The following is a 915965-nucleotide window of genomic DNA, read 5'->3' as shown; positions in this document are numbered from 1 at the left end:
ATGACGTCGTCGACCTCCATCGGCCCTTCGCGCAGTTTGTCCGCGAGACTGGTCGAGGGCAGGTACTCCATGATGATCCACGGGCGGTCCTGCTCGTCGATCACGCCGAAGACGGTGATGGCGTGCGGATGCACCAGCCGCGCGGCGATCCGTGCCTCGCGCAGTGCGCGGTTCTTCGCCTCGTCGGCCTTCTGCTCACCGGCTCCGTGCGGCAGAAGGAGTTCCTTGATCGCGACCGTGCGCTCCAGGTTCTCGTCGCGCGCCCGCCACACGGTGCCCATGGAGCCACCGCCGACGGGCTCGATGAGATCGAACCGGTCGGCGAGGCGGCGGATCTCCTCCATTGTCGACGTCCCCCTGGAGCTGTGTCGTTCGCGCGAACCTTGCCAGCATGCCAGGAACGCGCCGGGAGGCAGGACCCGGCAGGGGGGTTTCCGGGGCGGTGTCGGTCACGTCTGCCGCTGGACCGTTCAGCGGAACCCCGCCCCATCGGCTGCCCGGAAGTTCGTATCCCGCCCCGCCGCGGGCGCACTTTACTTCTCCGGTGTGACCTGTTTCCGGGAAAGGGCGGCGATGCGGGAAACCATCGGCGGACGCGGCGTGCTCGAAGGCGCGTTCGCGTTGCTCGAAGCACTCGACGAACACGGCGGGCAGGCCGGGCTGACCCAGCTCGTGCGGGCCACCGGTCTGCCGAAGACCACCGTGCACCGGCTCCTGGACCAGCTGGCCGACCTGGGCGCGGTCGAACGGGCGGGCCGCGGTTACCGGATCGGGTCGCGCGTGTTCCGCCTCGGGCGGTTCTGGCAGCCCGAACTCCGGGACCTGGCCAAGGAACGGCTGCCGTCGCTGTCGGCGCGGATGCGCGCGAGCCTGGTGCTCGTGGTCCCGAGGGAGGGTCGCGCGCTGGTCGCCGCGGGCGCCGTCCTGCCCGCCGACGACGTCCCCGCCTGGCCGGGCCGCGCGCTTCCGCCGGGAACCGCCGCCGGACGGCTCCTGGCCGCCCATCACCCGGCGCTCGCCGAACCGGACACGGACGCGCTGGAGATCCGCGAGGCCGGCTACGCGACCGAATCGGAGACGATCACGGCGGGGCTCTGCTGCGCGGCCGTGGGCATCAGGACCCCGGACGGCCGGGTCGGCGCGGCACTCGCCGCCGTCCTGCCCGCCCGCCGCGACCCGGTTTCGGCGGTGGCCGGGCTGACGAGCACCGCGCGCTCCTTCGGCACCGCGCTCGCCGAATGCGCACGGCGGAACCGGGCCGGATGATCGGCGAACCGCGAACAAAAACCGATCAACGCGAAACCGGAGGCCGAGCCGAAATCAGGCGGAATATTTCCGACGGAATCACGAATATCGCCTCACCGTGCGTCCGCGACCGGCGCCGTACAGTGCCGAATCCGGGATCTACAGGCCGTTTGCGTGACCGATCGCCTACCGGACCGGCGTCGCCGCGTCGATCAAATCACCGTTTCCCCGTTTTCCACGGCGGTTCCGAACCTCGGCCGCGCACGTACTGTTCAGGAATTCTTTCGGACAAGGAGGGAATTCCTTGAGAAGACATTCCTGGAAAAGGCGGGGTGTGGCCGTCGCCGCGTTTCTCGTCATGGTGTCGGCCGCGTCGGCCACCACGGCCGTCCCGGCGTCGGCCACGGGAGCCGCCGGCCGCCCCGTGGTGGCCGGGATCGACCTGGAGCGGGCGACGATCCCCGACCTGCAGCGGGCGATGCGCTCCGGGCGGCTGTCCTCGGTCCAGCTGACCGCCTTCTACCTGCAGCGGATCCGCAAGCTGAACCCGACGCTGCACGCGGTGCTCACCACGAACCCGGATGCGCTGCGGCTCGCCGCGGAGAGTGACCTGCGGCGTCACCGGCACCGGACGAAGGGTCCCATGGACGGGATTCCGGTGCTGCTCAAGGACAACATCGACACCGCGGACCGGCAGCCGACCACGGCGGGCTCGACGGCGCTGCTGGAATCCCGCCCCTACCGCGACGCCGGGGTGGTCGAAAACCTGCGTGAGGCCGGCGCGGTCATCCTCGGCAAGGCCAACCTTTCGGAGTGGTCGAGTTACCGCTCCACCAGCTCGTCGAACGGCTGGAGCCCGCTCGCCGGGCAGACCGCCAACCCCTACGTCCTCGACCGCAACCCGTGCGGTTCGTCGTCCGGTTCGGGGGTGGCCGTCGCCGCGCATCTGGCGACCGTCGCCGTGGGGACCGAAACGGACGGTTCGATCAGCTGCCCGTCCGGCGCCAACGGCATCGTCGGGGTCAAGCCGAGCCTCGGGCTCGTCAGCCGCAGCGGGATCGTGCCGGTGTCGAAACAGCAGGACACGGCCGGCCCGATGGCGCGCAACGTGGTCGACGCCGCGATCCTGCTCGCGGCGCTGAACGGGGCGGACCGGCGTGACCCGATCACCGTCGACGCCGCCCGCCAGTCACTCGACGACTACACGAGATTCCTGCGCCCCAACGCTTTGCGCGGAAAGCGGATCGGCGTCTGGCGCGAGGTCTACACCCCGGACGAGACGACGAAGGCGGCGTTCGACCAGGCGCTGACCAGGCTCCGGAAGCTCGGCGCGACCACGGTCGAGATCACCATCCCCTATCTGGACGTCATCGCGGCCAACGAGTTCCCCGCGATCCGGACCGAGTTCAAGCACGACATCAACGCCTACCTCGCATCCACCGGCGGCAAGCACCCCGCCGACCTGGCCGGGCTGATCCAGTACAACCTGGACAACGCGGCGATCGAAATGCCGTACTGGACGCACAACCTGTGGGACCGGTCGCAGGCGACCACCGGCGATCTCAACGATCCGGCGTACCGCGCGATGCGGGAAGCCGCGACGAGCGCCGCCCGGCGGGGCCTCGACGAGACGCTGCGCGGGGAGAAGCTGGACGCGATCGTGGCGCCGACGAACAACGCCGCGTGGAAGACGCAGCTCGGTGTCGGCGACGGCGCGCTGCTGATCGACTCGTCCGGGCCGGCGGCCGTGTCGGGCTACGCCAACATGACCGTGCCGATGGCGTACGCGGGGCCGTTGCCGCTGGGGTTGTCGATCATGGGCGGGCGGTTCAGTGAACCGTCGCTGCTGGCGATCGCTTACGCCTTCGAGCAGGACACGAAGGTCCGGCGGCTGCCGACCTTCATTCCGTCCATCGGCTGAATCGAGGGTGGGGCGCGGCAAAGGTGGCGGCCGTGCCCTGCTGCACGGGGTTGGTTCGAAGCTTCGTGGCACTCGCGATCGATCGCGGAGAGCCCACCCCTCGCCCTTATGACTACTAGACGTGACCCGTGGGCAGACAAGTGCTACTGCGAGTGAGGGGTGTGTGGGAATAGAGACGTTCAACATCCCTATTTCCACACACCTCACGTACATGGGGGCACTGTGTGGGTTTCTGGTCATCCAACGCACCAAAATCCACACACGGACGCATCCACCGGTCCTTACCCGACCAGCAGCCCGAGGCTGCGCTCCACTTCCGCGACCGCGGCTTCCCGCTCGACGTGGCCGTCGATCACGAGCGTCGCCAGCCCGTGGAGCAGGCACCAGAGCGTGACGGCGAAACCGCCAGGATCGTTCCGCTCCCCCACCCGGTCGGCCAGCAGCGCACAGGTCGCCCGGTGGGCCTCGGCCAGTTCCGGATACGCGGCCCGGTCCCCGATGCCGGCGCCCGCCATCAGGCGGTACAGCGCGGGATGTTCCAGTGCGAAGCCGAGGTAGGACCGGCCGAGCGCGGTCACCGTCCCGGCGCCGCAGTCACGCAGCCGGTCTTGTACTTCGGCGTGTCCCTCCAGCGCGACCGCCACCAGCAGCGCGTCCTTGTCGCGGAAATGCCGGTACGGCGCCGCGGTGGACGCACCCACCTTCGCGACCGCTGCGCGCAGACTCACTCCCTCCGGACCTCGTTCGACGAGGAGCTCCCGTGCGGCGAGGACGAGCGCACGACGAAGATCCCCGTGGTGATAGGCACGTTTGATGATCATGGCGGACCCCCCAGCCCTTGATGCCACGCGAACGCCCCACCTTAACGGGTGCGGAACCGGCCGTGAGCGCTTCGGGGCGTTCCGTGTCCGTCAGTCCCGCCGAGCGGTACCACAGAGCCGCAGCACGCTCTCGGCGAGCGCGTCGACGCCGTCGACGAGGGTCAGCTGCTTCGCGTCCACCGCCTGTCCGGCGGCGTGGCCGAGCGCCACGATCGCGCTGACGAGCCAAGGGTTCGCGAGCCGCCGGTCGAACTCGCCCGCGTCCTTGCCCCGGGTGAGCAGCCGGTCCAGATGATCGGACACCGCCGAATGACGTTCCCGGTCGGCTTCGGGGTCGTTCTCTTCGGCGGCACCGGCGGGCAGCCGCGGGTAGCGCCGGAACATCCGCCAGCCGACGTCGAGCAGGCGCAGCATGGCGTCGGCCGCGGGCCCCTCGTCGAGCCGCGCCGCGGCCATCTCGTTCGCGGCCTCCTCGGACACCGCGTCGATCACCGCGCTCAGAAGCGCCTCGCGGGTCTTGAAGTGCGCGTAGACGGTCTGCCTGCTCACCCCGGCCGCTCTCGCGATGTCCTCGACGCTCGCGTGGGCTTGCGTACCGAGAAGTTCCCTGGCCGCGGCGAGGATCGAAGCGACACTGCGGTCGGCATCGGTCCGCCGTCGCCGCTGCCGCCCGTCGGCTACCTCAGACATGTTGTCAACCTTAACCCAGGTCACTATGTTTGACAGCATGTCAAAGATAGGGTTCGTAACCGGCGTCGCCCTCCTGTCGACGGGACTGCTCGCGGGGGCGTTCGGCTACGGCATGGTCAACGTCGCCGCCACGTTCGACGTCGTCCCGCTCGACGTGCGGCTGACCTTCCACTCCGCGCTGATGCAGCGGAACGGCGTCGTCATGCAGACCGCGATGGGCCTCGCGGCGATCAGTTCCCTCGCGCTCGCCTTCCTGAGCCGAGGCCGGGCACGACAGCTGGCCGGCGTGGCCGCGGCGCTGGTCGTGATCTCGTTTCTGGTCACCCGCTTCGGGAACGTGCCCATCAACGGCCGGATCAAGGTCTGGGCGGCCACTTCCGCACCGGCCGACCACGCGGCGATCCTCGATCAGTGGGAGACCTTCAACGTCGTCCGGACCGTCGCCGCGCTCGCCGCTTTCGTGCTCGTCATCGCCGTTTCACGGCTCAAGAATCAGCCCGGCTGATCCGCGAGATCGTTCGCCGCCACGTACCCGAAGGTCATCGCCGGGCCGATCGTCGACCCCGCCCCCGCGTAACTGTTGCCCATCACCGCCGCGCTGGCGTTCCCGGCGGCGTACAGGCCCGGGATCACCGAGCCGTCCGCCCGCAGGACCCGCGCCCGCGCGTCGGTGCGCATCCCGCCCTTGGTACCGAGGTCGCCCGGGACGATCTTGAAGGCGTAGAAGGGCGGCTCCCAGAGCGGCGCGAGGCACGAGTTCGGGAGGACGTACGGGTCGGTGTAGTAGTGGTCGTAAGCGCTGGCGCCCCGGCGGAAATCACTGTCCACACCGGACAGTGCCTGCCCGTTGAACCGCGTGACCGTGGCACGCAACGCCTGCGGCGGGACGCCGATCGCGCTGCCCAGCGACTCCACGGTCCACGCCTTCTTGACCGCTCCCGACGAATACCACTCGCCGGGAAACGGCGACAGCGGCGCGACGTCGCGGAAGAGATACCGGTTGCGGTAGTGCTGATCGACGACCAGCCACGCGGGAATGGTGGGCGACGTCGGGTTCCGGTCGTACATCGTGTGCACGACGTCGCTGTAGGGCGCCGCTTCGTTGACGAACCGCTTGCCCGCCGCGTCCACCATCAGCCCGCCGGGCAGGGTCCGCTCGGCGAGGCAGAAGTACGGCTCGCCGGGGAGCGGGATCGCCGGCCCCCACCAGGCGTCGTCCATCAGGTCCAGCGCCGCTCCGGCCCGCTTTCCCGCCAGGATCCCGTCCCCGGTGTTCGACCGCGCGCCGACAGTCCATTGTGTACCGATGGGCTGGCGCTGGTATTCCGCCCGCATGGCGGCGTTGTGTTCGAACCCGCCGGAACCGACGATGACGCCGCGCCGGGCTTTCACCACGCCCGCCGAGACGGCCACGCCGGTGACCTTCCCGTTCTCGATGACCAGATCGGTCAGCGGCGTGTTCAGCCAGACCGGGACACCGGCGCGCTGCAATCCGGCCCGCAGTCCCGCGGCCAGCGACTGGCCCATGGTGAGCGGTTTCTGTCCGGCGAGGGCGGCGGCCGTGCCGCGCGCCAGGCAGGCGGCCGCCACTGCGGCGCCTTTCGGGTTGACCGCGGCCAGCGCGAGCCATTTGTAGTCGGCGCTGAAGACGACCATCCCCGCGGGCGTGGCGAGGTAGGGCGGGTTCAGATTGGCCAGTTCGGCACCGAGGATGTTCCCGTCGAGCTGGTCGGGTTCGATCGAGCGGCCGCCGGGCATCCCGCCGGGCAGTTCCGGGTAGTAGTCGCTGTAGCCCTCCATCCAGCGGAACCGCAGCGGGCTGTTGGCCATCACGAACGACAGCATCGCCGGTCCGTTGGCGAGGAAGGCCCGCTGCCGCGAGGCGGGGATCGACGGGCCGACCACGGCGGCCAAGTACCGTGCGGCCTCTTCCGGTGTGTCGCGGACGCCGGCCTCGGCCAGCACCGAGTTGCACGGAATCCAGATCCCCGCCCCGGACCGGGCGGCCGAACCACCGAACTTCGCCGCCTTCTCCAGCACCACGCAGCTGAGCCCGCGTTTCGCCGCCGTCAGCGCGGCGGTCATCCCGGCCGCGCCCGCCCCGACCACGACGACGTCGTACTCGCCGAGCACCACTGAGGCTGCCGCGGCGGCCGAAGCCGTCCCGCCCAGCGGCAGTCCCGAAGCGAGCGCGAGCCCGGTGCCGAGCAGGACCTGGCGCCGGGACAGACCGGAATCGGGACCCATGAATCCTCCTCGCGTGGGGATCGAGCGAGGTCATGTTCTCCAGCCGAAGGCGAAAGTGAAACAAGTTCTACCCGCTTGGAGCAGGCGGGACCCGCCGCGCTCGGCCGGTCACCTCAGCCGGCACGGGCATTCAGCCCAGCGCGCGGACCAGGTCCAGCGCGCGTCCGAGGGTGGCGAGCCGGTCGGCGACCGTCTCGCCCGCCGGGTACAGCCGGACCGTGTCGACCCCGGCGTCCCGCCAGACGCGCAGCCGTTCGGCGACCATCGGTTCGGTGCCGATCAGCGTCGTGCCGAGCACCATCTCGTCGGTCACCAGTGAGGCGGCGCCCTCCCGGTCGCCCGCCTGCCAGCGTTCCCGCACCGCCGCGGCCGCGTCGGCCCAGCCTTGCCTGCTGTAGGCGTTGTTGTAGAAGTTCGTCTTCGCCGAACCCATCCCGCCGAGGCTGAACGCGAGTTCGGCCTTGCGGCCCGCGACCATCCCGCGCAGCTCGTCCTCGTCCGCGGCGAAGGCGACCTCGGCACCTTGGCAGACTTCGAGGTCCGCCCGCGATCGGCCCGCTTTCGCCAGGCCGGCGTCGAGATGCGAGAAGTAGGCCTGCGCTCCCTCCGGGACGAAACTGGTGCCCAGCCAGCCGTCCGCGATCTCGCCGGTCAGCTCCAGCAGCTTCGGCGAGAGCGTGGCCAGATGGATGGGGATGTCCGGATTCGGCGCGGTCGACAGCCGCATCGGCCTGCTCTCGCCCGGCAGCGGGATCTCGAATTCCTTACCGGAGAACGAGATCTTCTCCCCCGCGAACGCCTGACGGATGATCGCGACCGTTTCCCGCATCCGCGTCAGCGGCCGGGCGAACGGAACCCCGTGGAGCCCCTCGATCACCTGTGGCCCCGACGCGCCGAGCCCGAGGACGAACCGGCCGCCGGAGAGCTCCGAGAGGGTCAGCGCGGTCTGCGCGATCGCCACCGGGGTCCGGGTGCCGAGCTGGATGATGCCCGAGCCGAGCCGGATCCGCTCGGTCCGCGCCGCGAGATAGCCGAGCACGGACGGCGCGTCCGAACCCCACGCCTCGGCGACCCAGCATTCGCCGAGACCGAGCTTTTCGGCCTCCAGCACGAAACCCAGCGTCTCCCGCCAGCCGCGGGACGCCTCGACCGTGGTCGCCGTCCGCATCAGGTGCCGTCCGCCTCGGCGCGCTCCTTGATCGCCGCGAGGGTCCCGGTCATCGCGTTCTCGAACTCGCGCAGCCGGACGAAGACGATCTTCTCCTCCTTATCCGGCATCCGGTCGATGGCCAGCGAGAGACCCGACCGTCCCGGCCCCATCCGCATCCACTGCCGGAGCTTCGTCCCGCCGTTCTCGGGCTCCAGCGTGAACCGCCACAGCGCGGTCGGCGTTTCGGGATCCTGCACCGCCCAGGCGAAGACACGCGGCGCCTCGCATTCGACGACGTACGACGTCGTCTCCCATTCGCCCAGCGCGTCGTGCTTGCTGTGGCCGACGAACCGCCTGCCGACCGCGGGCGCGTCCTCCGCGCCGTCGCACCACTCGACCGCTTGGACTTCCTCGCTCATTTCCGGCATCAGGCGCACATCGGACACGATCGACCAGACGCGCTCCGGGACCGCGTCGACCCAAGCCTCGACCTCGACTGTCGGCCCGTCGGCGTACTTGGCGCCCGTCCACTCCATCGTGGTCACCCTCCCATGCCTGTGACCTCGATAGTTGCGTAGATGGACTCAGGTTGTCAAACCCTCCTGCGCGGCGAATCGCCGTACGACGTCGGGCCGGCTCGCGAGCTTCGGCGGATAGCCCGCGCCGATCCGCGCCCGGGTGTTCTCCGCGGTGAGCGGCCGGGCGCAGTGTGCGCAGACGACCTCCGCGTGGGTGTCGTGCCCGCAGGTCTCGTGGTGGAGGGTGATCGGCGGCCCGTCGTCCCCGGAGAGCCAGCGGTCGCCCCAGCGCGACATGGCGGCGAGCACCCCGTAGAAATCCGAGCCCTTCTCGGTCAGCACGTAGTCGTAACGGACGGGGTCGGCCTGGTAGGCGCGCTTTTCCAGCAACCCCTCCGCGACCAGGCGGCGCAGCCGGTCGGCGAGGGTGTTCCGCGCGATGCCGAGCTGCTGCTGGAACTCGTCGAACCGGCGGATCCCGTAGAACGCCTCCCGCAGGACCAGCGGCGTCCACCAGTCGCCGAGCAGGTCCATGGTGCGCGCGATCGAACACGGCCACTGCGCGAACGAAGTCCGTTTCATACCCGCGAGCCTACGCCCGGCGTAATTGATCCGGTCATTCCTCCACCCATTCTCCGGCGCTCAGGCACTGGCGCGGAATGTTGCGATCCGGTCAAGGATATCTCGCGCGTTAATATCGCCCATCCGCTTCCGCACGCTTTCCGACAGTGGCCGTAAACGATCTCTTGTCCGCGCGGAACGGATTCCGTCCGCGAGGTCCATCGCGGCGAGACCGACCTCCGCCGCCCGGTCGAGATCACCCTCCAGCGCGTGGTCGACAGCGAGCCAGATCATCGTCAGCGACCGGCTGCGCATCATGTCCGGCCCGTAGCCGTCGATGGCTTCGGTGAGCGCCGGAATGGCTTCCCGGCTGTGGCGGACGTCGACGAGCCTGGCGAGTTCGGTGCGCACCGTGCCGATCATCGCGGCCAGGTCGGTGGCCGTGAAGAAGGCGGACCACGACGGGACGGTGTCGCCGACCGAGTCCGCGAATTGTTCCGGGGCAAGGGAAATCTTGTCGAGCGCCTGGCGGACGTCACCGAGCAGCGCGTAGGCCCATGCCTCGTTCGCCGACAGGATCGCCTGCGACAGCGGCCGTCCGGCGCGGCGTGCCGCGACCTGTCCATGGCCGAATTGTTCGAGCGCCTCCGAAGGCGACCGGTGATGCAGGTACATCCGGCCGAGCCGGTAGCGGATGTTGGCGAGGAGGTCGTCGTCGCCCGCCTCCGCCGCGAGGTCGAGCGCGCGGCGGAAGTGCCGCTCCGCCCGTACGGGACGGCCCGAGTCGAATTCCGTCCAGCCCTTCAGGTTGTGCAGATCCGCGACCACCCCGGCCAGCCGCCGGGCCACCGGGTCGGACATCATCCCGCGCCGCAGCGCGGCACCGTAGGGCTCCAGCACGCGTAGCAGCTCCCGGCAGGATCCGCCGCCCTCCCGGTAGTCGCGCGCCCGGAGCGCGGCGATGACGCCCTCCAGCCGATCGATGTCGGCCTGCCCGACGCGCATCGGGAGCCGGTCGATCACGGCGACGCCCCTGGACGCGGGGTACGGCAGGCGCGGCCCCGGAGCCAACAGCCCGCGTCACGCCGAGTGAGGCCGACCCGGGGAATGACGACGGTGATTCGTACACCCATTACCGCTCCTCCCTATCCGCAACGACCAAGCTCGCCGAGGTCCAGGACGGAGCCACGCCGGTCTCCTGGAAACATTTGAACGACGCGTGCTGATGTTAAACCGCCAACAATACGGATTCACTCCGCCAAATGGCTGCCCATATTTCCTTCATCGGAATATGCACGTGCGAAGTCACTTTCTTTTGCACGGCTGATCGCCTTTTCCGCTTGCTCACCGCACGTGCCCGTCGAAGACGGTGCGTGAGCACGTGAGACCCAGCTCTCAGCCGAACGTGTGAACCTTGTCAACTCGGGTCACGAAAAGGCTTCACATTGCGTTATCCATAGCTGAAGATCAACAGCAACCGAACGTAAGGGGCTGAAGCATTGGACAGGGAAAGCGACCTCATCCGGGGGACGATCGTCTTCGGCCTGCGCACTTTCGGTGCGGACCCGCTCCCCGTGCGGGCCGACCTCGAATACGACCCCGAAGACCCCTACGCCGTCGTGGTGGCCTACCACTCGGGCGGCGGGACGGTGCGCTGGATGTTCGGCCGTGATCTCCTCGCGGACGGCCTCCTCACCCCATCGGGTGAGGGCGACGTGATCATCAGCCCGGCCGACGACACCTCGATCGTGATCTTCGCGCTCAGCGCGCCCGACGGCTGCGCGGTCCTCGAAGCCCCGGCGCAGGAGCTGGCCGAGTTCCTCGACCGCACCTACGACGTCGTGCCCGCCGGATCCGAGCCGGAATGGTTCGACTTCGACCAGGAGATCGGCAAGCTCGTCACCGAGTCCTGACCGACCCATGGCGGCACCGTCCGCGCGATGCCGCCATCCGCGCCGGGTCAGCCGAGTTCGCGGAGCCCCGGGACGACCTGCTCGGAGAAGGAGCGCAGGAACCGCTCCTGGTCGTGGCCGGGACCGTGGAAGACGAGGTGGTTGAAGCCCGCCTCGACGTACGGCTTGATCTGCTCGACGGCGTCCGCCGGGTCGGAAGTGACGATCCAGCGGCGGGCGACCTGTTCGATCGGCAGCGCGTCCGCGGCCTTCTCCATCTCCGCCGGGTCCTCGATACCGGCCTTCTGCTCCGGCGTCAGCGACAACGGCGCCCAGAACCTGGTGTTCTCCAGCGCCTGCGCCGGATCCGGGTCGTAGGACAGCTTGATCTCGATCATCTTGTCGATGTCGCCGGTGCTCCGGCCCACCTGCTCCGCGCCTTCCGCGACCGCGGGAAGCAGCTTCTCGGTGTAGAGCTCCATCCCCTTGCCGCTGGTGCAGATGAAGCCGTCACCCTGCTTGCCGACGTACTTCGCCATCACTGGGCCACCGGCCGCGATGTAGATCGGCACGCCGCCCTCGGGGCGGTCGTAGACGGTGGCGTCGGTGGTCTGGAAGTACTCGCCCTCGAACGTGACGCGCTCCTCGGACCACAGCTTGCGCATCAGCTCGATCGCCTCGCGCAGCCGCGCGAACCGCTCCTTGAACGCCGGCCACTCGATGCGGGCGACCGCGACCTCGTTGAGGGCCTCACCGCTGCCGACGCCGAGCAGCACCCGGCCCGGGTACAGGCTGCCGAGGGTGCCGAACGCCTGTGCCACCACGGCCGGGTTGTAGCGGAAGGTCGCCGTCAGCACGCTGGTGCCGAGTACGACCCGCTCGGTGCGCTCGCCGACCGCCGCCATCCACGCGAAGGAGAACGGCGCGTGCCCGCCCTGGTGCCGCCAGGGCTGGAAATGGTCGCTGACCATCACGCTGTCCAGCCCGACCTGCTCGGCGAGCACGGAGTACTCGACGAGGTCGCGCGGGCCGAATTGCTCGGCCGACGCCTTGTAACCGATCTTCAGTGCCATCCGGGGTCACCACCTGGGCTCTTGGGGGTTGTTCCGCTGTTCACCTTGGCACAGAGTCGATCAGCTCCGCCCATGCCCCGACGAGGTGAACAGTGTCGGGAACACCACTGTGTCACCGGGAATGCGCGTGGAAAGACCCCGTACCCGCCCTCGCCTTCCGGGACCGGCACGTGGTGATGAACTGTGCCGCTTGCGCCGTCACCTGTGCGTGGTGCTGGGCGGAGTCGTGATCGGGGAGTCGAACCCCACGCTGCCCGCCACGTACCAGGCGAGCCGGAGTACCGCCGGCCCTCGGCTTGTGCCCGCTTCCCGGAGGGCTACCTGCTTCCCACGTTCAGTCCAGGAGGTCGGTCTCCCAGTTGGTGCGCTGGATCCCGACGTCGACCGTCCGGATCTCCCCCGCGACCCGGTCCGCGCGCGACCGCAGCTCCGCGACCGGGAGCGCGGAGAGGTACCGCAGCTCCGACCGGAGCTGACGGCCGTAGCCGCCCTGGTTGCGGCCCGCCGCGGCGTCGGCGGCCGCGGTGAGGACGCCGTGCCGGAGCCGGAGGACGTCGCGGCGCGCGATCGCGTCGGTGATCGTGCCCTCCCCGAGCGGGGTCGCGGCGTTGGTCCGGTTGATCCGCCGGATCAGCGACTCCAGTTCGTCCAGCGCGGTTTCGGCTTCGACGAGCAGGGCGGACGCGTCTTCCGACGGTTCCTCGCCCTCCTGGTGCCGCGCGTTGTCGACGATCCGGGAGCGCAGCGCCTCCACCTTCTTGGTCGCGTCGGCGCGCAGCGCGAGCGCTTCGGCCAGTTTGATCCGGGACATGCCGGGAAGTATCGCCAGGATCGACGGCCGCCGCACCCGGTTTTCAGCCCGCCACGGAATGCCTGCGGTAAGAGGAATCCGGCTCGGTGAACTCGATCCCGTTCTCGTCCAAGGCGTTGAAGACGGTGAACCGGCCGCGCGGGAAAACGAAGCCGACCGCGACCATGCCGTTCGCCATGTCTCGCGTCGCGCAGTCGAGCAGCTCGACGTCCTGAAGCACCTGACCCTCCAAAGCGGACAGTTCCGGGAAGACATCCTGCCGCCATCGCAACGGGCTCGGCTCGGCCGGATCACCCCAATCCCATGAGGACTTCCCGTACGGGTCGATCGTGTTCCAGGTCAGCGAAAGCTCGTCGAACTTCCAGTGCGTGATCTCCAGCCGCTCGGCGCCGAAGTCGACCACGACGGGCGCGTCCGAGAGCCACTCGTCGTATTCGACGAACCAGGTGAGGTGGGCGTGCCGCAGCCGCTCGCCCACCAGCGCGCGCAAACGATCCCCGTGCGCCCTCCGGATCGCCTGGAGTCCGGAGAGCCACACGGGTTCGTAACCTTCGATGTCGAAGAACGCCACCGAAGGAGTATGGCGGGTCAGTCGTAGGACAGTGCTTCCACCAGCTCGCCGCTGTCCGGGTTGGGCAGCGCCTTGGCCACGTCGGCCTGCGCCACGATGCCGACCAGCTTGTGCCCGTCGATCACCGGCAGCCGCCGGACCTTGTGGTTCGCCATGGTGCGCATGATCTCCTCGGCGTCGTCGTCCGCGCCGATCGTCACCGCCTCGCCCTGGGCCAGTTCGGAGGCGTGCAGCGCCCTCGGGTCCTTGCCCTCGGCGAGCACCTTCACCACGATGTCGCGGTCGGTCAGCATGCCTTGGAGCTTGCCGTCCTCACCGCAGATCGGCAGCGCGCCCACGGACTCGGCGGCCATCTTCTTCGCCGCGTCGAGCACGGTTTCGGAAGCGGACACGCAGGTCGCGTTCGCGGTCATGATCTCTCGTGCCGTGGTCATCCCATCGCTCCTTTCGTCAGGATCCGCATACCGGATACCCGGCATCCGCGTGCCGACACCTCAAGCCGCCGACGGCTCCAGCAGGATCTTGACCGCGCCGTCCTGTTTCTTCTGGAAGATCTCGTAGGCGTGCGGCGCCTCCGCCAGCGGGAGCTTGTGCGTCGCGAAACCCTCGACGCCGAGCGGGTCGGCGGAGTCGGTGATCAGCGGCATGATGTCGTCGATCCAGCGCCGGACGTTGGCCTGCCCCATCCGCAGGGTGATCTGCTTGTCGAACAGTTCCATCATCGGCAGCGGGTCGACCATGCCGCCGTAGACGCCGCTCAGCGAGATCGTCCCGCCGCGCCGCACGCAGTCGATGGCCGCGTACAGCACGCTGAGCCGGTCGACCGCGGCCTTCTCGGTGATCTTCGCGCCGATCGGATCGGGCAGGAGGGCGACGAGATTCTGCGCCAGCCGCCCGACCGGGGCGCCGTGCGCCTCCATCCCGACGGCGTCGATCACCGAATCCGCGCCGCGGCCGCCGGTGGCCTCGCGGATGACGTCGCCGATGTACTTGTGCTCCCGCGTGTCGTAGGTGACGACGCCTGCCGCGGCGGCCTTCGCGAGCCGTTCCGGCACCAGGTCGATACCGATCACCTGGCCGGCGCCCCGGTGCTTCGCGATCCGGCAGCAGAACTGGCCGATCGGGCCCAGCCCGAACACCACGACCGTGCCGCCCTCGGGGATGTTCGCGTAGTCGACCGCCTGCCAGGCGGTGGGCACGACGTCGGAGAGGTACACGAACCGCTCGTCCGGCGGGCCGTCCGGCACCTTGATCGGGCCGTAGTGGGCCTGCGGGACACGCAGGTATTCGGCCTGGCCGCCCGGGACCTGGCCGTAGAGCTTGGTGTAGCCGAGCAACGCGGCGCCCTTGCCGCGATCGGTGACCTGCGTGGTCTCGCACTGCGACTGAAGGCCGCGATCGCACATGAAGCAGTGGCCGCAGGAGATGTTGAAGGGGATGACGACCCGGTCACCGGGTTTCAGGTTCGTCACCCCGGAGCCGACCTCTTCGACGACGCCCATGGGCTCGTGCCCGAGGATGTCGCCCTCGTCGATGAAGGCGCCGAGGACCTCGTAAAGGTGCAGATCGGAACCGCAGATCCCGGTCGAGGTGATACGCACGATCGCGTCGGTCGGTTCGGCCAGTTTCGGGTCCGGGACGGTGTCCACCCGGACATCGCGTTTCCCGTGCCAGGTGACGGCCTTCATGGTGCTCCCTTCGGCGAGTGGCTCTGCTCCCCCGCCGGATGCCCGCCCGCGCATCCGGCAAACCTCGCCGTTCCGTGCCACCGTGGAACCATGCGAACCCGGATGCTCGCCGTCACCGTCGACTGCCGTGAGGCCGAAGCGCTGGCCGCGTTCTGGAAGGAAGCACTCGGCTACCCCGAGACCGAACGGTGGACCGACGGTCACGGGGTGACCTATGTCGAACTGAAGAGCCCCGACGTGCCGAGCCTGCTCTTCCAGCCGGTCCCCGAGGAGAAGTCGGTCAAGAACCGGCTGCACCTCGACATCGCGCCCACCGAACTCGAGCAGCGCGAGGAGGTCGCCCGGCTCGTGTCACTCGGCGCGAAGATCCTCGAAGACGCCGAGTCGGACCCCTGGGTGGTCATGGCCGACCCGGAAGAGAACGAATTCTGCGTACTGCCGCGGCGCTGACCCACCTGGGCTCGTGAGTGGTAAGGACGGTTAGAACCGTCCTTACCACTCACGAGGTCGTCTCTCAGGCGGCTTCGTCGTCGGTCCGGACCGGCCGTTCGGAATGCAGCCCCAGCATCTCCAGCAGCATCCGGCAATCGGTCGCGTCGCGGGCGTTCGCGACCACCGCTTCGGTCGCCTTGCGGAGCACCGCCGCCCGCACCGTGGTCGCCCCACCGTCGACCAGTTCCTCCACCGGACGCATTTCGTCGAACGGGTTCCCCATGACCCACCTCCGTCGTCCCTTTCGTTGATACCGGATTCCGGCGGCCGACGCCCCCGCGTTCTTGCGGTTCCGGCGGCGCCCCAGCCGGTTTCTCCCTAGACTGGCGCCATTCGGACGAGCGGACGGAGCGGGGAACTGACCACCGAGTTGCGCGGGGAGTTCGTGACCCTGACCCCGGTCACCGAGGCCCATGTCCCGGACCTGCGGCGGATCCGCGGCGCGGCCGAGGTCGCGGCGCGCTGGGGTTCGGTCGAAGACTCCCCCACCTGGCCGTTCGACGACCCCACCACGACCTGCTTCACGGTCCTGGAAGGCGGCGTCGTCCGCGGCTTCGTCCAGTACGGCGAAGAGGAGGACCCGATGTACCGGCACGCGTCGGTCGACCTCTTCCTCGACCCGGCGGCCCACGGCCGCGGGCTGGGCACGGACACCGTCCGCACGATGGCGCGGCATCTCCTGCACGATCGCGGGCACCATCGGCTGGTGATCGATCCCGCCGTGGACAACGACGCCGCCATCCGCTGCTACAAGGCCGTCGGCTTCCGCGAGGTCGGGGTGATGCGCCGCTACGAACGCGACACCGACGGCGAAGGCTGGCACGACGGACTGCTGATGGACCTGCTCGCCGAAGACCTCACGTAGCGGGTCAGGGCGACTCCGAGCAGCACCACGGCCATCCCGGCGAGCACCCGCGGGCCGAGTTCCTCGCCGAGCACGATCGCGCCCAGCGCGACCGAGACCACCGGCAGCAGGTAGCCGACGGTCGCCGCGGAGGTCGCGCCCTCGTCGGCGATGAGCCGGTAGTTGAGGTAGAAGGTGACGCCGGTGCCGAAGATCCCGAGGACGACGACGGCGACCACCGCGGTCACGTTCAGCGGCCCGGACGATGCGGCGTCGAACGGCAGCGCCAGCGCGCTCAGCCCGGTGGCGGTCAGCAGCTGGGCGGCGGAGATCGCGATCGGGCCGCCCTCGCCGACGAGTTTCCGTCCCATGTAAGCGAAAGCGATCGCGTAACTGATGCCGGCGCCGAGCAGGGCCAGCGTCCCCCAGCCCAGCAGGCCGCTCTTCTGCCAGGGCGCGAAGATCAGCAGGATGCCGGCGAAACCGAGGACCAGGCCGCCGACGCGGATCGCGGTGATCCGGCGTTCGGTGCCGATCCCGATGCCGATCAGCAGCGACCACAGCGGGGTCGTCGCGTTCATCACCCCGGCGACACCGGAGTCGACGGTCAGTTCGCCGATGCCGAACAACGCGAACGGCAAGGCGTTGCAGAAGAAGGCGGCGACGAGGAGCCTGCCCCAGATCCGGCGGCCGCGCGGGAGGCGTTGCCCGGCCCAGCGGCTCAGCACGAGAAGGACGGCCGCGCCGAGCGCGCAGCGGATGACGGTCACCTGAACGGGCGGCAACCCGGTCAGGGCGAGCTTGATCCACAGGAATCCCGATCCCCACAACAGGGCGAGAACGCCCATCCGGATCAGGGTTCCCGGCGCGCCGATGCTCACTTGGTTCCTTTCGCCGGGCCGCTCGATACCTCTTCAAGCTGCCTCGGGCGACACGTCAGGACAAGTGAAAAGATCTACACCGACGTTAAGCGGTCCTACACCTTTCGAAAGGGCCCGGCCGTGGCCGCCGGGAAAGGCGGCCACGACCGGGTTCCGAGGAGATCAGTACTCGCCCGGTCGTTCGCGAGGCGGGACAGGGCCTGCTCACATTTCGCGGTCGCGCATGATCCACCTCCCTTTCGGCCGGCGCACCGGTGGGGAACGGGCGCGTTCTCGCACAGTTTGGGGGCTGCCTTCGCACCCGCGCATACCCGGTGGCCAGGTTGTGACCCACGTAATGGGAAGGTTGTGGCACCATCTGCCGCGCAGCGGGGAGAAAGGTGCTTCTGGTGACCGAGAATTCCGGCTCGGCCAGATCCGGGGAGACCGGTAGAGCCCGCCCGGTTTCGACGGCGGCGCTCACCTTCGGGCGCGCATTGCGGCAACGGCGGCAGGAACGCGGGCTGGCCTTGCGGGACCTTCAGAAACTCGCCTATGTCGACAAAAGTCTCATCAGCCGGGTCGAACGGGGGCTCACCCCGCCGAGCGCGGAATTCGCCGAAGCGTGTGATCGCGCGCTGGACGCGGGCGGGGCCTTGATCGTGCTCGCCGAAGCCGCCCGCGCGGAACCTTATGTGCATCTTCCCCCGCCGCCCGATCATTTCGTCGGCCGCGCGGAACACTTGGCGCTGCTGGACGAAAAAGTGTTCACCGAAACGGCCAAAGTGGTCTTCGTTGCCGGGCCGCCCGGGGTCGGGAAGACCGCGCTCGTGCTGAATTGGGCGAACCGGCGGCAAGAGGAGTTCGACTGCGTCCTCTGGTCGGATCTCCGCGGTTATGCGGCGGGCTCCCCCGCGCAACCCGCCGACATCCTCGACGACCTTCTGCGCTGCGTCGGTGTCCGCCCCGACCGGGTCCCCGCCGAGGAACACATGCGGCTGGCGCTCCTGCGGGGACTGTTGCGCGGCCAGCGCACACTCGTCGTGCTGGACAACGCCCTCGATTCGCACCAGGTGCGGCCGGTGCTGCCCGGCACCCCGGACACGACCGTCCTGATCACCAGCAGGCGGCGGCTGTCCGGGCTGGTCGTCGGCACCGGGGCGGTCCAGGTTTCCTTGGAGCCACTGGAAGATCTCGAAGCGGCCCGGCTCATGGCCGACCTCATCGGCGACGAACGCGCGGCAGGCGACCCCGAAGGCGTCGGCAGGCTGGTCCGGCTGTGCGCGGCGCTCCCGCTCGCGGTGAGCATCGCCGCGGAACGGGTCGCCACGCATCCCCATCAGAGCGTCGGCGAGCTCGCCCGTGAACTCGTCGCCGAGGGACGAAGGCTGGAACTGCTCGCGGTCGACGACGACGCCGTCGGGGTCCGGGCCGCGTTCAGCTGGTCGTACCGCGCGCTCGAGGCCGACACCGCCCGGATGTTCCGGCTGCTCGGCCTCCATCCCGGGCCGCGGTTCACCCCGGGCGCGGCGGCCGCGTTGGCCGGTCTGCCGGAACACGACGCGCGACGGCTGCTGGACAAGCTCGTGCACGCGCATCTCGTCCAGCAGGTCGGCGCGCGGTACTACCGCTTCCACGACCTGCTCCGCGTCTACGCCGCCGAAGAGGCCGCCGCCGCGCGATGGCGGGACGAGCGGCAGGCGGCGGTCTCCCGGCTGACCCACTGGTACCTCCACGCCGCCAACGCGGCGAGCTGGACGCTGACCCCGGCCCGCGACCACCACGTCGACCTGGGGCCCGCGCCCGAAGGCGTCGAGCCGCTCCGGTTCGCCACGTTCGACGAGGCCTACATCTGGTGCGCGTCGGAGATGCCGAGCATCACCGGCGTCGCCCGGCTGGCGCTGGACCACGGGCTGTACGAGATCGGCTGGCGGCTGCCGGTGGAACTGTTCGACTACCACCTGCTCGGCAGGCCGTGGCAGACGTGGATCTCCAGCCACGAGGTGGCGATCGAGTCCGCGAAGGCGGGTGGCGACCTCGCCGGGCTGGCGTGGTCGGCGATCAACCTCGCCGAGGCGCACCGGCGGCGCGGCGACCTCGACCGCGCGCGCGACCTGTTCGGCCAGGCCGTCGAACTCTCGGAAGAGATCGGCGAGAACCCGAGCCTCGGCTGGGCGCTGGTGGGGCTCGGCAACATCGCGCACGAACGGGAGGACTACGCCGAAGCCGTGCGGCTCGCCGGGAAGAGCGTGGAGGTGAACGCCCGGATCGGCTACCGGCTCGGCGAAGCGACCGCGCGGGTCCACCTCGGCCGCGCGTACCGCGACCTCGGCGAGCGGGACCTCGCCCTCGAACACGGCCTGCGCGCCTTCGACGCCTACGCGAAGGACGCCGACCAGCACGGCATGGGCTTCGCCCTGGTGCCGCTGGCCAGGACCTGCCGCCGGTTCGGCGATCTCGAGCAGGCGCTCGGGTACTGCGAGCAGGCGCTGACCGCCTACCGGAACTGCGGCGACGTCTGGGGGCAGGCCGACGCGCTCGACGAACGCGGCTGCGCGCTGGCCGCGCGGGGACGGACCGACGAGGCCATGGCCGTCTGGCGCGACGCGCTCCAGCTCGTCATGGATCTCGACGACCGGAAGGCGAGCGTGCTGCGGGGCCGCCTCGAAGGAGCGGTGTGACCTCAGGGCGCATGCCCGCCTCGGACGACACGCGTGATCACATGGACGACACGCGTGATCAGGCGGACGGCTCACCGATAGCCGGATCCTGTCGCGTTGTCGTCTCTCTGGACACGCGTGTCGTCCGCCTGATCACACGTGTCGTCCGTTCGATCACGCGAGCCGGCGGACCGGGCACGGTCTAGAGCCGCACCGGCAGATTGTGCAGGCCGCGGGTGATCGCGCTCGGCCACCACACGAGCCGGTCCTCGGGCACGGTCAGCGTCATCGACGGCGCGCGGCCGAACAACGTCTCCAGCGCCGCGGACGCCTGCATCCGCGCGAGCGCGGCGCCGATGCAGATATGCGGGCCGACGCCGAAGGCCACATGCCGCACCGGCCGCTCGCCCGGCCGGAAGGCGAGCGGGTCGGGATGCACCTCCGGATCGCGATTGGCCGCCAGCAACGACAACAGGATCGGATCGCCCGCCTCCATCCGCTGCCCGGCGAGTTCCATCGGTTCGGTGACGAAGCGCCAGCTGGTGTTCTGCAGCGGGGTGTCGCGGCGCAGGACCTCCTCGATGACGAGCGTCAGGTGTGCGCCGTCGTCGCGGGCGCGGGCCGCCTCCTCCGGATGCGTGATGAGGGTCAGCGCGGTGGACGCGATGAGGCTGATCGTCGTCTCGTGCCCGGCGATCAGGGAGAGGAACGCCGTCGCGGCGACCTCGTCGCCGGTCAGCCTCCCGTCGGCCTCTTGGGCGAGGAGGTCGCTGATCAGGTCCGCCCCCGGTTCGGCGCGTTTGCGGGCGACGACGTCGGCGAGCAGCACGTCCAGCTCGTCGGTCGCCCGCAGCATCGACGCCATGTCCGTGACGTCGCCGGCGGCGACTACCAGCGCGGGCGGGCGGACCTCGTCCAGCAGGCTGTCCGGGATGCCGATCAGCTCGCAGATCGACCGGATTCCCAGCGGGTACGCGAAATCCTCGACGAGGTCGCCCTCGCCCCGCTCCAGGATCGGGTCGAGCAGTTCGTTCGCGAGCCGGTGCGTGCGGTCGCGCATGTGCTGCAGCCGCCGCGGCCCGAAGGCACCGGCGCAGGCCTTGCGCAACCGTGCGTGGTCCTCGCCCTCGAAGTTGTTCATATGCCCGATGAGCGTGGGCCGGTGGTCGGCGGGCAGCCCGAGATTGGCCTTGCGCCAGTGGTCCGCCGCGACGGACGGGCATTTGGACAAACGCGGGTCGGCCATCGCGGAAACCACGTCCGCGTGCCTGGTCAGCAGCCAGGTCCAGGTGTCACCGGGAAGCGGGAGCCGGAACGCGGGGGCGTTCGCCCGGAGCCATTCGTAGGCGGGCGAGGGATCCCTGTCGAACTCCGGGCCGAACAGCGCGGGTACCTCGGCGGCGTCAGGCATACCAGCCACGATGCCAGCTTGTGGCGGAAGGTCGTCCGGCGAACGCAGGCATTGGCCTGTCTCACGAGATCGTCAACGCGGTCCCCCTGTCACCCCCTCGTGGTGACCAGCAAGATCGAAGCGGGTGCGGTGCGTAACGGTGGGAGGTGACCCTCGTCAGCGAGTTCGGCAAGCACGACCCTGACGCGGTCTCGGAGCGGCCGCGCGGTTCGCTCCGGGGTTTCGCCGACACCGTCGGCCTCGCCGCCGCCCGCGTCTGGCGGTTGCGAGGTCGTGCCTGGAACACCCTGCGCCATCCGGCGGGGTGGGAACTGTGGCGGCTGCCGCCCGCGGCGGTCTTCTGGATGCTCGGCACCGAGATCGCCGTCGCCGCCTGGGCGCTGTACAGCGGTTTCCGGGCTTCCGTCACGACCACCGATCTCGTCCGCTTCGGCGTGATCGCGTGCTGCGCGATCTGGTACGTCGTCCAGACGCAGCATCCGGAGGAGCAGCGCCGGGCCGACGACCGGCGCGGCGAGCACATCGACCAGACCGCCGTCTGGCTGGGTGGCGCGGCCGTCCTGCTACCGCCCGCGTTGTCGCTCGCGCTGCTGCTGATGGTGCGCGTGCAGCGCTACTCCATCGCGCACAAGGCGATGACGACGTTCCTCTTCACCACCGCCGCGCACGCCGCCTCCATCCTCGGCGTGCACACGCTCACCCACCTGACGGAACTGCACACCTGGCTCGAATCGGGCACCCTCCCCCAGCGACCGGGCGACATCGCGCTCGCCGCCGTCGCGCTGGTGGGCGCCGCGCTCTGGTACTTCGCGTCGCAGACGCTCCTGATCAGCATCGCGCGCGGCCTGGCGTGGGGCGGCTGGCGGCGGCAGAAGCTGATCGGCAGCTGGGCCGACAACGCGGACTTCGTCTACGCGCTGCAACTCGCGGCGTGCACCACGATCCTCGGCGCGGTCAACATCGCGCTGGTGCCGCTCGTGATGATCGGGGTCGCGCTGCGGTCGACCCGGCTCTCGCAGGCGCTGGCGGACACGATCGCGCGCAGCCAGCGTGACCGGAAGACCGGCCTGCTGACCGAGGACTCCTTCCACGCGCCCGCGGCCCTGCGGCTGCTCGAAGACCAGACCGGGCGGCGGCCGACGGCGTTCCTGATGCTGGACCTCGACCACTTCAAGCAGTGGAACGACAAGTACGGGCATTCCGGCGGTGACATCGTGCTCGGCTGCGTCAGCGCCGTGCTGCGGCAGAACACCCGCTCCACCGACATCGTCGGCCGGTGGGGCGGCGAGGAGTTCTCGGTGCTGCTGCCGGACACCACGCGCGAGGAGGCGACGCGGATCGCCGAGCGGATCCGGGCGGCCGTCGAGAAGACCGCCATCACCGGCCTGACCGAACTCGCCAGCGGGCACGCTACCAACGAACCCCGCGCGGTGGGACCGATCCACGGCTGCACCGTGTCGATCGGCGTCGGGCTCTCACCCGAACATTCGACGGATTACGGCGAGCTGTTCCGCGTGGCGGACGCGGCCATGTACCAAGCGAAACGGAGCGGACGGAACCGCGTGGTCGTGGCACCCTCCGCGGTCCCGCCCTCGCCCCGGACGCCGATGTCGCCGTTGAGCCGGGCAGGAGACTCGCGCCGGGATTGACGTAAGACGCGTGCTTCCAGCCGTAACTCGCGTGATTGGAGGCGCGACTCGCGAGTTACGCCTCCAATCACGCGAGTTACGGCTTCGATCACGCGAGTTACGGCCCAAGCCGCGTCAGCGTCGGGTCACGAGGCGGGTCTCGAGCAGATCGCCGACCACCCTGGTCTCCACGCCGGTCCGCCGTTCGAACGCGGATCCGCGCAACGGCCACAACGCGACCAGCACGATCCCCACCGCCGCGCACGCGGCCAGCACCAGCGCGGCGACGAACTGGGCGGCACCGGCGGTCGCCGTGCTCAGCACCGCGAAGCCGATCAGGACGATCGCGGTGGGCAGCACCGCGGCCAGCGCGACCAGGGAAGCGGGGGTGCGGCGCAGATCCCGGCGCCGGGTGGTCAGCCAGGCGGCGAGCAGGCAGGCGAACGACGCCGCCAGCAGGCAGGCGCCCGCCGTGTCGCTGAGCCGATGCCAGCCCAGCGCGATGGTCGACGACGAGACCCAGGCGACCGCGACGCCGCCGATTCCGATGATCGCCGGGCGGAATCGTTGGGGCAGAACGAAAGCGAGTGCCATCAGAATGGCCATGGCGGCGCTGACGTGCCCGCTGGGAAAACTGTTGTGCCCCGGCCCTCGGCCGCCGTCGGGCAGCTCGGGGCGGACGAGGACGTAGAGCTTGAGCAACTGCGCGGCGACGAGCGGGAGCACGAGAACGCTCAGCGCGGGGACCAGGAGGCCCGGTTTGCGCCGGAGCAGCGCCAGGACGACGAGCCCGATCCCGGCGGCGCCGATCACGAGCACCATGTCCTGGTCGCGCAGCGGCCCCGCCCAGTCCATTGTGGACCACTGGCCGGACTGCGCGCTGCGGACGACGCCGTTCTCCGCGTGCTGCCCCGCCGACGTGTGCACGAACAGCACGTAGGTCACGAGGAACGCGACGGCCAGTCCCAGTCCGGTGACGAGCTGGAACACGGCCCTGGACAGGGTCCGCCTGGTCTCGGCGTGCCGTCCCGGCAGCGGACGGCGGGCGGGGGTCGGTTTCGCTTCGTGGAGGAGTAGGGCCATGCGTCTCACTGTCCCCACGGCGTTTAGCCAAGAGGTCCGGACAATGTCATGGTTCTGCTACAAGATCGAGCCGAGTCGCACACGCGCGGCGGCATCCGAATAATGGCGGCGTGGCCAGTGTCCTGTTGATCGAAGACGACGCGTCCGTGCGGGAGGGACTGGAACTCGCGCTGCGCCGTCAGGCGCACACCGTCCACACCGCCGAGAGCGGTGAGCTCGGGCTGGAGAAACTGCGGGTGTTCCAGCCCGACATCGTCGTGCTCGATCTGATGCTCCCCGGCATCGACGGCTTCGAGACCTGCCGCCGTATCCGCTCGGCGGGCGAGGTGCCGATCATCATGCTCACCGCCCGCAGCGACGACTTCGACATCGTCGCCGGGCTGGAGGCGGGCGCCGACGACTACGTGACCAAGCCGATCGAACCCCGTGTGCTCGACGCCCGGATCCGGGCGGTGCTGCGGCGCGCGGTGAGCGAGAAACCCGCGAGCGACGACGCCGCCGGTGAGCGGCACGGCGGACTGGTCATCGACCGGGCGGGGCTGGTGGTCACGAAGAACGGCGAGCCGGTCTCGCTCACCCCGACCGAGCTGAAACTGCTGCTGGAGCTGTCGCGCACGCCCGGCCAGGTCTACAGCCGCCAGCAGATCCTCTCCGCCGTCTGGGATCACGACTACCTCGGCGACTCCCGGCTGGTCGACGCCTGTGTCCAGCGGCTGCGCGCGAAGATCGAAGACGTTCCCGCGAAACCCGAACACGTCCAGACCGTCCGCGGCTTCGGGTACCGGTTCGGCCGTTCATGAGGCTGCTCTCCGGGCTGCGGCCCCGGCTCATCCTGGCCTTCGCGGCGATGGCGATCATCGGCGCGGCGGCCGCGGCGGGGGCCAGTTACGTCTCGGCGAGGAACGCGATCCTCAAGGCCGTCCAGGACGCGGCGATGGACCAGCTGAAGGACCGGGTCGGCGCCTACGACCGCCCGCTGTCCACACCTCCGACCCAGGACCAGCTCAACGACTTCGCGGGCAGCCTGCGGTTGAACGCCGTCGCGGTCAGCGGGAACCTGCGATCGGTCAACGGCCCGGACCTGACCAGGTTCTCGACCGAACTGCGGCGGACGGTCGCGGGCGACATCCGGATCCAGTTCCAGCGGCTGGACCGCGACACCGGCCCCGAACTCCAGGTCGGCCTGCCGGTGCTGACGCGGCAGCCCGACGGGTCGACGAGGGCCAGCGGGATCGAGGTGTACTCGCTCACCTCGCTCGTCCAGCAGCAACAGGCCATCGACGAACTCGCGAAATCCGCCTGGCAGATGGCCGCGCTCGTCCTTCCGCTGGCCGCGGCGCTCGCCCTGCTCGCGGCGAGGCAGGTGCTGAGACCGGTCCGGGCGCTGAACACCGCCGCCGCCCAGCTCGGCGAAGGCAGGCTCGACGTGCGGCTGCCCGCCAAGGGGTCCGACGAGCTGGCCGAACTGGTGACGACCTTCAACAACACCGCCGCCGAGCTGGAGCGCACGGTCGGCGAGCTGCGAGCGATGGAGGCCGACGCCCGCCGGTTCGTCGCCGACGTCTCGCACGAACTCCGGACGCCGCTCGCGGCGATGAACGCGGTCACCGACGTCCTGGACGAGGACGCGGAGGCACTGCCGCCGGACACCGCCGTCGCGGCACGGCTGGTCTCGGGCGAGACCCGGAGGCTGACCCGGCTGGTCCAGGACCTGGTCGAGATCTCCCGGTTCGACGCGGGCCGCGCCGAACTCGTGCTCGACGAATGGGATCTCGCGACGGCGATCCGGGACAGCCTCGACGCCCGCGGCTGGCGCGAGGGTGAGGACCTGGTCACCGACCTGCCGGAAGGCGTCCTCGCCCGCGTCGACCGGCGGCGGCTCGACCTGATCGTGGCGAATCTCGTGGGCAACGCGTTCCGGCACGGCGCGGCACCGGTCGAAGTCCGCCTGCGCGCCGGCGGCGACGGCGCCACCCTGGAGGTCGAGGATCACGGACCCGGTATCGATCCCGAGGTCCTGCCGCACGTGTTCGACCGGTTCACCAAGGCCGACACCGCCCGTGCCCGCTCCGAGGGCAGCGGGCTGGGCCTGGCGATCGCGCTGGAGAACGCGCGACTGCACGGCGGCGACATCACCGCCGCCGACACCGGGCACGGCGCCCGGTTCGTCCTGCGCCTGCCCCATCGGACCGAAGGAGGGACGCGATGAGAAGGACCCGGGCGCTGCCCGCCCTCGCGGCCGCGACGCTGCTGGCGGCCTGCGGTGTCCAGCCGACCGGCGTCGTCCCGGCCGGGCCCGGCCCGTCGATCCGCGCGACGACCGGGACCTACGTTCGCGCCGGCCTGACGCTGTACTTCGTCTCCGACGGCCGCGTCATCCCGGTGACCCGGCCCAGCGAGGGCTTCATCTCCCCCGAAGGCGCCCTCACGCTGCTGTTGAAGGGGCCGACGGAACGGGAAGCCGCGCAGGGGCTCACCACGTTCGTCCCGCCGGAGATCGGCCGGGTCGAGGTGTATTCGGGCAACCCGACGTCCATCGTGCTGCCGTTCCCCGTCCGCAAACTGTCCAACCAGGCCATCAACCAGCTGGTCTGCACGACGATCGCGGCCTCGGCGGACACCGGGCGGGCTCCGGTCACCCCGGGCGTGAACGTGTCCTCACCGGACGACAAGATGTACTTCCAATCCTGCAAAGCGGATTGAATTCATCACTCACAGTGCTCACATAAAAGCACTTCTTGTGTCTGTACGGGCGTGAGCCTCTTTTGGTTCAACGATCAAGGTAACTGTGGGCGAACACACTCGGGCGTGACATTGCCGTGTCCTTTTCGTAATGTTGCCCGGAGCTCGCGGCCCCCGACGCGAGTTCCCGTCCCCGAAGTGGTGAGTGATCAGAGAAATGGCCGGCAGACATCGCAAGCACAAGGCTCCGCAGTGGAAGCTCCCCGCGGGTATCGCGGCAGCGGTCGCCACGGCGCTCCCGGCGTCGATGTGGCTGACGTCCGCAGGTACCCCTGACGTCGAAGCGGCCAGCGCCGCGCTCGCGCTGAAGTCTCCCCCGGTCTCCAGCACGACGCCCCCGCCGTCGACCAGCAGCACCCCGCCCTCCAGCACGACAAGCCCCACCCCCTCCCCGTCCCCCGCGACCTCCTCGGCTCCCCCGAAGCCGACCAAAGCGCCCGCGCCGGTCAAGAAGACCGTGCCCGCCGCGACGGCGTGCTCCACCGACCTCGCCGGCACCAAACCGCACGTCGCCCAGGTCGGCAACCACGTCAAGGCGAAGTTCGGCGTCAAGACCGTCGGCGGTGTCGCCGGCCGGGCGAACGCCAGCGACCACCCCTCCGGCCTCGCGCTGGACTTCATGGTGGACACTGCCACCGGCAACGCCATCGCCGAGTACCTCATGGCGAATCAGAAGGACTTCGGCGTCACCTACGTCATCTGGCGGCAGCGCTACAACGACGGCAGCGGCTGGGACACCATGGAGGACCGCGGCGGCGCGACCGCCAACCACATGGACCACGTCCATGTGTCCTTCGCCAAGAGCGCGAAGGTGAACGTCAGCTGCTAACGATTCCGGGCGGGCCGCTCGCCGGGCTGGATCACCGGTCGGCCGACGACCTCTTCCACGCCTTTGACGGCGAGGCGGTCCGCCCGCTCGTTCTCCGGATGCCCGGCGTGGCCCTTGACCCAGTGCCATTCGACGTCGTGCCGTGAGGCGGCCTCGTCGAGGCGGCGCCACAGATCGGCGTTCTTGACCGGTGTCTTGGCCGAGGTCATCCAGCCGTTGTTCTTCCAGTTCCGCACCCAGCTGGTGATGCCGTTCCGGACGTAGGTGCTGTCGGTGTAGATGTCGACCGACACCCGGCGTTTCAGGCTTTCCAGCGCCTCGATGGGCGCGGTCAGTTCCATCCGGTTGTTCGTGGTGGGCCCGGGATCCCCGCCGTAGATCTCCTTCTCGACGGTGCCGTACCGCAGCACCGCGCCCCAGCCGCCGGGACCGGGATTCCCGCTGCACGCGCCATCGGTGTAGATCTCGACTTCCGCCACCGGGACACCCTAGCGACGGGTTCAGTCCGGCAGCAGCGGTACCCACGGCCGCTCGGCCTGCCCCAGATGCACCGCGCGCGTGATGGACTTCGACCCGAACCGGTCCCGGACCGTGTCGAGCGTCGAATCGAGCGCGTCCCTCGGCTTCGCCTCGAACGGCAAGGCCAGCTGGATCGCGTCGTCCTTCGACAGGTTCGTGAGCGCGAGCCCGATCAGCGTGAGGCCGCGTTCGTCGATCAGCGGTCTCGCCGCGGCGAGCAGGTCACGCGCCGCCGCGACGATCGCGCCGGTCTGTTCGGTCGCCTCCATGAGGGTGTGCGACCGGGTCGCCTTGGTGAAGTCGGCGAACCGCATCCGCAGCACGACGGTGCGGCACACCCGGTGCGCCGCCCGCAGGCGACGGGCGAGGCGGTCGGCCAGGGTCAGCAGCATCGCGTCGAGCTCGGCGGGTGACCGCGGCCTGCTGCCGAGCGCGTGCTGCGCCCCGATGGACCGGCGGCGACGGCCCGTCTGCACGCGGCGAGGGTCGTCGTTGTGGGACAGGGCGTGGAGATGGGCGCCGACGCCGCGGCCGAGCATCCGGACGAGTTCCTTCTCCCCGAACCCCTCCATCTGCCCGACCGTCGTGACGCCGCGCTCGCGGAGCTTCCGCGCCGTCACCTTGCCGACGCCCCACAGCCGCTCGACCGGCAGCGGGTGCAGGAACTCCAGCTCCTTGTCGTGCGGCACGACGAGGAGACCGTCGGGTTTCGCGACGCCGCTGGCCACCTTCGCGAGGAACTTCGTCCTGGCCACGCCCACCGTGATCGGCAGGCCGACCTGCTCCAGCACGTCCTTGCGCAGCTTCGCCGCGATCCGGCTCGGTGTGCCCGCGATCTTCAGCAGCCCGCCGACGTCGAGGAAGGCCTCGTCGATCGAAATGCCTTCCACGAGCGGCGTCGTGTTGCCGAAGACCTCGAAGACCGCCTTGCTCGCCGCCGAATACGCGTGCATCCGGGGCGGGACCACGATCGCGTCCGGGCACAGCCGCCGCGCCTGGCCGCCGCCCATCGCCGTGCGGACGCCGAACGCCTTGGCCTCGTAACTGGCCGCCAGCACCACACCGCCGCCGACGATGACCGGCCGCCCGCGCAGCTTCGGGTCGTCACGCTGCTCGACCGACGCGTAGAACGAGTCCAGGTCGGCGTGCAGGATGGGACCCTCGATCGTCATAGAACATATGTTCGCATCAAACGGCCCAACGGCCAAACTTCAACGCTCAGTCGAACGGCGGCCCGGAGTGAGAAACCCGGTGCTTGAAGACCTCACCGTCCCGGATCTCGGCCGAGTACGTCGGCCTCGGCGAGATCGCGCGCCAGGCGTCCAGCACCTCCTCCGACTCCCAGTACTCGAAGATGTTCGCCCGGCCCGGTTCCAGCGTGTCCGCCGAGATCAGCACGTCGACACCTTGCCCGCCACGATCACGGTCATCTCGACATCGTCCGCTCGGTCACCCCACCGACGAACGCGGACGGCGGGAACCGACACGGGCGCGGACGAAATCCGTCACCGATCGTCCGCCGGCGAGACACCAGATCGCGATCACCGGGTCGCAGATCGCGCAGCCGAACGACGAATCGTGCAGGAACGGGATGATCGGTGCGCCCTTGAGGTGGTGGACGACGTCCCAGCCGGTGTGCAGCAGCCAGGCGATACCGATGAACGTCCAGGATTCGAGACCGCGGTAAGCCACGTAGGTCACGACCGCGGCGAACGCGAACTCCCAGATCCCCAGGCCGCCTCCGCTCAGATAGGCGGCGCCCGCCCCCGCGACCATGATCGCGTTGAAGCGACGCCGGTGCGGTTCGTGGATCAGCGACATCAAGACGACGTAGACGAGGCCGACGAGAATCGGCGCGATGATCATCATGGCTCGACGCTAGAACTGGCCGCGGTCCGCTCCCAGTGGCGTGAACGACGCCTTCCAACGGGATCTCGCCATCGGGCGGGTACGGTGCGGTCATGCACACCGTCGCGGTCCTCGCGCTGGACAAGGTGATCCCGTTCGACCTCTCGACGCCGATCGAGGTCTTCACCCGCACCCGGATCGCCGACGGAAGCGCCGGCTACCGGCTGCTCGTCTGCGCCGAACACCCGGACGTCGACGCCGGGCACTTCACCCTGCGCGCGCCTTGGGGACTGGAGGCGCTGCGCGAGGCCGACACGATCATCGTCCCCGGCACCTCGGACCCGGCCGGGCCGTTGCCGGAATCCGTCCACGACGCGCTCACTTCGGCCGCCGTGAGGGGCACGCGGATCGCCTCGATCTGTTCCGGCACCTTCGTTCTCGCCGCCGCGGGCCTGCTCGACGGCCTTCGCGCCACCACACACTGGGTCGCCGCCGAGACGTTGGCGGCGATGTATCCGGAGATCGATGTCGACCCGGACGTGCTCTATGTCGACAACGGGCAGATCCTGACGTCCGCGGGCGCCGCCGCCGGCCTGGATCTGTGCCTGCATCTGATCCGGCGGGACCACGGCTCCGCGATCGCGGCCGACGCCGCCCGCCTTTCGGTCATGGCGCTGGAACGCGAAGGCGGTCAGGCGCAGTTCATCGCGCTGCGGCATCCGCCCGCTCCTCGCGGCGCGGCGCTGGAACCGACTCTCCTGTGGATGCAGGAGAATCTCGCGCGCGAGCTCACCTTGGCCGACATCGCCGCGCGCGCCGGGATGAGCACGCGCACGCTGATCCGGCACTTCCGCGAGCAGACCGGGACGACGCCGCTGCAATGGCTGCACCGCGCGAGGGTCCGGCAGGCACAGCATCTGCTGGAGACCACTCAGCACGCCGTCGAACGGATCGGCGCCGAGGTCGGTTTCGGTTCGCCTACCGCGTTCCGCGACCGGTTCAAACGCACGACCGGCGTCAGCCCCGGCACCTATCGGCGAGCTTTCCGTTAAGCGGCGACGGCCAGGACGATGTCCGACGCCCGCGCCCGGGCCTGTTCGGCGAATCGCTTCCGGGCGGCGACGACTCTGAGCCACCGTTCCGAGCGCTCGGCGTCGAGATCGAAGGTGGCACGGGCGAGCACTTCGGCGGCGCGTGCGGCGGAGTCGATCTCCGCGGCGGCGCCAAGGTAGTCGCCCGCGTCGATCAGCTTGTAGGCGTGACGCATCTCGGTCTGCGCGGTCGAGTAGATGGCGTAGGCGGCGAGGTTGTTCGCCAGCGGGCCCAGTGAATGCGACATCGGATTCTCCGTTCCTTCTCTTACTCACACGTCGAACGGACCGGCGCCGGTTCGACACGGCGAACGGATTTTTCTCGAGGGTTGCGCCGAGTGGCCGAGTCACGACAGCCTGAAGCGCATGCCAGCCCGAGCGGCGTCGTTCCGCAGTGTCTTCGCGGTCGCCGGATTCCGCCGGATCTGGCTCGCGCATCTGCTCTCGGTCGCCGGCGACCAGCTGGCCAGGGTCGCGCTCACGGTCCTGGTGTTCGACCGGACGTCGTCGGCGGGCTGGGCCTCGGCGGCGTACGCGCTGACCTTCGTGCCCGACCTCCTCGGCGGCGCGCTGGGCGGCATCGCCGACCGCTTCTCGCGGCGCACCGTGATGGTGGTGACCGACGTCGGCCGCGCCGTCCTGATCGCGCTGATGGCGGTACCCGGCCTCCCGCTGCCCGTCGCGGCCGCGCTGTTGTTCCTCGTGCAGCTCATGGCCGGGCCGTTCCACGCGGCCCGGCAGGCGATGCTGCCGGATCTGCTCGACCCGGACCGGCTGGTCGTCGGCCAGGCCGTCATCTCGTCGACGTACCAGGCCGGGCTCGTGGTGGGCTTCGGCGCGGGCGCCGCCGTCGTCACCGGCCTCGGTGTGCCGGGCGCGCTGCTGATCGACGCGGGAACGTTCGCGCTGTCGGCGCTCATGCTCCACTTCGGCCTCGAACGATTCCCGCCATCGGCACCCGCTCACCACGAACGTCCGTCCCTGATCGCGGGCTGCCGACTGGTGGCGCGCGACCGCAAGCTGCGCTGGCTGCTGCTCATCGCCTGCTGCTGCGGTTTCTACGTCGTACCCGAAGGCCTCGCCGTCCCGGTCGCCGCCGAACTGGGCGGCGCGGGCGCGTTGCCGTGGTTGCTGGCCGCGAATCCGGTCGGTTCGGTGCTCGGCGGGCTTCTGCTGAGCCGCGTCCCGCGCGAACGGCAGATCCGGGTGCTGGGCGCGCTCGCGGTGGCGAGCAGCCTGGTGCTGATCCCGACCGGCTGGGCTCCGGGCCTGGTCACGATCGTCGTGCTGTGGACGATCTCGGGAGTGTTCTCCGCGCACGACATGATCACGCAGACGCAGTACAGCCTCGCCGCGCCGCCCGCCCAACGCGGTCAGGTGATCGGGGTGGCGATCGCCGCGTTGCGGGCGGCTCAGGCGGTGGGGATCGCGGCCGCCGGGCTGCTGGCCCAGTTCGTCGCGCCGACCACCGTGGTCACCGTCGCGGCGGGCGCGGGAGTCGTGGTCGCCGCTGTCGCCGGGGCAGGCTGGTCACGGGCGGTGTCGTCCCGCCGCGGCCCCGGGGTAGGGCCGCTCGGCGGGACGACACCCGTTGGCGAGCACGGTTCCTGACACATCACGTCCAGTTGTTGTCACGACGGGTCGTCCAGTTGTTGTCACGCACTACGTTCACCTCCCTTCGCGAAGCCGCGCGCTCGTGGGCGAGATCACTCACGTCCAGTTGTTGTCACGCCGAGTGGTCCAGTTGTTGTCCCGCATGTCGTTCACCTCCCTCGAAATAGCCATCTACCCGGCAAAACACTCACCAGTTGTTGTCCTGCATCGGTGCACCTCCCTCGTTTCGGTTGGGCTGTCCGGGGGAATTCGGGGCCGCCCGTCTTATCGTCGGAGACAACGCGGTCGTCGGCGTCCCGGTTCGATTACGGTGTAGATCACCGACGGAAGAGGGTGTGTGGACGGACGACTCGGTGGCGCGCGGCGGCGGCTCAGGGCCTGGCACCTGTGGAGCCTGCCGCGACCTGTGCGTTCCTACGTCCTGGTCGTGAATCTCATCGCAGTCCTCTCGACCGCCGCCACGGCCCGGCTGGTCCCGGTGACCGGTACCGATCTGGTGCGGTTCGGCGTGTTGGCGCTGTGCGCGGCCATCGCGATCGAGGGCACCCGGCAGATCGAACGCCAACGGGAGTACGACAGGGCCCCGTCGGTCGCCTACGTCGACACCAAGGCGGTGTGGAGCGTCGCCGCCGTCATCGCGCTGCCGCCGGTGCTCGCCGCCGCGATGGTCGTGGTGACCTACACCATCGCATGGCTGCGGATCTGGCCACACCAACGGCCGGTTCTCCCCCATCGGTGGATCTTCTCCGCCGCGACGGTGCTCTGCGGCACGCAGGCCGCCGTCCTCGTGCTCAGCCTCGGCATGCGCCACTACCCCGGCCCGCCCGACTCCGGGCTGCTCGCCGGGCTGGGCGACCTCGCCGTCATCATCGTCGCCGCGGCCCTGCGGTGGGCGATCAACACCGCCCTTGTGATGATCGCGATCGCGCTCTCGTCGCCGCCGAAGTCGGTCAGCGAACTGTTCTCCGGATTCGGCGACCAGATCCTCGAGGCGGGCGCGCTCGGCCTCGGTCTGGTGACGGCCGTCGTCCTCGTGCAGGCCAACCCGCTGGTGCTGGTCGGGGTCGTCATCGCGCTGGTCGCGCTGCACCGCGGGCTGCTGCTGACGCAGTACCGGCGCGACGCGCACACCGACGCCACCACCGGTCTCGTCACGAAACGGCGCTGGCGTCAGCTGGCCGAAGAACAGCTCGGCCGGACGCGCGCCGGCCGCAAACTCGGCGTGCTGTTCCTCGATCTCGACAATTTCAAGACGATCAACGACACCTACGGCCATCCCAACGGCGACCTCGTCCTGCGCGCGGTCGGCGACGCGCTGCGCGCCGAGATCCGCGAGCAGGACGTCTGCGGGCGGTGGGGCGGCGAGGAGTTCGCCATCGTCATCCCGGACATCCACGGCGAGGAGACACTGCTCCAGGTGGCCGAACGGATACGGCACCAGGTGGCGATGGTGTCGGTCGCGCTGCCCGATCGCGACACCGTGCTGACCGATCTGACGGTGTCGATCGGCGGGGCGCTGTATCCGGCGGCCAACATCACCAGCGTCGACGACCTGCTCGTCGCCACCGACATGGCGCTCTACCGCGCGAAACAAGGTGGCCGCAACAGGGTCGAACTGGCGCCGCCCGCGCAGTAGGCTTCGCGTCGTCTGGGGAGGCGCGATGGAGCGATTCGCTCGGGGTCCGGTCGGTCTGGTGGTCGCGATCCAGATCCTGGTGCTGACCCTGTTGTCCGGCCGGTACGGCTTCCATCGCGACGAGCTGTACTTCCTCGCCGCGGGGAAACGGCTCGACTGGGGTTATGTCGATCAGCCTTCGCTGACACCCTTGCTCGCGCGGATATCCACCGACGTCTTCGGTGCCACGCCCGCGGGTCTGCGCGTGGTCGCGACGTTGTGCGCCGCCGCGACGGTGATCCTGCTGGCGCTGGTCGCGCGCGAGTTCGGTGGTGGGCGCGGCGCGCAGGTCCTCACCGCCGCGATGACCGCGCTGGCGGCGTTCGTCGTGGTCGACGGGCACATGCTCTCGACCGCGACCGTCGACATGCTGGTCTGGAGCGCGCTGGGCCTGGTGACCCTGCGCCTGTTCCGCACCGGCGACGGACGATGGTGGCTCGCGGTCGGCGCCGTCGTCGGCATCGGACTGGAGGGCAAGTGGCTCGTCCTGCTGATGGTCGCCTCGATCGGCCTGGCGGTACTCGCCGCCGGCCCGCGGACGGTGTTCCGCACCGGCTGGCTCCCCGCCGGGATCCTGCTCGCGCTTCTCCTGGCGGCACCGGGGCTGATCTGGCAGGCGGCGCACGATTTCCCTTTGCTGACCGTGGCTTCCGGGATCAGCGAGGACGACGGCGCAGAGAACCGGATCCTGTTCGTGCCGATGCAGTTGCTCTATCTCTCCCCCGTGGCGGTGCCGGTCTGGATCGCCGGCGGACTCAGGCTGTGGCGTGATCCTGCCCTGCGCTGGGCCCGCTCACTGGCGCTGGCCTATCCGGTGCTGTGCGTGATTTTGCTGGCACTGGGCGGAAAACCGTACTATTCGGCGCCGTTCCTGTTGCTGCTCGCGGCCGCCGGCGCCGACCCCTGCCTGCGCTGGCTCGACCGGACCTGGCGCCGCGCCCTGGCTGTCTTCCTGGCTCTCGTGGGCGCGGCCGTGTCGCTCGTCGTCGGACTGCCATTGCTGCCGGAGCCCGCGCTGGCGCCGGTCCTGGCGGTGAACAAGGAGCAAGGCGAGCAGGTGGGGTGGCCGGAGCTGGCTTCTTCAGTCACCCGGGTTTGGGAGCGGATCCCGGCGGAGCAGCGCTCGACCGCGGTGATCTTCACGCGGAATTACGGGCAGGCGGGGGCTTTGGAGCACTACGGGCTTCCCTCGGTGTACTCGGGGCATATGTCCTATGCGGACTGGGGCCCTCCTCCGGCTGACGCTGTCGGCCCGGTGGTCGTCGTGGGGCCGTATCTTCCGGCGTGGTTCACCGGATGTCGCGAGGCGGCCGTGCACGACAACGGGCTCGGAGTGGAGAACGAGGAGCAAGGAGTGCGGATTTCCTTGTGTGCGGGGACTTCGCGGCCTTGGCCTGCGTTGTGGGGCGAATTGCGGCACTACTACTGATCGGATACCTGTTGCTATGTAAGGGAATTGGTCGTTTTGTCGGTGGTCGGTTGTAGCTTCGGTGTGTGGATACACGCAACGCCATTGTGGCGGTACTCAAGGAAATCACGTCGGCTGATGTTTTGAAGGAGGTCAATGGCGCGTTGGATATGTTGGAGGACGGCGATGCTGTTGCTGCTGCGGTGGCTGCGTCTGAGGGGATCGCGCGGTTGGAGGCGGTGCGGTTCCGGGCGTTGGCGCAGTTGAGTCGTCACCGTGGCGGTGCTGGCGGTGTGGTGCAGGAGGTTGCGCTGGGGTTGTCTGTTGTGGACGGTCACGCGGCTGGGCTGGTGTCGACGGCGGAGGCGTTGACCACGCGGCTTCCGTGCACGCTGGGGTTGCTGGATCGGGGCAAGGTGGGTGGCTATGGGGCGATGAAGGTCGCTGCCGCGACTGCGTGGCTGTCCGATGACGATGCGCGTGCGGTGGACGCGGTCTTGGAGGATCGGTTGCCGGGGCGGAATTCCGAGCAGGTTCGGAAGGCGGCGAATCACGCGGCGATGATGGCCGACCGCGAGGGCGCCGCCCGGCGTGCGGAGCGGCATCGTGCCGGGCGCCGGTTGTCGATCCGCCACGGCGAGGCTGGGGTGGCGTCGATCGAGGTCGAGGACGGGCCGGTGGAGAAGGTCGCCGCTGCCTACACCCGGATCGATCGTGAAGCACGGGCTCTCAAGACCGGTGGGGAGACTCGCACTCTGGATCAGCTGCGTGCGGATGTGGCCCTTGATCTGTTGCTGGGTGGGCAGGGTGGGAGTGAACGGTCCGAGGTGTTCCTGTACATGGATTTGAACACCTATCTCGGGCTGAACGATGATCCCGCCGAGCTCGCCGGGCACGGGCATATTCCGGCTGCCCTGGCCCGGCACATCGCCACCGGGCCCGATACCGTCCTGCGGCGGATCGTCACCGACCCCCTCTCCGGGCAGGTGCTGGATCTGGGTCGTGACCGGTATCGGCCCACCGCGGGGTTGGGGGAGTTCGTGCGGGTGCGGGACCGGGAATGCCGAAGACCCGGCTGCCACCGCGTCGCTCAGGCTTGCGATCTTGACCATGCGGTGCCGTGGCAGCACGGCGGCCACACCAGCCATACCGAGCTGATCGATCTGTGCCGCCGGGACCACCGGTTGAAGGATGAACCTGGCTGGGTCTACCGACTCGACGCCGACGGCACCCTCACCATCACCACACCCACCGGACAGAGGTACGACAGCACACCGCCGCCACTGCACGAACCTCGTGCCGAGGAACCACCGTTCTGAACCCTCGCCGGAAAACGGCCACGGTTGCCCGGGGCTGATTTCGTTGCCGGAATCCGGCCACGAAGCCAGGGACGGTGTGCCGGGCGCTAGCGCCTCGCGACTGCGATCCGGCTAACGTTCGCCACCACGAGTTGTGCAATCGACGCCGGTCTCGGGCCGTCGCCGAAAAACGGCCACGGTGCCGAGGTTTGGTTTCGTTGCCGGAATTCGGCGACAGAGCCAAGGACGGTGCACCCTGTGATGGCCTCTCGCGGCTTGTGGGCGCGCCCGTTGTACAGCTAGCGTCCGCCGCCCCTTGCCGCGTGACCAGGCCTGGGACCATTGCCGGAATCCGGCCACGGAACCAGAGGCGGCGCACCACGTGATGGCGTCTCATTTGCTACGCCCGCAATATGGCTATCGTCCGCGCCCCTCAGGCCGTCGCCAGAAAACGACCACGTTGCCCGGGTTGGGATCGTTGCCGGAATCCGGCGACAGAGCCAGAGTCGATACACCACGCGGTGACGTCTCGCCGCCTGTGGCTGTACCCGCGGTACATGCTGCCGAAAACCAACCACGCCGCCCAGCCCTGGGATCATTGCCAGAATCCGGCCACGGAACCAAAGATCGCGCACACCACGTAATGGCGCCCCATGGCTACGCCCGCAATATGGCTATCGTCCGCGTCCTGAGACCGTCGCCGGAAAACGACCACGTCGCCCAGTCTTGGGACCATCGCCGGAATCCGGCGACAGGGCCAGAGTCGGTGCACCATACGGTGACGTCTCGCAGCCTGTGGCTGTGCCCGCGATACAGCAGCTTCCGTCGCCGAAAAACGGCCACGGTCTGAAAACCATTGCCAGAATCCGGCCAAAGACCGAAGCACCACTCGATGACGTCTCACCCCACACAGCCAGCCTCAGCCCGTCGCCGAAAGGCGACCACGCCCCCGAGCACCGCACCCCAGAAGCTCACCAACGCCGCCACACCCCGACCAAGCGCCCCCAAGAGCCAACCCCGGCACCCCGCTCACCGAAACCGACCCCAAAGCCCAGCCACGACCCACCGGAACATCCCCGATGAAACCGGCGTGAACACCGGATGACACCTCGCCGACCCGGCTACCAAGCCCGACCCCCAGTTGTCCACTTCATCACGTCATCAGCCCCCTCTACTAGGTGTTCCAGGACACTTTTTGGCGGGTTCCTACAACACCCGGCCCTCGGCATGCGCCACCGACGACATTCTCGTACCGGCCGGTAAGAGGCAGGCTGTTGGCAGGAACAGAAGACTGCCCCGCGCGTGATCCGGCGGGGCGGTGTCGCGCACTTGGGAGGCTCAGTCGGTGTTCAGTCGTGTCGCCATCGTCAACCGCGGAGAAGCCGCGATGCGGCTCATCCACGCCGTCCGCGAGCTCTCGGCGGAGACCGGACGGCGGATCGAGACCGTCGCGCTCTTCACGGACGCGGACCGGTCGGCGACGTTCGTGCGGGAAGCCGACATCAGCTACAACCTCGGCCCCGCGTCGGCGCGTCCGTATCTGGATTTCGCCGTGCTGGAGCGGGCGTTGACCGAGACCGGGACCGACGCGGCCTGGGTCGGCTGGGGGTTCGTGGCCGAGGATCCGGCCTTCGCCGAGCTGTGTGAGCGGCTGGGCGTCACCTTCATCGGCCCGAGCGCGGACGCCATGCGCAAGCTCGGCGACAAGATCGGCGCGAAGCTGATCGCCGAGGAGGTCGGCGTCCCGGTCGCCCCGTGGAGCCGCGGCGCCGTCGCGGACCTCGACGCCGCCATCAAGGCCGCCGACGAGATCGGCTACCCGCTGATGCTCAAGGCGACCGCGGGCGGCGGTGGCCGCGGTATCCGCGTCATCACCTCCGCCGACGAACTCGAGGACGCCTACGAGCGCACCAGCCTGGAGGCCGAGCGCGCCTTCGGCAGCGGCGTCGTCTTCCTGGAGCGCCTGGTCACCGGCGCCCGGCACGTCGAGGTCCAGGTCATCGCCGACGGCCAGGGCACCGCGTGGGCGCTCGGCGTCCGCGACTGTTCGGTGCAGCGCCGCAACCAGAAGATCATCGAGGAGTCCGCCTCCCCGGTGCTGGCACCCGAGCAGGCCGACGAGCTGAAGCGGTCCGCCGAGCGGCTCGCGCTCGCGGTCGGCTACCGCGGCGCCGGCACGGTCGAGTTCCTCTACCACCCCGGCGACAAGCTGTTCGCGTTCCTCGAGGTCAACACCCGCCTTCAGGTCGAGCACCCGATCACCGAGCTGACCACCGGCATGGACCTGGTCAAGGCCCAGCTGCACGTCGCTTCCGGCGGCAAGCTCGAAGGCGTCCAGCCCGCCGAATTCGGGCACGCCGTCGAGGCGCGCCTCAACGCCGAGGACCCGGACCGCGATTTCGCGCCGTCGCCCGGCCGCATCGCGCGCCTGGACCTGCCCGCCGGCCCCGGTATCCGGGTCGACACGGGAGTCAGCGAGGGCGACACGATCCCCGCCGACTTCGACTCGATGATCGCGAAGATCATCGCCTACGGCCGCGACCGCGACGAGGCGCTCGGCCGTCTGCGCCGCGCGATGGCCCAGACCACGGTCATCATCGAGGGCGGCGCGACCAACAAGAGCTTCGTCCTCGACCTGCTCGACCAGCCCGAGGTGATCGACGGCAGCGCCGACACCGGCTGGATCGACCGCGTCCGCGGCGAAGGCAAGCTCGTCACGCACCGCCACTCGGCGATCGCGCTCGCCGCCGCCGCGATCGAGGCGTACGAGGACGAGGAAGCCGTCGAACGCCAACGGCTTCTCTCCACCGCGCACGGCGGCCGCCCGCAGGTCCAGCACGAGAGCGGCCGTCCGCTGGACCTCAAACTGCGCGGCGCCGCGTACCGCGTGAGCGTCGCCAGGATCGGCCACCGCCGGTTCCGCGTCGGTGTCTCGGCGGGCGGCGGCGAAATCCACCCCGCCGACGTCGAGGTCGACCGGTTCGACGAGCACACCGGCCAGATCACCGTCAACGGCACCCGGTTCCGCCTGGTCACCGGCACGCACGGGCCGATCCACCTGGTCGAGGTCGACGGCGTCACCCACCGGATCAGCCGGGACGAGGGCGGCGTCGTCCGCTCGCCGGCGCCCGCGCTCGTCGTCGCGACCCCGCTGGAGGTAGGCGCGGAGGTCGAAGCAGGCGCGCCCGTGCTGGTGCTGGAAAGCATGAAGATGGAGACGGTGCTCCGTGCACCGTTCCGCGCGAAGCTGCGCGAGTGCGTCGTCTCGGTCGGCAGCCAGGTCGAGACCGGCGCTCCCCTGCTGCGGCTCGAGCCGCTGGCGGAGGAAGGCGCCGAGGTCGCCGAAGACACCGGCAGTGTCGAGATCGAACTGCCCGCGGAACCGGACGACACCTCGGCCGCGCAGCGGGTCACCCGCGGCCAGCAGGATCTGCGCAGTCTTCTGCTCGGCTTCGACGTGGACCCGCACGACGAGCGCCGCACGCTCAGCACGTACCTCGCCGCCCGCGCCGAGCTGGAGGGCAACGGCGACCGCCCGCTGGAGGGCGAGGTCGAGCTGCTGACCGTGTTCGCGGACCTCTCCGAGCTGATGCGCAACAAGCCGGCGCGCGAAGACACCAAGACCGACACCCGGGTGCACAGCTCCCGCGAGTTCTTCCACACCTATCTGCAGAGCCTCGACGTCGAGCGTGCCGGGCTGTCGGAGTCGTTCCAGAACAAGCTCAAGAAGGTGCTGTCGCACTACGGCATCGAAGACCTGGAGCGCACGCCGGAACTGGAAGAGGCGGTCTTCCGCATCTTCCTCGCCCAGCAGCGGACCTCGTCCGACGTCGCGGTCGTCACCGCGCTGCTGCGGCAGTGGCTCACCGAGCCGCAGCCGTTCGAGTCGATGCGCGAGCCGGCGGGCAAGGCGCTGGAGGCGCTCATCGCCGCCACGCAGCTCCGGTTCCCGGTGGTCGGCGACCTGGCGCGCAGCGTCGTGTTCCGCTGGTTCGCCCAGCCGCTGCTCCGCCGCACCCGCGCCGAGGTGTACAGCGAGGTCCGCAAGCATCTGCGGCACCTCGACCTGCACCCGGATTCGCCGGACCGCGCCGAGCGGATCGCGAGCATGCTGGCCAGCGCGCAGCCGCTGGTCCGCCTGCTCGGGCAGCGGATCGGCCGCCCCGGCACCGATCACACCCCGCTGCTGGAAGTGCTGAGCCGCCGCTACTACGGCAACCGCGCGCTCACCGGTGTCCAGCAGGTCACCGTCGGCGGCTGCACCTTCGTCACCGGTGACTACACCGACGACGACGAGCGGTTCCACATGGCCACCACCGCCGTCGACCGCGCCGGGCTCCCCGGGGCGATCAAGGCGGTCGCCGATCTCGCCGCGAAGCTGCCCGCCGACACCGACGTCGAGGCGGACCTCTACCTGACCTGGGACGACGAGTCCGCCGACGACGACACGATGGCGGCCGGGCTGCGCGAGGTCCTCACGGCCGAGTCGCTGCCGAGCCGTATCCGGCGGATCACCACCACCGTCGCCGGGCACGGCGGCGCGGTGATGCACCACCACTTCACCTTCCGCCCGTCCTCGACCGGGTTCAGCGAAGAGCGGCTGATCCGCGGCCTCCACCCGCTGATCGCCCAGCGGATGCAGTTGCAGCGCCTGGCGAACTTCGACCTCACCCGGCTGCCGTCGGGCGACGAGGACGTCTACCTGTTCAAGTGCGTCTCGCCGATGAACCCGTCGGACCAGCGGCTGGTCGCGCTCGCCCAGGTCCGCGACCTGACCCCGTTGCGGGACAACGACGGCAAGCTGCTGGCCCTGCCCGCGGTCGAAGGGACGCTGGCGGGCTGCCTCGACGCGATCCGCGAGGTGCAGGCGAAGCTTCCGCCGCGGAAACGCTTCGACACCAACCGGATCATGCTGTACGTGTGGCCGACCAGCGAGCTCACCGGCGAGGAGCTGGACACCGTCGCCCAGCGTGTGCAGCCGTCCACGGCGGGCGCGGGCCTCGAAGAGGTCCAGTTCCTCGGCAGGCAGCGTGACCGCGCGACCGGTGAGGTCAAAGAGGTCGCCGTGCGGATCGGTTACGACGTCAGCGGCGGCGTGCAGATGTCGCTGTCCGAGCCCACCACCGAGCCGATCCTGCCGCTCGACGACTACCGCCAGAACGTCCTGCGCGCCCGTCGCCGCGACACGGTGTACCCGTACGAGCTGACCGAGATGCTCGGCTCGTTCACCGAGTACGACATGGACGACACGAACACCCTCGTCCCGGTCGACCGGAAGAAGGGCCGCAACAAGGCGGCGATCGTCGCCGGCGTGGTCACCACGCCGACCGAACGGCACCCGGAGGGTGTCAAGCGCGTCGTGCTGCTCGGCGACCCGACGAAGGCGCTCGGCGCGCTCTCGGAGCCGGAATGCTCCCGGGTGATCGCGGCGCTGGACCTCGCCGAGCGGCTGCGGGTCCCGCTGGAGTGGTACGCGCTCTCGGCGGGTGCCCGGATCTCGATGGAGTCCGGTACCGAGAACATGGACTGGGTCGCGGCCGCCCTGAAGCGGATCGTGCACTTCACCCAGAACGGCGGCGAGATCAACATCGTCGTCGCCGGGATCAACGTCGGCGCCCAGCCGTACTGGAACGCCGAAGCGACGATGCTCATGCACACCAAGGGAATCCTGGTGATGACGCCGGATTCCGCGATGGTGCTGACCGGCAAGCAGTCGCTCGACTTCTCCGGTGGCGTCTCGGCGGAGGACAACTTCGGCATCGGCGGCTACGACCGCGTGATGGGCCCGAACGGCCAGGCGCAGTACTGGGCGCCGAACCTCGCCGCCGCGCGTGACGTGCTGATGTCGCACTACGACCACACCTACGTGGCGCCGGGCGAGCCCGGCCCCCGCAAGGCGGTCACGAACGACCCGATCGACCGGGACATCTCGTCGTTCCCGCACGCGGCCGTCGACAGCGACTTCACCACGGTTGGCCAGATCTTTTCGCGAGAGGCCAACCCGGACCGCAAGAAGCCGTTCGACATCCGCACCGTGATGCGCGCGCTGTCGGACCAGGACCACCCGGTGCTGGAGCGCTGGCCGGGTATGGCGGACGCGGAGACCGCGGCCGTGCAGGACGTGCACCTCGGCGGGCGGCCGGTCTGCCTGCTCGGGATCGAGTCGCGTTCGGTGCCGCGCCGCGGCTTCCCGCCCACCGACGGCCCGGACACCTACACCGCGGGCACGCTGTTCCCGCGGTCGTCGAAGAAGGCGGCACGGGCGATCAACGCGGCCAGCGGCAACCGGCCGCTGGTGGTGCTCGCGAACCTGTCCGGCTTCGACGGTTCGCCGGAGTCGATGCGGAAGCTCCAGCTGGAGTACGGCGCGGAGATCGGCAGGGCGATCGTCAACTTCGAGGGCCCGATCGTGTTCACCGTGATCTCGCGGTACCACGGCGGCGCGTTCGTGGTCTTCTCGAAGGCGCTGAACCCGAACATGACGGTGCTGGCGCTGGAAGGCTCGTTCGCCTCGGTGCTCGGCGGCGCGCCCGCCGCGGCGGTCGTGTTCGCGGGTGAGGTCAACGCGCGGACGGCGGCGGATCCGCGGGTGCGGTCGCTCAACGAGAAGCTCAGCGGGGCGACCGGTGCCGAACGCGCCGCGCTGGCGGCGGAACTGGCGGAACTCCAGTCGTCGGTGCGGTCGGAGAAGCTGGGCGCGGTCGCGGCCGAGTTCGACGGCGTGCACAGCATCGAGCGGGCGGTGAAGGTCGGTTCGGTGGACGCGATCATCAGCGCCGCCGAGATGCGGCCGCGCATCATCGAGGCGATCGAGCAGGGCTTGGCGAAGCAGTAGCGGCCGCCCCTCCGGAATGTCAGGAAAGGGCCGTTCAGGACGAAAAGTGTCCTGAACGGCCCTTTCCTGACATCCGGGGCAGGCTAGCGCGGTGGATCGGGCGGCAGGTCCCCGAAGTCCTCCGGCGCGATCTTGTCCAGCGCCTCCCGGAACTCCTCGACCGCCCGTTCCTGCGCGACCGGATCCGACGGCACCGCGGGCAGTTCCGCGTCCGGCCCGGAACCGACGATCTCTACCCGCACGGAAGCGACCTCCAGTACCGCGTCGGCCACCTCGATGCCGACGCCGGCGCGCAAGCCGATGGCGACCGCGTCGCTCGGCCGCGCCGAGACGCGGATACCGGAATCGAGCACCAGGTCGGCGAAGAAGATGCCGTCCCGCAGCGCGGTGACCTGCACCCCGGTGACCCGGTGCCCGAACGACTCGACCACCTGGCCGATCAGTTCGATCGTGCCCGGGCGCGGCAGCCGGATCTGCTCCTGCGCGAGCGCCACCGCGCTCGCTTCGGGGCCGCCGATCGTGATCGCCAGCCAGCGGCGTTCGCCCTCCCGCTCCCGCAGCAACATCACCGGTGCCGCTTCCGGGGCCAGGACTGCCATCCCTTCGACATCCATGGGGATCATGCGCGGTACCTCATTCCCTCGGGTCAGGCGGTGTCGTCGTCCTTCAATGCCTTGTCCGCCACCACTTCCGACGGGGTGGCCTGGTCACGGCGCTGGAACGGGGTCGTATGCCCCTCGGCGCGCAGCCTGGGGATCATGTGGGGGTAGTGGAGTTCGAACGCCGGGCGTTCGGACCGGATCCTCGGGAGATCGAGGAAGTTGTGCCGGGGTGGCGGACAGGTCGTCGCCCATTCCAGGGAATTCCCATGTCCCCACGGGTCGTCCACTTCGACGACCTCCCCGAACCGGTAGCTGCGGACGACGTTCCACAGGAACGGCAGCACCGAAGCGCCGAGCAGGAAGGAGCCGATCGTGGAGATCGTGTGCAGCAAGGTGAAACCGTCGGTGCTCAGGTAGTCGGCGTAGCGGCGCGGCATTCCTTCGTTGCCGAGCCAGTGCTGCACGAGGAACGTCGTGTGGAAGCCGATGAACGTGGTCCAGAAATGGAGCTTCGCGAGCCGCTCGTCGAGCATCCGCCCGGTCATCTTGGGGAACCAGAAGTAGATCCCGGCGAAGGTGGCGAACACGATGGTGCCGAACAGCACGTAGTGGAAGTGCGCCACCACGAAATAGCTGTCGTGGATGTGGAAGTCCAGCGGCGGCGCGGCCAGGATGATCCCGGTCAGCCCGCCGAGCAGGAATGTCACCATGAACCCGATCGACCACAGCATCGGCGACTCGAAGGTGAGCTGTCCCTTCCACATGGTGCCGATCCAGTTGAAGAACTTGATCCCGGTCGGCACCGCGATGAGGAAGGTCATGATGGAGAAGAACGGCAACAGCACCGCGCCGGTGGCGAACATGTGGTGCGCCCACACGGCGAAGGACAGCGCGGTGATCGCGATCGTCGCGAACACCATGAGCTTGTAGCCGAAGAGCGGTTTCCGGCTGAACACCGGGACGATCTCGGTGATGATGCCGAAATACGGCAACGCGACGATGTACACCTCGGGATGGCCGAAGAACCAGAACAGGTGCTGGAACAGGATCGCCCCGCCGTTGGCCGGATCGAACACGTGCGCGCCGAGGCGCCGGTCGGCCATCAGCCCGAACAGGGCCGCGGTGAGGATCGGGAAGACCGCCAGGATCAGGATCGTGGTGAACAGGATGTTCCAGGTGAACAGCGGCAACCGCCACATGGTCATCCCTGGCGCGCGCAGGCAGAGGATCGTGGTGACCATGTTGACCGCGCCGAGGATCGTCCCGAGCCCGGAGACGATCAGGCCCATGATCACCAGGTCGGCGCCGACGCCCGGGGTGTGCGCGGCGTTGGACAGCGGCGTGTACATCGTCCACCCGAAGTCGGGCGCCCCGCTCGGCGTGAGGAACGCGCTGAGCGTCATCAGCCCGCCGAAGAGATACAGCCAGTAGGAGAACGCGTTCAGCCGCGGGAAGGCCACGTCCGGTGACCCGATCTGCAGCGGCAGGATGTAGTTGGCGAAGGCGAAGAGGTTCGGTGTCGCGTACAGCAGCAGCATGATGAGGCCGTGCATGGTGAACAGCTGGTTGTACTGCTCCTGCGAGAGGAACTGCATCCCCGGCCTGCCCAGTTCACCGCGCATCAGCAGCGCCATGAACCCGCCGATGAGGAAGAACGCGAACGAGGTGCTCAGGTAGAGCACACCGATCGTCTTATGGTCGGTGGTGCGGACGACGTTGAGGAACACGCTGCCCTTGGGCGCCCGGCGCCGCCCGCCGAAACGGACGGCCTCCGGGCGGGGCGAGGTCTTCACCGCGGTCATGGCGACTCCCAGCACGAGGACGCACCTTCTGAAGGCTGGTACCCCTCCAGGAGAGTCCCTACACGCGGGCTTTTCAAGAGGCTAGCCGAGTAGCGTCTCCAGGTGATCCGCCGCGGCGGCGGCCCCGCCCGCCGAACGGAACGAGGCACCCACCTCTTCCGCGGCCGACCGGTACCCCGGATCGTCCAGCACCCTGGTCACTGCGGCCGCGATCCGGTCCGGTTTCGCGCGGCCGGACCGCAGCCGGACGCCGGCGCCCGCGTCGACGACCTGCCCGGCGACGATCGGCTGGTCGTCCCGGATCGGCGCGACCACGAGCGGCACCCCGTGCCACAGGCTTTCACAGACGGTGTCGTGCCCGCCGTGGCAGACGACGGCGTCCACGTGTGCCAGAAGAGCCATCTGGGGCACGTGGGGCACCACGAGCACCTTGTCCCCCACCGGCCCCACGGCGCCGCCGGGGTCGGCGACGACGGTCCGGATCCCGCCGATCCGGGAGAGCCCGCGTGCCGCCGCGCGGAGGAAGTCACCCGCGGTGCCGGCGTCGGTGGTCCCCAGGGTGACGAACACGGTCGGCACCGCCGGGTCGAGCCGGTCCCATGGGAAGTCGCAGGTGGGCGCTCGGCCACCGATGGCCGGGCCGACCAGCCGGACCTGGTGCGGCAGCGTGGCCGGGCCGAGCAGTTCGCGGGTGGTGAAGGCGAGCACGCCGTGCGGGGACATCCTCGGGTCGGCGGGGCCGCCGTCGATCCGCGTGCGCAGCGCGTCGAGCAACCCGTCGAGCCGGGCCGCCGCCTTCGGCATCCCGGCCAGGGGATCGACGAGTTCCGCGGACGTCGTCGCGGAGGTGACCCACGGCAGGCCGAGCCCGTCGGCGACGAGGCCGCCCGCGACGGCCTGCCGGTCGGCGACCACGACCTGCGGGCGGAACCGGCCGATCGCGGCGCGGACGCCGGGCGCCATCGCCTCGGCCAGCGGGATCAGGACCTCCTCCCATCGGAGCCGGTACGCCGCCAGTGCCTTCAGGTTCGCGTCGCGTTCGGGCGGGCGGCGCGGGACGGCGCACGGGAACACGTGGGCGCCGTCGCCGGCGAGCCGCCGGATGATCTCCGGCCGTCCCGCCCAGGCGACCTGGTGGCCGCGCGCGGTGAGGGCGGCCGTGACCCCGGCCGCGGGGTTCACGTGCCCGGTCAGCGGCGGCGTGACGAAGAGGAATCTGCCCACTCAGGCCGCCGTTTCGCACGGGTGTTCAGTGGTCATCGTTCTCCGTCCAAGCCACGACGTAATCCTTCGCCGGGGTGGTGATCGTGGTGTGCCACACCGGATACCGGGTACCGTTCACCGCGACGGTGAGCCGCCCGTCGTCCACGCCGACGACGGTGAAACCGTGCGGGCCGGTGCGGAGCCGTTTCGCGACGGCCTCCTTCGCGGCCCGGAATCTGGTGAACCACAAGGCTTCCGGTTCGCCGAGCAGGGCACGTTCCGCCACACCGAGGGCGGCGGCGACCGTGCTCTCGGGCCGGTCTTCGACGGCTTCGACGTCGATCCCGCACGGCCCTCGGCGGGCGATGGCGACGCCGAGCGCGTCCTGGTGGGCGATCGAGACGGTGAGCTCGGGCAGCGTCCTTCCGTAGGCGCCCGAAACTTCCGGCGCTCCCGAGGAGTCGTTGCCGACACGGAGCTCGGCGGGGAAGATGTCGCCCGCACCGTCCGTCCACAAGAGACGGCGGACGGCGTCCTTCGCCGCGATGCGGCCGAGCAGCCAGCCCCGTCTCCGGGGCGGCGGCTGGTCGGCGTAGGCCTGTCTTTCCTCACCGGCCAGCACGTTCCGCATGATCAGCTCGCGCGTCGCCAGATCCGGCCACTGCTCGCGGACCAGCGCCCAGCCGCCGGGCCGTTCTTCCGACAGCGTGGCGCGTTCGGGCCGCCGGTCCATCGCCCGGATCACCGGATTGCTGTCGAAGCGGCGATCGCGCCAGCCCTCGATCTCGGCCCAGACCCGGCCGCCGCCGCGGATCAGCTGGACGTCGGCTTCGAGTTCCGCGTCGGTCACCGACACGACGTGGACGACGCAGTCGACCCGGTCGCCGGGTAACGGATGCTCGCCGTAGAACCGGATCCGCCGCATCCCCACCGGGAACACCGTGGTGCGGGCGGGCAGCCGCGACATGATCCAGTACCCGAGCAGCTGCCCGGCGTTGTCCAGCAGCGCCCCCGGCGCCTCCGGGGTCCGCAGCACGCCGCGCACGTGCCGGTCCCCCACCGCGACCAGTTCCTCGACGCCCTGGAACCTCGGCCCGTGGAACATCCAGCGATCGGTGTACAGCTGCTCGGCGCGCAGGTCCGGGGTCCGTTCCCGCTCGGCCGGGAAGGTCCAGGCCCCGGGTGGATCGGCCGGGAACCCGGCGTCCAGGTCGATGACGGCCCTGGAGTAGTCGCCCAGGGACACACCGACCCGGGAAGCGCCTTGCGGCACCACGGTCACCGGGACGTCCAGCGCGGGGATCGCGGCGATCCACTGGTTCAGCCGGACCTCCTCCAGCGCGACCGCGCGCCTGCCCGGCGCGGCCTGTCCGGCGAAGTCCACCAGGTGCCCGATCACCGTCGTGGCGGGCACGACCGGCCACGAGTCGGCGGGATCCGCGCCGGGCGGCTGCTTGAAGAAGCAGTGGTCGAGCAGATACGGCATCGTCTCGACGGAGACGCGGAGTTCGGTGCGCAACGGCCGCGCCCGAGGCGCCGGCCTGGCGGCGAACAGTCCGGCCGCCAGGCCGGCGGTGTCGGCCGGCAACCCGGAGAATCCGGCTGCCAGCGGGTTCCGTTGCCCGATCGGGTCCACAGTGGACGAATTGGCCCCCGGCGGCCGGAAGCCGCGCCGGACACGCTCGTCGAGCGACACCAGCGCGCCGCCGAGATCCAACCGGATCGTCCTGCCGCGCTTCACGCCGCCTTGGCCCGGCAGGAGTTCGAACGCCGGATCGGCACCGTCGGCCCACAGCCCCGTCACCACCCGCAGCAGTTGCGGGAGCCCGGGCCGGTGCGCGGAATGCGCGGCGACGACGAGATGTTCGCGGTCGTGCAGGGTGTTCCCGATCAGCGATCCGAGCTGTCCGGCGCCCGTCTGCACGAACGCGCGGAAGCCCGCCGCGTACATGTTCTCGACGAGGGCACGGAACCGTACCGGCTCCAGCAGATGCCGCACGAACAGTTCCCGCACTTCGGCGTCCGAGGACGGGTAGTGCCGCCCTGTCGTGGCCGACCAGACGGGAGGTTTCGCCGGGTGCGACGTACAGCGCTCGGCCGCCTCGCGGATCGGGCCGAGATACGGCTCGATCATCGGGGTGTGGAAACCGGGCCGGCACGGCAGCACCTGCGAGATCACGCCGTCGGCGCGGAATTCGCACACGAATTCCCCGACGGCCTCCGCCGGCCCGCAGATCAGCGACTGGTTCGGCGCGTCGTCGTGCGAAAGGACCACTTCGGACTGTCCTTCGAGGACTTCGAGAACCGCCGACGACGAAGCGCCGATCACCGCGAAGGCCAGCCCTGGCACCTTGAGCGCGCCGGGATCGAAGCCCGCCAGGAACGAGTCGGCCTCCGCGCCGGAGTGGATCCCGGCGACGGCCATGGCGGTCCACTCCCCCAGGCTGTGCCCGGCGAGCGCGTCCGGGGTCACGCGCAGGCCGCGTAGCGCCTCGTCGAGAAGCCTGCCCAGCTGGAACACGCCCTTACCGTGCCTGCCGGCGTCGATGCCGAAATGCCGGGCGACGTCCTCGGCGTGCGGCTCGAACTCGTTCTCCAGCCCGGGGAAGACGAACGCGAGCTTACCGCCGCCCGCGCCGAGCAGCGGTTCCGGAACGAACCAGAGATCGTTGCGCCCGCGCCAGGGTCTGCCCTTCGCGACCACCTTCCTGGCCAGGTTCAGCCGTTTGGGCGTCGGGTCGACGAGACCGAGCCGGACCCGGCCGCGGCCGGTGTCGCTCTCGGCCAGGACGTCGTCGTGATCGAGCAGGCAGCCCATCTCGGCGACGGTCGGCGCCGAGAGCCGCAGGACCCGTTCGGGCTCGGAGACCTCGGACACCGGTCACCACCCCGACGCGGTGTAGGTGACGGCCGTGAGGCCCTTGTCGCCCCACGCCAGTTCGCGCAGCAGGCTCAACGTGCCTTCCCCGGGGTCGATCCCGCGCCGGCCGGTGGCCGCCCACGGTCCCCAGTGGACGGTGAGCCCGCGCCGTCCGTACACAGTGGACCAACGGTGCCCCAGCGCCTCCAGCGCGTCGTTCGCGGCCGCATAGTCGGCCTGACCCCGGGTCCCCAATGCCGCGGCGACACTGCCGAACAGGACGGCGAACTTCGGCGGCTCCGGCAGCTCACCCACCGCCGCGAGCAAGGTGCTCGCCCCTTCGACCTTGGCGGCGAAGACGCGGTCGAACGACGCCGGGTCCTTCTCCGCGATCAGCTCGTCCTCGACGACGCCCGCCGCGTAGACGATGCCGTCGAGCCGTCCGTGTTCGGCGTGGATCTCCTTGACCGCGCGGTGCACGACTTCCGCGTCGAGGACGTCCACCGAGTGGTAGCGCACCGGGCTGCCGAGATCGCCGATCCGCCGCAGCGTCCCGCGGACCTCGCGTTCGGCCTCGATGAGCCGGAGTGTCCGCTCGATCTCGGCCGGTTCGGTCAGCCCGCTACCGATCAGGGCCGCCCGCAGGTCTTCCGTCGTCGTGGCGGTGGCGATCACCGGTTCCTCACCGTCGATGGGCACGGCGGTGCGGCCGAACAGTTCGAGGTGACAGCGCGACGCCGAGGCGAGTGTGGTGGCCAGCCGGGCGGTGATGCCGTTGGCGCCGCCGACGAGGAGGACGACCGAATCGGCGTCCAGGCCCAGCGCCTCGGCTTCCGCCGTCCCGTCACCCGCCGCGCCCGTGCTGCCGAGGCCTTCCTCCGTCAGCCGCAGGCCGCGCCGCGCGCCGTCGCGGCGGACGACGACCGGCTCCCAGTCCCCGGCCGACAACTCCGCGAGCAGGGTCTCCACCTGTTCGTCCACAGTGGATTCCGGATGCTGCTCCACCACCCGGGCGACCGTGTCCGGGTACTCCTTCGCCACCGTCCGGAAGAAGCCGCGGGCACCGTCGGCGGGCCCGTTCGCGATGAGCCAGCGCGGCCCGCCCGCCAGAACCGCCTGATAGAGCGCGAAGTCGTCGGGGAACGACGGGGACAGGTGGAACACGCCGTCCGCGCCATGCCGCGGCACGGCCTGGACCAGCTCGGTTTCGGCGCCGTACCCGGCGAGCCGGGCGGTGAGCATCTCGGCGACCTGACCTTCGCCGACGACGGCGAAACGGAGCCCGGCCAGTTCCTCGTCGACGGGGACGGCGTCGGCGAGGTCGAATTCCCGCATCAGGTAGCGCTTCGGCGGCGCCACGACGGCGCCGGACTCCTCGGCCCGTTCGATCGAGTCGGCTTCCAGGGCGAGATCCGGCTCGGGAGGGGCGACGGGCGCGGGTGGCCGGACGCCGGGACCGGCGCCGAGGTAGCCGAGCAGGACGTCCCGTTGCGCGGCGATCATCTCGCGGCCGGTGCGGAGGAACTCCGAGATGAGCGCCTCACCGCCGTCGGTGCCGGGCCGGGAAGTCACGATCGCCTCCGTGGGGATTCGCTGGGGTGGGTGCGGGGTGCGGACGAGGTGACCGTCGCCGGTCCAGCCCGCCTTCTTCGGCGGTCGCGAGGACAGCGCGTCCACGCACGGGCCGGTACGGCCGCCGCCTTCGAGCCTGACCGTCCGGTATGGACGGTCGCCGAGCACGGCAACGACGAGCCGGGTGAGGACCAGTCCGCCGTACCGGTCAGCGTCGAGGCATCGGCGCCGGGAAACGACTTACCCACGGGAAGCCTCCGGCACACGGAAGAGTGACTTGGTCACCGGGCGTACTTAAACGCAGGCGAGGCCTTACGTCAATACTCGACAGTAGGGTTTCCGGTCACAGGAACCGGATGGCGGAACGCCGACCTGCGAAACGCGAAGAACGTCGCGGAAATTTAGCGTTCCGGATACACCGGAGGCCTCCGTGCGACCCGGTTTTCCCACAGTGGCAACGAAGAACGGCCGATACGCCATCCGGAGCTGTTACCCGGAGTCCACCATTCCGCTTTCATCGGACCACCGGGAATGGTGGTCCGTACCTATTTCCGGAAATCGACGGCGATTCGTCCTATCGTCGGTAGCACGCCGATGACGGATTCGGTATCACGCGAAGAGAACGTGAAAGGACTCAGCGGGCTTTCGCATTCCGGACCGCGATGCTCAGCAGTTCCGCGGCCGGACCGGCGAGCCGCCGCCCGGCGGGCCACACCGCGCGCAGTTCCCGGCCGAAATCGACGCCGTCCACCGGGACCGGGACGAGCCTGCCTTCGGCGACGTCCCGGACGATGGCGAGTTCACTGATCACCGCCGGACCGGCGCCCGCGATCACGGCGTTGCCGACCGCGGAGGCGGACCCCAGTTCCAGCAACGGTTTCGCCGGGCCGACACCGGCCTTGCGCAACGCGGCGTCCACGGTCTCCCTGGTCCCGGAACCCGGTTCGCGGACCACGAGCGGCGTGATCGCCAGTTCGGCCGCGGTCACGGGCCGGCGCTTGCGCGTCCACGGATGACCCGCGGGCACGACGAGGACCAGGTGGTCGGTGGCCACCCGCCGGGACGAAAGGCCGGGCAGCGAACCGGGCGACTCGACGAACCCGAGGTCGACCTTGCCCTCCCGCGCCAGCTCGGCGGCCTGGTCGGAGTTGGTGACCTCCAGCCCGAGATAGAGCCCGGGGTCGCCGCGTTTGAGCTCGCCGATCCAGCCCGGCACCAGATACTCGGCCAAGGTCATGCTCGCGGCGACCCGCAGATGCGCCTCGTGCTGGGTGCGCAGGGCTTCGGCGCCGTCGAGCAGACCGTCGAGTTCGGACAGGACGCGGTGCGCCCAGCCGGCGATGACCCGGCCGTCGGGGGTGAGCGCGGAACCGCGCCGCGTACGGTCGACCAGCACCAGCCCCAGCCTTCGCTCGACTGTGGACAGTCGTTTGCTCGCCGACGGCTGCGCGATCCCGAGGCTGGCCGCGGCCTGCCCGATACTGCCGAGCTCGTCCACGAGCACCAGCAGGCGCAGGGAGTCCAGATCGGGTGCGGTCATAGCCCAAGTGTATGACCTACCCCTCGTAGTCCCGGCTACCGCGGTCGCTCCATCAGGGCGAGGCTCGAACCATGAGCACCACGCACGCGAGACCGACGAAGCCCTACCTGACCGCCTTCGCGATCACCGGCGCCGGAGTGGCCGCCGCGTACCTGGTCGGCACCGCTTTCCCGGTCATCAGCGCGCTCACCATCGCCGTCGTGCTCGGTATCGTCGCCGGCTCGCTGCCTTCGCTGTCCGACGCGACCCGGAAGGCCATCGCCGGAATCACCAAGAAGCTGCTTCGCGCCGGTGTCGTGCTGCTCGGTCTGCAACTCTCGCTCCCGGCCGTCCTGGCGCTGGGCCCCGGGACGCTGATCGCCGTCGTGCTCACCGTCGGGATCACGTTCCTCGGCACGATCGGTCTCGGCAGGCTCCTCGGCGTCCCCCGCGGCCTCGGGATCCTGGTCGCGACCGGGTTCTCGATCTGCGGCGCGTCGGCCATCGCCGCCATGGAAGGTGTCGTGAAACGCGAGGACTCGGACGTCGCGACCGCGGTCGCCCTGGTCACCTTCTACGGCGGGCTCGCCATCGCCGCGGTCCCGCTGATCGGCGGCTGGCTGCGGCTCGACGCGGCCCGGATCGGCGAATGGGCGGGCCTCAGCGTGCACGAGGTCGCGCAGGTCGTCGCCGCGGCCACCCCCGCCGGAAGCGCCGCCATCGCGGTCGCCATCGTGATCAAGCTCAGCCGCGTGGTCCTGCTGGCCCCGATGGTCGCCGCGGTCGGCGTGCACGAACGGCACCGGCCCGCCGACGGCAAGCGGCCGCCGCTGGTCCCGCTGTTCGTGCTCGGTTTCCTGGCCATGGCCGCCCTGCGCAGCACCGGGATCGTGCCGGGTTTCGCGCTCGACGTCGCGAAGATCGCCTGCACCCTGCTGCTGGCCGGGGCACTGTTCGGGCTGGGCTGCGCGGTCCGGATCGGCAAACTCGTCCGCACCGGCGGCCGTGCCCTGCTGCTCGGCCTGCTCTCGACCCTGCTGGTCGGGACCACCGCGCTGGTCACACTGACCGTGCTCGGCTGAGGACGACGGCCGCGAGCAGCGCGACCACGCCTCCGGTGACCATCACGGCCGGGACGGAGACCGCGTCGACGACCAGCCCGCCGAGCAGCGCGCCCGCGGAAAGCGTCGCTTGGAACGACGACGTGAACAGCACCGACGCCGCTTCGGGCGCCTGCGGAGCCGCTCTGGCGAACCACGTTCCCGAGCAGACGGGGACGGCGCCGTAGGCGAAACCCCACACCACCAGCAGCGCGAGCGCGCCCGCTTTCGTGTCGCCGAAAAACGGCAACGCGCACGTCACGGCGCCGATCAGACCCGCCGCGGCGAGGAACGTCAGCCGGAGGTCACGGGCGATCGCCGCGCCCGCGACGAAGTTGCCGGCGATCCCGGCGGTGCCGTAGACGAATAGGAAGACGGTGATCAGTTCCGGGCTCACCTGCGTCACCTGGCGCAGGAGCGGCGTGACGTAGGTGTAGGTACCGAAATGGGCGAGCACGACCAGCACCGTGACGAGCAGGCCGAGCCGGGTCGCCCGCTGGCGGGTCATCCCGCGCAGGACACCGAGCCGGGTCGCGTCCGCCGACGGCAGCGGAGGTAACGCGAGCGCCAGCACGGCGAGGACACCGACCGTGAAGACGGCCATCACGGCGAAAGCCGCCCGCCAGCCGAAAAGCTCGCCGAGGAACGTTCCCGCCGGCACCCCGAGAACCGAGCCGAGCGGGACCGCGGAGAAGATCACCGCGGTAGCCCTGCCCGCCTGCCGGGGGCCGACGAGCCGCTCGGCGAGGCCGGAGCCGATCGCCCAGAAGGCGCCGATCACCAGCCCGACCAGCACTCGCGAGACCAGCATCGCCCAGTAGGCCGGCGCGGTCGCCGCGAGGACGTCGGCCGAGGCCAGCACCACCATCAGCGCGCACAGCAGGACCCGGCGATCCAGCCGTCCGGCGGCGACGGTGACGGCCGGGGCCGCGAGCGCGGCGAGGAAGCCCGGCAGGGTCATGGTCAGGCCCGCCGTCCCCGGCGTGATCCGGAAGTCCGCGCCGATCGGGGTCAGGAGGCCGATCGGCAGGATCTCCGTGGTGACGAGGGAGAAGATCCCGAGCGTCACCGCGAGGACGGCGAGCCATCCCTTCAGCGGGGTCCGCGCGGAGGTGTCGAGGGTCGAAGCGGTCATGTGCTTCAGCCCATCACCACGCGGGCACCGCGGTCTGGCGGATTCGCGACGTCGATCTAGCTACGCGACCTCTGGGTCACGACGATGCAGGCGACGACGATCAGCGCGGTCACCGGCGCGGCGGCCGGAAGATGCTCGCCGAGCAGCAGGACCGCCCAGACCAGGGTGAGCAGCGGCTGGGCGAGCTGCAGCTGGCTCGCCCGCGCGACCCCGATCTCGGCCATCCCCCGGTACCAGGCGAAAAAACCGCCGAACTGCGAAATGAGCGCGACGTACAGCAGGCCGACGATCCCCTCGCCGGTGATGTGCAGCGGTTCGGTCGCGAGCCCGAAGACGGCGAACGCGCCGGTCACCGGCAGCGCCATCACCAGCGCCCACGCGATCACGTGCCAGCCGGCCATCTCCCTGGCCAGCCTGCCGCCCTCGGCGTACCCGAACGCGCACAGCACGAGCGCGCCGAACAGGAACAGGTCCGCTGTGGACAGTCCACCGCCGCTCTGCGCGACGGTGAACACGACGACGGCGCTCGCGCCGACCGCCGCGGCCAGCCAGAACCGGCGGGACGGCCGGTTCCCGGTCAGCTTCGAGGAGATGACGGCGGTGGCCAGCGGCAGCAGCCCGATCACCACCGCGGAATGCGCGGTCGACGACGTCGTCAGCGCGAGCGTGGTGAGGATCGGGAACGCGAGGACACAGCCGAGGGAGACCACGGCCAGGCCCCGCCACTGGTCGCGCCTCGGCAACGGGACCCGGAAGACACGCAGACAGGTGCCGGCGACCAGCGCGGCCAGGACGCTGCGCAGCCCGGTGGCGGTCCACGGGTCGAAACCCTTGAGCGCCCACACGGTGGCGGGGAACGTGAACGAGAAGGCGAGGACACCCAGCGCCGCCAGCGCGGTCCCGGAGCGGACCGCTACTGCCCGGTCCGCGATAGCGCTATCATCCAGTCTCATGTCCGATGGTAGCAGCGTCACCAGCCTGGTCATACAGCTGCGATCCACTTTGGAGCGCTATCCGATCGACGGAAAGCTCCCGTCGAGCCGGGAGCTGGTCCGGGAGCTGAAGGTGAGCCCGGTGACGGTGTCGCGCGCCATCGCCGCGCTGGCCGCCGAAGGCCTGGTGATCACCCGGCCCGGTGCCGGTGTCTTCCGCGCCCCGCCGCCCCGCGAGGTGGCGGTGACCGGCGACGTGTCGTGGCAGGAGGTGGCGCTGAGCTCGCAGTCCGGCACCCGCGCGATCGACGCGAGCGGCGTGCTCACCGCGCTGAGCGATCCACCTTCGGGCGTCATCGACCTCAACGGCGGCTACACGCATCCGAGCCTCCAGCCGGAACGCGAACTCGCCGCGGCGTCGGCCCGCGCCGGACGCCGCCCCGGCGCGTGGACACGGCCGCCGATCTGCGGCCTGCCCGAACTGCGGGCCTGGTTCGCCCGCGACATCGGCAGCCCGGTGAACGTCGAGAACGTGCTGGTCACCTCGGGCGGGCAGAGCGCGCTGACCACGGCGTTGCGCGCGCTCGGCGCTCCCGGCGCGCCGGTGCTGGTGGAATCCCCGACCTATCCGGGGATGCTCGCCATCGCGCGGGCGTCGGGGCTGCGGCCGGTCCCGGTGCCGATCGACCGCGACGGCGTCCGGCCCGAGCTGCTCGCCGACGCCTTCCGCGACACGGGCGCCCGGCTGTTCGTCTGCCAGCCCGCGTTCCAGAACCCGACCGGCGCGGTGCTGTGCGCCGAACGCCGCGCCGAGGTCCTGCGGATCGCGCGTGACGCGGGCGCTTTCGTCATCGAGGACGATTTCGCCCGGCTGATGGCGCATCCCGGCAGCCCGGCTCCCCCGCCGCCGCTCGTGGCCGACGACCCCGACGGCGTCGTGGTGCACATCCGCTCGCTCACGAAACCGGCGTCACCGAGCCTGCGGATCAGCGCGCTGGCCGCGCGCGGACCGGCGCTGGAACGACTGCGCGGGCTCCACGCCGTCGAGAGCTTCTTCGTGCCGCGCCCGCTGCAGGAGACCGCGCTCGAACTGGTGAGTTCTCCCGCTTGGGGCCGCCACCTGCGAACCCTCGCTTCCTCGTTGCGGGAACGCCGCGACGTCGCCGTCTCGGCGCTGCGGGAGTTCCTGCCGACCTGGACGGCCGTGCCGGTCCCGACCGGGGGTTACCACCTGTGGCAGCCGCTCCCCGGTTTCGTCGACGAAGTAGCGCTGACCAGCGCCGCTTTCCGTGCCGGAGTAGCGGTCACCCCCGGCAGGATGTACTTCGCGGCCGAGGCTCCGGGACCTTATCTGCGCCTGAGCTACGTGAGCGCCGCGACCGGCGCGCAGCTACGCGAGGGCGTCCAGCGCCTTTCCCAGGCGTACCAGGAGATCCCCGGCTGACGTCTCGTACGATCGCGCACGGAGGCGACGAAAAGGCATGACACAGCCGGCGGCGGCGCCGCACGATCCACCCGGCAGGCTCTGGGAGCTGCTCGACGACGGCCAGCGCAAGGCGCTGCGTGCCGGGGCCGAACTGCGCCGGTACCCGGCGGGCACGGTGATCATCCGCGAAGGTGACCGGTCGGACTGGGTGCTGATCCTGATGACCGGGCGGGTCAAGATCACCTCGGTGTCCACCGGCGGCTACGACGCCGTGCTGGCCGTCCGCGATCCGGGCGACATCATCGGCGAGATGGCGTCGATGGACGGCAGCCTGCGCTCGGCCACGGCGATCGCCGTCGAGCCGGTCACCGGCCTGTGGCTGTCCTCGCGCGCGTTCAACGCCGTGCTCCGCGAGCATCCCGGCATCTCCGTGGTCCTGCTCCGGATCATCACCTCCCGGCTGCGCTACGCGAACTCGCGCCGCACCGAATTCGGCGACAGCACCGCCGCCGAACGCATCGCGGCGATCCTGGTCGACCTGGCCGAGCGGTACGGCGTGCCCGTCGCCGACGGCACCCTGATCGCCCTGCGGATCAGCCAGCGCGACCTGGCCGGGCTCGCGTCCGCGTCGCGGGAGGCCGTCGCGCGGACCCTGCGGACCCTGCGTGCCGACGGGCTGCTCAGCACCGGCCGCCAGCGGCTGGTCGTGCGGAGCGTGAACGACCTCAGGCAGCTGGCACCCGACGACCGCTGAGCCGCCATGGCAGGCCGAAGTGCCGTGCCACGCGCGCTCCGGTGGCCAGGAACAATTTCCGCACGCGTGGCTCGTTCTCCGGATCGAAGTCCGGTGTGGACTCGATCAGCCTCGCGAGTTCGCGGACGAGCTCGGCCGCGGCCTTCCCCGGCACCAGCAGCACCCGCACCGGCGCGAGGCTGCGCACCGCGGGTGGTGGCGCGATGAGGTCGACCCGGGTACGGACCAGGCCGGTCAGCCTCAGCAGGCGGAGAACGACGCCCGTCACCGCCCACGCCACCAGTTCCGCCACGAGGACGGGCGACAGGATCAGCGCCACCCCGGCGGCCTGCCCGACGGCGATCCCCAGCATCAGCCAGTCCCCGACGTCCAGGCGCTCTTCCCGCGTGGACCGGCCGCGGTGCCGGGTGAACGACACTTCGCGGTAGCGCTCGCTTTCGGTGACGATCGCGAGCGGGCGGATCCGGCGCAACCAGGGCGCGAACCGGCGCACGATCAGCCACTCCCCGCCTTCGGCATCGGTCACTCGCATCGCGTTCCCCCTCGTCGGTGTGCGGTACTCCGACGACGCGCCGGCCGATGCCGTTCCCCCGGGCCGGCAACCGCCGGTGGGTCCCGCCACCGGCCGGACCCACCGGCGCCACGACGCGAACCGGTGATCGGCCGCCCCTCACCCGCTCCGGATCGATCACCGTCATCGGCCCTCCCTTCCGATCTCGCGCCGTGTCCGGCGGGAACGAGCCTGGCAGGGATCATCGCGTCGTTCTGTGTCACCTGACACAAAGCGCGAAACCGGGTTGTACGCGGCTTGTACGACGGCTGTACGAGCCGGAAGGACTCTGATGCCCCGTCACCTGAACCGAAATCCAGGACGGAGTCATCCCGTGAAGATCTCCCGCGTCGCACAGGGCCTGTTCGCGGCCCTCGTCGCCACCGCGGCGGTCGGCGCAGCCCCGGCCACCTCCCTCGCCGCGCCGGCCACCGGCGACCAGTTCTCGGCCGCCGCGGTCGGGAACACGTTGGTGTACAAAGAGAAAACAGAAGGTTACGACTGTTTCAGAATCCCTGCCATCGTCAAGGCGAACAACGGCGAACTGCTCGCGTTCGCCGAAGGCCGCAACGGCGGAGCCAGCTTCTGCAACGACCGCGGCGACATCGATCTCGTCGTGAAACGCTCCGCCGACAACGGCAAGACCTGGAGCGCCCCGAAGGTCGTCATCGAGGGTTTCGGTGACACCAAAGGAAACCCGACACCGATCGTGATCCCGTCCACCGGGCGGATCGTGCTGCTTTCGGTGATGGAATGCGTCAAGAACCCCGACTGCAACCGGATTCCGCGGGTCTCGATCAGCGACGACCACGGCAAGACCTGGACCGCGCCGAAGGTGCTCACCACGCAGCTCGGGTTCAGCTCCGCGCCCGGCTGGCTCGCGACCGGGCCCTCGCACGGCATCGTGCTGACCCGCGGCGCGCACGCGGGCCGCATCGTCGCCGGGATGAGTTACACCATGGACGGCAAGAACAGCGGCGCGCTCATCTACAGCGACGACCAGGGTGTTACCTGGAAGCGCGGCGCCACCGACACCCCGGCCGCGTCGGCCGAGCTGAACCCGCAGGAGATCAGCGTCACCGAGCTGCTCGACGGCCGGGTCTACGCCGCGGCGCGCAACCAGGCCAACAACGACAACAAGTGTCTCAGCGGTGGCGCCAAGAACCGCGCCTACGCCATCAGCTCCGACGGCGGGGCGAGCTTCTCCACCAAGTTCTCCTTCGAGGAGGACCTGATCACCCCCGTGGTGCAGGCCTCGACCGCGCGGATGACCGCGACCGACAAGGCGGGCAAGTACAACCGGATCCTGTTCGCCGCGCCGTCGGTCTGCGACCGCCGCAAGGAACTCGTCGTGCGGTCGTCGTTCGACGAGGGCGCGAACTGGCAGGGCAACTCCGCCGGAACGCTGGTGTGGAGCGGTGACGCCGCCTACTCCGACATGGTCCAGCTGTCCTCGGGTTCGGTCGGCGTGCTGTACGAAGCGGGACCGGCGGGGAACGCCAACGAGACCATCCGCTTCTCGACCGTCACCGAGCCGGCCCTCGGCGCCCCGGTGTGCGGCGGCGGATACGGCGTGATCGACTCGGCCCCGCTGGGGACGGCGGGCACGGTTTACCTGTCCTACAACGCTTCCAACGGGCAGAACTGTGTCAGCACGATGAAGAGCGCGTCCGCGGGCACCGCGACCGCGACGTCGGCCTACCTCGAGGTGGCGGGCTCGTCCCGGATCACCGATTCCGGATCGTTCTCGTGGTTCGCCGGCCCGGTGAAGGCGGCCGCGGCGGGCAAATGCGTGAAGTGGGGCGGTTCCGCGGGCGGGACGTCGTACAACAGCCCCTCGGAACACTGCGGCTGAGCGTCGAGTGTCTGCTGGAGCCGGTGTCGCGAAAGCCACTTTCGGGACGTCTGATGTCCCGAAAGTGGCTTTCGCGACCTGATCACCAGGACCGTGCCGGCCCAGCCACGGCCGACGTTGCGAAAGCCACTTTCGCAACGTCGAAGGTTGCGAAAGTGGCTTTCGCGACACCGGCTCCAGCCCGGCAGAACCCCGGCACCACCGAATGGGGTCACCCGCGGCGCGTCACCCACCAGAGCCGCGCGCCCAGCACCGCGGCGACCGCGGCCGAGGCGGTGAGCCACCAGAACGTCGCCCGGAACGCCGAGTCCGCGCCGGCGGGCAACAGGTTCGCCAGTACGACGGCGAACAGGGCCGTCCCGGCCGCGCCGCCGACACGGCTGACGATGTTGATCTGCGCGGCCGCGTCGGGCAGCTGCTCCTTGGTGACGGCCGCGTACCCGGCCGTCGTCGCGGGCATCAGCAGGAACGCGACGGCGATTCCCCTGGCCAGCAACAGGATCTGCACGATGACGCCGTCCGGCGGGAACCCGCCGATGGCGAAGGGAACGGTGGTGGCGAGCGTCGTGACACTCCCCCAGGCGGCGACCAGGCCCGCGCCGTAGCGGTCGGTGAGCTTGCCGGAGATCGGCAACGCGATCGCCGTGCCGACCCCGAGCCCCATCAGCAGCAACCCAGTCTCGACGACTCCGCTCCCGCCCAGCACCTGGAAGTACAGCGGCAGCAAGAAAAGCGCGCCGAACAACGCGGGCGCGGCGAAGAAGGACAACACGACCGCAGCGGTGTAGACGCGGCTCCGGAGCAGCGTCAGGTCCATGACCGGGTTCTCCCGGCCCCACGACCGCCGGACGAACAGCGCCAGCAGCACGACCCCCGCGACGAGCGGCACCAGCACCCCGGCACCGAACTCTTCACCGCCTTCACCCCAGGTGGTGAGCCCGTACAACAAGGCCGGGATTCCCGCGCTCACCAGGACGAAGCCGAACCAGTCCGGCCGGGTCACGGCGCCCTTCTCACCACGGGGCACCAATCGCAGCCCGAGTACCAGCGCGATCACGCCGACCGGGATGTTGATCAGGAACAACCACTCCCACGACAGACCGCGGAGCAGGACGCCGCCGAGGACCGGGCCGAACGTCGGGCCGACGCTCATCACGATGCCCAGCGTCCCCATGACGCGGCCGAGCCGGGCGGGCCCGACCGCCTGGCCGAGCACCGTCTGCCCGGCGGGCAGGAGCAGCCCGGCGGCGAGTCCCTGCAGCACCCGCAGCCCGATCAGCCAGCCCACGTTCCCGGCGAGCGCGCACAGCACCGACGCCACGGTGAACACCGCCAGCGAAGCCAGCCAGACCCGGCCGGCGCCGAACCGGCGGCTGAGCCAGCCGCACAACGGCAGCGCGACCGCCAGCGCGACCAGGTACGCGGTGAAAACCCATTGCACGGAAGCGATTCCGGCGCCGAGTTCTCGGGTGAGCGTCTCGGCGCCGACTGCGAGGACCGTGGTGTCCAGCATGGTCATGAACGCGCCGAGCACGATCACCCAGGCCATCCGCCAGGCCTCGGCCGGCACCTTGTCCGGCGGCGGGACCGCGTTCGCCCGCCGTTCCAGCGAAACAGCCATCGGAGTGTTCTCCTCACGTGCCCCAGGGATCTTGACCTGGCTCACGCTAAGACCTCGACTTAACTCAAGGTCAAGCGAAGATCACTTCGGCGGACGCTGCCGGGGGGAAAGCTTGGTGAGCGCCAAGTCCTCCAGCCTGCTCGAGATCTCCGCGATCCCGGCGTCGAACCGCTCCAGGTCCACACCCTTGGTGGTGAGGTCTTCGCGGACGTGCTTCTCGACCTTCGCCCAGTCGTTGCGGTACCGGGTGGCGAGTTCCTTCCACGGCACGCCTGCCAGCCCGGCGGTGAGGCCACTGTCGTAGGCGAGCACGCCGCGCTCCATCAGGTACGCGATACCCGGGTACCCGAGATAGCCCTGCCAGTAGGACCCGTTGTCGTTGGCCGTGATCGACCCCGCCGCCGGATCATGGCGGACGTCGTAGATCTTGGCCTTGTCCGACGACGCGACCCGCGCGGTGTCGCCGTCGACCTCGACTCGCCCGTCGGCGACCGCGCCGAGTGCCTCGTAGATCTTGATGACCGGGGACGGCTTCCAGCCCGCGGCCACTCAGCCCTCCAGCCGTTCGAGCAGGACGACCTCCACCGTGTCCCCCTCCTCCTTGCCGATCGCCTTGCGCACGTCGGCCTTCACCGGGAGCTTGTGGGTGCCGTCGCCCAGCGCCATGAACGAACTCCGGAACGGGTGCCCGTCGACGGTGCCGCGGACCTTCACCAGCCCCTTGGTGCCGAAGAACTCGGCGGAGCCGGGCATGACCACATACGTCCAGCCGCCCTTCTCCGGGCTCTTGACCAGCGTCGCAGTGAACCGTTTGTCCATGGGGGCACCTTACGGCAGGGCACCGACAAAACGGTCTTTCAGAGTGCGACGCGGCTGCGCACGCGGCGGCCGACGTCACGCGCCCAGGCCCGGATCGACGGCCAGTCCCGGAAATCGCCCGCCCACGGGCCCGCGGCCATGATCTTCCAGAACAGGCCGCTCGCCGTGGCCGGGGTGAGCCTGCCGCCGAAGGTGGCCGTGCGCTCGGCGTCGATCCTCGCGGCCAGCAGGGCGACCCCCGCGGGCAGGCTCACCCGTTTGCCCGCGGCGAGCGGCCCGCACGGCCCGCTGTGGAACAACCAGACCGGCCGGCTCCGGAGCGCTTCCTCGTGCTCGGTGAGCAGGCGCACCGCCTCCGGGCGCCAGCGCCGGTGGTACAGCGCGCTTCCGACGATCACCGCGCTGTACGGCTCGACGTCTTCGACCTCGGCCGCGTCCAGCAGATCGGCCGCCAGCCCGCTTTCCCGCAGCTCGGCGGCGATCACCTCGGCGATCTCCCTTGTCCCACCGGTTCTGCCGGCATGGGCGACGAGCACTGCGGTCATGCCGCCATTGTCCGCGCGGCCGCCTGCCGCGCCACCGGCCGGCCCATCGACACGCCGCATTCGGCTCACCTCTTCACCCGTCGGAGCGTTACCCGGGAGGCAGGAACGCCGGTCTCGCCGCCGGATCGGGTTCGTCGTAGTAACGATGGAACACGGCGGTCTGCCCGCCGGACAGCGGCGGGACTATCCAGCTCCATTCGGCCTGGCAACGGCGTCCCGCGCGCTCCTCCTTGGCGATATGCGTGAGGAACCGCCGCGATTCGGTGTGGTGGTCGGCGACGGTCACGCCCGCCGCGTCGAAGGAGTGCTGGACGGCCAGCGTCAGTTCGACGAGCGCGCGGTCGCGCCACAGGGTGCGTTCCGACTTCGTCGACAGGCCCATCAGGTCCGCGATCACCGGCAGCAGGTCGTAGCGGTCGGTGTCGGCCAGGTTGCGCGCGCCGATCTCGGTGCCGAGGTACCAGCCGTTGAACGGTGCCGCCGGATAGGTGATCCCGCCGACGACCAGCCGCATGTCGCTGATCGCCGGTACCGCGTGCCAGCGCAGCCCGAGCCCGGCGAACCAGCGGTGGTCGGGATGCGACAACGGGACCTCCAGCACGGCGTCCGGTGGCAGCCGGAAAAGGCGCCGCTCTCCCGGTTCCGATTCGATGAGCAGCGGGAGGACGTCGAAGGATCCCTTGCGCTCGGGCGGGCGCCAGCCGTGCGCCTGGACGGTCTCGGTGAAGCCGGCGTAGCGCGGATCGCCCAGCACCGAGCCGTCGCTCAGCCGGTAGCCGGCGTACCGGACGAGCTGGTCGTTGTGGATCTTCGGGCCGGGCCCCGCCGGGCCGTCCGGCGCGAACACGGTGATGGTCGGGCGGATCCGGCCGCCCCGGGTCGCCTCCCGCAAATGGGTGACGCACTCCTCGGCGATGGCGGCGGCTCCGACCACGTCCCGGCGGTCCCGCACCCTCAGCCCCTGCCAGTACAGCCTGCCGATGCACCGGGCGGAGTTCCGCCAGGCCACCCGCGCGCCGAACTCGATCTCGGCCGTCGTGTGCCGGTACGTGCCGGTGTCACCGATCTCGGCGCGGACCCGGTCGAGCCGCTCACGCAGCCGCGCCGGCCCAGCGTCCGTTTCGGCGTGGAAGAGCCGGAGGAAGTCCTCCGCCTCGGCGACGTCCACGCTCCGTTCCCGCGGCGCCACCTCCGGAGGCAAGCGAGGGATATCCGTCACCCGCATGGAGGCCGTCGCCACCTCGGCTTCCCACTCTCCGAATTCGACGCCGGCACCGGCGGCGGGAACGATCACCATTCCTCCTGCACTCGGAAATGCCCGGAGAGATCATGCCTGATCGGCGAGATGGCCGGGTCCGGACCAGACGAAAGACGATACCCCACGGAAAGACCGCCACGATCCTCCAAATGGCAGAAGCTTCGCCTGCGGTGACATTTCTCCAGCTAGAACACTTGCGGACGACAATATTTGGAATTGCGTAAGACTTCGCAGGATATTCACCGAAATGGATCGCGCGAAATGATCACATCCGACCAAGATCACTTTATGATCGTCGTTAATCACTCTTTCCAGCGTATTCGACGGCGAGCCCTTCTGTTCTTTCCCCGTGCCGGTGTATTGGCCCGCTCCGGCCGTCGCTAGAGTGCGGAGAGCTCCGACGGAAAGGAAAATCGTGGTCGACAGGCGGATTCCGGTCATCCTGGTCGCGGGCTTCCTCGGCTCCGGCAAGACCACCCTGCTCAACCACCTGCTGGCCAACCGGCAGGGCGCGCGGATCGGGGTCGTGGTCAACGACTTCGGCAGCATCGCGGTCGACGCGATGGCCGTCTCCGGCCAGGTCGACACCATGATGTCGTTCGGCAACGGCTGCCTGTGCTGCGCCGTCGACGCGAGCGGGCTCGACGCCATGCTCGCGAAGCTCTCCGAGGCCGAGGCCGGCATCGACGTCATCGTGATCGAAGCCAGCGGCCTCGCCGAACCGCGAGACCTCATCCGCCTGATGATCGCCAGCGAAAACCCCGCCATCGCCTACGGCGGCCTGGTCGAACTCGTCGACGCCGCCGAGTTCGAGACGACCAGGAAGCGGCACCCCGAGCTGGACGAGCATCTCGGGTTCGCCGACCTGGTGGTGCTCAACAAGATCGACCGGGCCGACGAGGACACCCTGAGCAAACTGCGCGGCACGATCGACGAGATCGCGCCCGGCACGCCGGTGATCGCGACCTCCCACGGCCGGATCGACCCCACCCTGTTCTTCGACGCCCGGCCGCGCGAACGAGTGGGCCAGCTGTCGTTCGACGACCTCCGCGAGGAGGAGCACGACCACGAGCACCACTTCCACACCGCGTACGACAGCGTCGCCTTCACCACCGAACGGCCGCTGGACCCGCGGCGGCTGATGGACTTCCTCGAACAGCGCCCCGGCGGGCTCTACCGGATCAAGGGTTTCCTCGACTTCGGCCCGAACGGCCCGCGGTCCCGGTTCGGCCTGCACACCGTCGGCTCCTTCATCCAGCTGGACCGGTCGGCGTGGCCCGCCGGCCTGCCGCGCCGGAGCGAACTGGTGCTGATCGGTTCGGGGATCGACACCGAGGCCGTCACCGCGCGCCTCGAAGAATGCGTCGCGGACGATCCCGACGTCGTCGACGACCGGGCCATGCTGCGCGTGCTGCGGTTCATTCAGGACTGACACACCTACGTCCGTGCCCGATCTCGCGTGTCCAGAGGCGTAACTCACGTGATCGAAGGCGTAACTCAGCACCGGGGCGAGTTACGCCGCCAAACACGCGAGTTACGCCCCCAAGCACGCGAGTTACGTCCCCAAGCACGCGAGTTACGCCCGTAATCACGCGTGTCCGGACCGGACGCGCCTTGACACGCCGAAAGGCGGAAATACCGGGAATCGCGGCGTGTCTCGCCGACACTGGCGTGCGGAAGGAATCTCGAGCTGGACCACCTGTATCGGGAGGACAGTTCCATGACGAACACCGCCGGACGCTGGTACCTGGTCGGCGCGCTGCCGGAGGACTCCCCCGCCGCGCATCTGATGACCCGCTCCGAAGACCTCCGCTACCGGCGTTCCGCCTGCGGGGACAAGGAAGCCCGGCTGTGGACGCCGGTGGATCTCACCACCACCGACGTCGCCCCGTGCCCCCGCTGCGCCGCGACCCTCCCCGGCCACCGGTCCACCCGCAAGGCCGAACCCGCCGCGAACACGCAACTCGCTTTCGACCTGCCGCTCTGACTCCCCGCATTCAGAGGACTAAACGCCGTCTTTCTTCGCCCGGCTCGGCGCGACCCGGGGCGGCTCGTTCGGCATCTTCGGGTAGACGGGCGGCCATGGCGCGTCCATCAGGCCGTTCGCCATGTCCTTTCTGGACATTTCGAGCAACGGCTCGATCGACTGGGGTTCCGTTCCCGCCCAAGGATCTCCGCGTTCGGCCAGCAGAGCGGGCACAGTGGACAGGGTGAGCTTGTCCGGCTCGACGGTCTCCAGTTCGTCCCAGGAGATCGGCGTCGACACTTGCCCGCCGACCCGAGGCCGTACACACCACGCGCCGAACACCGTCTTGTGCGGCGCGTTCTGGTTGAAGTCGACGAACACGCGGGAGCCGCGTTCTTCCTTCCACCACTGCGCCGTCATCTCCTCCGGGTGGCGGCGTTCGAGCTCGCGGGCGAGCGCGACGGCGGCCGCGCGGACCTCGTAACCGTCCCACTTCGGTTCGAGCGGCACGTAGAGATGCAGACCGCGCGAGCCCGAGGTCTTCAGCTGCGCGGTGATGCCCAGCTCTTCGAGCAACGCCTTCGACAGGACGGCGCCGTGCCGCAGCTCGGGGAACCCGATCCCCGGCGACGGGTCGAGGTCGATGCGGAGCTGGTCGCTGATGTCCAGCGCGTCGGCCCGGTTCGGCCAGACGTGGAACCCGAGGCAGCCCTGGTTCACCGCCCAGATGATGTGCGCGAGGTCCTTCGCCACGAGCGCGTCCGAGGTGGTGCCGTTCGGGGTGGACACCACCGTCGTGGTCAGCCAGGCGGGCGCGTTCTTCGGGACCCGTTTCTGGAACCACGACTTCCCGCCCGCGCCGTCGGGATAGCGTTCCAGCAGCAGGGGCCTGCCGCCGAGTTGCGCCAGCAGCGGCACCGAGACGGCGCGGTAGTACTCGACGAGGTCCAATTTGGTCTCGCCGTTCTCCGGGAAGTAGACCTTGCCCGGATTGGACACCGTGAACTCGACGCCGTCGAGGTCCAGCGTGACCGGCTCTGCCTTCATGTCTCCCCCAGCTCGGTGAACAAGGTGGCCAGCTCGGCGGGCGGGACCTCTTCGAGCTGCGCGTACGTGCACGAGGCAGGCTCGCGGTCGGGGCGGAAGCGCACGAGCCTCCCGCCGTGACGGAACCTCGTGCCCTCGACGTGTTCATAGCGGACTTCGGCGACCCATTCGATGCGGAGCGGCTCCCAGCTCAGGTCCTTCTGCGGCGCCCACCGGCTCCCCGCGCCCGGCATGCGGCCACCCGCCTCTTCGTGGGTCTCGGCCCACTCGCGCCACGGATGGTTCTCCAACGCGTTTTCCCGCAGCGGCGCGAGCTCGTCCACCAGCTCACGACGCCGCGCGGCGGTGAAACTGCTGGCCACGCCCACACTGTGCAGGACGCCTTCGTCGTTGTAGAGCCCGAGCAGCAGTGACCCGACGCCGACGCCGTCCTTGTGCCACCGGAACCCGGCGACGACGCAGTCCGCCGTCCGCTGGTGCTTGACCTTCCACATCACCCGCTTGTCCTGTTCGTACGGCGCGTCGGCCGGTTTGGCCATCACACCGTCGAAACCCGCTCCCTCGAACCGGGTGAACCAGTCCTGGGCGACGTCGGGATCCTCGGACAGCGGAGTGAGGTGGACCCGGGCGAGCTTCGTGTCGACGACGCCTTCGAGCAGCTTCCGCCGCTCCGCGAACGGTTCGGGCGTCAGATCCCGGTCGTCCAGCGCGAGCAGGTCGAACACCACGAAACTGGCGGGCGTCTCCGCGGCAAGCTTGTTCACCCGGGACGCCGCCGGGTGCAGGCGCAGCTGGAGCGTCTCGAAGTCGAGCCCGCCCTCGGTGACCAGCACGATCTCGCCGTCGACGACACAGCGCTCGGGCAGCGCGTCCTTCAGCAGCTCGACCAGCTCGGGGAAGTACCTCGTGAGCGGCCTGTCGTTACGCGAGCCCAGCACGACCTCGTCGCCGTCGCGGAAGACCACGCAACGGAAGCCGTCCCACTTCGGCTCGTACAGCAGCCCCGGCGTACGCGGCAGTTCGTGCACGGCCTTGGCCAGCATCGGCTTGACGGGTGGCATCACGGGCAGTTCCACGAGGCCGATCCTAGGCCGCGTCACCGACAAAAGCGCGGGATCACAGTTCGGCCAGGAGGAGCCCGCTCCGCGGTTTCGGCGTGAAATACGTGGCCTTCCTCGGCATCCGCGATCCGGCCGCGTGCACGGCGAGCACCTCCGCGTACGGAACCGGAGCAAGCAGGAATACCGCGTCCGCGTCTTCGGGCACCTGCGCGCCCGGCAGCAGGGGGTGCACGTTCGGCCCTTCCGGATCGACGCCGAGCGCCCCGCGAAGCAACTCCTGCTCCACCACGGCGTGGTCACCGCCCGCCCTGCCGAGGGTCACCCGGAACGCCGACCCGCCCGCCAGCACGGTCACCTCGCCCGGTTCGGCGGGCGACCCCGGCGGACCGGGATGGACGTCGAATCCCGCCTCCGTCCATCGCCGGACCAGGGTGGCCGGGTCGAGACCGGTGCCGGCGAGCACCCGGTGGATGGGGCCGATCCGCAGCCCCGGCCCGCCGGTGACCAGCGCGAGCAACGCGCCGCGCCCCGAAGCCGCGGCGGCCGCGACCCGGTGGTTGCCGTCCGCGACCAGGAGATCCAGGCCGTCCAGGGCCGTCAGCAGTTCGTCCTGGGCCTGCCCGGGACCGGCGAGCCACAGTTCGTGCTTGCGCCCCGGGCCGTCCACTGTGGCCAGGCTGGGCACCTGCCCCCGGCAGATTCGTTCGATCAGCGCGGTCAGCTCCCGGCCACCCGTCGCGGGGACGAGCATCGCCGCGCTCGTCGCGACACCGAGCCCGGCCAGCATCGCCGCCCGCTCCGCGACGACGTCCGGATAGACGTCCTCGGTGTGCCGCACCCTGGTCACCCCGTCGTCGCGGACCGCCGCCGGATCGACCAGGCACAGCACGCCCAGCGCGACCCCGTCCGGCCCGTCGATGCGATAGGGCGCGACGACGTCGGAGACCGGCCGGTAGTGCCGCTTCCGGATCCGCTCGAACGTGGCCCTGGCCTGCGGCAATGCCGCCTCGATCGACAGGCCGCCCGCCAGCGCGGCCGGCGTCCTCGCCGGATGCTGGACCGCCAGCAGGCTGTCGCCGTGCGCGCCGGCGAGCGCGGCCTCGACCCGGCCCGGGTCGGCGAACTCGTCGACGTCCGGCCCCGGGACGCTGTCGCGGACGGCCCAGCCACGGCCGATCGGGCGGATCCAGGTGCTCATCCGATCCATTTTGCGGGATAGCTCACGGAAAAAATCGGTCCCATGACCGGGTGTCTCCATGGAATGCTTACCCATGCGAAGTAGTTGACGTCGTTCATGAGCCCGAGGAGACCGCCACAGATGACGACCCCGGCCCCGGTCACCGCGAAGGAAGGGGTCGGCTTCCGGTCCGAACGCGGCCCCGTCCTGATCGCCGTGATGCTGTGTTCCGGCCTGATCGCGCTGGACTCGACCATCATCGCCACGGCGGTGCCCTCGGTGGTCGCCGATCTGGGCGGGTTCTCGCAGTTCCCGTGGCTGTTCTCGATCTATCTGCTGACCCAGGCGGTCACCGTCCCGCTGTACGGCAAGTTCGCCGACGTCCTCGGCAGGCGCCCGGTGATGTTCTTCGGGATCGCGGCGTTCCTGCTGGGCTCGGTGCTCTGCGGCGCGGCCTGGAGCATGCCGGTGCTGATCGCCGCCCGCGCGGTGCAGGGCATCGGCGCCGGCGCCATCCAGCCGATCGCGCTGACCATGGTCGGCGACATGTACACCGTCGAGGAACGCGCCAGGGTGCAGGGCTACCTCGCCAGTGTCTGGGCGATCTCGTCGGTGGTCGGGCCGACGATGGGCGGCGTGTTCGCCGAGTACCTCGACTGGCGCTGGATCTTCTTCATCAACCTGCCGCTCGGCGCGCTGGCGGCGTGGATGCTGTTCCGGAACTTCCGCGAACGCGTCGAGCGCCGCTCGCACCGCATCGACTACCTCGGCGCCACGCTGCTCACCCTCGGCTGCTCGCTGCTGATCCTCGGCCTGCTGGAGGGCGGGGTCGCCTGGGGCTGGGCGTCCGCGCCGAGCCTGGCGATCTTCGGCGGCGCGGTGGTGCTGCTGACGGTGTTCGTGTTCGTGGAGCGCAAGGCCGACGAGCCGGTGCTGCCGCTATGGATCTTCACGAAACGGACCCTGATCGGCGGGAACCTGATCGCCGTCGTCGTCGGCATGCTGCTGATGGGCCTCACCTCGTATCTGCCGACCTTCTCCCAAGGTGTGCTCGGCACCGGCGCGCTCGTCGCGGGATTCGCGCTGGCGGCGCTGACCGTCGGCTGGCCGATCTCGGCGTCGCTGGCGGGCCGCGTCTACATGCGGATCGGGTTCCGGGACACCGCGCTGATCGGCAGCGGGATCGTCATCGCGGGGGCGGCGCTCACGGTGTTCCTGACGGCGGGATCGTCGATCTGGCTGGCGGCCTCGGCCGCGTTCGTCCTCGGGCTGGGGCTGGGCCTGGCGTCGAGCCCGACCCTGATCGCCGTGCAGTCCACGATCGGGTGGGAACGCCGCGGCGTCGTCACCGCGACGAATATGTTCAGCCGGTCGCTGGGCAGCGCCGTGGGCGTGGCGATCTTCGGCGCGATCGCGAACGCCACGCTGGCGAGCCGCTTCGCCAACCCGCCCGAAGGGGTCACCGGCCTGCCGTCCGGGGTCGACGCGACCAGTGTCGTCCTGGAGGGCCACGGCCCGGACACCCCGACGACGACGTTCGTGCGCGGCGCCCTCGCGGACGCCACGCACCACGTCTTCCTGGCGATGCTGGTGGTCGCCGTGCTCAGCGTCGGCGCGCTGCTGCTGATGCCGCGGCGGACCGAAGAGCTGAAGTTCGACTAGCGCGTCGGTCCAGTGGGTCGTGAGTGGCGATTCGGGTTCTAACCCGAATCGCCACTCACGACCACGGTGACCCACTAGTTCTGCAGCGGCACGGCGTGCTCGACGAAGTTCTCGACGAACCGCTCGATCGGCTCCGGCCCGGCCGGGTACAGCACGAATTTGCTCAGCCCGGCGTCGACGTGCTCCGCGATCAGGTCGCGGGCGGCGCGCCAGCCGCCCGCGATCAGCCGGGACGGGTCCGCGTCGGACCGGGCCGCGATCGAAGCCGCGAGCGCGTCCGGGATCCCGTCCTCCGCGACGATGAGGCTGATGCCGAAGTGGTCGGCCTCGATTTCCCGGCCCGCCTCGGCCGCGGCCTCCTGGATCGCCTCCCGGCCGGCCCGCGCCTCCTCCGGCGTGAGGAAACTGGCCAGCCAGCCGTCCGCGAGCCTCCCGACCCGCCGCAGCGCGCCCGGCGCCTTCCCGCCGAGCCAGAGGTCGAGCCGCTTGACCGGTGGCATGCCGAGGCCCGTGCCCTCGACGCGGAAGAACTCGCCCTCGAAGGTCACCTCTTCCTGTTCCAGCAACGCCCTGATCAGCCGCAACGACTCGTCGAACACCGCGGCCCGGCGGCCCTGCGGTACCGGGAACAACGGCAGTTCCGCGTCCCGCGCGGGTTTCAGGCCGAAGACCGGCAGGACCCGCTTCGGCGCCAGCGCGGCGAGGGAGGCGAGTTGTTTCGCGACCAGGACCGGATCACGGCCGGGCAGCACCATCACCCCGGTGCCGACCTTCAGTTTCGTGGTGCGGGCGAGCGCGTGCGTCAGCCCGACGACCGGGTCGATCCTCGGCGAGTACACCGCCTCGGGCAGCCAGAGCGAATCGACGCCCGCCCGCTCCAGCAGATCGACCGCGGCGCCGAACTCCCCGGGTGCCGTCCCGGTCCCCAGCCCGGCCCCGATCCTGATCTTCAGGTCCTCCGCCACACTCGCTCCCTTCCCGTGCCCCCAGCGTGAACAACCCCGCACAAGCATGGACTCATTCCGCGAACCCCCCGTACATTCCAGTGTCGTGCGGGGGCGTTCCCGCACGGATTGGGGGATTTTCGATGGCAGGACAGGCTCCGATCAGCTGGACGCGCTGCTTCCACCGGGCGCCGTCGGCCGGGATGCGGCTCCTCGCCTTCCCGCACGCGGGCGGATCGGCGAGCGCGTACCGCGCGTTTTCGGCGGCTCTCTCGCCCACGATCGAGGTGCACACCACCCAGTACCCGGGACGCCAGGACCGGATGGGCGAACCGGTCATCGACGACGTCCACGTCCTGGCCGAGCATCTGGTGGACGTCGCCGCCGCGCTCCCGCAACCGTTCGCCCTCTTCGGGCACAGCATGGGCGCGATCGTCGGCTTCGAGGTCGCCCGGCGGCTCGAAGCACGCGGGATCGTCCCGGCGGCGCTGTTCGTCTCGGCCCGCCGTGGTCCCGATATCCAGAAGGAGAAGTCGCACCACCTCGCCGACGACGACACCTTCCTCGACGAGGTCAGCCGTCTCGGCGGCACGGACCCCACGATCTTCGCCGACCCGGACATCCGCGCGCTCGCGTTGCCCGCGCTGCGCGGCGACTACAAGGCCGTCGAGACCTATCGGTACCGGCCCGGCCCCGACGTGAGCTGCCCCATCGTGGCGCTCGCCGGGAACGCGGACCCGGTCCTGCACCTGCCGGACGTCGAAAACTGGCGTGAGCACACCACCGGCTCGTTCGAGATGGAGGTGTTCGAGGGCGGGCACTTCTTCCTCGAAGCCAACCTCGACGCCGTCGTCGCGCGCATCCTCGGCAAGCTGACCGTCAGTCCCTGAGGCCTTCCCTGCTCGCCCACGCGACGACCTCGGTCCGGTTCGCCAGGCCCAGTTTCGCCAGGATGCTCCGGACGTGGCTTTCCACCGTGCGTTCGGAAAGCACGAGCCTCTCGGCGATCCGGCGGTTGCTCAGCGCGTCGGCGAGCAGGGCGACGATCTCGCGTTCCCGCCCGGTGAGCGGGTCGGCGGCACGGCGTCCGGCGCGGATCCGATCGAGCAGCGCCGCGGCCCGCGCGAGCGGTCCCGGCATGGCCAGGCGCCGGAACTCGTCGAGCGCGTCACGCGCGATCCCTTGCGCGCGAACGAGATCTCCCCGGGCGACCAGCGTTTCGGCGAGCAGCAACCTGGCCAGGGCGACACCGGGGCGGGCACCGATGCCTTCGTTGACGGCGATCGTCCGCTCGTACAGCCGCACGGCCTCGTCGTGGCGGCCCAGAACGGCGTTGAGGCGGGCGGGCTGCTCCAGGGTCGAGCCGGTACAGAAGACGCCGGCGCCTCCGGACACGATCGGCCGCACTTCTTCAAGGCGCCGCAACAGGTATTCCGCCATGTCGGTGTCGTGGAAGGCTTCGACCAGCGGCACGAGATTGGGCAGCGCACCGGTGGTGTGCAAGGCGAACTCCGGGCTCCGCACCAGCGGGACCAGCTGCTCGTACCGGACCCGGGCCTCGTCGAGGTCGCCCGTGAGCAGGCTCAGCAGCGGCCGCGAGACCAGGGTGACCGGCAGGTGCGGGGCCCGCTCCAGCAGGCTCGCGTAGTCCTTCGGGAGATCGCCGGGATCACCCGTGAGCAGCACGAGCTGGGCGCGGAAGGCGTAGGACATCCCTTTCGCGGAGAAGTCGTCCGCGAGTTCGGTGTCCGCCAGTTCCTCCGCCGCGAGGTCGAGTTCGCGCGCTTCGGCCAGATCCCCGCGCAAGGCCAGCACCGAACTGCGCAGCCGCAGGTCGTGCCAGCGGACCAGCGGCAGCCTCGTCAGCCGGGCCAGGGCCGTCACCGCGACGAGTTCGTCGTCGACGAGCGCCATCCGCCCGTCCTCCAAGGCCGCGTCGATCCGCCATTTGTGTCCCCACAAGGAAACCAGCGGTTGCCCGGTGCGTGCCCCCAGCTCGGCGGCCAGCGCTCCGAGCCGGAGCCTTTCGGGTAACGGCAGCTTTTCCGGTGCGACCTTCATCCGGGCGCGGACGGCGTCGACCAGCGCTTCGGGATCACCTGATTCCTCAGCGAGCGCGAAAGCCTCGTCGGCGAGCTTCCCCGCTTCGGCGAACCGGCCGTAGTCGGCCTCCACCGACGCGCTGTGCGCCAGCAGACGCGCCCGTGTCGTCCGGTCGACGTCGTCCGCGGCGAGCGCGCGGGCGGCCAGGTCGCGGATGCCGGGCAGGAGGTCCGGCGCCGCGACATCGCGGACCACCAGCGCCGCGCGGGCGAGCAGCCCGGCGTCGGCGGCCTGCCGGGCATGGTCGAGACTTCGCGCGAACCGGCCGGTCCGGTATTCGGCGAGGGCCAGGTCGAGCAGCAGCCCGGCACGGTCCACTTCGGACAGTCCGGTCTTCGCGCGGGCGCCCAGCGCGATCGCGAGGAAACGCGCCGCTTCGTCGAAGGCCAGTGCCCGGTTCGCTTCCGCGGCCGCGATCGCCGCCCACTCGGCAGTCTTCTCCGGCGCGGACGCCGAGCGCAGCCAGTGCCCCGCGACCGTCCCGGCGAGCGCGGGGTCGCGCCGGGCGTGGTCTTCGAGCGCGGCGGCGGCACGGCCGTGCAACGCCTCCCGCTCGGTTTGCCCCAGATCCGCGTAGATCCCGTCGCGGACGACGGCGTGCGCGAATCGCCCCTCACCGAGCACGCCGGCCTTCGTGGCTTGATCGAGCCCGTGTGCCACCTCTGCGAGCGGCAGGCCGGACACCTCCGCCAGGAGAGCCGCTTCGACGTCCTCGCCGAGTACCGCCGCGATGGCGAGCAGCCGCCGCACCTCCGGCCCGAGCGCCGCCACCGTGGCGCGCACGAGATGGCCGAGTTCGGCTCCGCCCGCCGAACGCGCGATCGCGCCGAGATAGAGCGGATTCCCGCCGGAGCGGCGATACGCCTCGCGTATTTCCTCCTCCGCCAGTCCGGTGAGGAGCCTCCGTGCCTCGGGCTCGGCCAACGGCGGCAGCGAGATGCCCCGCGCGCCCGGACGGCGCAGGAGATCCGGCAGGGCGGCGTCCAGCGCGGGCGTGTGCCCGGTGTCCCGATGCGTCGCGATCACGGCCAGCTTCGACCGCCGCAGCTCCCCCGCCAAATGCCGCAGCAGACGCAAGGACGCTTCGTCGGCCCAGTGCAGGTCCTCCAGGACGACGACGAGGCCCGCCGGTTCGGCGGCGGCCACCAGCGCGTCCGACGCCGCGGCGACCAGCCGGAACCGGGCGGCCTGGACGTCGGCCACGCCCTCGGCCTCGGCGAAGGCGGCCTTCACGGCCGAATCGACCGACGGCAGCGCCTCGACGACGCGACGCCACGGCCACAGCGGCGGCGCTCCCGGATCGTCGGCGCACCGGCCCCACACGACCTCGGTCGCGGTGGACACCGCCTCCTCGACCAGCCTGGTCTTGCCGATCCCGGGCGGCCCCGAGACGAGCACGAGCCCGCCGGAACCCGCGGCGGCGTCGGCGAGCCTGCCACGCAGACTCGCCAGTTCGGCCGCCCGGCCCACGAACGGTTCCCGGTTCACGAAAGGAGTATCGCTCCGAGTGCCCGATTCCGTACCGCACTGCGTACTGGCACTGATGTCCGGCGGCGGCCGAGGGCGCAGAGTCGGCGTGTCCGACGGAAAGGAAAGCCCATGTACGCCACCGTCCACCAGTTCCGGCGTTCGCACGCCGGCGAGTCCGCGGGCTGGGGTCACGCCCTCGCCGCCGAACTCCACCCCGGCACGGGATCGCCCGGGACCTGCACCCTCGCCCAGGTCGGCGGCCTGACCGGGCTCGTCGTCGCGTTGTGGCGCGACCGCGGGTCCGCGCTCGCCGCGGCAGACCGGCGCACACCCGGCACCTTCGACGCCCGGGTCTTCGAGGTCTCCGACGTCGAAGGCGGCACGGCCGAGCCCGAAATCGCGCAGGCGACCTGGTTCGACCGGCCGCTCACCCCGGCACAGGCCGACGCCGCGCGATTCGGCGGGCGCGAGCGGATTCGGCCCGCGGTCCGGGGACTCGACGGGGTCGGCGGCTTCTACGTCCTGACCGCCGAAGACCGGTCCAGTCTCATCCTCGGCTTCACCGAGTCGATCGAGGCGATGGAGGCCGTCCAGAAGACGATCATGAGCACGGAACTGTTGCCCGGCGAGGATCCCGCGCTGCTGCCGGGTCCGGACCGGATCGACGTCCACCGCGTGCTCCACACGTCGCTGCCCTCGCTCGGCCTGGTGGGTGAGCCGCGATGACCGCCGGGACATCCGCACGCGTCGGCACCTGGACCGTGCTCGCCGAACGGACCTCGGCCACGTTCACCGTCCGGAACTTCGGCTTCCGCGTGGTTCACGGCTCGATCCCGGTCAGCCTGGGTTCGGTGCGGGTCTCCGCGGACGGCGTCTCCGCCGTCGAGGCCGCGCTGGACCTCGACGGCATCGACACCGGCAACGCCAAACGCGACGCCGACCTGCGCAAACCCGGTCTGCTGGCGATCGACACGCAGCCCGTCCTGACCTTCACGGCCGACCGCGTCGAGGGTGGCCCGGACGAGTGGTCGGTCCACGGCGCTCTCGGAGCACGTGGCGAGTCGTGTCCGCTGACAGTCACCGGTACCGGGCCGGTGGACAACGGCGACGGCACCTGGCGAGTGGTCGCCGGCGCCGTCTTCGACCGGAGGGCGATCGGTCTCCGCGCGCCGAGGTTCCTGATCGGCAGGGAGATCACGATCGCGCTCGACGTCGTCCTCACGCCGCCCAGGTGATCAGGCCCAGGCGGAAAGCTCCTTCGCAAGCGCGGACGGCCCGCCGGCGGTGCGCAACGTCGGCGCGCCGGGCCAGCAGTCCTGGTGGTCCCCGGTGCGGAGGGTTTCGGCGAACCTGGCGACCAGCCGCGGCTGCGACGCCACGGTCCGGCCGCCGAGGTAGGCGACGACGACGTGGTGATCGTCGTCCGAATGCGTCGCCACGGCGGCCGACCAGCCGTGCTCTTCGTGCCACATCAGGTCGACGTCGCGCTCGGGGAAGCCGGGAAGACGCCAGTTGAGCCTCATCCTGGCGGTGACCGGACCGGTGAGGTCGACCGTGGACGCCTCCATCCGTATCCCCAGTGCCGCGGCCACGTCCTCCAGGTAGGCGTTCAGCCTGGTCTTGAGCTCCAGACCTGCTTCCGTGGGCGCGGGGGTCGAGGTGGTCACGGTCCCTCATCTTCCTGTCACTTTGAGTTGGCGTGACGGGAATTACCCACCCCGGAGCGGCTTCACACCCTCATTTCGTCACACCACGGTTTCGGTTCGCTCAAGCCGTGGCTTCGATGACGCGGGTCAGTGCTTTGTGCAGCGCCTCCAGCTCGGAGACCTCCATGCCGAGCTTCTCCACGACGCGGTACGGGATCTTTTCCGCCTCCGCGCGCAACGCGCGACCGGATTCCGTCAACTCGACCGTCAGCAGCCGCTCGTCCTCGGAACTGCGCCTGCGCGTGACGTAACCGATCGTCTCCAGGCGTTTGAGCAGTGGTGACAGCGTCGCCGGCTCGGCGCGCAGGGCGACGCTCAGGTCCTTGACCGCCTGTGGGCCGCGCTCCCACAGCGCCAGCATGACGAGGTACTGCGGATGGGTGAGCCCGTGGGGTTCCAGCAGCGGACGGTAGATGGCGATGACGCTGCGCGACGCGACCGACAGCGCGAAACACACCTGACGTTCCAGCGCGAGCGGGTCCTCGCCCAGATCGATCGACTTCATCTCCGGCCCCTTCGAGTTCATGCCGCCGATCCTAGCCGCGACGCTAATGTTTAGTGTGCTAATCGTTAGTGTACTGTGGCGGCATCGACGGAAGGAGTCGCCCGATGCCCCGCAAACGCCCGGACGTGTTCCGCTGGCTGTGGTACTCACTCGGCGGCAGGCTGCCCGAGCGCTACCACGCCTGGATCCTCCACGACGCGACCACGGGAAGCTGGCGCTGGCGGCACGTCGCCCGCAGCACGGTGATGATCGCGCCGCTCTGCGCCGTGTGGCTGCTCCTTGCCCGGCCCGCTCACCCTGCGGCTGGCGATCGTGCTGATGGCCGCGCTCGTCGCGTACTTCTACTCGATGGCGTACATGGAGGAGAGCATCGAGCACCGGCTCGCCAAGAACGGCTTCCCGCCGGGTATCGGGCGCCGGACGCGCGCGGAGGCCGTGGCGGTCGCGGAAGCCGAGGTGACCGAGCGGTACCTCGCGCGGTACCGGAACCAGGCCGGCTCCTGATCCGCTGGGGCGCCCTCCCCTCCTCCGCCCGGTGTTGCCGCCCGAGTGAAGCCGGTGTCGCGAAAGCCACTTTCGGGACATCAGGCGTCCCGAAAGTGGCTTTCGCGACACCGAAGCGCGGCCACCGGGGGATCAGGCCGCCCGTCGCGTGCGCGCTTCGGCAGCACGGTAGGCGGCTACGAGTTCGGCGGCCACCCGCTTCGGCTCCGTTCGTAACCGGCTCGGCAAGGTCTGGAGAACGACGATCCCCGCAGCCGCGTACCTGGCGTTTCTCGCCACCGTCGCGGCGTACTGCTGCTTGCCGAAGTGGAAGTCGTACGAATCGATCTCCCAGGCCATCCCGGCCGACGCGAAGTACCCGTCGGCGATCGCGATGTATTCGCCGTTCTCATCCCGCAACTCGTGATTCCACAAGGGTTCCGGCAAGCCGCTCATCCGCCACACCTTCATCGCGTCGACCTCCGCGGCCGAGCGGGCTCCGTCGGCGATCCGATGCAACGCCTCGCGCGGGATCGCGGTGCCGCGACTGCTTCCGGCATCGAGTTCGGCGAACAGCTCCGGCAGTCTCGCGCCCCGCTGCACCGCCTCTGCCAGCAGAGCGGAAACCTCGTGGCGCGAGCCAAGGCGGCGACAGCAGTCGAGTACCGAACGGTCCAGCGGTGCCAGCGGCACTCCGCCGGACACGACCGCCTGCGGCAGCCGGGTCGTTCGTTCGACGATCACGTACCCGGAACTGCCGACCTTGTGCTCGAGGGGCACCAGAAGATGGACTCGGAAGTCACCGTCCGGCAGCATCTTCAACCCTTGCCGACGGCACGAGGTCGCTCCCGTCACCACCGCGTCCGGCCCGGCGTACAGAAGTGCGGCGTCGACGAGCTGCCGTCGCGTCGGCTCGCCGGAATTGAGCATCAAGACTCCCGGTAACAGACGGCGCCACCGCTGTCCCGGACGGCACCGTCGATAGCAGGTCCTCGACGGAACGCCGAGTTCAGTCAACCGGGCAACGGTGATCACGCCGCCACGACTGTGTTGGTAGAGCCCCTCGGGATCACGGGCCCAATCTCCAGGTTGCACCTCGTGATCGTCGACCTCGCCGACCCGCGGCCACCAGTGCCTCCGGCGCTACCTGTGGACAACTCGCCCCACCGGCCCCACTGTGGATAACTCCGGAGATGTCGCGAAAGCCACTTTCGGGACATCAGGTGTCCCGAAAGTGGCTTTCGCGACACCCCGCCGCCAGCCGACGCCCGGCGGCACCCGCCCGCGACCAGGACGGACGAGCCCACACGGCTAGAGTGCCCGGTGATGAGACGCAAGCTCCGCCCGCCGCTCCCGCCCCGTCACGGGCTCGATCCCGCGAGGCTCAAGATGCCCGCCGAGGGGCCGTGGACGACGTTGCGCGAGCACCTCGTCGAGCGGCTTCCCCGCGTCGCGCTCGAGCGGATCGAGGAGATGCTCCGGGAGGAGCGCATCGTCGGGCTCGACGGGCCGCTGGGCGTCGATTCCCCGTTCGTGCCGGACTCGTTCATCTGGTTCCATCGCGACCTGCCCGACGAGGTCGAGGTGCCGTTCGAGGTCTCCGTCGTGCACCGCGACGAGCATTTCCTGATCGCCGACAAACCGCATTTCCTCGCGACGATCCCGCGCGGGCGGCACATCCTGCAGACCGCGCTGGTCCGCCTGCGCCGCGAGCTCGACCTTCCCCGGCTCAGCCCCGCCCACCGGCTCGACCGGGTCACCGCGGGGCTCATCCTGTTCGTGATCACCCCCGAGGTCCGCGGGAAATACCAGACGATGTTCCGGGATCGCCTGGTGCACAAGGAATACGAGGCGATCGCCCGGTACGACCCGAACGTCGTGCTGCCTCGCGAGATCAGCAGCCGCATCGTCAAGGAACGCGGGGTCATCGCCGCGCAGGAGGTCGATGGGCCACCCAACGCCGAAACGCGGGTCGAGCTCATCGAGCACCGCGACGGCCTCGGCCGCTACCGGTTGATCCCCGCGACCGGCCGCACCCACCAGCTCAGGTTGCACATGAGCGGACTCGGGTTGCCGATCCTCGGCGACGACTTCTACCCGGAGCTGACCGAAACCCCGCTCGACGACTTCACCGAACCCTTGCAACTGCTGGCGAAGGCCCTCGAATTCACCGATCCGGTCACCGGGGAACGACGCCGGTTCGAGAGCAGGCAGACGCTCCAGGCGTGGACGGACCTCGACGCGTGGCGCCGCGGGCCCCAGTCGTGAAGGCCTCCTGAGCGAAGAAGGCCTTCACGGACTCGGGCTCACTTCCGCCAGAACTTGATCCCGCTCCACGTCACCTTGACCGGCCCGGCGCCGCTGGCCGTCCGGTAAGCGCCGAACTTGTCGTAGTAGCTCCCGCCACTGCTGCTCACGGTCTGCTTCAGCGAACCGTTGATGTACACCTTGTGCGTGCTCCCGACCTGGTGCACGGTGTTGACCCGCACGGACGTTCCGACGGTCGCCCCGCTCCCCAGGGTGTCCCCGCCGTGGACGGCGTAGAGCCGCCCGCCGCGTTCGACCGCGAGCATGAAGTACGGCCCGGCGGTCGGCGCGTCGCGGAAGGTCTGCTTCAGGCTGATCCGGCTACCCGCCATGCTGGTGATCCGGAACGATCCCTCGAACTGCCGGGTCCCGCCGGTGTAGGTCACGTAGCGCCGTTCCGCCCGCTGATCACCGCTTCCGGTGGAGCAGGTCAGCTCGAAGTTCAGCCCGTCGACGTTGCCACAGCCGCGTTCCTGGACGTTGAACGACGGATTCTCCGCCGTCCACGGCCCGGTGCCGACCTGGGCGGTCGCCGGCATCGCCGACGCGATCAGGCCGAGCACGGCCGCCGTGACCACCCCGGCGGTCCGAAGTCGTCTCCGCATCCTGCCTCCTGCACACTCAGGGCGGCGGTGATGGTCCAGACCAGGACCAGGCTGCGACTGTACGAGCGCGAACCGTCATCGGACAAGACGTTGACGCCCCGGCGTCCCGCTGATTGGGTAACGACGGTGATCCTCTCCTTGACGGTCCTCGAAGGACTGGCGGCCGGGACGATCGACCTGGCCTTCCGGCGCTGGTCGAAACAGAACGTCCACCCGGGTGACGTGATGCGCCTGGAGGCCGGGGTGATCGAGGTCGTCTCGGTCGAGATCGTCGACCCAGCCGCCATCACCGACGCCGACGCCCGCCGGTCCGGCGCGGAGTCGGCGAACGCGGTGCGGGGCACGCTGCGCGGCCCCGCGGACGCCCCGGTGTACCGCGTCCAGCTGCGCCATCTCGGGCCCGACCCCCGGCGCGCGCTCAGCGCGGACGCCGAACTGTCCGAAAAGGACGTGGAGACGATCCGCCGCCGTCTGTCCAAGATGGACAGACGGCATCCGTGGACACACGAGACCCTGCGCCTCATCCGAGACAATCCCGGACGCCGCGCACAGGAACTCGCCGACCTCCTCGGCCGCGAGAAGGATCCGTTGAAGGTCGATATCCGCAAGCTCAAGAACCTCGGCCTGACACTCAGCCTCGAAGTCGGCTACCGGATCTCCCCTCGGGGCGCGGCCTACCTGCGCCTCACCAAGGATCCCGGTAGAACGCGCTGAGTTCCGGCACGAGCCGCTCCGGCGGGACACTGTGGAACTCGCCGTCCAGCCCGACCTGGAGCGCCCCCGGGACCACCTTCGCGGTGACGAGCGCCGCGGCCTTCAGCCAGTCCGTGCTGCCGGTGCTGTTCACCACGAGGACGGGCGTCGCGATCGACGCCAGCTCGCCGGGCACCTTGGAGTCCCGCATCACGAAGGCGTCGTAAACGAGCGTCGGCGCGAACGACCGCAGTTCGGCCCACACCGGCGTCTCCTTGGCCTCCGCCACGGCCTCCTCCGGGGCGCCGACCGCGGACATCATGAACAGGGCGGCGGCGTCGTCCCAGCGATCCGCCGCGACCAGCTCGCGCATCCGCTCGGCGTATCCCTCGGGAACGTCTTCCGTTTCGCCGCGATAGGGCGGCTCGAAGACCGACAGCCGGGCCATCGGCACTCCCGCCGCGGCGGCGAGGAGGGCGAGCGCGCCACCGGAGGAGATGCCGTGCACGATCGCCGGCTCGCCGAGCGCGGCGACGACCGCGGCCAGATCCTCGATCTCGCGCTCGACCGCGTACGGCGCGGTGTCCCCGCTGTCGCCGCGGCCCCGCCGGTCGTAGGTCACCACGGAGTACTCGGCCGTCAGCTCCGCGACCAACGGTTCGTCACCGTGCCGGTCGTTGCCCGCGCCCGCGACGACGACCACGACCGGCCCCGCGCCACGCCGTTCGAACACGATCGGCGTGCCGTCCGCGGACCTCGCTGTGTCGATCATGCGAACCATCGTGCCACTCGAACACCCGTTCGACAAACGAGCGGAACAGGGGTAGGTTCGGTTGCCATGACCCCCGCGCTTCAAGCCTCGCTGTTCGACGAGTGCGCCGCGCTCGGGCTGGGCTCGCTCGACGGGCTCCGGCGCACCGAGCTGACCCGTGGCGCCTGGATCGACGTGCTGCCGGGCTGGCTCGCCGGCGCCGACGAGCTGTTCACCCGGCTCGCCGAAGACGTGCCATGGCACGCCGAAAGGCGGCAGATGTACGACCGCGTCGTCGCCGTTCCCCGGCTGCTGAGCTATTACCGCGAAGGCATGCCGCTCCCCCACCCGATCCTCACCGAGGCGAGGGAGACGCTCTCCGCGCACTACGCGGACGAGCTCGGCGAGCCGTTCGTGACGTCCGGCCTGTGCTTCTACCGGGACGGGCGCGACAGCGTCGCCTGGCACGGCGACGACACCGGCCGGTCCCGCACCGAGGACACCATGGTGGCGATCGTCTCGGTCGGCGCCGCCCGCCAGCTGGCCCTGCGGCCGCGTGGCGGGGGCGAGACCGTCCGGCACGCCCTCGGCCACGGCGACCTGATCGTCATGGGCGGCAGCTGCCAGCGGACCTGGGAACACGCCGTCCCCAAGACCGCCAGACCGGTCGGGCCGAGGATCAGCATCCAGTTCCGCCCGAGAGGAGTCGCCTGAGGTTCAGTCCAGCAGGACCGGCAACGCGTCGACGCCGTAGACGATCGAGACCTTCCGGAAGCCGACCGCGTCCGGTTCGATCGCCAGCCGCATCTCGGGGAACCGGCGTACCAGCGCGGGATACGCGGTGCGCAGTTCCATCCTGGCCAGTTCGGCACCGATGCACCGGTGGATTCCCCAGCCGAAGGCGAGGTGCGAGGTCGGCTCGCGGGTCGCGTCGAACTTCTCCATGTCCTCGCCGAGGTCGCCGTCCCGGTTCGCGACGCTGAGCGAGACGAGCACGATGTCGCCCTTCGCGATCCGGACGCCCGCGACCTCCATGTCCTCCTTGGCGAACCGAGGGAACGCCATCTGCACGACGGTCAGGTAGCGCAGCAGTTCCTCGACGAACTTGTGGACCGCCTCGTCGTCGCCGCGGACGGTCTCGAACAGCGAGCGGTCCTTGAGCAGCACGAGCGCGCCGAGCGCGATCATGCTCGCCGTGGTCTCCAGCCCGCCGGTGAGCACGCCGTCGGCGAGGCCGGCGAGTTCACGGTCGTCGATTTCGTCGCCGTGCTCCTTGATGAGCATGCCGAGCAGGCCGTCGCCCGGGTTCTCGCGCTGCTTCTTGACGATCTCGTCCAGATAGGACAGTGACTCGGTCATCGCCCCGAGCGACGCGCCCGCGCCGCCGAAGAGGTCGAACCGGGCGGTGCTCAGCCGCTGGAAATCGTCGCGGTCCTCGTACGGGACGCCCAGCAGTTCGCAGATCGTCAGCGACGGGATCGGCAGCGCGAAGGCCTCCCAAAGGTCGACGGGACCGTCGGCCTTCGCCATCGCGTCGAGCTGGTCGGCGACGATCTCGTCGATCCGCGGCGCCAGGCGCGACAGCCGCCGCATGGTGAACTCGGGCGTGAGCAGCCGCCGCAGCCGGGTGTGCACCGGCGGATCGGCGAACCCGAGCCCGCCGGGGTTCTGGTCCTCGGTGACGCCGGCGTTCCCGACCAGGTTCGTGAAGTCGTTGCTGAACTCGCTCACCTTGCCGAGCACGGCCTTGGCCTCGTCGTAGCCGGTGACCAGCCAGCCGTTCATCCCGAACGGCAGGTCGAGCTTGCTGATCGGCTCCGTCGCGCGGATCCGGCCCAGCTCGGCCACCGGGTCGAGACCGTCGCGCTTGAGCGGCAGCAGCGCGTTGTCCGGGATGATCGACATCTTGGACAGGTCGAAACCGTTCTTCTGCTGACGCGCGAGGTAGCGCCGGCCGATCCAAGCCAGCACGCGCGAGCGAATGCTCCCCATACCCCGCACCCTACTCCAGCCGCCGATCACCTGACCTGGCACAACAGGCCGCCCTCGCCCCGCGGGGCAGGAATTTCGACGGCTGTTCACCCGCCGTCCCACTCGATTAGTCACGTCCAGAAAGTCGGTTTTCGCACGCCAGGGGTTCCCGGCGACCGGGAGACGTCGGTCACCGTCGGTCACGACGGACCGGGGGTAACGCCTGACATCGGGCGCGCGTCGTGAGATTGTCGGACCTTACTGGGAGGATTCGGACATGTCAGCCGCGCTCATCGGACGTGACCATCCCGCGGGGGTTCTCCGCGCGGAGATCGCCCGTGCCGCCGAAAGCCACGGCGGGCTGGTGCTGGTCACCGGCGAGGCCGGGATCGGCAAGACCACGCTCGTCACCGGCGCCGCCGACGAGGCGAAACGCCTGGGCGCCCTGGTGCTCAACGGGTCCTGCTGGGACTCGGCGAGCGCACCGGGCTATTGGCCGTGGACACAGGTGGTCCGCGGGTTGCGGCGCGCGGTCGGGCAGGGCCGCTGGGCCGCGATGGCCGACAGCGAACTGGACGTCCTGCTCGGCGAGGCGCGCGGCGACGGCGCGGCCGACGGGTTCCGGCTGTACGACGCGGTGACGAGCGTGCTGGTCGCCGCCTCCCAGGACCGGCCGATCGTGGTGGTGCTCGACGACCTGCACTGGGCCGACGCCGCGTCGCTGCGGTTGCTCGAATTCGCCGCGCAGCACACCTGGTTCGAGCGGCTGCTGCTGATCGGCACCTACCGGGATGTCGAGGTCGAGGCGACCGATCACCCGCTTCGCTCGCTCATGATGCCGCTGCTCACGAAGGCCACTTCGGTCACTCTCACCGGCCTCGAACCGGACGAGGTCGGCGCGCTCATGACCAGGACGGCGGGCGCGGCACCCGACGACGCGCTGGTCGCCGAGGTCCACCGCCGCACCGGCGGCAACCCGTTCTTCGTCGAGCAGACCGCGCGGCTCTGGCACAGCGGGGGTTCCGCCGAGACCATCGCCCCCGGCGTGGCCGACGCTCTGCAGCGACGGCTTTCCCTGCTCCCCCAGCCGGTCCTCGATCTGCTGACCACCGCGTCGGTACTCGGCAGGGAGTTCCACCGCCGCCTGCTCGCGGGCGTGGCGTCGGCACCCGTTCCCCAGGTCGACCGGCTGCTCGACCAGGCCGTCGCGGCGCGACTCGTGGTGGTGCAAGGACAAGGACGCTTCGCCTTCGCCCACGACCTCGTCCGAGAAACGCTGTACGCGAGTCTCTCCGAGTCGGACCGCCGGAAGCAGCACGCCGCCGTCGTCTCGGCCGTCCGCGAGACGCCGGCGTCCCGGGACAGCCTCTTCCCCGCGGACCTGGCCCGTCACGCGCTGCTCGCCGGACGGGAACTCGATCCGGACGAGGCCATCGACCTGTTGCTGGCCGCCGCGATCGACGCCACCGGCCGGATGGCGATCGAGGAGACGACCACGCACTACCGGCGGGCGCTGGAGATCGCCGAGGACCGGCGGCGACAGGCGGTCATCGCCCTCGAACTGGGCGCGCATCTGACCCGCCATCACGAATCGGACGAGGGCAGACAGGTCCTCGACGAGGTTTCCGCGCTCATCCATGATCTCGACGACGACGATCTCCTCGCCCGCCTGGCGCTGACCCTCGTCCGCGCCGATCACAAGAGCGTCCGGGTCGACGAGACGGTCAAGGTGCTCACCGAAGCGCACGCGCGGCTTTGCGGCCGCGAGCCCGGGCAGGAGCTCACCGTCGAGGAGATGACACAGGAGCTCTCCGCCCGCGTCATGATGACCGCCCGCGCCGACCAGGACGATTCCGCGCTGTTGTTCGGTTTGTGGGCACGGCACGACGCGATCTGGGGGCCGGGCAGCGCCGCGGAGCGGGAACGGCTCACCGACGAGCTGGTCGCCGTCGGCCGTCGCACGGCGAATCCGGAATTGGAGCACTACGCGGCGTCCTTCAAGTGGGTAGCGCAGCTCGAACAGGGCGAGCCCCGGTATTTCGAGCAGTACCAAGAGTTTCTCGCGCTGGCGGCCACCGGCAGGGCGCCGAGTTCGCAACTGGCGTCCCGGATCGATCAGAGCATCATCGCCACCCTCCAGGGCCGGTTCGCCGAAGCCGAGGCGTATATCCATCAGGTGGTCTCGTGTCACGCCGGCGACGAGCATCCCCACTTCGCCGACCTGCACCAGCTGCAGCGGTGGATCCGGTGGTGCCTGGAGGGGCGGTTCGACGATCTCGCCGGGCTGCACCGCGAGATCTCGCGCAGCGGATACGTCTACGGCCGGATGCTGGAGGCGATCACCGCGGCCCAGCGTGAGGACGTCGGGGAAGCCGTCCGGCTCACCGAGCTCGCGGCCGACGTGAAGCCGTACCCTCGCGACCTGGAAGCGTTGTGGTTGCGCTGTCAGGCGCAGACGGCGGCGGTCTCCCGCGATCCCGAGCGCTGCGAAGCGGCCCGCGCGCCGCTCGCGCCCTACAGCGGGGAGTGGCTGGTCTCCCTGTACGGCTGCGAGATCTCCGGCCCGGTCGACCTTTGGCTCGGCAGGCTCGACCTGGCGCAGGAACGCTGGAACGACGCGGTGGACCGGCTGCGCGGCGCCGCGCTCTCCGCGGATCGCCTCCGGGCGACGGTCTGGGCGACCGAAGCCAAGTCCTGGCTGGTGAAGGCGCTGCTCGGCCGGAATCTCGAAGGCGACGCGGCGGCCGCGGCGGCCCTCCTGGCCGAAGTGACCGAAGAAGCCACCGCGCTGGGCATGCGGCCGGTCGTGGCCAGGATGACGAAGGCGCGGGAGGAGACGCGGGCCCAGGCGGCGCCGAGGGCGGAGTTCCGTCGCGACGATGCCGTGTGGACCTTGCACTTCGACGGTGTCACCGCCCACCTTCCGGACTCGAAAGGCTTGCGGGACCTGCATTTCCTGCTCGGCAGGCCGGGTTCGGAAGTGCCGGCCGTGCGGCTGCTCGACCCCGAAGGTGGCGAGGTGGTCGTCGCCGCGAAGAGCCTCGGCGGAGACGCCGTCCTCGACGACGAGGCGAAGGCCCGGTACCGCGCGCGGCTCGACGAACTGGACGAACTGATCGACACCGCGACCGGGATGGGCCAGGACGCGCGCGCCGCCACGCTGGACCGTGAACGGGACGCGCTGCTCGCCGAGCTGCGGTCCGCGGCCGGGCTCGGGGGCCGGACCCGGCGGCTCGGTGACGAGGCGGAACGCGCCCGCAAGACGGTGACCGCCCGGATCCGGGACACCCTGCGCAAACTGGACGAGCAGCATCCGGCGCTGGCCGCGCACCTGCGCGCGGCGGTCACCACCGGTTCCTCGTGCCGGTACGCGCCCGAAGACAAGGTCCCCTGGCGGCTGTGAGCCGCGAGATCTCCGGTACGAACCGGCCGGCACGCGTGATCAGAGGGACGGCGCGCGTGACTGAACGGACGACACTCGTGACTGGATGGACGACACACGTGATCAGACGGACGACACGCGCGTGGCCCGGGTTCCGCCGTGAGGCGTCCGTCCAAACACGCGTGTCGTCCGCCTGATCACGCGAAGCCGCAAGCGGGGCGTGAGTGTTCCGGATCGCCGGAACACTCACGACCCCAGGTCACTTGCGGTTGTAGAGGCGCATCGTCAAGGTGCCGAAGATCGCGAGGATGACCGCGCCGGCGATCAGCACCCAGCTGATCTCGCCGCCGTCCCAGTTGCCGTCCATCATCGAGCGGACCGCCGCGACCACGTGGGTCACCGGGTTCACGTCGACGAAGGCCTGCAGCCAGCCCGGCATCGTCTCCGGATTGACGTAGATGTTGCTGAGGAAGGTCAGCGGGAACAGCACCATCATGCTGACCCCCATCACCGACTTCTCGCTGCGCAGCAGCAGGCCGAACATCGTCCAGATCCACGAGAACGCGAACGAGAACGCCAGCAGCAGGAGGATCGCGGCGGCCACGCCACCGAATCCGCCGGCGGGGCGGAAGCCCATGATCAGCCCGACGCCGAGGATCACCAGCGACGCGATGAGGTACCGCAGCATGTCGCCGAGCAGGTAGCCGACCATCGCCGACGGCCGCCAGATCGGCAGCGTGCGGAACCGGTCGAACACCCCCTTCTCGATGTCGGTGTTCACCGAGATCCCGGTGTACATGGTGATCATCAGGATGCTGCTCGCCATGATGCCCGGCAGCAGGAACTGCAGGTACTGCGTCGGCGAACCGGACAGGGCGCCGCCGAACAGGTAGGTGAACATCAGCGTCATCATGATCGGGAACGCCGTGACGTCGAACAGCTGCTCGGGCACGTGCTTGATCTTCAGCATCGCGCGCCACCCGAAGGTGACCGAAGTCGACAGCGCGCTGGGGCGCTGAGGGCGGTTCTTCGCGATCAGGACGGCGGCGAGATCCTCCGCCTTCGGTGCCGCGAGAACGGGTTCGTTGTCTTTGACTGCCGTGGTGCTCAAGCTGATCTCTCCTCAGTACCGCGCGGGCGAGTTGGGTTGGTGCGCCTTTCGGCCGCCGGACGTACCGGTGGCGGACTTGATTCCGCGGGTCAAGCCGCACTCTCCTCGGGCGTGGCGGTGCGGTCGGTCAGGGCCAGGAAGACCTCGTCGAGGCTCGGCTGGCCGAGGGAGAAGGTGTCGACGACGATGCCGGCGCGCGCGAGTTCGGACAGTGCGCGCGCGGCGTGCTCGGCGGCACCCTGTTCGGTGCTTTCGCCCGTGAGCCGCGCGGTGAGCGCGACGGGGTCCGGCTCCAGCAGCACCTGGGCGTCCAGGCTGCGGACGAGCAGCGCTTCGGCCTCGGCACGCTGGTCGGCCTCGCGCAGCCGGACGTGGACCGCGCCTGCCCCGACCGACGCCTTCAGCTGCCCCTTGGTGCCTTCGGCGATCACCTTGCCGTGGTCGATGACCGCGATCCGGGACGCCAGCTGGTCGGCCTCGTCGAGGTACTGCGTGGTCAGCAGGACCGTGGTGCCGTGCTTGACGATGGCGCGCACGATGTCCCAGACCTGGTTGCGGCTGCGGGGATCGAGCCCGGTCGTCGGCTCGTCGAGGAAGAGCACGTCCGGGGTGTTGAGGATGCTCGCGGCGATGTCGATCCGCCGCCGCATCCCGCCGGAGTAGTTCTTCACCTGCCTGCCCGCGGCTTCGGTCAGGCCGAACGCCGCCAGCAGTTCCTCCGCCCGGGCGCGGGCGGCCGGTTTACGGTGCCCGGTCAGCCTGCCGATCAGCACCAGGTTCTCGGTGCCGGTCAGGTCTTCGTCGACCGAGGCGTACTGCCCGGTCAGGCTCACCATGGACCGGACCGCGTCGGCGTCGCGGACGACGTCCTTGCCGAAGATCCGTGCTTCCCCGCCGTTGGGGCGGAGCAGGGTGGCGAGCATCTTCACCGCGGTGGTCTTGCCGGCGCCGTTCGGCCCCAGGACGCCGTACACGGTGCCGGCGGGGACCTGCAGGTCGATCCCGTCGACCGCGCGGTTGTCCCCGAACACCTTGACCAGCCCCGAGGCTTCGATGGCCAGTTCACTCATTTTCCGTTTCCTTTCAGAGGTATTCAGCAGACGTAGGGGCGAGCGGCGCGCGCTTCGCGCAGGGCGAGGCCCCACCAGGCGAGCTCGTCGAGCAGGGTGGTCACGGCCTGTCCCTGCCCGTCGCTGTCGAACGGGGTGCCGTCGCGGGCGAAGGTGCCGTCGAGGAGGTTGAAGGCCACGGTGTCGCGCATGGTCACCGTGTGCAATTCGGTGAAGATCGTGCGCAGCTGCTCCACGGCGTAGAGCCCCTGCGAGCGGTAGCCGTAGGAGACGAAACCGACCGGCTTCGCGCGCCACTCGTCGTAGGCGCAGTCGATCGCCTGCTTGAGCGACGCCGGGAAACTGCGGTTGTACTCGGGCGTGACGACGATGAACGCCTCGGCCTCGTCGACCAGCCCCGCGAACCGTTTCATGTCGGACGTCGGATGCTCCGGCAGTCCCGCGGGCAGGTCGAAGTCGACCAGGTCGAGCACTTCGGTGACGAGATCGTCCCGATGCTCCGCCCGGCTGGTGAACCACTTGCCGACGGCCTCCCCCACCCGCCCCTCGCGGGTGCTCCCGATGATCACCGCGACCCGCAGCGGACTGGCGTCCATGACCGACCTCCTCTCGCTTCACCCCTTGGGCGCGAGAAAGCCGCCGGACATTCGCTAGATCGGATCTAGCGGGCGCCCGGCGGCTTCGGTCGGTGATCTCGCTAGGCGTCCAGCGCGATCGCGATCGCGCCCAGCAGCGACGCGTCCTGGTCGAATTTCGCCGACACCAATTCCGGCGGGAACGGGACGGCCTGGGCGAGCCGCTCGCGCAGCGCGGGCAGCAGGATGTCGGCCGAGCGCACCAGGCCCCCGCCGACGGCGATGCGCTGCGGGTCGAGCGCGATGGCGAGGTTCGCGACGTGCATCGACAGTTCGTCGAGCGCCGCGCCGACCAGTTCCTTGGCCTGCGCGTTCTCCCTGGCCAGGCCGAACAGTTCGCCCGCGGTCACCGGGCGGCCGAGCAGCGCACTCGCCCGGCCGCCCAGCCCACGCCCACCGACGGCTTCCTCCAGCGGCGCCGCTCCGCCGGCGAACCCGTCGGTGTCCTGCGGCGAGAGAAGGTTGTATCCGATCTCTCCCGCAGCGCCGTTGGCGCCGGCCAGCAGCCGGCCACCGACCAGGACCGCCGCGGCGATCCCGGTCCCCAGCGAGAGGAACACGGCCGGATCCGTGTCCGCCAGCGCCCCCCACCGCCATTCCGCGAGCGCCGCCGCCTTGGCGTCGGTGCCCACCGCGATCGGCAGCCCCTCGAACTCGGCGGCGACGAGGTCACGCAGCCGCAGTTCCTCCCAGCCCGGCACGTTGGGCGCGAGCAGGATGCGGTCCTCCAGCACGATGCCCGGGCTGACCACGCCGATCGCGACGAGCCGGTCCGCGACGCCTTCGTCGGCGAGCAGTTTCCGCGACGCGGCGAGCGCGCGGCTCACCACCTGCCCGGCGCCCGCTTGGGCGTCGGTGTCCAGCCGCCGGGTCACCAGCAGGCTCCCGGCCCGGTCGGCCAGCCCGATCGCGACCTTCGTGCCGCCGAAGTCGATCCCCAGGATCAGTTCTTCCCCCGTCACTTCCCGTTCCCCTCTGCCGCCCCCGCGAACGCTTCCTGAATCCCCTTGGGCCCGAACGGCCACACGCGCTCCGCCTTGGCGTAGGCGAAGAACGCCGCCACGCCGAGCGCGATCCAGCCCACCGAAAGCCCGATCGAGAGCCAGGTGGCGGAAAAGTAGATGTAGACCCACCCGAGCAGCGCGATGACCGTCGGGATCGGATAGAGCCATTGGCGGTACGGCCGGTGCAGTTCCGGACGTCGCCGCCGCAGCACCACGATCGCCGCGACCTGCGCGAGCGACTGGACGATCACCAGCACCGTCACCGCCGCGTTGATCACCGCGGTCAGCGTGAACAGGGAGCCGATCGCGGCGATGACGCCCATCGTCAGCACCCCCGCGGTCGGCAGGTTCAGCTTCGGGTGCAGCTTGGCGAACACCGGCAGGAACACCTTGTCCCGCGCCGCTTCGAACGGGACCCGCGAACCGCCGAGCAGACCGGCGAACACCGAACCGATCGCGGCGATCACGATGAACACGGTGATGGCCTTGGCCGCGCCGGTGCCCCACGCCTGTTCCAGCACGGTGGAGGCGACCGAAGTGGCGTTCTTCAGTTCCTCCAGCGGGATCGAGCCGAGCACCCCGAGCTGCAGCAGGAAATACAGGCTCATGATGCCGAGGATCGAGAGGATGATCGACCGCGGCAGCGTCCGGCCCGGGTCGCGCACCTCGCCGCCGAGGTAGGCGCTGGTGTTGTAGCCGAGGTAGTCGTAGATGGCGATGATCAGCCCGGCGCCGAGCCCCGCCCAGAACGCGCCGCCGTCGAACGAGAACGCGCCGGGCGTGAAGGCGAACGCTTGCGCGCCGTCGAAATGGGTGAAGGCCGCGACGATCACCGAGAGGGCGGCGAACAGCATGATCCCGAACAGGACGGTGGTCAGCTTCCCGATCTCGCCGATCTTGCGGAACAACGCCAGCACGATCAGCGTGATGACGCCGAGGCCGATGACCTTGCCGAGCGCCGTCGTCCCGCCGTCGTCGGCGACGCCGGGGACCAGGTATCCGAGGTACTGGACGAGCCCGATGATGCCGGTGGACATGATCAGCGGGATGAACAGCACCGCGCTCCAGGCGAACAGGAACGGCATGAGCCTGCCGGTACGCGCGCCGAACGCCTCGCGCAGATAGACGTAGGTGCCGCCGGCGCCGGGGAGGGCGGCGCCGAGTTCGGCCCAGATCAGGCCGTCGGCCAGCGCGATCACCGCGCCGATGAGCCAGCCGAACATGGCCTGCGGGCCGCCGAGGGTCACCACCATCGCGGGGATGGTGACGAACGGGCCGATCCCGCACATCTGGGTCATGTTGATGGCGGTCGCCTGGAGCGGCCCGATCTTCCGCTCGAGCCCCGGCCGCGGGGATGAACTCAAAACGCGCCTCCTGTTAGTTAGTAAAGTTTCTTAACATAATTTCGGGCGTGTCGGAAGGCCGGTCCGCGAAGTTGTCGTGCTCCGGTCCACCCGGAATTGCCCGAAAGGGCGGATTCCCCGGGAATACGCCCGAACGGACCAAGCCGGGACGTATCAGGGAGCCCTCGTTCCGCGTCCTTATCGAGAAGGACGTCTTCCCCAGGGACGGTGAGGTCCATGAAACGGCTGTTCGGCACGGCACTGGCGATCGCCGCACTCGGGTTCGCGGCGGCCTGCGAAGGAACGTCCACACCCCGCGACACGGCGCCGGGCGATTTGACGACGGAGATAGCCCCGACGGCGTCTTCCGAGGTGACTCCGACGGCACCAGGCCGCACGGAGGATTCTCGTCCGCCCGGCGTCGTCCCCGGGAGCCCGATCAAGTACAACAGCGACCTGCTCGGCACCGACCCCGAGACCGCCAAACGCGCGATCGAGCAGAACCTCGAACGCCTCTGCGAGAGTTCCCGGCGGTGCGGGGTCTCGGTCGTGATCGCGGACAAGGCGGCGGGGAACTGCATTCGCAGCATCGGCCCGAATCCGGTCCGGCCCGGCAGGACGATCACGATCCGGGCCAGGGCCTGCGAAACCGAAAGTTCGGCGCCGCCGTCGAAGTCGGAAAGCGCGCAGCCGAGCGAAACCACCGGCGGATGACCGTCCGGCGGCCACTACGGCGGGGGCTCCGCGCCCCCGCACCTCCGGAGCCCGAACCCGCGGCGGGCCCGGCGCACGCGCTCAAGCTGGTCGGCGCGGTCCTGGCCAACACGACCCTGCTCACCGCGCTGCTCTACTACTTCGGGCTCGTCTACACGCAGACGTACTTCGCCTACTTCCGCGTGCACTACACCCTGCTCGGCCAGACGCCGGACGAGATCTTCGGGCGCGGAGTCGACGGGGTGCTCCTGCCCCTGACCGCCGTCGCGGGCGCCGCGCTGCTCTTCCTCGTCCTGACCAGGTTCCTGAAGATCCGCCTCGGCGAGGCTTCCTGGTCACGGCTGCTGCGGATCTGCGCCCCCGCCGCCGGCGTCCTCGGCCTCGCACTGCTGGCCGTGACGACCGTGATCGCGCTCGACCCGGAACCCCTTCGCGACCGTCCCGGCCTTCCGGGGGTCGGCTTCGCGCTCGGGGTCCTGATGGCGCTCTTCTCCTGGCGTCACTGGACCTCGCGCCGCACCGGGAGCACCCGGTCGAACGTCGCGGAACTGGTGACCGGGTACGCCCTGGTGAGCATCGGCCTCTTCTGGGCGGTCGGGGACTACTCGGGAGCCGTCGGCACGAGCCGCGCCTTCGAGGCGTCCGGGTTGATCCCGGCCAGGCCTGCCGCGACGGTGTACAGCGCGGAAAGCCTCAACCTCACCGCGCACGGTGTCACGCAGGTGAAATGCGCCGACCCGGGATCGGCGTACAAGTACCGGTACACCGGGCTGAAACTGCTGCTCCAGTCCAGTGGCCAGTACGTCTTCCTGCCCTCGAACTGGCGGGCGTCGACCGGTGTCGCGTTCGTGATCCCCAAGACCGACAAGCTGCGCCTGGAGTTCGGGCCGTCCCGGTCGGTGCCGCCACCGGCCTGCTGACGCACGTCAGCGCAGGTGGCGCTCCAGCCACTCGGTGACCGCTTCGTCGGCCAGCTTCGCGATCGGCAGCTGCGGCGCGGGATCGATGCCCGGGTCTTCGGCGAGCGGGTGGGCGAGGCCGGGGAGCCTGCGCAACCGGACGTCCTCGGCCACGGAATACCGGGCACGCACCGCGTCGACGAGTTCGTCGGCGTCCGCGCGGAAGGTGGGGAAATCCTCTTCGCCGCTGACGACCAGCAGCGGAACCTGGGTGTCCCTGGCCGCGATTTCACCCGATCGTGCGACGAAGTCGAGCTGATCCGCCGCTTGGTTCGCTTCGTCGGTCCACGAATAGGGCTGTTCCAGCATGGTTTCCACCACGCCGACCAGCGACCGCGCCCGGACGGCGGGGTTCACCAGCGCCGCGGCCCGCACCGGGATCTCCCTGGTGGCCAGGATCGTGAGCGCCACGGCACCACCGAGGGAACCGCCGACGACGGCCATTCGTGCGGTGTCGAAACCGAAGCGTTCCCGCAGCTCGGCCAGCGCGGCGGGGAATTCCAGCGCCGCCTGCCGGACGAACGGGTCGGCGTAGGCGAGCACCGCGTCCCGGACGGCCCGCTCGACCACCGCGTCCATGCTGCCGTCGACCATTCTCGCGCCGCACAACGGCATTCCGAGGTAGACCCGCCACGCGGGCACCCCGGCCAGCGGCAGCGCGGCCGCGAACGCCGCGTCGGTGCGGGGCGCGTCGATCATATGCCAGGCGACGACCACCGGCGCGGGGCCGCTGACCTCGGCCGATGGCGGCAAAACGGTGAACGGCACCCCCGCCGCCGTACCCGTGACCGGTTCTCCCACCACTGTTCCCCCTAGCGTGCTGTCGATCTCCACGATATCCAGGACGCGGCGGAGGCGGACCTCGTTCCGCCACAAGCGAAACAGTATGCCCGCGGCGTCACCCCGACGCGCCGCGGAGGTGGTTGCGGACGACCGGCGGCGGCCGAATAGTGTTGCGGCCCGGCCCTTTGGAGGTGAACCGCCCGTGCCCGATGTCGACTACTACGAGGTGCTCGGCGTGGGCAAGGCCGCCTCGGTCAACGAGATCAAGACCGCGTACCGGCGGCTGGCGAAGTCGCATCACCCCGACGCCGGCGGATCCGCGCTCACCTTCCAACTGGTCCGCGAGGCCTACGACACGCTCAGCGACCCGATGCGGCGTGCCGGCTACGACGCGGGCGGCCGTTCGGTGCGCGCCCCGATCCGGCCGCGGCCGCGGCGTCGCTTCGGCGAAGAACCGGGCTACGAGCCCGAACCGGTCGTGATCGATCCGGACGACCTCGAATGGTGGGAGTTCGCCGCACAGGATGAGCGCGTGCGGCACGAGCGGCGGCGCGGCCCCGGGCACACCCCGGTGGTGGCCGCGGTCGGCGGGATGGTGCTGGTGCTGCTGCCGGTGCTGACCGGCGTCGGATTCTCGGCCCCCACGCTGATCGTCTGGCTGATCCTGACCGCCGGGACCGCCCTGCTCGTGCAACGGCTCGCGCGCGGTTATCTGGCGGCGTCCCGCGCCAAGAACCGGTTCGCCGCCGAGTTCGGCGGGAAACGCGTGTTCGGCACCCCCGGCGTCGAGACCGACGAACTCGCCGAACGGCTCACCGCCGACCTGCTCGAGCGCTACCTGACCCGGCTGCCCGGCGCCCGGATCTTCCATGGCCTCTCCTGGCCGGACTCGGTGTTCGCCGACGTCGACCACGCGGTGCTGTGCGGAAAGCGGCTCGTGCTCATCGAATCGAAGCTGTGGCTGCCGGGGCACTACGAGACCGATGACGACGACCGGCTGCTGCGCAACGGCCGCGCCTTCCGCGGCGGTGGGAGCAGGTTGACCGAAAGCCTCGCCGAGTACCGGCGGATCCTGCCGGGGGTCGCGTTGCGCGGGGCGATGATCGTGTACCCGAGCCGGACCGGGGAGATCACCACGGATCTCGAGGATCCCTCCCCCGCGCCGCCGATGACGCCGGAACAGTTCCTGCACGAGATCGGCGGGTGGCTGGCGGCGGAGCCGTCCACTGTGGACTCGGCGACGATGCGGGTGGTGCGGGACCGGGTCGTCGGCACCGTTTAGGGAAGCGGCGGAGTCTCTGGCCTGCGGGTGTCGCGAAAGCCACTTTCGCAACGTTGAAGGTTGCGAAAGTGGCTTTCGCAACCTTGTGCCGACCTGCGCAGGGCCCCACTCCCCGCGTCGCGAAAGCCACTTTCGAGACATCTGGCGTCCCGAAAGCGGCTTTCGCGACACCTGGGGGGCCGTCCACTGTAGACGCTGCGCGTGCTGCGGGACCGGCCCGCGTTTCAGGGCGAAGCGCGTGAAGGCCCCCTTCCCTCGGCTGAGCCGAGGGAAGGGGGCCTTCACGCGCAAAGAACTACCGGACCGAGCGCTCCTTCTTGGCCCGCGCGGAACGGGTGCAGACCTCACCGACGTCGACCGTCTGGCCGCGGTCGATGTAGACGTCCGCCAGCCCGACGAGCTTGCCCTTCGGCGACGTACAGGTCAGCTGGTACGCCTCCTTGGGGCCGTAGGTCGGCGGGATCGGCGACTGGAACGACACGCCGCCGGCCCAGTCGTCCACAGTGGACGGATTCGCCTGCGAGTAGTTGACCAGCACGGCCGTGTAGTCCCCGGCGGGCGGGTCGTACAGGATCGCGTGCTCTTCCGTGGTCGAACCGTTCGCCGACGACGACACCATGTTGCCTGCGGAGTCGAAGACGTACAGGTCCCAGTCCGTGTCCTGGCTGGCCCACTTGACGTCGACGCTGAACTTCCCGTTGTCGACCTTGGGGAGCCCGTCGACGTGGAACGTGAAGCTCTCCGAAGTCGGGTCCGTCGGGTAGTTCTGGTTGATCGCCGGGACCCCGGGCGGGTTGACGGCCTGGATCGCGGGCTGCGCCGGACCCTGCGGCTCGCGGCCGTAGCGGCCCGCGACGTAGGGCCGGGTCGACGGGTTGATCGACCACGCGAACCGGCCGCCGGTGGAGGACAGCGACGAGTTCAGGTCGTCGGTGACGTAGATCGGCGGCTTCGTCGAGCCGTCCGGCTGCACCACCGGCGAGGTCGGCGTCTGGAAGGTCTTGTGCAGCTTCAGCTGGTAGCCCTTCGGCGCCGTACCGATCAGCGTCGAATGCGCCGCCGGGTCGGCGGTGTTGGCCAGCATGTCGATGAACGCGGCACGGTTTCCACCCTTGCCCGCGCCGGCCGCGGGGGCGACACCGGTGTATTCGGCGACGACACCTTCGGCGAACGGCGGGTGGAACTCGTTCGGGCCGACCTCGAACGTGAAGCCCCAGCCACCGGTGGCCCAGTACGACCAGTCCTCGGTCGAGCCGGTCGTGTCGTACAGCGCCCACGACGGCTGGCTGGTGTATCCGTTGCGCGAGGCCATCTTGTCGCCGAGCGCCTTGTACGCGGGCTCGTCGAGCGGCGGGCGGACGGCGGCGACACCCGGGACACGCAGCACCAGGTTGGAGTAGGTGTGCAGCGTGATCAGGTTGGTCACCTGACGGTTGGACACGATCGAGCGGATGTTCTGCGTCTCGGGCTCGGAGAACGGGCCGGAACCACGGAACGTGTCACTGCGCCACAGGGTCGACGCGCCGGCGCCGCCCCAGAAACCAGCGTAGTTGCGGTTCGGGTCGGTTCCGCGTTCACGGCCGGCGGGGTTGGCCTTGCAGACGCCGGTCGCGAACTCCTTGGGCGAGTCGTTGACGTTGCAGTTCTTGCGCTTCATCTCATAGTCGAACCGCGAGAAGTCGCCCTTGGGCTCGGCCTCACGGGAGATTTCGAAGCCGTCGGGGTTGACGATCGGCACGATGATGTTGCGCGTCCGGCCGACCAGGCCACGGATCTCGGCGTTGCCGCCGGTGTAGCCCTTGACCAGCTCGTGGGCCCACTCCATGGCGTGCTCGCCCGCCGGCCACTCCCGGGCGTGGTGCACACCCATGGTGAAGTTGACGGGTTTGCCGTCCGCGATGTTCTTGACGTCGCTCGCGACCTCCAGGCCGATGACGTCACGGCCTTCCCAGGTCGGCTGCGGCAGCGTGAACGCCGTGACGAGCTTGGGGTTCTTGCGGGCCAGTTCCTTGACCTCGAACTGGTAGTCGTAGAGGTGCCGGTAGCTCGTCCGCCCGGACGGCAGCGTGGAGCCCGGCGTCTTCGCGGCGTACTCACGGTCGGTCTTGGCGTTCTGGATCGACTTCGCCGAAAGGTCGGCCTCGACCACCTTCGACTTGAAGCCGTTGTCCGCCAGAGTCTTGCGGTCGGCGTCGTTGGCGAGGACGACCTCGACACCGGTGGCGTCGGCCTTCTCGGTGACGTCGAGGCCGAGCCGGAGCAGCTTGTCCTTGTCCTGCTTGCCCGGGGTCTCGACGCGGACCAGTTCGGCGCGCTGCGGCGCGTGCGCGGCACTGGTCGGCGTCCCCTGCGGCGTGAGGGCGAGGAAGTCGACCCCCAGCAGCGCGTCCCGCGTCTTCCCGTCGTACCGGCAGGTCTGCACGACCAGCTGCTGGTCCTTCTTCACGAAGCCTTCGGCGAGTTCGTGGCTGCGCAACGCGGCGGACGCGGCGACCACGGCGCCGGTGGCCTTGTCGAAGACCGCGAGGTCCCAGTCGCCCTCACCGCCGCCGCGAGGCGCGATCCGCGCCTGCAGCAGACCGTCCACTGTGGACGTGAACTCACGCCGGTCGGTTCCTGCCGTGCCCGGCTTCTGGAGCGCGGCGAAACAGGAACGAGGCACGGCCCGATCGGCCCGGACCACGTTGTCCGCGGCCACCGCCGTCGTGGCCGACGGAAGTGCCACGAAGGTGCCGGCGAGCACCAGGGTCGCCGCCGTCCATCCCGCTCTTCGCCGGTTTGGTGAATACCCCACAGACTGACCTCCTTGGACAGTCCGGTGACCGGGTGAGGTCACCGGTAGCGAGACCCTAGACCCGGGACACCACCGGAGGGACCCGCCACAAGTCGGCTACACCCCTTTCGGCCCAACGTTCTCACCGACCGTGGCGGAACGATCACCGGGATTCCTGTCGATTCCGACAGGAAAGCCTAAGAAAACCTTCAGGTTGGGTGGTTACCGTTCAACCATGACGACGCCCCAGGTCACCGCCCGGTCACCGCTGGCCCTGCTGGCCGCCGTGGCCTCGGTCGCCGGCGGAGCGCTGCTGATCCTGCTCCTGCAGGTCCTCCCCGCCACCAGCGACATCAGCCCGGTCCGCCGCACCATCAGCGAATACGCGCTCAGCGAGCACAAGTGGATCTTCGACGTCGCGGTCCTGCTGGTCGCGCTGGGCTCGGCGATCGGCTTCGGCGCGCTGATCCGCCGCAAGCACCTTCCCGTCCTGTCCGCGGCCTCGGTCTTCTGCGCGCTCTGGACGGTGAGCCTGGTGGTGATCGTGGCGTTCCCCAAGAACAACTGGGCGATCGGGCCGAGCGTCGGCGGGACGGTGCACCGGATCGCGAGCGTCGTGGCGTTCGTCTGCCTGCCGCTGGCCGTGTGGTTCGCGGCGAAGGCCGTCTTCCCCTCCTCCCGCGCGCGGCGCGCGGTGACGAGGGTGCTCGCGGTCGCGGCTTTGGCGTGGTTCGGCGTGATCCTCGGGGCGATCGTGATCTCGATGAACGGCGGCGAGCCCTGGTGGCGGGCGATCCCGCTCGGGCTGGTCGAACGCGCGATGGCGCTGACCGGGCTGCTCGCGCTCGCGTCGCTGCTCATCCCCGCGCGCGTGGTCACCGCTCCGGTGACCGAGCAGGCCGAAGCGCTGGAGACCGCGTCCTGAAAGTTCCTTCGGGCGTCCTGTCCATTTGACGGTCTCCCGCTCGTAGTGGTGTCGTGCGGCGAGCAGGCCGCGCGGAAACCAGAACGGGAGTACCACCGTGAAGTACATGCTGCTGATCCAGGCCGCGACCGGCGACGTCGAGCCCCAGTGCACCTTCGAGGACTGGATGGCCTACGACAAGCAGGTCAAGGACGCCGGGATCTGGTCCGCCGGGGAGTCGCTGGCCGACCTCGTCACCGCGACGACGGTGACGGTCGATCGCGACGGGAAGCGGACGGTGACCGACGGGCCCTACGCCGAGGCGCGTGAGGTGCTGGGCGGTTTCTACGTCATCGACGTGCCGGACCTCGACGCCGCGCTCGACTGGGCGGCCCGCTGCCCCGGCGCCTTGGACGGCTCGGTGGTGGTCCGCCCGGTCGCCGACTTCACCGCCTGATCGTGGACGAGCCGAGCGCCGGCGTGGCGTCGGTCGAGGCGGTGTTCCGCGAGGAACGGGGCAGGCTCCTCGCCGCGCTCGTGCGCCGCTTCGGCGACTTGGACCTGGCCGAAGAGGTCACGTCCGAGGCGGTCGAAGCGGCGCTGGAGCGCTGGCCGGTGGACGGTGTCCCGCCGAGGCCGGGTGCGTGGCTGATGACCACCGCGCGGCGCAAGGCCGTCGACCGGTTGCGCCGCGACCAGGCCTACGCCGCCAAACTCGCGGTCCTGCAGGTGGAACTGGATCGAGCCGATCCCGCTCCCGCGGCGGACGCCGGGGACGGCCTGCCGGATGAACGGCTGCGGCTGTTCTTCACCTGTGCCCATCCCGCCCTGCCCTTCGAGGACCGGGGCGCGCTGACGCTGCGGTTTCTCGCCGGGCTGACCACGCCGGAGGTGGCACGGGCCTTTCTCGTCCCGGTGCCGACGATGGCGAAACGGATCGTGCGGGCGAAGAAGAAGATCAGCGAGGCCCGGATCCCGTTTCGCGTTCCCGGCCCGGACGAACTACCGGAGCGGCTGCCGGGTGTGCTGCAGGCGGTGTACTCGATCTTCACCGAGGGGTACACGGCCAGTTCGGGAGCGAGTCTGCAGCGGGCCGGCCTCGCCGAGGAGGCCATCCGGCTCGGCCGCGTCCTGCGCGGGCTGATGCCCGCCGATCAGGAGGTGGCGGGGCTGCTCGCGCTGATGCTGCTCGTCCACGCGCGGCGGGACGCCCGGACCGGGCCGGACGGCGAACCGGTCCTCCTGGCGGACCAGGACCGGAGCCGGTGGGACCGGGAACTGATCGAAGAGGGCGGTGCCCTGGTGGTCGCCTCGCTGACCGGCGGCCCGCCAGGCCCGTACGGGGTGCAGGCCGCGATCGCGGCCCTGCACGACGAAGCGGCCGATGTCGAAACCACCGACTGGCCGCAGATCGTGGCGCTTTACGACGTCCTGATGACGTTGGATCCCTCCCCCGTCGTCGCGCTCAACCGCGCCGTGGCCGTCGCCCTGCGCGACGGCCCGGCCGCGGGGCTCGCGTTGCTCGACCAACTGACCGGCGAACCGACGCTCCGCGGCTATCCTCCCTTCGCGATCGCCCGGGCCGATCTGCTGCAACGGCTGGGCCACGACGACGCGGCGGCCACGGCCTACCGTGAAGCGATCGCGCTCGCCCCGACCGAACCCGAACGCGCACACCTGCGGCGAAGGCTCGCCGCGCTCGAATCCCTTGCGGAGACACGATGACCGCCGAACAGCTCGCCCGCGCCTGGGACGAAGCCGCCGCCGGCTACGACGCCTACTACGTTCCCCGGTTCGCGCCGTGGGTCTCCGCCGCGGTACGGGCTCTCCCCTCGGTTCTGCCCGAGGGCCCCGTTCTCGTCCCCTGCTGCGGGACCTTCCCGGAACTCGACGAACTCGGCGGGCATCTGCCCGGCCGCGAGATCGTCGGCATCGATCTGTCCGCCGGCATGGTCGAGAGGGCGAGGCGACGGGCCGCGGGCAATCCCCTCGCACGCGTCGTCGAGGGTGACGCCTCGCAACTCCAACCGGCCTCGGCCGCCGCGGTCGTCTCGGTCTTCGGCCTCCAGCAACTCCCCGAACCCGACGCCGCGCTCCGGTCGTGGGCGGGCGCGCTTCGCCCGGGCGGCGTGCTTTCGGTCGTCTACTGGCCGCACAGCACCGAACCGGGCGGGCCGTTCACGGTGCTGTCCGACGTGCTGCGGGAACGCGTCCCCGCGGGCGATCGGTCCTGGGAAGAACGGCTCGTGCCCGCGTTGGAAGACGTCGTACTCGAACGCGACGAACCGTTGTCGTTCCCGATGGTCCACCCCGACGCCGACACGTTCTTCACCGCGCACACCCGGTCAGGACCGATGCGGCCGCTGGCGGACGCGCGCGGTGAAGAGTTCATCGCCGTGCTGCGCGCGGAATTCCTGCGAAGGTCCCCGGAAGGGGAATGGCGGCACCGTCCGGCTGCCCGGCATATCGTCGCGCGGGCGGCAGACCGGGCTTGACCTCGTCCTCGGCAGTGTCTTCAACGTCCTTGCGCAGGCGTGCGGTGCAGACCGAAAGGTGCACCACGTTGGCGCGTTTGTGGTGGCGGTACACGTGGACGTCGGAGGCGAAGCACGCCGCCGCGAGCAGCGCCCGTCGCTGCTCGATGCGCTCGTAGCCGACTCCGGCGGGACAGAACAGGGTGACCTCGACCTCGTCACCGCGCGGTTTGGTCCACAGGATCACCGGCAGCTTGCCGTCGAGCGTGCACACCCTGGCCCGGGCGAACCCGGTCCGCAGCCGGTGCTGCACGACGATCGAGCGGAGCCGGTCGCGGAGGAATCGCCGCGCCGAGCGCCAGTAGAACAGCCAGTTCGCGACACCGAACAGCACGACCGCGCCCCAGATCGGGCCGACCGCCTGGAAAAGGGAGTACAACGCGTACGGGAGCACGATCAGCGCACCGATCTCGTACCGCCAGTGATACAGGGCGGTGATCGGGTTGGGCCTCCTGACCACCGTGATCTCCCTGGCCAGCTCGGCGATCGCCTGGGGTTCCTGCCAACGGCTCATGACCTTCCTCCTGTCCGTCCGGCGGTTTGCTCGGCGGCCACGGCCGCCGCGGGAATGGAGCGGACGACACCGGCACCGGCGCAGTCCGGGCAAACGGCGTCCTCGTAGGGCCACCACCCCGTGCCCCCGCAGGGCGCGCACGCGTGGACGGTGTCCCAGCGGGGGTCGCGGTAGACGCGGCGCCTGCTGTCCGGCACCCGCGACACCTGCCAGCCGCGAGCGGCCGCGCGCGTGTCCTCGCCGGTCGCGAAGAGCCATTCGTGGAAGCGTTCGAGAAGCCGATCGAACCAGGACCGGGGCGCTGCCGTGTGGTTCTCGTGGTGGGACATGAGGTTCACCCCCGATGCAGCCAAGCGCGAACTCGGGTCGGCCCACACGGCGCCTACTCCGGCATTCGTGTGGCCCACAGGCGACGCGAACGGGGTCAGATGCGCAGCGTCACATTCAGATGGCTGACAGCATCCACTCTCCGGTCGTGCCCAGGTCGGACCAGTCCTCGTGACCGGGCGGGTCACGCACACCAGGACCAGGTAGAACAGGGTCCATCGCGGCTCTCGACACGTTGTGACACGACGTTGACCCACGCGCCAGCACGGTCCGATTCGCTTGCTGTACTCTCGCCGTTGTGTGCACGTTCAGTCACCGCCCTACATTGCCTACCAAAGGTAGGTAAGCCCGTGTCTAGTGCCTACATGAAGCCTACATCGGCCGGGCAGCGGCCGGTAAGCCCCGATGCGGAAACCGTTACCGCGTCGGGTGTCGGACGTGAGCTGCGGCGGCTGCGCAAGGCCGCGGGCGAAACGCAGGCGGAGACCGCCCGGATCATCGGCGTGACCAGGGCGAACCTGACCCAGTGGGAGACCGGGAAATACCTGCCGTCGGCGCACAACGCGCGTCAGCTCGACGATCACTTCCGCGCCGCGAACGCGCTGTTCACGCTGGTGGAGACCGCCCGTTCCCCCCACGAGCACACGCTGCCCGCCGTCGGCGACGCCGCCATCGTCGACACCTCGCGGTCGCTGCTGCAGGTCTTCCACACCGTCGGCGCCAAACTCGCCGAGCGCCTGATCCGGGACGAGCACGGGAAACCGCTGGGCTGGCGGCACAACCTGCAGAAGAGCACCGGCCCGAAGGCGCTCAGCACCGCGTACGGGATCAACACCATGCTCGTGGTAGGCGATCCCTACATCGACCTACATACGCTCGCCGAAGATCTGTACCGGCTGCAGTCGGCACAGGGCTGGCGTGGCCGCGCGGGCGGCAAACGGCCGGAGACGACAGCGTCCGTCGTGGACGCGCTCTTCCGCACCAGCACCATGTCCGCCGACGAAGGGCTGGACCAGCTCGAAGGGTCGCTCGACCCGTACAGCAGGACCCGCCCCTACCTGTTGTCCGCCGTGCTGCACACGGCGGTCCGGCTCCGGCCGGACGCCCCGCTGACCGACCGGCTGATCGACGCCCTCCTGGCGGCCCGGCTCGACTTCGACGGCTCACAGCTGTGGCCGGAGAAGAACGAGGCCGGGCTCGTCGCCCCGGAGGCATCGGTGGTGCACACCGCGCGTTCGGTCGTCGCCCTGCGGGAAGTCCTGCGCAGCCGTGAAGATCGCAACGACGTCCGAGAGGCGGCCGACGAAGCCACACAATGGCTCATCGACCGGTCGCATTCGGACGATGGCGTGGCCGAGGATCTCGAAAGGCCTCGTCCCGACGGGGAAGGAACGACCCGGATCATCATCCGGCACTTCACCGCAGCCTGGGTCGTCCAAGCGCTCGCCACCGCCCCCTTCCTGCCACTCCCCCGGCTCAACCGGGCGCTCGGAACCCTTTGGGAGCGCTACGACGCCGATCAGGGATTGTGGGCCTGGGGAAGCGGCGACCTACCCATCTGGCAGACCTTGGACGCAGTCACCGCGCTCCGCGCGGCCGCATTCGCCGCCGCCGGGCCCCCGCTCAGCCCTCCAGGAACTCCAGGTACGACTGCATGATCGACACCCCGCCCCCGACCCTCACGGCCGCTCCCGCGGGCGCGCACGCGTTTCTCCGTGACCTCACCGGGAGCCGCCCCCGCCACGGTGACGCGGACCTTCCCTGGCTGCGCACGGTGGCGCACCGGGTACAGGACTCCCCCGGCGCTTTCCTTTCGTGGCTCGAAGAAACCCTCGGCGACGACGAAGCCGTCCACGCCGCGGCGAAGCGTTCCTACTGGCATCCCAACGGTTTCGCCAAAATGGTGCTCCACGCCTCCGCCGATTTCCGCATCCGGCTCCATGTCTGGCCGGACTCGGCGGAGCCGTCGCGCGGCGAGTCCAATCCGCACAGCCATCGCTGGGAATTCGCCTCGGCCATCGTCGCCGGCGAAGGCCTGCACATGGTCGAGTTCCGCGAAACGACCGAAGGCGGGAAGCCCTACGACCGGTACCGCTACGGCGCCGATCCGGCGAACCCGGCCGCGTTGCTCGCGGACGGCGCCGCCCGGCTCGCGGTGGAGAAGACCCCGCACGTCCGGCTCGGCGACGTCTATTCGTGCGACACCGCCGTCGTGCACACCGTCCGGCCCATCGCCGCGGGTTTGACCGCGACGGTGGTGGTCCAGGGACCGCACCGCACCGGCACGACGGTCGTGTACTGCGAGCCCGGCGAGTCCGACGACCAGCCCAACGGCGAACTGACCGAGACCGATTTCCGCGCGCTGGTCGGCGCCGTCGCGAAAGCGGTGGCGTCATGCCGCTGACCTGGCCCGCCCTGCGCCGCGGGATCCTGACCGACCGGGCCATCAAACGCGCGCACCGCGCCGGGGAACTCACGATCACCCCGTTCGAGCCCGGTCTCGTCCGCCCGGCCGCGATCAGCCTGCGGCTCGGTCACGAGGCGTTCGCGCTCGAATCGACCGGGACCGTCGACATCGCCGACCGGAGCACGTATCCGGAACTCCGGCCGAAGGAACTCGACGCCGAAGGCAGGCTGCGCGTCGAACCCGGCGAAGTCGTTCTCGCGCCGACGCTGGAGAAGATCGGGCTCTCGGAGAAACTCGCCGGGCTCGTCGACGGCACGAGCGACTACGCGCGGCTCGGCATCAGCGTCGTCCTGTGCGGTCAGGTCAGCCCCGGCTTCGGCAGTGAGACCGGCGCCGTGCTGACCCTGGAGATCGTGAACCACCTGCGGCATCCCGTGCTCCTGCATCCCGGGACGCGGATCTGCAATCTCATGCTGTTCGCCTCCACGGGCAGCGACCAGCCTTACGGCACGATGCCGAACAACTACTCCAGCGACCACAACGTCGCCCCGTCCCGATTGGCGGATCATGTCGGGCGTAACTGAACTTTCGCCGGTGGGCGACGACATCCGGCTCGGCGAACTGGGCGAGCACGCGATCCTGGAACACATCCTGCGGCCGCGTTACGGCGGTGTCCGCGGGTTCGGGGACGACTGCGCGGTCCTCGACGCCACGGAAGGGCTTCGTGGCGAACTGGTCGCCACCACCGACAGCTGCCCCACGCCGCTGGTCACCATCCTGGGTGAAACGGATCCCTATCACGCCGGGTGGCTGCTGGCGACGATCAACCTGTCCGATCTCGCCGCGGCCGGTGCCACCCCGCTCGGCCTGGTCGTCAACTACACCCTGCCGAAGACGACCACGGCGGGCGAGTTCCGGCGGCTTCTCGACGGCGTGGACGACTGCACGAAGGTGCACGGCACCAAGGTCGTCGGCGGCGATCTCCGGGACGGCCCGGTCCGGCAGCTCACCGCGACCGCGATCGGCCGGTGCGTCCCCGGCGGGCGGCTCGGCCGCGCGGGTGCCGAAGCCGGCGATCGGCTGCTGCTGGTCGGTTCGCCCGGCTATCTCTGGGCATACGCGTTGCTCGTCGAAAAGCAGGCACGGCTTCCCGGATCTGTCGTCGCGGACATCCGCGAGCGCGCCTGCCGTCCGATGGCCCAGGTGGCGGCGGGCCGGATGCTCGCCACGGCCGGGCTGGCGCGCGCGGCGATGGACGTCTCCGACGGTCTCTTCCCGACCGTGCGGACCCTGTGCGGTGCCAACGGTCTCGGCGCGCGGATCACCACGGACATCCGGCTGGACGACGCGCCCGCCGACGTCTGCGCGCAGTCGGGGCTCGGCCCGTTCGAGCTCGCGCAGGCCTGGGGTGACTGGACACTCGTGGTCGCCGTGCGGCCGCAGGATGTCGAACTCGCCAAGAAGACCCTCGCCGGCGAAGGTGTCGCGGCCCAGGAAATCGGCTCCCTCGTGGCCCGCGAGGAAGGCATTTCGCTGGACGACGGCGAACTCTGGGAAGGGATCGCGCAGGAGCGCTTCTCGCCCAGTTCCTGGCACGGCGGCGAGGTGCCGAAGCTGATCACCGAGGTCCTCGGCAGGCGGGCGGGCTGACCTGCGGCCGGTCGTGAGTGGTGAGTGCCGTTCTGACGGCAGCTGGGTGCTGGGCTTGGCCGGGCGTTGCGAAAGCCACTTTCACAACTTTCAACGTTGCGAAAGTGGCTTTCGCAACGCCGAGGAGCGACGCCCGGCCGGCTCGGAACCGCGTCCTGGAAGAGGGCCTTCACGCGCAACTGGTGTCTGCAGGCGAGCACAGGCCTCGACATCAGGGTGATTGCGGTCACATTCGCCCGCTTTCGCGCGGGTGCGCTCCCCGAAAGCGGCATTGCCCCTACAAAGCAACCGCTTAGTACGGCAGACTCGGGCTCACTTCCACTCGACGACGAGGAGAACACCCGTGACCGAACACCCCTCCCGTGTAGCGATCGTCACCGGCGCCGGCCGCGGCATCGGGGCGGCCGTGGCCAAGCGCCTCGCTTCCGACGGGTTCGCCGTCGGCCTGCTGGACCTCGACGAGGCGGGCGTCAAGCAGGGGGCCGAAGCGATCGTCGCCGAGGGCGGCAAGGCCGTCGGTGTCGCGCTGGACGTCAACGACGCCGCACAGGTCGAAGCCGCGGTGACCCGGGTGGCCGAGGAGCTCGGCGCGCCGACCGTGCTGATCAACAACGCCGGTATCACCCGCGACAACCTGCTGTTCAAGATGACCGAAGAGGACTGGGACTCGGTGCTGGGCGTGCACCTGAAGGGCTCGTTCCTGATGACCCGCGAGGTGCAGAAGTACCAGACGCAGGAGAAGTGGGGACGCATCGTCAACCTGTCCAGCACCTCGGCGCTGGGCAACCGCGGCCAGGCCAACTACTCGGCCGCGAAGGCGGGCATGCAGGGCTTCACCAAGACCCTCGCGATCGAGCTGGGCAAGTTCAACGTCACCGCGAACGCCATCGCCCCCGGCTTCATCGCCACCGACATGACCGCGGCGACCGCCGAGCGGATCGGCATGTCGTTCGAGGACTTCAAGGCCGCGGCCGCGTCGCAGATCCCGGTGCAGCGCGTCGGCACTCCCGAGGACATCGCCAACCTGGCGTCGTTCCTGGTGAGCGACGGCGCCGGATTCATCTCCGGCCAGGTCATCTACGTCGCCGGCGGACCGAAGGACTGAGCCATGCGCGAATTCGCCTCCCTGCAGGAGTTCGAGAACGCCGTCGGCGAGCACTTCGGCTACAGCGACTGGCTGACGCTCACCCAGGACCGGGTGAACCTGTTCGCCGACGCCACCGACGACCACCAGTGGATCCACGTCGACGTCGAGAAGGCCGCCGAGGGCCCGTTCGGCGGCCCGATCGCCCACGGTTTCCTGACGCTGTCGCTCATTTCGGGCTTCGTCGGGAAGCTCTACCGGGTCAACGGGCTCACGATGGGCATCAACTACGGGCTGAACAAGGTCCGGTTCCCCCAGCCGGTCAAGGTCGGCGCGAAGATCCGGGCGGGTGCCGAGCTGGTCGAGGTCACCGACGTCGCCGGTGGCAAGCAAGCCGTCGTCAAATGGACGATCGAGATCGACGGCGAACCCAAACCGGCGTGCGTCGCGGAGATGGTCGTCCGGCTGATCGCCTGACAAGGTGACGTCCGGCACCTCGCCGGACCACCACTACCCGACATACCGACTGGTCGGTACTGTAACCGGAAAGCGAGCGCTGGAGGCACCATGAACCAGTCCGACCTGCCGGGCCTCGACCTGGCCAGGCTCAAGGCCCATCTGGACGAGTACCGGCCCGGTCTCGTCCAGGGCGAACTGAGCGGCCAGGTCGTGGAGGGGGGCCGGTCCAACCTCACCTACATAGTGGGCGACGGCCGGTCCCGCTGGGTGGTCCGCCGCCCGCCGCTGGGCCACGTCCTGCCGACCGCGCACGACATGGGCCGCGAGTACCGGGTGATCACCGGGCTGCACGGCACGGCGGTCCCGGTGCCGGAAACCGTGCTGCTGTGCGAGGACACCGACGTCATCGGCTCGCGGTTCTACGTGATGGAGTTCGTGGAGGGCACGCCTTTCCGCTCCGACACCGAGCTCGCCGCACTCGGCCCCGCCCGGACAAAGGCGATCGCGGAGGAACTGGTCGACACCCTGGTCGCCCTGCACGCCGTCGATCCGGAATCGGTGGGGCTTGGTGATTTCGGCCGCCCGGAGGGTTTCCTCGAACGCCAGTTGCGACGCTGGAAGAAGCAGCTCGACGGCAACCGCAGCCGCGACCTCCCCGGCGTCGACGAGCTCCACGACCGGCTCGCCTCGTCGGTCCCCGAATCGGGCAAGCCGTCGATCGTCCACGGCGATTACCGCCTGGACAACGTGCTGGTGAACGCGGACGACCGGATCACCGCGGTGCTGGACTGGGAGATGTCCACCCTCGGCGACCCGCTGACCGACCTCGCGCTGCTGGTGGCCTACGCCGAACGCGACAAGGTCTCGCTGCAGTTCGTGTCCAATGCCAGCTCGGCGCCGGGTTATCCGCGCAACGACGAGGTCATCGCGCGGTACGCCGAGCGTTCCGGGCGCGACGTCTCCCGGCTCAACTGGTACGTGAGCTTCGCGTTCTTCAAACTCGCGGTGATCCTGGAAGGCATCCACCTCCGCTACAGCAAGGGACAGACCGTCGGCGCCGGATTCGACGGCATCGGCTCCGGCGTCGTCCCGTTGATCGCGCACGGCAATGAGACTCTCAAGGAAGAGGGATAGCGATGGACTTCGCCTTCGACGCGAAAACCGAGGAACTGCGGGGAAAACTCCTCGAGTTCATGGATTCGCACATCTACCCGGCCGAGGCCGTCTTCGAGGCTCAGCTGGCCGAGCGCGACAGCGAATGGTCGCAGCCGCCGATCGTCGAAGAACTCAAGGCCGAGGCCCGCAAACGCGGGCTGTGGAACTTCTTCCTCCCCGGTGACCACGGCGCGGGGCTGACGAACCTGCAGTACGCGCCGCTCGCCGAGATCACCGGCCGCAGCCTCCGGCTCGCGCCGACCGCGCTGAACTGCGCGGCGCCGGACACCGGGAACATGGAAGTCCTGACCATGTTCGGCACCGAGCAGCAGAAGAAGCAGTGGCTCCAGCCGTTGCTGGACGGCGAGATCCGGTCCGCCTTCGCGATGACCGAACCCGACGTCGCCTCCTCCGACGCGCGCAACATCGCCACCAGCATCCGCCGCGACGGCGACGAGTACGTCGTCAACGGCCGGAAGTGGTACATCTCCGGCGCGATGAACCCGAACTGCAAGATCTTCATCGTGATGGGCAAGACCGATCCGGACGGCCCGCCGCACAAGCAGCAGAGCATGATCCTGGTCCCCCGCGACACCCCGGGTATGACCGTGAAACGCGGTATGCACGTGTTCGGCTACACCGACGGCGATCACGGCGGCCACGCCGAAGTGGTCTTCGAGGACGTCCGCGTGCCCGCGGAGAACCTCATCGCCGGCGAGGGTGACGGGTTCGCCATCGCACAGGCCCGCCTCGGACCGGGGCGGATCCACCACTGCATGCGCGCCATCGGCATGGCCGAGCGCGCGCTGGAACTGATGTGCCGCCGGGCGCTTTCGCGCGAGACGTTCGGCAAGCCGATCGCCGAACAGGGTGTGGTGCAGGACTGGATCGCCGAGGCGCGGGTCAAGATCGAGCAGCAGCGCCTGCTGGTGCTCAAGACCGCGTGGCTGATGGACACGGTCGGCAACCAGGGCGCGCACACCGAGATCCAGGCGATCAAGATCTCCACGCCGATCACCGTCGAGTGGATCCTCGACAAGGCCGTGCAGCTGTTCGGCGCCGGTGGCGTCAGCCAGGACTTCCCGGTCGCCGAGATGTGGGCGCAGGTGCGGACGCTGCGGCTCGCCGACGGGCCGGACGAGGTGCACAAGCGCTCGCTGGCGCACCGCGAGCTGAAGAAGTACCGCGGAGAGGTGACACGGTGACATTCGAAAACATGACCACTGTGGACGATCTCAAGCGGCGCGTGGCCGAGCTGCTGGCCGCGTATCCGCCGGAAAGCACGCCACGTCAGGACTTCCTCGACACGCGGTTCGACGCCGGGCTGGCATGGATCCACTTCCCCGAAGGCCTCGGCGGCCTGAACGCGCCGCGATCCCTTCAGTCCGTTGTGGACAAAGAGCTCGCCGCGGCGGGCGCGCCGGACAACGACAAACGGCGGATCGGGATCGGCCTCGGCATGGCCGCGCCGACCATCCTCGCCTTCGGCACCCCGGAACAGCACCGGCGCTTCCTTCGTCCACTGTGGACCGAGCGCGAGGTGTGGTGCCAGCTGTTCAGTGAGCCGGGCGCCGGATCCGACCTGGCCGCGCTGGGCACCCGGGCCGTCCGCGACGGCGACGACTGGGTGGTCACCGGCCAGAAGGTCTGGACGTCGGGCGCGCACAAGTCGCAGTGGGCGATCCTGGTCACCCGCACCGACCCCGACGTGCCGAAACACCGTGGCATGACGTACTTCCTGTGCGACATGACCGCCCCCGGCGTCGAGGTCCGGCCGCTGCGCCAGATCACCGGCGAGGCCGAGTTCAACGAGGTCTTCCTCAGCGAGGTCCGCATCCCCGACGCGCACCGCCTCGGCGCGGTCGGCGAGGGCTGGAAGGTCGCGCAGACCACGCTGATGAACGAACGCGTCGCCATCGGCGGCACCGAGTTCCCGCGCGACGGCGGCATGGTCGGCGTCGTCGCGCAGACCTGGCGGGAGCGCCCGGAGCTGCGCACGTCCGAACTGCACGACAGGCTGCTGAAGCTGTGGGTGGAGGGCGAAAGCCTGCGGCTGGTGAGTTCGCGGCTGCGCCAGCAGCTCGCCGCGGGCGCGCCGGGACCGGAGGGGTCCGCGGTCAAGGTCGCGTTCTCCGAGCTGAACCAGGCCGCTTCCGGGCTGGAGATCGAGCTGCTCGGCGACGAGGGCCTGCGGTACGACGACTGGACGATGCGGCGTCCCGACGGCGTGAACTTCCTCGGCCGCGAGGCCGGTTACCGCTACCTGCGCGCGAAGGGCAACTCCATCGAGGGCGGCACCTCGGAGGTCCTGCGCAACATCATCGCCGAGCGCGTGCTGGGGCTGCCGTCCGAGCCGCGGATCGACAAGGACGTCGCCTGGAAGGACCTGCCCCGATGACCGACCTGCTGTATTCCGAGGTCGAAGAGGACCTTCGCGCCAGCGTCCGCGATCTGTTCTCCGATCGGGCGGAACCGGCGGCCCTGATCGCCAGGACCGAGACGGCGGAACCGTACGACCTGAAGCTGTGGCGCACGCTCGCCGCCGACCTCGGCACGGCGGGCCTCGCCGTCCCGGAGGCGCTGGGCGGGCACGGCGCTTCGGCACGGGAAGTCGCCGTCGTGATGGAGGAACTCGGGCGCAGCGTCGCCCCTGTCCCCTATCTCGGCAGCGCCGTCCTGGCGACGTCGGCCCTGCTGGTGGCCGACACGTCGCAGGCGGAAGTGGCCGAGCCACTCGGGAAACTGGCCGCGGGCACGCTCATCGGCGCGCTGGCGATCCCGCTGTCGACAGCGCCCGGCGCCGGGTTCCCCTCGACGGTCACGGCGGCTGCCGACGGCACGCTCAGCGGCCAGGTCCGCAGCGTCGTCGATGCTTCGGTGGCCGAACTGATCGTCGTCCCGGCGGTGGGGCCCGACGGCCCCGGCCTGTACACGATCGACGCATCGGCGTCGGGGGTGACGGTCGCCGAGGCGATTTCCCTCGACCTCACCCGGCGCATCGCCGACGTCACCTTGGAGAACGTGGCCGCGAAACGCGTCGCCGGCGGCTCGGAGGCGGCGTCCGCGCTCGACACGGCACTCGTGACCGCGGCGGGGCTGCTCGCCTCGGAACAGCTCGGGATCGCCGAATGGGCGCTGACCGAAACGGTGCGCTATCTCAAGGAGCGCTACCAGTTCGGCCGTCAGGTCGGTTCGTTCCAGTCGCTGAAGCACCGGCTGGCGAACCTGTACACGGATCTGGTCAACGCCAGGGCGACCGCGCGCTACGCCGCCGACTGCCTGGCTTCCGGCGACGACATCGCGATCGCCGTCGCGGTCGCACAGGCCCGTAACTCCCCCATCGCCGTCCACGCCGCCGAAGAGGCGATCCAGTTGCACGGCGGGATCGGCATGACCTGGGAGCACCCCGCGCACTTGTACCTGAAGCGCGCGAAGAGCGACGAGATCGCGTTCGGCACTCCTGGGCGGCATCGCGCCGCCCTCGCGCCGCTGATCGATCTGCCCGCCTGACCCGCCCGGCGGGGCCCGTCCCGGAAACTGTCGGACCCCGCCGGTACAACTGTTCGAACATCCGATCGAACAGGGAGTCAGCATGAAACTGCTCGTGGCCACCGCGAAGACCCAGGGCGCGCGGGAGAACGATTTCGATCACTGCGTGGAAGGCGAGCTGCTCTGGGTCGCCCCGCCCTGCGGCGACGGCGAGAGTTCGCCCGATTCCCGCTGCGGCTGCGGCCGGGCGTTCGGTGGGCTGAGCTCGCACCGCGGAACGACGACGGCGCTCGTCGCGGACCTGCCCGGCTTCACCTTTTCCGACTACGCCGACGCGTTGCGGTCGAGTCTGGCCGCTCAGGGCTGGCCGCCCGAAGCCGCCGAAGACGTGGCGACGGATCTGCTCGCCCTCGCGTCCGAGTGGGAGGTGGGGACGGTGCTCGAACGCCGCGAAGACTGGTTCGCCGAGCGGCTCGTGTCCGCGCCGCCGGGCTGAGCGCTACTCGGGTCGCAGCGCGGCCAGCAGCAGATCGGCGAAATGGTCGCCGATCTGGCGGGCCGAGAGCGCGCCGCCACGCCGGTACCACGAACCGAGGTGGTGCACCGACCCGAAGAAGAAGTCGACGATCACGTCGGCCGGTTTGTCCGCGCGGAACTCGCCGGACTCCTGGCCTTCCTCGATTAGCGTGCGGAAGCGCTCGTGGTACTTGCGGCGTTCCGCGCGCACGGCCTTCTGCTTCTCCACGCTGAGCTGGTGCATGGACTGCATGAAGATCGTGTTGTCGTCGAGGTTGTCGATCGTGCTGACGACGACGTCGGAGGCGGCGGAACGCAACCGTTCCCGCAGCGGTGCCTCGCTCGAAACCACTTTTTCCAGTTGCTCGGTCTGCGCGCGCAGCACCCGGGCGTAGATCTCGTAAAGGAGGTCGTCCTTGGAGCCGAAGTAGTGGTACATCGCGCCCTTGGTGACCCCGGCGGCCTCGACGATCTCCTGCACGGAGGTGCGGTCGAAACCCTTCTTCGCGAAGAGCTTCGTGGCGTGCGACAGCAGACGGCGCGGGACGGCGGCCTGGTCCTCGCCGACGGCCTCGGCCTTCCTGGTGGTCGCTCGTGTCATGGCCGGCCCCTTCTCGTGCGGACACTCAGCATACCGGCCGGTTTGTCGACGGCCGGGTAACCGCCGGTTCCCGGGAGTGATCACCGGCCACTGGGCGCACGGGAGGGCCTCGATCGCCCGATTCATACGGTTGGGTGACGGCCGGCCCGGCCCCGTCCTGGTGAACTGGGCGCATGAGTACCAGGCACCCGGGCGCCGGGACCGGACCATGGGCGGACGTCCGCGTCGGGGAGGTCGGGATCCTGCGGGACGAAGCCGCGCTTGGTACGACCCCGCTGACGGTGCTCGCCGGGGAGCCGGGCTGCGGCCGCGGCACGGTGCTGGACAAGCTCGCCGAGGAGCTCACCCCGTCGGCCAAGGTGCTGGTGGTGCGGCTGGCCGAGCTCGACCGGACGCTCCCGTACGGGGTGATCTTCCGGCTGCTCGTCCTGCTCGGCGGCGACCGGGCCGAGGAGGAGCCCGCACGGCGTTCCGTGCTGGCCATGCTCGCCAGGGCGGGTGAGACCACGCCGACCCCGGAGACCGTCGCGAAGATCGCGACCGCCGTGTTCGCGCTCCTCCGTGTCCAGACGCCGCTGGTGGTCCTGGTCGACGACGCGCAGTGGCTCGACGAGCACACCGCCCGGCTGGTGAGCGCGCTGCTGCACCGTTGCACGGCGGAGACACCGATCAGCGTGGTCGCGACGGTGCGGATCGGCGCTGGCGACGACCTGTCCGAGAGTCCGGCATTGAAGGGCGCCTTCGCCCGGCTCGTGGCGAGCGGGCGCGCGAAATTGCGGTTCCTCCGGCCCCTTTCGCGTGCGCAATCGCGGTCACTGCTGACGGGACTGGTCTCGGCCTTGCCGAACGACGGCCTGGTGAGCGAGCTGCACACCGCCGCCCGGGGCAATCCCGCCGCTCTGACCGCGCTCGTGCGCGGCTACCGGGCGGCCGGGGCCCTGCGGATCGTCGACCGCACGGCGTATCGCGTCGAGCGGGTCGACCAGCCGGTGGCCACCGAGGAGCATCCACTCCTGCTGGCGGTGACCGAGGCCGGTGGCGGCGTCAGGGAAGTGGCCGAGACGATGGCGGTGCTCTGCCCGCTCGGCACCGCCGCCCCCGGCCTGGCCGCGACCGCGCTCGGCTGGCGCGAGGACGATCTCCGGGCGGCGCTCGGCAGGCTCGTCGCCGAACGTGTCCTGGTGCGGGAGCACGACGGCGGGCACCGGTTCCGGGTCCCCGCCGTACGAGACGCCCTGCTGACGAAGATCGGGCCGTACGCCTCGCGCAGCCTGGCCGCGCAAGCGGTCCAGGCGGTGTGGTCCGGTTCCGCGTCCGCGTCGGATCCGGACGTGGTGCTCGACTGGATCACCCAGGCCGGGTCGCTCGTCGACACGAGCCGCGCGTCGCGCGAACTCCTCGAGAACGGCAAGCGTGTCCTGTTCACCGACGGCGCGAAGGCGGAACGCTGGCTCCACGCGACGCTGTCCTGGGTGACCGAACCGCCGGCGCGGACGGTCGTGCTGATGCTGTTGAGCGCGGCGAAGGCGTTGCACTACCGGGCGGCCGAGGCCGGGGACTGCGCGCGGCAGGTGCTCTGCAAACATCTCGGCCACCTCGAACCCGCGGAGGCACAGGAACTTTCGGTCGTGTTCATCTCCGGGCTCGCCGCCCGTGGCGACCTCGGTGAGCTCGCCGAGATCGCCGCTGGCGCGTCGCCGGTGCTCCCGGACGACCCGGCGCTGATGGTCATCAACCGGGCCTATGCCCTCGTGCTGAGCCATCGGTGGATCGAGGCGCGCGACCTGCTGGAGCGAGCGCGCGCGGTGTGGACCGGCAGCAACGACATCACCGCGGACTTCGGCATGATCTTCCTCGCGGCCTGTGGGGTCGTGCTAGGCGACACGTCCCAGCTGCATGCGCTCATCGCGCATCCGGAACTGTGGCGGGCGGCGCATCTTCCGCAGTACCGCATCGAACAGCGCCGGTTCGAGGTGGAGATGCTGCTGCAACTGGGAGAACTCCGGCAGGCGCGGCGGCTGATCACCGAGGCCGGGATGAGCATGGACCAGTTGCCGGGGCCCAATCTGTTCGCGCTGAACTACCTCGGCGGGGACTGGCCGGAGGCGATGGAACTGGCCCGGCGGACGATACTGGGCGGCACCGATCCGGCCCGGCCGCTGCACTGCCTGCTGACGCAATGCGCGATCCGGATCCTCGGCGCGCAGGGCAGGCTCTCCAGGGCCAGGGCGCTGGCCGCCGACAGCCGCCCGGCCGGGATCCGGCACACGATCGATCTCGCCGAATCCAGCGTGCTCAGCAAACTCGGTGACACCGAAGGCGCGGACGCGTTGCTGTACTCCGCGGCGCGCAGCGCCGACGCGGGCGGCTATCTCCTGGGCACCGAAGACCTCTGGGCCGATCTGGCGCGCTCCGCGCTGGCGCGAAACAAACAACGCGAAGGTGAACATTGGGTGCGGCGCTCCGCGCGCACGGCGACCCAGCTCGACACCGCCCGCGCGCACCAGAATCACTACCTCGCTCGCGCGGCGGTGCATCGCGAACCCGCCTCGGCCCGGCGCGCCGCGGCCATCGCGCGCGAACGCCTGGACGTTCCCTACGAGTCGGCGATGACGCTCCTTCGGGCGGGCCTCGCCGGGCACCGGCCGGAGCAGTCGTGGACCGAGGCGTACGAACTGTTCGGCGAGGTCGACGCCTGGTACTGGCGTGGTCGGGTGCGGAAACTGTTGCGCGACAACGGCTTCGCCGGGCCCGGCCGGACGGAGACGACCGCCGAGAACGAGCGTCTGCTGGCGATCCTCGTCGCCGAGGGCCTCACCAACCGTCAGCTGGCGGTCGTCCTCGAAACGAGCGAGAAGAGCGTGGAGGGCAGGCTCAGCAGGCTTTTCTCGCGGACCGGGTACACGTCCAGGGTGGAACTCGCGGCGGCGATCCTGACCGGCGAATACCTGACCTGACGCATTCAGAGGACTGAATGCGGGGTGGGGCGCACGCGTCTAGCAGGTGCGAACGTCCACAGTCAACACATCGGGCGGTAACTGGCATCGTTCTCGGGTGCCACTGGCACCGAGCCAGTATCCGCGCCGCGGCGTTGTCCGGGGGCGGGGTGCGGGGCCACGGTGGAGATCGTCTTCGCAAGTCCCGAACAAGGTGGTGACCCCGTGCGTTTCGACCTCCTCGGCCCCTTCAACGTCGTGCACGACGGACGTCCGGTCGTGTTGCGCGGGGCGACCCAGCGGGCCGTGCTCGCCTATCTGCTGTTGCGGCACAACGAGGTCATCGCCACCAGCACGCTGCTGCAGGCGATCTGGGCGGACGAGATCCCGGCCACCGCGCGCAAGATGGTGCAGAACGCCGTTTCGGGGCTGCGCTCGACGCTGGCCCAGCGGACCGGCGCCACCGAGCAGGCGATGCTGCTCACGCACGCGCCCGGTTACCTGCTGCGCGTCGACAGCGAGCAGGTCGACGCCGCCCGGTTCCGGCGGCTCGCCACCGAAGGGCGGACGGCGCAGGCGGCGGGTGACGTCGAGCAGGCCGTGTCGGCTTATCGCGACGCGCTCTCGCTGTGGCGTGGCCCGGTGCTCGCCGACCTCACCGAGACCGGTGTGGTGTGGCCCGAGCTGGTCGCGCTGGAGGACCAGCGGATCGCCGTCCACGAGGATCTTTTCGGGCTGGAGCTGGACCGCGGGCACCACCACGAGGTGCTCGCCGATCTGCGCGGGCTGGCGGAGGCCAACCCGAACCGCGAGCGGCTCAACGCCCAGCTGATGACCGCGCTCTACCGCTGCGGCCGTCACGTGGACGCGCTCGAGGTCTACCGCGCCACGCGGGCCAGCCTCGCCGAGGGGCTGGGCCTGGAGCCGGGCAAGGAGCTGCGCGAGCTCGAACGCGCGATCCTCCAGCACGACGAAACCCTGCTCACCCGGCGGCCGGATCCGGCGCCGCGTCCCGAACCCGAGCCCGCTCCGGTGGTCGAGCCGCTGCCCTTCACACCCGCGCCGGTGATCGCCTTGCCTCGTACGGAACCCGTCGAGAGCGAACGGAAGCCGGTCGTCGCGGTCGGGGTCGCCCTCGCCACGCCGGACGACGACCCGGAAGAAGCCGTCGAGGCGCAGGCGCGGTTGCGGACCGTCGTCGAGGAGGAAGCCATCGCCGCGGGCGCCTATCTGCCCGGCGAGTCGGGGCCGGTCGTGCTGGCCCTGTTCGGTCTTCCCCGGACCGGTGACGACGACGCCGTCCACGCGACCCGGACGGCGTTGCGGATCCTCGACCGGCTGGCCACGGCCGGGATCGCGACCCAGATCGGGGTCGACAGCGGCGACGTCCTCGTCGAGTTCACCGCCGACGGCCCCGGGCAGGTGGCGGGTCCCGTGCTGGACCGCTGTGTCCGCTCGGCCCTGCGCGCGCCCGAAGGCCGGATCCGCGTGTCGGACGCGGTCCGCGAAGCCTCCGAGCCCGCCGTGGTGCACGAAGCATCCGAAGACTCGCCTGGCTGGTGGCACGCCGTCTCGGCCCGTCAGCATCCGATCGCCGAACCCGCCGATCCCGGCGGCTTCGTCGGCCGGGACCATGACCGCGACCTGCTGACCCACCTTCTCGGTTTCGTCGAGCGCGGCCGGCGCCCGCATCGGGTGACGGTGTTCGGCGAGCCCGGGATCGGCAAGACACGACTCCTCGCCGAGTTCGCCGAGACCCTGTCCGAGCAGCCGCGGATCCGGGTACTGGACGCCGGGGCCGACGTCACCGAGGCGTTCGCCGTCGTTCCCGGGCTCCTCCCCCAGACCGCGTCCCGGCTCCGTACCGAGGGCGGTGACGCGGCGCTTCGGGCCGCTGCCACCGAACTGACCGCCTACGGGCCGCTGGTCGTGCTGGCCGATGACCTGCACCGCGCCGACTCCGAGACCCGCGACTCCGTCGACAGGCTCGGTGAAGCCTGCGCCGGGCTGCCGGTGCTGATCGTCGCGTCCGCGCGGCCCGGGCTGTTGGAAGCCGAACACGGCGAGCGATGCGGCACGACGGTGACGCTGGCCCCGCTCGCCGACGACGCCGTCGGCAAGTTGCTCGACAAGCTGCTGCCCGGCACCGCCCGGCTCATCCGCGGCAGGCAGGAACTGATCACCAGGATCGGCGGTAACCCCAGGTTCGCGCACGCGTACGCCGAGGAGGTACACGGCCGAACCACCCCGTTTCCGGGGCTCGGCCAGGCGATGACGCCGCCGCTGGTCCGCCGGGCGCTCGCCGCGCAGCTCGACAACCTGCCCGCCGCCGAGAAGTCGCTGCTGAAGGCGGCCAGCCTCACCGGGGACGCCTTCACCGCCGAGGACGTCGCCGCGGTCTGCGGCCGCGACACCGCCGAGATCGAGGGGACGCTGTCCCGGCTTGCGAGCCTCGCGGTGCTGCGCCGTGACGACGACGGCTACACGTTCCGCCGCGCGACCTTGCGGGAGCTGGTCTACCAGCGGATCCCGCGCGCGACCCGCACCGCGCTGCTCCGGCGCCCGGCCCCGCGCCGCGTCGAAGCCCTCGCCTGACCGGAATGCCACCGGGCCAGAAGACGTAACTCACGTGCTTGAACACGTAACTCGCGTGCTTGAACACGTACCTCGCGTGCTTGGAGGCGTAACTCGCGTGATCACGTGAGTTACGCCTCCAAGCACGCGAGTTACGGCTCTGATCACGTGAGTTACGCCTCTGGACACGCGAGTTACGGGTCGCCGCAAGACGAAAAGCCCCCGGCCGCCGAAGCGGACGGGGGCTTTGTCGTGACGGGATCAGCCGGTGGGGCGCTGCATGACGTCCGAGGTGTACTTGACCGAAGAGGGCTCGTGCCGCGAGGTGAACGGGCACTTCCAGTCCTCTTCGGTCATCCGCCCGGAGAAGTGCCGGGACGGCATCTGGTACTCGTAGGTGGTGAAGCTCGGGTTGACCGAGCCGTTGTTGGTCGTCTCGCGTTTACGGATCGCGTCCTGCATCGAGAAGAACTTGTCGCCCAGCAACATGAACTGCATCAGCGAGTTGAACGCGATCGCCGGCCGGGAGAACCGGCGGCTCGCCCGGGACGAACCCGGGTGCATACCGACGACGAAGAACGAGTGACCGGCGACGTGGAACCCGAAGTTCGGTTCGTTGGGATCCGAGGTGGCGCCTTCGTCGAGGCCGTAGGTGCGGCTGTCGATGTCGTGGATGAGCTGGAGATGGCGCCACAACAGGCGTTCGTACTCCTCTTCGCCGAGAACCCCGCCGGGCTCCTCGAAGGTGGACACGAACGTGCGGAAACTCTTGTCCGACAACGTGGGCCGGATGTCGCGGGCGTAGCCGAGCATGTCGCGGTAGTGGGCACGCGCCGACTCCGGATCGCCCAGCGCCGGGTAGTGACCGTGGACGATCGAGCCCTTCTTCAACGCCGCGCGAGCGCCGAGACAGCTGAACTCCGTGGTCTGGATGAACGCTTCGAGCTCCGCTTTCGGGTCGCTCATTTCACTCCGCCTTTCCGGTGCTCCCCGGCCGTTCGCCGCCTGCCGGGAAGCCAGTCGAAGGCGCGCACGGTGACCGGGCGCGCCGGGACGGCCAGCGCGGCCGCGTTGCCGGCGCCGGCGTCCAGTTCCGTGATCGTCCATTCAGGACGGCCGTCGAGTACGACGTCGCCGCCGGTGAGGGTGAAGGAGGGCCCCGGCAGTCCGGCCAGCCCGGTGCCGTCGACCTTGAGGTAGGCCTCCTTGCAGGTCCAGTACCGGAAGAAGGTCAGCGGCTCGCGGACCGCGGCGGCCTCTTCCGGACGCAGTGCCCGCGCGGCGAGGCCGTCGTGGTCGACCTCTCGGACCTCCTCGACGTCCACGCCGACCCGGACGCCGTCCGCGACGGCGACCAGCGCCAGCGTGCCGGACCGGGACAGGCTGAACTCGATCCCGGTCGTGCCGTCCAGGGCAGGCCGGTCACCGTCGCGGGTGAACCGCAGCTCGGACGGTGGAGTGCCCGTGTAGGACGCGAGGATGTCGCGCAACGCGACGTGCGCGGCCAGGAAACGGGCCCGTTCCTCGTCCACCGTGATGGCGGCGGCCCGGCGCAGCTCGTCTTCGGAGAGGGCGCCGAGCAGACTGTATGCCTCGGACGAGCCCGGGGCGAGCACCCGCGCGAGGGCGACCCGCCAGACGTGCACGTCCCGGCCTGGGCGGAGCCGTTCCCCCAGCGCGCCCGAGGGCTGCTTCCACGCCGAGAACCACTGCGTGGTCATCGGCCCAGTTTCCGGTGGATCACGTCCAGCAGCGCCGTCCTGTGCTGCTCGAGATAGAAGTGCCCGCCCGGGTAGGTCACCATCGTCGAGTCGGTGGCGAGTTCGAGCCACGCCGCCAGCTCGTCCAGATCGGCCCGCGGGTCGCGGTCGCCGCCGAACACGGTCAGCGGCACCGGCAACGGCTCCCCTGGGACATGCCGGTAGGTCTCGTTGACGGCCAGATCGGCCCGCATCAGCGGCAGGAACATCGCCAGCAGCTCGCGCTCGCGGCGCAGGACGTCCGGCAGGCCGCCGAGGGCGTGCAGTTCGGCGGCGAGCCGCTCGTCGGGCAGCGCCCGCAGCTGGAGCCGGGTGTCGGGCAGCTGCGGGGCCGCCCGCCCGGATACGAACAGGTGCTTCGGCAGCGTGGCCCCACGCTCGGCGAGCCTGCGGGTGAGGAGGTACGCGGTCAGGGCGCCGACGCTGTGCCCGAAGAACGCGAAGTCACCGGTGAGCGCGTCGCCGAGGCCCTCGATCGCCGCCTCGACCAGGCTTTCGACGTCTTCGTGCGGTGTCTCGCGACCGCGTTCGGCGCGGCCGGGCAGCTGGACCGGCAGGACGACCAGCTCGTCCCCCGCCGCGAGGACCCAGTCCCGGTAGACCGCCGCGCTCGCTCCGGCGTGCGGGAAGCAGAACAGCCTGGTCACCCCGGCCGGCGGGAGCCCGCCGGGCAGCCAGGGACGTGCCGTGCTCGGAGCGGTCATCGCAGCTCCATCGTCAGATAGGGCGGCGGCGGCTGGATCGTGCTCAGGTCGGATTCCAGGACGAGCCGGTCGCCGTCCCGCGAGATCTCGGTGAAGCCCGCGAACGCGTAGGTCACGTACATGACCCGGTTGCGGCCGGTCTCGACGAAGTCCGCGCGCAGTTTCGCGCCGTCCTCCTTCGCCAGCCCCATGATGTGGTTGAGCAGGACCGTGCCGACCCCGCGCGACATCACGCGGCACGACATCAGCATCATCCGCAGATGCCAGGCGGGCGCGCCGCGTTCGGCCAGCGCCAGGCCGATCTTGCCGTAACCGCCGTACTTGTCGGAAAGGGACGCGACGAGCAGCACGTGGTCCGGCGAGGTGCGCAGCTCGTCCAGCTCGTCGTAGGAGTAGGTCCGGCCGGTCGAGTTGAGCTGGTTCGTGCGGACGGTCAGTTCCTCGGCCCGCTGCAGATCCTCCCGCTGGGCACGGGCGATCGTGAACTTCATGTCCAAAGTGGACAGGAACTCCTCGCTGGTGCCCTCGTGGTCCTGTTCGACCTGCTCCCGCACGGCGGCCGCGCGGTAGAGCTCGCGGCGCACCCGCGACTCGTCGGTGACGAACTTCGGCCGGAACTCCTCCGACGCCAGTGCCTCCCCCAGCTTCGCCACGTCGACGGTCTTGACCGAAGGCAGCGCGTGCGCGACCTCGGCCAGCTCGAACGGCTGGTCGTCGACGAACGCGATCGCGTCGAGACCGATGTTGAGCGCCTTCGCGATCCGTTCCACGGAACCGGATTTGGGGTTCCAGCTGATCTGCGGGTACAGGAAGTACTCGTCGAGCCCGGCCGCCTTCAGCCGCGCCATCGCCGCTTCGTGGTCGTTGCGGCTGGCCACCGAATGCAGGATGCCCAGCTCGTCCAGCCGCTTGATCTCCGCCACGACCTCCGGGCGTACGGTGACCTCGCCGTCCTCCAGCAGGGTGCCGTCCCACAGTGTGTTGTCCAAATCCCACACGACGCATTTGATGCGGCCGCGTTTCGGTTTCTCCAGTACCCCGGTCATCCCGGCACCTCCCGGTACGCCTCGTCCGCGATGGTCAGCTCCTGGATCTGGGTGCTGCCCTCGATGATTTCCATGACTTTCGCGTCGCGGTACAGCCGTGCCACCGGATAGTCCGGGCCGCAGCCGTTCGCGCCGTGGATCTGGACCGCGTCCGAAGCCGCCTTGGCCGCGGCCGTGGACGCGAAGTACTTGGCCACCCAGGTCGCCATGATGGTCGCCGGATCGCCCGCGTCCTTGAGCCGTCCGGCCTTCTCGCACAGCAGGCGCGCGGCGTCGCGCGCGGTGACCATCTCGCTGACCTTGGCGCGGATCTGCGGCAGATCCCGCAGCAGCCCGCCGCCCGCCGAACGCTCCGACGTGTAAGCGGCCGACGCCGAGAGCGCCGCCCGCACGATCCCGACCGAACCGCACGCCACGCTGTAGCGCCCGAGGTCGAGCGCGCCGGTCATCACCGTGCCCGCCGCCCAGCCCGGCGGGCCGACCAGCGCGGACGGGTCGAGCCGGACGTCGTCGAACTCGATGGTCGCCAGCATGCTCGCCGTGGTGCCGAGCATGTGCCGGACCGGCGTCACCCGGACCCCCGGATGCTCCGCGGGCACCAGGAACGCACTCATCCCGGTGGCCGTGCCGGCGAACACCAGCAGCAGCCCGGCGACCTGGCCGCCGGTGATCCAGGTCTTGCGTCCCCGCAGGGTCCAGACGCCGTTCTCGGCGACGGCCACGGTGCCCGCGGCCGTCGAGTCGCTGCCGCTGAAGTCCGGTTCGGTCAGGCAGAACGAGCCCAGCGTCGCGCCGTCGGACAGCGCGGGCAGCCAGCGCTCGCGCTGTTCGTCGTCACCCCAGCGGTGGACCGTCGCGGTCACCATCGTGTGCACGGTGAGCAGGCTCCGCAGCGAAGAACAGCCGCGGCCCGCCTCCTCGTGCAGCCGCCCGAGGGTGACCATGTCCAGCCCGGCGCCGCCGGCTTCGACGGGGAGGAACGGGGCCCACAGTCCCAGCTCCCCCACCCGCCGCAGCACCTCCGGGGGGATGCGCTCGGCCCGGTCCCACGCGTCCGCGTGCGGGCCGACCTCCTCGTCGACGAAACGCCCGACCACCTCGACCGCCGGCGTTTCGGGCCGTGTCCTCGCCCTCACGTCGTTCTCCGTTCAGTGCGCGGCCGCGGCGGTGCGCCGCTCGACCAGCTCGGTCATCCGCGTGACGGTGCGGAAGTTGTCCAGCTTCAGTTCGTCGTTGGGGATCCGCGTGGCGAACGCCTTCTCGATGAACATGACCAGCTCCATCGCGAACAGGGAGTTCACGAAGCCCAGCGCGAAGATGTCCTGCTCGTCGGTGAACGACAGGCTGGGGAACTTCGCGCCGATGAAGCCGCGGATCTCACCGCGGACGTCCTGCGACATGGTGGATGCCTTTCTCCTTGAAGGAAATGGTCTTCCTGAGGGCCGAGTGGTGGTCGCGCCGAAGAAGGGGTTGCGAAAGCCACTTTCGCAACCTTCGACGTTGCCGAAGTGGCTTTCACAACTCCGTCGTCCGGCTATCCCCGTTCGATCGGGCGACCATGTCGCGAAAGCCACTTTCGCGACGTCTGATGTCCCGAAAGTGGCTTTCGCGACACGTCCCCGCCTTCAGCCGCTGTAGTTGTAGAAACCCTTGCCGCTCTTGCGTCCGTGCAGCCCGGCCGCGGTCATCTGCTTGAGCAGCGGGCAGGGCCGGTACTTGCTGTCGTTGAACTCGTCGTAGAGCACCTCGACGCTGTAGAGGATCGTGTCGACGCCGATCAGGTCGGCGGTCTCCAGCGGGCCCATCGGGTGCCCGAAGCAGCCGCGGAACACCTCGTCGACCGTCTCCGCGTCCGCGACCCCTTCGTGCACGAGGAAAGCCGCCTCGTTGACGGTGAGCATCAGCACGCGGTTCGAGACGAACCCGGAGGCGTCGTTGACCGGGATCGGCTTCTTCCCCATCGAGAGCAGCAGCTCGCGCACGGTGTCCTTTGTGGACTCGCTGGTGTGGTAGCCGGGGATGAACTCGCACGACGGCTTCATCGGCACCGGATTCATGAAGTGCACGCCCATCACCTTGTCCTGGCGCCGGGTGAGCGCGGCGACCTTGGTGATCGGGATGGCGGAGGTGTTGACGACGAACACGGTGTCGGCCTTGCAGGCCTCGTCGAGTTTCGGGTACAGGCGGGACTTGAGGTCCCAGTTCTCGGTGATGTTCTCGATCACCACCTCGGCCTCGGCGAGCAGCGCGAGCTCGGTGCCGAAGGTGATGCGGCCCAGCACCTCGGCCGCGTCGATCTCGGGGCCGCCGAGCATGCGGCTCATCCGGCATTCGAGTTCGATCCGGTCGCGGGCGTCGGCCAGTTTGCCCGGGTCGACGTCGATGAGCACGGCCTCGTGCCCGCTGGTGGCGAGATTCTGCGCGACCCCGGTGCCCATCACACCGGCGCCGACGACTCCGACGAGGGTCATCGTTCCTCCTTGGCTGCGTTGCTCGTGGTCAGGTCCAGCACGCCGTCGAGCCGGCCGTGGGCGGCCCGCACGGCGTCGGCGCCGCCGGGGTGCTCTTCGGCGAACACGACGGTCGCGCCCAGTTCGGCACCCAGCCGGGTGGCCAGGTGGCGGGCGGTGACGTCCAGTTCGCCTTCGATCAGGTAGACCGGGGTGTCGACGGACCGGGCGCCGAGCGCGACGTCGGCGGCGGCCCGGGTCGGCTCGATCCAGTAGCGGTCGCGCTGGAACGGATAACCCGGCAACGTGGTCTTCCGCGGGTCGCGGCCGTCGTGATAGGCCCGCCAGTCGATGTCCGCCCCGGAAAGCCAGGCGCGGCCGAGCGCTTCGGTGAGCACGGCCGTGTCCTGGCGGGGGTCGGCCTCGCCGGGCAGGGTCGGAACCAGCAGCGGCCACGAGGTCTGCGGGAAATCGGGGTGACCGCGGAACATCGAGCCGAGCGACTGCCCGGCTCCCAGTTCCAGCAACACGGTATCCGGGGAAACACTGGCAAGATGCTCGATCATCGCGGCGAACCGTACGGGGCGGCACATGTGCTCGGCCCAGTAGCCGGGATCCTTCAGCTGCTTGAGCGTGATCGGCGCGCCGGTGACGTTCGACAGGTAGGGCACTTCCGGCTCGCGCGGCGTGAGGTTCTTCCGCGCCCACGCGGTCAGTTCGGCCGCGACCGGGCGCAGGGCCCGCGAGTGGAAGGCATGCGTGGTGCGCAGCGGCCTGGCTGGGATGCCGTGTCCGGCGAGTTCGGCGGCCAGCTTTTCGACGCCGTCGCCCGCGCCGGACACGACGATCATCCGCGGCCCGTTCACCGCGGCGACGTCGACGCCGAACGCGGTCACGTCGCCCACCAGCGCGGTGAGTTCGGCGGCTCCCAGCGGGACCGCGGCCATCGCGCCTTCCGGCAGCTTCTCGATCAGCTTCGCCCGGGTGGCGACCAGCGCCGTGGCCTCTTCCAGCGTCAGGGCGCCCGCGAGGGTGGCGGCGGCGAACTCGCCGACGCTGTACCCGGCGAGCACGGACGGCTGGACTCCCCACGCGCGCAGCAGACGCCCGAGCGCGTAGCCGAGGGTGAACACGGCGGGCTGGGTGACCGACGGAGCCGCGTCCTCGGTGTCGGTCGCACGGCCCAGCAGGCGGGCCAGATCACCGCCGCCGGAACCGCGAGAGCCGTGCAGGTTCGCCGTCGGGTCGGTGCCGAGATGCTCACGGAACAATGCGGCGCATTCGTCGACGGCGGCCTTGAACTCCGGCTCGCTGTCGTAGAGCCCGCCTGCCATGCCTCGGTACTGTTCGCCGACCCCGGCGAGCAGGAAGCCGGCTTTCCGCGGTTTCGAGTCCGCTTCGGCCGTCACGGTCGCGAACGCGTCGGCGATGTCGTTCTCGGAGGAAACGACCGTCATCCGCCGGTGTTCGAACGCCTTACGCCCGTTGTGCAACGTGTACGCGACGTCCGCCAGGTCCGTCCACTCAGGACTGACAGCGGCCAGCCTGCCGGTCATCGCGTCCGCCGCCTCGGAGGTCCGCGCGGACCACACGAGCAGCTGATGCGGACGGGCGGACGGACGCTCCGGGCAGTCCTCCGGCGCTTCCTCCAGGACGACGTGGGCGTCGGTACCGCCGAAGCCGTAGGCGCTGACACCCGCCAGCCGGGGCCGTTCGCCGCGTGGCCAGTCACCCAGCTCCGTCTGCACGACGAGCTTGTCGCCGCTGTGGGCGAGCTGCGGATTGGGCTTCTCGAAGTTGACGGCGGGCGGCAGCTTCTCGTGGTGCAGCGCCAGCGCGGCCTTGATCAGCCGGGCGACACCGCCCGCCTGGTTGATGTGCCCGAGGTTCGCGTCGATCGAACCGAGCGTGACCCGCTCGACACCGTCGACGTCGAAGATCTTCTGCAGCGCGGAGATCTCGGCGACGTCACCGAACGGGGTGCCCAAAGTGGACACTTCGATGTGGTCGATCTCGTCCGGCTCGACATCGGCGGCGGCCATCGCCTCGGCGACGACGGCGGCCTGGCCGGGCACGCCCGGCAGGTTGAACCCCTGCCGCGCGCGGTTGCCCTCGTGGTGGATGGCCCAGCCCCGGATCACCGCGTAGACGCGGTCGCCGTCGGCCAGCGCGTCCTCCAGCCGCCGCAGCACGACGACGCCGAGACCGTTGCCGGGAACCTTGCCGTTGGCGCCCGCGTCGAGAATCCGGTTGATCCCGTCGGGCGCGAACCGGCTGCCCTCGCGGTAGAGGTAACCCGGTTCCTGAGGCACGACAACGGAAACCGAACCGGAAACGACCAGGTCGGACTCTCCGGTGAGCAGGCTGGAGCAGCCCTGCGCGACGGCGGCGAGCGCGGTCGAACTGCAGCTCTGCACACTGACCGACGGGCCGGTCAGGTCGAGCGCGTACGACAGCCGGGACGCGAGCAGATCCTTCTCGTTCTGCAGGATCAGCTGGTCCGGTCCGACGGTCAGCGCGGTGACGTCGTTCGACAGCAGGTTCGACAGCAAGTACGTGCTCGGGGCGCCGCCGGCGAACACCCCGGCGAGCCCTTCGATCCGGTCCGGGTCGACGCCAGCGTCCTCCAGCGCGTGCCACGCGCATTCGAGGAACAGCCGGTGCTGCGGGTCGAGGAGTTCGGCGTCGGCGCGGCTGTAGCCGAAGAACTCGGCGTCGAAGCGGTCGATACCGGGCAGCAATCCGGCGGCGGGGACGAAGGCGGGATCGTCGGCGACTTCGGCGGGCACTCCCGCGGCCAGCAGTTCGGCGCGGGTCATCCGGGTGATGCCGTCGCGGCCGGCGCACAGATCGGCCCAGAACTTGCCGATGTCGGGCGCGCCGGGGAAGTTCCCGGCCATGCCGACGATCGCGATGTCGTCGCCGGTGTCCCGTTCTCGCGTGGTCATGGGGTGGTTCACCTTCCGGTCCGGCTCGGGCGCTTGCGGAGCTTCGCGGTGCGGGCGCGGCGGCGCTCGCCGCGGGCGGAGACGTCTTCGGCGGGCTCGGCGGCCACTTGGGGTGCGCCGGGTTCGCCGAGGAGCGTGACGAACTCGGCGATGGTCGGTTTCTCGAACAGGCTCGCCGGGGCCAGTTCGACGCCGAACTCCTTGGCGACACGGCCGATCAGCACCAGGCCGATCAGCGAGGTACCGCCGAGGTCGAAGAACGGGTCGTGCACGCCGACCTGCTCCAGGCCGAGGCAGTCGCACCAGGCGGCGGCGACGCGTTCTTCGGCCGGGGTGCGCGGAGCGACGTACGCGGTGCGCAGATCGGGCCGCGGGTACCGCTCGCCGGTGGGGATCGCGGCGTCGGCGCCGACCAGCGCGTCGACCGAACCCATCCGGGCGAGCGCCGCCAGCACGTCGGCGAGCGGCAGCGGCAGCACGGTCACCAGCGGCTCGCCGGAGACGATGATCCGCGAGAGCAGTTCGGTGCCTTCTTCGGCGCCGATCCCGAATTCCTCGCGGAACTTGCGGGAGCCCTCCTGTGCTTCGGCGGAACCCGAGAGCCCGGACGCCGTCCAGGCATCGAGCTGCCAGGGCCCCCACGCGACCGACACGACCTGCTTCGCCGGACCGCGCCCGCCCGCCGAGGCCGAGGCGACCCCGTCGAGGAAGGCGTTGGCGGCGGAGTAGTCGATCTCGCCGACGCCGACGGTGAGCGTCACCGTCGAGGAGTACAGGACCAGCAGGTCGACCGGTTCGACGCGCAACGCCTCGGTCAGCGCGAGGGTGCCGTCGACCTTCGGTGCCAGCACCGCGGCCGCCTGTTCACGCGTCTTGTTCTGCAGCAGGCCACCACCGGCGATCCCGGCCGCGTGGACCACACCGTCGAGATAGCCGAAGTAACCGCGGACCTCCGCCAGCAGCGCCGCGGCCTCGCCGGGAGCGCTGACGTCGGCGCGCAGGGTCAGGACGTCGGCGCCGAGGGCGCGCAGATCCCGGATCGCCAGCAGCACTTCGCTCGTACGGTCGTCGACTCCGTGGTCTCGGATCCAGTCGTCCCAGGTCTCCTCCGGCGGCAGCTCGGACCGGCCGGCCAGCGCGAGGTTCACGCCCAGTGGCGCGAGCCGCCGGGCCAGCGCGAGGCCGAGGACGCCGAGCCCGCCGGTGATCAGGTAGGTCCCGCCGGGCTTCCAGGCCTGCGAGTAGTCGACCTCGGGAAGCTCTACGACGTCGAAACCGCGCAGCCAGCGGCGTCCACCGCGCCAGGCGGCGACCGCGACGCCGTCGACTGTGTCCACTGTGGACGCCGCCAGGAGGTCGAGCTCGTGGAGTGTCTGGGCGACCTTGTCCCCGGCGCGGTCGAAGTCCACGTACTGCGCGTGGACCAGCGGGTACTCGGCGGCGATCGCGTCGGCAGTGGCGGCGATGGTCGGGGCGAAGGCGTCGGTGGCGTCGCCGCCGAGGACGTCGAAACCGTTACGTCCCAACGCGAGCAGATCGACACGGCGGCCGGTGCATTCGGCACCGATGGCCTTGCCCAGCTCCAAGAGGCTGTAGAAGCCGGATTCGAGGCCACTGGCGGTCAGCCCGAAAGCGTGCACGATCCGCAGCGGGCCGTCCCCGGCGAGCACCTGGCGATCCATCCCGGAGGCGACCGTGACGCGGTGCCCGGCGGCTTCCGCGGCGGCCGCGAAGTCGTCGGCGAAGGCGCCCGGCTCGGCGAACAGGACGAGGTCGCCCGGCGTCGCGGGGACACGGCGAGTGGTGTCCCGGTGCCACGTCGGGGTGTGCGCGGCCAGCCCCGCACGGACCGGCGTCTCCGGTTCGGACATCTGGTTCAGCGACCAACCCGAACCGCGCGAAGCGACCTCGGGCCAGTAGCGCGTGCGCTGGAAGCGGTAGGCAGGCAGCGAGACGAACCGGCGGTCCGGTCCGGCGCCGTCCGCCCAGCCGATCTCGACGCCGTGCTCCCACAGCGCGCCGAGCGCGGTCAGCCAGGCACGCCGTCCGGCACCGGCCACCGGCTCCGGCAGCAGCGAGACCACAGGCGTCTGCGGCAGGTAGCGTCCGGCCGCCTCGGCACCGTCGTCACCGAGACCCGCCTCGACGAGGACTCCGGCGTACTTCGCCAAGGCCAGCAGGCCGTCTTCGAAGCGGTCGTCGGAGATCCGCCAGTGCGCCGGGTCCGCGGCCTCGGCGGCGGTGAGCACCGCGCCGGTCCGGGGCGAGATCACCGGCACCGTGGGCGTCTCCGCCCGCGGCACCGGTCCGCCGAGCGCGAGTTCGAGGCCTTCGGCGAGGCCGAACAATCCACCCGCGACGGCGGCCGCGCATTCGCCCGTCCCGCGTCCGAGTACCACGGCCGGTTCGAGTCCCCATGCGGTCAGCAGCCGGCAGAACGCGTACTCGACGGCGAAGACCACGGCTCGTTCGTCGGCCTCGGCCGTGCCGTAGAGCGCACCGAGGAGATCGGCCCGGCCGTCCAGCAGGGCCGCGCATTCGTCGATCGCGGCACGGAAAGCGAGCTCCGTGCGGTAGAGCTCATCGGTCGCGCCCTGCCACGCGCGGCGCGTGCCAGGTAGCAGGAGACCGAAGCGCCGCTTGTCGGTGACGGCCGAGCCGCCGGTGACCGCGCGCAGGGCTGTGACCGCGTCGGCGTGGTCGCGCACCAGCACCGCCTTGCGCACCGAGAGCGCGCTGCGTCCGGCTTGGGTGGTGAAGGCGACGTCGGCGAGTTCGAGGTCACCGGTCAGGTGGTCGGCCAGGGCCTCGGCGTTCGCGCGCAGCCCGGCTTCGCTCTGCCCGGACACCGTGAGCAGTTGCCATTCCGGGCCCGGGGCGGGCATCGAAGCGGGCGCCGCCTGGTCGAGGACGAAGTGGACGTTGGAGCCGGACCAGCCGAACGAGCTGACCCCCGCGCGCAGCACCCCGTCGGCGTTGGCCGGGAAGGGACGCGCTTCGGGGACCGGGCGGACCGGGCCGTCGACGGTGACGACCGAGTTCGGCGTGGTCAGGTGCAGGTTGCCCGGCAGGGTGCCGTGTTCCAGCGACAGCACGGTCTTGATCAGCCCGGCCATCCCCGACGCGGCGAGTGTGTGGCCGACGTTCGTCTTGACGGCGCCGACGTAGAGCGGCTCGGGCGCGTTCCGTTCGCCGAAGATCTCGCCGAGCGCGGTGAACTCGATCGCGTCGCCCAGTTGCGTGCCGGAGCCGTGCGCCTCGACGTAGCCCACCTCGTCGGGCATGACCCCGGCGTCGGCGAGCGCCGCGCGGATGACCGCGTTCTGCGCCGCGCGGTTGGGTGCGGTGAGCCCGTTGCTGCGGCCGTCCTGGTTGGTCGCGGTGCCGCGGATGACCGCGCGCGTCCGCCCGCCCCGGCCGACCTCGCCCGCCCGGCGGAGCACCACGACGCCGCCGCCCTCGCCGATGACGTAGCCGTCGGCGCTCTCGTCGAAGGTCTTGGTGCGGCCGTCGGCGGCCAGCATGCTCATCTTGCAGGACTGGATGAACACGTCCGGGTTGATCATCGCCGAGGCCGCGCCGACGATCGCGATGTCGCATTCGCCGCGGCGGAGGCTCTGCACGGCGAGGTGCGCCGCGCTCAGCGCCGACGAGCACGCGGTGTCGACGGTCAGGCAGGGCCCACGCAAATCGAGCAGATGCGCGATCCGGCCGGCGGCGGCGGAAAGCGAGCTGCCGAGGCCGAAGTAGGGGTCGTCGGCCGCGTCCATGCCGTCGGCTTCGAGCTGCCGCATGCTGTACTGCATGGTGTCGATCAGCCCGGCGAACACGCCCGTGCGGCTGCCGCGCAGTTCGTCGGCGGTGAGCCCGGCGTCCTCGATGCCTTCCCACACCAGCTCCATGAGCAGGCGGAAGGTCGGGTCGAGCCGCCGCGCTTCCTGCGGTGACAGGCCGAAGAACGCCGCGTCCCAGCCCGCGATGTCGTCGACGAACGCGCCCTGCTGCGTGTACGCCTTGCCCGGCGCGGTGCGGTCGGGGTCGTAGTAGTCGGCCGCGGTCCAGCGGTCCGGCGGTACCTCGCGGATCAGATCCTTGCCCTGGACCAGGTTCTCCCAGAACTTCTCCGGGGTGTCGCTGCCGCCGGCGAAGCGGCAGGACAGACCGACGACGGCGACGTCCTGTCCGGCGGCGGCCGGTCCGGTGACGACGGTCCGCGTCTCCTGGGCCACGGGGGTGAGCGCGGCCAGCAGATGCGCGGCGAGCGCGGCCGGGGTCGCGTGGTCGAAGACCATCGTCGGCGGCAGCGCCAGCCCGGTCTCGGTGTTGATGCGGCCGCGCAATTCGATGGCGGTGAGCGAATCGATGCCCAGTTTCGTGAACTGCTGTCCCGCCGGGACACCGTCGGTGTGCCCGAGGACGGCGGCGGTGTGGGTCAGGACCAGTTCGGTGAGCACGCGTTCGCGTTCGGCCTCGGGCAGGCCGGCGAGCCGGTCTCGCCACGCGTCGGCGGCTTCGGCGCCTTCCTCGGCGCGGGCGGCTTCGGCCTCGGCGATGGCGACGACCTCGGGCAGGCCGGCCAGCAGCGGGCTCGGCCGCAGCGCGGCGAACGGCGGCGCGAACTTCTCCCAGGTCAGTTCGGCGACGGTCAGCGCGGTCTCGTCCCGGTCGAGGGCCTGGCCGAGCGCGACCAGGCCGGTCTCCGGGGCCATGGCCGGAACGCCGAGACCGCTGAGCAGTTCGTCGAGGTCCGCGCCGACGCCCATGCCGACCTCGCCCCAGCGACCCCACGCGATCGACGTCGCGGGCAGCCCGTTCGCCCGGCGGCGTTGCGCGACCGCTTCGAGATGGGCGTTCGCGGCGCCGTACGCACTTTGGACCGCGTTGCCGATGGAGGCGGCGATCGAGGAGAACAGGACGAAGGCGTCGAGGTCGAGACCCTCGGTCAGCTCTTCGAGATTGCGGGTCCCGGCGACCTTCGGGCGGAGGACGTCGGCATAGCGGGCGCGGTCCATCGACTCGATGAGGCCGAGTTCGAGCACGCCGGCGAGGTGGAAGACCGCTCGGAGGTCGTCGCGGATCGGGTCGATGACGGCGGCGAGGGCGTCGCGGTCGGCGACGTCGCACGCGGCGATGGTGACACGCTCCCCGGCCAGTCCGGCCGCGCCGGGAGCGTCTTCTCCTTGACGGGAAACGAGAACGACGTGTTCGGCGCCGTGCTCGACCAGCCACCGGGTGACGATCCCGCCGAGTCCGCCGGTCCCGCCGGTGACGAGCACGGTGCCGCTCGGCCGCCAGGACCGTTTGGGCTCAGCGAGATCGGCGTGGGCGAGCCGCCTGCCGAACGCGCCGGTGGCCCGGACGGCGACCTGGTCTTCACCGCGAGGACCGGTGAGGACGCCGCGCAGCAAGGCGACGCCCCGCTCCCCCGGCTCGGTCGGGACGTCGACGAGGCCACCCCACGCCTGCGGGTTCTCCAGCGCGGCCGCCCGGCCGAAACCCCACAGCTGGGCCTGGGCGGGCGAATCCGGCGCGTCGTGGGCACCGGTCGAGACCGCGCCGCGGGTGAGCGTCCACAGTGGACCTTGCGGCTCGCGGGCGCTCAGCTCCCGCACCAGGGTCATCGTGGCTTCGGCGCCGAACGAGAGCCCGTCGGTCTCGGTCTCGTCGAGGGCCAGCAGGGACAGGATGCCGTCGAAGTTCTCGTCGGGCAGTTCCACCCGATCGGGCTGCTCGACGACGAGCCGCCGCACCTCGGCACCGGACAGGACTTCGGCGGCGGTCTCGACCCACGGGTGTTCCTGGGCCGAGGTGACGAGCAGCCAGCGTCCGGTGGCCGTGGTCGTCGCGGGGATGAAGGGCTGCCAGCGAACGTGGTAGGCCAGCGAAGCCGCTTCGGCCGACAGCGATCGGGCACGGCGGTAGCGCGAGAGCGCGGGCAGGACCGTGCCGAGCGGCGCTTCGACGTCGGACAGCTTCAGCTCGGCGGCGAACTCGCCGACGTCACCCGCTTCGACGACCGACCAGAACCGGCTGTCTTCGGTGGAGACCGCGCCCACGCCAGGGTCTTCCAGCCAGAAACGCTTGCGCTGGAAGGGATAGGTCGGCAGGGTGACGATCCGCGCGCCGCTGCCGCCGAGGTAGGCGGCCCAGTCGACGCGGGCGCCGTGGGCGTGGAGCTGCCCCAGCGCGGTGACGAGCGTGGCGGTCTGGTCGCGGTCCTTGCGCTGAGCCGCGGCGAAAACGGTTCCTTCCGGCAGGACCGAACGTCCCATCGGCGTGAGCGCGGCGTCCGGGCCGAGTTCGAGGAAGGTCGTGACCCCTTGGCCGTGCAGGGTTTCCACCGCGTCGGCGAACCGGACGGTGCCGCGGACGTGCTCGGCCCAGTACGCCGGATCCGTGAGCCGGTCGGCGATCTCCCCGGTCAGGGTCGAGACGACGGGAATCGTGGGCTGGTGGAAGGTCAGGGTCCGCGCGACGTCCGTGAAGCCGGCGAGCATCGGCTCCATCAGCGCCGAGTGGAAGGCGTGGGACACCGAAAGCCGGGTCGTGCGGCGGCCTGGGAAGCGTTCCGCGACAGCGATCGTCGCCGCCTCGGTGCCGGACAGGACGATGGCACGGGGGCCGTTGACCGCCGCGAGGGCGACCTCGGCCGAGAGGTACGGGCGGACCTCGTCTTCGGCCGCCTCCAGCGCGATCATCGCGCCGCCCTCGGGCAGTGCCTGCATGAGACGGCCGCGAGCGGCGACCAGACGGGCGGCGTCCTCCAGCGAGAGCACCCCGGCGACGTGGGCGGCCGCGATCTCGCCGACCGAGTGCCCGGCGACGAAGTCGGGGGTGACCCCCCAAGAGGCGACGAGCCGGAAGAGCGCGACCTCGAACGCGAACAGTGCGGGCTGGGCGGACTCGGTGCGGTCCAGACGCGCGGCGTCGGTACCGAAAACGACGTCCCGGACGCCGGGCAGGTGTGCGCAGGCTTCGTCGAAGGCCTCGGCGAACACCGGGAAGCATTCGTGGAGGCGGCGGCCCATGGCGAGCCGCTGTGCGCCTTGTCCGGTGAACAACACGGCCAGCCGTCCGGCGGTGTCGCTGCCGGTGACCGTGCCCGCTTCGCCGCCCGCGAGGGCGCGGAGACCGGCGGCCAGTTCGGTGCGGTCGGCCCCGGTGACGACCGCGCGGTGCTCCATGGCGGCGCGGGTGGTGGCCAGCGAGAGCGCGACGTCGACCGGTTCGGCACCGAATTCGTCCACAGTGGACAGGAGGGCCGCGGCCTGCGCGCGGACGGCGGCGGGTGAGGCGCCGGACAGCACGTACGGGACCACCGGCGGCGCCACCATCTCGCGCTCCCCGAGGGGTTCTTCGGCGTGCTGCTCCAGGATGACGTGCGCGTTGGTTCCGCTGATCCCAAACGACGACACCCCGGCGCGGCGCGGCCGGTCCGTCGCGGTCCACGGGCGGGCCTCGGCGAGCAGTTCCACCGAGCCGGCGGACCAGTCCACGTGCGGTGAGGGCGCGTCGACGTGCAGGGTCGCGGGCAGCGTGGCGTTGCGCATCGCCTCGACCAGCTTGACGATCCCGGCGAGACCGGCGGCGGCCTGGGTGTGGCCGATGTTGGACTTCACCGAGCCCAGCCACAGCGGGGTTTCGCGGTCGCGACCATAGGTGGCCAGCAGCGCCTGTGCCTCGATCGGGTCACCCAGCGCGGTCCCGGTGCCGTGCGCCTCGACGACGTCCACAGTGGACGCTTCGATCCCGGCGTTCGCCAGCGCGGCGCGGATCACGCGTTGCTGCGACGGGCCGTTCGGCGCGGTCAGGCCGCTGGAGGCGCCGTCGGAGTTGACCGCGCTGCCGCGGACGAGCGCGAGGACCGGATGGCCGTTGCGGCGCGCGTCGGAAAGCCGCTCCAGCACCAGCATCCCGGCGCCCTCGGCCCAGTTGGTGCCGTCAGCGGCGGCCGCGAACGGCTTGCAGCGGCCGTCCGGCGCGAGCCCCCGCTGCCGCGAGAACTCGACGAACGCGCCCGGCGTCGCCATCACCGTGACCCCACCGGCCAGCGCCAGCGTGCACTCCCCCGACCGCAGCGCGCGGGCCGCGAGGTGGACCGCGACCAGCGAAGACGAGCACGCCGTGTCGATCGACACCGACGGCCCTTCGAGGCCGAGCGCGTAGGAGACGCGGCCCGACACGACGCTGCCGGAGGTGCCGATGCCGAGGTAGCCCTCGTGTTCTTCCGGTAGCGCGGTCAGCCGCGACGCGTAGTCGGTGAACCCGACCCCGGCGAACACCCCGGTGGCGCTGCCCTTGAGCGACAGCGGATCGATCCCGGCCCGCTCGACGGCCTCCCACGCCGTCTCCAGCAGCAAGCGCTGCTGCGGGTCGGTCGCCTCGGCCTCGCGCGGCGAGATGCCGAACAGCTCGTTGTCGAACTCCGCGGCGTCGTGCAGGAACCCGCCCTCGCGGACGTAGCTGGTGCCGGGCACGGACGGGTCGAGGTCGTGGATCGCGTCGGTGTCCCAGCCGCGGTCGGCCGGGAACGGCGAGATCGCGTCGCCACCGCCGTCGACCAGCTCCCACAGTTGTTCCGGGGTGCGGACACCGCCGGGGAACCGGCAGCTCATCGCGACGATGGCGATGGGCTCGGTCTCCTTCTCCCGCGCGTCCGCCAGCTCGCGGCGGCTCTCCCGCAGGTCGGCCGCCATCCGCTTGAGGTAGTCGACGTACTGCTCTTCCGAAGGCATGTCACGGCTCCTGAATGGATGAGGGTCAGCGCGGGCCGAATTCGTCGTCGATCAGCGCGAGGAGGTCGTCCGGCGAAGCGGCGTCGAGATCGGCGTGCGCGGGTTTCTTCGCCGCCCAGGCCGACAGCAGCCGCTTCAGCCGTCCGTCGATCTCCGGGTCGCCGGGGTCGGCCCCGTCGAGCAGGGCTTCGAGCCGGGTGATCTGCTCGGTCACCGCGTCGGCCGCGCCGGTCTCGGGGGCGAGTTCGGTCTGGAGGTACTTCGCCAGCGCGTCGGGCGCCGGGTAGTCGAAGACGACCGTCGCAGGCAGGGTGAGGCCGGTCGCGGCGGCCAGCGCGGTCCGGAACTCGACGGCGGTGAGCGAGTCGAATCCGAGGTCGAGGAAGCCACGGCCGGGGGCGATCGCGGCGGCCCCGGCGTGCCCGAGGACGGCCGCGGCCTGCCCCCGCACCAGGTCGAGCAACGCGCGTTCCTGCTCCGCCTCGGCCAGGCCGGCGAGTTTGACGCGCAGCGCTCCGGCGTCGGCGGCCGCGGCGGTGCGGCGGACCGCGGGAACCAGGTCGCGCAGGACCGGCGGGAGTTGCCCGGCCGCGGCGGCGTCGGCGAGACCGGCCTTGTCGAGCTTCACCGGGACCGACGCGGCCAAGTCCGCGGCCAGTGCCGCGTCGAACAGGGCCAGCCCTTCGTCGATACTCAGCGCGGGGAAACCGTTGCGGCTCAGGCGTTGCCCGGCCTGAGTGCCGAGCGCGCCGCCCATGCCGTCCGCCCAGCGGCCCCAGGCCAGCGAGCGGGCGGGCAGCCCGAGCGCCCGGCGGTGCACGGCGAGACCGTCGAGGAAGGCGTTGGCGGCGGCGTAGTTGCCCTGGCCCGCGTTGCCGAAGACCCCGGCGGCCGAGGAGAACAGGACGAACGCCGCGAGTTCGTGCCCCTTGGTCAGCTCGTGGAGGTGCCAAGCGGCGGCGGCCTTGGGACCGAACACGATGGCGAGCCGATCCGGGGTGAGCGCGCCGACGAGACCGTCGTCGAGGACACCCGCCGCGTGCACGATGCCGGTCAGCCGCGGGATCCCGGCCAGGAGGCGTTCGACGGCGGCGCGGTCGGCGACGTCGCACGCTTCGACGCGGACGTTCGCGCCGAGTGCCTCCAGTTCGCCGGCCAGCTCGGCCGCGCCCGGGGCATCCGGACCGCGGCGGCTGGTGAGCACCAGTTCCGTGACGCCGTGCGCCCGCACCAGGTACCGCGCGAGGTGGGCGCCGAGCCCGCCGGTGCCGCCGGTGACGAGCACCGCTCCCCCGGCCAACGCCGGGGTCTCCGTGGTGCGAGCCCGCACCAGTGTGAGCTTCGGCGCGTAAAACCTGCCTTCTCGCACCAACAGTTGGTCTTCGCCGGTGGCCAGCGCCTTACCGAGGAGCGTGGTGTCACCGTCGCCGTCGACGAGGACGAATCGGCCCGGGTGCTCCGACTGCGCCGCGCGCACCAGCCCCCAGACCGCGGCGGCTGCCGGATCCGCACCGTCCTCTTCGGACAGTGCCACGGCGCCGGCGGTCAGGACGACCAGCCGGGTGCCGGTGTACGCCGGGTTCTGGAGCGCGGCGAGCACGGTCGCCGTGGCCGATCGTGCCGCGTCGGCCACGTCACCGGCCGGTTCGGCGAGTTCCAGTACCACCGCGTCGGGCAGCTCGGCGCCGACGTCTTCGAGACGAGCCCAGGACACTTCGCCGTCACCCGCCCGGACCGGCGACCAGACGATCCGGTGCAGCGACTCGCTCGGTGCGGTCACCACGGCCGGGCGCTCCCCGAAGGTCACCTCGGCCGACAGCACCGGAGCGCCCGCGAGATCGAAGATCGCCAGCTCCCCCGCCGGGTTCAGATGCGCCCGGACGGTGGTGGCGCCGGTGGCGTGCAGGGTCACGTTCCGCCAGGCGACCGGCCAGCCGTGTCCGGCCAGGACCGGGTCGAGCAGGCTCGGATGCAGGCCGTACAGCTGCGCGGAGTCGTCCGGCAGGGTCAGCTCGGTCAGCGGCCCGTCCGGGACCGGCGGCGCCTGGGCCGGGGTGGTGACCAGGAATCCGGTTCCGTGCCGCTGCCAGCCCTGTCCCGCGCGGGTGTGGATCGAGACCGGGCGGCGGCCGTCGCTCTCGGCACCGACGGCGACCTGGACCTCGCGGTCCCCGGTCAGCGGTGCCTCGACCGCGAATTCGGCCAGGGTGCCCGCGCCTGCCTCGTCGCCGGCGCGGATCGCCAGCTCCACCAGCAGGGTGTCCGAAGGGTCGGCAGGGAGGACGCCGGTGCACAGGACCGAACCGTCGTCCGCCGACGTCACGGCGTTGGCCAGTACCGGATGGCGCAGGCCGCCGGCGACCCGCGCCACGGCGGGTTCGCGCAGCCAGTACCGCTCGTGCTGGAAGGCGTAGGTCGGCAGGTCGACGACACGCGGTTTCGCGGGGGCGAAGAACGCGGCCCAGTCGACGTCGATCCCGCGGACGTGCAGCCGGGCCAGCGCGGTGACCGCCGTCGCCGTCTCGTCCTTGTCGTCGCGCAGGGCGGGGATCGCCTCGCCGGATCCCGCGGCCAGCGCCGAAAGCACCGCCGCCGGGCCGATTTCGAGGTACGTGGTCACGTTTTCGGCCGAGAGCGCGGCCAGCGTGTCGGCGAACCGGACCGGTTCCCGCACGTGCCGCACCCAGTACGCGGGGTCGGTCAGCTCGGTGGCGACGGCGCCGGTGACGGCCGAGACGACCGGGATCGACGGGTCGGCGTAGGTCAGGCTCCGCGCGACTTCCGCGAAGTCGTCGAGCATCGGGTCCATGAGCGGCGAGTGGAACGCGTGGGAGACGTCGAGCCGCTTCACCTTTCGGCCACGGGCTTCCAGCGCCGACGCGGCCGCGCGCACCGGTTCCTCCGCGCCCGAGAGCACGACGGCGTCCGGGCCGTTGACCGCCGCGACGGCCACGCCGAATTCGGCGACCTCGGCCTCGGTGGCCTGCACGGCGACCATCGCGCCGCCTTCGGGCAGCGCCTCCATCAGCCTGCCTCGCGCTTCGATCAGCTTCGCCGCGTCTTCCAGCGAGAACACGCCCGCCACGTGCGCGGCGGCGAGCTCGCCGATCGAATGCCCGGCGAGGAAGGCCGGGCGCACGCCCCACGACTCGAAGAGCCGGTGGAGCGCGACCTCCAGGGCGAAGATCGCGGGCTGGGCGGTCCCGGTCCGGCTCAGGTCACCGTCGAGCGGGAGCAGCGCGGCGATCTCGTCGTAGGCCTTGGCGAAGGCGGGGAAGGCTTCGTAGAGCCCCTGACCCATGCCTTCGCGTTGAGAACCCTGTCCGGTGAACAGGAAGGCGAGGCGGCCGGACGCGGGTTCGCCCGAAGCCAGCGTCCGCAGGCCCGCGCCGGGCTCGCCGACGACGACCGCGCGGTACTGGTGGTGGGTGCGAGTGGTGGCGAGCGAGTAACCGGCGTCGACAGTAAAGTCCACTGTGGACAATCGGGAAGTCTGCGCGGCCAGCGCCTCCGGCGTGCGTCCGGAGACCACCAGCGGTACCACGGGCAGCGTTCCCGAAGGTTCTGGCTCGGGTTCGGCCGGGGCCTGTTCGAGGACGACGTGGGCGTTGGTGCCGCTGATACCGAACGACGACACCCCGGCGCGGCGCGGGCCGCCGGTCTCGGGCCACGGCGTCCGCTCGGTGAGCAGAGAGATGTCACCCGCCGTCCAGTCGACGTGGGGCGTCGGCTCGTCCACGTGCAGGCTCGCCGGGACGATCCCGTGGTTCATAGCTTCGACCATCTTGATGATCCCAGCGACCCCGGCGGCGGCCTGCGTGTGGCCGATGTTCGACTTGACCGAACCGAGCAGCAGCGGCCGCTCACGGCCCTGGCCGTAGGTCGCGAGCAGGGCCTGTGCCTCGATCGGGTCGCCGAGCGGCGTGCCGGTGCCGTGCGCCTCGACGACGTCCACAGTGGACGCTTCGACCCCGGCGTTCGCCAGCGCCGAGCGGATCACACGCTGCTGCGAAGGTCCGTTCGGGGCGGTGAGCCCGTTGGACGCGCCGTCCTGGTTGACCGCGGAGCCCTTGACGACCGCGAGGACGCGGTGCCCGTTGCGGCGGGCGTCGGAAAGTCGTTCCAGCACCAGGATCCCGACGCCTTCGGCCCAGTTGGTGCCGTCGGCGGCCCCGGCGAACGGTTTGCAGCGGCCGTCGGGGGCCAGCCCGCGCTGCCGCGAGAACTCGACGAACATGTCGGGCGAGGCCATCACGTTGACGCCGCCCGCCAGCGCCAGCGTGCACTCCCCCGACCGCAGCGACTGCGCGGCCAGGTGCACGGCGACCAGCGAAGACGAGCAAGCGGTGTCGACGGAGACGGCCGGGCCTTCCAGTCCCAGCGAGTAGGCGACGCGGCCGGAGACGACGCTGCTGAAGGACGCGGTGCCGAGGAAACCCTCCACCTGCTCGGGAATCGCGCTCAGCCGCGAGATGTAGTCGTTGGACAGGGCGCCCGCGAAGACCCCGGTGCTGGTGCCGCGCAGGGACGCCGGATCGATCCCCGCCCGCTCCAGCGCCTCCCACGCGGTCTCGAGCACCTGGCGCTGCTGCGGGTCGATGGCCAGCGCCTCGCGCGGCGAGATCCCGAAGAACTCGGCATCGAAGTCGCCCGCGTTGTAGAGGAAGGCGCCTTCGGACGCGTAGGTGGTGCCGCGGTGATCGGGGTCCGGATGGAACAGCGAGTCCAGGGGCCAGTCGCGGTCGGCCGGGAAGTCCCCGACGCCGTCGCGGCCCTCGGCGACCAGCTGCCACAGCTCCGCCGGTGAGGTGACCTCGCCCGGATACCGGCAGCCCATGCCGACGATGACGACCGGATCGTCGTGGATACCGGCCCCGGTCGCGGCGGGGGTGACCGCGACCGGAGCCGGCGTCTCGTCCCCGACGAGTTCGCCGCGCAGGAAGACCTTCAGCGCGTCGGGCGTCGGGTGGTCGAAGACGAGCGTCGCGGGCAGCCGGAGACCGGTGGCGGCGCCGAGACGGTTGCGCAGTTCGACCGCGGTGAGCGAGTCGAAGCCGATTTCGTTGAACGCGCGGGTCGCGGCGATCCCGGCCGCGTCGGCGTGCCCGAGGACCAGCGCGACCTCGCGGCGCACCAGGTCCAGCAGGAGTTCGTCCCGGTCCGGCGCGGGCAGCCCAGCGAGTTCGCGCCGCAGTTCGCCCGCCTGTTCGGCGGTGGCGGTCTTCGCCTTGGCCCGGCCGGAGCCGCCGACGAGCGCGCGGATCAGCGGGGAGATCGGGGCGTCGCTGCCGCGCACGGTCGCGCGGTCGAACTTGAGGCCGAGCAGGACGGCGTGGTCGAGGCCGACCGCGCGGTCGAACATCGCCAGGCCCTCTTCGGGATCGATCGGCGGGAAACCACTGCGGCGCATACGTTCCTCGCCCGCGTCACCGAGTTCCCCCTTCATCCCGCCGGACCACAGACCCCACGCGACGGACTGCGCGGCCAGTCCTTCGGCGCGACGCCGGGTGGCGAGGCCGTCGAGGAAGGCGTTGGCGGCGGCGTAATTGCCCTGGCCCGGGTTGCCGAGCACGCCGGCGGCGGAGGAGAACTGGACGAACCAGCGCAGCGGCAGCTCCGCGGTCAGCTCGTGCAGATGCCAGGCGGCGTCGGCCTTCGGGGCGAGGACACGGTCGAGCCGTTCGGGGGTCAGCGCGTCGATCGGGGCGTCGTCGAGGACACCGGCCGCGTGGATCACGGCCGTCAGCGGGTGCGCGGCCGGGACCGAGGCGAGAAGCGCGGCGACGGCTTCGCGGTCCGCGCTGTCGCACGCGGCGATGGTGACGGTCGCGCCCAGGGCGGTCAGCTCTTCGGACAGCTCGGTCGCGCCGGGAGCGTCCGGGCCGCGGCGGCTGGTCAGGAGCAGATGCCGGACGCCGTACCCGGCGATGAGGTGCTTGGCGAGCATCGCGCCGAGGCCACCGGTGCCGCCGGTGATCAGGACGGTGCCGCCGGGCTCCGGCCCGCGCGGGATGGTGAGCACGACCTTGCCGATGTGCTTGGCCTGGCTGAGCAGCCGGAACGCCTCCGGCGCCCGGCGGACGTCCCAGACGTGACGCGGCAACGGCTTCAGCACACCGCTCGCGAACAGCTCGAGCACTTCGGCCCACATACGGGAGAACTGCCCGGGACCGGCTTCGATGAGGTCATAGGGCCGGTAGAGCACACCGGGGTGCCGCGCGGCGACCTCGCCGGGGTCGCGCAGTCCGGCCTTGCCCATCTCCAGGAACCGGCCGCCGCGCGGCAGCAGCCGCAGGGAGGCGTCGACGAAGTCACCGGTGAGCGCGTCGAGGACGACGTCGACGCCGCGTCCTTCGCTGGTGGTGAGGAAGTGCTGTTCGAAGTCGAGGGTGCGGGAGTTGGCGACGTGGCCGTCGTCCAGCCCGGCTTCGCGCAGCACGTGCTGTTTGGCGGGGCTGGCGGTGCTGTAGACCTCGGCGCCGAGATGCCGGGCGATCTGGATCGCCGCCATGCCGACGCCGCCGGCGCCCGCGTGGATCAGGACGGACTCCCCCGCCTGCAACCCGGCGAGTTCCTTGAGGCCGAAGTAGGCGGTGAGGAACACCAGCGGCACGGACGCGGCTTCCTCGTCGGTCCAGTTCTCGGGGATGCGGGCGCACATCGAGCGCTGCGCGGTGGTGATGGAGCCGATGCCGCCGATCGCGACGCCCATCACGCGGTCGCCGGGGACGAGATCGTCCACTTCGGACCCGGTTTCCAGGACCACACCGGCGATCTCGTTGCCCAGCGGTCCGGGTTCGCCCTCGAACATGCCGAGGACGTTGAGCGCGTCGCGGAAGTTAAGGCCCGCGGCGGCGACGGCGACCCGGATGTGCCCGGGCGCCAACGGTTCCAGGGCTTGAGGGCAGGGTTCGAGCCGCAGTTCCTCCAGCGTTCCGCGGGCGGCCATGCCGAGGCGCCACGCGGGTTCGGCGGGCGGGCTGAGCTCGTCGGCACCGGGCACGGGCCCGAGCCGGAGCGCGGCGAACCCGCCGTCGCGCAAGGTCAGCTGGGATTCGCCGGTCGCCAGCGCGGCGGCGAGTTCCGTTTCGGTCAGGTCGCCGGTCTCGGTGTCGACGAGGACGACCCGGCCGGGGAGTTCGCTCTGCGCCGAGCGGCCGAGGCCCCAGACCGCGGCGGCGGCCGGGTCGACGCGGCCCGGGCCGATGGCGGCGCAGGTGACGAGGACGAGTTTCGCGGCGGCGAACCGGTCTTCGGTGGAGAACTGCTGCAGGACGGCGAGGACCTCACGGGTGGCGATGCGGGCGCCCGCCGGGTCGGTGAACACCGGGAGCACGACCACCGGCGGCACGGCTCCACCGCCGACCCGCCCGTGATAGGCCCACTCGACCGGTGACGGCTCGGCCGGGGTGGGCACCGGCGTCCAGTCGAGGCGGAACAGCGAGTCGAGACCGGGGGCCGTGGCGGTGACGGGGGCGAGTTCGCGCAGGGTCAGGGAGCCGATGGTGACGACCGGTGCGCCCGTGCCGTCGGCGGCGCGCAGGGTGACGGCGCCGGACGGTCCCGGCGTGAGCTTCAGCCGCAGCGCGGACGCGCCGGTGGCGTGCAGCGTGACGTCCTGCCAATGGAACGGCAGCTTGGCGCCGCTCGCTTCCCCGGCCAGCAGGCCGATGGCGTGCAGACCGGCGTCCAGGAGCGCGGGATGGAGGCCGAAGCGCTCGACGTCGGCCTTCGCGGTGTCTTCCGGCAGCGCGGTCTCGGCGAAGATCTCCTCGCCCAGCCGCCAGGCGGCCTTGAGTCCTCGGAAGACCGGGCCGTATTCCAGTCCGGCGGCGGCGAACACCGGGTAGACGTCGGCGACGTCGATCGAGACGGCGTCGCGGGGCGGCCACTCGGCGAGGTCGAAAGCGGCGGGCGGAGCCTGTGGCGCCAGGGTTCCCGAACCGTGCAGCGTCCAGGAACCCTCACCCGAGCGGGAGTACACGGCGACGGCACGACGGCCGCTCTCGTCCGGCCCGGCCAGGACCACCTGGACGTCCAGCGGACCCGCCAGCACCATCGGCTCGCGCAGGGTGAGCTCTTCCAGGTGCGCGCAGCCGGCTTCGTCACCGGCCCGCAGCGCGAGCTCGACCAGGGCCGTACCGGGCACGATGACGGTGCCCGCGACCGCGTGATCGGAAAGCCAGGGATGGGTGGACGGCGAGATCCGGCCGGTCAGCACGACCCCGGCGCCGTCGGCGAGCGGGACGGCCGCGCCCAGCAGCGGGTGGGCGGCGTCGGCCAGGCCGAGCCCGCCCGGGTCACCCGCGCCGCGACCGCCGCGCAGCCAGTAGTTCTCGCGCTGGAACGGGTACGTCGGCAGATCGACCGCGCGGGCCCCGGTGCCCTCGTAGAACGCGGTCCAGTCGATGCGGGCGCCGCGGACGTGCAGTTCGGCGAGCGCGGTCATCGCCGTCCGGGCTTCGGGGCGGTCCTTGCGCAGCACCGGGACGACGACGGTGCCTTCGGGCGGCAACGTCCGCGCGGCCATCCCGGCCAGCACCGCGTCCGGGCCGATCTCGACGAACCGGGAAACCCCTTCGCCGCGTAGGAATCCGATACCGTCGGCGAACCGCACCGGCTGCCGGACGTGCCGAGGCCAGTAGCCGGGCACGGTGACCTCGTCGGGACCGGCGAGGCGGCCGGTCACGTTGGAGACCACGGGGATCGACGGCGTCCCGTGCGGGATCTCCTCGGCGATGGCACCGAATTCGGCGAGCATGCCGTCCATCCGCGCGGAATGAGACGCGTGGGAGATGTTGAGCCGCTTGATCTTCCGGCCACGTTCGGCGAATTTCGCCGCGAGGGCCTCGGCGGCGGCTTCCTCGCCGGAGACGACGACCGAGTCGGGGGCGTTGAGCGCGCCGATCTCCAGGCCGTCGGTCAGTTCGGCGGCGACCTCCTCCTCGGTGGCCTGGATGCCGATCATCGCGCCGCCCGGCGGCTGGGCCTCCATCAGACGCCCGCGCGCGGTGATCATCCGCGCGGCACCGGCCAGATCCCAGACCCCGGCGACATGGGCGGCGGCCAGTTCACCGGCGGAGTGGCCGACGACGTAGTCCGGGTGGACGCCCCACGACTCCAGCAGCCGGAAGAGCGCGACCTGCACGGCGAACATCGCGGGCTGCGCGAAGGTCATCCGGTCGAGCAGCTTCTGGTCGTCGCCGAAGACGACGCCGGCCAGCGGACGGTCGAGGTGCGGGTCGAGCGCGGCGCACGTCTCGTCGAAGGCGGCGCGGTAGGCGGGGAAGGTGTCGTACAGCTCGCGGCCCATGCCGCAGCGCTGGGAACCCATACCGGAGAACAGGAACGCGGTGCGCCCGAGCAGCGGTTCGCCGGTGACGACCCCTGGAGCGGGCTCTCCCCCGGCGAGCGCGGTCAGCCCGGCGGTGAGGTCTTCCCGGGTGCTGCCGACGATCGCGGCGCGCGACTCCAGCGCGGTCCGGGTGGTGGCCAGCGACCAGCCGAGATCGAGCGGGTCGACAGTGTCCACTATGGACAGAAGTTGCGCGGCGGCGGCCTTCAGCGCGGCCGGGCCACGAGCCGAAAGAGACCACGTCTGGACGGCGGGCGGAGTCCGTTCCGGTTCGCCCTCGTCCGCGGGGGCCTGCTCCAGGATGACGTGCGCGTTGGTGCCGCTCATGCCGAAGGACGACACCCCCGCGCGGCGCGGGCGGTCGCCGGTCTCCCACGGCCGGGGTTCGGTGAGCAGCTCGACGGCTCCGGCCGTCCAGTCGACGTGCGGCGAGGGCTCGTCGACATGCAGGGTGCGGGGCAGCACGCCGTGCCGCATGGCCTCGACCATCTTGATGATCCCGGCGACCCCGGCGGCGGCCTGGGTGTGCCCGATGTTCGACTTGACCGAACCGAGCCACAGCGGGTTCTCCCGCTCGCGGCCGTAGGTGGCCAGCAGCGCCTGCGCCTCGATCGGATCGCCGAGGGTCGTGCCGGTGCCGTGCGCCTCCACGGCGTCGACGTCGGCGGCGGTCAGTTTCGCGTTCTTCAGCGCGGCACGGATCACGCGTTGCTGGGCCGGGCCGTTGGGCGCGGTCAGGCCGTTGGACGCGCCGTCCTGGTTGACCGCCGTTCCCCTGAGCACGGCCAGGATCCGGCGCCCGTTGCGGCGCGCGTCGGACAGCCGCTCCAGCAGGAGCATGCCCGCGCCCTCACCCCAGCCGGTGCCGTCCGCGCCGGCGGCGAACGCCTTGCAGCGCCCGTCCGGCGCCATCCCGCGCTGGCGTGAGAACTCGACGAACGTCTCCGGCGTGGCCATCACCGTGACGCCGCCCGCCAGCGCGAGCGAGCACTCCCCCGACCGCAGCGCGTGCGCCGCGAGGTGGACCGCCACCAGCGAAGACGAGCACGCCGTGTCGATCGTGACCGCCGGGCCTTCCAGCCCGAGGGTGTAGGAGAGCCGCCCCGACAGCACGCTGTTGGACGAGCCGGTGCCGAGAAACCCTTCGACCTCTTCGGATCCGCCGTCGAACCCGGAGACGTACTCGGTGCGCATGGCACCGGCGAATACCCCGGTGGCGCTGCCCTTCAGCGCCGCGGTGTCCAGCCCGGCCCGTTCGAAGGTCTCCCACGTGACCTCCAGCAGCAACCGCTGCTGCGGGTCCATCGCGAGCGCTTCCCGCGGCGAGATCCCGAAGAAGCCCGCGTCGAATTCCCCGGCGTCATGCAGGAATCCGCCTTGGTCGCTGTAGCTGGTGCCCCGGTGTTCCGGGTCCGGGTGGTAGAGCCCGTCGGTGTCCCAGCCCCGGTTCGCCGGGAACCCCGTCATCCCGTCCCCGCCGCCGTCGACGAGGTCCCACAGTCCTTCCGGCGAGGTGACCCCGCCCGGGAACCGGCAGGCCATACCGATCACGGCCAGCGGTTCCGAGCCGCTCTCCTCTGCCTCTCGCAGCCGGCGCCGCGTCTCGCGCAGTTCGGCGGTCAGTCGCTTGAGGTAGTCGAGCGTCCGCTCGTCGGTCGTCATGACGGTGGTCCTCCTCGCGGCGGCGGGCCGGGGTCAGAGTTCGTTGTCCAGCAGGGCGAACATGTCGTCGATGGTGTCCACTTCCAGATCCGCGTCGCCGCCGGACGACGGGCGCGTCCGGTCCTGCCACAGGGACACCAGGTTCCGCAGCTTCGCCTCGACCTCGGCACCGTCCGCGCTCGCCAAGTCCACTGTGGACAGTTCGGCGGCGAGCTTGTCGATCCCGGAGGCCAAGCCGGTGTCCGCGGCCGGGATCACTTCGGACTGCAGGAACTTGGCGAGGTCGTCCGGGGTCGGGTAGTCGAAGATCAGCGTCGCGGGAAGACGCAGTCCGGTGGCCGCGTCGAGCCCGTTGCGCAGCTCGACCGCGGTCAGCGAGTCGAAGCCCAGTTCGGTGAACGCCCGGCCCGGCTCGATCGAGTCCGCGCCGTCGTGCCCGAGCGCGGCCGCGGCCTGGCCGCGCACCACCCCGAGCAGCACCAGTTCGGCGTCCGCCTGCGACAGCCCGGCGAGCCGTCGTTTGAGCCCGTCGGCCTGCGCCGCGGCGTCCACCGGTGCGGCACGCCGCACCGAACCGCGGACGAGACCGCGCAGCAGCGGCGGCACCGGCCCGGTCATCGCGCGGAGACCGGCGACGTCCAGCTTCACCGGCACCGAGACCGGTTCGGCCAGGCCGGTGGCCAGGTCGAACAGCTCCAGTCCCTCGGCGGGGTCGAAACTGCCGACCCCGTCGCGGCCCATGCGGTCCGCGTCGGCGGAGTCGCCCATACCGTCGGCCCAGAGACCGAAGGCGAGCGACGTCGCCGGCAGGCCGAGGCCACGGCGGTGATGCGCGAGCCCGTCGAGGAAGGTGTTCGCCGCGGCGTAGTTCGCCTGCCCCGGCGCGCCGAGCACTCCGGCGGCCGAGGAGAACAGGACGAACATCGTCAGGTCGTGGCCGCGGGTCAGCTCGTGCAGGTTCCACGCCGCGTCCACCTTGGGCCGCAGCACCTTCTCCAGCCGCTCGGGGGTGAGCGCGGTGAGCAGGCCGTCGTCGAGGACGCCCGCCGCGTGCACCACCCCGGTCAGTTCCGGGGTGCGGTCCAGCACCGCGGCGAGCGCGGTGCGGTCGGCGGCGTCGCACGCCTCGATCCGCACGGTCGCGCCCAGCCCGGTCAGTTCCGCGGCCAGTTCGGCCGCGCCGGGCGCGTCCGGGCCACGGCGGCTGGTGAGCACCAGGTCCTCGACGTCGTGCCGGGTGACCAGATGCCTGGCCAGCACCGCGCCGAGCCCACCGGTGCCGCCGGTGACGAGCACGGTGCCGCCGACCGGGCGGCGCGGCACGGTCAGCACGACCTTGCCGACGTGCTTGGCCTGCGACAGGAAGCGCAGCGCCTCCGGAGCCCGGCGCAGATCCCAGGTGCGGATCGGCAACGGGGTGAGCGCGCCCTGGTCGAACAAGGCGATCAACTCCTCCCATATCCGCGCGATCCGGTGGTTGCCCGCGTCGATCACGTCGAACGCCTGGTAAGTCACACCGGGATGGTGCCCCGCGCCGCCGCCGTCCGGACGGACGTCGGTCTTCCCCATTTCCACGAACCGTCCACCACGCGGTAACAGGCGCATCGACGCGTCGATGAAGTCGCCCGTCAGCGCGTTGAGGACGACGTCCACGCCCTTGCCGCCGGTGGTCTCGAGGAACCGTTCCTCGAAGTCGAGCGTCCGCGACGACGCGATGTGGTCGTCGGCCAGCCCGGCGGCGCGCAGGACGTCCCACTTGCCCTCGCTCGCGGTGCCGAACACCTCGGCGCCGAGATGCCGCGCGAGCTGCGTGGCGGCCATCCCGACACCACCGGCGGCGGCGTGGATGAGCACCGACTCGCCCTTCTTCAGCCCGCCGAGGTCGGTCAGCGCGTAGTAAGCGGTGAGGAACACCAGCGGTACGGACGCGGCCTCTTCGAACGTCCAGCCCTCGGGCATCTTGGCCAGCAGATCCCGGTCGGCGAAGGTGAGCGGACCGAACCCGCCGTGCACCAGGCCCATCACCCGGTCACCCGGCACGAGGTCGGTCACCTCGGACCCGACGTCGGTGACGACACCGGCGGCCTCGTAGCCGATCCGGCCGGCGTCACCCGGGTACATGCCGAGCACGTTGAGCACGTCGCGGAAGTTCGTCCCGGCCGCGCGGGTGGCGATCCGGACCTCGCGCGGCAGCAACGGTTCGAGCACATCGGGGTACGGCTCGAAGGAGAGCCGGTCGAGGGTGCCCTTGACGACGCTGTCGAGGCGCCAGGCCGGTTCGTGCCACGGCGGCGCGAGATCCGGCGACGACGCGGCGGTCAGCAGCCGCGCGGCGTGGACGACGCCGTCCCGCACGGCCAGCTGGGTTTCGTCGCCCAGCACGGCCAGGGCGGTGTCGACGTCGGCCTCGGTCGCGTCGAGCAGCACCAGCCTGCCGGGGTTCTCGGACTGGGCGCTGCGGACCAGGCCCCACACCGCGGCCGAAGCCGGGTCGACAGTGTCCCAAGTGGACACGGCGACCGCGTTCTCGGTGCGCACCACGAGGATGGCGTCCTTCTCCTTGGTCAGCCATTCCTGGAGCTTCGCCAGCGTGCTCCGCAGAAGCGCATGGGTGGCCGCCGGAGTCTCGCCTGCTCCCGGTACCGCCGAAAGCAGCTCCGTCGACGCGGCCGGGGAACCCTTCGTGACCTGGGACCAGGCGAGCCGGAACAGCGAGTCCGAAGTGGACGGAGACGCCGGGCCGAGGTCGGTGACCTCGCGCAGCAGCAACGATCCCACCGTGAGCACCGGCGCTCCGGCGCCGTCGGTGAGCTCCAGCCGCACCGAGTCGGTCCCGGAGGCGGCGACCCGGACCCGGGCGGCGGTGGCGCCGGCCGCGTGCAGCACGACGTCACGCCAGAGGAACGGCAACCGGGTGGTCTCGGCGTTGCCCGGCAGCAGGACGATGGCGTGCAGCGCGGCGTCGAGCAGGGCCGGGTGCAGGCCGAACTTCCCGGCGTCGGCATGCGCCACCGCGGGCAGTTCGAGGTCGGCGCAGACCTCGCCGTCCACGAGCCAGGCGGCGGTGAGGCCTTGGAACACCGGCCCGTACTCCAGGCCCGCGTCGGCGAGCCCCGGGTAGAGCCCAGTGACGTCGAGAGCCTCGGCTCCGGCGGGCGGCCACGCGGTGTCCTTGGCCGCCGGATACGCGTCGCCGGGGGCGAGCAGACCGGTCGCGTGTTCGGTCCAGGCAGCCTCGTCGAGCCGGGAGTGGATCGACACCGGACGCCGTCCGTCGTCGTCCGCGGCCCCGACCACGACCTGCACGGCGAGACCGCCGGTCTCGGGCAGCACCATCGGCGCCGCGATGGTCAGTTCGGCCACGCGGGCGCAGCCGAGTTCGTCGCCAGCCCGGACGGCGAGTTCGATCAGCGCCGCGCCGGGGACCAGGACGGTGCCGAGCACCGCGTGATCGGCCAGCCACGGCTGTGCCGCGCGGGAAAGCCTGCCGTAGCCGACCAGGCCGTCCTCACCCGCCGTCGGCACGGTCGCGCCGAGCAGCGGGTGCCCGGCCGCGGCCAGGCCCAGCCCCGCGGCGTCCCCTGCGACGGCGGGCGGGTCGAGCCAGAACCGCTCGCGCTGGAACGCGTACGTGGGCAGCGGGACGGCACGGGCGCCGGTGCCGTCGAAGAACTTCGTCCAGTCGGCCTCGGCCCCGGCCGCAATTAGTCGGCTGAATGCGAGGGCGGCGGTTTGCCGTTCGTCGCGGTCCTTGCGCAGCACCGGGACGAACATCGCGTCGGGGGCACTGTCGAGACCCATCGCGGAGAGCACGCCGTCCGGGCCCAATTCGGCGAACCGGGTGACGCCCGCTTCGGCGAGCGCGCGGACACCGTCGGCGAAGCGCACGGTCTCCCGCACGTGGCGCACCCAGTAGCCCGGGTCGGTCAGATCCGCCGCTTCGGCCACTGTGGACACGATCGGGATCCGCGGCTCGTGGTAGCTCAAGCTTTCCGCCACTTCGGCGAACTCCGCCAGCATCGGCTCCATCAGCGAGGAATGGAACGCGTGCGAGACGACCAACGCCTTGGTCCGGCGGCCTTCCTTCGCGAACCTGTCGGCGACCTCGCGGACCGGACCGTCCACACCGGACAGAACGATCGCCTGCGGACCGTTCACCGCGGCCAGACAGACCTCTTCGGACAGGTACTCGCGCACCTCGTCCTCGGACGCCTGGACCGCGACCATAGCGCCGCCCTCGGGTAGCGCCTCCATCAACCGGCCGCGTGCTTCGACGAGCTTCGCCGCGTCCTCCAGGGAGAACACCCCGGCCACGTGGGCGGCGGCGATCTCCCCGATCGAATGCCCGGCCAGGAAATCGGGGCGGATCCCCCACGACTCCACGAGCCGGAAGAGCGCGACTTCCAGCGCGAAAATCGCGGGCTGCGCGGTGCCGGTGCGATCGATGTCGCCATCGAGCGGGAGCAGCGCGGCTACCTCGTCATACGCCGCCGCGAACACCGGGAACGCCTCGTAGAGCCCTCGGCCCATGCCGAGCCGCTGGGAACCTTGCCCGGTGAACAGCAGCGCCAGTTTTCCTTCCGTGGCACGGCCGGTGACGACCTCCGGGGTGCTCCGGCCGCCGGCGAGCGCGGCCAGCCCGGTGCGCAACGCGTCGGCGTCACCGGTGAGCACCGCCCGCCGCTCGAACGCGGTCCGGGTGGTCGCCAGCGCGTAGCCGATGTCGACCGGGTCGGCGAATCCGACGGTGCCGAGCAGCCGTCCGGCCTGGGCTCGCAGCGCGTCCTCGGTGCGGGCGCTGAGCACCCACGGCAGCAGCGACGGCGGCGCCGGAGTCCGCGCGGGCACCGAAGGTTCGGGGACCTGCTCCAGGATCACGTGCGCGTTGGTGCCGCTGATCCCGAACGCCGATACCGCCGCCCGCCGGGGACGGCCCGCCTCCGGCCACGGCCGTGCCTCGGTGAGCAGCCGGACCTCGCCCGCTTCCCAGTCGACGTGCGGGGACGGCTCGTCGACGTGCAGGGTCGCGGGCAGGACACCGTGCCGCATCGCCTCGACCATCTTGATGATCCCGGCGAGCCCGGCGGCGGCCTGCGTGTGGCCGATGTTGGACTTCACCGAGCCCAGCCACAGCGGCTCGTCGCGGTCCTGGCCGTAGGTGGCCAGCAGCGCCTGTGCCTCGATCGGATCGCCAAGCGCGGTCCCGGTGCCGTGCGCCTCGACGGCGTCCACAGTGGACGACTCGACGCCCGCGGCGGCCAGTGCGCGACGGATCACCCGCTGCTGCGAGGGTCCGTTGGGCGCGGTCATGCCGTTGGACGCGCCGTCCTGATTGACCGCGCTGCCCTTCACGACCGCCAGCACGTGGCGTCCGTTGCGGCGTGCGTCGGAAAGCCGCTCCAGGAGCAGGAATCCGGCGCCCTCGGCCCAGGCGGTGCCGTCGGCCGCGGCCGCGAACGGCTTGCAGCGGCCGTCGGCGGCCAGGCCGCGCTGACGCGAGAATTCGATGAACGGGTTCGGGCTGGCCATCACGGTCGCACCGCCGACCAGCGCCAGCCCGCATTCACCCGAGCGCAGCGCCTGCGCCGCCCAGTGCAGGGCGACCAGCGAGGACGAGCACGCCGTGTCGACCGAGACCGCCGGGCCTTCGAGCCCGAAGGTGTAGGCGACCCGGCCGGTCAGCACGCTGCTGGCGCTGCCGGTCCCGAGCAGGCCTTCCATCCCGTCCGGGGTGGCGGCCAGCCGCGACGCGTAGTCGTCGTACATGACGCCCGCGAACACACCGGTGGCGCTTCCGCGCAGCGAGACCGGGTCGATCCCGGCGCGCTCGAACGCCTCCTGCGCGGTCTCCAGCAGCAAGCGCTGCTGCGGGTCGACGGTGACCGCCTCCCTCGGCGAGATGCCGAAGAACTCGGCGTCGAAGTCGGCGGCGTCGTGCAGGAAGCCGCCTTCGCGGGCGTAGCTGGTGCCGGGATGGTCGGGGTCCGGGTGGTACAGCCGGTCGAGATCCCACCCGCGGTCGGAGGGGAACGGCGTGATCGCGTCGGTCCCCTCGGCGACCAGGCGCCACAGGTCCTCCGGCGAGCTCACCCCGCCCGGGAACCGGCAGCTCATCGCGACGATGGCGATGGGCTCGTCCGGCTCGGCCACCCTGACCGGCGCGGCGTCCACACCTGCCTCGTCACCGGCCAGTTCGCCGCGGATGTGGGCCGCCAGCGCCGCCGGGTTCGGGTGGTCAAACACCAGCGTGGCGGGTAGCCGCAGACCGGTCGCCTCGCCGAGCCGGTTGCGCAGTTCGACGGCGGTGAGCGAATCGAAGCCGAGTTCGGTGAACGCGCGACCGGCTTCGATCGACGTCGCGGTGCCGTGTCCGAGCACGTCGGCGACGTGGCCGCGGACGAGGCCGGCCAGATGCGAGAGCTGGTCGTCGGGCGAAAGCCGGGCGAGCGTCGCGGTCAGCCCGGCGGCGGCCGCGGCGTTGGCCGCACCCCGCCGCTTCGGCACCCGGACCAGACCGCGCAGCGCGGGGGCGGGCTCGCTCGTGCGGGCCAGCGTGCGCAACGTCGCCAGGTCGAGCTTGACCGGAACCGGGACCGGCGTCGGAGCGGCCAGCGCGGCGTCGAACAACGCCAGGCCTTCTTCGTCGGTCAGCGCGCCGAAGCCGGCGCGGGCCAGACGGTCCACATCGGACTGTCCGCCCATACCGTTGGCCCACAGCCCGTACGCCAGCGAACGAGCGGGCAATCCCTCCGCGTGACGGCGGCGCGCGAGGTCGTCGAGCAGGGCGTTGGCCGCGGCGTAGCTGGCCTGCCCCGGACCGCCGAGGATCCCGGACACCGAGGACACCAGCACGAACTGGGTCAACGGCCTGCCGAGGGTGAGTTCGTGGAGCGCGAGCGCCGCCTCGGCCTTGGGCCGCAGCACGGTGTCGAAGCGCTCCGGGGTCAGCTCGGTGACGACGCCGTCGTCGAGCACCCCGGCCGCGTGCACGATGCCGGTGAGGTCTTCGATCCCGTCGAGCAGCGCGGCGAGCGCGTCGCGGTCGGTGACGTCGCAGGCGACGACCTCGGCGCCGAGCTCTTCCGCCAGTGCCGCGGCGCCGGGCGCGTCGAGGCCGCGGCGGCTGGTGAGCACCAGCCGGGTGACCCGCGGCGCCAGGTGCCGGGCGATGGCCGCCCCGACCCCGCCGGTGCCGCCGGTGACGAGAACCGTGCCCTCGCCCCAGATCGCGGGTTCTCCCGCCGTGGCCCGGGCGAGCCGCGGGACTTCCGCGACGCCGTCGCGGATCCGGACCTGTGGTTCACCGGTGGCCAGCGCCTTCGCCACGTCATCCCCTTCGAGGACGACGAACCGGTCCGGGTGCTCCGACGCGGCGGTGCGGACGAGACCACGGACAGCGGCTCCCGCCGGGTCGTCGCCCGTGCACACGACCAGGCGCGGCCCGCCGTCGGCGAGGAATTCCTGGACGGCGGCGAGGGTCGCGGCCAGCGCTTCCCTCGGCTCGGCATCCGGGGCGGTGAAGACCTGGACGTCTTCGCCGATGTCGCCGTCGGCGGGCACCTCGACCCAGGTCAGCTCGTACAGCGAGTCGGTGCCGCGCTGCCTCGGTGCCTCCGCGGTCCGGACCGCGACCGTGCCGATCGTGGCGACCGGCGCACCGGTGGCGTCGGTGGCCAGCAAGGAGAATCCGGATCCGGCGCGCGTGACCCGGACGCGCAGCGCGGTGGCGCCGGTGGCGTGCAGGGTGACGTCGCCGAACAGGAACGGCAGCCGGGTGCCCTCCCCCGGCGTGAGCCCCAGAGTGTGCAGTGCGGCGTCGAGCAGTGCCGGATGCAGGCCGAAGCCGTCGACTTCGGTGCCCTCGGGCAGCTCGACCTCGGCGAACACCGTGTCCCCGTCGCGCCAGGCGGCGGTCAGCCCGCGGAACGGCGGGCCGTAGTCGAGCCCCGCGGCCGCCATGTCCGCGTACAGCCCGTCGAGGGAGATCGGCTCGGCGGCGGGCGGCCACTCGGTGAGGCCGGACGGCACGGGGGCAGCCTCGGGCGCGAGGGTGCCGGTGGCGTGCTCGGTCCATTCCCCTTGCGGGGCACGCGAATGCACCGAAACCGGGCGGCGTCCGCCCGTGCCCGCCGCGCCGACGAGCACCTGGACGTCCAGCGCGCCGTGCGGCGGCAGCACCAGCGGCGCGGCCAGGGTCAGTTCCTCCACGCCTCCACAGCCGGCTTCGTCACCGGCGCGGACCGCGAGTTCGAGCAGGCCGGTGCCGGGGACGAGCACTTCGCCGAACGCGGCGTGCCCGGCCAGCCACGGGTGGGTGGCGACCGAAAGCCGTCCGGTGAGGACCCAGCCGTCGCCGTCGGCGAACGGCACGGCGGAGCCCAGCAGCGGGTGTCCGGCGGCCTGGAGCCCGGCCGTGGTGACGTCGCCCCCGCCGGACCCGGCGGCGAGCCAGAAGCGGCGGCGGTCGAACACCGACGTCGGCAGGTCGACGACGCGGGCGCCGGTCGGGCGGAACACCGCGGCCCAGTCGACGGGAACACCGCGGGTGTACGCGGCGGCCAGCGTGGTGAGCGCGGTCTCCGCTTCGCCGCGGTCGGCGCGCAGGAACGACGCCGCGAAGGTGTCCGGGCCGTCGTCCGCGAGCGCGGTCAGCACGGCGGCCGGGCCGAGTTCCAGGAACTTGGTCACCCCGGCCTCACGCAGCCACGCGAGCCCGGCCGAGAACCGGACGGTGGCGCGGACGTGCTCGACCCAGTACTCCGGTTCGGCGACCCGTGCCACCGGCTCGCCGTCCACTGTGGACACGAACGGGATCTTCGGCGCCGAGAAGCCGAGTTCCCGCACCACGGCGGCGAACTCGTCGAGCATCGGCTCCATCAGGGCCGAGTGGAACGCGTGCGAGACGTCCAGCCGCTTCGTGCGGCGGCCGAGTTTCTCGAACTTCTTGGCCAGCTTGAGCGTCGGCGACGCGGCTCCCGAGAGGACGACCGCGTCGGGGCCGTTGACGGCGGCCAGCGACACCTTCGGCGTCAGGTGCTCACGCACCTCGTCCTCACTCGCCTGGACCGCGACCATCGCGCCGCCTTCGGGCAGCGCCTCCATCAGCCGACCGCGCGCCTCGACGAGCTTGGCCGCGTCTTCCAGCGAAAGCACGCCCGCCACATGCGCGGCCGCGATCTCGCCGATCGAATGCCCGGCCACGAAGTCGGGCACGACACCCCACGACTCGGCGAGCCGGTACAGCGCGACCTCCAGCGCGAAGATCGCGGGCTGCGCGGCACCGGTGCGGCTCAGGTCGCCGCCTGCCGGGAGCAGCGCGGTGACCTCGTCGTACGCCGCGGCGAACGCCGGGAAGGCGGCGTAAAGCCCTTCGCCCATACCGGGACGCTGCGATCCCTGACCGGTGAACAGGAACGCCGTCCGGCCGGGCAGTACCCGTCCGGCGACGACCGACGTTGTGGTCGCGCCTTCGGCAAGTGCTTCGAGTCCGGTGCGGAGATCCACGTCCGTGGCGCCGAGTACGACGGCACGCCGCTCGTGCGCGGTCCGGGTCGTGGCGAGCGCCAAACCGACATCGACCGGCTCACCGTCGCGGCCGAGCAGGCGCCCGGCCTGCTCGCGCACCGTGTTCTCGGCGCGGCCAGAGAGCACCCACGGCACGAGCGCGGGAGCCACGACTTCTCGCGGGGCAGGCGTTTCGGCCGGAGGCTGTTCGAGGATGACATGCGCGTTGGTGCCGCTGATCCCGAAGGAGGACACGGCGGACCGCCGCGGCCGCCCGGTCTCCGGCCACTCCCGGCCTTCGGCGAGCAACTCGACGTCACCGGCTTCCCAGTCGACGTGCGGGGTCGCCTCGCCCAGGTGCAGCGTCGGCGGCAGGACACCGTGGCGCATCGCCTGGACCATCTTGATGATCCCGGCGACGCCCGCCGCGGCCTGCGTGTGGCCGAAGTTCGACTTCACCGAGCCGAGGTACAGCGGTTCGCCGTCACGCTCGCGGCCGTACGTGGCCAGGAGCGCCTGTGCCTCGATCGGGTCGCCCAGCGTCGTACCGGTGCCGTGCGCCTCGACGGCGTCCACAGTGGACGAAGGGACCCCGGCGGCGGCCAGCGCCTGCCGGATCACGCGCTGCTGCGAAGGACCGTTCGGCGCGGTGAGACCGTTGGACGCGCCATCGGAGTTGACCGCCGAGCCCTTGACGACCGCGAGGACGCGGTGCCCGTTGCGGCGCGCGTCGGAAAGCCGTTCCAGCACGAGCATCCCGGCGCCTTCGGCCCAGCCGGTGCCGTCGGCGTCGGCCGAGAAGGACTTGCAGCGGCCGTCGGCGGCGAGGCCGCGCTGACGCGAGAACCCGATGAAGGTCTCGGGCGTCGCCATCACGGTGACACCACCGGCCAGCGCCAGCGAGCACTCCCCCGACTTCAGTGCCTGCGTCGCCCAGTGCAGGGCGACCAGCGACGAGGAGCACGCGGTGTCGACCGAAACCGCCGGGCCTTCCAGTCCGAGGGTGTAGGCGACCCGGCCGGACAGCACCGAACCCGAGGTGCCGGTGCCGAGGAAACCCTCGACGTCGTCGGGAACGTCGTTGCCGAGCCGGGTGCCGTAGTCGTGGTACATGACGCCCGCGAACACCCCGGTCGGGCTGCCCTTGAGTGACGTCGGATCGGTACCGGAGCGTTCGAGCGCCTCCCAGGCGACTTCGAGCAGGAGACGTTGCTGCGGGTCCATCGCGAGCGCTTCCCGGGGCGAGATCCCGAAGAATTCCGGATCGAAGTCGCCCGCGTCGTGCAGGAAACCGCCCTCGCGGGTGTAGGTCTTGCCAGGCTGGTCGGGGTCGGGGTCGTAGATGCCGTCGACGTCCCAGCCGCGGTCCTCGGGGAACCGGGTCACGCCGTCGCGGCCGCCGGCCACGAGGTCCCACAGTTCTTCCGGAGACGTCACGCCGCCCGGATAGCGGCAGGCCATGCCGACGATGACGATCGGGTCGCCGTCGGCGCGCGCGGCGGTGAAGACCGGGGTCGCGTCGGCGGGTTCGTCGAGCAGTTCGGCGAGCAGGAACTCGGCCAGTGCCACCGGGGTCGGGTGATCGAAGGTGAGGGTCGCCGGGAGCCGCAGTCCGGTGACCGTACCGAGCCGGTTGCGGAACTCGACCGCCGTGAGCGAGTCGAAACCCAGGTCACCGAAGGCGCGGTCGGCTTCGACGGCGTCGGGGCTGGTGTGGCTGAGGACGTGCGCGGCTTCGGTGCGGACCAGTTCGGTCAGCAGCCGCGTGCGCTCCCCGGCGGGTACGCCCGCCAGACGTTGCCGCAGGCCCGCGGCTTCCGCTTCCTCCGCCGCACGGCGACGTCGGGGCCGGACCAGGCTCCGCAGCACATGCGGTACCTCGGCCTCTGCCCGCAGCGCGGCCAGATCGAGCTTGGCCGCGACGGGCCGCGGGTCGTCACCGAGAGCCAGCAGGTCGAACAGCTCCAGCCCGGCCTCGACGGGCAGTGCCGCGCCACCGCGGCCCTCGCCCATGCCGGTTTCCCAGAGGCCGTAGGCGATCGACGTGCCGGGAAGGCCCTGCGCGCGCCGGAGGCCGGCGAGACCGTCGAGGTAGCCGTTGGCGGCCGCGTAGTTCGCCTGACCGGGAGCGCCGAGGGCGCCGGCGATCGAGGAGAACGTGACGAACAGCTTCAGGTCAGTGGTCAATTCGTGCAGATGCCGCGCGGCCTCGGCCTTCGGTCCGGCCACGGCGGCGAGCCGCTCGGGCGTCATCGCGGAGAGGACACCGTCGTCGAGGACGCCCGCCGCGTGCACCACCCCGCTGAGCTGCGGCTCGGCGAGTGCGAGCACGGACTCCAGCTGGGAGCGGTCGGCGACGTCGCAGGCGGCGATCGTCACTTCCGCGCCGAGAGCGGCGAGCTCCTCCCGCAGTTCCTCGGCACCGGGAGCGTCGGCACCCCGGCGTCCGGCCAGCAGTAGATGGCGGACGCCGTGCCGCTCGACGAGCCGACGGGCGACGTGCGCGCCGAGTCCACCGGTACCGCCGGTGACCAGCACGGTGCCGTCGAGGGTCCAGTCGGGGTCGGCGGTCGCGCGGGACCGCGTCAGCCGCGGAACGCGCGGACCGTCTTCGGTGAACGCGACCTCGGGCTCACCGGCGGCGGCCGCGATCCGGGCGTCACCGGTGCCGTGGACCAGGACGAACCGGTCCGGGTACTCGGCCTGTGCGCTGCGCACCAGTCCGGCGACGGCGGCGTGCGCCGGGCTGTCACCGGTGAGGTGCACGACGAGCCGGTCTTCGGCGGTCTGCAACACCTCCAGAGTCGCTTCGGGCGACGTGGCTTCGTAGACGGCGACGTCTTCGGCTTCCGAAGGCAGCGCGACGGGAATCCAGTCGATGCCGAACAGCGCGTCGGAGGCGGCGCTGGGCAGCGGCCCGTCACCGACCGGGCGCAGGCTCAGCGACGCGACCGACAGCACCGGAGCACCCGTGCCGTCGGTGACCCGCAAGGAGACCGCGTCCTGACCGGCCGGGGTGAGCCTCGCCCGCAGGGTGCTCGCGCCGGTGGCGTGCAACGCCAGCCCGGTCCAGGAGAACGGTAGCCGCGCCGGGCCGCCGGTCAGGCCGACGGCGTGCAGCACGGCGTCGAGCAGGGCCGGGTGCAGCCCGAATCCGCGCACGTCGGTGCCCTCGGGCAGCGCGACCTCGGCGAAGACCTCGTCACCCTGGCGCCAAGCGGCGCGCAGCCCGCGGAACGGGTCGCCGTAGCCGAGCCCGGCGTCGGCGAGCGTGGAGTAGAAGCCATCCAGGTCAACAGGTTCCGCGCCGGACGGCGGCCATTCGGTGAGCGCGGAGGGTTCCTCGGTGGCCGTGGTCACCGAGCCGGTGGCGTGCAGCGTCCAGTCGCCGTCCTCGGGACGGGAGTGCACCGCCAGGGCACCACTGTCCGAAAGGGACACTCGCAGCTGCACCGGGGCCGAGGTGAGCACAAGCGGTGCTTGCAGCGTCAGTTCTTCGACGGTTCCGCAACCGACCTCGTCACCGGCCCGCACGGCCAGTTCGGCGAACGCGGTGCCGGGCAGCAGGACGGCGTCACGAACACGGTGCCCGGCCAGCCACGGCTGTTCGTCGAGCGACAGCCTGCCGGTGAGCACGAGCCCGCCGCGTTCGGGCAGCGCGACGGCGGCGCCGAGCAGCGGATGGTCGAGCGCGCCGAGGCCGAGCGCGGTGGCGTCACCGGAACCAGGCGGGGCCAGCAGCCAGAAACGACGGCGCTGGAACGGATACGTGGGCAGGTTCACCGGCCGCGCGCCGGTGCCGTCGAAGAAGCGGTCCCAGTCGACGGGGGCGCCCGCGGCGTGCACGGCGCCCAGCGCGGACATCGCGGTCCGGGCCTCGTCCTGGGCCTTGCGCAGGGCGGGCACCCCGCCGTCGACGAGCGCGCTGAGCACGGCGTCCGGCCCGAGTTCGAGGAACGTCGTGGCACCCTCGGCGGTCAGCGCCGCGAGACCATCGGCGAACCGCACGGTTTCGCGGACGTGGCGCACCCAATACGCCGGGTCGGTCAGATCCGGCCCTTCGGTCACTGTGGACACGATCGGGATCCGCGGCTGGTGGTACTCCAGAGACTCCGCCACTGCGGCGAACTCCGCCAGCATCGGCTCCATCAGCGCCGAATGGAACGCGTGCGACACCACGAGCTGCTTGGTGCGACGCCCTTCCTTGGCGAACCGGGCGGCGACCGCGCGGACCGGACCGTCCACACCGGACAGAACGATCGCCTGCGGACCGTTCACCGCGGCCAGACAGACCTCGTCGGACAGGTACTCGCGCACCTCGTCCTCGGACGCCTGCACCGCGACCATCGCGCCACCCTCGGGCAACGCCTCCATCAGCCGGCCACGCGCCTCGACCAGCTTCGCCGCGTCCTCCAGCGACAACACCCCGGCCACGTGCGCCGCCGCGATCTCGCCGATCGAGTGTCCGGCCAACAGGTCCGGGGTGACGCCCCAGGACTCGAAGAGCCGGAACAACGCCACTTCGAGCGCGAAGATCGCGGGCTGCGCCGTACCCGTGCGGTCGATGTCGCCATCGAGCGGAAGCAACGCGGCGACCTCGTCATACGCCGCCGCGAATGCGGGGAAGGTCTCGTAAAGCCCTTGGCCCATACCGATGCGCTGGGCACCCTGGCCGGTGAACAGGACCGCGAGCCTGCCGGTGACCGCACGCCCCGAGACGACGTTGGCGGCCCGGCCGGTGTCGGCGAACGCGGCCAGCCCGGCGCGCAGCACCGACGGGTCGGCCCCGACGACGACCGCACGGCGTTCGTGCGCGGTCCGGGCGGTGGCGAGCGTGAAAGCGACGTCGAGCGGGTCGGCCGTCAGGTCCGCGAGCCGCGCGGCCTGCGCCCGCAGGGCTTCCTCGGAACGCCCGGAAAGGACCCAGGGCAGCATCGCGGGCCGTTTGGCCGGTTTCTCGGTCTCCGACGCGGGGACGTGTTCGAGCACGACGTGCGCGTTGGTCCCGCTGAACCCGAACGAGGACACCCCCGCCCGGCGCGGACGGCCGGTCTCCGGCCAGCCCGCGGACTCGGTGGCCACGCGGATCGCGCCGGTTTCCCAATCGACCTGGGCGGAGGGCGCGTCGACGTGCAGCGTCGCGGGGACGACGCCGTGCCGCATCGCCTCGACCATCTTGATCACCCCGGCCACGCCCGCCGCGGCCTGCGTGTGCCCGAAGTTCGACTTCACCGAGCCGAGCAGCAGCGGCTCTTCGCGGTCCTGGCCGTAGGTGGCGAGCAGGGCCTGCGCCTCGATCGGGTCGCCCAGCCTGGTTCCGGTGCCGTGCGCTTCGACGACGTCGACGTCCGAAGTGGACAGACCGGCGTTGGCGAGTGCCTGCCGGATCACGCGTTGCTGCGAAGGCCCGTTCGGCGCGGTGAGACCACTGGACGCGCCGTCTTGGTTGACCGCGGAACCCTTGAGCAGCGCGAGGACCGGGTGCCCGTTGCGGCGCGCGTCGGACAGCTTCTCCAGCAGGACGAACCCGGCGCCCTCACCCCAGCTGACGCCGTCGGCCCCGTTGGCGAACGCCTTGCAGCGGCCGTCGGCCGCCATCGCGTTCTGCTTGCTGAAGTCGACGAACGGGTCGGGGTTGGCCATCACCGTGACGCCGCCCGCCAGCGCGAGCGAGCACTCCCCCGACCGCAGAGCCTGGCTCGCCAGATGCATCGCGACCAGCGACGACGAGCACGCCGTGTCCACCGAGACGGCGGGCCCCTCGAACCCGAAGGTGTAGGAGACGCGGCCGGACATCATCGCGCCGGACGTGCCGGTGCCGAGGAATCCTTCGACCTCCTCCGGGATCTTCGTCAGCCGGGAGGCGTATTCGTGGTAGATCGCGCCAGTGAAGACGCCGGTGTCGCTGCCGCGCAGGCTGCCCGGCGGGATCCCCGCGCGTTCGAACGCCTCCCACGCGATCTCCAGCAGCAGCCGCTGCTGCGGGTCCATGGCGAGCGCTTCGCGGGGCGAGATGCCGAAGAACTCCGGGTCGAAGTCGCCCGCGTCGGGCAGGAATCCGCCCGTCCGGGTGTGCGAGACGCCCTGTTTGCCCGGCGTCGGGTCGAACAGCGCCGCCAGGTCCCAGCCACGGTCGGTGGGGAACTCCGTGAGCCCTTCGCGGCCCTCGGAGACGAGGCGCCACAGGTCTTCCGGCGTGTTCACACCACCGGGGAACCGGCAGCTGGTCGCGACGATCGCGATCGGCTCGCTGTCGTCGGTGACGCGGGCACGGGTACGCGGCCCGGCGGTCAGGTCGCCGAGCAGCTCGGAACGCACGTAGCCGGCGAGCGCGACCGGGGTCGGATGGTCGAAGATCACCGTCGACGGCAGCCGTAGCCCGGTCACGGAGCCGAGCCGGTTGCGCAGTTCGACCGCGGTCAGCGAGTCGAAACCGAGGTCCATGAACCCGCGGCCGGGCTCGACGGTGGCCGCGTTGACATGCCCGAGCACGAGGGCGACCTGGGTGCGGACGAGATCGAGCAGCTCGCGGTCCTGGTCGGCCTCGGTCAGCCCGGCGAGCCGCCGCGCCAGCGAGGAGTCCTGCCCACCGCCCGATTTCGCGGTCCGGCGGCCGGGTTTGACCAGCGCGCCGAGCAGCGGCGGGAGCGGTCCGGACGCGGCGAGCACCGGCAGATCAAGCTGGACCGGGATGGCCAGCGGCGCCCCGGCGGCGATGGCGGCGTCGAACAGCGCGAGACCGTCCTCGACGGCGAGTGCGGGAGTGCCCCCGGCGCGAAGGCGCGCGAGGTGGGCCTCGCCGAGGGTCTCCGCCATGCCCGCGGCCCACGGTCCCCAGGCCAGCGACTGCCCGGCGAGACCGAGCGAACGGCGGTGGGCGGCGAGACCGTCGAGGTAGCCGTTGGCCGCCGCGTAGTTGCCTTGTCCCGGCGCGCCGAGCACACCGGCCGCCGAAGAGAAGGTGACGAACAGTTCCGGATCGCCGGAGAGTTCGTGCAGATGCCGGGCCGCGTCGGCCTTCGGCCCGAGCACGAAGTCCAGCCGCTCCTGGGTGAGCGCGTCGATAGTGCCGTCGTCCAGGACACCGGCGGCGTGGACGACACCGGTCAGGTCGACGCCGTCGAGCAGCGCCGCCACGGCGTCGCGATCGGAGACGTCGCAGGCGACGACCTTCACTTCGGCACCGGTTTCGCGGAGATCGGCCACCAACTCCCGCGCACCCGGCGCGTCCAGGCCGCGGCGGCTGGTGAGCAGGAGCTTCCGGACGCCGTGCGCGGACACGAGATGGCGGGCGATCAGGGCGCCGAGACCACCCGTGCCGCCGGTGATCAGCACCGTCCGGTCCGGGTCGAGCGCCCGCGGCATGGTGAGCGCGACCTTGCCGATGTGCTTGGCCTGGCTGAGGAACCGGAACGCTTCCCGTGCCTCCCGGACGTCCCACGTCCGGGTCGGCAGCGGGACGAGCGCGCCAGAGTCGAACAGCGCGGTCAGCGCGTCCCACATCTGCGCGGTCCGCTCCGGTCCCGCGTCGATCAGGTCGAAGGCGCGGTAGTGGACGCCTTCGGGCTCGCGGATGTCGGTCTTGCCCATCTCCAGGAACCGGCCGCCCGGCGCCATCGTGCGGATCGAGGCGTCGACGAAGTCCCCCGCGAGCGCGTTCAGGACGACGTCGATACCGCTGAACCGCTGCTCGAAGTCGAGTGTGCGGCTGGAGGCGATATGCGCGTCGTCGAGACCGGCGTCGCGCAGCACGTACTGCTTGCTCTCGCTGGCCGTGCCGTAGACCTCGGCGCCCAGATGGCGCGCGAGCTGGGTGGCGGCCATTCCGACCCCGCCGGCGGCGGCGTGGATGAGGATCGACTCGCCGGCCTTGAGCCCGGCCAGGTCGACCAGCGCGTAGTAGGCGGTGAGGAACACCAGCGGTGTCGAAGCGGCCTGCTCGTAGGTCCAGTCCGCGGGTTTGCGGGTGATCATCGGCCGTTCGGCGACCGCGACCGGGCCGGCGCCGCCGGAGACGAGACCCATCACCTCGTCGCCGGGGCGCAGGTCGGTGACGCCGTCGCCGACCTCGAGGACGGTCCCGGCGAACTCGCTGCCGAGCAGCCCGGCCTCGCCGGGGTACATGCCGAGCGCGTTGAGCACGTCGCGGAAGTTGAGCCCGGCGGCGCGGACGGAGACCCGGACCCCCTGCTGGCCCAGCGGCTCGTCGGGCAGCGGCTCCAGGGTGAGGTGGTCGAAGGTGCCCTTGCCGGACAGGCCGAGCCGCCAGTTCCCGGGCGGCGGGAGCAGCCGTCCCGTGGATTCGGGCGTGACGAGACGCGGCACGCGGAGTTCGCCGTCGCGGACGGCGACCTGCGGCTCACCGGAGGCCAGTACGGCGTCGGTCAGCTCGTCGGCGTCGGCGAGCAGGAACCGGTCCGGATGCTCGGACTGCGCGCTGCGCACCAGCCCCCACACCGCGGCGGCCACCGGGTCCACATCGGACGGTCCAGTGTGGACAAGCAGTATCGACGCGGCGAAGCGGTCTTCGGCGAGGAAGGTCCGGAGGACGTCCAGCGTGGCGCCGGTGACGGCGTGCACGTCGTCACCCTCGGCGCGGCACACGACGATCTCGGGGGCCTCCCCGGTGACGTCGGCGAAGTGCGCCCAGCTCGGCGCTTCGGTTTCCGGCGCGGCGATCGGCCGCCAGGCCAGCTCGTACAAGCCGTCACGGGTGGCGGTGGGCCGCAGCTGACCGGCCGAAACCGGGCGCACGACCAGGGAACCGACGGTGGCGACCGGCGCACCGGTCCCGTCGGCCACGCGCAGGCTGACCGCGTCGGCACCGGATGGGGTGAGCCGGACACGCAGCTCGGCCGCGCCGGAGGCGTGCAGGACGACGTCACTCCAGGCGAACGGCAGGCGAGCGGGGCCGTCGCCCTCGGCGAGGGCGTGCAGCGCCGCGTCCAGCAGCGCCGGGTGCAGGCCGAACCGGCCGGCCTGGTCGCGGGCGGCCTCGGGCAGTGACACCTCGGCGTAGGTGTGGTCGCCGTCGCGCCACAGGGAACGCAGACCTTGGAAGATCTCGCCGTACTCGAGACCGGCCGCGGCCAGTTCGGCGTAGCGGCCGTCGAGGGACACGACTTCGGCGCCGTGCGGCGGCCACTCGGTCAGCTCCCAGTCCGGGGTGGGAGCGGCCGGGGCGAGCGCACCCGTCGCGTGCAGTGTCCACTCCCCCGTGCCGTGCGGGCGCGAGTGCACGGTGAGCGACCGGTGGCCGGAGTCCTCCGGCGCGCCGGCCCACAGCTGCACCTGGACCGCGCCGCTTTCCGGGAGCACCAACGGGGTTTGCAGCGTCAGTTCTTCCAGTACCGCCAAGCCGGTTTCGTCGGCGGCGCGTACGGCGAGTTCGACCAGCGCGGTGCCCGGCACGACGACCTGGCCGTGCACCAGGTGGTCGGCCAGCCACGGATGCGTCCGGAGCGAAAGGCTGCCGGTGAACAGGAATCCGCCCGCGTCGGCGACCGAAACGGCCGCGCCGAGCAGCGGGTGGCCGAGCGAGCCGAGGCCGAGACCGGCCGCGTCACCGGCGGCTTGGGTCGCGGGAAGCCAGTAGAACTCGCGCTGGAAGGGGTAGGTGGGGAGGTCGACGGGGCGCGCGCCGTCGAAGGCGGCGGCCCAGCGGACCTTCCCGCCGTGGACGTGCACGGCGGCCAGCGCGGCGACGAAACTCTCGGGTTCGGGCCGGTCGCGGCGCAGCGCGGGCACGAACAGGCCCTCGGCGCTTTCCTGCCCCGCGGCCGAAAGGATGCCGTCCGGACCGAGTTCGAGGAAGCGGGTGACACCCGCGTCGGCCAGCGCGCCGATCCCGTCCGCGAACCGCACGGCTTCGCGCACGTGCCGCACCCAGTAGGCCGGGTCGAGGATTTCGGTGGTGTCGGCGATACGGCCGGTGACGCCCGCGATCAGCGCGATCTTCGGGGTTTTGTAGGTGACCCGGCGGGCGACGGCGGCGAAGTCGTCGAGCATGCCGTCCATCAGCGCCGAGTGGAACGCGTGGGACACCGCGAGGTGCTTGGTCCGGCGCCCCTGCCCGGCGAACACCTCGGCGACGGTCCGCACGGAGTCCTCGGTGCCGGAGACGACGATCGCGCGCGGACCGTTGACGGCCGCGACATCCGCTCCCCCGACCAGTGCGGCGCGGACCTCGTCCTCGGTCGCCTCGATCGCGCACATCGCGCCGCCGCGTGGCAAGGCGCTCATCAGGCGGCCACGCGCGGCGATCAGGGCGGCCGCGTCTTCCAGCGACCAGACGCCCGCGACGTGCGCGGCGGCGAAGTCGCCGACGGAATGCCCGATCAGGAAGTCCGGGACCACTCCCCAGGATTCGATCAGGCGGTAGAGCGCGACCTCCAGCGCGAACAGCGCGGGCTGGGCGTTCGCCGTGTCGTTCAAGGCGTCGGCGTCGTCACCGAAGACGATCTCGCGCACACCCGGCAGCAGTTCGCAGACCTGGTCGAACGCGGCGGCGAACACCGGGTACGCCTCGTACAGCTCGCGGCCCATGCCGAGCCGCTGGGAACCCTGTCCGGTGAAACAGACCGCGAGACCGCCGTCGGTCGCTGCACCCAGCGCTGGCTCTCCTTCGGCGATCGCCGTCAGACCGGCACGCAGAGTCTCCTCGTCCCGGCCGGTGACGACGGCCCGGTACTCGAAGACGGACCGCGTCGCGGCCAGCGACCAGCCGATGTCGGCCGGGTCGCCCTCGACGGCCAGCAGCGCGCGGGCCTGGGCGCGCAGCGCCGCCGGAGTCCGGCCGGACAGCACCCACGGCACCACCGGCGGAGCGACTACGTCCACTGTGGACTCTTCGGCCTCGGGCGCCTGCTCCAGCAGTACGTGGGAGTTGGTGCCGCTGATGCCGAACGAGGAGACACCCGCCCGGCGGATCTCCCCCGACGGCCAGGGTCGGGCGGAGGCCAGCAGCTCGATCGTTCCCGGCGACCAGTCGACCTGCGGGCTCGGGGCGTCGATGTGGAGGCTCGCGGGCAGGATTCCGTTGCGCAGGGCCAGGACCATCTTGATGATCCCGGCGACCCCCGCCGCGGCCTGAGTGTGCCCGATGTTCGTCTTCACCGAACCGAGCAGCAGCGGACCACGTTCCCCACGGTCGCGGCCGTAGGTGGCTTGGAGGGCCTGGACCTCGATCGGATCGCCCAGCGTCGTGCCGGTGCCGTGCGCCTCGACCACGTCCACATCCTTTGTGGACAGTCGAGCGTCGGCCAGCGCCTGGCGGATGACACGCTGCTGCGACGGCCCGTTCGGCGCGGTGAGACCGTTGGACGCGCCGTCGGAGTTGACCGCCGAGCCGCGCACCACGGCCAGCACCGGATGCCCGTTGCGCCGGGCGTCGGAAAGCCGCTCCAGCACGATCATGCCGGCGCCCTCGCCCCACGCGGTGCCGTCGGCCCCGGCGGCGAACGCCTTGACCAGGCCGTCGCGCGCCAGGCCGCGCTGACGCGAGAACTCGATGAACGCGTCCGGGCTCGCCATCACGGTGGCGCCACCGGACAACGCGAGGTCGCACTCCCCCGCGCGCAACGCCCGGACCGCGAGGTGCAGCGTGACCAGCGACGCCGAGCACGCCGTGTCGACGGTGACCGACGGGCCTTCGAGCCCCAGCACGTAGGAGATCCGTCCGGAAAGGACACTGCCGGAGATGCCGGTGCCGAGGTAACCCTCGACGCCTTCGACGCCCTTGGGCAGGTCACGGCCGTAGTCCTGGCCGTTGGTGCCGACGAAGACCCCCGCGCGGCCACCGGACAGCGAGGTGGGGTCGATCCCGGCGCGTTCCAGTGCCTCCCACGACGTCTCCAGCAGGAGCCGCTGCTGCGGATCCATCGAGACGGCCTCGCGCGGCGAGATACCGAAGAACTCCGGGTCGAATTCCCCGGCGCCCTCCACGAATCCGCCTCGGTCGACGTAGCTGGTGCCCAGGTGGTCCGGGTCCGGGTCGATCAGCGCGCCGACGTCCCAGCCACGGTCTTCGGGGAACCCGGTGATCCCGTGCTCCCCGGCGGTCAGCAGTTCCCAGAACCGCTCCGGCGTGCGGACGCCGCCGGGGAACCGGCAGCCCATGCCGACGATCGCGATCGGTTCGGCGGCGCGGTCCTCCAGCGCGGCCAGCCTGCCGCGCGTGCGCTGCAGTTCGCCGGTGACTCGCGTCAGGTAGTCGCGAAGCTTGTCGTTCTCACCCACGGTGTCCCCACTCATCGGTCGAGGTCGCGTGCACCCGGCTCAAGCGCCGAGTTGCTGGTCAATGAAGGCGAAGAGTTCGTCGTCCGAAGACGGCGTGAAGCCGGGCCCGTCGAGGCTCTCGGCGAGTTTCCGCAGCCGGGCGCCCGCTTTCGCGTGCTCGTCCCCGCCCGGGTCGAGACGGCTCAACGCGGCTTCCAGTCCGTCGAGCAGGCCCTCCACGTCGTCGTCCGTCCCGGCGAGTTCCTGCCAGAGGTAGGCGGCCAGCGCCTGCGGGGTCGGATGGTCGAAGACGAGCGTCGCGGGCACGGCGAGGCCGGTCGCGGCGTCGATCCGGTTGCGCAGTTCGACCGCGGTGAGCGAGTCGAAACCGAGTTCGGTGAACGCGCGGTCCGGGCCGATCGCCGAGGTGTCCGGATGGCCGAGCACCTTGGCCACGGTCTCGCGGGCGACCTTCAGCAGCAGCCGCCGCTGTTCGGGTTCGATCAGGCCGCTCAGCCGGGACCGCAGATCCGCCACCGGTGCTTCGGCTGCCGCGGTTTCCGGTCGTGGCAGTTCGGCGAGCATCGGCGCGGCCCGGAAGTCCTCGAAGAACGACGGCCAGTCGAAGTCGGCGACGGTGACGCAGGTGTCGCCGGAGGCGATCGCCCGGACGAACTCCTCCGCCGCGGACTCGGGGGTCATCGGGCGCAGGCCCTTGCGGCGGACGGCGTCGTCGACCGCCTCGGCCATGCCACCCTCGGCCCACGGGCCCCAGGCGATCGACACCGCCTTGACACCTTCTGCCCGCCATCGGGTCGCGAGCGCGTCGAGTTCCGCGTTCGCGGCGGCGTAGGCGGCCTGCCCGCCGTTGCCGAGCACCCCGGCGACGGACGAGAACAGCACGAGCGCGTCGAGGTCATCCGTGAGTTCCCGCAGGTGCCGCGCGGCGGTCACCTTCGGCCGGGCGACGGCCTCGAAGCGTTCGGGCGTCGCGTCGTCGAGCATCGCGTCGTCGAGGACGCCGGCGGTGTGCACGACCACGCGGAGATCGGTCAGACCACTGACCACTGTGGACAATGCGTCCCGGTCGGCGGCGTCGCAGGCGTGGATACCGACGCGGGCACCGAGGCCTTCCAGCCGTTCACGCAGTTCCGCCGCACCAGGCGCGTCCTCGCCACGGCGGGAGAGAAGCACGACGTGCTCCGTCCCGGCGCGGATCAGCCGTTCGGCCACGAGCGCGCCCAAGGCTCCGGTGCCGCCGGTGATCAGCGCGGTTCCGGAGGTGGTCCACGGCGCACCGGACGCGGAGGCGGCGGGGACGAACCGGCGGGCGAAGATCCCGTCGGCGCGGATCGCGACCTCGTCTTCGGGACCGCCGAGCACGTCGCGGAGGCGAGCGGCTTGGTCCGGCTGCTCGGGCAAGGTCACGCAGCCACCCCAGCGGCGGGGCTGCTCGATCGCCGCGACCCGCGCGACCGCGGCGACGCCGGGATCACTGGTGGCACACCACACCTTCGCCGGGGTGTCCCGCAGGAGAGCGGCGAGTGCGGCTCCGTCCGCCGGGAACGCCAGGATCGGGCCGGTCTCCGGGACTTCCGTCACCAGGGGCGCGTCGAGCGCCTTCGCGGCGGCTTCCGCCCACGCGCCGGGTTCGGCCGCATAGACGGTCCAGGACTCCTGCGACGCCACCGGCTCCATCGGGCGCCAGACGACTTCGTACCGCCGGGCCGGGGGTGCGGTCTGCGCGGCGGCGAGCCAGAAGCGGTCCCGCCGGAAGGGATACGTCGGCAAGTCGACACGGGTGGCGCCGGTGCCGTCGAAGATCCGGGCCCAGTCGAGCCGCACCCCGGCGGTGAAGAGCCTTCCCCGTGCCAGGTCCGCGGCGGCGGCCTCATCACGATCTTTCCGTTGCGTGGCGATGAAGACACCGTCGCTGACGCAGTCGGCGCCGAGCGCGGTCAGGGAGGCGTCCGGCCCGATCTCGACGAAGCGCCGGACACCGCGCGCGTGCAGGCCCGCGACGCCGTCGGCGAACCGGACGGGTTCGCGCACCTGCCGCACCCAGTACTCCGGGTCGCGGACGTCACCGGCGATGATCGGGATCCGCGGCTCGGCGTATGTCACGCTCTCGGCGACCTCGCGGAAGTCGTCGAGCATCCCGTCCATCATCGCGGAGTGGAAGGCGTGGCTGACCGAAAGCCGCTTGGAGCGCCGGCCGGGGAAGGTCTCGATCACCGCGGCGACCGCTGCCTCTTCACCGGAGAGAACCAGGGACGAAGGGCCGTTGATCGCGGCGATGCTCACGCCGTCGGGCAGGTCGAGTTCCGCTTCGGTGGCCTGCAACGCGACCATCGCGCCGCCCTGGGGCTGCGCCTGCATCAGCCTGCCGCGGGCGGCGACCAGGCGGGCGGCGTCGTCGAGCGACCACACGCCGGAGAGGTACGCCGCGGCGAGCTCGCCGATCGAGTGCCCGAGCAGGAAGTCCGGCTCCACGCCCCAGGACCGCACGAGCTCGGCCATCGCGACCTCGAAGGCGAACAACGCGGGCTGCGCGACGTCGGTCCGGTCGATCCTGCTCTGGTCTTCGGAAGCGAGGACTTCGGCGAGCTTGAAGCCGGTGTGCGCGTCGAGCCGGTCCGCCACGCGCTCGAAGGTCTCGGCGAAAACGGGGAAGGCGGCGGCGAGCCCGGCGCCCATCGCGAGCCGCTGCGAGCCCTGCCCGGTGCAGAGGAAGGCCAGCTTGCCGCTTCCCGTCCGGCCGGTGACGACGCCCGGGGCGGCCTCACCGCGGGCCAGGGCGCCGAGGCCGGCGCGGAGTTCGTCCTCGTCGGCACCGGTGACGACCGCGCGATACGGCAGCGGCGCCCGTCCGGTGGCCAGTGACCAGGCGATGTCGGTGGGGTGACCGCCGGTCTGCAGCAACCGGTCCGCCAGCTCGGGCAGCGCGGCCTCGGTGCGTGCGGACAGCACCCACGGGACCCGGGCTCGCGTGGCCGCGTTGCCTGCCCGCGGCTGGTCGGGGGCCTGGCGGAGGATGACGTGCGAGTTGGTGCCGCTGATCCCGAACGACGACACCGCCGCCGCGCGCGGGCGGCCGGTCTCGGGCCAGGGCCGGTGCTCGGTGAGCAGCTCGACCGCACCGGAATCCCAGGCCACGTGCGGGGACGGCTCGTCGGCGTGCAGCGTGCGCGGCAGCTCGCCGCGGCGCAGCGCCTCGACCATCTTGATGATCCCGGCGACCCCGGCGGCGGCCTGCGTATGCCCGATGTTGGACTTGACGGAGCCGAGCCACAGCGGGGTTTTCCGGTCGCGGCCGTACGTGGCGAGCAGGGTGTCCGCCTCGATGGGGTCGCCGAGCTTCGTGCCCGTGCCGTGCGCCTCGACGACGTCGATATCCGAAGTGGACAGTCCGGCGCTCGCCAGCGCGGCGCGGATCACGCGTTGCTGTGACGGCCCATTGGGCGCGGTGAGCCCGTTAGACGCGCCGTCGGAGTTGACCGCCGAGCCCTGCACGACGGCCAACACCCGGTGTCCATTGTGGACGGCATCGGACAGCTTCTCCAGCAGCAGCACACCGGCGCCCTCACCCCAGCCGGTTCCGTCGGCGCCCGCGCCGAACGACTTGCAGCGTCCGTCCGGGGCCAACCCGCGCTGACGGGAGAACTCGACGAACGTGTCCGGGACCGCCATCACCGTCGCGCCGCCCGCCAGCGCGAGCGAACACTCCCCCGCCCGCAACGCCTGCGCGGCCAGATGCACGGCCACGAGCGACGACGAGCAAGCGGTGTCGACCGACACGGCCGGGCCCTCGAAGCCGAACGTGTAGGCGACACGGCCGGAAAGCACGCTGCCGGCGGTGCCGGTGCCGAGGAAGCCCTCGACTCCTTCGGGCAGCTCGGAAACGCCTGCTCCGTAGTCGTGGTACATGATCCCGGCGAACACGCCCGTCGCGCTGCCCTTCAACGCCGACGCGTCGAGCCCGGCGCGCTCGATCGCCTCCCAGCTGATCTGGAGCAGGAGCCGCTGCTGCGGATCCATCGCGAGCGCTTCGCGCGGTGAGATACCGAAGAACTCGGGATCGAATTCGGCGGCCTCGTGGAGGAATCCGCCTTCACGCGCGTACGACGTGCCGGGGTGGTCGGGGTCGGGGTGGAACAGCTCGGCGAGGTTCCAGCCGCGGTCGGCGGGGAACCCCGAGACCGCGTCGCGGCCGTCGGCCACCAGATCCCACAACGCCGCGGGCGAGTCGACCCCGCCCGGGTAGCGGCATCCCATGCCGATGATCGCGACCGGTTCCCTCGCCGCGTCGGCGAGTTCGCGGTTGCGCGCGGCCAGCCTGCTGTTCTCCTTGACCGACTCCCGCAGCGCGGTCACCAGTTCTTCGGGTGTCGCCATCAGATTCTCCGGACCGGACGAGACGGACGCAGCTCGGGCATGGCCTCATCCTGGGCGCGGGCGCCGCTCGTCCCCGGCGCTGTTCGCCACCCCGGCCCCATTGCCCGGTAACCGGGGGCCCACTTGGTACGTGAAGGCCCCCTTCACTGCGCTAGGCGCAATGAAGGGGGCCTTCATGTACTTGGGAGGCTTCGCGCGGCTCGGGCGGGTTCGCGTGTTGCGAAAGCCACTTTCGCAACGTTGAAGGTTGCGAAAGTGGCTTTCGCAACCTGTGCGCTGGGGTCCCTTCCGTGAAAGCGCCCTTCACGGCGTCCGACGCGGGGAAAGCGTCCTTCAGCCCTGCTCGGCGGTCGACATCGCCCGGCTGATCAGATCCCCCACGTCCAGTTCGTCGATCGACTCGTCGGGCACCGAGGACTCGGCGGCCGGGAGTTCCTCGGCCAGTTTCACCAGAGCCTCCAGCACCCCCAGCTCCCGGAACCGCTCCACCGGCGCGCCCGCCAGCGCCCGCCGCAGCCGCGCCTCGTCTGGCACTTCGACTTCCGGGAACAGCAGGCTCCGGAGGTGCGCCGCGAGCGCCGAGGGGGTCGGGTGGTCGAACACCACCGTCGCCCCCAGTTGCCGTCCCGCCGCGGCCGCGAGCCGGTTGCGCAGATCGACCGACGTCAGCGAGTCGAAGCCCAGGTCGGTGAACGCGTGGTCGGGATCGACCTCGTCCGCCGTGGCGAAGCCGAGCACCTGCGCGGTCTGCGTCCGGACCAGGTCCTCCACCGCGTCCGGCGTGAGAGCGACGGACTCGGGGGAAACCGCCCGCCGCACCGGAAGCCGGACGAGCCCGGTGAGCAGCGCGGGCAGCACGCCCGCCCGGGCCTGGTCCCGCAGCCCGGCCAGGTCGAGTTTGACCGGTACGGCCACCGGTCCGGGCGCGACATCGAACAGCGCCGCACCTTCTTCCGGCGTGAGCGCCCCGAAACCGTCGCGCCGCATCCGGTCGATCAGCGCCTGGTCGAGGACCCCACCCATCCCTTCGGCGGCCCACATCCCGTACGCGAGCGACCGCGCGGGCAGGCCATCGGCGTGCCGCCGCTCGGCCAGCGCGTCGAGGTAGGCGTTGGCCGCGGCGTAGTTGCCCTGTCCCGGCCCGCCGAGCACGCCGGACACCGACGAGACCAGCACGAACTCGGTCAGCGGCCGGTCGAGGGTCAGTTCGTGCAGGTGACGGGCCCCGTCTGCCTTCGGGCCGAGGACGCGGTCCAGACGTTCCGGGGTCAGCGCGGTGACGACGCCGTCGTCGAGCACCCCCGCCGCGTGCACGACGCCGGACAGGCCGGGGATGCCGTCCAGCAGGGCGGCGACCGCGTCCCGATCGGCGACGTCGCACGCTTCGACGCGCACCTCGGCGCCCAGCTCGCCCAGCCGGGCGGCCAGTTCTTGGGCGCCGGGAACGGCGAGGCCGCGCCGGCTGGTGAGCACCAGCCGTTCGACGCCGTGTTCGGTGACGAGCCGTTCGGCCAGTTTCGCCCCGACCCCACCGGTGCCGCCGGTGATCAGCACCGTGCCCGCGGGCTCCCAGTCCGGCTTCGGGCCGGGCTCCGCCCGGACCAGCCGCGGTACCTCGGCGCGGCCGTCCCGCACCCGGACACGGGGTTCGCCGGTGGCCAGCGCGGTGTCCACATCGGACACTTCGCCGTCGAGGATGACGAACCGCCCGGGGTTCTCCGCCTGCGCGGACCGCACCAGACCCGCCGCGGCCGCGTCGTCGAGACTGTCGCCGGTGACCACGACCAGCCGCGAGCCGGAGAACCGCGGCTCGGTCAGGAACCGTTGCAGGACTTCGAGGACACCGTGGATCCCCGCCGGCGGCACCGGCAGGACGACGACCGGCGGAACCGGCTCGGTCACTTCGTCCCATCGCACCCACGGCACCGGCGCCGCGGACGACGGCTCGGCCGCGACGTGCTCGACGCGGAACAGCGACCGGTCTTCCCCCGCCCGCATCTGCTCACCGGTGACCGCGCGGACGACCAGCGAGCCGACCGACAGCACCGGCGCCCCGGCGAGGTCGGTCAGGTCGACCGCGACTTCCCCGGGCGCGAGGAACCGCAGCCGCGCTCGGACCGTCGTGGCGCCGGTCGCGTGCAGGCTGACGTCGCTCCAGCTGAACGGCAGCGCCCCGGATTCCTCACCCTCGCCGAGGAACATGCCGTGCAGGGCGGCGTCGAACAACGCCGGGTGGATCCCGAACCGGGCCGCGTCCTCGCGGGCGTCCTCGGGCAGCGAGATCTCGGCGTAGCGGTCCTCACCGTGCCGCCAGGCCGCGCGCAGGCCCTGGAAGAGCGGACCGTAGACGAATCCGCGGTCGGCGAGGTCGTCGTAGAAGGAGCCGAGGTCGATGGGTTCGAGCCCGTCCGGCCAGACGAATCCCTTCGCGGGCGGCTCGGCCTCGGCCAGCAGGCCGAGCGCGTTGAGTGCCCAGTCCTCGCCGGGTATCCGCGAGTGGATGGTCACCGCCGCCGCGGCACTGACCGCGACCTGGAGTTCGATCGGCCCGCTCTCGGGGATCACGACCGGGGCGTGCAGGGTCAGTTCGGCCAGCCGCGGCCGCCCGGCCTCGTCACCGGCCCGGACGGCGAGTTCGGCGAGCGCCGCGCCCGGCAGCAAGACGGTGTCGTGCACCGTGTGCCCGGCGAGCCAGGGGTGGGTCGCGAGCGAGATCCGTCCGGTGAGGACGGTGCCGTCGCTCTCGGCGAGGGAGAGTCCGGCGGCGAGCAGCGGATGCCCCGGCGAGTCCAGCCCGGCCGAGGTGAGATCTCCGACCGGCGCCGGTTCGAGCCAGAAGTGCTTGCGCTGGAACGGATAGGTCGGCAGGTCGACCGCGCGGGCACCGGGCAGCACGGCGTCCCAGCCGACCCGGACTCCTTGGACGTGCAAGGTGGCGAGCGCGGTCATCACCGTCACGGCTTCGTCTCGTCCCTTGCGCAGCAGGGGAATGCCTTCGGTGAGCGGCGAAAGCACCGCATCGGGGCCGACTTCGAGGAACTTCGTGACACCGTCGGCGCGGAGCTGCTCGACCGCCGCACCGAACCGGACGGTCTCCCGGACGTGCGCGACCCAGTACGCCGGGTCGGTCACGTCCGACACCATCGGAATCCGCGGCGCCGAGAACGTCAGCTCCCGCACCACCTCGGCGAAGTCGTCCAGCATCGGCTCCATCAGCACCGAATGGAACGCGTGCGACACGTCCAGCCGCTTCGTCTTCCGATCGCCGAACCGGGCCACGACGGCGAGCGTCGGCTCTTCAGCGCCCGAAAGCACCACCGACGACGGACCGTTGACCGCCCCCAGCGACACGCCCTCCGGCAACTCGCCGATCTCGTCCTCGGACGCCTGCACCGCGACCATCACCCCGCCCGACGGCAAGGCCTGCATCAAGCGGCCACGAGCCACGACCAGTTTCGCCGCGTCCTCCAACGACAGCACACCCGCGACATGGGCCGCAGCGATCTCGCCGATCGAGTGTCCCGCCAAGTAATCCGGCAGCACACCCCACGACTCCACAAGCCGGAACAACGCCACTTCCAGGGCGAAAATCGCCGGTTGCGCGAACTCCGTCCGCGACAGATCCCCGGTCTCGGGCAACAGCGCACAGACCTCGTCATACGCCGCCGCGAACACCGGGAACGCCTCGTACAGCGAGGCACCCATCCCCGGTCGCTGCGAACCCTGCCCGGTGAACAGGAACGCCAGCTTGCCCCGCGACGCGCGACCGGTGATCCCGCCACCGGCCGCGATGGCTTCGAGCCCGGCACGCAGACTCTCCGCGTCCGCGCCGACGACCGCGGCCCTGCGCTCGTGCGCGGTCCGCGTCGTGGCCAGGGAGTACGCCACGTCACGTGGATCCGCTTTGTCCACAAGGGACAGTAGAGCGCGGGCCTGGTCGGCGACGGCCTGATCGGTCTTGGCCGACAGCACCCACGGTACGACGCCGTGCGAGGCGGGCTCGACCGGCGTTTCGGCCGGGACCTGCTCCAGGACGACGTGCGCGTTCGTCCCGCTGATCCCGAACGACGACACCCCGGCCCGGCGCGGTCGCCTCACCTCCGGCCACGGCCTCGATTCATGGAGCAGTTCCACGGCGCCGGCGTCCCATTCGATCTCCTCCGAAGGTTCCGCCGCGTGCAACGTCCTGGGCAGCACACCCCGGCGCATCGCCTCGACCATCTTGATGATCCCGGCGACCCCGGCGGCGGCCTGCGTATGCCCGAGGTTCGACTTGACCGAACCGAACCACAACGGTTCGTCCCGCTCGGCGCCGTAGGTCGCGATGAGCGCCTGTGCCTCGATCGGGTCGCCCAGCCGCGTGCCCGTCCCGTGCGCCTCGACCGCATCGATGTCCGAAGTGGACAGACCGGCGTCGGCGAGCGCCGCACGGATCACACGCTGCTGCGAAGGTCCATTCGGAGCGGTGAGACCGTTGGACGCGCCGTCCTGGTTGACCGCGGAACCGCGCATCACGGCCAGCACCGGATGCCCGTTGCGCCGGGCGTCCGAAAGCCGCTCCAGCACGAGCACCCCGGCGCCTTCCGACCAGCCGGTGCCGTCGGCGCCGGCCGAGAACGACTTGCAGCGCCCGTCCGGCGAAAGCCCTCGCTGGCGCGAGAAGTCGAGGAACGTCTCTGGCGTCGCCATCACGGTGACCCCGCCGGCGAGCGCCATGTCGCACTCCCCCGAACGCAGCGACCGCGCGGCCAGATGCAGCGCGACCAGCGACGACGAGCACGCCGTGTCGACCGAAACCGCCGGGCCTTCCAGCCCGAGCGTGTACGCGATCCGCCCGGACAGGACGCTCGCCGAGGTCCCGGTGCCCAGGAATCCGGCGACGCTGTCGGGCACGCTGGCCAGTTTCGCGGCGTAGTCGTAGTACATGATCCCGGCGAACACCCCGGTGGCGCTGCCCTTCAGCGACGCCGGGTCGAGCCGGGCGCGTTCGAGCGCTTCCCAGCTGATCTCCAGCAGCAGGCGTTGCTGCGGGTCCATCGCCAGGGCTTCCCGCGGCGAGATGCCGAAGAACTCGGGATCGAACTCGCCCGCGTCGTGGAGGAAGCCGCCGTGGCGGGTGTAGGTCTTGCCGGGCAGGCCGGGTTCGGGGTCGTAGATACCGTCGACGTCCCAGCCGCGTCCGCCGGGGAACGGCGAGATCGCGTCGGTGCCCGCGGCCACGAGGTCCCACAGCTCCTCGGGTGACCGGACGCCTCCGGGATACCGGCAGCTCATCGCGACGATCGCGATCGGCTCGTCGGCGGCGCCGCGCCGGGTCACCGCCGGACGCGCCGGTTCCGGGGCGCCGAGCAGTTCGGCGCCGAGGAACGTGGCCACCGCCGCCGGGCTCGGGTGGTCGAAGACGAGCGTCGCGGGTAGCCGCAACCCGGTTTCCGCGGTGAGTTCGTTGCGCAGTTCGACGGCGGTCAGGGAGTCGAAGCCCAGTTCGGTGAACGGCCGCGACGGCTCCACGGTGTCCGCGCCCGCCCGGCCGAGAACCGCCGCGACGCGTGTCCGGACCAGGTCGATCAGCAGGGCTTCCCGGTCGCTTTCGGACAGCCCGGCGAGCCGTCCCGCCAGCCCGGTGTCGGTGCGGCGGGCGGCTTCGCGACGAGTCCGGACGCGGACCAGCCCGCGCAGCAGCGGCGGGACACCGGCGGCGCGCACGGCGGCGAGGTCGAGCCGCACCGGGACGAGGACGGCACCGCCGTCGGCCACGGCGGCGTCGAACAGCGCGAGCCCTTCTTCCGGTTCGAGGGCGCCGAAGCCGCCCCTGCCGATGCGGTCCCGGTCGGTGCCGCTCAGCGAGGCACCCATCCCGTCTCGCCACAGACCCCACGCGAGTGACTGCGCGGGCTTTCCGGCGGCGCGGCGCCGCCGGGCGAGGGCGTCCAGCTCGGCGTTCGCCGCCGAGTACGCGCCCTGCCCCGGTGAGCCGAACACACCGGCGATCGAGGAGAACAGCACGAAGAAGTCGAGGTCGCCGGTAAGCTCGTCCAGCAGTTGCGCGGCGGTGGCTTTGGCCCGGTACACGGCGTCGACCCGCTCCGGGGTGAGCGATGTGACGACACCGTCGTTGAGGACACCCGCGGCGTGGACCACACCGGTGACCGGCGGCTCGGCCCGGTTCAGCAGATCACGGAGCTGCTCACGATCGGAGACGTCGCAGGCCTCGATCCGGGCCCCGAGCTCGTCGGCGAGTTCCTCGGCACCCGGCGCGTCCGCGCCACGGCGGCTGACCAGCAGCAGATGCCGGACACCGTGCGCGGCGACCAGATGCCGGGCGAGGCGGGCGCCGAGCCCACCGGTGCCGCCGGTGATCAGGACCGTGCCGGAAGTGTCCAGTGTGGACTCACCGGAGCCCGCCCTGGCCAGGCGCGGCGCGAACAGGCTTCCGGCGTCGGCGTGTACTTCGGGTTCGCCGGTGGCCAGTGCGGCCTCGATGTCGGCGTGAGTACCGCGGACCAGGACGATCCGGCCCGGATGCTCGGCCTGCGCGGCACGGACCAGCCCTTCGGCCGCGCCTTCCCGAGAGGTCAGCACCACCAGCGGGCCGGGCTCGTCGGTGGCCAGGAAGTCCTGCAATCCGCGCAGAGTGACGTCGAGCGAATCGGCTTCCAGGACCGCCGCCGCCGTGGTGTCCGAAGAACCGGCGGGAAGCGGCACCTCTTCGACACGATAGAGGCCGTCCCGCACGGAAGTCGTGGCCGTGACGGCGCGGACGCTGAGCCCGCCCACGGAAGCGACGGGCGCGCCCGTGCCGTCGGCGAGGTCGAACGCGAAGCCGTCGGCGACCGGCCGGGCGTGTACGCGCAGTTCGGTCGCGCCCCGCGCGTGGAGCACGACGTCTCGCCAGGCGAACGGCACCGACCCCTGGTCCCCGCCGGGAACGGCGGTGGCCTGGAGCGCGGCGTCGAGCAGTGCCGGGTGCAGACCGAACTTCGCCGCCTGCTCGGGCTCAGGAAGGGCGACCTCGGCGAAGATCTCCGTGCCGCGGCGCCAGACCTTGCGCAGGCCGCGGAACATCGGCCCGTACGCGAGCCCGGCGGCGGCCAGCCGATCGTAAGCGTCTTCGAGTCCGAGCGCTTCGGCGTTCTCCGGCGGCCACACCATGTCCATAGTGGACACTGATGGAGTGCCGAGGAAGCCTGTCGCGTGGGTGACCCACGGCCGCTCCGGAAGCCGTGAATGGATCGACACCGGACGGCGGCCGTGCTCGTCGGCGGCGCCCGCGACGACCTGGACCTCCGGCGCGGTGCCGGGCTCGAGGACCAGCGGCTCCCGCAGGATCAGCTCTTCCACGCCCGCGCAGCCCACCTCGTCGCCCGCGCGGACGGCGAGTTCGGCGAACGCGGTACCGGGGACGAGCACCCGGCCGGCGACGACATGGTCGGCCAGCCACGGATGCCGGTCGAGCGAGAGGCGTCCCGTGAGCAGGACACCGTCGTCGGCGGCGACGGACACGGCGGCGCCGAGCAGCGGGTGGTCGGCGGCGGCGAGCCCGGCCGCGGTGACGTCGGCGTCGCTTTCCTGGCCGAGCCAGAAGTGCTCGTGCTGGAAGGCGTACGTCGGCAGGTCGATGAACCGTCCGCCGCCGAGGTAGGCGGCCCAGTCGACGCGGACGCCACGCGCATGCAGCGTGCCGAGCGCGGAGACCACGTGTCCGGCTTCGTCGTGGCCGCGGCGCAGCGCGGGCACTCCGCCGTCGACGAACGCGCTGAGCACGGCGTCCGGCCCGAGCTCGAAGAACTTCGTGACCCCGGCGGCGGTCAGGCGCTCGGCCGCGCCGGCGAACCGCACGGTCTCGCGGACATGCGCGACCCAGTACGCCGGGTCCGTCAGATCCGCGTTCTCCGCCACGGTGGACACGATCGGGATCCGCGGCGCCGAGAACTCCAGGCCTCGCACCACCTCGGCGAAGTCGTCCAGCATCGGTTCCATCAGCACCGAGTGGAACGCGTGCGACACGTCCAGCCGTTTGGTCTTCCGGTCGCTGAACCGTTCTACGAAGGTGAGAGTCGCTTCCTCGGCGCCCGACAGCACCACCGACGACGGACCGTTCACCGCGGCCAGCGAGACTCCCTCGGGCAACTCGCCGAGTTCCTCCTCGGACGCCTGCACCGCCACCATCACGCCACCGGCGGGCAGGGCTTGCATCAACCGGCCCCGCGCCACGACGAGTTTCGCCGCGTCGGTCAAGGACAGCACTCCGGCGACGTGAGCGGCCGCGATCTCACCGATCGAATGCCCCGCCAGATAATCCGGCCGCACATCCCACGACTCCACAAGGCGGAACAACGCCACTTCCAACGCGAAGATCGCCGGCTGCGCGAACTCCGTTCGGCCCAAATCCCCGAACTCGGGCAGCAGCGCACAAACTTCGTCGTAGGCCGCCGCGAACGCCGGGAACGCCTCGTACAGCCCAGAACCCATCCCGAGGCGTTGCGAACCCTGCCCGGTGAACAGAAACGCGAGCCCGCCCTCGGTCACCCGGGTGGCGGTGACATCGGCCAGCCCGGCGGACAGGGTTTCCCAGTCCGTGCCCGTGACGACGGCCCGGTACGGCAGCGCCGCCCTCGTCGTCAGGGTGTGCGCGACGTCAATGGGCTCGGCGGTACCGGCCACCGAGAGCAGGCGGGACGCCTGCGCGGCCAGCGCCGGTTCCGTGGCCGCGGACAGCAGCAGCGGCACCACGGCGGGCGCGGGGCACGCGGCGGCGGGTTCCTCCGGCGGGGCCTGCTCCAGCACGACGTGCGCGTTCGTCCCGCTGATCCCGAACGACGACACCGCCGCCGCACGGGGGCGCCCGGTCTCGGGCCACGGCGTGCGTTCGGTCAGCAGCGAGACCGGCCCGGCCGTCCAGTCGACCTCGCGGCTGGGCGTACCGACGTTCAGGGTCGGCGGCAGGACCCCGTGACGCATCGCCTCGACCATCTTGATGATCCCGGCGACCCCGGCCGCGGCCTGCGCGTGCCCGAAGTTCGACTTGACCGAGCCGAGGAACAGCGGCCGGTCACGGTCGCGGCCGTACGTGGCCATCAGCGCTTCGGCCTCGATCGGGTCGCCCAGCCTGGTGCCCGTGCCGTGCGCCTCGACGGCGTCGACGTCCGAAGTGGACAGTCGTGCGTCGGCGAGCGCGGCGCGGATCACGCGCTGCTGCGACGGACCGTTGGGCGCGGTGAGGCCGTTCGACGCGCCGTCGGAATTCACCGCGGAACCCCTTACCACGGCGAGGATCCGGTGCCCGTTGCGCTGGGCGTCGGACAGCTTCTCCAGCACGAGCATCCCGACGCCTTCGGCCCAGGCGGTGCCGTCGGCGTCGTCGGAGAACGATTTGCAGCGCCCGTCCGGCGCCAGGCCACGCTGCCGCGCGAAGTCGACGAAGATCCCCGGCGAGGCCATCAGGTTGACGCCACCGGCCAGGGCGAGCGTGCACTCCCCCGCGCGCAGGCCGCGCACCGCCGCGTGCACCGCGACCAGCGACGACGAACACGCCGTGTCGATCGAGACCGCCGGGCCCTCCAAGCCGAGCTGATAGGCGATCCGTCCGGAGTGGACACTGCAGGTGGTGCCGGTCAGCAGGTAGCCGTCCACCGTGTCGCCCGGGTTGTGCAGCCGCGGACCGTACTCCTGCGCGGAAACGCCGACGTAGACGCCGGTGGGGCTGCCGCGCAGCGCGGCCGGGTCGAGGCCGGCGCGTTCGACGGCCTCCCAGCCGACCTCCAGCAGCAGCCGCTGCTGCGGTTCCATGGCCAGCGCCTCACGCGGCGAGATCCCGAAGAACTCGGCGTCGAATCCGGCGGCGCCGGGCAGGAAACCGCCGGTCCGCACATAGGTGGTCCCGCGCTTCTCCGGGTCGTCGTCGAACAGGCCGGAGGTGTCCCAGCCGCGGTCGGCCGGGAACTCGCCGATGCCCTCGCGGCCGCTCTCGACCAGGTCCCACAGCGCGGCCGACGTGTCGGCCCCGCCGGGGAACCGGCAGGCCATGCCGACGATCGCGATCGGCTCGTGCCGTCCGTCCTCGGCGTCACGCAGCCGTTCCCGGGTCCGGTGCAGGTCCCCGGTCACCCGCTTCAGCAGGTCGAGAAGCTTCTCTTGGTCCGCCATCACACCCTCGCTCGGTGGTCGGTGTCTGTCGGTGAACCCGCGTCCGCGATCGACGTCGGCAGGACGCTGCCTGGTCATCCATCTCAGGACGCCCTGTCACCGCGATAGCGGGGCCTTCGGCCAGCGCGGGTTCACGCGTTCAGTCGCTCTTCCGGATACATCTGCAGCTCCGCCGACACGGTCAGAAGATCTCGTCGGTGAGGAAGCCGAAGACCTTGTCGACAGCGGCGTCGAACAGCAGGTCGTCGAATTCGTCGTCCTTGTCGCCCGCCGCGTAGGCCAGCAGCAGCTTCTTCAGCGGCTTGGCGACCTTCTTGCGGTCTTCGGGATCCAGTTCGCCGAGGCGTTCGCTCAGCCGCTCGATGTCGGCCAGCACCTTGGCGACGGCCTTCTTGTCCGCCATCACGAAATCCCCAGTTCGGTGGCCAGGAAGTCGACGACCTCGTCCGCGGTCGCGTCCTCCAGCCGTCCGCCGACGTCGCTCCCCGGCGTGGTGATGCCGTCGAGCAGGGCTCGCAGCCGTCCGGCGACCGCGGTCCGGCCGTCGTCGTCGACGGCGGCCAGGCGTTCTTCGAGCCGGTCGAGTTCGGTGAGCACCGCGTCGGCCGCGCTGAGCGACGGCGGGGCCAGTTCGGCAAGCAGGTGCCCGGCGAGCGCGGCGACGGTCGGATGGTCGAACACCGCCGTGGCCGACAGCCGCAAGCCGGTGACGGTGTTGATCCGGTTGCGCAGTTCCACCGACGTCAGCGAGTCGAAGCCGAGGTCCTTGAACGCGCGTGCCGGATCGATCATGCCGCCCGCCTCGTGCCCGAGGACGGCGGCGGCGTTGTGCCGCACGAGGTCGATCAGCAGAGCCGTGCGTTCGTCGTCGGGCAGTGCCGTGAGCCGCTCGCCGAGACCGGCGCCGCCCGTGGCCGCGGGTGCCGCCGCGCGCCGGGTGGTGACCTTCGCGAGACCGCGCAGCACAGGCGCCACCTCGGTGGTCCTGGCGTGGGCGCGCAGCGCGGCACGGTCGAGTTCGATCGGCAGGACGGTGGTGAACCCGCCGTCGAGGGCGGCGTCGAACAGGGCCAGCCCGGACTCCGCGGTCAGCGGCGGCAGGCCTTCGCGGGCCATGCGGTCGACGTCGTTCTCGGCGAGCCCGCTGCCCATCCCCTCCCTCCAGAGTCCCCAGGCGAGCGAGACGGCGGGCAAGCCCCGGGTCCCGCGGTAGGCCGCCAAGGCGTCCAGGAACGTGTTCGCGGCGGCGTAGGAGGCCTGCCCCGCCGAGCCGACGATCCCGGACACCGACGAGTAGAGCGCGAAGAGCGCGAGGTCGTGGCCGAGGGTGAGTTCGTGCAGGTGCCACGCCGCGTCCACCTTGGGGCGCAACACTTTCGCGAGCCTCTCCTGGGTCAGGCCGGTCAGCACGCCGTCGTCGAGGACACCCGCGGTGTGCACGACGCCGGTCAGCTCGACCCCGTCCAGCAGGGCGGAGAGCGCGTCCCGATCGGCGACGTCACAGGCCACGACGCGGACTTCGGCGCCCAGACCGGTGAGCTCGGCGGCGAGTTCTCCCGCGCCCGGCGCATCCGGGCCGCGGCGGCTGGTGAGCAGCAGCTTGCGGACCCCGTGCGCGGCCACGAGATGCCGCGCGACGAGTGCCCCGAGACCGCCGGTGCCGCCGGTGACCAGCACCGTCCGGTCGGGATCGAGCGCTCGCGGGACGGTGAGCGCCACCTTGCCGATATGCCTGGCCTGGCTGACGAACCGGAACGCGTCGGGCGCGTGCCGGACGTCCCAGGTCCGCACCGGCAGCGGGGTGAACGCGCCCTGGCCGAACAGGGTGATCAGCTCGGCCCAGATCTCGGCGGTGCGGGTCCGGCCCGCTTCGATCAGGTCGAAGGCGCGGTAGGCGACGTCCTCCGGTGCGCGGACGTCGGTCTTGCCCATTTCGAGGAACCGGCCGCCGGCCGCGGTCACGGCGAGGGAGGCGTCGACGAACTCGCCCGCGAGGGAGTTGAGGACGACGTCGACCCCGCGTCCGCCGGTCGCGGTCCGGAAGGCTTCGGCGAAGTCGAGGTTGCGTGAGGAGGCGATGTGGTCCGAGGGCAGCCCGGCCGCGCGAAGGACGTGCTGCTTGCCCTCGCTGGCGGTGCCGAACACCTCGGCGCCCAGATGGCGGGCGAGCTGGGTCGCGGCCATCCCGACCCCGCCCGCGGCCGAATGGATCAGGATCGACTCGCCCGCCTTGAGCCCGGCCAGGTCGACCAGCGCGTAGTAGGCGGTCAGGAAGACGAGCGGCACGGTCGCGGCCTGCTCGTCGGTCCAGGCGTCCGGGACCCGGGTCAGGAACGGGCGTTCGCCGACGGCGACCGGGCCGATCGCGCCGTGCACCATGCCCATCACGCGGTCGCCCGGCGCCAGGTCGGTCACCGCGGCGCCGGTCGCGAGTACGGTCCCGGCGATCTCGCAGCCCAGCGGCCCGGCCTCGCCCGGGTACATGCCCAGGACGTTCAGCACGTCACGGAAGTTCAGCCCCGCCGCACGGACGGCGATGCGCACGTCGTCCGGCCCGAGGTCCGGCTCGCCGGCGGTCTCCAGGACGAGGTCGTCGACCGTGCCCTCACCGGACTTGCCCAGCCGCCAAGGCCCGGCGGGCGGCAGCAGGACTCCCGCGCTTGCCTCGGCTATCCGCGGCACGAGCGGGACGCCGTCGCGCACGGCGACCTGCGGTTCCCCGGTCGCCACGGCCATCGGCACGTCTTCGGCCTCGCCGTCGACGAGGACGAACCGGCCATGGTGCTCGGCCTGGGCACTGCGCACCAGGCCCCAGATCGACGCGGCCGCCGGATCGGTGGCGTCCGGCCCCGCGGCGTGTCTCGTGTGGACGACCAAAGTGGACTCTTCTCGTGTCACCCAGTCCTGGAGCACTGCCAGGACCTGGGCGCCGAGCTCGTGCGCCGAGCCGACCGGATCACCCTCGGGCAGCACCGACAGCACCGCGGGCTTACCGGGGACGATCTCCGGATACGCCGTGCACGCCACCGGTTCGGCGACCGCGATCGGCGTCCAGTCCACAGTGAACAGTCCACCTGGGAGTTCCCGGCCGCGCGCGACCGGGCGGCGGACGACCAGCGAGCCGACGCTCAGCACCTCGGAGCCCGAGGGGTCGACGGCGACCAGCGACACGGTGTCCGCCGCGTGGAACGTGATCCGCAGCCGCAGCGCGGTCGCGCCGCTCGCCCGCAGGCGGACGTCCGACCAGGAGAACGGCAGCCCGCCGGCGGATTCCGCCGACTCGCGGAAGAACATCGCGTGCAGCCCGGCGTCCAGGAGCGCCGGGTGGATACCGAAGCCGCCGTCCTCGTCCGTGGGAAGCGCGACCTCGGCGTGGACGTCGTCGCCGTCGACCCACACCGACCGCAGACCGCGGAACACGCCTTCGTAACCGAAGCCGGGTAGCTCGTCGTAGAAGCCTTCCAGGGACCGGGCTTCTCCCGGCGGTGGCCACTCCACGGTCGCGGGGACGGCATCGGTCTCGGGAACGAGGGTGCCGTTCGCGTGCCGCGTCCAGTCCTCGCCGTGTTCCGGTCGCGAATGGACGGTGACCGCGCGGCGGCCGTCGTCGTCCGCGGCGGCCACCACCACCTGCACCTCGGCCGCGGCCGAGAGCACGAGCGGGGCGCCCATGGTCAGTTCCTCCACGCGCCCGCAACCCGTTTCGGCACCGGCGTGCAAGGCGAGTTCGAGGAAACCGGTGCCGGGGAAGAGGATGTCGTCGCCGACCCGGTGGCCGTCCAGCCAGGGCTGGTCGGTGGTCGAGAGTCGCGCGGTGAACACGGTGTCGCCGCCGGGCACCGCGACCACCGCCCCGAGGAGCGGATGCTCGGCGCGACGCAGGCCGAGGCCGCGCGCGTCCCCGCCCGGGCCGGGGGTGAGCCAGTACTTCGACCGCTGGAACGGGTAGGTCGGGAGGTCGATCCGGCGCCCGCCCGGAGCGAGCGCCGCGAAGTCGACGTCCACGCCGCGGACGTGGGCGGTGCCCAGCGCGGTCAGGAGTTCGGGGACTTCGGGCCGGTCGCGGCGGAGCAACGGGCGCGCGACACCGTCGTCGACCAGCGCCGAGAGGACGCCGTCCGGGCCCAATTCGAGGTAGGTGCCGCAGCCGTTGTCCCGCAGGACACCCAGCGCGTCGGCGAAACGGACGGTCGCTTCGACGTGGCGGATCCAGTACCCGGCCGAGTCGTGCCCGCCGATCTCGCCGGTGACCGTCGAGACGATCGGCAGGTTCGCGGGGTGGTAGTCGGCGAGCCGCGCGATCCGGGCGAAGTCGTCGAGCATGTCCCGCATCAACGGCGAGTGGAACGCGTGGCTGACGTTGAGCCACTTGACCTTGCCGCCGAAGCCGCCGATCGCCTTCTCCAGCGCGTCGCGGGCACCGGACAGCACGACCGCGTCCGCACCGTTGACCGCCGCGACCCCGGCGCGTTCCCCGTGCCCGGCCAGCAACCCGCGAGCGGTTTCCTCGGAGGCACGCAGGGACACCATCGCGCCGCCTTCTGGCAGCTCGCGCATGAGCCTTCCGCGGGCGGTCACCAGCATCGCCGCGTCGGACAGCGACAGCACACCGGCGACGTGCGCGGCCGCGAACTCGCCGACCGAATGCCCGCACAGGTAGGCGGGGGCGACACCCCAGGACTCCAGCAGCCGGAACAGGGCGACCTCGACGGCGAACAACGCGGGCTGCGCGTAGTCGGTGCGGTCGAGCAACGCAGGGTCGGCCTCGCCGAACACCACGTCCCGCAGCGGGGGGTCGAGCTGCAGGTCGGTGTGCGCGCAGACCTCGTCGAAGGTCTCGGCATAAACGTCGTAGGCGTCGTAAAGCTCACGGCCCATCGCGATCCGCTGGGCACCCTGCCCGGTGAACAGGTACGCGAGTTCGGCTGGCTCCTGGAGCGGACCGCCGCGCAGCACCCGTTCGTCGTACGCGGTCAGTGCTTCCGCCAGGCCCGCGGCGTCCGGCGCCAGAACGAAGGCACGCTCGGCCAGCGTCGCGCGGGTCTTGGCGAGCGAGAAGGCGAGGTCCGCCGGATCCGCGTCGACAGCGGCGAGCTGGGCCGCGCGGGCGCGCAACGCGTCCGGATCGGCGGCCGAGAACGCGATGGCGACCGGCGAATGCGGTGCGGGCGCCGGCTCGCCGGGCACCGCGGGTGCCGGTTCCTCCAGGATCAAGTGGGCATTTGTGCCGGAGATGCCGAACGACGACACCGCGGCCCGGCGCGGTTCCTCGCCACGGGGCCAGGCGACCGGCTCGGCCAGCAGCGAGACCGCGCCGGCGGACCAGTCGACCGCCGGGGTCGGATCGGCGCCGTGCAGGGTGCGCGGCAAGCGGCCGTGGCGCAGCGCCATGATCATCTTGATCACCCCGGCCGCGCCCGCGGCCGCCTGCGTGTGCCCGATGTTGGCCTTCACCGAACCCAGCCACAACGGCGTTTCGCGGTCCCGGCCGTAGGTCGCGAGCAGCGCCTGCGCCTCGATCGGGTCGCCGAGGCTGGTCCCCGTGCCGTGCGCCTCGACCGCGTCCACAGTGGACGCTCCGATCCCGGCGTCGGCCAGCGCGGCGCGGATCACCCGTTGCTGGGACGGGCCGTTCGGCGCGGTGAGCCCGTTCGAGGCGCCGTCGGAGTTGACCGCGCTCCCCCGGATCACCGCGAGCACCGGATGTCCGTGGCGCTCGGCGTCGGAAAGCCTTTCCAGGACGAACATCCCGGCACCCTCGGCCCACGCGGTCCCGTCCGCCGCGGCCGAGAACGGTTTGCAGCGCCCGTCCGGCGCGAGGCCGCGCTGGTTCGAGAAGGCCACGAACGGGCCGGGGGTGCCGAGCACGGCGACCCCACCGGCGAGCGCGAGGCCGCATTCGCCGTTCCGCAGCGCGCGGACCGCGAGATGCAGCGCGACCAGCGAGCCGGAGCAGGCGGTGTCGACGGTCAACGCCGGCCCCTGCAGGCCGAGGGTGTACGCGATCCTTCCGGAGACGACGCTCGGCGCGCTGCCGGTGAGCAGGAGCCCGTCGAGCCCCTCGGGCGCGTCGGCCAGGCGGGTGCCGTATTCCTGCGGCTCGGCACCGACGAACACCCCGGTCCGGCTGCCCGTCAGGGTTCCGGCGTCGATCCCGGCCCGTTCCAGCGCCTCCCACACCGTCTCCAGGACCAGCCGTTGCTGCGGGTCCATCGCCAGCGCCTCGCGCGGCGAGATCCCGAAGAACCCGGCGTCGAATTCGGCCGCGCCGGGCAGGAAACCGCCGTGGCGCACGTAGGTCTTGCCCGGGGTGCCCGGGCGCGGGTCGTAGAGGCCGTCGACGTCCCAGCCGCGGTCACGGGGGAATTCCGTGACCACGTCCCGCCCTTCGTCCACAATGGACCACAGGCCCTCGGGTGAATCCGCGCCGCCGGGGAACCGGCAGCCGATGCCGACGATCACGATCGGTTCGCCGGTGGCCGCGCCTGCTTCCGCTTCGTCCTCGGACCCGGCTCCGAAGAGACACTCGTCGAGGAATTCCGCCAGCGATTCGGGTCCGGGATGGTCGTAGGCCAGCGTCACCGGCAGTTCGAGCCCGGTCTCGGCGGTCAGCCACGCGTGCAGCTTCACCGCCAGCAGGGAATCGAACCCGAGATCGGCGAAGGTGCGGCCGGGCGGGAGCGGCCCGTCCAGCACCGCCGACGTCGCCCGGCGCACCAGGCCCAGCAGTATGCGGCGCCGCTCGGCGCGCGGCCTGCTTTCCAGCCGTCGCAGGGAATCCAGCTCGGTCATGCGCGCACTCGCCACCTCGGGTCGCCCGGCACAGGGAAGTCGCGGTCCAGCTAGCCACAGCGGCCGTCGCGGACGGGGCGGAACTGTTCCACCGCCGGGTAACCGGCCGCTCCCCTGCCCGGTTTCCGTGCCGTGGGCAAGCGGTGGAAAAGGTATCCGGCGCGCCGGGACGGAATCGTTAACGTGGCTTTCGGCGAACCGGATTTCAGCGCCGAGACCCGTAGCCGCACGAGAACGCCGGCGTCCGCCGTGCCGGCCCGCGGTCGTCCGCGCGACGCCAGAACTAGTGCCGGAGGTAACGCCGATGACCCTGTCTCCCGTCGAAGAACGCATCCTGCCCGGCCCCCGCGCCGAGGCGGCGCCGCCGGCGAGCATGCTGTGCCCGGATTTCCCGTTCGCCTACGACGACTGGCTCCGCCATCCCGCCGGGCTCGGCCGCGTGCCACGCCAGGCGCACGGCACCGAGGTCGCGGTGATCGGCGGCGGCCTGTCCGGGATGGTGGCCGCCTACGAGCTGATGAAGCTCGGCCTCAAACCGGTGATCTACGAGGCCGAACAGCTCGGCGGCCGGATGCGTTCGGTGAGCCTGCCCGGTTATCCGGACGCCGTCGCCGAACTGGGCGCGATGCGCTTCCCGCCGTCCGCCGGGGCGCTGTTCCACTACATCGACAAGGTGGGCCTGGAGACGACGCCGTTCCCCAACCCGCTCTCCCCCGCGTCACCGAGCACGGTGATCAACCTGCACGGCGAGAACCACTGGGCGCGCACGTCCGCCGACCTGCCGCCGGTGTACCGCGAGGTCAACGACGCCTGGACCAAGACGCTCCAGGAGCAGGCGGACATGTCGCTGATGGAGGACGCCATCCGGCGCCGGGACATCTCGACCATCAAGGATTTGTGGAACCACCTGGTCACCAAGTTCGACAACGTGTCGTTCTACGGCTTCCTGACCTCGTCGCCGCTGTTCTCGTCCTTCGAGCACCGCGAGATCTTCGGCCAGGTCGGCTTCGGCTGCGGCGGCTGGGACACCGACTTCCCCAACTCCGCGCTCGAAATCCTGCGCGTGATCTGCACCGACACCAGCGACGAGCACCACCGGATCCTCGGCGGCTGCCAGCAACTGCCGCTCGGGCTGTGGGCGGACGAACCCGCCGACCTCGAATACTGGCCGTCCGGCACGTCGCTGAAAAGCCTGCACGGCGGCGAACCGCGCCCGGCGGTGGTGCGGATCGACCGCACCGGCCGCGGGTTCACCATCGAGGACGCGGACCGCGACGTGCGCACGTACCCGGCGGCGATCTTCGCCGCGCAGAACTGGAACCTGCTCTCGGGGATGAAGAGCGACGACGCCCTGCTGCCGCAGCCGGTCTGGACCGCGCTGGAGCGCACCCACTACATGGGCGCGTCGAAACTGTTCGTCATCACCGACCGCCCGTTCTGGCTCGACCAGGACCCGGCGACCGGCCGCGACGTGATGAGCACGACGCTCACCGACCGCATCCCGCGCGGGGTCTACCTGATCGACAACGGCCCCGACGAACCCGGCACGATGCTGCTCTCCTACACCTGGAACGACGACTCGCTCAAGGTCGCGTCGCTGAGCCCGGACGAGCGGCTCGACGTGATGCTCTCCGCGCTGGCCAAGATCTATCCGGGCGTCGACATCCGTTCGCACATGATCGGCCCGCCGATCGCGATCACCTGGGAGACGCAGCCGCATTTCAAGGGCGCCTTCAAATCCTGTCTTCCCGGCAGCTACCGCTACCAGCGGCGCCTGTTCACCCAGTTCATGCAGCGGGACGCCGCCGAGCACCACCGCGGCTTCTTCCTCGCCGGCGACGACGTCGCGTGGATCGCCGGTTTCTCCGAGAGCGCGGTCACCACCGCGCTGAACGCCGTGTGGGGCGTCGTCGAGCACCTGGGCGGCGGCACCCACCCGGACAACCCCGGTCCCGGCGACGTGTTCGACGAAATCGCCCCGGTGAGCCTGGATTGACAGAGGAAAGGACTTCCCCATGTTCGCGAAGATCTATTCCCCCGACGCGGTCACCGGCGGCGCGGCCTTCGAACAGCAGGCCCTCCGCGTCGCCGAGGTGCTGCGGGACCGCGGCGTCGGCTCCGGTGACCGTGTCCTGCTCAAGGCCGACAACACGCTGGCCTATCTGACGATCCTCGTCGCGCTGATGCACGTCGGCGCGTCGGTGGTGCTCGTCGACCACATGGAGCACGCCGACCGCACCGCCGAGACGATCGCCGGTTCCGGTGTCGTGCTGGCCGTCATCGACGACGACGCGCCGATGCCGCCGGACGCTCCGTCGGCCTACACCTACGAGATCATGGTCGCGGCCGCCGATCGGGCCCCGACGGACGTCCAGTTGCGTTTCGACGTCTGGGAAAAGCTGCCCGACAGTCTCGTGATGTGGTCGTCCGGTTCGACCGGCGTCCCCAAGGGCGTCGCGAAGAACGGCGCGCGGTTCCTGAAGAACCTCGAACGCAACGCCGATCTGGTCGGCCACGTAGCGGACGACGTCCTCCTGCCGCTGCTGCCGTTCAACCATCAGTACGGCCTTTCGATGGTGATGATCGCGTGGCTGCGGGACTGCTCGCTGGTGATCGCGCCCTACCGCCGCCCCGACCGCGCGCTGCGCCTGGCCGGACGCGCCGGGGCGACGGTCGTCGACGCGACGCCGTCCACGTATCGCAGCCTGTTCAACATCATCGGCAAACGCCCGGCGCTCAAAGAGGAATTCTCCCGGGTGCGCATGCTGTGCAGCGGCGCCGCGCCGCTCGAACCCGGCGTCGTGGACCAGGCCGAGGAGCTGTTCGGCATGCCGCTGCTCGACAGCTACGGCAGCACCGAGATGGGCAACGTCGCCTTCGCCAACATCGGGAACCCGCGCGGCTGCGGGCAGATCGTCGAAGGGCTGGCCCTGGAGGTCCGCGCCGACGACGGCACCGTGCTGCCGCCCGGCGAGATCGGCGAACTGTTCGTCCTCGACCCCGACCTCATGGAGGGCTACCTCGACGCCGGCGGGCAGGTGATCCCCGTCGAGCGCGGCTGGTACGCGACCGGCGACCTCGGCCGTCTCGACGCGGACGGGAACCTGTTCGTCGTCGGGCGCAAACGGGCGGTGCACCGCAACGGGCACACCCTGCATCCCGAGGTGATCGAGCACCGGCTGGCAGGCGAAGGCTGCTCCGCGAAGATCGTCGCGCTGCCCGACCAGCGGCGCGGGTCGAGCCTGGTCTTCGTCGTCGAGGACGACGCTCGGCGGGATTCGCGCTATTGGCGCGACCGGATCTGCGGGGTGCTGCCGCCGGCCGAGCAGCCAAACCGTGTCCTCGTCACCGATCAGTTCCCGTTGAACCGCAACGGGAAACCGGACCGGAAGCGGCTGGAGCAGTTCGCCGCCGCCGAACAACTCTGATCCCCACCACGAAACCGGGTGTGCGCAGTGGAAAGTTCCACCGATGCCGTCCTGTTCCCCGGCATGGGCCCGGCCCGTGCCCGCGAACTGGGCCGCTTCCTCGTCATCGATCCCCTGGCCCGGCGCCTGCTCGGCGTGGCGGAGCAGGCGCTCGGCCGCTCTCTGCTGGATCCGCTCGCCAGAACGGACGAGGAGTACAACGAGCACACCCAGATCGCGTTCGTGCTCGCGTCGCTGGCGCTGGCCGAACGCGCCGAGCGGGAGCACGGGCTGGTGCCGGTCGCGGTCGGCGGCGCCAGCTTCGGCGAACGCGCCGCCGTGGTCCGCGCGGGCGCACTTCCCGTGGCGGATCTCGTCCGCCTCGTCGACGCCGTCGCCCGGCGGGAACGGGAGTACTTCGAGACGGCGCACCAGGATCTCGTCAGCCAGTTCATCGTGCGCACGCCGGAAGCGGCGCTCGGCGGGATCCTCGACGGGATCGGCCACGAACTCTCCGGCCGGTTCGACGACGAGGTCCACCTGGTGACCCTGCGCGAGTCCGATTTGGACGAATTCGTCCGGCGCGTCCGGGCCGCCGGCGGTTACGCGCTCACCACCATGCGCCCCGCGGCGCACGCGCGGGTGCTCGGCGGACTGCGCGACCGGCTGGCGGAAGAGGTCTTCGGCGGCTTCCGTTTCGCGGATCCGGAGCTGCCGATCGTGTCCGATCAGGACGGTGAGCCGGTCCGGACCGGCGGCGAGGCGGCGTCGCTCCTGCTGGAGTCGACGGTCAACGCGGTCCGGCTGCCGGGGCTGGTCCACCGGTTCGCCACGCTCGGCGTCGGCCGGGTCCTCGTCGCCGGCCCGGACCACCTGCTGCACCGGCTGCCCGGGCTGACGTCGGCGTTCACCCTGCTGCGCGCCGACCTCCGGGACACCCTGAAGCCGAGACGGCGAGCCCGCCTGCGAGAGGCGGTGGCCGCATGAGCACCAAGGTCCGCGACATCGCGACGATCATGGTGTCCTGCCTGGCGCAGCTGATGGTCGCGATCGACATGACCGTGCTGCATCTGGCGGTCCCCGCGCTGACCACGCAGCTCGGCGCGTCGGCAGAGGAACTGCTGTGGATCGCCGACGTCTACGGGTTCGCCATGGGCGGCCTGCTGGTGACCATGGGCAATTTCGGCGACCGGTTCGGCAGGCGCCGGGTGCTGCTCATCGGCGTCACCGCGTTCGCGCTGGGCTCGCTGGTGGCGGCCTACGCCCCGAGCGCCGAACTGCTCATCGCGGCCCGCGCGCTGCTGGGGATCGCGGGCGCCGCCGTGTTGCCTTCGACGACCTCCTTGCTGCGCGCCGTTTTCACCACGCAGCGGGCGCGGACCGCCGCGGTCGGGGTCACCGCCGGGGTTTCGGCCGCGGGCTTCGCCATCGGCCCGATCGTCGGCGGGGTCCTGCTGGAACACTTCTGGTGGGGTTCGGTCTTCCTCGTCAACATCCCGGTGGCGCTGCTGATCCTCGGCGCCGCCCGGGTCGTACCGGAATCCCGGTCCAGCGGCAGGCTGCGGCTCGACCTGCCCAGTGTCCTGCTGTCCATCGTCGGGCTGGTCGCCGTGGTGTACGCGCTGAAGGGCGCGTTCTACGTCGGGCTCTGGTACCCGGAAGTGCTCGGCGCCTTCGCTCTGGGAGGCGCGTCGCTGCTGTGGTTCGCCCGGCGTCAGCGACGGCTGGATCAGCCGCTGATCGACCTCGATCTGTTCCGGCGGCGCGGTTTCTCGGCGTCGGTCGGCTCGAATCTGGTGTCGGTGTTCACGATGTCGGCGTTCGCGCTCATCTCCAGCCAGTACTTCCAGCTCGTGCTGGGCTGGAGCCCGCTGCGCTCCGGGCTGGCGTTCGTGCCCGGCGCCGTCGCCGCGCTCGTCGCGGGCGGTGTCGTGGCGGCCAAGGCGGTGCGCCGGTTCGGCCGGGCGCCGACGGTCTCGGGCGGGCTGGCGCTGGCGTCGATCGGCTTCGGGCTGTTCGGCGCGATCAGCACGGACTCGTCGTACCTGCTGGTGCTGGCCGCGCAGGTGGCGTTCGGCGCGGGCGCCGGGCTCACGCTGACCGTCACCGGTGACACGATCCTCGGCACCGTCCCCCGGGACCGGGCCGGCGCCGCGTCGGCGATCTCCGCCACCGCCTACGAACTCGGCGGCTCGCTCGGGATCGCGGTGGTCGGCAGCGTGCTGTCGGCGGTCTACCACGCCGAACTGACCCTGCCCGCCGGTGTGCCACCCGATCTGGCCGCGCAGGTGCGGGAATCGTTCAGCGCCACCGCGGCGGTCGCGACCGGCCTGCCCGAACCGGTGGCGACGGCGGTCCGGACGGCGGCCGAGGAATCGTTCGTCGGCGGCATCCGGACGAGCATGCTGGGCAGCGCGGCGGTGATGACGATCCTCGCGGTGGTGGCGCTGCGGAGCCTGCGGGGCGTGCCGAAGGTGATCGAGACCGATGTGCCGCCCCCACAACCCGCCCCGACCGCGCTGCCCTGACTTGGCGGGCGTCGCGCAGGTCCGGCGTCGAAGTACGTGAAGGCCCCCATACTTGCGCCTAGGTACATGAAGGGGTCCTTCACGGACTTGGCCGGGCGTGACCGTATGGCTTGCCGCCCCGTACGACGAACGACCTGACCGTGGTCCGCCGGGGCAACTATGCTGGCCGAAGGTGCCCCGGCCGCCTGACCTCCCGACCGCACGGTCCTCCTTGCGCCATGCTCGGAACGACCGTCGCCCGGCCGCGCCGTGGTCCCGCGCCGGCCGAGGAGGGAAATGGGAGCGACGGCCGTCACGGGCGCCGGACCGGAGGACGCGCAGGCCGCGTTGGACCGGGTGCTCACCGGGCCCGGCGCGATCTGGGTGGTACACGGGCCGCCGGGCAGCGGCCGCAGCACCGTCCTCTCCGGCCTCGCCCAGCGCGGCCGCCGCTCCGGCTCCGCCGTGCTGGCCGTGCCCGCCGGTCCCGAACCAGAGACCGTCCTCCTCCGGCTGACGACCCAGCTGGTCGAGCTGATCACCGCCCTCGCCCGCCCCGAACTGGTCAGCATGCTCAGCGCGGTCGCCTGGTTGCGGACCCGGCTCGAGTCGGGTTCCGGCGCCGGGCCGCAGACGACGGCCCACGATCTGGTCACCGTCCTCGCCACGCTCGCCCCGCGCGGCCGCGTCGTGCTGCAGTTCGACGACTTCGACCTGCTGCCGCCGGATCTCGCCACCGTGCTCACCCTGGTCGCCGAGGGCGCCCGCGCCACCGGGACGATCACCGTCGCCTCCGTGACCGGCCGGAGCAGGCGGGACGGCCCGGTCGGCAAGGTGTTCGCCGTCGCCGACGGCACGATCGGTCTCCGGCCGCTGACCGCCGAGGAGACGACGGCGCTGCTGCCCGGCTGGACGACCCGCGCCGGGCGGATCGCGAGCGATCCCGCGCTCGTCACGACGGTCCGCGCCGCGCTCGGGCCGCTGTTCGGCAACCCCGGCACGGTCGGCGCGACGGTCGCGGGGCTGCGCGCCACCGGCAGGCTGTCGGTCATCGACGAGCACGTCTGCCTCGTCGGCGCGGGAACGCCGATCTTGCTGCCCGGCGGACATCCCGAGACGCTCCGGCTGCGGCGGCTCGGGCCGCGCGCCCGGCGGCTGGCCGCCATCGTCGCGGTGCTGAGCGAGCAAAGCGCCCCCACCCTCGAAAGGTTGCCCTGGCTGGCTTCCGCGGCCGCGCTGCCACCGTCCACCGCGGGAGAGGCCCTCGACGATCTGGTCCGGGCCGGGATCCTCCGCACCGGGTCCGGCGGCGCGATCGAGTTCGTCGTCCCCGCGCTGGCCGAAAGGCTCCGGCTGGAGCACGGGACGCGCTGGCGCACGGTGCTGCACCGGCGGATCGTCCGGGAGCGGCGCTCCGAGGAGATCGCCCCGCATCTCGCCGAGCTTCCGCCGTCGCCGCCGGATCCCGAGGCCGCGGGCGTGCTGCTCGAAGCGGCGGCGAAAGCCGACCTGCCGACCGCCCGCCGCTACCGGAGGGCGGCGCTGCGGCTGCTCGCTCCGGCCGACACCCGCTTCCCCCAAACACTCCGCGCGCTGCTCGCGGACAGCCTCGCGGCCGGTGAATACGGTGCGCTGGCCGACGACCTCGCCACCGTCGTCGCACCGCGGCTCACCGGCGCCGAGCCGTCCGCCACCACGTTGCTGTGCTGGCTGGGCGCCCTCGCCCATGAACAGCGGCTCGCCGAACTCGGCGTCGTCCGGCCGCTGGCCGCCGAAGTCGCCCGCGCCCTCGACGCGGCCCACGACTGCCGCCGCCTGCTGGACGCGGTCAACCGGGCCGACCGGCCGGTGGCCGCCGAGGCGGTCCGGGCGCTCGCGCGGGCAGGCGGCGCCGAGGACGACAGCCTGTTCGCCCTCGGCGCCGGGATCCTGCTCGGCTCCTTGCCCGGCGACGGTGGCAGGCCCGCCGAAGAATGGCTGGTGTCGACGGAAATGCCGCCGCACGAGGACGTCGCCGAGGCCGCCGAGGTCCTCGACACGGTCAGCGTGCTGAAGGTCCTGTTGCGCGGCCGCTACCAGCCGCCTTCGAGCGGGTTCTCGAGCGACTGGCACGCCGTCCGGCAGGCCTACCGCGAGGGCGAGTGGGACACTGCGTTGTCGCTGGCGCGGCGGCTCGAAGGAGACCGCCTGTGGTGGGACCCACCCCGTCGCCACCGGTTCGCGAGTGTGTTCGCCGCGGAGATCTGCGCCCAGCGCGACCAGCCGGACCGAGCGGCGGATTGGTTGCGCCGCTTGCCTTTCCGGACGTCCGCCGACGCCTGTGCCGCCTGGGTCCGCTGCCGCCTGCGCCAAACGGGAGGACAGCACGACGAGGCGGTGGAGCGCGGCTGGCGGGATTACCTCGACTGCCGCGAACGCGGCGTGCGCGCGGGGATGGAACGGCTCCTCGCGCGGCTCCTGTACGGCGCGCGGCGCCAGGGTGACACCGAAGCCGTGGCCCGTCTGCTGGCCGAATTGGAGAACCTCGCGACCCGATGCCCGACCGCGTCGGTCCAGGAGGCGGCCCTGGTGTGCGGCGGGCTCGTGCGCGGGGACATGGAATCGGTGCGCGCGGGGGTGAAACTGGCGCGGCAGTCCGGCGACGTGTTCCGCATCGCCGAGGCTTGCACGGCCTTCGGTGAGGTGAGCCCGGTCCCGGCGCCGTCCCTGCTGGAAGCGCACCGGACGCTGGAGCGGCTCGGCGCGGTCGCCGAGCTGGCGTCCGTTTCGACGCTGCTCGAACGGAATCGCATCGCCTTCTCGCCGGAGCAGGCGGACCGGACCGACCGGGCGGCGCTGGATCCCTTGGAGCGCCACATCGTCGGCCTGATCGCGAGCGGCCACACGAACCGGCAGATCGCGGCGGCGTTGCAGGTCAGCGAGAAACGTGTCGAGGCCCGGTTGACGTCGCTGTTCGAGCGCACCGGCAGCCATTCCCGGGTGGAGCTGGCCGCCGCGTGGCTGCAGGGCCGCCTCGGCACGGCGGCGCCCGCCGGATCCTGACCGGATTCACCCCGCCCGGTGGCCGCGCATCGCCGCGGCCAGCTGGGCGCGGCCGGTGATGCCCAGCTTGCGGTACGAGCTGGTGAGGTGCTTCTCCACCGCGCGCACCGTGACCTCCAGCAGTTCCGCGATGTCGCGGTTGCGGCGCCCGGACACCGCCAGCTCCACCACGCGCTGCTCGGTCGCGGTCAGCAGGCCGTCCGCCTGATCCGGCGGCTCCCCGGAGCCGGTCAGCCAGCTCGCGCCGCATCCCGCCGCGAGGCTCCGGCCCTCCAGCAGCCGTTCGCGGGCGTCGGGCCCGGTGCCCCGTTCGCCGAGCAGCACCAGGGTGCGGGCGAGTTCGAGCCGATCTCCCGATCCTGCCAGGACTTCCGCGGCCTCACGCAGCACCGGGACGGCGTCCTCGTCGCGATCGAGCAGGGTCGCGCGGATCCGCAGCGCGCGTCCGATCGACGACGGCGCGCCCCACGACAAGGCCCGCTCGACCTCGCCCTGCGCGACGGCTTCGGCCCGCTTCGGATCGTCCGTCGCCGCCAGCAGCAGCGCGATCTGGCCGCGCAGCGGCAACAGCACCCGGTTCCCGAACCGCTCCAGCTGATGCACGCAGTCGAGGAAGTATTCGGCGGCCGCGGTGTGGTTGGCCTCGGTCAGCGCCAAGGTGCCGTAGGCCAGCGACCGCAGCCAAGGATCGTGGTCGGCCTCCAGGTTGTCGACGAGCAGCCGGGCGAGCGCCGGATCTCGTTGCTCCATCGCGATTTCGGCCAGCACGCGCATCGCCGTCATGGTGATCCCGACCCGGCTGGGGCCCGCCGAGGCGAGCACCGCCTGCGCGCGGTCGCGGGCGACGCCGAGCAGTCCCGTGGCCGAGGCCACCAGCGCCTGGCCCGCCCAGGCGACCAGCGTCGGGAGGTCGGGGTCGGCGGCGGGGCCGCACGCCGCCGCGAGCCAGGAGTCCACTCCGTCGAGCGAATCCGCCGCGGCCAGCACCAGCACGGTGAGCGGGAACGTGGTGTACATCTGGTCCGGTGAACCGGGTTCCCGCGCCAGCACCTGCCTGGCGAGGTCCACAATGGACTCACGGGGCGCGGCGCCCGCGACGGTCATCAGATACAACAGGACCGCGACCAGTTCCCGCTGGGCCGAAGACCCCTGGGCGGGCTCTGGGCCGAGCTCGGCCAGCCGGTCCGCCGCCGCGTCGCCCGCGCCGGGCACTCCTCGTTCGAGGTAGCGAAGCCGGGCTTCCATGCGCAACGCCGCTTCGGCCGCGGCCGGGCCGGGGACCTCCCGCAGCTCCACGAGCACCTGCCGGAGACGGCGGACGTCCGCGGCGAACCGGAGCCCGGCCACCACCGGGAGCAGGCCGAGCGCGAAGGCGCGATCGACCGGATCCCGCATCAGGCCGAGTGCCTGATGCAGATGCCGGTGGGCGGCGGGGAGGTCGTAGCCGCGTTCGACGGCGGCGAGATCGACGAGCAGTTCCGCGCGATCGGCGCCCGGATGCGCCAGCGCGTGCCGCAGGTACTGGGCGGCCGTGCGGGGCGACGAGTTCGCCAGCGCGGCACTGGCCGCGGTCCGCAGCACGTCCGCGGCCCACGGTTCGGGTTCGGCGACCGTGGCGAGCAGCTGACGGCCGATCTGCTCGACCGGCCTTCCGTTGCGGTACAGGACGTTCGCGGCACGCAGGTGCAGGCTGTCCTGTTCCTCGGCGCTCAGCTGGTCGGCGACGAGGTCGCCCGCCATCCCGCCGGCGAACCGCAGCAGCCCGTCGGCGGGGGTCTCGACGATGCCCAGCCGTCGCAACGCCCGCAGCGCCGCGTCGAAGTCCGGGGAATCGAGTCCCGCGAGTTCGGCGAGGACGCCGGCCTCGGTCTCCTCGCCGAGCGCGGCCATCGCCTTGGCCACCGCGCGGACGTCGTCCGGCTGGGCGCGCAGGCAGCGGGTCAGCCGGGCCGCCGCGGGCGAGGGGCGCAACGCGGCGAGTTCGGCCGCGGCCGAGGCGACCGGGCGCAACCCGTGCCCGAGCATCGTGTTGACCAGCGCGTCCAGCAACATCGGCGAACCACCGGTGCGGGCGAGACAGGCGTCCGCGAACTCGGGGGCGGGTTCGGCTCCGCAGCGGGCGGTCAGGTAGGCCCGGACGCCGGCGGCCGAGAGCGGGGTGGCGTGGATCGTGCGCGCCGCGGTGCGGGCGATGTCCTTGACCACGATGTCGTCGGCGGAGTCGTCGCCCTCCAGCAGGGTCGCGACGACGAGGACCCGCAGCCTGCTCATCCGCTTGGCCAGATAGGCGAGCCAGCGCGCCGACGCCGCGTCCGCCCATTGGAGATCGTCCACGAGCAGGGCCACCGGGCCGGTGTCGCGCACCATTTCGGTGAACAACTCCAGCAGCTCGTGCAGCACGAGATGGGCGCGGCGCGGGTCGGGCGGGTCGGCGGGGAACTCGCTGTCGGCCCGGACCGCGGTGAGCAGTTCCCCGCGACGGCCCGCCTCCAGCAACGGTTCCAGCAGCAGCCAGACCACACCGTGGGCGACTCCTCGCTCCAGCGGCGTCGCCGCCGCCCGGACCACGCGCACTCCCCGCGCGGCGGCTTCCTCCCCCGCCGCGTGCAGCAGGGCGGATCGTCCCGCCCCCAGCCCACCGCGGACGACGACGAACTCGCCCGCCCCGGCACGGGCTTCGGCGACCGCCCCGGCGATCGCGGCCAGCTGATCCGCTCGCTCGATCATCACGGCGGCTCAGAGCTCCTTGTCCAGCGCGTCGAACAGCTCCCGCAACTCGGCCCGCCCAGTCACCTCGAGCTGCCGGTAGATCGCGGTGAGCCGCAGCTCGACGGCGCGTTTGCTCACGCCCAGTTCCTCCGCCAGTTCGGCGTTGGAGGCGTTCGCGAGCACGCGGCGGACGAGGTCGGTCGCCGCGGGCGAGAGCGCCCGCCAGCGCCGGGAGGCCGTGCGGTAGGACCGCCGCGGCCGGTCGGACAGCCGTTTCCCGAGGTCCGCGATCCGCGACGTCGCCCACGCGAGCTGATACGCGCCGGCCAGCCGTTCGGCTTCCCGCAACAGCCGCGGCACGCCGCTGGTCTGGCCGCGGTTGAGCTGGGCGGCCGCGAGCAGCAGTACTGCCTCGACGTAGAGCACCCTGGCGGGCGACTGCTGGAGCGCGTTGACCGCCTGGGTCAGCCGGAACACCGCGTCCTCGGACCGGACCGCGACGCCCGCGCCCAGATGGGTCCGCCCGATCGCGGTACGCGTGCCCCAGTTCTGCGCCAGCCGCCATTCCTCGCTGATCATCGCGGCCGCGGTGTGCTCGTCGCCGAGTGCCTGCGCCGCGATGGCGACATGCGAACGCCACGGCACCAGGCCGGGGTTCAGCCAGCCCGCCGCGTTCATCCGCCTGCCGCATTCCTGGAACAGGCCCAGCGCCCGGCGGTGGCGTTTCAGGTCCAGTTCCAGCAGCCCGCGCATGAAGAGCAGATAGGGCGCGGAATACAGCGGCCCGCCGTCGCCCGCGGCGTCGACGGCGCGCTGGGCGGCGTCGAGGTTCCCGCGGGTGAGGGCCGCCGCGATCTCGATGGTGCGCAGCGACGTGGCGACCGTCGACGGCCAGCCGTCCGGTGGACCGGAAGCGGCGGCTTCGGCGAGCGCGTCCTCGGCGGCCTGAACACGACCACGCTGCAGATGCACCCAGGCCTTGCCGGTGAGCCCGAGCGCCACCGGCACGCCCGCCCCGGCGGCGCTCGCGTCCGCGATCATCTCCTCGTAGACCGAAAGCGCTTCCAGGACGTCGTCGGTCTGGGTGAAGGTGATGGCCAGCGCCAGCCGCGGCGAGTAAAGGGTGATGGGTTCACGGGACGGATCCGCCGCGCGCCGGGCCAGCCGTCGGGCGGCTTTGCCGTCGCGGCAGGCGATCGTGGTCAGCCACGACGCGGCGGCCGCCTGCGCGGGGGTCAGTGCCGCCGGGTCGAGATCCGGCAGCGCGGGGATACCGAGATGGACGGCGCCCGCTCCGCTCCCGTCGGCCAGCCAGTACAACGCGGTCAGATCCGCGCGGTCCCGGTCGTCGACCGCGGCCTCGTTCAGCAGAGCCAGCTCACGCAGGGCGTCTTCCGTGGCGCCTCGCTGCATCATCAAGTCCACAGCGGACAGTCGCGTTCGGACGGTGTCGTCCCCGGAGACCCTGGTCGCCCTCGCCAGCCGCAGCCCGCCGGTGAACGGGCACGACGACGCCTCGACGGTCTCGAGTTCCAGGCGCAGCCGTGCCGACATCCCCGGCGGCGCCGGTTCGGCTAGCGCCCTCCGGTAGTAGCGCGCCGCTTCGGCGTGATCCCCGGCTTCGCGACGGCGCAACGCCGCGGCGTGCAGCGTCTCCAGAGCCCAGGCCTCGCCGACCGGTTGCGAGCCGAGCAGCAGCCCGGCGACGTCCTCCTCCGGGGCGGCCCGGCGATGCCCGAGTTCGGCGGCCCGGCGGCGCGTGCCCGCCCGCTCGTCCGCTCCGGTCTCGGCCAGCACCCAGGTGGCCACCTGCGGGTTCATCGGCTCGGCGGGATCGGTCCCGATCAGGCCGGCGTCCGCCAGCACCCGCAGCGCCCGGCCCAGCGGCATCCCGAGCGGCCCGGCGAGGGGCCGCAGGTACGCCTCGTCGAGGGTGCCGATCGCGGCGATCGTCCGCACCAGCGCGGCGAGATCGGACGGCAGCCGGGCGAGCAGGTCGAGCACGGTGTCGCGGCGCACGTCCGCGGTGACGGCGGTGATCTCCGGACCGGCGGACGACCTGGCGAGCACTTCCGCGAGCAGGGCGGGATTCCCCCGCGTCGCCGCGTAGACCTCGGCCACCGGCGGCCGCGGCGCGGGGACGGCGTGCACCAGCCGCCGGACCGCCGCCTCGCTCAACGGCCGCAACCGCACCACATGCCGGTTCTCCCAGGGAAGACCGCCGAGGGACAAGGGATCCGCCTCGTCGGCGTCCTGCGGGCCGGAATGCGCGGCGATGAGCAGCACGGGGTCGTTGCCCCGGCGCCGCTGCAAGGCGGCCAGCCAGGCCTCGGACTGCTCGTCGGCCAGGATCAGGTCGTCGACGACCAGCAGGACCGGGCAGCGCCGGGCCGACTCCAGCAGCCGCTGGCAGAGCAGTTCGTGCAGGACCTGCACGTCGGTGCCGTCCGAGAGCGCGGCGTGCAGCCACGGGACGTCCGCGAGCTCCGGGATCGGTGCCAGCAACTGGGAAAGGAGCCCGTACGGCAGCTGCGCCTCGGTGGCCGAGCCCCGCGCGGTGAACACCTGCAGTCCCCGCTCGGCGGCGAGGGACGCGACCTGGTCCAGCAGTGCCGTGCGCCCGCTGCCCGCCGGGCCGAGTACCGCCGCGGAGCCTCCGTGGCCGTGTTCGAGATCCCCGATCAGGCGGGTGAGCAGACGCAGTTCGGTCTCGCGTTCGACGAGTTCGTCCGCACCGTCGGCTTCGAGCCGCCGGACGGCGCTCACCGGACACCTTCGAGGACGGCCTGCCGCTCGTCGGTCTCGCCCAGCACCACGGCAAGTTCGGGACGCCCGCTGATCCGCAGCTTCCGGTACACGCTCGTCAGATGCGTCTCGATGGTCCGGACGGTGACGAAGAGCCGTTCCGCGATGACCCGGTTGCTGACCCCGCGTCCGGCGAGCCGGGCGATATGCCGTTCGGCGGGGCTCAGCGAGGCGAACGGGGACAGCTCGCTCGGGATGCCCGCGTCGGCGGCGGTGCGCTGGGCGCGGCGGAGCAGGAACCGGTCCCCCGTTCGCAGGCTCAGCTCGGCGCAGCGACGCAACCGGGTGCGCGCGGCGACGCTGTCGCCCGCTTCGACGAGGGCGCGGCCGAGGTGATACTCCGCCAGCGCCTCCTCCAGCCGGGCGGGTGAGCCCGCCAGGATTCCCGCCGCCTCTTCGATCAGCGCGATCCGGCCGGGGCCGCGGGTGGCGACCGCGGTCGCGAGCCGGGCCATCCCGACCGCTCTCGGGGTGCCCCAGCGCAGTGCCGGCCCGGTTCCTTCGGCCGCGAGGTCCGCGGCCTCCTCGAAACGTCCTTCGTCGGCCAGCATGCAGGCGCCCTCGAACCACCACGGCGCCAGCAGCGGGTTGGCGATGCCGACATCGGCGAGGCTCTCACCGCAGCGGTTGAAGAGCTTCAGCGCCGTCTCGCGGTCCCCCGCCGCCCAATGCACCCGCGCGTCGACGAGCTGGAACCACGGGCGCATCACCGTGTGCTCCCACAATTGCGGGGAATCCGCTTCCCGCAACAACTTCATCGCCTTCGCGGTCTCGCCCTGCTGCGCCGCGACGGTCGCATACGCGATCCGCGGGACGACACCGCCGGTCCGGCCTTCGGCTCGGCGGCTGAGCGCGTAGGCCTGTCCGGCGTCGGCCGCCGCGGTGGCGAGATCACCGCACCAGTGCCCGAGCAGACCGCGGAACGCGAGGTATTCGCTGCGCTGGGCCGGTACGAGCTCGATGGCCCTGGTCAGTTCGTCCCTGGCGACGTCGATCTCGTCCGCGAGCAGCAGCGCCAGTACGGCGGAGCTGACGGCCGAATCGTCGGTGGTCGGGGTGTACCCGCGGATCGCGCGCATCGCCCATTCGGCGGCTTCGCGCGGCCGGGTGCCGTCGAGCGCGGCGACGACGGCACAGACGGCCAGATGCCTGGCGTCGACGACCGTGTCCGCCGACCGCGGCTGGATCCGGGTGTCGAGCTTCGCCAGGCTGTCCCGGTCTTCGATGCCCACCAGGCACAACAGCCCTTCGAGCTGACCGCGCAGTTGCTGGTCCATCTCGCCGCCGAGCACGGTCAGGACCCGGTCCAGCACGGTGACGGCGGTCCCGCAACGGCGGGCGACGAGCGCCGCGCGGCCCAGTTTCACCGCGGCCCTGGCCTGGTCCACGGGATCCTGTTGCAGTTCGAGCGCGCGGCGCAGGAGGTCGAATCCGCTGTCCGGTTCCAGCAGCGCGACCGTCTCCGCGAGCTGGACGGCCAGTCCGGCGTCCGACGGCCTGGCGGCCGCGGCGGGCCTGAGATAGCGCAGCGCGTCCCAGGGCGCGCCCCGGTCGCAGGCGCAGGTCGCGGCGTCGCGCAGCAGATCGACCATCCACGTGTCGAGTTCGGCTAGTTCGAGCAGGTGTTCCGCCACCTCCTCCGGCGATCCCGCCGCGTCGCTCAGCAGGATCGCCGCGGTCCGCCGCCACCGGCCGAGTTCGGCGGGTTCGAGCGCGTCGAGCAGCCCTTCCCGCACCGGGTCATGCCGGAAGGAAAGTCCTTCGGCGGCAAGGATGTGCCTGCTCCGGAGGAGCTCGACGGCGGTTCCGGCGGTGCGGGCGGGCACCTTGGCCAGCCGGGCGACCAGCGACAGGTCCTGCCCGCCGAGTACCGCGATGGCGGTGGCGACCGCCCTGGCGTAGTCGGGAACACCGGCGAACAGGGAGCGGATCAGCGCCGCCCCCGCCGCGGATCCGGCCACCGGGGCGATCCCGGACGCGACCTTGCCCAGTTCGTCGAGCATCTCCCGCAGCAGCAACGGATTCCCGCCGGACTGCTCGACACAGTGCCGCACGAACGGCTCGCCCGGCTCCGAGCCGACGGCCTCGCGCGCGAGCGAGGCGACCGCCTCGGCGGGCAGCGGGCCGAGGTCGAGCACCTCGGTGCCGTACCAGGATTCGAGGTCCGCCAGGTGTTCCGCCGCACCGTCCGGTCCGTCGGCGGCCGACCGGACCAGGATCATCCGCACCGGCAGCCGGGTGGAGTGCCGGGCGAGCAGGCTCAGCCAGCGCACGGCCGGTTCGTCGCACCAGTGAACGTCGTCGACGGCGAACACGATCCCGGGCCGTCCTGCCGCCCATCCGGCGAAAGCCTCGTACCAGGCGGCGAAGTCGTCCGGATCCGGCACGCGCGCGCCCGCGCGGCGCAGATCCGCGAGCAGTTGCCGAGCGGCGGCGGCCCCGTCACCCGGATCACCGGTGCCCCGGCAGACGACGGTGTCCGTGAGAGCCGCCAGCGCGGTGTCCAGCAGGCTGGACTTGCCGATGCCCGCTTGCCCGCGCACGACGATGACGGAGCCCTCGCCGGGCGCGCCGGGGCTCAGCCGGGCGGCGAGCCAACGGAGCTCGTCGTCACGTCCGGCCAGCGCGCGTCCGGGTCTGTTGGCGTCCTTCATCTCCCGCCTCCCTGTCGTCCCATCGGGGCCATTGCCGTCACACAGAGCGAACAATCGCTTACGTGCTTCCATCTCATCGTGTGATCGTCTTACCGAATAGAGCGTGCAACCTCGATAAGGGTTATCCCTCACTACGAGGACTGCGGGCGCTCATATGAGCAAGGTGCTTCCCCACGACGGGATTCCGAGCGCGAAGCGACACGGGCCGCAGCGCGGACCCGGGTCGATCAAGACCGACAGAAGTCACGACAGAAGGAAACTAGGCGTGAACCAGCGGCGGCGCCGGAGTGGCCACTCGGCGACCAGGCGGTCAGCTCGAACGGCTTCCGACCGCTCAAACGAGCGAAATCGCCGCGAAGGTCATTACGAATTCTGCCGAAATACATGCAAGCGAAGTGGCCGTTCACTGGGACCGCACCGTGATCGCACGAGCACGTCACGCGATGGCCACCCGCGCGTCAGTTGCCGGTGATCAGCTCGCGCGCCGGGACTCCGGCACCCGCGGCGGCCAGGCCGTCGAGTCGAGCAGGCCGGTCGCGAAGGCCCGCGAAACCAGTTCGACCCGGTTGCGCGCCTTGAATTTCCGCTGCAGGCGGGCGACGTGGTAGTCGATGCCCTGACGGCTCAGGTAGTACTTGTCGGCCATCTCCAGACTCGACAGGCCGCTGGCGATCCCCTGGAGGATCTTCGCCTCGATGTCGGTGACCGAGCCCAGCTGCTCGGCGCGGGCGGCGGGGGGCGCCGTCTCCGGGAGCATGGTCAGCAGGATCGCCGTTCCCGGCGCCCGCATCCGGCCCGCCACGATGGTCAGCCGGTCGGCGCCACTGGAACCGAGCCCGGTGACACTGCCGCGGAACCGCTGTTCCCAGCCTTCGGCGACCCGGTTCAGCCGGTCGCGTAAATGGTCCGGACCACTGGTGACGAGCTCGGGGAACGATTCGCCGAGCACGTCGGCGGGGCGGCGGCCCAGCAGGCGGAAGAACGCGGCGTTGCCGCTGCCGAGCCGCAACCCGGCGCTGAGCGCCGCGAGCGGCATGTCGGCGACTTCCACGAATTCGCTGATGGTTCCGGGTCGTACGGTGCGACCCGCGTCGAAAGCGCGCGTGCCGATCGGGGAAATCGTTCGGATGCCGGCCATGGAAAGCCCCCTTCTGCCTGAGCTGAATGTGTCCACCAAAGCCGTCCCTGCCCAAGACTCGGCAAACACTACGAAGGGGCGATCGACGGGGTCAACGAATTCCGGAGCAGTTCGTGGCCACCGAACCCACCGTGCGGACGGGCCGCACCGAAGGTTCGGTATCGGGGCCCCAGCAGGAGAATCCTCAGCTCAGCGGCCGGTTCGGTGGCCGAACCCCGCGCTATACGGGAGGCGCAGCGAATTCCACGTGAAGAAACTCTCGCGTTTTCGCTCCGCCACGATAGCACCGAATCCGCCGATCCTTAACATTGATTTAAGGTGGCATCGATCCGATTCCCGAAGCGGGTGACCCGGTGATCGGCACACGGTCGACTTCGCCTGTCGATCGACCGAATGGTCTTTAGCAATGGAAACGATCGATCGACCGGAACCGTGTTTGTCCATTGTAGACACAGAGCAGCCCCGGGCGGCCAGGCACCCGGGGCTGCTCCGTCGGCGGATCAGACGGTTTCGCGCGTGGTCACCGCGTCCTTCTCGGCGGCCAGCGCGGTGCACGTGCGCACCCACAGCTCCCAGCCGCGCAGCGCCTGGTTGCAGTTCCAGCCGGTCCAGCGGCCCGCCTGCGCGCCCTCGTTGCCGGCGCGGTTGCAGGCGGTTTTGCTGCTCCAGCCTTCACTCACCTTGCGGTACGGCGTGCAGGAAGCCGCCGCGACGTCACCCGACGCCCCGGCCGCGCACGGTTCCGCGGTGCTCGCCATCGCCGATCCCGCGGTCAGCACCGACCCGGCGAGGGTGGCGGCGAGCACGGCACCACGGAGCACGAAGCGTTTGTTCATCGAGTTTTCCTTACCGCGAGCAAGACCCCTGCCCACAGTGGCCGATCCGCCGACGAAGATCAACCACCCCGCGCCGAGTTACGCCTCCGATCACGCGAGTTACGCCCCTGATCACGCGAGTCACGTCTCCGATCACACGAGACACGGCCCCGATCACGGCGGTCCTACCCCACCGGTCACGCGAAGCCCCGCGTGCCGCCATCCGAACCTGCGCGAACCCCCGGCCACCGTGTCGCGAAAGCCACTTTCGGGACATCACACGTCGCGAAAGTGGCTTTCGCGACACGTCACGACCAGGCACCAAGGCGAGCCGGCGCCGGTCATTCCCCGACGACCTGCTCCACCTTGCGCTGCAGCTTGTTCATCCCGCCGAGCCATCGGTCGGTCTGCGTGGCCCGCGCGGCGTAGTAGTCCGCGACCTCGGGATGCGGCAGCACCAGGAACCGCTCCTCGGCGATGGCCTCGAACAGCGCGTCCGCGACCTGCTCCGGCTGGATCGCCGACGCGCCCATCAGCAGCTCGCCCGCCGGGCCGGTGTTCTCCAGCATCGCCGTCCGAACGCCCTGCGGGCAGATGGCCTGCACGGTGAGCCCGCGGTGCCGATAGGTCGCCGAAAGCCATTCGGCGAAGGCGAGCGCGCCGTGTTTGGTCACCGAGTAGGACGCCGAACCGAGGCTGGTCAGCAAGCCTGCCGCCGACACCGTCGAGATGAAATGCCCGCGGCCGCGCTCCAGCCACGGCGGCAGGAGCAGCCGCGCCGCGCGCACGTGCGCCATGACGTTGACGTCCCAGATCCGCGCCCAGTCCTCCTCCGGCGCGTCCACGCCGCCCATCGGCGCGATCCCCGCGTTGGCGCAGAAGACGTCGATCTCGCCGAGAGTTTCGCGCGCCGCCTCGATCAGGGACGCGACACCCGGCTCGCTCGCGGCGTCCCCGGCGACGGCGGTCCCGCCGATCTCCTCGGCTACCTCGGCCGCAGCGTCCCCGTTCAGGTCGCCGACGACAACCCGGGCGCCCTCCGCGGCGAACCGGCGGGCGAGGACGGCCCCGATCCCGCCGCCCCCACCGGTGACGACGACCCCGGAACCGGTGAACGACGCGGTCACAGGCCACCCGCCAGCGTGACGCCGCCGTCGAGGACCACCGTCTGCCCGGTGATCCAGCCCGCTTCTTCCGAGAGCAGGAACGCCACGGCGCCCGCGATGTCCGCCGGAACGCCGAGGCGCTTCATCGGGTACGACTCGGAGACCTCTTCTTCGCGGCCTTCGTACAGCGCGGTCGCGAACTTGGTCTTGACCACGGCCGGCGCGACGGCGTTCACGCGGATCTTCGGCCCCAGTTCGAAGCCGAGTTCCTTGGTGAGCCGGATCAGCGCGGCCTTGCTGACGCCGTACATGCCGATCCCGGGCGACGCGCCGAGCCCGGCGATGGAGGCGACGTTCACCACCGCGCCGCCGTGCTCCCCCATCCACGCGTCCCTCGCCCGGCGCGTCCACGAAAGCGGCGCGAGCACGTTGACGGCGAAGATCTTCGCGGCGGCCCCGGGGTCGATGTCCAGGGTCGGCCCGAACACCGGGTTGATCCCGGTGTTGTTGACCAGCATGTCGAGGCGGCCGAAGGTCTCGATGGTCTTGGCGACGGCCTCGTCCTGGTGCGCCTCGTCGTCGGCCTTGCCGGGGACGGCGATGGCGACGGCCTCGCCGCCCAGTTCGGCCACCGCCTCGGCCAGCGGCTCCGGCTTGCGCGCGGTGATGCACACCTTCGCGCCGCGCTCGACCAGGTCCTTGGCGATCCCGAGGCCGATACCCCGGCTGGCGCCGGTGACGATCGCGACGCGATCCTTGAACGAGTTCACTCTTCGATCTCCTCTGTGTTCACTGGCGACGCAATCACTAAGCGAGCGCTCACTTACAATGGAAAGCTCCGGAGACGGTGTCAAGCCCGCCATCCGGAACGAGCGTCTGGGAGGATCTGCGGATGACCATGTCGCTGTCGGCCGAACTGTGGCCCGACGTCCAGCCGGAGACGGCACGGCGGCTGATGCTGGCCGGGGTCGAATCCTTCGCGCGGCGTGGCTATCACGCGACCACCACCCGGGACATCGCCTCGGCGGCGGGCATGAGCCCTGCGGCGCTGTACGTGCACTTCCCGTCCAAGGCCGCGCTGCTCTTCGCGATCTCGAAGTACGGCCACGAGCAGACGCTCTCGCTGGTCGAGAGCGTCGTGGCGCGGGAGACCGATCCGGTCGAGCGGATCCGGCTGCTGGTCGAGGATTTCGTGGCGTGGCACGCGCGGAGGCACACCGTGGCCCGGGTGGTGCAGTACGAACTGCACGCGCTGCCCGACGAGGAGTTCGAGATCGTCGCGAAACTGCGCCGCCGCATCGAGCAGGTCGTGCGCGAGGTCATCACCGAAGGCGTCGGAACGGGCGTGTTCACCGTCGGCGACCCGCACACCGCCGCCCGCGCCGTGCTCTCCCTCGGCGTCGACGTCTCGCGCTGGTACAGCGAGCGGACGCGCCAGACCCCCAAGAAGCTCGGCCAGGAGTACAGCGAGCTGGTGCTGCGCATGCTCGGCACGAAACTCTCCTGACCAGTACAGATCGGCCTGCGTCGGCGATACCGCCACCAGAGTGACATACCAACCGGTCGGTATCTAGAATTACCCGTTGAGACGTTGACCACATACTAAGCGGTTGTTAACTTGCCCGGACTGCATCGCCGCAGCAGCGCCGAACGAAGGGCATCCAGATGGCCGACACCGCACCGAACGCCCCGGAAACCGCCGCCGAACCGACGATCACCGTGTCCCAGCGCAGGAGGGCCGCGACCGCGGCGGCACTCGCCTCCTCGGTCGAGTGGTACGACTACTTCGTCTTCGGGATCGCCGCCGCCCTGGTCTTCGGGAAGACCTTCTTCCCCACCAGCAACGCGGCGGCCGGCGTCCTCGCCTCGTTCGCGACCTTCGCGGTCGGCTTCCTCGCCCGGCCGCTCGGCGGGATCATCGCGGGCAGCCTTGGTGACAAACGCGGCCGGAAACCCGTGCTGGTGCTGGCGATCGCGCTGATGGGCGCGGCGACCACGCTGATCGGCCTGCTGCCGACCTACGACTCGATCGGCATCGCCGCGCCGATCCTCCTGGTGCTGCTCCGGCTCGTGCAGGGGGTCGCCGTCGGCGCCCAGTGGGGTGGCGCGATGCTGCTCGCCACCGAATACGCGCCGCCCGGCAAACGCGGTCTCTACGGCAGCCTCGTCCAGCTCGGCGTCCCGATCGGGGTCGTGCTGGCGAACACGGTGTTCCTGATCGCCGCCCAGCTCGCACCGCCGTCGGACTTCCTCGTGTGGGCGTGGCGGATCCCGTTCCTGGTGGGCGTCCTCGTGCTCGGGCTGGCCTGGTACATGCACGTCAAGATCGACGAGACGCCCGAATACCGCCGCGCCGATGCGAAACTCGCCGCCGAGGAACGCGGCCGCGCCAAGTCGCCGCTGCGTGACGTCCTGCGCCACCACAAGGGCACGGTGCTGCTGGCGGGCGGCTCGTTCATGGTCAACACCGCCACCTTCTACATCCTGCTGAACGGCGTCCTGGACTACGCCACCCGCCATCTCGGGATGTCGCGGACCACGGTGCTCGTCGCGACCCTGCTGATCAGCACGCTGCAGCTCGCGATCATCCCGCTGTCGGCGAAACTGTCCGACCGGATCGGCAGGCTCAAGATCTACACCTTCGGCGCGGCCGGCGTCGCGCTCTGGGCGATCCCGATGTTCCTGCTCATCGACACGGCCTCGCTGCCGCTGTTCGTGGTCGCCTCGTTCGTCGGGTCGCTGTTCCTCGGCATCATGTACGGCCCGCAGGCGGCGTTGTTCGCCGAGCTCTTCACCGCCGAGATGCGCTACACCGGCGCCTCGCTCGGCTACCAGATCAGCGCGGTGGTCGGCGGCGGGCTCGCGCCGTTCATCATGGTGCTGCTGCTGGAATCCACCGGGACGTCGATGTCGGTCTCGCTCTACATCATCGTGCTGGCCCTGATCTCGCTCGGCTCGATCGGCCTGCTGGCCAAACGCGCACGGTCCACTTCGGACTCAGACGACCGCGCGCGCGAAGCGGTCGGCGACCAGCCGTAGCCGCTCCTTGACCTCGTCCGGCGCCTCCTCCACGACGAAGTCGACGTCCCAGTGGGCGAGGTAGTACGGCATCACGGACAGGTCGTTGGAACCGACCCGGACCCGGCAGGTGTGCTCGTCGATGGCCTCGATCGTCCCGGCGGTCGGGGACACGTATTCGGCGAGCGCGTCCGCCGAGGCGCTGACCCGCAGCACCATCTGGTGCGGATACGGCGAAGACGTGATCCCGCGGGAGACGTACGCCGCGAGGTCCTCGGCGGGCGGTTCCCTCGGCGTGAACCGGAAACTCGTGTCCGGGACGCCGTCGATCCGGTCGACGCGGAAGGTCCGCCAGTCGTCACGGTCGAGGTCGAACGCGACCAGGTACCAGCGGCGTCCGGTGTGCACCAGGCGCAACGGCTCGATGTAGCGCTCACTGACATCGCCGTTGTGGCTGCGGTAACCGAACCGGAGTCGCTGATGATCACGGCACGCGGACGCGATGACCGTCAGCGCCGCCGCGTCGATGACCGGGACGACGCCGCCCAGCGGGATCATCGCGGTGTTCAGCGCGGTGATCCGGTGCCGCAGCCGCGCGGGCAGCACCTGCTCCAATTTGGTGAGCGCACGCACCGAGGTCTCCTCGATCCCCGAGACCGTCCCGTTCGCGGCCGTGCGGAGCCCGACGGCGACCGCGACGGCCTCGTCGTCGTCCAGCAGCAGCGGCGGCAACGCGGCCCCCGCGCCGAGCCGGTAGCCGCCCGCGACGCCGGGGGTGGCGTGCACCGGGTAGCCCAGTTCGCGCAGCCGCTCGATGTCGCGCCGGACCGTGCGGACGTCCACCTGCAGCCGGTCGGCGAGGTCGGCGCCCGGCCAGTCGCGCCGCGCCTGCAGCAGGGAGAGGAGCCTCAGCAGCCGTGCCGACGTGCCCGTGGTCATCGGTTCGCTCGCTTCATGGGAGGAGTCTCGCAGATATTCAGGACAGGTCCGGTCCGCATTGGCGCGCGCCGGCTGGACGGTCACGGGGCCGGATGCGGCGCGCCTGTCGCGAAAGCCACTTTCAGGACGTCAGACGTCGCGAAAGTGGCTTTCGCGACGCGTCGCCTTCGCCTTATCGCTCACCACTCATGAGCCCTAAGCTGAACCGCGTGATCGATCCCGCGCAGCTGCTGTCCGTCGCCCGTGAAGAGGCCGAACTCGGCAAGGCCGAGGGCGGGGTGCCGATCGGCGCCGCCCTCTTCGACACCACCGGCGTCCTGCTCGGCCGCGGCCACAACCGCCGCGTCCAGGACGGCGACCCGTCGATGCACGCCGAGACCTCCGCCTTCCGGAACGCGGGCAGGCGGCCGCACTACCGGGACACGATCATGGTCACCACGCTGTCCCCCTGCTGGTACTGCAGCGGGCTGGTGCGCCAGTTCGGCATCGGCCGGGTCGTCATCGGCGAGGCCAGCACGTTCGAAGGCGGGCACGGCTGGCTCGAGGAGCACGGCGTCGAGATCACCCTGCTCGACGACCCGGCGTGCACCGCGCTGATGACCGAGTTCATCCGGGATCACCCGGACCTGTGGTTCGAGGACATCGGCGTCCCGGCCGAAGGCTAGGTTTCGGTCTCGAAGGCGACGGTCCGGTTGCGCCCGGCCCCCTTCGCCGCGCGCAACGCCTGATCCGCCGCGCCGACGAGCCGGTCGAGCGTCTCACCGCAGTCCGGATGCGACGACACTCCGATCGAGACGGTCGCCCCCGCGAACGTCCCACCCAGTGAGACGAACGTCGACGAGATCCGTAGCCGGATGCGCTCGGCGATCGCGTGCGCGTCGAACCGGCTCGTGCCGGGCAGCAGGACCACGAACTCCTCACCGCCGAACCGGCCGACCAGGTCCGCGGCACGGACCTCGGCGCGCAAGGTGTCCGCCACGGCCCGCAGGACGTCGTCCCCGACGTGCCTGCCGTGCCGGTCGTTGAGCCGGGCGAAATGGTCGAGGTCGAGCATCAGCAGCGAAAGCTCGGCGCCACGGCCGCGCAGCAGCTCGAACTGGGTGCGGGCACCGTCCAACCAGGACGACGCGGTGAGCAGTCCCGTGCCGGAGTCCGTGCCCGCGTGCCCGCGCAGGGCACGCATCGTCCCGGCCCGGTGAAGTACCACGAGCGCGCCCGCGAGTACCACGGTGACGAACGGCCAGTCCGCCGCCGACCACGCGAGCAACAGTCCGAACGCGACCATCGCCGCGTCGAAGGCGAATCCCGACGGTTCCGCCCCGAATTCGGCCGCCGGGGCGGCCAAGGCCGCGTCGACGGACAGGAAGACCAGCCCGGTCGCGAAAACCAGGGCGAAACTTTCGAAATCCCTTGGCGCGCCGAGGAACGGCGGCGCACCCAGCAGTACCGGGATGATCGAGGCGCCGAGCGCCGAAAGCATCGTCGCGGACGCCGCGAACACCTGCCGGTGCGGGATACCGCGCCGGATCCGGAACCAGCGGTATGCCGCCGAGACGACGACGAGCACCGCGGCCAGTGCGGGCGGCAGGAGGAGCGCACCCGCGAAAATCCACGCCGCGTCCAGTCCGGCGCCGAGCCGGGTGTCGGCGCGGGACCGCTCGACGGGGCGCGAAAGCTCCGAACTGAGGATCATTCCGGTCAGCAGCGCGGAAAACGGAAGAAACGACGACGGCGCGGGCGGTCGCAGGACGAAAAGGTAGGTGGTGGCGGCGATGGCGGCGAAGTCGACGAGGAGCAGATACCCGATCAGGCCTCGCCTGGGTAGTTCCCACAGGCTCCAGGACCCCAGTATCCGCCGCGGCGCGGCGAGCCGGTCTCTCCGGTCGCGGCTTCCGGTCGCCATCAGGGAGTCCCCCACCATTTCGGCAAACTAGCCGGTAATCGTGGTGGTGTCGATCCGCTTTCCGGGTCATGACCCCCCTACTAAGGTCGGTCGTTTCCGGTGGGTGTTCCGGTGAATTCTTGACAGTCCTCATTGGTCTAGTCCACCGTGGGATAGCGCACACTCCAGGTTGATACGCCGCGTCAAGACGGAGGTGCTCCACACCTGCGCGCCTCGCCGCGCGCGTACCAGTTGGAGGACCGATGAAATCCTTACGACGCTGGGCGACACTGGCCACCACCGTCGGCGCCGCTCTCGCCACGGCCGCCGGCCTCGCCCCCGTCGCCTCGGCGGCCCCGGACCCGGTGCTCGCCTCGCCCTATCTGTACCAGTGGTCGGGACAGACGGATCCGATCGCCGCGATGAACGCCACCGGCGTGAAGGCCTTCACGCTCGCGTTCATCCTCTCCGACGGCGGCTGCAACCCGAAATGGGACGGCAACCGTTCCCTCACCGGCTCCGACGCCACGATGATCAACAACATCCGCGCCAAGGGCGGCGACGTCATCCCGTCGTTCGGCGGCTGGTCGGGCACGAAGCTCGGCCCGAAATGCTCCACTCCCGCGGCGCTCGCCGGCGCATACCAGAAGGTCATCGACGCCTACAAACTCAAGGCGATCGACCTCGATGTGGAGAACACCGACGAGTTCGAGAACTACACCGTCCAGGACCGGATCCTGAACGCCGTCAAGATCACGAAACAGAAGAACCCCGGCCTACGCGTGGTCATCACCATCCCGACCGAGGTCGGTGGCCCCAACGCGCACGGCAAGCGGCTGATCAACCGGTCGAAGGAGCTCGGCGCGGGGGTCGACGCGTGGTCGGTCATGCCGTTCGACTTCTCCAGCGGCGGTGACATGGCGGGCAAGACCCGCAGTGCCGTGGACGGGCTGAAGAACGTCGTGAAGTCCGCTTTCGGCCTGAGCGACGACGCGGCCTACCGGCGCAGCGGGCTTTCGTCGATGAACGGGAAGACCGACGTGGCGGGCGAAACCGTCAGCGTCGCCGACTTCCGCGCGATCCGCGACTACGCGGCGAGCAAACATCTCGCGCGGCTGTCGTTCTGGGCGGTGAACCGCGATTGCAACAACTGCGCGGGAATCGCCCAAGGCAAGTACGACTACACCAAGATCGTGGCGGGTTACACCGGCTGACTTCCGTTCCCCACCGGTGTCAGTCCGTGAAGGCCTCCTTCCCTACCTTGAGCGTAGGGAAGGAGGCCTTCACAGCTTCGGCACCTCGGGCCCGGTGACCATGTCGCGAAAGCCACTTTCGAGACATCAGACGTCGCGAAAGTGGCTTTCGCGACATGCCTCGACGACGCCCAGGCCCCCGTCACGACCGGCCGGCCGCACACACCCGCGCCAACGTTGCGAAAGCCACTTTCGCAACGTCGAAGGTTGCGAAAGTGGCTTTCGCAACCTCCCGGCCCGGGCCACCCCTCAGCCCCCGCAGTCCGGCGCCGTGTTCAGCGGCCGCCCGCGCGACCACACCAGATCGACCGGATGCACCGAACCGTCCGGATCGATCGACAGGATCGGCAACGCCTTGTCGAGCTGGTTCCCCGTCGCCTGGTCGAACGCGATGAAGCCGGTCGCACCGGGCACCGGGGAGTTGCAGTCGATGCTGCGCAACACGTTCGACACCGAGACCGGATCCGCCGAAACGTTCTGCACGGCCGCTTCGACGGCCGCCGCGACCGCGTCGTGTTCGATCATCGCGGCGCCGTCCCACAGTTCCGCCTTGGGAAAACCGTGGGTACCGGTGAATTCCGCGACGAAGTTGTCGTAGTTCTTCTTGTACGTGGGATACGCCGGATCGGCGGTGAACATGTCCCACTGGTCGGGATACGCGAGCGCCGTGTAGCGGAGCCGGACGCTGATGTCCTTGTTCAGTTCCAAGGGTTTCCCGGCGAGCGTGCTCGCGTCGTCCCCGGTCATCACGGTCACCGTGTCGAGCCCCTCGCAGGCACCGTCGCCCGCCAGCGCCGCCACGAGGGCGCCGAGGTCGAGCCCGCGGCCGGCGAAGTAGATCAGATCGGGTTTCGCGCCGCAGATGTCGTTGTGCCATCTGCTGAACAGCCCGCGCAGGTACGCCTCGCGCGAAGTGTCGGCGAGCGGTTTGACGTCGTAGGTCTTCGTGAAGACGACCGGCACCTTCGACGAGTTCTGGAAGGCCTCGGCCAGGGTGGTCGCGTAGGTGTCCTCCTTGCTGACCCCCTGGATCATCATCACGCGCCGGAAACCGTGCGCGGCGATGTATCCGGCCGCGGCGCGGGCCTCGTCGGTGTTGGTCGGGCCGACGCGGAAGAAGTTGTCGATCCGCACGCCCTGCGGGTCGGTGTTCATGTTGTCCGCGGTGACGGTCGCGCCGATCGTGGCGATCCCGTGCCGGGACAGTTCGGCCACGAGTGCCCGGCTGTTCTCCGAGCTGGTGCCGACGTCGGTGACCGCCACGATGCGCTGGGCGGCGGCCGCGGCGACGATCTCCTCGGCGACGACGCGCCAGTGGTCGGCGTTGCTCCCGTAGTTGGCCAGCAGGAGCTTGATCCCCGGCGGCCCGTTCTTCGGCCACGCGGCGGTGATCGCGCCCTGGACCTCCCGCCGCACGAACGGGAACGGCTGGCTGTCGACCTTCGGATCGGGCGCGAGGTTCTCCAGCACCACGATGGTCTTGAAGTTGTCCCCCGCCAGCTCGTTGCGGCTCTTGATGAGCTTCTCCAGCGGGTCGAGCGGGTCGTCTTCCCGCATCGGGCCGGAGTCGAGGTTCAGCCCGACGCAGACGTGCGACGAGCCGACCGACTCCTCGTCCGCGTCCACCGCCCGCAGTCCGGCGCCGCAGACCTCCCACGGTCTGGTCAGCGCCGGCACGGCGGCCAGCAGCACGACCACGGCCACGATCAGCAGCACCCGATGACGGCGTGCCCAGCCTCGGGGCCGTACCGGCGGACCCGAGGCCGCGCCGTCACGGGCCGCGGACATGCGTGTTCTCAGCGAATCGAGCCAGGACATCACAGGGTTCCGTTCCGGATCAGGGGAATTCGCCGCGACGGGCGGCTTCCTTGGCCGACACGAGCGCGCCGACGTCGGGCTGATGCGAGGTGGTGGCCAGCGCGGCGAAGGCGTTCGCGATCACCTGGTGCTGGTCCTGCCCGCGGACGGCGAAGGGGTTGGCGGTCAGCCAGCCCGCCGCGATGAGCCGGGCGACGTTGTTCCGGATCTCGGACCGGTCGTTCGGGCGGCGCGCGTTGTCCAGGTTGACGAGTTCTTCGTACAGCTCCGCGTGATCCCGTTCGGGCGGCAGATCGTCCGGCGCGTTCAGGACCAGCTCGAGTTTGGCGATCCACTCCGCGTGCGGGATCCGGTTGAACTCGCGTTCGAAGAAGGTGACCACCTCGCCGATGTCGCCCAGCGCGAGGTTGCAGTAGGCCAGGCGCACCGGATCCTGCGCGGTGTCGGGATCGTCGCGCAGGGCCTTGAACTGGTCGGTGTAGGTCGGCCCGTCGCCGTCACCCCGCCGGGCTAGCGCGGACACCAGGTTCGCGGCGATCCACGGATGCAGCGCCGCTTGGTCGGTCGTCGAACCGGGCGAGTTCTTCGCCGTCACCCACAACGAGGTGCGCAGTTCGGTCAGGATCCGCCCGACGTGCGGCTGGTCGATCCGGCTCTGCGCGGCGTCCGGGATCAGCCAGGGCGCGGTCGCGAACGGGGCCGCGGTCACGAAGTCGTCGACGTGGACGTCGTCGAGGTGTTCGGTCAAGGCGAGCTCGGTCAGCCTGCGGTAGCAGGGATCCTGTTCGCCACGGGGATCGGTGGTGAGCAGGTCACGGCCGCCTTCGCGCGCGTCGGTGGCCCGCAACCGCCCCGCGAGCTGCTCGACCGCCGACGGCAGTCCACCGGTCGCGCGGTGCGCGAGCGTGACCTTCGGCGTCCGCGCGCCGGAATCGAGGATCCGCGCGATCCGCCCGATCGACTGCGGTGAGATCCGGACCGGGTAGTAGGGCGAGTCGAGCGCGCCGTTGCCCGGATTCGCCCAGTCGTCGTACGAAGCCTCCTCGCAGTCCACGATCGGCCGGACGGCGGGCGGAGCGCCGGACGCGGGTTTCCACGGTGCCAGCCAGGCGGTCCCCCAGTCGTCGTGCCACCGCCCGCTGGTGGCGATGACCAGCAGCGCGTCGTGGGCCTCGCGGTCGTTCGGATGCTGGACGGCGTACCGTTCCCGCGCGGCGATCAGGTCGGCGAGGAACTCGGTCCCGCCGGCGTGGTCGACGTCGTCGAGCACCACCACCCAGTTGTGCCAATGCCTGCGCTGCGGCGAGATGTCACAGGTGCACGGGCTCTTCTCCTCCGGCTTCGCCATCCGCGGATGGTTCTCCCGGACGTCGCCGAGGAACGCCGCCATCAGCCATTCGGTGACCGCCTTGGCGTCGCGGGCGCTGCCGTGCGCGAGGCGGTTGAGTTCGAGCAGCGCGTCGAACGGGGATCTCCCCTCGGCGTGGGGGAAGTCCGCCAACGACCGCAGCGCCTTACCGAGCCTCGGCCGGATGTTCCGGACCAGATGCGGGAACGTCTGGCGGAACAAGTCCGCGTACGGGGGCTCGACGAGACCGGTCGCCTTCGCCGTCTCGGTCAGCGTGTCGAGCGTGCTGTCCATCGCCGACGTCCAGATGACCCGGTCGAGACTGCCGAGCAGCGACTTCAGTTGCGCGAGGTCTTCGTCGCGATTTCGACCGGAAAGCTCGGCTTGGACTGCGATCAACGCGATCGTGAATCGAACGAACTGCGGTTTCGGCCGATTTCGCCATTTCCCCGACAACGTATAGGCCAGTTTCGTGAGCACGTCTATCGTGCCCGCCCGGCCGCCTTGCCCGAAATCGAATCCGGCGTGCACGACACCCCAGCCGAGGTCACGGCGGATCGCTTCCAGCGCCGTGGTCTTGCCCGAACCGACGGGCCCGAGCAGCAGCGTCACCGGCTGCGGGCGGGACGGATTCCCCGTCTCGCGGTTGAGCAGCATTCTCCGGGCGAGCTGCACCGCGGGAGAATGTCCGTCCACATTCATTTTTCCTGTTCAGCCCCTAGCCTGCCCCGGATGGAATGGAAAGTGCGGACCATCGTAGGTACGCGGCCGAGGGCGGGACACCGGAAAAAGGACACCAGACACGAACGGACGAGATCAGGAGTGAATCGTGATTCTTGTTCGACGATGTGCGACGCCGCCGATCACCCGATCGGCGCTATCGGCCCCACTGCGGCCACCGGCCACCACCGGGATATCCGCCGTGATTCCAGTCGTAGTACCACTCGTGGTGACCGGCGCGCGGATCCGGCCGTTCCTCCGGCGGCGCGGGCGGCGTGGGTGTCGGGGACGGTGTCTCCGAGCCGTGCATCGACGCGGTCATCGGCGGCGGAGGGGCGACGCTGCCGCCCGAAGGTCCCGACGGGACGGGCGAAGCCGCCGCGTCGTCCGGGACCTCGACGGCCTGCGGAGCGATGGTCAGCGACGGCGGCGGGAGCGGGATCCCCGGGACGACCGCGGCCTGTTCGCCGGGAGTGAGCAGCACGGCCAGCAGTCCGCCGACGAAGACACCGCCCGCCGACAGCGCAGAGATCCGCCGGATCCTCCCGCTCCCGGAAGCCGCGTCCGGGGCCCGGTGCTTCGGCCCGCGCGGACCCCGGCGGCGGGGTGCCGCGCCGGCTTTCCGCATCAACTCGCTCAGGGCGTCCCCGCCGCCGTCATGGCGAGCCGTGCGTGCCATCGGCACCTCCCTACCCGGTCCGCCGCTCGACGGCGACGGCCTCATCCCGGGGAGGATCCTAGGAAGGCGGGAGGTGGTTGTAAACGGTCGTCGTCCACTGCGGACAGACGATGCGGTGAAGGGTCAGGCGGCCGCGGTGACCGCGATGGCGGCTTCGCCCGCCTCGGTCAGCTCGGCGGGCACCCGGCCGGTGACCGCGGCGGGACCGGTGGACTCGCCGGGGCGGATGTACCCGCCGCGGGCCAGCGCGTGCGCGGTCATCTGATCGCAGCAGGCGAACCCGTCGATGAAGAGATCCGGCTCGCAGCTGCACGACATCTGGGCACGGCGCGCCGCGACCGCTCGCAGCATCGCCATCGCGCGATGGGACAGTTCGACCTCTGAACCGGACACCGGACTGGACCTCTCTCGATCAGCCACCTGAATCAGCAGCACTCACACCGTGTTATCGATCGCTGCTCCATCAGTGTTAACAAGATCTCAGACGTTGTCGGTGACTTCTTGGTTCCGTGAGATCTTCGCCGACGCCAGGGGCGGCTCCAGTACCCGTGCCCACTGGGCGACGATCTGCTTGCGCCGCTTCGTGTCGTCGGTCAGCAGGTTCGCCAGCCCCAGGCCGCGGGCAAGATCGAGAGTGGCCTGGACCAGCTCGCGAACGCCCTTGTGGGACTCGTCGACGCCGAGCAGCTCGACGGTCACCCGGTGCGCTTCCCGCCCGACCCGCGCCTCCAGCGGTACCAGGGTCGCGCGCAGCGACTCGTCGGTCGACGCCGCGACCCACAGGTGGAGCGCGGCACGGAACAGCGGCCCGCTGTAGAGGTTGAGCACCATGTCGACGGCCCGCTCGATCCGAGACCGCCCCGACGGCAGCTCCGCCGCGCGGGCACGCAGTTCCACGATCTGGATCGCACCGACATGCTCGACCGCGGCCGCGACCAGATCCTCCCTGGTCGGGAAGTGGTGCTGGGCGGCACCGCGCGAGACCCCGGCGCGTTCGGCGATCAGCGCGACGGTGGTCCCGTTCCAGCCCAGCTCCCCGATCGTCTCGACGGCGGCCTCGACCAGCCGCCGCCGGGTCGTGCGGCTGCGCTCCTGCTGTGGTTCGCGAATCACGGGGTGCGGCTCTCGACCCAGAAATCGAGCTGCAGGTCTTCCTCCCGCTCGCCGATGCGGTACTTCGAGAAGTCCGTGACCCCTTCGGCGGCGAGCACCTCGTCGTCGATGTAGAAATGCCCGGACGCTTCGCGGCTCGGTTTGGTGAGGATCGCGTGCGCCGCGTCCGCCATGATCTCCGGCGTCCGCGACTTGGCCGCCAGTTCCGCGCCGACGACGTTGCGGATCGCCGCGGTGTCGATCGTCGTCCGCGGCCACAGCGAGTTCGCCGCGATCCCGTACCGCCGCAGTTCCGCGGCGAGCCCGACGGTCACCAGGCTCATCGAGTACTTCGCGATGCTGTAGGCGAGATGCCCGGCCTGGAACCACTTCTCGTCGAGGCTGATCGGCGGCGACAGTGTGAGGATATGCGGGTTCTCCGCGAGCTTCAGGTACGGGATGGCGAGTTTCGACAGCAGGAACGACCCACGCGCGTTGACGTCCTGCATCAGGTCGTAACGCTTCATGCTGACCGCTTCGGTCGGGGTCAGGTCGATCGCGCTGGCGTTGTTGAGCACGATGTCGATCCCGCCGAACTGCTCCGCGGTCCGCGCGATCGCGGCCTCGACCGACGTGTCGTCCCGGACGTCGCCGACGATCGGCAACGCCTGCCCGCCGGCGTCCTCGATCGCCTTGGCGGCGGTGTAGAGCGTGCCGGGCAGCTTCGGATGCGGCTCGGCGGTCTTCGCGAGCAGGGCGATGTTCGCTCCGTCGCGGGCGGCGCGGACCGCGATCGCCTCGCCGATCCCGCGGCTGCCGCCGGAGACGATGATCGTCTTGCCGTGGAGAGTGCTCATGGGGCTGGCCTCTCAGTAGGAGCGGGGCAGGCCGAGGCTGTGCTGGCCGACGAAGTTGAGCACCATCTCGCGGCTCACCGGCGCGATCCGGCCCAGCCGGACGGCCGTGACCAGCGTGCCCAGTCCGTATTCGCTGGCGAGGCCGTTGCCGCCGTGGGTCTGCACGGCCTGGTCGACCGCGCGGATGGCGACCTCGGCGGCGGCGTACTTCGCCATGTTCGCCGACTCGCCCGCGCCGAAGTCGTCGCCGGAGTCGTAGAGCGACGCGGCCTTCTGCGTCATGAGCTTGGCCAGTTCCAGTTCGATCTTGATCTCGGCCAGCGGATGCGCGAGGCCCTGGTGGGTGCCGATCGGCGCGCCCCACACCTTGCGCTCGTTGGCGTAGCCGACGGCCTTGCCCAGCGCGTAGCGCGCGATACCGAGCGAGAACGACGCGCCCATGATGCGTTCGGGGTTGAGCCCGGCGAACAGCTGCGCGATCGCCGCGTCCTCCTCGCCGACCAGCGCGTCGGCGGGCAGGTGGACGTCGTCGAGGAACAGGCCGAACTGCTTCTCCGGCGAGACGATGTCCATGTCGATCTGCTTGTACTCGAAGCCGGGCGCGTCGGTCGGGACGGTGAACAGCGCGGGCTTGAGCTTGCCGGTCTTCGCGTCCTCGGTGCGGCCGACGACCAGGACGGCGTCCGCCTCGTCGACACCGGAGATGTAGACCTTCCGTCCGCTGAGGACCCAGCCGTCGGCGTCGCGTTTCGCGGTGGTGGTGATCTTGTGCGAGTTCGACCCGGCGTCCGGTTCGGTGATCGCGAAGACCATCCGGCCGCTGCCGTCGGCGATCCCGGGCAGCCAGCGCTTCTTCTGCTCCTCGGTGCCGAACCGCGAGATGACCGTGCCGCAGATCGCCGGCGAGACGACCATGAGCAGCAGCGGGCAGCCCGCCGCGGCCAGTTCTTCGAGCACCGCGGCGAGATCCGCGATCCCCGCTCCCCCGCCGCCGTATTCCTCGGGCAGGTTCACGCCGAGGTAGCCGAGCCGTCCGGCCTCGGCCCACAGCTCGTCGGTCTTGAGCCCGGCACGGGCCTGTTTCGCGTAGTACTCGTGCCCGTACTTCTTGCCGAGTTCGGCGACCGCGGCCCGCAGCGCGACGCGCTCCTCGGGCTCGGTGAAGTTCATCGCGTTCATTCGTTCTCTCCTACCACCGCGAGGATCGTGCCCACTTCGACCTGTTGTCCGACCACCACCGGGAGTTCCGTCACGACGCCGTCGGCCGGTGCCGCGATCCGGTGTTCCATCTTCATCGCTTCGAGCCACAGCAACGGATCGCCGGTCTTGACGGTGTCGCCCGCCTCGACCGCGAGCCGGACCACCGTGCCCGGCATCGGCGCCACGAGCGATCCGGCGGCGAGCGCAGCGTCGGGATCGGTGTACCTCGGCACCACGCCCAGTTCGACGGCGCCTTCCGGCGAATCGACGTACACCGTGTCGCCGTATCGGGCGACGGTGAACTTGCGCCGCACCCCGGCGACTTCCAGGACGACGGCGCCGCTTTCGGCGGAAACCAGTTCGACACCCTCGAAACCGTCGGCGCGCAGACCGTCCCGGCCGAGGTCGTAGCCGACCTCGATCTCGTCGTCGCCATGACGAAAACGTTTGCGCTGCCCTTGCGAGCGCACGTTGCGCCAGCCGCTCGGCAGCCGGCTCTGCACCCGCGCTTCCGAACGGTTCGCGGCCGCGCCCGCCAAAGCGGCGGCCAGCGCGGAAATCCGTAAAGTGTCCACAGTGGCCAGCGGGCGGGCCAGGGTTTCGAGTCCATGCCGGTCGAAGAACGCCGTATCGGTCTCTCCGGCGAGGAAAGCCTCATGGCGCAACACGTTCACCAGCAGGTCGCGGTTGGTCACCACGCCGTGGATCTCCGCACCGGCCAACGCCCCGGCCAGTGCCCGTGCCGCGCTCCGGCGATCCGGGGCGAACGCGATGACCTTGGCGAGCATCGGGTCGTAGTGCACGCCGACGGTCTGTCCGCTGACGAACCCGGAGTCCAGCCGGACACCCGGACCGACCTCGAATTCCCGTTGTGCCGCGGGAAGCTCGAACCGGTGCAAGGTGCCGCTCTGCGGCTGCCAGCCCGCGGCCGGGTCCTCGGCGTAGAGCCGGACCTCGATCGCGTGACCGCGCGTCTCCGGCTCGTCGATCGGGAGGTGCTCGCCCTCCGCGATCCGCAACTGCAGCGAAACGAGGTCGAGCCCGGTCGTGGCCTCGGTGACCGGATGTTCCACCTGGAGCCGGGTGTTCATCTCCAGGAAGTAGAACCGCCCGTCCGGACCGGCGAGGAACTCGACCGTTCCGGCGCCGACGTAGTCGATCGCCTGCGCGGCCTTGCGCGCGGCGTCGAACAACGCTTCCCGCATGGCTTCGTCGACGAACGGCGACGGCGCTTCTTCTACGACCTTCTGGTGGCGGCGCTGGATCGAACATTCGCGCTCCCCCACCGCCCACACCGTGCCGTGGGTGTCGGCGAGCACCTGGACCTCGATGTGGCGGCCGGTCTCCAGGTACCGCTCGCAGAACACGGTCGGGTCGCCGAACGCCGACGCGGCCTCAGCGCTCGCGCCTTCGACGGCTTCCGCGAGTTCGCCGAGCGTGCGCACGACGCGCATCCCGCGTCCGCCACCCCCGGCGGACGCCTTGACCAGCAAGGGAAGGTCGGCCTCGGTGACCTCGGCCGGGTCCAATTCGGACAGGATGGGGACACCGGCTTCGGCCATCATCCGCTTGGACTCGACCTTGGAGCCCATGCTCTCGATGGCTTCCGGCGGCGGGCCGACCCAGGTCAGCCCGGCGTCGATCACGGCATGGGCGAACGCGGCGTTCTCGGACAGGAAACCGTAGCCGGGGTGGATCGCGTCGGCGCCGGTCTCGACGGCGGCCTTGATCAGCAGTTCGGCACGCAGGTACGTGTCGGCGGGCGCGTTGCCCGGCAGGCGGACGGCGACGTCCGCCTCGGCGGTGTGCGGCGCGTCGGCGTCCGCGTCGGAGAACACCGCGACCGTGCCGATCCCGGCGTCGCGGCAGGTGCGGAACACGCGGCGGGCGATCTCACCGCGGTTGGCGACCAGAAGTTTCTCGATCATGCCGCTCACATCCTGAAGACGCCGAAGCCCTCGGCGCCCTTCACTGGTCCATTGTGGATCACGGACAGGCTGAGCCCGAGCACCGTACGGGTGTCGCGGGGATCGATGATCCCGTCGTCGTAGAGCATCCCGGAGAGGAACATCGGCATCGACTCGGCCTCGATCTGGCCCTCCACCATGGCGCGCATGGCGGCGTCGTGCTCCTCGTTGTACTCCTGCCTGCGCGACGCGGCGGCGGCACGGGCCACGATGGACAGCACGCCCGCCAGCTGCTGCGGCCCCATCACCGCGGATTTCGCGCTCGGCCAGGCGAACAGGAACCGAGGATCGTAGGCACGGCCGCACATTCCGTAGTGCCCGGCGCCGTACGAGGCGCCCATGAGCACCGACAGATGCGGCACCTTCGAGTTCGATACGGCGTTGATCATCATCGCGCCGTGTTTGATGATGCCGCTCTGCTCGTATTCCTTGCCGACCATGTAGCCGGTGGTGTTGTGCAGGAAGACCAGCGGCGTGTCGATCTGGTTGGCCAGTTGGATGAACTGCGCGGCCTTCTGGGATTCCTCGCCGAACAGTACGCCCTGGGCGTTGGCGAGGATGCCGACCGGGTAGCCGTGGATACTCGCCCAGCCGGTGGCGAGGCTGCTGCCGTACAAGGGTTTGAACTCGTCGAAGTCCGAACCGTCGGCGACCCTGGCGATCACCTCGCGCGGATCGAACGGCACCTTGAGATCGGTGGGCACGATGCCGAGCAGGTCTTCGGCGGAGTACAACGGTTCCGCGTAATCCGGCTTGGGCGTCGGGCCCTGTTTGGTCCAGTTGAGCCGTTTGACGATGCTGCGGCCGAGGCGGATCGCGTCCTCTTCGTCGGCCGCGAGGTAGTCGGCGAGTCCCGAGGTACGGGCGTGCATCTCGGCGCCGCCGAGCGATTCGTCGTCGGACTCCTCGCCGGTCGCCATCTTGACCAGCGGCGGTCCTCCGAGGAACACCTTCGCCCGCTCCTTGACCATCACGACGTAGTCCGACATGCCGGGCAGGTACGCGCCGCCCGCGGTCGAGTTGCCGAACACCAGCGCGATCGTGGGCACCTTCGCCGCCGAAGACCGCGTGAGGTCGCGGAAGATCCGGCCGCCGGGGATGAAGATCTCCTTCTGCGTCGGCAGATCCGCCCCGCCGGACTCGACGAGGTTGATCACCGGCAGGCGGTTCTGCGCGGCGATGTCCGCGGCGCGGTAGCTCTTCTTGGCCGTCCATGGGTTGCTCGCCCCGCCTTTGACCGTCGGGTCGCTCGCCGAGATCATGCACTCGACGCCTTCGACGACGCCGATGCCGGTGATCACGCTGGCGCCGACCTGGTAGTCCGAACCCCAGGCCGCCAGCGGCGACAGCTCCAGGAACGGCGAATCCTCGTCGAGGAGGAGCTCGATGCGCTCGCGGGCCAGCAGCTTGCCGCGTTTGCGGTGCCGGGCGACGTACTTCTCGCCGCCGCCCGCGATCGCCTTGGCGTGCTCGCCGTCGATCTCGGCGAGTTTGCCGAGCATGGACTCGCGGTTGGCGGCGAACTCTTCGCTCCGCGTGTCCACAGTAGACCTGATCGTGCTCATGCGGTGTATCCCAATCGCTTCGCGGCCAAGCCGGTGAGGATCTCGTTGGTCCCGCCGCCGATGCCGAGGATGCGCACGTCACGGTAGTGACGCTCCACTTCGGACTCCCGCATGTAGCCGAGTCCGCCGTGCAGCTGCACGGCCTCGTTGACCACCCATTCGGCGGTCTCGACGGCGGTGTTCTTCGCGAAACAGGCTTCGGCGATGACCTCTTCGCCCGCGACGTGCCGCTGGGCGACCTGCCGGGTGTAGGTACGGGCCACGTCGATCTTGCGGGCCATCTCGGTGAGTTTGTGCTGCACCAGCTGGCGGGAGATCAGCGGACGGCCGAAGGTCTCGCGCAGGCGGCACCAGTCCAGCGTCAGGTCGAGCGCCCGCTGAGCGTGCGCGTAGCCCTGCACCGCCAGCGAGACCCGCTCGGTGACGAACTGCGTGGCGACCTGAGCGAACCCGCTGTTCTCGGCGCCGATCAGGTTTTCGGCGGGCACGCGGACGTCCACATAGGACAGCTCGGCGGTGTCCGAGCACAGCCAGCCCATCTTCTCCAGCTTGCGGGAGACGGTGAATCCCGGCGTGCCGCGTTCGACGACGATGAGCGAGATCCCGTGGGCGCCCGCCTCACCGGTGCGGACCACGGTGGTCACGAAGTCGGCGCGGCAACCCGAGGTGATGAAGGTCTTGGCCCCGTTGATGACGTACTCGTCGCCCTCGCGCACCGCCGTGGTGCGGATCCCGGCGACGTCGGAGCCGCCGTCGGGTTCGGTGACCGCGAGCGAGCCGATCTTGTGGCCTTCCAGCGTCGGCCGGACCCAGCGTTCGACCTGTACCGGATCGCCGGCCGCCGCGATATGCGGGACGGCGATGCCACAGGTGAACAGCGAGGCGAACAGCCCGCCGGACCCGCCCGCGTAGTGCAGTTCCTCGGCGATGACCACCGCGTCGAGGTAGTCGCCTCCCCCGCCGCCGACCTCTTCGGGGAAGCCGACACCGAGCAGCCCGAGCTCCCCGGCCTTGCGGTGCAGGTCTCGGGGTAGTTCGCCCTCGCGTTCCCAGTCTTCGAGGTGGGGAAGGATCTCGGTTTCGGCGAACCGCCGCACGGTCTTGCGCAGTTCGGCGCGTTCCGGCGTGGAGAAGGGGTCGGTCACAGGAGTGCCTCCGGGATGTCGATCTCGCGGGAGCGCAGCCATTCCCCGAGTGCCTTCGCCTGCGGGTCGAACCGCGCCTGCGACGCGACACCCTCGCCGAGGATGCCTTCGACGACGAAGTTGATCGCCCGCAGGTTCGGCAGGAGATGCCGCCGGACCTCGAGGTCCGCGGTCTCCGGGAGCAGCAGTTTGAACTCGGTGACGGTGAGCCGGTGCGCGAGCCAGCGCCACGCCTCGTCGGAGCGCGCCCAGACGCCGACGTTCGCGTTGCCGCCCTTGTCGCCGCTGCGGGCGCCGGCCACCCTGCCGAGCGGCGCGCGGCGGACCTTCGCCTGGGTGAACGGCGCGGGCAGCCGATCTTCGTCCGCATCGGACAGTGGCAGCGTTTCGGCGGCGGGCGCGATGTCACGGCGCGTTCCGTCCGGCAGGACGGCCACGTGCGGCACCTCGTGCGCGCCGACGAAGGCGGGCCGGTACACGCCGTAGGGCGAGGCGGCCGCGGGCGGCGCGGTGACGTGGAAGCCCGGGTAGCTCGCCAGCGCGAGTTCGATCGCCGCACCGCTGAACGCGCGCCCCGCGACCTCCGGATCGGCGTCCTTCACCGCGACGTGCAGCAGCGCGCTCGCCTGCTGCTCGGTCTCGGCGTCGGGATGATCGGTGCGGGCCAAGGTCCACTGGACGTCCGCCGGCGGCTTGGCCTTGAGCGCGCCTTCGAGTTGTTCCTTGACCAGTGCGGCTTTCGCCTCGATGTCCAGTCCGGTGAGGACGAACGTCGTCTCGTTGCGGAAACCGCCGAGCCCGTTCAGGCAGACCTTCAGGGTCGGAGGCGGCGGTTCTCCGGTGACTCCGCTGATCCGGACGCGGTCCGGGCCGTCCTCGGTGAGCGTCAGCGTGTCGAACCGCGCCGTGACGTCCGGCCCGGCGTACCGGGCGCCGGTGATCTCGTAGAGCAGTTGCGCCGTAACGGTTCCGGTGTTCACAACACCGCCGGTGCCGGGGTGTTTGGTGATCACGCTGGAGCCGTCGGCGGAGATCTCGGCGATCGGGAACCCCGGGACGCCGATCTCGTGCTCGGTGAAGAAGGCGTAGTTTCCGCCGGTGGCCTGTGTGCCGCATTCGATCACGTGCCCGGCCGCGACCGCGCCCGCCAGCGCGTCGTAGTCGTCGCGGGCCCAGCCGAAGTGCGCGGCGGCCGGGCCGACGATCACCGAGGCGTCGGTGACACGCCCGGTCACCACGATGTCGGCGCCCGCGTCCAGGCATTCCGCGATCCCCCACGCGCCGAGGTAGGCGTTCGCGGTCAGGGTCTTGCCGAAGCCGAGCTCTTCCGCGCGCTGGATGAGGTCGTCGCCCTCGACGTGCGCGATCGCTATGTCGACGCCGAGTCTCGCGGCGAGTTCGCGGAGCGCGTCCGCGAGCCCGGCGGGGTTGAGCCCACCGGCGTTGGCGACGACCTTGACGCCCTTTTCCTTGGCCAGCGCGAGATTCTGTTCCATCTGGCGCAGGAAGGTCTTGGCGTAGCCGCGGTTCGGGTCCTTCATCCGGTCCCGGCCGAGGATGAGCATGGTCAGCTCGGCCAGGTAGTCGCCGGTCAGCACGTCGAGCGGGCCGCCGGTGAGCATCTCGTGGACCGCGGAGAACCGGTCGCCGTAGAACCCGGACGCGTTGCCGATCCTGATCGGGGCCGGGGTCACGCGAACTGCCCCGGCTTCCGTCCGGCACCGGGAGGCCCGGCGAAGGCCTGCGCGATCCCGAGCCATTCCTCGACGTCCTTGCCCGTGGCGACCAGGTCGGTGTCCGCGGGGTGACGGCGCTGGGTGATCACGAGACAGAAGTCGACCGCGCTCCCGGTGAGCCGCTGCGCGGCGTCCTCGGGTCCGAACGCCCAGGTGGTGCCGTCGGGCGCGGTCAGCTCGACGCGGAACTCTTCGGTGGGCGGCGCGAGAGAGTTGAGCTTGTAGGCGAAGTCGCGGGTGCGGGTGCCGAACCGGGCGATATGCCAGATCCTGGCCGTGTTCTCCCGCTCGATGCCGAGCGCGTCGTAGATGTCCTGACCGTGTGCCCAGGTCTCCATGAGACGCGCCGTCACCATCGACGCGGCGCTCATCGGCGGGCCGTACCAGGGGATCTTCTCCCCGTCGGGCACCGCGGCGAGGGCTTCGGCGAGTTCGGCGCGGCCGGCGCGCCACTCCGCCAGCAGCTCACGCGGCGGCGTCTTCGCGCCCTCTGTCGCGCCGTCGTCGACGTAGGACTCGCCCGTCGCGAGGAGCCCTTCGATCTCGGCCTGCCACTCGGCCTCGGATCCGCGCGCCGCGATCAGCGCCTTCTTGTCCGTCCAGGCCAGATGAGCGATCTGATGGGCGATCGTCCAGCCTTCGGCCGGGGTCTTCCTCGCCCAGTCCGACGCGGGCAGCTCCGCCACCACGTCGTCGATGGCCTGCGATTCCGCCGCGAGATCCCCAAGGATCACGCCAAGGTCAGCCATGCCCGCCTCCTCGCGTCCCCCTCAGGCTGGCACCCGGCGACGGAAAAATCAAGCACGCCTGATTGTTTTAACGGCAGAAGCTGTCCCGCGGTCAGCCGGAAATGATGCCCAGCGCGACGGAACGTCCGCCCTCCAGCGAGCGGATGCCCTCTTCCGCCGCCAGCTTCACCTGCTCCGGCGTGGCCCGCTCGGGGCCGAGGAGCGCGGTGATCGACGCGGCGAACACTCGCGCGGGATCGTCGACCGGCAGCCTGCCCCGGAGAGAAGGGGCCGACGTCAGGAAACCCGCGAGGAGGGCCTGCAACGCGAAGGCCTGATCGGCCACGTCCCAGTCGTCCCTGGCGAGGTCGTGCCGCCGCCAGATGGGCAGGATGTGGTGCAGGAACGCGCCCGCCCCCAGCGTTTCGAGCAGGGTCGCCGACCGGGGGTCGTCGGCGAGGACGCCGAGCAGGACGTCGTCGCCGGTCTGCAGCGCGTTGACGTACGGATGCCGCGCCGCGACCTCCAGCATGTTCGGGCCGAGCCGCGACGGCCGGGCCAGCTCGGGGTCCGCGGTGACCGCCGCGACGACCTCGTCGGCGAGCGCGATGAAATCGCGGCTGATCAGGCCGAGCAGCAGGTCTTCCTTGGTCTTCCAGTACAGGTAGACGGTGCCCTTGCCGACGTGGGCCTTGGTGGCGACCTCCGCGATGGTGACGCCCTTGCTGCCCCGGCTCAGGAGCAGTTCGCCCGCCGCCGCCAGGATGCGCGCCGCCTTGGGCGAGCCGTGTTCAGGCAGATCCGCCAACAGTGGTCCTCTCCGGTATCGCGCCGACGATATCCGCATTCTTGTACAGCGCGATCTCGTCGAGCCGCATGATCCGGTCGGTCAGGCGTTTGCCGAGCTTGAAGCGGCTCAGCACCGGCACCGCGCGCCGGAGCAGCAGCTGCGCCCGGTTGTCCACGACGAAGATCTTCCGGTCGGCGAACGCGCCGTCCTGATAGTGGTCGACGTACGGCCGCAGTGCTCGTTCCCATGCGGAGAGGGCGGCGCCGAGGTCACCGGGGTGCCGTTCCAGCATGCCGCCGAGCAGGTCGGCTCCGGTGAGCCCGGACGAGACACCCATGCCGGCGTAGAGCGTGACGCACCAGGCGGCGTCACCCATCAGGACGACGCGTCCCTGGTGCCACCGGTCCAGGCGCACCTGCTCGACGGAGTCGAACAGAACGTCTTCGGCGGACTCCAGCGCGCCGACGACGTCACCGAGCACCTTTCCCAGCGGCCGCGGGCCGAACGCCGCGCGCACGCGTTCCGCGGGTGGCCGGGTGAACTCGGCGTCGACGTCGTCGGTGCGATAGGTCAGCATGATCGTCGGGTCGTGGTCGGAGAACGCGAAGACCCACATCGAGCGGTCCGGTTCGAGCAGCGTGGCGCCCTGGCCGGGGGCGAGACCGGCGGGCGTGCCGGTGTATTGGAAGGCCGCGACCATGTAGCCCATCCGCCGCAAGTACTTCTCGTGCGGCCCGAACACCAGCGACCGCACCGTGGATCGCAGCCCGTCCGCGCCGACGACGAGGTCGAAACGTTCGGTCGTCGCGGTGTTCGAAGCGGTGTCGAGCAAGGTGACGTCGACACCGTCGGCGTCCTGCTCGATGGCGGCGGGGACGGTCGAGTACCGGATCTCCACATCGTCGGGGAGAACGGCGAAGGCGGCCTTCTCGACGTCACTCCGCAGCATCATCCAGGGCTTGCCGGGCAGGTCGGCGTACGACATCCCCGGACGGCTCGAACCGTCACGGGCGAGGTCGAGGCCCTGCGCCAGTGAGGCCCGGTCGTGGATGGCGCCGACCATGCCGAGCCTTCGCGCGGCCGCCTGCCCGGCGCCGAACAGCGCGACGAAGTACCCGCCGGACCGCCTTTCCGGCGCCTTCTCGATCAGCACTGGCCGCCAGCCGGCCTTGCGCAACCGCGCCGCCGTCGCGATCCCGCTGACACCCATTCCGACGACGAGTACCCGTCCCGCTTCACTCTCGGTCATGCTTCCGAACATACTGACCAAAATGTTCAGTTGGTCAGTATGTTGCCCGCGTCACAGCCGTGACGTCCGCTCAATCACGCGTGTCGTCCATCCAGTCACGCGTGTCGTCCGCCTGATCACACCCGCCGTCCGCCCAATCACGTGAAGCGTCCGGTTCTTTCCACGGGGCAAGGCGAACGGGGCCCGGCGGGCGGGCACTCCGCTCGTGGTCTCGTCGGCGCTCATGTCGCGAAAGCCACTTTCGGGACATCACACGTCTCGAAAGTGGCTTTCGCGGCACGCGTCCAAACCACCTCGGCAGACCACTGACGTTGCGAAAGTGGCTTTCGCAACACACCACCTTCGCCCCACCCCACGGAACCGAACCGGACGGCACGCGTGATCAGACAGCCGGCACGCGTGACCCGGAAGCACTCAAGACACGCCTCACTCCCCCGCCCGCTCGAATTCCCGGATCAGCACCGGGTACTGCTCCCCACCGTGCCCGGCGGCGATCGCGCGGTCGGCCATCGCCTTGATCAGCTTCGGCAGTTCGGCGTTCACGCCCAGCGCCTCGCTCTCCTCGACCATGTGCGCCATCGCCCGCGCGTCGGTCTCCAGCGCCGACACCTCCGCCGGGAAGGAACCCTTGTCGATCTGTTCCGCGTAGCCGGGCAGCCAGTCCGCCACCCCCGCGGCGATCTGCTGCGCGAAGGGTGCGTACGTCGCGGCATCGACACCGGCCGTCTTGAGCATCGCGGTGCCCTGGAGCCACGCGTTCAGGACACTCCACATCATCGTCAGACCGGCGACGTCGTACAGGGAAGCGAGCCCGGGGTCCTCGCCGAGGTAGCTGATCGTGCCGAGCGCGCCGATCTCGAAGTCCGGCCGCGGCCCGCTCAGCAGGATCACCGCCTCGGCGGTCCCGATCGCCGACGGAATGGCCATGATCGCGCCGTCCACGTACCGGGCGCCCTGTTTTTCGGCCCAGGCGGCGGTTTCCCGTGCCTGAGCGGAGTCACCCGAGGTGAGGTTGACCAGCGTCGTGCCCGCCAGGCCGGCGTCGCCGAGCAGTTCGCGCACGGCGGAATAGTCGGTGAGGCACAGGACCGTCACGCCGCCCGGGCCGAGCGCGTCGCCGATCGTCGGCGCGAGCCGCGCGCCTTCGGCCACCAGGGAGTCCGCTTTGGCGGCGGTGCGGTTCCACACGGTCGTGGGATGCCCGGCCTTCAGGAACGCGCGGGCGAGCGCGGTGCCCATGAGACCGAGGCCGACGACGGAAATCGGGGTGTTCTCGTTGTCTGTCATGGCACGATCGTCAACGTTGATACCGGTATGAAGGTCAAGTGGGGAAAGCGATGAAGATCGGTGAACTGAGTCACCGGACGGGCGTCAACGCCCACCAGCTGCGCTACTACGAAGCCCAAGGCCTCCTGGAGGCGAGCCGCGGTCCGAACGGCTATCGCGAGTACGAGGAGACGGCTTTGCTGCGGGTGAAGCAGATCCGCCATCTGCTCGCCGCCGGCCTGTCGTCCGAGGACATCGCATACCTGCTCCCCTGCGCGATCGGCGAGGAACCCGAGCTGATCGGCTGCCCCGAGCTGCTGGCCGCGATGCGCGAGCGGCTCGGCCGCCTGGACGAGCAGCTTGCCAAGCTGAACCGGTCGCGCGACGCGCTGGCCGACTACATCGCCGTGGCCGAACGGGTCGGCGGCGAGACCTACCCGCCCTTCGACGGCGCCGCCGCGTGAACGAGGCGATCCGGCTGCGGGAGCAGGGCACCGACGAGGCACGCCGGCGGTTGATCGAATTGGCCGGGGAGAATCCACGGGACGCCGTGATCGCCTACCAAACCGCGTGGGCGCACGATTCGGCCGGGCTGGAAGCCGAAGCGGCCCCGTTCTACGAACAGGCGCTCGCCGGCGAGGGTCTGTCCACAGAGGACAGACACGGGGTGTTCGTCGGGCTCGGCAGCACCTATCGCGTCCTCGGCCGGTACGACGAGTCGCTCGCGACGTTGCGGCGCGGCCTCGGCGAGTTCCCGGACGACGCGGCGCTCAGGACGTTCCTCGCGATGGCGCTCTACAACGTCGGCGAGGCGCGCGAGGCGGCGGGAACCCTGCTGAAGGTCCTGGCGGCGACCAGCGCGGACGACGGGGTCCGGCGATACCGGCGGGCGGTCGAGTACTACGCGGACCATCTGGACGACGTCGAATGAGTCTTATTGACACCTTGTCAACGTAGCCTTACTTTCACGTCATGAGCGCGTACGCCGAAATCACCTACGAGGTCGCCGACCGCATCGCGACGGTCACGCTCAACCGGCCCGAGGCCCGCAACGGCTACACCATCCGCATGGCCGACGAACTCGGCGACGCGATGGACCGGGCCGACCGCGACGAGGACGTCCGCGTGGTGATCCTGACCGGCAACGGCAAGGATTTCTCGGTGGGCGCCGACCTCTCGCAGGGCGGTTTCGACTTCGACCCCGAGTCCGGGCCGGACGCGGCGTGGCAGGAGCCGGCCGGACGCTGCTCGAAACGGATCTTCACGATGAACAAGCCGGTGATCGCGGCCCTGCGGGGCGCGGCCGTCGGCGGCGGCATCACGATCACGCTGTCCTGCGACTACCGGCTCGCGTCCACGGACTCCCGGTTCGGCTTCGTGTTCGTCCGCCGCGGGATCTACCCCGAAGGCGCGTCCGCGTGGTTCCTGCCGCGGCTCGTCGGGATGGGCACGGCACTCGACTGGATGATCAGCGGACGCGTCTTCGGCGCCGAAGAAGCGAAAGCCGCCGGGCTGGTCCACAGTGTCCACGAGCCCGAAGAAGTGCTCGGCAAGGCCCGCGAACTCGCCACCGAGATCGCCACGACCACGTCGCCGGTGTCGGTCGCCGTGACCCGGCAGCTGCTGTACCGGATGGCGAGCGCGGAGTCGCCGTTCCCCGTGCACGAACTGGACTCCCGGCTGATCGGCGGTCTGGGCTCCAGCCCGGACGCGGTCGAAGGGGTCATGTCCTTCCTGCAGAAACGACCACCGGAGTTCTCCATGCGCGTCGACACCGACCAGCCCGCGTACCTGCCGTGGCGGAACTCGTGACCGCCTATCCCCCGGAGCCCTGGAACCTGGCGGGCCAGGCGTACCTGTCGGTCTGGCGTGTCCCGGTGAGCGAACTGCCGGAACTGCCCGGCGGCGTCGAGCCGATCACGCTGGGCGGCCGAGCCCAGGTGTTCACCGCGTGGATCGACTACCAGGAGCCCGGACAGCTTCGGTATCACGAGCTGCTGGCGACCGTCGCGGTCCGCGGCGAACGCCTCTCCAGCTCCATCACCGACATCTGGGTCGACAGCGAGGTCTCGCTCGCCGGAGGGCGGGCGCTGTGGGGCATCCCCAAGGATCTCGCCGCGCTCGATTTCACGCACGGGCGGACCTTCGCGGCCTCGGCGGCCACCCACGAAGACTGGATCGCGACGGCGGCCTTCACGCCCCGCCCGAGTCTCCCGGTGCGGATGCCGGCGGCCTTCGACGTCGTCCAGATGCTGGACGGCCGTCTCAAACGGAGCCCCGTCCGGGCGACGGCGCGTCCGCGCCCGGCGGCCGCGGACTGGCGGATCAACGAGTCCGGCCCGTTCGGCTTCCTCGCCGGTCAGCGGCCCGCGCTGAGCGCCTGCCTGCACGATTTCAAGATCGTCTTCGGCGGCTGACCAGCCGCTCAGCGTGATCGTCTAACCCGCCAGGGTGAGCCGACGACACGCCACCCATTGGGGCACGTGCAGCCTCCGACCCCTACATGTAGTCTCTGGGAACCGGTACCGCCCAGCGACGGGGAGACCGCTCGGGAGCGGTTGCCGGACAGCTTTGTGAACGTGCAGCGCACGGCCTTGTGAGGCCTTGTGGTGCTTCAACGCGCCCTTTTTGGAGTGACGCATGTCAGTCGATACCGGTCAGCGGCCGCCCTCGTCCCCGGACACCACGCCCGCGACCGTGCGAGTCATCCGGCGGGACGGCAGCGTGTCCCCCTTCGACGCGAACAAGATCTCGGTCGCCGTGACCAAGGCCTTCCTCGCCGTCGAGGGCGGTGACGCGGCCGCCTCGTCGCGGATCCACCACCTGGTCAAGGAATTGACCGAGCAGATCGAGACCACCTTGCTCCGCCACGCCGGTCCCGAGACCGCGCTGCACATCGAGCAGATCCAGGACATCGTCGAGCTCGCGCTGATGCGCGGCGAGCACCACAAGGTCGCCCGCGCGTACGTCCTGTACCGCGACGAGCGTGCGAAGGCCCGTGAGGCCGAGAAGCCCGCTTCGTCCGACGTCGCCATCAGCGTCAAGGCCGCCGACGGCTCGCTCCGCCCGCTCGACTGGGCCCGCGTCTCGCACGTCGTCGGCGAGGCCGTCGCCGGTCTCGAAGACGTTTCGGCCGAGCCGGTGCTGGCCGAGACCAAGCGCAACGTCTACGACGGCATCAGCGCCGACGAACTCGCCCTCGCCCAGATCATGGCCGCGCGCGTGCTCGTCGAGCAGGAGCCGAACTACTCCTACGTCAGTGCCCGGCTGCTCGCGGACAAGCTCCGCGGCGAGGCGCTCAGCTACCTCGCGGGCGTGCCGCAGCAGGCCAGCCAGGACGAGATGACCGCGCGGTACCCGCAGTACTTCCGCGACTACCTCAAGCGCGCCATCGAGCTGGAGCTGGTCAACCCCGAGCTGCAGACCTTCGACCTGGACAAGATCACCGCGGCCATCCGCGCCGAGCGTGACCTCGACTTCGGCTTCCTCGGCCTGCAGACCCTGTACGACCGGTACTTCCAGCACCACGACGGCGTCCGTTTCGAGCTGCCGCAGGCGTTCTTCATGCGCGTCGCGATGGGCCTGGCGATCCGCGAGGACGACAGGGAATCTCGTGCGATCGAATTTTATGAGCTGCTCTCGACGTTCCACTTCATGGCGTCCACCCCGACGCTGTTCAACTCGGGCACCACGCGCCCGCAGCTGTCGTCCTGCTTCCTGACCACCGTCGACGACGACCTGGACTCGATCTTCCAGGCGTACAAGAACAACGCGCTGCTGGCGAAGTACTCGGGCGGTCTCGGCAACGACTGGACCCCGGTCCGCGGCCTCGGCGCGCACATCAAGGGCACCAACGGCCAGTCGCAGGGTGTCGTGCCGTTCCTCAAGATCGCCAACGACACCGCGGTCGCGGTGAACCAGGGCGGCAAGCGCAAGGGCGCGGCCTGCGCGTACCTCGAGACCTGGCACGTGGACATCGAGGAATTCCTCGACCTGCGCAAGAACACCGGTGACGACCGTCGTCGCACGCACGACATGAACACCGCGAACTGGGTGCCGGACGAGTTCCTGCGCCGCGTCGAGGCCGACGCGCAGTGGACGCTGTTCTCGCCGAACGAGACCCCGGACCTGCACGACCTCTACGGCAACGCGTTCGCCGAGCGCTACCGCGAGTACGAGGCCGCCGCCGAACGTGGCGAGCTGAAGGTGTTCCGCAAGGTCCGCGCGGTCGACCTGTGGCGCCGCATGCTGACCATGCTGTTCGAGACCGGCCACCCGTGGATCACCTTCAAGGACCCGTGCAACCTGCGTTCGCCGCAGCAGCACGTGGGTGTCGTGCACTCGTCCAACCTGTGCACCGAGATCACGCTGAACACCACCACCGACGAGGTCGCGGTCTGCAACCTCGGCTCGGTGAACCTGCTCAAGCACGTCACCCCCGAGGGCCTCGACACGAAGCGCCTCGAGAAGACCGTGCGCACGGCCGTCCGCATGCTCGACAACGTGATCGACATCAACTTCTACACGATCCCGGAGGCGCGCCGCTCCAACCTGCGCCACCGCCCGATCGGGCTGGGCCTGATGGGCTTCCAGGACGCGCTGTTCGAGATCGGTGTCCCGCTGTCCTCGGACGAGGCCGTCCAGTTCGCGGACACCAGCATGGAGCACATCAGCTACTACGCGATCTCGGCCTCGACCGACCTCGCCGAGGAGCGCGGCCAGTACCAGACGTTCGAGGGTTCCTTGTGGAGCAAGGGAATCCTGCCGATCGACTCGATGCAGCTCCTGATCGACGCGCGACAGGGCGACGCGCTCGACGTCGACACCTCGTCCACTTTGGACTGGGCGCCGCTGCGCGAGCGGGTCAAGACCGTCGGTATGCGCAACTCCAACGTGATGGCGATCGCGCCGACCGCGACGATCTCCAACATCTGCGGGGTCGGGCAGTCGATCGAGCCGCTGTTCCAGAACCTGTTCGTCAAGTCGAACATGTCCGGTGACTTCACCGTGGTGAACCCGCACCTGGTCCGCTCGCTCAAGGAGCGCGGGCTGTGGGACGAGGTCATGGTGTCGGACCTGAAGTACTTCGACGGCAGCCTCGGCCAGATCGACCGCGTGCCGGACGACCTGAAGGCGCTGTACGCGACCGCGTTCGAGATCGAGTCCAAGTGGCTGGTGGACGCCGGTTCGCGGCGCCAGAAGTGGATCGACCAGGCGCAGTCGCTGAACCTGTACATCGCGGCGCCCAGCGGCCGCAAGCTCGACGAGCTGTACCGCTACGCCTGGCACAAGGGCCTCAAGACCACGTACTACCTGCGGGCGCGGTCCGCGACGCACGTGGAGAAGAGCACCCTGCGCGGCACCGACGGCAAGCTGAACGCGGTCTCGGCCACCCCGGCCCCGGCCGCACCTTCGGCACCCAAGCCCGCCGCCCCGGCCCCGGCTCCCGCCGCTTCGCCCGCCCCGTCGGCTTCCGCCGCGGTCCCGCCGTCGCCCGCCGCCGCGGTCTCGCCGTCGCCCGCCGCCGCGGTCCCGGCCGTCCCGGTGACCGCCCCGGCCGCCAAGCCGGAGCCGAAGGAGATGCCGCAGGTCTCGGACGTCGACTTCGTCGCCACCGACGGCGCCGCCTGCCGGATCGACGACCCCGACTGCGAAGCCTGCCAGTGACCGCCCGTCGTGAGTGGCGATTCGTGTTCTAACCCGAATCGCCACTCACGACCCACCCGACCCACACGTGAAGTGAGCCTTTATGACCACCTTTGACGCCTCCGCCGACGCCACCGGCCTCGGTGAGATCGAAGTCGGCGCCGCCCGCATCAACGTCGACGACAAGCGGATGATCAACGCCCGCGCCGACGTCAACCAGCTGCTGCCGATGAAGTACACCTGGGCGTGGGAGAAGTACCTCGCCGGCTGCAACAACCACTGGATGCCGACCGAGGTCGCCATGCAGGCCGACATCGCGCTGTGGAAGTCGCCCGACGGCCTCACCGAGGACGAGCGCACCATGCTCAAGCGCAATCTCGGCTTCTTCGCCACCGCGGAATCGCTGGTGGCCAACAACATCGTGCTCGCGGTGTACCGGCAGATCACCAACCCCGAATGCCGCCAGTACCTGCTGCGCCAGGCGTTCGAGGAGGCCGTGCACACGCACACCTTCCAGTACATCTGCGAGAGCCTCGGCCTGGTCGAGGGCGAGCTGTTCAACATGTACCGCGAGGTCCCGTCCATCTCGGACAAGGACGCGTGGGCGCTGAAGTACACGCAGAACCTGGAGAACCCGGACTTCGAGACGGGGACGCCGGAAGCCGACCAGGCCTTCCTGCGCGACCTCGTCGCGTTCTACGTGATCTTCGAGGGCATGTGGTTCTACACCGGCTTCGCGCAGATCCTCTCGCTCGGCCGCCGGAACAAGATGGTCGGCATCGCCGAGCAGTACCAGTACATCCTGCGTGACGAGTCGATCCACCTGAACTTCGGCATCGACTGCATCAACCAGATCAAGATCGAGAACCCGCACCTGTGGACCGAGGAGTTCCAGGCCGAGGTCCGCACCATGCTGACCGAGGCGTGCGAGCTCGAGGTCGCCTACGCCCGCGACACCATGCCGCGCGGCATGCTCGGGCTCTCGGCCGAGCTGATCGAGCAGTACATGCACTTCATCACCGACCGGCGGGCGCAGCAGATCGGTCTCGCGCCGATCTTCGGCGAGACGGAGAACCCGTTCCCGTGGATGTCGGAGGCGATGGACCTCAAGAAGGAGAAGAACTTCTTCGAGACCCGCGTCATCGAGTACCAGTCGGGCGGCGCCCTCGACTGGGACTGACCCCCGCACGCAACTCGCGTGCTCGAACACGTAACTCGCGTGATCAGACACGTAACTCACGTGATTGAACACGTAACTCGCGTGATTGAGCGGCGAACTCACGTGATCAGACGGACGACACGCCGGGCGCCCTCCGCCCGGCGTGTTCCGTTTCCAAACACGCGAGTTACGCCCTCAATCACCCGAGTTACGCCCCCGATCACGCGAGTTACGCCCCCGATCACGCGAGTTCGCCGTTCAATCACGTGTGGCGTCCGTCTGGTCACGCGTGGCGTCCGGTTCGTCACATGTCCAGCGGGCCACTGGCGCGCCTCGGTACGCTCCAGGGTGCTACTGGTTCGCCCGGCCTCCCCGGCCGGTCGAGGTAACAGGGAACCCGGTGCGAATCCGGGACTGCCCCGCAGCGGTATGTGGGAACGAAAGCCGTCACCGTGCGAGACACGGTAAAGCACTGGGCATGGCGTCCCGGGAAGCGACGGCCGGTAGGCGCGAGCGAGTCGCCCACGAGTCCGAAGACCTGCCCGTGGTACGCGCGCCGACGGCGTGCGTGAGTCCGGGCCTCGTGGGATGGGCGCGACCGAACGGCGGTCACTCCTGCGCGCGCTCCGGGCTCTCACGACAAGCTCGCGAGGAGAGAGCTGTGACCGAAATCGGCACGACAGTGCTGGGCTACCCCCGGATCGGACCGGACCGGGAACTCAAGCGTTCACTCGAACGCTACTGGGCGGGCAAGATCGACGAGGCCGAACTGCTGGCCACCGGCCGCGCGCTGCGCACCCGGGCCTGGCGGGATCTCAAGGCCGCGGGACTGGATTCCGTCCCCTGCAACACCTTCTCCCACTACGACCAGGTGCTCGACACCGCCGAGCTGTTCGGAGCGCTACCGAAGCGCTTCACCACGCTCGGCCTCTCGCCGCTCGACACCTACTTCGCCGCCGCGCGCGGCGTGCAGGACGCGCCCGCGATGGAGATGACGAAGTGGTTCGACACGAACTACCACTACATCGTCCCCGAGCTCGGCCCGGACACGGCGTTCTCGCTCGCCGGCACCAAGCCGCTCGACGAGTACCGCGAGGCCCGCGCGGTCGGCGTCGAGACCCGGCCGGTGTTGGTGGGCCCGGTGACGTTCCTGCTGCTCGCGAAGCCGTCGGAGACCGCTCCGGAGGGCTTCCGCCCGCTGGACCTGCTCGACGACCTCCTCGACGGCTACGTCGAGCTACTGCGCCGTCTGCACGACGAAGGCGTCGAGTGGGTCCAGTTCGACGAGCCCGCCTTCGCGGCCGACCGCACCGAGCGGGAGCTCAACGCGCTCATCCGCGCCTATCACCGGCTCGCGAAGGAAACCGCGCGGCCCAAGATCCTGGTCGCCGGGTACTTCGGCGGTCTCGGTCGCGGCTTGGGCGTGCTCGCCCGTTCCCCGATCGACGCGATCGCCGTCGACCTCGTCACCGATGAGTCCTTTGTGGACGCTGTCGCCGCCGAACCCGCCTTGCGGGACAAGGAGGTTCTCGCCGGTGTCGTGGACGGGCGCAACGTGTGGCGCACGGATCCGGCCCGCGCTCTCAGCCGGGCGGCGACCCTGCTGGGCACCGCGCGGTCGGTCAGCGTGTCGACGTCGTGCTCACTGCTGCACGTGCCCTACGACGTCGAGCGGGAGGACGGGCTCCACCCGCGTCTCAAGGGCTGGCTCGCCTTCGCCAAGCAGAAGGTCGACGAGGTCGTCCTGCTCGGGCGCGCACTGAAGGAAGAGGGGGTCGACCTCTCCACCGCCCGTGCCGCGGCCGCGGATCGCGCGGCGGCGGCCGATCTGGCCGACTCCGGGGTGCGCGCCCGGCTGGAGGCGCTGCGGCCGGAGGACACCGTCCGCTCCCCCTACGCCCGGCGCGCGGCGGCGCAGCAGGCCGCGCTGGATCTGCCGCCGTTGCCGAGCACCACGATCGGCTCGTTCCCGCAGACCACCGAGGTCCGTAAAGCGCGGGCGGCGCACAAGGCGGGTTCGCTGGACGACGCGGGCTACGAGGCCGCGATGAAGGCCGAGATCCGGCGCGTCATCCGGCTGCAGGAAGACCTCGGCCTGGACGTGCTGGTGCACGGCGAGCCCGAGCGCAACGACATGGTGCAGTACTTCGCCGAGCGGCTGGCGGGCTTCGCGGCCACCGACTTCGGCTGGGTGCAGTCCTACGGTTCGCGCTGCGTGCGGCCGCCGATCCTGTACGGCGACGTCTCGCGTCCCGAGCCGATGACCGTCGAGTGGGCGCGCTACGCGCAGAGCCTGACCGGCAAACCCGTCAAGGGCATGCTGACCGGTCCGGTGACGATCCTGGCGTGGTCGTTCGTCCGCGACGACCAGCCGCTGGGCGAGACCGCCCGTCAGGTGGCGCTGGCCATCCGCGACGAGGTGCACGACCTCCAGGCGGCGGGTATCCGCGTCATCCAGGTGGATGAGCCTGCCCTGCGGGAACTGCTCCCCCTGCGCGCCGCGGCGCATGAGGCGTACTTCGCGTGGGCCGTTTCGTCGTTCCGCCTCGCGACGTCCGGGATCGACGACGCGACGCAGATCCACACGCATATGTGCTACTCGGAGTTCGGCGACGTGGTCAAGGCGATCGACGCGCTCGACGCCGACGTCACCAGCATCGAGGCCGCGCGGTCGAAGATGGAGGTCGTCACCGACCTCGGCGCGGCGGGCTTCGGCCGCGGCGTCGGGCCGGGCGTCTACGACATCCACTCGCCGCGAGTCCCCGGCGTCGACGAGGTCAGCGGGCTGCTGCGGACCGCGGTCGGCGCCGTGCCCGCCGAGCGGATCTGGGTCAACCCGGACTGCGGCCTGAAGACCCGCGGCTACGCCGAGGTCGAGCCGGCCCTGCGGAACCTCGTCGCGGCCGCCCGCACGGTCCGCGCCGAACTGGCCTGACCGGTCCGTGAAGGCCTCCTTCCCTACCCTCAAGGTAGTGAAGGAGGCCTTCACGGAACTTCCATCGAGGTATTGTCAGGACGTCAACAAGGGTGCGATGGTGGAGTGGTAACCGATCTCAGCGGGGAGATGGTCACCCATGGCGAACGCCGTCGAAAAGGTCACCGGGGCGCTGCGCGAGCGGGTCCCGCCGCTCACCTCGATCCCCCTGCCACGTTCGGTCGACCAGCGCTGGCTCGGCGCGACGTGGCCGGTCCGCGAACTCGCGCCCGCTCCTCCCGGCCTCAAACCCGTCCTCGGCGACGAGGGCCCGCCGGTCATCGGCCACGCGCTGGACTTCATGCGTTTCGGCATCGAGTTCGGCCTGAAACGCTACGAGACCTACGGCCCCGTCTCGTGGATGGGCGCGTTCGGCCGCCGCATCGTCGCGCTCACGGGCCCGGAGGCGACGCAGATCGCGTTGGTGAACAAGGACAAGGCCTTCTCCCAGGAGGGCTGGAAGTTCTTCATCGAGCAGTTCTTCGACCGCGGCCTGATGCTGCTCGACTTCGGCGAGCACCACCTGCACCGCCGGATCATGCAGGCGGCGTTCACCCGGCAGCGGCTCACCGGCTACGTCGACCAGATGGGATCGGCCCTGCGCGAGGGCGTCGCCGCGTGGGCGGACCGGCCGAACCCGCGGATCTACTGGTCCCTCAAGCAACTCACGCTCGACGTCGCGACGCGTGTGTTCATGGGCATGCGGTCCGGCGACGACGCGGCCTCGATCAACCGCGCGTTCGTGAACTCCGTGCGCGCCGGCACGGCCATCGTGCGCTTTCCCGTTCCCGGCGGCCGCTGGGCGGCGGGCCTGCACGGCCGCAAGGTCCTCGAACGCTACTTCTCGGCGAACCTGCCCGCGAAACGGGCGGGCGACGGCGACGACCTCTTCACCGCGCTGTGCCACGCCACCACCGAAGACGGTGACCGCTTCACCGACTCCGACGTCGTCAACCACATGATCTTCCTGATGATGGCCGCGCACGACACGTCGACGATCACCAGCGCCGCCGCCGTCTACCACCTCGCCAAGAACCCCGAGTGGCAGGAACGCGCGCGTCAGGAGTCCCTCTCGCTCGGCGACGACGTGCCGGACATCGAGGCGCTGGAGACCCTGACGACACTGGACCTGGTGATCAAGGAATCCCTCCGGCTGGTGGCTCCGGTTCCTTCCCTCACCAGGAAGACCGTGAAGGACACCGAGGTCCTCGGGCATTTCATTCCCGAAGGGACACTCGTCGGGGTTTCCCCCACCGTCAACCATTTCTCGCCCGAGCACTGGACCGACCCGATGCGTTTCGACCCGGACCGCTTCGGCGAGGCACGCCGTGAGGACAAGTCGCACCGCTACGCGTGGATGCCGTTCGGCGGCGGCGCGCACAAGTGCATCGGCCTGCATTTCGGGACGTTCGAGGTGAAGGCGCTGCTGCACGAGATGCTGCGGGCGTATCGCTGGTCGGTGCCGGAGGACTACACCGCACGCTGGGATTACGTGTCCCTGCCGGTTCCGGCGGACGGCCTGCCGATCCGCCTGCGGTCTCGATGAGGCCACACCACTATCGAGTACTCTTGGTAACTTCCGGTCACCACTCGTGTAGCAGCGATCACCCTTTCAGCCGGTAGACACCCCGGATCGCGCATGATGCCGTGGCACTACACCCGGCCGGCTCATACCTAGTGTGGGCCCATGGGCTCGGACACCCGGTCTGAGCTGGCCATCGACCGCGCATTAAGAGGTGAAGTGTGCCCGAACCTGGTTCCGCGCCAGGGTTGGTGGACGTCGCTCGGAGATGGGCCGAGACGCTCGCTGACACTAAAGGAGTATCGCTTCCCAAGGAGCAACTCGAACAACTGCTGCTCGGTGTCGCCAAGGACGCCGTCCTGGCCGAGCCCGACCATCAGCCCGCCGTGCTGCGCTTCTCCAAGCTCTATTCCGCTTCTCCCATCGGGATCGCCCTCGCCGACGCCAACGGCGTGATCGTGGAGGCGAACGCCGCGCTCGGCCGTCTCCTCGGCTGCCGTCCGACGGCGCTGCGCGGCCGGGAGATTCCCGATCTCGGCTCCGCCGACCACGACGTCGCCCGCCTGCGGAACGCGCTCGCACAGCTCATGACGCACGGTCAGCCGACGCAGCAGGAACGCCTGCTGGTGAAGCACAGCGAGGAGGGCTCGCTCTGGGTCGACGTGACCCTGACCGACCTCCCGGGTGACCGGCCCGGTTCGGCCTATCCGGTGCTGATGGTCGCCGACGCCAACGAGATCCACCTGCTGCAGGAACGGCTGCTGCACCAGAACGTGCACGACCCGCTGACCGGTCTGCCCAACGCCACCGCCTTCGGCAACGCCCTCGAAACCGCGCTGGCCGGGTCCGGCGGCGATCAGGTCGCGCTCGTCTACCTCGACGTCGACGGCTTCAAGGTGATCAACGACGGTCTCGGGGCCGGCGTCGGCGACCAGGTACTGCGCGGAGTCGCGAAGAAGCTCAAGTCGGTCTTCTCCGGCCGGTACGAGGGCTCGGTCGCCCGGCTGTCCGGCGACGGGTTCGCCGTCCTGCTGCGCGGCGACTTCACCTCGCCGCAGGTGATCGCCTTGGTCGAGCAGGCCTTGGAAGAACTGGTCGAGCCGATCTACCTCGGCGGGCACGGGATCGGCGTCAGCGCGAGTGCGGGCATCGTCGTGCGCCCGGTCGCCGAAGGCGGTCCCGAAGACCTGCTTCGCGCCGCGGAAATCGCCCTGCACCGCGCCAAGGAGGCGGGCAAGGCGCAGTGGATGCTGTTCGATCCGGAACTCGACGCGCGTGACCGGAGCCGCTACCAGCTCGGCGCGGTCATCGCCGGCGCGCTGGAGAACGGCGAGTTCTCGCTGATCTACCAGCCGACGGTGAAGCTCGCGAATCCCGACCAGCTGGCCGCGGTCAACGCCGGATTGCGCTGGAGCCACCCGGAGAAGGGCGAACTGGACTCGGACGAGTTCTATCCGCTCGCGCAGATCACCGGGATGACCATCCCGCTCGGCCGGTGGCTGCTGGCCGAATCGCTCGCCGCCACCGCGCGATGGCGGAACAGGTTCGGCGAAGCCGCGCCCGACGTCTGCGTGCGCCTGCCGAACCGGCTGGCCATCGAGCCCGATCTGGTGCTGCTGGTCAAGGAACAGCTCGACCGGCACAACCTGCCTGCCCAGGCGCTGCGGCTGTGCACGGACCGCGAATCCATCCTCGACGAAGGCGGCGAGGTGCTCGACTCCTTCGCCGTACTGGCCGATCTGGGCGCCCAGCTGGTGCTGACCATCTCCGGTTCGGACGATCTGGAGCTGATCCCGCGGCACGGCCTGCCGGTTCGCCACGTGATCCTGTCCGGCGCGGTCGTCGACGCGCTGGCCGACGGCGAGGACGAGGCCGACGTGCGCCACCTGTGCCAGCTGGTCGCCAGGGCCAAGGAGCTGAAGCTGCGTATCGGCGCGGAAGGCGTCCACAGTCACGAACAGGCCGAACGGCTGCGGCGGTACGGCGTGCTCGCGGCGCGTGGTTCGTTCGTGGCGGATTCAGCGACCGGGGACGAGGTCGACGAGCTCATCGAACGGCACGCCCACTGAGCTGTGTTCTCCGGTGAACCCGCGACCGCGATCGACGTCGGCAGGGCGGGCTCGCGCCCGGTCACTTCCCCGGGCAGACCTCACCTCCGCCCACTGACGTGACAGGATCGGTCCATGGACCAAGGTGACATCGCCCCGGACTTCACCCTGCCCGACGACAAGGGCGAACAGCGCACGCTGTCGGACTTCCTCTCGTCCGGCCCGGTAGTGCTGTTCTTCTACCCCGCCGCGATGACGAGCGGCTGCACCGCGGAGAGCTGCCACTTCCGCGACCTGGCCGCGGAATTCGCCGAGGTGGGCGCGCACCGCGTCGGCATCAGCCCGGACGCCGTCGCCAAACAGCAGGAGTTCTCGGCCAAACACGGTTTCGACTATCCCCTGCTGTCCGATGTGGACGGTGTGGTGGCGAAACAGTTCGGTGTCTGGCGCAAGTTCAGCCCGCTGCACGCCAAACGGCACACCTTCGTCATCGACACCGACCGCAAGGTGCTCGAAGTGATCAAGAGCGAGCTGAAGTTCACCGTGCACGCCGACAAGGCCCTCGCGGCCCTGCGGGAGCGCAAGGCTAAACGCGCTTAAGCCGCCAGATCCGGTTGACGCCCGCGCAGGCGGGAGCGAGCGGCGGTTCGGCGGCCTCGTCGCCGGTCATCGTGAACCCCAGCCGCGCGGGCACGGCACCGCTCGCGAGGTTCTTCTCGTCGTGCCGGATCTCGACCTCCGGCGCGCCGAGCCGGAAGGCCTCGGCGGTCAGGAGCCGCGCGGCCCTGGTCGCGTAGCCGCGGCCGGTGTGGTGCCTGCCGAGCCAGTAGCCGATCTCGATCCGGTCCGGATGCGTGATCATGCCGGCGCCGCCGACGAGGTCTCCCCCGGCGAGGATCGCGAAGTCGTAGGTCTTGCCCTCGGCCCAGTTCTTCGCGGTGTTCTCCAGGAAGTCGGCGGCTTCGCGACGGCCGTACCCGTAGGCGGCCCAGATCATCCACGCGCCGAGGTGCGCGGCCGAATCCCCCGCGACGGCGGCGAGGGTTTCGAGCTGCTCCGGCTGCCAGCGGCGCAGGGTGACGGCTTCGTCGGCGAGGGTCTCGGCGGGCGTTTCCATCCGCCCATGGTGACTCGCCTTCGTGCCGGGCGCCTCCGGTTTTCGGAGGCCTCCATCGGATCAGGTCAGGATCGCGCTGTCCGGGATCTCCGTGTCGTTCTTCAACGCGTCGAACAGCAGCTTCGACTTCGTCTTGTCCCAGTTCTCCGCCGAACCGCTGGTCACCGGCACCGTCGTGGTGACGACGCCGCCCGAGGAGATCCCGCGCATCGCCAGCGCCAGCCCCACCAGGTTGTGCACGTGGTCGCCCGAATCCATCGTCAGCGCGTCCGGCGCCGTCGACAGCAGCGGGAACAGCGAGAACGGGTTGAGCAGGGTGCCGGGGCTGCCGATCTCGCTGACCATCGCGCCGATGAACTTCCGCTGGTTGGCCACGCGGTCGAGGTCGGAACGCGGGGTGGCCTCGCTGTGCCGCATGCGGACGAACCCGAGCGCCTGCGGACCCTGGAGGTCCTGGCAGCCCGCGGGGATCTTGATCTTGGTGAGGGTGTCCTCCATCGGCTTGTCCACGCACATGTGGACCCCGCCGATCGCGTCGACGATCTTCGCGAAGCCGCCGAAGCCGATCTCGGCGTAGTGGTCGATGCGCAGGCCGGTGGCGCCTTCGACGGTCTGCGCGAGCAGCGTCGGGCCGCCGATCGAGAACGCCGAGTTGATCTTGTTCTTCCCGTGCCCTGGGATGGTCACCTGCGAGTCGCGTGGGAGGCTCAGCAGCGTCGGTTTGACGCTGTTGGACGGGATGTGCGCGATCATGATGGTGTCGGTCCGCTTGCCGCCACCGGCGGCCTTGCTGTCCCCGGTGACGAGCTTCTCCTGCTCCTCGGGGGTCAGCCCGTCCCGGCTGTCGGAGCCCACGATCAGCCAGTTGGTGCCTTCGGCCGCGACGGGGCGGCCGGAGTAGTCGGCCAGCGCGTCGACGCGGTTGATGGAGAACTCCAGGTACACCCACACGCCGGCGAGGAACACCACGAACACGGTCAGCAGGGTGAGCAGCACCTTGCCGAAGCCCCAGCGCTTACGCCGCCGCGGCGGGCGCGCGTCGTCCATCGGGCGCCCCGGAGGGGGCTGCGGCGGGCCTGGACGGCGCGGGGGCGGGCCGGCGGGCCGCTCCTGGCCGCCGTGCCCCATGGGCCTGGTCCGCTCGTCGTACGGGCTGCTCCCCCGGCCCGGCAGCGGCATCATCTGCGCGGGCTGATGCCGCCGGGGGCGGCCGGACGGCGGCCGCTGCGGCGGCGGCATCCGTCGCCCTCGGTCGTCGCCTCCATACGTCATGCCGAATCACCCGTCCCGATCTCGCGTGTAGGGCCCAGTCAACCGCAGACCCTAGGTGAAGGACGTCCGGCACCCCGCATCGGTTGGGTGGAGCTCACCGTCCGTTTTCGGCGAATCCGAACTGGTGGACCTTGAGGTACCCCGAACGGAACCCCGCTTCGGAGTACGCCAGATAGAACTCCCACATCCGCTTGAAGACGTCGTCGAAGCCCAGTTCGGTGATTTCGTCCCACCGCTGGGTGAACTTCTCGCGCCACACCCGCAACGTCCGGGCGTAGTCCTGGCCGAACTCGCGCACGCCCTGCAGTTTCAGCCGGGTGTGCGCCAGCACACCCTGTTCGATCGACGTGGTCGACGGGATGAGCCCGCCGGGGAAGATGTACTTGTGCACCCAGGTGTAGGACCGGGCCGCGGCGAGCATGCGTTCGTGGTCCATGGTGATGGCCTGGAGCCCGAACCTGCCACCCGGCTTCAGCCGCTTCCCGATGGTCTCGAAGAACGCGGGCCAGTAGGATTCGCCGACGGCCTCGATCATCTCGACGCTGACCACGGCGTCGTACTCGCCGGTCGAGTCGCGGTAGTCGCACAGCCGGACGTCGACGCGGTCGGCGAAGCCCGCCGCCGCGATGCGCTCGGTCGCCAGCTTCGCCTGCTCCTCGGAAATGGTCAGTGACGTGACCGTGGCCCCGCGCGCGGCCGCCCGGATCGAGAGTTCGCCCCAACCGGTGCCGATCTCGAGCACGGTGCTGCCTTCGCGGACCCCGGCGTAGTCGAGGACGCTGTCGATCTTGCGGTGCTGGGCGGCGGTGAGGTCGTCGTCCGGGCCGAACAACGCGGACGAGTACATCATCGACGGGTCCAGGAACGCGCCGAACAGGTCGTTGGACAGGTCGTAGTGGCGATGGATGTTCGCCCGCGCGCCCTCGACGGTGTTCTCCTCGCCCGCGGGGTGGCCGCGGTCGACGAACCGGCGGAACCGTTGCAGCAGCGGCGGGATGAGCGTCGCCATCCGTTCCGCGAACGGGGTCAGCACCTCGGCGAGCGCGTCGCTCGTCCAGTCGCCGACCATGTAGGCCTCGCCGAAGCCGATCTTCGCGTCCACGCCGAGGCGGTGGAAGAAGGCGGCGGGGCGGTTGAGCCGCATCTCGGGCGCGTCCGGCCCGCCCGCGCCGAGCTGCGAGCCGTCGGGCATGTGCACACGGACGTTCAGCGGGCGCACCGCGTGCCGGAACAACTGCTCGGCGATCCGCGCCCGGAAAGGGGAATGCGGCGGGGTGGCCAGCCCCGGCCACCGGTTTTCGTCAGGGGTGGGCGGGCCGGACGAACCGGCCGTCCGATCGACGCTCGACGTGGACATGAGAACTCCCTCCCACCCGGTCTAGACCGGGATCCGCAGCCGTTCCGAGCTCGGCCGCCCCCAGGCGCCGCTCAGCGTTTCGTCGGTTCCCCCGGCTTCGATCAGCTCCAGGGTGAAAGCCCGTACGAGCCGGTTCCAGACGCGAGACCTTCGTAGCATCGCGTGCCCTTCGCCGCCTATTTCAAATCGCGCGGACCGCGATGTCACCTTTTCGGCGCGTTCCGCGAAAGCGTGTGACGCCACGGGATCGGTCATCCGGTCCTTGGTCCCGTGCGCGATGAGGACGGCGCGGCCGCCGACGGCGTCGATGGGTTCACCCGGTGGTGTCCACGGTGCCAGCGCGCAGACGCCGATGACGGCCGGATCGTCGGCGACGCGCAGCCCGACCCGTCCGCCCATCGAATGGCCGACGAGGATCACCGGAACCCCCGGATGGTCTTCGCGGATGCGTTCCAGCGCCCAGCGCGCGTCGGCGAGCGCGTCGGTGCCGTGGTCGTTCCAGCCGTAGATCCGGTTGCGCAGGAGGCGCACCTCGACCCCGTGCGCCCGGCCCGCCCGGTGGACGTCCTTCGCCAGCGGCACCATCCGCTGGTACGCCAGCCGCCACGGCGCCACGCGGGCATGACTGTGCTCCGCGCCGCCGTGCAGGACCAGCACCACGCCGTTCACCCGGCCGCGTGCCCGCCAAGTCCGCACCGCGGGATCAGCCTCGCTCACCCTGGACCCTCCAGTCTCCGAAACCCCGGCCGCAGTGATCGGGTCAACCTCGATCATGACCCGATGTATTCCACTTCGGCCATTGGTCTACGCGATACATTCGTCGCTGATCTCCAGACGGAAGGGCGGATGTGGTGAGCACCACCGAACGTTGTGCAGGCGTCGCCGAACGGCTCGCGGAGGCCGAACGGAGTAACGCGGAGCAGATCCGGAAGTCGGCGGAGCTGATCCTGGGGGTCATCCGGGCGGACGCCCTGGTGTTCACCGCCGGGGCCGGGCATTCACTGGCCGCGGTCGCCGAGACCTTCTACCGGGCGGGCGGGCTCGCCTGCGTGTACCCGGTCTACCACCCCGAACTGCTGCCCCTGCACGGCGCGCAGCACAGCACCAAGACCGAACGCCGCTCCGGGCTGGCCGAAGAGGTGCTGGCCGAGCGCGCGCCGGGCCCGGACGACCTGCTGGTGGTGTTCTCGACGTCGGGGGTCAACCCGTATCCGGTCGAACTGGCCGCCGGCGCCCGCAAGCGCGGGGCGTCGGTCATCGCCGTGAGTTCGGCCGCGTCGGTGGCCGCGGCGCCCAAACGCGCGGCCACGACGCTCATCGAAGAGGCGAGCATCGTGCTCGACTCCCACGTCCGTCCCGGGGACGCGAGCTACCCGGCGGACGCGCCGCGGACCGCGCCGCTGTCCACGGTGATCAACGCGTTCCTGTGGAACCTCGTGCTCGCCGAGGTCGTCGATCTCGGTGCGGCGCAGGGCGTCGACATCCCGCTGTGGCGCAGTTCCAACGTGGACGGTGGCGACGAGGCCAACGCCGCGCTGCTCGCCAAGTACGGCGCCCGGGTTCCGGCTCTCCGCTAGGCGTGTTTCACAAGCCTGTTCGATGGGCTTCGTGATCCAGGTGCCGTCAGGGACCGCCTGGGCGCGAAGACCGCGAACTTGGCTTATGAAGCTCCACCGCGTGGACGAGTTTCCTTGACTCGTCCACGCGGGACTTCTACGGTCACATACCGACCGGTCGGTGTCCGCAGGAGGTCCGTGCCATGACCGAGATCCACGGCGAGTGCGCGGCGGGCTTCGAACCCGTCCGCGCCGCCTTCGAGGAGAACTTCGCCCGACGCGACGAAATCGGCGCCGCGTTCTCGGTGACCCGGCACGGCGAGACCGTGGTCGACCTCTGGGCGGGCTGGGCCGATCCGGACCGCACGACCCCCTGGCGGGCCGACACGCTCACCAACGTCTGGTCGACCACCAAGGGCATGACCGCGCTCTGCGCGCACCACCTCGCCGACGCCGGGCTGCTCGACCTCGACGCGCCGGTCGCGAAGTACTGGCCGGAGTTCGCGGCGGCGGGCAAGCGGGAGATCCCGGTGCGCTGGCTGCTTTCGCACCGCTCGGGGGTGACCGGGATCGGTCTCGAGCGGCCGGTGACAGTGAAGGAACTGTACGACTGGGACCACATCACCGGACTGCTCGCCGCGCAGGCGCCGCTCTTCGAGCCGGGCACCGCCAGCGGCTACCACGCGTTGTCGTTCGGGTTCCTCGTCGGCGAGGTGATCCGCCGGGTGAGCGGGCAGGACGTCCGCGCGTACTTCGCCCGGCACATCGCCGGCCCCTTGAACGCGGATTTCCGGATCGGCCTGGACTCCGAAGCCGATCTGGCGCGCTGCTCCACCCTCGTCGAACCCGTGCTCAGCGACGAGATGACGACCGCGTTGACGCAGGCGTTCGCCAACGCCGGCCCGGCCGCCCTCGCGGCGCTGGCGAACCCGCGCGTGCAAGGCCGCGACGCCAACGAACCCGAGTGGCGGCGCGCGATCCTGCCCGCCTTGAACGGGCACGGCACCGCCAGGGCCATCGCGACCATCTACGGAGCACTCGCTTCGGGCCGCCTGCTTTCGGCCGGAGCGCTCGCGACCGCCCGCGAAGGACAGGGCCGCGAGGCCGACCTCGTCGGCGGGCTGGGCAACGAATGGGCACTGGGCTTCTACCTCGGCAGCGAGGAACGCGGTTTCGGACCGAACCCGCGCGCCTTCGGGCACGACGGGTTCGGCGGCTCGTCCGGTGGCGCGGATCCCGAAAGCGGGATCGCCTTCGGCTACACGATGAACCGGATGGGTCCGCTGATGCGGGACGATCCGCGGAAGATGGCGCTGGTGAACGCGACCTTCGCCGCCCTGCGGTCGTAAGTGGGCTCGGCACCGGCGCCCGTGCGCGCCTGAAGTACATGAAGGCCCCCTTCCTTGCGCCTGGGGGCCTTCATGTACTGGGAGGCAAGGTGTGAAGGTCGAGTTTCCTCGGCTGAGCCAAGGGAAGGGGTCCTTCACGCGCGACCGCTGTACCTGCTGTGGTGGCTGAAGGTGGTGAAAGGTCCTTTCACCACCCGACCCGAGGGTCACGCGGCCGCAGGCTCCTCCGAGAACTGCGTCAGGTACAGCGCCGCGTAGCGCCCTTCGCGCGCGAGAAGCTCTTCGTGCGTCCCCCGCTCGACGATCTCCCCGTGCTCGATGACCAGGATCTGGTCGGCCGCCCGGACCGTCGACAACCGGTGCGCGATGACCAGCGCGGTCCGCCCGTCGAGCGCGTCGGTCAGCGCCTCGCCCACGGCCGCCTCGGACTGCGAGTCCAGATGCGCGGTCGCCTCGTCGAGGACGACGACCCTTGGCTGCGCCAGCAGCAGCCGGGCGATGGTCAGCCGCTGCCGCTCCCCGCCGGAGAGCCGGTAACCCCGCTCCCCCACCACGGTCTCCAGCCCGTCCGGTAGTTCCCGGAGCAAGTCGGCCAGCCGTGCCTTCTCCAGCGCCGCCCAGATCTCGGCGTCGGTGACGCCGGGCCGCGCGTACTCGAGGTTCGCGCGGATCGTGTCGTGGAAGAGGTGCCCGTCCTGGGTCACCACACCGACGGTTTCCCGCAGCGACGCGAAACTCAGGTCGCGAACGTCCACATCGGACAGTTTGACCGACCCGGCGTCGACGTCGTAGAGGCGCGGCAGCAGCGAGGCGATCGTCGACTTGCCCGCACCGGACGAACCGACCAGCGCCACCATCTGCCCGGGTTCGGCGCGGAAGCTGATGCCGTGCAGCACCTCCTCGCCACCCCGGTGATCCAAAGTGGACACATCCTCCAGCGACGCCAGCGAGTACCGGTCCGCCGCCGGGTAGCCGAACCGGACGCCGGAGAACTCCACCGAGACCGGGCCTTCGGGAACGCGGCGCGGCTCCGGCTTCTCTTCGATCATCGGCTTGAGGTCGAGCACCTCGAAGACCCGCTCGAACGACACCAGCGCGGTCATCACGTCCACCCGGACGTTCGCCAGCGCGGTGAGCGGCGAGTACAGCCTCGTCAGCAGCAACGCGAGCGCCACGACGGTGCCGGGTGCGAGTGCCCCGGTCAGCGCGAGGTAGCCGCCCAAGCCGTAAACAAGCGCCTGCGCGAGCGCGGAAACCGTGGTCAGGCTGGTGAGGAACCAGCGCGTCAGCATCGCCGTGCGCACGCCGATGTCGCGCACGCGTCCGGCCCGCGCCCCGAACTCGCCGGTCTCGCGCTCCGGGTCGCCGAACAGCTTCACCAGCGTCGCGCCCGGCGCGGAGAACCGTTCCGTCATCTGCGTGGTCATCGACGCGTTGAGCCCGCCGGCCTCCCGCTGCAGCTCGGCCATCCGCCGCCCGAGGCGCCGCGTCGGCAGGATGAACACCGGCAGCAGCACCAGCGCCAGCAGGGTGACCTGCCACGACAGCGTCACCATGACCACGAGCGACAGTACGAGCTGGATCACGTTGGTGACCAAACCGGACAGTGTCGCGGTGAACGTCCGCTGCGCGCCGATGACGTCGTTGTTGAGCCTGCTCACCAGCGCGCCGGTGCGGGTGCGCGTGAAGAAGGCGACCGGCATCCGCTGCACGTGGCGGTACACCGCGAGCCGCAGGTCGAGGATGATCCCCTCGCCGATCCTCGAGGACTGCGCCCGTTCGGCCAGCCCGAGCCCGGCGTCGATCAGCGCCAGCACGGCGATCACGACGGCGAGCCACACCACGAGCGAGACGTCGTGCCCGCCGACGATCGCGTCGACCACCTTCCCTGCCAGCACCGGGGTGCTGACCGCCAGCACCGCCGAGACGACGGTGAGCGCCAGGAATATCAGCAGCCTCCGCCAGTGCGGCCTGGCGAACCGCGCGACCCGGCGCAGCGTGCCCTTGTGCAGCCCCTTCGGAACGTCGGCCGACTTCATCGCCGAGTTCATCAGCGACCAGGTGTTGTCCATGAGAACCCTCTCTTTGCCCCCAGAACCTCGATAATAGTCGAGGGTTTTCCCGGATATACGCATGACCAACACCGGAACACACCGGATGCTTCCCGGTTTCCGCGTCCTCTTTCCGGCGGATGCCGCCGCGTCGGTAGCCTGAGCCGGTGACCACCGACCCAGACCGGCGACGACTGACCATCGACCTGGTCTTCTACACGGGATGCCTGATCTTCGCCGTCGTGAACACGGCCGTCGCGGAGTTCTACGGCTATCGCGTGTGGGCGAACTTCGCTGTAGCGGGTTACGGCCTCGCCGTGGTCCACACCGGCTGGCTGGCGATCGCCGCCCGGCGCGGCAAGCCGCTGTCCGGCGCGCTCGGTTCGCGGTGGATCGGTATCGGCACCATCGGCCTGTTCGCCATGATCCTTCCGTTGGGAATGCTCGTCATTCGCCGTCTGACCGGAGTGGACTGGCTTGTCACGCCGAAGTCCTGGGCCGCGCAGCCCGAGGTCTGGGTGATCGAGCGGTCGGCGAAACTCCTTCTGGAGAACGGAACCCCGTACGTCGACGTCACCGCGCTCGGTCGCGCGGTGGAAGTAAACGATTACACGCCATACGGTCCGGTGATGACCGTCTTCGGCCTGCCGCGCGCCCTCTTCGGCGGCGGACCGGTCGCGGACGCCCTCACCGACGCGCGCTGGATGTTCGCGCTGGCGGCCGTCGCGTGCGTGCTGCTGACGCTGCGGCTGCTGAAATGGCCGAAAATCCCGGTCAGCGCCGCGCAACTCGCGCTCGCCTGCCCGCTGACGGCGCTGACCTGGGCGGTCGCCGGCCCGGATCTGGCCATCGTCGGGCTGCTGGTGCTGTCCTTCGCACTGGCCGCGACCGGACGCGCGATCCTGTCGGGTCTGGTGCTGGCCTTGGTGGTCAGCGCGAAACTCATCGTCGCGCCCGCGATCGTGGTGCTGGGTGTCCTGTTGATCACGCGCCGTGGCCCTCGCGCACTCGGCGGATTCGCCGCGGCACTCGTGGTGACGACCCTCGTCCTGCACGTGCCCGTCTACCTGGTCGACCCCAAGGCGTTCGCCGAACACGTCTTCCGGTTCCCGATGGGAATCGGCGTGATCAAGTCACCGGCGGCGAGCCCGTTGCCCGGCCACCTCATCGCCTCGCTCGGCCCGGTGGGCACGGCGGTTTCCTTCGTCCTGCTCGGGATCGCCGCCGTCGCGATCCTGGTCTGGTTGCTGCGCCGTCCGCCCTCGACCGGCTCGGACGCGCTGCTGCGCATGGCTGTCGGGCTCGTCGCGCTGATCATGCTCACTCCGGCGACGAGGTACGGCTACCTGGTGTATCCGCTGGTCCTGCTCGGTGCCAGGCTGGTGTTCCTGGCCGCGGAAACCCGTGAAACAGCGGTCCCTGGAAAGGGAACTGCGCCCCCCGCGCAGCAGTCCGCTACTTCCTCGTGACTACTTCTTCTTGACCCTGGTGGCACCGCCACGGCCGCGCAGCTGGACGCCGGACTCCGAGAGGACCCGGTGCACGAACCCGTACGAGCGACCCGTGGACTCCGCGAGAGCGCGGATGCTCGAGCCCTTCTCGTATTTCTTCTTCAGGTCAGCGGCCAGCTTGTCACGCGTGTTGCCGGTGATCCGCGCGCCTTTCTTGAGATCAGCCACGTCGATCGCCTTCCCGCCGAGAGTGTTCTGGGCCACATAACGGCCCCTGTCGCCGCAATGATCGAACACTGAGCGCCGGAATGCCAGACGACGAGCGCAAAACTGCTGAAACCGCGATCACATTGGGCCATTTCAGTGGCCGGATGGCATCGATCAAGCACCCGAACGGACGCAGGCCTCACGCAAGCTGGACAAGTTCCAGATAATCCGCCGACCAATGGTCCTCGGTGCCGTCCGGCAGGAGGATCACGCGTTCCGGCTCCAGCGCCTCGACGGCGCCCGGGTCGTGCGTGACCAGGACGACGGCTCCGGCGAAGCTTCGCAAGGCGTCCAGGACCTGGGCGCGGCTGGCCGGGTCCAGGTTGTTCGTCGGCTCGTCGAGCAGCAAAACGTTGGCAGCGCTGGACACCAGCCCGGCGAGCGCGAGCCGCGTCTTCTCGCCGCCGGAGAGCGTGCCGGCGGGCTGATCGAGCTGCTCGCCGGTGAACAGGAACGAGCCGAGAAGGTTCCGCAACTCCTGCGCGCCGGTGTCCGGCGCGAGGTGACGGATATTTTCCCACACGGACGCGTCGTGGTCGAGAGTTTCATGTTCCTGTGCGTAATAGCCCAGACGCAATCCGTGACCTGGAATGGTCTCGCCGGTATCCGGAGTTTCCATTCCGCCGAGCAGCCGGAGCAATGTGGTCTTTCCGGCACCGTTCAATCCGAGCACGACGACCTTCGACCCGCGGTCGATGGCGAGGTCGACTCCGGTGAAGATCTCGAGCGAGCCGTAGGACTTCGACAGCCCCTCCGCGGTGAGCGGTGTCCGGCCGCACGGGGCGGGTTCGGGGAACTTGATCCGGGCGACCTTGTCGGCCTGCCGGGTCTCGTCGAGCGCGGAGAGCATCTGCTCGGCACGGCGGGCCATGTTCTTGGCGGCCACGGCCTTCGTCGCCTTGGCGCCCAGTTTGGCGGCCTGCTGCTGCAGCGCGGACGCCTTCTTCTCGGCGTTCGCGCGCTCGCGGCGGCGCCGCTTCTCGTCGGTGGCGCGCGCGTCGAGGTAGCGCTGCCAGCCCATGTTGTAGAGGTCGAGCTCGCCTCGGGTCGCGTCGAGGAACCACACCTTGTTGACGACGTCCGCGAGCAGTTCGACGTCGTGGCTGATGACCACGAGACCGCCGTCGTGCTGCTTCAGGAAACCGCGAAGCCAGTTGATGGAGTCGGCGTCGAGGTGGTTGGTGGGCTCGTCGAGCAGCAGGATCGTCTCGGATTTCCCGCCGGCGCCCGCCTCGGCGGCGGCGAACAGGATCCGGGCCAGCTCGACACGGCGGCGCTGACCACCCGAAAGCGTCTGCAGCGTCTGCTCGAGCACCCTGTCGGCAAGGCCGAGGTTGGAGCAGATCCGTGCGGCCTCGCTCTCGGCGGCGTACCCACCGAGCGAGGCGAAGCGCTCTTCGAGACGGCTGTAGCGGTTGACCGCCTTGTCGCGTTCCTTCTCGTCCGCCAGCTCCGACATCGCGGTCTGCGCCTTTTCCATGTTGCGCAGCAAGGTGTCGAGACCGCGCGCGGAGAGCACGCGGTCCTTCGCGGTGACGGACAGATCGCCCTCGCGCGGGTCCTGCGGGAGGTAGCCGAGCTCGCCGCTGCGGCGGACCTCGCCCGCGTACGGCTCACCCTCCCCCGCCAGCACCTTGAGCGAGGTGGTCTTGCCGGCGCCGTTGCGGCCGACCAGGCCGATGCGGTCGCCCTGCTGGATGCGGACGTTGGTGTCGTCGAGCAGAATGCGCGAGCCGGCGCGCAGCTGCAGGCCAGAGGCCGTGATCACGGGAACTCCCGGTAAAAGGTGGATGAGCGGACAGCTTCGACTCGTCTGCCGTCGGGCAGACGAGGAGCTCACTCCAAGAGGATGTCCACGCGATCAGTGTACGGGCCGGTGTCGAACGGTTTTATCCGACCGTGCGCGACGTCACGGCCCGGAGAGGGTGATTTCGACCGCGACAGCCCGCTCCGCCGCGTCTTCGAGCACCGTGCGGCGCGGTTCGGCGATGTCGAGGACGCGGGCCTCGGCACGCCGGAACAACGACGCCAGACGCTTGTCCTCGCGCAGGGATTCCAGGGCGCGGCGGTCACCACCGAGCACGACCGCGTCCACTTCGGACAGTTGCGGGACGAGCACCTCGAAGGCGTCGTCCGCGGCGGACCGAAGCGCCGAGCGCGCCTGCCCTTCCCGCCTCCGCGCGAACCGTTGCTGAGACCAGCCGCCCGCCGCGGAACGGCCCTGGACGAGATGGCGGTCCGTCCTGGACTGGACGACCACTCCCCCGCGCGCGATCCCGACGCTGTGCCCGCCGCGGCGCACCAGCAGGAGCGCGATCCTCCGCGAGATCAGCGCGTGGTCGATGAGCGGGCCGACGGCGAGACCCGGCACGGTTCCTTCGGCGTTCAGCGGTCCGAAAGGGACGGTCGCGACGGCCACCACGCCGTTGCCCGCGACGACGGCGACGGTGCCGGGGCTCAGCTCGGTCTCGCGAACGCCATCGTTGCGGACGGCGAAACGGGCGTACCAGCCTTCGAGGCGATCCGGCGCGATTTCGACCGCCCGTCCCCCGCCTGCCACCTGCCGCTCCCTCGCCATGGGTCCAACGTACGGGGCGCGGCGCGGATCAGCAGGGGTCGGACGTTGCCGTTTCGCGGCGACGCTCCGGCTGCGGCCGTGTTGCGAAAGCCACTTTCGCAACGTTGAGGGTTGCGAAAGTGGCTTTCGCAACGCGCGCCACGGCAGGGGCGAGTACGCGCGACGCTCCCGATCGGCGGTGTCGCGAAAGTGGCTTTCGGGACACCAGACGTCGCGAAAGTGGCTTTCGCGACACCACCCGACCCGCCTGGCACGCCAGAAGCCCCTGCCCGTGCGGCTGTCGCCGTATCGCGGCAACGGCGGACGCGTGCAGGCGTTGCGAAAGCCACTTTCGCAACGTTGAAGGTTGCGAAAGTGGCTTTCGCAACGCCCGCCGCGGCAGGGACGAGTAAACGCGACGCTCCCAATCGGCGGTGTCGCGAAAGCCACTTTCGGGACACCAGACGTCGCGAAAGTGGCTTTCGCGACACCACCCGACCCACCTGGCAAGCCAGAAGCCCCTGCCCGTGCGGCTGTCGCCGTTTCGCGGCAACGGCGGACGCGTGCAGGCGTTGCGAAAGCCACTTTCGCAACGTTGAAGGTTGCGAAAGTGGCTTTCGCGACACCAGCCACCACGCGAAAAGGTCCCCTTCCGCCGGCTCAGTCGAGGGAAGGGGACCTTCACGAACAAGAGGACTACACCGGCTTCACCGGCCCACGCCCGACCGACTTCCCGACACCCGCGGGCCGCTCCGCCACGCCGGGCTGAACGAAACCGTTGATGTGCAAGGAGATCGCGCGGATCGACCCGGTGTCGCCACCGGCGACGTCCACCGCGGTGAACTTCCACGTGCCGTCGGCCGCCGCACCGGCCAGGCCGCCGAGCGCCTGCGCCGGCTTGTAGGTGCCGGTGAACGGCGCGTTCGCCGCGCTCACCGAGCTGAACGCGGCGGCCGCGCTGTCGGCGAAGACGACCTGGCACAGGTTGTTGCCCGAGCCGCCGCTGCGCTGGAACACGGTCGCCTTCGCGCCCGAGGGCGAGGTCAGCGTGCCGACCAGGTCACCGACGTACGAGTGGTTGATGCCCACCGTCGTCGAGGTCTGGTCCGCGTTGCAGGTCGCGCCGTCCACCGAGAACGTCAGCTTCGACGCGCGCCCGACCCCGCTCACCGTGATCGGCACGGTCACGCCGGTCGGGTCGCTGTCCGGGATCGCCACGGCGTCACCGGTGTAGGCGAAGTCCCGCGAAACCGGCGACGGGGTGCCGACCGGCAGCGAGAACGTGGACGTCGTCGGCGAGTACGAACCCGCGAAGGTCACGCGCGCGTTCAGCACCACCGGCACCCCGAGTTCCTGCGTGGCGGGAACGGTGATGGTGAAGTCGTTCACGCCGGTCTGTCCGGGGCTGATCGTGCCGTACGACTTCGACCGCGGCGCCACCGTGACCCCGGGGGTCGGGCTGGAGAGCACGACGCTGGTGGACGTCGCGGTGCCGTCGCCGCGGTTGGTGACCGGAAGGGTGACCTTGGCGGTGTCGCCCGGGTCGAGCGCGGAGCCGCCGTCGGCCGGGGTGACCGTCGGCTGGCCAGCGGACGCGAGCGGCTGCGGGCTGGCGCCGGTGTAGGCGAGCACCTTGTCGGCGAGGATGACGCCGGCGCCGCTGGAGTTGTCGCGGCCGGGGGCGAGGATGTCGACGGCGGTGTTGACCAGCGCCTCGCGCACGTCGGCCGGGGGCAGCCCCGGGTTGCCCGAGAGCACCAGGCCCGCGATCGCGGCGGCGTGCGGCGCGGCGGCCGACGTGCCGTAGAACGTGGTGAAGCCGGTGACGCTGGTGGAGACGCCGTCAGCCGCGGTGATGTCCGGCTTCGCGCGGACCTCACCACCGGTCGCGGACACGTTGCCCGGGGTGATCGGCGTGCCGTCGGCCTGGTAGAACATCCGCCGCGGACCGTCCGAAGTGAACCGTTCGACCTTCGTGGCCGCGCCGAACGCGCCGGGGAACGGACCGGCCGGGTTGGCCGGGTCGCCCGGTTCGAGGGCACGGGGGAACGCCTTGGCCGCCGGTGCCGCCGCGACGCTGAACGCGTCCCGCGCGGCCGAGTGCCCGACGGTCACGCCGGGGCTGGTGTAGGCCTTGAGGCCGTCGGCCGAGTCGGAGAACCGGCCGCGCAGCGCGGACAGCGAAAGGTAGCGGCCTTCACCGGAGAACTTGACGATGGCCAGGCGCAGCCCGGCGACGCCGGTGGTGTCCACCCGCTCGTAGGCGTCTTGAGTGCCGCTCTGGACGTCCTGGCTGAAGTCGACGACGTTGCCCGCCGCGTTCAGCAGGTACAGGTCGTAGTCGTTGTTCGAGGCGCCCAGCGGGTCGGACCAGAACAACGTGACCGGCACCCGGCCCGACGCGTTCGAGAGCGGCTGGAAGATCTGGTTGCCGTCGGCACCGGCGAAGTTGTGCGCGGTACCGGCGTATTTGCCGACGCTCTTGCCGGAGTCGACGAAGTCGCCTTCCCAGTGGCCGGAAGTGCCGTCGGTGACGTTGCCCTCGTTACCGGCCGAGGAGAAGTACAGCGCGCCGTCGGCGGTCACGTCGTTCACGGCCTGGGCGATGATCCAGTCCTGGAACGGCGATTCCTTGAAGTACAGGACGTCGTCGACGATGACGTCGCAGCCCGCGTCGAACCGCAGTTTGCGGATGTTGTCGGCGAAACTGGCGTCGGAGTTGAACGCGCTGGCGAAACCGAGCGACGCGTTCGGCGCGAGATCGTGGATGATCTCGAGCATCGCGGTGCCCTCGTCGCCGTCGCCTTCCTGGCCGGGGATCACGTCGACGCCCGCCGGGAGTTCGCCACGTGCCTGCGAGGTCGCGAGCGAGTCGATACCGTCGGACAGCGCGCAGATCTTCGTGCCGACGCCGGTGACGCCGAACTGCTGGCGAGCGGTGTCGGCGTTGTGCGCGCGGTCGCCCTCGCTGTTGACCGGTCCGGCGGCGATACCCGGCTGTCCCTTGGCGTCGACGGCCTTCTTCAGCTCGTCCGCGATCCGGGTGGCCTTTTCTTCCTTGCTCTCGCGCTTGCCCGCGACGGCGGGTTCGGCGAGCTGGCGGGCGGTGAACGCCTCGTTGGCGGTCTCGACCTTCTTGACGTCGGCGCGGGCCGCGATCGCCGGGACCGCGTTCAGCGGAACCTCGGCGCGTACGCTGCCGTACCGTTCGGACACCGCGCGAATCCCCGCACCGGATTCCCGCAGTCCCTTGAGGAGTTCTTCCGAGACCTGGCCCCGGATGTCCACGAGTACGGTGCCGGCCGCGGAGACATTCGCCCCAGACCCCAGTGCGGGAACCGCGGAAGCCGACATCCGCTGCGCGCGGAGTTTCTGCTCGACCAGCAGTCGGCTGTCCACTTTGGACTCGCCGGCGTTCTGGCTCTTCTTGATCGACTGCAACGCCTCGATCTGCCGGACGGTGTTCGCCGAGAACGCGTCCGGGGATCCGCTTTCCGCCGCCGCGCCGGGCGGGCTCACCAGGCCGAGCGCGGTGACGAGGGCAGCGGTGCCCGCGGTCAGGATCGTTCTTCTTCTCCTGCTAGAACGGGTTGGACGCACGTGCGCCTCCGATTCCTAGGCGCGTGCCCCGACTCACGCTGACCGACGCCGGCGATCACCGGCTCGATCAAGCTAAGTACCGGGCGCGCACCGGCGGCAGGCGCCGTTCGGGTGACGTCTGATGGGTATTTTCCGGATTCGGCCGCAGGCCGTGGGCCGTTCAGGGTAATCGCGCGGCTACAGGACGAAGGAGTCCGACCAAGGCTGCGACGCACGGCCCGACAAGCCGTCCATAAGGGTCACCGCCTGCTTGTCCGTCAGGGACGCCACGAAGTCGACGACCGCCCGCCCGCGCGCCAGACCGCGGACGGCGTCGGCACCGGTGACCGGTTCCCCGGTCGCTCCGATGAGCAGTTCCGGCGACGTCCGCGCCAGCGCGGAGAATTCGGACTGGGCCAATTCCACCAGGTCGTGCAACCGTCGCGGAAGCCGGTAGAACTCGTCGCGATCGAGCAGCCACGCGTCGAGCGCGTCGACCAGTGTGGTCACCAGGCTCGCCTGTCCGCGTTGGTGCAGCGCGAGTTCCGGGCGCAGCAGCACGAACCGCCGGTGCACGAATTTCAGCACCTGCACCTCGTGCCACTGGGCGGGACGCAGCGTGAGATGCCCCGTCCGGGTCGACGGCGAAGCCACCACCTGGACACCGTCGACGAGCCGCGCGGTCCATTTCGCGGAGAAGGCGGCGGTGGCCTGTTCGGCCTCGATGGACCCGTCGAACCCGGTGGCGAGCAGGCCGTCGACGAGTTCGGCTCGGACACGGGCGACGGCGCTGGTGAAGGCGTCGTCGTCGACGATCCAGCCGTCCTTGGCGTGCATCCGGCGGCGCAGCCGTTCCAGCGAACGGCCGGGCAGCCGCCGCTCCGCGGTCAAGGTCGCGTCGTCCAGTGCGGCCAGGTCCAGCGCGTGATCGACCCAGCCGGAGAACTCGGCGGCGACCGGCGCGTGCTGCAGGACCCCGATCCGGTGGAAGTCCTGGAGATCGTGGATGGCGTAGGCGATGTCGTCGGCGGTGTCCATCACGGACGCTTCGACGGTCTGCTGCCAGGGTTCGATCCGGCCGTCGAACGGGGCCCGCGCCTGGGTGAAGTCGTCGAGTTCGGTGCTGTAGGCGGAGAACTTGCTCGCACCGGTGCCCGGGGCGTCGGCGGGCTCGGCCGCGCCGCGCGGCTGGACGGGCATCGACGTCGGATGCGGGTCGGGCACGTGCAGCCGCGCCCACGGGTACTTCAGCACCGCGGCGCGCACCGCCGTGGTGAGGTCGAGCCCGGAGGCGGACGGGCCGCGCACGTCGGTGGTGGTGATGATCCGGAACGACTGCGCGTTGCCTTCGAAACCGTCGGCGAGGCCGAAGCGGTGGCGGGCGATCCGGTCCAGGGTCTGCTCACCGAGGTGCCCGAACGGCGGATGCCCCAGATCGTGCGCGAGCGACGCGGCCTCGGCGACGTCCGGATCGCAGCCGCCCAGTTTCGCGGCGAGCTCGGCGGAATCGCTGCTCGCGTTGATCCGCTCGGCGATGGCGCGCGCGACCTGCGCGACCTTGAGGCTGTGCGTGAGCCGGTTGTGCAGCAGGCCGGACCCCCCGGCGCTGACCACCTGCGTCACCCCGCCGAGCCGGGCGAAGAACGGCGACGCGGCGATCCGGTCCCGGTCGATCCGGAACGGGCTCGTGGCGAGGTCGGTGAACCCGGCGCTTTCGCTCTCCGGATCGCGCCGCCACGTCCTCGGGTCCGTCTGTTCCATGCGTGACACCGTATCCGTCGCGGCGGCGTGATGAGATACGCAGGTGACGGACGTGGTGATCGCGGGCGGCGGCCCGGCGGGGCGTGCGCTCGCGCGCGCCTGTGCCCGGCGTGGCCTGGAGACGGTCCTCGTCGACCCGGCGCCGGGCCGCCGCTGGCGGGCGACCTACGGGTTGTTCGCCGACGAACTGCCCGCGCTGCCCGGGAGCGCCGTCGCGTGCGCGCCTTCGACCACGCTCGCCTTCGGGACCAGGCGGCATGTCCTGGAGCGGCGCTACCTGGTGCTGGACAACGACGGCCTGCGCCGGTGGCTCGACGGTGGCTACGACGTCGTCGCCGGGACGGTGTCCGGCGTGGACCACGGCGGGCAGGGTTCGTCGGTGCGTCTCGAGGACGGACGAACCCTCGCGACCGGCCTGTACGTCGACGCGTCCGGTGTCCGGCCGCGAGGCGTCCGGTACGAACAGACGGCGTTCGGCGCCGTCCTCCCGGCCGAGGACGCGCTGCGCCTGGTCGACGGCCCCGATACCGCCGTGTTCATGGACTGGCGGGAGACCGAGTCCGGATTCCTGTATGTCCTGCCGCTCGGTGACGGCACCGTCCTGGTCGAGGAGACCTCGCTGGCCCGCAGGCCGGGCCTGCCGCTCGACGTCCTGGCGGCGCGGCTGCGAGCCCGCCTGAGGGCGGCCGGGCTGACGTCGCGCGGGCGCGAGGAGCGCGTGCGGATCGTGCTCGACGTGCCGGTGCCCCGCCGCGGCCGGACCGTGCCGTTCGGGGCCGCCGGCGCGCTGGTGCATCCGGCGACCGGGTACAGCGTCGCGACGTCGATCCGGCTCGCGGATCCGGTGGCCGACGCCGTGGCCCTGGCTTGGGATCGAGGCCCCGCCGCGGCGTCGTCGGCCGCGCACCGCGCGCTGTGGCCGTCTTCGGCACGCGCCGTGCACGGATTGCGACGGCATGGCCTGCGCGCGTTGTGCGGGATGCCGCCCGAACTGGTTCCGGTGTTCTTCGATCGGTTCTTCACGTTGCCCATCGCGCTCCAGCGAGCATTCACCAGCGGCCGCGAAGATGTTTCGGGTACCGCCGAAGCGATGTCGGCGCTTTTCCGGTTGTCACCATGGCCAGTAAGAAAACACCTGATCGGGTGGCGTGCATTACGCCGTTCTAGGTAACCCAGGTGCCTTCACGATGAACATCAGTTGACACGTATTTCGTTTCGTGCCGCCACCCGCGAACATTCGCTTGTGACGTTGCAGATCGCTGTCCGCTTCGCTTACCAGCCGTTGTACAGCCTGCACACCGGTGGCGTCGTCGCGTTCGAAGCATTGGCACGGCCAGGCCGCGGCACCGCCCACGAACTGCTCGCCGACGCCCGGCGCAGCGGCAGGCTGGCCGAGGTCGACGTCGGCCTCGCCGCCGAGGCCGTCCGGCAGCTGCGCGAACCGCAGGCCACCCTCCCCCTGCACCTGAACCTGTCCGCGCGGACCGTGGCGGCGCCGCCGTCGCAGTTCGACCCGCTGACCGACGCGCTCAGCCTGGCGGGCCGCCGGACCAGGGACGTCGTGCTGGAGATCGGGCCGCCGTTCACGCAGATCCCCGCCGACCTGCTGCTCACCGGCATGCGACGGCTGACCGAAGTCGGGTTCCGGCTCGCGCTCGACGGCCTCGGCCGCGGCGACCTCCCGCTCACGCTGCTCGCTTCGGCGCCCGTCGACCTGGTGAAACTGGACCGCAGCGTGCTGCGCGGCCTGCCGCACGACCCGGCCGCCGTCGCGGTGGTCGAGGCGGTACTGCACTTCGCGTCCCGCACGGACAATCGCCTGGTCGCCACCGGCCTCGAAACCACGGAGCAGCTGGAGTCCGCGCGGCGGCTCGGCGTGCGGATCGCGCAGGGCAACCTGCTCGCCCCGCCGGACGGCGACCACGCGCCGCTGCCCGCGCCGGACGCGCCGGGGCCGTTCATCCCCGGCACCGCCCGTGCCCGCCGTGTCGGCGACTTCCTCCGGCCCGCGACCACGCTGCCGGAGGACGCGACCTGCGACGACGTACGCGAGGTGCTGGCCGCCGCCGACGGGCCGAGCGGCATCGTCGGCATCGACGACCGGCACCGTCCACAGTGGTCGATCGACCGGACGCGGTTCCTGGTCGCGGTCACCGGCTTGTACGGACACGCCCTGCACGCCAAGCGGCCGGCGTCGCGGCTCGCCGACCGGCCGCACACGATCCACGCCGACGCGAGCGCGCTCGAATTCCTCGAACTGGTCACCGACGCGGACTGGGGCCGGACCGGCGACGACGTCGTGGTGGTCGACGACCGCGGCCGATGTGTCGGCGTGGTGCTGGTGAACGAGGTCGTCCGCGGGGTCGCGGAGGCGAAGGTCGAGGAGGCGGTCTCGCTGAGCCCGCTGACCCGCCTGCCCGGCAGCGACGCCGTCGCCAGGGATGTCGACCGCCGGATCAACGCGCGGGAGCCGTTCGTCGCGGCCTGGCTCGACGTCGACTCGTTCAAGACGGTGAACGACACCGCCGGGTTCGCCGCGGGCGACGACCTGATCCGCGCGCTCGGCCGGACCCTCACCGATCTGGAGGCCCGGCTGCGCCGGATGCGCGTCAGCCACGTCGGCGGGGACGACTTCCTGATCGCCTGCGACGTCGACGAGATCGGCACGGTCGCCGCCGCGCTGCTGGACACGGCGTGGTCGGCCGACGGGCTGCCGGTGACGGTTTCGCTGGCGACCCTGGTGTGCGGGCACGGCGCGATCCGGTCCTACAAGGACGCTTCGCGGCTCTTGGCTCCACTGAAGAAACGCGCCAAGGAGGTCCCGGGGTCGAGCTGGGTACTCGGGCGGCCGGGCTCGGACCGCGTCGAGGTCCTGCGCGGGATCACGACGCGCGGTCTCCCCTCGCAACGCGCGGCCGCGGGCTTCTGACCTCCCGCATTTCGTCCTCTGAATGCGGTAGTCGCGCGTGCAAGGACCGCAGTCAGAGGTCGTAGGCGGCGCGGTATGCCGAGAAGCGTTCGTCGACCTCGCCGGCGGTGAGCCCGAAGTCCGCGAGGTCATACCGGTGCACGGGTTTCCGTTCCCCGGACCGGCTTTCGGCGTGCACCACGGTCATCGCGTCCCGGGCGGCGTCGCTCAGCGGCAGCCCGAAATGCCGGTAGACCCCTTCGACCGTACCGATCGGGTCGGCGACGAAATCTTCGTACCGGACATCGCAGAACTGCGCCGGATCGTGACGTTTCCTTGCCTCCAAAGACTTTTCCGCACCGCGCGCCCAGAGGTCCAGCTGGTTGCGGCCGATCACGTCGCCGCGGAAGACGTCGGACCAGCCCGCCGAAGCCTGCTCGTTCAGGCTGCACACCGACGCGACGATCGTGCTCGGCGCGCGATGGGTCTGGACGATCAGCGCGTCCGGATAGACCTCCAGCAGCGCGTCGAGCGCGAAGAGATGGCTCGGATTCTTGAGCACCCAGCGGCGCCCGGCGTCCGGCAGGCCGATGAGCTGCAGGTTGCGCCGGTGCCGGTGATAGGCGTCGGTCCAGCTCTGGCCGTCCAGCCAGCGCGAGTAGGAGGGCACGTGCGCGAGGCATTCGTAGGACACCGATTTCAGCGACTGCCGCAGGAGCTGCCAGCATTCCTCGACCTGGTCGGCGGACATGTGGTGCAGGCCCATGAACTCGGGATGTTCGACGTGGTGTTTCTCGTAACCCGCCTGGATCCCTTGGAAGACCGGGTTCTGCGCCCAGGTCTCGCGTGGCGGACGCGGTTGCGGCACTTCGGTCAGCCAGACTTCCAGCCCCTGGTGCGCCGGGTCCTCGGTGAGCAGCCGGTGGAGTGCCGTGGTCCCCGTGCGCGGCAGGCCGGTGACGAAGATCGGCCGTTCGATGGGAACCTCGGCGTATTCCGGATTCTGCTTCCACGAGGCCTCGCTCAACGACCTCGCCACCAGGGCGCCGCGCAGGAACGCGCGATGGATCTTGTTGCCGTACGGGGTCAGCCCCGCCTCGCCGGCGTACGAATCCAGCAGCACGCGGAGACCTTCGAGATGATCCTCGCCGCCGAAGTCGTCCAACCCGGTGAGTTTCGCCGCCGACGCGTGCAGATCCTCCACGGTGCCGACGTTTTCCCGCCCTGGCAGCATGTTCTCCCTCTCAGTGGTGGTATTCGCCGGCGTTGACGTCGAGGCACTGACCGGTGACACACCGGGCGAGCGACGAGGCCAGGAACACGACGGTGTCGGCGATCTCGTCCGGTTCCGGCAGGCGGCGCAGGTCGATCGTCTCCGCCGTCTCGGCGTACACCTGCTCCGGCGGCACCCCGCGTTCCTTGGCCAGGTAAGCGAAGTACCACTTCAGCGAATCCGCCCAGATGTAACCCGGCGCCACGGAATTGACCCGGATCCCGCGCGGCCCGAGTTCCGACGCGAGGCTCTGTGCGAGCGCGAGCAGGCTCGCCTTCGCCATCTTGTACGCGCCGAACGTCCGCCGGGAATGCCGCAGTACGGCCGAATTGATCATCACCACCGAACCGCCGCTCTCGGCGAGCGCGGGCGTGAACAGGCGCGTGAGCCGCAGTGCGGCGAGCACGTTGGTCTCGAAGCCGGCCCGCACGTCGGCGAGGTCGACGTCGGCGAGATCCATGATCGGCGGGATGGCGAAAGCGTTGTTCACCAAGGCGTCCACCCGGCCGAACGCCTTCACCGCGGCCTCGGCGAGGTTCGCCGCCGAAACGTCGTCGGTGATGTCGGTGGGCACGGTGACCGCGCGGCGGCCGAGCGCGTCGACCTCCTTGGCGACTTCGGCGAGCCGGGATTCGGTACGGGCGGCGAGGACGACGTCCGCGCCCGCGGCGGCACAGCGGACGGCGATCGACCGGCCGAGCCCCGGCCCGACGCCGGAGACCACGATCACCTTGTCCCGCAAGAGATCCGTCATCCCAGCATCCTCGCCGCGACCGCCTGCTGACGGGCCGAGATCCGGTCCGCCCACCCTTGTGGGGTCACGCGCGCGTCGTCGTAGAAGGGCAACCGGTCGGCGAGTTCGCCGAACTTCACCACCTCGACCTCGGGCCCGTCGGCCTTCTCCAACGCGCGGGACAGGCGCTGCCACCGGATCTGGACGTAGCCGCGGTCGTGTCCGGCGCGTTCGAGCCAGTTCGCCAGGCCCGGGTCGCGTTCGCTGATCACGAAGCGGATCTTGCCGTCCGGGTCGACCCGCGCCTGGTCGGCGGTGAGGCTCGTCTGATGGTTGATGTAGTCCAGCGAGAGATACCAGACGCTGCCGAGCTGGATGCCCTGGTACGGCGCGTCCGAACGCGGCACCGTCACGATCATGACCTCTTCGTCGCCGAGTTCGTAGTGCCCGGCCGACGAGTACTGCGTGGTCAGGCCGCCCGGCGTTGGCCGCGGCTCGGTCATCGTGTTCACCGGCAGGTTCAGGTAGAACCACTTCGGGAAGGCGAGGAAGGTGCGGAGCCTGCTCAGCAGGATCTTGCCGGTCACGCCGTAGCGTTTGGCCAGCCCGTCACGGGTGAGCGGCGCGGGCGCGCCACCCGCGGTGTCGGCGCACTGGATCTGGATCGTGCCGCGGCGTTCGGTGGCCCAGTCGCTGTAGACCTCGCGCACCACGAGCATCGACGAACCCGGGCCGAGCACGAAATAGTTGGGGCCGGGGTCGGGTTTCGCCGGACCGAAGCGGAGTTCGAACGAGCCGTCCTCGGCGATCTCGATCTCGCGGTCGTCGAAGGCGGCGAGGCTGTCCGGCACTTCGACGGGCGAGTAGTCGCCGTTGAGGACCTGGAAACTGACGTCGGCCGTGCTCCCCCGCGTCCCGGTGACGACGTATTCGCGGTCCTCGCGGATGTTCGCGTTGAAGTACAGCGTGTCCGGGTTGTCGAGGCCCATCTTCGTGTACGGCCCGGTGGACTGGGTGAAGAACGGATAGTCCCGTTCGTAGGCCCACGCCATCTGCAGGGACGCGCGGATGCTGCCGGCGAGGTAGTCGTATCCCTCGACCAGGTCCTGTTCGGTCCGGATGTGCGGCGCCTCCGCGATGATCTTCTCGGCTTCGACGATCGCGTCCGCGAACGGTTGAGTGAGCACCGGCGACTCCCCATACTGGTACAAATACGTACCGGCTTGGTACGTTCTTCGTGCCATCAGACTAGAACGCGTTCTAAGGATGGGTCAATGACCCGGCGCTCACCGCCCACCGAGCGAGTCGTGCGGCTGCTCGACTTCTTCGCCGCGCACCCAGGCCGTCGCTTCGGCCTCTCGGAACTCGCCCGCGAGCTGGACCTGGCCAAGCCGACCTGTCTCGGCATCGTCACCGAACTGGCGGCGGGCGGCTACCTGGTCCGGGACCCTCAGCCGGTCACGTACCGGCTCGGCCCGGCGATGGTCGCCGCCGGCCGCGTCGCGAGCGAAGGTTTCGGCGCGAGCGAGGTCGCGCGCCGTCATCTGGAGGAGCTGAGCAGGCGATACGGCGCCACGTGCACGGCGTCGGCCGTGGTAGGCGACCGGATCCTGATGCTGCAGAGCGCCGGCCCCGGCCGGATCAAACTGGGCGAGACCTACCCGTTCGCGCCGCCGGTGGGCCTGATGTACGTGCTGTGGGATTCCGACGCGGCGTTCGACGCGTGGCTCGCCAAACCGCCGGCGGTTCCGGTGAGGCTGGACGAAGCACACCTTCGCCGCGTCGTCGCCGAATGCCGGGAGCACGGTTACCTGGTCGAGAGCCTGACTTCCGCGGGCCGTCGGCTCTACGCGCTCATGGCGGGCGTCGGCGCGGAGGAACTCCCGCCGGAGGTGCGGGGCCTGGTGGGAGAGCTCGTGTCGAGCCTCGGCGAGCGCGTCTACCTCGGGGCCGATCTGGAACCGCGTCGCAAGCACGCGGTGAGCCTGCTCGCCGCGCCGACGTTCGACGCTTCGGGACGGCAAGAGCTCGTGCTCACGCTTTCGGTCGGCGAACCGATCACCGGCGCGGAGATCGCGCGGCGGGGCGCGGCGCTGGTCGCCACCGCCGACGCCGTCACCGCCGAATCCGGCGGCCGCGACCCCCGCGTTTAGTCCTCTGAATGCGGTCCTTGCGCGTGCAACTACCGCATCCAGAGGACCAAATGCGCAGACCGCGTGCTCAGGCACGAGACACGCGTGATCAGAGGCGTAACACGCGTGCTTGGAGGCGTAACACACCCGAGCCGGGATCGGGACTGTCTTCCGGCTTCAATCACGCGAGTTACGGCTTCAATCACGCGAGTTACGGCTTCAAGCACGCATGTTCCGGGTTTGCACGTCAGGAAGCCCACCGGTTCGCGGTGAGCTTCAGGCTCGGCACGTCGTCCATCGACATCATCGTTTCGTACAGCCGGTCGTACTGGGTCGAGGCGGTCAGCCACACGCCGTCCACCCGCCGGTAGGTGTCCTCGTAGTACGCCGCGCCCTCGATCACCACCCGGTGCTCGGGCACGATCACCTTGTCCCGCATCAGCCAGGTGCCCGTCGCGGTGTCGCCGTCGACGTCGATCTCCGGCTGCCCGGCGAAGTGCACCGTCGTGACGCCGGGGCCGACCGCGTTCCGAAAGAACTCGACGATCGCTTCACGGCTGTCGAAGGTCAGCGGTTTGCCGTACGACGGCGTGCCATAGCGCGCGTGCGCGTCGGCGGTCAGGGTCTCGGCCATCTCGTCCCACAGCTTGAGGTCGAGGCAGCGGAGGTAGCGGGCTTTGAGGCGACGGATCTCTTCGAGCGCGACCAGGTCCATGCCGACAGCGTCCCCCAGCCCTTGACCTAGCACAAGAACTTGTTCTACTTTTCTGATCTCGAACCACGGAGGTCACGATGGCGTCCCCGGCATACGAGCTCACCCACCTCGAAGCACTGGAAGCCGAAGCCGTGCACATCTTCCGCGAGGTCGCGGCGACCTTCGAACGGCCGGTCCTGCTGTTCTCCGGCGGCAAGGACTCGATGGTGATGCTCCACGTGGCGGCCAAGGCGTTCTGGCCGTCGCCGCCGCCGTTCCCGGTGATGCACGTCGACACCGGGCACAACTTCGACGAGGTCATCGAGTTCCGTGATCGCACCGTCGACACGTACGGGCTCCGGCTCGTCGTCTCCAGCGTCCAGGACGACATCGACGCGGGCCGGGTCGTCGAAGACCCGAAGGCCGGCCGCAACCGTCTCCAGACCGCCGCCCTGCTCCGCGGGATCCGCGAGCATTCCTTCGACGCCGTGTTCGGCGGAGCGCGGCGCGACGAGGAGAAGGCCCGCGCGAAGGAGCGCGTGTTCAGCTTCCGCGACGAGTTCGGCCAATGGGACCCGCGCAATCAGCGGCCGGAGCTCTGGGACCTCTACAACGGCAGGCACCGCAAGGGCGAGCACATCCGCGTCTTCCCGCTGTCGAACTGGACCGAACTCGACATCTGGCAGTACATCGAAGCCGACGACATCGACCTGCCGTCGATCTACTACTCGCACCGGCGCGCGGTCGTTCAGCGGGACGGCATGCTGCTCGCGCACACCCGGTTCCTCACCCTGAACGAAGGCGAAAGCCCTTACGAGGCAACGGTCCGCTTCCGCACCGTCGGCGACGCGACCTGCACCGGCTGTGTCGAGTCGACGGCGACGTCGCCGGGTGAGGTGGTCGCCGAGGTGGCGGTCAGCAGGCTCACCGAACGCGGCGCCACCCGCGCCGACGACCGGATCTCCGAGGCGGGTATGGAAGACCGGAAGAAGGAAGGCTACTTCTGATGAGCGCTTCGCTGGTCCGCCTCGCGACCGCGGGCAGTGTCGACGACGGGAAGTCGACCCTGATCGGCCGTCTGCTGTTCGACTCGAAGACGGTGTTCACCGACCAGCTCGAAGCTATCGAACGTGCCGGCCGCGACCGCGGCGAGGCGTACCCGAACCTCGCGCTGCTGACCGACGGTCTCCGCGCGGAACGCGAACAAGGCATCACCATCGACGTCGCCCACCGCTACTTCGCCACGCCCCGGCGGAAGTTCATCATCGCCGACACACCGGGACACGTGCAGTACACCCGGAACATGGTCACCGGGGCGTCCACCGCGGATCTGGCGCTGATCCTGATCGACGCCCGCAAAGGCGTGCTCGAACAGTCGCGCCGGCACGCGTTCCTGGCCAGCCTGCTGGGGATCCCGCATCTGGTGCTGTGCGTTAACAAGATGGACCTGGTCGGCTGGTCGCGGGAGCGCTTCGAGGAGATCCGCGAGGAGTTCCGCCGCTTCGCCATGAAACTCCAGGTGCACGACCTCACCTTCGTGCCCATGTCGGCGCTGCACGGTGACAACGTCGTGCACCGCGGTGCCAGTATGCCTTGGTACGAAGGGACTTCCCTGCTGCACCACCTCGAACAGGTGCACGTCGCCTCGGATCGCAACCTCATCGACGCGCGATTCCCCGTGCAGTACGTGATCCGCGAGCACAGCCGCGACTTCCGCGGCTATGCGGGCACCGTCGCGGGTGGGGTGTTCAAACCCGGCGACGAGGTCGCCGTACTGCCGTCCGGCTTCACCACGACGGTGCGCGCGATCTGGGGCCCGGGTGGCACCACGGTCAGCGAAGCCTTCGCCTCGCGGGCCGTCACGATCGAGCTCGAAGACGACCTCGACCTCGGCCGCGGTGACCTGATCTGCCGCCCGGGCAACCGGCCCCACACCAGCCGGGACGTCGACGCGATGGTGTGCTGGTTCTCCGAACAAGGAGCTTTGAAAGCGGGGAACACCTTCCTCGTGCGGCACACCACCAGGGAGACCAAAGCCGAGATCCGCGCGCTGGACTACCGGCTCGACGTCACCACCCTGCACCGTGACGAGACCGCGAAGTCGTTGTCCCTCAACGAAATCGGCCGGATCCGGCTGCGCGCCCGGCAACCGCTGCTGTTCGATTCCTACCGCCGCAACCGCTCCACCGGCGGCTTCCTCCTCATCGACGAGCACTCCGGGGCGACGGTCGCGGCGGGGATGATCACCGGTCCGAGCGTGACCGCGTCGAACGTCGTCTGGCACACCGCAGCGGTCAGCAGGGCGGAACGGGCGACCCGCGGGCTCACCGTCTGGCTCACCGGGCTTTCCGCGTCGGGCAAGTCGAGCGTGGCCGTGGAACTGGAGCGGCGGCTGGTCGCGTCCGGCAGGCCCGCGTACCTGCTGGACGGCGACAACCTCCGGCACGGGCTGAACGGGAACCTCGGCTTCAGCCCCGCCGACCGGGCCGAGAACGTCCGACGCGTCGCCGAGGTCGCGAAGCTGTTCGCCGACGCCGGGGTGGTGTCGGTGGTCTCCCTGATCAGCCCGTACCGGGCCGACCGCGAACTCGCCCGCGCCGCGCACGAGGCGGCCGGGCTGCCGTTCCTCGAAATCTTCGTCGACACCCCGCTCGAAGTCTGCGAAGACCGCGACCCCAAGGGGATGTACGCGAAGGCGAGGGCGGGCGAGATCAGCGGGTTCACCGGGGTCGACGCTCCCTACGAGCAGCCGGAGAGCCCGGATCTGGTGCTGCGCCCGGAAAACGGGGATCCGGCCGCGATGGCCGCGCTGATCCTCGCCGCCCTGGAGTAGCTGAACTCATGGTGGCCTGTTGAGGGATAAGGCGTGTTGCGAAAGCCACTTTCGCAACCTTCAACGTTGTGAAAGTGGCTTTCGCAACGTCGGCGGGTGGCTCCAGAGGTCGATCGTGATGCGACGTCGCCTCGGTGCCGGCACAGCACGTCGCGAAAGCCACTTTCGCGACGTCTGATGTCCCGAAAGTGGCTTTCGCGACATGAGCACCGACCCCGCCCCCTTCAGCCGCCGTTGGTCGCCCGATACGGAGCGGTCGCGTAGGTGCGGGCGGTGGCCGCCGTCAGCTTCTCGACCGAACGGAACATCGTCTTCCCGAGCTTCGCCCGCGCCTTCAACGCCGGATGCGTCGCGGCGTAGTCGTCCTTGTTCACCGCCGGATCGCCCGCGAACTCGCCGGAGGCGAACAGCGAATAGGTCAGGACCGGCTTGCCGTCCGCGCTGAACATCACCCCGGCCTCGTTGCGGCCGTCGTTGAACCAGCCCGCCTTCGTGGCGACCCGCAGCCGCTCGGCCGAGGTCAGGCCGAGCCGCACGCCGTCGGTGAACGCGCTCAGCGAACGCAGGATGTTCAGCAGGTACTCGGTGGACTTCGCCGAAAGCAGCGTCCCGCCGACCAGTTTCCGCAGCAGCGTATGCGTTTCGGCCGGCGTCGTCCTGCCGAGGAAGAAGCGGTTCGGGTTCGCCACGGGAACGACCTGGGTGTGCACGAATCCCTTGCCGCGCAGGATCTCATTGAGCTCGGCGGCGGGGCAGACCAGCCCGCACAGGCGGACGGCCGTGTTGTCGGACAGCGTCAGCAGCGCGGCCATCGCGTGCCCGAGCGTCACCGAACTCGGGTACGCGCCGTCGAGGGCGAAGATGCCGTCGGTGTCCTTGATGACGATGTCGGCCGTGACGTCGACGCGCTGGTCCAGGGTGAGCAGCCCGCGGTCGATCTTGTCGAGCACCGCGGTGGCGACGGCGATCTTGTTGACGCTGTACGCCTCGACGACCTCGTCCGCCCGCTCGGACACGGCGGGCACCAGGTTTCCGGCGGAATCCGCGACGCTGACGTAGGACGACCAGGTGCCGCCCGCCTTCGCGGTTTCCCTGGCGTACACCGCGGAAATCCGGCGCGCGGCAGCCGAAGCGTCGGCGGCGGGAGTGTCTGATTCGGACTCTTCGGCGGCCTGAGCGATTTGCGCCGACCCGAGCACCGCGCCCGCGGCGGCGACCGTGCCCAGCCCCAGCAGGCGACGGCGATTGACGTTGGTGTCCACTCCGGAACCCTATCGCGTTCAGCCCGCCGGCGTGACGAATCCGGTGTCGTAGGCCTTGATCACGGCTTGCGTCCGGTCCCGCGCGCCGAGCTTCGCGAGCACGTTCCCGACGTGCGTCTTGACCGTCTGCACACCGAGGTACAGCTCGCCCGCGATCTCCACATTGGACAGCCCGCCCGCCATCAGCCGCAGCACCTCGCTTTCGCGTTCGGTGAGCCCGGCGCCGGCGAGACCGTCCTGCGGGCCCCGGTTCGCCTGCTGCGCGGCCAGCCGCCGGATCGCGGCCGGGAACAGCAGCGACTCCCCCGCCGCCACCGTCCGGATCGCCGCGACGATCTCCTCGGGCCGGGCGCGCTTCAGCAGGAAGCCGCTCGCTCCGGCGAGCAGGGCGTCGTACACGTAGTCGTCGTTCTCGAAGGTGGTCACCACGATCACCTTCGGCGGACTGTCCATAGTGGACATCAGATGCGTGGTCGCGCGGATCCCGTCGACCGAGGGCATCCGGACGTCCATCAGCACGACGTCGGGCCGGAACCGCGAGACCAGCCCCGGCACCTCGGCGCCGTCGGACGCTTCGCCAACGACCTCCAGGTCGGGTTCGGAGGCGACGATCGCCCGCAGCCCCGCCCGGATGAGCTGTTCGTCGTCGACCAGCAGCACCCTGATGCTCATCGCCGTTTCCCCCATGGCACCGCCACCTCGACCTTCCAGAATCCGTCCGCCCGGCCCGCGGTGATCGTGCCCCCGAGCACTTCCACCCGTTCCGTCATTCCCCGCAGCCCCCGGCCGCCCCCGTCGCGCGACGGCTCCGCGGCGCCGAGCGGGTTCGACACCCGCAAGCGCAACAGCTCCGTTCCGGCGTCGACGAGGACCGTCACCGGAACCTTACCGGCGTGCCGCAGCGCGTTCGTCAGGCATTCCTGCAGGATCCGGTACGCCTCGCGGGAGACGACCGGCGGCACCGAGGCCGGTTCGCCCCGCACCTCCGCCGCCACCTCGGCACCCGCCAGCCGGGTCGCTTCGACCAGCGCCGGAAGCTCCGCCAGCCCCGACTGCGGCGTCCGTGACGACGCCTCGTCACGCAGCAGCCCGAGCACGTGGTCGAGGTCGTCCAGCGCGGCGCGGGCGGAGTCCTCGATGGCGGTGAGCGCCTGCTCGGTGAAATCGGGATCCGACCGCAGTGTCCGGCGCGCGGCCCCGGCCTGGATGGTCACGACACTCAGCGCGTGCCCGACCGAGTCGTGCAGTTCGCGCGCGAGCCGGTTGCGTTCGGCGAGTTGTTCGGTGCGCCTCTCCAGCTGGGCGATCCGCTCCGCGGCCGAGATCCCCAGCAGGCTCTTGGCGCAGCGGGTCAGCACCGCGCCCGCTCCCCACACGACGTAGGCGAGCACGACGACGCCGAGCAGGAACGCCAGGGGGATCCACGCGCTCGCCCAGCCCTTCGGCACCTCGATCGGGTCCTCGGTGGACAGTGCGATCCGGCCGGTGAACGGGGCCGCGATCGTGAATCCGAACGCGACCGGGACGACCAGGCTCACCAGGCTGACGACGCAGCCGGTGCTCACGTGCAGCAGGAACATCGCGGTCGACCGCAGCCGGACGGGCCAGCTCGACGCGGGCCCGAACGTCACGCCGGGGACGGGATCGTCCAGGAGTTCCCGCACGGCCGCCCCCTCCAGCACCCGGACCGCGGGGATGAACGACGACGCGACCATCACCAGGACGACGGTGATCATCGCGATGACGAGGCCGCGTTCCACCGTCACGACGAGGGGAAGCAGCGACGGCACCACGATGGCGGCGAAGAGGATGTACGGCACGCTCAGCGCGCCGCCGAGGATGAAGTACACCCACCGGCGGTAGGTCGCCCGGTCGACGAGCGGGCCGAATAGTCGCATGCGCTCTTTCTAGCGCGTGCCGGCTTCGTGCGTATCCCTCACGAGTATCTCCGCGATCTCCCTCGCGAGCGTGACGCGGTGCGCGTCCCCGTCGATGCCGGTGTGCGCGACGGCGCCTTCGAGCAGGAGGAAGAGCTGTTCCGCGAGCCGTTCCGGATCGGCCGCACCGGGGGCGTCCTCGCGGAGGAGCTCGGCGAATTTGGCCCGGACCGCCGCCTTGTGCCGCCGGATCACGTCGAGGCCGGGATGCCCCGCGGTCAGTTCGGCGGCCGCGTTGAGGAACGCGCAACCCCGGTCACTCCCGAGCCGCGGGTGCTCGATGTAGGCGTCGAAGACCACCAGCGCCCGAGGACGATCGGCTTCGGCCAGCCGCTCTTCGAGGTACGCCCACCAGACGTCGTGACGACGCCGCAAGTACGCGACGGTGAGCTCGGTCTTCGACCCGAAGCACGCGTACAGGGTCTTCTTCGTGACGCCGGCGGCTTCGGCCACCGCCGCGACACCCACCGCGTTGAGGCCCTCTCGGTAGAAGAGCTCACTCGCGGCACTCAGGACACGCTCGCCGGCTGGGGTCAGCATGGCTCCGAGTATACCGATCGGTTGACCTGAGCACGAAATGCGGGAACACTCGTGAACTATACCGATCGGTATACACCTGAAGGAGAGCTGATGGTTTCTTCGTACAAACGCGAGCTGACCCTCACCGCGGCCGGCTTGTCGCTGATCGCGGTCTCCTACGGACTCGCGAGGTACGCGTACGGCCTCTTCGCGCCGACCCTCCGGACGGAGTTCGACCTCGGCGGCAGTGCTCTCGGCGCCATCGCGGCGGGAAGTTACGTCGCGTACTGCCTCGCCGTCGTCGCCTCGACCGTCATCACCACCCGCTGGGGCGCGCGGGCGGGCGCGCTCGCCGCCGGGACGGCGGCCACCGCGGGAACCGCCTTGATCGCGTCCGCGCCGAACGCCGGCGTGCTCGCCCTCGGTGTCGTCCTCGCCGGCGCCAGCACCGGCCTGGCCTCCCCTTCCCTCGCCGACGCGGTCTCCCGCGTCGTCCGGGCCACCCGCCGTGACCGTGCCCAGTCCGTGGTGAACGCCGGGACCGGGCTCGGCGTGCTGATCTCCGGCCCGGTCTCCCTGCTCGCCATCGGTGACTGGCGGATGGCCTGGTGGGCCTTCGCCGCGGCCTCGGCGCTGGTGACCTTGTGGATCGCCCGGGTCGTTCCGCCGGTGAAGGAGGACCGCGCACGCGGGCTGCCGGTGCCCCTGTTCCCGCCCGCCACCGGGCGGCTGCTGCCCGCCGCAGCGACGCTCGGCCTGGCCAGCGCCGCGATCTGGACGTTCGGCCGGGACATCGCCGTGAGCGCCGGCGGGCTCGACGAGACCGCGTCGACGGTGGTGTGGATCGTGCTCGGCGCGGTCGGCCTGGCTGGCGCGTTCACCGCCGAACTGACCTCGCGGGCGGGACTGCGGCGTGCCTGGTCCGCGGGGATGCTCCTGTTCGCGGCCGCCACCGTGCTCTTCGCCCTCGCCACCCGTTCGCTACCCGCGCTCGTCATCGCGGCCGCGGCCTTCGGAGCCGTCTACATCGGACTGACCGGCGTCCTGATCCTCTGGGGCACCAGGGCCTACCCGACGGCGCCCGCGTTCGGGGTCGGCGTGGCCTTCCTGGCGCTGGCACTCGGCCAGGCCGCCGGGGCGCCGCTCATCGGTCTCCTCGGTGATCTCCTCGACCTTCGCGCCGGTTTCCTCGCGGCGGCGGCGATCGCCGTTCTCGGCGTCCTGTTCGCGCCCCGGGAGGCGACCACCACCTACAACTTCGGGGTCCGCTCCCTCGCAAGGGTGAGCACCGTCCCGCCGGAGCGGGAATCCAGCGCGGACCGCGCGTGATGTGCTCTTCGGCATGAACCTGCTGCTCGGCCTGCTCACCCTGCCCGTCTACGCGCTGATGCTGTGGCCGCTCGTGGTCGCGGCCCGCCGCGTGCTGGGTGTGCGGATCGGCGTGATCCGCGCGTTCTGCGCCGCCGGTTTCGGCTGGCTCGTCGCGGGCGGCATCCTCAGCGCGTTCCCACAGGCGATGTACGCGGGAGGCGCGTTCGCCGGACTGGTCATCCCGGTGGCGGGCGGCGCTTTCCTGGCGACGCTGATCTTCCTGTTCGTGGCGGAACTCGCGCTGCCGTCCGGTTCGGGGCTCGGCCTGATCGGCAGGATCCGCTCGGTGCGGCGCCGCGTGGCCCGGACGCGGCGCTACTCGCAGATCACCCGGATCGCGATCAAGCACGGTCTCGGCCGGTACCTCACCGGCCGTCGCGAACCCGGCCTCGCCCAGGTCCGGCACGCCAAACTGGCGCGATCGCTGCGCCGCGCCCTGGAGGAGGGCGGCGTGACGTTCGTGAAACTCGGCCAGCTGCTCTCGACGCGGTCCGATCTGCTCCCGCCGGTGTTCGTCGACGAGCTCAGCAAACTCCAGGACCAGGTCGCCTTCGCCGACGCCGACGAGGTCGCGACGGTGCTGCGGGAGGAGCTGGGTGGAAACCCCGACGAGATCTTCGCCGAATTCGACCCGGAACCGATCGCGGCCGCGTCGATCGCGCAGGTCTACCGGGCGAAGCTGCGTGACGGGCAGGAAGTGGTCGTCAAGGTGCAGCGCCCCGGCGTGCAGGCACTGGTCGACCGGGACCTCGACATCGTCCGCCGCGTGGCGGCCGCGCTGGACCAACGCGCGGAATGGGCGCGGTCGCTCGGCGTCGTCGACCTCGCCGAAGGATTCGCCGACGCACTCGTCGAGGAGCTCGATTTCCGCACCGAAGCCAGGAACATAGAAGCGGTCGCGGCGGCCTACTCCGGTACCGAGGTCGCCCTGCCGACCGTCCACAAAGAACTGTCCACCGAACGGGTACTGGTGATGCGACGCCTCGAAGGCAAACCGCTCGCCGCCGCGCGGGAGCAGGTCCCGGCCGAGGAACGGGCCGGCCTCGCTCGCTCCATGCTGCGATGCGTGCTCGGCCAGGTGATGGGCAGCGGCGTCTTCCACGCCGACCCGCATCCCGGCAACGTCCTGCTGCTCACCGACGGCAGGCTCGGCCTGCTCGACTTCGGCTCCGTCGGACGGCTCGACTCCGGCCTGCGCGGCGGGCTGCAGAACCTCATCCTCGCCCTCGACCGCGGCGACCCGGCCGCGTTGCGCGACGGCCTGCTGGAGATCGTCGACCAGCCGGACGAGATCGACGAGCGTCGCCTGGAGCGGGCACTGGGTTCCCTGGTGGCCAAGCATTTCAACCACGGGCAGGCACCCGATCTCGACATGTTCACCGACCTGTTCCGGGTGATCGCCGACTTCCGGCTCAGCGTGCCCCCGCCGATCGCGGCGGTGTTCCGTGCACTGGCCACTTTGGAGGGAACGCTGGCCGCGCTGGCGCCGGGATTCAACATCGTCGTCGAATCCCGCGCCTACGCCGCCGAGCAGGTGGGTGCCGGGTTGCGGCCGGAGTCGCTACGGTCCACGGCCACCAACGAATTGATGGCGCTCCTGCCCGTGCTGCGACGGCTGCCGCGCCGCGTCGACCGGATCGGCAACGCGCTGGAGCAAGGCAGGCTTTCGGTCAACGTCCGGCTGTTCTCCGACGAACGCGACCGCGACGTGGTCACCGGCCTGGTGCACGAGATCCTGCTGGCGTTCGTCGGGGTGGCCACCGGGCTGATGGCCGTGCTGCTGCTGGGCAGCGCGACCGGCCCGGAGGTGCTGGACGGGGTCACGCTGCACCAGATGTTCGGCTACAACCTGCTGGTGGTCAGTGCGCTGGTGGGATTGCGGCTGCTCTTCGTCGTTTTCCGGCGGAGCGGGCAACGGTCACGATCGTCCCGATGACACCGAGGACCACGAGCCCGGCGCCGGCGAACATGAGGTTCCGCGAGCCACGGAACCCGGTGTCGGACACGGGATCCCCGGGAAGGCCGGCCTCGACGAAGGCGGTGGTCTGCGGGAAGGGCTCGGCGGTCAGGGTGCCCCCGATGCCGACGACGACCCCGTTCACCTTCGACAGCGGCACGGCGCCGTCGCCCGGCATGCCGACGTAGAGCCGCGAGTCGCGGGAGTTGTTCCGTTGATCCCCCGCGACGAACACCGCGCCCGGCGGAACCTGGACAGTGAAGGGCATGTACTCCTTGCGCCCGTACCCGTTCTCGTCGTCGGTGTACGGCTCCTTGACCGGCTTCCCGTTGACGGTGATCAGGTTGTCGTTCGTGCAGCAAACGACCTGATCACCACCGATACCGATCACCCGCTTGACGATCTGACCGTCGCCGGGGCTCGCGTCCGGGAACGCGGAGAGCTCCACGAGCACGACCGCGCCGCGAGGGATCTCGGCGAGCGGGGTCCAGCGGTAGAGCACGACCGTCCCAGGCTGGACCGTGGGCAACATCCCGCCGCTGGGAACACTCACCATGCGATAGTTCATCAGGGTCACGAACCCGTATCCCCCGGTGCCCACGCCGACGACCGCCAGCAGGATCATCACGAACAGCAGCGGCGAGAATCTTCGCTTCGGCCCGGGTCTGTCGGCGGGCGGAGCGGGGAAATCCGTTTCAGTCACAGCGCAGACTAGCGCCGTTCGCTCAACCTCGGGGCGCGTACATGATGACTCCGACCCCGGCGAGACAGATCAAGGCGCCGATCACGTCGTAGCGGTCCGGCCGGTAGCCGTCGGCGACCATCCCCCACGCCAGCGAACCCGCGACGAACACTCCGCCGTACGCGGCGAGGATACGGCCGAAGTTCGCGTCGGGCTGCAGGGTCGCGACGAAGCCGTAGAGGCCCAGCGCGACGACTCCCGCGCCGATCCAGAGATAGCCGCGGTGCTCCCGGACGCCCTGCCAGACCAGCCAGGCGCCGCCGATCTCCAGCAGCGCGGCGAGCGCGAACAGCGCGATGGACCGGATGATCATGTCCGCAGCCTATTGCGGCGCGGTCCGACCCTCACGTCGTGAAGGGCCCCTTTGAGACGTTCAACGTCTCAAAGGGGCCCTTCACGACACGAGGTTTCGCGTGCTCGACCGGACGACTCGCGTGATCCGGCGGACGACACGCGTGTCTGGATGGACGACACACGCCCCGCCACGAGACGTCCACGCAATCACGCGTGTCGTCCATCCAGACACGAACCGCCCCACAGCGCGTGAAGGCCCCCTTCCCTCGGCTGAGCCGAGGGAAGGGGGCCTTCACGCGCTAAAGCGGGAATCAGACGGTGAAGCCGAGCGCCCGCAGCTGTTCGCGGCCGTCGTCGGTGATCTTCTCCGGGCCCCACGGCGGCATCCAGACCCAGTTGATCCGGAAGTCCTTGACCAGTCCCGTTCCCCCGCCGACGAGCGCGGCACCGGTCTGGTCCTCGATGACGTCGGTCAGCGGGCAGGCCGCCGAGGTCAGGGTCATGTCGATGGTGGCGGTGTTGTCCGCCTCGACGCGGATGTCGTAGACCAGCCCGAGGTCGACGACGTTGATGCCGAGTTCCGGGTCGACGACGTCGCGCATCGCCTCTTCGACGTCCTCGACCTTCGCCACGTCGGCGGCGTCCGGGGCGGCGGCGGTCTCGGCGTCGAGGTCGGCGGCCGTGCGCCCCTCGCGGGTTTCGGTCTGCTGTTCGGTCATGCCGTCTCAACTCCGTTGGTCGTGCGGGCGACGGCGTCCTTGAACGCCATCCACCCGAGCAGGGCGCATTTCACGCGGGCCGGGTACTTGGCCACGCCGGCGAAGGCGATGCCGTCCTCCAGCACGTCCTCGTCGGGTTCGATCTGCCCTTTGCCCTGCATCAGCTCGACGAAGGCGTCCATGGTGGTGAACGCCTCCTCCACGGTGTGCCCGACGACGAGATCCGTCAAGACCGACGTGGAAGCCTGGCTGATCGAACAGCCCTGTCCCTCGTAGGAGACGTCGGCGACCTTCCCGTCGTCGACCTTCACCCGCAGCGTCACCTCGTCGCCACAGGTCGGGTTGACCTGGAACGACTCGGCGTCGTACGGCTCGCGCAGGCCGCGGCCGTGCGGGTTCTTGTAGTGGTCCAGGATGATCTCCTGGTACATGCTTTCGAGGTTCATCACGCCACCCCGAAGAACTTCTGCGCCTCACGCACCCCGTTCACCAGCGCGTCCACTTCGGACAGGGTGTTGTAGACGTAGAACGATGCTCGCACGGTCGCGGGCACCGAGCAGGCCCGGTGCAGCGGCCACGCGCAGTGGTGCCCGACGCGGACGGCGACACCGAGGCTGTCCAGCACCTGACCGGAGTCGTGCGGGTGGACGCCGTCGATGACGAACGACACCAGCCCGCCGCGGTCGGTCATGTCGGTGGGGCCGATGATCCGCACGCCCGGGATCTCGCCGAGCCCGGCGAGCGCCGCCTCGGTGAGGAGGTGCTCGTGCGCGGCGACGCGGTCCATGCCGATCGCCGACAGGTAGTCGGCGGCCGCGCCGAGACCGACGGCCTGCGACGTCATCGGGGTGCCCGCCTCGAACCGCTGCGGCGGCGCGGCGAAGGTGGTCTGCTCCATGCGGACCAGCTCGATCATCGAGCCGCCGGTCAGGAACGGCGGCATCGCTTCGAGCAGCTCACGCCGTCCATAAAGGACACCGATGCCGTACGGGCCGACCATCTTGTGGCCGGCGAAAGCGGCGAAGTCGACGTCCAGCGCGTGCAGGTCCACCGGGAAGTGGGGCACCGACTGGCAGGCGTCCAGCACGACCAGCGCGCCGACCTTGCGGGCCTTCTTCACCAGGAACTCGACCGGGTTGATCGTGCCGAGCACGTTGGACTGGTGCGTGAACGCGAGCACCTTGGTCCGCTCGGTGATCAGCTCGTCCACATTGGACAGGTCGAGGCGGCCGTCCGCGGTGACGGAGAACCACTTCAGCGTCGCGCCGGTGCGCTGGCAGAGCTGCTGCCAGGGCACCAGGTTCGCGTGGTGCTCCATCTCGGTGATGACGATCTCGTCGCCGGGACCGATCTTGAACCGCTCGGCCCCGGGACCGGCCGTGGCGGCGTTGCTCATCGCGTAGGCGACGAGGTTGATGCCCTCGGTGGCGTTCTTGGTGAACACCAGCTCGTGCGGGGAGGCGCCGACGAACTCCGCGATCCGCACGCGGGCGGATTCGTAGGCGTCGGTCGCCTCCTCGGCGAGCTGGTGCGCGCCGCGGTGCACCGCGGCGTTCGAGGTCTCCAGGAACCGGCGCTCGGCTTCGAGCACCTGCACCGGCTTCTGGGACGTCGCACCGGAATCCAGATACACCAAGGGTTTCCCGTCCCGCACCGTGCGGGTCAGGATCGGGAAGTCGGCCCTGATGGCCGCTACGTCCAGCGGTACAGAGTTAGCCGTGGTGGTGGTCATCGGGCCAACTCCTCTCGGTGTAGTCGTGAAGTTCAGTGATCAGGCTGTACGAGCTCAGACCGCGGCGGTCTCGGCGGAGCCGGTGTACTTGACGTACCCGTTCTCCTCGAGCTCGTCCGCGAGTTCACGGCCGCCGGACTCGACGATCTTGCCGCCGGCGAAGACGTGCACGAAGTCGGGTGTGATGTGCCGCAGGATCCGCGTGTAGTGCGTGATCAGCATGACGCCGGCGTCGTTGTTGGCCTTGAACTCGTTGACGCCCTCGGACACGACGCGCAGCGCGTCGACGTCGAGGCCGGAGTCGGTCTCGTCGAGGATGGCGATCTTCGGCTTGAGCAGCGCCAGCTGCAGGATCTCGTGGCGCTTCTTCTCGCCGCCGGAGAAGCCCTCGTTCACCGAACGCTCGGCGAACTCGGACGAGATCTCCAGCTTGCCCATCTCGTCCTTGACCTCCTTGACCCAGTGGCGCAGCTTGGGGGCCTCGCCACGGACCGCGGTGGCCGCGGTGCGGAGGAAGTTGGACATGGACACGCCCGGCACCTCGACCGGGTACTGCATGGCGAGGAACAGGCCCGCGCGGGCGCGCTCGTCGACGCTCATCTCCAGCACGTCCTCACCGTCGAGCAGGACCTGCCCGGAGGTGACTTCGTACTTGGGGTGACCGGCGATGGCGTAGGACAGCGTGGACTTGCCCGAACCGTTGGGGCCCATGATCGCGTGGGTCTCGCCCGACTTGATGGTCAGGTTGACGCCCTTGAGGATCTCCTTGGGGCCCTCCTCGGTCGTGACCGAGGCGTGCAGATCCTTGATTTCCAGCGTAGGCATTTCTTTCCTAAAAGTCTGATGTGGACGGACGAGGGCTCAGGCGCCCACGGCTTCGAGTTCGGCTTCGATCGCGGCCTCGAGACGCTCGCGCACCTCGGGAACGCCGATCTTGACCAGGATCTCGTGGAAGAACCCGCGTACGACCAGTCGGCGCGCGGCGTCTTCGCCGATTCCGCGCGACTGGAGGTAGAACAACTGCTCGTCGTCGAACCTTCCCGTCGCGCTCGCGTGTCCGGCGCCTTCGATCTCGCCGGTCTCGATCTCCAGGTTCGGGATCGAGTCCGCCCGCGCACCCGGCGTCAGCACCAGGTTGCGGTTGAGCTCGTAGGTGTCGGTGGCCTCGGCGGCGGCGCGGATCAGCACGTCGCCGACCCACACGGTGTGCGCGTCGTCGCCCTGCAGCGCGCCCTTGTACATCACCCGCGACTTGCAGTTCGGCACCGCGTGGTCGACGAAGAGACGGTGCTCCTGGTGCTGGCCCGAGTCCGCGAAGTACAGGCCGAGCATCTCGACGTCGCCGCCCTTGTCGGCGAAGGTCGCCGTCGGCGAGACGCGGACGAGGTCACCGCCCAGGGTGATGACGATGTGCTTGAGCGTGGCGTCGCGGCCGAGCTTGAGGTGCTGCTCGGAGACGTGCACCGCGTCGTCGGCCCAGTCCTGGACGCTGACCACGGTCACGTTCGCCGAATCGCCGATGACGAACTCGACGTTGTCGGCGTAGGTGCCGGAGCCGGCGTGGTCGAGGACGATGACGGCCTCGGAGAACTGCTCGGCGCGCACCTGCACGTGCCCGTAGGCGACCTTGCCCTCGCCGGGCCCGGTGATCTTCACCGTGGACGGCTTCGAGGTCTTCGTCTCCTTGGGCACCGTGATGACGGTGGCCTCGGTGAACGAGGAGTACGCCTGCGCGGCGATCCGGTCGCTCGGGACACCGGCGGCGCCGAGGCGCTCGTCGTCCCGGCCGACCTGCTCGATCTTCAGTTCGGGCGCGGCGTCGGCGTCCACAGTGGCCGAACCCGAAGCGGCGGCGGACCCGTCGTGCAGGCCGCGCAGCCGCTTCATCGGAGTGAAACGCCAGTTCTCCTCACGGCCGCCCGGGACCTCGAAGGCCTGGACGTCGTAGGAGGTGAAGCGCTCCGCGCGAGAGGTCGCCGGGATGACGACCCCTTCGCGCATCGCTTCGGAAACGTTGTTCTCGGTAACCGACATGACTAGCCGACGGACCCTTCCATCTGAAGCTCGATCAGGCGGTTCAGCTCGAGCGCGTACTCCATCGGCAGCTCACGCGCGATGGGCTCGACGAACCCGCGCACGATCATCGCCATGGCCTCGGCCTCGTCGAGACCGCGCGACATGAGGTAGAACATCTGGTCTTCGCTGACCTTCGAGACGGTCGCCTCGTGGCCCATGGAGACCTCGTCGTTGCGGATGTCGACGTACGGGTACGTGTCCGACCGCGAGATCGTGTCGACCAGCAGCGCGTCACAGACGACGCTGGAGCGCGAGTGGTGCGCCCGCTTCGCGACCTTGACCAGGCCGCGGTACGAGGTGCGGCCACCGCCGCGCGCCACCGACTTCGACACGATGGTCGAGGAGGTGTGCGGCGCCAGGTGCTCCATCTTCGCGCCGGCGTCCTGGTGCTGGCCCTCGCCCGCGAACGCGACCGAGAGGACCTCGCCCTTGGCGTGCTCGCCCATGAGGAACACGGACGGGTACTTCATCGTGACCTTGGAGCCGATGTTGCCGTCGATCCACTCCATGGTCGCGCCCTCTTCGCACTTGGCGCGCTTGGTGACCAGGTTGTAGACGTTGTTCGACCAGTTCTGGATGGTCGTGTAACGGCAGCGGGCGCCCTTCTTCACGATGATCTCCACGACCGCCGAGTGCAGCGAGTCGGACTGGTAGATCGGCGCGGTGCAACCCTCGACGTAGTGCACGTAGGCGTCTTCGTCGACGATGATCAGGGTCCGCTCGAACTGACCCATGTTCTCGGTGTTGATGCGGAAGTAGGCCTGCAGCGGGATGTCCACCTTGACGCCCTTGGGCACGTAGATGAACGAACCGCCGGACCACACCGCGGTGTTCAGCGCGGAGAACTTGTTGTCCCCGGCCGGGATCACGGAGCCGAAGTACTCCTTGAAGATCTCCGGGTGCTCCTTGAGCGCGGTGTCGGTGTCCAGGAACAGGACGCCCTGCGCCTCCAGGTCCTCGCGGATCTGGTGGTAGACGACCTCGGACTCGTACTGCGCGGCGACACCGGCGACGAGGCGCTGCTTCTCCGCCTCGGGGATGCCCAGCTTGTCGTACGTGTTCTTGATGTCCTCGGGCAGGTCTTCCCAGGAAGTGGCCTGCTTCTCCGTGGACCGCACGAAGTACTTGATGTTGTCGAAGTCGATCCCGGAGAGGTCCGCACCCCAGTTGGGCATCGGCTTCAAGTCGAAGAGCTTGAGCGCCTTCAGTCGCGCTTCGCGCATCCACTCCGGCTCGGACTTCTTCGAGGAGATGTCGGTGACGACGTCCTCGTTCAGTCCGCGACGGGCCGTTGAGCCCGCCTCGTCGGAGTCCGCCCAGCCGAACGCGTACTTGCCAAGGGACTCGATGGTCTCTTCCTGGCTCATGGGCGCGGTGGTGGGAGTGCGCTGCTCGGCAGCGGCAGTCATGCGGGTTTCCCTCCATTCGGGATCCGTGCTGTGCGCCCAGGAGAGGGCGCCGTGCTTCCCGGCCCGGGTGTGGCCGGGTGACCCGCCGAGACGACGGGTACGTGTGTGGTGCACGCGTTGTCACCGCGTGCGATGGTCGCCAGCCGCTGCACGTGGGTACCCAGAAGTTCCGCGAAAGCCTCTGTCTCGGCTTCGCACAACTGAGGGAACTCGGCGGCGACGTGGGCGACCGGGCAATGGTGCTGGCAGAGCTGTTCGCCGACACCGACCTGACGGGTCGACGCAGCGTAACCCTCCCTGGTCAGCGCCGCAGCGAGGGCCTCGGCGCGCGAAGCCGGGTCCGTGTGCTTGGTGATCGCGTCCTGATGCGGGCCGACCAGCGAAGCGACACGAGCCTCCGCGAACGCCTTCACGGCGTCCTCACCGGCGTGCTCGGCGAGGAAACGGATGGCCGAGGACGCGAGGTCGTCGTAGGCGTGCCCGAACCGGGCGCGGCCGGCCTCGGTGAGGAGGAAGTTCTTGGCGGGACGGCCTCGTCCGCGGGGGCCGCGGCGGGGCGCGTCCCGGGTTTCGGCCTCGCCGTCGGCGAGCAGGGCGTCGAGATGACGGCGGACGGCGGCGGCGCTGATCCCCAGCTGCTCGGCCACCACCACGGCGGTCATCGGGCCCTGTTCCAGCAGCAAGCGGGCCACTTCGTGCCTGGTCCGCCCCTCGGGGCCGATCTGGACGGGGACAGGCTGGACCTCGGCGCGGGGCGTGTCGCCACCGGCCTCGTCCTGCGTCCCCGTCTTTTTCACAACACAAGTGTGACGTATTTCCGGGGAGACGGCAAAGAGGGGTGCCTCACGGAGTGGCGTGGGTCACGTCGGCCGCTGATCTTCCAGGGGTAACCACGCACCCGCCCGGTCTGTTCCCGGGATCGCTACCCTTCCCGAGTGGCAGTGGGCGATCACCCGGCACAGCGGGACACGGACGGGGCGGAGCCGGAAGACCAGGCTGTGCGGTCGGCGGGGTCGGTGGCGACGCTCGTCCCCGGGCGCCCGCGCGATCCGGAACCCCTGGACGACAAGGAACTGCGCGGGCTGAACGTGGTCCGCCGGTTCGGCGCGGTCGGTTCGCTGTTCCTCGCCCTCGGCTCACTCGGCGCGGGAGCCGCCCCGGTGATCAACCCGGTGCAGGAGATCCCGGTCCTGCGGCTGTTCACCCGCATCCCGATGGTCTCGCTCGCGATGGGCCTGGCCGGCATGGCGATCATCGTGCTCAGCTGGCTGCTGCTCGGCCGGTTCGCCCAGCCCGCGCGCCGCCGCCTCGCCACCCAGGGCCAGCTCGCCCGCACCATCGCGCTCTGGTGCGCGCCGCTGCTGTTCATCCCGCCGCTGTTCTCCCGCGACGTCTACAGCTATCTCGCGCAGAGCGAGATCGTCGCCCGCGGGATGGACCCGTACTCCCTCGGCCCGGCCGAAGCGCTCGGCGTCTCCGACCCGCTGACCTCGGGTGTCTCCAACATGTGGCGCGAGACCCCGGCGCCGTACGGCCCGCTGCTGCTGCGTCTCGGCGGCTGGCTCGCCCCGCTGAGCAGCGGCAACATCGTCACCGGTGTGCTGCTGCAGCGCGGGCTGGCGCTGATCGGCGTCATCCTGATCATCTGGGCGCTGCCCCGGCTGGCCCGGCGGTTCGGCGTACAGCCCGCCACCGCGCTGTGGCTCGGCGCGGCGAACCCGCTGCTGATCTTCCACTTCGTCGCGGGCGCCCACAACGACGCGCTCGCGATCGGGCTCATGGTGGCCGGGCTGGAGATCGGTCTCCAGCGGATGCCGGTGCGGTTCAAGGACGACGCCGTCCCCCCGCTGGCCAAGGGCGAACTGCTCTACATCGGGCTCGGGGTGGCGATCATCACCCTCGGTGTCGCGGTGAAGATCAACGCGGTCCTGGCACTGCCGTTCTTCACGGTGATGGTGGCCAGACGCTGGCACGGCCGGATCAAGGACCTGGTCACCGCCGCGGTGCCGATGGCGCTGCTGTTCGGCGTGGTGCTGGTGGCGGTCTGTTACGGCACCGGCCTCGGTTTCGGCTGGGTCGGCGCGCTCGGGACACCGGGACTGGTCCGCTCGTGGATCTCGCCGACGTCCGAACTCGCCGCGCTCGGCGGTGTCCTCGGCATCGCGCTCGGCCTCGGCAACCACACCAACGCGATGGTGCCGATCCTCGGCACGCTGGGCTACCTGGTCGCGGGCGCGGTGACGGTGAAGTTCCTCTGGGACAGCTTCAAATGGCGCTACCGGCCGATCATCGGCCTCGGTGTCTCGCTGGGCGCGGTGATGGTGCTGCACGTCGCGCTGCAGCCCTGGTACCTGCTGTGGGCGATCATCCCGCTCGCCGCGGCGGCGGGGACCTCGCGGTTCCGGATCGCCGCGACCATCGTCACCGCCGTCCTGCCGTTCCTCCTGCCGACGACGGGAAGCACCTTCGAGGGCCGCGGTTTCGTCCTGCCGTTCGCGTGGGCCGCCGCCGGGGTCGTCACGCTTCTGGGGCTGTTCATCGTCCACCGCCTCTCACCACTGCTGCTGTCCAGACCGTCCCCGGAGCATTCGGTCCCGGCGTGAGGCCGTATCGTGACCTGTCGTGAACGCCCCCGCCGTCGAGATCACCGGGCTGGTGAAACGCTACGGATCCACCACCGCCGTCGATGGACTCGACCTGCGGATGGAACGTGGCACACTGCTCGCTCTGCTCGGCCCGAACGGGGCCGGCAAGACCACCACCGTCGAGATCTGCGAAGGCTTCCTTCGGCCTGACGCCGGCGAAGTCCGGGTGCTTGGCATGGACCCGGCACGCGACGGCGCGGCCCTGCGCCCCCGGATCGGCGTGATGCCCCAAGGCGGCGGCGCGTATCCCGGCGTCCGCGCCGACGAGATGCTCGGACTGGTCGCCGCGTGCGCGGCGAACCCGCTCGACCCCGCCTGGCTGCTGGACGTCCTCGGCCTTTCCGGAGCGCGGAAGACACCGTTCAAACGGCTTTCCGGTGGGCAGCAGCAGCGGCTCTCGCTCGCCTGCGCACTCGTCGGACGGCCCGAACTGCTCTTCCTCGACGAGCCGACGGCGGGGATGGACCCGCAGGCCCGCCGCCTGGTCTGGGACCTGCTCGCGGCGCTGCGCGCCGACGGCGTCAGCGTGCTGCTCACCACGCATCTGATGGAGGAGGCCGAAACGCTGGCCGACACCGTGGTGATCGTCGACCACGGCAAGGTCGTCGTCGAAGGTTCCCCGCAGTCGCTGACCGTCGAGGCCGGTGAGACCGCGCAGCTGCGGTTCAAGGCCCGCACACGGCTCGACACCGCGCTGCTGACCGCGGCGCTGCCCGAGGGGCACCTCGTCCACGAGTCGGCGCCGGGGACGTATCTCGTCGAGGGCGCGATCGACCCGCAGGTGGTGTCGACGGTGACCGCGTGGTGCGCGCAGCAGGGCGTCATGCCCGAGGAACTGCAGGTCGGCAGGCGCACGCTGGAAGAGGTCTTCCTGGAGCTGACCGGACGGGAACTGCGCGCATGACCACCACGCCCACGCCGCGGTTCGCCGCGGGCACGTTCACCCCGGCTCCCGGCCGCGGTTCGCTCGGGAAGATGCTGCGCACGCACGCGAAGGTCGAAGCGAGCCTGACGCTGCGCCACGGCGAGCAGATCCTGCTGACCCTGCTGATCCCGCTCGCGCTGCTGATCGGCCTGTCGCTGCTGGACATCCTGCCGTCGTCGCAACTCGGCGATGCGTCCAAAGTGGACTGGATCACGCCGAGGCTCCTGGCGCTGGCGGTGATGTCTTCGGCGTTCACCGGACAGGCCATCGCGCTGGGCTTCGACCGCCGCTACGGCGTCCTCAAACGGCTTTCCGCCACCGCGCTCCCCCGCTGGCTGCTCGTCGCGGGCCGGGTGGCCGCGGCGCTGGTCGTGGTCGCGCTGCAGGCGGTGATCCTCGGTGGCGTCGCCGCGCTGCTGGGCTGGTCGCCGTCACTCGGCGGGCTTCTCGGTGCGATCCCGTTCCTGATCGTCGGCACGCTCGCGTTCGGCGCGCTGGGCCTGTTGCTCGGCGGGGCGCTGCGCGCGGAGGCCGTGCTGGCGCTGGCGAACATCGTCTGGTTCGTGCTGCTGCTCGCCGGCGGCATCCTGCTGGCGCCGTCGACCATGCCGTCCGGTGTCGCGTGGATCGTCGAACTGCTGCCCTCGGGCGCGCTCGCCGAAGGCCTGCGGTCGGTACTGCTGGACGGTTCGTTCGGCTGGGGCCCGTTCGCGGTGCTCGCCGGCTGGGGTGTCGTCGCGGGCGCGCTGGCGAGCAAGACCACGAAGCTCACCTGAGGCGGCCGACACAGCGGGTCCGGCCGGTGGAACGCTCTCAGGAAGGGCGTTCTAGCATCGGACGGTGCCGTTCCAGAGCCTTGTAGCGCGTCTGCCGTATCCCTCGTTCGCGGTCCAGCGAGCGGTCGCGATAGCGGCGGTGATCGCGCAGGCCGGAATCGGCGTCACCGGCTCGGTCGTCCGGGTCACGGGTTCGGGCCTCGGCTGCCCGACCTGGCCGCAGTGCGTCGAAGGCAGCATCGTGCCCGTCGCGCACCCCGAGCTGGACATGCTCACCCAGTGGATCGAGTTCAGCAACCGGTTGCTGACCGGGGTGGTCATCCTGGTCGCCGCGCTGTGCGTGATCACCGCGTGGCGCGTGCAGATCGAGCACCCGAGCCGCCGCCGTCTGGTGAAGCTGGCCTGGACGATGCCCGCGGGCGTGATGCTGCAGGCCGTCGTCGGCGGGATCACCGTGCTCGCGAAACTCGAATGGTGGACCGTCGCGCTCCACTTCCTGGCCTCCACTCCCCTGGTCTGGCTCGCGGTCCTGCTGCTGCGCGCGTTCAAGGAGGGTGATGAGCCCGCTCGCTGGCTGATCCCGGACGCGGGCCGCAAGACGCTGATCGTGCTCGCCGCGTCCATGTGGGCCGTCCTCGCGGCGGGGACCACCGTGACCGGGGCGGGCCCGCACGGCGGCGACCCCGGCACCCACCGGCTCCAGGCCCCGATCGAAACGCTCACCCAGATCCACGGCGGGCTACTGGTGGTCTACCTGATCGTGCTGGCCGTCTTCGGGCTCCAGCTGATGCGGGGCGAGACGCCGAAGCAGCTGTGGAAGCGGTACACCATCGTGTGGGTCGTCGCGGTCCTCCAGGGCGTCGTGGGCTCGGTGCAGTACGCCCTCGGTGTGCCGGAGGCGCTGGTCTCGTTCCACGTCCTCGGCTCCGCGCTGGTGATCATCTCGACGGCGGCACTGTGGTGCGGTTCACGCGATCGAGGTTCCGCGCCGGTTTCGCCCGCCGCTGACCGGGAACTCGCCACTTCGAACTGACCCCCTGGCAAACCGGACGTAACCCCCGGGCGGCGTGCTCGCCAGACACTGCCCTTACGCTGCGCTCGGTGCCCCGCACGGGGTCGCCACCGAGTCGAGGCACGAGGTGTCGTATGACCGCCAGCACCGAGCCGGACGCACCGGCCAGTCCGTCCAAACCCCTGATCTCCCACCGGCGAGGCTCCGGGGAGATGCTGATCCTCAAGACCTTCCTGCTGGTCCCGTTCGTCGCGCTGATCGCCGCCGTGCCGATCGTGTGGGGCTGGGGCATGACCTGGGTCGATCTGGCGCTGGCGGCCGTGTTCTACACCCTCGGGACGCTCGGGGTGACGGTCGGATACCACCGCTACTTCACCCACGGCGCCTTCAAGGCCCGGCGCCCGCTGCGCGTGGCGCTCGCCATCGCCGGCAGTTTCGCGGTGCAGGGTTCGGTCATCTTCTGGGTGGCCAGCCACCGTCGCCACCACGCCTTCGCCGACCGCGAAGGCGACCCGCACTCCCCCTGGCTGTTCGGGACTTCGCCCTCGGCGCTCCTGCGCGGGTTCTGGCACGCGCACATGGGCTGGATGTTCAGCCGTGAGGTGACCAACTACGACCGTTTCGCGCCGGACCTGGTCGCGGACAAGGACCTTCGCGTGGTGAACCGCTACTTCTGGCTGTGGATCACGCTGAGCCTCGCGCTGCCCGCGGTGCTCGGCGGGCTGCTCAGCTGGTCGTGGTGGGGTGTGGTGACCGGGTTCTTCTGGGCCGGGCTGGTCCGCATCGCGTTCCTGCACCACGTCACCTGGTCGGTGAACTCGATCTGTCACCTGGTCGGCGAGCGACCGTTCGCCAGCCGGGACAAGGCGGCGAACTTCTGGCCGCTGGCGATCCTGTCCATGGGCGAGTCGTGGCACAACTCCCACCACGCCGACCCGACCTGCGCGCGGCACGGTGTCCTGCGCGGCCAGGTCGACGTGTCGGCGCGGGTGATCTGGCTGTTCGAGAAGTTCGGGTGGGCGCGGGACGTGCGGTGGCCGAAGCCGGAGCGCTTGGCCGCGAAACTCGCCAAACCCGCCTGACACCGCTCGCATTTAGTCCTCTGGATGCGGTACTTGCACGCAAGGAACGCATCCAGAGGACGAAATGCGGGGTTTCAGGCGAGTTGCTGGCGGACGGCGGAGGCGAAACGCCAGGCCGCGGCGGCGTCGGTCTGGCGGAACCCGAGCGAAGGCTCGACGAGCTCCAGTTCCAGCAGCAGCGGCCTGCCGTCCGGCCCGGCGACGAGGTCGACGCGGGCGTAGAGCAGTTCCGCGCGCAGGATGCCGAGCAGCGCCGCGGTCGCGTCCAAAGCGTCTTCGGCCAGCGCGCGGAATCCCGCGGCGGGCTGCACGGGCGCGAGCTTCTCCGTGACGTACAGCCCGGATTCGTCGAGTTCCCGGCCCAGCATCGCGGCCTTCGAGAACGCGTGCGAGTACACGCCGCCGAAGTACACCAGCGCGATCTCGCCTTCACTGTCCACACTGGACTGATACGGCTGGAGCAGCACGGTGTTCCCGTCCGCTTGCAACCCGGCCAGATGCGCGGCCGCCGCGTCGCCCGCGGTGAACCGGCCCGCTCCCCGCGAGCCGGCACCGATGGCGGGCTTCAGCACGAACTCGCCCTTGGGCCAGCGCGGCGCCTTCTCGTCCGGCGCGATCAGGGTCGTCGGCACGACCGCGACCCCGGCGTCGCCGAGTTCGGCCAGATAGGACTTGTCGGTGTTCCAGCGCACGATGTCGGCCGAATTGGCCAGCGTCGGCACGGACTCGGTCCAGGACAGGAACTCGTCGCGGCGCTCGGCGTAGTCCCAGGTGGCGCGCAGCACGACGATGTCCGCGGCGCCGAAGTCGACCGTCGTGTCGTCCCAGGCGGCCCAGCGGGTCTTGAAGCCCAGGTCGGCCAGCGCCTCGGGAACGGCGTGCTCGTCGCCGTCGCCTTCCGGCAGCGCGGAGCAGGCGACGAAGATCGCGGAGCCGCTCACTTCCCCGCCATCCGGCGGCGGTGCTCGGCGCCGATCTTGGTGGCCTTCACGGTCTCGCTGTCCCACTCGGCGGGCTCGAGGTCTTCCACGGCCTCGACCAGCGCCTCGCCCGCCTCCACGGAGGTGACGACGACGTCGCCCAGCGCGCCGTCGGCGCCCACGAGCACGACGCGCGCGCCGATCCGGCCGATGTTCTCCACCACCGCGCGCGACGGCTTCCCGTGCCGCTTCACGAAGTCGCGGGCGGCCGCGACCTGGCGCGACGTGGGGGCGGCGGTCTCGGTCTTCTCTTCGGTCTCAGCCACGCGCCGAGCTTAACCGCGAAAGGCCCGGGACGCGGAATAACCGTGGCGTCGGCCATAGTTGTGCCGGTCGGAACGACCTTGAACGAGGAGGATGTATGCCCGCGGCAGTGCAGATCCGGCGAACCGGTGGCCCCGAAGTCCTTGAGCTGTCGGAAGTCGAGGTCGGCGATCCCGGTTCCGGCGAACTGCTCGTGGACGTCGCCGCGGCGGGCGTCAACTACATCGACACCTATCACCGCGAGGGCATCTACCCGGTCGACACCCCGTTCGTCCTGGGCATGGAGGGCGCCGGCACGGTGGCCGCGGTCGGCGCGGACGTGACCGGGTTCGCCGTCGGCGACCGGGTCGCCTGGCAGGGTTCGCTGGGCAGCTACGCCCAGCGCCGCCTGGTGCCCGCCACGATCGCGGTGAAGATCCCGGACGGCGTCTCCGAGGAGACCGCCGCCGCCACGATGCTCCAGGGGATCACCGCGCACGCGCTGATCGCCTCGACCTACGAGGTCAAGGCCGGTGACGACGTGCTGATCCACGCCGCGGCGGGCGGTATGGGCCTGCTGCTGGTCCAGCTGGCCAAGGCCCGCGGCGCCCGAGTGATCGGCACCGTCTCCACCGACGAGAAGGCCGAACTCGCCAAGCAGGCGGGCGCGGACGACGTCATCCGCTACGACCAGGTCGACTTCGCCAAGGCCACCCGCGACCTCACCGGCGGCAAGGGCGTCGAGGTCGTCTACGACGGGGTCGGAAAGTCCACTGTGGACGGCAGCCTGGCGAGCCTGAAGATCCGCGGCCTGCTCGCCCTCTACGGCGCGGCCAGCGGCCCGGTCCCGCCGATCGACCCGCAGCTGCTCAACCGCAGCGGCTCGGTGTACCTCACCCGCCCGACCTCCGCGCACTACGTGCTCACCCGGGAGGAGCTGGAGTGGCGCGTGAACGAGCTGTTCGCCGCCGTTCAGGACGGCTCGCTGAACATCCGGATCGGGGGCCGCTATGCGCTGGCCGACGCGCGTCAGGCGCACGAAGACCTCCAGGGGCGCCGCACCACCGGCAAGCTCCTGCTGATCCCGTGACGTCGCTCTGGCCGGAGGAGGTCCGGCTCACCGGCGAGGGGCTCGTCCTGCGGGAGTGGGCCGAGGACGACATCGCGTTCATGCCGGGACTGTTCGACAACCCCGCCGTCGCCCGGTTCACGCCGCTGCCTTCCCCGTTCGACGAGGTTGCGGCGAAGGCGCACTACGCGAAGTCCGTCGCCCGCCGCGCGGAAGGCAACGGGCTGCGGCTGGCCATCACGGCCGACGGCGGCGAGCCGCTCGGCGAGGTGGTGCTGTTCCTGAAAGAGGATTCGGCCGAACTCGGGTACGCCGTCGGTCCCGCCCACCGCGGGCAGGACCTGGCGGCGCGGTCGCTGCGGGTGCTCACCGCGCACGCGCTGGACCTCGGGCTCGGACCGCTGCAGCTGAAGATCGACGCCGACAACGTGGCCAGCCAGGCCGTCGCCCGGCGCGTCGGCTACGCCCTGACCGACGCGCCGCCCGAGACGAAGATCGAGAAGGGACTGGAGATCACGCTGCTCACCTGGGAGTACGCCGGCTGACGTCCGAGTACATGATGGCCCCCTTCCTGTACCTAGGCGCAAGGAAGGGGGCCATCATGTACTTCAGCGGACCGGGCGGACCCAGAGCCCTCGCAGCCGGAATTCGTCCTGTTCCGCGTGCTCGACGGTCAGCTCGACCTCAGCGCCGACGCGCAACTGACGGAACTCGCCGGGGCCGAAGCCCTCCAGCATCGAATAGTGGACCCAGATCGGGTCGGCGAAATCGGCCGACTCGACCACTCCCCAGCCGTCGTCCGCCAGCCAGGAACGAACCCGTCCACGGTGGACGCGGCCGTCGGAGGTCCCCATCAGCCCTTGTCGGTCGGGACGCTCACCGCGTCGGTCACGAACACCAGGGTCTCGTTCGGCGCGATACCGTTGCCGCCCTGGCCGTAGCCGAGGTCCGGCGGGATGATCAGCAGCCGCCGCGCGCCCTGTTTGATCCCTTCCAGCCCCTTGTCCCAGCCCTGGATGACCATGCCGGCGCCGAGGCTCAGCTCGAACGGCTCACCGCGGTCGAACGAGCTGTCCAGCTTCTGTTTGTTGGACCAGGTGACCAGCGAATAGTTCATCTTCAGGTTCGCGCCCGCCTTGGCGCCCTCGCCGGTGCCGGGTTCGAGGTCCTTGGTGATGAGCTTCTTCGGCGGGTCGCAGTCGTCCGGGATGGTGATGGTCGGCGCTTCGCCGAACTTCCCGGTGGTCTTCACGTCCTCGGCCGTGCATTCCTTGCCCTTCGAGGCGGCCGGTGCCGACGACGACGCCGACGCGGGGGCCGCGCCGGAGGTCTGGGCCGAACCTGCGGTGTTCTGTTTCTCGCCACAGGCCGCCAGGGCGAGGACGCCCGCGCCGATGACCACGATCTTGCCGAATGTGCGCATGCGGCCGACCTTAGCCAAGACCCTCCAGCGCGGGAACAAGGTCACCGGTCTGCACTACGCCCATCCGCCGGGTCGCCCTGGTCAGGGCCACGTAAAGATCGTTGAGCCCGCGCGGCGACCCGGCGACGACCTCGTCGGGGGCCACCAGCAGCACCGAGTCGAATTCCAGGCCCTTCGCCCGCTCGACCGGCATCACCGACACCCGGTCCCCCGCCTCGCCGAGCGTCTCCGAGAGCGAAGCGACCAATGGCGGCGGGCACAGCACGGCGACCGTCCCACCGTCCACAGCGGACAGTTCGGCGTCGACTATGCCGGGCAGTTCCGCGGCGAGATCCGCCGGGTCCACGGACCGCAGCCAGGGCTCGAAACCCGTCTCCCGCACCGAAACCGGCGCCTCCAGTTCCGGGTTGACCTCGGCGAGCACCCGGGACGCGACGGTCATGATCTCCGCCGGGGTCCGGTAGTTCACGGTCAGTTCCTCGAGCCGCCAGCGGTCGGCGACGTACGGCGAAAGCGCCTCGCCCCACGTCCGCGCCCCACCGGCCGCGCCTGTCTGGGCGACGTCGCCGACGAGCGTCATCGACCGGTTCGGCGACCGGCGCATCAGCAGCCGCCAGTCCATCGCGGTCAGTTCCTGCGCCTCGTCGACGATCACGTGCCCGAAGGTCCACGTCCGGTCCTGGGCGGCCCGCTGCGCCGCGGTCATCTCGCTGCGGCGCTGCTGACGTTCGGCGAACAGCTCCGCGTCGAGGACGTCGCCCACCCGCAGCAGTTCCTCGTCGACGATCTCCTCGTCCTGTTCGAGGATGTCGAGCACGCCTTCCGCGTAGGCACGGTCCTCACGCTCGCGGCGAGCGGCCTCGGCGCGGGCTTCGGTGTCGTCCTCGCCGAGCAGCTCGGCGAGTTCGTCGAGCAGCGGGACGTCCGACGGGCTCCACTTCGCGTCGGTCGGGCTGTAGAGATGCTCACGGTCGGTGTCCGACAAGGCTTTCCCCGCCGCGCTGCGTAGCCGTTCGCGGTCGGCGAACAACTCGTCCAGCACGATCTCGGGGGTGAGTTTCGGCCACAGCCCGTTGATCGCGGCCGCCACGTTCTTGTCCGCGGAGACCTCGGCCCGGATGTCCTGGACGTCCCGCGCGTCGAGCAGGTCCTCCCCCAGCTTCTTGGCGGCTTGCCGGGTCAGCGCGTCGAGGAGATCCGAGACGAAGATCCGCCGGGCGAGGTTGTGCGGACGGCGCGACCGGCGGGCCCGCGTCCGCGCCTCGGTGCAGGTCTTGCGGTCGAGCATGAGGATCTCGCGCTCGAACTCGATCTCCAGCACGGGTTCCGGCACGCGCTGCCGGTCGCGGACGGCGTTGGCGAGCACGTCGGCCATCACCGGACGACCCTTGATCTCGGCGGCCTCGCGGGTGACCGGGCCGTCGGCGTCCAGCCCCGGGTACAGCTGCCCGATCGTGGCCAGCAGCACCCCGGTCTCGCCCAGAGACGGCAGGACCTGCCCGATGTAGCGCAGGAACGTGCTGTTCGGCCCGACCACCAGCACGCCGCGCGTGGTCAGCTGCTGGCGATGCGTGTAGAGCAGGTACGCCGCGCGGTGCAGCGCGACGGCGGTCTTACCGGTTCCGGGGCCGCCCTGGACCACCAGGACACCGTTCGGCGACGCGCGGATGATGCGGTCCTGTTCGGCCTGGATGGTGGCGACGATGTCGCTCATCTCGCCGGTGCGACGGCGTTCGAGCGCGGCCAGCAGCGCCGCCTCGCCCGCGAGCCCGAGGTCTTGGCCCTGGTCGGCGGCGGAGAGGTCGAGGATCTCGTCGTCGACGCCGACGACCTTCCGGCTCAGCGACCGGATGTGGCGGCGCCGCCGCACACCTTCGGGTGAAGCGGCGGTGGCGAGGTAGAAGGGCCGCGCGACCGGCGCGCGCCAGTCGACGAGCAGCGGGCGGTAGTCGTCGTCCTCGTCGAACAGCCCGAGCCGCCCGATGTAGGTGGTCTCCTCGGCGTGGTCCGGAAGGAAGTCGAGGCGGCCGAAGCACAGGCCCTGCTCGACGGAGCTCAGCTGGGCCAGCCTGTCGGTGTACAGCGTCGTGGCGACGTCGCGTTCGGTGCGCGCCTGCGGGGTGCCGCCGGTCTGGCGCAGCGTCTCGTCGAGCCTGCGCTGCGCGTCGGCGCGTTCGGCGTCGAGCTTGCGGTAGAGGGTGGTGACGTGCTGCTGCTCGAGCGCGACGTCCTGCTCGAGCGCGTCGAGTTCCCGGTCCGGGGACACGGACAAAAGCAGCCTGCTTTCGAGAGGTGGGACAGGGGCCGAATGAATTACAACGGCGCCCGCCATCATCTCATTCCCGCGCCCTCACCCGGACCAGGAGGAAGGCGGCGAGGGAAAGGACGGTGGCCACACTCGCCCACACGACGTTCTCGTGGAGCAACGCGGCGAAGGTGGCCGCGACACCAGCGATGGACTGTGCGACGAACCCGCACAGCGCGACGGCGTACGCGCCGTGCGCGGGCACTTCGCTCACCGCGACGGCCATGCTGCTCGGGAAAAGCGCGGCCTGGCCGAAGGTGATCCCGCAGTAGAGCGCGACGAACGTCACGAGCGCGGCCGTGAGCGGGATCGCGGGCACGAGCCACAAGACGACCGTCAGCAGGCCTGCGGCGGTCATGACCAGCGCGCCCGCTCGCATCAGCCACGGCGAGCCTTTGCGCCCGGCCAGCCGGTTCACCAGCAGCGCGCCGGCGAAGTAGGCCAGACCGAAGAGGAGGCCGAGGCCGCCGTACTGGTCGACGCTCAGCCCGAAGTGCTGCTGGAAGACGAACGGCGAGACCTCCTGGAGGAGCACGATCGTCGCGAAGCCGAGACCCGCCGCGATCGTCGGCCGCAGGAACGCCGGAACGGCGAGGATCCGGAGATATATCCGGACCATGCCCGTCTTCTCACCGCTGCTCCTGCGGAGCGGAATCGTCAGCGTGCCCAGGACGCACAGCGCACCCGCCGCCGTCAGCACCGCGAAACCGCCCTGCCACCCGCCGATCAGTCCACCGGCGAACTGCCCGCCGCCGAGTGCGGTGACGAACGCGATGGACAGCACCGAAAGCCGTTTGGCGAGCGCGTCGCCGTCACCGAGATCCCGCACGGCGATACGGGCGATGATTGCCGCACCGCCGGCACCGATCCCTTGCAGGGTACGGAGAACGAGGAGCCACGTGGGCGACGTGTTGACGATGAGCACCGCGCTCGACACGGCGAACAGGCCCAGCGCCGCCAGCAACGCGGCCCGGCGCCCGAGCCGGTCGGCCGCCCGGCCCCACAGCACCACCGGCGCCGCCGCGCCGATGACGAACAGCGACACCGACAGTGCCGCGACGCTGCGCGACACCCCGAAGTCGCGTTCGACCATCGGGAGGGAAGGGAGATAGATCGTCGTCGCCATCTGCGCGGTGAAGACGATCAGGCAGGCGACCGCCATGGTCGCGCGCCCGGCCCGGACGGTGGCCGGGCGTTCGGTCGTACTCGTCACTCCGCCGGACGGTACTGACGGGTAGCCGGGGCGGGTAGCGCGCTCAGCAGGTGGGAACGGCCTGGGCCCGAACGTCCCGAAGGGCACCTTCAGGACGTTCATCGTCTCAATGGGGACCTTCTGGTCCAGGTGGTCGTGAGTGGCGATTCGGGTTCTAACCCGAATCGCCACTCACGACCACCTGGACCGAGCCCTCGTCCGCCAACAGCGCGTGAAGGCCCCCTTCCCTCGGCTCAGCCGAGGGAAGGGGGCCTTCACGCGCTACAAGATCAGAAGGGCAGCCCGATGGCAGGCAGCCCGATCGCCGAGTCCACCGCCAGCGCGACGAACACGATCATCAGGTACGTGTTCGACCGGTGGAACAGCGACATCGGCTTGGTCTCCTCGCCACGCCGCACCGCCGCGTTCAGGCTGTGCGCGTAGAAGAGGAACCAGCCGCCCGCCAGGATCGCGAACGTCGTGTAGATCCAGCTCGTCACCGGGACCAGCAGCAGCGTCCACGCGACCATCACCCACGAGTAGATGACGATCTGCCGCGCCACGTGCTGCGGGGTGGCGACCACCGGCAGCATCGGCACACCGGCGCGCTCGTAGTCCTCGCGGTACTTCATGCCCAGCGCCCAGGTGTGCGGCGGGGTCCAGAAGAAGATGACGCCGAACATCACGAACGCGGGCCACTCGACGGTGCCGGTGACGGCGGCCCAGCCGATGACGACCGGCATGCAGCCCGCCGCGCCGCCCCAGACCACGTTCTGTGACGTACGCCGCTTCAACACCAGCGTGTAGACGAAGATGTAGAAGAGGATCGTCACGATCGCGAGGATCGCCGAGAGCAGGTTCACCGTGAAATAGAGCACGACGAACGACAGGACGCCGAGCACGAGACCGAAGATCAGCGCACCGCGCCGGGGCACCGATTCCTTCACCAGCGGACGGCGCTTCGTGCGGTTCATCACCTTGTCGATGTCCGCGTCGATCACGCAGTTCAAGGCGTTGGCGCTGCCGGCGGCCATGGTGCCGCCCACGAGCGTCGCGAGCACCAGCCACGGCGACGGGATTTCCCGGCCTGCCAGGAACATCGCGGGAATCGTGGTGACCAGGAGGAGCTCGATCACCCTGGGCTTCGCGAGGGCGGCGTACGCGCCGACGACCTGGCGGATAGTTCGCCGGCCACCGTGCGGTCGTTCACCGGTCGGATGTACGGCGCTGGTGCTGTCACTGCGTCCGTGCGCAGCGTTCACCAACGACATTTCACTCCCTGCGTCAGTTTTCGGGGCGGGGTCCACCAGGCTTCCGGGTGATGTGGCGGCCCCGGATCCCGTGTTCTGAACCCTTCCCCGATGGTAGACGTGCTGTTTCCAGAGGGTGATCGCGGGTCCTCGACCGGCCGAACCATTAGGCTGGCCGCGGTAGCTCGCGGCGTACCTCTGCGAACGGCCCGGACCAGGAATATCGTCCCTTCCGGATCGATTGAGATTAGTAGCGGTACACGTGGGTTACCCACGAGGGAAGAGAAGCCACAACCTGATGACGGGGAGTTCGAGTTCAGTGTCCGAAACCGCCTCTACCAGCGAGAAGAACCCACTCCTCCGGCGCAACGTGCCCGCCGACTGGACCGAGAACGACACGCGGGCCGTCGACACCGTTCGGGTGCTCGCCGCGGACGCGGTCGAGAACTGCGGCAGCGGTCACCCCGGCACCGCGATGAGCCTGGCGCCGCTCGCGTACACGCTCTTCCAGCGGACGCTGCGTCATGACCCGGCCGACCCGGAGTGGCCCGCTCGTGACCGCTTCATCCTCTCCGCCGGTCACTCGAGCCTCACCCTCTACATCCAGCTGTACCTCGCCGGGTTCGGTCTGGAGCTGGAAGACCTGAAGCAGCTGCGCAAGTGGGACTCGAAGACCCCGGGCCACCCGGAGTACCGCCACACCAAGGGCGTCGAGACCACCACCGGCCCGCTGGGCCAGGGCCTGGCCAACGCGGTCGGCATGGCGATGGCGGCCCGCCGCGAGCGCGGCCTGCTGGACCCGGACGCCCCGCAGGGCGAGAGCATCTTCGACCACTACGTCTACGTGATCGCCTCCGACGGTGACATCGAAGAGGGCGTCACCGCCGAGGCCTCCTCGATCGCCGGCCGCCAGGAGCTGGGCAACCTGATCGTCTTCTGGGACGACAACGAGATCTCGATCGAGGACGACACCAAGATCGCGCTGTCCGAGGACGTCGTGAAGCGCTACGAGGCCTACGGGTGGCACACCCAGGTCGTCGAGGGTGGCGAAGACGTCGTCGCGATCGAAGAGGCCATCAAGGCCGCGAAGGCCGAGACCGAGCGCCCGTCGTTCATCGCGCTGAAGACCGTCATCGGGTACCCGGCGCCGAAGAAGATGGGCACCGGCAAGGCCCACGGCGCCGCCCTCGGCGCCGAAGAGGTCGCCGCGGTCAAGGAGATCCTCGGCTTCGACCCGGAGCGGAGCTTCCAGGTCGACGACGAGGTCATCGCGCACACCCGCCAGGCCGTCGACCGCGGCAAGGCCGCCCGCGCCGAATGGCAGGAGAAGTTCGAGGCGTGGGGCGCCGCCAACCCGGAGCGCAAGAAGATCGCGGACCGGATGGCCACCCGCTCGCTGCCCGAGGGCTTCGCGGACAACCTGCCGACGTGGGAGCCGGACGCCAAGGGCATCGCGACCCGCAAGGCCTCCGGTGAGGTGCTCAACGCGCTCGCCGAGCCGCTTCCCGAGCTGTGGGGCGGTTCCGCGGACCTCGCGGAGAGCAACAACACCACCATGAAGGGGGCCGACTCGTTCGGCCCGGAGAAGGCTTCCACCGACATGTGGAAGACCAGCCCGTACGGCCGGACGCTGCACTTCGGCATCCGCGAGCACGCGATGGGCTCGATCCTCAACGGCATCGCACTGCACGGCGGCACCCGTCCCTACGGCGCGACGTTCCTGATCTTCTCCGACTACATGCGCCCGCCCGTGCGGCTGGCCGCGCTGATGAAGGCGCCGGTCACCTACGTGTGGACGCACGACTCGATCGGCCTGGGCGAGGACGGCCCCACCCACCAGCCGATCGAGCAGCTCTCCTCGCTGCGCGCGATCCCCGGCCTCAACGTCGTCCGCCCGGCGGACGCCAACGAGACCGCGTACGCGTGGAAGGCCGTCCTGGAGGACGTCCACCACCCGTCGGGCCTCGCGCTGACCCGGCAGAACGTGCCGGTCCTGGAGGGCACCAGCGCCGAAGGCGTCAAGCGGGGCGGTTACGTCCTCGCCGAGGCGTCCAACGGCAGCCCCGAGGTCGTGCTGATCGCGACCGGTTCCGAGGTCCAGCTGGCCGTCGAGGCCCGCAAGACCCTCGAAGCCGACGGCATCCCGGCGAGCGTCGTCTCGATGCCGTGTGTCGAGTGGTTCGACGCGCAGGACCAGTCCTACAAGGACTCGGTCATCCCGCCGTCGGTCAAGGCACGCGTCTCCGTGGAAGCCGGTATCGCCCAGTCGTGGCACCGCTTCACCGGTGACGCCGGGGTGAACGTTTCGATCGAGCACTTCGGTGCGTCGGCCGACGCCGCCACACTGTTCCGTGAGTTCGGTTTCACCGCGGAGGCAGTCGTCGAGGCCGCCCGTCGCTCGATCGCCAACACCAAGAACTGAGAGGACTCCAATGAGCAACGACAAGCTCGCGCAGCTGTCCGAGGCCGGGGTGTCGATCTGGCTGGACGACCTGTCCCGTGAGCGCCTGAACACCGGCAACCTCGCGGACCTGATCCGCGACAAGCACGTCGTGGGCGTCACGACCAACCCGACGATCTTCGCCAACGCGATGTCGAAGGGCGAGGCGTACGACGAGCAGACCAAGGAGCTCGCCGCCCGCGGCGCCGACGTCGAGGCCACCATCCGCGAGCTGACCACCACCGACGTGCGCAACGCCGCGGACCTGTTCCGCGACGTCTACACCGCCACGAACGGGGTCGACGGCCGGGTGTCCATCGAGGTGGACCCGCGCCTGGCCAAGGACTCCGACAAGACGGTGGCCGAGGCGCAGGACCTGTGGAAGACCGTGGACCGGCCGAACGTGCTGATCAAGATCCCGGCCACCGAAGAGGGTCTCCCGGCGATCACCAAGACCCTGGCCGAGGGCATCAGCGTCAACGTCACGCTGATCTTCTCGGTCGAGCGGTACCGGGCGGTCATCGAGGCCTACTTCGCCGGGCTGGAGCAGGCGAAGGCCAACGGCCACGACCTCAAGGGCATCCACTCGGTCGCGTCGTTCTTCGTGTCCCGTGTGGACACCGAGATCGACAAGCGGCTCGACGCGATCGGCACCGACGCGGCCACCGCGCTGCGCGGTGAGGCCGCCATCGCCAACGCGCGGCTCGCGTACGCCGCGTTCGAGGAGCTGTTCGCTTCGGACCGCTGGAAGGCGCTCGCCGAGGCCGGCGCGAACCCGCAGCGTCCGCTGTGGGCCTCCACCGGTGTGAAGGACCCGCAGTACTCCGACACCCGCTACGTGGACCAGCTCGTCGTCAAGGACACGGTCAACACGATGCCGGAGAAGACCCTCGAAGCCGCGGGCGACCACGCCGAGATCACCGGTGACACGGTGACCGGCAAGGGCCCCGACGCGCAGGTCGTCTTCGACAAGCTGCGTGTAGTCGGCATCGACATCGACGACGTCTTCCTCACGCTGGAGAACGAGGGCGTCGAGAAGTTCGAGAAGTCGTGGACCGAGCTTCTCGAGACCGTCACCGGGCAGCTGGAAAAGGCAAAGGACTGATCACCGACCATGGCAGGGGAAACGACCGGCGTCGAAATCGTCGACGCCGCCCTGGCCGGCAAAGCCGCTCCGTTCGCGGAGCGGCTCGTCGCCGACCAGGTCGCATCGAAACTGGCGTCCCAGGACGCCACACTGTGGGGTCCCGAAGCCGAGTCCGAAGCGTCGATCCGTCTCTCGTGGACGACGCTGCACAAGTCCTCGCGGCCGTTGATCGGCGAGATCGAGGCACTGCGGACCGACCTGCGTTCCGAGGGCGTCGACCGCGTCGTCCTCGCGGGCATGGGTGGTTCGTCGCTGGCCCCCGAGGTCATCACCGCGACCGACGGCGTCCCGCTGACGGTCCTCGACACCACCGACCCGGGCCAGGTCGCCGACGCGCTCGCCGGTGACCTGGAGCGCACGGTCATCGTCGTGTCGTCGAAATCCGGCGGCACCGTCGAGACCGACAGTCACCGCCGGATCTTCGCGAAGGCCTTCGCCGACGCGGGCATCGACGCGGCCCGGCGGATCGTGGTCGTCACCGACCCCGGCTCGCCGTTCGCGGAACTGTCCGAAAAGGAGGGTTACCGCAAGGTCTTCCTCGCCGACCCGAACGTCGGCGGCCGTTACTCGGCGCTGACCGCGTTCGGGCTCGTCCCGGCCGGGCTCGCCGGCGCGGACGTCGCCCGCCTGCTCGACCAGGCCGCTTCGGTGGCCGACGAGCTGGCCACCGACTCCGTGGACAACCCGGCGATCAAGCTCGCGGCGGCGTGGGTCGCGGCGCACGAAAAGGGCGCCGAGAAGGTCGTCATCGGCGACACCGGCTCCGGGATCAAGGGCTTCGCCGACTGGGCGGAGCAGCTGATCGCCGAATCCACCGGCAAACAGGGCACCGGTCTCCTGCCGGTCGCCGTCGAAGGCCCGGATTCCCCCGGTTTCGCCGACGCCAAGGGCGACGCCACCCCGGTGGCCGTCGGCGCGGCGGAAGGCGCGGCGAAGATCTCCGTGACCGGTTCGCTCGGCGCGCAGTTCCTGCTGTGGGAGTTCGCCACCGCGCTCGCCGGACGGCTGCTCGGGATCAACCCGTTCGACCAGCCCGACGTCGAGGCCGCCAAGAAGGCCGCGCGGTCGCTGCTCGACAACCCGGACAAGCTCAAGGGCGGCGAGAAGCCGTCCACTGTGGACGGCGCGGTTGAGGTGTTCGGCTCGGAAGGCGTCGCCACGGAAGGGAAGCTCGCGGACATCCTGCGGGCTTTCTTCGACTCCGCCCCGGAAGACGGTTACATCGCGGTGCAGGCGTACCTCGACCGGCTCGACGACGCGTCGACGGCGGTCCTGCGCGGCGAGATCGCCAAGCGCACCGGCCGCCAGACCACCTTCGGGTGGGGGCCGCGGTTCCTGCACTCGACCGGGCAGTACCACAAGGGCGGGCACCAGAACGGTGTCTTCCTGCAGATCACCGGCGCCGTCGAGGACGATCTCGACGTTCCGGACCGGCCGTACACGCTCGGCGTCCTGCAGCACGCGCAGGCGCTGGGTGACGGCCAGGTGCTCGCCGAGCACGGCCGTCCGGTGCTGCGCCTGCACCTCACCGACCGGGCCGCCGGCCTGGCCGAACTGGTCCGCGCGGTACAGGAGGCCGGCGAGTGACACGAGCCTGGAACAACCCGCTGCGCGACCAGCGCGACAAGCGGCTGCCGCGGATCGCCGGGCCGTCCAGCCTGGTGATCTTCGGCGTCACCGGTGACCTGGCCCGCAAGAAGCTGATGCCGGCGATCTACGACCTCGCCCACCGCGGCCTGCTGCCCGCCGGGTTCTCGCTCGTCGGGTTCGCCCGGCGGGACTGGGAGCACCAGGACTTCGGCGAGCTCGTGCACGACTCGGTCAAGGAGCACGCGCGGACGCCGTTCAAGGAGTCGGTGTGGAACCGGCTCGCCGAAGGCATCCGCTTCGTCCAGGGCACCTTCGACGACGACGAGGCCTTCGACAGGCTCGCGCAGACGGTCAAGGACCTCGACGCCGAGCGCGGCACCGGCGGCAACACCGCGTTCTACCTGTCGATCCCGCCGAGCGCGTTCCCGGTGGTGACCAAGCAGCTCGCCCGCTCCGGCCTCGCCGAGGCGAGCGAGGACACCTGGCGCCGCGTCGTCATCGAGAAGCCGTTCGGCCGCGACCTCAAGAGCGCCAAGGAGCTCAACGAGATCGTGAACGACGTCTTCCCCGAGGAGTCGGTGTTCCGCATCGACCACTACCTCGGCAAGGAGACGGTGCAGAACCTGCTGGCGCTGCGCTTCGCGAACCAGCTGTTCGAGCCGATCTGGAACGCCAACTACGTCGACCACGTGCAGATCACCATGGCCGAGGACATCGGTCTCGGCGGCCGCGCGGGGTACTACGACGGCATCGGCGCCGCTCGCGACGTCATCCAGAACCACCTGCTGCAGCTCCTCGCACTGACCGCGATGGAGGAGCCGGTCTCGTTCGCCCCGCGCGCGCTCCGCGCGGAGAAGGTCAAGGTGCTTTCGGCGACCAAGCCGCTGGCGCCGTTCGACGAGACCACCGCGCGCGGGCAGTACGCGGGCGGCTGGCAGGGCGGCATGAAGGTGCCGGGCCTGCTGCAGGAAGGCGGTTTCGCGAAGGACTCGACCACCGAGACCTACGCCGCGGTGACGCTGGAGGTGCAGAACCGCCGCTGGGCCGGGGTTCCGTTCTACCTGCGCACCGGCAAGCGGCTGGGCCGCCGGGTCACCGAGATCGCCGTGGTGTTCAAGCGGGCGCCGCATCTGCCGTTCGACTCGACCTCGACCGAGGAACTGGGCCAGAACGCGCTGGTGATCCGGGTGCAGCCCGACGAGGGCATCACGCTGCGGTTCGGGTCGAAGGTGCCGGGGACCACGATGGAGGTCCGCGACGTCACCATGGACTTCGGCTACGGGCACGCGTTCACCGAGTCGTCCCCGGAGGCCTACGAGCGGCTCATCCTGGACGTGCTGCTCGGCGAACCGTCGCTGTTCCCGGTGAACGAAGAGGTCGAACTGTCCTGGGAGATCCTGGACCCGATCCTCGACCACTGGGCCAAGAAGGGCGCGCCCGAGGCGTACCCGCCCGGTTCGTGGGGACCGCCGTCCGCGGACGAAATGCTGGAGCGTACCGGCCGGAACTGGAGGCGTCCGTGATCATCGACCTGCCGTCGACCACGACGTCGCAGCTGAACAAGAAACTCGTCGAGATCCGCGAACAGGGCGGGCAGGTGGCGCTCGGCCGGGTGCTGACGCTGGTCATAGTGGCCGACGACGACGACAAACTCGAAGAGGCGATCGAGGCAGCCAACGAGGCCAGCCGGGAACACCCCTCGCGGGTGATCGTGGTGGCCAAGGGCGCGCGGACCGCGGCGCCGCGGATCGACGGCCAGATCCGGGTCGGCGGCGACGCCGGCGCGAGCGAGGTCATCGTCCTGCGGCTCTACGGCCCGCTGGCCTCGCAGGGGCAGAGCGCGGTCGTGCCGCTGCTGCTGCCGGACGCGCCGATCGTCACCTGGTGGCCGGGCACCGGTCCGAAGGCACCGGCCAAGGACCCGCTCGGTGAGCTGGCCCAGCGCCGGATCACCGACTCGGCGGCGGAAAAGGCGCCCATAAGGGCACTCACCACGCGGGCGAAGTCCTATGTGGAGGGTGACACCGACCTGGCGTGGACCCGGCTGACCCGGTGGCGCGCGCAGCTGGTGTCCGCTTTGGACCTTCCGCCGTACGAGAAGGTCACCGGCGCGACGGTGACCGGCGAGGCCGACTCGCCGTCGACCGAACTGCTCGCCGGCTGGCTGGCCGAGTACCTCAAGGTGCCGGTGAAGCGGGTCAAGAGCAGCGGTGCCGCGGGCATCATCTCGGTGACGCTGGACCGGCGGTCCGGCCCGGTGGAACTGCACCGGCCGGACGGACGGGTCGGCATGCTGACCCAGCCGGGCCAGCCGACGCGCCGGATCGCCCTGCAGCGGCGGGACAACAAGGACTGCCTGATCGAGGAGCTGCGGCGGCTCGACCCGGACGAGGTCTACGAGGCTTCACTGAACGGCCTCGGCAAGATCTCGTCGGGCACCGCGAAGCCCGCTCCGGCGAAGAAGGCGGCTCCGGCGGCGAAGAAGGCTCCGGCCGCCAAGACCGCGAAGAGCGCCTCATGAGCAAGACCGAGGTCGTCGTCTACGAGAACCCGGACCTCCTGGCCGCCGCCGCGGCGGCCAGGCTGGTCACCCGGATCGTCGACGTCCAGGCCGCCAAGGGCTCCGCTTCGGTGGTGCTCACCGGCGGCGGCACGGGAATCGCGATCCTGCGCGAACTGCGCGACTCCAGTGCCCGCGACGCCATCGACTGGTCGCGGCTGGACCTCTACTGGGGCGACGAGCGCTTCGTCCCGGCGGACTCGGACGACCGCAACGAGAAGCAGGCCCGCGAGGCGCTGCTCGACCACGTCCCGCTCGACCCGAAGCGGGTGCACGCCATGGCACCCTCGGACGGCGAGTTCGGGGACGACGTCGACGCGGCGGCCGCGGCCTACGCGGAGGTCCTGGCGGCCAACGACGCGGCGTTCGACATCATGCTGCTGGGCCTCGGCGGGGAGGGGCACACCGCCTCGATCTTCCCCGACAGCCCGGCGGTGCACGAGAAGGAACGCTCGGTCGTCGCGGTGCGGGACTGTCCCAAGCCGCCGCCGACCCGGATCTCGCTGACCCTGCCCGCGATCCGTCGCGCACAGGACATCTGGCTGGTCACCGGCGGCGACGCCAAGGCCGACGCCGTCGCGCAGGCGCTGGCCGGTGCGGGCGAGGTCGAGATCCCGGTCGCCGGGGCACGCGGCTCGCGTCGCACGCTCTGGCTGCTGGACCGAGGCTCCGCCTCGAAACTCACGAAGGTCTATCAGCCCCCTACGACGGGCTGACGCTTTCTCGCGTGAAGGCCCCCTTCCCTCGGCTGAGCCGAGGGAAGGGGGCCTTCACGCGCTTCAAGAGCTTCAGGAGCTGAAGGCTGCGGCGCGGCGCCTCGGTCCAGGTGGTCGTGAGTGGCGATTCGGGTTAGAACCCGAATCGCCACTCACGACCACCTGGACCGAGGCGTCTGGTGACACCCTCATGGCGGAAGTCCGTGAAGGCCTCCTTCCCTACCCTGAAGGTAGTGAAGGAGGCCTTCACGGACTTCGCGCGGCAGGGTCACCGCGCGGCCTCGAAACGTGACGTAGATCAACTTCCGGCGGCTTTCGCATCAGAGAGGACTTGTTCGCGCGTCGAAACGATCAACGGACCACCGAGCCCGGGTGGTCCGGTGTGGATTCGACCGACCGAACGTTCATGCACTTGTCCGCAGAGCGGACAGTGACCGGACAGTCGCTAGCCCGACTGGGGGAAACTTACCGCCCTTGTACATCCACCCGTTAGCATCCGCACATTTGTTCGTTCCTGCGCGTCCCGATCGGGCGAAGAACACGTCTCACCATTCAAGTCCACAAGACGAGTGAGGTCGCCAGCGATGAGCACAGAGGGTCTCTCGATGCCAGGTATCTCGGTGGGCGGCTCCGGAGCGGACGCCGCCGACCGGATGCGCCGTGCCGCCGGGGTCATTTCGTTCGCCAAGATCAAACGCCCGGCGCTGGTCGCGCTGGGCATCGACACACTCGCGATCTTCCTTGCCGCGCTCGACGTGTGGCTGGTGATCCCCGAGAAGGCTCAGCCGTACTCGATCTACCTGTCCGGCGCCGCGTGCCTCGGCCTCGCCTTCCGGCGCAAGCTGCCGTTCCTCGCGGTGATCGTGACCGTCCCGGGGTTCCTGGCCGGCTGGTCGCAATTGGCCGCGATGATCGCGCTCGGGTTCCTCGCCACCCGCAAACAGATGCACTGGCAGACCTGGACCGGGTTCGCGCTCGTCTTCACCTGCCGGTTCGTCCAGTGGCCGCTGGCCGACTTCGTCGAGCTCAGCTGGCGCGAGCACGTCTTGGACGGCATTTACGGCGTCATCGTCGCCGGGATGCCGGTGGCCATCGGCCTGCTCATCGGAGCGCGGACGGAGATCTCACAGAAGCTGTCCGAACTCGCCGCCAGCCGCGACCGCGAACGCCGCTTCCACGCCGACGCCGTCCGCGCGGAGGAGCGCGCCCGCCTCGCGCGGGAGATGCACGACGTCGTCTCGCACCAGATCACGCTGATCGCGATGCAGGCGGGCGCACTGCAGGCCCAGACCACCGACGCCCGGTCGCTCGAAACCGCGCAGGTCATCCGCAAGCTGAGCACCAAGACGCTCGAGGAACTGCGTTCACTCGTGAGCGTGCTCCGCTCGGGCTCCGAAGACGACGGGCCCCGGCCGGGGATCAACGAACTCGACCGGCTGATCCGCGGTTCGGACGTCCCGGTGCATCTGACCGTCGAGCGGATCCCCGACCTGCTGCCCAGCCAGGTTTCGGCGGCGGCCTACCGGACCGTGCAGGAATGCCTGACCAACGTGCACAAGCACGCGCCCGGCGCCACCGCGACCATCCGGATCCAGGGCGAGCACGGTTCGCTCAAGGTCGAAATACGCAACGAGCGCGCCCGGACCCCCGGTGCGGCCCTGCCCTCGGGAGGGCATGGGCTGACCGGGCTGGCCGAACGCGCTCGACTGCTGGGTGGGAGCTTCGAGACCGCCGACACCGAGGACGGCGGGTTCCGGGTGCGTGCCCGGTACCCGCTCGACCGGTGAGCGAAGGCTAGATCTCCCGGCGCTGGCGCAACCGCTCCAGCGCCTCGGCGAGGATGGCCTCGCCGTCGGCGTCGGAACGCCGTTCCTTCACGTACGCGAGGTGAGTCTTGTAAGGCTCGGTCCGCGGCGCGGCAGGAGGGTTCTTCTCGTCCTGCCCACCGGGGAGCCCGCAGCGCGGGCAGTCCCACTCGTCGGGGATCTCCGCGTCCATCGAGAACGAGGGCTGTGCCTCATGCCCGTTGGCGCACCAGTAGGAAATGCGGCGCCTCGGCGCCGACTCACCCCGTTCCGATTCGCCCGAAGGACCGGCACCCACACGGGTGCCCCGAATCGCGTTACCGCCAACCATGAATCCTCACACCTATAGGGATCGGCGGCGCGCCCCCCATAGGCACGCCGAAACACCTGGATCGATCAGACCTTGAGCAGGAGCCCGAGGCCGATGATGCTGATCAGCCACACCGCGCCCAGCAGCAGCGTGATCCGGTCGAGGTTCTTCTCGGCCACGCTCGAGCCGGAGAGGCTCGACTGCATACCGCCACCGAACAGCGAAGACAGACCGCCACCACGGCCGCGGTGCAGCAACACGGCGACCACCAGCAGCACGCTGGAGGCGATCAACAGGATTTGCAGGAACAGCTTCATGTCATCCTCTGCGCTCTTGGAGAATGCAGGAAAACGGTGTGCACAGGCGGCTCTTGGCCACCAGGACACACCGTACTCCTGGACTCGTCCACTGCTGTGTGACGGACCGGATACCCAGGTTACCCGGTAGGTGCCCCGATCAGGGCAGGGGCCCGCCCGCGGCGAGTGCGCAGAGTTTGGTGAACTCGTCACCATCCAGGCTGGCACCACCGACGAGCGCACCATCGATGTTCTCGCAGGCGACGAGGTCACTGATGTTGTTGGCCTTGGCCGAGCCGCCGTAGAGCACCCGGACCGAGGACGCGACCTCGGCACCGTACTTCTCGGCGAGGGTGGCGCGGATGGCTCCGCACACCTCCTCGGCGTCCTGCGGGGTCGCGACCTTGCCGGTCCCGATCGCCCAGACCGGCTCGTAGGCGACGACGACGTCCTTGACCTGCTCGGCTTTGAGCCCCTTGAGGCCCTCGACCAGCTGGGTCGTGGTGTGGGCGATGTGCTCGCCGGCCTCGCGGACCTCGAGCTTCTCCCCCACGCACAGGATCGGCGTGATGCCGTGCTTGAGCGCGGCCTTGACCTTCTTGTTCACCAGTTCGTCGGATTCGCCGTGGTACTCACGCCGCTCCGAGTGCCCGACGGTGACGAAGCTGCAGCCCAGCTTCGCCAGCATCGGGCCCGACACGTCACCGGTGTAGGCACCGGAGTCGTGCGGCGACAGGTCCTGGGCGCCGTAGGTGAGCGACAGCTTGTCGCCGTCGGTCAGCGTCTGGACGCTGCGGATGTCGGTGAACGGCGGCAGGACCGCGACGTCGACCTTCGCGTAGTACTTCTCCGGCAGGGCGAAGGCGATCTTCTGAACCAGCGCGATGGCTTCGAGGTGGTTCTGGTTCATCTTCCAGTTGCCGGCGATGAGCGGTTTGCGCGCCACTAGTCGTTCTCTCCCAGCACAGCGACTCCGGGCAGTTCCTTGCCCTCCAGGTACTCCAGCGACGCGCCGCCGCCGGTCGAGATGTGCGAGAAGCCGTCCTCCGGCAGGCCGAGCTGCCGCACGGCCGCGGCGGAGTCTCCCCCGCCGACCACGGTGAACGCGTCGCTCTCGACCAGCGCTTCGGCCACGGCACGGGTGCCGCCGGCGAAGGACTCGAACTCGAACACGCCCATCGGGCCGTTCCAGAACACGGTCGCCGCGTCGGCCAGCTTGCCCGCGAACAGCTCCCGCGACTTCGGGCCGATGTCGAGACCCATCCGCCCGGCCGGGATGGCCGTCGCGTCGACGACGTCGAACTCCGCGTCGGCCGCGAAGCCCGTCGCGGCGAGGACGTCCACCGGCAGGATCAGCTCGACGCCGCGCTTCTCCGCCTCGGCGAGGAAGCCGCGGACCTGCTCCAGCTGGTCCTCCTGCAGCAGCGAGTTCCCGACCTCGTGGCCCTGGGCCTTGAGGAAGGTGTACGCCATGCCGCCGCCGATGAGCAGCCTGTCGACCTTGGTCAGCAGGTTCGCGATGACACCCAGCTTGTCCGAGACCTTGGCGCCGCCGAGGACGACGACGTACGGACGCGCGAGGTCCTCGGTCAGCTTCTTGAGGACGTCGACCTCGGCCAGCACCAGACCGCCCGCGTACGCCGGAAGCGCACGCGCGATCTCGTAGACCGAGGCCTGCTTGCGGTGCACGACACCGAAACCGTCGGAGACGAACGCGCCGCCCGGGACGAGCGCGGCCAGCTCGGCGGCCAGCTCCTGCCGCTCGGACTCGACCTTGCTGGTCTCGCGCGCGTCGAAACGCACGTTCTCCAGCAGGGCCACCTGGCCGTCGGTCAGGCCGGCGACGGTGACCTTGGCGGACTCGCCGACCAGGTCACCGGCCAGCGGGACGTCGACGCCGAGCAGCTCGGTGAGCTTCGCGGCGACGGGCGCGAGCGAGAACTTCGGGTCCGGCTCGCCCTTGGGACGGCCGAGGTGCGCCGTGACGACCACCTTCGCGCCCGCCTCGGCGAGACGCTTGAGGGTCGGCAGGGCCGCGCGGACGCGGCCGTCGTCGGTGATGGTCTCCCCGTCGAGCGGGACGTTCAGGTCGGATCGCACGAGTACGAACCGGCCCGAAACGTCCTCGCCCAGCAGGTCTTCGAGGTTCTTCAGCGCCATGGGTCAGGAAAGCTTGGTGCCGACGAGCTTGACGAGGTCGGCGAGGCGGTTGGAGTAGCCCCACTCGTTGTCGTACCAGCCGACGACCTTGACCTGGTTGCCGATGACCTTGGTCAGCGGCGCGTCGTAGATGCAGGACGCCGGGTCGGTGACGATGTCGGCCGAGACGATCGGGTCGTCGCTGTAGCGCAGGATGCCGGCCAGGGGGCCCTCGGCGGCGGCCTTGTACGCGGCGTTGATCTCCTCGAGGGTCGCGCTCTTGGTCAGCGTGACGGTGAGGTCGGTGGCCGAACCGGTCGGGACCGGGACGCGGACCGCGTAGCCGTCGAGCTTGCCGTTGAGCTCCGGCAGGACCAGGCCGATGGCCTTGGCGGCACCGGTCGAGGTCGGGACCATGCTCAGCGCGGCGGCGCGGGCGCGGCGCAGGTCCTTGTGCGGCGCGTCCTGCAGGTTCTGGTCCTGCGTGTACGCGTGGATCGTGGTCATCAGGCCCTGCTCGATGCCGAAGGCGTCGTTGAGGACCTTTGCCAGCGGGCCGAGGCAGTTGGTGGTGCAGGACGCGTTCGAGATGATCGTCTGCGAACCGTCGTACTTGTCGTCGTTGACGCCGAGGACCACGGTCAGGTCCTCACCCTTGGCGGGCGCGGAGATGATGACCTTCTTGGCGCCACCGGCGATGTGCGCCTTGGCGGCGTCGCCGTTGGTGAAGAAACCGGTCGACTCGACGACGACGTCCACGCCGAGGTCGCCCCAGGGCAGGTTGGCCGGGTCGCGCTCGGCGAGGGCCTTGATCGTCTTGCCGTCGACGACGATGCCCTCGTCGCTGACGCTGACCTCGCCCGGGAAGCGGCCGAGGATGGAGTCGTACTTGAGCAGGTGGGCCATGGTGGCGACGTCGCCGAGGTCGTTGAACGCGACCACCTCGATGTCGTGACCGGCGGCCTGCACGGCCCGGAAGAAGTTGCGGCCGATGCGGCCGAAGCCGTTGACACCTACGCGAACCGTCACTGCTGCCACTCCCTTGAGACTCGTCCGGGATCGCCCCGGTAAGACGTCCTTTACTCGGGCGCAACCCTAGCGTGCGTGCTCGGGCGACCCTCTTTGCCCTGACGAGACTTCCACCACTCGGTGGGTCAGGTCAAGAATCGATTAAGACCATCGCTACCAGGCCGTCTTGGGGAAACTCTCAGCTTCCTTGTGCTAGCCGTCGCTCCAACGGTGTCCGCATTCGTGGCGTGACTCGCACCTCTCCGAACCACTCGGCCAGGTGGTTCGCCTCCGCCTCGACGGCCCGCTCGACGTCCGTGCCGACGTCCTCCAGGAGGTGATGGACGATCTCGCCGTCCGGGCGCTGCGCCCAGCCGCCGACGATGCGGCCGTCGGCCCAGACCGTGGGCCCGATGTTGCCGGTACCGTCGAACAGCGGCGCCTTGTGCGGGCCGAGATACCAGTCGCGCTCGATCCAGCCCATCGACGTCGGATCGAGCGACGGGAGCAGCGCGACCCAGGGTTCGGGCTCCGCGACCGGCTCCAGATCGTCGGCCAGCACCACGCCGGGAACACCGTCGAGGTCGACCTCGACCGGTTGAATCTCGGCGAGCGCCTTCTTCGTCTGCCCCGCCGTCCAGCCCGTCCACCAACGGAGGTCCGCGATCGGCGCGGGGCCGTAGGCGTAGAGCCACCTTCGGGCGAGCTCGACGCGGGCGGCGTCGGCGTCCCATTCGGCGAGGCCCTGTGGCAACCAGCCCTCCATCGGCGCCCAGTAGTACTGACTGCTGATCCAGCTTCCGCGCGGACGGCCGCGCACGATACGGCCGTCGACCGCGAGCTGGAAGAGGACCCGGCTGGTGACGTTGGCGATCGCCTCGTACGGCTTTCCCTTCGCCATCAACAGCTGTTGCTTGAGCCGCGGCTCGTCCTCGGACAGCTGTTGCGCCGTCGCCGATCCCCTGGCTTTCAGCGCCCGCTCGGTCGCGTCTTCGACCTCGGCGAGCCAGCGGCCGGGTTCTGTGACGTTCTCCGGGTGCCCCTGTGTGCCGAGGTGCTGTTCGAGCAGGCGGCGCTGCTTCTTGGCGATGTCGGCGGAACAAGCGGCCTGCACGAGCGCGGCGTTCTCGTGCCCGAGGACGAAGACCGTGCGGCGCATGCCGAGCATCCGGATCAGCGTCCGCTCTTCGTAGAGCGCGTTCTCCAGCTCGGCGACGCCACTGCCCTTCACGCGCGCCCACGCCGACAGGTGCACCGACGCCGGGTCCGTGGCGTGCAACGCGACGACCGCGTCCGCGGCGGCGTGCACCGACTCGGCGGGCGCGGCGAGCCGATGACGCGTCGCGAGGCGGGCGCGGCGCTGCGCGGTATCGATCTTGGGGGTCACGGATCGGTTCTATCACCGGGGTCCGACAAAACCCCGGCTCGTCAGTTCCGATGCTCCCGGCAGTGGGCCACCGGTGCCCCGGGCCGCGGCTCGAAGCGAGCGACTTGAGGCGCCGGCAGGCGAGGCGGCCGAGGCGGCACGGCCGGGATCACCTGGGTGATCTCGTCGTCCGGGTGCGGCGCGCGTCTTCCGCCGCCGGACCGGGTTTCGTCCGGCACCCGGAGGTAGATCCGCAGCTTCTGGGTCGGCCGTTCGATCAGCCGCCAGGACACCACCCCGCAGAGGTACGCGGTGGGCACCGCGAGCACGATCAGCAGGTACGAGTCGCGCACCCCGGCGAGGGTGTACAGCTGTTGCACCGGCATTCCCCACACGTACATCCCGTAACTGGGATAGACCCACTGGTCGTAGCCCTCCAGCCGGCGCGGCCAGTGGTACGCCCAGGTGATCGCGCCGTAGCCCGCGGCGATGGGCAGGATGAAACGCGTCGCGGGTTCGATGGGCGGGGTGAAGTTCGCGACGAGATAGAGCGCCACCAGCGCGTACGCGACGGCCGGGCGCAACGGGATCAGGTCCCGGTAGCTGTGCAGCAGCATGCCGAGGACGAAAGCCACCAGGAACGCCACCATCGACCCCAGCGGCACGCTGAACAACGAGCCCGCGTTGCCGTGGAAGCCGACCGAAGCCCCCATGAACCCGTCCGCCACCATGAACGCCAGCAGCAGCGGGAACAGCACGATCCGTCCGCGCGCGAGGCCGCCCACCAAGCCGATGACGAGCACGATCAGATATCCGGTGGTCTCCATCGGGAGCGTCCAGATCGAGCCGTTCGCGGAGAACGGGTACGGGTTCTCGGTGAACACGCCCGGGAGCAGATGCTGCAACGGGTACAGCATCGCGTTGTTCACGACGTAGCCCCAGGTGTCGTGATTGCCCCAGTACTCACGCGGGCTGAGCACCGTCACCAGCGGCCCGATCACGAACGCCGTCACCATGACCACGAACAGCAGCGGCGGCCAGATCCGCAGCACCCGCTTGAGCAGGTACCGCCACCACGAGGAGTCACGCCGCCAGCTGTCCGCGATCTGGTAGCCGCTCATGGCGAAGAAGCCCATGAGCGCGAAGTACCCCAGCGAGATGTTCCAGCTCGACGGCAGGCTGGTGATCCGGCTCGGCTCGATGATCGGGAAGCAGTGCTCGAAGACGACCAGGATCGCCCCGAACATCCGCAGCCACGCGAACCCGGTGTCCGGTTTCGCGTAGGTCTTCGCGCCCGGGCTACTCATGGACCACCGGCGCGGGCCGGACGCGGACCAGGCTCATCGGAGCGTCGCGTTCGATGGCTTCGGAAGAGGTGATCACGTCCACGGCACACCCCGCTCGCCGGTCCATTCGATCAACCGGTGCGCCTCTCCCCGAACCCGCCATGCGCGGGAGGTTACCGGTGGCTTGCCGGGGCCGTACGGGATACCGATACTTCTGGTGGGAAAAGTACCGACGTTATCCTTGCCGAACACCCAGAGCACAGAAGGAGCAACCCACGGTGACCGAGTCTGATCGTTCACGCCGGGAACGCAACCTGGGACTCGTGGTGATCCTGGTGCTGGTGCTCGTCCTGGAGACCGCGGTGATCGGTTACCTCGTCACCTCGAACTGAGCCACGGCCCTCCGGGCTGTCAGGCGTTCACCGGACTCCCGCGACTCTTCGAACCCGTTACTTTCGATTTCGTCAACGGAACGGGACCCGAGTTCTTGTGCGCGATCGCGCCGGGTACCGCTGTCCACCGGTTGAAAGAGTGGGGAGATCCATGTCCGAATTCGGGAGAATCCTGGCGACGTCCGCCGCGACCGCCGCAATGGCGGGAACGGCGATGTTCGGCCTGTTCGCCGCGCCCGCACAGGCCGCGGAAACGGACGCGTCGAGCGAGATCGGAATCGCTTCCTCCGACGACGGCGCCTGCAAGACGAAGAAGACGGTCGGAAACGCGAGGAACAAGGGAGACATCTTCCACTCCTACGCCAAGACCACCGTTTTCAAGCACAACCACGTCGGCATCTACTACACGACGAAGACGATCGTGGAGGCGCCCGGCTCGGGTAAGAAGAGCAAGGCCGTCACGGCGGCCACGCTGAAGAAGTGCGGCCCCATCTACAAAATGTCCGTCGATGTCGAGCAGTCCACTCGCAACAAGGCGGCCGACCACGCTTACAACAAGTTCCGTGATCTGCCCTACGACTCGAACTTCGCCGACAACAAGGACAACAGCAACGGGAAGCTGAACTGCTCCGAGCTGGTGTGGAAGGCCTACAAGCACGGCGCCAAGGTCGACTTGGACAGCAACGGCGGGCCGGGCGTCTACCCCGACAACATCAAGGATGACAAGAGCACCGAGGTCTACGCGACCATCAAGTAACCACATCCAGTGGACGGTGCGGCCCGCCGGGTGCGGGCCGCACCGCCCACCGCCTGAGAGGATCCGGCCCGGTGCGCCTCCTCAGAATCATCGCGCTCGCCGCCTGCGCGCTCCTGCTCACGACGGCCTGTGCTTCGCCCGACAGCGGAGCGGAGATGAACATCGCCGATCCCGCCGCGGTGAAACTCGGTGAGACCGTCGTCGCGTTCTCTCTCAGCCCGGACACCTCCGCCGACAATCCGGCGGAAAAGCGGCAGCCCGGCTATCTGGTCCTGGTGCGGGCGGACGGCGGAACGCAGCTGATCGAGACCAGCGGAATGACCGAGTCGCATATCGCATGGTCGGAGACCGGACTGTTCTTCAGCGACGACAACCGCGACTATATTCTCGGCAAGGACGGCCTGGCCGGCTTCGAGAACAAGAAGGCAGGGCATCAGCAGTCGGCTTTCGCATTGCCCGGCGGCACAGGTTTCGTCGCGGTCTACAACGAAGGCTTCTCTGAAGCCGGATACACCAATCAGGTTGCCGTCACCACTTCGACCGGTTCACGGCTTTACCGGGTCGAGGGAAACTACTTCATGAACGCGCTGTGCGGCGGTGACCTCAATGGGATCGCCACCGATGCGGGAGCTCATTTCGCGGAGTCGGCCGCGATTCCCGGTATGCGCTCGAAGGTCGATCCCAGTGCGCAGCCGGAACTGCTTTCCCAGCTGTACCCGGCGACCGATGGAAAGGAAAAGGTCCTCGCCTGGCGAGGGGTCTTCGACGCGGGAGACCACAACCGGCACGTGCCCTGTCACGACGGTGTCATCACGTTCCTTTCCGATTACACCGACGCCGACGGCAAGCCCCGGACGACCGTCGTTTCGTGGAACACGGGCGACGGCAAGTACGCCGAACAGCCCCTCGTGGACGCCGAGGGCCGCCCCGTCACCGAGAAACTGGTCGACCCCGAGACGTTCTCCCAGAAGACGTACGACGCCAGGGCCCTGCGGGGAGGTCACCTCGAATGGCTCGCCGCCGACGGCCGGATCATGACGACCGAGATCGCGTCCGGGGTCACCGTGCCGCGGTTCGGCACCGGGTTCACCTCGGACAGCGATTCGTCCAGCCAGGCGGCCTTCACGGACCGGTCGATCACCCTGATCCAGGAGAGGTTCGACGGCAGGACGCCGGTCAAGATCAAGCGGTTCGACCGCGTCACCGGGAACCTGATCACCGAAATCACCGTGCCCGGACTGGCGGAACGGTTCGGCATCCGGTTCAACCTGCGCGGTATGGCCGTCCCGCCGGGCTCGTGAGTGGTGAGGACGGTGAGAACCGTCCTCACCACTCACGAGGTCCTAGACCCGCTCCAGCTCGAAGACCGGGATGACCCGGCTGGTCTTGCTCTGGTAGTCGGCGAACTGCGGCATGACGGCGGACTGCCTGGCGTAGACCTCGTCGCGCTCGGCGCCGGCGAGCAACCGCGCGCGGACCGGGAAGGTCTCGGTGCCAAGCTCGACCTTCGTGTCCGGGTGCGCCACCAGGTTGTGGAACCAGGCCGGGTTGTCGTCGGCGCCACCCTTGCTCGCGAAGATGTAGATCCGGTCGCCTTCGAGGAGCGGGACGAGCGGCGCGATGCGCTGGGTGCCGGACTTCGCGCCGGTGTGGTGGACGAGGACCAGCGGATAGCCCTCGAACATGCCACCCGCCTTGCCGCCGGTCTCGCGGAACTCGGCGATCACGGTGCGGTTGATCTGGTCGAAGTCGAACGTGTCAGTCATGACCTCGATCGTATGACGCACCCGGTGACCGTATCGATGCCTGAAGATGCCATGAACATATCCGTTTGTCGCACTATCCTCGGCGGCATGGACCTGTTGGCCGAAGCACTCGCCGTGGGCGGCGTCCGTGGTACCGCCGGAGCGCGGATCGAGGCGTCCGGGCCGTGGGGCATCCTCTGGCACGGCATCTCCCGCGCCGCCTTCTATGCCGTCACTTGCGGCACTGCCTGGCTGGAACTCACCGGGCATCCGCCGCGGCAGCTCATGCCCGGCGACGTCGTCCTGTTGCCGAACGGCCCGGAGCACACTCTGCGCAGCGCTCCGGACGTCGCGATCATTCCCAACCTGTGCACGGCGGCCGAGAAGGCGCGGGACTGCGGTGGCGTGCTGCGCCTCGGCTCCGGGGACGTGGAGACGCATGTCCTCGGCGCGTCCTACGACTACGACCCGGCGGTGTCCACCCAGGTGCTCGCCACCCTGCCCGAGCTGGTGCACATCCGCGCGAACCACGTCGGGGGCGGGCTGGACGACACCGTCCGGCTGTTGTCGCGGGAACTGGCCTCCCCGCAGATCGCCACCGAGTTCGTCCTCAACCGGCTTGTCGACATCCTCCTGGTCCAGCTGCTGCGCGCGTGGCGGACCGAGAAACCGGCGGAGGCGCGGGGAACCTGGCTGGGTGTCCTCGGCGATCCGCTGATCAGCGTGGCGCTGGCGAAGATCCACGAGGACCCGGCGAAACCGTGGACCACCGACCTGCTCGCGACGGAACTGGCGACCTCGCGCAGCACGCTGACCCGCCGCTTCCGCGAAACCACCGGCCGGACACCCGGCGAGTACCTGACCCAGTGGCGGATGGACCTGGCCGCCGTCCGGCTGCGCGACACCGGCGACACGGTGGACACCATCGCCCGCTCGGTCGGCTACACGTCGGTGTACGCGTTCAGCCGGGCTTTCCGCCGCGCTCGTTGTCAGGCTCCTGGGCAGTACCGGGCCTCGACGCGGGAAGGCATCACGCCGGCCGGGTGACCGGAACGACGTCGAGAAGTTCCTTCAGGCCTTCGAAATCCTGCGGGCTGGTGGTGTACAACGGCATCCGGTGCGCGATGGCCACACTGGCGATCATCAGGTCGGCCACCCGGCGCCGGGGCGTCCTGCCCATCGCGAGCACGGACGCCGACACCCGGCCGAAGATGCGGGCCGCCTCGGTACCGAACGGCAGTGGATCGAATTCCGATTCCACTCGTTGCAGCAGATCCGTGCGCCGGGCTCGTTCGGCTGGGTCGGTGGCGTAATGCGGACCCGCCGAAAGCTCGGCGAGCGTGATCGTGCTGATCGACATCAGATCCGGCAGCTGGGCGTGATCGATCGACCGCCGCAGAATGAGGATGTTGGTGTCGAGCAGGCCGTGGACCTCAGCGGCCATAGGGATCGTCCGCCTCCCCTTCGAAGGCCTCGTCGAGGTCCGCGCGGAACCTGTCCGGGTCGATGAGCGGAGCGTTCGCCGAGCCGGTGGCGAACTGGTCACGGGAAACGGCGTGCCGTCGACACAGCGGGACCAGCTGGGCGATGGGCGAACCACTGCGGGTCACGGTGAAGGACTCACCGTGCTCGACCGCATGTGCCCCGGAGTGCCACCATGTGCCACCTAGGCGGTCTCCTCCTCGGTCTCCGGCTCATCCGCCGGTCGTGTGAACAGTCGAGTCGCCGAGAGCCGCGCGACGCCGTCCGGCTCACCGAGTTCGTCGGTCGCGTTCCGGATCGTCGCGTCGACGGACAGGTACTTGCGCCCCGCCCGGAGGTCCGCGTCGTTGCGCAGCCGCACGATCAGCGGGAACTCGCTCAGCGCGCCGGCGTCGAACAGGCCGGTGGTGTAGATCAGCTGGACGCCCAGCGCCTCCGCGACGGCGCGCTGCAGTTCCAGCAGGTAGCCCGCCGACGCGCGGCCGATCGGGTTGTCGAGGAACAGCACGCCGGAATGCCGGTTGCGGGCCTTGCCGCGGTTGTTCGCCCGCAGCGCCGCCAGGGTGCAGTACAGGATGATCGCCGCGGTCAGCTGCTGCCCGCCGGAGAACACGTCCCGGATTTCGGAGACCCGCTGGCGTTCGGTCCGCAGCACGGAGTCCGGCTTCAGCATGTCGACCCGGAAACCCTTGGGAGCGGCGGCCTGCACGCCGCGGAGCACGAGGGACAGCCCGTCCCGCTTGACATCCCGGCCGTCGGAGGTCTTCCCCACCGCGGCCTCGTCGACGACCTCGCCCAGTTTCTCGGCGAGCACGTTCTCCTCGAGTTCGGTGAAGCGGATCCGCAGGAACTCCTGGCCCGACCAGTCGCCGAGACCGTCCGGCAGCCGCGAAACCCGTTGTGCCGCACGGAGAGTACGCAGCGCGCCGTCGACCATGCCCTGCAGGCGGGTGATGATGCCGCCGCGGTGCCGGTCGATCTGCGCGAGATCGTCGGTGAGCGTGCGCAGCCGGGGCCGCAGCGCCTCCGCCCATTCCGCGGCGTGGGCGGGCAGCTGATCGCGGCGGACCGAGATCACCTGCTGCCGCACCGGCGTGCTGAGCTTCTCGAACCGCTTGTCCGTGGCGTACTGGGCCAGCTGGTCGGCCGCGGCACGCACCCGGCGGTCGCCCGCGTCGGCGGCGTCCTGCGCCTCGGTGAGCGAGGTGTTGAGCCGGGAGTGCTTGGCACGCGCGGATTCGACATCGCCCTCGAACGCCGCCACTTCGTCCTCTTTGGACAAAAGGTGCGCCATGGATTCGGCCAGCAATCCGAATCCCGACGCGGAGGCCTTCGCGGACTCCAACGTCGCTTCGGCCGCGGCACGGCGCTCCTGGAGTTCTTCCCATTTCCGCGCGGCGGCGGACACTTCGAGACTCGCCTCGTCGATCAGCTCCAGGCCGTGCTCGATGTCCTTCGGCCGTGCGTCGGAGGCGATCGCGGACGGCTGTTCCGGCAGCTGGCCCAGTTCCGCCCTGCGGGTCGCGACGAGCCCGACGATCTCGGTGCGCTCTTCCTCCAGCACCGCGACCGCGCGGTTCGCCCGCGCCTGCGCCGCCGCCCGCGCCGAAGCGTCGGAGCCGTCGGGTGTCTCCAGCAGCGCCGAGGCCCGCTCGCGGACGGCGTCGTCCAGTGCCTCCACGGCCGCCCGCGCGGACGCCTCGACACTCTCGGCCTGATCGAGTTCGGCACGAAGGTCGCTGCCGACCTCCACCTTCGCGTAGGCCTCGGAAGCCGACGCGAAAGTACGCCGCAACGCGTCCACCGGTTCGGCCGGCACGGGGTCGTTTTCGGTGACCTCGCTCGATCCCGGCACCTCGGCCAGTTCCGCTTTCGCGGTCGTCGCCGTGCGCCGGTGCCCGTCGGCGGTGCGCTGCTCCTCGCTCGCCTGCTCACGCAGCCGGGACGCCTTCACCGCGGCTTCGGCCGCCGTCGTCTCCGCCCGTTCGGCGGTCTCGGTCGCGCGTTCGACGTCGTCCGTCCACTCGGGAATCTTCGCCGCCCGCGCGGCGAGCGTTTCGAGCCCGCGGGCCCGCTCCCCCGCCTCGGCCGAAGCCGCGCGCAATTCGGGGACCCGTTCCCGTAGCCCGGCCGCCTTCTCGCCGAGGCGCTGGAACTCCTTTTCCGCCTGCTCCAACGCGGTCTGCGCGGTTTCGTGCGCGGTGCGCGCGTTCTGGAGCTGCTCGGCCAGTGTCGCGATGCTGCCGGGCGGATAGTCCTCGCGCCAGGTCTTGAGCTTCCAGGACAGGGCGCTGTCGTCGGCCAGCGACGTCGCCAGCGCTTCCAGCCGTCGCTGACGTTCCGCGTGCCGCAGCGCGATGGCTTCACGCTCGGCGTCGGCGGCTTCCTCGTCGTACATCGCCGGGTTGGGCGGCACGAGGAACTCGATCCCGGCCTCGTCCGGCAGGCGGTCGGTGGTGGTGGCCTCGGTCGTCGCGACCGGGATGATCGTGGTGGGGAGCAGACGCCGCTCCGCCAGGACCTTCTCGGCGAGCCGCACCTGCTCCGGCTCGTTGAGCAGGATTCCCGAGACGAGCTGGGGCGCACGGGCCAGCACGGCCGCCCGCCGCTTCTTGTCCAAAGTGGACAGATAACGCCAGCCGGACCACGCGTTCATCCCGGCGGCTTCCAGTGCGTCCAAAGCGGCCTGGACCTCTTCGGTGGCGGGCAGGAGGCCGCCCGAACCGAGCGCGTTCAGCGCGCGCTCGTCGACCGATTCCTCCATCCGCAGCGCGGTCTGTTCCTTTTCCGCCGCCGAACCCGCCTCGCGAAGCCGCTCCAGCAACACCGGAAGGTCGGTCTCCAGCGTGACGTCGTCCGCGCCGAGGAGTTCGCTCAGCCGCGGTTCGACGGCGAGTGCGTCGGTACGCCGGTTGGCCCGGTCGAGTTCCTCGGCAGCGCGTTCCAGCCGGTCCTTTGTGGACCCCGCGAGCCGGTGCGCGTCGTTCACGGTGGCCTGCGCGGACCGCAGATCCTCGGCGACGCGTTCGAGTTCCTGTTCGCGCCGGACGAGTTCCGCGGCGGTCGCCTCGGCCTCGGCCCTGGCCGCGCGCGCCGCTTCGGCGACGTCGGCACCGGCCTTGAGCGCGCCGGACCGGACGGATTCCGCGATCTCCTCACGGATTTCGGCGATCCGCGCGCCCAGCCCTCGGGCCTCCGCCCGCCGCGAGGCCGCGAGGTTCGCCGACTCGTCGCGTTCCGCCTGGGCCTTCTCCGCCTCGGCACGCAGGGCGCCGACATGGGCTTCGGCCTTCGCCGCCTGCTCGGTGGCGTTCTTGGCCAGCGCCAGCAGGCCCCGTGCGAGCGCGCCCGCGGCGGCGTTGCGCGCCTGCAGCGCGGGCTGCGCCTTCTGCTCGCGATTCCCGACCAGTTCCCGGAAATCGCGGGCCTTGCGCGAAGCGTTGAGGTGGTTGAGCACGGTGGCGCATTCACGCCAGGCCTCGGCGGCGGTCTTGGCCTCGGCCAGTTCGCCGTCGATCCGCTTCTTGCTCTCCTGCGCCTCGTCGAGCCGCAGTTTCCCGACCAGGCGGCGGAGTTCGGTGACCCCGGCGGCGAGACGGCGGTGGTCGCCCTCGGCCAGTTTCTCCGCGGACTTCACCTCGTCGACGTGCTGTTCGAGCCCGCTCAGCCGCTCGTTCTCCAGCTTGTCGCGCGCGGCGACCTGACCGGCCAGCGTCCGCATTTCGGCGCGGGCCGCGTCGGCGAGCTTCCGTGACGCGGCGGCGACGCCTTCTTCTTCCGCCAGGGGGGTGAGCAGATCGAGGGCACCGGCGACGAAATCGCGCTCCGACAGCAGATCCCCGCGCTGCGCGAGGTTGTGCGCGTAGGTCGCGACGACCTCGGCGAGATCCTTCGGTTCCTCCTCCGAAAGCACCGCGCGCAACAGGAACTCGACGAACGCCTCGTCGGTGCTGAACGCGAAGGCGTCCGCCGCCTCGCCCTCACCGGCGTTCATCGCACGCTGGTACCGGAAAAGCTCGGTGTCCAGGCCGAGGCCGTCGAGCCGGGACGTCCATTCGTGGTGACGCCGGGTCCAGAACAGCTCCAGTTCCGGCTCACCGCCGTGCACCTTGTCGAGCTGGTCGTGGAAGCCGGACATCGTCAGCAGCCTGCCGTCCGACGTCAGCGGGAGCGAGTCCAGATCGAGCGAGGGCGTCGGCCGGAAGCAGTACCAGGAATCGACGAGGTTCTCCGAGTCGGCCGACACGACGTGCCCGCGCCATTCCGACACCTTGCCGGTGATCACCCGGTGGCCGGTCTCGACCTGCAGCCACTCCAGCACGACGTGCGAGACGTCCTTGGCGGCGACGAACTTCTCCAGCACCTTGGTGTTCGTCGTGCCGACGACCTGGCGGCGGCCGGGCAGCATGACCGAGAAGATCAGCTTGATCAGGACGGATTTGCCGCCGCCGTTCTCCAGGAACAGCACGCTCGCCGGCGACGGGCGCCGAGGCGGCCCCTCCCCCGCGAGGTGGATCCCGGCGCTGAACAGCGCGTCCTGTTTGGGGGCGGTGATGGCCGCGCCGACGCCGCTGAAGTCCAGCACGACGTCCTGGTACCGCGCGCCCGCCGGGCCCACCGAGTGCAGGCGAACCCGCGAAAGCTCGTACATCGACTCCCCTTGGTTAAAGCGTGTCCGACGCGGCCGCGCGCAACGTCCCGCCGCCGTTGGCGACCGAGACCACGTTCAGTTCCAGCAGGTCGTCGAAGGCCGCGTCGGCGGCGAGTTCGCGCACCTGCACCTGATAGCGCGGTGTCGTCCGGTAGGTCCCGCCCTGTTCTCCGCTGACCTGGACGAGAAAGCCTTGATCGGCGAGGAAACGCAGGGCACGCGCGACCATGCCGCGCGTGGTGTCCGACGCCAGCCTGCCGTCCTTGGTCGCCGCCGCCGCCGGACGCCGGGCATAGGCGCGCCAAGCCTGTTCGAGTTCGGGCGCGTCGGCCAGCGGGTCGTTGTTCGCCTCAGCTTCCGCCGCGCGCTCGTCGAGGATCCGGCAGGCCTCGCGCACCATCGCGTCCACCTGCTCGACGCTGACGCGGCCGATGTAGGTGTCGTTCGCGAGATCGTCCGGGCGCGGGTAGCCGAGCGCGGCGGTGGCGAGGTGGACGAGACCGTGCAGGACCTTCTCGGTCTCCCGGCGTTCGCGGATCTTGCTCTGCCGCGCGTAGCTGTCCATCTTGATCTCGAAGACGGACTCGTCGGTCGCCGCCAGCACGGCCCCGGCCTGGAGGTTGACCTCCAGCACCATCAGCCCGAGCCCCGCCGCGACCGCGTGCGTGAGCTGTTTGAACGCCCTGTCCTCGCCGTAGCGCCGGACGAGGTCGCCGTACACGACGTCGCGCGACGGGAGCTGCTTCGGGCGCATGCCGAAGGAAACCAGCCTGGCCGCGGATTCGACGTCCCCGGTTGTCGTCACGCGACCTCCTCCTCTTCTTCTTCGTGGCGATCGACCGTGGCCGACGAAAGCAGCAGATCCGCTCCGCCGAACTCGGGATCTTCGAGCAGCGTGCCGTCGTCGACGGCCAGCAGCACCTGGCGCTCCCCCTGCCGGAGCGCCGCGCCGACCTCGGGACTGTAGGCGTGCACCGCCCGCAGGGCGACCAGGGCCGGGAGCGCGGGATCGATCCGGCGGGCCTCTTCGAGCAGCCCGGACAGCCGCCGCGGCACCTCCGGCAGGTCGAGCAGGTCGTCGGCGAGGCGCCACTGCTCGTCACCGAACCGGTCGGTGACCTCGGCTGGCATGAGTTCGGGTTCGGGGATCTCGCCGACGAGCTGGTCACGTTCAGGGGCGGGCCGCAGCAGCAGCGACACCAGCGACGACAGCGACGGCACGGTCGGCGGGGAGATCCCGGCACCGGCGTGGAAGAACGATTCGGCGGGCGCGACGGCTTCGGCGATCGGCAGGCCCAGCGTCGGCATCAGGAGCTGGCCGAACAGGTCGATCGTCGCGCGCTGCGGCGGCCCGGAGAACTGCTGGCGGTCCTGTTCGGCGCGGAACACCGCGCCCGCGTCGGCCAGCCGTGACTGGAGCCGCGTGTGGCGGCGGATGCAGTCGCTGACGATGTCGACGAGTTCGGCCGCGCGGCGTTTGCGGTCGAGGTCCTCGGTCTCGTCCCGCGACGCGGTGATGTTCTTGAGGATCGCGTTCTCGGCGCGGAACCGGGACTCGATATGGGACAGCGCCTGGTCCAGCAGGTCCGGGACCTCACGCTCCCAGTCGACGGCGCGCACGTCACGGCGGGTGGCGTCGAGTTTGGCGCGCAGGGTCTCGCCGTACTGGACCGTCCGGTAGCGGGCCTGTTCCGCCGCGAGCTTCGCGTCGGCGAGGCGGCCGCGGTTGATCAGGTTCTCCAGTTTGACCTCGGCCGCGATCTGGGCGGACTCGACGTCGGTGTCCAGCGCGCCGACGAGCACGTTGATCGCCTCGTCGGTGGCGCGCAGGTAGACCTCGCCGTCGGGCGCGGCCAGCTCGACGAGCAGTTTGAAGTCGAACTGGCGGCGCTGGTAGCCCCCGCCGGGGCCGATGGAGCCGTAGACGCGGCGGAACCCGCGGTCGGTGGTGCCGACGTTGATCAGGTTGTCGAGGACCCACCGGGCGACCTTGGCGTGCTCGTCGGGCGTCCGGCCGGGCGCCTGGAGCGCCACGAACGGCAGCAGCCGCGCGATCACCTGGTCGTGATCGGCGCCGGTGTCGAAGTCCATCGAGACGGTGACCTGGTCGATCGTGTGCAGGGCGATCTCGGCCATCTGGTAGATCGTGGCGTCCGCCCAGTCCAGCTTCGCCTTGCGCGCGTCGAGGTCGTGCAAGGGCGCTGTGCAGGCCAGCGCCTTGAGGCGGCGGGTCAGCCCCTCGTCGGCCAGCCCCATCCCGGTCAGCTCGTCGTCTCGCACAGCAGGCCAGGCTAGTCGCCGACCCTCCCACCCCGCACGGGTGACCGGGGTGCCCGGCGTTCCGGGCGGCGGTAGCGTCTGGTTCATGCGTGAAATGAGCAGGGAAGAATGGTGGAAGTTCGCGAGCGAGGGCACGCGGACGGGCATGCTCGGCCTGGTCCGCGCCAACGGGGCGGCGATCGTGACGCCGGTGTGGTTCCTGCTGAACGAAGGGCCGGACGGTGACGAGCTGATCTTCACCACCGGCACGGACACCCTCAAGGGGAAGGCGCTGCGACGCGATCCGCGGCTTTCGCTGGCCGTCGACGACCAGAAGCCGCCGTACTCGTACGTGCAGTTCACCGCCGAAGCCGTGTTGCACAACGACCTCGACGAAATGCTCGAATGGGCGACCAGGCTCGGCGGGCGGTACATGGGCGAGGACAAGGCCGAGGCCTACGGCAAACGGAACGCCGTCCCGGAGGAGTCGTTGGTGCGGGCGCGGATCACGAAGGTGATCGCGCGGGCGGACATCGCCGGCTGACGCTTCCGTTCTCGCGTGAAGGCCCCCTTCCCTCGGCTCAGCCGAGGGAAGGGGGCCTTCACGCGCGTCGGGTGGGGCTGCTGCTCCCGGCTGGGTGTGGTCGCCGGCTTGAGGGTGTCGCGAAAGCCACTTTCGGGACATCAGGCGTCCTGAAAGTGGCTTTCGCGACACCTGCGCTCGGTGCGCGGCGAGCGACCGGACTCGACGTTGCGAAAGTGGCTTTCGCAACCTCGAAGGTTGCGAAAGTGGCTTTCGCGACCCCGCCGGCCCCCGAAGCCGCGTCCCACTGGCCGCGGCAGCTAACCCCTCGCGTTTAGTCCTCTGGATGCGGTCCTTGCACACGCAAGTACCGCATCCAGAGGACTAAACGCGAGGGGGTGTGACTCTCCGTGTTGATGTTGGTCAAGTATTGACACGAAGCACCCGCTGGTGTGTGATCTGAACCATAGATAGGAAAGTTTCCTAACTAAAACTCCACGTCCCCCGCCGGGCTCGCCCGGTCCGCCGTTGCACCTCCCGAACCCCGACTTCACGCATGGAGGCTCCAGTGGCACCCCGACCACCGTGGCGCGCGCTGCTCACGTGTGCCGCCGCGACGACGATGACCTTCGCCGTCCTGCCGGCCCTGCCCGCCGGCGCGGCACCGACCGATCACGAATCCGAAGCCGCGACGATCTCCCAAGGCGCCGTCGAAAAGAACCACGCGGGCTATTCCGGCACCGGGTTCGTGAACTTCGACAACGTCGCCGGCAGCTATGTCGAGTACACGGTGAACGCCGCACAGGCCGGAACCCAGACGCTGACCTTCCGCTACGCCAACGGAACCGCGATCGACCGGCCCGTCTCCTTGAGCGTCAACGGTACCGCCGCCGGGACACTGTCCTTCCCCGGCACCGGGGCGTGGACCACCTGGAAGACCGTCACGAAGGACGTCGCGCTGGCCGCGGGGGCCAACAAGATCCGCACCACCGCGACGACCGCGAACGGCGGGCCCAACGCGGACAAGCTCACCGCGAGCGGGGTGCTCGACGCCGAAGCGCCGACCCCGCCGAAGAACCTGGCCGCCAAGGACATCAAGGCCCGCAGCGCCACCTTCACCTGGGAGGCCGCGACCGACAACGTCGGCGTGGTCCGCTACGACGTCATGCGGGGCGGCAACGTCCTCAAGAGCGTCGACGGGAACACGCTCACCACGACCGTCGACGACCTGCAGCCGAATACGGCCTACGACATCTCGGTCGGCGCCTTCGACGCGGCCGGAAACCCTTCGCAGCAAAGCAATGTCGTCCAGTTCACGACGCCGCCCAGCGGGGACACCACCCCGCCGACGGTACCGGGGAACCTCCGCTCGACGTCGGTCACGGCGAACAGCGTGTCCCTGGCGTGGAACGCTTCCACGGACAACAGCGGCACGATCGCCGGCTACGACGTGTACCAGGGCACCACGAAGGTCGCGACGACGCCGTCGCTCGAAGCCACCGTGACCGGTCTGACGGCGAACACGTCGTACACCTTCACGGTCAAGGCGCGCGACCTCGACGGCAACGCCTCGGCCGCGAGCAACGCACTGACCGCGAAGACCAGCGGCGCGGCGGGCGGCGGGATTCCCGAGTACGACAGGGACATCACGAAGGCGGACCTCGCCTGGTCGGTCGACTTCCTGCCGGACGGCACGGCGCTGGCGACCGAACGGGACCGGTTCGAGATCCTGCGGATCACGCCGTCGGGTGAGAAGACCACGGTCGGCAAGGTGCCCGGCGCGGTCGGCACCAACGGCGAGGGCGGCCTGCTCGGCATCGCGATCTCGCCGAACTACGCCACCGATCACGCGATCTACCTGTATCACACGGCGTCCGGCGACAACCGGATCGTGAAAATGACCTACGAGAACGGAAAGCTGTCGTCGTCCTCGACGCCGGTGCTCACCGGGATCGCCAAGAACCGTTACCACAACGGCGGAAGGCTACGCTTCGGCCCGGACGGCAAGCTCTACGCCACCGTCGGCGACGGGCAGAACAAGGACACGGCGCAGAACAAGGGCTCGCTCAACGGAAAGATCCTGCGAGTCAACCCCGACGGATCGGCTCCGGGCGACAACCCGTTCTTCTCCACCGGCGGCAACGCCCGCTACGTGTGGAGCTTCGGGCACCGCAACCCGCAGGGCCTGGCGTGGGACTCCCGCGGCCAGCTGTGGGCTTCGGAGTTCGGGGACGGCAAACTGGACGAGCTCAACCTGATCCAGAAGGGCGGCAACTTCGGCTGGCCCCAGTGCGAGGGCACCAGCGGCTCCTGCGGTGGCACGGTCGCGCCGAAGAAGACCTGGGCGACCAGTTCCGGCGGGCCGAGCGGGATCGAGATCGTCAACGACTGGATCTACGTCGCGGCCGTCACCAGCGAGCAGCTCTTCGCCACCCAGATCAACGCGGCGGGCAACGGCGTCGGCTCCGTGCAGTCACTGTTCTCCGGCCGCTGGGGCAGGCTCCGCTCGGTCACCAAGACCCCGGACGGCGGTCTGTGGGTCACCTCGACCAACGCGGACAAGAACGGCGGCACCCCGAGCGGGATCGACAACGTCGTGGTCCGGCTGAAGTTCCCCGGTGCCTCGCAGCCGGGAGCGTTCAAGCTGACCAGTTCCGCGTTCGCCGACAACGCGTCGATCCCGGACAAGTTCACCTGTGCCGGTGACGGCACCGCCGGCCAGGACACCTCCCCGCCGCTGGCGTGGGGTGCCGGGACCACCGGCGCCAAGGGTTACGCGATCGTCTTCGCCGACGTGGCCAACAACGGCAACAAACTGCACTGGGCGATCTGGGACATCCCAGCGTCCGCGGGGTCCACAGTTTCACTGCCCGAGGGCCTGGGAGCGGGCTACACCGTCCCGAACCAGAACGGCGCCAAGCAGAAGGCCATGGGCAGCGGGGCGAACTCGCAGAAGTACTTCGGCCCCTGCCCAGGCGGCTCCAGCCATCCCTACACCTTCACGCTCTACGCGCTGAAGTCGGCGACGGTGCCGGGCTTGTCCTCGTCCTCGACGATGGCGCAGATCGAAACGGCGATCAAGAACGCCTCGACGGCCAACGTCAAGCTGCGCGGCAAATCCAGCGCCGCGTCCTGAGCACGGCCGGGGTGTCCGGAGCGGCGCCGGGCACCCCGACCGTATCCAGTGTGAGCTGGAGGAAAGCCACCCCGCCCGGGATCTCCCGGCGGGGTGGTTTTTCGTTCACCAGCCGAACAGGTTCCGCATGATCCGCGCGCAGCGCTCGGTCATCGCCGCGGCGTCCTGGTCCGGCTGGTCGATCCACCAGCTGATCAGCGAATCGACCACGCCGGTCCACACCTGGGCGATCGCCTCGATGTCGCGATCGTCGTCCAGGCCCCGCGAGTGCATCAGCTGGGCGGCGCCGACCAGTGCGAACCCGTCGAGCCGGTAGCGGTAGTCGATGGCGACGCCGGCGATCTCACCCGTCGAGGGCACCGTCGGGTCGCGGAGCAGCTTCCAGGCGTACCGGTCGTTGTCGAACGTCTCGAAAATGGCCGAGAGCACCGCGAGCGGCATCCGTTCCGGCGGTTCGGCCTCCGCCGCCATCGTCTCGGCGACGCCTTCGGTCAGCCTGTCCCCCGCGCGGTGCAGGCAGGCCAGGTACAGCCCGTCCTTCGAGCCGAAGTACTGGTACAGCAAGGGTTTCGTGACGCCGACCCGGCGGGCGATCTCCACCATCGACGCCCCGGCGTACCCGTTCCTGCCGAACTCCTCCGTCCCGGCGCGCACGATCTGGGTCTCCCGCTCTTCGCGGGGCACCCCCTTCGTGCCGACGGCCCTTGCTTCTGTCACGGCGGTTATCTTACCCTGAGGTAAGTGACCCTTGGGTAAGTTACCTGATGGTCAGATAACGGGGGCGGACGAGGGAGAGGTGCGGTGGCGGATTTTCTTGCCCATCTGAGTGACCCGGTGCTGCTGGCGACACCGGTGTTCCTGCTGTTCGTCGCGATCGAGATCCTCGCGCTGCACGTGCTGGGCCACGACGACAACGTCATCGGCTACAGCGTCAAGGACACCCGCACGAGCATGTCCATGGGCGCGGTGGCGGTGGTGATCAACGGCGTCTTCCGCATCGTCATGCTCTTCGTGTTCGCCGCGCTCTACGAACTCGCGCCGGTGAAGTTCAGCCCGCACGACTGGTGGACCTGGGTCCTGATGCTGCTGGGCCAGGAGATCGTCTTCTACGCCTATCACCGGGCGAGCCACCGCGTCCGGCTCATGTGGGCGGGCCACCAGGTGCACCATTCGAGCGAGCACTACAACTTCTCGACGGCGTTGCGGCAGAAGTGGACCCCGTACTTCCAGCTGCCGTTCTGGTCGATCCTCGCGCTGGCGGGCATCCCGCCGTGGATGATCCTCACCGGCCTGTCGATCGACCTCGTGTACCAGTTCTTCGTGCACACCGAGAAGATCCGGAAGCTGCCGCGCTGGTTCGAGTACGTGTTCAACACGCCTTCACACCATCGTGTGCACCACGGCAGCGATCAGGAGTACCTCGACGCGAACTACGGCGGCATCCTCATCATCTGGGACCGAATGTTCGGCAGTTTCGTGCCGGAGGGCAAGCGCCCGACCTACGGGCTGACCAAGAACGTCGGCTCCTACAACCTGCTCAAGGTCGGTTTCCACGAATACGGCTCGATCCTGCGCGACGTCCGCGCGGCCGGGTCGTGGCGGGACAGACTCGGCTACGTGTTCGGCCCGCCGGGCTGGCAGCCCAAGGAGGCGCTAAGCGCTCCTGCGCAAAGCGGGTGAGTTCTCCGGGCGGATCTCCGGTGGCAGGCTCTCCAGCGGCGGCCGCTGCGTGAGCGCCACGTCGGTGAGCACGAGTTCCCGCTCGACGGATTCCCCCGCCCCACGCCGGAATTGGGCGAGCGACGTCGCCGGGGGCGCCGCGGAGATCACCCGGCCGCCGCGTTCCAGCCGGTCCATCAGGGTCAGCATGATCTGCGCGGACATCCGGCCGAGCGCCTGCGTGCTCTGGTGACGGTGCGTCCGGTGACCGAGGTCGACCTGCGCGAGCGCGTCGAGCCCGTGCAGTTCGAGCAGGTCGATCAGATGGCCGACCTCGACGCCGTAATGCGTGACGAACGGGATGCCTTCGAGCACTTCGCGTCGTCCCGCGTACTCGCCGGCGAGCGGCTGGACGAAACCGGCCAGCTCCGGCCAGTACATGTTGAGCAGCGGACGGGCGACGAGTTCGGTGACGCGGCCGCCGCCGTCGGGTTCGACGCCCGCCGTCCCGGCGAGCGGACGGTGGTAGAAGCCTTTGACGTAGGCGATCCCGGGGTCGGTCAGCAGCGGCCCGAGCAGTCCGGTCACGTAGTCCGCGGTGAAGTCGCGGAGATCGCCGTCGACGAAGACGACGAGATCGCCGGTGGTCTCGGCGACGCCCTTCCAGAGCGCTTCTCCCTTGCCCGTGAGGCTTTCCAGCTCCGGGAACACCGCGTCCTGCGCGACGACGTCCGCTCCGGCCGCCCTGGCGACGACGGCTGTCGCGTCCGTGGAATGGCTGTCCACCACCAGGATCTCGTCCACCAAGGGGAACCGTTCGACGAGTTCGCGCCGGATGGTGCCGACGATCGCACCGACCGTCTCCTCCTCGTCGCGGGCCGGGATCACCACCGAAACCCGCGTCCCGCGTTTGGCGGCGACCAGCTCCGCCGCCCACCAGTCACCCGCCCGGCTGCTGCGCCGCGCGAGCCACGTGCCGACCTCCACCGATACCCGCATGGCTCCACCCTTCCGTCGAAGATCACCTCTCCGGCGATCTTCGAGTGCGGCTGTTTCCATCGGTCGTCACCGCGGAAACCGCCGCGTTACGCCTGCCCGCCGCGGGTTAACGCCTGAGAGAGGACCTCGCCGGTGCGACGCTTCGCGAGGTAGAACGCCGCCTCGTGCGGTTTCGCCCCGTTGTCGACCGTGTAACCGCTGTCCAGGACACCGTCGGCGCCGGGGAACAGCCCGCTGAGATCCGGCCGCGCGGCGACGAGATCGTCCCGGTCGGCCAGGTTCACCCAGCGCGCGACGCCGGGCGGGACGGACGGGGGCTGCGGACGGGTCCGTTCGTAGACCACCGTGCGCAGGCCCAGCGGCGAGCCGAGGGTGAGCAGCAGCGGCAGCGGACGGCCGTGCAGGTGGGCGGCCTCGTAGGCGACGACCGAACCGAGCGAATGCCCGACGATCACCTCGGTCTCCGGCCCGACGAGCTCGGCGACGCGCTCCTGCACGCGCTCCCGGATCGTCTCGTCGGTGAGGTACAGCGTCACCTGTTTGAGTGCCTTGACCACCACGCGTTCGGCGAACGCCACCCCGAGCCTCGCGAACGGCTTCAGCCGCACCAGCGCGTTCAGCACCGGACGGGCCGCCGCGCGCACCCCTTGGGTCTCCCCCGCCGGACCAGCGAGCAGGTCCAGTTCGGCCTTCGCCCGGTTCCGGTCCGCCTCGCGGGACGCCGACGAAGCCGCGTTCCGGAGCCATTCCGCCGCCAGGGTCTCGGCGAGCGCCCACTCGTCCGCGGTGAGTTCGTCCGTGCCGCCCTGCTGGCCGTCCTTGCGGAACAGGTCACCGTAGAAGGCCATCCGCGCGTCGCCGGGCCGGGCGTCGCGCCACACGGCGTCGGCCAGCGCGGAGTCACCGGCGAGGCGGACGCCGCCCGCCAGACTGGGCAGCCATTCGGCCTCGAGGGTGTCCGCGGACTTCTGTTCCTGGGCGATGCCGTGCACCAGAACGATCCGAGCCATGGCGCACAGTATCGCGGGCCGCCCTTGCCGGTGACCGTCCGATGAGACAAAGTGATCTCCGTGGGAGAGCGGAGGTCGTTGGTGGTCGCGTCGCAATGCGACTCACTGAACCTTCTCTCGTTCCTCCCCGACGCGGGGCATCAGGTGTCGACGGCCCTGCTCGACCCCGAGATCGGCGGCTGCGTGCCCGCCCTCGGAGACGGCCGCGGCCTGCTCGTCGACCCGACCATGGTCGAGCTCGACGACGCGCTCGTGGAGGCCTTCGAGCGCGCGTCGGACGACGAGGCGACGCTCTTCCTTTCGCTCGTCGGCCACGGCGAGTACGCCGACGACGACTTCTACTTCCTCACCAAGGACACCGGCCTGCCGGTGGACAGCCGCCGGTCGTTCCTGTTCGCCCAGCGCATCAAGGAACTCCTAGGCCGGTACTCGTTGCTCGACGGTCTGGTGATCCTGCTCGACACCTGTCACGCCGGCATCGGAGCGAGGCAGGCGGGTCAACGCTGGCTGAGGATCGTCGGCGAAGCGGGTAAGCGCTTCGACCTGCTCACCGCCTCGGACGACCGCGTCGCGGCCAACGGGTGCTTCAGCCGGTCGCTGGTCTCGGTGCTGCGGTCGGGGCACACGGAGTTCGGCGAACGCGTCCGGTGCGCGGATCTCAAACGGGTGATCACCGGCCTGTGCCCGATGCAGACCGCCATCCACCTCGGTTTCGACGGCACCCGTGAGGTGGCCGAGGCCGATCAAGGGCTGTGGCTCGCGCTGAACTCCTCCCCCGCTTGGCGGCGTTCGCCGCTGGCGGGTAACCCCGCCGCGCCCACGATCGAACGGCTGACCGCGAACTATCAGCCGGATCCGAAACTCGGCGAGACCGTCGGGCGCCTGCTCACCGGCGCCCGGCTGGTCGCAATCAGCGGTGAAGCCGGCGCGGGGAAGTCGACCATGCTGGCCGCGCTCGCCCGGCCGTCGGTGGCGGGATCCTATGTGCCGCCCGACTTCCTGCACGCCGTCCTGTTCGCGGGCCGCGGTGACACGGCCGAGCGGCTCGCGCGGGAACTGGCCCGCCAGCTGCGGCGCACCGTGCCCGGTTTCGCCGAAGCCGAGCAGGCGCACCGCGCCGGTCTCGACGACGCCGCCCGCAGCGGCGCGAGCGCCTTCGACCTGGCGCTGCTCGGTCCGCTTCGGACGCTCGCTCCACAGTGGACCGGAGCGCCGGTGCGGATCGCGATCGACGGGCTCGACGACCTCGACCCGGACGTCCGGGAACGGCTGTGCGGACTGGTCCGGAGCCTGTCGACGGAAGCGGGCTTGGAACCGGTGACGACGGTCGTGGCGACGCGGGAGCCGGCGCGCCTTCCGGCCGCGGCCGAAGTTCGCCTGGAGATGGCCGGCGGCTTCGAGCCGCCCGGCGGCTGGGGGCAGCCGTCCGTCGAACCGGTTCCCGTGGCGCGGGAACCGGCGGACAGCGGCGGTTGGGGCGGCTACGACACCGGTTCACCCACTTCGCCGAGGATCACCCCGGCCACGCTGATCCTCGACGTCCCCGGTCAGCCGCCCGCGTACCACGAGCTGTCCTTCGGGCTCACGACGCTCGGCCGCAGCAGGAACGCCGCGATCCGGCTCGGGGACTCGCGGGTGTCCCGGCTGCACTGCAAGATCCGCTGGGACGGCACGAACGCGTGGCTGACCGACCTGGATTCCGCCAACGGCACCTTCGTCAACGGGCAGCGAGTACCGGAAGCCGAGCTGGTGCACGGCGACGTGCTCCGGCTCGGCGATTCGAAGGTCACCTTCATCAGCGTCGCGCAGGCGGACGACGAGGAGGCCGACGCCGAGCAGGGCACCGGCGCGGTGGCGTCGCCGCGGCCGGGACACGCGGTCCTGCTGGACCTGCTGACGCTGGCCGCCACCCGCGGGCCCATCCCGATCTCGATCCTCACCGCGGCGAGCGCGGCGGCGGGTGGCCCGGATCGGCGGGTCCACGTCCGCGACTTCCTGGCCGGGCTCGGTGACTCGGTCAGCCGGACGCGCGCGGGCCTCGCCGACGAAACCGTCCTGCTGACCTCCGACGCGCCCGCACTTTCCCCGGATACGGCGACCCGGCTCCATGCTCGGCTGGCGGCGGCGACCTCGGAGGTGGCACTGGTGACCGGAGACGACGAGCCGACGCTGGAACAGGGCTATGCGGCGGCGAACGAGGCCGAGCACTTCTGGCTCGCCGGACTCCACGAAGACGCCCTCGCCGCGTTGGAGCGCCGGGCATCGCACATCCCCGTCGAGAACCGGGAACGCTGGGCGGCCTGGGCGCGGCGCGCGGAACGGGAACTCGGCGAGACCGACCGGATGACGTTGCGCTGCAAGGCACGGCACGCGACGTGGACCGGCAAGGCGGGCGACGCGGCCGCGGCACTCGCCCGGTTCCAAGAGCTGTTGCCGATCGCCACGGCCACCCTGTCGAGTGGCGACGAAGAAGTCTTGAGCATTCGCCACAACATCGGCTACCTCCTCATGGAGCTCGGCCGCTTCGAAGAGTCACGGGCGGCGTTCGAAGCCCTTGTCCGGGACGCCACCCACGCTCTCGGAGCCGATCATCGCGAGACGCTGCACGCCCGGCACTTACTCGCGGTGGCGACGGGCAAGACCGGGAACGGGGCGGAGTCCCTCCGCCTCTCCCGGGAACTGCTGCCGCGGGCGAAACAGGCGCTGGGCGACGACGAGATCGTCGGCCACGTCCGGCACAACATCGCGTTCTGGAGCGCCGAAATCGAGCACCCCCCCCCGTCGTTTTGGAGTACCGAAGGCTCCTCACCGAAGCGACGGGACGGCTGAATGAACGCCATCCCGACGTCCTCGACCTCCGGTTCGGCCTCGCGCTCGCCCTGGCCAAGGCGGGCCAGGTCACCGAGGCTCTTTCGACCTGGACCCTGCTGCTCGGCGATTCCGTCGAGGTCCGCGGCGAACGGCACGACGAAACCCGGAAGATCCGCGAGCAGCTCGACCACTGGGGTACGCGGGAGTGAGCGGTGAGCGCACTGCGGATCGCGCTCCTGACCTACCGCGGGAACCCGCGCAGCGGCGGTCAGGGCGTGTACGTCCGGCATCTGAGCCGCGAACTCGCCGCGCTGGGGCATCGCGTCGAGGTGCTGTCCGGGCCTCCGTACCCGGAGGTCGATGACGGCGTGCGGTTGACGAAGATCCCCGGGCTCGACCTGTTCGCGGAGCCGAATCCCTTCCGGACACCGCGGCCGAAGGAACTGCGTGATCTGCCGTCCTGGGTGGAATTCCTCGGCATGCGGCGCGGCGGCTTCCCCGAACCCCTCGCGTTCTCCCTGCGTGCCGCGCGCCATCTCGCGAAGCGCCGGGCCGAATTCGACCTCGTCCACGACAACCAGGGGCTCGGCTACGGCATGCTCCATTGTGGACTGCCGACGGTCGCCACCGTCCACCATCCGATCGCCGTGGACCGGGCGTTGAAGCTCGCCACCGTCACCGGACGCGACGCGGCACGGGTCGCGCGGTGGTACGGGTTCGTGGAAATGCAGCACCGCGTCGCGCGGCGGCTGCCGACGCTGACGGTGTCCCAGGCATCCCGCGCGGCCATCGGCCGGGAAATGGGTGTGCCGGAGGACCGGATCCACGTCGTCCCGCTCGCCGCCGACAGCAGGGTCTTCCGGCCGCGCCCGGAGATTTCGCGGGTCCCGGGGCGCGTCGTGGCCACCGCCAGCGCCGACGAGCCGTTGAAGGGGCTCGAACATCTCCTGTCGGCGTGGGAACGGATCGAGGGCGAACTGGTGATCGTCGGCAAACCGAAACCCGACGGCCCGGCGGCGCGGGCACTCGCCCGGCTCGGTCCCGGCGCCTGCGTCCGCTTCGTCAGCGGGCTGACCGACGACGAACTCGCGCGGTTGCTCTGCTCCGCCGAAATCGCTTGTATCCCTTCGCTGTTCGAGGGGTTCTCGCTTCCGGCCGCCGAGGCGATGGCCTGCGGGACACCGGTCGTCGCGACGACGGGCGGGGCGCTTCCCGAGGTCGTCGGCGACGCGGGGATCCTGGTGCCGCCGGGCGATGTCCCGGCGCTCGCGGAAGCACTCACCAAGGTCCTCGGCGACGAACACCTGCGCGCCGACCTCGCGGCCCGCGGCCTGGAGGCGGCCGGGGCATTGAGCTGGCGGCGCACCGCCGAGGAGACCGCGGCGTACTACCGGCGCGTCCTCGGCCGGGAGCGTGCGGGATGCTGACCGTCGACTTCGACCGGTTCCCCGTCGGCCCCGGCGACCGCGTGCTCGATCTCGGCTGCGGGGACGGCCGCCACGCCTACGAGGCGTACAAACGCGGCGCGGACGTGGTCGCCGCCGACCTCGACGACACCGCGCTCAAACACGTGCGGGACATGTTCGCCAACCTGGCGGAGGCGGGCGAGGCTCCCGCCACCGCTTCGGCGCTGGCCGTCCGCGCGGACGCCCTCCGGCTTCCGTTCCCGAGCGGTTCGTTCACCCGGGTGATCGTGGCCGAGACGCTGGAGCACATCCACGCCGACCGGAGGGTGCTCGCGGAGGCGAGCCGTGTCCTGGCGCCCGGCGGCAGGCTGGTGGCGACCGTGCCGCGCTGGTGGCCGGAGCGGATCTGCTGGCTGCTCTCGGACGCGTATCACGAGGTCGAAGGCGGGCACATCCGGATCTACCGCCGCCGCGAACTGCTCGGCAAGCTCAGAGACGCGGGGCTGTCGACGACCGGCGGCCATCACGCGCACGCCCTGCACTCGCCGTACTGGTGGCTGAAGTGCGCTGTCGGTCCCGACGAAGAGCACCGGCTCTGCGCGCTGTACCACCGGTTCCTGGTCTGGGACATCATGCGGAGCCCCCGGCCGGTGCGGTTCGCCGAGTGGGCGCTGAATCCCGTGCTCGGCAAGAGCCTCGTCGTCTACGCGCGCAAACCGTGAAGGCCACCGCCGCCGGTATCGCGGACGTGCAGCGGCCCGACGGCGGGATCCCCTGGGAGACCGGCGGGCACCTCGATCCCTGGAACCATCTCGAAGCCGCCATGGGACTGGACGTCGCCGGGTTCAGCGCCGAGGCCGAAGCGGCGTACGACTGGCTCGTCCGGAACCAGCGTCCCGACGGATCCTGGGCTGCCCGGTACAGCGGCGGCGGAATCGACTTGTCCACTATGGACACGAACTTCACCGCCTACGTCGCGGTCGGGACACGGCACCATTTCCTGTTGACCGGAGACCGCGTCTGGCTGGAGCGAATGTGGCCCGTCGTGGACAGGGCCATCGACGCCGTCCTTCGGCGGCAGCAGCCGTCGGGTGCCATCTCCTGGCGCGACGACCCCGGAATCCGGTTGGTCACGGGATGCAGCAGCATCCACCACGCGCTGACGCAGGCGCTCGCGCTCGCGTCCACGCTGGGGCTGGACCGTCCACAATGGCGGGACGCGGCGCACCGGCTGCGGGCGGCCCTGATCGGCGAGCCGCGGCTGTTCGCGCCGAAACCGCACGCGATGGACTGGTACTACCCGGTTCTGGGCTCCGTGGTGACCGGTGCCGACGCCTCGGCGCAGCTGGCGGCGGGCTGGGACCGGTTCGTCGTACCCGGCCTTGGGGTGCGCTGCGTGCACCACGAACCGTGGGTCACCGGCGGGGAGACCGCCGAACTGGCGCTGACCCTCGCCGCCCGCGGCGACCGGGCCCGCGCGGCCGAACTCCTCGCGTGCCTCACCCGCCTCCGGCTCGACGACGGCTCGTACTGGACCGGCTATCAGTACGCGGACGAGGAATTCTGGCCGGACGAGCGCACCACGTGGACCTCGGGCGCCGTCCTCCTGGCGACCGCCGCCCTCGATGGCGACCCGGCCACCTGCGAAGTCTTCGGCGAACACCGCATTTAGTCCTCTGGATGCGGTCCTTGCTTGTGCAAGTACCGCATCCAGAGGACTAAATGCGTGCTACTCAGGCCTCGTCTTCCTCCAGCATGTCCGGGGTGACCGCGGATTCGGTGTCCGGAATGCCTTGTTCCTTCGCCTTCTTGTCGGCCATCGCCAGCAGGCGGCGGATCCGGCCGGCGACGGCGTCCTTCGTCATCTGCGGATCGGACAGCTGGCCCAGCTCTTCGAGCGAGGCCTGCCGGTTCGACAGGCGCAGTTTGCCCGCGGCGAGCAGGTGCTCCGGCGCGGAGTCGCCGAGGATGTCCAGCGCGCGCTCCACCCGCGCCGCCGCCGCGACGGCCGCGCGGGCCGAACGCCGCAGGTTCGCGTCGTCGAAGTTCGCGAGCCGGTTCGCGGTCGCGCGCACCTCGCGACGCATGCGCCGCTCTTCCCAGGCGAGCACGCTCGTGTGCGCGCCGAGCCGGGTGAGCAGCGCGCCGATGGCGTCGCCGTCACGCACGACGACCCGGTCCGCGCCGCGGACCTCACGTGACTTGGCCTGGATGCCCATCCGCCGGGCGGCGCCGACGAGCGCCAGCGCGGCCTCGGGGCCGGGGCAGGTGACTTCGAGCGACGACGAGCGCCCGGGTTCGGTGAGCGAACCGTGCGCCAGGAACGCGCCGCGCCAGGCGGCTTCCGCGTCGGCGACCCCGCCGGACACGACGGCGGCGGGCAGGCCGCGCACCGGACGGCCGCGCTGGTCGATCAGACCGGTCTGCCGGGCGAGTCCCTCGCCGTCCTTGACCACCCGCACGACGTACCGCGTGCCCTTGCGCAATCCGCTGGAGGAGATGACGTGGACGTCGGACTGGTGCCCGTACAGTTCGTGGATCTCCTTGCGCAGCCGCCTCGCCACCGAACCGGTGTCGAGTTCGGCCTCCACCACGACACGGCCGGCCACGATGTGCAGCCCGCCCGCGAATCGCAGCATCGACGCGACCTCCGCGCGGCGCGGGCCGATCTTGGTGATCTCCAGCCGGCTCAGCTCGTCCTTCACGGCGGCGGTCATCGCCATCGCTGCCCCTCCATACCTTCAGCTCCTCCCCCGGTGAGACTCCAGAGCGTCTCGCATACAGCCCGCGAGCGCATCAGGATCATGCCGCCCCGTCACGACCGGGTCAGCCACCGCCCCCAGCAACGCCCGCGCGCCCAGTCTCCCGGCCGCGTCCCGCAACCGGGCTGGTGAGGGCACCGAGTCCCGGTCCGCGATGACCGCGTCCACCCGCAATTCCGGGGCGTGTTCGAAGAGTACGTCCAAATGCTTCTCCGGCGAGAACCCCGCGGTCTCCCCCGGTTGGGGGATCAGGTTGAGGATCACGACCTTCGTGGCGTCCGTTCGGAGCAACGCGTCGTGCAGATCCGGTACCAGCAGATGGGGCAGCACACTGGTGAACCACGACCCCGGGCCGAGGAACACCACGTCCGCGCCGAGCACCGCCTCGATCGCCTCGGCGCAGCCGCGCGGCGGCCGATCGGCCTGGCCGGCCGGGTGGAGGCTGATCCGGTGCACCTGCCCCGGCGTCGTCGCCACCGCCACCTGACCGCGGATCCGCCGGAGCGCCCCGGGATTCTCGGCGTCCAGCCCCGAAACCTCGCCCTGGATCTCCAGCGGTTCGGGTGACATCGGCAGGACCCGGCCGGAGATGCCCATGAGCCTGCTCGCCTCGTCGAGCGCGGCGACCGGATCCCCGAGCACCTCGAACAACCCGGCCAGCAACAGGTTCCCGACCGCGTGCCCGGCGAGCGCGCCGTCACCGCCGAAGCGGTGCTGGAACACCTCCGCCCACAGGGTCCCGCCGTCTTCGGCGGCGAACGCGGCGAAGGCCTGCCGCAGGTCGCCCGGCGGCAGCAGCCCGAGTTCCCGGCGCAGCCTGCCGGACGAGCCCCCGTCGTCCGCGACGGTGACCACGGCGGTGACCTGCGAGGTCACCCGGCGCAACGCGGTGAGGGTGGCGTGCAGGCCGTGCCCGCCCCCCAGTGCGACCGCGCGCGGTTCACTCGCGGCCAAGGTCGCGGTGCACCACCTTCACGGCCATACCGTCCTCATTGGACAGACGCTGGGCGAGCTCCTCGGAAATGGCGACACTGCGGTGCTTCCCGCCCGTGCAGCCGACGGCCAGCGTCAGGTACCGCTTGCCCTCGCGCTTGTAGCCCGCGCCGATCAGGCGCAGCAGCTGGTGGTAGCGGTCGAGGAACTCGTCCGCGCCCTCCTGGCTGAGCACGTAGTTGCGGACCTCGCCTTCGAGACCGGTGTGGTCGCGCAGCTCCGGGATCCAGAACGGGTTCGGCAGGAAGCGGACGTCCATCACCAGGTCGGCGTCCATCGGGAGGCCGTACTTGTAGCCGAACGAGAGCACGGTGACGCGGGTCTGCGTGCTCGACTCGGAACCGAAGGCGTCCTCGATCTTGGCGCGCAGGTCGTGCACCGAAAGCGACGACGTGTCGAGCACGAGGTCGGCCTCTTCCCGCAGCGGCTCCAGGAGCGTGCGCTCGGCGGTGATGCCGTCGGCGAGCCTGCCGTCGCCCTGCATCGGGTGCCCGCGGCGGACGGCCTCGAACCGGCGCACCAGCACCGCGTCCGTGGCCTCCAGGAACAGGACACGCGGCTTGTACCCGCGGGCGTCGAGGTCCTTGATGACCGAAGCCAGGTCGTCGGTGAACGCGCGCGAGCGCACGTCCATCACCACGGCGACCTTCGTGATCGCGCCCCGCGCCTGCGCGCCGAGCTCGACCATGGTGGCGATCAGCTCGGGGGGCAGGTTGTCCACCACGAACCAGCCCAGATCCTCCAGGCATTTCGCGGCGGTGCTGCGGCCGGCGCCGGACAGACCGGAAACGACCGCGACCTCCATCCCCGAACCGCGGCCTTCTTCTTGCGCACTCACGATGGTCCCTTCACCGGTCACGTACTGGACTCCCCCGCCGCCGCGGCTGTCTCCCCTGCGAGTGCCGCGACGACCGCTTCGGCGGTGCGCCTGCCGAAGCCGGGCACCGCCTCGATCTCCTCTATCCGCGCTTCGCGGAGTTTCTTCACCGAGCCGAAATGCTTGATCAGCGCGGTACGGCGAGCCTGCCCCAGTCCGGGCACACCGTCCAATGCGGACACCTGCATCCGCTTGGACCGCTTCTCCCGGTGGTACCGGATGGCGAAGCGGTGCGCCTCGTCGCGCAGCCGCTGCAGCAGATACAGCGCGTCGGAGGTGCGCGGCAGGATCACCGGATCGGGATCGCCCGGCAGCCACACCTCCTCCAGCCGCTTCGCCAGGCCGACCACGGCGACGTCGGTGACGCCCAACTCGGAAAGGACGTCCGCCGCGGCCGTGGCCTGCGGGCCCGCGCCGTCGACGACCAGCAGGTTCGGCGCGTACGCGAACTTGCGCGGTTTGCCGGTCTCCGGGTCGATGCCCGGGCGCTCCGGATCGACCTCGGCACCTTCGGCGTTCTCTTTGAGATAGCGGTAAAAACGGCGCCGGACGACCTCGGCGATCGAAGCGACGTCGCCCTCTTCCGCGGCCTCGCGCAAGGCGAAACGCCGGTACTCGGACTTGCGCGGGATCCCGTCCTCGAACACCACGAGCGAGGCCACCACGTCACTGCCCTGGATATGGCTGATGTCGACGCATTCGATGCGCAGCGGCGCGGTTTCCAGCGCCAGGTAATCCTGCAGTTCCGCCAGCGCGGCCGAACGCGCCGTGAGATCGCCGGCGCGGCGCAGCTTGTGCTGGGTGAACGCCTCGCCGGCGTTGCGCGTCACCGTCTCCGCCAGCGCGCGCTTGTCCCCGCGCTGCGGCACCCGCAGGCTCACCCTCGACCCACGCAGCCCGGAAAGCCATTCACCGAGCGCCTCGGCGTCGGCGGGCAGCTCGGGGACGAGGACCTCGCGCGGCACCGGCGACCCGAGCTCGGGGTCGTCCGCGCGTTCGGCCTCCTCACCGTAGAACTGCGTGAGGAAATGGTCGACGAGATCCTTGACGTCCATCTCCTCGGCCTTGTCGATCACCCAGCCGCGCTGGCCCCGGACCCGGCCGCCGCGCACGTGGAAGACCTGGACGGCGGCTTCGAGTTCGTCGTGGGCGAAGGCGACGACGTCCGCGTCGGTGCCGTCACCGAGGACGACCGCCTGCTTCTCCATCGCGCGCCGCAACGCGCCGAGGTCGTCGCGCAGCCGGGCCGCGCGCTCGAACTCCAGCTCTTCGGACGCGGCCGCCATTTCCTGTTCCAGGCGGCGGATCAGCGCGTCGGTGCGGCCGGCGAGGAAGTCACAGAAGTCCTCGACGATGGCGCGGTGTTCGTCGGCCGAAACCTTGCCGACGCACGGAGCGGAGCACTTGCCGATGTAACCGAGCAGGCAGGGCCTGCCGATCTGGCCGTGCCGTTTGAAGACGCCCGCCGAGCAGGTGCGCGCCGGGAAGACGCGGAGCAGCAGGTCGAGCGTTTCGCGGATGGCCCAGGCGTGCGCGTACGGACCGAAGTACCGCACGCCCTTCTTGCGCGCGCCGCGATAGACGTGCAGGCGCGGGAACTCCTCGTTCATCGTGACGGCGAGGACCGGATAGCTCTTGTCGTCGCGGTACCGGACGTTGAACCGCGGGTCGAACTCCTTGATCCAGTTGTACTCCAGCTGGAGCGCCTCGACCTCGGTGCTCACCACGGTCCACTCGACGCTCGCCGCCGTCGTCACCATCTGGCGTGTGCGCGGGTGCAAGCCGGTGAGGTCCGCGAAGTAGGAGTTCAGCCTGCTTCGGAGGCTTTTCGCCTTGCCGACGTAGATGACCCTCTTCGTGGCGTCACGGAATTTGTACACGCCAGGGGCGTCCGGGATGCTCCCCGGCGAGGGACGGTAGGTGGTCGGGTCAGCCACGCCGCCAAGCCTATGGGGCACCACCGACAGTCTTGCGAGCCCCCATGCTCTAGCCCTCATTCGAGTGGCGCCTACCACGATGCGGTCCGTATTTCATTACGTATACCGACCTAAGTCGGGTCTTCGGCCGGATCCGACGTTCGTTGGTTCCTAGCGGGTGAACCGGGTGATTACTTTCCGTCCCAGTTCCACTTCACTCGGTTCTTCGTCAGATGACGCTCGAAAGGACTCCTGCACCGTGAGCCGTCTTCGTACGCTGGGCGCCGCCACCCTCGCCGCCGCAGCCCTCACCATGACCGCCGGCGCGACCGCCTCCGCGGGCACCCCCACCGGTGTCCAGCCCAACATCGTGGGCGGCGGCACCGCCCCCACCGTGAGCTGGGGCGCCCAGGTCTACGTCAACACCCCGGGCCGTCAGTGGGACGGGTTCAACTGCTCCGGCAGCGTCATCGCCCAGCGCTGGGTCCTGACCGCCAAGCACTGCCTCGACTCCGACGGCAGCGGCATGCGGGTCCGCGTCGGCAGCAACCAGCTCCAGGGCGGGCGTGAGATCGCCGTCGACCGCAAGGTGTCCTCGCCGAACGGTGCCGACATCTCCCTGCTGCACCTGGCCTCCGACGCCGGTGTCACGCCGATCAGCCTGACCAGCTCGAACCCGCCGGTCGGCAGCACCAACCAGCTCTACGGCTGGGGCCGCGAGACCCCGACCGGCCCGCCCGCCTCGGCGCTGAAGGTGGCCGACGTCCGCGTCACCGGCAGCTCGCGCGACGCCTACGGCGGCCCGGCCATCCAGAGCGTCGGCATCAACGGCTCGGCGTGGAAGGGCGACTCGGGCGGCCCCCAGGTCTACAACGGCGTCCAGGTCGGTGTCGCTTCGACCGTGCAGAACCAGAGCGGCTCGAACATCCGCGGCACCAACAACTACGGCAGCGTCGCTTCGGCCCGCTCCTGGATCCGCTCGACCACCGGGGTCTGACCTCCACCCCGGTGAAAGGGCCCTCCGGGACGCGACCCGTCCCGGAGGGCCCTTTCGCGTCCGGGTGTCGGTGGGGTGTGGGACGCTCGCGGACATGCGGATCGCGACCTGGAACGTGAACTCGATCGGGCCCCGGCTGCCGAGGGTGCTGGAGTGGCTCGGCTCGGTGCAGCCGGACGTGCTGTGCCTGCAGGAACTCAAGAGCGGCACCGACGCCTTCCCCTTCGACGCGGTGAAGGAACTCGGCTACGAGACGGCCGCGTACGGCATCGGGCGCTGGAACGGCGTCGCGATCTTGTCCCGCGTCGGGCTGGAAGACGTGACACGCGGGCTGACCGGCGAGCCCACCTTCGAGGACAAGGCCGACGCGCGGGCCATCGGCGCCACCTGCGGCGGGCTGCGGCTGTGGTCGGTGTACGTGCCGAACGGGCGCGACCTGGAGAACCCGCATTACGCCTACAAACTCGCGTGGCTTTCGGCGCTGGAGGCGACCGTGCGGGAGGAGCAGACGCGCGGGCTGCCGTTCGCGGTGCTGGGCGACTTCAACATCGCGCCGACCGACGCGGACGTATGGGACATCGGCGTGTTCGCCGAATCGACGCACGTGACGGAGCCGGAGCGGAAGGCGCTCGCCGCGCTGCGCGATCTCGGGCTGTCGGACGTGTTCCCGCGGCCGCTGAAGTACGACCACCCGTTCACGTACTGGGACTACCGGGCGGGGAACTTCCCGAACAACAAGGGAATGCGGATCGACCTCGTGTACGCCGACGCGACGGTGGCCGGCGCGGTGACGGATTCCTATGTGGACCGTGAGGCGCGGAAGGGCAAGGGACCGTCGGACCACGCGCCGATCGTGGTGGATCTTTCGCTGTGAGCGGCCGGCGGGGGCGTGCCGGCTGGTCCTGGGTCGGGGTGGTCGTGAGTGGCGATTCGGGTTCTAACCCGAATCGCCACTCACGACCACCCCGACCCACCACGTTCCGGCGTCCCTGGCCGCCCGCGGTATGTGAGGGCCCCGAACGCGATGAAAGGCCCCTTCATCGCACGCCAGGGAGAGAGCCGCGTCAGCCTTCCCAGGCCGCCTTGTGCAACTTCCGCAGCGCCCGAACCGCGGCCACCGCGCGTTCCCGGTCCACCGCCTGCACGGCCATGACCGAGTAGTACTCGTCGTCCGGCAGCTCCAGCCGCGCCCACGAAGCCCCGTCCGGGAAGCTCACCGAGAGCACCTCGCTCCACGCGAACTTCTTGGTCATCAGCACGTTCCGGACCTCGATGCCGTCGGCGTCGGCCTTCACGCGCGCGGTCGCGAACAGCATCGTGCCCGCGGCGAGCAGGACCCCGATGCCGATCATCGCCGCCTGGTCGGACGGCTGGAAGATCACCCCGGTGTCCGAGCCGCGCAGCAGGACCGCGACGACCACGAACGTCGCCAGCATGATCACCGCCAGCACCGAGCACATCACCAGGGCACGGCGGGGCCGCACCACCACGACCTCGGACTCCGTCATCACATCCGCCTCGACGCTCACACGAAACCCCGCTCGGTCCATGGCTGGCGCAGGTTCCGCAGCGCGTGCGCGGCGTCCAGCGCGGCGACTGTCGCTTCGTAGCCTTTGTCCTCGACGGAGCCGGGCAGCCCCGACCGGTCGAGGGCCTGCTGCTCGGTGTCGCAGGTGAGCACGCCGTTGCCGACCGGGGTGCTCTCGTCGAGCGCGACCCTGGTCAGCCCCGCGGTCACCGCGTCGCAGACGTACTCGAAATGCGGCGTCCCGCCCCGGATGACCACGCCCAGCGCGACGACCGCGTCGTGCGTGCGGGCCAGCGCCTGCGCCGCGACGGGCAGTTCGACGGCGCCCGCGACGCGCACGACCGTCGGCTCCTCCTCCAGGTCGGCCGCCTTGGCCGCCTCGAGGGCGCGTTCCAGCAGCGCGCTCGTGATCTTCGTGTGCCAGCGCGTGGCCACGATCCCGAGCCGGATGTTCTTACAGTCGGACAGGTCGAGTTCGACGTCCGGACGGCCCTCGCCGCTCACCGCGTGCCACCTCCGTTGCCCTGGTCGACCTCGGCGCCGACCTGGTCGAAATGCTCCAGCTGGGACAGGTCGTGCCCCATCCGGTCCCGTTTGGTCTTGAGGTAGCGCAGGTTCTCCGGGTTCGGCGAGATCGGCAGCGACACCCGCCCGCTGACCCGCAGGCCGTAGCCCTCCAGCCCGACGCGCTTGGCCGGGTTGTTCGTCAGCAGCCGCATCGAGCGGACGCCGAGGTCGCACAGGATCTGCGCGCCGGTGCCGTAGTCCCGCGCGTCGGCGGGGACGCCGAGCTGCAGGTTCGCGTCGACGGTGTCCGCGCCCGCGTCCTGCAGCTGGTAGGCCTGCAGTTTGTGCAGCAGCCCGATGCCGCGACCCTCGTGGCCGCGGATGTAGAGCACGATGCCGCGCCCTTCCTTGGCGACCGCTTCCAGCGCGGCCTCCAGCTGCGGGCCGCAGTCGCAGCGCAGCGAGCCGAAGACGTCGCCGGTCAGGCACTCGGAGTGCACGCGGACCAGGATGTCCTCACCGTCGCCGATCTCGTCGTAGACGAACGCGATGTGCTCGATCCCGTCGAGCAGGCTGTCGTAGCCGACCGCCCGGAAGGTGCCCGCGGCCAGCGGGATACGCGCCTCGGCGACCCGCTCGACCTGCTTCTCGGTGCGCCGCCGGTACGCGATCAGGTCGGCGATGGTGATCATCTTGAGGTCGTGATCCGCGGCGAAGACCTCGAGTTCGTCGCGGCGGGCCATGTCGCCCTCGTCCTTCTGCGAAACGATCTCGCAGAGCACGCCGGACGGCGAGAGCCCGGCGAGCCGGGCCAGGTCGACGGCGGCCTCGGTGTGCCCCGGGCGCCGCAGGACGCCGCCCTGCTTGGCGCGCAGCGGGACCACGTGGCCGGGCCGCCGGAAGTCCGACGCCTTCGACGCCGGGTCGGCGAGCAGCCGGACGGTGTGCGACCGGTCGGCCGCGGAGATACCGGTGGTGATGCCCTCGGCGGCGTCGACCGTGACGCTGTACGCGGTGCCGCGCTGGTCCTGGTTCGTGTGGTACATCGGCGGCAGATCGAGCCGGTCCGCCTCGGGCTCGGTCAGCGCCACGCAGACGTACCCCGAGGTGTAGCGCACCATGAAGGCCATCAGCTCCGGCGTGGCCTTCTCCGCCGCGAAGATCAGGTCGCCCTCGTTCTCGCGGTCCTCGTCGTCCACCACGACGACCGGACGGCCCGCCTTGATGTCGGCGATGGCCGCCTCGATGGCATCGGCGTTCACGGCCACCCCGCCTCCACAGGGGGTCAGCCCGGCCGACCCCGGAATCGCACTCGTCTCGCTCACGCCCGCTCCTCCGTACCGCCATTGTCCCCCTGCGCGCGCAGGTGCGGCATGGCCAGCTTCTCGACGTATTTGGCGACCACGTCGACCTCGAGGTTCACCAGGTCACCCGGGGTGTTCCGGCCGAGGGTGGTCAGTTCGAGGGTGGTCGGGATCAGGGCCACGGAGAACTCCTCGTCGGTCACCGAAGCGACCGTGAGGGAGACGCCGTCGACCGCGATCGACCCCTTCTCGACGACGTACCGGGACAGCTTCTTCGGCAGCGCGAACGTGGTGAGTCCCACCTCGTCGCGTTTGAGGAAGACGCCGGTGCCGTCGACATGGCCCTGCATGATGTGCCCGCCGAGCCTGCCGCCCGCCGGCGTCGCGCGTTCGAGGTTCACGACGTCGCCGACGTGCACCTTCGCGAGGCTGGAGCGCTGCAGGGTCTCGTGCACGACATCGACGGTAAACTCACCGCCCGCCACCGCGACCACGGTGAGGCACACGCCACTCACCGCGATGGAGTCGCCGTGCCCGGCGTCGCTGGTCACCAGCGGCCCCCGCACGGTCAGTCTCGCGGCGTTCGGGATCTGCTCGACCGCGGTGACCTCGCCGAGTTCCTCGACAATGCCGGTGAACACTCCTGCTGCCCTCCTCCTGGGTCGCACCGTCGCTGGAAACGGTGCTTCCCTCATCCAACACCCACCGGGACCGATTCCTTCTCCTGACCCGACGGCGGATCACGAGGCGGGATCAGCCGCGGACGCGGGCCGCCTGCTCGCGCAGGGCCGCGACGGCCTTACCAGGGTCTTCGGCGCCGTAGACGGCGGAACCGGCGACGAAGCAGTCCACGCCGGCCTCGGCGGCCTGCTCGATGGTGTCGGCGTTGATCCCGCCGTCGATCTCCACGACGAGCTTGAGGTGGCCGGTGTCGACCAGGCGCCGCGCGGTGCGGACCTTGTCGAGGACGCCCTCGATGAACGACTGCCCGCCGAAACCGGGCTCGACCGACATCACCAGCAGCGTGTCGTAGTGCTTGAGGGTCTCGAGGTGGTCCTCGATCGGCGTGTTCGGCTTGATCGACAGGCCGGCCTTCGCCCCGGCGGCGCGCAGGTTCTTCGCCAGCGCGATCGGGTCGTGCGCGGCCTCGACGTGCACGGTGACGTTGTAGGCGCCCGCCTCGGCGTACCCGATGGCCCACTTGTCGGGGTTCTCGATCATCAGGTGGCAGTCGATCGGCACGTCGGTGGCCTTGAGCAGGGACTTCACCACGGGGAGCCCGAGGGTCAGGTTCGGCACGAAATGCGCGTCCATGACGTCGACGTGGACCCAGTCCGCGCGAGTGTCCCCCTCGCCCGCGACGGCGCGGATCTCGTCGCCGAGCCGGGCGAAGTCCGCGGAGAGGATGCTGGGTGCGATCAAAGGTCGGTGAGCCACGCGCCCGAGTGTAGGAGGGCGCCGCTAACGCCCGCTAACCGGCTGTGACCGGCGACCCGGTCTGGAGTATGACGCGAAATGGCACCGCAGTGGGAGGTGCGCGCACGCGTCGCCGAATAGCGTTCCCAGCATGGTCAACCCCTTCAAGCCCCTCGTGCGGATCGGCAGCTACCGCAGCGTCCCGTTCGGGCTCCTCGGCATGGTGATGACGGCCGTCCCGTTCCCGATCGCGCTCATCCCCGCCGTGCTGATCCCCGGCGACGTGCGGCTGAAACTCGTCTACGGGATGCTCGCGATGGGCGTGCTGGTCATGCTGGCCGGACTGCCGGGACCGATGCGGCGGGCCGGCATCTGGTTCTCCGACCAGATGCTGGGCACCCGCATCGCGCAGCCCCTGCCGAACACGAAGATCGCCTGGGCGGAGCGCTGGCGCTCGGCGGCGTGGCTGCTCGTGCACACCACCCTCGGCTGGATCCTGTTCGGCCTCGGCTGTTTCCTGATGCTCGGCTTCGTGTTCGCCGTGGTGTGGGCGGGAGGCGGCGGCAGCCCCATCGAGGTCTTCGGGGAACGGGTGACGATCGAACCTGGCACCGGCGGGCTGTGGACGCTGCCGATCGCGCTGCTCACCCTGGTCGTCATCGCCTACGTCCTCGCCGGGTTCACCAGGCTGTACCAGTACTGCGCGGTCGCCCTGCTGGGACCGTCGGCCACCGAACGCCTCGCGGCGGCCGAGGTGCGGGCGAACCACTTCGAGCAGCGCAACCGGCTGGCCCGCGAACTGCACGACTCCATCGGCCACACCTTGACGACGTCGACCATCCAGGCCGCCGCGGCCGCCGAACTGGTCGATTCCGAACCGCAACTGGTGCGCCGGGCGCTGGGCACCATCGAGGAGTCGTCGAGGGCGGCGCTCGAAGACCTCGACCACGTCCTCGGCCTGCTGCGGGAAGACCGGTCGTCCCGGGAACCCGAACGAAGGCTGATCGAGGCGGGCACGCTGGCCGAACGGGCCCGCGCGGGCGGCGCGGTGATCGACTACGAGCTGACCGGGCCCGCGGCGGAACTTCCCGCGACCCTGTCCAGGGAGGCGTACCGGATCGTCCAAGAAGGACTGACGAACGCGCTGCGGCACGCCCATCCCGGCCCGGTGACCGTGCGGGTCGCGGTGCTCGCCGACGCGTTGCGGATCGAGATCGTGAACCCGCTCGTGGCGCACGCGACCGCTTCGGGCCGCGGCGGCAACGGGCTGCCGGGGCTCACCGAACGCGTCGAAGCGCTGCGCGGCGAGCTCGTCGCGGGTCCCGCCGTCGACGGGGAACCGCTGTGGCGGCTGGTGACCACGATCCCGCTACGGTCGCGCTCATGACCCTGCGTGTCCTGATCGTCGACGACGAACCCTTGCTTCGGGCGGGATTGCGTTCACTGCTGGACAACCAGCCCGATCTGACCGTGGTCGGGGAGGCCGGTGACGGCGGCGAAGTGGTCGATCTGGTGCGGCGGACGCGTCCCGACGTGGTCCTGATGGACGTGCGCATGCCCGGGGTGGACGGGATCGAGGCGACCCGGCGGGTACTGGCCGGAATCCCCGAACCGCCGAAGGTCCTCGTGATCACGACGTTCGACAACGACGACTACGTCTACGACGCGCTGCTGGCCGGGGCGAGCGGATTCCTGCTGAAGCGGGCGCGCAAGGAGGAGTTCGCGCACGCCATCCGGACCATCGCCGCCGGGGAGACCCTGCTGTTCCCCGACGCCATCCGGCGGATGGTCACCGCGCGCCCGGCGCCGTCCGGCCTCGCTCCGCGGCCTTCCTCGCTGACGAAACGGGAGACCGAGGTACTGCGGCTCATCGCGACTGGGATGTCCAATGTGGACATAGCGGCCGAGCTGGTGATCAGCCTGGAAACCGTCAAGACCCATGTGGGCAACATCTTCGGGAAGCTGGGGGCGGCCAACCGCAGCCAAGCGGTGGTGTTCGCCTACGAAACCGGCGTGGTCGCACCCGGGCACAGCCTGCGCTGAACCTCTCTCGGTGCGCGGCCCCACGCCCGGCCATGTCGCGAAAGCCACTTTCGCGACGTCAGATGTCCCGAAAGTGGCTTTCGCGACCCGCGCCGGACGACGGTGGGCGGTCCGATGGGGCCAACTGGGGCAAACCCCAGTACGACGCGGGGGTTTACCCCATGGCTACCGCGCCCGAGCCTCCCTAGCTTGGAACCCATGCGAAAGTCCTTGCCAGGCAAGAAGATCATCGCCACCTGTTCCCTGGTCGCGCTGCTCGCCGCGACGACGGCCGCCCCGGCGCTCGCCGTGGGCGGCGGAGCCCGTCACGACGTCGGCGAAGCGCTGAAAACACTGGTGCAGGACGGAGTACCCGGCGCGCAGGCGACGGTGACGAACCCGTCCGGGCGGACGTGGTCGGAGCGCGAAGGCGTCGGCGACGTCGAGACCGGGACACCGTTCCCGCACGGTTCGAAGTTCCGGGCGGCCAGCGTCACCAAGACCTTCGTCGCCGTCGTGATCCTGCAGCTGGTCGCCGAGGGGAAGGTGCGGCTGGACACGCCGATCGAGCGGTACCTGCCGGGGCTCGTCGGCGGGAACGGCAACGACGGCACGAAGATCACCGTGCGCCAGCTGCTCCAGCACACCAGCGGGCTCTACGACTACGTCCGTGACCTCGACCTCGAAGAGTGGCGCCATCGCGGCGCGGAACCCGGAGAACTGGTGGCGATCGGCCTGGCACATCCGCCGGCGTTCGCCCCCGGGACGAGCTGGGCGTACTCCAACACCAACTACATCATCGCCGGGATGCTCATCGAGAAACTCACCGGCCGCTCCGTCGCCGACGAGATCCGGAGCAGGATCAGCGAGCCGCTGGGTCTGCGCGGAACCTCCCTGCCGCAGCGCGGGAACGAAGAGCTGCCGCGCCCGCACGCCAGGGGTTACGCGCCCGGGCCCGGCGGCCTCACCGATTACACCGAATTCGATCCGTCTGCCGCCGGCGCCTCCGGCGGGCTCGTTTCGACCGGTGAAGACCTGACCCGTTTCTACGGCGCGCTCGTCGACGGCAGGCTCCTGCCGCGCGCACAGCTGGCGGAGATGCAGCGGACCGTTCCTCGGCCCGGCGGTGTTCCCGGCTCGGAGTACGGCCTCGGCATCGCCTCCGTCCCACTGTCGTGCGGTGGCCGGTTCTGGGGGCACGGAGGGAACATCGTCGGCTACGCGAACCTGTCGGGCGCCGTCCCGCACGGCAGGCGGGTGAACGTCGTGGTGAACCAGAACCCGTTGCCGGACAAGGCGTCGAAAGACCTCACCAAGGCGCTCGACACCGGGTTCTGCGCCCGCTAGACCGGCGGCAGCAGGTCCAGCACGGAGGTCCACGAGGCCTCCGGGCTGAGCCGCGCGGTGGTGACCCCGGCGGAGGCGAGCGTGTCGAGATGGCGCCGCCACGCCGGATGGTGGATCCGCGTGTCCTGGATCTGGTAGCCCAGCACGATCGTGATGCCCGGCGTGCCGAGGACGTCGCCGAGCACGGTCAGCGCCTGGTTGTCGGCGATACCCAGCGCCAGCTTCGCCACGGAGTTGGCGGACGCGGGCGCGAACAGGAACACCTCGGGGTCCGGATGCGGGCGTGGCTCACCCGGCAGCCGGGAGGTCTCGCGGACCGGCAGCCGGGTGCATTTCTCCAGGTCGGCGAGCCCGCCGGTCTCCTGGAGCCAGCGGGCGGCGGTGGGGGTCAGCGTGATCGCGAGCTCCCAGCCACGGTCCGCGGCGGGTTTCGCGAGCTGTGCGGCGAACCGGGTGTCCAGTCCGCCGCACGAGCTCGCGACCAGGCCGAGGACCCTGCTCACCCGGCGGTGTCCGGCTTCCGCAGGATGGCGCAGAACATCGCGTCCGTGCCGTGACGGTGCGGCCACAACTGGACGTATGGGCCGTCGCCGAGCTGCGGGACCCCCGGGAAGAACTCCCGCGCGTCGACGATCTGGGCGCCGGCGCGGCGCGCGGTCTCCCCCACGACGCCTTCGGTCTCGGCCAGATGCGGCGAGCAGACGACGTAGGTGACGATGCCGCCGGGCCGGACCAGGTCCAGCGCCGCGGTGATCAGCTGGCCCTGCAGTTTCGTCAGATCCGAGATGTCGCTGGGCTGACGGCGCCAGCGTGCCTCGGGGCGGCGGCGGAGCGAGCCGAGACCGCTGCACGGCGCGTCGACCAGGACGCGGTCGTAACCCGGTTCGAGGCCGGTCTCGCGGCCGTCGGCGACGTGCACGGTCACCGGCAGGTCCTGGACGGCATTCTCGATCAGCTTCGCCCGGTGCGGCGCCTTCTCGACGGCGTCGACGGTCGCGCCGGCGGCCACCGCCAGCGCGCCGAGCAGCGCCGCCTTGCCACCCGGGCCGGCGCACAGGTCCAGCCACCGCACGTCGGGGCCGGAGCCGGAGAGCGGCACCCTGGTGACGGCGACGGCGCACAGCTGGCTGCCCTCGTCCTGCACCGCGGCCAGCTTCTCCTTGATCGGCTCGATGTCGCCGGGGTCGCCGGAGCCCGCGGGCATCCGGACGCCGTAGGGCGAGTACGGCGCGACGTCGCCACCGGTGATGGCGGCCAGCTCCTCCGCGCTGATCTCGCCGGGCCGGGCGACCAGGTGCACGTCGGGGCGGTCGTCGTCGGCCTCCAGGGCGGCCTTCAGCTCCGCTCCCTTGTCCCCCAAGGCTTCCGCGAACGATCGGGCGACCCAGCGCGGATGCGCCGTCCGCAGGGCGTAGGCCCCGATCGGGTCGACGGCCTCGTCGGGGGCCAGCTCGTTCAGCCAGGTCTCTTCGTCCTTTTCGGACACCGAGCGCAGTACGGCGTTCACGAAACCCGCGATCCACGAACCGACTTCGGCGCGAACGAGGTCCACAGTGGACCCGACGGCAGCGTGCTGGGGGATGCGGGTGCGCAGGAGCTGGTAGGCGCCGAGCCGCAGCCCGTCCAGCACGATGGCGTCCACCTTGGCCAGCGGCCGGTCGAGGCAGGCCTCGATGACGGCGTCCAGCATGCCGACCGCGCGGCAGGTGCCGTAGGTCAGCTCGGTGGCCAGCGCCGCGTCGCGGCCGGAGATCCGGCGGGTGCGCAGCAGCTGCGGCAGCACCAGGTTCGCGTACGCGTCGTCCTCCCGGACCGCGCGCAGGACGTCGAAGGCGACCTGACGAGCCGGGTCGATCTGCGGCGGGCGGCTCGGCCCCTCTTTACGCTGGCCGGGACGGCCGCGATCCGGCCTCGACGGCCGGCGTTCCCTACGCTCGTTCACTGCAGGCGCTCTCCTTGTTCGATCCTCGTACCGCGCGCCCAGTCGGTGGCCGCCATCCGCTTCTTCCCCTGCGCCTGCACCTCGCCCAGCCGCACCGGCTTCGACGCCGTGCCGACCAGGACCCGCTTGCGCTCCACGACCAGTTCGCCGGGCGGGGGCCCCGGCTCGTCGACGACCGTCACCGGTCCGAGCTTCAGCCGCTCGCCCCGGAACTCCGCCCAAGCGCCCGGTTCCGGCGTGACCGCGCGGATCTGCCGGTCGACGGCGGCGGCCGGGTCGGCGAACGAGACCCGCGCGTCCTCGACGGTCACCTTGGGCGCGTAGGTCATCCCGTCGCCGGTCTGCTCGACCGCGCGCAGCGTTCCGTCGGCGATTCCGTCCATCGTGGACACGAGCAGCTTCGCCCCGGACTCCGCCAGCCTGCCGAGCAGTTCCCCGGCGGTGTCGGTGGCGGTGATCTGCTCGGTGACCACGCCGAAGACCGGTCCCGCGTCGAGTTCCTTGACGATGCGGAAGGTCGAGGCGCCGGTGATCTCGTCCCCGGCGCGGATCGCGGCCTGGACCGGCGCGGCGCCACGCCACGCGGGCAGCAGCGAGAAGTGCAGGTTGACCCAGCCGTGCGCCGGGATGTCCAGCGCGGCTTGGGGCAGCAACGCCCCGTACGCGACCACCGGGCACGCGTCGGGCGCGATCTCCGCGAGCCGGGCGAGGAACGCGGGGTCGCTCGCCTTCGGCGGGGTCAGCACCTCGATCCCGTGCTCGTCGGCCAGCGCGCCGATCGGCGATCGGACCACCCGGCGGCCGCGGCCTGCCTGTGCGTCCGGGCGGGTCACGACGGCGACGACCTCGTGCCGCTCGGACGCCAGGAGCGCGCGCAGCGACGGGACGGCGGGTTCGGGGGTGCCGGCGAAGACGAGGCGCATCAACGCACCTCCGCCGGGGGGACGGGTACCTCTGACTGGGCGAACATCGCCGCTCAGTCTAGAAGGAGCTCACCACCCCGGCGCGCTCGCTCTCCCCTGGCACTCCGCTGAAGCGCGTGAAGGCCCCCTTCCCTCGGCTGAGCCGAGGGAAGGGGGCCTTCACGCGCGGTCCGGGCTACCTGGGCGGCCAGGGCAGCACGACGGCCGCCGAGCCGCCACCCCGGCGGGTCGGTTCGGCGGCGGCGAGCCACCGGCCGTCCCGCAGCCGTTCGACGCCGGTCGCCGCCCCGATCTCCGCGGGCGTCGTCGAGAAGCCCTGCCCCTTGGCCTTCAGCACCTTGAGCACCTCGGTCTGGTCCAGGAATGCCTGCTCGACCTGCGCGGCCGCCGAGTTCCGCTGGGAGGCGCGCGGTTCGGCGATCGCGTCGACGAGCTTCAGGCCGCGGTCGATCCGGCCGGTGAGGATCTGCAGCACCGTGGTGATGATCGACGCGCCACCGGGCGAGCCGACGGCGAGGAACGGCTTGCCGTGGTCGAGCACGATGGTCGGCGCCATCGACGAACGCGGCCGCTTGGCCGGGCCCGGCAGGTTCGGGTCGGGCACGCCCGGCGTCACCGGGGTGAAGGAGAAGTCGGTCAGTTCGTTGTTGAGCAGGAATCCGCGGCCCGGCACGACGATGCCGCTGCCACCCTCCTGCTCGATGGTCAACGTGTACGCGACGACGTTGCCCCACCGGTCGGCGACCGTGAGGTGCGTGGTGTTCTCGCCCTCGTACGGCGTCGGCGCGGGGTTCGTCCCCGCCACGCACGGCGTGGGCTTGCGCGGGTCGGCGGGCGCGACCGGGCTCGTCCCGGCCTTCGCGGGGTCGATCAGGCACGCGCGGCTGTCGGCGAACTTCTGGCTGATCAGTTCCTTCGCCGGGACGTCGACGAAGGCCGGGTCACCGATCCACCGGTTGCGGTCGGCGAAGGCGTACCGCGTCGACTCCAGGAAGTAGTGCAGGTAGTCGGCCTTCTCCAGCTTGGAGAGCTTCGTGTTCTCGAGGATGTTCAGCGCTTCGCCGACGGTCAGCCCACCGGACGACGGCGCGGGCATGCCGTAGACGTCGAGGCCGCGGTACTTCGTCTTGGTCGGCTTCCGCTCGACGACGCGGTACTTCGCGAGGTCGGCCGCCGTCATGTCGCCAGGGCGCACCTTAAGCGTCGACGCGGGGTCCACCGGCGGCTTCCGGACGGTGTCGACGACGTCCGCGCCGATCGGGCCGCGGTAGAGCACGTCGGTGCCCTTCGCCGCGAGCTGCGCGTACGTGCCCGCGAGGTCCGGGTTCTTGAACGTCGAGCCGACCGCGGGCGGCGCGCCGCCGGGCAGGTACAGCGACCTGGTCGAGGGGAACGCGGAGAAGCGGGCGGCGTTGTTCGCGATCTGGGTGTTGAAGGTCTGGTCAACGGTGAAGCCCTTGCGGGCGAGCTCTTCGGCGGGCTTGACCGCCTTCGCCAGCGACCTGGTCCCCCATTTGCGGAGGGCTTCGTCCCAGGTGGCGGGTGTGCCGGGCACGCCGACGCCCAACCCGCTGGTCACCGCTTCGGGGAACGGGATCGCCTTGCCGTTCTCGACGAAGAGGTTCTCGTTCGCCGTCGACGGCGCGGTCTCGCGGCCGTCGAGGGTGTGCACCTTGCCGGTGCGCGCGTCGTAGTAGACGAAGAAGCCGCCACCGCCGAACCCGGCGGAGAACGGGTCGGTGACGCCGAGCGCGGCGGCCGTCGCGACGGCGGCGTCGACGGCGTTTCCGCCCTCACGCAGGATCTTCGTGCCGATCGCGGTCGCGTCCGCGTCGATACTCGACACCGCGCCCAGATAGCCGACGGCGGTCGGCGACTTGGGTGTCGGTGGTGCCGCGGCCGCGGTACCCGGCGCGGCGGTGCCGACCAGTGCGGCGATCGCGGTGACTGCGGTGATGCGTCCCAGAGTGCTTCTGTGCGCGGCCATGGCGCGAGTCTGCCCCGCCTGTCCACCTCGGACAAGACCCGGCCGGACCTGCGAACGTCGGTAGTGCCGGCGGGCCTCGGTGAGAAGAATGCGGCCCATGAAGACACCCGGCAGGCGGTGGAGCGCGCTCCTCCCGCTGCTCATCGCACTCCCCGTCCTCGCTGTCCCCGGCGTCGCGCAGGCCGAAGAGGCGCGTGCCTGCTTCGACGCCTCCGCCGCGATCACCGTGGAGGAGAAGCGGCTCACCGCGACCCTGCCTTCGGGTGGGCCGGCGGTCGGTCCGGAGCTCGTCCGGCTCGCCGGATTCGACAAGCTCGTCTCCGATTTCACGGCCCGCCTGTGCGCGACGAAGACCGCTTTGCGCGCCGGGAAGCTCGCCGAGACCGCCGGTGACGGGCTCTGGCGGACCGCCGTCGACCGCGCGCAGGGCCGCCGTCCCGATCTCGGCAGCATCGACAAGGCCGACGACCGGCCGCTGTACTGGGCGCGTCTGCAGATGAGCAAGGCGCTGCGGCAGTGGACGCCGCGCTTCCCGCTGTCCGCGCCCGCCCGCGCGGAGCTGCTGAAGACGTTCGACTTCGGCGCCCGCGGGCTCGACGACGCCCGTTTCCCGTCCGGCCAGAAGCTGCGACGCGTACTGGTGAGCGGCTTCGACCCGTTCACCCTCAACGGCGCGGGCGTCCGCATCGCGAACCCGTCGGGCGCGGCCGCGCTGCATCTGGACGGCAAGGTGATCGACACCCCGACCGGGCCGGCGCGGGTGCAGGCCGTCTCGTTCCCGGTGGTGTGGAGCTACTTCGACGCGGGCATCGTCGAGGCGGCCTATGGCCGGGCGTTCCAGGACCGCTTCCGCCGTCCGGAGCTGATCATGACGATCAGCCAGGGCCGTCCCGGCCGCTTCGACATCGAACGCTGGGCCGGTGCCTGGCGCGGTGGTTCGCCGGACAACCTCGACGAGCCCGTCCGCGGCCCGGTCCCGCCCGCCGACGGCTGGCCGCAGCCGGACGTCCAGTTCATCGAAACCACGCTGCCGTACGAAAAGATGCTCGCCGCGCCCGCCGGGGCGTACCAGGTGCTGTACAACCAGGCGTTCTGCGTCTGGCCCGACAGCACGAAGCCGGGCACAGGAACCGCGGTGTGCCGGACGGACGCGCCGAAGCCCGGCGAGATCGCCGCTTCGGGCGGCGGCGGCAACTATCTGTCGAACGAGTCCATGTACCGCAGCAACCGGCTGCGGACCGGCCTCGGCCTGGACGGGATCGCGGGCGGGCATCTGCACACACCCGTCCTCGGCACACCAGCCGATCCTTCGGCGCTGACCGACGCCGATTTCGAGGCGCGGCGGGCGGCGATCTCGTCGCAGATCGTCACCCTGCTCACTGCCGCCTTGGGTGACTCCGCCGCGAAGCCCGCTTCGCCCGCTCCGGGCGCTTCGGCCCGCGCCGACGTCCTCGCCGCCCCCGGCACGACCCTCTGACGCCAGGCATTTCGTCCTCTGAGTGCGCTCCTTGCACGCGCAACTACCGCATCCAGAGGACGAAATGCGGGGGTCAGATGAGCTCCAGGGGGTCCAGCTGGATCCGGATGGGTTCCGGGGCCTTGCGCGCGTCCCGGCGCGCGGCGGCGGCGTGGACGGCGGCGGCGAGCGCCTTCCCATCCGGGCGTGCGACGCGCACCAGTGCCCGTTCGCGTTCGGCGTTGCCGTCCTCGTCGACCTCGCCGAGCGGCACCGGGCCCAGCACCTCACCGGTCTCCGGGAGGGCGAGGTCGTCGAGCAGTCCCGCGACCGCGTCCGGCGTGCCCTCGATACTCGCCATCCGCATCGCGGGCGGGAACCCGAGTTCGCGCCGCTCCGCCAGTTCCAGGCTCGCGTGCCAGCCCGGATCCCAGCGCACCAATGCCTGCACGACCGACAAGCCCGCTTCCGCGCCGACGAACACGCGACCGCCTTCGGTCCCCGGCCGCACCAGGGCCGCGGCCGCCATCCAGCGGCGCAGGGTCTCCTCCCCCGCGCGCAGGTCCTGCCGTCCGAGCAGCGCCCAGCCGTCGAGCAGCAGCGCCGCGCCGTAGCCGCCTTCCGCGACCGGCTCGGCTCCGGGCGTGCACACCACCAGCGCCGGTTTTCCGGGCACCGACGCCAAAACCTCCGTCGCGCCCGAGGTCCGCACGGGGAAGCCGGAGAACGCCCGGCCCAGTTCTTCCGCGGTCCGCTTGGAGCCGACGACGACCGCCCGCAGCCGGACGGAACCGCAAGCGGCGCAATGGAAGTTCGTCTCGGGGACACCACACCACCGGCACGCGGGCGGCCTCGGCGAGCCGTCGATCAGCCCGCCGGGCAAGGACAACGGGCCGGCGCAACGACGGCAATGCGCCGACGTCCGGCAGTTGCCACAAGCGAGCCCCGGGACATAACCGCGACGCGGAACCTGGACCAGCACGGGGAATCCGCCGGCCAGCGACTGCCGCGCAGCCTCGAACGCGACCGACGGGAGCCGCGCGGCCTTCGCCGCTTCGTCCCGGGCGACGTCGAAGTCCTCGCCGACCGGCGTGACCCGCGGCGCGGCCGCCCGCAGTTCGGGGCGGGCCGCCACGAGCGGCTGCGCCCAGCCCGATTCCACCAGGAACTGCGCCTCGGCGGTCCGCGCGAACCCGGCGACGAGCATGGATCCCTTCGCGGCGTGCGCGCGATCCATCAGCACGTCGCGAACGTGCGGGTACGGCGCGTGCTGGTCGAGGTGGACGTCGTCGCCGTCGTCCCACACCACGAACAGGCCGGGATCGGCGACCGGCGCGAACATCGCCGCGCGTGTGCCGACGACGACGCGCACCGCGCCGCGCAGCACCGCGAGCCACCGGCGATAGCGCTCGGCGGGCCCCAGCCCGGCGATCAGCGCGACCACGGAATCGGCGCCCAGCAAGGAAACACACGCGTCGTGGAGCCGTGTCAGGTCGCGATGGTCGGGAACCACCATGACGACACCCCGGCCAGCGGCGGCCGCGACGGCGGCGGCTTCGGCGAGGCGGCGAGGCCAGTCCTCGCCCGGAAGCGCCTGCCAGACGGCGTTGGCGGGACGCCGTTCCGCGACGGCCTCCAGGAACGCCGGACCGCTCTGGTACTTCTCCCAGGCGGTGGTTTCGGGCGGCTCCGGTGCCGGCGCGGGTTCGGCGGGCGGTTCGGCCTCGACCTTCGCGTGCCGGGACGGGATCGCGAGCCGCAGGACGTCGCTGAGCGTGCCACCGTACCGGTCCGCGACGGACCTGCAGAGCGTGTGCAGCGCCGGAGGCAGCACCGGCTCGCTGGAGGTCACCCGGTCGATGTACGCGAGCTTCCCGGTGAACTCGGTGGTGTCGGCGCGTTCGACGAGGTACCCGTCGACGAGCTGGCCCGCGAACCGGACGCGGACCCGGCAGCCGGGTACGGCGGCTTCGTGCAGCTTCTCGGGGATCCGGTAGTCGAAGGTGCGGTCGAGGTGCGTGAGCGGGATGTCCACGACGATCCGGGCGACCGGGTTCTCGGGCGCGGGGTTCTGCGCGCCGCGACGGCTGGCCGTTTTCGCGCGCGCCGGCTTGGCCTTCCGCGCCGGCTCGGCTTTCGGCTCCGGAAGGTCCCACAGCGGGGTCGGTTCGGGACTGCTGCTCACCCGGTGATCTGTACCAGACTCGGTCGCCAGTGCCGGTCACCGCGTGCGATGAACGGTCCGCTGCTTGCGAAATTTGCCAGGAACGGACCGTTCATCGCACGCGTACCGCGCAGGTCAAGGTGGTCGCGAGTGGCGATTCGGGTTAGGACCAAGGGTGTCTTTGTGTACCTACTGCGGGTGCACGGGTGGCGTCTTCGCGTGTCGTCTTGTAGCGCCGGGGTTCTGTTGGGTGCTGGGCTCGACCGGGGGTTGCGAAAGCCACTTTCGCAACCTTCAACGTTGCGAAAGTGGCTTTCGCAACGTCGGCTGCGGCCGGGCCCGCCACCGCCCTGACGAGCATGTCGCTACTTCCAGCAGGCAGACGTAGTGAAGGCCTCCTTCCCTACCCTCAAGGTAGGCAAGGAGGCCTTCACGGACGGAACGACGGATCAGGCGCCCGCGGCCGACTTCAGGTCCGCGGCCCGCGCCGTGCTCTCCCACGGGAGCTCCAGCTCGGGACGGCCGAAGTGGCCGTACGCGGCCGTCGGCGCGTAGATCGGGCGAAGCAGGTCGAGGTCGCGGATGATCGCGGCCGGACGCAGGTCGAAGACCTCCTGGATGGCGGCCTGGATCTTCGACGGGTCGACCGTCTCGGTGCCGAAGGTCTCGACGAAGAGGCCCACCGGGGCCGCCTTGCCGATCGCGTACGCGACCTGGACCTCGGCGCGCGAGGCGAGCCCGGCGGCGATGACGTTCTTCGCCACCCAGCGCATCGCGTACGCGGCCGAGCGGTCCACCTTGGACGGGTCCTTGCCGGAGAACGCGCCGCCACCGTGACGGGCCATGCCGCCGTAGGTGTCGACGATGATCTTGCGGCCGGTCAGGCCGGCGTCGCCCATCGGGCCGCCGATGACGAAGCGGCCGGTCGGGTTGACCAGCAGCCGCACGTTGGAGGTGTCGAGGCCGAGGTCGGCGATCTCCGGGGCGACCACGTGCTCGCGGACGTCGACGCCGAGCATCTGCTCGAGGTCGATGCCGTCGGCGTGCTGGGTGGACACGACCACCGTGTCGAGCCGCACCGGCTGGTCGCCGGCGTACTCGATGGTGACCTGGGTCTTGCCGTCCGGGCGCAGGTACGGCAGCACGCCGTCCTTGCGGACCCTGGTCAGCCGCTGCGAGAGCCGGTGCGCCAGCGCGATCGGCAGCGGCATCAGCTCGGGGGTGTCCGAGCAGGCGTAGCCGAACATCAGGCCCTGGTCGCCCGCACCCTGGCGGTTGATCTCGTCCTCGTCGGACTCGACGCGGGACTCGTACGCCGTGTCGACACCCTGCGCGATGTCCGGCGACTGGGAGCCGATCGCGACGTTGACGCCGCAGGAGTTGCCGTCGAAACCCTTGGCCGAAGAGTCGTAGCCGATCTTCAGGATCACGTCGCGGACGATGGTCGGGATGTCCGCGTAGGCCTCGGTGGTCACCTCTCCGGCGACGTGCACCTGCCCGGTGGTGATGAGGGTTTCGACCGCGACCCGGCTGCGCGGGTCTTTAGCCAGCAGACCGTCCAGGATCGAGTCGCTGATGGCATCGCAAATTTTGTCGGGATGACCTTCGGTCACCGATTCCGACGTGAACAGTCTGCTCGTGGACGCGCTCACGGTGGCCGTCACTCCCTCACCTAGACGTCTGATGCCCAGTAAGTTAGGCACCCCTCAGCTTGCAATCAAGCCTACTGACTATCGCTGGGCGGGCTCTCAACGCTTCATCAAGGTCACAACAGCATCCCACAATGTGGACGCCAGTTCAGCCTTGGCGCCGAGGGGGATCGGGATCTCGGTGCCGTCGGCCCCGAGCAGCCAGCCCGAGTTGTCCTCTGTACCGAAGGCCTTCCCCTCACCGACGGCGTTCACCACCAGCAGGTCCGCGCCCTTGCGCTTCAGTTTGACCCTGGCGTGATCCAGTACGCCGCCCTTGTCGTCCCCGGTTTCGGCGGCGAAACCGACGACCACCTGGCCGTTCGCCCGGTTTCGCACCAGTTCGGCCAGGATGTCCGCGTTGCGCGCGAGCTCGACCACGGGGTCCGGCGCGTCATCGGACTTCTTGATCTTGTGGTCCGCCCGGTTGGACGGCCGGAAATCGGCGACGGCGGCGGCCATCACCACGACGTCGGCGGTGGCGGCCTCGGCGTGCATCGCCTGGCGCAGTTCCTCGGCGGTCGACACGTGGACGACCTTCGCGCCCGCGGGCTCCGGCAGCGCGATGGTGTGCGCGGCGACCAGCGTGACTTCGGCGCCGCGCTGGGCGGCGACGCGGGCCAGCGCGTAGCCCTGTTTGCCCGACGAACGGTTGCCCAGATACCGGACCGGGTCCAGCGGCTCACGGGTGCCGCCCGCCGAGATGGCCACGCGCACGCCTTCGAGGTCGCGCGGGAGGGCCTTCGGCACGGCGAGCAGGAGCCGGGCGAGGTCGACGATCTCGGCGGGGTCGGCGAGCCGCCCCTTGCCGGTGTCCTTGCCGGTCAGCCTGCCGGCGGCGGGTTCGGCGACGACCAGGCCGCGTGAACGCAGCAGCGCCACGTTGTCGCGGGTGGCCGGGTGCTCCCACATCTCGGTGTGCATCGCCGGGAAGAAGGCGACCGGGCACCGGGCGGTGAGCAGGGTGTTGGTCAGCAGGTCGTCCGCGATGCCGTGCGCGGCCTTGGCGAGCAGGTTCGCCGTGGCGGGCACGACGATCACCAGATCGGCTTCCTTGCCGACGCGGACATGCTGGACCTCGGGCACCTCGGTGAACACGCCGGTGTGCACCGGGTTCCCGGACAGTGCCTCGAAGGTGGCCGCGCCGACGAAGTTCAGCGCGGCTTCGGTGGGGACCACGCGGACGTCGTGACCGGTTTCGGTCAGTCCGCGCAGGACCTCACAGGCCTTGTAGGCGGCGATCCCGCCACCTACGCCCAGGACGATCTTGGGTTTACTCAACGGTGTACTCGGCGATTCCGCGCGGCACCGCGATCGGGCTGCCAGGGCATGTCACTTCGACGACCTCGCTCACGCTGATCAACGCCCTGCCATCCCGATAGCGGGGCCTTCGGCAGGCCCGCGCCCTACTGTCGCCTTGACAGCCGCCGCGGCCATCGAGGTCTTACTCACCCTCGGTGTGCTCGAGCAGGCCGCCGTGGATCTCGCGCAGGGCGATGGACAGCGGCTTCTCACGCGGGCCCGGCTCGACCAGCGGGCCGACGTACTCCAGCAGGCCCTCGCCCAGCTGGGCGTAGTAGTCGTTGATCTGACGAGCGCGCTTGGCCGAGTAGATCACCAGCGCGTACTTCGAGCTGACCTTCTCGAGGAGGTCGTCGATGGGCGGGTTGGTGATGCCTTCGAGCTCTTCGTGCAGCGTGGCCTGAGTCGTCACTCGTGGTGCTCCGAATCTTCGGGTTACTTGTCGCCGGTTATCAAGTTTAGCAACTGCTCAGCGGCCTCTCGCACGTCGGCGTTGACGACGCGCTCGTCGAACTCCCCGGCGGCGGCGAGTTCGCGTTCGGCCTCGGCCAGCCTGGCCTTCACCGCGGCTTCGTTCTCGGTACCGCGGCCGGTCAGCCTGCCGACCAGTTCCTCCCACGACGGCGGCATCAGCATCACCAGCCGGGCCTCCGGCATCGCCCTGCGGACCTGCCGCGCGCCCTGGAGTTCGATCTCCAGTATCGCGTTGCGGCCTTCGGCGAGCACCCGCTCGACGGGCCCGCGCGGGGTGCCGTAGCAGTTGCCCGCGAACTCGGCGTGTTCGAGCAGTTCGCCGCCGGCGACCATACGGTCGAACTCGGCCCGGTCGATGAAGTGGTAGTGCTCGCCGTCCACCTCACCCGGCCTCGGCTTCCTGGTGGTCACCGAGACGCTGAAATAGATCTCCGGATCCAGCTTGCGCAGCTCCTTGGCCACGCTCGACTTCCCGACCCCCGAAGGCCCTGAGACGACCGTGAGCCGGTGCCGGGATTCGACTCCCGCCACCGGCTCACCGCCGCGGTCAGCGCCCGGGTTCACCGGGTGGTCCTGACCGATGCCGCTCACTCGCCGCTGAATTCGGCCAGCAGCGCCTTGCGCTGCCGGTCGCCGAGGCCGCGAAGACGACGGCTGGGTGCGATCTCCAGTCGTTCCATGGTCTGCTGGGCACGGACCTTGCCGACGCCCGGAAGAGCCTCGAGCAGAGCCGAGACCTTCATCTTGCCGAGGACTTCGTTCTCCTCGGCCTGCTTCAACACGTCGACCAGAGTGGTACCGCCCCGCTTCAGCCGCTCCTTCAGCTCAGCACGGATGCGGCGGGCGGCGGCGGCCTTCTCCAGCGCCGCAGCGCGCTGTTCCTCTGTCAGCTGGGGAAGTGCCACGTTTTCCTCCGGTAGTTCTCAAATCTGGGTGGGTGTGGCGACGGTACCCACCCGTTACCTCGGCCCACAATGCGGGGGTGGCTGGTCATGACGGATTCCCGGGCCTGCTATTGGCCTTTTTCCAGGGGACCGAGGGAATCCCGGGTCCGCCGAACGGCCGCACGCAACGCTTCGGGGTCCGGTCCGTGCTTGAGCACGTCACGGGAGGACGCCGGGAGCACACCCGGGAGTCCTGGGCCGAAAAGGCCCCGGAGATCGGCCACGGTGGCTCCCTGGGCCCCGAAACCGGGCGCCAGGATCGGACCGTTCAGCTTGCTCAGATCGAGCTCCCCCGGCGCGATGGTGGCGCCGACGACGACACCGATGTCACCCAGCGGCCCGACGCCCGCGTTGTACGCGGCCGCCGTGTCGACGATGTCCTGCGCGACGGTTTTTCCGTTGGGCAGCAAGGCGTTCTGCAATCCCTGCGCCTCCGGGTTCGAAGTGCGCGCCAGGACGATCAGGCCCTTGCCCTGCGCCTGCGCGACGTCGATCGCGGGCGCCAGCGAACCGAACCCGAGGTACGGCGACACCGTGATGGCGTCCGCCTCGAGTTCCGCGCCGGCGGGCAGGAACGCCGCCGTGTACGCCGCCATGGTCGAACCGATGTCGCCGCGTTTGACGTCCAGCAGGACGAGCGCGCCCGCCTCCCGGCACACCTTCATCGTCTTGGCCAGAACGGCGACCCCAGGAGGCCCGTAGGCCTCGAAAAAGGCCGACTGGGGCTTGATCACCGCGACCTCGGGCGCCAGCGTCTCAGCGGCCGTGAGGGCGAACTTCGCCAAACCGCCCGCGTCCGCCGGGAGACCCCACGCCTGGAGCAGCCCGGGATGAGGGTCGATACCGGCGCAGAGCGGTCCCTTCTCCGCGACCGCCCGCGCCAGCCTAGCCCCGAACCGCTCGCTCATGCCTTGGCCTTCAGCGCCGCCTGGAGGCTCTGCAGCGACCGCACGCCGATGTCGCCCTTGATGACGGCCTCTATCCCGTGCACGGCCGCCGCCGCGCCCTGCACCGTGGTGATGCAGGGGATGTCGCGCGACACCGCGGCGGTGCGGATCTCGTAGCCGTCGATTCGCGGACCGCTGTTGCCGTACGGGGTGTTGATCACCATCTGGACCTCACCGCTGAGGATGACGTCCACGACGTTCTGTTCGCCTTCAGCGGAACCCTCGTAGTGCTTGCGCACGACGGTGCAGGCGATCCCGTTGCGCCGCAACACTTCCGCGGTGCCGGACGTGGCGAGGATCTCGAATCCGAGGTCCGCCAGCCGCTTCACCGGGAACACCAGCGAACGCTTGTCGCGGTTGGCGACGGAGACGAACACCTTGCCCGACGTCGGCAGCGAACCGTAGGCGCCGGCCTGCGACTTGGCGAACGCCTTGCCGAAGGAGACGTCCACGCCCATGACCTCGCCGGTGGACTTCATCTCCGGGCCGAGCAGCGAATCGACGCCGTGGCCCTCGGGCGTGCGGAAGCGGTGGAACGGCAGGACCGCCTCCTTGACCGCGACCGGCGAATCGGCGGGCATGTGGCCGCCGTCACCCTCGGCGGGCAGGACGCCGGACTCGCGCAGATCCTTGATCGACGAGCCGGTCATGATCAGCGCGGCGGCCTTGGCCAGCGGCACCGCCGTCGCCTTCGACACGAACGGCACCGTCCGCGACGCGCGCGGGTTGGCCTCCAGGACGTAGAGGACGTCGTCCTTGAGCGCGTACTGCACGTTCAGGAGCCCGCGGACGCCGACGCCGCGCGCGATGGCCTCGGTCGAGCGGCGCACCGTCTCGATGTCGGTCCGGCCCAGCGTGATCGGCGGCAGCGCGCAGGAGGAGTCGCCGGAGTGGATCCCGGCCTCCTCGATGTGCTCCATGACGCCGCCGAGGAAGAGCTCGTCACCGTCGAACAGCGCGTCGACGTCGATCTCGATGGCGTCGTCGAGGAACCGGTCCACCAGCACCGGGTGCTCGGGGGTGACCTCGGTGGCGCGGTGGATGTAACCGGCGAGGGATTCCTCGTCGTAGACGATCTCCATGCCGCGTCCGCCGAGCACGTAGGACGGCCGGACGAGGACCGGGTAGCCGATCTGGTCGGCGATCCGCTTCGCGCCCTCGAACGAGGTCGCCGTGCCGTACTTCGGCGCGGGCAGCCCGGCGTCGGTGAGGACCTCGCCGAACGCGCCGCGGTCCTCGGCGAGGTGGATCGCGTCCGGGGAGGTGCCGATCACGGGGACACCGGCGTCGGCGAGGCGCTTCGCGAGCGAGAGCGGGGTCTGGCCGCCCAGCTGCACGATCACCCCGGCGACGGTGCCCGACTCCTGCTCGGCGTTGACCACCTCGAGGACGTCCTCGAACGACAGCGGCTCGAAGTAGAGCCGGTCCGAGGTGTCGTAGTCGGTGGAGACGGTCTCGGGGTTGCAGTTGACCATGACGGCCTCGAAACCGGCCTCGCGCAGGGCGATCGCGGCGTGCACGCACGAGTAGTCGAACTCGATGCCCTGCCCGATGCGGTTCGGCCCGGAGCCGAGGATCAGCACCTTCGGCTTGTCGGTCTGCGCGGTGATCTCCGACTGCGCCGCGGGGTCGGTCTCGTAGGCCGAGTAGTGGTACGGCGTCTTGGCCGCGAACTCGGCCGCGCAGGTGTCGACGGTCTTGTAGACCGGCCGCACGCCGAGACGGCGGCGCAGCGCGCGGACGCCGTCCTCCCCGGCCAGTTCCGGCCGCAGCGAGGCGATCTGGCGGTCGGAGAGGCCGATCCGCTTGGCGCGCCGCAGCAGCGGCTCGTCGAGGACCTGGGCGTCACGGACCTCGGCGCCGACCTCGCCGATGAGGGCGATCTGGTCGATGAACCAGGGGTCGATCCCCGACGCCTCGTGCACCTGCTGGACGGTGGCGCCGAACCGCAGCGCCCGCTCGACCTCGTAGAGGCGCCCGTCGTGCGGTGTACGCAGGGCCTCCAGCACGGACTCCAGCGTCGCGCCTTCGGGGTCGGGCCGGGTCCAGAAGCCGGTGGCCTTGGTGTCGATGGACCGCAGCGCCTTGCCGAGCGCCTCGGGGAAGCTGCGGCCGAAGGACATCGCCTCGCCGACGCTCTTCATCGTCGTGGTGAGCGTCGGGTCCGCGCCGGGGAACTTCTCGAAGGCGAACCGCGGCACCTTCACCACGACGTAGTCCAGCGTCGGCTCGAAGGCCGCCGGGGTCTCGCCGGTGATGTCGTTGCGGATCTCGTCGAGGGTGTAGCCGATGGCGAGCTTCGCGGCGATCTTGGCGATCGGGAACCCGGTCGCCTTCGACGCCAGCGCGCTCGACCGCGACACGCGCGGGTTCATCTCGATGACGACCATGCGGCCGTCCTCGGGGTTGATCGCGAACTGGATGTTGCAGCCGCCGGTGTCGACACCGACCTCGCGCAGCACGGCGATGCCGACGTCGCGCATGTGCTGGTACTCGCGGTCGGTCAGGGTCATCGCGGGCGCGACGGTGACCGAGTCGCCGGTGTGCACGCCCATCGCGTCGATGTTCTCGATCGAGCAGACGACCACCACGTTGTCGTGCCGGTCGCGCATGAGCTCGAGTTCGAACTCCTTCCAGCCGAGGACGCTCTCCTCGATGAGCACCTCGGTGACCGGCGACTCGGTGAGCCCGGTGGAGGCGAGCCGCTCCAGCTCCTCGTCGGTGTGCGCCATCCCCGAGCCGAGCCCGCCCATGGTGAACGACGGCCGGATGACCACCGGGAGGCCGACCTCGGCGACGGTCGCGCGGACCTCGTCCATGTCGTGGCAGACCCGCGAACGCGGCACCTCGCCGCCGATCGTGCGGACGATGTCCTTGAACTTCTGCCGGTCCTCACCGCGCTGGATGGCCTCGACGTCGGCGCCGATCAGCTCGACGCCGTACTTCTCCAGGACGCCGCGCTCGTGCAGGGCCACCGCGCAGTTCAGCGCCGTCTGCCCGCCGAGGGTCGCGAGGATCGCGTCGGGACGCTCCTCGGCGATGACCTTCTCGACGAATTCCGGGGTGACCGGCTCGATGTAGGTGGCGTCGGCGAACTCGGGGTCGGTCATGATGGTCGCCGGGTTCGAGTTCACCAGCGAGACGCGCAGTCCCTCTTCGCGGAGTACGCGGCAGGCCTGGGTGCCGGAGTAGTCGAACTCCGCCGCCTGGCCGATCACGATCGGCCCGGAGCCGATCACCAGCACGTGCTGGATGTCTGTCCTCTTCGGCATTACTTGGCCTTCTCCGTGTTGATCATGGCGCGCGGTCGACGAACGCGTAGCCGGGCCGTGAGTTCTTGAATTCCGTTGCGGTCCGCGCCGAAGGCGGCCCGCCTCCACGTTCGCGAGGCCTTCGGCCAGTGCGCGCCGTCGTGGCCGCTCACCTGGTCAGCCATTTCCCCGCCCCGCGCTCTTGTCCATCAAGCCGACGAACTCATCGAACAGGGGGGCCGCGTCGTGCGGGCCGGCGGCGGCCTCGGGGTGGTACTGCACCGAGAACGCGGGGACGTCGAACGCGCGGACACCTTCGACGGTGTCGTCGTTCGGGCAGTAGTGCGAGATCTGCGCGGCGCCGAACGGCGTCTCGAACCGCTGACCGGGCTCGCCTTCGAGGGCGAAACCGTGGTTCTGCGCGGTGATCGCGACACGTTTGGTGGCCACGTCGATCACCGGGATGTTGATGCCGCGGTGGCCGTAGCGCATCTTGTAGGTGCCCAGACCCAGCGCGCGGCCGAGGATCTGGTTGCCGAAGCAGATGCCGAACAGCGGGATCTCCCGCTGCAGCACCGCTTTCGTCAGCTCCGTGGCGTGCGCGGTGGTCGCCGGGTCGCCGGGGCCGTTGGACAGGAACACCCCGTCCGCCTCGACGGCGAGCAGTTCGTCCACAGTGGACGACGACGGCAGCACGTGCACCTCGATACCGCGAGCGGCCATCATGCGCGGGGTGTTGGACTTGATGCCCAGATCCAGCGCGGCCACGCGGAACTTCCGCTCGCCCCGCGCCTCGACGACGTACGCCTGCTTCGTGGTGACTTCACCGGCGAGGTCGGCGCCCTTCATCTGCGGGCTCGCCCGCACCTGCGCGAGCATCTCCTCGTCGGTGCCCAGCGCGTCACCCGAGAACACACCGGACCGCATGGCGCCCTGCTCGCGCAGGTGCCGGGTCAGCGTGCGGGTGTCCACTTCGGAGATCCCGACGACGCCCTGACGCTCCAGTTCCTCGTCCAGCGTGCGCTTGGAGCGCCAGTTGGACGGGGTGCGCGCGGGATCGCGGACGACGTAGCCCGAGACCCAGATGCGCGAGGACTCGTCGTCCTCGTCGTTCCAGCCGGTGTTGCCGATCTGCGGCGCGGTCTGGACCACGATCTGCCGGTGGTAGGAGGGGTCGGTCAGCGTCTCCTGGTAGCCGGTCATCCCGGTGCAGAACACCGCCTCACCCAGGCTGCGGCCACGGGCGCCGTACGCGGAGCCGCGGAAGACCCGGCCGTCCTCCAGGACCAGCGCTGCGGGGGTCCTGGAACCATTCGCGGTGCTCATCAGGCACCTCCCTTGATGTCGTTACGGGTGTCTTGCAAAGCTTCGATCCACTGTGGATAGTCGTCGACGTCGTCGCCGCGGAATCCGGTGTCCAGTTCGACGTCGCCGGCCAGCCAGGTGACGACGAGCAGCGCGTCGATGCCCATCACCTTCCCGGCCATCCCCTTGTCCTTGCGGACGCCGGTGACGGACGCGCGCGGGATCCAGAAGTCCGGGGCGCCGCCGCGTTCGATGGCGATGCCGTCTTCGTGCAGGCGCCACACCGCGCCGGTGCGCAGGCCGGCGCCGCGGGTGACGACGCGGTCCTGCCAGTGCCCGGCGGTCGTCGTGCTGACGTAGAGGCCGGTCGATTCGAGCAAGGCCTCACCGGGCTCCGCGGGGATCTCCGGGAACGGCGGCACCTGGACGCTCTGCGCCCGGGACTTGCGCCGCCAGCCGCGCCACATCAGGAAGACGCAGAACAGGAAGAAGGCGAAGACCGCCAGGGTCAGCAGAAGCCGGTCACTCATGATGCGATCTTCCCTTCCCGTGCGGTGATCCGCCCGCGCAGCAACGTCGCCGTCACCACGCCGGGGAGCCGCATTCCTTCGTACGGGGTGTTCGCCGCGATACTCGCGAACTCGGCCCCGCGCACGGTCCATTCGGTGTCCGGGTCCACCAGCGTCAGGTTGGCGGGCTCGCCGACCTCGATCGGACGGCCGTGGTCGGTCAGGTTGCCGATCTCGGCGGGCCGTTCGCTCATCACGCGCGCGACGCCCCGCCAGTCCAGCAGGCCGGTGCGGACCATGGTCTCGACCACGATCGACAGCGCGGTCTGCAGGCCGAGCATGCCCGGCCGGGCCGAGCTCCACTCGCAGTCCTTGTCCTGGACCGCGTGCGGGGCGTGGTCCGTGGCGACGCAGTCGATGACGCCTTCGGCGAGCGCGGCGCGCAGCTTTTCGGCGTCGGACTCCGTGCGCAGCGGCGGGTTGACCTTGTTGACCGGGTCGTAGGTCGCGAGCCGCTCGTCGGTCAGCAGCAGGTGGTGCGGGGTGACCTCGGCCGAGACCTTGGTGCCGCGGTCCTTGGCCCATTTGAGGATGTCCGCGGTACCCGAGGTCGAAACATGGCAGACGTGCAGCCGCGCGTTCGCGTGCTCGGCGAGCAGGCAGTCACGGGCGACGATCGACTCCTCCGCCGAGGCGGGCCAGCCGGTGTAACCCAGGCGCGCGGCCTGCTCGCCCTCGTGCGCCTGAGCGCCGACGGTCAGCCGCGGTTCCTCGGCGTGCTGGGCGATGACCACGCCGAGCGCCATCGAGTACTCCAGCGCGCGGCGCATGAGCAGCGGGTCCGCGACGCAGAGGCCGTCGTCGGAGAACACCTTCACCCGGGCTTCGGATTTCGCCATGGTGCCCAGTTCGGCGAGCTTCTCGCCCTTGAGCCCCACGGTGACCGCGCCGACCGGGTGCACGTCGACCAGCCCGGCCTCCTGGCCGCGCCGCCACACGTGGTCGACGATCACCGCGTTGTCGGCCACCGGGTCGGTGTTGGCCATGGCGAACACCGCGGTGTAGCCGCCGAGCGCGGCCGCGGCCGAACCGGTGGCGATCGTCTCGGTGTCCTCCCGCCCCGGTTCGCGCAGGTGGGTGTGCAGGTCGACGAAACCGGGCAGCAGCACCTGGCCGCCCGCGTCGATCACTTCGGCTTCTTCTGGCGCGTCGAGCGAACCGATGTCGGTGATGACCCCGTCCTCGACGAGCACGTCGACCGGATCGCCCTCGCCGTAGGGTCGGGCGCCCTTGATCAGGACGGTGGTCATGCAGCGGCTCCTTCACTGGCGAGCAAGTGGTAAAGGACCGCCATGCGCACGTGGACGCCGTTGCGGACCTGTTCGGTGATGGCCGAGGCCGGGGAGTCGGCGACCGCCGAGGCGATCTCCATCCCGCGCAGCATCGGGCCGGGGTGCAGGACGACGGCGTGCTCGGGCAGCAGCTTCATCCGCCGTTCGTTGAGACCGTAGGCGATCGAGTACTCGCGCGCGCTCGGGAAAAAGCCCCCGTGCATGCGTTCGGCCTGGACCCGCAGCATCATGACCGCGTCGAGCGCGGGCAGTTCGGCGTCGAGTTCGTGCGACACGGTGACCGGCAGGCTCTCCACTCCCGCCGGCAGCAGCGTCGGCGGCGCGACGAGCACCACCTCCGCGCCCAGCGAGGAGAGCAGGTGGATGTTCGACCGCGCGACCCGGCTGTGCAGGACGTCGCCGACGATCCCGATGCGGCGGCCCTCGAAGGAACCGAGGCGCTCCCGCAGCGTGGCCGCGTCGAGAAGCGCCTGCGTCGGATGCTCGTGGGTGCCGTCCCCGGCGTTGACGACCGCCGTCCCCGCTTCGGCGAGCCAGCCCGAAAGCCGCTGCGCCGCACCGGAGGCGGGGTGCCGGATGATCACGCAGTCGGCACCGGCCGCGGCCAGCGTCAGCGCGGTGTCCCGCAGCGATTCGCCCTTGTTGACCGAGGAACTGGACGCGGAGACGTTGATCACGTCGGCGCTCATCCACTTCCCCGCGATCTCGAACGAGACACGGGTGCGGGTCGAGTTCTCGTAGAACAGCGTGATGACGGTGCGGCCGCGCAACGTCGGCAGTTTGCGGACCTCGCGGCCCAGCAAGGTGTGCTTGAGCTCTTCCGCGGTGTCCAGCACGGCTGTCGCGAGCGCCGGGTCGAGCCCGTCGGTGGCGAGCAGGTGCTTCACTATCGATCTCCTTCTGGTTGCGCGCGAAGCAGAACCGAGTCCCGTCCGTCCACTTCGGACAGCAGGACCTCGATCCCTTCGGCGCGCGAGGTGGGCACGTTCTTGCCCACGTAGTCGGCGCGGATCGGCAGTTCGCGGTGGCCGCGGTCGACCAGCACGGCCAGCTGGACCGCGCGCGGGCGGCCGTGGTCGCGCAGGGCGTCGAGGGCGGCGCGGATGGTGCGGCCGGAGAACAGCACGTCGTCGACCAGGATCACCACCGCGTCGTCGATACCGGTCGGCGGCAGCTGCGAATGTTCGAGCGCGCGGGGCGGGCGGCGGCGGAGATCATCACGGTAGAGCGTGATGTCCAGCGCGCCGGTGGGCGGACGGATGCCGGAGAACTCGGCGATCTTGTCCGCGAGCCGCAGGGCGAGCGGGGTCCCCCGGGTGGGGATGCCCAGCAACACGGGCGGAGTCGAGCCACCGGCACCGAGAGCGGTCTTCTCGATGACCTGGTGGGCCATTCGGGCGATCGTGCGCGCGACATCGCCGGACGAGAGCAGCTCGCGCTCTCCCGCCGGTTCCGCCGCGCCACGCGGGCGTGACGACAAGGCGGACCTCCTTCCCCGCCTCTCTGGACGGGTCCTTAAAGGACGTCGACTTCCTGCTTGGCGAGGAAATCGAACCGACACTAGCAGGAGCGGACGCTCATTCTTACGAGTGGCGCGCCCCAGGTGACGAAGGCCTCTCGAAAGCACCCGCTTGACCTGGTGACAACTATGCGTAACCATTACTCTGAGTATTCGACTCTAGGAGTCCCCTGGATCGGTCACCTCGACCGGTTGGGGGTGAGGAAACGGAGAACCACCAGATGGGCGATTACGCCAAGGCGCTCGGGGCCAAGCTCCGCGGGATCCGCCAGCAGCAGGGCCTGTCCCTGCACGGGGTCGAGCAGAAGTCCGGAGGCCGCTGGAAGGCCGTCGTCGTCGGTTCGTACGAGCGCGGGGACCGCGCCGTCACCGTGCAGAAGCTCGCCGAGCTCGCCGACTTCTACGGCGTGCCGGTGGTCGAGCTGCTGCCGGAGGGCCGGGTGCCGTCGGGTGCCGAGCCCGCCACGAAGATCGTCATCAACCTGGAGCGTCTGCAGCAGCTCCCGGCGGAGAAGGTCGGGCCGCTCGCCCGCTACGCGGCCACCATCCAGAGCCAGCGCGGCGACTACAACGGCAAGGTGCTCTCGATCCGCACCGAGGACCTCCGTTCGCTGGCGATCATCTACGACATGACCCCCGGGGAGCTCACCGAGCAGCTGATCGACTGGGGTGTGCTGCCGCCCGAGGCTCGACCGTCCAAAGAGGACTAGAGATGGCGTCGTTTTCGGTCCGGGGGGACCGGAAACGCCAACCGGCACCACCGAGCACGAGAACGGGCCGTGCCCTCGGCAGAGGACACGGCCCGTTGTAGTACGTCTTCCTACAGGACCGCGCGGAGCCTGTCGGCGATCGTGCCGATCCGGCCGAGCACGCCGTTCACGAAGCGCGGCGAGTCGTCGGTCGACAGCTCCTTCGCCAGCCCGACGGCCTCGTCGATGGCGACCGGGTCCGGCACGTCTTCGGCCCACAGCAGCTCGTAGACGCCGACGCGGAGCACCGCCAGGTCCACCGGCGGCATCCGGTCCAGCGTCCAGCCCTGAGCGTGCTCGGAGAGCAGCTCGTCGATCTGGGTCTTGCGGCCGGTGACGCCCTCGACCAGCGAGATCGTGTAGTCCGCGATCGGGTCGACCTCGACCGAACCGACCCGGTCCGCCAGCAGCGTCACCGCGTCGGCACCGCGCTGGGCGGCTTCGTACATCATCTCGACCGCGCGCTTGCGGGCCTGACGACGGCTGATCGGCCCGCCGCGGTTCGGGGACTTGCCGGACTTGTCTGAACCGGCCATCAGCTGGAGACGCGGCCCAGGTAGCGGCCGTCACGGGTGTCGACCTTGATCTTCTCGCCCGTGGTGAGGAACAGCGGCACCTGGATCTCGGCGCCGGTCTCCAGGGTGGCGGGCTTGGTGCCACCGGTGGAGCGGTCGCCCTGCAGGCCGGGGTCGGTGTGCTGGACGACGAGCTCGACCGAGGTGGGCAGCTCGATGTACAGCGGGACACCCTCGTGCACCGCGACCTGGACCTCGGTGTTCTCGAGGAGGTAGTTCGCGTTGTCGCCGACGGTCTCGGCCAGCACGGTGATCTGGTCGTAGGTCTCCGCGTCCATGAACACGAAGTCCTGACCCTCCTTGTACAGGTAGGTCATGTTGCGGCGGTCGACGGTGGCCGTATCGACCTTCGTGCCCGCGTTGAAGGTCTTGTCGACGACCTTGCCGGTCAGCACGTGCTTGAGCGTCGTGCGGACGAACGCGCCGCCCTTGCCCGGCTTGACGTGCTGGAACGCGGTGACGGTCCAGAGCTGGCCGTCGAGGTTGAGGACGAGCCCGTTCTTCAGGTCGTTGGTGGTGGCCACGAGTGTGCAGTCTCCTGTGTCGATCTTCCGGGCCGCCGTCAGACGACCACGAGTTCCTTGGTGCTCAGCGTGAGGAGTTCGGGCGTACCTTCCCGCACGACCAGCGTGTCCTCGATGCGCACGCCTCCGCGTCCGGGCAGATACACACCAGGTTCGACGGTGACGGCCATACCGGCGGACAGTGTACCGACGCCGGTCGCGGCCAGGCTGGGCGCCTCGTGCACCTGCAGCCCGACGCCGTGGCCGAGACCGTGGCCGAACTCCTCGCCGCGCCCCGCGCCGACGATCACGCCGCGGGCCGCCTTGTCCACTTCGGACACTTCGGCGCCGGGGAGGACGGCGTCACAGCCCGCCGCCTGCGCGCGCTGGACCAGCTCGTAGATCTCCTCCTGCCAGGCCGCCGGCTTGCCGAGGACGAACGTGCGGGTCATGTCGGAGTGGTAGCCGTCGACCGTGGCACCGAAGTCGATCTTGACGAAATCGCCGGTCGCGAGCACGGCCGGGGTGGGCCGGTGGTGCGGGATCGCGGAGTTGGCGCCCGCCGCGACGATCGTGTCGAACGAAGGGCCGGTCGAGCCGTGGCCGAGCATGCGGTTCTCGAGGTCGCGGGCGACGTCCAGCTCGGTGCGGCCCGGCCGGAGCCCGCCGGCGGACACCAGGTCCTCCAGCGCCCGGTCGGCCGCCGCGCATGCCTGGCGCAGCGCTTCGATCTCCTGCTCGTCCTTGACCAGCCGCAGCTGCTCGACGAGCCCAGGCGTCCGGACCAGCTCGACGCGGTCGAAGCGGACCTTGAGGTCTTCGTGCTGCTCGACGCTGACGTGCTGGCTCTCGAACCCGGTCTTGCCGAACTTCTTCTCGGCCGCCAGGTCGGCGAGCTTCGCCGCGCTCGCGCGGTCCAGCACTCGTTCGAGGTCGGGCACTTCCGTCGCCGACTGGACCGTGTAGCGCCCGTCGGTGCAGAAGATCGTCTTGTCGTCGCCGCTCCCGTGGACGAGGAGAGCGGCGTTGGACCCGGTGAAGCCGGTCAGGTACCTGATGTTGAGCAGGTCCGTGACCAGCAGCGCGTCCACCCCGGAGTCGGCCAGCAGGGAACGCAGCGCCGCGCGGCGGCGAGAGAAGTATTCACGCACGTGATGGAGTTTAGGGGGTGGACCGCTCCCAGTACGCGTTCCGCCTGCTGCCTGCGTTCACTGTGGCGTGCGGCCGCGTGAAGGCCCCCTTCACGCGGCTGAGCCGAGGGAAGGGGGCCTTCACGCGCATCCATCGTGGCTACTGGTGTACCTGGGGCGAATGTGGCGGTCCCCGATTCCGTGAAGGCCTCCTTCACTACCTTCAGGGTAGGCAAGGAGGCCTTCACGGAGGGACGGCCGCCCACCACCGGTGGTGAGCCCACGGGTCGCTACTGGCGAGTTAAACTCACCCAATGGCACCGTGGCTGACTCGTGGACTCGTGATGGCGCTGCTGCACGGCGCGGCCGTCACCGTGCTGGCCAAGTACGAGGTCTTCAACCCCACCGACAAGACCCTCGTCACCGCCCTCACCCTCGCCGTCCTGGTCGGCGCGGCCGCGGGCTGGGGTGCCGTGGACGCCTGGCAGGGCAAACCCGAACGCGGCAAGAACTGGTTCATCGCGGCGCTGATCGCCGGCCCGGTGTCGGGCGTGCTGTACGTGATCGGCCGCGCGGTGTTCGTCGACCAGACCGGCGTCTCCGAACTCGGCGGCGCGCTCACCGGCGGCGCCGCCTTCTCGGCCCTGCTGGTGCTCATCCCGGCCGGGCTCGGCCTGTTCGTCGGCGGCCGCATCACCAAGGCCGATCAGCCCGCGAGCGAGAAACCTGCCGGGAAGCCGTCCCAGGCCTGATCGGCGATCGTCTCGACGGCCGAGTCGTTCAGCACCGCCGTCCTGCCGTCCGGCAGCGCGAAGAGCTTGCCGTCGAGCACCACGCCGAACCCTCGGCCCGGTGCGTGCACCATCCTCGCCCCGGCGCTCAACCGCGCCGTCCGCGGGAGGTTGTCGACGGCTTTGAGCCGCTGGTTCAGCACCTCGCCCGCAAGCGCCGCGGCCACCGAGCGCCGGTCGACCCGCACCAGGGTGCCGCCGGCCACGAGGTCGATGGTCCGCTGCGGCGACGGCATCGCGACGCCTTCGAACGAGGTCCGGATCCGGGCCTCGTCCTCGCACGCCCGTGAACCGCGGACGTCCAGGCCGAAGTGCTTGAGGTCGGTCGGCGCCGCCGCGCCGCCGATGACCGTGGCGCGGACGACGTCGAACGGGACCCGGTCGCACACGTCGCCCGAGGAGAGCGGCGCGTGCCCGTCGGGCCGCCGGACCAGCCCCGGGCCTTCCTTCCACGCGCCGGGGATGAGCGCTGGCCGGTACGGCTGCGCAGTGAAGTCCCTGTTCCAGAACGTGAGCGTGGTGCCCTTTTCGGTCTCGTGCGCGATCACGAAGGCGTCGAGCGAACCGACCCACATCAGGTCGGTGCTGAACGCGTCGACCAGGGAACGGGGGCGCGGCGAGGTCGTGCCGGGTTTGGCGACGAAGCCCTGCTCCCCCAGCGTTTCCACGTTCCGGGTGAACGCCGCGTCCTTGGCCCGGAGCAGGAACTGCCCGGCGCCGTTCCATCCGGCGCCCTTCGCCGTGGTGTCGGTGAAGAGCACGTAGAACCAGCCGTCGAGGTACACCGCCGAAGGCTGGCCCGCGCCGTAGACGTTGTCGCGGTGCACGTCGTGCGACGGCCCGATGATCGGCTTCCCGCCGGCCGCCCGCGTCCAGGTGAGGCCGTCGGAGCTGGTCGCGAGGCCGATCGAGTTGCCGAGCGCGTGGTCGCCCGCCGCGCCGGTGTAATACATGTAGTAGGTCGAGCCGACCTTGATCACCGACGGATCGCAGGTGTGCATACCGTCGAAACCGCCGGGCGCGCCCGAGAACACCGCCGCCGGGCCACCACCGGACGGGCCGGTGAACGGACCGTCGAGCGAGGGCGACTGCGCGTAGAGGACGTCGTCACCGGGCGGCTGGGCGCTGCCGTACTGGCTGCACCACCACATCTTGAGTTTGCCGCCCTCCCGCATCACGGTCGGGCTGTAGTTGTAGACCGCGTCCTGATCGCCCGCGGCCACCACGCCGCCGCTGGCCCGGGGATCGCTCGTCACCAGCTCGACGTCCATCGGGCGCGGCTTTTCCTTGGGAGCCTGCTGGGCCCCGCCGATCCCGCCGCCCTTGCCGTCGGCCTGGGACTGCACCGTGCCGTCGCTGCACGCCGCGAGGACCGCGCCGGCCGCGAGAAGGGCCACGACGGCACGGGCGGGTCGCCGACCCCCTCGAAAAAGGCGCATGATGGCCGAGTGTAGCGAGGCTTAATCCGGTCGAGTGACCTCAGTACCCGGGAGAGCGACCAGTTCCACTTCGAAGCCGTCGGCGTTTTCGAGGTAGGCGGCGTAGTGATGGTCACCGCCCGCATACGGATATTTGTCCGCGAACATCGGCGACCAGCCGTGTTCGAGCGCCTTCGCGGCCAGTTCGTCCACCCGATCGCGTGACTCGACGTGCAAGGCGAGATGGTTCAGGCCCGGGGCGGTGCGCTCGTGCTTCTCCCCGCTGAGCGCGGGAGAACGCTCGACGACCAGATACGTCGCGCCGTGTTTCCAGCTGACCCCGGCGGGCCAGCGCTGGAACTCCCGCCAGCCGAGCTCGCCGAGCAGCCAGCCCCAGCTCTCCTCCGCGCGCCCGAGATCGGGCACCCACAGCTCGATGTGGTGCGCGCGGCCGTGGTCCGAAGGCAGCGCGACGAAGACCCGATGCGGCCCGCTGCCGTAGTGGTCACCACCACCGACGTCGAGAAAACCCAAGCGCCGCACCAGGTTCTGACTGGACACATTGGACTCGCCGACCAGCGCCCACACCGAGGAGAGGCCGAGCCCGACGAGGCCGTGCTCCAGCAGGGCCTTCGCGGCCTCGGTCGCGAGGCCCTGCCCGCCGTGCGCGCGCGAAAGGTAATAGCCGATCTCCGGCACGTCGCCGGGCAGCTCCTGCGAGGGCCGCAGATGCGCGAGGCCGATCACCTCGCCGTCGCGTTCGATCGCCCAGTGCCCCATGCCCGCCGGGCCGTCGTAGGACAACCTGCGGCCGACCATCTCGCGGACCCGGTCCGGCTCGGTGAGCGGTACCGCGAAATGCGCGCTCATCGCCGGATCGGCGAAGAGCTTGATGATCGCGTCGGTGTCCGCCTCCGTCAGCGCGCGCAACCGCAGCCTCGCGGTCTCAAGCGTGGGCGGGTTGTTCATGCCGCGTTCGCGGCCATCCAGCGCAGGGCGAGCGGGTAACCGTCGACCCCGAGCCCGGCGATCACGGCGGTGGCGATATCCGACAGCACGCTGTGGTGCCTGAACTGCTCACGCTTGTGCACGTTGGAGATGTGCAGCTCGATCAGCGGCGCCTTGAGCTGGGCGGCGGCGTCGCGGACCGCGATCGAGTAGTGCGTCCAGGCGGCGGCGTTGAGCACCACCGGCCACCCCGCGTCGGCGGCCTCGTGCAGCCAGCCGACCATCTCGCCCTCGTGGTCGGTCTGCCGGACCTCGACGTCGATCCCCAGCTCCTTGCCGGTTTCGACGCAGGTGGACACCAGATCCGCGTGCGTGGCCGAACCGTAGATCCCGGGCTCACGCAGGCCGAGCCTGCCGAGGTTGGGGCCGTTGAGGACGAGCACCTTCACAGCAGCACGCTCCCACCGGGCTTGGGGGCTTCACCGGCCACCACCGAGTACGCGGCGGCGAGCAGCGACGGGTCCGGGCCCTCCAGCCTGCCGGGTTTCGCCAGTCCGTCGAGGACGACGAAGCGCAGCACGCCCGACCGGGTCTTCTTGTCGCCCTTCATCGTCTCCAGCAATTGCGGGAGCGCGTCCGGGTCGTAAGTGGTCGGCAGGCCCAGCAGTTTGAGCACCTTCGAGTGCCGCTCGGCGGTGGCGTCGTCGAGACGGCCGGCCAGGCGCGCGAGTTCGGCGGCGAACACCAGGCCGACGCTGACCGCCGCGCCGTGGCGCCACCGGTACCGCTCGCGGCGCTCGATGGCGTGGGCGAGTGTGTGGCCGTAGTTGAGGATCTCGCGCAGATCAGACTCGCGCAGATCCGCGGCGACGACGTCGGCCTTGACCTGGATCGAGCGGCGGACCAGTTCGCCGAGGACCTCGCCGGTGGTGTCCAGCGCCGCCGCGGGGTCCTGCTCGACGAGCTCGACGATGCGGGGGTCGGCGATGAAACCGGCCTTGACCACCTCGGCCATTCCGGCGACGAGTTCATTGGGGGGCAACGTTTCCAGCGTCGCGAGGTCGACGAGGACCGCGCTCGGCTCGTGGAAGACGCCGACCAGGTTCTTGCCGGCCTCGGTGTTGATGCCGGTCTTGCCGCCGAGGGAGGCGTCGACCATGCCCAGCAGCGTGGTGGGCACGTTGACCAGGCGGACGCCGCGCATCCAGGTGGCGGCGACGAACCCGGCGAGGTCGGTCACGGCGCCGCCGCCGAGCCCGACGACCACGCCCTGGCGGTCGAGACCGATGCGGCCGAGTACCTCCCAGCAGAAGCTGGCGACGGTGAGCGCCTTGCCGTCCTCGGCGTCGGGGATCTCGACGCGGTGCGCGTCGATCCCGGCCTCGGCCAGTTCGTCGCGGATGGCCTCGGCGGTGGTCGTCAGCGTCGGCGGGTGGATCAGCGCGACCTTGGAGGCGTCGGCGAGCTGCTCGGTGAGCTCGCCCAGCAGGCCGCGGCCGATGACGACGTCGTAAGGCTTGGCGGTGTTGACGGTGATGCGGACCGGCTCGGTCATCGTTCCCCTCACTTCGGCGGAAGCCGCTTGGCCCTCGCGACCTCGCAGGTGATCTTGCCCTTGACCGGGGTGTCCCCCGGGATCTCTTCGGTCACCGTCTGGCCGGGCGTCATCCGGTTCTTCGCGAACAGCGCCTCACCGGAGGGCTTGCCGTCGGCGTCCTTGATCGCGATGGTGACGGCGTACCGCGCGTCTTCCGCGGTGCTGTTCGTGACCTCGATGGTGATCTTCGGGGTGTAGCTGTTGCTGTCGCATTTGGTGACCTTGACGTCGGCCGCCACATCCGCTTCCGGAGCGGCCGACGCGGGCACGCCGGTGGTGGCCGCTCCGGTCTGGACGACGTCGGCTCCCGCTGGCTGCTTCTCCTCGCCGCACGCGGTCAAGGTCAGGGCCACGACGGCGAGCAGTACGCCGGAGGTGGTGCGCTTCATGCTCGGTCCTTGCTGATCTCGGTCAGTCCGATGACGGCGGCCTCGACGACCTCGTCGGCGGTCAGGCGGTCGGTCTCGATCTCGAACGTGGCCACCTCGCGGTACACCGGCAGACGCGCGTCGAGGAGCGCCTTGTACGTGGCACGGGGGTTCACCCCGGCCAGCAGCGGGCGCGCGGTCGAGAGCCCGGCGCGCTGGACGCCCGCGGCCATCCCGACGTTCAGGAAGATCACGGTGTGCCCGGCCAGCCGTTCCCGGGTGCCCGGCGTGATCGGCGCTCCCCCGCCCAGCGAGAGGACGCCTTCGTGCTCGGCCAGGGCCTTCGCGACCATCTCCTCCTCCAGCGCGCGGAAGGCGGGCTCGCCCTCCTCGGCGAAGATGTCGGTGATGGGCTTGCCCGCGCTCGCGACGATGTCGTCGTCGCTGTCGCGGAACGCGAGACCGAGCCGGGCGGCGAGCGCCGGGCCGACCGTGCTCTTGCCCGAGCCCGGCGGCCCGATGATCACCGCGCGAGGAGTCACCAGCGCTCCTCGAGCGCCTTCAGGTAGGCCTCGGCGTTGCGCTTGCCCTCGGCCAGCGAGTCGCCGCCGAACTTCTCCAGCGCGGCGTCCGCGAGCACCAGCGCGACCACCGACTCCAGCACGACCCCGGCCCGGGGCACCGCGCAGACGTCGGAACGCTGGTGGATGGCGACCGCGGGTTCGCCGGTGGTGACATCCACAGTGGACAGTGCCTTGGGAACGGTCGAGATCGGCTTCATGGCGACGCGCACGCGCAGCGGCTCGCCGTTGGTGATGCCGCCTTCGAGGCCGCCCGCGCGGTTGGACCGGCGGGTCACCCCGACCGGACCGGTGCCGCGGTCGATCTCGTCGTGGGCCTGGCTGCCCCAGCGCTTGGCCGTGGTGAAGCCGTCGCCGACCTCCACACCCTTCATCGCCTGGACGCCCATGAGCGCGCCGGCGAGACGGGCGTCGAGCCTGCGGTCCCAGTGGACGTGCGAGCCGAGGCCCGGCGGCAGGCCGTAGGCGATCACCTCGATCACGCCGCCGACGGTGTCACCCGCCTTCCGCACGGCGTCGACCTCGGCGACCATCGCGTCGGTCCCCTCCTGGCCGAAGGCGCGGACCGGGCTCTCGTCGATGGCGGGCAGGTCCGAGGGCACCGGCAACGGGCCGTCGGGCGCCGACGCGCCGCCGATGGACACGACGTGGCTGAGGATCTCGACCCCGAGCAGCTGCTTGAGGTACGCGCGGGCCACCGTGCCGAGCGCCGTGCGGGACGCCGTCTCGCGGGCGCTCGCGCGCTCCAGCACCGGACGGGCCTCCGGGAAGCCGTACTTCTGCATCCCGGGCAGATCCGCGTGGCCGGGCCGGGGACGCGTCAGCGGCTCGTTGCGCGCGAGGCCTTCCAGCTCCTCGGCGGGCACGGGATCGGCCGACATGACCTTCTCCCACTTGGGCCACTCGGCGTTCTCGATCTGGACCGCTACGGGGCCACCCTGGGTGAGCCCGTGCCGGACGCCGCCGGTGAACTCGATGTGGTCGGTCTCGAAGCCCATCCGGGGGCTGCGGCCGAAGCCGAGCCGCCGGCGCGCGAGCTGCTCGCCCACTTCGGCGGTGGTGACCTCGACCCCGGCGGGCATCCCTTCCAGGATGGCGGCGAGGGCGGGTCCGTGCGATTCCCCTGCGGTTATCCAGCGCAACACCTGATAGATCCTGTCACAACCTCCTCTCTCTCCGGGTACAGGCCGGGCTATCCCGGACCGGGTCCGGCGAAGACGGCGAGCGCCCACGCCGCGACCAGGAGCCCTGGCCCGTGCGGCACCGTCGGATGCCGGGGCCCGCCCACCGCGAGCGCCACGCTCAGTAGCGCCGCGGCGACGGCGCCGAGCACGACCGACGGCCAGCCCGTCGCGGCGAGGACCGCTCCCAGGCTGCCCGCCAGCTTCACGTCCCCGGCGCCGAGCGAACGCGGCGACAGCGCGTGGACGAGTGCGTGCGCCCCGCCGAAGACCAGCGCACCGAGCACGGCCCGCCACGCGATGGCCGCTCCTCCCCCGTGCGTGGCGATCGCGAGGGCCGCGGCGAGTGCCGGGTACGCGGGCAAGGTCAAGATGTCGGGCAGGCGGCGATACTTCAGGTCGGCGAGCGCCAGCGGGACGGCGAAGACGGTCAGCACGGCCGGGACCGCGAGCCACCACGACGGCCAGGCTCCGGACTGGTGCCTGAGCCAGACCGCGACGAGCGCCGCCGCTGTGATGGCCGCCGCCCACGCCGTGACCGGCGCTCCCGCCCGGCGCAGGCAGGAGCGCGCGGCGAGCGCCGATCCGGCGCCCGCCACCGCGAAGGCGATCGGCGTGAACACAAGATCAAGAGTGCGCCGGTGGCGCTCGGTGCGGCAAGGATTTCTTTTCGTGACAGGGACTTTCATGGGTTTTCGGCAGGTCGGGCGGGGATGCGGAAGTCGTGAATGGACCGTTCACGCACAGGCGGGCGAGACGGGCTACGGGCGGGCGGGACGGCCCGAAGGAAGCTTTCCCCGCATGCCATGCGGGAAAGCTCCCTTCGGGCCGGCGCGTGGTGTGGCCGCTCCCGTGAATGCGATTCGGGATCCACTGCAAGGGGCGCGGACGGGGCCCGCAAGGGTCGCCAGTGTCCACATGAGACGCTTTCCGCCGACCAAATGCCCGGTTTATGTCCATATGAGCGTTTCCACATAGGGGTCGTGAGTGGCAATGAGGGTTAGAACCCTCATTGCCACTCACGACCCCCATCCGAACTCTCGCAAATGCCTCAAATCAGGCACCGCAGCCTCGGAAAGAGTCCCTTATGGACAGTCAAGGAGGTGTCGGGGCCCTGTATGGGGTCCGGCTGGCGCCGACGGCGTCAATGGGGTCACAGGCCGCCAGCAGCAGCCGATGGCCGGAGTCGGCCGCCCCGAAAGTTTCCGCACACGTGGGTCGTGAGTGGCGTTTCGGGTTAGAACCCGAAACGCCACTCACGACCCACTGGACCCAATCCGCACCGCGTCCGGCACCGAAGACCTGTCATGACACCGGGATCAGGGGTTCATCCGCAGCAGCGGGAGACCCGAGGGCGTGCGGATCTCCAGCGCCTTGATGTCCCCGGTGCGCATCGCGGTACCGACCACGATGTGCGCGGTGTCCTTCGGCATCGCGCGCCAGGACGCCAGCTCGCTGGTGCCGCCGTCGGCGCCGACGGCGACCAGGATGTAGTCCCCGGCGCGGTTGCCGCCGTAACTGCAGGTCATGTCGACCTTCGTGCCGGTCTCCGTGGCCGACATGGCGACTTCGGCGGTCACCGGGTAGTCGCCGAGCGGGGTCATCGGGTCGCCCGCCGCCGCGACCGGCCCGGTCAGGACGACCGCGAGCGCCACGCAGGCGGCGACGGCCGCCCCGGCCGTGGTGGTGGTGATCGCCCGTTGGATCCGCCTTCCCCGGCGGACCCGTTTGAGCACGGTCGGCAACAGTTCCGGCGAGGGCTCCTCCTGCAGCGCCGGAGCGCCGGCCTGGGCGAGCAGTCCGGGGATCCCGGCCAGGTCACGCACGGATTCCGCGCACCGATCACAGACGCGCAAGTGCTTCTCGTAGGCGGACCGGTCTTCCGGGGACAACGCCCCGAGCACGTAGGCCGCGTCGTAGGTGGCGAAGGGGTCGGTCATTGAGTCACCCCTCTTTCCTCCAATATCAGTCGCAGCGCCCGCAACGCGTAGTGCGTCCGCGACTTGATCGTCCCTTCGGCCACACCCAGCCGTTTCGCGGCGTCGGCGACGGAGTAACCCTGGAAATAGCACAGGACGAGGACGTCCCGATGTCTCGGCGACAGCTCGCCGAGGGCTTCGGCGACCAGCCAGCCCTGGACGGCCCGTTCGGTGCCGTCGGTGACCGCCGTTTCGGGCGGCTGGCCGGTCACCACCTCGGGGTGGGCCTCGGAGGCGCGCCAGTCGTCGATGGCGATCCGTCTCGCCACGGTGAACAGCCAGCCCCGCGCCGACCCTTCGGACTGGTCCAGCACCTTGGCGTTGCGCCAGGCACGCAACAGCGTCTCCTGGACGACGTCCTCCGCGCGGACCCGGTCGCCGCTGGTGAGGTGCAGCGCGTAGGACCAGAGTGCCGCCGCGTGCTCGTCGTGCAAAGCCCGCATCAGCCGGTCCTCCGCGAATTCCTTCACCGATCCGTGCTTTCCCGGTTCAGGAGCAGCGGGAGCGCGAAGACCACGCAAGCCACTTCGGTGATCAGGCCCCACAGCTCGGCCTGGGTGGTGAAGCGCTCCGTGACGCCGAAGAACCCCGTGGTCAGCGAGAGCACGTACGCGCCCAGCGTCGCCAAGCCGAAGCCGATCGCCGCGAGCGCGGGCAGCCAGTGGTGCCAGACCAGGACGGCGACCGCGATGACCACGCCCGCCACCACGTTCACCAGGAAGAGCGGGCCGACCACGTCCGTTTCCGACGCCCAGTCCTGCCATACGACGTAATGCACCCATGCCGAGCCGAGCAGGCCCGCCGCCACGACCGCCCGCAACAACCACCGGATCATGTCCGTATCTCTTTCCGCGTGTTCGGTTCCCCTATGCCCTTGAACACGGAAAAAGCGGCCTCTCGGTTCAATCCGGCACCCGATGGGCGCCGAAATTGAACCGGATGGCCGCCTGGACCGTGTGTATGGGCATGACTGCCGAACTCCACTCCCGCCGCACAGTCCTGACCACCGGGGCCGCCGTCGCCGGCGCGGCCGTCGGGGCCGTGGCCCTCACGGCCTGCGGAAGCGACAGCAACACTCCCCCCGGCTCGACCGCCACTCCGCCCGCCGCCGCGCCGGGCGAGACCCTGACCGCGCTCTCCGACATCGAGGTCGGGAAGTCGAAGGCCGCCAAGACGGCCGACGGCAAGGACGTCATCGTCACCAGGACCGCCGAAGGCACGGCGGCCGCGTTCAGCGCGATCTGCACGCACCAGGGGTGCGCGGTCGTGCCCGAGGGCGCGGAGCTGAAATGTCCCTGCCACAACTCGATCTTCGACGCCGCGACCGGCGCGGTCAAAAAGGGACCGGCGGACCAGCCGCTGCCCTCGATCGCGGTCAAGGTCACGAACGGACAGGTCGTCACGGCCTGAGAAACGCGGAAAGGGTCCCTTCAGGACGGTGATTCCGTCCTGAAGGGACCCTTTCGGCAAGCTTTCAGCTGTCCCAGGTGAAAATCGGGTCGCCCGCCTCGACGTCTCCGCCGCTGAGCAGTCCGGAAAGGACTTCCGCCTTCGCGTCGAGCGCCACCACGGGCACGATCGGCGAGTAGCCCGCGGCCTTGACCGCGTCGGGGTCCCAGCCGACCACCGGCTGCCCGGCACGGACGGCCTCACCCTTGACGACGTGGAGGGTGAACCCCTCGCCCTTCTGCTTCACCGTGTCGATCCCCAGGTGGACCAGCACACCGCGACCGTCCTCGGTGGCCACCACGAACGCGTGCGGGTGCAGGGTCACGACCGTCCCGTCCACCGGGGCGACCGCGTCCTGGCGTCCGCCCGAGGGCAGGACCGCGATGCCGGGGCCGACCATCGCCTGCGCGAAGACCGGGTCGGGCACTTCGGTCATGGCGGTCGTCTTACCGCTCACCGGGCTGAGGATTTCGAGACTCACAGCAGATCCTCGATCTCACTGGCGATGTTGTCGGCCTCGGGGCCCACGATGACCTGGACACCGGCCCCCATGCGCACGACGCCCATCGCGCCGGCGGCCTTCAGCGCCGCCTCGTCGAGCAGGCTCATGTCTTCGAGCTCACAGCGGAGCCGGGTGATGCACCCCTCGACCTCGATGACGTTCTCGGCACCGCCGAGCCCCGCGAGGATCTTTTCCGCCCTGTCATCCGCCATCGCGGTCTCCCTGTTCCCTGTCGGTTTCCCACATGCGAACCAGCTGTACTACGCCGTTCGCCGACTCGCACGTGATCCCTGGCCACGAACGCGTAACGGTGGTTGACACCCGCTCGTGCGACGGAGCATCCTGCCCCATCGGATCATTGGTCTAGACCGGAACGTACCAATCTTCCGGACCAGATGCGAGTACGGGTTCCCCGACCGACCGGCCCGAAAGGACGGTGACCGTCATGAGCGCTTCGGCGCAGCTGCCGCCGTCCGACCGTGTGATCAACGGACCGACGCCCAAGCACGCCCAGCTGCGGGAGATTCTGCGCCGCACGGTGGAGCGTGAGCTACCCCCCGGCTCGCCGATCCCCTCGGAACGTGACCTCGCCGAGACCTACCAGGTGTCGAGGCTCACGGTCCGCTCGGCGATCGGCAAGCTGGTCGAAGAAGGGCTCTTGTCACGCGTGCGCGGCAAGGGGACGTTCACCGCCGCGAGGCGGATGGAACTGCAGCTCTACCTGATGTCCTTCACCGAGGACATGCGCCGTCGCGGGATGACCCCGACCACGGAGGTCGTCAAGACCTCCACCGAGGTCCCTCCCGCTCCCTCGGCGCATGCGCTCGGCCTGGCCGCGGGGACCCCGGCGCACCGCATCGTCCGGCTTCGCCGGGCCGACGGGGTGCCGCTGGCGGTCGAACGCGGCTGGTATCACGCGGGCCGGATGCCCGGCCTGCTCGACCTCGATCTCACCCGATCGTTGTACGTCCAACTCGCCCAGTCGTACGACCTGCGCCCGGACCACGCGTGGCAGACGGTCTGGGCCGAATCCGCGGACCGCGAAACGGCACGCCTGCTCGGCATGCGCGCCGGCAGTCCGCTCCTTGTCTTCCGCCGGGTCTCCAGCGTCAACGGGGAACCGATCGAAGACATGACTTCCTGGTACCGGGGCGATCACTACCAGGTCACCATGCAGCTGGACCGGAACACCCCGGATTCCGGTCATCATCCTCACTACGGAGGTACCCGATGAGCTCCACCACCGCGGAGGGGGCGAAGGGCAAGGGCAAGGGACTGGCCGGGCTTCAGCGCTTCGGCCGCAGCCTCATGCTCCCCATCGCCGCCCTGCCCGCCGCCGCGCTCCTGAACAGGTTCGGTCAGCCCGACCTGCTCGGCAAGGACGGCCTCGGCTGGGACAAGGTCGCCGAAGTCCTCGGCGCGGCAGGCAACTCGCTGTTCAACTGGCTGCCGCTCCTGTTCGCGGTGGGTATCGCCGTCGGCTTCGCCCGCAAGAGCGACGGCGCGACCGCGCTGGCCGCCGTGGTCGGCTTCTTCGTGTTCACCAGCGTCCTCCAGGTGTTCACGCCGTTCTCCGAGCTGCCGGGCTGGAACCCCGAGAAGCCCGCCGGCCTGATGCTCAACCCGATGAAGTGGTCCTACAGCGTGCTGGCCGGTGTGATCGTCGGCCTGGTCACCGCCTTGCTGTGGCAGAAGTTCTACCGCATCAAGCTGCCGCCGTACCTGGCCTTCTTCGGTGGCCGCCGGTTCGTGCCGATCATCACCGCCGTGACGCTGATGCTCCTCGCGGTGCCCTTCGGCCTGGTCTTCCACTGGGTCAACGAAGGCATCCAGGCCGCGGGCGAGGCGGTCACCGGCGCCCCGGTCGTCGGTGGCGGTATCTACGGTGTGCTGAACCGCCTGCTGATCCCGGTCGGTCTGCACCAGCTGCTGAACGTGCCGGTGTGGTTCATCTTCGACGGCGGCGACCTGACCGAATTCTTCAACGGCGACCCCACCCGCGGCGCCTTCATGACCGGGTTCTTCCCGATCTTCATGTTCGCCATCCCCGCCGCGGCGCTGGCGATCTGGCAGAGCGCGAAGCCCAGCCAGAAGAAGATCGTCGGCGGCGTGATGATCGCCGGCGCGCTGACCTCGTTCCTGACCGGTATCACCGAGCCCATCGAGTTCTCGTTCATGTTCGTCGCGTGGCCGCTGTACCTGATCCACGCGGTACTGACCGGTACGTCGATGGCACTGGTGAACGCGCTCGACATCCACCTCGGGTTCGGCTTCTCCGCCGGTGCGATCGACTTCGCGCTCAACAGCGGTCTCCCGGCGGCGAGCGGCAACGTCTGGCTGCTCATCCCGATCGGTCTCGCCTACGCGGTCATCTACTACGTGATCTTCCGTTTCGTGATCAAGAAGTGGAACCTGCGGACCCCCGGTCGCGAGGACGACGCGATCGAGGCCGATCTCGAAGCCACCGCGGCGAAGCCCGTCAAGTAGTTTCAGCTCAGCAGAACCGAAGGCACGAAAGGGAAAAGAACATGCCGGAGAAACGCGTCACCGTGGCCAGCAAGGTGGGCCTGCACGCCAGGCCCGCGGCGACGGTCGCCAAGGCAGCCGCGGCGCAGCCCGTCGCGGTGCACATCGCCAAGGCGGGCGGTGACCCGGTCGCGGCCGGCAGCGTGCTGAACCTGATGACGCTCGCCGCCGGTTTCGGCGACGAGGTCATCATCAGTGCCGAGGGCGAGGGGGCCGAGGCGGCCGTCGACGCCATCGCCGAGCTGGTGGCGACCGACCTCGACGCCTGATCCCGACCTCCGCCGTCCGTGGTGAACCCGCGACCGCGATCGACGTCGGCAGGGCGCCACCTGATCATCCACGTCACGGATGTGGACGAGGCGCCCTGCCACCGCGACAGCGGGGCCTTCGGCCGGGGCGGGTCCACGCGTACGGTCGCCTGAGTGGTGGATCTCCAGCTCCTGATCCCGACCTCTGCGAAGCCCGGGCCGCCCCGACCGGCCCGGGCTTCGTAGGGTGTGGGGCATGGAAAGCGTGCGCAGGATCGAACAGTGGCCGGTCGACAACGCCGCCACGGCCGTGGTGACCGCCGCCGGTGACGTGCTGGGCACGCACGGCGACACGACGAAGGTGTACCGGCTCGCGTCGGTGACCAAGCCGCTCACCGCCTACGCCGCGTTGATCGCCATCGAAGAGGGCGTCGTCGAACTCGACACCCCCGCCGGACCGGAGGGCTCCACGATCCGGCATCTGCTCGCGCACACCTCGGGCCTCGCCTTCAACGAGCACAAGCCGATGGCCGCGCCGGGCAACCGGCGCCTGTACTCCAACGCCGGCTTCGAGCAGCTCGCCGACGCGCTCACCGAGCACTCCGGCATCCCCTTCGCCGACTACCAGGCCGAAGCGCTTTTCCAGCCGCTGGGCATGAAGGCGACCAAGCTGACCGGCTCCCCCGCTTCGGGTGCGGAGTCCACTGTGGATGACCTGGTCGCGTTCGCCGCCGAACTGCAGGCACCGAAGCTCATCGCCGCCGAGACGGTGCGCGAGGCGACCTCCGTGGTCTTCCCCGGCCTCTCCGGTGTCCTGCCCGGCTTCGGCCACCAGAAGCCGAACGATTGGGGCCTCGGCTTCGAGATCCGCGGCGAGAAGAGTCCACATTGGACCGGTTCGTCGAGCTCGCCGCGGACCTTCGGCCACTTCGGGCAGTCCGGCACGTTCCTCTGGGTCGATCCCGACGCCGGCGCCGCCTGCGTCGCGCTCACCGACCGCGCCTTCGGCCCGTGGGCGGCCGAGGTGTGGCCGCCCTACACCGACGCCGTACTGGCCGAGCTGGGGTCGTGAGCGGCGTTCCGGCTTCCCGCGAATTCGCCCGCCCCGCCGCTCATGTCGCGAAAGCCACTTTCGCGACGCCTGATGTCCCGAAAGTGGCTTTCGCGACACCCCGCCACGCGCGAACTCACTCCATGACGCGGATGGGCGAACCCGCCTGGAAGGCCGCGATGTCCTCGACCGCGTCGCGGTAGAAGATCTCGTAGGCCTCCCGGGTGACGTAGCCGATGTGCGGGGTGAGCACGACGTTGTCCAGCGTCCGCAGCGGATGCTCCGCGGGCAGCGGCTCGACGTCGTACACGTCCAGCGCGGCGACCGCGATCTCCTTGCGGCGCAAGGCGTCCACCAGTGCGGCCTCGTCCACGATCGGTCCGCGCGAGGTGTTGACCAGCATCGCCGTCGGTTTCATCGCGGTGAGTTCGGGCGCGCCGACCAGCCCTCGGCTGCGGCGGCTGAGCACCAGGTGGATCGACAGCACGTCCGCGCGGGCGAACAGTTCGTCCTTCGACACCGCCGTCACCCCGTGGGGATCGGCCTTCTCCTGGGTCAGGTTCTGGCTCCAGGCGATGGTCTCCATACCGAACGCCTGGCCGATCTTGGCCGCGCCGGCGCCGAGCCTGCCGAGCCCGAGCAGCCCGAGGGTCTTGCCGGACAGGATCGTGCCGACGGTGGTCTGCCAGCCACCCTCGCGCATGTTCCGTGACTCCACCGGCACGTTCCGCGCGGCGGCGAGGATCAGCGCCCAGGTGTGCTCGGCCGCCGGGGCCGCAATGTACCCGGTGGAACAGACGACCACCCCGTTGCGCCGGGCGGCGGCCACGTCGATCGCGGCGTTGCGGTGGCCGGTGCTCACCAGCAGCTTGAGCGCGGGCAGCCGGTCGAGGACCTCGGCGGGGAAGCGGGTGCGCTCGCGCATCGCGACCACGACGTCGAAATCCCGGAGGCGGCCCACCACGTCGGCGGGATCCGCGAACGGCTTCGTGAACACCTCGATGTCGGCGCCGAGGGAACCCCAGTCCCCGAAACCGAGCGCCACTTCCTGGTAGTCGTCGAGAATCGCGATCTTCATGCTCCCCAGGCTAGAGTCGGCGCCGAAGCCATGCCTGGGGAGGCCGGCGTGACCCTGGAGTTCCGCACCTACCGCCGCGGGTCGTCGACTCAGGCGTACCTGATCCGCGCGTTCGGCTCTCTCGAACAACACGAACGGCGGGAACGCGCCACCACACGACCGGGAACGAGGAGCGGGGATGCACGACGGCGAGATCCTGGCCTGGACCGAGACCGAACGGCTGAGCTTCGCGGATCTGCTGCAGGGTCTCGCCGAGCGGGACTGGTCGGCGAAGACCCTGTGTACGGAGTGGACGGTCCACGCGATGGCGGGCCACCTCGCGCAGACCACCAGGAACCGGCTCAAGGACACCCTCGCCGGCATCGTGAAGGCCAGGGGGAACTGGGACCGGATGAACACCGCCCAGGCCATCGCCTACGCCGCGCGGTACACCCCGGCCGAACTCGTCGCCCAGATCCGCGAGGACGCCGGATCGGCGCGCCGCCCGCCCGGCGCCAAACCCGTCGACGAGCTCGCCGACATCCTCATCCACGGCCAGGACGTCGCCCGCCCGCTCGGCATCGACCGTCCGATGCCGGAGAAGCCGGCGATCGCGGCTCTGGAGCACCTGCTGGTCAGCCCGTTCTGGGGCGCCAAGAAGCGCTGCAAGGACCTCAAGCTGATCGCCACCGACGCCGGATGGTCCGGCGGAGCGGGCACCGCAGAGGTCCGGGGCCCGCTCGCCGACCTGCTCCTGGCGGTGAGCGGGCGCGACGCCGGGCTGGCCACGCTCACCGGCCCGGGCGCCGCGCTGCTCGGCGCCCGCTGAGGGCTACCAGCGCGGGACGAACACGTCGACGCGCACCAGGTGATGGTCCGAAGCGTCGTTGAGCCGGGCCAGCGGTGAATCGGGCAGCGGCCAGAAGACCTCGGCGCGCCAGGGGAACAGGCCCTTCGACGGCAGGACGTAGTCGATCCGCAGGTTCCCGGGCGCGTTGTCGTTGAAGTCGCCGGTGTCGAAGTACGGGTCGCCCTTCTGGCCGATGTTGGCGCCGGCCTGGTCCTGCGCGGCCCGCACGCCGCCTTCGCTGCCCGGCCGCGTTTCGATGACGCGCGGGGCGTTCAGCAGGCGCGAAATGGCGCCGGGAACGCTGTCGCCGTCGAGCGGGTCGGAGTTCTGGTCGCCTGCGATGACGAACTTCTCGTGCGCGCCCAGCCCGCCGCGGCGGCCGTTGTCGTCGCGGATGTAGCGGCCCTTGCCCGGGGTCACGTAGTCCGCCCAGAAGCGGATCTCGTCGTGGTTGCGGGTGCCGTTGCGGTCCTCGGGGCCGTCGAAGGTCGGCGGCGTCGGATGCGAGGCCAGGAAGTGCACGGTCGAGCGGCCGGCGCGGATCGGAACGTCCCAATGGGACTTCGACGACAGGCGCAGCACGTCGAGCACCTGCGGCGAGTACCAGTCGTTCGGCGCCGCGGTGGCCGGGTCGTCCGGGAGCAGCGCGCCCGGCATGTCCTTCCAGAGGAACTTCTGGAAGGTCCGCGCGTTCTTGGTGTCGATCGGGTACTTCGACAGCACGAGCATGCCGTACTGGCCCTCGAAGAGGCCGAAACCGTGCGCGTCGTTGCCGCCGCCGACCTGGCCGTTGCGGTCGAGGTCGAAACCGGTCGCCACACCGGTGTTCGACGGCGCGGTGAAGGCGTACGGATAGTCGATCGGCGCCGCGCCGTTCTGGCCGCGCTTCAGGTAGTTCTCGCGGAACAGGTCCGCGGCGCGGTTGCCGGGCACGTAGTCGAACTCGTTGATCAGCAGCACGTCGGGCCGGTTGCGCTGGATCACCTCGGCGACCTCGTTCGCCTGCGCGTTGCCCGGTTGCGACAGATCGGTCACCAGCTGGCCGGCGGCGCCGCGGTTGAGCGAAGCGTTGTACGTCGCGAAGCGGATGTTCTGCCCGACGGTGGCTTCCGCCGGTGTGGCGGCCAGCAGCGTCCCGGCCAGCATGGCGCCCGATGTGAGCACGGCGGCGATGCGTTTCACGGTCTTACCTCCCAGAGTCCGGTGCGACCTTACGCACTCCGCGCGGCCGTACGGGTGAGCTTCAGGTGAACAGCGTCTCTTGAACGCGTTCAAAATCTGGGCTACGGTTCTTCTTGAACACGTTCAAAAGGAGGTCCCCATGCAACCCGTAGTCGTGGCCTACGCGCTCTACCTGGCCATCGCCGTTCCACTGACCGTGCTGGTCGCCCGCACGCTGAGCAGGCACGGCAAAACGTTCCTGGAAGACGTCTTCCAGGACAAACAAGCGCTGGCGCATTCGGTCAACCAACTGCTCGTCGTCGGCTTCTACCTGGTCAGCCTTGGTTTCGTGACCCTGTTCCTGACCAGCGACGACACCGTCCTCGACGCACGCGACGTCTTCGAGATGCTGTCGGTCAAGGTCGGCACCGTCGCGCTCGTGCTCGGCGTGATGCACGTCGGGAACGTGCTGGTGTTCAACGGGATCCGGCGCAAGCACCTCAACCACGCCGCCGCGCGGCCCGCGCCGGTGCCGCCGCCCTACCCCGGCTACCCGGCGCCCGCTCCACACCCCGTGCCCTGACCGGATACCGTGCAGTGGTGGCGAAGAGTGAGGAAACCAAGTCACTGATCGTGGCGACCGCGTTGCGGTTGTTCGCCGAGAACGGCTACGACCGCACGACCATGCGGGCCATCGCCGCCGAAGCGGGCGTGTCGGTCGGGAACGCCTACTACTACTTCGCCTCCAAAGACCAGCTGATCCAAGGTTTCTACGACGAGATCGCCAACGCGCACCTGACCACCGTGCGCGAGACGATCGCAGGTGAGCGGGACTTCAGCGCCCGGCTCAGGACCGTCCTGCTCACCTGGCTCGACGTCGCCGAGCCGTACCACCGCTTCGGCACCCAGCTCTTCGTCAACGCCGCCGACCCGGACTCCCCCCTGAGCCCGTTCAGCGAAGAGTCCTCGCCCGCCCGGGACGCCTCCGTCGGCCTGATGCGCGACGTCATCGCCGACTCCGACGTCAAACTCGACCCGGACCTGCGGGACGACCTGCCCGATCTGCTGTGGCTGTACCAGATGGGGGTCGTGCTGTTCTGGGTCCACGACCGGTCCGCCGGGCAGAAACGCAGCCGGATCCTGGTGGAACGGACGGTCCCGCTGATCGCGCGGCTGGTGGGGCTTTCGCGGCTGCGGGTGCTGAGGCCGGTGAGCCGGGAGATCGTTTCGCTGATCCGGGACCTCTCGAAGCGGGACGACGACTGAGCGGCAGACCATGTCGCGAAAGCCACTTTCGCGACGTCCAATATCCCGAAAGTGGCTTTCGCGACGCCTTCGGCTTCCCGGGCGAGCCGCGTTCAGAGGACTAAACGCGGGAGTCCCGGACGGTCCGGAAGTACAGGAACCGCGGCTCGGTCCGCAGTTTCGCGTACCACTTCGGGTCCGATTCGGCGATCGCCTCGACCGGCATCGGTTCGACCAGCCGGTCGACCGCGAAACCGGCGTCCCGCACCGCGTCGAACGTCCAGCTCAGCGGCCGCCGGTAGAACCGGACCTTCTGGCCCGCCGGGAACTCGTCCTCCAGCAGTTCGAGCTGGAAGTAGTTCCGCTTCTCGAACCAGCGCCAGTCCTCACCGGGATGGTGCACCGAGAACACCAGGAGCCCGCCCGGTTTGAGCACCCTCCGGAACTCCGCCAGGGCCGGCGCCCAGTCCTTCAGGTAGTGCAGCACCAGCGACGCCGTGACGACGTCGATCGAGCCGTCCTCGAGGAACGGCATCGGCCGCGAGACGTCCGCCGTCTCGAAGCGAGCGACGCCCCCGAACTTCTCCCTGGCGATCGCGACCATGCCCTCGCTGGCGTCGACGCCGAGGACGTCCGCGCCCTTCGCGGCGAGCAGGGCGCTGAGGTGGCCGGCCGCGCTGCCGACGTCCAGCACCCGTTTGCCCGCAACGTCTCCAGCCAGCTCCACGATGGCGGGACGGTCGTAGTGGGCGTTGGTGCTGCTGGTTTCGGCGTGCGCCGCGTAGAGCCGCGCGAAACCGTCGTACTGGGCGGCGCGCGCCCGTTCGATGATCGCGTCGACCACCTCGGATTTGGCGTCGGCGTACTGCTGGATGTACTTCCAGGTGCGCGACGCCAGTTCGCGTTTCCTGTCCTCGTAGAGCTTCCGCTCGTCCTCGTGCGCGATCAGGCGGTCACGGAAGAGCCGGTAGCGCTCGGTCTGGCCGTTGTCCGGCGAGTAGACGTGCAGGTTGATGTTGGTGTCCGGGCCTTTGAAGCAGCGGTGCTTCTCCCACTCCGGCTCGCGGATGACGAGTTTGTAGCCCTCGGCCTCCAGCTGCGGCACGTAGGCGTCTTCGTCGTCGGAATCGGCGACGATCAGCATGATGTCGATGATCGGTTTCGCGCAGAGCCCCGGCACCGACGTGGAGCCGACGTGTTCCAGGACCAGCGCGCGCTCCCCCAGGATCCCCCTGATGCGCTTCGCTTCCCGGTCGAACAGCGCGGGCCACTCCGGGTCGTATTCGGCCAGGGTGACGGTGGAATTCAGCACCGGCGGCTCGTCGACCCACGAGTCGTTGATGTCTTCTTCGGTGTAGTCGTCTCGATCGGGTTTGGGCATCGACCCCTTGTTCCTTTCTCAGCACTCCTCGCGAGTCTGCGCGTTTGAGGAGGGACTGCGCGCGGAGGCAGTCCGACTGCCGCGACGCCCCTCTCGAGGCAGTCGGCCAGATTATCGAACCCGGGCGATCTTGTCAGCCGATCGGCAGAGAAAGAATGCCGCCGGTCGCCTCGCGCAGCGCGTCCCGCATCTCCGCCCGCGGCGCCGGCTGCCCGGTGAAGTACTCGGACTGCCCGAAGGCCTGATGCAGCAACATGTCCAGACCGGTCGCGAGCCGCCCGCCCCGCTCCGCGACCGCTTCGGCGAGCGCGGTCGGCCAAGGGTGGTAGATGACGTCGAGGACGCAGCCGATCCGGGACAGCTCCGCCAGATGCGGCCGGACGGCGTCCGGGGGCACGGTGTTCACCAGTACCGCCGATTCCGCCGCGAGTTTCCCGAAGTCGGCGTCCGCCCAGCGGAGGACCTCGGCGTCGAGCCCGGCCCGCTGAGCCGCCTCGACCGTTTCCGTCGCCCGTGCGGGATCCCGCACGACGAGCCGCACCGTCCGCACGCCGAGCGACGCCAGCCCGACGACGGCCGCGGCGGCGGTCCCGCCCGCACCGAGAACGACGGCGGCGTCGTCGGTGCCGGGCGTGTACTCCCCCGCGATCCGCAGCGCCTCGGTGACCCCGTCGACGTCGGTGCAGTCGGCGAGCCAACCGGTTTCCCGGCGTACCAACGTGTTCGCCGCGCCGACGGCCGCCGCGCGCGGCGTGACCTCGTCGGCGTACTCCAGCGCGGCCCGTTTCCCGGGCATGGTCACCGAAAGGCCGGTCCACTCCGGACCGAGCCCGTCGACGAACGCGGGCAGCCCGGGACCGTCCATCTCGACCCGCTCGTAGGTCCAGCCGTCCAGCCCCAGCGCGCGGAAGGCGGCGCCGTGCAGCACGGGCGAGAGCGAGTGTTCGACCGGTTTCCCGAGTACCGCGGCCTTCCGGCTAGATGACACCACGCCTCACCGCGTCGTCTCGGTTCTTCCGGTGGTCGTCGAAGTTCACCGCGAAGCAGGAAAGCCCGTTCTTCTCGCACTTGACGAAGAACAGCCACTCCCCCGCCGCCGGCTTCAGCGCGGCCTGGATCGCCTCCGCGCTCACGACCGCGATCGGTGTCGGAGTCAGGCCGACCGACTTGTAGGTGTTGTAGGCGCCCGCTTTTTCCCGTTCTTCGGGTTTGGTGAGCAGGGTCGGCCGGTCGAGGACGTAGTTGACCGTCGAGTCCATCTCGAGCCGCATCTTCTTGTCGATCCGGTTGTAGATGACCCGCGAGATCTTCCCGAAGTCGGCCTTCACCGCCTCGCGTTCGATGATCGACGCGATGACGAGCGTCTCGTAGGGGGTCTTGCCCTCCCCCTTCGACTGATCGCTCAGCCCGGCGTTCAGGATGCGCTCCGCCGAGGTCTTGACGACGAACGTCAGCAGCTCTTCGGCACTCCAGCCGGGCTTGATGTTGTAGATGCCCGGGGCGATCAGTCCTTCGAGCCGCCGGTCCTTGTGCTCGGCGTTCGTGGCGGCCTCGACGGCCCACGACGGGACGCCCAGCTTCGCCAGATCCGCGTTCTCGATCGTCTTGCGGAGCTCCTCGACCGGGATACAGGTGCTCTTGCCGTTCAGATCGGCGCAGGAAGCCTTGGACAGCAACGAATACACACCCGGGGTCACCTTGCCGTCGGGCTGGGTGATGTCGTGGAACTGGGTGTACGGCCGGATCTCGACCTGGCCGACCTTCGTCGAGGGAGCGAGCATCTTCTCGACCGCGCTGGCACCGGACATCTTCGTCTTCATGACGTAGTAGCCCTGCTGGAGCTTCGAGACGGCGGTGTTGTCCTCGCCCGCCTTCACGAACGCCTTGCCGCTGGCGACCACTCCGGCGGCCTGGAGCCGGTTGCCGATCGCCGACGTCGAGTCGCCCTTCTCCACCTGTACGAGGACGTCGCTCTCCCCTGCGCCTTCGTAGTCGTCGTACCCGAAGATCTCGGTGAAGCCGTAGTAGGCGCCACCGGCGAGCAGGACGAGCACGGTCAGCGCGGCGATCCAGCCCAGCGCGCGCTTCTTCTTGCGCTTCTTGGGCGGCGGCCCTTGACGTTCCGGGCGCTCGTCCTCGATGCGTTCGGGCTCGGCCCGGTCTTCGTCCTCGTAGTCGTCGTAATCCTCGTAGTCGTCGTACTCGTCATAGTCGTCGTACGGGTCGTCGCCGAAGATCTCGTTGTATTCCTCTTCGCTGCCCTCGGGCGGCGAACCGGGTTTCGCGCCGGGACGCCGGGCGATCGGCGCCTCCTGGATCGCGGGGAGGATGTCGGTCGGCCGCTCGTCCGGGAGCGGGCCGTCGTCCTCGAGGCGCCTCCGGCGGCCGGGGCGGGGCGCCTCGTCCTGGGCGTAGGCGGGCATGCCGAGACCCCGGTCACCCGGCTGGGCGGACCGCCGCTGCGGCGCGGGGGGCGGTGGCGGGACCGCGGGTTCCGGTGCCCGCCTCGGCGGAGCCGGACGCGGCGGCTCTTCGGCGGCGCGCCGGGCACGTGGCGGCGGCTCCTCCGGCGACCGGCGGGCACGCGGCGGTTCCCCCGCCGGACGCCGTACGGGTGGCTCAGGCGGTTCCTGCCGGACGTGCCGTCGTCCCGTCGGCTGAGGTTCGGGCCGCCGGCGCGGCGGGGCCGGGGGCGGGCTGGCCTCCTCAGGCTCCCGCAACCGTCGTCTACCGCCCTGACGGCGCTCGGGCCGGCCGTGGGGCTCGGTCATGTATCGCCCTTCCGTGCGCGATGTGCCGCTACCGCGTCGATCCACGCCTGCAGGATCTCGACCGCGGCCGCCTGATCGACGACGGCACGTTGCTTACGTCCCTTCACCCCACGCTGCGACAGCATCCTGGATGCCGTCACCGTGGTCAACCGCTCGTCGGCCAGTCGCACCGGCACCGGAGCGATCCTGGCGGCGACCTTTTCGGCATAGTCCAGCGCCGCTTCGGCCGCCGGGCCATGACGGTCCTTGAGCGTCCTCGGCAAGCCGACGACGACCTCGACCACGTCGTGTTCCGTGACGAGTCCGACGAGCAGGTCGACGTCCTTGTCGCCCGCCGCGTCGCGAGTGAGGGTAACGAGAGGGCTCGCGAGGATGGGGTCGGGATCGCTCAACGCGACCCCGACCCGGACGGATCCGACATCCACGCCAAGCCGCCTGCCACGCCCCGGATCGGACTCCCCTGGCCGATCCGGGCGCCGCTGGGGGGCGTCGTCAGCCAACTTGGGCGACCGCCGCGCGCAGGGAGGCGATGGCCTGCTCGGCCCCGGCCGGGTTGGTGCCCCCGCCCTGCGCCATGTCCGGCTTGCCGCCGCCACGGCCGCCGATCGCCTCGGCGAACGACGGGACGAGCTTGCCCGCCGCGATGCCCTTCTCCTGCGCCGCCTTCGTGGTGGCGACGACGAAGGCGACCTTCTCGCCCTGCGGGGCGAACAGCGCGACGATGCCGGGACGGTCGCCGAGCCTGCCGCGGATGTCCGAAGCCAGCGCGCGCAGGCCGTTCGAGTCGACGCCCTCGCCGAGCTTCTCCGCGACGACCGCGACGCCGCCGATGTCCTCGGCCTTGTCCGCGAGCGAGCCCGCCGAACCGAGCACCTGCTGGGTGCGCAGCTGCTCGATCTCCTTCTCGGCGTTCTTGAGCCGGGTGAGCACGTCGTCGATCCGCGACGGCAGCTGCTCCGACGGCACCTTGAAGGTGTTCGCGAGCTGCGAGACGAGCAACTGCTCCTTGCGGACGTACTTGAGCGCGTCCGTGCCGACGAGCGCCTCGACGCGGTGCACGCCGGAACCGATGGACGAGTCGCCCACCAGCTTCACCAGGCCGAGCTGGCCGATGCGGTCCACGTGGGTGCCACCGCAGAGTTCGCGGGAGTACTCGCCCATGTCGACGACTCGGACGTCGTTGCCGTACTTCTCGCCGAACAGCGCGACCGCGCCCAGTTCGAGGGCCTTGTCCTTCGTGGTGACGAAGGTGTTCACCTCGACGTTGGTCTGGAGGTAGTCGTTGACCTCCTCCTCGACCTCGGTCAGCACGTCGGCCGACACGCCGCCGGAGGTGGTGAAGTCGAAACGCATCCGGCCCGGCGAGTTCAGCGAACCGGCCTGCGCCGCGCGCTTGCCGTACGCGCCGCGCACGGCGGCGTGCACCAGGTGCGTCGCGGAGTGCGACCGCTCGATCGACAGGCGGCGGTGCTGGTCGACCGAACCGGTCAGCGTGCTGCCGATGCCGACCTCGCCCTCGGTCACCTCGACGCGGTGCACGAACAGGCCCGGCACGATCTTCTGCACGTCGTGGACCTTGAGCTCCACGCCGTCGCCGAGCAGCACGCCGGTGTCGGCGACCTGGCCACCGCTCTCGGCGTAGAACGGCGTGCGGTCCAGGACCAGCTCCGCCTTCTTGCCCGCGCCGACACTGCGCACCGGGACGCCGTCTTCCAGCAGCGCGACGACCTTCGCCTCGGCCTGCAGGTCGGTGTAGCCGAGGAACTCGGTCTCGCCGTTCTGCTCCAGCACCTTGCGGTACTCGGACAGGTCGCCGTGGCCGGTCTTGCGCGACGCCGCGTCGGCCTTCGCGCGCTGCCGCTGCTCGTTCATGAGCGTGCGGAAGCCCTCTTCGTCGACGGTCAGGCCCTGCTCGGACGCCATCTCCAGGGTCAGGTCGATCGGGAAGCCGTAGGTGTCGTGCAGCTGGAACGCCTTGTCCCCGGCCAGCAGCGAGCCGCCGGCGCGCTTGGTCTCCTCGGCCGCGAGGTCGAAGATGCGCGAGCCGCTGGTGAGCGTGGAGAGGAAGGCCTCCTCCTCGACGCGCACGACGTCCTCGATGCGGTCGAAACCGGAGACCAGCTCGGGGTACGTCGGGCCCATGGTGTCGCGGACGACCGCGGCGAAGGCGGGCAGCACCGGCTCGTGCACGCCGAGCAGGCGCGCGGAGCGGATGATGCGGCGCAGCAGGCGGCGCAGCACGTAGCCGCGGCCGTCGTTGCCCGGGGTGACGCCGTCGCCGATGAGCAGGACGCCGGTGCGGGCGTGGTCGGCGATGACGCGGAAGCGGACGTCGTCCGTGTGGTCGGAGCCGTAGCGGCGGCCGGAGAACTCTTCGGCGCGGCCGATCACCGGGCGGACGAGGTCGGTCTCGTAGACGTTCTCGACGCCCTGCAGGATCGTCGCGACCCGCTCGACACCCATGCCGGTGTCGATGTTCTTCTTCGGCAGCTCACCGATCGGCTTGTGGCCGTGCTTCGGGCTCTTGTCGCCCCGCACGTCCTGCATGAAGACGAGGTTCCAGATCTCGATGTAGCGGTCCTCGTCGGCGACCGGGCCGCCCTCGCGGCCGTAGTCCGGGCCGCGGTCGTAGTAGATCTCCGAGCACGGGCCGCCGGGACCGGGCACGCCCATGTCCCAGTAGTTGTCCTTGCCGTCACGGGACTGGATGCGCTCGCCGGGCAGGCCGGTGAGCTTCTTCCACAGGCCCGCGGCCTCGGAGTCGTCCTCGTAGACGGTCGCCCAGATGCGGTTCGGGTCGAGGCCGTAGCCGCCGTCGCTCTGGGGCTTGGTGATCAGCTCCCAGGCCGCCTCGATGGCGCCTTCCTTGAAGTAGTCGCCGAAGGAGAAGTTCCCGGCCATCTGGAAGAACGTGTTGTGCCGGGTGGTCTTGCCGACCTCGTCGATGTCCGGCGTGCGGACGCATTTCTGGACGCTGGTCGCGCGCGGGTACGGCGGCGGGGCCTCGCCGAGGAAGTACGGCTTGAACTGGACCATGCCGGCGTTGACGAACAGCAGGTTCGGGTCGTCGAGGATCAGCGGCGCGCTGGGGACGCGCGTGTGTCCCTTGTTCTCGAAATGGCTCAGAAAACGCTGGGTGATTTCGTGTGTTTCCACGGGATCGTCCTTGTATACGGGCTCGCGCGAAGGCGCTGGGAATGCGGACAGGCGGGAACGGCGAAGGGCTGGGCTTCCGGACGCGGCCGGATCAGCCCTCCGCCCGGCGAGCTCGCCGGACCGGGCGCCGCGACGACGCCGCGTGCCTGCCCTCGGTCACGGGGGCCGTGCTCAAGCCGGTCCGTTCGGACACCATGTCGTGCAACTCCTGTTCCCGTTCGCTCATCCCGGCGCGGACCTCCGCGCCGAACGAACCGACGGCGCCCGCGAGTTCCCGCACGGCGTCGCCCAGGTTCGAGGCTAACCCCGCCGGAGTGGCCTGGCGAGCGGTTTCCGTCGCTTTGCGTGACAGGGCGACGCCGGCGACCACGCCGACGCCGAGCCAGAACAGGCGCTTCATTTGCGGCCCCGCTTCTTCGCCGGACGAGAGGCTTTCGCTTCCGCCTTCTTCCGGCGCGCCTTGATGGCCTTGTTGAGGCCGTAGGACAGCGCGGCCGTCTTCACCAGCGGCCCGCCGAGCGTCGCGGTGAACACCGACGACAGCGCGGACACGTTGCCGGACACGGCCTGCGCGTTGGCGGTGATGCCGTCGACCCGCTCCAGCTGCGTGTTGACGTGCGTGATCGTCTCGTTCGCGCCGATCAGCAGCGGGTCGGTGTTCTCGTGCGCCTTGCGGATGGCGATCGTGGCCTCGTCCAGGGTCCGGCCGAGCTTGAACAGCACGATCGCCAGCAGCACGACGAGTACGACGAATGCTCCTGCGGCGATCAGCGCGGCGATCTGCCCTGCCGACACGGGCCCTCCTCAAGGGTCTGCGGTCTTTGGTGCCCGTGAGGTTACCGCGCAGGCGCCCGTTCAGCGGTGTCACCCCGCCGAACGGTCACTCAGCGCAGTGACCTCACGACCGGCGGGCGGGAATCGGACCTCAGCGCCCGCTCTTGGGCGGCGTGGTCTTCGCGTGCTTGTGCGGGTCTTCGGGCGCGCGGCCGTTGCGGCGGTCGTTGCCCGGCTGCGGGGAGGTGGCGGGGGCCCGCGTCTCCGGCGTCTCGGGCGTCGCGCGCGAAGCCGGGGCCTGGGCCGGAGGCGGCCCGGCGCTCGTGGGCGGAGCTTGGTGAACCGGCTCGGGCGTTCCCCGCGATACCGGCGGCGAAGCCGTACGAGCCGGCCCGTCCGGCGTCGTGGCGGACGGCGGCGCGACGGGCGGTGCCGCGGTGGGCGGTGTCACGGTGGGCGGCGCGGTCACGGGCGGCGGGAGCGTCGCCTGTGGCGTGGGGAACGGCCGGAGGTCCAGCGCGCTGGGCAGATCCGGCACGCCGGAGAACGCGACCAGGAGGAGGACCCCGTAACCGGCGGCGGCACCGGCACTGATCGCGGCCCGGCGGACGAAGACGCGACGACGGCCACCAGGGTCTGCGAACATCGGTCTCACGAGGCCTCCCCGCCGTCGTTTCGTCGTGATGCTCGGGAACCACGGCCATCGGGCTACCGACGCCGAGTCGACCGGTTCGGTTCTTGTGACGTTCATGTTACTGGGTCAAGGTTCCGGCATGCCTGAACTGTCACGCCGTACGTTGCTGGGCGCCACCGGCGCCGCGGCCGCCACCACTCTCCTCCCGCCGTCCGTGCACGCCGCCATGGCCGAACCCATGCGCCGGGGCGGGCTCGACGCCGTCGAACACGTGATCGTGCTGATGCAGGAGAACCGGTCGTTCGACCACTACTACGGCAGCCTGCGCGGGGTCCGGGGCTTCTCCGACACGCGTCCGCTCGAACTGCCGTCGGGGACGTCGGTGTTCGAGCAGCCGAATCCGGCGGGCGGCACGGTGCTGCCGTTCTCGGTGCGCAAGGCGGCCGAACTCGCCGGGCGGAAACCGGACGACATCCAGTACCTCGGCGACCTCGACCACAGCTGGAACGGCAGCGGCAAGGCGTGGGCCCGCGGCTGGAACAACGGCTGGATCGCGGCGAAGACGCCGGCCACCATGACCTACTACGAGCGCCGCGACATCGCGCTCCAGTACGAACTCGCGGACACCTTCACCATCTGCGACGCCTACCACTGCTCGGTCTTCGGCTCCACCAACCCGAACCGGAACTTCCTGTGGACCGGGACCACCGGGTTCGAACCGGGCAGCACGACGAACCGCGCGGTCACGAACGCGGCGTACTCCTACGACCACAAGGGCTACGACTGGACGACGTACCCGGAGCGCCTGGAGGCCGCCGGGGTGTCGTGGCAGATCTACCAGGAGTGGGACAACTTCACCGACAACGCGGTCGAGTACTTCGTGCCGTTCAAGAAGGTCGGCACGAAGATCCTGGCCTCGGTCGAGGGCAAGTTCCGCACCACCGAAGAGTTCTACGACACCCTGCTCAAGAAGACCCCCGAAGAGCGCACCAAGCTGCTGGCGCAGTTCGACGCCGGGGTCGCGAAACTGACGCCCGCCGAGCGGAATCTGTTCCGGAAGGCCATGTACCGCAGCGAGCCGGAGACGCTGGTGACCCGGCTGAAGGCGGACATCCAGGCGCGGCGCCTGCCCGCGGTCAGCTGGCTGGTGCCGTCCGCGAAGGACTCCGAGCACCCCGGCGCGTCCACCCCGGTCGGCAGCGCGAACCTGATCTACCGCGTGCTCGACGCGCTGGCGTCCGACCGCGAGACCTGGTCCAAGACGGTGCTGCTGATCAACTTCGACGAGAACGACGGCTACTTCGACCACGTCCCGCCGCCGATGCCGCCGGGGAACGCGGCCAACGACGCCGACCACTTCAACGGCCAGCCGCTCGGCTTCGGCCCGCGCGTGCCGATGACGGTCGTCTCGCCGTGGTCGATCGGCGGCAACGTCGACTCCACCGTGTACGACCACACGTCGGTGCTGCGGTTCCTCGAACGCTGGACCGGGATCGCCGAGCCGAACATCAGCGAGTGGCGGCGGACCGTCGCGGGCGATCTCACCGGCGCCTTCGACTTCTCGCGCGCCGGACGTCAGCCGCGGGTGAACCGGCCCGGCCCGGTGCCCGCGCCGATCAGCCGCTGGCGGCCGTCCGCCCCGGCGGAGCAGAGCCTGCCCGTGGCCGAGCCCGGGAACCGGCCGTCCCGTCCGCTGCCGTACCAGGTGTCGGTCTCCGGCGCGGTGGACAAGTCGGGGAACCTGGCGCTTTCGCTGGCCAACAGCGGCTCGTCGTCGGCGCATTTCGCGCTGTACCCGTACAAGGGCGAATTCCCCGAGCCCGCGCACCGCGACGTCCGCGGCGAGGCGCCGGAGCTCGTCCGGCTGGCCGGTGACGAATACCGCGTCGTCGTCCAGGGGCCGAACCGGTCGTGGTGGGAGTTCCGCGGTGACCGTCGCGGGGCCGCCGCGGGTGTCGACGTCCGGACGCGGTTCCTCACGTGGCGCTCGGGTGTCGAGTTCAAGCTGTCCAACTCGGGCACTTCGGCGCTGACGCTGCGGCTGTCGTCTTCGCGGTTCACGCGCGTCGTGCGGGTCGGGGCCGGGCGTTCGGTCACGGTGGACTGGCCGGTTTCGGGCGGCTGGTACGACGTGAAGGTCACCGCGGACGGCGATCCGTCGTTCCTGCGGACGCTGACCGCGCGGGTGGAGAACGGGCGGACCGGCGTCTCCTGCTGATCGTTCCGTGAAGGCCTCCTTCCCTACTCTCAGGGTAGGGAAGGAGGCCTTCACGGACTCACGGCCGGCGCCTCCGCCAGTACGCGAAGCAGACTGCCGCCAGCAGCGGCCCCCAGAGCAGGAGCGGGGCGTAGGTGAGTTCGAAGAAGGCGAGTTTCCAGCCGTGCAGTGTCTTCGTGGGGTAGTCGGCCGGAAGGGGATCGCCTTGGAGAGTGATCCCGGACATCTCGGTGACCACGGCGGACGTCCACAGAACGGTCAGGACCGCGGCGCCGAGAGCGGCGGGCACGACGGCGGCGAGTGGCGGCACCCGGCGGCCGCCGAGTAGCGGAATCCAGCGCGGGAAGACCTCTCCCCACCCGGCGATCAGCCCGATGGCGGTGAAGGCGATCAGCTCGGAGACGACGGACAACGCGACGACGTACACCGGCCCCGGCAACCACGACGGGAGCTGGCCCGAACCGTGCGGGCCGTCACCGCCGATGTCGAAGACGACGGTCATGATCCGCCACAGGCCGGACGGGAGCACGGTGAAAGGGATGGCGTAAGCCGCCACCTTGGCCCAGCGGGGGACGCCGGGCACCGGGGCGTGCGCCCTGGTCCACGCGGCGCGCAGCCGCCCGGTCGTGGTGGCTTGGTGGACGGTCATACGGGCTCCTCGGGTTCCGCTCGCTTGATCGGTTCCCACGATCACAGCCGCCCCGGTCCGCTTGCGTCCCTCGCCGGATGGAAGCGGGTCCACTCCATGGGGGAACGCGCCTTATTCGGTTGCGTGGAGGTCGCCGTCGTTCCTAGCGTCGCTCATGACCGTCACCCTGTACGCGCTCAGTTTCGCCGCACACGACCCGCGTCGTCTCTCCCGTTTCTGGACGGGCCTCCTCGGCCCGGAAATCGACGCCGAGACCGGTTTTCGGCTCAGCTTCGTGCCGTCGGACGAACCGAAGACCCGCCAGAACCAGATGCATTTCGACCTCACGAGCGAGTCCCTCGAAGAGCAGGAGCGGACGGTCGCCAGGGCGCTGGAACTCGGCGGACGGCATATCGACGTCGGCCAGCGCCCCGAGGAGGGACACGTGGTGCTCGCCGACCCCGAGGGCAACGAGTTCTGCGTCATCGGGCCGGGCAACGACTTCCTCGCCGACTGCGGTTTCGTCGGCGCCGTCGCGTGCGACGGTTCGCAAGAGGTCGGCTACTTCTGGAGCGAGGCGCTCGGCTGGCCGCTGGTGTGGGACCAGGACCAGGAGACGGCGATCCGATCTCCGCACGGCGGCCCGAAGATCACCTGGGGCGGCCCGCCGTTCACCCCGAAGACCGGTCCGAACCGGCTGCGTTTCGTTCTGTCCGGCCCACTTTCCGAAGTCGGGCGGCTGGTCGACCTCGGCGCCACCCGGCTCGGCACCGGGGAGGGACCGGTGGGGATGGCGGATCCCGACGGGAACGAATTTTCCTTCGTGGCACGGGCATAACACGTGCCGGATGTGGCCGGGGTGCCGGACGGCCTCCCTTCACCGGACCGCGTCCCTCACCGTGTGGATTTTGGTGCGTTGGATGACCCGAAATCCACACAGTCCGGCCGAGCCCGTCCCTGTCACCACGGGAACGAGTTTCCTTGGTGGTACGGGAAACGGCGGCATAGCACGGATCGGATGGGTCCCGAAGTATGGTCACCGCCGACAAAGCCGGACCTGACGAACCACAGGTACGCTCAGCCGTACGGCACCGGACGGAAATTGGTCTACACCTATTGACGCGCGGCAGGTCAGCGGCTCAAGCTGCTGGGACCGAGGGCCATCTTCCACTGTCGGAGGTTCGGCGTGCCAAGGAGAACCAGGAAACTACTCCCCCTGCTGGCGTCGCTCGTCACGCTGGCCGGACTCATGATCGTCGTCGTCACCCCGTCCCCGTCGAGCGCGGCGGGACATGAGGACTGCCGTCCCGACGGGCTGTACCGGACACCCGGCGTCGACACCCCCTACTGCACCGTCTACGACACCGCGGGCCGCGAATCCCTGGGAGAAGGGCATTCCCGCCGCGTGATCGGCTACTTCACCAGCTGGCGCACCGGGAAGAACGGCGCACCGGCCTATCTGGTCAACAACATCCCGTGGTCGAAGGTCACCCACCTCAACTACGCGTTCGCGCATGTGGACGCGCAGAACAAGGTCTCGGTCGGCGCGCCGAGCGCGACCAACGAGTCCATCGGCATGGAATGGCCGGGCGTGCCCGGCGCCGAGATGGATCCGTCGTTGCCCTACAAGGGACATTTCAACCTGCTGACCAAGTACAAGAAGCAGCATCCGAACGTGAAGTCGCTGATCTCGATCGGTGGCTGGGCCGAGACCGGCGGTTTCCTGAACCCCGACGGCACCCGCAACGCCTCCGGCGGGTTCTACAAGATGACGCAGACCCAGGCGGGTATCGACGTCTTCGCGGATTCCGTCGTGGAATTCCTGCGCGCCTACGGTTTCAACGGCGCGGACATCGACTACGAGTACGCGACGTCGGCGAACTACGCCGGCAACCCGGACGACTACTGGATCGCGCAGGCCAACCGGGGCACCCTCTGGGCGGGCTACGAGAACCTGATGCGCACGCTGCGCGAGAAACTCGACCGGGCGGGCGCCGCCGACGGCAAGCACTACCTGCTGACCGCCGCCGTGCCCGCGTCCGGCTGGCTGCTGCGCGGCCAGGAGGTCTACGGCGTCACGCGCTATCTCGACTACGCCAACATGATGAGCTACGACCTGCACGGCGCGTGGAACCAGTTCGTCGGGCCGAACGCCGCGCTCTACGACTCCGGCAACGACGCGGAACTCGCGCACTGGCAGGTGTACACGACACCGCAGTACGACGGGCAGGGCTATCTCAACACCGACTGGGCCTATCACTACTTCCGCGGTGCGATGCAGGCAGGCCGGATCAACATCGGCGTCGGGTTCTACACCCGCGGCTGGCAAGGCGTGTCCGGCGGGACGAACGGGTTGTGGGGCAAGGCTCCGCTGCCGGACCAGAAACAGTGTCCACCGGGCACCGGGTCACACGTCGGTTCGACGGTGCCGTGCGGCAACGGCGCGATCGGCATCGACAACCTCTGGCACGACCTCGGCCTGGCGGGCGGCGAGGTCCCCGCGGGCGCGAACCCGATGTGGCACGCGAAGAACCTCGAAAACGAGATCACCCCGGACTACCTGGAGGCGTACGGGCTGACACCGAAGACCGACCCGGCGGACCGGATCTCCGGCTCCTACAACCGGTATTACGACAACACGATGGTGACACCGTGGCTGTGGAACAACGACAAGAAGGTGTTCCTGTCCACTGAGGACGAAGCCTCGCTCGCCACGAAGGCCAAGTACGTGGCCGACAAGGGTATCGGCGGCATCATGATCTGGGAGCTGGCGGGCGACTACGCTTTCGACCAGGCCAAGGGCCAGTACTTCATGGGCGACACGCTGATCACGAAGATCAACGACGGCCTGCGCGGCGCCGCACCGTACGGCAACGCCAAGTCGCCGCGTCCCGCGCCGTCGTCGGTGCTGAACGCGAACGTGAACCTGACCGGCTTCGCGCTGGGCGACGCGAACTACCCGATCACCCCGCGGATGCGCATCACCAACAATTCGACCACGACCATCCCCGGTGGCACGAAGATCGAGTTCGACTACGGCACCAGTGCGCCCGGCAGTATGTCCGACCAGTCCGGCTTCGGCCTGACGGTCACGAGCAAGGGCCACAGCGGGCCCAACGTCGGCGGGATGAAGGGAGACTTCCAGCATGTCGCGGTGACCGTGCCGACCTGGCAGAGCATCGCGCCGGGCGCCACCGTCGAGATCCGGCTGAACTACTACATGCCGATCGCGTCGCCGTCGAACTTCACGTTCACCTTCGGCGGGACGACGTACGCGATCGCGTCGGATCACCCACGTGGCGGCGGTGCCCCGCCGACGACCACCACGACCACGGGAACGACGACGGGTACGACCACCACGACCAGTCCGACGACCACGACCCGGACGACCACCACCAGCCCGACGACGACCACGTCGGTGCCGTCCGATGCCTGGAAGCCGAACACCGACTACGCCACCGGTGCCCGCGTGACCCACAACGGCGCGGCCTACGTGTGCCGTCAGGGCCACCGGTCCCTGCCCGGCTGGGAGCCGCCGAACGTGCCTGCCCTCTGGACCCCCGCCTGACAGAGCCCGGCAGCGCGCTACGAACGGTCCTTTCCTTGCGAATTTCGCAAGGAAAGGACCGTTCCTAGCGTCCGGAGTGTCATCAACGGGTCAGGCGGACTCAGTGGCGCTCGGCGTCGCGAAAGCCACTTTCGCAACCACGCGTGTACCGCTGAGCGCCGCCCGCCGCCAACGAAGGCCCGAGCACGTCGCGAAAGCCACTTTCGGGACGTCAGATGTCCCGAAAGTGGCTTTCGCGACATGCCACTCACGAGCCCGAAGCGGTCAGTAACGCCCAGCCGTCAACTCGTCGTACCCCGGGAAGTCCCCCGCCAGCGTCGCACCCGTGAAGTTCCCGACCCACCCGCCGTCGTCGTGGAAGAACCGGATGGACACGTAGTCGGGCCGCGTCCCCATGTCGAACCAGTGCGTGGTGTTCGCCGGCACGCTCAGCAGATCCCCCGCCTCGCACAGCACCGCGTACACCTTGCCTCCGACGTGCAGGTAGAACACACCGGCTCCCCGCGCGAAGAAGCGGTCTTCGTCGTCGTCGTGGGTGTGCTCGGCGAGGAACTTCTGCCGGGCTTCGGCGGCCTCGTCCGACCAGCCGGGCTCGTCCGACGGGGTCATGCGCACGGCGTCCACGAACGTGTAGCCCTCGGCCGCCGAGACCTTGGCGATCGGCTCCTCGTAGGCCGCCAGCACCTGCTCGGGCGTCACTTCGCGCGGCAGATCCGGGACGAGGTCCCACCGTTCGAAGCGGACGCCGAGCCGCCCCAGTTCCCCGGTGATCACGGCCGGATCCTCGGTCCTGAGCGCGATCTCGCCGGGCCGGTCGTCCGGCCACACGGTCAGCAGGGTCATCGCACTCCCCTTTCTCCACCGACAAGTCTTGTCTCTACCCGGAACCGGAGCAACCACTCCAAACATTCCAGGCGATGGCGCGCGTGGCGCAGGTCATCGCCCCAGACGTAGATCCCGTGCCGCGCGACGATCACCGCCGGCGTGTCGGCCCGGAACCCCGCCTCGAACGCGTCACCGAGGACACGCATGTCCTGGCCGTTGGCGATCACCGGGATGGTCACCAGGTCGTCGTGCGCGGCGCGGCCGAAACCCTTGAGCATCTCCAGGTCCCGCAGTTCGACGCCGTCCGGCCAGTGCTCGGCGGCGACCACCGGCGCGAGGGCGTGCACGTGGATCACCGCTCCCGCACCCGACACCGCCGCGATCCGGGCGTGCAGCCCGGCCTCGGCCGACGGCACCTTCTCCGGATGCGGCTGGTCGGCGACGGCCAGCCCGTCCTCGCCGACCACCACGACGTCGTCGCTGGTCAGCTCGCCTTTGTCCCGGCCGCTGACGGTGACGGCGACCCGCAGCGGATCGCGCCCGAGCACCACCGAGAGGTTGCCGGACGTCCCCCGCATCCAGCCCAGCCCGGCGAACCGGGCGGACTCCTCGGCCAGCGCACGTCCGGCGAGCTCCAGAAGACTCATCGAGGGACGACCTTCACCTCGTCGAACGTCCGGATCGTCCGGTGCGTCCCGAAATCGGCGTCGCCGAACGGTTCACCCTCGCGGGCGAGGCCGACGGTCTGCCAGCCGTCGGCGGCGGCCCCGTCGAGTTCGGCGGGGACGTCGGAGAAGAACACGATGTCACCCGGCTCGGCGTCCAGGGCGGAGGCGATCGCGCGGTACGACGGCGCCTCGCGCTTCGGCCCGGCGTTGACGGTGTCGAAATGCTTCTCGAACAGGCCGGTGACGTCGCCGTCGGTGGTCCGCGAGAACGACGCGATCTGCCCGGCGACCGAACCGGAGGAGAACACCGCGAGCCGCAGCCCGGACTCGTGCCACGACCGCAGCGCCGGGGCGACGTCGCCGAAGAACTCGGTCGTCAGGTCGCCCTCGGCGTACCCGCGCTGCCAGATGAGCCCCTGCAACGTCTTCAGCGGCGCGATCTTCCGATCCGCGTCCATCCAGCCGTGCAGCACCCGCACGACGTCCACTGTGGACGCGTCCGCCGGGAGCCCGCCGAGTTCCTTGATCTCGGCGACAGCGCGGGCGACTTCGGGGTCCTCCGGGTGGTCGTCGATCCACGGGCCCAGCCGCGGGCGCGCGTAGTCGTAGAGGGTCACGTGCACGTAGCTGGTGGCGGTCAGCGTGCCCTCGATGTCGAGGACAACCCATCGGGCGGTCAGCGTTGCGGTCACTGGTTCGCTTCCCCTTCTGCGTAGTACTCGCGGAGCCGTCCGGGCTCGAAGGCCCCGCGGTCGGTCACCACCGCGGTCACGAACCGCGGTGGTGTCACGTCGAAGGCCGGATAGTGCCCACGGACGCGTTCGCTGGCGACGCGGTGGCCGAGCGCGCTCAGCACCTCGTCGCCGTCGCGGTATTCGATCGGCACGTCGGCGCCGGTCGGTGCCGCCTGATCGGGTGCTTGGACCATCGCGTAGAACGGCACGCCGAAAGCCTCCGCCGCCACCGCGAGCCCCAGGGTGCCGATCTTGTTGACGACGTGGCCGTCCAAGGTGACCCGGTCGGCCGCGGTCACCAGCGCGCCGACCTCACCCGAGGACAGCACCGCGGCGCCCATCCCGTCGGTGATCAGCCGGGTCTCGGCGCCCATCTCGGCGAGCGTCTCGGCGGTCAGCCGCGCGCCCTGCAGGTACGGCCGGGTTTCCGTGCACAGGAAGGAGAACTCCTTGCCCTGCCGCCGCGCGGCGAGCACGAATTCGACCAGGTACAGATCCGCCCAGCAATGCGTCAGCACGGTCGCCCCGGCCGGCACCAGCGTGGCCGCGTGCTCACCGAGCGCCCGGCTGCGCGACCGATACAGCTCGTCACCCGCCCGTGCCCCGGCCGTCGCGGCTTCGACGAGGTCGCCCGCCGATTTGTCCACTTCGGACAGTACGGCGGCCACGGCCTTCCGCAGATGGTTGTTGGTCTTGCGGGTCGCGACGATCCGCTCCCCCGCCCGCTCCAGGTACGCACGGGCGTCGGCGAGACCGGACGCCTCGCGGGCGGCGAGCACCATCGCGCCCAACGCGGCGAAATACGGCCCGGAAGACTGCGTGACCATCTCTTCGATGGCCACCGCGACCTCTTCCGAAGTCCGGCAGAGCACCCATTCCCGTTCGAACGGGAACACCCGGCGGTCGAGGATGTGCACGCCTTCGTCGTCGATGCGGACGCTTTCGGCGAGGATCGGCAGCGTCATCAGCTGTACCCCGAAAGGCACGGCGGGATCCCGTTGAGGAAGTGGTCGCCGACCTCGCGTGCCTTGTACGTCACGGGGTCGTGCAGGGTCAGCGTGCGGGCGTTGCGCCAGAAGCGGTCGAAGCCGTACTTGGTCGCCGTCGCCCGCGCGCCGGTGAACTCGAAGACCTTGCTCGTGGTTTCGACCGCGACCCGGCTCGCGACGATCTTCGCCGACGAGATCGCGATGGCCGCTTCGGCGCGCTCGGCCGGGGTCAGCTCGAACCCGCGCTCGTCGGCCTCGCCGAGGGCGGAAACCGCGGCGTCGACGGCGAATCCGGCCGCCCTCGCCGTCGCGACCAGCTCACCGTATCCGGCCAGCGTGTACGGATCCTGCGTCGCTTTGTCCACATCGGACAGTGTCCAGGGCCGCGCGGACTCCCGCGTGTAGACGGCCGCCGCGTCGAGCGCGCCGAACGCGAGGCCGACGTACACCTGCGCGAGCATGAGCTGGAAACCGATCGCGGCCAAGGAGATGCGGGGCACCTTCGGATCCGACTGGTCCTCCGGCTGGGCACCGAGCACGTCGTCCTCGTCGACGCGGACGGCCTCGAACCGCACCGCGCCGCTCGCGGTGAGCCGCTGGCCGATGTTGTCCCACTCACCGGGGAAGGTGATCCCGTCGGCCCGCGCGTCGACGACGAAGGTCAGCTTCTCGCCGTTGTCGGTCCTCGTCGCGCTGACCACCAGGCGATCCGCGACGGCCGCGCCGGTGGCGAAGGTCTTGGTGCCCTCGACGGTGAACCCGCCGTCGACCGGGGTCAGGAGCAGGGCGGCGTCGAGCGGATTGCTCACGCCCGCCCAGAACCACCCCGGTTCGCTCGCCGCGCGCGGCCCGAACAGGCCGGTGCGCCACAGCTGCAGGTAGTGGTAGCCGAGCAGATGGCCGACCGACGCGTCCGCGGCGGAGACGATCCGGGTGGCCTCGTTCGCGGCCGCCCAGCCGGCGGTGTCGAGCAGGGGCAGGAGCCCGGACTCGCGCAACAGGCCGACTTCGTGCACCGGGAGGTCTCCGGCGAGGTCCCGCTCGGCCGCGTCCGCCGCCAGGGTGCTCGCCAGCTCGTGGGCCGCCTTACGCCACACTTCGGTCATTCCGCCCCTTCCACGTCGATGAGAGCGTCGAGGGCGACACGAGTCGCCCTCGCCACCCCCTCGGCCACGACGTCGCGATGCGGGTCGTAGGCCGACGGGTCGGGGTGCTCGGGCCGCGCGTCACCGTCGATCACGAGCACACCACCGGCCCGCAGGCCGCGCAATGCCGCGAACACCAGCAACGTGGAGAGTTCCATCTCAATGGCGATCACCCGCGCGGCCAGGTACTCGGCCATCGGGAGGGTGAGCACCAGCGGGCTGAACGCGGCCCGCGTCCACACCACGCCGCGGTGCGCCTCCGGTGCCACGCGGCTCAGCGCCACGACGATCTCCGGGGTGGCGAACGCCGGGTACTCCGGGTGGATCAGCTGCTGGGTGACGCCGTCGTCGCGGACGGCGGCCTCGGCGATGACGAGATCACCGTCGACGATCCCCTCGGCCAGCGAACCGGCGGTGCCGAGCCGCAGGAAGGTGCGGACGCCCGCCTCGGCCAGCTCACCGAACTGGCACAACGCGCCAGGGCCGCCGACACCGTGCGACGACACGACGACCGGGACGCCCTTCCACGTGCCGGTGTAGCTGCGATATTCGCGGTTCTGGCCGACCAGGACGGCGTTCTCCAGCGATCCGGCCACCGCGGTCGCGCGGTCCGGGTCACCCACGACGAGCGCACGCGGCGGCAGTCCGTGCCGGGGGATCTTGGTGATGGGCAGGACGTCGCTCACGCGGGCTGTCCCTTCTTGCGTTTCAGGTTGGACAGGAACAGCGCCACGAGCGTGACGACATAGGGAGCGGCGTCGGTGGCCTGCTGCGGCAACCCGATTCCCTGGAGCCGGAACCCGAACGCCTCGGCGAGGCCGAACAGGAGTGCCGCGAGCAGCACGCCGAGCGGATGCGCGCGGCCCAGCATGACCGCGACGACGGCGATCCAGCCGCGGCCCGCGGTCATGTTCTCGGCGAAGAGCGTCACCGAGCCCAGTGCCAGCTGCGCGCCGCCGAGACCACACAGCGCTCCCCCGGCGAGGATCACCCCGTAGCGGTACTTGGTCACGTTGACGCCGAGACTGGACGCGGCCTCCGGACGCTCCCCGACACCGCGCAGCCGCAGCCCCCACGGATGCCGGTACAGCAGCACCGCGAGCGCGGGTACGGCCAGCCAGGACAGGTAGACCAGCAACGATTGCCCGGGGATCGGCCCGAACTGGCCCAGCCCTCGCAACGACGGATCGCTGAACGAGCCTTCGGTGCCGAAGACGGTGCGGATCAGGAAGCTCGTCAGGCCGACCGCGAGCAGGTTGCTCGCGACGCCCAGGACGATCGGATCACCGTCGAAGGTGATCGAACCGATCGCGAGGATCAGCGAGTACGCCGTCGCCGCGATCACCGCCACGACGACGCCGATCCACGCGCTCCCGGTGTACCAGCTCCCGGCGACGGCGCCGAAGCAGCCGACCAGCAGGGATCCTTCGAGCGAGATGTTGAAGACCCCGGCCCGCTGGCACAGCGCCCCCGCGAGCGCGGCGAACAGGATCGGCGTCAACGCGGTGAGCGCCGAGGAGAACAGGCTCGCGTCGATCATGCCCGCCTCGCCTTCCGCTTGAAGACGCCCGAAGTCGCCGCCAGGAAGATGATGAGCACCGCTTGCAGGACGGCGGTCAGTTCGCGCGGGACCTGGGTGGCGCGTTCCATCGCGAACCCGCCGCTGGTCAGCGCCGCGAAGAAGACCGCCGCGAGCAGCGTCCCGAGCGGGCTGGCCCCGGCGAGCAGCGCCGCGAGCAGGCCGATCCAGGTGTACTGCGGCGTGATCAGCGCGCCGTCGATGAACCGGTACGGGAAACCGAGGACGGCGATCGCGCCGACCAGCCCGGCCGTCCCGCCCGAGGTGGCCAGCAGCCGCAAGGTGAGTTTCGGCCGGCCGATCCCGGCATAGGCGGCGAACCGCGGCGCCCAGCCGGTCACCTTCGTCTCGAAACCGGCGGGAGTGCGGGCATCGATCACCGTGTAGACCGCGATGACCGCCACCACCAGGAAGATCCCGGTCGTCACGCCGTCGATCTCGGGCAGCCGCGCGCCTTCGGTCAGCTGCGGGCTCTGCGGCAGGCTGGATCCGGCGTCCTTCATCGGGAAACGCACCAGATACCCGGCGAGCGACATCGCCGGATAGCTCAGCAACAGCGTGCTGATCAGCAACGGGACGCCGAGCCGGTTCTCGCAGACCGCGGCCAGCGCGGCGTACGCGGCTCCGGCGAGGACGCCCGCGAGCAGCGCGAGGATCACCTTGACCGGCCCGGGGCCGGGGACGTACAGGCCGACGGCGAGCGCGCTGACCGCGCCGAGCACGAGCTGTCCCTCACCGCCGAGGTTCACCATGCCCGCGCGCAGCGGGATCGCCAGCGCGGTCGCCATCCCCGCGACGGGGACGGCGTAGGCGAGGGTGTCGCCGATACCGTCGGGTCCGAACGCGCCGGAGACGATCGCGCCGTACGCGGCCAGCGGGTCGGTTCCGGTGGCGAGCAACAGGATCGCGCCGAGCACGAGCGCGGCGGCGACCGGGACGGCGACGAGGCGGACGCGGGTCATCCGGCACCTCCGGCCATCGCGAGGCCGATCGTGTGCTGATCGGCCTCGTCCTTGGTGAACTCGGCGACGATCCGGCCTTCGAACAGCACCAGCACCCGATCCGACAACGCGAGGATCTCGCTGAGCTCGGCGGAGATCAGCAGGACGCCGTGCCCGGCGTCGCGATGGGCGACGAGCCGGGCGTGGATGTTCTCGATCGCGCCGACGTCGACCCCGCGCGTGGGCTGCTCTACCAGCAGGAACGGTGCGTCGTGGGTGAGTTCACGGCCGAAGATCGCCTTCTGCTGGTTGCCGCCGGACAGCGTGCCCATCGCGGCGGCAGGGCCGGACGCGCGGACGTCGTAGTCCTCGATGATCGCCGACGCGTGCGCGTCGATCGCCTTGCGACGCAGGAATCCCTTGCGCGCCAACGGTCGCTTGCGGTGGAAGCCGACAGCCAGGTTCTCCCGGAGGCTCGCCGTGGGCGCCGAGCCGACCTCGGCGCGGTCTTCCGGGACGTGGGCGAGCCCGGCGTCCCTTCGTGCGCGGACCGGCAGGCCGTCCAGCTTTTGTCCTTTGAGGACAATGGTGCCGCCGGTCTTCAGGAGACCGGTGATGGCGCCGGAGAGCTCGGCCTGTCCGTTACCCGCGACCCCGGCGACACCGACGATCTCCCCGGCGCACACGGTCAGGGACACGTTGTCCAGCAACGGTTTTCCTTCCGTACCGGGAACTGTCAGGGAACGGGCTTCGAGGACGATGTCGCCGGGTGTGCCTGCCGGGTGGACGCGGTCGAGGTCGACCTCGCGTCCGGTCATCGCCGCGGCGAGCCCGGCGGCCGTCTGGTCGGCGGTGCGCCCGCGCGCGCTGACGCGGCCGTCCCGCAGCACCGTGACGTGGTCGCTGACGGCGAGGACCTCCTGGAGTTTGTGCGACACCAGCAGGATGGTGCGGCCTTCGGCGGCGAGGGCACGCAGCACGCCGAACAGCCGCTCGGTCTCGGGCGGAGTCAGCACCGCGGTGGGTTCGTCGAGGATCAGGACGCCGGCCTCGCGGTACAGCAGCTTGAGGATCTCGACGCGCTGGCGAAGCCCGACCGGCAGGTCGCGGACCCGGTCACCCGGTCGCAGCCGCAGTTCGTGCCGTTCGATCAGTTCGGTGACGCGGGCCGTCGCCGCCTTGCGGTCCAGCAGGCCGCGGCGGGTCGGTTCGCTGCCGAACACGACGTTCTCGGTGACGGTGAGTTCGCCGAACAACGCGAACCCCTGCTGCACCATGCCGACGCCGGCGTCGATGGCTTGCGCGGGCGAGCCGAAGGAGACTTCCTCGCCGTGCAGGCAGATCGTGCCCTCGTCGGGCCGGTGCAGACCGTAGAGCACGGACATGAGCGTCGATTTGCCCGCGCCGTTCTCGCCCATCAGGGCGTGGATCTCGCCCCTGCCGACGTCGAGGTCCACGTGGTCGTTCGCGAGCACTCCGGGGAACCGCTTGACGATCCCCCGGAGTGAGACGGCGTCAGGATTTGGCGGGGTCATCGACGACGATCGCGCCCGAGATGATCTGGTCCCGCAGTTCGCCGACCTTGGCCAGCACGTCGGGGTGGCTCGCGACGACACATTGCGACGTCGCGGCGTCGGGCTCCAGCCCGGTCAGGGAGATGCCCTTCTCCTTGAGGCCGTAGGACTTCGTCTCGCCGGTCTTGCCGCCGAGGATCGCGTCGACCCCGTCGCCGACGACGACGTTGGTGCGCTTGATGACGTTGTCCACGACCTGTCCAGGACTGGCCGGGCACTGGTTGGCGTCGACGCCGAACGCGAAGAACCCGCCCTGTTTGGCCGCCTCGAACACGCCGAGGTTGCCCGCCGCGGAGGCCGCGCCCATGACGTGGTCGACGCCCTGGCCGGCGAGCGTGCCGGCCAGCGCCTTCGCGCGGGCCGGGTCGTTGAACGGGTTCGCGCCGCCGATGAACAGCGGGGCCAGCGTGGTGCCGGGTTTGGCCTTCTCGGCGCCCTGCCCGAACGGGATCGAGTACCGGCGGAACTGGGGCGCGTCGAGCACGACGACCGCGCCGACCTTGCCGCTCTTGCTCAGCAGCCCGGCCTCGGCCCCGGCGAGGTAGCTGCCCTCGTGCTCGCGGAACACCGCGCAGGTGACGTTCGGGAACGGCTTCGTCGTGCAGGAGTCCACGAAGAGGAACTTCTGCTCGGGGTTGCGTTCGGCCTCGGCCGCGATCGCGTCGGCGAAGTTGAAACCGACGGCGACGATCACGGCGGGCTTCTCGCGCACCGCGGCCGCGAGGTTCTGCTGGATCGACGCCGGATCGGTGCTCTGGTACACCTTCTGCGTCCCGTTGTGCTTCTTGGCCGAGTCCTCGATGCCCTGGACGGCGAGCTTGAGGAAGTCGTTGACGCCGACCGGGCTCGGCGTGATCAGGACCAGCGCGGGACCGGCGGCGTTCTGGGCGGCCGGGTCCTTGGCCGAGGCGTTGCACGCGGCGAGGAGCGTGACGGCGGAAACGGCCATGACGGCCCGCAGGAGGGTTCTCGGCGACATGTCCCGGACTTTATGTCTCCGGTCCACGATATGACACCGAGTCCCACCATGCGGGACCGTGTAGGTCGTTATACATCTCCAGGGTCGGCGCCGAGGACCGACGCATGCCTCGGCCGGTGAAGACCGGCGGTGCGGCGCAGGGTGAACCGGTCGATCTCGGCGCCGTCGTTGCGCAGTGTCCGCACGGTCAGCGTCGTCCGGCGGCCGGGCCAGGCGGGCTCGACGTCGATCGCGAGGAACGAGTAGCCGGTGTAGCGCACCCGCGACCAGGACACGGTCTCGGTCACCTTCTCACCGCCCTCGACCCAGTGGTACGACTGGAACTCCCCCGCGAACGTGTCGGGCACCGGGAAGCTGTAGAGACTCTTTCCGCCGCCACCACAAGTCGCGTACACGGTGCCGTCGCGGTCCGGCTCGACCGTGTCGCCGATCTTCACCTCGCGGGTCACCTTGCCGCCGCGCAGGGCGTCGGTGCGCTCGTAGATGTGGTTGTGGCCGTTGATCACGAGGTCGACGCGGTACTCGTCGAACAACGGGACCCACTGCTCGCGGACGCCGCCCTCGGAGGCGTGCTGATTGGTCGTCGAGTAGGCACAGTGATGGAAGAACACCACGATGAAGTCGACGTCCGGCTGCGACCGCAGATACCGCAGGCGGCGCTTGAGCCACGCCGTCTGGGAGCCGTGCGAATAGCCGAGGTTGGCGGGGATCTCGTAGGAGACGTCGTTGGCGTCGAGCGAGATCACCCCGACGTTGCCGTAGATGAACGAGTACACGCTCGGGCAGTCGTGCGGACCGCTGCCGGGGAAGTCCCAGCGTTTGACCTGGCCGCCGTAGCCGTCGGGCGAGTAGAGGGCCTCCATGTCGTGATTGCCGGTGGTGACCATCCACGGCACGGACGCGGCGACACCCTCGATCTGCCGGTAGTAGGCGTCCCAGACCTTGGGGTCGAAGAGGTCGTGGTCGGCGTCGGGCTTATTACCGGGCGGCTTGCCCGCTCCGCTCGGGTCGGCGTACGCGATGTCGCCCGCCAGCAGATGGAAACGCGGGTTCTGCCGTGCGACCGCACCGTCCTGCGCGAGCGCCGTCGTCGAAACGCCCTGGTCACCGAACGCGGTGAAGGTGAACTTGCCCGCCGGAACCCCCCGGGCGGGCGCGGTGGTGAACGTCGAGATCGCGGCGGGCCCGCCGTCGCCCGACGCCGGGTCGAAACCCTCGTGACCGACGGCGTACCGGTAGGTGTGACCGGGCCACAGGTGATCGGCCTCGGCGTGCAGGTAGAACTGGTCGTACGGCGCGATGACCCCGGCGACCTCCGAATGCAGCGCACGGACCTCGGCCGGGATGCGGTGACTCCAGCCGCCGTGGCCGTCGGCGATGCGCAGGAACGGCTTCCGCACCGGCGCCGGCACCTGCCACGCGACCCGCATCGACGTCCGCGGATTCCGGCCGAACGCGAGATGCCGCCCCGCCGGGACGACCTTGTCGCCGTCGGCGTACGCGGTGCCCTGCAAGAGAAGCGGCCCGGCGGCGAGGACGGCGCCCTTGAGGATCGTGCGGCGGCTCAGGTACTCGTGTTGCTCGGCCATCGTGAGGTGCGAGGCCAGCGCGTCGGGAACACCGACCCTGGGGATTTCCATACGCGGGATGGTCGCCGACGGATGTGTTCGGCTCACGACGACGAGACGAACGGGAGTGGTCGAACTGTCCATCATGGACTCAAGGCTTCCCCAAGCGCCCTTTACCTTCCCGCCTCCCGCCGCATTTAGCCGACTAATTGCTTGCGCATTTAGTCGAATAAATGCGTTCCTTGCGCGGCCTTCACGAGTGCCGATGCCACGAGCGTTGCGGCCCCGCCAGCAGCCGCGCGCTTAATCGACCAAATACAGTCCATCTTCTTTGCGTGATCTCCCGACACGGCGGCATCACCCTTCAGTGTTGTTCGCACGTTTCGCTTGTCGCTTAAAATTACGAACACCTGTTCGATTTTGTCGGGTATTATGGAGGCGTGTCCGAGACCTTCCTTCCCGAGTTGCCGCAAGAACTGTGGCGTGCCGGCAAGCTGGAGCTTGCCCATGGCGTGCAGCAGTCGTTGCAGGTGATCAGGATGGCCACCGCGGGTTTGGGGCGGTTTCTGGCGGAGGTCGAGTCTCGGGGCGCCAAGGATTTGTTCGGGCATGGGACTACGGCGAGTTGGTTCGCGGAGATGGCCGGTTTGTCGCGCGCTGAGGCTGGTGTGGTGGTGAAGCGGGCGATCGCTTTGAACCCGACACGGAACCTGGATGGCACCGAAGCACCGGCCGTGGCACCCGCGACGGCCGCGGTCGCGGCCGAGGGGTTGGTCGGGGACGAGCGGATCGATCAGATTCTGGAGATCTTGAAGAGGCTTCCTGCCGATACCTCGGTTGAGGATCGGGCGGTCGCGGAGGAGATCCTCGCCGAGTTGGCCCCGACCGCCGGTCCGCAGCAGCTCGCCAAGGCTGAGGCGAACCTGCTGGGGTGGCTGGATCCCGACGGCAGCGAACCCAAGGACCCCGAACCTAAGGAACCGCGCCGGGAGATCACGCTGGAGCGACGCGGGGACGGGTTCTGGAAACTGACCGGTCTGCTGGACGACGAGACCGGTGCCCGCACCGCCGCCGCCCTGGAGGCCTACGCCCAGCCACGGCCAGTGGACGAGTTCGGCCAGGCCGATCTGCGAATGAAGTGCGAACGCCTGGGAGACGCCTGGGCCGAACTCCTCGACCTCGCGATCGCCTGCCCGGACCAGCCCGGAACCAGCGGCTACCGCACGTTGGTGCACGTCACCATCGGACTCGATGAGCTCAAATCCGGTCTCGGCACCGCCTGCCTCGACTTTGTCGGGTCGATGACGGCGAGGGAAGCGCGGTTGGCGGCCTGCGACTGTCTGATGTTGCCGGTCGTGATGAGCGCCGCCGGAGAACCCCTCGACGTGGGACGGCTACGACGCTTCGTCACCCCAGGGCAAAGGCGCGCGTTGAACATCCGCGACGGTGGTTGCGCCTTCCCTGGCTGCCATCGGAAACCCAAGAATTGCCACGCTCATCATATTCAGCACTGGGCAGACGGCGGGCCGACGGATCTCCGGAATCTGGTGCTGCTGTGCGGCTTCCACCACCGGCTGATCCACCACGGCGACTGGGAAGTCCGCATGGCCGCCGACGGATTACCGGAGTTCATCCCGCCCCAGTACCGAGATCCGCTCCGACAACCCCGCCGCAACACCCTGCACCACCGCTGAACCCGAGGAGCCTGTCGGCCACACCGGCGACGGGCCCTTCGGCATGCCCGCAGGACGCCACCGTCGTTGACGAAGGATTCGGGACACCCAACGTCCCAAATCCTTCATCAATAACCAAGACAGGCATCGTGGACGCGCGAGCGAACCAGCTCTGCGGAACCCGACCACCCATCACCGAAAACCTCATGACCGGACCGCTCACGCACGACCGTGTGGGTCCCGAAACCCACAGAGGCCCGTCGCGATGGACCAGTCACGACCGAAAGAGCCGGGACACTCAACGTCCCTCGATCAAGACCAACAGTCGCCAACGCCCCGGACCGTCCTACACGCCCCGGCCGATCAGGCCAGGCAACTGGACCTGACTGCCGGACGGCAGCCTGCTCCAGATCTCGCGCACCAGAGAGGCGCCTCACCCGAACGCGGAACTAACGCTCGCCTCGGACCGTCCGCCGCAGCTTCGGCACCCGCTCGTACAACGTCCGCTCCGCCCCACGCTGCGTCGGCTCGTAGTAGTCCCGTCCCACCAGCTCGTCCGGCGGATACTGCTGCGCCAGAACACCTTCCGGCACCTTTTGCGGATGCCGGTAGCCCTTCGCGTTGCCGAGTTTCTCGGCCCCCGCGTAATGCCCGTCCCGCAGATGCGGCGGCACCGTCCCGATCCGCCCGGACCGGACGTCGCTGAGCGCGGCGTCGATACCGGTGATGATGGCGTTCGACTTCGGCGCCGTCGCCAGGTGCACGGTCGCCTGCGCCAGCGCGAGACGGCCTTCCGGCATGCCGATGAACTGCACCGCGTGCGCCGCCGCGATGGCCGACTGCAACGCCGTCGGGTCGGCCATGCCGATGTCCTCGCTCGCGTGCACGACCAGACGCCGGGCCAGGAACCGCGGATCCTCCCCCGCCTCGATCATCCGCGCCAGGTAGTGCAGCGCGGCGTCCACATCGGACCCTCGGATCGACTTGATGAACGCGCTGATGACGTCGTAGTGCTGATCGCCGTCGCGGTCGTAGCGCACCGCTGCCTTGTCCACTGTGGACTCGACGATGGCGAGGTCGATCGTCTTGGCCTCGGTCGCGCTCGCCGCGTCCGCGGCCGCTTCCAGCGCGGTGAGCGCGCGCCGCGCGTCACCGGAGGCCAGCCGCACCAGATGTTCCCGCGCGTCTTCGGTCAGCGTGAGTTCGCCGCCGAGACCCCGTTCGTCGGCCATCGCGCGCTCGATCAGCGCGACGATGTCGGCGTCGGTCAGCGGCCGCAACTGCAGCACCAGCGACCGCGACAGCAGCGGCGAGACGACGGAGAACGACGGGTTCTCGGTGGTGGCCGCCACCAGCAGCACCGTCCGGTCCTCGACGGCGCCGAGCAGGGCGTCCTGCTGGGTCTTGGAGAACCGGTGTACCTCGTCGATGAAGAGCACCGTGTTCTCGGCGTTGTAGTTCCGGCGGCGGCGGGCCTCCTCGATGACCCCGCGCACCTCTTTCACCCCGGCCGACAGCGCGGACATCGCCACGAAGCGGCGGCCGGTCGCGGCCGAGACGAGGTTCGCCAGCGTGGTCTTGCCCGTGCCCGGCGGGCCGTAGAGCAGCACGGAAGCCGGAGCCGCGCCTTCGACGAGCCGGCGCAGCGGCGCGCCCTCACGCAGCAGGTGCTGCTGCCCGACGACCTCGTCGAGCGACCGCGGCCTCATCCGCACCGCCAGCGGCGAGCCCGCCGGGACGGCGACGTCCCTCGGCTCGGCCGGCTCCGGCGGCGGCCCGAGGTCGGGGTTCACGGTGAAGAGTTCGTCCTGTGCCACGGTGTCGACGGTAGCCGCACCCACCGACGGTTCCGGCCACAGGTCAGCGCAGCCGCTCCCGGAACGCGTGCCACATGATCACGGCCGCGTACGGCACGAACTCGCGGCCGCGCCGCCACACCCACGGGATGCCCTTGAGCACCAGCCAGCCGACGTGCCCGGCGGTACTCGGCTCCACGCCTCCCGAGCAGGTCAGGCTGACCGGCCGCGGCACCGCGAACCCGGCCTCGGCCAGCCGTTCGGTGAATCCGGTCGCCAGCATCCGGTGACCGAGTTCCGACGGGTGCAGCCGGTCGACGCTCCACGCGGTGAGGTCGTAGGCGCCGGGCAGCAGTTCGAGGTCGAGACACGGCACGCCTTCGCGTTGGACGACCTCGTCGATGGCGGCGTTCAGTTCGGCCACCCGCTGGCTCAACGCCCGCCGCAGCGACTGCGGAAGGCGGAACACCTTGCCGTGGTCGTGGTACCGCACCGGGACCACGGTGGTGCCGACGGCGGCCAGGGCGTGGATCACCTCGGTGAGGTCCGCGGCGATCTTCTCGGCGCTGAAATCGGGGCGCAGCGTGTCGTTCATGCCCGCCACCACCAGCGCGACGTCCGGCCGGTGCGCGACGGCCGCGGGGAGCTGCTTCGTCAGTACACAGCCCATACGCGCGCCGGTGAACGACGGGTTCAGGTAGCCGTCCGGCTCGACACCCAGCGCCTCGGCGACGAGCGGGCCGACCCCGCGCCAGCCGCCTCGGTCCGGCAGCGGGTCGCCAAGGCCCACGGCCGTGGAATCGCCGAGCACGACCAGTCTGCGCGCCGACCGCGGTACGGCGGGCGCGGGAGGAAGGAGAGGTTCGGGACTCGGAGTGACTTCGACACTGATCACGGTCACGGTAGCCACCATCGGCCACGCAGACTCACCCGTGGTGATGCCTGGGTAACGCGGTGAGGACGGTCGAGCGAAAAGTCCGTGCGGCGGTTACCGGAACGCCGGATAGAAGGCGAGATCCGCGTGCGGCCCCAGCCTCGCGCCGAGTGCGGCCGCGACCCTGGTGGCGTGCTCGGAGATATGGGTCAGGCGGGCGCGCAGCGAATGTTTGGCCAGCTCCCGCCACCAGGTCACCAGCGCGGCCTCCCGGCTGATCGGCGTGGCGTGCCGGTCCAGGTCCAGCTCCGGGAGGATCTCCCACGTGATGACCCACAGCAGGAGCAACTGACCGTCCATCAGGTGCTCGGCCAGCGCGTCCTCGTCCGCGAGCGCGGGCCAGACTGAGACGACCTCGGCCCGCCAGGCCGCGATCATCGCCTCGCTCATCCCCGGCGGCAGCGCCAGCGCGTCCTCGCTCGACGCGAACGGGAGCCGCAGATACGCAGCGTCCATCAGGGTGCTGCGCACCCGGCCGCGTTCGAAGTCGAGGAACCGCACTCCCCCGCTGGTCACGAGGTTGTTGTCCGGGCTGAGATCCACGGGGCTGAACGCGCGGTACGACGGCGAACCCGCCCGCTCGGCGACCTCCATGACCCGCCGCTGCACCGGCTCCGGCGTCTCGACGTCGAGCAGTTCCTCCAGCAGCCCCGGCAACTGGGCACAGACCGCGGGCAGCGGCGCGTCCTCGTTCTTGACCGGGCCGCCGAGACGGCGCAGCAGCGCGTTGAAATCGGGCTCGCGGCTCGCCGTGCTCGCGTGCAGCCTGCCCAGCGACCTGGCCCAGGACAGCAGCGCGCGTTCGGCTCCGCGTGCGTCCCGCGCGTGGAGCTTGTCGTGCAGCGTCGGGACGCCGCCGAGGTCCTCGATCACCAGGACCCGGTCCCGGCCGTCGTGGGCCAGCAGCTCCGGGCACATGCGGTCTTCCGGCGCGAGCGCGGTGAACAGCTGGTAACTGACCGCCTCCTGCGCGAACGGGTCGGGCCGTCCCGGTTCGGGCGGATCGGGGTAGTGCTTGATGACCAGGGTGCGCGGCAGCGCGAACGGCGACGACGCCACCCGCGCCCGCACGACCGTCGCCGGGCCGCTGCCGGCGAGGTCTTCGGGGGCGACGAGGGTGATCGCGCTGCCGAATCGGCGCGAGAGGACCGACTCGCCGGCGGCGACCGCGGCCGCGATGGCGAGGGTTTCGGCTCCAGCTCCGACGGTCGAATCGTCGGCAGAGGAGGTATCGACTGTCATTGCCACCGACCCTACTCGTGACTGAGCAACCATGACCACTGAGATCCGGGCAATCGCGCGCACTGGCGCGATCTGGGACTCATCCGCGTGAAAGCGGACGTTCCGTCACCCTCGATCGTTGCCCACGACGGCGCAATGTCAGCACAATGGCCGCAGCTGCAACGATTCCGATGAGATTGACCAGCAGCTGACCGGCCGAATAAAGGCACCGTTCCCACTGACCGGCAACCGCCGCGACCACCGCGTAACCCGCCGCGGGAACCGTCGTCACCGAGATGAACACGCCGACGAGCGCGGCGGATTTGGCCGAAGTCATGGAAAGCATCCCGGCCGCCCCGGCGAGCAGCGCGACGATCAGCGAAGCGATTCCCACCTGGTAAACGAAATCGACCTCGTGGTTGTCGGCGAGCTTGCTGACCTCCAGCACGCCGGTGGCGTTACCCACCAGGACCACACCGAGAGTGATCACCATCGCGATCGGGAAGCCGCCGAGCAGTGCGACGGCGCCCTGCTTCACGAGATCTCGCCGGCGCAGCACCAGACCGACCGCGATGGCCGCCAGCGGGCCGAATTCCGGCCCCACGACCATCGCGCCGACGATGGTGACCGCCGAGTTCGTGATGACGCCGACCGCCGCCAGCAGGCACGCGATGGTCAGGAACGCCTGAAATGTCCAGGTGAGGCGCGACTCCTCGCCGGTGCGGCCGACGAGTTCCTGCCACACCACCGCGTCCGCGGCCTCGCCCGGCGCGGCCTCCTCCGCCTTGTCGGCGGCGTCGGACACCGCGGTGTCCAGCGCTTCCAGCGTGATCCCGCCGGTGTGGTCGAGGTCGAGACCGCACAGCGACTCGACGATGTCGTCGGTCGCCTCGCGCGCGATGTCCGCCTCGATCAGGTCGCCTTCGGGCGCGACCGCCACCCCGCGGTGCACCACGAGGTGCGCCGTCCCGGCGTGTGCCCGCAGGATCCGGATCGCTTCTTCGGTCCGGTCCGGCGGGCACACGGCCCTGAGATGGAGCATCAGTTCTGGGCGGGCGGGGCGGGCTTGGCGTCGATGCCCGCCTCCTTGCGCTGCTCCGCGGTGATCGGCGCGGGAGCCGCGGTCAGCGGGTCGAACCCGCCGCCGGTCTTCGGGAATGCGATGACGTCACGCAGTGACTCGGCCTTGGCCAGCAGCATGACGATGCGGTCCCAGCCGAACGCGATCCCGCCGTGCGGCGGCGGGCCGAAGGCGAAGGCGTCGAGCAGGAAGCCGAACTTCTCCTGCGCCTCGTCCTCGGACAGGCCCATCAGCTCGAAGACCTGCTTCTGCAGCTCCTGCTGGTGGATACGGATCGAGCCGCCGCCGATCTCGTTGCCGTTGCAGACGATGTCGTAGGCGTAGGCCAGCGCGTTGCCGGGGTCGTCGGCGAGTTTGCCGATCCACTCCGGGGTCGGCGAGGTGAAGGCGTGGTGCAGGGCCTTCCACTTGCCGCCGCCGACCGCGACGTCGTCGGACTCCTCGGCCGAGATGAACATCGGGAAGTCGACGACCCAGACGAACGACCAGGCGTTCTCGTCGATCAGGCCGAGACGGCTGCCGATCTCCAGCCGGGTGGCGCCCAGGAGCGCACGCGCGTCGGCCGGCTTGCCCGCGGCGAAGAAGATGCAGTCGCCGGGCTTGGCGCCGGCGGCTTCGGCGACCGTCTCGCGCTCCTTCTCCGACAGGTTCTTCGCGACCGGCCCGCCGAGCGTGCCGTCCTCGTTGACGAGGATGTACGCGAGGCCGCGGTGGCCGCGCTGCTTGGCGAAGTCCTGCCAGGCGTCGAGGGTGCGGCGCGGCTGGTCGGCACCGCCCGCCATCACGACGGCGCCGACGTACGGCGCCTGGAACACGCGGAACGGGGTGTCGGCGAAGAACGCCGTCATGTCGGTCAGTTCGAGGTCGAAGCGCAGGTCGGGCTTGTCCGAACCGTACTTCTCCATCGCCTCGGCGTAGGTGATGCGGCGGAACGGCCGGGGGATCTCGGCGCCGATCAGCTTCCACAGCGCCGTCACGATGTCCTCGCCGAGCGCGATGACGTCGTCCTGCTCGACGAAGCTCATCTCGATGTCGAGCTGGGTGAACTCCGGCTGCCGGTCGGCGCGGAAGTCCTCGTCCCGGTAGCAGCGCGCGATCTGGTAGTACCGCTCCAGGCCGCCGACCATGAGCAGCTGCTTGAACAGCTGCGGCGACTGCGGGAGCGCGTACCAGGAGCCGGGCTTGAGCCGGGCGGGGACCACGAAGTCGCGGGCACCCTCGGGGGTGGAGCGGGTCATGGTCGGGGTCTCGACCTCGACGAACTCCTGCGCGTGCAGTACCTCGCGGGCCGCGCGGTTCACCTCGCTGCGCAGGCGCATCGCGGCCGCGGGGCCGCTGCGGCGCAGGTCGAGGTAGCGGTGCTTGAGCCGCACCTCCTCGCCGACGTCGACCCGGTCGTCGATCGGGAACGGCAGCACGGCGGCCTCGGACAGCACCTCGAGCTCGGTGGCCAGCACCTCGATCTCGCCGGTGGGGATCTCGGTGTTGGCGTTGCCTTCCGGCCGCGTCGAGACCTCGCCGACGATGCGGACGCAGTATTCGGAGCGCAGCTGGTGGGCGCGCTCGGCCATCTCGCCCTCGCGGAAGACGACCTGGCTCACGCCGCTGGCGTCGCGCAGATCGATGAAGATGACGCCGCCGTGATCGCGCCGCCGGGCCACCCATCCGGTGAGGGTGACCGTCTGACCGGCGTGCTCGGCACGCAAGGTGCCGGCTTTGTGGGTGCGAAGCACTGCGGGTGCTCTCCTTCGGCATCACGATTCTGCGATTCGACGGTTTTTCGCCGACGTCAAAGGCTAACGAATCGCCCCGGATGCCTCGCGACCAGGTGTTCTCAGAGCCTGTCGGCGGAGCCGGGGTCTTGTCCGAGACGTGGCCATAGGCGTGAACCCGCCCGGCCGAAGGCCCCGCTATCGCGGTGGCAGGGCGCCTTCGCGACCACGAAAGACCAAACCGCGCCCTGCCGACGTCGATCGCGGCCGCGGGTTCACCCCAGGACACTCAAATCGTCGGCCAGGCCTCCAGCGCCGCGACCATCCGCCGGGTGTGCGCCAGGTAATCCGGCACGGACAGGACCCGGCCGTCGATGTTCTCCAGCAGCCAGCCCGAGGCCGCCTCCCGCGACGCGAAGAACTGCGTGCAGACCAGCGCCTCGACGTAGTCCTGGCCGAGGGCGAGGTCGATCCCGGACAACCGCGACGCGGCGACCACGGCCTGCGGCGGGTCGACGCTCAAGACCCGTTCCCGGGTGAAATGGACCCGGACGTGGGCCCCGGTCGCCGGGCAGACCGCGTCCGCGTGCACGGGTTCGCCGGTGGCGACGGCCAGGAGGAACAGGTCGACGCGGTACCCGTCGGCGCTCGCGCGGTCGGCCGGGCGGGCCCCGCGGTCCATCACGACCAGCCCGTCGCGGATGGCGAAACCCATCAGGTCCATCAGCCGGTGGGCTTCGGCGGGGTCCATGCCGACGGTGGCGGCGAGTCTTCCGATGGCGATGGGGTGTCTGCCCGCTCTGGTCAGCTTGGTCGCGGCCCAGGCGATGCGGACAGCGGCGGTGCGATCCGTACGGGTGGTCAACAGGCACCTCCTCGCCTTCGTCCCGTTGAGATTAAGCACGAAAAGGTTTTCCGCCAAGTCACTGCGCCGAACGGCCGAATGCGTTGTGGGGTAAGAAAATTCACCCGACGTATCGAGTACCGGGAAGGCGTTCCCACCGATTGCGCGGGGCGGGACACACTTTTGGCCATACGAGCCGAAAGTCGCCCCTGTCGCCGCAGGCCGGCCTAGGGCCTTCCGACGAGGTTGCGAAAGCCACTTTCGCAACGTTGAAGGTTGCGAAAGTGGCTTTCGCAACGTGCCATCGGCGCAGGTGAGGGCCACCTAGCGGACGTGAGAGGCGCAGGCGCTTCACAGCAGTTTCAGTTGTTCCGCCGCCGGGATCACCACCTCCTCCGAACGCTGCACGGGCATCGTCACCTGCATTCGTTCCCCGTCGTCCGCACGGGCGTCGAAGCCGTGACGGCGTAGCAACGGGCCGACGCGGGCACCCAGCCGCTCCCGGTACGCCTTCGGCAGATAGGCGCCGCGCGAGTACAGCTCGCGGTATTTCGGCACGAGCTCCGGATGCTCCCGGCCGAGCCAGCGGGCGAACCATTCCCGCGCGCCCGGCCGCAGATGCAACGGGAGGACGGTGACCCGTGTGGCACCTGCCTCGGCCAGCCGCGAGAACAAGGCGTCGAGCGCGGCCACCGAGTCGGTCAGGTACGGGAGCACCGGCGCGACCAGCACCGAACACGGCAGCCCCGCGTCCCGCGCCTTGCGGATCAGGTCGAGCCTCGCCCGCGGGCTCGGCGTCCCCGGCTCGAGGCGGCGCTGCAGGTCTTCGTCGAGCAGAGCGAGCGAGATCGCCAGCCCGGCCGGCACGTCCTTCGACACCGATTCCAGCAGCGGCAGATCCCTGGCCAGCACGGTCCCCTTGGTGAGGATCGACAACGGCGTGCCCGAATCCGCCAGTGCGGTGATGATGCGCGGCATCAGCTTGTACCGGCCCTCGGCACGCTGGTAGGGATCGGTGTTCGTGCCCATCGCGACGTGCTCGCGGGCCCAGCTCGGCCGCCGCAGTTGCGCGGCCAGCACTTCGGGCGCGTTGACCTTCACGATCACCTGCGTGTCGAAGTCCCGACCGGCGTCGAAGTCCAGATACGTGTGGGTGTTCCGGGCGAAGCAGTTGTGCGTGACCATGCCGTCGGCGATGAAGTCGCCGGTGCCGGTGGTGATGTCGAACAACGGCAGCTCGATGCCCAGCGGCTCGATGGACGTGACCTTCCGCCTGGTCCGGCCGATCGCGAGGCCGTCGAGCGACCGTTTCCAGCCGACGGCGGGATCGGCGAGATGGAAGAACCGCACCTCCTCCGACGGCCCGCCGAGGAGCTGCACCGTCCACAGCGGACGGAACTTGACGTTTTCGGTTCTCACGTAACGGAAGCCGAAGTTGTCCAGCGCGGAACAGAAGGTCGAGACGATGTCCTGCTCGTCGTGCGTGACGCGCAGCGCACCGTGCCGGTAGCTGCCCGCGAGATCGAACAAGCCGGCGAGGAATCCGCGCTGCCAATGGGAATCCGGCGAGGGCGGCACCTGCACGAAACCGACCGAGGCGCCGAAATCGGGCAGGTACCGGAGCGCGCGATCCGCGGCGTCCTTCTCGGTCGAGAACCCGCCGGAGCGCAGCATCCCGCACAGGTATCCGGCGCGATAGCCGAGGGTGTCGTCCGGGGTGCGGGCGAGTTTCCCGACGCCGACGAGCTCGGTGCCGCCGACCAGATGCGGCCGTTGCGCGGCGCCGAACCGGGTGCCGGTGACGTGTTTCCACCCGCGCCCGGTCAGGAACCGGTGATCGCCACTGGCCACGATGGACGTTCCGTCGTCGAGCGTCAGGCGGAACGCCGGCTTCAGCGTCGACCAGTGCGCGAGCACCTTCGTCGGCACCAGGCGGCGGCCCGCGCCACGCCCGCGCGTCCCGTAGATCGCGTCACCGGGCGCGAGCTCCGCCAGCGCCTTCGTCCGGCCATCGGCCATCAGGACCGGCGTCGCGCCTTCCAGGCAGTACGTGCACGCGTGAGAACAACCGCGGTACGGATTCACCGTCCATCCGAACGGGACACCCGACCCGTCGGGCACCTTGTTCAGCACGGATTTGGCGTGCACCTCGTGAAAGGTGACGCCGTCGAACTCGGGCGTGCGCACCGAACGCAGCAACCCGTCCAATCCGGGCAGGACCGGCTCGCCGCCGTCCGCCCGCTGTCGATCCCATCGCACCAGGCCAGTCGAACACATGTTCTAGACGAGTGTCAAACGTATGTTCGAACGCGGGTGATCTTCGCGGCATTTAGCCCTCTAAATGCGAGCTAGAGCTTCGTGATCTCTTCCGCCACATACCCGGCGGGCTGGATCAGCCCCGCGCACCGGCTCTCCCCGCGCGGCGTCGCCGACCGGCGGCGCACCGTCACCGCGTAGAAGTCCTCGCCACCGCGCACGGTGACGACCCGGGCGTCGGATTCGAGCAACGGCTCCTCCTGGACGGCGAGCACGTCGTCCAAACCGGACAGGTCCAGCCGCCGCCGGAGGGCGATCTCCGCGAACTGCGCCCACGCCGTCCGGGCGGACGTCCGGCCGCGAAGCTGCTCCGGCTCGACCTGGCCGCGCAGGGCGGACTTGGCGACCAGCGCCGCTTCGGCCGGGTTGAGCTGGCCGTGCAGGAAACCGTCGGGGACCACCAGGAGGTTGCCCGCCCAACGGTCTCCGCCGACGTGGCTGACCTCCCAGGCCCGGCCGGGGTGGTTGGTGTTGAGCGTCGAAGCCAGCGGGCGGCCGAGCACCGCGCAGCACATGTCCTTCGTGCCGTGCGTGCAGACCAGGAACAGCGGCCCGTCCACTCGCGTGCCGAGCCCGCCCGTGCCTTCCGCGACCGCTTCGAGGTCCAGCTCGGCCAGTTCGCTCAGGTCGCGGATCTCCAGGCGCTCCAGCCAGCGGTTGCCCGGTTCGCCGCCGCCGACGTAGACGGACCGGGGACGGTCCGGGTCGCGCTGATGTTTGCCCGGCCGACGGATCAGCAGCGGACGCAGCCCGTGGGAACGTCTCAAGTGCTCGAGCAGCTCACGGCGCTCGGCGGGGAAGGCCTCGTCGAGGACGTTTTCCAGCGCGTCCGCGGGCCAGGGGCCCGGCTGCTCGATGAGCAGCCAGCAGCGCATGTCCGCCGCCGTGCCGGCGGGGCTCGCGCCCAGCATGCGCGCGACGGTGGCGCAGCCCGGCAACGCGGCGGGCGGCGCTGTGGTGTCCGAGAGCTGAGCGGTCATCGGCCGACCACTCCGGACTTCACCTTAGGCATGCCTTAGCTTACCCCGGCAGGCCCTCCTTCACACTTCTCGTCCCCTGTGACTTTCAGCCGATCGAGAGCAGACCCTGTGTGGTGAGCTCGCCGAGGAACGCCCGGACCGTCCCCCGATCGAGTTCGGACAGCTCGGCGAGTCGTTTGACCGCCTGCGGCGTCCCGTCGAGCAGCGCCTTCAGCAGCGGGGCCGCGGCGCCAGCGAAGACGAACCGCTTACCGTCCGCGAGCAGGGTCACCCGGCCATCACCTTCTTCTAGCACCGCCCTCGGGACGAGGAACCGGACCTCGGTCTCGTCGCCGTCCGGCAGCAGGCCGGGGGTCGCCGCCCAGGGCAGCCCGACTCGCGGATGCGCGGGGGCCGCCGAATCGCGTTCGGCGAGGAACCTGCCGACGACGTCGCCGGTCAGCGCGGCTTCCAGCTCGGCCCGCAGCGCGTCGGCACGGGCCGCCCGCTCCTCGTCCGTCCCGAACCTCGGGAGGTCCTGACGGAACACGGTGCTCGCCCGGAGCTTGTCGGCGAGCCAGGACACCAGGTCGATCCCGGTGGCCGGGCTGAACCCGAGCGTGAGGTGCAGCGACATCTCCCCCACCGCGGTGACGTCGTGCCAGTGCCCGCGCGGAACGTAGAGGACGTCGCCGTCTTCGAGGATGAAGTCGTCGATCGGCTCACCGGGCCGCTCGGGCTGCTCGACGTCGCGATGCAGCGGAGCGGGCCTGGTCGGGCCGTGCATCCGCCAGCGCTTGCGGCCGGCGACCTGGATGATGAACGCGTCGTGGTCGTCCCAGTGCACGTCGAAGCCGTGCGTCACGCCCCAGCCGGCGTACAGGTTGACCTGGACGCTCTCGCGGAGGTCGTGTTCGAGACTTCTGGCGAGATCGCCGATCGGGTCGCTGAGTTCCTGGATGGCGTCGAGCACCATCGTCGCGCCGCCGCGGAGGTGCTCGGTGAACGGAGCGGCCTGCAGGCGGGGGACGGTGCCACTGCGGCGGGTGGGGACGAGATCGGTGTAGCTCTCCATGGGCACCGGGGCGCCATCGAGCGCGAGGCGCAGGCGCGGGAACTCCAGGCGGTGCTGCCGGAGGATCGCGTTCAGCGCGGGCCACGGCAGCAGGTCGGCGAACCGGCCCGCGCGGCCTTCGAATCGGCGGTAGGTCTCGCCCTGGACGTCTTGGAAGAACTGGCTGACCCCGAGCGGAGCCACGAGGTCAGCCAGTGTCGGCGTTTCGGGCACTCAGCCGTCGTTGCCGTCGTTGTCGGCGGCCGCGCCGTTGGCCTTCCCGCGGTCGACCGCGGTCGGGATCATTTCGACCTCCAGCAGCAAACCGCTGTCGGGAGCCTGCGTACCTGACTGTTCCTGTGCCATCCTGCCACCTTTTTCTCAGACGAGCGGACGGACCGAAAATCGGTCTGGAGCGCCGCCCAGCCTACGACACGTTTCGAGAAAATTCACTGTTCAGCAGGCAAAAACGGCCTTGTGAGCGATCTTCGACACCGCGGCGCCGGTTCACCCGGACAGCGGTTCTAAGCTGCCATTCATGGCTGATCCGGCATCCGTCCCCCGCCCGCGGTGGGACGTGCTCGCGGCCGTCGGCGCCGGCGGCGCGCTGGGCAGCCTCGCCCGCTACGGACTGTCGGTCGCGATCCCCCATCCCCGGGGTCAGTTCGCGTTCTCCACCTTTGCCACCAACGTTTCCGGCTGTCTGCTGATCGGGATCCTGATGGCGTCGCTGAACGCGTCGGAAGATCCGCACCGGTTGCTGCGTCCCTTCCTCGGGGTCGGGATCCTGGGCGGTTACACGACGTTTTCGACCTACGCGACGGACACACTCGATCTTGTGACGGCCGGGCGGCCGTTCACCGGGTTGGCGTACGCGTTCGGAACGGTGGCCTCGGCGCTGGTAGCCGTCTACGTCGGGCACGAGATCACCCGTGCGGTGAAGAAATGACCCTCGTCTTCGTCGCGCTCGGCGGTGGTTTCGGGGCGATCGTCCGTTTCCTGACCGATCTCCGGATGCGCGCGTGGCGGGGTGCCGCCTTCCCCTGGGGCACGCTGGTGGTCAACATCGCGGGCTCGTTGATCCTCGGTGTCCTGACCGGCTGGGCACTGCACGGTGGCCAGCCCGGCGAGGTCCGCTCGCTGCTGGCCGTCGGATTTTGCGGCGGCCTCACCACGTTTTCGACGTTCGGGTACGAAACCCTGCGCCTGTTCACCGAGAAGACGCGGGCCCGCGCGGTGGTGAACGCCGTCGTCACGATGGCCACCGGGATCGGCGCCGCGGCTGCCGGATTGCTGCTCGCCGCCGCCATCTGGCACTGACTCAGGCTTCGGGCGCCATCCGCCACGCCGCGGCCGCGACCGCCTCGCGCTGTTCGGCCGGGAGGTCCGCCGCCATCTCCTCCAGCTTTTCGACGACGCCTTCGTGCGCGGCGTTCGCGAGCCGGAGCCCCTCTTCCGTCAGCGTGATCTTCAGCGCGCGGCGATCGCCGGAATCCGCGACCCGCTCGACGAGCGCGCGCCGCTGCACGCGGTCCACCAGGCCGGTGACGCTGGACTTCTCCAGGTTCAGCATCTTGCCGAGGTCGGTCATCCCGACGCCCGTCTCCCCCTGTGCCAGCACGCAGAGCAGCTGAGCCTGCTGCGGCGTGAGGTCGTGGGACCGGCCGACGTCGATGAAAGCCCGTTGCACCAGATGCGAGAGCCGCACCAGCGCCGTCGCGAATCCGAGGTCTTCGGCCGTGGTCATGAAGGAAGTCTACTTGACGATCGTTGGTACTGCGAACTACTGTAGTTCGCAGTACCAACATTCCGTATTACGAACTAGGGGATCTCATGACCACGACCGTGGCCGTCATCGGCGGGGGATACGGCGGCACGACCGTCGCCAAGGAGCTGGACTCGTTCACCGACGTCGTGCTCGTCGAGCCGCGCGAGGACTTCGTGCACCACGTCGCAGCCTTGCGGGGACTCGTCGATCCCGAGTGGACGGATCGGCTCTTCTACCCGTACGCCCGGCTCCTCGAGCGGGGACGGGTGCTCCGCGACCGCGCGGTGAGCGTGGACCAGAACGGCGTCACGCTGGCGTCGGGCGAACGGCTCACACCGGACTACGTCGTGCTGGCGACCGGTTCGGCGTACCCGTTCCCGGCGAAGATCGATTTCCAGGACAGCGCTTCGGCGAAGGCGAAGATCCGTGCCACCCGGGAGGAACTCGCGGGCGCGGAGAAGGTGCTGCTGCTCGGCGCGGGCCCGGTGGGCCTCGAACTGGCCGGCGAGATCAAGGCGGTGTGGCCGGAGAAGGCCGTGACGATCGTCGACCCCGCGAAGGAGATCCTGCCCGGTTTCCCGGAGGACTTCCGCGCGGAGATCCGCCGCCAGCTCGACGGACTGGGCGTCGAACTGCTGCTCGGCACTTCGCTGACCGAGCCACCGGTCTCGGAACCGGGGCAGGCCAAGACGTTCACCTCGGGGCTCACCGGCGGCGGCGAGGTGACCGCCGATCTGTGGTTCCAGTGCTTCGGCGGCGCGCCGCACACCGTGTACCTCGACGGCGAACTGGCCGCCGCGCGGCAGGCGAACGGCCTGGTGGAGGTGACTCCCGAACTGCGGCTTCCGGGGCAGCCCGGCGTGTTCGCGCTCGGCGACATCACCGCGTTGCCGGAGGGGAAGCTGGCGAAGGTGGCCGGTGACCACGCGGAGGTCGTCGTGGCCAACATCCGGGCGCTGGTCGAAGGCGGCGAACTGCGGACGCACACCCCGGGCGGGCCGATGATCTCGTTGCCGCTCGGGCCTTCCGGGGGCGCGACCTACGCCGAGGAGGTCGGGATCCTGGACGCGGCGACCACCGCGGAGATCAAGGGGTCGCACATGATGGTGTCCCGCTACGACGAGCTGTTCAGGCAGGCGTAGCGCTCGTGAGTGGTAAGGACGGTCAGAACCGTCCTTACCACTCACGAGTCCCTAACGCGGAGCGAGACCTCGCACCTGGGCGAACGGGTCCTCACCCGTCGGCAGCAGCGCGATGATCGGCGTCGTCAGCCCGTTGTCCACATAGGACTGCACTTGCTCGCGACAGGAATCGAGGCTGCCATGGACGATCAGGTCGTCGACGACCTCGTCCGGGATGACCTGGTTCGCCTTCTGCCGGTCGCCCGCGGCCCATGCCTCGTGCATCGGCGCGAGCGCGTCGCCCCGGCCGAGCCATTCGTGGAACGCCGCGTACACCGGCACGGTGAGGTAGCTCGAGATGAGCATCCGGCCGAGCCCGCGGGCGGCGGCCTTGTCCTCGGTGGGGCACACGAAGATCCGCGCGGCCAGTTCGGTGTCCGGGCCGACTTCCGCCCGCACCTTCGGCACGTCGGAGGCGGCGAGCCAGTTGGTGATGGCGCCGTCGGCCTCCTTCGCGGCCAGCCGCAGCATCCCCGGCCGCAGCGCGGCGAGCATGATCGACGGCGGCGGGTCGGCGGGCCGCTCCAGCCGGAACTTGCTGACGGAGAACGACTCGTACTCCTCGGTGACCTTCTCCCCCGCCAGCGCCGAACGCAGGAAGCGCAGGGTGTCCCGCGAACGCGCGAACGGCGCTTCGAACTCGGCGGCGTTCCAGTTCTTCACGATCACCGGCGACGACGCGCCGATGCCGAGCACGAACCGGCCGGGCGCCAGTTCCGCGACGGTCGCCGCGCTCATCGCCAGCAGTCCCGGCCCGCGCGTGTACACCGGCACGATCGCGGTGCCCAGTCGTAGCTGCGGCGCCCACTGCGAGGCCAGCACCAGCGGCGTGAAGGCGTCGTGGCCCGCCGTCTCGGCCGACCACGCGTCGGTGTAGCCGAGATCCGGCAGCTCCCGCACCATCTCCTCGTGCGCCGCGAGCGGCACCCCGGTCAGCGGAATGGTGATGCCCCACCGTTTCATGCGTTCTCCTCGCTCTTGACCGCGTCACCGGACAACTCACGCACGATCCAGTCCACCTGCGTGCGCATCAGGTTCTCCGCGACCTCTTCGGCTTGCGGCGTCATATGAGTCGCGCCGGCCAGCGGCAGGAACACGTGCGCGCGTCCCTTGGCCAGCAAGGCCGACGACAGGCGCAACGAGTGGGCGACGAAAACGTTGTCGTCGGCCAGTCCGTGCACGATCAAGAGCGCCCGCGAGAGGTCACCGGCGCCGGCGATCAGCGAGTTGTGCTCGTACGAAGCCGTTTCCTCCTGCGGAAGCCCGAGGTAACGCTCGGTGTAGTGCGTGTCGTACAGCGACCAGTCGGTCACCGGGGCGCCCGCGACAGCGGCGTGGAAGACGTCCGGGCGGCGCAGCACGGCCAGCGCGGACAGGTAGCCGCCGTAGGACCAGCCGCGGATCGCGACCCGTTCCAGATCGAGTTCCGGATGGAGCGCGGCCGCCGCGTGCAGGGCGTCGACCTGGTCGGCGAGGGTGACGTCGGCGAGCTTGCCCGCGATCTCCTTCTCCCAGGCCGCACCCCGGCCGGGGGTCCCGCGCCCGTCGGCGACCAGCACCGCGAACCCCTGGTCCGCCAGCCACTGCGGGGTCAGGAAGGCGTTGCGGGTCTGCAGGACACGCTGGGCGTGCGGGCCGCCGTACGGGTCGAGCAGCACCGGGAGCTTGCCTTCGCTCTCCTCGTACCCGGTCGGCAGCACCAGCGCGGCGCGCAGGCCCCGCTCCCCCAGCGTCAGCCAGGTCAGGTTCGGTACGACGTCGGGGTCGACGGTGAAGGAACCGATGCGCGCCACGGTCTTCTCGCCGGACACGACGGTCACCACCGGGCCGCTGCGTTCCAGGGTCCACGACGAGAGCACGGTCAGCGCGGCGGTCCCGGAGCCGACGTGCACACCGTCCTCAGTGGACAGACGACGGAGCTCGCCGCCTTCGGTGCGGAAGACGTGGATCTGGGTCGGGTCGGCCTCCGACGCGCTGAACAACACCTCGTCGCCGACGTGCAGGATCGACCGCACCTGCAGCCCCGGCGGGGTGACGGCGGCCCCGTCGACGACCAGCCGGTGGTCACCGTCGGCGGCGCTCTCGCGGACCAGGCGGCCGTCGGTCGTCCACGCCGGGACGCCAGCGGCGAGCTCGACCCAGTGCTCGTCGGTCTCGGTGTGCAGCACCTCGACCGCCCCGGTCGCCGGGTCGACCGCCTGGATTTCGAGTTTCCGCTGGTCACGCGACTGCACGGACAGCAGCGGCTTACCCGCGGCGGACCAGTGCACCGCGGCAAGGTACTCCCAATCGGTCTTCTCGACGTCGACGCGGGAGCCGTCGAGGCCGAGGAAGGCCAGCGTCACGTCCGCGTTCGTGGTGCCCGCCGCCGGGTACGCGACGACGTTCGCCGCCGACTGCGGGTTCGCGGGATCGGCGATCGTCCAGCGCGGCACGGCTGTGCGATCCGAGCGCTCGACGAGCAGGCTCTTCCCGTCCGGCGACCACCAGTAGCCGCGGGTGCGGCCCATCTCCTCGGCCGCGATGAACTCCGCGAGCCCCCAGGCGATGTCGTCACCCGCCTCCTCCACGAGCAGCCGGTCTTCACCGGTGGCCCGATCGATCACCCGCAGGCGCCGGTCCCGGACGTAGGCGACGTGCGTGCCGTCCGGGCTGGGCCGCGGGTCGACGACCGAACCGTCGACCAGCACCGACACCTCGCCGGTGGCCAGGTCGAGGGTGTGGAGCTTGCCCGAGAGCGAGAACGCGGCGACGGTGAAGGCGTCGTCGACCGCGTAGCCGACCACGCCGCCACCGGTCTCCCGGCTGCGCTCGCGGCGGGCACGCTCTTCCGGCGGAAGGTCCTCTTCACCGGGCAGCAGCTCAGCGGCGTCTACCAGCTTCGTCTCCTCGCCCGACGCGACGTCGAACGACCACAGGCTGTGCCGGGGGTCGGTACCGGACTCGGACCGCAGGAACAGGATGCGGGAACCGTCCGGGGCGACCTTGAACTCTTTCGGCGCGCCGAGGGTGAAGCGCTGGGTGCGGGCCTGACGGCGGAGGAACGGGAGATCTTCGAGGCTGATGTCGGTCACCTCCGCACTCTTTCAGACGATCAAGCGGAGACGCCAACGCCTTCGAGCTTCTTCAGTTCCGTCTCGGGATCGAAGTCGGCGGGCGGGAACTTCGGGTCCATCTCCTCGATCGTCTCGATCAGGAGCCGCGCGACCAGCCAGTTGCGGTACCACTTGCGGTCGGCCGGGACGGCGTACCAGGGCGCGGCCGCCGTGGAGGTCTTGGCGAAGATGTCGGCGTAGGCCTTCTGGTAGTCGTTCCACTGGGCACGCGCGTCGAGGTCCGCGGGGTTGTACTTCCACCACTTGGCCGGATTCTCCAGCCTGGCCTTGAGGCGCTTCAGCTGCTCTTCCGGCGAGATGTCGAGGAAGACCTTCACGATCGTCGTGCCGGCGTCGGTCAGCTCCTTCTCGAACGCGTTGATCTCGGCGTAGCGCTTACGCCATTCCGTCGCGGGCACCAGCTTCTGCACGCGCGGGACCAGGATGTCCTCGTAGTGGGAGCGGTCGAAGACGCCGATCTGCCCCGGCGACGGGAGCTGTTTGCGGATCCGCCAGAGGTAGTGGTGACGCCGCTCCGTCGCGGTCGGCTTCTTGAACCCGGCGTACCGCACCCCCATCGGGTTGACCAGGCCGAGCACATGGCCGACGGTGCCGCCCTTTCCAGAGGTGTCCATCCCCTGCAGGACCAGCAGGACACTGCGGCTCCCACCACCGACGCCCTCCGCGTACAAGGCCTCCTGCAGCTCGGCGAGCCTGCCTCCGGCGTCGGCCAGGTCCTTGAGCACCTTGGGCTTCTTGTGCGGTCCGACCGGGAACGAGCCCGGCTCGTGCCGCTCGCCGCTCTTGCCGATCCTCAGCGTGTCCCGGACGGAGACGGTGTCCTTTTTCGCCATCCGGCGACGATAACCGCGCTCCGCGCACCGCGCCTCCGGTGATAGAGGACGCCGATGCACGATTTCGCCACCCGAAGGAGTCGATACGCAATGAACAACGGCTCAAAGCAACGTTTCCCGGATGAAAGCAGCCGGATGGGCATCTAACCTGAACGCATGACGACCGCCGACTTCATCGCGCTCGACGAGCAGTGGAGCACGCACAACTACCACCCGCTCCCGGTGGTGATCGCCACCGCCGAAGGAGCCTCGGTCACCGACGTCGAGGGCAAGACCTACCTCGACTTCCTTTCCGGCTACTCCGCGCTGAACTTCGGGCACCGCCACCCCGGGCTCATCGCCGCCGCGGTCGAGCAGTTCGGCCGGGTGACGCTGACCTCGCGCGCCTTCCACCACGACCAGCTCGGGCTGTTCTGCAAGGAGCTCGCCGAGCTGACCGGCACCGAGATGACGCTGCCGATGAACTCCGGCGCCGAAGCCGTCGAGTCGGCGGTGAAGATCGCCAGGAAGTGGGCGTACCGGGTCAAGGGCGTCCCCGACGGGACCGCGGAGATCATCGTCGCCGGCTCCAACTTCCACGGCCGCACGACGACCATCGTGTCCTTCTCCACCGACGAGACCGCGCGCGCCGACTTCGGCCCCTTCACCCCGGGTTTCGTCACGGTCAAGTACGGCGACGCCGAGGCGCTGCGCGACGCCATCACCGAGCGCACCGCCGCGATCCTGCTGGAGCCGGTGCAGGGTGAGGCGGGCGTGATCGTGCCGCCCGCCGGCTACTTCGCCGAGGCCCGTCGGCTGTGCGACGAGCACGACGTCCTGCTGATCGCCGACGAGATCCAGTCCGGTCTCGCCCGCACCGGCACCGTCCTCGCGCTCGACCACGAAGGCGTCCGCGCCGACGTCTACACCCTGGGCAAGGCGCTGGGCGGCGGGATCATGCCGGTGTCGGCCGTGGTCGGTGGCAAGGACGTGCTCGGCGTGCTGCGGCCGGGCGAACACGGTTCCACCTTCGGCGGGAACCCGGTCGCGTGCGCGATCGGGCGGGCCGTGGTCGGGCTGCTGAAGACCGGCGAGTTCCAGGAGCGTTCGCGGGAGCTGGGCGCCCATCTGCACTCGCGACTCGGCGAACTGGTCGGCAACGGACTGGCCGAGGTCCGCGGGCGCGGGCTCTGGGCGGGCATCGACATCGCGCCCGGCGGGCCGACGGGCCGCGAGGCGTCCACCGCGCTGGCCGAACGCGGCGTCCTGTGCAAGGAGACGCACGACCACACGCTGCGGATCGCGCCGCCGCTGGTGATCGGCCGCGAAGAACTCGACCGCGGTATCGACGCGATCACGGAGGTCGTCAAGACCCGGTGAACCTTTCGGGCGGGCTGTACGTTGCCTGTCCATGGGAGACGAGCGGGAGTGGGTGGAGCGGCCGCTGGTCGGCACCGAGTCGGTGTCGCCGGAGGACTGGTTCGCGAGGGGTAAGGCACTGCGGGACGAGGCGCCCTCCTCCGCGCACGACCACGCGGCGGCGGGTGAGAAGCGGCCCAGCGTGGCGGAGTTCTTCGCACGCACCAACGAAGGCCGCCTGCCGGAACTGGTGGAACTGCGGCGCGAGCGCATGCTCGCGTCGCCGTTCACCTTCTACCGCGGGGCCGCCGGGCTGATGGCCGCCGACCTGGCTGGGTCGCCGTCGTCCGGGCTGACGGCGCAGCTGTGCGGGGACGCGCATGCCGCGAACTTCGGGCTGTACGGCACGCCCGAAGGCCAGATCGTCATGGACATCAACGACTTCGACGAATCCGTGCCGGGCCCGTGGGAATGGGACCTCAAACGGCTCGCCGCGAGTCTCGTGCTCGCCGGACGCGAAGGCGGCATCGGCGAGTCGGGCTGCCGTGAAGCCGCCGAAGACGCGGTGAAGTCGTACCGGCGCACCATCCGCGGGCTGGCGGAGCTGCCGTTCCTGCGGTCGTGGAACGCGCTGCCGGACGCGTCGGTGCTGAGCAAGGTCAAGGCGCACGACCTGGTCGACGACTTCGAGGAAGCGGCCGAGAAGGCGCGGAAGAACACCAGCGCCAAGGTCACCGCGAAATGGACCCGGCGGATCGACGACCACGAGACCGGCCTCGAACGGCATCGCTTCGTCGAAGACCCGCCGGTGCTCACGCACGTCGACGACGCGACCGCCGAAGCCATCGTGAGCGGACTGGTGTCCTATGTGGACACGCTGCGCGAGTCGCGGCGGACGCTCGTCTCGCGGTACCGGGTGTCCGATGTGGCCTTCCGGGTGGTCGGCACCGGCAGTGTCGGGCTGCGCAGCTACGTGGCGCTGTTGCACGGGAACTCCGGCGAAGACCTTGTCCTGCAAGTAAAACAGGCCGTCCCGTCGGCGCTCGCGCCGTTCCTCGGCCTGCCCGCGCCGGAGCACGAGGGACGGCGGATCGTCGAAGGCGCGCGGCTCGTGCAGGCCGAGACGGACATCCTGCTCGGCTGGACGACCATCGACGGCCTGCCGTACATCGTGCGGCAGTTCCGGAACCTCAAGGGCGACATCGACCCGGCGGAGCTGAAGAAGGACCACCTCGACGACTACGGCCGGCTCGCCGGCGCGTTGCTCGCGCGGGCGCACGCGCGGTCACTGCATCCGCGGCTGCTGGCCGGCTACTTCGAGGACGACGAAGACCTCGACGAGGCCATCGGGGCCTACGCGATCCGATACGCGGATCAGACCGAAGCGGACTTCGAGACCTTCGGCCGCATTTAGTCCTCTGAATGCGGAGGGGTGGGGGCAGGCACGTGAGTCCGTGAAGGCCCCCTTCCCTCGGCTCAGCCGGAGAAACTCGACCTTCACACCTTCCCGAGTACATGAAGGACCCCTTCCTTGCGCCCAGCGCCGTGAAGGACCCCTTCATGTACTTCAGCCCCGTATTTAGAGGACTAAATGCGGGGCCTCACACCAGGGCCAGGACGTCATCCGCGCAGCCCCACGCCACCGTGATCCCCGCGCCCCCGTGCCCGTAGCAGTGCACGACCCGGCCCTCCCGGTCCAGCCGCACCTCGGGCCGGAACGGCCGCAGCCCCACCTTCGCGCCCAGCACGGGCGCGTCGGCCAGCGCGGGCACGAGTTCCCGGCACCGCCGCACGATGTCGGCGGTCACCCCGGGATCCGGTTCGACGGAGTCGCGCCCCGGCTCCTGCGTGCCGCCGCAGACGACGTGCCGTCCGTGCGGGATCACGTGCCGCAGCACCGGCGTGGCCCCGTCGACGATCCATTCGGTCAGCCCCGGGTCGGCGAGATGGACGACCTGGCCGCCGACGGGCACCACGGTGCCGTCCCCCGCGAGCCGCCCGCCACCGAGCCCGGCGGCGTTCACGACGAGGTCCGCGTCGAGGTCGTCCAGCCGCGAGACGGTGCGGTACTCGGTGCGCACGCCCAGTGCGGCGACCTGTCCGGCGAGCCAGGCGAGGTACACCGGGGTGTCGACCAGTGCGGTCGTGAAGGTGAGCCGTCCCGGTTCGTGGTCCAGGTCGGGCATCGACAACGCCCACGAAGGCAGCGGCGCCTCGCGCGGGACGAGGTACGTCCCCCGGACCATGCGGACCCCCGGCGCGCCCAGGGCGCGGTACTCCTCGACGCTCGTCGCGGTCCAGCGGTCGACCCGGTCGGAGTTCGCCGCCAGCGGCGGGAAGAGCACACCACCGGCGACCGCCGACGTCGTCTCCCCCGGCCGGGCGCCGGTGACCACCGTGACGTCGTGCCCGGCCACGGCCAGCCGGTGCGCGCAGCTGAGCCCGATCACGCCGCCGCCGACCACACTGATCCGCATCGAAAGCCCCCTTCGTCCTCGCGAGCCGTCCCTGCATGGTGACTGATCACCTGTCACGTAATCTCGCCGGATGAGCGGAAGAGGGCCGTACGGGGCGGTCGCGGTGACCTGCGCCGTGATCATGGTGGTTCTCGGCTTGCTGGTCTCCGGCGAAGGCCCGTCCGTCCCCGACGAGCTCGCCGTCAGGTGGGTGGAGCGGTCGTTCGGCCCCGACACCGCTCTCCTGCGGCTCCTGGTGCTGCCGACCGAGGCCTACGTCCTGATCCCGGTCGCGGTCCTCGCCGCCGTCCTCTGCCTGATCGGTCGGCGCAGGCTCGAAGCGGTGCTGACGATCGCCGGCCCGCTCATCGCGATCCTCGCGAACACCTGGGTGCTCAAACCGCTCTTCGACCGCTGGAAGTACACCTATCTCGCCTACCCGAGCGGGCACACCGTCGCGCTGGTAGCGGTACTGACGGTGCTCGTCCTGCTCGCCCGCCCCGGCGTCGCGACGGCGGTCATCGCGACGGTGGGCGCCGTGGTGCTCTGCGGGGTCACGATCGGCATGCTCGGCCTCGGCTACCACTACCTGACGGACGTCGTGGGCGGCGCGCTCTTCGCCGTCGCTACCGTGTGCGCGACGTGGGTACTGCTCAGCTGGGCTGCACGGCGTCGCGCGCCAGTGCCGTCAGACGGCTGACGGCGCGCAGGTACTTCTTGCGGTAGCCGCCGTTCACCATCTCCTCGGTGAACAGCTCCGGCACCGGCTCACCCGAGACCACCAGCGGGATCGCGCGGTCGTAGAGCCGGTCGGCGAAGGCGACCAGCCGCAGTCCGACGTTCTGGTCCGGCACCGGGTGGATGTCGCGCAGGTGCACCCGCGTCACGCCGTCGAGAAGCCTGCCGTAGCGCGAAGGATGCAGGCCCGCCAGGTGTTCGCACAACGCGTCGAAATCGTCCACAGTGGACTCGGGATGCGCGGCGGCGGAGGCTTCCAGCGCCTCGGGGCTCGCGGGCGGCGGGGCGTCCGGCAGGCCGCGGTGGCGGTAGTCCGGGCCGTCGACGCGGCAGACGCCGAACCGGGCGGACAGCGACTGGATCTCGCGCAGGAAGTCCGCGGCGGCGAACCGGCCCTCGCCGAGTTTGTCCGGCAGTGTGTTGGACGTCGCCGCCACGAACACCCCCGCCGAGATGAGCTCCTGCAGCAGCCGCGTGACGAGCATGGTGTCGCCCGGGTCGTCGAGCTCGAACTCGTCGATCGCCAGGAACCGGTGCTCCGACAGCCGCCGCACCGCCTCGGCGAACCCCAGCGCGCCGACGAGGTGGGTCAGCTCCACGAACGTCCCGTACGCCTTGGGCGACGGCGTCTCGTGCCACGTCGAGGCGAGCAGGTGTGTCTTGCCGACGCCGAAACCGCCGTCGAGATAGAGCCCCATCGGCCCGGACGGCGCGTCCTCCCCGCCGCCGAAGAACGCGCGCAGCTTCGACTTCGGCTTGCGGTTCGACGCCTCCGCCACGCGCTTCGCGAAGGCGCCACAGGTGACGACGGCCTCGGCCTGGCTCGGCTCGTCCGGGTTGGGCACGTACGTGGAGAACCGGACCGCGTCGAACCTCGGCGGCGGGACGAGCGCGGTGATCAGCTCGTCGGCGGACAGCTCCGGACGGCGATCGATCAGGCGGGCGGGCATTCGCCGAGCGTAACGGCACCGGCGTGGCGGGTTCACCCTCCCTGACCGGGCGTATCCCCCGCTCAGCGGTGTCGTCGGGCGCGTGCTGGGATGGCGGTGTGCAGCTTTTGTGGCCAACGACACCGGCGGAGCCCGTCTCCGACGCCGACCTCGAACGGCTCTACGGGTACCCCGAAAACGTGAACCGTCCCTGGGTCCAGGTCAACTTCGTCAGCTCCGCCGACGGCGCGGCGGCGGTCGACGAGCTGTCCGAGGGGCTTTCCCACCCCGCCGACAAGCGGATCTTCCTGATGGGACGGCTGCTCGCCGACGTGATCCTGGTCGGCGCGGGCACGGCGCGCGCCGAGGGCTACCGCGGCGCGCGCGTCTCTCCCGAACGCGCCGCCCGCCGGGCCGCGCTCGGCCTTTCCGAGGTCCCGCCGATCGCGGTGGTGACCCGATCCGGTGAACTCGATCCCGAGGGCCCGTTGTTCACCGACACCAAGGTCCCGCCGATCGTCATCACCACCGGGAAGGCGCCGCGCGCCGAGTTGGAGCGCGCGGGCGCCGAAGTGGTCGTCGCGGGGGCCGACGACGTCGACCTCCACCGGGCGCTCGCGCTGCTGGGCGAACGCGGGCTGCGCCGGGTCGACTGCGAAGGCGGGCCGGCGCTCTTCGCCGACCTGATCGCCGCCGACCTCGTCGACCAGCTGTGCCTCACCGTCGCCCCGCTGCTGGCGGGAGCGGGCGAAAGCCGGATCGCCCGCGGCCACCCGGCCCCGGAACCGCGTCGGATGGACCTCGCCTCCGTGCTCGTCGAAGACGGCTTCACCATGCTGCGCTACCGCCGCCGGGAGGGCGGGTGAGCGAGGCGGCCCCGGTTCCGGACGAGGAACTGGTGGCCAGGGCCGCCGCCGGGGACCACGGTGCCTTCGACACCCTGGTCCGGCGGCATACGGCCCGGATGTACCGGGTCGCCCTGCGGATCACCGGCAGCTCGTCCGAGGCCGAGGACGTCGTCCAGGAGGCCTGGCTCTCCGCGTGGCGCGCGCTGCCCGCCTTCCGGTTCGAAGCGGCGGTGTCGACCTGGCTCTACCGGGTGACGACGAACGGCGCGCTCGGCGTGGTCCGGCGCCGGAAACCGACCGTGCCCCTCGACGAGGGCGACGCGGGTGTCGTGCCTGGTCCGGAGGGTCACGTGGAGAGCGCCGAGCAGGTCGGCAGGGTGCTGCGCGCGATCGCCGAACTGGACGTCGGCCAGCGGATCCCGCTGATTCTGCGAGAATTCGAAGGGTTGACCTACGACGAGGTGGCCGAGGTGCTCGAAGTCAGCGTGCCCGCTCTGCGTGCCCGCCTGCACCGCGCGAGGGTGGCGCTGCTGGCGAAACTCGGCGACAACTTCCGACCCGGGGAACGGTGATGAGCGAGGATCCGCGCGACGACCCCCGGTGGCAGCAGGTGCGCGCCGCCGCGAGCCGTCCGGTGCCGACGCCGCCGGGACTGGTCGAGCGGGTGCTCCGCTCGGTCGGCGGCGCCCGCGGCAGGCATACCACCGCACCGCTCGACCTGCCCTCCTCCGGCGGCAAGACCCAGGTGTCGGAACGGGCGCTGGTGCTGATGACGAGAAGCCTCGCCGCCGAGATCGGCCGCGAGCTCGGCGGAGTGCACGTCGCCGCCGTCGCGCTCGAAGAGGACGTGCTCCAGGTGCTGGTGACGATCCGGTTCGGCGTCGAAGCGGCCGTCGCGGACCTGTTGCGCCACCGGGTCAGCGCGGCCCTGACCGGGCAGCTCGGCTCCGCCCCGCCCGCGATCAACGTCCACGTCGTCGACGTCCATCCGGACTGATCCCGGAACTGATTACCCCATCCGGGGGACATCGCGTGACGGCTCGGCATGCGCGCGTGTCCTGGTCGGTGAGAGCGTAGGGACCGCCGCGCGCGCAGGTCGCGCGGCACCGGTGCGAGAAGGAGCGAACTTCATGGCGCAGCCGAGCGCGAGCAAGCCCGACACCCCGGTGACGGGGTCGTCCCTCAACGAGGAAGGAGCCGCCGGCAAGACCACGATCTCGTCGGTGGTGGTGCAGAAGGTGGCCGGTCTCGCCACCCGCGAGGTGACCGGGATCCACGCGCTGGGCGGCGGGGTGTCCCGGGCCTTCGGCGCGATCCGCGAGCGCATCCCCGGTTCCGGCACGGTCACCACGTCCGGCGTCTCGGTCGAGGTCGGCGAGAAGCAGGCCGCCATCGACCTCGACGTGGTCGTCGAGTACGGCGCCCGCATCGTCGACGTCGCCCGCGCGGTGCGCCGCAACGTGATCGGCCAGGTCGAGCAGATCACCGGCCTCGAGGTGATCGAGGTCAACATCGCGGTCAACGACATCCACCTGCCCGACGAGAACGGCGGCGAGACCGAGTCCTCGCGGGTCGAGTGATGAACGGGACCCAGACCGGCCTGCTCGCCGGCCTCATCCTCGGCCTCGCCGCGACCCAGGGCTTCACCGCGTTCCTGGTGACGCTGGCCGTCGGCGTCATCGGCCTCGTCCTCGGCCGCGTGCTCGACGGCGAACTCGACCTCGGCGACCTGTTCGGCCGGGGCCGCGACAAATGACCGTCCCGCCCGAACCTGAGGATCGCGGCACCCTCACCATCTCGCCGTCCGTGGTCCGCAAGATCGCGCAGCACGCGGCGGACCAGGTCGACGGGACCACGCGCGCCGAGCGGCGGATCGCCGGGCTCGGGCTCGGGACACACGGCACGAGCGCGAAGGTCGGCGGCGAGGGCAACGACGTCGACCTCGTGCTCGACGTGGCGCTGCACTATCCGGCGCCGGTGCGGCGGATCGTCGGCGACCTGCGCGCCAGGGTCACCGAGGAGGTCGAACGGATCACGTCGTACCAGGTCCGGGACATCTCGGTGAAGGTCTCCGCGCTCCTGCCCGACATCGCGCCCCGAGTCCGCTAGAAGGAGCACGCGCATGCGTTTGATCGTCCGCCTGCTGTCGGCCCTGATCGGGCTGGCACTGGCCGCCGCCGGGGTCCTGCTGGCGCTGGAGGTCGGCTGGGGCTGGTGGCGGCCCGGCCGGGGCCCGCTGTTCCTGCCGTGGGACGACTGGCGCGACAGGCTCGCGGAGGAGTCGTGGAACGCTTCCACGGTCCGGTATCTCGCGATCGCCGTCGCGGTCGTGGGACTGCTGCTGATCATCGCGGCGGCCTCGGCCGGGCGGCGCGCCATCCGGCTGACCGATCCGGCGAACGAGGTCAGCGTGACCACGTCGCCGCGTTCACTGGCGAGGCTCGTCGGGGTGACCGTGCGCGCGCAGGACAACGTCGCGGGCGCGAAGGTCACGGCCACCGCGAAGAAGATCCGTGTCCGCGCGACGAGCAGGCTGGAAACCGAAGGCGAGCTGCGGCCGCGGCTGCTGGAGACGGTCTCCGGCCTGCTCGACGACGTCCCGTTGGTGCGGCGGCCGAAGGTGTCGGTCGTCGTCGACTCCCCGAAGGACCGCCGATGACCCGTTCGGTCTCCGCCAAGGCACTCGGCCGGTCCACCGGCACGGAACGGACCCTGACCGTCCTCATCGGACTCCCCGCGCTGCTCGGCGGGGCGGCGGTGGTCGTGGTCGGCGCGGGCTGGCTCGGCACGCACCGGGCCGACCGGCCGCTCGTGGACCCGATCGCCCTCGACTGGCTGTCGCGGCACGCGCTCGCCTCCCGGATCGGCGCCATCGTGCTCGGCGTCCTCCTGCTGTGGCTGGGACTGTGGTGGTTCTTCCGGTCGCTGCGCCCGGAAGGCCGTCCGGACCTCGATCTCGGCGACGACCTCGTGGTGACCTCCTCGGCCATCTCCGAGGCCGTCCGCGCCGACGCGGAGACGGTCGACGGGGTCGGGCGCGCCCGGGTCCGCGCGGTCGGCGACAAGGAGAACCCCGCGCTGCGGATCACGCTGTGGCTCGTCGAGGGCACCGACCTGAAACGGGTCTGGGAGCAGCTCGACCACACCGTGCTGGCCCGCGCGCGGGAGTCGCTCGGGGTGGACGTCCTGCCGACCGCCGTCCGGATCGAGCTCGACACGACCGCACCGCAACGGGTGCGCTGACCGCGCCCGTGCGGCGAGAATGGCCGTCATGTCGCTTCCCTTGACGCCGCCGATCAAACCGATGCTCGCCAAACCGGCGAAGGCGATCCCCGATTCCGGCGGGCTGCTGTTCGAGCCGAAATGGGACGGGTACCGCTGCCTGGTGTTCCGCGACGGCGACGAGCTGACCTTGCAGTCGCGGTCGGAGAAGCCGCTCAACCGGTACTTCCCCGAGGTCGTCGAGCGGCTGAAGGCGGCGTTGCCCGAGCGGATCGTGCTCGACGGCGAACTGGTGGTCGCCCGGGGCGGGAAGCTGGACTTCGACGCGCTCACCGACCGGGTCCACCCCGCCGAAAGCCGCGTCAAGCTGCTGGCGGAACAGACGCCGGCGGAGTTCGTCGCCTTCGATCTGCTGGCGCTGGACGACGAGTCCTTTCTGGACGAACCGACGTCGAAGCGGCGGGAACGGCTGGAGGAACTGGCCTCCGACGGCGTCCACCTGACCCCGGCCACCGCGGATCCGGCGATCGCGCGGCGCTGGTTCGAACTGTTCGAGGGCGCGGGGCTCGACGGTGTCATCGGCAAACCGCTCGACGAGCCGTACACGCCCGGCAAACGGGTGCTGCTGAAGTACAAGCACTCCCGCACCGCCGACTGCGTGCTCGCCGGGCTGCGCTGGCACGTCGACGGCGAACCGGGCGAGATGGTCGGCTCGTTCCTGCTCGGGCTCTACGACGAGGACGGCGTGCTGCACCACCCCGGCGTCGTCGGGTCGTTCCCGGTCACCCGGCGGCGTGAGCTGGCCGAGGAGCTGGCGCCGCTGATCACCGACGGCGCCGATCACCCCTGGCTGGGTGACAACGTGCGGGAGAACCAGCGGATCCCCGGCGGAATCACCCGATGGAAGTCCAAGGAAGCCCCGTGGGTGCCGCTGAAGCTGGAGAAGGTGGTCGAGGTCGGCTACGAGCACACGGAGGCCGGGTATCCGTCGCGGTTCCGGCACACCGCGCAGTTCAAACGCTGGCGTCCCGATCGCGAGCCGTCCTCCTGCACCTACGCCCAGCTCGAGGAGGTCGCCCGCTACGACCTGGACGCGGTGTTCCGCGGCGAGGTGAAACGCACCCGCTGACCGTGTCCTGAGCGCACGCTATCGGAGCTCCGGCGAAAAGACGCGTGCGTGCCGTTACCAACTCGATCAGCGTGCCAGACCGCACCTCCTAACTGCGGCCTGACATCCGACCTGCGAAGCTCTGTTCCGAGCTTTGTCATGCCTTGGAAGTGAGGACCAGCCCGTGAGCACCGCCCGCCGCACGCCACGGCTGTTCCTGACGACCACCGTGGTGACGGCCGTGCTCGCGGGCTGCACGGCCGGGCCGTCGGTGAGGCCGGCGGTGATCGACAACGACGGCAAACCGGATCCGGGCGGCCAGACGACGGCGCAGCAGGTCCCGCTGCCACCGCTCGCCGAACCGCGGTCGCCGTCGATCAAATGGGAAGACTGCGACGAAGCGACCCGCCAGCGGCTGGGGCAGCCGTCCGTGCCGGACACGCTGAAGTTCTCCTGCGCCAGGGTGCCCACGACGCTCGACGCGCCGGACCTGCCCGGTCGCGGGCTCTCGCGGCTTTCGGTGGTCAAGACCGAGGGCGGGCCGATCCCGCTCGTCGTCGTCAACGACGTCGACGGGGAGCCGGGGTCGCTGTACGCCGCGCGGCTGGCCGCGACGCTGCCGCCCGAATTCCTGCGGAAGTTCTCGCTGATCGGCGTCGACCGGCGCGGGACGGGGACGTCCATGCCGGTGCAGTGCATCCCGGCGGAGATCCGCACCGACCTGCTCGGCGCCGATCCGGCCGCCGCCGACCTCGAAGGTGTCGTCGACGCGGCGCGCCGGGCCGGGCAGCAGTGCGCCATCGAACTGGACGACGCGCAGGTCGCGATGGACAGCTGGCGGGCGGCGGGCGACCTCGAAGAACTCCGGGAGCAACTGGGGCTGGACAAGCTGCACGCGCTGGGCCGCGGCGACGGCTCGAAGGTCCTCGCCGAATACGCCGTGCGGTTCCCGGCCCAGGTCGGCCGGGTGATGCTCGACGGGCTGCCCGACCCCGCCCCCGACGCGGCCGCCACGCAGGAAGCCGTCGCCGCGAGCGCGCAGGCGACCCTCGACGCGTTCGGCGCCGACTGCATCGCGAGGGGTTGCCCGATCGGCGACGCCCGCTCGGCCGTGACCGCCGTCGCGGACCGGCTCCGGTCGGCGTCCGCGACGACCACCGACGGCGAGGAGATCACCCCGGGGATCGCGCTGTACGCCATCTACTCCGGGCTCGCGCAGCGCTCACGCTGGGTGGAACTCGCCGAGGCGCTCAAGACCGCGCAGAACGGCGACATCACGCCGCTGGCCGCGTTCGCCGAGCCGGTGCTGAAGGACACCAAGGCACGGCCGTCGCGGCTGGACGGCACGCTCGCGACCAAATGCAACGACAGCGCGACCCGGCTCTCGGCCGAGGAACTCACGCGCGCGACCACGACCCTGCGCGACAAGTACCCGCAGTTCGGTGTCTTCGCCGCGCAGCAGCTGGCCTGGTGCAGCCCGTGGCCAGTGCGGCGGGAACCGCTTCCGCCCGCGGGAGCGCCGGGCGCCCCGCCGATGCTGGTCGCGGGCACCGCGACCGACCCGGTCACGCCGGAGCAGGGCACCGGACGGGCGGCCGACCAGATGCCGAGCGCGGTCACGATCACCTGGCAGGGTGCCGGGCACGGCGCGCTGAGCCTCTCGCCGTGTGTCACGGACGCGACGCGGGCCTTCCTGATCGACGGGAAGGTGCCCGTCGACGGGACCCTCTGCCCGGCCTGAGCCGCGTCGGGTCTCGTGAGTGGTAAGGACGGTTAGAACCGTCCTTACCACTCACGAGACCCAGTACCCGCTACTGCCGGTAAGACTCCACCTCGGAGATCGGCCGTGCCGTGGCCTGGTCCGGGTCGTCGTCGAACTCCACCCGCGCCCGCCGCTGCCGCAGCAGGTCCCAGCACTGGTCCAGCTGCTGTTCCACACTCGCGAGCCGGGACCGGTCGTCCGAGCTCAGCCCGGTGCCGATCGCCCGCGAACGGAGCTCGTGCTCCTCGCTGACCAGCTCGTCGATCCGGCTGAGGATGTCCCCGTCGGCCATCTGCGCCTCCTGCGAAACGTGGGTTGCTCCATCCGAGACGCTACGCGCACTCACGGGAATGCGCGTCCCGCCCGATTCGTTACGCCGGGCATGAGCACTGTGGAGCTGACCGCCGCCAACTTCGATCAGGTCGTGTCGGAGAACGACTTCGTGATCATCGACTTCTGGGCGGGCTGGTGCATGCCGTGCCGCCAGTTCGCGCCGACCTACGAGAAGGTGTCGGGCAACCACGACGACATCGTCTTCGCGAGCGTCGACACCGAAGCCGAGCAGCAGCTGGCCGCGGCCTTCGACGTGCGTTCGATCCCCACCCTCGCGGTGATCCGCGACAAGACGGTCATCTACGCGCAGCCGGGCGCGCTCCCGGAGAAGACGCTGGAAGACCTCATCCAGCAGGCGCGCGACATCGACATGGACAAGCTCAAGGAAGAGGCCGCCAAGGAGGCCTGACGAGCATGGAGAAGGGGCCCTCCCCGGCGGGTTTCGCCGGGGAGGGCCCCTTTGTCTTTCAGCGGACCGACGCCACCGGGGAGCGGGTCAGCCCCGGGTGGCGAGTCCACGCAGGAAGAACGCCAGGTTCGCCGGGCGTTCCGCCAGCCTGCGCATGAAATAGCCGTACCATTCGTCGCCGTAGGGGACGTAGACGCGCATCGTCTTGCCGTCGCCCGCGATCCGGCGCTGCTCCTCGGGACGGATCCCGTACAGCATCTGGAATTCGTGGTCGTCCGCCTTGCGGCCCGCGTCGGCGGCGAGCTTCTCGGCGATCGCGATCATCCGCGGGTCGTGCGAGGCGACCATCGGATAACCCTTGCCCTGCATGAGGATCTTCAGGCAGCGCACATAGGACCTGTCCACTTCGGACTTGTCCTGGAACGCGACCTCCTCGGGTTCGGCGTACGCGCCCTTGCACAGCCGGACGCGGGAACCCTCGGCCGCCAGGTCGCGGCAGTCCTGCTCGGTGCGCCGCAGGTAGGCCTGCAGCACCGCGCCGACCCACGGGTACTCGGTGCGCAGCTCCTTGAGGATGCCCAGCGTCGAGTCGGTGGTGGTGTGGTCCTCCATGTCGAGGGTCACCGTGGCACCGACCGCTTCGGCCGCCGCGCAGATCTTGCGGGCGTTCTCCAGCGCGACCTTCTCGCCGTCGACGGGGAGGAACTGCCCGACGGCGGACAGCTTCACCGAGACGTCCGCGCCGAACGCGAGGCCGTCGGCCGCGAGCGCGGTCAGCAGTTCCTCGTAGGCGCGGACCGTGGTCGCGGCCTGCTCGGCATCGGTGGTGTCCTCGCCGAGGTGGTCGAGGGTGACCCGGAGGCCCTGGTCGGCCAGTTCGCGGACCACCCGGGCGGCGTCGGGCGTCTTCGCGCCGGCGACGAACCGGCTGACCACCGATCGGGTGGCGGGGACGACCTCGACCAGCTTGCGCATCCGCTGGGATCGAGCGGCGGCGAGCAACGGGGCACGCAACATCACGGACTCCTGGAGAACTCAGCCCTGGTGGGGGTAACGGACGCTGGTGGGCGGAACGAAGGTCTCCTTGACCGAGCGCGGGCTCGTCCAGCGGAGCAGGTTGAACACCGAACCGGCCTTGTCGTTGGTGCCGGACGCGCGGGCACCGCCGAAGGGCTGCTGGCCGACGACCGCGCCGGTCGGCTTGTCGTTGACGTAGAAGTTGCCGGCGGCGAAGCGCAGCGCCTCGGACGCCTTCGCGACGGCCGTGCGGTCGTTCGCGATGACCGCGCCGGTGAGCGCGTAGTCGGCGGTCTCGTCGACCAGCTTCAGGACGTCGTCGAAGCCCGCGTCGGTGCTGTCGTCGTAGACGTGCAGCGCGAGGATCGGGCCGAAGTACTCGGTGCGGAAGATCTCGTGCTCCGGGTTGTCCGAAACCAGGATCGTCGGGCGCACGAAGTAGCCGACGCTGTCGTCGGCGGTGCCGCCTGCGATGACCTCGATCTCGGGGTCCTCGGCCGCGCTCTTCAGCACAGCGGCGTGCTTGTCGAAGGCACGGCGGTCGATCACGGCGCCACCGAAGTTGTCCAGGTCGGTGACGTCGCCGTAGGTGATGGCCTCGGTCTCGGAGACCAGCTCGTCCTTCAGGCTCGCCCAGAGCGAACGCGGGACGTAGGCGCGGGACGCGGCCGAGCACTTCTGGCCCTGGTACTCGAAGGCGCCGCGGATCAGCGCGGTGCGCAGGACGTCGATGTCGGCGGAGGCGTGCGCGAGCACGAAGTCCTTGCCGCCGGTCTCGCCGACCAGGCGCGGGTACGTGCGGTAGCCGGAGATGTTGGCGCCGACGGTGGCCCACAGGTGCTGGAAGGTCGCGGTGGAACCGGTGAAGTGGATCCCGGCCAGGTCGCGGTGGGTCAGGGCGACCTCGGAGACGGCCTTGCCGTCACCCGGGAGCAGGTTGATGACGCCCGGCGGCATACCCGCCTCTTCGAGCAGCCGCATCAGCATGTGCGCGGCGTAGCTCTGAGTCGGCGACGGCTTCCACAGCACGACGTTGCCCATCAGCGCGGGCGCGGTCGGCAGGTTGCCGGAGATCGCGGTGAAGTTGAACGGGGTGATGGCGTACACGAAGCCCTCGAGCGGGCGGTGCTCCATGCGGTTCCAGATACCGGGCGAGCTGACCGGCTGCTCGGCGAGGATCTGACGGCCGAAGGCGACGTTGAAGCGCCAGAAGTCGATCAGCTCGCAGGCGGAGTCGATCTCGGCCTGGAAGGCGGTCTTCGACTGGCCGAGCATGGTGGCGGCGTTCAGCTTGGCGCGCCACGGGCCGGCCAGCAGGTCGGCGGCACGCAGGATGATCGCGGCGCGGTCGTCGAAGGACAGCGCGCGCCAGCCGGGGGCGGCGGCCTTGGCGGCGGCGATCGCGTCGTGGGTGTCCTGCGCGGTCGCGCTGTGGATGACGCCCAGCACGGCCTTGTGGTTGTGCGGCTGGACGACCTCGATCTTCTCGCCGCCGCCCTTGCGCTGCTCACCACCGATCGTCGCGGTGATGTCGATGGGGTCGGCGTTGCCCAGCAACTTGAGCGCGCCCTCGAGTTCAGCGCGCTCAGCGCTGCCCGGTGCGTAGTTCAGCACCGGCTCGTTCTTCGGGGCGGGGGTCTGGGTCACGGCGTCCACTGACTGCTCCTGACTGCACTTCGCCGGGTAGAGGTCTCATCCCGAACGGTAGACCTGACGGCCCGCTGAAGGATTGTCCGACTGGCTAGAATCAGGGTGACCACCTTGTCCGATCGGCTTAATCGGTGATCAAGACGACTACTCAGACGACCCCCGGAGCTTCCCTGCGGCATGTCCTCGCCACGCTCGGGGAACCGCTGGTCAGGGTGCTCGCGGCCCCGGGCGGGCTCGGTGTCGGCGTGGAGGACGTCGTCATCCACGATCCGGAGGATCCGCCCGACGCCCATCCGGGTGATCTCGTTCTGGTGATCGGGGCCCGTGGGCGGTCGGCCGCGGGCGCGATCCGCGCGGCGGCGAGGTCCGGCGCGGCCGCCGTCGCGGTGAAGAACGGCATGGCCGTCGTGAACGTCGCGACCGACGCGGGGGTCGCGCTGATCGAGGTCGGCCACGAGGCGCGCTGGGAGCAGGTCGAAGCGCTGGCCAGGGGCGTCGTCGACGCGGCCCGCGCCGGTGGCGAAGCGGATCACGGCGAGGTGCTGGGCGACCTGTTCTCGCTCGCGCAGACCATCGCGACGCTGACCGGCGGCCTGGTCAGCATCGAGGACACGGCGAGCCGCGTGCTGGCCTATTCGCGGGCGGGCGACGAGGTGGACGAGCTCCGCAGGCTCTCGATCCTCGGCCGCGAAGGCCCGGAACGCTACCTCGCGATGCTGCGCGAATGGGGCGTCTACCAGCGGCTTCGCGCCGGGGAGGGCATCGTCCGCATCGACGAGCGGCCCGATCTCGGCATCCGGCGGCGGATCGCGGCCGGGATCCACGCCGGATCGCAGCCGCTGGGCACGATCTGGGTGCAGGAGGGCGCGCATCCGCTCACCGAAAGCGCGGAGGTCGCCTTGCTCGGTGCCAGCCGCGCGCTCGCGCCGCAGCTGATCCGGCACCGGACGCTGCCCAGCCCGGAGCTCCGGCTGCGCGAGGATCTGCTGGCCGGGCTGCTCGACGGCCGCCTCGACGCCGAGTCCGTCGCCGACGACATCGGCGCGGACCCCGGGAAACCGGCCATGGTGCTGGCGTTCTCGCTCCCCCGTGACCGGGCCGCGACCGACCGGCAGCTCCGGCGCGCGGAGCTAGTGCACCTGATCACCGTGCACACGGCCGCGTACCGGCGGAGCGCGCTGGTGAGCGTGATCGGCGGCCGCGTCTACGCGCTGCTGCCCGACCTCCCCGAGCACGCCGAACCGCGGATCCTGGCGCTGGCCAAGGAAATCGCCGGTACCGCCCAACGGCATCTCGACGTCCGGGTGCGCGCGGCGCTGGGCGGTGTGGTCCCCAGCCTCTCCGACGCGGCGGCCTCGCGCGGCGACGCGGACCGCGTGCTGGCGACGATGGCGCGCGGACACGGGGCCGCGGACGTCGCCTCGCTGGCCGACGTCCGTGCCGAGGTCCTGCTCTCGGAGGTGCTCGCGTTCCTCGGCGAGCAGCCGAGGATCCGCGATCCACGGCTGACCGATCTGGTCGCCCACGACGCCGAACACGGCGGCATCCTGGTGCCCGCCGTGCTCGCGTACCTCGACGCTTTCGGTGACGTCCGGAAGGCGGCGCGCGAGCTGAACATCCACCCGAACACGGTCCGGTACCGGGTGCGCCGCGCCGGCGAGGTGTCCGGGATCGACCTGGACGACCCCGCGCAGCGCATCCTCACCCAGCTCTTGTTGCGCCTCTAGGGTTTCCCGCCCGCATTTAGTCCTCTGGATGCGGGCGGGGCAGGGTCAGGACACGGCCGCCAGGCTGCGAAGGCCAGCGACCTCGGCCAGCGCGCGATAGGAATCCAGCCGCTCCGACTGGTCGAAAGTACTGGTGGTCACCAGGATCTCGTCCGCGCCGGTCTTGGCGACGAGATCGGCCAGCCGGTCGCCCACCTCGTCCGGGGTGCCGGCGAGCTGGCCGTCGAGCGCCCGGTCCAGCCGTTCCCGGTCTCGGTCCGACAGCGGCCCGGCGAGGATCTCGTCCACCGGCGACAACGGCGGGAAGACCCCGTGCGTCCGCGAGTAGACGGTCGACCACGCTTCCGGAATCAGCAGCCGCCGGGCCCGTTCGGCCGTCTCGGCGACCGCGATCGCCGTCGACACCACGACATACGGCCGCGAAGCCTGCGTGGAAGGGCGGAATCCGGAGCGATATCCCTCGATGGCTTCGAGCATCGGCTCCACACCACGGATCGGCGCGATCACCAGCGGCAGCCCCAGTTCCGCGGCCAGGCGCGCCCCGGCACCGGTCGCCAGGAGGAACGCGGGCACGCGCAGGCCTTCCGCGGGAATGGCGTGCACACCCGGATAGGTCGTCTGGTCGCCCGCGAGGAAACCCAGCAGTTCACGAACCTGGTCGCCGAAGCGATCGGCGTCGTCCTTCTCGTGCCCGAGCGCCTGCCGGACCCCGCCGGTGAACCCGACCGACCGGCCCAGCCCCATGTCGATCCGGCCGGGGAAAAGGGATTCGAGCACGCCGAACTGTTCCGCGACCACGAGCGGCCGGTGGTTCGGCAGCATCACGCCGCCGGTGCCGACCCGGATCCGTTCGGTCGCCGAGGCGACGGCGGCCGCCAGCACCGTGGGCGCCGAACCGGCGACACCGGGCACGCTGTGATGTTCCGACACCCAGAACCGGTGATAGCCCAGCGCTTCGATGTCCCGCGCGAAGGCGACCGTGTCCCGCAGGGCGCGGGGCGCGTCGCCGCCGCGGCGGGTCGGGGACCGGTCCAGTACCGAAAGCGTGATCACCTCCGGGTCAACGCACCCGGGCCCGGCGGGCATTCCCCGCTCAGGGACGCCAGCGCTCGCTGTAGTCCGGGTGGTCGGCGTGCGGCAGGGCCAGCAGCCGCAGGGTCAGGCACCAGTTCGTCCCGGCCTCGTCGGCGGGCACATGGCAGGTCTCGCACCAGTACTCGTTGCCGTACAAGGGGAATCCGGGGACCTTCTCCGAGACCGTGGTGCGGTGCGCCTGCAGGAGCCGCCGGGTCGCCTCGATCTCGTTGATCATCTGATTGACCGTGTCGAGTTCGAGGTCGTTGAGCGAACGGATCTTCTTTTCGATGACGACCTTGGTCTCACCGCGGGTGAGCGATTCGTTGATCTCGGTTTTCTTGACCGCCTGCATGATCAACGCCTGGCGTTGCCCCACACGCGCGGCGAGAAAGGCGATCAGGTCGTCCACGGATACTCCTTCGTCCTCCCCCAGCCTAGTGTTCGGTGGGAAATGTCGCTGGCAGGAAGCCCGGCGTTACGGCCGGGTCCCGTGCGTCACACAGTCTCGTATCGATCCACCGCCCAGCTGTGACTGGTTTCTGGATCGACACGAAAGCGCAATCACTCCGCGAGCAAGAACGAAGGAAAGAACGACCGCCGGGACGAAATGGTCACCCAGAACGCATACGTCGTCACGAAATGCGTTTCCCTTCGTGGCGGGCCTCGCCGTCGCGCTCCCCTTGGGCGAAAGCGCCGGTGTGGTGGCGGCCCCCGGCCGGAGGCGCCCGCGGGCCCCGGCGACGGTGACCGTCACGGCTCAGGCTGCGCCCGCGCCGACAGTGACCATCACGGCGCCGCCGGTCACGTCGGGGCGCACGTCCGTCGCGTCCCTCGCGGACCGGTTCGCCGACGGGACCTACCCGCTCCCCAGGCCGGCGGCCGGCTGACCACGGGTGGCCGCCCTGTCCAGGTGGTCGTGAGTGGCGTTTCGGGTTCTAACCCGAAACGCCACTCACGACCACCCCTCGCTAAGTGTCGTCCCGCGCCTTGCTCGGCTGGACGCGTTTCGGCTCGCCGGGCATCTTCGGGTAGTCCGGCGGATACGGCATCTCGCCGAGACCGTGGTCGCGCTCGTCCCGCGCGTACCACTCCAGCAGCGTCTCGATGCCGAACGCCTGCTCGTCCATCGGCGCGTGGAGGTCGCCGCGCTCGGCGTAGAACGCGCCGACGGTGAGGACGTCGAAGTCGTCCGGGTCCACTTCGGTCAGCAGATCCCAGGTCAGTGGCGTCGACACCGTCGCCCGCGGGGTACCGCGGACCGACCAGGACGACGCCACCGTGCGGTCGCGGGCCGCCTGGTTGTAGTCGATGAAGACCCGGCCGCCGCGTTCTTCCTTCCACCACGCGATGGTCGCCTTGTCCGGGATCCGGCGCTCGACCTCGCGGCCCAGCGCGATCACCGCGTGCCGGACGTCGATGAAATCCCACTCGGGCCGGATGCGCACCAGGACGTGCACGCCGCGGCCGCCCGAGGTCTTCGGGTAACCGGTCAGCCCCGCCGAGTCGAGCACCTCGCGCACCACGCCCGCGACCTCGACCGCGTCGGCGAAGCCCGCCTCGTCCGGCGGGTCCACGTCGATACGGAGTTCGTCGGGGTGGTCGACGTCGGGCCGCCGCACCGGCCACGGGTGGAAGTCGAAGGTGCACAGGTTCGCCGCCCAGGCGAACACGGCGGGCTCGGTCGGGCAGACCTCCTCGGCCGTCCGGCCGGACGGGAAGGTGATCTTCGCGGTCTCCACCCACTCCGGCGCGCCTTTCGGCACACGCTTGGCGTAGAACCACTCGCCCTCGACGCCGTCGACGTACCGCTTCAGCGTCGTCGGCCGCTCCCCGATCGCACGCAGCAACGGCTCCCCGACGGCGACGTAGTGCTCCACGACCTGGCGCTTCGTGATCCCCCTGGCCGGGAAGTACACCTTGTCCGGGCTGGACACGCGGACCTTGCGCCCGCCCGCTTCGACCTCGATCGGCTCACCGTTCTTGGGCATGCGGACACCGTATCGCCGATCAGGGCCGGGGATCGGTCTGCAGAATTGCCATCGTGACGACGTCATGCCACTCGCCGTCCCACCACAGCGCCTGTCGCTGAAGCCCCTCGCGGACGAACCCGGCCTTCTCGTAGGCGCGCTGGGCCCGCGGGTTGTAGTCGAAGACCTCCAGCGAGACGCGATGCAGGCCGACGGCACCGAACGCGTAGTCCAGCAACAGCCCGGTCGCCTCGGTGCCATAGCCCTTGCCGAAGAACTCCGGCCCGTTCAGCGCGATGCGGAACGACGCGGAGCGGTTGTCGTTGTCGACGTCGGTGAGCGCGAGATCGCCGACGTGCGCGCGATCCTCCTTGCGCACGATCGCGTAGTCCGCGCGGTCGTCGAGGCCGGTCCGCCCGGCGAGCCAGGTCCGGATCTGCTCGGGGGTGAACCGGGTGTGCGTCCCGGTCAGCCGGATGGTTTCGGGCTCCTGCAGGGCCTTCCACGCGGTGTCGAAGTAGGTTTCGTCGAGCTGCGTGAGCACGACGTGCTCGCCGGTGAGTTCGGGCTGCGTCCGCAGCGCCTCGGTGTCGATCACAGCGGACACGGTACGGTTGAGGCGGTGTCCGGCCGAACCAAATTAATCCTCGCGCTCACCGTGCTCGCCCTCTTCGTGGCGGCCGCGGTCCTGCTGCCGATCCCGGGTCCGGCCGGGCTGCGGGCCTGGGCGGCCCAGACCGGCCCGGCCACTCCCCTGGTCTTCTTCCTGGCCTATTCGGTGCTCACCGTGGCGCCGATCCCCCGCACCGTGTTCAACCTGGCGGGCGGGCTGCTGCTCGGCGCGACGACGGGCATCGTCGTCGGCATCCTGGCGACCACGGTCGCGTCCGCGCTCTCGTTCACTCTTTCGAGGGCACTCGGCCGCGATCTGGTCACCCGGCACCTGCATCGGGCGAAGGTCCGCGCGGTCAACGAGCGGCTTTCGGACGGCGGTGTCCTGGCGATCACCTCCTTACGGCTGATCCCGATGGTGCCGTTCGCTCCGTTCAGTTACCTGTGCGGAGTGTCATCGGTCCGTTTCGCCCCGTATCTGATCGGGACCGCGCTGGGCAGCCTCCCGGGGACGGTGGCGGTCGTCGTCCTCGGCGACGCGCTGACCGGGGAAACACCGCCCGCCCTGCTGATCTGTTACGCCGTGTTCGCCGCGGTGGGGGCCATCGGACTGGTGAAGGTCTTCCGGCGCAAAGCCCTGCCGGTGCCCGATCCGAGCGAGGAAGAAGAAATGCCAGCCTCCGCACCGGCGAGCTGACGGGGAGCCGAAACCGCCGCCCGCTACACTCGATCGGGTGCGCGGGACCTGTCAGGCCGCGTAGCGCCACCATCACCCGGAGAATGTGTCAGGAGCAGTCGCCATCGACACCGGTCAGCTGATCGCTGGGCACTATCGCCTGGTCGAGCAAATTGGTAGCGGTGCCATGGGGGTGGTCTGGCGTGCCATCGATGTCCGCCTCGAGCGCTCGGTGGCGGTCAAGCAGATCCTCCCGCAGCCGGGTGTCTCCGAGGCCGAACGCGACAACATGCGGCAGCGCGCCATGCGCGAGGCGAAGAACGCGGCCCGTTTCCAGCACCCGAACGCGATCGTGGTGTTCGACATCGCCGAGCACGGCGGCGACCCGTGCCTGGTGATGGAGTACCTGAACGGCCCGAGCCTCTCGGCGATCATCGCCGAGGAAGGCACGCTGCCACTGGGGCGCGTCGCGAAGATCGGCGAGCAGGTCGCGTCGGCGCTGGTCGCCGCGCACCGCGCCGGGATCGTGCACCGCGACGTCAAGCCGGGCAACATCCTGATCGACGAATCCGGTACCGCGAAGATCACTGACTTCGGTATTTCCCGCGCCGCCGGCGACATGACGCTCACCCAGACCGGGCTGATCGGCGGCACCCCGGCGTACCTCGCGCCCGAGCTGGCGCGCGGCTCGGATCCGGTGCCCAGCTCCGACGTCTTCGCGCTCGGCGCGACGCTCTACCAGGCGATCGAGGGCCAGACCCCGTACGGGAACAGCTCGAACCAGCTGGCTCTGCTGTACGCCGCCGCGAACGGCCAGATCAACCCGCCGCAGCAGGCGGGCCCCGCGACGGCACTGCTGATGAGTCTCCTGCGCACCGAGCCGACCGAGCGCCCCAGCATGGCCGAGGCCAGGGAACGCCTCGCCGCGCTGGCGGCGAACGAATCCGCCGCGGGCACGGCGGCGTCGCCCCGGCTCTTCGGGGCGGGTGGCGGCAGACAGCCGGCCGTGCCCGACACCCCGGGACACGGCCTTCCCGGCGGAGACCGGCCACCGTGGCAGCGCACCGACAAACCGGCCCAGTCCGCCGCGGCGGCTCCGCCGCAGCCCACCAAGACCCACTCGCCGACGGCCGCCTTCATCCCGATGCGCTCGCCGTCCGCCCCGCCGAACACGCCGCCGCGTCCGGTCGCCGCGATGAGCCCGCCGCCGTCCGCGGCCGCCCCGATGCGGCCGTCCCCGGCCAAGCCGGCCGACGCCAAGCGCAAGGCCGTCCTGTTCGCGGGCGCCGGTGCCGCCGTCGTGGTGATCGCCGTGATCGTGTTCCTGGTGCTGAATTCGGGCAACGGCACCGACAACCAGGGTGGTAACAACGCCGGGGCGAACCCGCAGACCAGCTCCTCGGCGCCCAAGTCGAGTGCGCCGTCCTCGTCGCGACCCGCGCCGGCGGGCCTGGGGAAGACCCCCAGCGAAAAGATCACGAGCTACTCGAGCGTGGGTGGTTTCGTCCTCGACTTCTTCGACACGGGCAGGATCGGGACGTCCGCGAGCTGGAACATGCTCACCGACGCCGCGAAAGAGGTCTACGGTTCGGAGCAGGCTTTCGCCGAGTACTGGAGCACCCACAAGGTCACCAGCGCCGACACCGCCCGGGCGGACAAGGGCGGCGGCAACGCCGACGGCTCGATCGACATGAACATCACGCTCAACAAGGGACCACGCCCGGCGCTGCGCGTGGTCCAGGTCGGCGGGCAGTACTTCATCGACGCCGACACGCGAGTACTCGGCAACTGACGCAGCGTGGCGGTGGTGAGACCCGCCTCGCTGGTGGTAGGCCAATCGCCGCTCGTGGCTTACTGTTGCTCCATGGCCGATAGCGGACCTTTCGGACCTGGCCAGAATCCTCGCTTCCAGGAGGACCTGGTAGGCCTCGACCCGTACGATCCCGAAGCCCGTGCCTTCGCCGAGCATCTGGACCGCATCGAACGCTGCGGCCCGAACTTCACCGTGGAGGCCTGCCTCGACGGTGTCTCCGATTTCGCCGACTCCAGCAACCGCGTCGGCGGCCTGCGCTGGTGGGTTTCGGCACTCGTCGTGGTCCTCATCGTGCTCGGCGTGATGGTCACCGCATGGGACATCATCGGCCGGGCCATCGCGTGGCTCGCGGGGTAACGTGGAACCGGTGAAAGGCATGAAACCCGTTGTCGGAGCCACGCCGCGCGTGGTCAAGTCCGAGCAGGAATGGCGGGAGCAGCTCAGCCCCGACGAGTACGCCGTCCTTCGCCAGGCGGGCACCGAGCGTCCCTTCACCGGTGAGTACACCGATGAGAAGACCACCGGCGTCTACCAGTGCCGAGCCTGTGGTGCCGAACTGTTCCGCAGCGACACGAAGTTCGAAAGCCATTGCGGCTGGCCGTCGTTCTACGACCCGGCCGACAGCGACGCCGTCCTCCTCCGCGAGGACACCACCATGGGGATGCGCCGGATCGAGGTGCTGTGCAAGTCGTGCCACAGCCACCTCGGGCACGTCTTCGAAGGCGAGGGTTACGCCACGCCGACGGATCAGCGGTACTGCATCAACTCGATCTCGCTGAAGCTCGTTCCCGAGTCGTAACCGAAGGAAGCGAACCACCGCCCTCCTCGACGCGTTCACCTTGGACAGGACAGCGTCGGGGAGGGCGGTGTTTTCATGAACGAACCCTGGGGAATCACCGGACCGGCTTTCGCCTGGCTCTACGGAGTCTGTGCCGTGGTGCCGATCGCGTTCGCCGTGGTGCACGAACTGTGGCTGCGTCGTGACACCGGGGCCAGGACGGTGCCGGGCCTCCATCACCTGGCCGCGCTGGCGGGCGGCGTGGAGCGGGTCACCGACACCGTCGTCGCCGGTCTGCTGGAACGGAACCTCCTGCGGCCCGACAGCAGGGGAAACCTCCACCCGATCCGGCCGGTCCCGGCGGACCAGTTCGAGCGCGCGGTCGTCTCGTTGGTACCCGGCAACGGAATCGGCCTGCGCGAGCTGCGCTTCAGGATGACCCGGCACGACGTCGTCCGGGAACTGCGCGCCGATCTGGAGCGGCGGGGCCTGTTCGTTCACGAGCACCGCCGCCGGAGTGGCTGGCAGTACGCGATCGCCGCGTACGTGGCCGTCTTCGCGGTGGGGATCGCGAGGCTGGCGAACGCCGTACCGCTGAAGCGTCCGATCGGCGCCCTCGTCGTCCTGCTGATCGTCGTGGCGGGCGCGATCGCCCTGGCCGTGTGGCGGCAACTGCCGGAGCGCTCGGGCCGGGCGACGGCCGCGGGCGACCTGGCACTCCACTACGGCGACTGGGATCGCGACCTCGGCCGCACCACGGCCGGGCGGGTGGCCCTCCGCGGGTTGGGCGCCTTCCCCGACCAGGTCGTCGTGGGCGCGCTGAGCAAGACCGGCGTGTTCGCCCGCACGGCGAGCACCTGCGGCGCAGGTGCGTCGTACGCCGTCGGATCGTCCTGCGGTGGTGGATCATCCTCCTCCTGCGGTGGAGGTTCTTCCTGCGGTGGTGGCGGTGGCGGTGGCGGAGGTGGTTGCGGTGGCTGAACCCTGGGGGATCTCGGGCCCGGATTTCGTGTGGCTGTACGGCGGCCTCGTCGTTCTGCCCTTGCTCTTCGCGGGGCTGTGGACATGGTCGCTCCGGCACCGTGCCGCCGACGAAGGGACGCCGCCGGGCCCGTACCACCTCGCCGCGCTGGCCGGTGGCACCGAGCGGGTCGCCGACGTCGCGGTGGCCACCATGGTCGCCGGTGAGCGGATACGGCTGGACTGCGGAGGGCGGGTCACCGTCCTCCGGACCGCGTCGGGAGATCCGCTCACGCGCGCCGCCACCGAACTCGTTCCGCGAGCGGGAGCCGGTGGGCTCTACCGGTTGAAGAAGCTGCTGAGCCGGAGCGCCGCCGTTCAGGAAGTGCGCAACGAACTTCAGCTGAGCGGCCTGCAGGTGGACGAACGCCGCCGTCGCGCCGGGTGGCTGGCGGCCTTGATCCTCTACCTCCCCCTGCTCGCGCTCGGGGTGGCGAGGTTCGCCAACGCCATGCCGCTGGGTCGCCTGGCCGCGATACTGGCAGGTCTTCTCGTCGTAGTGGTCGCGGCCATCGCCGGGACCGTCCTTCTCCTGCGTCCGAGCCGCACCGTCCTGCCGACCGCGGCGGGACTGCGCGTCCTCGGCGCGGCCCGGCGGAATCCTGCTCTGCTCCCCGGAGTGGCGGGCGCGGTGGCGCTCGGCGGCCTGGCCGCGTATCCCGATCCGGTCATGGCGGACATGCTGGTCAGGGCGGGCGATGCCACCGCCAAGGGATCGGCGGGGTCGTCGAGCGGGGTAAGCAACTGCGCGAGCGGTTCTTCCTGCGGTGGAGGTGGTTGCGGTGGCTGACTTCCTGTGGCTCTACACGCCGGCGATCGCCCTCCCCGCCCTGGTCGCGGTGCTTCACGTCCGCTGGCTCCGGCGCGGCTTCCACGACGGCGGCAGGCTGCCGAGCGTGCGGCACGTGGCGGCCTTGGCGGGCGGTACCGCGCGGGTCACCGAAACGGTGGTCGCCTCGATGCTCGAACGCGAACAGGCCCGGCTCGGCCGGTCGGGCAGGCTCTACCGCACACCCCTGGTCCCGGTCGACCCGCTGGGACGGGAGCTCGCCGGTCACCTGTCGTCGTTCCCCGGCCACGAACTGCGGACGACGATGAGCCGCGGCCCGGCGATGCGGGCGCTGTGGGCCGAGCTGGGCGGCCGCGGCCTGGTCGTCGCGGAAGGGCGACGCCGGCTCACGTGGAGGATCACCGCCGTCGTCTATGCCGTCCTGCTGGTGGCCGGGACGGTCCGCTGGATCGTCACCGGCGGCACCGTGGTCCTGATCGTGCTTCTCGTCGTCGCGCTGGCCCTGCTGATCGTCAGCCTCCTGCTCGGCCGGACCGACTACGCGGGCAGGACGACCACCGCGGGCCGCGCGGTGCTGGCCGAGGCGGAGACGGATCGAAGCCTCGTCTCGGGGGCGGCGGGCGCGGTGGCCATCGGCGGCTTCGCCGCGTATCCCGATCGCGAGGTCGCCGCCATCCTGAGCCGCTACGGCGGGCGTCCGGGCAAGGACACCCGCACCTTCGCCTGGGGCGACGGGACCGACTACAGCGTCTCCGGAGGCAGCGGCGGCTTCTGACGCCCGGCGAATCACGGAACCACGACCGGACCGAAAAGCGTCCGACTACGGTAAGTGCACCTGCTCGCGAAAGGCCCGTGCGATGGAAGACACCTGGGGCATCCCCGGACCGACGTTCCTGGCGATCTATGGCGCCCTCATCGTGTTCCCGGTGGTCGTCGGTCTCGTGTGGACGATCGCGGTCAAGCTGGGCGCCAAGGCGCCCCGCGGCACCGTGAGCGGACCGGAGCCGACCGTGTACGAGCTCGCCTATCTCGCCGGCGGCCCGGACCGGGTGGTCGACACGGCCATCGCGGCCCTGGTCGACCGCGGGACCCTGCGGGTCAGCAGTTCGAAGCAGCTCCAGCTCACCGGCCCCGAGCCCGCCGACCCGATCGAAAAGGCCGTCGCCAAGGGCGCGCGGCCGGGGTACAACGCCACGACCCGCGGCATCCGCGACCGGTTGCGGATGTCGGGCCCGATGCAGGCGCTCGCCAAGGGGCTGGAGACGCGGGGGCTCGTCGTCGCGGACCGGACGCCGCGGATCCGGCAGGTCGTGTACTTCCTGTACCTCGCGGTACTCGTGCTCGGCGTCGTCCGCCTGATCGCCGGGATCGCCGGTGACCGTCCTGTCGGTTACCTCATCCCGCTGCTGATCTCGGCCGTGTTCGCGACGGTGATCTCCCGCGCGCTCAAGAACAAGCGGCCTGGCCCGCGGCCGACCAGCGAGGGCGGCCGGATCCTCCACCGGGCCAGGTCCGCCCACGGACGGGAACGCAAACGCGGTATCCCCAACGGGCCGGGGTACACCGGAGCGGCCGGTGTCGGGCTGCTGGGCGGCGCCGCCGCGGCGGTCGCGTTCGGCGGCCTCGCCTCCTACCCGGACGACGAACTGAGCGCGGCCCTGATCCCGCCTCCGGTCTCCGGTGGTTTCGGTGGTGGTTCGTCCGGTGGCGGTTCCTCGTGCAGTAGCGGCGGAAGCTCGTGCAGCAGCGGAAGCAGCGGCGGCGGCGGTTGTGGTGGAGGCGGCTGTGGCGGCTGACGGGCCGGGCACGCTCGGGATCGGCATCGGCTGGCGGCACGAGCTGGACCTGTCGATCGCGCGGCTGCCCGGCGTCGACTGGGTCGAGGTCGTCGCCGAGAACCTGCACGCCGGGCATCTTCCCGAGACCTTGATCGCGCTGCGCGACAAGGGAATGCCGGTCCTGCCGCACGCGGTGTCGCTGTCGCTGGGCGGGGCGGAGCCGCTCGACACCGCGCGCGTCGAGCATCTCGCGGAGGTCACCCGCGAGCTCGGCGCGCCGATGGCCAGCGACCACGTGTGCTTCGTGCGCGCGGGCGGGCTCGACTCGGGGCATCTGATGCCGCTCCCCCGCACGCGGGAAGCGCTCGACGTCCTGGTGGACAACGTGAAACTGGCGCAGTCCATCGTGGAGGTCCCGTTCGCGCTGGAGAACATCGCGGCGGTGCTGGAATGGCCGGACGCGGAGTTCACCGAGTCGGAGTTCCTGCGGGAGCTCACCGACCGGACGGGCTGCCTGCTGATCATCGACGTCGCCAACCTGTACGCCAACGCCCGCAACCTCGGCACCGATCCCGAACGGTTCCTCGACGAGATCCCGTGGGAACGACTGGCGTACACGCATATGGCCGGCGGCGTCGAACGCGACGGCGTCTACCACGACACGCACGCCCATCCGGTGGTGCCGGAGGTGCTGGACCTGCTGCGCGAACTGCGGCGCCGCACCGAGCCGCCGGGTGTCCTGCTGGAACGCGACGACGACTACCCGTCCGACACCGAACTGGCGGCCGAGCTGGCCGCGTTGCGGGAAGCGGTCTCGCCGTGACGCCGCCCCGGGAGCGGCTCGCCGCCCAGCAGGCCGAGCTGCTCAAGGCGCTTCTCGCGGGAGGCGACGCCCCGGCGGGTTTCGACGCGGAGAGGCTCCGCATCGAGGCGAATGTCTTGCGGAACAAGCAAAGCAGGCTGGCCGCGTACCTCCGCCCCGATCTCGCCGAGGCCCTCGGCGACCGGTTCGCCGCACTGTTCCGCGAGTACGCGACGAACCGCCCGAAGACCGACGCGATCCGCGCACGGGCCTACGCGGACGCTTTCGGCGCGTGGCTGGTGGAGCGCGGCGAGGTCGCGAAGCCCCGGGGCCGGTTCGCGAGCTGGCTACGCCGCATTTAGGCCGTGTCTCTCAAACGCACCTCGGTCTGAGAGACACGTCTTTAGGCGGCTGAATGCGGGCCGGTCACCAGACCGGGCGGTCGCTTCCCGCCACGTGCGTCGCTTCCGTCCACTGTGGATTCGAGCCCGGCAGGGTGCCCGCCATCTTGACCCGCGTGACCCGGCCGAGCTGGCCGTCGACGTCTTCGAGCCATTCGCCGCCATCGAAACCGGAGGGCCCGGCTTCCTTGCGCCCCAAGGAGTTCAGCCACTCCCCGGTCCCGGCGAGCGAGGTCCGGACGTGCTGGCTGCCGCCTTCGGTGACCGCCCGGCGGACGGCGGTCATGATCGCCGCCGCGGTGAGCCAGCCGGTCGCGTGGTCGAGCGCCTGCACCGGGAGCGGTCCCGGGCCGTCGAGCCCGGCGGCCTTGCCGCCCTCGTCGGCGATCCCCGACGTCATCTGCACCAGGCTGTCGAACCCGCGCCTGCGCGCCCACGGCCCTTCCCAGCCGTAGGCGGACAGGTCCGCGACCACGATGCCCGGCCGGAGCTCGGCGATCGTTTCCGGCGAGAAACCCTTGGCCACCAACGACCCCGGCCGGAAACCCTGCAGGACGACGTCCGCGCGGGCGATCAGCTTGCGCAGCCGCGAGCGCCCGGCTTCGGTCTCCAGGTCGACGTACGCCGAGAGCTTGCCCATCCCGGTGTCGACGGCCAGCGGCGGCACGGTCGGCAGCTGGGCCGACCCGATGTGCATGACGGTCGCCCCGTGCGCGGCGAGCACGCGGCCCGCCACCGGTCCGGCGATGACGTGGGTCAGGTCCAGGATCCGCACCCCGCCCAGCGGCCGGTCGGACTCGAACAACCGCACGGGTTCCGACGTCCCGAGCGGCCGGATCTCGGCGACCGGCAACGCCGACGACGCCTGTCCTTGCTTGTGCGCCAGCCACTCCTCGCGCGAGCGCAGCACGGCGGCGGCACCGCCGGCGCCGACGACCGCCGACTCGACCTCGTACTTCGACTTGGCCGCGACGACCTTCTCGAACGCAGCCCGGGTCGCGGGCACGCCCAGACCCCAGCACACCGCGGAGACGTGACGCGGGTAGTTGCAGTGCAGCCGCACCCAGCCGTCGTTCGCGCGGTAGTCGCCGGACAGCGGCGCGCTGAACGGCACCGGCTCGCCGTCGACCCGGATGTACTGCTCGCTGTGGAACGACGCGGCGGCGTGCCGGGTGTCGACCGAGACCTTGCCCGGATCGATCCCCCGGAGCCGCAACAGTTCCCCGGCGGCCAGCGTCGCCGCGGCGATACTCGTCGTCGCCGCCTCCTCGACCCGGAAGGTCCCGGGCAGCACCGACTCGGGGCCGGTGATCTCGACGGCGTCTTCGGCGAGGGTGTCGCCGGTGAGCGTGGTCCAGACGCGGGTGTCCACGGAGGTCTTCACTAGGGCAGGAGCGCGATCAGCTCGGCCGGTTCGACCTTCGTCCCGGTGTAGAACGGGATCTCCTCGCGCACGTGGAGCCGGGCCTCGGTGCCGCGCAGATGACGCATCAGGTCGACGATGCGGTGCAGCTCGTCGGCCTCGAAGGCCAGGATCCACTCGTAATCGCCCAGCGCGAACGACGCGACGGTGTTGGCGCGGACGTCCGGGTAGTCGCGGGCCTCCTTGCCGTGGTCGGCGAGCATCTTGCGGCGCTCGTCGTCCGGCAGCAGGTACCACTCGTAGGAACGCACGAACGGGTAGACGCAGATGAACTTGCGGGCCTCTTCACCGGCGAGGAACGCCGGGATGTGGCTCTTGTTGAACTCCGCCGGGCGGTGCAGCGCGACCTGGCTCCACACCGGCGCCGACGCGCGGCCGAGCGGGGTGTGCCGGAAGCCGCTGTACGCCGCCTGGACCTGCTCGATCTCCTCGGCGTGCCACCAGATCATGTAGTCGGCGTCGGCTCGCAGCCCGGAGAGGTCGTAGACACCGCGGACGACGACGCCCTTGGCCTCCAGCGCGTCGAGGTATTCGGTGGTCTCCGCGGTCGCCTTCTCGCGGTCCTCGCCGAGCTTGCCCTGCTCGGCCCGGAAGACCGACCAGGCGGTGTAGCGGATGGTGTCATTGAGCTCGTTGTAGTTCAGCCGCGCCATACCGCCATCTTGGCACTGCCGGTGCTCAGGAGCCCTCGTGGGTCGGTGTGATCCCGGCGATGCGGCGGGCGGCGGCGTCGGCGGTGGCGATGCACGCCGGGAGCCCGACGCCGTGCAGCGTCGCACCCGCCACGGCGAGACCCGGGACGGCGGCGACGGCACGTTCGATCCGCTCGACACGGATGAGGTGCCCGATGCCGTACTGCGGGAGCCCGCCGCCCCAGCGGGTCACCAGGGTGTCGATCGGCTCGGCGGTGATCCCGGTCAGCCGGGCCAGGTCGTCGCGGACCACGCGGACGAGTTCGTCGTCGTCGGCGTGCAGCGCCCCCGGTTCTCCGAAGCGGCCGACCGAGCCTCGCACCAGCACCGGGCCTTCGCCGTACTGCGCCCACTTGCGGGAGGAGAAGGTGAACGCCTTGGCGGCGAACGGCTTCCCGGCCGCGTCCCGCTCCCCCGCGCCGATCAGCACGCCGGACGACTCCGGCAACGCGGTCCCCGGCGGAAGCGCGAGCGCGACAACCGCCATCGACGCGAGTTCGATCTTGGCGAACACCGTCGAGGCCACTTCCGCCACACCATCGAGCAGCCGTCGCGCCGATGGCGCCGGGACGGCGAGGAGAACGGAGTCGGCGTCGAGGTCGCCGACCTTCCAGCCGGTGGGTGTGCGCTCGAGCGCCGTCACCGTGGTCCCGGTCCGGATCTCGGCGCGGGACAGCTCCGCGAGCCGGGCGATCAGCGTCCCGAGGCCGCCCAGCAGGGTGCCGAAGACCGGCGCCGTACTCGGCGAGGCGGGGATGAGCGAGGCGGCGCCTTCGGTGAGCGAAGTCGCTCCGCGATCGATCGCGGACGCGAGACCGGGCATGGTCGCGCGCAGCCCGAGCCCGTCCGCTCCCCCGGCGTAGACCCCGCCGAGCAGCGGGTCGACGAGCCGGTCCACGAGTTCGTCGCCGAACCGCTCGCGCAGCAGCTCGCCGAGCGGCACGTCCCCCGCGGGCAGTTTCAGCGGAGACAGCGAAGCCTCGGCCTCGACCAGGGCGCGCCCCTTCTCCGACAGCACTCCCGCGACCGCGTCGGCCGAGGCGGGAACGCCCATGACCGTGCCCGGCGGCAGGCCGAGCACGGAACCACCGGCGTGGATCTTGGCGCGGGCCTTGGTGGGGTGGACGAGGCTTTCGCCGAGCCCGACCTCGCGGACCAGGGCGACCGCCTCGGGACGACGGGCGAGGAAGGCCTCCGCGCCGACGTCGTAGCGCTGTCCGGCGAGTTCGACCGTGCGGAGCTTCCCGCCGAGCGAGTCCGTCGCCTCGAAGACTACGATCCTGGCGTCCTCACCGAGCAGCGTCCGCAGCCGGTACGCCGCGGTCAGTCCCGAGATGCCGCCACCGACGACGGCGATCGTGCTCACGGCTGGAGCTCGTGCACCAGCCCGACCACGCGCGTCAGAACGTCCGGGTCGACGCCCGGCAGCACGCCGTGGCCGAGGTTGAAGATGTGGCCGTCGGCCGCACGGCCCTCGGCGTGGATGCGCCGGACCTCGGCCTCGATGACCGGCCAGGACGCGTGCAGCAGCGCCGGGTCGAGGTTGCCCTGGACGACACCGCCGCCGAGCCGCCGGACGGCTTCGTCGAGCGGGATGCGCCAGTCGACGCCGACCACGTCGGCGCCCGCGTCGCGCATGGCCACCAGCAGCTCGCCGGTGCCGACGCCGAAGTGGATCCGGGGCACGCCGTAGCGCGCGACCGCGGACAGGACCTTCGCCGAATGCGGCAGGACGAACTCGCGGTAGTCCCGCTCCGAGAGCGCGCCCGCCCACGAGTCGAACAGCTGGATCGCGTCGGCCCCGGCGTCGAGCTGCGCGGACAGGAAGGTGATCGCCATATCGGCGAGACGCCCGGCCAGGTCGTGCCACAGCTCGGGCTCGGAGTGCATGAGCGCCTTGGTGTGCTCGTGGTTGCGGCTCGGCCCGCCCTCGATGAGGTACGAGGCCAGGGTGAACGGCGCGCCCGCGAAGCCGATCAGCGGCGTCTCGCCCAGCGACCCGACCAGCAGCCGGACCCCTTCGGCGACCCGTTCCACCTGCTCCGGCTCCAGCACCGGCAGGGCGCGCACGCCCGCGGCGTCGCGGATCGGCTCGGCGACGACCGGGCCGGTGCCCGCGACGATGTCGATGTCGAGACCCGCCGCCTTGAGCGGGACGACGATGTCACTGAAGAGGATGGCCGCGTCGACGCCGTGACGGCGGATCGGCTGGAGCGTGATCTCGGCGAGCATCTCGGGGTCGAAGCAGGCCTCGAACATCGAGGTGCCCTCGCGCAGCGCCCGGTACTCGGGCAGCGACCGGCCCGCCTGGCGCATGAACCACACGGGGGTGTGAGCCGGGCGTTCGCCGCGCGCGGCGGCCAGGAACGGCGCACTGGGCAGGGCGCGACGGGCCGCCGGAACGGTCTGCGCGGGAGAAGCAACTGAAGGAGACATCACGGTTCATGGTGCCATGTGCGCTCGGAGGCCTTACTCTCGGCGCGCCTGCGCCCCGAACCGGACGATCGCGTCTTACAGTCGGTTGGTGACCGCGATGACGTCAGTACCCGATCTCTTCCGTGAAGCCGTCGCGGCGTTGCAATCGGTCCGGCCCCGTCCGGAGGTGCGGCTGGAGACGATGCGCCCGCCGCAGCGCCTCGCCCCGTGGTCCTACGCGGTGAGCTGCGAGGTCGAAGGGCCGGCGGACGTGCTGGCGTCGGGACGGCTCGTGCTGCTGCACGACCCCGACGGCCAGGAGGGCTGGGACGGGGTCCTGCGGCTGGTCATGTACGTCCGCGCGGAACTCGACCGGGAACTGGCGACCGATCCCTTCCTCCCCGCCGTGGGCTGGTCGTGGCTGACCGACGCGCTGGAGAGCTCCGGCGCGGAGTGGACGGCGCTGGGCGGCACGGTCACCGAGACGTCTTCGGCCCGCTTCGGCGACATCTCCGGGCCCGCGCGCACCGACGATCTGGAACTCCGGGCGTCCTGGACGCCGACGGACGCCGCGCTGCGGCCGCACGGACAGGCGTTCTGCCAGGTGATGGCGAGTGTCGTGGGGCTGCCGCCGGTCGGTGTGACGCTGTTCGAGCAGCGCCAGTCGTCCTGAGCCCAGGGTCTCGGATACCACCTCGAGCCTCAGTAGCACCACCGGTCACACGAGAGCGCGTGAAGGCCCCCTTCCCTCGGTTCAGCCGAGGAAACTCGACCTTCACACCTTCCGCAGTACATGAAGGCCCCCTTCCTTGCGCCTAGGTACAGGAAGGGGGCCTTCATGTACTTCGCTCGAGCGCCTCACGTGCAGCGCGCGCCAGGCCTCCTGAGCCGCTTCGACCCCGTGAGAGCGTCGGCCACGGTCCCGACACGCCGGATTCCCATCAATCGAGACATAGCATTCGGGTTATATTGCGATCGGCGGCCATCTAGCGTCGCTAGGAAAGCTAGCGGTACTAAAGGTCCCTTGCTCTCCCCGCCAGATCCGTGAAGGCCTCCTTCCCTACCCTCAAGGTAGGCAAGGAGGCCTTCACGGATAGCCGCAACGCTCGCGAAGCGGCCGAAGGAGGCTTCGCTTGAGCCATTCGCGAGCCCCTCAGTGCGTCCGTAAGCCTTTGAAGGTCCCTTCGCGGCCATCTGGACTAGACCAGCTCCCACCTGCGCGGAGCCGGTCGCTCAGAGGTCTGGACCACCCCGTTCGTGCTAACCCCGCCGTCACCGTCAGCAACAAGATCGAATCCGCCCGCGAGCACCCCGAGACGCTTCCGGAGCGTCACCGTCATTGTCACCGAGCGGAGCGATCATGACGCTCCGCGAAGTTGATCAAGCCCCATGCCGGAGCCGCTTTCCGGCTCCCGCCGCACCGCCCGCCGAGGCTCCCGGGCAGCGGCACCGGCAGGTGCACGCCCCATCTGCACAGTCGGTCGCGCCCCGGTAACTCAAGTCCATCGCGTTCTTTCGGCGATGTGTTAGCCACCGGCTGTGTACTAGCCCGATCGTGTTACTACGAACTCCCTGAGTGACCACTGGTTTGAGATAGATACCCATTCGATCCCCCCGCGAAGGCCTCAGGGCGGCTACAGTGCCATCGACGACACCACTTTCGGTCTAAAGCTGGCGCGGCTAAACGGCCGAAAGTCCCGGTGCCGGTCGGGGGGCACGACCGACTCCAGGGAGGTAGTGACGTGGCTACCGTCGGCATTTCTCAGGCCGTCCGATCCACGCCAGCCGGTTCATTGCCGGCGAGCATGGTTCCGCACCCGCGGGAAGAGCTTTTTTCCGTGTTGGTGGTCGATGACCACCCGCTGTTGAGGGAGGCAATCTCAGCAAGACTCGCACAGATGGGTGCGGGCACCGTCCACGAGGCCGCCACGGTGGCCGAGGCGAGGGCGCGAGCACAGGCCACCGGGCCTTGTGACCTGGCGATCCTCGATCTCGGACTGCCGGATGGCAGCGGCATCGAGCTGGTTACGGAACTCCGTAGCCACGGCTGGCCTCGAGTAGTGGTGCTCGCTTCATCAGACGACCCGTACGCGGTCAGGTCGGCGTTCCAGGCCGGCGCCCAGGCATACCTGCTCAAGTCGGCTTCGCCGGTCGTAGTGACCGACGGCGTCCGCAGGGTGCTCGAGGGCGGCGTCTACGCGGACCCGAGCGTCGCACCGGTCCTGGCCACCGGCACCCGGGTCGCGGGCACCGACAACACCCCGCGCGAGCTTTCGGCGCGCGAGGTCGAGGTGCTGCAGCTCGTGGCCGACGGCCAGAGCAACAAGGAGATCGGCGAGGAACTCAGCCTCTCCGCTCTCACGGTGAAGTCTCACCTCTCCCGCATCGGGCGCAAGCTCGGCACGGGTGACCGGGCTCAGATGGTGGCGCTGGCCATGCGTGCCGGCGTGATCCGCTGACAAAGGCGAACAGCCCTGCGGGGCGGGCGGACCAGGCGCGGCCCGCTCGTCCCGTAGGGTCTTCACCTATGGAAGGCGACCGACCCGGAGAACCGCAGACGGACCCGAAGACCGGCACCGACGACACCGGTGGACCGGTCCTGCTGCGCGAGCCCGCCGAGGGCACTCCACCGGTGATCGCCGACGCGACCGCCCTCGCCGAAGCCTGCGCGAAGATCGCGGGCGGCAGCGGGGCCATCGCCGTGGACACCGAACGCGCGTCCGGCTACCGATACTGGCCGAAGGCCTATCTCGTGCAGCTGCGCCGCGAAGGTGCCGGCTCCTTCCTCATCGACCCCATTCCGCTCGAAGGGCAGCTCGAACCCCTCGCGGAAGTGCTCAACGACGCCGAATGGGTGCTGCACGCGGCCTCTCAGGACCTGCCGTGCCTCGCCGAACTCGATCTGCGTCCGAAGAGCCTCTTCGACACCGAACTCGCCGGACGGCTCGCCGGGTACGAACGGGTCGCCCTCGGCACCCTCGTCGAGCTGCTTCTCGGCTACCAGCTGGAGAAGGGCCACAGCGCCGTCGACTGGTCGAAGCGCCCGCTTCCCGTCGACTGGCTGAACTACGCCGCCCTCGACGTCGAGCTGCTCATCGAGCTGCGCGAGAAACTCGAAGCAGACCTGGCCGCCCAGGGCAAGCTCGAATGGGCCCAGCAGGAGTTCGAGGCCGTCCGCACCGCGCCGCCGCCCGCACCGCGGGCCGAGCCGTGGCGCCGGACGTCCGGCGTGCACAAGATCCGCAGCGCCCGTGGCCTCGCCGCGGTGCGTGAACTGTGGCAGGCGCGCGACGAGCTCGCCCGCAAACGCGACCGCGCGCCGAGCCGGATCCTGCCCGACAGCGCGATCATCAACGCCGTCACCGCGGACCCGAAGACCGTCGAGCAGCTGCAGGCGCTGCCGGTGTTCAGCGGCCGGGTCCAGCGCAAGTACACCGCGAGCTGGCTGCGGCATCTGCAGGCCGCCCGCGCGCTCCCCGCCGACGAACTGCCGACCCCCGCGCAGCAGACCGACGGACCGCCGCCGGTGAACCGGTGGTCGGACAAGGATCCCGACGCCGCCGCCCGGCTTTCGGCCGCCCGCGCGGCGCTGTCCGCGATCGCGGAGGACCGGCGGCTGCCGGTGGAGAACCTGCTGCTGCCGGAGCTGGTGCGCCGCACCTGCTGGCGTCCCCCCGCGGATCTGAGCGAGGACTCGGTCGCCCAGGTCCTGCGCGACGGTGGCGCCCGGCCTTGGCAGGTCGAGCTGACGGTGGCCGTGCTGAGCAAGGCACTGCACGCCACCGCCGCCTGACCTGGCTTTCAGCCCTCCAGTAGCGCCCGCGCCGCCCCGTGCAGCGCGGCGTCCGGTTCCCCGAGACCAACAAGCCTCAGCACGCAGTCGGCCCCTTCGACGGCGTGCGCCTCGACGTCCAGGTCCGGCTGGTCCCGCCGGACGATCGCGATGCTCTCGACGAGCCCGAACACGAGGTCGGTCCGGATGCCGCGAAGGTCTGCGGGGACCCGGGCCGCCGCGACGAGCGAGCCGTAGACGCGTTTGAGCTCCGCCCGCTCGGCCCGGAATCGCGCCAGCCGCGGCGACGAGATCTCCGGCAGCAGGTACAGGGCGCCGAGGTTGTGCCGCGCGCTGCCGAGCAGGTTGATGTCCGCGTAGGCCAGCGCCCACAGCCGTGTGCCGACCGGCGCGAGCTTGGCCGACAGCCCGCCCGCGACGTCCAGTGACGGCCGGACGGTGTCCTCCAGCAGCGCCGCGAGAATGTCCTCTTTGGACGGAAAGTGGTAGTAGAGCGACGCCTGGCGCAGCCCGGCGCGTTCGGCGATGGCCCGGGTGGTCGTCGCCGCGTACCCGGCACCGGTGAACAGCTCCCCCGCCGCGTCCAAGACGGCGAGCCGCGCCTCCTGTTTGCTCGCGGCGGCGCCGCTGGCTCTCGGCCTGCCCACCCCGGTCGTTTTCGTCATCTATCCGATCCTGCCATTTCTCCGCGAAGATCTTTGTTACGTCCGGCGGTCGGCCAAGGTTACCGAATCCGGTATCTGTTAACACCGCGCTTACCCGGCGGAGATCGGAAGGATCCCGCACGCGCTTAATTTCGGTCAGCCGATCGAAATCCGGCCCTTGAGACAGGAGCCTCCGCAATGCCCTCCGAGGACCTTTCCGCCTTCGGGTACCGCCAAGAACTTCGCCGTACACTGGGCGGTTTCTCCGCCTTCGCCGCCGGTTTCTCCTTCGTTTCCATCCTTACGACGGTGTTCCAGCTGTTCGCCTTCGGCTATTCCTTCGGCGACACGCTCTTCTTCTGGACATGGCCGCTGGTGATCGCCGGGCAATTGCTCGTCGCGCTCAACTTCGCCGAACTCGCCGCCCGATTTCCGCTGGCCGGATCGGTTTACCAGTGGGCGAAACACCTCTCCCCCGGATTCGCGGGGTGGCTCGCCGGCTGGATGATGCTGGTGGGCTGCGTCGTGGCCCTCGCCGGCGCCGCGATCGCGCTGCAGGTCGTCCTCCCGTCGGTCTGGAGCGGATTCCAGCTCGTCGGCGGGGATCCGGCCATCACCTCCCCGACCGGCGCCAGCAACGCGGTCCTGCTCGGCACCCTGCTGATCGTCCTCACCACCGCGATCAACGCGGGCGGCGTGCGGCTCATGGCGCGGATCAACGACATCGGGGTCGGGGCCGAACTCGTCGGGGTCCTGGTGCTGATCATCGGTCTCGCGCTGTTCGCCGTCCGCGGCCCGCAGGTCGTGCTCCAGCCCGCCGGTGAAAGCCCGGGAGCCGGTGGCGTTCTCGCTTCGGCGCTGATGGCGGCCTACGTTCTGTACGGCTTCGACACCGCCGCCTCCGTCGCCGAAGAGACCAAGGACGCGCGCCGCATCGCCCCGCGTGCCGTGCTTCGCGCACTGCTGATCTCGGGGGTCGGCGGCCTCGCCGTCGTCATCACCGCGCTGATGGCGGCACCGAGCCTGACCGACGGGCAACTCGCCGGGAAGGGCCTGCCGTACGTGATCACGGCCGTCTTCGGCGACACCCTCGGCCGGGTCTTCCTCGCCGACGTCGCGATCGCGGTCGTCGTCTGCACCCTGACCATCCAGACCGGCACCGTCCGCCTGATCTACTCGATGGCCCGCGACGGCGCGCTCCCTGGCGCCAAACGCCTTTCCGCGGTCAACGCCCGCACCGGTACGCCGATCGCGCCAGCGGTCCTTTCCGGGCTGCTCGCCATCGGGCTTCTGCTGCTGAATCTGGGGAATCCGACCATCTTCAGCACCATCACCGGCACCTCGGTGGTCGTGGTCTACCTCGCCTATCTCCTGGTGACCGGACCGCTGCTGATCCGGCGCCGTCAAGGCCGGTTCAGCGCCGAACCCGGCCATTTCTCCCTGGGACGATGGGCTATTCCGGTCAACATCGCGGCAGTAGGGTACGGCGCGATGATGATCGTCAACATCGCTTGGCCACGAGCCGAGATCTACGACCTGGCGGGCACCGGTTCCGTCTGGGTCCGGTTGTTCCCGATCGAGTTCGTCGGCGCCGCGCTGCTCACCGGCTACCTCTGCTGGCGCCGCCGCTCCGCGCTCACCACGGTTCCCGTCCCCGCGACCTGAAGGAAGGTTCCATGAGCACGACATCGACCACGTACGGCGCTCGCGACCACGCCCGCGCCCAAGCGGGCACGGTGGCCGAAGCGATGCCCGCCATCCCCGCGTCCACCTGGCCGGATCCGCCGCCCGGGATCGACCCGGCGAAGCTGGTCTGGGCCGAGACCGTCGCCGGTGGCGGCTACACCCACAAGGTCCTCGCCCGCGGCACCGAGCTGCGGCTGACCGACGTCGAGGGCGACGCCTGCGCGCATCTGCTGCTGTTCAACGCGGACCAGCCCTGGGAGCGGCTGAACGTCGCGGACACGGTGAAGGTCCAGTGGAACGCCTATCTCGGCGAGGCGATCGCGCTGCTTTCGGACCAGGCGCGGGTGCTCGCGACCGTGGTCACCGACGAGAGCGGCAAACACGACGCCCTCTGCGGAACGTCCACTGTGGACGGCAACGCCGAGCACTACGGGGACGGGAGCCCGCAGGGCGGTTCGCCGTCGGGGAACGCGCTGTTCACCCTCGCCGCCGCCAAACACGGCCTCACCCCGCGCGATCTGCCGCCGAGCCTGTCCTTCTTCCAGGGTGTTCACGTGGAGGCCGACGGAGGGCTGACGTTCACCGGCTCGGCGGGCCCCGGCAAGACCGTGGTCCTGCGCACGGAACTGCCGGTGGTCGTCCTGATCGCCAACGTGCCGCATCCACTCGACCCGCGCCCCGACTACACGGTGACCCCGTTGCGCGTGCTCGCCCAGCAGTCCGCGCCGTCCACTCCGGACAGTCCCGAATGGACTGCGTCACCCGAGGCACAGCGCGCCTTCGAGAACACCGCCGACTACCTCACCGCAAGGGGCCTGGCATGACGATCATCTCCGACACCGAGGTCGCCGCGCGGGCGCCGTACTCCACCGTGCTGCGGAAGGGCGAGACGCTCGCGATCATCGATCTCGGCGGCAACCAGGCCGTCGACTTCCTCTGCTACGACGCCGCCGACACGGCGAAGAGATACAGCGCGGCCGCCACGATCGCCGCACAGCGCAACATCTTCCTGACCACCGGCAGTGTGCTGCGCAGCGGCGAGGGCGCGCCGCTGCTGACCGTCGTCGAAGACACCTGCGGACGGCACGACACGATCGGCGGCGCCTGCAGCAAGGAGTCGAACAGTCTCCGCTACGGCCAGCACACGCGGTACCAGCACGCCTGCGTCGAGAACTTCCTGACCGAGGGCGCCAAATGGGGTCTCGGCAAACGGGATCTGGTCAGCAACGTCAACTGGTACATGAACGTGCCGGTGGAACAGGACGGCACGCTGGGCATCGTCGACGGCATCTCCGCGCCCGGCCTGGAGGTCAAGCTGCGCGCCGAGACCGACGTCCTGGTACTGGTGTCGAACTGCCCGCAGATCAACAACCCGTGCAACGGCTTCGACCCGACACCGGTCCGGATGATCGTCACCGGCGGTGACGCGTGAAGCTGCTCGTCGCCAACCGGGGGGAAATCGCGGTCCGGATCATCCGCACCGCAAAGGAGATGGGCATTCCGACGGTCGCCGTCCACTCCGACGCCGACCGCACGGCCGCGCACGTACGGCTCGCCGACGAAGCCGTCCGGCTCGGCCCGGCGCCGGCGAGGGAGAGCTACCTCCTCGCCGACGCCATCATCGAAGCCGCGTTGAAGACCGGGGCGGACACGATCCACCCCGGTTACGGTTTCCTGTCCGAGGACGCCGCTTTCGCCAGGGCCGTGGAAGCGGCCGGGATCCGGTTCGCCGGGCCCGCCGCGGAGCATCTGGAGGTTTTCGGCAGCAAGCACACCGCACGGGAAAAAGCCGTCGAGGCGCGCGTTCCGCTGCTGCCGGGTACCGGTCTGCTGGCCGGCTTGGAAGACGCCGAGGCGGCGGCGGAGGAGATCGGCTATCCCGTGATGCTCAAGGCCACCGGCGGTGGCGGCGGGATCGGCATGCGCGCCTGCGCGTCCGCCGCTGAACTGCGCGACGCCTGGGAAGCGGTGCAGAGTATCGCGGCCAAGAGCTTTTCGACCTCGGGCGTGTTCCTCGAACGGCTCGTGACCCGCGCGCGGCACGTCGAGGTCCAGGTCTTCGGCGACGGCGCAGGTGAGGTGATGGCGCTGGGCACGCGGGACTGCACCCTGCAGCGGCGCAATCAGAAGGTGCTCGAAGAGTGTCCCGCGCCGGGACTTTCCGAAGCGGTGCGGGAGAAACTGGTCTCGGCGGCCATCGGCCTCTGTGCTTCGGTGCGTTACCGGTCGGCGGGGACGGTCGAGTTCATCTACGACCCGGTCCGCGAAGAAGCCGCGTTCCTCGAAGTCAACACGAGGCTTCAGGTCGAGCATCCGGTGACCGAGGCGGTGTACGGGATCGACCTGGTCGCGTGGATGCTCCGGCTCGCCGACGGCGACACCGGGATGTTCGCCACCGCGCCGTCGCCGCGCGGCCACGCCGTCGAGGCGCGGGTCTACGCCGAGGACCCCGCCGCCGGGCACCGGCCGAGCGCGGGCCTGCTGACCCGCGCCGACTTCCCCGAAGACGTCCGGGTCGACAGCTGGGTCGAGGCCGGCGCGAACGTGACGACGCATTACGACCCGTTGCTCGCCAAGGTGATCACCGTCGGCGCGGACCGGGCAGAGGCGCTGTCCGCACTGGGCGAGGCGCTCGGCGAAAGCCGGGTGGACGGCGTCCGGACGAACCTCGGTCAGCTGCGCGCGGCCGCCGCGGATCGGCGGCTGCACGAGGCCACCCACGACACCGCGACCCTCGACACGATCGCCGACCCCGAACCGCGGATCGAGGTTCTGCGCGGCGGCACGATGACCACCGTCCAGGACTGGCCGGGCCGGCTGGGATTCTGGCACGTGGGTGTCCCGCCGAACGGGCCGATGGACGACCTGTCCCTGCGGCTGGGCAACCGCGCGCTGGGCAATCCCGAAGGCGCGGCGGGCCTGGAGTGCACTGTGGACGGTGTCTCGCTGAAGTTCACCGACGACGCAATCGTTTGCGTCACGGGATCGCCGTCGCCGGTGACCGTCGACGGCGCCCCTGTTCCACAGTGGACGCCGGTCGAGATCCCCGCGGGCGGAGTGCTCGACGTCGGCACCGGGACCGCCGGGCTCCGCGCGTACGTGCTCGTCCGCGGCGGGATCGCCGTGCCGGACTTCCTTGGCAGCGCGGCGACGTTCACGCTCGGCGGTTTCGGCGGGCACGGCGGGCGCGCGCTGGCGACCGGGGACGTCCTCTACCCCGGTCCTCTTCCGGAGCAGGGTGTCACCGGCCCCGTTCCCGAGGCCGAACGCCCGGTCTTCGCCACGCACTGGGAGATCGGCGCGGCGGAGGGACCGCACGCGGCGCCGGAGTTCTTCACCCCGGACGACGTCGAAACGTTCTACGCCACCGACTGGGAGGTGCACTTCAACTCCGCCCGGACCGGTGTCCGGCTGGTCGGGCCCCGGCCCCGCTGGGCCCGGGAGGACGGCGGCGAGGCGGGTCTGCACCCGTCGAACATCCACGACACGCCGTACGCGATCGGGGCCGTCGACTACACCGGTGACCTGCCGATCCTGCTGGGCCCGGACGGGCCGAGCCTCGGCGGCTTCGTCTGCCCGGCGACCGTGGTGACCGGGCAGCGGTGGAAACTCGGCCAGTTGCGGCCGGGCGACACCGTGCGGTTCGTGCCGATCACGACCGAGCACGCGGGCTCTTTGCGTGTCGCGCCGGGCACGGCGGTCAAGGCGAGCCGTAAGCCGATCGACGACGGCGGCATCCTCGGCCGTCTGTCCACATCGGACGAGAACCCCGAGGTCACCTACCGGCGCAGCGGCGACGACAACCTGCTGATCGAGTACGGGCCGATGAAACTCGACCTGGCCCTGCGGATGCGGGTCCACGCGCTGGCCGACAGGCTGGCCGCCGAGGGCCTCGACGGTGTCGTCGACCTGACCCCGGGCATCCGCTCACTGCAGGTCCACGTCGACCCGGACGTGCTCCCGGTGCCGAAACTGCTCGGCCTCGTACAGGAGGTGGAGCACGATCTGCCGCGCACCGCCGACCTCGTGGTACCGAGCCGGACCGTACGGTTGCCGTTGTCCTGGGACGACCCGGCGACGCGCGAGGCGATCGAGCGGTACATGGCGGGCGTGCGCGACGACGCGCCGTGGTGCCCGTGGAACATCGAGTTCATCCGGCGGGTCAACGGTCTGTCCAGTGTGGACGACGTCTATCGCACGGTGTTCGACGCGGAGTACCTGGTGCTCGGGCTCGGCGACGTCTACCTCGGCGCGCCGGTGGCCACCCCGCTGGACCCGCGGCACCGGCTGGTCACCACGAAGTACAACCCGGCGCGGACCTGGACCGCGGAGAACTCCGTGGGCATCGGTGGCTCGTACCTGTGCATCTACGGGATGGAAGGCCCCGGCGGGTATCAGTTCGTCGGGCGGACCGTGCAGGTGTGGAGCGGCTGGCGGCAACGCGGGTCGTTCGAACCGGGTTCACCGTGGCTGCTGCGCTTCTTCGACCGGATCTCGTGGTACCCGGTGACCGCCGAGGAACTGCTCGACCTGCGGGCACAGAGTTCGGCGGGGGAACTGGAACTCGACATCACCGACGGCGAGTTCGCGCTGGCCGACCACGAGCGGTTCCTGGCCGACAACGCCGACGACATCGCCTCCTTCCGGGCGAAGCAGAGCGCGGCGTTCGAAGCGGAACGGCAGGCCTGGGCGGCGGCGGGCGAATTCGACCCGCGACCGGAACCCGTCGGGGCCAAGGTCCCGACCACGAAGGTCGAGGCGCCGCCCGGTGGGCACGTCGTCGAGGCGCCGTTCGCCGCGACCGTGTGGCGGGTGGACGTCGAGCCCGGCAAGAAGGTCGACGCGGCGGAGACACTGGTGATCCTCGAAGCGATGAAGACCGAGGCGCGGATCCCCGCGCCCGCCGCCGGGGAGGTCGTCGAGGTGCTCGTCTCCCCCGGTGATCAGGTCGCCCCCGGCACGCCGCTGGTGGTTCTGGGAAGGAGCGCGGGATGAGCGTGCCGGAGCGGGTGCGCGCCGCGTACCACCGGATCGCGCGGGTCGACCGGCCCGAGATCTGGATCGGCCTGCGGCCGGAGGAAGACGTCCTCGCCGACGCGAAGAAGCTGGAAGCCCGTCGCGCGGCGGGGGAATCCTTGCCGCTGTACGGGAAACTCGCCGCGGTGAAGGGCAACATCGACGTCGCCGGGCTGCCGACGACGGCGGCTTGCCCCGAGTACGCCTACTCGCCCGCCGAGGACGCGCCGGTGGTGGCGCGGCTGCGCGCGGCCGGGGCGCTGATCCTGGGCACGACCAATCTGGACCAGTTCGCGACCGGGCTGGTCGGCACGCGCAGCCCGCACGGCGCGGTCCGGAACGCGATCGATCCCGCGTACGTTTCGGGCGGGTCGAGTTCGGGGTCGGCGGTCGCGGTGGCGCTCGGGATCGCGGATCTCGCGCTGGGCACCGACACCGCCGGATCCGGCCGGGTCCCGGCCGCGTTCAACGGGATCGTGGGGCTGAAGCCGACGCGCGGACTGCTGCCGACGACCGGTGTCGTGCCCGCGTGCGCGAGCATCGACTGCGTGACCGTGTTCGCGCGGACGGTCGACGAGGCGACGGCGGCGTTCGCCTGCGTGAGCGAGCCGCGGGACCTTCCCGTGCTGAACCGCCCATTCCGAATCGGCGTGCCTGAGGAGCTGGGTCCGTTACAGGAAGGCTGGGCCGAGGCTTTCTCCGCGGCGGCTCAAGAATTCCGCGACGCGGGCGCCGAACTGGTCACTGTCGACATATCGGCGTTCCTGGCCGCGGCGCGTCTGCTGTACGAGGGCGCGTTCGTGGCCGAGCGGTACTCGGCGGTCGGCGAGTTCATCGACGCCCACCCGGACTCCGTCGATCCGGCCGTGCGGCGGATCATCAGTGCGGCCAAGGACATCCCGGCGCACCGGTTGTTCTCCGACCTCGCGACGCTCGGGGATCTTTCGCGGGAAGCGTCGGCTGTCTTGTCCACTGTGGACTGCCTGCTGCTGCCAACCACGACGGAACATCCGACGATCGCCGACGTCGAGGCCGATCCGCTGGGCGTGAACGCCCGGCTGGGCCGGTTCACGAACTCGACGAACCTGCTGGGCCTGTCTTCACTGGCCGTGCCCGCCGGGACCGTGGGCGGGCTGCCGTTCGGGGTGATGCTGGTCGGTGCCGCCTACGCCGACCGGATCCTCGCCGACGTCGCCCGCTCGGTGCCGCGGCGGACGCGGATCGCCGTCGTCGGCGCCCATCTGCGCGGGCAGCCGCTGAACCACGAACTGACCTCGCGGGGCGGCCGGTTCGTGGCGGCGGGGCCGACCGCGGCGGAGTACCGGCTGTTCGCGCTGGACACCGTGCCGCCGAAGCCCGGTCTCGTCCGGGTCGCTTCGGGCGGCGCGGCGATCGAGGCCGAGGTGTGGGACCTGCCGCTCGCGGGCTTCGGGGAGTTCGTCGCCGGTGTCCCGGCGCCGCTGGCGATCGGGAAGGTGCGGCTGGCCGACGGGAGCGACGTGTCCGGGTTCGTGTGCGAACCCGGCGCGGTGGAGGGCGCCGAGGACATCACGTCGTACGGCGGGTGGCTCGGGTACTTGAGCCGTTGAGTCACGCCTCGCCGGACGCGTCGCGAAAGCCACTTTCAGGACGTCAGACGTCGCGAAAGTGGCTTTCGCGACACCCAGCCGCCGACGGCCCCGCAGGAACGTCGCGAAAGCCACTTTCGCAACGTTGAAGGTTGCGAAAGTGGCTTTCGCAACGCCGCCCCCACCTGGGCTTTCCGATTCGGTTGGCTTCACGGGGCGTTCTGGGAACAACCTCACAAACCCTGGCGCCCCGCCGGACGCTGGGTAGTTTCGAGGTGGTGCCGACCACATCCATCTCCAGCCGCCGGACCGTGATCAGCGTGTTCGTGGCGCTGGGACTCGTCGTGGCCGCGATGGTGACGCTGGGCGCCACCGGCTTCGCCGTCAAGCAGGTGACCGGGCAGGCGCTCGCGGTCCTCGAAGAGGTCCCCGGACCCGAGTCCGGCCCGACTTGCGCCGTCGACAAGCGCTATGTCGACGAAGAGACCTTCGGCATGCGCCCGGACGTGATCGACGCGTGGAACGCCCTCCGCGCGAAGGCCAAGGAGCAGAACGTCACGCTCTGCGTGAACGACGGCAAACGCAGCCGGGCCCAGCAGCAACGTGAGTTCGACAAGGCCGTCGAGCGGTTCGGCTCCGTGGAGCAGGCCAAGAAATGGGCACTGCAGCCGGAGACTTCCATGCACGTCAAGGGAATCGCCGTCGACATCCAGCCGCTGAACTCGGCCGCCTGGGTGGACAAGAACGGCGGCGCGCTCGGCTGGTGCCGCCGCTACGACAACGAGAAGTGGCACTTCGAATACGACCCGGCTTGGATCACCGCCGGCTGCCCCGCCCTGCTCCCCAGCGCCACCGGCAACTAGCGCGTATCTCGCGTGCTTGAAGACGTAACTCGCGTGATTGAAGGCGTAACTCCTCTGAACACGCGAGTTACGCCTTCAATCACGCGAGATACGCCTCCAGACACGCGAGTTACGCCTCCAGACACGCGAGTTACGCCTAGGCCAGCGTTTCGGCGACGTACTTCGCGGCCTCGGCGAGGAGCGCCTGGTCGTACGGAGCGTCCTTGGTCGCTTTGCTGGACATGATCGCGACGACGATCGGCGCCTTGTCCGGCGGCCACACGACGGCGATGTCGTTCAGCGTGCCGTACTCGCCGGTCCCGGTCTTGTCGGCGACGGTCCAGCCGGACGGCAGGCCCGCGCGGATCCGCTGGGCGCCGGTGGTGTTGCGCTGGAAGAGGTCGCGCAGGAAGTCCCGTTTGTCGGCCGTCAGCGTGTCGCCCAGCACGATCTCCCGGTAGTCAGCGGCGAAGGCCCGCGGCGTCGTGGTGTCGCGAAGGTCGCCCGGCGTCGCTTCGGTGATGGCCGGTTCGACCCGGTCCATCCGCGTGACGGTGTCGCCGAGGCTGCGCGTGAACGCCGTCAGTTCGGCTGGACCGCCGAGGTCCCGCAGCAGCAGGTTGCCCGCGGTGCCGTCGCTGAACCGGATGGCGGCGTCGCACAACTGGCGGATCGTCATGCCGGTGGCGACGTGCCGCCCGGTGACCGGGGCGTGTTTCATCAGGTCGTCCCGCGAGTATTCGACCCGGGTTTCCAGATGCGACAACGGATTGCGCTGCAGGACCGCGGCGGCGGCCACCCCTTTGAACGTCGAACAGAACGCGAAACGCTCGTCGGCCCGATACTCGACCGTGGCACCGCCTCCGGTGTCGACCGCGTACACGCCGAGCCTGGCGTCGAACTTCTTCTCCAGCTCCATCAGCCGGTCGTGGAACTGACGCGTAGTGGGTGGTGGCGGAGGAGCAGGCGTCGGCGGCGCGGGCGGATTCCCCCGGGTGCAGGCGGCCAGCGGCGCGAGGACCGCCATCCCCAGCAGCGCGCGACGGGTGACGGCCGGCCCCGGCGAGTTCATCGTGATCCCTCCCCCTGATCACTTCGAACATAGCAACTTCCCCACGGCCCCCGGATCGGCCAAGCGGCCGAGGCGGGTGACCCCGGGAGTGTGCCTTCGCCCACTCGACCGGGCCACCATCCTGGTTACCGACGGGTAACCGGGGCTAGGGTGCGGTCAGGACTACCTCAACTTCAGGAGCATTCGTGGCCGCAGGAGCAACACCGCTCGCGCCGAACGCGCGGTCGGTACGCAATGTCGCCTTCGTCGAAGGGGTGCGAACGCCCTTCGGCAAGGCAGGCGAAAAGGGTATGTACGCCGGCACCCGTGCCGACGATCTCGTCGTCAACGCCATCCGTGAACTGCTGCGGCGGCACCCCGAGCTGCCGCCCGAGCGCGTCGACGAGGTGGCGATCGCCGCCACCACCCAGATCGGGGACCAGGGCCTGACCATCGGCCGCACCGCCGCGCTGCTGGCCGGTCTGCCGAAGTCGGTGCCCGGCTTCGCGCTGGACCGGATGTGCGCGGGCGCGATGACCGCGGTCACCACGACCGCGAGCGGGATCGGCATCGGCGCGTACGACATCGCCATCGCCGGCGGCGTCGAGCACATGGGCCGCCACCCGATGGGCGAGGGCGTCGACCCGAACCCGCGCATCATCGCCGACAAGCTCGTCGACCCGACGGCGCTCGTGATGGGCCAGACCGCGGAGAACCTGCACGACCGGTTCCCTGCCATCACCAAGCAGCGCACCGACGCCTTCGCCGCGCGCAGCCAGGAGAAGTACGCCGAGGCCGTGAAGACCGGCAAGATCGGCCCCGAGCTGGTCCCGGTCGCCACCCGGTCCAAGGAACTCGGCTGGGGTCTCGCGACCGAGGACGAGCCGCCGCGCCCCGGCACCACCGTCGAGCAGCTCGCCGGGCTGAAGACGCCGTTCCGCCCGCACGGCCGGATCACCGCGGGCAACGCGGCCGGTCTCAACGACGGCGCCACCGCGGCCCTGCTCGCCGACGAGGACACCGCCCGCGAGCTCGGCCTGCCGATCGGCATGCGCCTGGTGGGCTACTCCTTCGCCGGCGTCGAGCCGGAGGTCATGGGCATCGGTCCGGTCCCGGCCACCGAGAAGCTGTTCAAGCGCACCGGCCTGTCGATCGACGACATCGGCCTGTTCGAGATCAACGAGGCGTTCGCGGTCCAGGTGCTCGCGTTCCTCGACCACTTCGGCATCGCCGACGACGACCCCCGCGTCAACCAGTGGGGTGGCGCGATCGCCTGCGGTCACCCGCTCGCGTCGTCCGGCGTCCGGCTGATGACGCAGCTCTCGCGTCAGTTCGCCGAGCGTCCCGACGTGCGCTACGGCCTGACCACCATGTGCATCGGTATCGGCATGGGCGGCACGGTTATTTGGGAGAACCCGGCCTTTGAGGGGGCGAAGTAATGACTTTCACCGCTGAGCAGGCGAAAGCCGCCTTCCCCGACGAGGTCGTCACGAACGCGGTCACGCGTCTGGTGAAGGTGCCCGGGCTCGACAAGCCGGTCGCCCTGATCACCCTGGACAACGGCCACGACCACACCCGGCCGAACACCTTCGGCCCGCAGGGCCTGGTGAGCCTCGACGCCGCGATCGACGCCGCCTTCGCCGCGGAACCCGCCGCGATCGCGGTCACCGGCAAGCCGTTCATCTTCGCCGTCGGCGCCGACCTTTCCGGTGTCGAAGCGGTCGCGGATCCCGCGCTGGCGCGGGAGATCGCGCAGACCGGGCACGACGTGTTCCGGCGGCTCACCGAATCGGAGATCCCGACCTTCGGATTCGTCAACGGCGCGGTGATGGGCGGCGGGCTCGAACTCGCGCTCTCCTGCCACTACCGCACGCTGTCGGAGAACACCGCCGCGATCGCGTTCCCCGAGGTCTTCCTCGGCCTGTTCCCGGGTTGGGGCGGCACACAGCTGCTGCCGAACCTCATCGGCCCGGACGCCGCGGTGACCGTGATCATCGAGAACGCGCTGGCGCAGAACAAGATGCTGAAGGTCGCGCAGGCGGCGGAGCTCGGCATCGTCGACGAGGTCTTCGGTTCTGCCGACTACCTGGAGCAGTCCCTGCTGTGGCTGGCGAAGGTCGTCAACGGCGAGATCACCCCCGCCCGCCGCGAGATCGACCGCGGCGCGGGCTGGGACGCCGCGATCGCCCGCGCCAAGGCCATTGTGGACGGACGCACCAAGGGCGCGTCCCCCGGCGCGACCAAGGCCGTCGAGCTGCTGGAGCTGGCCCGCGAGAACGATCTCGACCGCGGTTACGCGGCCGAGACCGACGGGCTCGCCGAACTGCTGATGGACGACACCCTGCGTGCCGGGCTGTACTCGTTCAACCTGGTCAACAAGCGCGCCAAGCGGCCGGCGGGCGCGCCGGACAAGTCGCTGGCGCGCAAGGTGAACAAGGTCGGCATCGTCGGCGCGGGCCTGATGGCCAGCCAGATGGCGCTGCTGTTCGTCCGCCGCCTCAAGGTGCCGGTGGTGCTCACCGACGTCGACCAGGAACGCGTCGACAAGGGTGTGTCCTATGTGCACGATGAGATCGACAAGCTGCTGGCCAAGAAGCGGGTTTCGCCGGACGGCGCGAACCGGCTGAAGGCGCTCGTCACCGGCTCGCTCGACAAGTCCGCGTTCGCCGACGCCGACTTCGTGATCGAGGCGGTGTTCGAGGAGCTGGGCGTCAAGCAGAAGGTCTTCGCCGACCTGGAGCAGTACGTCTCGCCCGAGGCGATCCTGGCGACGAACACCTCGTCGCTGTCGATCACCGCGATGGCGTCGCAGCTCAAGCACCCGGAGCGCGTGGTCGGGTTCCACTTCTTCAACCCGGTCGCGGTGATGCCGCTGCTGGAGATCGTCCGCGCGGAGAAGACCGACGACGCCGCGCTGGCGACGGCGTTCGCGCTCGGCAAGCAGCTCAAGAAGTCGAGCGTGCTGGTCAAGGACGCGTCCGCGTTCGTGGTCAACCGGCTGCTGCTGCGGTTCCTCGGCGAGGTGCTGGTGACCGTCGACGAGGGCACGCCGTTCGACGTCGCCGACAAGGCACTCGAACCGCTGGGCCTGCCGATGACGCCGATGACGCTGATGCAGCTGGTCGGCCCGGCGATCGCCCTGCACGTCGGGGAGACCCTGCACGAGGCGTTCCCGGACCGGTTCACCGTCAGCGAGAACCTGGACCGCTTCGTGAAGGCGGGCAAGAAGGGCGTCTGGCAGTGGGACGACAAGGGCAACGCCACCGTCGACCCGGAGGTGGCCGAGCTCTGGCAGCGGGGCGACTCGCCGTCGACGTCCGAGCAGGTGCGTGACCGCGCGCTCGCCGCGATCGCCGAAGAGATCCGGATCATGCTCGACGAGGGCGTGGTCGCGGAGGCGCAGGACATCGACCTGTGCCTGATCCTCGGCGCGGGCTGGCCGTTCTGGCTCGGCGGAATCACGCCGTACCTCGACCGGGCGGGTGTGTCCGAGAAGGTCAACGGCAAGCCGTTCCTGGCCCCGGGCGTGGCGAGCGTGCCGCTCTCCTGAGCCTCGACGAAAGGCCACCGTCGGCGATCCCTTGATCGCAGGCGGTGGCCTTTCACGTTTTCCGCGGATTTGATGGCGAGCCGCTACGTTTTCGTGAAGCCTTGGGCCTGTACGGGAAAGTTCGTCTCCCCGGCCATCCCCCGGGGAGACGGGCCGTCAGCGTTCCCCCGAAGGCGGGCAGGGCGGCGGCGTGGCCGTCAGCTGAGCGGCGATCCGCGCGGGATCGAGCACGTCGACGTTCTTCGCCTCGGGGAACCGCTGCCGCAGCTCGTTCGCCCACGCTTCGACGTCGGTTCCGGCGACGGGGACCAGATGCACGACCGCCGGCAGGGCATCCGGTGTCGCGTTCTCCAGCAACTCCGGCTTGTTCGCGAAAAGCTCCTTGAACCGCTCGTACGCCTGCGCCTTGGTTTCGGTGAACACCCGCCGGGCCTTCGGATCGTCCCGGAGGGCCTGGGCAGCGGTGTTCATGTCCTCGTCGGCGTCGATGAACACCGCCAGCCGGAGCCCGCAGAGTTCCCGCTCCCCCAGCGGAACGGGCACGGTGTCCCGGGGCAACGCCGCCGGGGCGGGCGGATCGGTGACCCGGTTCAGGACGACGACGGCCGTCGTCACGACGGCGGCGACGACGACCAGGACCGCGACGACTCCGACCACCCAGAGCAACCGCCGCGGTGCCTTGGGTGTCCGTTCCGGTTGTTCCACAGGGACGATCATCACACGGCGCGGTTCATTCGCCGTCCGGACATCACCTGTTCAGCCGGGCTCTTTACCGTGCCGCCGGTGAACAGCGAAAAGCCCGGCGTCGACCGCCGCGGATTCCTCAAGCGCGCGGGCCTCGTGTCCGCGGCGGCCGCGGGTGCCCCGCTCGCCGCCACCGCCCCGGCGGAAGCCCTCGACCTGAACCTCGACATCGATGTCGACCTGCTCTTCGGCCGGGACCGCTACCGGTGGCTGGTGGGTGATCACCACATCCACACGCAGTACTCCTACGACGCTATGTACACAGTGGACGGAATCGCCGTCGACGCGCGCCGCCACGGGGCGGACTGGGCGGTGATCACCGATCACGGCCACGCCGCGCACGAGAAGTCGTCGGTGGAGCGCACGGACGCCGCGATCCGGGCGGCGCAGCGCGAGCACCCCGATCTCCTGCTGTGGCAGGGCATGGAGTGGAACGTGCCGGGCGCCGAGCACGCCACGCTGTTCTTCCAGGCGGGGGCGAACCAGGCCGCGAAGCTGCGGGAGTTCGAGCGCACCTTCGACTGGCGGCTGACCGGGACCGAGCCGGGCACCCCGGACAACGAGGCGCTGGCCGTCGCCGCGATCCGCTGGCTCGCCGCCGAAGAGCGGGCCCGCCGAATCCACGCGCCGGTGGTGGTCGTCAACCATCCGCTGCGCAACGGCCGGATCGCCCCGCACGAGATCCGCGCGCTGCGCGACGCCGCGCCCGGGATCGTCATCGGCATGGAAGGCGCGCCGGGCGCCCAGGCCGACGGCTTCCCGAAACCGCTCGGGAGCGGCGGCGGCGCGCGTGGCGGGTACGGCAACTCCCCCGGTTCGAACTCGTGGCCGGGTTTCCCCGCGTCGGCGTACCGCACCTACGGCGGCTTCGATTGGAGCACCGCGACCGTCGGCGGGCTCTGGGATTCGATGCTGGCCGAAGGAAAGCCGTGGTGGATCACGAGCAACTCCGACTCGCACTACAACCGCGGCGACACTCATGTCCGGCCCGGAGTCCCGGACGGCTACTACGACGAGCACGGCGCCTACCCGGACCCGATCGACACCGGCGTCCCGCAGACTCTGCCGCCGTACGCGGATTTCGCGCCCGCCGAGTTCAGCAGGACCGTCGTCGGTGTGTCGCGCCGAAGCCACGAAGGTGTGTTGGAGGGCCTGCGCGCGGGACGCGTCTGGGTGGTCCACGGCGGGCTCGCGCAGGAACTGGAGTTCGGCGCGTACAGCGGGTGGAGCTCGGCGACGATGGGCGGCAGGCTGCGGGTCCGGCGCGGATCCGACGTCACGGTCGTCGTCTCGGCGAAGCTGGCCGCCCGGCCGAACGGCGGCGGCACGATCCCCCGGCTCGCGCGGCTCGACCTCGTTTCGGGACCGGTGACCGGCCCGGCCGCCGACCGGGACACGCAGACCGCCCCGGGCACGCGGGTCGTGCGGTCCTTCGAACCGCGGTGGGCGCCGGGCCGGCGGGTGGCCTTCCGGCACACGTTCCGCAACGTGCGCGAGCCGTTCTTCGTGCGCACGCGCGGCACGGACGGCAAGAAGCACGTGGCCGGCGGGATCGAACCGAGCGCCGACGTGGTCGGGCAGTCGAACCCGTTCGAAGACCTGTGGCTCTACGGGAACCCGATCTTCGTGGACGTGCGGTAGGCGACCGGGGCCGGGTCTAGGCGCCCAGTGTGTCCGGATCCGGTCCCAGCCGCTTGCCTTGCTCAAGGGTCGCGATCGCGGCGCCGTCGTGCGCGTCGAGCGCGAAGTCGAAGACGTCGATGTTCTCCTTGATCCGTTCCGGCGTGACGGACTTCGGAATCACGAGATGGTTCATCTCGACATGCCAGCGCAGCACGGCCTGCGCCGGCGTCTTGCCGTGCTTCTCCGCGATCGTGGTGATCTTCTCGTCGGCGAGCAGCTCCCCACCGCGCGCCAGCGGGCCCCAGGCCTCGGTGACGATCTCGTGCTTCTCGTGGAAGTTCCGCAGCAACGGCTGCTGCAGCCACGGGTGGCATTCGATCTGGTTCACCGCCGGGACGATCCCGGTCTCCTCGATCAGCCGCTCCAGATGCGGGATCTGGAAGTTCGAGACGCCGATCGCCTTCGCCCGGCCGTCGGAAGCGATCTTTTCCAGCGCCCGCCACGTTTCCACGTACTTGTCCTGCACGGGCAGCGGCCAGTGGATCAGGTACAGGTCGACGTACTCGAGGCCGAGCTCGCCGAGGCTGGTGTCGAAGGCGCGCAACGCCGAGTCGTAGCCGTGCTCGGTGTTCCACAGTTTCGTGGTGACGAACAGTTCCTCGCGGGGCAGCCCGCTGGTGCGGACGGCCTCGCCGACTCCGCGTTCGTTGGCGTACAGCGTGGCGGTGTCGATGGCCCGGTAACCCGCCTCGATGGCGGTGCGGACCGCGGCCACGACCTCGTCGTCGCCGATCTTGTACACCCCGAACCCGAGTTGCGGGAGGGACGTTCCGTTGTTCAGCCGAATACTGGGGACCATGGTCGAACAGTAACCCCAGCCGGGGGTCAGGGCAGAGCGGGAAGGTGCACGGTCACCGAAAGACCGCCGCCCACAACGGGTTCCGCGGACACCGTGCCGCCGTGCGCCTGGACCGCGGCCCGCACGATCGAAAGCCCCAGCCCGGCGCCGGTGCGGGCGGTCCTGGCGACACCGGCGCGGCGGAACGGTTCGAACAGTTCGGGGACCGCGGCCGGGTCGAGCAGGCCGCCGGACGACCGCACCCGCAGCACCGACCACTGTGGACCCGCCTGCGTGACGACGTCCAGCCACCCGCCGTCGACGTTGTGCCGCACGGCGTTCTCCAGCAGGTTTCCCGCGATCCGCTCCAGCAGCGCCGGATCGCCGAACGTCGGCGCGCCCTGGGTCGCGAATTCGACGCGGAGACCGCGTTTCTCCGCGTCCGGCCGCGCCGCGCGCCACGCGGTCGCGACGATCACCGCGAGATCGACCGGTTCCCTGGCCACCAGTCCCGCGCCGTCGGTGCGCGCGAGCAGCAGCAGCGAACCGACCAGCCGCTCGGCCCGCTCGGTCGCGTCGCGGACCACACCCGCCATCCGGCGTAATTCGGCTTCGTCCGCGTGCTCGTCGGCGAGGGTGACGTCGAGTTCGGTGCGGATGACCGCGAGTGGCGTCCGCAGTTCGTGGCTGGCGTTCGCGACGAAATGCCGCTGCGCGTCGAACGCGGCCTGCAGCCGGTCCAGCATGTCATCGAAGGTCTCGGCCAGTTCGGCGAGCTCGTCCTTCGTGCGGACCTCGCCGATCCGCTCGCCCATCGATTCGATCGACAGACGCCGCGCGGTACCGGTGATCTCGCGCAGCGGTTGCAGGACCCGCGCGGTGAACGTCCACGCGAGGATCCCCGCCGCCAGCACGACGAAACAGAACGCGACCGCGCCGAAGAGCAGCACCCGGTTCCTGGCGTACACCCGCAGATGCTCGGTGACCGCGGATGCGTCGACGTCGACGCCGTCGACCCGCACCGTGGTGCCCGGCGGCAGCTGCGGGACGGCGGAAACCGCGTCACCGACCAGGTTCCAGGTCAGCCAGAGCAACAGGAGGCTGACCAGTGCCACCAGCCCGGTCGCGAGCAGCGTGACCCGCGCGCGCAGGCTGCGGGCACCGGACAGGTTCACCCGCGTGCGGTCCCCTGCTCCGGCACCCGGTAGCCGGAGCCGACGACGGTCTCGATGATGCCCGGCTCGCCGAGCTTCTTGCGCAGGGTCATCACGGTGACCCGGACGGTGGTGGTGAACGGGTCGGCGTTCTCGTCCCACACGCGTTCGAGCAGTTCCTCGCTGCTGACCACCGAGCCGGCGGCCGACAGCAGCACCTCGAGCACGCCGAACTCCTTGCGGGTCAGCTCGATCGGACCGCTCGCGCGGCGGACGGTCCGCCTCGCCGGGTCCAGTTCGACGTCGCCCGAAGTCAGCAGCGGCGGCGCGGCCGGGGTCGCGCGGCGGCCGAGCGCCCGCACACGCGCGACGAGTTCGGGGAAGGCGAACGGTTTGGCGAGATAGTCGTCGGCGCCGAGGGAAAGCCCGTCGACGCGGTCCGAGACGGAACTGCTCGCGGTGAGCATCAGGACGCGGGTCAGCTCGCCGGACGCGACGATCTCGCGGCACAGGTCGTCGCCGGACATGCCGGGGAGGTCGCGGTCGAGCAGCACGACGTCGTACCGGGTGACGGCCGCCTTCTCGTGCCCGTCGTCACCGGTGAGCGCGATGTCCACCGCCATGCCCTCGCGCCGCAGGCCGCGTGCGATCGCGTCGGCGAGGGGTTCTTCGTCTTCGACTACCAGAATTCGCACGACCCTACGTTGCCACACATTCCTGAGAGTGACCTTATTGGACCAACCGGCGGTGACCGTTCGGTACCGGTGGTCGTGAGTGGCGTTTCGGGTTCTAACCCGAAACGCCACTCACGACCACCGCAAGGCGAACCACAGCCGCATCCGGATCTCCGGATCCGCCAGGTCCACCCCCAGCGCCCGTTCGATCTGCCCGATCCGGTGCCGGACGCTGTTGCGGTGCACGCCGAGTTCGGCGGCCGTCCGGTCCCAGCCGCCGTGGTGCGCGAGCCAGGTGCGCAGCGTCCCGACCAGTTCGCGGTCACCCTTCCGGTCGAGTTCGCGCAGGGGCGCCAGCGCCTGGGCGGCGAACCCGGCGGCGGCGCCCGGATCGATCAGCGCGTCCAGCCCCGCGGTGCCTTCCGCCACGATCGGCCGTTCCAGCGCGGCGGCCCGCGTCAGCAGCAGCTCGATCTCCCCCGCCGCTTCGGGAAGCCGTGCGGGCGGGACGGGCGAACCCACGACCGCGAGCCAGCCGTCGGCGCGGAGCCGGTCGAGGTCGCCGATCTCCGGCGCCTCGCGGACGATCGCGGTGAACCGCGGGCCCGGCCGCAACCGCACGAGCGGGGTGTCGAGCCGGGCGCGCAACCAGTCGTAACGGGCGGCGACCTCGTTCGGCCCCCGGCGGTACGCGATCCCCGCGACCAAACGGCGTTCGTCCCCGCCGATCACGCCGGTCTCCCCCAGTAGCAACGCCGTGGCGGTGGCGCCCAGTCCGGCCGCGTCCGAACCCGCGCGGCCCGCCAGCCCGAGCAGCGCCGCCCCGACCGACAGGATCGAGCGGTCCGCGCCGTCGAACCGGGCGACGCGGCCGACCACGACCAGATGCGACGCCGTCGCCTGCGGGTACACCGGCTGCGCGACGACGTGGGTGCCGTCGGCCAGTTCCGTGGTCGCGCTGCGGATCCCCCGGCCCGTCCGGAGCGTGGCGAGGAGCTCGCGGACTTCCGCGGGCAGCGGCGACGGCGCCCCGTGGTCCGCGGCGAGGACGTCGTCGACGCCGACCAGCGCCACCCAGGCCCCGAGCCGCCCGGCCAGCGCGCCGGCCAGTTCGCCGAGCCCCTCACCGGCCGCCCTGGTCAGCGCCTCGCGCGCGATCGCGATCCGCCGCTGCTCCCGCTGCCCCGCCTCGGCGAGGGCGACCGACACCGCGCGGCTGATCGCCAGGAACGGCGTCCGCGGCTGGACGACCAGCAGCGGGAGCCCGTGCCGGGCGCACGCCGTCCGCAACGGCGGCGGCAGCGTCTCGTAGGCCCCCGGTGTGAGTCCGAACCCCAGCGCGGAGATCCCGCTTTCGGCCAGCCGCCGGACGTAGCGGTCGATCTCGGCAGGCTCGACCGGCAGGTTCACCCCGGCGGTGAGCAGCAGTTCCGCCCCGAGGAGGTACGGCGCGGGATCCAGCAGCTCGCTGACGTGGGCCCAGCGCACCGGGGCGTCGAGCGCGCCCGGCCGCAGGGTCTCCACGACCGGGTCGAGTGCCAGTTCCGGGTTGCCGACCACGGCCCGTAACGGGACATTCACATCCGCGTCGAACGGATCGTGGCTTTGGGTCATTTCATCCTCACTCACGCCAGAGTTCGGATGGATCATCCCATGTCGTTCAAGCCGCGAACGAACCTACGGTGACCCGAACGAAGCGAACAGCCCAAGTCAAGGAGGACACCGTGGCCGGTGACTACGCGGTGATCGCGCTCTACATAGCGGGCATGATCGGGGTCGGCTGGTTCGGGCTGCGGCTCGCCAAGACCAAATCCGACTACCTCGTCGCGGGCCGCCGCCTCGGCTGGTTCATGTACTCGGGCACGATGTCCGCGGTCGTCCTCGGCGGCGCTTCGACGGTCGGCGGGGTGAAGCTCGGCTACACCTACGGCATCTCCGGCGCCTGGCTCGTGATCGCGATCGGCGTCGGCATCCTGGTCCTCCACACGCTGTTCGCGCGGCGGCTGGTGAAACTGCGGGTCTACACCGTCGGCGAGATGCTCGACCTGCGCTACGGCGGTTCCACCAGCACCATCTCCGGCGTGGTCATGTGGGGCTACACGCTGATGCTGACCGTCACCTCGACGCTGGCGTTCGCCACCATCTTCAAGGTCCTGTTCAACGTGCCGAGCTGGGCGGGCATCGCCATCGGCGGGTCGATCGTGGTGCTCTACTCGGTGCTCGGCGGCATGTGGTCGATCACGCTGACCGACATCGTCCAGTTCGTCATCAAGACCATCGGCATCCTGCTGATCCTCCTGCCGGTCTCGATCGTCTCCGCGGGCGGTTTCGACGGGATGGCCGCGCGGCTGGACGAGAGCTACTTCGAACTGACCGCCATCGGCGGCGACACGATCTTCACCTACTTCCTCATCTACAGCTTCGGCCTCTTGATCGGCCAGGACATCTGGCAGCGCGTGTTCACCGCGCGGACGCCGGGCATCGCGACCGGCGGCGGCGTCATCTCCGGTGTCTACTGCCTGGTCTACGGTCTCGCCGGCGCGCTGATCGGCACCGCGGCCAAGACGCTGTACCCGAACCTCGCCAGCGCGCAGGACGCGTTCGCGACCATCGTCGAGGACCAGCTGCCCTCCGGGGTCCGCGGGCTGGTGCTCGCGGCGGCGCTCTCGGCGATGATGTCGACCGCGAGCGGTGCGCTCATCGCGTGCTCGACGGTCAGCACCTCGGACCTGCTTTCCAAGCTGGGCCTGAAGAAGGCCGTCAACGAGGTCACGAGGAACCGGGTCACCACGCTGGTACTCGGCATCGCGGCGATCGGCATCGCGATGGTCGTGGACGACGTCGTCAACGCGCTGACCATCGCCTACGACATCCTCGTCGGCGGCCTGCTGGTCGCGATCATCGGCGGGCTGGCCTGGAAACGCGGCACCCGCCAGGGCGCGCTCGCGTCGATGGTCGTCGGCACCGTCGTGGTCATCACGTTCATGTTCGTCGACGGAGTCGAGGCCAACAGCCCGATCTACTGGGGCCTCGGGTCCAGTCTCGCGGTGTACCTGCTGGTCAGCTTCCTCACCCCGCGGACCTCGGACGAGATCCTCTCCGTGTGGACCCGCCGCCTGAACGGCAGCGCGGCCGACGAAGAAGAAGAGGCGAAACTCGCCGCTTCGCAGTCCTGACAACCATTCGAAGGAGACACAGTGCCTGAGCAGACCCCGATCGGACCCGTCGACTCTTCGAGGGTGCCCCGGTTCGCCGGTTTCGCGACCTTCGCGAGGCTGCCGCGGATCGATCAGGTCGAGCACGCCGACGTCGCCGTCGTCGGGGTGCCGTTCGACGCCGGGGTGTCCTACCGCCCCGGCGCGCGGTTCGGCCCGGCGGCGCTGCGTGAGGCCAGCCGCCTCCTTCGCCCGTACCACCCGGAACTCGACGTTTCCCCGTTCGCCGAAACGCAGGTGGTCGACGCCGGTGACATCGCGCTCAACCCGTTCAACATCGGCGAAGCGATCGAAACGCTGCAGAGCGAGGCCGAGGCGCTGACCGCGAACGGGACGCGCCTGGTGACCGTCGGCGGCGACCACACGATCGCGCTGCCGCTGCTGCGGGCGGCGGCGAAGAAGCACGGACCGGTGGCACTGCTGCACTTCGACGCGCACCTCGACACCTGGGACACCTACTTCGGCGAGCCGTACACCCACGGCACCCCGTTCCGGCGGGCGTCCGAGGAAGGCCTCCTCGACACCGAAGCGCTGTCCCACGTCGGCACGCGCGGCCCGCTGTACGGCAAGCGGGATCTGGAAGAGGACCGCCGCCTCGGATTCGGCATCGTCACCTCCGGCGACGTCATGCGCCGCGGGGTCGCCGAGACCGTCGACGCGCTGCGCCAGCGCATCGGCGGCCGCCCGCTCTACATCTCGGTCGACATCGACGTGCTCGACCCCGCGCACGCGCCGGGCACCGGGACCCCGGAAGCGGGCGGAATGACCAGCCGCGAACTGCTGGAGATCCTGCGCGGGCTGCGGGACTGCAACCTCGTCGGAGCCGATGTGGTGGAGCTGGCCCCGGCTTACGATCATGCCGAGATCACCGCCATCGCGGCTTCCCACGTCGCCTACGACCTGGTGAGCCTGCTCAGTTTGGGGAAGGGCGCATGACCAGCACTGAACGGATAGGCGGCGACGTAGTCGTCGAAACCCTCCACGCGCTCGGCGCGGACACCGTCTTCGGCCTGCCGGGCCAGCACGCGCTCGGCCTGTTCGAAGCGCTGCGGCGCACGGACGACCTGCGCGTCGTCAGCTCGCGGGTGGAGAACAACCTGGCGTTCGCGGCCGACGGGCACGCCCGGGCCCGGCTCGCGGCGAATCCCGAGGGCCCGGTCCCGGTGACGCCGATGATCGTGTCGACCGGCCCCGGCGCGTTGCTGACTTTGGCTTCCTTGCAGGAATCCCGGGCGGCGTCGGTGCCGGTGCTCGGGATCTCCAGCCAGATCCCGGTCGCCGGGCTCGGCGGTGGACGGCACGGGTACCTGCACGAACTGCCCGACCAGCAGGCCAGTTTCCGTGATGTGGTGAAGTCGGTGCACGTGGTGCGCACCGTCAGCCAGATCCCGACGGCGTTGCGCGAGGCCTGGGAGTCGGCGGCGACCGCGCCGTACGGCCCGGTGTGGGTCGAGATCCCGCAGGACATCCTGCTGGCGCCCGCCGATCTACCGCGGATCACGTCGGTGACGGCACGGCCCGCACCGCTGGAGCCCTTGCCGGAGCTGATCACCGAAGCCGCGAATCTCCTTGGCGCGGCGAAGAATCCGGTGATCCTCGCGGGCGGCGGCGCGCTGCGCTCCGGCGCGCAGGCGGAACTCAAGGCGCTCGCGGAGGCGCTGCGCGCGCCGGTGCTGTCGACGTTCGGTGGCAAGGGCGTGTTCGGCTGGGACCACGAGCTGTCCGGTCGGTCGTGGCTCGAAGACTGGCACAGCACCGAGTTCCTGTCGGCCGCGGACGTGCTGCTGGTGCTGGGTTCCGGGCTCGGCGAGCTGTCCAGCAACTATCGCGAATTCGCCCCGCGCGGCCGGCTGATCCAGATCGAGGCCGATCTCGGGAAGCTGGAGTCGAACTACCCGGCCCTGGGTATCCACGCCGACGTCCGGCTTGCCCTGCAAGGACTTCTGGAGCAGGTCCCGTTCCGGCAGAGCGACGGCGTCGCCGAGAAGGCGGTCGCGGATCTGCTGGCCAAGGTGCGCGAACGTCTCGACGGCCAGGCCCTCGAAGCCGAGCGCAAGCTGATCGACGACATCCGTGCGGCGATCCCGGCGGGCACGCAGACGTTCTGGGACATGACGATCGCGGCCTATTGGGCCTGGTCGGCGTGGAACCCCGAGGGCGCGCCGATCCACACCGCGCAGGGCGCGGGCGGCCTCGGTTACGGTCTGCCCGGCGCGCTCGGCGGCGCGGCGGCGACCGGCGGCCCCACACTGGCGGTGTCCGGCGACGGCGGCGCGATGTACGGCATCGCGGAGCTGGCCACGGCGGTCCAGCACGGGCTGGACGTGACGTGGCTCGTCATCGACGACGGCGGCTACGGCATCCTGCGCGAGTACCTGACCGGCGCGTTCGGCCAGTCCACGGCCACCGAACTCGCGCGGCCCGATTTCGCCGCGTTGGCACAGTCCTTCGGCGTCCCGGCCACGGTGTCCTCTTTGGACACCGTCGGGAAGGACCTCGCCGAAGCCCTCGGCACCCCCGGTCCGTCGCTGGTCGTCCTCCCCGCCCTGCTGAAGATGTTCGAGCCGACCCACCTGGAGAAGAAATGACTCAGGTCCTGAATTTCGTCGACGGCGCCGAGGTACCGGCGGCGGGCTCGCGGACGCTCGACCTGGTGGATCCCGCCACCGGTGAGGTCTTCGGCACCAGCGTCCTGTCCGAACAGTCCGATGTGGACGCCGCGCTGGCGGCCGCCGAGCGGGCGTTCAAGGTGTGGCGCAAGAGCACTCCCGCCCAGCGCCAGCTCGCGCTGCTGAAGATCGCCGACGCGGTGGAGGCCCGCGCGGAGGAGTTCGCCGAGCTCGAAATCCGCGAGACCGGCAAGATCCGCGCCGTCGTGCTGGACGAGGAGATCCCGGAGTGCGTCAGCGCGCTGCGGTTCTTCGCCGGTGCTGCGCGGCAACTCGAAGGCACCGCGTCCGGGGAGTACCTGCCTGGCCACACGTCCGCGATCCGTCGGGAGCCGGTCGGCGTCTGCGCGCAGATCGCGCCCTGGAACTACCCGCTGATGATGGGTGTCTGGAAGATCGCCCCCGCGCTGGCCGCGGGCAACACCGTCGTACTGAAGCCCGCGGAGACCACGCCGTCGACGGCCGTGCTGCTGGCGAAGGTCGCGGCGGAGTTCCTGCCGCAGGGCGCGTTCAACGTGCTGTGCGGCGATCGCGACACCGGCCGCGCGCTGGTGAAGCACCCGATCACCGAACTGGTGTCGATCACCGGCTCGACCCGCGCCGGAATCGACGTCGCCACCGTCGCGGCGGCAGACCTCAAGCGCACGCACCTCGAACTCGGCGGCAACGCGCCGCTGCTGGTCTTCGGCGACGTGAACCTCGCCGAGGCGGCCGAGGGCATCGTCGGGGCGGCGTTCTACAACGCCGGGCAGGACTGCACCGCGGGCAGCCGCGTACTGGTGGACGCGGCGATCCACGACGAGTTCGTCGCGGAGCTGACCAAGGCCGCCGCCACGCAGCAGCCCGGCACGGACTTCGGCCCGCTCAACAGCGAGGCCCAGTTCGGCCGGGTCCGCGGGCTCGTCGAGCGGCTGCCGTCGCACGCCCGCGTGGAGACCGGCGGCGTGCCCGCCGGTGACCGCGGTTTCTTCTTCTCCCCCACCGTGATCTCGGGCCTGAAGCAGGACGACGAGATCGTGCAGGAGGAGATCTTCGGCCCGGTGATCACCGTCCAGTCCTTTGTGGACGAGGACGAGGCGGTGCGCCTGGCCAACGGCGTCCCGTACGGGCTCGCGTCGTCGATCTGGACCAACGACCTGTCACGCGCGACCCGCGTTTCGGGCGAACTCGACTTCGGCTGCGTCTGGGTCAACACCCACGGGCCGCTGGTCTCGGAAATGCCCCATGGCGGCTTCGGGCACTCGGGCCACGGGAAGGACCTCTCGTCCTACTCCTTCGCCGAGTACACCCGCGTGAAGCACGTCATGACCCGCTTCGCCTGAAGCCGTACCGGAGGTCCCCATGGGTGACAAGGTCACCGAAGTCGAGCAGCACGGCATCGCGCCGATCCCGCCGGAGGAGCAGACGTCGCGCCCGCGCGACCTGTTCCGGATGGCGTTCGGCGGCGCGAACACCTTCGCCACCATCATCCTCGGGACGCTCCCGATCGCCTTCGGCCTGAGCTTCTGGGCGGCGGTCGCGGCCACCGTCGCCGGCGTGGTCGTCGGCGCGCTCGTGCTGTCGCCGATGTCGTTGTTCGGCCCGCTCACCCGGACCAACAACGCCGTCTCCTCCGGCGCGCACTTCGGCGTCGTCGGCCGTTGTGTCGGCTCCTTCCTCTCCCTGCTGACGGCGATCACGTTCTTCGCCATCTCGGTCTGGGTGAGCGGCGACGCCGTCGCCGGTGCGGCACAACGGCTTTTCGGCTTCGACGGCGGCGAAGTGCTGCGCGGCGTCGCGTACGGCGTCATCGCGATCGCCACGCTGGTGGTGTGCATCTACGGCTACCGGTTCATGCTGCTGGTGAACCGGGTCGCCGTGGTGCTGGGCACGGCGATCATGCTGCTCGGCATCGTGGCCTACGGCGGCACTTTCGACCCCGGGTTCGCCGGCACCGGCACCTACGCGCTCGGTGACTTCTGGCCGACGTGGATCCTGGCCGCGCTCACCACGATGGCGAACCCGATCTCGTTCGGCGCCTTCCTCGGCGACTGGACGCGCTACATCCCCGCGCGCCACAGCCGCCGTTCCCTGCTGGCCGCGCCGTTCCTGGCGCAGGTGGCGACGTTGCTGCCGTTCGGGTTCGGCATCGCCACCGCGACGCTGGTCGCGGATCCGGCCGACTACATCACCGGCCTGACCGCGATCTCCCCGCTCTGGTACGCGATCCCGCTGATCGTGGTCGCACTGATCGGCGGGCTGTCGACCGGCACGACGTCGCTCTACGGGACCGGGCTGGATTTCAGCTCGATCTTCGTGAAGCTCAGCCGCGTGCAGGCGACGCTGCTGATCGGCTCGCTCAGTGTGGTGTTCATCTTCGTCGGCAATTTCGTGCTGGACATGGTCTCCAGCATCAACGCCTTCGCCACGCTGATCGTGCTGTGCACCTCGCCGTGGATGGTGATCATGATGATCGGTTTCGTGCTGCGGCGCGGGTTCTACGACCCGGACGACCTCCAGGTGTTCAACCAGGGCCGTAAGGGCGGGCGCTACTGGTTCACCCGCGGGGTGAACTGGCGGGCGATGGCGGCGTGGATCCCGGCGACGACGCTGGGCCTGCTGACCGCCAACACCCCGATGATCGCCGGGCCGTTCAAGGACATCGCGGGCGGCGTCGACATCAGCATGGTGGTGACGCTGTGCACGGCGGCGATCGCGTATCCCGTGCTGGTGAAGCTCTTCCCCGAACCGCGGGAGGTCTACTCGTACGCCGAGCCCGTCGCGGAGCCGGCCGTCGCCGTTTAGGCGAAACGGCGCAGCGCCCCGAGGAACAGCGCGTCGAAGGCACGATCCGGGAGCACCCGGCGCACGAACAGGATCGGCTTCGCCCCGAAACCGGCGGCGTAGCGGATCTTCGGGCGCCGGGCCCGGACGGCCTTCAGGATCACGTCGGCGATCACCTTCGGGTGGGAGGCGCGCGCGGTCTGGTCGAAGAACTTCGCCAGCGCCTTGGCCTGCGGCGCGTAGGCGGTGTCGCCCGAGGTCTTCATCAGGTTCTCGATGGCGATACCGCCCCATTCGGTCCTGATGGCACCGGGTTCGACCACCACGACGTCGATGCCGAACGGTTTGAGCTCCAGCCGCAGTGAGTCGCTCAGGCCTTCGACCGCGAACTTGGTCGAGTGGTACCAGCCGCCGAGCGGTTCGTAGATCTTGCCACCGATCGACGAGATGTTCACGATCCTGCCCGAGCCCTGGGCGCGCATATGCGGCGTGGTCAGCTGGACGAGCCGCGCGAGCCCGAACAGGTTGACTTCGAACTGGTACTTCCCTTCCGAGAGCGGCACATCCTCGAAGGCGCCGTACGAGCCGTATCCCGCATTGTTGACCAGGACGTCGATGCGGCCCGACTCCTCGATGATCCGCTCGACCCCCGCGACCATCGACGCGTCGTCGGTGACGTCCATCCCGAGGATCTTGATGCCGCGTTCGGCCAGCCCCGCCATCCGCTCGACGCGCCTCGCGGCGCCGTAGACCGTGTAGCCCGCTTCGTGCAGCGCGAGCGCCGTGGCCTCGCCGATGCCCGCCGAAGCGCCCGTGACCAGTGCGACTTTCATGTCCGTCTCCTAACTAACCGGTTGGTTGTCAATTCAGGTTGCCACGCGGCCCGACTGGATGCCAACCAACCAGTTAGTTAGACTGGGTCACATGGTCAGGGACAAGGAAGCGACCAAGCGGAAACTGCTGGACGCGGCGACGACGGAGTTCGCCACGTACGGCATCGCCGGCGCCAGGGTGGATCGCATCGCGAAGAACGCGGGCGCCAACAAGGCGCTGATCTACGCCTACTTCTGCAGCAAGGAATACCTGTTCGAGATGGTCATCCAGGAGCAGGTCGACCTCGCCATCCGGACGCTCACGATCACCCCCGAGGACCTGCCCGGCTACGCGGGCAAGCTGTTCGACCGCTACCTCGAACACCCCCACCTCCTGCGGCTCATGGGCTGGCTCCGGCTGGAGAACGGCTTCGACGCGACGCCGGAGGCCGAGGTCCGGGCGCACGCGGACAAGGTCGCCGCGATCCGTGAGGCGCAACGCGCGGGCACCGTGCCGGACCACTTCGACGCCGAGGAACTGCTGAGCCTCGTCGTGCACCTGTCGATCCTCGGGTTCTCCTCCCCCACCGCGACCCGCGACCTCGTCGTCCGCGCGGTCGGCCGGATCGTGGGAACCTGAGCCCCTTTTCGCGCGACCACTGGGTATGCAGCGTCGTACGTTCTTACGTGCTTCAGCCTTGTCCGCCGGCCTGGTGGGCGTCACCGCGCCCGCCGCTTCCGCCGCCGCCCCGCTACGGGTGCAGATCCTGATGTTCGACGGCGTGGAGGAACAGGATTTCGTCGCGCCCGTCGAGGTTCTGGGCCTGGCCGGGAAACTCACCGGCGGCGCCGTGGTCACCTCGCTGGTTTCCGCGGGACGGCCCGGATCCGTGAAATGCACCTACGGCACCGTCGTCGACGTCCCGCGTCCCTGGTCGCCCGGCGAGGCCGACGTCCTCGTGGTGCCCGGCGGCGGCTACACCGACCGCAACGGGCCCGGGGTGCACCGGCTCACCGCCGATCAGGGCTTTCTGCGGCGCCTCGCCGCGTCGCGGGCGCTGCCCGTCGGGATCTGCACCGGCAGCATGGTGCTGTCCGCCGCCGGCCTGACGAAGGGCCGCAACGCGACGACGCACCACGGCGCGAAGGCGGATCTGGCCGCGCAGGGCGCGAAAGTGATCGATGCGCGCGTCGTCGACGACGGGGATCTGATCACCGGCGGCGGAATCACCGCGGGTCTTGAGGTATCGCTGTGGCTCGTGGAGCGCTTCTTGGGCGCGAAGGCGGCTCAGCGGACCGAAGTGGTGCTGGAGTACGAGCGGCGGGGCACCGTCTGGCGGGCCTAAAGCTGTGTGGAAATAGGGACGTTGAGTGTCCCTATTTCCCCACACCTGGTCGTGACAGTGACTGTCTCGCCGGACCGTGTGGATTTTTGGTCATCTGACGACCAGAAATCCACACGGTCACCGACCTCTCTCCAGCGGAGAGGCACTGCCTGACGCGAGGCCGTAGCTTCAGCGACCACCACACGCGCGCCGGACACTTGTCAGCGCCGCGTGTCCTCCGGCGCCGGCGTCCGGCTCGCCAGCTTCGCCGACCACTCCGTCACCCGCCGCGCCACGTCCTGCGCGGTGAGCCCGACGCGGGCCAGCACCTCCTCGCGCGAACCGTGGTCGTGGAACACCTGCGGCACCGCGAGATCGCGCAGCGGCACATCGCATTCGGCGTCGCGGAACAGCGCCGCCAGCGCGGAGCCGAAGCCACCGTGCCGCCCGCTGTCCTCGACGGTCACGACGAGCTTGTGCTGCTCGGCCAGCGCCACCAGTTCGGCCGGGGCCGGGACGACCCAGCGCGGGTCCACCACGGTCACGCCGATGCCCTGGTCGGCCAGCCGGTCCGCGGCCGCGAGCCCGAGCAGCGCGAACGCGCCCACGGCGACCAGCAGGACGTCGGCTTCACCGGCGGGCTTGCGCAGCACGTCCACGGTGCCGAGGCGTTCCACGGCGGGCACCGAATCGACCACGCCGCCCTTGGAGAACCGCAGCGCCGTCGGCCCGTCCTCGACCGCGACGGCCTCCCGCAGTTCCTCGCGCAGCGTTCCGGCGTCACGCGGGGCGGCGACCCGCATACCCGGCACCATGCCGAGCAGCGAGAGGTCCCACATGCCGTGGTGGCTGGGCCCGTCCGGGCCGGTGATGCCCGCGCGGTCCAGCACCAGCGTCACGGGCTGCCGGTGCAGCGCGACGTCCATCAGGACCTGGTCGAACGCGCGGTTCAGGAAGGTCGAGTACACGGCGACGACGGGGTGCTTGCCGCCCATCGCGAGCCCGGCGGCCGAGGTCACGGCGTGCTGCTCGGCGATCCCGACGTCGTACCAGCGGTCCGGGTACGCCTCGGCGAACTTGTGCAGCCCGGTCGAACGCAGCATGGCCGCGGTGATCGCGACGACGTCCTCGCGGTCGGCGCCGATCTTCACCAGCTCGTCGGCGAAGACGCCGGTCCAGCTCGGGCCCTTGACCGGCGGCAGGCCGGTTTCCGGGTCGATCGGGTCGGTCTGGTGCATCTGGTCGGCCTGGTTGGTCACCGCGGGCTCGTAACCGTGGCCCTTCTCGGTGACCACGTGCACGATGACCGCGCCGCCGAAGTCACGGGCGCTCTGGAACGCCTTCTCCAGCGCGACGAGGTCGTGCCCGTCGACCGGCCCGAGGTACTTGAGGCCGAGGTCGGAGAACATCATCTGCGGGCTCAGCGCGTCCTTGAGCCCCGCCTTCGCCGCGTGCAGCGCCGCGTAGATCGGCTTGCCGACGACGGGCGTGTGCCGCAGCAGTTCCTTGCCGCGGTCCAGCACGCGCTCGTAGCCCGGCTTGAGCCGCAGCGACGCGAGGTGGTCCGCGACGCCGCCGATGGTCGGCGAGTATGAGCGGCCGTTGTCGTTGATGACGATGACGACCGGCCGGCGCGGGTTCGCGGCGATGTTGTTGAGCGCCTCCCAGCACATGCCGCCGGTCAGCGCGCCGTCGCCGACGACGGCGATCGCGTGCCTGCCACCGCCTTCGAGCTCGAACGCCTTCGCCAGACCGTCCACATAGGACAGCGCGGTCGAGGCGTGGCTGTTCTCGACGAGGTCGTGCTCGCTCTCGCAGCGCGCCGGGTAGCCGGTGAGGCCGCCGAGCTGGCGCAGCTTGCCGAAGCCGTCATGACGGCCGGTGACGATCTTGTGCACGTACGCCTGGTGACCGACGTCCCACACGATGGCATCGCTGGGCGAGTCGAAGACGCGGTGCAGCGCCATCGTCAGCTCGACCACACCCAGGTTCGGGCCGAGGTGACCACCGGCGAGCCGCACCTTTTCGACGAGGAAGTCCCGGATCTCCGCGGCCAGCTCGTCGAGCTGCTCCTGGTTCATCCGCTTCAAGTCGGCCGGTCCGTGCACGGACTCGAGCAACGTCACTCTCCCACCTCGCCTGGTTCCTCTTCCGCCGTTCCGACCAGTCTACGGAGGACGCCTGAGAGTCTTCCGTCCGCCGCGTCACGGGTCACATGGCAGAAAATCACCACTCGGCACCCGAAGGTGTGAACATGGTCTCTTTTGCCAAGTAGCGGTCACGTCGGGTGGCCGCGATAATCGCTGATCGACGGTTGAGCAGAAGCCGGTTCGGAGGGCTTGATGGCGGACTTTTTCATCGGTGGCGAGTGGGTCGACGCGGTCGGCGGTGGTCGCCGGGAAATCCGCTGCCCCGCGGACGGGTCGCTGGTCGCGGAAGTCGCCGAAGGCACCCGTGAGGACACCGAAGCGGCCATCGCCGCCGCGAGGAAGGCGTTCGACACCGGCCCGTGGCCGCGGACGCCCGCCCCGCAGCGCGGTGACCTGCTGCTGAAGGCCGCCGACCTGCTCGACCGGGACGCCGCCGCCTTCGCCCGCGCCGAATCGCTCGACACCGGGAAACGGCTGGTCGAGAGCGAATACGACATGGCCGACATCGCCGCGTGCCTGCGCTACTTCGGCAAGCTCGCCGCGAACGACGCCGGCCGCGTCGTCGACACCGGCAACCCGGACGCGTTCAGCCGGATCGTGCACGAGCCGGTCGGCGTCTGCGGACTGATCACGCCGTGGAACTACCCGCTCCTGCAGACCATCTGGAAGGTCGCCCCCGCACTCGCGGCGGGCAACACGTTCGTCCTCAAGCCCAGCGAGCTGACCCCGCACACCTCGATCATGCTGATGAAGCTGCTGACCGAGGCCGGGCTCCCCGGCGGCGTCGCGAACCTGGTGCTGGGCGCCGGCGCCCAGGCCGGAGCGCCGCTTTCGGAACACCCGGACGTCGACCTCGTGTCGTTCACCGGCGGCCTCGCGACCGGCAAGATCATCGCCGCGTCCGCCGCCGCGACCATCAAGAAGGTCGCGCTGGAGCTGGGCGGCAAGAACCCGAACGTCGTCTTCGCCGACTCGGACTTCGAGACCGCCGTCGACTACGCGCTGACCGCGGTGTTCCTGCACTCCGGGCAGGTCTGCTCGGCGGGTGCGCGGCTGATCGTCCAGGAGGAGTGGCACGACAGGTTCGTCGACGAACTCGTCCGCCGCGCCGAGCTGATCCGACTGGGTGGACCTTTCGACCCGAAGGCTGAAACCGGCCCGCTGATCTCGGCCGCCCATTTGGAAAAGATCGAACGCTACGTCGCCGCGGCGCTCGAAGAGGGCGCCGTCCTGCGCACCGGCGGCAAACGCCCCGACGACCGCGAGCTCGCGAAGGGGCACTACTACCTGCCGACCATCCTCGACAACGTGAAGCAGGGCAGCAGCGCCGTCGTCGACGAATCGTTCGGCCCGGTGCTCACCGTCGAGACCTTCACCGACGAGGACGACGCCGTCCGCATCGCCAACGACACCCACTACGGCCTCGCCGGCGCGGTGTTCACCTCGGACGCCTCCCGCGCGCAGCGGGTCGCGAACCGGCTGCGGCACGGCACGATCTGGATCAACGACTTCCACCCGTACCTGCCGCAGGCGGAATGGGGCGGCTACAAGCAGTCCGGCTTCGGGCGCGAACTCGGCCCGACCGGGCTCGCCGAGTACACGGAGGCGAAGCACATCTACCAGAACCTCCGGCCCGCTCCACAGCGCTGGTTCTCCGGGGAGCCCGCGTCCAACTAAAGAGGGGAAATTGCCGATGAGCAATCCTTCCGATGACGGCCTCGCCGGTTTCGGCTACAAACAGGAACTCGAAAGAACGCTCGGCAATTTCCACACCTTCGCCGCCGGGATCAGCTACATCTCGATCCTGACCGGGACCTTCCAGCTGTTCTACTTCGGCTTCAGTTTCGGCGGGCCGGCGTACTGGTGGTCGTGGCCGATGGTGTTCGTAGGCCAGCTGATGGTCGCGCTGTCGTTCGCCGAACTGGCCGCGCACTATCCGGTCGCCGGTTCGATCTACAACTGGTCGAAACGGCTCGGCAGCCCGCACGTCGCCTGGATGGCCGGGTGGATGATGCTGACCGCGTCGATCGTCAGCATCGCCGCGGTCGCGCTGGCCTACCAGATCACCCTCCCCCAGATCTCGTCGTTCTTCTCCTTCTCGGGCGACAGCGCGGTGAACGCGGTCATCCTCGGTACGGCGCTGATCGTGTTCACGACGCTGGTGAACGCCTGGGGCGTCAAGCTGATGGCGCGGATCAACAGCGCCGGGGTGTTCATCGAACTGATCGCCGCGGTCCTGCTGATCGTCGCGCTCGCGGTGAACATCACGCGGGGCCCCGAGGTCGTCATGCAGACCAACAACACCGGCGCCGACCAGCCGTGGGGCTATTTCGGGGCGTTCCTGGTCGCGTCGCTCGCGTCGACCTACGTCATGTACGGCTTCGACACCGCCAGCTCGCTCGGCGAGGAGTCCCACGACCCGCGCAGGAACGCGCCCAAGGCGATCCTGCGCGCGCTGATCGCGTCGTTCGTCATCGGCGGGCTGATCCTGATCCTCGCGCTGATGGCCGTCGGCGACATCAACAACCCCGAGATCGCCACCGGCGGCCTGCAGTTCATCGTGCTGGACGTCCTCGGCAGCACGATCGGCACGATCTTCCTGCTCGCGGTCGTCGTGGCCATCACCGTGTGCAACCTGGCCGTGCAGTCGGCGTCGATCCGGATGATGTTCGCGATGGGCCGCGACAACAACCTGCCCGCCGGGAAACACCTGGCGAGGGTGTCGCCGAAGACCAAGACGCCCGTGATCCCCGCGATCGTGTCCGGCGTCATCGCGGTGCTGATCCTGGTGGTCAACGTCGGCCAGCCGCAGATCTTCACGGTGATCACCAGTATCGGCATCATCATGATCTACCTGGCGTACCTGCTGGTCACCATCCCGATGCTGGTCAAGCGGCTGCGCGGGCAGTGGCCACCGCCGAAGGTGGAGGGCACCAAGTACTTCTCGCTCGGCAAACTGGGGCTGCCGGTCAACATCCTCGGCGTGCTGTGGGGCGGCGCGATCGTGGTGAACCTGGCCTGGCCGCGGCGTGAGGTCTACAACGCGACCGAGCCGTATCACTGGTACCTCGAATGGGGGGCCGTGCTGTTCGTCGGCGCGGTGGCGGTCGTCGGTTTCGCGTATTACTGGTTCGTCCTGCGGCACAAGAGCGGCGTCCTGGCCGACCACGCCGCGGAAGCACTTCCCGAGGAGGCAGCACAGTGACCGGAGAGTTCGACTACATCGTCGTCGGCGGCGGGACGGCGGGTTCGGTGGTCGCGGCGAGACTCTCGGAAGATCCGGACGTCACCGTGGCGCTCCTCGAAGCCGGACCGTCCGATGTGGACGATCCAGCGGTGCTGGAACTGACGAAGTGGATGGCGCTGCTGGAATCCGGCTACGACTGGGACTACCTGGTCGAGCCGCAGGAGTCCGGCAACTCCTTCCTGCGCCACGCTCGCGCGCGAGTGCTCGGCGGCTGCTCGTCGCACAACTCGTGCATCGCGTTCTGGGCACCGGCGGAAGACCTCGACGAATGGGCGTCGCTCGGCCTGCCCGGCTGGGCCGCGAAGGACATTTTCCCGCTGTACAAACGTCTTGAGACCAACGACGGCCCCGGCGACCACCACGGCCGCTCCGGCCCGGTGACCATCCGCTCGGTGCCGCCGAACGACCCGACCGGTGTCGCGCTACTGCAGGCCTGCGAGCAGGCGGGCATCCCGAGGACGGAGTTCAACTCGGGCAAGACCGTCACGCACGGGGCGAACTGGTTCCAGATCAACGCGCGCGAGGACGGCACGCGGTCGTCGGCGTCGGTGTCGTACCTGCACCCGATCATCGGCAAGCGGCCGAACCTGGAGATCATCACCGGTGCCCGCGTCCGGCGGCTGCTGTTCGACGGCAAACGCTGCACCGGCGCGGAATACCTGGCCGACGACCTGATCCACGGTGTCCCGCTGCGGGCACGTCGCGAGGTGATTCTCTCGTCAGGCGCGATCGACACGCCGAAACTCCTGATGCTGTCCGGAATCGGCCCCGCCGAACACTTGCGCGAGGTCGGCGTGGACGTGCTGGTCGACTCCCCCGGCGTCGGCGAGAACCTGCAGGATCACCCCGAAGGCGTCATCCAGTGGGACGCGCTGCAGCCGATGACCACCGAATCCACGCAATGGTGGGAGATCGGCATCTTCACCACCACCGAGGAGGGTCTCGACCGGCCGGACCTGATGTTCCACTACGGCTCGGTGCCGTTCGACATGAACACCCTCCGGCAGGGGTATCCGACCACGGAGAACGGCTTCTGCCTGACCCCGAACGTCACGCGGTCACGGTCGACCGGGACGGTGCGGCTGCGCAGCCGCGACTACCGGGACAAGCCGAAGGTGGACCCGCGGTACTTCACCGACGAGCACGACATGCGCGTGATGACCTACGGCATCAAACTGGCCCGCAAGATCGCCGAGCAGCCCGCGCTGGACGAATGGGCCGGCACGGAACTGGCGCCCGGCAAGGACGTCAAGACCGACGACGAGATCGCGGACTACCTGCGCAAGACGCACAACACGGTCTATCACCCCTCGTGCACCGCGAAGATGGGCGGCGACGACGACCCGATGGCGGTGCTGGACGCGCGTCTGCGCGTGCGAGGCGTCGAGGGCCTGCGGGTCGCCGACGGTTCGGCGATGCCGTTCCTGGTCGCGGTGAACCCGTGCATCACGACGATGGCGATCGGTGAGAAGTGCGCGGACATGCTGAAGGAGGACGCGCGCTCCTAGCTTCGCTCGTCCGGCCCCCTGGTTTCGGCCAGGGGGCCTTCTTCTTGCCCGGAAAACCTGTGGAGCGGGCGCTGCCGGGCCATTACCGTGCTGCCGGACCACGTCGCCGAGCCGGAGGCCTGCCGTTGTACACCCTGTGAGACCTGCCGAGCGCTGATTTCGTCGCGCGCCGCGCCTGGGGCGCCGCGCTTCCTTTTGCTGCGGATTTCTCACTGGAACGGGTGTATTTCCTGTGCTCGAAAACTGGGTCGTCGTACCCGTCTGCCTGCCTGTCGTCCTCCGCCGTTGCCGCTCCTGCCCTGCCGGGCGTTTCCGGGCGAACGGCAAATTCCGGGTCAACGCCAACCACAAACTCCTCGACGTCTGGCTCCTCGTGCGCTGTGTCGCGTGCGGGGACACCGCGAAGCTCACGATCCTGGAGCGGGTGAACGTGCGCTCCGTCCGGCCCGAGTTGCTGGACCGGCTGCACGAGAACGACCTGGGGTTGGCGGCCGAACTGCTCCAGGATCCCGCCGTGCTCCGCCGGAACCGCATCGCCCTCGATTGGGACGGCGCCTGGCGCCTCGACACCGGCTCCTCGTGTCACTCGGACCTTCGCGATGTCTCGGTTCGTTTCGAGGCACCGATTCCCGTCCGGCCCGCTCGGCTGATCGCCGAAGGGTGCGGTCTTTCGCGGGGTGAGGTCGAGCGGCTGATCGAGGAAGGGAAGGTGGTTTCGGCGGTGCGGTTGCGCGGGAAGGTGTCCGGGGACTTCACTTTTACCCTGAAACGCTGACCTTGTGGTCTCGTGAGTGGTAGGGGCGGTTAGAACCGTCCTTACCACTCACGAGACCAGACCTGTTGCACCAGCTCGCGAAGGCGCTTTTCTCGCACCTGCAGTAAGGGTGGAACCTTCACCAATCGCGAGAGTCACGACGCGCAGGACCCAAACCACCCGTCAGTGGCAAATGCGCAATAAGCGTTGTCGCTTAAAATTACGAATGATTCCAGCGGCAATTTTCGATAATATGGAGACGTGCCCGAGACGACCATTCCCGAACTGCCGCAGGAACTGTGGCGCGCCGGCAAGCTGGAGCTTGCCCATGGCGTGACACACCTGCTGCAGGTCATGGGAGTGGCCTCCGCCGGAGTGGGGAAGTACCTGGCGGAGATCGAGTCGCGGGGCACGGAAGACTTGTTCGGCTACGGAAGCGCGGCGTCGTGGCTCGCCGACGTCGCCCGGATCTCCCGGGGCGACGCGCAAGACATGGTGGACCGGGCCCTGGCCTTGAACCCCGCGCCGAGCGTCGGCGGCGAGGGCGCCGTGTTCGCGCCCGCGACGGCCGCCGCGGCCGACGACGGCGCGATCGGTGAGCAGCATATCGACCTGATCCTGGAGATCCTGCGCAAAATCCCGTCCGACGTGCCCGTGGAGGAACGAGACGGCGCGGAGAAGATCCTCGCCGACCTCGCCCGCAACGCCGGGCCGAAAGAGATCGCTGAGGTCGGAGCCGACCTGCTCGCACACCTAGACCCCGACGGGAACGAGCCGAAGGACCCAGAACCGAAACCGCCGCGCCGCGAGGTGTTCATCGAGCGCCGCAAGGACGGTTTCTGGAAACTGTCCGGGCTACTGGACCCCGAGACCGGCGCCCGCACCGCTGCCGCACTGGACGCCTTCGGAGCGAAGCGGCCGGTCGACGAGTTCGGTCAAGCCGACCACCGCACCATGCCCCAGCGCCGAGGTGACGCGTGGGCCGAACTCCTCGACCTCGCCATCGCCTGCCCCGACCAACCGGGCACCTCCGGCTACCGCACGCTGGTGCACGTGACCGTCGGTCTCGATGCCCTGAAGACCGGACTCGGGACCGCGTGCCTCGACTTCGTCGGCCGGATCACCGCCCGCGAAGCCCGGCTGGCCGCCTGCGACTGCCTGATGATCCCGGTGGTGCTCGGCGCCGCCGGCGAGCCTCTCGATGTCGGACGGATGAAACGCTTCGTCACCCCCGGCCAACGCCGGGCCCTGAACATCCGCGACGGCGGCTGCGCGTTCCCTGGCTGCCATCGGGCGCCGAAACACTGTCACGCCCACCATATTCGGCATTGGGCAGACGGTGGTCCCACCGACCTCCGGAACCTGGTCCTGCTCTGCTCCTTCCACCACCGGCTCATCCACCACGGTGACTGGCAGGTCCGCATCGCGCCCGAGGGGATACCGGAATTCGTGCCGCCCCAATACCTCGACCCGCTACAGGTGCCACGGCGCAACACTCTTCACCGCGTCGTGACTTGATCCCACTCCCGAGGAGCCCGCCGACCGCACCGGCGACGGGCTCCTCGGCATGCCCATATCCAGCCCCAGACGCTCGCGAGTGCCGAGGCGCGTTTTTGCGCCGGGTCGGTTCACTCCCGCCGCCCGCTGATCGCGTGTCGCGAAAGCCACTTTCGGGACATCACGCGTCGCGAAAGTGGCTTTCGCGACACACACCCAGACCACGGGCCTCGCCAATTCCACCACGGCGGTACAGGGAAGGCCTTCACTACCCCTGGGCCGAGCGGGAAGAAATGCCAATCCGAAACGCCATACAGACCTCTCAGATGGAAACAGCGGCCGGAGTCCCCCGATTACCCGTCATCTGGTCCAGCGCCCAAGCCTGCCCGAATTCCGCCAACGCGGGACCCGACCAGTAGCCGGAGATACTGATTCCCTTCCACAGCGGCATCTTCGGCCCATTCAGGGTTCCGTGACTGACCTGCACCTGCACCGCGCCTTCCACCCAGGTGAAGACGAAATGCGCGTACATGAACATCCACGCCTGCCTGCCCAGCAGATCGCGCGCGAGCACCGGCCCCTCGGAGGGGTACGGCGCCGTGTAGATGACTTGTTTCCGGCCGTTCCGGTAACTGATCTCCTGCGCCGTGACACCGGGAGGAAGCATTGACGGCTCTGCCATTCGTCAGTCCTCCACGATGGTGATCGTGCCGTGCCCGTCGCAGCCCGCACAGCCTTTACCGTCACAATCACCGCATACCGAAGTAAGATAATCCATTATTCGGAATCCGTTCGCGTCGAAGTGCCCGAAGTACCCGCATCACCTCGTGAACACGAGGCTCAAGTTAGCCAGCACGAAGACACCAGGACAAGTCGAACGAAGCCAGTCCATTCCGACGGATTACAAATCCTGAATTATTGCAGCAACGCAACGCATTCGACGTGGTGCGTCATCGGGAAAGCGTCGAAGGCGCGCAGATCCACCAGCCCGTAGCCGTGCCCGGCGAACAGCGCGATGTCCCGCGCCAGCGCGGCGGGGTCGCACGCCACGTAGACGATCCGGTCGGGCGAACCCTCCACAATGGAATCGACGACGGCCTTGCCCGCGCCCTTGCGCGGCGGGTCGAGGACGACGACGTCGACCGGTTTCGGAGCGTCGGCCAGCAGCTGCTCGACCTTGCCGGAGCGCCAGCGGACCTGCGGGAGGTCGGCCAGGTTCTCCTCGCCGTCGGCGACGGCACGACGGCCGGATTCGACGGCGAGGACGCGCCCACGCGGGCCGACCTGCTCGGCGAGCACCGACGCGAAGAGGCCGACACCGGCGTACAGGTCCCAAGCCACGCCGTCACGCGGCGCCTCCGCCCATTCCGCGACGACGGCGGCGAGCGCGTCCGCGGCGGCCGGGTGGACCTGCCAGAAGCCGTGGGCGTCCAGGCGCCAGTCGCGGCCGGCGGCGTGCTGCACGGCGATACCACCGGCCAGCTGCCGCGAGCGGGTCTTCCCGTGGACCGTCGACAGGTCGCGAAGGTGCACCTGTCCCTCGCCGTCCTTGGTGACCTCGATTTCGCTGCCCGGTCGCCACTTCCGCGACACGACGTCGTCGAGCGCGCCGGGGACGGTGATCGGGCAGTCGTCGATCGCGATCACGCGGTGACTGTGGTGCGCACGGAAACCCGCCCTGCCGTCCTTGCCCGCGACGAGCCGGACACGGCTGCGCCAGTCCAGCGGCCCGCCGTCGAGTTCTTCGACGACGACCTCGCGCTCGATCCCGGCCAGCCTCTTCAGCTGTTCCATGACCACCGCGGCCTTGAGTTCACGCTGATGCCCGGGCGTGGCGTGCTGCCAGTCGCAGCCGCCGCACTCCCCCGGCGCCGCGAGCGGGCACGGCGGCTCCACGCGTTCCGGGGACGCCTCCAGGACCTCGACGGCGTCGGCGCGGCAGAACGAGCCGCCCTTGTCCTCCGTGACCGAGGCCAGGACCCGCTCGCCGGGCAGCGCGTGCCGCACGAACACGACCCGGCCCTCCGCCCGCGCGACGCAGTGGCCGCCGTGCGCGACAGCGCCGACCTCCAGCTCGATGGTTCGTCCGAGCCAGGTGCCGGTCGACGCGTCCACACTCATTCTGCTTTGTCCTTAGTATTTTCGGGTTGCTTGACGACCGGGGAGAACCCGCGCCGCACGTCGCCCGCCGCCGGGCGGGCCTTCCGGTCGCGTTTGATCGCCTTCTCCGACGATTCGAGCTGCCACGGCACGCTCGTCACCATGACGCCGGGCTGGAAAAGCAGCCGCCCCTTGAGACGCAGGGCGCTCTGGTTGTGCAGGACCTGCTCCCACCAGTGCCCGACCACGTACTCGGGGATGAACACGGTCACCACGTTGCGCGGATTGTCGCCGCGGACGCGCTTCACGTAGTCCAGCACCGGTTTCGTGATCTCGCGGTACGGCGATTCGATCACCTTCAGCGGCACCTTGAAATTGTGGTCGTCCCATTCCTGGACGAGTTTGCGGGTCTCGACGTCGTCGACGTTCACCGTGACGGCTTCCAGCACATCCGGCCGCACGGCCTTCGCGTAGGAAAGGGCGCGCAGGGTCGGCAGGTGCAGTTTCGAAATCAGCACGATCGCGTGGTTGCGCGAAGGCAATACGGTCGGTTTGCGGTCCATCTCGCGCAATTCCTCGGCGACCCGGTCGTAGTGCTTCCGGATGGCGGTCATCAGCACGTAGATCGCCACCATGGCCGCGATCGCGATCCAGGCGCCGAGCAGGAACTTCGTGACCAGCACGATGATCAGCACGGTGCCGGTCATGGTGAGGCCGATCGCGTTGACCGTCTGCGAACGCCGCATCCGCCGTCGCACCGCCGGATCGGTTTCCCTGGCCAGCAGCCGGTTCCAGTGCCGGATCATGCCCGCCTGGCTGATCGTGAAGGAGACGAACACCCCCACGATGTACAGCTGGATCAGCTTGGTGACCTCGGCGTCGAACGCGATGATCAGCACCAGCGCGAACGCCGACAGGAACAGGATGCCGTTCGAGAAGGCCAGCCGGTCGCCCCGGGTGTGCAGCTGACGCGGCAGGTAGCGGTCCTGCGCGAGGATCGAGCCGAGTACCGGGAAACCGTTGAACGCGGTGTTCGCGGCCAGCAGCAGGATGATGCCGGTGGCGAAAGAGATGTAGTAGAACGCGGGGGTGAAGTCGGCGAACACCGCCTGCGCGATCTGCGCGACGATCGTCTTCTGCTCGTAGCCCGCCGGGGTGCCGGTGAGCTGCGTCTCCGGGTGCTCGGCGAATTTGACGTCGGTGATGATCGCCAGCGTGATGATGCCGATCAGCATCGTCACCGCGAGCACGCCCATCATCAGCAGGGTGGTCGCCGCGTTCTTCGATTTCGGCTTCTGGAACGCCGGGACACCGTTGCTGATCGCCTCGACCCCGGTCAGCGCCGCCGCACCGGAGGAGAACGTGCGCAGCAACAGGAAGAAAAAGGCGAAACCGGTCAAAGAGGCTTCTTCGTGCAGCTGGAAATCCGCGCTCTCGGCCCGCATGTCGGCACCGGAGGCCGCCTCGATCAGCCCCCAGATCACCATGCCGAGGATGCCGATGATGAACCCGTAGGTCGGGATCGCGAACGCTTTGCCCGATTCGCGCACTCCGCGCAGATTCAGCGCGGTCAGCACGACCACGATGATGACCGCGGCGATCACCTTGTGCTGCGCCACCCAGGGAATGGCGGAACCGATGTTCGCCACGCCGGACGACGTCGACACCGCCACGGTGAGCACGTAGTCGACCAGTAGCGCGCTGGCGACGGTGAGCCCGAATTTGCCGCCGAGATTGGTGTTGGCGACTTCGTAGTCACCGCCGCCGCTGGGATAGGCGTGCACGTTCTGCCGGTAGGAAGCGACCACGACCAGCATGACGAGCGCGACGGCGACGCCGATCCACGGCGCGAACGCGTACGCGGACAACCCGGCGACGCTGAGGGTCAGAAAGATCTCCTCAGGCGCGTAGGCGACGCTCGACAACGCGTCGGACGCGAAAATCGGCAGCGCGATGCGCTTCGGCAGCAGCGTATGCGAGAGGCGGTCACTCCGGAATGGACGTCCGAGGACGAGCCGCTTCAATACGGTCGGGAACTTCGACACCACGGAAGACTAACCAACGGTGCTCACGGTAGGTTCGGCGCTGGTATGTCTGGGTACCTGCGGACGGGTGAACGTCCGACGACGAAGGAGGCAGGGCGTGCACGTGGTGATCATGGGATGCGGCCGGGTCGGCGCATCCCTTGCCGCGGCGCTGGAGCGGCTGGGGCACGAAGTCGCCATCATCGACAAGACCCAGCAGGCGTTCCGGCGGCTCGGCAGTGATTTCCACGGTCAGCAGGTGGTCGGCGTCGGCTTCGACCGGCAGGTGCTGATCGAGGCCGGGATCGAACGCGCGGGTGCTTTCGCGGCGGTGTCCAGCGGCGACAACTCCAACATCATCTCGGCGCGGGTGGCCAGGGAGAACTTCGGCATCGACAAGGTCGTCGCCAGGATCTACGACCACAAACGCGCGGCGGTCTACGAACGGCTCGGCATCCCGACCGTGGCGACCGTGCCGTGGACGACCGACCGGTTCCTGCGCACCCTCCTCCCCGACGGCGTCGCCTCGGTCTGGCGGGACCCGTCCGGCAGCGTGGCGCTTCTGCAGCTCCCGCTGCACGAGGGCTGGGTCGGGCGCAGCGTGCGCGAACTGCAGGACACCACCGGCGCGCGGGTCGCGTTCATCATGCGGTTCGGCACCGCGGTGCTGCCCGACACCAAGGCCGTGATCCAGGCCGACGACGTCGTGTACGTCGCCGCGAAATCGGGCACCGTCAGCGACGTGACCACCGTCGCCGCTCGCGAACCGGAAGAGGAGAACTGATGCGGGTCGCGATTGCCGGGGCGGGCGCGGTGGGCCGGTCGATCGCCGCGGAGCTGATCGACGGGCGGCACCAGGTGATGCTCATCGAACGTGAGGCCGACCAGTTCGAGCCGCACACCGTGGAGCAGGCGGACTGGGTGCTCGGCGACGCGTGCGAGGTGTCGATCCTGGAGGAGTCCGGGATCGAGGAGTGCGACGTCGTGATCGCCGCGACCGGCGACGACAAGGCGAACCTGGTGGTCTCGCTGCTGGCGAAGACCGAGTTCGCGGTGCGCCGGGTGGTGGCGCGGGTGAACAACCCGGCCAACGAGTGGCTGTTCAACGACGCCTGGGGCGTCGACGTCGCCGTGTCGACCCCGCGGATGCTCGCGGCGATGGTCGAGGAAGCCGTGAGCGTCGGCGATCTGGTGCGGCTGATGACGTTCCGCCAGAGCCAGGCGAACCTCGTCGAACTCACCCTGCCGGAGGAGACCCCGCTGGCGGGCAAGGCGGTCAGCGAGATCAACCTGCCGCGTGACGCCGCGCTGGTGACGATCCTGCGCGGGGACCGCGTGATCGTGCCGCAGCCCGAAGACCCGCTGGAGCCGGGCGACGAGCTGCTCTTCGTGGCGACCTCGGACGTGGAACCGGAGATCCGGACCGCGCTGGGATATTAGTTGTCGACGGCGGGCGCCTGCGCGTACTTCGCGCGCAGGCGCGCCTCGATCTCTTCGTCGGTCTCTTCGCGCGGGGCCTCTTCGGCCAGCGCCTTGAGGTGCTTGTCCGACCGCCGCACCGCCCACACGACCGTGAGCAGGCCGAGCGCGTACAGCGGGTAGCCCATCGCGATCTTCGCGAAGGCCAGCCAGCCGGTGTAGTCCTCGTCGTAGAGCCAGCGCTGCACGACGAACCGGGCACCGAAGATCAGCGCCATCGCACCGGTCGCGATCGAGTACGCGATCAGCGACTTCTTGTCCTTGCGCCAGGCGTGGCCGCTGCCGTTGAGCGCGTTCCACACCACGCCGGCGAGCGGCCAGCGGACGACGATCGAGAGCACGAAGACGCCGCAGTAGACCAGGCTCGTCCAGATGCCGAACAGGAAGAATCCCTTGGCCGAGCCGGTCCGGTAGGCGATGAACGCCGCGATCGCGACCCCGAAGAAGCCGGAGATCGCGGGCTGCAGCGGCTCCTTGCGCACGATCCGCAGCACGGTGATCGCCACCGCGCTGCCCACCGCTGCCCAGATCCCCACCGTGAGCCCGAAGATCGCGTTCGCGATCACGAACACGATGACCGGCAGCGAGGAATAGAACAGTCCGGACAGCCCGCCCATCTGTTCCAACAGGGTGGGCTGGGGCTTCTTGTCTTCGGTCTTCTCTTCGCCGCCGACGGGTTCAGTCACGATGCGGGATCAACTCACAGGGCTCTGAAGTTCGTAATAGGGGTTGTACAGCACCTTCTGACCATCACGTTCGGCCATCCGGCCGCGCACCTTGATGGTTCGCCCGGGTTCGATCCCGGGGATCCGGCGGCGTCCGAGCCAGATTAGCGTCACACCCTGTGTGCCGTCGAACAGCTCGGCCTGCAGCGTCGCCGCCTCGTTGGTCGGGCAGAGCTCCACGCTGCGGAGTCTCCCGAGCACCGTCACCTCTTGACCCGACCGGCAGTCGCAGGCGCGCTGCGCTCCGCCGGCCTCGGATTTTTCGGACAGATCGTCGGCGTCGAGATCCTCGACGTCGCTGGTCAGCTTGCGGACCAGCCGGCTGAAGTAGCCGCCGTCTTTGGCGGACATAACGGTGCTCCTGTGCTCCGGGGCCCCCGACTTGAACGGCCCGTGCGTAATCCAGCGTAACTGTGCTCCGACCAGGAGAACGGGTTTAGGGGAATATCGCAACGTGACCTCCGCTATTCCGCCTACGACGGCAGTAGTACTCCCCGGCACCGGGTCCGACGAAGTGTTCGTGCGCGCCGTGTTCGCCGGTCCGCTGCGAGCGCTCGGCATCCGGTTGATCGCCCCGCCGCCGCCTCCCGGTGACCGGCTCGCGGACGGCTATCTCGCCGAGCTCGACAGGCTGGCCGACGAGCACGGTCCGCTGCTCGTCGGCGGTATCTCGTTCGGCGCGCACCTGTCGGCGGAGTGGGCGGTGCGCGATCCGGCCCGCTGCACCGGCCTGCTGGCCGCGCTCCCGGCCTGGAACGGGCCTGCCGGGCGAGCACCCGCGTCGCTCGCCGCGCGGCTCTCAGCGGATCTGGTGGCCGAAAACGGGGTCGACGGCGCGCTGGCGAAATCCTCCGACGGCGTCCCGGAATGGCTTTCGGCTGAACTCGGCCGCGCGTGGCGGCGGCACGGCGACGGATTGGCGGCGAGCCTGCGGACGGCCGCGGGCCATCCCGCCCCGTCTCTGGAGGCACTGAAGGCACTCGACGTGCCCGCGGGGATCGGCGCGTGCGTCGACGATCCGATCCATCCGGCGGAGGTCGCCCGCGCCTGGGCGGAGGCCCTGCCGCGCGCCGAGGTCGGCGAGTCGACGCTCACCGCCCTCGGCGCGGACCGGGAATCCCTGGGCCGGGCGACCGTCCTGGCCTGGCTGAGGGTTCTTTAACCCTGCTGCTCGGCGATGTGCTGCGCGACGGCGTCGGGCAGCGTGATGGTCAGCGGGGTGCGGACCGGCATCGGCGCGTCGCCGCGGTCGACGATGGTGTGCCGCACGATCTCCCGCAGCACGGCGGGCGCCTGTGACGCCTGCGACTGCGGGCCGGCGATGACGCCGCGGAGCATCCAGCGCGGGCCGTCGACCCCGACGAACCGCAGCGCGACGTCACCGACGATCGCGGACAGCTCCAGCCCCCACTCCCCCATGCCGACCGAGACCTTGGCCCCGTCGGCGCGCAGCTGCTCGGTGAGCTCGGTGCTGACGTCCTTCCACAGGCCGCCGGACCGGGGCGCCGCGTAACCGCTGACGGTGATCTGGCCCTGTTCGGTGACGACGTGCACCGCGCGGACACCGCCGCTCTCCGGGTCCATCTCGACCTGGACCTGGGAACCGTCGGGCACCGGCACCTTCACCGAACCGAGGTCGATCCGCGGGATGCCGTCGTCGGGCGCGTCGGCGAGGTCGAAGGGGCCGTCGGAGGTCTCCGACAGCTGCGACTCGATCTCGTCGTCGGTGTCGTCGGCAACTGGACGCTCATCGACCTCGGGCGCGGCGTGCCGTCCGGTCGGCTTCGCGCGCTTGCGTCCGAAAATCCCCACTAGTTCTCCGTTCCTTCCCTGGCTCCGGCTCCCAGTGTGGCGTGTCCGCCCGTGGAGCCATACCCTCCCTCGCCGCGCTCGGACGGCTCGAGTTCGGCGACCTCGACGAACTCGGCCTGTTCGACCCGTTGCACGACCAGTTGCGCGATCCGGTCGCCGCGGGTGAGCACGACCTTCTCGGAGAGATCATGGTTGATCAGGCAGACGCGGATCTCACCGCGGTACCCGGAGTCGATCGTGCCCGGGGTGTTGACGACCGAGAGGCCGACGCGGGCGGCGAGACCCGAGCGCGGGTGGACGAAGCCCGCGTATCCGGGCGGCAGCGCGATCGCGACGCCCGTGCCGACCACGCCGCGTTCACCGGGCGCGAGCACGAGATCCGAGGTGGTGACGAGGTCGGCGCCCGCGTCGCCGGGGCGCGCGTAGGCGGGGAGGGGGACCGAAGGATCGATCCGGGAAAGCAGTACCTGAACGGTGGACACGGGCGGCGAGACTACCCTGAACGCGTGGGTGAAAGCGTGAACACGGCCGAAGGCGGCGCCGTCAAGCATTCAGAGCGGCTCTACGTCCCGTGGTGGGGCTGGCCGCTGCCGCTGCTGGGCGGCGGGCTGCTGGCGGCGGAGATCGACATGGGCTATCCCGGGCTGCGCGGGTGGCTGCCGTACGTGGTGCTGATCCCCGCGGTGATCGCGCTGATGATCTCGCTCGGCCGGTCCCGCGTGAAGGTGACCGGCGGCGCCGAGCCGGAGCTGTGGCTGCGTGACGCGCACCTTCCGCTCAAGTTCGTCGGCGACGTGGACGTCATCGACAAGGAGGCGAAGCGCAAGGCGCTCGGCCGTGACGCCGATCCGGCGGCCTTCGTGCTGCACCGGGGCTGGGTCGGCCCGGTCGTGCGGGTCTGGCTCACCGACCCCGACGACCCGACGCCGTACTGGCTGTTCAGCACCCGGCATCCGGAGAAGGTGGCCGCGCTGCTGCGCCACCCCGCCTCGAAGCCCCAGGCATAGGAAAGGGGGCCGACCGGACGGTCGGCCCCCTTTATTCCTGTTCAGTCCCCGAAACCCCTGTCGCGCCGTCCCCTGTGCCCGTAGGCTCAGGCGCAGTCGCGGCAGATGAGCCGTCCGCCACTCTCCTCGGCCAGCCTGCTGCGGTGGTGCACCAGGAAGCAGACGGAGCAGGTGAACTCGTCGGCCTGCTTGGGCACGACCTTGACGGTCAGGTCCTCACCGGAAAGTCCGGAGAGGTCCGCGCCCGGCAGCTCGAAGTTCTCGGCGGTCGCGTCCTCGTCGACGTCCACGACGCCGGACTGGTTTTCGTTACGCCTTGCCTTCAGCTCTTCCAACGAGTCTTCGGCCAGCTCGTCGGCTTCGCTGCGGCGCGGAGCGTCGTAGTCGGTCGCCATTGGTCCCTCACCCCTGCGATGCTTTCGATGTCGATTGGCCCGGACCCGCGAGCGCGCGGCTCGTGAGTCCTTCGTGCCGCTGGTTAACGTCCCAGCGCCCCTGTTTGTGCCCGGCTGGGCAGTGAGCGAGGTCTCTCTTTTGCGCCTCTTACTGCCGCCTGAGCCCGCGAAGGGTAGCTCACGCTGATACCGGCTCTGCAACGAGTCAGACCTAGCCGCGATTACGTCACCCAACAGGGGGAACCCTGCTGTCAAGACGCCTGTCGTCCGAATGGGTTGCCCACGGGTCGGGTACCTCACCCCTTGGGCCCGGCTGCTTGCCCGGAGTGGTCATCGCGTGGTGCTATCCGGAGGCCCGCGCCGCTCACCTTCGCCGCAACGCATAGGCTGATCGGACACGATGGTGAGATGAAGCACCATCCGGGGATCCGGGCTTTGGGGAAGGGACTGGCAGGTGGCGTCGGGGAACGGCATCGGGGACCGCGGGGCGAGGCCGTATCGCAAGCGCAAGCCGCTGCCCGCGCTCATCGTCATCGGGGTGATGGCACTCGGCGCGGTGATCGTCTGGGTGAACGTCGTCGCGAGCAAGTCCGACATCGACGCCAGGGTCCGCTGCGATCCCCCGCCCGCCCCGCAGCAGGGTGTCACCTACACGCCGCTGGCGCACAACGGTCTCGACGACCGCGCGCCGGTGCCGCCGGACAAGGTCGCCGTCCAGGTGCTCAACGGATCCCAGGTCCGCGGCCAGGGCGGGATCGTCACCAGCACGCTGCGGGAACTCGGCTTCTCCCAGATCGTCGAGCCGGACGTCGACCCGGCCTACAAGAACGCCGAAGCCAAGTGCCGCGGCCAGATCCGTTTCGGTGAGAACGGCGCCGCCGCGGCCCGCACGCTGAGCCTGGTGGTCCCGTGCGCCGAACTGGTCAAGGACAACCGCAAGGACGCTTCGGTCACGCTCACCACCGGCACCCTGCTCGGCGACGTCCGCCCGAAGCCGGAGGCGCGCCAGGTGCTCGACCAGCTCACGCAATGGTCGAAGGCGCAGCAGGGCAGCGGCGGCGGTGAGCAGTCCGCGGGCGGCGGCGCCCCGGTGATCGACCAGGCGCTGCTGAAGGCCGCCCGCGAAGCTCCCTGCTGACCCTCAGATGGTGCCCACGCCCGAATCGATCAGCGCCTGACGCAACGGAGCCGCGATCGACGGCGCCACCGCGAAGGTCGCGTCCGGCCCCAGCCCGGCGTCCTCGCCCGGCAGCGACACCTGGGCGCCCGCCTCGGCGGCGATGAGCGCGCCGGCGGCCCAGTCCCAGTGCCCGAGGCCGTGCTCGACGTAGGCGTCCAGCCAGCCCGCCGCGACCGCGCACAGATCCAGCGATGCGGCCCCGTTGCGCCGGACGTCCCGCACCCGGGTCGCCAGTTCGGCGACGAACCGCGCCTGCTTCGTCCGCCGTTCGACCTTGTAGGCGAACCCGGTGCCGACGAGCGTCAAATCCAGCCGGGAAGGGGCGTTGACCGCCAGCGGCCGCCCGTCGAGGAACGCGCCCTGCCCCCGTGCGGCGCTCCAGCGGCGCCCGCTGACGGGTTCGACGACGGCGCCCGCCACCGACACCCCGCCGACCTGCGCGGCCACCGACACGGCGAACCAGGGCAGCCCGTAGAGGAAGTTCACCGTCCCGTCGATCGGGTCGACCACCCAGGTCACCCCGTCCCCGGCGATCCCGCCACCCTCCTCGCCGAGCACGGCGTCGTCCGGGCGCAGCTCGGCCAGCCGGGCGCGCACCAGCCGTTCCGACTCGTGGTCCACCGCGGTCACCACGTCGGTGTCGGCGGATTTGGTGTCCACGCGCACCTCGCGGCCCGCGTTCATCCCGGTCCAGGCCTCGTGGACCAGCTCGGCGGCCTCGCCCGCGACACGCTCGGCGACACTCTTCAGCAACGTCTCGTCAACTCCCACGTCCGCCATGTCACCACATCCGGTTAAAGTCTCCGAGGCAGGCTTCTGAATCGTGCGAGAAGGGACCACGTCCGTGGTGGAGGCGACCCGAGGTTTCGGTATCGACATCGGCGGCAGCGGGATCAAGGGCGCGCTGGTCGACTTGGCGCAAGGACAGCTGATCGGCGACCGGATCCGCATCGACACGCCGAAGCCGTCGACCCCGGAGGCGGTGGCGGACGTCGTCGCCGAGATCACCGGCCAGGCGGGCTGGGACGGCCCGGTGGGCGTCACGCTGCCCGCGGTGGTCAAGAAGGGGGTCGCGCACACCGCGGCCAACATCGACCAAGCGTGGATCGGCACCGACGCCGACGCCCTGTTCGCCAAGCGCCTCGGCCGCGGCGTGGACGACATCGCGATGCTCAACGACGCGGACGCCGCCGGCATGGCCGAGATCCGCTGGGGCGACCCGGCCGCGCGCCGCGGCGTGACGGCGCTGCTGACCTTCGGCACCGGTATCGGCAGCGCGGTCTTCCAGGACGGGAAGCTCGTGCCCAACACCGAGTTCGGCCACATCGAGGTCGACGGCTTCGACGCGGAGAAGAAGGCCGCGGCGTCGGTGAAGGACAACGAGGAGCTCTCGTATCCCGAATGGGCGGAACGGGTGAACAGGTATCTCTCCGTGCTGGAAAACCTGATCTGGCCGGATCTGTTCATCGTCGGCGGCGGGGTCAGCAAGAAGTCGCACAAATGGGTCCCGCTGCTGGACATCCGCACCCCGGTGATCGTCGCGTCGTTGCAGAACAACGCGGGCATCGCCGGCGCGGCGGCCGCCGCCGCGGAGGGCATCGAGCACTGACGCGCGCACGCTGACATCCGCGTCTCGGATGTCACTTCGGCGGGTCGCACGGCGTGTCGCGCCCGGCGGGTGGTGGTCCGCGCCGCGACGCTGTCACGTATCGTCGTTACAATGGAACACGGCCCACGGCGGCGGCACCCAGGAGATCGAGGGAAACCGCAGGCCGAGGGGTGTTCCCCGAAGTTTGAGGCAGCCGAGACCATCACGCCTCGGCTCGTCATGATCGACCGCTGCGAAAGGGCGTAAGTGGCAGCCGCAAGAACCGCAACCCGAAGCGGGACGAAGACAGCGACCGCAGCCGGCGAGCCGGCCGACGAGGCAGCCACCGACGCGGCGAAGCCCGCGGCGCGCAAGACCGCCGCCAAGGCGGCCGGCGCGAAGAAGGCCCCGGCGAAGAAGGCTCCGGCCAAGAAACCCACCACCAAGGGTGCCAAGACCGAAGACGGCGACCCGGAAGACGGTCCGGTAGAGCTCGACGAAGCCGACCTCGAAACCCCGGACCTGTCGGACCTCGAAGAGGTCGAGGTGGACGTCGTCGACGCTTCCGTCACCGAGGAGACGGAAGAGGACGCGGAGTCCGACGAGGACGTCGAAGAGACGCCCGCGCGCGGCCGCCGCACGTCGACCGACAAGAACGCCGGGAAGACCTCCGACAACCCGGACTTCGTCTGGGACGAGGAAGAGTCCGAGGCACTGCGCCAGGCCCGCAAGGACGCCGAGCTCACCGCTTCGGCCGACTCGGTCCGCGCGTACCTCAAGCAGATCGGCAAGGTCGCCCTGCTGAACGCCGAGGAGGAGGTGGAGCTCGCCAAGCGCATCGAGGCGGGGCTCTACGCCGCCGAGCGCGTCCGCAACGCCGAGGAGGAGGGCGAGAAGCTCGTCACCCAGATGCGGCGCGACCTCAAGTGGATCGTGCGCGACGGTGAACGGGCGAAGAACCACCTGCTGGAGGCGAACCTCCGGCTCGTGGTCTCGCTGGCCAAGCGCTACACCGGCCGCGGCATGGCGTTCCTGGACCTGATCCAGGAGGGCAACCTCGGCCTGATCCGCGCGGTGGAGAAGTTCGACTACACCAAGGGCTACAAGTTCTCCACGTACGCCACCTGGTGGATCCGTCAGGCGATCACCCGCGCGATGGCCGACCAGGCCCGCACCATCCGTATCCCGGTGCACATGGTCGAGGTCATCAACAAGCTCGGCCGTATACAGCGCGAACTGCTGCAGGACCTCGGTCGCGAGCCCACCCCCGAAGAGCTCGCGAAGGAAATGGACATCTCCCCGGAGAAGGTCCTCGAGATCCAGCAGTACGCCCGCGAGCCGATCTCGCTCGACCAGACCATCGGCGACGAGGGCGACTCGCAGCTCGGTGACTTCATCGAAGACTCCGAGGCCGTCGTCGCGGTCGACGCGGTGTCGTTCACGCTGCTGCAGGACCAGCTCCAGTCGGTGCTGCAGACGCTGTCCGAACGTGAGGCGGGTGTGGTGCGGCTGCGGTTCGGCCTCACCGACGGCCAGCCGCGCACGCTCGACGAGATCGGCCAGGTGTACGGGGTGACCCGTGAGCGCATCCGGCAGATCGAGTCGAAGACGATGTCGAAGCTGCGTCACCCGTCGCGTTCGCAGGTCCTGCGCGACTACCTGGACTGAGCCCAGGGTTCACGGAAGACCCCGTCACCGTTCCGGTGGCGGGGTTTTTCGTGTCCGGTGTCGAATCGCGGCCCGCCCGTTCGACGCGTGGGTATGACGAAACCTCACGCCACCAAGAACCTCGACCGCTACGGATCCGCGGAACTCCCCTGGAGCCGCGCGCGCGACGTCCTCGCCGAGGACACGCCGACCGCCGACCTGACCTTCTTCGTGACGACCGTCCGTCCCGACGGGCGCCCGCATTCGGCGGGTGTCGGCGCCGTCTGGGTGGACGACGCCCTGTACTTCAAGGGCGGGCCGGGAACGCGCCGGTCCCGCAACCTGGCCGCGAACCCGGCGTGCGCCGTTTCGGTGCGGCTGCGGGGAATCGACCTCACACTGGAGGGCGAGGCGCACCGCGTCACCGACCCGGCGACGCTGGAACGCGTGGCGGCGGTCTACCGGACGGGCGGCTGGCCCGCGTCGGTCGAGGGCGACGCGCTCACGGCCCCCTTCAGCGCGCCCAGCGCGGGACCGCCGCCCTGGTATCTGTACCGCCTCACCCTGCGCCGCGCGATCGGCGTGGCGAGCGCGGAACCGCATGGCGCCACGCGCTGGGACTTCACCCCGTGACCGGCCGGTTAGAGCCAAAGGGCGGCTTAGGCGCGTGCTGCCGATGTGCGGGCGGCGGTTTCGCGTGACTGGACGGACGACACCTGTGCTTGGACGGACGACTCGCGTGATTGGACGGACGACTCGCGGCGGCACCCCGGCCGCGGTCGTGTCGTCCATTCAGTCACGCGTGTCGTCCTCCGGATCACGCGTGTCGTCCGGTCAGTCACGAGACCTGATCACCTCGCTACCGGCGCTCCCTTGCCCGCCTGAGGTACATGAAGGCCCCCTTCCTTGCGCCTGGCGCAAGGAAGGGGGCCTTCATGTACTTGGCACGGACTTGCGAGGCTTCAGGCGCGGCCGGTCAGGGTGGTCCACGGGACGTGCACGGTCACCCGTTCCCGCAGCTGCTCGTTCATCAGCCAAAGTTCCCCGGTCGCCGGCCAGTACGACAGGTTCTGCGAGTTCACCGGCGCGCGGCCGCTCAGCCGCGACGTCGAGGTGCCGCCGACACCGCCGTGCAGGCACGACGGATGGTCGCCCGCCACCCCGGCGTACTCGGGGCACACGCCGGTCAGCACGAAATACCCGTTACGCGCCACCGCTCCCTGCATTCCCCACACCGGCGACACGAAGCCTTCCTTCGCGTGCACGGTGCCATCGGCGGACACCTTCGGCAGGCCGGTCGCGCGGTCGAACGGCCACCGCAGCACCCGGCCGCCCGCCGCGTTCGGGATGTGCTCCGCGGTCACGATCGAGCCGTCGCTGTGGTCGAACGACATCGTCGCGAGACACGGCCTCGTCCCGGGAGCGTTGGTGCAGGCGCCACCGCCGGGGTACCAGTACGCGCCGATCTGCGGCATCGCGTAGTCGTAGAACGCCGCGTGGTACTTGCCGTCCGGGCCCTTGCCGACGACGCCGGAGCTGTCGTCGACCTTCCAGAAGTGCGTGGTGTCGAAGACCCGCACCACTCCCCCGGTGGTCGCGACGAACAGCCGGTTCCCGATCCACGTCATCCCGTGCCCGTGTCCTTGCACGACGGCGAAGTTGTCGTCCGACGTCGGCTCGACGAGCAGCACGTGCCGGTAGCCCAGCCCGGTCGCGTCCACAAAGGACAGACGGACCATGGTGTCGCCCGGGGTGTGCCAGGACGTCGCGACGACCCGTTTGCCGCCGACCTTCCCGGTCGCCGCGTCCGCGTCGCCGGAACCGGTCAGTCCCTGCGGGATCCAGTCGTTGGTCTTGTCGTCGTTCGCGTCCTCCCAGCAGAACCCTGCCGGTTTCAGCGCCGTCGCGAGATACGTGGCGTGGCACAACGGCCGCGCCTTCCGGTTCGCCGACGACAGGATCTCCGGCAGCCCGCGGGCGGGGAGGTGTTTCTCCAGCGCGGCGATCCGGGCGCCGTAGGTGCCGAAGGTCGAACCGGACGTCCAGCGGAAGGCGTCGACCGTGGCCGCGTCCATCCTCGGGAAGGCGGCCGCGGCCGACGCGACCCCGGGGATGAGCCCGAACACCAGCAGCAGCGCGGCGAGAAGTCCCAGCCTCTTCATGGCCGCGAGCCTCCCGGCCGCGCGCATACTTTCGATACAAATCGCGTCAGGACACCGAAAGTCCGCGCTCGGCCAGGGATTCCTCGATCCGCAGCCGTTCGATCTCGCGGTCGAAGCCCTCCGGCAGGGTGTCCAGCCGGTGGTCGACCTCGACCTCCCGGCAGGCTTGGACGAGCAGCGCGTCGTACGCCTGCCTGGTGCCGTACCGGCGGACGGCGGAGGCCCCTGGCGGGAGTTCCGCCAGCAGACGGTGCACCCGGCGCAGATCGGCGGCGAGCTTCTCGATGGGCGGGCCCGCCGGGACCTCGGGTTCACGGCGACGGCGCCACCGGCGCACCGCCTCGGGGACCTTCAGCGCGCACCAGAAAAGAACCGAAGGCGCCACGGCGACAACGGCGTACAGCGCGACAGGCCCGATGGCCACGACTAAGGGTAAACCCGCGCGGAGCACCGGAGAACCCGCGAATCGGGGCTATATTCGCGACTGTGCTGACCGAGAGCTACCGCTACCCGGACACCGGCGACCACGTCACCGGCGCGTTCATCCGACGGCACGAACCCTACGACGGCTACTGGACGGCCAGCGAGGACCGCGCGCTCGGCAAGGTCGCCGACGAGCTCACCGCGATCCTCGGTCCGCGCGAAGAGGTCAAGGCACTCGACGCCGGCTGCGGGGAAGGCCGACTTCTCCCCTGGCTCGCGCGGTTCTCCGCCGACGTCACCGCCGTAGACCCGGACCCGGACAGGCTGGCCAAGGCGCGGGAAACCACCGTCGCGGACACCGATCTCTCCTTCGCCGTCTCACCGATCACCGAACTGGACGGCGGCCCGTACGACCTCGTGCTGTGCAGCCACGTCATCCAGCACGTGCCCACGCCGGACGTCGGGCCGATCCTGCGACGGCTGGCCGGGATCACCGCGCCCGGCGGCGCCCTGGTGCTGGCTTACAGCCGGTCGCCGATCGGGCAGGGCGCCTTCAGCCTAGACAGCGTCGAAGCGGGCACCGAAGTCCGCTCCCGCCGGGTTTCGCGCGAAGAGTTCGACAAAGCGCTGCACGACGGCGGCCCGGCGCTCCCGGTGCGCCACCTCGATCCCGAGGAGGTCGCCGCCGACGCGGCCGAGGCGGGCTGGCGCACCGCCTGGGAGTGGACGTACCACGTCCTCGACGATCTCGGCCCGGCCGACGAGCACATCGACCGCGACGAACTGGTCAACGCCTCCGGCCCCCTGCGCCGCCATCTCGGCCGGGACCTGATCACCCTCCTGCGCCGCGGATGACCGCGCTGCTCCTCACCTTCGCGTGGGCGGTCCCGCTGTCGGAGCGGGAAGCCGGGAAGGTGCTGGACGGCGGCCGGGACCGCGGGCTGCTGGCCCACCTCGACGGGAAACTCGGCGAGGAATGGACGGCGGCGGAGAACTTCCTGGCCAGTTACACGCGACCACCGCGAAGACGGGTGCTGCGCAAACGCAGGCTGTCGATCCGCGTCGGCACGACCGGCCTGCCATGCGAGCTCGTGGTCACCTGGCATCCCGCCTATCACGCGATGACACTGGTCCTCGCCACCACGATCAGCGGCGCGGCGAAGGGTCACGCCGCCGAGTTCGACCTCGCCATCGCCGTCCTGCAAAGCCTTCAGGGCCGGGAGACGGCGAACGGGGAGAACGGCCTGCACGGCGCCTACGGCGAGAAGACGTTCCCGTCGCTGCTCAAGGCCGTCACCCACATCTTCGAGGATCTGACCAGGGGATGCGGCCTCACCGAAGGGCTCAGCCGCAAGGGCTGGTGTGTCGAACTGCGGTCCCACGACGGGCATCCGCCCGCCCAGCGGGTCGCCGCCGATCCCCGGCCGTACTACGGGCTGGCGACCAGCGACGAGGGCTGGCGGTTCGTGCCCCGCGAGGTCGCTCGGGACGCGCTCGGCCCATCGTGGGGGACGCGTTCGTTCGTCGCCGCCTACACGATGGCGGGCGGGATCGTCTGCCTCAACAGCAAGGACTCCGACTACGTCGAGCACCAGGACGAGCTGATGCGCGGCCCGTTCGGCGCCACCGAACCGTACTTCGGCATCGACAGCGAGATCGGCGGCCTCGACCACGGGATGCTCTTCATCCTCGAACGCGTCCTGATCCGGATGGCGCTGGCCGACCAGTGGCTGGCGTCGATGAAGAAGTCCGGGAGCCGCACCCGGCTGCTGCGCGGCTCGCTCGACGACATCCTCGAGATGCTGCACTCGGTGCTGCCGCCCGAGATCGATTCGCTGGAGCGCCGTCTGGTCACCAGCATGGGCGTGGAGCGGATCATCGCCCAGCTGGACCGTCAGGCCGAGGCGATGGACGAGGAGACCAGGTACGCCTACGAGAACACGGTGAGCGCGCGGGTCACGCGGCTCACCGTGGTCACCGTCGTCCTGACGGTCGTCACCATCGTCCTCGGCGTCCTGCAGGTGCTGGTCTCACTCTGACCGGCGGCGCTGTTTGCGGGCACGCTCGCCGAACAGCAGCCCCACGCCCCCGGCCACCATCAGCGCGCTGGCCACCACGTGCATCCCCGGCGGGAGCAGGTGGAGCTGCACGAACCAGCTCGGGTCGTCGCTGCCGAGCAGCCGGTTGATCAGCCCGCCCCCGCCCTGCACCAGCAGGAGGATTCCCAGTAGTTCGATCATCGTCGAGCCCCTTCCTTGACCCTCTCGTCCTTGAGGGAGAGTTCCTGCCACAGCGGCCCGGTGGCGAACCAGATGGCCGTCACGACCCCCAGCCTCGGCAGCCAGCCCCACAACGGGTCGACCTGCTCGGTGTCGCCGACCATGAAGATCAGCAGGAGCAGAACCCCCGCGGCCAGCCCGCAGGCCAGCACGCATTTGAACCAGTCACGCCATTCGGCGCGCACCTTCTCCCGGCCCCTCGGCTTGGGCGGCGGTGGCGGCCCGCCCGCGAACCGGTGGGCGAACCGGACGTCGGCCCACTTGATCATCGAATGCCCGAACACGACGCTGAAGCCCAGGTACACCGCGGCGAGGCCGTGCACGAAGTTCGCCGTGGCGCCGTTGCGCAGGTCGATGACCGTCGCGACCAGCACGACGAGGTCGATCACCGGGGTCAGGAGCAACAGCACGACACTGGTCCGCTTCAGCTTCAGCAGATAGCGGGCCACGAGGCCGGCGACGATGGCGACCCAGAAACCGATCTCCCCGCCGGCGACCACGGCCGCCATCGGGTTTTCCGCGATGAAGTCCCAGATCTTGTTCACACGGTAAGCCTCGCCGACCGCACCGGTCCTCCGCGTCGGCGTACGGACCGAGATCACCGTCATCAGTTAGTAGGACCCCGCGGCCCGTCCCGGTGTGCTGGGATGGGACGGTGCCCACGTTCGTCCCGCGCCTGAACCACCTCGCCGAATGGAAACAGGACCTCGTCATCGCCTTCGGCACCTGGGTCCTCGGCGTGCTGGTCTACGTGAGCGGGATGCAGGTGCTCCTGGCGGGCCCCGACGACACGCCACTGTGGATCCGGCTGAGCGAGCTGACCGTGCTGTGCGGGCTGGAGATGCTGCGCCGCAAGGTCCCGCTGGCGCTGATCTGCGCGCTGGGCGTGCTCGCCGTGGACATCGCCTTCGGCCCGTCGCTCCCGATCCTCATCGTCTTCACCGACTTCCTGTACGCGACGACGCTCTACGGCTCACGGCGCACCAGCAGGCTGATGATCGGCGTCGCCGCGATCGGCACCATCGCGGTGGTCTGCCTGGCGCTCATCTTCTCCGCGCAGTGGCGCACGGCGATCCTCGCCGCGTTCGCCCTCCTGCCGTTCCTGGTCACGCCGGTGTGGTGGGCGGCCAACGTGCGCCAGCAGCGGGACATCGCCGACAGCGAACGGGCGAACGCGGTCCAGCTGGCCACGATCGGCGAGCTGGACCGGAAGGCCGCCGTCGCGGGGGAACGCTCGAAGATGGCCCGGGATCTGCACGACGTCATCGCCGGGCATCTTTCGGCGATCGCGATCCAGTCCGAGGCCGCGCTGTCGATGGCCACCGTCGACCCGAAGCTGTCGAGGAAGGTCCTGGAATCGGTGCGGGAGAACAGTGTGAGCGCGCTGGACGAGATGCGCGCGATGATCGGGCTGCTGCGCGCGGATCCGTCCACCGGGGACAGCGAGATCGAGCCGACCGCGCCCGCCCGGCTGGCCGAACTGTCCAAACTGGTCGAATCCGCGCGCGCGAGCGGGCTGGAGGTCGAGATCGGTTCCACGCCCGGCCAGTCCGCCCACCTGCCCGCCGCGGTCGACCTGACCGCGTACCGGATCGCGCAGGAGGCGCTCACCAACGCGGCCAAGCACGCCGCGGGTGGCCGGGCCGTGCTCGACATCCGCGCCGACGGAGGCATACTCACCGTCGAAGTGCGCAACGATCTTCGTCCCGGCTCCGGCTCGGGTGACGACGGCGGGACCGGACTCGGCCTGCTGAACATGCGGGAACGCGCCGCCGCGGTGGGCGGCACCCTCGCCGCCGGGCCCTCCGGCGGCGGCTGGCTGGTCCGTGCCGAACTGCCTCTGGAGGGGTCTTGAGCGACGGGAACATCAAGGTACTGGTCGCCGACGACCACGGCGCCATCCGTGCCGGGTTGATGATGATCCTCGGCAACGCCGAAGGGATCGAGGTGGTCGGCGAAGCGGCGGACGGCGCCACCGCCGTCCGGCAGGCGAAGGCGCTGAAACCGGACGTCGTGCTGATGGACGTCCGCATGCCCGGCGTCGACGGCATCGCGGCCACGCGGGAGTTGACCGCGGAAGGGCTGTGCGAGGTCCTCGTGCTGACGACGTTCGACCTCGACGAGTACGTCCACGCCGCGCTGCGGGCGGGCGCGGCCGGGTTCCTGCTGAAGTCGGTGGAGGCGTCGCGGCTGATCGAGGCGGTGAAACTGGTCGCGGCGGGCGAAGGAGTGCTCGCCCCGCAGGTCACGCGGAAGCTGATCGCCGCCTTCGCCGCCGGGACCCGCGAGCCTTCACTGGTCCCCGACGGGCTCGAAGACCTGACCGAACGCGAGCGCGAAGTGCTGGCGTGCCTGGGCGGCGGCCTGTCCAACGCGCAGATCGGGACGCGACTGCACATCGGCGAGACCACGGTGAAGACCCACGTGTCCCGGGTGCTGACGAAGCTGGAACTGCGGTCTCGGGTGCAGGCGGCGATCCTCGCGCAGGAGAACGGCGTCGTGCTGGAGGAGTGAAACCCACCGATCTGCGAGGTGGACGGCGATCTTCTAGCGTGACCCTTCATGCGGCGAACTCTGGACGTGGACGAGGTCCTGAAACGGCAGGATTCGGGTGAGCTGAAACGCCGCCTGCACGGGCGCGATCTCATCGGGTTCGGGGTCGGCATCATCATCGGCACCGGGATCTTCACCCTCGCCGGGGTCGAGGCGAAGACCCACGCCGGCCCGTCGGTCACGTTGTCGTTCGTGCTCGGCGCCGTCGTGGCCGGGATGGCCGCCCTCTGTTACGCCGAACTCGCCTCCAGCGTGCCGACGGCGGGAAGCGCCTACACCTACGCCTTCGCCACCCTCGGCGAGACCTTCGCCTGGATCATCGGCTGGGATCTGCTGCTCGAGTTCGCCCTGGGCGCGGCCGTCGTGTCGCGCGGCTGGTCCGGTTATCTCGCGAATCTGATGGGGCTCTCCCCCGAGTGGTTCGGCGAAGACGCGAAGGTGAACATAGGCGCGGTCGCGATCATCGCCGTGCTGACCGTGATCGCTGTCCTCGGGATCAAGGAATCGGCGCGGGTGACGAATCTGCTCGTGCTGGTCAAGGTCGCGGTCTGCGTGCTGATCCTCGCGGTCGGCGTGTTCTACGTCCGCGGGGAGAACCTCACCCCGTTCATCCCGCCCGCCCAGCCGCCGACGGAGACGGCGGGGACCCTGCACCAGCCGATCGTGCAAGCCGTGCTCGGGCTCGAACAGTCCGTCTACGGGATCGCCGGGATGGTGACGGCCGCCGCCGTCGTCTTCTTCGCCTACACCGGTTTCGAGGCGCTCGCCAACCTCGGCGAGGAGACCGTGAACCCGAAACGCGATCTGCGCGTCGGCATCCTCGGCGCGCTCGGCGTCTGCGCGCTGCTCTACATCGGGGTCTCGCTGGTGCTGACCGGGATGGTGCCGTTCACCGAGATCGACGCGGGCGCCCCGCTCGCCGACGCGTTCGACCGGGTCGGGCAGCACTGGGTGGGCGCGCTCATCTCGCTCGGCGCGGTCACCGGGCTGACGTCGGTGATGATGGTGGAACTGGTGACGATCGGCCGGATCGGGTTCGCGATGGGCCGCGACGGCCTGCTGCCGAAGAGGTTCGGCACGGCGCATCCGCGCTGGGGCACCCCGCACCGGATGACCATCGCCGGCGCGGTGCTGATCGCGGCGCTGGCCGCGTTCGTGCCGATCTCCGAACTCGCCGACATGGTCAGCATCGGCGCCCTGTCGGCGATGATCATCGTCGCGGTGGCCGTCCCGGTGCTGCGGAAACGCCGCCCGGACCTGGAACGCCCGTTCACCGTGCCGTTCTCGCCCTATCTGCCCGTCGTCGCGGCGCTGGCGTGTCTCTACCTGATGCTGAACCTGGACCTCATGACCTGGCTGCGGTTCGCCGCGTGGCTGCTGCTCGGCCTGCTGATCTATCTCTTCTACGGGCGCAAGCATTCCCGGTTCGCGAAGGACGGGCTCAGCTCCACAGACCGGCCGTCGTGATCGCGGCGACGGCGGCCTCGGCGTCGCCGTCGTCCACCACGACCAGCATCCGCTTCAGCGCGGCGGCCACCCATTCCACCGGCTGGTCGTGCAACCCGTTGTCCCCCAAGGACGGATAACCGTCCATAATGGACACAAGAGTTCCTTCGGCGCCGATCCGCATCCCGGCGGCCAGTACGTGGTGCGCGGCGGCAGGGCGCCAGCGGGACGACCACAGCGGCGGGATCCCCGTGTCGAGGTAGTCGAGCAGCGCCCGCGCCGGGGTGTCGTGCGCGCCGAATTCGCGCGCGTCGACCTCCGCGATCAACGCGACCCGCGGCAGATGCCACAGCGCGGCCAGGAGCATGAACAACGACTGCGGCGCCCAGTTCCCGCTGGCGGACACGGCGGCGAGCCGTCCGCCGGACAGCGTCCCGATCGCCCTGGCCAGTCCTTCGGTCGTAGTGCCGGACAGCGCCGCGACGTCGTCCTGTCCCGCGACGGCGAACCCCGCCGCGCGCAGGGCGGCCAGCGCCGTGAACGGCCCGGCGAGCCCGTCCTTCTGCGGGAGTTCGGCGCGGGCGACGGCGACGAGGTGCTCGCCACCGGGCAGCCAGCGGCGACCGGACAGGCCCGTCCGGTCGCCGTCGATTCCGGAGGACATCAGTCTTCGAACGTCCAGGACTGCATGATGAACGGCCCGTCGTTCGACGCGCCGGCCGAAGTGTAGGTCGCCAGCGCGGCCTTGTTGTCCGTCTCGACGCCGACCCACATCCCCCGGCAGCCACGCTCCCGTGCGATCCCGGCCAAAGCGTCGACCAGGTCGCGGCCGATCCCGCGCCGCTGGTAGTCCGGGCTGACGTCGAGTTCGTTGAGGAACATCTCGGTGCCCTTGTCCGGATGCGTCACCTCGGTACCGGTGATCATCCCCGCGGGCTCGCCGTCCTCGTAGGCGATGAGGAGGTGGTTCTCCTCCCCCGCGAGGAACTTCTCGGACGCCTCCCGTTGCGCGGGTCCGTCGAACAGGTGCTGAGCGGCGACGACCTCCTCGACGGTGACTGCCCGCCGGATCTCGGCCACGTGTCCTCCCGGTGTTCGCGACGCCTCAGGCTGGTCAGTATCCCGCTCAGAGGGGCGCCGAGTCATCACGTTTCCCCGGCGATCGCAGCGCGACCCCGGCGACGACGGCCAGCGTGCCGATCGCCTCGGGCAAGGTCGGGATCTGCCGGAGCCACAGGAAGCCGACCAGCCCCGCCGTGACCGGCAGCAACGCGAGCAGCAGCGCGAACCGCGCCTGCCCGGCCTTGCGCAGGACCACCTGGTCGAGGGCGTACGGCACGACGGTCGAGAGCACGCCTACCCCGATGCCGAGCAGCAGCAGACGTGGCGAACCCCACACCGCGCCGGTGCCGAGCGCCAGCGGCGACAGCACCACGGTGCCGACGGCGAACCCGACGGCCAGTCCGTCGATCCCGTTCCCGCCGACCGCGACCCGCTTCCCGAGCAGGATGTACCCGGCCCAGGCGGCCGCCGCCCCGAGCGCGAACAGCACGCCGAGCAGGCTGCCTTCGAGCCGGACGTCCGCGATGGCGACCACCCCGGCCGCCACCAGCAGCAGCGCGAGGACGTCCCGGCGCGTGCGCGAACCGAACGCGGCCACCACCACGGGCCCGGCGAACTCGAGGGCGACCGCGGTGCCCAGCGGCAGCCGCGCGATCGCCTCGTAGAAGAGCACGTTCATCCCGGCGGTGACGATGCCGAAGGCGCCCGCGAGCAGGAACGCGCGCCCGGTCCACGCCGAGCGGGGTGGCCTGCGCCACGCCAGGAGGACCACGGCCGCCCCGAGACAGCGAAGCCAGGCCACCCCCGCGGGTGAGGCGACCGAAAAGAGACCTACGGCGATGGCCGCGCCGGCGTACATGGAAATTCCGCTGAGAACGAACAAGACCGGCGGCGGCACGCTGGGAAGACGGTTCCGGACGACTGCGATACCCACCCCCGCATGGTGCCTGACGTGGGAAAAGACGGTTCAGCGGGGAGTCTTCTTCCACGTTGCGTGATTACGCTACGGCATCCGAGGTAATTACCAGTGACAAATGAGACACCCGCACGGGAACACTTGCGGGTCGCCAAACGTCTGGAAGAGTGGAAGCACGAACACGGCGGGGCCGGGAACGAATGTTGCCGGCATCAGTGCCGAAGTGGTCGTAGCTGGATCGATGGCACCGGGCCACCGGTGCCGGGACGGAGGGAGACTCCAATGACTTCACCGACGCTCACCCGCCCCGAACTGACCGCTGCCGACCGATGCGACCGGTGTGGAGCTGCAGCCCAGGTTCGAGCCATTCTCAGCACCGGTGGCGAGTTGCTCTTCTGTGGTCACCACGCCCGCGCACACGAGACGAAGCTCAAGGAAATGTCCGCGGACATTCAGCGGTAGCCCACCAGTCCACGACCACCCGGCGGCCGGCCGCTCCTCCTGGGAGCGCGCCGGCCGCCCTGTTTTCCGCCCCTGGAACGGCCCGGCGTCGCCCCCAAGTCCCGAAGGTGCCCTTGAGGACGCTCACCGAGACCTGCGTCTTCCAAAAACATACAAACAGCATGTATGTTACTTCCATGACGACCAGCGACCTGCTCGGCGAGGTGCACGAGGCGGACCTCGGCGGCGCCCGTATCCGCTACCGCGACCGCGGTGAAGGCCCTCCCGTGGTCTTCGTCCACGGACTGCTGACCAACGGCCTGCTCTGGCGCAAGGTGGCCCCCGCGGTCGCCGACGCCGGCTTCCGCTGCCTCACCCCGGACTGGCCGCTCGGTTCGCACGAGATCCCGGTCCCCGACGCCGACCTGAGCCCGCCCGGGGTCGCCGCGCTCATCGCGCGGTTCCTCGAAGTGCTCGACCTGACCGACGTCACCGTGGTCGCGAACGACACCGGCGGCGCGCTCACGCAACTGCTCATGACCACGAACCCGGAACGGGTGGGCCGGGTCGTGCTGACCCCGTCGGACTCCTTCGAACGCTTCCTGCCGCCACTGTTCGCGGGGCTGAGCACGCTGGCGCGGATCCCCGGCGGCGTCGGGCTGATGGTCCAGGCGCTGCGCTGGCGCTGGCTCCTGGAGAAGACGGACTTCCTCTGGCTGACCAAACACCCGGTCCCGGACCACATCCTCGACGCGTATCTGCTGCCCAGCCGCCGGAGCGCGGAGATCCGCGACGATCTGCGCCGGTTCACCGCGAGCGTCGACAACCGATACACGCTGACCGCCGCCGAGCGGCTGCCGGCGTTCACCAAGCCCGTTCTGCTGGCCTGGGCACCCGAAGACCGGCACTTCCCGCTGTGGCTGGGCCGCAAGCTCGCCGACGTCCTGCCGAACGCCGAACTGAAGACGATCGAGGACTCCTACGCCTTCGTGCCGGAGGACCAGCCGGAGCGGCTGAGCGGCATGATGGTGGAATTCCTGCGTGCCCACGCCACGACGTAGCCAGACCGAACGCTCGCAGTCGACGCAGGCCGCGTTGATCACGGCGGCGCGGACGCTGTTCGCCGAACAGGGTTACGCCACCGTCCCAGCGGACGAGATCGTCCGGGCGGCCGGCGTCACCCGTGGCGCGCTGTATCACCACTTCGGGGACAAGCAGGGCTTGTTCCGTGCCGTGATCGAGCAGATCGAAACCGAGATCACCGAGGAACTGAAGACCGTCCTGCGCGCCACGGACGACCCGTGGGCGGGGGCGCTCGGCGTGCTGAGCCGGTTCCTCGACCTCTGCCTGCGGCCCGAGGTGGTGCGGATCGCGCTCACGGACGCCGTCTCCGTCCTCGGCTGGCAGGAATGGCGGGAGCTGGAGAACCGGTACGGGCTCGGCCTGATCACGGAGATCCTGGAGGCCGCCGCGGCGGACGGGCTGCTGATCGACGCGCCCATCCCGGAGCTGGCGCAACTGGCGCTGAGCGCGTGCGCGGAGGCGGCGCTGATGATCGCGCACGCCGAAGACCCCGCGGCGGCGAAGGAGAAGTCCCTCGCCGCCCTGGTGGCCCTGCTCTCGGGCCTCGTGAAAGAACGCGTTTAGTCCTCTGGATGCGGTCCTTGCGTGGGGCAACTACCGCGTCCAGAGGACTAAACGCGAGCTAGACGGTGTCCAGAATCATCTCGAAGGCCGCCTCGGCCGCCCCCAGGAGCTTCACGTCCGCCCCGAGTGCCGAGCTCACGATCTGCGTCCCGCCCACGGCCCGGCTGACCAGGCTCCGCCGCCGCACCTCGGCCGCCACCGACTTCACGACCGAATCGGGCAGCACGGTGAGCAGGTCGCCCAGCACGACCAGCTGCGGGCCGAGCAGGTTGACCACGTTCACCAGGCCCAGCGTCAGCCATTCCGCGAACTCCGACAGCCGTTCCTCGGCCGCGTGCGGATCCCGGCCCAGCTCGCGCAGTTCGAACAGGATCGCCCCGCGCGGGGTGTCCTCGGGCAGATCGAGCGCGCGGCACAGCGCCGCCTCGCCGACCTCGGTCTCCCAGCAGCCGCTCGACCCGCAGTAGCAGGGACGGCCGCCGGGCCGGATCGCCATATGCCCGATCTCGCCGACGTAGCCCGCGCCGCCGCGCAGCGACGATCCGTCCGCGATGATCCCTCCCCCGACACCGACGTCGGCGGAGACGTACACGGCGTCGGAGGAACCCCGCGCGGCACCGCGCAGGTGTTCGGCGATGGCGCCGAGTTCGGCGTCATTGCCGACCAGGACGGGAATGCGCAGCACACCGCCGAGCCGTTCCCCCAGCGCCACGTCGGTCCAGCGCAGGTTGGGCGCTTCGTGGACGTGCCCGTCGGCCCGGCGGACGACGCCGGGCACGGACACCCCCGCGGCGATCGGCTGAACGCCGAGGTCGCCCGCCAGCACGGTGGTCGACTCGATCACGTGCGTGATCACTTCGTCGGCCTCCCGCGTCCGGCCGTGGAGGTTCCAGCTGTTGCGCCCGAGGATCTGGCCGCCGAACCCGACCAGCGCGATCGCCACGTGTTCGACCTGGAGGTCCACCGCGAGCACCACCGCCGCGTGCGGCTGCGGCAGGACCAGGAGCGAGGGACGGCCCGCCCCTCGTCCCGGCCTCGGGACCCGCTCCTCGACGACACCCGCTTCCGCGAGGCCGTCGACGAGGGTCTTGATGGTGCTGCGGTTGAGCCCCAGCTCGGTGGCGAGGGTCGCCCTGGTGCTCGGGCCGCTGACGTGCAGCAACCGGAGCAAGGTCGTGCGGTTGTGCCTGCGCACCTCGTCTGGTCGTGCAACGGGTGTGCTGGTCACGGACTTCATCATTCCATGCGGACTCAGCGCGGCGACGCAGCCGCGCGGCGCCGGGACAGCGCGTCGACCGTGGCCGCGAGAAGCAGCACCAGACCGGTGACGATGTTGACCACCGCCGCCGACTGCTTCAGCAGGCCCAGCGCGTTCTCGACGACCGCGAGCACGAGGCCACCGATCACCGCGTCGACGACCCGGCCCTTGCCGCCGAACAGCGACGTACCACCGATGACGGCGGCGCCGACCGCGAACAGCAGCGTGTTGAGGCCACCGGCCTGCGGGTCGACCGAACCGACCTTCGACGAGTAGACGATCGCGCCGACCGCCGCCACCGCCGAGCAGATGACGAACACCGAGGCGCGGATCTTCTCGACGTTGATACCGGCGCGGCGGGCCGCCTCGCGGTTGCCGCCGACGGCGTAGATGTGGCGGCCGTACTGGGTGCGGTTGAGCACGTAGGTGCCGAGCACCAGCAGGCCGAGCACGATCGGCACGACGTACGGGACACCGGAGATGACGATGTTCGGGTTCGGCGCGCGGTTCAGCGTCAGCAGATAGGTCGCGATCGCGGCGACCACGGCGATGGCGCCGACCTTGAGCAGCACCATCGGCGTCGGCTGGGTGACCAGGCCGCGTTTGAGCCGCGAGAAGTGCTGGCCGAGGGTCACCGCGGCGAACCCGCCGGCGGCGATCACGAAGAGGATCCAGCTGCCCAAAGTGGACAGATTGCCGTTGGCGACCTTGAACAGGACGTCCGAGGTGCTGATGCCGAGCGTGCCGCCCTCACCGATGAACTGGAGGATGACCCCCTGCCAGGCGAGGAAGAGCGCCAGCGTCACCACGAACGAGGGCATCCCGATCTTGGAGACGAGGAAGCCGGTGAGGACACCGATCGCGCCACCGACGCTGATCGCGAGCAGCATCTCGATCCACGGGTTGGCCGCGGTCCCCGACAGCACGAGCGCGATGGCGAGCACGGCGAACCCGACGCCCGCCCAGATCCGCAGGACCACCCCGAGCAGCGCGGCGATCGCGAGCACCACCAGGAACGCGATGAACACGCCGTTCCCCATGCCGCCCAACAGGTTTCCGTTGCGCACGTAGTGCATCGCCAGCACCGCGGCGGTGACCCCGGACGCGGTACCCGCGGACAGGTCGATCTCGCCGAGCAGCAGCACGAACACGATGCCCATCGCGATGATCGCCTTGCCGGCGCCCTGTGCCATCAGGTTCGCGATGTTGTTCATCGTCAGGAAGGTGTCCGACAGCGAGGCGAACACGATCACCAGCACGAGCAGGCCGAGCAGCGCCGGGAGCGAACCCAGCTGTCCCGCCTTGAGCCGGGAGAAGTAGTCGCCGACGGCCTCGCGCGTCGACATCGATGTCGTGTCGATGCCGAAGTCCGTGATGGCCGCCGACGGGTTGAGCGCGGCGGCCGCCGACTTGCCCCCCTCCGGCGAGGCGGGCTTTGCAGGTGTCTCAGTCATTTCCGGTTCTTTCTCGCCTCGGATCAGAGGACGGCGGCTTCGGGGCGGGCAAGGCCGAGGTCGCCGGAGCGACCGGCGGTGATCAGTTCCACGACCTGGCCGTGGGTGACGTCCTTGGTGTGCACCTCGGCGACGAGACGGCCGAGGTAGAGCACCGCGATACGGTCGGCGACCTCGAAGACGTCGGCCATGTTGTGGCTGATCAGCACCACGCCGAGGCCCTGTTCGGCGAGGCGGCGGACGAGGTCGAGCACCTGCCGGGTCTGCGCGACACCGAGCGCGGCGGTCGGCTCGTCGAGGAGGACGACCTTCGAGTCCCACAGCACGGATTTGGCGATCGCGACGGTCTGCCGCTGCCCGCCCGAGAGGGCCGAAACGGGCGTACGGACCGATTTCACGGTGCGGACCGACAGCGAGGCGAGCGTCTCGCGGGCGGCCTTCTCCATGCTGGCCTCGTCGAGCAGCCATTTGCTGCCGCGTTCCCGGCCGAGGAACATGTTCTGCACGATGTCGAGGTTCTCGGCCAGCGCGAGATCCTGGTAGACGACCTCGATGCCCAGATCCGCGGCGTCGCGCGGGCCGTGGATGTTCACCTGCTTGCCCTGGAACGTCACCGTTCCCGAGTCGTAGCCGTGGATCCCGGCGATCGACTTGACCAAAGTGGACTTGCCGGCACCGTTGTCGCCGACCAGCGCGGTGACCTCGCCGGCGCGCACGTTGAAGTCCACGTCGTGGAGGACGTGGACCGGCCCGAAGCTCTTGTTGAGCTGCTTCAGTTCGAGGATGGGTTCACTCATGGGGTTCTCCCGGCTGGGTACCGGGCCGGCGCGCTCCGTCGGGGGAACGCACCGGCCCGGTCGTCTGGATTAACGGGTCAGGAGATACCGAGCTGCGTGCACGCCGCGGCCAGGTCGCCGCCGCAGATCTCGGCGGCCTTGACGTAGCCCTGCGTCACGACCTCCTTGACACCGTCCTTGGTGGTCATCTTCGGCTCGAGGAGCACGGACTTGACCTCGCGGTTGCCCTTCGGGTCCTTCGCCTTGCCGGTGGCCAGCGCGTCGGCGCCCGCCTTGTCGCCCTTGGCCAGCAGCACGGCGAGCTTCGCCGCGGCTTCGGCCTCTTCCTTGATCGGCTTGAAGACGGTCATGTACTGGTCGCCGCGCAGGATCGCCATGAGGCCGTCCGCGGTGGCGTCCTGGCCGGTGACCGGGACCTTGCCGTTGAGGCCGTTCTTCTTCAGCACGGTGATGACCGCGCCGGCGAGACCGTCGTTCGCGGCGACGACGCCGTCGACCCTGCCCTTGTTGTCGGTCAGGATCTGCTCGAAGGTCTGGCCGCCCTTCTGGTTGTCCCAGTTGTCGATGGCCTGCTCGCGCACGAGCTTCAGGTCACCGCTGGCGAACTTCGGCTGCAGCACGGACTTCTGGCCGTTGGCGAACAGCGTCGCGTTGTTGTCGGTCGGGGCGCCCTCGATCATGACGACCTCGGCGCCCTTCTTGTCCTTCAGCGCGTCGGCGAGCCCCTGGCCCTGCAGCTGGCCGACCTTCTCGTTGTCGAACGAGACGTAGTAGTCGGAGCTGCCGCCGAGGTTGAGGCGGTCGTAGTCGATCGTCGGGATGCCCGCGGCCTGCGCCTTGCGGGCGACCGCCGCGCCGACCTCGCCGTTGATGGCGGCGATGATCAGGACCTTGACGTTCTGCGCGATCATGCCGTCGGCGAGGGTGGTGAACTTCTGGACGTCGCCCTGGGCGTTCTGGACGTCGGCGTCGAAGCCCGCGTCCTTGAGGGCCTTGGTCAGGAACGGCTTGTCGAAGGACTCCCAGCGCGCCGAGGTGGCGGTCTCCGGCAGGATGACGCCGACCTTGCCACCGGCGGCGGCACCGCCCGGGGCGGGGGCGGACTGCGAGGAGTTGCCGCTGCCCGAGTCGGCGGTGTTGGCGCCACAGGCGGAGAGCACCAGGCCGGCGCCCACCGTCGCGGCGAGGAGGGTAAGGGTTCTGCTGCGCATCCTCGTTCCTTCCGGATCTTGCTCGCGGGCGGCGATCCTCGAGGACCGGTCGCACCATCGCGCATATGTTGTGGGCGACAACATATGCCGCCGAACGGGTTTCGCGGAAGACGGCTGAATCGATTAAGCCTCATCAAATGGACACGGTTTGGCAACGTGGCCGTAGCAAGACGTACGAAGTCTAGGTGCGCTGACGGTGTGACCGCCACCACTCACTGAGCGTGACCTTCACGCCGATCGCAGCCCGCTGACCGGGGTTCCGTCGAAGATCATCGGCAGGCGAGGCGGCCCCGTGCCGACATGACCGACGGGAAGCGAGATCACCCTGAGTGAGACTGTGTGGAAATAAGGACGTTCAACGTCTCTATTTCCGCACACCCCTCACCCGTTCCGCGTGAAGGCCCCCTTACCTCGGCTGAGCCGAGGGAAGGGGGCCTTCACGCGCTTGGAACAGGGCGGTCACCAGGAACGCAGGGTGACGATCCGCTCTTCGAGCTGCTCCACCGAAGCCATCGCGGTCGGCGGGCCGCCGCAGACCCGGCGCAATTCGTTGTGGATCGCGCCGTGCGGCTTCTTCGTCCGGTGGTGGTGCACGCCCACCAGGGCGTTCAGCTCCTTACGCAGGCTGCCGAGCCGCTCGCTGACCGACTGCGGCCGCGCGACCGGCGCCGCCTCCTCGGCCTTGGGCTTGCGCCGCTTCTCGTCGGAGAGCTGCTCTTCCTGCCGCTTTCGCAGCAGGGCGCGGACCTGATCCGGTTCGAGTAGCCCCGGCAGGCCGAGGTACTCCTGCTCCTCGTCGGAACCGGAGAACACCGCGGTGCCGAAGGAGTTGCCGTCGTAGATGACCTGGTCGAGTTCGGCGGAGGCACCCAGCGAGGTGAACGCCTTCTCCTCTTCGCCCGGCTCGTCCTCGGTGCGGTTGGCCTGGGCCAGGAGCTCGTCGTCCCAGCCCTCCTTCTCGCGGTGCGGCTTGCCGAGGACGTGGTCGCGCTGTGCCTCCAGCTCGCTGGCGAGCTCCAGCAGCACCGGCACGCTCGGCAGGAAGACCGAAGCGGTCTCGCCGGGTTTGCGCGAACGCACGTACCGGCCGATGGCCTGCGCGAAGAACAGCGGGGTCGACGCGCTCGTGGCGTAGACGCCGACCGCCAGTCGCGGGACGTCGACGCCTTCGGACACCATCCGGACCGCGACGAGCCAGCGGTCGGTCGAATCGGAGAACTCCTTGATCCGCCCGGACGCCTTGGGATCGTCGGAGAGGACGACCGTCGGGGTCTGGCCGGAGATGCGCTCCAGGATCTTGGCGTAGGCGCGCGCCGAATCCTGGTCGGTGGCGATCACCAGGCCGCCCGCGTCCGGGATGCCGTTGGCGCGAAGCTGCGCGAGACGCGTGTCCGCGGCCTGCAGCACCGACGGGATCCATTCGCCCGCCGGGTCGAGCGCCGTGCGCCAGGCGCGCGCGTTCTGCTCGGCCGTCAGCGGCTCGCCGAGCCGCGCGGTGAACTCCTCCCCCGCGCTCGTGCGCCAGGAGGCCTCACCGGAGTAGGCGAGGAAGACGACCGGCCGGACCACGCCGTCGGCGAGCGCGTCGGCGTAACCGTAGGCGTGGTCGGCCTTGCTGCGCTGGAAACCCGAGCCGTCGGCCTCATAGGTGACGAACGGGATCGGCGAGTCGTCGCTGCGGAACGGCGTCCCGGTGAGCGCCAGGCGGCGGACGGCGGGCGTGAACGCCTCGCGGATCGCGTCGCCCCAGGACTTCGCGTCACCGCCGTGGTGGATCTCGTCGAGGATGACCAGGGTCTTGCGGTTCTCGGTGCGCACGCGGTGCAGCGTCGGATGCGCGGCGACCTGCGCGTAGGTCACCGCGACCCCTTGGTAGTCACGCGAGGTGACGCCGGTGCCGTTGCGGAAGTTCGAGTCGATCGCGATACCGGCGGCCGCGGCCGAGGCGGCCCACTGGTGCTTCAGGTGCTCGGTCGGCGCGACGATGGTGATCCGCTCGACGGTCCGGTCGCTCAGCAGCTCGGCGGCGATCCGGAGACCGAACACCGTCTTGCCCGCGCCCGGCGTCGCGACGGCCAGGAAGTCCTGCGGTTTCTTCGTGAGGTACTTCGTCAGCGCTCGCCGCTGCCAGGCACGCAGCGGGCGGGCCGTGCTGTCCTTCGCCGCGGGAGGCGCGCCCAGCTCGCCTCGATCGCGTTCAACGGTTTCCGACATGCAGGTTCCCCTCCTCCCTCACCCGAAACGCCTGGTCATCCACCCTGACACAAGCGAAAACCCCCACTTGGGTATCCGGCAGCGACGCCGGCGCCTGAGGTGAGGGCACTCCGGGAAGCCTACCTCGCGGGCCCGTGGAACGCCGGAAGCGCCACCCCCGTTGTCGGGTTACTCACCCGAAAACCCAGGGGTGGCGAGCCGAATGGCGCGGCATGGACCATGCTGGACACCGTCAAGGGCGCTCGGCGCCGGCGGAGGAGCTGCATGAGCGAGGAGAACGGCCGTCCGGATACGGCCGCCGAGGTCGCGAAGGGCCGCAGGGGTCCGTTGCGCCTGCTCAGCCGCACGCTCAGCAAGGCGTGGGACGGCAACATCTTCTCCGAGGCCGCCGAAGCCGCGTTCTGGCAGACGCTTTCGCTGCCGCCACTGCTGCTGGGGCTTCTCGGCTGTCTCGGCTTCGTCGGCGACTGGTTCGGCCAGGAGGTCGTGACCGCGGTCCACGACCGGATCATCACCTTCAGCAAGACGATCTTCAGCGACAACGCCGTCCACGACATCATCGAGCCGACGGTCAACAGCATCCTGTTCGTCGGCAAGGGCGAGATCGTCTCGGTCGGCTTCCTGATCTCCCTGTGGGCGGGTTCGTCGGCGATGTCGTCGTTCGTCGACGCCATCACGGTGGCGCACGACCAGTACGGCGTCCGCAACGACGTGTGGCAGCGGATCTTCGCGCTGCTGCTGTACCTGGCCGGGCTGGTCATCCTGGTGGTCGGGCTGCCGCTGCTGGCGATCGGGCCGGACCTGCTCCCCCAGTTCTTCCCCACCGACTGGCGCGACACGGTGTCGTACTGGGTCGGCACGCTGTACTACCCCGTGCTGGCCGTGATGATCGTGCTCGCGCTGACGACGCTGTACAAGCTCGCCCTGCCGCGCAGGCTGCCATGGCACCGAGGACTGCCGGGCGCGGTGCTCGCCATGGTCGTGTTCCTGCTCTCCAGTATCGGGCTGCGGATCTACCTGAACTGGATCACCAAGACCGGCTACACCTACGGCGCGCTCGCCGCGCCGATCGCGTTCCTGTTGCTGATGTTCTTCATCGGGCTCGCGGTGGTCGGCGGCGCGTACTTCAACAGCGCGATCCAGGAACTGTGGCCCGCCAAGGCGACGAAACGGCAGCGCCGGAAATGGCGGCGGCTGGAAATGGAACGCGCGAACGAACGGATCCGCGCCGAAGAGGGTCGCAAACTGTGGGAACGGACGACGGTCCCGCTCCGCCGCCCCCGCCAGAACGGCGATTCCCCCGATGGTGACCCCGAACACGTGCCGGAACAATCGGTGAACGAGGAAACGCAGAGCGAAGCCGATTCGGTGACAGACCGGCGAAGTTGAGCGGGACCTCATCCCGAAGTCGTACTCGGATTCCACCCGTGGTGTGAATCCACCCCACCCCCTCCCGTGAAAAGCTCGCGATAACCGCCCGTCCCGAGCCATTCCTGGGGGATACCGTCATGTCCACGCTGGCCAGATTGAGCCTGCGCAACCGAAGTCTCATCGGGCTGCTCGCCCTGGTGGTGATCGGCTTCGGCGCCTTCGCCCTGCCACAGCTGAAGCAGCAGCTGTTCCCGTCACTGCAGTTCCCGCAGGCGCAGATCATCACGCCGTACGCGGGCGCGTCGCCGGACGCGGTCGACCGGCAGGTCACCGAGCCGCTCGAAGGCGGGCTGCAGGGGCTGAAGGGGCTCGAAGAGCTGAGCTCGACGTCGTCGGAGGGGCTGTCGCGGATCACCGCGCAGTTCGAGTTCGGCACGGACATCGACGCGGCGGTCGGGCAGATCCAGCGCGTCGTCGACGGGCTGAAGACACGGCTGCCGCAGAACAGCGAGTCGACGGTTTCGGCGGGCTCCACCGACGATCTCCCGGTCGTGCTGCTCGCCGCCGGGACCACCGGTGACCCGCAGGCCCTCGCGCCCGCGCTGACCGGGGAGGTCGCGCCGGAACTGCGGAAGATCGACGGTGTCCGCGAGGTCGAGGTGACCGGCGCGCGGCAGCCGCGGGTGACCATCGCGCTGGACTACGCGAAGCTGGCGGCCGCGGGGGTCGACCCGTCGTCGATCGCCACCACCCTGCAGACCGCCGGTGCCGCCGTCCCGGCCGGGACGCTGACCGAAGGCGGCAAGACGCTCACCGTCCAGGTCGGCGGCGGACCGACCACAGTGGACACGATCAAGAACCTCTACCTCACGCCGTCGCAGCCTTCCCGTCCCGGCGCGCAGGCGGGCAAGCCCGTGAAGCTGGGTGACGTCGCGGACGTCCAGGCCGGATTCGCGCCGCCGACGTCGATCACGCGTACCAACGGCAAGCCGAGCCTCGGGCTCTCGATCACCATGGTGGAGAACGGGAACGCGGTCGCGATCTCGGAGGCGGTGCGGGACAAGCTGCCCGAGCTGTCGAAGAAGATCGGCGCCGAGATGAGCGTCGTGTTCGACCAGGGCACCCCGGTCAAGGACGCGATCAGCGGCCTGACCACCGAAGGCCTGCTGGGGCTGGCGTTCGCGGTCGTGGTGATCCTGCTGTTCCTGTTGTCGGTGCGCTCCACCCTGGTGACGGCGGTGTCGATCCCGCTTTCGGTGGTCGTGGCACTGCTGGCGTTGTGGACCGGCGATCTCTCGCTGAACCTGCTCACCCTCGGCGCGCTCACCATCGCCATCGGACGGGTGGTCGACGACTCGATCGTGGTGCTGGAGAACATCAAACGACATCTGGCGTACGGCGAGGAAAAGGAGCGCGCGGTCCTCGACGGCGTGCGTGAGGTCGCGGGCGCCGTGACGTCGTCCACCCTCACCACGGTCGCGGTGTTCTTGCCGATCGCCTTCGTGGGCGGGTTCGTCGGCGAGCTGTTCTCGCCGTTCGCGATCACCGTCACCGTGGCGCTGCTGGCGTCGCTCCTGGTGTCGCTGACGATCGTGCCGGTGCTCGCGTACTGGTTCCTCAAGCCGCCCAAGACCCCGGCGGACGAGCGCGAGGCCGAGCTCACGCGCCAAGCCGCCGAAGACAAGGAACGCCGCGGGCTGCTGCAGCGCGGGTACGTCCCGGTGATCCGGTTCGCCACGCGGCGTCGCGTCACCGTGGTGCTGCTGGCGCTGATCATCTTCGGCGGCACGGTCGGACTGGCCTCGCAGCTGAACACGAACTTCCTCGACCAGTCCGGCTCGACGACGCTGAGCCTTTCGCAGAAGCTGCCGCCCGGCACCAGTCCCGAGGCCAAGGAGAAGGCCGCCGGCGCGGTGGAGCAGGCGCTCGCTGCCGAACCCGCCGTCGAGACCTACCAGGTGAGCATCGGCGGGGGCAACTTCTTCGGCGGCGGCGGGACGGCCACCAGCATCCAGGTCACCGTCGCCAAGGACACCGACCTCGACGCGCTGTCGGAGCGGTTGCGGGGCAAGCTCGACAAGCCGGAACTCGGCGAGGTCAAGATCGGCGCGGAAGCGGGCGGGTTCAACTCCGACCAGATCTCGATCACCGTCACCGCACCGGACGAAGCCGCGCTGAAGCCCGCCGCCGAACAGGTCCGCCAGGCGCTGTCCGGTGTTCCGGATCTCACCGAGGTGACCAGTGACCTCGCGCAGGGCTCGCCGCGCGTGCAGGTCGAGGTCGACGCCGCCAAGGCCGCCGCGAGCGGGCTTTCGGCGACCACGATCGGCCAGATCGCGAACCAGGCCATCGCCGGCCGCACGGTGACCCAGCTGCCGGTCGACGGCAGACGCACGGACATCGTGCTGCGCGCGGGCACGGCGCCGGTGTCGGTCGACGCGGTCAAGGCGCTGCCGATCCCGAGCGCGGCCGGCGTGGTGCGGCTGGACTCCGTCGCGACCGTGTCCACAGTGGACGGCCCGGCCGCGGTGCACCGCACCTCGGGCGAGCTGAGCACCACGGTCACCGCCAAGAACACCGGCGCGGACCTGGCCGCCACCACGAAGGCGATCCAGTCCAAATTGGACGGTCTGACCTTCGCCGGCGGCGCGGCGTACAAGCTCGGCGGCGTCAGCGAGGACCAGCAGGAGGCCTTCGGGAACCTGTTCCTCGCGCTGCTGGCCGCGATCGCGATCGTCTACCTGATCATGGTGGCGACGTTCCGCAGCCTGATCCAGCCGCTGATCCTGCTGGTGTCGATCCCGTTCGCGGCGACCGGCGCGATCGGTCTGCTGCTGGCGACCGGGACCGCGCTGGGCCTGCCCGCGCTGATCGGGATGCTGATGCTCGTCGGCATCGTGGTGACCAACGCGATCGTGCTGATCGACCTGGTCAACCAGTACCGGGCCGCGGGAATGAGCGTCACCGACGCCGTCGTCGAAGGCGGCAGGCGACGGCTGCGGCCGATCCTGATGACCGCGGCGGCGACCATCTTCGCGCTGGTCCCGATGGCGCTCGGGCTGACCGGGCAGGGTGGGTTCATCGGGCAGCCGCTGGCGATCGTGGTCATCGGCGGGCTGGTCAGCTCGACCCTGCTGACGCTGATCCTGGTGCCGACGCTGTACACGATGGTCGAGACGCGGAAAGAGAAGCGGCGCGCGAAGAAGGACGCCCGCCGGTCTTCGGCCCCAGCCACCGAGACGCTGACGCCGGAGCCGGCTTCGTAGACCCTGGGGGCAGGAGGAAGGCGCGCCGGGGCCGGGTGGGCGCCCGGCGCGCCTTCCGGCATTCCGCCGGCTGAATGCGCCTGCCCCGACGGCAAGTACGTGAAGGCCCCCTTCACTGCGCTAGACGCAATGAAAGGGGGCCTTCACGTACTTGGGGGCGGCGCGGCAACCCGTGACTCGCGTGTTTGAAGCCGTAACTCGCGTGATTGGAGCAGGTACGCCTCCGATCACGCGAGTTACGCGTCTGATCACGCGAGTCACGCCTTACGGAACCGCCACGTCTTGCTGTCGAAGGCCACGCACCACGACGGCGAAAGCATGACGACCCGCAGGGTCCCGTCGGCGGCGACGTCGATGCCCTCGGTCTCGAAGTTCCCGCTGCAGGTGCTCTTCAGCGGCAGCTGCCCCAGGGACGTGACCCGCCCGGTCACGTCCGAACCGGACAGCGCGCCGGAGAGGTCGACCTGCAGCAGCGGCTTCGTGGTCCCGAACAGCGAGCCCTCCGGGTCGTCGGACGCGCACAGCAGCCGGGTCGCGGTGAGGAAGTCGCAGCCCTGGATGTCCCGCACCGGCTTGTCGAGCCGGATCGCGGACGCGTACGGCAGGTTCGCCGACGGGTTCGTGTGCGCGACGCCGGGCATCGGGTGCACGAGGAGCCGGTCCATCGTGCCCCACTCGCCCGCCACCATCCAGCGCGCGTCGGGGGTCACGGCGGCGAACGAGTTGTTGTTCGCCTCCCACGACTCCAGCGCGTGCGTGTAGTTCGCCCACGTCCCGTTGGGCGACTCGACGCGGAAGAGCTTGGCTCCCCGGTCGTCGCGCTGGTACGGCTCAACGTACCAGCCTTGCGCCGAACCCGGGTCGCCGACGTGGTTCCAGCCCTGGGACGAGAGGTTCACGGGAACGGTCGCGATCCCGGTGTAGCGGTAGATCGTCCCGGACGGCCGTTCGATGGTGGCCAGGCCCTGGCCCTCGTCGAGCGGGCGGGCGTTGTCCGAGCCGACGGTGGTCCAGCCGGTGACGGCTTGGGCGGCGGCGGGTGAGAACACCGCGACCAACGCGGCGATGGCGAGCACGATCCCGGTTCTACGCATGAAGGCTCCGTCCCGGCGGGTTTTCGCTGGCGCGTACTGATTACCAGCGAAGACCGGGACGGGCAGCCGCCATGTGAAGGATTTTCAGATTTTGTCCGGTTTCGGACACCGGACGGACACTCAGTCGCCCGGCTTGAGGCCGTCGTAGATCTTCTTGCAGTCCGGGCAGACCGGCGAACCGGGCTTCGCCGACTTCGTCACCGGGAAGACCTCGCCGCACAGCGCCACCACGTGCGTGCCCATGACCGCGCTTTCGGCGATCTTGTTCTTCCGCACGTAGTGGAACATCTTCGGCGAATCGTCGTCGGTGCCGTCGGTGCCCTCGGGACGGGTATCCGGCTTCGGAAGGGTCTGTGTACTCACCCCTCCATTGTGCCCCAAATCCTCCTGCGCACACCGACGACCTGGCAGGATCTCGCCCATGTTCCAGAAGGTGCTCGCGACATTCGGCTCGGGCGGGGCGAAGATCGACGCCCGGCTGCTCGACCGCACGATCTCCCCCGGCCGCCCGTTGCGCGGCGAGGTCCTGCTGCTCGGCGGCGAAGTCGATCAAGAGATCAACGGCCTCTCGGTGAAGCTGCTCGCCAGGGTCACCCTCCCGGACGAACGCCGCCCCGGCGTCGAGGACCTCGAATTCGGCACCCAGCAGCTGGCGGGCAACGAGCGGATCGGGCCGGGACAGCAGGTCCGCCTGCCGTTCGAGGTCGCCCTGCCCTGGGAGACGCCGATCTCCAGCGTCTTCGGCAAACCGCTGAACGGGATGGCCGTCGGCCTGCAGACCTGCCTCGACATCGCGAACTCCGTGACCGACCCGGTCGACGTCGACGCCGCCGCGATCGAGCCGCTGCCCGCCCAGAAACGGATCCTGGACGCCTTCAGCCGGATCGGGTTCGTCTTCCGCGAGGCCGTACTGGAACGCGGCCGGATCAACGGCGCCGTCCAGCAGCTCCCGTTCTTCCAGGAGATCCGCTTCACCCCTTCGCCGCGGTTCGCCCCCGTGTTCACCTCGGTGGCGGTGACCTTCCTGTCCTCGCCGTCGGAAACCCAGGTCGTGCTGGAGGTGACCAAACGCGTCCGGGTGTCCAAGAGCGGCGGGTTCGGCGGCCGCGGCCAGGAGTTCCTCGGCCTGTTCAAGGTCGACCACGCCGCGCTGGAGCGGGTCAAGTGGGAGCCGCAGCTCGAAGGCTGGCTGCACGAGGTGGCCAAGGCGCGCGGGATCTTCGACTGATGGAGTGGCCCACCGCGATCACCCGGCTCGGCGGCGATCACCAGCTCGCCGCCGTCGCATGGGACGACCTCCAGACCCGTTACGCCGAACCGCATCGCCGCTACCACGATCTCCGGCATGTCACGGCGGTCGCCCACGACAGCGGTGACCTCGCCGTCGCCTTCGGCCTGGGCTCCCGCGAACGCGCCCTCGTCGCCGTCGCGGCGTGGACGCACGACGTCGTCTACGACGCCCGTCCCGGCGAGGACGAACGGGCGAGCGCTGCCTGGACGCGCGACGAACTCACCAACGCCGGCGTCCCCGAGACGGATGTCGAGCGTGCCCAAGAGCTGGTCCTGAGCACGATCCACCACGCCGCCCCGGACGACGACCTGCTCGCCACGGCGCTGCTCGACGCCGACCTCGCCATCCTCGGCGCGCCGCCGGAGCGCTACGAGGAGTACGCGAGCGGTGTCCGGGAGGAGTACTCGATCTATTCGGACGAGGACTGGCGGGCAGGACGCGTGGCCGTACTGGAGAACCTGCTGGCCAGGCCGCGGCTGTACCGCAGTGACATCGCGCGGGCACGCTGGGAGAGCAAGGCACGCGCGAACCTCGCGAACGAACTGACCCGATGGCGTGACGCCGATCCACATCACCGATGATGTTCGTTCGTGACTCCGCAACTGTCCCTTCACGAAGAGGTCGCCTCCGCCCTCGCCGCCGGTGACCCCGTCGTCGCGCTGGAGAGCACCATCCTCTCCCACGGTCTCCCGCCCGGCCGCAATCTCGACGTCGCCCGGCGGCTGGAGAAGGTCGTGCGCGACGGCGGCGCCGTCCCCGCGACCATCGCCGTCCTCGACGGCGTCCCTTTGATCGGCCTCACCGGCGAGCAACTGGAACGCGTCTGCGCGCCCGGCGCGGAGCTGGACAAGCTCTCCCTGCGCGACATCGGCCCGGCCGTCGGCCTCGGCCGGTCCGGGGCGACGACGGTCGCGAGCACCGCGGCGCTGGCCGCCGCGGCCGGGATCGGCATGTTCGCCACCGGCGGGCTGGGCGGCGTGCACCAGGGCGCGGCGCAGAGCTGGGACGTGTCAGCGGATCTCGGCGTGCTCGCGAAGGTGCCGACCACGGTCGTCTGCTCCGGGGTGAAGTCGGTGCTCGACATCGCCGCGACGCTCGAAGTACTGGAGACCAACTCGGTACCGGTGCTGGGTTACCGCACCGGCGAGTTCCCCGCGTTCTACCTCCGCTCGTCCGGTTTCGAGGTGCCGTGGCGGGTCGACGACGCCGCGCAGGCCGCCTCGGTCATCGCCGCCCACCGGGCACACGCGGATTCCGGTGTCCTGCTGGCGAATCCGATCCCGGAAGCGTCCGAAATGGACAAGGAGCTGCACGACCGGCTGCTCGCCGAAGGGCTGGAGCTCCTCAAGTCGCGCGGCGTGCACGGCAAGGACGTCACCCCGGTGCTGCTGGAGCACTTCCACACCGCCAGCGAAGGCGTGAGCCTGGACGCGAACGAGGCGCTGGTGCTGTCCAACGCGGAACTGGCCACAGCGGTCGCCGTCGCGCTCGCCGGGACCGCCGCATGAGCGGCATCGTCGTCGTCGGCGACGTCGGTCTCGACGTGGTCGCGCGGCACGAAGGCCCCATCCCGCACGGCGGCGACATCCGCGCGAAGGTCCACTTCACCAGCGGCGGCGCGGGCGCGAACACCGCGCTGTGGCTGCGGGCCGAGGGGACGGAGACCACGCTGGTCGCGCGGATCGGCGACGACTCCGGCGGCCGCATGGTGAAGAGCGAACTGGAGGCGGCGGGCGTCCGATGCGAGTTCGCGGTGGACCCCGAGGAACCGACGTTCTGCGTCGTCGTGCTCGTCGACGGCGCCGGTGAGCGGAGCATGCTCGCCGACCGCGCCGCCAACGCGAAGTTCAGCCCCGAGGACGTCACCGAGGCGGCGCTGCGCGGGGCGAGCCACCTGCACCTCTCGGGGTACGTCCTGCTGTACCCGTCGTCGCGGCCTGCGGCGCTCGCGGCCCTGGCGGCGGCGAAGAAGGCCGGGCTGACGACGTCGGTCGATCCGCAGGCGGCGACGCTGATCACCGATCCCGCGGCCTTCCTCGACGACGTGCGCGGCGTCGACCTGCTGCTGCCGAACACCAGCGAGCTGGTCGCGCTGACCGGGTCGAGCGATCCCGAGGCGGCGAAGGAACTGCTGGACTACGTCGGCGAGGTCGTGGTCACCGCCGGTCTCGACGGCGCCAGCTGGGTCGACGCGAGCGGCACCATCACCTCGGTGCCGTCGCAGCCCGCGGAATGCGTCGACTCCACCGGCGCCGGGGACGCATTCGACGCCGGGGTGCTCGCGGCGTGGCTGCGCGGCGAGTCCACCGCGGAGGTGCTTCGGGCCGGGACGCGGCTGGGTGCCCAGGCGGTTTCGAAGGTCGGGCCGCAGCCGTAGTCCCACCCCTCGTGAGTGGTGAGGACGGTTCTAACCGTCTTTACCACTCACGAGGCCAGAGCCATTCGGTACCGGGGTTCTGCTGGGTGCTGGGCTTGGCCGGACCCAGGACCGTCCTGGTGAGCATGTCGCGAAAGCCACTTTCGAGACGTCTGATGTCCCGAAAGTGGCTTTCGCGACACCTCGCTCCAGACCCCTCGGTCAGAACCGTCCTCACCACTCACGAGGGCGAAACGGGTCAGCCGCCGTCGATGACCCGGTGACCGGAGCTTTCGATCCGCGTGGGCTCGGCCTGGTACCGGTTGACCTTCTCGCTCTTGCGCGGCGGCCGGTCGTTGGCGATCAGGACGGCGACCCAGGGCAGCGGGATCGAGATCGCGATCAGGGCCAGCGCCAGCCACCAGGTCTCGTAGAAGATCCCGGCGAGGATGAGACACGGGATGCGGAACGACATCATGATGATGTACTTCCGCTTCCGCTTGGCCAGCTGGTCTTCGTAGGACGGGGCGGCTTCGGTGATCAGCACCGGAGCGGGTTCCCTCGGTTCGGGACCGTGGGCGGGCGCGTTCACAGCACCACCTCCGGCTTCCATGCTCCCACTCGCCGGGCTCATCCGACACCCGGGTGGGTGAGCCGGTGCAGAGCCGCGACCACGAGCGTCTCGACACCCGCCGAAAGCGTCGGGTGCGGGATCGGCGCGAAGAGCGGCGAATGGTTCGACGGGATGTCCTGTTCGAAGCGCCCGGCGGTCATCGCGGCGATCACCTTGCCTTCGTCCATGCCGCCGACCAGCCAGAACACCGAGGGGACGCCGGCCGCGCGGCCGAACTCGCTGAAATCCTCACTGCCGGTGACCAGCGGCGCGGGCATCACCCGGCCCTCGCCGAAGTGGTCACGGAAGGCGGCGGTGAGCCCCTCCGTGGCCGCGTCGTCGTTCTCCGTGACCGGGAACGCGCCGATCCGCTCGATCTCCGGCGGTTTCGGCGCGCCCGCAGTGGCCGCCTCGCCCTGGACGATCCGCTCGACCGCCGCGACGACCTTCTCCCGCACCGCCTGGTCGAACGACCGGATGTTGACCTCCAGGACGGCGTGGTCGGCGATGATGTTGTGCGCGGTGCCGACGTGCAGCGACCCGACGGTCACCACCGCCGACTCGGTCGCCGAGATCTCCCGCGACACGATGGTCTGGAGCTTGAGCACCACGGACGCGGCGAGCACCGCCGGATCCACCGTGGTCTCGGGACGCGAGCCGTGCCCGCCGCGGCCGTGCAGGGTGATGCGGAGCGCGTCGGTGGCCGCCATGATCACGCCCGGCCGGGTGAGCACCCACCCCGCCGGACCGGGTACGACGTGCTGGCCGAGCACGACGTCGGGTTTGCCGGCGGGCCCGAAGACCCCGTCGCGGACCATGCCGGCCGCGCCGTCTCCCGCTTCCTCCCCCGGCTGGAAGACGACCATCAGCGTGCCGGACCAGTGCTCGCGGCTGGCCGCGAGCAGCGAGGCGGCGCCGGAGAGCCAGGTGGCATGCATGTCGTGGCCGCAAGCGTGCATCACCGGGACTTCGCGGCCCTCGGCGTCGACTCCGCGCGCGGTACTCGCGTACGGCAGGCCAGTCTTCTCCTCGACCGGCAGCGCGTCGATGTCGGCGCGCAGCATCACCTTCGGGCCGGGGCCGTTGCGCAGCACGCCCAGCACGCCGGTGCGCCCGATGCCGGTGTGCACTTCGTAGCCGTCGGCCTCCAGACGCCGCGCCAGCTCGGCGGCGGTACGGGTTTCGGCGAACGACAGCTCCGGATGCCGGTGGAGGTCGGTGTACAGGTCTTCCAATCCGGGCAGCGCCGCCTGCAGCGGTGCCAGGACACTCTCGAGGCTCACGACGCAATCCTGGCAGTATTACCCACCGTGAGCACACGAGCGGCCCTCCCCGACCTGTCCGACGACGTCTGCGCGAGGCTGCGGGACGCCTTCCGCCGGACGGGGTACGACGCCGACGGCGTGGTCGGCGCCCTCGGTTCCGCGCACGCCGCCCTCGGCCGCGGCGAACCGGAACTCGCCTATCGCGCGACCCGCGACGCGGGTGAACTCGGCACGCTGATCCGGCTGTTCCTGCTGGGGTCGACCGAACCGGAGAAGGACGTCGAGGCCGCTTTCGCGCCACTGTCCCTCGATGACGCGGTCGCCGCGACGCTGCTCGTGCCCGCCGCCGACGGCTACCGGGCCGGTCTCGACGTCCGCCCGCACGGCGACGACGAAGGCTCGTGGTGGGTCGTCTCCGACCTCGACGCCGACGTCCTGGGCACGACCGTGCCCGAAGACCACGTGCTCGGCGTCGGGCACGCCTCGCTCAGCCTGATCCGGGCGACCAGCCGCCGTGAGGTCGGCAGCCTGCTCGACGTCGGCACCGGCAACGGCGTCCAGGCATTGCACGCCACCCGGCACGCGAAGAAGGTCACCGCGACCGACGTCTCGGCCCGCGCGCTCGCGCTGGCCGCGGCGACGTTCCGGCTCAACGAACTGGACGTCGAGCTCGTCCGGGGCGAATGGTTCGCCCCGGTCGCGCGGCGCCGGTTCGACCAGATCGTGTGCAACCCGCCGTTCGTGGTCGGCCCGCCGCGGGTCGACTACACCTACCGCGACTCCGGTCTCGCGGGTGACGACGCCAGCGCGCTCGTGGTGCGGCAGCTGCCCGGCTTCCTCAACGACGGCGGCACCGGCCAGCTCCTGGCGTCCTGGCTGCACGTGAAGGGCGAGGACTGGGGCGATCGGGTGACCCGCTGGCTGCCCGCCGAGACCGACGCGTGGTTCGTCCAGCGGGACATCGCGGATCCGGGGCTGTATGTCGGCACGTGGCTGCGCGACGCGGGCATCGACCCCCGGTCCCCGGAAGGCCGCGCGAAATCCGGAGCGTGGCTCGACTGGTTCGACGAAAACGACGTCCAGGGCATCGGGTTCGGCTTCGTCACGCTCCGGCGGGCGGACGGCGCGACCCCGACGATCGTGTGCGAAGACCTGCGCCAGGCCTACGACGACCCGCTGGGCGCCGAGGCCTCGAACTGGCTGGACCGGGTGGAATGGCTTCGCGCCAACGGTGATTCGCTCCTCGATGTCCGTTTCCGGGTGCCGGAAACCGTGCTCTTGGAAAGCGTCGCCGAGCCGGGCGAGGAGGGCTGGTCCACCACCGTCCAGCGGCTGCACCGCACGGACGGTCCCGGGTGGTCGCATGAAGTGGACGAACTCGCGACGCGGCTGCTCGCGGGCTGCCAGGGCGCGCTTCCCCTGGAGGACCTGATCGTGCTCCTGGCGGCCGCTCAGGGCCTCGAACCGGAGGAACTGGCCGAAGCCGCGCTGCCCGTCGTCCGGGAGCTGGTCCGGCACGGCATGCTCCTCCCCGCCGTCTGATGCGGGCGGTGGTGGCGAGGGTCACGGAAGCGAGCGTGACCGTCGGCGACGAGGTGACCGGTGCCATCGACGAGCCGGGTTTGCTGGTGCTGCTCGGAATCCACGCCGACGACGACGGGTCCAAGGTGCCGACGATGGCACGCAAACTGCACGAAGCTCGCATACTTCGCGACGAGGAGTCCTGCGCCACCACCGGCGCTCCCCTGCTCGTCGTAAGCCAGTTCACTCTTTACGGCGACACCCGCAAAGGCCGCCGTCCGTCCTGGACGGCGGCCGCCCGGCCGGAGGTCGCCGAACCCCTCGTGACGGCCGTCGTCGACGCGTTGCGCGAACGCGGCGCGCGGGTCGAAACCGGCCGGTTCGGGGCCATGATGGCGGTCCGGAGCGTGAACGACGGTCCGTTCACCCTCCTCATAGAGGTCTAGACCACGTTTCTCTCTCCCCGGCACGGGCATTCTCAGGAAAAGCTCAGGGTTGGTGGAGCAACGCCCCAGGTCAGCCGCCCGTCTCCTCTGTAGCGGCCGGGAACGTTTTCGGACCTCCCGGCGTTGAGCCAAGTGTCCAGCCAAGCTGGGCCGAGGAGGAGTAGCCGGTTTTCCACAGGGCCTGCTACACCGAGACGGACCCGGCGGACGACCGCAGCACGTTCAGCCCGTGACCGGGGAGGCAGAATGTCAGTCCAGACTCTCGAACGCGAAGCGCGCGGGATTCGCGAGCGCCGTATCCCGGCGCAATCCACCCAGGAGCCGGTGAGCACGGGGGCGCTCACCGACGCCGACCTCGACGCCCAGAGCCCGGCCGCGGACCTCGTTCGCGTGTACCTCAACGGAATCGGCAAGACGGCGCTGCTGTCCGCCGCCGACGAGGTCGAGCTGGCCAAGCGCATCGAAGCGGGCGTGTTCGCCCAGCACATGCTCGACACGGCCGAGGGTCTCACGCCGAAGCGGCGTTCGGAGATGTCCGCCTTGGTGCGTGACGGCCACATCGCGAAGAACCACCTGCTGGAGGCCAACCTCCGCCTCGTGGTCTCGCTCGCGAAGCGCTACACCGGCCGGGGGATGCCGCTGCTCGACCTGATCCAGGAGGGGAACCTGGGTCTGATCCGCGCGGTGGAGAAGTTCGACTACTCCAAGGGGTTCAAGTTCTCGACGTACGCCACCTGGTGGATCCGCCAGGCCATCACCAGGGGGATGGCCGACCAGGGACGCACCATCCGGCTGCCGGTCCACCTGGTGGAACAGGTGAACAAGCTGGCCCGCATCAAGCGCGACCTGCACCAGCAGCTCGGCCGGGACGCCACCCACGAGGAGCTGGCCGCCGAATCGGGTATCCCGGCGCACAAGATCTCCGACCTGCTCGACCACTCGCGTGACCCGGTGAGCCTCGACATGCCGGTCGGCACCGAGGAGGACGCCCCGCTCGGTGACTTCATCGAGGACTCCGAGGCGACCGACGCCGAGAGCGCCGTGATCTCCGGTCTGCTCCAGGACGACCTGCGCCGCGTGCTCGCGACGCTGGACGACCGCGAGTCCCAGGTGATCCGCCTGCGCTACGGCCTCGACGACGGCCAGCCGCGCACGCTCGACCAGATCGGCAAGCACTTCGGGCTGTCCCGTGAGCGCGTTCGGCAGATCGAGCGAGAGGTCATGTCGAAGCTGCGTCAGGGTGAGCGGGCGGACCGCCTGCGCGCCTACGCTTCGTAATGCGATTGAGCCGTTTCGGCTCGGAAAAGCAACACCCGTTCGGCAGCGTTGACTTATGACCTGCGTCACGAGACCGTCGAGCAGGTAATAAGTCTTCGCGGTCGGGTGTTCGCACCCGGATCGCTTTCCCCGGGAGGTCGGGTCCGTCGGGGTGGGCCCGGCCTCCCGAACTCTTTGTCCGGCGCGACGACAAATTGCAGCGCGGGAATTGCACTCGGTCCCGTGGGTCGTGAGTGGCGTTTCGGGTTAGAACCCGAAACGCCACTCACGACCCACGCGCGCCGGCACCCACCGGCAGTGGCCCCGGTTACTTCCGCCGTGGCCTCTCCGGGCCGGGCCCTGGGCTTGGGTACCGTGGGCGGGTTCCCGATGCCGGCAAAGGAGCCCGCGCAGTGGCGCCCACCACGTTCCAGTACACCGAAGTCCTTCCCCTCGCCAAGGACACCCGCACCGAGTACCGACTGATCGGCACCGAAGGTGTCGAGGTCGTCGAAGCCGCGGGCCGGAAGTTCCTCAAGGTCGAGCCCGAGGCGCTGACCAGGCTCGCCAAAACCGCGATCACCGACATCCAGCACCTGTTGCGCACGTCACACCTCGCGCAGCTGCGCGCGATCGTCGACGACCCCGAGGCCAGCGGCAACGACCGGTTCGTCGCGATGGACCTGCTGCGCAACGCGGCGATCTCCGCCGGCGGCGTCCTCCCGATGTGCCAGGACACCGGCACCGCGATCGTGATCGGCAAACGCGGCGAGGGCGTGCTCACCGGCGCCGACGACGAGCGCGCGCTGTCCCGCGGTATTTTCGACGCCTATCAGGAGTTGAATCTGCGCTATTCGCAGATGGCGCCGGTGAATTTCTGGGACGAGCGCAATACGGGCACCAACTTGCCCGCGCAGATCGAGCTCTATCACAAAGATGGAGCCGGCGACCCGAGCTACGAATTCCTGTTCATGGCCAAGGGTGGCGGCAGCGCGAACAAGACGTTCCTCTATCAGGAAACGAAAGCCGTGCTGAACCCGAAGCGGCTCGCGAAGTTCCTCGACGAGAAGCTGCGCAGCCTCGGCACCGCGGCCTGCCCGCCGTACCACCTCGCGATCGTCGTCGGCGGCACGTCGGCGGAGTTCAACCTGAAGGTCGCGAAGCTCGCTTCCGCCCGTTACCTCGACGACCTGCCCACCGAGGGTTCCGAGCTGGGCCACGGTTTCCGCGACGTGGACCTCGAACAGCAGGTGCTGGAGATGACGCGCCAGTTCGGCATCGGCGCGCAGTTCGGCGGCAAGTACTTCTGCCACGACGTCCGGGTGATCCGCCTGCCGCGCCACGGCGCGTCCTGCCCGGTCGGTGTCGCTGTCTCGTGTTCGGCCGACCGCCAGGCGAAGGCGAAGATCACCGCCGACGGCGTCTTCCTGGAGCAGCTGGAACGCGATCCGGCGCGGTTCCTGCCGGACGTCACCGAGGACGACCTGTCCGACGAGGTGGTGACCGTCGACCTCAACCGGCCGATGGCCGAGATCCGCGCGCAGCTCTCGCAGCTGCCGGTGAAGACCCGCCTGTCGCTGACCGGTCCGCTCGTCGTCGCCCGCGACATCGCGCACGCGAAGATCGCCGAGCGGCTCGACGCGGGCGAAGAGATGCCTCAGTACCTTCGCGACCACCCCGTGTACTACGCGGGCCCGGCGAAGACGCCCGAGGGTTACGCGTCGGGCTCCTTCGGGCCGACGACCGCGGGCCGTATGGACTCCTACGTCGAGCAGTTCCAGGCCGCGGGCGGTTCGCTGGTGATGCTGGCGAAGGGGAACCGGTCCAAGAAGGTGACCGCCGCGTGCAACGAGCACGGCGGGTTCTACCTCGGCTCGATCGGCGGCCCGGCCGCGCGGCTCGCGCAGGACTGCATCAAGAAGGTCGACGTCCTCGAGTACGCCGAGCTGGGGATGGAAGCGGTCTGGAAGATCGAGGTCGAGGACTTCCCCGCGTTCATCGTCATCGACGACAAGGGCAACGACTTCTTCGAGGCCACCTCGGAACCGGTGCTGCAGATCAGCTTCCGCTGAGACGTCCGTGAAGGCCTCCTTCACTACCTTCAGGGTAGGCAAGGAGGCCTTCACGGAATTCGCGGGCATAGCGCCCGCGAGCGTTATCGCATCTGCTTCAGGACCACGGTCCGCTCGCCCAGCGGCGCCGACAGCGTCACCGAGATCACCGGATGCCGGATGTCCATCGTGCACATCTGGCCGGTCTGGCCCTTCAGTTCGGTCAGGTTGACGGTGACCCTGGTCCCGTCCTGCTGCGCGGCCTCCGCCGTCGCGTGCCCGCAGCCGCCTTCCTGGCCGCGGACGTTCAGGACCGTCCCGCCGTTGCTGGTGTACACCTCACGCGGATAGTCCGCGGGCAGTGCCGACGCGTCGAGCTGCTTGTCCGGCAGCTTGGTGCTGCCTTCCGGAACCTCCTGGCGAGGCGCGCCCGGCACACCCGGCTGACTCCCCGGCTTGCTGCTCGGCGCGGGCACAGGCGAGGAGGACGGCGGCGGCACGGTACTCAGGGTGCCGCTCCCGGGTCCGGCCGCGGGCTCCGCTGCCTGGTTCTGCGCCCCGCAAGCGGATACCGCAACGACGATCAGGCCAAGGCCGATGACATTCGTTAAGTACCTCATGTGACTGGGACGGAACGAAGCCGCCGCGGGGTTGCATCCCGGACCGTTCACAAAACGACGGTCCGGGTGCCGAGTGGCTCGGCGAGTTTCACCGGCAGGACGGCGTAGCGGATCACCTGCGGGCACATCTGTCCCGGCTTCCCGTGGTCGATGGTCACGGTGACCACGACCCGCTGCGCGTTCTCTTCGGCGAGGTTCGCCCTCGCCTCGTCGCAGCCGCTCAGTTCGAGGTGCACGTTCAGGCCGCCGTTCTCGGCGCTGACCTGTGCGGGCAGCTGGGTTTGGACCTGGGACGGCGGCAGCATCTTGTCCGAGGGCGGCGGGCCGACGGTCGGCCGTGACATCGGTGGTTTCGCTCCCGGTGGGCTCGCCGGGAGCGAGGTGGGCAGATCCGAAGGTGTGGTGACGACCGGAGGGGTACTCGTGTCCGCCGGTGCTCCGGGGCCGCCCGCCCCGCAGGCCGCCGTCGCGGCGAGCACGAGCCCCGCGCCCAGCGTCTTCGCTGCGTTCATCATGGTTCCAGGACGGAATGAAGCTCACCGAGGGTTGCATCAACGCTGGGCCGCGCGGCCGCGGACCAGGCCGAGGATCACCACCCCGGCGAGGGTGACGGCCAGCAGCAGCACCGTGCTCGCCGACGCCAGGAACACCTGTCCCCGGTCCGTGAGCGCGAAAATGCTCGCGGGCAGCGTGCGCCAGTCCGGTGGGTACAACATCATCGTCGCGCCCAGTTCGCCCATCGACATCGCCAGCGCGAGACTCGCCGACGCCGAGATCGACGGCAGCAGGACCGGCAGCCGCACCCGCAGCAGCACCCGGACCGGCGAAGCGCCGAGACTCGCCGCCGCCTGCGCCAGCAGCGGGTCCATCCGCGCGATCGCGGCGGAAACCGTGCTGTAGGAGAACGGCAGCAGGATCATCACGTGGCCCAGCAGGACGATCCAGCGCGTGCCGTTGAAGGCGAGCGGCGGGCGGCTGAACGCGACCAGCAGCGCGAGCCCCAGCACCACCGACGGCACGGCGATCGGCAGGTGGAACAGGGTGTCGACGGCCTTCCGCAGCTTGGACGGCGCGGACTGCGCGGCGAGCGCGGCCCACGTCCCCAGCAGCACCGACACCAGCGACGCGATGACCCCGGTCTGGATGCTCACCGAAAGACTCGCGAACGTCTCCCCGGACAGCGCCTGCGCGAAATGCGAGCCGGTGAGCGCGCCCGGCAGCAGTCCCGTCCAGTTCCCGGCGACCGACGCCAGCACGATCATCAGCAGCGGTGCCAGCACGATCGCGGTGAACAGCACCGCGAACACCGCCCACAGCAGGACGCGGCTACGCCTGGTCCACAGCAGCACGACGGCCTCCCTTCGTCAGTCGCCGGTAGGTTCCGTACAGGGCGAGGGAGAACACGACGTTGACCACCGCGATGACACACGCCTGCGGGAAGTCGAAGGTCACGATTCCCTTGCCGTAGACCAGCATCGGCAGCGTCGTGACGTCCTTGGCACCGAGGAACAGCACGATGCCGAACTCGTTCATCGCCAGCAACATGGTCAGGCAGGCACCGGAAGCCAGTGACGGCAAGGCTTCCGGCAGGATCACCTGACGCAGCACGCGGCCGGGTTTCGCGCCGAGGCTGGCCGCGACCTCCATCTGCGCCGACGAGACCTGGCCGAACGCGGCGAGCGCAGGCCGCATCACGAACGGCGTGTAGAAGGTGATCTCCGCCAGCAGGATCCCGAACGGCGAGTACAGGAACCCGCCCGCGCCCAGGATCCCGGCGCTGCCGTAGATGAAGGTGAACGCGAGCGCGATGAGGAACGACGGGAACGCGAGCACGGTGTCCACCAGCCGCGAAAGCGTCCGCGCGCCGGGGAACGGCACGAACGCGATCACCAGCGCGAGGAACGTCCCCAGCACCACGCAGCCCGCGGTCGCGCCGAGCGCGAGCGCGACGGTCTTCCAGGCGGCGTCCCGGAACTCCGCCGAGCCCAAGACCTCCAGCCACACCGAAAAGCCGAACTCGCCGGTCTTCGATTCCAGGGACTGCAGGACGACCAGCACGAGCGGGTAGCCGAAGAAGCCGAGCAGGACGAGCACCGGCGGCAGCAGGAACCAACCACGTCCTGGCTGTTTCTCCCGCCGCCGCGCCGATGCCGTCGCCGTGGTGGCGAGCGCGAGGCCGGTCATCCGACGCCCACCAGCGGGCAACCGTCCGGAATGGACACTCCGACCCGTTCCCCCACCCTCGGAAGCTCTTCGATGTCCGGCACTTCGGCCCGGACCTCGTCCCCGTTGTGCGCGAGTTCGAGGTCGAGCCGGAAGCCCGTGCCCCGCCACTGGACCCCACGCAGGACCGCGGGCAGCGCGCCGGGGGCGTCCGCCTCGGTGATCCCGACCCGGTGCGGCCGGACGCCGAGCGCGACGGGCTGCCCCGTCCGGAAGGTCCCGGACGGATCGGCCGCCAGCTCGCGGTCACCGAGCCGGACCCTGGTCCCGTCGGCCTGGATCAGTTCGACCGGGATGAGGTTGGACGCGCCGAGGAAGCTCGCGGTGAACTCCGTGGAGGGTCGCTGGTACAGCTCGCGGCTCGGGCCGAGTTCGACCAGCTTCGAGTCGCGCATGACGGCGATCCGATCGGCCAGCGCCAGTGCCTCGCCCTGGTCGTGGGTGACGTAGATCAGCGTGGTGTCGGGAAGTTCGGCCCGCAGCCGCAGGAGTTCCGCGACCATGTCCTCGCGCAGGGCGGCGTCCAAAGCGGACAGTGGTTCGTCGAGCAGCAGCACCCGTGGCCGGATCGCCAGTGCCCGCGCGAGCGCGACACGCTGTTGCTGCCCGCCCGAAAGCTCACGCGGGTAACGACGGGCGTACTCGCCCATCCCGACCAGCTCCAGCGCTTCGGTGACCCGGCTCGCCGTCTCGACCCGAGGCGTTTTTCGTGCTTTGAGGCCGAAAGCGACGTTCGCCTCGACGCGCATGTGCGGGAACAGCGCGTAGCTCTGCACGACGACGCCGAGGCCGCGGCGGTGCGGCGGGAGCTCGGTGACGTCCTCGCCGTCGAGCAGGACCCGGCCGGTGCTCGGCACGACGAAACCCGCGAGCGCCTTCAAGGCCGTCGACTTGCCGGAGCCGGACGGTCCGAGCATCGCCAGCGTCTCCCCCCTCGCCACGGTGAGATCCAGTGGCGAGAGGGCGGTCGTCTGGCCGAAGCGGACGGAGACCCCGCGGAATTCGACCGCCGGGGTCATCGGCCCACGGCCTTCTTGTACGCGGCGAGGTCGGCGTCGAGCTTCGCGAGGACGGCGTTCCAGTCGGGCTGCCAGATCTCGACGCCGTCGAGGGCGGCCTTCACCTTGTCCGCCCGCGGGCCGGACGGCGTGACGTCGGTCCGCGACGGGGCGCCGAAGGCGTCGACGACCTTGCCCTGCACCTCGGGCGAGAGCAGGAAGTCCAGGAACTTCTTGGCGTTCTCGGCGTGCGGCGCGTTGTTCACCAGGCCCGCGTAGTACGGGAGCGCGAAGGTGGAGCGTTTGCCCTGCGCGTCGGCCGGGAAGAAGACCTCGAAACCGCCGCTCTTCTCGATCGCGGCCAGGTTCATCTGGACATCGCCGTTGGCCACCAGGATCTCGGCCTTGGCCACCTTCGGCTGCAGCTTGCCGGTGGAGGACGACGGGCCGACGTTGTTGGCTTCGAGCTTCGCGAGGTAGTCGAGTGCGCCCTGTTCGCCGAGGACGTGCTGGAGCTGCAGCAGGACCGCGGTGCCGTCGCCCGCCTCACCGGGGGTCGAGTACTGGAGCTTGCCCTTGAGCGACGGGGACAGGAGGTCGTCCCAGGTCTTGGGCGAGACCTGCGGGTTGCGGATGAAGCTGAGGTAGTTGTTCATGATCGCGAAGTAGCGGCCCTGGCCGTCCTTCTGGCCGGCGGCGACCTGGTCGATCCCGGCGGGCGCCGTGGCGGCGAGCAGGCCCTGCGACGCGGCCCGCTGGATGAACGGCGGGAGCGTGACCAGGATGTCGGCCTGGGTGTTGGCCTTCTCCTTCTCCACCCGGGAGGCGACCTCACCCGATCCGGCGGTGACGGCCTGGACGGTGATCCCGGTCTTGGCCTTGAACTCCTCGAAGCGCTGGGCGTACCAGTCTTCGAGACCGTCCACTGTGTACAGCGTGACGGTCTGGTCGCCCGCCGCTCCGCCTGCGGTTCCGCCGCAGGCGGCCAGGGTCAGGGCGAGCAGCCCGGCGAGGGCGGTGGCCGCGAGTTTCTTCATGTCGTCAAAGCTCCTTGGGGGACAGCAGGGCGGGGAGGTCGCGGACGGATTCGAGGACGTGGGTGGCGCCGGCGGCTTCGAACTCCGGCCTCTTCGCCGATCCGGTGAGCACGCCGGCGACGATCGAGGCGCCGGACCGCAGCCCGGTCTGGACGTCCGAAGCGGTGTCACCGGCGACGGCGATCCCGCGGACGTCGGTGATTTCGAGCCGCAGGGCGGCGGCGAGGACGAGGTCGGGGTACGGGCGGCCGCGCACTCCCTCGCCCGGCGCCAGCACGGCGTCGGCGAGGCCGTGCCAGCCCAGCGCGTCCAGGATCGCGTTCTGCGTTGCGGGGGCGAAGCCGGTGGTGAGCGCGACCTTCATGCCTTGGGCGCGCAGTTCCTGGATCGTCTGCTCGGCACCGGGGATCGGCTCGCAGTGGCCGTCGGCGACGAGTTTCTCGTAGGCGTCCTGGAAGGCGGTGTTCGCGCGCTGGGCGCGTTCCTCGTCTCCGTCGAGCAGGGCGCGGAAGACGACGATCTTGGACTGCCCCATCGTTTCGACGACGTAGTCGAGCATTCCGGGGAAACGGCTGTCCTCTTCGGACACTCCGGCGGCGGCGATCGCGGCGGTGAAGGCGCGGATCACCAGGCCGTCGTCGGCGACGGTGGTGCCTGCCATGTCCAGGACGACGAGTTCGGTGTTCACCAGGAGAGCTCCTCTGCGGTGTCTTCGGCGATGGCGGGGGAACAGGTCATCCCCCGGCCACCCGGTCCGGTGACGAGCCACGCGTTGTCCGCGACGCGGGCGCGGTGCACGATCCGGGTGGGGTCGGTGGTCTGGGCGTAGACCCCGGCCCAGCGGCGGGCGATGCGCGGGAGCGGCCGCCCGAGCAGCGCGCCGGCGACCTCGGCCAGATGGTCGTACGGGTCTTCGGTGGTGTCGAACGAGAACGGCTCGTCGTATTCGTGGGTGTCGCCGATGGTCAGCGAGCCGTCGAGACGCTGGACCATGAGCAGCTGCATCTTGTGGGCCGCGGCGATGTCACCCTGCGGCTGCCCGGCGTTGAGGCCGTCGAGCGCGTCGCCGCGGTACGCCGGGTAGTAGCGGAAGCTGTCCGCGTCGGCGACGGTGGTGGTGAGGATTTCCCCGAGCGGCTCGGTCTGGGCCATCTGCAGCCGCACGCGGCGGACCGGGGTCGCCCCGGCGAGCTCCTTGACCAGCCCACCGGTCCAGGCGCCGGTGCACAGCACCACGACGTCGCCCTCGTGGGTCTCACCCGTGTCGTCGACGACGCCGCGCTCGGTCAGGTCGCGGATCTCGCGGCCGGGCACCCAGGTGTAGCGGCCGGATTTCGCCAGTTCGGCGCGCAGGGCGGGCTGGGCGACGCGCGGCTCGACGGCGGCGTCGCGGTCGCACCAGAGCGCGCCGAGGTAGTCGCCGCGCAAGGCCGGGTTCAGCTCGCGGACCTCGGCGGCGTCGAGCAGCTTGAAGCCGCGGTCCTCCGTGCTCGCGGCCGCGGCCTCGGCGACGGCGAGTTCGGCGTCCGTGCGGACGACGGTGAGTGAGCCGTTCGGCCGGAAGCCGATCCCTTCGACGCGTTCGCCGATGCGCTCCCACAGCACTCGCGCCCGGGCGGCCGTCTCCAGTTCGGGGCCACTGGCGCGGCCACCGACCCAGACCAGGCCGAAGTTGCGCACCGACGCACCCCTGGCCTCGGGTTCCCGTTCGATCTGGACGACGTCGTGGCCGCGTTCGACGGCCTGCCAGGCGTGCTGAGTGCCGAGCACTCCGCCGCCGATGATGAGGATTCGCACACCGCAGACGCTCGCCTGCGCGCACCAACGCTCCGTGACCCCCGCCCCAACCGCAGGTGAAGTGCCACCGAAATGTGGACCAGACCTGTTATCTTCGCGTTACATTACGCCGCGTTTCGTCCTCTCGATGCGGTCGTTGAAAGTACAAATACCGCGTTCAGAGGACCGAATGCGGGCGGCGGCTACTCCACTCGGCCCAGTCGGGTCTCGAAGGAGAGCCGGTCGCCGCGGAACAGCGAGCGGACGCGCTCGAACGGGACACCGTCGGGCCCCCACGACGTCCGGTGCATCAGCAGCATCGGCAGCGCCGGGTTCGTCCCGATCAGCAACGCCTCCCGTGGCGTGGCGAGCACGGTCTCGACCCGCTCCTCGGCACCGTCGAAGACGACCCCGAGCCGTTCCCGCAAACAGGCGTAGAGCGACTGTGTGGGATCGAACACATCCATCAGCGTCGGAAATCGCGCGGCGGTGAGATAGGTCGATTCCAGCCCGACCCGCTCGTCGTCGGCGAGCAGCACCCGTTCGATGTGGATGACGTCGTCTTCGGGATCGATTTCCAGTTCCGAAGCCAGCGACGGACCCGCTTCCCGGCGTTCCAAAGAGATCAGATTCCGGCCCGGCTGAATGCCCTGCCTCCTGAGTCCTTCGGTGTAACTCACCAAAGCGAGCGGCTGGACGAGCTTGGGGCCCGCGACGTACGTGCCGCTCCCCTGCCGCCTGCTCAGCCGCCCTTCGAGCACGAGTTCACCGACGGCCTGGCGCACCGTCGCGCGGGAAACCTCGAATCGTTCGGACAGTTCCCTTTCGGTGGGAAGTACCGCTCCTTGCCCTAATTCGGAGATCACCTCGAGCAGATCGACTTTGACCGCGTAATAGCGGGGAATGCGGCCGTGCTCGGGAATTCCGTCCCGGACTGGCCCGTCGGCGGGTGGATGTAGTCTTGGCGAACGCGCTTTCACGATCCAGATCCTAGGCCCGTTCCCCCATGCCTGTACTGACCCGAACGAAGTGTTCATGCCACGCTCACACTCGTGGCCGAAAAGGGCACCTTCGGCGGCCGTTCAGCCTTCCGGCGGTTCCGGCGCCCGCCCGTCCAGGAGTAACGGCGTTGGGCGCTCCGGTCTACGCCATTCGTCGGCGACCGGGGCCGGACGTCCGTTAATCACCACCATCGGCGAAAGATCCGAAGAAAGTTGGTTGTCCCGGCGTATGCCCACCTGCTGTAGTCAGTTGGCCGCAGTCAGTCTCCCTGCCTCCACTGTGGACAGCCGGAAGGAATGAACCCTTGGACATCAAGCGTCGGTTCAGCCTGCTCAAAAAGACCCTGATCGCCGTCGCGGCGGCCGGAACCCTGGCGGGTCTCGCCACGGCTCCGCAAGCCGCGGCCGCCGAGCCGCCGTCGACCGACGTGGTCGGTGGCACGCGCGCCGCACAGGGCGAATTTCCTTGGATGGTAAGGCTTTCCATGGGCTGCGGTGGTGCGCTCTACACCCCGCAGATCGTGCTGACGGCCGCGCACTGCGTGTCGCGGACCGGGGCCAACACGGGGATCACCGCCACCCTCGGCGTCGTGGACCTGCAGAGCACGGCGGCCAAGAAGGTCAAGTCGACCTACGTGTACCGGTCGCCGACCTATCCCACCTCCACCGGCGGTGACTGGGCCCTGATCAAGCTCGCCAGCCCGGTCAGCGGCATCCCGACCCTGCCGATCGCCACCACCACGGCCAACAACAGCGGCACGTTCACCGTCGCCGGCTGGGGCGCCGCGACCGAGGGCGGGGCGCAGCAGCGCTACCTGCTCAAGGCCAACGTGCCCTTCGTCTCCGACTCGACCTGCAAGGCCCAGGGCGGCAGCTACGCCGACCTGATCGACAGCGCCGAGATCTGCGCGGGCAACATCAACTCCGGCGGCGTCGACACCTGCCAGGGTGACTCGGGCGGCCCGATGTTCCGTCGCGACAGCGCCGGCGCCTGGATCCAGGTCGGCATCACCAGCTGGGGCGAGGGGTGCGCGCGGGCGCACGCTCCCGGCGTCTACACCGAGGTGAGCACCTTCGCGACCGCGATCAAGAACGCGGCCGCCGGTCTCTAGTTCCCACCGCACGGCATGCCCTGAAGGTCCCCTTCACCACAACGGCGTGGTGGAGGGGGCCTTCTCGTTTTCCTGGGCCTGCCACTGTGTCGCGAAAGCCACTTTCGGGACGCCTGATGTCCCGAAAGTGGCTTTCGCGACACGGGCTCGGCCGCTGTGGCTCAGCCTCACCTGCGTAGTGGTGAAGGCCAACCTCAGCGGGTCTTGTCCAAACGCGACAGTGTCTCTTCATACCCTGACACGAGTTCCGCGATCACGTCGGCGACTGGGCGCACCCGGTCCATCCGCCCGACGATCTGCCCCACCGGCATCGAGACCACGCTCGGGTCCGCCGCGTGATGGATCCGGTTGTGCGCATGGGAGACCAACAGGTTCTGCAGCGGCATCGGCAGCGGTTCGGGCGCGTCGGGCGCGGCCCACGCCTCGGTCCACCGCGTCTTGAGCAGCCGCGCCGGTTTGCCGGTGTAGATCCGCGTCCGGACGGTGTCGGACGAACCCGCCGCGACCAGCGCGCGCTGCATCGCCTCCGACTCCCCCATGGTCTGGAGGTACTCCTCGGTGGCGAGCCAGAAGGAACCCATCCACACCCCGGACGCGCCGAGCGCGAGCGCCGCCGCGACCTGCCTGCCCGAGCCGATCCCGCCGGCGGCGAGCACCGGCACGCGGTCACCGACGGCGTCCACCACTTCGGGCAGCAGGACCATCGACGCGATCTCGCCGGTGTGCCCGCCCGCCTCGTAGCCTTGCGCCACAACGATGTCGACGCCGTTGTCGACGTGCCGCACGGCGTGTTCGGCCTTGCCCGCCAAGGCCGCGACCGGCACGCCCTTCGCGTGACACTGCTCGATGACGTCCACCGGCGGTGATCCCAGCGCGTTGGCGATCAACCGGATGGGGTGTTTCAGCGCGACCTCGACATGGGACCGGGCGACCGAATGCAGCCAGCCCAGCACTCCCGCGCGTTCGTCGGTGTCGTCCGGCAGCGGCGGCACCGCGAGATCGCGCAGCGTCCGCTCCACGAAGTCGCGATGCCCCTGCGGGATGTGTTTCGCGAGATCGATCGACGTCCCTTCGGCCGGGATCTTGGCGGGCATCACGATGTCGACGCCGTAGGGCTTCCCGCCGGTGTTCTCGTCCATCCAGGACAGGACGGCGTCGAGCTCGGCGGCATCGTTGAACCGCACGCAGCCCAGCACGCCGAGACCACCCGCCCGGCTGATCGCCGCCGCGACGTGCTCGGACGGGGTGAACCCGACGATCGGCAGGTCGATCCCGAGCCGGTCGCACAGAGACGTCCGCATGAAACTCCTTACGTGCCGGTTGGTGAACCCGCGTCCGCGATCGACGTCGGCAGGACGCCGACCGTCCTCGGCCTCACCAATGCGGAGAGGGCGTCCTGCCACCGCGATAGCGGGGCCTGCGGCCGGGCGGGTTCACGCGTTTGGTCGCTTTCCAGGTGACTCTTCAGCTCCGCCGACAGGCTGCTCACGCCGGTTGGATGGTGATGGGCTCGTGCTCGGCGGCGTACCGCTGCGCCCAGGGATAATCCGGTTTCCCGCTGGGCGACCGCCCGATCTCCTCGGCGAGCCAGAGACTGCGCGGCACCTTGTACCCGGCGATCTCGGTCCGCACGTGTGCTTCGAGCGCGGCGACGTCGAGCTCCTTGCCGGTACGCGGCTGGATCACCGCGGCCACCCGCTGGCCGAGCCGGTCGTCGGGGATGCCGATGACGAGCGCGTCGAAGACGTCCGGATGCGATTTGAGCGCGCCCTCGACCTCCTCCGGGTACACCTTCTCGCCGCCGGTGTTCACACACTGTGACCCCCGGCCTAGCAGAGTCACCGTGAGGTCTTCCTCGTAGCGCGCGTAGTCACCCGGGACGACGTACCGCTTGCCGTCGACCTCGACGAAGATCTTCTCGGTCTTCGCGGGATCCTTGTAGTACCCGAGCGGGACGTGCCCGCGCCGGGCGATCAGGCCGATCGCGCCCGGTTTCGGCTCGACGAGCGCGCCGTCGTCGTCCACCAGGATCGCGTCCTTGCCGAAGTTCACCCGGGGACCGGCGGAATGATCGCTGTCCTTGCTGACCATGCCGATCCCGGTGAACCCGCTTTCGGACGAACCGATCGCGTCGGTGATCACCACGTGCGGGAGCAACGACAGGAATTCCTGCTTCACCGATTGGGAGAACAAGGCGGCGTGACTCGACACCGCCACGATCGACGACGCGTCGTAGTCGCCCTCGCGGTAGGCGTCGATCAGCGGCCGCGCCATCGCGTCGCCGACGATGGTGAGCACCTGGACCTTGTTGTCCTGCACGGCTTTCCAGACTTCGTGCGCGTCGAACCGCGGGACGAACACGACCGGGCTGCCGGTGAACAGCGCGCCGAACGCGGCCCACTGCGCGGCGCCGTGGATCAGCGGCGCCGCCGGGAGCCGGACCAGGCTGCCCGACTTGCCCTGTTCGGCGAGCGTCCATTCGTCCGGGACGTACTCGCCGGTGACGAAGTTGATCCCGCCGCCGAGCGCGCGCCAGATGTCCTCATGGCGCCACAGGACGCCCTTCGGGTACCCGGTGGTGCCGCCGGTGTAGAGGATGTAGATGTCGTCGGCGCTGCGCTCGGCGAAGTCCCGCTCGGGCGAGCCTTCGGCGAGCGCGGCTTCGTAGTCCACGCCGCCGTAGGACGAGTAGTCGCCGTCGCTTCCGTCGTCGACAACGACAACGTGTTTCAGTTTCGGGGTCTCCGGCAGGACGGCGGCGACCTTGTCCGAATACTGGCGCTCGTGGACCAGCGCCACGAGGTCGGCGTTGTCGAACAGGTACCGCAGTTCGCCGTGGACGTAGCGGTAGTTGACGTTGACCGCGATCGCGCGCAGCTTGTACGCGGCGATCATCGATTCCAGGGCCTCGATCGAGTTCCGGGAATAGACACCGATGTGGGATCCGGGTCCCACGCCGTGTGCGGCGAGATGGTGCGCCAGCCGGTTGGCGCGCTCTTCCAGTTCGGCGAAGGTGACCCGCCGATCGCCGCAGACGACCGCGATGCGCTCCGGCACGGCGTCGACGGCGTGCTCGAGTAGATCCGCGATGTTGAGTGCCACTTCCTCAAAGTAGAACATGTTATCGTTCTGGGCAATGGCCGCTCTATGGGAGGTTTTGGTGGGCGAACCGCACGCGCTGGTGGAAAAGATCGAACACACCCTCGTCGTCACGATGAACCGGCCGGAGGCCCGCAACGCGCTCAGCGGCGAGATGCTCGGGATCATGGTCGAGGCGTGGAACCGGGTCGACGCGGACGACGACATCCGGTGCTGCGTGCTCACCGGCGCGGGCGGCGCGTTCTGCGCGGGCGCGGATCTGAAGTCGATGTCGAAGAACTCGCCGTCGGACTCGTTCGAAAAGGGCACGTTCGACCCCAGCAGGATCGAGGGCCTGCTCAAGGGACGGCGGCTGACGAAGCCGTTGATCGCGGCCGTCGAAGGCGCCGCGATCGCCGGCGGGACGGAGATCCTGCAGGGTACGGACATCAGGGTCGCGGGTGAGAGCGCGAAATTCGGGGTGTCCGAGGCCCGGTGGAGTCTGTTCCCGATGGGCGGTTCGGCCGTGCGGCTGCCCCGTCAGATCCCGTACACCGTCGCCGCCGACCTCCTGCTGACCGGACGGCATATCAAGGCGGCCGAGGCACTGGAGATCGGCCTGATCGGCCACGTCGTCCCGGACGGGAAAGCCCTCGACAAGGCGCTCGAACTCGCGGGGCTCATCTCCGCGAACGGCCCGCTCGCGGTCCGCGCGATCCTCAAGACCATGCGGGACACCGAGGGCATGCACGAGGACGAGGCGTTCAAGCTCGACGCCCAGTACGGCATCGAGGTCTTCGCGAGCGAAGACGCGAAGGAAGGCCCCCGCGCCTTCGCCGAGAAGCGCAAGCCCGTCTTCCGGGGCCGCTGACCCCCGCGTTTCGTCCTCTGGATGCGGTAGTTCGCTGGTGAACTACCGCATCCAGAGGACTGAATGCGTCAGGGGACGCGGTGGCCTTCCCAGTAGGGGTCACGGAGCTTGCGCTTGTAGAGCTTCCCGTTCGGGTCGCGCGGGAGTTCGGGCAAGTAGTCGACGGAACGCGGGAGCTTGAACTTCGCCAGCCGCGACGCCGCGTACTCGAGGATCTCCGCGGTCAGCTCCTCGGAGGGCTCGACGCCGTCCGCGGGCTCGACGACGGCCTTGATCGCCTCGCCCCAGTCCTCGTGGGGGACACCGAACACCGCGACGTCGGCGATCTTCGGGTGCATCACCAGTTCGCCCTCGATCTCCGCCGGATAGATGTTGACCCCGCCCGAGATGATCAGGTCCGCCTTGCGGTCGTGCAGGAAGAGATAACCGTCCTCGTCGAGGTGCCCGACGTCGCCGAGGGTGAACAGGTCCCCGACCCGCGCCTTGTCGGTCTTGGCCCGGTCCTTGTGGTACTCGAACTTCGAGTCGCCCATCTTCATGTACACCGTGCCGGTCTCGCCGGCGGGCAGTTCCGTGCCCTCTTCGTCGAGGATCTTGATCGTCGAACCCGGCCACGGCAGCCCGACCGAACCGGGTTTCCTGAGCCACTCCTCCCCCGAGATCGCCGTCCCGCCGCCCTCGGTGGCCGCGTAGTACTCGGTGACGACCGGGCCCCACCAGTCGAGCATCCGGCGTTTGACCTCCAGCGGGCACGGCGCGGCACCGTGGATCATCACGCGCAGCGAACTCAGGTCGTAGGCCGCGCGGACGTCGTCCGGCAACGCGAGCAGACGGCGGAACTGCGTCGGGACCATATGGCTGTGCGTGACGCGGTGCCGCTCGATCAGCCGCAGCATGTCCTCGGCGTCCCAGCGGTCCATCAGCACCGCGGTATGCCCCAACTGCAGGGAGATCGCGACGAAGTTCAGCACCGCCGTGTGATAGAGCGGCGACCCGCACAGATGCACGTGGCCGTCGTGCGGCGCCAGCCCGAAGATCCCGAAGAACCACGTCGACGCGGCCGGCACGGAATCGGGGTCGGCGCCGGTCAGCGGCCGCCGGACGCCTTTGGGCCGCCCCGTGGTGCCGGACGTGTAGAGCATCGGCGAGCCCGCCGTACGCCGCTCCGGACGGCCGTCGCCCTCGCCGGAGCCGAGTTCCTCGATCCGGCGGAAGCCCTCGACATCGCCGACGGCGAACCGCGCGCGCTCCGGGATCCCGGCCTCGTCCGCGGCGGCGATCGCGACGTCGGCGAAGCGTTCGTGCGCGAGGAAGGCCTTGGCACCACTGTCGGACAGGATGTAGGCGACCTCCGGCCCGACCAGATGCCAGTTGACCACCACGATGTACAGACCGGACTGGATGGCGGCGAAATAGGCCGCGACGAGCTCATCACCGTTGGGCTGCAGGACCACGACCACGTCCCCGGCTTCGAGCCCGAGGGCTTGCAGCCCCCGCGCGTACGCGTTCGCTTTCGCGGCGAGCTCCCCGTAGCCGATCGAGCGGCCGTCCGGATCGACGAGTGCGACCCGCTCCGGCTCCTGTGCGGCGATGTTCCAGACCCCAAGTGTCCCGGTGGCAGTCGACATACTCGCAAATCTAGAACGCGTTCCACTCAAGAGCAACCGTCAGCAAGGCCCAGATGGGCAGTCTTGCCGGAAAATCGAGAACGTGTTTCACTCAGGATGTGAGCGCACCTGAACTCCCGCTGTCGGCCCCGCTCAACGTGGGCTTCGACTACACGCGTTCGGTCGGCCCGGTACTCGGCCGGTTCGTCGACGCCCTGCGCGAGCGCCGAGTCGAAGGCGTCCGGGGCAGCGACGGCCGCGTCCACGTGCCACCGCTGGAATACGATCCCGTGACCGCCGAAGCGCTGTCCGACTTCGTACCGGTGGCGTCCGAGGGCGAGGTCGTCTCCTGGTCCTGGATCGCCGAACCCGTCGACGGCCAGCCGTTGTCGCGGCCGTTCGCGTGGGCGCTGATCCGGCTCGACGGCGCCGACACCCCGATGCTGCACGCCGTCGACGCCGGTTCCCCCTCGAATGTCCACACCGGACAACGGGTCCGGATCCGCTGGGCGGACGAGACCGTCGGGCACATCCGCGACATCGCCTACTTCGTTCCCGCCGACGGGCCCGACACCGAAACCACCGAGGCGCCTCCCCCGGTCGCGAAACGGGAGGAGGGTGCGCCGGTCAGCGTCGTGATCACGCCGATCCACCTGCGCTATCAGCATTCCGCGTCGCCGGAGGAGAGCCGGTACCTGCGCGGGCTCGCCGAGGGAAAGCTGATCGGCCAGCGCTGCCCGTCCTGCGAAAAGGTCTACATCCCGCCGCGCGGCGCCTGTCCGACCGACGGCGTCCCGACCACCGACGAGGTCGAACTGCCCGACACCGGCATCGTCACGACGTTCTGCATCGTGAACGTGCCGTTCCTCGGCCAGAAGATCAAACCGCCGTACGTGGCCGCGTACATCCTGCTCGACGGCGCGGACATCGCGTTCCTGCACCTGGTCCTCGGCTGCGACGCCGCCGACGTCCGGATGGGCATGCGGGTCCGGGCCGCGTGGAAGCCACGGGACGAATGGTGGACTTCGCTGGAGAACATCGGCCATTTCGAGCCGACCGGCGAGCCCGACGCACCGTACGAATCCTTCGCCCACCATCTGTGAGGACCGCCGTGCCAGATGTAGCAGTCGTGGGCTTCGCGCAGGCCCCCAACGTCCGCAGTACCCCGGGCACCACCAACGGCGTGGAAATGCTGGTGCCGATCTTCGCCGAGGTCTTCGAGCGCACCGGTCTGTCCAAAGAGGACATCGGGTTCTGGTGCTCCGGCTCCTCGGACTACCTCGCCGGCCGCGCGTTCTCGTTCATCGCGGCCGTCGACGCCATCGGCGCCTTCCCGCCGATCCACGAGTCGCATGTCGAGATGGACGCCGCGTGGGCGTTGTACGAGGCGTGGCTGAAGATCCGGATGGGCGAGGTCGAGACCGCGCTGGTCTACGGGTTCGGCAAGTCTTCCGCCGGGCAGCTGCGGCGGGTGCTGGCCTTGCAAATGGACCCGTACGTCGTCGCGCCGCTCTGGCCGGATTCGGTGAGCGTCGCCGGGATCCAGGCGCGGCTCGGGCTCGAATCCGGGCTGTGGTCGGAAAAAGATCTCGCCGAGGTCGCCGCGCGCAGCCGCGCGGACGCCGCCGGGAATCCGGCCGCGCAGCTCTCCGGCACGGTCGAGGTCGCCGAACTCCTCGACGCCCCTTACTTCGCGGATCCCTTGCGGGCCCACGACATCGCCCCCATCACCGACGGCGCCGCCGTGCTCGTGCTCGCGTCGGCCGAGCGGGCGGCGGACCTCGTCGACAGCCCGGCGGTGATCACCGGGATCGAGCACCGCGTCGACTCCCCCGCGCTCGGCGTCCGGGACCTCACCAAGTCGCCTTCGACGGCGGCCGCCGGGCGGGCGCTCGACCTCGACGGCGTCGAGATCGCGGAACTGCACGCGCCGTTCACGCATCAGGAACTGATCCTGCGCGACGCGCTGGGCCTCGGCGACCAGGTGCGGATCAACCCCTCCGGCGGCGTCCTGACCGGCAATCCGATGTTTTCCGCGGGGCTGGCGCGGATCGGCGAGGCCGCGAACCGCATTCTCGACGGCAGCGCGCGCAAGACCCTCGCCCACGCGACCAGCGGTCCCGTCCTCCAGCAGAACCTGGTCGCCACCTTGGAGGTCCTCTCGTGAAGCACCTCGCGGCCGTACTGGGAACGGGCCAGACCCACCACAAGGCCAAACGCACCGACGTGTCCATGCCCGGCCTCCTCCGGGAGGCCATCGACCGCGCGATGCTCGACGCCCAGACCGGCTGGGACGACATCGACGCCGTCGTCCTCGGCAAGGCGCCGGATCTGTTCGAGGGCGTGATGATGCCCGAACTGTTCCTCGCCGACGCGCTCGGCGCGACCGGGAAACCGTTGCTGCGCGTGCACACCGCCGGCTCGGTCGGCGGCTCGACCGCGCTCGTGGCGGCGTCGCTCGTGCAGGCCGGCGTGCACAAGCGGGTGCTGACCGTGGCCTTCGAGAAGCAGTCCGAGTCGAACGCCATGTGGGGCCTGTCGATCCTGCCGCCGTTCCAGATGCCGGTGGGCGCCGGGGCGGGCGGCTATTTCGCGCCGCACGTGCGCTCGTACATCCGGCGATCCGGCGCGCCCGGCCACGTCGGCGCGATCGTCGCGGCCAAGGACCGCCGCAACGGCGCGCTGAATCCGTACGCGCATCTGCGGCAGTCCGACATCACGGTGGAGTCGGTGCAGGCGTCGCAGATGCTGTGGGACCCGATCCGCTACGACGAGACGTGCCCGTCATCGGACGGTGCCTGCGCGATGGTGATCGGTGACGAAGCGGCAGGCGACGCGGTTCCCGGTGGCGCGGCTTGGATCCACGCGACCGCGATGCGCACCGAGCCGACCACGTTCGCCGGACGCGACCAGGTGAACCCGCAGGCCGGACGGGACGCCGCCGCGGCGTTGTGGCGGGACGCGGGCATCACCGACCCACTGTCCGAAGTGGACGCCGCCGAGATCTACGTGCCGTTCTCGTGGTTCGAGCCGATGTGGCTGGAGAACCTGGGGTTCACCGACGAAGGGCAGGGCTGGAAGCTCACCGAAGCCGGCGAGACCGCGCTCGGCGGGCGTCTGCCGGTCAACCCGTCGGGTGGCGTGCTGTCGTCGAACCCGATCGGGGCGTCCGGGATGCTCCGGTTCTCCGAAGCCGCCAAACAGGTGATGGGCCGGGCCGGGGACTACCAGGTCGACGGCGCGCGGATCGCGCTCGGGCACGCGTACGGCGGCGGTTCGCAGTTCTTTTCGATGTGGGTGGTGGGAGCGGCCAAACCGAGCTGATCCTTCAGCCGACTCTGGCTTCCTCGACCTTCCCGCGCCTGGCATACAGGCGGATCCTGTTCGGCCGGAGGTCCAGTGTCACGGCTCCGTTTCCTTCCCTGTCGACGACCTCGACCTTGAAGCCGTCGGCCTCACATTTGGCGCGCGCCTCGTCCACCCGCGAACCCACGAGCTCGGACAAGGCGAACGACGGTGCTCGTTCACCGAACATCGGGCTCTCCTTCGGTCAGGGGCGGCGGCGCGGCCGGAGGCGTTGCGCGGCCAGGGTGGCGACCACGCCGGTCACCGCGCCCACCAGCACCGGCTTGAGCCCGTGCCGGTCCGGTGCCGCCACGACGGGCCGGACCACGACGGGCGGTGGCGGCCGCACGGGGTCCGGCGGGGCGTCGCGAGCGGTCGCCGTCCAGGCTGTCACGAACACCAGCATCCGGGCCACCAGCGAGATGAAGAAGATCAGGCCGATGATGGAGCCGAACGCGACCCCGGTCGGCGAGTTCCCGATCAGGCGCAGGTAGATCCCACCGGCCAGCTTCAGGAGTTCGAAGCCCAGCGCCAGCGCGACCGCGCCGCGCATCGCGCTGCGGACCCCGACCGGTTTCCGTGGCAGCCGGGTGAGCACCCAGAGGAAGACGAGCCAGTTGGCCAGCAACGCCAAGGGAATCGAGATCGCCGACAGCACGTTGTGCCCCCAGGCGGTGTCGTCGACCCCCGCCAGCCCCAGCAAGTACCGGCCGAGGGCGGACCCGGAAATGGTGATGGCGAAGGACACCAGGAGCGCGCTCGCGAGGCCGAGCAGCGCGAGCAGGTCCGCGGCGATCGTGCGCAGGAGCGGGAGATCCGACCGGTTCTGGCCCCACAGTGCGGTGAGCGCGTCGCGGAGGGAGTTCATCCAGTTCCAGCCGGAGTACAAGCCGATGATCAGACCGATGATCCCGACGCTGGTGCGCTGCTCGACGAACCCGGTGAGCAGCTCCCCCGCCTTGTCACCGAGCGCACCCGGCAACGTGCCGGTGAGCGCGCCCAGCATCGATTCGATCAGCTGCGGCTGGCTGGCCAGCACGAAGCCCGCCACCGAGACCGCGACCATGAGGATGGGCACCAGCGAGAACAGGCTGAAATAGGTGATCGACGCGACGTAGTGGTAACCGCCGTACTCGACGTAGCGGTTCACGGCCCGCGCCACGTGGTCCAGCCAGCGGTAGCGGGCACGCAGCCGCTGCCATTTCGTCGGTGCTTGCTTCTCCCTCACACGCCAATGTCTACCTCAGAGCCTGTTGGCGGAGCTGGAGACTCACCCTCAAAGCGGCCAAACGCGTGAACCCGCCCCGGCCGAAGGCCCGCTATCGCGGTGGCAGGGACCCGTTCACCCATCGTGACATGACCCCGGCCGTGCCCTGCCGACGTCGATCGCGGATGCGGGTTCACCGACAGACACTCAGCGAGGTCACAGCTCGTGGTCAACACGCGATCAAGCGAGCGCGATCAGCTCCGAGCCGTCGTCCTCCGGCAGTGACGGGCCCGCGGTCGCCAGCACGGTGTTGCCGAGAAAGTCCAGCTCACAGCCGAGGGTGGAGAGGAACGCGGTGTCGGCGGCGTCCCGCCCGGTCGCGATCCGGCACAGGCTCTGCCTCGGCGCGAGGCCGGTGGCGTCGAACACGTACCAGCGGCCGTCGATCGCGGCCTCGAACACGGCGTGGAAGTCCATTGGGGACAGTCCGGGCGCGTAGACCGCGGCGAACCGGGCGGGGATGTCGAGCACGCGGCACAGCGAGATGCAGACGTGCGCGTAGTCGCGGCACACCCCTTCGCCGGCGAGGTAGGTGTCGACGGCGTCGTCGGTCGGCGAACCGGAACCGACCACATAGGACAGGTGCCCGCCCACGTGCCGGACGATCGCCTCCACCTGGGCCCGCGCGCCGGGCAAGCCGCCGAAGCGGGACAGCGCGAGCCCGCCCATCCGGTCCGAGGGGCAGTACCGGCTGGGCCTGGTGTAGCGGATCAGATCGTCTTGGCCGAGCGGCTCGGCGTCGGCCGGGCCGAGGGCGCGTTCGGCCCGGTATCGCACGACGTGTTCCCCGGAGGGCAGGTCGACGACCTGGGCCCGGGTCCCGTGTTCGAACGCCACCTGGCGCGGCGGCGCGGGATAGGCGAACTCCTCCTGGGCGGCCCCGCCGGCGAGCGCGATCACGAACGCGGCGGGGCCGGGTTTCGTGACCCGGAAGGACATTTCGACGTCGACCTGAACGTGGGGACCCATGGCCCCATGGTGCCCCACGGCACCGGCTCAGGCGTAACGGACCTGGTAGTGCTTGATCCCGTTGAGCCAGCTCGACCGGAGCCGGTCCGGCGGGGAGACTTCCGCGATGTCCGGCATGACGTCGGCGATGGCGTTGAAGATCAGGTCGATCTCCAGCCGCGCGAGGTTGGCGCCGATGCAGTAGTGCGAACCCGTGCCGCCGAAGCCGACGTGGGGGTTGTCCTCGCGGAGGATGTCGAACCTCTCCGGCTCGTCGAAATGGTCCGGGTCGAAGTTCGCGGAACTGTAGAACATCCCGACCCGGTCGCCCTTGCGGATGTGCTGGCCGCCGAGCTCGGTGTCCCGGGTCGCGGTGCGCTGGAAGGCGACCACCGGGGTGGCCCAGCGGACGATCTCGTCCGGGGCGGTCTTCGGCCGCTCCTTCTTGTAGAGCTCCCATTGGTCGGGGTGATCGAGGAACGCCTTCATCCCGTGGGTGATCGCGTTGCGCGTGGTCTCGTTGCCCGCGACGGCGAGCAGGATGACGAAGAAGCCGAACTCGTCCGACGCCAGCGACTCGCCGTCGACGTCGGCCTGCACCAGCTTCGTGACGATGTCGTCCATCGGGCACTTGCGGCGTTCTTCGGCCATGTTCCAGGCGTAGCCGACGATCTCCGCGGACGCGGCCAGCGGTTCGACCTCGTACTCGGGGTCGTCGTAGGCGACCATCTGGTTGGACCAGTCGAAGACCTTGAGCCGGTCTTCCTGCGGGATGCCGATCAGTTCGGCGATGGCCTGCAAGGGAAGTTCGCAGGCGACGTCGACGACGAAATCCCCGGAGCCCTTCTTCTTCGCCTCGCTGACGATCCGTTCCGCGCGGTCGCGCAGGGTGTCCTCGAGCTTCGCGATCGACCTCGGCGTGAAGCCCTTCGACACGATCCGCCGCAGCTTCGTGTGCTGCGGGGCGTCCATGTTGAGCAGGACCAGCCGGTTGGCTTCGAGGCTGTCGTCGGTCATGTTCTCGTCGAACCGGATGATCGCGGTCTTCTCCCGGGAGGAGAACAGCTCGCTGTCCCTCGACACCGCCTTGACGTCATCGAGCCGGCTGACCACCCAGTAGCCGTCATCGCGGAAGCCCGCGGTGTTGTGGGGCTGGGGGTTCCACCAGACCGGTGCCGTGCGGCGGAGTTCGGCGAACTCCTCCAGAGGCAGTCTGGTGGCGTAAAGATCCGGATCGGTGAAATCGAAACCGGCGGGGATCAGGGGAGCGGCCACGGGCTACCTCCTACGCGGTTCGCCAATGAAACACGTTCTAGACCCGATTGAAGCATACGGCGTTTACCAAGTGAAGAGTTTTCAGTGAAACCCGTTAACTCGGCCTCCGTGGATCATGCGACCCAGGCAACGAGCGGGAACCGCGACCAGTGATCAAAATCGAGTCGACCCTGCGGCGACTTGCCCAAATCAAGAACGTGTTCTACTTTTCTCGGTAGTGAACAGTGTTTCCCGGGAGGCGAACGTGGGTAGTCCGGTGATCGTCGAGGCGGTCCGCACCCCCATCGGCAAGCGCAGGGGGCACCTGGCGGGGCTCCACGCCGTCGAGATCCTCGGCGCGGCACAGCGCGCCCTGCTCGAACGCGCGGGACTGGATCCCGCGCTGGTCGAGCAGGCGATCGGCGGCGCCGTGACCCAGGCCGGCGAGCAGGCGGGCAACGTCACGCGCACCGCGTGGCTGCACGCCGGGCTCCCCGAGACCACGGGCGCGACCACCATCGACGCCCAGTGCGGCTCGGCGCAGCAGGCGACGCACCTGATCGCCGGGCTCATCGCGGCCGGCGCGATCGACGCCGGTGTCTCCTGCGGGGTCGAGGCGATGAGCCGGGTCCCGCTGGGCGCGAACCGCGGCGAGGGCATCGGCACGCCCCGGCCGGAGTCGTGGTCGATCGACATGCCCAACCAGTACGGCGCAGCCGAGCGGATCGCGGAACGCCGCGGGATCACCCGGCAGGACGTCGACCGGTTCGGCACCGAGTCCCAGGCCAAGGCCGCCGCCGCCTGGGCCGCGGGGCACTTCGACCGCGAGGTCGTCGCGGTGAAGGCCCCCGTGCTCGGCGAGGACGGCGCACCGACCGGCGAGACCCGGCTGGTGTCCCGTGACCAAGGACTCCGCGAGACGACCGTCGAAGGCCTCGCCAAGCTCAAGCCCGTCCTCGAAGGCGGCGTGCACACGGCCGGGACCTCGTCTCAGATCTCCGACGGCGCGGCCGCGCTCCTGCTGATGGACTCGGACCGGGCCAAGGCACTGGGCCTCAGGCCGCGGGCGCGGATCGTCTCGCAGGCGTTGGTCGGCGCGGAGCCGTACTACCACCTCGACGGGCCCGTGCAGGCGACCGAACGTGTCCTGGCCAAGGCCGGGATGTCGATCGGCGATCTCGACCTCTTCGAAGTCAACGAGGCGTTCGCATCGGTCGTGTTGTCCTGGCTGCGGGTGCACCGGCCCGACGAGGACAAGGTCAACGTGAACGGTGGCGCGATCGCGCTCGGGCATCCCGTCGGCAGCACCGGCGCCCGCCTGCTGACCACGGCGTTGCACGAACTGGAACGCCGCGACGCGAGCACCGCGCTGGTGACGATGTGCGCCGGTGGCGCGCTTTCCACCGGCACGATCATCGAACGGATCTAGCGTCTAGCCCACGGCGACCTCGACCACCGGACCGTTGTCCGGCCTCGCGAGCCTTTTGAGCCCTTGACCCTCCTTCCAGAAGTCGAAATAGATGGTGTTGCCCTCGACCCAGGTCAGCACCGCCTCGGTGAGGTCGAGCCGGAAGACGTGAGCCTCCCCGTCGTCGCCCTGCAGGCGGGCTACCTCCGCCGGATCGGTGATCTCGACGGCCTTTCCCGACACCTTCGCGTCCGCGCCGCCCTCGTCGATCGCCGAGGCGGCGTGGATCGCGAACCTGCCGTCGTGCTGCAGATCCTTCGCCTTCATCGCGCCGATCATCGAACCGATCAGCAGGTCTTGCTCACGGAAATCGACCTCACTGCCACTGACCCTGGGCGAACCGTCCCGCCGGACCGTCGCCAGCACATGCGACTTCGCCGCGGTGAACCGTTCCTTGATCTTCTCCGCCAGCGCGGGTGCCTCTTCACTGAACTGCTGCCACGTCGCCATGTGCATTAGCGTCCCACCGGGGTCCGACAGTTTCGAGCCGTCAGGGCCGCGGCGCCCCCATCGGGTTCGGCAACGGGATCGCGCCGGCGTCGAAGATCCGGCGGCTCAGCGGGACGGCGATCCGCAGGACCTCGGCCGCCCCGTCCTCGCCCAAGGCGTCGAGCGGGCCGAGAGCGAGGCGGTCCGTTTCGTCCTCGACCCGTTGGCGCAGCTCGATTCCCGGGCCGGTGAGCCGGAGATCGGCGTCGAGGATCCCTCGTTCGGACAGCCGCGCGACACTCGCGTCCCACTCGTCGTCGGACCAGCCGCGGTTGATCTGGATGACCTCGCGCGTCACCGCCCCGCTGCCGATATGGGTCAGTGTCGTGTCGAGTCCGCGCAGTCCGGCGGCGACGGCGGAAAGCACGTGACCGTCCCCGCGATGCTCGCGCAGCACCGTCGCCGCGAGCCAGACCCGGCCCGCCGGCGTCGAGGGCCTGGCGACCGATGACCAGGCGGCGGCGAGAGGCCTGGCCGCGTAGTCGCAGCCGGTGACGGCGTGTTCGAGCAGATCGGCGAGGTCCCCGAGGGGCGCGTCGGCGGGAAGGATCCGGTTCAGGGCCTCCTCGACGGCGGCCATCCGGCTCCGGAGCACGACCGCCGGTTCGGCAAATTTCCACGCGTCGGGCAGGGAGCGCGCGACCATCCTCGGGGCGAACCCGAAGAGCATCGCGGTCGCGGGTGGTTCCGGCAGCGGCCCGAGCGGCGCGACCCTGCCGGCGAAATAGCCCATCCACCAGCCAGGCAGGCCCGCCGCCTTCGCCGCGGCCGCGGTCTCCGGGGCGAAGTAGACGACGGCGTGCAGCGGCTCGACCGCTTCCCAGAGACGGCGCTGAAGTGACTTCACTCCTCCATCTTGCCCCGCCGAAAACCGGATGCGGCTCCTCGCGGCATCGTGTGTGATCGCGACATGGTGATCAGCTTGGAGAAGCCGGGGACCGACGGGCTGGGCGAGGCCGTCAACGCGCTGCGGGAATGGCAATCCGAAGGCGTGGCTTGGCAAGTGCATCCCGGTGACCTCGGCTGGTACTGGCGTAACGGCGCGCCCGCGGTGGCCGAAGCGGTCCGGATCTGGCGCAGGGACGGCCGGATCCTCGCCGTCGGTCTCCTGGACGGAGCCGACCTCCTGCGGCTCACGACCGCGCCGGACGTCCGCCGGGACGAAGACCTGGCACGGCGGCTGGCCGAAGACGTGCACGCGTCGGATCGCGGCGTGCTCCCGCCCGGAGAGGTGTCCATCGAAGCGCCGATGGACGCGCTGCTCCAGGATCTGCTGCCCGGCCACGGCTGGCACACCGGCGAACCGTGGACCCCGTTGCGCCGCGATCTCACCGAACCGGTGAAGGCCCCGGACCTGCGGATCGAGACGATCGGGCCGGACGACTGCCACGTATGGGCCGACGTGATGCGCGGGGCCTTCGACGGCTCGACGTTCACGCCCGAGAAGTGGCGCACGCTGGCGACCGGCGCACCGTACGCCGACGCCCGGTTCCTGGTGGGATACGACGAGAAGGACGACGCCGTCGCGGCGGTCGCGGTGTGGTCGGCCGGTCCGGGGAAACCCGGTGTGCTGGAGCCGATGGGCGTGCACCGGGACCATCGCGGGCACGGTCACGGGCGCGCGATCACCTTCGCCGCGGCTGCCGCGCTCCGGGAGCTCGGCTCGTCGAGCGCGGGCGTGAACACGCCGAGTTCCAACGTCGCCGCCGTCGCGACCTACGAATCGGGTGGGTTCCAGCGGCTGCCCGAGGTCCGGGACCTGACGCGGGACACCTGAGCTGAAGGGCTTGGCTGAGACACACTTCGGCTCTGAAAGTACTTCATCGGCCGCATTCACCGTGGCTGAGGCGGACGGGCACCGATTCCCTTTTGCCGACAAGGGGCCAGGTGACGGCGAGCCAGACCGGGCCCCCTTGGGGGTATAGCCGTCACACCCCCCATTTTCCGTGCGCCCAGGCCGCCACCGCAGCACCCACGACACTCAACGCCACCACCGCGCAGCCCGAATCATTCGAAGCGGCGTTCCGGCGTGTGTTAAGCAGTCGTCGCCACAGCTCCTTCTCGTGATCCGCCAGGTAGAAACCAGCCGCCTGCCCGGTGGCTACGCCGTCCGGCACCCGGTACACGAACCAGGCGTGCGTCGGCGGTGCCGTCACCAACAGGCCATTGCCGGTCGGCGCCGCCTGTCGTACCAAGGGCGCGGCGACCTCGCATGTCGGATTCCCGACGTTTTCCAGATACAGCAGGAGATGCTCCTGCGCGCGGGCCTTCGATTCGAACGAGTCCGGATAGGTGGTGATGTCCCCTCGGTACGGGCCTATGGCGACGAACTCCGACCAGCCCCATCGCTCTCCCATTCCCTGGCCTCCTCAGACGAGTATCGCTCCGATGACCACGCCGACTCCGGCCGCCCACACCGCGATCAAGATCAAGGTGCGCATAGAACAGATGACCTTCATCTGCCCTCCTCCGAGTGTCGAGGGTCTTATGGTCAGATTGACTATTAGCGACTATTCGGACGATACCGTTCGCAACCTCTTTTGGTCAATGCGACCAGAAGATAGGGTGGAGTTCGTGAGCAAGCTGGAAGCCCTTCCCGCCGCGGTCGCGGTAGACCTGGCCGTACTGACCATCCGCGAGCGGTCCCTGCATGTCCTGGTCATCGAACGCGCCACCGCGCCCTACCGCGGCCGGTTCGCGTTACCGGGCGGGTTCCTCGAAGACGGCGAAGACCTCGATCAGGCCGCGTATCGGGAACTGGCCGAGGAGACCGGCTTGGACGCCGGCCGACTGCGCATCCGACAGCTCCACAGCTATGGCGCGCCTGGCCGGGATCCGCGGGGGCGCGTCGTATCGGTCTGTTACGTCGCACTGATGCCGGACCTGCCCATGCCTGTGGCAGGCGGGGACGCCCACGCCGCTCATTGGCTCCCCGTCCGCGAATTGCTGGACACAGAGGCGAAACTGGCGTTCGACCACCACCGTTTGCTGACTGACGCGGTCGAACACGCCCGAGAAGCGCTTACCAGTACCACCGTCGCGACCGCGTTCTGCCCACCGGAGTTCACCATCGGCCAGCTACGCGACGTCTACGAAATCGTCTGGAGCACTCGGCTGGATCCGGCGAACTTCCACCGGAAGGTGACTGGCGTACCTGGTTTCGTGATCGCCACTGGCGGAAAGTCGTCCGAGACCGGAGGCAGGCCCGCATCCCTGTACCGGGCCGGACCGGTGACTCGCCTGCACCCGGCGATTCTGCGCGAGCACACGGCATGAGTGCCGGAGAGGTCTCGGTGGTGGTCTGCGCCGCACTGGGCGTGGAGTACCTCGCCGTTCGCGACCATCTACGCGGGCCGTTCACTGAACGCGAGGAACGCGGCACCCTCTATCAGATCGGCGTCTTCCCCACCGGCCGCGGCCCCTGCCGGGTGGCGCTCACCCAAACCGGTGCCGGCGCCACCCACGCGGGAATAGAGCTCGAACGTGCCATCTCCGTCTTCCACCCCCAAGTGGTGCTGTTCGTCGGGGTGGCCGGCGGCCGTAAGGACGTGTCGCTCGGCGACGTCGTGATCGCCGACCACATCTACGACTACGAGTCCGGCAAGGAGACAGCCACCGATTTCCTACCCCGCATCAAAACCTCGGCCCCGACCACGCGGCTGCTCCGCCGCGCCCAGCAGCTCGCCCGCGACGCGGCCTGGCAAAACCGTATCCTCCCCGCCGCTCCGGCGACCGCACCGAAAGCGGTGGTCAAGCCGATCGCGGCGGGCGGCAAGGTCGTCGGCGACACGGGCTCAGCCACCGCCCGATTTCTGGACCAGCACTGTGGGGACGCGGCCGCGGTCGAAATGGAAGGCCACGGTTTCCTGCACGGCGCCTACCTCAATGAGGGCGTCCAGGCCCTGGTCGTGCGCGGCATCTCCGATCTGCTCTCCGGCAAGAGCGAGGCCGCCGACGAACAGTGGCAGCCCCTGGCATCCCGGCACGCAGCCGCGTTCGCCTTCGAACTGCTCGCACACGAAGCGGTGCCCGATGCCGTTCTCGACGGCACTCATGCCTATGAGACCGCCCGCGAACTGGAAATGCAGTGGGAGACGACCGTCGAGGACCTGGTCGAAATCGAACGGCTCTACCGCGAAGCGGCGGCCGCCGGGCACGCCGACGCGATGGCCCGGGTGGGCTTGATCGCCGAAGGCCGACTACGGGCATCGCGGCGCGGGCAAGAGTCAGGTGAGCCGTCCGCCGCCGATGTGGAAACCGCGATGTACTGGTACGCCAAATCCGCGGAACTCGGCAGCGTGTTCGGGGCGCTCTACCTCGGACGGCTCTACGAGGAACGGTTGGGAAAGCCCGCCGAAGCGCTCAAGTGGTACGAGAAATCCGCCGACGGCGGTCACGGTGGCGCGCGATCCCGCCTGGAGGGCTTGCAACGCAGACTGGCGATGGGGCTCGGCCCGTTACAGGGCCGCGCCCAGTTCGATTCCACACCGCGGCTCCCCCACCCGGACGAAAGGAAGCCCATGGCCACCGACACCGAGTACGAACGCTGGGTCGAACGGGAATGGGGAGGCTCCAAGTACCGAATGTTCGCGTTCTGCCTGGGCGACCTGGATCGGGAGTGCGGTGGGGCCTACGGAGAGTGGGGGACCCTGACCGAAGATGAAAGCGTGGCGATCCTCGGCCATTTCACCCTGCTCATGCCCACGCGGATCCATTTGCCGGCTGTCGCGCTCGAATACTGCCGGAGTATCGGCGAAGGGAACCTTCGGAAATTCGCGGCCGATCTGCGACAGGGTTCCGGCCCCCGGCCCGAAGAGCTGGCGCCGGTCTGGTGGCGGCAGCGCGCGGAGAACCGGATCTGTACCGAGCTGTTCCACTACAACTTCGTGCTCTCGGTGCAAGACTACGATTCGCTCGTCTCGCTGGTGGATGCCCTCATCGGGCACATGGCGGACGACAGCGCTTCGAACGCCGAAGCTCTCCTGAATCTGCGGATGATCTCGCGGGAGCTGGCGAAGCGGCGCGAACAGGCTCTCCCGACGTACGGCGAAGGCGAGTGGGAGTTTTCGTTGCTTGTCACGCAGGAGCAGATCGGAACCTTCCGCCGCCTCGCCGCCATGCAATCAGACAACCAGGAGGCCGAGGCGGACTTCCTGGCGTTCTGGCAACGTGTCCACGCAGCCCTCGAATCCGCCACGACGACGCCGTTCGTCTAGTTCCACGACGCGGATCCGGACCACCGATCGAGCGCTGCTAAGCCCCATAAACGGGTTCAGGCGCGGGAGCCTCCGCCAGTAACTCCGCCACCACCGGCCCGAGTTCGGCGGGCGACCACCGGGAACCCTTGTCCCGCACCGTGCCGTGCCGCCAGCCCTGCGCGATCGAGACGCGCCCGCCGTCGACCTCGAACACCCGTCCGGTCACCCCGGACGACTCCTCGCTGCCGAGCCACACCACCAGCGGCGACACGTTTTCCGGTGCCATGGCGTCGAAACCGTCCTCCGGCGCGGCCATGTCGTCGGCGAAGGCCACTTCGGTCATCCGGGTGCGGGCGGCCGGGGCGATCGCGTTCACGGTGACGCCGTACCGCGCGAATTCGGTGGCGGCGACCAGCGTGAGCCCCAGGATCCCGGACTTCGCGGCCGCGTAGTTCCCCTGCCCGACGCTGCCGAGCAGACCCGCGCCCGAACTGGTGTTGATCACCCGCGCGGTCCGCGTCCGGCCGGCCTTCGCCTCGGCTCGCCAGTATTCGGCGGCGTGCCGCGTCGGCGCGAAATGCCCCTTCAGGTGGACGCGGACGACCGCGTCCCATTCGTCCTCGCCGAGGTTGACCAGCATCCGGTCGCGCAGGAAACCCGCGTTGTTGACCAGGACGTCCAAGCCACCGAACGTCTCGACGGCCGTCCGTACCAGGGCCGCGGCGCCGTCCCACGAGGCGATGTCGTCGGTGTTCGCCACCGCCTTGCCGCCGAGCGCCTCGATCTCGTCGACGACGTCCTGGGCGGGCCCGGCCGATCCTCCGCTTCCGTCGATCCCGGCGCCGAGGTCGTTCACCACCACCCGCGCGCCCTCGGCGGCGAACGCGAGCGCGTGCGCCCTGCCGATGCCACGACCGGCTCCGGTCACCACCACGATCCGGCCGTCGGCGATCCCGCTCACACCGGCTCCTTTCGTTCTTTCACCAGGGAATTGGAAGCGGCGAGGAAGGCAGGCACCTCTCCCCCGCCATGTACGGTCAGGCAGGCGCCGCTGACGTAGGAAGCCAGCGGGGAAGCCAGGAACACCGCGCAGGCACCGATCTCGTCCGGATCGGCCAACCGTCCTAACGGGACAGTCGCGCTCACCGCCTCGATACCCGCTTCGTCGCCGTAATGCAGATGCGAGTGCTCCGTCCGCACCATGCCGACGTCGAGCCCGTTGACCCGCACCTTCGGCGCCCACTCGACGGCGAGCGAAGCGGTCAGGTTGTCCAGGCCCGCTTTCGCCGCGCCGTAGGACGCCGTGCCCGGCGACGGTCTCGTCGCGCTGACACTGCTGATGTTCACGATGACGCCGCCGCTTTCCTGCTCCTGCATGACGGCGTTCGCCGCACGCGCGACGGCCAGCGGCGCGAGCAGGTTCAGCGCGACGATCTTCTCGTGGAACCGCGGCGACGCGTTCGCCGCCTCGGCGTACGGCGCGCCGCCCGCGTTGTTGACCACGACGTCGAGCCTGCCGTGCCGCCGGACGACCTCTTCGACGAGCGCGTCGACCTCTTTCGGGTCGCGGACGTCGCAGGAGATGAACGTCGACGCGCCGTCCCCGGCACACACGGGCCGCTCGGGTTCGGTGCGCGCGCAGGTGACGACTTCGGCTCCGGCACGCAGGAAAGTCCTGGTGATACCGGCGCCGACGCCGCGGACCCCACCGGTCACCAGCACCACGGCGCCGTCGAGCCGGAGTTCGAGTGCCATGCCGGGCCTCCTTCACGTCGCTGTACCCGGGCCGGGCGTCCTGCTAACGTACCAAGCAAGTGCTAGGTTTGGTAGCGGAGAAGGGTGCCCGATGACCGTTTCCACCCACTCACCGGAGCCCGGCATCGCCGTGGTCACGGTCGACGCGCCCCCGGTGAACGCGCTGAGCGTGAAGGGATGGTTCGCCCTCGCCTCCGCCGTCACCGACGCCGGACGCGATCCGGCGACCCACGTGGTGGTGCTGCGCGCGGAGGGCCGCGGGTTCAACGCCGGGGTCGACATCAAGGAGATCCAGCGCGACCCGGGGTACGGCGCGCTGATCGGCGCGAACGAGGGCTGTGCGGCGGCGTTCTCCGCCGTGTACGACTGCGCCGTCCCGGTGATCGCCGCGGTGCAGGGTTTCTGTCTCGGCGGCGGGGTCGGCCTGGTCGGCAACGCGGACGTGGTGGTCGCCGGCGAGGACGCCACCTTCGGGCTCCCGGAGGTCGATCGCGGCGCCCTGGGCGCGGCGACCCATCTCGCGCGGCTGGTCCCCCAGCATCTGATGCGGGCCCTGTACTACACGGCTTCGACGATCACCGCGGATCAGCTGCACCACCACGGTTCGGTCTACGCCGTCGTCCCGCGGGAGGAACTCGACGAGACCGCGCTCGGCCTCGCGCGGCAGATCGCGGCGAAGGACACTCGCGTGATCCGCGCCGCGAAACAGGCCATCAACGGCATCGACGTCCAGCCCGTGCACCGCAGCTACCGCTTCGAGCAGGGATTCACCTTCGAACTCAACCTGGCGGGCGTCTCCGACGGCGCGCGCCAGGAGTTCTTGGACGGTAAGGGGAAGTGATGGCCGACAAGCGGATGACGCCGGATGAGATCGCCGCCGAACTGAAGGACGGCATGACGATCGGGATCGGCGGCTGGGGCTCGCGGCGCAAGCCCATGGCGCTGGTGCGCGCGATCCTGCGTTCTCCGGTCAAGGATCTCACCGTGGTCTCCTACGGCGGCCCGGACGTCGGGCTGCTGGCGTCGGCGGGCAAGATCAAGCATCTCGTCTTCGGTTTCGTCACCCTGGACTCGATCCCCTACGACCCGTGGTTCTCCCGGGTGCGGGAAGCCGGGTCGATCACCGTCACGGAGTACGACGAAGGCGTGTTCGGCACCGGGCTTTCCGCTGCCGCGCAACGGCTTCCCTTCCTGCCGACGCGGGCAGGCCTCGGCTCCGGCGTGATGGACCTGAACCCGTCGCTGCGCACCGTCCGCTCACCGTACGACGACGCCGAAGAGCTGCTGGCCGTGCCCGCGCTGAAGCTCGACGCGGCCTTCGTCCACCTCAACCGCGCCGACGCCCGGGGCAACGCGCAGTATCTCGGGCCGGACCCGTACTTCGACGAACTGTTCGCCCTCGCCGCCGACAAGTGTTACGTGTCAACGGAAAAGATCGTCGAGACGGCCGAGCTCACCGAAGCGGGGCCAGTGCAGAGCCTGTTGCTGAACCGGATGCTCGTCACCGGGGTGGCCGAGACGCCGAACGGCGCGCATTTCACCACCGCCGTCCCGGACTACGGCCGCGATGAGCGTTTCCAGCGCCACTACGCCGAATCGGCCAAGGATCTCGACGCGTGGCCGAAATTCGTCGACAGGTTCCTGTCCGGCGACGAGGCGCACTACCAGAAGGCCGTCGCCGAATTCGGGGAGTCCGCGTGAGTGACATCAGCCGTGCCGAAGTGGCCGTCGTGGCCTGCGCCGAATTGTTCCGCGGTGACGGCGAGATCGTGGTGAGCCCCATGGGTTTCATCCCCTCGCTGGGCGCCAGGCTCGCCAGGCTGACGTTCGAGCCGGACATCCTGCTGTCCGACGGCGAGGCGTACCTGATGACCCCGGACGCCGTCGTCGAAGGCTGGCAACCGTTCCGCAAGGTGCTCGACACCGTGGTGCCACGCGGAAAACGGCATGTGGTGATGGGCGCCAACCAGATCGACGGCGAGGGCAACCAGAACATCTCGGCGATCGGCGAACATTCCCGGCCGAGGAAACAACTTCTCGGCGTGCGGGGCGGGCCGGGCAACACGGCCAACCACCGCACGAGCTACTGGGTTCCCAGGCACGGCAAGCGGGTCTTCGTCGATCGGGTCGACGTCGTGTCCGGCGTCGGCTACGCCAGGGCACGCGAGGCGGGGCTGCGGTATCACGACGTCCATCGCGTCGTCACCAACCTCGGCGTCCTGGACTTCGGCGGCGAAGACCACGCGCCGAGGCTGCTTTCCGTGCATCCTGGGGTTTCCGTGGACGAGGTCGTCGACGCGACGTCGTTCCCGCTGATCACCGACGGGGTCACCGAATCCCGGCTGCCGACCGAGACCGAACTGCTCCTGATCCGCACCAGCCTCGATCCGAAGTCCTTGCGTGACAAGGAAGTCCCGTCGTGAAGACCGCGCTGACCGAACTGGCCGGGATCCGGCATCCGATCGTGCAGACCGGGATGGGCTGGGTCGCCGGCCCGCGGCTGGTGTCCGCGACGGCCGAGGCGGGCGGTCTCGGCATCCTCGCGTCCGCCACGATGTCGTACGACGAGCTGGCGGCGGCGATCAAGGAGGTCAAGAGCCGCACGTCCCGGCCGTTCGGGGTCAACCTCCGCGCGGACGCCGACGACGCCGCGCGCCGGGTCGAGCTGCTCATCACCGAAGAAGTCCGCGTCGCGTCCTTCGCGCTCGCACCGAAGAAGGACATGATCGCGCGGCTCAAGGACAACGGCGTCCTCGTCGTGCCTTCGGTCGGCGCGGCCAGGCACGCGGAGAAGGTCGCGGGCTGGGGTGCCGACGCCGTCATCGTGCAGGGCGGCGAGGGCGGCGGGCACACCGGCGGGGTCGCGACGACCCTGCTGCTGCCTTCGGTGCTGGACGCGGTCGACATCCCGGTGGTCGCCGCGGGCGGCTTCTTCGACGGCCGGGGCCTGGCGGCCGCGCTCGCCTACGGGGCGGCCGGCGTCGCCATGGGCACCCGGTTCCTCCTGACGAGGGAAAGCACCGTCCCCGACGAGATCAAGCAGGCCTATCTCGCCCGTGACCTCAACGGCACCGTCGTCACCCGGAAGGTGGACGGGATGCCGCATCGCGTCCTCCGGACGGAATTGGTCGACGCGCTCGAATCCGCCGGTCCGGTGAGCGGGTTCGCCCGTGCCGCCCGCAACGCCGCGAAGTTCCGCAAACTCACCGGGCTGTCGTGGCGTTCGCTGGCGACCGAAGGACTGCGGATGAAACGCGGCGGCGACCGGACGTGGTCCCAGGTCCTGATGGCCGCCAACACGCCGATGCTGTTGCGCGCCGGGCTCGTCGAAGGCGACCGGAGCGCCGGGGTGCTGGCGTCCGGGCAGGTCGTCGGCCTGCTCGGCGACCTGCCCGCGGTCGGCGACCTGATCGAGACGATCGTCGCCGACGCCACCGGCATCCTGCGGCGGCTGGCCTCGGAGTGAGGGCCCGGGCACGCTGTGCTTGACTTCGGCCATGATCTCGGAGAGTCGTTGTCCGGTCGAGGACGGTGAGCTGTACGTCCGCAGTACCGGCGAAGGGCCGCTTCTGCTCCTGATCGCGGGCGGGCTGGGCTCGGCGGACACCTTCCGGGCGATGACGAAGCTGCTCGCGGACGACTACACCGTCGTCACCTACGACCGGCGCGGTCACTTCCGCAGCACGGACACCAGCACCGGCCCGGTCAGCGTGCCGAAGCAGGCCGACGACGCCCACGCGGTGCTCCAGCACGTCGGGGGCGGCCCCGCGAGCGTGTTCGGCACCAGCGCGGGCGCCCTGATCGGTCTCGACCTCGTGGCCCGCTACCCGGACGCGGCGACCGTGCTGGTCGCGCACGAACCGCCCGCCATCCAGCTGCTGCCCGACGCGCTCGGCTGGCTCGACGAGGCCAACGCGCAGGTCCGGCTCGCCCAGGCGGGCGACCTGATGGGGGCGTTCAAACGGTTCACCGACGGGATCGCCGGCGCCGCGCTGCCCGAACTGCGCGCGATCCGGCTGCCGAACGAAGAGGACTGGAAGCGGCTGTTCGGCCGCGAACTGGCCGAAATCCTCGACTACCTTCCCGATCTGCGGGCACTGCGGCGGAGCAGGACCGAGATCGTCCCCGTCGCGGGCGTCGGCAGCAGAGGGCACTACCACTACCAGCCCGCGAAGATCCTCGCGCTCGAACTGGGGTTGCCGTTCACGGAGGTGCCCGGCGCCCATCTGGCGCCGCAGCGGAACCCCGCCCAGTTCACCGAAGCGCTGCGGGACCTCCTCGAAGCCTGACCGTGGCCGCTGGGTCAGGTTGGTCGTGAGTGGCGATTCGGGTTAGAACCCGAATCGCCACTCACGACCACCTGGACCGAAGGCCTACGGTCACGGCATCAGGGGCAGCTTCCCGACGAGCTTGTCGATCCGGTTGCGCGGGCCGACGATGCCGATCGCGCAGAAGTCCATCTCTTCGGTCGGGATCTCCTTCATCGTCGCGAGGAAGTCGGTGTAGACGCGGATCTGCTGGGCGACGGCGGGCATGTCGGCGACGTGACAGCCCGGCGACGCGGCCGCCTTGGCACGGATGTCCCGGAGCCTCCCGGCGTCGGCCGACAGGATCGAGCAGCCGGCCCAGGGCAAACCCGTGTAGTGCTCGCCGCCGGCGTCGACCGCTTCATCTCCCAAGAGCCCGGTGACCCCCTGCGCGGTGGCGACGGCGGTGCAGACCGCCGCGTTGACCGCGCGTCCCGGCGGCAGTTCGCTGTTGACCACGATCACCCACTTCAACCGGGCCGACCGCGTGGACGCGGTGAAGTCGATCTCCTCGGGGGCGAATCCGATGGCCGTACCGTGCTCGGACATTCAGCTGGTCTCCTGCTCACTTCAACGGATGAACAAGGCCAAGCTAGGAGGACATACGAGTAGAGTCCACCGCGTTCGTACTTAATACGGCGAGAGGGCCGAGATGGCGCGACTGGACGAACTTGATAAAGCGATCCTGGCGCAATTGCAGTCGGACGCACGGAAGACCAACCGCGAGGTGGCCGCCGCGGTGGGCGTTTCGCCGACCACCGCGCTGGACCGCACCCGCGGCCTGCGGGAACGCGGCGTGATCCGCGGCGCGCTGCTGGACGTGGACCTGCCGTCGATCGGCCGCGGGGTGCAGGCGCTCATCGCGGTGCGGGTGCGGCCGCCCTCGCGGCGCAACATCGAAGGCTTCCGGAACTGGGTCAACGCGCTGCCCGACCTCGTCGGGCTCTACGTGACCACCGGGACCGAGGATTTCATCCTGCATGTGGCGGTGCCCGACAACGACAGCCTCTACGCCTTCGTGATCGACAAGCTGACCGAACGCCCCGAGGTGGCCGACGTGCGCACCTCCATGGTGTTCGAGCACAGCAGGCGCACCAAGATCACACCGGTGGACCGCTAGAGCTCGCGGATGACGCGGGCCGGGTTGCCCGCGGCGAACACCTTCGACGGCAGGTCACGCGTGACGACGCTGCCCGCGCCCACCACCACGTCGTCCCCGATGGTCACTCCCGCGCACACGATGACGCCGCCGCCGAACCAGACGTTGTCCCCGATGGTGATCGGCGCGGCGGATTCCCAGCGCTGCCGCCGCAGTTCGTGGTCCTCCATGGGATGCAGCGCGGTCAGCAGCTGGCAGCGCGGGCCGATCGAGCAGTCCGAGCCGATCCTGATCGGCGCGCAGTCGAGCAGGATGGCGTCGTAGTTGAGGAAACTGTTGGCGCCGATCTCGATTAGATAGCCGTAGTCGCACTGGAACCGCGGCATGATCCACGAGCCCTCGCCGAGCTTTCCCAGCAGTTCGCGCAGGATCGTGTCCCGCTCACCGGTCTCCTCGGCGCCCGTGCCGTTGAACCGGTCGACGAGTGCCTGCGCGCGCCTGCGGTCCGCGACCAGTTCGGGGTCGTTGTCCCGGTACAGTTCGCCGCGCAGCATGCGGTCCTTCTGCTCACCCATGCCGCCAACCTACCGAAAAGCGTCCTGCCGGCGAGCCTCCCGGGGAGACCGCCGACAGGACGGGGTGAATGCTTGCGGAGCGTTCTTCAGTTGTGTCGATCGGTTTCCGGGTAGGGCCGGCCCGGCGGGTGGGTGAGGTGTAGGGGGGACCCGCCGGGCCGGAGTATCTTCCTTTCTCTTCGCAGGTTCCTGCTTCCGCTTTAGGGCGTCATTCGCGGCACTGACGGCCTTCGTTGACGCAGTCGACGAGCCGGTCCATGATCCGGTCCGGCATCACGTTCGCGAAATCGTCGTGGTCGGAGAAGGGGTTGTGGTCCTCTTCGGGGAACGAGTCCACTTTGTACTGACCGTTGACCTGGATCTGCCGGGGGATCTCGTAGGTCAGCGAGATGGTGAGCTCCGGGACGGCGGTCAGGCCGTTCGCGCATTCACCGTTCTCGTCCGGGTACTTGATGTGGTCGCGGTGGTTTTCGCTGTCGATGTTGTCGCCGTCGAGACAGCTCGGGAACGTGTGCACCCGCTTGACGTCGCTGCCTTCGGGGCAGATCGGGTACTGCTTGATGAGCCTGTTCTCGAAACCGGTGCAGGTCCAGCTCTCCCGCGCGTTGGCGGGCCCGTTGGTGCTGACTTTCGCGTCACCGTAAAGGATACGGAGGAATTTCGGCATCTCCTTCACCTTCTCCCGGGCGTTGCCCTTGAAGGTGATGTCGACGACCGCGGGGCGCTGGATCTCCCCGTCGTTGCCGGCGAGTTCGTTGTCCGCGTTCGGCTCCTCCAGCTGAGCCTGATCCTGCTCGTCGTTGTTCTGGTTCTGCTCGTTCCGCTGGTTCTGCTCGTCCTGGTTCCCCTGCCGGTTCCGGTCACCGTCGCGGTTCTGGTCCCGGCCGCCCTGCCGCTGCTCCTGGTTCTGCCCGCCTTGTCGCTCCGCGGCTTCCTCGGCGGTGTCGATCCGCACCACCGGCCAGAAGTACGTCGACTCGTCGCCGTTGCGGCAGGTGGTGCCGGCGCCGAGCAGGCTGTCGTTGTCCGAATCCGCGTTCGTGGAAAGGTTTCCGACGTAGTCGTGCAGATGCTGGGCGCCGTTGCGCACACCCGGCTGCGCGATGAAGTTGTCGGGATTGAAATGCCCGTTCTCGTTCCGGCCGCAGTCGACGGTGAACGAACCGGTGGAGGCGTTCCGGCCCGGCTCCGGCTTCTCGACGTTCGGCCGGACCTTGGTGATGTCCACGAACTGCGACTTGTCCACCTCGTCCGCGGCGGCGCGTTCGGGGTCGCCGGTCGTGGTGGACACCACCAGGGCTCCGACCGCGATCGACAGGCCCAGCAATGCGGTCGCGATCTTGGTCCTGCGGGCGATCCGATGGCGCCCTTGATTTCGTGCCATTAGCTGCTCACCTCATTCGTTTCCGGGCACGCCGAAAACTCGCACCCGGGCATGAGCCACGCATTAGTCGAATACGGGAATTCACCGAATTCGCGGCGAACCCTTCTGTTCGCCCGCCGGTCCAGATCCGGCTACTGGGGAATACGGCTCCGGCCGGGGACCGGTTCAAAACGCGATCCGGCCGTTATCTTTCCGTTATATGACTACCGGCGCACGATGGCCAGCACGGTGCCGTCCCGCTTGTGGACCTCGAAGCGTTCGATGTCGGCCTTCCGCAGCGCCGTCGAACCGGTGATGACGAGGGGCGCGGGGGAACCGGGCACGCCGTAGCCCTTGGCCGGCACGCTCCAGTTGTTGACGACGTAGGCCTCTCCGCCGTGGGAGTAGGCGAAAAGCTGGCAGGTCATCGGGCCGACGAGACCGCGCAGTTCGAGCTCGACGGCGCTGCCCCATTCCTTCTCCTGCACCGTGACCTCGGCGGCGACCGCGTTGCCCGCCTCGGACCAGCCGAACGGGGCGGCGCCGCCGTCCGGACCCGTCTCGCGTTCCCGCGACGACGACGGAAGCGGCACCACCGACGTGACGACGGTGGGCGCGGCCTGCGTCACGACCGGTTCACGGTCGGTGAGCGAAAGGACGGCGAGCGGCCCGCCGACGACGAGCACGAGTACGGCGGCGGCCGTGGCGAGCCGGACGACCTTGCGGCGACGGCCCGCCTTCGCCGCGTCCGCGAGCAGCATCCGCAGCACCCGCGGACCCGGGCCCTTGACGGGCGGATCCGGCCAGCTCTTCTTGACCATGTCGAGTATGTCGGGCAGGTGGTACATCTCCACCAGCTCGACCTGACACTCGGGGCACTCCAGCAGATGCGCTTCGAACCTGGCGTGGTCCTCCTCGCCGAGGACGCCGAGCACGTAGGCGGCGATGTCCGTGTGGACGGTTCCGGACACTTCGCTCACCCCCGCTCCTGCAGCGCCCTGCGCAACGCGCGCACAGCGTGGTGGATCCGCGATTTCACCGTACCCGGCGGGACTCCGAGCGTCGCCGCGACCTCGTTCACGGTGCGGTCACGAAGATAGGTCTGCTGAACGGCCTCGCGTTGTTCCGGGGAAAGATTGCGCAGGGCCTCGTAAACGATCATGGCCGCGAGCGTCTTCTCCGATTCGTCCGGCACTCCGATCGAATCCGACTCCAGTTCCTCCACCTCTTGAGGGCGGGCGCTCCGGCTCCGCCAGCCGTCGATGACGATGCGCCTGGCCACGGTGAACAGCCAGGCGCGCAGCATTTCCGGCTGCCGGTCGAGTTTGCCGGCGTTGCGCCACGCCTTGATGAGCGTCTCCTGGACCACGTCCTCGGCCCACTGGCGATCGTGGCCGGTCAGCTTCAGCACGAACGCCATCAGGCTGGACCCGAACTCCTGGTACAACGCCCTGATGAGGTCGTCATGCCCGTTCGACGCGGGTTCATGATCGACGATTGGCTGCAGTATCCGAGAGTGGCGTCCCACGCGGCACATCTTTGTGGGCTCGGGGGCGATAAGTCCAGAGCGAAAGTTTTTTGAACCGTTTCCCGCCCGTGACCGTATCCCCTACCGAAGACCCCGACCCGGCGCTGTCCCCCGCACCGCCGAATCCACTGTGGATCATGACTGTCCATAGTGGACCTGAACCTGCCTGCACACCATCTCCCCGCGGTGATGGCGTTCTCCTCTGGCCCCGACAGGAGGATTTCCGTGAACCCCGTGTCACGCTCGGTCATACCTCTTTCCCTCACGTTGACCGCGGTCGCGCTGACCGCCGCCTGCACCACCGGTACCGCGGGACCGAACGGTTCTCCGGGCGCGGCTCCCGCCGCCGGAGCGGCGCAGATCCCCGGGATGCCCGATCCCGCTGCCGAACCCGCCCCCGGTGTCACGGCGGCGATCCTGTTCGACCTCGGGCCGATCGTCACCGACACCAACGGTTTCACGCTGTACCGCTACGACAAGGACACGGTGAATCCGCCGAAGTCGAATTGCACGGAAACCTGCGCGCGGACCTGGATTCCCGCCAAGTCCGGCGGCGACCTCGTGGTCACCGGGATCGACCGCGCCCTGGTCGGCGCCGTGACCAGGGACGACGGCACCGAGCAGATCACGCTCGCGGGCTGGCCGCTGTACCGCAACGTGAACGACGCGATGCCCGGCAACACCGGCGGGCAAGGCATCGACGACGCATGGTTCCCCGCCAAGCCGGACGGCACGAAAGTGCTGCTCACCGCGGACACCTGGCAGGCCGATGACCTCGGCATCTGATCTCCCCAGACCCGTCCGCCCGCTGCTCGTCCTGCTGACGGCGGCCACGGTGAGCCTGTTCGGCCCGGTCGGCGAAGCGCACGCCCAAGAACTCTCCGCCGCGGACAAGAACCTGATCGTCAACGTCAAACTGGCCGGGCTGTGGGAAATGCCCGCCGGGATGTGGGCGCAGGAACGCGGGAAGAGCAAGCGGACCCGTGAAGTCGGCCGGACGCTGATGATCGACCACGGCAGGCTCGACACCGCGACGCACGCCATCGCCGACCGGTTCGGCGTCGCGCTGCCGTCCGAGCCCTCGGATCAGCAGTCCGCGTGGCTCGGCGAGATGAAGGCCGCCCGCGACGACAGCGAGTTCGACCGGATCTTCGCGAACCGGCTCCGGTACGCGCACGGGATCCTGTTCCCCGTCATCGCGCAGGTCAGGGCCGGTACCCGCAACGACGTCGTCCGCGACTACGCCACGACGGCCAACCAGGCGGTGCTGCGGCATATGACCCTGCTGGAGAGCACCGGTGTCGTCGACCAGTCGCTGATGCCCGAGGCCCCGGTGCCGCAGTCGAACTCGGCCAACGCCGCGATGGACGTCGGCTTCGGCGACTTCGCCCTCGGCCTGCTGCTCACGGTGGTGCTCGGCGGCGGGCTGTTCTACGCCCTCCGGACAGTGCGCGGCAAGAACACCCGGACCCGCGACCGCGCGGCCGCCGCCGAACCGGCCCAGGTTCCCAGTGCCCCAGGAGAGATCAATGTATGACCAGTGGTCCGAGGTGGTGATCGTGCTGACCCAGAAATCGGACACCGACACCGGTATCAAGGGCATGGCGCAGACCTCCGCCCGGATCTCGTACGGCTTCATGTGCCTCACCCTGTGCTGGGGCGTGCTCACCGCGACCGGCTGGATCAAGTCGCTGACCGGGCGGAAGGCCCTGCGCAACTCGCATATGGTGCTCGGCATCCTGACGTTGTCGTTCGGCGTCGTGCACGCGATGTCGTTCCTGTTCCTGCCCGACGGTTTCACCCTCGCGCAGGTCACGATCCCGCTCCTGCCGGGCACCCTGGCGCGGCACGAACTCGGTGTCATCGGGCTCGAAGTCATGCTCGCCGTCGCGCTGACCGGCGGGATCAGCCGGTTCAGTTCCTACCGGCGCTTTCTGTGGATCCATCGGCTCGCCTATCCGGCGGTCGCGATCACCGCGCTGCACGCGTTCTTCGGCGCCATGGCCAACGGGCATCTCGGCCTGCTGTGGTTCGGCGGGATCACGCTGCTGGTCCCCGCGGTGGTGCTGACCGCGCTGCGGTTCACGCCGACCCGCTACCTGGAACGGCTGGGCCTGGTCGAGGAACTGGTCTGACGACTTGGAGAACGAGAAATGATCTTCGGAAGCATCCGGCGCGGCACCCGCGTCAGCGTCGACAACGAGCGGTGCGAGATCTTCGGCTTCTGCGAGATGGAAGCGCCGTCGACGTTCAAGATCGGCCCGGACGGCAAGCTCCGCATCCGCCGGATGGTCGACCGGGACGGCCTGGACCAGGCCATCTCCGCCGCCCGGCTCTGCCCGAAACAAGCCATCAGAGTCAAGGGAGAAGGAGCGTACGACGATGAGTGACGGAGATCGGATCGTCATCGTCGGCGCGGGCGTCGCCGGCCTCCGCTCGGCGGAACGGTTGCGGGAACTGGGTTTCGACGGCGAGATCGTGCTGGTCGGCGACGAGCCGCGGAAGCCGTACCACCGGCCGATGGTGTCGAAGGAGCTCATCACCGGCGGGGTGAAACCGGTGGCCGCGAGCCTGGAGCCGTACGTCGACCTGGACGTCCACTGGCGGCTCGGCACCCGTGCGACCTGGCTCGACAGCAAGGAGCGCACCGTCCACCTGCCGGGTGGGGAATCCCTTTGGTACGACGGGTTGATCATCGCGACCGGCGTCTATCCCCGCCATCTTCCCGGATCGCCGCGCCACGACCCCCGGGTCCGGGTGCTGCGCACCGTCGAGGATTCACTGGCCGTCCGGCGGGCTTTGGGGAACAGCAACAAATCCGTCGTGGTGATCGGCAGCGGCCTGATCGGGAACGAGTTCGCCGCGTCGATGCGGTACATGGGCCGCGACGTCACGCTCATCGGGCACGCGAAGGCGCCCTTGCACCGCTTCGGGGAGCGGATCGCTTCGGCGCTCACCAAGGAACATCAGCACCATCGCGCCAAGCTGGCGATGAACACCGAGGTGCGGAACTGGATCAGCACCAAGGAGACGGTGGGACTGCATCTGACCAACAACCAGTTCCTGGTGGCCAGCTGCGTGGTGCTCTCGATCGGCAGCGTGCCGGCCGTGGACTGGCTGCGCGGGTCGGAGCTGACCATCGACGACGGCGTGCTGTGCGAAGCGACCCTGTTCGCCGTCGGGGCGGAAGACGTCGTGGTCGCCGGCGACGTCGCGAAGTGGCCGAACCTGCGGATCGACGAGACCCCGCGGCGGGTCGAGCACTGGATGAACGGCGTCGAATCCGGGCGCGCGGCGGCGGAGAGCCTGATGCTGGGCCGCGGCAACGCGCGGCCGTACACGCCGCTCCCCCGCGCCTGGTCGTCGCTGTACGACGCGCGGTTGCAGACCGTGGGGATGCCGTCGCTGGGCAGGGACACGATCGAACTCTCCGACGGGGTCACCGGTTTCGTCCGCGACGGCAGGCTGATCGGCGCGGCGGGCTGGGACCGGCCGAAGGCGATGATCCACTGGACCGCCGAACTCGACCGGCGGCTGCCGGTGCCCGAGCCGGTGTTCCCCGCCCCCGCCGCTCCTTCGCCGGCGGAGACGCCGATCGGGGAGGACATCCTGGCCCCGTTCGAGCGGGACTTCCTGTCCGAGACGCCGACCGAGGCCGTTCCCGCGCCGGAAAGGATGCCCTGGGCTCGCGTTCCCGCCGGGTGACCCGGGATCGCGAACGGACCGGGGCCGCGCGCGGCGGCCGCGGTCCCCTCAGGTGGCGGTGGGTCGCTGGGCCTCCGCGCCCACCGCCACCCCCTGGGGACGCCGGGAGGTACCGGGACCGACGGTGATTCGGGCTCCGCCGGGTACCGCCCTCCGGGCTCCCCGCTTCCGGTCGGGGCCCTTCCAGGCCTGACTCACCTGGAAGGGCCCCGATCCATGACTGCCGAAGGCCCTCGATCCATGGCCTCGTGAGTGGCAAGGATGTTCTCTTGAGAGGTAGGGCAAAACCGTCTGCTGGAGGGGCAGTCCGCTCGTGGACCGGCGGCGTTCGTGTCGCGAAAGCCACTTTCGGGACATCACACGTCTCGAAAGTGGCTTTCGCGACATACCCCGAACCACCTGGGCAGGCCGCTGACGACGCGAAAGCCACTTTCGCAACCTTCAACGTTGCGAATGTGGCTTTCGCAACACCGCTTTCCCGCGGCGCTCATGAACTCGTGAGTGGCTAGGACGGCGCCTTCACGACCACGGTGTCCTCCGGTCCGACGACACGCCCGTCCGAAGCGCGGATCTCCAGCTCCCGCAACGGAAGCCCGCCGTCGCGGTCCACCAGTTCCGAACGCGGCTCGCCCTCGGCGAAGAAATGCGCCTCGCCCCATTGCCGCAGCGCGACGATCACCGGGAACAGGTCGCGCCCCTTCGGCGTCAGGACGTACTCGCTGTAGGTGCTCCCGTCCGAGGCCGGGACCATGTCGAGCACCCCGTGTCCGACGAGCGCCCGCAGCCGCGCGGACAGGATGTTCTTCGCGACACCGAGGCTGCGCTGGAACTCCCCGAAGCGGCGGACGCCGTCGAAGGCGTCGCGCACGATCAGGAGTGACCACCAGTCGCCGATCGTGTCGACCGAGCGCGCCACCGGGCACGAAGCTTCGTCGAACGTCGTCCGCTTGACCATGGTTGCATCTTACTACCGAACTCCTCTACCGTCCGTTGGTAGCAACTTGAAACCATCTGGAGGGTTCGTGCACCGCGGTGTCGTCCTGTTGTTCGCCGTGGCCGCCGGGACGGCCGTCGCCACGATCTACTTCGCGCAGCCGTTGCTCGTCACGATGGGCGCCGACCTCGGCATCGCCACGTCGACCGTCGGCGGCATCGTCACGCTCACCCAGCTCGGCTACGGCCTCGGCCTGTTCCTGCTGGTCCCGCTCGGTGATCTGCTCGACCGGCGGCGGCTCGTCACCGGCCAGCTGGCCCTGCTGGCGATCGCCGAACTCGTCGCCGCGACGGCCGCGAACGGCTTGGTGCTGTTCGCCGGGATGGCGGCGATCGGTGTGCTCGCCGTCGTCACGCAACTCCTGGTCGCGTTCGCCGCGTCGCTCGCGGAACCCGGCGAACGCGGCCGCGTGGTCGGTCTCGTGACGACCGGAGTCGTCCTCGGGATCCTGCTCGCGCGCACGGTGTCCGGCACGCTGGCCGATCTCGCGGGCTGGCGCGCGGTGTACGTCGTGTCCGCGGGCGTGACCGTCCTGATCGCGATCGTCCTGTACCGCGTACTTCCCGCCACGCCCCCGGGAAAGTCCATGGACTACGGGCGGCTGCTGCGTTCCACGTGGTCGCTTTTCGTCGAGGAGCCCGTCTTCCGGACGCGCGGCATGCTCGCGCTGCTGATCTTCGCCGCGTTCGGCACCTTGTGGAGCTCGGTCGCCCTGCCACTCACCGAGGACGGCCTGTCGCACACCGCCATCGGCGCTTTCGGGCTGGCCGGGGCCGCAGGTGCGCTGGCGGCGGCACCGGCCGGACGGCTCGCCGATCGCGGCCGCGCGCGGCGGACGACCGGTCTCGCCCTCGGCCTGCTCCTGCTTTCCTGGATACCGCTGGGTTTCACCCGCTCGTCACTGTGGGCGCTGGCGGCGGGCGCGATCCTGCTCGACCTCGCCGTCCAGGCCGTGCACGTCACGAGCCAGACCCTGATCTACCCGCTGCGGCCGGACGCCGGCAGCAGGCTGATCGGCGGGTACATGATCTTCTACTCCGTCGGCAGCGGCCTGGGCGCCATCGGCTCGACCGCCGTTTACGCCGTCGCGGGCTGGATCGGCGTCTGCCTGCTCGGTGCGGCGTTCAGCGCGGCGGCGCTCGCGGTGTGGACGGTCAGAGACGCTCGATGATCGTGACGTTCGCCGTTCCGCCGCCCTCGCACATCGTCTGCAACCCGTAGCGCCCGCCTCGCCGCTCGAGTTCGTGCAGCAGGGTCGCGAACAGCTTCGTACCGGTCGCCCCGATGGGGTGGCCGAGCGCGATCCCGCCGCCGTTGACGTTGACGCGGTCCGGATCGGCGCCGGTCTCCTCGATCCACGCCAGGACGACACTCGCGAACGCCTCGTTGACCTCGAACAAGTCGATGTCGTCGATGCTCAGCCCGGTCTTCCGCAGCGCGTGCGCGGTCGCCGGGATGGGCCCGGTCAGCATCCACACCGGATCCGCCGCCCGCACGGAAAGGTGGTGGATCCGGGCACGCGGGGTGAGACCGTGGTCCTCGACGAACTTCTCCGACGCGATGAGCGTCGCGCTGGCGCCGTCCGAGATCTGGCTGGCCACGGCGGCGGTGATCCGCGAACCCTCGCTCAGCGGTTTCAGCCCGGCCATCCGTTCCAACGTGGTGTCGCGCCTGGGCCCCTCGTCCAGGGCGGCACCGGCGAACGGCGCGATCTCGGCGGCGAACCGGCCTTCGTCGATGGCCGCGATCGCGCGCTGATGGCTGCGGAAGGCGAACTCCTCCATCGCCTCACGGGTCAGATCCCAGTGTTCGGCGATCATGTCGGCACTGCGGAACTGTGACACCTCGACGCTGCCGTACCGCTCCTGCCAGCCCTTCGAGCCGGAAAACGGGTCCTCGAAGCCGTACTCTCGTCCGGCCAGCATGGCCGCGCTGATCGGGATGGCGCTCATGTTCTGCACGCCGCCGGCGAGGACGAGGTCCATCGTCCCGGACAGCACCGCCTGCGCGGCGAAGTGCACGGCCTGCTGGCTCGACCCGCATTGCCGGTCGATCGTCACGCCCGGCACGTGGTGCCCGAAACCCGCCGCGAGCCACGCCGTGCGCGCGATGTTCCCGGACTGCGGGCCGAGCGTGTCGCAGCAGCCGAGGATGACGTCGTCGACCAGGTCGGCCTCGACGCCGGTCCGCTCGACCACGGCCTGGATGACGTGCGCACCGAGGTCGGCGGAGTGGACACCGCTGAGCGCTCCCCCGCGTTTGCCGACCGGGGTCCGGACCGCGTCCAGGACATAAGCTTCAGCCACGCCGCCTCCTCTTGGTCGCGATGCCGTCCAGCAGGATCCCGAGGTACTGCTGCGCGACGTCGTCCGCGCTCAGCGTGCCGCCGGGGTTGTACCAGCGCACCGCCACCCAGACGGTGTCGCGGATGAACCGGTAGGTGAGTTCGACGTCGAGATCCTCGCGGAACACGCCCGCCGCGATGCCGTCGGTGAGGATCCCGTTCCACAGTTTGCGGAATTCGGTGTTGCGATCGTTGAGGTAGTCGAACCGCGGCAACTGCATGAGGTGTTTCGCCTCGGACTGGTAGATCGCCACCTCGGCGGGCCGCCGGTGAATGGATTCGAACGACGCCACCACGACCGCTTCGAGCGTTTCCCGCGGGCCCTTCCCTTCCGCGACGATCTCGGCGTAGGCGCCGAAGAGTTCGTCGAGGAATCCGGTGAGGATCTCGTCGGCCATCGACTCCTTCGAGTCGAAATGGTGATAGAGACTCCCCGAAAGGATGCCCGCCGCGTCCGCGATGTCCCGCACGGTGGTGGAGACGTACCCGCGCTCGGCGAACAGCTTCGCCGCCAGGGCGAGCAGTTCGGCGCGACGGGACCCGGGGCTGGCTTTCATTACTACCTCACGCATGCTGGGAACTCACGGACACGACCTCACCGGTGAGATACGACGAGTACTCACTGGCGAGGAACACCATCACATTCGCCACCTCCCACGGTTCCGCCGCCCTCCCCGAGACCTCGCGCGCGGTGAGTTCGGTGAGCAGTTCCTCGCTGGTCACCTTGGCCAGGAAGGGATGCATCGCCAGGCTCGGCGCGACGGCGTTGACCCGGATGCCGTGTTCGGCGACGTCGACGGCCGAACACCGGGTGAGCGCCATGACCCCCGCCTTCGCGGCCGCGTAGTGGGCCTGCCCGGCCTGCGCGCGCCAGCCGATCACCGACGCGTTGTTGACGATCACCCCGCCGTCGCCTTGGGCGATGAACCGGTTCACCGCGGCCCGCGTCGCCCGGAACGTGCCATTGAGGGTCACGTCGATGACTCGCGCCCACTCGTCGTCCGTCATGTCCACAATGGACTTCGTGCCACCGAGCCCGGCGTTGTTGATCAGCACGTCGATCCGGCCGTAGTGCGCCGCGGCCCCGTCGATGAGCGCCCGCACCTGGTCTTCCTGGGTGACGTCGCAGGGGATCGCGTGGACGTCGCCGAGTTCGGCCGCCTTCTCGCCGAGGCGCCGCTCGTGCCAGTCACTGATCACGACGCGGGCGCCTTCCTCCAGGGCGCGTTTCGCCACCGCGGAACCGATCCCGGTGCCGGCCGCCGCCGTCACCACGACCACCTTGTCCCGCAGGAGGTTCGCCCCCTCGGGGTACTTCGGCACCGGGATCACGGGCGTACCTCCCTTGGCAGGCCGAGCACCCGCTCGGCGATGACGTTGCGCTGGATCTCGTTGGAGCCGCCGTAGATCGTGTCAGCCCGGGTGAAGAGGAACAGCCGTTGCCAGGCGTCGAGCCCGTCTTCCGCGAGCATGCCCCGCGCGCCGCGGACGAGCATCGCGAGCTCCCCGAGGTCACGGTGCCAGTTCGCCCAGACCAGTTTGGACACTTCCGCCACGCCGGGCGACGAGTCCCCGAGCGTGCGGATCGCCTGCGCCCGCATGACCTCCAGGCCGACCCAGGCGCGGTCGATCCGTTCGGCGATCACCGGGTCGTCCGGCGCGATCCTGGTGAGTTCTTCGAGTTCCCGGCGGAACCCGACCTGTTGCCCCAGCGTCGCGACGCCGCGCTCGAACGCGAGCGTGCCCATCGCCACCCGCCAGCCGTCGCCGGGTTCGCCGACGACGAGGTCTTTCGCGGTTCGGGCGCCGTCGAAGAAGACTTCGTTGAACTCGGAGGTCCCGGTGAGCTGCCGGATCGGGCGGACCTCGACGCCGGGCTGGTTCATCGGGACGAGCAAATAGGACAGTCCTTTGTGGCGTTTCGAGCCGGGTTCGCTGCGGGCCAGCACGAAACACCAGTCGGCCACGTGCGCGAGCGACGTCCACACCTTCTGGCCGTTCAGCACCCACTCGTCGCCTTCGAGGGTCGCCGTGGTCGACACCGCGGCGAGGTCGGATCCGGCACCGGGTTCGGAATAACCCTGGCACCACAGTTCCTCGACGGCCACGATCGGCGGCAGAAACCGCTTCTGCTGTTCCGGCGTGCCGAACGCGATCAGGGTCGGGCCGAGGAGTTCCTGCGCCAGGTGACTGACCCTCGCCGGCGCGCCCGCTCGCGCGTACTCCTCGTGGAACACGACCTGCTGTTCGAGTGTCGCGCCCTGTCCGCCGTGCTCGACCGGCCAGCCGACGCAGGTCCAGCCCGCCGCGGCGAGCCGCCGCTCCCACTCCACGCGTTCGTCGAAGGCTTCGTGCTCCCGGCCGGGACCGCCCAAACCGCGCAGTTCCGGCGGCAGGTTCTCCGCCAGCCAGGTGCGCACGCGGTCACGGAAACCGTCTTGGGCCACGCCTGCCTCCTCTAGCCAAACCAGAGCCTGCTGCGTAGGCTACCCTACCAAGCACTTGCTAGGGAGAAAGGATTCCGGCTCCGCTGCATCCAGTGACACCAGAGCGCGCGCCCCTGGCCGGCAGGCCCCGCGATCGGGCGCCCTCGTCGAAGAAGTGAGATTTCCGCCTGCTTCGCCCTGGCGACACGATCGCGGACGCGCGCGGACTGGCGGACAGCTAGGGAGACTTCGATGACTGAAGGAACCATCCCGGCGGCGCTCGACAGGGCCGCGGAGCGCTTCGCCACGCGGGAGGCGCTGGTCGACGGCGAAGTCCGGCTCACCTACGCCGAACTCGCCCGCCGGGTGCGCCAGGCCGCGCGGTTCTTCGAGGGCCACGCGCGGGTCGCGATCTGCTCCCCCAACACCTGGCACTGGGTCGTCGCCGGGCTCGGCGCGTTGTACGCCGGAGCGACGCTGATCCCGGTCAACACCCGCTTCACCGCCCGCGAGACCATCGACGTTCTCGAGCGCGCGAACGTTTCCGCGCTGGCGATCACCGGCACGTTCCTCGGCACGGACCGGCTGGCGGACCTCGGCTCCTCCCGCCCCGGCACCGTCCTGCGCATCCCGGTCGAAGGCGCGGAGGGACCGGCCGAGGGCGTGACGGAATGGGACGCGCTCGCCGGTCTCGACAGCGACTTCGTCAGTCCCGCGAAACCGGACGACGTCAGCGACATCCTGTTCACGTCCGGGACCACCGGCCGCAGCAAGGGCGCGATGAGCAGCCACCGGCAGGCGCTGAGCGTCGCCGAAGCCTGGGCCGACTGCGGCGGGCTGACCGAGGAAGACCGCTACCTCGTCATCAACCCGTTCTTCCACAGCTTCGGTTACAAGGCGGGGATCCTCGCGGCCGTCCTGCGTGGCGCGACGATCCTGCCGCAACGCACCTTCGACGTCCGGGAAACCTTGCGCCTCATCGAAAGCGAGCGGGTCACCGTGCTCCCCGGCGCGCCCACGATCTACCAGGTCCTGCTGGACGCACCCGAACGCGGGAACCACGATCTGTCCAGCCTCCGGCTCGCCGTCACCGGGGCGGCGACCGTGCCGGTCGCCTTGGTCGAGCAAATGCGGACGGAGCTGGGTTTCGACACCGTACTCACCGCGTACGGGCTCACCGAAGCCGTGGTGGCCACGATGTCCCGCCCCGAAGACGACGCGAAACTGGTGGCACATTTCTCCGGCCGTGCGACGGCGGGCTTCGAGGTGAAACTCGGTGAACTCGGCGAGGTCCTGCTGCGCGGGCCGAACGTGATGCTCGGCTATCTCGACGATCCGGACGCCACCGCGGAAGCCATCGACGCCGAAGGGTGGTTGCACACCGGCGACGTCGGGGTGCTCAACGAGCGCGGCTACCTGCGGATCGTCGACCGGATCAAGGACATGTACGTCTGCAAGGGGTTCAACGTGTACCCGGCCGAGATCGAGCAGGCGCTCGGCTGGCTGGACGGCGTGGCGGAATCCGCGGTGGTCGGTGTTCCCGACGCGGTGTACGGCGAGGCGGGCAAGGCCTACATCCGGCTTCGCCCCGGCGCCGAACTGTCCACTGAGGACGTCTTGGCGCACTGCAAAAGCAATCTGGCCAACTACAAGCTCCCCCGGTACATCGAGTTCGTGGCGGAGCTGCCGCGGAATCTGTCGGGGAAGGTGCTGAAACGCGTGTTGCGGGAGGAGAACGGATGACCGTCGAGTACGAGCGACGCGGGCCGGTGGCCGTCGTCACGATGAACCGGCCGGAGTACCGGAACGCGCAGAACTCGGCGATGACCTACGCGCTCGACGCGGCGTTCACCCGCGCCGTCGACGATCCCGAGGTCAAGGTGATCGTGCTGGCCGGCGCCGGAAAGCACTTCTCCGCCGGGCACGACATCGGGACGCCGGAGCGCGACGTGGACGTCTCGTTCGAGCGCAAGGCGGTCCTATGGTGGGACCATGTCGGCGCCGAGGGCGGCGATCAGCGGTTCGCCCGCGAGTCCGAGGTCTATCTCGGCATGTGCCGCCGGTGGCGCGAGATCCCGAAGCCGACCATCGCGAGCGTGCAGGGCGCGTGCATCGCGGGCGCCCTGATGCTGGCGTGGGTCTGCGACATGATCGTCGCCTCCGACGACGCGTTCTTCGCCGATCCCGTGGTGCGCATGGGCATCCCCGGTGTCGAGTACTTCGCGCACCCCTGGGTCCTCGGGCCGCGCGCGGCCAAGGAGGTGCTGTTCACCGGTGAGCGCTTCACGGCGCAGCAGGCCAAGGAATGGGGCATGCTGAACCGCGTCGTCCCGCGCGCCGACCTCGAAACCGAGACGATGGCACTGGCGGAGAAGATCGCGGTGATGCCGCGGATGGGGCTCGCGCTCGCCAAGAAGGCGGTCAACCAGGCCGAGGACCTGATGGGGCTCCGGTCCGGAATGGACTCCGTGTTCGGGTTGCACCACTTCGCGCACGCGCACAACGCCGAGGTTTCCGGCGGCGACTCGCTGGGCGGGCAGGACGCGCGCTCGATGCGGGACGCGAGTTCGTGATGAACCTGGACCTGGACGAGCGGACGCTCGCCTTCCGTGACGAAGCCCGTGCCTGGCTCGCCGCGAACGTCCCCGCCGAGCCGCTGAAGTCGTTCGACACCGCCGAAGGATTCGTACAGCACCGCGAGTGGGAATCCCGGTTGGCCGACGCCCGGTGGTCCGTCGTCTCGTGGCCGCGCGAGTTCGGCGGGCGGGACGCGAGCCTGCTGGAGTGGGTGCTGTTCGAGGAGGAGTACTACGCGGCGGGAGCGCCGTTGCGGGTCAACCAGAACGGCATCTTCATGCTCGCACCCACGCTGTTCTCCCATGGCACGGAAGAACAGCAAGCCCGCATCCTGCCGAAGATGGCGCGCTCCGAGGAGGTCTGGGCGCAGGCGTGGTCGGAACCCGAGGCGGGCAGCGACATCGCCGCTCTGCGCAGCACCGCGACCCGCTGCGACGGCGGCTGGCGCGTCAGCGGACAGAAGACCTGGAGCTCGCGGGCGACGTTCGCGGACAAGGCTTTCGGCCTGTTCCGCAGTGAACCGGACTCGGTGCGGCACAAGGGACTCACCTATCTGATGGTGGATCTGCGGGCCGAGGGCGTCACCGTCCGGCCGATCCCCCAGCTGGACGGCGAACCGGGGTTCGCCGAGCTCTTCTTCGACGATGTCTTCGTCCCCGACCAGGACGTCATCGGCGCGCCGGGCGAGGGCTGGCGGGTCGCGATGACGACGGCGAACAACGAACGCGGCCTGTCCCTGCGCAGCCCCGGCCGGTTCCTCGCCGCGGCCGATCGGCTGGTCTCGCTCTGGCACGACGCCGGGCGTCCGGCGCACACCGCGGACCGGGTCGCCGACGCGTGGATCGGAGCGCGGGCCTATCAGCTGTACACCCTGGGCACGGTCACCCGACTTTCCGAAGGCGCCGAGCTCGGCCCGGAATCGAGTGTCAACAAGCTGTTCTGGTCGCACCTCGACGTCGCGCTGCACGAAACGGCGCTCGACATCCTCGGCCCGGACGCCGAACTGCGGGGCACCTGGAGCGACGGCTGGCTGTTCTCCCTGGCCGGGCCGATCTACGGCGGGACCGACCAGATCCAGCGGTCCATCGTCGCCGAACGGCTGCTCGGCCTGCCGAAGGGGGCCCGATGAGGTTCGCATTCTCCGGCGAGCAGGAGCAGTTCTCCCGCAGCCTGCACGATCTACTGTCCGGTGTGGACACCGATTCGGCGAACCGCTCCTGGGCGGCGGGCGATCACGGCCCCGGCCTCAAGATCTGGCGGCGGCTGGCTGAACTCGGCGTGACCGCGCTGGCGGTCCCCGAGAAGTACGACGGTCTCGGCGCCACACCGGTGGATCTGGCCGTCGGCTTCGAACGGCTCGGTTATCACTGCGTTCCCGGGCCGTGGACCGACACCGTGGCCGTCCTGCCGTCCCTGCTCGACGACGAACTGCTGACTTCGGTCGCGTCCGGCGAGACGCTGGCGTCAGTGGCTTTCGCGCCGCACGTGCCGTACGCCCTGGATTCCGACGTCGCGGACGCGCGGCTCGCCGTCGAGAACGGCAGGCTGCGCACGTTCACCCCCAGCGCACTTTTGTCCTCTGTGGACGGTTCGCGCCGCCTGTACCCGCCGGTGACCGGGGACGACCTCGGCTCGGCGCTCGATGCGGAGCGCGCGTTCGAACTGGGCTGTCTCGCCACCGCGGCGCAACTCCTCGGCGCGGGACGATGGCTGCTCGACACGTCCGTCGCCTACGCCGCGCAACGCAAGCAGTACGGGCGAGAGATCGGCGGGTACCAGGCGATCAAACACCTGCTCGCCGACGTCGCGACCGCGCTCACGCTGGCCGAACCGCTGCTGTTCGGCGCGGCCGTCACCCTGGACCGGCGCGACGTCTCCGCGGCCAAGGTGGCATGCGGCGATGCCGCGCACCTCGCCGCGCGGACCGGGCTCCAGGTGCACGGCGCGATCGGCTACACCGCGGAACACGCGCTCGGCCTGCGGCTGACCAGGGTCCGCGCGCTGGTCGGCGCGTGGGGCACGCCGCGGTTCCACCGGGAGCGGGTGCTGTCATGACGTTCACCGCCGAGCAGGACGCGCTGCGCGACAGCGTGCGGAAACTGCTGGACCGGGAAGCGGATCCCTGGCCCGAGCTGTGCGAGCAGATCGGCGTGGCGGCGCTGGCCGTTCCCGAGCGGTTCGGCGGGCTCAGCGCCGGGACCACGGAACTGCAGGTGGTCGCCGAAGAACTGGGCAGGGTCCTCGCCGACGTCCCGTTCCTCGGCTCGGCCGTGCTCGCCGTGCACGCCGTCCTGGCCACGGGCAACGACGAGGCTTGCGAACGGCTGCTCCCCCGCCTCGCCGAAGGGGTCGTCGGCGCGGTGGCCTGGACCGACGCCGAAGGTCGCTGGGATGCTCCTGCCTGCCGCGTCGACGATTCCGTGGTGGAGGGTGAAGCGCACTACGTCCTCCATGGCGACGAGGCCGAGATCCTTCTGGTCGTGGCCGGCGATTCGCTGTACGAAGTCACCGATGCGCGGCGGGAGCGGACTCCGGCGATGGACGAAACCCGGCGGCTCGCGCGGGTTCGTTTCGACGGTGCCCCCGCCCGGCTGATCGGCCCCGTCGACCTCGGCGTGCTGCGAGACGTCGCCTGTGCCGTCCTGGCCGCCGAACAGGCCGGAGCCGCGGCGCGGGCGTTCGAACTGACGGTGGAGTACAGCAAGCAGCGGCACCAGTTCGGCAGGCCGATCGGAGGATTCCAGGCGTTGAAGCATCGGATGGCCGATCTCCACGTCCTGGTGGAGACCGCGCGCTCGGCAGCCTATGCGGCTCCGGAGTCGAGCAGGCTGGCCGCGGTGGCGAAGGTGCACTGCTCGGAGGCGCTGGCGACGGTGGCGGGCGAGATGATCCAGCTGCACGGCGGGATCGCGATCACCTGGGAGCATCCGGCGCACCGCTATTTCAAGCGGGCGCATGGCGCGGCGCACCTGTTCGGCTCACCTGGAGACCACCTCGGGCGGGTGCGGCCGCCGTTATCGTGAGCCGGTGGAGTGCGCGATCTGTGCCAAGCACCGTGGCGAAGGCCCGCTGGTGGGGCCCGTCGTCTGGGCCGACGACACGGTCGTCGTGTCGCACCGGCCCGGTGACTTCCCCGGCTATCTGTTCGTCGAGACCCGGCGGCATGTGGCGGCGCTGGACGAGCTGACCCCGGACGAGGTCACGGCGGTTTCGCAGGCGGCCTGGCGCGCGGCCAGGGGCCTGCGCGCGGAACTGGCTCCGGAGCACGTGTTCTCCGCCATCGCCGGGCGCGGCGTCGCACATTTCCATCAGCACGTTTTCGTGCGGTACCGGGGAACGCCCTCGGAGCTCGGGTGGATGGACGGTCCCTCGTGGACGGGCGCACCGGCCGCGGACATCCGCGCGCTGTGCGGCCGTCTGGCGGGTCACTTCTGATCCAGGAACCGGGTGATGGCGCGGATGCGGTCACCGTCGAGGGTGAGGACCATCAGCCCGGCCGGTGTCTCACCGTGACGGCAGACGAAGGCGGGCTGGCCATTGGCACGCGTCGGGGTCATGGTGAAACCGTCCACGGGAACGGCCATGGTGACGCGGAGGAAGCCCGCGATCGCCTCGCGACCGTGGTACTCGTGCGGCGCCGGCGGCATGGCGAGCCAGGCGTCGTCGGTGAGCAGGCTGAGGACGCCGTCGAGGTCGCCCGCGGTGAACGCGTCGGCGAAGCGCCTGGTCAGCTCGCGTTCCCGCGGTGAGGGGCGGTGTGCCGTGCGGGCTCGATGCTTGTCGAGGGAGGCGCGGGCACGCTGGAGGATGCCTTTGACCGCCGTCTCGGTGGTGCCGAGCATGCTCGCGACCTCCCCGGCGGGGAAGCACAGGACGTCCCGCAGGACGAGCGCGGCGGCTTGTCTCGGCGGGAGGAGCTGGAGTCCGGTGATGAAGGCGAGCTCGACGGCCTCCCTGGTGGTGTAGCGCGCTTCGGGGCCGGGCTCGCTGTCGGCGAGCTCGTCCGGATACGGCTGCAACCAGGTCACTTCACCGCGTCGGCTCGGCTCCGGCGGGTCGAACGGCGGCACCGGCTCTGGCGGGCGACGGCGGCCGGCGTCCCTCAGTGCGTTGAGGCAGCGGTTGGTGGCGATGCGGTACAGCCAGGTGCGAAGCGATGAGCGCCCCTCGAAGCCGTCGAGGCCGCGCCAGGCGGCCAGGAGCGTCTCCTGTACGGCGTCCTCGGCGTCGGTGAGGGAGCCGAGGATCCGGTAACAGTGCAGGTGCAGCTCGTCCCGATAGGTGTCGGCGAGCTCGCGAAACCCCTGCTCGTCTGTCGCCCTGGTGCTCACTGACCGTTCCTTTCGCGGCGGGAGTGGTGTCTGACTGGGTGAAGACCGACGAAAGGAACCATCATGACCAGTCCCGCCCTGGATGTCGCGCTCGCCTACCACCACGCGTGGACGGGCAAGTACTTCGAGAAGGCGATGACCTACGTCACCGACGACATCGTCTGCCACACGCCCGGTGGACCGCTTTCCGGCGCTGAGGCGTTTCGCGGGTTCATGGGCCCGTTCACCGAGATCCTGACCGGCTCGACCCTGCTCTCGGCGTTCGGGGACGAGACGACCGCGTTGCTGATGTACGACACGGCGACCCTGCCGGTCGCGAGCGCGCCCGGGGCCGAGCTGCTGACGGTGCGGGAGGGGAAGATCGTGGAGTTGCGGATCGTGTTCGATCGGGCTCCTTTCGATGCGGCTCGGGAGGCTGCTGCGGGGTCTTAGCCGGTGCTTGGTGGCGCGTGAAGGACTCCTTCCCTCGGTTCTGTGAGGGGAAGGGGGCTTCACGCGCCCTGGTTTCTGGGGGTGTCGTCGCCTGGTGCGGGCTTTGTGGTGGGTCTGTCGCATGGGGTTGCGGCCGGGTGGGGTCGGGGCCCGGGGGTCGCCTACGCGGTTGGCAGGCTCCCGTATGCGTTGGCCCCGTCCGGCGGCCACCCAAGGCGCGCACGCCAGGCGGCGTAACGGGACGGCTGTGAACGCACCGACGCCACAACGTGGCGCACATCCGGGCGGCCGCGGGGCGGGCCCACTCCGGGAATCCAGACTGGACGACGTGCCCTGGGCGCGCCGGTGTCGCCGCCCGGTACTTCCGGTGAGCCAGGAGTGCTTATCGGGCTTCCCACCCGACCGGGCCTAGGCTTTGGGCGCGCCGACTCCGCCGCCCGGTGTGAATCCGGGTGGCTCCAGGGCGTATTTCTGTGCCGATCAGAAGGGTGGGGTGTCGTCGTCGGGTTGGGGTCGTGGGTCGTGGAGTGGTTCGGGGGTCGCGTGGTAGGTACGGCCGGTGGGGGTGGTGATGGTCATGCCGCCGTTGCCGGTGGGTTGGGCGCTCCAGCCGGGTTCTTCTTTGAGGAGGTTGTGGATTTTGCAGGCGGCGTGGCAGTTGTGGTGGTCGGTGCCGCCGTGGCGGGCCCAGGTGGTGATGTGGTCGATCTCGGAGAACTCCGCCGGCCGGTGGCAGCCGGGGTGGGTGCATTCCCGATCCCGCGCTTTGATCAACCTGGCCAGTGACGCCGGGGACCGGTAAGTACCGGGACTGGCTTCCAGGAGCTGTCCGGTAGCGGGGTCGGTGATCAACCGCGACCACGTCGAGCCGGGGTCGGCGGCGATCTCGCGGGCGAGCCACCCGGGAACCGGGCCGTACCCGGCCAGAGTCGCGGGGTCCTCCTGCGCGCCGACCAGGGTCAGCAAGTCGACATAGACATGGACATGCGCCCGCGGCGTCCCATAACCGTCCTCGGCCAGCAACCGCTCGGCGAAAATATCCGCCCGATGCTGGTCAAGGGTGCGGGACTGATCGGTCCGGCGGCGTCTCTTCGCCGCCTGGCTCAGGGACGCGTAGATCGAACTCGCGACCTCGGCGGGAAGCCAACCGGACAGCTTGGACATGGTCTCGTCCTCGTGCTCCAGCGAGACATGCCGCAACGCGCGTTTGGCCGCGGCACGTTCCCGATAGCCATCCGGGTCGAACTTCTGCACCGCGTGATCCACCGACTTCCGGATCGCGCCAGGGTCACGCCCGGCGAGACGCGTGACCATCCAAGCGTCCACCTGCGCGGCGACCTCATCGGACACCTCCCGCGTCAACTGGGACACCTTCGACGCCTTGTACAGATCGATGTCACCGTTCTCCAGCGCCGCCAGCGTGTTCGGCAACCGGGACACCAACGCACACGAGGTTTCGACCAGCAAGAACGCCTGATTGCGGGAGACCGAGAAGGCCAACGCGACCTCCTCGGTCACCGATCTTCGCGAACCACCCACCCCGGCGAAACCCGCTATCGAACGCACCTGCCGCCCCTGCGCCCGACGCAACACAACCTCCTCGTCAAAAGCGGCATCCAGAAGACGAGCAGCTTTCGGATTAAAAGCAAAAGAAGTGGTCATGACCAAGATCATACTCAAACACCAGTTCGAACGCCACTGAATCGGGGGATGGTTTCAACTGGTGAGCGCTCCACCCCTAGTCTAGCAACACCTTGCTGAACGCTTCGATCGACTTAATCCAGCCCAGTGTCTGCCGTGGCCGGTTGTTGAGTTCGTCTGCGATGGCATCGAGTTCGTCCCGTGAATACCCGGACAGGTCGGTTCCTTTAGGAGGAGGTGGTTCAACTGGTGAGTGCACCACCTCTAAAGCTGCACTTTGCTGAACGCTTCGATCGGCTTAAGTCACCCCACTTTCTGCCGCAGCCGGTCGTTGAGTTCGCCTGCGATGGCATCGAGTTCGTCCCGTGAATACCCGTCGGTTCCTTTCAGGAGGTCCTTGCGCAGCAATCCATTGGTGTTATCGTGCTGCCGCGTTGCCACGGTGAGCGTGGACCATCTCGGAAACGGCTCCCAGAGAGACACCGGCGCCACCACCCATTGGCGGCACCAGCGCGGATCACAAAAACCGGCATACCCGTGGCCAAAAGCAAAACCGACGGACACACACCGCCGAACGAAGGCAATCACCGCCCACCGAGCGCTCGCCGCCACGCCCGCCCAAACTCCGCACCGGTGATCCTGACCGCCACGAACTCCGGCTGCGCGTTGATCTCGGCAAGGGGCGGGACGGGAACCTCACCCAAACCGGTGCCGCCCACCTCATCCTTCTCGTCGGCCCAACCGGCCCAACCGACCCTGCCGTCCCGGAACCGCTCCACTTTCCGGCACTCGTAACCATCGGAGCCGACCTCGCTGAGGATCTCCACTGGCTCCTCGCCGAAGTCGTGCGACCACGACCCGCGGTACCACCGCATCACGCACCCAGGGTAGGGCCAACCCCCGCACCAACCCACCGGCGTACCGCATTCACTCCACCTCCGCCCCCGACAAGACTCACAACGGTGACCGCAAACCTCCGCACAGGCAGCGATTTCGCCCGTCTGTCCCGCCGCGTCAGCGAAGCGGGCCTCCTCGACCGCCGTCCCGGCTACTACGTCTTCCGCATCGGCCTGGTCGCCACCCTCTTCGTCTCCGGCTGGGTCGCCTTCTTCGCGATCGGGGATTCCTGGTGGCAGCTGGGGATCGCCGTCTTCCAGGCGGTGATGTTCGGCCAGATCGCGTTGCTGTCGCACGATCTCGCGCACCGTCAGGTGTTCCGCACCCGCCGCCCGAGCGAGATCGCCGGGCGGATCGCGGGGAACCTCGGCGTCGGCATGAGTTACGGCTGGTGGATGGACAAGCACACCCGCCACCACGCGAACCCGAACCACGAGGACCTCGACCCCGACGTCGATCCGGACATCCTCGTGTGGTCGAAGGACCAGGCGCGGGCCAGCAAGGGCCTCCCCCGGTTCATCGGCCGCTACCAAGCGTTCCTGTTCTTCCCGCTGCTCACCCTTGAAGGCCTGAACCTGCACTTCTCCGGGATCCGCGCGGTCGCGAAGCCGGGCCTCCGGCGGCGCGGGCTCGAAGCGGCGCTGCTGCTGGCGCATTTCGCGCTCTACTTCAGCGCGTTGCTCGTGGTCCTCTCCCCCGGCAAGGCGCTCGTCTTCTTCATTGTCCACAAAGCACTGTGGGGTGTCTACATGGGATCGATCTTCGCGCCCAACCACAAGGGGATGCCGATCCTGTCCGGCGACACCGAACTCGACTTCCTCCGCAAGCAGGTGCTCACGTCACGCAACGTCCGCGGCGGCCGGATCGTCGACGTCGCGCTCGGCGGGCTCAACTACCAGATCGAGCACCATCTGTTCCCGAGCATGCCGTCGCCGCATCTGCGCCGCGCCCGGCCCATCGTTCAACGTTACTGCGACGAGATCGGCGTCCCGTACCACGAGACCGGGCTCATCGAGTCGTACTCGCTCGCGTTGCGCAGCCTGCACGACGCCGGCGAGCCGATCAGAGCCAATCGTCGGGACGCGGCCAGGGCATGAGCGCGGCGAGCGCGTCCGTCACCGGCTCGGTCACCGTGTACCGCCCGCGATGGAACAGCAACGGCCGATCGTCGGACGGTTCCCCGAGCGCGGTGACCCGGCCGACGACGACGTAATGGTCACCCGCCTCGTGCACGGCTTCGAGGGTGCAGTCGATCCAGGTCAGGGCCCCGGTCAGCAAAGGGGATCCGGACGGGGCGGGGGTCCAGTCGACCGACGCGAATTTGTCCGCGCCCCGCGCGCCGAACACCGCGCTCACCTCTTGCTGATTTTCGGCGAGCACGTTGACGGCGAACCGGCCGGACTCGGCGAGCACCGCCCAGGTCCGGGATGTCTTGGCAGGGCAGAAGAGCACCAGCGGCGGATCCAGCGAAAGCGCCGCGAACGACTGGCACGCGAAGCCCACCGGAGCCGTGCCGTCGTGCCCGGTCACCACCGCGACGCCGGTGCAGAAATGCCCGAGCACCGTCCGGAACCGCGCCGGATCGATGTCCGCGCCGAGGTCCGTCACCGGGGTCACGACTGCCCCGGCGGGCGGGCGCCGACTGAAAAGTCGTGTCCCCACAAGGAAACCGCCGTACTCTCTCGGGCGATCCAGCTCTCGTCGTCCACTTGACGCCCCTCGCAACCGTATTCGACGTCGAAGCCGCCGGGGGTCTTCATGTAGAACGAGAGCATCAGATCGTTGACGTGCCGCCCGAGGGTCGCCGACATCGGCACCTTCCGGCGGATGGCCCGGTCGAGGCAGAGGCCGACGTCGTCGGTGTTCTCCACTTCGACCATGAGGTGCACGATGCCGCTGGGTGTCGGCATCGGGAGGAACGCGAGACTGTGGTGCCGCGGGTTGCAGCCGAAGAACCGCAGCCACGCCGGAGCGCCGTCGGCCGGCCTGCCGACCATCTGCGGCGGCAGTTTCATCGAGTCCCGCAGCCGGAACCCGAGGACGTCCCGGTAGAACCGCAGGGAAGCGTCATCGTCGTGTGTGGACAGGACGACGTGCCCGAGTCCTTGCTCACCGGTCACGAACTTGTGCCCGTACGGGCTCACCACGCGCCGGTGCTGCAACGCGACGCCGTGGAACACTTCCAGCGTGTTGCCCGAAGGGTCCTCGAAGGACACCAGGCCGTCGACCCGGCGATCGGCCAGCTGATCCGGCGTGCCTTCCTTGTACGGCACCGAATGCGCGTCGAGCGCAGCCCGGATTTCGTCGAGTTCGCCGGCGTTGGCGACCTCCCAGCCCGCGACGGCGAGCCGGTCGTGCTCGCCGGGGAAGATCACGAGCCGCGCCGGGAAATCGTCCATTCGCAGGTAGAGCGCTTCCGGATTCGTGCCGGAACCCTCGACCATGCCGAGGACCTTCAGCCCGTATTCGCGCCACGCGGCCATGTCGGTGGCTTCGATGCGGAGGTAGGCGAGCGAGCGGATACCCATCAGGAGGCTCCCAGGAAGTCGAGTGCCAGCCGGTTGAATTCGTCGAACTTCTCCAGCTGCGCCCAGTGCCCGCAGCCGCCGAACACGTGCAGCTGGGCACGCGGGATCGTCTTGAGCGCGAGCAGCGCGCCGTCGAGCGGATTGACGCGGTCCTCGCGGCCCCAGATCAGGAGTACGCGCTGCCGCAACCGATGCGCCTCACGCCACAGCATGCCCTCTTCGTAGGTGTCGGGCTGGGCGAACGACTTGCCCATCGCCTTCATCGCGGCCAGCGACTCCGGCGCGCTCGCGGCGGCGAACCGTTCGTCGATCAGTTCGTCGGTGATCAGCGACTGGTCGTGCACCATGATCCGCAGGAAGGCTTCGAGTTTCTCGCGACTCGGTCCCGGCGGGGCGCTGAACCGGCCGAGGTTCTTGATGCCTTCGGTGGGATCGGGCGCGAACAGGTTCACGCTCAGCCCGCCCGGCCCCATCAGGACGAGCCGCCCGGCCCTCTTCGGGTGGTTGAGCGCGAGCCGCACGGAAGCCCCGCCACCGAGCGAGTTGCCGACGAAATGCGCCCGTTCGATACCGAGTTCGTCCATGAGCCCGACCACGGCGTCCGCGCTGTGGCGGAAGTATTGGGGATGCTCGGTCGGCTTGTCCGAGCGGCCGAACCCGGGCTGGTCGATGGCCAGCGTCCGGTAGTTCTTGCCGAACACCGGGAGGTTGCGGCCGAAGTTGCTCCACGCCGACGCGCCGGGCCCGCCGCCGTGCAACAGGATCACCGTCTCGGAATGTTCCGCGCCCGCCTCGTGGTAATGCAGCTTGAGTCCATCTCGGACAGTGACGTACTTGCCTTCGGTCATCAGACCATCGCATTCTCGACGGGCAGCCCGAAGGCGCCGGTTCCGAACATGACGTAGGCGCGCTCGGCGTCGTTCGCCGCGTGCACCCGGCCGGCGTGGGCGTCGCGCCAGAACCGCTGGATCGGGGTTCCGGCCTGCAAGGCGCGGCCGCCGGAGTTCTCGAAGAGCCTGTCGATCGCGAAAATCGCGCGCTCCGTGCCGCGGACCTGATCACGCCGGACCCGCAGCCGGGTGGAGAACGGCAGCTTCTCCCCCTTGCACGCCAGCTGGTACAGCTCGTCGATGTTGTGCGTCAGCTGGAGCCAGGCCGCATCGATCTCGCTCGCCGCCTCGGCGATCCGCACCTTGGCGAACGGGTCCTCTTTGGACTGTTCACCCGCGTACGCCGCGCGGACGCGCTTGCCCTGGTACTCGACGTGCGCGTCGTAGGCGCCTTGCGCCATCCCGATGATCGGCGCGGTGATCGTGCTCGGATGCACCGAGCCGTACGGCAGCTTGTACAGCGGCCCGGGATTGATCTCCTGCCCCGGCGTCTTGCACTTCGACGTCGCGATGAAGCTCAGCGCGCGGTGCTTCGGCACGAAGACGTCGTTCACGATGATGTCGTTGGATCCGGTGCCGCGCAGGCCCACGGTGTCCCAGACGTCTTCGATCGTGTAGTCGGCGATCGGCACCAGGTACGTGCAGAAGTCGACGGGTTTCCCGTCCTTGAACACCGGCCCGCCCAGCAGCACCCAGGTCGCGTGGTCGCAGCCGGAGGAGAAGCTCCAGCGCCCGCTGAGCCGGTAGCCGCCGTCGACGACGTCCGCCTTGCCCATCGGCGCGTACGACGAGGAGATCCGGACGTCGGCGTCGTCACCCCAGACGTCCTGCTGCGCCTGCGCTTCGAACAGGCCGAGGTGCCACGGATGGACGCCGAGGATGGAGGCGACCCAGCCAGTGGACCCGCACGCGCTCGCGACGAGTTTGACGGCGGTGTAGAAGCTCACCGGGTCGGCTTCGAGGCCACCGAACGTCTTCGGCTGCAGCAGTTTGAAGAACCCGGTCTCCTGCAGGGATTTGACGGACTCTTCGGGAACGCGCCTGGCGTCCTCCGCCTCCTGCGCCCGCTCCCGCAGGACCGGCAGCAGCTCCCGGATCCCCGCGATCACGTCCTGCGCGGCGTGCTCGCTCATATGCGTCCCTCTCTCGTTCTCGGTGAACCGATCCAAGACTAGAACACGTTCTCGTTTTTGTCGACCGATCCCCGGTCGAGGGCACTGTGCAGTCCGGCACGCCGACCGGAAAACACGCAGTCGGCCAGCGACAGACCGCTCACGTAGGACCTAGAACAGATTCCCACCGCGGTCCGGCCGGCCGCGTACAGCCCGCGGATCGGCGCGCCGGCGGCGGACCGCACCGCGCCGGTGTCCTCGTCCACGACCAGGCCGCCCAGCGTCAGCATCGGGCACGGATAGCCGAGGTTCGGCTTGATCGAGACGTCGATCAGCGAGTACGGCGCCCGGTCCAGCGGCCGCGCGAACTCCGCTGGCTTGCCCGTCGGATCCGCGCCGGACCTCGCCGCCTCGACACTGGCGGCCAGCCCGCCGGGATCGACGCCCGCCTTGCGCGCGACCTCGTCCAGCGACCCGGCGACGACGCGCTGCCGCAGCAGGTACCGCACCTGAAGTCCTTGGAACCATTGACTTTGCCCGCGCGCGTCCCGCCGGACCTCCTGGACGATGGCGTCGTCGACCAGCAGCCAGCCACGCCCTTCATGGCCGGTGATCATGCGTTCGCCGACGGCCGCCCCGTACCGGGACTCGTCGATGATGCGGCCACCTCTCTTGTCCACGAGCAGACCGCCGAGGAACGCCGACGGCGGGGTGATGAACCGCCAGGCGGAGATCCGCCCGAGTTCCGCGGTGGCCCCGCCCGCCTCGACCCCCATGCGGATGCCGGAGCCGTCGTCGGCCGACGTCCCGAGCGCCAGCCCGCCGCGATACGCGGGCGCGTGCTCGCGCACCATCTCGCGGTTCGCGATGAACCCGCCCGCCGCGAGCACGACCCCACGCGAGGCGGAAATCCGCAGCTCACGGCCATGACGGCGCTCGATGCGCTCGGCCCGCCGGTGCAGCGACTTCCGCAGCGAGGGCACGTAGATCCCCGGTTTGGCGGCATACGCCGAGAGCCTCCGGTGCGCCGCCCGCACACGAGCGGGAGCGTCCCGCAGCGTGGACACGACGACGCCGGTCACGGTCCCGTCGGCGTCCACGATCAGGTTCCGCGCGGCGGTCTGCGGCAGCACCTGGATCCCACGACTCCGAACCGCCTCCATCAGGCGTTTCATCAGCAGTTTCCCTGAGGTGCCGGGCCCTTTGACGCGATGTCCGCGCGGCGCGGGCTTGGCGGCGTCACGGAAACCGCCCGCCGCCTCGCTGCCCGAGTAGTACAGATAGTGCTTGTCGCTCGGGTACGACGTCTTGTACGGGCACAGACTGCCCTCGAAAGGCACGCCGTTGCCTTCCAGCCAGGAGATCATCTCCGTACTGCCCGCACAGAAACGCCGCAGGGTCTCCTCGGAGACGACGTCACCGACCTCCAGCCGCAGGTAGTCGTACATCGCGTCGATGCTGTCGTCGACGCCCGCGTCCCGCTGCTGCGCCGTCCCGCCCCCGGCGTAGACGACACCACCACTGACCGCGCTCGCGCCACCGCCGGAAAAGCGGTCCAGCACCAGCACCCGGGCACCGGCATCGGCGGCCTCGATCGCCGCACAGGCGCCGGCCGCACCGAAACCCACGATCACCACATCCGCGACGAGGGAGTCCATGCCCCCACCCTAGAACTAGAACACGTTCTCGTCTATGGTGACTGGAGCAGCGCGGATGCTGCTACATGCTTCCTACAACGTGTTTCAGGTGAGGGGCGTATGGAGTACGACGTGATCGTGGTCGGCAGTGGTGCCGCCGGGATGACCGCCGCACTGTCCGCAGCCCACCGGGGACTCGAGGTCCTGGTCGTGGAGAAGGCCGCCCACTTCGGCGGTTCGACGGCACGCTCCGGCGGCGGCGTCTGGATCCCCGGCAACCACGCGCTGCGGGCGGCCGGGATCGAGGAGTCCCCGGAACGGGCACGCGAGTACCTCGAAGCGATCGTCGGTGACGTCGTCCCCGCCGAACTCCGGTCGGCCTTCCTCGACCGCGGCCCCGAGGTGCTGTCCTTCGTCTGCGACAAGACGCCGTTGCGCTTCCGCTGGGTCCGCGGCTACTCGGACTACCACCCGGAAGCCCCCGGCGGGCGCGCGGGCGGACGGTCGGTGGAGCCGGCCGCGCTCGACGGCAACCTGCTCGGCCCGGAGCTGGCGAATCTGGAGCCGCCGTACAGCGCTCCCCCGCTCGGCGCCCCGATCACCCAGGCGGACTACCGGTGGCTGAGCCTGCTCGCCCGGCATCCGCGCGGCGTCCTGCGCGTGCTGAGTCTCGGCGGGCGCTGGCTCGCCGGCCGGATCCGCCGTCAGCGGCTGCTTTCCATGGGGCAAGCGCTTGCGGCCGGTCTGCGTGAGGGGCTGCGGCGGGCGGATGTCCCCGTCTGGCTGAACACGCCGCTGGTGGATCTGGAGAGCGAAGGCGACCGGGTGACCGGCGTCGTCGTCCGCCACGAGGGTGAGGAGAAGACGGTCCGCGCGCGGCTCGGCGTCGTCCTCGGCGCGGGCGGGTTCGAACGCAATGAAGAGATGCGGGTCAAGTACCAGCGGGCGCCCATCGGTACGGAATGGACCGTCGGCGCCGAGGCCAACACCGGTGACGCCATCGACGCCGGGCTCAAACTCGGCGCGGCCGTCGACCTGATGGACGACGCCTGGTGGGGCCCGTCCATCCCGCTCACCGGCGGCCCGTGGTTCGCGCTCGCCGAACGGTCGCGGCCGGGTTGCCTCATGGTCAACGCGCGGGGCGAACGCTTCGTCAACGAATCGGCGCCGTACGTCGAGGCCGTGCACGCGATGTACGGCGACGGTGACGGCCCCGGTGCGAATATCCCGACCTGGCTGGTGTTCGACCAGCGCAACCGCAACCGGTACATGTTCACCGGCCTCGGCCCGCGCCAGCCGCTGCCCGGCCGCTGGTTCAAAGCGGGCATCGCGGTCAAAGCGAGCACGATCGCGAAACTCGCCGAGCGGATCGAGGTCCCGGCCGACGCGCTGGAAGCCACCGTGCGCCGGTTCAACGGCTTCGCCAGGAGCGGCGTGGACGAGGACTTCCACCGCGGGCGCAGCGCGTACGACCACTACTACGGCGACCCGCGGAACAAGCCCAACCCGAGCCTGGGCCCGCTGGACGTCGCGCCGTACTACGCGGTGAAGATCGTGCCCGGCGACCTGGGCACCAAGGGCGGTTTGAGGATCGACCCGCACGCGCGCGTCCTGCGCGAGGACGGGTCGGTGATCGAAGGGCTTTACGCGGCGGGCAACACGAGCGCGGCGGTGATGGGCCGCACCTACGCGGGCCCCGGCGCGACGATCGGCCCGGCGATGGTGTTCGGCTACCTTGCGGCCGAGCATCTCGCGCAGCAAGATCACACCAAAGCGGGAGGCAGCCGATGACGACGGAATCCGTACGGCAGATCGACGCGGGCGCGCCCCCCACGCGGTTCGCGCGCGGGTGGCACTGTCTCGGCCTCGCCGAGTCATTCCGCGACGGGAAGCCGCACGCCATCACGGCGTTCGGGACGAAACTGGTGGTCTTCGCCGATTCGTCCGGCAAGCTGAACGTGCTCGACGGGTACTGCCGCCACATGGGCGGCGACCTCACCCAGGGCGAGGTCAAGGGCGACGAGATCGCCTGCCCGTTCCACGACTGGCGCTGGAACGGCAACGGCAAATGCGTCTCCATCCCCTACGCCAAACGGGTTCCGCTGCGGGCGCGGACGAAGTCCTGGACCGTGCTGGAAGAGAACAAGCAGCTGTTCGTCTGGCACGACCCGGAAGGCAACCCGCCGCCCGAGGACGTCGTCATCCCGCGGATCGAGGGCATCTTCACCGGCGAGTGGAGCAACTGGACCTGGGACTCGGTGCTCATCGAGGGCTCCAACTGCCGCGAGATCATCGACAACATGGTCGACATGGCGCATTTCTTCTACATCCACTACGCCTTCCCGACCTACTTCAAGAACGTGTTCGAGGGGCATATCGCCACGCAGTACCTGAACACGAAGGGCCGCCCGGACAAGGGAATGGCGTCGAACTACGGCGGCGAGGAGAACCTGCTGCGGTCGGAGGCGTCCTACTTCGGTCCGTCGTACATGATCAACACACTGCTCAACACGTACCAGGGTTTCGAGATCGAGAACGTGCTGATCAACTGCCACTACCCGGTCACCGAGAACTCGTTCGTCCTGCAGTGGGGCGTGAGCGTGAAGAAGTTCGAGGGCGTCTCGGACGAGCACGCGGACAAGATCGCCGGGAAGTTCGCCAAGGGCATCGGCGTCGGCTTCCTGCAGGACGTCGAGATCTGGCGCAACAAGACCCGCATCGACAACCCGTTGCTGTGCGAGGAGGACGGGCCGGTCTATCAGTTGCGCCGCTGGTACGACCAGTTCTATGTGGACGCCGCCGACGTCACCGAGGACATGACTCGCCGGTTCGAGTTCGAAGTGGACACCAGCCGCGCCAACGAGGTCTGGGCGGCGGAGGTGGCCGACAACCTGGCACGGCAGCAGGCGGAAGAGGCCGGGGTGTGAAGCCCGAGACCGTCGAATTCCTCACCGCCGGGCTGCGGCCGCTGAGCTGCCGCGCGTGCGGGACGTGCGTGCTGGTCAAGAAGAACAGCATGCAGCACACCAGCATCCAGTGGACGAGTGACGCGTCCCGGAGCTGCCCGGTGTTCGCCGAGCAGAAGGCCTCCGGAGCGCAGACGGCGTTGCTCGACACCTGCGGCAATCTCAGCGACAGCATCGAAGCCGCGTTGAAGGACGGCCTGCTGGAGGTGCCCGAATGAGCGGCCCCGTCACCGTGACCGTGGCCGAGGTGATCACCGAGACCGCCGACGCGCGGTCGATCGTGTTCGAGATCCCGGCCGAGCACGCCTCGGTTTTCGCTTACACCCCAGGGCAGTTCCTCACGCTGCGCGTGCCGAGCGACCGGACCGGGTCGGTGGCCCGCTGCTACTCGCTCTCCAGCGCGCCGCACGAGGGCCGGGTGCAGGTCACCGTCAAGCGCACCGCCGACGGCTACGGATCGAACTGGCTCTGCGACAACCTCCAGGCGGGCCAGGAGGTCCAGGTCCTTCCGCCGGCCGGGGTGTTCAGCCCCGCTTCGCTCGACGAGGACTTCCTGCTGCTCGCGGGCGGCAGCGGTATCACGCCGGTGATGTCGATCCTCAAGTCCGCGCTGGAGCACGGCACCGGCAAGGTGGTGCTGCTGTACGCCAATCGCGACGAAGCTTCGGTGATCTTCGCCCGGGAGCTGGCGGATCTCGCCGCCCGGTACTCCGACCGGCTGGTCGTCGTGCACTGGCTGGAGAGCCTGCAAGGACTGCCGACGGAGGCGCACCTGCGCGCGCTGGTGGCGCCGTACACCGCGCACGAAGCGTTCATCTGCGGCCCGGGACCGTTCATGGACGCCGCGCGCACGGTGCTCAAGGACCTCGGGCTGCCGCGCAAGCGGATCCACCTGGAACGGTTCCTGTCCCTGGGCGGGAACCCGTTCGAGGTGGCCGAACCCGTCGCCGTCGAAGAGGCCGAGACCCCGGCGTCGGTCGAGGTCACCCTCGACGGCGAGACGAAGAAGCTCATCTGGCCGCGCCGGACGAAACTGCTGGACCTGTTGCTGGAAAAGGGTTTCGACGCGCCGTACTCGTGCCGCGAGGGCCAGTGCAGCGCTTGCGCCTGCCGGATCACTTCCGGCGAGGTGAAGATGCTGAACAACGAGGTCCTCGACGGTGACGACATCGCCGAAGGCATCGTGCTGGCGTGCCAGTCCCTGCCGCTGACCGACGACGTCACCGTCACCTACGAGTAGGAGCTTTCCGTGCCCATCGATCCCTCGGTCGCGATCGGCGCCGACCTCGGCGAGGTGAGCTTCGCCTGGACCGCGTCCGACGTGCAGCTCTACCACCTGGCGCTGGGCGCCGGAGCGGACCCGATGAGCCCGCGCGAACTGCGCTACACCTACGAGGACGGCCTCCAGGTGCTGCCGACGTTCGCCACCGTCGCGGCGAACCTGCGCGTGTTCGAGCCGCCGGCCGTCTCGTTCCCCGGTGTCGAGGTCGACCTCGGGAAAGTGCTGCACGGCAAGCAGGAGGTGATCGCGCACCGGCCCATCCCGGTCTCGGGGAAGGCCGTGGCGCGCACCCGGATCGTCGACGTCTTCGACAAGGGCAAGGCGGCCGTGATCGTGAACGAGACGGTCGCCACCGACTCGGACGGCACTCCATTGTGGACACTGCGGTCGAGCATCTTCGCCCGTGGCGAAGGGGGTTTCGGCGGCGAACGCGGCCCGTCCGACCGCGTCGAGCTCCCGTCGCGGGAGCCGGACGCGGTCATCGACACGCCGACGTTGCCGCAGCAGGCGCTGCTCTACCGGCTCTGCGGGGACCGCAACCCCCTGCACGCCGATCCCGCGTTCGCCGCGGCGGCCGGGTTCGGCAAGCCGATCCTGCACGGCCTGTGCACCTACGGTGTCATCGCGAAGGCCGTCACCGACGAATTCCTCGACGGCGACACCGCCCGCGTCGCGTCGTTCTCGGCCAAGTTCGCCGGCGTCGTCTTCCCCGGCGAGCCGCTGCGGACCCGGGTCTGGCGCGAGCCGGCGGGGCTGCTCGTCACCACCACGGCACCGGACCGGGACGAGGCACCGGTCCTTTCCGACACTTTCTTGACCACGACAGACTGAATCCTCGTTCCCGCAGGTAGCGGCTCTGGCTAGACTCGGGCAGGTGCGCCCCTTGATCTCGGACCCGTATGCCGAACTCGGCCGGGACTACGCGCGATCGAGACGCCCGGATCCCCGTATCGCGGCCGCCGTCACCGCCGCTCTCGGCGACGCGCGCTCGGTGGTCAACGTCGGGGCCGGAGCCGGTTCCTACGAGCCGGAAGACCGCGACGTGGTGGCCGTCGAGCCGTCGCGGCGGATGATCGCGCAGCGCCCGTCCACCGCGGCCCCGGCCGTGCAGGCGTGCGCGGAAGGGCTCCCCTTCCCCGACGGCGCCTTCGACGCCGCCCTGGCGGTGCTGACCGTGCACCACTGGACCGACGTGACCGCCGGGCTGGCCGAGCTGCGGCGTGTGTCCCGCCGCCAGGTGATCGTGACCTGGGACCAGGCGGTGTTCGCACGGTTCTGGCTGGTGCGGGACTACCTGCCGGAGATCGCCGAACACGAAAGCAGGCTGGCCTGTCTCGACCGGGTCGTCGAGGAACTGACCGCCGCCGGGCAGGCGCCTTCGGTGGCTCCGCTGCCGGTGCCGTCGGACTGCGTCGACGGGTTCCTCGGCGCGTATTGGCGCAGGCCGGAGGCCTACCTGTCCGAGCGTGTGCGCGCGGGGATGTCCGGGGTGGCGCTGCTGGACCGGAACGTCGTCGCGACGGCCGTCGAGCGGCTGCGCGCCGATCTCGCGGACGGGCATTGGCACCGGCATCACGTCGCCCTGCTCGGCCGGACGGAACTCGACCTGGGGTACCGGCTCGTCACCACGTGATTCAGTACACAGTGGACGTCTCCCGCGGCGTGAGCGGCGGTCGACCCCGGCCGCGAGGCATGGTATTCATGGCTTTCGTGACGGCAGGGGACGGGAGCGGCATGACGGCGGAGTACTTCGTGGTCCGTGGCCAGGTGGAGAAGGGCGATCAGCGCGGCAGGGAACTGGGCTTCCCGACCGCCAACATCGCGCTGCGCGACCAGGACGGCCAAGTCGGCGACGGAGTGTGGGCGGGCTGGGCCGAACGCGCCGACGGCACCCGGATCGCGGCGGCGGTCTCGGTCGGCAGGCGGCCGACCTACTACGGCGCGGACGGCTACCGGCTCGTCGAGGCGCATCTGCTGGACTTCAGCGGCGACCTCTACGGCGAGGTGCTGACCGTGTGGCTCGGCCATCACCTGCGCGAGCAGGAGGCGTACCCGTCGTCGGAGGCGCTGATCGTCGCGCTGAACAAGGACATCGCCGACGCCCGCAAGTGGGCGTCGGACAACCCGGCCGAGGGCCTGCCGGACGCGGGCAACGCCGAGGCGGGCGTCGTGCGCCGCGTCCCGGCCTCGTGAGTGGCGATTCGGGTTAGAAGCCGAATCGCCACTCACGACCCTTGCCGTACCCCTCAAGAGAACCGTCTGCATCGCCAACACCGGCGCGCCCATGTCGCGAAAGCCACTTTCGAGACATCAGACGTCGCGAAAGTGGCTTTCGCGACACGTCTGCCTGGCCTCACTTGCTCCCGTGCCGGTGGCGTCGCGAAAGTGGCTTTCGCGACACACACCGAGAAATCAGACCGCCGCGCCCAGCAGCATGTAACCCATCCCCAGTCCCATGATCACCCGGCACACCCGCCGCGACGTCTGACCGGAGCCCCCGTCGCCGCGCGCCGCGAGCACCCCGGCGCGCACGGCGTCCGCCGCGAAGTACGCGGCCACGGCACCGAAGATCAGCGAAAGCCACAGTGCCGAGGTGGCGCCGGGTCCGGACATCACCAGCCACGGACCGTGGGTCACGTCGCTGTGCGGCATGAACGTCACCATGAACAGCATCGCGGTGGCGGAGACGGCGTGGTGCCCGCACGAGGTGTGCCCCGACCGCCGCCCCTTCCACCACGAGACGGCGAACCAGCCCGCGGTCAGCGCCAGCACCGCCTGCCAGCCCGCCGCCGGGATCGGGCCGCCGACCGGGGACAGCATCGCGACCATCGCGACGACGAGCAGCAGTTCGGCCAGGTCGCCGTTGCGGACCGCCGCGCCCTGCCTGCCGTAGTCCAGGCGGACGAGCCTCAGCACGCAGGGCAGGACGAGCGCGGCGAACACCGCGGTCAGGGTCCACGCGACGACGATTGGTCCAGACATGGCACCTCCCGGCCGGTAACCCCTTCACCGTGGCAGGTACCGCTCTAGTACACCATCGGGCATTGAGGTGATGTCAGCCCGCGGTCAGGACCAATCCGCTCGTGGGTACGCCGGTGCCGGCGGTCACCAGCACGCGCGACGCCCCGTCGACCTGGTTGACGGCGTCACCGCGGAGCTGCCGGACCCCCTCGGCGATCCCGTTCATCCCGTGGATGTAGGCCTCCCCCAGCTGTCCGCCGTGCGGGTTGAGCGGGAGTTTCCCGTCGAGTTCCAGCGTGCCGCCGCCGATGAAGTCCTTGGCCTCGCCCTTCCCGCAGAAGCCGAGTTCTTCCAGCTGCATCAGGACATAAGGGGTGAAGTGGTCGTACAGCACGGCGAGGTCCATGTCACCCGGCCCCAGCCCGGACTGCTCCCACAGTTGCCGCCCCACCACGCCCATTTCGGGCAGCGCCGGGAGATCGTCGCGGTAGTAGCTGGTCATCACGTACTGGTCCGGCCCGCTCCCCTGCGCGGCCGCCGCGATCACGGCGGGCCGGTGCGGCAGGTCGCGCGCCCGCTCGGCGCTGACGACGACCAGGGCGACCCCGCCGTCGCTCTCCTGGCAGCAGTCCAGCAGGTGCAACGGCTCGGCGACCCAGCGGGAGGCCTGATGCTCTTCGAGCGTGATCGGCTTTCCGTAGAACCACGCCTTGGGGTTGGTCGCCGCGCGGGCGCGGTCGACGACGGCCACCCGGCCGAAGTCCTCGCTGGTCGCGCCGTACTCGTGCATGTACCGCCGGGCGAGCATGGCGACGGTCGCGGCCGGGGTCGCGATCCCCATCGGGTAGTGGAACGCGTTGTCGACGCCGGAGGAGTTCACCTGCCCCGCCGCGGCCGAGGACACCTGGCCGAACCGCATGCCGGACCGTTCGTTGAACGCCCGGTACGCGACGACGACGTCCGCGACCCCGGTCGCGACGGCCATCGCGGCCTGTTGCACGGTCGCGGCCGCGGCCCCGCCGCCGTAATGGATCCGGCTGAAGAACTTGAGCTCGGGGATGCCGAGTTCCCGCGCGACGGCGATCTCGCTGTTGCCGTCCATGGTGAACGACACCAGACCGTCCACATCGGACGGTGAGAGTCCGGCGTCCTTCAGCGCGCTCGAAACCGCTTCCGCCGCCAGCCGAAGCTCGCTGCGTCCGGAATCCTTCGAGAACTCCGTGGCACCGATCCCGGCGATGGCCGCCCGTCCGGACAGGGTCATCACTCGCCTCCCAGCGTGATCGCCACGGTTCCGACCACATGCTCACCGAGACTGTCCACACCGGACACCGCGACCACCACGTCGTCGCCGTCCCGTTCCGTGACGCGGCCGGTGAAGGTGAGGGTGTCATAGGCGTAACAGGGCACGCCGAGCCGGATCTTGATCGAGCGCACGAACGCCTCCGGCCCCGCCCAATCGGTGACGAACCGTTGCACCAGGCCGGTGTCGGTGAGGATGTTGAGGAAGATGTCCTTCGAGCCGCGGTGGACGGCGGCGTCGCGGTCATGGTGGACATCCTGGAAATCCCGCGTCGCCAGCGCGGTGCTCACCACGAACGTGGGGGTGGCCTCGATCTTCAGCGGCGGCAGCTCGGTGCCGACCGAACAGTCCTTCATCGCGCGACCCTCCAAGCGGGCAACGTCAGTTCCTCGTCGATCTTCACGAAGGCCGCCTCCACCGGGAGTCCGATGTGGACGGTTTCCGGATCGGCGTCGAGCAGCTCGCCCATCACCCGGACCCCTTCCGCCAGCTCGACGAGCGCGACCACGAACGGCAGATCCTTGCCGGGCACCTTCGGATGGTGGTGCACCACGTAGCTGTAGACCGTTCCCCGTCCGCACGCGACGACGTAATCCGGCTTCGCGTCGAAATCGCCGTCCGGCGGCATCGGGCCGGGCGGATGCCGCAGGGTCTCGCCCCACCGCTGGATCCGCAGTTCCCCGTCACGCAGGCCCGACCAGAAGAATTCGGTGTCCTTGCTGATCACCGGCCGCAACACGGGCGCGGCCGTCTTGGCGGGTTCGGTGCCCGGCGGACGGAACTTCAGCACCCGGAACACCATGTCCGCGACGGCCTCGTCACCGACGTACCAGGTGGTCTTCGTCGTCACGAACCAGCCCTCGCCCAGCGCGGTCCGCTTCGGCCCGACGACACTTTCGAGTTTCGCGGTCGCTTCGACCCGTTCACCGTGACGGAGATAGCGGAAGTAGTTCTGCTCGGAGTTCGTCGCGACGACCGAGGTGAACCCGGCTTCGTCGAGCACCTCCATCATCGCGCCGAGCGGGTCGTCCGACGCCCTCGTCCAGTGCAGCCCGCCCATCGTCCACACCTGCGCCATCGCGGGCGGCGCGACGAGTCCCTTGTGGACACTCTTGGCGGCGAACTCCTCGTCGACGTAGACGGGATTGCGGTCGCCGATGGCTTCGACCCAGTTGTTCACCATCGCCTGGTTGACCGCGTCGCGCGCGGCCCTCGGCGCGGATTCCCCGCGCGCGGCGATGCGTTCGGCGGCTTCCTGGATGCTCATCGCGGCACCCTCGGCAGGCCGAGCCCGGCGGTGGCGATCAGCTCGCGCTGGATCTCGTTGACGCCGCCGCCGAAGGTCAGCACCAGATTGCGTTTGGCCACCACGTCCAGCCACAGCGCCAGTTCCGCGGTTTCGGCGTCGGCCTGATCGCCGTGTCGTGCCACGATCTCCTCCAGTCTCCTTGCCAGGCGCTGGATGCGTTCGGAACCGAAGATCTTGGTCGCCGAAGCATCGGCCACCGCCACCGGTCCGCTCGCCGACGACGCCGCGACCTGCCAGTTCAGCAGTTCGTTGACCCGGGCGGTCGCCAGGGTTTCCGCGAGCACGGCCCGGACGTCGGGCAGCTGGAGCAACGGCGTGCCGTCCGGCGCCTTCCTGGACGCGGCCCACTCGCGGACGCGGTCGTGGAGACCGCCGATCCGCCCGGCGGGGCCGAGCATGACGCGTTCGTGGTTCAGCTGCGTGGTGATCAGCCGCCAGCCCTCGTTCTCCTTGCCCACCAGCATGTTCGCGGGCACACGGACGTCCGAGTAGTAGGTGGCGTTCACGTGGTGCGCGCCGTCGCAGGTGATGATCGGCGTCCACGAATAGCCCGGGTCGCGGGTGTCCATGATGAGGATCGAAATCCCCTTGTGCCTCGGCGCGTCCGGCGCGGTGCGGACGGCGAGCCAGATGTAGTCGGCGTCGTGCCCGCCGGTGGTGAAGATCTTCTGCCCGTTGACGACGTACTCGTCCCCCTCGCGTACCGCCGTCGTGCGCAGCGCGGCGAGGTCGGTGCCCGCGTCGGGCTCGGTGTAACCGATGGCGAAATGCACCTCGCCCGCGAGAATCTTGGGCAGGAACAAGGATTTCTGCTCCTCGGTGCCGTACGCCTGCAACGTGGGCCCGACGGTCTGCAAGGTCACCGACGGCAGCTGGACGTCGGCTCGGGCGGCCTCGTCGACGAAGAGGTGCTGCTCGATCTCGCCGAAACCCCGGCCGCCGTACTGTTCGGGCCAGCCGACACCGAGCCAGCCGTCGCGGCCCATCCGCCGCACGATCTCGCGGTACACCGGCCCGTGCCGCTCCCGCAGCATCGCGCGCCGCTCGTCGGCGCTCACCAGCCCGGCGAAGTACTTTCGCAGTTCGGAGCGCAACTCGTGTTGCGCCGCGGTCAGTTCGATCAGCATCGGTTCACCCCGCCACCAGTTCGCCCAGACCGGCCAGCCGATGCGAGGCGCCGCCGAGCGTTCGTCCCAGATCCTTGACCGCCGACGAGAACCGGTGCAGCGGATACGTTTCGTCCACGCCGATCCCGCCGTGCAGGTGATGGCAGACGGCCAGCGCCGCGGGCGCCTCCTCCGCCAGCCAGTAGGCCGCGATGTCGAGTTCCGCCTCGGCGTCGAGCCCCGCCGCGAGCCGCCACACCGCCGACCGCGCGGCCAGCTGGACCGTCCGCGAGGCGACGTAGACGTCCGCGATCTGTTGCGCCACCGCCTGGAACGCCGCCAGCGGCCGCCCGAACTGCTCCCGTTCGCCGACGTGTTTGGTGGTCAGCGCGAGCGCGCCGGCGAGCAGCCCGTCGCCGAACGCCACGGCGCCCGCGAGCGCGAACCGGTGCAGTGTCGCGATCGACTCGCCGGGGCCGTGCCCGTTGAGGAGATCGGCGTCGGTGACGGTCACCGAATCGAGCGTCATCGTGTAGTCCGGCGTGCCGGAAGAGGTTCTCGTGGGCGTCAGCGTCACGCCGTCCGCGTGGGGATCGACGAGGAAGACGCCGGTGCCGCCCGGAATCGAGGCGGGGGTCAGGATCCGGGTCGCCTCCGCCGCGAACGGCACGCCGACCTTGACGCCACTGAGGCGCCAGTCCCCGGCCGACTCCGCGACCGTCGCGGGCCGGGTGGTGAACGGCGCGGAAGGCTCGTGCAGTGCCGCGGTGAGCAGGGCTTCGCCCGCGGCGACCGGCGGAAGCAGCGCCGAGCGCTGATCGGGCCCGCCCAGCGCGGTGACGGGCAGGACGCCGAACGCCAGAGACGCCAGCGCGGGCGTCGGCGAGGCGACGCGCCCGAGTTCGGTCAGCACCAAGGCGACTTCGGCGACGCCCAGGCCGTCACCGCCGAGTTCGGCGGGCAGCGCCAGGGCGAGCAGACCGGCGTCGGCCAACGCGCGCCACGTGTCCGCGGGCTCGCGCTCCTTGCCGAGGACGCGCGCGGCCAGCGCGGTGACCTCGGTCTGCGTCTCGTCGAACTGGAAGTCCACACTGGCTCCTCACCGGGGCGAACGGGCACAATATTGAAACCTGTTCTAGTCTTAACCGGAAGGAGCCGTGACGGCAAGGGGTGGGGATCTAGGAGGTGGCTTTGAGCAGTTCCGCGAGCGCGTCGGGGAAGTGGTCGGCGAGCGGCCACAGGTCGCCGGTGAGTTCGCGGGCGCCGAGCAGGCCGACGTCGACCCGGCCCGCGTTGGACAGCACGGTGACGTTGAGCCCGGCGCCGTGGAAGACCGGGCCGAGCGGGTAGAGCCCGGTGACCCGGCAGCCAAGCAGGTACAACGGCATCGGCGGCCCCGGCACGTTGGAGACCACCAGGTTGTGCACCACCGGATGCCGTTCGGCCAGGCGCAGCGCGGAATACGCGCGCACCGCGAGGCCGAACATCGTCGCCGCCGAGAACTGCGCCCAGTCCTGGAGCATGTCGGCGTCGATGGTGTGGTGATGGTCCTTCGACAGCCGGTTGGATTCCGCCAGCATGAACAATCGCGCGGCGGGATCGTCGAGATGGGTCGGCAGCGATGCGAAGAACGCAGAGACCTTGTTGCTGCCGTGCTCGCGTTCGGTCCGGCCGTGCACCGAGACCGGCACCGTCGCCACCAGCGGATCCTCCGGCAGTTCGCCCCGGTCCCGCAGGAACTGCCGCAGCGCGCCGGAAACCACGGCGAGGACGACGTCGTTGACGGTGACCCCGAAGGCGTCCTTGACCTGCTTGACGTCATCGAGGTCGAGAGAGGCGTAGGCGACGCTGCGGTGTGCGGTGATCGTCCCGTTGAACGACGTGCGCGGCGCGGTGAACGGGACCGGCATTCCCTTGCCCTGCAACGCTTTACCCAGCCATCTCGGCACGAGTTCGAGCAGGTCGGGCAGCAGCTTCACGAGCTCGACCGGCCGTTTCGCGAACGACGTCAGCCCGGAACCGAACAGCGCGCGCCTGCCGGGAACGCCCGCGTTGTCACGTTCGTCCTTCGCGATCTCCGGCGGCGGGGCGTCCGGCTCGAGCCCGGCGAGATAGCTGATCAGGCTGGCGCCGCCGACCCCGTCGACGCTGGCGTGATGCATCTTCAGCAGCACCGCGACCTCGCCGCCGGCCAGGCCTTCGATGACGTACAACTGCCACAGCGGCTGCGCGCGGTCCAGTCGTTGTCCCGCGATGTGGGCGCAGAGTTCGGCCAGTTCCCGCCGGTCACCGGGCGCGGGTACGCCGATCCGGTGAACGTGGGCTTCGAGGTCGAAGTCCTCGTCCTCTACCCAGACCGGATGCGCCAGATTCCAGAGTGGATTGTGCAGTTTGCGCCGGAACGCCGGGATCAGCTCGACCCGTTCGGCCAGCTTCTCCTTGAACCGTTCGAAATCGTAGCCGCCGGGCATGGTCGAACCGTCCACGGTGAGCAGCCCGCATATGTGCAGGACCTGGGCCGGTGTCTCCAGGTAGAGGAAACTCGCGTCCAGACCGCTCAATCTCTGCATGAGAAGCACCTTAAGTGAACTTTGCAACCCGTTCTAGGCGGTCACCCGGCGGTAGGATCGGTGCCCATGCAGCCGAGTTTCGTCGTCCGCCAGGCACTCCAGCTCGCGCTCACCGCGAACGCGTTGAAGCCGCCGAGAGGTGCGCGTACGGCGATCCCGGCGTTCTTCGCGGGCTGGCTCACCGGGGAACTCGCCCCGCATCTGCTCGCGCTCACCGCGGCCGACGCGGCAGCGCATGTCGCCCGGCACCGGGGCGGGTCGAGCAAGGCCGGGCTCGCGCTCGCGACGGCGTCCGCGGCCGGGCTCGGCACCCTGATCGCACAGTCCCAGCGGGCCCGCGGCGAGATCGAGACCGCGCTCACCGAAGGCATCGGCAAGGCCTACATCGACGAACTCGAGCACCCGCCGAGCCCGACCGACCTCGCGACGCCGTGGGGCCAGCTGGCCATGCCGTTCCGCATGCGGGACCCGGAGGTGCGGCGGACCCGCAACATCGCCTACGCGCCGGGTGGGAAGCGGTTCCTGCTCGACGTCTACGCCCCGCGCGAACCGGTCACCGGCGCGCCGATCCTGCTGCAGGTGCACGGGGGCGCCTGGGTGATCGGCAACAAGGACCAGCAGGGCCTGCCGCTGATGCTGCACATGGCCAAACGCGGCTGGATCTGCATCGCGATCAACTACCCGCTCTCCCCTGCCGCCCGCTGGCCCGCGCATATCGTCGCGGCGAAACGCGCGCTGGCCTGGATCCGGGACAACGCCGAGTCCTACGGCGGCGACCCGTCGTTCGTCGCCGTCACCGGCGGTTCCGCGGGCGGGCATCTCGCCGCGCTGCTGGCACTGACCGCGAACGACCCGGCGTTGCAGCCCGGCTTCACCGAGGCCGACACGAGCGTCCAGGCGTGCGCCCCGCACTACGGCGTGTACGACTTCGCCGCGACCAGCGGGCGGCGCTCCAGCCAGGCCCGGCTGAAGACGCTGATCGCCCGGCACGTCTTCGAGGCTGACCGGGATCCGGTGAACTTCCTCGACGACTACATCGCGGCGTCACCGCTGGACCGGATCACCGAGGACGCGCCGCCGTTCTTCGTCATCCACGGCGTCCACGACTCGCTGGTGCCGGTGGGCGAGGCCCGCGAATTCGTGCGGCGCCTGCGGGACAAGTCCCGGCGCGAGGTCGCGTACGCGGAGATCTCCGGCGCGCAGCACGCCTTCGACGTCTTCCCCTCGATCCGCAGCGCCCACGTCGTGCGCGGGGTGGAACGGTTCCTCGAGTGGAGCTATCGCACGTGGCGGCGCCGGTCCAGCGGGGCGTGAGTGGCGGTTGTCGCCGAGGTGTGAGGTTGCGAAAGCCACTTTCGCAACGTTGAAGGTTGCGAAAGTGGCTTTCGCAACCTCGCCTGAGGCGGAGCCGGCGCGGCCAAGCGTGGGTCCGGAGCTGCTCCAACGCTCTCCGCCGGGCGTCGCGAAAGCCACTTTCGGGACACCAGACGTCGCGAAAGTGGCTTTCGCGGCAGCACTTCCGACCGGGGCCTGAGGTCAGGGCGGGTAGATCACGTCCGTCGGGCGGGCGGAAGACGGGCCGTCGACCCGCCAGCCTTCCCCGTCGCGCACGAAGCGGTACCACCGCTCGTCCCGGCCGTAGCGCAGTTGCAGGTCGCCCTGGGTGATCCGGTTCCGCCAGGTCTTCGGCGTCCCCGGTAGCCCCGATTCGGCGAGGTCCGCCCTGGCCTGGGCGAGCGGTGCCTGCCCGGGCCGCCAGGCCTCCCGGACCACCGCCATCCCGCCCCGGCCCGCCTCACGCCAGGCCTGTGCCCAGAGGGCGAGATCCCGCACCGCGACACCCGCCGCCTCGGCGAGTTCGGCGACCACATCGGGGTCGCTCGCCGCCGCGCGGCGGGCGAGGTCTTCCTCGAACGACAGCCCCACCTCGCGCTCGGGCCCCATGACCAGCAGTTCCCAAGCCCTCGCGGCGGCGTCGGCCGCCAGTTCGACGAACATCTCACCGCTCCAGCCGGTGCGATGCGGCGGGTCCAGGTCGAGGACCGCGGGCGGCCCGACCGTGGCGGGGACGGCCGGCCGCGGCGGGAGCGCGGCGATCCGCCGGGTGTATGCGCGTTTCGGGTCCACTCCGGGCGCGGCCGGGGCGCGCACCCGCTTGCCCGGCGTGCTCGCGGGGGCTCGGCGGGACCGCAGCTCCGCCAGCACGGCCTCCCTCGGCCTGCCGCGCAGCAGGAACAGCACGAACGGATCGGCGTCGACCTCGTCCGCGACCAGGTAGTACACCGCGGCGACGTGCTTGCACGGGTTCGCGCTGTCAGGACAGGAGCACTTCGGGCGCAGATCTCCGGGACCCGGCAGCAGATCCGCGCCGGCGGCTCGCGCGGCCTCGGCCAGTTCACCGGGCAGCTCGCCGTCGAGGAGGGCCGCGACGTGCCCGAGCCGGGAGCCGACCATGCCGAGCAGGCTCTCCCACTGCGAATCGGTGAACGCCCGCATGTGGATGGTCACCCGGTACGGCACCGCCCGGCTGCCCTGCACCCAGGCCGTCACCTCGCCCGCGCCGACCGCGAGCTTGCTGACCGTGCCCTTGCGCGCGTACGTCCGCCCGCGCGGCAGCCGGTTCGGATCGAGTTTGGCGCGTTCCTCCAGGGCCTCGACCCACGCCTTGCCCCACCACGTGTTGCCGAAGGTGCGCCGTTTCCGTCCTGTCACACCGGGCATCAGGGCTCCCCGAGCCGGACGAGATCGGCGAGCTCGTCGTCGGACAGTTCGGTGATCCAGTTCTCGCCCGCGCCGATGACCGCGTCCGCCAGGCCGCGTTTGGTCTCCAGCACCTTGGCGATGCGCTCCTCGAGCGTGCCCTCCGCGATCAGCCGGTGCACCTGGACCGGCCGGTCCTGCCCGATCCGGTACGCGCGGTCGGTGGCCTGGTCCTCGACCGCCGGGTTCCACCAGCGGTCGTAGTGGATCACGTGGGTGGCCTTGGTCAGGTTGAGCCCGACACCGCCCGCCTTGAGCGAGAGCAGGAACACCGGTACCTCGCCCGCCTGGAACCGGGCGACCATGTCCTCCCGGACCTGGGGCGTGCTCGACCCGGACAGCAGCATGGTCGGCAGCCCGCGTTCGGCGAGGCGTTTCTCCAGCAGGCGGCACAACTGGACGTACTGGCTGAACACGAGGACGCTGTCGCCCTCGTCGAGGATGACGTCGAGCAGCTCCTCGAACGCGGCCAGCTTGCCGGACCGGCCGTGCAGCACCCCCGGCTCCTTGAGGTACTGCGCCGGGTGGTTGCAGATCTGCTTGAGCTCGGTGAGCAGTTTGAGCACCTGCCCGCGCCGCGCCACCCCGTCGAGCTCGCGGATCATCGCGAGGTTCTCCCGGACCACGGCCTCGTACAGCGTCGTCTGCTCTGCGGTGAGCGGGACGAACCGGTCGGTCTCGGTCTTGCGCGGGAGCTCGGGGGCGATGTCCGGGTCGGTCTTCTTGCGGCGCAACAGGAACGGGCGCACGGTCGTGGCGAGGCGTTCGGTGGCGGCGACGTCACGGTCGCGCTCGATCGGGCGGGCGACCTTGCGGCGGAACCCGTCGAGCGAGCCGAGCAGTCCAGGCGTCGTCCAGTCCACGATGGACCAGAGCTCGGTGAGCCGGTTCTCCATCGGTGTTCCGGTCAACGCGACCTTCGCGGCGGCCGGGATCTTCCGAAGCTCCTTGGCGGTGACCGAAAGCGGGTTCTTGACGTGCTGCGCCTCGTCGGCGGCGATCATCCCCCAGTCCACTTCGGACAGTGCCTCGCGATCCCGGCGAAGGACGCCGTACGTGGCGAGCACGACCTCGTCCGGCGCGACCTCGTCGAGATGCCGCCCACCGCCGTGGAACCGGCGCACCGGGATGCCCGGCGCGAACCGGGCGAACTCACGTTCCCAGTTGCCCAGCAACGACGTCGGGCACAGGACCAGGGTGGGGCCCTCGCCGAGGGGACGGCGGTGCAGGTGCAGGGAGATGAGCTGGATCGTCTTGCCGAGCCCCATGTCGTCGGCGAGGCAGGCGCCGAGACCGAGCCCGGTCATCGTCGCGAGCCAAGCCAGACCCGCCTTCTGATAGGGCCGCAGGGTGGCCTTCAGATCCGCGGGCTGCTCGATCGGTTCCGCCGCGCTTTCCCGGATCCGCTGGAGCAGCCCCGTCACCGCCGACGGTGCGGTGAACTCGACCTTTTCGCCGTCCAGCTCCAGTTCGCCGGTGAGCGCCGCGGCCAGCGCCTCGGCCCCGGACAGCTTCTTCGCGCGGTGGGCGCGCACCTTGGCGAGCAGGCGCGCGTCGACCTTGACCCATTTCCCGCGCAGCCGCACCAGCGGCCGCTTGGCCTCCGCGAGCGCGGTGACCTCGGCGTCGGTGAGGTCTTCGTCGCCGAGGCTCAGCCGCCAGCGGAACTGCAGCAGGCTCTTGAGCGTGAACTCCGGCCCGGTGACACTGCCCGGGGCCTGCGTCGCGCTCGCCTTCGCCTTGAGCTCGCCCGCGAAGAGGTCCTTCGGCCACTGCACCTCGATGCCGGCGCCGCCGAGCGCCGCATCCCCGTGGGTCAGCAGGTCGACGACCTCGTCGTACTCCAGCGCCAGCCCGGTCGGCGCGGCGGACCGGAGCATGCGGCCGAGCGGCGCCCAGGCCCTGGCACCCCGGCGCAGACCGAGCAGCAACTGCGTCTCGACTTGCTCGCCCATCCGTTCCAGCACCGCTTCGGGCGCGTCCCACAGCGTCGCCGCCTCGACGATCAAGCTCGGGTCGGCTGCGCTCCGCACGGCGAGGACGGCGGCGAACGTGGACTCTTCCTCGGGGTTCTCGGGCTCGTGCACCTCCATGCGCAGGACGAGATGCGCGCCCTGTGCCTGCCGGGCGCTCAGCTCCGCCAGCCACGCGGCACCGTCCGGCCCGACCAGCGTCGGCTCGGCAGCGGCGAACGCCGGGCCGCCCGCCGCGACGCTCGCGGCGGGCGTGCGGACCAGCACGTCCGCCGTCGCGTCCCAGAGCGCGCGGATCAGCGACTCCGGCGAATGCAGCCGGATCCGTTTCAGCCCGGACAACGGCAGCGCGTGCGCCTCGGGAGGCAGCGCGGCGGCGAGCCCGCGCAGCATCTCCTCATCGGCGACGTCGAGCGGCCCGACCCGCCACGAATCCACCCCGCCGGGTGAGGCGGCGGGCAGCAGCCTGCCGCGGGCGATGAGGTTCACCCCGGCTTCGGCGACGGCCGACCACGCGGCGATGGCCGGGCTCAGGTCGCCGTCGGCGGTCAGCAGCCGCGGAATCGCGCGTGACAACGGGACGAGTGCCGCGTCGACCTTCGTGCGCCGGAAGACCTTTCCCACCGGCAGCACGAGTTCGATCGCGGTGTCACCCGCTACGCCGTCTCCCCAGAGCGCCAGCACACCGTCCCGCGGGGGATCCGAAGGGACGAAGGTGGCCTGGGTTCCTGTGCCGAACTCCACGACCCGCACGTTAGAGCACGAGACCGACATCCCTCGGTCGCCGGTGCCGTGAAAGGTCCTTTCCTGGCAGTTTTCGCGAGGAAGGGACCTTTCATGGCACGTGAAAAGGGCGTGACAGGGACTTTCAGGACCGAGGCAGCCCCAGCAACCGCTCCGCCGTCAGCGACAGCAGCACCTGCGTCGTCCCGCCCGCGATACTGAGGCATCGGGTCAGCAGGAACTCGTGCTGCGCCGGGTCACCGTCCACGAGGGCGCGCTCACCGAGCGACTCCAGCGCGAACTCCGCCACCGCCTGCCGATGCCGCACTCCCAGCAGCTTGCGCACACTCGACTCGGCGCCGGGGTCCTGCCCGTCGAGCCGCCGCAGCGTCGCTCGCAGGTCCAGCACCGAACACGCGCTTCCGTCGGCGATCAGCGCGCCGAGCCGCTCCCGGTCGGCGTCCTCGCCGAGCGTGGCGAGCAGATTCTCGACGCCCTCCCCCACCGCGGATCCGCTCCCGAGGGCCACGCGCTCGTTCGCCAGCGTCGTCCGCGCCAGCCGCCAGCCGCCGTCGACCTCCCCGACCACCATCTCGTCCGGGACGAAGACGTCGTCGAGGAACACCTCGTTGAAGACGGCGTCTCCGGTGATCTCGCGCAGTGGTCGGGTGCTGATCCCGTCGGCGGTCATGTCGACGAGGAAGTAGGTGATCCCCTTGTGCTTCGGCGCGTCCGGGTCGGTGCGCGCCAGGCAGATCGCCCAATCGGCTTCGCGCGCGAGAGAGGTCCACACCTTCTGGCCGTTCAGCAGCCATCCGCCGTCGACGCGGCGGGCCGTCGTGCGGAGCGACGCGAGATCGGAGCCCGCCTCGGGCTCGCTGAACAGCTGGCACCAGGTGATCTCGCCGCGCAACGTGGGCGCGGCGAACCGTTCGCGCTGCTCCTCCGAGCCGTGTTCCAGCAACGTCGGCACGGCCCAGCCGCCGATGACCAGATCCGGTCGGCGGACACCCGCGCCGTCGAGCGCGGCGTCGATCCGCAGCTGCTCGGCCGCGGTGGCGCCCCTGCCGTACGGCGCGGGCCAATGCGGGGCCAGCAGTCCCGAATCGGCCAGTGCGACCCGCCGCTCCGGCTCGGGCAGGGCGGCGATTTCGCCTACCAGGTCACGGAGTCCGGCGTCCTCACCGACGTCGACGCCCAACGTCCGGCGGTCGCCGCGCAGCGCGAGTTCGGCGGCGCGACGACGCCAGCGGGCCGAACCGCCGAGCCACTGCCGCAGAGCCACGGCGCGCCGAAGGTAGAAGTGCGCGTCATGCTCCCAGGTGAAGCCGATCCCGCCGAGGACCTGAATGCAGTCCTTGGCGTTGGCCACGGCCGCGTCGAGCGCGTAGGCCGCCGCGGTCGCCGCCGCGAAAGCGTGCTGTTCCGGGTCTTCGGCAGCCCTCGCCGCGTCCCATGCGAGCGCGTCGGTGGCTTCGGCCCGGCACAGCATTTCCGCGCACAGATGCTTGATCGCCTGGAACGACCCGATCGGACGGCCGAACTGTTCCCGCACTCTCGCGTACTCGACGGCGGTCCGAAGACACCATCGAGCGATTCCCGCGGCCTCCGCGGCGCCGAGTGTGGCGGCGTAGGAATCCACCGGCAGCGCCTCGAAAACCGCTTCGGCCCGCACCTTCGCGCACCGGATCCGGCCGACCGGCCGGGAGACGTCGAACGGCTCGCCCGGCTCGATGTCCACTCCGGACGCTCCGGGTGGGACGAGCGCGGAGACGGGGCCGTCCGAGACCAGCGTCCACGCCGACGGGTGGACGTCCAGAGCCGGGCCCGATTCGCCGTCGACCACCGAATCCGCGATACGGAAGCCGCCGCCGAGCACCACCGCCAGCCGTTCCGTCCCGTCCGCGATGTCGGGCAGGATCCCCTTGGCGGCCTGGGGAACCGTCGCGAGCAACGCGCCACCCAACGCGGTCCCGAGGATCGGACCGGGCACAAGCGCTTCGGCCGCTTCGGCGAGCCCGGCGGCCAGATCGGCCAGCGTGCCGCCCGCCCCGCCGACGTCTTCGGGAATCGCCACGCCGAACAAGCCGAGTTCCGCCAGCCCCGATGGTGGCTCGGCGATCCGGCCACTTCGGACGGCGTCGACGGGTCGGGCGGAAGCCGCCCAAGCCCGGATCGACGCGGCCAGGGCCGCCTGTTCTTCGGTGAGCGCGATCGACACGGGTGAGACCTCCTCGCCGGACCTACCCGCGAGTGTAGAACGTGTTACAGTTTCTTGCCCAGTGGGTCACGTCTTGAACAGTTCGTCCGCTTAGGTACGCTACGTGAGGAAAGTGGAACAAGTTCCGACGAAGGGGGACGTGGCGATGCCAGGGAAGGCCAAGGCGCCCACGAGCGCGAAAGCGCGCAGCGGCAATGGTCTCTCCGCGCTGGGCGGCGAGGAACTCGGCTCCGCGGCACAACGCGACCGGCGGCGCCGCATCATCGACGCGACCCTCACCCTCGCCGCGAAGGGCGGCTACGACGCGGTCCAGATGCGGGCGGTCGCCGAGAAGGCCGACGTCGCGCTCGGCACGCTGTACCGCTACTTCCCCTCGAAGATCCACCTGCTGGTTTCCGGGCTGGCCAGGGAATTCGAGCGCGCGCAGGAGAAACTCGACCGCGCGGCCATCCCCGGCGACACCCCGAGCGAACGGCTGATGTTCGTCCTCGGCCGCAACACCCGGCTGATGCAGCGGGATCCGCACCTCACCGAGGCGATGGTCCGCGCGTTCATGTTCGCCGACACGACCGCCGCCGCCGAGGTCGAACAGGTCGGGCGGCTGATGGAGAACATGTTCGCCAAGGCCATGGGCATCGAGGACCCGACCGAGGCCGATCGCGACATCTTCCACGTCATCGCCGACGTCTGGATGGCGAACCTGGTCGCCTGGGTGACGCGGCGCGCGTCGGCGGCCGATGTGGCGAACCGGCTGGAACTGTCGGTGCACCTGCTGCTGGACAAGAACGTCTGAAACCTCACGAGACCAGACCCACTCGGTACCGGGGTTCTGCCGGGTGCTGGGCTCGGCCCGGTTGCGAAAGCCACTTTCGCAACCTTCGACGTTGTGAAAGTGGCTTTCGCAACGTCGGCCGTGGCCGGGCCGGCACCGCATTGGTGATCATGTCGCGAAAGCCACTTTCGAGACGTCTGATGTCCCCAAAGTGGCTTTCGCGACGCCCGGCTCCAGACCCTCATGCCTTCACGGACCAGGCCCGGAGATCGCCAGCGGCCGGAAGCCAGTAGGTACCTGAGGCCAGAACCGTCGAGGCGGGTCAGGCGGTCAGCTTCGGCAGCACGTCCCGCCCGAACGTCTCGATGAACTGGTCCTGGTTCCGGCCCACGTTGTGGATGTAGATCCGGTTGAACCCGGCGTCGACGTACTTCTGCAGCGCCGCGCGGTGCACGTCCGGATCGGACGAGACGACCATGCGCCCCTCGAAGTCCTCGCGCCGCACGAGTTTCGCCATCTGCGCGAAGTCGAACGGCGAGCGGATGTCGGCCTTAGGGAACTTCATGCCGCCGTTGGGCCACTGGTCGAGCGCGTTGGCCCACGCCGTCTCGTCGTCCTCGGCCCACGACAGGTGCACCTGTAGCAGCTTCGGCATCGAGTCCGGGTCCTTGCCGGCCTTCCGCGCGCCGGTGCCGAAGTTGTCGAGGATCCCCGCCAGCTTCTCGATCGACGCGCCCGGCGTGATCAGCCCGTCCGCGAGCTCACCGGTCTTGCGTGAGGTGTACGGGCCCGCCGACGCGATGTAGATCGGCGGCGGCTCGTCCGGCAGCGTCCACAGCCTGGTGGTGTGCAGTTTGAAGAACTCGCCGCTGTGCTTGACGTCCTTGCCGGTGAACAGCTTCCGGATGACCTCGAGCGCCTCGAACATCCGCCGCACGCGCTCGGGCGCTTCGGGCCAGTAGCCGCCGATGATGTGCTCGTTGAGCGCTTCGCCGGAGCCGATGCCGAGCCAGGTCCGGCCCGGGTAGGTCGCCTCCAGGGTGGCCGCGGCCTGCGCGACCATCGACGGGTGCAGCCGGAACGACGGGCAGGTCACGCCCGGTCCGAGATCGCCGGTGGTGTTCTCCGCCAAGGACGCGAGCACGCTCCACACGAACGACGCTTCACCCTGTTGAGGGACCCACGGCTGGAAGTGGTCGGCGGCCATCTGGCCGGAGAATCCGTGCTGTTCGGCCAGCGCCGCCAGCCGGATCGACTCGCGTGGCGAGAACTGCTCCAGTGCCGCCGCCAAGCCGATTTGAACCTCAGTCACGCCTGCTGCCCCTTTCGAAAGCTCTCGGCGACCTTCGCGAACTGGTCGAGTCGTTCCAGTGTCGCCGCTTCGGGCTCGGTCGGCAGGAAGAGCGTCGCCTCGTCGACGCCGCCCTCGGCGAGCCTGCCCAGCGCGTCCTCTTCCGGAGTGGCGCCGAAGGCGGAGAACCTGATGTCGCTACGGCCCTTGTCGGCCAGCCACTGCCGCGCCCGGCGAAGCTCTTCCGGCGGGGTGTGCGCGTGCGGCAGCCAGCCGTCGCCGTACTTGGCGATCCGCTCCATCGCCTTCTGCCCCGCACCGCCGATGTAGATGGGCGGATGCGGCTTCTGCACCGGCTTCGGCCACGCGAAGATCGGGTCGAAGTCGACGTGCTCGCCGTGGAATTCGGCCTCGTCCTTCGTCCAGATCTCCTTCAGGGCGGCGAGTTGCTCGTCGACGAGCGCGCCGCGGGTGCGCGGATCCGTGCCGTGATTGCGCATTTCCTCCCGGTTCCACCCGACGCCCACACCGAAGACGAACCGGCCCCGCGAGACCAGGTCCAGCGAAGCGACCTCCTTCGCCGTGTGGATGACGTCGCGCTGCTGCAGCAACGCGACGCCCGTCCCCAGCTTCAGCTTCGACGTGGCCCCGGCCGCCGCGGTCAGCGCGACGAACGGGTCCAGGGTCCGGTAGTAGATCCGCGGCAGCTCGCCACCGCCCGGGTACGGCGTTTCCCGGCTGACCGGGATATGCGAATGCTCGGCGATGTGGAGCGAGCTGAACCCGCGCTCTTCGGCGGCTGCGGCGAGGACGTCCGGCCTGATGCCTTCATCGGTGATGAAGGTGGCGATTCCGATCTCCATGTCCAGCAACTACCCGGACACGCGCCGCGATATTCCCACCCGCTAGACGTTGCGCCGGTACTGCCCGCCCACCTCGAAGAACGCCTCGGTGATCTGGCCGAGCGAGCACACCCGCGCCGCGTCCATCAGCACACCGAACAGGTTGCCGCCCCGGGTCGCGGCCTCGCGCAGCGTCTTGAGCGCGACCTGCGCCTCGGCCTGGTGCCTGCGCTGGAAGTCCTCGAGCCGCTCCAGCTGCGAGCGCTTCTCGTCCTCGGTCGCCCGCGCGAGCTCGACCTCGACGTCGTCCTCGCCGCCGTTCGGGTTGCGGAAGGTGTTGACGCCGATGATCGGCAGCGTGCCGTCGTGCTTCTGGCGTTCGTACAGGATCGACTCGTCCTGGATCTTGCCGCGCTGGTAGCCGGTCTCCATCGCGCCCAGCACACCGCCGCGCTCGGAGATCCGGTCGAACTCCAGCAGCACGGCCTCTTCGACCAGATCGGTCAGCTCGTCGATGATGAACGAGCCCTGCAACGGGTTCTCGTTCTTCGACAGGCCCCATTCCTTGTTGATGATCATCTGGATGGCCATCGCGCGCCGCACCGAGCTCTCCGACGGCGTCGTGATCGCCTCGTCGAAAGCGTTGGTGTGCAAGGAGTTCGCGTTGTCGTACAGCGCGCACAGCGCCTGCAGCGTGGTGCGGATGTCGTTGAAGCTCATCTCCTGCGCGTGCAGCGACCGGCCCGAGGTCTGCACGTGGTACTTGAGCTTCTGCGAACGCTCGTTGGCGCCGTAGCGCTCCCGCATCGCGACCGCCCAGATCCGGCGCGCGACCCGGCCCAGCACCGAGTACTCGGCGTCCATGCCGTTGGAGAAGAAGAACGACAGGTTCGGCGCGAAGTCGTCGATGTCCATCCCGCGCGCGAGGTAGCTCTCGACGTAGGTGAAACCGTTCGACAGGGTGAACGCCAGCTGCGAGATCGGGTTCGCCCCGGCCTCGGCGATGTGATAGCCGGAGATCGACACCGAGTAGAAGTTCCGGACTCCGTGCTCGATGAACCATTCCTGGATGTCGGCCATCATGCGCAGGCTGAACTCGGTGGAGAAGATGCAGGTGTTCTGCCCCTGGTCCTCCTTGAGGATGTCCGCCTGCACGGTGCCGCGGACGTTGCGCAGCGCCCATTCACGCAGTTCGGCGGCCTCGGTTTCGGACGGCTCGCGGCCGTGCTCGGCCTTGAACGCCGCCATCCGCTGATCGATCGCGGTGTTGAGGAAGAACGCGAGGATCGTCGGCGCCGGGCCGTTGATCGTCATCGACACCGAGGTGCTCGGCGAGGTCAGGTCGAAACCGTCGTAGAGCACCTTCATGTCTTCGAGCGTCGCGATGGAGACACCCGAGGTGCCGACCTTGCCGTAGATGTCGGGGCGGGTGTGCGGGTCGTGCCCGTACAACGTCACCGAGTCGAAGGCGGTCGAAAGGCGCTTCGCCTCGGAGTCGGCCGACAGCAGCTTGAACCGCTTGTTGGTCCGGAACGGGTCGCCCTCGCCGGCGAACATGCGCGCCGGGTCCTCGCCCTCGCGCTTGAACGGGAAAACGCCCGCGGTGTAAGGGAAGTACCCGGGAAGGTGCTCGCGGCGCAGGAACGACAGCAGCTCGCCGGGTTCGGTGTAGCGCGGCAGCGCCACCCGCGGGATCCGGTTCCCGGAGAGCGTGTCGCGCCAGAGCTGGGTGTGCAGTTCCTTGTCGCGGATCTTCACGACCAGCTCGTCGGCCCGGTAGGACTCGGCCAGCTCCTGGAAGCGGGCAAGCAGGTTCGTCGACTCACCGTCCACATCGGACTCGGCGGCGGCGAGCAGGCCGTCGAGCGCGTCGGTGCTCGCGTCGACGGCGGCCAGCGCCTCCTTGGCGGCCGCGAGGTGCTCGCGTTTGCGCAGCGCGGCGACCTGCTGCTCGGTCTTGGCGTGGTAGCCGCGGACGGTCTCGGAGATCTCCGCGAGATAGCGCGTCCGGTTGGCGGGGATGATCGTGCTGGCGTCGGTGGAGACCTTGCCCTCGACCTTCGGGAGCACGCCGGGCGAAACGGTCAGGCCACGCTCGGCGAGGGTGTCGCGCAGGTGCTGGTAGAGCGCGGTGACGCCGTCGTCGTTGAACTTCGCGGCGCTGGTGCCGTAGACCGGCATGTCCTCGGGCGAGGAGCTGAACGCCTCGCGGTTGCGCACGAGCTGGCGCGCGACGTCGCGGCGAGCGTCTTCGGCCCCGCGACGCTCGAACTTGTTGATCGCCACAGCGTCGGCGAAGTCGAGCATGTCGATCTTCTCCAGCTGCGACGCCGCGCCGAACTCCGGCGTCATGACGTACAGCGACTGGTCCACGTAGTCGACGATGCCGGCGTCGCCCTGGCCGATACCGGGCGTCTCGACGATCACGAGGTCGAACCCGGCGGCCTTGCACGCGAGGATGGACTCCGAGAGCCCGGTGGGGATCTCGCCGCTGGTGGTCCGGGTGGCGAGAGAACGGAAGTAGACCGGGCTGCCGTCGAGGCAGTTCATCCGGATGCGGTCGCCGAGCAGCGCTCCCCCGCCCTTGCGGCGCGACGGGTCGACGGCGAGCACGGCGATGCGGAGCTTGTCCTCCTGGTCCAGCCGGAACCGGCGGATCAGCTCGTCGGTGAGCGACGACTTGCCCGAACCACCCGTCCCGGTGATGCCGAGGACCGGCACCGTCCGCGACTTGGCGGCCTCGGTGATCTTGGCCAGCGCGTCCTGCGGCAGCGCCTCGCGCTGAAGCTGCGTGATGACCCGCGACAGCGCCGGGATGTCACCCGAAAGCAGTTTGTCCAGCGAGCCGGGCGACTGCGCGGACAGGTCCGTGTCGCAGGCCTTGATCATCAGGTTGATCATGCCGGGGAGGCCCATCTCGTAGCCGTCCTCCGGCGAGAAGATCCGCGCCACGCCCCGCGAGTGCAGCAGGTCGATCTCCTCGCGGACGATGACCCCGCCACCGCCGCCGAACACCTTGATATGCCCCGCGCCGCGCTCGTTGAGCAGCTCGACCAGGTAGCTGAAGTACTCGACATGCCCGCCCTGGTAGGCGCTGATGGCCACGCCCTGGACGTCCTCGGCGATGGCCGCGGTGGCGACCTCGTCGACCGACCGGTTGTGCCCGAGGTGCACGACCTCCGCGCCCTGCGACTGCAGGATGCGCCGCATGATGTTGATGGACGCGTCGTGCCCGTCGAAGAGGCTCGACGCCGTCACGAAACGAACGGGGTTCACGGGCCGGTGCAGGTCGCTGGTCATCTCTCCAAAATACTTGGACTTCCTACTGTTTTAAACCCATCCACTCGCGTGATGGCGCTCTCACTCGTCCTTGACAGATCGACGCGCACCAGTATATTCAACCCAAGGGTTAAACAACCGATTGATTGAGCAGCGATGACCACTGATCAGCTCAGCGCCACGTTCGCCGCGTTGGCGGACCCCACCCGGCGGGCGATCCTCGCCCGGCTGGCCACCGGCGAGGCCAGCGTCAACGAGCTGGCCGAACCCTTTCCGGTCAGCCTCCAGGCCATCTCCAAACATCTCAAGGTCCTCGAGCGCGCGGGCTTGATCAGCCGGGGCCGGACCGCGCAATGGCGGCCCTGCCGGCTGGAGGCCGCCCCGCTCGGCGACGTCTCCGAGTGGGTCGAGCGGTACCGGCGCTTCTGGGAAGGCGGTTTCGACCGCATGGAAGAACACCTCGCGGAACTGAGGAAAGGCGAACGAAATGACTGACACCGTCACCCTGCCGGAGGTCGTCTCGGCGGCCGACTGGCAGATCGCCCGAGACGCGTTGCTGGCCAAGGAAAAGGAGCTCACCCGCGCCGCGGACGCGATCGCCGCCGAGCGGCGGCGGCTGCCGATGGTCCGCTTCGACAGCACCTACGAGTTCGACGGGCCCCAGGGCCGGGTCACCCTCCTCGACCTGTTCGAGGGACGGCGGCAGCTGATCGTCTACCACTTCATGCTCGCCCCCGGGCAGAAGGCGGGCTGCCCCGGCTGCTCGATGCTCGTGGACAACATCGGCCACCTCGCGCACCTGCACGCCCGCGACACCACGCTGTACGTGGTCGCGCCGGCGACCCTGCCCGAGATCGAGCGGTACAAGGAGCGGATGGGCTGGACCGTCCCGTGGGTCTCGACCGTCGGCGGCTTCAACCCCGCCTGCGGCATCGACGGCGGGTTCGGCGTCAGTGTCTTCCTGCGCGACGGTGACGACGTGTTCCGGACGTACTTCACCACCGACCGCGGCGGGGACCAGCTGGTGGGGACGCTGCGCTACCTCGACCTGACGCCGCTCGGACGGCAGGAGGCCTGGGAGGAGTCCGGCCGCGGGACCGACGGCCCCGGGCACTGGTGGAAGCGCCACGACGAGTACTGAGCCCGGACGTCCGCGAAGGCCTCCTTGCCTACCCTGACGGTCAGGGCCCCGGCAAAGTCGCATGAACGCCGGCGGTGCCGTTCTTGATGATACGAACTGGACCTCCGGCGGGGCAGCTGCCAGCGGGTCCGAACGGGCAATAGAGCACGGATCGGTGTCCTTACGGTTTCGGACAGGGGTCGTGAGTGGTATGGACGGTTCTAACCGCCCTTGCCACTCACGAGACGTGACCACCAGACCCGCCGCGTTTGCTCGCCCCGTAGTACGTAATGGCCCCCTTCCTGTACCTAGGTGCAAGGAAGGGGGCCTTCATGTACTGGGGAAGCTGTGAAGGTCGAGTTTCCTCGGCTGAGCCGAGGGAAGGGGTCCTTCACGCGCGACCGCTGTGACTGCTGGGCCTGGTGGTGTTGCCGAGGCTGAGGTGGCGATGCGTAGTCCGTGAAGGCCTCCTTCCCTACCTTCAGGGTAGGCAAGGAGGCCTTCACGGAACTTTTCGCGGAGCATGTCGAGAACCCCGCACCCGCTCCGACCCCTCGGTGTCCGGCGCCCGGAAGGCGGGCGCCACACCGGAGGGATCAAGCCATGCGCAAGCTCGTCTACGCCGTCCACACCTCGCTCGACGGCCGCATCGAGGGCCCGGGCGGCGAGTTCGACTGGGCCGACATGGGCCCGGAGCTGTCCGCCCACTCGCAGGAGCTCACCGACCGCGCCGACACTCTCCTCTACGGACGGCGGGTCTGGGACATGATGTCGTCCTACTGGCCGCAGGCGGAAGAGATCTCCGACCACCCGCACGATCTCGAGTACGCGCCGATCTGGCGGAAGACGCCGAAGATCGTCTTCTCCCGGACGCTGGAGGAGGCGGACTGGAACACCGAGGTGATCGGCGGCGACCTCGCCGCACGCGTGGCCGAACTCAAGGACAGGCCCGGCAAGGATCTGCTGCTGATGGGCGGGGCCGAACTGGCCACCGCGCTCGCCGACCACGGCCTGATCGACGAGTTCCACGTCGTCGTGCACCCGGTGGTACTCGGCGGCGGCAAGCAGGTGTTCGGCGGCGGAGTGCGCACAGACCTGCGCCTGACCGGCACCCGGACGATGGACGGGCGCGCGGTCCTGCTGACCTACGAAAAGAAGTGAAACCCGGGCGGCAGCCCCTACGCTGCCGCCGTCAGGTTCACCTCGCGTTGCTCGCGCGCAAGGCGATCCACTGCCGCATCGCGTACTCGACCAGCGTGATCAGCGTCTGCTTCGTCGACTCCCGTTCCCGGGCGTCGCAGCGGACGATCGGGATGTTCGGGTCGATCGACAGCGCTTCACGCACGTCGTTGATGTCGTGCTCGAGGATGCCGTCGAAGGTGTTCACCCCGACGATGTAGGGCAGGCCCCGGTCCTCGAAGAAGTCGATCGGCGCGAACGAGTCGGCCAGCCGTCGCGTGTCGGCCAGCACCACGGCGCCGATCGCGCCGCGGACGAGGTCGTCCCACATGAACCAGAACCGCTGCTGCCCGGGCGTGCCGAACAGGTAGAGGATCAGGTCCGCGTCCAGGGAGACCCGGCCGAAGTCCATCGCGACCGTGGTGGTCGATTTGTTGGGCGTCTGGTCGAGGTTGTCGATCCCCCGACTGGCGTCCGTCATCATCGCCTCGGTGGTGAGCGGGACGATCTCCGACACCGAACCGACGAAGGTCGTCTTACCCGCACCGAAGCCACCCGCCACGACGATCTTCGCGGATGTCATGGTCGGGGGCGCGGTTTCCCGCGGTGCCTTAAAGCCGACGGAGTCCACTCAAAACCCTTTCCATCAACACCAGATGTGCCTCGGCGCCGTCATTGCCCGAAATCGTCTTGTGCACGCTGACCAGCCCCGCGTCCGCCGCGTCGCTGATCAGCACGCGTGCCACACCCAGCGGCACACGCAGGGTCGCCGCGATCTCGGCGACCGAACGCGGGGTGCGGCACTCCTCGATGATCGAAACGCACTCGATCTGGTCCGCGGCGATCGCGGGGAGGCTACCCGAGTCGACGTGGTCCTTGGTGGAGATGAGGGTCTCCAGCTCGAGAGCGTAGTTCGCCTTGGTCCGGCCCCCGGTGAGGGCATAGGGACGGACGATCGCCGTCTCCTCGAGCGGCGACGGCGCCTGCTCGAAGACGGCGGGCATGATGAACTCGCCACTGGGCGGACCCGGGTCGAAAAGACCACCTGGTCTCGGCCCGACGGCGCCTGCGCCGCTGTCGGGTGGAGAAGCAAGTGAGGTCACGCGGTCTCCTTGATCGGTCGGCTGCGGGACTGCCGATTCCCCGGCGGCGGGTGCTCCGCCCGCCCGGGAATCCTGAGGGTGCTTGTTCTTCTTGCGCTTCCGACGACCACGTCCCGAATCCAGGGTGAAGCCGTTCAGGACGTCGGCGAAGGTGCCGTCGTCCCGTGAACCGGCGGCATTGGCAGCCCCCGCGTGCGGGGGCTGGTGTTCACCCGTCCCCGGCGGTTCGCCGAAGGATCCGGACCCGGTGCTCATCGGGACATCATCCCACCGGTTCGCCGATCAGCGACCCACCGGCGCCCTGCAATTGCGCGCGAAGTTCCGGGGTGAGGATCTGGCCGACGCGATCGACGAGCATCGTCATCTCGTAGGCGACCTGCCCGATGTCGCAGTTCGGGGCGGCGAGGATGGCCAGGCAGGAACCGTCGCTGATGGACATCAGCACCATGATGCCGAGTTCCATCTCGACGACGGTCTCGTTGACCGCGCCCGCCTCGAAGCACCGCGCGGCGCCCTGGGTCAGGCTGACCAGGCCGGACGCGACGGCGGCCAGCTGGTCGGCGCGGTCCAGCGGGAGCCTGCTGGACGCGGTGAGCAGGAGGCCGTCCGCCGACACCACCACGGCGTGCGCCACTCCGGGTACGCGCTCGGCGAAGTCGTTCACCAGCCACCCGAACTGGTTCTGCTGGGGCTGGGCCGGGTTCGGCGAGGTCATTCACCCTCCAGGGTTTCGTGGTTGGCTTCGGTCGCCTGGGCTGTGTGGTGCCGTCCGCGCTGGATGCCCTGCTGGAAACTGCTCAGGCGACCGCGCACGTCGTGCGCGTCTCGCTGTGGTCGGGGGGTGACCGCCCCGGCGGGCGGTCCCGCGCTGCCCGGGAGCAGCTGCTCCCCGCGACGGCGCCTGGGTAATCCTGCCGAAGTCATCCGCGAGGGCACGGACTGGGACACCGCTTGGGCGGCTTTCCAGCCTTCGTCGGAGCCGAAGTTCCAGGCGTCCGTCCGCTCGGTGGCGGCGACCGGTTCCGGTTCCGGGCTCGCTGCCTGCGGTTTCCTGCTCGGCAGTGCGGCGGGCGGGGCCGCGGGACGCGCGGCCGTCTCCGGTGCCTTCGCGGGCTCGGGTGCCTTCGATGGCTCGGGCGCCGCGGCCTGCTCGGTGGCCGCCGGTTGTTCGGGCTTCGTGTCCGGCTGGGCGGTGGCGGACTGGGCGGCGGCCGGCGTGCCCTTGTCCGCCGCCTCCTTGCGGCCCCGCTTGACGCCCTGCTGGAAGCTGCTCAGCCTGCCGCGCACGTTCGCCGGGTCGCGGACCGGCAGCTCCGATTTGGCGGCGGGCTCGGCGGCCGGGACCGACGACGCCGCGCTGCCCGGCAGGAGCTGCTCGCCCTTGCGGCGACGCGGCAACCCGGCCTGGGTGAACGTCGACGGGGCGTTCTGGGAGACCTCCTGCACCGTGCGGAAGGCCTTGTCGCTGGCGAAGTCCCAGGTGCGGGCCTCCTGCTCGGCGGTCGGCGCGGGCTCGGCCGTCTTCTCCTCGGCCTCCTTCGCCCCCGGCTTCTCCTTCTTGGCCGCGGGTTTCTCCGCGGGCTTTTCCGGAGCGGGCGCGGGCGAACGGAACCACGCCGACAGCATCTCGTCGAAGATCGGCGTCGTCTCCGATTTGGGCGCTGCGGTGGGCGGCGGCGGGGCCGCCGGGGTGGTCGCCTGGCTCCACCATTCGCTCAGCGTGGTCCCGGTGTTCTTGGCCTCGAACAGTTCCTTGCCGCTGGGCAGATCGCCTTCCGCCGGGGCGGGTTTCTCCGCTTCCTTGGCGACCGGCTCGGGCTCTGCGGCGGGTTCCGGTTCGGGGCGGCGCGGTTCCGGCGCGGGCGGCGGTGTCGTCTCGTCCTGGGGAATGGGGCTGAACAGCGCCGTTCCGGAGATCTCCAGATCGGACGGCGGCCGCGAATCCTTGGGGCCGTGCCCGTTGACCCCGGGCTTGGTGTGCCCTGCCAGGTCGTTCGCCGACGGCCACCGCTCCCCTCCCTGCGAGGGCACGCTCGGCATCGCCGGGCGCGAACCGTTCGCGGGCCGCTGGCGGCGGGGCAGGCCGCCCGGCTGCTGCGGCGGCAGCGGCGCGAGGCGCTGGGTGATCGGGCCGGTGGCGGGGCCGGGGTCTCCCCCGGGCGGGGCCATCACGAGGTCCGCCGGGACCGAGACGGTGGCGCGCACGCCGACGATGTCCTTGCCGCCGTGCAGCGAGACACCGATGCGGTGCCTGCTGGCCAGCCGCCCGACCACGAACAGGCCCATCCGGCGCGAGGTGGTGAGGTCGACGTTGGGTGCCTCGGTGAGCCGGGCGTTGGCCTCGGCGACCTCGGCCTCGTTCATGCCGATGCCCTTGTCGAGGATGTCGATGCCGAACGAGCCGTCTTCGACGAGCCTGGTCGCGACCGTCACCTGGGTTTCCGGGGCGGAGAAGGCCGTGGCGTTGTCCAGCAGTTCGGCGATCAGGCGCATCAGATCGTTGGCCGCGTACCCGACCAGCCGCACCGGCGGCGGGTTCTGCACGGTGACCCGCTGGTACTGCTCGATCTCGGACACCGCCGCGCGCACCACGTCGGTGGCGGAGACCGGCTGCCCGGAGCGCCTGCCCGGCTCGGCGCCGGAGAGGACCATCAGGTTCTCGTTGTTGCGGCGCATGCGGGTGGCGAGGTGGTCCAGCTGGAACAGCGTGGCGAGCTGGTCGGCGTCCTCCTCGTCGCGCTCCAGCCGCTCGATCAGCTGAAGCTGCCGCTGCACGAGGCTCTGGCTGCGGCGGGAGAGGTTGACGAACACGTTGCTGTAGCCGGTCCGCATCGAGGCCTGCTCGGTGGCCAGCCGCAGCGCCTGGTGGTGCACCTTGTCGAAGGCCCTGGCGACCTCGCCGATCTCGTCGTCGCCACCGACCGGGACCGGCCGCACGTCGGTGCCCTGCGAACGCCCCTCCTGGATGTTGCGGACAGCGTCGGGCAATTGCTTCTCGGCGACGTCGAGTGCGCTGGCGCGCAACACTTTCAGCGAGCGCAGCAGCTGGCGCGTGATGAGGAAGACGACGGCGACGGCGAGCACCATCGCGCCGAACAGCAGGACCGCGAGCAGGCCCGCGCCGCTGCTGGCGTCGTCGACCAGTTCGGCCGACACCGCGCTCGTCTCGGCGCCGAATTTGTTCGCGACCTCGCCGACCTTCCCGATCACCGCGGTCGAGGCGTCGGTCCAGCCCTGCGCGGACAACGAGCGGAACGCCTGCGCGGACGGGGTTCCCTGTTCGCCGAGGGCGGTTTTCGCGAGCCTGTCACGGTTTTCCATCGCCTGGTCGGTGACGGCGGCGCTGAACTCCTGACGCTGCTGTTCCGAAGCGGCGGCACGGAAGTCGGTGAGGCGGTCGGCCAGCCGGAGTTCGGCGGTGCGCACCTGGTCGAGCTCGCTCGGCGCGAGGCTCGACCGGGCGATGCCGAAGGAGACCAGAGCCTGGCTGAGCGACAGCTGTTCCTTCATCATGGCGAGGTCGTGCAACGCCGTGGGGGTGCCGCCGAGGACGTCCTGTCCGGCACCGGCGGCCAGCGCGGTGTCGAGGGCGAGCAGCGCGGTGGTGACGTCGGTGTACTCGCCGATCGCCTGGACGGGATCGAGCTGCCCGGAGGAGGCCCGCTGCCGGATGTCGGGCAGCCGGTCGAGCTGGGCGGCCGCCGCTTCACGCGCTTGACGGAGCGACGGCTCGTTCTCCACGGCACGCGTCGCCGCGGCGCCGTAGAGCGGGATGGCGGTGTCGACGTCGGCGCGTGCCGAAGCGAGCTCCAGGGTCCCGCCGACGGTGCCGGCGGTCAGCCCCGCGGCGGACTGGGTGCGCTCGCGGCCGAGGCCGTCGGCGAGGGTGCGGATGTGCCCGCTCAGCGCGACGAGACGGTCGAGCCGCTGGTAGCCGTCGGACCGGCCGACCTGGCCGGCGATGGTGGCGATGCCCAGCGCGAGCGCGATGAGGATCGGTACCAGCGTCACGGCCGACAGCTTCACCGGCAGGCTCCAGTCCCGCCAGCGCACGAGCGTGCGCCAGCCGGTGGCCCACCGAGATGGCCGGGGAGTGCGTCCCAGCAGCTCCCCGACCGGCACTTGGCCTTCTCCTGCAACGGTCACGTAGGTGACTCCCTGTCCGGCGTCCTGGCTCGGTCTGAGGCGTCCGTTCCCGCAAGGTGTCCGCCTGCGGGGAACTCGGCCCGGGTCTGGCCGCGTGACCGATCGCGACGTGGGGAAATCGGTCCGGCGATCCTGGTGTCCCTGGTGTCACTGGGCACACCGGTCCGCTTCGGAAGTTCTTGCACCTGCACGTGCAGGTCGCAACCTGCGAAGTGCATGGCCGTCGAGATCAACTTTTCTTTGCCAATCGGTCACTGCGGGTCAGCCGGGCCAAAGAATCGTACACCAATCCGGGTGCCGTCAATTCCGTTCAGTACACGGGTGCTGACCAGCGAAAAGCGTGCGCCCGAACGATCCGCGGGGCAGGAAAACCGCTCGCGCGTCACAAACGAGGGAATTCCGGTTACGGGTTGCGCGGATACACAGGGTGCCCTAATCACCCGATCAGCCTACGTACGGTAGCCGCGTCGCCCGGACGAACTACTTTCCGTGCCCCCAACGGGTGGGTCAAGCCCAAATATGTGCCCGATGTTGTGGCCTTGACCCCCAAGCCGGTTCGATGTCGCCCGACATGGTGATTTCTTTCGAGACGCCCGGTGAAGCGGGGGATCTTCCCCGGACCGGGATGGCGGGCACGGTATCGGAACCCGTCGCTCCGAGGTAGCGAAACTACGATCTGTCACCAAAATGGGCGACAGAGCGTGGTCGTCGTCCATCGTTTGCCGCAGTGGGCCGTTCGGGCGACGACCGCGCGTGACAATCCTGCTCACTACGACGAGTGATAAAGGCGGTTCATTCCGGCCGAAACGATTTCCGGAAACACCAATGGAAGGTAAAACCGAATACCTCCCCACGCCTTCGTGGAACCGGGGTCGCCTATTCAGAGCGGGTGAAGCCGTAGTTAGTATGTGCGCTCCCCGTACCGCGCCACGGATGCAAGCCCCGGAGGAACCCATGCCCGACGTCGCGCGTCCTTACGCGGCGAGCAACGCCCTGGAGGACACCGGGCAGATGCCCGCGCTGTTCGTCCGCGAGCGCCAGCCCACTCCCCCGCCGCCGCGCGCCACCGGCCCGGACTTCGACCGGATCCAGCACGGCAAGGAGTTCGTCGCGCTGCGCAAGACCTTCCGCCGGTTCGTGTTCCCGATGAGCCTGCTGTTCTTCACCTGGTACATGACGTTCGTGCTGCTGGCCGCCTACGCGCACGACTTCATGAGCCGGAAGGTGTGGGGCGAGGTCAACGTCGGCATGCTGCTCGGGCTCGGCCAGTTCGCCAGCACGATCCTGATCACGGTCGCCTACCTGAAGTTCGCCAAGAAGCGGCTCGACCCCAAGGTCGAAGCCCTGCGGGCCTCCGTCGGGGCGGGTGAGCGATGAGCCTCCCCGACAACGACCCGGTGCTGAACATCGCGGTCTTCGCGCTCTTCGTCGCGATCACCCTGTTCGTGGTGTACCGCGTCAGCACGCGCAACTCGTCCACTTCGGACTACTACGCCGCGGGCAGCGCCTTCACCGGGCGGCAGAACGGCATCGCGCTTTCGGGTGACTTCCTCTCGGCGGCGTCGTTCCTCGGCATCGCCGGGGCGATCGCGATCCACGGCTACGACGGCTTCCTGTACTCGATCGGGTTCCTCGTCGCGTGGATGGTCGACCTGCTGCTGATCGCGGAACTGCTGCGCAACACCGGCCGCTTCACCATGGGCGACGTGCTGAGCTTCCGGATGAAGCAGCGCCCGGTCCGCGCCGCGGCCGCGACGTCGACCCTGGTGATCTCCTTCTTCTACATGCTCGCGCAGATGGCGGGCGCCGGCGGCCTGGTGGCACTGCTGCTGGACATCCACGGCGGTATCGGCCAGGCGCTGGTGATCGGCGTCGTCGGTGTCGTCATGGTGCTGTACGTGCTGGTCGGCGGGATGAAGGGCACCACGTGGGTGCAGATCATCAAGGCGACGATCCTGCTGCTGACCGGTGCGCTGATCACGGTGTTCCTGTTCGGCAAGTTCGGCTTCAGCTTCTCGAACCTGCTCGCGGCCGCCGCCGACAGCAGCCCGCTCGGTGACGAGCTGCTGGAGCCGGGCGGCTCCTACGGCAAGAGCGAGGTCACGAAGCTGGACTTCGTCTCGCTGGCGCTCGCGCTGGTCCTCGGCGCCGCCGCGCTCCCGCACGTGCTGATGCGCTTCTACACGGTGCCGAACTCGCGCGAGGCGCGCCGCTCTGTCGTGTGGGCGACCGCGTGCATGACGATCTTCTACCTGTGCACCCTGGTCATCGGCTTCGGCGCGGCCGCGCTCGTCGGCCCCGAGGCGATCAAGAACGCGCCCGGTGGGGAGAACTCGGCGGCGCCGCTGCTCGCGCTGAACATCGGCGGCACCGTCCTGCTCGGCATCGTCTCGGCGGTGGCGTTCGCGACCATTCTCGCCGTCGTCGCCGGGCTGACGATCACCGCTTCGGCGTCCTTCGCGCACGACGTGTACGCGAACATCTTCAAACGCGGCAAGGCGGAACCGGCCTCGGAGGTCCGCGTCGCGCGGCTCACCGCGGTCGCCGTGGGGGCGCTCGCGATCGTGGGCGGCATCCTGGCGAACGGGCAGAACATCGCGTTCCTGGTGGCGCTGGCGTTCGCCGTCGCGGCGTCGGCGAACCTCTCGACGCTGCTGTACTCGCTGTTCTGGAAACGCTTCAACACCACCGGCACCCTGTGGGGCATCTACGGCGGGCTGATCGCCAGCCTGGTGCTCGTGTTCTTCTCACCGGTGATGTCCGGGGCCGCGGACTCGATCATCAAGAGCGTGGACTTCCACTGGTTCCCGCTGAAGAACCCGGGCCTGGTGTCGATCCCGTTCTCGTTCCTGTGCGGGTTCGTGGGCACGTTCGTCGGCCGGTCGAAGGCCGATCCGGTCAAGCACGCGGAGATGGAGGTGCGGTCCCTCACCGGGATCGGCTCCTGACGCGCCTCGACCCGCGACACGTTGCGAAAGCCACTTTCGCAACGTTGAAGGTTGCGAAAGTGGCTTTCGCAACACCGACGTTGGTCGCCGGCGCGCGGGCTGCGATCCAGCCGGCCACCCAACGCGCGACACCGCCCGACGCGCGCGACGAAGGGTCCTTGCAGAATTCGCAAGGACCCTTCATCACGTTCGGAGACCGTCCAGCACGATCGTGAGAAGCCGCTTCGTGTCCTCCTCCGAAGCCTTGCTCGCGGCCGAACCCAGCCCGTGCCCGAGCCGCAGGATGTCGACGCCCGCGACGTCGGGCCGGAGCACGCCCTCGTCCTGAGCCGCCTTCACGATCGTGTCGGCCGCGGCCCGCAACCGTGCCTGGCACCAGGCGAAGACTTCGGAGCCCGCGTCGACGGACGCCTTCAGCGTCATCGCGAGACCGTGCTTCTCGACCACGTAGATGACGTGCGTGGCCAGCCACGTCTCGAGCGCCTCGCCCGGCGGCAATTCGTCGAGCAGGTCGTACGCCTGCTGTGCCAGACCGTCGATCTCGTCGCGGTAGACGGCCTCGATCAGCTTGTCGCGCGTCGGGAAGTGCCGGTACAACGTGCCCGCGCCGACACCGGCGCGTTTGGCGATGTCGTCGGCGGGCACGTCCACACCGTCGGCGGTGAACGCCTCCTTCGCCACGGCCACGATGCGCTCGTAGTTGCGCCGCGCGTCCGCGCGCATGGGGCGGGCCGGATCGGCCGTGACCATCTGCACCTCCTCGGGCGACGAAAACGGAGACGTTCTCCGAATTCACTTGCGTAAGCGGAGACCGTCTCCATATCATCGCTCACGACCTCAAGTGGAGAGTCTCTCCGCTTCATCTCGTTACGTCTTCGGAGTATTCCTTGACCGAGCGAACCCTGCGTGCCGAGCCGAGGCCGGAAACGGCCGGGGCCCCGTCACCTCCGCACCGGCTGGTCCTCCCCATCATCCTGACCTGTCAGCTCATGCTCATCCTCGACGCGACGGTGATGAACGTCGCGCTCCCCCGCATCCAGTCCGAACTCGACTTCACCGATACTGGCCTGTCCTGGGTGATGACCGCGTACAGCCTGGTCTTCGGCGGCTTGCTGCTCCTCGGCGGCCGCGCGGGCGACCTGTTCGGCCGCCGCCGGACGTTCGTCGCCGGCACGGCCGTGTTCACCGCCGCCTCCCTGCTCGGCGGTCTCGCCGGTTCGGCGGAACTGCTCATCGCGGCCCGGGTCGCGCAGGGCGTCGGCGCCGCGCTCGCCGGGCCGAGCACGCTCGCGCTGATCACCAGCACGTTCACCGAAGCCAAGGCGCGAGTGCGCGCGCTGGCGTTGTTCTCGGCGATGTCCAGCAGCGGTTTCGCGATCGGCCTGCTGCTCGGCGGCCTGCTCACCGAATGGATCTCGTGGCGCGCGGCGCTGTACATCAACGTCCCGTTCGGGCTCGCGATCGTGCTGCTCACCTCGCGGTACGTGGCCGATCCGCCCCGGCGGCGCGCCCGGCTGGACCTTCCCGGCGCGTTCACCGGCACCCTCGGTGTCGGCTCGCTCGTGTTCGCCTTCACCCACGCCGCGTCGCACGGCTGGGGCGACACGATCACCCTCGGCGGCCTCGCCGCCGGGCTGGCGTTGCTGACCGCGTTCGTCCTCATCGAGACGAGGGTGCGCGAACCGCTGATCCCCCTGCGCCTGTTCGCCGAACGCGACCGGGCCGCGGCCTACGTCAACTTCTTCCTCGGGCCGATGGCGATGATGTCGATGTTCTTCTTCCTGACCCAGTTCCTGCAGGACATCGCGGGTTTCGCCGCACTGGAGACCGGCTTCGCGTTCCTGCCGATGGCGGTCTGCATGTTCCTGCTGAGCAGGCTGATCCCGAAACTGCTCCCCAGGTTCGGGCCGAAACCGCTCGCGCTGACCGGGACCGCGCTGATGACCGGCGGCGTCGTCTGGCTGACCACCCTGACCACGGACAGCGGCTACTTTTCGCATCTGCTCGGGCCGATGCTGCTGATGGGCGTGGGCGCCGGGCTGGCGTTCTCCCCGCTCAGCGTGATCATCATGGCGACGGTGCCCACGGACGACGCGGGTGCCGCGGGCGGCGCGCTGCAGACGTTGCAGCAGGTCGGGGCGACACTGGGGCTGGCGATCCTGATCACGGTGTTCGGCGCGGCGACGCGGACCCCGTCCGGAAATCCGGCGGAGACCACGGTCGCCGGGATGACCGCGGCCTTCACCGCCGCGGCCGTCGTGACGGCGGTGTCGTTCCTGGTGGCACTGACCTTCCGGCGCCGGGCTTAGAGCTTGACGCCCGCCTGGACCTTGTGCGTGACCTTGCGCTCCATCACGAACGAGAAGAACGGGATGCAGCCGGCGATCAGCACGAGGAGCGTGCCCTTCATCGACCAGCGGGCCTTGATCGCGAGGTCGACCGCGAGCAGCAGGTAGATCAGGTAGAGCCCGCCGTGGACCATGGGGATCATCTTCACGAACTGGGGAAGTTCCACGCGGAAGACGTACTGCAGCAGCATTTCGACGACCAGCCCGAGCAGGGCCACACCGGTGGCGTACGCCGCGACGCGGAACCGGATCAGCGGTCCGCCCAGCGAGACCGGGCGGGCCGGGGCGGCGTCGTCAGTTCGGGTGGTCATAGGGTCTCGAACCTCTCTGGGGACTACTTGTCGCGGGCGTTGAGTTCGCGAAGGTACTGGTTGTACGCGGCGAGCTCGTCGTCCTCGGGGGGCGGCGGCGCCGGGGCACGCCGCTGCCGGGGCGCGGGAACCTCGGGGGCGGTGGTCTCGGCCACCGTTTCCGGGGTGTCGGCCTCGGCGGCTTGGCGGCGAAGCTTGCGGATCCGCCAGAACATGAACGCGGGGAACAGCCCGAACAGCGGCCACTGCAGGACGTAGCCGAGGTTCTGGAACGTCCCGCTGGCCGAGGAGAACCGCTCCCACTGCCACCACGCGAGCCCGCAGCACAGCGCCAGGCTCACCAGGCAGACGCCGGCGATGCCGAGACGGCGCAGGATGACGGGCGAAGCGGACACACATCGACGCTAGCACTGGGCGCGCGGCGAATCCTCGCCGACCTGCACGCTCGGGACCTTGGTCCTACCACCGGCCTCGTGAGTGGCAAGGACGGTCAGGGCCTGCCGGGTCGCGTTGGCGAGCATGTCGCGAAAGCCACTTTCGAGACGTCTGATGTCGCGAAAGTGGCTTTCGCGACACGCCGCAGGCCTTCACCGACTGGACCTCGGTTAGAACGTCTTACCACTCACGAGCGGGTGGCGACGGCCTTCGCGTAGTCGTCCGCCAGCCCGAAGACCTTCTGCGCGTACTCGGTCGAGTTGTTGTACGACAGGATTCCCTGCCACCACCCCGACGCGGCCGCCATGTCCCGGTTGTTCACGCACAGGTAGCGCGCCGCCGCCAGCGTCGCGTCGTCGATCTGCTGCGGGTCGCCGAGGCCGTCGCGGTTGCCGTCGGCGGCGTACCGGCGCCAGGTGCTGGGGATGAACTGCATCGGGCCGACCGCGCGGTCGACGGCCGCGTCGCCGTCGAACTGGCCGCCGTCGGTGTCGCCGATCGCCTTGACGCCGGGCGATCCGTCGAGCGGGACGCCGATGATCGGCTTCGACGGCCGCCCGTCCTGGCCGAGGACGGCGCCGCCGTACTGGCCGTGGTTCGACTCGATCCGGCCGATACCGGCCAGTGTCGCCCACGAGATCTTGCAGTTCGGCTGCATCTGGCGCATCGCCAGTTCGGCGTTGCCGTAGGCGAGCAGCGCCCTGGCCGGGATGCCGGTGGCCTGCGCCGCCCGCTCGGTCCAGGCGGTCAGCGGGTCCTTGCCCGGTTTCGGCTGTGCCTGCTGGGGCGCGGTCTGCTGGGTCGCGCCGCCGGCGACGGTGGCGTTGACCGGCGCGATCGAACCGGGTTCGACGTCCGCCGCCTTGACCTGCAGCGCCGGGATCTCCATCGTCGTGGGGCTCGCGACCGGGGCGGACGCCTTGGTCACCAGCCAGATCCCGCCCGCGGCGAGGGCGAGCACGGCCAGCACGATCACCAGCCTGCCGAGTACGGCGGCGCCCGCCCCGCGGCGGCGCGGAGCGGGCGTGGCCGGGTCGGCGACGAGCTCGTCGTTTTCCGGGGTGGTGCGCACGAAGCGGGTCCTCCAGCGTGGGCGGCGATCACGACCGATGCTCGAACAACGAGCCCGCGCAGGTTAGCGTTACGCGGTCGCCGGAATCGCCCTTGCCACGCCGGTTCACCCGCGCGTGCGAGAAGTTCTCATCAGGCGGACTTCTGCTGCCTCGCCAGCCGAGCCACGCACCAGGCCGGGGCGCTGCCGCGGCGGAGGTGCTGCAGAACGGTCATCGGGCCGAGACGGCGGCTCAGGTCGGACGGGGCGAGCCCGGCCGCGCGGTAGTCGAGCGCGCGCTGGTCGAGCGGGCTGATGCCGGCGTCCCACCAGGCTTCGGCCTCGGCGACCCCGCCGACCATCTGCCACCAGCCGGCGGCCGCGACGAGCAGGTCCTGCGGGACCTCCGGGAGACGGCGGCGCATCGCGTCGAGGTAGCCGGGGTCGGCGGCCTCGACCGGCGCCCAGCGGCCCTGGCCGGACTGCTGACGCTGGCCGGGGATCCCGGGGGCCTGCCTCGGCACGTCGGCCAGCCACGCCGACGCGATGCGATCGGCTTCCTGCTCCTCGGGGGTCTGCTCACGCTCGGCCGCCCACTGCCGGATCAACGCATCGACTCCGGGATCTCCGGTCATCCCTGCCTCCTCATGATTCCCCGACTGACAAGCCCTGACTTACTTGCCCGGCTGAAAGTTCCGCTGCCGTGAGGCTCGCACCTGCGGAAACTCCTCGCCCAGGAGGCCGGCTCCGGCGCCTGGAGGACCAACCGATCACGCAATGTGAGCACCGTAGGGGCGCGGAGGTCTCTTCCGCCAGAGCTTCCCGGGCACGAATTCGTCGACCAGCGGGTTTTCGGGGGCAATCCACCCGGATGGTCGAGTCGTCCGACCGAAATGCGAGACGGGTGACGCTGAGTGATAACGGCTGGTGGTCGCGCACAGCGATCACCGGCGCCACCAGGACACCGGTGATCGTCGCGCGAGGGTCAGGAGAAGAGGCTCCGGACGAACGTCACGATGGCTTCGGCGCCGGACCGGAGCCAGCCGAGCGCGGTGTGGACGGCATCGGCGGATTGCGTCGGCCTGCTGATCAGAAAGAAGAGCACGAGCGCGACGACGGCGATGACAACGAATTTCTTCAAGCCGGGCGACATGGCTCCATCCCATCACACCGTAGTGTCCAGACGATGACTCCGCGCGCACTGCGGACTTTGTCACCACTTTAAGGAGAATCGGGCCCTGTTGCCCACCCGGATTTCCTCGAGGGAGCGATCGATGAGCGAAAACGTTCTCGTCCACCGGGACGGGCCGGTCACGACGATCACGCTGAACCGCCCCGAGTCGCGCAACGCCGTGGACGGACCGACCGCGAACGCTCTCGCCGACGCGTTCCGTGCCTTCGACTCCGACGAGGAGGCCGCGGTCGCCGTCCTCACCGGTTCGGGTGACTGCTTCTGCGCCGGAGCCGATCTGAAGGCCATCGGCACCGGCCGCTCCAACTCGCTCAGCCCGGCGGGTGACGGGCCGATGGGCCCGTCACGCATGGCCCTGTCGAAGCCGGTGATCGCCGCGGTCCGCGGGCACGCCGTCGCGGGCGGGCTGGAGCTGGCGCTGTGGTGCGACCTGCGCGTCGCCGACGCCACGGCCGTCTTCGGCGTGTTCTGCCGCCGCTGGGGCGTGCCGCTGATCGACGGCGGCACGGTGCGCCTCCCCCGGCTGATCGGGCATTCACGGGCGATGGACCTGATCCTCACCGGCAGGCCGGTCGACGCCGACGAGGCGCTCGCGATCGGGCTCGCGAACCGGGTCGTGCCCGACGGCGAAGCACTGGCGGCCGCGCAGGCGCTGGCACGCGATCTGGCCACGTTCCCCCAGGCGTGCCTGCGCGCGGATCGCAAATCCGCGTACGGGCAGTACGGGCTCACCGAAGAAGAGGCGCTGCGTGCCGAGTTCTCGAACGCGCTGATCGACGGCGGGCTCGCCGAAGAGGCCGTCGAAGGTGCGAGCCGGTTCAGTGGCGGCGCGGGGCGTCACGGCAGCTTCGAGGGAGATCGGTCCTAAGGTCTGTCGGATGACAGAAACCGGAGTCGCGCTCAGACCGGTGTCCGAAGACGACCTGCCGATGCTCGAAGCGCTCACGAACGATCCGCGGGCCGCGGGCCCGTTCGAGTGGCATGGCTGGCACGATCCGCATTTCCTGCGCCGCCGCTGGGCCGAGACCGGCATGCTCGCCGCGGACAACGGGATGCTGATGATCGACCTCGGCGGGCAGCGGCTCGGTTTCGTCTCCTGGCACAAGACCAGGACGGGCTCGACGTCGTACTGCTGGAACGCCGGGCTCGTGCTCATCCCCGAGGCACGCGGCCACGGCTACGGGACCGAGGCCCAGCGGCTACTGGTCCGCTACCTCTTCGCGCACACGCAGATGAACCGGGTCGAGGCGTCGACGGAGGCGGGCAACCTCGCCGAGCAGCGCTCCCTGACGAAGGCGGGCTTCACCCGGGAGGGTGTGCTGCGCGGCTACGGGTTCCGGGACGGGGCCTGGCGCGACCACATCCTCTATTCGGTGGTGCGGTCCGACCTGGGCCCCGACCCGGAACACCTTTAGGCGATCGTCCCGGCGGCCCGGAGCCGTTCGATCCCGTCGGCGTCCACGCCGAGTTCGGCGAGGACCTCGGCGGTGTCGCCGCCCTTGGGCCGCGGCGGTTCCGGCGTCTCGGCCGGCGTGCGGTCGAACCTCGGCGCCGGCGCGGGCTGCAGCATGCCGCCGACGTCGACGAAGGTCTTGCGCGCGACGTTGTGCGGATGCGACGGAGCCTCCTTCGGGGAGAGCACCGCCGTCAGGCACGCGTCGGTGCCCTCCGCCTTCGCGACCAGCTCGTCGCGAGTGTGCTTCGCGACGGCTTCGGCGACGATCTTGCGCAGCTTCGGCCACTCGTTCTTGTCGACGTGGACCGGGGTCTCGTCGGGGTCGAGGCCGAGCACCTTCACCAGGTCGCCCCAGAACCGCATCTCGATCGCGCCGATGGCGACGTACTTGCCGTCGGCGGTCTCGTAGGTGTCGTAGAACGGCGCGCCGCCGTCGAGCATGTTCTCGCCGCGCCCACCGGACCACAGCCCGGAATCCAGCAGTCCGTGCAGGCTGGTGGTCAGCAGCGCCGCACCGTCCACCATGGACGCGTCGACCACCTGGCCCTTGCCGGACGTCTGGCGTTCGAACAGCGCCGCCAGCACCCCCATCGCGAGCAGCAGGCCACCGCCGCCGAAGTCACCGACGAGGTTGAGCGGCACCACCGGCCGCTGCCCGGCGTGCCCGATGGGTTCGAGCGCGCCGGAGATGCCGATGTAGTTGATGTCGTGCCCGGCGACGGTCGCCAGCGGGCCGTCCTGGCCGTAGCCGGTCATCCGGCCGTAGACCAGCCGCGGATTGCGGGCGTGGACCTGTTCCGGCCCGATGCCCATCCGCTCGGCGACGCCGGGGCGGAAACCCTCGATGAGCACGTCGGCGTCGTCGGCGAGTTTCAGCACCAGTTCGACGCCCTCGGGGGTCTTGGTGTTGATCCCGATCGACCGCCTGCCGCGCGCGAGCGGATCGTTCGGGAAGCCGATGACGTCGTTGCCCGGTGCCGCCCGGTCGATCCGGACGACCTCCGCGCCGAGATCGGCGAGGATCGTGCAGGCGAACGGCGCCGGGGCGAGCCCGGCCAGTTCGACGACCTTGAGCCCGCTGAGCGGGCCGGCCTTTTTCGCCACGTCTTTCCTTTCTGCGCCAACGGTTCCGCTACAGCGTGCGGGAGATGATTTCCTTCATGATCTCGCTGGTGCCGCCGAAGATGCGGGAGATCCGGATGTCGGCCCACGCGCGCGCGATCGGGTACTCGGTCATGTAGCCATAGCCGCCGAAGAGCTGCAGGCAGTCGTCGACGACCTTGTTGACCCGTTCGGTGGTCCACAGCTTCGCCATCGCCGCGCCCTGCACGTCGAGTTCCTTGCGCAGGTGCCGTTCGATGCACTGGTCGAGGAACGCGCGCGACACCGCGGCCTCGGTCGCCGCCTCGGCGAGCTTGAACTTCGTGTTCTGGAAGTTGTAGACCGGGCGGCCGAACGCCTGGCGGTCCTTGGTGTAGGCGATGGTCTGGTCGATCGCGGCCTCCATCCCGGCGACCGCGGTGACGGCGATGATCAGCCGTTCCTGCGGAAGCTGCTGCATCAGCTGGATGAAGCCGAGGCCTTCCTGCGCGCCGAGGAGGTTGGCGGCGGGGACGCGGACGTCGTCGAAGTTCAGCTCCGCGGTGTCCTGGCCCTTGAGGCCGATCTTGTCGAGGACGCGGCCGCGGCTGAAGCCCGGGGTGTCGGTCTCGACGGCGATCAGCGAGACACCCTGCGCGCCGGCGTCGGGGTCGGTCTTCACCGCGACCACGACGAGGTCGGCGTGGAAACCGTTGGTGATGAACGTCTTCGCGCCGTTGATCACGTAGTGGTCGCCGTCGCGGACCGCGCGGGTCTTGATGTTCTGCAGGTCCGAACCGGTGCCGGGTTCGGTCATCGCGACCGCGCCGACCATCTCGCCGGAGGCGAACTTCGGCAGCCACGCCTTCTTCTGTTCTTCGTTCGCGTACTCGAGGATGTAGTGCGCGACGATTCCATTGTGGACGGTGACACCCCATGCGCTGTCGCCGGAGCGGGCCTGCTCTTCGTAGAGCACGGCCTCGTGGGCGAACGTGCCGCCGCCACCGCCGTACTCCTCCGGGATGGACAGGGCCAGCAGGCCGACCTCGCCCGCCTTCGTCCACAGCTCGCGGTCGACCTTCTTCTCGGCCGCCCAGCGCTCCTGGTTCGGCACGAGTTCCTTCTGGCAGAAGGTCCGGGCGAGGTCCCGGAGGTCTTCGAGCTCCGTCGTGCTCCACGAACTCTTCTGGATCTGCAAGGGCACGGCCAACGCCTCCTGATCGGACCTGGAAAACATGACGCTTAGAATGTAAGTTCCATGCGGAATGTACATCCGTACCGAGCTGCACGTAAAGGGGGCAGGATCCGGTGAGTGTGCTCGGCAGGACCCACCGCACCCAGGCCGAGCGGCGCGAGCAGACCCGCGCCGCCCTGCTCGACGCGACCATCGACTGCCTGGTCGACCTCGGCTACGCGCGCACCTCGGTCCAGGAGATCTGCGCCCGCGCCGGCGTCTCGAAGGGCGCCGTGCAGCATCACTTCTCGGCGAAGGCCGAGCTCATGGCGGCCGCCGTCGAGCATCTGACGGAGAAACTGCGCGGACGCCTCGCGGCGTCGATCACGGCGCTCCCCGGCGGCGCCTCGGGTGTCGCGGCGGCGATCGACCTGCTGTGGGAGGGCTACTCCGGCACGCTGTCCACAGCGGCCACGGAGCTGTGGGTGGCGGCGCGCACCGACCCCGAGCTCCGCGAAGCGATCCGCCCGGTCGACAAGGCTTTGGGCCGCTCGACGCTGGAGCACGTCACCGCCGTCGCCGGGGATCTCCCGAAGGAACGCGCGGAGATCCTGTTCTGGCTGACCGTGAACCTCACGCGCGGGCTGGCGCTGGACGCCGAACTCGGCGGCGATCCGAAGCGGCGCCGGCAATTGCTCGACGAATGGAAACGCGTCGCGGTCATGTTGTACGAGGACAGCTCCGCGTAGCACGCGCGAAAGCCCTTGACCAGAGCACAGCTGACACTTATCCCGTCGGCCGATCCGTGGTGGAATTCCTTGCTGGACAACGGAACCAGCGGAGGAGTCGACCATGAACGCGCCGCAGCAGCAGCCGTACCAACCGACTGGCCCGTTCGGCGCAACACCGCCCCCGCGACCGCCGTCAGATCTGCGGCTCCCCCGCCTTTTCGCCGCGATGATGGGGGTTTTCGCCGGCCTGCTGGTCCTCATCGCGACTTTTCTCCCGCAGTCGACGTACGAGCAGGTCTCCGACGGCAAGACGGTGTCGAAATTCGCCGAGACCGGCTGGACGCGGACCTTCGACATCGAACCGTCGGCGGAGGAAAAGGAGTTCTACGACAAGACGCATGTCGCCCGCTACGGCATCCCGTTGTCCGCCGCCGCGTTGACCCTGTTTGCCGGGGCCGCGGTGGGTTTCGCCGCGTACCAGCGCAGTTCGGGTTCGCCCGCCGCGACGACGTCGAGGACGCTGCTCATCGCGGGCGGAGCGGGGACCGCGGCCTGCGTCTGGATGCTCGGCATGGACATCTCGGCGAGCCTGAGCTTCGGCCAGGACACCGGCCGGTTCGTCTCGCGCTATGGGACCGGGAGCGGATTCTGGATCCTGCTCGCCGGCGGGCTCGTGGCGTTGCTCACGATCGGGCTGGCGGTCGTGGCCAACCGTCGTGAACCGGCGTCGCCCCGGCAGGCCCCTTACCCCGCCGCCTACACCCCTTACCCGCCCGGCATTCCTCCGCGGCAATACCTGCAGGCCTACGAGCCGCCGTCGCCGCCGACCCCGCCCGCGGGATCCGCGTTGCAGCAGCAGGACATCCTCCGTCCCTCCCCCGGCAACCCGCCTCAGCCGGGCAATACGTGAAACTGATTCACATCAGCGGTGGACAGTCTCCATACCGGCGGTATGCTGTACTCGTCGGTAACACCTGGGCTCTGCGTGGCGCCTCCCCGGCTCCGCGCGGTATGGAACGGAGACGGCATGACGAGCACGACACCGGCGAGCGCGGGCCACCACACCGAAGGACCGGCCACCATCGGCGACGTCCCCGGCGCCCCGGCCGCGGCCAGGGCGGAACGGCTCGTGCGCCGGGTCGTGGGCGGGGCGGATTCCGCGCCGGTCCAGATGCGCGCGCCCTTCACCGGGCAGCCGATCGCGACGCTGCCCCAAGCCACCGACGCCGACGTCCGCGCCGTGTTCGACCAGGCGCGGGAGGCTCAGCGCGCGTGGGCCGAGCGGCCGGTCGAAGACCGCCAGCGCATCCTGATCCGCCTGCACGACCTGGTGCTGAAGCGGCAGGAAGAGGCGCTCGACCTCGTGCAGATCGAGGCGGGCAAGGCGCGGATGGACGCCTTCGACGAGGTCAGCGCCACCGCCCTCGTCGCCGCCTACTACGGCAAGCACAGCGCGAAGATCCTCTCGCCGCGTCGCGCCGCCGGGCTGATCCCGGTACTGACGAAGGTCGGTGAGATCCGGCACCCCAAGGGTGTCGTCGGGATCATCTCGCCGTGGAACTACCCGCTCGCGCTGACCGCGATGGACGTCCTCCCCGCGCTCGCGGCGGGCAACACCGTCGTGCAGAAGCCGGACAACCAGACCGCGCTCTCGGCGCTGTGGCTGCAGGAGGTCGCCGAGGAGGCCGGGCTGCCCGCCGGTGTCTGGCAGATCGTGCTCGGCCGCGGCTCGCAGATCGGTGACGCGCTGGTCGAGGAGTCGGACTATCTCTGCTTCACCGGCTCCACGCCCACGGGCAAGGGTCTCGCCGCGAAGGTGGCGGAGCGCCTGACGAGCTACTCGCTCGAACTCGGCGGCAAGAACCCGATGATCGTGCTGCCCGACGCGGACATCGCCAAGACCGCGACCGGCGCGGTGACCGCGTGCTTCTCCTCCGCCGGGCAGCTGTGCGTCTCGGTCGAACGCATCTACGTCCACGAGTCGATCCGCGAGGAGTTCACCCGCGCCTTCGTCGCCAAGACCGCCGCGCTGCGGCTCGGCGGCGCCCTGGACTACCAGGCGCAGATGGGATCTTTGACCTCGGAGGCCCAGCTGGAGACGGTGTCGGCGCATGTCGAGGACGCCCGGTCCAAGGGCGCGAAGGTGCTCACCGGCGGTAAGGCCCGGCCCGACCTCGGCCCGCTGTTCTACGAGCCGACCGTGCTCACCGACGTCACCGAGGACGTCAAGCTGTTCGCGGAGGAGACCTTCGGGCCGGTCGTGTCGATCTACGGCTACACCGACGTCACCGACGCGATCGAACGCGCCAACGACACGAAGTTCGGGCTGAACGCGAGCGTGTGGTCGCGCAACGGCCGGGCGGGCTGGGAGGTCGCGGCGCGGCTGAAGGCCGGGACCGTCAACGTCAACGAGGGTTTCGCGGCGACCTTCGGGACCGTGGGACTGCCGATGGGCGGGATGAAGGAGTCCGGCGTCGGGCGGCGCAACGGTGCCGAAGGCCTGCTCAAGTACACCGAGGCCCAGGCGATCGCGGTGCAGCGCGGGATGCCGCTGCGCCCCGGCCGCGGAATCCCGCCGAAGCTCTGGGCGCGAGGGCTGAGCGCCGGTCTCAAGGCGCTCCGCCGCCTCCCGCGCCGCTGAAGGTCGAGTTTCCTCGGCTCAGCCGAGGGAAGGGGTCCTTCACGCGCCAGCCGCTGTGACTTGTAGGGCTGGTGGTGTTGCTGGCGCCACGGAGGGCGGTCGCGTAAGTCCGTGAAGGCCTCCTTCCCTACCTTCAGGGTAGGTAAGGAGGCCCTCACGGACCTGCGACCCATGCCGCCACATTCAGAGGACTAAACGCGGCTAGGGAGAGGTCGGTGCGGCCAGCAGGCCCCGGTCGTAGGCGATCGCGACGGCCTCGGCCCGGCGGCTCGCGCCGAGTTTCGCCATCACGCGTGAAAGGTGGACGCTCACCGTCTTCTCGCTGATGTACAGCTCTTCGCCGACCTGCCGGTTGGTCCGGCCGAGCGCGACGCGCTCCAGCACGTCGCGTTCCCGATCGGTCAGCGGATCCACGACGTCACGCCGCGGCGCCACGGCCTCCCCGGGCAGCTCGACACGCGCCCGGTGGCTGAGCTCGCGGACGGCTTCGCGCAGCGGGCAGGCGCCCAGCCGATCGGCCACCGCGTGCGCGGCCAGCAGCTCCGACGTGGCGAGCGCGGTGTCGCCGTCCGAAGCCAGCAGGGACTTCGCGTGCTGCAGACGGCACATGGCCTGCTCGTACACCGCGCCGTACCCGAACGCCTCGACGGCCTTCGCCCACAGCGCCGGATCCCCCGCGCCACGCAGGCAGCTGCCGAGCGCCTCCAGCCGGGCGAGCCACGCCAGCGCTTCCGGGCCCAGCGTCACCGAACGCGGGATGCCGTGTTCGGCGCAGTGGCGGCCGTGGGCGAGGAACTTCTCGCCAGACTCCACTGCTTCCTCGACCGTCGCCAGATCGCCGCGGACCCGTGCTTCGGCCGCCTGGGCGACGGCCGCGGTGAGACCGTGCACGCTGATCCGGATCCCGCCGAGCACGGCGGGTTCGAGCTCTTCGAGCCAGTCGATCAGCTCGTGCGCCTGCCGCACGGCGCCCGCGTGGTCCCCTCGCCACGACGCGAGCTGGATCGCGGCGTCGGCCGACGCGAGCGCGATCGAGTAGTCCGCGCTCCAGTGCTGCCGCAGGCTCGGCAGGATCTTGTCCGCGTCGGCGAACCGGCCCCTGCCGACGACGAACTGCGCCCAGATGCTCAGGAACCGCCCGGCGACGACACTCGAAACACCGCGGCCCGCGCGGCCCGCGTCGTCGTCTTCCGGCCAATCGCCGCTGACGTACCGCAGCGTGAGGTGCTTGGTCCGCAGCTCGATGCCGAACGAGCTCCAGGTCAGCCCGGTCTCCTTGGCCCGCTTGATGCCCTTGGCGTAGTACTTCAGCGCGGACCGGATCTCGGCCCGGTCGTCGTAGCTCAGCCCGAGGAAATGCAGGGCCCGTAGCTCACCGTTGAGCGCGCCGGAATCCCTGGCCTTCCGCTCGGCCTCGCGCAGCCGCTCCCGCGCCTCCTCGACGTCGCCCGCCGAATCGGCCAGCGTCCCGAGCGAGACCAGCGCCGCCGCCTCCGCCCCGCCCGCGCCGACGGCCCTGGCGTCGGCGACCGCGGCCAGCGCGCACTGCAGCGCCTCGTCGTGCCGGTCGATCAGCCGCAGGATCCCGGCGCGGGTGGCGAGCACCCACGCCCGCGCGGCACTCGCCCCGGTGTGCTCGACCAGCTTCCAGGCCTTGTCGATCGCCTCGACGACCTCGTCGATCGTGCCGTCGACCGAAAGCAGCGCTTCCGCGTGCCGCCGCCAGACCTTGGCGGCCCGTTCGTTGCCGGTGTCCGGGCCGAGCGCCTCGGTCGCGGACCGCGAGTAGGCCACCGCGCGCTCCGGCTCCCCCGAAGTGCTCGCGAAATACGACGCCTCGTGCAGGAGGCGGAGCTCGTCGACACCCGGCGGCCGGTCCGCCGCGGGGACGGCGTCCCAAATGGACAGTGCCTGCTCGACGTGCCGCAGCGCGGAACCGGGCGCGCCCAGCTTCTCCGCCTCCTCCATCGCGCGCAGCAGCGCGGCCAGCGCGGTGACGAAGTCCTTGCTCTCCATGCTGTGGTGCGCGAGCCGCGCGTCCTGGCCGCGGCCCTGTGCCCGGTCGCGGATGCGGGCCGCGTACGCCGCGTGCATGCGCACCCGCTCCCCCGGCAGCAGGTCGCCGTACACCGCTTCCTGCAGCAGCGCGTGGCGGAAGGTGTAGAAACCGTTCTCGATCACCAGCACGTGATGCTGCACGGCCTCGCGCAGCGCCTCGTCGAGTTCGAGCTCGTCCAGCCCGGAGATCTCGGCGAGCGCGGCGTGCGCCACCGCGTCCTTCGCGACCGAGACCACGCGCAGCACCCGGCGCGTGATCTGGGAGAGCTGCTCCACCCTGGCGAGGAGTACTTCGGCCAGCCCGGCGGGGAGCTCGCGGCAGTCCTTCGCGGACGCGAGCAGCTCCTCGACGAAGAACGGATTGCCCTCGGACCGGGCGACGATGTCGGCGATCAGGTCCTGGCCGATCGGCTCGTCGGCCAGCGCCTCGACGAACGCGCGCGCGTCCTCGGCGCCGAACGGCTTGACCTCGACGCGTTCGACGGCGCCGAGCCGCACCACCTCGGACAGCACCGCCCGGAGCGGATGCCGCCGGTGGACGTCCTCCTCGCGGTAGCTCGCCACCACCAGCAACCGCTGGGTGCGCAGCCTGGTCAGGAGGAAGGACAGGAGGTTCCGGGTGGAGCCGTCGGCCCAGTGCAGATCCTCCAGCAGGATCACCACGGGCCGGCGCTGCGCGATGACGGTCAGCACCCCCAGTACCGCGTCGAACAGCTGGAGCTGGCCGAGGTCCCGTTCGGGCCCGAGGCGTTGCGTCGACACGCGTTCGCTCGCGGTGAGCTGACCGTCTTCGATGGCGGGGTAGTCCTCCGCCTGCTGCATCTGCGGGAGCAGCCTGCCCAGCGCCGGCCGGGCCCGGAGCGCGGCGGTGACCGCGGGATCGGACGTCGTCGCCAGCGGCGCCAGCGCCTCGGCGAACGGAAGATAAGGAAGACCGCCCTCATGGACGTCGATACAGCGCCCGGTGAGCACCAGGGCGCCGGTGCCGGCGGCGTACTCGCCGAGCGCGGTCAGGAGGCGGGTCTTGCCGACGCCGGCGTCACCGGAGAGCAGCACCGCGCCGGCCTCGCCCCGTTCTGCACGGGCGAAGGCGGCGCGGAGCTGCCGCATCTCCTGAGTGCGGGCGACGATCGGGATTCCGGAGCCAAGACGGGGCACGAGGTGCATTCTTGCCTACCGGGCCGACAACTTCGCCTGTGTTTTCGCCGAGAGCTTCATCGCACTCGACCTCTACCGGGTGACGTCGCCGCTGCGGGCGGGCGCCTGCCGGACCTCTCGGCGCTCCTGGGCGGGCACCCGGACTTCGGCACGCTGCGCGCGCATCCGCTTGCCCGCCCGGCGGGCCCGGTCGACCCATACGCTGCGGCCCGCTCGCTGCAGCTCTTCGCGCCGGTACTCGACCTCGGCCAGTACGCCGGTGAGCAGAGCGTCGTTCGTGTTCATTCTTTTCCCCTTAGGAACTCACTGCCTTGTTGGTAGTGACGAGATTCGTCCTGAGGGGTGCCCTGAGGCATCGGGTGATCACCTACACCCGGACGTGATTCGACCCCTTACGCCGGCCCATCCCCTGCTCGGGGGGCGTAAGGGGTCGAGTTCGATGGTCTCTAGCCGTGATCCGGGCCACTCGCGCGCACAGCGCCGAGCAGCCCCCGCCAAGCCTGCGGGGAGAGGCGGAAGGCACCTCCCTCAGGGTCCTTGGAGTCCCTCAGCGCGGCACCGGAACCGGTGAAGGCGACCTCGACGCAGTCGTTGCCGCCACCGCTGTGGCTGCTCTTGAACCACCGGGCCTGGGAAAGGTCATCGTTGGGCGTCATGCTCCCCACTCCTTACTTGTTTCCAGTGACTTTCCGGAAGGGCCGCCTGTTCGGCGAACCTCCCGGCGGCCTCGGCGATCACCTCGACCGAGTCGTCCGGCTTCAACGCGGCGGCACGCAGATGGTCGAACATCAACGCGTATCGCCGGACGTCCGGGGGTTCCTCCAGGTAGAGCCCGCTGGAGGTGCTGTCGACGTAGACCACGTCGGTGTCGGCCAGTTCGGGGAAGCCCATGATGAGGAACGGACCCTCCATCCCGGGATGGGCACCCGCGCCGAACGGCACGATCTGGACGGTCACGTTCGCCCTCCCCGCCATCGTGACCATCCGGTACAGCTGTTCCGCCATGACCTCGGGCCCGTCGACAACGCGGTGCAGGACCGCTTCGTCGATGACGGCCCAGTACTCCGGTGGCGAGGGATCGGTCAGCAGCTCCTGCCGCGCCATCCTCGCCGCCACCCGGCGCCTGATCTCGGCGTCCTCGGCGTCGGGCCGCATCGCCCTGATCACGGCCTTGGCGTAGCGCTCGGTCTGCAGGAGGCCCGGCACCAGCAGCGCCTGGAACGCCCGCAGCGAACTCGCGTCCGCCTCCAAGCCGACGAACGTGCCGGTGAACACTTCGTTATACGCGTGCCACCAGCCGCGTTTGCGGGCCTCCCTCGCCAGCTGGACGAGCGCCTCCTGCTCGTCGCCCGCGATGCCGTACAGCTCGAGCATGTCGCGCGCGTCGCGCGGGGTGACGCCGACGTGCCCCGTCTCGATCCGGCTGACCTTCGACGCCGAGCATTCGAGCTTCTCGCTCACCTCGTCGATGGTGAGGTCGGCCGCCTCGCGCAACCGCCTCAGCTCACTCGCCAGCCGCCGGCGGCGCACGGTGGGTCCCTGACCTCTCGTCATCACGGCACCTCCACAAGCTGTCCGAGCACCAACGATCGCGACATCGCGGAGAACAGTGTTCAGGAACCCCGCACGAAGCACATCTAACCAGCCCGAGACACATTCGGTGAGATGGTCACACGACCATTTTCACCCACGCGTCGATTTTCATCCTGCAATTTGCAGATTGCCGTTGTAGGTTGAGCATTGTGCAACGCGGTACGCCCGCCCTCACCGGCGGCAGCGGATCCGCTCGCGGCACGGGCGCGGGGCCGCGAGCTGCACCGATGGGCTTTCGGAAGGATACCCGTCGAAGCCGGATTCACCCCCGGTGCAGGGCCGGAGCCGTCCCCCGATCGGTTCCGGCCCTCCCTTTATGCCCGCATTCCCGTAATGCTCTGGCTCCAGATGTTAAAGCGTTTCGTCATTCCCTCTAAAGGGTGGACGAGAAGAGAACTCCGATGCGGAACGTCACACGACTCGGAGCAGACCTTCCTGCACGACGGTGGCGATATGCGTTCCGTCCGCGGCGAAGAACCGGCCGGTCGCCAGCCCCCGGGCACCCGACGCGGTCGGCGACGCGCTGTCGTAGAGGAACCACTCGTCGGCCCGGAACGGGCGGTGGAACCAGAGCGCGTGGTCGAGGCTCGCGCCGAGCACCTTGTCGAGATCCCAGTAGACGCCGTGGCGCGCGAGTACCGAGTCCAGAAGGGTCATGTCGGAGGCGTAGGTCAGCACGCAGACGTGCAGCAGCTGCTGATCCGGGAGCTTGCCGTCGGCCCGCATCCAGACCTGGTTCCTGGCGGGCCGGTCGCCCGACTTCCTGGTCACCCACGGCGGGTCGTTGACGTAGCGCAGGTCGATCGGGCGCGGCCGGTCGAGATGGCCCATGAAGTACCCCTCGGCCCGCTCCTGCAGCGTCGGGAGCGACTCGGGATCGGGGACGTCCGGCATGGCCTCGGAGTGCTCGATACCGCCCTCGTCCTTCTGGAACGAGGCGGACAGGGAGAAGATCGCCTTGCCGTGCTGGATGCCCACGACGCGGCGCGTGGTGAACGAGCGGCCGTCGCGGATGCGGTCGACCTCGTAGACGATCGGGACGCTCGGGTCGCCGCCGCGGATGAAGTACGCGTGCAGCGAGTGGACCTTCCGCTCCTCGGGGACCGTGCGGCCGGCGGCGACCAGCGCCTGCCCCGCGACCTGCCCGCCGAACACCCGCACCGGCGAATGCGCGGGCGAGACGCCGCGGAAGATGTTCTCCTCGATCTTCTCCAAGTCCAGCAGCGCGACCAGCCGGTCGAGCACGGGCTGTCCGCCCGTCCCGCCGGCGTTGTCGAAACCGGCCGCGGCTTCCCTGGCCATCTCAGTCATGTCATGGACTTTAGGCCGTGCGGGTGCTCGGAGCCTCCGTGAGGCGGGACGTTTGTCGCGAAGGCCACCTTCAGGACGTCTCGGATCGGTACCGTTGGTCGTGAGTGGCGTTTCGGGTTCTAACCCGAAACGCCACTCACGACCAACTTGAGCGACGGCGTAGTGAAGGCGCGGGCGGCCTCGCGGGGCAGCGTCAGGCGTGGTCGTCCTCGCCGAGGCGGTGCACGCGGATGAGGTTGGTCGAGCCGACGGTCCCGGGCGGGGAACCGGCCACGATGACCACCAGGTCACCCTTGGCGTACTTGCCCATTTCGAGCATCGCGTGGTCGACCTGCTGGATCATCTGGTCGGTGGAGCCCACCTTCGGCACGATCCGCGTCGTGGTGCCCCAGGTCATCGCGAGCTGGCTGCGGACGCTCTCCTCCGGCGTGAACGCCAGCAGCGGCAGCCGCGTGTGCAGCCGCGCGAGCCGCCGGACGGTGTCACCGGACTGGGTGAAGGCGACCAGCGCCTTGGCGTTCAGCCGCTCGCCGATGTCGCGGGCCGCGTAGGAGATGACACCGCGCTTGGTGCGCGGGACGTGCGACAGCGGCGGCACGACCGGCGAGTCCGTCTCGACGGCTTCGATGATCCGGCCCATGGTCTTGACCACGTCGATGGCGTAGCGGCCGACGCTGGTCTCGCCCGAGAGCATGAGCGCGTCCGCGCCGTCGAGCACCGCGTTGGCGACGTCCGAGGCCTCGGCACGGGTCGGGCGGGAGCTGTTGATCATCGACTCGAGCATCTGCGTCGCGACGATGACCGGCTTCGCGTTCTCGCGGGCGATCTGGATGGTGCGCTTCTGCACCAGCGGGACCTGCTCCAGCGGGAGCTCCACGCCGAGGTCACCGCGGGCGATCATCACCGCGTCGAAGGCCAGCACGATGGCTTCGAGGTTGTAGACCGCTTCGGGCTTCTCGATCTTCGCGACGACCGGGAGGCGTCCCTTGCCGACGCGGTCCATCACCTGGTGGACCAGGTCGATGTCGGCGGGCGAGCGGACGAACGAGAGCGCGATGAAGTCCACGCCGAGTTCGAGCGCGAACTCGAGGTCTTCGATGTCCTTTTCGGACAGCGCCGGCACGGAGACGTCCATACCCGGCAGGGAGACGCCCTTGTTGTTGCTGACGGGGCCGCCTTCGGTGACCTCGCAGACGACATCCGGGCCCTCGACCTCCTTGACCACGAGGCCGACCTTGCCGTCGTCCACGAGGAGACGATCGCCGGGCTTCGCGTCGTCGGCGAGTCCCTTGTAGGTGGTCGAGACGCGGTCGTGCGTGCCCGCGACGTCCTCGACGGTGATGCGCACGATGTCGCCGTTGTGCCACTCGACCGGGCCGCCGGCGAAGGTGCCGAGACGGATCTTCGGCCCCTGGAGGTCGGCGAGGATGCCCACCGCGCGGCCCGATTCGGCGGCGGCGGTGCGGATGAGGTCGTAGACCTGCTTGTGGTCGCTGTGCGTCCCGTGGCTGAAGTTCATCCTCGCGACGTCCATCCCGGCGTCGACGAGTTGCCGCATCTTCTCCGGCGTAGCGGTCGCGGGGCCCAGGGTACAAACGATCTTCGCGCGTCGGCTCACGTTCGCACAGCGTAGTCCCTCATCGCGGATACGTCTGTACCGATACCGAAAGTTCAAGAAAAGTGTCAGTTGACCTGGGCGGCGGACAACCGTCGATCAGGGTTCGGTGGTTATCGTCGCGGCTTCTCGCTCGGCCCGACCCGGTCCCGCGCCCACTCGTTGAACGCGCGGACCTGCCGCCACGCCTTCCGCACCCGGTCGAGGGCGCCGCGTTCGTGCAGGACGTCGTCGGGCTCCCAGCCGCGGACGGCGTACACGGAGCGGTACTTCAGCAGGTCGATGCGGGGATGGTCCTCGGCGAACCCGCGCGGCTTCGACTTGAGCCTGTCCCCCTTGATCTCCCAGCCCGCCTTCTCCAGCTTCGCGAGGATCTTCGCCAGCTCGGCGCCGCGCAGTTCGGTGTCGACGGCCTTGCGGAAGCGGGCGAGCTGATCGGACTCGAAGTGGAAGCAGCCGCCGCCGACCCGCAGCCCGGCCGGTCCGACCTCGACGTAGTACGCGCCGCCGCCGCGGCCCTGTTCGATCACCGCGCCGCAGTGGGTCTTGTACGGCGTCTTGTCCTTGGCGAACCGGACGTCGCGATACGGGCGGAACACCTTGCCCTCGCCGAAGCCGTCACCGAACTCCGGCACCAGCTCGGCGAGCAGCGCCTCCATCGGGGCGCGGACGTCGGCCTTGTAGGTGGCGAGGTTCGCGTCCCAATAGGACTTGGAGTTGTCCGCCTCGAGACCGTCGTAGAAGTCGATGGCGTACTCGCCGAAACCCTCGAAACCCATGCGGTGACCGTAATCCCCGGCACCGACGGAAGCGCGTGAAGGGGGCCTTCACGCGCTTCCGTCGAAGAGGCCTTACTTGGCCAGCGCGGTGATCAGCTCGCCGTCGGTGGTGTCACCGGACAACTCCCAGAAGAAGGCTCCGCCGAGCCCCTGGTTCTTGGCGTAGGTGACCTTGCCGCCGATGGTCGCGGGGGTGTCGTAGCTCCACCAGTCGCTGCCGCATTTCGCGTAGGCCGTGCCCGCGACGGTGCCGGTGGCCGGGCAGGTGTTCTTCAGGACCTTGTAGTCCTGGATGCCCGGCTCGGTGCCCGCCGCCGGACCGGTCGCGGTGCCGCCCGGGGCCTCCTGGGTGACGCCGGTCCAGCCGCGGCCGTAGAAACCGATGCCCAGCAACAGTTTGCCCGCCGGGACGCCCTTGCTCTTCAGCTTCTGGATCGCGGCGTCGGAGTGGAAGCCGGCGGTCGGGATGCCGTCGTAGCCGGTCAGCGGCGAATGCGGGGCGGTCGGGCCCTGCGCGGCCCAGGCTCCGAAGTAGTCGTAGGTCATGACGTTGTACCAGTCGAAGTACTGCGACGCGCCGCCGTAGTCCGCCGCGTCGATCTTGCCGCCGTCGGTGCCGTCCGCGGTGATCGCGGCGGTGACCAGCTTCGAGCCGAACTTCTCCCGCAGCGCCTGCGCGAGATTCTTGATCGCGGCCGGTCCGCTGGTGTCACACGAGAGACCGCAGGCGTTCGGGTACTCCCAGTCGATGTCGATCCCGTCGAAGACACCGGCCCAGCGCGGGTCGTTGACCAGGTTGTAGCAGGACTCCGCGAACTTGGCGGGGTTCTTCGCCGCCTCGCCGAAACCGCCGGACCAGGTCCAGCCGCCGAAGGACCACAGCACCTTGAGATTCGGGTACTTGGCCTTGAGCTTCTTCAGCTGGTTGAAGTTCCCGCGCAGCGCCCCGGTGTCCCAGCTGTCGGCGACCCCGTCCACACTGCCCGCGGCGTCGTAGAACTTGCTGGTCGCCGCCTCCGCGTCACCGATCGCGCAGCCACCGTTCGTCACGTTGCCGAACGAGTAGTTGATATGCGTCAGCTTGCTCGCCGAGCCCGAGGTGTCGATGTTCTTCACATGGTAGTTCCGCTGGTAGACGCCCCATTCGGCGAAGTACCCGAGTACCTTGCCGACCGAGGCCGCCGGTGCTTCCGGTTCGGCGGCCGCCTGCTGCGCCGGCGCCGCGACGGCCAGTGCGCCCAGTGCGACGGCCGCGGCACCCGCGATCGCGGTGAACCTGTTCAAACGGGACATGCGTTCTCCCTTCCCGGTCACCAGCGGTGACGAGAGGACTGCGGCGGGACACGCACAAGTTAAGTGGACTAGACCACACCGTCAATGGTTCAGACCAAGACTTTCGGATGGACATTTTCGAACATTCTCCGACGGGAATATGCCGAAAGCCTCGCTGAGCTGGCCCAGGCCCCCCAGTCGAGCTGCCCCGCCATAGCGGGACGTCGGCAGTCAGTGAATCGGTAACGGCTCGAAGGTGATCCCGCGGTCCGCCGCGCGCCGGGTTCCCCAGTCGTAGAGCGCCTCGAGTGCGGGGCGTAACCGCTCCCCCTCCTCGGTGAGCCGGTACTCGACGTGCGGCACCCGCCCCTCCCGGCTCTCCCGGAGCACGAGGCCGTCCGCCTCCAGCTCGCGCAGGTGCTGGGTCAGCATCTTCTCGCTGACGCCCGGCATCCGGCGCCGGAGTTCGCCGTACCGGTGCACCCCTTCCTTGAGATGCGACAGGATCACCGGCTTCCACTTGCCGCCGATGACGTCGACCGCGAGCTCGACCGCGCAGCGGTACCGCTTCATCGTCACTCCCGTTGGCACGCACCGAAAAGTAAGCGGTTGTCCCGAGCGATCCGGGGTGGTTGCCTTGCCGGACCGGAAGATCAGCGCCGCTGGGAGGACCCTACGTGACCGAGACGCCGACGTTGTACGAATGGGCGGGCGGGCTTCCCGCCCTGCGACGGCTGACCACCGTCTTCTACGGCCACGTGCTGAAGGATCCGTTGCTGGAACCGGTCTTCCGCGACATGGACCCCGGCCATCCCGAACACGTGGCGGTCTGGCTCGCCGAGGTGTTCGGCGGACCGGAGACCTACGGTCGCGACCACGGCGGCCACCGGCACATGGTCGGGCGGCATCTCGGCCGCGCCATCACCGAAGAGCAGCGCCGCCGCTGGGTGAACCTGCTCTTCGACGCCGCCGACGAGGCCGGGCTGCCCGCCGATCCGGAGTTCCGCTCCGCGTTCGCCGCGTACGTCGAATGGGGCAGCAGGCTCGCGGTGATGTTCTCCCAACCGGGCCGCGAGGTCACCGTCCCCGAGCCCATGCCGAAGTGGGACTGGGGCAACCGGCCGCCCTGGCGGCCGCCGTCGGACTGAAGGCGTTCATAGTGGGGCGGTCGTGAAAGGAGGCCGCCGTGATCCGGGTGGACGGCCGGACCCTGCGCTGCGCGGACGTCGTGACCGCCGCGAGCACCGAGGGCCCGCTGGGTATCGACGTCTCGATCGCCGCGCTGCGCGGCGCGGAAAGCGCGTGGAAACTCGCCGAGGAGCTGAGCACGCGCCGCATCGTCTACGGCCGCACCACCGGCGTCGGCGCCAACAAGGAGGACCCGGTCGGCGAGGGGGAGTCGCCGGATCACGGGCTGCGGCTGCTGCGCAGTCACGCGGGTGGCAGCGGCGACGTCATGTCCCCCGGCCAGACCAGGGCGATGATGCTCATCCGGCTCAACCAGCTGCTGGCCGGACGTTCGGGGCTCAGCCCCGAGCTGATCGGGGCGCTGGCCACCGCCGTGCGGACCGGCGCGCTGCCGCTGGTGCACCGGCTGGGCGCGATCGGCACCGGCGACCTCGCGCCGCTGGCGGAGACCGCGCTCGCCCTCACCGGCGAACGGCCGTGGCTGGCGGGCGGGGTGCCTCCGGTGCCCGTGCGGGCCGGTGACGCGCTCGCGTTCATGAGCAGCAACGCCGCGACGCTGGCCGAAGCGACCCTCGCGGCGATGCGGCTCGACACCCTGACGCGGGCGAGTCACGTCGTCGCCGCATTGACGTACATCGCGCTCGACGGGAACCCTGAGGCCTACGCGACCCCCGTCCACGAGGCACGTCCGCACGCCGGGCAGGTCGCGTGCGCGGCGGAGATGCGGCGGCTGCTCGGGATGGAGGGCACGCCGAAACCCGGCAGGCGCATCCAGGATCCGTTCGGGCTCCGCGCCTTCCCGCAGGTGCAGGGGCCCGCGCTCGACGCGATCCACTACCTGCGCGACGTGCTCGCGGTGGAGATCAACGCCAGCACCGAGAACCCGATGATCTCCACGGTGCATCAGGACGCCTACCACCATGCGCATTTCCACACCGCGTACGTCTCGACCGCGCTCGACCAGGTGCGTGCGACCGTCCATCAGGTCGCCGAGCTGTCGGTGGCCCGGCTGGGCGACCTGGTGGAGCCGGAGTTCACCGGGCTGCGGCCGTTCCTCGCGGCCGGGCCGTCGGGCAGCTCGGGCGTGATGATCCTGGAATACGTCGCGCACGACGCGCTCACCGAACTGCGGCAGGCCGCGCTCCCGGCGACGCTGGGCACCGCCGTCGTCTCACGCGGGATCGAGGACCACGCGAGCTTCTCCACCCAGGCCGCGCGGGCGGCGACCGCGGCGGGCTCGGCGTACCAGCAGGTGCTGGCGTGCGAGCTGGTCGCTGCCGTCCGGGCGCTGCGGATGCGGAAGGCGGACCTCGTCTCCCTCCCCGCTCGGGACGCCTACGAGACGGCCGCGGCGGTGCTCGATCCCAGCGTCGAGGACCGGCCGCTCACCGAGGACATCGCGCGTGCCGTGTCCCTTTTGGACACCCTCGCGCGGATCTGACTCCCCGCGTTCCGGGAGGTCAGCAGCAGCAACCCCGCCGGGCGAGGGCGTGGACCCGGGCGCTCGTGGTGGTCGTCGGCCGGTTCGCGGCGACCTCCACGGCGTCGAGCATCCGCTGTCGCTCCGCCCTGCCGAGGATCCGGCCGCGGGTGATCACCGTGTCGATCTTCGCGACGTTGCGGATGTCGGCGGCCGGATTCGCGTCCAGCAGCACGAGATCCGCCTCCTTCCCCACCGCCACGGTGCCCGACGTCGCTTCCCTGCCGAGGAACCTCGCCGCGTCACCCGTGACGGTCTTCAGGGCCTGCACCGGGGAAAGCCCCGCTTCGACCAGGAAGGCGAGTTCCTCGTGCAGCCCGCTGCCGGGGAAGGTGTACGGGTTGAGGCAGTCGGTGCCGCCGACGAGCCCGACGCCGGCTTCGTGCGCGACGCCGACCAGTCGCAGCGTCTCCTGGTAGTACCGCTCATGCAGGGCGATGTCCTCAGGCGTCTTGGGCGCCAACCGTTCGATGCCCTTGGCCCAGCTCTCGCGGACGTCGGCGGGCACGTACTTCAGCCGCGGGTCCTGCTGGTGGGTTTCGGCGGGCTGCGTGACCACCCGGTTGATCGTCAGCGTCGGGGAATGCCAGGTGCCGTTGCGCCGCAGCCTGCCGAAGTAGGCCTGCGCCCGGCCGTGGTCGTATGTGGTGACCGACTCGAACTCCAGCCGCCGTGCCAGGTCGAAGACGGCACGCGGCGCCGCGGGGTCGTAGGGCGTCTCCGCCAGCCTGCCGAGGATTTCGTCACGCCGGGACGAGCAGTGGATGGACACCCCGAAGTAGTGCTCGAGGCTGTGCTGGCCGAGGTCGCTCACCTCGAGGTGCGACAGCTTGTACGGCCAGTGCCCGGAGAAACGGAGGCCCTGTGCGCGGGCTTCGTCCGCGAGCGCGCGCACGGCGCCGGGCCCGAGGTAGGAGTAGATCTTGACGAATTCGGCGCCCGCGGCCTTCTCCGCGCGGACGACGGCTCGCGCTTCGGCCGCCGTCGACACGTGGAGCACCGGTGGCGCCAGCAGCGTGACCGGCCCGTCGACGATCCCGCTCGCCAGCACCATACGCGGGCCGAGCAGTTCACCGCGTTCGATCTTGGCCTTCGTCTCGCGGTTCTCCGCGTACCCCCACATCTCGCGGACGCCCGTGACACCGTGGACCAGGTGCAGGGGCGGGACGATGTCTTCGAGGTCCGCGCTGTGGGTGTGCATGTCCCACAGTCCCGGGACGAGGTATTTGCCGCAGCCGTCGATCACCCGCGCGCCACGGATCTCCGGCAGCCCGGCGGAGCCGCCCACCCGGACGATCCGGTCGCCGGCGAGCACGACCGAAACGCCCGGCCGTGGCGCGGCACCCGTGCCGTCGATCAGCGTGACGTCGGCGATGACGACGAGCTCGCCGAGGCCGGCGCCCGCCGTGCCGGGCAGCAGCCCGGCGAACGCCACCCCGGTCCCCCCGGCGGCCAGCAACCTCAAGAACTCGCGCCTACTGGATCCCGCACCCGCCATGAGAACCGCCGTCCCTTTCACCTGGATCCCCAGATGGCCGATTCAACTTGCCGCGACGGCGGGGCCGCAAGAAAAGGAAGGCCCCTTACCCGGATTCAGCACAAAGTAAGGGGCCTTCTCATCGAACCGGGCTCAGCCGAAGAAGACCTCGGCCTCTTCGTACCGTTCGACCGGGACGGTCTTCAGCTCGGCGGTGGCTTCGGAGAGCTTGACGCGGACGATGTCCGTGCCGCGCAGCGCCACCATCACGCCGAAGTCACCGTCGGCCACGGCGTCGACGGCGTTGAGGCCGAACCGGGTGGCGAGCACGCGGTCGTACGCCGTCGGGGTGCCGCCGCGCTGGACGTGCCCGAGCACGACCGCGCGGGACTCCTTGCCGGTGCGGGCGGCGATCTCGTCGGCCAGCCAGGTGCCGATGCCGCCGAGCCGGACGTGCCCGAAGGCGTCCTTCTCCCCGGTCAGCAGCTTCTCCTCGCCGCCCTCGGGCAGCGCGCCCTCGGCGACCACGATGATCGGCGCGTACTCCTTCTCGAACCGGCGCTCGACCCACGAGACGACCTGGTCGACGCTGAAGTGCCGCTCCGGCACCAGGATCACGCTCGCGCCGCCGGCGAGACCGGAGTGCAGCGCGATCCAGCCCGCGTGCCGCCCCATGACCTCGACGACCAGGGCGCGGTGGTGCGATTCGGCCGTGGTGTGCAGCCGGTCGATGGCCTCGGTGGCGATCGAGACGGCCGTGTCGAAGCCGAAGGTGTAGTCGGTGGCGCCGAGGTCGTTGTCGATCGTCTTGGGCACCCCGACGACTCCGACGCCGTCGTCCGTGAGCCGCTTCGCGACGCCGAGGGTGTCCTCGCCGCCGATCGCGATCAGCGCGTCGACCTGCTGCTCGGCGAGTACGGCCTTGATCTTGTCGACCCCGCCGTCGACCTTGTACGGGTTGGTCCGCGACGACCGCAGGATCGTGCCGCCGCGGGTCAGGATGTCCTCGACGTCGTTCAGGCCGAGCGGGCGGCTGTCCCCGGTGAGGGGACCGTTCCAGCCGTTGCGGAACCCGACGATGTCCCAGCCGTGCACCTCGATGCCCTTGCGCACCACAGCGCGGATCACCGCGTTGAGCCCCGGGCAGTCGCCACCGCCGGTCAGCACACCGACACGCATGAGAAGCCTCCGTCTTGTGTTCCGTAGAGATGACAGTCACATGTCCCGCCGCCAGCGTAGCGGGAGTTCTCTGGATCGGTGCAGGGCGGACCACCTCGGGAATCGGTCCACGCCCGCGATGTGCTAGCTTGGCCCCGTGCAGCGCTATTTCTGGTTTACGAAGCCGGCCCCGGGTGGGCACGGCCGCGTGAACCTGCGCTGACCTCCACCCCGAGCCGGAATCACACCGGCTCGGCGAGTTCCCGCGGGTCGGTATCCCTTTCGAAAGGAACCAGACCCGCGATGTCTCCCTCCGCTGACACCCTCATCGCCCTCGACGGGCACCGCACGGCGGCCATCAGCCCGCTGCTGTCGCCCGCGATGCTGCGGCACGAACATCCGATGACGGCGGAAATCGCCGATACCGTCCTAGCCGGGCGGGCCTCGGCCGTCGACATCCTCGACGGCCGGGACGACCGGCTCCTCGTCGTCGTCGGGCCCTGCTCGGTGCACGACGCGGACGCCGCGCTCGACTACGCCCGCCGCCTCGCCGCCAAGGCCGAAGAACACCGCCGCGACCTGCACATCGTCATGCGGGTCTACTTCGAGAAGCCGCGGACCACGCTCGGCTGGAAGGGGCTCATCAACGACCCCGGGCTCGACGGCACGTACGAGGTCAACCACGGCCTGCGGATGGCGCGCAAACTGCTGCTCGACATCTCCGCGCTCGGTCTGCCGGTGGGCTGCGAGTTCCTCGACCCGATCACCCCGCAGTTCATCTCCGACACCGTGACCTGGGGTTCCATCGGCGCGCGGACCGCGGCGAGCCAGGTGCACCGGCAGCTGTGCAGCGCGCTGTCGATGCCGGTCGGGATCAAGAACTCCACTGAGGGCGACGTCCAGGTCGCCGTCGACGCCACCCGCGCGGCCGGCGCCAGCCATGTCTTCGCGGGTATCAACCCCGACGGTCTCGCCGCCCTGATCACCACGGCGGGCAACGAGGACTGCCACGTGATCCTGCGCGGCAGCTCGGCGGGCCCGAACTACGACCCCGCGACGGTGGCCGACACGCTGGCGCGGCTGGCGAAGTCGGGGCTGCCGGAGCGCGTGATCATCGACGCGAGCCACGGCAACAGCGCGAAGGACCACGTGCGGCAGGCCACGGTCGTCCGCGAACTCGCCGACCGGATCGGTGCCGGTGAGCGGGGCATCGCCGGGCTGATGCTGGAAAGCTTCCTGGTGGAGGGGCGGCAGGACCTGACGCTGGGCTCGGCCGCTTCGCTGACCTACGGGCAGTCGATCACGGACGCGTGCCTCGGGTGGGACACGACGGCGGAGCTGCTGGACACCCTCGCGGAGGCCGTCGACTCACGCCGCTGACTCCAGGCCTCGTGAGTGGTATGGACGGTTAGAACCGTCCTTACCACTCACGAGGGCGAAGGCTCTACCGGTGCCAGTAGGACTCGATGATCTGCCACCGCTGGTAGTTGTGCCGCGCGTCGGCCAGCGCGTCGTGCTGGTCGTCCGGCGCCGAGGGCAGCTTCGGCTTGCCCGCGTCCTCCCAGCGTTGCCGCAGGTCACGCGTGAACCGGGGTAGCTGACGCGGCAGCGCGGGCATCGGCCCCCACAGCTGCGCCAGCGCGACGTGGTCGTAAGCGGCGAACCAGGCCCACAGTTCGATCCCGCCGGGCGGCTTGCCGAAGAACTCGAGCAGATCCGTGCGGATCTTCTCGCGGCTGCGCCACGCCGGGTCGGCGGGCGACGGGAGTTTCGGGAGCACGTTGTCGCGGACCCAGGGGCCAGCCTTGCCGGGATCGAAATCGGTCGAGACCGCGTAGAACTCGCGTCCTCTTTCGTCCACGACACCGATCGACACCAGATCGATGGTCACGCCGTCCTCAATGAATTCGGTGTCGTAGAAAAAGCGCACCGGAGAACCCTAGTGGGGCCTCAGCCGACCTTGGTGTCCGGGATACGGGCGACGTCCTTGGCGGACGGCTGCGCGGGCACCTTCGGGCGGAGCCCGGCCTCTTCGGCGGCGAGCAGTTCCTTCGCCTTGGCGGCGTAGATGTCGACGTACTCCTGGCCGGAGAGCTCCATGAGCGCGTACATGATCTCGTCGGTGATGGACCGCTCGATGAAGCGGTCCCCGGCGAGGCCTTCGTAGCGCGAGAAGTCGAGCGGCTTGCCGAAGCGGATCTCGAGGCGGCGCGGCCACCACATCTTCGAGCCGATCGGGTTGACCTTGTCGGTGCCGATCATGGCGACCGGGACCACGACGCCGCCGGATTCGAGCGCGATCCGCGCGACGCCGGTCTTGCCCTTGTACAGGCGGCCGTCCGGGGAGCGGGTGCCTTCGGGGTAGATGCCGAGGAGGTGGCCCTCGCGGACCAGCCGGGTCGCGGTGTCGAGCGCGGCCTGCGCGGCGTTGCCCCCGGAGCGGTCGATCGGGAACTGGCCGACGCCGGTGAAGAACCACTTCTTCAGCAGGCCCTTGAAGCCCTTTTCGGTGAAGTACTCCGATTTGGCCGGGAAGGTCACCTTGCGCTTGACGCGCAGCGGCATGAAGAAGGAGTCGGCGACCGCGAGGTGGTTGCCCGCGAGGATCGCGCCGCCGTCGTCGGGGATGTTCTCCACGCCGACGACTTTGGTGGGCCACAGCGCCTTCAGCAGTGGCCCGATAAACACGTGTTTCATGAGCCAGTACAGCACTGCGAAAACTCCTCCTAGCAGCTCAATCCCCGCGCCCGATGGTCAAGACTACGAATCGCGCACCCCAGGCACAACGAAGTCCACCCGGTTACCCGCACCCAGCGACGGATCTCACATCCGATCCCGCCCGATTTTCGAAGTGAGAGCGGGGGCCCACAAGCCGCTCCGCTCGTGCGAACATAGGAGACCTACCCAGCCCTCACGGAAGGCGATCGCATGGCCGTCCTCGCCGGCGCGGAACCGTTCGCTCACACCGGTTCGACCGAAGCAGGGTTCCTGCTGTGCCACGGATTCACCGGCACCCCCGCGAGCATGCGGCCCTGGGGAGACCATCTGGCCGAAGCCGGTTACACGGTGCGCTGCCCGCTCCTTCCCGGGCACGGCACCCGGTGGCAGGACATGAACCGGACCGGCTGGGAGGACTGGTACGGCGCGGTCCGTGAAGAGCTGCTGGCGCTCTTCGCGACCTGCGAGACGGTGTTCGTCGCCGGGATGTCGATGGGCGGGACGCTGACGCTGCGGCTCGCCGAGGAGTTCGGCGACCGGATCGCCGGCATCGTGCTGGTGAACCCGTCGATCCTGACGCTGCGCCGGGACGCCAAGCTGCTGCCGGTCTTGTCGAAGATCCTGCCGTCGGTGCCGGGCGTGGCGAACGACATCGCGAAGCCCGGCGAGACGGAGCTGGCCTACTCGCGGACGCCCGTGCGCGCCGCGGCCAGCCTGGCGAAGCTGTGGAAGGTCACCCGCGCGGATCTGGGCAAGGTGACCCAGCCGGTGCTCCTGCTCCACTCGGCCGTCGACCACATCGTGGAGCCGGTCAACTCCCAGGTGATCCTGGACGGGATCGGCAGCGACGACGTCACCGAGGTGGTGCTGGAGAACAGCTTCCACGTCGCCACGCAAGACCACGACGCGGGCCTGATCTTCACGCGTACGGTGGACTTCGCCCGGTCCGTGCGCCGGGCGGGACAGGTGGACGCCGGATGAGCAGAGGCAAGGACGGGCCGGAGGACGTCGACGCGACGTTCGCCGAGATCGTGGCCGACCTCCGTGCGGAGGGCGTCGGCCTGTTCCCCGACGACGACATGGAGAAACCGGCCGGGAAGACGGCGGAGAAGCCCGCCGAGAAGACACCCCGGCCCGAGCCGTCGGACGCCGAGCCCGAGCCGGGCTGGCGCGGCGGCGGCACCAGCTGGGACAAGACCCTCTTCGAGGACGACCCCTCAGGGCCGAGCGACGACGAGGGCCATTTCGTGCCGCCTGAGCCGCCTCCCCTGCCGCGTCCGCGCAAGGGCGCGTTCATCGTCCTGCTGTTCTTCCTGCTCGGCCTGCTGCTCCTGATCGCGCCCAACCTGATCGGCATGGGCACCCGGCTCGGCACCCCCCTCGGCATCCTCGCCCTCGCGACCGCGATCGCCCTGCTCCTGCTGCGGGTGCGTCAGGGGCCGCCGCCCGGCGCGGATCCGAACAACGGCGCCCAGGTCTGATCTGCCGGACAATTCGGAAGATGAAGATCGACTTCACCCCCTCGCGCCGGTCGACGGTCGGCGCGGAATGGGAACTCGCCCTCGTCGACCGGCGGACCGGTGAGCTCTCGTCGGTCGCGGAGCAGGTGCTCGACGCCGTCCGTCCGGACGGCGAGGAGGAGCATCCGAAGATCAAGCAGGAGCTGCTGCTCAACACCATCGAGGTGATCAGCGGGATCTGCGACACGATCGCCGAGGTCAAGGCCGATCTGAACGACTCGCTGGACGTCGTGCACTCGGTGCTCGACCCGCTGGGCGTCGAGCTGTTCTCGGCGGGGTCGCATCCGTTCTCGACGTGGTACCAGCAGAAGGTCACCGACAAGGAGCGCTACGCCAAGCTCATCGACCGGACCCAGTGGTGGGGACGGCAGATGCTGATCTACGGCGTCCACGTGCACGTCGGCGTCGACCACCGCGACAAGGCCCTGCCGATCCTGGACGCGCTGCTCAAGTACGCGCCGCATCTGCAAGCGCTTTCGGCGTCTTCGCCGTACTGGGGCGCGGAGGACACGGGGTACGCGTCGAACCGCGCGCTGATGTTCCAGCAGCTGCCGACGGCCGGGCTGCCGTTCCAGTTCCGGAAGTGGACCGAGCTGGAGAGCTACGTCGACGACATGTTCACCACGGGCGTGATCGACCATTTCTCGGAGATCCGCTGGGACATCCGGCCCGCGCCGCATTTCGGGACGATCGAGATGCGGGTGTGCGACGGGCTGCCGACGCTGGAGGAGGTCGGTGCGATCTCCGCACTGACCCAATGCCTGGTCGACAACTTCAGCGCGCGTCTCGACGACGGCGAGATCCTGCCGACGCTGCCGCCGTGGCACGTCCAGGAGAACAAGTGGCGTGCGGCGCGCTACGGCGTCGACGCGATCGTCATCCTCGACGCGGCGGGCAACGAGCGGCTGGTCACCGACGACACCTACGACCTGCTGAACCGGCTGGAACCGGTCGCCCGGCGCCTGGACTGCGCCGACGAACTGCGGTCGGTGGAGACGATCCTGACCTGCGGGCCCAGCTACCTGCGTCAGCGCGCGGTGGCGAAGCAGTACAACGGCAGCCTCCGCGCCGTCGTCGCTTCGCTCATCGCGGAGATGCGGGACGGGAAGATCGCGCGCCCTTAGTCGAGGTGGCCCAGAAGAGTGCCGGGGCCGAAGGTCGTGGCGCCCAGAGCCTCGACGCGGGACCGCAGCTCACGATCGGCGCTCACCACGACGACGTGGTCGTCCGGGCCGGCCGCCCGGGCCTCCCGTACGACCGCCACGATCCGGGAGTCCCCATCGGACTCGGCGTCCACGACCTCGACGCCCGGCACGGCCGCGACTCCCCGCGCCTTGCCCTCGACGACCAGCACGACCTTCGGCCACCACGACCATCCGCCGCCGCCGGGCAGTGCCGGATCGGCGAGCCCGGTCTCGGACAAGGTCGCGAGCTTGTCCCGCAGCCGCTCGGCAGCGCCACGCCGGTCGCGCCACCAGCCGTCCGGCCGCGACCCGACGACGTTGGCGCCGTCGACCACCAGTACCAGCCTGCGATCCAAGTGTTCCCTCAATCCCGGCCACGCCGCCGCGAAATCCCGGTGCAGCCGGAAGTCCGCGACCTCGGCCGCCCGGACCCACCGCAGTTCCGCGCTCTCCGCACTCGTCACCCTGGCCGACAGCGGGCCGATCGGCGCGGCCAGGACCGTGGTGTAGCGCCAGTTCCCGTGGTCGACATGCGACGCCGCCAGCGCGCGGACCCGCCCGGGCGGGATGTCGGCCTCCTCGTGCGCCTCACGGGTGGCGGCCTCGCGCGGGCTCTCCCCCGCCTCGACGGCGCCCCCGGGTAGCGCCCAGGTGCGTCCATGATGGACCCACCAGGCCCGCCGCTGCAGCAGGACACCGCGCGCGGGATCGGACAGCAACAACCCGGCGGCGCCGTTCAAACCCCAGTGAAGATGCCCGAAGTCGCATTTCACGAAGCCGTTGCCGTCCTGCCGGGTCACGGCTTCAGCCTGTCACACCGACCTGGGCACCGGGAGCCTTCGCCGCGTCGACGGCGAGCGCGGCGGCACCGACGATCGCCGAATCGTCGCCGTGGTGCGCGGCCCGGATCCGGGCCAGCGGGCGGTGTCCGGCACCGGTGATCTTGTCCGCGTAGCGTTCGCGCGCCTCGTCGAGGAACAGCGGCGCCGATTCGGACACCCCGCCGCCGATCACGATGATCTCGGGATCGAAGACGTCGGCGACCAGGGCCAGGCCCTCGGCCAGCCATTTCGCCAGTTCGGTCATCGCGCGCTGGGCGATCGGGTCGCCGTCGCGGGCGGCACCGGCGACCCGGCGGCCGGTGACCGAACCGGGGTCTCCCCTGGTCTCACGCGCGAGGACGGTCGAGCGGCCGGGATGCCGCGCGAGCAGCTCCACCGCCGTGGCGGCCAGCGCCGTCCCGCTGCAGTACCGCTCCCAGCAGCCGTACTTCCCGCACGGGCAGGGCCTGCCGCCGGGGACGACGGTCAGGTGCCCGAGTTCCGGCGCGACGCCGTACGCGCCCCGGTAGATCTTGCCGTCGAGCAGCAGTCCCGCGCCGATCCCGGTGCCCAGTGCGATCAGCGCGGCGACATGAGCGCCGCGGGCGGCCCCGAAGCGGTATTCGCCGACCGCGGCGGCGTTCACGTCGTGTTCCAGGGTGACCGGCAGGCCGACCCGCTTTTCGATGCGCTCGGCGACCGGCGCGGCACGCCAGGACAGATGCGGCGCGAACATCACCGTCCGCCGGTCCTTCGCGACGAACCCGGCGACCGCGAGGCCGACACCGGAGACGTCGTGCCGGTTGCGGAGGTCTTCGACGACCCCGGCGATGGCGTCCTCGAGCGCGTCCTCACCGCTGGGCGTCCCGACCCTGGCCGTGTCCATCAGCGAGCCGTGCTCGTCCACCACGCCGGCGCGCACACTCGTGCCCCCGACGTCCACCCCTACCGTCAGCAACTCAGTTCTCCCGGTCCGGCTGCCAAGCGTCGCGCCTGGTCACCGTGATGTGCTGGACCCGCGAAGCTCCCACCTGGACATCTTCGGCCGTGGGCTCCTTCCGCGCAGGCTGGAACCCCGGCATGTGCACGCCGGCCTCGGGTTCCCATCGATCGGCGAGCACCGCCCGCAGCAGCGCGACGAGCTGCGCGGCCTGCTCCATCAGGCGGGCCACGAACTCGGGCCGCTCCCCCCGGAAGATCCCGACGATGGCGCAGAGCGGGCACCATTCGCCGGAATCGTGGTCGGTGCAGCCGTGCCCGGCGGAGATCAGCCCCTCCAGCCACGGCGCGGCGTGCTCGACGACCAGCTCGACCAGCAGGCGGATCTCTTCGACCAGGTCGAGCGGCGCCGATCCGGTGTTCTCGTCGTTCTCGCTCACCCGGGTCCCCGGTTCCCGGCCAGGTTCACGACCAGGCCGTGCGCGTCGGATTCCGCACCGGTGATCCGGCACGGGCGCAGCATCTCCGGCAGCGCGATCAGCCGCCGGAAACCGTCCACGGTGACGGCGAGATCATCGTCCACTCTGGCCAGGTCCACTTCGGAGTCACGGTGCAGCGGCACCGCGATCCGCAGCTCGTAGCCACTGTCCGATTCGGACACCCGCAACAGCGGGGTCACCCCTTTTTCGTTGCCCGCCAGGGGGTCCAGCCCCTGGTAGAGCTCGTACGCGATTTCCTGCAGCGCCTCGAGCCCCACCGGCTCGACCGCGCGATACTCGACGGGCTTCACCTGCCCTGGCCCGAAGCCCGCGTCGGCGAGTTCGGCGAGGACGGTGTTCTGCTGCGTACGCCGGGTCCGCATCCAGGCGGCCGCCGCGCCGCGCCAGAACCCGGGCGCGGGCATCAGCCGGTTGACGATCAGGCCGTCGACCAGGATTCCGCGCAGGGCAAGGGAACTGAGCGTGCGGCGGGCTTCCGCGACGACGACGCGTTCCGGGGTCAGCACGAGCCGCACGGTCGTGGTGGCCGGATCGGTCAGCAGGGTGCGCAGCGACTCCAGGTGCGCGCCGAGCCGCCGCACCGCGGCCGCCGTCCGCCGCGCGCCCGGTTTGAACATCCGCGACAGGTAGCCGGAGACGGCTTCGGGCAAGGCCAGCAGGCGCAGCGTTTCCGCGGTCGGTCCACAGTCGACGACGACCGTCTCCCAGGGGCCGTGCTCGGCGAGGCGCTGCACCTCGGTGAGGGCGAGGAGTTCGTCGACGCCGGGCACCACCGTGAGCTCTTCGGCGTCGAGCGAGTCGAGACCCGCTCCCGCGAGCGCGATCTGGAGTTCCTGCCGGAGTTCGCGCCACGTGCTGTCGACGAGGCCGCGGGTGTCGATCTGGGCGGCGTGCAGCAGCGTGTCCACTTCGGACGGTTCGCCGCCGAGCGCGCGGCCGAAGGCGTCACCGAGGGAATGCGCCGGGTCGGTCGAGACCACGAGCGTCTTCCTGCCCCGCCCGGCCAGTGCCGCCGCCGTCGCCGCGGCCAGCGTGGTCTTGCCGACACCCCCCTTGCCGGTGAACAGCAGGATCCGCATGCCTACCCTTCGACTCAGGATGCTTCAGCGCGCTTCTTGAGCTCCTTGAGCGCGGTGTCCATGACCATCTTCTCGGCCTTGCGGCGCAGCAGCCCGATCATCGGCAGCGCCAGCTCGACGGACAGCGTATACGTGACCTTGGTGCGGCCGGCGCCCAGCGCTTCGAGCGCGTAGCGGCCGTTCTGGGCCTTCTGCATCTGCCCCTTGACCAGGTGCCAGCTGACTCCGTGGCCGTCGGCGTCCCAGTCGTACTCGAGGGTGTAGACGTCCTTGATGGGTCCGGCGTCGAGGGTGAGTTTCACCTGCTTGGCGCGGCCGTTGTCGTCCTCGGCGAGGACCTCGGTCTCCCGGACGGCCTTGGCCCATTCCGGGTACGCGGGGAAGTCGGCGATGACGGCCATCACCCGCGCGGGCTCGGCGTCGACCTCGATGGACTGCGTGGACTGCTCGGCCATGCCCCGAACTCTAGCCGGGACCGGCGGTCACCAGCGAAGCACGTACGGCTGAGAGGTCTCTTTGAAGTGACCGACGTTACGGCATTCGGTCCTGCCGAGCCTCGTCCTCGGGGTCAGCGGCTGGTGGACGTGCCCGAAGACCGACCAGCGCGGCCGCTGCTCGCGGATGAGATCCACCAGCGCCGCCGACCCGATCTCGGAGCGCCGGGCGATCACGTCGTAGGTCAGTTCCGGGACGGCGGGCGGGATGTGGGTGCACAGGACGTCCACCTTCTCCAGGCCGGCGACCGCGACGTCGTACTCCTCGCGGGTGCGCAGGTACGGCCGCCAGAAGCCGTTGCGGCGCGGGACCACGTTCGGCGGGAGCAGCGCGCCGCCGATGAACCCGAAGCGCAGCCCGCCGAACTCGGCGACCTCGCCGTCGAGGACGGTGATGCCGTCGCCGGCGAACTCGGGCCACAGCGACGGGTCGTCGACGTTGCCGGGGGTCGCGAACGTCGGCGCGGTCAGCGCTCCGAAGAGGACGGCGTACTGGTCCTGGATCGCCTCGCCGACCGCGGCGGCGGGATCGGCCAAAGTGGCCCACAACGATCGCGAGAAGGCAACGGTCTCATCACGAGTGCCCTCACGCCTCAGCCGCGCGAACTCGCCGACCTTCTCGGCGCCGAACAGCGCGCCCATGATGCCTTTGTCGTGCTCGCGGTAGTCGACGAAGTCCAGCAGGTCGCCCAGCACGATCAGCGCGTCGGCGCCGTCGCCCGCGCGTTTGAGCGCGTCGGCGTTGCCGTGCACGTCCGACACCACGTGAACCCGCATGCTCTCCCCTACTCGGCCCGGGGACCGACCCCGGGCTCGCGCCCGTCCTCGAGGACCTCCTTGAGCCCGAGCGCGATCGCCTTGGCGGCACGGGCCCTGCGATCGAACTCCCGCCGCAGGTCACGGGCCTGGAGCGGACGAGGCTCCCCGTCCGGACCGGCGGGCGTGGCACGCAGGAAGTAGTGCAGCAAAGTGCCGTCGAGCACCGGCTCGAGCCAGACCTCCATGGTACCGATCAAGGCGCCGCGCACGGTCCAGCGCAGTCCTTGGTCCCCACGGTCGGTGTAGACCTCCAGGACGAGGTCCGGCCAGTAACGTGACCAAGATCGCGGATCGGCGAAGGCGGCGGCGACGGTGGAGGGCGGGACCACGATGAAGGTCTCGTCGACGATGTCGAGAGCTGGCGGCGCCTGGTTCACAGCGGCAGAATGTCATGCCCTGGGTATGGCCGATTCGTCAGCATGGTCTTAAGGTGCACGGCACGCTAAGTTGACTGGCGGGTAACACCGGTCACACCACTTGCACGCGAACACGGAGGTTCCTCGTGCGCGAATACAGCGCCCCCGCCGCCACTCCGGTGAACGACGACGAAAATCTCGCCGACGTCGTCTGGGCGAACGCCGAGCGGTTCTCCGATGTGGTGAGTTTCCGCCGCCAGGTCGACGGTACCTGGTTGGACGTCACCGCCAAAGACTTCGCCGCCCAGGTTCTGGCCGTGGCCAAGGGAATGGCCGAGGCGGGCATCGCTCCGGGCGATCGGGTCGGGCTCATGTCCAAGACCCGTTACGAATGGACCCTGATCGATTTCGCGATCTGGGCCGCCGGCGCGGTCACCGTCCCGATCTACGACACGTCCTCGGCCGAGCAGGTCCACTGGATCCTCTCGGACTCGGCCGCGAAGGCCGTGTTCGTCGAGACCGACGAACACGTCGCGACGTTGGAGACCGTCAAGGGCCGTCTCGACGCCCTGGAGCACACCTGGCAGATCGAGGGGGGTGCCGTCGAGCGCCTCACCGAGCAGGGTGCCGGGCTCAGCGACGACGACCTCCACGAGCGCCGCCGCACGGTGAAGGCCGGCGACCTGGCCACGATCGTGTACACCTCGGGCACGACCGGCCGCCCCAAGGGTGTCGAGCTGACCCACCGGAACCTCCTCGCCGAGATCCGCGCCGACATCGCCGCGTTCCCGCAGCTGATGGAGCAGGGCAACTCGCTGCTGGTGTTCCTGCCGCTCGCGCACGTCCTCGCCCGCGCCATCGCGGTGACCGCGCTCAGCGCGCGGGTGACCCTCGGGCACACCTCGGACGTCAAGAACCTCGTCGCCGACCTCGGCACCTTCCGGCCGACGTTCGTCGTCGCCGTGCCGCGCGTGTTCGAGAAGGTCTACAACGGCGCGAAGCAGAAGGCGCACGGTGACGGCAAGGGCAAGATCTTCGACGCCGCCGAAGCCACCGCCGTCGCGTACAGCCAGGCCCAGGACACCGGCGGCGCCGGGCTGGGCCTCAAGATCAAGCACGCGCTGTTCGACAAGCTGGTGTTCACCAAGCTGCGCGCGGCCCTCGGTGGCCGGTGCGTGGCCGCGGTGTCCGGTGGTGCTCCGCTCGGCGTGCGGCTCGCGCACTTCTTCCGCGGCATCGGTGTCCCGGTGTTCGAGGGCTACGGCCTGACCGAGACGTCCGCCGCCGCCTGCGTCGGCACCCAGGACGGATTCCGCGTCGGCACCGTGGGCCGCCCGGTCGCCGGCACCTCGGTGCGGATCGCCGAAGACGGCGAGATCCTGCTCAAGGGTGACGTCGTCTTCAGCGGCTACTTCAACAACCCCGAAGCGACCGCCGAAGCGCTCGAAGACGGCTGGTTCCACACCGGCGACCTCGGCGAGCTGGACCGGGACGGGTTCCTCAAGATCACCGGCCGCAAGAAGGAGATCATCGTGACCGCGGGCGGCAAGAACGTCGCCCCGTCCGGGCTCGAGGACACCATCAAGGCCAGCCCGCTGGTCAGCCAGGCGATGGTCGTCGGCGACCAGCGGCCGTTCATCGGCGCGCTGATCACCATCGACGAGGAGTACTTCCCGTCGTGGAAGTCGCAGCACGGCAAGCCCGCCGACGCCTCGGTGTCCGACCTGGCCGACGACGCCGAGCTGCGCGCCGAGATCCAGACGGCCGTCGATCAGGCCAACAGCGCGGTTTCGCAGGCCGAGGCGATCAAGAAGTTCACGATCCTCTCGAAGGACTTCACCGAGGCAGGCGGCGAGATCACGCCGAGCCTGAAGCTGAAGCGCAACATCGTGAACAAGAACTACGCGACCGACATCGAAGCCCTGTACAAGAAGTAGGCCAGAGTACGTGAAGGCCCCCTTCACTGCGTCTAGCGCAGTGAAGGGGGCCTGCACGTACTTGAGCGGGCCAGGCTGGGTGTTGCGAAAGCGGCTTTCGCAACACCCCCCCCCCCGAGGATCATCCACTGTGGACAGAGCCTTCCCGAAGGTGCCCTTCAGGACACCCCGCCTGCGCGGCGAAAGCGTCCTTCAGCCGATCTTCGCGTCCCACTCGATGTGGTGCCGGTACAGCCAGTTCCGGTCCCGGTCGGACGTCGTCCCCGACGACACCGCCGCGCTGCCGGCCACCAGCTCCTCAACCCGCGCCCGCCGCAGCCGCTCGTAGGCCGCGAAAGCCGTTGGCGCGTCGGGAAGATCCCGCAGACACTGCGCCAGCACGACACTGTCCTCCAACGCCATCGACGCGCCCTGCCCCGCGGCGGGCGAGGCCGCGTGCGCCGCGTCGCCCACGAGCACCATCGACTCGGTGAACCACACCGGCGTCGAGGGGACGTCGTAGGAATGCCCGCCGAAGACCTCGTCCCCGGTCGACTCGATGATTTCCGCGGCGGGCAACGGTTCCCCCTCGAAAGCGGCGAACGCGGCCGAGCGCCATTCGGCCGGCGACAGGCCCGAGCGCACTCCCTCGGCCGTGGGAAGCCGCGCGAACCAGTACGTCGCACCGTCGGGCGTGCTCGTGTAGCCGAAGTAGGCATGCAGGCTCTGAATCATCCGATAGAGGGACGGCGCCTGCGGGACGCCCGGGTCGGTCGTGTAGCCGTAGACGACGTCTAGGCCCGTCGAGCGCGGAGGCGGGCAGTCCGGGTCGATGATGGTCCGGACGACCGAGCGCAGCCCGTCGGCGCCGATCAGGATGTCGCCCTCGGCCACGGAACCGTCCTCGAAGCGAGCGACCCCCGGTGTCGCGGAGACCAGCCGTTTCCCACGCTCGAAGGCGATCCCGCGCGAGATCGCCTCCTCCTGCAGCACGCGATACAGCGCCGCGCGGGTCATCGTGCGCGGCCCGGCGAGACCGTCGATGTCGAACGACCGCCGTTCGACGGTCCGCCCGTCCGGCGTCACCAATTCCAGGCCCACCGCCTCGAAGGACTTGTCGATCACCGGCCCCTCGGCGCCGATCGCGCGCAGGGCGTCCATGCCGTTGTGCATGATCGTCAGGAACGCGCCCGCGTCTTCGCCGCCGGACGGATACGCCTCGTGGACGCTCGCCTCGATCCCGGCCCGCTGCAACGCCATCGCGGTCACCGTGCCCGCGATACCGCCGCCGATGATCACAGTCTTCACCGCTGACCCCCTGTCGTGTCGCCGTCACCCGAACCTACCGGGTAACGGCGACCCGACGGAGAGGGTTACGCGCCGCCGCTGGCGACGATTTCGCCGTTGACCCCCTTGGGGAAGAACCCGCCCTCCTTCACCGGGCCGGGGTTCAGGTAGACGACGTTCAGCACCCGGTCGGCGCCGCGGCCGAAGCAGATGCCGTTGTTGTCGGCGGGCACGATGTTGGCCTGGTTGCCGAGCAGGATGCCCTGGTCGTCGTCGCCGGGACCGTCGAGGGTGTCGCGGGCGTTGGAGATCTTGGCCGCCGCGTCACCGAGGCCGCGGTCGAACAGCGAGGTCCGGATGGTGGCGGCGTGATAGGCCTCGGCCGCCAGGATGCCCGCGGCCGCGTCCAGGAAGGTCTTGTTGGTGATCAGCGGAGCGGCGCCCTTGTAGGCCGTCACGCCGACGTCCTCGAACAGGAACGCCGCCAGCAGGAAGTTCTTCTCGTTGGCGAACGGGTCGAACTGCTGGTACTCGCTGATCAGCCCGGCCGCGCGGGCGGCGGCGGTGAAGCTGTTCTTCAGGTCGATCTCGGGCCGCGACACCGCGGCCTCGCCCAGCGCGCCGCGCAGGAACTTGACGTGCGCGACCTCGTCGCCCGCGATCTCCTTCGCGAACTGGTGCAGCGTCTTGTCGTGGAACATGACCTTCTTGCCGCCGACGACGCCACCCTGGGCGCCGACGCCGCCGGTGAGGTCGTCCGGCAGCCCGCGGCCGTGGACGGCGAAGGAATAGAACTCGGCTTCGAGATACTCCAGGTTGAGCGCGAAGTTGAGCACGGCCGCGTCACTAGGGGCTTCCGCGGCGGCAGCGGCCTCACCCGTCGCCGATGCGGACGAAGTGGCCTGCACCCCGAGGTAGGTCGCGCCGACCACACCGAGCCCCGCCGCGCCCGCGGCCTTCAGGAACCGGCGGCGATCCGTGCGGTTCTCGGCGCTGCGCGAGATCAGGGTACGAACGAAGGGCTTTCCGAACACGAGTGGTTCCTCTCGTCTTTGCGGTGCACACCCACCCACTCGGACGTTCGGAACCACCCGTGACCCGGATTGGAGAAGATCTCGAACTTATTTCTTCGTCGCCGCGGCAAGGCGGACGCAGACGGCGAGACCGCGGATGGCCTCTTCGACTTCGGCCAGCTCGGGGTACGTCGGCGCGATGCGGATGACGGCGTCCTCGGGGTCGTCGCCGTACGGGTGGGTCGCGCCGGCCGGGGTCAGGGCGATCCCCGCCTCCTTGGCCAGCCGCACGACCTCCTTGGCGGTCCCGGACGGCACGGTCAGCGAGATGAAGTACCCGCCGGTCGGCTTGGTCCAGGACGCGAGGCCCGATTCGCCCAGTTCCTTGGTCAGGATCTCGTCGACGGCCGCGAACTTCGGCCCGATGAGCTCGGCGTGCTTGCGCATGTGCTCGCGGACGCCGTCCTCGTCGCGCAGGAACTGCGCGTGGCGGAGCTGGTTGACCTTGTCCGGGCCGATGGTCCGCTTGCCGATGAGGCCGGTCCACCAGGCCAGGTTCGCCTCGGAGGCGCCGAAGAAGCCGACACCGCCACCCGCGTAGGTGACCTTCGAGGTGGAGCCGAAGACGAACACGCGGTCGGCGTTGCCGGCCTCGGTGGCCAGCGCGAGCAGGTCCGCCAGCCGCGCCTCTTCGTCGGTGAGGTGGTGCACGGCGTAGGCGTTGTCCCAGAAGATCCGGAAGTCCGGGGCGGCCGTGGTCATCGTGGCCAGACGGCGCACGGTGTCGTCGCTGTAGGTGACGCCGGTCGGGTTGCTGTACTTCGGCACGCACCAGATGCCCTTGACCGCGGCGTCCTCGGCGACGAGGCGCTCGACGACCTCCATGTCCGGGCCGGTCTCGGTGAGCGGCACCTGGATCAGCTCGATCCCGAAGCGCTCGGCCAGCGCGAAGTGACGGTCGTAACCCGGCACGGGGCACAGGAACTTGACGCTCGGCTCGTCCGCCCAGCGGCGCTCGGCGCCCGGGAGCTTGCTGAGGAAGGCCTGCACGATCGAGTCGTGCATCAGCTCCAGGCTGGAGTTGCCCGCGGCGAGCAGCTGCTCGGCCGGGACCTGCAGCGGCCCGGCGAAGATGCGGCGGAGCTCGGGCAGGCCCTTGAGGCCGCCGTAGTTGCGGACGTCCGTGCCGTCTTCGGCCTTGCGCACGTCTCCGGGGAGGGCGAGCAGCCCGTCGGCGAGGTCCAGCTGGCGGGGGGACGGCTTGCCGCGGGTGATGTCCAGGGAGAGGCCACGGTCGACGAGGGCCGCGTAGTCGCGGCGGGCGCTCTCGACATCGACAGGTGCAGTGGTCATGCCTAACGCTAAACCCGGCGGCGTTCCGGTGTGAGACGAGGGTGGCCCTAGGCCCCGTGCGCACAAGATCCGATAACGGTTCCGGCGTGTTTTTCAGCGATCGTAACGAGGCCAAATCCCCTATTGTCCCGTCACCTTTTCCCGCATTCTCGGCAGCACGAGGAAAAGGGGAGAGAAATGGGAGCGAAGAAATGGGCGGCGGTGCCGCTGATGGCGGCGGGCACGCTGGCCGCGTGCGCGGTACCGAATCAGGGAACGGCGCTGCCCGCCGTCACGGTGGCCGCTCCGCCGAACACGATCGTGATCCAGCCACCCGCCGTCGCCGCTCCGCCGCAGACGGTTTATGTCACGCCCTCGGTTCCCGTGGCGCAAACGGTGATCGCCTTCTACGACGCGATCAACCGGCGTGATTTCCTCACCGCGTGGAATCTCGGCGGGCAACGACTGGCGAAAGGCGGCTCTTATGCCTCCTGGGCCAGTGGATACGCGTCGACTTCCTGGGCCGCCGTCACCGTGCGGAGCGTGAGCGGGAACACCGTGTACGTCGACCTTTCGGCCCGGCAGACCGACGGTTCGCTGCGGACTTTCTCCGGTTCCTACACCGTTTCCGACGGCACGATCACCGGCGCGAACATGAAACGCCTTTCCTGATCACAACGGAGTCAGCTGGGAGATCTTCCACCGTCCGTCGACGCGTTGCGCGGTGACCGAAAGCTGCGAGACCGTCGATTGCGGCGCGCCGCCACCGGCGGTCATCGTCTGCTGGTCGAGGAACAGCAGCACCTCGGCCTGGTCCCCGCGCAGGGACCGGACACCCAGCGACCGGACGGTCGTCGTCCGTACGAGCTTCTGTTCCTCGGCCCGTTTCCGCGCCGACGCGAACTGGTCCCGGTACTGCCCGGTCGCCTCGCCGGTCAGCACCTCGCCCGCGGCCCGCTCGGTACGCGCGAGGTTGCTGTAGTCGTAGGAGAAGACGGCCTTCACCCCGGCGCCGACCTGGTCCGCGACCTCGGCCGTGGCGGCCTGGTCCACCAGCGCCGCGTTGCCGTCCGAGCCCAGCGAGGACGCCTGGAGGCCGAACCACACCGCGCAGCCGGTGGCCACCACGATGATCGCGAGCAGGATCCGCGGGACGCGGCCGGTCATGATCCCGCCGCCTGGACCGCACTGACCTTCCAGCCGCCCTCGACCCGCTGGTAGTCGACGGTAAGCCTGCTCACCTTGGGCGCGGCCGGGCCGCCGCCGGTGCTGACCCGCACGTCCAGCACGACCATCAGCCGTGCCGTCCCGGCGGCGGCGTCGAGTTCGGTGACCGCGGCCTGTTTGAGCTCGGCGGTCGCGACGGTCTTGCTCGCGTTCGCCCGGTCGATCTGGATCTGCCGGTCACCGGTGAGGTCCTTGCCGAGCCGTCCCGTGGTGACGCCGAGCCAGCGGTCGACGTCCTGGGCGCCGCTGCGGTAGTCGATCGTGTTGAGCACTTCGAGCTGGCCGGACGCGGCGGCCAGGACGGCTTCGCGTTCTCTGCCGCGCGCCAGGCCGTCGTCCTGGGCCGCGCTCCACCACGACCAGCCGAACCAGGCGGCCGCGAGGACCGCCAGCGCGGCGACGACGGTGAGGGCACGGGTGAGCACTACTTGCCGCCCAGCAGCGCGCCGAGCCCGCCGGGAGCGGATCCGGAGAGCAGGCTCAGCACGCCCGGCAGCTGGGCGGATTCCGCCGCCTGCGGGGTCTGCTTCGGCCGCTCCGGAACCGCGGGCGGCTTTCCTGCGTACGGCGCGTTCTGCGAGCCGCGCACGCCGGTTGGGCTGCCCGGCGGCTCGGCGCAGTACGCCTGGGTGTTCACCGGTGCCTCGGTGGTGTCGTTGGCGGGGCGCTGTTTCGTGCCCTCGTACCCCTTCGTGCACGAGACCGGATCGAAGAAGTTGAACACCACGCCCAGGTGACCGGTGCCGTCCGGCGACGTCGAACGCGAGAACGCCGAGATGATCGGGTACGCGACGAGCAGTTCCTCGATCGCGTCGGTGCGGGCGGACGTGATCTGGGCGGTCGTGAGCGTGTTCGCGAACAGTACGCCGAGGTCGGTTCCGGAGACCGCGAGCACGTCGCTGATCTGGCGGCTCAGCTTCGGCGCCTCGTCGATCACGCGCCGCAGGTCCGGGTCGGAGGTCTTCAGCTGCGCGGCGATCGTCTTGAGCCCCCTGGAGAACTGGGTGATGTTGTCCGCCTGCCGCCGCTGGGTGTCCAGCACCGTCCGGGAGTTGGCGAGCAGGCCCTGGGTTTCGGGTAGGTACTGCGTCGCGGTCGCGGTGAGCGAACCGGTGCTGTTCAGCAGCTGCCGCAGATCCGGGCCGGCGTTCGCGAACGCCTCGTAGGTCTCGTCGACGACGGTCTTCAGCGATTCCGGCTTCACGCTCGACACCAGTTTGTCCAAATTGGACAACACGGTCTCCGGCCCGAGCGGGATCGAGGTCCTGTCGCGTTTGATGACCGACCCTTCGGCGAGGTACGGCCCGTTTTCGTGCATGGGCAGCAGGTCGACGTACTGCTCCCCCACCGCCGACCGGTTCGCGACCGCGGCCTTGGTGTCCGCGGGGATCTTCGGCGCGCTCGAATCGATGTCGAGACCGAGGTCGATACCGTGTTCGGTGAGCGTCATCGACGCGACCTTGCCGACCGCGACACCGCGGTAGGAGACCTCGGCGTTGACGAAGATCCCGCCGGAGTCCACGAGCTGCGCGGTGACGAGGTAGCCGCGGGTGCCGAAGAGCCGGTCCAGCCCGGCGTACTTGCCGCCCGCGTACACGACCGAAACCACCGCGATGACGACGAACGCCGCCAGCTGGATCCTGGTCTTGCGTGTGATCACCTGCCACCTCCGAGCAGCGGACCGAGGATCCCGCCCAGTACGCCGCCGAGCACATCCCCCTGCGGTGTCTGGGGCGCCTGCGGGAGATCACCGGCGGGGAGCGGCAGCACCGGTGGCGCGGCACCGTTGTTGAACGGGATCGCGCCGGGCGTGCCGGTACCCTGGGTGCCCGGCAGCTGGATGATCGGCTGCGACGAGTTGTTCATGTTCTCCAGGAACGTGTCCAGCTTCAGGTCGATCTTCGCTTCGACGTTCGCGTAGTCACCCTTGATCACGTTGCCCGCGTAGTCCGGGAACGGGTACGTGAGCAGGATCCGCAGCGCCGTCGGCAGGTCCTGGCCGGCTTCGGTCAGCTTCTTCAGCGTGGGCTGCAACGCGCGCAGGTTCGCGACCAGCGTGTCCTTGCTCGCGTTGATCGTCTCGGTCGCGACTCCGGACAGCGTGTTCAGCGACTGCAGCATGCCGACGAGCTGGTCCCGTTGCTCGGTCACGACCTTGAGCCCCGGCGAGAGGTTGTCCAGCGCGTTCGTGAGGTTCTGCGTCTGGCCGACGAGGGTCTTGGACAGCTTGTCGAGGCCGTCGATGGCGCGCAGGATCTCGCCCTTGTGCCCGTCGAGTTCGGTGGCCAGCTTGTCCACTTGGGACAGCAGGGAGCGGACCTCGGCCTCGTTGCCGGTGAGCGCGTCGTTGAGTTCGTGGCTGATCTTCTGGATCTGCTCGACGCCGCCACCGTTGAGCAGCAGGGAAAGCGCACCGAGGACCTCTTCGACCTCGGGGTTGCGGTTCGTGCGATCCAGCGGGATCTTCGCGCCCTCGGCGAGCGTCCCCTCGGGCTTCTCGGGGGCGTGCAGGTCGACGAACTTCTCGCCGAGCAGGCTCGACTGCCGCAGCTCGGCACGAGCGTTCGCGGGCAGCGCGATGTCGCCGTTGACGACCATGCTCACCCACGCCGAACGCGTGTCCGGCGCGAGATCGATCTTCTCCACGCGGCCGACCGGGACGTCGTTGACCTTCACACTCGCCTGCGGCACGAGGTCGAGCACGTCGGAGAATTGCGCGGTGAGCCGGTACGGGTGGTCACCGAGATCCGCGCCGCCCGGCAAGGGAGTGTTGTACAGCCCCGAAAAACCGCCGTCACTGCAACCGGCCAGCACCAGGACGCCAGCCATCACTCCCGCGATCCTCTGCCGTTGCCGCCTCATTTCGGGATTCCCTTGGTCATGACGTCGACGAGCGGGAGCGGCAGTGGTGGCAGCTCACCGCTTTGCAGTGAGGCCAGCACCTGCGGCACCGACGGGAGTTTCAGCGTGCCGTCGAGGACCGGCGCGAGCTGCTTGCAGATGTTGCCCAGCGCGTCCGGGATCGGCTTCGGCGTGCTCGCGCTGATCAGGCGGCACACGGTCAGGATCGGCGGATGCGTCAGCTCGTTCAGGTTGTCCCGCACCGCGATCGTGCCGGACGCGGCGTCGTAGGAGTTGATGAAGTTGGTCGCGCCGGTCGGCGCGATGTCGATCACCTCGGCGAGCGAGGCCCGCTGGTCCACGAGCACCTTGGTCAGCCCGGCCAGCTTGTCCACATTGGACGACAGGAGGTCCTTGTTCTCCGCGACGAACTTCTCGACGTCGCCCATCGCCGTCGCCAGTGAGCTCAGCGCGGCGCCCACGTCGGCGGAATCCGCGGCCAGGAAGCCGCTCACATCCGCGGCCCGGCGGTAGAACTCGTTGAGCTGCTTGTCGCTCTCGGCCAGCGCGCCGGTGAAGGAGTTCAGGTTCTGGATCGTGGTGAACAGGTCGCCCTTGGAACTGTCCAGCGTCTTGGCCAGCTCGGACAGCCGCGTGACCGTGGTGTTGAGGTTCTTGCCGTTGCCGTCGAGGTTCGCCGCGGCGGTGTCGAGCACGTCGGACAGCGCGCCGTTCTTGTTGGCGCCGTTGGGTCCCAGGCTGGTCGAGAGCTTGTCGAGGCTCGTGTAGAGGTCGTCGAGTTCGGCCGGGGTCGCCGTCTTCTCCTTGGCGATCACCGTGTCCGAGGGCATCTCGGGGCCGCTCTCGTACGCCGGGGTCAGCTGGACGTACCGGTCGCTGACCAGGCTCGGCGCGACGACGACGGCACCCGCGTCGGCCGGGATCGGGGTGTCGCCGTCGATCCGCATGTCGACCCGGACCGCCTCACCCTGCGGTGTGACCCCGGTGATCTCCCCGACCTTCACCCCCAGCACCCGGACCGACGAACCCGCGTAGAGCCCGACCGTCTTCCCGAAGTAGGCACTGATCCGGGTCCCGCCGGGTTCTTTGAAGACCAGCCACAGCCCGGCGGTCAGGAGCAGCACGAGGACACAGGCGAACGCGACCCAGTCGTAGACCGTGCGGGTGCGAGTGCTCATCGTCCGCCCACCCCCTGGTTCGGTGCCGCGATCGGCGGGGTGCAGCCCTCCGGGTTCACCTGGAACGCGCCCGCGATGATCGTCGGTGGCAGCAGCCCGCACAGGTAGCCCTCGAACCAGCGCCCGTTGCCGGTCGCGTTGGCGCCGACGCGGGCGAACGGCGCCATCAGCGCGAGACTGCGGCTGAGGTTGTCCTGGTTACGCTGCAGGATGTCGGTGACCTTGCCGAGTTTCTCCAGTGTCGGCTTCAGCTGTTGCCGGTTGTCGGCGACGAGACCGGACAGCTGCGCCGAGACCTGTTGCGTGCCCTTGAGCAAGGTGCTGATCGCGTCCTTCCGGTTCTGCAGCTCGGTGAGCAGGAGATTGCCGTCGTCGAGGATCCGTTTCAGCTGGGCGTTGCGGTCGGAGAGCGTCTTGGACACCTTGCTCGTGTTGGCCAGCAACGTCTTCAGGTCACCGTCGCGTGAGGACACCGTCTTGGACAAGGAGGAGAGGCCGCTCAGCGCGTCCTTGAGGTACTGCGGGCTGTCCTTGAGCGCGTCGGAAAGGACGGTGAAGCTCGTCGCCAGCTGTGCCGTGTCGATGTCGCCGACCGTGCCGGACAGCTCCTGGAACGCGTCCTGCAGCTCGAACGGCGTCCGCGTGCGGTCGAGCCCGATGGTGGTGTTCGGGTCCTGGCTGCCTTTGCCCTTCGGCGTGAGCGCGAGGAACTTCTCCCCCAGCAGCGTCTTGATCTCGATCGACGCGGCGGTCGCGTCGCCGACCCGGACACCGGAGACCCGGAACTTCACCAGCACCTTCTTGCCGGCCAGCTCCACCGAGCTGACCTGCCCGACCTTGACCCCGGCGACCTGGACCTCGTTGTCCGGCGCCAGCCCGGCGGACTCGCCGAAGTACGCGGAGTACGTCGTCCCGCTGCCGAACAACGGGATCCGGTCGGAGAAGTACGTCGTCGCCGTGATCAGCACGATCAGGATGAGCGTCACGCCGCCGACCACGGCCTGGTTGCGTTCCTTGAGCGGCTTCACGGCCCGCACCTCTCCGGTCGCTGCGTGCCGGGCAGCGGCGTGATCGGCAGTTCGATGTCGAGCGACTTGATGCCGATGCTGCCGGAGATCCCGCACAGGTAGTAGTTGAACCAGCTGCCGTAGCTCAGCGTCCTGGTGAACTTCTGCAGGTTGCCCGGCAGTACCTGCAGGAGATGGTCGAGCAGCTGTTCCGAATCGCCGAGGTTCTGCGACAGCGCGCCGAGCTGGACGACGTCGTCCTTGAGCGCCGGCCGCGCGTCGGCGAGCAGGCCGGTCGTGGCGACGGTGAGGTCGCCCAGCGCCTTGACCGCCTCCCCGATCGGCTGCCGCTGCTCGGAGAGCCCGGTGACGAGCCGCTGGGTCTGGTCGATCAGCTCGCCCAGCTGCGGCGAGCGTCGCTCGACCGTGCCGAGCACGGTGTTGAGGTTCGCGATGACCTCGCCGATGATCTTGTCCTTGCCCGCGATGGCCGACGTAACCGACGCGGTGTGCGCGAGCAGGCTGGTGATCGTGCCGCCCTCGCCCTGGAAGACCTGGATGATCTCGTAGGAGAGTTTGTTGACGTCCTCGGGGTTCAGCGCGCGGAAGAGCGGTTTGAACCCGTTGAACAGCACGGTCAGGTTGAGCGCCGGTTTGGTGCGCTCGGCCGGGATGACCCCGCCGCGCGGCAACGACTTCTCGTCCCCGATGTCCGTGCCGAGCGAGAGATACCGCTGGCCGACCAGGTTGCGGTACTTGATCGTCGCGGTCACCGAGGCCGGCAGCCGGTGCGAGGCCTGGACGTCGAAATGGACCTGGGCGAGGTTTTTCTCGCCTTCTTCGACCTCGATCTTGCCGACCTGGCCGACCTTCACGCCGACGATGCGGACGTCGTCGCCCTCCTTGAGGCCGGACGCGTCGGTGAACTTGGCCGTGTAGCCGGAGGTCTCGCCGAAGTTGGTGTTCGCGATGGTGGCGCCGAGGATCGCGGTGAGCAGCACCGTCACCACGGCGAAGACGAGGATCTTGACCAGATCCGGGATGAAGGACCTCATCGGGTGCCCCTCCCGCCTCGTGAATGGCTAGGACGGTTAGAACCACCCTTACCGCTCACGAGCCCCCAGCGTGTCCGGTCGCTTCCTGCCGCCGCGGGCCGAGCGCGTTGCGAAAGTGGCTTTCGCAACGTTGAAGGTTGCGAAAGCCACTTTCGCAACGCCGGCCGGGCGGGCGTCGGGGCGACCGGCGGGCAGCCGGGGGTCACGCCCGCACCCACCGCGCGCATGTCGCGAAAGCCACTTTCGGGACACCAGAGGTCGCGAAAGTGGCTTTCGCGACGTCGCCCGGCGCCCGGCGAGCTCGGCCGAGTCCTCATCGCAGCTCCACCTCCGCCCCGCGGTACAGCGGCCCGACCAGCAGGCTCCCCCAGTTCGGCACCTGATCCGGCGTCGTGCCCATCGCCGGCGACACGAGCAGGTCGATCAGCCGTTGCTCGTCCGGCGAGTTCACCACCGACCCACCCGCGTTCCCGCCCGCGGGAATGGTCCCGTTCGACGGCAGCCTGCCGTCGGGGTCGCGCGGCGGCGCGGGCTTCGAGGATCCGTCGTCGATGGCGCCGTCCGGCGGGTACTGCGGCCAGCGGCCCGGCGGCGGCACCTCCGGGTAGCATCGCGGCCCGCGTTTGTCGTTGTACTTCGGCTCGTCGACCCCGGGCAGGTACTTGCCCCGGCTCGGCGTGAACTCGATCGTCACCCGGCTGACCTCGGGATGCGCGGTGCCCTTGCCGAACGCGAGTTCCGCGCGCGGCACCGATCCGGCGAGCTGCTTGAGCAGGCACGGGTATTCCGGCGCGTATTTCGCGAGAACGTCCAACGTGGGCTGAAGGTTGGTGGTGAGGCGGATCAGGTTGTCCTGGTTCACCTTCAGGAAACTCGTCAGGTCGATCGAAGCCGCCGTCACCGTCGAGTAGACGTCGGCGAGCCCGCGCTGGCTCTCGACCAGTGTCTTGCTCGTGGTGGTCAGATCCGAAAGCGCGGCCAGCAGATCCGGTGCGGCCTTGTCGTAGATCTTGGCGGCGTCGGCGATCCCGGTGATGTCGGCCTTCAGGTCGGGCAGCGACGGGTTCACCTTGCCGAGGTAATCCGAAAGCCCCGCCATCGTCGCGCCGAGCTGCTTGCCCTGACCGTCCAAAGCGGACGCGACGGCGTTGAGCGTGCTGGCCATCTTCTCCGGCTGGACGGCCTGCAGCAGCGGCATCACGTTGCCGAGCACGGTTTCCAGCTCGATCGCGCTGCTGCTGCGGTCCTGCGGGATGACGTCGCCCTCGGCGATGTGCCGCTCCGGCTTCTCCGGGATCTGCAAAGCGACGTACCGTTCGCCGAACAACGTCTTCGGCAGCAGCCGCGCGGACACGTTCGACGGGATGACCGACGTCTTGTCCGGCTGCAGCGCCAGATCCATCGTCGCCCGATCACCGTGCGCCTGGATCGTCCGGACCTCGCCGACGACCATCCCCCGCACCTTCACGTCCGCGCCTTCGCGCATCTGGTTGCCGATGCGGTCGGTCTCCAGTTTCACCAGCGTCACCGTGGTGAAGGCCTTCTGGTAGAAGGCGATGGTGGTGACGAAGAACAGCACGACCACCACGAGGAAGATCAGCCCCAGCACCTGGTGCCGGAGCCGCTGCAGCAGAATCCTCCTGTTCACCCGGAAATCCTCACCGTCGTCGTGGCGCCCCAGATCGCGAGGCTGAGGAAGAAGTCGAGGACCGAGATCAGCACGATCGACGTCCGCACCGCGCGCCCGACCGCGACGCCGACCCCGGCGGGCCCACCGCTGGCGGTGTAGCCGTAGTAGCAATGCGAAAGGATCACGAGCACGCTGAAGATGATCACCTTGAGGAACGACCAGAGCACGTCCTCGGGCGGCAGGAACAGCGTGAAGTAATGGTCGTAGGTGCCCGCGGACTGGCCGTAGAGCCAGATGGTGATCTGCCGCGAGGCGAGGTACGACGAAAGCAGGCCGACGGCGTAGAGCGGAATGACGGCGGTGACGCCGGCGATTACCCGTGTCGTCACCAGATACGGCAGGCTCGGCACGCCCATCACTTCGAGCGCGTCGATCTCCTCCGAGATCTTCATCGCGCCGAGTTGCGCGGTGAACCCGCATCCGACGGTGGCCGAGAGCGCGAGCCCGGCCGAAAGCGGCGCGACTTCGCGGGTGTTGAAGTAGGCCGAGATGAACCCGGTGAGCGCGGCGGTGCCGAGCTGGTTCAGCGCCGAGTAGCCCTGCAGGCCGACGATGAGGCCGGTGAACAGCGTCATCCCGATCATCACGCCGAGCGTCCCGCCGATCACCGCCAGCGCGCCGGTGCCGAAGCTGACCTCGGTCAGCAGGCGGAAGATCTCGCGGCCGTAGCGCCGGATCGTGCGCGGGGTCCAGGCCAGCGCGCGGAAGTAGAACGACAGCTGACCGCCGAAGCCTTCCAGCATCGCGCCGGGACGCGCGATGATTTCGAGCGTCCGGTCGGAGACAGCGGGTTCGCCTGCCATGTCACATCGCCTTCGGCGGGACGATCCGCAGGTAGATCGCGGTCAGCACGACGTTGATCAGGAACAGCAGCAGGAACGTGATGACCACGGCCTGGTTCACCGCGTCGCCGACGCCCTTCGGCCCGCCGGCCGGGTTCAGCCCGCGGAACGCCGCGACCACCCCGGCGACGAAACCGTAGAGGAGCGCCTTGATCTCGCTGATCCACAGATCCGGTACCTGGGCGAGCGCGTTGAAGCTGGCGAGGTACGCGCCCGGGGTGCCGCCCTGCATGACGACATTGAAGAAATAACCGCCGAGCACGCCGACGACGCTGACCAAACCGTTCAGCAGCACCGAAACCACGATCGCGGCGAGCACGCGGGGCACGATCAGGCGCTGGATCGGGTTGACCCCGAGGACTTCCATCGCGTCGATCTCTTCGCGGATCTTGCGGGCGCCGATGTCGGCGCAGACCGCGCTCCCGCCCGCGCCCGCCACCAGCAGCGCGGTGATCAGCGGGCTCGCCTGCTGCACGATCGCGAGCGCGCTCGCCGCACCGGTGAACGACTGCGCGCCGATCTGCTGTGTCAGCGAGCCCAGCTGCAGCGCGATGACGGCGCCGAACGGGATCGCCACCAGTGCCGTCGGCAGGATCGTGACGCTGGCGAAGAACCAGCACTGCTGGATCCATTCGCGGAACTGGAACGGGCGCTTGAAGATCGCGCGCAGGACCTCCCACGACAGGGTCGCGAGCCTGCCGACCTGTGTGAGCGCACCCGTACCGGGGACGGACACCGTCGCTCCCACAGAACCTCCCAGCTCGCCTGCCCCGAGTCTTACTCCACCTGTCAACGCCCCATTGCGTTAGCGGTGTTCACTTTGCTCTCGGCACCTCCGCGTCAGAACTTGAGAGCATGCGTGGCCGTGGCGCCACCATCGGCGATGAACTCCGCGCCCGTGCTGTACGAACTTTCGTCACTCGCCAGGAACAGCACGAGCTTCGCGATGTCCTCCGGCTGCCCGACGCGGCCGAGGGCGACCTTCTTGCCCACCCACGACATGTCGACTTTCTGCCCGCCCGCGGCGGCCGCGACCATCGGGGTGTCGATCGCGCCGGGATGGACCGAGTTGACGCGGATGTTCTTCGCGCCGAGTTCGAGCGCGGCGACCTTGGTCATCCCGCGGATCGCGAACTTGCTCGCGGTGTAGGCGACGAGGAACGGCATCCCAGCGAGCCCTTCGACGGAGGACACGTTGACGATGGAGCCGCCTCCGGCCCCGGTCATCGGTTCAACGACCGAACGCATCCCGAGAAACGCCCCGATCTGGTTGACCCGGATGACGCGTTCGTAGTCGGCGAGCGTGGTCTTGCCCAGTTCCGAGAAATGCAGGATGCCCGCGTTGTTGACCAGCACGGTCGGCGGGCCGAACTCCGAGACGGTGCGCTCGATCGCGGCTTCCCATTCGGCCTCGTCGCCGACGTCGAGATGCTGGTAGACCGCGGACTCGCCCAGATCGGCCGCGAGTTTCTTGCCGTCGAGGTCGTTGATGTCGGCGATCACCACGCGCGCGCCCTCGGCGACGAACAGCCGCGCGGCCGCCTCGCCCTGCCCGCGGGCGCCGCCGGTGATCAGCGCTACCTTGCCGTCGAGCCTGCCCATCGTCATCTCCTCCGATTCACGGCAGCGACATGATCTCGGACGCGGAGAACATCCGTTCCGGGTCGCGGTCGGCGAAGTAGCCGCCCACGCTGGTGGCGAGTTCTTCGGGGGTCCAGGTGCCGTTGACGGTGTCGAACCGCTGTTCCACCGACGGCGGCCGCATCAGCGCGACCATCCCGCCGTAGACGAGGAACACCTGGCCGTTGACGCGATCGGCGTCCGGCGAGCAGAGGAAGGACACGAACGGCGCGACGTGGTCGACCGACAGCGGGTCGATCCCTTCCGGCGCGTCGGCGCCGAAGACCCCTTCGGTCATCGCCGTGCGGGCACGCGGGCAGATCGCGTTGGCGCGGACGCCGTACCGCGAAAGACCGCGTGCGGTGGAGACGGTGAGCGCGGCGATACCCGCCTTGGCCGCGGCGTAGTTCGGCTGGCCGGGCGCGCCGAGCAGGAACGACTCCGACGCGGTGTTGACCACGCGGCCGTACACCGGCGCTCCGTCCACTTTGGACTTGTCGCGCCAGTACGCCCCGGCGTTGCGGGAAAGCAGGAAATGCCCGCGCAGGTGGACGCGGAGCACGGTGTCCCATTCGTCGTCGGACATCGAGAACAGCATCCGGTCGCGCAGCACGCCCGCGTTGTTGACCAGGACGTGCAGCCCGCCGAAGTGGTCGACGGCGGCGGTGAGCAGCGCGTCCGCGGTCGCGGACTCCGACACGTCGCCGGTGACCGCGACGGCCTTGCCACCCTCGGCCTCGATCTCGTCGGCCACCGCCTGCGCCGCGGCCGACACGTCGTTGACCACCACCGACGCTCCCGCCGCGGCCAGCGCCAGCGCCTCGGCCCGGCCGAGTCCCGCGCCGGCCCCGGTCACGATGGCCGTCCTGCCGTCCAAGCTCACTCCAGGCCTCCTTGCCTCTCCGCACACAGTAGAATCTGTTCTTGCTCGATGCAAGCATCAAATAAACGGTGCTAACCACGTATGAGCAGGGCGTTTTTCGGGCAGCTCGCCACAGCCTGAGTAACACGTTCTACTTGGTTCTGCGGAACTTCCGCCGATGCGAGGACAAGCTCCTCGTCGTCGTCGAGATCGAAGACCTTGGGCGCGAAGCCGACACAGATCGCGTTCGCCTCACAGAGCGAGCGATCGACGTCGATCTCCATATTCCCTCCTCGCCGCCACACTGGTACAACTAGAACAGGTTCTACCTTACCGCCGCGAGCGGCCATGGCACCAGTAACGAGCACCGACGGCAGAGGTGACGGATGCGGATCGACTACACGCCGGAGCAGCGGGCGCTGGCGGCGGAACTCAGGGAGTACTTCGCCGGGCTGATGACCCCCGAACGCCGTGAAGCCCTGGCCGGTGACGGTGGCGAGTACGGCGACGGCCTGGTGTACAAGGAAATCGTCCGCGATCTCGGCAGCGCGGGCTGGCTCGCGATCGGCTGGCCCCGCGAGTACGGCGGGCAGGACCGGCCGATGCTCGACCAGCTCGTCTTCACCGACGAGGCGGCCGCGGCGGGGGTGCCCGTCCCGTTCCTCACGGTGAACACCGTCGGGCCGACCATCATGCGCTACGGCACCGAAGAACAGAAGGCGTTCTACCTGCCGAAGATCGCCGCCGGCGAGCTGCACTTCGCGATCGGCTACTCCGAGCCGGGCGCGGGCACCGACCTGGCGTCCCTGCGCACCCGCGCGGTCCGCGACGGCGACGACTACGTCATCAACGGCCAGAAGATGTGGACGAGCCTGATCGAATACGCCGACTACGTCTGGCTCGCCGCCCGCACCGACCCCGACGCCCGCAAGCACAAGGGGCTGAGCATGCTGATCGTGCCGACCTCGGCCCCCGGTTTCTCCTGGACGAAGGTGCACACGGTCGCCGGGCCGGGCACGAGCGCGACCTACTACGACGACGTGCGCGTGCCGGTGACCTCCCGGGTCGCCGGGGAGAACGAGGGCTGGCCGCTCATCACGAACCAGCTCAACCACGAACGCGTCGCGCTGACCTCGGCCGCCCCGATCCAGACGTCGCTGCGCGAGGTGCGGAGCTGGGCGCAGACCACGAAACTGCCGGACGGCTCCCGCGTCATCGACCAGCCGTGGGTACGGCTGCACCTGGCGCGGATCCACACGCACGCCGAGTACCTGAAGCTGCGGAACTGGCGGATCGCCTGGGCGGCCGCGAGCGGCGACCTAGGCCCGGCGGAGGCGTCGGCGACGAAGGTGTTCGGCACGGAGTTCGCGACCGAGGCGTACCGGCTGATGATGGAGATCCTCGGCGCGGGCGCCGTGGTCCGCGAGGGCTCCCCCGGCGCCCAGTTGCGCGGCCGGATCGAACGGCTGCACCGGTCTTCGCTGATCCTCACCTTCGGCGGCGGGACCAACGAGATCCAGCGGGACATGATCGCCGCGACCGCCCTCGGCCTGCCCGTCACGCGCTAGGAGATATCGATGGACTTCACGCTCACCGAAGCGCAGCAGGATCTCGCTTCGCTCACGCGCCGGATCCTGACGGACAAGGTCACCCCCGACGTGCTGGGGCCGCACGGTTCCGGCGGCTTCGACGCTCCACTGTGGACGGCGCTGGCGCAGGCCGGGGTGCTCGACGCGGCGCTGCCGCAGTCGGTCGGCGGTGGCGGGTTCGGGCTGCTGGAGCAGTGTTCCGTGCTGGCCGAGATCGGGCGCGCGGTCGCGCCCGTCCCGTATCTGACGTCCGTCGTGATGGGCGCGGCCGCGGTCGCGGAATTCGGCGACGGGCGGCTGGCCGAGCGCTGGATCGTCCCGGTCCTGCGCGGTGACCACGTCCTCGCGGTGGCGCTGCCGGACTACGGCGTGCCCTGCGGGTTCACCGCCGAGGCCGACGGTGACGGCTGGCGGCTGACCGGCGCGCAGACCGCGGTGCCCTCGGGGGCGTTCGCGCACGGGTTCCTCGTCGAGGCCGCCATCGACGGCGGACGGCAGGTGTTCCTGCTCGACCGGGACGCCGTGACGGTCTCGCCGCAGCGGACGGTCGACCACGCGGACGCGGCGCTCGTCGAGCTGTCCGGTGCGAAGGCCGCCACGTCCTTGGGCGACATCGGTGAATGGCTGCGGCTGCGGGGCACGGTCGGCGTCTGCGCGCAGCAGCTCGGCGTGGTCGAGCGGGCGCTGGAGCTGACCGCGGCGTATGCGCGGGAACGCAAGCAATTCGGCAACCTCATCGGGAGTTTCCAGGCGGTGCGGCAGCGGCTCGCCGACGCCTACGTCGACGTCGAAGCCGTCCGGCTGACGTTGTGGCAGGCGGCCTGGCGGCTGAGCGAAGGGCTTCCGGCGGCCGAAGAGGTCGCGACGGCGAAGTTCTGGACGGCCGAGGCCGGGCACCGGGTCGCGCACACCGCCGTGCACGTCCACGGCGGGGTCGGCATCGACGTCGACCACACCCTGCATCGCTACTTCGTCGCGGCGAAGCGGCTCGAGTTCACCCTGGGCGGGGCGACCGCGCAGCTGCGGGGGCTCGGCGACCTGCTGGCCGCGGACCCGGCATGACCCCCACGGTCACGGAACTCCTGCTCGCGCGGGCGGAGGACCGCTCGACCGGCCTGCTGTTCGAAGACCGGCGCTGGTCCTGGGCCGAGCACGTCCGGGCTTGCGCCGGACACGCCGCCGCGCTCACCGGGATCCTTCGGCCAGGCGGACACTTCGGGCTGTTGGCGGACAACGTTCCCGAGTTCTCGTTCCTGCTCGGCGGGGCGGCGCTCTCGGGACACGTGCTGGTCGGCCTGAACCCCACGCGCCGGGGCGCGGCGCTGGCCCGCGACGTCGCGCTGGCCGACTGCGAGCTCGTGTTCGCCGAGGAGAAGTACCTTCCGCTGCTGTCCGAGGCCAACGTGCCGGTGCTGCCGCTGAGCGAGCTGGAGCCGGTGCCGGCGGCTGCCGAGCCGGTGGCCGCGAAGCCGGAAGACCTGCTCATGCTGATCTTCACCTCCGGCACCAGCGGGGACCCGAAGGCGGTCCGGTGCACGCACGGCAAGATCGCCTACCCCGGCGAGATGCTGGCCACCCGGTTCGGTCTGTCCACAGAGGACACCGTGTACGTGTCGATGCCGATGTTCCACTCCAACGCCATCATGGCGGGCTGGTCGGTCGGGCTCGCCGCCGGCGCGGGGATCGCGTTGCGGCGGCGGTTCTCGGCCTCCGGCTTCCTGCCGGACGTCCGGAATTTCGGGGCGACGTACGCCAACTACGTCGGCAAGCCACTGTCCTATGTGCTCACCACTCCTGAGCAGGACGACGACGCCGACAACCCGTTGAAACTGGTCTACGGCAACGAAGGCGCGGAGGCCGACCTCGCCGCATTCGGCAAGCGATTCGGCTGCCACGTGGTCGACGCCTTCGGTTCGACCGAGGGCGGCGTGAACTTCGGACGGGACGCCACCACCCCGGCCGGTTCGCTCGGCCGGCTGCTCGACGGCGTCGCCGTCCTCGACCCGGAGACCGGGAAACCCTGTCCTCCGGCGGAATTCGACGCGCGCGGGAAGCTGCTCAATGCCGCCGAGGCGGTCGGCGAACTGGTCAACACCGGCGGTCCCGGCTTCTTCGCCGGGTACTACGGGGATCCGGCGGCCGAGGCCGAGCGGATGCGCGACGGGATGTACCACACCGGCGACCTGGCCTACCTCGACGCGGACGGCTACTGCTACTTCGCCGGGCGGCTCGGCGACTGGCTGCGCGTCGACGGCGAGAACCTCGGCACGGCCCCGATCGAGCGCGCGCTCCTGCGGCATCCCGCGGTCAGCGAGGCCGCCGTGTACGGGGTGCCGGATCCGCGGGTGGGCGACCAGGTGATGGCCGCCCTGGTCTGCCGGACGCCGATCGACGCCGACGAGCTCGCCGCTTTCGTTGCCGCGCAAGGCGATCTGGGGCCGAAGCAGCGGCCCCGGTTCGTACGGACGCTCGCCGAACTCCCGCGGACCGCCACACACAAGGTCCTCAAACGCGACCTGGCCGCCGACGGGACCCGCGACGCCCACGAGCTCCACTACCCCCGCATTTAGTCCTCTGGATGCGGTAGTTCGCGTTGGCAACTACCGCATCCAGAGGACTAAATGCGGAGTGGATCTCAGGGTCGGGACGGGTGATCTTCCCGATGTCCGCGGCCGGGCGCGTTGCCTACGTTCGGTGCCATGAAACGAACAACGCGCCGGATCGGCGTACTGGCGACCGCTCTCGCCCTGCCCGCCGTCCTCCTCACCCCGCCCGCGTCGGCGGCGCCCGTCCGCTTGAGTCTTCCCGCACCGACGGGTCCGTACGCCGTCGGCAGCACCGACCTCCATCTCGTCGACCACTCCCGCCAGGACCCGTGGGTTCCCGGTGTGCCAAGGGAATTGATGGTCACCGTGCGGTACCCGGCTTTGCCGAGCGGAAAGCCGAAAGCGCCGTACATGGCGCCAGGTGTCGCGAAGGTCGTGGCCGAGGGCGACGCCGTCAAGCTGGGTATGGCGGCGGATCGGCTCGACTACCGCTTCCCCACCCACTCCCGGGTCGGCGCTCCCGCGATCGGTGGCAAGCGGCCCGTCGTGCTGTATTCGCCCGGCGGCACCTTGTCGCGTTCGCACGGCACCACCCACCAGGAACAACTCGCGAGCGAGGGCTACGTCGTCGTGGCCATCGACCACACCCACGAAGCGGAAGCGGTGGAGTTCCCCGGCGGCCGCGTCGCGAAGAAATCCTTGCCGCCGTCGAGTATCGAGGTGTCGAAGCGCGTGATCGACACTCGCGTCCGGGACACGCGTTTCGTGCTCGACTCACTCGGACTGAGCCAGGCCGGCATGTTCGGCCACTCCGCCGGCGGGTTCACCGCGGGCGAGACGATGGTGAGCGACCGGCGCATCGTCGCCGGGGCGGATCTGGACGGCAGCATGGCCCACTCGCAGTCGCAGCGGATCTTCGGCCGCGTCGCCGACGAGGGGCTGGACCGGCCGTTCCTGTTGATGAGCGCCGGTGACCACAGCGCCGCGTCGGACGCGTCCTGGCAGGAGTTCCTCCGCAACCAGCGTGGCTGGACGCGCGAAGTGCGGCTGCCGGACGGCGAGCATTTCAGTTTCACCGACTACCAGACGCTGTTGCCGCAATTGGGCAATGCCCCGGCCGCGTTCGTGGGCACCATCGATCCCGCGCGCAGCGTCGCCGAACAGCGCACCCGGCTCTCGGAGTTCTTCGGCAAGACACTGCGTCACCGAAGCAGCGACATGACCAACGTTTCCTTGAGCCAGGCTTCGTAGTCGTCGTGACTCCACCCGGCCTCGGTGACGAGGCTGGTGTGGACGTCGGCGCTCATCAGGGCCACGGCGACGTCCGCGGCCCTGGGCACCACCGCGCGCCCGCTCTCGCGGATACGGCCGACGACCATCTCGACGCCGAGCCGGTTACGCCGGGCGCCTTCCGCCTGGGTCGCGGCGATGTCCGGATCGACGGCGGCGCCGGAGCTCAGCATCGCGACGATGTCACCGCAGCGTTCCCGGACCTGGCGGGCGACCGTGGCCAGCAGGCCGAGCAGCGCGACCGGGTCCTCGGTCCGCTGCGCCTCGGCGACGACGTCGGGGATCCCGGCCTCGTCGTCGAGGAGGTCGACGAGACCGCCGAGGACCCCGGCCTTCGAACCGAAGTGCGCGTAGATGGTCTGCGGGGACACCCCCGCTTCCTGGGCGATGAGGCGGATCGGTGTCCGCGCGTACCCGCGCTCGGCGAAGAGGCCGCGGGCCGCCGTCAGGATCGTGCGCAGCGTCAGCGCCTCACGACGGTCACGCAACCGGACGATGCCGGGAAGGTCCGCGGGCATGTATGCTCCTTGAAAGTTGGAACGTTGTTCTAATTTATGGATCGTCGTTACAGGAAAGGATAGCGATGACCACCGAGGAGATCATCACCGCGCTGGAACGCGCCTGGAACGCGGGCGACGGCGAGGCGTGGGCCGCGAATTTCGCCGAGGACGCGGATTTCGTCGACGTCGTCGGCCGCATCCAGCGCGGCCGCGCGACGATCGCGCGCGAGAGCCAGAACATCTTCGACACCGTCTACCGGGGCAGCACGCTGCGGATCCGTCAGGTGTCGAGCCGTCCGCTCGGCGGCGGGTTCGATCTCGTGCACACCGCCACCAAGCTGACCATCCCCGCCGGTCCCCTGGCCGGGAAAGCTGAGGCGGTGCAGTCGAAACTCGTCCACGACGGGCTGATCGTCGCGTTCCACAACACGATCAAGCGGGATATCGCGGCGTTCGCCGGCCACGACGCGGACCTAGCGGCCCGCTCGCCCCAGGAATGGCTCAAGCAGGGGCGTTGATCGGCCGCAGCCGTCGCGGCCCCGTGTCGGGCCGGGACGGTGGCGGACCCAGCACGATCCGCGCGTTGGCGACGAAGGCACCGTCCGGTGACGCCAGAATCGGGTCGAGCGTCATCGAGCGGACCTCGGGATTGTCCTCGGCGAGCGCCGCGACGCGCAACACGATGTCCTGGAGCGCGGCCAGATCCGCCGGTTCGTCGCCGCGGTACCCGGTCAACAGCGGCGAAGTCCGCGGCTCGCGCAGCAGCGTGGCAGCGTCGACGTCGGTGAGCGGGACCGCCCGGTAGGCCCTGTCCCCCAGCAGCGTGCTGACCAGGCCGGAGAGACCGAACGACACGAGCGTGCCGAATGACGGATCGTCCTGCAGCCCGACCACGCACGAAATGCCCTTGGGTGCCATCCGCTGGACGTAGACCTCGTCGTCGCCGGAGATCTCCCGCAGGTCGAGATACGCCCGGCGCACTCCGTCCACAGAGGACAGATCGAGCCGCACGCCCGCCAGGTCCGGCCTGCCGCGCAGCCGTTCGTCGACGGCCTTGAGGGTGACCGGGAAGCCCAGCTCCTCGGCCGTCTTCACCGCTTCGTCCGCGGACGTCACCACCCGGAACGGGACGACGTCGATGCCGTAGCAGCCCAGGAGCCGGACCACGTCGTCGTCGGACAGCAGGGTCGTCTTGCCGTCCTCGCCCGCCAGCAGTTCGGCGACGATCACTTGCGCCTGTTCGGCGTGCAGGCCGGCGGGACGCACCAGGTTTCCCTGCGGCCGCTGCCGCCAGGCGGCGTAGCGCACGACCCGCGCGAGCGCGTTCACCGCGCGTTCGGGGCTGGGGTACGACGGGACCGAACCCCGCGTCGGCACGCCGTCCTCGGACAGCACGGCGAGTTCGTCCGGCACGCCTTCGACGGCGAGGAAGGTCGACACGATCGGCTTGTTCTTGTCCATCTCGACGACGGCCTCCCGCAACGCGCGGGCGTACGCGGTGCCAGGGATCGCGAGCGGCGGCACGAAGACCACGACCAGCGCGTCGGTCTCCGGCGAGTTGAGCGCCTCGCGCACGGCCGCGGCGAACTCCTCCGGGCTCGCCTGCGGCCCGACGTCGACCGGGTCCGAGGTCAGCCGGAGGCCGTGCGCCCGCGCGGTGTCCGCGGCGAGCAGCCCGATGGCGCTGGAATTGCCCACGATGGCGATCCGGGGCCCGGCGGGCAGCGGCTGGTGGGCGAAGACCAGCGCGGTGTCGAAGAGCTGCGCGAGCGTGTCGACGCGGACGACACCCGCCTGCTCGAACAAGGCCTGGACGCTGGACTCGTCGACCTCCGCCGACGTCGCGGCGAGCTGCGGGCGGACCGCGTGCCTGCCGGATTTCACCGCGACCACCGGTTTCGTCCGCGCCAGCCGCCGGGCGAGCCGCGCGAACTTGCGCGGATTGCCGAACGATTCCAGGTACAGCAGGACGAGGTCGGTCGCCGGGTCGGTCTCCCAGTACTGGAGCAGGTCGTTGCCGGAGACGTCGGCCCGGTTCCCCGCCGAGACGAACGTCGACAACCCGAGGCCGCGCGACTCGGCGTCCGCGAGGATCGCGGTGCCCAGCGCGCCGGACTGGCAGAAGAACCCGGTGCGGCCGCGCGCGGGCAGGCGGGGTGCGAGGGTGGCATTGAGCCGGACCGAGGCGTCGGTGTTGAGCACGCCCAGCGCGTTCGGGCCGACGACCCGCATCCCGTGCGCCCTGGCCTCGCCGACCAGTCTCAGCTCGGCGTGCAGCCCGTGCGGCCCGGCCTCGGCGAATCCGCCCGAGACGATCAGAAGGGTCTTGACCCCCTTGGCCAGTGCACCGTCCAAAACGGACTCGACGGCCTCGGCGGGCACGGCGACCAGCGCGAGGTCGACGTCCTCGGGGATGTCCACGACGGACGGATAGGCACGGACGCCGCGGACGGACTTGTGCTCGGGGTTGACCGGGTAGACGGTGCCGGCGAAGTCGGCGCTGAGCAGGTTCGTGAGGGCGACGTAGCCGATCTTCGTCGGATCGGTGGACGCGCCGATCACCGCGACCGACTTCGGGTGCAGCAGATTGTGCACGCTGCGCGCCTCGGCGGCCTGCTCCCGGGACCGGGCGACCGCGAGCGACTCCTCGGTCGGGTCGATGTCGAACTCCAGGTGCAGCACGCCTTCTTCGATCTCGCGGCTGACCTGGTAGCCCGCGTCGCGGAACACGCGGACCATGGCCGCGTTCTCGGCGAGCACTTCGGCGACGAAGCGGCGAAGCCCGCATTCCGATGCGGCGGCGGCCAGATGTTCCAGCAGGATCGACCCGAGCCCGCGGCCCTGGTGGGCGTCGTCGACGACGAACGCGACCTCGGCCGACGGTCCGTGTTCGAGCCGTTCGTACCGGCCGACCGCGACGATGTCGTCGCCCAGCAGCGCGACGAAGGCGACGCGGTCGTGGTGGTCGACGACGGAGAACCGTTCGAGGTCGCGCTGCGGGATCCGCGGATAGGCGCCGAAGTACCGGAAGTAGCGGGTGCGTTCGGACAGCCTGCCGTGGAAGGCGACGAGCCCGTCGGCGTCGCTGGGGATCACCGGGCGCAGGTGCACCGTGCCGCCGTCGGAGAGCAGGACGTCGGCCTCCCACTCGCGCGGGAAGTCGTACGGGTCGCGTTTGGTGTCCTCACTGGCCATGTCAGTCCCTCGGATCGTCCGGATCGAGGCCGTGCAGCGGGAAGATCGCGCGGCGGGTGTCACGGATGGCGATGTCGACCGGCTCGTCCGCTCCGTCTCCCCACGGGACGAACGTGGTCTCGCGGCCGTCGGACATGCCGGCCGGAAGCTCTGCCTGCGGCGCCGCCCTGGAGATCGACGCGACCCAGTTCGGCGGCAGCGCCGTCGCCGGGTCGACGTCGCGGCCGAGCACGGTCGCGAGGAGATGGGTCCAGGAGCGCGGCACCACCCGGATCAGCTGGTAACCACCGCCGCCCACGGCGAGCCAGCGGCCACCGGCGTGTGCTTCGGACAGCTCACGCAGCCGCCGGTAGATGGCGCGATGGCCGTCCACCGACAGCGAGAGATCCGCCAGCGGGTCTTCCTCGTGCGAGTCGACGCCGCACTGGGTGACGAGGATCTGCGGCCGGAACTGTTCCAGCAGCGACGGCACCACCGCCTCGAACGCCCGCAGCCAGCCGCCGTCGCGGGTGCCGGGCGGCAGCGGGAGGTTGACCGCGGTGCCCTCGGCCCCGCCCTTGCCGATCTCCGCCGAGTAGCCCGTTCCCGGCCACAACGTGAAGGGGTGCTGATGCAGGGAAACGGTCAGCACGCGCGGATCGTCGTAGAACGCCGTCTGCACGCCGTCGCCGTGATGGACGTCGGTGTCGACGTAGGCGACACGGTCGAAACCGTGGTCGAGCAGCCACGAGATCGCCACCGAGCAGTCGTTGTAGACGCAGAACCCCGACGCCTTGCCCGGCATCGCGTGGTGCAGCCCGCCGGCGATGTTCACCGCCCTGGTCGCCTCGCCCTCGGCGATCTTCCGCGCGGCCAGCAGCGTCGAGCCCACCACCAGCGCGGAAGCCTCGTGCATCCCGGTGAACACCGGGTTGTCCTCGGTGCCGAGCCCGTGCGCGAAGTCGGCGCCGGTCATCGGCGCCTGCCGCACGGCCTCGATGTACTCGCCGAGGTGCACGCGGCGCAGCTCGTCTTCCCCGGCCGGGCCGGGGACGAGCAGCTCGACGCCGTCGAGCACGCCGAGCTCGGTGGCGAGCCGGATGGTCAGTTCGAGCCGCACCGGATTGAACGGATGCTCGCCGCCGAGGTCGTAGCCCAGCAGCGAGGAGTCCCATACGACGGCCGGTGCTCGCATGGTCCGAACTCTAGTGCCCGGACGCGGCCCGTGCGTCGTTCCGGACGCCCGCGGGTCAGCCGGGCAGATCCCCGGTGGCCACCGGGCGCTCCGGATCGCGCGACCAGTGCGACCACGAACCCGCGTACAACGCCGCCGGCTCCGGATGGCCGGCGACCTCCAGCGCGAGCACGACGGACGAGGCGGTGACGCCCGATCCACAGTAGACACCGACCGGGGTCTCCGGGGTCACGCCGAGGCCTTCGAACCGCTCGGCCAGTTCCGAGGCGTCGCGCCAGCGCCCGTCCTCGCCGAGGTGCCCGGAGAAGGGCGCGTTGACCGCGCCGGGGATGTGCCCGGCGCGCGGGTCGATCGGCTCGGTCTCCCCCGCGTACCTGGGCCTGGCCCGCGCGTCGAAGAGCAAGCCGTCCCTGGCGAGCGTCGCCGCCTCGGCCGCGTCCAGCACCGGCATGCCGCCGGGCTTCACGACGATGTCCCCCTCCTCGGGTGAAGGCACCTCGTCGGTGACGGGGCGCTCCTCCTCGGCCCACGCCGCGAACCCGCCGTCCAGCACGGCGACCTCGGCGTGCCCGGCCCAGCGCAGCAGCCACCACGCCCTGGCCGCGACCGAACCGTCGGCGTCGTCGTAGACCACGACCGGGTGACCGGCGCGGACCCCGGCCGCCCGCAGATGCCGCTGCAGCGTCTCCGGCTCGGGGAGCGGATGACGGCCGCCGTCGCCCGGCTCCCCGGCGAGCGCCGTGTCGAGGTCGACGTACACCGCGCCCGGGAGATGCGCCTCACGGTAGGAATCGGCACCGGGCGGGCCGGTGAGCCGCCAGCGGACGTCGAGCACTACGGAGCGTGCCGATTCCGGCCCGGAGAGCCGCGCGGCGAGTTCGCTGGTGGTGATCATGGGGCGCATGGGCCCATCTTTCCGTGCCCCAGGGCTCCCTGCCCAGCTTGGGGGACTTTTCCCGCCTCGATGCTTGTTCTCCCCACGCCTGCGTCGCTGTCGGTGCCAGCGACTACGATGAGCAACGCGGACGAAGGGGACAGCGTGAACGATCTCATCGACACCACAGAGATGTACTTGCGTACCATCTACGAGCTCGAAGAAGAAGGTGTCGTCCCGCTGCGGGCCCGGATCGCGGAGCGGCTGCAGCAGAGCGGCCCGACCGTGAGCCAGACCGTCGCCAGGATGGAGCGCGACGGACTGGTCGTGGTCGCGGACGACAGGCATCTGCAGCTGACCGAGCACGGTCGCGAACTCGCCATCGCGGTCATGCGCAAGCACCGGCTGGCCGAGCGCCTCCTGGTCGACGTCATCGGCCTGGAATGGGAGCACGTCCACAACGAGGCCTGCCGCTGGGAACACGTGATGAGCGAGGCCGTCGAGCGCAAGCTGGTCAAGCTGCTCGACCACCCCACCACGTCGCCCTACGGCAACCCGATCCCGGGGCTCGACAAGCTCGGCGACGGCGAACCCGCTCCGCCCGCCGAAGCCGACCTCGTGCGGCTCGACGAGTTCGCCCGCATGGGTGGCGGCGAGGTCGAGATCCGCCGCATCGCCGAGCACGTGCAGCTGGACGAGACGCTGATGACGGAGCTCAAGTCGGTCGGCATCGTGCCCGGCAGCCGGGTCAAGGTCGGCAAGACGGCGCCCGGCGGCACCATCGAGGTCACCGGCGGGAGCAGCACCGCGCAGGTGCCCGTGTCGGCGCTGCACGCCGTGCTGGCGCAGGCCAGGTGAGCGCCGCGTCCGACGCCGCGGAGACCTTCCAGGCCCTCCACGGCCGGGCTCCGGCCGGGGTCTGGTCCGCACCGGGCCGGGTGAACCTGATCGGTGAGCACACCGACTACAACGACGGTTTCGTGCTGCCCTTCGCCCTCCCGCACCGGCTCGCCGCCGCGGCGACGCCGCGCGAGGACGGTGTGCTGACCGTGGCCACCCTCGGCTCGGACGGCAGGGTCCAGGAATCCGGCCCGCTCACGGTCGCAGGCCTGCGGCCCGGCTCGGTCGAGGGGTGGGCCGCGTACCCGGCGGGGGTCGCGTGGGTCCTGCGTGACCAGGGCCTCGGCGGCGGCGCGGACGTGGCCATCGCGGGAAACGTGCCCTCGGGGGCCGGCTTGTCCTCCTCCCACGCGCTCGAATGCGCCGTCGCGCTCGCCCTGCTGGGGCTGGCGGGTACCACTCCGGGCACCGGCGGGGGTTCGCCGAGCCTGCACGAAGTGGCCCGTTGGGTGCAGCGTTCGGAGAACGACTTCGTCGGGGCGCCGACCGGCCTGCTCGACCAGACCGCTTCCCTGTGCTGCACGGAATCGAACGTGCTGTTCCTCGACGTCCGCTCCGGCGAGCTGGAACAGGTGCCGTTCCCGCTGGAGGAATCCGGCGTCCGGATCCTGATCATGGACACCCGCACGAAGCATTCGCACGCCGAGGGCGGCTACGGCGAACGCCGCCGGGGCTGTGAACGCGCCGCGGAACTGCTCGAGGTGAAGGCGCTGAGGGACATCGACGTCGACGGGCTCGACGCCGCGCTCGGCAAGCTGCCCGAAGAACTCGTGCCCCTGGTACGCCACGTGGTGACGGAGAACCAGCGCGTCCTCGACACCGTGGACCTGCTGCGGGCGGGCCGCATCACCGAGATCGGTCCTCACCTCGACGGCTCGCATGCGAGCATGCGCGACGACTACCGGATCTCCACCCGTGAACTCGACCTCGCCGTCGATTCGGCCCGCGAAGCCGGGGCGCTCGGCGCGCGGATGACCGGCGGCGGCTTCGGTGGCTCGGCGATCGCGCTGGTCCGCGAGTCCGATGTGGACGCCGTCGGGCGAGCGGTGAAGGCCGCGTACGAAGCGGCGGATCTGCGCCACCCCAGGCTGTTCACCGCCGTGCCGTCGCGCGGCGCGGGCCGCGACGAGCTCTAGCGAGTGGGCTGCCCCGTGATGCCGAGGCGTGCCGCGAAGGCCGCTTCGGCGTGACTCGCGTGTCCAGGCCCGCAACACGCGTGCTTGGGGACGTAACTCGCGTGCTTGGGGACGTAACTCGCGTGCTTGAAGGCGTAACACGCTGAGGCCGGGCTCCGTGGACCGCACCCCGGGGCGCGGCCGGTGGCCGGGGGCGAGGACACTGAGCCGCGACCGCATCCGCAGCAGAAAGGCGCGAACGTGACCGACGAACCGACCAAGACCCTGAAGCTGATGGTGACGGGCGGAGCCGGTTATGTGGGCAGCGTCTGCGCGGCCCGCCTCGTCGAGGCCGGGCACGACGTCACCGTGGTCGACGACCTCTCCACCGGGCACGCCGACGCGGTGCACCCGGACGCCACCTTCGTCGAGGGCGACGCGGCCGAAGTCGCCCGGCGGATGCTCGGCGACGGCTTCGACGGTGTGCTCCACTTCGCCGCCAAGTCGCTGGTCGGCGAGTCGATGACGGATCCGGCGAAGTACTGGGAAGGCAACGTCCTGACCTCGCTCCGCCTGCTCGAAGCGATGCGCGACCACGGCACGAAGCGGCTGGTGTTCTCCTCCACCGCGGCCACCTACGGCGAGCCCGAGTCCTCCCCCATCCCGGAGACGGCGCCGACCCAGCCGACCAACACCTACGGCGCCACGAAGCTGGCCATCGACCACGCGATCACCTCGTTCTCGCGTGCCCACGGCATCGCCGCCGTCAGCCTGCGCTACTTCAACGTCGCCGGCGCCTACGGCTCCTTCGGCGAGCGGCACACCACCGAAACCCACCTGATCCCCCTCGTACTCCAGGTCGCCACCGGGGATCGCGAGCGGATCCAGATCTTCGGTGACGACTACCCGACCGCGGACGGCACCGCCATCCGCGACTACATCCACGTGGTCGACCTCGCCGACGCGCACCAGCTGGCCCTCCGCCACGCGGCCGAAGGCGAACACCGCATCTACAACCTCGGCAGCGGCACCGGTTTCTCGGTGCTCGAGGTGATCGAGGCGTGCCGCCGCACCACCGGCCACGAGATCCCCGCCGCGGTCGCTCCGCGCCGGGCGGGCGACCCGTCGGTGCTGGTGGCCTCCAGCGAGCGGGCCGGGGACGAACTCGGCTGGAAGCCCGAGCGCACCGACCTCGACGGCATCGTCGCCGACGCCTGGGCGTTCACCCGGTCCCGCCGGAACGCCTGAGGCCGATCTCGGGCGGTCCTCCGGCTCGCTGCCGCAGGACCGCTCCGGACAGCTCGGACGGCTCCACCATCGCGTGCAGGGCCGCGGTCAGCAGCCTCGCCAGCCCGTGATCGGGGTCGGCTTCGGTGGCCCTGACCAAGGCGATCCCGGCGGTCGCCAGGTCTCCCCGGACGTAGGCGGCGTGCGCCTTCAGGACGAGTGCCTCGGCCATTTCGGGCGCCGGGAGTTCCCTGGCCAAGGTGAGCCAGAGGTCCTCCGCGGCGCGGGCGAGCCGTGAGTCCGCCGGCGCGGCGGTGAGCACACAGGCGTCCCTGACCTCGACCAGGGAAAGCGCCCAGGCCAGCCGGACCGCCTGGTCGTCGGTGATCGCCAGGTCGCCGCCGTCCGCCCGGGTGAGCGCGGCGTTCACCTCGGCGACTCCCGCCTGGACGGGATCCCGGCCTCGCCACGGCGGGTCGGCCATCCTGGTGAGGAGATCGGCACGCCGGGCGAGCGTCTCCGGCGCGACGGGATCGAAGAGGCGCTCGAGCTCGTCCCGGCTCGCGTGGGTGATCTGCCCCGCACCGGTGACGACCGCGGCGGCCACCGAGTCGCGCGGGTCCGGCAGGAGTCCGCCACAGGTCTTTTCCCGGTAGCAGCCCCAGCGCACGCCGGCGGCGATCCGCGGCGCCCACACCGAATGCTTCGGCGAGATCTCGTACTCGGCCAGCACGGCTTCCAGGCGCCGGACGAACCGCCGGCGTGGTGGCCGCCCGGCCTTGTTCGCGGTGCCACCGCCGATCACCGCGACGGTGGCACCGGTGTGGCCGGTCACGGCGAGCCTGACCGCGAGTTCACGGGCCCCGTCGTGTTCCAGGCCGGGCGGCGGCAGGTCCGCTCGCATGACGAGGCCCTGCTGCATACGTCCCGGGCCGCGCAGGCCCAAGACGACGACGGAGTCCTCGGGGTGGAAGCCGAGGAGGTACGGGATCGCGGCGAGCAGGTCCGCCGGATCCGTCAGATCGACCTTGGTCCTGCCGGTCGGAGTGGATGTGGTCATGCCCCCACCCTGCGGCGGGAATGGGGCCGCCGGGTGAGGGCACGACAATCTGTGGACAGCCGGGACCGTTGTGGACAACCGCCGCGGGCCGGACGCGGGGACGCCGATCCTGTCGGTGGGGTGATCTACAGTGCCCGGCCCCGCGGGGTCAGCCGCAGTGTTCGAACGGGCTCTCGTAGGTATTCGACCCGACCGAGCCGCCCCACTTGACGCAGGTCGCGGCGGCCGTCTTCTTCACCGGTCCGGCGTAGTAGGTGAAGCTGCCGGAGTCGGTCACGCGAGCCGAACCCTGGACTTCGAGGAACGCCGAAACCGGCGAAGCGGTACCGAGCGAAACCGCCTTCAGCGTGGTGACGCAGTTGGCCTTGGTCGACGCGTTGTAGAGCAGGTACGCGGTGCCAGACCCGTTCGCGAGCGCCTGCGAGTCGACGACCGAGAACCCGCTGCCGCACACCTCGGTGGCCGAGTACGGGTTACCACCGCACGAGTTCTTGCTGGTGAAGTTGGTGTGGCCGTAGTACGGCACCGCGACCCCGTGCAGCACCGCCTTCTGCGCGACCCCGTTGAGCCGCTGTTCGAAGTGCAGGTGGGGACCGGTCACGCCGCCGGTCGCCCCGGCCGTGCCGATCTGCTTGCCGAGGCTGACGGCCTGGCCGACCGAGACCGACTGGGTCGACAAGTGCGCGTACCGGGTACGCCAGCCGCCGCCGTGGTCGATTTCGACCCAGCGCCCGTAGCTCGTGCTGCCCTCGTTGGCGACCCGGGTGACGGTGCCGCCCGCCGACGCCAGCACCGGCATCCCGGTGATACCCGACTTCTGGAAGTCGACCGAGTTGGCCGGGCTGTGCCCGCTGAACGTCGCCGCCGTGACCGTGACGCCGCATTTGAACGGGACCTGGAAGTTCGGGGCGGCCGACGCCTGCGTCGTACCGGCGAGGGTCAGGCCGAGCGCGGGGATGACGGCGGCCGCGGCGAGCACTGCGAAACGGCGCAACCTGGACATGGAGACCTCCATCAGGTGGGGAAGCCGGACGGCCCGAAGCAAAGCCGGAGGAAATACATTTTCCGTACAAGCCCGAGGTCGGGTCGGGGTTTTCCGGCAGCCGCGCGCCCGCATCGCGTGTCGCGAAAGCCACTTTCGAGACATCAGGTGTCCCGAAAGTGGCTTTCGCGACGCCTGCGAGGCCGTCGGCAACGCCCGTCGTCGGCCGTGCGTGTTCCGTGTCGTCCGGGGTTTGGTTACCCAGTGGATTCTGGCTGGGGTCGATGGCCGCGGCGTGACGTTGCGAAAGCCACTTTCACAACGCTGGAGGTTGCGAAAGTGGCTTTCGCGACACGCCTACGGCCGCGGCGTGACGTAGCGAAGGCCTCCTTCCCTACCTTCAAAGGAGGAAAGGAGGCCTTCACGGAAAGCCGGCCCGCTCAGCCGAAGGCGGCTCGCAGCGCGGGCTTGCCACCCGCCACCGGCAGCACCAGCGAACTGCGGTTCAGCTCGACCGAGACACCGGCGCCCGGCTTCGGCCGGAGCGTGTAGTCGTGGTCGCTGGACGCCACCAGGAACTCGATCTTGTGCCCGGCCGCGAGCAGGTAGTCCTTAGCGACCAGTTCCACCTCGACCTTGTAGTTCTCACCGGGGGTGATCGGGTCGGTGCGGGCGGGGTCGCGCCGGTTCTGCGGGTCGGTCCAGCCGCGGGTGATCACCTTCGCCGACCCGTCCGGGGCGCGGTCGAGGAGCACGGCGGTCACGTTCGCGGCCGGCTTGTCGAAGGACAGCGACAGGTCGGTCTTCACGGTTCCGGAAAGCCGCACGGGCTGCTTCGCCGCGGTGGTCGAGTACAGCAGCCGGTTGCCCGACGAGGCCGCGGCCGCCAGCTGTTCGATCGTCTTGCTCGCGTCGTCCGCCAGCGTCTCGACGGCGGCCTTGCCCGGAACGGGGTTGCGCGTGTCGAGCTTGCCCTTCGAAGAGCCGCCGGGCCACGGGTAGAGCTTCACGTCCTGGGTGCCGGGCAGCGGCCACTCCGGCTCGTCCACCCACGACTTGTCCTCACGCTGGATGGTGGCCTTCGGCTCGCGCTCGATGCCGTTGTCCACGTCGTAGAGGTAGTGCGACATCCACTTGTTCAGCGTGGCGAGCCAGACGTCGCGGCGGAGGCTGTACGGATCGGAGTGCCCGGCCTGGTGCAGCCAGATCTTGTGCTCGACGCCGCGCGCCTTGAGCATCTCGTACCAGCGGGTGCCCTGGTCGGTCTTGACGTTCCAGTCGCCGAGGCCGTGCACCACGAGCACCGAGGCCCGCACCTTGTTCACGTCGTTGCGGTAGTTCCGCGCGTCCCAGAAGGGGCTGTAGTCACCGGTCACCCGGTCCTGGTCGACCGCGATGCCGTCGATGAGCGGACGGCAGACGGCGCGATCCTCGCGCGTGTAGACGTAGTCCGCGAGCACGTCCGCGTCCTCGCCCTGGAACCCGCCCGCCGCGACGACGGCGCCGTCGTTGCGGTAGTAGTCGTACCAGCTGGAGATCGCCGCGATCGGGACGATCGTCTCCAGCCCCTCCACGCCCGTGCTGGCCACCGCGTTGGGCAGCGTCCCGTTGTAGGACACGCCCATCATGCCGGTCTTGCCGGTGCTCCAGTCCGCGACCGCGGCCTTGCCCGCCGCGTCCCGTGCCGTCGCGCGGCCGTTCAGCCAGTCCACAATGGACTTCGCGCCGATGGTCTCGTTGACGTCGCCGCTGCTCGGGCAGCCGGTGGACTGGCCGCTGCCGAGCGACTCCCCGTACACCACGGCGAAGCCGCGCGCGGTGAAGTAGTCCTGGTAGCGCCAGCTGATCGGCGCCGCGTTCGGGCCGACGGTCTTGGTCGCGATCCGCGGGCCCGCCGGGGGACGCTTCGCGCCGGGCACGTACAGCTCGACGTCGACGTTGTGGTTCGCGACGTCGTTGCCGCCCGCGTAGTAAGGGCTGGCCTGGTAGACGACCGGGACCTTCATGCCCTGCTGCGTCGCGCGAGGCCGCACGACCTCCGCGTGCACGAGGTCGTCCTTGCCGTCACGGTCGCTGTCGACCGGCGCGGTGACCCAGACGTTCTCCCGGATGACGTCCGCCGGGTCGAACACCGGCTGGGCTTGGCCGTCCTTGAAGACCGGCGACGGCGGCGCGTCGGCTTGAGCGGGCAACGCCGTCGCCGGAAGGACCAGGACGGCGGTGAACAGGGCAGCGAGCCTGGCGACTCTCACAGGACCCCCAATGGCGGGCGGGCAAGACCCAGCTGAGGTTTCCGGCCACCCGAACGGGTGTCAAGAGACTAACGTCGGAGGCATGCCGAGCACTCTCGAAGCACCGATCGTCGCCGTCACCGTCTACCCGCACCACGCCCGGATCACCAGGCGGGCTTCGGCTGCCCTCGACGGCGAAACGCGCTTCGCCTTCGCCGACCTGCCGTGGAACCTGGACACCGACTCGGTCCGAGTCACCGGTTCCGGACCGGCGGTCATCGCCGGGGTCGACGTCGCCGTCGAGCGCCATCCCGCGCCCGCGGACGCTTCCCTGCGCGCGCTGACCGAGCGGCGGCGCGCCGATCAGGCGGTGGTCGACGAGGTCGCGGACGCCGTCGCCGCGGAGACGGCGAAGGTCGATCTGCTGACCGGGCTGGCGGCACGCAGCGGCAAGAGTTTCGCGAAGGCGCTCGCGGCGGGCACGGCGGAACCGCCCCGGGTCGCCGAAGTCACCGACGCGCTCGGCACACAGCTGGCCGAGGCGCTCGGAAAGCGTCGCGAACTCGGCATCCGCCTCGCCCGGCTTCGTGACGACCTCAAGGCGCTCGACCGCGAGATCGAGGCGAAACAGGGAACGTCCGAAGTGGACAGCGCCACGGTCACGGTGGAGCTGGAGCCGCAGGAGAACGGCGCGGAGATCGGCCTCGAACTGTCCTATGTGGTCGCGAACGCGAGCTGGGAGCCGGGTTACGACGTGCGCGTCCGCGGCGAGGACGTCTCGCTGACCTGGTACGGGCGGATCACCCAGCACACCGGCGAGGACTGGCCGGAATGCGAACTGGCCCTCTCCACCGCGCGGCCGGCGAACACCGTGGAGGTGCCGGAACTCGATCCGTGGTTCCTCGACCGCGTGCCGGAGTACAAGCCGTTGATGGCACGGATGGCGTACGGCGGCGCGTCGCCCGCGGGCGGCGGGATCCCGGAGGCCGTGGGCATGCCGGCTCCCGGCGCGCCCGCGATGGCGGCGCGGACCGCGTCCGTCGAACAGGGCACCACCGCGGTCACCTACCGGCCGGGCCGCCCGGTGGCGGTCCCCTCGGGGGCGCAGGGTCACCGCACGACGCTCGCACAGCTGGAGCTGACCGCGAAACTGGGCTACGTCACCGCTCCGGTGGTGTCGCCGGAGGCGTTCCTGCGGGCGACCGTGGTCAACACTTCGGAGCACACGCTGCGGCCGGGGAAGGCGTCGGTGTTCCACGAGACGGAGTTCGTCGGCACCACCCGGCTGGACGTCTGGGCGCCGGGTGAGGAACTCGAACTCGCCCTCGGCGTGGACGACCGGATCCGGGTCGAGCGCGAGCTCACGCACCGCACGGCGAGCAAGGCGACGCTGTCCGGGGTCCGCAAGCGGGAAGCCGCCTACACCACGACGATCGTCAACCACAGCCCGCGCGAAGCGGTCGTGACCGTGCTGGATCAGGCGCCGGTCTCCCGGGACGACGCGATCACCGTCCGGGACGTACGCACCACGCCGGAGCCGGTGGAGCGGACCGAGCTGGGCGAGTTCACCTGGCGGCTGACGCTCGCTCCGGGCGCGAAGAGTGTCGTGACGCTCGGGTACCGGGTGGACGTCGCGAAGGGCGTCGAGCTGTCGGGGTGGCGGGAGTAACCCAGACGCCTCGTGAGTGGTAAGGACGGTTAGAACCGTCCTTACCACTCACGAGCCGATCAGCCCTGCGAGATGTACGCCTCCAGCTGTTCCTGGCTCTTCTCCAGTTGCTCCATCCGGGTCTTCACGACGTCGCCGATGCTCACGATCCCCGCGAGCCTGCCGTCCACCACGACCGGGACGTGCCGGATGCGGCGTTCGGTCATCAGGACCGAAAGCTGATCGACCGAGTCCTCGGGGGTGCAGCTCGCGACCATCTTCGTCATGATCGCGGACACCGATCCGTCGAGCAGCTGGGGTCCGCGCTCGTTGAGCCGTCGCACCACGTCCCGTTCGGAGACGATCCCGACGATCGCGCCGTCGGCGTCGACGACCACCAGCGCGCCGACGTTGTGTTCCGCCAGTCTTTCGAGCAGTTCGGTGACGTTCGTCTCCGGCGAGACGGTCGCGACGGCCGCCCCCTTGGTCCGCAACAGATCGGAAATCCGCATACGCGCTCCTCCCGGATGGGTGACCTGAGTCACTCCAGGTTATGGCTTCACCGCCCTGCGCGAAAGTCCGGAGAGTCCGGTTCGAGACCGAGCCTGGCCGCGAGCGCGTCGTACGCCTGGATGATCCCGGTGCCGTACGGGTCGTCGCCGAGCGCGCCGAGGGTGCCCCGCCCGAGCTCCCACTGGGCCTTCGCGGACTCGTGATCACCGAGTTTGCGGTAGTCCTCGGCGAGGTTGAGGTGCAGCGACGGGTAGAAGCCGCGCACGGCCAGCGTCGCGTGGTACTCCTTGGCGCGTTCGTCGGTGAGCGAATCGGCCGCCGCGAGGGCGCGCAGATCCCAGGCGAGTTCGTCGGCCGGGTCGTCGCAGACGTCGGCCATGTAGTGCGCGAGCGCGCATCGGTGCAGCGGGTCGCCGTCCTCGCCGATCCGTTCCCACAGCGCCGCGAACTTCTCGCGCGCTCCGGCGCGGTCACCGGAGATGTGCAGCTGGAGGCCGGTGTTGATCTCGGCCATCACCTCGTCGGTCATTTGACGTCCGAGGCCGGGGCCGCCCACGTGTTGCACGCTGACGTCGTCTTCCCGGAGTACCCGGCCTTCGCCCATTTCAGCTGGTTACGACGGCTGCCGTGGGTGTCGCTGTCGTCGGCGCGGCCGTAGTCGTCGAGGGCGGCGTCGGCGAGCGCCCTGCTGATCGACCCGCGCCCCGCGGCGGCGGCGAGGGCGAGCGCGCCGAAGCAGTTCGCCTGCAGTTCTATGCGGCGCACCAGTTCCTTGTCGGCCGGGCTGTCCTCGTTCGGCGACGACATCTTCTCCGCGGCGGCCGACAGGATCCCGCTGGACCGCTGGACGTGGTGCCCGTACTCGTGGGCCATCGTGGCGAGGTGACGGGACCGTTCGAGGCCGGCGTCGCCCAGCATCCACTGGGTCGGCGCGTAGATCGTGGTGTCGCCACCGCAGTAGTAGGCGACGGCCTCGTTCTCGCCCGGCGCCTTCCCGCAGGCGCTGGTCTCGGGCAGCGTCACCTGCACTGTCACCGTCAGCGCGGGCTCGTTCGCCTGGTCCAGTGCGGGTTTCCAGGCTTCGGCGAGACATGCCACGAACGTCTTGTAGTACGTCTCCAGTTTCGCGGGCTCGCGGCTGATCGCGGGCAGCCGGCAGGTGACCGCGCCCAGCGCGACCCCGTCCGCCAGCAGCGGGTTCGTCTCCAGTTCCCGCACCTCCTTGGGCGCGGGCTTCGCGTTCCCGGCCGGCGCCTTGGCCCCTTCCGAGGTGTACGCGCCGGGCACCGGGAGGGCCTGGCCGACGACCGTCCGCGGTCCACCCGCCATCGCCATCCCGGTGCCGGTCAGCGCGGCGACGATGAGCAGACCGACCACGGCGGCCCCAGGGTTCCGGCGAGATGGCGAAGGCGCGAACGGTCTGGGTACCTCGTCGGTGCCGTCCATGCTGTCCCCCAAACGTGCGAGTCCACAGCATACGGAATGCCACACCTGGTGGCGCCGGGATACGGCACCCGGCGAGACTGTGGGTATGAGCGACGAGGACCCGTACCTGTGGCTGGAAGACGTGACCGGCGAGAAGGCGCTGGACTGGGTGCGAGCCCGCAACGCGGAGGCGCTGGCGGAACTGGCGGGTGGCGAGCGGTTCGCCGGGATCCGTGACGAGGTCCGCGAGGTCCTCGACGCCGACGACCGCATCCCGTACATCCGGCGCCGCGGCGAATACCTGTACAACTTCTGGCAGGACTCGGCCAACCCCCGCGGTCTGTGGCGCCGCACCACCCTGGAGCAGTACCGGCTCGACACGCCGGAGTGGGAGCTCCTCCTCGATGTCGACGCGCTGGCCGAGGCCGAGGGCGAGAACTGGGTGTGGCAGGGCGCGGCCGTCCTCCGCCCGGGTTACGACCGCGCGCTGGTCGAACTGTCACGGGGCGGCGCCGACGCGACCGTCGTCCGCGAGTTCGACCTCGGCGAGCGCCGGTTCGTCGAAGACGGCTTCTTCGTACCCGAGGCCAAGACCAGGATCGGCTGGATCGACCGCGACCGCGTCTACGTCGGCACCGATTTCGGTCCGGGGACGCTGACCGATTCGGGCTATCCGAGGCTGGCGAAGGAATGGCGGCGCGGCACCCCGCTCGAAGAGGCGACGGTGGTCTTCGAGGGCAAGACGGACGACGTCTCCGTGTCCGCCCACCACGACCCGACCGAAGGCTGGGAGCGTGACTTCGTCTACCGGTCGATCGACTTCTACCGGACGGAAAGGTATGTCCGGACGGCCTCCGGGCTAGACCGCATCGAGGTCCCCGAAGACGCGCAGACGTCCTCGCACCGCGAATGGCTGCTGATCCGGCTTCGCTCGGACTGGACCGTCGAAGGCACGACGTACCCCTCCGGCGCTCTGCTCGCCTGCGGGTTCGACGCGTTCATGGCGGGCGAGCGCACTTTCACGACCCTGTTCACACCGGACGCGCACACGTCCCTGGAGTACTGGGTGTGGACGCACAACCACCTGCTGCTCTCGACCCTGTCCGACGTCCGGACCGAGCTGCGTGTGCTCACGCCGTCCGAGGGCTGGGCCTCCCAGCCGCTCGCCGGCGCCCCGGAACTGGGCACCGCGCAGATCACCGGCACCGACCCCGACGTCAGCGACGAGTACCTGCTCGATTCCAGCGGCTACACCCAGCCGTCGACGCTGAGCTACGGGCACGTCGGGGGCGACGTCGAGGTCCTCAAGCGCGCTCCCGCCTTCTTCGACAGCGAAGGAATGACGGTCTCGCAGTACTTCGCGACGTCCGAAGACGGCACGAAGATCCCGTACTTCGTCGTCCGCCCCTCCGGTGCCGAAGGCGGGCCGACGCTGCTGACCGGCTACGGCGGCTTCGAGGTCTCGCTGACTCCCGGCTACAGCGGCGTCATCGGCCGCGGCTGGCTCTCGCGCGGCGGCACGTACGTCGTCGCGAACATCCGCGGCGGCGGCGAGTACGGGCCGGACTGGCACACCTCGGTGACGAAAGCCAAGCGGTACAAGGTGTACGAGGACTTCTCGGCCGTCGCCGCCGACCTCGTCGAGCGCGGCATCAGCGAGCCCGCGCGCCTCGGCATCCAGGGCGGCAGCAACGGCGGGCTGCTGATGGGTGTCATGCTGACGCGTTATCCGCACCTGTTCGGCGCGATCGTGAGCCAGGTGCCGCTGCTGGACATGAAGCGGTACCACAAGCTCCTCGCCGGCGCGTCGTGGATGGCCGAGTACGGCGACCCCGACGACCCGGCGGAATGGGACTTCATCGGGAAGTACTCGCCGTACCAGAACGTCCGCGGTGACGGCGAATACCCGCCGGTCCTGTTCGTCACGTCCACGCGGGACGACCGCGTGCATCCCGCGCATGCCCGCAAGATGGTCGCGCGGATGCTGGAGCAGGGACACGACGTGCGGTACCACGAGAACATCGAGGGCGGCCACGGCGCGGCGGCCGACAACGAGCAGCTGGCGCACAAATGGGCGCTGATGCTCGAATTCCTGTGGGAGAAGCTCGCCTGACCCACCGGGAAGGGGACTTTCCGGCGGGAAAGTCCCCTTCCCGGGGTCACTCCGCGACCTTCGCCAGCACGACCCCGCCGACGATCAGCGCCATCGCGGCGAACCGGCCGAAGCTGAGCGGATCCTTGTGGATCACGATGCCGAACACGATCGCGCCCACCGCGCCGATACCGGTGAAGACGGCGTACGCGGTACCGACCGGGAGCGAGTCCATCGCCTTCGAAAGCAGGTAGACCGCGGCGACGCCGAGCACGAAGCACAGTACGGTCGGCCAGAATCGGGTGAAGTTCTCCGTCGGCTTGATGCTCTGCGACCAGGCGACCTCGACGGCTCCCGCCAGCAGCAGGATTCCCCAGCCCATCAGACTTCCCTTCCGGCCTTTTCGGCACCGAGGAGCGCCTGCTCCCGCGACGCGATCCGCTCGGGATCCCGCGGGCTCAGCCCCGGGTCGACCAGGGCGTTCGCCAGTTCGGAGTTCAGGAACGTGACGTCCCGGACGTCGTAGTGCCCGGCGAAGAAGTCGCGCAGGTAGCGCTCGTGGTGGTCGAACGGCTCGCGCGGCGTGCCGGGCAGGTAGGTACCGCCGCGCGCTCCCGCGACCACGAAAGCCTTGCCCGCCAAGGACATCTTCGGGAACGTGACCTGATCGATCCACAGCTTGAGCGTCGCGGGGATCGAGAAGTTGTACATCGGCGCGCCGATCAGCACGACGTCGGCGGCGAGCAGTTCGGCCAGCAGCGGCTCGATGACCGCCCAGGCCTCGCGCTGCTCCGGCGTCTTCACCACCGAGGCGTAGCCGGCCGGATCGGTGATCCCGGCCTGGAGGAGGGCGTCGCAGATCTCGGTCCAGGCCTGGCCGATCGGTGGCACCGGGTCGGCGGCCACGTCGCGGTAGGTGTAGCCGGCGCCCGGGTTCGCGGCACGCCAGACCTCGGCGAACCGAGCACTCAGCTCGCGGGAGAACGACGCGCTGCGGGCACTGGAGTCGAGGTGGAGAAGGTGGCTCATCGGGGCCTCCCGGACCAGGAAGTGGACACGGCGTCCACTTGCTTCGCCGGGTACAAGTGGACGCCGTGTCCGGATATTCCCTAGGCTGCGGACATGCCAGAAGATCTCCTCGCGGCCGGCCAGGGACGGGAACGCTCGGACGCCGCCCGCAACCGAGCGAAGATCCTGAAGGCCGCCGAAGAGCTCTTCGCGGCGCGCCCGGCCGCGGACGTCACCATGGAGGACATCGCCAAAGCCGCCGGGGTCGGCCGGGCGACGCTGTACCGCCGCTACCCGGACCGCTCGGCGATCGCCGTCGCCCTGCTGGACGAGCACGAGCGGGAACTACAGGAGCGGCTGCTGACCGGCCCTCCCCCAGTGGGACCCGGCGCGCCGCCCGCCGAACGGCTGGCCGCGTTCTACGCGGCGATGATCGGACTGCTCGCCCGGCACGCGCATCTCGTCCTCGGCACCGAGGTCGGGCATTCGCGCTTCACCAGCGGGCCGTACCGGCTGTGGCGCACCCATGTCCGCCATCTCGCCGAGCAGGCGGAAGCGAAGGATCCGGACGCGCTCGCCGACATCCTGCTGGCGCCGCTCGCCGCGGACGTCTTTCTCCACCAAACAGGCGAACTCGGCCTGAGCGCCGAACGGATCATCGACACCCTGGCCGAGCTCGCCCGGCGAACGCTCTCCTGATCAGCCGGCGAGACCGTCGACAACCAGCTTCATCACGGCCTGCCAGTGCTCACGCTGCGCGGCGCGCTCCTCCGGGCCGGTGAGCCGTTCCTGATGGAAGACCACGACCGTCTTGCCCGGCCCGGCCGGACGGAGCCCCACCTGGACCGTGCTCTCGTGGTCCCAGTCCTTCGGACGCCAGGTGAGGCGGATCTTCTCCTGCTCGCGGTAGCCGCGAACCTCGCCGACGGTGCCGTCGGCCGTCTCGTACGGCGCGCCCTTCTCCGGCTCCAGCCGCACGTCACCCAGCCAGGCCGCCAGGCCAGGACCCGAGAGGTACTCCCACACCTGCTCCAGCGGATACGCCACCGTCTTGGACACGCCGATCTCCCAGCCCGCGTCCTTCGTCTTGCCGATCATCACGCCTCCGCCGTAACCTTCTTACCTGGTTTCTGAAACCGACTATAGTGGTTACATGACTCCGGGAACAAGACTGCTCGTCAACGCCCAGGGTGAGCGGTACCGGTTCGATCCGGGCAGCCTCAGCCTCGAACTGATGCTGACCGGCGGCCCCGGCCCGTACGAGCGCTACGAAATCGCGCATACGCCGTCCGACCTCGCCGAGTGGTTCACCGGCTCCCGGCTGGCGCTGACCGCTCCCCTGACCGACGTCCGGATCCGGCCCGCCGAACTCGCGGCGCTCAAGGAACTCCGGGGCGCCCTCTACCGCATCGCACCCGCCCTCGCCCGCGGCGAAACGCCGTCGGAGGACGACCTCGCCCTGCTGAACAGCGGGACCGCGGAGACCCCGAGGCCGCTCGTCGACCCGGGGACACGGCGGCTCGCCTGGGCGCCGCCCGTCACCGGGAAACAGCTCCTCGGCGCCGTCGCCCGCGACGCCATCGGCCTCGTCGCGGGCGAGCGGTCGGGCCGTGTCCGCGAATGTTCCGCCGACGACTGCCACCTGCTGTTCTTCGACACCTCCCGCTCGGGCAACCGCCGCTGGTGCTCGATGGAGCGCTGCGGCAACCGCGCCAAGATCCGGGCGTACCGCGCGCGGACCGAGACCGCCTGATCGCTACGATTCCCGGCGATGCAAGGTGAGGCGAAACTGGAACAGCGCGTCGTGGAGACAGCGGAAAAGCTGCTGTCCAAACGGAAATCGGTGACCGCGCTCGACGTCCTGAACGGCATCGGCTGGCTGCCGGAGAGCATGCTCAAAAGCTGGCAGCAGGGCCGGATCCCCGACCTGTCCACCGCCTTGCCGGTGAGCGCGGAGAAACTGGAGTTCGCTCTCGGCGCGCTTCACCGATGGACGCGGGAAAAGGCCCTCGAAAGCTCGGAGATCGAACATGTCGGCGCGACCCGCGACCGGGCGGCCCTCCGGGTGACTTCGGGCGAACTGGCCGGTCTCGAACCGCTGTTCCGGACGCAGTGGCTCCTGCCGGGACTGTCCGAAGCCAAACGTGCGCAAGTGCTCGCCCGGCAACAAAAAGCACCGGACCTCGTCGTCTCCGTGGCATTGAAGGACTGGACGTGCGCCGACTGCGGCGGCACCGGCGACCTGCTGTTCATGGAGAACGAAAAGCCGCACTGCCTCGACTGCGCCGACCTCGGTCACCTGGTCTTCCTGCCCGCCGGCGACACCGCCCTGACCCGCCGGGCGAAGAAGGCGAGCCGCCTCTCCGCCGTGGTCGTCCGCTTCAACCGGTCACGGAAGCGCAGTGAGCGGCAAGGACTCCTGGTCGAGGAAGCGGCGCTGCGCGACGCCGAGGAACAATGCCTCGCCGACGAGGACGTCCGGGAACGGCGCCGCGGCCGGGATCGCGAACGCCGCGCCCACGAGGACGTCGAGTTCACCGCCCGGTTCCACGCCGCGATCACGGAGATGTTCCCCGGCTGTCCACCGGAGCGGGCACGCGCGATCGCCGAACATGCCGGCCAGCGAGGCAGTGGCCGGGTGGGCCGGTCGACCGCCGGGCGGGAACTGGCCGAGCGAGCGGTGTTCCTCGCCGTCGTCGCCTCGATCCGGCATCTGGACACCGAGTACGACGACCTCCTCATGGCGGGTGTGGAGCGGCAGTCCGCCCGCGACCGCATCCGCCCCGCCATCGACACGGTGCTCGACCGCTGGCGTTCCTGACCGCTGTCACAGTCCGGGCGCGGGCCTCGTCCAGGGAGCATGTTCACCGCATACCTCATCGTGGCCATCGCGACGATCGCCATCAACGCCGGGATCGCCGCCGCCGATTTCGCGCGTGTCCCGTTCGTCCTCAAGAACTCCGCCGAGGTCAACGTCCCGCAATCGTGGATCCCGCCGCTGGCCTCATTGAAGGCCGCCGGCGCGGCCGGGCTGCTGCTCGGCCTGCTCGGGGTGCCGTACATCGGGACCGCGGCGGCCGCCGGGCTCGTACTGTTCTACCTCGGTGCCGTCATCACTCACGTGCGGGCGCGCGTCCTCTACAACATCGCCTTCCCCGGCGGATTCCTCGCGCTGGCGGTGGCGACCTTCGTGCTCGATCTCGCTCAGGCCAGGTAGGGACCGAAGTGCTCGGCGACGACGTCCGCGACCGCCTCGGCGTCTCGTGAGCCGTCGATCTCCAGCACCCGGATGCCGAGATCCTTCGCGGTACGGACGGCGTCGTCGGCGACGAGCCGGTCCCGCTCGATCCTGTTGCGCTGCGCGCGTTCGGGGTCGCTGACCCGGTGCGCCACCGAGCCGGCCCGGGGCAGCACGCGGAGCTGGTGCTCACGGAAATCGCCGGTGGGGACCAGCACGATCATCCGCCGTGGTGAATCCAGGAGAGGCGCGACCAATTCCGGGCGCAGCCCCCAGCCTTCGGCGAGGATCGGGCGCCCGGAGACCAGCGCGCGCAGGTCGTCCAGCGCCCATTCGAACCGCAGCGGGAAACCGGCGATCGTTTCGGCGGCCATCCGTTCGGGAGTGGTGTCCACCCAGACGGTCTCCGGGTCGGGATCCGCGGCGGGCAGTCCATTACGGACGCGGTGAGCGATGCGGCGATCTTGGTGAGCGCGGGCATCGTGGAAGTCGTAGTGGTAGACGGTGATGCCGTGACGGCGCGCCAGCAACCTGGACACGGTGGACTTTCCCGCCCACTGGCCGCCGCAGATCCAGAGCGCCTGCCTGAGCGTGCCGAACGGGTCGGGGATGGTCACGCAATCGCCTCCAGTGTCAGGAAAGGGTCGTTCAGGACACATATCGTCCTGAACGACCCTTTCCTGACATTCGCTGTGCGCTAGCTGCAGCCGGAAGTGGCGCCGCACCCTTCGCAGGCGTAGCACGAACCGGCCGGCCGCATCTTGGTGCCGCAGGTCATGCAGAGCGGCGCGTCGGAGGCGGTGCCGAGGTTCAGTTCGACCAGTTCCGCCGTCGAATGCGCCACCTTGGCGGGCTCCGCGGAGGAAGAGTCCACAGTGGACCTAAGGGCGTCGAGGTCGACGTTCTCCGGTTCGGCGGCGGGCGCCGTGCCGTAGTTCGCCTCGACCTGCGCCGAACGCTCGTCGGCGGTGAAGATGCCGAGCTGCGAACGCTTTTCGTAGGGCAGGTAGTCCAGCGCCAGCCTGCGGAACAGGTAGTCCATGACGCTGGTGGCAATGCGGATGTCGGGGTCGTCGGTCATGCCGGCGGGCTCGAAGCGCAGGTTCGAGAACTTCGAAACGTAGAACTCCAGCGGGATCCCGTGCTGCAGGCCGACGGAGATCGACATCGAGAACGCGTCCATCACGCCCGAAAGGGTCGATCCCTGCTTGCCGAGCTTCACGAAGATCTCGCCGAGGCCGTCGTCCGGGTACGAACCGGCGTGCAGGTAGCCCTCGGCACCACCGACGGTGAACGACACCGTCTGGCTCGGGCGCTTCTTCGGCAGGCGCTTGCGGACCGGCCGGTACTCGACGACCTTTTCGGCCTCGGGCTCGGCCTTCTCCTTCTTGCCGGTGGACAGCGGCTGGCCGACCTTGCAGTTGTCGCGGTAGATCGCGAGCGCCTTGAGGCCGTACTTCCAGCCCTGGAAGTAGATCTCCTCGACCTCTTCGACGGTCGCCGACTCCGGCATGTTGACCGTCTTGGAGATCGCGCCGGACAGGAACGGCTGCACCGCGGCCATCATCCGGACGTGGCCCATCGGCGCGATGGACCGCTCCCCCACCGCGCAGTCGAACACCTCGTAGTGCTCCTGGCGCAGGCCCGGAGCGTCGACGACGTGGCCGTGCTGGGCGATGTACTCGACGATCGCCTCGATCTGCTCGCCCTGGTAGCCGAGCGCGGCCAGGGCGCGCGGGACGGTCTGGTTGACGATCTGCATCGAACCGCCGCCGACCAGCTTCTTGAACTTGACGAGCGAGAAGTCCGGCTCGATACCGGTCGTGTCGCAGTCCATCATGAAGCCGATGGTGCCGGTGGGAGCGAGCACCGACGCCTGTGCGTTGCGCCAGCCGCTGGTCTCGCCCAGTTCGATGCCGCGCTTCCATTCCTGGGTGGCGAGCGCGCGGACCGCGGCGTCGTTGGAGTGATAGGTCCGCACCAGTTCGTTGGCGGCGGCGTGCTTGCGCATGACCCGCTGGTGCGCCTCGGCGTTGCGCGCGTAGCCCTCGTACGGCCCGACGACGGCGGCGAGTTCGGCGGAACGCCGGTACGAAACGCCGGTCATCAGCGAGGTGATCGCGGCGGCGAGCGCGCGGCCGCCGTCCGAGTCGTACGCGTGCCCGAGCGCCATCAGCAAGGCGCCGAGGTTCGCGTAGCCGATGCCCAGCTGGCGGAACTTACGGGTGGTGTCGCCGATCGCCTCGGTGGGGAAGTCGGCGAAGCAGATCGAGATGTCCATCGCGGTGATGACCAGCTCGACGGCCTTCGCGAACAGCGGCGCGTCGAAACCGCCGTCCTCGGTGGCGAACTTGAGCAGGTTCAGCGAGGCGAGGTTGCAGCTGGAGTTGTCCAGGTGCATGTATTCCGAGCACGGGTTGGACGCGGTGATCCGGCCCGATTCGGGGCAGGTGTGCCAATCGTTGATCGTGTCGTCGTACTGCAGGCCGGGATCGGCGCATTCCCAGGCGGCCTGCGCGATGGTGCGGAACAGCTTCTTGGCGTCGACCCGGTCGATGACCTCGCCGGTCGTGCGGGACCGCAGGCCGAAGTCGCCCTCGGTCTCGACGGCCTGCATGAACTCGTCGGAGACGCGGACCGAGTTGTTCGCGTTCTGGTACTGGACGGAGGCGATGTCCGAGCCGGAGAGGTCCATGTCGAACCCGGCGTCGCGGAGGACCTTGATCTTCTCCTCTTCGCGGGCCTTGGTCTGCACGAACTCCTCGACGTCCGGGTGGTCGACGTCGAGCACGACCATCTTCGCCGCGCGCCGCGTGGCGCCACCGGACTTGATGGTGCCCGCGGAGGCGTCTGCACCACGCATGAAGGAGACCGGACCGGAGGCGGTGCCGCCGGAGGACAGCAGCTCACGCGAGGAACGGATCCGGGAGAGGTTCAGGCCGGCACCGGAGCCGCCCTTGAAGATCAGGCCCTCTTCGCGGTACCAGTTGAGGATCGACTCCATGGTGTCGTCGACCGAAAGGATGAAGCACGCCGAGACCTGCTGCTTCGACGACGTGCCGACGTTGAACCACACCGGCGAGTTGAAGCTGAACACCTGGTGCAGCAGCATCCAGGTCAGCTCGTGTTCGAAGACCTCGGCGTCGGCGGGGCTCGCGAAGTAGCCGTGTTCGCGGCCGGCGTTCACGTAGGCGTGGACGACACGGTCGATCAGCTGCTTGAGGCTCTGCTCGCGCTGCGGTGTCCCGACGGCGCCGCGGAAGTACTTGCTGGTGACGATGTTCGTCGCGTTGACCGACCAGAAGCCGGGGAACTCGACACCGCGCTGCTCGAAGTTGACCGTCCCATCGCGCCAGTTCGTCATCACGACGTCCCGGTTCTCCCAGGTGACCTGGTCGTACGGGTGGACGCCCTCGGTGGTGAAGACACGCCGCACGGTCAGCCCGCCGGCCTGCTTCTTCTTCCCGCTCGTCCGCGTTGTCGCCGGGTTGCCTGTTCCCACGGTCTCGGTCATGGGTCTTTCCCTCACTCCCACGCGGGAGGCGGCATCAGCCGTCTTTCGCGTCTTGATCGCTCTCGTCCGGTGTGGCAGCCATGGCCTCACGAAGGTCCGAGATCTCCTTCTCGAAGTCCTCGACCGAGGAGAAGGAGCGGTAGACACTGGCGAACCGGAGATAGGCGACGCCGTCGAGTTCGCGCAGGGGGCCCAGGATCGCCAGGCCGACCTCGTGACTCGGGATCTCCGCCAGCCCCGCCGACCGGATCGACTCCTCGACCCGCTGCGCGAGCTGCTGCAGCGCGTCGTCGTCGACCGGCCTGCCCTGACAGGCGCGGCGCACCCCCCGGACCACCTTGTCCCGGCTGAACTGCTCGGTGACCCCGGATCGTTTGACGACGGCGAGCACCATCGTCTCCGAAGTGGTGAAGCGCCGGCCGCAAGCGGCGCACGAGCGCCTCCGCCGGATCGCCTGACCCTCATCCACCTCTCGGGAGTCGACGACCCGAGAGTCCGCATGCCGGCAGAACGGGCACCTCATCCGCCGATCACCTTCCCCTCCGCGCCGGCCGGTCCCGAATGGACGCCCGTTCCGCCGCCACGCAACGGCGAAAGATCGACATGTGGATCGATCTGTGGACATCCGGTGGGTGAACACCGGCCAGCTGTGGACAACTGGTACCGAGTCTACCCCAAGCTATGGACCAACTACAGCCATGTAACTACTACATATAGCGGTGGAGACTAGGGCGAGGTCCGGGCGCGCGCAAGCGCGACGACCGGGTCCGTCAGACACGAACGAGGAGCTCACCCACGAGGGGTGAGAACGGCACGAGGATCACCTCCCGCCTTCCGCCACCTCGGCCGCGACCGGCACCGTGAGCGGCAATCCGGGGACGAGAACGGCGTCTTCCAGGGAGTTGAGCTCCTTGATCTTGGCGACGACCGCGCCAGTGTCACTTCCTGGCGCGAAACGCGCCGCCAGCTCCGTCAGGGTGTCCCCCGCGGAAACGGACACCGTCGTGGTCCGTTCGGGCACCGCGGCGCCGGGAACACCGGCCAAGAACAGACCCAATCCGGTGACGACTCCGGCGACGAGAAGGGCCATCGCGGCGAGCGACGGCCACCTGAGCGGGAGCCGTCGCGGCGCCGGGCACGCCGGGGAGGCGGTGGCGACACCGGGACGGCGGCCCGCCACGACCCGCGCCCTGGTCGGCGGGCGCAAGGGCTCGGCACGCCCGCCCCGCACCACCCGCACGGGCCGGGTCACCCCTGCCGGAACGGACCTGGGGGAACTGGGCCGCACCAGTCCTCGATCGGCCAGAATCGACATCGGAACCTCCTCGCAACTCCTGCTGCGCTCGCGCCGGGCCGGGACCCGGCGATCAAGATCGAACAGGCGTTCTATCGAACGCCCGTGCGAATGTGTACCACCTCCCACCGACAAAAATCGAGCGACACGGCGTGTCCATCGAACAGATGTTTGAAATCGTCGTCCCGGCGGGCTAACGTCGTTGACCAGGGCGTCTGCTGCGCGGACGCCGCCGGTGCCGTGGGCGGGAAGATCGTCCGCCACCGGCGAAGACACGCGAAGTCGGTCCGGGCGACCGGACGTACTGGGAGGCGACGCAGAGATGAAGGAGCGATACGGTGGCTAAGGAGAGCAAGGCGGGGAACGCGCCTAGGGGCTCGGGTAAGGTGCGCGCCTTGCCCGAGGTCTACGAGGTGGACGAGACCCTGACCGTGCGGCAGCAGCAGGTGCTCGACGTGATCAAACTGTGGGTGAGCCGGTTCGGCTACCCGCCGAGTGTGCGTGAGATCGGCGAGGCGGTCGGGCTGACCTCCACTTCGTCGGTGTCGCACCAGTTGCAGGCCCTGCAGCGCAAGGGTTATCTGCGACGCGACCCCAACCGTCCGCGTGCGGTGGGAGTGCTCGCCACGACGGACGACAACCCGATGGGCATCGACGTCGAGCAGCCCCAGTCCGCCGCGAAGGCCGCGTACGTGCCGCTCGTCGGCCGGATCGCCGCCGGTGGGCCGGTGCTGGCGGAGCAGGCGATCGAAGACGTCTTCCCACTGCCGCGGGAGATCGTCGGCGAGGGTGAGCTCTTCCTGCTGAGCGTCACCGGTGACTCGATGGTCGACGCCGCCATCACCGATGGCGACTGGGTCGTCGTGCGCCAGCAGCCCACGGCGGATCCGGGCGAGATCGTCGCGGCGATGATCGACGGCGAGGCGACGGTCAAGACGTTCAAGCGCAAGGACGGCCACATCTGGCTGATGCCGCACAACGAGGCGTACGACCCCATCCCGGGTGACGACGCCACGATCCTCGGCAAGGTCGTCGCCGTTCTTCGCAGGCTGTAGTCCGGAGCCGGAGCACGCCGGGATCCCGGGTCATCCGACCCGGGTCAGACTCGGCAGCTTCGGCAGGCCACCCGGTCAGGCGCGCCGCTTGCGCAGCCTGCCGACCAGCAGAAGGCCTCCGATCACGACGACCGCGGCGATCCCGACCTGCACGTACGGGAAGCCGGACCCCTGGCCAGAGCCACCGGCCGCGGAGGTCCCGCCCGACGTGCTGCCCTCGGATTTCGCCGCTTCCACGGCGAGCGCGGCCGCGCCCTTCACCGCACGGATCTGCTCCCCGACGCCCTCCCCGCCGGACAGCAGCGTCCCGTCCGGATCGAAGGCGATCGCCTCGCCCTGCTTCTCGTTCGGCAAGGGCACGCGCACGGGTTCGCGCTGCAGCGCGCTCTTGAGGTCTCCGTCGGTGACGGCGTAGAGGTAGGCGTCGGTGTAGGTACGCAACGCGACCACCGAGCCGTCGGCCATCGAGGCCGCGCCGGTCACCGTCATCGACCCGATCGACCCGACGGGTCCGCCCGGCGTCGAGGTCTCCTTGATCTGCAACGACCCCACGCTCTCCAGCGGGGTCGGGCCGGGGCTGGCGAGCGGTCCCGTCGGCCGGTACACCTTCGCGTCGCCGAAGACGTCCTTGGTGATCAGGTACGGCGTGCCGGAGCGGTCCATGATCAGCGCTTCGACGTCGTGCTGCCCGTCGGGGTAGGTGAGCCGGTGCAGCGTGGCCTTGCCCTGGGGGGTCAGCGAGATCAGCGCGACCGTGTCCCGCTTCTTGCGGTTGTCGCCGGTGTCGGAAAGCCAGAAGGTGCCGTCGGCGGTGCGGGCGAGGTCTTCGGGGTCGTAAGGGTCCGTCGCGGCCGAGATGACCTTCTGGACCTTGCAGTCGCGGCCGAGGACGAAGACCTGCGTCTTGGTGCCGCCGTCGTTGAGGGCGTACAGGTGGTCGCCGTCGGAGACCAGTCCGGACAGTTCACCGAGCCGGGATTCGCTGTTCTTGCACACCGGCTGCGGCGCCGGGGCCTCCTGCGCCATGGCGGGAGCCGTCCCGCCGATGAACGCCACCAGCACGACCGCGGCCGCGACAATCCCCCGCACATCCACCTCCGAACCGTGGAACCCCTGAAGCCCCACACTACGGAGACGTCCGGGGCGGCGCGCAGTTCGGTGCGGATGCCGAGATGGGGCGGAATGTCGCGAAGGCCACTTTCAGCGGCGAGCCAGGCCCGAGATACGTGAAGGCCCCCTTCACTGCGTCCAACGCAGTGAAGGGGGCCTTCACGTACTTGCTTACAGAGCCGAGTTCGTCTGGAAGTCGCTCAGCGCCGCGGCCAGTTCGGGCCTGCCGCGGACGATCAGGCGCGTCCCGGTCTCGACGTGCTCTTCCTCCAGCACCTCGCCGTCGGCGTGGGCGCGGGAGACGAGTTCGCCTCGCGAGTACGGGATCAGCACCTCGACCACGACCTCCGGCCTCGGCAGCCGCTCCGCGATCACCTCGGCGAGCTCCGTGATCCCGGTGCCGGTGCGCGCCGACACCTGCACCGAACCGGCCAGCTGGTGCCGCAACCGGGCCAGTGACACCTCGTCGGCGGCGTCGGCCTTGTTGATCACCAGCAGCTCCGGCGGGAGCGGCTCGGAACGGCGCTTCGTGATCTCGGCGAGCACTTCGCGCACCGCGTTGACCTGCTCTTCCGGCGTCGGGTCGGAACCGTCGACGACGTGCACGAGCAGGTCGGCGCTCGCCGCCTCCTCCAGCGTCGAGCGGAACGCGTCCACCAGCTGGTGCGGCAGGTGCCGGACGAAACCGACGGTGTCGGTCAGCGTGTAGGTGCGGCCGTCGGGGGTCTGCGCCCGCCGGGTCGTCGGGTCCAGCGTGGCGAACAGCGCGTCCTCCACCAGCACCCCGGCGCCGGTCAGCGCGTTGAGCAGGCTCGACTTGCCGGCGTTGGTGTAGCCGACGATCGCGACGCTCGGCACCTCGTTGGCCACCCGTCGACCGCGTTTGGTCTCGCGGATGGTGTCCATCGCGGCGATCTCGCGGCGCAGTTTCGACACGCGCTTGTTGATCCGCCGCCGGTCGGTTTCGAGCTTCGTCTCACCAGGACCACGCAGACCCACACCACCGTTGGCGCCACCCGCGCGGCCACCGGCCTGCCGGGACAGCGCCGCACCCCACCCGCGGAGCCGCGGGATCAGGTACTGCAGCTGGGCCAGCTCGACCTGCGCCTTGCCCTCCTTGGAGCGGGCGTGCTGCGCGAAGATGTCGAGGATCAGGGCGGTGCGGTCGATGACCTTCACCTTGACCTTCTCCTCCAGCTGACGCAGCTGGCCGGGCGAGAGCTCCCCGTCGCAGATCACCGTGTCGGCGCCGGTGGCCGCCACGATCTGGCGCAGTTCCTTGACCTTGCCCGAGCCGATGTAGGTGGCGGGATCCGGGCGGATCCGCCGCTGCACCAGGCCTTCCAGCACCTCGGAGCCGGCCGTTTCGGCCAGCCGGGCGAGTTCGGCGAGCGAGGCTTCGGACTGGAGGGCGCTGCCCTCGGTCCACACACCGACCAGAACGACGCGCTCCAGGCGCAGCTGCCGGTATTCGACCTCGGTGACATCCGCGAGTTCGGTGGACAGGCCCGCTACCCGGCGGAGCGAGGCGCGGTCCTCGAGCTCCAGTTCGCCGGTCGATGGGTCCATGTCGTTCAGATCGTTGTGTGTCAGTTCCGTCATCGTGCCTCCATGGTCCCACGTTTCGGCGGCGGGACCGAATTCATTACCTGCTGGGATACTTCGACAGGTAGATGGCCGTGCGTTTCGCGTCCGGGTCGGCCGGCCGGGAGATGAAGTCGTCGACGAGCTCCATCAGCCGTGTTTCGAACTCGGCGATCTGCTCGTCCGGTACCTGGACGACCAGGCGCGTCTGCTGCACCTCGTCGAATCCCACGTCGGCGATCTCGGCCAGGTAGGCCTCGAAGATCGCCTGATCGATCCCCTTGTCGCGGGAATCAAGATGCCAGGACAACCCGGTCGAGCGATACGGAATTTCTTTCGCGCCGCGCGTGCCGCGTCTCGGCGGGAGCGCTTCGAGGAACCCGGTGTCGACGAGTTTGCGCACGTGGTGCAGCGTCGTCGCGGGGTCGCGATCGAGCCGTTCGGCGAGTTCCTTGTTGGTCAGCGCCTCCGAGTACGTCAACCGGATGATGCGCAGCCTTATTCCGGAGGCCATGGCGGCGATCTCGGCCTTGGTGGCGGCGCGTCGTGGAGTGGGCACCGGGACAGCCTAGAGCGAAAAGTGATTGACACTTTCCAATCACTCACGCCAGGGTGGCGGAGTGCGCAAGGACTCGCTCTTCTTCCACGCCGACTTCCGGCGGCTCTGGGCCGGTGACACGGCCAGTCAGCTGGGTGCATTCGCGGGCCACACAGTGATTCCCCTGCTCGCGGCCACCGTGCTGGCCGCGACGCCGTTCGAGATGGGGCTGCTGACCGCCGCCGAGACGATCGCGTTCCTGATCATCGGGTTGCCGGCCGGGGTGTGGGTGGACCGCATGCGGCGGCGGGCGCTGATGCTGCGGGCCGACTTCGTCCGTGCCGCGCTGCTGCTCACCATTCCGATCGCGTGGTGGGCAGGCGTGCTGTCGCTGACGCAGCTGATCGTGGTCGCCACGCTCGTCGGGGTCGCGACGGTGTTCTTCGACGTCGCCTACCAGTCGTATCTGCCGTCGCTGGTCGGCCGGGAGCACCTGCTCGAAGGCAACGCGAAACTCCAGGCCAGTCAGTCGGTCGCGTTCCTGACCGGGCCGGGGGTCGGCGGCGGGCTCGTGCAGCTGGCGGGCGCGGCCAACGCCGTGCTGATGACCGGGGTGGGTTTCCTGACCTCCGCGCTGTGCCTGCTGCGGATCCGCACCGTCGAAGAGGTTCCCGAGCAGCATGAAGACGCGAAGCTGCTCCCCCAGATCGTCGAGGGACTGCGGTTCGTCTTCACCGACGCGGCTCTCCGCTCGATCGTCGCCTGCACCGCGACCGCGAACCTGTTCAACGGTGCCTTCACCGCGGTCGAAATCCTGTTCCTGAACCGGGAACTCGGCCTGTCACCGGCGGTCGTCGGCGTCGTGCTGGCGACCGGTGGCGTGGGCGGGATCATCGGGGCGATCCTGGCTGGGCGCATCACCCGGCGGATCGGGCAGGCCCGCTCGATCTGGTTCGTCCCGCTGCTCACCTGGCCGTTCCAGCTGCTGCTTCCGCTCGCCGCGCCGGGCTGGCGGATCGTGCTGTTCCCCGCGGCGCTGGCGATCGCGGGGTTCGGGATCATCGTCTACAACGTCGCGCAGGTGTCCTACCGGCAGGCCGTCTGCCCGGACCGGCTGCTCGGCCGCATGAACGCCAGCGTGCGCTTCGTGGTGTGGGGCATGCTCCCGCTGGGCGGACTGGTCGGCGGTGTGCTGGGTGAGGCGATCGGGATCCGGGGGACGCTGTGGTTCGTCGCGGTCGGCGAGGCGGCCGCGGTGCTGTGGGTGGTCTTCTCGCCGATCCGGAAGCTTCGCGACCTTCCCAGGGAGCCGATCGCGGTCGGCTAACCGAGCCCGGCCCACCAGGTTCCGTCGAGTTCGCCGCGCGCGACGATCTCCGCCGGTCCGGTCAGCGTGGATTCACCGCGGCGGACCTCGACCACCACGCGGCCGCCGGGGATGTCGACGGTCGCCTCACCGGTGTCGGTTCCGGCGAGGTGCAGCGCGGCGGCGACCGCGGCGACCGTGCCGGTGCCGCAGGACCGCGTCTCGCCGACACCGCGTTCATGGACGCGCATCTTGAGCGCGTCGTCGCCCAGCAGGTTGATGAACTCGAGGTTCACGCCTTCCGGGAACACGTCGGAGTCGAAGTCTGGCTGGTCGCGCAGGTCCAGCACGTCGACGTCGTCCTCGACGACCGACACCAGGTGCGGATTGCCGACGTTCACCGCGACACCGGAGAACGGCTGCCCCGCGACCACGGTGACCGAGGTACCGGTGATCGTCGCCGGCCCCATCTGCACGGTCACCGATCCGTCCGCGTGCATCTGGACCGGCCGGTCGCCGGCGCGGGTGCCGATGACGAAGTCGCGCTCGGACACGAGGCCGGAGTCGACCAGATGACGGACGAAGACCCGGACACCGTTGCCGCACATCTCCGCGATGGACCCGTCGGCGTTGCGGTAGTCCATGAACCATTCGCCGCCGGACTCGACACCCAGTGCGGCCGACCGCACGATCCGGAGCACACCGTCGGCGCCGAGACCACGCTGACGGTCGCACAGCGCCGCCACCCGCGCTTCGGTCAGCTCGAAGCGGCCGTCGGGGTCGGGAAGCAGCACGAAATCGTTCTGTGTGCCGTGTCCCTTAAGGAATTCGATGCCGCCCATGGCCCCAAGATTACTGGGCCGTCGCTTCGAGGACGCGCTCGGCCAGCCGCTCCGAACCGCCGTCGAACCACTGGATCCGCTTGTCCCGCCGGAACCAGGAACGTTGCCTCCGCACGAACCTCCGGGTGGCCTGCGCGGTGGCCTCGGACGCGGCCTGGAAATCGCCGTCGCCGTCGATGGCGGCGATCACCTGCTGGTAGCCCAGCGCCCTCGATGCGGTGAGCCCGTCGCGAAGCCCCTGGCCCAGCAACGTCCGGACCTCGTCGACGAGTCCTGCTTCGAACATGAGCTCCACGCGGCGATCGACGCGGGTGTCGAGCTCGGCAGGTTCGCGGTCGATGCCGATCAGGACCGTGTCGTAGCGCGCGGGCCCCGGTTTCGGCAGGTTCGCCGAGAACGGTTCGCCGGTGATCTCGATGACCTCCAGCGCGCGCACGATCCGGCGGCTGTTGGTCGGCAGGATGGCCGTGGCGGCCACGGGGTCGAGTTCCGTGAGCCGGGCGTGCATCGCGGCGACGCCGATTTCGTCGGCCTCGGCGGTCAGCCGCGCGCGCACCTCCGGATCGGTGCCCGGGAACTTGAGGTCGTCGAGCACGGCTTGGACGTAGAGACCCGACCCGCCGGTGAGGATCGGCACGCGTCCGGCGTCGAGGAGTTCTTCGATGCGCTGACGGGCGTCGCGCTGGTACGCGGCGACGGACGCCGTCTCGGTGACGTCGAGGACGTCCAGCAGGTGATGCGGCACGCCCCGCCGCTCTTCGAGGGTCGCCTTGGCCGTCCCGATGTCCATCCCGCGGTACAGCTGCAACGCGTCCGCGTTGACCACCTCACCCCCGAGGGTGAGGGCCAGCTCGACCGCCAGCGCGGTCTTCCCGGTCGCCGTGGGCCCGACGACCGCGACCGGCCGGATCACGCGTGGTCCCAGACCGCGACGTGGTAGCCGACGCCGAACGGCGCGGCGGAGTAGAGGACCTCGGCGGTCCAGTCCCCGTCCGCCGCGAGCCCGGCGAGAACCTGCCAGGGCGCGCGGCCGCCCGCCCCGAGTTCGGCCGCCAGGGCCGGGTCGAGCGCGGACAGCGCCCCCGTGTCGGCCTTGGCCAGCGCGTCACGGATCGCGGCGTCGAAATCCCCCGCGCGCTCGTCCTCGCCGCCGGGGGAACGCGGGCCGTGCCGGCTCGAACCGTCGCCGAGGACGAGCACCGCGGCGTGCTCCCCCAGCCTGCGGGCGAACTGTTCGCACTGGTCGGAGGGGGCGGCGGGGTCGACGAGGTGGACTCGGACGGACGACGCGCCGCACTGCTCACGAAGCCAGCCGGCGACGAGCGCGGGCAACGGCAGCTCGGTCTCGGGTGCCGTCACCCGGCTGAGTGAGACTCCGAGGTCGACGCCGAAACCGCGGAAAGACCCGCTCGCGTGCTCCGGCACCTCGGGCGCCCCCGCGGCCGCGCCGACGACGACCCAATCCGGCGAAACGGCCGTCAGGCGCCTCGCGGCGGTGAGGCAGGCTTCGCGCAGCTCGGCGCACTCGTCCGCGGCTCCGGCGGCGAGTTCGGGGATGAGCAGCGGGGGTTGCGGGAGCACGGCGACACGGCGGATCACGGCCGCCGACGTTACCTTCCCCGCCGACGAGGGCCCGCAACCGACCGACACAGGGGGTCCACCGGAAGTAGGATCACTGCCCTCTGGTGGTTCATCCGGTTCCACGGTGGACGCTGAGCTGCTTGAATGCCGCAAGGGGTTGAAGCCCCCGAAGCAAGACGGCAACGCATTACCCGGCCCCGCCGCTAGGCGGGGCGCCCGCGCCAGCGGGCGTACAGGCGATAAGGAGCCTGCGATGGCCCAGGAGAACACGTCCACCGGTACCCCGGCACCGCACCCGGTACCGCACGCGCTCGGTGGCGGGCACCCCGCACCCCCCGTGCCGCCCGCCGAGCCCAGCCCGTCCGCTTGGGGCAGGGTCGACGAAGAAGGAACGGTCTACGTCACCACACCCGACGGCGAGCGCGCGGTCGGTGTCTGGCAGGCCGGGAGCCCGGACGAGGGCCTGCTCCATTACGCGCGCCGCTTCGACGACCTGCGCACCGAGGTCGAGCTGCTGGAGACGCGGCTGGAGTCCGGCGCGGGCGATCCGAAGCACGCCCTGGCGACGGCCACGCAGCTGCGTGACGGCCTGGCCGAAGCCGCCGTCGTCGGCGACATCGCCGCGCTGAGCGGCCGCATCGAGCAGGTCATCTCCCACGCCGAGAAGGCACTGGCCGCGGCCAAGCAGGAGCGCGAGGAGGCCCGCGCGGCCGCCGTCGTCCGCAAGCAGGCCCTCGCCGACGAGGCCGAGAAGCTCGCCGCCGAGTCGACCCAGTGGAAGGCCGCCGGCGACCGGCTGCGCGCCATCCTGGACGAGTGGAAGACCGTCAAGGGGGTCGACCGCAAGACCGACGACGAGCTGTGGAAGCGGTTCTCCAAGGCCCGTGAGGCGTTCAACCGGCGCCGGGGCTCGCATTTCGCCGAGCTCGACAAGCAGCGCGCGGGCGCCAAGCACCGCAAGGAAGAGCTGATCGCCGAGGCCGAAGCGCTCTCGGAGTCGTCGGACTGGGGCGAGACGGCGGGCCGCTACAAGGACCTGATGACCGAGTGGAAGGCCGCCGGCCGCGCCCCCAAGGACAGCGACGAGGCGCTCTGGCAGCGGTTCCGCGCGGCGCAGGACAAGTTCTTCGCCCGGCGGTCCGCGGTGTTCTCCGAGCGGGACGCCGAATTCGCGACCAACGCGCAGCAGAAGGAAGAGCTGCTCGTCGAGGCCGAGAAGATCGACCCGGCGGCCAACCTCGACGCGGCGAAGCAGCACATGCGGCGCATCCAGGACCAGTGGGACGAGATCGGCAAGGTCCCGCGCGAGCGCATCCGCGAACTGGACGGGCGGCTGAAGGCCGTGCAGGACGCGATCAAGGCGGCCGAGGACAGCAAGTGGCGCCGGACCGACCCGGAGGCGCAGGCCAGGGCGGCGCAGTTCCGCGAGCGGGTCGAGCAGTTCGAGTCGCAGGCGGCGAAGGCCCGTGCGGCGGGCGACGAGCGGCGCGCGAAGAAGGCGGACGAGCAGGCCGCGCAGTGGCGTGAGTGGCTCGAGGCGGCGGAAGCGGCCATCGCGGACCGGTAGGTCTCAAAGCGCGTGAAGGCCCCCTTCCCTCGGCTGAGCCGAGGGAAGGGGGCCTTCACGCGCTTGGCGAGAGGGTTCAGGTGATCGCGGGCGGTCGCCTTCGCGCCGGCTGCGGAGGTCGCGAAAGCCACTTTCGAGACGTCTGATGTCCCGAAAGTGGCTTTCGCGACCCGGGTGCCGGACTGGTCGGTGGCGTGTTGCGAAAGCCACTTTCGCAACGTTGAAGGTTGCGAAAGTGGCTTTCGCAACACTGGCGCGCGGGTCACTCCACTGTGGAGGGACGCGTCGCACGTTCGCGCGTATTCGAGCGCTCTCCGCGCTCAACCGTGGTCGACTTCGATCATGAACCAGACACTGATTCCCCCAGTACGCCGGGCGTTCGCCGCCCTGGCGATCAGTTGTGCTCTGGTGGCCGGGCTCGCCCCGGCCGCGGCGGCGACCGGTTCCCCGGCACCGCTCCCGGCCTCCTCCGAAGCCGGTAAGAAGAAGGTCAAGCTCGACGCCTCGCTCAGCAAGAAGCAGGTCAAGGTCAACGAGAAGGTCACCCTCAAGGGGACTCTGCAGGCACAGGAAGGCGCCGACGGCACGGACAGCCTCGAAGCGATCATCGTCCAGCAGCTTCAAGGGAGTGTCTGGGTGAACATCGCCGACACGACCTGCCGGCCCAACTCGACGTTCTCCCTGAAGCTGAGCTTCTCCTTCAGCGCGGTGGTCACGCTGAGGGCCTATCACCCGGAAACGACGCTCTACGCGAGCGCGTACACGTCCAGCAACCTCACCCTGCGGGTCGGCTAGCTCCGCGAGAACGCGGCCCGCATCCAGTAGATGGCCAGCGCGACGGTGGCGATCCAGGCGACGATCAGCCCGAAGCCCGGACCGCCACCGACCGCGCCGGTCGCGTTCGAGGACTGCTGGGACCAGATCGCGAGCATTCCGTCGACCGAGGCGAACCAGCCGCCCGCGGCGCAGACCCAGGCCAGCCACCAGCGCCGGGTCACCAGCGTGACGGCGGAGACGAACACCCCGACCCCGGTGGAGGTCGCGGCGAACAGCTGCGGGATCCCGCCGCCCTTGCCGAGCAGCACCTCCCAGCCGGCGTGCTCGCCGACCCAGGGCAGCAGCTGGGCGACCAGCAGCACGAACACCAGCACGGCGATGGTGAACCCGCGCCTGCCCAGTTCGATCGTCTTGGCCGCACGTTCGCCGACCTCGTCGATCTCGGCGGCGAGTTCGTCGATCTTCGGTTCGGTCACAGTGCACACCCGCTCACCGGTTCCGGCGTGACGGCCGGGGCGCCGAAGCCTGGCAGGCCCAGCGTCACGCCGTTGGTCTTCGGCCGCAGCCCGGCCTCGGAGTTGTCGCCCGCCTTGGTGCGGCGGTGCGACAGCAGGTCGCCGTCGGCGACGAGATGGTGCGGCGCGCCGTAGGTCACCACGGTCTCGACGACGTCGCCGGGCCGTACCGAACGGTCCACGAGCGGTCCCGTCGGCGCGAAGTGGACGAGCCTGCCGTCACGGGCACGGCCGCTCATCCGGTGCGTTTCGGAGTCCTTGCGGCCTTCGCCGGAGGCCACCAGCAGCTCGACGCGCCGTCCGACGACCTTCTTGTTCTCTTCCCAGGAGATGTCGTTCTGCAGCTTCACGAGCCGTTCGTAGCGCTCCTGCACGACCTCCTTCGGCAGCTGCCCGTCCATCTCGGCGGCGGGCGTGCCCGGCCGGATCGAGTACTGGAAGGTGAACGCGCTGGAGAACCGCGCCTGCGCGACGACGTCGAGCGTCGCCTGGAAGTCTTCCTCGGTCTCGCCGGGGAAGCCGACGATGATGTCGGTCGTGATCGCGGCGTCGGGCATCGACTCGCGCACGCGGTCGAGGATCTTGAGGTAGCGCGCGGAACGGTAGGACCGCTTCATCTCGCGCAGCACCCGGTCCGACCCGGACTGCAGCGGCATGTGCAGCTGGTGGCACACGTTCGGCGTCTCGGCCATGGCGTCGATGACGTCCTCGGTGAACGCCGCCGGATGCGGCGAGGTGAACCGGACGCGTTCCAGCCCGTCCACCGAACCGCAGGCGCGCAGCAGCTTCCCGAACGCGAGTCGGTCGCCGAATTCGACGCCGTAGGAGTTCACGTTCTGGCCCAGGAGGGTCACTTCCAGCACGCCTTCGGCGACGAGCGCCTCGACCTCGGCGAGGATCTCGCCGGGGCGGCGGTCGCGTTCCTTGCCGCGCAGCGCCGGGACGATGCAGAAGGTGCAGGTGTTGTTGCAGCCGACCGAAATCGACACCCAGCCCGCGTACGCCGAATCGCGCTTCGCCGGGAGCGTCGACGGGAAGGTCTCGAGCGCTTCGAGGATCTCGACCTCGGCCTCGGCGTTGTGCCGCGCGCGCTCCAGCAGCGTCGGCAGCGAACCGATGTTGTGCGTGCCGAAGACGACGTCGACCCAGGGCGCGCGTTTGACGATCTCGCCGCGGTCCTTCTGGGCGAGGCAGCCGCCGACGGCGATCTGCATGTCCGGCTTCGCCGTCTTCTGCGGGCGCAGGTGGCCGAGGGTGCCGTACAGCTTGTTGTCCGCGTTCTCCCGCACCGCGCAGGTGTTGAACACGATCAGGTCGGGTGTGGCCTCGCCGTCACCCGGAACGTAGCCGGCGTCCTCGAGCTGCCCGGCAAGACGTTCGGAGTCATGCACGTTCATCTGGCAGCCGAAGGTGCGGATCTGGTAAGTGCGCGCGCTCATCTCGCCTTCGAGGGTACGCGGGCGGGGTTCCATGGCACGATCGACCCTCATGAGGAGACCAGGTGTGCTCGCGGTGGTGCTCGCCGTGGTCTGCGCCCTGGTCACCGGGTGCGGGCCCGATCTCTCCGGGACGAAGGTGCGGATCGCGGCGGGGCTCAACGGTGGCGTCTACGACAAACTGGCCGAGGCGCTGGCCGACGCGTGGGCCGCGCAACTGGACACCGAGCGGCCGGTGATCCAGGAGACCCAGGGCTCGCCCGACAACGTCGGACGGGTGCGGGCGGGGAAGGCCGACGTCGCGTTCGTGGCGGCCGACGTGGCCGCCGACGACACCGCCGGGCTGGCCGCGCTGGCCCGGGTGCACGACGACTATCTGCACGTCATCGTCCGCGCCGACTCGTCGATCAGGTCGTTCGCGCAGCTGCGCGGGCACAAGGTCGCGATCGGTTCGCCGGATTCCGGTGTCGAGTTCCTGTCGAAGCAGCTGCTGAAGGCGTCTGGCCTGACCGGCGCGATCGACCGGCGCAATCTCGGTCTCCCCGAGGCGCTGCCCGCGCTGGAGAACCGGCAGATCGACGCCGTCATCTGGTCGGGTGGCCTGCCGACGCCGTCGATCACCGAGAAGGTGCACACGGTCGGCCTGCGGCTGCTCGACATCACCGATCTCGCCGACGCGCTGCGCGCCACCAGCCCGGTGTACCGGACGGCGACGATCCCGGTGACGGCCTACAACCTGCCGTCGCCGGTGACCACGCTCGTGCTGCCGAACTTCCTGGTGGTGCCGACGTCGATGCGCGACGACGTCGCCGAGGCGCTCGTGCGCGGGCTGTTCGACGCGCGGGACCAGCTGGTCAAGGCGGCGGGCGCGGCGTTGTCGATCGACATCCACCCCGCGATCGAGACCTCTCCCCTGCCGCTGCACCCGGGCGCGCTGCGCTACTTCAGATCGCTCAAGGACTGACGACCGGCAGGGTCACGGTCACCTGAAGGCCGCCGCCTTCGGGTGAACCGAGCCGCAGCGAACCGTCCGATCGGGCCAGGATCTCGGTGACGATCGCCAGGCCGAGGCCGGATCCGGGCACGTTCTGATGCGCGGTGCTGCGCCAGAACCGGTCCGCCGCGCGGTCCAGCTCGTCTTCGCGCAGGCCGGGGCCGTGGTCGCGGACGGCGATGTCGACCTTCCCGTCCGCGGTGATGACGTCCACGCGCACCTCGGTGCCCGGCTCGGTGAACTTGAGCGCGTTGTCCAGCAGCGCGTCGAGGACCACTTCGAGGCCGCGGGCCGGGGTGAGCACCCGCAGCCCGCCGCCCAGCCCGGTCGCCACCAGCGTGATGTCGCGTGCCGCGCCGACCACCGTCCAGTCGGCGACCCGGGCGCCGACCACCTCGTCGAGACCGACCGGCACCAGTTCGCCGCCCGAGGCCTCGGCGCGGGCCAGCGAGAGGAGTTCGTCGAGGATCTGGTTGAGCCGTCGCGCGTCGACGACGGCGGCTTCGAGGTCGGCCGCGGCGAGGTCGTCGTCGACGTGGCCGTCGAGGTTGCCGAGCCGGATCTTCAACGCGGTCAACGGGTTCCGCAGCTGATGGGAGGCGTCGGCGACGAACGCGCGCTGCGCCGACAGCGCCTCGTCGACGCTGGCGGCCATCCGGTCGAAGGACCGTTCGAGCTGCCGCAGTTCCGGCGGCCCGCCGGTCTCCCCCACCCGTTTGACCTCGCGGCCGCTGACCACGGAGGCGACCAGTTCGCCGGTGGCGTCGTCGAGCCGCCGGACCGGGCGCAGGATCCAGCGCACCACCGGCACCGCGACCAGCAGCGCGAGCCCGAACGCCAGCACCGCGCCCGCCGCGATGAGCACCCACCACCACAGCAGTTCGGTGCGGGCCTTGGCGGTCGAGGAGACGGTGATGACCGCGCCCCGCACCTCGCCGTCGATGAGGATCGGCTCGGCCAGGATCAGCGGCTCGGTGTTCCACGGCATCAGCAGCGGTCCGGGTTCCGAACGCCGCCCGGCCAGCGCCTGCTGCAGATGGGAGGCGATGACGGGGTCCTTGAGCTCGATCCCCACCTCGCCGGGCCCGCCGGCCACGGCCTCGCCGTCCTGGTCGACGATCGCCACCGGCACGTCGTAGACCTCGGTGTAGCGGTGGAGCTCGTCCACGATGAGGTCCGGCCGGTTCTCCACCAGCGGTCGCTGCGCCAGCGACGCGAACCGGGAGGTGTCGGTGAGGCGGTCGAGGAAGAGGTCGAGCTGCACACTGGCCGCCACGCTGAGCGCGAGCGGGATGCCGAGGCCGAACACGAGCGCCGCGACCAGCGTCAGCACGATCGCCTGGAGCCGGACGCGCACCGGCTCAGCCCTCTTCCGCCGGACCGTAGGCGCCGCCGAGGCGGTACCCGACGCCGCGGACGGTCTCGATCAGCGCGGGCCTGCCCAGTTTGGTCCGCAGGGTGGCGACGTGGACGTCGAGCGACCGGCTCTCCGCCGGGCCGCGGTGCCCCCAGACCTCGTTCAGCACGTGATCACGGGCGCAGACCGCGCCGCGGGCGGTGACCACCAGCGCGAGCACCTGGAATTCCTTGCGGGACAACGAAACCGGCTGTCCGTCGACCTGCACCTCGTGGCGCCCGATATCGACCGAGACGTCACCCGCCCGAATGACGCCCGGCGGTTCGGGCGCGGCGGGCCGTTCCCCGCGGCGACGGCGCACGGCCTCGACGCGGGCGACCAGTTCGTCGACGTCGTAGGGCTTGACGAGGTAGTCGTCGGCGCCGGACCGCAGCCCCTGGATCCGGTCGTCGACCTCGCCCCGCGCCGAAACGACGATCACCGCGACGTCGCTGACCGCGCGGATCCGGCGGCACAGCACGATCCCGTCGATGTCGGGGAGCCCGAGGTCCAGCAGCACGACGTCGACCTCGTGCACCAGATCGAGCACCCCGGCGCCGGAGGCGAGGCGTTTGATCGTCAGGCCGCGCCGGGTCAGCGCGGGCGTCAGGGCACCCGCGACCCGGTCGTCGTCCTCCACCAGCAGTACCCGCACCCGTGTTTTCCCTTTCACGCCGTCACCGCCACCGCGACGACTTGAAGAACGACTCTATGGGGTGAGTCACCTCTCGCGCTGCCCGTACCGCTGGGCCGGATGGACCTGTGAGGGACCCACTGCACCCGGTAATGGTCACGATGCGTCACAGATCTCGTGTGACCCCGGTTACGAGACACCCCCGCTTTGTCTAGGCTGATCAGCGCCGGACGGAGGTGGACCGGGGCCGTCCGGTGGCTTGAGAACGATACGGACTTGAAACCCTAAGTATTGGTCAAGCCGTCTTTACAAGCGGTCCGACGGGAGTAGGTTTCCGCCATCGCGTGGTGCCTGACCCCGCAGTCCCCTGCAAACGAACGCTCCTGGAGGCCAGATGACCGCGGAGGTGGCGGCGCCGATGATCAAGGCGGCCGCCGTGAACAAGTACTTCGGCGACCTGCACGTGCTCAAGGAGATCAACCTCGAGGTGCCGCGCGGGCAGGTCGTGGTCGTGCTCGGGCCGTCCGGGTCTGGCAAGTCGACGCTGTGCCGGGCGATCAACCGGCTGGAACCCATCAACTCCGGTGAGATCGCGGTGGACGGCGTTCCGCTGCCCGCCGAAGGGAAGGCGCTGGCCGCGCTGCGCGCCGACGTCGGCATGGTCTTCCAGTCGTTCAACCTGTTCGCGCACAAGACGATCGTCGAGAACGTCATGCTCGCGCCGATGAAGGTCCGCAAGGTCAACTCGGCCGAGGCCCGCAAGACCGCGATGGACCTGCTCGAACGCGTCGGCATCGCCAACCAGGCCGACAAGTACCCGGCGCAGCTCTCCGGCGGTCAGCAGCAGCGTGTGGCGATCGCCCGCGCGCTGGCCATGCGCCCCAAGGTGATGCTGTTCGACGAGCCGACCTCGGCGCTGGACCCGGAGATGGTCCAGGAGGTCCTCGACGTGATGACCACGCTCGCCAAGGACGGGATGACGATGCTCGTCGTCACCCACGAGATGGGCTTCGCGCGGCGCGCGGCGAACCGGGTGGTGTTCATGTCCGACGGCGAGATCGTCGAGGACTCCACCCCGGACGAGTTCTTCACCAAGCCGAAGACGGATCGCGCCAAGGACTTCCTCGGCAAGATCCTGACCCACTGAGGTCTTCCCCGCCGGCCGGTATGGCTGGACAAGATTCGGAAGGAAACTGAGAACAATGCGGTTGAACCGAGTTCTGCGAATGAGCGCGGCCGTCGTGGCGGCCGGTCTCGCCCTCTCCGCCTGTGGTGGCGGCGGCGGGTCGGACGCCGGCAGCGGCTCCAGCGGCGCCAAGAACGTGGTGGCGAAGGCCAAGAACGACAAGAAGCTCGTCATCGGCATCAAGTTCGACCAGCCCGGTCTCGGCCAGAAGCAGGCCGACGGCACCTACGCCGGTTTCGACGTCGACGTGGCGAAGTACATCGCCAAGGAGCTCGGCGTCGAAGAGTCGGGGATCACCTGGAAGGAAGCGCAGTCCGCGCAGCGTGAGGACCTGATCAAGAAGGGTGAGGTCGACTTCATCGTCGCCACCTACTCGATCACCGACAAGCGCAAGAACGAGGTCTCCTTCGCGGGCCCGTACTTCATCGCCCACCAGGACCTCCTGGTCCGCGCCGACTCCACCGACATCACCGGCCCGGAGTCGCTGACCGGCAACAAGAAGCTCTGCTCGGTCAAGGGTTCCACCCCGGCGCAGAACGTCAAGGAGAAGTACGCCAAGGACGTTCAGCTCCAGGAAGTCGGCAAGTACACCGACTGCGTCACCTCGCTGCTGAACAAGACCGTCGACGCGATGACCACCGACGACGTCATCCTCGGTGGCTACGCCGCGCAGCAGCCCGGCAAGCTGAAGCTGGTTGGCAAGGGCTTCACCGACGAGAAGTACGGCATCGGCCTGAAGAAGGACGACAACGAGAGCATCACCGCGATCAACAACGCGATCAAGAAGATGCAGCAGGACGGCTCGTGGAAGGCCGCTCTGGAGAAGAACGTCGGCCCGTCGGGCTACAAGATCCCCGAGCCCCCGGCCATCTCCTGAAACCCGGCTCGCTGAGCCGCTGAATCAAAGGAATCGAACGGTGCGCCGTGTACCGCGGCGCACCGTTCCCGTACCGAGGCTGGGTTGAGCACCTTGTTCGATTTCCTCGACAATCCCAATTACGACTTGCTCGGCGCCTTCTGGATGACGATCAAGCTCACCTTCTTCTCCGCGATCGGTTCCCTGATCTGGGGCACCATCCTGGTGGGGATGCGGGTGAGCCCCGTTCCGATCATGCGGGCGTTCGGCACCGCCTACGTCAACGTCTTCCGGAATACCCCGCTGACCGTGATCATCGTCTTCACGTCGCTGGGACTGTCCTCCACCTTGGGGATCAACCTGGCCTCGGCGGACTCGACGACGTCGTTGGACGACAACTTCTTCCGGTTGGCGATCCTCGGTTTCGTCGCCTACACCGCCACGTTCGTCTGTGAATCGCTGCGGTCGGGTATCAACACCGTCCCGGTCGGCCAGGCGGAAGCGGCCCGCGCGCTCGGTCTCGGCTTCTTCCAAGTGCTGACCCTGATCGTGCTGCCGCAGGCGTTCCGGTCGGTGATCGCGCCGTTGACCAACGTCATGATCGCCCTGCTGAAGAACACCACGGTCGCCTCGATCATCGGTGTGGCAGAGGCGTCACTGCTGATGTCGGAGATGGTGGAGAACGAGTCCGACTCGCTGCTGCTGGTCTTCCTGCTCTTCGCCGCCGGGTTCGTCATCCTGGTCCTCCCCCTCGGCCTCTTGCTGGGCTGGGTCGCCAAGAAGGTCGAGGTCAAGCGATGAGCTCGCAGACCGTTCTCTACGACATCCCCGGGCCGAAGGCGCGGGCACGGAACTGGCTCTACAGTGTTCTTTTCGTCCTCGTCCTGGCGTTGGTCCTCTATTACATCTACGTAGGCTTCGACGAAAAGAACCAATGGGCGGGGGCGCTCTGGAAACCCTTCGTCGACGGAACGACGTGGACGCAGTTCCTGCTTCCCGGCCTGCTCAACACGCTGAAGGCAGCGGCGCTGTCGATCGTGATCGCGCTGCCGATCGGTGCGCTGCTGGGCATCGGCCGGCTGTCCGACCACAAGTGGATCCGGGTCCCGGTCGGTGCGGTCGTCGAGTTCTTCCGGGCGATCCCGGTGCTGCTGCTGATGGTCTTCGCCGCCGCGTTCTACGCGTTCTACACCGACATCGACGCCGAGATCCGCCCGCTGTTCGCCGCGGTGACGGGCCTGGTGCTCTACAACGGTTCCGTCATGGCCGAGGTGTTCCGTGCGGGCATCCTGTCGCTGCCGAAGGGCCAAGGCGAGGCCGCGTCCGCGCTGGGCATGCGCAAGACCCAGATCATGATGACCGTCCTCCTCCCCCAGGCGGTCACCCTGATGCTGCCCGCGCTGGTGAGCCAGCTGGTGGTCATCCTCAAGGACACCGCGCTGGCCGGTCAGTTGACCATCGGTTTCGACGAGTTGATCCGGGCTTCCGGGCCGCTCACCGGTCTCTACGGCAACACGATCCCGACGCTGATCGTCATCGCGATCATCTTCATCGTGCTGAACCTGATTCTGAGCTGGTTCGCGTCGTGGCTGGAGAACAAGCTGGCGCGGCGGAAGAAGGCTCCCAAGGGAGCCAAGCCGGTCCACTCCGCACCGTCCAGCGTGGTCATGCAGCGCGACGACGCGAGCGGTGGAGCGCTGTAGCTCCGTAAGTACATGAAGGCCCCCTTCCTTGCGCCCAGGTACAGGAAGGGGGCCTTCATGTACTCCGGGATAGGCCTCTTGGTCCTGTCGGGACAGCGGCCGCTCGGCTAGCGTCGGCCGTATGGCGGACCAGGCCGCGACGCTGCTCGAAGCGCTGCCGGACCTGGCGGGCAGGTCGGTCCTGGTCGTCGGGTGCGGTGATGGCCGCTATCCCCGCCTGCTCCGTGGCAAGGGCGCTCGCCGGGTGGTCGGCGTCGACGCGGATCAGACGCTGATCGCGGCCGCGCAGCGCGAAGAGGAACGCGACCCCGTCGGGATCTCGTACGAGGTCCATCAGCTCGCCCGGTTGCCGGTGATGGGCGCCTTCGACATCGTCCTGGCTTTCCTGAACTCGCCCGAACCACTCGGCCGCGTCACCGCGAGCCTCGTGACCGGCGGACTGCTCGTGGCCGTCACCACGAACGGTATCGGCCTGGAGGAAGCGTTGCGGGACAACGGTTTCCAGGACATCGTCCTCCGCCGCCACGAAAGCGGCGACGTGCACAGCGCCCGTAAAGTGGGCTGAGTCGCGCACCCTGGTGTCGAGCCAGGCTGGCCGGGGCTATGAATCCCGGCCGGTCGCCGGACCGTGCGCGTCTGGCGGTATGGGACACACGGACCCCACACCGCCGCACCGGTACGACGGAACAGGTTTCCCCGCCGTGCCGGGGCGTAGCGCGTGTGGGAGTCGAACCCACGTCACCGGGGTGAAAACCCGGTATCCCTTCCGCTGGACCAACGCGCCTTGGCCTGGAACACAGTCCGGCGCGCACCGCGCACCGGACTGCTTCGTTCCAGAAATCAGGGGTCACCAAAAGAAAAACCGCCCGGATCGGTTTCCCGATGGGCGGCTCCACGTACGCGGCGTCCTGCTAGGACGGCGGCGAGGAGCCGTGTTTTCCTTCCATACCAAGGGCCATGGCGTAACAACGTCGCGTCATGTGGCCTCCTTTGTCGGTGTGCGGGTAAGTGTGCGACAGGGAAGGAAGCGGCGGCAACCGATTTAGCTCGTGAGTGGCGATTCGGGTTAGAACCCGAATCGCCACTCACGAGAGGTGACTACTTGTCCCGCCGGAACAGCTTGTTCCCCAGCCACACGATGGGGTCGTACTTCCGGTCCGCGACGCGTTCCTTCATCGGGATCAGCGCGTTGTCGGTGATGTGGATGCCCTCCGGGCACACGTCCGAGCAGCACTTGGTGATGTTGCAGTACCCGAGCCCGTGCTCCTCCTGCGCCTCGTCACGCCGATCGGCGACGTCAAGAGGATGCATCTCGAGTTCGGCGATCCGCATCAGGTACCGGGGGCCGGCGAAGGCCTCCTTGTTCTCCTCGTGGTCACGCACCACGTGGCAGGTGTTCTGGCACAGGAAGCACTCGATGCACTTGCGGAACTCCTGCGAGCGCTCGACGTCCACCTGCTGCATCCGGTACTCCCCTGGCTTCAGCTCCGGAGGCGGCGTGAACGACGGGATCTCGCGGGCCTTGGTGTAGTTGAACGACACGTCGGTCACCAGGTCGCGGATCACCGGGAACGTCCGCATCGGCGTCACCGTGATGACCTCGTCCTCGGTGAAGGTCGACATCCGCGTCATGCACAGCAACCGCGGTTTGCCGTTGATCTCCGCCGAGCACGATCCGCATTTGCCCGCCTTGCAGTTCCACCGCACCGCCAGGTCCGAGGCCTGGGTGGCCTGCAACCGGTGGATGATGTCGAGGACGACCTCGCCCTCGTTGACCTCGACGCTGTAGTCCTGCAGCTCACCCGAATCGGCGTCACCGCGCCATACCCGGAAACTCGCCTTGTAGCTCATGCCGGACTCCCGGGGTGCGAGGCCAGTTCTTCGTCGGTGTAGTACTTTCCCAGCTCGGACAGTTCGAAAAGCTCCAGCAGGTCCTGCCGCAGCGGGGTCTGTTCCTTGACCTCGATGCCGATCTCCGGCACCACCGGGTTGTCGCCCGGCGAGGCCGAACAGACCAGGAGTTTGTTGCGCCACTGGGCGTCCATGCCCGGGTGATCGTCGCGGGTATGCCCGCCCCGGCTCTCGGTCCGCATCAACGCGGCCCGCGCCACGCATTCGCTGACCATCAGCATGTTCCGCAGGTCGACGGCGAGATGCCAGCCGGGGTTGAACTGCCGGTGCCCTTCGACGGTGACCCGCTTGATCCGCTCGCGCAGTTCCCCGAGCTTCTCCAGCGCCCGCTCGATCTCCTCCGCCTTGCGGATGATGCCGACCAGGTCGTTCATCGACTGCTGCAGCTCGGTGTGCAGGCTGTACGGGTTCTCCTCGACGCCGTCACCAGGCGGGTCGAACGGCGCGAGCGCCATCGCCGCGGCGGCGTCCACATCGGACTGACTGACCTTGGGGCGGTCCTTCAGTTCCGACACGTAGGACGCGGCGCCGAGGCCCGCCCGACGGCCGAAGACCAGCAGATCCGACAGCGAGTTGCCGCCGAGCCGGTTCGAGCCGTGCATCCCGCCCGAGCACTCCCCAGCGGCGAACAGCCCCGGCACGCTCGACGACGCGGTATCCGGATCGACCTCGATCCCGCCCATCACGTAGTGACAGGTGGGGCCGACCTCCATCGGTTCCTTCGTGATGTCGACGTCGGCGAGTTCCTTGAACTGGTGGTACATCGACGGCAGCCGCTTGCGGATCTCCTCCGCGGGCAGCCTGCTGGCGATGTCGAGGAAGACCCCGCCGTGCGGCGATCCCCGGCCGGCCTTGACCTCGGAGTTGATCGCGCGTGCCACCTCGTCCCGCGGCAGCAGATCCGGGGTGCGCCGGTTGTTGTCGGCGTCGGTGTACCAGCGGTCGGCTTCTTCCTCGCTGTCCGCGTACTGCCCCTTGAAGACCTCGGGGACGTACTCGAACATGAATCGTTTGTCCTCGGTGTTCTTGAGGACCCCGCCGTCACCGCGGACACCTTCGGTGACCAGGATCCCCTTCACACTCGGCGGCCAGACCATGCCTGTCGGGTGGAATTGGACGAACTCCATGTTGATGAGCTTCGCCCCGGCCCGCAACGCCAGCGCGTGGCCGTCACCGGTGTACTCCCACGAGTTCGAGGTGACCTTGAACGACTTCCCGATGCCGCCGGTGGCGAGCACCACCGCCGGCGACTCGAACAGGATGAACCGGCCGCTCTCGCGCCAGTACCCGAAGGCGCCCGAGATCCGGCCGTCGTCGGTCAGCAGTTCGGTGATCGTGCATTCGGCGAAGACCTTGATCCTCGCCTCGTAGTCACCGGTCTCCTTGAAGTCCTCTTGTTGCAGCGAAACGATTTTCTGCTGCATCGTGCGGATCAGTTCGAGCCCGGTGCGGTCCCCGACGTGCGCCAGGCGCGGGTACGTGTGCCCGCCGAAGTTCCGCTGGCTGATCCGGCCGTCGGCGGTGCGGTCGAACAGGGCGCCGTAGGTCTCCAGTTCCCAGACCCGGTCCGGCGCCTCCTTGGCGTGGAGCTCGGCCATCCGCCAGTTGTTGAGGAACTTCCCGCCGCGCATGGTGTCGCGGAAGTGCACCTGCCAGTTGTCGTTCGAGTTCGCGTTGCCCATCGACGCCGCGCAGCCGCCTTCGGCCATCACCGTATGCGCCTTGCCGAAGAGCGATTTGCACACCACCGCGACGCTGAAGCCGCGTTCACGGGCTTCGATGACCGCGCGGAGACCGGCACCGCCGGCACCGATCACCACCACGTCGTAGTTGAGCCGTTCGACCTCGGTCATGAAAAGAGCCACCTCGAAGCTTGTCGCCGGGGACGGGAGATTCCCGCGCCGCTAGTTGATGAACCGCAGATCCGAAATCGCGCCGCTCGCCACGAGCATCACGTAGAGATCGGTCAGCACGAGCGTGCCGAGCGTCGTCCACGCCAGCGCCATGTGCCGGGTGTTGAGCTTCGTCACCTGGGTCCAGATCCAGTAGCGCACCGGATGTTTGGAGAAGTGCTTGAGCCTGCCGCCGGTCACGTGACGGCACGAGTGGCACGACAACGTGTACGCCCACAACAGGATCACGTTGCCGAGCAGCACGATGTTGCCGAGCCCGAAGCCGAATCCGCCGGTCTTGCCGTGGAACGCGGTGATCGCGTCGTAGGTGTTGACCAGCGAGACGACCACGGCCACGTAGAAGAAGTAGCGGTGGGCGTTCTGGATGATCAGCGGCAGCCGCGTCTCACCGGTGTACTTCGCGTGCGGTTCGGCGACCGCGCAGGCGGGCGGCGAGAACCAGACGGCCCGGTAGTAGGCCTTGCGGTAGTAGTAGCAGGTCAGCCGGAAGCCCAGCAGGAACGGCAGGACCAGGAAGCCGAGCGGGATGAACCCCGGCAGTTCGCCGAACCAGGCGCCGAAATGCCGGGAGCCTTCGACGCAGGATTCCGAGACGCAGGGCGAATAGAACGGCGTCAGGTAGTGGTACTCGGGCACCCAGTAGGCGGTGCGCACGAAGGACCTGATCGTCGCGTAGATGATGAAGGCGGAGAGGCCGAGGACGGTCAGCAGCGGGGACAGCCACCACCGGTCGGTGCGCAGCGTTTTTTCGGCGATCCGGGCCCGCGACGGTGCGCGGACCCCCGTACCCCGTCCGGCCTCGTTGCCGGCGGGGGCGCTCACCGCTGGTCGCGCTTGTAGCCGCCGACGCCTTCGTCATCGGCGCCTTGCCAGAGCGCCGGGTCGTAGGGCGTGTCGGGAACTTGGACCCGGTCGGCGGCCTTCGCCTGGGCGGGTACCGCGTTCGGGGTCGTGTCGAGGTCGGTCGCGTCGATGTCGAGGCGCTCGACGTCGTTCGCCAGGCGCCGTACCGCCGAGGCGTCGCCGTATCGGGATCGCAGCGCGCCGACGCACTGCCTCAACTGACCGATGGCTCGCCGAAGCTCGGCGATCTCTGTGGTGGACATCGGTACCTCCCGATGGTCGGTTCGGTTGGCCGCTTGAGCCTTCGAAGGCCAGCGATTCCTCGCCGTCTCGACTCTGCCGCGCGTTGTGCAATGTGACAAGTAGCACAGTGGAACCTAGTGACGTGACGGAGGTCACGCGAGTCGATCTTCTGTATCGATTTTGATTCGGGCTTTCCCCTGGGTTACTGTGGCCACTGTCACGACCCAGCGACGTCAGCGTTGCCGTCCCGCGGACCACCACGACCAGTGATCCGGAGCCGGACAATGAGCACCGCCCCGAACGTCCACCCCATCATCGCCGAAGTCACCGAACGCATCGCCGCCCGCAGCGCCGAAACCCGCGCCGCGCATCTCGAGCGTGTCGCCGCCGCCCACGAGGAAGGGCCGGTGCGGCGCGGTCTCGACTGCAGCAACCTCGCCCACGGCTTCGCCGCGATGGAAGGTGTCGACAAAGCGGCACTGCGCGCCGCGCGGGCGCCGGGCGTCGCGATCGTCTCGTCCTACAACGACATGCTTTCGGCGCACCAGCCGATGCAGGAGTACCCCGCGATGCTGAAGGGCTCGGTCCGCCAGGCGGGCGGGGTGGCGCAGTTCGCCGGCGGCGTACCCGCGATGTGCGACGGCGTCACCCAGGGCCGTCCGGGGATGGAACTGTCGCTGTTCAGCCGCGAGGTGATCGCGATGTCGACCGCGATCGCGCTGTCCCACGACATGTTCGACGCGGCGCTGCTGCTCGGCGTCTGCGACAAGATCGTGCCGGGCCTCATGATCGGCGCGCTGTCCTTCGGGCATCTCCCGGCGATCCTGGTGCCCGCCGGGCCGATGAACTCGGGCCTGCCGAACAAGGAGAAGGCGCGCGTGCGCCAGCTCTACGCCGAGGGCAAGGCGACGCGCGAAGACCTCTTGGACGCCGAAGCGGCTTCGTACCACTCGGCGGGCACGTGCACCTTCTACGGCACCGCCAACTCGAACCAGATGGTCGTCGAGGTGATGGGCCTGCACCTGCCGGGCGCCAGCTTCGTGCAGCCGAACTCGCCGCTGCGGAAGGCGCTCACCGAAGAGGCCGGACGCCGCGTCGTGAAGCTTTCGCGCGGCGAGGAGTACACGCCGGTCTCGCGTGTGATCGACGAGAAGGCCGTCGTCAACGGTGTCATCGCGCTGCTCGCCACGGGCGGTTCGACCAACCACACGATGCACCTAGTCGCGATCGCCGCCGCCGCGGGCATCCAGCTGACCTGGGACGACTTCTCCGACCTGTCGTCGGTGATCCCCCTGCTGGCCCGCGTGTACCCGAACGGCAGCGCCGACATCAACCACTTCCACGCCGCCGGCGGCATCCAGTTCCTGGTCGGCACGCTGCTCGACGCGGGCCTGCTGCACGAGGACGTCTTGACCGTCGCCGGGCCGGGCCTGCACCGCTACCGGCAGGAGCCGATCCTGTCCGAAGGCGAGCTGGTCTGGCGCGACGTCCCGACGCGCAGCCTCGACGAGGACGTGCTGCGTCCCGTGTGGCGGCCGTTCGCCGCCGACGGCGGGCTGCGGATGGTCGCGGGCAACCTCGGCCGCGCGGTGATCAAGGTGTCCGCGGTGGCGCCGGAGCACCGGATCGTCCAGGCGCCGGCGCGGGTGTTCACCGACCAGAAGTCCTTCAAGGACGCTTTCGAGGCGGGCGAGCTGGACCGCGACGTCGTCGTGGTCATCCGGCAGCAGGGCCCGCAGGCCAACGGGATGCCGGAGCTGCACGGGCTCACCCCGGCGCTCGGGGTGCTGATGGACCGCGGGCACCAGGTGGCGTTGCTCACCGACGGCCGGATGTCGGGCGCGTCCGGCAAGATCCCGGCGGCGATCCAGGTGACGCCGGAAGCCGCCGTGGGCGGCCCGATCGCGCGGATCGCCGACGGCGACGTCGTCCGCCTCGACGCCAAGGCCGGGACGCTCGACGTCCTCGTGGGTGACGAAGAACTCGCCCGCCGTGAACTGGTGGACTCCCCGCCTTCGGAGGCATCCTGGACCGGCACCGGCCGGGAGCTGTTCGCGGCGCTGCGCCGCGCGGTCGGCCCCGCCGATCAGGGCGCGAGCGTGTTCGGACCGCTCACGCCGGAACACTTCGGCGCTCCGGCGCACACGTTGACCCCTGTGGAGGTAACCCAGTGACCACCGGCGCCGACCTGCTCGGCCTGTCCCCCGTGATGCCCGTCGTCGTGCTCGACGACGCCGACGACGCCGTGCCCACCGCGCGGGCCCTGCTCGCGGGCGGGATCGGCGTGATCGAGCTGACCCTGCGCACCCCGGCGGCACTCGCCTCGATCGAGCGGATCGCCGCGGAGGTCCCGGAGATCGTCATCGGCGCCGGGACGGTCACCGCGCCCGAGCACGCCAAGCAGGCCGCCGACGCCGGTGCGAAGTTCCTGGTGACCCCGGGCTGCACGGACGCCGTGCTGGACGCCGCGTTCGGCACCGGCCTGCCGTTCCTGCCGGGCGCGAGCACGGTTTCGGAGGCGATGCGGCTGGCCGAACGCGGGCTGACCGCGCTGAAGTTCTTCCCCGCCGAGGCCAGCGGCGGGGTGGCGTACCTGAAGTCGATCGGCGGGCCGCTGCCCGGGCTGAAGTTCTGTCCGACCGGCGGGATCACCGTGAAGACCGCGCCGGACTATCTCGCACTGTCCAATGTGGGCTGTATCGGCGGATCGTGGCTGACGCCGAAGGACGCCTTGGCGGCCAAGGACTTCGGGAAGATCGAAGCCTTCGCCGCGGAGGCTTCGAAGCTCTGATCTCGGTGAGGGCCACCGGCGTGCCGAGTGGCCCTCACTGTTTTCACAGTGGCAACTGGTACTGGATGAAGCCCCGGTTGACCGCGACCCGGTCGTACAGGCGGCGCGCGGTGGCGTTGGATTCCTTGGTGTGCCAGTAAACCCTGCCGCAGTCGCGGGCGCGCGCCCAGTCCGCGACGGCCTCGATCAGCGCCCGCGCGACCCCCTTGCCCCGGGCTTCCGGCGCGGTGAACAGATCTTGCAGGTAACAGACGTCGGTGAGCGCGGATGTACTGGGATGCACCAGGAAATGCGTGATCCCGGCGAGCTCGCCGCCCAGGCGGGCACCGAGCGCGTGCATCCGTTCCCCTGTCCGGAATTCGCGCCAGGCTCGGTCGTAGACCTCCTGGGGCGCGACACGTTCGTAGAAGGCGATGTACGCGCGGAACAAGTGTTCCCAGGCTTCGCGGTCTTCGGGCTTCAACGGCTCGATGGTGATCATGTGGGCCTCCCAGTGATCACCCGAGCCTAGGGTTTCGCCGCTGTCCCGCGAGGGGCCAATCACGCGGTAAAGCAGGCTGCCACTCCGTCAGCCGACGGCTTGCTTCACCAGGGTGGCGATGCGCTGTTCCACCTCGGGGGTGACGCCGGTCAGCGCGAAGGCGGTCGCCCACATCGCGCCGTCGTCCAGCCGAGCGGCCTCGTTGAAGCCGAGTGTCGCGTACCGCGTCTTGAACTTGGCCGCCGCCTGGAAGAAGCAGACGATCTTGCCGTCCAGCGCGTAGGCGGGCTGGCCATACCAGAGTTTCGGTGCGAGCATCGGGGCGTTCGCCTTCACGACGGTGTGGACCAGCTCGGCCAGCGCCCGGTCCTCATCGGGCATCTCGGCGATCTTCGCGACCACGTCCTGCTCGGCCGCCGCCGCTTTGTCGGCGGCGGAACCGCGGCGGGCCGCCTTCTTCATGTCCTGGGCGTGTTCCTTCATCGCGGCCTTCTCTTCGGCCGTGAATCCTTCGTACGTGGTGCTCATGGCGGTTTCTCCTTGGTAAGCGGCGAGCGGGGGCATCCGGTAGTGGCACATCAGGACTGGGCGGCGAGAGCCGAGGTCTCCCAGACGAACCCGTCGAGGTCGGTGAACGGGGCGGCGCCGCAGATGGCGATGCGGTGTGAGCCGGTGCCCTCCGGGGACACGCCGGCGTCCTTGGCCAGGGCCTTGCGCTTGTACAGCGCCAGCTTCACGGGGCTCGAGCCGGATTCGAACTCGACGTACACGCGGCCGAAGCTCTTGCCCACGGCGAGGCCGTGCTCGACGTAGAACTTCTTGCTCGCGGCGACGTCGGCGACGCCCAGCAGCAACACGATGGCGTCGAATTCACGGGCGGCCGGCGCGGTGTTCTTCTTCGCGGAGGTGGCGATCTTCCAGATCGCGCCGTCCGGAGCCCGCACGGTTCCGCCGTAACCCCACATCGACTTCGTGGCGGGCTTGATGACGGTCGCCCCGGCGGCGACGGCGGCGTCGATGAGCGCGTCGGCGTTGGCGGGCTGGGAAACCGTGAGGGAGAGGGTGTAGCCGCGGAAGCCGGTGGACGGCTCCTGCGAAGCCCGCAGCCGCAGCTCGGAGCCGAGCCCGAAGGCGGTGGTGTAGAAGCGTTCGGCGGCCTCGGTGTCGGCCACTTCGAGGGTGATGGCGTCGATGAAGTTCATGCCGGTAACGCTATTTCCGGGCGGGCTTCCGGCGCTTCTCGATTCCTGATCGGTCGCATCGGCGCTGGTCAGCGGCTGCGCGGAGGGTTCCCAATGTCGCATTCGAGGCGCTCGGTGTCTCGAATGCGACATTGGGGACACTCGGGGCCCGGGCTGCCCCATGACGGCAGGGGGCAGCCCGTAGCCACCGAGATCGTGCGGGGCGTTCGGGGTTCTGTTGAGGGTAGGCAAGGTGGTGTGTCGCGAAAGCCACTTTTGAGACGTGTGATGTCCCGAAAGTGGCTTTCGCGACACGAACACCGACGGAGCCGCGAGCGCGGGGCCGTCCACTCCACCACGCACGGTTGCCTTACCGCTCGATAACCCGAAAGCCACGCACGACCACCGTCCGGGAACGCGAAACACCGGCCCGCGAGCACGTATGTGTGCCCGCCGACCGGTGAGCGGCTCGGGTAATGGAGCTCAGTCGAGGGCGGCGTCGTCCAGCAGCGCCGACTCGGCGCCGAACTCGCGGAGTTCGTCGCGGATCACGGTGTAGGCCAGCCCCTGGGGATAGCCCTTGCGGGCGAGGAAGCCCAGCAGGCGGCGGATCGCCGTCTGCTCGTCGACGTTGCCCAAGGAGCGCATGCGCTTCCGTACCAGCTCTCGGGCGCGCTGCTCCTCTGCCTCTCGGTCCACCTCTTCGGCGGCCTGGACGGCGATATCCCCATCGATTCCTTTGCGTTTGAGTTCGGCTACGAGGGCGTTCCGTGCCAGGCCCATGTTGGCATGGCGGGAACGCACCCACATCTCGGCGAACTCGGCGTCGTTGATGAGCCCTGCCTTGTCCAGCTTACCGAGCAGGGTCTCCGTCGTCTCCTCGTCGAAGCCCTTGCGCTTGAGGGCCTGACGCAGTTCCTCCGTGGAACGCGGGCGCGCGGCCAGGAGATCGAAGCAGATCTCCTTGGCCTTCTTCCTCCGCTCGTCCGGCGGCAGCTCCGCCGGATCCACTTTGGGCGCACGCATTCAGCTATCACTCCAGTCGAAACGATCGATCGGTGACTTCACCCCTGGCGGGGCTGTGCGGGACTCAGAAGTCGACCGGCGCGGGGGCGGCTTCGGCGTCGACGGCGGCACCGATGCCGAGCTTCTCCTTGATGCGCTTCTCGATCTCGTTGGCGATGTCCGGGTTGTCCAGCAGGAACTTCCGGGCGTTCTCCTTGCCCTGGCCCAGCTGGTCGCCCTCGTAGGTGTACCAGGCGCCGGACTTGCGCAGGATGCCCTGGTCGACGCCCATGTCGATCAACGAACCCTCGCGGGAGACACCCTTGCCGTAAAGGATGTCGAACTCGGCCTGCTTGAAGGGCGGGGCGACCTTGTTCTTGACGACCTTGACGCGGGTGCGGTTGCCGACGGGCTCGCCGCCGTCCTTCAGCGTCTCGATGCGGCGGACGTCCAGGCGGACCGAGGCGTAGAACTTCAGCGCCTTACCACCGGTCGTGGTCTCCGGGGAGCCGAACATGACGCCGATCTTCTCGCGCAGCTGGTTGATGAAGATCGCGGTGGTGCCGGAGTTGTTCATCGCACCGGTCATCTTCCGCAGCGCCTGGCTCATCAGCCGGGCCTGGAGGCCGACGTGGTTGTCGCCCATCTCGCCCTCGATCTCGGCACGCGGCACGAGCGCGGCGACCGAGTCGATGACCAGGATGTCGAGCGCGCCGGAGCGGATCAGCATGTCCGCGATCTCGAGCGCCTGCTCACCGGTGTCCGGCTGGGAGACCAGCAGCGCGTCGGTGTCGACGCCGAGCTTCTTGGCGTACTCCGGGTCCAGCGCGTGCTCCGCGTCGATGAACGCGGCGATGCCGCCGTTCTTCTGCGCGTTGGCGACCGCGTGGAGCGCGACGGTGGTCTTACCGGAGGACTCCGGACCGTAGATCTCGATGACCCGGCCGCGGGGAAGGCCACCGATCCCGAGCGCGACGTCGAGTGCGATGGCGCCGGTGGGGATGACCTCGATCGGCGCGCGGCCCTCTTCGCCGAGGCGCATGACCGAGCCCTTGCCGTACTGCTTGTCGATCTGGGCGAGGGCCAGTTCGAGCGCCTTGTCCTTGTCGGGTGCTGCTGGTGCCATGGAGTCCACCTCGTTGGTTGAGCCGGGTAGGGCTTGTTCAGTTCTGAGCTGTCGGGTCCGACGCTACGGGCGACCACCGACAATTCCAGGCCTCGCGCCCAAGCTGTGGATCGCTGACCCCGTTGTGGACAACACCCTAGACGAACGTGTGTTCGAGGCCGCGACCGACACGCCGTCACGCTAGGGTTCTTGCCTTTTCGCCGAGGTCAGCGCCGCTCGGGCGGGATCTCGAAGGCTTCGCAGACCGCCCGCCAGACGTCCTTGGCCGAGGTTCCCGCGTCGAGGGCCTGTTCGACGGTCCGGCCCCCGAGTTCGCCGAAGACGTGATCCCTGGCGAGGGTTTCCGCACGTCCGGGACCGAATTCGTCGGCCATCAGCCGCCGGAAGACCGTGATACGCATCGGGAGAAGTCTAGCCCCGCCTCGAGCACGAAACGCGTGAAGGCCCCCTTCCCTCGGCTGAGCCGAGGGAAGGGGGCCTTCACGCGCGAACAGGGCTATTCGCCCGGCTGGACGCTCTTTTCGAAGTAGTCGGCCAGTTCGCCCGGCGTCGGGTTCTGGCCCTCGGCCGGGACCTGGTAGATGAAGCCGACCAGCGGCCGGTCGGTCACGGTGAACACCAGCACGGCGGCGTTCCGCCCGGCGGCCGAGGAGTACTGGCCCTCCAGGGCGTTGCCTGCCCACTTGGCCTCGGTGCGGTCCCCGCCGGCCGATTTGAGCAGTCCGTCGGTGTAGGCCTTGAGCTTGTCCGCGGAGTCGCTCTGCAGATAGGTCACCTGGGTCCCGGCGCGGCCAGGGGCGGAGCAGGTCGACGTCACGCCGAGATCCTCCGCCGGTTTCGCCGGCCCGTTGCCCATGCCGGGTTTGCAGTCGCCGGTGTCGGCGATCTTCCCGGCGAGCTGGCGCAGGCAGCCGGTGAGGCCCTTGTCGTCGGCCGCGCCGGGCGCCTTGCACTCTTCGGCCGTGTAGGTCGCCACCGACGAGGACGTCAGGAAGTAGGTGAGCCCGGCGGCGAGCAGCACGACGACGGCCACGATGGCACCGATGACCAGCGGCTTCTTCTTGCTCGCGGGCGCCTTGTCACCGGCGGTCTGGCCGGCCAGCGAGTACGTCGGGAAATTCGTCGGCGCGGGCTGCTGAACCTGCTGCGGACCGCTGTTCGGGTAACCCGACTGGGGGAAACCGCCGGATTGGCCGGGGCCGCCGCCCGAGTACCCCGGGATCGACGCGACCTGCTGCTGCGGCGGCGCGTACGGGCCCGAAGCACCGGGCCCGACCTGATGCGCGCCGGTTCCCGCGGCGACCTGCCCCTCGACGCCCTGCGTGCGCGAGCTGATGCCGTCGGAGGCGACGTGCTGGGCGCCGAGCGCGACCGCGGTCTCGGGCTGGTCCAGGCTGCCGGGGACGACGCCGAGCTTCTCCGCGATCAGGCTCCCGACCAGCGGGAGTCGGCTCGAACCGCCGACGAGGTAGATACCGGCGAGCCGGTCCGGGGTCATCCCGGCCGAGCGGACCACCCGCGACATCAGCTCGACACTGCGCAGCATCGAGGGCCGCACCAGCGCTTCGAGTTCCCCTCGCGTGACGAGGACGTCCTCGAACGGCTCCGGCATCGGGACCTCGGTCTGCGGGTGCCGCGAGAGGGCCTCCTTCGCCGCCTTCACGTCCTCTTGCAACGCACGCCGCGTACGACGGTCCGGAGTGGACTCGGGCCGCAGGACCCGCTGCCAGCGCTGGGGATCCTTGTGCGAGACCTCGCGGCCGACGTGCACCAGGAGCGCCTGGTCGACGTCGAGACCACCGAGGTCGGGGAGGCCGTCTTCGGCGACGACGGTGAAGCCGCCGTTCGGGGTCGCGCCGACGATCGCGACGTCGAAGGTGCCTGCGCCGAGGTCGTACACGGCGAGCGCCTGACCGGGCGCGAGCGTCTTGCCGGGGAACGACGCGAAGTGCGCGGCCGCGGCGACCGGCTCGGGCACGAGCACCAGGTTGCTGCCCATCCCGGCGAGCCGGGCGGCGGACAGCAGCACGTTGCGGCGGGTCGGGCCCCACTGCGCGGGGTGGGTGAGCCGGACCTCGTCGGGCAGGTCCCCGCCGAGCTGGCGGGTGGTCTCGTCGAGGACGCGGCGCAGGATCGCGGCCAGCACCTCGCTGACCGGGATGACGTCGGTGCCCAGCAGGAGCGTCTGCTCGTCGATGCGGCGTTTGGGGTTGGGCTCGAAGCGGGTCGGGTCGAGGCGGGCGCGGCGTTCGGCGTCGCGGCCGACCATGATCGTGCCGTCCTCGGTGGCGAACACCGCGGACGGCATGTTGGCCGAACCGTCGACTTCGACCACGCGCGGAGGCCTCCCGTGCGCCGAAAGGACGGCCACGGTGTTGGACGTCCCGAGGTCCACCGACAGGATCCGCACAGCTCATACCCCTTCACAGACGAACGGCGACCGCCCCAGCACTGATCCGGTCGCGCTGGCGGTGATGCTCCCATGAGCGAGGTCACCGCACGTGCGGAACCCGCCGAACTCGTCCCCGAGCGGGTGCCTCGTCACAGCCTCGGAGCGAAACTGTCGGTGGTCCGGCGCAGTATGGAGGGCGTGGCACACGTACTCGACCTCTTCTCCCCCGCGACCAGGGACTGGTTCACCGGGGCCTTCGCCGCGCCCACCCGCGCGCAGGAGGGCGCGTGGCGTGCCGCGCACGCGAAGGAACACGCGCTGGTCGTGGCCCCCACGGGCTCCGGTAAGACGCTCTCGGCGTTCCTCTGGGCGCTGGACAGGCTGTCGGTCGAGCCGCCGCCGTCCGAGCCGAGGAAACGCTGCCGTGTCCTCTACGTCTCCCCGCTGAAGGCGCTGGCGGTCGACGTCCAGCGCAACCTGCGGGCACCGCTGGCGGGCATCTCGCAGGCGTCGCGGCGGCTCGGGCTGCCGGTGCCGGACATCGGCGTCGGCATGCGCACGGGCGACACCACCGCGGCCGAGCGGCGCTCGTTCGGCAAGACCCCGCCGGACGTGCTGGTCACCACGCCGGAGTCGCTGTTCCTGATCCTCACCTCCTCCGCCCGCGATTCGCTGCGCGGCGTGGAGACGGTGATCATCGACGAGGTCCACGCGGTCGCGGGCGGCAAACGCGGCGCGCATCTGGCCTTGTCCCTGGAGCGGCTCGACGCTTTGTTGGAGAAGCCCGCCCAGCGGATCGGGCTGTCGGCGACGGTCCGGCCGATCGACGAGGTCGCCTCCTTCCTGGCGGGCGGCAGGCCGGTCACCATCGTCCAGCCGAAGCTCGCGAAGACGATCGAGGTCCGCGTCGAGGTCCCGGTCGAGGACATGTCCAATCTCGACGGTCCTCAAGGGCCGAAGCAGAACGAAGACCTCGACGCCGGCCTCGCGCGTTTGCCCGGGTCGCTGGAGGACATCGACGGCGCGCCGCGGCGGCCGTCGATCTGGCCCGCGGTGGAGGAACGCGTCCTCGAACTGATCCAGGCGCACCGGTCGACGATCGTGTTCGCCAACTCGCGGCGGCTCACCGAGCGGATGACCGCGCGGCTCAACGAACTCGTCGCGGAGCAGGCCGAGCTGGAGCCGGATCAGCGGTATCCGGCCGAGGCGATCGGTCAGTCCGGGCTCACCACCGGGGCGGCGCCGGTGATCGCGCGGGCGCACCACGGCTCGATGTCGCGCGAGCAGCGCACCCATGTGGAAGAGGAGCTCAAGTCCGGGCGGCTGGCCTGCGTCGTGGCGACGTCCTCTTTGGAGCTGGGCATCGACATGGGCGCCGTCGATCTCGTCGTGCAGATCGAGGCACCGCCGACGGTCGCTTCGGGGCTGCAGCGGGTCGGCCGGGCCGGGCACCAGGTCGGCGCGGTGTCGAGCGGGGTGATGTTCCCGAAGTTCCGGGGCGACCTCGTCTCGTGCGCGGTGGTCGCGGAACGGATGGCGTCCGGGGCGATCGAGGCGGTGCGGTACCCCCGGAACCCGTTGGACGTGCTGGCGCAGCAGGTCGTGGCGATGGTGGCGCTGGAATCCTGGACGGTCGACGAGCTGGCCGCCCTCGCCCGCCGGGCGGCGCCGTTCGCGTCCCTTCCGGACGACGCGTTGCTCGCCGTGCTCGACATGCTCGCCGGCCGGTACCCCAGCGAGGAGTTCGGCGAGCTGCGCGCCCGGATCACCTGGGACAGGGTCACCGGCGAGCTGCACGGTCGTCCGGGGTCGCAGCGGCTGGCGGTGACCTCCGGCGGCACGATCCCCGACCGCGGCCTGTTCACCGTGATGACGCCGGGTTCCGACGGCAAACCCGGGTCACGCGTGGGCGAGCTCGACGAGGAGATGGTCTACGAGTCCCGCGTCGGCGACACGATCCTGCTCGGCACCTCCTCCTGGCGGGTCACCGACATCACCCACGACCGCGTGATCGTGGTCCCCGCGCCGGGCGAGCCCGCCCGGATGCCGTTCTGGAAGGGCGACGCCCCCGGCCGCCCGCTGGAACTGGGGCGGGCGCTGGGCGCGTTCGTCCGCGAACTGTCCACTTCGGAACCGTCGGCGGCCAGGGAACGTGCCGCCGTCGCCGGGCTGGACGAGTACGCCTGCGACAACCTGCTGGCGTACCTGGCGGAGCAGAAGTCGGCCACGCGGCATGTGCCGAACGACAAAACCGTGCTGCTGGAACGGTTTCGCGACGAGCTGGGCGACTGGCGGGTCATCCTGCACTCGCCGTTCGGCGCGCAGGTCAACGCGCCGTGGGCGCTCGCGATCGCGGCCCGGCTGCGGGAGAACCGCGGGGTCGACGCCCAGGTCGCGCATTCCGACGACGGCATCGTGCTGCGGCTGCCCGAGGCGCTCGACATGGACGGCGCCGAGGTCACCATCGGCGTCGAGGACGTCCTGCTCGATCCGGAAGAGGTCGAGCAGCTGATCGTCGCCGAGGTCGGCGGTTCGGCGTTGTTCGCCGCGCGGTTCCGGGAATGCGCGGCGCGGTCGCTGCTGCTCCCCCGCCGGGATCCGCGCCGTCGCACCCCGCTGTGGCAGCAGCGGCAGCGCGCGTCCCAGCTGCTTTCGGTCGCGGCCAAGTACGAGCGGTTCCCCGTGGTGCTGGAGGCGATGCGGGAAGTCCTGCAGGACGTGTACGACGTCGGCGGGCTGCGCGAGCTGATGTCCGACGTCCGCTCCCGCAAGGTCAAACTGGTCGAGGTCGAGACACCGTCGGCGTCGCCGTTCGCGCGCAGTCTGCTGTTCGGCTACGTCGGGATGTTCCTGTACGAGACGGACGCCCCGCTCGCGGAACGGCGCGCCGCGGCGCTGGCGCTGGATTCGACGCTGCTGGCCGAACTGCTCGGCACCGAGGCGATCCGCGAGCTGCTGGACGCCGAAGTCGTCGCCGAAGTCGAGCGCTCCCTGCAACGCCTCGACCCGGACAGGCACGCCCGCAACGCCGAGGACGCCGCGGATTTGTTGCGATTCCTCGGGGATCTCTCGATCGAGGAGGCCGCCGCGCGCGGCATCCAACGGGAATGGCTGGAGGAGCTGGAGGCCGCGCGGCGGGTGATCCGGGTCCGTATCGGCGGCGGAGAACGCTTCATCGCCATCGAAGACGCGGGCCGCGTGCGGGACGCGCTGGGCACCGCGCTTCCGGTCGGGGTGCCGGAGGCGTTCACCGAGCCGGTCGAGGATCCCGTCGGCGACCTGCTGTCGCGCTATTCGCGCAGCCGCGGCCCGTTCAGCGCCCGGCAGGCGGCCGAGCGGTTCGGGCTCGGAACGGCGGTCGTCACCGGCGTGCTGGACAGGCTGACCGCGCAGGGCAGGCTGGTCCGGGGCGAGCTGAGCCCCGTCGGGCATCCGGAGCCCCACGGCGTCGGGATGGAGTTCTGCGACGCTTCGGTGCTGCGCAGGCTCCGGCGGGCGTCGCTGGCCAGGCTGCGGGCCGAGGTCGAGCCGGTCGAACCGGCCGCGCTGGGGCGATTCCTGCCCTCGTGGCACGGCATCGGGGCGCGAGTACGGTCGGCGCCGACGGCGGACGACGTGCTGTCCGTGGTCGAGCAACTGGCCGGCGCCCCGCTCCCGGCGAGCGCCGTCGAGTCGCTGATCCTGCCGAGCAGGCTGCCCGGCTACACCCCGTCGCTGCTGGACGAACTCACCACGGCTGGCGAGGTCACCTGGTGCGGCTGCGGCTCCCTGTCCGGCGGGGACGGCTGGCTGGCGCTCGCGCCCACGGACGTCGCCGATCTGCTGTTGCCGGATCTCGACGACGATCTGCCCTCCGGCCCGCTCCATCAGGCCATTCTGTCCACTTTGGAGGGTGGAGCGCAGTTCTTCCGCCAGCTCGTGGACCGGGCGTCGCCGTTGGTCGAAACCCCGCCCAACGACGGTGAAGTCGTGGCGGCGCTGTGGGATCTCGTGTGGGCGGGCCTGGTCACCGGGGACACGCTGGGCCCGCTGCGGGCGCAGGTCTCCGGTTCCGGCGCGGCGCACAAGCCACGCCGTCAGGCTCCTCGCGGCCGGTACGCGCGGCTTCGGGCCGGGCGCCCGGCGATGCCTTCGCGCACCGGGCCGCCGACGGTGGCCGGCCGCTGGGCACTCACCCCGGGGCGGGAGGCGGATCCGACCAGGCGCGCGCTGGCGCGGACGGAGGCCTTCCTGGAACGGCACGGCGTCCTCACCCGCGGCGCCCTCGACACCGAACGCGTGACCGGCGGTTTTTCGGGGATCTACAAGGTTTTGCGTGGCATGGAGGATTCGGGGCAGGTCGTCCGGGGGTACGTGGTCGAGGGGCTCGGCGCGGCGCAGTTCGCGGCGAAGGGCGCCGTCGACAGGCTGCGCGCGCAGTCCGGGAACCAGCGCACCACCACGGAAGGCGCCGTCGTCCTCGCCGCCGCCGACCCGGCCCAGCCCTACGGCGCCGCGTTGCCGTGGCCCGCCGCGACGGGCGACACGAAGCACCGTCCGGCAAGGAAAGCGGGTGCGCTGGCGGTGCTCGTGGACGGCGTCCCGGCGATGTACGTCGAACGCGGCGGCCGGTCGCTGCTGAGCTTCACCGAAGACCAGGAGGCGCTGCGGTCGGCCGCGCGGGCGCTGTCCACGGCGGTGCGGGAAGGCTGGCTGGGGCAGCTCGCGGTGCAGAAGGCCGACGGCGAGGTGGCGCTCACCTCGGAGCTTTCAGCCGTCCTTCAGGAGGCGGGTTTCCGGGCGACTCCCAAGGGTCTGCGCCTGCGGGCCTAGAATCACCGCTCAGACCTGCGGAGAAGGACGTTCGAACATGGTGATGCGCGACCTGCGCTATTTCGGGGATCCCGTGCTCAAGACCGTATGCGACCCGGTCACGACATTCGACAAGAAGATCGAGTCGCTGGTGACCGATCTGATGGACGGGGTGAAACCGGCCGGGCGCGCGGGTCTCGCGGCTCCGCAGATCGGGGTCGGGCTGCGGGTGTTCAGCTACGACGTCGGCGGGCTGAGCGGGTACGTGATCAACCCCGAGATCGTCGAGCTGTCCGAAGAGACGCACGAGATCGGCGAGGGCTGTCTGTCGGTGCCCGAGCTGTGGTTCCCGGTCGTCCGCGCGAAGCACGCCGTGGTGCGCGGTGTCGACCTGCGCAACGAGCCGGTCGAGGTCGAGGGCGTCGACGTGCTCGCCCAGTGCCTGCAGCACGAGACCGATCACCTCGACGGCAAGCTGTACCTGGAGCGCCTCACCCCCGAGCGCAAGAAGCGCGCCCTGGGCGAGGCCCGCGGCAAAGACTGGTTCTGGAACCGCTGACCCCCTCCCGCGTTTCGTCCTCTGAATGCGGTGGTTGGCATCCCGGACTACCGCATCCAGAGGACTAAATGCGGGCGTCGGGGAGCCGGAAGCGCAGGGTGCCCGGGTCGCCGGGGGCGCGTTCGGGGCGGAGCCCCACGCGGGTGGCGGTGCGATGGAGGGAATCGTCGCCGGGCAGGCAGACGGCGGTGAGCTCGCGCTCCCCCTTGGCCATGGCGAGCGTGGCGAGCCGGGTCAGCAGAGCGGTGCCGATGCCTTGGCGCTGCCAGGAATCCTCGACCAGCAGCGAGACTTCGGCCGCGCCGCCGTCGGCGGACGGGATCAGCTGGCCGAGACCGATCACGTCCCGGCCGCAGACCGCGAGCAGGCTGATCCCGCGCGGCGGCATCAGGAGCCGGTGCAGCCAGCGACGCGGCACGGCGCGCATTCCGGTGTGGTAGCGGTGGAAGAGCGTCGTCATCGAGCATCTCTGGTGCAGCGCGGACACCGCTTCCGCGTCACCGGGGACACCCTTGCGCAGGACGATCGCGGCGCCGTCGGCCCGGTCGAGCACGATCGGGCCGGTCACGTTGTCGCGGACGGCGGCGATCAGGCCGGTCAGCGCGACGGCGCGGCTCAGTTCCAGTTCGACGAACGGCGACCACCGGCGGCGCGCGACGAACGCGGCGCCGTCCCCCGCCGGGAACACCGCGCGGTGCCCGCCTTCCGTGCGTGCCGGGTTCGCCTCGATCGACGGGACCTTGGTGACGACGTCGGCCGCGAGGACGCCGCGGAGCACTTCCGCGAGGCCGCCGGGCTCCTCGACGGCCCGTTTGGCCGCGGTGAGCGTCGCGGTGGCCGGGTCGACCAGTTCGGCCAGATCCGCGTCGATGACGGCGGAGCATTCGCATCCTTCGTCGCGGATCGCGTCGACGAGCAGCTGGCGAGGCAGACCGGTCGCCGGCCGCAGGACGATCTCGTCGAGCACGCCGCCGGGGACCGGGAGCACCGACAGCCCGAGGATGTTGCATTCGAGGTCGGCGAGCCGGATCGCGATCCTGGCCAGCGTGCCGGGGCGGTCGTCCACGCGGATCCGGACGCGCCAGGCCGACGCGGCGGCGGTCTCTTCGCGGGGATGGACCAGGGTGGGCCGGGCTCGATAGGTCTCCATGACTCCACGGTCCCGGCCGGTTGTTGCCTGCCAACGGCGCGGGTGTTTCGCTCACGTCAGCGTTCGACGCCACCGCGCAACCCCGGCGAAACACTCAGCGGGGCGGAAGCACGCTGAACTCGTTGCCCTCCGGATCCACCATGGCTTCGCCACGCTCCCCTGACGCGCCCAGCTCCCGCAGGCGCCGGATCTCGGCCGCCCGGCCCTTGCCCCGCCGGGGCGCGATCTCGAACCGCAGCCTGTTCCTGTGCCGCTTCTCTTCTCGCGTGGCGAGGAACTCGATCCACGGGCCGCGACCGTCCGGTGGCCGCAGGCCGACGATCGTCTTCTCCCGGACGCCGACCTCCCAGCCAAGGGCGGCCGCCCAGAACCGCGCGAGCCGCTCTGGATCGAGCGCGTCGGTGACGACCGAGGCGATCGCGCCGGTGCCCTCGTACTGCTCGCGTGGCTCGAGGACGCAGAACTCGTTGCCCTCGGGGTCCGCGAGCACCACCCACGGCACCCGTTTCTCCTCCGGCGGGCCCTGGCCGATGTCGATGTGCCGTGCGCCGAGGGACAGCGCACGGTCCACCAGCTCGGCCTGGTGCCCGGGCGAACGGCTCGCCAGATCCAAATGCAGGCGGTTCTTGCCCCGTTTGGGGCCCGCCTCGGAGCGGAACGCCGGTTGGAAGGGGGCGTCCCAGCTGAACAGCCCTTCCCAGAAACCCGCCAGATCTCTGGGAAGGGCCGAGTCGAAGACCAGGTTCACCAGCTGTGCCACCGCACCGGTGAATCTAGACGGCACCACCGACACTTCCGGGCGTTCCGGGCACATCTCCAGCTCCGCCGACTGGCGCTGACCGGTTTGGCTTCCCCACCGACCGGTCATCGGGTCGCGAGCCGCAGAAGGGCCCAGAGTTGTCCCGCCATGTCCTGGTCTCCGCTGACCGTCACCGCCGTCGGACCCGCCCGGCCCCAGAGCCAGCGGTAGATCTTGTCCGGTTTGCCGGTGACCAGGTCGTCCGCGCGCTGGGCCTCCTCGGCCGAGCACCGCCAGGCGACCGTTTCCGTGGGCCCCGCCCTGGCGATCCAGGTGTGGCCCGCGGTGCGCACGCCGACCGAGCCGGTCTTGGTGCCGGACAGCCCCAGCAACGGCAGCCGCTGGCCGAACCAGAGCACCAGCGCCTCGTCGATCCCGTCGAGTGCCACGTCTTCGGGGATCTCCGAGACGTCCCGGCCGGCCGCGCCCTCCGCGTCGATCCGGTGGATCGTCGTCTCGTGCGCCATCCGCCGCCGCCAGAACCCGTAGCTGCGGTCCGCCGGCCACCAGGTCGGCGCCAGTTCGTCCGGATCGTGCGCGGACAGTTCGGCGACGAGTTCGTCCCGGCCCTCGCGGAAGTACTCCGCCAGGCTCTGTCCCGGCCCCGGTTTGCGCTGCCAGTGCTCGGGACGCCGTCCGTCGGTGATCCAGCGGCGGGTGACCCGGTACACGCTGCCCACGTGCCTGAGGACCTCCCCGAGCGTCCAGCCCGGGCAGGTCGGGACCGGCGCGTCGGCGGACGCGGTATGCGCCACCTGGGCCATCAACTCGGTTTCGGCGCCGATCACCTCCAGGAACCTGCCCTGGTCGATCATGGCCTGCCCGGCCATCGGGCACCCCCTCTCCGTGGCGCGCTCTGTCTCTCGGTGAACCCGCGTCCGCGATCGGCGTCGGCAGGGCGCAACCTGGTCTTTCAAGTCACGAAGGTGGTGAAGGCGCCTGGCCAGGCGGGTTCACGGGTATGGCCGCTTTCCGGACGAACCGCGGCTCCGCCAACAGACCGCTAAGCCACATGCGCCGAATCACCCATCGGCAGCCCGTGCACCACCCGTCGCACCAGTTCCAGGAACACCGTGGCGGCCCGGGTCAGCTCGTCCGCCAGCTCGACGGTGACCTTGCCGGTGATCCCCGCCTGAGCGGCGGCCCGCGTCGCCGAATTGGCCGCGAAGAACGCCGCCCATTCCTTGAGCTCGGGCGCGACGGAGTCGAGCAGCACCCAGCCGCTCGCCGGCCGGGCACGGCCCCGGTGCGGACGGCCTCGGGCCTCCAGCACCGCCGCCGCGCCCCGCAGCGCGGCGAGATACGCCCCGATGAACCGCTCGGCGGGATCGCTTTCCCGCTCTGCTTCGGCGAGCCCCCGCCTCGCCTGTGCGTACAAGGAGACCGCCGCGGGTGGTGCCGGCGGGCGCAACGACATGGGCAGGGCGGGCTGTGCGGCGCCCCCCGGCCTCTCGGCTTCGTCGGGGGACACGACCGAAACGGACATGACGACCCTCCTCCTGTACGTGAGCGCCTGCCGGTGCCCGGCGCCGAGGCGCTTCCCCCGCCCCCGCGCCGGGCACCTACCGGTGCGCGCTCACCGAATGTCGAACGTCTGTTCGAACAAGTCCAATGTAACCCCGAAGTGCCCCATTCCTCAACCCCGTACCGGGGTGATCGCCGCATGTGGTGCGGGACACGGCATCGGCCACGTGATCTCATAGGCGTATGAGCACCATCGACCATCCCTCGGTGGCCAAGGTCGCGGCCGCGCTCGCCGAAGCGGGCCAGCACGCCGCCGCCGACGGGATCCGGATCCTCCCCGCCGAAGTCCGCACGGCCGCGCAGGCCGCCGAAGCGCTCGGTGTCGAGGTCGGCGCGATCGCCAACAGCCTCGTCTTCCGCAGCCGCGCCGGTGACACGGAGACGGCCCTGCTCGCCCTGACCTCCGGCGCGCACCGCGCCGACACCGGTCTCCTCGCCTCGCTGACCGGCGCCGACGAGATCGGGAAGGCCGACGCGGATTTCGTCCGCGCGCACACCGGTCAGCCGATCGGCGGCGTCGCCCCGGTCGGTCACCCGAAGGCGTTGACCACCCTCGTCGACACCGCGTTACGCGCACACGAGGTGGTCTGGGCCGCCGCCGGACATCCGAAGTCGGTGTACCCCACGACGTTCGACGACCTCGTCGCGCTGACCGGGGGCACTCCCGCGGACGTCGCGGGCGGCGGGCAGGATGGGCGCCCGTGACCGCGATGTCCTCGGAATGCACCCGTTACGTCCAGCTGTCCGCGGACGAGTTCCGCGCCCGGCTCCCCGAGGCGCTGACCATCTACGTCAACGCCATGCGCTACCCCGAAGGCACGGCGGAGCAACGCGCGCCGATGTGGCTCACGCACGCGCTGCGCGAAGGCTGGCGCTGCATGGCCGCGCTCGACGCGGACGGCGTCCTGCTCGGGCTCGCCTACGGCTACAAGGGCCGCGGCGGCCAGTGGTGGCACGAACAGGTCCGCCACGGCCTGACCCGGCGTGAGGGCCAGGCCGCCGCCGAGCACTGGATGTCCGACTACTTCGAGCTCACCGAGATCCACGTCAGCCCCGAAAGCCAGGGGAAGCGGATCGGCGAGGACCTCCTGCGACGGCTGCTCGACGGCGTGCCCAGCGCCCACGTCCTCCTCTCCACGCCGGAAGGCACCAGCCGGGCCTGGAACCTGTACCGGCGGGTCGGGTTCGTCGACGTGCTGCGGGACTACCACTTCGCCGGGGATCCGCGGCCGTTCGCGATCCTCGGCCGGACACTGCCGCTCTAGGGCTTCGAATACGCCACGGTGAGCGCGGCGATGAGCACCACCGCGCCGCACCAGCCCACGGCGCCGAGCCGTTCCCCGAGCACGGCCATGGACAGCAGCGCGGCGGTCAGCGGTTCGAGCAGGGCGGACAACGCGGCCAGGACGGGATGCGCGCTTTCGAGACCGCGGAAGTACGCGGCGTACGCCAGCGCCGTCGGCACGACGCCGAAGTAGACGACGAGCGCGAGCACGTCGGCCTGGAACGGCACCGCCATCCCGAACCACAGCGCCGCGGGGGCGAGCGCGGCACCGCCGATCAGGCAGCCGAAAGCCGTGGTGGGCAAAGGATCGAGGCCTTCGACACGGGTCGCGGTAACCAGCGTCAGCGCGGCGAACCCGGCCGCGGCGAGCAGGGCGAACAGCACTCCGGCGACGTCGACCTCCTGGCCGGGCGTCCACTGCAGCAGCGCGAGCCCGACGAGGGACCCGGCCACGGACACCGCCGTCCACGCTCCAGGAAGGCGGCGGGTCTTGACGGCCGTCGCGACGGCGAGCAGGACGGGCGCGCTGCCGATGGTGGTCATCGTCGCGACGCTCACCGAACTCAGCGAGACCGAGGCGAAGTAGCTGGTCTGGAAGAGGGCGAACAAGCCGCCGACCGCCAGGAGGCGACGGCGGACCTGGGGCGTGCGGGGGAAGCCGCGAAGGCCTCCGGTGAGCCAGAGATAGCCGGTGGCGATCACGCCGCCGATGAGCAGCCGGTACGCGGCGACGCTCAGGGGATGCAGTCCCGCGCGGGAGGCGAGCAGGGAGCCGGCGAGGCCGCCGGTCCCCCAGAGGACTCCGGCGAGGACGAGCGCGGCCGACGATCGGGCGCGCGTGGGTACGGCAACGGACATGGGGAAACGCTCCTGCGTCTGTGTCGGTCGGAAAGGACGTCGACGACGCGGGGTGCTTCAGTGCAGCACGGATCGGCCGGGCGGCTGGAACGCCGCGCGGCCGGAGACACCCCGCTCAGGAAGCGGGGGGTGGGGTGACGAGAAAGATCCGGTGCACGAGGGGAACGTATCAAGGCGGGCAAGCGAATAAAGCCGAAGGGCGCTTTCCCCGCGTGTGACGCGGGAAAAGCGCCCTTCGTTCGGCTCAGTCGAGCGCGGCCAGCATCTCCCGCAGCGTGTCCAGCCCCATCCCGCCGAGCGCCAGCGCCCGCGTGTGGAACTGCTTGATGTCGAACGCGTCGCCCTGCCGCGCGCGGGCCTCCTCACGGGCGGCGAGCCAGAGCCGTTCGCCGAGCTTGTACGACGGCGCCTGCCCGGGCCAGCCCAGGTAGCGGTCGATCTCGTCGTGCACGTGGGCCGGGTCGGTGACGGTCCGGGTGAGCATGAACTCCAGGCCCAGTTCGGGCGTCCACCGCTCGCCCTCGTGGAAGCCGGTGCCCGCCGGGATCTCCAGTTCCAGGTGCATGCCGATGTCGACGATCACGCGCGCGGCGCGGAACAGCTGCTCGGACAGCATGCCGAGCAGTTCGCCGTCGTCGGTGAGGAAGCCGAGGTCCTCCATCAGCCGCTCGGAGTACAGCGCCCAGCCCTCGGCGTGCCCGGAGGTGAACGCCAGCAGCCGCTGGTACTTGTTGAGCGACTCCGACTGGTCGACCGCGGTCGCGATCTGCAGGTGGTGACCCGGCGCGCCCTCGTGGTAGACGGTGCTGACCTCGCGCCAGGTGGTGAACTCGTCCCGGCCCTGCGGCAGCGACCACCACATGCGGCCGGGGCGGGAGAAGTCCTCGCTCGGGCCGGTGTAGTACGCGCCGACGGTGCCGCCGGGCGGGGCGATCTTGCACTCCAGCGCCATCACCCGGTCGGAGATGTCGAAGTGCTTGCCGCGCAACGACTTCAGCGCGTTGTCGGACAGATTCTGCATCCAGGCCTGGAATTCGGCCCGGCCGCGGACGGTGTACTTGGGATCGGCGTCGAGGACGGCGGCCGCCTCGGCGAGGGTGGCGCCGGGCTTGATCCGGCCGGCGACCTCGCGCATCTCGGTTTCGAGGCGGGTGAATTCGGCCCAGCCCCAGGCGTAGGCCTCGTCCAGGTCCAGGGTGGCGCCGGTGAACACCCGGGACCACAGCTTGTACACCTCGGCGCCGACGGCGTCCTTGACCGGCGCCAGCGGGGCGAGTTCGGCCCGGAGGAAACCGGCGAACTCCGCGTACGCCTCCTGAGCGGCGTGAGCGGCCTGGCCGAGTTCGGCGCGGAGCTTCTCGTCGACGTTCTTCGCGTCCGCGACGAGGGTCTCGAAGAATCCGGTTTCGTCCTTCAGCCCCGCCCAGGTTTCGGCCTGCGTGGCGACCTTGCCGACCTGACGCAACGCCGACACCCGTCCCGCGTCCGCGGCCGCGAGCAGCGAGGTGCGGAGACCGTCGAGCGCTTCGGGCACCCTCGCCATCCGGGCGGCGATCGTCGCCCAGTCCTCCGCGGTCTCGGTGGGCATGTAGTCGAAGACCATGCGCACTTCCTGCACGGGGCTTTCGATCACGTTCAGCACCGCGAGGTCGAGACCCGCCTCGTGGATCTCCAGCTGCAGCCCGATCCGCTCGGTGAACACCGCCTTGGCCGCGCGCTCGCCGTCGTCGGCGGGTTCGGCCGCTTCGATGTCGGCCAGCGCGCGGGCGGCGATGGCGGCCCGCGCCGCGTGCCCGGCGGGCGAGTAGTCGGTCAGCTGGTCGTCGTATCCGGTGATGCCGAACGTCGTCGCGGCGACGGGGTCGGCCGCGGCGTACTCGTCGACGTACCGGTCACAGATCTGGTGCACACTTCGCGCGGTTGAAGCCATGACCGGCACGCTACCGGGACGGCGGGCGACTTCGGTACGGAGTTACGCGCGGGCCGGGACCAGCCCGAGCCTGCTGACCACCTCGCGGGTGGCCTTGGACCGGTTGAACGTGTAGAAGTGCAGGTCGGGGACGCCTTCGGCGATGAGCCGCTCGCCCAGTTCGGTCACCGCGTCGATCCCCGCGGCACGGAACGCCTTCGGGTCGCCGGCCAGCGGTTCGAGCCGGTCCAGCAGCCGCCGCGGCGCGGGCGCGCCGGACAGCTTGATCGACGTGTGCAGGGTCCGCGGCGTGGTCAGCGGCATGATCCCGGGGATGACCAGCGCCTCGCAGCCGGTGGCCGCCACCCGGTCGCGCAGGCGGAGGAAGTCCTCCGGCTCGAAGAACAGCTGCGCGATCGCGAAATCCGCGCCGGCGCGGAGCTTGCGCACGAGGTACTCGGTGTCGGCTTCGAGGTTCGCCGAGCGCGGGTGGCCGTACGGGAAGGCCGAAACGCCGACGCAGAAGTCGCCGAGCGAACGCACCAGCTCGACGAGTTCCTCGGCGTAGTTGAGCCCCTGCGGATGCGGGACCCAGTCGCCGTAGACGTCGCCCGGCGGGTCGCCCCGCAGCGCGAGGATGTTCCGCACGCCGACGGCGGCGTACCAGCCGATGACGTTGCGCAGTTCCGCTACCGAGTGGTTCACGGCGGTGAGGTGCGCCATCGGCACCAGCGTGGTTTCGGTGGCGACGCGGGCGATGCTGCGGATCGTGCCGTCGCGGCTGGAGCCGCCGGCGCCGTAGGTGATCGACATGTACGCCGGGTCCAGCGGCTCGAGCTCCCGGATCGACTTCCACAGCACGGCCTCGTCGGCCGCGTCGCGGGGAGGGAAGAACTCGATGGAGAACACGGGTCCATCACCCTGCAACCGCTCGACCACCGAAGTCATTCCGCCATTTTAGGGGGGAATGTCCGCTGGCTGGGAGCCCCCTCTCAGGCTTTGGGCGTGCGACGTCAGCCACGTACGAGCGGTTGCCGAGCGGCGCGGGCCTGGGGAGACTCGAGGGCGAGCACAGGGAGCCGCCATGAGCGCCGAAACCGACACCAGCTGGGACGAGGACGTCCGCGTCGCGGTCTACCGCGCGTTCGCCGAGCACGGGAGGCCGCCGACGGCCCCGGAACTGGCCGACGCCGCCCACGGATCACTCGCGGTGGCGAAACAGGCGCTGCACCGGCTCGCCGAGCGGCGGCATCTCGTGCTCGACGAATGCGAGCACGTCGTGCTGGCGCATCCGTTCGCGGCGATCCCGCTGGGGTTCTCCGTGATGGGCGCGCACACGCTGTGGTGGGGCGGCTGCGCGTGGGACGCGTTCGCGATCCCCCATCTGGTCAAGGCCGAACCCGAGGTGCTGGTGTCCACGCGCTGCCGCGGCTGCGGGGAGCCGCACGCCCTGCTGGTGAACGACCGCACCCCACCGAAGGGTGAACTGGTCGCGCATTTCCTGGTGCCGGTGGCGCGGATGTGGGACGACGTCGTGCACACCTGCGCCAACCAGCGCCTGTTCTGCGGCGAGTCCTGTGTGGACGAATGGCTGACGGAAACGGGGCAGGACAAGGGTTACGTCATGGATCTGGCGACGCTGTGGCGGCTCGCGGCCGGGTGGTACGAGGGCAGACTCGAGCACGGGTACACCCGCCGGGATCCGGCCGCCGCGGCCGCGTACTTCGCGCAGGCCGGGCTGAGCGGGCCGTTCTGGAGCTAGATCACGAACCGCAGCAAGGTGGCTGTCGCTTCGTCGGTGGAGGCAGCGGACGGGCGTCCCAAGGCGTGTCGCGAAAGCCACTTTCGGGACATCTGACGTCCCGAAAGTGGCTTTCGCGACACGTGCGCCCGCTCGCTAGCCGAGGAACCGCAGCACCGCCGTGACGACGACCCCGCAGAGGATCGCGGCGAGCGCGGGCACGCGCAGCGCGTAGGTCACCGCGATCGCGGCCAGTCCGGCGCAGAGCGTCCAGTCGAGCCCGGACCAGTCCGGACCGGTCACGTCCGTGAGCACGAGACCGGCCAGCAACGCGGGCGCGAGCAGCGCGATCACGGCCGCGACCCGCGGCGGCAGCGTCCGGTCGCCGAGCAGGACCGGCCCCGCCGCCTTGAACCCGATGCTGACCAGCGCCACGAGGACGATGGCGAGCCAGAGTGTCATCGCCGCACCCCCAAGCCGAGCAGCGCGGCGGCCGCGGCGCCGATCAGGGCGAGGCCGACCGGGACGAACAGCACCAGGATCCCGGCCAGGCAGGCGGCGAGTGCCGCCGTGAGGACCGCCTGGCGCGAACGGCGCAGCTCGTCGATGAGCAGGACCAGGAAGAAGCCGGGGAACACGACGTCGAGCCCGAACCGCGCGACGACGTCCGGTGGCGGCGCGGCCAGGACACCGAGCACCGTCCCCAGCACCCACGCGGGCAGCTGGACGAGCGTGCAGCCGATGAGCTTTTCGCGATCGAAGCGCCCTTCGCCGAGGTGGGCGGCCACCCACGAACCGTCGACGACGGCCTGGCCTTCCCACGCGCGGCGCAGGCGCCCACCGCGCAGATCCGAGGCGACGGCGGCGCCCATCGGCAGGAACCGGGCGTTGATCAGGGCCGCCGCGCCGACCGCGACGGCGAGATTCCCGCCGCCCGCGAGCGCGGTCGCCATCGCGAACTGGGCCGAACCGGAGAACACGACGATCGACGCGACGATCGGGGCGGCGATCCCCCAGCCCAGCGTCTGGCTGTACGCGCCGAAGGTGACACCGAGAACGAAGGTCGCGACACCCAGCCCAAGCCCGACACGGGCGCCGGCCAGGTAGCTGTGCCGGAGCGTTGTCATAGCTCGACCCTAACAAGCTAAACTCAGTTTGACCATTAGGAGGACGAGTGGACACCCACTGGGACGGGTACGACAGCATCGGCGGTAGCGTGCCGTTGGACCTGGTCAACACCGTTTCCTGGCGGCGCGACCCGGCCCGGCGGCAAGACCGGCTCTCCACCCCGGAACGGCTGTCCGAGTGGGTGGTCCTGGTCGGCGCGGGCACCGAGCGGCTGGAGATCTCCGAAGCCGTACTGGAGAAGGTGAAGGCCTTCCGCGAAACGCTCTACCGCGTCCTCGTCTCGGCTCCGCCGGACCCCGCGGCGCTGCGAAAGCCGCTTATCGAGGCCTACCGGCACGCCTCGCTCCCGCCGTCCTTGCCACTGAGGTGGGTGGTGCCGCTGGAGAACGGCGACGCGCTGCCGCACTTCCTCGCGCTGGCGGCCGAAGACCTGCTCCGGACCGGGAATCTGGAGCGCATCCGCGAGTGCGAGGGCCCGGGGTGCGGCTGGATCTTCACCGACCACACGCGCAACCGGTCGCGGCGCTGGTGCAGTTCGTCGGACTGCGGGAACCGGGCGCGGGCGAAACGGCACTACGACAAGACCCGCGGCTGACGTCTCGTTCGCCACATTCGAAGGCACCCGACTGGGTCACGGGGACGTCCTTCCCGGAGGATGTGCTCATGGACACGTCCGCCTACGACGCCGATCTGCCCGCCCACGTCGAGCGGGCGCTGGCCGGGTTCCTCGAGCGCGCCGGTGCCGAGATCCGCCGCACCGAACCGGTCGTCGGCGTCGGGATCGACGCGCTCGCCGCGTTCGTCCTGGGCGGTGGCAAACGCCTGCGCCCGACGTTCGCCTGGTGGGGCTGGCGCGGCGCGGGCGGCGATCCGGCGGGGCCCGACGTCGAAGGCGTGCTGCAGGCGGTGGCGAGCCTGGAGCTGATCCAGGCGTGCGCGCTGATCCACGACGACCTCATCGACTCCTCCGATTCGCGACGCGGTTCCCCGACGGTGCACATCGCGGGCGCCAAACTGCACGCCGACAGCGGCTGGCTGGGTTCGCCGAGCACGTTCGGGCTCGCGACCGCTGTCCTGGTCGGCGACCTCGCGCTGGCCTGGGCCGACGACATGTTCGGCGAGGCCCCGCTCCCGCCCGCGGCCCTCGCGGCGGCACGGCCGGCGTGGCGCGCGATGCGCACCGAAGTGCTCGCCGGTCAGTACCTCGACGTCCGCACGCAGGCCACCGGCGACGCCTCCCCCGAGGCGGCGCTGCACATCTGCAAGCTCAAGACGGCCGCGTACACCGTCCAGCGCCCATTGCACCTCGGTGCCGCGCTCGGTGGCGCCGACGACGCTCTGATCGCGACGTTGCGTGAGTTCGGGGACGAGGTCGGCGTGGCGTTCCAGCTGCGAGACGACCTGCTCGGCGTGTTCGGCGACCCGTCGGTCACCGGCAAGCCCGCGGGCGACGACCTGCGTGAGGGCAAGCGGACGCTGCTGGTCGCGCTGGGTCTCCAGCGCGCGGCCGAGCAGGGCAAGGACGCGGCGGCGAAGGTCATCTCCGACGCCATCGGCGACGCCCACCTGTCCGAAGAGGCCGTCGAGACCGTGCGGGAGGCGCTGCAGGACGTCGGCGCCGTCGACGCGGTGGAACGCCGGATCGACGAGCTCACCGACTCCGCGATGGCGGCGCTGGACCGCGCTCACCTGGCCGAGCCCGCTCCCGCCGCGCTGACCGGACTGGTCGTCAAGGCGACCCAGCGGACGTACTGATGCGCACTGTCACCGGTCCGAGTGACCACGTGGTGGTGATCGGTGGCGGGCTCGCCGGGCTGTCGGCGACGCTGCACCTGCTCGGCGCCGGCCGCCGGGTGACCCTGCTGGAGCAGGACAAGAGCCCGGGAGGCCGGGCCGGTCAGGCGGATTTCGGCGGCAACACCATCGACACCGGCGCCAGCGTGCTGACCATGCCGGAACTGCTCGACGAGGCCTTTTCCGCGGTCGGCGAATCCCTGGCGGGCAATCTCACGCTGACGCGGCTCGACCCGGCGTATCGCGCGAGGTTCGCCGACGGCAGCACGATCGCCGTGCACACCGACGCGGCGGCCATGGAGGCCGAGATCCGCGCGGCCGCGGGCCCGGCCGAGGCCGACGGATATCGCAGACTCCGCCGCTGGCTGACCGAGCTGTACGCGGTCCAGAAGGACCATTTCATCGGCGCGAACTTCGATTCCCCACTCGATCTCGTCCGCCCGGAGCTGGCGAAATTGGCCGCGCTGGGCGGTTTCGGCCGCCTCGGTCCGAAGATCGGCCGGTTCCTGCGTGACGACCGGGTGCGCCGCCTGTTCTCCTTCCAGGCGCTCTACGCGGGCCTCGATCCGGCGCGCGCGATCGGCGCGTACGGCGTCATCTCCTACATGGACACCGTCGGCGGGGTCTACTACCCATCGGGCGGGATGGGCGAGATCGCGCGGGCCATGGCGAAGGCGGCCGAACGTGCCGGCGCGGAACTGCGCTTCGGCACCGAAGCCGCTTGGCTGGAAAGGGTTTCCTCGCGGGTGCGTGCGGTGCGAACCCGGACCGGTGAGCGGATCCCTTGCGACACGGTGGTTCTGGCGACCGAACTCGGCACCGCGTACCGGCTGCTCGGCGCCCGCCCCCGGCGGCCGCTGCCGCTGCGGTACTCGCCGTCGGCCGTCGTCCTGCACGGGCACGCGCCGAATTCCTGGCCGGATCTGGGCCACCACACCATCTTCTTCGGTCGCGCCTGGGAGAAGACGTTCTCGGAGATCATCCGCGAGGGCAAGCTGATGAGCGACCCCTCGCTGCTGGTGACCCGGCCGACCGCGACCGAACCCGGCCTCGCCCCCGGCGGCGGCGAGGTGATCTCGGTGCTGGCCCCGGCGCCGAACCTGCGCCGCGGCAAGATCGACTGGCGCCGGGTCGGGCCCGCCTATCGCGCGGAACTGCTGCGCACTCTGGAAAAGCGCGGTCTCACCGGGTTCACGGACGACTTCTCCGTCGACGAGACGATCACCCCGGAGGGTTGGGCGGAGCGCGGGCTCACCGCGGGCACGCCGTTCTCGCTCGCGCACACCTTCGCCCAGACCGGCCCGTTCCGGCCGGGGAACCTCGTGCGAGCGGCGGAAAACGTCGTACTGGCGGGCTGCGGGACCACGCCCGGCGTCGGCATCCCGCCGGTGGTGATCTCGGGCAGGCTCGCGGCGGGAAGGGTCACCGGCCGGTGAACGAGCTCGACGCCGCGGGGGTCACCGAGCCGTCGTTGCGGGCCGCGTATACCGAATGCCGCCGCATCAACGCGCACTACGGGCGCACCTTCTTCCTCGCGACCAGGCTGCTGCCGGCGCGGACGCGTCCGTTCGCGCACGCGCTGTACGGCTTCGCGCGGATGGCGGACGAAGTGGTCGACAACCCCGCGCCCGGCACCGCTCCCGCGGTCGCGCTCGACGAGGTCGCCGTCATGGTCGCGCGGGTCTTCGACGGCGGCACGCCCGCCGATCCGGTGCTGGCCGCGCTCGCCGACACCGTGCGGCGCCACGACCTGGACCGCGAGCTGTTCGACGCGTTCTTGCGGTCCATGGCGATGGACCTCAAGATCACCGAATACGCGACCTACGCCGATCTCCAGGAGTACATCCACGGTTCGGCCGAGGTGATCGGGCTGCAGATGCTGCCCGTCTTCGGCACCGTCGTCCCGGTCGCCGAAGCCGTGCCCGGGGCCGCGGCGCTCGGTGAGGCGTTCCAGCTGACCAACTTCCTGCGCGACGTCGGCGAAGACCTCGACCGGGGGCGGCTGTACCTGCCGACCGAGGAGCTGGCCGCGTTCGGCGTCGACCGCGAACTGCTCGAATGGTCCCGTGCCCGCGGCCTGCCCGACCGGCGGGTGCGGCGCGCGCTCGCCGTCGCGGTGGCGCGCAACCGGGCGGTCTACCGCCGCGCCGAAGCGGGTATCCCGTTGCTGCGCCCGGAATCCCGCGACTGCGTGCGGACGGCGCTCGTGCTCTACGAAGGCATTCTCGACGAAATCGCGGCCCTGGGTTACGACGTGCTGAACACGCGCGCGGTCGTCCCGCGCCGTCGTCGGCTGGGTGTCGCACTGCCGAGGTTTTTGGCGAGCGCGTGGAGCAACTCCAGGCTTAGGGTGCGAACATGACCACTGCTGAGAACAGGAAGATCCGGATCGGCGTCCAGCTGCAGCCCCAGCACGCCGAGTACAAGGCGATCCGCCGGGCGGCTTCGGAGGCCGAAGACCTCGGTGTGGACATCGTCTTCAACTGGGACCATTTCTATCCGCTCTACGGTGAGCCCGAGGGTCTGCACTACGAGTGCTGGACCATGCTGGGCGCCTGGGCGGAGTCCACGTCGCGGGTCGAGATCGGCGCGCTGGTGACGTGCAACAGCTACCGCAACCCCGAACTGCTGGCCGACATGGCCCGCACCGTCGACAACATCTCCGACGGGCGGCTGATCCTCGGCATCGGCTCCGGCTGGTTCGAGAAGGACTACGACGAGTACGGCTACGAGTTCGGCACCGCGGGCGGGCGGCTCGACAACCTCGCGGAGGCGCTCCCGCGGATCGAGAGCAGGCTGGGCAAGCTGAACCCGCAGCCGGTCCGGGACATCCCGGTGCTGATCGGTGGCGGCGGCGAAAAGAAGACGCTGCGCCTGGTCGCGAAGCACGCCGACATCTGGCACGGCTTCGGCGACCCGGAGGTCGTGGAGCGCAAGGTCAAGATCCTCGACCAGCACTGCGCCGACGTCGGCCGGGACCCGAAGGAGATCGAGCGTTCGGTCGCCGTCGAGGGCGAGCCCGAGGAGCTGGGCCCGAAGCTGCTGGAGCTGGGTGTCTCGCTGTTCACCGTGGCGACCGGCGGACCGGACTACAACCTCGACAAGCTGCGGTCCTGGATCGCCTGGCGGGACAAGCAGCAGTCCTGACCCGCTTGGTACCGGGGTTGTGCCGGGCTTGGCCGGAGGTTGCGAAAGCCACTTTCGCAACGTCGGCCGTGGCCGGGCCCGGCACCGCCCTGGTGATCATGTCGCGAAAGCCACTTTCGAGACATCTGGTGTCCCGAAAGTGGCTTTCGCGACACCAGCTCCCGACCCCCAGGCCTCCACGGGCCAGGCCCGGCATCACCAGCGGCCGGAAGCCAGTAGATACCTAAGACACCTCGGCTGGAGCCGCATTTACGCTCACGAGCGTTGCCGCCGGTGAGCCGCGACCCGCTCCCGGGTGGCGCACCGCGTCGAGCAGTACCGCCGCGGGCTCCCCCCACCCAGGTGCGCGAACGGCTTCCCGCAACCCGCAGCGGCGCACAGTCCGCCCGGCGGCGCCTGACGGTCCGCGAGCAGCACGGCCAGCGCGAGCGCGGACGACGTCACCAGCCACGCGCCCCACGGCCCGTCGTCGTCGGCGTCCACGTGGAGATGCCAGCCGAACCCGTCGGCGTGATCGGTCAGCCGCGGCGGATGCGCGTGGCGAGCCAGCAGCCGGTTGAGCACTCCGGCCGCCTCCTCGACATCCCGCGCCGCGAACACCTCCCGCAGCTCGAAGGCCGCCTCACGCAACGAAGCCACGTCCGACGGCTTCAAGTCGACAGAGGTCTCGCCGTGCGCTTCCAGGACGGAACGGACGTCCAAAGCCGAGGGGTCCGGTGCGAGCAGCACCGTCAGCAGATCCACCGCCCGTTGCGCCGCCGCCCGGGCCGAACGGCCAGGCAGGAAATCCCGCTGCGCTGAAGTCATATCTCACTGTAACGTCTCACCCATGAGAGGCCGTTACAGGCTCGCCGCCTATTTGACCGGCGCGACGATCGCGAGGACCGGCGACGAGCTGTCGGGACCGGCGTTGCTGCTGCTCGGCATCGCTGTCGACGGAACGGCCACCACCGGGTCGGCGCTGCTCGCGGGCCTGACGATCTCCGCGGCGGCGGGCGGGCCGCTACTCGGCGCCCTGCTCGATCGCAGTCCCCGGCCAGGGCGGTTGCTGGCTTGGGCACTGCTGGCCTACGCGGGCGGGCTCGGCGCGGTGCTGGCGCTGGTCGAAATCCCCGCGGCGATCGCGGTGGCCGTCGCGGCCGGGCTGCTGAACCCCGCCCTGGCGGGCGGTTGGACGGCGCAACTGCCGAACGTCCGCGGCACGACACCGCTGGCGAGGGCGAGCACGCTCGACGCGATGACGTTCACCGCCGCGAGCCTCGCCGGACCGGGACTCGCCGGCCTCGTGGCCGCGTACGCCGGAGCCCCGGCCGCCGTGGCGCTCGCGATCACACTGGTCGTCGCCGCCTTCCCGGCCGCGTGGTCACTTCCGGCCGCCGAAGCGAAGCCCACGAGACCGATCCGCCGTCAACTCGCCGACGGATTCGCGGTCCTCTTCCGCAACAGCGCCCTGCTGCGAGCCACCGCGACGTCCACGGTGTCCTTCGTCGGCATCGGGATGGCCATCGTCTGCTACCCGCTGCTCGGCGCCCAACGGCTGGGGAACCCGGGCTTCGGCGCACTGCTGCTCACCGTGCTGGCCGCCGCGTCGCTGGTCGCGAACGCGGCACTGGCCCGCAAACCACTGCCGCCGGACCGCACCGTGCTCGCCAGCACGCTTCTACTGGGCGCGAGCTTCGTCCTCGCGGCGTACGGGCACGACATGGCGACCCTGTCGGCCGCCGCCGTGCTCGCCGGATTCGCCGAAGGGCCGCAGCTTTCGTCGCTGTTCGCCATCCGGCACCGCGAAGCGCCCGCGGCGGTCCGGGCTCAGGTGTTCACGACGGCGGCGAGCGTGAAGATCACCGGGCTCGCGGCGGGTGCCGCGCTCGCGGGACCGCTGAGCGCACTCTCCGTAACCGTCGCGCTGAGCGCCGCGGCGGGCTGCCAGATCCTGGCGGCCGCGACGTATGTGCTGGTCGGAACTAGAAGGCCATCGCCTGCGCGCGCCGCTTGACCTCGGTGCCGTGGCTGGTGCGGAGCGCGTTGACCGGGGTCGTCCCCGGCAGGGTCTCGTCCGCGGCGAAAAGCCACCGCAGCATCTCGGTCCGGCTGAAACCGGCGTCCGCGAGCACCGTGATGGTGCCCGCCAGGCCCTTGACCACGCCGTCCTTGACCAGGAACGCGACCGGGACGTACAGCTCGCCCTTGCGCCGGACGGCGATCAGGTGGCCGTCGCGCAGCATCTGGCGGACCTTGTTGGCCGAGACGTTCAGCGCTGTCGCGACCTCCGGAACCGGGAGAACGGCCACATCTGCGTCAAGAACGTCGTCGGCGACGGGAATACCACTCACAGGTGACACTGTGCCACATTCCGTCTCCCGCTCCGTTAGTACGCATGGGTGACGACCCGGACGTGACCATGCGTGCCCGCCCGGTCACGGATACCGCCGATCCGACGAAATGGCGGGAATCGTGATCCTCGGCGTGCCAGGTCCCGTACACCAGAACATGGGTACTTCCGTACGATCCATAGCCGTGACACGCACGGACCCCACGCTGGTGGGCACTCTGCTCGAGGGCCGCTACCGGGTGGACAAGCTGCTCGCACGCGGTGGGATGTCGTCGGTGTACCGCGGCGTCGACACCCGCCTCGACCGCCAGGTCGCCATCAAGATCATGGACCCGCGGTTCGCCGACGACAGGTCGTTCGTCGAGCGGTTCGAGCGGGAGGCCAGGTCGGCGGCCCGGCTTCATCATCCCCACGTGGTGGCGGTGCACGACCAGGGTTTCGACACCCCCGGCGGCGAGGAGTCCGGCCGCGCGTTCCTGGTCATGGAGCTCGTCGACGGCGGGACCCTGCGCGAACTGCTCGCCGAACGCGGTCCGCTGGACATCGCGCTCGCGCTGAGCATCACCGAACCCGTCCTGTCCGCGCTGGCCGCGGCGCACGCCGCCGGCCTGGTGCACCGCGACGTCAAACCGGAGAACGTCCTGATCGGCCGCGGCGGCACGGCGCTTTCGGGCGGCGTGGTCAAGGTGGGCGACTTCGGCCTGGTCCGCGCGGTCGCGAGCGCGGGCACCACCAGTTCGAGCGTCATCCTCGGCACCGTCGCCTACGTCTCGCCCGAACAGGTCGCGACCGGCGCGACCACCTCGCGCGGCGACGTCTACTCGGCCGGGATCCTGCTGTACGAAATGCTCACCGGACGCCCGCCGTACACCGGCGACACCGCGCTTTCGGTGGCGTACCGGCACGTCAACGACGACGTCCCGCGCCCGAGCGAGCTGCGGCCGGGTATCCCGCCGCAGCTGGACGAGCTGATCCTGCGCGCCACGCGCCGCGACCCCGAGCAGCGTCCGGCCGACGCCGCGGCGTTCCTCGCCGAACTGCACCATCTGCGCACCGTCCTGGGTGTCCCGGCCGTCCCGGTGCCCGTACCGCTGCCCGCGGACGCCGACCGGGAGACCGACGCCGAACGCACCACCCCCGGTATCCCCGCCGTCCCGGCGGCGAACCCGGCCTTGGCGACGACGGTGCTGGCCCCGGTCGCCGAGGCGACCATGCCGGTCACGGGACCGCGCGGAACGCAGGCACTGCACCGCGAACCGCATATTCCCGCCACCCAGCCGCCCCGCACGCCTCCGCCCCGGCCCCAACCGGCCGCGGACGGCGAGCAGCCTGGGTCCCGCAAGCGGCTCTACGTCATGATCGCCGCCGCGGTACTGGTCCTCGGCGGCCTGATCGGCGCGTTCGCCTTCATCCTCAACGACACCGGTCCGACGTCGTCGTCCGTGCCGAAACTGGCGGGGATGAACCAGGCCGCCGCCGGCGACGCGCTCCGCTCGGCGAAGCTGACCCCGGCCTACACCGAGGAGTACAGCGACACCGCCGCCCAGCACACGGTGATCCGGTCCGACCCGGCCGAGGGCTCGTCGCTCGCCCCGGGTTCCACGGTCAACGTCGTGCTGTCGAAGGGCCGTCCGATCGTGCCGGACATCCAGGCCGGGACGAGCCCGCAGGACGCGGAGACGGCGATCAAGGCCGCGCAGCTGACCCCGGTCCAGGGCGAGCAGGAGTACAGCGACGTCGCCAAGAACAAGGTGATCCGCGTCGACCCGAGCCCCGGTTCGCAGCTGAACATCGGCGGGCAGGTCACGATCATCCTGTCGAAGGGCCCCGAGCCGCTGCCGCCGGTCCCGGACGTCACCGGGCAGAGCAAGGACGCCGCGTTCCAGATCCTGCAGCAGGCGGGCTTCCAGCCGTTCCAGGCGGGCGAGGAGTTCTCCGACCAGTTCGCCGCCGGCCAGGTGATCCGCACCGACCCGAAGGGCGGCGGCAAGGCGAGCAACCGCCGCATCGGGGTGTTCGTTTCGAACGCCGTCGAAGTACCGAACGTGACGTTCAAGCGGATGGAGGAGGCGTTCCAGATCCTGCGGCAGGCGGGGCTGGAGCCCGACCGTCAGGGTCGCGGAAACGGCAACGGGAACGGCGGCGGAAACGGTGGTTTCGACTTCGTCCTGGAGCAGGATCCGAAGCCGGGCACGAAGGTGCCGAAGGGCACGAAAGTGAAGCTCAAGGGCTTCGGGTGACGCGAAAGGTGCGGTGAAACCGTTCAGTACCGGCGTGGTCATCGGATACCGTGAAGCGCATGGTGGTCGTTGACGGCGTGAGCGGCAGGTCGGACAGGTTCACCCCGCGTTCTGCCGCGCCCGGTCCACGATGAGCTTCTTCACCGACGCTCCGCGCAACCGCCCCCTGTTCCCGGTGCCGGAACAGGAGCTGTTCGGCTACAACGGCCGCCCCTGGGTGGAGACGCCGCACGAGTACATCGTCCCGGCGATCCTGCCCTGGTCGATGCCGCTGGGGCGCGCCGAGCGGACCATCGTGGCGCTGCGCGGTATCGAGGTGTGGCCCGAGTCCGTGTCGTTCCAGCTGTCGGTGTACTCGCGTGACCTGCTGCTGGACGAACCCGGCGAAGGCCTGATCGACCATCGCCGCGTCCCGGACTACAACGCGCTGCTGGTCGGAGTGCTCTTCCCCGACGGGAGGCGCGCCAGTTCGGAGACCATCTCCGTGCCGTCGGCCACCAAACCGGATCAGCCGGTGCTGCGCGCGCAGGGGCTGGGCGGTACGGCGTTCCACGTCGACCACGAGATCTTCCTGTGGCCGCTGCCGCCCGACGGGCCGCTGGAGCTCATCGTCCAGTGGCTCGACCGCGACATCGAGGAGACGCGCACCGCGCTCGACGGCACCGCGATCCGTGACGCCGCCAAGGAGGCCGGCGAGATCTGGCCCGGCCTGCCCGCGCGGGAGGCGCACGGGCTGCCGGTCCGCCGGGTCGGGGCCCAGGCGATGATCACCCCGGCGTGGCCCCGCGAATCGCAGGGGCCGCCGCCCCTGCCCCAACCGCCCTTGCCCCAGCCGAAGCGCGCGCCTTCGCCACCCGCCGAGGCAGCCGCTCAGCCGCGGCGCGGCGCTCCGCTGCCCACCCGGCTCCCGCGCCGGGCCCGCTGAGGGTCCGCAACTCGTATCTCGCGTGATCCTGGCCGTATCTCGCGTGATTGAAGCCGTAACTCACGAGTTACGCCTTCAAGCACGTGAGTTACGGCTTCAATCACGTGAGTTACGAGTTCAGCGGAACGCGTCGACGTTCGCCACCGCCCACTCCGCATAGGTGACGCCGGGCCGCCCGGTGAGTTCCTGCACGACGCCTGTCGGCGTGTCGGGGTTTTCGGTGAAGTACGCGAAGCCGTCGAGGAGCCACTCGGCGATCTCCGCCGGGATCCCGGCGGCGGCCCACTGCTTGTTCGCCTTCTCCCGGGTCAACTCCTCGAAGACCACCTCCTCACCGAGCGCGGCCGAGATGGCGGCGACCTGTTCGCGCTGGCTGATCGCCGTCGGTCCGCTCAGCGTGTGCTTCTTGCCGACGTGCCCGTCGGTCAGGATGACGTGCGCCGCGACGGCGGCGATGTCCGCGAGGTCGATCGGCGTCATCCGCGCCTCGGGGTAGGCCTCGCGGACCACGCGCTCGGCCTTGATCGTCTCGGCCCAGCCGAGAGTGTTGTTCATGAACGCGCCCGGCCGCAGGAACGTCCAGTCGAAGCCCGCCTCACGGACGGCCTTCTCGATGATCGCGTAGTCCACACCGCTCGAGTTCTCCGCCGGGTCGTCGGCGTTGCTGCCGGACAGCGCCACCACCCGGCGCACTCCGGCCTCCTTCGCGAGCTTCACGAAGTCGTCCACCTTGGCCGCGAGCGGCGCCAGGTACACGGTTTCGATGCCTTTCAAGGCTTCCGGCAGGGTCTCCGGCTTGCCCAGGTACCCCTTGGCGACCTCCACCTGCGCGGGCAAGGCCGCCTTCGCCGGGTTGACGGTCAGCGCCCGCACCGGCGCCCCGGCCTCCACCAGTTCGTCGACGAGCAGCCTGCCGACGCTTCCGGTCGCACCGGTCACCAGGATCGTCACGATTCCCCACTCCTTTTCGTACGCCCTACGGGATAAACTTAACCGTACCGCATACGAGAATGTAGAATCCAGCTTCACGGCCGAGTGGAGTGTGGATGGACTTCGAGCGCAGCCTCGAACTGTTGTGGCGTGACCGCGGCGAAGCCCGGCAGCCGACCAGGGGGCGGAAGCCGAAACTGACCCTCGACCAGGTGATCGCCACCGCCGTCGCGCTCGCCGACAGCGCGGGCGAGGCGACCGTGTCGATGAGCCAGATCGCCAAGAAGCTCGGCGCCGGCACGATGACGCTCTACACCTACGTCCCCGGCAAGACGGAACTGCTCGACCTCATGGTCGACTCCGTGCTCGCCGAACGAAACCTCCCCGGCCCCGGCGATCCGCGGCCGGACGGCTGGCGCGAGCAGGTGCGGCTCTACGCCGACCGAACCCTGGCCGTCTTCCGGGCGCATCCGTGGCTGCGCTCGACGTCGATGGTGCGGCCGGTGCTCGGCCCCGGGCTGATGGCGGGCCAGGAGTACGTGATCGCGGCGGTGTCGGACATCGGGCTGGAGCCGCGCCAGGCGGCCGCGGCCGCGAACAGCATCGAGATCTACGTGCAGGCCAACGCGACGCTGTTCGCCGAGACCGCGCAGGTCGAACAGGAGACCGGGCAGTCGACCGACGCCTGGTGGGGGCAGCGGTCGGTGTTCTGGGAAAAGTACTTCGACGTGGAACGCCATCCGGCGATGACGCGGATCTGGGAAAGCGGCGGCTACGACGCGGACACCTGCGAAGCCGCCGACGAGACCTTCGCGTTCGGCCTGGAACGTCTGCTGGACGGCATCGAAGCCCTCGTCACCCGCTGACGCCGCCGCATTTCGTCCTCTGGATGCGGTAGTTCGTATCACCAACTACCGCATCCAGAGGACGAAACGCGTCAGGAGACGGTCGGCAGGTCGGGGGCCGAGACGTCGAAGACCTTGCCCTCGCGGGTGAGCAGCGCGGCCAGGACCTTCGCCTTGCGTTCGGTGTCGGCCGAGGTCCCCCACCGCACGGTCTTCCCGTCGGCCAGCGCGAACTCGACACTTCCGGGGGTCTTCGCCGTCGCGGTGGTCACCTGCTTGAGCAGCTGCTGCGGGATCACCCCGAGGACGCCGGTGACCGCGCGGGTCACCGGGTCGTCGGCCGACACCGACGGCAGCTTCAGCTCGGGTAGCCCGGCGGGCCGCTCCTTGACGGTCTTGAACACCACTCCCCCGCCGTCGACGAGGTGCACGCCGTCGCCGCCGGGCCCGCTGTCGAAGAACGCGATCGCGGTCCGTTCGGTCACCGTGATCTCGAGGGTGCTCGGCCAGGACCGCGAGACGTCGACGGTCGCGATCCCGGGCATCTGCGCCACCCGGTCGCGGATCTCGTCGGTGTCCAGGCGCAGCATCGGCTTCTGGTCCGGTACCGCCGCCGCGGCGCGGACCTGGTCCGCGGGCACCGAACTCGCCCCGACGACATCGACCTGCTGCACGCCCAGCATCGAGCTGAACCACAGCAGGTACACGAGGGCGACGACGGTCAGCACCGACAGCAGCGCGACCCAGCGGCGCCGCATCTCCTTGTGCCGCGCGGGCCGGGCGGTGCGGCGGCGGTCGTACACCGACCGCCTGCCGCGCCGTTCCTTCAAGCGCTGAGTCCGCTCAGCGCGGTCCGTGCGCGGACGCCGACCGGGTTCGGCCGGGCGGCGGCGTTCCCCGGTCTGCGGCATGGCTACCCTGCCCGCCGGTCCAGTTCGGCCAGGATCTCCGGGCCGAGCTGCGTGACGTCGCCGGCGCCCATGGTCACCAGCAGGTCACCGGGTTTGACCAGATCCGCCGCGAGCTTCGCCGCGACGTCGAACGCGGGCTGGTAGTGCACCGGGACGCCGGAGATCTGGTCGGCGATGAGCGCGCCGCTCACGCCGGGCTCCGGCTTCTCGCGCGCCCCGAAGACGTCCAGCACGACGACCTCGTCTGCCAGCGACAGCGCGGCCGCGAACTCCTTCGAGAACGTCTTCGTGCGCGAGTACAGATGCGGCTGGAAGACCACGATGACCCGCCCCGGGCCCGCGGCGGTCCGCACCGCGCGCAGCTGCGCGTCGACCTCGGTCGGGTGGTGCGCGTAGTCGTCGTACACGCGGACGTCGCCCGAGCGGCCCTTGAACTCGAACCGCCGCCGGACGCCGCCGAACGCGGCGAGCCCTTCGGCCAGCCCCTCGACCGGCGCGCCGAGCTCGATCCCGGCCAGCAGCGCGGCGATCGCGTTCAGCGCCATATGCTCGCCCGGCACCGCGACCCGCAGGACGATTTCCTCGCCCCGCAACGAGATCCGGACGACGCCGCCGTCCGGGGCTGGCGCGAAGTCCAGGATCTTGGCGTCGTCGGCGCCGGTGACGGAACGCCCGTAGCGGCGGACACGGATGCCCTGCTCGGACGCCCGCGCGCCCAGCTCCGAGGCGCCCTCGTCGTCACCGCAGACGATCAGCAGCCCGCCCGGCACGATCCGGCCGAGGAAGTCGCTGAACACCGAGACGTACGCCTCGGCCGTGCCGTGGTGGTCCAGGTGGTCCGGCTCGACGTTGGTCACCACGGCGACCGACGGCGAGTAGGCCAGGAACGACCCGTCGCTCTCGTCGGCCTCGGCGACGAAGATCCCGCCTTCGCCGTGGTGCGCGTTGGCGCCCGACTCGTTGAGGTCGCCGCCGATGGCGAACGACGGGTCGAGACGGCACTGCTGCAGCGCGACGGTCAGCATCGACGTCGTCGACGTCTTGCCGTGCGTCCCTGCGATGCAGGCGACGCGGTGCCCCTCCATCAGCCCGGCCAGCGCCTCGGCGCGGTGCAGCACGGTGATCCCGCGTTCCCGCGCGGCCACCAGTTCCGGGTTGTCGTCCTTGATCGCGGTCGACACGATCACCGAGGACGGGCCTTCGGGGAACGCGTCGAGGTTCTCGGCGCGCTGGCCGACGGCGATCTCGGCGCCCTGGGCCCGCAGCGAAAGGAACGCGCGCGACTCCTTGGCGTCGGATCCGGACACCTGGGCCCCGCGGGCCAGCAGGATCCGGGCGATACCGCTCATCCCGGCGCCGCCGATCCCGATCAGATGGGCACGCGTCAGCGTGTCGGGGAGTTGGTCAGGCACCTGCGGCCTCCAGCACGATCTTGGCAAGGGTCTCGTCGGTCCGCGCGATAGCCCAGTCCGGCCGCGGCCGCGCCCCCGATCCGTTGTCAGGCACCTGCGGCCTCCAGCACGATCTTGGCAAGGGTCTCGTCGGCCTCGCGGTGGCCGAGGCCGACCGCGGCCGCACTCATCTTCGCGACCCTGTCGGCGTCGGAAACCAGCGGGATCACCAGCTCCGCGACCTTGGCGGGGGTGAGGTCGGCGTCGTCGACCATCAGCCCGGCACCGGCGTCGACCGCGGGACGGGCGTTGACCGCCTGTTCGCCGTTGCCGTAGGGCAACGGGACGAACACGGCGGGCAGGCCGACGGCGGACACCTCGGCGACGGTCATCGCGCCGGAGCGGCACAGCACCGCGTCGGCGGCGGCGTAGGCCAGGTCCATGCGCTCCAGGTACGGCACCGGGACATACGCGGGCCGCCCGGGGAACTCCTGGACGACCAGTGTGTTCTTCGGCCCGTGGGCGTGCAGGACACCGACACCGGCGTCCGCGAACTCCTTGGCGGCGCCCGAAACGGCATTGTTGATCGACACCGCGCCCTGCGAACCGCCGAAGACCAGCAGCGTCGGGGCGTCGGGGTCGAGCCCGAAGTGCTCACGGGCTTCGGCGCGCAGCCCGGCCCTGTCGAGCGAGGTGATGGAGCGGCGCAGCGGAATGCCGATGACCTCGGCCTTCGCCAGCGGCGTCCCCGGGACCGCGACGGCGACGCGGACGGCGAACCGCGCGCCGACCTTGTTCGCCAGACCCGGCTTCTCGTTGGCCTCGTGCACCACGATCGGCGTGCGGCCGCGCGCGGCGAGGTACGCCGGGAGCGCGACGTACCCGCCGAAGCCGACGACGACGTCCGCGCCGACCCGGTCCAGGACCTCACGGGTGCGCTTGACCGCGTCGCGGACCTTCAGCGGCATCTTCAGCAGTTCGGGTGTCGGCTTGCGGGGCATCGGCACCGGCGGGATCAGCTCCAGCGGGTAGCCGCGCGCCGGGACGAGCTTGTTCTCCAGCCCGCGCTCGGTCCCGAGCGCGATCACCTTCGCGTCGGGACGCAGGCGCATCACCGCGTCGGCGAGGGCGAGCGCCGGTTCGATATGCCCTGCGGTACCACCGCCGGCGACCACGACCACCGGTGCCTTGCCGGCGACCTCGCCTGCGGCGCCACCTCTGACGGGGTTGTTCACCTATGACCTCTCCGGTTTGCGGTACCCCGTTTCGCGGTACCGCGGTTCGCCGCCGTTCGCGCGGCCGTCCTCCTGCCGGGTTCCCGTACCGAACGGCGGCGCTCCTGAGCGGGCGAAGGCCTCGCCGTCCTCGGCGCGGGCCTCGCCGCCTTGGCGGCGCCTCCCCTGGCCGCGGTGCCCTTCCGCTTGGCGGGCGGGCGGTACGGCTCGGGCGCGGGAAGCCTCAGCAGGCGTCCGAATTTACCCGGCCCCTGCGAACGCAGTGCGGCCACCGCCTCCGGTTCGTGCCGGGCCGCGTTGGCGAGGATCCCCATGATGAGCATGGTGATCACCAGCGACGTCCCGCCGTAGGAGATCAACGGCAGCGTGACCCCGGTGACCGGCAGCAGGCCGACCACGTAGCCGATGTTGATCCCCGCCTGCGCGACCAGGAAGACGGTCAGCGTGCCGGACACGATACGGATCCACGGGTCGAGGTTGCGGGTGGCGATCCGCAGGCCGACGACGGCGACCCCGGCGAACAGCCCGAGCACCACCACGCAGCCGATGAAGCCGAGTTCCTCGCCGATCAGGGCGAAGATGAAGTCGTTCTGCACGTTCGGCAGGTAGCCCCAGTTGGACTGGCCCTGGCCGAGGCCCTTGCCGAACATCCCGCCGTCGGCGAGCGCGAGTTTCGCCTGGTTGGCCTGGAAGCCGTCCGCGCTGGTGTCGGGGTCGCCGGAGACGAACGACATGACCCGCGCGAGCCGGTACGGCGCGATGATCGCCAGCACCAGGACCCCGGCCAGGCCACCGGCGAGGATGACGCCGAACAGCCGTTTCGGCGCGCCCGCGAACCACAGCAGGGCCATCAGCACCACCGCGAGGGTGATCGTGCCGCCGAGGTCGGGCTGCATCATGACCAGCGCGAACATCAGCAGTGCGATCGGCACGACCGGGACGAGCAGATGGCGCCACTGGTTGATGATGTTGTACTTGATCACCAGGATGTGCGCGCCCCAGAAGGCCAGCGCGACCTTGGCCGCCTCGACCGGCTGGAAGGCGAATCCGCCGAGCCGGAACCAGCCCTGCGAGCCGTTGACCTCGGAGCCGAGCGGGGTCAGCACCAGCACGAGCAGCCCGAGGCAGACCACCGTCGCCGTCGCCGACAGCCTCCGGACGCGTTCCAGCGGGACCCGCAGCCCGACCCAGAACACCACCGCGCCGATCGCGACGAACATGAGGTGCTTGCTGAACTGGGCGTACACGCCGGTGCCGGTCTTGGGGTTGTACGAAGCGACCGAAGACGCGGACAGCACCATCACGATGCCGATCACGGTCAGCACGCCGGTGAGCGCCAGGACCAGGTGGAACGAGGCGAGCGGCCGCGAAAGCCAGGCCGTCAGCGCGGTACGGAAGGCGACGAACGGGCTTTCCTTGCGCTCACGGCGCTTGCGGGGCGGGGCGTCGCGCTTTCTCTCCTCAACCGCCGTCACTGGTCTCCCCCGCACCGTCGCGCAGGACACGGACCGCGCTCGCGAACGCGTCGCCGCGTGCGCCATAGCTCGAGTACATGTCCAACGACGCCGCGGCGGGGGCCAGCAGCACCACATCTCCAGGGCGCGCCAGGGCTCGGGCCGCCTTCACCGCCGCAGTCATGGTGTCATCGTCACCCGAAGGGAGGCTGTTCACCGGGACATCCGGCGCGTGTCGCGCGACAGCGGCGGCGATCACGGGTGAATCGACGCCGAAGAGCACGACTCCGCGCAGCCGCCCGGCGATCGAACCGACGAGTTCGTCCACGGAAGCGCCCTTGAGCTGGCCACCGGCGATCCAGACGACGTTCAGATGGGCGCGCAGCGAACCGCTCGCCGCGTGCGGGTTGGTCGCCTTGGAGTCGTTGATGTACCGGACGCCGTCGATCTCGCCGATCTCCTCGGCCCGGTGCGGGGCGGGCCGGTACTCGCGCAGGCCCTTGGCGACGTCCTCGCCGGTGACGCCGTACGCGCGGGCCAGCGCGGCCGCGGCGAGCGCGTTGGAGACGTTGTGCGGGCCGGCGGGCCGCACGTCGGCCAGCGTGCCGAGTTCGTCGGCGCTGGTCGCCGGATCGGCCACGAAAGCACGGTCGACCAGCAGGTCTTCCACGATCCCGAGTTCGCCGGGGCGCGGGGTGTCCATGCCGAAGGCGATACGGCGGGCGTCCGCGGGCGCGTGCTCGTCGGCGAGCCGGACGGACCACTCCTCGTGGAGGTTGCGCACGACGTTCCGGGAGTGGGTGTGGACCCGCCCCTTCGCGGCCGCGTACTCCTCCATCGAGCCGTGCCAGTCGAGGTGGTCCTCGGCGAGGTTCAGCACCACCGAGGCGAGCGGCGCCAGCGTCGACGACCAATGCAGCTGGAAGCTCGACAGCTCCACGGCGAGCACCTCGTGCCCGGCCCGCACCGCGTCGAGCACCGCGAAACCGACGTTCCCGCAGGCCACGGCGTCGACACCGGCGGTGCGCAGGATCGACTCCAGCATCCCGACCGTGGTGGTCTTGCCGTTGGTGCCGGTGATCGCGAGCCACACCGGCGGCTTGTCGCGCAGCTGCCCGACGCGCCATGCCAGCTCGACGTCGCCGATCACCTCGATCCCCGCCTCGGCCGCCGCCACCAGCAACGGCGACGTCGGTTTCCAGCCGGGGCTGGTCACGACCAGCTCGACACCTTCGGGCGGCTCCGTCAGGCCCGGCACCAGGTCGGCGCCGAGCCCTTCGAGTTCCGCCAGCCGCTCGGCGTTGCCGTCGGTGACGGTGATCCGCGCGCCCAGATCCGCCAGGACGGGGACGATGGACTTGCCGGTGACCCCGGCTCCGGCGACGAGGACGTGACGCCCGGCCAGTTCCACTTGCTAACCCCCGAGACCGAGCTGCTCGCTGTAGAACAGGCCGAGACCGAACATGCAGCAGATGGCCGAAAGCAGCCAGAACCGGATGATGACGGTGGTTTCGGCCCAGCCCGCGAGCTCGAAGTGGTGATGGAACGGCGCCATCCGGAAGAGCCGGCGCCGGGTCGTGCGGAACACCGCGATCTGCGCGACCACCGAGATCATCTCGACCATGAACAGACCACCGATGACGATGGCGAGCAGTTCGGTGCGGGTGGTCATCGACAGACCGGCGACGAGGCCACCGAGGGCCAGCGAACCGGTGTCCCCCATGAAGATCTTCGCCGGTGCCGCGTTCCACCACAGGAAGCCGACACAGGCTCCCGTCGCCGCGGCGGCCACCACGGCCAGGTCCAGCGGGTCACGGACGTCGTAGCAGGCGGCCTGCGGGGTGACCGCGCACGAGAGGCGGGTCTGCCAGAAGGCGATGACGACGTAGGTCGCCAGCACCATCGCCGCGGTGCCGCCGGCGAGACCGTCGAGGCCGTCGGTGAAGTTCACCGCGTTCGACCAGCCGGAGATCACGATGTAGCAGAAGATCACGAAGAACACCGACGGGAAGGTGATCAGCGCGAGGTCCCGCACGTAGGACAGGCTCTCCGACGCCGGGGTGAGCCCGCGTTCGTCGGCGAACTGCAGCGCCAGGATCGCGAAGGCGATCGTGACCACGAGCTGGCCGACCAGTTTCGCGGTCTTGTTCAGGCCGAGGTTGCGCTGCTTGCGGATCTTGATGAAGTCGTCGAGGAAGCCGACGAGGCCGAGGCCGACGGCCAGCAGGAGGACCAGCAGCCCCGAGGCGGACGGGCCGCCGGTGCCGTTGCCGCCGCTGAGCGCGCTGATCAGATGCGCCACGAAATACCCGACGACCATCGCGACGATGATCGCGACACCACCCATCGTCGGGGTACCGCGTTTGGATTTGTGTCCCTGCGGTCCTTCCTCCCGGATCTCCTGGCCGAAGCCCTGCCGGGAGAACACCCGGATCAGATAAGGAGTGAGGAGGATGGAGACCAGCAGGCCCGCCGCGGCCGCGATCAGGATGCTGATCACGCGTCACCACCGTTCGAGCGTTCTTGAGAGGGGGAAGGGGCTACTACAGGGGATTCAGCGTCGGTCACGGGAGCGGCGAGCACGGCGTCGGCGACTCGCCACAGGGCGGCGGCCTTGGACGCCTTCACCAGCACCACGTCTCCCGCGCGGAGCTGATCATGCAGCAGGGCGATGGCGGCCTCGACGTCGGGTACCAGTACCGACTCCTCGCCCCAGGAACCCTCCTGCTGCGCGCCCTGATGGGTCGCCGCGGCCGCCTGGCCGATGACGACGAGCTTGTCGATGTTGAGCCGGACGACGAGCCTGCCGATGCCGTCGTGCGCCTCGACCGAGTTCTCGCCGAGGTCGCCCATCACGCCGAGGACGGCCCAGGAGCGGCGGTTCGCGCTCATCGACGCGAGCGCCTTGAGGGCGGCGCGCATCGACTCTGGGCTGGCGTTGAAGGAGTCGTTGAGGACCGTGACGCCGTCGGCGCGGGTGGTGACCTCCATGCGGCGTTCGGAGCGCCGTTCGAGGCTCGACAGGCGGGCCGCGACCTCCTCGACCGTCGAGCCCATCTCCAGCGCCACGGCGGCCGCGCTGAGCGCGTTCGCGACGTGGTGCTCGCCGTAGAGCGGCAGCTTGACCGGCGCTTCGCCGCTCGGGGTGACCAGCCGGAACGACGCGCGCGCTTCGCCGTCGAGGGTGATGTCGGCCGCGCGGACCTGCGCGGACTCGCTCTCGCCGACGAACACCACGCGGGCCTTCGTCCGGCTCGCCATGGCCGCGACGTACGGGTCGTCGAGGTTCAGGACCGCGACACCGCCGTCCTCCGCGCTCGGCAGCGCCTCGACGAGTTCGCCCTTGCCCTTGGCGATGCCCTCGCGGGAGCCGAACTCGCCGACGTGGGCGGTGCCGACGTTGAGCACGACCCCGATCCGCGGCGGCGCGATGGCCGCCAGTTCGGCGATGTGGCCGGGCCCGCGGGCGGAGAGCTCCAGCACGAGCTGCCGGGTCGAGTCGTCGGCCCGCAGCGCCGTCCAGGGGTGGCCCAGTTCGTTGTTGAACGATCCCGGCGGCGCCACCGTCGGGCCGAGCGGCTCCAGCAGCTGGGCGATGATGTCCTTGGTCGAGGTCTTGCCCGCAGAACCGGTGACCCCGACGACGGTCAGGTGGTCGCCCGCGAGCTTCTGGATCACGTGCCGGGCGATCTTGGCGAGCGCGGCCAGCACCGCGGCACCCGCCCCGTCCTTGTCCGAGACCAGGGCGAAGGCCCGCTCGTGCCCCTCGCCGGCCTCCAGCGGCGGGACGATCACGGCCGGGGCGTCGACCTCGCGGGCGGCGAGCACCGCGACGGCGCCCGCCTCGACGGCCCGCGCGGCGAAGTCGTGACCGTCGACCTTCGCCCCGGGCAACGCGATGAACAGACCGCCGGGAGTGACCTCACGGGTGTCGAATTCGACGCTTCCGGTGACCTGGGCGGTCCCGTCGGTCCGATGCAGCCTGCCGCCGACGATGGCGGCGATCTCGGCCAGGCTGAGCACGATCACTCTGACTCCAGACGTCTGCGGATGGCGGAGGCCAGCTCTTCCCGGTCGGAGAACGGGTGCACGACACCCTGGACCTCCTGGCCGGTCTCGTGACCCTTGCCCGCGATGAACACGATGTCGCCGGGCCGGGCCAGCTCGACCGCGTGGATGATGGCTTCCCGGCGGTCGGCGATCTCGACGATCTCGCCGCCGAGGGCCGGTCCGGCGTTGCGGGCACCGGCCAGCATCGCCGCCCGGATCGCGGCCGGGTCCTCCGAACGCGGGTTGTCGTCGGTCACGATCAGGACCTCGCTGCGCCGGACCGCCGCCTCGCCCATCACCGGGCGTTTGGCGGTGTCGCGGTCCCCGCCGCAGCCGAGGACGGTGATGATCCGGCCCTCGGTGCGGGCACGCAGCGCGTCGAGCCCCTGCGCGACGGCGGCGGGCTTGTGCGCGTAGTCGACGACGGCGGTGAACGGCTGGCCGAGGTAGACCCGCTCCATCCGGCCCGGCACCTCGACCGCGGCGAGCCCGGCGACGATGGCGTCGAGCGGGACACCGGCGGTGTTCAGGATCGCGGCCGCGAGCACGGCGTTCGCCACGTTGAACTCGCCCGGCAGCGGGATCTTCGCCGCGGCGGTGAGGCCTTCGGGTCCGTGGAGGGTGAAGGTCTGCTCCCCCGCCGGGGTGGGGGTCAGGTCGGTGGCGCGCCACAGCGCGTCCGTGCCCGGCTCGGTGGACACGGTGACCGTGTGCGGGGTGAGGAGTGCCTGGCCCCAGGCGCTGTCGACGACGACCACCTCGGCGGTGGACCGGCCGTCGAACAGCAGCGACTTGGCGGCGAAGTACTCCTCCATGTCCTTGTGGAAGTCCAGGTGGTCTTGCGAGAGGTTGGTGAAGGCGCCGACCGCGAAGCGCGTGCCGTTGACCCGGCCCAGCGACAGCGCGTGGCTGGAGACCTCCATCGGGACGTGCGTGACGCCGCGCTCGACCATCACCGCGAGGAGGGCCTGCAGATCCGGCGCCTCGGGGGTGGTGAAGCCGCTGGCCAGCCGCTCCCCCGCGATCCGGGTCTCCACCGTGCCGATCAGCCCGGTGGTGAGCCCGGCCGCCTTGAGCCCGGCGTCGACCAGGTACGACGTCGTGGTCTTGCCCGACGTCCCGGTGATACCGAGGACGGACAGCTCCAGCGACGGCTCGCCGTAGATCCAGGCGGCGATCTCGCCGAGGGCGGCCCGCGGGTCCGGGTGCACCAGGATCGGCACGCCGGCGTCGCGGAGCACGGGGCGCTCGGCGCCGGCCTCGTCGGTGAGCACGGCGGCCGCGCCGGCCGCGATGGCCTGATCGCTGAAGTCCGCGCCGTGGGCGCGGGCGCCGGGAAGCGCGGCGAAGAGGTCGCCGGGGAGGACGTGCTGCGCGCGCAGCGTGCTGCCCGTGACCGTCAGCTCGGCCGCGGCCGGGTAGTCGTCGCCGCCCACCACGAGCCGCGCGCCCGCCCTGGCGAGCAGCGTGCCCAGCGGCATCGGCTCGATCCTGGCCGGGCGAGGGGGTGCGGCGACGGCCTTGACCGGGCTGTCCGGGACCTGGGCAGCCGACGCGCCGGACCCGCTTTCGACGGCGGGACCGCTGCGGGGATCTGAAGTAGGCACCGACACAGCAAAGGAGGTTACCGGCGCGGCATTCGGGTGACTGAAGCGGTGCGGGGTGTGAGCGCGGCGATCATGCTCGTGGTATTGGGTTTCGCGGGCTCTCCTTGGCACGCAAGGGCTTCCGACTGTCGCTTGAGGACTTCGGGCGCGGGCGGGGGCCCGCGTTCCCGCACGATGCTCAGTGCGGAGACCCGTTCACGCACAGCGACGATCACGATCGGTCGCTCCGGCGTCGGTCACGGAGGTTGCGAAAGCCACTTTCGCAACGTTCAAGGTTGCGAAAGTGGCTTTCGCAACGTGGGTGCCGGGCCGCTCAGCCGCGGTGACCGAAGCCGTAACTCGCGTGTCCGGGGCCGTAACTCGCGTGCTTGAAGCCGTAACTCGCGTGTCTGGAGGCGTATTTCGCGAGTTACGCCTTCAAGCACGCGAGTTACGCCTTCGATCACGCGAGTTACGTCAGGAGAGCACCAGCGGAACCTGGGGCGACGGGCCGTCCGAAAGCGGGATCTGGAACCGCTGCGCCAGGTACGCGGCGACCGAGTGGAACAGCGGCGCGGCCGAGAGCCCTTGCTGCAGGGTGGCGTCCGGGGCGTCGAGCCGGATGCCGATCACGAAGCGCGGGTTGTCGGCGGGCAGGATCCCGGCGAAGGTGATGTTGTACAGGTGGTTGCTGTACGTCTTCGTCTGCGGGTCGACCTGCTGGCCGGTGCCCGTCTTCCCCGAGATCTGGTAGCCCTCCAGCGCCGCCTTCGGCCCGGTGCCGCTCTGCTGCCCGCGGCCCTTCTGCGTGACGGCGCGCATCATGTCGCGCACGGTCTTCGCCGCCTGCGGGCTGATGACCTGGACGGTCTTCGGCGCCGGCTCGGGGACGACGGTCCCGTCCGGATTGACCTTCGCCTTGACCACCCGGGGTTCCACGCGCAGCCCGTCGTTCGCGATGGCCTGGTACATCCCGGCCATCTGCACGACGGTCATCGAAAGCCCCTGCCCGATCGGCAGGTTCCCGAAGGTCGTGGCCGACCACTGGTTGCGCGGCGGGACGACACCGGGGCTCTCGCCGGGGAGGCCGAGACCCGTGCGCTGGCCGAGCCCGAACTTCTTCAGCAGGTCCGCGTACCGGTCCTCGCCGAGTTTCTGCGCCAGCAACAGCGTGCCGACGTTCGACGACTTCGCGAAGATGCCGGTGGTGGTGAACTGCTGCGTGCCGTGATGCCAGGCGTCCTTGACGATCTTGTCCGCCACCTGCAGCGAGCCCGGCACCGGCAGGGACGCCTCCGGCGTGGTGATCCCCGCGTCGATCGCGCCGGCGGCGGTGACGATCTTGTTCACCGAACCGGGTTCGAACGGCGTGGTCACCGCGCGGTTGTTCAGGTTCTCCGTCTCGCTGCGCGAAGCCGGGTCGTTGAGGTTGACGGTCTTGTCGTTGGCCAGCGCGTAGACCTCACCGGTCTTGGAGTCCAGGATCACCGCCTGGCCGCCCTTGGCCTTCGACTTGACGACGTACTCGCTCAGCTGCCGCTGCAGTTCGTACTGCAGGTCCGTGTCGATCGTGAGCTGCAGGTCCGAACCGGGGACGGCGTTCTGGATGTCCCGCTCGGTGCCTGGGATGACGAGGTTGTCGTTGCCGTTACGGGTGTTGACGATCTTGCGGCCCGGCGTTCCGGCGAGGTCGTTGTCCCGCGAGGCTTCGAGGCCGTAGCCACCGTGCAGGTTGTGCTTGGAGACGTCCTTGTCGTCGGTGCGCCAGTTCGCGTAGCCGACGATGTTCGCGCCGATCGAGTCACCGGGGTACTCCCGCTTCGAGCGCTTCTCGACGCTGATCCACGGGTATTCCTTGACGATCGCCTCGGCGACCGAAGGTTCGATGTCGTGGACCAGGTAGGTGAACCCGTCCGGCTTGTGGAACTTGTCCAGCAGTTCCTTCTCGGTGATCACGCCGGGCAGCTTGGCCGCGATCAGTTTCGCCGCGCCCGCCACCTCGGACTCGAAGTTCTTGCCCTTGGTGGGATTCTTCGCGGCGAAGTCGTCCATCGTCTTGCGAACCCAGTTCAGGCTCACGGCGAGCGTGCGCACCTCGACGCTGAACGCGATCTTCGTGCCGTTGCGGTCCAGGATGGACCCGCGCTGCGCGGGACTTTCGATCACCGACGTCCGCTGCCGCTCCGCCGCTTCGGAGAGCGCGCCGGCCTCGAACCACTGCACCTGCACCAGTTTGAGGCCGGCGAGCACCATCACGACGATCAGCAGGATCCGGACGCCGGTGAACCGGCTCCGGTTCCCCCCGTTGCCCCGGCGGGCGGTGGCACGACGGGTCCCGGCGGCGTAGGTCCGCCGCGCGCTCCCCGCCGACCGGACCCTGGCCTGTGCCGGGCGGCCGGGCGACATCACTGACCTCCCTGCGCCGGGGCCGCGTTCTCCTGCGGCACCGCGGGCTGGTCACCTTCGTACGGCGTGCCCTGCTGCGTTCCCTCGGCGGGCGGCGGCGCCGTCGACTCGGCCGAGGCGGCGGGCGCTTCGGCTTCGGCCTTCTTCGGCTCACCGACCACTGTGGACTTTCCGTCCGGGCCGACCACGATATGCGCGGGGTCGCCGCCGGGCACCATGCCCAGTTCCCTGGCCTTGGGCGCCAGCGATGCGGGCGACTCGGCCTTCGCGACCTCGCGCTGCAGCCGTTCCTTCGCCTCGGCGAGCCCGGCGTTGGTCGTGCGGAGTTGTTCGAGCCGGTACGAATCGGCGATGGCCTGCGTGGTCAGCCACAGCGTGCACGCCACGCCGACGGCCAGCATGCCCATCATCATCAGCACGAACGACGCCCGCGAACGCGGCCAGCGCAGCGAGAGCTTCTTCTTCGGCTCTTCCTTGCCCGCACCGCCTTCCGCGTCGGGACGGTTGCGCTGCTGGTCTCGCTGCAGCAGGTCGGCGCGCTGGGCGCGGCGGGCGTAGGCGCGTTCGGCCGCCGAAGTGCGGCCGCGGGAGGCACGGGTGGACTTCGTGGTCTCGGTGGTTTCGGGCGTCTGCTCGACCGTGCTGGTCGCGCGGGCACGCCGTCCGGGCGCCGGTGTCCGGCGGCCGCGGGACTTCGCGGGAGCGGTCATCGTGCTCGGTCTCCGATCCGTTCGGCGGCGCGCAGCCGCACGGAGGCGGCCCGCGTGTTCAGTTCGGTCTCCGCCTCGCCGGCCTTCTCGGCCCCTCTGGTGAGCAGTTTCAGTTCCGGGCCGTGGCCCGGCAGTTCTACCGGAAGCCCTTCCGGCGTCCGGGATTTCGCCAGTTCCGCGAAGGCCTGCTTGACCAGCCTGTCTTCGAGGGACTGATAGGACTCCACGACGATGCGGCCGCCGACGGCGAGCGAGGACAGCGCCCGCGGCATCGCCCGCCGCAGTACCTCCAGCTCGCCGTTGACCTCGATCCGCAACGCCTGGAACGTGCGCTTCGCCGGATGCCCGCCGGTGCGCCTGCTCGCCGCGGGGACCGCGTCGTACAGCAGTTCCACCAGGCGCCCGCTGCGGGTGAAGGGTTCCTTCTCTCGTTCCGCCACAACGGCTTTGACGATCCGCTGGGCGAACCGTTCCTCGCCGTAGTCGCGCAGGATCCGGATCAGCTCGCCGGGGGCGTAGGTGTTGAGCACGTCGGCCGCGGTGAACCCGGTGGTCGGATCCATCCGCATGTCGAGCGGGGAATCCTTGGAGTAGGCGAAACCGCGCTCGGCACGGTCGAGCTGCATCGAGGAGACCCCGAGGTCGAAGAGGATCCCGTCCACTCTGGACAGTCCGAGACCCTGCAGCGCGGACGGCATCTCGTCGTAGACGGCGTGCACGAAGTCGACCCGGTCACCGTGGCGCGCGAGCCGTTTCGCGGAGAGTTCCAGCGCGTTGGGGTCGCGGTCGAGGGCGACCAGGCGCAGCAAGGGGAACGCGGTGAGCAGCGCGTCGGAATGACCGCCGAGTCCGACGGTCGCGTCGACCAGCACGGCCTCGCGGTCGGAGAAGACCGGCGCGAACAGCTCGACGATGCGGTCCAGCAGCACCGGTACGTGCTCGTGTTCGTCTGCCATGTCTTCCCCCCTTTCCTGTAGTGCCGGGGAAGATGCCGGATGCCGTCAGGTCCCTGTCCGCCCGCCTGCTGACCTGGTACCGGGGAAGGTGTACCAGGGCCACTGAGCGGACAGAGGCCTCACGGCATCCGTGTGGACGGTTTCCGGAGTGTCCGAAGCGTGAACCCGCGCCCCCCGACGGCGTGGGTGCTTCCTCGGCCACGTCTAGAAGACGCCCGGCAGAACTTCCTCTCGAGCCTTCGCGTAGCTGTCCTCGTGTTCGTCCAGGTAGCCCTGCCAAGCTTGGGCGTCCCAGATCTCGAGCCTGGTGATCGCCCCGATCACCACGCACTCCTTGTTCAGCCCGGCGTAGCGTCGGAGCTCGGACGCGATCGCGATACGTCCTTGCCCGTCCGGGCGTTGTTCGTCCGTCCCGGCGAAGAGATAACGCTGGTAGGCCCGGACCGCCTCGTTCGTGAACGGGGCGTCGGCGACCTTCCTCGCCATCTGCTCGAACTCGGCCCGGGGAAAGACGAAGAGACAGTGATCCTGTCCCTTGGTGACCATCAGCCCACCGGCGAGCGCGTCGCGGAACTTCGCGGGCAGCGTGAGCCGCCCTTTGTCGTCCAGTTTCGGGGTGTGGGTGCCGAGGAACACCGGCTCCACCTCCCTACCGATCCCGGCTGCGAACAACCGAGCTCGGCCACGGGGCTCCCTTCTGCCCCACTGCGCACCACCGTACCCCACTTTTCACCACAGTCAACGCGGCAAAAGCCGCGACCACTCCGTCGTGTCAGACGTTTTCGCTGGTCAGCCAAGTGGGGCCAGGTGGGGGCTCGGTGGGGGACGGTGGCCAAGATCCCCCTGGGCGGGTATCGAAGCAACCTCATCCATGCCTGAGACGTCCGGAAATCGGCAGCCGGAACCCTGCTGTGGGGCGGAGTGGGGGTGAAAGTGGGGAATCCGGTGGGGCGCGGTGGGGATGGCCGGGGACATTGTGGAGGGTGACGACGTCGGGTCATCCCACGACCCGTGTCGACAAAGGACAGCGGTCCCGTCCTCGTGAGTGGTAAGGACGGTTCTAACCGTCCTTACCACTCACGAGGCTCAGCACCGGCGATGTCACGTGACCGACCGGACGACATGCGCGGCCGGGGGTGCGGCGAGAGCCGTCCGCCTGCTCACGCGCGTCGTCCGTCCAATCACGCGCGTCGTCCGCGCACCGGCAGAACGTACGTCAGCGGCGGCCACGCTTGCGGCGGCGTCCATTCATCCCCGACGTGGCCCGACGGCGGACACCGCGCCAATCCTTGGGTTTCTCCTTCGGTTCGGGCAGGAGCCGGCCGAGACGGCCACCTACCCAGAACCCCGCGGCCCAGCCGGGGATCACGCTGACGAAGACGAGAAGGATCCACCAGCCGTCGGCCACCGGCCACATCGGCCGGTCGACCGGGACCACTGAAGACCCGCTTCGCGAGCTGTTCTTCTTCCGGTACTTGTACTCCTCCACCGGCACGCTGCCCGAAAGCGCCGAAACGGAGGTGATCACCGTGGCGGAGACCTGTTCTCCACCCTCGGGAACGTCGTGCCACCGGACTTCCGCCTCGCACGAGTACGTCATCCACAGGTGGATCGCGTTCCGCTCGCATCGCTCGACCTGAGCGGTACCGGCCCGGGTAAGCGTGCCCCACGGCTCGAACCCGGCCACCCACTGCAGGGAGAACATCAGCCACAAGGTGAGGAGCACGCCGACGGCGCCCATCACGCCTGGAGGCCACCACCGAGTCCGGCGGCTAGCCGTCGAGCGATCAGCCATCGTCGTCGAGCGAGCCGCTGATCCGGCCGCTGTTGGGCGGCGTGACCCGGCCGCGTTCAGAAGAGCCGCCGCTGTACTGGTTGTAGTCCGCGGCAGCCGCCTTTCCCGCCTCCTTGGCGGCCTTGAGTCCGGTGTTGTCGGCGATCTTGCCCAAGGTCGTGTTCTCCATGCGGTCTTTCGCGCCGCGAAGGTACTTGAGGTTGTCGCCTTGGAGGCCGTCCAGCGTCTTGTCGCTCGCCTTGATCGCCTTGTTCGCCTCCCGCCCCAGTTCGGATGACTTCCGTCCCAGCGCCCGCGCCGCCTCGCGAGCACGCTCACTCGATCCTTCGAACCGCTTCACGAACTTCTGGATCGCGCTGAGCAGTTTGCCGAGCTTCTTCTGGATCTTCGCCATCACCTTCACGGCATCGGCGAAGATGCTCGCGGTGAAGGCCGCCACCGAGCCGCCCAAGGTGAACCACGACGACGCGAGCGCGAGCAGCGCACGGGTAATCACATCGCTGATGAAGGTCGCGATGATGTCGAAGATCAGCGCCCGCGCGGTGGCCACCACCATGCCGCCGGTGGTGATCCATTGCGCCGAGTCCTTCGCTTCGGCCGCGACGTCACGCAAAGACTGCGTGTATTGCAGCGCGACCCTTCGGTAGGCGATGGCCGCGTCGCCATCCCAGCCGGACGTCGTGGACAGTGCCCCTTCGTAGTCCCCTGCCACGGCTTCGAGTTCGGCGGCGATGTTGTTCCAGGTCTGCGCCGCCTGCTGGACCAGATCGGGATCACCGGTCAGGATCTCCAGCGGTTCGCGGATGAAGTCGAGATTCTCCATCAGCCAGCCGACGCCGGCCTTCACCAGCTCACCGAGTGGGTTCAGGACCATCGACAGTACGTCCAGTCCGAAGGAGACGCCGTCCATCGCGACCGCGAACGCGTCGAGGTCTTCGCCCTTCGTCCCTTTGTAGATGTCTCCGACGACACTCGAGCCGCTGTCGAAAACACCCCCGCCCTTGAACGGCTCGGACTTGTCCTCCTTCTTCGCTATCAGGTCTTCGCTCACAGCTTCTTCCCCAGGTCCCGGCTGAGCTGCGCCGCGTCGTCGTCGATCTTCGTGTAGTCCGTGGCGGCCTTGTGCAGCGCTTCCGACAACGCGCTCCCGAGGTTCGCCGCGCTGGTCATCAGCTCGTCCGCGTCGCCTTGGGCCAGCTGCAGGACGCCGCCGACGGGCACCGCGCACAACAGGCCATAGCCCTGGAAGCCGCCCATCCCGACCTGGTTCGCCGCCGAGGCCGCGCCGCGGATGCGGTCCGCGAGGTCGGAGACCTGGTCCGCGTGCGCCTTGAGCCGTTCCGGCGAGACGCCGTATCCCGGCCCGCTCACGAGCGGCCGGTCCAGTCGACGTGCTGGAAGTCTTCACCATCGTCGTCATCCGAAACGGGACGAGACGGCCGTGGCTTCGCGGGAGGAGCGGGAGGTGGCTCGGACGGCACGCCGAAGCGCGCGGAGTCGTCCGGTTCCGGCGCGGGCTGCTGCTCCTCGCGCGGCGGCAGGGTGCTCTTGATGAAGTCGACCGCGTCGGAGTCTTCGCCGGTCAGGCCGGCCATGATCTCCAGGGTCCGGTCCGCGGCCCTGGTGGTCGCCTTGCGGTAGGTGCTCATGATCAGCGATGCGAGCTGAGCGGGCGGCCGTTCCTGCGCTTGCGGGGACAGTGAGAGCGAGGTGAGGCCACCTCCGGGGTTGACGGTCACGGTGACCAGCCGATCCGGGCTGCTCAGGGTGACGACGTTGTTCTCCAGATCGGCTTTCGCCTGTTCCGCCTTGGCGAGTAGGGCGGCGCTGCGCCGCTCCTGGTCGCGCATCCACTCCTGCGGATCGCGTACGTGGCCACCGAATGGCACGGTCATTCCGAACCCCCTGTTCCCGAAGGCCCCCTCAGGCTTTCGGCTCGTCACAACCTAGCGGTCCTCGTCCAGCAGCGAAGCCAGCCGCGCGGCCAGCCGGGGACCGTCCACAGGGGACACGTTCACCCACGCCTGCCCGCCGCGGCCCTCGGTCCGCGCCGCGCAGTACGCGCCGACGTCGGTGTCGAACCAGGTCAGCCCGCCGGCCCGGTGCGCCCGGCCGTCTCGGCCGCGGGTCCGCACGGTGAACTGGCCCGCGCTGTAGACGGGCCGCGCCTGGATCGCGAGCACCTCGCGCAGCTGGCTGTCCGAAGCCGACGATCGCCCGCCTTCGCCGAACACCGGGTCCTCCAGGTCGTCGCCGAAGCGCGCCGCGGGGAGGCTGACCCCGTAGCCGGGGCCGGGCCGGAGTTCCGGCAGGACGTCGACGATCGCGGCGAACACCTCGCCGTCGGTGATCCCGGACAGCGCGATGGTCTGTTCCGGCTGTGTGGCCAGCACACCGTGCCGTCCGCGCGCGGCCGCGACCGCGCGGAACGGCGCCTGAGCCGTCATGTCGGCCAGCGCCTCGCATTCGACGTAGACCTCGGCGCGCGCGAGCAGATCCAGGCGCGCTTCCAGGGCGGCGTCGAGCCGGTCCCCGTCGTAAAGGCCCCGTTCGGCGAGGTTTTCGTAGACCGCGCCGCGGATCTCGGCGCGTTCCGCTTCCGTGACGCCGACGCTGCGGACGGACAGCGGCCAGGGCGGGGCCGCGTGTCCCAGGTCGGACCAGAGGACGTCGAACGCCGACGCGGAAACGCGGATCAAGACCGCCCCAGCTCGGGCGGCTTCCCGAAGGAGACCTGCGGGGTCAGCGAACGCAGGGAGGCGTCGCGGGTGTTCATGACGTCGACGGCCTTGCGCCGCGCCTCCTCGGCCTCCGCGTGCTTGGCCTCCATCTCGTCGGCGAGCGCGGCGAGGAGCGCGAGGTTCCCGCCGGCGGCGGCGCCGCGGATCATCGCGCCTGGGTCGTAGTCCACCGGCGGCGGCATGTCGGCTCGGGCCCGCGCCGCCGCTTCGGCCTGCCCGGAGACGGCCTTCCCGAGCGCGGACGAGATGTCCGCGGACCAGGTCAGCCAGCCGGAAGCGGTGGCCAGCACGCCGCGGAGCGCGTCGCCCGCTTCGCCGCGCCAGTTCTCTTCGCTGCTGCCGACCAGCCCGGCCAGTTCGGACGTCGCGTCGTGCATGCGCCGCGCGAGCGCGTCCCAGGCGGCGCCGATCCCGCCGGCCGCTTCGGGATCGTTGCCCGCTTCGACCTCGGCGGCCAGCGCTTCGTGGCTGTAGGCCTCGTACCGCGTGGCCGCGACCGGGATCTCGCGCCCCGGCGTCTCTCCTTCAGGCACGGCAGTTCTCCTAAGGCAGTTTGGGTTCGGCCAGTCCCGCCACCGTCATCGCGCGCTCGCAGGCGAGCGGGGTGTCGGTGAAGTTCGTGTTGCTCACGTCGATCTGGACGCTCGCCTTCTCCCCCATGCCGAGCAAGATCGCGCAGGTCCCGTCGGCGGCCTTCTTGTCGGCGACCTTGAGCGCGTCGCGGCCGCCGACCTTGGTCTTGGTGGCGGTCTTGCGCGCGACCTCGAGATCCTTCAGGCCGTTGCGCTCGTCCACGGTGATGGTGACGCCGAAGGTCGCGGGCACCGTCCAGTCGCAGGCGCGGGCGCCGTTGATCTCCTTCGCGACGCCGAGCACGTTCAGCCCCGCCGTCGACCGGTCCTGCGGGCCGAGCAGCGCGCACGGATCCAGCGCGGCAGGCGGGACGACGACCCGGGACGAACCGCCGGTCACCACCACCTGGGTGGACGGAGCAGGCGCCTGACCCGCGGCCCCTTGCCCGCAGGCGGACACGGCCAGCAGGACGAGAACGCCGAGCGCGGCGAGGCGGGGGTTCATGGGGTCAGCCGCCGACACAGTCCACGTCCGCCGCCGCTTGTTCATCCTGTCGGGTGTACTTCGCCAGGGCCTTTTCGATCCGGTTCTTGAGCGCCTCGAGTTCCTTGCCGAAGGCGGTGAGCGCCTCGACCGCGGAGCCCTCGGCGCCGATCCCGTACTGCGCCATGAACCTGCCGACCTCGTCCGCGTATCCCCCGCCGAGGGGAACCGTGCGGCCGAGCACCTTGGCCTCGCGGACCATCTGGCCGACCACGTCTTGCAGGGCGGAGATCTTCGCGTGGGCGTCGGCGGCCAGCTCCGGCGCGACCGCGAACCCGCTCAGATCGAACCGGGGCTTGGCGGTGCTCACCTCGCTCATATGCGATTACGCCTCTCCGTAGTCGAGCGACCTCGCACCGGAGCATACGACAAAACAAGGCGTCAGCGGGAGCACCTGAAAACGCGCTCACCTCACCCGATCGAGGTAAGGTCTCCGGTTGCACAGAGTCATCGACTGGGGTTGGCGGGGTTCCCCCCACGAGTTCGCCCGAGTTTGACACACTTCGTGGGAGGCTGACCGCTGCCCGGGGGACTGAAACGGTCCGGCAGAGGACCCAGCGGAAATCCAGCCACGCGGCATCAGGAGGTCGAGTGACGTCGAGAATCCAGTCTGCGACGCCCGGCGAACACCAGGGCGAGCAGGCAACCGGGCAAGCCCCGTACCCCACGGGCGCCGGCTCGGTCAGCGGCCGGCAGAACGGCCGTGAAGCCCCAGCGTCGCTGGACGAACTGCACGAGACGGCGCGGCGGATCGCCGCCAACGTGGAGCGGGTGCTCGTCGGCAAACCCGACGTCATCCGGATCGCGCTCGTGACCCTGCTCGCCGAAGGCCACCTCCTGGTCGAAGACGTCCCCGGGGTCGGCAAGACCTCGCTGGCGAAGGCGCTGGCCCGCTCGATCGACTGCACCGTCAGCCGGATCCAGTTCACCCCCGACCTGTTGCCCAGCGACGTCACCGGGGTGTCCATCTACAACCGGCAGAGCGGCGAGTTCGAGTTCCGGCCCGGCCCGGTGTTCGCGAACATCGTGGTGGGCGACGAGATCAACCGTGCTTCGCCGAAGACTCAGTCGGCCCTGCTCGAATGCATGGAAGAGCACCAGGTCACCGTCGACACCTCGACCTACCATCTCGAAGAGCCGTTCATGGTGATCGCCACCCAGAACCCCATCGAGATGGAGGGCACCTACGCGCTGCCCGAGGCCCAGCGGGACCGGTTCACCGCGCGGGTGTCCATCGGCTACCCCGACCAGCAGGCCGAACTGGCCATGGTCGACGAGCACGCCGGGCACAACCCGCTGGCCGACCTCGAGCCCGTCTCCGACCGCCAGTCGGTGCAGCGGCTGATCGAGACGGTGCGGTCGGTGCACATGTCGCCGGAGATCCGCCGGTACGCCGTCGACCTGGTGGCCGCGACCCGTCAGGTGCCGGAGATCCGTCTCGGCGCCTCGCCGCGGGCGACCCTGCAGCTGGTCCGCGCGGCCCGCGCGCAGGCCGCGCTCTCGGGCCGTGAGTTCGTCGTCCCGGACGACCTGCACACGGTCGCGGTCCCGGTGCTGGCGCACCGCATGGTGCTCACCACCGAGGCGCACGCCGCCCGCCGGTCGGCCACCGACGTGGTCCGCGCGATCCTGCACCGCGTCCCGGTCCCGCAGGGCTCGAACCACCGCTGAGTAAAGGAATACGGGGCCATGCTGCGTGCTCTGTCCGGCCTGACCACACGCGGCCGCTGCCTCCTCGCCGCCGGGGTGGCCGCGGCGGTGTGCTCGTTCGTGCTCAACGAACGGGATCTGCTGCGCGTCGCGGTGTTCGTCATCGCCCTGCCGCTGCTGGTCGCCTTCTTCATCTCGGCGACCCGGCTGCGGCTGGGCGCGGCCCGCTCGCTGCGCCCGGAACGGGTCGCGGTCGGTTCGCCGGGCGAGGTCCAGCTCGAACTCTGGCGTGACGGCAGGCTCCCGGCGGGTGAGGTGCTGCTCGAAGACGGCGTGCCCTACGCGCTGGGTTCGCGGCCGAGGTTCGTCGTCGAACGCCTTCCCCACGACCGCCGGGTCGCGCTGCGCTACCCGCTGCAGCCGGTGCTGCGCGGGGTCCAGCAGGTCGGCCCGTTGCGGGCGACGATCACCGACCCGTTCGGGCTGTGCGAGTTCGAACGTGAGCTGATCGGGCACTCCCGTCTGGTCGTCGTGCCGAAGGTGGTCGGCCTGTGGGGGCTGCCCAGCGGCGCCGGCATCGGTGCCGGCGACGACGGCAGCATCCGCCTGCACGCCGGACAGGGGGAATCGGACGTGATCGTCCGGCAGTACCGGCAGGGCGACGACCTGCGGAAGGTCCACTGGCGCTCGACCGCCCGCCGCGACGAGATCATGGTCCGCGTCGAGGAAAAGCCGTGGCGCGGCGGCACCACGGTGCTGCTGGACCACCGCGCGGCGGCGCACCACGGCACCGGCCCCGCGGCGAGCCTCGAATGGGCCGTCTCGTTCGCCGCTTCGGTGTCCCTGCACCTGCGCCGTTCCGGGCACCGGGTCCGGCTGATCACCGAACACGGCCAGACCCTGGCCGACACCCCCGGCGAGGGTGGCGAGCACTACGACAACGTCGTACTCGACGTCCTCGCCGCGCTGCAGCCCGCGCACCAGCGCGACATCACCCTCGGCCACGACCCGGCCGAGGGACAGGAACTCATCGCGGTGCTCGGCACCGTCAGCAACGAATCCGTGCACGAGCTGTCCCGGTACCGCCCGCGCGGGATCCGGAGCCTCGCCGTGCTGCTCGACACCCCCGGCTGGTCGTCCGGCGTCAACCGGCCCGAGAACCGGGCCGCCGCCACCGAGGAATCGGTGGCGCTGCTGCGGGCCGCGGGCTGGGGCGTCGTCGTCGCCGGTCCCGGATCGCCCATGCCGCAGGTCTGGGCCGAGCTCTGCCAGACGGCCACCCGCCGGGGCACGCTGATCGGAGGCGGCCTGTGACCGCGACCGCGCCACCCCGGCCGCACACCCCCCGACCGCGACCGGCCGCCCCGCCACCGGTCTGGACGAGCAGCGTGCTCGCGCCGGTCGCCGCCGGGCTCGCCACGCTGTTCGCCTCGACCTCGCTCACCGGCGTCGTCGCCGGCTGGGCGTGGTTCGGCTACCTGCTGGTCGCCGTCGTGCTGATCGCCTCGACCGGGCTCGCCCTGCGCTCGCTGCGCGCGCCGACCATCGTCGTCGGCCTGGCGCAGCTGCTGGTGCTGTTGCTGCTGATCACCGGGGCGTTCACCACCAGCGGCGTCCTGCGGATCTTCCCCGGCCCGGACGCGTTCGGGGAGCTGGGTGGCGTCCTCGCCGCGGCGGCCGAGCAGATCCGCGTCGGCCTGCCGCCGGTCGAGGGCACCCCGCCGATCCTCTGCCTGATCACCATCGCGATCGGCCTGGTCGCGGTCCTGGTCGACACGCTGGCCGTGGCCGCCGCCGCGCCCGCCGCGACCGGCCTGGTCCTGCTGTGCGTATACGCCGTTCCGGCCGCCCTGGCCGAGGACATGCTGCCGTGGTGGACGTTCCTGCTCGGCGCGGCCGCGTTCGCCGCCCTGCTCGCCGTCGACGGCAACCACCGGCATCGCCGCTGGCGCAACCGGGACGCGCCAGGGCTGGGCAACTCGGCGAGCACGTTGTCGGCGCCCGTCGGCGTGGTCGCCGCCGCGATCGCGATGGGGCTGGTGATCGGCACGGCCGTCACCGGGGTCGGCACGGTCGGCAGCCTGCCCGGCGGGACCGGCTCGGGCCGCGGTGGCGCGGGCGGATTCGGCGTCGAGCCGTTCACTCAGCTGCGCGGCCTGCTCGACCAGGGCGAGAACGTGGAGCTGTTCAAGGTCTACGGGATGGGCGCGGACAAGCGACTGCTGCGCGCCTTCACACTCGACACGTACACGCCGAACAAGGGCTGGGGGCTCGCGCAGAACGGCCGCGCCCAGCAGGGTGTGCAGGCCAACAGGGGACTTCCGCCCGCTCCTGGCGACGACGGCTCCGGCCCCGCGCGGGAGATCCGGATCGAGCCGACCAACTGGGTCGACAACTGGCTGCCCGTCTACGGCGCGCCGAGGGCGCTCACCGGGCTGGCCGACAACTGGCTGTACGACCCGGTCGGCGGCGCCGTGTTCACCACGACCAAGCAGAACGCGCCCGCCTACACCGAGACCGCGTCCATCGAGAACCCGTCGAAGGACCAGCTCCGGCTCGACGACGCCCGCCTGGCCGAGGTGCCGCCGCAGTTCACCCAGGTCGACCGGGTCGATCCCCGCGTGGTCGCGAAGGCCAAGCAGCTGACGGAAAACGAGACCAACAACTTCGACAAGGCGCAGGCGCTCTGGTCGTTCTTCACCGCGCAGAACGGTTTCGTCTACGACACGAAGACCGCGGACGCCACCGACTCCGACGCGCTGGCCGACTTCATCCTCAACGGCAAACGCGGGTTCTGCGAGCAGTACGCGTCCGCGATGGCCGTGATGCTGCGGGCGGTCGGCATCCCGTCGCGGGTCGCCATCGGGTTCACCTCCGGCACTTCGAAGGGCGACTACCTGTCGATCACCTCCGAGGACGCGCACGCGTGGGTCGAGGTCTATTTCCAGACGAAGGGCTGGGTCAGCTTCGACCCGACCCCGCTGCTCGACGGCCGCGCGGTCGTCCCGCCGTACCTGCAGAACGACGCCGGCAGCTCCACGACGAACGACACGCAGGAAGTGCCGAGCGCGCCCGCGTCGAGCGCCCCCGCCACCGGCACGCCCCGTGACCCCGGCGCCGACCTCGGCGCGGACGGCGGCACGGGCCAGCCGGAGGAGGAGCCGATGTGGCCCGCGATCCTCGCCGGGATCCTCGGTGGGCTGGCGGCCGCGCTGACCGTGGTCGCGATCGCGCGGTCACGGTTGAGGTACCGGGCGCTGATGCGGCCGTCCTCTTCTCCGGATTCGCCCGCACCTGAACACGGGTTCCTGGACAACCAGAACGTGACGAACTGGCTGCCGCTGATCGCGATCGGGCTGTGGGTCGCGGCGTTCGCGTTCCTGGCGGCCTGGGTGTCGTGGTGGTTCGCGCTGGTGCTGGTCGTCGTCCTCGGCGGGCTCGGCACGCCGACGGCGATCCGGGAGATCAAGCGACGGCTGCGACTGCAGAAGATCGCGTCCCGCTCCCCCGCCGCGGCCGACGCGGCGTGGCGCGAGCTGATGGACGAATGCGCGGACCGCGGCCTGCCGCTCTCCGACGGCGACACGGTGCGCGTGGCGGGCCGGAAGGTCGTCGAGAAGCACCGGCTGGACGAGGAAGGCCGCACCGGCCTGCGGACGGTCATCGGTGTCGTGGAGCGGTCCTGGTACTCGGACCGGCCCGCGGACGACCAGACGCTGGGCCCGGCCTTCGACGAGGTGCGCAAGAGCCTCAAGCGCAACGCGCCGATGTCGTGGAAGGGCCGCCTGTTCCCGCGCTCGCTGCGGCGGCGGAACAAGTAGCCCTCGTACGCGACGGCTCCCTGGTCAGGGATTCTGGAGGTGTGTCGCGAAAGCCACTTTCGGGACATCAGACGTCTCGAAAGTGGCTTTCGCGACATGCTCGCCCGGGCAGTACCGCGTCGGGGTGGTCGTGAGTGGCGTTTCGTGTTCTAACCCGAAACGCCACTCACGACCACCCCGACCCACGTGGTACGGGCGTCGGCCATCCCGGCGCACGACAACGCGAACATGCCGGCAGGGCGTCGCCCTGCCGGCATGTTCGCGTGTGTGGGAGCTATTGCTCCTCGAAGCGCTGGCGGAAGCGCTCTTCCATGCGCTGGGTGAACGAGCTCCGGCGCGGGGACGCCTTGCCGCCACCTCCGCCGGCCCCCGGGCCACCGCTGTCCTTACCGCCTTCCGTTTCGGCTCCTTGCCGAATCGATGTGACGGCCATCATGACTCCGAAGAACATCACGAGGAACCCGAGCACGCTGATCACGGGGATCTCGGCGACCCGGATGTTGACCACCACGCCGAGCACCAACAGTGCGACGCCCACTACGAACAGGGCGATGCCCTGCAAACGCCGTCGGCGGGCGGGGCGGCGCAACCGGGTGCCTCGCACCGTGGATGCGAACTTGGGGTCCTCGGCATAGAGCTCGCGCTCGATCTGATCGAGCAGCCGCTGCTCATGCTCGGAGAGTGGCATCTTTCCTCCTCCGGCACAGCTGTCGCGGGCGCCGGGCCGCGCAACGTCATGGACCCAACAGACAACCCCAGGCGGGGTGTCTCTGTCCAGGATACGAGCCCCGCGCTCGTCCGACTACCCGATCCCGTATCCAGTAGGGATCGAATTGCCCGAAACCACCCGGCTCGGCTCTCTCGAAGACGGCCGAGCGGGCTAAGTCACTGGTCACGAGGGGTCAGCAGTGACGCGGGCCGCACCGCGGCGGCCCCGAACTTCGACCTCGCGACGTCGGCGGCGACTTCCGCGTCCCGCCAACGGGGTTCGGGTGACTCGAAAAGCAGCTGCTCTCCGTCACTCTCCGTGTCCAACCCCTCGACCCTTACCCCGATCAGGCGGACTGCGCCCGTCGGCGCGTGCTCGGTGAGGAGTTCGACGGCGGTGCGGTGGATGTCGCGGGCCACGTCCACTCCGACGGCGGTCGTCCTGGCGCGGGTGATCGTCTTGAAATCCGCGAACCGGACCTTGATCGACACCGTCCGCCCGCGCAGCCCCCGGCGGCGCAGGGTGGCGGCGACGCGTTCCGACAGCCGGAGCAGTTCCAGCCCCAGCGCCGCGCGGTCGTGGAGATCCACGTCGAAGGTCACTTCGGCGCCGATCGACTTGTCCGGCGACTCCGGGACGACCTTGCGATCGTCGTGCCCGTTCGCGAGCGCGTACAGATGCTCCCCCAGCGCCCGCCCGAGCGACCGTCTCAGCCTGGACAGCGGAGCGGCGGCGACGTCGGCGACGGTGTCGAGGCCCTGCTGCCGCAGCTGCTCCTCGGTGCGCTTGCCGACGCCCCACAGCGCCGACACGGGCAACGGGTGCAGGAACGCGAGCGTCTCGGCCGCCGGGACGACGACCATGCCGTCCGGTTTCGCCATCCCGGACGCCAGCTTGGCGACGAACTTGACCTTCGCGACGCCGACCGAGCAGCTGATCCCGAAGTCGGCGGCGACCCGCTCCCGGATCCAGGCGCCGAGCCGCGCGGGTGAGGAGTCCAGCCGTTTGAGCGCCCCGCTGACGTCCAGGAACGCCTCGTCCAGGCTCAGCGGCTCCACCAGCGGCGTCAGCTCGCGGAAGATCCCCATGACACCCTTGGAGACCTCGCCGTAGAGCCCCGGCGTCGGCGTGATGCAGATCAGCTTGGGGCAGAGGCGTTTGGCCGTCGAGAACGGCATGGCCGACCGGACGCCGAACTCGCGTGCCGCGTAGCTCGCCGCCGCGACGACGGACCTCGGCCCGCCGCCGGAGACGACCACCGGCTCGCCCTCCAGCTCGGGGCGCGTGCGCAGCTCGCAGGACACGAAGAAGGCGTCCATGTCGACGTGCAGCAGTCCGCAGCCGGTGTCGTCGGGCCAGGTGGTGGCGCCGGTCGTCACGCGGTAGCGGGCCATCCCGCCGGGCAGTTCAGCGTTTCGTCCCACGCCCGGACGTTAGCCCGGACCACCGACAGTCTCGTGAGTGGTCAGGGACAGTGTCTTGTGGGGGCTTGACAGGGGGTTGCGAAAGCCACTTTCGCAACCTTCAACGTTGCGAAAGTGGCTTTCGCAACGTCGGCCGTGGCCGGGCACGACACCGCCCTGGCGAGCCGTCCTCACCACTCACGAGGAGGTCAGGCCGGCCGATGGGCCAGGACGTGCAGCCTGCTGGCGACGTCCCGCAGCGGCGGGATCGAAGCCGCCGCCAGCTCGAACTCGGCCAGGTCCTCTTCCCGCACCCCGCCGGGCACGAAGTCCGCCACGACACCGTCGCCCTGCAGCGAGGTCACCTCGAGCCCCACCGCGACCAGCTGGGCGCGGAGGCCTTCCGCGTCGAAGCGCCGCAGCACGGTCTCGCGGCCGCCGCCGAGGACGCCGCTCTCGGCCGCGAGGAGTTCCCGCGCCTCACCGAGGCGTCCGGCCAGCGCGCGCTGCAGGATCGCGGCGTGGCGGTTCGCCACCAGCACCGAGACCGCGCCGCCGGGTTTGACCGCGGCGGCCAGCGCGGTGAGCACGAGCGCCGGGTCGTCGACGACCTCGAGCAGCCCGTGCGCGAGCACGAGATCGGCCGAGCCCGCCGCGACGTGGGCGCCGAGCGCGTCGGAGTCGTCGGCGATCACCGTGATGCTGCCGGAGACGCCCTCTTCCTCGGCGCGGCGGCGCAGGGTCGCCAGCGCGTTGGGGTTCGGCTCGACCACGGTCACCAGGCAACCCGCCGAGGCCAGCGGCACCGCCCAGCCGCCGCTGCCGCCGCCGACGTCGACGACGTGCGGCTGTTGTGCGCCTCGCGCCCGTGCGGCCCGGAGTTCTGCTTCGAGAACCCGGCGAACCGCCCCCGATCCCCGCGTGGCCACGGTGTCCGTCTTCATAAACGCACAGGGTAATGCCCGCCTTCGCCGGCCCGCCGGGTGTAGTCCGATGCGGTGTTCGACACCTTGCCACGGAGCCACCCCGCCGACTGCCCGTAGGCTGTATCGAGTGCACACGGTCGCTGTTCTCAGCCTGAAGGGTGGCGTCGGTAAAACGACGGTCGCCCTCGGTGTCGCGTCCGCCGCGCTGCGTAGGGGCGCCCGGACTCTCGTGGCCGACCTCGACCCGCAAGGCAACGCCACCACCTCGCTGGACCCGCCCTTCACGGATCGCACGCTGGCCGACGTCCTGGAGACGCCGGTGCGCTCGGTGCTCGAACGCGCGATCGCGCCCAGCGTGTGGAGCGACCAGATCGACGTCCTCGTCGGCGCCGAAGAGCTGGAGATGCTCAACGAGCCCGACGCCGACAGCCGCCGCCTGGAGAACCTCTCCCGCGCGCTCGACGAGCTGCACACGAACCCGCTGCGCGAGGAACCCTACGAACTGGTGATCCTCGACTGCCCGCCGTCGCTCGGCAGGCTGACCCGCTCCGCGCTGGTGGCCGCGGACAGCGCCCTGATCGTCACCGAGCCGACGATGTACGCCGTCTCCGGCGCACGCCGCGCGCTCGACGCGATCGAGAAGATCCGCGAAGAGCAGAACCCGGGGCTGCGGCCGATCGGCGTCGTGGTCAACAAGCTCCGCGTGCGCTCCTACGAGCACCAGTTCCGCGTGGCCGAGCTGCGGGAGAACTTCGGCCCGCTGGTGATGCCGACGGCCATCCCGGACAGGCTCGCCGTGCAGCAGGCACAGGGCGCGTGCAGCCCGATCCACGAGTGGCATTCCCCCGGGGCTCAGGAGATCGCACTCACCTTCAACATGGTGCTCGCGAAGGTCCTGCGGTCGGGCCGGGCCGGGCGGCATCGCGTCCGCGGCGAAGAAGAGCCCGAGGCACCCGCCAAGCTGAGCGACACCGGCACGGGCTGACGTCCGATGCCCGAAGGCGACACCGTGTTCCTCGCCGGCAAGGTCCTCGACAAGGCGTTGGCGGGCAAGACCTTGCTGCGAGGCGAGTTCAGGGTCCCCCAGCTGGCGACGACGGATCTCGCCGGACGCGACGTGCTCGGCGTCGGCACGGTCGGCAAACATCTGCTGACCCGCCTCTCCGGCGACCTCACCCTCCACAGCCATCTCCGCATGGACGGCAAGTGGGACGTCTACCGGGCGGGCGCGCGCTGGCGGCATCCGGCGCATCAGGCGCGGGTCATCCTGGCCACCGAGGAGCTGCAGGCGATCGGTTTCCGTGTGCACGACCTGGAACTCGTGCCCACGAATGAGGAAGACCGCTTGGTCGGGCACCTCGGCCCGGATCTGCTCGATCCACAATGGACGGACGAGCTCGCGGGACGGGCGGCGGCCGCGCTGGCCGCGGATCCGGCCCGCGAACTCGGCGATGCCCTGCTGGATCAGCGGATCATGGCGGGCATCGGGAACATGTACAAGGTCGAGATGTGCTTCCTGCTCGGCGTCACGCCGTGGACACCGGTGTCCGAAGTGGACCCGGCGAAGGCCGTCGCGCTCGGCCGGAAGCTACTGAAGAGCAACGCCTGGCGCACGTCGCAGACCACCACCGGCGATCTGCGACGTGGCCGCGAGCACTGGGTCTACGAGCGGACCAAGCAGGGCTGCTTCCGTTGCGGCGGAAGGCTTCGCGTCGCACCCCAGGGCGCCGGGCATCAGGCGAGGCCGACGTGGTTCTGCCCGAAATGCCAGTCCGGGCCCGCCCCGAGCGGCTAAGCTGGCCTCGTGACGCTGTTCAAGCTCCCGCTCTACGGGGCCGACACCGAACGCGGCGACCTCGCTCCCTGAGCCGCCCGCTCCCTCCGCACGTCACCTTTCTCTTCTCTCCCAGGGAGCTTTGTCATGCCCGGAATCCTCACGGGCACGGCGCTGCGCGCGTTCGTGCACGCCCTGCCCAAGGTCGAACTCCACGTCCACCTCGTCGGTTCGGCGAGCCTGCCCACGGTGCTGGAACTGGCCCGCCGCCGCCCGTCCGCGGGGGTGCCGACGGAGCCGTCGGCGCTCGCCGAGTTCTTCACCTTCCGCGATTTCCCGCATTTCCTCCGCAACTACCTGGCGGTGACGTCGCTGGTGCGCGACGCCCGCGACATCCACACCCTCGTCACCGGGCTGGCGGCCGATCTGGCCGCGCAGAACGCCCGCTACGCCGAGGTGACCGTGACGCCGTACAACCACGTCCTCGACGGCATGTCGGCGGACGATCTCCTCACCGGTCTCGCCACCGGACGGGCGGCGGCACGGGCGGACCACGGCGTGGAGCTGGCCTGGTGCTTCGACATTCCCGGCGAGAAGGGCGTCGTGGCCGGCCGGGAGACGGTGGTGTTCGCGCTCCGCGAACGCCCCGAAGGACTGGTCTCCTTCGGGCTCGGCGGCCCCGAGGTCGGCGTCGGCCGCGCCCAGTTCGCCCCGTTCTTCACCGCGGCCAGGGAGGCGGGGCTGCACAGCGTCCCGCACGCGGGCGAGACCACCGGGCCCGCCACCGTCTGGTCGGCGGTACACGATCTCGGCGCCGAGCGGATCGGGCACGGTGTCGGAGCGCACACCGATCCGGCGCTCCTGGAATACCTTGCCGTGCAACGGATCCCGCTTGAGGTCTGCCCGACTTCCAATATCCGGACCGGGCAGTTCGCGTCGATCGCGGCGCACCCCGTGCGGCGGCTGCTCGATCACGGTGTGCTGGTCACGCTCAACACCGACGACCCGCCGATGTTCGGCGCCACCCTCGACGGCGAGTACGTGGCGGTGGCCGAGACCCTGGGCCTGACGGCGGCCGAAATCGCCCTGTTCGCGAAGAACGCCGTGGACGCCTCTTTTCTGCCGTCGGCGGACAAGACCGTCCTGGTGACGGAGATCGAAGAAATCTTGTTGCAGGACCCCGAACTCCTCGCATAGCGTGGCGGTACACGAGAGAGGAGGTGGTCCAAAGTTGTATTCCAACAGGACTCGTGAGGTGGCTGTCCGCTAGCGGACCCCACGCGTAGGACTTCAGAGCAGCGATACAACGCAAGTTGGAGCCACCTTCGGCTCGTCGTCTCTGCTTCGCGTGATGCCTGATAGCGAATACCAGGCAGTCACCGGGCCCCCGAGGTTCCCGAGCACCGGTCCGGCTCGGGCCCGGCCGCCGATTCCGGCGTCCGGGAGCCGCCTCGGGGGTACCCCTATTCCCGGGGTGTGCCGTCCGCCGCCCCGAAGGACCGTCCACCGCGGTTCCGCCCCCAGGAACCTCGCCGACTCGATAGCCTGACGCCATGCTGAGGCCCGATTTCCCGATCATCACCCAGCGCCTGACCCTCCGTGCCTTCACGCCGGCGGATCTCGACGAACTCAACTCCTTCCAGTCCCGTGCCGACGTCGCCCGTTACCTCTACTGGGGCCCGCGCAGCCGGGCCGAATCCGCCGCCGCGCTCGCCAAACGGGTGCACAGCAGCACCGTGTCCAAGGAAGGCCAGTTCCTCGCGGTGGCCGCGGAACTGACCGAGACCGGTCGGCTGATCGGCGACCTGAACCTCGAATACCTCAGCAGCGAGCACCGCCAAGGCGAGATCGGATTCGTCTTCCATCCCGATCACCATGGGAAGGGGCTCGCCGCGGAAGCCGCCGTCGAGGTGCTGCGGCTCGGGTTCGAAGACCTCGGCCTGCACCGGATCATCGGCCGCTGTGACGGGCGCAACACCGCGTCCGCCGCGCTGATGGAACGCCTCGGCATGAAGAAGGAAGCGCATCTGCGGGAGAACGAGATCGTGAAGGGCGAGTGGTGTGACGAGCTCGTCTTCGCGATGCTCGAAGACGAGTGGAAGGCGAGCCGCTAGGCCCGGTCACCGCACATTTTCTCGCAGAGGTCCCAGATCGCGCCACGAGTGGTTTCGTCAAGGACGGCCTCGGGCCAAGGAGCACGGACGGCCTTGCTGGTGAAATAGGCCCCGGTGATTTCCTGGACCTCGGGGCTGGAAGCGAGATGAACGCTCGACTTCGTCGCTTTGAGCACCGCGCGATGGCCGTAGAGGACGGGCATGACCAGCCGGAGCAGCGGCACGATCGGGCGGGCCAGTGGCGGGTAGGTATCGGCGGTGAGGTCCTTGTTCATCGAGGTGTGGGCATGGCCGGGATACGCGACGTTCAGCGTTACGCCGGTCCCTTCGAGCCGCTTCGCGAACGTATGACTCATCGCCATCTGGGCCAGCTTGGTCTGGTTGTAGAACGACAGTCCCACATACGATTTCTCTCCCTGGAGATTGTCGAGATCGATCCGTCCGCGCGGGATGCCCCCCGTGATGTTGATGACGCGAGCGGCCTCCGACCGCTTCAACGTGGGCAGTAGCCGATGCGTCAGGCTGAACGGCGCCACGACGTTGACCGCGAAGGCGGTTTCGATCCCGTCCTCGGTCAGTTCACGCCGGGACCGGGCCGCCCCGGCGTTGTTGATCAGCACGTCCAAGCGGTCCACCCGGTCGGCGACCTGTTCGGCGAGCCGGCGTACGTCACGGAGCCGCGACAGGTCCGCGGTGATCGCGTCGACCTTCGTGTGCCCGCTCGATCGGCGTAGTTCCTTCGCGGCCTCCTCGGCTCGTGCCTTGTCGCGGCCGACGAGGATCACCCGGGCCCCGAGGGTGGCAAGCCGCCGGGCACTTTCCTTGCCGATGCCGCCGGTGCTCCCGGTCACGAGCACCGTCTTTCCGTCCATCGTCCTCATCCGGCCTCCAAAGCTGTCACTTGGTGTCAGAATAGACACTACATGACGCAAAGTAGACTGCGGTGCATGCCGGAAGGACTACGCGAACGAACGCGCCGCGCGGTGCGGGCCGAACTCGCCGACGTGGCCATCGAACTGTTCGCCCGCCAAGGCTTCGAAGAGACGACCGTCGACGAGATCGCGCGCGCGGCGGGGCTGACCAAACGCAGCTTCTTTCGCTACTTCCCCACGAAGGAGGACGCCGTCTTCGACAGCATCGACGTCACCGGAGAGAACGTGGTCTCCGCCATCGCCGCCCGCCCCGCCGAGGAGGACCCGTGGACCTCCCTGCAGCACGTCCTCCGGCACTGGCAGGAAGAGATCCACGCGAGTGAACGAACGCTGGCGACCCACCGGCTCATCGAAGCGACGCCGGCGCTCGGCGGACGGCTGTATCAGCGGCGGACCGAATGGCGGAGGCGGGTGAGCGACGCACTCCATGACCGGCCGGGTTCCAGTCTGGACGCGTTCACCGCGGACCTGCTCACGAACGCCGCCACGGCCGTACTCGAAGCCGTGTCGGCCGAATGGCTGCGATCCGGGGGCACGGCGGACCGCGTCACGCTGCTGGACCGGGGATTCTCCCTGGCCCGCGTCCGGCTCGGCGAACTCGGCGACTGACTCCGGAACCCACCAGGCATGATGGGGCCGTGCTCTTCGACAAGATCGTCCGCCCCGCTCTCTACCGGGTCTCCGGCAGCGACCCCGAAACCGTGCACGAACGCACCATCGGCACGCTCGCCAGGCTGAGCCGGGTCTCCCCCGCGCTCGCCGCGCTCGGCCGCGTCTACCGGACGGACGATCCGGTCACCTTCCTCGGGCTCCGCTTCCCGAACCGGGTCGGCCTCGCCGCCGGGATGGACAAGAACGGCCGCGCCCTGCACGCCTGGCCCGCGCTCGGTTTCGGCTTCGTCGAGGTCGGCACGGTCACCCGGCATCCGCAGCCGGGCAACGACAAACCGCGGCTGTTCACCCTCGCCGAGACCGACGCCGTGATCAACCGGATGGGCTTCAACAACGAGGGCGCGGAGGCGCTCGCCGCCCGTCTCGCCGCGACCGGGAAACCGCCCGTGCCGCTCGGCGTCAGCATCGGCAAGTCCAAGGTGACCCCGCTCGACGAAGCGGTCGAGGACTATCGGTTCTCGCTGCGGGCGCTGTACCCGTACGCCGACTACTTCGCGATCAACGTCAGTTCCCCGAACACGCCGGGGCTGCGGGCACTGCAGGACAAGTCCGCGCTGGCCGAACTCCTCGCCGAGCTGCGCAAGACCTCGGCCGAGCTCGCCGGGGACGCGAAGCCGACGCCGGTGCTGGTGAAGGTCGCCCCCGACCTCACCGACGAAGCGCTCGCGGAGCTGCTGGAGGTCTGCCTCGACCACGGTGTCGCCGGGCTGATCGCGACCAACACGACGTTGTCACGCGAAGGAATCGCCCCGACCGAAGCGGCCGTCGGCGAGCAGGCGGGCGGATTGTCCGGCCGCCCGCTCACCGCGCGCTCGGTCGAGGTGGTGCGGTTCGTGCACGACGAGACCGGCGGCAAGCTGCCGATCATCGGCGTCGGCGGGATCTTCGACGCCGGCGCCGCCGCCCGGATGCTCGACGCCGGCGCCGGACTGGTCCAGCTCTACACCGGTTTCGCCCTGCACGGCCCCGGTTTGGTCAAGCGGGTCGCCCGAGGTCTCGCGGCCCGGCCGTACTGACGAACCTCAGGTAGGCACGCCAGCACTGGTATCTCGTCAGCTCCGTCGCCGTCGCCGCGGCGGCCTGGTCGCACAGGACCGCCAGTGGGGTTTCCCCGTTCTCCAGCCGGATCCGGCCCAGGACGAACGGGGCGGGCAGCGTCGCCGCGAAGGCACCGAGCGCGGCTGGCGAGAGCCGCCACCGTTCACCCGAAAGCATCGTGTGCTCGCCCGTGGCGCTCACCGGCACGACTCCCGGCTGGGGTGGATCGGTGGGCAGCAACAACATCCGATAGCCCTCGCCGGTCCGGACCAGGCCGGTGAACCGGGCCCCCGCGGCGACCAGGCTTCCGTTCAACGGCTGGCCGCGCAGATGCGCGCCGAACACCACGAGATCCGCACCCGGTGCGGGATAAGGGAAATCGGCCTGTTCGTCGGTCAGCACGGCGGCGAGGTCGATGGCGACCTGGTCGTCGAACGGCCGCACCACCACGGAAACCCCGTACGGCCCCAGATCCGACGGCGACGACGGCACCGTGACCGCGGCGAGGTCGAGCAGGTTGACGAACGCGGTGAACCGCTCCAGCCGTTTCGCGACACCGTCCGGATCGGACAGTGCCTCGGCGACCGAGGGGTGATCCGCGACCGTCGGGAGCACGAGGGCGTCGTACTCCGACAGCATTCGGAGCGCGAGCATCCCGGCCTCGGCGACACGCACCCGGTCGGCGGTGAAGCCGTCGTCGTGGATCAACCCGCCCACCGTCAGCAACGCCGAGACCTCCACGGTCTCCACCCGTGCGCCGGACGCCCGAAGCGCGGAAACCGCGCCGAGGAAGGCGGACCGGGACTGCAGCGACAGGCCGGTGAGCGTGCCGGAGCCCGGGATCGCCACCCGCGGCCGGTCGCCCGCGGACAGCCGGACGTCCGGCGGCCAGTCACGGGAAAGCGGGTCGATCCCGTCGGGACCGGTCATCAGCCCCAGGGCGCGCTGTCCCAAGGTGAGGCTGCGGGCGAAGACGGCGATCCCGCCGCACGGCGCGGCGCCGGTCTTCGGCACGAGCCCCAGCGTCGGCTTCAACCCGACGATCCCGTTGAGGGAAGCGGGAACCCGGCCCGCGCCGGCCGTGTCCGTGCCGACCGCCAGATCGACGAGACCGAGCGCGACGGCGACGGCCGCGCCGCTGCTCGCGCTCCCGGAGACCCGATCGGTGTTGAGCGCGGCGCTCACGGCGCCGTATGGGCTGCGGGTGTGTTCGAGGTCGCTGCCGAACCGGTCGCAGTTGGTCTTGCCGATCACGACCGCGCCGGCCGCGGTCAGGCGGGAGACGGAGGTGGCACTGGCGACGTCGATGACGTCGGCGACCGCCACCAACGTCCCCGCGAGCGGCAGGTCCGCGCCCGCGCGAAGACGTTCGTCGACCGCCTTCGCGTCCACGAGGGCGTCTTCCACGGGGCGCAAGGTGATCCAGACGTCGGGCCGGTCGACCTCGACGATCCGGTCGTAGGCGGCGATGACGCGCTGATAGGCACTGGGAGGAGGAGCGGGGGTCGGTTCTGGTTCCGGGGGGAGCGTCGTCACTGGGCGTCCTTTCCTCGGTGGGGACGAGAAAGACCACTGCGCGAGATCCACTGTGTCCGGTCCGCCACCCTGGGACGCCCGCTCACGCGGGCTGGGTTCAGGCCCGAGCTGGGAAGAGCACTGCGTGCATGAAGGAAACGTTAGGCATCGCGAGTCGCCCTCACCAGCGGTTTCGGGTTACGCGAGCGTTTCGGTATCACACAGTGAGCATGTCGTTACGCAATGGAGTATTAGCGACGACGAATGAGACGATGGTCCAGGAAAGCGCCTGCTCAGAGCCTACCCGTTCCCGTAACTCGCGTGATCGAACGCGTAACTCGCGTGCTTGAAGGCGTAACTCAAGAGATACGCCTTCAAACACGCGAGTTACGGCTCCAAGCACGCGAGTTACGCGTCAGGACAGCTCGCGCAGGGCCATCGCGAGGCCGGCGAGCTTGTCGGTCGCGTCGGAGAGCTGCTCCTTGGACGACGTAATGCCGTCCGAACTCGCGGCGACGGTGTGGCCGGCGGCCGCGACGAGACCGCCGTAGCCGTCGAGACCGTCGTCGAGCTGCTCGCGGAGTTGCTTGACGGCGGCGTCGAGGGCGCCGCGTTCCCGCTCCGGCGCGGCGTCACGTCCGCGTTCGATGGCCTGGATCCGGCCTGCCAGCCCGCGCAGGGCCTGCGCGGCCTCGGCGGCGGTGGTCCGGGCGTCCGCGACGGCGATCTCCGAGACCGGCATGGTGCCGAGCGACGTCGGCTGCGAAAGCTGGCGAAGCAGCTCCGCCAGCGAAGCCTCGCTCTCGGCGAGGCGCTCCATCGGCTCCCGCGCGACGGACCGCGCCGGAGGCAGCGGCGGCGGAGCGGCGGGCGCCGCGGGCAGCACGGTGCGCTTGAGCTCCCGAAGCCGCAGCCCCGACTTGACCCCGAAGGTGCCGAAGATGACGGCGAACGCGCCGCCCGCGATGGCCTGGAGGACGTCGGCCTGGCCGTCCTTCAACAGGCCGGTGCCCGCGACGACGGCGAACAGTCCACAAAGGAAGGTGAGGAGGATCCAGAACGTCAGCGCCCGCGAGGTGCGGCGCTTGCGGCGCTCCAGCTTGGCGGCGGGTTCGTTCCAGCGCGCCCATTTGGCCTTCGCGTCGGCGACGACCGGGATCTGGCCCGCGGCCATCGACGTCAGCTGCTGGGAGATCTTCGGCATGGCCGGCATCGCGGGCATCTGCGGGCGCGGCTTGGGCGGCGCCGGCTGAGCGGGCCGCGAAGAACCCTGCTCGGAGGGCGGGATGTAGCGCTGCAGCTTCTCCTGCGCGCGCTGGGCGTAGTCGGGCAGCTTCTCGATGTGCTTCTCAAGCTTGGCGGTGAACTCCCCGAAGTCCTTGCGCCTGCCCTGGCCCATTGCCCTCTCCCCTGTCTTCTGGTGAGACCGGTCCCGCACCCGCGCGGGGTGCGGGACCGGCTCCCGTTGGTGTGTCAGGCGGGGTTCTTGCCCTGTTCGGCCTGAACCCGTGCCTGGATCTCACGCTGGATGTCCGCGGAGCTCGACCCCTTCGCCGGCGCGGCGGCGGTCTTGCCGTCGGTCACCTGGGCGACGGAGTCACCCTTCATGGACGCGCGGATCTGCTCCAGCCGCGAGTGCCCCGCGAGCTGCGTCGTGGAGGCCTGGACCTCCATCATCCGGCCCTGGACGGAGTTCTGTGCGAGTTCGGCCGAGCCCAGCGCGGTGGTGTAGCGCTTCTCGATCTTGTCGCGAACGTCTTCCAGCGACGGCGTGTTGCCCGGCGCGGCCAGCTGGCTCATCTGGTTCAGCGAGGCGGAGACCTGCTCCTGCATCTTCGCCTGCTCCAGCTGCGAGAGCAGCTTGGTGCGCTCGGCCAGCTTCTGCTGCAGCATGGTCGCGTTGCGCTCGACGGCCTTCTTCGCCTGCTCCGCAGCCTGAAGCGACTGGTCGTGCAGGGTCTTGAGGTCCTCGATGCTCTGCTCGGCGGTGACGAGCTGCGCGGCGAAGCTCTCCGCCGCGTTCTCGAACTCGGTCGCCTTCTGCTCGTCGCCCTTGGCACGCGCCTCGTCGGCGAGCACCAGCGCCTGGCGGGTCGAAGCCTGCAGCTTCTCCACGTCGCCGAGCTGGCGGTTCAGCTTCATCTCCAGCTGACGCTGGTTACCGATCACCGAGGCGGCCTGCTGGGTCAGCGCCTGGTGGTTGCGCTGCGCCTCCTCGATGGCCTGCTGGATCTGTACCTTCGGGTCGGCGTGCTCGTCGATCTTCGACGAGAACGCCGCCATCATGTACTTCCAGAACTTCACGAACGGGTTGGCCATCTCCTCCGCCTGCCTTCTCGCATCCCACGGGCTGTTACCTCGAGGTGGGGCGTCCCCTCTGTGATGTTGCAACGTCCCGACCCCGGCGTTGAGTTCCATCGTGTCAGGTCGGCGTCCCGCGTTCCAGGCGACCCCGACGGAATTCAGGGATCCCCCTGACTGTGATGTCCACGACCTTTCGGCTCGGCCCTCCGTCAGCGGCGCAGCGCGGTCTCCTCGTCCATGCGTGACAGCTTCTCGGGATTGCGCACGGCGTAGAGCCCGGTGATGAGCCCGTCCTCCACCCGCAGCGCGACGACGGTGTCGACCTCGTCACCGAGCCGGAGGATCAGCGCGGGATACCCGTTGACCTGCGCCGTCCGCATCGTCGCCGCGTCGTCCCGCACCGGACGGCTCGCGGCCAGCAGCGGCGCGACCAGCGCGGCGCCGGTCACGGGCTCCAGCAGGGCCTGCGCCACTCCGCCGCCGTCGCCGAGGAAGACGACGTCCGGCGAGAGGACGTCCAGCAGTCCTTGCAGGTCACCGGTCCGGACCGCGCGATGGAACGCGTCGAGCACGCCCTTCGTCTCGCCGGGCGACGCGGCACCACGTGGCCTCCGCGCGGCGACGTGCACTCGCGCCCGGTGGGCGATCTGGTGGACCGCGGCCGGGGTCTTGCCGACGGCTTCGGCGATCTCGGCGTAGGGCACGTCGAACACCTCGCGCAGCACGAACACCGCGCGTTCGGTCGGGGTGAGGGTCTCGAGCACCAGCAGCATGGCCATCGAGACGCTGTCGGCCAGTTCCACGTCTTCGGCCACGTCGGGGCTGGTGAGCAGGGGTTCGGGCAGCCACGGGCCGACGTAGGACTCCTTGCGCCTGCCGAGCGTGCGCAGCCTCCCGAGCGCCTGCCGGGTGGTGATGCGGACCAGGTACGCCCTCGGGTTCTCCACGGTGCCGAGATCGACGCCCGACCAGCGCAGCCACGTCTCCTGGAGGACGTCTTCGGCGTCGGCGGCGGAGCCGAGCATCTCGTAGGCGACGGTGAACAGCAGGTTCCGGTGGGCGACGAACGCCTCCGTGGCGGTGTCGGACATGGACGGCTCCTGTTCTCGGCGAAGGTGCCACCACCAGACGCCGCGTCCCCTCGATTTCTGACACGTCGACGCCGTGGCGCACGTCACGTTCCGGTGCTGTCAGCGGGGCCTGGCCGCCGGCATCTGGTGGTCGTCCGGTTCAGCAGACGACCACGAAAGAGGACGATCATGGATTCCCGTTTCGATCTGAACGCCAACGAGCTCGGCGCCAAGCTCGGCAAGCGCTTCGCCAATGTCAGCGTGGCCATCAAGGGCTCGACCCTGCCGAAGGTCACCCAGGAGCTGGTGTCGCTGCGGGCCAGCCAGCTCAACGGCTGCGGCTTCTGCGTCGACGCCCACGCCAAGGACCTGGCGGCCGCCGGCGAACCCGCGGTCCGCGTCAACCTGGTCGCCGCCTGGCGCGAATCCACGGTGTTCACCGAGGCCGAGCAGGCCGCGCTGGCGCTCGCGGAGGAAGGCACCCGCATCGCCGACGCGCACCAGGGCGTCTCCGACGAGACCTGGGCCCAGGTGCGCGAGCACTACGACGACGACCAGGTCGCCGCGCTGATCTACCTGGTCGCGATGATCAACGCCGCCAACCGGCTGCTCGTCGTCACCCACACCAAGGGCGGCTCCTACCAGCCGGGCACGTTCGACAACTGACGGCAAGAGGCCCCAGGCGGACTGCCTGGGGCCTCTTGCCGTTCACAGCGTCGCTAGGCGGCGACCATCTTCGGTGCGGAGATCGTCGTCCGCAGCGCGGGGCTCATCCGCGGCGGCGGCGAGATCCGCAGGTCGGCCAGGTCGTTGCCGATCAGCTCGGACACCAGGCGGCCGCCTTCGAGCTCGCCCGCTTCGGCGCCTTCCCGCTCCGGAGCGCGCCGCTTGCCCGCTTCGACCTTCTCGTCCACCGGGGCGACCTCGACGTTGTCCATCGCCGAGACGTCCGCCGCGACCTTGTGCAGGAGTTCGCCCAGCGGAAGGTCCAGGGCCTCGCAAATGGACGCCAGCAGCTCGCTGGACGCCTCCTTCTGCCCGCGCTCGACCTCGGACAGGTAACCGAGGCTCACCCTGGCGGCGCGGGAGATGTCCCGCAGCGTTCGACGCTGGTTCGTGCGGGCGTGTCGGAGCCGGTCGCCGATCGCCTCGCGCAACAGCACGGTCATCACGCGCCTCCCTTCCAGGACTGACTACCCCCTACGTTACCCAGAGCGGTGCCCCGGGCGCAGGTGTTGACACGGCAATACGCCAAGGGCGAACGCGGCGATCATGCGAGATGTTCCCCCAGCAGGGCGAACGCGCCCGAGACCGACCCGGCCCTGACCGAAGCTCGATCACCGCTCAAGTCCAGTGTGCGGACGGTGAGCACCCCCGGGCCCGCGAGGCCGACGTGGACGGTGCCCGGCGCGACGCCGTCCTGCCCGTCCGGACCCGCGACGCCGGTCAGGCCGAGGCCCCAGGTGGCGCCGCATCGATCCCGCGCGCCGGCGGCCAATTGCGCCGCGACCTCGGGATGGACGGCGCCGTGCGCGGCGAGGAGGTCTTCGTCTACCCCGGCCAGCTTCGCCTTGAGGTCGGTGGCGTAGACCACCAGTCCACCCCGGACGACGGCACTCGAACCGGGAACCTCGGTCAGCGTCGCGCAGACGAGTCCGGCGGTCAGCGACTCGGCCGTCGCCACCGTCTCCCCCCGCTCGATCAGGTGAGTGATCAAGGTCTCAGGATTCATGCGCCCGCGGCACGCCTTCCGGCCGCGCGCAGCCGGACCGCGCGCACGACGTAATCGAGCCCGGTCACGACGGTCAGCACGAGCGCGAGCCCCATCAACACCCAGCGCACCGGCTCGGCGGCCTCGGGCAGGGGCAGCAGGTACGCCGTGATGGCCGCGATCTGGGCGAGCGTCTTGGCCTTGCCGCCCCGGCTGGCCGGGATGACGCCGTGCCGGATCACCCAGAACCGCAGCAGCGTCACGCCGATCTCGCGGACCGCGATGACGATGGTGACCCACCAGCCCAGTTCGCCGAGCACGCTCAGCCCGATCAGCGCGGCGCCGATCAGCGCCTTGTCCGCGATCGGATCGGCGATCTTGCCGAAGTCGGTGATCAGCCCGTACTTGCGCGCGACCCAGCCGTCGACCTGGTCGGTGAACGACGCGATCGCGAACAGCGCGGTGGCGATCGCGCGCCAGAAGGTGTCCGCCCCGTCGCCGGTGAACAGCGCCAGCACGAACAGCGGCACCAGCACCAGCCGCGACATCGTGAGCAGGTTCGCCAGGTTCAGCGTCGGGACCGGGGTGGCCTCGGGGACCCGGGCGTGCTCACCGCCCGTCCCCTCACCGGCCCCGGCGTCGCTCGGGGCGGCATTCACCGGTCGGCCTCGGGCGGCGCGGGCCGCACGATCAGGTCGACACCCTCGGAGTCGACGACCTCGCAGCGCACGAAGTCACCCACCGCCAGCGGGGGCAGGTCCTCGGTCTCGATCAGGACGCACTCGCCGTCGACCTCGGGGGCCTGGTGCGCGGCGCGGCCGATCGGGTCCTCGCCGTCCTCGGCCTGCTCGATCAGGACGTCGACGAAATCGCCGATCCGGTCCTCGGCCCGCTGCGAGGTCAGCTCCTCGACCAGCGCGGAGATCCGGGCGACCCGCTCGGCCACCACGGACTCGTCGAGTTTGCCGTCGAAGGTCTCGGCCTCGGTGCCGTCCTCGTCCGAGTACCCGAAGACGCCCACCGCGTCCAGCCGCGCACCGGTCAGGAAGCGCTCCAGCTCGGCGAGGTCCTCCTCGGTCTCGCCGGGGAAGCCGACGATGACGTTGGTGCGGATGCCGGCGTTGGGCGAGTACTCCCGGATCTGGTCGCACAGCGCGAGGAAGGAGTCCGTGGAGCCGAAGCGGCGCATGCGGCGCAGCACGGTCTCGCTGGAGTGCTGGAAGGAGAGGTCGAAGTAGTCGGCGACGCCCGGCGTGGTCGCGATGGCCTTGACCAGGCCGGGACGGGTCTCGGCGGGCTGCAGGTACGAGACGCGGACACGTTCGATCCCCGGCACCGCGGCCAGGCGCGGGACCAGCAGCTCCAGCGCGCGGGCGCCGTCACGGCCGAAGTCCTTGCCGTAGGAGGTGGAGTTCTCCGAGACGAGGAAGACCTCCTTGACGCCGTTCTCCGCGAGCCACATCGCCTCGGCGACGATCTCGTCCGGCTGCCGGGACACGAAGGACCCGCGGAACGACGGGATCGCGCAGAACGAGCAGCGGCGGTCGCAGCCGGAGGCGATCTTCAGCGCGGCCACCGGGGAGGTGTCGAGCCTGGTCCGCAGCACACGCGGGCCCCAGCCGTGCTGCGCGTGCCCCGGCACCTCGACCGACTCGGCGGCGGTCGGGCGCTGGACCGGGCTGATCGGCAGCAGCTTGCGGCGGTCCGACGGGGTGTGGGACTCGACCTTGCGGCCGGCCACGACGTCGTCGAGCCGCTCCGCGAGGTCGGCGTAGTGGTCGAAACCCAGGACCGCGTCGGCCTCGGGCAGGCTCTCGGCCAGCTCGTTGCCGTAGCGCTCGGCCATGCAGCCGACGGCGACGACCTTCTTGCCGGTGTCGGACGCCGCGAGCAGCGTGTCGACCGAGTCCTTCTTGGCGGACTCGACGAAGCCGCAGGTGTTGACCACCACGACGTCGGAGTCCTCGGGCTCGGCGGCGAGCTCCCAGCCGCCCGCCGCCAGCCGTCCGGCGAGTTCCTCGGAATCGACCTCGTTGCGGGCGCAACCGAGGGTCAACAAGGAAACGCGACGGGTGGCGACAGGATCAGTGGTGGGAGAAGGCACGTGCCTTAGGGTAGCTGGCCTGCCCACGGGGCCGGCGATCGCTCGCTCGGGCGAGCCCTCGGCAGGGCCGGGCGCCGGGGATGGCTTAATGGTGGACGTGCCCTCAGACCCTCTCCCGCACCGCCGCCCCACCGTCCGCCGGGCGCGGATCGCGGACGTCCGCAAGATCAAGGCGCTGGTCGATTCCGACGCCGGGACGGTACTGCTGGAGAAGGAACTCGTCACCCTCTACGAGAGCGTCCAGGAGTTCTGGGTCGTCGAAGACGGTGACGACGTGCTCGGCTGCGGTGCGCTGCACGTGCTGTGGGAGGACATCGCGGAGCTGCGCACCATCGCGGTCGACAAGGACTCCCGGGGACGCGGCATCGGGCACGCGCTGGTGGCGCAGCTGATCGATTTCGCCCGCGAGATCGGGCTGAAGCGGCTCTTCGTGCTGACCTTCGAGACCCACTTCTTCGCCGGGCACGGGTTCGTCGAGATCGACGGCACCCCGGTGACCCAGGAGGTCTACGAGGAGATGCGGCGCTCGGCCGACCCGGGTGTCGCGGAGTTCCTGGACCTGCCGTACGTGAAGCCGAACACCTTGGGCAACAGCCGGATGCTGCTGGAGCTTTAGCTGAAGGACGCTTTCGCCGCGAGAGACGCGGCGAAGGGCGCTTTCACCGCATGCACTCAGCGAAGGACGCTTTCAGCCCTCAGTTGCCCAGAGAGCCCCACGCCCAGTGTCCCCAATGTCGCATTGGAGACGCTGAGTGTCCCGAATGCGCCATTGGAGACACCAGACCAGCGGGTACCCAGATCGAAACCTCATGAAGAGGCGCTTTCAGCCCTTCTTGGCGTGGCGCGCGACTCGCACCCGGTTGCCGCACAGCGACGGCGTGCACCACACCCGCCTGCTGTTGGCCGCCACGAACAGCATCGAGCAGTCGTGCGCGCCGCATCGCCGCAGCTGTGCGGCACGCGGCCCGGAAACGAGATCGATCGCCGCGACCGCCACGGCGGCCAGCGCGATCTCGCCGCCGTCCTCGCCATGCCAGGACGTCTCCGCGCCGTCGGCGGTGAGCCGTGGGCTGGTCGGGACGGCCGCCGCGGCCGCGTTGACCCGCTCCACCGCCCACACCTCGGGCTCCCTTGCGGCCACTGTCGCCTCCAGCAGTTCACGCACCGCTGAACGCAGGCGCCTCGTCTGCTCGGCCGAAGGCGCCCGGGCACCTTCCGGCAAATCTTGGGTCGCCCAGAACTTCGCATGACCGCCGTCGAGCAGGTCGATCGGCGGTGAGACGGCCAGCATCACGGTGTCGGCGAGGTTCACCGCGAGATCGTCGCCGGGAAGCGAGTCGAGATCGAGCATGCCTTGACACTATCAGGTACTAATGGTTCGAGACAGTTTTAACCATTAGGGAGTGTCCATGGCCGCCATCCGGCACCGTTCCGTCAAAGTCGGCGACGTCGAGGTCTTCTATCGCGAAGCAGGCGACCCCGAAGCACCCGTGCTGCTCCTGCTGCACGGCTTCCCGACGTCTTCACACCAGTTCGTGCGGCTGATGCGCCGTCTCGCCGGCCGGTGGCGGCTCGTCGCGCCGGACCTGCCCGGCTTCGGGCAGACCGTCACACCCGAGGGCTTCACGTTCACCTTCGACCGGCTCGCGGAAGTGGTCGGCGACTTCGTGGACGCGCTGGAGCTGCGCCGCTACGCGCTCTACGTCTTCGATTTCGGCGCCCCGACCGGCCTGCGGCTGGCGGTCTCGCGCCCGTCCCAGATCACGGCGCTGATCACGCAGAACGGCAACGCCTACGTCGAAGGGCTCGGCCCGGCGATGCCGGACTTCCCTTCCCTGACCGACGAAACCGAGGCGCGGCGCGGGTTCGAGGCGATCCTCGAACCGGAGCAGATCCGGTTCCAGTACAGCGGCGCCCGCGATCCGGAGACCGTCGACCCCGCGAACCACCTGCTGGACCAGTACTTCCTCGGCCTGCCCGGCCGGGCGGAGGCGATGCTGGACCTGTTCTGGGACTACCGGAACAACCCGCCCGCGTACCCGCGATTCCAGGGCTGGCTGCGCGAAGCCCAGCCGCCCGTACTCGCCGTGTGGGGGCGCAACGACCCGTTCTTCGTCCCTGCGGGCGCCGAAGCGTTCCGGAATGATGTTCCCTCGGCGGAGGTTCACCTCTTCGACACCGGGCATTTCGCACTGGAAGAGGACCTCGAACCGATCAGCGAACTGATCGACCGCTTCCTCGCGCAACATCTCTGAAAGGCGGCTCATGGACACCTCGGTCACCGACCACCTGCTCAGCACGACGCGCGCGGTGCGCCGCAAGCTCGACCTGGACCGGCCGGTGGAACCCGAGGTGATCGAAGAGTGCCTCCGGCTCGCGCTCCAGGCGCCCACGCCGGGCAACCAGCAGGCGTGGCGATGGCTCGTGGTGCGGGATCAGGGCGTGAAGAACCGGCTGTCGGAGCTGTTCCGGCGGGTCGGGAAGGCGTATCTGGAGACGAACGCGGCGGCGTTGGGCGAAGCGATCACCGAACCCTCGGTGGCGCGGGCGTTCGCGTCGGGGCAGCACCTGATCGACGTGATCGACCGGGTGCCCGTGTTCGTCATCCCGTGCCTGACCGGCAGGCCCAGCGGTGACAACGCCGCCGACGCCGCGTTCTACGGCGGGATCTTCCCGGCGGTGTGGAACTTCCAGCTGGCGCTGCGGTCACGCGGCCTCGGCTCGACGCTCACGACGTACCACCTGACCCACGAGGCGGAGGCGGCCGAAATCCTCGGCATCCCCGCCGATGTCACGCAGGTCGGGCTGCTGCCGGTCGCCTACACGACGGTGCCGGATTTCAAACCTGCGGCGCGGGTGCCGGTGTCGGAAGTGGCGTACCTCGACGGCTGGGGCAACCCGCTCCAGTGAGGCAGTCCGTGCCGCAGCCTGCCCGAAGTACGTGAAGGACCCCATCCTGTACCTAGGCGCAAGGATGGGGGCCTTCATGTACTCGGGGAGGCACGGACGCTAAGCCTTCGACACCCGCAGGGTGACCTGGTCGCCCCCCGAACTCACGGCGACCAGGTCCACCCGGCAGGCGGCGAACTCGACGGACTGCCTGCCCCCACGCCCGGTGGAGGCGAGGGCCGCCGTCGTCCGCTCGCCGCGTCCCGGTTCGGCCAGTGTCAGCTCGATCACGGCCTCCCCTTCCCAGACGCAGACCATTCCCTCGGCGCAGCGGGAATCGGACACCAGGCGAGCGAAACGGATGCTGACGTCCTTCGACGCGACCTCGGTCGTTTCACCGGCCTTGAGGTCGACGGTCTCCCCCAGCTCGACGGCCCCTTGAACAGGCCGCTGTACCGGCGCGGGCTGGGCCACCGGCGCCCGGCTCGCGGCGGGTTCTTCGCGCGCGGCGGAGCTGCCGGCTCCGCAGGCGAGGCCGACCAGGGCGCAGAAGACGACGAGCAGCTTCTTGAGGTCCACGTGCTCTGGACGTAGCGGAGGCTCCGGTCCGTTGCACCCGCGCTCCAAAAGCCTCGTGAGACCAGAGTTCTTGCCGGCCCGAAGGACATGAAGGCCCCCTTCCTTGCGTCTAGCGCACTGAAGGGGGCCTTCATGTACTTCGGGGAGGGTGTGAAGGTCGAGTCTCCTCGGCTGAGCCGAGGGAAGGGGGCCTTCACGGACCCGGGCCTGAGGATCACCACAGGGCTTCGGTTCAGTCGTCGGAGACGTCGCCGCCGTTCGCGTCCCCGCCGCCGCGGATCATGAACAGCACCGACTCCAGTTCCTCCGGCTTGATCAGCACGTCCCGCGCCTTCGAGCCCTCCGAAGGCCCGACGACGCCACGGCTTTCCAGCAGGTCCATCAGGCGACCGGCCTTGGCGAAGCCGACCCGCAGTTTCCGCTGCAGCATGGACGTCGAGCCGAACTGCGAGGTGACGATCAGCTCGGCGGCCTGCAGCAGGACGTCGAGGTCGTCGCCGATGTCGGAGTCGATTTCCTTCTTCTCGCCGGCCTTCGCCGCGGTGACGCCGTCCTGGTAGTCCGGCTGAGCCTGTTCCTTGGCGAAGTTCACCACCGCGGAGATCTCTTCGTCGCCGACGAAGGCGCCCTGGATCCGGACCGGTTTCCCGGCACCCATCGGCAGGTACAGCGCGTCACCCATACCGATGAGCTTCTCCGCGCCCGGCTGGTCGAGGATGACCCGCGAGTCGGTGAGCGACGAGGTCGCGAACGCCAGCCGCGACGGCACGTTCGTCTTGATCAGGCCGGTCACGACGTCGACCGACGGCCGCTGGGTCGCCAGCACCAGGTGGATACCGGCGGCACGCGCCTTCTGGGTGATCCGGACGATCGCGTCCTCGACGTCGCGCGGGGCGGTCATCATCAGGTCGGCGAGCTCGTCGACGATCGCCATGATGTATGGGTACGGCTGGTAGACGCGCTCGCTACCGGGCGGCGCGGTGATCTCGCCGGAGCGCACCTTCTTGTTGTAGTCGTCGATGTGCCGGACCTTGTTGACCTGCATGTCCTGATAGCGCTGCTCCATCTCCTCCACCAGCCAGGCCAGCGCCGCGGCGGCCTTCTTCGGCTGGGTGATGATGGGCGTGATCAGGTGCGGGATGCCCTCGTACGGGGTCAGCTCGACCATCTTCGGGTCGATCAGGATCATCCGGCATTCGTCCGGCGTCGACCGCGCGAGCAGCGACACCAGCATCGAGTTCACGAAGCTCGACTTACCGGAACCGGTGGACCCCGCCACCAGCAGGTGCGGCATCTTCGTCAGGTTCGCGGTGACGAAATGGCCCTCGATGTCCTTGCCGAGCCCGATGACCATCGGGTGGTTGTCCTTGACCGTCGACGGCGCGCGCAGCACGTCGCCGAGGCGCACCATCTCGCGGTCGGAGTTCGGTACCTCGATACCGACCGCGGATTTGCCGGGGATCGGCGCCAGCAGCCGGACGTTGTCGGTCGCCACCGCGTAGGCGATGTTCTTGGTCAGCGCGGTGATCTTCTCGACCTTCACGCCGGGGCCGAGTTCGACCTCGTACCGGGTGACCGTCGGGCCCCGCGTGAAGCCGGTGACCTGCGCGTCGACGTTGAACTGCTCCAGCACGCCGGTGATCGCCTCGATCATGGCGTCGTTGGCCTTGCTGCGGGACTTCGGCGCGTCGCCGAGCTTCAGCAGGTCCGGCGGCGGGAGCTGGTAGTCGCCTTCGACGGTCCTGGTGACCGCCAGCGGCGCCTCGGCCTTCTTCGGCTTCTTCTCTTCGACAGGCTTGGGAGCCGGCTTCGGCGGGCGCAGCGGCGTCGGCGCTTCGGCCAGCGCGGCCTCGATGTCGAGCTGCTCGCCCTCGTGGTCGCCCGTGGCCTGACGGCGGCGCGACGGTTTCCGCAGGCGGACCGACTTCGGGTCGGCTTCGGTGACGGCGTCGCGTTCCTCGTGGATGGCCTTGCGCTCGGCCTCGGCCTCTTCGATCTCTTCGGGGTCGAGACCCCAGTTCCGCAGGCGGTGCGGGATCTCCCGGACCGGCGTCCCGGTGAACACGAGCGTGCCGAACAGTAGCGCGAGCACCAGCAGCGGCACCGCGACCCAAGTGGTGACCCCCATGGTCAGCAGGCCGCCGGAGAACGCGCCGATCACCCCGCCGGCGTACATCCGGCCGTCGTTGGTCTCGGGCAGCGCGGTGAAGATGTGCAGCAGGCCCAGTACCGCCAGGACCACCAGCAGGGTGCCGATGACCATCCGCGGCCGGGCCTCCGGCATCGGTTCCGACCGCATCAGCGCGACGGCGACCACGGTCAGCACCAGCGGGAGCGTCACGGCGCCGGCGCCCAGCAGTGAGCGGGCACCGACCTCGACCCAGCCGCCGATCGGGCCCGCGGCCCGCCACCAGACACCGAAGGCGATCACCAGCGCCAGGGCGATGAGGCCCAGCGCGAGACCGTCACGCCGGTGCTCGGGTTCGAGTTCACGGCCGCGGCCGACCGTCCGCGCGAGGGTGCCGAGGCCCTTCGCGAGCAGGTTCCAGGTGCCGCGCACGCCCTTCGCGAACGTGCCGGACGACTTCTTCCGCGGCGCCGGACGCCGTGGAGCGGGCTTCCTCGCAGCCGTTGACCTGGGCTTCGCCGGGGTACGCGGCTTTCGCGCCGGCCCCTTGCTGCCGCCGCTTCGCGCCGTACTCCGTTTCCTGGTCGTCGACCCGCTAGCCATGTCTCCACGGTAACCGCCTCGACCCTCCAGCCCCGGCTGCCACTCGGAGCACATCCGGAACATTCGTCTCAGGTCACAGCTTGAGCGGCCATCCGGGTGAAAAGCGGGCCATGACATGCTCTGCCCCATGTTCGCGCTGCATCAGGATGAGAATTCGGCTCGCCGCGCCCCGGCAATCTGGCGCACGATGCTGAACATCGACCGGGGGCTGGTCAACTTCGTCGGCAAACTCACCGTGACCGGCGGTGTCCCGGCAGAACTGCGCCGCAAGCCCTTGCTCATGACGGCCAATCACATCGGCGTCTTCGACGCGTTCGTGCTGATGGCCGCCTGCAAGCGGATCGGCATCAATCCGCGGTTCATGCTGGCGGGCGGCATCCTGGACGCGCCGGTCATCGGCCCCGCACTGCGGCTCAGCGGTCACCTGCGGGTCGACCGCAAACAGGCGTCGACGGCCATCGGCCAGTTCGCCGAAGCCACCGAAGCCCTGCGGACCACCCGTGACCCGCTGATCGTCTATCCCGAGGGCCGGATCAGCCACGACCCCGGTCTGTGGCCGGAACGCGGCAAGACCGGCGCGGCGCGGCTCGCGCTGGCCGCCGGCGTGCCGGTGATCCCGATCAGCCAGTGGGGTGCGCACGAAGCCGTGTACTGGGGCACGGAGACCGTCAACGGCCCGGCCGATCTGGTGCCGCTCGCGAAGTCCGGGCTGAGCGCGCCCATGCGGCGGCCGCGGTTCAAGGTGCACTTCGGCGATCCGGTGGATCTGTCGGAGGTCGAGCCGGAGCGGCCGGGCGCCGGAGTCCGCGCGCACGCCAAGATCATGCAGGCGATCACCGACGGTCTCGTCCCGCTGCGCCGCGACGAACTGGACAAGCCGCGTTTCCACGACCCGACGCGGCCGACGGACACCGTCAGCCCCTGGAAGAAGTACTGAGTCCGGATCCTGAGACGGGTGCTCACGCTCGCCTAAGGTCGGCGGACGTGAGCACCCGCATCCTCGTCGTCTACTACAGCGCGACCGGCAACACCGCGAAACTGGCGTCGGCGCTGGCCGACGGCGCCCGCGAGGCCGAGGCCGAAGTCCGCGTCCGCACGGTTCCCGAAACCGCCCCGCCCGGCGCGGTGGCGAGCAATCCGCGCTGGCAGGCGTGGGTGGACGCGGGGCCGCACCACGAGACGGCGACGCTGGAAGACCTGGAGTGGGCCGACGGGTTCGCGGCCGGGAGCCCGACCCGCTTCGGCGGGCCCGCCGCCCAGCTTAAGTCCTTTTTGGACAGTACCGGCGGCCTGTGGGCCAAGGGAAAGCTGGTGAACAAGGTCGCGACATCGTTCACCACCGCCTCCACCGCGCACGGCGGCCTCGAAGCGACCGTGCTGGCGACGAACAACATCTTCTACCACTGGGGCGCCATCGTCCTGCCGCTCGGCTACACCGATCCGCGGCTGCTCGAATCGGGCAATCCGTACGGTGGTTCGTTCGTCTCGCGTAAATCCGCCGAACCCGACGATCTCGCCCTGGACGCCCTCCGTCTCCAAGGACGGCGTCTCGCCACCGTTTCGGGTTACATCGCCGACGGTCTTTTCAAGGGCGGGTGAAGGGAACCGCGCGTCCGGCTCCCGCGTCATAGTGTGGTCACACAGCGTCACGCTACGGGGAGGAAGCGGGATGACCGGCGGGTACGAGGTGGCCTTGGAGGCGATCGGCGCGGCGTCGAGCGCGGCGAAACGGGCGTCGGACGACGTCGGGAAGGTGAACCTGGCGGCCGCGCTTTCCGGCGTCGCGGCGGGTCTGCCGGGTGGCGTGTCCGGTGAAGCGGCCCGCTTGCTCGCGGACTCCTGGGGCCGCGCGGTGCCCGGCTGGGCCGAGAACACCGCGGACTACTCCGCACGGCTCGACGCGGCGGCCGCGCGTTACCGCTCGAACGAACTGGCGGCGTCGCGGGAACTTCCCGTCTGATGCTCACCTGGGGAGACGTGCGCCGGTGGGATCCGGCCGCGATCGGCCGCGTCGCCGACGCGCTCAACGACGGCTGCACCAAGATCATCGCCGCGAACGACGACGTCGAGGCCATGGCCCGCTTCCCGGGCTGGACCGGCGACGCTGCCACCGCCGCGGCGACAAGGGGTGCGTCGCTGACCTCCACCTTGGAACGGCTCGTCGCCGAGGCTTCCGCGGTCCGGCGAGGCGCTCACGAAGTGCAGATCGCGCTGGACCGGATCGTCGCGTTCGTACGGGAGACCGACGAACTGGCCCACCGGAACGGCCTGACCATCGGCGCCGGTGGCGACATTTCGGTCGGCGCTCCACAGCCGGACCAGGCACGCGTGCTGGTGGAACTGGCCGACAGGATCGAACAGGGCCTGCGCCGCGCGGCAGACGTCGACGCCGATTTCGCCGAGATCCTGCGGCGGGCCCTGCGTGGCGAGATCACCGAACAGGGTGGCGGCACGCTCGCCCAAGCGGCCGACGCCGGAGCCGCGCAGAGCGGGCTGTCGATCATCGGCCCACCGGAGAACGGCACCCCCGGCGACAACAAGGCTTGGTGGGCGAGCCTGTCGGACACGGCGAAAGTCGCTCTGCTGCAAGGAAATCCGGGGCTCATCGGCAATCTCGACGGGATCCCGGCGGCCGACCGCGACGCCGCCAACCGCGCCGTCCTCGCGCGCGAGATCGCGCGGCTCCAAGGCGATCCCAAACTCAGGGGACTCGAAGCCATCCAACAGCGGCTGGACCGGTCGGACCCCCAGGCGTTCCTGCTGGGACTGGACACCAGCGGTGACGGGAAGGCGATCGTGTCCGCGGGGAATCCCGACACCGCGGCGAACGTGGCGACGTACGTGCCGGGGACCGGTTCGGAGTTGTCGAAAATCGGCGGCGATCTCAACCGGTCGGACAAGATGTGGGCCGCGGCGACCACGTCGGGCTCGCCCTCGACGGCCGTGATCACCTGGCTCGGCTACGACGCGCCGAACGAGCTCACCGACGCCGCGAGCGACAAGTACGCCGAGGGTGGCAAGGCGGCCCTCGACCAGTTCCAAGACGGGCTGCGGGAAACGCACCAAGGACCGCCGTCGCACAACACGGTGCTGGGGCACAGCTACGGCACCACCGTCGTCGGGCACGCGGCCGGTGACGGCGGCCTCGCCGCGGACGAACTCGTCTTCGTGGCGAGCCCCGGTGTCGGCGCGCACGACGTGAGCGAGCTGCACCTCGACGGGGTGAATCAGGACGAGATCGGCAAGCACGTGCACGCGACGGTCGCCGAACACGACATGATCAACCTGGCCAACGTCGAGATCGCGGGGTACGACCCGATCCTCGGCCAGGACCCGACCGACGCGGACTTCGGCGGGCAGGTGTTCACCTCGGCGCCGGGGACGGACGGGTGGGGCGGGTACAGCACGGAGGCGCACAGCGAATACTGGGAGGACAACAACCCGTCGCTCCGGAACCTCGGATTGATCATCGCGGGAAAGCCCGCCTCGTGAGACTTCCTCTCCTGACCGCCCTTCTCGTGCTCTTGTCCGCTTGCTCCTCCGGAGGTGGAGACGCCATGAAACCGACCATCACCGAACACGAGGCGAAAGACAGGGTCGAGCGATACATCGAAGGCGCGCTCTCCGCGCTGCCCGGCTCGGCGGAACGGAAGCCGTTCACCCAGCACAGGTCGGAATGCACCGACCCCACCGACGACGGACCTCAAGGCCGCTTCGAGATCTCCGCGACCTACGAGGTGACCGGCCTCGAACCCGCACGGTTCGGCGAGTACTTCGACGCGGTCGTCCAGTGGTGGTCGGCTCACGACTTCAGGATTTTGACGGATTCGCGGCCGAAGGATCAGTACGTGTTCGCCAGGAACACCGCGGACGCTTTCGACATGTCCGTGCAGGCGAACGACCTCGGCAAGTTCTACGTCGGCGCGACCTCCCCCTGCGTCTGGCCGAACGGCACGCCCGAACCCCAGGCCCTCGAAGCCGGCGAACCCGAGCAGCCGGTCGCCGCTCCCCCGCCACCGGAACCGGTCCGCAAACCGCGTCGAGCCCCAGTCGACGACGAGGACTTCGCCCAGACCGACTGGACCGACGGCGGCACCTCCTTCTGACTTCGCTTGCGGTGGCGGCGTGTCGCGAAAGCCACTTTCGAGACGTCTGATGTCCCGAAAGTGGCTTTCGCGACATCGGTGACCGGCTTGACGGCACAGTCGCCTGGATTAGGCAAGGAGACCTTCACGGACAGCCGTCCAGCCGCTGGGAAAACGGGTCGACCCGCCGCCACCCGGCCTCTACCCTCCGGCCGTGACCGCCGAACTCGCCGCCGCCCCCAGCCAGCACGTCGCGCATCGCGGCCGGGGCATCACGCTGATCCTGCTCGCCGCGCTCTTCTTCGGGACCTCGGGTGTGCTGGGCAAACCGGCGATGCAGGCCGGGTTGTCCCCGGAGCAGGTCGCGGCGATCCGCATCGGGCTGTCGGCGATCGTCCTGCTCGCGCTGGTCGCCGTCTTCCGGCCGAAGCTCCTCAAAGTCACGAAGAACGAGTGGCCGCTGCTGCTCGCGTACGGCTCCCTCGGTGTCGCGGGCGTCCAGCTCATGTACTTCCTGGCGGCGGGCCGGATCCCGGTCGGGATCGCGATCCTGCTCGAGTTCACCTCTCCCGTGCTGATCGCGCTGTGGGTGCGGTTCGTGCGCCGGGTGCGGTTGCCGAGGGTGATGTGGGCGGGCATCGCGTTGGCGATGATCGGGCTGATGCTGGTCGCGCAGGTCTGGGAGGGGCTCAGCCTGGACGTCCTCGGGTTGCTCGCCGGGCTGGGCGCGGCCGTCTGTTCGGCGGGCTACTTCCTCCTGGGCGAACGTGGCGTCGCGGACCGCGACCCGCTCGGCATGGTCACCTGGGGCATGACGATCGGCGCGGTCCTGGTGTGCGCGGTCGCTCCGCCGTGGACGATCCCGTGGGGCGTCCTCGACACCCCGGCGACGTTCGGGCCGTGGGAGCCGCCGGTGTGGTCGTTGCTGATCGCGCTGGTGCTGATCGCGACCGTCCTCGCCTACGCGACGGGGATGGCGGCGCTGCGCCATCTTCCGGCGCCGGTGGCGAGCGTCGTCGGGCTGGTGGAACCGTTGATCGCGGCCACCGCGGCCTGGCTGCTGCTGGGCGAGGCCCTCAGCTGGATCCAAGCCGCCGGCGCGGTGGTGCTGCTGACCGGCGCGTACATCGTCCAGCTGAATTCGAACGTGGTCCAGACGGACTCAACCCTGCTGGAAGCCCCGTAGGTCGCTGATCTCCTGCTGCTGCGAACGCGAGGTCGTCGCGGCGAGATCGCGGGCGTCGGGGTTGCGGCCGTGCTGGGTTTCGGCGTCGGCGATGCGGACACCCGCTTCGCGCTGGCGCAGCAGCCGCGCGGCGAACTGCCGGTCGAAGTCCTTTCCGGACAGTCCGGCCAGTGCCGCCATGTCACCCGGGCTGATGTACCCATCGCGCTGGATGTGCTCGAGGTTCGGGTCGTCCGGCGCGGGCTGACCCCACGCCTCGATGAGCCCGGACAGCCGCGCGATCTCCGGTTCGTGCGTGTCGATGACCCGCTTCGCGAGCGCCTTCAGCTGCTCGTTCGCCGCGCGGGTTTCCGCCAGGGAAGCCAGATCCACGCCCTGCTGGTGGTGCGCCAGAGCCTGCCGTGCGAACGCGACGTCGGCGTCGTTGAACGGAACGGCGGCCTGCTGCGCCACCGGTGATGACGCCGGAGGCGCCGTCTGCGACTGGGGTGCCTCGTCCGAGCAGCCCGCGAGCGCGGCGGCCAGGGCGACGGCGGGCAGGAACCGGAGGACGGCGTGCGGCATCGAAGAGCTCCTCGGAACGCGCGGTGGAGGTGCCTAGGTTGGCAGAGTCCACATCGGCCTGTTCACCTGGGGTTGCGCAAACACTTTTCCTCCCGGCCTCGCGGTGCGACAATCCCGCGATCCGCCGTCACTCCGACAGGAGGTAACCGCGACATGGGTGCAGAAGCCGGTTCCGAACGGGCGGGTCTGCGCCCGGACCTGCGGCAACGCCACGTCCGGATGATCGCCCTCGGCGGCATCATCGGCGCGAGCCTGTTCATCGGCAGCGGCGCGGTCATCCACACCGTCGGCCCGGCGGCCGTCCTCTCCTACGCCATCGGCGGCCTGATCGTCGTGCTGGTGATGCGGATGCTCGGCGAGATGGCGACGGCCGCGCCGTCGCAGGGTTCCTTCATGGAATACGCGCGGACCTCGCTCGGCGGCTGGGCGGGCTTCACGGTCGGCTGGCTGTACTGGTACTTCTGGGTCGGCGTGGTCGCGTTCGAGGCCGTCGCCGGGGCGAAGATCCTGCAGACGTGGATTCCCGTTGTGCCGCAATGGATCTTCTCGCTCGTGCTGATGCTGCTGCTGACCGCGACCAACCTCGCTTCGGCCCGTTCCTTCGGGGAGACGGAGTTCTGGCTAGCGTCGGTCAAGATCGCCACGATCGTGGTGTTCCTCGTGGTGGGCGTCCTGTTCGTGCTCGGGGCCTGGCCCGGCGGATCGTTCTCGGTCGGCAACATCGCGCAGGACGGTTTCCTGGCCAACGGCCCGTTCTCGGTGGTGCACGGCGTGGTGATCGTGATCTTCTCCTACTTCGGCGCGGAGATCGTCACCATCGCCGCCGCCGAATCGCGCGAGCCCGAAACAGCCGTGCGCAAGGCGACCTCGTCGATCGTCTGGCGGGTCATCGTCTTCTACGTCGGCTCCGTGACGCTGCTGGTGATGATCACCGGCTGGCGCGACATCCCCACCACGACGAGCCCGTTCGCCGCCGCGTTCGGCCGGTTCGGCATCCCCGCCGCCGAGACGGTGGTCAGCGCGGTGGTGCTGACGGCCGTGCTGTCGGTGCTGAATTCGGGCCTGTACACCGCTTCCCGCATGCTGTTCGCGTTGCGCGGCAACGGCTGGGCACCGAAATGGGTCGCGGACACGAACCGGCGCGGCGTGCCGTGGAAGGCGATCCTGGTGTCCACGTCGGTCGGCTACGTGGCCGTGGTGATGAACTTCGTGTCCCCGGACAAGATCTTCTACTTCATCATCAACTCCGCCGGGGCGGTCGCATTGTTCGTCTACGCGATCATCGCCGGCTCACAGCTCCGGATGCGGCGCCGTCTGGAGGCCGAGGCACCGGAACGGCTGAAACTGCGCATGTGGGGCTACCCGTGGCTGAGCTGGCTCACCCTCGCCGGGACGCTGGCCGTGGTCGCGTCGATGCTGTTCGTGGACGCGGACACGCGGGCCCAGCTGTACCTGAGCCTGATCAGCCTGGCGGTGATCCTCGGCGTCTACTTCATCCAGCGCCGGCGATCCGGCCCAGAGCACCGTAGAACACCTCTCCGATCTTCGCGGGATCACGGCTGAGGAAGGCCTGGCCGCCGGCGGGCGCGACGAGCTGGCGGAGTTCGGTCTCGTCGGCCTCCGGCCCGATCCCGATGGCGATCAACGGCACCGGGCGGTCCCGGTCGCTCAGCTTTCCCAGTTCCGCCACCAGGTTCTCGCGGCTGATGCCACCGGGATCGGTGTCGCGGCCGTCGGTCATCACGATGACGAGGTTCAGCTTCCCCCGCTCCCATTCCTCGTGCGCCAGTCGGTAGATGTCGAGGACACTGTCGTACAGCCCGGTCTGCCCGTCCGGCACGGCGCGGACCGCGCGCAGCCGGTCGACGGCGGCCAGCTGCTGACGGATCGGCGCCATCGGCAGGATCTCCCGGTAGTCGCGGTCACCGTCCACTTTGGTCGCGAAGGCCAGAAAACGGACCTGTGACGTGGATCTGAAGAGGTGCAAGGCGTTCTCCGCCGCCTCCAGCGTGATCCGCAGCCGGGACTTGCCCGTTCCCGGGACCGGCGCGCTCATCGAACCGGACACGTCGATCAGCACCTGGACCCGGGCGCTCGCGTTCACCGCGGCCCACTGGCTGAGCGCCTTGGCGACCTCCGCGGCGTCCGGGATTTCGGCGCTGCGCTGTCCTTGTGCCTCGACGCGTTGATCGGTTTCGGTGAGCCGCAACGCCTGCCCGCCGGCGGCGCGCAGCTCCGACCTCGGGCCGGTCGCGGCACCGCGGAGCAGCGCGCGTTTCAGTTCCGCGACGGCCTTGCCCTGCTGCGCGGTCGCCCCCTCGACCTCGACGAACGGGTAGTCGAGCGCGGGAGCGGCGGACGAGTACACCGCCACCGACGCGGTCTCGCCTTCGAGAAGCCCGGAATTGTGCCGCAGCACCGCGTTCTCGGCCGCGGGGAACACCGTCGCGCCGGATGTGGTGGGCGAGAATTTCCGGAGCGAAGCCACGTACGCGGCGGCCGGATCCGAGGCGTCCTTGGTGAGCTCGCGCAGTGCCACCAGCGCTGAAACCCCGGCGGGATCGTGTCCCGGATCCGGCATCCCGGCGACGATTCCGGTGTGAGCGAGGACTTCCGGCCAGGTCAGCGGCTTACGGGGCCAGCCGAGCTCCCGCGCGACCGGCTCCGCGACCGCGAGCACCACCGGCGAACTGGCGATCGACGGCCCGGAAAGGGGAACGCCGCCGGCCTTTCTCAGGAACAACGTCGAGGACGGGATCCAGGCCTGCGGCCGGGACGCCGTCCCGGACAGCTCGGCCGCGACCTGGTGGGATTCCCTGGGCTGGACGTCGAAGGCGACGCAGGCGAGATCGAGAGCGCGGGCGGCTTCGGTGACCGCGGGGGCGATGTCGGGCGACGCCGCGACGACCACCCGCACGGGCTCGCAGCCGGGATCGGACCTCGCCATCGCCACGACGGCCCAGGTGGCCGCGCCGAGCACGGCCGCCAGCGCGATCGCCAGCAGGGGGAGCAGTATCCGTCTTCGGGTCCGGGCGGTGGCGTGGCGTCCCATGAACTCTCCCGGTCTCCCGGCATGGGGATCGAGGAGCGTCCGAGGGTACGCCGACCGCACCCCTAGGGGAAGGCCGCGACTTTCGGCGGAGAAAGACCCCACCGAGGCGGGAGGTGCCCCGACGCGGGGCGCGGAACACTTGCCCGGTAAGGAAAGCACTCGAAACCGGGGGAATTCGTGATGAACCGGCCCACTCGTGCGGAACAGCGCAAAGCCCGCAACGCCCTCTTCGGCCAGGCGCTCACGGTCGCCTTCGCCCTGCTGCTGGCGGCCGCCACTCGCGCGTGAAGGCCCCCTTCCCTCGGCTGAGCCGAGGGAAGGGGGCCTTCACGCGCGTTCGGGACTAGACCGGGATGACCGTCGGCACGATCATCGGGCGGCGCCGGTAGGTGTCGGCGACCCAGCGGCCGACGACGCGGCGCACGGCCTGCGCGATGCGGTGCGTGTCGGTGATGCCCTCGGCCTCGGTCCTGGCGAGTTCCATCTCCACCATCGGGAGCACGGCGTCGAGCGCCTTCGGGTCGTCGGAGAACCCGCGCCCGGACACCGTCGGGCGGGTCACCGCGCGGCCGGTGCTGGTGTCGACGGCGACCGTGATGGCGATGAAACCGCCTTCGCCGAGCACGAGCCTGTCCGACAACGTCGACTCGCCGACGTCGCCGACCGAGAGGCCGTCGACGTACACGTGCCCGACCTCGACCCGGCCGGTCCGCGTGGCCTTGCCGTCGACGAGGTCGACCACGACGCCGTCCTCGGCGATGACCACGTTCTCCGGCGCGACACCGGTGCGCACGGCCAGCTCGCCGTTGGCGCGCAGGTGCTTCCACTCGCCGTGCACCGGCATGACGTTGCTGGGGCGCACCGCGTTGTACAGGTACAGCAGCTCGCCCGCCGACGCGTGCCCGGACACGTGCACCTTGGCGTTGCCCTGGTGCACGACGTTCGCGCCGAGCCTGGTGAGGCCGTTGACGACGCCGAAGACCGCGGTCTCGTTGCCCGGGATCATCGAGCTGGCCAGTACGACGGTGTCGCCGGCGCGGATCGAGATCTGCCGGTGCTCGCCGCGCGCCATCCGCGACAGCGCCGACAGCGGCTCGCCCTGCGAACCGGTCGACACGAACAGCACCTTGCTCTCGGGCAGGTCACCCGCCTGGTCGAGGTTGACCAGCAGGCCGTCGGGCACGTTCAGCAGCCCGAGGTCGGCGGCGATCCCCATGTTCCGGACCATCGAGCGGCCGACGAAGGCGACCCGGCGGCCGTGGCGGACGGCGGCGTCGAGCACCTGCTGGACGCGGTGCACGTGGCTCGCGAAGCAGGCGACGATGACGCGCTGGCCGACCTTGCGGACGACGTCGTCGAGCACCGGGCCGATGTCGCGTTCCGGCATGACGAACCCGGGCACCTCGGCGTTGGTCGAGTCGACGCAGAACAGGTCCACGCCCTCGTCGCCGAGCCGGGAGAACCCGGCGAGGTCGGTCAGCCTGCCGTCGAGCGGGAGCTGGTCGAGCTTGATGTCGCCGGTGTGCAGCACGACACCCGCGGGTGTGCGGATGGCCACCGCGAGCGCGTCCGGGATCGAGTGGTTGACCGCGAAGAACTCCAGGTCGAACTCGCCGACCTTGCGTCGCTCGCCCTCGCGGACCTCGATCAGGTTCGGCCGCTGGCGGTGCTCCTTGGCCTTGGCCGCGAGCAGCGCGTTCGTGAACCGGGAGCCGTAGATCTTCAGGTCCGGGACCAGCCGCAGCAGGAACGGGACGGCGCCGATGTGGTCCTCGTGCCCGTGGGTGAGGACGAGGCCGTCGATGTCCTCTAGGCGGTCTTCGATCGCGCGGAAGTCGGGCAGGATCAGGTCGACGCCGGGCTGGTCGTCTTCGGGGAAGAGCACCCCGCAGTCGACGATCAGCAGACGGCCGCCGAACTCGAAGACGGTCATGTTGCGGCCGACTTCGCCGATCCCGCCGAGCGCGACCACGCGCAAGGCGCCTTCGGGCAGCGCGGGCGGTGGGGTGGTCGGTCCGGGTCCGGTTGGCAATGAACTCACCGAGGCATGGTCCCTACGCTGGTATGTGAGGTCGGCGCCGTGTAGGCCGCCGCTGAATCTGCTTGTGCCACTCGTGCACCATGCCAGTCACTGGCGGCGCTTTCCCCGAGCGGCACGCCTCCCTGGGCGAGATCCGCGGAAATCGCCTGGAGCTGCTCGTCGCTCGCGGCCACGATGGGCAGCCGCGGGTCACCGATGTCGAATCCGCGCAGCCGCAGGGCCGCCTTCGAGAAGGCGACGCCGCCGACCCGGGACATCGCCCGCAGGACCGGCAGCATGCCGCGGTGGTTGGTGCGCGCGGTGGAGGTGTCGCCGGATTCGTAGGCGTCCATCATGCCGCGGATGCGGCCCGCCACGACGTGCCCGATCACGCTGACCACGCCGGTGCCGCCGACCGAGACCCACGGGAGGTTGAGGCCGTCGTCACCGGAGTAGTAGGCGAGCTGGGTGTTCGCGATGACCTCGGAGCCGGCGATCAGGTCGCCCTTGGCGTCCTTGACCGCGAGGATGCGCGGGTGCTCGGCCAGCCGCAGCAGCGTGTCGACCTCGATGGGGACGATCGAGCGCGGCGGGATGTCGTAGAGCATCACCGGCAGCTCGGTGGCGTCGGCGACCGTGGTGAAGTGCGCGTAGAGCCCGGCCTGGCTGGGCCGCGAGTAGTACGGGGTGACGACGAGGATGCCGTGGGCGCCGGCCGCTTCGGCCTGCTTCGCCTGCTCGATGCTGTGCGCGGTGTTGTTCGTGCCGGCCCCGGCGACGATCGTCGCGCGGTCACCGACGGCCTCGACGACGGCCCGGACCAGTTCGGTCTTCTCGGCGTCGGTCGTGGTGGGGCTCTCCCCGGTCGTGCCGTTCACGACGAGACCGTCGTTGCCCAGTTCCACGAGATGTTCGGCCAGCTCCTGCGCCCGCTTCAGGTCCAGCGCGCCGTCGGCGTCGAAGGGGGTGGCCATCGCGGTGAGCACGCGCCCGAACGGTCTTCCCGGCGCTGCGGTGGGTGGAGTGGACATGCTGTGAAGGTACCTCCTGCCAGCGCCGGACCCCTTGCCGACGTGGTCGCTCCCGCCGAATGCGGGAGATTTTCCGCGACGAAGGCGAACTCGGCGCAAACTCTCTGTGAGCTATTTGACCTTGGTCGTGATCTGCGCGGGGATCTGGCTGCTGTCGGTCTTGGCGAGCAGGCAGTAGTAGCCGCGCGAATAGCTCGGGTCGTCCTCGTTGGGCGGCCGATTCCATTCGGCTTCGGTCGGCACGACGGCCCGCCAGGTCAGCGAGGCCCGCTGCGCCCCGGGCACGACGTTCGAATTGAAGGTCGCCGAACACAGCGACTCGGCGATCCGGTTGACCGCGTCCGCGCCGGGATACACCGCGACCTGGGCTTCGTCGTCCGAAGCGGACTCGACGTCGAGCAGGCTTCCCTTGGCGAAGACCTCCAGCAGATGGTCCTTGCCGCAGCTGACGCCGTCGTTCAGGTTGACGCCCTCTTTGAGCGGCACGTTGTAGCAGTCACCGGAGGAACCGAGCTTGATCTGCCCGTTGATGCCGTAGGTCAGGGTGGGCTGGGCCTGGTTGCTCCCCTCCGGCGCGGCCATCCAGCGGCCGAGGAAGATGCCGCCGACCAGTGCGCCGATCACGGCGACCGCGGCCAGGCTCAGCCACAGCGGGCGCAGGTTGCGCTTCGCCGGGGCCGGGGCCGGGGCGAGCCGGGTCATCGGCTGTCCGTGCTGCGGCATCATCGCCGTGCCGCCCGAAGGCGGCGTCGGCTGGGCCTGCACGCCCTGCGCGGCCGCGAGCAGGCTGCGCACCTGGTCGTACGACATCCGCGCCTCGGGTTTGGTGACCAGCAGGCCGAGGATCGCGGCGGCCAGCGGGCCCTGGACCCTGGTCAGGTACGGGGCCTCGGTCATGATCGCGTGCAGTGTCGCGGCGGTGGTCGACCGTTCGAACGCGACGATGCCCTCCGCGGCGAAGAACAGCGTCGTGCCCAGCGACCAGAGATCGGATTCGGGCATCGCGTCGCGGCCCTCGACCCGTTCCGGCGCCATGAACGCGGGTGAGCCGACGATCATGCCGCTGGTGGTCAGGCGCGGGTCGTCGGCGGCGTGCGCGATACCGAAGTCGGTGAGCTTTACCCGGCCGTCCGGCGCGACCATGATGTTCGCGGGTTTGACGTCGCGGTGCACGATCCCGGCGGCGTGCGCGGCGCGCAGCGCGGACAGCACCCGCTCCCCCACCAGCGCGACCTGCTGGGCGGGCAAGGGGCCGTGGTCGCGCACCAGGTCGGCCAGGGTGGGCGCCTCGACCAGCTCCATCACGATGTAGGTCGCGCCGTTCTCGGTGACGACGTCGTACACCGTCACGACGGCCGGGTCATTGAGGCGCCCACCCGAGCGGACCTCGCGCAGCATCCGCTCCGACAGCACCGAGGCGTCCTCGGGCGCGTTCGGGAACTTGAGCTCCTTGATCGCGACCTGACGGCCGATCACCTGGTCCTGCGCGCGCCAGACGATGCCCATCCCGCCGCGGCCGAGCTCGCCCAGCAGGGCGTATCGGCCGGCGACGATCCGCGCGCCGGAGGCCTGCTGCGTCTGCTGGGGCGGCCCGTACGGACGGGTCTGTTCGTCGGTCAAGGTTCGGTGCTCCTTCGGTTCGCGCAGGATGCTAACTCGGACCCGTTCGCGCGCCGAAAGGTTCCTTCGCCTGGCTCGTGAATCAGACCGTGACCTCGTGCCCGGCTTCCCGGAGCGCCTTCACCGCGCGCTCCAGCTCCGGAGCCCGGACCAGGACGTGGTCGGTGTCGAAAGTGGACATCGAGAACAGCGCCACCCCGGCGGCGGCCAGCTCGCTGGACAGCGCCGCGATGATGCCGGTCAGCGTGAAGGCCAGCGGCCCGCGCACCGACAGCAGCCGCCAGCCGTCCTCGACGGTGGCCCCGGCCGGCGTGAGACCGGCCGGGCAGATCACCGACAACTCTTCCGGGGTGCGCGTGATCGAGATCAGCACGGGCTCGCCGGGGTCGAGCAGGTTCGCCGGAACCGGCGCGTCCGGGGCGAGGCGGGCGACCGTGTACTCGCCGGGCCGGACGTCGATCGCGAGGCGTCGCATCAGCCCTCGAGGACCTTCGGGCTGGACGCGACCTCGGTGCCGTCGGGCAGCGCGGAGATGGTGAAGTCCGCGAACACGTTGCTCGAAGCCTTCTGCAGCTCGCGCAGGCACTCGATGGCCAGGGCGCGGATCTCGACGTCGGCGTGCTCGGTGGCGCGCATCGCGATGAAGTGCCGCCAGGCGCGGTAGTTGCCGGTGACCACGATGCGGGTCTCGGTCGCGTTCGGCAGCACGGCGCGGGCGGCCTGGCGGGCCTGCTTGCGGCGCAGGGTCGCGCTCGGCACGTCGGCGAACTTCTCCTCCAGCCCGGCGAGCAGCTCGGTGTAGGCGTCGACGGCGGCCTGCGAGGCGGCGAGGAACTTCGCGTGCAGCTCCGGGTCCTGCGCGATGACGTCGGGCTCGACGAACGCGGCGTCGCGCTCCGGCACGTAGCGCTGCGAAAGCTGCGAGTAGGAGAAGTGACGGTGACGGATCAACTCGTGCGTCAGCGACCGGGAGATCCCGGTGATGTAGAAGCTGACGGAGCCGTGCTCCAGCACCGAAAGGTGGCCGACGTCGATGATGTGCTCGAGGTAGCCGGCGTTGGTGGCCGTCTTCGGGTTCGGCTTCTTCCAGGACTGGTAGCAGGCCCGGCCCGCGAATTCGGCCAGCGCCTCACCACCGTCGGCATCGGTCGACCACGGTACGTCCGACGGCGGGAAGAACTCCGTCTTCGCGATCAGTTGAACCTTGGGTGACACGGTCTCGGCCACGTTCGCACTCCTTTTCGACCCCTGCTCCACGACTCCGGGCAGCGTAACCGCAAGCGTCTTCGACGCCGGGGCGACATCACGGTGACGTCAGCTCTCCTTGACGTGACATCACAAGTGACGTCATAGTGGTGTCATGGATCTGACGCCGTACATCACAAGCCTTCGCGAGGACCTCGCGAACACGGCTTCGGCCGGCGACGAGCAGACGCGGCGCGCTGCCGCGCTGCTGTCGTCGGCGCTGGAGCCGGCCGCCCGCCTGACCATCATGAACGCCCTCGCCGACCTCGCCGCCGAAGTGACTTCGGAGCTGCCGGGGCACGTCGTCGACGTCCGGCTCGACGGCCGCGACGTGCGCGTCGTCGTCACCGGCGCGGGCTCCGGCTCGGCCGAGGGTGCCGAGCAGTCCGCGCCACGCCAGGAGGCGCCACGCGCGCCCAAGGTGGACACGGGCGACATCACCCGCATCACGCTGCGCCTGTTCGAGCAGGTCAAGGGCCAGGCCGAAGCCGCGGCCGCCGCTCAGGGCGTCTCACTGAACACGTTCGTCTCGCAGGCCGTTCAGGGGGCGCTGGGCAAGAGCGGGAGCGAGCTCTGGCACTACAAGCAGAAGCCGGGCGGCGGTGCGGGGTCGCACCTGCACGGCTGGGTCCAGGGCTGAGGGGGACGGAAATGACCGAGGAAAACACTCCCGCGGGTGAAGAGACCGTGCGCGTCGAGGACTTCGAGGCCGAAGGCCCGATCGAGATCGACGTGAGCGTGGGCATCGGCCGGGTGACCATCGAACTGACCGGCGAGAGCGGCGTCCACGCCGAGGTCCGCCGGGACGGCGGCGAACAGCAGCCGTGGGTGGACGGGATGACGAGCCTGCTCAGCTGGGTCGGGGAACGTTTCGGGGACCAGCTCGGCGGCTCTCCGGTGGGGTCGGCGGGCGACGCCGTGGCGCAGACGCGGATCGAGAAGGTCGGCAACCGGCTGGTCGTCCAGGCGCCGAAGGCCTGGCAGCTGAAGAACGTCCCGCTCGCCGTCACCGTCCGGGCCCCCGCCGGTTCGCATCTGGAGGTGCGGGCCGGGGCGGCCGATGTCACGGTGACCGGCTCCGCCGGGCGGGCCGACCTCCTGACCGGCGCCGGCAAGATCGGCCTCGAACGGGCCGACGGTTCGGCGATCGTCCGCACCGGCACCGGCGACATCAAACTCGGGCCGACGCTGTCGGGTCTCCAGCTGCGCACCGGCAGCGGGTCCGTCGAGGCGGCGTCGGTGAGCGGTTCGGCCACGCTCGCGACCGGCACGGGTGACGTCTGGCTCGGCGAGGTCGCGGGCGAGGTCCTGGCGCGCACCGGCAGCGGCTCCCTCTCGGTGGCGGACGCCGCCTCCGGGACGCTGGAGCTGACCACCGGATCGGGTGAAGTCCGCGTCGGGATCCGCGGCGGCGTTCAGGCGGAGATCGACCTTTCGTCGACGACCGGGTCGGTGTCGAGCGAGCTGGAGGTCGCGGAGACCGCGCCCGCGGAGGTTTCGCTGAAGGTGCGGGCGCGCACCGGCACCGGCGACGCGGTGGTGACCAGCGCGGCCAGCTGAGGTCGCGGACCGCAGGGGGATCGAGGGACCTTTGCTCTCACTTTTCCACGGGGGTGGGAGCGAAGGTCCCTCGCTCATTTCTTCATGCTGTCGGTGGCGTGTTGCGAAAGCCACTTTCGCAACGTTGAAGGTTGCGAAAGTGGCTTTCGCAACCTTGGCGTGGGGTACGAGCGGCCGAGGCGTCCAGCTAGTACATGAAGGCCCCCTTCCTTGCGTCTGACGCAAGGAAGGGGGCCTTCATGTACTTCGGTGGTCAAAGCCTCACTGCACCAGGCGTGAAAGCACCGGAGCGAGATCGCCCCGCTCCCCCACCACGACCCCGTCCAGCCCCTGCCAGTCCGCCATCAGCCGCAGCTCGCCCGCCAGCTCACTGGCCACGCGCGCGACATCCACACCGGGCTCCGCGAAGGCGCCCTGAACGCGAAGCACCCCGGCGGCCCGATCGCATTTGAGGTCGACCCGGCCGACGAGTTCGCCGTCGAGCAGGAACGGGAACACGTAGTACCCGTAGATCCGCTTCGGCTCCGGCACGTAGATCTCGATGCGGTAGAAGAAGTCGAAGATGCGCTCGGTGCGGGCGCGTTCCCAGATCAGCGGGTCGAACGGCGACAGCAGGGCCCGGCCGGTGACGCGGCGAGGCGCCTTCGCCGCGACGTGCCGGTACGCCGGGGCGGGCCAGCCGTCCACGGTCACCCGTTCCAGCACACCCGCCTCGACCAGTTCGGCCACCGCCCGCTTGCTGACGTCCGGCCCGAGCCGGTAGTAGTCCCGCAGATCCGGTTCGGTGCCGATGCCCAGCGCGACGGCCGCGCGGGTGATCAGCTCGCGGGCGCCTTCCTCCGGGCTCACGGTCCGCGACAGGATCTCCGGCGGGACGACGCGTTCGGTCAGGTCGTACAGCCGCTCGAACGACCGCCGGGTGCCGGTGGTCAGCTGGCCCATGCCGAAGAGCCACTCACAGGCCTTCTTGACCTCCGACCGCTCCCACCACGAGCCGGGTTTCGTGCCGGTCCCCTTACCCTCCAGCGCCCGCTCGATACCGCCCGCGCCGATCGGCCCGAGTTCCTTGACCACGGTCAGGATGTCGTCCACCAGCTGGGGCGTCTGCTCCAGCACCCGCGCGTAGTTCGTCCACCAGCCCATGCGTTTCGCCCCGGACCGCAGGAGCGGCCAGTCCGCGATCGGCAGCAGACTCGCCTCGTGGGCCCAGGTTTCGACCAGCAGCCGGGGTTTGCGCGCGGAATGGGACCAGGCCGCGTCGTCCACCAGCGCGGGCTCGTACGCACCGAGCCGGGAGAACAGCGGCATGTAGTGCGCGCGGACCGCGACGTTCACCGAATCCAGTTGCAGCAACTGGATTCGCGACAGCACGCGTTGCAGATGCCGCCTTGTCGCCGCTCCGCCCGGACGCGCCTCGGCGAACCCCTGCGCGGCCAGCGCGATCCGGCGCGCGACCGGCCCGCTGATGGTCGTAGTGCTCATCCTGCGCATGCTGCCATCCACCACCGACAGTTTCCGGCCGCACCGCTAATCTGCGCAGCATGGCCGCCGCCGAAGTCCGCCCAGCAGTCGTGTCCGACGCCCCCGAGATCGCCCGCATCCAGCGCGACACGTGGCGAAGCGCCTACACGGAGTTGCTCGGCGAAGCGGCCGTCGCCGGGCTCGACATCGACGAACTCGAAAAGACCTGGACCGAAACGATCGAGTACCCGGGCACGCGCGTCTTCCTCGCCACCGAAGGCGAGTTCACAGTGGGCTTCTGCGTCGCCGGCCGCGCTCCGGAGAGCGAGGTCGCCACCGCCGACGGCTCACTGCCCGACGACGCTTCGACGACGGCGCTCATCGCGTCGCTGCTGGTCGAGCCGCGCTGGGGACGGCGCGGGCACGCGGGACGGCTGCTGGCGAACGCGTCCGCCTGGCTGCGCGAGGACGGCGCCACGCGCGGGATCAGCTGGGTCGCCCAGACCGATCATGCGTCACTGGGTTTCTTCCGCCGCGCGGGCTGGTCGCCCGACGGGACCGTCCGCATCCTCGACACCGGAAGCACGAACGTGCGCGAAGTCCGGCTCACCGGCGGTCTCGACCTCGAGCTCGCTCCGTGACTTCGCGAACACGACCCAGCGCATTACCGAGTACATGAAGGCGCCTTCGCACGCCCCGGCGATGAGCCGGGAGAGGCGGTAGTCGACGCCCAGCGCGGCCAGCCCGGCGCCGACACCCAGCAGGAACGCCACGTAGTTGATGACGATCGCGATGACGTACAGCACCGCCTGTCTGCCGACGGGCGCGTGCGAACGGAAGTTCATGCTGCGGTTCAGCACGAAGCTCAGGCCGAACGCCGTCGCGTACGCGAGCGTGATCGCCAGCCACACCGGCAGGCCGAGCCAGCTTCGGAGCAGCATCAGCAGGATCAGGTCGACCCCGAAGGTGAACCCGTTGATGAGCGCGAAACCGAGGAAACTCGGCGCCACCAGCCGGGAAAGCCCGAAGGGGAGGCGCCGCACCACGGCCGCGCAGAAGTCGGCGAAGCGATCCGCGAAACCTTTGCCGCGGACCGCGTCGTGCACGTCGGCCACGGGTTCAGCATGGCAGCGGCAGGTGGCCGCGAGCCGACGAACAGGTGATCTTCTGGTGCGGCCCGGAAGCCGGGAACGGGGGCTGGCCCCAGTGCGTCCTGGTTTTCAACTGATAGCTTGGAGAGAACGAAGATAACGGGGAGGCAACGATGGCAGGCTGGTTGCTCCTGTCGTTCGGCGTCGCCTTCGGCTCCGCGATCCTCCCCGTCGTCAGCATCGAGATGTTCCTCATCGGCCTGTGCGCGAGCCAGCCGACGATGCCGTGGCTGCTGCTCGGCGCCATCGTCGCGGCCGGTCAGGTGGGCGGGAAGACGCTCTACTACCTCGCCGCGAAGGGCACGATCAAGCTGCCGAAACCGCTGCACGACCGCCTGCATCGGGAGCGGCCGCCCACCGCGCGCCGGGAAAGATGGCGGGCGCGCACCAAGAAGATGCGCGCCCGGCTCGACGCACTACGCGAACGGTGCCACCGGCATCCGCATTGGATGGCGGGCACGTACGGGGTGAGCTCGGTCGTCGGCCTGCCGCCGTACATGGCCACGAGTGTCCTCGCGGGGCTGGTGCGGATGCCGCTGGCGACGTTCCTGGCCACCGGTTTCCTCGGCCGCTGGCTGCGCTTCAGCCTGCTGGCCGCCTCCCCCGCCCTGTTCGCGGGCTGGTTCCACTACTGACCCTGGGTCGTGAGTGGCGTTTCGGGTTAGAACCCGAAACGCCACTCACGACCACCTGGACCGATGCCCTGGCGGGCGGTCTCAGGTGCCACGGCCCCGCATTTAGTCCCCTAAGTGCGGGAAGCGGCTTCGAGTTCGACGGCGCGCCGCATCGTCGCGCGGGCCCGTTTCCGGTCGCCGGCGATCTCGTACGCGTACGCCAGCCGGTACCAGACGCGCCAGTTCTCCTGGTCCGCCTCGACTTCGGCGCGGCGCTCGTCGAACCAGGCGTCCGCGGCATCGCGATCCACCCGGCCCGAAGGCCGCCGGGGCAGATCGGAGACGTCGGGCAGGCCGCCTTCCTCGTCCAGCCGCCGCGAAAGCCGCTGGATCTGGACGCCGGAACGCCAGGTGGTCACGATGATCCAGATCCCGAGCAGCGGCAGCAGCAGGACCCCGACGCCGAAGAGCACCGGCACCGTCTCGCCGGTGCGCACCAGCGCGATGCCCCGGCCCGCCAGCAGGACGACGTAGACGGCGAGCGCCGCCGTCATCACCAGCGCGAAGTTGCGGGCCCTCACAGGTCGAGGATGTTCTCGAGACCGACCGTGAGGCCGGGCCGCGTGAGCACCGAACGCACGCCGAGCAGCACACCCGGCATGAACGACGTGCGATGCAGCGAATCGTGGCGGATGGTCAGGGTCTCCCCCTCGCCACCGAACAGGATCTCCTCGTGCGCCACCAGTCCGGGCAGCCGCACCGAGTGCACGCGGACGTCGTCGACGAGCGCGCCCCGGGCACCGTCCACTTCGGACGTCGTCGCGTCTTCACCGGGAGCGAGACCGGCTGCCGCGCGGGCCTCGCCGATCAGCCGGGCGGTGTGCGCGGCCGTGCCGGAGGGCGCGTCGGCCTTGCGGTTGTGGTGCAGCTCGATGACCTCGGCCGAGTTGTAGAACCGCGCCGCCTGCTGGGCGAACCGCATCGCCAGCACCGCGCCGAGCGCGAAGTTCGGCGCGATCAGCACGCCGAGCGACGGGTCGGCCGCGAGCCACGAGCGCAGCTTCTCCAGCCGCTCCTCGCTGAACCCGGTGGTGCCGACCACGGCGTGGATCCCGTTGCCGGTCAGGAACTCCAGGTTGTCCATCACCGCGTCGGGATGGGTGAAGTCGACGACGACCTGCGCCTGCTTGAGCGCCGCGAGGTCGTCACCGGCGTCGAGCGCGGCGACGAGCTCCATGTCGTCGGCGCCGTCGACGGCGTTCACCACTTCCTGGCCCATCCGGCCGCGTGCGCCCAGCACACCGACGCGAATTCCAGCGGTCATGATGCGATCACCTCGTGCAGATCGTCCGGAAGGTCGTCGGCGTGAGCGTACGGCCCGACCACCGCCGCCGCCGAGACGCCACCAGGGCGGGCGAGCAGAGTGCGAGCGAGCGCACAGACCTCTTCGGTGGTGACGGCGTCGATCCGCGCCACCGTGTCGTCGACGCCGAGATAGCGGCCGTAGTTGAGTTCGTTCTTGCCGATCCGCGACATGCGTGACGAAGTGTCTTCGAGGCCGAGCACGAGCCCGCCCCGCAACTGCCCCTTCGCGCGCGCGACCTCGGCTTCGCTCAGCCCGTCCTTGCCGACGAGTTCGAGCACCTCGCGGATCACCCCGGCGACCTCGCCGAGCTTTTCCGGCTGGCAGCCCGCGTACACGGCCATGTGCCCGGTGTCGGCGTAACTCGCGACGGACGAGTACACCTGGTACGCCAGCCCGCGCTTCTCCCGGACCTCCTGGAACAGGCGCGAACTCATCCCGCCGCCGAGCGCGGCGTTGAGCACCGACTGCGCGAACCGGCGGTCGTCGTGCCGCGACAGCGAACGCAGGCCGAGCATCACGTGCGCCTGCTCGGTGTCGTCGGTGTGCAGCGCGAGTTTCGGCGCCATCGCGATCCGCGCCCGCCCGCCGCGCGGCGGCACCGGCGTCGCCGCCCCGGTCAGCCTGGTCCGCAAAGCCTTGCGCACCAAGCGAAGCACCTGGGCGTGCTCGACGTTCCCGGCGACCGCGAGCACCATCCGCGGCAGGGTGTAGCGACGCCGGTAGAACCCGCGCAACGCCGAAGCGGACATCTCGACGATGGACTTCTCGCTGCCCAGCACCGGACGGCCCAGCGCGTGGCTGCCCAGGATCGCGCCGACGAACGTCTCGTGCAGCAGGTCTTCGGGGTCGTCGTCACGCATCGAGATCTCTTCGAGCACGACGCTGCGTTCGGTCTCGACGTCCTTGTCCGTGCACAGCGCCTCGAACACGACGTCGGTGACGAGGTCCATCGCCAGCGGCAGATCCTCGTCGAGCACCTGCGCGTAGTAGCAGGTGTGCTCCTTCGCGGTGAACGCGTTGAACTCGCCGCCGACCGCGTCGATCTCCTCGGCGATCTGGGTGGCGTCCCGGTTCGTGGTGCCCTTGAACAACAGGTGTTCGAGGTAATGCGCCGCGCCCTCGACCGACGACGGCTCGTCCCGCGATCCGACCCCGACCCACAGCCCGACCGTCGCGGACCGGGAGGCGGGTACGTGCTCGGTGATGACCCGGAGGCCACCGGCCAGCACACTGCGTTTGACCACCGCACCGTCCGAAGTGGACTCCAGCGTACGGGTGCTGCCGACGGGCTGTTCGTGCCCGGGAACCTGACGAGCCAACGGATTCCTTACTCACATGTCAGGAAAGGGTCGTTCAGGACACAAGTTGTCCCGAACGACCCTTTCCCGACGTTTCACATCGGTTCAGCCAGGATTACTGGGCGTCGGCCTTCGGGGCCTCGGCCTTGTCGCCTTCAGCCGCCTTGGCGTCTTCTTCCTGGACCACGATCAGGCTGATCTTGCCGCGGTTGTCGATGTCGGCGATCTCGACGCGGAGCTTGTCGCCCACGTTGACCACGTCCTCGACCTTGGCGATCCGCTTGCCGTTGCCCAGCTTCGAGATGTGCACCAGGCCGTCCTTGCCCGGCAGCAGCGAGACGAACGCGCCGAACGCGGCCGTCTTCACCACGGTGCCGAGGAAGCGCTCGCCGACCTTGGGCAGCTGCGGGTTGGCGATGGCGTTGATCTTGTCGATCGCCGCCTCCGCCGACGGGCCGTCGGCCGCGCCCACGTAGATCGTGCCGTCGTCCTCGATGGAGATGTCGGCGCCGGTCTCCTCGGTGATCGAGTTGATCATCTTGCCCTTCGGGCCGATGACCTCGCCGATCTTGTCCACCGGGATCTTCACGCTGGTGACGCGCGGGGCGAACGGGCTCATCTCGTCCGGGCCGTCGATCGCCTCGGCGATGACCTCCAGGATGGTGAGACGGGCGTCCTTCGCCTGCTTCAGCGCGGCCGCGAGGACCTCCGACGGGATGCCGTCGAGCTTCGTGTCCAGCTGCAGCGCGGTGATGATGTCCTTGGTGCCGGCGACCTTGAAGTCCATGTCGCCCATGGCGTCCTCGGCACCGAGGATGTCGGTCAGCGCGACGTAGCGGGTCTCGCCGTCGACCTCGTCGGAGATGAGGCCCATGGCGATACCGGCGACCGGCGCCTTCAGCGGGACACCCGCGTTCAGCAGCGCCATGGTCGAGGCGCAGACCGAGCCCATCGAGGTGGAGCCGTTGGAGCCCAGCGCCTCGGAGACCTGGCGGATCGCGTACGGGAACTCGTCCCGCTTCGGCAGGACCGGGACCAGGGCGCGCTCGGCGAGCATGCCGTGGCCGATCTCGCGCCGCTTCGGCGAACCGACGCGGCCGGTCTCGCCGGTGGAGAACGGCGGGAAGTTGTAGTGGTGCAGGTACCGCTTCGTGGTCTCCGGGGAGAGCGAGTCGATCTGCTGCTCCATGCGGAGCATGTTCAGCGTGGTGACGCCCAGGATCTGGGTCTCACCGCGCTCGAACAGCGCGGAACCGTGCGCCCGCGGGATCACGGCGACCTCGGCGGCGAGCGAGCGGATGTCGGTCAGCCCGCGGCCGTCCATGCGGATCTTGTCCGTGAGGACGCGCTTGCGCATGATCTTCTTCGACAGCGCCTTGAACGCCGCGCCGATCTCCTTCTCGCGGCCCTGGAAGGCTTCGCCCTCGCCGAGGCCGACCTTCTCCAGCACCGCGGCCTTGACCTGGTCGGTCGCGTTGTCGCGGTCCTGCTTGCCCGCGATGGTCAGGGCGTTCGCGAGGTCGTCGGTCGCGATGGCGGCGACGGCGTCGTACGCGTCCTGCTCGTAGGCGAGGAAGACCGGGAACTCGCCGGTCGGCTTGGCGGCGAGCTCGGCCAGCTGCTGCTGGGCCTCGCACAGCACCTTGATGAACGGCTTCGAGGCCTCGAGGCCCTCGGCGACGGCGATCTCGTCCGGCGCCTTGCCGCCGTCGGCGATCAGGTCGAGGGTCTTCTCGGTGCCTTCGGCCTCGACCATCATGATGGCGACGTCGTCACCGACGATCCGGCCGGCGACCACCATGTTGAAGGTGGCCTCTTCCAGCTGCTTCCAGGTCGGGAACGCGACCCACTGGCCCTCGATCAGCGCGACGCGGACGCCGCCGACCGGACCGGAGAACGGCAGACCGGCGATCTGGGTCGAGGCCGAGGCCGCGTTGATCGCGAGCACGTCGTACGGGTCGTCCGGGTTGAGGCTCTGAACGGTGATGACGACCTGGATCTCGTTGCGGAGACCGTCGGCGAACGACGGGCGCAGCGGCCGGTCGATCAGGCGGCAGGTCAGGATCGCGTCGGTCGACGGGCGGCCTTCACGGCGGAAGAACGCGCCGGGGATGCGGCCGGCGGCGTACATCCGCTCTTCGACGTCCACGGTCAGCGGGAAGAAGTCGAAGTGGTCCTTCGGGTGCTTCGACGCGGTGGTCGCCGAGAGCAGCATGGTCTCTTCGTCGAGGTACGCGACGACGGAGCCGGCGGCCTGACGGGCCAGGCGGCCGGTCTCGAAGCGGACGGTGCGAGTGCCGAAACGGCCGTTGTCGATCACGGCTTCGGTTTCGTGCACGGTGACTCCGGTGGAGTCGGTCATAGGGTGTATCTCCTCTTTTGATCCTCTGTAACGGCGCGAGTCTCCCACCCTGGGACCTGTTTCGCCTGCGGACGCTCGAGGAGTGAGGCCGGTCTTCGATCGAAGCCCCCGGGCCGTTGCCCGGAAGCCACTACCGAGGACCGGCGGACGGTACCTCGTGCGCGCTCGCGCCACGCTCTTCGAAAAGACAGAGCTCTCTGTACTTGGACCGAGGGGGAGCGACCGTTGTGGTCACTCCCCCTCGGGTTCAAGCTATCGGCGCAGGCCGAGACGCTGGATCAGCGCACGGTAACGCTCGATGTCCACCTTCATCACGTAGTTCAGCAGCCGGCGGCGGCGGCCGACCAGCAGCAGAAGCCCGCGACGGGAGTGGTGGTCGTGCTTGTGAGCCTTGAGGTGCTCGGTGAGGCCGACGATGCGCTTGGTCAGCAGCGCGACCTGGGCCTCCGGGGATCCGGTGTCCGAGTCGTGCACGCCGTACTCGGCAAGGATCGACTTCTTCTCTTCGGTGGACAAAGCCACAGTGGTGCTCCTAGATATCTGTGCCGTGCGGCCCGGACGATGTCTTCACGCCGGGTGAGACGGTCACGGCCGCCACGGACTGCAGCCGGACCCAATCATCAAGGCTACCAGCCTCGTGATCAGCGGCTTCAGGCGCGGGCGTGGTCCAGCGCGTACGACCGGATCACCCGGTAGCGCGAAACGCCCTGTTCACGGTCACTGCTCATCAGGACGGCCTCGGTCGCCGTCCAGGTCTCACTGGTGAACCCGGCCAGCCGCTCCTCCCACGCGCTCGCGGCTCGCGGCCGGTCGCGGGGGAAGCGGGCCAGTGTCAGGTGGGCCACGTACGGCCTGCCTTCGTTCTCCGCGCCGGCCTTCAGTGCCAGCTCGTGGAGCCCGGTTCCGGACACACTCAACCACAGCACCCCGGGGAATGTCGCGGCCTTTTCCAGCCGGAGGTCGACCGGGCCCGCGCCGTCCAGCCGCGCGGCGAGCCAGTCGCCTCGGTCCGCCGGGTCGTCCCGGCCGTAGAACCCGAGGGTGATGTGCCAGTCCTCCCGCGGTGACCAGCGGAAATCGCCCTTTTCGGGCGTGCCGAGGGCGGCGGCGACCTCGTCGAGAACCTCGTCGGGTGGGATCAACGCACTGAAGAGCGTCATGGGCGCGTGACTCACGTGATCAGAGCCGTAACTCGCGTGTTTGGAGGCGTAACTCGTGAGTTACGCCTCCAAACACGCGAGTTACGCCGCCAAGCACGCAAGTTACGTCAGGAACCGTTCCGCGCGGCGCGGCGCAGCAGGTCCGCCAGGGACGGGAAGTCCTCGTCGAGCAGCTTCGCGGCTTCGGTGAGGTCTTCGTCCTCGCCGATGTCCCGCAGCGCCACGAGCACACCCTGGTCGTCGGCGACGGCGCCGACCGGGATGCTGTCCCGGCCCACCGTCGGCCGCGAGTCGCGGACGTCCTCGAGCGCCTCCTGCATGGCCTTGCGGTCCCCCGCGGCGACCGCCGGGACCAGCACCTTGCGCTCCAGCATGATCATCTTGGCGAGGACGACGGGGTTCCCGATCTTGGCGCGGCGCCCGCTCATCACCTGGCTGAGCATGGGCGCGCTGATGCCGAGGACCTCGGCGAGGAAGGCCTGGGAGATGTCGAAGGCGACGACCAGTCTCCGCACGCGATCGCCGAGCGGCTCCCCGTACCACTCTTTCTGCAGCGCGATGTTCCGCTGGACGATCTTGTGGTCCTCCACCTTGGTCCGCTCCCCTTAACCCCATCGAACGCCATGCGCGGTCCGTGACATCTTGCCACCGGAACGCACGTGAGCGGGTGTGTTTGCCGATTGTCATCCCGGCCAAGGCCGGAACCGTCAGTCCTGCTCGCCGAGCAGTTCCCTGGTGCGGGCGACGTCCTCGTCGATCTGCGCCACCAGCCCCTCCGAGGTCGGGAACCGGACCTGATCCCGCAGCTTGGTGACGAAATCGAGCGCGACGTGCTGCCCGTAGAAATCCTCGTCGATGTCGAGGACGAAGGCCTCGACGGTGCGTTCCCGCCCCGAGAAGGTCGGGTTGGTGCCGACCGACACGGCGGCGCGCAGCCGTCGGCCGGAATCCGACGAACGGGTGAACCAGGCGCTGTAGACGCCGTCGGCGGGCACCGCGGCGAACCGCGGCGTCGACAGGTTCGCCGTCGGGTAGCCGAGGTCGTGTCCCCGGCCGTCGCCCCGGACGACGATGCCCTCCAGCCGGTGCGGCCTGCCGAGCGCTTCGGACGCGGCGACGACGTCGCCGGCGTCGATGCACGAGCGGACGTAGGTCGAGGAGAAGGTGATGTCGTTGTCCGCCTGCTCCTGGGCGAGCAGTCCCTGCAGTTCCGCTCCCTGCGCCACGAAACCGAACCGCTTGCCCAGCGTGCGAAGGAGTTCGACGTCGCCGGCCGCCTTGGCGCCGAAGGTGAAGTTCTCCCCCACGATCACCGCGGCCGCGTGCAGCTTGTCCACCAGCACCTCGTGCACGAACTCGTGCGCCGTCAGCCGCGACAGCTCCAGCGTGAACGGCAGCACGCAGAAGACGTCCGCGCCCAGGCCCTCGACCAGTTCCGCCTTGCGGCGCAACGTGGTCAGCTGCGCCGGATGACTGCCCGGCCGGATCACCTCCGACGGATGCGGATCGAAGGTCAGCACCACGCTCGGCACGCCGCGTTCGGCGGCGGCGCGGACCGTCCTCGAAATCAGCTCCTGATGACCGCGGTGCACGCCGTCGAAGACGCCGATCGTCACCACGCACCGTCCCCAGCTCCCGGGGAGGTCACCCAAACCACGCCAACGCTGCACTTCTGGCCCCGTCTCCTCAAGCCCGCTCCGGTCAATACCCTAGGCGGGCAGCAACACGACCACCGACCGGGCCAGTTCGCCTTCGTCCGCGGCGAGCGCGAGCACCCGGCCGTCCGGTCCGAACATCCCGTACGTGCCCTCGATCCCGGCCGCGGGCACCCTCTGTCCATATCGGACCGCCTGCGCCATGCGGACGTCCAGATCGCGGCGCGGGAACGCGGCGGCGACGGCGGCGTCGAGGTCCAGCGACAGTTCCGGCTTGTCTTCGAGCTGGTCGAGGGTGCGGGCCTTGGCGAGCGTGAACGGCCCGACCGTGGTGCGCCGCAACGCGAGCAGATGCCCGCCGACGCCCAGCCCGGCGCCGAGATCGCGGGCCAGCGCCCGGACGTAGGTCCCCGACGAGCATTCGACGACGGCGTCGAGTTCGATCCGGCCCGCCTCGCGGCGGGTGGCGAGCAGGTCGAAGCGGTGCACGGTGACCGGACGCGGCGGGATGACGACCTCTTCGCCGGCGCGGACCCGGGCGTACGCGCGTTTGCCGTCGATCTTGACCGCGCTGACCGCGCTCGGCACCTGCTGGATGTCGCCGGTCAGCGCGGCGATCCCGGCCGCGATCGCTTCGTCGGTGATCTTCTCGACGACGTCCGGGGCGGCTTCGGCGATCGGCTCGCCCTCGGCGTCGTCGGTCGTGGTGGACAGTCCCAAGGAGAGGGTCGCGAGGTAGGTCTTGCGGTCCAGCGCCAAGTGGCCGAGGAGTTTCGTCGCGCGTTCGATGCCGAGCACGAGGACGCCGGTGGCCATCGGGTCGAGGGTGCCGGCGTGCCCGACCTTGCGGGTACCCATGAAGCGCCGCGCCCTGGCGACGACGTCGTGGGAGGTCATCCCGGACGGTTTGTCGACGATGACGAGGCCGGGCGGCGGGGCGGGACGTTTCTTGGCAGGAGCCTGATTGGGGCGCGACACGGGCCGAACCCTATCTTTCAGCCTCTCGCCCAGGACGAGACGGGCAGCGGTGCTTCGGCGTCCCAGCGGCGGCGCCGGATCTGCACCGGGATCGCCTCGCCGCGGGCTTCGGCCTCGAACAGCACGGCGCGGGTGCGCCGCCACCACACGAGCATCCGGAACGTGCCGAACGCGAGCACCGCGATCACGGACAGCAGCGCCAGGCGGAACGTGCCGCCCGTCCATTCCAGCAGCACGCCGACCGCGAGCGCCGAGATCGTCGTGGCCACGAAGCCGCCGACGTTCACCACCCCGGTCGCGGTGCCGACGCGTGAGAGCGGGTTGTAGTCCCGCGCCAGCGCGAAACCGATCATCGACGCGGGGCCGCCGAGGGAGAGGAACGCGAACACGGGGACCAGGACCGCGACCGGGATCGTCCCGCCCCAGCCGAGCAGGACCGCCCACATCACCGCGGCGCCGCCGATGTACCCGCCGACGAGCGGCATCCGCAGCGACGGGCGCCGTCCGATCAGCCCGCCGATCAGCGGTCCGCCGAGCATCGAGCCGAACACGAACACGATCAGCAGCGAACTCGCGGTGGCCTTCGGATAGCCCTGCCCCTGCACGAGGAACGGGACACCCCAGAGCATGGTCAGCACGTTGGGGGCGAACATCGTGCTGAAGTGGACCCAGAAACCCAGCCGGGTGCCCGGGGTGCGCCACGCGGCGGCGACCTGGCGGCCCAGCAGTTTCGGGTGCACCCGTTCGCGCACGGGCGCCGGCTCGCCGGGCGGGGAGTCCTTGACGCGAAGGGCGACGACGGCGGCGTACAGCGCGGTCACCAGGCCGACGGCGAGGAACGTCGGGGTCCAGCCGGGGCCGTCGAGCAGCAGGCCGAGCGGGACCGTCGCGGCGAGGTTGCCGACGTAACCGATGGCCCCGGTCAGCGCGGCGAGCAGCGCGTACTGGCGGCCGGGGAAATGCGCGGCGATCAGCCGCATGATGCTCACGAACGTCAACGCGTCGCCGAAGCCGACGACCGCGCGGGCGATCAGTCCGAGCGGGTACGAATCCGCGACCGCGAGCAGGGTCTGGCCGAGGCCGAGGAAGAACACGGCGGCGGTGAGCACGCGGCGCGGGCCGTAACGGTCGACGAGGACGCCGGTGGGGATCTGCATCGCGGCGTAGACGCCGACCTGCAGGACGGTGAACGTGCCGAGCGCGGCCGCGCCGACGCCGAAACGGTCGGCGGCCTGGAGCCCGGCGACCCCGAACGAGGTGCGGTGGAAGACGGCGAGGAGGTAGACGGTGACGGCGGCGAACCAGATGAACCAGGACCGGCGGGTGGCTCGGCCTGTCACAGTATTTCCTCCTTGAGCACGGTTCGGGCGTGGAGACGCCCGCACTGCCGCCTCATATAGTTGTAGCGCGTAAGCAACGACGAAACATAGCCGTTACCCGGGTGCTTTTCGCCACACGCCTCCCCTCCCGCATTTCGTCCTCTGGATGCGGTAGTCGCCCGCGCAAGGACCGCATCCAGAGGACTAAACGCGGACGGCGCCCTCGACGGCCCACCGCCC

Annotated in this window: 798 protein-coding genes, 1 tRNA gene, 6 pseudogenes and 1 riboswitch (2 of these 806 running past the window's edge); of the genes and pseudogenes, 326 read left to right on the top strand and 479 right to left on the bottom strand. The window is 70.1% G+C overall.

Annotated elements, in window-relative coordinates; genetic code table 11:
• A protein-coding gene (locus ACZ1DY_RS17665) for a serine/threonine-protein kinase (protein WP_457955645.1) crosses the window boundary here: on the bottom strand, positions 1 to 344 show its start. It extends 1054 nt beyond the left edge of the window; 344 of the gene's 1398 nt are visible here — the first part of the coding sequence; it begins with the start codon at positions 342 to 344; its stop codon lies beyond the left edge, outside the window.
• A 229-nt stretch (positions 345 to 573) separates the two neighbouring features.
• Here ACZ1DY_RS17665 and ACZ1DY_RS17660 point away from each other — a divergent pair, with 229 nt between their 5' ends.
• Positions 574 to 1266, top strand: a complete 693-nt coding sequence (locus tag ACZ1DY_RS17660; RefSeq protein ID WP_257487563.1) for an IclR family transcriptional regulator — start codon at positions 574 to 576, stop codon at positions 1264 to 1266.
• A gap of 337 nt (positions 1267 to 1603) precedes the next feature.
• A complete protein-coding gene (locus ACZ1DY_RS17655; protein ID WP_257489709.1) occupies positions 1604 to 3166 on the top strand; it encodes an amidase in 1563 nt (520 codons plus the stop codon).
• 281 nt (positions 3167 to 3447) lie between these two features.
• Here ACZ1DY_RS17655 and ACZ1DY_RS17650 read toward each other — a convergent pair whose 3' ends face one another.
• Together ACZ1DY_RS17650 and ACZ1DY_RS17645 are read right to left on the bottom strand one after the other, a co-directional pair.
• Positions 3448 to 3987 (bottom strand): TetR/AcrR family transcriptional regulator, encoded by a 540-nt coding sequence (locus ACZ1DY_RS17650; RefSeq protein ID WP_257487564.1) that lies wholly within the window; start codon positions 3985 to 3987, stop codon positions 3448 to 3450.
• Between the two features lie 90 nt (positions 3988 to 4077).
• Positions 4078 to 4677, bottom strand: coding sequence for a TetR/AcrR family transcriptional regulator (locus ACZ1DY_RS17645; RefSeq protein ID WP_465484989.1), 600 nt, complete (start codon positions 4675 to 4677; stop codon positions 4078 to 4080).
• A 37-nt stretch (positions 4678 to 4714) separates the two neighbouring features.
• On the opposite strand from ACZ1DY_RS17645, the gene ACZ1DY_RS17640 reads away from it, so the two are divergent.
• On the top strand, positions 4715 to 5182 hold the full coding sequence (locus ACZ1DY_RS17640; RefSeq protein WP_465484988.1) for an anthrone oxygenase family protein: 468 nt from the start codon (positions 4715 to 4717) through the stop codon (positions 5180 to 5182).
• Here ACZ1DY_RS17640 and kstD (ACZ1DY_RS17635) read toward each other — a convergent pair.
• From kstD (ACZ1DY_RS17635) to ACZ1DY_RS17615, 5 genes are all read right to left on the bottom strand, one after another.
• Positions 5170 to 6924 (bottom strand): 3-oxosteroid 1-dehydrogenase, encoded by a 1755-nt coding sequence (gene kstD, locus ACZ1DY_RS17635; protein ID WP_465484987.1) that lies wholly within the window; start codon positions 6922 to 6924, stop codon positions 5170 to 5172. The genes ACZ1DY_RS17640 and kstD (ACZ1DY_RS17635) overlap by 13 nt on opposite strands.
• 130 nt (positions 6925 to 7054) lie before the next feature.
• Positions 7055 to 8092 carry an LLM class flavin-dependent oxidoreductase gene (locus ACZ1DY_RS17630; RefSeq protein ID WP_465484986.1) on the bottom strand — a complete coding sequence of 346 codons (1038 nt, stop codon included), beginning with the start codon at positions 8090 to 8092 and terminating at the stop codon, positions 7055 to 7057.
• Entirely contained in the window at positions 8092 to 8610 is a 519-nt protein-coding gene (locus tag ACZ1DY_RS17625) for an SRPBCC family protein (RefSeq protein WP_465484985.1), read from the bottom strand. Before ACZ1DY_RS17625 ends, ACZ1DY_RS17630 begins: the two co-directional genes overlap by 1 nt.
• Positions 8611 to 8658: 48 nt before the next feature.
• Positions 8659 to 9174, bottom strand: a complete 516-nt coding sequence (locus ACZ1DY_RS17620) for a winged helix-turn-helix transcriptional regulator (RefSeq protein WP_126730733.1) — start codon at positions 9172 to 9174, stop codon at positions 8659 to 8661.
• Positions 9175 to 9234: 60 nt separating this feature from the next.
• Positions 9235 to 10158: a tetratricopeptide repeat protein gene (locus tag ACZ1DY_RS17615; RefSeq protein WP_465485678.1), complete on the bottom strand. Its 924-nt coding sequence runs from the start codon at positions 10156 to 10158 to the stop codon at positions 9235 to 9237.
• Positions 10159 to 10652: 494 nt separating this feature from the next.
• On the opposite strand from ACZ1DY_RS17615, the gene ACZ1DY_RS17610 reads away from it, so the two are divergent.
• On the top strand, positions 10653 to 11066 hold the full coding sequence (locus ACZ1DY_RS17610; RefSeq protein WP_034319553.1) for an SsgA family sporulation/cell division regulator: 414 nt from the start codon (positions 10653 to 10655) through the stop codon (positions 11064 to 11066).
• A gap of 47 nt (positions 11067 to 11113) precedes the next feature.
• On the opposite strand, the gene fgd is transcribed toward ACZ1DY_RS17610, so the two are convergent.
• The 5 genes from fgd to ACZ1DY_RS17585 form a co-directional block, all read right to left on the bottom strand.
• A complete protein-coding gene (fgd, locus tag ACZ1DY_RS17605; protein WP_192745079.1) occupies positions 11114 to 12118 on the bottom strand; it encodes a glucose-6-phosphate dehydrogenase (coenzyme-F420) in 1005 nt (334 codons plus the stop codon).
• A 334-nt stretch (positions 12119 to 12452) separates the two neighbouring features.
• Positions 12453 to 12929, bottom strand: a complete 477-nt coding sequence (locus ACZ1DY_RS17600) for a DIP1984 family protein (protein WP_257487572.1) — start codon at positions 12927 to 12929, stop codon at positions 12453 to 12455.
• 43 nt (positions 12930 to 12972) lie between these two features.
• Positions 12973 to 13500, bottom strand: a complete 528-nt coding sequence (locus ACZ1DY_RS17595; protein WP_465484984.1) for a hypothetical protein — start codon at positions 13498 to 13500, stop codon at positions 12973 to 12975.
• A gap of 17 nt (positions 13501 to 13517) precedes the next feature.
• Positions 13518 to 13934, bottom strand: a complete 417-nt coding sequence (locus tag ACZ1DY_RS17590; RefSeq protein WP_126730726.1) for a CBS domain-containing protein — start codon at positions 13932 to 13934, stop codon at positions 13518 to 13520.
• Positions 13935 to 13994: 60 nt separating this feature from the next.
• Positions 13995 to 15188, bottom strand: a complete 1194-nt coding sequence (locus tag ACZ1DY_RS17585) for a zinc-dependent alcohol dehydrogenase (protein WP_465484983.1) — start codon at positions 15186 to 15188, stop codon at positions 13995 to 13997.
• A 90-nt stretch (positions 15189 to 15278) separates the two neighbouring features.
• Here ACZ1DY_RS17585 and ACZ1DY_RS17580 point away from each other — a divergent pair, with 90 nt between their 5' ends.
• Positions 15279 to 15638 carry a VOC family protein gene (locus ACZ1DY_RS17580; protein ID WP_126730722.1) on the top strand — a complete coding sequence of 120 codons (360 nt, stop codon included), beginning with the start codon at positions 15279 to 15281 and terminating at the stop codon, positions 15636 to 15638.
• A 64-nt stretch (positions 15639 to 15702) separates the two neighbouring features.
• Here ACZ1DY_RS17580 and ACZ1DY_RS17575 read toward each other — a convergent pair whose 3' ends face one another.
• Positions 15703 to 15903 (bottom strand): hypothetical protein, encoded by a 201-nt coding sequence (locus tag ACZ1DY_RS17575; RefSeq protein ID WP_126730720.1) that lies wholly within the window; start codon positions 15901 to 15903, stop codon positions 15703 to 15705.
• 135 nt (positions 15904 to 16038) lie between these two features.
• Here ACZ1DY_RS17575 and ACZ1DY_RS17570 point away from each other — a divergent pair, with 135 nt between their 5' ends.
• Positions 16039 to 16545: a GNAT family N-acetyltransferase gene (locus tag ACZ1DY_RS17570; RefSeq protein WP_321183136.1), complete on the top strand. Its 507-nt coding sequence runs from the start codon at positions 16039 to 16041 to the stop codon at positions 16543 to 16545.
• On the opposite strand, the gene ACZ1DY_RS17565 is transcribed toward ACZ1DY_RS17570, so the two are convergent.
• Entirely contained in the window at positions 16470 to 17405 is a 936-nt protein-coding gene (locus tag ACZ1DY_RS17565; protein WP_465484982.1) for a DMT family transporter, read from the bottom strand. The two genes, ACZ1DY_RS17570 and ACZ1DY_RS17565, sit on opposite strands and share 76 nt — an antisense overlap.
• 389 nt (positions 17406 to 17794) lie before the next feature.
• On the opposite strand from ACZ1DY_RS17565, the gene ACZ1DY_RS17560 reads away from it, so the two are divergent.
• Positions 17795 to 20065, top strand: coding sequence for a tetratricopeptide repeat protein (locus ACZ1DY_RS17560; RefSeq protein ID WP_465484981.1), 2271 nt, complete (start codon positions 17795 to 17797; stop codon positions 20063 to 20065).
• Between the two features lie 181 nt (positions 20066 to 20246).
• Here the strand turns inward: ACZ1DY_RS17560 and ACZ1DY_RS17555 are convergent, their stop codons facing one another.
• Complete coding sequence (locus tag ACZ1DY_RS17555) at positions 20247 to 21455, bottom strand: cytochrome P450 family protein (protein ID WP_465484980.1); 1209 nt, start codon at positions 21453 to 21455, stop codon at positions 20247 to 20249.
• A gap of 146 nt (positions 21456 to 21601) precedes the next feature.
• On the opposite strand from ACZ1DY_RS17555, the gene ACZ1DY_RS17550 reads away from it, so the two are divergent.
• A complete protein-coding gene (locus tag ACZ1DY_RS17550; RefSeq protein ID WP_465484979.1) occupies positions 21602 to 23104 on the top strand; it encodes a GGDEF domain-containing protein in 1503 nt (500 codons plus the stop codon).
• A 114-nt stretch (positions 23105 to 23218) separates the two neighbouring features.
• Here ACZ1DY_RS17550 and ACZ1DY_RS17545 read toward each other — a convergent pair whose 3' ends face one another.
• Complete coding sequence (locus ACZ1DY_RS17545) at positions 23219 to 24166, bottom strand: phosphatase PAP2 family protein (protein WP_465484978.1); 948 nt, start codon at positions 24164 to 24166, stop codon at positions 23219 to 23221.
• A gap of 110 nt (positions 24167 to 24276) precedes the next feature.
• On the opposite strand from ACZ1DY_RS17545, the gene ACZ1DY_RS17540 reads away from it, so the two are divergent.
• The 4 genes from ACZ1DY_RS17540 to ACZ1DY_RS17525 all read left to right on the top strand — a co-directional run bounded on the left by ACZ1DY_RS17540 (position 24277) and on the right by ACZ1DY_RS17525 (position 27737).
• Complete coding sequence (locus ACZ1DY_RS17540; RefSeq protein WP_126730705.1) at positions 24277 to 24966, top strand: response regulator transcription factor; 690 nt, start codon at positions 24277 to 24279, stop codon at positions 24964 to 24966.
• A complete protein-coding gene (locus ACZ1DY_RS17535) occupies positions 24963 to 26375 on the top strand; it encodes an ATP-binding protein (protein ID WP_465484977.1) in 1413 nt (470 codons plus the stop codon). Before ACZ1DY_RS17540 ends, ACZ1DY_RS17535 begins: the two co-directional genes overlap by 4 nt.
• Positions 26372 to 26869, top strand: a complete 498-nt coding sequence (locus tag ACZ1DY_RS17530) for a hypothetical protein (protein ID WP_126730701.1) — start codon at positions 26372 to 26374, stop codon at positions 26867 to 26869. Before ACZ1DY_RS17535 ends, ACZ1DY_RS17530 begins: the two co-directional genes overlap by 4 nt.
• Before the next feature lie 196 nt (positions 26870 to 27065).
• Positions 27066 to 27737 carry a VldE C-terminal domain-containing protein gene (locus tag ACZ1DY_RS17525; protein ID WP_465484976.1) on the top strand — a complete coding sequence of 224 codons (672 nt, stop codon included), beginning with the start codon at positions 27066 to 27068 and terminating at the stop codon, positions 27735 to 27737.
• On the opposite strand, the gene rnhA is transcribed toward ACZ1DY_RS17525, so the two are convergent.
• From rnhA to ACZ1DY_RS17505, 4 genes are read right to left on the bottom strand one after another with little or no spacing between them, the layout of a single operon-like run.
• Positions 27734 to 28216: a ribonuclease HI gene (rnhA, locus tag ACZ1DY_RS17520; protein WP_126737784.1), complete on the bottom strand. Its 483-nt coding sequence runs from the start codon at positions 28214 to 28216 to the stop codon at positions 27734 to 27736. The genes ACZ1DY_RS17525 and rnhA overlap by 4 nt on opposite strands.
• A 21-nt stretch (positions 28217 to 28237) precedes the next feature.
• Positions 28238 to 29428, bottom strand: coding sequence for a DNA polymerase IV (dinB, locus tag ACZ1DY_RS17515; protein ID WP_465484975.1), 1191 nt, complete (start codon positions 29426 to 29428; stop codon positions 28238 to 28240).
• A gap of 46 nt (positions 29429 to 29474) precedes the next feature.
• Positions 29475 to 29654 (bottom strand): hypothetical protein, encoded by a 180-nt coding sequence (locus ACZ1DY_RS17510; protein WP_465484974.1) that lies wholly within the window; start codon positions 29652 to 29654, stop codon positions 29475 to 29477.
• Between the two features lie 51 nt (positions 29655 to 29705).
• Positions 29706 to 30125 (bottom strand): DUF6010 family protein, encoded by a 420-nt coding sequence (locus tag ACZ1DY_RS17505; protein ID WP_465484973.1) that lies wholly within the window; start codon positions 30123 to 30125, stop codon positions 29706 to 29708.
• A 92-nt stretch (positions 30126 to 30217) separates the two neighbouring features.
• On the opposite strand from ACZ1DY_RS17505, the gene ACZ1DY_RS17500 reads away from it, so the two are divergent.
• Positions 30218 to 31156, top strand: a complete 939-nt coding sequence (locus ACZ1DY_RS17500) for a GlxA family transcriptional regulator (protein WP_465484972.1) — start codon at positions 30218 to 30220, stop codon at positions 31154 to 31156.
• Here the strand turns inward: ACZ1DY_RS17500 and ACZ1DY_RS17495 are convergent.
• A complete protein-coding gene (locus tag ACZ1DY_RS17495; protein ID WP_465484971.1) occupies positions 31153 to 31443 on the bottom strand; it encodes a hypothetical protein in 291 nt (96 codons plus the stop codon). The two genes, ACZ1DY_RS17500 and ACZ1DY_RS17495, sit on opposite strands and share 4 nt — an antisense overlap.
• A 118-nt stretch (positions 31444 to 31561) precedes the next feature.
• Between ACZ1DY_RS17495 and ACZ1DY_RS17490 the strand changes: the two genes are divergently transcribed.
• The 5 genes from ACZ1DY_RS17490 (at position 31562) to ACZ1DY_RS17470 (ending at position 44025) form a co-directional block, all read left to right on the top strand.
• Positions 31562 to 32806, top strand: a complete 1245-nt coding sequence (locus ACZ1DY_RS17490) for an MFS transporter (protein ID WP_257487588.1) — start codon at positions 31562 to 31564, stop codon at positions 32804 to 32806.
• Positions 32807 to 33146: 340 nt separating this feature from the next.
• Entirely contained in the window at positions 33147 to 34445 is a 1299-nt protein-coding gene (locus tag ACZ1DY_RS17485; protein WP_371878856.1) for a GGDEF domain-containing protein, read from the top strand.
• 25 nt (positions 34446 to 34470) lie between these two features.
• Positions 34471 to 35913, top strand: coding sequence for a glycosyltransferase family 39 protein (locus tag ACZ1DY_RS17480; protein ID WP_465484970.1), 1443 nt, complete (start codon positions 34471 to 34473; stop codon positions 35911 to 35913).
• Between the two features lie 149 nt (positions 35914 to 36062).
• Complete coding sequence (locus ACZ1DY_RS17475) at positions 36063 to 37211, top strand: HNH endonuclease signature motif containing protein (protein WP_465485677.1); 1149 nt, start codon at positions 36063 to 36065, stop codon at positions 37209 to 37211.
• A gap of 1324 nt (positions 37212 to 38535) precedes the next feature.
• A complete protein-coding gene (locus tag ACZ1DY_RS17470; protein ID WP_465484969.1) occupies positions 38536 to 44025 on the top strand; it encodes an ATP-binding protein in 5490 nt (1829 codons plus the stop codon).
• Positions 44026 to 44108: 83 nt separating this feature from the next.
• On the opposite strand, the gene ACZ1DY_RS17465 is transcribed toward ACZ1DY_RS17470, so the two are convergent.
• From ACZ1DY_RS17465 to ACZ1DY_RS17440, 6 genes are all read right to left on the bottom strand, one after another.
• Positions 44109 to 44648 carry a bifunctional nuclease family protein gene (locus ACZ1DY_RS17465; RefSeq protein WP_257487591.1) on the bottom strand — a complete coding sequence of 180 codons (540 nt, stop codon included), beginning with the start codon at positions 44646 to 44648 and terminating at the stop codon, positions 44109 to 44111.
• A gap of 23 nt (positions 44649 to 44671) precedes the next feature.
• Complete coding sequence (gene ctaD / locus ACZ1DY_RS17460) at positions 44672 to 46429, bottom strand: aa3-type cytochrome oxidase subunit I (protein WP_371878890.1); 1758 nt, start codon at positions 46427 to 46429, stop codon at positions 44672 to 44674.
• A gap of 81 nt (positions 46430 to 46510) precedes the next feature.
• On the bottom strand, positions 46511 to 47653 hold the full coding sequence (locus ACZ1DY_RS17455) for a glycosyltransferase (RefSeq protein ID WP_465484968.1): 1143 nt from the start codon (positions 47651 to 47653) through the stop codon (positions 46511 to 46513).
• 25 nt (positions 47654 to 47678) lie between these two features.
• Entirely contained in the window at positions 47679 to 50510 is a 2832-nt protein-coding gene (locus ACZ1DY_RS17450; RefSeq protein WP_465484967.1) for an acyltransferase domain-containing protein, read from the bottom strand.
• Between the two features lie 3 nt (positions 50511 to 50513).
• On the bottom strand, positions 50514 to 52169 hold the full coding sequence (locus tag ACZ1DY_RS17445) for an SDR family oxidoreductase (protein WP_465484966.1): 1656 nt from the start codon (positions 52167 to 52169) through the stop codon (positions 50514 to 50516).
• 529 nt (positions 52170 to 52698) lie between these two features.
• On the bottom strand, positions 52699 to 53604 hold the full coding sequence (locus ACZ1DY_RS17440) for a LysR family transcriptional regulator (protein WP_126735861.1): 906 nt from the start codon (positions 53602 to 53604) through the stop codon (positions 52699 to 52701).
• Positions 53605 to 53675: 71 nt separating this feature from the next.
• Here ACZ1DY_RS17440 and ACZ1DY_RS17435 point away from each other — a divergent pair, with 71 nt between their 5' ends.
• On the top strand, positions 53676 to 54665 hold the full coding sequence (locus ACZ1DY_RS17435; RefSeq protein WP_257487596.1) for a YeiH family protein: 990 nt from the start codon (positions 53676 to 53678) through the stop codon (positions 54663 to 54665).
• Here the strand turns inward: ACZ1DY_RS17435 and ACZ1DY_RS17430 are convergent.
• Together ACZ1DY_RS17430 and ACZ1DY_RS17425 are read right to left on the bottom strand one after the other, a co-directional pair.
• Positions 54643 to 55818 carry an MFS transporter gene (locus ACZ1DY_RS17430; protein WP_465484965.1) on the bottom strand — a complete coding sequence of 392 codons (1176 nt, stop codon included), beginning with the start codon at positions 55816 to 55818 and terminating at the stop codon, positions 54643 to 54645. The two genes, ACZ1DY_RS17435 and ACZ1DY_RS17430, sit on opposite strands and share 23 nt — an antisense overlap.
• Before the next feature lie 56 nt (positions 55819 to 55874).
• Entirely contained in the window at positions 55875 to 56771 is an 897-nt protein-coding gene (locus ACZ1DY_RS17425) for a DMT family transporter (RefSeq protein WP_126735858.1), read from the bottom strand.
• Between ACZ1DY_RS17425 and ACZ1DY_RS17420 the strand changes: the two genes are divergently transcribed.
• Both ACZ1DY_RS17420 and ACZ1DY_RS17415 read left to right on the top strand, forming a co-directional pair.
• Positions 56770 to 58194, top strand: a complete 1425-nt coding sequence (locus ACZ1DY_RS17420) for an aminotransferase-like domain-containing protein (RefSeq protein WP_126735857.1) — start codon at positions 56770 to 56772, stop codon at positions 58192 to 58194. The genes ACZ1DY_RS17425 and ACZ1DY_RS17420 overlap by 2 nt on opposite strands.
• A gap of 37 nt (positions 58195 to 58231) precedes the next feature.
• A complete protein-coding gene (locus tag ACZ1DY_RS17415) occupies positions 58232 to 58930 on the top strand; it encodes a Crp/Fnr family transcriptional regulator (protein WP_126735856.1) in 699 nt (232 codons plus the stop codon).
• Here the strand turns inward: ACZ1DY_RS17415 and ACZ1DY_RS17410 are convergent.
• The gene (locus tag ACZ1DY_RS17410) at positions 58902 to 59462 is read right to left on the bottom strand and encodes a hypothetical protein (protein ID WP_465484964.1); all 561 of its coding nucleotides are present in this window, start codon (positions 59460 to 59462) and stop codon (positions 58902 to 58904) included. The two genes, ACZ1DY_RS17415 and ACZ1DY_RS17410, sit on opposite strands and share 29 nt — an antisense overlap.
• Positions 59463 to 59814: 352 nt before the next feature.
• Here ACZ1DY_RS17410 and ACZ1DY_RS17405 point away from each other — a divergent pair, with 352 nt between their 5' ends.
• Positions 59815 to 61335 (top strand): sialidase family protein, encoded by a 1521-nt coding sequence (locus ACZ1DY_RS17405; RefSeq protein ID WP_465484963.1) that lies wholly within the window; start codon positions 59815 to 59817, stop codon positions 61333 to 61335.
• 211 nt (positions 61336 to 61546) lie between these two features.
• Here ACZ1DY_RS17405 and ACZ1DY_RS17400 read toward each other — a convergent pair whose 3' ends face one another.
• The 5 genes from ACZ1DY_RS17400 to ACZ1DY_RS17380 all read right to left on the bottom strand — a co-directional run bounded on the left by ACZ1DY_RS17400 (position 61547) and on the right by ACZ1DY_RS17380 (position 65617).
• Positions 61547 to 62956, bottom strand: a complete 1410-nt coding sequence (locus ACZ1DY_RS17400; protein WP_465484962.1) for a DHA2 family efflux MFS transporter permease subunit — start codon at positions 62954 to 62956, stop codon at positions 61547 to 61549.
• Positions 62957 to 63037: 81 nt separating this feature from the next.
• Entirely contained in the window at positions 63038 to 63505 is a 468-nt protein-coding gene (locus tag ACZ1DY_RS17395; RefSeq protein ID WP_465484961.1) for a hypothetical protein, read from the bottom strand.
• Entirely contained in the window at positions 63506 to 63775 is a 270-nt protein-coding gene (locus ACZ1DY_RS17390; protein WP_034322891.1) for a DUF1905 domain-containing protein, read from the bottom strand. It abuts the gene before it with no gap.
• Between the two features lie 38 nt (positions 63776 to 63813).
• The gene (locus ACZ1DY_RS17385) at positions 63814 to 64320 is read right to left on the bottom strand and encodes a flavodoxin domain-containing protein (RefSeq protein ID WP_257487602.1); all 507 of its coding nucleotides are present in this window, start codon (positions 64318 to 64320) and stop codon (positions 63814 to 63816) included.
• 88 nt (positions 64321 to 64408) lie between these two features.
• Entirely contained in the window at positions 64409 to 65617 is a 1209-nt protein-coding gene (locus ACZ1DY_RS17380; RefSeq protein ID WP_465484960.1) for a nitric oxide synthase oxygenase, read from the bottom strand.
• A gap of 376 nt (positions 65618 to 65993) precedes the next feature.
• Here ACZ1DY_RS17380 and ACZ1DY_RS17375 point away from each other — a divergent pair, with 376 nt between their 5' ends.
• Together ACZ1DY_RS17375 and ACZ1DY_RS17370 are read left to right on the top strand one after the other, a co-directional pair.
• Positions 65994 to 67010 (top strand): CobW family GTP-binding protein, encoded by a 1017-nt coding sequence (locus tag ACZ1DY_RS17375; RefSeq protein ID WP_465484959.1) that lies wholly within the window; start codon positions 65994 to 65996, stop codon positions 67008 to 67010.
• A gap of 288 nt (positions 67011 to 67298) precedes the next feature.
• The gene (locus ACZ1DY_RS17370) at positions 67299 to 67565 is read left to right on the top strand and encodes a hypothetical protein (protein WP_192745116.1); all 267 of its coding nucleotides are present in this window, start codon (positions 67299 to 67301) and stop codon (positions 67563 to 67565) included.
• 18 nt (positions 67566 to 67583) lie between these two features.
• Here the strand turns inward: ACZ1DY_RS17370 and ligD are convergent, their stop codons facing one another.
• The 3 genes from ligD to ACZ1DY_RS17355 are packed head-to-tail and all read right to left on the bottom strand — an operon-like array spanning position 67584 to position 70859.
• The gene (gene ligD / locus ACZ1DY_RS17365; RefSeq protein ID WP_465484958.1) at positions 67584 to 68591 is read right to left on the bottom strand and encodes a non-homologous end-joining DNA ligase; all 1008 of its coding nucleotides are present in this window, start codon (positions 68589 to 68591) and stop codon (positions 67584 to 67586) included.
• Positions 68588 to 69667, bottom strand: a complete 1080-nt coding sequence (locus ACZ1DY_RS17360; RefSeq protein WP_185927281.1) for an ATP-dependent DNA ligase — start codon at positions 69665 to 69667, stop codon at positions 68588 to 68590. The genes ligD and ACZ1DY_RS17360 overlap by 4 nt, the downstream gene beginning before the upstream one ends.
• Positions 69668 to 69707: 40 nt before the next feature.
• Positions 69708 to 70859, bottom strand: a complete 1152-nt coding sequence (locus tag ACZ1DY_RS17355) for a DUF1015 family protein (protein ID WP_465484957.1) — start codon at positions 70857 to 70859, stop codon at positions 69708 to 69710.
• Positions 70860 to 70970: 111 nt separating this feature from the next.
• On the opposite strand from ACZ1DY_RS17355, the gene ACZ1DY_RS17350 reads away from it, so the two are divergent.
• A complete protein-coding gene (locus tag ACZ1DY_RS17350) occupies positions 70971 to 72491 on the top strand; it encodes an MDR family MFS transporter (RefSeq protein WP_465484956.1) in 1521 nt (506 codons plus the stop codon).
• A gap of 74 nt (positions 72492 to 72565) precedes the next feature.
• On the opposite strand, the gene ACZ1DY_RS17345 is transcribed toward ACZ1DY_RS17350, so the two are convergent.
• Positions 72566 to 73456 (bottom strand): TIGR03854 family LLM class F420-dependent oxidoreductase, encoded by an 891-nt coding sequence (locus ACZ1DY_RS17345; RefSeq protein WP_465484955.1) that lies wholly within the window; start codon positions 73454 to 73456, stop codon positions 72566 to 72568.
• A gap of 122 nt (positions 73457 to 73578) precedes the next feature.
• Between ACZ1DY_RS17345 and ACZ1DY_RS17340 the strand changes: the two genes are divergently transcribed.
• Entirely contained in the window at positions 73579 to 74325 is a 747-nt protein-coding gene (locus ACZ1DY_RS17340) for a thioesterase II family protein (RefSeq protein WP_465484954.1), read from the top strand.
• Here the strand turns inward: ACZ1DY_RS17340 and ACZ1DY_RS17335 are convergent.
• Complete coding sequence (locus tag ACZ1DY_RS17335; protein WP_465484953.1) at positions 74315 to 77026, bottom strand: ATP-binding protein; 2712 nt, start codon at positions 77024 to 77026, stop codon at positions 74315 to 74317. The two genes, ACZ1DY_RS17340 and ACZ1DY_RS17335, sit on opposite strands and share 11 nt — an antisense overlap.
• Positions 77027 to 77137: 111 nt before the next feature.
• Here ACZ1DY_RS17335 and ACZ1DY_RS17330 point away from each other — a divergent pair, with 111 nt between their 5' ends.
• Positions 77138 to 77734, top strand: a complete 597-nt coding sequence (locus ACZ1DY_RS17330) for a hypothetical protein (RefSeq protein WP_465484952.1) — start codon at positions 77138 to 77140, stop codon at positions 77732 to 77734.
• Positions 77731 to 78243: a YceI family protein gene (locus ACZ1DY_RS17325; protein ID WP_465484951.1), complete on the top strand. Its 513-nt coding sequence runs from the start codon at positions 77731 to 77733 to the stop codon at positions 78241 to 78243. The genes ACZ1DY_RS17330 and ACZ1DY_RS17325 overlap by 4 nt, the downstream gene beginning before the upstream one ends.
• On the opposite strand, the gene ACZ1DY_RS17320 is transcribed toward ACZ1DY_RS17325, so the two are convergent.
• Both ACZ1DY_RS17320 and ACZ1DY_RS17315 read right to left on the bottom strand, forming a co-directional pair.
• Positions 78244 to 78675 (bottom strand): DUF6292 family protein, encoded by a 432-nt coding sequence (locus ACZ1DY_RS17320; protein ID WP_257487614.1) that lies wholly within the window; start codon positions 78673 to 78675, stop codon positions 78244 to 78246.
• Positions 78676 to 78775: 100 nt separating this feature from the next.
• A complete protein-coding gene (locus ACZ1DY_RS17315) occupies positions 78776 to 79219 on the bottom strand; it encodes a MarR family winged helix-turn-helix transcriptional regulator (protein ID WP_073847073.1) in 444 nt (147 codons plus the stop codon).
• 104 nt (positions 79220 to 79323) lie between these two features.
• Here ACZ1DY_RS17315 and ACZ1DY_RS17310 point away from each other — a divergent pair.
• Positions 79324 to 79723 (top strand): annotated as a pseudogene (locus tag ACZ1DY_RS17310) (DUF5313 domain-containing protein).
• Positions 79724 to 79855: 132 nt separating this feature from the next.
• Here the strand turns inward: ACZ1DY_RS17310 and ACZ1DY_RS17305 are convergent.
• Complete coding sequence (locus tag ACZ1DY_RS17305; RefSeq protein WP_465484950.1) at positions 79856 to 80632, bottom strand: hypothetical protein; 777 nt, start codon at positions 80630 to 80632, stop codon at positions 79856 to 79858.
• Between the two features lie 396 nt (positions 80633 to 81028).
• Between ACZ1DY_RS17305 and ACZ1DY_RS17300 the strand changes: the two genes are divergently transcribed.
• Entirely contained in the window at positions 81029 to 81970 is a 942-nt protein-coding gene (locus tag ACZ1DY_RS17300) for a pseudouridine synthase (protein WP_465484949.1), read from the top strand.
• 38 nt (positions 81971 to 82008) lie between these two features.
• Here the strand turns inward: ACZ1DY_RS17300 and ACZ1DY_RS17295 are convergent, their stop codons facing one another.
• Entirely contained in the window at positions 82009 to 82614 is a 606-nt protein-coding gene (locus ACZ1DY_RS17295; RefSeq protein ID WP_465484948.1) for a hypothetical protein, read from the bottom strand.
• A 126-nt stretch (positions 82615 to 82740) separates the two neighbouring features.
• Between ACZ1DY_RS17295 and ACZ1DY_RS17290 the strand changes: the two genes are divergently transcribed.
• On the top strand, positions 82741 to 83328 hold the full coding sequence (locus ACZ1DY_RS17290) for a hypothetical protein (RefSeq protein WP_465484947.1): 588 nt from the start codon (positions 82741 to 82743) through the stop codon (positions 83326 to 83328).
• On the opposite strand, the gene ACZ1DY_RS17285 is transcribed toward ACZ1DY_RS17290, so the two are convergent.
• Complete coding sequence (locus ACZ1DY_RS17285; protein ID WP_465484946.1) at positions 83300 to 84079, bottom strand: alpha/beta fold hydrolase; 780 nt, start codon at positions 84077 to 84079, stop codon at positions 83300 to 83302. The genes ACZ1DY_RS17290 and ACZ1DY_RS17285 overlap by 29 nt on opposite strands.
• 66 nt (positions 84080 to 84145) lie before the next feature.
• Here ACZ1DY_RS17285 and ACZ1DY_RS17280 point away from each other — a divergent pair, with 66 nt between their 5' ends.
• Positions 84146 to 84772, top strand: a complete 627-nt coding sequence (locus tag ACZ1DY_RS17280) for an alpha-ketoglutarate-dependent dioxygenase AlkB (RefSeq protein ID WP_257487619.1) — start codon at positions 84146 to 84148, stop codon at positions 84770 to 84772.
• Between the two features lie 3 nt (positions 84773 to 84775).
• Here ACZ1DY_RS17280 and ACZ1DY_RS17275 read toward each other — a convergent pair whose 3' ends face one another.
• The gene (locus ACZ1DY_RS17275) at positions 84776 to 86050 is read right to left on the bottom strand and encodes a cytochrome P450 (RefSeq protein ID WP_192745130.1); all 1275 of its coding nucleotides are present in this window, start codon (positions 86048 to 86050) and stop codon (positions 84776 to 84778) included.
• Between the two features lie 256 nt (positions 86051 to 86306).
• On the opposite strand from ACZ1DY_RS17275, the gene ACZ1DY_RS17270 reads away from it, so the two are divergent.
• A complete protein-coding gene (locus tag ACZ1DY_RS17270) occupies positions 86307 to 89432 on the top strand; it encodes an ATP-binding protein (protein WP_465484945.1) in 3126 nt (1041 codons plus the stop codon).
• A 238-nt stretch (positions 89433 to 89670) separates the two neighbouring features.
• Here ACZ1DY_RS17270 and ACZ1DY_RS17265 read toward each other — a convergent pair whose 3' ends face one another.
• From ACZ1DY_RS17265 to ACZ1DY_RS17245, 5 genes are all read right to left on the bottom strand, one after another.
• Positions 89671 to 90522, bottom strand: coding sequence for an ABC transporter permease (locus tag ACZ1DY_RS17265; RefSeq protein ID WP_126735834.1), 852 nt, complete (start codon positions 90520 to 90522; stop codon positions 89671 to 89673).
• Between the two features lie 89 nt (positions 90523 to 90611).
• A complete protein-coding gene (locus ACZ1DY_RS17260) occupies positions 90612 to 91592 on the bottom strand; it encodes an ATP-binding cassette domain-containing protein (protein WP_126735833.1) in 981 nt (326 codons plus the stop codon).
• Between the two features lie 23 nt (positions 91593 to 91615).
• Positions 91616 to 92188: an NADPH-dependent FMN reductase gene (locus ACZ1DY_RS17255; protein WP_465484944.1), complete on the bottom strand. Its 573-nt coding sequence runs from the start codon at positions 92186 to 92188 to the stop codon at positions 91616 to 91618.
• Positions 92189 to 92289: 101 nt separating this feature from the next.
• Complete coding sequence (locus ACZ1DY_RS17250) at positions 92290 to 93189, bottom strand: ROK family protein (protein ID WP_465484943.1); 900 nt, start codon at positions 93187 to 93189, stop codon at positions 92290 to 92292.
• Positions 93186 to 94595, bottom strand: a complete 1410-nt coding sequence (locus tag ACZ1DY_RS17245) for an APC family permease (protein ID WP_465484942.1) — start codon at positions 94593 to 94595, stop codon at positions 93186 to 93188. The genes ACZ1DY_RS17250 and ACZ1DY_RS17245 overlap by 4 nt, the downstream gene beginning before the upstream one ends.
• A 216-nt stretch (positions 94596 to 94811) precedes the next feature.
• Between ACZ1DY_RS17245 and ACZ1DY_RS17240 the strand changes: the two genes are divergently transcribed.
• Both ACZ1DY_RS17240 and ACZ1DY_RS17235 read left to right on the top strand, forming a co-directional pair.
• Positions 94812 to 95288: a hypothetical protein gene (locus tag ACZ1DY_RS17240; RefSeq protein ID WP_465484941.1), complete on the top strand. Its 477-nt coding sequence runs from the start codon at positions 94812 to 94814 to the stop codon at positions 95286 to 95288.
• Positions 95285 to 96208, top strand: a complete 924-nt coding sequence (locus ACZ1DY_RS17235; RefSeq protein WP_465484940.1) for a hypothetical protein — start codon at positions 95285 to 95287, stop codon at positions 96206 to 96208. The genes ACZ1DY_RS17240 and ACZ1DY_RS17235 overlap by 4 nt, the downstream gene beginning before the upstream one ends.
• A 6-nt stretch (positions 96209 to 96214) precedes the next feature.
• Here ACZ1DY_RS17235 and ACZ1DY_RS17230 read toward each other — a convergent pair whose 3' ends face one another.
• Entirely contained in the window at positions 96215 to 97048 is an 834-nt protein-coding gene (locus ACZ1DY_RS17230) for an alpha/beta hydrolase family protein (protein WP_257487628.1), read from the bottom strand.
• A 184-nt stretch (positions 97049 to 97232) separates the two neighbouring features.
• On the opposite strand from ACZ1DY_RS17230, the gene ACZ1DY_RS17225 reads away from it, so the two are divergent.
• The gene (locus ACZ1DY_RS17225) at positions 97233 to 98312 is read left to right on the top strand and encodes a J domain-containing protein (RefSeq protein WP_465484939.1); all 1080 of its coding nucleotides are present in this window, start codon (positions 97233 to 97235) and stop codon (positions 98310 to 98312) included.
• A gap of 295 nt (positions 98313 to 98607) precedes the next feature.
• Here the strand turns inward: ACZ1DY_RS17225 and ACZ1DY_RS17220 are convergent, their stop codons facing one another.
• Positions 98608 to 101106, bottom strand: a complete 2499-nt coding sequence (locus ACZ1DY_RS17220; RefSeq protein ID WP_465484938.1) for a M14 family zinc carboxypeptidase — start codon at positions 101104 to 101106, stop codon at positions 98608 to 98610.
• 214 nt (positions 101107 to 101320) lie between these two features.
• Between ACZ1DY_RS17220 and ACZ1DY_RS17215 the strand changes: the two genes are divergently transcribed.
• The 4 genes from ACZ1DY_RS17215 (at position 101321) to ACZ1DY_RS17200 (ending at position 104484) form a co-directional block, all read left to right on the top strand.
• Positions 101321 to 102010 (top strand): DUF998 domain-containing protein, encoded by a 690-nt coding sequence (locus ACZ1DY_RS17215; RefSeq protein ID WP_257487631.1) that lies wholly within the window; start codon positions 101321 to 101323, stop codon positions 102008 to 102010.
• A gap of 97 nt (positions 102011 to 102107) precedes the next feature.
• The gene (locus tag ACZ1DY_RS17210; RefSeq protein ID WP_371878858.1) at positions 102108 to 102446 is read left to right on the top strand and encodes a YciI family protein; all 339 of its coding nucleotides are present in this window, start codon (positions 102108 to 102110) and stop codon (positions 102444 to 102446) included.
• A gap of 2 nt (positions 102447 to 102448) precedes the next feature.
• Positions 102449 to 103714: an RNA polymerase sigma factor gene (locus ACZ1DY_RS17205; protein WP_465484937.1), complete on the top strand. Its 1266-nt coding sequence runs from the start codon at positions 102449 to 102451 to the stop codon at positions 103712 to 103714.
• Complete coding sequence (locus tag ACZ1DY_RS17200; protein WP_465484936.1) at positions 103711 to 104484, top strand: class I SAM-dependent methyltransferase; 774 nt, start codon at positions 103711 to 103713, stop codon at positions 104482 to 104484. Before ACZ1DY_RS17205 ends, ACZ1DY_RS17200 begins: the two co-directional genes overlap by 4 nt.
• On the opposite strand, the gene ACZ1DY_RS17195 is transcribed toward ACZ1DY_RS17200, so the two are convergent.
• Positions 104378 to 105037 (bottom strand): hypothetical protein, encoded by a 660-nt coding sequence (locus ACZ1DY_RS17195; RefSeq protein ID WP_465484935.1) that lies wholly within the window; start codon positions 105035 to 105037, stop codon positions 104378 to 104380. The two genes, ACZ1DY_RS17200 and ACZ1DY_RS17195, sit on opposite strands and share 107 nt — an antisense overlap.
• A complete protein-coding gene (locus ACZ1DY_RS17190) occupies positions 105034 to 105366 on the bottom strand; it encodes a hypothetical protein (RefSeq protein WP_126735820.1) in 333 nt (110 codons plus the stop codon). The genes ACZ1DY_RS17195 and ACZ1DY_RS17190 overlap by 4 nt, the downstream gene beginning before the upstream one ends.
• A 363-nt stretch (positions 105367 to 105729) precedes the next feature.
• Here ACZ1DY_RS17190 and ACZ1DY_RS17185 point away from each other — a divergent pair, with 363 nt between their 5' ends.
• The 11 genes from ACZ1DY_RS17185 (at position 105730) to ACZ1DY_RS17135 (ending at position 116104) form a co-directional block, all read left to right on the top strand.
• Positions 105730 to 107022: a helix-turn-helix transcriptional regulator gene (locus ACZ1DY_RS17185; RefSeq protein WP_465484934.1), complete on the top strand. Its 1293-nt coding sequence runs from the start codon at positions 105730 to 105732 to the stop codon at positions 107020 to 107022.
• A complete protein-coding gene (locus ACZ1DY_RS17180) occupies positions 107019 to 107768 on the top strand; it encodes a hypothetical protein (protein WP_257487635.1) in 750 nt (249 codons plus the stop codon). Before ACZ1DY_RS17185 ends, ACZ1DY_RS17180 begins: the two co-directional genes overlap by 4 nt.
• Positions 107759 to 108355, top strand: a complete 597-nt coding sequence (dcd, locus tag ACZ1DY_RS17175) for a dCTP deaminase (RefSeq protein ID WP_126735817.1) — start codon at positions 107759 to 107761, stop codon at positions 108353 to 108355. The genes ACZ1DY_RS17180 and dcd overlap by 10 nt, the downstream gene beginning before the upstream one ends.
• Positions 108339 to 109421, top strand: coding sequence for a thiamine-phosphate kinase (locus ACZ1DY_RS17170; protein ID WP_465484933.1), 1083 nt, complete (start codon positions 108339 to 108341; stop codon positions 109419 to 109421). The genes dcd and ACZ1DY_RS17170 overlap by 17 nt, the downstream gene beginning before the upstream one ends.
• A gap of 343 nt (positions 109422 to 109764) precedes the next feature.
• Positions 109765 to 110526, top strand: coding sequence for a 3-oxoacyl-ACP reductase FabG (fabG, locus tag ACZ1DY_RS17165; protein WP_465484932.1), 762 nt, complete (start codon positions 109765 to 109767; stop codon positions 110524 to 110526).
• A gap of 3 nt (positions 110527 to 110529) precedes the next feature.
• Positions 110530 to 110982, top strand: a complete 453-nt coding sequence (locus ACZ1DY_RS17160; protein ID WP_126735814.1) for a MaoC family dehydratase — start codon at positions 110530 to 110532, stop codon at positions 110980 to 110982.
• A 90-nt stretch (positions 110983 to 111072) separates the two neighbouring features.
• On the top strand, positions 111073 to 112098 hold the full coding sequence (locus ACZ1DY_RS17155; protein WP_465484931.1) for a phosphotransferase family protein: 1026 nt from the start codon (positions 111073 to 111075) through the stop codon (positions 112096 to 112098).
• 2 nt (positions 112099 to 112100) lie between these two features.
• Positions 112101 to 113324 carry an acyl-CoA dehydrogenase family protein gene (locus tag ACZ1DY_RS17150; protein WP_257487639.1) on the top strand — a complete coding sequence of 408 codons (1224 nt, stop codon included), beginning with the start codon at positions 112101 to 112103 and terminating at the stop codon, positions 113322 to 113324.
• 11 nt (positions 113325 to 113335) lie between these two features.
• Positions 113336 to 114517 carry an acyl-CoA dehydrogenase family protein gene (locus ACZ1DY_RS17145; RefSeq protein WP_465485676.1) on the top strand — a complete coding sequence of 394 codons (1182 nt, stop codon included), beginning with the start codon at positions 113336 to 113338 and terminating at the stop codon, positions 114515 to 114517.
• Entirely contained in the window at positions 114514 to 115629 is a 1116-nt protein-coding gene (locus ACZ1DY_RS17140; protein WP_257487640.1) for an acyl-CoA dehydrogenase family protein, read from the top strand. The genes ACZ1DY_RS17145 and ACZ1DY_RS17140 overlap by 4 nt, the downstream gene beginning before the upstream one ends.
• Positions 115630 to 115711: 82 nt before the next feature.
• Positions 115712 to 116104, top strand: coding sequence for a DUF7715 family protein (locus ACZ1DY_RS17135; protein ID WP_126735809.1), 393 nt, complete (start codon positions 115712 to 115714; stop codon positions 116102 to 116104).
• Positions 116105 to 116107: 3 nt separating this feature from the next.
• Here the strand turns inward: ACZ1DY_RS17135 and ACZ1DY_RS17130 are convergent, their stop codons facing one another.
• Positions 116108 to 116725 (bottom strand): TetR/AcrR family transcriptional regulator, encoded by a 618-nt coding sequence (locus ACZ1DY_RS17130; protein ID WP_126735808.1) that lies wholly within the window; start codon positions 116723 to 116725, stop codon positions 116108 to 116110.
• A 173-nt stretch (positions 116726 to 116898) separates the two neighbouring features.
• On the opposite strand from ACZ1DY_RS17130, the gene ACZ1DY_RS17125 reads away from it, so the two are divergent.
• Both ACZ1DY_RS17125 and ACZ1DY_RS17120 read left to right on the top strand, forming a co-directional pair.
• On the top strand, positions 116899 to 119682 hold the full coding sequence (locus tag ACZ1DY_RS17125) for an AAA family ATPase (protein ID WP_465484930.1): 2784 nt from the start codon (positions 116899 to 116901) through the stop codon (positions 119680 to 119682).
• A gap of 204 nt (positions 119683 to 119886) precedes the next feature.
• Positions 119887 to 122256 carry a BTAD domain-containing putative transcriptional regulator gene (locus ACZ1DY_RS17120; RefSeq protein WP_465484929.1) on the top strand — a complete coding sequence of 790 codons (2370 nt, stop codon included), beginning with the start codon at positions 119887 to 119889 and terminating at the stop codon, positions 122254 to 122256.
• 240 nt (positions 122257 to 122496) lie between these two features.
• Here ACZ1DY_RS17120 and gntA read toward each other — a convergent pair whose 3' ends face one another.
• From gntA to ACZ1DY_RS17045, 15 genes and pseudogenes are all read right to left on the bottom strand, one after another.
• Positions 122497 to 123201: a guanitoxin biosynthesis heme-dependent pre-guanitoxin N-hydroxylase GntA gene (gene gntA / locus ACZ1DY_RS17115; protein ID WP_126735805.1), complete on the bottom strand. Its 705-nt coding sequence runs from the start codon at positions 123199 to 123201 to the stop codon at positions 122497 to 122499.
• The gene (locus ACZ1DY_RS17110; protein WP_465484928.1) at positions 123198 to 123956 is read right to left on the bottom strand and encodes a 4'-phosphopantetheinyl transferase family protein; all 759 of its coding nucleotides are present in this window, start codon (positions 123954 to 123956) and stop codon (positions 123198 to 123200) included. The genes gntA and ACZ1DY_RS17110 overlap by 4 nt, the downstream gene beginning before the upstream one ends.
• The gene (locus ACZ1DY_RS17105) at positions 123953 to 124699 is read right to left on the bottom strand and encodes a thioesterase II family protein (protein WP_465484927.1); all 747 of its coding nucleotides are present in this window, start codon (positions 124697 to 124699) and stop codon (positions 123953 to 123955) included. Before ACZ1DY_RS17105 ends, ACZ1DY_RS17110 begins: the two co-directional genes overlap by 4 nt.
• Positions 124696 to 125745 (bottom strand): HAD-IIIC family phosphatase, encoded by a 1050-nt coding sequence (locus ACZ1DY_RS17100; RefSeq protein WP_126735803.1) that lies wholly within the window; start codon positions 125743 to 125745, stop codon positions 124696 to 124698. Before ACZ1DY_RS17100 ends, ACZ1DY_RS17105 begins: the two co-directional genes overlap by 4 nt.
• Complete coding sequence (locus ACZ1DY_RS17095; protein ID WP_465484926.1) at positions 125742 to 126881, bottom strand: acyl-CoA dehydrogenase family protein; 1140 nt, start codon at positions 126879 to 126881, stop codon at positions 125742 to 125744. Before ACZ1DY_RS17095 ends, ACZ1DY_RS17100 begins: the two co-directional genes overlap by 4 nt.
• A 12-nt stretch (positions 126882 to 126893) precedes the next feature.
• Positions 126894 to 127145 (bottom strand): acyl carrier protein, encoded by a 252-nt coding sequence (locus ACZ1DY_RS17090; RefSeq protein WP_465484925.1) that lies wholly within the window; start codon positions 127143 to 127145, stop codon positions 126894 to 126896.
• Between the two features lie 225 nt (positions 127146 to 127370).
• Positions 127371 to 128216 (bottom strand): 3-hydroxyacyl-CoA dehydrogenase family protein, encoded by an 846-nt coding sequence (locus tag ACZ1DY_RS17085; protein WP_457955764.1) that lies wholly within the window; start codon positions 128214 to 128216, stop codon positions 127371 to 127373.
• Positions 128213 to 131143, bottom strand: a complete 2931-nt coding sequence (locus ACZ1DY_RS17080; protein ID WP_465484924.1) for a type I polyketide synthase — start codon at positions 131141 to 131143, stop codon at positions 128213 to 128215. The genes ACZ1DY_RS17085 and ACZ1DY_RS17080 overlap by 4 nt, the downstream gene beginning before the upstream one ends.
• A gap of 8 nt (positions 131144 to 131151) precedes the next feature.
• The gene (locus ACZ1DY_RS17075; protein WP_465484923.1) at positions 131152 to 139878 is read right to left on the bottom strand and encodes a type I polyketide synthase; all 8727 of its coding nucleotides are present in this window, start codon (positions 139876 to 139878) and stop codon (positions 131152 to 131154) included.
• Between the two features lie 25 nt (positions 139879 to 139903).
• Complete coding sequence (locus tag ACZ1DY_RS17070; RefSeq protein ID WP_465484922.1) at positions 139904 to 150895, bottom strand: SDR family NAD(P)-dependent oxidoreductase; 10992 nt, start codon at positions 150893 to 150895, stop codon at positions 139904 to 139906.
• 33 nt (positions 150896 to 150928) lie between these two features.
• Positions 150929 to 172636 carry an SDR family NAD(P)-dependent oxidoreductase gene (locus ACZ1DY_RS17065; RefSeq protein WP_465484921.1) on the bottom strand — a complete coding sequence of 7236 codons (21708 nt, stop codon included), beginning with the start codon at positions 172634 to 172636 and terminating at the stop codon, positions 150929 to 150931.
• 39 nt (positions 172637 to 172675) lie between these two features.
• Positions 172676 to 177010: pseudogene (locus ACZ1DY_RS17060) on the bottom strand (type I polyketide synthase); the annotation flags it as partial.
• A gap of 333 nt (positions 177011 to 177343) precedes the next feature.
• Positions 177344 to 187156, bottom strand: coding sequence for an SDR family NAD(P)-dependent oxidoreductase (locus tag ACZ1DY_RS17055; RefSeq protein WP_465484920.1), 9813 nt, complete (start codon positions 187154 to 187156; stop codon positions 177344 to 177346).
• 181 nt (positions 187157 to 187337) lie between these two features.
• On the bottom strand, positions 187338 to 187559 hold the full coding sequence (locus ACZ1DY_RS17050; protein WP_126735794.1) for a hypothetical protein: 222 nt from the start codon (positions 187557 to 187559) through the stop codon (positions 187338 to 187340).
• On the bottom strand, positions 187559 to 193948 hold the full coding sequence (locus ACZ1DY_RS17045; RefSeq protein ID WP_465484919.1) for an SDR family NAD(P)-dependent oxidoreductase: 6390 nt from the start codon (positions 193946 to 193948) through the stop codon (positions 187559 to 187561). Before ACZ1DY_RS17045 ends, ACZ1DY_RS17050 begins: the two co-directional genes overlap by 1 nt.
• 304 nt (positions 193949 to 194252) lie before the next feature.
• On the opposite strand from ACZ1DY_RS17045, the gene ACZ1DY_RS17040 reads away from it, so the two are divergent.
• The 5 genes from ACZ1DY_RS17040 (at position 194253) to ACZ1DY_RS17020 (ending at position 202904) form a co-directional block, all read left to right on the top strand.
• Positions 194253 to 195944: a flavin monoamine oxidase family protein gene (locus ACZ1DY_RS17040; RefSeq protein WP_126735792.1), complete on the top strand. Its 1692-nt coding sequence runs from the start codon at positions 194253 to 194255 to the stop codon at positions 195942 to 195944.
• A 19-nt stretch (positions 195945 to 195963) separates the two neighbouring features.
• On the top strand, positions 195964 to 197376 hold the full coding sequence (locus ACZ1DY_RS17035; protein WP_465484918.1) for a class I adenylate-forming enzyme family protein: 1413 nt from the start codon (positions 195964 to 195966) through the stop codon (positions 197374 to 197376).
• Positions 197377 to 197403: 27 nt separating this feature from the next.
• Positions 197404 to 198342 carry an ACP S-malonyltransferase gene (locus ACZ1DY_RS17030; RefSeq protein WP_465484917.1) on the top strand — a complete coding sequence of 313 codons (939 nt, stop codon included), beginning with the start codon at positions 197404 to 197406 and terminating at the stop codon, positions 198340 to 198342.
• Positions 198339 to 199883 carry an MFS transporter gene (locus tag ACZ1DY_RS17025; RefSeq protein WP_465484916.1) on the top strand — a complete coding sequence of 515 codons (1545 nt, stop codon included), beginning with the start codon at positions 198339 to 198341 and terminating at the stop codon, positions 199881 to 199883. The genes ACZ1DY_RS17030 and ACZ1DY_RS17025 overlap by 4 nt, the downstream gene beginning before the upstream one ends.
• Before the next feature lie 276 nt (positions 199884 to 200159).
• Positions 200160 to 202904, top strand: coding sequence for a helix-turn-helix transcriptional regulator (locus tag ACZ1DY_RS17020; protein ID WP_465484915.1), 2745 nt, complete (start codon positions 200160 to 200162; stop codon positions 202902 to 202904).
• A gap of 6 nt (positions 202905 to 202910) precedes the next feature.
• Here ACZ1DY_RS17020 and ACZ1DY_RS17015 read toward each other — a convergent pair whose 3' ends face one another.
• The 7 genes from ACZ1DY_RS17015 to ACZ1DY_RS16985 form a co-directional block, all read right to left on the bottom strand.
• Positions 202911 to 205631 carry an AAA family ATPase gene (locus ACZ1DY_RS17015; RefSeq protein WP_257489717.1) on the bottom strand — a complete coding sequence of 907 codons (2721 nt, stop codon included), beginning with the start codon at positions 205629 to 205631 and terminating at the stop codon, positions 202911 to 202913.
• Positions 205632 to 205640: 9 nt separating this feature from the next.
• Complete coding sequence (locus ACZ1DY_RS17010; protein ID WP_465484914.1) at positions 205641 to 208379, bottom strand: AAA family ATPase; 2739 nt, start codon at positions 208377 to 208379, stop codon at positions 205641 to 205643.
• Complete coding sequence (locus tag ACZ1DY_RS17005; RefSeq protein ID WP_465484913.1) at positions 208376 to 211072, bottom strand: AAA family ATPase; 2697 nt, start codon at positions 211070 to 211072, stop codon at positions 208376 to 208378. Before ACZ1DY_RS17005 ends, ACZ1DY_RS17010 begins: the two co-directional genes overlap by 4 nt.
• Before the next feature lie 472 nt (positions 211073 to 211544).
• Positions 211545 to 212210, bottom strand: a complete 666-nt coding sequence (locus tag ACZ1DY_RS17000; RefSeq protein WP_257487661.1) for a helix-turn-helix transcriptional regulator — start codon at positions 212208 to 212210, stop codon at positions 211545 to 211547.
• Between the two features lie 500 nt (positions 212211 to 212710).
• The gene (locus tag ACZ1DY_RS16995; RefSeq protein ID WP_126731890.1) at positions 212711 to 213046 is read right to left on the bottom strand and encodes a hypothetical protein; all 336 of its coding nucleotides are present in this window, start codon (positions 213044 to 213046) and stop codon (positions 212711 to 212713) included.
• 320 nt (positions 213047 to 213366) lie between these two features.
• Positions 213367 to 214152, bottom strand: coding sequence for an SDR family oxidoreductase (locus ACZ1DY_RS16990; RefSeq protein ID WP_465484912.1), 786 nt, complete (start codon positions 214150 to 214152; stop codon positions 213367 to 213369).
• Positions 214149 to 214901, bottom strand: coding sequence for an SDR family oxidoreductase (locus ACZ1DY_RS16985; RefSeq protein WP_126731887.1), 753 nt, complete (start codon positions 214899 to 214901; stop codon positions 214149 to 214151). The genes ACZ1DY_RS16990 and ACZ1DY_RS16985 overlap by 4 nt, the downstream gene beginning before the upstream one ends.
• A 122-nt stretch (positions 214902 to 215023) precedes the next feature.
• Between ACZ1DY_RS16985 and ACZ1DY_RS16980 the strand changes: the two genes are divergently transcribed.
• Together ACZ1DY_RS16980 and ACZ1DY_RS16975 are read left to right on the top strand one after the other, a co-directional pair.
• Positions 215024 to 215638 (top strand): TetR/AcrR family transcriptional regulator, encoded by a 615-nt coding sequence (locus ACZ1DY_RS16980; RefSeq protein ID WP_126731886.1) that lies wholly within the window; start codon positions 215024 to 215026, stop codon positions 215636 to 215638.
• Positions 215639 to 215796: 158 nt separating this feature from the next.
• Complete coding sequence (locus ACZ1DY_RS16975; protein WP_465484911.1) at positions 215797 to 217170, top strand: MFS transporter; 1374 nt, start codon at positions 215797 to 215799, stop codon at positions 217168 to 217170.
• On the opposite strand, the gene ACZ1DY_RS16970 is transcribed toward ACZ1DY_RS16975, so the two are convergent.
• Positions 217129 to 218088, bottom strand: a complete 960-nt coding sequence (locus ACZ1DY_RS16970) for a helix-turn-helix transcriptional regulator (RefSeq protein ID WP_465484910.1) — start codon at positions 218086 to 218088, stop codon at positions 217129 to 217131. The two genes, ACZ1DY_RS16975 and ACZ1DY_RS16970, sit on opposite strands and share 42 nt — an antisense overlap.
• A gap of 188 nt (positions 218089 to 218276) precedes the next feature.
• On the opposite strand from ACZ1DY_RS16970, the gene ACZ1DY_RS16965 reads away from it, so the two are divergent.
• Entirely contained in the window at positions 218277 to 218753 is a 477-nt protein-coding gene (locus tag ACZ1DY_RS16965; protein WP_465484909.1) for a nucleoside deaminase, read from the top strand.
• On the opposite strand, the gene ACZ1DY_RS16960 is transcribed toward ACZ1DY_RS16965, so the two are convergent.
• Positions 218750 to 220009 (bottom strand): GGDEF domain-containing protein, encoded by a 1260-nt coding sequence (locus ACZ1DY_RS16960; protein WP_465484908.1) that lies wholly within the window; start codon positions 220007 to 220009, stop codon positions 218750 to 218752. The genes ACZ1DY_RS16965 and ACZ1DY_RS16960 overlap by 4 nt on opposite strands.
• A gap of 224 nt (positions 220010 to 220233) precedes the next feature.
• On the opposite strand from ACZ1DY_RS16960, the gene ACZ1DY_RS16955 reads away from it, so the two are divergent.
• Entirely contained in the window at positions 220234 to 221184 is a 951-nt protein-coding gene (locus ACZ1DY_RS16955; RefSeq protein ID WP_257487665.1) for a chitinase, read from the top strand.
• Between the two features lie 288 nt (positions 221185 to 221472).
• Here the strand turns inward: ACZ1DY_RS16955 and ACZ1DY_RS16950 are convergent, their stop codons facing one another.
• The 15 genes from ACZ1DY_RS16950 to ACZ1DY_RS16880 form a co-directional block, all read right to left on the bottom strand.
• On the bottom strand, positions 221473 to 223041 hold the full coding sequence (locus ACZ1DY_RS16950; protein ID WP_257487666.1) for a type 1 periplasmic-binding domain-containing protein: 1569 nt from the start codon (positions 223039 to 223041) through the stop codon (positions 221473 to 221475).
• A 19-nt stretch (positions 223042 to 223060) separates the two neighbouring features.
• The gene (locus tag ACZ1DY_RS16945; protein WP_465484907.1) at positions 223061 to 225091 is read right to left on the bottom strand and encodes a hypothetical protein; all 2031 of its coding nucleotides are present in this window, start codon (positions 225089 to 225091) and stop codon (positions 223061 to 223063) included.
• Positions 225092 to 225266: 175 nt separating this feature from the next.
• The gene (locus ACZ1DY_RS16940; protein WP_257487668.1) at positions 225267 to 225788 is read right to left on the bottom strand and encodes a hypothetical protein; all 522 of its coding nucleotides are present in this window, start codon (positions 225786 to 225788) and stop codon (positions 225267 to 225269) included.
• Positions 225789 to 225911: 123 nt separating this feature from the next.
• Entirely contained in the window at positions 225912 to 226181 is a 270-nt protein-coding gene (locus tag ACZ1DY_RS16935; protein WP_126731876.1) for a hypothetical protein, read from the bottom strand.
• 87 nt (positions 226182 to 226268) lie between these two features.
• A complete protein-coding gene (locus tag ACZ1DY_RS16930; RefSeq protein ID WP_465484906.1) occupies positions 226269 to 226901 on the bottom strand; it encodes a TetR/AcrR family transcriptional regulator in 633 nt (210 codons plus the stop codon).
• Positions 226898 to 227737, bottom strand: a complete 840-nt coding sequence (locus tag ACZ1DY_RS16925) for an SDR family oxidoreductase (protein ID WP_257487669.1) — start codon at positions 227735 to 227737, stop codon at positions 226898 to 226900. The genes ACZ1DY_RS16930 and ACZ1DY_RS16925 overlap by 4 nt, the downstream gene beginning before the upstream one ends.
• Positions 227738 to 227749: 12 nt before the next feature.
• Positions 227750 to 228916 (bottom strand): acyl-CoA dehydrogenase family protein, encoded by a 1167-nt coding sequence (locus ACZ1DY_RS16920; protein WP_465484905.1) that lies wholly within the window; start codon positions 228914 to 228916, stop codon positions 227750 to 227752.
• Entirely contained in the window at positions 228913 to 230865 is a 1953-nt protein-coding gene (locus ACZ1DY_RS16915; RefSeq protein WP_465484904.1) for an ATP-binding protein, read from the bottom strand. Before ACZ1DY_RS16915 ends, ACZ1DY_RS16920 begins: the two co-directional genes overlap by 4 nt.
• Positions 230866 to 230870: 5 nt before the next feature.
• Complete coding sequence (locus tag ACZ1DY_RS16910; protein WP_465484903.1) at positions 230871 to 232469, bottom strand: acyl-CoA carboxylase subunit beta; 1599 nt, start codon at positions 232467 to 232469, stop codon at positions 230871 to 230873.
• The gene (locus ACZ1DY_RS16905) at positions 232466 to 233614 is read right to left on the bottom strand and encodes an acyl-CoA dehydrogenase family protein (RefSeq protein WP_465484902.1); all 1149 of its coding nucleotides are present in this window, start codon (positions 233612 to 233614) and stop codon (positions 232466 to 232468) included. Before ACZ1DY_RS16905 ends, ACZ1DY_RS16910 begins: the two co-directional genes overlap by 4 nt.
• A complete protein-coding gene (locus ACZ1DY_RS16900) occupies positions 233611 to 235308 on the bottom strand; it encodes an acyclic terpene utilization AtuA family protein (protein WP_465484901.1) in 1698 nt (565 codons plus the stop codon). Before ACZ1DY_RS16900 ends, ACZ1DY_RS16905 begins: the two co-directional genes overlap by 4 nt.
• A complete protein-coding gene (locus ACZ1DY_RS16895; protein ID WP_465484900.1) occupies positions 235305 to 236099 on the bottom strand; it encodes a TIGR03084 family metal-binding protein in 795 nt (264 codons plus the stop codon). The genes ACZ1DY_RS16900 and ACZ1DY_RS16895 overlap by 4 nt, the downstream gene beginning before the upstream one ends.
• Before the next feature lie 91 nt (positions 236100 to 236190).
• Positions 236191 to 236886: a TetR/AcrR family transcriptional regulator gene (locus ACZ1DY_RS16890; RefSeq protein WP_465484899.1), complete on the bottom strand. Its 696-nt coding sequence runs from the start codon at positions 236884 to 236886 to the stop codon at positions 236191 to 236193.
• Positions 236870 to 238117 carry an FAD-dependent monooxygenase gene (locus ACZ1DY_RS16885; protein ID WP_465484898.1) on the bottom strand — a complete coding sequence of 416 codons (1248 nt, stop codon included), beginning with the start codon at positions 238115 to 238117 and terminating at the stop codon, positions 236870 to 236872. The genes ACZ1DY_RS16890 and ACZ1DY_RS16885 overlap by 17 nt, the downstream gene beginning before the upstream one ends.
• A 426-nt stretch (positions 238118 to 238543) precedes the next feature.
• A complete protein-coding gene (locus ACZ1DY_RS16880; protein WP_465484897.1) occupies positions 238544 to 239404 on the bottom strand; it encodes an NAD(P)-dependent oxidoreductase in 861 nt (286 codons plus the stop codon).
• A 50-nt stretch (positions 239405 to 239454) separates the two neighbouring features.
• On the opposite strand from ACZ1DY_RS16880, the gene ACZ1DY_RS16875 reads away from it, so the two are divergent.
• The 10 genes from ACZ1DY_RS16875 to ACZ1DY_RS16830 all read left to right on the top strand — a co-directional run bounded on the left by ACZ1DY_RS16875 (position 239455) and on the right by ACZ1DY_RS16830 (position 253332).
• Complete coding sequence (locus tag ACZ1DY_RS16875) at positions 239455 to 239847, top strand: MerR family transcriptional regulator (RefSeq protein WP_465484896.1); 393 nt, start codon at positions 239455 to 239457, stop codon at positions 239845 to 239847.
• Entirely contained in the window at positions 239844 to 240314 is a 471-nt protein-coding gene (locus tag ACZ1DY_RS16870; RefSeq protein WP_465484895.1) for a tetratricopeptide repeat protein, read from the top strand. Before ACZ1DY_RS16875 ends, ACZ1DY_RS16870 begins: the two co-directional genes overlap by 4 nt.
• Before the next feature lie 41 nt (positions 240315 to 240355).
• Positions 240356 to 241195, top strand: a complete 840-nt coding sequence (locus ACZ1DY_RS16865) for an enoyl-CoA hydratase-related protein (RefSeq protein ID WP_126731858.1) — start codon at positions 240356 to 240358, stop codon at positions 241193 to 241195.
• On the top strand, positions 241192 to 241800 hold the full coding sequence (locus ACZ1DY_RS16860) for an acetoacetate decarboxylase family protein (protein ID WP_465484894.1): 609 nt from the start codon (positions 241192 to 241194) through the stop codon (positions 241798 to 241800). The genes ACZ1DY_RS16865 and ACZ1DY_RS16860 overlap by 4 nt, the downstream gene beginning before the upstream one ends.
• Positions 241801 to 242023: 223 nt before the next feature.
• Entirely contained in the window at positions 242024 to 245050 is a 3027-nt protein-coding gene (locus ACZ1DY_RS16855; protein WP_465484893.1) for a ribonucleoside-diphosphate reductase subunit alpha, read from the top strand.
• 82 nt (positions 245051 to 245132) lie between these two features.
• Positions 245133 to 246209, top strand: coding sequence for a ribonucleotide-diphosphate reductase subunit beta (locus tag ACZ1DY_RS16850; protein WP_126731854.1), 1077 nt, complete (start codon positions 245133 to 245135; stop codon positions 246207 to 246209).
• A 317-nt stretch (positions 246210 to 246526) separates the two neighbouring features.
• A riboswitch (cobalamin riboswitch) is annotated at positions 246527 to 246748 on the top strand.
• A 101-nt stretch (positions 246749 to 246849) separates the two neighbouring features.
• Complete coding sequence (gene metE / locus ACZ1DY_RS16845) at positions 246850 to 249123, top strand: 5-methyltetrahydropteroyltriglutamate--homocysteine S-methyltransferase (RefSeq protein WP_465484892.1); 2274 nt, start codon at positions 246850 to 246852, stop codon at positions 249121 to 249123.
• A gap of 139 nt (positions 249124 to 249262) precedes the next feature.
• Positions 249263 to 250708, top strand: a complete 1446-nt coding sequence (locus tag ACZ1DY_RS16840) for a cytochrome P450 (protein WP_465484891.1) — start codon at positions 249263 to 249265, stop codon at positions 250706 to 250708.
• Positions 250709 to 250905: 197 nt separating this feature from the next.
• On the top strand, positions 250906 to 252753 hold the full coding sequence (locus ACZ1DY_RS16835; RefSeq protein WP_465484890.1) for a putative bifunctional diguanylate cyclase/phosphodiesterase: 1848 nt from the start codon (positions 250906 to 250908) through the stop codon (positions 252751 to 252753).
• A gap of 114 nt (positions 252754 to 252867) precedes the next feature.
• Complete coding sequence (locus ACZ1DY_RS16830) at positions 252868 to 253332, top strand: peroxiredoxin (protein WP_257487683.1); 465 nt, start codon at positions 252868 to 252870, stop codon at positions 253330 to 253332.
• Here ACZ1DY_RS16830 and ACZ1DY_RS16825 read toward each other — a convergent pair.
• The 4 genes from ACZ1DY_RS16825 to ACZ1DY_RS16810 form a co-directional block, all read right to left on the bottom strand.
• Positions 253319 to 253849 (bottom strand): GNAT family N-acetyltransferase, encoded by a 531-nt coding sequence (locus ACZ1DY_RS16825; RefSeq protein WP_465484889.1) that lies wholly within the window; start codon positions 253847 to 253849, stop codon positions 253319 to 253321. The two genes, ACZ1DY_RS16830 and ACZ1DY_RS16825, sit on opposite strands and share 14 nt — an antisense overlap.
• Positions 253850 to 253909: 60 nt before the next feature.
• Positions 253910 to 255121: an LCP family protein gene (locus ACZ1DY_RS16820; RefSeq protein ID WP_192745184.1), complete on the bottom strand. Its 1212-nt coding sequence runs from the start codon at positions 255119 to 255121 to the stop codon at positions 253910 to 253912.
• Between the two features lie 94 nt (positions 255122 to 255215).
• Positions 255216 to 256478, bottom strand: coding sequence for a class I SAM-dependent methyltransferase (locus ACZ1DY_RS16815; protein WP_465484888.1), 1263 nt, complete (start codon positions 256476 to 256478; stop codon positions 255216 to 255218).
• A 21-nt stretch (positions 256479 to 256499) separates the two neighbouring features.
• Positions 256500 to 257195 (bottom strand): alpha/beta hydrolase, encoded by a 696-nt coding sequence (locus ACZ1DY_RS16810; protein WP_465484887.1) that lies wholly within the window; start codon positions 257193 to 257195, stop codon positions 256500 to 256502.
• Between the two features lie 131 nt (positions 257196 to 257326).
• Here ACZ1DY_RS16810 and ACZ1DY_RS16805 point away from each other — a divergent pair, with 131 nt between their 5' ends.
• Together ACZ1DY_RS16805 and ACZ1DY_RS16800 are read left to right on the top strand one after the other, a co-directional pair.
• On the top strand, positions 257327 to 258055 hold the full coding sequence (locus tag ACZ1DY_RS16805; protein WP_126731841.1) for an SIS domain-containing protein: 729 nt from the start codon (positions 257327 to 257329) through the stop codon (positions 258053 to 258055).
• A gap of 182 nt (positions 258056 to 258237) precedes the next feature.
• Positions 258238 to 259383 (top strand): serine hydrolase domain-containing protein, encoded by a 1146-nt coding sequence (locus tag ACZ1DY_RS16800; protein WP_126731840.1) that lies wholly within the window; start codon positions 258238 to 258240, stop codon positions 259381 to 259383.
• Positions 259384 to 259589: 206 nt separating this feature from the next.
• Here ACZ1DY_RS16800 and ACZ1DY_RS16795 read toward each other — a convergent pair whose 3' ends face one another.
• A complete protein-coding gene (locus ACZ1DY_RS16795) occupies positions 259590 to 261455 on the bottom strand; it encodes an ABC transporter ATP-binding protein (protein WP_465484886.1) in 1866 nt (621 codons plus the stop codon).
• Between the two features lie 146 nt (positions 261456 to 261601).
• On the opposite strand from ACZ1DY_RS16795, the gene ACZ1DY_RS16790 reads away from it, so the two are divergent.
• Entirely contained in the window at positions 261602 to 262903 is a 1302-nt protein-coding gene (locus ACZ1DY_RS16790; protein WP_465484885.1) for a glycosyltransferase 87 family protein, read from the top strand.
• On the opposite strand, the gene ACZ1DY_RS16785 is transcribed toward ACZ1DY_RS16790, so the two are convergent.
• The 5 genes from ACZ1DY_RS16785 to ACZ1DY_RS16765 all read right to left on the bottom strand — a co-directional run bounded on the left by ACZ1DY_RS16785 (position 262904) and on the right by ACZ1DY_RS16765 (position 271049).
• A complete protein-coding gene (locus ACZ1DY_RS16785) occupies positions 262904 to 263113 on the bottom strand; it encodes a helix-turn-helix domain-containing protein (protein WP_003071237.1) in 210 nt (69 codons plus the stop codon). It lies immediately after the preceding gene.
• A gap of 178 nt (positions 263114 to 263291) precedes the next feature.
• Positions 263292 to 264920: an ABC-F family ATP-binding cassette domain-containing protein gene (locus tag ACZ1DY_RS16780; protein ID WP_034311834.1), complete on the bottom strand. Its 1629-nt coding sequence runs from the start codon at positions 264918 to 264920 to the stop codon at positions 263292 to 263294.
• Between the two features lie 141 nt (positions 264921 to 265061).
• Positions 265062 to 265730 carry an acVLRF1 family peptidyl-tRNA hydrolase gene (locus ACZ1DY_RS16775; RefSeq protein WP_465484884.1) on the bottom strand — a complete coding sequence of 223 codons (669 nt, stop codon included), beginning with the start codon at positions 265728 to 265730 and terminating at the stop codon, positions 265062 to 265064.
• Between the two features lie 675 nt (positions 265731 to 266405).
• The gene (locus ACZ1DY_RS16770) at positions 266406 to 269273 is read right to left on the bottom strand and encodes a S8 family serine peptidase (protein ID WP_465485675.1); all 2868 of its coding nucleotides are present in this window, start codon (positions 269271 to 269273) and stop codon (positions 266406 to 266408) included.
• Positions 269274 to 269486: 213 nt separating this feature from the next.
• Positions 269487 to 271049: a deoxyguanosinetriphosphate triphosphohydrolase family protein gene (locus tag ACZ1DY_RS16765; protein WP_126731831.1), complete on the bottom strand. Its 1563-nt coding sequence runs from the start codon at positions 271047 to 271049 to the stop codon at positions 269487 to 269489.
• 43 nt (positions 271050 to 271092) lie between these two features.
• Between ACZ1DY_RS16765 and ACZ1DY_RS16760 the strand changes: the two genes are divergently transcribed.
• Complete coding sequence (locus tag ACZ1DY_RS16760) at positions 271093 to 272220, top strand: lycopene cyclase family protein (protein ID WP_465484883.1); 1128 nt, start codon at positions 271093 to 271095, stop codon at positions 272218 to 272220.
• A 72-nt stretch (positions 272221 to 272292) separates the two neighbouring features.
• Positions 272293 to 273978, top strand: a complete 1686-nt coding sequence (locus ACZ1DY_RS16755; RefSeq protein WP_465484882.1) for an EAL domain-containing protein — start codon at positions 272293 to 272295, stop codon at positions 273976 to 273978.
• A 52-nt stretch (positions 273979 to 274030) separates the two neighbouring features.
• Here the strand turns inward: ACZ1DY_RS16755 and ACZ1DY_RS16750 are convergent, their stop codons facing one another.
• The 3 genes from ACZ1DY_RS16750 to ACZ1DY_RS16740 are packed head-to-tail and all read right to left on the bottom strand — an operon-like array spanning position 274031 to position 277150.
• Positions 274031 to 275191: a sulfotransferase family protein gene (locus ACZ1DY_RS16750; RefSeq protein WP_465484881.1), complete on the bottom strand. Its 1161-nt coding sequence runs from the start codon at positions 275189 to 275191 to the stop codon at positions 274031 to 274033.
• Positions 275192 to 275201: 10 nt separating this feature from the next.
• Positions 275202 to 275984, bottom strand: a complete 783-nt coding sequence (locus tag ACZ1DY_RS16745) for an SDR family oxidoreductase (RefSeq protein WP_257487695.1) — start codon at positions 275982 to 275984, stop codon at positions 275202 to 275204.
• On the bottom strand, positions 275981 to 277150 hold the full coding sequence (locus ACZ1DY_RS16740) for a hypothetical protein (RefSeq protein WP_465484880.1): 1170 nt from the start codon (positions 277148 to 277150) through the stop codon (positions 275981 to 275983). Before ACZ1DY_RS16740 ends, ACZ1DY_RS16745 begins: the two co-directional genes overlap by 4 nt.
• Positions 277151 to 277237: 87 nt before the next feature.
• Here ACZ1DY_RS16740 and ACZ1DY_RS16735 point away from each other — a divergent pair, with 87 nt between their 5' ends.
• Positions 277238 to 278116, top strand: coding sequence for an IclR family transcriptional regulator (locus ACZ1DY_RS16735; RefSeq protein WP_465484879.1), 879 nt, complete (start codon positions 277238 to 277240; stop codon positions 278114 to 278116).
• A 226-nt stretch (positions 278117 to 278342) separates the two neighbouring features.
• On the opposite strand, the gene ACZ1DY_RS16730 is transcribed toward ACZ1DY_RS16735, so the two are convergent.
• The gene (locus tag ACZ1DY_RS16730; protein WP_465484878.1) at positions 278343 to 278810 is read right to left on the bottom strand and encodes a nuclear transport factor 2 family protein; all 468 of its coding nucleotides are present in this window, start codon (positions 278808 to 278810) and stop codon (positions 278343 to 278345) included.
• A 77-nt stretch (positions 278811 to 278887) separates the two neighbouring features.
• Between ACZ1DY_RS16730 and cysD the strand changes: the two genes are divergently transcribed.
• Both cysD and cysC read left to right on the top strand, forming a co-directional pair.
• A complete protein-coding gene (cysD, locus tag ACZ1DY_RS16725; protein ID WP_465484877.1) occupies positions 278888 to 279796 on the top strand; it encodes a sulfate adenylyltransferase subunit CysD in 909 nt (302 codons plus the stop codon).
• Positions 279796 to 281622: an adenylyl-sulfate kinase gene (gene cysC, locus ACZ1DY_RS16720; RefSeq protein ID WP_465484876.1), complete on the top strand. Its 1827-nt coding sequence runs from the start codon at positions 279796 to 279798 to the stop codon at positions 281620 to 281622. Before cysD ends, cysC begins: the two co-directional genes overlap by 1 nt.
• Before the next feature lie 224 nt (positions 281623 to 281846).
• Here cysC and ACZ1DY_RS16715 read toward each other — a convergent pair whose 3' ends face one another.
• From ACZ1DY_RS16715 to ACZ1DY_RS16700, 4 genes are read right to left on the bottom strand one after another with little or no spacing between them, the layout of a single operon-like run.
• Positions 281847 to 282884, bottom strand: coding sequence for a serine hydrolase (locus tag ACZ1DY_RS16715; protein ID WP_257487701.1), 1038 nt, complete (start codon positions 282882 to 282884; stop codon positions 281847 to 281849).
• Between the two features lie 18 nt (positions 282885 to 282902).
• Positions 282903 to 283556 carry a response regulator gene (locus ACZ1DY_RS16710; protein WP_465484875.1) on the bottom strand — a complete coding sequence of 218 codons (654 nt, stop codon included), beginning with the start codon at positions 283554 to 283556 and terminating at the stop codon, positions 282903 to 282905.
• On the bottom strand, positions 283553 to 284782 hold the full coding sequence (locus ACZ1DY_RS16705; RefSeq protein WP_465484874.1) for a sensor histidine kinase: 1230 nt from the start codon (positions 284780 to 284782) through the stop codon (positions 283553 to 283555). Before ACZ1DY_RS16705 ends, ACZ1DY_RS16710 begins: the two co-directional genes overlap by 4 nt.
• A 9-nt stretch (positions 284783 to 284791) precedes the next feature.
• Positions 284792 to 285361 carry a TetR/AcrR family transcriptional regulator gene (locus ACZ1DY_RS16700; protein ID WP_126731811.1) on the bottom strand — a complete coding sequence of 190 codons (570 nt, stop codon included), beginning with the start codon at positions 285359 to 285361 and terminating at the stop codon, positions 284792 to 284794.
• A gap of 90 nt (positions 285362 to 285451) precedes the next feature.
• Between ACZ1DY_RS16700 and ACZ1DY_RS16695 the strand changes: the two genes are divergently transcribed.
• Complete coding sequence (locus tag ACZ1DY_RS16695; RefSeq protein WP_465484873.1) at positions 285452 to 286669, top strand: MFS transporter; 1218 nt, start codon at positions 285452 to 285454, stop codon at positions 286667 to 286669.
• 13 nt (positions 286670 to 286682) lie between these two features.
• Positions 286683 to 288647, top strand: coding sequence for an ABC1 kinase family protein (locus ACZ1DY_RS16690; protein WP_465484872.1), 1965 nt, complete (start codon positions 286683 to 286685; stop codon positions 288645 to 288647).
• Here the strand turns inward: ACZ1DY_RS16690 and lepB are convergent.
• The 9 genes from lepB to ACZ1DY_RS16645 all read right to left on the bottom strand — a co-directional run bounded on the left by lepB (position 288571) and on the right by ACZ1DY_RS16645 (position 296437).
• Positions 288571 to 289371: a signal peptidase I gene (lepB, locus tag ACZ1DY_RS16685; protein ID WP_465484871.1), complete on the bottom strand. Its 801-nt coding sequence runs from the start codon at positions 289369 to 289371 to the stop codon at positions 288571 to 288573. The two genes, ACZ1DY_RS16690 and lepB, sit on opposite strands and share 77 nt — an antisense overlap.
• Before the next feature lie 22 nt (positions 289372 to 289393).
• Positions 289394 to 289723, bottom strand: coding sequence for a YnfA family protein (locus ACZ1DY_RS16680; protein ID WP_126731805.1), 330 nt, complete (start codon positions 289721 to 289723; stop codon positions 289394 to 289396).
• A 292-nt stretch (positions 289724 to 290015) separates the two neighbouring features.
• Positions 290016 to 290423, bottom strand: a complete 408-nt coding sequence (locus ACZ1DY_RS16675) for a metal-sulfur cluster assembly factor (RefSeq protein WP_034311811.1) — start codon at positions 290421 to 290423, stop codon at positions 290016 to 290018.
• Positions 290420 to 290869 carry a Fe-S cluster assembly sulfur transfer protein SufU gene (sufU, locus tag ACZ1DY_RS16670; RefSeq protein ID WP_038515493.1) on the bottom strand — a complete coding sequence of 150 codons (450 nt, stop codon included), beginning with the start codon at positions 290867 to 290869 and terminating at the stop codon, positions 290420 to 290422. Before sufU ends, ACZ1DY_RS16675 begins: the two co-directional genes overlap by 4 nt.
• Entirely contained in the window at positions 290869 to 292155 is a 1287-nt protein-coding gene (locus ACZ1DY_RS16665; RefSeq protein WP_126731803.1) for a cysteine desulfurase, read from the bottom strand. Before ACZ1DY_RS16665 ends, sufU begins: the two co-directional genes overlap by 1 nt.
• Before the next feature lie 54 nt (positions 292156 to 292209).
• The gene (sufC, locus tag ACZ1DY_RS16660; RefSeq protein ID WP_063276055.1) at positions 292210 to 292980 is read right to left on the bottom strand and encodes a Fe-S cluster assembly ATPase SufC; all 771 of its coding nucleotides are present in this window, start codon (positions 292978 to 292980) and stop codon (positions 292210 to 292212) included.
• 36 nt (positions 292981 to 293016) lie between these two features.
• Complete coding sequence (gene sufD / locus ACZ1DY_RS16655) at positions 293017 to 294189, bottom strand: Fe-S cluster assembly protein SufD (RefSeq protein WP_257487706.1); 1173 nt, start codon at positions 294187 to 294189, stop codon at positions 293017 to 293019.
• 2 nt (positions 294190 to 294191) lie between these two features.
• Entirely contained in the window at positions 294192 to 295598 is a 1407-nt protein-coding gene (gene sufB / locus ACZ1DY_RS16650; RefSeq protein WP_435832241.1) for a Fe-S cluster assembly protein SufB, read from the bottom strand.
• Positions 295599 to 295636: 38 nt separating this feature from the next.
• Entirely contained in the window at positions 295637 to 296437 is an 801-nt protein-coding gene (locus ACZ1DY_RS16645) for a helix-turn-helix transcriptional regulator (RefSeq protein WP_185927021.1), read from the bottom strand.
• Between the two features lie 219 nt (positions 296438 to 296656).
• On the opposite strand from ACZ1DY_RS16645, the gene mptB reads away from it, so the two are divergent.
• The 5 genes from mptB (at position 296657) to ACZ1DY_RS16620 (ending at position 302080) form a co-directional block, all read left to right on the top strand.
• Positions 296657 to 298243: a polyprenol phosphomannose-dependent alpha 1,6 mannosyltransferase MptB gene (mptB, locus tag ACZ1DY_RS16640; protein ID WP_465485674.1), complete on the top strand. Its 1587-nt coding sequence runs from the start codon at positions 296657 to 296659 to the stop codon at positions 298241 to 298243.
• Positions 298244 to 298262: 19 nt separating this feature from the next.
• The gene (locus tag ACZ1DY_RS16635) at positions 298263 to 299189 is read left to right on the top strand and encodes an ABC transporter ATP-binding protein (protein ID WP_465484870.1); all 927 of its coding nucleotides are present in this window, start codon (positions 298263 to 298265) and stop codon (positions 299187 to 299189) included.
• Positions 299186 to 299986, top strand: a complete 801-nt coding sequence (locus ACZ1DY_RS16630) for an ABC transporter permease (RefSeq protein ID WP_465484869.1) — start codon at positions 299186 to 299188, stop codon at positions 299984 to 299986. The genes ACZ1DY_RS16635 and ACZ1DY_RS16630 overlap by 4 nt, the downstream gene beginning before the upstream one ends.
• A 64-nt stretch (positions 299987 to 300050) precedes the next feature.
• Complete coding sequence (locus ACZ1DY_RS16625) at positions 300051 to 301019, top strand: COX15/CtaA family protein (protein WP_192745215.1); 969 nt, start codon at positions 300051 to 300053, stop codon at positions 301017 to 301019.
• Positions 301020 to 301132: 113 nt separating this feature from the next.
• Positions 301133 to 302080, top strand: a complete 948-nt coding sequence (locus ACZ1DY_RS16620) for an acyl-CoA desaturase (RefSeq protein ID WP_257487709.1) — start codon at positions 301133 to 301135, stop codon at positions 302078 to 302080.
• 74 nt (positions 302081 to 302154) lie between these two features.
• On the opposite strand, the gene ACZ1DY_RS16615 is transcribed toward ACZ1DY_RS16620, so the two are convergent.
• Together ACZ1DY_RS16615 and ACZ1DY_RS16610 are read right to left on the bottom strand one after the other, a co-directional pair.
• Positions 302155 to 303021, bottom strand: a complete 867-nt coding sequence (locus ACZ1DY_RS16615) for an ATP-grasp domain-containing protein (RefSeq protein WP_257487710.1) — start codon at positions 303019 to 303021, stop codon at positions 302155 to 302157.
• Positions 303018 to 303326 carry a hypothetical protein gene (locus tag ACZ1DY_RS16610; protein WP_125674936.1) on the bottom strand — a complete coding sequence of 103 codons (309 nt, stop codon included), beginning with the start codon at positions 303324 to 303326 and terminating at the stop codon, positions 303018 to 303020. Before ACZ1DY_RS16610 ends, ACZ1DY_RS16615 begins: the two co-directional genes overlap by 4 nt.
• A gap of 95 nt (positions 303327 to 303421) precedes the next feature.
• Here ACZ1DY_RS16610 and ACZ1DY_RS16605 point away from each other — a divergent pair, with 95 nt between their 5' ends.
• Both ACZ1DY_RS16605 and ACZ1DY_RS16600 read left to right on the top strand, forming a co-directional pair.
• Positions 303422 to 304393: a quinone oxidoreductase family protein gene (locus ACZ1DY_RS16605; protein ID WP_465484868.1), complete on the top strand. Its 972-nt coding sequence runs from the start codon at positions 303422 to 303424 to the stop codon at positions 304391 to 304393.
• Entirely contained in the window at positions 304390 to 304917 is a 528-nt protein-coding gene (locus ACZ1DY_RS16600; RefSeq protein WP_465484867.1) for a GNAT family N-acetyltransferase, read from the top strand. Before ACZ1DY_RS16605 ends, ACZ1DY_RS16600 begins: the two co-directional genes overlap by 4 nt.
• Before the next feature lie 63 nt (positions 304918 to 304980).
• On the opposite strand, the gene ACZ1DY_RS16595 is transcribed toward ACZ1DY_RS16600, so the two are convergent.
• The 5 genes from ACZ1DY_RS16595 to ACZ1DY_RS16575 all read right to left on the bottom strand — a co-directional run bounded on the left by ACZ1DY_RS16595 (position 304981) and on the right by ACZ1DY_RS16575 (position 310563).
• The gene (locus ACZ1DY_RS16595; RefSeq protein WP_465484866.1) at positions 304981 to 305226 is read right to left on the bottom strand and encodes a cold-shock protein; all 246 of its coding nucleotides are present in this window, start codon (positions 305224 to 305226) and stop codon (positions 304981 to 304983) included.
• Positions 305226 to 305795: an FKBP-type peptidyl-prolyl cis-trans isomerase gene (locus tag ACZ1DY_RS16590; protein WP_257487714.1), complete on the bottom strand. Its 570-nt coding sequence runs from the start codon at positions 305793 to 305795 to the stop codon at positions 305226 to 305228. The genes ACZ1DY_RS16595 and ACZ1DY_RS16590 overlap by 1 nt, the downstream gene beginning before the upstream one ends.
• 10 nt (positions 305796 to 305805) lie before the next feature.
• Entirely contained in the window at positions 305806 to 308061 is a 2256-nt protein-coding gene (locus tag ACZ1DY_RS16585; RefSeq protein WP_465485673.1) for a HelD family protein, read from the bottom strand.
• A 70-nt stretch (positions 308062 to 308131) separates the two neighbouring features.
• A complete protein-coding gene (locus ACZ1DY_RS16580; RefSeq protein ID WP_465484865.1) occupies positions 308132 to 309313 on the bottom strand; it encodes an MFS transporter in 1182 nt (393 codons plus the stop codon).
• A gap of 269 nt (positions 309314 to 309582) precedes the next feature.
• Positions 309583 to 310563, bottom strand: a complete 981-nt coding sequence (locus ACZ1DY_RS16575) for a heme o synthase (RefSeq protein ID WP_016333153.1) — start codon at positions 310561 to 310563, stop codon at positions 309583 to 309585.
• Positions 310564 to 310861: 298 nt separating this feature from the next.
• Here ACZ1DY_RS16575 and tkt point away from each other — a divergent pair, with 298 nt between their 5' ends.
• The 7 genes from tkt to ACZ1DY_RS16540 all read left to right on the top strand — a co-directional run bounded on the left by tkt (position 310862) and on the right by ACZ1DY_RS16540 (position 320782).
• On the top strand, positions 310862 to 312964 hold the full coding sequence (gene tkt / locus ACZ1DY_RS16570; RefSeq protein ID WP_126731785.1) for a transketolase: 2103 nt from the start codon (positions 310862 to 310864) through the stop codon (positions 312962 to 312964).
• Between the two features lie 10 nt (positions 312965 to 312974).
• The gene (gene tal / locus ACZ1DY_RS16565; RefSeq protein WP_192745224.1) at positions 312975 to 314087 is read left to right on the top strand and encodes a transaldolase; all 1113 of its coding nucleotides are present in this window, start codon (positions 312975 to 312977) and stop codon (positions 314085 to 314087) included.
• Positions 314088 to 314096: 9 nt separating this feature from the next.
• A complete protein-coding gene (locus ACZ1DY_RS16560) occupies positions 314097 to 315716 on the top strand; it encodes a glucose-6-phosphate isomerase (protein ID WP_465484864.1) in 1620 nt (539 codons plus the stop codon).
• Entirely contained in the window at positions 315713 to 317242 is a 1530-nt protein-coding gene (gene zwf / locus ACZ1DY_RS16555; RefSeq protein ID WP_465484863.1) for a glucose-6-phosphate dehydrogenase, read from the top strand. Before ACZ1DY_RS16560 ends, zwf begins: the two co-directional genes overlap by 4 nt.
• On the top strand, positions 317239 to 318240 hold the full coding sequence (opcA, locus tag ACZ1DY_RS16550; RefSeq protein WP_016333148.1) for a glucose-6-phosphate dehydrogenase assembly protein OpcA: 1002 nt from the start codon (positions 317239 to 317241) through the stop codon (positions 318238 to 318240). The genes zwf and opcA overlap by 4 nt, the downstream gene beginning before the upstream one ends.
• Positions 318237 to 318995 (top strand): 6-phosphogluconolactonase, encoded by a 759-nt coding sequence (gene pgl, locus ACZ1DY_RS16545; RefSeq protein ID WP_126731775.1) that lies wholly within the window; start codon positions 318237 to 318239, stop codon positions 318993 to 318995. Before opcA ends, pgl begins: the two co-directional genes overlap by 4 nt.
• A 584-nt stretch (positions 318996 to 319579) precedes the next feature.
• Complete coding sequence (locus ACZ1DY_RS16540) at positions 319580 to 320782, top strand: sensor histidine kinase (protein ID WP_167373484.1); 1203 nt, start codon at positions 319580 to 319582, stop codon at positions 320780 to 320782.
• 7 nt (positions 320783 to 320789) lie between these two features.
• Here the strand turns inward: ACZ1DY_RS16540 and ACZ1DY_RS16535 are convergent, their stop codons facing one another.
• The 7 genes from ACZ1DY_RS16535 to ACZ1DY_RS16505 all read right to left on the bottom strand — a co-directional run bounded on the left by ACZ1DY_RS16535 (position 320790) and on the right by ACZ1DY_RS16505 (position 327226).
• Entirely contained in the window at positions 320790 to 321131 is a 342-nt protein-coding gene (locus ACZ1DY_RS16535; protein ID WP_034311760.1) for an RNA polymerase-binding protein RbpA, read from the bottom strand.
• Positions 321132 to 321196: 65 nt separating this feature from the next.
• Positions 321197 to 321427: a preprotein translocase subunit SecG gene (gene secG, locus ACZ1DY_RS16530; RefSeq protein WP_016333144.1), complete on the bottom strand. Its 231-nt coding sequence runs from the start codon at positions 321425 to 321427 to the stop codon at positions 321197 to 321199.
• Positions 321428 to 321566: 139 nt separating this feature from the next.
• Positions 321567 to 322352, bottom strand: coding sequence for a triose-phosphate isomerase (gene tpiA / locus ACZ1DY_RS16525; RefSeq protein ID WP_034311753.1), 786 nt, complete (start codon positions 322350 to 322352; stop codon positions 321567 to 321569).
• A complete protein-coding gene (locus ACZ1DY_RS16520) occupies positions 322352 to 323560 on the bottom strand; it encodes a phosphoglycerate kinase (protein WP_306856058.1) in 1209 nt (402 codons plus the stop codon). Before ACZ1DY_RS16520 ends, tpiA begins: the two co-directional genes overlap by 1 nt.
• Positions 323561 to 323569: 9 nt before the next feature.
• On the bottom strand, positions 323570 to 324574 hold the full coding sequence (gene gap, locus ACZ1DY_RS16515; RefSeq protein ID WP_038515534.1) for a type I glyceraldehyde-3-phosphate dehydrogenase: 1005 nt from the start codon (positions 324572 to 324574) through the stop codon (positions 323570 to 323572).
• A 178-nt stretch (positions 324575 to 324752) separates the two neighbouring features.
• Positions 324753 to 325940 (bottom strand): winged helix DNA-binding domain-containing protein, encoded by a 1188-nt coding sequence (locus ACZ1DY_RS16510; RefSeq protein WP_257487719.1) that lies wholly within the window; start codon positions 325938 to 325940, stop codon positions 324753 to 324755.
• Positions 325941 to 325981: 41 nt separating this feature from the next.
• Positions 325982 to 327226: an acyltransferase family protein gene (locus ACZ1DY_RS16505; RefSeq protein ID WP_465484862.1), complete on the bottom strand. Its 1245-nt coding sequence runs from the start codon at positions 327224 to 327226 to the stop codon at positions 325982 to 325984.
• 522 nt (positions 327227 to 327748) lie between these two features.
• Between ACZ1DY_RS16505 and ACZ1DY_RS16500 the strand changes: the two genes are divergently transcribed.
• Together ACZ1DY_RS16500 and ACZ1DY_RS16495 are read left to right on the top strand one after the other, a co-directional pair.
• Positions 327749 to 328354, top strand: a complete 606-nt coding sequence (locus tag ACZ1DY_RS16500) for a hypothetical protein (RefSeq protein WP_465484861.1) — start codon at positions 327749 to 327751, stop codon at positions 328352 to 328354.
• A 71-nt stretch (positions 328355 to 328425) separates the two neighbouring features.
• Positions 328426 to 329655 (top strand): hypothetical protein, encoded by a 1230-nt coding sequence (locus ACZ1DY_RS16495; RefSeq protein ID WP_465484860.1) that lies wholly within the window; start codon positions 328426 to 328428, stop codon positions 329653 to 329655.
• Between the two features lie 42 nt (positions 329656 to 329697).
• Here ACZ1DY_RS16495 and ACZ1DY_RS16490 read toward each other — a convergent pair whose 3' ends face one another.
• The gene (locus ACZ1DY_RS16490) at positions 329698 to 330120 is read right to left on the bottom strand and encodes a nitroreductase family deazaflavin-dependent oxidoreductase (protein ID WP_257487723.1); all 423 of its coding nucleotides are present in this window, start codon (positions 330118 to 330120) and stop codon (positions 329698 to 329700) included.
• Positions 330121 to 330207: 87 nt separating this feature from the next.
• Between ACZ1DY_RS16490 and ACZ1DY_RS16485 the strand changes: the two genes are divergently transcribed.
• Complete coding sequence (locus tag ACZ1DY_RS16485; protein WP_465484859.1) at positions 330208 to 331146, top strand: AraC family transcriptional regulator; 939 nt, start codon at positions 330208 to 330210, stop codon at positions 331144 to 331146.
• On the opposite strand, the gene ACZ1DY_RS16480 is transcribed toward ACZ1DY_RS16485, so the two are convergent.
• The 5 genes from ACZ1DY_RS16480 to ACZ1DY_RS16460 are packed head-to-tail and all read right to left on the bottom strand — an operon-like array spanning position 331130 to position 338488.
• Positions 331130 to 331543 (bottom strand): PIN domain-containing protein, encoded by a 414-nt coding sequence (locus tag ACZ1DY_RS16480; protein WP_465484858.1) that lies wholly within the window; start codon positions 331541 to 331543, stop codon positions 331130 to 331132. The two genes, ACZ1DY_RS16485 and ACZ1DY_RS16480, sit on opposite strands and share 17 nt — an antisense overlap.
• Positions 331533 to 331709, bottom strand: a complete 177-nt coding sequence (locus ACZ1DY_RS16475; protein ID WP_465484857.1) for a hypothetical protein — start codon at positions 331707 to 331709, stop codon at positions 331533 to 331535. The genes ACZ1DY_RS16480 and ACZ1DY_RS16475 overlap by 11 nt, the downstream gene beginning before the upstream one ends.
• A 56-nt stretch (positions 331710 to 331765) precedes the next feature.
• Positions 331766 to 336232 carry a hypothetical protein gene (locus tag ACZ1DY_RS16470; RefSeq protein WP_465484856.1) on the bottom strand — a complete coding sequence of 1489 codons (4467 nt, stop codon included), beginning with the start codon at positions 336230 to 336232 and terminating at the stop codon, positions 331766 to 331768.
• 13 nt (positions 336233 to 336245) lie between these two features.
• Positions 336246 to 336986, bottom strand: a complete 741-nt coding sequence (locus ACZ1DY_RS16465; RefSeq protein WP_046199931.1) for a hypothetical protein — start codon at positions 336984 to 336986, stop codon at positions 336246 to 336248.
• Between the two features lie 47 nt (positions 336987 to 337033).
• A complete protein-coding gene (locus ACZ1DY_RS16460) occupies positions 337034 to 338488 on the bottom strand; it encodes a hypothetical protein (protein WP_465485672.1) in 1455 nt (484 codons plus the stop codon).
• Between the two features lie 109 nt (positions 338489 to 338597).
• Between ACZ1DY_RS16460 and ACZ1DY_RS16455 the strand changes: the two genes are divergently transcribed.
• Together ACZ1DY_RS16455 and ACZ1DY_RS16450 are read left to right on the top strand one after the other, a co-directional pair.
• Entirely contained in the window at positions 338598 to 339035 is a 438-nt protein-coding gene (locus tag ACZ1DY_RS16455; RefSeq protein WP_257487728.1) for a PPOX class F420-dependent oxidoreductase, read from the top strand.
• 601 nt (positions 339036 to 339636) lie between these two features.
• Positions 339637 to 342150, top strand: a complete 2514-nt coding sequence (locus tag ACZ1DY_RS16450; protein WP_465485671.1) for a PQQ-dependent sugar dehydrogenase — start codon at positions 339637 to 339639, stop codon at positions 342148 to 342150.
• Positions 342151 to 342255: 105 nt separating this feature from the next.
• On the opposite strand, the gene ACZ1DY_RS16445 is transcribed toward ACZ1DY_RS16450, so the two are convergent.
• On the bottom strand, positions 342256 to 342867 hold the full coding sequence (locus ACZ1DY_RS16445; protein ID WP_465484855.1) for a TetR/AcrR family transcriptional regulator: 612 nt from the start codon (positions 342865 to 342867) through the stop codon (positions 342256 to 342258).
• An 84-nt stretch (positions 342868 to 342951) separates the two neighbouring features.
• On the opposite strand from ACZ1DY_RS16445, the gene ACZ1DY_RS16440 reads away from it, so the two are divergent.
• On the top strand, positions 342952 to 343830 hold the full coding sequence (locus tag ACZ1DY_RS16440; protein WP_465484854.1) for a sterol desaturase family protein: 879 nt from the start codon (positions 342952 to 342954) through the stop codon (positions 343828 to 343830).
• On the opposite strand, the gene ACZ1DY_RS16435 is transcribed toward ACZ1DY_RS16440, so the two are convergent.
• On the bottom strand, positions 343804 to 344808 hold the full coding sequence (locus tag ACZ1DY_RS16435) for a glucosyl-3-phosphoglycerate synthase (protein ID WP_465484853.1): 1005 nt from the start codon (positions 344806 to 344808) through the stop codon (positions 343804 to 343806). The genes ACZ1DY_RS16440 and ACZ1DY_RS16435 overlap by 27 nt on opposite strands.
• An 86-nt stretch (positions 344809 to 344894) precedes the next feature.
• Complete coding sequence (locus ACZ1DY_RS16430; protein ID WP_465484852.1) at positions 344895 to 345818, bottom strand: hypothetical protein; 924 nt, start codon at positions 345816 to 345818, stop codon at positions 344895 to 344897.
• Between the two features lie 60 nt (positions 345819 to 345878).
• Between ACZ1DY_RS16430 and ACZ1DY_RS16425 the strand changes: the two genes are divergently transcribed.
• From ACZ1DY_RS16425 to ACZ1DY_RS16405, 5 genes are read left to right on the top strand one after another with little or no spacing between them, the layout of a single operon-like run.
• On the top strand, positions 345879 to 348647 hold the full coding sequence (locus tag ACZ1DY_RS16425; RefSeq protein WP_465484851.1) for an FHA domain-containing protein: 2769 nt from the start codon (positions 345879 to 345881) through the stop codon (positions 348645 to 348647).
• Positions 348605 to 348838 carry a hypothetical protein gene (locus ACZ1DY_RS16420; protein ID WP_465484850.1) on the top strand — a complete coding sequence of 78 codons (234 nt, stop codon included), beginning with the start codon at positions 348605 to 348607 and terminating at the stop codon, positions 348836 to 348838. Before ACZ1DY_RS16425 ends, ACZ1DY_RS16420 begins: the two co-directional genes overlap by 43 nt.
• A gap of 3 nt (positions 348839 to 348841) precedes the next feature.
• Positions 348842 to 350056 (top strand): glycosyltransferase family 4 protein, encoded by a 1215-nt coding sequence (locus tag ACZ1DY_RS16415; protein WP_465484849.1) that lies wholly within the window; start codon positions 348842 to 348844, stop codon positions 350054 to 350056.
• Positions 350050 to 350757: a class I SAM-dependent methyltransferase gene (locus ACZ1DY_RS16410; RefSeq protein ID WP_465484848.1), complete on the top strand. Its 708-nt coding sequence runs from the start codon at positions 350050 to 350052 to the stop codon at positions 350755 to 350757. Before ACZ1DY_RS16415 ends, ACZ1DY_RS16410 begins: the two co-directional genes overlap by 7 nt.
• The gene (locus ACZ1DY_RS16405; RefSeq protein WP_465484847.1) at positions 350754 to 351707 is read left to right on the top strand and encodes a prenyltransferase/squalene oxidase repeat-containing protein; all 954 of its coding nucleotides are present in this window, start codon (positions 350754 to 350756) and stop codon (positions 351705 to 351707) included. Before ACZ1DY_RS16410 ends, ACZ1DY_RS16405 begins: the two co-directional genes overlap by 4 nt.
• A 61-nt stretch (positions 351708 to 351768) precedes the next feature.
• Here ACZ1DY_RS16405 and whiA read toward each other — a convergent pair whose 3' ends face one another.
• The 4 genes from whiA to uvrC are packed head-to-tail and all read right to left on the bottom strand — an operon-like array spanning position 351769 to position 356604.
• Entirely contained in the window at positions 351769 to 352758 is a 990-nt protein-coding gene (gene whiA / locus ACZ1DY_RS16400) for a DNA-binding protein WhiA (protein ID WP_072027837.1), read from the bottom strand.
• Positions 352759 to 352776: 18 nt separating this feature from the next.
• Complete coding sequence (locus tag ACZ1DY_RS16395; RefSeq protein ID WP_126731751.1) at positions 352777 to 353751, bottom strand: gluconeogenesis factor YvcK family protein; 975 nt, start codon at positions 353749 to 353751, stop codon at positions 352777 to 352779.
• Entirely contained in the window at positions 353738 to 354595 is an 858-nt protein-coding gene (gene rapZ / locus ACZ1DY_RS16390; RefSeq protein ID WP_126731933.1) for an RNase adapter RapZ, read from the bottom strand. The genes ACZ1DY_RS16395 and rapZ overlap by 14 nt, the downstream gene beginning before the upstream one ends.
• A 50-nt stretch (positions 354596 to 354645) precedes the next feature.
• The gene (uvrC, locus tag ACZ1DY_RS16385) at positions 354646 to 356604 is read right to left on the bottom strand and encodes an excinuclease ABC subunit UvrC (protein ID WP_465484846.1); all 1959 of its coding nucleotides are present in this window, start codon (positions 356602 to 356604) and stop codon (positions 354646 to 354648) included.
• Between the two features lie 238 nt (positions 356605 to 356842).
• On the opposite strand from uvrC, the gene ACZ1DY_RS16380 reads away from it, so the two are divergent.
• Together ACZ1DY_RS16380 and ACZ1DY_RS16375 are read left to right on the top strand one after the other, a co-directional pair.
• On the top strand, positions 356843 to 357580 hold the full coding sequence (locus ACZ1DY_RS16380; protein ID WP_126731747.1) for a S1 family peptidase: 738 nt from the start codon (positions 356843 to 356845) through the stop codon (positions 357578 to 357580).
• Between the two features lie 94 nt (positions 357581 to 357674).
• Positions 357675 to 358454, top strand: coding sequence for an exodeoxyribonuclease III (locus ACZ1DY_RS16375; protein WP_465484845.1), 780 nt, complete (start codon positions 357675 to 357677; stop codon positions 358452 to 358454).
• A 190-nt stretch (positions 358455 to 358644) separates the two neighbouring features.
• On the opposite strand, the gene ACZ1DY_RS16370 is transcribed toward ACZ1DY_RS16375, so the two are convergent.
• The 5 genes from ACZ1DY_RS16370 to rpe form a co-directional block, all read right to left on the bottom strand.
• The gene (locus ACZ1DY_RS16370) at positions 358645 to 359088 is read right to left on the bottom strand and encodes a PH domain-containing protein (protein ID WP_126731744.1); all 444 of its coding nucleotides are present in this window, start codon (positions 359086 to 359088) and stop codon (positions 358645 to 358647) included.
• A 17-nt stretch (positions 359089 to 359105) separates the two neighbouring features.
• The gene (gene ribH / locus ACZ1DY_RS16365) at positions 359106 to 359612 is read right to left on the bottom strand and encodes a 6,7-dimethyl-8-ribityllumazine synthase (RefSeq protein ID WP_034311710.1); all 507 of its coding nucleotides are present in this window, start codon (positions 359610 to 359612) and stop codon (positions 359106 to 359108) included.
• On the bottom strand, positions 359609 to 360883 hold the full coding sequence (locus tag ACZ1DY_RS16360; RefSeq protein WP_465485670.1) for a bifunctional 3,4-dihydroxy-2-butanone-4-phosphate synthase/GTP cyclohydrolase II: 1275 nt from the start codon (positions 360881 to 360883) through the stop codon (positions 359609 to 359611). The genes ribH and ACZ1DY_RS16360 overlap by 4 nt, the downstream gene beginning before the upstream one ends.
• Positions 360884 to 360936: 53 nt before the next feature.
• Complete coding sequence (locus tag ACZ1DY_RS16355; protein ID WP_126731741.1) at positions 360937 to 361560, bottom strand: riboflavin synthase; 624 nt, start codon at positions 361558 to 361560, stop codon at positions 360937 to 360939.
• A 112-nt stretch (positions 361561 to 361672) separates the two neighbouring features.
• Positions 361673 to 362341, bottom strand: a complete 669-nt coding sequence (rpe, locus tag ACZ1DY_RS16350; RefSeq protein WP_126731931.1) for a ribulose-phosphate 3-epimerase — start codon at positions 362339 to 362341, stop codon at positions 361673 to 361675.
• A 145-nt stretch (positions 362342 to 362486) separates the two neighbouring features.
• Here rpe and ACZ1DY_RS16345 point away from each other — a divergent pair, with 145 nt between their 5' ends.
• The 3 genes from ACZ1DY_RS16345 (at position 362487) to ACZ1DY_RS16335 (ending at position 365704) form a co-directional block, all read left to right on the top strand.
• Positions 362487 to 363722, top strand: coding sequence for a sensor histidine kinase (locus tag ACZ1DY_RS16345; RefSeq protein WP_465484844.1), 1236 nt, complete (start codon positions 362487 to 362489; stop codon positions 363720 to 363722).
• Complete coding sequence (locus ACZ1DY_RS16340) at positions 363719 to 364378, top strand: response regulator transcription factor (protein WP_126731738.1); 660 nt, start codon at positions 363719 to 363721, stop codon at positions 364376 to 364378. The genes ACZ1DY_RS16345 and ACZ1DY_RS16340 overlap by 4 nt, the downstream gene beginning before the upstream one ends.
• Positions 364379 to 364576: 198 nt before the next feature.
• Positions 364577 to 365704, top strand: a complete 1128-nt coding sequence (locus ACZ1DY_RS16335) for a serine hydrolase domain-containing protein (protein ID WP_465484843.1) — start codon at positions 364577 to 364579, stop codon at positions 365702 to 365704.
• Here the strand turns inward: ACZ1DY_RS16335 and ACZ1DY_RS16330 are convergent.
• From ACZ1DY_RS16330 to ggt, 4 genes are all read right to left on the bottom strand, one after another.
• Positions 365701 to 366207: a flavoprotein gene (locus ACZ1DY_RS16330; RefSeq protein WP_465484842.1), complete on the bottom strand. Its 507-nt coding sequence runs from the start codon at positions 366205 to 366207 to the stop codon at positions 365701 to 365703. The two genes, ACZ1DY_RS16335 and ACZ1DY_RS16330, sit on opposite strands and share 4 nt — an antisense overlap.
• Complete coding sequence (locus ACZ1DY_RS16325) at positions 366204 to 367646, bottom strand: RsmB/NOP family class I SAM-dependent RNA methyltransferase (RefSeq protein WP_126731735.1); 1443 nt, start codon at positions 367644 to 367646, stop codon at positions 366204 to 366206. The genes ACZ1DY_RS16330 and ACZ1DY_RS16325 overlap by 4 nt, the downstream gene beginning before the upstream one ends.
• Positions 367643 to 368569: a methionyl-tRNA formyltransferase gene (fmt, locus tag ACZ1DY_RS16320; RefSeq protein ID WP_257487742.1), complete on the bottom strand. Its 927-nt coding sequence runs from the start codon at positions 368567 to 368569 to the stop codon at positions 367643 to 367645. The genes ACZ1DY_RS16325 and fmt overlap by 4 nt, the downstream gene beginning before the upstream one ends.
• Positions 368570 to 368744: 175 nt before the next feature.
• Complete coding sequence (gene ggt / locus ACZ1DY_RS16315) at positions 368745 to 370556, bottom strand: gamma-glutamyltransferase (protein ID WP_257487743.1); 1812 nt, start codon at positions 370554 to 370556, stop codon at positions 368745 to 368747.
• Positions 370557 to 370653: 97 nt separating this feature from the next.
• On the opposite strand from ggt, the gene ACZ1DY_RS16310 reads away from it, so the two are divergent.
• Positions 370654 to 372033, top strand: a complete 1380-nt coding sequence (locus ACZ1DY_RS16310) for a pyroglutamyl-peptidase I (RefSeq protein WP_465484841.1) — start codon at positions 370654 to 370656, stop codon at positions 372031 to 372033.
• A 73-nt stretch (positions 372034 to 372106) separates the two neighbouring features.
• Here the strand turns inward: ACZ1DY_RS16310 and ACZ1DY_RS16305 are convergent, their stop codons facing one another.
• From ACZ1DY_RS16305 to pyrR, 13 genes are all read right to left on the bottom strand, one after another.
• On the bottom strand, positions 372107 to 374197 hold the full coding sequence (locus ACZ1DY_RS16305; protein ID WP_457955905.1) for a primosomal protein N': 2091 nt from the start codon (positions 374195 to 374197) through the stop codon (positions 372107 to 372109).
• Positions 374198 to 374625: 428 nt separating this feature from the next.
• Complete coding sequence (gene metK / locus ACZ1DY_RS16300; RefSeq protein ID WP_185927028.1) at positions 374626 to 375828, bottom strand: methionine adenosyltransferase; 1203 nt, start codon at positions 375826 to 375828, stop codon at positions 374626 to 374628.
• A gap of 96 nt (positions 375829 to 375924) precedes the next feature.
• A complete protein-coding gene (coaBC, locus tag ACZ1DY_RS16295) occupies positions 375925 to 377145 on the bottom strand; it encodes a bifunctional phosphopantothenoylcysteine decarboxylase/phosphopantothenate--cysteine ligase CoaBC (protein ID WP_257487746.1) in 1221 nt (406 codons plus the stop codon).
• 163 nt (positions 377146 to 377308) lie between these two features.
• On the bottom strand, positions 377309 to 377578 hold the full coding sequence (gene rpoZ, locus ACZ1DY_RS16290) for a DNA-directed RNA polymerase subunit omega (RefSeq protein WP_005152353.1): 270 nt from the start codon (positions 377576 to 377578) through the stop codon (positions 377309 to 377311).
• A gap of 23 nt (positions 377579 to 377601) precedes the next feature.
• On the bottom strand, positions 377602 to 378231 hold the full coding sequence (gene gmk / locus ACZ1DY_RS16285) for a guanylate kinase (RefSeq protein ID WP_126731728.1): 630 nt from the start codon (positions 378229 to 378231) through the stop codon (positions 377602 to 377604).
• Positions 378228 to 378545, bottom strand: a complete 318-nt coding sequence (gene mihF / locus ACZ1DY_RS16280) for an integration host factor, actinobacterial type (RefSeq protein ID WP_003096398.1) — start codon at positions 378543 to 378545, stop codon at positions 378228 to 378230. The genes gmk and mihF overlap by 4 nt, the downstream gene beginning before the upstream one ends.
• Before the next feature lie 107 nt (positions 378546 to 378652).
• On the bottom strand, positions 378653 to 379492 hold the full coding sequence (pyrF, locus tag ACZ1DY_RS16275; protein WP_465484840.1) for an orotidine-5'-phosphate decarboxylase: 840 nt from the start codon (positions 379490 to 379492) through the stop codon (positions 378653 to 378655).
• Positions 379489 to 382803: a carbamoyl-phosphate synthase large subunit gene (gene carB / locus ACZ1DY_RS16270; protein ID WP_126731724.1), complete on the bottom strand. Its 3315-nt coding sequence runs from the start codon at positions 382801 to 382803 to the stop codon at positions 379489 to 379491. Before carB ends, pyrF begins: the two co-directional genes overlap by 4 nt.
• Before the next feature lie 156 nt (positions 382804 to 382959).
• Positions 382960 to 384108, bottom strand: a complete 1149-nt coding sequence (gene carA / locus ACZ1DY_RS16265) for a glutamine-hydrolyzing carbamoyl-phosphate synthase small subunit (RefSeq protein WP_465484839.1) — start codon at positions 384106 to 384108, stop codon at positions 382960 to 382962.
• Positions 384108 to 384617, bottom strand: a complete 510-nt coding sequence (locus ACZ1DY_RS16260; RefSeq protein WP_126731721.1) for a PH-like domain-containing protein — start codon at positions 384615 to 384617, stop codon at positions 384108 to 384110. Before ACZ1DY_RS16260 ends, carA begins: the two co-directional genes overlap by 1 nt.
• Complete coding sequence (locus ACZ1DY_RS16255) at positions 384614 to 385906, bottom strand: dihydroorotase (protein ID WP_465484838.1); 1293 nt, start codon at positions 385904 to 385906, stop codon at positions 384614 to 384616. The genes ACZ1DY_RS16260 and ACZ1DY_RS16255 overlap by 4 nt, the downstream gene beginning before the upstream one ends.
• Positions 385903 to 386835 (bottom strand): aspartate carbamoyltransferase catalytic subunit, encoded by a 933-nt coding sequence (locus ACZ1DY_RS16250; RefSeq protein ID WP_034311667.1) that lies wholly within the window; start codon positions 386833 to 386835, stop codon positions 385903 to 385905. The genes ACZ1DY_RS16255 and ACZ1DY_RS16250 overlap by 4 nt, the downstream gene beginning before the upstream one ends.
• Positions 386835 to 387428, bottom strand: coding sequence for a bifunctional pyr operon transcriptional regulator/uracil phosphoribosyltransferase PyrR (pyrR, locus tag ACZ1DY_RS16245; protein WP_126731718.1), 594 nt, complete (start codon positions 387426 to 387428; stop codon positions 386835 to 386837). The genes ACZ1DY_RS16250 and pyrR overlap by 1 nt, the downstream gene beginning before the upstream one ends.
• A 260-nt stretch (positions 387429 to 387688) precedes the next feature.
• Between pyrR and bldD the strand changes: the two genes are divergently transcribed.
• Positions 387689 to 388177, top strand: coding sequence for a transcriptional regulator BldD (gene bldD, locus ACZ1DY_RS16240; protein WP_003096372.1), 489 nt, complete (start codon positions 387689 to 387691; stop codon positions 388175 to 388177).
• Positions 388178 to 388287: 110 nt separating this feature from the next.
• On the opposite strand, the gene nusB is transcribed toward bldD, so the two are convergent.
• Genes nusB through ACZ1DY_RS16225 form a run of 3 tightly spaced genes read right to left on the bottom strand, consistent with a single transcriptional unit; the run spans position 388288 to position 390445 of the window.
• Positions 388288 to 388752: a transcription antitermination factor NusB gene (nusB, locus tag ACZ1DY_RS16235; RefSeq protein WP_005152382.1), complete on the bottom strand. Its 465-nt coding sequence runs from the start codon at positions 388750 to 388752 to the stop codon at positions 388288 to 388290.
• Positions 388752 to 389315 carry an elongation factor P gene (gene efp / locus ACZ1DY_RS16230; protein WP_007029629.1) on the bottom strand — a complete coding sequence of 188 codons (564 nt, stop codon included), beginning with the start codon at positions 389313 to 389315 and terminating at the stop codon, positions 388752 to 388754. The genes nusB and efp overlap by 1 nt, the downstream gene beginning before the upstream one ends.
• A 38-nt stretch (positions 389316 to 389353) precedes the next feature.
• The gene (locus ACZ1DY_RS16225) at positions 389354 to 390445 is read right to left on the bottom strand and encodes a M24 family metallopeptidase (RefSeq protein WP_126731716.1); all 1092 of its coding nucleotides are present in this window, start codon (positions 390443 to 390445) and stop codon (positions 389354 to 389356) included.
• A 293-nt stretch (positions 390446 to 390738) separates the two neighbouring features.
• Between ACZ1DY_RS16225 and ACZ1DY_RS16220 the strand changes: the two genes are divergently transcribed.
• Positions 390739 to 391176, top strand: coding sequence for a B-4DMT family transporter (locus tag ACZ1DY_RS16220; RefSeq protein WP_257487750.1), 438 nt, complete (start codon positions 390739 to 390741; stop codon positions 391174 to 391176).
• Here ACZ1DY_RS16220 and ACZ1DY_RS16215 read toward each other — a convergent pair.
• The 11 genes from ACZ1DY_RS16215 to ACZ1DY_RS16165 form a co-directional block, all read right to left on the bottom strand.
• Positions 391131 to 392654, bottom strand: coding sequence for a glycoside hydrolase family protein (locus ACZ1DY_RS16215; protein WP_465484837.1), 1524 nt, complete (start codon positions 392652 to 392654; stop codon positions 391131 to 391133). The genes ACZ1DY_RS16220 and ACZ1DY_RS16215 overlap by 46 nt on opposite strands.
• A 21-nt stretch (positions 392655 to 392675) precedes the next feature.
• Positions 392676 to 393602 carry a GNAT family N-acetyltransferase gene (locus ACZ1DY_RS16210; RefSeq protein WP_465484836.1) on the bottom strand — a complete coding sequence of 309 codons (927 nt, stop codon included), beginning with the start codon at positions 393600 to 393602 and terminating at the stop codon, positions 392676 to 392678.
• Entirely contained in the window at positions 393599 to 394030 is a 432-nt protein-coding gene (gene aroQ / locus ACZ1DY_RS16205; protein ID WP_219153084.1) for a type II 3-dehydroquinate dehydratase, read from the bottom strand. The genes ACZ1DY_RS16210 and aroQ overlap by 4 nt, the downstream gene beginning before the upstream one ends.
• Positions 394027 to 395136, bottom strand: coding sequence for a 3-dehydroquinate synthase (gene aroB / locus ACZ1DY_RS16200; protein ID WP_034311646.1), 1110 nt, complete (start codon positions 395134 to 395136; stop codon positions 394027 to 394029). Before aroB ends, aroQ begins: the two co-directional genes overlap by 4 nt.
• Positions 395137 to 395144: 8 nt before the next feature.
• Positions 395145 to 395567, bottom strand: a complete 423-nt coding sequence (locus ACZ1DY_RS16195) for a hypothetical protein (protein WP_465484835.1) — start codon at positions 395565 to 395567, stop codon at positions 395145 to 395147.
• Positions 395564 to 396088: a shikimate kinase gene (locus tag ACZ1DY_RS16190; RefSeq protein ID WP_126731707.1), complete on the bottom strand. Its 525-nt coding sequence runs from the start codon at positions 396086 to 396088 to the stop codon at positions 395564 to 395566. The genes ACZ1DY_RS16195 and ACZ1DY_RS16190 overlap by 4 nt, the downstream gene beginning before the upstream one ends.
• Positions 396085 to 397272 carry a chorismate synthase gene (gene aroC / locus ACZ1DY_RS16185; protein ID WP_465484834.1) on the bottom strand — a complete coding sequence of 396 codons (1188 nt, stop codon included), beginning with the start codon at positions 397270 to 397272 and terminating at the stop codon, positions 396085 to 396087. Before aroC ends, ACZ1DY_RS16190 begins: the two co-directional genes overlap by 4 nt.
• 47 nt (positions 397273 to 397319) lie before the next feature.
• The gene (locus ACZ1DY_RS16180; protein WP_465484833.1) at positions 397320 to 397931 is read right to left on the bottom strand and encodes a prepilin peptidase; all 612 of its coding nucleotides are present in this window, start codon (positions 397929 to 397931) and stop codon (positions 397320 to 397322) included.
• A gap of 696 nt (positions 397932 to 398627) precedes the next feature.
• On the bottom strand, positions 398628 to 399248 hold the full coding sequence (locus tag ACZ1DY_RS16175) for an anti-sigma factor family protein (protein ID WP_257487757.1): 621 nt from the start codon (positions 399246 to 399248) through the stop codon (positions 398628 to 398630).
• The gene (locus tag ACZ1DY_RS16170) at positions 399245 to 399757 is read right to left on the bottom strand and encodes a sigma-70 family RNA polymerase sigma factor (protein WP_125675061.1); all 513 of its coding nucleotides are present in this window, start codon (positions 399755 to 399757) and stop codon (positions 399245 to 399247) included. Before ACZ1DY_RS16170 ends, ACZ1DY_RS16175 begins: the two co-directional genes overlap by 4 nt.
• Entirely contained in the window at positions 399754 to 400122 is a 369-nt protein-coding gene (locus tag ACZ1DY_RS16165) for a hypothetical protein (protein ID WP_192745280.1), read from the bottom strand. The genes ACZ1DY_RS16170 and ACZ1DY_RS16165 overlap by 4 nt, the downstream gene beginning before the upstream one ends.
• A 131-nt stretch (positions 400123 to 400253) precedes the next feature.
• Here ACZ1DY_RS16165 and ACZ1DY_RS16160 point away from each other — a divergent pair, with 131 nt between their 5' ends.
• Entirely contained in the window at positions 400254 to 400697 is a 444-nt protein-coding gene (locus ACZ1DY_RS16160) for a QcrA and Rieske domain-containing protein (RefSeq protein WP_465484832.1), read from the top strand.
• 64 nt (positions 400698 to 400761) lie between these two features.
• Here the strand turns inward: ACZ1DY_RS16160 and ACZ1DY_RS16155 are convergent, their stop codons facing one another.
• Together ACZ1DY_RS16155 and ACZ1DY_RS16150 are read right to left on the bottom strand one after the other, a co-directional pair.
• Complete coding sequence (locus ACZ1DY_RS16155) at positions 400762 to 401217, bottom strand: PTS sugar transporter subunit IIA (RefSeq protein WP_126731696.1); 456 nt, start codon at positions 401215 to 401217, stop codon at positions 400762 to 400764.
• Positions 401214 to 401459, bottom strand: a pseudogene (locus ACZ1DY_RS16150) (PTS sugar transporter subunit IIB); the annotation flags it as partial. The gene ACZ1DY_RS16155 and the pseudogene ACZ1DY_RS16150, both read right to left, overlap by 4 nt.
• 224 nt (positions 401460 to 401683) lie before the next feature.
• Between ACZ1DY_RS16150 and ACZ1DY_RS16145 the strand changes: the two are divergent.
• The 4 genes from ACZ1DY_RS16145 to ACZ1DY_RS16130 all read left to right on the top strand — a co-directional run bounded on the left by ACZ1DY_RS16145 (position 401684) and on the right by ACZ1DY_RS16130 (position 405084).
• A complete protein-coding gene (locus ACZ1DY_RS16145; protein ID WP_034318372.1) occupies positions 401684 to 402472 on the top strand; it encodes a GntR family transcriptional regulator in 789 nt (262 codons plus the stop codon).
• Positions 402469 to 403725 carry a PTS transporter subunit EIIC gene (locus ACZ1DY_RS16140; protein WP_257487758.1) on the top strand — a complete coding sequence of 419 codons (1257 nt, stop codon included), beginning with the start codon at positions 402469 to 402471 and terminating at the stop codon, positions 403723 to 403725. The genes ACZ1DY_RS16145 and ACZ1DY_RS16140 overlap by 4 nt, the downstream gene beginning before the upstream one ends.
• Positions 403726 to 403766: 41 nt before the next feature.
• Entirely contained in the window at positions 403767 to 404033 is a 267-nt protein-coding gene (locus ACZ1DY_RS16135; RefSeq protein ID WP_034318300.1) for an HPr family phosphocarrier protein, read from the top strand.
• Positions 404034 to 404268: 235 nt separating this feature from the next.
• Positions 404269 to 405084 (top strand): serine hydrolase domain-containing protein, encoded by an 816-nt coding sequence (locus ACZ1DY_RS16130; RefSeq protein WP_465484831.1) that lies wholly within the window; start codon positions 404269 to 404271, stop codon positions 405082 to 405084.
• Between the two features lie 115 nt (positions 405085 to 405199).
• Here the strand turns inward: ACZ1DY_RS16130 and ACZ1DY_RS16125 are convergent, their stop codons facing one another.
• Complete coding sequence (locus ACZ1DY_RS16125; RefSeq protein WP_126731690.1) at positions 405200 to 406141, bottom strand: D-2-hydroxyacid dehydrogenase family protein; 942 nt, start codon at positions 406139 to 406141, stop codon at positions 405200 to 405202.
• 178 nt (positions 406142 to 406319) lie between these two features.
• On the opposite strand from ACZ1DY_RS16125, the gene ACZ1DY_RS16120 reads away from it, so the two are divergent.
• A complete protein-coding gene (locus tag ACZ1DY_RS16120; RefSeq protein ID WP_465484830.1) occupies positions 406320 to 406949 on the top strand; it encodes a maleylpyruvate isomerase family mycothiol-dependent enzyme in 630 nt (209 codons plus the stop codon).
• Positions 406950 to 406952: 3 nt separating this feature from the next.
• Here the strand turns inward: ACZ1DY_RS16120 and ACZ1DY_RS16115 are convergent, their stop codons facing one another.
• Entirely contained in the window at positions 406953 to 408152 is a 1200-nt protein-coding gene (locus ACZ1DY_RS16115) for an endonuclease/exonuclease/phosphatase family protein (RefSeq protein WP_465484829.1), read from the bottom strand.
• 139 nt (positions 408153 to 408291) lie between these two features.
• Between ACZ1DY_RS16115 and ACZ1DY_RS16110 the strand changes: the two genes are divergently transcribed.
• Together ACZ1DY_RS16110 and ACZ1DY_RS16105 are read left to right on the top strand one after the other, a co-directional pair.
• Complete coding sequence (locus ACZ1DY_RS16110; protein WP_465484828.1) at positions 408292 to 408714, top strand: hypothetical protein; 423 nt, start codon at positions 408292 to 408294, stop codon at positions 408712 to 408714.
• A gap of 17 nt (positions 408715 to 408731) precedes the next feature.
• The gene (locus tag ACZ1DY_RS16105) at positions 408732 to 409397 is read left to right on the top strand and encodes a TetR/AcrR family transcriptional regulator (RefSeq protein ID WP_126731684.1); all 666 of its coding nucleotides are present in this window, start codon (positions 408732 to 408734) and stop codon (positions 409395 to 409397) included.
• A gap of 100 nt (positions 409398 to 409497) precedes the next feature.
• Here ACZ1DY_RS16105 and ACZ1DY_RS16100 read toward each other — a convergent pair whose 3' ends face one another.
• From ACZ1DY_RS16100 to ACZ1DY_RS16065, 8 genes are all read right to left on the bottom strand, one after another.
• A complete protein-coding gene (locus tag ACZ1DY_RS16100; protein WP_465484827.1) occupies positions 409498 to 410757 on the bottom strand; it encodes a GrpB family protein in 1260 nt (419 codons plus the stop codon).
• A gap of 133 nt (positions 410758 to 410890) precedes the next feature.
• Positions 410891 to 411748 (bottom strand): shikimate dehydrogenase, encoded by an 858-nt coding sequence (locus tag ACZ1DY_RS16095; protein ID WP_465484826.1) that lies wholly within the window; start codon positions 411746 to 411748, stop codon positions 410891 to 410893.
• On the bottom strand, positions 411735 to 413180 hold the full coding sequence (gene mltG / locus ACZ1DY_RS16090) for an endolytic transglycosylase MltG (RefSeq protein ID WP_257487765.1): 1446 nt from the start codon (positions 413178 to 413180) through the stop codon (positions 411735 to 411737). The genes ACZ1DY_RS16095 and mltG overlap by 14 nt, the downstream gene beginning before the upstream one ends.
• 344 nt (positions 413181 to 413524) lie before the next feature.
• Entirely contained in the window at positions 413525 to 414028 is a 504-nt protein-coding gene (gene ruvX / locus ACZ1DY_RS16085) for a Holliday junction resolvase RuvX (RefSeq protein ID WP_034318271.1), read from the bottom strand.
• Positions 414021 to 416684 (bottom strand): alanine--tRNA ligase, encoded by a 2664-nt coding sequence (gene alaS / locus ACZ1DY_RS16080; RefSeq protein WP_465484825.1) that lies wholly within the window; start codon positions 416682 to 416684, stop codon positions 414021 to 414023. Before alaS ends, ruvX begins: the two co-directional genes overlap by 8 nt.
• A 91-nt stretch (positions 416685 to 416775) precedes the next feature.
• Complete coding sequence (locus tag ACZ1DY_RS16075; RefSeq protein WP_016333063.1) at positions 416776 to 417084, bottom strand: hypothetical protein; 309 nt, start codon at positions 417082 to 417084, stop codon at positions 416776 to 416778.
• The gene (locus ACZ1DY_RS16070; RefSeq protein WP_465484824.1) at positions 417081 to 417479 is read right to left on the bottom strand and encodes a DUF948 domain-containing protein; all 399 of its coding nucleotides are present in this window, start codon (positions 417477 to 417479) and stop codon (positions 417081 to 417083) included. The genes ACZ1DY_RS16075 and ACZ1DY_RS16070 overlap by 4 nt, the downstream gene beginning before the upstream one ends.
• Before the next feature lie 130 nt (positions 417480 to 417609).
• Complete coding sequence (locus ACZ1DY_RS16065; RefSeq protein WP_465484823.1) at positions 417610 to 418113, bottom strand: hypothetical protein; 504 nt, start codon at positions 418111 to 418113, stop codon at positions 417610 to 417612.
• Between the two features lie 118 nt (positions 418114 to 418231).
• Here ACZ1DY_RS16065 and ACZ1DY_RS16060 point away from each other — a divergent pair, with 118 nt between their 5' ends.
• Positions 418232 to 420310, top strand: coding sequence for a phosphocholine-specific phospholipase C (locus tag ACZ1DY_RS16060; RefSeq protein ID WP_465484822.1), 2079 nt, complete (start codon positions 418232 to 418234; stop codon positions 420308 to 420310).
• 58 nt (positions 420311 to 420368) lie between these two features.
• On the opposite strand, the gene ACZ1DY_RS16055 is transcribed toward ACZ1DY_RS16060, so the two are convergent.
• A complete protein-coding gene (locus ACZ1DY_RS16055) occupies positions 420369 to 420959 on the bottom strand; it encodes a hypothetical protein (RefSeq protein WP_465484821.1) in 591 nt (196 codons plus the stop codon).
• A gap of 154 nt (positions 420960 to 421113) precedes the next feature.
• Here ACZ1DY_RS16055 and ACZ1DY_RS16050 point away from each other — a divergent pair, with 154 nt between their 5' ends.
• Entirely contained in the window at positions 421114 to 421776 is a 663-nt protein-coding gene (locus tag ACZ1DY_RS16050) for a VOC family protein (protein WP_465484820.1), read from the top strand.
• A 348-nt stretch (positions 421777 to 422124) separates the two neighbouring features.
• Complete coding sequence (locus ACZ1DY_RS16045; protein WP_465484819.1) at positions 422125 to 424506, top strand: chitinase C-terminal domain-containing protein; 2382 nt, start codon at positions 422125 to 422127, stop codon at positions 424504 to 424506.
• A gap of 264 nt (positions 424507 to 424770) precedes the next feature.
• Here ACZ1DY_RS16045 and ACZ1DY_RS16040 read toward each other — a convergent pair whose 3' ends face one another.
• From ACZ1DY_RS16040 to ACZ1DY_RS15990, 11 genes are all read right to left on the bottom strand, one after another.
• The gene (locus ACZ1DY_RS16040; protein WP_465484818.1) at positions 424771 to 425349 is read right to left on the bottom strand and encodes a 1,2-dihydroxy-3-keto-5-methylthiopentene dioxygenase; all 579 of its coding nucleotides are present in this window, start codon (positions 425347 to 425349) and stop codon (positions 424771 to 424773) included.
• Positions 425346 to 425978, bottom strand: a complete 633-nt coding sequence (mtnB, locus tag ACZ1DY_RS16035) for a methylthioribulose 1-phosphate dehydratase (RefSeq protein WP_126731667.1) — start codon at positions 425976 to 425978, stop codon at positions 425346 to 425348. The genes ACZ1DY_RS16040 and mtnB overlap by 4 nt, the downstream gene beginning before the upstream one ends.
• Positions 425975 to 426691, bottom strand: coding sequence for an acireductone synthase (mtnC, locus tag ACZ1DY_RS16030; protein ID WP_465484817.1), 717 nt, complete (start codon positions 426689 to 426691; stop codon positions 425975 to 425977). The genes mtnB and mtnC overlap by 4 nt, the downstream gene beginning before the upstream one ends.
• Positions 426688 to 427698, bottom strand: coding sequence for a s-methyl-5-thioribose-1-phosphate isomerase (locus tag ACZ1DY_RS16025; protein WP_465485669.1), 1011 nt, complete (start codon positions 427696 to 427698; stop codon positions 426688 to 426690). Before ACZ1DY_RS16025 ends, mtnC begins: the two co-directional genes overlap by 4 nt.
• The gene (locus ACZ1DY_RS16020; protein ID WP_465484816.1) at positions 427698 to 428828 is read right to left on the bottom strand and encodes an acyl-CoA dehydrogenase family protein; all 1131 of its coding nucleotides are present in this window, start codon (positions 428826 to 428828) and stop codon (positions 427698 to 427700) included. The genes ACZ1DY_RS16025 and ACZ1DY_RS16020 overlap by 1 nt, the downstream gene beginning before the upstream one ends.
• Complete coding sequence (locus tag ACZ1DY_RS16015; RefSeq protein ID WP_465484815.1) at positions 428825 to 429553, bottom strand: nucleoside phosphorylase; 729 nt, start codon at positions 429551 to 429553, stop codon at positions 428825 to 428827. The genes ACZ1DY_RS16020 and ACZ1DY_RS16015 overlap by 4 nt, the downstream gene beginning before the upstream one ends.
• Positions 429550 to 430407 carry an ABC transporter permease gene (locus ACZ1DY_RS16010; RefSeq protein WP_465484814.1) on the bottom strand — a complete coding sequence of 286 codons (858 nt, stop codon included), beginning with the start codon at positions 430405 to 430407 and terminating at the stop codon, positions 429550 to 429552. The genes ACZ1DY_RS16015 and ACZ1DY_RS16010 overlap by 4 nt, the downstream gene beginning before the upstream one ends.
• The gene (locus ACZ1DY_RS16005; protein WP_465484813.1) at positions 430404 to 431408 is read right to left on the bottom strand and encodes an ABC transporter permease; all 1005 of its coding nucleotides are present in this window, start codon (positions 431406 to 431408) and stop codon (positions 430404 to 430406) included. Before ACZ1DY_RS16005 ends, ACZ1DY_RS16010 begins: the two co-directional genes overlap by 4 nt.
• Positions 431405 to 432922 (bottom strand): ABC transporter ATP-binding protein, encoded by a 1518-nt coding sequence (locus ACZ1DY_RS16000; protein WP_465484812.1) that lies wholly within the window; start codon positions 432920 to 432922, stop codon positions 431405 to 431407. The genes ACZ1DY_RS16005 and ACZ1DY_RS16000 overlap by 4 nt, the downstream gene beginning before the upstream one ends.
• Positions 432903 to 433940 (bottom strand): BMP family ABC transporter substrate-binding protein, encoded by a 1038-nt coding sequence (locus tag ACZ1DY_RS15995; RefSeq protein WP_257487779.1) that lies wholly within the window; start codon positions 433938 to 433940, stop codon positions 432903 to 432905. Before ACZ1DY_RS15995 ends, ACZ1DY_RS16000 begins: the two co-directional genes overlap by 20 nt.
• Before the next feature lie 68 nt (positions 433941 to 434008).
• Positions 434009 to 435580, bottom strand: coding sequence for a purple acid phosphatase family protein (locus tag ACZ1DY_RS15990; RefSeq protein WP_465484811.1), 1572 nt, complete (start codon positions 435578 to 435580; stop codon positions 434009 to 434011).
• Positions 435581 to 435948: 368 nt separating this feature from the next.
• Here ACZ1DY_RS15990 and ACZ1DY_RS15985 point away from each other — a divergent pair, with 368 nt between their 5' ends.
• Entirely contained in the window at positions 435949 to 437202 is a 1254-nt protein-coding gene (locus ACZ1DY_RS15985; RefSeq protein WP_465484810.1) for an HNH endonuclease signature motif containing protein, read from the top strand.
• A 428-nt stretch (positions 437203 to 437630) separates the two neighbouring features.
• Here the strand turns inward: ACZ1DY_RS15985 and ACZ1DY_RS15980 are convergent, their stop codons facing one another.
• The 10 genes from ACZ1DY_RS15980 to ACZ1DY_RS15935 form a co-directional block, all read right to left on the bottom strand.
• Positions 437631 to 438998: a replication-associated recombination protein A gene (locus tag ACZ1DY_RS15980; RefSeq protein WP_257487782.1), complete on the bottom strand. Its 1368-nt coding sequence runs from the start codon at positions 438996 to 438998 to the stop codon at positions 437631 to 437633.
• A 43-nt stretch (positions 438999 to 439041) separates the two neighbouring features.
• The gene (locus ACZ1DY_RS15975) at positions 439042 to 439890 is read right to left on the bottom strand and encodes an SGNH/GDSL hydrolase family protein (RefSeq protein ID WP_257487783.1); all 849 of its coding nucleotides are present in this window, start codon (positions 439888 to 439890) and stop codon (positions 439042 to 439044) included.
• A 75-nt stretch (positions 439891 to 439965) separates the two neighbouring features.
• Entirely contained in the window at positions 439966 to 441153 is a 1188-nt protein-coding gene (locus ACZ1DY_RS15970; RefSeq protein WP_126731652.1) for a phosphotransferase, read from the bottom strand.
• A gap of 79 nt (positions 441154 to 441232) precedes the next feature.
• Positions 441233 to 442174, bottom strand: coding sequence for a DUF389 domain-containing protein (locus tag ACZ1DY_RS15965; protein WP_257487784.1), 942 nt, complete (start codon positions 442172 to 442174; stop codon positions 441233 to 441235).
• Positions 442174 to 443946, bottom strand: a complete 1773-nt coding sequence (gene aspS, locus ACZ1DY_RS15960) for an aspartate--tRNA ligase (RefSeq protein ID WP_465484809.1) — start codon at positions 443944 to 443946, stop codon at positions 442174 to 442176. The genes ACZ1DY_RS15965 and aspS overlap by 1 nt, the downstream gene beginning before the upstream one ends.
• A gap of 268 nt (positions 443947 to 444214) precedes the next feature.
• Complete coding sequence (gene merB / locus ACZ1DY_RS15955; RefSeq protein WP_465484808.1) at positions 444215 to 444790, bottom strand: organomercurial lyase; 576 nt, start codon at positions 444788 to 444790, stop codon at positions 444215 to 444217.
• A gap of 330 nt (positions 444791 to 445120) precedes the next feature.
• Positions 445121 to 447028 carry an intein-containing Rv2578c family radical SAM protein gene (locus ACZ1DY_RS15950; protein WP_257487787.1) on the bottom strand — a complete coding sequence of 636 codons (1908 nt, stop codon included), beginning with the start codon at positions 447026 to 447028 and terminating at the stop codon, positions 445121 to 445123.
• 89 nt (positions 447029 to 447117) lie between these two features.
• The gene (locus tag ACZ1DY_RS15945) at positions 447118 to 448065 is read right to left on the bottom strand and encodes a sucrase ferredoxin (RefSeq protein WP_257487788.1); all 948 of its coding nucleotides are present in this window, start codon (positions 448063 to 448065) and stop codon (positions 447118 to 447120) included.
• An 85-nt stretch (positions 448066 to 448150) separates the two neighbouring features.
• Positions 448151 to 449332, bottom strand: a complete 1182-nt coding sequence (locus ACZ1DY_RS15940; RefSeq protein WP_465484807.1) for a cupin domain-containing protein — start codon at positions 449330 to 449332, stop codon at positions 448151 to 448153.
• A complete protein-coding gene (locus tag ACZ1DY_RS15935) occupies positions 449333 to 449464 on the bottom strand; it encodes a hypothetical protein (protein ID WP_255431246.1) in 132 nt (43 codons plus the stop codon). It lies immediately after the preceding gene.
• A 172-nt stretch (positions 449465 to 449636) separates the two neighbouring features.
• On the opposite strand from ACZ1DY_RS15935, the gene crcB (ACZ1DY_RS15930) reads away from it, so the two are divergent.
• Together crcB (ACZ1DY_RS15930) and crcB (ACZ1DY_RS15925) are read left to right on the top strand one after the other, a co-directional pair.
• Positions 449637 to 450047, top strand: coding sequence for a fluoride efflux transporter CrcB (gene crcB / locus ACZ1DY_RS15930; RefSeq protein WP_465484806.1), 411 nt, complete (start codon positions 449637 to 449639; stop codon positions 450045 to 450047).
• Positions 450044 to 450418 carry a fluoride efflux transporter CrcB gene (crcB, locus tag ACZ1DY_RS15925; RefSeq protein WP_465484805.1) on the top strand — a complete coding sequence of 125 codons (375 nt, stop codon included), beginning with the start codon at positions 450044 to 450046 and terminating at the stop codon, positions 450416 to 450418. Before crcB (ACZ1DY_RS15930) ends, crcB (ACZ1DY_RS15925) begins: the two co-directional genes overlap by 4 nt.
• A 1-nt stretch (position 450419) precedes the next feature.
• Here the strand turns inward: crcB (ACZ1DY_RS15925) and ACZ1DY_RS15920 are convergent, their stop codons facing one another.
• Positions 450420 to 450845, bottom strand: a complete 426-nt coding sequence (locus ACZ1DY_RS15920; protein ID WP_126731640.1) for a MarR family winged helix-turn-helix transcriptional regulator — start codon at positions 450843 to 450845, stop codon at positions 450420 to 450422.
• Between the two features lie 86 nt (positions 450846 to 450931).
• On the opposite strand from ACZ1DY_RS15920, the gene ACZ1DY_RS15915 reads away from it, so the two are divergent.
• Positions 450932 to 452008, top strand: a complete 1077-nt coding sequence (locus tag ACZ1DY_RS15915) for an NAD(P)/FAD-dependent oxidoreductase (RefSeq protein WP_465484804.1) — start codon at positions 450932 to 450934, stop codon at positions 452006 to 452008.
• 51 nt (positions 452009 to 452059) lie between these two features.
• Here ACZ1DY_RS15915 and ACZ1DY_RS15910 read toward each other — a convergent pair whose 3' ends face one another.
• The 3 genes from ACZ1DY_RS15910 to ACZ1DY_RS15900 are packed head-to-tail and all read right to left on the bottom strand — an operon-like array spanning position 452060 to position 455996.
• Positions 452060 to 453010, bottom strand: a complete 951-nt coding sequence (locus ACZ1DY_RS15910) for an LLM class F420-dependent oxidoreductase (protein ID WP_257487794.1) — start codon at positions 453008 to 453010, stop codon at positions 452060 to 452062.
• Positions 453007 to 455121 (bottom strand): S9 family peptidase, encoded by a 2115-nt coding sequence (locus tag ACZ1DY_RS15905; protein WP_465484803.1) that lies wholly within the window; start codon positions 455119 to 455121, stop codon positions 453007 to 453009. The genes ACZ1DY_RS15910 and ACZ1DY_RS15905 overlap by 4 nt, the downstream gene beginning before the upstream one ends.
• A 20-nt stretch (positions 455122 to 455141) precedes the next feature.
• Positions 455142 to 455996 carry a PPK2 family polyphosphate kinase gene (locus ACZ1DY_RS15900; protein WP_465484802.1) on the bottom strand — a complete coding sequence of 285 codons (855 nt, stop codon included), beginning with the start codon at positions 455994 to 455996 and terminating at the stop codon, positions 455142 to 455144.
• A gap of 156 nt (positions 455997 to 456152) precedes the next feature.
• Between ACZ1DY_RS15900 and rocD the strand changes: the two genes are divergently transcribed.
• Positions 456153 to 457355 carry an ornithine--oxo-acid transaminase gene (rocD, locus tag ACZ1DY_RS15895; RefSeq protein WP_465484801.1) on the top strand — a complete coding sequence of 401 codons (1203 nt, stop codon included), beginning with the start codon at positions 456153 to 456155 and terminating at the stop codon, positions 457353 to 457355.
• Positions 457356 to 457386: 31 nt separating this feature from the next.
• The gene (locus tag ACZ1DY_RS15890) at positions 457387 to 458748 is read left to right on the top strand and encodes a DUF2252 domain-containing protein (protein ID WP_465484800.1); all 1362 of its coding nucleotides are present in this window, start codon (positions 457387 to 457389) and stop codon (positions 458746 to 458748) included.
• Positions 458749 to 458935: 187 nt separating this feature from the next.
• On the opposite strand, the gene ACZ1DY_RS15885 is transcribed toward ACZ1DY_RS15890, so the two are convergent.
• Complete coding sequence (locus tag ACZ1DY_RS15885) at positions 458936 to 459811, bottom strand: FAD-dependent oxidoreductase (RefSeq protein WP_257487799.1); 876 nt, start codon at positions 459809 to 459811, stop codon at positions 458936 to 458938.
• 70 nt (positions 459812 to 459881) lie between these two features.
• Between ACZ1DY_RS15885 and ACZ1DY_RS15880 the strand changes: the two genes are divergently transcribed.
• The gene (locus ACZ1DY_RS15880) at positions 459882 to 460490 is read left to right on the top strand and encodes a phosphatase PAP2 family protein (protein WP_465484799.1); all 609 of its coding nucleotides are present in this window, start codon (positions 459882 to 459884) and stop codon (positions 460488 to 460490) included.
• Here ACZ1DY_RS15880 and zapE read toward each other — a convergent pair.
• Positions 460444 to 461478: a cell division protein ZapE gene (zapE, locus tag ACZ1DY_RS15875; RefSeq protein WP_126731625.1), complete on the bottom strand. Its 1035-nt coding sequence runs from the start codon at positions 461476 to 461478 to the stop codon at positions 460444 to 460446. The genes ACZ1DY_RS15880 and zapE overlap by 47 nt on opposite strands.
• A 98-nt stretch (positions 461479 to 461576) precedes the next feature.
• Between zapE and ACZ1DY_RS15870 the strand changes: the two genes are divergently transcribed.
• From ACZ1DY_RS15870 to ACZ1DY_RS15825, 10 genes are all read left to right on the top strand, one after another.
• A complete protein-coding gene (locus ACZ1DY_RS15870; protein ID WP_465484798.1) occupies positions 461577 to 462323 on the top strand; it encodes a pyrimidine reductase family protein in 747 nt (248 codons plus the stop codon).
• Positions 462320 to 462877 (top strand): RNA polymerase sigma factor, encoded by a 558-nt coding sequence (locus ACZ1DY_RS15865; protein ID WP_257487801.1) that lies wholly within the window; start codon positions 462320 to 462322, stop codon positions 462875 to 462877. The genes ACZ1DY_RS15870 and ACZ1DY_RS15865 overlap by 4 nt, the downstream gene beginning before the upstream one ends.
• Complete coding sequence (locus tag ACZ1DY_RS15860) at positions 462877 to 463302, top strand: hypothetical protein (protein WP_126731621.1); 426 nt, start codon at positions 462877 to 462879, stop codon at positions 463300 to 463302. The genes ACZ1DY_RS15865 and ACZ1DY_RS15860 overlap by 1 nt, the downstream gene beginning before the upstream one ends.
• Positions 463303 to 463435: 133 nt before the next feature.
• Complete coding sequence (locus ACZ1DY_RS15855) at positions 463436 to 463885, top strand: Asp23/Gls24 family envelope stress response protein (RefSeq protein ID WP_126731619.1); 450 nt, start codon at positions 463436 to 463438, stop codon at positions 463883 to 463885.
• Complete coding sequence (locus ACZ1DY_RS15850) at positions 463885 to 464061, top strand: hypothetical protein (protein ID WP_005157087.1); 177 nt, start codon at positions 463885 to 463887, stop codon at positions 464059 to 464061. Before ACZ1DY_RS15855 ends, ACZ1DY_RS15850 begins: the two co-directional genes overlap by 1 nt.
• Positions 464058 to 464414: an Asp23/Gls24 family envelope stress response protein gene (locus ACZ1DY_RS15845; protein ID WP_192745332.1), complete on the top strand. Its 357-nt coding sequence runs from the start codon at positions 464058 to 464060 to the stop codon at positions 464412 to 464414. The genes ACZ1DY_RS15850 and ACZ1DY_RS15845 overlap by 4 nt, the downstream gene beginning before the upstream one ends.
• Positions 464415 to 464427: 13 nt before the next feature.
• The gene (locus ACZ1DY_RS15840) at positions 464428 to 464964 is read left to right on the top strand and encodes a DUF6286 domain-containing protein (RefSeq protein ID WP_465412249.1); all 537 of its coding nucleotides are present in this window, start codon (positions 464428 to 464430) and stop codon (positions 464962 to 464964) included.
• On the top strand, positions 464961 to 465548 hold the full coding sequence (locus tag ACZ1DY_RS15835; RefSeq protein WP_465484797.1) for an Asp23/Gls24 family envelope stress response protein: 588 nt from the start codon (positions 464961 to 464963) through the stop codon (positions 465546 to 465548). The genes ACZ1DY_RS15840 and ACZ1DY_RS15835 overlap by 4 nt, the downstream gene beginning before the upstream one ends.
• Before the next feature lie 28 nt (positions 465549 to 465576).
• Complete coding sequence (locus ACZ1DY_RS15830; protein ID WP_465484796.1) at positions 465577 to 466656, top strand: ATP-dependent DNA ligase; 1080 nt, start codon at positions 465577 to 465579, stop codon at positions 466654 to 466656.
• Between the two features lie 163 nt (positions 466657 to 466819).
• Positions 466820 to 468376, top strand: coding sequence for an alpha/beta hydrolase (locus ACZ1DY_RS15825; RefSeq protein WP_257487805.1), 1557 nt, complete (start codon positions 466820 to 466822; stop codon positions 468374 to 468376).
• 70 nt (positions 468377 to 468446) lie between these two features.
• Here the strand turns inward: ACZ1DY_RS15825 and ACZ1DY_RS15820 are convergent, their stop codons facing one another.
• Positions 468447 to 468689 carry a DUF2630 family protein gene (locus tag ACZ1DY_RS15820; RefSeq protein ID WP_192745337.1) on the bottom strand — a complete coding sequence of 81 codons (243 nt, stop codon included), beginning with the start codon at positions 468687 to 468689 and terminating at the stop codon, positions 468447 to 468449.
• Positions 468690 to 468779: 90 nt separating this feature from the next.
• On the opposite strand from ACZ1DY_RS15820, the gene ACZ1DY_RS15815 reads away from it, so the two are divergent.
• On the top strand, positions 468780 to 469139 hold the full coding sequence (locus ACZ1DY_RS15815; RefSeq protein WP_126731607.1) for a thioredoxin family protein: 360 nt from the start codon (positions 468780 to 468782) through the stop codon (positions 469137 to 469139).
• Positions 469140 to 469226: 87 nt separating this feature from the next.
• On the opposite strand, the gene ACZ1DY_RS15810 is transcribed toward ACZ1DY_RS15815, so the two are convergent.
• Both ACZ1DY_RS15810 and pruA read right to left on the bottom strand, forming a co-directional pair.
• Positions 469227 to 470156: a proline dehydrogenase family protein gene (locus ACZ1DY_RS15810; RefSeq protein WP_192745339.1), complete on the bottom strand. Its 930-nt coding sequence runs from the start codon at positions 470154 to 470156 to the stop codon at positions 469227 to 469229.
• 18 nt (positions 470157 to 470174) lie between these two features.
• A complete protein-coding gene (pruA, locus tag ACZ1DY_RS15805; protein WP_465484795.1) occupies positions 470175 to 471812 on the bottom strand; it encodes an L-glutamate gamma-semialdehyde dehydrogenase in 1638 nt (545 codons plus the stop codon).
• A 128-nt stretch (positions 471813 to 471940) separates the two neighbouring features.
• Here pruA and ACZ1DY_RS15800 point away from each other — a divergent pair, with 128 nt between their 5' ends.
• Positions 471941 to 473533: a PucR family transcriptional regulator gene (locus ACZ1DY_RS15800; protein ID WP_465485668.1), complete on the top strand. Its 1593-nt coding sequence runs from the start codon at positions 471941 to 471943 to the stop codon at positions 473531 to 473533.
• A gap of 45 nt (positions 473534 to 473578) precedes the next feature.
• On the opposite strand, the gene ACZ1DY_RS15795 is transcribed toward ACZ1DY_RS15800, so the two are convergent.
• From ACZ1DY_RS15795 to ACZ1DY_RS15780, 4 genes are all read right to left on the bottom strand, one after another.
• Complete coding sequence (locus tag ACZ1DY_RS15795) at positions 473579 to 474619, bottom strand: LLM class flavin-dependent oxidoreductase (RefSeq protein WP_465484794.1); 1041 nt, start codon at positions 474617 to 474619, stop codon at positions 473579 to 473581.
• A gap of 7 nt (positions 474620 to 474626) precedes the next feature.
• Positions 474627 to 475019, bottom strand: a complete 393-nt coding sequence (locus ACZ1DY_RS15790; RefSeq protein WP_034318123.1) for a DUF6221 family protein — start codon at positions 475017 to 475019, stop codon at positions 474627 to 474629.
• A 559-nt stretch (positions 475020 to 475578) separates the two neighbouring features.
• Entirely contained in the window at positions 475579 to 476598 is a 1020-nt protein-coding gene (locus ACZ1DY_RS15785; RefSeq protein WP_465484793.1) for a DNA polymerase domain-containing protein, read from the bottom strand.
• 19 nt (positions 476599 to 476617) lie between these two features.
• On the bottom strand, positions 476618 to 477175 hold the full coding sequence (locus tag ACZ1DY_RS15780; protein WP_465484792.1) for a GNAT family N-acetyltransferase: 558 nt from the start codon (positions 477173 to 477175) through the stop codon (positions 476618 to 476620).
• A gap of 24 nt (positions 477176 to 477199) precedes the next feature.
• Here ACZ1DY_RS15780 and ACZ1DY_RS15775 point away from each other — a divergent pair, with 24 nt between their 5' ends.
• From ACZ1DY_RS15775 to ACZ1DY_RS15730, 10 genes are all read left to right on the top strand, one after another.
• Positions 477200 to 477886, top strand: coding sequence for a TVP38/TMEM64 family protein (locus ACZ1DY_RS15775; protein ID WP_465484791.1), 687 nt, complete (start codon positions 477200 to 477202; stop codon positions 477884 to 477886).
• Between the two features lie 166 nt (positions 477887 to 478052).
• Positions 478053 to 479657: a serine/threonine-protein kinase gene (locus ACZ1DY_RS15770; protein WP_465485667.1), complete on the top strand. Its 1605-nt coding sequence runs from the start codon at positions 478053 to 478055 to the stop codon at positions 479655 to 479657.
• Positions 479658 to 479729: 72 nt separating this feature from the next.
• On the top strand, positions 479730 to 480035 hold the full coding sequence (locus ACZ1DY_RS15765; RefSeq protein ID WP_126731594.1) for a hypothetical protein: 306 nt from the start codon (positions 479730 to 479732) through the stop codon (positions 480033 to 480035).
• 19 nt (positions 480036 to 480054) lie between these two features.
• Entirely contained in the window at positions 480055 to 480477 is a 423-nt protein-coding gene (msrB, locus tag ACZ1DY_RS15760) for a peptide-methionine (R)-S-oxide reductase MsrB (RefSeq protein ID WP_037304420.1), read from the top strand.
• A gap of 75 nt (positions 480478 to 480552) precedes the next feature.
• Positions 480553 to 481437 (top strand): TIGR04222 domain-containing membrane protein, encoded by an 885-nt coding sequence (locus ACZ1DY_RS15755; RefSeq protein WP_465484790.1) that lies wholly within the window; start codon positions 480553 to 480555, stop codon positions 481435 to 481437.
• Positions 481430 to 482266 carry a TIGR04222 domain-containing membrane protein gene (locus ACZ1DY_RS15750; protein WP_465484789.1) on the top strand — a complete coding sequence of 279 codons (837 nt, stop codon included), beginning with the start codon at positions 481430 to 481432 and terminating at the stop codon, positions 482264 to 482266. Before ACZ1DY_RS15755 ends, ACZ1DY_RS15750 begins: the two co-directional genes overlap by 8 nt.
• A complete protein-coding gene (locus ACZ1DY_RS15745; protein WP_465484788.1) occupies positions 482259 to 483041 on the top strand; it encodes a TIGR04222 domain-containing membrane protein in 783 nt (260 codons plus the stop codon). The genes ACZ1DY_RS15750 and ACZ1DY_RS15745 overlap by 8 nt, the downstream gene beginning before the upstream one ends.
• A gap of 82 nt (positions 483042 to 483123) precedes the next feature.
• A complete protein-coding gene (locus ACZ1DY_RS15740) occupies positions 483124 to 484062 on the top strand; it encodes a TIGR04222 domain-containing membrane protein (RefSeq protein ID WP_465484787.1) in 939 nt (312 codons plus the stop codon).
• Positions 484052 to 484867, top strand: coding sequence for an MbnB/TglH/ChrH family RiPP precursor modification enzyme (locus ACZ1DY_RS15735; RefSeq protein WP_465484786.1), 816 nt, complete (start codon positions 484052 to 484054; stop codon positions 484865 to 484867). Before ACZ1DY_RS15740 ends, ACZ1DY_RS15735 begins: the two co-directional genes overlap by 11 nt.
• A complete protein-coding gene (locus ACZ1DY_RS15730; RefSeq protein ID WP_465484785.1) occupies positions 484864 to 485208 on the top strand; it encodes an SCO6045 C-terminal-like domain-containing protein in 345 nt (114 codons plus the stop codon). Before ACZ1DY_RS15735 ends, ACZ1DY_RS15730 begins: the two co-directional genes overlap by 4 nt.
• Before the next feature lie 64 nt (positions 485209 to 485272).
• Here the strand turns inward: ACZ1DY_RS15730 and ACZ1DY_RS15725 are convergent, their stop codons facing one another.
• Genes ACZ1DY_RS15725 through hemE form a run of 4 tightly spaced genes read right to left on the bottom strand, consistent with a single transcriptional unit; the run spans position 485273 to position 489798 of the window.
• A complete protein-coding gene (locus ACZ1DY_RS15725; RefSeq protein ID WP_257487817.1) occupies positions 485273 to 486619 on the bottom strand; it encodes a CoA transferase in 1347 nt (448 codons plus the stop codon).
• Between the two features lie 11 nt (positions 486620 to 486630).
• Complete coding sequence (gene hemQ / locus ACZ1DY_RS15720; protein WP_192745353.1) at positions 486631 to 487323, bottom strand: hydrogen peroxide-dependent heme synthase; 693 nt, start codon at positions 487321 to 487323, stop codon at positions 486631 to 486633.
• 25 nt (positions 487324 to 487348) lie between these two features.
• A complete protein-coding gene (gene hemG, locus ACZ1DY_RS15715; RefSeq protein ID WP_257487818.1) occupies positions 487349 to 488728 on the bottom strand; it encodes a protoporphyrinogen oxidase in 1380 nt (459 codons plus the stop codon).
• On the bottom strand, positions 488725 to 489798 hold the full coding sequence (gene hemE, locus ACZ1DY_RS15710) for a uroporphyrinogen decarboxylase (RefSeq protein ID WP_465484784.1): 1074 nt from the start codon (positions 489796 to 489798) through the stop codon (positions 488725 to 488727). Before hemE ends, hemG begins: the two co-directional genes overlap by 4 nt.
• An 88-nt stretch (positions 489799 to 489886) precedes the next feature.
• On the opposite strand from hemE, the gene ACZ1DY_RS15705 reads away from it, so the two are divergent.
• From ACZ1DY_RS15705 to ACZ1DY_RS15695, 3 genes are all read left to right on the top strand, one after another.
• A complete protein-coding gene (locus ACZ1DY_RS15705; protein ID WP_185927011.1) occupies positions 489887 to 490450 on the top strand; it encodes a DUF3000 domain-containing protein in 564 nt (187 codons plus the stop codon).
• A 1069-nt stretch (positions 490451 to 491519) separates the two neighbouring features.
• Positions 491520 to 492236, top strand: a complete 717-nt coding sequence (locus ACZ1DY_RS15700; RefSeq protein WP_034318331.1) for a response regulator transcription factor — start codon at positions 491520 to 491522, stop codon at positions 492234 to 492236.
• 68 nt (positions 492237 to 492304) lie between these two features.
• Positions 492305 to 493570 carry an HRDC domain-containing protein gene (locus ACZ1DY_RS15695; RefSeq protein WP_465484783.1) on the top strand — a complete coding sequence of 422 codons (1266 nt, stop codon included), beginning with the start codon at positions 492305 to 492307 and terminating at the stop codon, positions 493568 to 493570.
• A gap of 8 nt (positions 493571 to 493578) precedes the next feature.
• On the opposite strand, the gene ACZ1DY_RS15690 is transcribed toward ACZ1DY_RS15695, so the two are convergent.
• On the bottom strand, positions 493579 to 494235 hold the full coding sequence (locus ACZ1DY_RS15690) for a TetR/AcrR family transcriptional regulator (RefSeq protein ID WP_465484782.1): 657 nt from the start codon (positions 494233 to 494235) through the stop codon (positions 493579 to 493581).
• 177 nt (positions 494236 to 494412) lie between these two features.
• Between ACZ1DY_RS15690 and ACZ1DY_RS15685 the strand changes: the two genes are divergently transcribed.
• From ACZ1DY_RS15685 to ACZ1DY_RS15660, 6 genes are all read left to right on the top strand, one after another.
• On the top strand, positions 494413 to 495879 hold the full coding sequence (locus ACZ1DY_RS15685; RefSeq protein ID WP_465484781.1) for an amino acid permease: 1467 nt from the start codon (positions 494413 to 494415) through the stop codon (positions 495877 to 495879).
• Positions 495880 to 495890: 11 nt separating this feature from the next.
• Entirely contained in the window at positions 495891 to 496724 is an 834-nt protein-coding gene (locus tag ACZ1DY_RS15680) for an urea amidolyase associated protein UAAP1 (protein ID WP_465484780.1), read from the top strand.
• Positions 496721 to 497332, top strand: coding sequence for an urea amidolyase associated protein UAAP2 (locus tag ACZ1DY_RS15675; RefSeq protein WP_465484779.1), 612 nt, complete (start codon positions 496721 to 496723; stop codon positions 497330 to 497332). Before ACZ1DY_RS15680 ends, ACZ1DY_RS15675 begins: the two co-directional genes overlap by 4 nt.
• On the top strand, positions 497329 to 500895 hold the full coding sequence (uca, locus tag ACZ1DY_RS15670) for an urea carboxylase (RefSeq protein WP_465484778.1): 3567 nt from the start codon (positions 497329 to 497331) through the stop codon (positions 500893 to 500895). Before ACZ1DY_RS15675 ends, uca begins: the two co-directional genes overlap by 4 nt.
• Positions 500892 to 502505: an allophanate hydrolase gene (gene atzF, locus ACZ1DY_RS15665; RefSeq protein ID WP_465484777.1), complete on the top strand. Its 1614-nt coding sequence runs from the start codon at positions 500892 to 500894 to the stop codon at positions 502503 to 502505. The genes uca and atzF overlap by 4 nt, the downstream gene beginning before the upstream one ends.
• Before the next feature lie 254 nt (positions 502506 to 502759).
• Positions 502760 to 503347, top strand: a complete 588-nt coding sequence (locus ACZ1DY_RS15660) for a D-alanyl-D-alanine carboxypeptidase family protein (protein ID WP_126731566.1) — start codon at positions 502760 to 502762, stop codon at positions 503345 to 503347.
• A gap of 136 nt (positions 503348 to 503483) precedes the next feature.
• Here ACZ1DY_RS15660 and bla read toward each other — a convergent pair whose 3' ends face one another.
• Positions 503484 to 504398, bottom strand: coding sequence for a class A beta-lactamase (bla, locus tag ACZ1DY_RS15655; RefSeq protein ID WP_465484776.1), 915 nt, complete (start codon positions 504396 to 504398; stop codon positions 503484 to 503486).
• Between the two features lie 185 nt (positions 504399 to 504583).
• On the opposite strand from bla, the gene ACZ1DY_RS15650 reads away from it, so the two are divergent.
• Positions 504584 to 505816 (top strand): thiolase family protein, encoded by a 1233-nt coding sequence (locus tag ACZ1DY_RS15650; protein WP_257487871.1) that lies wholly within the window; start codon positions 504584 to 504586, stop codon positions 505814 to 505816.
• Positions 505816 to 507927: a 3-hydroxyacyl-CoA dehydrogenase NAD-binding domain-containing protein gene (locus ACZ1DY_RS15645; RefSeq protein WP_465484775.1), complete on the top strand. Its 2112-nt coding sequence runs from the start codon at positions 505816 to 505818 to the stop codon at positions 507925 to 507927. Before ACZ1DY_RS15650 ends, ACZ1DY_RS15645 begins: the two co-directional genes overlap by 1 nt.
• Positions 507928 to 508083: 156 nt before the next feature.
• Here the strand turns inward: ACZ1DY_RS15645 and ACZ1DY_RS15640 are convergent, their stop codons facing one another.
• The gene (locus ACZ1DY_RS15640; protein WP_465484774.1) at positions 508084 to 508632 is read right to left on the bottom strand and encodes a permease-like cell division protein FtsX; all 549 of its coding nucleotides are present in this window, start codon (positions 508630 to 508632) and stop codon (positions 508084 to 508086) included.
• Between the two features lie 78 nt (positions 508633 to 508710).
• Between ACZ1DY_RS15640 and ACZ1DY_RS15635 the strand changes: the two genes are divergently transcribed.
• Positions 508711 to 510312 (top strand): CehA/McbA family metallohydrolase domain-containing protein, encoded by a 1602-nt coding sequence (locus ACZ1DY_RS15635; RefSeq protein WP_257487874.1) that lies wholly within the window; start codon positions 508711 to 508713, stop codon positions 510310 to 510312.
• A 16-nt stretch (positions 510313 to 510328) separates the two neighbouring features.
• Here the strand turns inward: ACZ1DY_RS15635 and ACZ1DY_RS15630 are convergent, their stop codons facing one another.
• From ACZ1DY_RS15630 to ACZ1DY_RS15615, 4 genes are all read right to left on the bottom strand, one after another.
• The gene (locus ACZ1DY_RS15630; RefSeq protein ID WP_465484773.1) at positions 510329 to 511153 is read right to left on the bottom strand and encodes an aldo/keto reductase; all 825 of its coding nucleotides are present in this window, start codon (positions 511151 to 511153) and stop codon (positions 510329 to 510331) included.
• A 26-nt stretch (positions 511154 to 511179) separates the two neighbouring features.
• Positions 511180 to 512307 carry a sensor histidine kinase gene (locus ACZ1DY_RS15625; protein WP_126731554.1) on the bottom strand — a complete coding sequence of 376 codons (1128 nt, stop codon included), beginning with the start codon at positions 512305 to 512307 and terminating at the stop codon, positions 511180 to 511182.
• Complete coding sequence (locus ACZ1DY_RS15620; protein ID WP_185927010.1) at positions 512304 to 512981, bottom strand: response regulator transcription factor; 678 nt, start codon at positions 512979 to 512981, stop codon at positions 512304 to 512306. Before ACZ1DY_RS15620 ends, ACZ1DY_RS15625 begins: the two co-directional genes overlap by 4 nt.
• A 111-nt stretch (positions 512982 to 513092) precedes the next feature.
• Positions 513093 to 514574: a PucR family transcriptional regulator gene (locus ACZ1DY_RS15615; protein WP_465484772.1), complete on the bottom strand. Its 1482-nt coding sequence runs from the start codon at positions 514572 to 514574 to the stop codon at positions 513093 to 513095.
• A 110-nt stretch (positions 514575 to 514684) separates the two neighbouring features.
• Here ACZ1DY_RS15615 and ACZ1DY_RS15610 point away from each other — a divergent pair, with 110 nt between their 5' ends.
• Genes ACZ1DY_RS15610 through ACZ1DY_RS15590 form a run of 5 tightly spaced genes read left to right on the top strand, consistent with a single transcriptional unit; the run spans position 514685 to position 521628 of the window.
• The gene (locus tag ACZ1DY_RS15610; RefSeq protein ID WP_257487876.1) at positions 514685 to 516136 is read left to right on the top strand and encodes a sodium:solute symporter family protein; all 1452 of its coding nucleotides are present in this window, start codon (positions 514685 to 514687) and stop codon (positions 516134 to 516136) included.
• Between the two features lie 21 nt (positions 516137 to 516157).
• Positions 516158 to 517111 carry an agmatinase gene (gene speB, locus ACZ1DY_RS15605; RefSeq protein WP_034318045.1) on the top strand — a complete coding sequence of 318 codons (954 nt, stop codon included), beginning with the start codon at positions 516158 to 516160 and terminating at the stop codon, positions 517109 to 517111.
• Positions 517108 to 518763 carry a thiamine pyrophosphate-binding protein gene (locus ACZ1DY_RS15600; RefSeq protein WP_465484771.1) on the top strand — a complete coding sequence of 552 codons (1656 nt, stop codon included), beginning with the start codon at positions 517108 to 517110 and terminating at the stop codon, positions 518761 to 518763. Before speB ends, ACZ1DY_RS15600 begins: the two co-directional genes overlap by 4 nt.
• A complete protein-coding gene (locus ACZ1DY_RS15595) occupies positions 518760 to 520166 on the top strand; it encodes an aminobutyraldehyde dehydrogenase (RefSeq protein ID WP_257487878.1) in 1407 nt (468 codons plus the stop codon). Before ACZ1DY_RS15600 ends, ACZ1DY_RS15595 begins: the two co-directional genes overlap by 4 nt.
• A gap of 19 nt (positions 520167 to 520185) precedes the next feature.
• Complete coding sequence (locus tag ACZ1DY_RS15590; RefSeq protein ID WP_063274499.1) at positions 520186 to 521628, top strand: purine-cytosine permease family protein; 1443 nt, start codon at positions 520186 to 520188, stop codon at positions 521626 to 521628.
• Here ACZ1DY_RS15590 and ACZ1DY_RS15585 read toward each other — a convergent pair.
• The gene (locus tag ACZ1DY_RS15585; protein ID WP_465484770.1) at positions 521625 to 522440 is read right to left on the bottom strand and encodes an oxidoreductase; all 816 of its coding nucleotides are present in this window, start codon (positions 522438 to 522440) and stop codon (positions 521625 to 521627) included. The genes ACZ1DY_RS15590 and ACZ1DY_RS15585 overlap by 4 nt on opposite strands.
• A 91-nt stretch (positions 522441 to 522531) precedes the next feature.
• Between ACZ1DY_RS15585 and ACZ1DY_RS15580 the strand changes: the two genes are divergently transcribed.
• Positions 522532 to 523059 (top strand): TetR/AcrR family transcriptional regulator, encoded by a 528-nt coding sequence (locus tag ACZ1DY_RS15580; protein WP_126731543.1) that lies wholly within the window; start codon positions 522532 to 522534, stop codon positions 523057 to 523059.
• A gap of 58 nt (positions 523060 to 523117) precedes the next feature.
• Entirely contained in the window at positions 523118 to 523765 is a 648-nt protein-coding gene (locus ACZ1DY_RS15575) for a DJ-1/PfpI family protein (RefSeq protein ID WP_465484769.1), read from the top strand.
• Between the two features lie 200 nt (positions 523766 to 523965).
• Here the strand turns inward: ACZ1DY_RS15575 and dxs are convergent, their stop codons facing one another.
• On the bottom strand, positions 523966 to 525870 hold the full coding sequence (gene dxs / locus ACZ1DY_RS15570) for a 1-deoxy-D-xylulose-5-phosphate synthase (RefSeq protein ID WP_465484768.1): 1905 nt from the start codon (positions 525868 to 525870) through the stop codon (positions 523966 to 523968).
• Positions 525871 to 526086: 216 nt separating this feature from the next.
• Between dxs and ACZ1DY_RS15565 the strand changes: the two genes are divergently transcribed.
• From ACZ1DY_RS15565 to ACZ1DY_RS15545, 5 genes are all read left to right on the top strand, one after another.
• Entirely contained in the window at positions 526087 to 527571 is a 1485-nt protein-coding gene (locus ACZ1DY_RS15565) for an aldehyde dehydrogenase family protein (RefSeq protein WP_465484767.1), read from the top strand.
• A 16-nt stretch (positions 527572 to 527587) separates the two neighbouring features.
• On the top strand, positions 527588 to 529099 hold the full coding sequence (locus ACZ1DY_RS15560) for an APC family permease (protein ID WP_465484766.1): 1512 nt from the start codon (positions 527588 to 527590) through the stop codon (positions 529097 to 529099).
• The gene (locus ACZ1DY_RS15555; protein ID WP_126731537.1) at positions 529096 to 530649 is read left to right on the top strand and encodes a GMC family oxidoreductase; all 1554 of its coding nucleotides are present in this window, start codon (positions 529096 to 529098) and stop codon (positions 530647 to 530649) included. Before ACZ1DY_RS15560 ends, ACZ1DY_RS15555 begins: the two co-directional genes overlap by 4 nt.
• Positions 530650 to 530881: 232 nt before the next feature.
• Entirely contained in the window at positions 530882 to 531424 is a 543-nt protein-coding gene (locus tag ACZ1DY_RS15550; RefSeq protein ID WP_465484765.1) for a DUF1062 domain-containing protein, read from the top strand.
• A gap of 240 nt (positions 531425 to 531664) precedes the next feature.
• Positions 531665 to 532921, top strand: a complete 1257-nt coding sequence (locus tag ACZ1DY_RS15545; RefSeq protein ID WP_465484764.1) for an HNH endonuclease signature motif containing protein — start codon at positions 531665 to 531667, stop codon at positions 532919 to 532921.
• A 301-nt stretch (positions 532922 to 533222) separates the two neighbouring features.
• Here ACZ1DY_RS15545 and ACZ1DY_RS15540 read toward each other — a convergent pair whose 3' ends face one another.
• The 3 genes from ACZ1DY_RS15540 to ACZ1DY_RS15530 form a co-directional block, all read right to left on the bottom strand.
• The gene (locus tag ACZ1DY_RS15540; protein ID WP_465484763.1) at positions 533223 to 533582 is read right to left on the bottom strand and encodes a hypothetical protein; all 360 of its coding nucleotides are present in this window, start codon (positions 533580 to 533582) and stop codon (positions 533223 to 533225) included.
• Between the two features lie 233 nt (positions 533583 to 533815).
• Complete coding sequence (locus tag ACZ1DY_RS15535) at positions 533816 to 535021, bottom strand: class I SAM-dependent RNA methyltransferase (RefSeq protein WP_126731532.1); 1206 nt, start codon at positions 535019 to 535021, stop codon at positions 533816 to 533818.
• Complete coding sequence (locus ACZ1DY_RS15530; RefSeq protein WP_185927008.1) at positions 535018 to 537045, bottom strand: APC family permease; 2028 nt, start codon at positions 537043 to 537045, stop codon at positions 535018 to 535020. The genes ACZ1DY_RS15535 and ACZ1DY_RS15530 overlap by 4 nt, the downstream gene beginning before the upstream one ends.
• Positions 537046 to 537142: 97 nt before the next feature.
• Here ACZ1DY_RS15530 and ACZ1DY_RS15525 point away from each other — a divergent pair, with 97 nt between their 5' ends.
• Together ACZ1DY_RS15525 and ACZ1DY_RS15520 are read left to right on the top strand one after the other, a co-directional pair.
• Positions 537143 to 537808, top strand: a complete 666-nt coding sequence (locus ACZ1DY_RS15525; protein WP_257487890.1) for a potassium channel family protein — start codon at positions 537143 to 537145, stop codon at positions 537806 to 537808.
• The gene (locus tag ACZ1DY_RS15520) at positions 537808 to 538464 is read left to right on the top strand and encodes a potassium channel family protein (RefSeq protein WP_016332961.1); all 657 of its coding nucleotides are present in this window, start codon (positions 537808 to 537810) and stop codon (positions 538462 to 538464) included. Before ACZ1DY_RS15525 ends, ACZ1DY_RS15520 begins: the two co-directional genes overlap by 1 nt.
• On the opposite strand, the gene ACZ1DY_RS15515 is transcribed toward ACZ1DY_RS15520, so the two are convergent.
• On the bottom strand, positions 538461 to 539189 hold the full coding sequence (locus tag ACZ1DY_RS15515) for a DUF3159 domain-containing protein (RefSeq protein WP_126731527.1): 729 nt from the start codon (positions 539187 to 539189) through the stop codon (positions 538461 to 538463). The two genes, ACZ1DY_RS15520 and ACZ1DY_RS15515, sit on opposite strands and share 4 nt — an antisense overlap.
• 9 nt (positions 539190 to 539198) lie before the next feature.
• Positions 539199 to 539579, bottom strand: a complete 381-nt coding sequence (locus tag ACZ1DY_RS15510; protein WP_034316985.1) for an OB-fold nucleic acid binding domain-containing protein — start codon at positions 539577 to 539579, stop codon at positions 539199 to 539201.
• Positions 539580 to 539682: 103 nt separating this feature from the next.
• On the opposite strand from ACZ1DY_RS15510, the gene ACZ1DY_RS15505 reads away from it, so the two are divergent.
• Entirely contained in the window at positions 539683 to 540390 is a 708-nt protein-coding gene (locus tag ACZ1DY_RS15505; RefSeq protein WP_257487891.1) for an alpha/beta fold hydrolase, read from the top strand.
• Here ACZ1DY_RS15505 and ACZ1DY_RS15500 read toward each other — a convergent pair.
• Both ACZ1DY_RS15500 and dut read right to left on the bottom strand, forming a co-directional pair.
• Entirely contained in the window at positions 540387 to 541040 is a 654-nt protein-coding gene (locus tag ACZ1DY_RS15500; RefSeq protein WP_465484762.1) for a DUF3710 domain-containing protein, read from the bottom strand. The two genes, ACZ1DY_RS15505 and ACZ1DY_RS15500, sit on opposite strands and share 4 nt — an antisense overlap.
• Entirely contained in the window at positions 541040 to 541522 is a 483-nt protein-coding gene (gene dut, locus ACZ1DY_RS15495) for a dUTP diphosphatase (protein WP_007033571.1), read from the bottom strand. Before dut ends, ACZ1DY_RS15500 begins: the two co-directional genes overlap by 1 nt.
• A gap of 24 nt (positions 541523 to 541546) precedes the next feature.
• On the opposite strand from dut, the gene ACZ1DY_RS15490 reads away from it, so the two are divergent.
• Positions 541547 to 542047 (top strand): DUF3093 domain-containing protein, encoded by a 501-nt coding sequence (locus ACZ1DY_RS15490; RefSeq protein WP_185927006.1) that lies wholly within the window; start codon positions 541547 to 541549, stop codon positions 542045 to 542047.
• An 86-nt stretch (positions 542048 to 542133) separates the two neighbouring features.
• On the opposite strand, the gene ACZ1DY_RS15485 is transcribed toward ACZ1DY_RS15490, so the two are convergent.
• Entirely contained in the window at positions 542134 to 542442 is a 309-nt protein-coding gene (locus ACZ1DY_RS15485) for a DUF4193 domain-containing protein (RefSeq protein WP_005164528.1), read from the bottom strand.
• 454 nt (positions 542443 to 542896) lie between these two features.
• On the opposite strand from ACZ1DY_RS15485, the gene cei reads away from it, so the two are divergent.
• Positions 542897 to 543580, top strand: coding sequence for an envelope integrity protein Cei (cei, locus tag ACZ1DY_RS15480; RefSeq protein WP_465484761.1), 684 nt, complete (start codon positions 542897 to 542899; stop codon positions 543578 to 543580).
• A gap of 3 nt (positions 543581 to 543583) precedes the next feature.
• On the opposite strand, the gene ACZ1DY_RS15475 is transcribed toward cei, so the two are convergent.
• Complete coding sequence (locus ACZ1DY_RS15475; protein ID WP_257487895.1) at positions 543584 to 544402, bottom strand: inositol monophosphatase family protein; 819 nt, start codon at positions 544400 to 544402, stop codon at positions 543584 to 543586.
• A gap of 67 nt (positions 544403 to 544469) precedes the next feature.
• On the opposite strand from ACZ1DY_RS15475, the gene ppgK reads away from it, so the two are divergent.
• From ppgK to ACZ1DY_RS15460, 3 genes are all read left to right on the top strand, one after another.
• Complete coding sequence (ppgK, locus tag ACZ1DY_RS15470; RefSeq protein ID WP_465485666.1) at positions 544470 to 545231, top strand: polyphosphate--glucose phosphotransferase; 762 nt, start codon at positions 544470 to 544472, stop codon at positions 545229 to 545231.
• Positions 545232 to 545477: 246 nt separating this feature from the next.
• Entirely contained in the window at positions 545478 to 546878 is a 1401-nt protein-coding gene (locus ACZ1DY_RS15465; RefSeq protein WP_126731519.1) for an RNA polymerase sigma factor, read from the top strand.
• 93 nt (positions 546879 to 546971) lie between these two features.
• Complete coding sequence (locus ACZ1DY_RS15460) at positions 546972 to 547490, top strand: pyridoxamine 5'-phosphate oxidase family protein (protein WP_126731517.1); 519 nt, start codon at positions 546972 to 546974, stop codon at positions 547488 to 547490.
• A gap of 329 nt (positions 547491 to 547819) precedes the next feature.
• Here ACZ1DY_RS15460 and ACZ1DY_RS15455 read toward each other — a convergent pair whose 3' ends face one another.
• Entirely contained in the window at positions 547820 to 549019 is a 1200-nt protein-coding gene (locus tag ACZ1DY_RS15455) for a hypothetical protein (RefSeq protein WP_465484760.1), read from the bottom strand.
• Between the two features lie 46 nt (positions 549020 to 549065).
• Positions 549066 to 549443, bottom strand: coding sequence for a hypothetical protein (locus ACZ1DY_RS15450; protein WP_126731514.1), 378 nt, complete (start codon positions 549441 to 549443; stop codon positions 549066 to 549068).
• A 62-nt stretch (positions 549444 to 549505) separates the two neighbouring features.
• On the opposite strand from ACZ1DY_RS15450, the gene ACZ1DY_RS15445 reads away from it, so the two are divergent.
• Positions 549506 to 550297, top strand: a complete 792-nt coding sequence (locus ACZ1DY_RS15445) for a class I SAM-dependent methyltransferase (protein WP_465484759.1) — start codon at positions 549506 to 549508, stop codon at positions 550295 to 550297.
• Entirely contained in the window at positions 550294 to 551481 is a 1188-nt protein-coding gene (locus ACZ1DY_RS15440; protein WP_465484758.1) for a hypothetical protein, read from the top strand. Before ACZ1DY_RS15445 ends, ACZ1DY_RS15440 begins: the two co-directional genes overlap by 4 nt.
• On the opposite strand, the gene ACZ1DY_RS15435 is transcribed toward ACZ1DY_RS15440, so the two are convergent.
• On the bottom strand, positions 551473 to 551682 hold the full coding sequence (locus ACZ1DY_RS15435) for a hypothetical protein (protein ID WP_257487900.1): 210 nt from the start codon (positions 551680 to 551682) through the stop codon (positions 551473 to 551475). The genes ACZ1DY_RS15440 and ACZ1DY_RS15435 overlap by 9 nt on opposite strands.
• Positions 551679 to 552266: a hypothetical protein gene (locus ACZ1DY_RS15430; RefSeq protein WP_257487901.1), complete on the bottom strand. Its 588-nt coding sequence runs from the start codon at positions 552264 to 552266 to the stop codon at positions 551679 to 551681. The genes ACZ1DY_RS15435 and ACZ1DY_RS15430 overlap by 4 nt, the downstream gene beginning before the upstream one ends.
• A gap of 110 nt (positions 552267 to 552376) precedes the next feature.
• Between ACZ1DY_RS15430 and ACZ1DY_RS15425 the strand changes: the two genes are divergently transcribed.
• The 3 genes from ACZ1DY_RS15425 to ACZ1DY_RS15415 all read left to right on the top strand — a co-directional run bounded on the left by ACZ1DY_RS15425 (position 552377) and on the right by ACZ1DY_RS15415 (position 555741).
• A complete protein-coding gene (locus ACZ1DY_RS15425; RefSeq protein WP_465484757.1) occupies positions 552377 to 553576 on the top strand; it encodes a sensor histidine kinase in 1200 nt (399 codons plus the stop codon).
• Positions 553573 to 554235, top strand: coding sequence for a response regulator (locus ACZ1DY_RS15420; RefSeq protein WP_126731506.1), 663 nt, complete (start codon positions 553573 to 553575; stop codon positions 554233 to 554235). The genes ACZ1DY_RS15425 and ACZ1DY_RS15420 overlap by 4 nt, the downstream gene beginning before the upstream one ends.
• Before the next feature lie 66 nt (positions 554236 to 554301).
• Positions 554302 to 555741, top strand: a complete 1440-nt coding sequence (locus tag ACZ1DY_RS15415) for an APC family permease (protein ID WP_465485665.1) — start codon at positions 554302 to 554304, stop codon at positions 555739 to 555741.
• Here the strand turns inward: ACZ1DY_RS15415 and ACZ1DY_RS15410 are convergent.
• Genes ACZ1DY_RS15410 through ACZ1DY_RS15400 form a run of 3 tightly spaced genes read right to left on the bottom strand, consistent with a single transcriptional unit; the run spans position 555716 to position 557641 of the window.
• Entirely contained in the window at positions 555716 to 556384 is a 669-nt protein-coding gene (locus tag ACZ1DY_RS15410; RefSeq protein WP_465484756.1) for a DUF6885 family protein, read from the bottom strand. The two genes, ACZ1DY_RS15415 and ACZ1DY_RS15410, sit on opposite strands and share 26 nt — an antisense overlap.
• Positions 556384 to 556800, bottom strand: a complete 417-nt coding sequence (locus ACZ1DY_RS15405; RefSeq protein ID WP_240597737.1) for a GNAT family N-acetyltransferase — start codon at positions 556798 to 556800, stop codon at positions 556384 to 556386. Before ACZ1DY_RS15405 ends, ACZ1DY_RS15410 begins: the two co-directional genes overlap by 1 nt.
• A gap of 46 nt (positions 556801 to 556846) precedes the next feature.
• On the bottom strand, positions 556847 to 557641 hold the full coding sequence (locus ACZ1DY_RS15400) for an EamA family transporter (RefSeq protein WP_192746834.1): 795 nt from the start codon (positions 557639 to 557641) through the stop codon (positions 556847 to 556849).
• A gap of 339 nt (positions 557642 to 557980) precedes the next feature.
• Between ACZ1DY_RS15400 and ACZ1DY_RS15395 the strand changes: the two genes are divergently transcribed.
• The 3 genes from ACZ1DY_RS15395 (at position 557981) to ACZ1DY_RS15385 (ending at position 559786) form a co-directional block, all read left to right on the top strand.
• Entirely contained in the window at positions 557981 to 558160 is a 180-nt protein-coding gene (locus ACZ1DY_RS15395; protein WP_016332937.1) for a DUF7455 domain-containing protein, read from the top strand.
• Between the two features lie 176 nt (positions 558161 to 558336).
• A complete protein-coding gene (locus ACZ1DY_RS15390; RefSeq protein WP_465484755.1) occupies positions 558337 to 559200 on the top strand; it encodes an alpha/beta fold hydrolase in 864 nt (287 codons plus the stop codon).
• Complete coding sequence (locus ACZ1DY_RS15385; RefSeq protein WP_465484754.1) at positions 559181 to 559786, top strand: TetR/AcrR family transcriptional regulator; 606 nt, start codon at positions 559181 to 559183, stop codon at positions 559784 to 559786. Before ACZ1DY_RS15390 ends, ACZ1DY_RS15385 begins: the two co-directional genes overlap by 20 nt.
• Positions 559787 to 559844: 58 nt before the next feature.
• Here ACZ1DY_RS15385 and ACZ1DY_RS15380 read toward each other — a convergent pair whose 3' ends face one another.
• The 5 genes from ACZ1DY_RS15380 to ACZ1DY_RS15360 all read right to left on the bottom strand — a co-directional run bounded on the left by ACZ1DY_RS15380 (position 559845) and on the right by ACZ1DY_RS15360 (position 566720).
• The gene (locus ACZ1DY_RS15380) at positions 559845 to 561026 is read right to left on the bottom strand and encodes an ROK family transcriptional regulator (RefSeq protein ID WP_192745401.1); all 1182 of its coding nucleotides are present in this window, start codon (positions 561024 to 561026) and stop codon (positions 559845 to 559847) included.
• 11 nt (positions 561027 to 561037) lie between these two features.
• A complete protein-coding gene (locus ACZ1DY_RS15375; RefSeq protein ID WP_465484753.1) occupies positions 561038 to 562498 on the bottom strand; it encodes a sugar ABC transporter permease in 1461 nt (486 codons plus the stop codon).
• A 23-nt stretch (positions 562499 to 562521) separates the two neighbouring features.
• On the bottom strand, positions 562522 to 563295 hold the full coding sequence (locus tag ACZ1DY_RS15370) for an ATP-binding cassette domain-containing protein (RefSeq protein ID WP_005164482.1): 774 nt from the start codon (positions 563293 to 563295) through the stop codon (positions 562522 to 562524).
• Between the two features lie 77 nt (positions 563296 to 563372).
• The gene (locus tag ACZ1DY_RS15365) at positions 563373 to 564506 is read right to left on the bottom strand and encodes a sugar ABC transporter substrate-binding protein (protein WP_192745403.1); all 1134 of its coding nucleotides are present in this window, start codon (positions 564504 to 564506) and stop codon (positions 563373 to 563375) included.
• Between the two features lie 459 nt (positions 564507 to 564965).
• Positions 564966 to 566720, bottom strand: a complete 1755-nt coding sequence (locus ACZ1DY_RS15360; protein ID WP_034317045.1) for a DEAD/DEAH box helicase — start codon at positions 566718 to 566720, stop codon at positions 564966 to 564968.
• Between the two features lie 264 nt (positions 566721 to 566984).
• Between ACZ1DY_RS15360 and ACZ1DY_RS15355 the strand changes: the two genes are divergently transcribed.
• Together ACZ1DY_RS15355 and ACZ1DY_RS15350 are read left to right on the top strand one after the other, a co-directional pair.
• Positions 566985 to 568109 carry a YihY/virulence factor BrkB family protein gene (locus tag ACZ1DY_RS15355; protein WP_465484752.1) on the top strand — a complete coding sequence of 375 codons (1125 nt, stop codon included), beginning with the start codon at positions 566985 to 566987 and terminating at the stop codon, positions 568107 to 568109.
• A 119-nt stretch (positions 568110 to 568228) separates the two neighbouring features.
• Positions 568229 to 571357 carry an efflux RND transporter permease subunit gene (locus tag ACZ1DY_RS15350; protein WP_465484751.1) on the top strand — a complete coding sequence of 1043 codons (3129 nt, stop codon included), beginning with the start codon at positions 568229 to 568231 and terminating at the stop codon, positions 571355 to 571357.
• Between the two features lie 257 nt (positions 571358 to 571614).
• Here the strand turns inward: ACZ1DY_RS15350 and ACZ1DY_RS15345 are convergent, their stop codons facing one another.
• Positions 571615 to 572451 carry a hypothetical protein gene (locus ACZ1DY_RS15345; protein WP_257487907.1) on the bottom strand — a complete coding sequence of 279 codons (837 nt, stop codon included), beginning with the start codon at positions 572449 to 572451 and terminating at the stop codon, positions 571615 to 571617.
• A 120-nt stretch (positions 572452 to 572571) separates the two neighbouring features.
• Positions 572572 to 572814 (bottom strand): DUF3039 domain-containing protein, encoded by a 243-nt coding sequence (locus tag ACZ1DY_RS15340; protein ID WP_007033595.1) that lies wholly within the window; start codon positions 572812 to 572814, stop codon positions 572572 to 572574.
• A 58-nt stretch (positions 572815 to 572872) separates the two neighbouring features.
• Here ACZ1DY_RS15340 and ACZ1DY_RS15335 point away from each other — a divergent pair, with 58 nt between their 5' ends.
• Genes ACZ1DY_RS15335 through ACZ1DY_RS15320 form a run of 4 tightly spaced genes read left to right on the top strand, consistent with a single transcriptional unit; the run spans position 572873 to position 576119 of the window.
• Positions 572873 to 573679 (top strand): sporulation protein, encoded by an 807-nt coding sequence (locus tag ACZ1DY_RS15335; RefSeq protein ID WP_126731486.1) that lies wholly within the window; start codon positions 572873 to 572875, stop codon positions 573677 to 573679.
• Positions 573679 to 574323, top strand: coding sequence for an HD domain-containing protein (locus ACZ1DY_RS15330; RefSeq protein WP_126731484.1), 645 nt, complete (start codon positions 573679 to 573681; stop codon positions 574321 to 574323). The genes ACZ1DY_RS15335 and ACZ1DY_RS15330 overlap by 1 nt, the downstream gene beginning before the upstream one ends.
• Positions 574324 to 574332: 9 nt before the next feature.
• On the top strand, positions 574333 to 575250 hold the full coding sequence (locus ACZ1DY_RS15325; RefSeq protein WP_465484750.1) for a pseudouridine-5'-phosphate glycosidase: 918 nt from the start codon (positions 574333 to 574335) through the stop codon (positions 575248 to 575250).
• A complete protein-coding gene (locus ACZ1DY_RS15320) occupies positions 575247 to 576119 on the top strand; it encodes a carbohydrate kinase family protein (protein ID WP_465484749.1) in 873 nt (290 codons plus the stop codon). The genes ACZ1DY_RS15325 and ACZ1DY_RS15320 overlap by 4 nt, the downstream gene beginning before the upstream one ends.
• Positions 576120 to 576357: 238 nt before the next feature.
• Here ACZ1DY_RS15320 and ACZ1DY_RS15315 read toward each other — a convergent pair whose 3' ends face one another.
• Positions 576358 to 576711, bottom strand: coding sequence for a DUF3099 domain-containing protein (locus ACZ1DY_RS15315; protein WP_126731478.1), 354 nt, complete (start codon positions 576709 to 576711; stop codon positions 576358 to 576360).
• Positions 576712 to 576728: 17 nt separating this feature from the next.
• Positions 576729 to 577994 (bottom strand): amidohydrolase, encoded by a 1266-nt coding sequence (locus ACZ1DY_RS15310; protein WP_465484748.1) that lies wholly within the window; start codon positions 577992 to 577994, stop codon positions 576729 to 576731.
• A gap of 27 nt (positions 577995 to 578021) precedes the next feature.
• On the opposite strand from ACZ1DY_RS15310, the gene ACZ1DY_RS15305 reads away from it, so the two are divergent.
• From ACZ1DY_RS15305 to ACZ1DY_RS15290, 4 genes are all read left to right on the top strand, one after another.
• Positions 578022 to 579518 (top strand): DUF7782 domain-containing protein, encoded by a 1497-nt coding sequence (locus tag ACZ1DY_RS15305; protein ID WP_465484747.1) that lies wholly within the window; start codon positions 578022 to 578024, stop codon positions 579516 to 579518.
• Positions 579518 to 579943 carry a D-aminoacyl-tRNA deacylase gene (gene dtd, locus ACZ1DY_RS15300; protein ID WP_257487912.1) on the top strand — a complete coding sequence of 142 codons (426 nt, stop codon included), beginning with the start codon at positions 579518 to 579520 and terminating at the stop codon, positions 579941 to 579943. Before ACZ1DY_RS15305 ends, dtd begins: the two co-directional genes overlap by 1 nt.
• A gap of 246 nt (positions 579944 to 580189) precedes the next feature.
• Positions 580190 to 581221 (top strand): sigma-70 family RNA polymerase sigma factor, encoded by a 1032-nt coding sequence (locus ACZ1DY_RS15295; protein WP_126731471.1) that lies wholly within the window; start codon positions 580190 to 580192, stop codon positions 581219 to 581221.
• 392 nt (positions 581222 to 581613) lie between these two features.
• The gene (locus tag ACZ1DY_RS15290; protein WP_465484746.1) at positions 581614 to 583272 is read left to right on the top strand and encodes a fumarate hydratase; all 1659 of its coding nucleotides are present in this window, start codon (positions 581614 to 581616) and stop codon (positions 583270 to 583272) included.
• Between the two features lie 83 nt (positions 583273 to 583355).
• Here ACZ1DY_RS15290 and ACZ1DY_RS15285 read toward each other — a convergent pair whose 3' ends face one another.
• The 9 genes from ACZ1DY_RS15285 to ACZ1DY_RS15245 all read right to left on the bottom strand — a co-directional run bounded on the left by ACZ1DY_RS15285 (position 583356) and on the right by ACZ1DY_RS15245 (position 590885).
• Complete coding sequence (locus ACZ1DY_RS15285; protein ID WP_465484745.1) at positions 583356 to 583751, bottom strand: hypothetical protein; 396 nt, start codon at positions 583749 to 583751, stop codon at positions 583356 to 583358.
• Between the two features lie 167 nt (positions 583752 to 583918).
• Entirely contained in the window at positions 583919 to 584386 is a 468-nt protein-coding gene (locus ACZ1DY_RS15280; RefSeq protein WP_465484744.1) for a hypothetical protein, read from the bottom strand.
• A 36-nt stretch (positions 584387 to 584422) separates the two neighbouring features.
• Positions 584423 to 585220, bottom strand: coding sequence for an ABC transporter permease (locus ACZ1DY_RS15275; RefSeq protein WP_126731463.1), 798 nt, complete (start codon positions 585218 to 585220; stop codon positions 584423 to 584425).
• Positions 585198 to 586055: a 2-aminoethylphosphonate ABC transporter permease subunit gene (locus ACZ1DY_RS15270; protein WP_257487916.1), complete on the bottom strand. Its 858-nt coding sequence runs from the start codon at positions 586053 to 586055 to the stop codon at positions 585198 to 585200. Before ACZ1DY_RS15270 ends, ACZ1DY_RS15275 begins: the two co-directional genes overlap by 23 nt.
• A complete protein-coding gene (locus ACZ1DY_RS15265; RefSeq protein WP_465484743.1) occupies positions 586052 to 587113 on the bottom strand; it encodes an ABC transporter ATP-binding protein in 1062 nt (353 codons plus the stop codon). Before ACZ1DY_RS15265 ends, ACZ1DY_RS15270 begins: the two co-directional genes overlap by 4 nt.
• Entirely contained in the window at positions 587110 to 588129 is a 1020-nt protein-coding gene (locus ACZ1DY_RS15260; RefSeq protein WP_457956115.1) for a 2-aminoethylphosphonate ABC transporter substrate-binding protein, read from the bottom strand. The genes ACZ1DY_RS15265 and ACZ1DY_RS15260 overlap by 4 nt, the downstream gene beginning before the upstream one ends.
• A 4-nt stretch (positions 588130 to 588133) precedes the next feature.
• Entirely contained in the window at positions 588134 to 588820 is a 687-nt protein-coding gene (locus ACZ1DY_RS15255) for a phosphonatase-like hydrolase (protein WP_465485664.1), read from the bottom strand.
• Positions 588814 to 589926, bottom strand: coding sequence for a TIGR03364 family FAD-dependent oxidoreductase (locus ACZ1DY_RS15250; protein WP_465484742.1), 1113 nt, complete (start codon positions 589924 to 589926; stop codon positions 588814 to 588816). Before ACZ1DY_RS15250 ends, ACZ1DY_RS15255 begins: the two co-directional genes overlap by 7 nt.
• Before the next feature lie 182 nt (positions 589927 to 590108).
• The gene (locus ACZ1DY_RS15245) at positions 590109 to 590885 is read right to left on the bottom strand and encodes a GntR family transcriptional regulator (RefSeq protein WP_126731455.1); all 777 of its coding nucleotides are present in this window, start codon (positions 590883 to 590885) and stop codon (positions 590109 to 590111) included.
• A 326-nt stretch (positions 590886 to 591211) separates the two neighbouring features.
• Here ACZ1DY_RS15245 and ACZ1DY_RS15240 point away from each other — a divergent pair, with 326 nt between their 5' ends.
• A complete protein-coding gene (locus tag ACZ1DY_RS15240; protein WP_257487920.1) occupies positions 591212 to 592018 on the top strand; it encodes a S1 family peptidase in 807 nt (268 codons plus the stop codon).
• Between the two features lie 194 nt (positions 592019 to 592212).
• On the opposite strand, the gene ACZ1DY_RS15235 is transcribed toward ACZ1DY_RS15240, so the two are convergent.
• Both ACZ1DY_RS15235 and ACZ1DY_RS15230 read right to left on the bottom strand, forming a co-directional pair.
• Positions 592213 to 593319 (bottom strand): NAD(P)H-dependent flavin oxidoreductase, encoded by a 1107-nt coding sequence (locus tag ACZ1DY_RS15235; RefSeq protein WP_125675340.1) that lies wholly within the window; start codon positions 593317 to 593319, stop codon positions 592213 to 592215.
• Positions 593320 to 593503: 184 nt separating this feature from the next.
• Positions 593504 to 595120: an acyl-CoA synthetase gene (locus ACZ1DY_RS15230; RefSeq protein ID WP_465484741.1), complete on the bottom strand. Its 1617-nt coding sequence runs from the start codon at positions 595118 to 595120 to the stop codon at positions 593504 to 593506.
• A 58-nt stretch (positions 595121 to 595178) separates the two neighbouring features.
• Here ACZ1DY_RS15230 and ACZ1DY_RS15225 point away from each other — a divergent pair, with 58 nt between their 5' ends.
• Positions 595179 to 595967 (top strand): crotonase/enoyl-CoA hydratase family protein, encoded by a 789-nt coding sequence (locus tag ACZ1DY_RS15225; RefSeq protein WP_465484740.1) that lies wholly within the window; start codon positions 595179 to 595181, stop codon positions 595965 to 595967.
• Positions 595968 to 596035: 68 nt separating this feature from the next.
• On the opposite strand, the gene ACZ1DY_RS15220 is transcribed toward ACZ1DY_RS15225, so the two are convergent.
• Positions 596036 to 597595 carry an acyl-CoA synthetase gene (locus tag ACZ1DY_RS15220; protein ID WP_257487922.1) on the bottom strand — a complete coding sequence of 520 codons (1560 nt, stop codon included), beginning with the start codon at positions 597593 to 597595 and terminating at the stop codon, positions 596036 to 596038.
• Positions 597596 to 597648: 53 nt separating this feature from the next.
• On the opposite strand from ACZ1DY_RS15220, the gene ACZ1DY_RS15215 reads away from it, so the two are divergent.
• Genes ACZ1DY_RS15215 through ACZ1DY_RS15205 form a run of 3 tightly spaced genes read left to right on the top strand, consistent with a single transcriptional unit; the run spans position 597649 to position 600898 of the window.
• Positions 597649 to 598677, top strand: coding sequence for a Zn-ribbon domain-containing OB-fold protein (locus ACZ1DY_RS15215; protein ID WP_465484739.1), 1029 nt, complete (start codon positions 597649 to 597651; stop codon positions 598675 to 598677).
• Positions 598678 to 598685: 8 nt separating this feature from the next.
• Positions 598686 to 599741: a thiolase domain-containing protein gene (locus ACZ1DY_RS15210; RefSeq protein ID WP_465484738.1), complete on the top strand. Its 1056-nt coding sequence runs from the start codon at positions 598686 to 598688 to the stop codon at positions 599739 to 599741.
• The gene (locus ACZ1DY_RS15205) at positions 599738 to 600898 is read left to right on the top strand and encodes a thiolase domain-containing protein (protein WP_257487925.1); all 1161 of its coding nucleotides are present in this window, start codon (positions 599738 to 599740) and stop codon (positions 600896 to 600898) included. The genes ACZ1DY_RS15210 and ACZ1DY_RS15205 overlap by 4 nt, the downstream gene beginning before the upstream one ends.
• Positions 600899 to 600902: 4 nt before the next feature.
• Here the strand turns inward: ACZ1DY_RS15205 and ACZ1DY_RS15200 are convergent, their stop codons facing one another.
• The 4 genes from ACZ1DY_RS15200 to ACZ1DY_RS15185 all read right to left on the bottom strand — a co-directional run bounded on the left by ACZ1DY_RS15200 (position 600903) and on the right by ACZ1DY_RS15185 (position 604409).
• Positions 600903 to 601109 carry a hypothetical protein gene (locus ACZ1DY_RS15200; protein WP_465484737.1) on the bottom strand — a complete coding sequence of 69 codons (207 nt, stop codon included), beginning with the start codon at positions 601107 to 601109 and terminating at the stop codon, positions 600903 to 600905.
• 15 nt (positions 601110 to 601124) lie between these two features.
• Complete coding sequence (locus tag ACZ1DY_RS15195) at positions 601125 to 602147, bottom strand: YhjD/YihY/BrkB family envelope integrity protein (RefSeq protein WP_126731441.1); 1023 nt, start codon at positions 602145 to 602147, stop codon at positions 601125 to 601127.
• A gap of 219 nt (positions 602148 to 602366) precedes the next feature.
• Entirely contained in the window at positions 602367 to 603155 is a 789-nt protein-coding gene (locus ACZ1DY_RS15190; RefSeq protein WP_465484736.1) for a transglutaminase-like domain-containing protein, read from the bottom strand.
• Between the two features lie 27 nt (positions 603156 to 603182).
• Complete coding sequence (locus tag ACZ1DY_RS15185; protein WP_465484735.1) at positions 603183 to 604409, bottom strand: cytochrome P450; 1227 nt, start codon at positions 604407 to 604409, stop codon at positions 603183 to 603185.
• Between the two features lie 244 nt (positions 604410 to 604653).
• Between ACZ1DY_RS15185 and ACZ1DY_RS15180 the strand changes: the two genes are divergently transcribed.
• Complete coding sequence (locus ACZ1DY_RS15180; protein ID WP_465484734.1) at positions 604654 to 605817, top strand: steroid 3-ketoacyl-CoA thiolase; 1164 nt, start codon at positions 604654 to 604656, stop codon at positions 605815 to 605817.
• A 3-nt stretch (positions 605818 to 605820) separates the two neighbouring features.
• Here ACZ1DY_RS15180 and ACZ1DY_RS15175 read toward each other — a convergent pair whose 3' ends face one another.
• Together ACZ1DY_RS15175 and ACZ1DY_RS15170 are read right to left on the bottom strand one after the other, a co-directional pair.
• Complete coding sequence (locus tag ACZ1DY_RS15175; protein WP_072027958.1) at positions 605821 to 606306, bottom strand: pyridoxamine 5'-phosphate oxidase family protein; 486 nt, start codon at positions 606304 to 606306, stop codon at positions 605821 to 605823.
• A 40-nt stretch (positions 606307 to 606346) separates the two neighbouring features.
• A complete protein-coding gene (locus tag ACZ1DY_RS15170) occupies positions 606347 to 607192 on the bottom strand; it encodes an SCO6745 family protein (RefSeq protein ID WP_063272996.1) in 846 nt (281 codons plus the stop codon).
• 63 nt (positions 607193 to 607255) lie between these two features.
• On the opposite strand from ACZ1DY_RS15170, the gene ACZ1DY_RS15165 reads away from it, so the two are divergent.
• Entirely contained in the window at positions 607256 to 608122 is an 867-nt protein-coding gene (locus ACZ1DY_RS15165; protein WP_465484733.1) for a GNAT family N-acetyltransferase, read from the top strand.
• Between the two features lie 151 nt (positions 608123 to 608273).
• Here the strand turns inward: ACZ1DY_RS15165 and ACZ1DY_RS15160 are convergent, their stop codons facing one another.
• A complete protein-coding gene (locus ACZ1DY_RS15160; protein WP_465484732.1) occupies positions 608274 to 608702 on the bottom strand; it encodes a hypothetical protein in 429 nt (142 codons plus the stop codon).
• A gap of 31 nt (positions 608703 to 608733) precedes the next feature.
• Between ACZ1DY_RS15160 and ACZ1DY_RS15155 the strand changes: the two genes are divergently transcribed.
• Positions 608734 to 609621 carry an NUDIX hydrolase gene (locus ACZ1DY_RS15155; protein ID WP_465484731.1) on the top strand — a complete coding sequence of 296 codons (888 nt, stop codon included), beginning with the start codon at positions 608734 to 608736 and terminating at the stop codon, positions 609619 to 609621.
• Positions 609618 to 611561: a phosphorylase family protein gene (locus ACZ1DY_RS15150; protein ID WP_465484730.1), complete on the top strand. Its 1944-nt coding sequence runs from the start codon at positions 609618 to 609620 to the stop codon at positions 611559 to 611561. The genes ACZ1DY_RS15155 and ACZ1DY_RS15150 overlap by 4 nt, the downstream gene beginning before the upstream one ends.
• Before the next feature lie 37 nt (positions 611562 to 611598).
• Here the strand turns inward: ACZ1DY_RS15150 and ACZ1DY_RS15145 are convergent, their stop codons facing one another.
• Positions 611599 to 612504, bottom strand: a complete 906-nt coding sequence (locus ACZ1DY_RS15145; protein WP_465484729.1) for an SDR family oxidoreductase — start codon at positions 612502 to 612504, stop codon at positions 611599 to 611601.
• Positions 612501 to 613298, bottom strand: coding sequence for an SDR family oxidoreductase (locus ACZ1DY_RS15140; RefSeq protein WP_126731429.1), 798 nt, complete (start codon positions 613296 to 613298; stop codon positions 612501 to 612503). Before ACZ1DY_RS15140 ends, ACZ1DY_RS15145 begins: the two co-directional genes overlap by 4 nt.
• 91 nt (positions 613299 to 613389) lie before the next feature.
• On the opposite strand from ACZ1DY_RS15140, the gene ACZ1DY_RS15135 reads away from it, so the two are divergent.
• Genes ACZ1DY_RS15135 through ACZ1DY_RS15115 form a run of 5 tightly spaced genes read left to right on the top strand, consistent with a single transcriptional unit; the run spans position 613390 to position 617587 of the window.
• The gene (locus ACZ1DY_RS15135; RefSeq protein ID WP_465484728.1) at positions 613390 to 614139 is read left to right on the top strand and encodes an enoyl-CoA hydratase family protein; all 750 of its coding nucleotides are present in this window, start codon (positions 613390 to 613392) and stop codon (positions 614137 to 614139) included.
• Entirely contained in the window at positions 614139 to 614999 is an 861-nt protein-coding gene (locus tag ACZ1DY_RS15130; protein WP_465484727.1) for a CoA transferase subunit A, read from the top strand. Before ACZ1DY_RS15135 ends, ACZ1DY_RS15130 begins: the two co-directional genes overlap by 1 nt.
• Positions 614996 to 615721, top strand: a complete 726-nt coding sequence (locus ACZ1DY_RS15125) for a CoA-transferase (RefSeq protein ID WP_465484726.1) — start codon at positions 614996 to 614998, stop codon at positions 615719 to 615721. Before ACZ1DY_RS15130 ends, ACZ1DY_RS15125 begins: the two co-directional genes overlap by 4 nt.
• The gene (locus tag ACZ1DY_RS15120; RefSeq protein ID WP_257487937.1) at positions 615718 to 616764 is read left to right on the top strand and encodes an NAD(P)H-dependent flavin oxidoreductase; all 1047 of its coding nucleotides are present in this window, start codon (positions 615718 to 615720) and stop codon (positions 616762 to 616764) included. The genes ACZ1DY_RS15125 and ACZ1DY_RS15120 overlap by 4 nt, the downstream gene beginning before the upstream one ends.
• Positions 616765 to 616795: 31 nt before the next feature.
• On the top strand, positions 616796 to 617587 hold the full coding sequence (locus ACZ1DY_RS15115) for an alpha/beta fold hydrolase (protein WP_257487938.1): 792 nt from the start codon (positions 616796 to 616798) through the stop codon (positions 617585 to 617587).
• Between the two features lie 90 nt (positions 617588 to 617677).
• Here the strand turns inward: ACZ1DY_RS15115 and ACZ1DY_RS15110 are convergent, their stop codons facing one another.
• A complete protein-coding gene (locus ACZ1DY_RS15110; protein ID WP_257487939.1) occupies positions 617678 to 618154 on the bottom strand; it encodes a DUF2000 domain-containing protein in 477 nt (158 codons plus the stop codon).
• A gap of 103 nt (positions 618155 to 618257) precedes the next feature.
• Between ACZ1DY_RS15110 and ACZ1DY_RS15105 the strand changes: the two genes are divergently transcribed.
• Positions 618258 to 618725 carry an Lrp/AsnC family transcriptional regulator gene (locus tag ACZ1DY_RS15105; protein WP_034317178.1) on the top strand — a complete coding sequence of 156 codons (468 nt, stop codon included), beginning with the start codon at positions 618258 to 618260 and terminating at the stop codon, positions 618723 to 618725.
• On the opposite strand, the gene ACZ1DY_RS15100 is transcribed toward ACZ1DY_RS15105, so the two are convergent.
• The 4 genes from ACZ1DY_RS15100 to ACZ1DY_RS15085 form a co-directional block, all read right to left on the bottom strand.
• On the bottom strand, positions 618722 to 619279 hold the full coding sequence (locus ACZ1DY_RS15100) for a sugar O-acetyltransferase (protein WP_192745445.1): 558 nt from the start codon (positions 619277 to 619279) through the stop codon (positions 618722 to 618724). The two genes, ACZ1DY_RS15105 and ACZ1DY_RS15100, sit on opposite strands and share 4 nt — an antisense overlap.
• A gap of 208 nt (positions 619280 to 619487) precedes the next feature.
• The gene (locus ACZ1DY_RS15095; protein ID WP_465484725.1) at positions 619488 to 620663 is read right to left on the bottom strand and encodes a DUF1996 domain-containing protein; all 1176 of its coding nucleotides are present in this window, start codon (positions 620661 to 620663) and stop codon (positions 619488 to 619490) included.
• A 203-nt stretch (positions 620664 to 620866) separates the two neighbouring features.
• A complete protein-coding gene (locus ACZ1DY_RS15090; RefSeq protein WP_465484724.1) occupies positions 620867 to 621622 on the bottom strand; it encodes an anti-sigma factor family protein in 756 nt (251 codons plus the stop codon).
• Positions 621619 to 622170: a sigma-70 family RNA polymerase sigma factor gene (locus tag ACZ1DY_RS15085; RefSeq protein ID WP_034317190.1), complete on the bottom strand. Its 552-nt coding sequence runs from the start codon at positions 622168 to 622170 to the stop codon at positions 621619 to 621621. Before ACZ1DY_RS15085 ends, ACZ1DY_RS15090 begins: the two co-directional genes overlap by 4 nt.
• A 225-nt stretch (positions 622171 to 622395) precedes the next feature.
• Between ACZ1DY_RS15085 and ACZ1DY_RS15080 the strand changes: the two genes are divergently transcribed.
• Genes ACZ1DY_RS15080 through ACZ1DY_RS15060 form a run of 5 tightly spaced genes read left to right on the top strand, consistent with a single transcriptional unit; the run spans position 622396 to position 625875 of the window.
• Positions 622396 to 622956 (top strand): hypothetical protein, encoded by a 561-nt coding sequence (locus tag ACZ1DY_RS15080; RefSeq protein WP_465484723.1) that lies wholly within the window; start codon positions 622396 to 622398, stop codon positions 622954 to 622956.
• On the top strand, positions 622940 to 623707 hold the full coding sequence (locus ACZ1DY_RS15075) for a DUF4142 domain-containing protein (protein ID WP_465484722.1): 768 nt from the start codon (positions 622940 to 622942) through the stop codon (positions 623705 to 623707). Before ACZ1DY_RS15080 ends, ACZ1DY_RS15075 begins: the two co-directional genes overlap by 17 nt.
• Positions 623700 to 624305: a ferric reductase-like transmembrane domain-containing protein gene (locus tag ACZ1DY_RS15070; protein ID WP_257487944.1), complete on the top strand. Its 606-nt coding sequence runs from the start codon at positions 623700 to 623702 to the stop codon at positions 624303 to 624305. The genes ACZ1DY_RS15075 and ACZ1DY_RS15070 overlap by 8 nt, the downstream gene beginning before the upstream one ends.
• Positions 624306 to 624323: 18 nt before the next feature.
• Entirely contained in the window at positions 624324 to 624560 is a 237-nt protein-coding gene (locus ACZ1DY_RS15065; protein ID WP_007033644.1) for a ferredoxin, read from the top strand.
• Positions 624553 to 625875: an NAD(P)/FAD-dependent oxidoreductase gene (locus tag ACZ1DY_RS15060; RefSeq protein WP_465484721.1), complete on the top strand. Its 1323-nt coding sequence runs from the start codon at positions 624553 to 624555 to the stop codon at positions 625873 to 625875. Before ACZ1DY_RS15065 ends, ACZ1DY_RS15060 begins: the two co-directional genes overlap by 8 nt.
• 505 nt (positions 625876 to 626380) lie before the next feature.
• Here ACZ1DY_RS15060 and ACZ1DY_RS15055 read toward each other — a convergent pair.
• Positions 626381 to 626830: a winged helix-turn-helix transcriptional regulator gene (locus ACZ1DY_RS15055; RefSeq protein WP_257487946.1), complete on the bottom strand. Its 450-nt coding sequence runs from the start codon at positions 626828 to 626830 to the stop codon at positions 626381 to 626383.
• Positions 626831 to 626876: 46 nt separating this feature from the next.
• On the opposite strand from ACZ1DY_RS15055, the gene ACZ1DY_RS15050 reads away from it, so the two are divergent.
• Positions 626877 to 628040: an MFS transporter gene (locus ACZ1DY_RS15050; RefSeq protein ID WP_465484720.1), complete on the top strand. Its 1164-nt coding sequence runs from the start codon at positions 626877 to 626879 to the stop codon at positions 628038 to 628040.
• On the opposite strand, the gene ACZ1DY_RS15045 is transcribed toward ACZ1DY_RS15050, so the two are convergent.
• Genes ACZ1DY_RS15045 through ACZ1DY_RS15030 form a run of 4 tightly spaced genes read right to left on the bottom strand, consistent with a single transcriptional unit; the run spans position 628024 to position 631660 of the window.
• Complete coding sequence (locus ACZ1DY_RS15045) at positions 628024 to 629175, bottom strand: acetyl-CoA C-acetyltransferase (protein ID WP_126731404.1); 1152 nt, start codon at positions 629173 to 629175, stop codon at positions 628024 to 628026. The two genes, ACZ1DY_RS15050 and ACZ1DY_RS15045, sit on opposite strands and share 17 nt — an antisense overlap.
• Complete coding sequence (locus tag ACZ1DY_RS15040) at positions 629168 to 629770, bottom strand: TetR/AcrR family transcriptional regulator (protein WP_034317213.1); 603 nt, start codon at positions 629768 to 629770, stop codon at positions 629168 to 629170. Before ACZ1DY_RS15040 ends, ACZ1DY_RS15045 begins: the two co-directional genes overlap by 8 nt.
• 7 nt (positions 629771 to 629777) lie before the next feature.
• A complete protein-coding gene (locus tag ACZ1DY_RS15035) occupies positions 629778 to 630545 on the bottom strand; it encodes an SDR family oxidoreductase (RefSeq protein WP_257487948.1) in 768 nt (255 codons plus the stop codon).
• On the bottom strand, positions 630542 to 631660 hold the full coding sequence (locus tag ACZ1DY_RS15030; protein WP_465484719.1) for an acyl-CoA dehydrogenase family protein: 1119 nt from the start codon (positions 631658 to 631660) through the stop codon (positions 630542 to 630544). The genes ACZ1DY_RS15035 and ACZ1DY_RS15030 overlap by 4 nt, the downstream gene beginning before the upstream one ends.
• Positions 631661 to 631891: 231 nt before the next feature.
• On the opposite strand from ACZ1DY_RS15030, the gene ACZ1DY_RS15025 reads away from it, so the two are divergent.
• From ACZ1DY_RS15025 to ACZ1DY_RS15000, 6 genes are read left to right on the top strand one after another with little or no spacing between them, the layout of a single operon-like run.
• Positions 631892 to 633382: a FadD3 family acyl-CoA ligase gene (locus ACZ1DY_RS15025; protein ID WP_465484718.1), complete on the top strand. Its 1491-nt coding sequence runs from the start codon at positions 631892 to 631894 to the stop codon at positions 633380 to 633382.
• On the top strand, positions 633379 to 634212 hold the full coding sequence (locus tag ACZ1DY_RS15020) for an enoyl-CoA hydratase (RefSeq protein ID WP_034317229.1): 834 nt from the start codon (positions 633379 to 633381) through the stop codon (positions 634210 to 634212). Before ACZ1DY_RS15025 ends, ACZ1DY_RS15020 begins: the two co-directional genes overlap by 4 nt.
• Positions 634212 to 635345, top strand: a complete 1134-nt coding sequence (locus tag ACZ1DY_RS15015) for an acyl-CoA dehydrogenase family protein (protein WP_465484717.1) — start codon at positions 634212 to 634214, stop codon at positions 635343 to 635345. Before ACZ1DY_RS15020 ends, ACZ1DY_RS15015 begins: the two co-directional genes overlap by 1 nt.
• On the top strand, positions 635342 to 636271 hold the full coding sequence (locus ACZ1DY_RS15010) for an acyl-CoA dehydrogenase family protein (protein ID WP_465484716.1): 930 nt from the start codon (positions 635342 to 635344) through the stop codon (positions 636269 to 636271). Before ACZ1DY_RS15015 ends, ACZ1DY_RS15010 begins: the two co-directional genes overlap by 4 nt.
• Positions 636268 to 637239, top strand: coding sequence for an acyl-CoA dehydrogenase family protein (locus tag ACZ1DY_RS15005; RefSeq protein ID WP_465484715.1), 972 nt, complete (start codon positions 636268 to 636270; stop codon positions 637237 to 637239). Before ACZ1DY_RS15010 ends, ACZ1DY_RS15005 begins: the two co-directional genes overlap by 4 nt.
• A 4-nt stretch (positions 637240 to 637243) precedes the next feature.
• Positions 637244 to 637651 carry an HIT family protein gene (locus ACZ1DY_RS15000; protein ID WP_465484714.1) on the top strand — a complete coding sequence of 136 codons (408 nt, stop codon included), beginning with the start codon at positions 637244 to 637246 and terminating at the stop codon, positions 637649 to 637651.
• Here the strand turns inward: ACZ1DY_RS15000 and ACZ1DY_RS14995 are convergent.
• Entirely contained in the window at positions 637642 to 638547 is a 906-nt protein-coding gene (locus ACZ1DY_RS14995; protein WP_465484713.1) for an RNA polymerase subunit sigma-70, read from the bottom strand. The two genes, ACZ1DY_RS15000 and ACZ1DY_RS14995, sit on opposite strands and share 10 nt — an antisense overlap.
• Before the next feature lie 63 nt (positions 638548 to 638610).
• On the opposite strand from ACZ1DY_RS14995, the gene ACZ1DY_RS14990 reads away from it, so the two are divergent.
• A complete protein-coding gene (locus tag ACZ1DY_RS14990; protein ID WP_465484712.1) occupies positions 638611 to 638979 on the top strand; it encodes a nuclear transport factor 2 family protein in 369 nt (122 codons plus the stop codon).
• A gap of 480 nt (positions 638980 to 639459) precedes the next feature.
• On the opposite strand, the gene ACZ1DY_RS14985 is transcribed toward ACZ1DY_RS14990, so the two are convergent.
• The 4 genes and pseudogenes from ACZ1DY_RS14985 to ACZ1DY_RS14970 all read right to left on the bottom strand — a co-directional run bounded on the left by ACZ1DY_RS14985 (position 639460) and on the right by ACZ1DY_RS14970 (position 641495).
• The gene (locus tag ACZ1DY_RS14985) at positions 639460 to 640497 is read right to left on the bottom strand and encodes an HNH endonuclease signature motif containing protein (RefSeq protein ID WP_465485663.1); all 1038 of its coding nucleotides are present in this window, start codon (positions 640495 to 640497) and stop codon (positions 639460 to 639462) included.
• Between the two features lie 220 nt (positions 640498 to 640717).
• Positions 640718 to 640852 (bottom strand): annotated as a pseudogene (locus ACZ1DY_RS14980) (IS30 family transposase); the annotation flags it as partial.
• Between the two features lie 71 nt (positions 640853 to 640923).
• A pseudogene (locus tag ACZ1DY_RS14975) lies at positions 640924 to 641072 on the bottom strand (IS30 family transposase); the annotation flags it as partial.
• 132 nt (positions 641073 to 641204) lie between these two features.
• Entirely contained in the window at positions 641205 to 641495 is a 291-nt protein-coding gene (locus ACZ1DY_RS14970) for a DUF6881 domain-containing protein (RefSeq protein WP_465485662.1), read from the bottom strand.
• Between the two features lie 87 nt (positions 641496 to 641582).
• On the opposite strand from ACZ1DY_RS14970, the gene ACZ1DY_RS14965 reads away from it, so the two are divergent.
• A complete protein-coding gene (locus tag ACZ1DY_RS14965) occupies positions 641583 to 642614 on the top strand; it encodes a fatty acid desaturase family protein (RefSeq protein ID WP_192745464.1) in 1032 nt (343 codons plus the stop codon).
• Here ACZ1DY_RS14965 and hsaB read toward each other — a convergent pair.
• Genes hsaB through ACZ1DY_RS14940 form a run of 5 tightly spaced genes read right to left on the bottom strand, consistent with a single transcriptional unit; the run spans position 642580 to position 647705 of the window.
• Positions 642580 to 643134, bottom strand: coding sequence for a 3-hydroxy-9,10-secoandrosta-1,3,5(10)-triene-9,17-dione monooxygenase reductase subunit (gene hsaB, locus ACZ1DY_RS14960; RefSeq protein WP_465484711.1), 555 nt, complete (start codon positions 643132 to 643134; stop codon positions 642580 to 642582). The genes ACZ1DY_RS14965 and hsaB overlap by 35 nt on opposite strands.
• Positions 643131 to 644045: an iron-dependent extradiol dioxygenase HsaC gene (gene hsaC, locus ACZ1DY_RS14955; RefSeq protein ID WP_465484710.1), complete on the bottom strand. Its 915-nt coding sequence runs from the start codon at positions 644043 to 644045 to the stop codon at positions 643131 to 643133. Before hsaC ends, hsaB begins: the two co-directional genes overlap by 4 nt.
• Entirely contained in the window at positions 644045 to 644893 is an 849-nt protein-coding gene (gene hsaD, locus ACZ1DY_RS14950) for a 4,5:9,10-diseco-3-hydroxy-5,9,17-trioxoandrosta-1(10),2-diene-4-oate hydrolase (RefSeq protein ID WP_257487962.1), read from the bottom strand. Before hsaD ends, hsaC begins: the two co-directional genes overlap by 1 nt.
• Positions 644893 to 646068: a 3-hydroxy-9,10-secoandrosta-1,3,5(10)-triene-9,17-dione monooxygenase oxygenase subunit gene (hsaA, locus tag ACZ1DY_RS14945; protein WP_192745467.1), complete on the bottom strand. Its 1176-nt coding sequence runs from the start codon at positions 646066 to 646068 to the stop codon at positions 644893 to 644895. Before hsaA ends, hsaD begins: the two co-directional genes overlap by 1 nt.
• A gap of 38 nt (positions 646069 to 646106) precedes the next feature.
• Positions 646107 to 647705 (bottom strand): FAD-binding protein, encoded by a 1599-nt coding sequence (locus ACZ1DY_RS14940; protein WP_465484709.1) that lies wholly within the window; start codon positions 647703 to 647705, stop codon positions 646107 to 646109.
• A 99-nt stretch (positions 647706 to 647804) separates the two neighbouring features.
• On the opposite strand from ACZ1DY_RS14940, the gene kstD (ACZ1DY_RS14935) reads away from it, so the two are divergent.
• The 7 genes from kstD (ACZ1DY_RS14935) (at position 647805) to ACZ1DY_RS14905 (ending at position 654125) form a co-directional block, all read left to right on the top strand.
• Positions 647805 to 649475 carry a 3-oxosteroid 1-dehydrogenase gene (gene kstD, locus ACZ1DY_RS14935; protein WP_465484708.1) on the top strand — a complete coding sequence of 557 codons (1671 nt, stop codon included), beginning with the start codon at positions 647805 to 647807 and terminating at the stop codon, positions 649473 to 649475.
• Positions 649472 to 650611, top strand: coding sequence for a Rieske 2Fe-2S domain-containing protein (locus ACZ1DY_RS14930; RefSeq protein WP_240597871.1), 1140 nt, complete (start codon positions 649472 to 649474; stop codon positions 650609 to 650611). Before kstD (ACZ1DY_RS14935) ends, ACZ1DY_RS14930 begins: the two co-directional genes overlap by 4 nt.
• The gene (locus ACZ1DY_RS14925; protein WP_465484707.1) at positions 650608 to 650868 is read left to right on the top strand and encodes a hypothetical protein; all 261 of its coding nucleotides are present in this window, start codon (positions 650608 to 650610) and stop codon (positions 650866 to 650868) included. The genes ACZ1DY_RS14930 and ACZ1DY_RS14925 overlap by 4 nt, the downstream gene beginning before the upstream one ends.
• On the top strand, positions 650865 to 651890 hold the full coding sequence (locus ACZ1DY_RS14920; RefSeq protein WP_465484706.1) for a 2Fe-2S iron-sulfur cluster-binding protein: 1026 nt from the start codon (positions 650865 to 650867) through the stop codon (positions 651888 to 651890). Before ACZ1DY_RS14925 ends, ACZ1DY_RS14920 begins: the two co-directional genes overlap by 4 nt.
• 9 nt (positions 651891 to 651899) lie before the next feature.
• Positions 651900 to 652763 carry a MaoC/PaaZ C-terminal domain-containing protein gene (locus tag ACZ1DY_RS14915; protein ID WP_257487967.1) on the top strand — a complete coding sequence of 288 codons (864 nt, stop codon included), beginning with the start codon at positions 651900 to 651902 and terminating at the stop codon, positions 652761 to 652763.
• Positions 652764 to 652815: 52 nt separating this feature from the next.
• Positions 652816 to 653565, top strand: coding sequence for a class I SAM-dependent methyltransferase (locus ACZ1DY_RS14910; protein ID WP_465485661.1), 750 nt, complete (start codon positions 652816 to 652818; stop codon positions 653563 to 653565).
• A 101-nt stretch (positions 653566 to 653666) separates the two neighbouring features.
• A complete protein-coding gene (locus tag ACZ1DY_RS14905; protein WP_257489731.1) occupies positions 653667 to 654125 on the top strand; it encodes a riboflavin kinase in 459 nt (152 codons plus the stop codon).
• 219 nt (positions 654126 to 654344) lie between these two features.
• On the opposite strand, the gene ACZ1DY_RS14900 is transcribed toward ACZ1DY_RS14905, so the two are convergent.
• The 7 genes from ACZ1DY_RS14900 to ACZ1DY_RS14870 form a co-directional block, all read right to left on the bottom strand.
• Positions 654345 to 654914, bottom strand: a complete 570-nt coding sequence (locus ACZ1DY_RS14900) for a DUF5134 domain-containing protein (RefSeq protein ID WP_126737611.1) — start codon at positions 654912 to 654914, stop codon at positions 654345 to 654347.
• A 73-nt stretch (positions 654915 to 654987) separates the two neighbouring features.
• Complete coding sequence (locus ACZ1DY_RS14895; protein ID WP_126737612.1) at positions 654988 to 656157, bottom strand: lipid-transfer protein; 1170 nt, start codon at positions 656155 to 656157, stop codon at positions 654988 to 654990.
• On the bottom strand, positions 656157 to 656552 hold the full coding sequence (locus ACZ1DY_RS14890) for a MaoC family dehydratase (RefSeq protein ID WP_465484705.1): 396 nt from the start codon (positions 656550 to 656552) through the stop codon (positions 656157 to 656159). Before ACZ1DY_RS14890 ends, ACZ1DY_RS14895 begins: the two co-directional genes overlap by 1 nt.
• Positions 656549 to 657463, bottom strand: coding sequence for a bifunctional MaoC family dehydratase N-terminal/OB-fold nucleic acid binding domain-containing protein (locus ACZ1DY_RS14885; protein ID WP_465484704.1), 915 nt, complete (start codon positions 657461 to 657463; stop codon positions 656549 to 656551). The genes ACZ1DY_RS14890 and ACZ1DY_RS14885 overlap by 4 nt, the downstream gene beginning before the upstream one ends.
• Complete coding sequence (locus ACZ1DY_RS14880) at positions 657460 to 658632, bottom strand: acyl-CoA dehydrogenase family protein (protein ID WP_465484703.1); 1173 nt, start codon at positions 658630 to 658632, stop codon at positions 657460 to 657462. Before ACZ1DY_RS14880 ends, ACZ1DY_RS14885 begins: the two co-directional genes overlap by 4 nt.
• Before the next feature lie 4 nt (positions 658633 to 658636).
• Positions 658637 to 659701 carry an acyl-CoA dehydrogenase family protein gene (locus ACZ1DY_RS14875; protein WP_465484702.1) on the bottom strand — a complete coding sequence of 355 codons (1065 nt, stop codon included), beginning with the start codon at positions 659699 to 659701 and terminating at the stop codon, positions 658637 to 658639.
• An 88-nt stretch (positions 659702 to 659789) separates the two neighbouring features.
• A complete protein-coding gene (locus ACZ1DY_RS14870; protein ID WP_465484701.1) occupies positions 659790 to 661181 on the bottom strand; it encodes a WS/DGAT/MGAT family O-acyltransferase in 1392 nt (463 codons plus the stop codon).
• A 66-nt stretch (positions 661182 to 661247) separates the two neighbouring features.
• On the opposite strand from ACZ1DY_RS14870, the gene ACZ1DY_RS14865 reads away from it, so the two are divergent.
• Positions 661248 to 662495 carry an alpha/beta hydrolase fold domain-containing protein gene (locus ACZ1DY_RS14865; RefSeq protein WP_465484700.1) on the top strand — a complete coding sequence of 416 codons (1248 nt, stop codon included), beginning with the start codon at positions 661248 to 661250 and terminating at the stop codon, positions 662493 to 662495.
• A gap of 222 nt (positions 662496 to 662717) precedes the next feature.
• On the opposite strand, the gene ACZ1DY_RS14860 is transcribed toward ACZ1DY_RS14865, so the two are convergent.
• From ACZ1DY_RS14860 to ACZ1DY_RS14850, 3 genes are all read right to left on the bottom strand, one after another.
• Positions 662718 to 663902: an SWIM zinc finger family protein gene (locus tag ACZ1DY_RS14860; protein WP_465484699.1), complete on the bottom strand. Its 1185-nt coding sequence runs from the start codon at positions 663900 to 663902 to the stop codon at positions 662718 to 662720.
• Positions 663902 to 666667: a DEAD/DEAH box helicase gene (locus tag ACZ1DY_RS14855; protein WP_465484698.1), complete on the bottom strand. Its 2766-nt coding sequence runs from the start codon at positions 666665 to 666667 to the stop codon at positions 663902 to 663904. The genes ACZ1DY_RS14860 and ACZ1DY_RS14855 overlap by 1 nt, the downstream gene beginning before the upstream one ends.
• A gap of 115 nt (positions 666668 to 666782) precedes the next feature.
• Positions 666783 to 668858: an acyl-CoA dehydrogenase family protein gene (locus tag ACZ1DY_RS14850; protein ID WP_465484697.1), complete on the bottom strand. Its 2076-nt coding sequence runs from the start codon at positions 668856 to 668858 to the stop codon at positions 666783 to 666785.
• A gap of 145 nt (positions 668859 to 669003) precedes the next feature.
• On the opposite strand from ACZ1DY_RS14850, the gene kstR reads away from it, so the two are divergent.
• Positions 669004 to 669651 carry a cholesterol catabolism transcriptional regulator KstR gene (gene kstR / locus ACZ1DY_RS14845; RefSeq protein ID WP_038523880.1) on the top strand — a complete coding sequence of 216 codons (648 nt, stop codon included), beginning with the start codon at positions 669004 to 669006 and terminating at the stop codon, positions 669649 to 669651.
• Positions 669652 to 669952: 301 nt separating this feature from the next.
• On the opposite strand, the gene ACZ1DY_RS14840 is transcribed toward kstR, so the two are convergent.
• The 3 genes from ACZ1DY_RS14840 to icmF are packed head-to-tail and all read right to left on the bottom strand — an operon-like array spanning position 669953 to position 675063.
• Positions 669953 to 670942 (bottom strand): TIGR03557 family F420-dependent LLM class oxidoreductase, encoded by a 990-nt coding sequence (locus ACZ1DY_RS14840; protein ID WP_034322416.1) that lies wholly within the window; start codon positions 670940 to 670942, stop codon positions 669953 to 669955.
• Entirely contained in the window at positions 670939 to 671784 is an 846-nt protein-coding gene (locus tag ACZ1DY_RS14835) for an LLM class F420-dependent oxidoreductase (RefSeq protein ID WP_257487978.1), read from the bottom strand. Before ACZ1DY_RS14835 ends, ACZ1DY_RS14840 begins: the two co-directional genes overlap by 4 nt.
• A 42-nt stretch (positions 671785 to 671826) precedes the next feature.
• The gene (icmF, locus tag ACZ1DY_RS14830) at positions 671827 to 675063 is read right to left on the bottom strand and encodes a fused isobutyryl-CoA mutase/GTPase IcmF (protein ID WP_465484696.1); all 3237 of its coding nucleotides are present in this window, start codon (positions 675061 to 675063) and stop codon (positions 671827 to 671829) included.
• A 135-nt stretch (positions 675064 to 675198) separates the two neighbouring features.
• Here icmF and ACZ1DY_RS14825 point away from each other — a divergent pair, with 135 nt between their 5' ends.
• The 3 genes from ACZ1DY_RS14825 to ACZ1DY_RS14815 all read left to right on the top strand — a co-directional run bounded on the left by ACZ1DY_RS14825 (position 675199) and on the right by ACZ1DY_RS14815 (position 677323).
• Positions 675199 to 675537: an ArsR/SmtB family transcription factor gene (locus ACZ1DY_RS14825; protein ID WP_257487980.1), complete on the top strand. Its 339-nt coding sequence runs from the start codon at positions 675199 to 675201 to the stop codon at positions 675535 to 675537.
• Positions 675530 to 676183, top strand: coding sequence for a DUF899 domain-containing protein (locus ACZ1DY_RS14820; protein ID WP_465484695.1), 654 nt, complete (start codon positions 675530 to 675532; stop codon positions 676181 to 676183). The genes ACZ1DY_RS14825 and ACZ1DY_RS14820 overlap by 8 nt, the downstream gene beginning before the upstream one ends.
• Before the next feature lie 582 nt (positions 676184 to 676765).
• The gene (locus ACZ1DY_RS14815) at positions 676766 to 677323 is read left to right on the top strand and encodes a dihydrofolate reductase family protein (protein ID WP_126737626.1); all 558 of its coding nucleotides are present in this window, start codon (positions 676766 to 676768) and stop codon (positions 677321 to 677323) included.
• Positions 677324 to 677360: 37 nt separating this feature from the next.
• Here ACZ1DY_RS14815 and ACZ1DY_RS14810 read toward each other — a convergent pair whose 3' ends face one another.
• Genes ACZ1DY_RS14810 through ACZ1DY_RS14795 form a run of 4 tightly spaced genes read right to left on the bottom strand, consistent with a single transcriptional unit; the run spans position 677361 to position 682566 of the window.
• Positions 677361 to 677924, bottom strand: coding sequence for a GTP-binding protein (locus ACZ1DY_RS14810; RefSeq protein WP_007033694.1), 564 nt, complete (start codon positions 677922 to 677924; stop codon positions 677361 to 677363).
• A gap of 28 nt (positions 677925 to 677952) precedes the next feature.
• Complete coding sequence (locus tag ACZ1DY_RS14805; RefSeq protein ID WP_185927429.1) at positions 677953 to 678699, bottom strand: DUF742 domain-containing protein; 747 nt, start codon at positions 678697 to 678699, stop codon at positions 677953 to 677955.
• Between the two features lie 7 nt (positions 678700 to 678706).
• On the bottom strand, positions 678707 to 679159 hold the full coding sequence (locus tag ACZ1DY_RS14800; protein ID WP_005166055.1) for a roadblock/LC7 domain-containing protein: 453 nt from the start codon (positions 679157 to 679159) through the stop codon (positions 678707 to 678709).
• Entirely contained in the window at positions 679156 to 682566 is a 3411-nt protein-coding gene (locus ACZ1DY_RS14795) for a sensor histidine kinase (protein WP_465485660.1), read from the bottom strand. The genes ACZ1DY_RS14800 and ACZ1DY_RS14795 overlap by 4 nt, the downstream gene beginning before the upstream one ends.
• A gap of 978 nt (positions 682567 to 683544) precedes the next feature.
• Here ACZ1DY_RS14795 and ACZ1DY_RS14790 point away from each other — a divergent pair.
• Together ACZ1DY_RS14790 and ACZ1DY_RS14785 are read left to right on the top strand one after the other, a co-directional pair.
• On the top strand, positions 683545 to 683967 hold the full coding sequence (locus ACZ1DY_RS14790; RefSeq protein WP_126734838.1) for a DUF485 domain-containing protein: 423 nt from the start codon (positions 683545 to 683547) through the stop codon (positions 683965 to 683967).
• On the top strand, positions 683964 to 685538 hold the full coding sequence (locus tag ACZ1DY_RS14785) for a solute symporter family protein (RefSeq protein ID WP_465484694.1): 1575 nt from the start codon (positions 683964 to 683966) through the stop codon (positions 685536 to 685538). The genes ACZ1DY_RS14790 and ACZ1DY_RS14785 overlap by 4 nt, the downstream gene beginning before the upstream one ends.
• A gap of 183 nt (positions 685539 to 685721) precedes the next feature.
• Here the strand turns inward: ACZ1DY_RS14785 and ACZ1DY_RS14780 are convergent, their stop codons facing one another.
• Complete coding sequence (locus ACZ1DY_RS14780; RefSeq protein WP_465484693.1) at positions 685722 to 686288, bottom strand: TetR/AcrR family transcriptional regulator; 567 nt, start codon at positions 686286 to 686288, stop codon at positions 685722 to 685724.
• Between the two features lie 137 nt (positions 686289 to 686425).
• On the opposite strand from ACZ1DY_RS14780, the gene ACZ1DY_RS14775 reads away from it, so the two are divergent.
• Positions 686426 to 687847 carry an MFS transporter gene (locus ACZ1DY_RS14775; RefSeq protein ID WP_465484692.1) on the top strand — a complete coding sequence of 474 codons (1422 nt, stop codon included), beginning with the start codon at positions 686426 to 686428 and terminating at the stop codon, positions 687845 to 687847.
• Here ACZ1DY_RS14775 and ACZ1DY_RS14770 read toward each other — a convergent pair.
• The 5 genes from ACZ1DY_RS14770 to ACZ1DY_RS14750 form a co-directional block, all read right to left on the bottom strand.
• Positions 687844 to 688197, bottom strand: coding sequence for a DUF3817 domain-containing protein (locus tag ACZ1DY_RS14770; RefSeq protein ID WP_034322453.1), 354 nt, complete (start codon positions 688195 to 688197; stop codon positions 687844 to 687846). The genes ACZ1DY_RS14775 and ACZ1DY_RS14770 overlap by 4 nt on opposite strands.
• Positions 688198 to 688220: 23 nt before the next feature.
• Entirely contained in the window at positions 688221 to 688592 is a 372-nt protein-coding gene (locus ACZ1DY_RS14765; RefSeq protein ID WP_257487983.1) for a hypothetical protein, read from the bottom strand.
• A 227-nt stretch (positions 688593 to 688819) separates the two neighbouring features.
• Entirely contained in the window at positions 688820 to 689704 is an 885-nt protein-coding gene (locus ACZ1DY_RS14760; protein ID WP_126734843.1) for a lytic transglycosylase domain-containing protein, read from the bottom strand.
• A 131-nt stretch (positions 689705 to 689835) separates the two neighbouring features.
• Positions 689836 to 690318 (bottom strand): helix-turn-helix transcriptional regulator, encoded by a 483-nt coding sequence (locus ACZ1DY_RS14755; protein ID WP_126734844.1) that lies wholly within the window; start codon positions 690316 to 690318, stop codon positions 689836 to 689838.
• Between the two features lie 350 nt (positions 690319 to 690668).
• Complete coding sequence (locus tag ACZ1DY_RS14750) at positions 690669 to 690824, bottom strand: hypothetical protein (RefSeq protein WP_162182762.1); 156 nt, start codon at positions 690822 to 690824, stop codon at positions 690669 to 690671.
• Between the two features lie 133 nt (positions 690825 to 690957).
• Between ACZ1DY_RS14750 and ACZ1DY_RS14745 the strand changes: the two genes are divergently transcribed.
• Positions 690958 to 691743, top strand: coding sequence for a crotonase/enoyl-CoA hydratase family protein (locus ACZ1DY_RS14745; protein WP_465484691.1), 786 nt, complete (start codon positions 690958 to 690960; stop codon positions 691741 to 691743).
• A 10-nt stretch (positions 691744 to 691753) separates the two neighbouring features.
• Positions 691754 to 692290 carry a GNAT family N-acetyltransferase gene (locus tag ACZ1DY_RS14740; protein WP_257487987.1) on the top strand — a complete coding sequence of 179 codons (537 nt, stop codon included), beginning with the start codon at positions 691754 to 691756 and terminating at the stop codon, positions 692288 to 692290.
• Here ACZ1DY_RS14740 and ACZ1DY_RS14735 read toward each other — a convergent pair.
• Together ACZ1DY_RS14735 and ACZ1DY_RS14730 are read right to left on the bottom strand one after the other, a co-directional pair.
• The gene (locus ACZ1DY_RS14735) at positions 692287 to 693435 is read right to left on the bottom strand and encodes a CaiB/BaiF CoA transferase family protein (RefSeq protein WP_465484690.1); all 1149 of its coding nucleotides are present in this window, start codon (positions 693433 to 693435) and stop codon (positions 692287 to 692289) included. The genes ACZ1DY_RS14740 and ACZ1DY_RS14735 overlap by 4 nt on opposite strands.
• Positions 693436 to 693463: 28 nt before the next feature.
• The gene (locus ACZ1DY_RS14730) at positions 693464 to 694615 is read right to left on the bottom strand and encodes an acyl-CoA dehydrogenase family protein (protein WP_126734982.1); all 1152 of its coding nucleotides are present in this window, start codon (positions 694613 to 694615) and stop codon (positions 693464 to 693466) included.
• 104 nt (positions 694616 to 694719) lie between these two features.
• Between ACZ1DY_RS14730 and ACZ1DY_RS14725 the strand changes: the two genes are divergently transcribed.
• The 3 genes from ACZ1DY_RS14725 to ACZ1DY_RS14715 all read left to right on the top strand — a co-directional run bounded on the left by ACZ1DY_RS14725 (position 694720) and on the right by ACZ1DY_RS14715 (position 697957).
• Complete coding sequence (locus ACZ1DY_RS14725; protein ID WP_185927221.1) at positions 694720 to 695334, top strand: TetR/AcrR family transcriptional regulator; 615 nt, start codon at positions 694720 to 694722, stop codon at positions 695332 to 695334.
• A 103-nt stretch (positions 695335 to 695437) separates the two neighbouring features.
• Positions 695438 to 696226, top strand: coding sequence for a hypothetical protein (locus tag ACZ1DY_RS14720; protein WP_465484689.1), 789 nt, complete (start codon positions 695438 to 695440; stop codon positions 696224 to 696226).
• A 117-nt stretch (positions 696227 to 696343) separates the two neighbouring features.
• Positions 696344 to 697957 (top strand): succinic semialdehyde dehydrogenase, encoded by a 1614-nt coding sequence (locus tag ACZ1DY_RS14715; RefSeq protein ID WP_257487989.1) that lies wholly within the window; start codon positions 696344 to 696346, stop codon positions 697955 to 697957.
• Positions 697958 to 698158: 201 nt separating this feature from the next.
• Here ACZ1DY_RS14715 and ACZ1DY_RS14710 read toward each other — a convergent pair whose 3' ends face one another.
• From ACZ1DY_RS14710 to ACZ1DY_RS14670, 9 genes are all read right to left on the bottom strand, one after another.
• Positions 698159 to 701182: a helix-turn-helix transcriptional regulator gene (locus tag ACZ1DY_RS14710; RefSeq protein WP_465484688.1), complete on the bottom strand. Its 3024-nt coding sequence runs from the start codon at positions 701180 to 701182 to the stop codon at positions 698159 to 698161.
• A gap of 63 nt (positions 701183 to 701245) precedes the next feature.
• Positions 701246 to 701458, bottom strand: a complete 213-nt coding sequence (locus ACZ1DY_RS14705; protein ID WP_257487991.1) for a hypothetical protein — start codon at positions 701456 to 701458, stop codon at positions 701246 to 701248.
• 161 nt (positions 701459 to 701619) lie between these two features.
• Complete coding sequence (locus ACZ1DY_RS14700) at positions 701620 to 701829, bottom strand: DUF397 domain-containing protein (protein WP_125688181.1); 210 nt, start codon at positions 701827 to 701829, stop codon at positions 701620 to 701622.
• On the bottom strand, positions 701813 to 702727 hold the full coding sequence (locus ACZ1DY_RS14695) for a helix-turn-helix domain-containing protein (RefSeq protein ID WP_192745500.1): 915 nt from the start codon (positions 702725 to 702727) through the stop codon (positions 701813 to 701815). The genes ACZ1DY_RS14700 and ACZ1DY_RS14695 overlap by 17 nt, the downstream gene beginning before the upstream one ends.
• 450 nt (positions 702728 to 703177) lie before the next feature.
• A complete protein-coding gene (locus ACZ1DY_RS14690; RefSeq protein ID WP_192745501.1) occupies positions 703178 to 704077 on the bottom strand; it encodes an acyl-CoA thioesterase in 900 nt (299 codons plus the stop codon).
• Between the two features lie 193 nt (positions 704078 to 704270).
• Positions 704271 to 705695, bottom strand: a complete 1425-nt coding sequence (gene pyk / locus ACZ1DY_RS14685) for a pyruvate kinase (RefSeq protein ID WP_126734855.1) — start codon at positions 705693 to 705695, stop codon at positions 704271 to 704273.
• 110 nt (positions 705696 to 705805) lie between these two features.
• On the bottom strand, positions 705806 to 706471 hold the full coding sequence (locus ACZ1DY_RS14680; RefSeq protein ID WP_016332804.1) for a DUF2461 domain-containing protein: 666 nt from the start codon (positions 706469 to 706471) through the stop codon (positions 705806 to 705808).
• 72 nt (positions 706472 to 706543) lie between these two features.
• Complete coding sequence (locus ACZ1DY_RS14675) at positions 706544 to 707764, bottom strand: glycoside hydrolase family 18 protein (protein ID WP_257487993.1); 1221 nt, start codon at positions 707762 to 707764, stop codon at positions 706544 to 706546.
• 210 nt (positions 707765 to 707974) lie between these two features.
• Positions 707975 to 708316: a winged helix-turn-helix transcriptional regulator gene (locus ACZ1DY_RS14670; RefSeq protein WP_192745503.1), complete on the bottom strand. Its 342-nt coding sequence runs from the start codon at positions 708314 to 708316 to the stop codon at positions 707975 to 707977.
• Positions 708317 to 708420: 104 nt separating this feature from the next.
• Between ACZ1DY_RS14670 and ACZ1DY_RS14665 the strand changes: the two genes are divergently transcribed.
• Positions 708421 to 708891: a group II truncated hemoglobin gene (locus tag ACZ1DY_RS14665; RefSeq protein WP_257487994.1), complete on the top strand. Its 471-nt coding sequence runs from the start codon at positions 708421 to 708423 to the stop codon at positions 708889 to 708891.
• 38 nt (positions 708892 to 708929) lie between these two features.
• Complete coding sequence (locus ACZ1DY_RS14660) at positions 708930 to 710372, top strand: aromatic amino acid ammonia-lyase (RefSeq protein WP_465412063.1); 1443 nt, start codon at positions 708930 to 708932, stop codon at positions 710370 to 710372.
• 19 nt (positions 710373 to 710391) lie between these two features.
• On the opposite strand, the gene ACZ1DY_RS14655 is transcribed toward ACZ1DY_RS14660, so the two are convergent.
• Both ACZ1DY_RS14655 and ACZ1DY_RS14650 read right to left on the bottom strand, forming a co-directional pair.
• On the bottom strand, positions 710392 to 711876 hold the full coding sequence (locus ACZ1DY_RS14655) for an amidohydrolase family protein (protein ID WP_465484687.1): 1485 nt from the start codon (positions 711874 to 711876) through the stop codon (positions 710392 to 710394).
• Between the two features lie 165 nt (positions 711877 to 712041).
• A complete protein-coding gene (locus tag ACZ1DY_RS14650; RefSeq protein ID WP_034322513.1) occupies positions 712042 to 713067 on the bottom strand; it encodes a 6-phosphofructokinase in 1026 nt (341 codons plus the stop codon).
• Positions 713068 to 713349: 282 nt separating this feature from the next.
• Between ACZ1DY_RS14650 and ACZ1DY_RS14645 the strand changes: the two genes are divergently transcribed.
• Positions 713350 to 714426 carry a 3-deoxy-7-phosphoheptulonate synthase gene (locus ACZ1DY_RS14645; RefSeq protein WP_126734862.1) on the top strand — a complete coding sequence of 359 codons (1077 nt, stop codon included), beginning with the start codon at positions 713350 to 713352 and terminating at the stop codon, positions 714424 to 714426.
• 64 nt (positions 714427 to 714490) lie between these two features.
• On the opposite strand, the gene ACZ1DY_RS14640 is transcribed toward ACZ1DY_RS14645, so the two are convergent.
• Together ACZ1DY_RS14640 and ACZ1DY_RS14635 are read right to left on the bottom strand one after the other, a co-directional pair.
• Positions 714491 to 714976 (bottom strand): polyadenylate-specific 3'-exoribonuclease AS, encoded by a 486-nt coding sequence (locus tag ACZ1DY_RS14640; RefSeq protein WP_016332795.1) that lies wholly within the window; start codon positions 714974 to 714976, stop codon positions 714491 to 714493.
• Positions 714977 to 714996: 20 nt separating this feature from the next.
• Positions 714997 to 715758, bottom strand: a complete 762-nt coding sequence (locus ACZ1DY_RS14635; protein ID WP_126734863.1) for a lysophospholipid acyltransferase family protein — start codon at positions 715756 to 715758, stop codon at positions 714997 to 714999.
• Positions 715759 to 715974: 216 nt separating this feature from the next.
• Between ACZ1DY_RS14635 and ACZ1DY_RS14630 the strand changes: the two genes are divergently transcribed.
• Genes ACZ1DY_RS14630 through ACZ1DY_RS14620 form a run of 3 tightly spaced genes read left to right on the top strand, consistent with a single transcriptional unit; the run spans position 715975 to position 718408 of the window.
• Entirely contained in the window at positions 715975 to 716745 is a 771-nt protein-coding gene (locus ACZ1DY_RS14630) for an alpha/beta hydrolase (protein ID WP_465484686.1), read from the top strand.
• Positions 716742 to 717245, top strand: coding sequence for a hypothetical protein (locus ACZ1DY_RS14625; protein ID WP_465484685.1), 504 nt, complete (start codon positions 716742 to 716744; stop codon positions 717243 to 717245). The genes ACZ1DY_RS14630 and ACZ1DY_RS14625 overlap by 4 nt, the downstream gene beginning before the upstream one ends.
• A gap of 20 nt (positions 717246 to 717265) precedes the next feature.
• Positions 717266 to 718408 carry a glutamate--cysteine ligase gene (locus ACZ1DY_RS14620; RefSeq protein ID WP_465484684.1) on the top strand — a complete coding sequence of 381 codons (1143 nt, stop codon included), beginning with the start codon at positions 717266 to 717268 and terminating at the stop codon, positions 718406 to 718408.
• On the opposite strand, the gene ACZ1DY_RS14615 is transcribed toward ACZ1DY_RS14620, so the two are convergent.
• Genes ACZ1DY_RS14615 through ACZ1DY_RS14585 form a run of 7 tightly spaced genes read right to left on the bottom strand, consistent with a single transcriptional unit; the run spans position 718405 to position 723497 of the window.
• A complete protein-coding gene (locus ACZ1DY_RS14615) occupies positions 718405 to 719268 on the bottom strand; it encodes an NUDIX domain-containing protein (RefSeq protein WP_465484683.1) in 864 nt (287 codons plus the stop codon). The two genes, ACZ1DY_RS14620 and ACZ1DY_RS14615, sit on opposite strands and share 4 nt — an antisense overlap.
• Positions 719269 to 719272: 4 nt before the next feature.
• Entirely contained in the window at positions 719273 to 720232 is a 960-nt protein-coding gene (locus ACZ1DY_RS14610) for an ROK family protein (protein WP_257489733.1), read from the bottom strand.
• 16 nt (positions 720233 to 720248) lie between these two features.
• Positions 720249 to 720668, bottom strand: coding sequence for a hypothetical protein (locus ACZ1DY_RS14605; RefSeq protein ID WP_126734868.1), 420 nt, complete (start codon positions 720666 to 720668; stop codon positions 720249 to 720251).
• On the bottom strand, positions 720665 to 721807 hold the full coding sequence (locus ACZ1DY_RS14600; protein ID WP_257488000.1) for an ArsA family ATPase: 1143 nt from the start codon (positions 721805 to 721807) through the stop codon (positions 720665 to 720667). Before ACZ1DY_RS14600 ends, ACZ1DY_RS14605 begins: the two co-directional genes overlap by 4 nt.
• 14 nt (positions 721808 to 721821) lie before the next feature.
• On the bottom strand, positions 721822 to 722262 hold the full coding sequence (locus tag ACZ1DY_RS14595) for an SRPBCC family protein (protein WP_125675560.1): 441 nt from the start codon (positions 722260 to 722262) through the stop codon (positions 721822 to 721824).
• Positions 722263 to 722289: 27 nt separating this feature from the next.
• Positions 722290 to 723078 carry a metallophosphoesterase family protein gene (locus ACZ1DY_RS14590; RefSeq protein WP_126734870.1) on the bottom strand — a complete coding sequence of 263 codons (789 nt, stop codon included), beginning with the start codon at positions 723076 to 723078 and terminating at the stop codon, positions 722290 to 722292.
• 8 nt (positions 723079 to 723086) lie between these two features.
• The gene (locus ACZ1DY_RS14585) at positions 723087 to 723497 is read right to left on the bottom strand and encodes a polyketide cyclase / dehydrase and lipid transport (RefSeq protein WP_192745515.1); all 411 of its coding nucleotides are present in this window, start codon (positions 723495 to 723497) and stop codon (positions 723087 to 723089) included.
• A gap of 125 nt (positions 723498 to 723622) precedes the next feature.
• Between ACZ1DY_RS14585 and ACZ1DY_RS14580 the strand changes: the two genes are divergently transcribed.
• Entirely contained in the window at positions 723623 to 725413 is a 1791-nt protein-coding gene (locus ACZ1DY_RS14580; protein WP_126734872.1) for an AMP-dependent synthetase/ligase, read from the top strand.
• Positions 725414 to 725605: 192 nt separating this feature from the next.
• Here ACZ1DY_RS14580 and ACZ1DY_RS14575 read toward each other — a convergent pair whose 3' ends face one another.
• From ACZ1DY_RS14575 to ACZ1DY_RS14565, 3 genes are all read right to left on the bottom strand, one after another.
• Positions 725606 to 726700 (bottom strand): FAD-dependent oxidoreductase, encoded by a 1095-nt coding sequence (locus ACZ1DY_RS14575; RefSeq protein WP_465484682.1) that lies wholly within the window; start codon positions 726698 to 726700, stop codon positions 725606 to 725608.
• Between the two features lie 65 nt (positions 726701 to 726765).
• Positions 726766 to 727713, bottom strand: coding sequence for a ferritin-like domain-containing protein (locus ACZ1DY_RS14570; protein ID WP_465484681.1), 948 nt, complete (start codon positions 727711 to 727713; stop codon positions 726766 to 726768).
• An 87-nt stretch (positions 727714 to 727800) separates the two neighbouring features.
• Entirely contained in the window at positions 727801 to 729045 is a 1245-nt protein-coding gene (locus tag ACZ1DY_RS14565; RefSeq protein ID WP_465484680.1) for an aspartate aminotransferase type Ic, read from the bottom strand.
• Positions 729046 to 729222: 177 nt separating this feature from the next.
• Here ACZ1DY_RS14565 and ACZ1DY_RS14560 point away from each other — a divergent pair, with 177 nt between their 5' ends.
• Entirely contained in the window at positions 729223 to 729696 is a 474-nt protein-coding gene (locus ACZ1DY_RS14560) for a hypothetical protein (protein WP_257488004.1), read from the top strand.
• On the opposite strand, the gene ACZ1DY_RS14555 is transcribed toward ACZ1DY_RS14560, so the two are convergent.
• The 13 genes from ACZ1DY_RS14555 to ACZ1DY_RS14495 all read right to left on the bottom strand — a co-directional run bounded on the left by ACZ1DY_RS14555 (position 729697) and on the right by ACZ1DY_RS14495 (position 741651).
• A complete protein-coding gene (locus ACZ1DY_RS14555; RefSeq protein ID WP_126734877.1) occupies positions 729697 to 730191 on the bottom strand; it encodes a hypothetical protein in 495 nt (164 codons plus the stop codon).
• Positions 730188 to 730676, bottom strand: coding sequence for a hypothetical protein (locus ACZ1DY_RS14550; RefSeq protein ID WP_465484679.1), 489 nt, complete (start codon positions 730674 to 730676; stop codon positions 730188 to 730190). Before ACZ1DY_RS14550 ends, ACZ1DY_RS14555 begins: the two co-directional genes overlap by 4 nt.
• Complete coding sequence (locus ACZ1DY_RS14545) at positions 730676 to 731911, bottom strand: MCE family protein (protein ID WP_465484678.1); 1236 nt, start codon at positions 731909 to 731911, stop codon at positions 730676 to 730678. Before ACZ1DY_RS14545 ends, ACZ1DY_RS14550 begins: the two co-directional genes overlap by 1 nt.
• Positions 731908 to 733113 carry an MCE family protein gene (locus ACZ1DY_RS14540; RefSeq protein WP_465484677.1) on the bottom strand — a complete coding sequence of 402 codons (1206 nt, stop codon included), beginning with the start codon at positions 733111 to 733113 and terminating at the stop codon, positions 731908 to 731910. The genes ACZ1DY_RS14545 and ACZ1DY_RS14540 overlap by 4 nt, the downstream gene beginning before the upstream one ends.
• On the bottom strand, positions 733110 to 734291 hold the full coding sequence (locus tag ACZ1DY_RS14535; protein WP_465484676.1) for an MCE family protein: 1182 nt from the start codon (positions 734289 to 734291) through the stop codon (positions 733110 to 733112). The genes ACZ1DY_RS14540 and ACZ1DY_RS14535 overlap by 4 nt, the downstream gene beginning before the upstream one ends.
• Positions 734288 to 735319 (bottom strand): MCE family protein, encoded by a 1032-nt coding sequence (locus tag ACZ1DY_RS14530; protein ID WP_257488008.1) that lies wholly within the window; start codon positions 735317 to 735319, stop codon positions 734288 to 734290. The genes ACZ1DY_RS14535 and ACZ1DY_RS14530 overlap by 4 nt, the downstream gene beginning before the upstream one ends.
• Positions 735316 to 736353 carry an MCE family protein gene (locus ACZ1DY_RS14525; RefSeq protein WP_465484675.1) on the bottom strand — a complete coding sequence of 346 codons (1038 nt, stop codon included), beginning with the start codon at positions 736351 to 736353 and terminating at the stop codon, positions 735316 to 735318. Before ACZ1DY_RS14525 ends, ACZ1DY_RS14530 begins: the two co-directional genes overlap by 4 nt.
• Positions 736354 to 736666: 313 nt before the next feature.
• The gene (locus ACZ1DY_RS14520; RefSeq protein ID WP_257488010.1) at positions 736667 to 738001 is read right to left on the bottom strand and encodes an MCE family protein; all 1335 of its coding nucleotides are present in this window, start codon (positions 737999 to 738001) and stop codon (positions 736667 to 736669) included.
• Positions 737998 to 738846 carry an MlaE family ABC transporter permease gene (locus ACZ1DY_RS14515; protein WP_034322613.1) on the bottom strand — a complete coding sequence of 283 codons (849 nt, stop codon included), beginning with the start codon at positions 738844 to 738846 and terminating at the stop codon, positions 737998 to 738000. Before ACZ1DY_RS14515 ends, ACZ1DY_RS14520 begins: the two co-directional genes overlap by 4 nt.
• A gap of 1 nt (position 738847) precedes the next feature.
• Positions 738848 to 739633 carry an MlaE family ABC transporter permease gene (locus ACZ1DY_RS14510; protein WP_125675589.1) on the bottom strand — a complete coding sequence of 262 codons (786 nt, stop codon included), beginning with the start codon at positions 739631 to 739633 and terminating at the stop codon, positions 738848 to 738850.
• A 92-nt stretch (positions 739634 to 739725) separates the two neighbouring features.
• Entirely contained in the window at positions 739726 to 740487 is a 762-nt protein-coding gene (locus ACZ1DY_RS14505) for a glucose 1-dehydrogenase (RefSeq protein ID WP_465484674.1), read from the bottom strand.
• 16 nt (positions 740488 to 740503) lie between these two features.
• The gene (locus ACZ1DY_RS14500; protein WP_465484673.1) at positions 740504 to 741388 is read right to left on the bottom strand and encodes a 3-oxoacyl-ACP reductase; all 885 of its coding nucleotides are present in this window, start codon (positions 741386 to 741388) and stop codon (positions 740504 to 740506) included.
• A gap of 71 nt (positions 741389 to 741459) precedes the next feature.
• Positions 741460 to 741651 carry a ferredoxin gene (locus tag ACZ1DY_RS14495; protein ID WP_465484672.1) on the bottom strand — a complete coding sequence of 64 codons (192 nt, stop codon included), beginning with the start codon at positions 741649 to 741651 and terminating at the stop codon, positions 741460 to 741462.
• A gap of 102 nt (positions 741652 to 741753) precedes the next feature.
• Between ACZ1DY_RS14495 and ACZ1DY_RS14490 the strand changes: the two genes are divergently transcribed.
• From ACZ1DY_RS14490 to ACZ1DY_RS14475, 4 genes are all read left to right on the top strand, one after another.
• Positions 741754 to 742935, top strand: a complete 1182-nt coding sequence (locus ACZ1DY_RS14490; protein ID WP_126734886.1) for an acyl-CoA dehydrogenase family protein — start codon at positions 741754 to 741756, stop codon at positions 742933 to 742935.
• Between the two features lie 9 nt (positions 742936 to 742944).
• Complete coding sequence (locus tag ACZ1DY_RS14485) at positions 742945 to 744018, top strand: acyl-CoA dehydrogenase family protein (RefSeq protein WP_457956266.1); 1074 nt, start codon at positions 742945 to 742947, stop codon at positions 744016 to 744018.
• Complete coding sequence (locus ACZ1DY_RS14480; protein ID WP_465484671.1) at positions 744015 to 745526, top strand: long-chain-fatty-acid--CoA ligase; 1512 nt, start codon at positions 744015 to 744017, stop codon at positions 745524 to 745526. The genes ACZ1DY_RS14485 and ACZ1DY_RS14480 overlap by 4 nt, the downstream gene beginning before the upstream one ends.
• Positions 745527 to 745655: 129 nt before the next feature.
• Complete coding sequence (locus tag ACZ1DY_RS14475) at positions 745656 to 746753, top strand: alpha/beta hydrolase family protein (RefSeq protein ID WP_465484670.1); 1098 nt, start codon at positions 745656 to 745658, stop codon at positions 746751 to 746753.
• Here the strand turns inward: ACZ1DY_RS14475 and ACZ1DY_RS14470 are convergent.
• Positions 746705 to 747310, bottom strand: coding sequence for a TetR/AcrR family transcriptional regulator (locus ACZ1DY_RS14470; protein WP_465484669.1), 606 nt, complete (start codon positions 747308 to 747310; stop codon positions 746705 to 746707). The genes ACZ1DY_RS14475 and ACZ1DY_RS14470 overlap by 49 nt on opposite strands.
• A 65-nt stretch (positions 747311 to 747375) precedes the next feature.
• Here ACZ1DY_RS14470 and ACZ1DY_RS14465 point away from each other — a divergent pair, with 65 nt between their 5' ends.
• Positions 747376 to 747810, top strand: coding sequence for an SgcJ/EcaC family oxidoreductase (locus ACZ1DY_RS14465; protein WP_465484668.1), 435 nt, complete (start codon positions 747376 to 747378; stop codon positions 747808 to 747810).
• Here ACZ1DY_RS14465 and ACZ1DY_RS14460 read toward each other — a convergent pair.
• From ACZ1DY_RS14460 to ACZ1DY_RS14450, 3 genes are read right to left on the bottom strand one after another with little or no spacing between them, the layout of a single operon-like run.
• On the bottom strand, positions 747794 to 750487 hold the full coding sequence (locus tag ACZ1DY_RS14460) for a bifunctional acetate--CoA ligase family protein/GNAT family N-acetyltransferase (protein ID WP_465484667.1): 2694 nt from the start codon (positions 750485 to 750487) through the stop codon (positions 747794 to 747796). The genes ACZ1DY_RS14465 and ACZ1DY_RS14460 overlap by 17 nt on opposite strands.
• A 1-nt stretch (position 750488) precedes the next feature.
• A complete protein-coding gene (locus tag ACZ1DY_RS14455) occupies positions 750489 to 751661 on the bottom strand; it encodes an acetoin utilization protein AcuC (RefSeq protein WP_257488018.1) in 1173 nt (390 codons plus the stop codon).
• Positions 751662 to 751716: 55 nt separating this feature from the next.
• Positions 751717 to 752565, bottom strand: a complete 849-nt coding sequence (locus ACZ1DY_RS14450; RefSeq protein ID WP_465484666.1) for a sulfurtransferase — start codon at positions 752563 to 752565, stop codon at positions 751717 to 751719.
• A 108-nt stretch (positions 752566 to 752673) separates the two neighbouring features.
• Between ACZ1DY_RS14450 and ACZ1DY_RS14445 the strand changes: the two genes are divergently transcribed.
• From ACZ1DY_RS14445 to galE, 3 genes are all read left to right on the top strand, one after another.
• Entirely contained in the window at positions 752674 to 753393 is a 720-nt protein-coding gene (locus ACZ1DY_RS14445) for a metal-dependent transcriptional regulator (protein ID WP_126734895.1), read from the top strand.
• Entirely contained in the window at positions 753390 to 754571 is a 1182-nt protein-coding gene (gene galK / locus ACZ1DY_RS14440) for a galactokinase (RefSeq protein ID WP_465484665.1), read from the top strand. The genes ACZ1DY_RS14445 and galK overlap by 4 nt, the downstream gene beginning before the upstream one ends.
• Positions 754572 to 754844: 273 nt before the next feature.
• Positions 754845 to 755798: a UDP-glucose 4-epimerase GalE gene (galE, locus tag ACZ1DY_RS14435; RefSeq protein ID WP_371878894.1), complete on the top strand. Its 954-nt coding sequence runs from the start codon at positions 754845 to 754847 to the stop codon at positions 755796 to 755798.
• On the opposite strand, the gene ACZ1DY_RS14430 is transcribed toward galE, so the two are convergent.
• The 3 genes from ACZ1DY_RS14430 to ACZ1DY_RS14420 form a co-directional block, all read right to left on the bottom strand.
• Positions 755773 to 756837: a DUF4192 domain-containing protein gene (locus ACZ1DY_RS14430; RefSeq protein WP_465484664.1), complete on the bottom strand. Its 1065-nt coding sequence runs from the start codon at positions 756835 to 756837 to the stop codon at positions 755773 to 755775. The two genes, galE and ACZ1DY_RS14430, sit on opposite strands and share 26 nt — an antisense overlap.
• A 148-nt stretch (positions 756838 to 756985) precedes the next feature.
• Positions 756986 to 757840 (bottom strand): M23 family metallopeptidase, encoded by an 855-nt coding sequence (locus ACZ1DY_RS14425; protein ID WP_126734898.1) that lies wholly within the window; start codon positions 757838 to 757840, stop codon positions 756986 to 756988.
• A 419-nt stretch (positions 757841 to 758259) separates the two neighbouring features.
• A complete protein-coding gene (locus ACZ1DY_RS14420) occupies positions 758260 to 760071 on the bottom strand; it encodes a Xaa-Pro dipeptidyl-peptidase (RefSeq protein ID WP_465484663.1) in 1812 nt (603 codons plus the stop codon).
• Between the two features lie 82 nt (positions 760072 to 760153).
• Here ACZ1DY_RS14420 and ACZ1DY_RS14415 point away from each other — a divergent pair, with 82 nt between their 5' ends.
• The gene (locus ACZ1DY_RS14415; protein ID WP_465484662.1) at positions 760154 to 761719 is read left to right on the top strand and encodes a DUF4139 domain-containing protein; all 1566 of its coding nucleotides are present in this window, start codon (positions 760154 to 760156) and stop codon (positions 761717 to 761719) included.
• A gap of 59 nt (positions 761720 to 761778) precedes the next feature.
• Here ACZ1DY_RS14415 and ACZ1DY_RS14410 read toward each other — a convergent pair whose 3' ends face one another.
• Genes ACZ1DY_RS14410 through ACZ1DY_RS14400 form a run of 3 tightly spaced genes read right to left on the bottom strand, consistent with a single transcriptional unit; the run spans position 761779 to position 763657 of the window.
• The gene (locus ACZ1DY_RS14410; RefSeq protein ID WP_126734901.1) at positions 761779 to 762210 is read right to left on the bottom strand and encodes a CBS domain-containing protein; all 432 of its coding nucleotides are present in this window, start codon (positions 762208 to 762210) and stop codon (positions 761779 to 761781) included.
• 47 nt (positions 762211 to 762257) lie between these two features.
• The gene (locus ACZ1DY_RS14405) at positions 762258 to 762740 is read right to left on the bottom strand and encodes a hypothetical protein (protein ID WP_465484661.1); all 483 of its coding nucleotides are present in this window, start codon (positions 762738 to 762740) and stop codon (positions 762258 to 762260) included.
• A complete protein-coding gene (locus tag ACZ1DY_RS14400) occupies positions 762737 to 763657 on the bottom strand; it encodes a neutral zinc metallopeptidase (protein ID WP_257488026.1) in 921 nt (306 codons plus the stop codon). The genes ACZ1DY_RS14405 and ACZ1DY_RS14400 overlap by 4 nt, the downstream gene beginning before the upstream one ends.
• 85 nt (positions 763658 to 763742) lie before the next feature.
• Between ACZ1DY_RS14400 and ACZ1DY_RS14395 the strand changes: the two genes are divergently transcribed.
• Positions 763743 to 765749, top strand: a complete 2007-nt coding sequence (locus ACZ1DY_RS14395) for a prolyl oligopeptidase family serine peptidase (RefSeq protein WP_465484660.1) — start codon at positions 763743 to 763745, stop codon at positions 765747 to 765749.
• A gap of 46 nt (positions 765750 to 765795) precedes the next feature.
• Here the strand turns inward: ACZ1DY_RS14395 and ACZ1DY_RS14390 are convergent, their stop codons facing one another.
• Positions 765796 to 766110: a DMT family transporter gene (locus ACZ1DY_RS14390; RefSeq protein WP_126734905.1), complete on the bottom strand. Its 315-nt coding sequence runs from the start codon at positions 766108 to 766110 to the stop codon at positions 765796 to 765798.
• Positions 766110 to 766757 carry an FMN-dependent NADH-azoreductase gene (locus tag ACZ1DY_RS14385; RefSeq protein ID WP_465484659.1) on the bottom strand — a complete coding sequence of 216 codons (648 nt, stop codon included), beginning with the start codon at positions 766755 to 766757 and terminating at the stop codon, positions 766110 to 766112. The genes ACZ1DY_RS14390 and ACZ1DY_RS14385 overlap by 1 nt, the downstream gene beginning before the upstream one ends.
• A gap of 93 nt (positions 766758 to 766850) precedes the next feature.
• On the opposite strand from ACZ1DY_RS14385, the gene ACZ1DY_RS14380 reads away from it, so the two are divergent.
• Positions 766851 to 767435: a TetR/AcrR family transcriptional regulator gene (locus tag ACZ1DY_RS14380; protein ID WP_465484658.1), complete on the top strand. Its 585-nt coding sequence runs from the start codon at positions 766851 to 766853 to the stop codon at positions 767433 to 767435.
• Here the strand turns inward: ACZ1DY_RS14380 and ACZ1DY_RS14375 are convergent, their stop codons facing one another.
• Positions 767436 to 767834 (bottom strand): SRPBCC family protein, encoded by a 399-nt coding sequence (locus tag ACZ1DY_RS14375; RefSeq protein ID WP_257488030.1) that lies wholly within the window; start codon positions 767832 to 767834, stop codon positions 767436 to 767438.
• A gap of 55 nt (positions 767835 to 767889) precedes the next feature.
• On the opposite strand from ACZ1DY_RS14375, the gene ACZ1DY_RS14370 reads away from it, so the two are divergent.
• From ACZ1DY_RS14370 to ACZ1DY_RS14360, 3 genes are read left to right on the top strand one after another with little or no spacing between them, the layout of a single operon-like run.
• Positions 767890 to 768489: a CGNR zinc finger domain-containing protein gene (locus ACZ1DY_RS14370; RefSeq protein ID WP_465484657.1), complete on the top strand. Its 600-nt coding sequence runs from the start codon at positions 767890 to 767892 to the stop codon at positions 768487 to 768489.
• An 18-nt stretch (positions 768490 to 768507) separates the two neighbouring features.
• A complete protein-coding gene (locus ACZ1DY_RS14365) occupies positions 768508 to 769557 on the top strand; it encodes a DUF2293 domain-containing protein (RefSeq protein ID WP_465484656.1) in 1050 nt (349 codons plus the stop codon).
• Between the two features lie 39 nt (positions 769558 to 769596).
• The gene (locus ACZ1DY_RS14360; RefSeq protein WP_257488033.1) at positions 769597 to 769953 is read left to right on the top strand and encodes a DoxX family protein; all 357 of its coding nucleotides are present in this window, start codon (positions 769597 to 769599) and stop codon (positions 769951 to 769953) included.
• Here the strand turns inward: ACZ1DY_RS14360 and ACZ1DY_RS14355 are convergent.
• The 4 genes from ACZ1DY_RS14355 to ACZ1DY_RS14340 all read right to left on the bottom strand — a co-directional run bounded on the left by ACZ1DY_RS14355 (position 769941) and on the right by ACZ1DY_RS14340 (position 774803).
• Complete coding sequence (locus ACZ1DY_RS14355; protein WP_257488034.1) at positions 769941 to 770591, bottom strand: hypothetical protein; 651 nt, start codon at positions 770589 to 770591, stop codon at positions 769941 to 769943. The genes ACZ1DY_RS14360 and ACZ1DY_RS14355 overlap by 13 nt on opposite strands.
• An 80-nt stretch (positions 770592 to 770671) precedes the next feature.
• Positions 770672 to 773488, bottom strand: coding sequence for a vitamin B12-dependent ribonucleotide reductase (locus tag ACZ1DY_RS14350; protein ID WP_257488035.1), 2817 nt, complete (start codon positions 773486 to 773488; stop codon positions 770672 to 770674).
• 34 nt (positions 773489 to 773522) lie between these two features.
• Complete coding sequence (gene nrdR, locus ACZ1DY_RS14345; protein ID WP_034311932.1) at positions 773523 to 774011, bottom strand: transcriptional regulator NrdR; 489 nt, start codon at positions 774009 to 774011, stop codon at positions 773523 to 773525.
• A 297-nt stretch (positions 774012 to 774308) separates the two neighbouring features.
• Entirely contained in the window at positions 774309 to 774803 is a 495-nt protein-coding gene (locus ACZ1DY_RS14340; protein WP_465484655.1) for a LysM peptidoglycan-binding domain-containing protein, read from the bottom strand.
• A 317-nt stretch (positions 774804 to 775120) separates the two neighbouring features.
• Between ACZ1DY_RS14340 and lexA the strand changes: the two genes are divergently transcribed.
• Positions 775121 to 775837 carry a transcriptional repressor LexA gene (gene lexA / locus ACZ1DY_RS14335; protein WP_126734914.1) on the top strand — a complete coding sequence of 239 codons (717 nt, stop codon included), beginning with the start codon at positions 775121 to 775123 and terminating at the stop codon, positions 775835 to 775837.
• A 75-nt stretch (positions 775838 to 775912) separates the two neighbouring features.
• Here the strand turns inward: lexA and ACZ1DY_RS14330 are convergent, their stop codons facing one another.
• The 3 genes from ACZ1DY_RS14330 to ACZ1DY_RS14320 form a co-directional block, all read right to left on the bottom strand.
• A complete protein-coding gene (locus ACZ1DY_RS14330) occupies positions 775913 to 776926 on the bottom strand; it encodes an esterase-like activity of phytase family protein (protein WP_257488037.1) in 1014 nt (337 codons plus the stop codon).
• Positions 776927 to 777118: 192 nt separating this feature from the next.
• Positions 777119 to 778549: a GTPase HflX gene (gene hflX / locus ACZ1DY_RS14325; RefSeq protein WP_465484654.1), complete on the bottom strand. Its 1431-nt coding sequence runs from the start codon at positions 778547 to 778549 to the stop codon at positions 777119 to 777121.
• Positions 778550 to 778592: 43 nt separating this feature from the next.
• On the bottom strand, positions 778593 to 779090 hold the full coding sequence (locus ACZ1DY_RS14320; RefSeq protein WP_465484653.1) for an ArsR/SmtB family transcription factor: 498 nt from the start codon (positions 779088 to 779090) through the stop codon (positions 778593 to 778595).
• Between the two features lie 61 nt (positions 779091 to 779151).
• Here ACZ1DY_RS14320 and ACZ1DY_RS14315 point away from each other — a divergent pair, with 61 nt between their 5' ends.
• Positions 779152 to 780396, top strand: coding sequence for an MFS transporter (locus ACZ1DY_RS14315; protein WP_465484652.1), 1245 nt, complete (start codon positions 779152 to 779154; stop codon positions 780394 to 780396).
• Here the strand turns inward: ACZ1DY_RS14315 and dapF are convergent.
• The 3 genes from dapF to ACZ1DY_RS14300 are packed head-to-tail and all read right to left on the bottom strand — an operon-like array spanning position 780393 to position 782816.
• A complete protein-coding gene (gene dapF / locus ACZ1DY_RS14310) occupies positions 780393 to 781217 on the bottom strand; it encodes a diaminopimelate epimerase (RefSeq protein ID WP_465484651.1) in 825 nt (274 codons plus the stop codon). The genes ACZ1DY_RS14315 and dapF overlap by 4 nt on opposite strands.
• 10 nt (positions 781218 to 781227) lie before the next feature.
• A complete protein-coding gene (miaA, locus tag ACZ1DY_RS14305) occupies positions 781228 to 782130 on the bottom strand; it encodes a tRNA (adenosine(37)-N6)-dimethylallyltransferase MiaA (RefSeq protein WP_465484650.1) in 903 nt (300 codons plus the stop codon).
• Complete coding sequence (locus ACZ1DY_RS14300) at positions 782127 to 782816, bottom strand: class III extradiol dioxygenase subunit B-like domain-containing protein (RefSeq protein ID WP_465484649.1); 690 nt, start codon at positions 782814 to 782816, stop codon at positions 782127 to 782129. Before ACZ1DY_RS14300 ends, miaA begins: the two co-directional genes overlap by 4 nt.
• A 235-nt stretch (positions 782817 to 783051) precedes the next feature.
• On the opposite strand from ACZ1DY_RS14300, the gene ACZ1DY_RS14295 reads away from it, so the two are divergent.
• Both ACZ1DY_RS14295 and ACZ1DY_RS14290 read left to right on the top strand, forming a co-directional pair.
• Positions 783052 to 784365: a DUF349 domain-containing protein gene (locus ACZ1DY_RS14295; RefSeq protein ID WP_192745564.1), complete on the top strand. Its 1314-nt coding sequence runs from the start codon at positions 783052 to 783054 to the stop codon at positions 784363 to 784365.
• Positions 784366 to 784707: 342 nt separating this feature from the next.
• Positions 784708 to 785160: a hypothetical protein gene (locus ACZ1DY_RS14290; RefSeq protein WP_192745565.1), complete on the top strand. Its 453-nt coding sequence runs from the start codon at positions 784708 to 784710 to the stop codon at positions 785158 to 785160.
• On the opposite strand, the gene ACZ1DY_RS14285 is transcribed toward ACZ1DY_RS14290, so the two are convergent.
• Positions 785157 to 785618, bottom strand: a complete 462-nt coding sequence (locus ACZ1DY_RS14285; protein WP_126734924.1) for an Rv2732c family membrane protein — start codon at positions 785616 to 785618, stop codon at positions 785157 to 785159. The genes ACZ1DY_RS14290 and ACZ1DY_RS14285 overlap by 4 nt on opposite strands.
• Positions 785615 to 787129, bottom strand: a complete 1515-nt coding sequence (gene miaB / locus ACZ1DY_RS14280) for a tRNA (N6-isopentenyl adenosine(37)-C2)-methylthiotransferase MiaB (protein ID WP_465485659.1) — start codon at positions 787127 to 787129, stop codon at positions 785615 to 785617. The genes ACZ1DY_RS14285 and miaB overlap by 4 nt, the downstream gene beginning before the upstream one ends.
• 16 nt (positions 787130 to 787145) lie before the next feature.
• Here miaB and ACZ1DY_RS14275 point away from each other — a divergent pair, with 16 nt between their 5' ends.
• Entirely contained in the window at positions 787146 to 788057 is a 912-nt protein-coding gene (locus tag ACZ1DY_RS14275; RefSeq protein WP_465484648.1) for a TAXI family TRAP transporter solute-binding subunit, read from the top strand.
• Here the strand turns inward: ACZ1DY_RS14275 and ACZ1DY_RS14270 are convergent.
• Both ACZ1DY_RS14270 and ACZ1DY_RS14265 read right to left on the bottom strand, forming a co-directional pair.
• Positions 788047 to 789444 (bottom strand): sensor histidine kinase, encoded by a 1398-nt coding sequence (locus ACZ1DY_RS14270; RefSeq protein ID WP_465484647.1) that lies wholly within the window; start codon positions 789442 to 789444, stop codon positions 788047 to 788049. The two genes, ACZ1DY_RS14275 and ACZ1DY_RS14270, sit on opposite strands and share 11 nt — an antisense overlap.
• 4 nt (positions 789445 to 789448) lie before the next feature.
• On the bottom strand, positions 789449 to 790138 hold the full coding sequence (locus ACZ1DY_RS14265) for a response regulator transcription factor (RefSeq protein ID WP_185927233.1): 690 nt from the start codon (positions 790136 to 790138) through the stop codon (positions 789449 to 789451).
• Positions 790139 to 790535: 397 nt separating this feature from the next.
• Between ACZ1DY_RS14265 and ACZ1DY_RS14260 the strand changes: the two genes are divergently transcribed.
• The 5 genes from ACZ1DY_RS14260 (at position 790536) to ACZ1DY_RS14240 (ending at position 794427) form a co-directional block, all read left to right on the top strand.
• Positions 790536 to 791264 carry an amino acid ABC transporter ATP-binding protein gene (locus tag ACZ1DY_RS14260; RefSeq protein WP_173426348.1) on the top strand — a complete coding sequence of 243 codons (729 nt, stop codon included), beginning with the start codon at positions 790536 to 790538 and terminating at the stop codon, positions 791262 to 791264.
• Between the two features lie 79 nt (positions 791265 to 791343).
• Positions 791344 to 792180, top strand: a complete 837-nt coding sequence (locus ACZ1DY_RS14255; protein ID WP_465484646.1) for a glutamate ABC transporter substrate-binding protein — start codon at positions 791344 to 791346, stop codon at positions 792178 to 792180.
• A gap of 84 nt (positions 792181 to 792264) precedes the next feature.
• Entirely contained in the window at positions 792265 to 792960 is a 696-nt protein-coding gene (locus ACZ1DY_RS14250; RefSeq protein ID WP_465484645.1) for an amino acid ABC transporter permease, read from the top strand.
• The gene (locus ACZ1DY_RS14245; protein ID WP_465484644.1) at positions 792957 to 793862 is read left to right on the top strand and encodes an amino acid ABC transporter permease; all 906 of its coding nucleotides are present in this window, start codon (positions 792957 to 792959) and stop codon (positions 793860 to 793862) included. The genes ACZ1DY_RS14250 and ACZ1DY_RS14245 overlap by 4 nt, the downstream gene beginning before the upstream one ends.
• A gap of 121 nt (positions 793863 to 793983) precedes the next feature.
• Positions 793984 to 794427, top strand: coding sequence for a class I SAM-dependent methyltransferase (locus ACZ1DY_RS14240; RefSeq protein ID WP_465484643.1), 444 nt, complete (start codon positions 793984 to 793986; stop codon positions 794425 to 794427).
• A 147-nt stretch (positions 794428 to 794574) separates the two neighbouring features.
• Here ACZ1DY_RS14240 and ACZ1DY_RS14235 read toward each other — a convergent pair.
• The 5 genes from ACZ1DY_RS14235 to ACZ1DY_RS14215 form a co-directional block, all read right to left on the bottom strand.
• Positions 794575 to 794646 (bottom strand) — tRNA-Glu (locus ACZ1DY_RS14235).
• A 314-nt stretch (positions 794647 to 794960) separates the two neighbouring features.
• Positions 794961 to 795713, bottom strand: a complete 753-nt coding sequence (locus tag ACZ1DY_RS14230) for a succinate dehydrogenase/fumarate reductase iron-sulfur subunit (protein WP_005164720.1) — start codon at positions 795711 to 795713, stop codon at positions 794961 to 794963.
• Positions 795710 to 797626 (bottom strand): fumarate reductase/succinate dehydrogenase flavoprotein subunit, encoded by a 1917-nt coding sequence (locus tag ACZ1DY_RS14225; protein WP_465484642.1) that lies wholly within the window; start codon positions 797624 to 797626, stop codon positions 795710 to 795712. Before ACZ1DY_RS14225 ends, ACZ1DY_RS14230 begins: the two co-directional genes overlap by 4 nt.
• Positions 797627 to 797677: 51 nt before the next feature.
• Positions 797678 to 798508 carry a hypothetical protein gene (locus tag ACZ1DY_RS14220; RefSeq protein WP_457956320.1) on the bottom strand — a complete coding sequence of 277 codons (831 nt, stop codon included), beginning with the start codon at positions 798506 to 798508 and terminating at the stop codon, positions 797678 to 797680.
• Entirely contained in the window at positions 798505 to 798792 is a 288-nt protein-coding gene (locus tag ACZ1DY_RS14215; RefSeq protein WP_016332714.1) for a hypothetical protein, read from the bottom strand. The genes ACZ1DY_RS14220 and ACZ1DY_RS14215 overlap by 4 nt, the downstream gene beginning before the upstream one ends.
• 264 nt (positions 798793 to 799056) lie before the next feature.
• Here ACZ1DY_RS14215 and edd point away from each other — a divergent pair, with 264 nt between their 5' ends.
• Both edd and eda read left to right on the top strand, forming a co-directional pair.
• Positions 799057 to 800946: a phosphogluconate dehydratase gene (edd, locus tag ACZ1DY_RS14210; RefSeq protein ID WP_465484641.1), complete on the top strand. Its 1890-nt coding sequence runs from the start codon at positions 799057 to 799059 to the stop codon at positions 800944 to 800946.
• Positions 800943 to 801563 carry a bifunctional 4-hydroxy-2-oxoglutarate aldolase/2-dehydro-3-deoxy-phosphogluconate aldolase gene (gene eda / locus ACZ1DY_RS14205; protein WP_465484640.1) on the top strand — a complete coding sequence of 207 codons (621 nt, stop codon included), beginning with the start codon at positions 800943 to 800945 and terminating at the stop codon, positions 801561 to 801563. Before edd ends, eda begins: the two co-directional genes overlap by 4 nt.
• A gap of 43 nt (positions 801564 to 801606) precedes the next feature.
• Here the strand turns inward: eda and ACZ1DY_RS14200 are convergent, their stop codons facing one another.
• The 7 genes from ACZ1DY_RS14200 to ACZ1DY_RS14170 all read right to left on the bottom strand — a co-directional run bounded on the left by ACZ1DY_RS14200 (position 801607) and on the right by ACZ1DY_RS14170 (position 807766).
• Positions 801607 to 802044 carry a GNAT family N-acetyltransferase gene (locus ACZ1DY_RS14200; protein WP_465484639.1) on the bottom strand — a complete coding sequence of 146 codons (438 nt, stop codon included), beginning with the start codon at positions 802042 to 802044 and terminating at the stop codon, positions 801607 to 801609.
• An 87-nt stretch (positions 802045 to 802131) separates the two neighbouring features.
• Positions 802132 to 802572 (bottom strand): iron chaperone, encoded by a 441-nt coding sequence (locus tag ACZ1DY_RS14195; RefSeq protein WP_465484638.1) that lies wholly within the window; start codon positions 802570 to 802572, stop codon positions 802132 to 802134.
• A gap of 50 nt (positions 802573 to 802622) precedes the next feature.
• Positions 802623 to 803246 (bottom strand): glyoxalase, encoded by a 624-nt coding sequence (locus ACZ1DY_RS14190; protein ID WP_465484637.1) that lies wholly within the window; start codon positions 803244 to 803246, stop codon positions 802623 to 802625.
• Between the two features lie 462 nt (positions 803247 to 803708).
• Entirely contained in the window at positions 803709 to 804236 is a 528-nt protein-coding gene (locus tag ACZ1DY_RS14185) for a regulatory protein RecX (RefSeq protein ID WP_465485658.1), read from the bottom strand.
• Positions 804237 to 804315: 79 nt separating this feature from the next.
• A complete protein-coding gene (gene recA, locus ACZ1DY_RS14180) occupies positions 804316 to 805356 on the bottom strand; it encodes a recombinase RecA (RefSeq protein WP_005164741.1) in 1041 nt (346 codons plus the stop codon).
• A gap of 206 nt (positions 805357 to 805562) precedes the next feature.
• Positions 805563 to 805757, bottom strand: a complete 195-nt coding sequence (locus ACZ1DY_RS14175) for a DUF3046 domain-containing protein (RefSeq protein WP_126734939.1) — start codon at positions 805755 to 805757, stop codon at positions 805563 to 805565.
• A gap of 95 nt (positions 805758 to 805852) precedes the next feature.
• On the bottom strand, positions 805853 to 807766 hold the full coding sequence (locus ACZ1DY_RS14170; protein WP_465484636.1) for an Hsp70 family protein: 1914 nt from the start codon (positions 807764 to 807766) through the stop codon (positions 805853 to 805855).
• 171 nt (positions 807767 to 807937) lie between these two features.
• On the opposite strand from ACZ1DY_RS14170, the gene ACZ1DY_RS14165 reads away from it, so the two are divergent.
• Complete coding sequence (locus tag ACZ1DY_RS14165; RefSeq protein WP_465485657.1) at positions 807938 to 812560, top strand: ATP-dependent helicase; 4623 nt, start codon at positions 807938 to 807940, stop codon at positions 812558 to 812560.
• A 37-nt stretch (positions 812561 to 812597) separates the two neighbouring features.
• Positions 812598 to 813098 carry a peptide deformylase gene (gene def, locus ACZ1DY_RS14160; protein WP_037343240.1) on the top strand — a complete coding sequence of 167 codons (501 nt, stop codon included), beginning with the start codon at positions 812598 to 812600 and terminating at the stop codon, positions 813096 to 813098.
• Positions 813099 to 813162: 64 nt separating this feature from the next.
• On the opposite strand, the gene ACZ1DY_RS14155 is transcribed toward def, so the two are convergent.
• The 4 genes from ACZ1DY_RS14155 to ACZ1DY_RS14140 all read right to left on the bottom strand — a co-directional run bounded on the left by ACZ1DY_RS14155 (position 813163) and on the right by ACZ1DY_RS14140 (position 816533).
• Entirely contained in the window at positions 813163 to 814248 is a 1086-nt protein-coding gene (locus tag ACZ1DY_RS14155) for a GNAT family N-acetyltransferase (protein WP_257488056.1), read from the bottom strand.
• Positions 814249 to 814342: 94 nt separating this feature from the next.
• A complete protein-coding gene (locus ACZ1DY_RS14150; protein WP_465484635.1) occupies positions 814343 to 815062 on the bottom strand; it encodes a VOC family protein in 720 nt (239 codons plus the stop codon).
• Positions 815063 to 815112: 50 nt separating this feature from the next.
• Positions 815113 to 815877 carry a maleylpyruvate isomerase family mycothiol-dependent enzyme gene (locus tag ACZ1DY_RS14145; protein WP_126734944.1) on the bottom strand — a complete coding sequence of 255 codons (765 nt, stop codon included), beginning with the start codon at positions 815875 to 815877 and terminating at the stop codon, positions 815113 to 815115.
• A 173-nt stretch (positions 815878 to 816050) separates the two neighbouring features.
• Positions 816051 to 816533: an SAV_6107 family HEPN domain-containing protein gene (locus ACZ1DY_RS14140; RefSeq protein ID WP_126734945.1), complete on the bottom strand. Its 483-nt coding sequence runs from the start codon at positions 816531 to 816533 to the stop codon at positions 816051 to 816053.
• Between the two features lie 221 nt (positions 816534 to 816754).
• Here ACZ1DY_RS14140 and ACZ1DY_RS14135 point away from each other — a divergent pair, with 221 nt between their 5' ends.
• Together ACZ1DY_RS14135 and ACZ1DY_RS14130 are read left to right on the top strand one after the other, a co-directional pair.
• Positions 816755 to 817276, top strand: coding sequence for a YbaK/EbsC family protein (locus tag ACZ1DY_RS14135; RefSeq protein ID WP_465484634.1), 522 nt, complete (start codon positions 816755 to 816757; stop codon positions 817274 to 817276).
• Positions 817273 to 817836, top strand: coding sequence for a GNAT family N-acetyltransferase (locus ACZ1DY_RS14130; protein WP_016332697.1), 564 nt, complete (start codon positions 817273 to 817275; stop codon positions 817834 to 817836). The genes ACZ1DY_RS14135 and ACZ1DY_RS14130 overlap by 4 nt, the downstream gene beginning before the upstream one ends.
• On the opposite strand, the gene ACZ1DY_RS14125 is transcribed toward ACZ1DY_RS14130, so the two are convergent.
• The 3 genes from ACZ1DY_RS14125 to ACZ1DY_RS14115 form a co-directional block, all read right to left on the bottom strand.
• Entirely contained in the window at positions 817833 to 818714 is an 882-nt protein-coding gene (locus ACZ1DY_RS14125) for a DMT family transporter (RefSeq protein WP_257488058.1), read from the bottom strand. The genes ACZ1DY_RS14130 and ACZ1DY_RS14125 overlap by 4 nt on opposite strands.
• 244 nt (positions 818715 to 818958) lie before the next feature.
• Positions 818959 to 820644, bottom strand: a complete 1686-nt coding sequence (locus ACZ1DY_RS14120) for a DUF885 domain-containing protein (protein ID WP_465484633.1) — start codon at positions 820642 to 820644, stop codon at positions 818959 to 818961.
• 42 nt (positions 820645 to 820686) lie between these two features.
• A complete protein-coding gene (locus ACZ1DY_RS14115) occupies positions 820687 to 821571 on the bottom strand; it encodes a methylenetetrahydrofolate reductase (RefSeq protein ID WP_126734949.1) in 885 nt (294 codons plus the stop codon).
• A 136-nt stretch (positions 821572 to 821707) separates the two neighbouring features.
• Between ACZ1DY_RS14115 and merB (ACZ1DY_RS14110) the strand changes: the two genes are divergently transcribed.
• Positions 821708 to 822385: an organomercurial lyase gene (gene merB / locus ACZ1DY_RS14110; protein ID WP_126734950.1), complete on the top strand. Its 678-nt coding sequence runs from the start codon at positions 821708 to 821710 to the stop codon at positions 822383 to 822385.
• 135 nt (positions 822386 to 822520) lie between these two features.
• On the opposite strand, the gene ACZ1DY_RS14105 is transcribed toward merB (ACZ1DY_RS14110), so the two are convergent.
• Positions 822521 to 822826 (bottom strand): AzlD domain-containing protein, encoded by a 306-nt coding sequence (locus ACZ1DY_RS14105; RefSeq protein ID WP_465484632.1) that lies wholly within the window; start codon positions 822824 to 822826, stop codon positions 822521 to 822523.
• Positions 822823 to 823491, bottom strand: coding sequence for an AzlC family ABC transporter permease (locus tag ACZ1DY_RS14100; RefSeq protein WP_465484631.1), 669 nt, complete (start codon positions 823489 to 823491; stop codon positions 822823 to 822825). Before ACZ1DY_RS14100 ends, ACZ1DY_RS14105 begins: the two co-directional genes overlap by 4 nt.
• 47 nt (positions 823492 to 823538) lie before the next feature.
• Here ACZ1DY_RS14100 and ACZ1DY_RS14095 point away from each other — a divergent pair, with 47 nt between their 5' ends.
• From ACZ1DY_RS14095 to ACZ1DY_RS14075, 5 genes are all read left to right on the top strand, one after another.
• Positions 823539 to 824087 (top strand): CGNR zinc finger domain-containing protein, encoded by a 549-nt coding sequence (locus ACZ1DY_RS14095; protein WP_257488062.1) that lies wholly within the window; start codon positions 823539 to 823541, stop codon positions 824085 to 824087.
• Positions 824088 to 824155: 68 nt separating this feature from the next.
• On the top strand, positions 824156 to 825247 hold the full coding sequence (locus tag ACZ1DY_RS14090; protein WP_126734953.1) for a polyprenyl synthetase family protein: 1092 nt from the start codon (positions 824156 to 824158) through the stop codon (positions 825245 to 825247).
• The gene (gene crtI, locus ACZ1DY_RS14085; protein WP_465484630.1) at positions 825247 to 826722 is read left to right on the top strand and encodes a phytoene desaturase family protein; all 1476 of its coding nucleotides are present in this window, start codon (positions 825247 to 825249) and stop codon (positions 826720 to 826722) included. Before ACZ1DY_RS14090 ends, crtI begins: the two co-directional genes overlap by 1 nt.
• Complete coding sequence (locus tag ACZ1DY_RS14080; RefSeq protein WP_465484629.1) at positions 826719 to 827648, top strand: phytoene/squalene synthase family protein; 930 nt, start codon at positions 826719 to 826721, stop codon at positions 827646 to 827648. The genes crtI and ACZ1DY_RS14080 overlap by 4 nt, the downstream gene beginning before the upstream one ends.
• Positions 827645 to 828433 carry an LLM class F420-dependent oxidoreductase gene (locus ACZ1DY_RS14075; protein WP_219153419.1) on the top strand — a complete coding sequence of 263 codons (789 nt, stop codon included), beginning with the start codon at positions 827645 to 827647 and terminating at the stop codon, positions 828431 to 828433. Before ACZ1DY_RS14080 ends, ACZ1DY_RS14075 begins: the two co-directional genes overlap by 4 nt.
• A gap of 255 nt (positions 828434 to 828688) precedes the next feature.
• On the opposite strand, the gene ACZ1DY_RS14070 is transcribed toward ACZ1DY_RS14075, so the two are convergent.
• Positions 828689 to 829240 carry a CGNR zinc finger domain-containing protein gene (locus tag ACZ1DY_RS14070; protein WP_465484628.1) on the bottom strand — a complete coding sequence of 184 codons (552 nt, stop codon included), beginning with the start codon at positions 829238 to 829240 and terminating at the stop codon, positions 828689 to 828691.
• Between the two features lie 22 nt (positions 829241 to 829262).
• Here ACZ1DY_RS14070 and ACZ1DY_RS14065 point away from each other — a divergent pair, with 22 nt between their 5' ends.
• Positions 829263 to 830429, top strand: a complete 1167-nt coding sequence (locus tag ACZ1DY_RS14065) for an MFS transporter (RefSeq protein WP_465484627.1) — start codon at positions 829263 to 829265, stop codon at positions 830427 to 830429.
• Here ACZ1DY_RS14065 and ACZ1DY_RS14060 read toward each other — a convergent pair.
• Positions 830398 to 830766: an Rv2175c family DNA-binding protein gene (locus ACZ1DY_RS14060; RefSeq protein ID WP_126734959.1), complete on the bottom strand. Its 369-nt coding sequence runs from the start codon at positions 830764 to 830766 to the stop codon at positions 830398 to 830400. The genes ACZ1DY_RS14065 and ACZ1DY_RS14060 overlap by 32 nt on opposite strands.
• Before the next feature lie 184 nt (positions 830767 to 830950).
• Between ACZ1DY_RS14060 and ACZ1DY_RS14055 the strand changes: the two genes are divergently transcribed.
• Entirely contained in the window at positions 830951 to 833005 is a 2055-nt protein-coding gene (locus ACZ1DY_RS14055; protein ID WP_257488068.1) for a PASTA domain-containing protein, read from the top strand.
• 130 nt (positions 833006 to 833135) lie between these two features.
• Positions 833136 to 833930: a hypothetical protein gene (locus ACZ1DY_RS14050; protein WP_465484626.1), complete on the top strand. Its 795-nt coding sequence runs from the start codon at positions 833136 to 833138 to the stop codon at positions 833928 to 833930.
• Positions 833931 to 834047: 117 nt separating this feature from the next.
• On the opposite strand, the gene ACZ1DY_RS14045 is transcribed toward ACZ1DY_RS14050, so the two are convergent.
• Complete coding sequence (locus ACZ1DY_RS14045) at positions 834048 to 834881, bottom strand: NAD(P)H-binding protein (protein WP_465484625.1); 834 nt, start codon at positions 834879 to 834881, stop codon at positions 834048 to 834050.
• A gap of 95 nt (positions 834882 to 834976) precedes the next feature.
• Here ACZ1DY_RS14045 and ACZ1DY_RS14040 point away from each other — a divergent pair, with 95 nt between their 5' ends.
• On the top strand, positions 834977 to 835726 hold the full coding sequence (locus tag ACZ1DY_RS14040; protein WP_126734963.1) for a TetR/AcrR family transcriptional regulator: 750 nt from the start codon (positions 834977 to 834979) through the stop codon (positions 835724 to 835726).
• Between the two features lie 71 nt (positions 835727 to 835797).
• Here the strand turns inward: ACZ1DY_RS14040 and ACZ1DY_RS14035 are convergent, their stop codons facing one another.
• The 20 genes from ACZ1DY_RS14035 to ACZ1DY_RS13940 all read right to left on the bottom strand — a co-directional run bounded on the left by ACZ1DY_RS14035 (position 835798) and on the right by ACZ1DY_RS13940 (position 856375).
• A complete protein-coding gene (locus ACZ1DY_RS14035; protein WP_465484624.1) occupies positions 835798 to 836616 on the bottom strand; it encodes a cell division protein FtsQ/DivIB in 819 nt (272 codons plus the stop codon).
• 2 nt (positions 836617 to 836618) lie between these two features.
• Positions 836619 to 838028, bottom strand: a complete 1410-nt coding sequence (murC, locus tag ACZ1DY_RS14030; protein ID WP_465484623.1) for a UDP-N-acetylmuramate--L-alanine ligase — start codon at positions 838026 to 838028, stop codon at positions 836619 to 836621.
• Positions 838029 to 838114: 86 nt separating this feature from the next.
• Positions 838115 to 839242, bottom strand: a complete 1128-nt coding sequence (gene murG, locus ACZ1DY_RS14025; RefSeq protein ID WP_126734966.1) for an undecaprenyldiphospho-muramoylpentapeptide beta-N-acetylglucosaminyltransferase — start codon at positions 839240 to 839242, stop codon at positions 838115 to 838117.
• The gene (gene ftsW / locus ACZ1DY_RS14020; protein ID WP_126734967.1) at positions 839239 to 840717 is read right to left on the bottom strand and encodes a putative lipid II flippase FtsW; all 1479 of its coding nucleotides are present in this window, start codon (positions 840715 to 840717) and stop codon (positions 839239 to 839241) included. The genes murG and ftsW overlap by 4 nt, the downstream gene beginning before the upstream one ends.
• Complete coding sequence (gene murD, locus ACZ1DY_RS14015) at positions 840704 to 842107, bottom strand: UDP-N-acetylmuramoyl-L-alanine--D-glutamate ligase (RefSeq protein ID WP_465484622.1); 1404 nt, start codon at positions 842105 to 842107, stop codon at positions 840704 to 840706. The genes ftsW and murD overlap by 14 nt, the downstream gene beginning before the upstream one ends.
• A gap of 3 nt (positions 842108 to 842110) precedes the next feature.
• Positions 842111 to 843196 carry a phospho-N-acetylmuramoyl-pentapeptide-transferase gene (mraY, locus tag ACZ1DY_RS14010; protein WP_016332673.1) on the bottom strand — a complete coding sequence of 362 codons (1086 nt, stop codon included), beginning with the start codon at positions 843194 to 843196 and terminating at the stop codon, positions 842111 to 842113.
• The gene (locus ACZ1DY_RS14005) at positions 843193 to 844725 is read right to left on the bottom strand and encodes a UDP-N-acetylmuramoyl-tripeptide--D-alanyl-D-alanine ligase (protein WP_465484621.1); all 1533 of its coding nucleotides are present in this window, start codon (positions 844723 to 844725) and stop codon (positions 843193 to 843195) included. The genes mraY and ACZ1DY_RS14005 overlap by 4 nt, the downstream gene beginning before the upstream one ends.
• Positions 844722 to 846227: a UDP-N-acetylmuramoyl-L-alanyl-D-glutamate--2,6-diaminopimelate ligase gene (locus ACZ1DY_RS14000; protein ID WP_465485656.1), complete on the bottom strand. Its 1506-nt coding sequence runs from the start codon at positions 846225 to 846227 to the stop codon at positions 844722 to 844724. Before ACZ1DY_RS14000 ends, ACZ1DY_RS14005 begins: the two co-directional genes overlap by 4 nt.
• A 582-nt stretch (positions 846228 to 846809) precedes the next feature.
• Positions 846810 to 848738 (bottom strand): peptidoglycan D,D-transpeptidase FtsI family protein, encoded by a 1929-nt coding sequence (locus ACZ1DY_RS13995; RefSeq protein WP_257488074.1) that lies wholly within the window; start codon positions 848736 to 848738, stop codon positions 846810 to 846812.
• On the bottom strand, positions 848738 to 849448 hold the full coding sequence (gene ftsL / locus ACZ1DY_RS13990; protein ID WP_126734971.1) for a cell division protein FtsL: 711 nt from the start codon (positions 849446 to 849448) through the stop codon (positions 848738 to 848740). The genes ACZ1DY_RS13995 and ftsL overlap by 1 nt, the downstream gene beginning before the upstream one ends.
• Entirely contained in the window at positions 849445 to 850404 is a 960-nt protein-coding gene (rsmH, locus tag ACZ1DY_RS13985; RefSeq protein WP_034312074.1) for a 16S rRNA (cytosine(1402)-N(4))-methyltransferase RsmH, read from the bottom strand. The genes ftsL and rsmH overlap by 4 nt, the downstream gene beginning before the upstream one ends.
• 204 nt (positions 850405 to 850608) lie before the next feature.
• Positions 850609 to 851040 carry a division/cell wall cluster transcriptional repressor MraZ gene (gene mraZ / locus ACZ1DY_RS13980; protein ID WP_005156436.1) on the bottom strand — a complete coding sequence of 144 codons (432 nt, stop codon included), beginning with the start codon at positions 851038 to 851040 and terminating at the stop codon, positions 850609 to 850611.
• Between the two features lie 580 nt (positions 851041 to 851620).
• Positions 851621 to 852145 carry a hypothetical protein gene (locus ACZ1DY_RS13975; protein ID WP_257489737.1) on the bottom strand — a complete coding sequence of 175 codons (525 nt, stop codon included), beginning with the start codon at positions 852143 to 852145 and terminating at the stop codon, positions 851621 to 851623.
• A gap of 46 nt (positions 852146 to 852191) precedes the next feature.
• Positions 852192 to 853250 (bottom strand): WXG100 family type VII secretion target, encoded by a 1059-nt coding sequence (locus ACZ1DY_RS13970; protein WP_126734972.1) that lies wholly within the window; start codon positions 853248 to 853250, stop codon positions 852192 to 852194.
• Positions 853247 to 853570, bottom strand: a complete 324-nt coding sequence (locus ACZ1DY_RS13965; protein WP_126734973.1) for a type VII secretion target — start codon at positions 853568 to 853570, stop codon at positions 853247 to 853249. Before ACZ1DY_RS13965 ends, ACZ1DY_RS13970 begins: the two co-directional genes overlap by 4 nt.
• Positions 853567 to 854094, bottom strand: coding sequence for a YbaB/EbfC family nucleoid-associated protein (locus ACZ1DY_RS13960; RefSeq protein ID WP_465484620.1), 528 nt, complete (start codon positions 854092 to 854094; stop codon positions 853567 to 853569). Before ACZ1DY_RS13960 ends, ACZ1DY_RS13965 begins: the two co-directional genes overlap by 4 nt.
• 51 nt (positions 854095 to 854145) lie before the next feature.
• Positions 854146 to 854898 (bottom strand): ESX secretion-associated protein EspG, encoded by a 753-nt coding sequence (locus ACZ1DY_RS13955; protein WP_465484619.1) that lies wholly within the window; start codon positions 854896 to 854898, stop codon positions 854146 to 854148.
• The gene (locus ACZ1DY_RS13950) at positions 854895 to 855473 is read right to left on the bottom strand and encodes a PPE domain-containing protein (RefSeq protein WP_465484618.1); all 579 of its coding nucleotides are present in this window, start codon (positions 855471 to 855473) and stop codon (positions 854895 to 854897) included. The genes ACZ1DY_RS13955 and ACZ1DY_RS13950 overlap by 4 nt, the downstream gene beginning before the upstream one ends.
• 10 nt (positions 855474 to 855483) lie before the next feature.
• The gene (locus tag ACZ1DY_RS13945; RefSeq protein ID WP_257488079.1) at positions 855484 to 856017 is read right to left on the bottom strand and encodes a DUF3558 domain-containing protein; all 534 of its coding nucleotides are present in this window, start codon (positions 856015 to 856017) and stop codon (positions 855484 to 855486) included.
• Between the two features lie 4 nt (positions 856018 to 856021).
• The gene (locus tag ACZ1DY_RS13940) at positions 856022 to 856375 is read right to left on the bottom strand and encodes a hypothetical protein (RefSeq protein WP_126734978.1); all 354 of its coding nucleotides are present in this window, start codon (positions 856373 to 856375) and stop codon (positions 856022 to 856024) included.
• Positions 856376 to 856647: 272 nt separating this feature from the next.
• Between ACZ1DY_RS13940 and ACZ1DY_RS13935 the strand changes: the two genes are divergently transcribed.
• From ACZ1DY_RS13935 to ACZ1DY_RS13925, 3 genes are read left to right on the top strand one after another with little or no spacing between them, the layout of a single operon-like run.
• On the top strand, positions 856648 to 857727 hold the full coding sequence (locus tag ACZ1DY_RS13935) for an AAA family ATPase (protein ID WP_257488080.1): 1080 nt from the start codon (positions 856648 to 856650) through the stop codon (positions 857725 to 857727).
• Positions 857728 to 857745: 18 nt separating this feature from the next.
• The gene (locus ACZ1DY_RS13930) at positions 857746 to 859020 is read left to right on the top strand and encodes a DUF58 domain-containing protein (RefSeq protein WP_126734979.1); all 1275 of its coding nucleotides are present in this window, start codon (positions 857746 to 857748) and stop codon (positions 859018 to 859020) included.
• Positions 859017 to 861527, top strand: a complete 2511-nt coding sequence (locus tag ACZ1DY_RS13925; RefSeq protein ID WP_465484617.1) for a transglutaminase TgpA family protein — start codon at positions 859017 to 859019, stop codon at positions 861525 to 861527. The genes ACZ1DY_RS13930 and ACZ1DY_RS13925 overlap by 4 nt, the downstream gene beginning before the upstream one ends.
• 274 nt (positions 861528 to 861801) lie before the next feature.
• On the opposite strand, the gene ACZ1DY_RS13920 is transcribed toward ACZ1DY_RS13925, so the two are convergent.
• The 3 genes from ACZ1DY_RS13920 to ACZ1DY_RS13910 form a co-directional block, all read right to left on the bottom strand.
• A complete protein-coding gene (locus ACZ1DY_RS13920; RefSeq protein WP_125675808.1) occupies positions 861802 to 862215 on the bottom strand; it encodes a DUF3040 domain-containing protein in 414 nt (137 codons plus the stop codon).
• 197 nt (positions 862216 to 862412) lie between these two features.
• Positions 862413 to 863630 (bottom strand): DNA polymerase IV, encoded by a 1218-nt coding sequence (dinB, locus tag ACZ1DY_RS13915; protein ID WP_465485655.1) that lies wholly within the window; start codon positions 863628 to 863630, stop codon positions 862413 to 862415.
• 218 nt (positions 863631 to 863848) lie between these two features.
• Positions 863849 to 864583, bottom strand: coding sequence for a methyltransferase domain-containing protein (locus ACZ1DY_RS13910; protein WP_465484616.1), 735 nt, complete (start codon positions 864581 to 864583; stop codon positions 863849 to 863851).
• Positions 864584 to 864692: 109 nt separating this feature from the next.
• Between ACZ1DY_RS13910 and ACZ1DY_RS13905 the strand changes: the two genes are divergently transcribed.
• The 4 genes from ACZ1DY_RS13905 (at position 864693) to ACZ1DY_RS13890 (ending at position 868453) form a co-directional block, all read left to right on the top strand.
• Entirely contained in the window at positions 864693 to 865550 is an 858-nt protein-coding gene (locus ACZ1DY_RS13905) for a ParA family protein (protein ID WP_257488083.1), read from the top strand.
• Positions 865551 to 865556: 6 nt separating this feature from the next.
• Positions 865557 to 866360, top strand: coding sequence for a DNA-formamidopyrimidine glycosylase family protein (locus ACZ1DY_RS13900; RefSeq protein WP_465484615.1), 804 nt, complete (start codon positions 865557 to 865559; stop codon positions 866358 to 866360).
• Positions 866361 to 866486: 126 nt separating this feature from the next.
• Complete coding sequence (add, locus tag ACZ1DY_RS13895; protein ID WP_465484614.1) at positions 866487 to 867536, top strand: adenosine deaminase; 1050 nt, start codon at positions 866487 to 866489, stop codon at positions 867534 to 867536.
• Positions 867537 to 867892: 356 nt separating this feature from the next.
• Positions 867893 to 868453, top strand: a complete 561-nt coding sequence (locus ACZ1DY_RS13890) for a GNAT family N-acetyltransferase (protein WP_257488086.1) — start codon at positions 867893 to 867895, stop codon at positions 868451 to 868453.
• On the opposite strand, the gene ACZ1DY_RS13885 is transcribed toward ACZ1DY_RS13890, so the two are convergent.
• Positions 868450 to 869334 carry an SDR family NAD(P)-dependent oxidoreductase gene (locus tag ACZ1DY_RS13885; RefSeq protein WP_465484613.1) on the bottom strand — a complete coding sequence of 295 codons (885 nt, stop codon included), beginning with the start codon at positions 869332 to 869334 and terminating at the stop codon, positions 868450 to 868452. The genes ACZ1DY_RS13890 and ACZ1DY_RS13885 overlap by 4 nt on opposite strands.
• A gap of 66 nt (positions 869335 to 869400) precedes the next feature.
• Between ACZ1DY_RS13885 and ACZ1DY_RS13880 the strand changes: the two genes are divergently transcribed.
• Positions 869401 to 869994, top strand: coding sequence for a TetR family transcriptional regulator (locus ACZ1DY_RS13880; RefSeq protein WP_465484612.1), 594 nt, complete (start codon positions 869401 to 869403; stop codon positions 869992 to 869994).
• A gap of 29 nt (positions 869995 to 870023) precedes the next feature.
• Positions 870024 to 871073, top strand: a complete 1050-nt coding sequence (locus ACZ1DY_RS13875) for a quinone-dependent dihydroorotate dehydrogenase (protein ID WP_465484611.1) — start codon at positions 870024 to 870026, stop codon at positions 871071 to 871073.
• On the opposite strand, the gene ACZ1DY_RS13870 is transcribed toward ACZ1DY_RS13875, so the two are convergent.
• The 4 genes from ACZ1DY_RS13870 to ACZ1DY_RS13855 all read right to left on the bottom strand — a co-directional run bounded on the left by ACZ1DY_RS13870 (position 871033) and on the right by ACZ1DY_RS13855 (position 876005).
• The gene (locus ACZ1DY_RS13870) at positions 871033 to 872631 is read right to left on the bottom strand and encodes an amidase family protein (RefSeq protein ID WP_465484610.1); all 1599 of its coding nucleotides are present in this window, start codon (positions 872629 to 872631) and stop codon (positions 871033 to 871035) included. The two genes, ACZ1DY_RS13875 and ACZ1DY_RS13870, sit on opposite strands and share 41 nt — an antisense overlap.
• Positions 872632 to 873025: 394 nt before the next feature.
• Positions 873026 to 874009 (bottom strand): phage shock envelope stress response protein PspM, encoded by a 984-nt coding sequence (gene pspM, locus ACZ1DY_RS13865; protein ID WP_465484609.1) that lies wholly within the window; start codon positions 874007 to 874009, stop codon positions 873026 to 873028.
• 74 nt (positions 874010 to 874083) lie between these two features.
• A complete protein-coding gene (locus ACZ1DY_RS13860; protein ID WP_126737591.1) occupies positions 874084 to 874929 on the bottom strand; it encodes a PspA/IM30 family protein in 846 nt (281 codons plus the stop codon).
• A 194-nt stretch (positions 874930 to 875123) separates the two neighbouring features.
• Entirely contained in the window at positions 875124 to 876005 is an 882-nt protein-coding gene (locus ACZ1DY_RS13855; protein ID WP_465484608.1) for an RNA polymerase sigma-70 factor, read from the bottom strand.
• Positions 876006 to 876173: 168 nt separating this feature from the next.
• Between ACZ1DY_RS13855 and ACZ1DY_RS13850 the strand changes: the two genes are divergently transcribed.
• Entirely contained in the window at positions 876174 to 876650 is a 477-nt protein-coding gene (locus tag ACZ1DY_RS13850; RefSeq protein ID WP_257488093.1) for a carboxymuconolactone decarboxylase family protein, read from the top strand.
• Between the two features lie 53 nt (positions 876651 to 876703).
• On the opposite strand, the gene ACZ1DY_RS13845 is transcribed toward ACZ1DY_RS13850, so the two are convergent.
• The 4 genes from ACZ1DY_RS13845 to rimO form a co-directional block, all read right to left on the bottom strand.
• Entirely contained in the window at positions 876704 to 877153 is a 450-nt protein-coding gene (locus ACZ1DY_RS13845; protein WP_185927427.1) for a helix-turn-helix domain-containing protein, read from the bottom strand.
• A 101-nt stretch (positions 877154 to 877254) separates the two neighbouring features.
• Positions 877255 to 877716: a CinA family protein gene (locus ACZ1DY_RS13840; RefSeq protein ID WP_465484607.1), complete on the bottom strand. Its 462-nt coding sequence runs from the start codon at positions 877714 to 877716 to the stop codon at positions 877255 to 877257.
• Positions 877713 to 878354 carry a CDP-diacylglycerol--glycerol-3-phosphate 3-phosphatidyltransferase gene (pgsA, locus tag ACZ1DY_RS13835; protein ID WP_126737586.1) on the bottom strand — a complete coding sequence of 214 codons (642 nt, stop codon included), beginning with the start codon at positions 878352 to 878354 and terminating at the stop codon, positions 877713 to 877715. The genes ACZ1DY_RS13840 and pgsA overlap by 4 nt, the downstream gene beginning before the upstream one ends.
• Positions 878351 to 879799: a 30S ribosomal protein S12 methylthiotransferase RimO gene (gene rimO / locus ACZ1DY_RS13830; protein ID WP_126737585.1), complete on the bottom strand. Its 1449-nt coding sequence runs from the start codon at positions 879797 to 879799 to the stop codon at positions 878351 to 878353. Before rimO ends, pgsA begins: the two co-directional genes overlap by 4 nt.
• A gap of 88 nt (positions 879800 to 879887) precedes the next feature.
• Here rimO and ACZ1DY_RS13825 point away from each other — a divergent pair, with 88 nt between their 5' ends.
• Positions 879888 to 880415, top strand: a complete 528-nt coding sequence (locus ACZ1DY_RS13825; RefSeq protein WP_240598058.1) for an amino-acid N-acetyltransferase — start codon at positions 879888 to 879890, stop codon at positions 880413 to 880415.
• Between the two features lie 207 nt (positions 880416 to 880622).
• Here ACZ1DY_RS13825 and ACZ1DY_RS13820 read toward each other — a convergent pair whose 3' ends face one another.
• A complete protein-coding gene (locus ACZ1DY_RS13820) occupies positions 880623 to 881150 on the bottom strand; it encodes a CGNR zinc finger domain-containing protein (RefSeq protein ID WP_465484606.1) in 528 nt (175 codons plus the stop codon).
• A 58-nt stretch (positions 881151 to 881208) separates the two neighbouring features.
• On the opposite strand from ACZ1DY_RS13820, the gene ACZ1DY_RS13815 reads away from it, so the two are divergent.
• On the top strand, positions 881209 to 882054 hold the full coding sequence (locus ACZ1DY_RS13815; protein ID WP_465484605.1) for an alpha/beta fold hydrolase: 846 nt from the start codon (positions 881209 to 881211) through the stop codon (positions 882052 to 882054).
• 10 nt (positions 882055 to 882064) lie between these two features.
• Positions 882065 to 882709 (top strand): nitroreductase family protein, encoded by a 645-nt coding sequence (locus ACZ1DY_RS13810; RefSeq protein WP_465484604.1) that lies wholly within the window; start codon positions 882065 to 882067, stop codon positions 882707 to 882709.
• A 99-nt stretch (positions 882710 to 882808) separates the two neighbouring features.
• Here the strand turns inward: ACZ1DY_RS13810 and ACZ1DY_RS13805 are convergent, their stop codons facing one another.
• Together ACZ1DY_RS13805 and ACZ1DY_RS13800 are read right to left on the bottom strand one after the other, a co-directional pair.
• Positions 882809 to 883267, bottom strand: coding sequence for a hypothetical protein (locus ACZ1DY_RS13805; protein ID WP_257488098.1), 459 nt, complete (start codon positions 883265 to 883267; stop codon positions 882809 to 882811).
• Between the two features lie 232 nt (positions 883268 to 883499).
• The gene (locus ACZ1DY_RS13800; RefSeq protein ID WP_185927425.1) at positions 883500 to 885827 is read right to left on the bottom strand and encodes a DNA translocase FtsK; all 2328 of its coding nucleotides are present in this window, start codon (positions 885825 to 885827) and stop codon (positions 883500 to 883502) included.
• Between the two features lie 298 nt (positions 885828 to 886125).
• Here ACZ1DY_RS13800 and ACZ1DY_RS13795 point away from each other — a divergent pair, with 298 nt between their 5' ends.
• The 6 genes from ACZ1DY_RS13795 to ACZ1DY_RS13770 all read left to right on the top strand — a co-directional run bounded on the left by ACZ1DY_RS13795 (position 886126) and on the right by ACZ1DY_RS13770 (position 891269).
• Positions 886126 to 886935 (top strand): lysophospholipid acyltransferase family protein, encoded by an 810-nt coding sequence (locus tag ACZ1DY_RS13795; RefSeq protein WP_465484603.1) that lies wholly within the window; start codon positions 886126 to 886128, stop codon positions 886933 to 886935.
• A 47-nt stretch (positions 886936 to 886982) separates the two neighbouring features.
• Positions 886983 to 887597 carry an NAD(P)H:quinone oxidoreductase gene (gene wrbA / locus ACZ1DY_RS13790; protein ID WP_465484602.1) on the top strand — a complete coding sequence of 205 codons (615 nt, stop codon included), beginning with the start codon at positions 886983 to 886985 and terminating at the stop codon, positions 887595 to 887597.
• 70 nt (positions 887598 to 887667) lie between these two features.
• On the top strand, positions 887668 to 887958 hold the full coding sequence (locus ACZ1DY_RS13785) for a hypothetical protein (protein ID WP_126737576.1): 291 nt from the start codon (positions 887668 to 887670) through the stop codon (positions 887956 to 887958).
• Entirely contained in the window at positions 887958 to 889490 is a 1533-nt protein-coding gene (locus ACZ1DY_RS13780) for an alpha/beta hydrolase (protein WP_465484601.1), read from the top strand. The genes ACZ1DY_RS13785 and ACZ1DY_RS13780 overlap by 1 nt, the downstream gene beginning before the upstream one ends.
• Positions 889491 to 889555: 65 nt before the next feature.
• Positions 889556 to 890104: a hypothetical protein gene (locus ACZ1DY_RS13775; protein WP_465484600.1), complete on the top strand. Its 549-nt coding sequence runs from the start codon at positions 889556 to 889558 to the stop codon at positions 890102 to 890104.
• 193 nt (positions 890105 to 890297) lie between these two features.
• Positions 890298 to 891269, top strand: a complete 972-nt coding sequence (locus ACZ1DY_RS13770) for an EamA family transporter (protein WP_257488104.1) — start codon at positions 890298 to 890300, stop codon at positions 891267 to 891269.
• Here the strand turns inward: ACZ1DY_RS13770 and ACZ1DY_RS13765 are convergent.
• Complete coding sequence (locus ACZ1DY_RS13765) at positions 891246 to 891833, bottom strand: DUF305 domain-containing protein (protein ID WP_126737572.1); 588 nt, start codon at positions 891831 to 891833, stop codon at positions 891246 to 891248. The genes ACZ1DY_RS13770 and ACZ1DY_RS13765 overlap by 24 nt on opposite strands.
• A gap of 153 nt (positions 891834 to 891986) precedes the next feature.
• Here ACZ1DY_RS13765 and ACZ1DY_RS13760 point away from each other — a divergent pair, with 153 nt between their 5' ends.
• Positions 891987 to 893396: an amino acid permease gene (locus ACZ1DY_RS13760; protein ID WP_126737571.1), complete on the top strand. Its 1410-nt coding sequence runs from the start codon at positions 891987 to 891989 to the stop codon at positions 893394 to 893396.
• On the opposite strand, the gene ACZ1DY_RS13755 is transcribed toward ACZ1DY_RS13760, so the two are convergent.
• The 6 genes from ACZ1DY_RS13755 to thyX form a co-directional block, all read right to left on the bottom strand.
• The gene (locus tag ACZ1DY_RS13755; protein ID WP_465484599.1) at positions 893326 to 894885 is read right to left on the bottom strand and encodes a VWA domain-containing protein; all 1560 of its coding nucleotides are present in this window, start codon (positions 894883 to 894885) and stop codon (positions 893326 to 893328) included. The genes ACZ1DY_RS13760 and ACZ1DY_RS13755 overlap by 71 nt on opposite strands.
• A gap of 343 nt (positions 894886 to 895228) precedes the next feature.
• Entirely contained in the window at positions 895229 to 896926 is a 1698-nt protein-coding gene (locus ACZ1DY_RS13750) for a ribonuclease J (RefSeq protein ID WP_185927423.1), read from the bottom strand.
• On the bottom strand, positions 896923 to 897936 hold the full coding sequence (gene dapA / locus ACZ1DY_RS13745; RefSeq protein ID WP_465484598.1) for a 4-hydroxy-tetrahydrodipicolinate synthase: 1014 nt from the start codon (positions 897934 to 897936) through the stop codon (positions 896923 to 896925). The genes ACZ1DY_RS13750 and dapA overlap by 4 nt, the downstream gene beginning before the upstream one ends.
• A 111-nt stretch (positions 897937 to 898047) precedes the next feature.
• Entirely contained in the window at positions 898048 to 899556 is a 1509-nt protein-coding gene (locus ACZ1DY_RS13740) for a serine/threonine-protein kinase (RefSeq protein WP_465484597.1), read from the bottom strand.
• Positions 899557 to 899638: 82 nt separating this feature from the next.
• Positions 899639 to 900031 (bottom strand): ACT domain-containing protein, encoded by a 393-nt coding sequence (locus ACZ1DY_RS13735; protein WP_257488109.1) that lies wholly within the window; start codon positions 900029 to 900031, stop codon positions 899639 to 899641.
• The gene (gene thyX / locus ACZ1DY_RS13730; protein WP_007029376.1) at positions 900031 to 900783 is read right to left on the bottom strand and encodes an FAD-dependent thymidylate synthase; all 753 of its coding nucleotides are present in this window, start codon (positions 900781 to 900783) and stop codon (positions 900031 to 900033) included. The genes ACZ1DY_RS13735 and thyX overlap by 1 nt, the downstream gene beginning before the upstream one ends.
• Positions 900784 to 900916: 133 nt before the next feature.
• On the opposite strand from thyX, the gene ACZ1DY_RS13725 reads away from it, so the two are divergent.
• Together ACZ1DY_RS13725 and ACZ1DY_RS13720 are read left to right on the top strand one after the other, a co-directional pair.
• On the top strand, positions 900917 to 901441 hold the full coding sequence (locus ACZ1DY_RS13725; RefSeq protein ID WP_465484596.1) for a toxin-antitoxin system HicB family antitoxin: 525 nt from the start codon (positions 900917 to 900919) through the stop codon (positions 901439 to 901441).
• Between the two features lie 11 nt (positions 901442 to 901452).
• Entirely contained in the window at positions 901453 to 902361 is a 909-nt protein-coding gene (locus tag ACZ1DY_RS13720) for a DUF4097 family beta strand repeat-containing protein (RefSeq protein ID WP_192745648.1), read from the top strand.
• A gap of 261 nt (positions 902362 to 902622) precedes the next feature.
• Here the strand turns inward: ACZ1DY_RS13720 and ACZ1DY_RS13715 are convergent, their stop codons facing one another.
• On the bottom strand, positions 902623 to 903843 hold the full coding sequence (locus ACZ1DY_RS13715) for a winged helix-turn-helix domain-containing protein (RefSeq protein ID WP_465484595.1): 1221 nt from the start codon (positions 903841 to 903843) through the stop codon (positions 902623 to 902625).
• A gap of 59 nt (positions 903844 to 903902) precedes the next feature.
• Between ACZ1DY_RS13715 and ACZ1DY_RS13710 the strand changes: the two genes are divergently transcribed.
• Entirely contained in the window at positions 903903 to 904463 is a 561-nt protein-coding gene (locus ACZ1DY_RS13710; protein ID WP_257488113.1) for a GNAT family N-acetyltransferase, read from the top strand.
• A 66-nt stretch (positions 904464 to 904529) separates the two neighbouring features.
• Here ACZ1DY_RS13710 and ACZ1DY_RS13705 read toward each other — a convergent pair.
• Positions 904530 to 904763: pseudogene (locus ACZ1DY_RS13705) on the bottom strand (GtrA family protein); the annotation flags it as partial.
• 323 nt (positions 904764 to 905086) lie between these two features.
• Here ACZ1DY_RS13705 and ACZ1DY_RS13700 point away from each other — a divergent pair.
• On the top strand, positions 905087 to 905608 hold the full coding sequence (locus ACZ1DY_RS13700) for a YqaA family protein (RefSeq protein ID WP_192745652.1): 522 nt from the start codon (positions 905087 to 905089) through the stop codon (positions 905606 to 905608).
• Between the two features lie 110 nt (positions 905609 to 905718).
• On the opposite strand, the gene ACZ1DY_RS13695 is transcribed toward ACZ1DY_RS13700, so the two are convergent.
• The 11 genes from ACZ1DY_RS13695 to ACZ1DY_RS13645 all read right to left on the bottom strand — a co-directional run.
• On the bottom strand, positions 905719 to 906168 hold the full coding sequence (locus ACZ1DY_RS13695; RefSeq protein WP_378444199.1) for a tetratricopeptide repeat protein: 450 nt from the start codon (positions 906166 to 906168) through the stop codon (positions 905719 to 905721).
• Positions 906165 to 906911, bottom strand: a complete 747-nt coding sequence (dapB, locus tag ACZ1DY_RS13690) for a 4-hydroxy-tetrahydrodipicolinate reductase (protein WP_257488115.1) — start codon at positions 906909 to 906911, stop codon at positions 906165 to 906167. The genes ACZ1DY_RS13695 and dapB overlap by 4 nt, the downstream gene beginning before the upstream one ends.
• Positions 906908 to 908272, bottom strand: a complete 1365-nt coding sequence (locus tag ACZ1DY_RS13685) for a M16 family metallopeptidase (RefSeq protein WP_126737738.1) — start codon at positions 908270 to 908272, stop codon at positions 906908 to 906910. Before ACZ1DY_RS13685 ends, dapB begins: the two co-directional genes overlap by 4 nt.
• Positions 908273 to 908366: 94 nt before the next feature.
• A complete protein-coding gene (locus ACZ1DY_RS13680) occupies positions 908367 to 910613 on the bottom strand; it encodes a polyribonucleotide nucleotidyltransferase (RefSeq protein ID WP_257488116.1) in 2247 nt (748 codons plus the stop codon).
• Between the two features lie 252 nt (positions 910614 to 910865).
• Positions 910866 to 911135 carry a 30S ribosomal protein S15 gene (gene rpsO, locus ACZ1DY_RS13675; protein WP_003084034.1) on the bottom strand — a complete coding sequence of 90 codons (270 nt, stop codon included), beginning with the start codon at positions 911133 to 911135 and terminating at the stop codon, positions 910866 to 910868.
• Between the two features lie 128 nt (positions 911136 to 911263).
• Positions 911264 to 911773, bottom strand: coding sequence for an RNA 2',3'-cyclic phosphodiesterase (gene thpR / locus ACZ1DY_RS13670; RefSeq protein ID WP_465484594.1), 510 nt, complete (start codon positions 911771 to 911773; stop codon positions 911264 to 911266).
• 107 nt (positions 911774 to 911880) lie between these two features.
• Positions 911881 to 912363 (bottom strand): helix-turn-helix domain-containing protein, encoded by a 483-nt coding sequence (locus ACZ1DY_RS13665; protein ID WP_125675891.1) that lies wholly within the window; start codon positions 912361 to 912363, stop codon positions 911881 to 911883.
• Between the two features lie 117 nt (positions 912364 to 912480).
• Entirely contained in the window at positions 912481 to 913443 is a 963-nt protein-coding gene (locus ACZ1DY_RS13660) for a bifunctional riboflavin kinase/FAD synthetase (RefSeq protein ID WP_192745659.1), read from the bottom strand.
• A 39-nt stretch (positions 913444 to 913482) separates the two neighbouring features.
• Positions 913483 to 914406, bottom strand: a complete 924-nt coding sequence (truB, locus tag ACZ1DY_RS13655) for a tRNA pseudouridine(55) synthase TruB (RefSeq protein ID WP_465484593.1) — start codon at positions 914404 to 914406, stop codon at positions 913483 to 913485.
• 17 nt (positions 914407 to 914423) lie between these two features.
• On the bottom strand, positions 914424 to 915746 hold the full coding sequence (locus ACZ1DY_RS13650) for an MFS transporter (protein WP_257488119.1): 1323 nt from the start codon (positions 915744 to 915746) through the stop codon (positions 914424 to 914426).
• 183 nt (positions 915747 to 915929) lie between these two features.
• On the bottom strand, positions 915930 to 915965 hold the end of the coding sequence (locus ACZ1DY_RS13645; RefSeq protein WP_465484592.1) for an MATE family efflux transporter. It continues 1287 nt past the right edge of the window; the window shows 36 of its 1323 coding nt (coding positions 1288-1323); its start codon lies beyond the right edge, outside the window — the gene reads right to left on this strand; the stop codon is at positions 915930 to 915932.

The organism is Amycolatopsis sp. PSD-21 (assembly GCF_055561455.1).
Note: the sequence above shows the minus strand (reverse complement) of the source record. Positions and strands in the feature narration are given on the sequence as shown.

Excerpts from the sequence above, each read along its gene's own strand:
- ACZ1DY_RS17660 (WP_257487563.1), top strand. The coding sequence starts at position 574 with ATGCGGGAAACCATCGGCGGACGCGGCGTGCTCGAAGGCGCGTTCGCG.
- ACZ1DY_RS17655 (WP_257489709.1), top strand. The coding sequence starts at position 1,604 with ATGGTGTCGGCCGCGTCGGCCACCACGGCCGTCCCGGCGTCGGCCACG.
- ACZ1DY_RS17650 (WP_257487564.1), bottom strand. The coding sequence starts at position 3,987 with ATGATCATCAAACGTGCCTATCACCACGGGGATCTTCGTCGTGCGCTC.
- ACZ1DY_RS17645 (WP_465484989.1), bottom strand. The coding sequence starts at position 4,677 with ATGTCTGAGGTAGCCGACGGGCGGCAGCGGCGACGGCGGACCGATGCC.
- ACZ1DY_RS17640 (WP_465484988.1), top strand. The coding sequence starts at position 4,715 with ATGTCAAAGATAGGGTTCGTAACCGGCGTCGCCCTCCTGTCGACGGGA.
- kstD (WP_465484987.1), bottom strand. The coding sequence starts at position 6,924 with ATGGGTCCCGATTCCGGTCTGTCCCGGCGCCAGGTCCTGCTCGGCACC.
- ACZ1DY_RS17630 (WP_465484986.1), bottom strand. The coding sequence starts at position 8,092 with ATGCGGACGGCGACCACGGTCGAGGCGTCCCGCGGCTGGCGGGAGACG.
- ACZ1DY_RS17625 (WP_465484985.1), bottom strand. The coding sequence starts at position 8,610 with ATGGAGTGGACGGGCGCCAAGTACGCCGACGGGCCGACAGTCGAGGTC.
- ACZ1DY_RS17620 (WP_126730733.1), bottom strand. The coding sequence starts at position 9,174 with ATGAAACGGACTTCGTTCGCGCAGTGGCCGTGTTCGATCGCGCGCACC.
- ACZ1DY_RS17615 (WP_465485678.1), bottom strand. The coding sequence starts at position 10,158 with ATGCGCGTCGGGCAGGCCGACATCGATCGGCTGGAGGGCGTCATCGCC.
- fgd (WP_192745079.1), bottom strand. The coding sequence starts at position 12,118 with ATGGCACTGAAGATCGGTTACAAGGCGTCGGCCGAGCAATTCGGCCCG.
- ACZ1DY_RS17600 (WP_257487572.1), bottom strand. The coding sequence starts at position 12,929 with ATGTCCCGGATCAAACTGGCCGAAGCGCTCGCGCTGCGCGCCGACGCG.
- ACZ1DY_RS17590 (WP_126730726.1), bottom strand. The coding sequence starts at position 13,934 with ATGACCACGGCACGAGAGATCATGACCGCGAACGCGACCTGCGTGTCC.
- ACZ1DY_RS17585 (WP_465484983.1), bottom strand. The coding sequence starts at position 15,188 with ATGAAGGCCGTCACCTGGCACGGGAAACGCGATGTCCGGGTGGACACC.
- ACZ1DY_RS17580 (WP_126730722.1), top strand. The coding sequence starts at position 15,279 with ATGCGAACCCGGATGCTCGCCGTCACCGTCGACTGCCGTGAGGCCGAA.
- ACZ1DY_RS17575 (WP_126730720.1), bottom strand. The coding sequence starts at position 15,903 with ATGGGGAACCCGTTCGACGAAATGCGTCCGGTGGAGGAACTGGTCGAC.
- ACZ1DY_RS17555 (WP_465484980.1), bottom strand. The coding sequence starts at position 21,455 with ATGCCTGACGCCGCCGAGGTACCCGCGCTGTTCGGCCCGGAGTTCGAC.
- ACZ1DY_RS17545 (WP_465484978.1), bottom strand. The coding sequence starts at position 24,166 with ATGGCCCTACTCCTCCACGAAGCGAAACCGACCCCCGCCCGCCGTCCG.
- ACZ1DY_RS17535 (WP_465484977.1), top strand. The coding sequence starts at position 24,963 with ATGAGGCTGCTCTCCGGGCTGCGGCCCCGGCTCATCCTGGCCTTCGCG.
- ACZ1DY_RS17530 (WP_126730701.1), top strand. The coding sequence starts at position 26,372 with ATGAGAAGGACCCGGGCGCTGCCCGCCCTCGCGGCCGCGACGCTGCTG.
- ACZ1DY_RS17525 (WP_465484976.1), top strand. The coding sequence starts at position 27,066 with ATGGCCGGCAGACATCGCAAGCACAAGGCTCCGCAGTGGAAGCTCCCC.
- dinB (WP_465484975.1), bottom strand. The coding sequence starts at position 29,428 with ATGACGATCGAGGGTCCCATCCTGCACGCCGACCTGGACTCGTTCTAC.
- ACZ1DY_RS17505 (WP_465484973.1), bottom strand. The coding sequence starts at position 30,125 with ATGATGATCATCGCGCCGATTCTCGTCGGCCTCGTCTACGTCGTCTTG.
- ACZ1DY_RS17500 (WP_465484972.1), top strand. The coding sequence starts at position 30,218 with ATGCACACCGTCGCGGTCCTCGCGCTGGACAAGGTGATCCCGTTCGAC.
- ACZ1DY_RS17495 (WP_465484971.1), bottom strand. The coding sequence starts at position 31,443 with ATGTCGCATTCACTGGGCCCGCTGGCGAACAACCTCGCCGCCTACGCC.
- ACZ1DY_RS17490 (WP_257487588.1), top strand. The coding sequence starts at position 31,562 with ATGCCAGCCCGAGCGGCGTCGTTCCGCAGTGTCTTCGCGGTCGCCGGA.
- ACZ1DY_RS17480 (WP_465484970.1), top strand. The coding sequence starts at position 34,471 with ATGGAGCGATTCGCTCGGGGTCCGGTCGGTCTGGTGGTCGCGATCCAG.
- ACZ1DY_RS17475 (WP_465485677.1), top strand. The coding sequence starts at position 36,063 with ATGTTGGAGGACGGCGATGCTGTTGCTGCTGCGGTGGCTGCGTCTGAG.
- ACZ1DY_RS17465 (WP_257487591.1), bottom strand. The coding sequence starts at position 44,648 with ATGATCCCCATGGATGTCGAAGGGATGGCAGTCCTGGCCCCGGAAGCG.
- ctaD (WP_371878890.1), bottom strand. The coding sequence starts at position 46,429 with ATGACCGCGGTGAAGACCTCGCCCCGCCCGGAGGCCGTCCGTTTCGGC.
- ACZ1DY_RS17440 (WP_126735861.1), bottom strand. The coding sequence starts at position 53,604 with ATGACCGCACCCGATCTGGACTCCCTGCGCCTGCTGGTGCTCGTGGAC.
- ACZ1DY_RS17435 (WP_257487596.1), top strand. The coding sequence starts at position 53,676 with ATGAGCACCACGCACGCGAGACCGACGAAGCCCTACCTGACCGCCTTC.
- ACZ1DY_RS17430 (WP_465484965.1), bottom strand. The coding sequence starts at position 55,818 with ATGACCGCTTCGACCCTCGACACCTCCGCGCGGACCCCGCTGAAGGGA.
- ACZ1DY_RS17420 (WP_126735857.1), top strand. The coding sequence starts at position 56,770 with ATGTCCGATGGTAGCAGCGTCACCAGCCTGGTCATACAGCTGCGATCC.
- ACZ1DY_RS17425 (WP_126735858.1), bottom strand. The coding sequence starts at position 56,771 with ATGAGACTGGATGATAGCGCTATCGCGGACCGGGCAGTAGCGGTCCGC.
- ACZ1DY_RS17415 (WP_126735856.1), top strand. The coding sequence starts at position 58,232 with ATGACACAGCCGGCGGCGGCGCCGCACGATCCACCCGGCAGGCTCTGG.
- ACZ1DY_RS17410 (WP_465484964.1), bottom strand. The coding sequence starts at position 59,462 with ATGCGAGTGACCGATGCCGAAGGCGGGGAGTGGCTGATCGTGCGCCGG.
- ACZ1DY_RS17400 (WP_465484962.1), bottom strand. The coding sequence starts at position 62,956 with ATGGCTGTTTCGCTGGAACGGCGGGCGAACGCGGTCCCGCCGCCGGAC.
- ACZ1DY_RS17390 (WP_034322891.1), bottom strand. The coding sequence starts at position 63,775 with ATGGACAAACGGTTCACTGCGACGCTGGTCAAGAGCCCGGAGAAGGGC.
- ACZ1DY_RS17385 (WP_257487602.1), bottom strand. The coding sequence starts at position 64,320 with ATGACCGCAGTGCTCGTCGCCCATGCCGGCAGAACCGGTGGGACAAGG.
- ACZ1DY_RS17380 (WP_465484960.1), bottom strand. The coding sequence starts at position 65,617 with ATGGTGATCGTTCCCGCCGCCGGTGCCGGCGTCGAATTCGGAGAGTGG.
- ACZ1DY_RS17370 (WP_192745116.1), top strand. The coding sequence starts at position 67,299 with ATGACGAACACCGCCGGACGCTGGTACCTGGTCGGCGCGCTGCCGGAG.
- ligD (WP_465484958.1), bottom strand. The coding sequence starts at position 68,591 with ATGAAGGCAGAGCCGGTCACGCTGGACCTCGACGGCGTCGAGTTCACG.
- ACZ1DY_RS17355 (WP_465484957.1), bottom strand. The coding sequence starts at position 70,859 with ATGGATCGGATGAGCACCTGGATCCGCCCGATCGGCCGTGGCTGGGCC.
- ACZ1DY_RS17350 (WP_465484956.1), top strand. The coding sequence starts at position 70,971 with ATGACGACCCCGGCCCCGGTCACCGCGAAGGAAGGGGTCGGCTTCCGG.
- ACZ1DY_RS17340 (WP_465484954.1), top strand. The coding sequence starts at position 73,579 with ATGGCAGGACAGGCTCCGATCAGCTGGACGCGCTGCTTCCACCGGGCG.
- ACZ1DY_RS17330 (WP_465484952.1), top strand. The coding sequence starts at position 77,138 with ATGTACGCCACCGTCCACCAGTTCCGGCGTTCGCACGCCGGCGAGTCC.
- ACZ1DY_RS17325 (WP_465484951.1), top strand. The coding sequence starts at position 77,731 with ATGACCGCCGGGACATCCGCACGCGTCGGCACCTGGACCGTGCTCGCC.
- ACZ1DY_RS17315 (WP_073847073.1), bottom strand. The coding sequence starts at position 79,219 with ATGAAGTCGATCGATCTGGGCGAGGACCCGCTCGCGCTGGAACGTCAG.
- ACZ1DY_RS17305 (WP_465484950.1), bottom strand. The coding sequence starts at position 80,632 with ATGCTCAATTCCGGCGAGCCGACGCGACGGCAGCTCGTCGACGCCGCA.
- ACZ1DY_RS17300 (WP_465484949.1), top strand. The coding sequence starts at position 81,029 with ATGAGACGCAAGCTCCGCCCGCCGCTCCCGCCCCGTCACGGGCTCGAT.
- ACZ1DY_RS17295 (WP_465484948.1), bottom strand. The coding sequence starts at position 82,614 with ATGCGGAGACGACTTCGGACCGCCGGGGTGGTCACGGCGGCCGTGCTC.
- ACZ1DY_RS17285 (WP_465484946.1), bottom strand. The coding sequence starts at position 84,079 with ATGATCGACACAGCGAGGTCCGCGGACGGCACGCCGATCGTGTTCGAA.
- ACZ1DY_RS17280 (WP_257487619.1), top strand. The coding sequence starts at position 84,146 with ATGACCCCCGCGCTTCAAGCCTCGCTGTTCGACGAGTGCGCCGCGCTC.
- ACZ1DY_RS17275 (WP_192745130.1), bottom strand. The coding sequence starts at position 86,050 with ATGGGGAGCATTCGCTCGCGCGTGCTGGCTTGGATCGGCCGGCGCTAC.
- ACZ1DY_RS17270 (WP_465484945.1), top strand. The coding sequence starts at position 86,307 with ATGTCAGCCGCGCTCATCGGACGTGACCATCCCGCGGGGGTTCTCCGC.
- ACZ1DY_RS17260 (WP_126735833.1), bottom strand. The coding sequence starts at position 91,592 with ATGAGTGAACTGGCCATCGAAGCCTCGGGGCTGGTCAAGGTGTTCGGG.
- ACZ1DY_RS17255 (WP_465484944.1), bottom strand. The coding sequence starts at position 92,188 with ATGGACGCCAGTCCGCTGCGGGTCGCGGTGATCATCGGGAGCACCCGC.
- ACZ1DY_RS17240 (WP_465484941.1), top strand. The coding sequence starts at position 94,812 with ATGAAACGGCTGTTCGGCACGGCACTGGCGATCGCCGCACTCGGGTTC.
- ACZ1DY_RS17235 (WP_465484940.1), top strand. The coding sequence starts at position 95,285 with ATGACCGTCCGGCGGCCACTACGGCGGGGGCTCCGCGCCCCCGCACCT.
- ACZ1DY_RS17215 (WP_257487631.1), top strand. The coding sequence starts at position 101,321 with ATGACGACGCCCCAGGTCACCGCCCGGTCACCGCTGGCCCTGCTGGCC.
- ACZ1DY_RS17200 (WP_465484936.1), top strand. The coding sequence starts at position 103,711 with ATGACCGCCGAACAGCTCGCCCGCGCCTGGGACGAAGCCGCCGCCGGC.
- ACZ1DY_RS17195 (WP_465484935.1), bottom strand. The coding sequence starts at position 105,037 with ATGAGCCGTTGGCAGGAACCCCAGGCGATCGCCGAGCTGGCCAGGGAG.
- ACZ1DY_RS17190 (WP_126735820.1), bottom strand. The coding sequence starts at position 105,366 with ATGTCCCACCACGAGAACCACACGGCAGCGCCCCGGTCCTGGTTCGAT.
- ACZ1DY_RS17185 (WP_465484934.1), top strand. The coding sequence starts at position 105,730 with ATGAAGCCTACATCGGCCGGGCAGCGGCCGGTAAGCCCCGATGCGGAA.
- ACZ1DY_RS17180 (WP_257487635.1), top strand. The coding sequence starts at position 107,019 with ATGATCGACACCCCGCCCCCGACCCTCACGGCCGCTCCCGCGGGCGCG.
- dcd (WP_126735817.1), top strand. The coding sequence starts at position 107,759 with ATGCCGCTGACCTGGCCCGCCCTGCGCCGCGGGATCCTGACCGACCGG.
- ACZ1DY_RS17170 (WP_465484933.1), top strand. The coding sequence starts at position 108,339 with ATGTCGGGCGTAACTGAACTTTCGCCGGTGGGCGACGACATCCGGCTC.
- ACZ1DY_RS17160 (WP_126735814.1), top strand. The coding sequence starts at position 110,530 with ATGCGCGAATTCGCCTCCCTGCAGGAGTTCGAGAACGCCGTCGGCGAG.
- ACZ1DY_RS17155 (WP_465484931.1), top strand. The coding sequence starts at position 111,073 with ATGAACCAGTCCGACCTGCCGGGCCTCGACCTGGCCAGGCTCAAGGCC.
- ACZ1DY_RS17150 (WP_257487639.1), top strand. The coding sequence starts at position 112,101 with ATGGACTTCGCCTTCGACGCGAAAACCGAGGAACTGCGGGGAAAACTC.
- ACZ1DY_RS17145 (WP_465485676.1), top strand. The coding sequence starts at position 113,336 with ATGACCACTGTGGACGATCTCAAGCGGCGCGTGGCCGAGCTGCTGGCC.
- ACZ1DY_RS17140 (WP_257487640.1), top strand. The coding sequence starts at position 114,514 with ATGACCGACCTGCTGTATTCCGAGGTCGAAGAGGACCTTCGCGCCAGC.
- ACZ1DY_RS17135 (WP_126735809.1), top strand. The coding sequence starts at position 115,712 with ATGAAACTGCTCGTGGCCACCGCGAAGACCCAGGGCGCGCGGGAGAAC.
- ACZ1DY_RS17130 (WP_126735808.1), bottom strand. The coding sequence starts at position 116,725 with ATGACACGAGCGACCACCAGGAAGGCCGAGGCCGTCGGCGAGGACCAG.
- ACZ1DY_RS17125 (WP_465484930.1), top strand. The coding sequence starts at position 116,899 with ATGAGTACCAGGCACCCGGGCGCCGGGACCGGACCATGGGCGGACGTC.
- gntA (WP_126735805.1), bottom strand. The coding sequence starts at position 123,201 with ATGAGCGACCCGAAAGCGGAGCTCGAAGCGTTCATCCAGACCACGGAG.
- ACZ1DY_RS17110 (WP_465484928.1), bottom strand. The coding sequence starts at position 123,956 with ATGACCACGCAGTGGTTCTCGGCGTGGAAGCAGCCCTCGGGCGCGCTG.
- ACZ1DY_RS17105 (WP_465484927.1), bottom strand. The coding sequence starts at position 124,699 with ATGACCGCTCCGAGCACGGCACGTCCCTGGCTGCCCGGCGGGCTCCCG.
- ACZ1DY_RS17100 (WP_126735803.1), bottom strand. The coding sequence starts at position 125,745 with ATGACCGGGGTACTGGAGAAACCGAAACGCGGCCGCATCAAATGCGTC.
- ACZ1DY_RS17090 (WP_465484925.1), bottom strand. The coding sequence starts at position 127,145 with ATGTCGCAGGACGTCCGCGGTGAGATCCGCGGCTTCATCGGCGCGAAG.
- ACZ1DY_RS17085 (WP_457955764.1), bottom strand. The coding sequence starts at position 128,216 with ATGACCCTCGTCGGAGTCGTCGGCGCCGGTGTGATGGGCACCGGGGTC.
- ACZ1DY_RS17080 (WP_465484924.1), bottom strand. The coding sequence starts at position 131,143 with ATGACCACGCGAGAACGGGACACCGGCGACGACATCGCGATCGTCGGC.
- ACZ1DY_RS17075 (WP_465484923.1), bottom strand. The coding sequence starts at position 139,878 with ATGCCTTCGGAAGAGCAGTACGTCGACTACCTCAAGCGGATGGCGGCC.
- ACZ1DY_RS17070 (WP_465484922.1), bottom strand. The coding sequence starts at position 150,895 with ATGACGACCGACGAGCGGACGCTCGACTACCTCAAGCGACTGACCGCC.
- ACZ1DY_RS17055 (WP_465484920.1), bottom strand. The coding sequence starts at position 187,156 with ATGGCGGACCAAGAGAAGCTTCTCGACCTGCTGAAGCGGGTGACCGGG.
- ACZ1DY_RS17050 (WP_126735794.1), bottom strand. The coding sequence starts at position 187,559 with ATGGCGGACAAGAAGGCCGTCGCCAAGGTGCTGGCCGACATCGAGCGG.
- ACZ1DY_RS17045 (WP_465484919.1), bottom strand. The coding sequence starts at position 193,948 with ATGACCGAGCTGGATTCCCTGCGACGGCTGGAAAGCAGGCCGCGCGCC.
- ACZ1DY_RS17040 (WP_126735792.1), top strand. The coding sequence starts at position 194,253 with ATGACCCTGTCTCCCGTCGAAGAACGCATCCTGCCCGGCCCCCGCGCC.
- ACZ1DY_RS17035 (WP_465484918.1), top strand. The coding sequence starts at position 195,964 with ATGTTCGCGAAGATCTATTCCCCCGACGCGGTCACCGGCGGCGCGGCC.
- ACZ1DY_RS17025 (WP_465484916.1), top strand. The coding sequence starts at position 198,339 with ATGAGCACCAAGGTCCGCGACATCGCGACGATCATGGTGTCCTGCCTG.
- ACZ1DY_RS17020 (WP_465484915.1), top strand. The coding sequence starts at position 200,160 with ATGGGAGCGACGGCCGTCACGGGCGCCGGACCGGAGGACGCGCAGGCC.
- ACZ1DY_RS17015 (WP_257489717.1), bottom strand. The coding sequence starts at position 205,631 with ATGATCGAGCGAGCGGATCAGCTGGCCGCGATCGCCGGGGCGGTCGCC.
- ACZ1DY_RS17005 (WP_465484913.1), bottom strand. The coding sequence starts at position 211,072 with ATGAAGGACGCCAACAGACCCGGACGCGCGCTGGCCGGACGTGACGAC.
- ACZ1DY_RS17000 (WP_257487661.1), bottom strand. The coding sequence starts at position 212,210 with ATGGCCGGCATCCGAACGATTTCCCCGATCGGCACGCGCGCTTTCGAC.
- ACZ1DY_RS16995 (WP_126731890.1), bottom strand. The coding sequence starts at position 213,046 with ATGAACAAACGCTTCGTGCTCCGTGGTGCCGTGCTCGCCGCCACCCTC.
- ACZ1DY_RS16980 (WP_126731886.1), top strand. The coding sequence starts at position 215,024 with ATGACCATGTCGCTGTCGGCCGAACTGTGGCCCGACGTCCAGCCGGAG.
- ACZ1DY_RS16975 (WP_465484911.1), top strand. The coding sequence starts at position 215,797 with ATGGCCGACACCGCACCGAACGCCCCGGAAACCGCCGCCGAACCGACG.
- ACZ1DY_RS16970 (WP_465484910.1), bottom strand. The coding sequence starts at position 218,088 with ATGACCACGGGCACGTCGGCACGGCTGCTGAGGCTCCTCTCCCTGCTG.
- ACZ1DY_RS16965 (WP_465484909.1), top strand. The coding sequence starts at position 218,277 with ATGAGCCCTAAGCTGAACCGCGTGATCGATCCCGCGCAGCTGCTGTCC.
- ACZ1DY_RS16960 (WP_465484908.1), bottom strand. The coding sequence starts at position 220,009 with ATGGTGGGGGACTCCCTGATGGCGACCGGAAGCCGCGACCGGAGAGAC.
- ACZ1DY_RS16955 (WP_257487665.1), top strand. The coding sequence starts at position 220,234 with ATGAAATCCTTACGACGCTGGGCGACACTGGCCACCACCGTCGGCGCC.
- ACZ1DY_RS16950 (WP_257487666.1), bottom strand. The coding sequence starts at position 223,041 with ATGTCCTGGCTCGATTCGCTGAGAACACGCATGTCCGCGGCCCGTGAC.
- ACZ1DY_RS16945 (WP_465484907.1), bottom strand. The coding sequence starts at position 225,091 with ATGAATGTGGACGGACATTCTCCCGCGGTGCAGCTCGCCCGGAGAATG.
- ACZ1DY_RS16940 (WP_257487668.1), bottom strand. The coding sequence starts at position 225,788 with ATGGCACGCACGGCTCGCCATGACGGCGGCGGGGACGCCCTGAGCGAG.
- ACZ1DY_RS16925 (WP_257487669.1), bottom strand. The coding sequence starts at position 227,737 with ATGAGCACTCTCCACGGCAAGACGATCATCGTCTCCGGCGGCAGCCGC.
- ACZ1DY_RS16920 (WP_465484905.1), bottom strand. The coding sequence starts at position 228,916 with ATGAACGCGATGAACTTCACCGAGCCCGAGGAGCGCGTCGCGCTGCGG.
- ACZ1DY_RS16915 (WP_465484904.1), bottom strand. The coding sequence starts at position 230,865 with ATGATCGAGAAACTTCTGGTCGCCAACCGCGGTGAGATCGCCCGCCGC.
- ACZ1DY_RS16910 (WP_465484903.1), bottom strand. The coding sequence starts at position 232,469 with ATGAGCACGATCAGGTCTACTGTGGACACGCGGAGCGAAGAGTTCGCC.
- ACZ1DY_RS16895 (WP_465484900.1), bottom strand. The coding sequence starts at position 236,099 with ATGGCTGACCTTGGCGTGATCCTTGGGGATCTCGCGGCGGAATCGCAG.
- ACZ1DY_RS16885 (WP_465484898.1), bottom strand. The coding sequence starts at position 238,117 with ATGACCGAGAGTGAAGCGGGACGGGTACTCGTCGTCGGAATGGGTGTC.
- ACZ1DY_RS16880 (WP_465484897.1), bottom strand. The coding sequence starts at position 239,404 with ATGACAGACAACGAGAACACCCCGATTTCCGTCGTCGGCCTCGGTCTC.
- ACZ1DY_RS16875 (WP_465484896.1), top strand. The coding sequence starts at position 239,455 with ATGAAGATCGGTGAACTGAGTCACCGGACGGGCGTCAACGCCCACCAG.
- ACZ1DY_RS16865 (WP_126731858.1), top strand. The coding sequence starts at position 240,356 with ATGAGCGCGTACGCCGAAATCACCTACGAGGTCGCCGACCGCATCGCG.
- ACZ1DY_RS16855 (WP_465484893.1), top strand. The coding sequence starts at position 242,024 with ATGTCAGTCGATACCGGTCAGCGGCCGCCCTCGTCCCCGGACACCACG.
- ACZ1DY_RS16850 (WP_126731854.1), top strand. The coding sequence starts at position 245,133 with ATGACCACCTTTGACGCCTCCGCCGACGCCACCGGCCTCGGTGAGATC.
- ACZ1DY_RS16840 (WP_465484891.1), top strand. The coding sequence starts at position 249,263 with ATGGCGAACGCCGTCGAAAAGGTCACCGGGGCGCTGCGCGAGCGGGTC.
- ACZ1DY_RS16830 (WP_257487683.1), top strand. The coding sequence starts at position 252,868 with ATGGACCAAGGTGACATCGCCCCGGACTTCACCCTGCCCGACGACAAG.
- ACZ1DY_RS16825 (WP_465484889.1), bottom strand. The coding sequence starts at position 253,849 with ATGGAAACGCCCGCCGAGACCCTCGCCGACGAAGCCGTCACCCTGCGC.
- ACZ1DY_RS16820 (WP_192745184.1), bottom strand. The coding sequence starts at position 255,121 with ATGACGTATGGAGGCGACGACCGAGGGCGACGGATGCCGCCGCCGCAG.
- ACZ1DY_RS16815 (WP_465484888.1), bottom strand. The coding sequence starts at position 256,478 with ATGTCCACGTCGAGCGTCGATCGGACGGCCGGTTCGTCCGGCCCGCCC.
- ACZ1DY_RS16800 (WP_126731840.1), top strand. The coding sequence starts at position 258,238 with ATGACCGAGATCCACGGCGAGTGCGCGGCGGGCTTCGAACCCGTCCGC.
- ACZ1DY_RS16795 (WP_465484886.1), bottom strand. The coding sequence starts at position 261,455 with ATGGACAACACCTGGTCGCTGATGAACTCGGCGATGAAGTCGGCCGAC.
- ACZ1DY_RS16775 (WP_465484884.1), bottom strand. The coding sequence starts at position 265,730 with ATGGCGAGGGAGCGGCAGGTGGCAGGCGGGGGACGGGCGGTCGAAATC.
- ACZ1DY_RS16765 (WP_126731831.1), bottom strand. The coding sequence starts at position 271,049 with ATGGAACAGACGGACCCGAGGACGTGGCGGCGCGATCCGGAGAGCGAA.
- ACZ1DY_RS16750 (WP_465484881.1), bottom strand. The coding sequence starts at position 275,191 with ATGCTGCCAGGGCGGGAAAACGTCGGCACCGTGGAGGATCTGCACGCG.
- ACZ1DY_RS16745 (WP_257487695.1), bottom strand. The coding sequence starts at position 275,984 with ATGACGGATCTCTTGCGGGACAAGGTGATCGTGGTCTCCGGCGTCGGG.
- ACZ1DY_RS16735 (WP_465484879.1), top strand. The coding sequence starts at position 277,238 with ATGACCCGGCGCTCACCGCCCACCGAGCGAGTCGTGCGGCTGCTCGAC.
- ACZ1DY_RS16730 (WP_465484878.1), bottom strand. The coding sequence starts at position 278,810 with ATGGACCTGGTCGCGCTCGAAGAGATCCGTCGCCTCAAAGCCCGCTAC.
- cysD (WP_465484877.1), top strand. The coding sequence starts at position 278,888 with ATGGCGTCCCCGGCATACGAGCTCACCCACCTCGAAGCACTGGAAGCC.
- cysC (WP_465484876.1), top strand. The coding sequence starts at position 279,796 with ATGAGCGCTTCGCTGGTCCGCCTCGCGACCGCGGGCAGTGTCGACGAC.
- ACZ1DY_RS16710 (WP_465484875.1), bottom strand. The coding sequence starts at position 283,556 with ATGAGCATCAGGGTGCTGCTGGTCGACGACGAACAGCTCATCCGGGCG.
- ACZ1DY_RS16705 (WP_465484874.1), bottom strand. The coding sequence starts at position 284,782 with ATGCGACTATTCGGCCCGCTCGTCGACCGGGCGACCTACCGCCGGTGG.
- ACZ1DY_RS16700 (WP_126731811.1), bottom strand. The coding sequence starts at position 285,361 with ATGCTGACCCCAGCCGGCGAGCGTGTCCTGAGTGCCGCGAGTGAGCTC.
- ACZ1DY_RS16695 (WP_465484873.1), top strand. The coding sequence starts at position 285,452 with ATGGTTTCTTCGTACAAACGCGAGCTGACCCTCACCGCGGCCGGCTTG.
- ACZ1DY_RS16690 (WP_465484872.1), top strand. The coding sequence starts at position 286,683 with ATGAACCTGCTGCTCGGCCTGCTCACCCTGCCCGTCTACGCGCTGATG.
- ACZ1DY_RS16680 (WP_126731805.1), bottom strand. The coding sequence starts at position 289,723 with ATGATCATCCGGTCCATCGCGCTGTTCGCGCTCGCCGCGCTGCTGGAG.
- ACZ1DY_RS16675 (WP_034311811.1), bottom strand. The coding sequence starts at position 290,423 with ATGACCGAACAGCAGACCGAAACCCGCGAGGGGCGCACGGCCGCCGAC.
- sufU (WP_038515493.1), bottom strand. The coding sequence starts at position 290,869 with ATGAACCTCGAAAGCATGTACCAGGAGATCATCCTGGACCACTACAAG.
- ACZ1DY_RS16665 (WP_126731803.1), bottom strand. The coding sequence starts at position 292,155 with ATGACCACCACCACGGCTAACTCTGTACCGCTGGACGTAGCGGCCATC.
- sufC (WP_063276055.1), bottom strand. The coding sequence starts at position 292,980 with ATGCCTACGCTGGAAATCAAGGATCTGCACGCCTCGGTCACGACCGAG.
- sufD (WP_257487706.1), bottom strand. The coding sequence starts at position 294,189 with ATGTCGGTTACCGAGAACAACGTTTCCGAAGCGATGCGCGAAGGGGTC.
- sufB (WP_435832241.1), bottom strand. The coding sequence starts at position 295,598 with ATGAGCCAGGAAGAGACCATCGAGTCCCTTGGCAAGTACGCGTTCGGC.
- ACZ1DY_RS16630 (WP_465484869.1), top strand. The coding sequence starts at position 299,186 with ATGACCACCACGCCCACGCCGCGGTTCGCCGCGGGCACGTTCACCCCG.
- ACZ1DY_RS16620 (WP_257487709.1), top strand. The coding sequence starts at position 301,133 with ATGACCGCCAGCACCGAGCCGGACGCACCGGCCAGTCCGTCCAAACCC.
- ACZ1DY_RS16605 (WP_465484868.1), top strand. The coding sequence starts at position 303,422 with ATGCCCGCGGCAGTGCAGATCCGGCGAACCGGTGGCCCCGAAGTCCTT.
- ACZ1DY_RS16595 (WP_465484866.1), bottom strand. The coding sequence starts at position 305,226 with ATGGGGACCTCCGACGGCCGCGTCCACCGTGGACGGGTTCGTTCCTGG.
- ACZ1DY_RS16590 (WP_257487714.1), bottom strand. The coding sequence starts at position 305,795 with ATGCGCACATTCGGCAAGATCGTGGTCATCGGCGCGGGCGTCCTCGCC.
- ACZ1DY_RS16575 (WP_016333153.1), bottom strand. The coding sequence starts at position 310,563 with ATGTCGTTGGTGAACGCTGCGCACGGACGCAGTGACAGCACCAGCGCC.
- tal (WP_192745224.1), top strand. The coding sequence starts at position 312,975 with ATGAGCAACGACAAGCTCGCGCAGCTGTCCGAGGCCGGGGTGTCGATC.
- ACZ1DY_RS16560 (WP_465484864.1), top strand. The coding sequence starts at position 314,097 with ATGGCAGGGGAAACGACCGGCGTCGAAATCGTCGACGCCGCCCTGGCC.
- pgl (WP_126731775.1), top strand. The coding sequence starts at position 318,237 with ATGAGCAAGACCGAGGTCGTCGTCTACGAGAACCCGGACCTCCTGGCC.
- ACZ1DY_RS16540 (WP_167373484.1), top strand. The coding sequence starts at position 319,580 with ATGAGCACAGAGGGTCTCTCGATGCCAGGTATCTCGGTGGGCGGCTCC.
- ACZ1DY_RS16535 (WP_034311760.1), bottom strand. The coding sequence starts at position 321,131 with ATGGTTGGCGGTAACGCGATTCGGGGCACCCGTGTGGGTGCCGGTCCT.
- secG (WP_016333144.1), bottom strand. The coding sequence starts at position 321,427 with ATGAAGCTGTTCCTGCAAATCCTGTTGATCGCCTCCAGCGTGCTGCTG.
- ACZ1DY_RS16505 (WP_465484862.1), bottom strand. The coding sequence starts at position 327,226 with ATGAGTAGCCCGGGCGCGAAGACCTACGCGAAACCGGACACCGGGTTC.
- ACZ1DY_RS16500 (WP_465484861.1), top strand. The coding sequence starts at position 327,749 with ATGTCCGAATTCGGGAGAATCCTGGCGACGTCCGCCGCGACCGCCGCA.
- ACZ1DY_RS16490 (WP_257487723.1), bottom strand. The coding sequence starts at position 330,120 with ATGACTGACACGTTCGACTTCGACCAGATCAACCGCACCGTGATCGCC.
- ACZ1DY_RS16485 (WP_465484859.1), top strand. The coding sequence starts at position 330,208 with ATGGACCTGTTGGCCGAAGCACTCGCCGTGGGCGGCGTCCGTGGTACC.
- ACZ1DY_RS16480 (WP_465484858.1), bottom strand. The coding sequence starts at position 331,543 with ATGGCCGCTGAGGTCCACGGCCTGCTCGACACCAACATCCTCATTCTG.
- ACZ1DY_RS16470 (WP_465484856.1), bottom strand. The coding sequence starts at position 336,232 with ATGTACGAGCTTTCGCGGGTTCGCCTGCACTCGGTGGGCCCGGCGGGC.
- ACZ1DY_RS16465 (WP_046199931.1), bottom strand. The coding sequence starts at position 336,986 with ATGCGCCCGAAGCAGCTCCCGTCGCGCGACGTCGTGTACGGCGACCTC.
- ACZ1DY_RS16460 (WP_465485672.1), bottom strand. The coding sequence starts at position 338,488 with ATGGGGCTGGCCGACGAGGGGCTGACCCGCCGCCTCAAGGCGCTGGCC.
- ACZ1DY_RS16455 (WP_257487728.1), top strand. The coding sequence starts at position 338,598 with ATGCGTGAAATGAGCAGGGAAGAATGGTGGAAGTTCGCGAGCGAGGGC.
- ACZ1DY_RS16450 (WP_465485671.1), top strand. The coding sequence starts at position 339,637 with ATGACCTTCGCCGTCCTGCCGGCCCTGCCCGCCGGCGCGGCACCGACC.
- ACZ1DY_RS16435 (WP_465484853.1), bottom strand. The coding sequence starts at position 344,808 with ATGCGGGTATCGGTGGAGGTCGGCACGTGGCTCGCGCGGCGCAGCAGC.
- ACZ1DY_RS16430 (WP_465484852.1), bottom strand. The coding sequence starts at position 345,818 with ATGGCTCGGATCGTTCTGGTGCACGGCATCGCCCAGGAACAGAAGTCC.
- ACZ1DY_RS16410 (WP_465484848.1), top strand. The coding sequence starts at position 350,050 with ATGCTGACCGTCGACTTCGACCGGTTCCCCGTCGGCCCCGGCGACCGC.
- whiA (WP_072027837.1), bottom strand. The coding sequence starts at position 352,758 with ATGGCGATGACCGCCGCCGTGAAGGACGAGCTGAGCCGGCTGGAGATC.
- rapZ (WP_126731933.1), bottom strand. The coding sequence starts at position 354,595 with ATGGAGGTCGCGGTCGTTTCCGGTCTGTCCGGCGCCGGCCGCAGCACC.
- ACZ1DY_RS16375 (WP_465484845.1), top strand. The coding sequence starts at position 357,675 with ATGCGGATCGCGACCTGGAACGTGAACTCGATCGGGCCCCGGCTGCCG.
- ACZ1DY_RS16370 (WP_126731744.1), bottom strand. The coding sequence starts at position 359,088 with ATGACGGAGTCCGAGGTCGTGGTGGTGCGGCCCCGCCGTGCCCTGGTG.
- ACZ1DY_RS16345 (WP_465484844.1), top strand. The coding sequence starts at position 362,487 with ATGGTCAACCCCTTCAAGCCCCTCGTGCGGATCGGCAGCTACCGCAGC.
- ACZ1DY_RS16340 (WP_126731738.1), top strand. The coding sequence starts at position 363,719 with ATGACCCTGCGTGTCCTGATCGTCGACGACGAACCCTTGCTTCGGGCG.
- ACZ1DY_RS16335 (WP_465484843.1), top strand. The coding sequence starts at position 364,577 with ATGCGAAAGTCCTTGCCAGGCAAGAAGATCATCGCCACCTGTTCCCTG.
- fmt (WP_257487742.1), bottom strand. The coding sequence starts at position 368,569 with ATGCGCCTCGTCTTCGCCGGCACCCCCGAACCCGCCGTCCCGTCGCTG.
- ggt (WP_257487743.1), bottom strand. The coding sequence starts at position 370,556 with ATGGCCGCGCACAGAAGCACTCTGGGACGCATCACCGCAGTCACCGCG.
- ACZ1DY_RS16310 (WP_465484841.1), top strand. The coding sequence starts at position 370,654 with ATGAAGACACCCGGCAGGCGGTGGAGCGCGCTCCTCCCGCTGCTCATC.
- pyrF (WP_465484840.1), bottom strand. The coding sequence starts at position 379,492 with ATGAGCGAGCGGTTCGGGGCTAGGCTGGCGCGGGCGGTCGCGGAGAAG.
- carB (WP_126731724.1), bottom strand. The coding sequence starts at position 382,803 with ATGCCGAAGAGGACAGACATCCAGCACGTGCTGGTGATCGGCTCCGGG.
- carA (WP_465484839.1), bottom strand. The coding sequence starts at position 384,108 with ATGAGCACCGCGAATGGTTCCAGGACCCCCGCAGCGCTGGTCCTGGAG.
- ACZ1DY_RS16260 (WP_126731721.1), bottom strand. The coding sequence starts at position 384,617 with ATGAGTGACCGGCTTCTGCTGACCCTGGCGGTCTTCGCCTTCTTCCTG.
- ACZ1DY_RS16255 (WP_465484838.1), bottom strand. The coding sequence starts at position 385,906 with ATGACCACCGTCCTGATCAAGGGCGCCCGACCCTACGGCGAGGGCGAT.
- bldD (WP_003096372.1), top strand. The coding sequence starts at position 387,689 with ATGGGCGATTACGCCAAGGCGCTCGGGGCCAAGCTCCGCGGGATCCGC.
- nusB (WP_005152382.1), bottom strand. The coding sequence starts at position 388,752 with ATGGCCGGTTCAGACAAGTCCGGCAAGTCCCCGAACCGCGGCGGGCCG.
- ACZ1DY_RS16220 (WP_257487750.1), top strand. The coding sequence starts at position 390,739 with ATGGCACCGTGGCTGACTCGTGGACTCGTGATGGCGCTGCTGCACGGC.
- ACZ1DY_RS16215 (WP_465484837.1), bottom strand. The coding sequence starts at position 392,654 with ATGCGCCTTTTTCGAGGGGGTCGGCGACCCGCCCGTGCCGTCGTGGCC.
- ACZ1DY_RS16210 (WP_465484836.1), bottom strand. The coding sequence starts at position 393,602 with ATGAACAACCCGCCCACGCTTGAGACCGCGAGGCTGCGGTTGCGCGCG.
- aroB (WP_034311646.1), bottom strand. The coding sequence starts at position 395,136 with ATGACCGAGCCGGTCCGCATCACCGTCAACACCGCCAAGCCTTACGAC.
- ACZ1DY_RS16195 (WP_465484835.1), bottom strand. The coding sequence starts at position 395,567 with ATGAAGCGCACCACCTCCGGCGTACTGCTCGCCGTCGTGGCCCTGACC.
- ACZ1DY_RS16175 (WP_257487757.1), bottom strand. The coding sequence starts at position 399,248 with ATGACCGACCCCTTCGCCACCTACGACGCGGCCTACGTGCTCGGGGCG.
- ACZ1DY_RS16165 (WP_192745280.1), bottom strand. The coding sequence starts at position 400,122 with ATGATCCGGTGGTTGTTGCGGGCGGTCGTGGCGGCGGGCCTGCTCGGC.
- ACZ1DY_RS16160 (WP_465484832.1), top strand. The coding sequence starts at position 400,254 with ATGACTGCCGAACTCCACTCCCGCCGCACAGTCCTGACCACCGGGGCC.
- ACZ1DY_RS16145 (WP_034318372.1), top strand. The coding sequence starts at position 401,684 with ATGAGCGCTTCGGCGCAGCTGCCGCCGTCCGACCGTGTGATCAACGGA.
- ACZ1DY_RS16140 (WP_257487758.1), top strand. The coding sequence starts at position 402,469 with ATGAGCTCCACCACCGCGGAGGGGGCGAAGGGCAAGGGCAAGGGACTG.
- ACZ1DY_RS16135 (WP_034318300.1), top strand. The coding sequence starts at position 403,767 with ATGCCGGAGAAACGCGTCACCGTGGCCAGCAAGGTGGGCCTGCACGCC.
- ACZ1DY_RS16130 (WP_465484831.1), top strand. The coding sequence starts at position 404,269 with ATGGAAAGCGTGCGCAGGATCGAACAGTGGCCGGTCGACAACGCCGCC.
- ACZ1DY_RS16125 (WP_126731690.1), bottom strand. The coding sequence starts at position 406,141 with ATGAAGATCGCGATTCTCGACGACTACCAGGAAGTGGCGCTCGGTTTC.
- ACZ1DY_RS16120 (WP_465484830.1), top strand. The coding sequence starts at position 406,320 with ATGCACGACGGCGAGATCCTGGCCTGGACCGAGACCGAACGGCTGAGC.
- ACZ1DY_RS16110 (WP_465484828.1), top strand. The coding sequence starts at position 408,292 with ATGCAACCCGTAGTCGTGGCCTACGCGCTCTACCTGGCCATCGCCGTT.
- ACZ1DY_RS16100 (WP_465484827.1), bottom strand. The coding sequence starts at position 410,757 with ATGCCCAAACCCGATCGAGACGACTACACCGAAGAAGACATCAACGAC.
- mltG (WP_257487765.1), bottom strand. The coding sequence starts at position 413,180 with ATGCCCGCCTACGCCCAGGACGAGGCGCCCCGCCCCGGCCGCCGGAGG.
- ACZ1DY_RS16075 (WP_016333063.1), bottom strand. The coding sequence starts at position 417,084 with ATGAAGCGCCTGTTCTGGCTCGGCGTCGGCGTGGTCGCCGGCGTCGCC.
- ACZ1DY_RS16060 (WP_465484822.1), top strand. The coding sequence starts at position 418,232 with ATGCCTGAACTGTCACGCCGTACGTTGCTGGGCGCCACCGGCGCCGCG.
- ACZ1DY_RS16055 (WP_465484821.1), bottom strand. The coding sequence starts at position 420,959 with ATGACCGTCCACCAAGCCACCACGACCGGGCGGCTGCGCGCCGCGTGG.
- ACZ1DY_RS16050 (WP_465484820.1), top strand. The coding sequence starts at position 421,114 with ATGACCGTCACCCTGTACGCGCTCAGTTTCGCCGCACACGACCCGCGT.
- ACZ1DY_RS16040 (WP_465484818.1), bottom strand. The coding sequence starts at position 425,349 with ATGACCCTGCTGACCGTGTGGCCGGACGACCGGCCCGGCGAGATCGCG.
- mtnB (WP_126731667.1), bottom strand. The coding sequence starts at position 425,978 with ATGAGTCTTCTGGAGCTCGCCGGACGTGCGCTGGCCGAGGAGTCCGCC.
- ACZ1DY_RS16025 (WP_465485669.1), bottom strand. The coding sequence starts at position 427,698 with ATGACGCTGCCGATCCTCGCCGAAAGCGTCCGCATCGACGACGAAGGC.
- ACZ1DY_RS16020 (WP_465484816.1), bottom strand. The coding sequence starts at position 428,828 with ATGACCGAAGTGTGGCGTAAGGCGGCCCACGAGCTGGCGAGCACCCTG.
- ACZ1DY_RS16010 (WP_465484814.1), bottom strand. The coding sequence starts at position 430,407 with ATGATCGACGCGAGCCTGTTCTCCTCGGCGCTCACCGCGTTGACGCCG.
- ACZ1DY_RS16005 (WP_465484813.1), bottom strand. The coding sequence starts at position 431,408 with ATGACCCGCGTCCGCCTCGTCGCCGTCCCGGTCGCCGCCGCGCTCGTG.
- ACZ1DY_RS16000 (WP_465484812.1), bottom strand. The coding sequence starts at position 432,922 with ATGACCCCGCCAAATCCTGACGCCGTCTCACTCCGGGGGATCGTCAAG.
- ACZ1DY_RS15995 (WP_257487779.1), bottom strand. The coding sequence starts at position 433,940 with ATGTCGCCGAGAACCCTCCTGCGGGCCGTCATGGCCGTTTCCGCCGTC.
- ACZ1DY_RS15990 (WP_465484811.1), bottom strand. The coding sequence starts at position 435,580 with ATGGAAATCCCCAGGGTCGGTGTTCCCGACGCGCTGGCCTCGCACCTC.
- ACZ1DY_RS15975 (WP_257487783.1), bottom strand. The coding sequence starts at position 439,890 with ATGGTGGCTACCGTGACCGTGATCAGTGTCGAAGTCACTCCGAGTCCC.
- ACZ1DY_RS15970 (WP_126731652.1), bottom strand. The coding sequence starts at position 441,153 with ATGACAGTCGATACCTCCTCTGCCGACGATTCGACCGTCGGAGCTGGA.
- ACZ1DY_RS15965 (WP_257487784.1), bottom strand. The coding sequence starts at position 442,174 with ATGCTCCATCTCAGGGCCGTGTGCCCGCCGGACCGGACCGAAGAAGCG.
- ACZ1DY_RS15945 (WP_257487788.1), bottom strand. The coding sequence starts at position 448,065 with ATGACCGCTCAGCTCTCGGACACCACAGCGCCGCCCGCCGCGTTGCCG.
- ACZ1DY_RS15935 (WP_255431246.1), bottom strand. The coding sequence starts at position 449,464 with ATGGCACAGGAACAGTCAGGTACGCAGGCTCCCGACAGCGGTTTGCTG.
- crcB (WP_465484806.1), top strand. The coding sequence starts at position 449,637 with ATGGCTGATCCGGCATCCGTCCCCCGCCCGCGGTGGGACGTGCTCGCG.
- crcB (WP_465484805.1), top strand. The coding sequence starts at position 450,044 with ATGACCCTCGTCTTCGTCGCGCTCGGCGGTGGTTTCGGGGCGATCGTC.
- ACZ1DY_RS15920 (WP_126731640.1), bottom strand. The coding sequence starts at position 450,845 with ATGACCACGGCCGAAGACCTCGGATTCGCGACGGCGCTGGTGCGGCTC.
- ACZ1DY_RS15915 (WP_465484804.1), top strand. The coding sequence starts at position 450,932 with ATGACCACGACCGTGGCCGTCATCGGCGGGGGATACGGCGGCACGACC.
- ACZ1DY_RS15910 (WP_257487794.1), bottom strand. The coding sequence starts at position 453,010 with ATGAAACGGTGGGGCATCACCATTCCGCTGACCGGGGTGCCGCTCGCG.
- ACZ1DY_RS15900 (WP_465484802.1), bottom strand. The coding sequence starts at position 455,996 with ATGGCGAAAAAGGACACCGTCTCCGTCCGGGACACGCTGAGGATCGGC.
- rocD (WP_465484801.1), top strand. The coding sequence starts at position 456,153 with ATGACGACCGCCGACTTCATCGCGCTCGACGAGCAGTGGAGCACGCAC.
- ACZ1DY_RS15890 (WP_465484800.1), top strand. The coding sequence starts at position 457,387 with ATGGGAGACGAGCGGGAGTGGGTGGAGCGGCCGCTGGTCGGCACCGAG.
- ACZ1DY_RS15885 (WP_257487799.1), bottom strand. The coding sequence starts at position 459,811 with ATGCGGATCAGTGTGGTCGGCGGCGGCGTGATCGGGCTCAGCTGCGCG.
- ACZ1DY_RS15880 (WP_465484799.1), top strand. The coding sequence starts at position 459,882 with ATGAGCGGAAGAGGGCCGTACGGGGCGGTCGCGGTGACCTGCGCCGTG.
- zapE (WP_126731625.1), bottom strand. The coding sequence starts at position 461,478 with ATGCCCGCCCGCCTGATCGATCGCCGTCCGGAGCTGTCCGCCGACGAG.
- ACZ1DY_RS15860 (WP_126731621.1), top strand. The coding sequence starts at position 462,877 with ATGAGCGAGGATCCGCGCGACGACCCCCGGTGGCAGCAGGTGCGCGCC.
- ACZ1DY_RS15855 (WP_126731619.1), top strand. The coding sequence starts at position 463,436 with ATGGCGCAGCCGAGCGCGAGCAAGCCCGACACCCCGGTGACGGGGTCG.
- ACZ1DY_RS15850 (WP_005157087.1), top strand. The coding sequence starts at position 463,885 with ATGAACGGGACCCAGACCGGCCTGCTCGCCGGCCTCATCCTCGGCCTC.
- ACZ1DY_RS15845 (WP_192745332.1), top strand. The coding sequence starts at position 464,058 with ATGACCGTCCCGCCCGAACCTGAGGATCGCGGCACCCTCACCATCTCG.
- ACZ1DY_RS15840 (WP_465412249.1), top strand. The coding sequence starts at position 464,428 with ATGCGTTTGATCGTCCGCCTGCTGTCGGCCCTGATCGGGCTGGCACTG.
- ACZ1DY_RS15835 (WP_465484797.1), top strand. The coding sequence starts at position 464,961 with ATGACCCGTTCGGTCTCCGCCAAGGCACTCGGCCGGTCCACCGGCACG.
- ACZ1DY_RS15830 (WP_465484796.1), top strand. The coding sequence starts at position 465,577 with ATGTCGCTTCCCTTGACGCCGCCGATCAAACCGATGCTCGCCAAACCG.
- ACZ1DY_RS15820 (WP_192745337.1), bottom strand. The coding sequence starts at position 468,689 with ATGGCCGACGGGGACATCCTCAGCCGGATCGACGAGCTGGTCAGCGAG.
- ACZ1DY_RS15815 (WP_126731607.1), top strand. The coding sequence starts at position 468,780 with ATGAGCACTGTGGAGCTGACCGCCGCCAACTTCGATCAGGTCGTGTCG.
- ACZ1DY_RS15810 (WP_192745339.1), bottom strand. The coding sequence starts at position 470,156 with ATGTTGCGTGCCCCGTTGCTCGCCGCCGCTCGATCCCAGCGGATGCGC.
- ACZ1DY_RS15795 (WP_465484794.1), bottom strand. The coding sequence starts at position 474,619 with ATGCCCGCCGGGCCCGGGTGCGTTGACCCGGAGGTGATCACGCTTTCG.
- ACZ1DY_RS15785 (WP_465484793.1), bottom strand. The coding sequence starts at position 476,598 with ATGCCCAAGAACGGTGAGCCGATCGAGGTCGAAGCGGGCGGGCGCAAG.
- ACZ1DY_RS15770 (WP_465485667.1), top strand. The coding sequence starts at position 478,053 with ATGGGGGTGGTCTGGCGTGCCATCGATGTCCGCCTCGAGCGCTCGGTG.
- ACZ1DY_RS15765 (WP_126731594.1), top strand. The coding sequence starts at position 479,730 with ATGGCCGATAGCGGACCTTTCGGACCTGGCCAGAATCCTCGCTTCCAG.
- msrB (WP_037304420.1), top strand. The coding sequence starts at position 480,055 with ATGAAACCCGTTGTCGGAGCCACGCCGCGCGTGGTCAAGTCCGAGCAG.
- ACZ1DY_RS15755 (WP_465484790.1), top strand. The coding sequence starts at position 480,553 with ATGAACGAACCCTGGGGAATCACCGGACCGGCTTTCGCCTGGCTCTAC.
- ACZ1DY_RS15740 (WP_465484787.1), top strand. The coding sequence starts at position 483,124 with ATGGAAGACACCTGGGGCATCCCCGGACCGACGTTCCTGGCGATCTAT.
- hemQ (WP_192745353.1), bottom strand. The coding sequence starts at position 487,323 with ATGGCGCGGCTGAACTACAACGAGCTCAATGACACCATCCGCTACACC.
- hemE (WP_465484784.1), bottom strand. The coding sequence starts at position 489,798 with ATGTCTCCTTCAGTTGCTTCTCCCGCGCAGACCGTTCCGGCGGCCCGT.
- ACZ1DY_RS15695 (WP_465484783.1), top strand. The coding sequence starts at position 492,305 with ATGGAAGGCGACCGACCCGGAGAACCGCAGACGGACCCGAAGACCGGC.
- ACZ1DY_RS15690 (WP_465484782.1), bottom strand. The coding sequence starts at position 494,235 with ATGACGAAAACGACCGGGGTGGGCAGGCCGAGAGCCAGCGGCGCCGCC.
- ACZ1DY_RS15685 (WP_465484781.1), top strand. The coding sequence starts at position 494,413 with ATGCCCTCCGAGGACCTTTCCGCCTTCGGGTACCGCCAAGAACTTCGC.
- ACZ1DY_RS15680 (WP_465484780.1), top strand. The coding sequence starts at position 495,891 with ATGAGCACGACATCGACCACGTACGGCGCTCGCGACCACGCCCGCGCC.
- ACZ1DY_RS15675 (WP_465484779.1), top strand. The coding sequence starts at position 496,721 with ATGACGATCATCTCCGACACCGAGGTCGCCGCGCGGGCGCCGTACTCC.
- atzF (WP_465484777.1), top strand. The coding sequence starts at position 500,892 with ATGAGCGTGCCGGAGCGGGTGCGCGCCGCGTACCACCGGATCGCGCGG.
- bla (WP_465484776.1), bottom strand. The coding sequence starts at position 504,398 with ATGAACTCGCCGGGGCCGGCCGTCACCCGTCGCGCGCTGCTGGGGATG.
- ACZ1DY_RS15645 (WP_465484775.1), top strand. The coding sequence starts at position 505,816 with ATGACTTTCACCGCTGAGCAGGCGAAAGCCGCCTTCCCCGACGAGGTC.
- ACZ1DY_RS15630 (WP_465484773.1), bottom strand. The coding sequence starts at position 511,153 with ATGGTCCCCAGTATTCGGCTGAACAACGGAACGTCCCTCCCGCAACTC.
- ACZ1DY_RS15615 (WP_465484772.1), bottom strand. The coding sequence starts at position 514,574 with ATGACCCAAAGCCACGATCCGTTCGACGCGGATGTGAATGTCCCGTTA.
- ACZ1DY_RS15600 (WP_465484771.1), top strand. The coding sequence starts at position 517,108 with ATGACCAGCACTGAACGGATAGGCGGCGACGTAGTCGTCGAAACCCTC.
- ACZ1DY_RS15595 (WP_257487878.1), top strand. The coding sequence starts at position 518,760 with ATGACTCAGGTCCTGAATTTCGTCGACGGCGCCGAGGTACCGGCGGCG.
- ACZ1DY_RS15590 (WP_063274499.1), top strand. The coding sequence starts at position 520,186 with ATGGGTGACAAGGTCACCGAAGTCGAGCAGCACGGCATCGCGCCGATC.
- ACZ1DY_RS15585 (WP_465484770.1), bottom strand. The coding sequence starts at position 522,440 with ATGAAAGTCGCACTGGTCACGGGCGCTTCGGCGGGCATCGGCGAGGCC.
- ACZ1DY_RS15580 (WP_126731543.1), top strand. The coding sequence starts at position 522,532 with ATGGTCAGGGACAAGGAAGCGACCAAGCGGAAACTGCTGGACGCGGCG.
- ACZ1DY_RS15565 (WP_465484767.1), top strand. The coding sequence starts at position 526,087 with ATGGCGGACTTTTTCATCGGTGGCGAGTGGGTCGACGCGGTCGGCGGT.
- ACZ1DY_RS15560 (WP_465484766.1), top strand. The coding sequence starts at position 527,588 with ATGAGCAATCCTTCCGATGACGGCCTCGCCGGTTTCGGCTACAAACAG.
- ACZ1DY_RS15540 (WP_465484763.1), bottom strand. The coding sequence starts at position 533,582 with ATGGCAGAGCCGTCAATGCTTCCTCCCGGTGTCACGGCGCAGGAGATC.
- ACZ1DY_RS15535 (WP_126731532.1), bottom strand. The coding sequence starts at position 535,021 with ATGAGTGTGGACGCGTCGACCGGCACCTGGCTCGGACGAACCATCGAG.
- ACZ1DY_RS15520 (WP_016332961.1), top strand. The coding sequence starts at position 537,808 with ATGCGGGTCGCGATTGCCGGGGCGGGCGCGGTGGGCCGGTCGATCGCC.
- ACZ1DY_RS15510 (WP_034316985.1), bottom strand. The coding sequence starts at position 539,579 with ATGTCCGCCAAAGACGGCGGCTACTTCAGCCGGCTGGTCCGCAAGCTG.
- ACZ1DY_RS15485 (WP_005164528.1), bottom strand. The coding sequence starts at position 542,442 with ATGGCGACCGACTACGACGCTCCGCGCCGCAGCGAAGCCGACGAGCTG.
- ACZ1DY_RS15475 (WP_257487895.1), bottom strand. The coding sequence starts at position 544,402 with ATGGCGGACGTGGGAGTTGACGAGACGTTGCTGAAGAGTGTCGCCGAG.
- ACZ1DY_RS15460 (WP_126731517.1), top strand. The coding sequence starts at position 546,972 with ATGACGAAACCTCACGCCACCAAGAACCTCGACCGCTACGGATCCGCG.
- ACZ1DY_RS15455 (WP_465484760.1), bottom strand. The coding sequence starts at position 549,019 with ATGAAGAGGCTGGGACTTCTCGCCGCGCTGCTGCTGGTGTTCGGGCTC.
- ACZ1DY_RS15440 (WP_465484758.1), top strand. The coding sequence starts at position 550,294 with ATGACCGCGCTGCTCCTCACCTTCGCGTGGGCGGTCCCGCTGTCGGAG.
- ACZ1DY_RS15435 (WP_257487900.1), bottom strand. The coding sequence starts at position 551,682 with ATGATCGAACTACTGGGAATCCTCCTGCTGGTGCAGGGCGGGGGCGGG.
- ACZ1DY_RS15410 (WP_465484756.1), bottom strand. The coding sequence starts at position 556,384 with ATGTCCTCCGGAATCGACGGCGACCGGACGGGCCTGTCCGGTCGCCGC.
- ACZ1DY_RS15400 (WP_192746834.1), bottom strand. The coding sequence starts at position 557,641 with ATGTACGCCGGCGCGGCCATCGCCGTAGGTCTCTTTTCGGTCGCCTCA.
- ACZ1DY_RS15395 (WP_016332937.1), top strand. The coding sequence starts at position 557,981 with ATGACTTCACCGACGCTCACCCGCCCCGAACTGACCGCTGCCGACCGA.
- ACZ1DY_RS15390 (WP_465484755.1), top strand. The coding sequence starts at position 558,337 with ATGACGACCAGCGACCTGCTCGGCGAGGTGCACGAGGCGGACCTCGGC.
- ACZ1DY_RS15380 (WP_192745401.1), bottom strand. The coding sequence starts at position 561,026 with ATGATGAAGTCCGTGACCAGCACACCCGTTGCACGACCAGACGAGGTG.
- ACZ1DY_RS15375 (WP_465484753.1), bottom strand. The coding sequence starts at position 562,498 with ATGACTGAGACACCTGCAAAGCCCGCCTCGCCGGAGGGGGGCAAGTCG.
- ACZ1DY_RS15370 (WP_005164482.1), bottom strand. The coding sequence starts at position 563,295 with ATGAGTGAACCCATCCTCGAACTGAAGCAGCTCAACAAGAGCTTCGGG.
- ACZ1DY_RS15365 (WP_192745403.1), bottom strand. The coding sequence starts at position 564,506 with ATGCGCAGCAGAACCCTTACCCTCCTCGCCGCGACGGTGGGCGCCGGC.
- ACZ1DY_RS15360 (WP_034317045.1), bottom strand. The coding sequence starts at position 566,720 with ATGTCGGAAACCGTTGAACGCGATCGAGGCGAGCTGGGCGCGCCTCCC.
- ACZ1DY_RS15355 (WP_465484752.1), top strand. The coding sequence starts at position 566,985 with ATGAGCGAGGAGAACGGCCGTCCGGATACGGCCGCCGAGGTCGCGAAG.
- ACZ1DY_RS15350 (WP_465484751.1), top strand. The coding sequence starts at position 568,229 with ATGTCCACGCTGGCCAGATTGAGCCTGCGCAACCGAAGTCTCATCGGG.
- ACZ1DY_RS15345 (WP_257487907.1), bottom strand. The coding sequence starts at position 572,451 with ATGCGTAGAACCGGGATCGTGCTCGCCATCGCCGCGTTGGTCGCGGTG.
- ACZ1DY_RS15335 (WP_126731486.1), top strand. The coding sequence starts at position 572,873 with ATGTTCCAGAAGGTGCTCGCGACATTCGGCTCGGGCGGGGCGAAGATC.
- ACZ1DY_RS15330 (WP_126731484.1), top strand. The coding sequence starts at position 573,679 with ATGGAGTGGCCCACCGCGATCACCCGGCTCGGCGGCGATCACCAGCTC.
- ACZ1DY_RS15320 (WP_465484749.1), top strand. The coding sequence starts at position 575,247 with ATGAGCGGCATCGTCGTCGTCGGCGACGTCGGTCTCGACGTGGTCGCG.
- ACZ1DY_RS15315 (WP_126731478.1), bottom strand. The coding sequence starts at position 576,711 with ATGGAAGCCGGAGGTGGTGCTGTGAACGCGCCCGCCCACGGTCCCGAA.
- dtd (WP_257487912.1), top strand. The coding sequence starts at position 579,518 with ATGCGGGCGGTGGTGGCGAGGGTCACGGAAGCGAGCGTGACCGTCGGC.
- ACZ1DY_RS15295 (WP_126731471.1), top strand. The coding sequence starts at position 580,190 with ATGTCAGTCCAGACTCTCGAACGCGAAGCGCGCGGGATTCGCGAGCGC.
- ACZ1DY_RS15280 (WP_465484744.1), bottom strand. The coding sequence starts at position 584,386 with ATGATGAACGCAGCGAAGACGCTGGGCGCGGGGCTCGTGCTCGCCGCG.
- ACZ1DY_RS15270 (WP_257487916.1), bottom strand. The coding sequence starts at position 586,055 with ATGACCGGCCTCGCGCTCGCCACCACGGCGACGGCATCGGCGCGGCGG.
- ACZ1DY_RS15265 (WP_465484743.1), bottom strand. The coding sequence starts at position 587,113 with ATGACCCCGGCGGTCGAATTCCGCGGGGTCTCCGTCCGCTTCGGCCAG.
- ACZ1DY_RS15260 (WP_457956115.1), bottom strand. The coding sequence starts at position 588,129 with ATGAAGAAACTCGCGGCCACCGCCCTCGCCGGGCTGCTCGCCCTGACC.
- ACZ1DY_RS15235 (WP_125675340.1), bottom strand. The coding sequence starts at position 593,319 with ATGCGGACGTCTCTGTGCGACCGGCTCGGGATCGACCTGCCGATCGTC.
- ACZ1DY_RS15220 (WP_257487922.1), bottom strand. The coding sequence starts at position 597,595 with ATGTCGACTGCCACCGGGACACTTGGGGTCTGGAACATCGCCGCACAG.
- ACZ1DY_RS15215 (WP_465484739.1), top strand. The coding sequence starts at position 597,649 with ATGGGCAGTCTTGCCGGAAAATCGAGAACGTGTTTCACTCAGGATGTG.
- ACZ1DY_RS15200 (WP_465484737.1), bottom strand. The coding sequence starts at position 601,109 with ATGTTCGGTGAACGAGCACCGTCGTTCGCCTTGTCCGAGCTCGTGGGT.
- ACZ1DY_RS15190 (WP_465484736.1), bottom strand. The coding sequence starts at position 603,155 with ATGGGTCCCCACGTTCAGGTCGACGTCGAAATGTCCTTCCGGGTCACG.
- ACZ1DY_RS15175 (WP_072027958.1), bottom strand. The coding sequence starts at position 606,306 with ATGGCGACGTGGCAGCAGTTCAGTGAAGAGGCACCCGCGCTGGCGGAG.
- ACZ1DY_RS15165 (WP_465484733.1), top strand. The coding sequence starts at position 607,256 with ATGGTGATCAGCTTGGAGAAGCCGGGGACCGACGGGCTGGGCGAGGCC.
- ACZ1DY_RS15160 (WP_465484732.1), bottom strand. The coding sequence starts at position 608,702 with ATGGGAGAGCGATGGGGCTGGTCGGAGTTCGTCGCCATAGGCCCGTAC.
- ACZ1DY_RS15155 (WP_465484731.1), top strand. The coding sequence starts at position 608,734 with ATGACCACGCCGACTCCGGCCGCCCACACCGCGATCAAGATCAAGGTG.
- ACZ1DY_RS15150 (WP_465484730.1), top strand. The coding sequence starts at position 609,618 with ATGAGTGCCGGAGAGGTCTCGGTGGTGGTCTGCGCCGCACTGGGCGTG.
- ACZ1DY_RS15140 (WP_126731429.1), bottom strand. The coding sequence starts at position 613,298 with ATGGCACTCGAACTCCGGCTCGACGGCGCCGTGGTGCTGGTGACCGGT.
- ACZ1DY_RS15135 (WP_465484728.1), top strand. The coding sequence starts at position 613,390 with ATGACCGTTTCCACCCACTCACCGGAGCCCGGCATCGCCGTGGTCACG.
- ACZ1DY_RS15130 (WP_465484727.1), top strand. The coding sequence starts at position 614,139 with ATGGCCGACAAGCGGATGACGCCGGATGAGATCGCCGCCGAACTGAAG.
- ACZ1DY_RS15115 (WP_257487938.1), top strand. The coding sequence starts at position 616,796 with ATGATCTCGGAGAGTCGTTGTCCGGTCGAGGACGGTGAGCTGTACGTC.
- ACZ1DY_RS15110 (WP_257487939.1), bottom strand. The coding sequence starts at position 618,154 with ATGTCCGAGCACGGTACGGCCATCGGATTCGCCCCCGAGGAGATCGAC.
- ACZ1DY_RS15105 (WP_034317178.1), top strand. The coding sequence starts at position 618,258 with ATGGCGCGACTGGACGAACTTGATAAAGCGATCCTGGCGCAATTGCAG.
- ACZ1DY_RS15100 (WP_192745445.1), bottom strand. The coding sequence starts at position 619,279 with ATGGGTGAGCAGAAGGACCGCATGCTGCGCGGCGAACTGTACCGGGAC.
- ACZ1DY_RS15095 (WP_465484725.1), bottom strand. The coding sequence starts at position 620,663 with ATGGCACGAAATCAAGGGCGCCATCGGATCGCCCGCAGGACCAAGATC.
- ACZ1DY_RS15075 (WP_465484722.1), top strand. The coding sequence starts at position 622,940 with ATGACCTCGGCATCTGATCTCCCCAGACCCGTCCGCCCGCTGCTCGTC.
- ACZ1DY_RS15070 (WP_257487944.1), top strand. The coding sequence starts at position 623,700 with ATGTATGACCAGTGGTCCGAGGTGGTGATCGTGCTGACCCAGAAATCG.
- ACZ1DY_RS15065 (WP_007033644.1), top strand. The coding sequence starts at position 624,324 with ATGATCTTCGGAAGCATCCGGCGCGGCACCCGCGTCAGCGTCGACAAC.
- ACZ1DY_RS15060 (WP_465484721.1), top strand. The coding sequence starts at position 624,553 with ATGAGTGACGGAGATCGGATCGTCATCGTCGGCGCGGGCGTCGCCGGC.
- ACZ1DY_RS15055 (WP_257487946.1), bottom strand. The coding sequence starts at position 626,830 with ATGGTCAAGCGGACGACGTTCGACGAAGCTTCGTGCCCGGTGGCGCGC.
- ACZ1DY_RS15040 (WP_034317213.1), bottom strand. The coding sequence starts at position 629,770 with ATGAAAGCCAGCCCCGGGTCCCGTCGCGCCGAACTGCTCGCCCTGGCG.
- ACZ1DY_RS15025 (WP_465484718.1), top strand. The coding sequence starts at position 631,892 with ATGACTGAAGGAACCATCCCGGCGGCGCTCGACAGGGCCGCGGAGCGC.
- ACZ1DY_RS15020 (WP_034317229.1), top strand. The coding sequence starts at position 633,379 with ATGACCGTCGAGTACGAGCGACGCGGGCCGGTGGCCGTCGTCACGATG.
- ACZ1DY_RS15015 (WP_465484717.1), top strand. The coding sequence starts at position 634,212 with ATGAACCTGGACCTGGACGAGCGGACGCTCGCCTTCCGTGACGAAGCC.
- ACZ1DY_RS15010 (WP_465484716.1), top strand. The coding sequence starts at position 635,342 with ATGAGGTTCGCATTCTCCGGCGAGCAGGAGCAGTTCTCCCGCAGCCTG.
- ACZ1DY_RS15005 (WP_465484715.1), top strand. The coding sequence starts at position 636,268 with ATGACGTTCACCGCCGAGCAGGACGCGCTGCGCGACAGCGTGCGGAAA.
- ACZ1DY_RS14990 (WP_465484712.1), top strand. The coding sequence starts at position 638,611 with ATGACCAGTCCCGCCCTGGATGTCGCGCTCGCCTACCACCACGCGTGG.
- ACZ1DY_RS14970 (WP_465485662.1), bottom strand. The coding sequence starts at position 641,495 with ATGCGGTGGTACCGCGGGTCGTGGTCGCACGACTTCGGCGAGGAGCCA.
- hsaC (WP_465484710.1), bottom strand. The coding sequence starts at position 644,045 with ATGGGTATCCGCTCGCTCGCCTACCTCCGCATCGAAGCCACCGACATG.
- hsaD (WP_257487962.1), bottom strand. The coding sequence starts at position 644,893 with ATGACCGAAGGCAAGTACGTCACTGTCCGAGATGGACTCAAGCTGCAT.
- hsaA (WP_192745467.1), bottom strand. The coding sequence starts at position 646,068 with ATGAGCGAGCACGCCGCGCAGGACGTGATCGCGGGGATCCGGGAGCTG.
- ACZ1DY_RS14940 (WP_465484709.1), bottom strand. The coding sequence starts at position 647,705 with ATGGACTCCCTCGTCGCGGATGTGGTGATCGTGGGTTTCGGTGCGGCC.
- kstD (WP_465484708.1), top strand. The coding sequence starts at position 647,805 with ATGGAGTACGACGTGATCGTGGTCGGCAGTGGTGCCGCCGGGATGACC.
- ACZ1DY_RS14930 (WP_240597871.1), top strand. The coding sequence starts at position 649,472 with ATGACGACGGAATCCGTACGGCAGATCGACGCGGGCGCGCCCCCCACG.
- ACZ1DY_RS14920 (WP_465484706.1), top strand. The coding sequence starts at position 650,865 with ATGAGCGGCCCCGTCACCGTGACCGTGGCCGAGGTGATCACCGAGACC.
- ACZ1DY_RS14905 (WP_257489731.1), top strand. The coding sequence starts at position 653,667 with ATGACGGCGGAGTACTTCGTGGTCCGTGGCCAGGTGGAGAAGGGCGAT.
- ACZ1DY_RS14900 (WP_126737611.1), bottom strand. The coding sequence starts at position 654,914 with ATGTCTGGACCAATCGTCGTCGCGTGGACCCTGACCGCGGTGTTCGCC.
- ACZ1DY_RS14895 (WP_126737612.1), bottom strand. The coding sequence starts at position 656,157 with ATGACCCTGTCCGGACGGGCGGCCATCGCCGGGATCGGTGCCACGGAG.
- ACZ1DY_RS14890 (WP_465484705.1), bottom strand. The coding sequence starts at position 656,552 with ATGAAGGACTGTTCGGTCGGCACCGAGCTGCCGCCGCTGAAGATCGAG.
- ACZ1DY_RS14885 (WP_465484704.1), bottom strand. The coding sequence starts at position 657,463 with ATGAGCATCCAGGAAGCCGCCGAACGCATCGCCGCGCGCGGGGAATCC.
- ACZ1DY_RS14880 (WP_465484703.1), bottom strand. The coding sequence starts at position 658,632 with ATGCTGATCGAACTGACCGCGGCGCAACACGAGTTGCGCTCCGAACTG.
- ACZ1DY_RS14870 (WP_465484701.1), bottom strand. The coding sequence starts at position 661,181 with ATGCAGAGATTGAGCGGTCTGGACGCGAGTTTCCTCTACCTGGAGACA.
- ACZ1DY_RS14865 (WP_465484700.1), top strand. The coding sequence starts at position 661,248 with ATGCAGCCGAGTTTCGTCGTCCGCCAGGCACTCCAGCTCGCGCTCACC.
- ACZ1DY_RS14860 (WP_465484699.1), bottom strand. The coding sequence starts at position 663,902 with ATGCCCGGTGTGACAGGACGGAAACGGCGCACCTTCGGCAACACGTGG.
- kstR (WP_038523880.1), top strand. The coding sequence starts at position 669,004 with ATGCCAGGGAAGGCCAAGGCGCCCACGAGCGCGAAAGCGCGCAGCGGC.
- ACZ1DY_RS14835 (WP_257487978.1), bottom strand. The coding sequence starts at position 671,784 with ATGGAGATCGGAATCGCCACCTTCATCACCGATGAAGGCATCAGGCCG.
- icmF (WP_465484696.1), bottom strand. The coding sequence starts at position 675,063 with ATGACCAGCGACCTGCACCGGCCCGTGAACCCCGTTCGTTTCGTGACG.
- ACZ1DY_RS14825 (WP_257487980.1), top strand. The coding sequence starts at position 675,199 with ATGACCACTGATCAGCTCAGCGCCACGTTCGCCGCGTTGGCGGACCCC.
- ACZ1DY_RS14820 (WP_465484695.1), top strand. The coding sequence starts at position 675,530 with ATGACTGACACCGTCACCCTGCCGGAGGTCGTCTCGGCGGCCGACTGG.
- ACZ1DY_RS14815 (WP_126737626.1), top strand. The coding sequence starts at position 676,766 with ATGCGCAAGCTCGTCTACGCCGTCCACACCTCGCTCGACGGCCGCATC.
- ACZ1DY_RS14810 (WP_007033694.1), bottom strand. The coding sequence starts at position 677,924 with ATGACATCCGCGAAGATCGTCGTGGCGGGTGGCTTCGGTGCGGGTAAG.
- ACZ1DY_RS14805 (WP_185927429.1), bottom strand. The coding sequence starts at position 678,699 with ATGAGCACCGGGTCCGGATCCTTCGGCGAACCGCCGGGGACGGGTGAA.
- ACZ1DY_RS14800 (WP_005166055.1), bottom strand. The coding sequence starts at position 679,159 with ATGACCTCGCCGAACCCGGCCCAGCCCCAGCAGAACCAGTTCGGGTGG.
- ACZ1DY_RS14790 (WP_126734838.1), top strand. The coding sequence starts at position 683,545 with ATGCCCGACGTCGCGCGTCCTTACGCGGCGAGCAACGCCCTGGAGGAC.
- ACZ1DY_RS14785 (WP_465484694.1), top strand. The coding sequence starts at position 683,964 with ATGAGCCTCCCCGACAACGACCCGGTGCTGAACATCGCGGTCTTCGCG.
- ACZ1DY_RS14780 (WP_465484693.1), bottom strand. The coding sequence starts at position 686,288 with ATGGTCACGGCCGATCCGGCCCGCCCCATGCGCGCGGACGCGCGGCGC.
- ACZ1DY_RS14770 (WP_034322453.1), bottom strand. The coding sequence starts at position 688,197 with ATGACCACCCGAACTGACGACGCCGCCCCGGCCCGCCCGGTCTCGCTG.
- ACZ1DY_RS14755 (WP_126734844.1), bottom strand. The coding sequence starts at position 690,318 with ATGACCGGAGATCCCGGAGTCGATGCGTTGATCCGGCAGTGGGCGGCC.
- ACZ1DY_RS14745 (WP_465484691.1), top strand. The coding sequence starts at position 690,958 with ATGAGCGAAAACGTTCTCGTCCACCGGGACGGGCCGGTCACGACGATC.
- ACZ1DY_RS14740 (WP_257487987.1), top strand. The coding sequence starts at position 691,754 with ATGACAGAAACCGGAGTCGCGCTCAGACCGGTGTCCGAAGACGACCTG.
- ACZ1DY_RS14720 (WP_465484689.1), top strand. The coding sequence starts at position 695,438 with ATGAACGCGCCGCAGCAGCAGCCGTACCAACCGACTGGCCCGTTCGGC.
- ACZ1DY_RS14715 (WP_257487989.1), top strand. The coding sequence starts at position 696,344 with ATGACGAGCACGACACCGGCGAGCGCGGGCCACCACACCGAAGGACCG.
- ACZ1DY_RS14710 (WP_465484688.1), bottom strand. The coding sequence starts at position 701,182 with ATGCACCTCGTGCCCCGTCTTGGCTCCGGAATCCCGATCGTCGCCCGC.
- ACZ1DY_RS14705 (WP_257487991.1), bottom strand. The coding sequence starts at position 701,458 with ATGAACACGAACGACGCTCTGCTCACCGGCGTACTGGCCGAGGTCGAG.
- ACZ1DY_RS14700 (WP_125688181.1), bottom strand. The coding sequence starts at position 701,829 with ATGACGCCCAACGATGACCTTTCCCAGGCCCGGTGGTTCAAGAGCAGC.
- ACZ1DY_RS14695 (WP_192745500.1), bottom strand. The coding sequence starts at position 702,727 with ATGACGAGAGGTCAGGGACCCACCGTGCGCCGCCGGCGGCTGGCGAGT.
- ACZ1DY_RS14690 (WP_192745501.1), bottom strand. The coding sequence starts at position 704,077 with ATGACTGAGATGGCCAGGGAAGCCGCGGCCGGTTTCGACAACGCCGGC.
- ACZ1DY_RS14680 (WP_016332804.1), bottom strand. The coding sequence starts at position 706,471 with ATGGGTTTCGAGGGTTTCGGCGAGTACGCCATCGACTTCTACGACGGT.
- ACZ1DY_RS14675 (WP_257487993.1), bottom strand. The coding sequence starts at position 707,764 with ATGTCCCGTTTGAACAGGTTCACCGCGATCGCGGGTGCCGCGGCCGTC.
- ACZ1DY_RS14670 (WP_192745503.1), bottom strand. The coding sequence starts at position 708,316 with ATGAAGCGGTACCGCTGCGCGGTCGAGCTCGCGGTCGACGTCATCGGC.
- ACZ1DY_RS14650 (WP_034322513.1), bottom strand. The coding sequence starts at position 713,067 with ATGCGTGTCGGTGTGCTGACCGGCGGTGGCGACTGCCCGGGGCTCAAC.
- ACZ1DY_RS14645 (WP_126734862.1), top strand. The coding sequence starts at position 713,350 with ATGTCTCCCTCCGCTGACACCCTCATCGCCCTCGACGGGCACCGCACG.
- ACZ1DY_RS14630 (WP_465484686.1), top strand. The coding sequence starts at position 715,975 with ATGGCCGTCCTCGCCGGCGCGGAACCGTTCGCTCACACCGGTTCGACC.
- ACZ1DY_RS14625 (WP_465484685.1), top strand. The coding sequence starts at position 716,742 with ATGAGCAGAGGCAAGGACGGGCCGGAGGACGTCGACGCGACGTTCGCC.
- ACZ1DY_RS14620 (WP_465484684.1), top strand. The coding sequence starts at position 717,266 with ATGAAGATCGACTTCACCCCCTCGCGCCGGTCGACGGTCGGCGCGGAA.
- ACZ1DY_RS14600 (WP_257488000.1), bottom strand. The coding sequence starts at position 721,807 with ATGCGGATCCTGCTGTTCACCGGCAAGGGGGGTGTCGGCAAGACCACG.
- ACZ1DY_RS14595 (WP_125675560.1), bottom strand. The coding sequence starts at position 722,262 with ATGGCCGAGCAGTCCACGCAGTCCATCGAGGTCGACGCCGAGCCCGCG.
- ACZ1DY_RS14590 (WP_126734870.1), bottom strand. The coding sequence starts at position 723,078 with ATGCGGGTTCACGTGGTGTCGGACGTGCACGGCAACGCCGACGCGCTC.
- ACZ1DY_RS14565 (WP_465484680.1), bottom strand. The coding sequence starts at position 729,045 with ATGACCACTGCACCTGTCGATGTCGAGAGCGCCCGCCGCGACTACGCG.
- ACZ1DY_RS14560 (WP_257488004.1), top strand. The coding sequence starts at position 729,223 with ATGGGAGCGAAGAAATGGGCGGCGGTGCCGCTGATGGCGGCGGGCACG.
- ACZ1DY_RS14555 (WP_126734877.1), bottom strand. The coding sequence starts at position 730,191 with ATGACCGGCCGCGTCCCGCGGATCCTGCTCGCGATCATCGTGGTGGCC.
- ACZ1DY_RS14540 (WP_465484677.1), bottom strand. The coding sequence starts at position 733,113 with ATGAGGCGGCAACGGCAGAGGATCGCGGGAGTGATGGCTGGCGTCCTG.
- ACZ1DY_RS14535 (WP_465484676.1), bottom strand. The coding sequence starts at position 734,291 with ATGAGCACTCGCACCCGCACGGTCTACGACTGGGTCGCGTTCGCCTGT.
- ACZ1DY_RS14525 (WP_465484675.1), bottom strand. The coding sequence starts at position 736,353 with ATGAGGTCCTTCATCCCGGATCTGGTCAAGATCCTCGTCTTCGCCGTG.
- ACZ1DY_RS14515 (WP_034322613.1), bottom strand. The coding sequence starts at position 738,846 with ATGGCAGGCGAACCCGCTGTCTCCGACCGGACGCTCGAAATCATCGCG.
- ACZ1DY_RS14505 (WP_465484674.1), bottom strand. The coding sequence starts at position 740,487 with ATGGGCAGGCTCGACGGCAAGGTAGCGCTGATCACCGGCGGCGCCCGC.
- ACZ1DY_RS14495 (WP_465484672.1), bottom strand. The coding sequence starts at position 741,651 with ATGGAGATCGACGTCGATCGCTCGCTCTGTGAGGCGAACGCGATCTGT.
- ACZ1DY_RS14490 (WP_126734886.1), top strand. The coding sequence starts at position 741,754 with ATGCGGATCGACTACACGCCGGAGCAGCGGGCGCTGGCGGCGGAACTC.
- ACZ1DY_RS14485 (WP_457956266.1), top strand. The coding sequence starts at position 742,945 with ATGGACTTCACGCTCACCGAAGCGCAGCAGGATCTCGCTTCGCTCACG.
- ACZ1DY_RS14480 (WP_465484671.1), top strand. The coding sequence starts at position 744,015 with ATGACCCCCACGGTCACGGAACTCCTGCTCGCGCGGGCGGAGGACCGC.
- ACZ1DY_RS14475 (WP_465484670.1), top strand. The coding sequence starts at position 745,656 with ATGAAACGAACAACGCGCCGGATCGGCGTACTGGCGACCGCTCTCGCC.
- ACZ1DY_RS14470 (WP_465484669.1), bottom strand. The coding sequence starts at position 747,310 with ATGCCCGCGGACCTTCCCGGCATCGTCCGGTTGCGTGACCGTCGTGAG.
- ACZ1DY_RS14465 (WP_465484668.1), top strand. The coding sequence starts at position 747,376 with ATGACCACCGAGGAGATCATCACCGCGCTGGAACGCGCCTGGAACGCG.
- ACZ1DY_RS14460 (WP_465484667.1), bottom strand. The coding sequence starts at position 750,487 with ATGGCCAGTGAGGACACCAAACGCGACCCGTACGACTTCCCGCGCGAG.
- ACZ1DY_RS14455 (WP_257488018.1), bottom strand. The coding sequence starts at position 751,661 with ATGCGAGCACCGGCCGTCGTATGGGACTCCTCGCTGCTGGGCTACGAC.
- ACZ1DY_RS14450 (WP_465484666.1), bottom strand. The coding sequence starts at position 752,565 with ATGCGCCCCATGATCACCACCAGCGAACTCGCCGCGCGGCTCTCCGGG.
- ACZ1DY_RS14445 (WP_126734895.1), top strand. The coding sequence starts at position 752,674 with ATGAGCAACGCGGACGAAGGGGACAGCGTGAACGATCTCATCGACACC.
- galE (WP_371878894.1), top strand. The coding sequence starts at position 754,845 with ATGGTGACGGGCGGAGCCGGTTATGTGGGCAGCGTCTGCGCGGCCCGC.
- ACZ1DY_RS14430 (WP_465484664.1), bottom strand. The coding sequence starts at position 756,837 with ATGACCACATCCACTCCGACCGGCAGGACCAAGGTCGATCTGACGGAT.
- ACZ1DY_RS14425 (WP_126734898.1), bottom strand. The coding sequence starts at position 757,840 with ATGTCCAGGTTGCGCCGTTTCGCAGTGCTCGCCGCGGCCGCCGTCATC.
- ACZ1DY_RS14415 (WP_465484662.1), top strand. The coding sequence starts at position 760,154 with ATGCCGAGCACTCTCGAAGCACCGATCGTCGCCGTCACCGTCTACCCG.
- ACZ1DY_RS14410 (WP_126734901.1), bottom strand. The coding sequence starts at position 762,210 with ATGCGGATTTCCGATCTGTTGCGGACCAAGGGGGCGGCCGTCGCGACC.
- ACZ1DY_RS14405 (WP_465484661.1), bottom strand. The coding sequence starts at position 762,740 with ATGACCGACGAGGTGATGGCCGAGATCAACACCGGCCTCCAGCTGCAC.
- ACZ1DY_RS14400 (WP_257488026.1), bottom strand. The coding sequence starts at position 763,657 with ATGGACGGCACCGACGAGGTACCCAGACCGTTCGCGCCTTCGCCATCT.
- ACZ1DY_RS14395 (WP_465484660.1), top strand. The coding sequence starts at position 763,743 with ATGAGCGACGAGGACCCGTACCTGTGGCTGGAAGACGTGACCGGCGAG.
- ACZ1DY_RS14390 (WP_126734905.1), bottom strand. The coding sequence starts at position 766,110 with ATGGGCTGGGGAATCCTGCTGCTGGCGGGAGCCGTCGAGGTCGCCTGG.
- ACZ1DY_RS14385 (WP_465484659.1), bottom strand. The coding sequence starts at position 766,757 with ATGAGCCACCTTCTCCACCTCGACTCCAGTGCCCGCAGCGCGTCGTTC.
- ACZ1DY_RS14380 (WP_465484658.1), top strand. The coding sequence starts at position 766,851 with ATGCCAGAAGATCTCCTCGCGGCCGGCCAGGGACGGGAACGCTCGGAC.
- ACZ1DY_RS14375 (WP_257488030.1), bottom strand. The coding sequence starts at position 767,834 with ATGATCGGCAAGACGAAGGACGCGGGCTGGGAGATCGGCGTGTCCAAG.
- ACZ1DY_RS14370 (WP_465484657.1), top strand. The coding sequence starts at position 767,890 with ATGACTCCGGGAACAAGACTGCTCGTCAACGCCCAGGGTGAGCGGTAC.
- ACZ1DY_RS14365 (WP_465484656.1), top strand. The coding sequence starts at position 768,508 with ATGCAAGGTGAGGCGAAACTGGAACAGCGCGTCGTGGAGACAGCGGAA.
- ACZ1DY_RS14360 (WP_257488033.1), top strand. The coding sequence starts at position 769,597 with ATGTTCACCGCATACCTCATCGTGGCCATCGCGACGATCGCCATCAAC.
- ACZ1DY_RS14350 (WP_257488035.1), bottom strand. The coding sequence starts at position 773,488 with ATGACCGAGACCGTGGGAACAGGCAACCCGGCGACAACGCGGACGAGC.
- nrdR (WP_034311932.1), bottom strand. The coding sequence starts at position 774,011 with ATGAGGTGCCCGTTCTGCCGGCATGCGGACTCTCGGGTCGTCGACTCC.
- ACZ1DY_RS14340 (WP_465484655.1), bottom strand. The coding sequence starts at position 774,803 with ATGTCGATTCTGGCCGATCGAGGACTGGTGCGGCCCAGTTCCCCCAGG.
- hflX (WP_465484654.1), bottom strand. The coding sequence starts at position 778,549 with ATGACGGAACTGACACACAACGATCTGAACGACATGGACCCATCGACC.
- dapF (WP_465484651.1), bottom strand. The coding sequence starts at position 781,217 with ATGGGCGGCATCGAATTCCTTAAGGGACACGGCACACAGAACGATTTC.
- ACZ1DY_RS14295 (WP_192745564.1), top strand. The coding sequence starts at position 783,052 with ATGGCCCAGGAGAACACGTCCACCGGTACCCCGGCACCGCACCCGGTA.
- ACZ1DY_RS14290 (WP_192745565.1), top strand. The coding sequence starts at position 784,708 with ATGAACCAGACACTGATTCCCCCAGTACGCCGGGCGTTCGCCGCCCTG.
- miaB (WP_465485659.1), bottom strand. The coding sequence starts at position 787,129 with ATGGAACCCCGCCCGCGTACCCTCGAAGGCGAGATGAGCGCGCGCACT.
- ACZ1DY_RS14275 (WP_465484648.1), top strand. The coding sequence starts at position 787,146 with ATGAGGAGACCAGGTGTGCTCGCGGTGGTGCTCGCCGTGGTCTGCGCC.
- ACZ1DY_RS14260 (WP_173426348.1), top strand. The coding sequence starts at position 790,536 with ATGATCAAGGCGGCCGCCGTGAACAAGTACTTCGGCGACCTGCACGTG.
- ACZ1DY_RS14255 (WP_465484646.1), top strand. The coding sequence starts at position 791,344 with ATGAGCGCGGCCGTCGTGGCGGCCGGTCTCGCCCTCTCCGCCTGTGGT.
- ACZ1DY_RS14245 (WP_465484644.1), top strand. The coding sequence starts at position 792,957 with ATGAGCTCGCAGACCGTTCTCTACGACATCCCCGGGCCGAAGGCGCGG.
- ACZ1DY_RS14240 (WP_465484643.1), top strand. The coding sequence starts at position 793,984 with ATGGCGGACCAGGCCGCGACGCTGCTCGAAGCGCTGCCGGACCTGGCG.
- ACZ1DY_RS14230 (WP_005164720.1), bottom strand. The coding sequence starts at position 795,713 with ATGAGCTACAAGGCGAGTTTCCGGGTATGGCGCGGTGACGCCGATTCG.
- ACZ1DY_RS14225 (WP_465484642.1), bottom strand. The coding sequence starts at position 797,626 with ATGACCGAGGTCGAACGGCTCAACTACGACGTGGTGGTGATCGGTGCC.
- ACZ1DY_RS14215 (WP_016332714.1), bottom strand. The coding sequence starts at position 798,792 with ATGTCCACCACAGAGATCGCCGAGCTTCGGCGAGCCATCGGTCAGTTG.
- edd (WP_465484641.1), top strand. The coding sequence starts at position 799,057 with ATGAGCACCGCCCCGAACGTCCACCCCATCATCGCCGAAGTCACCGAA.
- ACZ1DY_RS14200 (WP_465484639.1), bottom strand. The coding sequence starts at position 802,044 with ATGATCACCATCGAGCCGTTGAAGCCCGAAGACCGCGAAGCCTGGGAA.
- ACZ1DY_RS14195 (WP_465484638.1), bottom strand. The coding sequence starts at position 802,572 with ATGAGCACCACGTACGAAGGATTCACGGCCGAAGAGAAGGCCGCGATG.
- ACZ1DY_RS14190 (WP_465484637.1), bottom strand. The coding sequence starts at position 803,246 with ATGAACTTCATCGACGCCATCACCCTCGAAGTGGCCGACACCGAGGCC.
- recA (WP_005164741.1), bottom strand. The coding sequence starts at position 805,356 with ATGGCACCAGCAGCACCCGACAAGGACAAGGCGCTCGAACTGGCCCTC.
- ACZ1DY_RS14175 (WP_126734939.1), bottom strand. The coding sequence starts at position 805,757 with ATGCGTATCACGGTCTTCCGGCGGCTGATGGCCGACGAATTCGGTCCC.
- ACZ1DY_RS14165 (WP_465485657.1), top strand. The coding sequence starts at position 807,938 with ATGGAGGGCGTGGCACACGTACTCGACCTCTTCTCCCCCGCGACCAGG.
- def (WP_037343240.1), top strand. The coding sequence starts at position 812,598 with ATGGTGATGCGCGACCTGCGCTATTTCGGGGATCCCGTGCTCAAGACC.
- ACZ1DY_RS14155 (WP_257488056.1), bottom strand. The coding sequence starts at position 814,248 with ATGGAGACCTATCGAGCCCGGCCCACCCTGGTCCATCCCCGCGAAGAG.
- ACZ1DY_RS14150 (WP_465484635.1), bottom strand. The coding sequence starts at position 815,062 with ATGTGCCCGGAACGCCCGGAAGTGTCGGTGGTGCCGTCTAGATTCACC.
- ACZ1DY_RS14145 (WP_126734944.1), bottom strand. The coding sequence starts at position 815,877 with ATGGCCGGGCAGGCCATGATCGACCAGGGCAGGTTCCTGGAGGTGATC.
- ACZ1DY_RS14140 (WP_126734945.1), bottom strand. The coding sequence starts at position 816,533 with ATGTCCGTTTCGGTCGTGTCCCCCGACGAAGCCGAGAGGCCGGGGGGC.
- ACZ1DY_RS14135 (WP_465484634.1), top strand. The coding sequence starts at position 816,755 with ATGAGCACCATCGACCATCCCTCGGTGGCCAAGGTCGCGGCCGCGCTC.
- ACZ1DY_RS14125 (WP_257488058.1), bottom strand. The coding sequence starts at position 818,714 with ATGTCCGTTGCCGTACCCACGCGCGCCCGATCGTCGGCCGCGCTCGTC.
- ACZ1DY_RS14120 (WP_465484633.1), bottom strand. The coding sequence starts at position 820,644 with ATGGCTTCAACCGCGCGAAGTGTGCACCAGATCTGTGACCGGTACGTC.
- ACZ1DY_RS14115 (WP_126734949.1), bottom strand. The coding sequence starts at position 821,571 with ATGACTTCGGTGGTCGAGCGGTTGCAGGGTGATGGACCCGTGTTCTCC.
- merB (WP_126734950.1), top strand. The coding sequence starts at position 821,708 with ATGAGCGCCGAAACCGACACCAGCTGGGACGAGGACGTCCGCGTCGCG.
- ACZ1DY_RS14105 (WP_465484632.1), bottom strand. The coding sequence starts at position 822,826 with ATGACACTCTGGCTCGCCATCGTCCTCGTGGCGCTGGTCAGCATCGGG.
- ACZ1DY_RS14100 (WP_465484631.1), bottom strand. The coding sequence starts at position 823,491 with ATGACAACGCTCCGGCACAGCTACCTGGCCGGCGCCCGTGTCGGGCTT.
- ACZ1DY_RS14090 (WP_126734953.1), top strand. The coding sequence starts at position 824,156 with ATGGACACGTCCGCCTACGACGCCGATCTGCCCGCCCACGTCGAGCGG.
- crtI (WP_465484630.1), top strand. The coding sequence starts at position 825,247 with ATGCGCACTGTCACCGGTCCGAGTGACCACGTGGTGGTGATCGGTGGC.
- ACZ1DY_RS14075 (WP_219153419.1), top strand. The coding sequence starts at position 827,645 with ATGACCACTGCTGAGAACAGGAAGATCCGGATCGGCGTCCAGCTGCAG.
- ACZ1DY_RS14070 (WP_465484628.1), bottom strand. The coding sequence starts at position 829,240 with ATGACTTCAGCGCAGCGGGATTTCCTGCCTGGCCGTTCGGCCCGGGCG.
- ACZ1DY_RS14065 (WP_465484627.1), top strand. The coding sequence starts at position 829,263 with ATGAGAGGCCGTTACAGGCTCGCCGCCTATTTGACCGGCGCGACGATC.
- ACZ1DY_RS14050 (WP_465484626.1), top strand. The coding sequence starts at position 833,136 with ATGAGCTTCTTCACCGACGCTCCGCGCAACCGCCCCCTGTTCCCGGTG.
- ACZ1DY_RS14040 (WP_126734963.1), top strand. The coding sequence starts at position 834,977 with ATGGACTTCGAGCGCAGCCTCGAACTGTTGTGGCGTGACCGCGGCGAA.
- ACZ1DY_RS14035 (WP_465484624.1), bottom strand. The coding sequence starts at position 836,616 with ATGCCGCAGACCGGGGAACGCCGCCGCCCGGCCGAACCCGGTCGGCGT.
- ACZ1DY_RS14000 (WP_465485656.1), bottom strand. The coding sequence starts at position 846,227 with ATGCCGCTGGGCACGCTGCTCGCCAGGGCGGGCGCGCGGCTCGTGGTG.
- ACZ1DY_RS13995 (WP_257488074.1), bottom strand. The coding sequence starts at position 848,738 with ATGTCGCCCGGCCGCCCGGCACAGGCCAGGGTCCGGTCGGCGGGGAGC.
- ftsL (WP_126734971.1), bottom strand. The coding sequence starts at position 849,448 with ATGACCGCTCCCGCGAAGTCCCGCGGCCGCCGGACACCGGCGCCCGGA.
- rsmH (WP_034312074.1), bottom strand. The coding sequence starts at position 850,404 with ATGGCAGACGAACACGAGCACGTACCGGTGCTGCTGGACCGCATCGTC.
- ACZ1DY_RS13975 (WP_257489737.1), bottom strand. The coding sequence starts at position 852,145 with ATGGGCGCCGTCGGCGTGCTCCTCACCTTGTGGCTGATGTTCTCCCTG.
- ACZ1DY_RS13960 (WP_465484620.1), bottom strand. The coding sequence starts at position 854,094 with ATGACCGTGCCATTCGGTGGCCACGTACGCGATCCGCAGGAGTGGATG.
- ACZ1DY_RS13945 (WP_257488079.1), bottom strand. The coding sequence starts at position 856,017 with ATGAACCCCCGCCTCGCCGCGCTCGGCGTTCTCGTCCTGCTGGCCGTG.
- ACZ1DY_RS13940 (WP_126734978.1), bottom strand. The coding sequence starts at position 856,375 with ATGAGCGAGGTGAGCACCGCCAAGCCCCGGTTCGATCTGAGCGGGTTC.
- ACZ1DY_RS13930 (WP_126734979.1), top strand. The coding sequence starts at position 857,746 with ATGCTGCGTGCTCTGTCCGGCCTGACCACACGCGGCCGCTGCCTCCTC.
- ACZ1DY_RS13920 (WP_125675808.1), bottom strand. The coding sequence starts at position 862,215 with ATGCCACTCTCCGAGCATGAGCAGCGGCTGCTCGATCAGATCGAGCGC.
- dinB (WP_465485655.1), bottom strand. The coding sequence starts at position 863,630 with ATGGCCCGCTACCGCGTGACGACCGGCGCCACCACCTGGCCCGACGAC.
- ACZ1DY_RS13910 (WP_465484616.1), bottom strand. The coding sequence starts at position 864,583 with ATGAAGACGGACACCGTGGCCACGCGGGGATCGGGGGCGGTTCGCCGG.
- ACZ1DY_RS13900 (WP_465484615.1), top strand. The coding sequence starts at position 865,557 with ATGCCCGAAGGCGACACCGTGTTCCTCGCCGGCAAGGTCCTCGACAAG.
- add (WP_465484614.1), top strand. The coding sequence starts at position 866,487 with ATGCCCGGAATCCTCACGGGCACGGCGCTGCGCGCGTTCGTGCACGCC.
- ACZ1DY_RS13890 (WP_257488086.1), top strand. The coding sequence starts at position 867,893 with ATGCTGAGGCCCGATTTCCCGATCATCACCCAGCGCCTGACCCTCCGT.
- ACZ1DY_RS13885 (WP_465484613.1), bottom strand. The coding sequence starts at position 869,334 with ATGAGGACGATGGACGGAAAGACGGTGCTCGTGACCGGGAGCACCGGC.
- ACZ1DY_RS13880 (WP_465484612.1), top strand. The coding sequence starts at position 869,401 with ATGCCGGAAGGACTACGCGAACGAACGCGCCGCGCGGTGCGGGCCGAA.
- pspM (WP_465484609.1), bottom strand. The coding sequence starts at position 874,009 with ATGGGCCAGGGCAGGCGCAAGGACTTCGGGGAGTTCACCGCCAAGCTT.
- ACZ1DY_RS13860 (WP_126737591.1), bottom strand. The coding sequence starts at position 874,929 with ATGGCCAACCCGTTCGTGAAGTTCTGGAAGTACATGATGGCGGCGTTC.
- ACZ1DY_RS13855 (WP_465484608.1), bottom strand. The coding sequence starts at position 876,005 with ATGTCCGACACCGCCACGGAGGCGTTCGTCGCCCACCGGAACCTGCTG.
- ACZ1DY_RS13850 (WP_257488093.1), top strand. The coding sequence starts at position 876,174 with ATGGATTCCCGTTTCGATCTGAACGCCAACGAGCTCGGCGCCAAGCTC.
- ACZ1DY_RS13845 (WP_185927427.1), bottom strand. The coding sequence starts at position 877,153 with ATGACCGTGCTGTTGCGCGAGGCGATCGGCGACCGGCTCCGACACGCC.
- ACZ1DY_RS13840 (WP_465484607.1), bottom strand. The coding sequence starts at position 877,716 with ATGAATCCTGAGACCTTGATCACTCACCTGATCGAGCGGGGGGAGACG.
- ACZ1DY_RS13825 (WP_240598058.1), top strand. The coding sequence starts at position 879,888 with ATGGTGGACGTGCCCTCAGACCCTCTCCCGCACCGCCGCCCCACCGTC.
- ACZ1DY_RS13820 (WP_465484606.1), bottom strand. The coding sequence starts at position 881,150 with ATGCTCGATCTCGACTCGCTTCCCGGCGACGATCTCGCGGTGAACCTC.
- ACZ1DY_RS13815 (WP_465484605.1), top strand. The coding sequence starts at position 881,209 with ATGGCCGCCATCCGGCACCGTTCCGTCAAAGTCGGCGACGTCGAGGTC.
- ACZ1DY_RS13810 (WP_465484604.1), top strand. The coding sequence starts at position 882,065 with ATGGACACCTCGGTCACCGACCACCTGCTCAGCACGACGCGCGCGGTG.
- ACZ1DY_RS13795 (WP_465484603.1), top strand. The coding sequence starts at position 886,126 with ATGTTCGCGCTGCATCAGGATGAGAATTCGGCTCGCCGCGCCCCGGCA.
- ACZ1DY_RS13785 (WP_126737576.1), top strand. The coding sequence starts at position 887,668 with ATGACCGGCGGGTACGAGGTGGCCTTGGAGGCGATCGGCGCGGCGTCG.
- ACZ1DY_RS13780 (WP_465484601.1), top strand. The coding sequence starts at position 887,958 with ATGCTCACCTGGGGAGACGTGCGCCGGTGGGATCCGGCCGCGATCGGC.
- ACZ1DY_RS13775 (WP_465484600.1), top strand. The coding sequence starts at position 889,556 with ATGAAACCGACCATCACCGAACACGAGGCGAAAGACAGGGTCGAGCGA.
- ACZ1DY_RS13765 (WP_126737572.1), bottom strand. The coding sequence starts at position 891,833 with ATGCCGCACGCCGTCCTCCGGTTCCTGCCCGCCGTCGCCCTGGCCGCC.
- ACZ1DY_RS13760 (WP_126737571.1), top strand. The coding sequence starts at position 891,987 with ATGGGTGCAGAAGCCGGTTCCGAACGGGCGGGTCTGCGCCCGGACCTG.
- ACZ1DY_RS13755 (WP_465484599.1), bottom strand. The coding sequence starts at position 894,885 with ATGGGACGCCACGCCACCGCCCGGACCCGAAGACGGATACTGCTCCCC.
- dapA (WP_465484598.1), bottom strand. The coding sequence starts at position 897,936 with ATGTCCACTCCACCCACCGCAGCGCCGGGAAGACCGTTCGGGCGCGTG.
- ACZ1DY_RS13735 (WP_257488109.1), bottom strand. The coding sequence starts at position 900,031 with ATGCGACGCCTCGCGATCGACGTCCGGCCCGGCGAGTACACGGTCGCC.
- ACZ1DY_RS13725 (WP_465484596.1), top strand. The coding sequence starts at position 900,917 with ATGGATCTGACGCCGTACATCACAAGCCTTCGCGAGGACCTCGCGAAC.
- ACZ1DY_RS13720 (WP_192745648.1), top strand. The coding sequence starts at position 901,453 with ATGACCGAGGAAAACACTCCCGCGGGTGAAGAGACCGTGCGCGTCGAG.
- ACZ1DY_RS13715 (WP_465484595.1), bottom strand. The coding sequence starts at position 903,843 with ATGAGCACTACGACCATCAGCGGGCCGGTCGCGCGCCGGATCGCGCTG.
- ACZ1DY_RS13710 (WP_257488113.1), top strand. The coding sequence starts at position 903,903 with ATGGCCGCCGCCGAAGTCCGCCCAGCAGTCGTGTCCGACGCCCCCGAG.
- ACZ1DY_RS13700 (WP_192745652.1), top strand. The coding sequence starts at position 905,087 with ATGGCAGGCTGGTTGCTCCTGTCGTTCGGCGTCGCCTTCGGCTCCGCG.
- dapB (WP_257488115.1), bottom strand. The coding sequence starts at position 906,911 with ATGACCGCTGGAATTCGCGTCGGTGTGCTGGGCGCACGCGGCCGGATG.
- ACZ1DY_RS13680 (WP_257488116.1), bottom strand. The coding sequence starts at position 910,613 with ATGACCGACTCCACCGGAGTCACCGTGCACGAAACCGAAGCCGTGATC.
- thpR (WP_465484594.1), bottom strand. The coding sequence starts at position 911,773 with ATGACGCTCTTCAGTGCGTTGATCCCACCCGACGAGGTTCTCGACGAG.